Here is a 922746-nt window from a genome sequence, read left to right on the forward strand (position 1 = left end):
GATAAAGTTTGCATCATATTTAAAATAGAACTGTTTTGTGCCATAGTGATCAAAATTGGCTTTTTCTGCTATTAAATTACCATCATGATGTATATCTCTGAAACTAACCACTGACCATCTCTCCCCTACTTATAGCCCTTAAGTATAACGATTAATTCCTTACGGTAAAAAAATACCTCTATCTATTTTATCATTTTTCACAAATAAAGAAGCCCGAACATTTATGTTCGGGCAACAACACCGCATTATTACAAATACATTTCGATACCGGGTCCAATCGGAATACCGAATAATCCAAAAATGAATAGCATGACTACCCAAATTACTAAGAAAACCATTGAATAAGGAATCATTAAGGAAATAAGCGTGCCTAAACCTGCTTTTTTATCGTATTCTCTCATAAAAGCAAGAACTACAAGGATATACGGATTTAGTGGTGTAATAATATTTGTAGTTGAATCGGCAATTCTATACGCTGCTTGGATAAAAGCAGGGTTATAATCAAGTAACATAAACAATGGAATAAAAATTGGGGCTAATAATGCCCATTGAGCAGACCCACTAAAGATTAATAAATTCAGGATAGAGACGAAAATAATAAATCCAATAATAACAGGAATACCAGTTAAATTGATGGAAGATAAGAATTCCGCACCATTGACTGCAATCCAAGTACCTAAATTGGACCAGTTAAAATAAGCAATAAATTGTGACGCAGCAAATATAAGGACGATATAGCCTGCCATATCTTTCATCGAATCTGCCATATACTTTGGAATATCAGCACTTTTTGTGATTTTCTTTACTGTTACTCCGTATGCTGTTCCCATCGTTATAAAGAATAATAAAACAATTGGGATAATTCCACTTAAAAATGGGGAAGGAATCATACCACCTTCTTCGTTTCTAAGAGGGGAGTCTGGCCAGAAGATAATTGTAAGTAAAATAGCAATATATGCTAGACCCGCTATAACGGCATTTCTTAACCCTTTTGACTCGATAGCTGAAACCGGTTCAAAATTCTTTTTCAAATCCCCATCATATTTTCCTAATCTTGGTTCAATTACCTTTTCAGTTAAGAATCCACCAACTAAAGTTAAGAGAACAGTAGAAATCGACATAAAATACCAATTATCAACAGGTGATACAACAAATGAAGGATCGATTGCTTTAGCAGCCTCAGTAGTAATTCCCGCCAATAATGCATCTGTTCCAGCGATTAAGACATTGGCTGAAAAACCTGCACCTACTCCAGCAAAGCCAGCTGCTAAACCAGCTAATGGATGCCTACCAACAGTGTAGAAAACCATTGCAGCTAACGGTGGTACAAGTACGAACGCCGCATCTGAAGCAATATTCCCCATAATACCAATAAAGAAAACAGCATAAGTGACTAATGACTTTGGTGTACTTAAGATCGACTTTTTAATGGCTGTTTCTAGTAAACCAACTTTATCAGCTAAGCCTACACCAAGCATCATAGCTAACACAAGGCCTAGTGGGGCGAAGCCAGTAAAGTTAGACAGCATCTCAGTTAATATAAACTGCAATCCTTCACCAGAAATTAAACTTTTTATTGCCAACTCTTCCCCTGTTCCTGGGTGCTCAACAGTAACATCAAATTGATTAACAATGAACGTTAATATCATTACAAACGCTGCGAGATAAACGAAAATAAAAAATGGATCTGGTAGCTTGTTCCCTATCGTTTCAATGCCTGACAAGAACTTGGACATCAAGCCCTTCTTTTCTTGTTCGTTGTTTACATTTGCTTGCAAATTATTTCACTCTCCTTACTTCGAAATTTATCGGAATTTATCCTTAACATTTCCGTTATTATATCATCACATTTATATTGTGAATAGTCTTTTTTTAATCTTTTTTGTCTTTTTTATTAATTTTCTAATAAATATCATTTTTATTTACAAATAAAAGAATATATAGGAATTATATGGTTGATAATGATTCTCAATGTTCGTCTTTTATTAGGTGTTATTTAACTTAAACGATAATAAAAACCTAAACAACTGGAAATAAGTGATATTTCTAGTGTTTAGGTTCAAATCATACGGATTTATTTTTTATTGTTTGGCAAACTGATTAAAGTTTATTTGATAAATTTTTCGTGGTCTCCCTCGATGACCTGTCTCTTCTCCTATAATTTCAGCTAAACCTATCTTTTCCATCTCCATCAATATTCTTCTTGCGTTGCGATCAGTGCTTTTTAGCCAATGAGATAAATCTTGAGAAGTAATCTTATTTTTTTGGTAGTGTAATGATAAAGACTCAATTTTTGCAACAATCTTACTACTTATACCTGCATCTTTAAATATTTTTTCCCAATCATTTCCGTAAATCCTTGAATGAAAACTTATTTCTTCTTTTTCATTATTAATAATTGTTAATTCTTTCTCTTCATTAACAGAGATAACAATAGGGCCCTTAAATTCACGGGCATGAGAGAAAGCCATACTCACATTTTCCTCAGCCTCTAATACCGTTAAGCCAAAGCCTACACCTATGCGAACACGTAACCGACTATGAACAAAAATCTCTTCACTGATCGTCAACATCGATTGGTCTCTCATAAAGAGCTCAAGCTCTCCTCGCGTAGTAAAAATATAGTGAACGCCATCATCCATCTGGACTATCGAACCATTCATTTGTTCACCAACGTCAAGCAAGACTTTCTTTAGTTCTAGTTCTTGATGCTTTAACCGGAAGGATCGCCTTCTTTCTTCACTTTCAGAAGAAGCAACGATGCGTTCGACACCAATAATGACAAGCTGGGATTTCCGGTACCATGATGCTTGCCCCTTTTCTTTAATCGTTTCTAAAGAACGTCTGACCGTTAGTTCTGATTGCTCGATGCGATAAGTTGGGATATTCATCTTCGTTAATTCTTTATACACCTTATTCAAACAAGTAATAGCCACATCGACTTTGTTACTTTCATATAATTCTTTATGAAAAGCAATAATCTCTTCAGCCGGCATATATCCATCGTAAGAATTCATCTGGAAAAGGACTCGATTCCTCACTAGCGGATCGAGTCCTCTATCCATTTCTTCTTCTTGAATAGTGTCCAAGCTAAAACGCTTTTGCACTTGATCGCTATCTAAAAAAACCTTTACTAAGACAGCAAGCAGGCTCGCACCACTTAAAGGAATATAACTCGCTTCTTTTTTTGTAATCACTTTCTTGGATAATGCATAAAAATATGGCGCCTGTCCTGAAAAAAGCCACTGGTCAACCCATTCTCTATTTCTAATAATAATTTGCTCAGTTTCTTCAGTCGATTCATACACAAAGGGAATAAAGTGAAGTTCGCCGTAGTCCGCCCCTGTATCTATAATCATTTTAACTGAATCTTTTGGTCCAATAACCCCCACTCGAATTTTCATTCAACGCACCTGCCTCCAACAAATTAAACAATATAGCCTTATTTTAACATGACTGGTTAAGGTTCGTTCTTTTTTAACTTATTGCCATCCTAAAATCACACGACAAATTGATTCAACGGCGATAGGCAGTACCTCTTCATCATAATCAAAACATGGATGATGATGTCCAGCAGCGAGCGGTGTTCCAAATAACATATAGTTCGCCGCTCCCCCATTATTCCTCACCTTCTCTAACATAAAGGCAGCGTCTTCAGAAGCCCCTAGAGGTAATTTCGGAATCACATTTTTAATATTTGTACTTGCTTTCACTGCCTCATTAATAAAATCCACCCATTCTTCTTGACACTCTGCACTTGGCGCTTGGCCAACGATTTCAACATTTGTTGTGACATCATATAGTGCTGCACTAGCTTGAATTATTCTCATGGCTTCGAGGACCATGTACTCTTCATTAAGTTCAGTTGAAGCACCTCGGGTTTCTAATTGCATTTTCGCATAATCAGCAATAATATTTCGGCCACTTCCAGCCTCTAGTGTTCCTATATTGATGCGCGTCGCACCCCCTGCGTGTCTCGTAATACCATTTAAATGTAATGAAGAGGCTGCAGCGGCTAATAGAGCATTCCTGCCTTCATTTGGCTCTAATCCAGCATGTGCTGATTTGCCAAAGTATTCAACGTTTATCTTTGTACTCGCTAAGAACTGATCTGTTGTTGCAACGATGTCACCAATGTTTAATGAGTGGATCCCTATATGTCCGCTTAAAAAGACATCGGCATCATCTAACAATCCTTTATCCACCATCGGCTTTGCCCCTCGTCCGCCTTCTTCTCCAGGTTGAAATAACAAGGTGAAACGTCCGTTTAATTGATGGCGATTTTCATGAATAAAATGCGCCACACCTAAACCAATGGCGGTATGCCCATCATGACCGCACGCATGCATATAGCCCGCTCTGTTACTATGAAACCCATGCACAAAAGGAAAATGTGCTTCATCCTCTGCTTCATTAATCGGCAGGGCATCAATATCAAATCGTAGAACAATATGTTTTCCTTTTCGACCAGTGTCGAAATAAGCTTTAAGTCCCGTAAAAGCACCTTTCATTAAATATAAATACGCTTTATTTATGCCCGCTTCCATCGCTCTTTGTTCTTCTTTTTCTATCTGATCTTCTGTTGGCAACCCCATTCTTGTATGTGGATGGAGAATCGCTTGTCCCATCTCTACTTCAAAATCAAGCTTTTCTATCTCTTCAGCAATTTTTGCAGTTGTCACATACTCTGTCCACGCTACCTCTGGATATGCATGAAACATTCTTCTCATTTTAGTTAAATACGGGGTGATGTCTTTTATGAATGCTTCCATTGAAAAAAATTCCTCCTATAAACCCTTACTTTGTAATTGTTCAATTGTATCAATGGCAACTTGAGCCATTAATTCCATACCGATCGGCAAAATGTTTTCATCAAGTTGAAAAGAAGGGTTGTGAAGCGGCTTTTGATTATTTCCTATTGAACAACCTAGCCAATAATATACACCTGGATATTCTTTTAAAAAGCGGCCAAAATCCTCTCCTGCCATTGAGGGTGCGACTTCTGGGACATTTTCCTTACCTACAAATTTTGCCGCTGTTTCCTTTACTCTTTCAGCCCATTCCGGAGTGTTTACTGTGGAAGGATAACCATCAAGGTATGTGATTTCGACACGTCCACCTAGCGCCTTAACAGTGTCTGTTACGATTTGATGAAAACGATTCTTCACTTGTGTTTTTACCTTATCTGTTAAAGTCCTTACTGTACCTTCAATAATTACTTCTTCCGCAATGACGTTATGGGCAGCACCGCCAGACACCTTACCAACTGTGACTACCGCCGATTCTAGCGGATCAATGTTTCGGCTTACGATCGTTTGCAACATTGTAATTACTTGATTCGCTATAATAATTGCATCTATTGTCGTATGGGGCATACTTGCATGCCCACCTGAACCAGTGATTTTCAAAGAAAATCGATCAGAGTTACCCATCATTGGTCCCGGTCTAACTCCTATTTGACCTGGCGGAAGGTCTGGCCATACATGCTGACCAATAATAACAGACGGTTTATATTCATCAAATACACCATCTTCCATCATGATTTTCGCTCCACCTATTGGAGACTTTTCTTCCGCTGGTTGAAATAAGAGCAAGATTGTGCCGGATATGTTACCTTTATGTTTATTTAAAATAATTCCAGCTCCTAATAACATTGCTGCATGGCTATCGTGACCACAAGCATGCATCACACCTTTTACTTTCGAAGAATAAGAGACACCACTTTGTTCTTCAATCGGTAGGGCATCAATATCCGCTCTTAAACATACTGTCGGTCCCTGTTTTGCCCCTTTAATAATTGCTAGAATACCAGTTTTTGCAAAACCAGTTTGATATGGTATTTGATAATCGTTTAATTTCTGTTGTATTTTCGAAGATGTTTGTACTTCTTCGCCACTTAGCTCTGGATACTCATGAAGCTCACGTCTAAACAATGTTAATTCAGTAGCTATTTCTTTTGCTTCGCCTTTAAAAGAAACGGTCATAATGATCTCTCCCTCTATCAAATCATTAAGGAAAAATTCCTTATCAATTCCGATAATACACTAAAATGAATCAAATTTGAGGGAAATCCGAGAATTTTTTAAAAATTTACGCTAAATTTCTTTTGTGAATAGAAAAATATCCGTTAAGATACTCATTTTATTTCACTCTCTGTCTCGAGACGTAAAAGATGCTCCTTCCTTTCTATTCCTCCGCCATATCCACCTAATTTACCGTCTGCTTTAATCACACGATGACACGGTATTATAATGGCTATTTGATTGGCTCCGTTCGCATTTCCGACAGCCCTTACATAATTGCTACTTCCTAATAGCTGACCAATTTCCTGATAAGATACAGTTTGTCCATAAGGAATCTTTTGCAAAAGAGACCATACTTCGAGTTGAAAAGGAGTTCCTTGAAGGAAAAAAGGAATTGTAAATTGTCGAAGTTGTTTAGCATAATAAAGCTTGAGCTGCTCTTCTAGGTTTCTATTAATCTTTGTATCCCCTGGTAGAATTCGCGCATTTTGTTTGTTTCTTAAGTTTTCTATCTCTTTTTCAAGTCCACGTCTATCAACAAATTCCAATAAATATAAATACTTTTCATCACTAATACTGATCATCCGCCCTAGAGGTGTTGATACAATATTTGCATATAATATCGATAAAGAAGCTCTCTTAGGAGACCTACCAAAAATCTTTGAGAATGCATCATTAAACGCACTCGATGAATCATACCCGAGTAATACTTGTTGATCTATGACTTTTTTTCCATTTAATATTTCTTTAAAGGCGATACCCATTCTTCTTGAGCGGGCGTACTGCACAAATGTCATTCCATAAATTTCTTTAAACCTTCTTCTGGCAGTTGCTGAATGGATACCAATTTCTCGAAAATCTGCTTCCTTCCATCTTTTTTCCGGGCTTCCCTCAACGGCTACAACTAATTTCTCAATTTCTTTAGGAATGCTATTTGGATAGAATAATGGTGTACACCGCTTACAAGGGCGATATCCTGCTAATAATGCTTCCTCTGCAGTTAAGAAAAATTCACAATTCTCATACTTAGGCTTTCTTGCCGAACAGGTCGCGTGACAAAAGATACCGGTTGTTTTTATACCAACAAAGAAAATACCATCATATTTTGGATTTCTGTCAACTAAAGCTTGATAAAACTCTCTTGCCTTTTCCTCGCCTATAACCATAGTTGCCCCCTCCTTTATTTCGGTTAATCGCTACTATAATTATAGCGAGACTAAGCAAGATTTCTTTCGAAAAATGAACAACTATTTTTATTTTTGGTTTATCCCACTTTCTAAGTTATTTCAATCATATAGATGATGGGTTATATTATATTCTTTTATGAGCCAGTCTTTTTTCTTTAAAGTAATTGTATTAATACAACCATTTAATAGACGGTCTTTTTTTTGATGAATTTCTCCTTTTGAAAAATGATTTAGTAGTGTGCCAATCACCGCACCATGTGCAACAAGAAGGACTTTTTTATGAGGATATTGATAATGAATGGTTGATAAACCGATTTTTATTCTTTCCATTAATATTTTATCACTTTCATAACCCGGGATATTATGTGATGGAAACTGCTCTTTTCTTTCTTCATAAGTCATTCCCTCTGCTTCTCCAAAACATCTTTCAATAAATTCATCCATGACAACAATAGGTAATTGCAGCTTCTCATTTATAATTTCTGCTGTTTGTCGGGCTCTTTTCAAGGGACTTACAATCATTACATCTGCATCCGTTCCAGAAAAATAGTTTCCACATTGCTTCGCTTGTAGCTTTCCTTTTTCGTTTAGGATAATATCCGTTCTACCTTGAATTCTTCTCGCAGCATTCCAATCGGTTTCTCCATGTCTAATCAAACAAATCGTCGTCATTCTTTTCCCCTCCAAAAAGTTAACGCTTTTTTCATCTTGCGTTCATAGGTTATTCATATTTTATGTGTATATTAATAATACAGCTAGGACATAAACAAATTCCCCCCCTTTTGAAATAGGGATTGAACATTGTTCAATCCCTTTCTTATTGTTTTACATACCGATTTTTCTTATTTTTTTATTCGTATGATGCACATACTTGTCCTGATATCATAAGATATTAACGAATAAAAATTTCTTTCCCGCTAAAACCAGTTTGCTTCGCCTTGTGGCCCACCTAGTGACAAAGTCTGCTCGGTGGGCGAATTTATTAGTTTTCAATTTCAAACTCGTTTTATCTATCAAGCTTTTTCTCGTTTTTTTCAAAAAAAGCCAAAGTAATATGCTCACTTACTATCTTCTCGCCCACCAATTGAAAACGATTTTTTTTATAAAAATTGACTGCTGGTGTATTTTTAGTTGCTGTCGAAACCTTCAGTTTTTTTGACTTGTTTTCATTCTCAATAAAGTTTAATAGTGCTTGTGCAACTCCCTTTTTAAAAAAGTTTGGGTGGACCACTAAACGGCAAACCTCTATCACATGCCTATCAATATTGATTGATATAACCCCATATAACCGTTCTTCGCTGTAATAACCAAAAAAAGATTCCCCACAATTTTGCAGCGTTTCTATTGTCTCTTTTAATGGGGGTAAATCATATGAACCAATAATCGCCGCTTCTATTTTATATGCTGCGATTTGAATGGAGAACACCTCTTGAGCTGACTCAAAGTTAGTAATATCAATTGTTTTTATCATTTTACAAATCCCCCAGTCTTCCAACTCTTATGAAGCTTTCACATTGATTGATCATCTGTGGTGTGTATGGCCATTATATCATCAAGTTTTTAAACAAACGCTATAGTTAATATCAAATAACATCATATAAAATCTAGCCATAATCTGAATTTCTTTTCCTTCGATACTTGATTGTCTATAATAATAAAAAGTAATGAAAGGCGGAGAGGAAATTGGATATGTTAACAAAGTGGCTGAATAATGCACATTCAACAGTTGTTTTTACCGGGGCTGGTATGTCTACAGAAAGTGGGTTACCAGATTTCCGCTCATCTACAGGACTATGGAAGCAATTCGACCCAAAGCAATTAGCTAGTATTGACGCATTGAACAATCAACTCAGTGATTTTATGCAATTTTATCTAGAAAGAGTGAACAGTGTACAGCTTGTAAAGCCTCATTAAGGGCATAGCATTCTTGCACAATGGGAAAAACAAGGGTTAATTGAAGGTATTATTACGCAAAATGTTGATGGTTTACATCAAGAAGCAGGTTCTACACATGTAGCAGAACTGCACGGTACATTAAAAAGATTTCACTGTCAAAGCTGTGGGGAGACAAAGGATAGGGAAGATTTTATAAAGCAACAAATCAAATGTCACTGTGGTGGTAAGATAAGACCGTCTATCGTATTATTCGGTGAGCAGTTACCAAATAAAGCTTTCGAAGATGCGTCGCATCTCTCTTCATTTTGCGACCTTTTTATTGTTTTAGGTTCCTCTCTTTCTGTAGCCCCAGCCAATCAATTTCCTTTAATCGCAAAAGAAGCAGGAGCAAAGTTAATAATCATTAATGAAGAATCAACCGATCTCGATCATTATGCTGACTTAGTCATTAATGAGAGGAAGATTGGAGAAGTATTATCCGCTGTGGATCAACAATTACATAGCATTTAATTTAAGAAAATTCGATATAACTTATTAAACGAGCGTTATACATTCTACTTTGTAATAAAAATCATTCGTTCATTCCTTCTATTCAGAACACGTTGTTTTACCTCGGTTAAGCTCATCTTCGCTTTTGGATTCATGTAGGCATATAATTAATTTTTTCTTCATTCTCATAGAGAACTTCCCCACTATCAAAATTGTCATATTTCCATCATTTCATTTCTAAAATGACTAAATTTTTCAGACGGTAACCACAACGATCAAAAAAAGCCTGATAACAATAGTTATCAGGCTTCCTCCCAAGTGGGGCTTAGGATCATATACTTACTATATTATGATTCTTTTCGTTCTGCATCTATTTTGTTAAATAATCTAACATGTTTTTTTATTTTCTTTGCATACGTTGGCTTAGGCTGAATCAAATGTCATCTAATGTTCATTCTCCGTTCAAATTAGCTAGATAGGATTGATTTTGAAGGAGATGAAACGAATAATGAAATCATTAAAAAAAATCGTGCAATTTTCCAGCAGTAAAAAAGGAGCTAAATGGGTCATATTCTTTTGGATCGTCTTTATGATCCTATTAAGTTTTACTGCACCTAGTTCGAAAGAATATGCTTCAAATAGTAGTGAAAGCAGTATATCTGGCAAAATGCCATCAGAAATCGCTCAAGACTTATACGAAGAAGAATATCCATCAGATGATGGATTAACTGCTTTACTCGTTTTCCACCGTGAAGGTGGTCTTAAAGTTGAAGATCGAGAAAAAATTACTTCTTTTAGTGAATGGTTAACAACTGATGACAAGCCAGAAGCATTTTCTTCTGTCCTCCCTTTTCATCAATTTAATGAATCTATACAAAATCAAATGTTTTCTAAAGATCAATCCACTTTAATTATAAATGCATCTTTAAAAGAAAATATAGATTCTGATGTCGCTAATCAGGCATTTGACTCTTTACGTAATCAATTCACACGGATGGGAGCAACAGATATTCAGTTCGAAATAACAGGACCAGCAGGTATATCCGCTGATACAGTGACCCTTTTTAAAAATGCAGACTTTGTGCTTATGATTACAACCATCTTACTAATATTCTTTTTACTGATGGTCATTTACCGTTCACCAATCATTGCAATCATACCAGTAATAATTGCCTTAATCGCATATGGTGTGATTGACCGCATCCTTGGTATAGCAGGAAAATGGGATTGGTTTACTGTCGATAGTGCCAGTATCTCTATTATGCTCGTCCTTCTATTTGCTGTCATAACTGATTATAGTCTTTTTATTTTTTCTAGGTATCGAAGTGAATTGAAGAAATATCCGTCTCATTATGAAGCGATGCACCATGCGGCTACACCTTTAGCTGAGCCTATTTTCTTTAGTGGCGGTACTATATTAATGGCAATGCTGACATTATTTTTTACTGTTTTTAAGCCTTATAATCATTTTGCACCAGTGTTTGCTGTAGCTGTCATATTAATCTTATTAGCAGGTTTAACCTTGATTCCCAGCATGTTTGCCTTATTTGGAAGAAAAGCCTTTTGGCCTTTTATTCCTCAAATGGATGCAGCAGATACTAATAAGCATCCGTTTTGGGAAAAAGCTAGTCAATTGATTGTGACATACCCAAAAAGAATGGCTGTTTTACTATTAATTATTTTTGGACTTAGTGCTTATCAATTCAGCACGATTAGTCCTTCTTATAATTTATTAAAATCGTTTCCCGAAGATTTATCCTCACGTGTAGGTTTCGAAATCTTAGAAGAGAACTATCCAGCCGGACAATTAGCGCCGTTAACAGTGTTAGTACATCAAGATCAAATTGCGACTAACAATGTTGCAGAAAATGTAGCAAGTTTGCAGGCGTTGGCAAAAAGTATAGAAGAAACAGAAGGAATATCAACTATTTCGCCTTCCATTACAGATGAGATGGTATCTGCACAAGTATCATTACCAAAAGGTTTTCAATCAGATTCTCTAAATAGTTTTTCCTTTCAAATTATACTAGATGATCACCCTTATGAACAATCGAGTATGGATACGGTGGAAAGCTTGTTGCAACAAAAAGATGAGTTAATGAAAAATGCTGGTTTTGATTCTGAAGAAACTCAACTATATTTAATCGGACAAACGGCTAAATTAGTTGATATCCAATCTATGAATCAACGGGATACTATCGTTTTGATAACACTTGTTACCCTACTGCTGATAGGGCTACTATCAATTCAAACCAAATCATTTAAATTGGCGTTCCTTATGGTAGCAACTATTTTACTATCTTATTTTGCCTCATTAGGCTTCAGTTGGTTGATATTTAAATACTTACTAGGGCTAGATGCCATCAGCTATCGAATACCCGTCTATACATTTGTTTTTATGGTAGCCCTTGGAATTGATTATAATATTATGTTGCTAGCAAGAATTAAGGAAAGAGCAAAAGAAGTTGAATGGATTCAAGCTGTGAAAGAAGGCGTGACGCTAACAGGTGGAGTCATCTCGTCTGCAGGGGTTATATTAGCAGCAACTTTTGCAGTGCTTATCACACAACCTCTACAGGAATTATATCTTTTCGGAATGACGATGGCTATTGGTATCTTACTGGATACTTTTGTTGTTCGTGGTTTCTTATTACCCACACTTCTTGTTTGGACTACTAAAAAGAGAAAGATTACTTTTAATTGTGAAGACACATTAAAAAAATAAAGTAGGTATATCTCTCCACACTTTGATGCAAACTAGTAGAAAAAGTAAGGAGGGACTTTCATGGGATTACTCAATGCTTTTAACGAGTGGCGTGAAACAAGATATGCTAATCACGTAGAGAAGATGAAAGATCTCGAAAAATGCCCTGATTGTCGTGGAAAGGGATTTCAATATTTTGCTGGTCAAGAATATATGTTTATGGACGACGATGCCTACTACTGTGCAAGCTGTAATGGCAGTGGTGAGTATGATATATGGGAAAGTAACCAAATTAAATGATATTCCTCCTGAATTTATTTAAATAGACAAACATAGGAAAACCATCTCCAGCATCATCTCTGGAGATGGTTTTTTATCGAAAATCTATTTCAATGATCATTACTTCTGATTGAGATCCTATACGTAGTGTTGGCCCCCATAATCCGAATCCTGAAGTAGTAAAAGAATGTAATTGCTCTTTTTGCATATAACCCCAATCATTCTCGAACAATTTCGCAGTAATTAAATTTGCTGGAAATAACTGCCCCCTATGTGTATGACCAGATAATATCACATCTGCTCCAGCCACTTGTGCTTCTGTAATCTCATGAGGCTGATGATCTAATACAATAACGGGTAAATCTTTTGTTTTATTCGTAGCAATAAGTTCCTCTATGGTTTTTCTATTTGGGTTCGTTAAATCCTCTCTGCCAATTACTACAAATTGGTCATTTACAATTTCTGCTTCATCCATTAAATAATGAATACCGATATCATTTAATTCCTTTTTCAACTGTTCATTATCACCACCATAATAATCATGGTTACCAGGAGAAGCAAAAACACCAAGTGGGGCTTCTAGTTTTGCCATCGTTTTATTCATTTCCTGTTCTACATATGGGGTAATATCATCATTAATAATATCACCAGGTATAAGAATAATATCAGGTTTCTCCTGGTTCGCTATTTTCACCAACTTTTCAAGATGATTATTTCCTATAATCGTACCCAGATGCAAATCTGCCGCTAATAAAACCTTTAACTTCCCTTCTTTTGCTTCTGTCGGTTGATCGATTGTTATTTGATAGTCTCTCACAATCGGAGTCCATGCATTATATGTACCATATACAAAGACAAACGTAAAAAACGCAACCATCGCCCACCCTGAGTAAGTGAAAAATTTAGCATTTTTCTTTGAAATAAAATAAAGCAAATTGATAATCGGTAATAGGAGAATACCATAGCCAACAATGACAAGCCAATATCCACCAATCCATTCAATGACCGGCAGATGAATCGCAAATCCAACAAAAAATGATATTGCAAGAAGAAAAACAACCACGATAAATGTTTTTTTGAATCGAAAAGAAAATGTTTTACTTAACCAACGCCATGTATTAAAGCCAATATAGTAACAAGTTAAGCCATAAATAAGTATCATTGTGATGCCAACGAACAATGTAAGCATATTTTTCCCCTTTACATTATGTATAAAGTATAGAACTGTAAAAAATATTATCAGAGACGTTTGTTGAAAACAACTAATTGCTTCTTAATTACAAAAATAATGTTAAATAACTTTATTACATATATAAAAAGAAAGAAGCCTCCACTTTTACTGTGAAGACTTTAAGGTGTGATTTGTTTTTTGATTTGCTGTAATTCTTTTAAAGATAAACCCTCTAAAGATTGTTTAATTTCTTTTGCAATTTCCTTCTTATGTCGTTCTTCATACTCATTCCACCACTGTCTCAGTCCTTCAGTAGAATCAAGAAGATAATCAAAGTCTATCTCCTCGACTGTTTCATCTGTTAAATAATTCATTACAGCTGCAAGCATAGAGTTGAGATGGTTGATTTCCCTACTATTGTTTTCTTCCTTTTTAGCCATTGTGCTCATACCCTTCATCTATCGTTAACGATAGTATGGTCGATTTAGCTTTTAATTAATAAATAAATAAAATAAGGTGCGCCAATTGCAGAAACGACTAAGCCAATTGGAATTTCTGAAGGTGCTAAAATGGTACGTGAAACAAGATCTGAAAAGAGTAGTAACACCGCACCGACTAACGCTGAAACAGGTAATAAAATTTCATTTCTTGGCCCTACGAGTTTTTTCGCTAGTTGAGGAGCCACTAAACCTAAGAATGAAATGCCTCCACCAACAGCCACACAAGAACCAGCTAGCCCAACAGCAAGTATTAATAACCATTTTCTTTGACGATTGACATTGACACCTAAGCCAGTAGACATCGCATCTCCTAGTGTAAGAACATTTAAATACCTCGCCTTGAATAACACAATGGGTAACAGCACAATTAACCATGGTAAAAGAGCATAAGTATAACTCCAACTCACCCCAGAAATATTACCCGATAACCAAACAGTTGCTTGTGTAAAGGAACGGGGGTCCATTTTTAATTGGAGGATAATAATTAAAGCAGAAAAAGCCGCATTAATACCTATACCTACTAAGATTAACCTTATAGGTGTAACACCAGAAGACTTTTTCCACGAGAAAATATAAATCAAAAATGCTGCAAGCAGCGCCCCACATAATGCAAATATAGGAAGAATAAACAGTTGTAATAACTCAGATTCAAATCTGATACCTTGTGTAAAAAAGATAAACAAAATTACAGCAAATCCAGCACCACTATTAATACCTAATATCCCCGGATCTGCTAGACCGTTTTGAGTCGCACTTTGTAATATCGCACCAGAAACAGCCATACCAATACCAATTAAAATGGCTAGAACAATCCTTGGTAAACGAAATTCGAAAAGAATTAAGTCATATTGACCAGGTGTAGAAGATAAAACACTATTGAAAATAGCAACGGGTGAAATAAAACTGGCTCCAAAGCTCAAACTAGCAATGAAGAGTAAAGCTAATAATATCGTTAGAAAGAATACAACCACTTTCCATTTTTGTTTCCTAGATTTATACATCATTATCTTCCCCCTTCCCTTCTTGCTAAATAAAGAAAGAAAGGTACGCCGATCAATGCCATGATGGCACCAACTGGTGTTTCAAAAGGAGGATTTATCATTCTCGCACCAATATCCGCTAACACAAGTAGTAGACCACCTAATACTGCTGAGCAAGGAATGATTAAGCGGTAATCTGTTCCAACTAAAAACCTAATCATATGTGGGATCACGAGCCCCACAAATCCAATCGTACCCGATATAGAAACTGCTGCTCCAGTTAAAAGCAAAACAACTATAAAACCAATTGTACGTATCAAACCTGTCTTTTGCCCTAGTCCGATAGCTACATCTTCTCCCATACTTAAAACAGTAATGGAACTGCTAATCATAATTGCTAGGATTATACTTATAATAATAACAGGAATAGCAGGAACTACACTTTCCCACTGGATACCAGCCACACCACCTGCATACCAAAAGCTTAAATCTTTTGCGACATTAAAGTGAATAGCAGTTGCAGACGAGATAGAACTTAAAAGAGCCGTAATAGCAGAACCTGCAAGAGCCAGTTTAACAGGAGTCAGCCCATTTCGTGATAGCATTCCGACACCAAAAACAAGCCCTGCTCCAATGCTTGCACCGATAAAAGCAGCAAACATAGTTCCAATTGGACTTAAAGTGGTAAATAAGGCTAAAGCAACTGCAATTGCAAATGTAGCGCCAGAGGTAACCCCCATTATAGATGGTGAAGCTAGTGGATTTCTTGTCATCCCTTGCATAATTGCTCCGGCAATGGCAAGTGCAGATCCAACTAGTGCTGCTGCCACTACTCGAGGCACCCTTAAATTCATAATAATTTGATGTGTCGTTTTAGACGGGTCATATGATACAACACTTTCCCATACAGTTGAAAGATTAATATTCACTGCACCAAAAGCAATGGAAGCAGCCATCGATAAACAAAGGATGATTGTACCAAATGTGACGATCATAATCGCAAAAAAACGATTTCTACTCGTGTTTGTTCCATTAAGTAAAGCCATTATGTATCTCTCTTTCATCAAGTTGTGCAAGAAATATCTTGTAATCGATAGTGATAATTGTTATCATTTGCATAGGCTAATTATATCATAGTTCATTTAGGAGGTTAACATCTTGTTTTCATTTCACAAGAAAAAAAACTTATTATTAATTGCTACAATTACAACATCTCTTGCCCTTTTTGGTTGTGGTAATGAGGATGCTGAAAATAGTAACAATGACTCAAACCAAGCAGCTGAGCAAACCGAGGATCGTGTATTAACTGATGCATTAGGAAACGAAGTAACAATTCCTGCTAATCCTGAACGAGTAGTTGCTACATACTTAGAAGATCATCTTGTCGCTTTAGGCATTACACCTATTGTACAATGGTCAGTTGCTAACGGCAAACAAGAATACCTTCAAGAATATTTAAAAGATGTACCTACGATCGCTCATGATTTACCTTTAGAAGCGGTATCTAGTCAAAATCCAGATTTAATCATTATGGATGGAGCAGGTATGGTTGAAGGTGGTAAATATGATCAATATGCGAAAATTGCGCCAACTTACGTGATTGGTGAAGAAGAAAATAGTGATTGGCGTACAGAACTTGAAACAGTTGGTAAAATCTTCGGTAAAGAAGATAAGGCAACTGAAGTTCTTAAAGAGTACGAAGATAAAGCAGCACAAGTTGAAGAAGAGCTACAAAAAGATCATGCTGGTGAATCTGCTGCAGCTATTTGGTTAGTGAATAACAGTTTATTTGTCGTAAGCAAGGATCTTTCTGCAGGTGATGTAATTTATAATGATCTAGGTATGGCAGTTCCTTCTGTCGTTGAAGAAATTTCAGCAGATGCTACTGGGAACTGGTCTGCGATTTCTTTAGAAAAATTAGCAGATATGGATGTGGACCACCTATTCTTTATTAATAGTGATGGTGAAGGAGCAGAAGTCTTATCTGACCCTTTATGGGCAAATATTCCGGCAGTAAAAAATGAGAATGTGTATGAATTCTCTAGAGACACAGGGTGGTTATACACTGGAACGATAGCGAATACACAAATCATTGAAGATGTGGAAGAAACTATTCTTAATAAATAAGACAAGCAAAAAGGCTAAGTTTTCCTTTTGGAATCTTAGCCTTTTTCTTATGCCACGTGATCATGTCCACCTTGTTTATTATGATAAATATGAACAAAAAATGTGATAACGAAGGCTGCAATGATAATACTAAAAAATAATATATGTCCAATCTCTATATGGAACACACTTAATAACATTTTAATTGCAATGATTCCAATAAGAATAAAAGCTGTTGTCTCTAACTCAGGAATCTTATCAATTAGCACTAAAAATAACTTAGCTACTGTACGCATCATTAAAATACCAAGCATACCTCCAATTAACAAAATCCATACTTTATCTGAAACAGCAAAGGCAGCCAATATACTATCTACAGAAAAAGCTAAATCCATTAACTCTACTGAAATAACCGTTCCCCAAAAAACACCAAAAGTACGAATCATCCAACTGTCTTTCTTTACTCCGTCGATATCTTCTTCAGGGGTTTTAAACCAAAATTGTTTAATCACTAAATAAGCTAAATAAGCAGCTCCAAGTACTTTAATCCACCAAAATTTAATCAGCCACATACCTAAACCGATAAATAAAAATCTGAAAAAATAAGCGCCAATTAAGCCATAAGTAAGTGCTTTTTTTTGCTGCTCCTTCGGCAAATGCTTAACCATAACGGCTAATACCAATGCATTATCAGCTGATAATAGACCTTCTAGGACAATGAGTGTGCCTATATAACCCCAAGAAACAGGATCTGTAAGAACCTCTTTCCACATTGACCAATCAAAAAATGATGCATAGGTGGATAACAACTGATTTAATACTTCCATTGACAAGACTCCTTTAAATGAATTGAACCTATTATACTCTTCTATTATATCAAATAGATTCGCTACCCGAAAGTTTCGTTAATCTAACAAAATATTTTTCATTTCCTCTCATAAAGTATGAGCAAAAATAATTCTTTTTAATATAATAATTAACAGAAATGGTTACAAACTTTTGCACCCTATAAGATGTACGGGTATATTCAAGACCTTTCATAGTTGAAGCATGAAGTTTAACAGTAGTTTGTCTAGCATCACGACAATTTATCGCTTCATTAAAAAGCGATGCAGAGGTGAAGCCGATGAGTCTAGGTAAATCTTTTAATCAATGGAAAAATGCACGAGAACATAAACATTTAGAAAAGATGAAACGAAGTAATAGATGCCCAGAATGCTACGGACAAGGCTTTTTATTATATCCTAGCCTTATGTACTCCCTACATTCTGATACACTCTTTTGTCCAGGATGCGAAGGAAGTGGTCGTTTCAATGATTGGGTGACTATTCAAGAAAGAGAAAAGCACACAGAGGATGAACAAGTCGAATAACGAAACTTCTACTGAGCAACACAAGTCGAATGTTGAGTGCCTTTAATTATTTGGCAAAGAGTTTTGTATAAGTTACTGCCATTGCCTTTAACTGGAAAGCGTGAATGGACAGAGAAAAGGATGTTTTTCAGCTATATATTCCCATTTCATTATCGAAGTATGCACACATACTCTTTTTAGCTCTGCTCTAATTACTAGGTAACACATTCTCCTCACGCACTATCAATTAATTTTCAATATCAGTATAGAACAATAGACCAATCAAAAAGCCCTCTCCTAAAAATGAAGGAGAGGGCTTAAAAAAGCTTATACTGTTTTCCAATCAGCAGCGAACTTTTCCATCCCTTGATCTGTCAATGGATGCTTCGTTAACTGCTCAATTACTTTATACGGAATTGTCGCAATATGAGCGCCTGCTAATGCAGCTCTTGTGACATGATCCGGATGTCTAACAGATGCAGCAATAATTTGAGCATCTATTTGATGAATACGGAATAACTCAGCAATTTTAGCAACAAGGTTAATCCCGTCTTCTGAGATATCATCAAGTCTGCCTAAGAATGGTGAAACATAAGTAGCACCAGCTCTTGCAGCAAGTAATGCTTGGTTCACAGTAAAGATTAATGTGACGTTTGTTTTAACACCTTTTTTGGATAAATATCTTGTTGTTTCGAGGCCAGCCATTGTCATTGGCACTTTAATAGTAATGTTCTTATCACCATTATTTATCTTAATCAGTTCCTCAGCCTCTGCAATCATTTGTTCAGCTGTTTCTGCGGAAGGAGTGACCTCAGCAGATACTGATTCTAATTCTGGAACAGCTTGAAGAATTTCCTCAATTCTTGTTTCAAACTTAATCCCTTCTTTAGCTACAAGTGAAGGGTTAGTTGTCACGCCTGAAAGGACACCTAACTTGTATGCTTGTTTAATTTCATCTAAATTTGCTGTATCTATGAAAAATTTCATTGTAAATACCTCCCTTTCTAGCTTCCTTTAACATTATACCATACTAAAGCTGGTAATCGTTTCTAGTTTCATTTGTTACTTTTCCATCCAATTAGTATGATACGTTCCTTCTTTATCTACTCGCTGATACGTATGTGCTCCAAAATAGTCTCTTTGTGCTTGCAGTAGATTAGCTGGTAATGTTGCCGTTCTATAGCTATCATAATAAGCAATAGCACTCGAGAATGCAGGTACAGGAATACCTTGTTCAATAGCAATAGAAAGAACTTTTCTTAATGAAGACTGGTAGCTTTCAACAATTCCCTTAAAATATGGATCCAATAGTAAATTTGCTAATGCTGGTTCACGATCATAAGCATCTTTAATTTTTTGTAAGAATTGGGCACGAATGATACAACCTCCGCGGAAAATCATGGCAATATCGCCATATTTTAAATCCCAATTCTTTTCATCAGACATTGCGCGCATTTGAGCAAACCCTTGTGCATAGGAGACAATTTTACTCATATATAATGCTTGTCTAACAGCTTCTATTAATTCCGCACGGTCTCCACTATAGGTGTCTTCTTTAGGTCCTGCAAGAATCTTGCTAGCATGAACTCTTTCTTCCTTCATTGCGGAAATGAACCTTGCAAATACAGATTCTGTAATAATCGGGAGGGGTACCCCAAGATCTAAAGCATTTTGACTTGTCCATTTACCTGTCCCTTTTTGACCCGCTTTATCGAGAATCACATCAACAAGTGGTTTGCCAGTTTCGTCATCTACTTTTGTAAAGATATCAGCTGTAATTTCAATTAAATAGCTATCTAACTCACCCTTGTTCCATTCTGCAAATGTCTCATGAAGTTCATTCGCTTCTAAACCAAGTACATGTTTGAGGATAAAATAAGCTTCAGAAATCAACTGCATATCACCATATTCAATCCCATTATGAACCATTTTCACATAATGACCAGCCCCATTTGGACCAATGTATGTACAGCAAGGATCGCCATTTACTTTAGCAGAAATAGCTTCAAAAATTGGTTGTACAAGGTCAAATGCTTCCTTCTTACCACCTGGCATGATTGAAGGTCCTTTTAAAGCTCCTTCTTCACCACCAGAAACGCCTGTACCAATAAAATGGTAGCCTTCTTCTGCTAATTCTTGATTACGGCGGATGGTATCTTCAAAATATGTATTACCACCGTCAATTAAGATATCGCCTTTTTCAAGATATGGCTTTAGCGATTCAATTGTCGCATCTGTCGCTGCACCCGCTTTAACCATTAACAAGATTTTTCTTGGTGTTTCGAGTGATTGAACAAAATCTTCAATAGTTTTAGCACCAGTAAAGTTCTTGCCCTTTGCTTCATTTTGTAAGAATGCTTCTGTTTTTTCATAAGAACGGTTAAAAACAGCTACTGAGAAGCCACGACTTTCTATATTCAAAGCAAGGTTTTTCCCCATTACTGCTAATCCAATAACACCTATTTGTTGTTTACTCATTTAATTGGTCCTTTCGTCTTTCATTTTTTCTTGACTGATACTTTAGTCAAGAATAGAATAACCCTCATCTGTGATTATACAAAACGATAAGGGTGATTACAATCAATCCTATTATTGAACAAACTGTGTGAACTTTCTCACTATATCACTCTAATGATAGTATAGTTCCATACCGTTTGAGTCTCCATTGACAATGAATTTCTTCATTAAATCCGATAGAATCATACTATATACCGTGCCATTGCCGCCATATGTGAGAAGATAATAGGCGTTTGAGTAATTCGGATGTCGTTTGATCATAGGTAAGCCATTATGAGTCTCTCCAAAAAAGCCTGTCCAGTAATAGACAGGTTCTAATTTACCCTCTAACGTGGGGAATAACAAAAATAATTGTTTTAATAATTGATCCCTTTTCTGGACTAACATCCCATCTCTTTTTTTAGAGTCTGAAGTTTTCTCATCAAGACCTCCAATAATGATTCTTTTATCTAATGTACGGCGCAAATATAAATATGGTCTGGCAGTTTCCCAAATTAACATATCTTCTGGCCATTGATAATCAACTGGGTTAGTAGCTAAAGCGTATGAGCTTACAATCATTCCGTTCTTTTCAGCTATATCACTCTGCGCTTCATACCCTGTAGCATAAATTACATATTTCGTTTCAATTACGTTTTTATTATCAGTATATAATTCGACCGTATTTTTCCCCCATTTTTGACCTACAATTTCACTTTCTTCAAAAACGTCCACCCCTTTTTTACTAGCCGCACTTAGTAAATAGTGAACATTTTTAAATATATTAATCTCAGCGTCTCCTTCAGTAACAATGGCACCTTCTTTTTCAAAGGACCAACTATCTCTCATATCTCTCCTTGACAAAAAGCGCACAGGAAACTGATGTGCTTGTAAATTGGCAAACTCTTTTTTCAGCATTGTTATATCTTCACTTTTAGAAGCAAAATATAAGCTTTTTCTTTTTAAAAAATCGGGATTATCTTCTAAAGTAGGCAAAATGGTGTTTTCATAATTAGATATTGATCGAAAGCAGTTCTGTAAATGCATTTTCGCTTTCCTTATGCCAAAAGAGTTAATATAAGATGTAAATGATTTATCATTACTAAATTGTAGTAATCCAGTATTTGCCGAGGAACTACCCATACCGATTTTTCGTTTATCAATGACGATTGTTCGGATGTTTTCTTTCGCTAATTGGTAAGCAAGAAAAGCCCCACTCGAACCACTGCCAATGATACACACGTCACATTTCTTATTCTCTTGCAAGCTGCCATACTTTTTCACGTTGTTCATAGTAATGGGCCAATATAATTTGCCAGTTTTTAAATTCATTGTCATTATCCTTTCATCAACCTATAGAAGGTCATGACATTACTTTCCCCATAAAATATGTATAAGAAACATGATAAGAAAGAAAGTAATGACAAAGAATGGCCATGTCATTACTCATTTACGAAGCTTTTCTATTATGAGATGGCAATAGCGTTAATTTGGTTTTTCTTCTTATATGAGCAACAAAATAGAGCAGAAAGATAACGACGGCGAGTAAAGAAGATAGGATGTACATAAAACCGTATCCCTTTTCGTTTGCAGCAATACCAAGCAGTAATGCGCCCATTGCTAAACCCATATCCATAAAACTTAAGCTCATGGCATTAGCCGTCGCTCTTTTTTCTTTTGGTACGAGTCTAACAGCCCAAGCTTGGAATGTCGGTTGCATGACACCATATGCAATGCCATAAAAAACAGCGGCAATAAATAATGTTGAAACACCTTTTGCAAATGCAATCAGTAACAACCCGATAAATGCTGCAATTGTTGCGCTATATATTAAATAAGCATGTCCAAAGCGATCGAAAATCTTCCCTGAAAATGGGCGAATGATAATGAGCATCGCCACTAAGATGAGAAAGAATAAAGAGGTTTGTTCCCCAACCCCAATAGAACTTCCTAAGCCTTCAATAAAATTCACCACTCCAGCAAACGTAAAATAAAATAATAATACTAAAAAACATGGTAAAAAAGCGCGTGAATCAAAAGCGGATTCAACTATTGACAATTTACTAACTGTCTGCTGATTTATGTTTTGAGAAGTTTTAAGCGCCAGACTACCAATTGTAATCACTATAATAAGAATAAGAGAAAAGTACAAAACGGATTCAAATGAATAGACATTAATCATTGAAATAGCTAAAAAAGGTCCGATTGTTGTACCTACACTAGTAGCTAACCCAAAATAACCGATTCCTTCACCTAAACGGTGGTCAGGAATTAAATTTGTGGTTATAGTTGCTAATAAAGTAGTAATAAAACCGAAAGCAATTCCTTGTAGTATGCGAAGGATAGTGAATAGAACGATAGAGTTTGTGAATGTTGTCACAAAAATAAACACCAACATACCTATTAAAGATAGAATTAATAACGCTTTTTGATTCAAATACCGTAAGCAAAATCCTAAGAAAAGTCTAGATATAACAGCAGCAATCATAAATGCTGTAGTCATTAACCCTCCATACGTCGGGTTATCACTTAATGCAGTAACATAGATTGGAAATCCCCCTAACAAGGATTGTAAACTTAAAAAAAATAAAAAAGTAAGCATAAGGGCCATGATATACTGTCTGGTCCAAAGCTTGCCTCCTAACGTGTGCATGTTCAACCTTCTTCCTCAAAAAAATGAATATATTATATTTCGACTATCTAAGCAATTATAGCTTAAAATCCTCCAATAAAGTATAATCATTTTACTTATTTTTTTGTCGAAATAAAGTGAAAATTTTTTATTGTTTATGTAAGCGTTTTCATATATACTAAGTATTAGGCGGATAGCAAGTGTGGCTATCAACGTACTTGGCGAAGGTGGGGCCGGTATATTCAATGGTGATCATTTTATTTAGTACATATATAAAGGTTGTGATTAAGCTTGAAAAGAACTAACTTTTCGTATTTTGTTAAGAATAATGAATTTAACCTACAAGCCTACATCAATTATTTATTGTTGAAATATCATTCATCCACTATTCAAATTCAGTCGCATTCTCATCAGACGAAACTTTAATAGCTTAATAATCAAAGCCTATACTAAAAGGTTACCATTACACTTTTTGTAGGGAAATGGATACGTAAAGATGAATGGTTAAACAACATATCCCCCAGTAAAAATCACAGCCATCCGCCATTGGCTGTGATTTTTCATTGTTTAATGGTCTATTTTGAATTTGATTGTTTCTCCATCAACATCAAGATTTGTCATTTCTTCAACTTCTGCTAATGTAATGGTCTGGACAAGTAATGATTCTTGTACAAGCGCCGAAAACTTCTCTAACGCACTTAAAACCCTTTCATTGCCAAACATTGTTAGATGAATACGTAGTTCAACCGCTAACCCTTGCTTTTTTCGAGTGTTTTGCACTTCTCTAATTACTTCCCTCACTAACCCTTCCTGCAAAAGCTCTTCTGTTAATCCGATATCCAGTAGGACCGTACAATCTTTTCCTTCCGCAAATCTATATGGGTGTTTTGCTTTTTTCTCTACTAACACATCCTCATTTTCTAAAAAGAGCATTTCTCCATTTTTCTCTATGTTTAATATTCCATCCATCAGTAACCTATCTTTTTCATGGACCGTTAATCCTTTTATTACTTGCTCAATCATTTTTACTCTTTTACCGAATTTTTTGCCGGCAATTGCGTAATTAACTTTTAACTCAATCATCATGAATTTATTTACATATTTTTCATAAACAATGTCTTTTACATTTGTTTCATCTTTTATAATCTGTTCATAGGGTGACAAATTAACCTTCCCATTAACAGCACTTACGATTAATGTTTGAAGTGGCTGCTTTGTTTTGATATTAGCTGACATCCTGATCGATCTAGTGAGTTCAACAATTTGTCGAATAGCTTTCATTTCCGATTCTAATTGGATGATAGTCTTCATTTTCTCTTGTTTAGGGTAGTCAGTTAGATGAACACTACTGCCGACTAATTGTAAGTGAATCTCATCGGTGACGAACGGCATAAAGGGTGCAAATAATCGTGTTGATTGCTGAAGCACTTCGTAAAGAGTTGTATACGCTGCCCTTTTGTCGTGATCTAACCCTTCCTTCCAGAATCTTTGCCGTGATCGTCTTACATACCAATTACTCACATCATCCAAAAATTCTGCCAGTAATTTAGCACTTTTAAAAAAGTCATAACGCTCTAACCCTTCTCTTACCTCCGCAATCGTATGATGCAATCTTGAAAGTATCCATTGGTCAATGAGTGCAAATTCCTTGACTCGATGTTGCCTGAAGTCAAAGCCATCTATCTTTGCATACATATCATAGAAGGAAAAAACATTCCTCAACGTATCTACTATTTTTGATTTTGCTTGTTGAACGGTTTTTTTAGAAAATCGCTTATTATTCCAAGGGGCACTATCACTAAGAAGAGCCCATCTTAATGCATCTGCGCCAAACTCTTCAATCAACGATGTAGGATTTAGAGCATTCCCTTTGCTCTTAGACATTTTTTGTCCTTGTTCATCTAATATATGGCCAAGAGATAAGACATTTTTATACGGTGCAACACCTTTGTATAGGGTGGATACGGCCAGTAAACTGTAGAACCATCCTCTCGTTTGATCCACTCCTTCTATTACAATATCTGCGGGAAATTGTTCTTTAAATGGCGTGGTCTGTTCGAAAGGATAATGATATTGGGCATATGGCATTGAACCACTATCAAACCATACATCAATGACCTCTTTCTCTCGCTTCATTTCACCACCACAAGAACATCTCAAATGAATACGGTCAACATAAGGTTTGTGCAGATCGATGCGATCATCTACTTTTTCAATCGCTCTTTCTTTTAATTGTGCAATGGAACCTGGGGCACTTTCTAATCCGCATGTTTGACAAGTCCATACATTTAACGGCGTTCCCCAAAAACGATTTCTTCCAATATTCCAATCAACAAGTTGGTCAAGAAAGTGACCGAATCGACCATTCTTCATATGCGTTGGGTACCACTCAACCATTTGATTATTGTCTATCATTTTTTCTTTAACATCAGTTGTTCGAATGAACCATCCTTCCATCGCATAATAAATCAGTGGATTGTCACACCTCCAGCAATACGGATAACTGTGCTCATACTTCCTCTTGCTATAAAGTAGATTTTGCTGTGCTAACATTTGAATGATTGTTACATCACTTTCTTTCACTCTCTTATTTGCTAGCGGGGCAACTTGTTGAACATACCTCCCTTTCTCATTCACGACTTGAAGAAAATCTAATCCATTTTCTTTTACAACTTGGTAATCATCTTCACCATGTGCAGGGGCAATATGGACTAACCCAGTTCCTGAATCATCCTTTACGAAATCCGCAGCAATTACAATATGCCCCTTGTTGAGCGGAACAAATGAAAATGGTGCTACATACTTTATACCTATTAATTCTTCACCTCGTATAAACTCGATAACTTTGTAACCTTCTTTAAGTACTGTTGAAACCAAGCTTTCTGCAACAATCAATCGTTCATTATTTTGCTCGACTTTCACATAACGTAGCTTAGGGTTTACCGCTACAGCTACATTTCCCGGTAACGTCCAAGGGGTTGTTGTCCAACAAAGTAAGTATTCATTTTCAGCCACTTTAAATTTAACTGTTGCTGAAAGGTCATGCACATCTTTATATCCTTGTGCGACTTCATGCGAGCTTAGGGACGTTTCACAATGAGGACAATACGGGACAACTCGATGCCCTTTATATAAACGCCCACCTTGATGAATGTGTGACAATATATGCCAAACTGATTCAATATACTCATTATCGAGAGTTATATAGGGGTTATCCATATCCACCCAATAGCCCAATAGCTCAGTAAACTGTCGCCATTCTTTTTCATATGTGAATACACTTTTCTTACACTCTGCGATAAATGCTTCTACACCAAATGCTTCAATATCCTCTTTGCTATGCAATTGTAATTTCTTTTGTACTTCAAGTTCTACAGGGAGCCCATGTGTGTCCCACCCTGCTTTTCTTAAAACTTGATGTCCCGTCATTGTTTTATAACGGGCAACAAAATCTTTTATCGTTCGACCAAGTGCATGACCAGCATGTGGCATACCATTTGCTGTTGGCGGGCCTTCATAAAAAACAAAGGATGGCGCCTCTTGCCTTTGCTGTATGGACTTTTGAAATATCCGTGTTTCTTTCCAATAATCAGAAATCTTCCTCTCCTTTTCCACATCTCGTTCTTTCATTTGTAAAGACCCCTTTCGATATCCATTCATATACGAAAAAAAACTCGATTCCTATACGTAGAATCGAGTTAAAATATCCCCTCTAAAAAACAAAAAAACCAACTGTAGTGGTTTGTATTTGCTCTCACTACGTACCATCATACGCGTCCAGGTTATCGGTTGGATGCCGTCAAAGCTTAGTTTCACTTCAGCTTTGCTTCTCAGAGAGGATTTTCATTGTGGTCTTAACGTCAGCCTCTCAGCAAATGGCTAACTCTCTTTGGATAAGATGTGCACAACTACTCTTTCTCGTCAACGAATTGAATAGAATTTAATTAATATGAAAGTATCATATGTTAATAATTATGAATTGTCAATAGAAATAAATATTTTATCATTGCAGGATGAAGAGAAGTAACCTATTATAATAATTATTAATAAAAACATGTTAAATAGACAATAAAGCTTGCCTAGAATAAAGGAGATAACAAAATGACGATTCACACCGAGAAAGAGGGCATTTTCACGTCCGTTTGTTCACTTGATTGTCCGGACCAATGTGGTTTACTCATACATAAAAAAGAGGGGAAAATCATTAAAGTGGAAGGCGATCCTAACCATCCTGTAACGCAAGGGAATATTTGCAATAAAGTAAGAAATATGGCTGAACGGCTATATGACCCGAAGAGATTAACTCACCCTCTCAAACGAACTGGTCCAAAAGGTAGTCTTCAATTTGAGGAGATCAGTTGGGATGACGCACTACAAATAATTACAGATAAATGGAAAGATTTAATTAAAACACAAGGTCCCGAGAGCATTCTTCCCTATAGCTTTTACGGTAATATGGGTAGAGTGGCTGCAGAAGGAATGGACCGCCGTTTCTTTTCCCGCTTAGGTGCCAGTAGACTAGAACAAACAGTTTGTCAAGCAGCAGGTAAAGAAGGTTACCGTTACACAATGGGTGGAGGCTTTGGCACTGATCCGGAAGAAACAAGTGAAGCCAAGCTCATCATCCTTTGGGGAATTAATGCTGTCAGTACAAATATGCATCAAGTTATCCTTGCCCGAAAAGCAAAAAAACATGGAGCAAAAATCATCGTGATTGATGTCCATAAAAATCAAACAGGCAAAATGGCTGATTGGTTTATTCCCATTAAACCAGGTACGGATAGTGCGCTTGCACTTGGGATGATGCATATCTTGTTCGCTGAGCATATGGTAGATGAGAAATTTCTTGAAACATATACCATTGGACATGAGCAATTACGAACACATGTAAAAAAATATACGCCAGAAGTAGTCTCGTCTATTACAGGGGTATCTGTAGATGATCTTTATCAATTAGCAAGAGAATATGGTCAGAGTACCCCTTCATTTATCCGGATTGGCAATGGCTTGCAACATCATGATAATGGTGGGATGAATGTACGTGCCATATCTTGCCTTCCTGCTCTAACAGGCCAATGGCTGCATAAAGGTGGTGGCGCACTAAAATCAAACTCTGGTTTTTTAGCTTTCAATACCGCGGCTATGCAGCGTCCCGATTTATTAGCAAATAAACAGACCAGATCGATTAATATGAATCTCATAGGCGAAGCTTTAGTACAAAAAGATAAACCTATCCGCTCCATGTACGTTTATGGTAGTAATCCGGCTGTTATTGCACCAAATAGTAATCTAGTGAAAAAAGGGCTTGAAAGAGAAGATTTATTTTTAGTTGTTCATGATTTATTCTTAACGGAAACAGCTCAATTTGCTGATATCATCTTGCCGTCTACATCATCATATGAGAATACAGATTTTTACACTTCTTATTGGCACCATTATATTCATTTGCATGAACCTGTAATAGAACCGTATGGTGAGTCACGGTCCAATCATCATGTTTTTCAACAGCTAGCACATTATATGGGATATACTGAAGATTTATTTAAGGATTCCGAAGAAGATTTAATCACATCCGCTTTAGAGAATACAAAGAATGAATATATGAAGGAAATTAATTTTGAGCGTCTAAAAGAAAATCGCTTTATGAAAGCAGACGTACGTCCATTACTTCCTGGCAAACTTAAGACACCAAGTGGAAAAATCGAACTTTATTCTGAATTAATGGAGAAGGACGGTTTAAATCCACTGCCGACCTACAATCCAATTGTAGAAGAAGGCGATGCGCCATTTTTATTCGTTCCAGCACCAAACCATAATTTTTTAAATAGTACTTTTTCAAATAATGACAAGCATATTAAATTAGAAAAACAACCAAAACTCCACTTGCATAACAAGGACGCACAAGCTTATCAAATTGAAGATGGAGATCCAGTAAAAATCTTTAATGATCGGGGAGAATGTGAGTTAACCGCTGCTGTCGGAGAAAACGTACTTCCTGGGGTTGTTGTTAGTCAAGGTCTTTGGGCTGATGAGCCAGGTAAGAAACAACTCGTTAATACCCTCACACCTGATAGAGTCGCTGATATGGGAGGCGGGGCGACTTTCTTTTCTGGCAGAGTGTATATTGAGAAAGTCATTAGTAATTAATCCTTTTGAGAAATTGGACAAATGTCAAAAATTACAGAATGGCTAGGACAAACTGTTATCATTGAACGTTTGTTCTAGTCTTTTTATGGTTCTTAAGGGAAGAAGACCAATGATTAGGTTTACTTCTTTAGATTAGTTTCCGTTTTGCATCAACTAAATTGGAAGGTGACCTATTGTTATTTATGTTTAGCTATTTACATTGCCCATGTCCGAAATTGCTCACCTGTTGCCTGTTTCTCCCCTTTTGCGCTAATCTCACATCTCATTAGTTTGGTAGCTATGCATTTACTTCTTCCAATCATACATTTTCCCAAAGAAAAGAGCCGAACAAATCCCTATTTAATAATGGAAATTTGTTCGGCACCTAACGTTTATTTTTTTTAGCCGAATCTGCCAGTCACATAATCTTCTGTACGGCTATCTTTTGGCATGGAGAAGATTTGATCGGTTTGTTCAAATTCAATGACTTCTCCGTTAAGGAAGAACGCTGTCTTATCGGATACACGAGCAGCTTGTTGCATATTATGAGTAACGATGACGATCGTATAATCTTTCTTCAAATGAGCAATAAGTTCTTCCACTTTAAGTGTTGAAATGGGGTCAAGTGCTGAAGTTGGCTCATCCATTAATATGACGTCTGGTTTCATGGCAATTGCTCTGGCAATACAAACACGTTGTTGTTGACCACCTGATAAACCAAGTGCCGAAGATTTCAAACGATCCTTTACTTCGTCCCAAATCGCCGCTCCACGTAAACTTTCTTCAACAATTTTATTCAATTCTTTTTTATTTTTAATCCCTTGCATTCTAGGCCCATAGGCTACATTATCATAGATGCTCATTGGGAATAGATTTGGCTTTTGGAAAACCATACCGACTTTTGTTCTAAGTTCAATAACATCTTTTGATTGATATATATTATTGCCATTAATGTGGATATCTCCATTAATTCTCACACTATCAATTAAATCATTCATACGATTCAATGTTCTTAAAAAAGTCGATTTTCCACATCCAGAAGGACCAATTAATGCTGTTACCTCTTTTTCACGAATATCTAATGACACTTGATAAAGCGCTTGGTTATCACCGTAGAATAAATCTAAGTCTCTTACACTAATTTTCACTGAACGCTGATCATTTTGATTTTCAACATTTGCAGACTCTTTTACTTCTTTACGTTCTAGTGTTGTATTCATGAATAGAACACTCCTTTTTAATAGTCAGCTTTATTAAGCTTTTTAGAAATAAATGTTGCAGCAAAGTTTAGAGCAAGAATCATAACAATTAACACAATACCAATTGCTGCTGCTAATTCAATATCACCAGATTCTTGTGTAACAAGATACGAGTGAACCGTTAATGTTCTCGCTGAGGAGAAAATCCCTTCAGGCATTGCAGCTACTGTACCTGCTGTTAAAAAGATCGCTGCTGATTCACCAATGATACGTCCCATAGAGAGGATAATCCCTGATAAAATCCCGGGCATAGCGCTAGGTAAAATGACTTTATATAGTGTTTGTAACTTTGTTGAACCTAATGCAAGGGAACCTTCTCTATAACTAGCTGGTACTGTTTTTAAAGCTTCTTCTGTTGTACGGATGATCACTGGTAAAACAATAATTGTTAAGGTCAAGGATGCTGAAATAATAGACATCCCCATCGCCAATGTGGTAACAAAAAATACAGCACCGAATAATCCGTATATAATAGATGGAATACCCGTTAAACTCTCTGTTGCAAACCGGATCATTCGAACGAGCTTTCCTTGTTTCGCGTACTCCTGTAAATAAACTGCTGCTAAAATCCCAATTGGAGTGGCAATGACTAGCGATATCACAATTGTATAAATGGTAGTAATAATCATTGGCCAAATTCCACCGCCGCCGACAGGTGAATAGTCACCAAAGATAAAATCAAGATTAATTAATCCGATACCTTTATAAAAAATATAACCAACGATAATAAGTAGGATAGCTACAGTTAAGAAAGCGCCAAACCACAATAAGCCTAATAATAAATTATCTTTAAACTTTCTCACTTTACTTCCCACCTTTCGAACTTATTTTTGCTAATACGAAATTCAATATTAGAATGAATGAGAATAATACAATTCCTGTCGCAAATAACATTTCTTGATGTGTACCATAAGCGTAACCCATTTCAAGGGCAATATTCGTTGTAAGTGGTCTTACACTATCAGTTAAGCTTGTTGGTATAATCAAACTATTACCAGCAACAAGAATGACTGCCATCGTCTCTCCGATTGCTCGTCCTAGCCCTAATACAATGGCTGCCATAATACCTGATTTTGCTGCTGGAACAACGACTTTAAATATGGTTCCGATTGGCGAGGCACCTAATGCTAAGGAACCTTCTCTATACGTTTTCGGTACTGCCCTAATGGCTGTTTCAGCAACGGTTACAATTGTAGGTAACATCATGATCGCTAATACGAGAATAACCGCTATTAAACTTTGCCCTTTTACTAAGCCAAGATTATTTTGTAAGAAAGGAACAATAATCGCTAAGCCGAATACACCATATAATACAGATGGGATACCCGCTAACAATTGTACAGCTGGTGAAATAATTTTTGCAATTGGTTTCGGGGCTATTTCCGATAAAAAGATCGCCGTTAATAACCCAATTGGTACTCCAATGACAAGCGCCCCAATCGTTGCATAAATGGAAGCGACAATCATCGGAAAAATGCCGTACTTATCTTCACTCGGTACCCAATCAGACCCGAAGATAAAATCAATAAAACTATACCCGTCTGCAATGAATGGGTTTGATCCTTTAAAGAAGACGAATCCAATAATGAGAAATAAACTAAGCACAGAGATTAACGCACAGATTAAAAACAATTTCTCTGAAATGAACTCCATAATATATTTTAATCGATTTGATTTATTTGTTTGTTTTACTTCTGATGGATTTGGCAAAACACATACCTCCAAAGTCACTTGCTAATTGTTTGATGTAGCGTTATTCTTCTATAATTGGTATAGCCCCTGCTTCTGCAGCGATTTCCTGCCCAGCTTCACTTAAAATGAAGTCAATAAACGCTTGGCTTTCCTCTGATAAGTCTTTATGCACGAAAAGGAAAGGACGAGATAATGGATATTTCTCTTCAATTACATTTTTAGCGGTTGGTTCTACCCCATTAATATTAATCGTTGAAATTGTATCATCTATATATTCAAAAGAGATAAACCCAATAGCATGTTCATTTGTTGCAACTGTCGTTTTTATATTTCCGTTTCCACTAGCGATAATTGAGCTCCGTACTAACTCACCAGAAGAGTAGTCAACAATTTCCTGAAAAGCATCTCTCGAACCTGACCCGTCTTCACGTGAAACGACAACAATCTCCATATCTTTACCGCCTACCTCTTTCCAGTTTGTTATTTCACCAGTAAAGATCTTTTTCACTTCTTCCATTGTTAAATCTTTTACTTTATTGTTTGCGTGTGTAACGACTACAATTCCGTCAAAAGCAATGATTGTAGGTGATACTTCTTCTTCTCCTGACACTAAGTTACGAGAAGACATGCCAATTTCGGAAACTCCATTTATTGCATTTGTAATTCCTGCTGAGGAACCAATTTGATTGATTTCAATGTTCACATCTGCATTTTCCATATATTTAGCAGCTAGCTTTTCTGCTAGCGGACCAACTGACGTAGAACCAGAAATGGATATCGTGCTTCCGTTACCTGTACTAGCTTGTCCCTCTCCTTCTTCTTCACCACCATTGCATGCAGTCAAAATTAAAGTAAGTGACAAAAGTAACAAAATACTCTTCCATTTTCGAAGTTTTAACATAGAAAAACCTCCACTTTAGATTGCTTTTAGCTATTTTGTTTGTGTTAATCCCAATATAACGAATCATATTTAATTCTCTATTAACCTTTTGTAAAGCCTTTGTAAATTTCATCAATATACCCATAAATTTATGGAGAAATTGTAAAAATCAACCTAATAATATTATTAATTTTTCAAACTTTCATTTTTTAGAATACGTTTATTATCTCTCCATTATATGATTTAAAAACATTTAAAGAAAAATACGCGGAAGTATGGGCTTTTTTATGTAGGTTGTGGTACGATGATTGCTAGAATAGGAAGTGATTATTGATGATTAATATTGAAATACCTCATCCAGACTTAGTTATCACTAAAAAGAAGCCTGGCGGGGAACAAGGAACAACGGCCATCAGCCATTTATATGGTTTTACGGACTTTACAAAGATTCCAAGAGATAGAGGTGGAATGATTTTATTCTTTGACAAAAAAGAGAACCTTCTTTTTGTTGGGAAAGCACGTAAACTAAGACAACGTGTAAAAAAACATTTCGACGACCAAGTGTCTCCCATTAAAAATCACCGTGAACAAGTGTCTAAAATTGCATGTATGTATGTTGATGATCCTGTTGAGCGTGAAATATACGAAACCTACATTATTAATAAGTTAAAAGCAAAATATAATACTGAAAAAGTTTTCTTTTCAAGCTAATTTTATTTTAGTTATGGGATGAAGGAGAAACCTCCTTCATCCTTTTTTTATAAAATGATTTTTCTCTCCGAAAGACTCAATTAAATTCCTGACTTTATGGTTTCCTAACAACAAAAAAAAGACTCCCAAACTGTAAAATTCTTACTAGTCGGAAGTCTTATTATTTTGGTTCTTTTTAAAGCGGTACGCTAAATAGGCAATGTATAATGGAGTGGCAATATAAATTAAATAAGGATAGGAACCATATGTCCCTTTATAAAGAACAAAAAGCATACAGCCTAAAAAGATTGTCACAATTGTCCCGTACTTTGGTAATGGGATATCTTTTAAACTCGGAATACGAATACGACTGACCATTAAAAAACATAGCGCGGTAAATACAACTGTCGTAATAATACTGGGCACCCAGTGACCAAACAATGTTAAAATAGCTAAAATACCACCAGCGGCAGTAATCGGAACACCGATAAAATAATGCATGGACTGCTTACTAGTACCAATATTGAATCGTGCTAAGCGATATGCACCGAATAGCGGGAATAACCCAGAAACTAATAATCCAATAGAACCAAATTGGTAAAAGTATGTATAATATACGAGAAATGACGGTGCAACCCCAAAAGTTACAACATCCGCTAATGAATCTAATTCTTTGCCTAGCGTACTATCTGCTTTTAACATTCTCGCTGCACGACCATCCATACTATCAAGCATCATACCGATAATAATCAATATCGCCGCATTATTATATTGGCCATGAGCAGCAAATCCAATAGACAAAAATCCACAATATAAATTGCCTAAAGTAAGCATATTTGGTATCATCTTAATAAATTTCACTTACAATCATCACTCACTTTTTTGTGATCTACGTTGCAAAAATAAACCTTCATTTAAACACAAATCACTTTTTAAGGTTTATCTATTATAACACTATATTCTAAGTTGTTACTATATATGTTTGACGATTATTAAGTTCTTTTGTCCCTATTTCTTTTTTTGAGGATTTCTCAAGTCAGAATATTGTTGAATACAAGACCAGTTATCATCATAAACGAAACTCCCTCTTTGTTGATGATAATTACTTTTGGGTACTTCATCGATTTCTAACACAGGTGTTAAGCAACAATCGACTTGCTCGCTAACACCTATCCAATCAGTAAATGATCGCTCCTTAAAAACTGCACAAACTTGTTTATAAACAGGATCACTTACCTTCATCATATGACATGCTATCCATTCGGGATGTTCAACAGCTAAACAAAAAGATTGCCAGAACTTCTTCTCTAATGCGCCTAATGCCATATAGCGACCATCACTTGTTTCGTATAAACAATAGTTAACAATGGTCCCTGCTAAAACCTCTACACCTTGTTTCATTTCTGTCACTTGATGAACGAGATGGTGGTTACCCATCAAAGCCGTCATTGTATCTGCCATACTTACTTGATGGTAGCTACCCTTTGCATTTATCCCTCTTTGAACAAGACCTGCTAAAACTCTTTCGCTTGCCACAATCCCTCCGACTAAATCAGCTATTTGTTGAGAAGGATGAATGGGACGTCCCTTATCATCCTTCCATTGTGCTAACATCCCGCTAATGGCCATATAATTCAGGTCATGACTTCCAAAGGTAGAATAAAAAGTATTTTCACCATACCCAACCAATGAACAATAGACAATTGTGGGATGGTATGTTTGGATCGTTTCATAGTCTAATGTTAAACGCTTCATCACACCCGGTCGAAAACTTTCAATGATTACGTCTGCTTCTAGTATTAGTTCCTTCACCTTATTTAAATCCGTTGTATCTTTTAAATCGAGGAAATGACTGTTTTTACCGCGATTATTACTCGTAAATATGACACCTTGGCCTTTGCCCATCGGCTCTAAATGTCGTGCAGGATCACCATTCGGTCCTTCTATTTTAATTACTTCTGCTCCAAGTTCTGCCAATCTAAGCGTGGCAAAAGGACCTGGTAAATAGTTTGTAAAATCAATTATTTTCACACCTGTTAACATATATTATCCCTTTCATTTACTGGCGGTTATTTTTGCAATAGTTCCTGATTTCTTAATACAAATTTTTGGATTTTCCCACTAGCATTCCTCGGTAGACTGTCCACAAATTCATATCTTCTTGGTCTTTTATAATTTGCAAGGCTTTCACTTTGCTTACAAAATGCATCTAAAATTTCAGCAGTAATATTCTCCTCTTTTTTGACAATGTAAGCAATAACAACTTCTCCCCAATGCTCATCTGGTACACCTAATACAGCTACATCTAACACGGAAGGATGTGCATGGATAACATCTTCTACTTCCCGTGGATAAATATTCTCTCCCCCTGAAATCACCATATCATCAACACGGTCTTTCACATAAAGAAAGCCTTCATCATCGAGATAGCCCATATCTCCTGAGTGATACCAGCCGTTATGGAGTGCCTTTTTAGTTGCTTCCTCTCTTTTATAATAACCTTGCATCATACTTGGTCCTCTCACAATGATCTCACCTACTGTACCAGTTGGAACGACTTGATCATCATATGAATGACCATCATCATTAGGTGTAACAATTCTTATCTCATGGTTCAAGCAAGCTTGCCCCGCCGAGCCTGCTTTACGAATCTGGTCTTCATCACTAAGGAACGTAATTGCTGGTCCCATTTCAGTCATCCCATATGCTTGAGTTAACTTAACACCCAATTTCTCCCGACAAGCAAATACGAGACTAGGGGCCATTGGAGCTGCACCATATAAACCTTTTTCTAATGTTGAAAGATTATACGCCTGTAAATCTTCTTGAAGCATCATATTCCACATTGTTGGTGCTGCAAAGAAAGCGGTAATTTTTTCTGAATCAATCAGTGATAATGCTTTTTTTGCATCAAACTGGTGGAGAATGGTACTCTTCGCTCCAATATGAACTCTTGGTAAAAAAGCACAATGTAACTCTGCACAATGAAACATAGGCGCAGCAACTAAACCATTATCATTCTGATGATAATTTAGTGCATGGATAACAATCAGACTTTGTTCTGTCATATCTTTATGGCGATGCAGCACGCCTTTTGGTCTCCCAGTTGTCCCACTCGTATACATAATCGCATATAGATCATCAGATGATAGTTTCACTTCTACGTTCTCTCTATTAACAGCTGTGATTTGCTCATGATAACTTTTGGCAAAAGGAGGATGGTTGCCATCAATTGACCAAAATTGAACTGTGGGGAAACTATTGGCCACTTTTTCAACAGCTGTCTGTAGAGTTTCTTCAAAAATAAACACCTTTGGTTCAGCATCAGAAATAATAAATGACAATTCTTCTGACATCAGCCGGAAATTAATAGGATTAAATACTGCACCTATTTTTGCACAGGCAAAAAACGTCGTTGCTAATTCTTCTGTATTATATAAATAGGTAGAAACTCGGTCTCCTTTTTTTACTCCTGCTACATGTAACGCCTGTGCTAATCTATTGACTTCGTCTGCCCACTCACGATAAGTAAACCTCAAATCTTTTCTGACATCATATAGCGCCTCCTTCTCTGGAAACTTACTTACCGTTAAATCAAAGATTTCTGCAATCGTCATTGTCATCTATTATTCCTCCCTTTTTTATTAAAAGATTTTTTCTATAATTGTTGCGTTTGCCATACCCATACCTTCACACATTGTTTGTAACCCATATCTACCTTCTGTACGGTCTAATTCACTCATCATCGTTAATAATAAGCGAGCTCCACTTGCACCCAGTGGATGGCCTAAGGCAATAGCACCTCCATTTGGATTCAGTTTATTCGCATTTGCTCCTGTTTCTTTCAACCACGCTAATGGCACAGAAGCAAAGGCCTCATTCACTTCAAATACATCCATATCTGCCAAGGTTAATCCAGACTTGTGCAATGCTTTTTCAGTTGCAGCTATCGGACCTGTAAGCATCAAGGTAGGGTCTGACCCAATAACGACGCGGGTAATTATCTTAAATCTTGGTTTCAATCCTAATTCACGTGCTTTCTCACCTGACATAATGAGCAAAGCACCTGCTCCATCACTTATTTGACTTGCATTTCCAGCATGTATGATGCCATTCTCTTTAAATGAAGGTTTCAATCCGCCTAACTTCTCTATACTCGTTCCTTTTCTTGGCCCCTCATCTTGATCAAAATTGAATGTTGCCCCACTATCGTCAACTAACTCCAGTGGCATAATTTCATTTTTAAAGCGATTTTCTGCTTGAGCAAGTAGTGCCTTTTCTTGACTGTGATATGCATACTCATCTAGTTGAGCACGAGTGAACTGATATTTTTCTGCTATTCTTTCCGCCGATAACCCTTGATGGATAATCTCATATTGCTTAGTCAATTGCTCACTCGGTTTTACACCCTGATAACTTGAACCAATTGGTATTCTCGACATACTTTCAACGCCACCGGCAATAACGATATCCATATCACCTGATGAAATCGCCTGGGCGGCAAAATGAACCGCCTGTTGACTCGACCCACATTGTCGGTCAATCGTTGTTCCTGGTACTGTAATTGGCAATCCAGAGATAAGAGCCGCCACACGAGCAATATCTCCTGTTTGTTCACCTATTTGTGATACACATCCTAAAATAACATCATCTACTAGTGTTGGATTTAACCCTGTTTTTTCTACTAAACTTTTAATGACTGCACCAGCTAAGTCATCAGGACGTGTATTTCTTAAAGAACCGTTCCTTTTTCCGACTGCACTTCTTATCCCATCAATAATAACTACTTCGCGCAAAAGAAATCCTCCCCTATAATCCTAAGTTTTTAGCAATAATTGATTTCATCATTTCATTGGTTCCTGCGTAAATACTGGCAACAGGTATGTCTCTATACCTTCTTGCTATTTCATATTCTTCCATATATCCGTATCCACCATGAAGTTGCATGCATTCTGTCGCAATTCTTCTCGCATTCTCTGTGCATTTCCATTTAGCCATTGAAACTTGAGTGACAATATCCTTTTGTTTCATATGGTCATAAATTAACTTTTGAAGAAAGGCACGGCTCATCTCTACATCTGTTACCATCTCTGCCATTTTAAACTGCGTATTTTGAAAAGAGCTAATAGCCTTTCCAAACGCTTTTCTTTCTTTGATGAAAGCCATTGTCATTCTAATCATTTCTTCGGCAGCAATTTGGGCAGCAATAGCAACAATTAACCGTTCTTGTTGAAGCTTTTCCATTAAATAGTAGAACCCTTTACCCTCCTCACCGAGTAGATTTTCACTAGATACGACACAATCATCAAATATAAGCTCTGCTGTATCCTGACAATGTAAGCCAACCTTGTTTAGTTGCCTTCCTCTTGTAAACCCTTTCATTCCTTTCTCTACTATAACTAAGCTGATTCCTCTATATGGAGGGGTCACCTTCGTATCTGTTTTTACTGCCACAATAACCAAATCTGCATTCATTCCATTTGTAATGAAGGTTTTTTCACCATTCAGTACATAATGGTCATCAACTTTTATAGCTGTCGTCCTAATCGATGCCAAATCAGAACCTGCGCCCGGCTCAGTCATGGCAATCGCCGAAATGAATTCGCCTGTCGCACACTTTGGTAACCATCGCTTCTTTTGTTCTTCTGTACCATATGTTGTGATATAAGGGATAACAATATCATTATGAAGGCCGATACCAATCGTTCCGGATCCGACCCTTTCTAATTCTTCATTTATAACGACAGAGTAGCCAAAATCAACACCACTTCCACCATATTCCTCGTCGATGTTTGGGCATAAGAAGCCTTGCTCACCCATTTTCCTCCAGAAAGCTCTAGGAATCATACCATCTTTTTCCCATTGTGAATAATAGGGATAAGCTTCTTTATCTAAAAATTTCCGTAAAGACTTTCTAAAGAGTTCGTGCTCTTCTGTTATATATGTATCATTCATATTTACCTTTCCTCCTTTTCTATATTTTATTATATTTTTCTTATTTTTTCGAATATTATTAATATAAATCCCACACATAAGCAATATGTAATTATGAAATGGATTTCGTGAAGTTGATTTCTACAGATAATATCCATTTATTAGAAATAACATCATAAAGCTACTAACGCTTGTTGCATGATTATTTTTTTTTGATATGATTACTGTATGAACGTAGGGAAGGACCTGGCATAAAATGAATGATCAAACTGTTTTTGAACTTATTCATGCGATGGAACAAGTAACCAACCGCATGATTATTAAATGGAATCAATCTTTTAATGAGGGATTAGGTATTTCTCATATTCTTCTGCTTAGTCATTTAAAGCGCGATGGAAAAATGAAACCTATCGATCTGGCAGAAAGCCTTGGTATCGCACCATCTTCTATTTCGCATCTTATTCAGAAGTTATCCAAACGGTATTATATTAAACGAATACCTGATTTAAATGATAAAAGGATTTCATATTTAGAAATCACTGATGAAGGCTTAGAAGTATTAAAAAAGGCAGCTGAAGACGGACATCAACTGCAAAAAAATACATTTGCACAGCTCACAAATGAAGAAATAAAACAACTATTAGCAATCTATCAAAAGTTAAATCTTACCCTCGATCAAATGTGAGCTACGTTTTCATCGCTCGTATCACTCGGTAGCCTAGATGGTTACTTAATTGTAAGTTAAGTTGGTAATGATCAATTAACACTTGTGATAAATCTTCTTTTAATAACTTAATATGTTGATGGGAACTATCGTCTCCCATCTTCACTCCTTCTGCAATCATCTCTGCAATCGTACTTGCCTTTAAAACCTCGACCTTTTTAAAGCCGGCAGTGTCTAAAGCCTTCGTCCAATCTTTTTCACTTAACAGTTTTTCTAATTGATAAAAAGCCTTCATTTCTTCTTCCATTTCACTAGTCATTGATGATTCTTTTGTCATCTCTATTAAATAGAGTCTCCCTTTGTCTTTTAATACACGTGCAAATTCCTTTAAGGTATTTGCCACGTTAGTAAAGACGATAACAGATTCAGATAGGATCAGATCAAATTGTTGATCAGAAAAAGATAACTTCTCCACATTACCTACCGATACGTGAAAGGGTTTTGCTAACAAGCTCGCCTTTCTTCTTGCGGCCTGTACCATTTCTGCATGTTTGTCTATTGCTTCTATTCTCGCACCATATATATCACTTAAAAGATAAGATGTACTTCCTGTTCCACAGCCTGCGTCGAGAATAGTCGTTTCTGTTGTAATAGGCTCATTAATTAGTAACTCGCTCGTAAGTTGCTTCCCTCCAGGGTGAGCAAATGGGACCTGAAAATAGGCTAAAGCATCTTCATAAGAATATTTCATTGTTCCCCTCCTTGTATACTATCTATATTATTCTAACTTTCTAGTTGTTGACACTGGATAAAAACTCCGCTCTTCATATAGGACATGTACCTATTCAAAAAAGAAAGGTGGACATACCATAAGGAGAGAAAGCATTTTTATTTCCCGGAGGTGTTATTTTAATGAGTGGTTATTATCATCGCTGTTATAACGGAATAGGAAAGCCTGTAGAAATCAAAATGAATGATGGTAGAATTCATCGTGGAATTATTGAAAGAGTATCTAACGACAGAGTGTATTTACGTCCAATGAACAAAAATTATGGTGGTTACGGTTATGCAGGCGGATACCGCAGAGGTGGTTGCGGTCGTGGTGGTTGCGGTCGCGGCGGTTGGGGCTGGGGATTCGGCGCAGGGATTGCTTTAGGTGCTATTGCTGCCTTAGTCTTTCTTCCTTTATTTTTCTGGTAATTCCAACAAAAAAGTAACCGCTAAATATAGTGCGGTTACTTTTTTTGTTATTACTTTGAAATTGTTTGATTATATTGATGCAACGTATTAAGCCTTTTATTGTTCGTGGCTATAATATAAAATGCAGCCAAAATGATAAGAACAGCAATCAGTGTGCCGAGGTTAAATAAGCCTTTACTTGAATACCATACAATAGAGTACCCTATAGCACCTGCAAATAAAGCGTAATAAACAAATGGCAAGAGTGTTTTACGAATAACTTCTCCCTCTTTACCGACGAGTCCTACTACTGCAGAAGCAGCAACAACATTATGGACACAAATCATGTTACCCGCTGCTCCACCAACTGCTTGTAAAGCTACAATCCAGCTCGGGTTCACCCCAATTTGGCTACCGACATCATACTGGAAAAGGGAAAACATCATATTACTAACCGTATTACTACCAGCGATAAATGCACCAATCCCACCAATAAAGGTAGCAAAGAATGGCCAGAATTCTCCAGCTAATGCCGCTGCCCCATTTGCTAATTCGATTGGCATTTGTTCATAACCGGCGGCTCCACCACCAGTATTGATGAATACTTGAACCATTGGAACAGTGAATACAAGTGCAACTGATGCTGCAGCTGTTGTTTTTGCCGAACTACTCCATGCTTTTTTATAGGAGCTAAAATTCATTCCATGGATGAAAAATGTAATAATTGATACTAAAATAAGAACTGTTCCAGGTGAATAAAGAATCTCAAAGCTTGCAGTAATACTTGAGCCGAATATATTTTCCAATTTTATAACAATAGATTGTAACCACTCTTTTAAAGGAAGCGTTTTCAATCTAGTTAAAACTAAAAAGACTCCCACTAGGATATACGGTGACCATGCTTTTAGTAACCCCATTTTTTTCCCATTGTTATTTAGTTGTACTTCGATTCTACCTGTCCACTCAGGATCCCATTTTGATTTCTCTTCAAAGTCCCACGTTTCATCTTTTGGAAGGAGAAAACCTTTTCTAGCTGCAAGTACAACTATCAGTAAACCAACTAGTCCCCCTGTCATAGATGGGAATTCTGGTCCAAGTGTATTTGCAACAATAACGTATGGAATCGTCATTGCAAAAGCTGCAAACAGCGCAAATTTCCATACTTTAATTCCTTCTGCAAAAGATTTATTTTTACCAAAAAAGCGAGTCATTAAAGCAACAACAAATAATGGAATAAAGGTACCGGCGATCATATGCAAGATTGCGGCATGACCACCAATCGTTGTTACAACATTTAAGAGATTGTCAGTTATACTTTGGTTAGCAGATAAACCTGTTTGTACACCTACTAATACAGGTGTACCCACAGCTCCAAAAGTAACTGGTGTACTTTGTATGACCATGCCAGCCACAACAGCTGCCATTGCAGGAAATCCTAAACCAACCATTAACGGAACTGCTACCGCAGCAGGTGTACCAAAACCTGATGCCCCTTCAATAAATGAGCCAAAGAGCCAAGCAATAATAATCACTTGAATTCTTCGATCTGGCGAAATATCTATGAAGCCTTGGCGAATGGTTCTCATGGCTCCACTTTCTTGTACAGTATTTAATAATAATATTGCACCAAAAATAATATATAACAGTGTAATGGCCACAACTAAACCATTTACACTTGCTGCAGCTACAGTATTGAATGGAACCTTCCATACAAATAATGCTAATGCGGCAGCAATTAGAAAGGAAATCGGCATTGCTTTACTTGCCGGCCATTTAAGTCCTACAAGAAAAATGGCAACAGCAATAATCGGTAATAATGAAATAACTGCTAAAACGCCTGTACTCACACACACTCCCCCTTATTATCTTTGTTGTTATATAACTAAAATATTTTGTTATACAACAAATATTATATATATTAATTATACTAATTTATTATGCAATTACAACAATATTTTGAAAATTATAAATTGATATTTTTTATTTATAATTAAAGTTTTTAAGAAGTAGAATGATTGATCAACAGATGAGGTAATAACAAGTGTTATTCGTCTAAAAAAGTAAAAACGCTCCCTTTTTTATAAGGGAGCGTTTTTACTAATTGAAAGATGACTATTCATCTAAATACCCTAACCGTATAGAAACACTCTTTCCAATATCAACCATAAAGGGAGCGAGTTCCTGCAAACGCTCTTGTGACATTCTTATTAATGGACCGGATACACTGATCGCAGCACATACATTGTTTTGATAGTCAAATATTGGAACAGCAATACACACAATTCCGTTTTCATTTTCCTCTAAGTCAAGAGCAAAACCTTTTGTCTTAATCATCTTTAAATTTTCTAACAATGCCATTTCATCTGTAATTGTATGCTCTGTATGAGGTTTCAACCCTTTTCTCTGTATAATATCTTTGACTACTTGTACTGGTTGATGTGCTAATATCGCTTTACCAACAGATGTACAATGCATAGGCGCACGTTTGCCAACAGATGAGTGCATTCTCAATGCTTCATTCCCATCGAGTTTTTCGATATAAACTACCTCGTCATTATCTGGTACCACTAGATGAATGACTTCATTCGTCTTTTGCTCCAAATCCTGTAAATAAAGCTTCGCTTCTGAGCGGATATCTATTGAATCAAGCAATCTAGTACTAATATTTAATATTTTGTAACCTACTTTATATTTGCCTGAATCTTTTACTTGCTCGATATAACCATACTTCACAAGAGTTGATAATATGCGGTGTACGGAGCTTTTATTGATATCCATTTCATTTGCAATTTCAGTCACACCCATACCGTACTTTCTTAAACTGATCATATCAATAATATCAAGCGCTCTACTTACCGATTTCACCATATTATCTCTTTCCATACCTTCACCTCAATCAAAACCTACAAAAATCATTTATGACTTTACTTCCGCTTTACTTCTTACGACTGTATTTGTTAACTGACCGATTGATTCAATCTCACATTCAATTATATCACCTTCACCAATCAATTCGGCGCCTACAGGGCTTCCAGTAAGGATAACATCTCCAGCCCTCAAAGTCATTACCTTCGATAGAAAAGCAATCATCTTTTGTATAGAAATAATCATTAACTCAGGTGGGCTATCTTGCTTTAATTGACCATTCAGATTGGCTCTAATGCGAGTTTCTTCTAGCTTAAGCTCTGTTTCTATAACTGGCCCAAGAGGAGTAAAAGTATCAAATGCTTTACCGACCGTCCAATGACCGTCTTGATGGAAAAATTGAGGAGCTGTTACATCATTACCAATCGTATAACCAAAAATATGATCAAACACATCTTCTTCAGCGACATCTTTTGTTTCTTTACCAATCACTACTGCCAATTCTGATTCAAATTTAACTTGATCAATCCCTTTAGGAATGATTATCTCTTCATTCGGACCGATTACGGATGATACCGGTTTAAAGAAAAACACTGGAACTGCTGGTAATTCCTCTGGTAGTTCTTGTTTATCACTAACAAAGTTTGCACCGATTCCGATAATTTGGGTGGGAACAATAGGAGAAACAAGTTTAACATCACTTTGATCATAATAGGTGCCTGTCTCTTCCCACTTATTGAATATATCACCTGAGATTTCTTTGATCTCCCCATTTTCAATGATACCTTGTAATAATTGATTATTAATCGTAAATCTTACAAATTTCATTTAAAATCCTCCTACTACAATCATTTAAGTTTTAAATTACAATTTCAACTCCCACTCTTCTTACTATATTTAGAAAGAGTGGCCACAAACGAACCACTCTTTTATTCATTATTTTTTTACTGTTTTACAGCAAACTTCGCTTTTGCCTCAATTCTACGACGGTGTAAAATTGGTTCGGTATATCCACTTGGCTGTTTAACTCCTTCAAAAACTAGTTCACATGCAGCTTGAAAAGCAACAGATTCCTCAAAGTTCGGTGCCATCGGATAATACAATGGATCATCCGCATTTTGTTCATCCACTACTTTCGCCATTCTTTTTAGAGTAGTCATCACTTGGTCCTTTGATACAATACCATGATGCAACCAATTCGCCATATGTTGGCTCGAAATTCTTAAAGTCGCTCGGTCCTCCATTAAATCAATATTATTGATATCTGGGACTTTTGAGCAACCGATGCCTTGATCAACCCATCTAACGACATATCCTAATATCCCTTGTGCATTATTATCCAACTCTGCTTGGATTTCTTCCCCAGTCCAATTAGTATCCTTTGCCACTGGTATGGCAAGTATCTCGTCTCTTAAGTCAGTCTTTTTCACTGATAATGATTGCTGTACTTTAGCCACATCTACTTGATGATAATGAAGGGCATGAAGTGTAGCTGCAGTCGGTGAAGGAACCCAAGCTGTATTTGCACCAGCTTTAGGGTGGGCCACCTTTTGTTCGAGCATGGCTGCCATTAAATCAGGCATCGCCCACATACCTTTTCCTATTTGCGCCTTCCCTTTAAAACCGGTAGAAAGCCCTGTTAACACATTAGATGTTTCATATGCTTGCAGCCATTTTGTTGACTTCATATCATTTTTACGAATCATTGCGCCCATTTCCATTGAGGTATGCATTTCATCTCCGGTACGATCTAAAAATCCTGTATTAATAAATACAACTCTCTCTTTTACTTCTTTAATACAAGATTTCAAGTTTAAAGAAGTTCTTCTTTCTTCATCCATTACACCTATCTTCAATGTATAACGATCGAGTCCCAATAAATCTTCTGTTCGGTTAAAAAGCTCATTGGCAAAAGCCACTTCTTCTGGACCATGCATTTTAGGTTTTACGATATAGATAGAATTATTTTTACTATTTTGATATTTTCCATTTCCAAGTAATGTATGTTTTGCTGCTAGTGAAGTAATCACACTATCCAAAATTCCTTCTTGAATTTCCTCACCATTTTCTGTTAATATCGCCTCATTTGTCATTAAGTGACCCACATTTCTGACAAACATGAGTGAGCGTCCATTAAGCGAAAAGGTATCTCCATTAGGTGCCAAATATTCACGATCATTATTCATAGCCCTTGTGATCGATCGGTCACCTTTTTTAAATGTAGAAGTTAAATCTCCTTTCATCAATCCTAACCAATTACGATATACAAGTACTTTATCTTCAGCATCAACTGCTGCAACTGAATCTTCACAATCCATAATCGTTGTAACTGCAGCTTCTAATAAAATATCTTTAATTCCGGCATCATCGGTTTTTCCAATTGGATGTTGACGATCAATTTGAATCTCAAAATGTAGTTGATTGTTTTTCAAAAGAATGGCCGTTGGTTCTGTTTCTGTCCCGCGATAACCGATAAATAATGCTTTATTACGAAGAGATTCTTTTGTCCCACTATTCAATGTAATAACTAGTTCACTGGCTTCAACAGTATAAGCAATCGCGTCTTTATGACTGCCTTCTTGTAATGGGATTACTTCATCTAAAAAGTTTCTACTAAAAGCAATTACTTTCTCTCCACGAATAGGGTTGTATGCACCTTCTTTCGTTGCCCCATCTTCAGTACTAACCGCATCTGTGCCGTACAAAGCATCATATAGACTGCCCCATCTCGCATTGGCAGCATTAATTGCATAGCGCCCATTATTAATTGGAACAACTAATTGTGGTCCTGCTTGAATGGCAATCTCATCGTCAATATTTTGAGTAGTAATTTCAAAATCATCAGCTTCTGGGAGCAAGTAGCCTATATCTTCTAAAAACTGCTTATACTGTTTCGCATCAAACGTTTTTTGTGTTGTATGCCATTCATTAATCTTTGTTTGTATGTCTTCTCTTTTTTGTAGTAACTGTTTATTCTTCGGAGTTAAATCGGCAATTAACTTTTCAAATCCTTGCCAAAATTGTTCTGAATCTACCTCTGCTCCTGGTAATGCCTCTTTTTCAATAAAATGAAATAATTCCTCCGCGATTTTAAGACTGCCTTTTTCTACATATTGCGTCATGATAATCCTCCTTGTTTGTTATTACAAAACACTGTTTCTATTATTCTAAAAAAAATATACCATGATTGACTGATCGCTTCAATGATTTTTAGATTATTCTTACGATTATTTATCCAATAATTTTCTCTTTTATTTCTTTTTTCACTTCTGCACATCTACTTGGAGACGGAAATAACTTGCCAGCATTCAAAAGATTATCCGTATTAAACACAGATCGAATATCCGTTTGTGCTGCAATTTCTTCATCAGTGAAAACGAACCGCATTTCTTCCCTCTTTTCAATACCTACTCCATGTTCACCTGTAATTGTTCCACCAACATCTGCACACACTTTTAGACATGCACTACCAGCTGCCAGCGCTTTCTCTGTTTCGCCAGGAACTCTCGCGTCAAATAAAACGAGCGGGTGTAAGTTCCCATCCCCAGCATGAAATATGTTGGCAATTCGCAAGTCATATTCTTCACTGATCTTATTAATTCTTCGAAGAACTTCAGGTAATTTACTACGTGGGATAACGCCATCTTGAACAAGATAATCAGGTGATATTGCCCCCATTGCACCAAATCCTGTTTTTCTATTAGCCCACCATGCTGCCCGTTCTTTTTCATCCTTTGCTGCTCTTACTTCTCTAACATTACGATGGCGACAAACCGATAAAATTTGCTCAATTTGTTCATCGATTCCTGCTGCAATACCATCTACTTCGATTAATAAAACAGCTGCTATATCTTTCGGATGACCAACCGGAAAGGCCGCTGCTTCTACTCCTTCAATAGCTGTCTTATCCATCATTTCAAGTGCTGCCGGAACAATACCTGCTGAAATGATATCCGATACTGCTTGACTACCGTCTTCAATATCATCAAAATAGGCTAACACGGTTTGTTTTCCTTCTGGATTTTTTAATATTCTGACTATGATTTTTGTTACAATACCTAATGTACCCTCTGAACCTGTAATAAGGCCTAATAGGTCATAACCAGGTTCATCTAAAATACCGTTTCTACCGATTTCAACTATTTCTCCATTTGGTAGAACTAATTCTAACCCTAAAATGTGGTTTGTTGTCACACCGTATTTTAAACAATGGGCACCTCCAGCATTCTCTGCCACATTCCCACCAATGGTACAGCAATATTGACTCGATGGATCTGGTGCATAGTAATATCCGCGTTCAATAATTTGATTTGTGAGTTTCAAATTCACATAACCAGGCTCGACAACTGCTCTCCTGTTATCAAGGTCAATGTCAATTAATCTTTTCATTTTAACCATGCTAATAATGACCTCATTATTAAGGGGAATCGCTCCACCACTCAACCCTGTACCCGCACCTCTCGCTAAAAAAGGTAAGGAATGATCATGACAATACTTGACAATACGTGCCACTTCGTCGGTTGAATGAGGAAAAACAACCGCTCTTGGTAATGATTTATGAATCGTAAACCCATCACAATCATAACTGATTAAATCTTCTTTATGATAAAGAATAGCCTGTTTATCATTTAACAATTGAGAGAGTCCATGAATATGTCGATCTTTTGTTTTTAATTTCCATTTCTTCATCCTCTACTCTCCTTTTGATAAGCCCAATCTAATAGTTGAACGGTATGAACAACCTTTTGACTGCGCCCATGATTTTTCACACCAATGGCCATTTGCAACATACAGCCGGGGTTCCCCATGGAAATCATCTCGACATCATCTGGCACGTTTTCCATTTTACTTGCTAATACAGCTCCCGCCATTTCAGGGTTGGTAATATTATAAATACCTGCACTCCCACAACAACGATCTGCATTCGGCATATGGACCATCTCTACTCCAGGAATATTTAATAACAAATCTCGTGGTTCCTCTCTCACACCTTGACCATGAGCAAGATGGCAGGCATCGTGATAAGTAATTCTTTTATTCAAGGAAGCTTTTGGCTTTTCATAACCTGTATCATAAAGGAACTTCGAGATGTCCTCCACTTTATCTGCTAACGCTTCTGCTTTTTCTCGCCACTCTGGCTCCTCTTTAAATAATTCACCATATTCTTTCATCATACAGCCACATCCCGCTGCATTGACAATTACTGTATCGTCGTTCTCAAAGGCAAGAATATTTTGTTTTGCCAGTTTTCTACCCATATCTCGATCACCTGCATGAACATGTAAAGCCCCGCAACAGGTTTGATTTTGAGGAATATGGACATCATTACCATTACGTGTTAACACGTTTATAGTAGATTCATTGACATCACTAAACATAACATCCATTACACAACCAGTTAACATCGCCACTTCACGTTTAGTTTCTTGTTTCGCTTTAATTACTGATCCGTTACGATGTTTTTTCTTTACTGATGAATGAATCTTTGGCATGACCCCTTCCATATCAACTAAATGTTTAGGCATTATTTGAATGAGTTTCGTTTTTCTAACCAATGTTTGCATTCCACTTTTTTGATAGAACTTCAGCAGTCCACCTAAAGTTTGCAGACGATTTTCATGTGGAAATATCCCATGTAAAAATAACTTGTTTACAGACTTTTTCCATCCTTTTAGAGGAATAGCTTGCCTTACTTGCCCACGTGCTTCTTCAATTAATCCACCAACATCAACATCAGCCGGACATGCTGTTGTACAAGCTCGACAATCTAAACATGCAAATACAGGATCCATAAACTCTTCATTTACCATTAATTTCCCTTCTGCCACAGACTTAATTAAATAAACTCTTCCCCTTGGCGAATGCTGTTCCTGACCTGTTTGTTCATAGGTTGGACAAGATTCTAAACACATTCCGCAATGCACACAATCTGCCCATTTCGTTTCATCAGGCGCATCATTCCACAAATAATTGCTCACCCCGTCTTTGCAAGCTGGTTGCTTTGATTTTTGTTGTGAGACTGTCACCTATATCCCCCCTACATAACGTTTACGGTTTAAGATTTTTTTTGGATCGACCTTCGTTTTAATTCCTTCTAGTAAATAATGAGCACCTTTCGTTTCTCCCCATGTATCAAACACTAACCTTTGAGCTAGCGGTAAATGTTTTATGATACAATAACCACCATTTTCATTTGTTACTTCTCTCATTTTTGTAAGCGCTTCAATCATTTCACTTTCTTTCCCCTTGATATATAGTTGCATCAAGCCATGACCGACTCCTCCATGCGTATAAATATCAATGTTGGTATTTCTTCTAATCTCCATTACCTTTAGGAGAATGTCTATAACGTTTAGATTGATTGTACCTATTTTAGCAACAGCAAAGATTTTTTCACCGTTGTTATACTCATCCTCTTTATCAATAGGTAGATGATAAAGTCGGTCCCATAACTGTTTTTCCTCACTATTTCTAAGAATAGTCAGTTTCATTTCTTCTTCTATCAAACTTTGAATATACTTTATTTGATATTCCACCGATTTTTCTACATCTTCGAAGCTTACGAGTAAGGAAAGTTTATTTATGCCGCTAATATTATATGAAACAATAGGATCAAGTAACTCACAACTAATTGGTTCAATACTATTATTTAATAAATTTCTAGTAAAAGAATAAATCGTATTTCTATCTTCACCTTGAAAAGATATGATGCAAGTGGCTGTACTCTTTGCCAGTGGACGTAATTTAACCGTGACTTCTGTTATCACTCCAAGTGTCCCCATTGAAGAAATAAACAACTTATTCATGTCATAGCCGGCAACATTCTTTACTACTTTACCACCTGTACGAATCACCTTACCATCTGGGTATACTACTCTTAAACCGATGACTGCGTCTCTGGCGGATCCATAATTTAGTCTCTTCGGTCCACTATCATTACTTGCTATCACTCCACCAATTGTACTTACGTGAGGCATAAAGGGATCTAGTGCTAACTTTTGATTAAAATCCTCTAAATAACGTTGAACATCCTCAAGTTTCGTTCCTGCTTTAACGGTTAAAGTCATATCTCCACTATGATGTTCAACGATTCCCGTAAATTTTTCCATTGAAATAAGTAAATCAGCTTGATCAATTAATCCACCGTAACCCCTTTTAGATCCAGCACCTTGGATATTGACCGTGAATTGATGTTTATGAACAAAAGCGAATATTGCACTTAACTCTTCTTCTGAGGTTGGATATACGGTGTATTGTCCACTATTACCATACAAATCAGCTTGAGACATTTCATAGTCTAGTTTATAAGTTGTTAAATACTCCGCTATAGAAAGCAACTCATTCATCAATTTCCTTACCTCCTTATTGTTCGCTATTACAAAACACTGTTTTTCAAATAGCGAAAAATTTTTACTCCATAGTAGATGTCTCTTGTAACATATCTTCGACTGTGGTCAAATGCACCAGCATTTCTTCTGAAGCTTTTTTGCTATTTCGTTCCTTAATTGCTTGGAAAATGTTCCTATGTTGGGCTTCAATGATTGAACCTTTTTCTGTACTGTTCTGTATATATTGATGGAACTTTACTAGCGTTTGCTTCAATGGTGCTGATATGAAGTCTATAAATTGCATTAAAACTGTGTTACCTCCAATACAAGCAAGCTTTTGGTGAAATAAAAAATCCGATTCCCACCCCTTTTTTGCTGTAAGTATATAATGTAAATCCTCTACATCCTTTTCTGATCTGTGATTGGCAGCTAATTCCGCTAAACCTACCTCGACGATCTTACGTGCTTGAAAGAGTTCTTGTATATCCTTTTCATACAAATTCCAATACTTACTCCCCAGCAATGTATGAACATCAAACGCCTTCACATAAGTACCTTCTCCTTGTTTTACCTCAACTAATCCCTTCCCTTTCAATGCAGTGATTGCATCTCGAATCGCTGATCTCCCGACACCAAAAGACTCACAAAGCATGCGGACTGATGGAAGTTTTTCACCGATTTGATATTGACCATCGAGAATCATTTCCTCTAACTTCTCTTCAATAATATGTGAGACTTTCTTCGTCTCAATCTTTTCAATTGCCAAAATCATCACATCCTGTTATATATCACATATCAGATAAGTTAATTTTATTAAAACACCTAATAAGAATAATTGCAACTATTTTTAGAATTAACTGATAATTTTATAACTACTTATAGAAGATAAGTCAGATTTACAATTTTACTTGGAACCTATTTACATAGAGAATACGATAGCTGAGGAGAATAAAACAGGAAGTTTGAAAAACACCACAATCATTTAAGTGCTGATCTATTATTTGATGGGATAATACAACTTAGTACTAGCTTGTTCTCCTTTACCGATTATGATTAGGTTTCAAGATCCATGTTTAAGACGAGAACAGAATTGGGTATAAAATAAATAAGCGCCCTATTACATTCGTAACAAGACGCTCTTTCAAAAATTCAAATGATAGATTAGTTGATGCGGTTAACGCGGCCGTTAAATGCTTTTGCCCAATAACCACTTGACATATCAGCAATGGCTACACCTGTGCTGCTTTGTGAACCGATGAATTTACCGCCACCGATATAAATACCAACATGACCATCTGTTTTATACGTATTAAAGAATACCATATCCCCAGGTTGCATTTGGCTTGCTGGAACTGGTGTACCTTGATTTTTCAATGCATCCGTACTAGCACCTACACTATAGCCACCTTGAGCAAATGCCCAATGTACGAACCCAGAACAATCAAAACGACCTGCAGCGATATCAGATGCTGAGCGACCACCGCCAAATACATAAACTGAATTTCCGATGTATTTATTACCTGCTGAAATAACTGCTTGCATACCGCTACCAACAGTTGTAGATGCTGGTGCAGAAGATGCTTTTGCTGAAGACTTAGATTTAGAACTACTATTAGAGTTTGTAGTATTTGTTGAAGTTGAAGTTGATTCATTATTTGTAACACTTGCTTCTACAGGAGCTTGTCTCGCCATGCTACTCTCAATTTCAGCTTGCATTGCTGCTAGATCAACATCTTTAGCTTGTAACTTAGATTTTTTTTCAGCTGCAACTTCTTCTTTTTCTTTTAATTCAGCTTTTAGCTTATCATTTTGTGCTTCCTGTTCTTTTAGTTGCTCGCGCATACCTTCAAGATCAGTCATTTTTTCATTTAGTGTAGTTAACTCTTTATCTACTGTTGCTTTCTTTTCTTCTACTTCTTTTTTGTCTTTATCATGTTGAATTAATAATTCTTCGTCTGCATCGACAATTTTAGAAATCGCACCAACACGATCAACAAAATCACTGAAGCTAGTAGAACCTAGAAGGACTTCAATATAGTTAACGTTAGAACCACCACTATTTTGGATAGCCACTGCACGCTCTTTTAAGATTTCACTTCTTTTGTCAATTCTTTCTTGAATGACTTTAATTTCTTCTTCAAGTTTTTTTATTTTTGCTTTAGCTTCTTCAATTTCTTTTTCTGTTTCTTTAACAATTTTCTCGTTATCGGCTACTGCTTGGTCTACTTTTGCGATTTTCTCTTCTAAACCATTTAATTCTGTTAATACTGCTGCAAGTTCTTTTTCTGCTTTAGAAAGATCAGATTTGACATCAGAGCGTTCTTTTTTAATGTCATCCAGAGATTCTGCGTTCACTGCTGGAAGTGCGAAGGCTCCAAGGCCTAACATAATTGTTGTGTTTAATGCGATAATCTTTTTCTTCACTCATTTTCCCCTGCCTTTTTAACATTTTTCCTTTTTATGTATGTTTTATCTATATTGTCTATTTTTCTATGTTTTTTTTACTATAGTTCACTTTTATATGTCGGTATATTATCTAGTACAAAATGCATTATATCATCCCTTTTTGACATTCAGGTAATAGCAATGTTACAAATATATTACTAATCCGACATATTTCATCATTTTTTTATTACAAACTGAAACTTTTTCCTAAAAACTTGTATTTTTTTGCACCTTTCTCCTAATCTCTTTGGCCTAATAAAGACGGATGCTTCATCTGTAAAAATCTAGTTATTTCAATTATTTAATTCAGTCTCCATGAAAACATATTCACTTCAACATTTCAATGATTAACTCCTTTAGAATAGACACAGGTTAAATAAATACGTAAAGGTATTGAGTTATATTATTGAGTGAGCTAGCTAGCGAAAACTATAGAATTCCAATTTAAAATTGGTAGACTTTCTTCTTTATATACAAAAGTGAAATATTTGTATGATGAACAACATTAAGTGGATGAACTAGGAATATTACTTGCCTTTATAACACCTAAGCAAGAGACCAGAAACAAAAAAAAGAGACCCATTAGTCTCTTATATCTAAAAGATGTAATAGATCCTCTTCCGTAAGAAAGTCTTCTGTTTCCCGGTCAAGAATTGTATGAATTAAATCTTTTTTGCGATACTGCATTTCTTCCATTCTTTCCTCAATCGTACCTTTAGCAATTAATTTCACGACAACGACATCTTTTTTTTGACCGATGCGGTAGGCACGGTCCGCTGCCTGGCTTTCAACTGCTGGATTCCACCATGTGTCATATAAAATAACAGTGTCTGCACCTGTTAAATTCAAACCAGTACCACCAGCTTTTAATGATAACAGAAAAAGATTCTTTTCCCCGCTATTGAACCGTTCACACATTTCTACTCTTTCCTTTGCGGTTGTATGACCATCTAAATAAAAGAATTCTTTCCCTTGAAAGGAGAGTTCACTACTGATAATTTCAAGCATGCTCGTAAATTGAGAGAAAATGAGCACACGGCGATTCGCCTGTTTTGCTTCTTGTAATAAAGTCAATAAATGATCTAGTTTAGCTGAGCGTCCCTGATAGCCTTCTACAAATAATGCCGGGTGACAACATAACTGTCTTAACCTCGTTAGTCCTGCTAAAATTCTAATACGATTTTTCCTTAACGTCCGTTTATCTAAATGCTTTAATGTATCTTCTTTCAATTTGGCTAGATACGCTAAGTAAATTTTTTGTTGTTCTTTATATAAATCTATTCTTTCGATTTTTTCTTCCTTAACTGGAAGCTCTTCCAATACCTCTGTTTTCATTCTTCGTAAAACAAAAGGTTGAATTATTCGGGCAATCGCAGCGTTATTTAGTTCACTAAATTGTTGTAAGCCGAGAAATAAATCTGGGAAGATAATATGAAAGACAGACCATAAGTCCTCGATTGCATTTTCTATCGGTGTACCTGTTAGTGCAAACTTATATTGTGATAATAATTGTTTTACAGATTTATGTGTTTCTGTTAATGGGTTTTTAAAACTTTGTGCTTCATCAAAGATAATCGTGTGGAAACGTTCATTTTTCAACCAATGAATGTCTTTCCTTATTAACGTATATGATGTAATAACTACGTCTGCTACATGAATATCTTTACGTATTAATTGTCTTTCGCTCTGTTTGCCATCTAAAATCACAACTTTCATATCCGGTACAAACTTCATCCATTCTTGTAACCAATTGTAAAGTACGGATGAGGGGCATACAATAAGAGCAGGTGACTGTTTATGTCTTATTTCATCTATATAAGAATAGATGAAAGTAATCGCTTGTACCGTTTTCCCAAGCCCCATATCGTCTGCTAAAATTCCACCAAATTGGTTTTCTGCCAGCTTTCTCATCCACTGATAACCTTCTATTTGATAGGGCCTTAATATGGACGAAAAATTCCCTGGTAGAGGGTAGTCATCTTCGTTAAGATTTTTAAAATCTTGAAGAAAATTTCTTATAGATGCTTCAAAGGCAATCGTTTCTTCCTTCGTTTTTGCAATAAGCTGTAAGCCACGTACAAGTGTCGTTTCACTCCAATTTTCAGCTTGCAGAGGTACTTCGTTCAAAAAAGCCTTAATTTGTTGATAATCTTCTGTTTCTAATGATAATAATGCCCCGTTCTTGAGGCGATAGTATTTTCTTTTATGTTCAATTGCAGTTAGGATTTCTTTAATTTCTTGCTCAGGAATTCCTTCAATATCAAATTTAAATTGCAGCCAATTCATTCGATCTTTTTTCATTTTCACTCTAATAACTGGACGCGTTTTACCTTTATCAATCCTCATCTTTATGGCTGTAGTCGTGTATATACGTACATGCTCTTGTAAATCAGGTAAAATATGCATTAAAAAATGATATTCCAATTCTTCATTTTGAATATAATAACCTTCATCCGTTTTTGTAAAAGAGGCCTGTTCCATTAAAGAGAGGATTTGCTCCTCGTCTTCTTTATTTCTAAATAGAACCTTTTTAGCTTTTTCGTCATCTAATGGATTAAAACTTAATTTGCCGTAATGAAACTCCAGACTAGCTAATAATTTATGATTTAAGCGATCTAAATAAAGCTTTGCCACTAAGGGGGCTTGCATATATTGCTTTTTAATCGTATCAGCTATGGTTATGGTCGCAAGCCTCTTTAACCCAGGCACTACTTTATTTAAGAAAAATGAGATTTGTTCATCAGCAATCATCAATTTTTTATCTTCCTGCATCATCTTTAACAATTCAGTTAAACGTCTAAAGTCATGTTTAGGCCAATGATAAAAGCATCCCTCTTTATATACAGCTTGATAATATGGTAAAAGCTGAAAAGAATCATTATGATTGTAAGATAAAATAGCCATATTTTCTTCTTCGTTATAAGAGAGTTCAAAAATGATGGGTAAAGGTTGATCTGTTAATCTCATCGTTTGTAACTGTTTGTTCTCTTCTTTAAAGTGACTATTTTCTAACTGAATGATGTTCTCCATTACTTTTTCCCAAGTTAATGAAGGAATGAATAACCATTCGTGCTTTCTTTCTGCATTCTCTAATAGTTGCATAATATTGACGATTGGCTCGGCTAAATAATGTTTAGTAGCATCCAATAGAAATCCATTACTTTCTTTGTAAACCCTTCCTTCCATAAAAGAACGGAACCAATCGAGAGGGGACGAAATAGGTAGACCTTGATAGATAAATGATATCGCTAGCCTTGCTTCATTTTTCCATGTCACCGTACAGCATTGTATATGTATATCTAATTTTTTTCTATACTCAAAATGGGCTTGTTCATTTACTTCCGGAATCTCTTTTGCAAATAAGGAGAATAGTTGATTCGCATCTGAGTCCGCTCTCACTCTGTTCTTTTTTTGACAGGCAATATAAACAGCTGCTAGATGCTGACATTCTTTACGATAAGAAGAGAGTTGAGGGCAACTACACTTTGATTGTATCTCACCATCTATCCGTTCTACTTCTACATTGAAGTGTTCTCCGCTTTTAACAACTGCATAGATTTTGTTTTCTTCTTCTATTATAAAGTTGACTTTCCCTGCAGAGAAAAAAGCTTTACCGCGCTTATAAGAAACAGCTCCACATCTTTCAATAATCATCTTGTCAGTGAGGTTCAATTCCACAAATCATGCTCCTTTTTTCAAATGTTCTTCTATTATAACAAACCTATACATAAAGATTGTATAGCAAAAACTTTCTATTAATTGTTGAATTGATGTTTTGAAAGTGTATAAAAGGAAATATGAATAGTAGCAACAGAAAATATAAACGGAGGAGATTAAATGTTTAAGTTTATACTTTCCTTATCCGTCCTAACATTCGTCCTATTTCTGAACTTAACTGCGGTACCAAATGGGGAACCGGTGGCAGCAAAGGATACTACAGTTGAAAATGTGACTACTCAAGAACAAGCAAATATCGTTTCGACATTAAAAGATAAACTACATAGCGACCTGACAGAACAAGACGTAATCGATCAGTTTGGTCAGCCTGATCAAAAAATGAATGATGATATGTACGGCTTACCCTCTTTTCGCTATGATTTTAAACATGATGAACATTATTCATTAGATGCTGATTATCAGCTCGTCGATATGGATGCGTTAAAAAATAAACAATTAGAGGTCATTATATACTTTGATTTTGATGATAACAAAAATATTAGAAGTGCAGCACTCTATTATGTAAACGATGAGCAGAAAATTGAAGAATACCGTATATTTGCTGATGGTACAGAAAAAAAGATGGAGATTGAATAGTAGAGATAAACTTATAAAGACGATAGATAAAAAGAAAAAGTCAGTCCCGTTAACACTCATATACGGGACTGACTTTTTCTATCCTTTGGCACTCATATATATTCATTAAGTGTTTGCCCTTAATTGATTTCTCAGCACCACACTCGTAAGGTAGTTCGAACATAGAGCGAACCCTTCTAATCATTCTTCTTTATTCAATTCGGCTGCTTTCCTTTGAATTGTAATAATTAGCTTTACTAATACAACCGTACCTGCGATATTAGCGATTAAACTTGAAAGCAATAATAGAATCGCTACGATTGGCGAAACATCTAGTTTAAAGGAAAAATAGAGTAAAACAATACCTATAAATATAAGAAGAAAGCCAGGATATTTTTTCACAACAACACCGCCTATCGAAACCATAATTTAATCCAATCCTATTTTTATCTGTTACTGAGTTTTAACTCGTTTGTTTATCTCAAGGTTCTCCCTAAATATGGACACATACTCACAGTTCTTAGTGGAAAACCAATGACATGTTCAATAATCCTATCTTGCCTTTCCCCAATCATAATATAAATCCGTTCTCCGGTCACGCCAAGTTGTAACAGATCCTTTTTTTCTTACTTCATCCAATAAATGAAGATCGATGTCTGCTGTAATAATCATATCATTATTTAATTCCCCCTCTGCTAAAACACCTTGCGGAGGAAAGGGTATATCGTTTGGTGTCATGATAGCTGCTTGTCCAAAATTTGCACGCATAAAATCAACTGTGGGAAGTGATCCCACCGTCCCTGCACCTACTACATAGATTTGATTTTCGATTGCTCTTGCGTGAGAAGTATATCTGACGCGATGAAAACCATGGCGGTCATCTGTACACGATGGGCAAAAAATAACATCTGCCCCTTTCGCTACTGCCATACGGACAATCTCAGGAAATTCTATGTCATAACATGTAAGAATCGCAATCCTACCTTTTTCTGTATCGAAAACTCTTAAGTCCTCACCCTTTGTTATGCCCCATTCATATATTTCAGTGGGTGTCAAATGAAGCTTTGCTTGTTCTTCTATCCTTCCATCCGGGTAAAAAAGATGGGCCATATTATAAAGACGATTATTTCGCCTGATTACGTGAGTCCCTGCAATCATATGCATATTTGTTTCAGCAGCTAATTGAGTAAACAGCGATTGATATTGTTTCGTAAAACCTGGTAATTCTGCAATGGATAAACTTTCACCCGTTTCACTACCAATTGATAGTAATTGAGTAGTAAAAAATTCTGGAAACAATACAAACTCAGAATCAAACTCTTTTGCAGTAAGAATATAGTGTTTGCATTGTCGAGCAAAATCCTCAAACGAACGAATCGTATGCAAATGATACTGCACACTAGAAACTCTCATCTTCATTGTCATCCTCCTTATCTTTTGGGCATAATAAAACCCAGAGAAAGAAAAGCCGCATTCTTTCTACCGGGTAAACAAGTCAAGTCTTTCTTTAATTTTCTCATAACTTTTATTATGATAAATATTTTTCACTTTGACAACCTTTATTTATTGGTACTGCACATGATGTAGGTTCGCAAATATCCCTTCAAGAGCGAGTAACTCTTCTTCAGTTCCTTCTTCGGTTATACCATCTTCAGTTACAACCATGATTTTATCGGCATTTTTAATCGTGGCAAATCTATGGGCTATAACAAGTGTCGTTCTGTCTTTAGATAACTCAGTTAAGGCCGACTGGATGAGTTTTTCAGTTTCGGTATCAAGTGCTGAAGTGGCTTCATCTAAGATTAAAATCGGTGGATTTTTCAAAAACATTCTCGCAATGGCTAAACGTTGCTTTTGTCCCCCAGAAAGTTTCAACCCTCTCTCGCCAACTTGTGTCTCGAAACCATCAGGTAACGTATCAATCCATTGCGTTAGGTGGGCTTTACTTGCTGCTAATATGATTTCCTCTTCCGTTGCATCCAACTTGCCATAAGCAATATTCTCTTTAATAGTGCCTGTAAACAAAAAGACATCTTGTTGAACGATACCAATTTGATTTCTTAAAGAGTTTTTCGTCATATCTTGAATGTTGATACCATCAATCGTGATGGCTCCTTTATCAACATCATAAAATCTAGGTATTAATGAACAAATCGTAGACTTCCCAGCGCCTGAAGGACCAACAAAGGCAACCGTTTGTCCAGATTGAATATAAAAATTCAACTCTTGTAAAACTTTTTGAGTATCATTGTACCCGAATGTGACATCGTTAAAGGTAATATTCCCTTGTAATGAATCAACTTCTATTGCATCAGGCTTATCATTTATATCTGGTTCTTGATCAATCATTTCGGTGAAACGCTTGAACCCTGCCATTCCTTTTGGATAGAGCTCCATTAACGCACTAATTTTATCAATCGGCTTTAATAAAAGATTAGCATACAATACAAAAGCGACCAACTCTCCTGGTGCTAACTGATTATTGAAAGCTAACCAAGCACCAAAAACTAAAACAGACAGAATTAACACTCTCGTGAGGAAATAGACGCCAGATAATGTGATCCCCATGACTTTATAGCCACGAAGTTTAGCCGAACGAAACCTTCTATTATCCTTTGTAAATCTTTCAATTTCAAAAGCTTCATTCGTAAAAGACTGAACAACACGGGCACCAGAAACACTATCTTCAACCCTACCATTCACTTCGGCAATTTCTGTATACATTCTTCTCCAAGCTTTATTCATAGAAATATTACAATATGCAATGAGCCATACAAGGAACGGTACAATAAATATTGCTACTAGCGCAAGCTTCACATTAATTGTTAACATGATCCAAAAAGCGCCGACAAAAGTCATCGCTGCAATAAAAAGGTCTTCTGGTCCATGGTGGGCTAACTCACCAATATCCATTAAGTCGTTGGTTGTCCGGCTCATAATATGACCGGTTTTCGTATTATCAAAGAAACGAAAAGATTGCTTCTGCACATGTGTAAATAGTTGCTGTCTCATATCTGTTTCAATATTAATACCAAGTTTATGTCCCCAGTAGTTAACAACAAACTGTAGCCCAGTACTCGTAAAATAAAGAGCAAACAAACCCGCACTAACCGCAACAATCATCGACCAATTGTTGGTTGGTAGTAATTCATCTACAAACCAACTAACAGCTAATGGAAAAGCTAATTCTAGTAGAGCAACGATAATTGCACAACTAAAATCAATAATAAATAGTCTTTTATGAGGTAAATAATAAGTCAAAAATCTTCTAAACATGCTATTCTCCTAACTTTCAAAATATATCTTGGATTATATGCTTCGAAGATAAAAGTTACAATACCTTTTTCCTTTATTTACATTCCTGTTCGCTCATTACAATCACTTTTCCTGTTGAATCGTATATTGAAACTGGTAAACATCCTGTTGCTAACAATTCCCCTATAAGATAATCACTTACTGCCTGTATACTAGCTCTCGATTGACTAAATGTAGAAATAAATCCTTGTACAAATTCCCATTGTTCATAGTGATAAGGAGTTGTAGTCGAAATCACTATTATTGGCTTCTTTTCTTTTTGTAGGTTGTTATTCAATAACGCGTCTTTTTTATGATGTAAAATATAAATGAGTCGTTCTGCCTCTTCTTCTGTTGTAACGGTGATTCCCGCATTAACTAACATTTCTGTTAACAGTTTGTTCGATTGATGATTACTGCCATCATCTATGAATGCTACCCTCTCATTTTTTTGAATCGGGAGCGTTTCATCGCGTTTTATAATTGTAATCCCTTTTTCAGCCGCTTCTTTTTCTACCTTAAGATGTTCTTTAGATCGTATGACATCAATCGTGTTATGCTCTTTAAATAACTGTGCTTTCAATTTTAGAATCCTTAGCACAGATAAATCAATTCTTTCCTCACTAATAACCTCTGTTTTGACGGCATTTATTAGTGCCCGCTTAACAGTTAATGCTTCCGTTGGCATTAATAATATATCTGCACCAGCATTAACAGCTGAAATAGCGGCATCAGCTGCTGTAAAAGTGCTCGCTACCGCTTGCATATTTAGGGCATCTGTTATAACTACTCCATTAAACCCAAGACTTTGCCGCAGAAGATTCGTTGTTATAGCGTGAGATAGTGATGCTGGATATATTGACTTCTCAATAGCTGGAAAAGCAATATGAGCAGTCATAATGGATTGAATACCATTATCTATTAAAAATCGATAAGGTATGAGCTCATTTTTCTTTAATTGCTCGATAGATTTAGACACAGTGGGTAACCCTTTATGAGAATCAACCGTTACATCACCATGACCCGGGAAATGCTTTGCTACAGCAAATATTCCTGCTTCATGGAGCCCCTCCATAAAAGCTGCACTCATTTTTGCAACTAAGTATGGATTTTCCCCAAAAGAGCGGACACCTACGATCGGATTTAAAGGATTACTATTCATATCAACCACAGGTGCGAAGTTCATATTAAACCCTAGTGAATCCAACTCCTGTCCTAATACTGAGGCGACACGCTTGGTAAGTCCAAGATCACTACTAGCTCCTAATGCCATATTTCCTGGCATTTCTGTTAAGAAAGGGAGTCTATTCACAATTTCCCCACCTTCTTGATCTACACCTATTAAGAAAGGAATTCCACGATTGCGATGCTGTAATTCCATTGTAAATCGCTTTGTTTGTTCCATCGATTGAATATTTTCCTTAAAAAAAATGATCCCACCAGGTTGGATTTGGTCTATTACCCGAATAATTGAATCATTTACACCTATTTGTCCGCTCCCGACTGTTTGATTAAAATCTATCATCAACATTTGCCCTATTTTTTCCTCTAAACTCATTTCATGGAGTTGCTGTGGTACGTTCGCTTTTTCTATAGTTAGAGCTTGAACCCCCAATGCATTTTGCAATAGAAACATAAAACAAATACAAAATATGACACGCCTCATCCTGCATTCACATCTTTTCATTAATTAATAGAAAAGAGGTGCTATGCGCACCTCCTCTCTATTATGTGTTTCTGGACGTTATTTTATGTTTTGCTTTCATAAACAATTGAAAAAACACTTCTGCAATGACAAGTCCCACCGCAATCGCACCTGATATCATAAATGCCTTTGCTGCCAATTGGATGGCCATATTATAATCATTTAACACAAAATGTCTCATTGCATCATAGGAAATACCACCTGGAACCAATGGAATTATACCAGCAACACTAAAGATAATTATTGGCGTGCGATAGATTTTTGCGAAAATATGACTAATTGCTGAAATGAACACTGCAGAAATTAACGAAGCGGGGATCGCATCATAATGATTGTTCACAAGAATTATATAGATGATCCAGCCAATCATACCAACAAACCCACAACGCAATAATGATTTTCTTGGCGCATTAAAAATGACACCGAACGATGCTGCCGCAATAAAACTTGTAAACAAATGTGTAATAACCATTGTCATGTATTTCGCACCTCACTTTCATTTAACTCATTGTTGCAAAGACAACTGCCACCCCAGCACCTATAGCAAATGCCGTTAAAAACGCTTCTGCGCCCTTGGATAACCCTGAAACAAGATGCCCCGCCATCAAATCTCTCACAGCATTAGTAATCAGTAATCCAGGTACGAGTGGCATGACCGAGCCAATAATGATTTTATCCAGTTGTTCGCCTATTCCGATTTTGACAAAAAGCATCGAGATCACACCAATAATTAGAGAAGCAAGAAATTCAGAAAAGAAGCGAATTTGCACTACTCTCTGCAAAAAAATAAAAGAAAGGAAACCAACACCACCAGTAATAAAGGCAGGAAAAAAATCATGCCACTGGCCTAAAAACATAATCATAAAACAAGCACTAGCAATAGCCGCTGCAAGTACCTGTTGATAAATTGGAAATGTATAATTTGCCTTTTCAATTTCCATTAACTTTTCAAATGCTTCTTGTCTTGTCAGTTCGCCATTACTTACTTTTCTCGATACACCATTTACTAATGTCACCTTATATAGATCTGTAGATCGTTCTGAGATTCTGATTAATTTCGCTGGGTTGGTGTCATCAGTCGAAAAAACAATTCCTGTAGGAGTAACATAACTATGTGAATTAGGAATACCTAATGCTTCCGCTATTCTCGTCATTGTGTCTTCCACTCGATATGTCTCTGCTCCGGATTGCAGCATAATTTTACCCGCTAATAAACAAAGCTCAATTACTTCAAACACATGTTCATTATTTTTACTCAAAGAAATATCCCTCCATGTCGTCAAAACCTTATTCTGAAGGTCCACAATTACGCTTATCCATCGTATACGAATTCGTTAAAATAAGGAAGTATTGAGCAGAAATACAGAATTATTTTAATAATCCCTTCTAAAAGCAATATAGAGGGACAGCCTTCATTTCTCATAGAATATGTATTTATGTCATCATATATAACAGAATACCATTAACATCCTATTCTGTAACTTACGATATAAAAAAAGGGCTTTAAAAACGGAGACTACTTTCGTCATCCTGTTTAAAAGAACCCTGTCACCATCTATTCTTTTCAAATATCAATTAAATCTCTTTCCATTATTTTGCCCCATAAATCTCGCATTGAGCTGTCCTTGTATCATTTTCTTTCTTGTTTCGCGATCTTCTTTCACCTTTTCTTTTTTATATTCCATGCGAATTTCATCTGTTCTCACACCTTCTTCTCGTTTATTTGCAATATCTATTAACCTTTCTACATCCGAAAAAGAATATTTGCGATTACCACGATCAGACCTTGAAGGAAATATCAATTTCCGTTCTTCATAGTATCTAATTTGTCTTTCGCTTAATCCAGTAAGTTCACTAACAGCGCCAATTGAAATGACTTTTCTTTCCTTATATGACCATTCATTTTCCATCTGCAGACCACCCTATTTTTAAGGTTTTATTTCTATTATACAGAATTGTTAAAAAATTTCACTAGTTATGTTAAAAAAAATAACATAAAATAAACCATGTTAGATTATCTAACAATTCAGATGATTTTTTATAACAAACGTTTTAGAATGACATCATCATCAATTTAAAGGAGCAGATAAAAATGCAATATTTACGTAAAGCGGTAGAAAAGAAACGAAATTATTTGATTAAGTTATTACAAGAATACGGTTTGCACGATCAGAAACTTCAAAGCTTAACACTCTCTGAACTTGAGGGATTATCAAAAAAACATTTATCAATTAAATAATCAAAATTAATTGGGGGATTTAACAAATGGAAAATGAAGAAGCAGTTCAATTAGCGAAAAAAATTATTGAACTCGACTTATTAAGAGACGAGATATGGGAGTATTATGCGGCTCTTACAGGAGATGATGCTCATAAACTTCTTCGCCTTGTACAAAACAGTTAAAATCGGGCTATTTTGTTAAATTCTCTAACTAATTATGTAGAGATTATGGAACATGTTAATTATTTTATTCCTATTTACGTAACCATTTATATATAAAGAAACGAACTCAATTTCTAGTAATAGTCTTCGATTGAGCTCGTTTCTTTTTTTATTTATCCAGCCATTCTGTTTATATACAACCATGTTGTACGAAAAATATGATAAAATGAATATTAAAGTCATCTCAGATTTTCCTCATACTGATTAATATATTCCCACTATTAGGAGGGTTATAATTGCCAATTTGGTTAACTATTGCCTTAAGTATTTTAGTAGGATTAATTATCATTGAAGAAGTTATACATTATGTAGTTCATCGTTCACTTTTTTATCAAACCCGTGAAAATGATGAAAACACAACTCGAATCAAGAGATGGTCTCATTTCAAAGAGAAATTAATAAAATTCAGAGCGCAAAAAAACAGGAGTTGAGTAACTTGTTTGCAATTACAAAAGAGGCCACACGGGCACTCTTAGAATGGAGCGGTCAAGACAACGTAATGATTCGCTTTCGAATTACGACCCCTTGTTGTAACCAACGAAAATATGATCTTACACTAACCGATACAATCACAACACAAGACGCTATCTATACACATGATTCAGTGCAAGTCATATACCACCCTACAGATTTACCTTATCTACGGGATACAATGATTGATTATAACGATGGTGGATTCTTTATACGCCATCCACATCCTCTAGTACAACCATTCTAAAATTGTTCAAGAAGGAGCTCTTGAACAATTTTTTTAGATTATAAACTATTCAGTAGCTCAGGATAATCATTATGCACAGAATTCACCAATTCTGAGACTTTAACCATTTGCATTTCTTCACTTTGAAAAGGTTTGCATAATGATTTCAGCTGTTGTTTATCTTTGCTATACATCCACTTATCACCTTCATTACCTGTTAACATGACCGGCATACGATGATGAACAGACGACATGATCTCATTTGCGGTTGTGGTTAAAATACAACATGATGTAAAAAGTTCGTCCCCTTGTCTATATTCGCTCCAGATTCCCGCCATCGCAAACGGCTTATTTTCAAGCAATGTAAAATGAAAAGGCTGGCTTTTACCACCTTCTATTTTCTTCCATTCATAAAAGCCATCAGCTAAGACTAAACAGCGCCTTGTATGGAAAGAGTGCTTAAAGCTAGGTTTCTCATCCACTGTTTCTGCACGTGCATTAATGAATGAAGTGCTATTACGTTTTGCTTTTGCCCACGGTGGTATGAAACCCCATGTCATTTTCCTCCCAATTTTCTCTCCTTGCTCCTCTACTATAGTTAAAATTTTTTGCCCCGGTGCAATATTATACCTGGGTAAATCCGCTTCATCATGATAATAAAACTCAAATGTTTTTTGTAGAATGAACACTTCTTCAGATAAGGTAAATCGACCACACATGATGACAACCCCTTTCTTATTAAAAGCATATACCACTCATATTCAAAACCGTAAAAATATAGCTGCCTGAGCAATCCAAAGAAATCTATTTTCTACCCTAACAACCTTTTTTCATGACCTTAATTACGTGAGTAGTAACGCTCATAGTTACTTTTTAATTCCAATAAAATAAAAAGAAGGGCAACAAGCCCTCCTTTCATTAATAACGATCTGCATCATGCCCCATCTGTTCAGCATGTCCGGGTGCGTCATCGCCATCTTTATCACCAAGTGGACGACCTTTATGCACCCCTTCCTCTTTCCGAGCATTCGCTAAACCTTCTCTTAGCCTCTTGCCATATTCATCATCCGCTGATTCAGCTAATGTAATCATTTTATCTTGTAACACCTTAGCACATGTGGAAAGATCATTCACTAAGTTTGATATCAATTCATCTTTTTCCCAGTCCTCAAATTCACGGAAGGTATGTCCAGCCTGTTTTGTATTATCATTACGATCAATCGATTCTCGAACGAGCTCACCACTGATTTTTGGTGTATGCTCTTTACCGGATTGCTCTGATTCTTTTAAACCACCTAAACTAGAAGGTTCATAGTTAACATGCGGATTTTGACCAGGTGCTTTATCGACATAGTAAGACATCTGTCCTCCACGCTGATTTGTCGCTTGATTTGTTTTCGGCTTATTAATAGGTAATTGCAAGTAGTTAGGTCCAACACGATACCTTTGCGTATCTGAATAAGAAAATGTCCGACCTTGCAACATTTTATCATCAGAAAAATCAAGACCATCAACGAGTACCCCCGTTCCGAAGGCAACTTGTTCGACCTCATTAAAATAATCTTCCGGATTCTTATTTAACACCATCTTACCAATATGAAGCCATGGAAATTGATCCTCCGGCCATAATTTTGTATCATCCAAGGGGTCAAAATCTAATTCTGGATGCGCATCATCACTCATGATTTGAACGAAAAAATCCCATTCAGGATAATTCTCTTTTTCAATTTCGTCATATAAGTCTTGTGTAGCATGATTAAAATTCTTTGCTTGAATCTGTTCTGCTTCCTCTTGTGTTAAATTTTTAATCCCTTGCTTCGGTTCCCAATGATACTTTACAAGTACCGCTTCCCCTTCTGCGTTAACCCATTTATATGTATTCACACCCGAGCCTTGCATTTGGCGATAGTTTGCCGGTATTCCCCAAGGTGAATAAAGAAATGTGACCATATGGAAACTTTCAGGTGAATTAGCACAAAAATCAAAAAACCTCTCTGCATCCTGAATATTGGTTAATGGGTCTGGTTTAAATGCATGCACCATGTCAGGAAACTTCATCGCATCCCGAATAAAAAATACTTTTAAATTATTACCTACTAAGTCCCAATTCCCATCTTCTGTATAAAATTTTGTTGCAAACCCTCTCGGATCTCGAAGTGTTTCCGGTGAGTGACCACCATGGATAACAGATGAAAAACGAACAAACACGGGTGTCTTCTTTCCTTTTTCTTGGAAAAGTTTTGCCCTTGTATATTTAGATACTGGTTCGTCACCTGCCATGCCTGTCGCTTCAAAATAACCATGAGCGCCAGCACCTCTTGCATGCACGACCCTTTCTGGAATACGCTCACGGTCGAAGTGACTAATTTTTTCAATAAAATCATAATTTTCTAGTGTCGCTGGTCCTCTGTTACTTACTGTTCGTATGTTTTGATTATTAGTAACCGGATGTCCTTGGCGGTTAGTCAAGGTTTCTTCTTGTTCGAATTTTTCATTTTCACCATTATGATCATTATTCATAGAAAAAAGCCTCCTTTTACATATCTTTCCTTGAGTAATATGTGCAAGTTAGACCTTTTCTATGTATAAATTTATGGACGAACAACAAATAACTCTCCTTTATAAGCAAAAGAAATACGGCCAGACTCTTCTGATACAACTAAGATAACCGCATCTGTAAGTTCCGATAAACCAAGGGCCGCCCGATGTCGTGTACCTAGAACGCGCCCATCTATTTCCATATTGGTTAAAGGAAGAATATTTCCAGCTGAAATGATTATATCACCACGAATTAATGTTCCTCCATCATGTACAGGACCACCTGGATAAAAAATCGTTTCTATTAAAGCTTGACTCACCCTTGCATCGATTTGAATGCCATTATGGATAAAAGGCGTAACATCCACTTCGCGCTCGATAATGATTAAGCCACCGTGACCTTTGTTCGATAGTGTTTGCCCCGCTAATGATATGCTAGAAAAATGGTTTGTAAACGGTGATAAATAATGCTGCAAGTAATAAGTCGCAGTTAGATTATGGGCATCAGACACGATTTGTTGGAGCTGTTCAAACTCGGTTAAAATGCAACAATCAACGCCAATATTAATATTTGATAAGTGAGAAAGCTGAGCCTCGATATCCTTTATATATTGTTCAAGTGTGCTCTGGTAGTCTTCTAAACCATATTGCATTTTTTTCTCCTTTCGCGGGGATATTTTTTCTCTATATCATATTTTGATTTATCAGTCGTTAATTATGTTCTTTTTCTGTTGTTAGTTTTAGGTAAAAAAAAGAGCCAATCGGCTCTTTTTCGTACTCCATTTTTCAAGCAATAGGTAGCTTGGTTGCGTTAATCAAAGCGCGGATCTGTTCATAATTATCAGCTTCCATTAGCTCTATAATTTTTGATCCGACAATGACACCATCACAATACTGAAGAATTTCTTCTACATGTTCTGGTGTGGAGATTCCAAATCCAGCTAAGACGGGTAGTGGACTTATACTTTTTATTTTCTCTAAATGACTTGAGAGCTGAGAAGCAAATTGTGCTCTCGTACCAGTAATGCCATTTACGGTAACAGCGTAGACGAAACCTTTACCTCGCTTGGTTATTTCCTCAATTCTTTCGATTGGACTTTGTAATGTCACTAAACGAATCAATTCGATCTTAACTTCTTCTAAGTAAGAAGTGATAATCTCTTCTTCTTCAATAGGTAAATCAGGAATGATTAATCCATCGATACCGGATGTTTGAATATCTCTCGAGAACCGCTCCAGCCCATAAGATAATAATGGGTTCATATACGTCATAAAGATCAATGGAATATGGATAATTGGCCGTATTTCTCTAATACAATCAACAATTTCTTTTAATGTTACACCCGTATTTAAAGCTCTAATACCAGCCTCTTGAATAACGGGACCATCAGCTACTGGATCAGAAAATGGGATACCTATCTCAATGGCAGTTGCTCCTGCTTCTTGTAAAAACACTAACTTTTCTTTCAAAGATGGTAAGCCACCGTCCCCAGCCATTACATAAGGTACAAATGCTTTTTTTCCTTCTTTTTTCATTGTTTGGAACACTTTTTCGATGCGGTTCATGCTTTTACTCCCCCTATTTTCGATCTAACAGCCTCCATATCCTTATCTCCTCTACCCGAAAGACAAACAACGATATGTTCTGTTGGCTCCATTTCTTTTGCAAGTTTTATCGCATAACTAATTGCATGGGCACTTTCTAATGCCGGAATAATTCCTTCAGTTTTCGAGAGCACCTGTAACGCTTCCAATGCTTCATCATCGGTAATGGCATCATATTGCACTCGTTCAATATCATGTAAATAGCAATGTTCAGGCCCGATCCCTGGATAATCTAGACCTGCTGATATTGAATGGGCTTCTTGAATTTGACCATCTTGATTTTGGAGGAGATACATATAGGCTCCGTGAAGAATACCAGGTTTGCCTTTCGCTAATGATGCTGCATGCTTTTCACTATGAAGTCCTAAGCCAGCAGCCTCTACGCCATAAAGTTTTACTTCACGATCTTCTAAAAACGGATAAAACATCCCAATTGCATTACTCCCTCCGCCGATACATGCCACTATCGCTTCTGGAAGTTTAGCTTCTTTTTCGATAAATTGTTTTTTCGTTTCCTGGCCAATCACACTTTGAAAATCTCTAACAATTTTAGGGAAGGGATGTGGTCCCATAGCAGAGCCCAGTATATAATGCGTATCTTCTACATTTGACACCCAATATCTTAATGCTTCATTAACTGCATCTTTTAAAGTTGCACTTCCAGACTTTACACTGATGACCTTTGCACCGAGTATTTCCATCCGAAATACATTCAATTGCTGACGCAATATATCTTCTTCTCCCATAAAAATCACACATTCTAAATTAAGAAGCGCACAAGCCGTCGCAGTTGCTACACCATGCTGACCAGCCCCTGTTTCTGCAACAACCTTTGATTTTCCCATTCTTTTAGTCAATAATGCTTGCCCAAGAGAGTTATTTATTTTATGGGCACCAGTATGATTTAAATCTTCGCGCTTGAGATAGATTTTTCCACCCCCAGCGTATTTTGTCAAATTTTTCGCGTAATAGAGTGGTGTTTCTCTTCCAACATAATCTCTTAATAAATCATTTAGCTCATTTTGAAATGCAGGATCGACTTTTGCTTTTTCATATTCTTTTTCTAATTCTAGGATGGCCTGCATAAGAGTTTCTGGTACATATCTTCCTCCATACGTGCCAAAATGTCCTTTTTCATCTGGTAGGGTAGTTGTTGTCATTTTTATTCCTCCTCTTAATTTGTTGCTTCTATAAATCTTCTAATTTTACTCGGACTTTTTTTTCCATCTATTTCAACACCTGAACTTACATCAACCATAAAGGGAGCAGATTGTGAAATGGCGACTTTAACATTTTCTGCTGTTAAACCGCCAGCGAGGATCAATTTCGGGTGTTTTCTTTGCATTTCTTGCAGCAATGTCCAATCAAAGCTCGTTCCATTACCGCCATGGTATTTACCTCTTGGACTATCAACAAGAATGTAATCATCATCGTATTCATAGATAAGGTCGATATCTTTTTCGCTTTTCATTTGTATCGCTTTAATTACCTCAAAACCTTGGGATTTGATTTCTGTGCAATAGGTTTTCGATTCATCACCGTGTAATTGCACATGTGTTAAGCCTACTTCTTTTGCTATAAGAAGAAGCGATTCTATTGGCTCATCAACAAAGACTCCGACCTTCCATACATTTATAGGCAAACCTTTAATAATCTTTTTCGCCTTCTCGGTAGAAATTCTACGTTTACTTACAGCAAAAACAAATCCGAGGGCATCAGCCCCATAGACTATTGCTTGCTGTGCAATTTCCTCACTAACAATTCCACAAATTTTCACTTTCATTTCGATCCACCAGCCAAATTTTGCGTCTTTTTCATTTGTCTCATCAATAATTCTAAGTTTTCAGATTTCATCAATGCTTCCCCGACTAAAATACCGTCTGCTCCAGCATTAATTACTCTTGCTACATCTTCCCCTGTTTTTAAACCACTCTCACTAATTAAGAACGCTCCTGATTCTTTTATAAGTGGAGCGAGTGATTCCGTTACCTGCAAATCCACACCAAATGTATGAAGATCACGATTATTCACACCAATGATTTCAGCTCCTAATTCTATTGCCCTTTCTGCTTCAGCTTTATTGTGTACTTCGACCAAAACCTCAAGACCCTCATTGATTGCAAAATGAAAGAGTTGTTTTAACTGATCTTTCGTTAATGCTGCAACAATCAATAAAATAACTGTTGCCCCATGATTTTTGGCATAAACGATTTGCCTTTCATCGATAATAAAGTCTTTACATAATAAAGGTAGCGATACCGCATCAAAAACAGTTGTTAAATCTGTAAAATTTCCTTTAAAAAATGGGGTATCGGTCAGAACAGACATCGCATCAGCACCAAAGCGCTCATATAAACAGGCTTGCTCGTCAGGTTGTAATAGATTATTTATGATTCCTTTAGAAGGAGATGCTCGTTTAAATTCAGCGATAATCACAGGTTTATTTTTTTCTAATTGTTTTAATAAAGAGCGTGTAGTTCCGTTCCTTCGACTATTTCCGGAATAGGCTAAATTTGATAAAGTTCGTCTTTTTTCTGAAATGATACGATCTAAGATTGTCATGAGTCTATATCACCTTTTCTGTAGATTGAACACTTAATGTTTTTAGTTGCTCTAACTTTTCCATTGCTGCGCCTGAATCAATGATTTCTAAAGCAAGTTGCACGCCTTCCTTAATTGATTCAGTTCTTCCACCAACAAAAATACCTATCCCAGCATTAAGCGCAACGGTTTCTCGATACGCCCCTTTTTCTCCTTCTAAGACCCGAAGTAAAATTGCTGCATTTTCTTTTGCATAACCACCACGAATTTTTTCATTCGCATACACATGTAAACCCACTTCTTCAGGATGAAGCATAGTGGTTTGAATGTTTCCGTCTTTTAAAATAGCTAAATAGTTTTCACCTTGTAAAGAAGCTTCGTCCATATACCCTGCTCCATTGATAACGACCGCTCTTTTTCGCCCTAGCTTTTGAAGGACTTCAGCAAACATTTCAACAGCATCTCTTTTATAAATGCCTAATAATTGATTTTCTAAATTCATTGGATTAATTAGCGGACCTAATAGATTGAATGTTGTCGGAATTCTTAAATCTTGTCTTACTTTCATAATCCTCTTGATTTGCGGATGAACATTAGGTGCAAATAAAAATGCGATGCCAATCTTTTCTAATATTCCTTCAATTTGTCGTGGTGATAAATCAAGACGAATCCCTAAATGTTCCAAGACATCCGCACTGCCCGTTTTACTTGATACGCTCCTATTTCCATGCTTCGCTACAGGAATACCGCTTGCAGCTATAACAAAAGCAGAAGTAGTACTAATATTAAAGCTTTTTGAACCATCTCCTCCAGTACCACAATTATCCATTAAATGAGGAATAGATGTATCAAAGGTTAACGCATGAGCTCTTAATGCTTTTACAAATGTTGCGATTTCATTAACCGTCTCTCCTTTTGCTTTTAAGCTAACAAGAAAGGCAGCAATTTCACTATCCGTAATATCTGGCGAAAACAGATATTGTACAGCTTCTATCATTTCTTCTTCTGTTAATGAAATGCTATTGGTTAATTGCAGCAGAATTTCTTTCATCATTCTCTCTCCTTTTAGTGTTTTCAATAAAATGTCTCAACATCTTTTGGCCTTGTAATGTACCAATCGATTCAGGGTGAAATTGAAATCCATATAAATCAAATGCTTCATGCTTAATAGCCATTATTTCGCCGTCCTCTAGTGAACGTGCTGAAATGTTGAAGTACCCTGGAAGGCTACCTGATTTGATGACTAATGAGTGATACCTCATCACTACCAGCGGTTGACTCATATATTGAAATACCCCCCCACCTGTATGCATCATGTTTGAGGTTTTTCCATGCATAATTTTCTTCGCTTCAGTGATTTCACCTCCGAATGCATATCCAATTGCTTGATGACCTAAACAAACACCTAAAATGGGATATTCTTGATGTAATTGTTGAATTAATTCCACACATATACCTGCATTCTCTGGGCGCCCAGGGCCAGGTGACAAAATGATATGAGTCGGATCTAATAAACGAATTTCTTCGACAGTTATTTGGTTATTTCGTTTCACTACGACCGTTTGCCCTAGTTCTCCTAAATATTGATACAAGTTATAAGTAAATGAATCATAATTATCAATTAATAAAATCATTTGTTTGCCTCCAGAAATGCCTTTAATTTATGAATCGTTTCTTCATATTCTTTTTTAGGAATCGAATCATAAACAATTCCTGCACCAGCCTGAATATATGCGTTCCCATCCTTTGCTACCATCGTTCGAATAGCAAGAGCAAAATCCATATTACCGTTTGTGGATAAATAACCAATGGCTCCGGAATAGATACCTCTTTTTGTTTCCTCTAATTCATTGATAATTTCCATCGCTCTTATTTTTGGTGCACCTGATACTGTACCAGCTGGCAGGCAAGAAATAAGTGCATCAATATTTGTACATTCATTCTTTAACTGCCCCTCTACTTCAGAAACAAGATGCATCACATGTTTATATTTTTCAATATTCATATATTTCCGAATGCTAATCGTCCCAAATTCACATACTCTACCTAAATCATTTCTCCCAAGATCAAGAAGCATTCGATGCTCTGCCACCTCTTTTTCATCTTGCTTGAGCTCTTTTGCTAACAAATCATCTTCTAAATTGTTTCTCCCTCTAGGCCTTGTGCCGGCAATTGGATTGGTCATTACTTTGTGCTGATTCACCTTTACTAAACTCTCTGGCGAAGCCCCCGCTACTTTGTAATCACCAAAGTCCAAGTAATACATATATGGAGAAGGGTTATCAATTCTGAGTTTTCTATAAAAATCAAAAGGATCTCCACTTATTTCTGCTTGTAACCGCTGGGATAATACTACTTGAAAAATATCTCCCGCCTTTATATATTCTTTTGCTTTTTCTACTTTTGAGATAAATGCATCTTCGCTCATTAGTGGTCTATATTGACTGATTCGCGCTTTTTCACCCGTTTTTTGCTCCATAGAAAATAGCTCTGCCTTACGCTTACTTAATTTTTCTTCTAGTTGCCTTTTATTTGATACGATTGGTACTCCTACTAAAAATAATTTTTGCTTTAGATGGTCAAAAACAATCACTTCTTCAAAGAACATGAAATGTACTTCGGGAATTTGCAAATCATCCTGTATTTCAATTCCTATTTCTTCATATTGTCTAATAACATCATAACCAGCAAACCCCACGGCACCACCGATAAACGGGAATTGTTGAGAATTGTGAATGCCAATTTTTTTCATTTGCTCTTTGACTACTTCTAACGGTTTATTTTTTACTTCTTCTCTTTCATTTTCTGAGAGTATAATCGTAGATCTTGCACTTCCTTGCACTTCTAAAACGGGATTGCAGCCGATAAAAGAAAATCTACCAGCGTCTTCATGTTTTAAAGAGCTTTCAAACAAAAATTTCTTTTTACCTGAAAGCTTTTGATAAATGGCAATTGGTGTTAATAAATCACCATCATTGACTTCTAAAATAACCAGGGTTTCTAAAGTCTGATTCATGTTCTCACTTCTCCTTATCAATAATAAATCGAATTTAAACGCAAAAAATCCCCTATACCATAAACGCTCAATAGCTTTAGGTATAGAGGACGTATCTATATAGATGCGTGGTGCCACCTCAAGTTCAGAATGTCCATGGGGACATTCTCTTTTTCAAGTACAGATGTCAAAATCGATACTCTATCCTTTTAACGGCGGAATCCCGTGTCCCTTACTTACATTTTTCAGGGTACCTCTCACAAGTCCATTCCATTTATCGATCACACCGGATTCCCACCAACACCAGCTCTCTTATGTGATTAACGATAAATATACTACTCTTGATCAACGATTTGTTTTATGAAATTAAACGAAAAAGGGCCTCTCTCCTTATTAAAAAGGACGAGAGACCCGTGGTGCCACCTTTATTAGCTGTAAATTACAACTCACTTAACAAATACGAATAACAAATTCGTATTTATCTCTTTTAACGATGAGACATTCGCCAGAGCCTACTAGTTATAAAAGGTTCGGTCTGGAAGCTCGGAAGTCCATTCACTTATATCACCCACTGATTCCCACCAACCATCAGCTCTCTAAAATGAGCATATATAAGATACTACTCTTCGTCATTGCTTACGTCTTATTTGTTACATATGATATGCCTGATTCTTTTAATTGTCAATAGGTTTTCGTTTAATTTTTAATCTTTTTTCTAATATTTCTGTCCACTCTTGCGATAACCCAGATACATTCAACAATTTTTCCATTGCTACAATATCTTTTAGTTTATGTAGTATAATATCAGTCGCATCCCATACAGACAGTTCCGATTGCTTTCTTTCGACTAATTGAATTTCTGACTGAAGGTCAATCGTTCCCTCTTTTAACACACGGAAAAAATAACCTGTATGATTCGTCTGAAAAACCTTTTTTAATAATTGATCTTCACCATTAAATTTTGAGATGGTTGAACAAGGAACTCTCCCTTGTGTCACTTCAACAATCGTTTCACCAATTGCAAACACATCACCAATATATATTTCCTTCTCAGTCATATTTGTTGTACTAATATTTTCACCAAAAGAAGGAAGCATAAAAGTACGGTTAAATGCCTTTTGCCATTTTTCATAATGTTCGTACGGATAAAGACATAATGCTCTGTCAATCCCACCATGAAAATCTGTATTAGCTACTCCGTCGCCTTCAATCGCATCTTTTTTTAAAAAGAGTTCTTTTACAGGTGTTTTACCGATAGCAGATGTTTCATGCTTTTCTTTCCATTGATAATCTCTAGGTTTACCTTTACTTAAAGATACAATTCTCAATTTCCTGCCCCCTTTATCTACCTTTCATTTTAGCTTTTATTACTAATTTTTACTAGTTAGGAAAAAACAAAATTGTAGCCATACTTTCTGTTCATTTCGTTTATATTAATAAATAGTGTTTGTGAGGGTAAAAACAATTGAAAGTGAGTTAACCATGGACCATATTGAACAAGCCATACAAAAAAAGACGAGTAAAAATAAAAAACAAAATAAAAAGAATAACCAAAAATGGGCTATTTTATCTATTTCTTCCATTCCGCTTGTCATGACCCTTGGAAATTCTATGCTCATACCTGTCTTACCAGTTATGGAAAAAAAACTATCAATTAATTCTTTCCAAGTAAGTATGATTATCACAATATATTCCATTGTCGCCATCTTTCTCATCCCGATTGCCGGTTATCTTTCTGACCATATTGGAAGAAAAAAAGTCATTATCCCTAGTCTGTTGATTGCAGGAATTGGTGGAATTGTTTCTGGTTGGGCTGCATGGAAGTTGGAAAATCCCTATATGGTCATCTTGATTGGAAGAGCCCTTCAAGGGGTAGGAGCTGCCGGAGCTCAACCAATAGTCATGCCATTAGTTGGTGATATGTTTAAAAATGATGATGATGTAAGTAGTTCGTTAGGTTTAATCGAGACCTCCAATACTTTCGGAAAAGTATTAAGTCCCATTTTAGGAGCTTTGCTTGCCGGAGTAATTTGGTTTTTACCTTTCTTTTCAATTCCTGTTTTTTGTTTATGTTCGATTATCTTAATGCTTTTTCTCGTAAAAACACCCAATAAGCGAGAAGAACCTATTCCTTTTAAGGAGTTTTTTCAGCATATAAAAGACATATTTACACAAAAAGGAAAATGGTTATATGCCATTTTTCTTATTGGTGCAATCCTCATGCTTGTTCTATTCGGGATATTATTTTATTTATCCGATTTATTAGAGAAAAGCTATCATATAAAAAATATAAAAAAAGGTCTGCTCCTCGCATTACCTTTATGTTCACTCTGTGCATCTTCCTATATTACAGGAAAGTTAATTAAGCAAAACAAAATATTGATGAAGTGGATGATATTTGTCAGTTGTTTAGGAGCAATGATCTCTGTAGCATTACTAAGCTTAAATGACCAGCTCTGGTTTATGATTATGCTGTTTCTGTTATGCGGAATTGGTATCGGAGCGGCGTTGCCCTGTTTGGATGCAATGATTACTGAAGGCATTGAAAAAGAGCAAAGAGGGACGATATCTTCTATTTATAGCTCTATGCGTTTTATTGGTGTCGCAGCAGGACCACCTATTACGGCATTATTGTTAAAGCATGCAGAAAATTGGATGTTCTATATCTTTAGTCTTATTTTACTGATAGCTGCATTAGCAACCTTCTTAGCAATTAAGCCGAAATCATAAGGAACACAGAAGATAAACCCGTGACAACTGAACACTCATATGATATGATTTTATTATATATTTCGTATAAAAATGACCACAAGTGTTGCAGCACCTGTGGCCATCTGCAATAGGTTCGTCCTAAAAGGGGACGGCCAAATAAGTTTGACGTAGACCTCACCCTAAAAGTTTAAAGGCTCAAGGGGGGTCTATTTTTTATGATTAAAAGCTAAGACCGCCATAATCAGTGTTGTAAATGAAATCATCAACATTAGAGATTCAAATACTGTCAAAAGGCCTCACCCCCTTTCTACGGGGTTAGCCGACCACCCTTGTGAACACTATCGCTCTTCCATTATAACATATTTTCACAAAAATATAAGAACACATGTTCTGTTTTTAAAAATTGAGCCTATCCACCTATTCTACATTAGGTTTTCTTTTGATGGTTCCTAGCAACAGTGCAGCAAAAAGACTACCTACCGCAATGGCCAACAAAAAGGAAAGAGAAGAACCGAACACAAAAGGTGTAACTAATACTCCTCCATGAGGAATCGCAATCCCTGTATGTGTTGCCATCGACAACGCACCCGCAGTTGCAGAACCAAGGAGAATTGGTGGTATATATGCCTTCTTATTCCGCTCGACAAAAGGGATCGCTCCTTCAGTCATAAACAAAAACCCTTTTACATAATTTGTACGATAATATAAACGTTCATTTTTAGAGAACTTCCAATAAAAAATACTCGTCGCAAAAGCAATGGCAAGTGGAGGAACCATTCCACCAACCATAATAGCAGCTAATGGTTCGTATACACCATTTAACATAAATCCAATACCAACCAAATAAGTCATTTTATTAATAGGACCACCTAGGTCAATGGCCATTAATAGTCCGAACATCGCACCAATCAAGATAGACAAAGGTGTCGTCATCGTTTGGAATAATGTTGTAATGAATTGTGTTAACCAGGTTAATGGTTGTAATAATACAAACATCGCCAATAAAGTCATCAAAATGCCGATGACAGGATAAATGATAATGTTCGACATCGCTGTGATAGAGGATGGTAAATAATTCGTCCATTTCTTTAAACGATTAATAATGAACCCACCGATTAAACCTGCACATATCCCACCAATCAAGCCTGAACCATTCATTGCAGCGAATAAACCACCAATTGCTCCTGGCGCAAATCCTGGGCGATCACTAATGCTTTTACCAATATAGCCAGCAAATATAGGCATTAATAAAACAATAATTGTTTGATCACCGAAAAAAGAGAGAATCTCCCAAAATTGATGACGGAAATCTGAACTAAAAATCGTTAATGACAATAAAAATCCAGCTGCAATGGCAAGGGGGAGCATATTAGATAACCCATTCATCACATGTTGATAAAGCTCTCTTGACCAAGTTTTACTATTTTTATTTACATGATTATGGTCATATATGTCACAATCTTGTGAAACAGCTTTTTCTAATAACTGAAAAGGTTTACTCATACCATCTGCAACAGAGGCTTGCACCATATGTTTGCCACTAAATCGCTCCAACTCTACTTTTGTATCGGCTGCAATAATAATGGCAGTTGCTTTTTCTATTTCAGCTTTTGTAATATGTTGCTTAACCCCAGCAGCGCCATTTGTTTCGACTTTTAGAGGAATATGCAAAGTGGCGGCAGCTGACTCTAAGGAATGAGCCGCCATATAAGTATGAGCAATCCCTGTTGGACAACCTGTAACTGCTAAAATAAATGGAGTCTCTTCATTCGTTTCATAAGTTTCATTTCTAGTATCATCTTTATCCAATTCACTAATAATCGAGAGTAAATCACTCTTTGACTCTGCCGTCATTAGTTTGAAATGAGTTTCTTTGTTCATTAAAATGGTTGATAACTTAGCTAATATATCCAAATGAAGTTCATCGGCGTTTTCCGGAACAGCAATAAGGAAGATAAGATGGGCTTTTTCACCATCTAAAGAGTTAAACTCTATCCCTCCATGACTCCTTGCTAAAGCAATACCAACTTGTGTGACTGCCCTAGATTTTGCATGTGGAATCGCAACGCCGTTGCCTATACCTGTAGTACTTTGCGCTTCTCGTTTAAGCACATCAGCAAGGAAAAGCCCTTTTTCCTTTATACCACCATCATTGTACAGCGTATCGACTAACGCAGTAATCGCTTCTACTTTTGTCACTTCCTCAAGTGAGAGAAGAATTGATTCTTCACTTAATAAATCAGTAATATTCAATACCTCTCTCCTTTCCACTAACAAAAAGTCTTTTTATCTTTCAATCATACAAAAAATAATAAGAAAATCAATCATTTTTTCTAGCAAATGATAATTGCTGAAATTGTTCATGTATGCTAGAATCGAAATAACAATATATAGTTAAATTCAACTTCACTAATCACTATATATTGTATTTTGCAAGATTATCCTCATCCATAGTCTCATTTTCCGTTTCTTGATAAGAAACGGCTTTTTTCTGTTTATCTTTTTCCTATTGACTATATCATCACCCAACGATTGGAAATAAAATGATACTTCCAGTATATCTAAAGTTCCTGTATAACTATAGATGTTTACGTATGCATTTCTTACTATTTTTATGACTATTCTGTGACCATTGTATCATTAATTAAAGAAATCATTATTTTTAAAATAGGTAAATAAAATAACTCCATATAGTCCGGTTACATGTTACAATATGAAAAATGCAATATATTACTATTGTTTTGATTCAATTATAACGAAGTGATTAAAATTTAGAGGAGTATGGATCATGGCAAAGCCATCTAGTGAAACAGTCATCTTTTATATTGCAGGAAGTATTTTCACTGTATTATCAATTGGTGGAATTACTTTTTTATTAACAGAATGTTATCAATCACAAACCCTCAATGGTGCAGAGCTATGGATTATTATGCTCGTTAGTTTTGCAGTAACCGCTTTATGTGATTTTGAGTTAGAACTTGAAAAACAAAGTGACACATAAATAATTCACTAACAGGCAGAGGTAATCGTTTTGATTACTGGAATTGCTTTTCTTGTTTGCAAATGGAACATAACAAAAACTTTTTCACTTGTTGCTATGATTTTTTGATCTCTAGTTGCCATTTGTTGAGAAATGACAAAACTCGTATGACCAACTCTCTTTAATGTTGTCGTAATCTCTAACAGTTCTCCCACTAATGCCTCTTTTATATACTCACTTTCCACTTTCTTTACAACGCAACCGATATGTCTTGATTGTAAATATTGATTCGTTAGACCAAGCGCTAAAAACCAGTCATCAATACCACATTCGAAGTAGTTGAAATATTTCAAATAGTTCATATGACCAAGTTCATCTATATCACTCTCACGAACAACAATACTTGTTTTAATTTTTTTCAATTTAAGCCAGTCCTCCTTTTTGTATGCTATTTCCTCTGAACAATATTGATAAAAATGGTGAAAGAAAAGTACTATCCATTCCTTTCACCAAATGAAAACCTAATGATTGATTGCCCTTCTTTTATGAGCAAACTCAATATACGTTTTAAGTATTTCTGGATTAGCCATTGAACCAACATTAATCACTTTTTCTGGCTGATGACCTAATAATATCCTTTTAATCGGTACTTCCATCTTCTTACCGGTCAACGTTCTCGGCACCTGCTCCACAGCAATAATTTCATTTGGAACAAACCGTGGTGAAACTTGTTGTCGTATGACATCTTTAATATGTGAAATGAGTCCATCTTCGAGTAGTTGATCTTGCTTTAACACTACAAATAAAGCCATATATGAATCTTCTTCTAGTGCTTCTAAATCAACTACTAAGCTATCGCTTACAATCTCTATACTTTCGACTGCTCGATAAATTTCACTAGTACCTATGCGAACGCCTTGTTTATTAATGGTTGAGTCTGACCTGCCAAAGATAATGGATCTCCCTTTATCATCAAACTGAATCCAATCTCCATGACGCCAAATTCCCGGAAAAGTACTAAAATAACTTTCTTTGTAACGCTTGTCACCTTCATCATTCCAAAAATAAATTGGCATCGATGGCATTGGATTAAGAATCACTAATTCCCCTACCTCATTAAGTACGAGCTTTCCATCGTCATTAAAAGCTTGAGCGTTTACTCCTAAAGCCTTTGTTTGAATTTCTCCAGCACGAACGGGCAAAACGGGGGACCCTCCAATAAAAGCTGTGCATACATCTGTACCTCCACTTACGGAGGCTAACCATACATCCTGTTTAACCTCGTTATATACCCATTTAAAACCGTCTATGCTTAGGGGAGATCCTGTGGAACAAATGGCTTTTAAATGGGGGAATGTATACTTTTCTTTCGGTTTAATTCCTAATTTTAAACTTGCCTGTATAAAAGCAGCACTCGTTCCAAAGAAACTTACTTTTGTTTTTTCGGCTAATTCCCATAAAACATCGGGTTTTGGGTACATTGGGCTACCATCATATAAAACAATCTTTCCACCTGTTAAAAGGGCACCAACAAGTAAATTCCACATCATCCAACCCGTTGTCGTAAACCAAAAAAATACATCTTCGTTTGTAACCCCTTCTTCAATGACTAATACTTTTAAATGTTCAAGTACAATGCCTCCTTGACTGTGTACAATTGGTTTAGGCAGTCCTGTCGTTCCAGATGAAAATAAAATCCATAAAGGATGATTAAAAGGCACTGGTTCGAAAACAAGTTCACTCTTTCTTTTCATTACTTCTTGCCAGTCGATCGTTTTCTGTGGATTTAACCGTTTATAATCACTATTTATGCTCTTAAACAACACGGTTCGCTTCAAAGTTGGTAGTGCATTCTGTAAGTGAGCCACTTGATCAACTCGGTCTGATGTTTTGCCATTATATACATAACCGTCCACTGCAATGAGTACATTCGGCTCAATCTGTTTGAACCGTTCCACCACACTTTCCATACCGAAATCAGGTGAACAACAAGACCATACTGCTCCAATACTCGCACATGCTAAAAAAGCAATAATCGTCTCAGGAATATTAGGCATATAACCAACGATACGATCTCCTTTTTTTACACCTATCTCTTTTAAATAACCTGCTAGTGAAGCCGTTTTTCCCCTTAATTCTTTCCAGGAAATTTCCTTTATATCTTCCATTTCTGATCGGAAAATAAGTGCTGTTTCATCACCTCTATCATTTCTGAACACATGCTCAGCATAATTCAATGAGGAGCCTTCAAACCATCTAGTTCCTGGCATTTTTCGAGATTGTAAAACATGTGAGTATGGCGTATATGAAATGATTTGACAATATTCCCATACATATCCCCAGAATAATTCTAATTCATCAACTGACCATTTCCACAAATGATGGACATCATTTAATTCGAGCTTCTTTTCGTTTCTGATCCAATGAAGAAATTTTGTTACCCCTGCTTTCTCTATCTCCCTTTCGCTCGGTTGCCATAAAAGTTGACCTTTTGAAACCGCTTCCATTTCCTTCGCCACCTTCATTCTCTTTTGTAAAATGGACGGGAATCTGAGATGAAATGATTTTCCATTTTATATATATTATCAAAAAAATCGTTATTATCATACTATTTAATATATATTCTCCTAGTATAAGTGGCTACTACGATTATTATTATTAAAAATAATTCTATTTGTTTATCTTCCTGTCTCTTCCCTTGACTTCTAAAATTTTAATAAATTCTAACATTTAGCTTTTTTCTAGAGATAACCTTTGACAAGTTGGATAAAATGATGTAAATTACGTAATGGGCGAACAATTAATATGTTAACCCAATATAATATTCGTATTTTGAGGTGCTAGCTATGGAAAACGTATTTGATTATGAAGACATTCAATTAATTCCTGCTAAATGTATTGTGACTAGTCGTTCTGAGTGTGATACAGCTGTAACGCTCGGAAAACATAAATTCAAACTCCCAGTTGTCCCTGCAAATATGCAAACAATTATCGATGAAAAAATTGCTACTTATCTTGCTGAAAACGGTTATTTTTATGTCATGCACCGCTTCCAACCTGAGACGCGTAAAAACTTTATTAAGGATATGCATGCACGTGAACTCATTGCTTCTATTAGTGTTGGTGTAAAAGAAGAAGAATATGGTTTTATTGAAGAATTAGCTTATGAAAAAATTGTACCTGATTATATTACAATCGATATTGCTCACGGGCATTCCAATGCAGTCATTCAAATGATTCAACATATTAAATTACATTTGCCTGATGCTTTTGTTATTGCTGGTAATGTAGGTACACCTGAAGCTGTCCGCGAATTAGAGAATGCCGGTGCAGACGCAACAAAAGTAGGCATTGGGCCAGGAAAAGTTTGTATCACAAAGATAAAAACTGGTTTTGGTACAGGTGGCTGGCAATTAGCTGCACTTCGTTGGTGCGCAAAAGCAGCAAGCAAACCTATTATTGCTGATGGTGGGATTAGAACACATGGCGATATTGCAAAGTCTATCCGTTTTGGCGCATCAATGGTCATGATCGGTTCATTGTTTGCTGGTCATGAAGAATCACCTGGTGAAACAATTGAAAAAGATGGTAAGCTCTACAAAGAATATTTCGGTTCAGCCTCTGAATTCCAAAAAGGCGAACGTAAAAATGTTGAAGGCAAAAAAATGTACGTCGAGCATAAAGGTTCTCTTGTGGATACATTAAAAGAAATGGAACAAGATTTACAATCTTCTATTTCTTATGCTGGTGGAAATAGGCTTGAGAGTATCCGCAATGTAGATTATGTAGTAGTAAAAAACTCAATCTTTAATGGTGATAAAGTTTATTAAACAACCCGATTAAGCCAAGAAAATCATTTATTTCATCCTGCCAGGGATTTGACCCCCGGCAGGATGAGTGCGTTTATTTTGAAGTGAAAACAGGTTTTCTTTTCTCCATAAAGGCCTTTGTTCCTTCCTTTTTATCCGCTGTTGCAAATAAAACTGCTTGTGCTAATTTCTCAATTATTTGTCCTGTTTTTTGATCGGTTTCTGCACCATATTGTACAGCCATTTTAGCGAGCTTAACCGCTAATGGACCTTTAGCTAAAATTTGCTCTGCTATCTCATCTACTTTATCCTTCAAAAATTGCAATGGGACAACTTCTGTTACTAAGCCATGTGTCATTGCTTCCTCAGCAGAAAGAAATTTTCCTAATAGAATCATTTCTAACGCCTTTCCTTTTCCAACAATTCGCGATAGCCTTTGCGTACCACCTGCACCTGGGATAATTGACAAATTTAATTCTGGCAAACCAATCTTGGCATGATCCGCCATCACTCGTATATCACATGCTAATGCCAGTTCACATCCTCCACCAAGAGCAAGACCATTAATCATGGCAATTGTCGGCATGTCATAAGCTTCAATTTCATCATAAATTTCTTGCATACTACCTGTTGCAAAAACATCTAACATTTCCTTCTCATTTAGTTGGGTAATGTCTGCACCTGCTGCAAATGCCTTGTCTCCTTCTCCTGTAAATACAACAAGCTGGGACACTCCATCATGTTTAATTTCTACAAGAGCATCCCTTATCTCACTAAGCGTTTCTTTACTTAATCTATTTCTTACTTCTGGTAGATTAATATATATATAGGCAAGTTGACCTTCTTTTTTTACAATAATGTTTTCATACATCAGATTTCCTCCTTCTTATTTTTGAAGGTTTTCAATCAACATAGCCATTCCTTGGCCGCCACCGACACAGAGAGAGGCAATGCCAAATCTTCCCTTCTTTTTTGCTAGTGCATGCATTAAAGTAACGACAATTCTAGATCCGGTTGATCCAAGTGGATGTCCGAGAGCAATTGCTCCGCCATTAATATTTATTCGTTCAGGTGGTAGCATCAACTCTCTTTGTACTGCAATGGCTTGAGAAGCGAACGCTTCATTTATTTCAAATAAATCTATGTCTGCGATACTAAGCTTTGTTCTTGCCAATAACTTCCGTATTGCCGGTACAGGTCCAATCCCCATGACTTCAGGTGAAACACCGACAGATGTCCAATCATGAATCATTGCTCTTGCTGATAATCCCCTTTTATCAGCTTCTTGTGCTGTCATAAGCAAGAGTGCTGAGGCGCCATCATTTCTTCCACACGCATTTCCTGCAGTTACGCTACCACCTTCTTTAAATACCGGCTTTAAGCTGGCAAGCTTTTCTCGTTTTGTCTCCGGTCTTGGATGTTCGTCCTGAGCGAAAGTGATTTGTTCTCTTTTGTTTTGTATTGTTACTGGGATGATTTCTTGTTGAAATGCGTTCATTTCTTGCGCCCTTTTATACTTTTGCTGACTTTCATATGCAAACTGGTCTTGATCTTCCCTAGCAATATTGTATCGCTCGGCAACATTTTCTGCTGTCATCCCCATCCCTAAATGAGCGCCATAAATTTCTTGCGGTTGTTGACCATTCTCTTTATTGGCATCCACTAGTATTGTTTGGTCACCTCCAAAGCGTGAGCCTCTAATAAAAATGGGGGAATTACTCATACTTTCCGTACCACCTGCGATAACAACATTTGCCTGTTTGGAATAGATTTGTTGCATACCTGAAGCGATGGCTTGCATCCCTGATGCACATAATCGATTCACAGTAAAAGCGGGGGAAGTTTCAGGAATGCCTGCTCTTAAAGCAGCTACTCTTGCCACGTTGGATGATTGCGAAGATTGTCTCACTTCTCCTAATACGACTTCTTCAATAGTCGATGGGCTCACATTGACACGTTTAAGTAAGCCAGATATAACATCGGATGCTAAGTAGCTAGAAGATATATTACGTAATGTTCCTCCATACCTTCCAATCGCTGTTCTTACGCCATCTACAATGACGATTTTGTTTAGGTCCATTTTCTTCCCCCCTTAGTTATATTCTTTATTTAATTGAGCAGCGATGATATTTTTTTGGATTTCTGATGTTCCTTCATAAATCCTCGTAATTCTCGCATCACGATAAAACCGTTCAATAGGAAAATCTGAAATGTATCCAATCCCGCCATGGACTTGTACGGCTTTATCAGCCACACGGTTATATACCTCTGAGCCGAATAATTTAATCATCGCTGCTTCCTTAATTACTTTCTTCCCTTCATCAACCATCGTAGCTACTCGGTACGTAAAAGATCGTAATGCTTCTATATCGACAGCCATTTCCGCTAACATATGAGCAACGGCCTGATGCTCAATAATTGGCACATTGAACTGCACCCGTTCTTTTGCATACGTCATTGAAAGATCTAATAATTTTTGGGCGGAACCTAAGTTTCTGGCGGCCAAACCTGCACGTCCGTTGGCAAGAATCGTTAATGCATTCACATAGCCTCTCCCTTCTTCACCCAGGACATTTTCTACTGGGACTTCACAGTCTTCCATAATTATTTCTGCTGAATGTGAACCACGAAGGCCCATTTTATGTTCAATCGCTCCTACTTGAAAACCAGGAAAACTTTTTTCTACAATAAAAGAAGTAATCCCTTTTGCACCTTTAGATGGATCTGTGACAGCCATAACCGTAAAAACATCTGCTTGAGGTGCATTTGTAATATAGTGTTTTAACCCATTTAAAATATATTTATCGCCTTTACGTACTGCCGTCGTTTTTAAATTAGTGGCATTCGAACCAGCCTGAGGCTCTGTTAATGCGAAGGCGCCTATTTTCTTTCCTGTAGCCATATCAGGTAAGTACTTCTGTTTTTGATATTCATTTCCCATTTCCACAATGCCCACTGATCCGATACCCGTATGACCACCAATCAAAGTTGTGAATCCATTATGCGTGGCACCAATTTCTTCATACAATGCACATTTGCCTACCATCCCAATGCCTAACCCACCATATTCTTCTGGAATACTTAAACCAAATAAGCCGAGCTCTTTTGCCATTTCTACAATTTTATCTGGGATGTGATCCTCTTTTTCGATCTGCATCGCAACCGCTTCCACTTCATTTTGCACAAACTCTCTAACACCTTTTTTCAACACTTCGATATCTTCACTTACTGTATAACTCATATCATCGGCCTCCCTTTATTTTTGAATATTCTCTATTTTCTTACCATGTTGATCGTATGCGTACCATCCTTTACCTGTTTTTCTACCTAATTCACCTTTTTCCACTTTTTCTACTACCGACTGTTTCGGGCGATCCACCTCTAGCCCTGTTTCTGCATATCTTTGCTTCCTTACAGCATAATTCACATCAAGACCAGTTAAATCCATTAATGCAAATGGGCCAATAGGATGACCTAAAGCCTTTTCGACTACGAAATCGATTTCTTCATAACTGGCATATCCATGTTCATATAAATAAATCGCCTCATCCATGAGTCTCGCTAAGATACGATTGGCGATGAAACCTGAAATTTCTTTTTGTAGAAGTACTGGTTTTTTTCCGATACTTTGAATGAATGTCATCGCTTGCTGTGCAACTTCCTTTGAAGTATGCGGACCTTGAACAACTTCGACAAGCTCCATCACAAGTACGGGGTTAAAGAAATGGATATTACATACACGATTTTGATAGGTTAACTTATCTATCAATTTAGAACTCACTATAGTGGAGCTATTCGTCGCAATGATACAATTTTCCGAGACAATCTTTTCTAAGGATTGAAATAATGTTTGTTTTGCCTCTAAATCTTCAATAATAGCTTCTATGATAATATCTACATCATGTAACTGATTAATTTCAGTAGTAAATGATAAATGTTCGAAAGCTTTATCCACCTCATCACGCGAAAATCTTCCTTTTCTCACCCTCTTTTCTAACTGTGTTTCTAACACTTCTTTCGCTTTTATTAAACGATCGTTAGATATATCTTGTAACACGACATCATATTGATGAAGCGCTGCTACAACAGCAATTTGTGCACCCATTGCTCCCGCTCCAATCACACCAACTTTTTTTATATTTGTCATTCTCGTTTATTTCTCCTTTCTAATTCTTCTTTCACAAGTAATCTTTTCAATAATTTACCAACACCATTTCTTGGTAGATGACTTCTTTCTTCGAAAACTCTCGGTACTTTATAAGGTGTTAGTTTCGTATAACAAAATGCTTTAATTTCTTCAAGATGAAGCGTATAACCTTCTTTAGCGACAAGAAATGCTTTCGGAATCTCTCCATTTTCAGAATCAGGGATACCGACTACGGCAACTTCAGCAATACCTTGATGTTCATAAAGGACATTTTCCACTTCTTGAGGATAAATATTAAACCCCGAGAAAAGAATCATTTCTTTTTTACGACCGACAATATAGAAATACCCATCTTCGTCTACTGTGGCTAAATCACCTGTAAACAACCAGCCATCTTGTAACGTAGAGGCTGTATCTTTCTCATTGTTCCAATAACCCTTCATCACTTGTGGACCTTTAATGACCAATTCACCGACCTGATTGATCCCCAAATCCTCCTGTTTTTGATCAACGATACGACAATCTACATCAGGAACAGGAATACCGATGCTCCCATGTTTATGTGTGCCATTTATTGGCGTACGGTGAGTCGTTGGAGATGTTTCCGACATACCAAACCCTTCTAAGATGGTACAACCAGTTAATTGCTTGAATTGTTTAATAACCTCTACTGGCAATGGCGCTGAACCGGATGAACATATTTTAAGAGAGTTTAGTCCTGCGAATCGTACATTTGGATGATGGATAAAAGAGAGATACATTTTAGGGACACCTGGAAACATGGTTGGTGCATATTTCTTCACTTGATTTAAAACCTCATCAACGTCAAATCTTTCAAAGAGCAAGATTCGCGCTCCTAAAAAGATGCCTACATTCATAGCACTTGTCATCGCATACACATGATAAAGCGGGGTTGCCGCTAATATCGTTTCATTTCCAAAAGCCACTTTTTGTCGATACATCACATAACTTTGGTAAACATTCGCAATTAAATTATGATGTGTAAGCATGGCTCCTTTTATCGTTCCCGTTGTTCCGCCTGTGTATTGTATAATGGCTAAATCGTTTTTAGGATCTATAGACGCTTCAGTAAATTTGATACTTCCATTTTTAAAAATATCTATCATATGATGAACGATTGAAGATACTTCCCTATTAATACTGACATTTGTGGCATACATAATATGTTCTAAATCATACACTTCTCTAATTTTCTGCAGTGCAGTGACTGATTTTTCACCAACCACTAGTGCGCGTAATGCTGTATCATGAAACACTTGCAATACCTCTCTTGGTGTATAGGCTGGGTTAATTGGCACGATGATAAGACCCAGTGCAAGACTAGCATAATAGGCAGTGATATAATCTGGATGGTTTCCGAGCCATAACCCGATTCTATCCCCTTTTTTTAACCCACAACTCTGCCAATACGAAGCAAGTGCGTCCGTTCGTTTCTTCAGTTCCTCATAGGTAAGTGTTTCGTAATTAAAAATGATAGCCACATGATCTCGATAAGACTGCGCAGTTTCCTTTAGCATTTCATATAGGCCAATATGAGGTATGTGGAAATTTGGTAACCGATCTTCATAATATTTTTCCCATACTCTTTTTAATGAGAGATTACTCAAGACACATTCCTCCTTTATGTGTCACATATAGTCTTTTAATATATCTCTTGCGATAATTAGCCGTTGGATTTCATTTGTGCCTTCATAGATTTTCGTTATTCTTGCATCACGATAATACCTTTCAACAGGATAATCAGCGACGTAGCCCATGCCACCATGAATTTGCACTGCTTTGTCAGCCACTCGATTAAACACTTCAGACGCGTAAAGTTTAGCCATTGAGGATTCTTTCACAACTTTCTTGCCTTGATCGACTAAATGGGCGGCTTTTAATGTTAATGTTCTTGCTGCTTCTGTTTCTGTTGCCATATCAGCTAACATCCATTGTATTGCTTGATTCTTTGCAATTGGTTTACCGAACTGAATACGTTCATTCGCATATTTCGCTGATAATTCAATGAGTTTATCACAAGATCCAACTGCCCTTGCCGCTAACCCAATCCGTCCTTCACTTAAAATAGTTAGTGCAGCTACATATCCGAGACCCACTTCTCCTATAACATTTTCTTCTGGCACTTCACATTGATCAAATAATAATTGTGCAGTATATGAACCTTTTAAACCCATTTTTTTATCCTTTTTTCCTACTGTAAATCCAGGAAAATCTTTTTCTATTAAGAAGGCAGTAATCCCCTTTGCGCCTTTGTCTTTATCTGTAACAGCAAAGACCGTAAATACATCTGCTACAGGCGCATTCGTGATGAAATGTTTTGACCCATTAAGAATCCACTTATCTCCCTTTTTTTCTGCTTTTGTCGCAAGATTAGTAGCATCAGAACCTGCCCCAGGCTCTGAAAGGGCAAAACAAGCAATTTTTTCTCCTGATGCTAAAGCAGGTAAGTATTTTTCTTTCAAGTAAGGAGAGCCAAGCCTTACTAAACCTGTACTACCAATACCTGTGTGTGCACTAATTAAACTAACAAAACCATTATGCGTGCGACCTAATTGTTCTAATACAGCGGTTTTCCCAACCATGCCAAGACCAATACCCCCATACTCTTCTGGTATACTCATCCCAAATAATCCAAGTTCCTTCACTTGCTGAACCAAAGAATCTGGTATACGGTCCTCATCTTCAATTTGTTGTGCTAAAGGCTCTACTTCCTTCTCGACAAATTGGTGAACCATCTGCACGATTTGATCGATTTCTTGGTTTTGAACTGTGAACATAAGATCACTCCTTTGTTTGCTTTATTAATATAGATGCAAAAACCATGCCATCATTTTTAACTCATGATAAATCGTTAATGAATAGCTTTAACACAAGTTATATAGTTATTTTTTCCGCATTATTTAAATCAGCAAAAAAGTAAACGCTTACTTTTTTGATTCAAAAAAGAATAGAGTTGATTCACAAATGAATCAACTCTATTCCATACTTTTTAAGCTTTCTTGAAATTGTCGGCTGGCTTGTATGCAAAGCGGATGCGAGCTCATAGGTTGTTGTACATTTTTTTAAAGCTTTCATAATAGCTTTTTTTTCTGCTGCTTCTACTACATCCTTTAATGTCTCTATTTTTTCATTTTCATATGGAAAATCTATTTCTCGCTGATATTCTGGTGGAAGATCATTCATTGTAATGATAGACTCTTGTGAGACAATAACCAATCTCTCAATTAGGTTGGCTAATTCACGAATATTGCCTGGCCATTGATAATGATATAAAAATTTTTTTACATCATTATGTAGATCCTTGTTGAAATGATACTTTTCGTTCGTCTGTTTTAAGAAATATTCGATTAGAGGATAAATATCCTCCCGCCGATCCTTTAAAGAAGGGATTTCAATGGTAATCACATTTAATCGATAATATAGATCTTCGCGAAAAAGACCTTTATTCACCATCTCTTTTAAATCTCTATTGGTCGCAGCAATGAGCCTTACATTTACATTCTTCGTCTTCGTTCCGCCTACCCGTTGGATTTCCTTTTCCTGAATAACTCTTAACAATTTGACTTGTGAAGCCAACGGTAATTCCCCAATCTCATCTAAAAATAAAACCCCTTCATCGGCTAGTTCAAACATCCCTGGTTTCCCTTGTTTATCTGCACCTGTAAAAGCACCTTTTTCATAACCGAATAACTCAGATTCAATTAATTCTTCTGGAATCGCACCACAGTTTAATTTAATATATTTGCCCTTCATTCTTCTATTGCTTGTTTCGTAAATATATTTAGCAAGAACATCTTTTCCTACGCCTGTATCACCAAGAAGAAGAACTGTGGCATCCACATTAACAATCCTTTCAGCGGTTTCGTATACATGCTTCATTTTTTCACTTTCTATGACAATCGATTGCTGATGTATGTTAATGTTTTGTTTTAACCTTTCAATTTCTTGACGGTAAGAGAGGTTTAATTTATTTGCTTCTTTTAGAGCATTTTGTAGTTCTATCAACTGTGATAAATCTCTAATATTTGTGACAACACTTTCTACTTCACCCGTATCGTCAAAAACTGGACTTCCTGTAAGAAGCAACGACTCATTGCCAGCTCGATTAAATTGGACATGTGAAATCGTTTCTTTCTTTTCTATCACCCTTTTCGTTAACGAACTCTCGAGAATTCCTCTTTCAATTAAAGCATCGACCTTTTTGTTCATATAATAGTCTTTTGGGATCCCTGTAATTCTCTCCATTGCGGAATTGGTTAAAATGGTATTACCGTTTCGATCGGTTAAATAAATACCATCGTAAGAGTTTTCTATTATTGCTTCTAGTAGCGTATTTGCCTTCATCAAGTCACTTACTTTATTCATTAATTGAGACAATTCGGAAGATAGAATCCCTATATATAAGTAGTGATGTTGTCCTGATTGACTTCTGATAAACAGAAGAAAATCTTCATCCGTTAAAAAGGCAACCTTTATCTTTTCATTACCATACGCATTCCATCTAGGAAATAGGTCGTCAATATATGTAGAAGGCTTCCCTTTTATCAAGATACGTAATGATTCGCTCATCGAAATAATCTCACCAGTGAGCGTTGTCTCTACTGTCAATAAAAGACTACGATTCTTTACAATCATCTACTATCTTCACCTCTTCACATGGTAAGAAAATAGAGGAAATAATTTCACTATATTTCCTCCTAGCTTGGAACGTGGATTAACTATTCGTATCGGCGGTTTTCTTTGTGTGTTGATCAAAAAAAGAGAGAACTTCTTCAAACACAAGCTGCTCATTTTCTTTTTTAGAAAATCCATGTCCCTCATCTTGTAATAAAATATACTTAACTTCACGTCCTTTTTCCCTCAATGCTTGCACAATTTGATCAGATTCCTCTTTCACTACACGGGGATCATTTGCTCCTTGAATAACGAGCATCGGTTTAGTCATAGCTTCCAAATAAGTAATAGGGGAATATTCAGTGAGTTTTTCCTTATCTTTTATGGGATTTCCAACCCATTGATCCATAATCGGTTTCCAATCTTCTGGAACTGATTCTATAAACGAAAATAAATTAGAAGGTCCGAAGATATCGACCACCACTTTAAAATAATCTGGATGTCTACCATGTAAAAGTAGTGCCATATATCCGCCGTAGCTTCCGCCCATTAATAGAATGTCACCTTTCTTTGTATAACCTTTTTCAATGAGCCACTCTATACCAGCTATATTATCTAACCTAGGACCATCTCCCCAATCACCCTCTACCATTTTCATAAAGGACAGCCCATAACCCGTTGACCCTCTAAAATTAGGGGCAAAGATGCTATATCCATGATTGATAAGGAACTGAAAATAGGAACGAAAAGATTTTCTCTCTGCTGCTTGGGGTCCACCATGTGGCCAAAATATAACTTCGCCATTATTTACCTCTTTATTTGCTTCAAACCATAATGCTTCAATTTCTAAACCATCAAATGAAGGATAGTAAATCGTTGTCGGCTCGACAAGCTCTGATTCTTCCACACCTGGTACGTGATATTCAGTTAACTGCTTCCACTTTTCACCCTTTTTGAATTGATAAATATTATGCGGTTTAATAGCGCTTCTTCCTAAAAGATATAAATTTCCTGAGTCATGAACAACTAATTTTTCAATGATATCACAAGGGATTTCTATCTTTTGTAAGGTATTATGATCTAGTGAATAAGCATAAAGAAAATCCTCCACTCCTTTTTCGGAAGTTAAATAGATGATGTGATTACGCTTATCATAATGAATGGAAGAGAAACTTTCATGGTCAAGCCCGATGACTTTACGAAATTGCTTTGTCATGATATTAAATTCGGCCAAATAAGTGAAATTTTCTTTAAAGTTGGTGATCAAATAAATCGTGTCTTCCGTAGTAAACAATGATCCAGTTACAGTATGCGCCTCTTCCTCTTTTTCAGTTAAACAAAGCTTTTCACTTTCCGTATGTACATAAGAGAGAGAATGCGTATTGGCATATACAGTAGATGAAATATAACTCTCTTCATTTGGACTCCAACTATCTAGAAAGGTCATACCTTCTTTACCCTCTAGGAAAAGTTCTTCTTTCTCCGTTTCTATATGATATCTATAAACATTTAAATAAGTTGGATTATCTTTACCCGAACTATAATATAAATATTGGCTATCTTTTGATAATAAGGGATTAAAATTCCTCGTTTTTTCATTATTGATTAGTTGTTTCAATTTCCCACCACTTGGATGGACTGCATAATATTGCGCACACTCATCCCCATCATGATCAAAACCCGCAAGTATAAACTTGCTATTTTTATCATAGAGGAGACCCATGCACACTTGATTTTTGAATGTTAACTGAACTGGAAATTGTTGCGGCAAATTCATTGCCCATAAATTATAGTAGCCATTTAAATTTGTACTAAACACAACTTGGGACTCATCGGAATTGACGACAAAATCATTAATGCTTAACGTTTTTAAAAACTGATCCATCTCAGGTTTTGGAAATTGAATCATAGAGTTGCCCTCCCTATTAATAGAGTATTCTTATTATTCAGTATACCATACTCTGTTTTACCAATTAAAACCAAACAAAAGCGAACATAGTATGACATTTTTATTTCAAATCTACTTGTTTGCAATAATTTCTCTATAACTGCCCAAAATACCGATAGGAGGAATTACAAATGAGCCTTCTCTTTTTTATATTTTTTTCTTTCTTGTGATTGAAAAAGGTTCAATTGGTCATTCTGTTAATGCAGCGTGTTTACTTAAACTTCCTTCATTATAAATGTAAGGCAAATAGAAAGAGGATACTAACTATGATCAGACTATTTGGAGGACGAATTTTCAAAACAGGCATTTCTGTCTTTATTACTGCATTTCTATGTCAGCTATTTACATGGCCACCAACCTTTGCAGTCATTACCGCTCTCGTTACGATTGAGCCTACGGCGAAAGAATCCATTCGCAAAGCACCAGCTAGATTTCAAGCTTCTTCTATTGCAGCTTCTTTCGCCGTTTTATTTACCTTTATCTTTTCAGATAGTTCGTTGGCTTACGCTCTAACAGCCGTTTTCACTTTGATGATATGTACGAAGTTAAAACTAGAAGATGGCCTACTTGTTGCCGCTTTAACCGGTATGGCCATGATATCAATTGTCCAAGAAGCTTATATGGCAACATTGTTAATGAGACTTGGAGGTACAACACTTGGTTTATTAATTTCAACTTGTGTAAATATATTTATTTTACCCCCGAATTATTTACTAAAAATAAGCAAAACGTCTACTCAGTTAATGAATCGTATGGAAAATATTCTTGTATATGTGACGAACAACATCAAACAAGGAAATAGCAGCAGAAACGAGATCAAACAAGTCATTGCAAAGATTGAGGAAGAAATAGCACATTACCAACAGCTGATACAATATCAAAAAGATGAATGGCGCTTTCATAAATTTTCTAGGAAGGATGTATTTTACCTAAGGCAGAAAGAAAGGCATTTAAATATCCTAAAACAAGCGTTCATCCACTTATTCCAGCTTGTAAACCTTTCTTTGAAAGAGCTTACACCATCACCTTACTTAATGAGATTATTGCAAGATACTATACTGCATCTGAAACAGCCATCAAAGCAACCTAATGAAGAGGACTATTTTCATTTAAGAACACAATATACATTGAATGACAACCACCTTAAAATTGAAGAAAATATGCTCGCCATACAACAACTCATCATGCAGTATCAAATGAATGAAGAAAAGTTAAGAAAACTAAATGAGAGAATAATTAATGTAGAAAATACGAGTATTTAAGTATTTTTTTGAGCGTAGTGTGTAGAAGAGGATTTTATTTTGCAGCGTTATTCAAAATTTGAGCTGTGGTTATTAACTGTTATTTTCTGTTTTGCAAAGGAACTATTACTTATACGGCGCTCTCATTCTTGGGGTTTCGTCTGAGAGCAGCGATTCTCTCATTTAGGATATTTTTATTCTGGGGGCTTTTTCTAAAAGCAAGAATTCGCCCTTATATCACACTTCTTACAGTTTTAGAAACAAATGAAATTACATTTCAACAAAAAACCACAGATTACTTAATCTGTGGCACTACTTTTCTATATTTATATTGTTCAACATTCATTGCATAGTGTGTATCCTGACACCTTATATCCTTTTCTTCTAAGAAATCGAATGCTCATGTTTTTTTCTATTTTTGATGAAGCAATAACGTGTACGCTCTTTCCATCGATTTCATGATAAAAGCGATGGAGATAAGCAATTGGAATATGGAGACGATGATGAGCCTGATCTACTTTTTCATTATAGTCTCTCACATCAACAATCCGAACATCACTATCATGATTGTCTTGTAACACTTGTGCCTTCACACCTAATACCGGCAAATATCTACTATATATAAAAGTCAAAAGTAAAATGATTAAGAGTATACTAATAAACGTAAGCATTTTTCCCCCTAGGATGTTATATTCACCCTCATATTCTATACCCCTATTGGTATGAAGTCAACAAGAAGAACTCACCATCCACATATCAATTTCTAAGCGTCATTTATTTTTTCTAAAACCTATAGCTGAAAGCTATTTTTTAATATCACTTTCATGTTTTGTAAAAGTAAGTAATAAGAAAAGAACAAAGCTAATCAATAGGATACTTCCTCCAACAATATAAAAAACCGTATTAATCATCTCTGGCATAAAACCTGGCTTAAAGATAAACATAGCCATTCCAGTTGTTAAACCAATGGTGCCGATAATGGCACTAGTGACATGTAATTTTGCAAGGAATCTTAGCTTCGGAGTAAATAATTGATAATATACCGCCCATGCGAAAAGTGATAGCCAGCCAACAACTAAACTATGAGCATGGATGGGTTTGAAAGCATAACTACCTGCTCCGGCCATATGTGATCCTAGAAAAGCACCTATCACTGCAAAGATAGCAGAAAACCTGAGTAATATTTTGCTAAATTTATTCAATTGACACTCACCCTTTTCATCTTCATTCATTTGATTTTATTTTGTCATCATATGTCCTATCTCACCTTTTATGACTGACAAAATAAGGTTATAGAATGAATATGAACGGAGTATGAACAATGGTTTACAATAGAAATGTTTTACTAATTCGATTGTTTTGGTAGCATAATTGTAAAAATCGTTCCTTCTCCTTCTTCACTTTCAACTCGCACTTCTCCTTGGTGAAGATCTACGATTGAATAAACAATGGAAAGTCCTAAGCCAGAACCAGCAATGGAACGATTTCTAGAAAGGTCGGAACGATAAAAACGATTGAAAACCTTTTTCATTTCCTCCTGATTCATCCCAATACCATTATCCTGAAATTGTACTTTTATCCAGCCCCCTTCTTCTATAAGAATAATGGAAATATCCCCATTTTCCTTTCCATATTTAATGCTATTTGTGAGTAAATTTTCCCAAACAGAATAAAGCAAGGAGGGGTCCCCTTCGATCATACATTCAGGCAATGAATAACTTAGCATCATGCCTTTGTCTTCTAAATGCCACTGATATTGTTTAATCACTAACTTTAGTTGTTCACTCATATTAAATAAAACGATATTCACCATATCTTTCCTATAGTCGATAGAAGATAATAATAACAATTGATTTGTTAAAACAGACAAACGGGTTACTTCTTCTTCCATCATAGTCATTTGATTCATTTCTTCATCTGTTCTTTTCTTTTCCTTAAAAAGATGTAAGTAACCTTTTATATTTGATAAAGGCGATTGAATATCATGTGAGATATTTGTAATAAATTCTTTGCGCATTTCATTTGCTGCTTCTAATTTTTTCGTCATTTTCATAAAACTTTGAGTAAGAGAACCAATTTCATCTTTTCTATTAGTAGGTAACTCAATACTGTACTCTCCATTAGCAATTACTGTTGTTGCTTCATTTAACTTTCTAATCGGCTTTACAATATACTTTGTACTGATGAACACGAATAAAATACTTAATAAGAGGATACCAATCAATAACCAAGCAAACATAATGTGCATTTCGCTAAATAAAAGGGAAATGTCAGGTCTGAGAAAAAGAGCATACTCCCTTCCTTGATAAGTAAATGGTACACCGACAGTATTTTTAAGTTCGTTAGCAAAAAAACCGGTCACAAATGTAGCATGTGGAAAGAGATTAATACCGTGATAAATCCGACCATTCAAGACTTGTTGAACAGCAGCACTACTTAAATTATGTTCGCGATACTCCGCTCCATAAAAAGATTCCTCTCCAAGACCATCAGTTACAAATATTTGATAACCAAAAGAGCTGATATGCGTAAGATATAGTTCCTTATTGATTTGTGGATTCTCCTCCATGAAGGTAATAGTAGCTTTCGCCATTTCTGTCACTTTGGCATCGTTTTTGGGCTTTAATGTTTGTTGATAATATGCATTGCTCAAAATAAATGAAATGACACTGCTTAGAAGCATAATACAAATGGTTGTGAGAGCAATTTTTGAGTAAAGTGTTTTCATTTGGCTATCTCCAATGAATAACCGATACCACGAATCGTTTTTATTATTACATCCACCTCTAACTTAGATAAGCGGCTACGTAAACGTTTAATATGTACATCAACGGTCCTTTCATCCCCAGAAAAATCAATGCCCCAGATTTGTTCAATTAATTGCTGTCTACTGTACACTCTATTTTGGTTAGCGGCCAGAAAATATAATAACTCAAATTCCTTCAGTGGTAATAGATAGGTTTTATTGCTCACTTCAATTTCATAGCTTTTTTTATTGATATATAATCGGTCGAGCTTGATACTCGTTGTTCCTACCTTACCATATCTTCGTAATAAAGCATTGACACGGAATAATAACTCTTTCGGCTCAAATGGCTTTACCACATAATCATCTGTACCGACTGAAAATCCCTTTGCTTTATCATCTAATTGTCCCTTTGCCGTAAGCAGGATAATCGGGAGGTCAAAATCCCTACGAATCGTTTTTGTTAGTTGATAGCCATCCATGTTCGGCATCATTATATCCGCAATAACAAGATCGACTACTTCCGTTTCTAATATTGCCATCGCATCCTGTCCATCTTTTGCCTCAGTGGTTTGATAGCCTTCTTTTTGTAAACTATCCTTCATTAAATAGCGAACATGTTGATCATCATCAACAATTAAAATTTTTCTCACAAGAAACACCTCTTCTTCTTAAAGCTTATCATTTCTTCAATTATTAAGAAGAAATAATAAACCTTGCATATGATATGCAAGGTTTATTATAAAACTTATAATTCATCAAATCCATTATCGACTTGATTCACTTTTGTATATTGTCTTGATTTTTGTTCGAAGAAATCAGATTTGCCTTGATCTACCTCTTCATAAGCAACAATCCAACGGAGTGGATTTTTACGAAATCCTTCAAACGGTCGTTCAAATCCTAATTGATTACTGCGGACATTGGCATAAAATTTGATGTATGCTTCAAGGTCAGTAATAAGAATACCATCCATTTTATCACCGATTACCTCACGTGCCCATTCAATTTCGAGATCTGCAGCTTTTCTAAAGGTATCTTTTACAAATTGTTGCAATTCTGGTGTGTTTAATTCAGGATGCTCGTTTAAGATTTCTTTAAAGATTTTCACAAACAAATCAACGTGAATTTGTTCATCACGATTAATATAGTTAATCATCGTTGATGTAGATACCATTTTTTGATTTCTCGCTAAATAATAGAAGAAAGCGAAACCGGAATAGAAGAATAAGCCTTCTAATACTACATCATAAACGATTGATTTTAACATATTTTCCGCCGTCGGTTCTTTTACAAAATCTTTATAACCATTTGTAATAAAATCATTTCGTTCTCTTAATGTTGGTTCTGTACGCCAATAATCGAAGACCTCATCTTGCTTACTTTTTGAAACGATCGAAGAAAGAATATAAGAATACGAGTGATTATGAATAACTTCTTGTTGTGCAAGAATAATCATTAACGCTGAAAGACTAGAATCTGTTAAATAATCTGCTGTCTTCCCAGCATAGTCAGTTTGAATGCTATCTAGTAACGCTAGTAAACCGATAATCTTTAAAAAGGCTTCTTGTGCGTCCTCAGATAACTCAGGGAATTGCTTAATATCTTGAGACATATTAATTTCAAATGGTGTCCAGAAATTAGATAACATCTTTTTATATTTAGGGTAAGCCCAGGAAAATCTTACATCATCCCAGTTTAAAACGTTCGAACATTCTCCATTAATAATACCTGTTGAACGGTTTGGTGCTTCATGATTCATAATGGGACGTTTATTTAAAGTGTTCATTTATTTCATTCTCCTCTCGGTGAAATCAGCTAGAGCATGATTCACAATCTTCAATATCTGTGGAAGTAGAACGTAAATAATACGTTGTTTTCAGCCTGTTTTTCCATGCCGATACGTGAAGATCTAATAATTCTTTTGCTTTAATCGTATTTTTAATATAAAGATTAAATGACACTGCTTGGTCAATATGCTTTTGACGTTTCGCATTTTGAGCAATGCTCCATTTTTGATCGATATGGTAAGCAGATTTATAGTACCACGTAGTTTGAGCGTTTAGGTCTGGTGCAGTTACAGGAATACGATAGTCTTTTTTCTCCTCTGAGTATTGCTTGTTGAAGATTGGATCAATACTCGGTGTACTACCTGCAATTAATGCAGTTGACGCATTTGGTGCTACCGCTTGTAAATAGCCGTTTCTAATTCCTTTTGCTCTCACTTTTTCCATTAGTCCTTGCCAATCAAGTTCGCTATCAGCATTCAGGTAATCTCTTTTTTCGAAATAGGCACCTGTTTGCCAATCTGAACCATTGAATGCGGGGTAGGCTCCCTTTTCCTCAGCTAGATTCATAGAACTTTCAATTGTTAAGTAAGCAATTTTCTCGTAAAGTCGGTCTGCAAATTCTAATGATTCAGGGCTTTCCCAAACGACCTTATTAGTAGCTAATAAATGATGCCAGCCGAAAGTACCTAAGCCAATCGCGCGATATTTTTTATTCGTTAACTGCCCTTGGATAACAGGGATTTTATTAATATCAATTACATTGTCCAGCATTCTTACTTGAATAGGAATCAATCGTTCTATGACTGCTTCATTCACTGCTTTGGCAAGGTTAATAGAAGACAGGTTACATACGACGAAATCTCCAGGTGTTTTCTCGATGACAATTTTACCATCTTTTGTATACTCTTCTTCTCTTGTTGTTACACTTTGATTTTGAACGATTTCAGTACAAAGATTTGTACAATAGATCATACCTGCATGTGCGTTTGCATTCATACGGTTCACTTCATCCCGATAGAACATAAATGGTGTTCCAGTTTCTAATTGACTACGCATGATAGACTTCATAATATCGATAGCAGGAATTTCCTTCTTCGATAGCTCTTCATTATTGACGCATTCTAGATATTTCATTCTAAAAGTACCTGCACCAACTTCTTCATCATAATAATCTTCTAGTGAGAAGCCCATTTTTTGTCGAACCTCATGTGGGTCAAATAAATACCAGTTACTACGCTCTTCTACTTTTTCCATGAATAAATCAGGTAGACATACACCGGTAAATAAATCATGTGTACGTAATCTTTCATCACCATTATTTAACTTTGCATCAAGGAAAGAGAAGATATCCTTGTGCCAAACGTCTAAATAAACGCTAATTGCCCCTTGTCTTTGTCCAAGTTGATCGACACTTACAGCTGTATTATTTAGTTGTTTCATCCATGGAAGCACCCCAGATGAAGCGCCTTTGAACCCTTTAATCATACTACCTCTACTACGAATCTTACCTAAATAAACGCCGATTCCACCACCATTTTTAGATAGTGCAGCAATGTCTGTATTACTGTCATAAATTGAATCTAGACTATCATCAACTGTTTCGATAAAGCAGCTAGATAGTTGTCCCCAATTCTTACCTGCATTAGATAAAGTTGGTGTAGCTACGGTCATAAATAAGTTACTCATTGCCCAGTAAGCTTCTTTTACTAATTGCAGCCGATTTTTTTCTTCTTGATGCATAAGAATCATTGCAATAACCATCCAGCGTTCTTGAGGCAATTCAAAAATCCTCTTTTTGCGATCTTTTGCTACATAACGATCCGTAAGCATTTTGATCCCGAGATAAGTAAAGAGCTGATCTCTTTCAGGGACAATTTCTTTGCCTAATTCATCAATTTCTTCTTTTGTATAACTAGATAATAAAATAGGACTATAAATATCAATATCACTTAATTGTTGAATTAAAGAATGAAAATCACCATAAGCCTGACCACTGTACCCTCGGTTCTCAGCTGCTTGTTGATAAATCTTCTTTAAATATAAATGGGCAGCCACATATGTCCAATCAGGTTCATTAACATTTATGTAAGAAAGACATTCTAGTATTAACTGATCGTAGAAACTATCTAACTCTAAGTGATTTAATTGATCTGCACGCTTTTCTAACGCACTAATTGGTAAGTTGTTGAATTGTTGATATAATTGTTCAAAATTGACTGTCGTATCAATCATTGTTTTCAAATTCCTTCCTCCTTCAAACTATTTCTATCAAATTTAGGCATAAAAAAAACCGCCCCAGTTACACCTTGAGCGGATCAAACGACAGTATAAATACAAGTGTACAATACACTCTTTTCATCAACTGTCGTTTCATCTTCTCAAGCCCCGAAGAATTGAAACTTTTGATTAAGAAGGCAGGTATCCTGGCTTGTGTATCAATCTACTAAGAGCCTTCCCATTCTTTCAAAAGAACAGTGGTTTCCTCTTTTCGTCACACTTACAGTTGCGGGTACAGCTCCGGCTTATCCGGATTCCCATTTTAAGTCCATTTGGACTCCTTCAACCAATTACTATATGTAGTTGTTAAGAAGTAAAAAAATAACTATATATTGTATCTGAGATTGTATGAGTAATCATATCACATCATTTCATAGAATACAATTTATTTCTTTTATCTAAATCTAAAATATACATTTCGTTCTTTTAGCGGTAAATTTAAGACCATAATAAATAATAGCATTTCTTATTTGTGTAAAAAAGTCTTGAAATCCATTAAAAATTGTTCAAGCTGACCAACTCTACTTTTTTACCTTCAAACGAGTATGCTTAAACCAGAAAAGTAATAGTTTTTTGGTAAATAAATTAAAAAATCATAGAATTGTTGAAATAAATCAATGGTGTTAAAGTTGTGGGGCAAAAATTAATTAAAGGTATATTCCATATTAAAAGAAAATAATTTATCTTAAAGGACAAAATTTTTTTACCAATCTTCTTCATGTCTTCTATAAAAATAGAAAAACAAACTAACTATTTAAATTAGCTTGTTTTTCTCATTCAGTTTATTGTATAGAATGTTTTATAGAAATTCATACGGAACTTGTTATTTTTATCTTACACGTTGCAAACGAAGTGCATTTAATACAACGGACACAGAGCTAAACGCCATCGCAGCACCTGCTAACCATGGTGCTAAGAAACCTGCAGCTGCAATAGGAATACCGATTGTATTATAGCCAAACGCCCAAAAAAGATTCTGTTTAATATTACGAATGGTTTTTTTACTCATCATGATTGCATCAGCAATACTATTTAGATCACCACGCATAAGTGTAATGTCTCCTGCTTCCATGGCAATATCTGTACCTGTACCGATAGCCATGCCGATATCGGCAGTTGCTAATGCTGGGGCATCGTTAATACCATCTCCTACCATCGCTACCTTTTTCCCTTGACTTTGTAGCTTTCTTACTTCTTCTGCTTTCGTTTCTGGTAAGACTTCTGCAATGACTTTTGATATACCTACTTCTTTAGCAATGGCTTGTGCGGTTAACTGGTTATCTCCAGTCATCATAATAACTTCTAACCCCATATCATGTAGCCTTTGAATCGCTTCGTTTGATGAATCTTTTATCGTATCAGCTACAGCAAGGAGGCCTTTTGCTCTACCGTTAATAGCCACAAGCATAGCTGTTTTTCCTTCACCTTCTAATTCTTTCATTTGTTTCGAGAACCAAGAGGAGTCTATCCCATTCTCTACCATTAATCTAACTGTACCAATCAGTACATCTTTTCCTGTAACTTTCGCAGAGATACCATAACCCGGTAGCGCTTCGAAATATTCACTTTTTACTTTTTCTATATTTCTCTCCTCTAACCCTTTCACAATGGCTTCAGCAAGAGGGTGTTCAGATGACTTCTCACTCGCAGCAACAATGGAAAGGAAATGGGCCTCATTTGTTCCAGGCTCGACTATGATATCGGTTAATACAGGCTGACCATTTGTAACAGTACCTGTTTTATCAACCACAACAGTTGTAATTTCATGTGTCATCTCGAGATGCTCTCCACCTTTAAATAAAACACCCATCTCGGCTGAACGGCCAGACCCTGCCATAATTGAAGTAGGCGTCGCTAATCCTAGTGCACAAGGACAAGCAATGACGAGTACAGCAATCATTTTTTCTAACGCACTAGCTACATCACCCGGTTGCAAGAAAAGAAACCATATACAGAAGGTAACAAGGGCAATAGCTACCACAATGGGAACAAAGATGCCCGAAATCTTATCGGCTAACCGCTGAATAGGTGCTTTTGACCCTTGTGCTTGCTCGACTACTTTAATAATTTGCGCAAGCGCTGAATCTTTTCCAACCTTTGTTGCTTCAACTGTTAAATGGCCATTTTTGTTTACAGTTGCTCCTATTACTTCATCACCAGCTTTCTTATCAACTGGCACGCTTTCTCCTGTTAACATTGATTCGTCAACTGCTGAATGCCCTTCAATGATTACTGCATCTACAGGAATTCTGTCACCAGGCTTAATGATAACCATATCGCCTTGCATTACTTGCTCAACAGGGACAATGGTTTCCTTCCCTTCTTTTAATACAACGGCTTTTTTAGCCTTTAAATTCATTAATTTTTTTATTGCTTCTGATGATCTTCCTTTTGCACGTGCTTCAAATAATTTCCCTAACAAAATAAGGGTAATAATAATCGCACTCGTTTCATAATAGAGCTCAACATGATGACCATGTGTTGCATTCATCGATTGTAATGTTAGAAACAAACTATAAAAGTAAGCTGCAGAAGTACCTAATACAACAAGTACATCCATATTCGCGCTACCAGATTTCAATGATTTATATGCACCAGTATAAAATTGCCAACCGATAATAAATTGTACAGGTGTCGCCAAAATTAACTGTATCCAAGGGTTCATTAAAAAATCTGGTAGAAAAATGAATGAAGTGAATTCAAAATGCCCAACCATCGTCCAAAGTAATGGTAGAGAAAGGATAGCAGCAGCGATAAATTTCTTTTGCTGCTTTTTAATATGCTGTTCCCTCACATCATTTGCACTGGCTGTTGTTTTTAGCGAAGCGCTATACCCAATCTTATCTACCTTTGCAATAATTTCTTCAACTGAAACCTGTTCAGGATTGTATTCTACAGTACCTGTTTCTAAAGCTAAGTTCACGTTTGCCTGCGCAATACCGGACTGTTTATTTAAAACTTTTTCGATTCGCGCAGAACAAGCAGCACAAGTCATTCCTGAAATATCAAACTCAGCTTTCTCTAAAACAACTTCGTAGCCTAGATCTTTAATCTTCTGCTGAAATGCATGTTCTCCTACTATTTGAGGGTTATAGGAAATGGTTGCTATTTCAGAAGTGAGATTCACATTCGCTTCGTTTACACCATCCATTTTACTTAACCCTTTTTCGATTCGCGCAGAACAGGCAGCACAAGTCATTCCCGTAATTGGCAAATGAATTTTTTGGTGAGAATCGTCTTGATTAGACATATGCTCCTACCACACCTTTCTTTAAATACTATACCCTACTACCCTATATAAACATTTAAAATAAATCGTGCAAAGCTGCACGATTAAGATTTAACTTCATAACCTTGATCATCAATTGTTTCTTTAATTTGATCAAGCTTTACAGATGAAGCATCAAAAGCAACTTTGACTTCTTTTCTATTTAAATCTACTTTAACCGTGTCTACTCCTTTAAGTTCACCAACACTACTTTCCACCGCTTTCACACAGTGACCACAAGACATTCCTTCTACATGTAAAATTACGTTTTCCATGTTTAAAATCCTCCTATTTTTTCATTAATTTTTGAATTGTAATAAGAAATTCATCTAACACTTCTTCGTCACCTTCATTTATCCGATCAATGACACACCCTTTTAAATGACCTTCAAGTAAAATCTTAGCGACACTATTTAAGGCAGATTGTGTTGCGGATATTTGTGTAATCACATCATCACAATACGTATCTTTTTCAATTAGACCTTTAATACCTCGAATTTGTCCTTCGATACGATTCAATCGAGTGACTAAATTCTTTTTTACTTTATCTGAATGATGACTTCGTCTATCTGCATGCTCTAGGCACATTGTTTCTTCTCTTACCTGATCTTCTTCATATCCCATTGAATCGCCTCCCTTACACATATTATATTATACCCCGGTACCCTATGTAAAGTGAAAGAAATTTTAAATATGGTTCATTTCTCCACTATAAATAAAAAGGTAGGTAGCAGTATCTACCTACACTCTAACATGTTGAATTGTAATTACACTTCATTAAGGTCTGAAATATCTACTTCTGTTCTTTCTTCTAAAGGAATTCCTCTTAAATGAACAGTAACTGTTTTATCATCTTCATGTAACTTATCTATCCATACAGAAGTTCCATTGTATTGAACTTCTACATCACTCGATGATGAAAGTATTTGTTTTATCCTCTTTGTTTCCATATGATTCACCTCTCATAATTGATAAATATATTCTTTAACATTTTAGCCTTTTTATACATTTCGAAAGGAACTCATTTGTTGATGAAGGACTTCTCGACAATATACAATTAAGGTTACTAAGAGATGAAAGGTCTTAACAATGGATTGATTTTAATTTATTCATTTATATCGTGTAAGTTGAAAGGGAAAAGGCAAAATTGAATAAACAGAAAAGAGATGAGTTTTCATCTCTTTTCTACTGAAATATTTCAAAAGCTCTTCTTTTACATATTGATCTTTTCTTTTAGAGGAACGGCTGGACCAAACAGTTCAAGATGAATATGCGAATTTTCCACACCTAACATCAATAATTGTTCCTTCATATTTTCCATAAAATTGATAGGACCACATAGATAGTACTCTGCTTCCTCACTAATATGTTGCTTTAAATCCTCACTATCTAATCTGCCCTCGTCATCACTATATTTTACTAGGAAACGCCCATTTTCAATTCCTGCTATCAACGGCCTCACTTCATCTCCAAACGCATGTAAGTTTTTGTTCTTACAACTATGAAGGAAACTTACTTCTCGCTTTGTCCCTTCTAATGTATGAAGCATACTCAATAATGGTGTGGTTCCAACACCACCACTGATGAATACCACTGGTGTCTCTGCTTGGGATGATAATACAAATTCACCAGCTGGTGCACTAACATCCAAACTGTCTCCTATTTGCACATGGTCATGTAACCAGTTAGAGACTTTACCATGTTCTTCTCTTTTAACAGATATACGATACGTCTTTTCTGATGGTTTTCCTGATAAGCTATATTGACGGTTATGGTCGTATTTTTCGCCAGCTATATTTACCCGAATCGTTACATACTGGCCAGGTTGGTGGGTTGGTAAAGTAATACCATCATTTGGCTCAATATAAAAAGAAGTGATAAGATCACTTTCAGGTACCTTATTTACTACTTTAAAAGATTTAAATCCAGCCCATGCTGATGCATTGTATAGCTCTTCTTCTGTGGAAATAAAGATAGCGGCAATCACTCCATAAGCCTCTGCCCATGCCGTAATAATGTCTTCTGTTGCTGCATCACCTAGAACTTCTTTTATCGCTGCTAATAGATGTTCCCCGACGATTGGGTAGTGCTCCTTCTTAACCCCTAAGCTTCGATGCTTATGAGCAATTGTAGCAACTGCCGGCGCTAAATTTTCTAAATGTTCAATATGGTTAGCTGCTTGAAATAATACATTAGCGAGTGCTTTAGGCTGTCTTCCCTTCTCTTGATTAGCATGATTGAAAATGTTAAGTAGTTCAGGATGTTCAGCAAATAATCGTTTATAAAAATGCGTGGTGATAGCGGTTCCATGAATTTCTAATACGGGTATAGTTGATTTGATGATTTTAATCGTCTCTTGTTTTAACATTAATATCTCCACCCTTCAATTTTAAAGCAATATTTTAAATACATCTTTAAAATATACCGTTTCCAAATTTAAAGCAATATTTTAAATACATCTTTTAAAAAGTTGTCACAATTGGTTCCATAACAAGCAATATGTATAATAGAACTATTAATAGAAAAAAGGTGTGATTCATAATGCGTCTTACCAACTACACGGATTATTCATTAAGAGTTCTCATATATTTAGCAACAATTGAAAAAGACCAGCTTACAAATATTAAAGAAATTGCAGACACATATCAAATCTCTAAGAATCATCTGATGAAAGTCATCTATCAATTAGGGAAAAATCAATATGTTGAGACGATAAGAGGAAGAAATGGCGGCATTCGTTTAGCGATGTCACCTAAAGAAATTAATATTGGTGAAGTGGTCAGAAAAACCGAAGAAGATTTTCATTTAGTTGAATGCTTTGATACTAATAACAATCATTGTGTCATTTCACCTGTTTGTGGTCTAAGACATGTATTAAATAAAGCATTAAAAGCGTATTTAGAAGTACTAGATCAATATACATTAGCTGATCTAACGAAGAATCAAGCGGCATTAGCAGACTTTTTGTTTAAAAGTTAATTTTAGATAGCAATGCATTCTTTCCTACCAAGTAGGGAGATGAAATAATAAAATAGCGGACTTTAGTCCGCTATTTTTATTACAATCGAGAACCTAACGCTAAATTGAAGCGAAATTAACATTGATAGCAATTTCAATCATATTGCGTCCGAGGCACATTCGCAATTATCGGCTCACCTCCTCCACTAGCTGACTTACGCAAAAAATGAGCGAACCACTAAAAATTAGGATTCGCTCATTTCGATTACATTGCTTTCTTTCTTTTCTCCTTTTCTCTGACAGGCCAAGCTTCTACTCCTGTTAGACCAGGGATATCCTCTTGATAAAATTGTGGTTCCAAGCCCGCTTTCCGTTGCTGCATATAGTTTTTCAACAGCTTAACTACGATAGGCGATAACATCGTAATGGCGGTTAAATTGACAAGCGCCATGATACCCATTGTTAAATCTGCCATTCCCCAAACAATTTCTAAATTAGCAATTGCACCAAACATGACCATTCCTAATGCGGCTACCTTATAAGCATGATGAAATACTTTACTCTTATGAATGAAATTTAAGTTTGCTTCACCATAATAATATGATCCGATAATAGAAGTAAAAGCAAATAAAAAAATAGCAACACCGAGAAACATTCCACCTATTGTACCAAAGTGTTCCGACATCGCAGCTTGAGTCAATTCGATACCTGTTAAGCCTGAAGCATAGCTTTCGGAGGATAAAATGATAAAAGCAGTAGCAGAACAAACCAATAAAGTATCAAATAATACCCCTAAAGCCTGAACAAAGCCTTGTTTTACTGGATGAGATACAGTCGCTGTTGCAGCTGCAATCGGATCTCCCCCCATACCTGCACCATTGGAGAATAATCCGCGCTTAATGCCATTAACAATAGCAGCAGCTATCCCTCCACCAATAGCCTGCTCAAATCCGAATGCACTTTTAAAAATAAGAGCAAACATTGCTGGTAACTCAGTAATATTTGAAGCAACTGCGAATAAAGCTAACAGAATATAACCAAAAGCCATAAACGGCACGATTAAAGAAGAAATATCTGCTATTCGCTTAATTCCTCCAAATACTACTAATCCTGTTAAGAAAACAAGAATGATACCAATATAAACAGGCTGAATCCCAAATGAGTTCTCCATTGCAACAGCTATCGTATTACTTTGTACAGCGTTGAATGTCGTACCATACGATAAGATAATCATAATGGAAAATAACACAGCCATCCAAGGACGTTTTAATTGCTTCTTGATATAATATGCTGGACCGCCTTTGAAGCCTACATTAGACTTAACCTTATAAGTTTGCGCTAACGTATTTTCGACAAATGAGCTAGCACTACCAATTACTGCAATTAACCACATCCAAAAGATTGCTCCAGGACCACCTAATACCATCGCAATAGCTACTCCGGCGATATTACCTGTACCTATTCTCGTTCCTGCACCAACAAAAAACGCTTGTAAAGGCGAAATAGTTTTTTTAGATTCTGTTGTAACGGTTTCTTTAACAAACAGTAACCTAACCATCTCACCAATATGCCTGACTTGAACAAACTTTGTTCTTATACTAAAAAACATCCCTGCAATCACTAACACAAATATAAGAACATAACCCCATAATACCTCATTACTCATATTCACAATGTTTTCAATAAACTCCATCAAATCCCCCTTTAATATAAATGAATACTTACTGTATTTATTAAAAAATTCTGTCTTTTCACCCCCTTAAGATATCTACATACCCGTTCTTACAATAAATAAACCTATATTGATAAAGTTTTTAAATAAAATAAAAAAGAGTGGTTATCAAACAACCACTCGTCTTATCCTGTTCATTCAATTACCCTTGACTTAACGGAAGCCAAAAAAATAACAGAAGAATATTATTTGTTATAAAGACTATTGTTATTAACTACTTGTAATTCTTTTGTTGTTGCTACCATTTCACTCTCACAAATTGGGCATTTTGGTGTACTTTTAAAGTTGTCTCTCACCCAAGCATTACATGTTTCTGAGGAACATTCCCAAATTTTAATCTCTTCAGTCTTCACTTCTTCCATGTTCTTTCTTCCAAATCCCATTGCCATTATCAGGCACCTCCTAAAGGTAGAACATATCATCCGAAAAAAATAAAAATCACTCGCTATGCCAAACCAGTATGGTCCTTTATAACAAGTGTGTGTGATATTTTTTACTTAACAAATATTAGTATAGCACATTTTTTTATCCGTGTCAAAACAAGGAAACTTCCACTTTAACATGTTGTCCTATAAAAAACAACCTTTATGTATGAATTATAGTGGAAAAAGTGTATAATAGAGACGCTGATTGCTTTAAAGAAAGGATGAAGACATTTGCATATTTCTAGTTATACGGTGGAAGAGATCAATGATCCAACTGGTATACTGTCTGGAGAGAGGTACGAATTCTTTTTAGATATTGATGTTGATGAAGATGATGAATTATATTCAGAACAAGGTATTCGCTTGCGCGTGTTATTTTATAAAGGTGAGGACGAAATGAAGATACTTAATTATCACTTCCAAGAGAATAATAATGAAGAGATTTTGGAATTTGGATTAGAGGAAGAAGAAGAAATATTAATCACTAAATTCTGTAGTCAACATCTCAATGCAAATGAAGAATAAATCATAAAATGCCTAGGGTTAGCTCCTAGGCATTTTTATGATTATTCCTCTACTTCTTTACCTTCTTCAATGATATGATACATTAAATGGGCAAGGTGATGTATTGGACCATACACTTCTTCATCCTCTTGCTCTTCTTCGTTAAATTCTAGATCATTTAAATGCAAGGCAACAAACTGGTAAAAATCCGGCAATGAAAAACTGTAACAAGCGGTTGGCTCTTCTTCTTCGCCTTCATAATGAAGAACCATATACGACTCTTGTCCATCCTTATTAAGACCATCAAAGTAAACAAAAAAGCCAATATTCGTATCTAACTCAAACAGGTGTCTTGTTCCACCTTCTGTCATTCGATTAAAATCTTCCTCTGATAGTTTGTTTACATTCATTTCATCTACTTGATCTTCTTTATGGAATTGTACTCTAAATGATTGCATACATCTCCCTCACTTTCTCTATATGATGATAGCATAAACACCTGTATTATCCTATTATTACCTTCGTAATAAAAAAGAAACTTCTCATTTTAATTTTTACAGATATAATAGCTTAAAGGAGTGTGAAGAATATGAATATTCACGAGATCTATCAGTTGCAAAAAATTTGTGAACAACATGATGATATCATTCTTAAATTAAACTTTGATATGATAGAAAATTCCCAAACCGAAACACCTTTGTACAAGCACTCTATTGATGGTCAACTTATCGGTTTTGTTGCACTTTATCCATTCGGGTCAAAACTTGAAATATGTGGTATGGTTCATCCTAATTATCGTAGAAAAGGAATATTCTCTTCATTATTTACAGAAGCTTTGCCGATGATTGACCACTATCAAGAAGTACTAATTAATATACCAGGTCAATCACATACGGGTACTACCGTTATGTCTGCATGGAAACAACCGTATGCTTACACAGAATATCAAATGGTCTATGAAGGAGACCAACCGACAAAAAAAGAGCAGCGAAATATTCATCTCAAAATCGCAGAATTAGCAGACTCTACTTTCTGCAACCGAATCGATCAACTATGTTTTAACCTTTCAGAAGAGGATGCTAAAGCGATCAATGGTGATTTCAATTTACATAAACAAGATAATCAATTACTAGTCATTTGCGATGGCAATCAGAGAGTCGGTAAGATACGTCTTCAAATAAGGAATCATCATTTATGGATATACGGTTTCGCCATTCATCCCGATGAACAAGGTAAAGGGTTAGGAAGTGAAGTATTGCGTCAAATCATTGAACAATACGAAGGGCATTATTCCATTCACCTAGAGGTTGAGGTTCAGAATAACCGGGCACTCATGCTTTATAAAAAGTGCGGATTTAAAGAGTGTGGCAGTCAGGATTATTATCATTTCAATAAAAACCATAGATAGGCAATCACATTCGTTTCCATCTGAATGGGTTTCTATATAAATCTCTTCAAATACAGCGGTGGAGTACTAATAACCATGAATCAAAGAAAAAGATCACTCCCCAATGGAAGTGATCTTTTTTCTTTGATTGAACATTTGTATTATAGCTTTGTCACATTTACAGCTTGAGGTCCACGTTGCCCCTCTTCTATATCAAAAGACACTTCTTGTCCTTCATCTAATGTTTTAAAGCCTTCTGTTTGAATTGCAGAGAAATGTACGAATACGTCATCTCCACTTTCTTGTTCAATGAAGCCAAATCCTTTTTCTGCGTTAAACCATTTTACTTTACCTGTTGCCATTTTTTCTTTTCCTCCTAAACATTTGAAAAACTCACAGGAATAATCTCCTGCATTTCCTAATATACCACAATTTACTTTATTTTAATCAATCGCGGCCCTTATTATTTTTTACACGACGTCTTTCGCGACCTTTATAGTCACGTCCGCCCCCTTTACGATCTCTTCCACCAGATCTCGGACGATCACCAAAGCGACTGCGGTTACGTCCATCTCTATTTTTAGGTTTTTTCGAACGAAGTGGCTCTACCGCTGTAATTTTTACAGGTGTGACATCTGGATCTTTTGTTAATAATTTTAATGCTGCTGCCAATACTGTCACTGAATCTGTATCTTCTAACAATGATTCTGCAATACGCTTATACTCATCGTAGTCATTCTTATCAATCGTATTCATTAAACGATTAATTGTCACACGTTGGTTACCTGCCACAACATCTTTAAACGTTGGCACTGGTTCTTTTTTCATTTTTGTCTTTGTTACATTTTCAATAATTTTCAAGTGATCGATTTCTCGTGGAGAAACAAATGTAACAGCTAAACCTTTATTCCCAGCTCTCCCAGTACGTCCAATACGGTGCACATAGCTTTCAGGATCTTGAGGAATATCAAAGTTATAGACATGTGAAACGCCTGAAATATCTAGTCCACGTGCGGCAACATCTGTTGCTACCATAATATCGATTGTTTGATCTTTAAAACGACGAATAACTTGATCACGTTTCGCTTGTGGAATATCACCATGAATACCTTCTGCAGAATATCCACGTTTAATTAATCCTTCTACCACTTCATCTACGCGTTTTTTCGTTCTACCAAATACAATCGCAAGTTCAGGAGATTGAATATCCAATAAGCTGCATAATACATCAAATTTTTGTTTTTCATGCACTTCGATATAAGATTGTTCAATATTTTTTACTGTTAACTCTTTTGCTTTTACACGAACAATTTGTGGGTCATTCATAAACTTCTCAGCTAGAGTTTGAATACGTCTAGGCATTGTTGCTGAGAAGAGAAGCGTTTGACGTTCATGCTCAATTTCACCAAGAATTCTTTCAATATCTTCAATGAAGCCCATATTTAGCATTTCATCCGCTTCATCTAGAACAACTGATTTAATATTGTTTAGACGAATCGTTCTTCTTTCAATATGATCAATTAGACGGCCTGGTGTGGCAGCGATTATTTGCGGACGATTTTTAAGTGCGCGAATTTGTCTACCAATATCTTGACCACCATATATCGGTAAAGTTCTGATTCCTTTCACTTGTCCAATACGATTTAATTCTTCAGCCACTTGCACAGCTAGTTCCCTTGTTGGAGCAAGAACCAAACCTTGAATGCCATCTTCTTTCGTTACTTTCTCTAACATTGGGACACCAAATGCCGTTGTTTTACCAGTACCTGTTTGGGCTTGACCAATCATATCCGCACCAGCTAATGCGATTGGTAGTGATTGTGCTTGAATAGGTGTTGGCTCTTCAAAACCCATATTAGAAAGAGCTTTTTCTAGCTCTGTACTTAAACCAAAATCCGAAAATTTTACCAAGATAAATCCTCCTTGTATTTCAAACATACTTCAAAATAATCTATAGTATGAGTGTATCCAGTTTCCATTAATTTTTATCAATTTATAAGCAATAAAAGTAAAATCATTGTAACGGTATAAGAACGGTTGGGGAGTAGTTCACATAAAAAGGTGATGCATGAAAGGCCATGCATCACCGCATTATTATGCTTTTACAACGTTTGCAGCTTGAGGGCCACGGTCGCCATCAACGATTTCAAAAGTAACTTCTTGACCTTCTTCAAGAGTTTTGAAACCTTCAGATTGAATCGCACTGAAATGTACGAATACGTCTTGTCCTTCTTGAGACTCGATGAAACCAAAACCTTTTTCTGCGTTAAACCATTTTACTTTACCGTTATTCATGATAATACCTCCAAAAAATAATCACTAAAAAGTCATAATTATATAAGCTTATAGAGAAAAGTGGAATGCCTCGTACTTTAATTTTCTTATGAAGTTAAAAAGGCCGTAACTGAAAGAAATGAAGAGTACAATCGCCTACATTTCTTGCAGTTACGACCACTTATCCAAATAATATATAACGAACTTTACAGCGTATATTTTATAATACATTGTTTTATCGCTAAATGTCAATAGTTATTTCTCACTGAACCGTTTTCTCTGCGGAAGCTACAGTGTGTTTTAATAACATAGAAATCGTTACAGGGCCCACTCCACCAGGGACAGGTGTAATGGCAGATGCTTTTTCATAACAGCTATCATAATGAGCATCGCCAATATTTCCTGGGTTGTATCCCGCGTCTAACACAACAGCCCCTTCTTTTAGCCAGCTTCCTTGAATAAAATTAGGTTTCCCAACAGCTGCAACAACAATATCAGCTTTGCTTAAATGTTCACTTAAATCCTTTGTTTTAGAATGACAAGTCGTTACAGTTGCATTACGATTGAGTAGTAATGCAGAAACAGGCTTACCTAAAATAGGACTTCTTCCAACCACAACTGCATTTTTCCCTTCAACAGGAATATCATAAAAATCAATAATTTCCATAATAGCAGCAGGTGTACAAGATGGGTAAACACCAAAACCAAGTGCTGTTTGACCATAGCCAAGACTGGTGACACCATCCACATCCTTTTCGATGTCAATCGCTTCAAATGCTTTTCTTTCATCTATATGTGCAGGTACTGGATGTTGCAATAGGATCCCATGTACATTTTTATCATTATTCAAATCCTGAATCGTTTCTATGAGTGTTTCAGTAGAAATACTTGCATCTAGATGTATTCTCTTTGATAAAATACCCAGTTTTTCACAGGCGTTACCTTTCATACGTACATACGTAGCAGAAGATGGATCATCTCCCACTAAAATAGTAGCTAGGCAAGGCGTTACTCCTTGTGCCGATAATTTTAATACTCTTTCTTTTAAGTTTTCTTTTACATCTTTCGAAACTTTTTGTCCGTCTAGTATCGTTTTTTCTTCCATGTCTATTCCCTCCGAAATAAAAAAGAGATAAGGAAAACTTACCTCTGCCCAGACGACCGGCTAAACATAGACGCAGCTCCCCAGCGGTTATTTCCGCAATGTCGTCAGTTACTGCGATTTCTTCAGCTTCCTCTTTATTATAACAGAAAACACATATGTTTCAATAAAAAATACGCTTATTGTTCGCCTTTTTGAATTTACGTCATAGGCTATTTTATTACTTTACATTTGATTATTGGTTGATTATTGCATAATTTTTGTTGAGAATCAAAGGTAATGCTGAGAACTACATAAATGAAGGGAATTTATCTTAATTAACGCTACACGACTTTATCTCTATTATAAAGAATAAATCAAAAGCGAACCGCTTCAATGACGGTTCGCTGGTTATATTTGAGATTATTAAATTTCAATAAGTTCTTTACCTAAAACAACGAAAGCCCTACCTCTCTTCCATCCTTGCAACCCCGAAGCTGCGCCAGTGAGAATCAGGTTAAATCTTCATTTGTTCTTGAGAAAAGTAACTCTTTGTTGAATTGTATATTGGGGTTTAATTATTGAAGTAACCATATAAAGTTCATTTATGGGTAAATAGAAGATGATTTAAGAAGAATTTCAACTTACTTATGAAGTTGTCCACAAAATAGTTCTTAATTATAAACCTTGCTTAGCGAACTTTACTCTAAAGAGTAACTTTCACATCAAGAAAAGCCGTATGACTACCGACTATCTTTCTATCTCAAATACCACAATCTATTATAGTACTTTGGTAGATATATGTCAAATTCATTGGTTTTATACGACAGGATATGAGAGAGGCTCACTATATCCCGTCGTCACCCACGATCTTTTCACCCTTTGTTTGTCGCCCATTTAATTACTTCATTTAGTTCGTTCGTATATGATCGTGTTTGTTCAACTGTCCAGTCAAGCTCATCTTCCATGATCTCAATGATAGCCTTTTTATATGTGAACACACACTTAATGTTAAACAACAATGCGCCTGTCCGGCGGAAAAAAAAGTCTACAGGCGAAACAACCATTTCATATTCAATTGCATATTTTAGCTCTAACCATAAGACTCGTGGGATTAGATGCTCTCCTTTATGATATTGCTTAACCAAAGAGAATAAAACCGGCGCATTTGAACCGTAACGCCTTAAGAGATAAAGAGACTCTTCTCCATTTAATCCAGCTTTTATCCCTTCCTGTTTCTTTGATTCAATAAAAGTAGGGAAATATTTTGCTCCGCCTACTCTTCCACCTGACAACGGTAGATGTTTTGTCATACTTTTTGAAAACAATAGTTGATATTCTTCTTTTAACATAAACGAAACTTTGTCTACAATTGTCTCGGCCATTTTCCGGTAACCTGTTAATTTACCACCAGCAATCGTAATTAAACCGTGCTCTGACACCCAGATTTCATCTTTTCTCGAAATTTCTGACGGTGACTTTCCTTCTTCATGAATAAGTGGACGCACACCTGACCAACTAGATTCGATATCTGCTTCTGTCACCTTCACGTTTGGAAAAATCCCTTTAATTGCGTTCAGTAAATATTGCCTATCTTCATCTGTTATCGAAGGATGCACAGGATCACCTTTATAAAAGGTATCGGTCGTTCCAACATAGGTTTTCCCTTCCCTTGGAATAGCAAAAATCATTCGACCATCTTCACTGTCAAAGTAAATAGCTTGCTCTAATGGGAAAATAGAATGATCGATGACAATATGAACACCTTTTGTTAGTTTTAAAGATTTATTTTTCATTTGCCCATCTTTATCTAAAAGCTGTTCCACCCAAGGACCGGTTGCATTCACGCATTTTTTTCCGAAAACTTGAAATGGCTCATTACTTAGTTGGTCTTGCACCTCAACACCAATAATTTTTCCATCCCTATAAATAAAATCAGTTACTTTAGCATAATTAATCACATCAGCTCCTCGATGAGCGGCTTCTTTCATCACTTCAATAGTTAACCGAGCATCATCAGTCCGGTATTCCACATAATGACCACCACCAAGTAAACCTTCTTCTTTCAATAATGGTTCTTTTACTAGCACCTCTTCTTTATTTAACATTTCTCTTCTTTCATCTCTTTTAACTCCGGCAAGGAAATCATAGACCTTCAACCCAATTGATGTTGTGAACTTACCGAAAGTTCCTTTTTGATAAAAAGGTAAGACCATCCATTCTGGTTTAGTGATATGAGGGCCGTTTTCATACACAATCGCCCTTTCTTTTCCAACTTCAGAAACGACATGAAATTCTAATTGTTTTAAATAACGAAGACCACCATGCACAAGTTTAGTTGAGCGACTTGACGTTCCTGCAGCAAAGTCCTGCATTTCAATTAAAGCTACTTTCATCCCTCTTGTCACAGCATCAAGGGCAATTCCAGCTCCTGTAATACCTCCACCGATAACAACGAGATCATACTCATTGTTAGTTAAATGATGAATGGTAGTAGAACGATTTTTCACAGAAAATTTCATTTTCGTACCCTCCTGTTTTTTCAAATGGTGAAGTAACTTATTTAAAAGCCATTGTTGCGTTTATTGCAGTTTGCCAGCCTTGATACAGTTTATCTCTCTCTTTTTCATCCATTTCTGGTTGAAACTCTTTATCTAAACCCCACTTCTGGGTAAGTTGCTTTTTGTTTTCCCAAAAACCAACAGCCAAACCTGCTAAATAAGCTGCTCCTAAAGCCGTTGTTTCATTAATCTTTGCCCGTTCAACAACAGTATCTAGTAAATCTGCTTGGAATTGCATGAGAAAATTATTTTTTGCAGCACCGCCATCCGTCCGTAAAGAAGTGATATCAATCCCCGAATCCTCAATCATCGCTTGTAATACATCCTTCGTTTGATAGGCAAGCTACTCCAAAGTGGCTCTTATAAAATGTTCCTTTTCCGTTCCACGAGTTAATCCAAAAATAGCTCCCCTTACCTCACTATCCCAATAAGGGGTACCTAAACCAACAAATGCAGGTACCATATACACACCTTCTGTTGATTGTACTTTTGTTGCGTAATCTTCACTATCCTCCGCATGCTTTAACATCCTCAAACCATCTCGTAACCACCCAAGAGCTGAACCAGCTACGAAAATACTCCCCTCAAGCGCATAAGTGATTTTACCATCTATCCCCCATGCTATCGTTGTTAAGAGACCATTATCTGAATGTACCGCTTTTTCACCTGTATTCATGAGCATAAAACAGCCCGTACCGTACGTATTTTTTGCCATGCCTTCAGTAAAGCATGCTTGACCAAATAATGCAGCTTGTTGATCACCTGCTACACCGGCTATAGGAACTGACTGACCGAAAAAATGATAAGGAGCCGTTTCTGCATATATCTCTGAAGAACTTTTCACTTCAGGCATCATAGAACTTTCTGCCCCAAATATATCTAACAGTTCTTCATCCCATTTCAGGTCAAAAATATTAAACATTAGAGTTCTTGCCGCATTTGAATAGTCCGTGACATGAGCTTTACCACCGGATAATTTCCATATAAGCCATGTATCAATGGTCCCAAATAATACTTCCCCTTTTTTCACCTTTTCACGTGCACCTTCCACATGATCTAGGATCCACTTCAACTTTGTTCCAGAAAAGTAAGGGTCAATTAATAGACCAGTCTTTTGACGCACCTTCTCTTCCAATCCGTTTTTCTTAAGCTCTTTACAGATGTCGTTCGTTTGTCTAGATTGCCAAACGATGGCATGATAGATAGGGTCTCCCGTTTCTTTGTCCCATAAAACTGTTGTTTCTCGTTGGTTCGTAATACCTATACCAGCAATTTGAGTGGGAGTTACATTTGCCTCTGATAAAACACTAGCAATCACTGATAGTACACTTCCCCAAATTTCATTCGCATTATGTTCCACCCATCCAGGTTTCGGAAAGTACTGTTTAATCTCTTTTTGCGCACTATGTACTGGCTCCCCTTCATGATTGAATAGAATTGCTCGAGAGCTCGTTGTTCCTTGATCTAATGAAAGAATATATTTTTCCAACATTTTCCTCTCCTTTTATTTATTAAAAATATGCTCATACATATGAAAAACCATAATTGAAAGTATTAACCAAATCGCTCCGACCAAAAAACCAGCCGCTACGTCACTAGGATAATGGACACCTAAATATATCCTACTTAAGCCAATCGCAAAAATCAGTAACCCCATGATGAATGCTACAGCCCATTTCATGCTTGCCTTTTTAGTTACATGAATGATGACAAAAGCAAGCGATCCGTAGAATATAAACGAGCCCATTGAATGTCCACTTGGAAAGGCATAGCCAGTTTCTTCAATTAATGGTAGGATATCTGGCCTTTCTCTTTTAAAATAGTGCTTAAGAGTCCAATTTAAAAGTGAGCCTATTCCTGATGTCAAACAAATATAAATAGCTAACGCATACTTCTTTTTTAAGACAAGGAGGAATATTACAACAACTATGGCTATGACAAACCACAGCACAGAACCTAGGAAAGTAAAACGATCGATAAATGTGGTTAATGCAGGAGTTACATTTTGCTGGACAATATGAATGACCTCCATATCAAACCAAGCAAGATCATTGTTTGTGTAATCGAAAACGATAAACAAAAACATACTTAAAAATAGAATAAATAGTATGATGTTTGTCGTTATGTATAAGGTTGATTTTTTCATTGCCCATTCCTTTATGTTTTTTAGGAAGTTGGAGAAGTCTAGACTTCTCCAATTGAATAAACAAAACTATGCTTCCTTCTTTGTTTTTGCAGCACTCGTTGATTTTTTCTTTTTTGACTTCGTCGTCGCTTTTTCTTTTTTCGGTTGTGGTGGTTTTGTTTGATCGATGGATGCTTGCAATGCAGCCATAAGATCAGTAACATTGGATGTCTTTGGTTGCTGTTGATTTGTTATTACTACCTCTTCCCCATTTTTCTTTGTTTCAATCAACTCTAGAAGTGCTTGGCGGTATTCATCTGTATATTTCTCAGGTTCAAATGTTGTCGTTAGTTGGTCTATCAATAACAATGCGGTGTCTAATTCTTTTTTGGCTATTTTTTCTTCTGCAGGAATATTAGGCACATCTGCAAAATTTCTCACCTCATCAGGAAAGTGGATGGTTTCCATTACTAAAGTATTGTGAAAAACTCTAAGAAGAGCTAGCTGTTCTTTTGCGCGAATGATAATTTTCGCTATCCCTACTTTTTCAGACTCCTTCAAAGCTTCCCTTAATAAGGCATACGCTTTCGATCCACTATCTCCTGGAGATATATAATAAGATCGAGAAAAATATATCGGATCTACTTCATTGATTTTGACAAAATCTAAAATCTCCACTGCTTTATCTTCATTTTCTTTTTTTAACGCTTGTAATTCCTCTTCATCAAGTACGATAAATTTCCCTTTCGTGTACTCATATGCTTTCACTATATCACTTTGTTCCACAGGTTCATCACATACAGGACAAACTTTCTCATACTTAATAGGCGAATGACATTTACTATGCAAATTACGCAATTTAATATCTTTATCTTCAGTTGCCGCATGCAATTTGATCGGGATATTGACTAAACCGAAACTAATGCTTCCTTTCCACATTGTGTGCATCAGAAAACCTCCTCCATTCTTATTAATTGTATTTTTTCTCTGAGGATTATTCATATACACGTACAATGTTGGTAAGATTAGCTACATCTCTTTTATATGTCTTCATCTAACACTGTCTTTACAAAAAAAACAAGCAATAAAAGCAATAAACACCACAGCTGAATCTGTGGTGTTTGTGAAATCTGAGCCATTTTTTTAATAAACCGGATAAGGTGGGTATGGTGGGTATACAGGATATGGTGGATAAGGCGGGTACACCAGAGGTGCTAATAATGCGCCACCTAATAAACCTGCCGCTACACCACCTAAAAATGGACCACCAAAACCAAAACCAGGTCTCCCAAAGCCGGGGCCGCCAAAACCGGGACCTCCCCCAAAACCAGGACGACCACCATAAGGCCTTCTATATAAGTGAGTCTGTGTATATGCCGGGTAAAAGTGTTGATTCACCATTTAACCTCCTCTGTCGTTCTCTTTATATACTCCTTATAAACTATGTAAAACACCTAAATTTGCTGTAGGCAAAAACCTATCCGAAAACGATTTAAAAAACAAATGACTGAATGACTGGTTGCCTCATTGTATGATCTTTTGTCCACTCTAAGAAAGTAACCTTCACTTTTAAAATTGGAGAAAGCCATTCATGATTTTTCAATAAGCCGCTATAATTATGAAACGGACTTGCTCCCTGAAGTATTTGGTTAGTCACTTCAGTCACTTCACGCCAATCCTTTAAAGTAAGCTTGCTCGAGCCTGCACTGCCGATATAAATAAGCTCACCCTTTTCATTATATACACCTAAATCAATTGAACGAATAAGTGCTCCATTATAAGTTACCCCTCCAACAATAGCAATAAGGTCCTGTTCTTTTTTCTTTTTTAACCAGCGTTCATCTTTTCCTCCTAATATATAAGCACTATATAAATCCTTACAAACAATACCCTCTAATCCTTGCTCTATGACAGCATCATATAATGATTGACAGTCTCTAAAACTTTGGACGATTTGAATCTCATTTGTTGGCTGGATGATTTCCATCAACATCTCCTGGCGTCTATATAATGGGGTTTCAATCAGCCATTTACCGTTAAAATATAAGAGGTCAAATATCATATAAGTAATAGGAATTTCTGTCTGTAAATGATTGATTGTTACCGTATTCTTCCGCCGATCTCTTCTCATCACATCATAAAAAGAGGGAACACCGTCTTGAAAAGCGATTACCTCTCCATCTAAAATGAAGGAATTCCCCTTAATTAATGAGGGTAATTGATGTAATTCCGGATATTGGATGGTGCGCTCATTTCCTTTTCGATTAAAAATCCTTAAATTCTCTTTTTCATAATAAGTCAATATCCTTGTACCATCCCACTTTACTTGCGCTATCCATTGATCGCCATTTGGAATCTCATTTGTCATTTTTGGTTCAAAAGGAATAATTGGCTTCATTGGATCGATCCTCACTTGTATGTCTTTTTTTAATCTAACCATACTATGACCATGTGTAATAGGTTTTATGAATGTAAACCAAAATCTAGTCAAAGGATGGTTGAAGGTCATATGAGGAAAAAAGGTCGTTTCTTTATTACTGGCTGGAATGTTACAACTAATCAGTTTGAATATAGTATCGTATATCAAAATAATGTAAAGGCAATGGGCGAATTTTCCGAAGGTCTAAATGAACAAGAATTGGCTATTTTAGTCAGCTTGATTCAAAAGAATGGAAAAAAAGTAAATCAAGTAAAATACAGCATCTCCCCAAGCATTTGTATTCAACTTTGCTTTCGCGACATAATTGAGGATACCTTGATTCTCCCTCAATTTATGCAATTCTTACCGAATGAGCAATGGGAAACATGTACTTGGGAGAGATTATTGATAGAAAATGCAAATATCGATTCTTCTATAGAAGTGACCCACCCAGAAAAACCGTTATGGGACAACCCAAAGATCAATAAAGAGCAGCTCATTGCTTATCTTGTTTCCGTCGCTCCACGGTTGTTACCGTTTGTGAAGAATAGATTGTTAACAACCATTCGCTATCCACATGGCTATATAGGGAAAGAATGTTTCTATCAGAAGAATAAACCTGATTATGCACCGTCATTTGTGAATTCTTTTACAAGAGACGAAATCGACTATATCCTTTGTAATGATTTATCTACCCTTGTTTGGCTAGGTAATCAATTAGCACTAGAGTATCATACCCCTTTTGAAACAATTGGCAGCGACCATCCGCTTGATATTGTGTTCGACCTTGACCCACCAGATGAAACACACTTTCTACTAGCTGTTGATGCTGCACAGAAACTAAGTAAGATTTTCGAAGAATTAAATATTATCGGATTTCCAAAATTAACTGGAGGTAAGGGTATACAAGTACATATCCCAATTATGCATCATCATTTTTCTTATGAAGATACCCGACTGTTTACTTCGTTCATAGCAGCCTATTTAGTTGAGAAAAACCCAGATTTATTTACGACAGAAAGAATGAAAAAGAATCGCGGGAAAAAGTTATATATCGATTATATACAGCATGCAGAAGGAAAAACGATGATTGCTCCATACTCTCCTAGAGGCAGAGAAGGCGCGATAGTAGCAGCCCCACTCTATTGGGATGAAGTAAATAAACAACTGCAACGAAAGAATTTTTCACTAGACAACATTCGCAAGTATCGTTTAACTGATCGCTGCCCAATGGCAACCTTTTTCGAAACAAAAAATGACACGATTGCAAAAATTATAGATTCATTAAAAGGATAAAACTATACGCAAGCATATGCGATTTTTTGTGTTTTAGGAAGTGAAAGCTAAGTAAATCTGATATGCACGTTATCCAAAGCCAAAACGCATTTAAACGATTGCCTTTTCAGTTTACGTATCACTCAAAAGCTAAAACTGATTTGAACGTTTTGCTCATTCAGCATGCACGACATCAAGGAGCGAAAACACATATGAAACGACCTGCTAATGCAATTCCTGCGCGTTATTCAGATGAAAAAACAAAAAACCGAACCAACACTATTTACTCATAGTGCCGTTTCGGTCCAAAACCCTTTTTTCTTAAACATTTCTTAAGCATTTAATTGCTTGGTTAAAAAAGCAGAAGCTTCTTGTTGCAACTTCGCATATTGCATCATTTCTTCAATATATTCTTCGCTATTATCGACGGTAAATGTCCCTGGATGATTTATATCTATCTCAATTGTACATTGATAGACAAAGCTAGCATTACCAATAAGGTCGATTGTAAAGCTATCATTTTGCTTATGAACAATGCAACGGACCTTACCACCATTGTTATAAACCTCAATCGGCTGCTCATAGGTATTGATACTTTGCAGACATGTGACTAAACTTGAAGCCGACATCGCTGTCCCACATGCATTCGTAAAGCCCACCCCTCTTTCATACGTACGAACAAAAATCCCACCTTCTGGTAGTGGTTTGACGAAACTCACATTTACACCATCAGGAAAGTAATCATTTTCTCCGTTGACATACAAACTTATTTCTTCTTGAATATCTGATTGCATCTGTTCTTTTTCGACAATAGCAACAAGATGGGGATTAGGTACAGAAAGAGCAGTAAAAGCGATATCTTCCGAAAGGTCTTCCATCTTTTCATTGACTAATTGGTGCTGATTGATGTGAAGTGGTAAAGTAGCAACATCAAATGACACCGGTGAAATTTCTACCTTGTAAGTAGGGATATCTTTATAAATATCGCTTTCTTTACTAACATGAAGGGTTACTTTCATCGTATCAATTGTCGCCTCTTTGATTTTCAGTTTCTCACAAACATACCTCGCGACACAACGAAGACCGTTACCACACATGGAAGCTTCTGAACCATCTGCATTAAATACGCGCATTTTTGCATCAGCAACTTCACTGGCTAATATAAATAAAATCCCATCCGCACCGAGCTCACTGCCACGATTACAAAGACTAATCGTTAATTTCGCTCGTTCTTCATCACTCCACCCGAAGGACTGCTCCATTTCATCAATAATAAAAAAGTCATTTCCCGAACCGTGACATTTAATTAATTCTAATTTCATCATAAACCCTCTTTCTCTTTTAGGCTCTTCATTTATCTTCTATACATGTTTTTACCATTGTTCATGTGAATATAAACGTAATATTATTATAACGAGAAAAAGAAAGAGGGAGCAAAGAAAATTAATTTTTAACGAAAATGTTTATTAAAATTACTCATTTCAATCGCATTAACAGCTGCATCCCAGCCTTTGTTGCCTGCTTTTGTACCCGCTCTCTCAACCGCTTGTTCAATAGAATCAGTTGTTAACACACCAAAAATTACTGGAATGCCAGTTTGTAATGAAGTTGCTGCCACTCCTTTGGCTACCTCTGCATTCACATAATCAAAATGTGGTGTTGCCCCTCTAATAACTGTTCCAAGGGCAACAACCGCATCGTATTCGCCACTTTCCGCAAGTTTTTTCGCAGCTAGAGGAATTTCAAACGCTCCTGGTACCCAAGCTACCGTAATATCCTCTTCAGCCACATCGTGACGCTTGAAGCTATCTAATGCACCATCTAATAATTTTTTTGTAATAAACTCATTGAAACGTGATACAACAACAGCTACCTTTATTCCCGTTCCAATTAAATGTCCTTCTAGTATTGTATTCATTCTACTTCACTCCTAAATTAGATTAGTTTAATAATAATTGTGATTGCTTATAAGATATTAATTGTTCAATCGTAATCATCTTCAAATCATATTTTTCTGCTACTTTCTCTAACTCTGCTACTCTAGCCATTTCACCATTTTCTTTCATAATCTCGCATATAATCCCGACCGGACTTGCCTCAGCCAATTTTGCTAAATCTACTGCCGCTTCCGTATGGCCTGAACGCTCAAGGACGCCACCATCCTTCGCTATAAGGGGGAAAATATGACCTGGACGATTGAAGTCTGATGCTTGTGTTTTGTCGTCTAACATTTTTTCTACGGTTAAAAACCGTTCAAATGCACTTATACCAGTCGTTGTCTCTTTATAATCAATACTTACAGTAAAAGCAGTTTGATGGCTGTCTGTATTATTAGTTACCATCGGATGCAAGTCTAATTTTTTGGCGATTGACTGCTCAATCGGCACGCAAATAAGCCCTCTTCCCACTGTCGCCATAAAATTGATTGTTTCAGCTGAAGCATACTCGGCAACAGCGATAAAATCACCCTCATTCTCACGATTCTCATCATCACAAACGATAATCACTTTTCCCATTTTCAAGTCAGCAATCGCTTCTTCAATTGAGTGACTCATATATTCCCTCCTAACTTAAGAATCCATTATTCTCTAATAACTGTTCGAAATTTCTTTCACGTTTCGATGTGTCTGAAAAGGCAAATACATATTTAGCAAATAAATCATATTCGATATTGACAGTATCATTTGGCTTTTTTTCACTAATCACCGTTTCTTCAGCTGTATGAGGAATTAACGCAATCGTAAAATAACCATCCCCTACCTCCATCACTGTTAATGAAGTGCCATCAATAGCAACAGATCCTTTAGGTAGAATTAGATGCTGATACTTCTCTGATAGTGAAATTGAAAGATAAATCGCATTTTCTTGTCTTTGTTTTTTTAAAATTTTTCTCGTTTCATCCACATGACCACTTACATAATGGCCGCCAAATCTTCCTCCTGCTAACATCGCTCTTTCTAAATTCACATTGCTTCCTACTTTTAAAGAGGAAAGCGATGTCGCATGAAAAGTTTCTGGCATCACATCTGCTGTAAAACTTCTTTGTTGGAATTCGGTCACTGTTAAACAAACACCGTTCACAGCGATGCTATCACCGATATGGATATCATCCATAATCTTTGTAGCATTGAACACTAATTGAATAGTAGATCCACGATGAATCGTTCTTTGTACAGTACCGATTTCTTCGATAATACCTGTAAACAGAATGATCAACCTCTCTGCATAAGATTTATTCGTTTAAGTAAAAGTTGAAATTTTCCGCTCGGGGCAAATACGCGGTATCGGGAGAGTTTGTTGAAAATTACAAAAAGAGTTGGACTCACACTTATCGTTATCCCATATCATCACCACCCTTTTTAAAATACTCATGAATAAATAAACCCGTATACGAATACGTATACGGGAAAAGTAATCATGGCCAAATAAACGTCAAAATCAACTGTTTTTGAACGTTTTTACACACACGCATCCTTCTCCCATCCAGACTATACTGTCGGCTTTGGAATTGCACCAAATCCACCGTTCTCATTCCTGAGCCCGGGTCACGGACTAAGAGGTCACCCTCATCACCGCCGGTTGGGAATTTCACCCTGCCCCGAAGGATATTCTATTAAATTGTTGATACTATAGAGAACAGACAGTATCTAATACTTTTAAAATAAATAAAGATTCCCCTGCTCTTATTACAGTATCTAAATATAGGATAAATGTAAATAAGTAATTAATCAATAGAAAGAGTGTTAAATAGGAGATTATACATAAAGAAAACTAAAATAAACCATCACCCTAACATTTGAGACAGAAAAAGGATAATAGTTATATATCTAATATTATATTTCAAAACCCTACCTCAATTTTTTCTTTACTCCTTAAAGTTGTCAATTCATCTATGTATGATATAAAATACAGTTAAATACAGTTAAATACATTATTTCTATTAAATTACATAGAAAAGAAGGTGTGTTTTTGTAAATAACTATTCATCAGGACATAAAGATAACATAAAAATTACAAAATCCAACTATAAAAGGAAGCCCATCTATGAATAGAAAATTAATTATTATTTTCATCTTTCCTTTAATTTTAGTGTCTTGGATGATTTATTCTTGTAAGCAACCAATTGTACTAAAAGGAAAGAGCTCCGATGGAAATTGGAGAGCGGAATATAGCCCTCATCATTCTCCTAACCCTAAAGGGATTTGGAAAGGAGAGGCAACTTGGTTAGGAGGGACCAATCTCCCTACTCTGAATTTTTTGGTATTTAAATCTGGAGAGGAAATGGTCACTTTATACGATAAGCCAAGTGATTTTCCTCAGGGAGATGTTATTGAATTTGTCAGTATTGGAGACGCCCCGTTATATGCTAATTACTCTTTACAAATTAAATGGACATACGAAAACAAGGAATTTGATGAGGAAATAAATCTAGAAAGAAAGAAACGCTTTTTCATCTTACCGTTTTAATATTATCATTTGCATAAAGCAAATAGCGCTATTAATATTGCTGACAGTATTTTTATCTAAAAATAGCTCCAATTCTTTCTATAATAAATTCATCACACTCCATAAAGTTTGCTTCATTCACAATATTTCAGTGTTCTACTATCTGCAAAAAGGTTTACAAACCGTTCATCATTGATTTGCACACTATTGGCTTCAATAAAAAATGTGTCTTTATTATTTACTTGAAAGTAAAAATTAGTTTTAGCATGTAATTTTTCGATTTCTTTCAAATCTGATTCTAAACTTTCAATTTTTATATGACCAAAACCATTCTTGTGATAACTAATTTCGCTTAATAAATTCGCATCAGTAAAACTACGGTCATTTAAGCGTATCGTTCCTACATTAGGCTCTTGATAAACAAAGAACGACATCACTTCCTTTATGAAGATGTAGGTTCTCTTAATTTGTTGTTTATGACAACTAAGTAATTTTAATGTAATGGATTCATTTAAATAATCAATCTGTAAATCATCTAAATCCCAGTATTCTGCTTTTTCGGCAAACAAAGTATTTATTCTATTTGGACCGCTAGACATCTGATCACCCCGTTTACTTTTTTCTATTACCTGTGGAAAGCACACAATCTACCGGCAATATTTCAGTCAACCATCTTCTTTTTGACCTATTATTCCCCTTTGTTTTCGAGTATTTCAATATACCTTTCAAAATTGTCATTGAATCTTTGTTGTTCATAATGACCATCATTCGCTAAACTATTATCTAGTAGACTCTCAATCGCTCCAGCAATAGTACACGATCCCAATATAAAGCAAATTCCAATAATTCAAGCAGCATTAAGTAAATCTTTCCTGTTTATATTCATCATTTTTCTCCTATCCTTTAATTGTTAGACATCGAATTACATATAACCGTTTTTTCGGTAATTTCTTGATGACGGTAACACTATTTACTAATCCGTCTTACAGAAGATTACTCATCTTCGTAGAAAGTATCATACATTTCAGGGAATAGATCTTTTAATCTCCTTATCGTATGCGCATTTGCAACAATATCCAGTACATCAGAACTAATATAAAATAAAAAAGCACGATGCACAAAACAAATATAGAGTGACGTGTGACCACCAATCATTTTAAGGGTATAGCGAAAAAACGCAGATGATTTGACGTTCTTTACTGTTGAAAAGACAAAATAACCACTCATTTCTTCTTCCCAAACTACTTCATTAGACCAATTATTTATCTTAAAAAACCGTCGTAAATTTAACTTTTCTCTCCTTACCCTTGTGCTATCAATATCTTGATAACCAGAAATAAACGTCATATCTAACTTTTCCTCTATAGGAAATAGATGATGAAATAAGCTTTTCGCTAAACCCGGATGTTGTCTGAATGTCTCTAAACCGAACCGAATTCGATTGTCTTTCACTACTTGAAAATAAGGCGTTGCGGCGTTCGTCATATCAACTCCGAAAGTGTTTGCAGGGATCATTCTACCACTCGCTTCTTCACAAAATATAATGATTACCATAATTATACACTCATTTCATACTAACCGCTTATATATTTCTTTCACACTTCTTTCCTTAACCTGCGTTCACTTAGAAAATAAAAAAGCACGTGCTCATTCCACCTTTAAGCAGAATCTACACGTGCTTCATTCAATCATTTCCTTATTTAATTAACTCTAACTCAACAGGGATAAATTCTTCCACCGTTTCACCATCGAGTACTTTTTTGGCTGTTTCTACAGCTTGCTCGCCCATTCTGTCTGGTTTTTGAGCGACTGTTGCTGCCATATCGCCACCTTCAACTGCAGCAATGGCATCATCTGTTGCGTCGAACCCGACAACAATGACATCTTTCAATCCAGCAGCCGTTAATGCTTGATAAGCACCAAGTGCCATTTCATCATTATGAGCAAATACAGCTTGGACATCTTTATTGCTTTGGATGATGTTTTCCATTACTGTTAAGCCTTCTGCACGATCAAAATTCGCAGATTGTTTTGTTGCTACTTCCACATTGTCAGATGCTTCAATGGCTTCATTGAAACCCGCACCTCTTTCGCGTGCTGCCGATGAACCAGGGATCCCTTCAAGTTCAACTACTTTTCCTTCGCCATCAAGTTGTTCAATGATAAATTCTCCTGCCATTTTACCGCCTTCTGCATTATCAGAAGCTACGTGAGCGACAACTTCGCCACCTTCTGCACTTCTATCAACAGTAATAACCGGGATATCTGCATTATTAGCTGATGTAATGGCAGAAGCAACCGCTGCTGAATCAGCTGGATTAATAATTAATAAGTCAACACCTTGTTGAATTAAATCCTCAATATCACTTACTTGTGTTGCTGGGTCATCTTGTGCATCTACTGTTTTAATCGCATAACCAAGCTCTTTTGCCTTCGCCTCTGCACTATCACGTAGTGTAACAAAGAAAGGATTATTTAATGTAGAAATCGATAGACCAATTGTTTTTTCTCCTGATGCTTTTTCATCATTATCAGTTGCTTCATTATCATCAGCCCCATTATTTAATGAACATGCACCTAATAAAGCGACTACTAAAACCAAAGTAAGAAGCTTCCATATTTTTTTCATTTGAGTATTCCTCCTTCATAGGTTTGCAAATCATATATGTTAAGCAGCTTTCTTTCTATCAATTAGTACAGCTAATAGAATGACGCCGCCCTTCACCACTTGTTGGTAGAAAGATGATACATTTAATAAATTCAAACCATTATTTAGTACACCAATAATCAAAGCACCAATTAATGTACCAAAGATCCATCCGCGTCCGCCTGAAAGACTTGTCCCACCAAGAACAACTGCCGCAATGGCATCTAATTCGTAGCTTGTACCAGCTGTAGGCTGTGCAGAGTCAAGACGAGAAGTTAACGTAATTCCGGCAACTGCAGCAAATAATCCTGAAATCGCATAAACACCCATTTTCAAGCGATCCACTTTTAAACCAGAGAGCTTAGCGGCTTCTTCATTCCCACCAATCGCATAAACACCGCGACCAAAAGTTGTTTTCTTTAGCAAGAAGTATAAAAATAAATAAGCTAACAGCATCGTAACAACAGGAAATGGTACCCCGAGAAAATAACCTTTACCAATCATTTGAAAGCTAAAAGCATCAGATAGACCAGTTATTGGTCGACCTTCTGTATAAACAAGTGTTAACCCTCTGAAAATTGTCATTGTCGCTAATGTTGCAATAAAAGGAGCGACTTTACCTTTTGCAATAATTACGCCGTTGACAAGTCCCATTAAAGCACCTGCTAATAAACCGAGAAGAACCGCAATTACCGGATCCATACCACTAGCTAACATACCTGCAGTAAGTGCGGAAGATAGCGCTAAAATCGAACCGACAGATAAGTCGATTCCCCCTGTCAAGATAACAAATGTCATTCCAAACGCAATTAAAGCATTGATTGAAACTTGTCTTAATACGTTCAGTATATTGTCAGCTGTTGTAAAGCTTGGACTCATAACCGATAAAATAATAATGATGAGCAGTAAGCCTAAAACCGGTCCTAGCTTTTGAATGGAGCCGATGCCTTTACTAATTTTGTTCATGCTTTGTCCCTCCTGTTGCTGCTTCCATAATTTTTTCTTGAGTCGCATCTGTTTTTTCCAGAATGGCGGCTACTTTCCCTTCATGAATCACCATAATACGATCTGACATACCTAGTATCTCTGGTAACTCAGATGAGACCATAATAATGGAATGGCCCTTCATTGTTTCTTCATTCATAATCGTATATATCTCTTTTTTTGCTCCTACATCCACACCACGAGTAGGTTCGTCCAAAATTAACAGTGTTGGATCGATTCCAAGCCATTTTCCAAAGACCACTTTTTGTTGGTTCCCACCACTTAAATTCTTAACTTCTTGTTCAGGACCGGCTGTTTTAATTTTTAACTTGTCTATCATTTCTTTGGAGAAAGCTTTTTCCTTTTTAGTAGACATAATGGCACTTTGCGAAAGCGCTTTTAAATTAGGAACGGCTAAATTCTCCCTTACACTTAATCCAAGTATAAGACCTTCATCTTTACGGTCTTCTGTAATGAAACCGATACCGGCAGCAATTGCTTGTTTTGGTGCACGAATGTGTAGTTCTTGACCATTCAAAAATATCTTCCCAGACGATTTCTTTCGTGACCCAAAAATCGCTTCCATGATCTCCGTTCTTCCAGCTCCCATTAAACCGGCGACGCCAAGTATCTCACCTTTTCTAACATCAAATGAAATATTAGAAAAATGATCTTTCACACTTAAGTTCTCGACTTTGAAAAAAACATCACCAATTGTTGCCGTCCGAGCCGGGTAACGCTCACCAATTTCTCTACCAACCATCATTTTCACGATTTCATCGAATGAGGTGTCTGTGGTATATTTCGTTCCTATTGATTGACCATCTCGTAAAACCGTAATACGGTCACACATTTTAAAAATCTCTTCCATGCGATGAGATATATAAATGATTGCCACATTCTCTTTTCGCAATTGATCAATAACGGAAAATAATGTATCAATCTCTCTATCTGTTAAAGCGGCTGTTGGTTCATCCATGATAAGAACTTCAGAATTGGCAGCGATTGCTCTTGCAATTTCAATCATTTGTTGTTGTCCAACGGAAAGTTCTCCAGCAGGCTGTTTTACATCCATTTCAATGCCTAAGCGCTTTAAATGCTTTTCTGCTTTTACATTCATCTCTCTCGTCTTTAATAAACCGAAAGTACTTAATTCTTTACCTAAGAACATATTTTCAGCCACTGTTAAATAAGGAATAATATTTAACTCTTGATGAATGACAGCAATACCATTTTTTTCTGCATCTTTCGGTGAAGAAAATACGGCCTTATTCCCTTTATAATAAATCTCACCTTGATTGCTTTCATGAATGCCTGTAAGGATTTTAATTAAGGTCGATTTCCCTGCCCCATTCTCACCCATAAGCGCATGGATCTCCCCAGCTCTCAAGTCAAAATCAACGCCTTTGAGTACTTCCACCGAATAGAAGGATTTATGAATATTCTTCATTTCTATTATTGATGATTGCTTCATTAAAATATCACTCCTGACGTTAAAATGATGTTAGCGTAAGGGGAAGCTTCTCCAGTTCGTATAATCGCCTTTGCTTTTTCCGTTTTTTTCTTAAATGTTTCATGCGAGACATAGCTACAATCAGAGAACTTGTCTTTAATTGCTAAAAATAACGGTTCATTATCTGTTTTAATTTCAGTTGCTAATGTGACACTCTCTATCATTAATTCTTTTTCAAGCTCATTTAAGACGTCTAAAAAGGAAGGTGTCCCTAGCTTTAGAGCTAGGTCAATTTTTTTTACACCATCTGGGATAGGTAGTCCACAATCAGCAATAACAATTGTATCTGTATGTCCCATATCACTGATGACTTTTGTTATATCACTATTCAGCATTCCTTGTTTCTTCATGATGATTCACTTCCATTTTTTCAATTTCGGCTTTTGTCGGCATTCCTACTTGTGCACCCATTTTCGTTACAGATAAACCTGCAGCCTTTATTGCGAACGTAATTGCCTGTTCTATTGTTAAGCCATCATCAAGGGCAACCGCTAAAGCGCCATTAAAAGTATCTCCTGCTCCAGTCGTATCAACCGCCTTTACCTTAACAGCAGGAATGGTCATAAATTCCCCGTTTTCAAAGAACGCGGCACCTTCATTTCCTTTTGTAATGACAAGCTTTTTTTTCAGTAGTTCCGTTGCCTCTGTATCATTTGCATATGCTTCGAATAACTGTTTCGCTTCATATTCATTCGGTGTGAGGTAAGTTACTAACTCAAACCAATGAGAAGGAATATGATGGAAGGGAGCTGGATTTAAAATGACACCGACATTGCCCTCTGCCGCAATCTCTAGTACTTTTTCTACGGCAGACAATGGAATTTCTAATTGCAGAAGCACCCATTCACTCGCTAAAATATCATCGCGATATGCTTCTATAACGTCACTTGTCATTAAATGATTAGCACCAGGTACAACAATAATTTTATTATCATGGTTATACACTGTTATGCTTGCTGTTCCAGTACGTACAGATTTTTCTATTTGGATACTTTCCGTATTGATATGCATGTCATTAAAATAATTCATATACTCTTGACCAAAAGGGTCATCGCCGACTTTACCAATCATTTTCACATTCGCTCCAAGCTTAGCTGCAGCCACTGCTTGGTTTGCTCCTTTACCACCTGGCACAGTAAAAAATGATTCTCCCATCACGGTTTCACCCATTGACGGGTCTATACTTGTTACCGTGACTAGATCCATATTGATGCTTCCGATTACTGTAATCATCTAATCACTCTCCTTCTTCTGTTTTAATGCGTTGTTGTTGTTTCTCTTATTTTTAGTTCGGTCGGGAATACAATATGATCCTGACCTTCTTCCTTTCCGTTGATACGGTTCAAAAGCATGGTTGCTGCTTTTTTCCCCATCTCATATATTGGTTGAGCGATGGTTGTAATTTCTGGTGAAACAGTTTCCGTCCACTCAATTCCATCAAAACCAATGATTTGAAGTTCTTTCGGTACATTAATCCCGAGCTTTGTGCATGCCTTTAGGGCACCAACTGCCATCACATCATTACCTGTGAATATGGCATCAATGTCCTTCTGTTCGTGCAGGAGACGAAATGTAGCTTCTTGGGCTGTTTTCATTTGATAATGACCTTCACTTATATACACAGGTCTTTCTAGTGCCATCATGACATCTTGGTATGCTTTTTTCCTCAGTTGGGAATTGATAATATTTTCTGGTCCACTAATATGGGCGATTTTCTCGCAGCCATTTTCAACTAAATGCATAACTGCCCTTCTCGCTTCCTGATAATTATCTATCGTCACTGAGGGAATACTTTCATGGAACACACGGTCAAGTGCAACTACCGGGATCTGTAAATTGGCGAGATGGCTTTCATTCATATGATTGGATACAATGATTACGCCATCAATATAGTTTTCCGCCATTTTATTTAAATACATCAGTTCCTTTTCTAAATTGTCATCACTATTACATAGAAAAGTAGTATACCCTTGTGCTACTGTCACATCTTCCACAGCGCGGACAAGTTGTGGGAAGAATGGGTTTGTAATATCAGGGACAATGTACCCAATCATTTTTGACTGCTTTTTAAATAGGCTACGCGCTACATTATTAGGTCGGTAGTTAAGTGCTTTGATCGCTTCTTCCACTTTTGTTTGCGTTTCCTTTTGGACATATCCTTTTTTATTTATCACTCTCGATACAGTCGCAACAGAAACATTTGCATACTTTGCTACTTCTTTAATTGTGGCTATATGAATCATCACCTTACATTTGTTAATACTGCTATTATTAAACTTATATTAAAAGGTAGTATGTAACCCGTTACATATTAGACACTCACTATCTGAAGCGTTATTCTCTCATGACTAGGAAAGGCATGTAACGGGTTACATATTTCAGAAAAAAACAAAATCTATTAATTACTATTTTATTTGATATGTAACGCGTTACACACTCATCTGTAACCGTTTACACAAATTTAGTTTACCATCTATTAAAATTTTGTCAACTTTATTTTATCCCTCCTTTTTATAGAGAGGATTTCTGTTCTATCACCACTTGTTTATACGGTCCTTGAATGGTAACTTTCATGAGTTGCGCAGCCATATATTTAGCGGTATACGGACAATCATTTTTCAACCACCATATAATCACACCTAAAAACGCAGAAGCGTAGAAGCGTATGGCCATTTCTCTTGGTATAGTCAATAAGTCATCATCTGGTTGCATAACGGTCATGCCATCTGCAATAAATTCGCTCAACACAGCTGTTAGTTTATCACGAAAATGAGGCATTGTACTTTCAGACAGCAACACTCTATATATGTAATCATATGTGCCAATTTGCGCAAATAATTGAATAAAGCTTTCATTTGGTGATTCAGTATCATACGTCCCTTTACTTGCTACAAAAGAAGTCTTCATTGCTTCTTTTAACTCATCAATCATGTCATCTGTACTTTGCTCAAGCAAATCGTATTTATCTGTAAAATGGAGATAAAAAGTAGCGCGGTTCAGCATCGCTTTTTTTGTAATTGCCTGCACCGTTACTTTTTCAAAACCTTGTTCTTCTATTAAAGAAATAAGGGCGTCAGTTAACATTCGCTTTGTTCTTACTACACGGGGATCGACTTTTTCTTTTTTCGACATTTTTCTGCTCCTTGTATTAATTATTCTTATTTTTAAACAAATTTGTATGAACTGTTGAGTATACAACGATCTCAACTTTTTTGTTCATTGCTTCATTTTTTCATCAGTTGATATAATCAGATTATCAACGGATTGTTGATAAAGCAACTAGTTGTATTAAAAATCGTACGATATTGTCTAAGTTTTTACCAAATGGGGGTATATCATGAAAAGGTTAGAAGGAAAAGTAGCCATTATTACCGGAGCAGCTAACGGGATGGGTGCAGCAGAAGCAAAGTTATTCGCGAAAGAAGGCGCTAAAGTAGTAGCGACTGATTTACAAATGGAAACTTTAAATAAAGTGGTTGCAGAGATAAAAGAAGCAGGTGGTGAGGCGATTGCCCTTGCCCATAATGTGACGTCTGAAGAACAATGGCAAGCAGTTATAAATGAAGCCATTGAACAATTTGGTAAACTAGATATCCTGATTAACAATGCTGGTGTCGCTTCTCCCAAAACTCTAGAGGATATGTCAATGGATGAATGGAATAAAATTTTAGATATCGACTTAAATGGTTGTGTAATCGGCATGAAATATGTCATTCCCGAATTAAAGAAAAATGGCAGCGGTTCCATTGTCAATATTTCTTCCATCGGCGGTATAGTTGGCATGGCAGGGACAAGTCCATATACAGCCGCTAAGGGTGCTTTACGAGTATTATCCAAATCTGCAGCAATAGAATATGGAAAAGAAAATATTCGAGTCAATTCTGTACATCCTGGGATTATTTCGACCCCAATGACAGCTCCTTCAATGGAATCTGCCTTACCGTTCTATCAAACTTATACGCAGTTGCCTTATTTCGGCAACCCTGAAGATGTTGCTTACGGTGTCCTTTTCTTAGCATCAGATGAGGCAAGATTTGTTACAGGTACAGAGTTAGTGATTGACGGCGGTTGGACTGCCATATAATAAAGCCTAATCTAAAAACGAGCCGTGACTGATTTCATCGGCTCGTTTCATTTAATATACTTTTGTTTTATTTTGTTTTGAACTAAGACCAGCATCTACAAATAATAACAACGCTGTAATAATATGCATAATCATTCCAACTACCGGAATCCAACCAATAATAGAAGTAATGATACCTGTGATACTACCGTACTTGTTTTCTCCAGCTCTTACGGATAGTACAAGTGTGATTACATGAAGGAAAAACATAACAATAAGTGGCACCCATCCATTTGCGAGGATAAAAATTCCTCCTAGAAAAGGAATGCCAAGAAATGCTTCACATGCACCTGTTATCCATTTTAGTATTGTTGATGTACTCAATTTGCCACATCCTTATTGCTTAATCTAATATTATTATACATTTATACCCACACATTCGTTTTAGAAAACATCCTCTATGGTAAACGTAAAATTTCCTTTTCCAAGAAGTCTTCATTTAGCGCACCTAATACTTTATTTCGAATAATCCCATCCGAATCAATGAAGTAACTAGTTGGGTAGGCAATCACCTCATAGTTATCTAAGACAACGCCTTCAGGGTCCATTGGTATGATGAAGGATAGTTCATTCGCTTTCACGAAATCAGCGGCATTTGTTTCGTTTCTTTCCGTTTTGGTCATATTTACAGCTATGACTTCAAATCCGTCATCTTTATATTCTTTATAAACTTTTTCCATATAAGGCATTTCTTCTTCACAAGGTCCGCACCAGCTTGCCCAAAAATTAAGTAATATTTTCTTTCCTTCATAGTCACTTAGTTGAAATGACTCACCATTCAGTGTTTCCAACTGGATTTCAGGTGCCTTCTGACCAATTTCCAGGCCAACAGCTACATTTTCAGGGTTTTCTATTTCCTCATATTGGTCAATTTGTACTTGTGACAATAAACCTTTGTCCTTTAGAATGGTCCGATCTACGATTAATAAAATAATAAGTAATGAAGCCGCAATGATTAAAAACTTTCTCATAGAACACCTCAACTTAGAACACTTTTCAAAACTGTCTTAATCATACTATAGTTGAGACAACTTTAGCGAATCTTTTACTTCAATGTTGAATGTTTTTTACATACATGATCAATAAACTATAAAAAATTAATTGTTCATCAGCGGGCAAAGGTTGATTCATCATTAAAAAGGGGGTGTTGTTTACCTTGAACGATTCCATCCATTCTCTCGGAATCCATCCTTTTTGTAATTTCCCAAGCTCCCTTCCATTCTCAGATTGAACCAATAGATTCATAAAAGTCCGTTCATACCTTAGCGTATAAGCTCGGCTATCTTTTTGACAAATAAAGCGTTTATTATTGTCATTGTGGAGAAGAATCGTATTACTGTTATAATCAATCTGGATATTGTGTTTTCGCACTGTAATTATTGCAAGCACCCTTTGATCAACAACTAAAGCATAGCGATTTCTATAAATCCAGCGGTCGACAAATGTAGGCAAAAACCAGCGCCACTTATGAAAAGCTAAATCACGAATTTCAGCAGCCGTTCTACCATCTCTATTAAATAATAATAATCTTAAATTCGGTGCTGGTAAAAAACCTATAAGAAATTCCCTTTGTGAAAATATATTTTTTTGCTTGCTATTTGTTGATGCATATGAACTTATCTTTGCTTGATTATTTGCTAACACATAGCTTTGATAAGACATCCCACTATATAAAACAAAGGGTAAACACCACCAAAGAAGCCCGCTAATCTCCTGAAAGAAACTATGATATATGACTAATATCCATAGTGGTATACACGCAACTAAACTACCATTAAGAGAGGCTTGTGCTGATTGCTGATAATATTGCTGAATATTCATGAACTTCCTACCCCGATTCTCTCAATAAATGTATTACTACCAATCTATTATAGAACGAAGGAAATCATGAGTAATATTCATTTTCACCGCTAAAAACCAAAAGAGAAAGACATTTCTCCTCTTCTATGGGAGAAGAGAATGATCTTTTTTCACCAAACTTTCAATTAAAATATAAATCTTGTTAAACTATCTTCTGCATCCTTATAGCCTTGCTCATAAAAGGCAGATAATTTTTTTAAATCTCTTTCCATTCTTCCCACATCAACCTTCTCAGGTCTAATAATCATCACTTGTCCTTTTTTTTCTTGCTCCTCTAAATATTCAACGGTTTCATTATACATTTTGTAACGATTCATCATTGCTCTTTGGAGCCCTGGATATTGTGGATATTTTCTTCGCAATAAAAAACTCATTCTTGATGGTTTTTTTCGGTAACCTTTGGGTCGTGTTAAAACAACAACAGCTTTATCATATCCATCTGCTTGTGCTTTTCTTATTGGTATGGAATCAGCAATACCACCATCAAGTAACATTCGATTATTAAAAGAAATTTCAGGTGCAATAAAAGGTAATGAACTTGACGCTTTTAAAAGAAGCAACAAGTTTTCCCCATAGTCTTTCTTCCCATAATAAACAGCTTCTCCACTCAGACAATCGGTTGTACCAATTATAAACTCACTTTTCCCGTGAGAGAACGCTTCATAATCATAGGGAACCAGCTTATTTGGAATTTCATCAAAAATAAAGTCCATACCAAATAACTGTTTAGATTTTCGATAATTTCGCAAGGAGAAGTATCTAGGATCAGATACATACTCCACACTTACCTTCTTGTTACGGCCCTTTTGTTTCGATAAATATGAGGCAGCATTCGCGGCTCCTGCAGAAACACCAATTACATATGGAAAAGTAATACCTTTATCTAAAAATAATTCCATTACACCAGCAGAGTATGCCGCTCTCATTCCTCCACCTTCTAATACAAGGGCTGTTTGATGTACATTCATTCTCACAACGAATCCTTTCTTATTAAAGTCCTTGTTCTATTATAACAAGCTTGAGTTGTCTATTCTACGAAAGAGAGGTACGCGATGAATGATAAAAATGCTGAAAAAACGAAAATAGCATTGTGTGCTCTGTCCTAGTGAATGCATATAAAAAAGTTTGCTAAGAAGCTATCCCACAACTTTTATTAAACACGGTCAGCTGTTCACGAATAATAATGTTATTTAATAATGTAGCGCAATGATTGTAATCTTGTCAGTTCTTCTTGATCTAACGGGGAAAGTTAATTGAATAAGTATGTATCAGAGAATCGTCATTAAAGTCGACCTTTTTCTTGTCACTGTTTCAGATAAAAGAATAACTAACCGTATGAATCAATTTCTAGTAATAAATTTTACTAATTGGAAAATAATAGTACAAAGAATGAGGGATAAAAGGAAATGCAGGGGAAACTTCGCTCGAGTCGATACCCGCTTATAGAGTCATGAGGTTTGGGAAGTCTTACTTTAGCTTTCGTGCCGGACACGGCACTGCTAAAACCAGTTAACTTTGTCCAAAATATATATTTTCTTATCTTATGAATACAGGCTGATCAAGCTAAGTCTTCTTTTTTAATTCTGTTTAAAGGGTGTGTAAGATTATGGAATTTTTTACTTCGCAGGAATCCTTAACTATTGTCCAATAGATGCTCCGGGCAATTGTTGGATTTGTGTTTTTCGTCATACTTGTCAAATTAATGGGTCAGCGTTCCCTTTCCCAAGTAGGACTTCTCGATTTTGTTATCGTGCTGATTATTGGAAATATTATTGCCCATCCGCTGTCCGATGAAGGGTTAGGTCTGGAAGGGTCGATGATTACAATGAGTGTTATTTTAATCTTGTATATAATCGGAATCTACCTAAGTTTGCATTTTAGACATTTTAGAAAGTGGTTTATCACCGATCCGATTCCATTAATAGAAAATGGAATGATTAATAACCGTAATATGAAACGTGCCCGAATTTCACTTGATGAACTGCAGACCGAATTGCGAATGAAGAATATTGAAGAAATCCAAAAAGTCGCACTTGCCTTATGGGAGCATGGTGGCAAGGTTTCCATCTTTCTGAAGACGGAACATTTGCCTTTAACAGCAGTCACATTTAGCAAACCAGTCAAACCTTTTTATTTTCCAAATACCGTTATAAAAGAGGGAACGATTGATTGTAAACAGTTGCATCAATTAGGCAGGGATGAAGAATGGATTCTTAAAAAACTTCAAGATACCTATCCAAATATAACCATCAAAGATATTCTGCTTGGTACCGTAGATGACAAGGAAGATCTAAGTATATTCCTATATAATTCCTGAGCTTCCTCATAATCTTATTTTCCTATGATCAGGTGCAACCGACAGTATGTTTTCCAATTTAAATAGCTGGAATTTTTTGTTTGCATAGCAAGAAGCAAAAATCGCGGACAATCCTTTTTTTCTTTGAAGAAGTTAACTAAAAGAAAATGTTGAGGCTAAGCTATTTTATAAGATGTTTTTATATTTATATAAGCGATCTTTCGACATGAATAAATATATAGGAGATGGCTTTTCTCTTTTTGATACACTATTATGAAGACAAAAAATAAATTGGTAGCACGAAAGCTTTTTCAATAATTTATAATATCGGTAGTGGATGGAAAATGTTTCAAACCCTAATTTCCCACAACTTTATTAAGCATTGTAATGCCGACTAATCCCTTTTTTTCATTAACATTATCATGCAATTATATACATTTAGCTATTAATGGAAGTGATTCCTTAACTTTTTTATAGATCATTGAAGCTTTTCTTGTTTCACTATCAAATTCTTGTATCTGCCTTAGTAATTCTACATTATGTAGGTGGATTTTTAGAAGTACATCATTCTTATTTATTACTGTTCCGTCCGATAAAGCTATTTTTTCCTTTGTACCTTGTTATACGAACACGCATAATGGAATGATATTTCAAAATTAAACGTGTTTATTATCTCTTTACATCAGCTGCCCTATCTTTGACACCCTAACCTACTTAAATCAAAGAATCACCGAATAAGCATTCCTCTATGAATGAAGCAATGATTTACTTTGTTCCTTATTAGTATATATTATTCTATAAGCCAATAATTCGGCTTACAATGGAAAGGCCAAAAAGAAAACACGAACATTGATTGGTTCGCGTCTTCTTTTTGGCCTTTTATATTTACTCGTTTATTAGAGGATACGGATGATAAACGGGATGCGATACTCTTCCCCTTCAAACGCCTTAACGGCTGCAATAATGGTAAATACGATAAATGCAATGCCAAATATGGCTCCTAATAAATAACCAATAAGCACTAACATCAAGATCGTACTAATGATTCCATAAACAAAGTAAGTAATGAGGAAGTTAAAATACTGTCTTCCATGATAGTCTACAAGCTTTGAGCTATCTTTCTTTATGAGCCAAATAACAAGTGGTCCTATAAATACAGTAAAGAAACTAATAATATAAATGCCCGCAGCAAGTATTCTGTCTGTTTGTGAATCTTTCATTGTTGTTTTCCCCTTTCTCTTATTCCTTCTTGTACTATATACCTATTTTACGAAGATTATTATAAAAAGTTTCAAAGTTTTTATTTTCAAATTTCGGTTCTTCTATTGGACAACTTGAATACATTTATAAAAAACGAGAGAGAAAACAAGTTGATCGTGAGTTCCCCTTATTTTACTACTAGGAAAAAAATAAACAAATAGGTGATTTATATGATGTCAAAAATTGAAGCATTTATTCTTGGAATCATTCAAGGGATAACAGAATTTCTTCCTATTTCAAGCACTGGGCATTTGTATCTTGGAAGACATTTATTTGGTCTTGATGAAGCAGGATTATTTTTAGATACCATGCTCCATATTGGTACACTATTAGCTGTCCTTGTTGTTTATAAAAATGAGTTACTAGAAATCATAAAAAATCCATTCGGAAAGTTATCTATGCTGCTTGTCATTGGTACGATTCCTGCTGTCTTTGTTGGTTTATTATTTAATGATCTATTTGAGACGGTCTCAAAAACCGGCGTCACCATTGGCTGGGAATTTATTATTACCGGAATCATTCTTTGGTTCTCAGATAGTATTAAAAATGGTGCGAAAAAAATGAAAGATATTAGCTATAGTGATGCATTATTTATTGGTAGTTTTCAAGCAATTGCGATATTCCCTGCTATTTCAAGATCAGGTTTAACAATCGCTGCAGGGCTCATCCGTAAACTTGATCGAGAAACAGCTGCATACTTTTCATTTTTACTATCTATACCGACCATAGCAGGAGGCATTGTACTGCAATTTGGAGAAATATATGCTGGCCATATTGAAGCTATTAGCTTTGGCAGTATGTTAATTGCCACACTTGCATCAGCCATTTTCGGTTATATTGCCGTTGTTTGGATGATTAATTTTCTAAAAAGAAAATCACTAAAGATATTTGCCGTTTATGTTTGGATTTTAGGATTAACAATCCTATTTATGCAAATGGCAGGCATTTTTTAAATTTATTCTCATGAGTAGGTTCTTGATTTCTACTCACTTTTTTGTCACTTTAACAGTGTATTTGCTAAGGATGAATTTTATTAGAAAAAGGACTGGATGCTGATGTCGACGATACTTTTTAAAAATGCCATTGTCTATCCCATTACTTCAAAGCCTTTCCATGGAGATGTATTAATAAAAAATCGTATAGTGAAAAAGATCGGAAAAGATATTCAAGATTTGCATGCACAAGTCGTTGATTGTTCTCATGGTTTTCTGTTACCTGGTTTTATTGATGTGCATACACATATTGGATTATATGACGAGGGGACTGGTTGGGCTGGTAATGATGCGAATGAGACAACACAGCCATTAACACCTCATATTCGGGCAATCGATGGCATCCACCCTTTTGATCCTGCTTTTCGTGATGCACTTAAAGCTGGGATAACTACTGTTCACGTAATGCCAGGCAGTGCGAATATTATTGGTGGCACCACATCCATCTTGAAAACGTACGGCAATAGTGTTGAAGAAATGCTTGTTAAAGAAACTGCTGGATTAAAAATTGCTCTTGGAGAAAACCCTAAAAAGGTTCATAGTCATAGCAATGAACATTCAATTACTAGAATGGGCATTATGGGGATGTTAAGAGAAGCTTTTTATAATGTTCATGCTAATCCAAATGAAGTAAACCTGCGCACATCCCCTATTATTAAAGCACTTACACAAGAAATACCTGTACGAATCCATGCCCATAGAGCAGACGATATTTTAACTGCACTACGATTTGCTAAAGAATTTCATTTAGATATTCGAATTGAACATTGTACAGAGGGTCATTTAATTACTCCTTATTTAGGAAAGAATCTACAAGTGAGCGTTGGACCAACATTAACAAGACGATCAAAAGTAGAGTTAAAAAACAAGACGTGGGACACTTATAAAATCCTCGATCAAGCAGGTGTCTCCGTTTCAATTACTACCGATCATCCTTATACACCTATTCAATACTTAAACATTTGCGCAAGTATTGCTGTTCGAGAAGGTTTATCCGAACAAAAAGCATTGGAGGGAATAACTATCGCTGCCGCTAAAAACTTAAAAATCGATCATATCGTTGGAAGCATTGAAGAAGGGAAAGAAGCTGATCTTGTACTCTGGAGCCATCATCCTTTTCATTTTCTAGCAAAACCAAAATGGACAATGGTCTCAGGCAATTGGGCATATACAAATGCGGTGGATAAATAAAATGATAAGGAGGCGATTTATCTTCAAATTGGAATTTCCGTCTCCTATCTTTGTCTAAATGATGATAAGGTTTCTTCACCATTTATCTCCAATCAATAAACTGTTTTCTATGTCCCTACCTCTCTTACCTCAATGTATGGTACCTTTTTCACCTTCTCATTTACTGGTTCCTTTTTGCAATTTTACCATTAGAATCCGGTATGCAAAAAATGGAGAAATTTGGCGAAAAATAATCTTAAAAATAAGGTAAAAAATCTATTCCCTTTTTGCTATTTTTTTAGTATTATACTTTCATAAAATAATATCTTTAGTCGATAATATCTTTTGTTTTTGGATATTGGGAAGGCAAATGGTGCGCCACCAGTTTACTGGTTCTAGTGGGTTCGATTCCCACCCCGAAATTTTTTAGTTACATTACAAAAAATTTCGAGGGTGGGCCTTTTCTGTCTTTTTGGCATGGAGTAGGTTTACTCTCACGTGGAGGGATAACCAATGCTGAAAAAACGTGACCTAAATGATTGTCAAGTTTTATTCGAATTGATGACGCACCCCGATGTCTTCCCTTTTGTGCGTCATAAAGCTCAATCTTATGAAGAACTGTTATTTATTACGAAACAAACGCTCGAAGCTGAGGAACAAGAAAAGCTCATCTCTCGTACCATTACAGATGAATGGAATAATCCAATTGGCACAATTAGCTTATATGACATTGAAAACCAAGCTGGTTTTCTTGGCACATGGATTGGTAAACCTTATCATGGTAAAGGTTATAATCAATTAGCCAAAGATGCTTTCTTTAATGAACTTTTTTATGATTTAAATATTGAAACTATTTTTATGCGCATAAAAAAAGAAAATATTCGTTCATTAAAAGCTGCCCAGAAACTACCTTATGCCATTTATGCCAATGAATCACGTAAAAGTTTGTATGATAAAATAAATGAAACTGGCCAGATTTATGATTTATTTGAAATTCCTAAAGATCTTTATTCTCTTCATATGCTTAGAGAAGGACTTACAGTGGAAGATACAACTCATCTAAAAGAAGCTTAAAAAACAAGGGAGCTTAATAGCTACCCTTGTTTTTTATTCGCTAAAACCTGTTGATAAATTTTTCTGACTTCATAGGTCTTGTAAAGTTCTAATTTCCGCAACTCTATTGGATGTCTATTAACACCAAATTCTTTTAGTTTTGCAATATACCAGCCTTTTGAACCTTGATAAGCCATCCTCATCTCTCCCACAGTCTTTTTAACAATATATGTGATAAGAATCGGAGACATGCTTATTGATGAAGGTTTTTTCCTAACACATCTTTTGCTCCAGTTATGGGAATGACACTACCCGTGATAAAACTAGATGCAGGTTCAATAAGAAAAGCAATCACCCTCGCCACATCCTCCCCTGTGCCAGGGCGCCCGACAGGAGTTCGATCATCTTTTACTGTACAGGCATCGTCTATATCACTCTCTTTCCACTTGCCAATAATATCCCCTGGACAAACCATATTTACTGTTATGCCATTTTCTGCTTCTTCTAAGGCAAGCGTCTTTGTTAATGAGACTACACCTGATTTTGCTGCAGCAAAAGCCGAACGATACATCCATCCTGGGGCAGTTTCAGCGCGATCAAAACCTATTGTTATGATTCTCCCCCACTTCCCCTTTCTCATGAGTGGAATGATGGCTTTTCCTAATATAAATAAAGCTTGTAGATTTCCATTTATTAAATAAGACCATTCATCTAAAGAGTATTCAATCATTTTCTTTTTTTCATGAATATATGGGCCCGCGTTATGTATCAAGATATCAATTGAATCTGTTTTCACTAATGATTGCTGTATGAGATGATTACATTCATCTTCATTCGTAATATCTGCTTTAATGGCAATATTTTTTGTCCCATATTTGTTAGTAAGGGCCTCACAAAGTTCAATTGCTTTTTGTTCACTATGTCTATAATTAATAATCACATTTACATTTTGCTCTGCTACTTTCCAAGCAATACTGCTACCGATACCGGTTGACCCACCAGTAATTAACGCTGTCTTTGTATTCACAAAACAACCCCTTTTAGTTAGAATTTTTAAAATTATTATTTAATTTTAATACTAATCACTATAAAGTAATGTTGCAAGTGTTTTGAATTGATGTTTTTTTAACGAAAATAGAAATGTTGCATAAATTAATGAATAGGCGATTATCATCATCGGAAAGATCATCTCTTTTTTTGGAAGGGTGAAAAGTGTATGTTCCCTTGGAATCAATTCCCATTTAATAAAGAAATGAAGTCCAAATTCGAAAAATTAAACCAAAAAGAAGTCAATGAGTATGTACAAGGGATGCTCGGAAAAGTCTTTCCGAATGACCTTCAATATTCAAACGAGCAAAAACAAGAAGAAACTCAACATACAACAGAAAATAGTCCATCACAAAGTAAATTAAGATTTCGTGTCTTGGAGACACATAAATATGTTTTTGTGCGAATAGAAATCCAAAAACGAGAATGGTTAAAGCAATTAAAAATGTATCATACAACCAATCAACTCATTCTCGAACATATTCCAAAAGACAGTGACCAAACACTTATTACATTACCGACTCTTGTAAATAAAAAAGGCGCTAAAGCAGACTACCAAGATGCCATTTTAGAAATCCAACTTTATAAGTTGATTGACCGGCAATTATCTGAAATACATGTCGATGACCATTAGTTAGGAGGGGAATATTATGTTACTACCTGAATACCCTAACGACATGCTTTCAATCATCAAAAATGGATTACCAAATATAAAAAAAAGAAAGAAGAAAGTCTTAATTGCAGGTGCAGGCATGGCTGGATTAGTTTCAGCCTCACTCCTTAAACAAGCGGGTCATACTGTCACTGTTCTAGAAGGGAATAACCGTATAGGGGGTAGAATCTACACGCTTAGGTCCCCTTTTACAAATGGAAATTATCTTGATATGGGTGCGATGAGAATTCCTCATACACATAAACTCGTATTACAATATATAGAAAAGTTTCAATTGCCATTATCCCGTTTTATTAATAGTCATCCAAACGATATTATTTATATTAATAATAGGAAGATTTCAAGAAAACAATACGAAGAAAATCCAAACTTACTTGATTTTCATTTAAATAAAAATGAGCAAGGAAAGACAGCCTTTACACTATTACAAGATGCCGTAGAGCCATTTATCACTCTCTATAATAATAGTACAGAAGAAGAAAAGAAAAAAATGATCTCAGAATACGACAAATATTCAATTGTCGATTTTTTAAAGTTTAACCCTTTAGCAACGCCTTTATCTTCAAATGCGATCAGATTAATTAGTATTCTCTTAGGTATTGAAGGGTTTCAAGAATTATCATTTATGTCGATTTTATCTAGTGTTCTCTCCCCACTCTTTCAACCTGATATCCAATATTTTGAAATAAGAGGTGGGAATGATCAACTTCCCTATTCCTTTCAAATGGAATTAGCATCGAACCTATTTTACAATCAAAAAATAGAAAGAATCAAACAAAGTAGTAATAAAGTAAATATATACGTACATGATACATATCAACATACATTTAAAACGTATACAGGCGATTATTGTCTTATTACCTTACCGTTTACTACACTTCAATTTATAGATTTACTACCCAAAAATAGCATTAGTCAAAAAAAATGGCAGGCAATTAGAGAATTGCAAAACATTTCTTCTATGAAAATTGGAATTGAGTTTAGTAGCCCTTTTTGGGAAAGGTACAACTTTGGTCATGTCATAACTGATTTACCGATTCGTTTTAGCTATATTCCAAGTAGAGTAAATAATGATGCACCAGCGGTTTTACTTGCAAGCTATAGTTGGGGCAGTGACGCTTTATTATGGAATAGTTTGTCACAATCAGTTATTACGAGGGAAGTCTTGAAATGCTTAAGTGAAGTATATGGCAATATTGTCTATAAAGAATACCTTAGAACCTTTACATTTAATTGGAGCAGAAATTCATTTTCTGCAGGTTGTTTCACGTTATATGCACCAGGTCAACAAAAACATTTCGGTGAGGAGGTAAGTAAACCCTCAGGCAAACTTCATTTTGCTGGGGAGCATACATCCTTATTCCCTGGTTGGATTGAAGGAGCAATCGAGTCAGGTATTCGTGCAGCGGCAGAAATTCACATGAGGGAATAGTCATAATAAAAAAACGGTGAAAAAGCCATAAATAATACAAAGACCTTTTCACCGTATATGTTATTTAAGTAACAGTATATCCACCGTCAACTGTTACAGATTGAACCGTAAGTAAGCTTTACCCATCTTTACGCTCATATCAGCAATGACAACGTTTGCACATTTTTCACTGCATGCCTTGACATCTACATAGCCAATCACTGTAACACCACTCGTGATGATATGCTTTCGCGTAAGTTTATTTACAAATTAAACCGATGTAGCACCTTGTCCACCATCGATACGATAATATGAACCTGAAATAAATGAAGCTTTTTCTGATGATAAAAATACCATTAGATCGGCAATTTCCTCAGCTGTTGCATATCTTTTCATTGGTACAGAGCTTTCAAATTGTGTACGTGCATTCTCTGTTTGTTCAGGCATGGCGTTTGCTTCAATGGATCTCATCATTTGTGTATCTACACCAGATGGTGCAACCGCATTTACTCTGACACCATAATCTGCCGCTTCTAATGCAGCCGTTTTGTTTAACCCGATTACCGCATGTTTAGATGCAACATAAAGTCCCATACCTGGTGCACCTAATAAACCACCGTTTGAAGCCGTATTAACGATTGCCCCACCTTTTTGAGCTTTCATCACAGGTAAAACATATTTTAATCCTAAAAACGCACCGTAAACATTTACACCAAATACTGCATCAAAATTTTTCTTTGTTTGCTCATCTAAGATGGCAAAATCGCCATTGATTCCAGCGTTATTTATAAATGTATCGATACGACCAAATGCTTGTTGCGTATCTTCAACATATTTCTTTACATCTTCTTCTTTTGTTACATCAGCTGATAACAGTAAAATCTCCTCAGCATCAATAGAAGCAGCAGCCTTTTCTAATGCTTCTTTAGATAAATCTACTAGTGCGAGCTTAGCACCTTCTTTAGCAAAAGCTTTAGCTGCTGCTATTCCAATACCACCTGCGGCACCTGTAATTAGTACTACTTTGTTGGCAAAATTCATCTGATATTCCTCCCTTTTGTTTCATACAAAATAATCATACTACTAAAATTGTATATTGTCGACAATTTTGTTTGCTATAATAGGATGCCCAAAAAGTGGCATCCTTATTCTAACGTTTCTAATAAAAGAGCTGGAACTACATCCTTCGCTTCAGTAATCTTATTTTCCATTAGATTTTTGGTAATTAATTTCATTTTCGGATGAAAACGATTCATCGTATTCATTGTCCATTTCACTTGGGCAAACACCGTTAATATATAAACAGATTCATAATAAAATTTAGATAGTGCTTTATTATTCGCCACTTCAAAAAAGAATGTTGTTAAACCCGTGGATTTCATTTGATAACCAATGAGATCACCTGCAAGGAACGCTTCTTCCACAGCATTGAGTTTTAATTTTAACGTATCTTTCGTTTCATCATGCCATCGATTCGAAGTCATATCTAGTGCCATTTGAATGAGTCCAACCATGACATGTGTATATTCTTTAATATCTTCTGTCGTAAAGGATTTTACAACTGTCCCTTTTCGATGAATACGCTCGACAATATTGTCTACTTGAAGTAAATATAATGCTTCTCTCACTGGAGCTCTGCTTGTTTTTAGCTCCTCTGCTATTTTCTCTTCAATAATTTTATCTCCAGGAATATAAGAACCTTCCATGATTTTCGTTAATATGTATTTGGCAATTTGTTCAGGAAGCGATTCACCAAATCGCTGTTCATTATTAAATAAAAAATCCTTCAAACCATTCACTCCGATGTTTAATTACTCTTTATTTATACATTATATCATTTAATTAGAACGATTTGGAAATTTAATCAGAATTGGATGAATAAGCCGTCCGGTATATAGTTGTAATCAGATGGTTGTAAAAATTAATTTGGTATCCATCAAATTCATGCACATAAACTCAAACTATATTGGTAGATATTCATAAATAAACCTCACTTTGCTACAATAAGTCAAATCATAAAGTCTGAATATGCATTTGTTTTATAGAGGAATAAGAAAAAGATGAGCAACGTCTGCATCATATGATACAGGTGTTGCTCATCTTGAAGGATAATTTAAGCATATTTATCCGATGATTATTTACCGATGAACATTTGAGTCCAGTAATTACCGTTCTCAACATAACCTACTCCAAGGTGAGTATAGCTAGAGTTAAGAATGTTTTCACGGTGACCTTGGCTATTCATCCAAGCTTGTACTACTTCTTCTGGTGTTTGTTGACCTTGGGCAATGTTTTCACCTGCTGAAGTATAAGAAATACCAAATTGTTTCATCATATCAAATGGAGAACCATATGTTGGGCTGTTATGATCGAAATACCCTTTTGCTTGCATATCACGAGATTTTTCACGCGCTACCTTACTAAGCTCCACATCAAGTTTTAATGCAGGAAGACCAGCATTTGCACGCTCTTTATTTGTTAAATCAAGTACTTGTTGTTCATATGCACTAACTTCAGATGAAGCTTCTTCTGATGGTGCTTGTTCTTCTTCAGTTACTTCTTGCTCTGGTTGTTTTTCTGGTTGTGCTGCTTCTTCAGCTGGTTGTTTTTCTGGTTGTGCTACTTCTTCAGCTGGTTGTTTTTCCGGTTGTGCTGCTTCTTTAGCAGGTTGTTTTTCCGGTTGTGCTGCTTCTTCAGCTGGCTGTTCCGCTTGCTCTGGTTGTGCTGCATGCGCTTTACCTTGTTCTAATGCTGCTTGTGCTTTTTCTTTCGCTTGACTTAAGATATTTTGAATATCCTCTTGATTCCAATTTACATTATATTTACCGATGCAATCTTGCATCACTTTATTAATATAATCTTGGTTTAACATATTAGAAGTTTGATAGACAAAAGCCTTTGTATCTACTTTTACTTGAGCTGGCTCTGCCGCTTCTGCCTTGTTTAAACCTGGTGCTGATACTAGTAATGCAGCTGCTGCCGCTACTGAAAAAATAACTTTCTTACTCATAATCTATTTCCTCCCTAATGGATGTTTTTTGTTGTTTCTTGCTGTGACATAATCATATCATAGGTTTTTTTGTAATATTTTTGGGAGGAAATAGCAATGAATTATTCTTGTATGGTTCTATCTAAAAATAGAAAGAAAAAACGTTATGATTAGTAGGTTTGTTTGATTTTTAGAGAATAGGTTTTTTTATCATTAATTGGTAATGACACTATCGTGTTTCCATTTATATACTAGAATACTATACTTGACAACTTAAAAAAGCCTTTTTCTCTTTTACGTTTATTACATGAAGGTAACATTCGTGATAATTATTATGCAACTATAATGAAATGATATCAAAGCCTTAAAACCTTGATATAAGGCGGTTTGTAGCATATAAACCTATTTTCATTTGCCTATTGAAGAGGAAGGGAAATACATCCCTATCCTTCTATATAAAAGGCCACTCTTCTTCTTATAGAAAGAGTAGCCTTTAAAAATTAATGATCATTTACCATCGGAAGTATAATTTGTATCGTTGTCCCAATATTGTATTCACTTTGAATAAGCAAGCGCCCTTCATGTAAATGTACGAGTTTCTCCACAATAGCTAACCCAAGCCCTGTACCTCCATCAGCTCTTGTCCTTGCTTTATTCACTCGGTAAAATCTTTGCCGGATTTTATCTAAGTCTTCTTCAGGTATCCCAATCCCAGAGTCTTCCAATTGAATACAACAGCCATCTTCTGTTTGGAAAAGATCAAGTAGTAATGTGCCCTCATCAGTATATCTAATCGCGTTATCAAAAATATTTTGCATAATTTGTTCGATTCTTCCTTCATCTGCAATAATAATGATATCAGGATCAAGATCTACTTCTATAGATAAGCCTTTTCTTTTAATTCGCGGACTATACTTTTGCACGACATCTTCCAAAAGCTGGGCTAGGGGTATTGGCGCCTTCACCAAACGATAGTCATCAGTTTCAAGTTTTGACAAATCTAATAAATCACCGACAAGTCTCTCCATCCGAGTTGCTTCCCGATAAATGAGTGCAAGGTATTTTTCGTGATCTTCTTCATTTGTTACAAGACCTGACTTTAGTGCATCACTATATCCTTTGACATAACTAATCGGTGTTCTTAATTCATGAGACACATTAGCAAGAAATTCTCTCTTTCTATCATCTTCTTTTTGAATAGATGTGGCCATTGAATTAAAAGCACTAGCCAGTTCACCAATTTCATCTTGTTGATTTGTCGATAGTTGCACATTGTAATTCCCTCTAGACACTTGTTCAGCTGCTAACTTCATTTCCATTAACGGGCTAGTCATTCTTTTAATGAGGAAAGTACCTGTCATAATGGCGAATAGAAGAAAGATGAACGCGGCAAGCATCCAAAGATAAGCGAAATCCTGTGTAATATCAGAAATTTTCTCTAACGGTAAATAAACATATATAATACCAGCGAGACGATTATCATCTAATAACGGGATAATGACACCCATAATACGAGTATCAAACCTTTCTTCAAAACCCGTTTTGTAAATTGGATTTCCTTTTAATAATTGCTCTCGTTCTTCTCCGTTAATGAGCGAATCATATTTCATTTCAAATGGAAAGCATGCGCTCAATTCCCTAGCATTATCTACCATGATGATATCGGTTTCTGATTTATCATTGTACCAAGCTACTTTTTCCTTTAAGTCTGTACTTATTTCTCCACCTTTGTAATCAGACGCTAAGGCTAATCCTTCTTCTAATAATGTATCTTCTACATTTTCGACATATAATTTCTCATAAAACAGATAAGATAATATGTAGGAATAAACAATTGTGATAAGTATCGCTATCGTCACCGTTAACCATAACTTTTTGGCTAATGTGTCGGTAAGGTACTTCATTTGTCTGGTACCTCTAGTTTATAACCTACCCCCCATACGGTTTGAATGTAATCTGCTATACCTAATTTCATCCTTAATGTTTTAATATGGGTATCAACCGTTCGTAGGCTACCATCATATTCAATTCCCCACACATGTTCAAGGAGCTGCTCCCTTGAAAGAGCCTGGTTAACATGTTGAATTAAATAAGAAAGCATTTCAAACTCTTTTAATGTTAAAGATATTTTTTCCTCTTCGACAAGGACTCTCCGCGCTTTTTTATCTATTGATAACTTTCCTATTTTTATTTGCTCTGATTCTTGTTTCACTTTTCCAGATCTCCGAAGGACTGCATGTATTCTAGCAACAAGCTCTCCTGGACTAAGTGGTTTAACAATATAATCGTCCCCGCCTAATTGTAGCCCCTTCACTTTATCCCATTCTTCTCCTTTTGCCGAAAGAAAAATGATTGGAATATCTGAATTAGTACGTATTCTTTGACAAACTTCATATCCATCTTCATTTGGCATCATAATATCTAAAATGACTAAATCAATTTCAGCTTCCTTCAATATCATGTAGCCCTCTTCACCACTCTCTGCTGTAAAGCATTTAAATCCCGAATTCTCCAAATACATCTCAATCAATGTTCTCATATCTGGTTCATCATCAATAATTAATATATTTACTTTTCTCATGAATCCTCGTTCTCCCTAAGCAAAATTTGAAACGGACCTTCGCCTACATCTACTGATCCTTTCAGTTTTATTGTTTCTGAATCGATAAATTGTAACTCAGAGCTATCATACCCTGCGACTAATACTATATCGCTAAAGGTTTCAATTGTGAAAGGGTTGGCTGTTACGCTCATTTCACCTATTACTTCACCAGCCTCATTTAACTTATACAGCAAATTGGTTCCATGGCTCACAACAAATATCGACTCATCAGCTTTGGTAAAATCGACTGGCATCGAAGGAACACTAATTTTTCTTAATGCTTTTCCGGTCTCTCTATCATAAACATGTACATATTTTTCAATATCTAATCCTTCACCATGTCCACCAACCCATATTTCGTTATCTAATGGGAACAAACCTGTTGCATGTGTATGTATTTCATAGTTTTCTTTTATTTCCATTCTTTCCAAATCAATACTTGTAAGAAGATTTTCATCAAACCCTATAATGATGAGTTCATCCCGAGCTTCATCATGTTTCATCTCGAGTGGTCGATCAAAGATATCAATATGACTCGTTTCTTCTCCATTACTATTAAAAAAACGGACGCTATTTTTTCTTTCATCTAAAGCAACTATTGTATCAGGTCTTAGTTCCTCAACATCTACAACACCCTCACCAATTGTCCACTGATGAATCAGTTCCCCTTTAGATAATGAATAAAGATCAATGGTGTTTAACTTTTCACCATACAGTAACAGAGTGTCGCCATCTGATAGTACACTTCCTCCTGTGTATGCTTTATTGACCTTCCATGAACCAATGTTTTTTTGCGCCTGTATGTCTATAAATGATAGGCTCATCTCCTTAATATTTACTGTTATCGCAATATCCCGCTCAGCTGGTATATTAGTGAATTCTTCTTGTCTACAACCAGTTAAGAAAGAAGAAATCAGTAAGAAAAATATGAACGCCTTGTAATAACGCATATAAAGTTTCTCCCCAGTTTTAATGTTTTTATAACTCAAGGATACCGGATGGTTGTGTTAAAAGTGTGAAAACCTTCAATCGAGTGTATCGAAAATTTCAAAATGTATATCAATGAGTGCGACTTTCATATCAGAAGAAAGTGAGGAGTCAATAATTCTTTTAATCGCAGCAATTAACTTTTTTTGTTTATCTTTTCTTACTCGTGGGTGAGCATTTTCATCTCTTAATTCTTTTTCTATTGCTATCATTAACACAATATCCGGATTTTCTTCATCTGTTGCCAGTGCTCTATTTTTCCATAATGAACGGTAGCTTTGTAAAAGATCCTTACTATTCATTTTAATTCACTCCTCTCATATTGAATCTACTTGATTCATACATAAATTTCAATTGAACGTTAAAAATAAAAGTAATTCATTAATAGGAAGGGGCTAGTCTATGACTACACCATATTGCTGTCCATCATGTAAAACTAATCGTTCACGCTTTAATATTATTGAACAACATCCGCGTTCAGTTAAGCTTGATCCACAATCAGGCTCTGTACTGGAAGAATACGCAGCAGAAAATTTAACTGCTTTCCATTTAAAATATAATGGTCCAACAGTAAGAATTCAATGCGGTGCATGTGGCCTAATAGAAGATGAAAAAACTTTTATTAAGTTTGGAGAAAACCAATAAAAAATAAGGGTGTAGTAATGAAGAAAGCGTTCAAAATCGATACGATTAAGAACGCTTTTTTTATCTTGTTATTTCCCTATCTCATTTAAAGTCAAATGCGATTTTTCAACAAAAAATTCTTAGCATCGACCTGCCATGGATCAAGTGGAGAGAATCTTACTAAACGAATGGAACCCCGATAGCTCTTCTTGCCTTTATTCTTTATATACCAATCCACTTGAATGGGAAGATTAACTACTAATGCAGTATTTCCTTTCTCTAAGTGACCAATTGAAGTTAACTTTACATTTTCAATCGAACGAATCGCTTTGTCATCTATCTTGTTTAATGCGACAAGAGACAGGAGATAAGCATCTTGTTGTTTCAAGCCTGCTATAAAGGCAGCTGATACTTTTTCCGGATCAGATATTGCCATATACTCATCAAGTTTACCTGCAGCTTTGAGAATCATCAATTTATGAGATAAATCCATTGAATTGGTACGATGTGTCGTACTACCAAAAAAATGAATACAAAAATGACCTGGAAAATTATTCGATAAAGCACCTGCCCCGTGTGGCATCCCGTGCATGGAAGCAGCAATCCATTCTCCATCACTAATGACGATAATTGCTCTTCGCTTCCAACTCCATTTTCCATTATAAATTTCCTTCATTGTCTTTGTATCTTCTTTCGTTAATGGTTGAACATCTGCATGCTCACTACCAGCTCTTCGTTGGACATCAAATCGCTTACCAGTATCGACATCTAGCACGGTAAACTTCTTAAACTTCGGTAAATGTTCTTTCGCTTCTTTCCAAGGCAACATCTGGATAGGTAATCCAATTTCATCATCCACCATACTATACATCTTTATAGGGGACACTAAATAAAGCATTAAAAACAGGGAGACAATGCTCAACTTTTTCATCTTTTATCACTCTTCTTTATTAGGTTTCATCGTAAAGTTTGCCTAAAGATGAGCATTTATATGTATAGTAACTTTTGGATGGATTTGTCCATATGAAAAACAATAACAGAGTAGCTTCTAGAACTTGTTAACAGCTAAAGGCTTGGACTGTATTCCACAAAAAAACTGAGTAAGAACAAAATCCTACTCAGTTTATTTTTAATCAATTTATTCTTTTGGTTTTTCTAGAGATTGTAGTCCGCTTTCGATTTTATCCCAATCAATATTTTCTCCGATGAATACCATGTTTAAAGGAATATTCATATCTTCTTGAAAATATACAGGCATCCCGTATGAAAATTGGAAAAGCTGTGGATAGGCTAAAGATGAGAACTTAATATATCCCTTCATTCGATAGAGCGTGTCAGGTAATTCCCTCAAAAAATCCTCAAAAGCAGAGCGATCTACAGCTCCTTTAAATTGATAAACAAAGGTGCTCAAATGTAAATCTGTGCCAATCCTGCTGCTAGATTGTTTTTCTTTCGGCAGTAAGGACAATTCTCTTATTCGTTTAATTGGTACTTTTGCATTTTTTGTTAACAATGTAAAAGCTGTCGAATTAATACTTTGAACTTCTTGGATGACATTTGCTTGTTCATCTTCAGATAACAAGTCAATTTTATTAACAAGTAGGCAATCTGCATGTCTAATTTGTTCAACTAAAAGCTGTAGCACTTGCGGTGTCAATTGTTTTCTGTGTAGCCATCTTGCACTATCAAGGATTGAAATAATACCTTTAGGGACAATTGAGTTAGCAAAAAGTGGTGAAAGCACAGCATCTAAGACTTCCACTGGATGTGCTGCTCCTGTCGCTTCGATATAGATGACATCTGGTTTTTCAAGCGTTAATAAACCTTGTAACTGTCCTTCTAATTTGTCTTGAATGGTACAACAAATGCAGCCATCCAATAATTCTTTTAATGGAATGTCCTCATCTATTGCATCTGAATCAATTGATACTTTTCCTAATTCATTCATTAAAACAGCCACTTTTCTACCGTTCTCTTTTTCATCCTGTAGCAACTGCTTTAACAGTGTTGTCTTTCCACTCCCTAAAAATCCAGCTAATATATAGATCTCTGTACTCATGTTTATTTTTTCCCCTTAAAGTCTATTCTGCAATTGTCTCTTCAATCATATTACTGAGTTTGTTTTTTATTATTTCATACGTATCGTCGGTGATATAACCTATTTTTTGGAACTCTTCTTGCTTACATTTCCATACGGGAATATAACCATGTGGGAAATATTCATCCTCTTCTTCTAATCCTACTTCAATAAAAGATTGGTAGTCGCTTTCTAAACATTGATCATGTTGTGCTTCTTTTCCTTTTTTACAGCGAATGAATTCAATCACCAAGTGTTCATGTTGTTTGTAATGTCTTAGCATTTCAGCGATTAACATTTCACAAGTTTGTTCGACCTGAACGACCTCCTTCTTCATATTATCATTCATTTGAACAATCTGCCTCATGGAAACCACCTCTTTCATTGAACCATTGTAAAGGATAGAAGAGAATGGCACAAATATTACGGTCGCCCATTGACCTCCGTGACATTCTTCTCTTTGAAAAACTGCCTGAGAGCGGAGATATTTTCTTCATAATCCATATCTAACACAGCGCCAGCATGTGGAGAATTTTTGTCAACAAATGAATCGTCTACCGGAATCCGCATTGTCTCTATATCTGTTATTGGATTCAATAATACAGAGGTCGCCATCGCAAACATCTGATCAATATGTAAATCTGTATCAACATTTGCCATAATCATTTTCATCATTTCAGGTGATTTGGCGATTCCTTCAATAGATGTCATATGGTTTTTTAGTTCTTCCTTTAATAAAGCAAGCACTTCCTGTTGTCGCTTTACTCTTCCATAATCGTATTCATCATCATGACGAAATCGAACGTAATCTAATAGTTGCTCACCATTCAAAAAGTTTTTACCTGGCTCAATGTTCATATTCATATCTTCAATCATTGCTGCAGGAACATCAACTTCCAGTCCATTTGGAGCAACAGTATTTAGGATATTTGCAAATCCTTTAAAGTCAATGACAACTGAATGATCAATATTTATTTGAAAATTTTCTTCGATTGTTTGTGAAAGTAATTCCGTTCCTCCTAAAAAATAGGCATGATTCAATTTATGGTATCCTTTTTCATAATTCGGAATTTCTACATAGCTATCACGCATAATAGAGACTAGTTTAACTCTTTCTTCTTTTGGTTCATACCGAGCTAACATAATTGTATCAGATCTTGAATCTGTTTCTCCTCTAGAATCAACACCAACAAGTAAAAATGTTTTTGGTTCTGAATTGTTCCATGTTGTTCTCTTCTCCTTTTGACGGTTATCTTTCTCAGATATGCCAGATGAACATGCTGCTAATAGTAAAGCTAACAAAATGATGACATATTTTCTCACGGTTCATCCTCCTTATTTTTCCTTATTCATTCATTGTAGGGATAGATGAACAACTTTATACTTTAAAAAAGAGGAAATAGTTTTTTACATTTTTTCCTTCCTAGAGTAAGAGCGGTTTCTCATAAAAAAAGAACAAACTAACAACCCATATAACGCGTGTTGTTAGTTTGTTCGGTGCTTATCAACTTAATTTCTTTTCAACTGTCACAATCACTTCTTTTTTAATTCCTGCTGAAAAGAAAATGATGCTACATAAACAAATGACGGCTATCACAAAGAAGGCAATCGTTCCCCCGCTGATACCAATCAAGTATCCACCAATCATTGGGCCTATAAAACTTCCTGTATTCCTGAACTGAGCAGCACCAAAATACGTGCCACGTAATTCCTCTGAAGCTAATTGATCAATTAATATACTACTTGCTGGAAACGATAATATTTCTCCAAAGGTGAATAAGATTACACCGATAACTGCCATTATCCAATGAGTGGATATAGCAAAAAAGAATAACCCAATAGCTACAAGAGCCGAACCAATAATCATAGATTTTAAAGGGCGAACCTTTTCCATCAGTTTTGCAAAAGGTAATTGTAATATAATTACAAGGATGGCATTAATGGATAAAAGAAATGAATAAATGACGACTCCATTCTCCAATCGATTATCAAAGTGTTGTGGTAAGTTAGAATCCATTTGCGAATAACCTATCGCAAGTAAAATACCACCTAGAATATAATACAATAGCGACCTATCCCTCCTAACAATGTGAAAGGCAACAGGCAAAGTAACATTTTCTTTATTCTCCAAACGAGGAACAGGCTGAATCGTAAACAATAAAATGAGCATATATGCTAAATAAATACCACCAGTAATATAAAAAGTGAGAGTCGCATTTGTTAATGCTAATACAGCCCCGATTAATGGGCCAACAGCTGCCCCAATATTAATGGCGACATATCTTAAGGAAAATACTTTCATTCTTTGTTCCTTTTTTGTTAAATCGGCCATCAATGCTTGTGCAGTTGGTTCAAAAAAGGAATTACACAAACCCAGTAAAGCATTGAGTAGCAAAAAAGCAATAGCTGAGGAGGACAAAGCAAAGCCAAAATAAGCGCCTGCTGTACCTATTAATGCAACAAGCATAATCGGCTTTCTTCCAAATTGGTCAGATAAATGGCCCCCTATAAAACCACCTATTGTCGACATTAATGGACCCATCCCGATAATGAGGCCGATTAAAAACGAAGGATAGTCCTGATTGACTAAATATATAGATAAAAAAGGCAACGTCATAAATGCTGCCCCACGAGATAAGATTGTACCAACTAGTAAAATCCATATCGTGCGATGAAACTGATTATAATAATCTTGTAATCGTTTAATCATGTTGGTTATCCTTTCTATTCTTTTACAATCCGCCCTTTAACTAGAAACAAATAAGATAATAGAGCTAAGATTTCTGCAATAGCAATAATAAATGCCATTGGCCATGAAGAAGATTCACCAGCTATTCCAACTAACGGAGCGGCCATACCACCAAGCAAGAACGTCATTAAGCCAATTAAGGCCGAAGCACTACCAGCATTTTCACCTTGTGAAGCCATTGCCAAGGAAAAAGTTGATGTATTAACTACTCCAACAGCAGAAACAACTAAAAATAACGGAATTAGAACACCCCAAATACCTAGATGGAAAATTTCACTTAGAAGTAATGTAACCCCTCCAACTAAAGCAATCATCAATCCACCTACTAATAAAATTCCCTCATGTATTCGCTCTGAAAGTTTTCCCGTTAATTGACTGCCTAAAATAATGCCAATTCCATTTATTGCAAAACAAACACTAAACATTTGCGGAGAAAGACCATAAATATTTTGCAATACAAAGGGAGATCCAGAAATATAAGCAAACATTGCAGCACCAACAAAACCTTGAGATAAAGCGTATCCCATAAATTTACGGTCTTTTACGATTTTTCCGAAACGGCTAAAGGAAACAAAAACGCCTCCATTTAACCTCTTCTCAACAGACAAACTTTCTTGTAATGAAAAGATAACCAGTAATAAGCTAAGAAACCCGATTAATGTTAAAACAAAAAATACTCCTCTCCAAGAGGTAATCGTTAATAGTTGGCCACCAAAAACGGGTGCTAAAATAGGGGCTGCCCCGTTTATTAAACTAAGTGTGGCAAAAAATTTAGTTAATTGTGTACCACTGTATAAATCTCGAACTACGGCTCTTGATATAACAATTCCTACAGCCCCGGCTAATCCCTGAATAAACCTTAATATGATGAATAATTCAATGTTTGGAGAGGCCATGCAGGCAACTGAAATGAGACAGTATAAAATAAGTCCAAATATTAACGGGCGCTTACGGCCAACCATATCACTAATTGGCCCGGCAAAAATTTGTCCTAAAGCTAAACCAACCATACATGCTGTTAAGCTTAATTGTGCATAGGATGCACTTGTTTGCAGATCATCTGCTAGATTAGGTAATGCCGGAAGATACATATCCAAGGATAATGGCCCAAAAGCAGATAACAATCCGAGAATAACTGCCAGCATGAGACGCTTACTTCTACTTTCCTCCTTATCGTTACTTAATTCACTCGTTTCGTGCATCACACATCCTTCTTTCCATCTTCTATACAATTTTAGAATATTGCTAATTTACCATAAAACCTTTAAAAAAACATCAGTCTTTTTTAAATAAATTCGTCAAGCGAAATAAATATTTTAAATTTATATTAAAGCTCAACAACTAAAGCCTCCGTTTGCTATTTTCTATTTAGTGCTAATCTCGGGCTATCTAAATGACAAGTAAACCCTCTTTTGCGAGGCGTTTCACATAATTTGTCTTTCAATGAAGCGTAAACTCATCATATTCTTTCTCAGTCTTAAAATTAACTGTCAAAACTAACATCTCACAAAAAAAAGAAGCATATCAATTGTTGATTTTGATTAAAAAAAGAAACGACCATAACCCTTATAAATTAAAGGGTTATGGTCGCTTAAACGATTTTCACATGTTGTATAGAAGCTAGAATGAGTTATTTTTTCATTTCTTCTTTTAAAACTTCTATTGCTTTTTTGATTTGAGTATCGTTCTCTAGAAGCTTTTCACGTAAAGCTTCCATTAGTTTCACGGTTGTTTCACCTTCAATGACTCCAGTTTCATCCAATTCATTATCCTTTTGGAATGCTTTCACTGCAGCTTCTGTCTCTTCATCAAAGAATCCATCATTTTTATCAAGCTCATATTCCAGTGCCTCTAACATCTGCTGTGCTGCCTTAATTTGACTTGATGATTCCGATTTTTTTAATGGTTTCTCAGGATTAATATAAGGCAAGGAAGCATATTCAGGCAAGGAAACTTCATAATCAGGCTCAATACCTTTTTCATGAATCCAATTTGCATCTGGCGTTAACCATTTTTCTGTTGTAAATTTCATATTTGAGCCGTCAGTAAAATCTTGAGCACGTTGTACAGTTCCTTTACCAAATGACTTTTTACCGACTAGACTTACATCAGCTGATTCATGAACGGCAGCTGCTAATATCTCAGAAGCACTAGCACTACCTTCATCAATAACTACTACTAGAGGCGTCTCCATTTGCTTGCCATTAGGAGCTTGCACGGCCTCCCTATTCCCATTACGATCTTCAATTTGGAATAAAATTTCGCCTTCAGGTACAAACAAGCTCGAAATTTCAATTGCTTGATCTAATAATCCGCCAGGGTTTTGTCTTAAATCTAAAACTAGACCCTTCATCCCTTTTTCCTCTAAATCATTTAATACATCAACGAGTTCTTGCGCTGTATTTTCAGAAAAAGAAGTGATCTGAACTTTGGCGATATCATCTTCTAACATTTCGCCATATACCGTTTCAAGAGGAATTGTATCTCTCGTAATTGTTACATTCATCGGTTCACTGTTACCACCACGAGCAATTTCCAGTTCTACTTTGGAACCTTTTTCGCCTCTTATTAATAGGACAGCTTCTGAAGAACTCATTCCTTGCAAGCTCTTGCCATCAACAGAGACAATTTGGTCATTTGGTTGTAGACCAGCATCTTCTGCAGGTGAACCTTTTAATGGTGAAACAATGACAATTTGTCCGTCTTGTTCTGTAATTTCAGCGCCAATTCCTTCAAAAGAAGAGGAGATGCTTTGATGGAAATTAGCAGCTTCATCTTCATTCATATAATCAGAATATGGATCATCTAGAGAATCTAGCATCCCATTGATAGCTCCATTAATTAATTCACCCGAATCAATTTCTTGGAAATAATTTTCGTTCAAGGAATCATAGGCTTTATATAACTTTGAAAATTCACTTCTTTCATTCGTTCCTACATTTACGGCCTTCTCATCACCGAAAGACAATGCTAATGTGGTGATTCCAGCTGTAACAAAAACGAGGATGAATACAAGCATAATAAACGGGAATAACTTCATTTTTATTAGCTTAGGCTTATCCTTTACTTCCTGTTTTTCTTCATCATTATTTACTTCATTAGACAACCCTTTCACCACTTTCATCACTGTAAGCTGTGATGCTTACTCAAGTTTAAGATTCTTTATTGGCGTTATCGGTATCAATAACTGTACTACTGTAATGAAAATTATATCTTATTTCTTTGGAAAAGAGGAAGATTTTTCTTATGTATTCCTTTCATCTCAAGAATTCAAGCTTCTTTTATTATGTATCGATTAAATGGGGAAAGTCTTCTTCTACAAAGTGAATCTCATTTGTTCACTTCTAATTTCCCCAAACCCCACATAATCATTACATAAATGATGAAAGGAGAATGAATGCATGATTCCTGGTATATTACTATGGTGCTGTTTTGCTTTATCTATTATCTTTCTTATCTCAGGAATATTTAATCATTCTTATGTTCAAGCATTATTAAGTTTCGTTTTATTCCTGCCATTGAGTTGTTATTTATTTCGTATTGATCATTTTTTTCAATACTTTTTTCTTTTCCCTATTATTCCATTAATCGCTTTTTGGTACATTTTTATGAAGAAGCGTACTTAAATTTCTTTTACAGACTCAAAGTATTCTTCTAATGTTAGATCTTTCTCAAAAATGACTTTCGCTGCTTCTTTTCCAACATAGCGAAAATGCCAAGGTTCAAATTTGTATCCTGTTATTTCTTCTTTACCTTTTGGATAACGTAAAATAAAGCCGTACTTATGTGCATTCTCTTTTAGCCATTTACCTTCTGTTGTATCTTCGTAATCTTGAGTTAACGTGTAATCGACTGAAGGACTTGAAATATCCATCGCTAATCCTGTTTGATGTTCACTACTTCCAGGTAGAGCAACTGCTTCTGAAGCTTTTTCCTCACCTACGCTATTTACCTCTGCTTGGAAAACTGCTTCCTGCCGATCATATGAACGATACCCCGAAACAGCAAATAACGCTATTTTTTCTTTTTTAGCTGCAGAGAATAATTCTTCTAATGCATCTGCGGCTTCTTTTCTAAGGTAACTTTTTTCAATATCTTGATCTCCGAAAGAATATTCAACATCTGCACGAACAAGATCTTCAGGAGCATAATCTGCCGGTAAAGCAAAGTCTTTATTCACCATTACCATCAAGTTTGTTGGGTTTGCTATTGTTGGTTTTCCATCCACATCTTCAATTTGATTAAAAAATTGAGAAGCTAATGTTAGGTCATCTTCATTTTGTTCATCTTGTTCGGGAGGTTGTTCAGTTGGATTGTTTTCTGTTTCTTGCTGATTGTCCTCTTCTTTTTCTACAGGCTCATCTACTGAAGTTGGTTCCGAATTAGATAGAAAAGGTATTTTTTCTAAATAAGGATCTAATTGACTGCAGCCTCCAAGAAAAAGAGCAACTGTAACTGTTCCTGCAAGTACTTTCTTCATTACTTTTCCCCTATTCTCTTTCTTTATGTCAACGTCTATCATAACACTTTATATAATAAATTGCGAAAGAAGAGAAAGGCATAGTCTATGAACCTTACTATTAGTGATTCTACCAATAACAAATGAGAAGAGGACCACTTAAAGTAGCTACAGAACCACTAGAGAAACGAGGGAAATAACAATTCTTAGAAAAGATGTCTTCATAAAATACTTCCCTTCATACGGATGTACATCTGCTTTAACTTTTACCTTAAGGCAAAAGAAAAGCGAGTGACTATGAAAAAATAATCACTCGCTAACATGTACGATTTATGAAATTGCTGCTTCTAATGCTACTTCAATCATTTCGTTAAAAGTCGTTTGTCTTTCTTCGGATGTAGTTTCTTCACCAGTAATAATATGATCACTCACTGTAAGGACAGAAAGAGCTTTTCTTGCATGCTTAGCTGCTAACGTATAAAGTGCTGCTGTTTCCATTTCGATAGCAAGAATTTGGTACTGTGCCCATTTTTCATGTTCAGCATTATCATTGTAGAACATATCAGCTGTAAAAACATTCCCAACCTTCAATTCCAACCCTTTACTTACCCCACTATCATAAGCTTTGCGCAATAGATCGAAATCAGCTGCAGGTGCATAATCAACTCCACCAAAAGTTAAACGATTCATTTGTGAGTCCGTGGAAGCAGTCATCGCAAGGATCACATCTCTTACTTTTACATCTTTTTGGATGGCTCCGCATGTACCAACACGGATCAAGTTTTTTACATTATAACTATTAATCAGTTCGTTCACATAAATAGAAAGGGAAGGAACGCCCATTCCAGTACCTTGAACAGATATTCTTTTACCTTTATAAGTGCCTGTATAACCAAACATATTGCGGACTTCATTATAGCACTTTACATCTTCTAAAAAGTTTTCTGCAATATATTTTGCCCTTAATGGATCACCTGGTAGTAAAACTGTTTCTGCAATTTCATGTTCTTTTGCTCCAATATGTACACTCATCATATTCCTCCATCTATTAATCGTTCATTATCTAAAATATAGCATAGGATGAGTGATGATGGAAATGAAAAGGGGAAGCTAAGTTTTTCACTACATACCATTCATATAGATAAATATGAACAAACATTTTATTACCTAACCATTATTCGGTTCACTAAGGCCCAACCACCCGACTTTAATTGATAATAATATTGCCCCCTTCTCCCTTCATCAATATATAAAATATCTCCCGTTGATAAAAACCTCCCTTGGAAATCAAACGGCATGCGATCAAGGACATTAAATTGCTTAAATACAGTTGATAAACATTCTTCATGATTTGCACCTTCAATAAGTGTTCGATAAACTTCTCGATAGCCCCGAGTTTCTCTATATTTTGGAGTTTGAAAAATGGTAACATCATATTCTTTTGTTCTTGGTTTTACAAAAGTCTTGATCATATATACCCCTCCAATAAATGATTATTTTAAACAATATATTAGCTTTTTCTACGTTTATTTCCTTCAAAGAAATTCGCCTATTTTTGTCGATTAAAGAGAAATTTTATTATGAAAACGCTTACAATTTTATTTTTCTTTCATAAACTAGTATTAAACATAGTGGTGGTACAAAAGGGAGGGATAATTTGAAACGAGAGAAGATTCACTTCCATAAATTCTTTTTGTTGTTTGTTTGTATTTCCATCATATGCAGCTCATTACATTGGGTATTCCCATACAAAAACTATACAAAAATTGCACATCGTGGAGACGTTGCTTCAGCACCTGAAAATACAATGGCCGCCTTTCATTCTGCGCTAAACAATGGTTTTGATGTTATCGAATTAGATATCCATTTAAGTAAAGATAAAAAAATTGTCGTCATACATGATTCATCTGTTAACCGGACCACAAATGGTGAAGGTTTAGTGAGAAATATGTCAGTATCAGAGTTACAAAAACTCAATGCGGGCGGTTGGTACAGTCAACGTTTTTCTGAAGAGAAAATTCCATTATTACAAGAAGTGTTAGATGAGTTTGCTGGAAAGATCGTTCTGTTAATAGAAATAAAACCTGGCACAGAAACTCCAGAAATTGTAGATCAATTGGCAACTCTGCTAAAACAAACTGTAAATGCTGGTGTCCCTGAAAAAATGTTACAAATCCAATCCTTTCATATTGATACATTACAGCAATTTACACAACGCGCTCCTGACTTTCCCATTGGCCTTGTCTTAACCGCGCCTATTAATCTTATTCAAATGTATACGTATAAGACAGAAATTAGTTTTTTATCGATTCATTATACGAATTTAACACATTCATTCATTCAACAAGCACAACATTATGGATATACGATCTATGCCTGGACGATAGTTACCCCATCACAGTTCAAGCAAATGCAATTATTAGGTGTAGATGGAATTATTTCGAATAGCTTGGAGCGGAGAGAAGAGAATAGATATTATGCATTTCTACAATCATTTATAGAAGGTCATAAACTATTAGAAAGATTCTTTGTATAAATATAAAAACCCAATCAACTATAGCTCCATAAAGGAACATGAATAGTTGGTTGGGTTTTTGTTTATCTTGTTTCTTACTCTTCCGAATCAAAACTTACATCTTCATCGATAATACACTTTTTGATTAAGTATTCAAATGTAATATCAGCTAATTCATCTACTTCTTGCTCTACAGGAACGAACCCTCTTTTAGTCAACTCATGAAAGAAAAATTCAGCAATTTCTTCAGTATCAATAAAAACTTCAATTTCCTTCATATGCGACTCCCCCTTTGTACAAATTGTATGTGACACATTAATGAAACATGCAACATTTCAATAGAAAAATATTTTTTTATTCTTTTGTCATTAAATCTAGTAAAAGTACATAAATATTTTCTATCACTAGTTTTGAAAGGTTGATTAGATGGAAAAATTCACAGCAGTCTGCGATCGTTTTGTAGAAGATATAAATAATGAAGAAGGAAAATGTCTACAACTATTTGATCGATTATTACATTTTTTATTCATCGCTGTTTTACTAGTAGGCATTCCTGTCATGTCAGTGGCAATTATTCAACTGTTTCATCTTTTGTAAGATTAACTTTTTTTACTTTTGTTGTGATGGTTTCTAGCTTTTTCAAGATGATTTTCATTGCTTTTTTATATTCTTCATCTTGAAAAAAGTTGTACAAAAAAGAATAGTCATTATATATGTCTAGCAAACCATCTATGATTTGTTTCTCTTCGTTAGTACGATCCATTAGATTTGAATCAACATCTTGATAACAAACATCCTCAGAATTCTTTATTTCGTTCAATGCTTGTTGGTTAATAAGAAACAACATCCCTAATTTTTCTATAAATTCGTCAGCCTGTTCGGCATCAGATAATAAGGAAAGTTCCTCTTCACCAGCCTCAAGCCACTCTCCGTCAGATATTCGAGATAACTCATAAATGACGTCTTCCCATGCATCTTCTTTATAACGCCAAATCTCGGTACGGAAGCCGACTACTTTAAAAATCTCAGTACCATATCCTTTCACTTGGACAAGGTCCCCAAAAAAGTATTGGTACTCAATATCTACATGCTCCTTATCACTTACATCTCCTTCAAACTCTGAAAGAGGCTGTAAACTTGACTCCAAATAGAGACCATCACTTTTATTCACTTCATAAACATACATACCATCAAGCCATTTTACATCTGTTACTTTCCCTACCGTTCCATAAATTGTAATCACGACTGTATCACCAACTTCATATTTCGGTTTTTTACGATTAACCATTGCCCTCATCCTTTCCAATATAGTCGTGACTTTTAATTAAGATAGTATATGCATGAAAAAGCATTTTCGCTCGTATACAGGGCCGTCCAAATTTTTTTAGGGCCATCTTCATCATATGTTTATTTACGCAAAAAAACTGAATAAGATTTTACCTCACTCAGCTTTTTTATTCTTTATCTATTTTGAATTGCACTACTACCTATTTGTTATCTACTTCAAGTTTATAAGCTTATCATCATTTATATTTTTCTTATCTTTTGTTTTCTCATCGTCTAGGGAAACAAAAGAAGATTATACTGTTTTGATTAAAGCCTTCATAACTATTTACTCTCTTCACAAGTGATGAACAGTCTTTCACCTCATATATAGAAAAGAATCACCACTTTCCCGTTGAGCATAAAACTTTATTTGTTTATCTTCAAGTAATTGTAATATAGAGATATAGCTTAGCTCTTTTGCAAACTTCTTTGTCCATCCTGCTTTTGCTGCCGTATCTCTGATGGGTCCTTTCATACCGACAAAGTATATAGAAATCCCCTTTTCATGTTTTAATTGTTCTATCATTTCTTCTAAGGATTTAAAAGAGTGTGCATCTATATCATTTACTCCTGAAAAATCAACAATGACTAATTTAGCATTAGGTTTTATCAATATAAGCTCATTTAATTTATGCTCTAAATATGAAATATTTGAAAAATGTATAGAAGAGTCTATTCGTGCAATAATCAAATCATCTCGCGTTTTTGCATTTGGAAATCGTTTTATATCTCGAAATACTTTCTCCTTTTCTAAATATCCCATTTCTATGAGCCTAGGTCTAGATATCTTAATTAATAAAAGGCTGAAATTAAAAACAACCCCAATAACTATTCCCCATTGAATGCCAATAACTAATGTCGCAGTAAAAGTAACTAACCAGCTCCAACCATCAATTGCCTTTATATTAAACCATTTCCTTATTTGCTTGAAATCTATTAGTTTATAGACCGCTACGATGATTACTGCAGCTAATACTGCATTAGGCAGATAATAAAAATAAGTAGTAAAAAATTGGAGGGCAATTATAACAAGTACGCTTGTAAATATGGATACCATTTGTGTAACTCCACCACTTTGATAGTTTACTGCACTCCTTGAAAAACTACCATTAATTGGTAATATTTGAAAAAAGGACCCTAAAAAATTGGCAAATCCTAAAGCGGTTAGCTCTCGATTAGGATTTATTTTATAACCTTCTTTTTCTGCAATTGTTTTTCCTATAGAAAGTGACTCCATAAACCCTAATAGCGCAATGGTAAGTGCAGGAAGGATTAATTGCCTAACTGCATCTAGCGTAATTGTTGGAAAAACCGGAATAGGCAAGCCACTTGGTACCCCTCTGACAATTTGAACACCTCGTTCATGTAAATCAAAGGCATAGACACTTATAATGGAAAAAACAATTAATAGTAACGCACCCGGAATTCTAGTATTTATTCTTTTTAGTACAAGTAAAAATACAATGCTGCATCCCCCAATCAAAAGTGTTAAAAAATGAATCTTCGGAATCGCATTGATTAAATCCATAAATATTAGGTGTATTTGTAAGTAAGTTCCTAATGTTATTCCCAATAAATGCTTTAATTGACTTAATCCAATAATTATGGCAGCAGCAGAGGTGTAGCCTCCCAAAACCGACGGAGAAATATAGTTTACAATCATCCCCATTTTCAACACAGCTAAGAGAAGTTGAAAAATCCCAACCATCAAAGCTAAAAAGATTACAAGAGTGATATATTCATAGGTGCCCGGTTTTTCAAGTAAAGATACACCTGAAAAAACCAATAATGAGGTTATAGCAGTTGGCCCAACGGATAAATGCCTAGAAGAAGCAAATAATGCATATATGATTAATGGTAAGGTTGATGCATATAGACCCATTATTAGTGGAAGTCCCGCTAACATCGCATAAGCCATTCCTTGGGGGACCAGCATGACAAAAAGAGTGATTCCTGAAATGAAATCTTTTTTTAGTGTTTGTAATTTGTATGATCTAATCAAAGTGAAAGGATTATATTTTTTATCTAACATATCAACCTATCCTTTTTGAGCTTTCTATACATGAGATTAGAGAGATTACCTTGGTACTGCCTAAGATAAGAAATAGGGCATTTCTGCCCTATCCATTAAGGAGTTACAATATTAATAAACTGATCAAAATGATCGAGTAGGTTTAAAAATTCATCCAATTTTGTTTGGTCTCCAAATAATTTTAGTTTGTTTGAAGTAACAGCTTCCCTTGGGTCAAGGATTCCATTTACAATCGCATAAAATGTTGCCTTATTACTAATGAATGAAAGATCTGGATTATCATCTAGTTTATTTCTCTTATTTAATACACAATTTTCGAGATAAATGGTGTATTTCTCCTCTACATCTGATAGAGAAACATTCATGATCATTTTTTTATCTGCTGCTTTCGGACCATTTAATCTTACAGAAAGTAATTTAAAGAATTCATCAAACGGCATTTTAAGCATCATTCCCGAATGACCTTTTGCTATTGCTCCCTTCTTCCTAGTCCCATTTCTTAGTTCTGACGCACCGATAAGATAAGCGTTACGCCAATTAGCTGATTCGGCCTGATATCCTAATTGTTCAAAGGTGTCTGCTAATAACTCTTTTGCTTCCTTATTGTCCGGTTCTGCCATCACTACATGTTTTAATACTTGAGCAACCCAACGATATTGCCCGTTTTCAAAATCTGCTTTCGCTTGTTTGACCACATGAGCAGAGCCACCCATGTAACTTACATATTTTTGACCTGATTCAACTTGGGGAAGTGGATCCAAATCAGAAGGATGGCCACTATAATATCCTAGATAGAAATTATAAATCCCTTTAGAATTATGCTTTAAAGTACCATAGTATCCTCGATTACCCCAATATTGGTCCAACGTCTCAGGTAGCTTGAGCTCTTCTGCTATTTCTTCCATTGTATACCCGTGATTGGCTAGACGAACGGTTTGATCATGGATATATTTGTAAAGGTCACGTTGTAATACTAAATGTTCTAAAGCTTGCTCTTTTCCCCATACTGGCCAGGCATGTGCCATGACTAAAGCATCAATCTCTTTACTCATAGTAAGATCAATGGTTTTATCGATTGCCTTCACCCATTCTAGCGTATCGCGAGTTTTTGCCCCTCTAATCGTATAAATTTGATGCATTGTTTTATTAACATTTTCTGATACAAATAATACTTTGTAATCCTGAATATAAAAGTGCATTTCTGCTGGTGCTTCAGTATTTGGTGTTAACAGGAATTCGAAATTAATACCATCTATTGTTAATTGCTCAATCTCTTCTTTTATTTCTCTATTAGGCATTTCAAAACCATTACCTGAGTGGAAAACAGTTCCGATGCCTGCGGATAAAAACCCTTTTTCTCCCACTGGTAACCCTATACCAAACTGATAGGATGCACGCCTAGACATTATTGGACCTAATAGGACATTTTCACTGAACATCTCTTGTGTAAAATGTTCAGGGACAATAATTGGAATTGTGGATGTCTCAGCATATTGAAGAATTGAATGTGTACCCCCAAAATGATCAGCATGGCTTTGGCTGATGATAATTGCAGTAACTGGCCTTTTAGGTCGATAACTAAAATATAATTCAATGGCCGCATCTGCAGCAGAATTACTAGATGAAGTATCAATGACAATGACTCCGCTTTTCCCTTCAACAAAAATCACGGTAGCTAACGAAAGTCCGCGAACTTGATACACACCTTCTACGACTTTATAAAGACCTGATTTTGCCTGTAATTGTACATTTCTCCACAAGCTTGGATTTACAGTTTCAGGAGATGGCTGATTTTGGATATTTAAATTTTTTATCCTATTTTCATACGGAGCAATTAGACCCCTATCTGCATCTTCATAATCTTGCTTGTTTTCAAAATTTAGAGATTCAAAAAAATCCTTGTTAGCTTTTTTTGTCACAGTAGTAGCATTCTTTGGGAGCTTGGATAAATGACTTGTCGGAACAGTACCTGACATTTAATATACCTCCTAGATTAAGAGATGAGATAGGATTTCTCATACTTTTTAATTTATTTGTCTTTCTTTATCTTTCCAGAAGTCCTTTTTCAATTCTTTTTTATCAATTTTTCCTATTTGAGTTAATGGTAAATTTTCTTTAAAATAGACTTTTTTAGGTACCATATAACTAGATGTCCGCGCTTTACAGAACTCAATAATTTCTTCATCGGAACACTTCAGCCCATCACGTAAAACAACAAAAACTGTTACTAGTTCGCCCCAATCTGGGTCCGGTACGCCAATACATGCACTCATAACAACTGCAGGATGTTGATTAACAACTTTTTCAACTTCAACAGAATAGACGTTCATTCCACCTGAGATGATCATATCTTTCTTTCTATCAACGATATACAAAAAACCTTCTTCATCGAATTGTCCAATATCTCCTGTATGAAACCAGCCATCTTTGATTGCTTCTAATGTTAAATCGGGCCTTTTATAATAGCCTTCCATTAAGTACGGTGATTTTAAAATCACTTCTCCCTTTTCGTATGCTTTAACATCTTGACCTTCCTCGTCTATTATTCGAATCTCGGTCATTAAACAAGGTTTTCCACAACTCTGGAGAAACTTAGCACCTGTCTCTAATGCCCGTACGTGATCGAATTTGTGCATTCTTGTGATAAGAACGTTCGCTTCAGTTGCTCCATATTGCTGCACAAATACCGGTCCAAACAGCTCCATCGCTTCTTTTAATCTTTCGGAAGAAATTGGCGAAGAACCGTAGTGAATGCTTCGTAAAGAACTAACATCAAATTTCACCTTTTTCACTTTGTCGATGATTCTGTAAATGATAGTTGGCACCGTGAATGTAACTGTAATCTTTTTTTCTTGCACCGTCTTTAAAAATGTATCGGGCTTAAAAGTATCAATATAAATATGCGCTCCACCAGCTAACGCCCGTAGCATTAAACTTCCCGCTGAATGCTGAAGCGGGGTTGTTAATAACACTTTATCGCGATCATCCATTGGAAACTCTATGAAGCTCGCAATAAGTGCAGCAGCTTTTCCTCCTTGAGAGTGCATAACACCTTTTGGCCTGCCTGTTGTCCCCCCGGTATAGGAAATCATAGAGATATCCTCAGGTAACATGTCTGGGAATGACGACACATTTTCGACCTTTTGAACCTCTTGTCTGCTTACCGTAGTAAATTCTTCAGGGTATTTTAGATTAAAACCCGCCAATCCCAGTACTTTTACGGATTGATGTTGCTCTTTTTTATCATTTACATATTTCAATACTGTTTTCATATGCATTTCCGTTGCCATAATGACAAAATCCGTATCAGAATCATTTAAAATAAAGTCAACTTCACGAACGCCTAACTTAACACCCATTGGAATTGAAGTTGCACCGCAGCGAGCAACAGCTTGGCTAAATAGAACGAATTCTATACTATTTGGAATGAGATAAGCAACGTGCGACCCTTTTTTTACACCTAAATGAACTAAAAAACTGGCAATTTTGTCTATTTCTTTCCGTAATTCACGGTAGGTTAAGGTTTCATTTGTTGACATGAATGTTACTGCAGGATGCTCTTCAAATCGTTTTAATGCTTTATTCATATAACCTTGAATAGTCTCTATACTCATCAGAATCACCTATCCTTTATTTTATTTTTACTTTGTCTGTAACAATTCTTTCGCAATTGTATTTCTCTGAATTTCAGAAGTACCAGTTAAAATTCTAAACATTCTTACCGTACGATACATTTGTTCAATTGGATGGCCCTTCAAAAGCCCCTGGCCGCCGAAGATTTGCACGGCTTTGTCCAACACACGTCCAGCCACTTCAGATGTAAACAGTTTTACCATTGAGGCAGTTGCTCGATTATCTTCCCCACTCTCGATTCTGTCGATAGCATCGTACACCATACACCTTGCAGCATAAATCTCTGTCGCCATATCCGCTAGCATATGTTGAATAGCTTGAAACTCACCGATTGACTGTCCGAACTGCTTTCGTTCATTTGCTCTTTCAATCGATAAATCTAATGCTCTTTGAGCCACCCCAATATATGTAACCCCCCAAATGGCTCGATTTTGACTGATCCTTTTTATTCCAAGTAAAAATCCTTTCCCTGATGCTCCAAGAATATTTTCAGAAGGTACTCGACAATTATTAAAAATCAGTTCCCCTGTTCCACGTTCTCCTGAAATGGGAATTTGTGTCTCACCTAATTCATAACCCGGTTTTTCATTTGTTTTTTTATCAACTAAAAAGGCCGTTATGCCAACAAATTTTTCTTCAACGACTTCTTTGCAGATTACAATAGCAAAATCTGAATATGGTGCTGCACTAATAAAGTGCTTGATACCATTTAAAATGTATCCATCTCCATCTTTTACGGCAGTCGTTTGGATTGCTCTTGCATCTGAACCTGCTCCTGGCTCGGTTAGAGCGAAACAGCAACTCGTTTCCCCTCTAATTAATGGATTAACATACTTCTCAATCTGTTCTTTTGTGAATGATTCAAGCATCTGCCCGATTCTAAGGACACCGCCTTTTTCACCTAAAACAAATCCCCATAGAGCAGACCCTGACCGAGCTAGTTCTTCTTTTAGCAAACATAACTCTTTTAAACTTACATTTTGACCACCATATTCGTGTGGTAGAGTAATCCCATAAAAACCTAATTCAATGGCTCTATTTCTCACCCATTGAATAGCTTCGTTCGGAATGACCTCTTCCGTCTTAATATTCATTGCTTTTTCATATGGTAGTAGCTCATTATAAATAAAGTCACGCATTTTAGTAAGTAATTCTTGTGATTCACTCGTTATCACCATATATACTCCCTCCTGATTATGTGTAGACATCTATATACATCTTATATAAAACCAAACGATGACGATTCCTTATCCTATTTACATGTTTTTAGTGGAAGAATCTTTTTCTGTTTTATTTTTCCTTATATGTGGAAGTACTAGAACGATAGCTGTTGCTATTAGGAAAAATAGTGAGATCGGGCTTTTAAAGAATACGGTTAAATCACCTGTGGCAGTCAAGATTGCTTTCCTAAGATTATCCTCAAGCATTGGTCCTAATATAAATGCAAAAAAGAACGGTGCTAACGGGAAATTCGTTTTTCTAAAAAAATAACCTAGCAGTCCAAAAATGATCATAAGCCAGATATCAAAAAAACTATAATTAATCATATAAACACCAATAAAACAAAATGCAGCAATAAATGGAACTAGGAACAGTTCAATTTTTTGGATTAAAAAGGCAAAGGCAGGCACAAAAGCAACGTTTAATATTAACAGCAATACATTTGCAATGAAAAAGCCTGCAAATGATGCCCACACGATGGTTGAAGAATTTTCAAATAAAAGCGGCCCAGGCTGTAAGCCAACCATAAGGAGTCCCCCCATCAATATGGCTGCAGAAGCGGAACCAGGGATACCTAAAGCAAATGTAGGAATAAGTGCACCACCTACTGACGCATTATTGGAAGCTTCTGGACCACTCAATCCAGCAGGGGCACCTTTTCCAAATTCCTCAGGTTTCTTCGACAACTTTTTCTCGACAGTATAAGACAAAAACGTGGATAGAAGACCACCGGGTCCTGGCAAAACCCCTACGATAAATCCGATAATTGATCCTCTTATCATCGAACCCGTGTTACTAACAACCTCACTTACTTTTGGAAATAAAGAGGAGAATTTTATATCTGTCTTCATCCCTCTTGTAGTTACTTTCTCTTCAAGCCTAAACAGTACTTCTGAAATACCAAAAAGCCCAATACCGATGACAGCGATATTCATTCCATCCCATAATTCCACAAAGCCAAAAGTTAAACGTTCCTCACCTGTAACCATATCTGTTCCGATAGTTGATAGTAACAGACCTAACAATGTAGCGATAATTGGTTTTAATGGATTTTTCTGCGTTAACCCACAAGCTACAATCAACGTAAATAAGATGAGTGAGAAATATTCCGTGGGTCCAAACATGAGTGCATATCTAGCAAGGATGGTGGTTAAAAATACCATACCTGCAAACCCAAAAACGCCCCCAACAAATGAAGCAATCGCACTTAATGTTAAGGCATACCCGGCTTTTCCTTTTCTCGCCAATGGGTAACCATCGAATGTTGTCACAATGGCGCCACCATCTCCAGGTACGTTGATTAAAATTGAACTAATCCGTCCCCCATACATCGATCCTAAATAAATACTCATTAATAAAATTAAAGAACTTAACTGGTCCATCTTAAACGTTAAAGGTAACAGAAGGGCCATGCCGGTAATAGGACCCAAGCCAGGTAATGCACCGATGATTGTGCCTAAAGTTACACCAATTACACACCAGAGCATTGCTTCTGGACTTGAAAGCATCGTTGTAAATCCAGTTAATAATTCCGATAACAAAATCTCACCCCCAGAAATGAATTATTTTTCATCCAAAAATACCCAATGGTAGCGGACTATCTAACCACAATTCAAAAATCAAATACATCAAAATCAAAACAACAATGGTAAAGGTAAACGCTTTAAACCAAGGTATTTTCTGCACAAATGCTAAAATGGTGAACATAAACACCCCTATACTTGCTAGCATGCCAATGAAGTGTGATAATCCAATCGTCACTGCAAGAAAGAGGATAATGAAAACTTGTTGAAATCGGATTTTTTTATCGACTTCTTCTTCTGACTCTTTTTTCTTTAATCTCATTATCTGCATAAGGTGGAAGCAAAGAAGCAGGAATAATAATATGGAAATGATTCGTGGAAAAAAGCCTGCTCCAACCGCACCCAGATTAGTCGAATATACTTGTAAACCAAACGACATGATGAGAAAAACAATACTAATAAACAGTAAAAACAATCCAAAATAGCGCTCAACGAACATACGAAACCTCCTTTCGAGAAATGAAATTTAATAATTACAAGAAAATTATTTTTCTAAATCTTCCAAATATTTTTTAAACTCTATTCCTTCTTCTTCAATTAATTTTGTATATTCTTCCGTATTTAGATAATAAGGAGACAAACCACGGTTCTTTAAAAATGTTTTCCAGGTATCTGTTTCTGTCATTTCCTCTAGGTTTTCTGCCCAATAATTAACAACCTCAGCTGAAACGTCCCCACCTGTCCAAATTCCTGTATATCGATGGAAAGCAACTTCCACTCCCGATTCCTTTAAAGTCGGGACATCTGGTAAATCTTTAGAACGTTCTTCTGAAAGGACAGCTAACACTCGCACTTCACCTGTTTTGATATAGTCATTAATTAATGGAAGTACACCTAAGGTTGTATCAATTTGGCCACCGAGTACAGCCGTCAAGCCTTCAGAAGCCCCTTCCATTGGAACGAAGTTTAATTTATCAATACCTGCACCTTGTTTGATTAGATCCCATTTAAAGGCTTCACCCCCATCAATTGGACCGAGTGTACCAATAGTTACATCTTTCTCCGATTTTAATGAACTTAACAACTCCTCTATCGTTTCATATGGGGAGTCTTTATGGACATAGATAAATAGTTCACTAGTAGCCAGGGAAGCAATAGGTTGGAAATCAGAAAACTTTAAACTAAGTCTTGGGTCCCAACCTGGACCATATTCAGGAATCACTATTAACTTGTAAGGATCACTATTTTGCCTCGCTAATTCTTCACTTGCAATACGACCTCCAGCACCTGTTTTATTAGTGACGACAAAAGATTGTTTTATTATCTCTGCATCATTTAAAATTTGTGCCGTTGTACGCATAATTAGGTCTTGACCACCACCAGGAGCAAAACCAACAAGTGCATCAATAGATTTATTAGGATAATTCTCTGGTAAGCCTTCATTTTCTTCTTTTGCTTTTTCAGACGAAGATGCAACATCTGATGAATTACACGCGGATAAAACTAGCATTACTAATGTAACTAGCAAAACAACAACGAATGAACGCGCTTTCATTTTTTTCATATTAAAATATTCCCCCCTAATTTTAAATTTATTTTTTATCAGTAAATTGATAACATCTCTAAAGTCGGCTTATCATTATTATCTTTACTGTTACTTCTAATAGTGAATTGATAACAGTCTGTATTTAGATACATGAGCCCTGCTACAAGAGGAGAAGCATCTTTATAGTAAAATACTCGGCTTAATGTCATTAGAGGCTGGTTATTAGGGACGTTTAGCCTATTTGCTATTTCCTTCGAAACAGGACGTACCCCTATTGAACATCTTATTTCCTCAAGACCCAGCAGAGAATTATCTTGGCTTGTTTTTAACAATGTACTTAATGGTTGGTGCTCCACTTCATCGATCATCTTTTCTGTAAAAACTAATTCAGGGGATAAATAGGTAATGTTAAAAGCGATCGGCATATCTTTCAAATAAAATATTCGGTATATTGTACGTATTTTAGTATCCATCGAGCATTCTAGTGCTTCGGCAATATTTTTTGGTATCTCTTCTTCGCCGTATTTGACTAACTTTATTTTCACGTTTAGACCTTGACCTGTTAAAGTTTCATAAAATCCTCTAAAGTTTTGCACGTCTAATACATCGTTCATAATGTCCGTTTGAATGATTGGAAATTTAACATACATACCTTTTCCTTGTTGAATGATAATTAGGTCTTCTTCCAATAAAAGTTTTATTGATTTTCGAACCGTTAATCTGCTTACCCCATATTCTTCTGTTAATTCATGTTCACTAGGTAATCTCTGTCCTGGCTCAAAGATGTTATTCTCAATCTTCCTTTGAAGGTCTTGAGCAATTTGTTTATATAAAGGTATATAACTTTCACGATTAATAGTCATCATAACTCTCCTCACATATATACATGTATATAGATGTTATATATAAACTTAAAAAAATTTTTTTCAGGAAAACTATTGGGATAAGCTCTTTAATAAGTCTCATTTCACCCTTAGTTTAAATTCCCAACTTCTTTTGGTTTAGAAACTTCAAACTCCACCATACATTTATACATGTATGTAGACGTTATATAACAAGTTAAAAAAATACTGATATATTCGCCCTTATGATTAAGGTATGGCAAACGGGCGTATAAACACCAAGCTATTCCTACAGCTTTTTCTAAATATATCTCTTTTCTATTACCCCTCCTAACGAAGATTTGGGCGTATGCCTAGCTTATTAACTAACATTTTATTAAAACTATTTGTAATTGTCAATTTATTCTTAATATTATATTTCCATTATTATAGGCAATTCATTAAATAAACATGTCATTCACTTCATATGAAGATTATGGTCCTTGATCCTATCAAAGATATTATGTTACTAGCTAGGGAGTATAAAACACGGCGGTCATACCCAAGTCAATTATAAATAAAAAGCACCTTTAGGTAGATCTTTTACGTATCTACTCTATAAGGTACTTTTAAATTTACTTCCTACTCTCTTATATAAAACGTAAGTCTACACCATATTAATAGAATCATAGGCGAAGAAATTGAGTAACACTAAGCATTTATCCCTTATGATTATATAGTTCCCACGCTTCATCAAAGACAGTCATCGTTGCTAAATAAGATCCGTTTAACTCAAGGTAAGAACTGATTTCTTGATAGTTCTTAGACATTTTAGGAAAACTATGATCAAGGTAAGCATCGTTTGCAAAAATACTTATTTCATCCTTTGGTTCAGGATGGCGGTAGGTCATTAAAAAATGATAAAAAGATTTTGCCATCGTACCAACTTCCTTTAATCCGTTTTTCTACATCATGAAGGAAAGTTAATAACAAATCAAGCATTAGGTTAATCTAAATGAGAGAAATCAAAATAATTTCTCTTAAGCAATCGTGGTCTAGCCATCAATTCAGCAAAAGAAATCTCCTTATCTATTGTTTTCGTATCAATTAAAAAAAGTTGATCTTCAATTTCTTTAACTTGTTCATCAGGTTGATATTCCATATCACAGTCTTGGCACAAAATAGATGGTGTTTGGGTAATTTCTATTGCTCTCGTGCCATCTGGGAGCTCCCAAAACACACTGGCTTTTGTCTCTTCAATATGCTTACTATCACACCATGTACAATGGCTATGCATTGTTATCACCTCACTCATTAGAAGCTGCCGTTTCCGACTCTGACCTTTTCTTTTGTTCTGCTTGGTATTTCTTTTCTTTTAACTCGTCACGTTTTTCCCTACGATTCTTCAAATTACTATGAGATGGATCATGGTCATAATTATCACGACGATTTAATCTTGATAGTCCTTCTGGGACAAGATTAAATGCTTCATCATTCAATAGGCCCGCAATACCTACTTTTGATTTCATATCTTCCATATCTCCATATACACCTTGGAAATAATCATCAGCTTTACCTGCGACATAGTTTTCAGGCTCTGGATAAGTCGTAATTACTCCCTCAAAGTTTCTTAAGACTACTTTATCAGCACTTTGTGAGATCAAGTAATTCGGCTGAAGAGAAATTTTCCCTCCTCCTCCTGGCGCATCGACCACAAAGGTTGGCACAGCATATCCTGAAGTATGACCTCGCAAGCCTTCAATAATCTCTAACCCTTTTGAAACAGGTGCACGGAAATGGCCAATCCCTTCAGATAAGTCACACTGATAAATATAATACGGCCTTACCCTAATCTTAACTAAGTCATGCATCAGTTTCTTCATAATTGCTACACTATCATTGATTCCTGCCAAAATAACTGATTGATTACCTACTGGCACACCAGCATTTGCTAACATTTCACAAGCCTTTTTCGATTCTTCAGTAATTTCAATCGATGTATTAAAATGGGTATTTAACCAGACTGGATGATACTTTTTCAAAATATTACATAGATTCTCCGTGATTCTTTGCGGGAATACGACAGGTGCTCTTGTACCAATTCTAATAATTTCCACGTGATCAATTTCTCGCAAGCTTTTTAAAATATACTCAAGTATTTTATCGTTGATTAATAGACCATCTCCTCCAGATATGAGGACATCACGAACTTCAGGTGTGTTTCTAATATACTCAATTGCATCATCTAATTGTTTCTTCGGCACACCCATGCCAATTTGACCGGAAAACCTTCTCCTTGTACAATAACGGCAATACATAGAACATTGATTAGTTACTAAGAAGAGGACACGATCTGGATAACGATGAGTCAATCCAGCAACAGGCGAATCCTCGTCCTCATGAAGTGGATCTTCCAAATCATATTTGGTTTTATGAATTTCTTCTGAAATGGGTACAGATTGCATGCGAATCGGACAGCGTGGATCATCTTGACTCATAAGTGAGGCATAATAAGGTGTAATATTCAATGGAATGGTTTTCGTTGATATTTTAACCCCTTCTTCTTCTTCAGGCGTTAAATCAATAACCTTTTTTAAATCATCTAACGTTCTTATCGTATTGGTTAGTTGCCATAACCAATCGTTCCATTTTTCCTCAGGTACGTCTTTCCAAAGTTCGATATCCTTCCAATGCCTTTTTGGCTTATACAAAAACTGTTTCACATGATTTCCCCCTTCAAAGTAGTCGTCAATTTTATTATGCAAAAGCCATGCCAACTATTTCATTCTAAGAATAAGATATGCGAACACCTACACAGTGGATACAAATGGAGGGAACAGCTAATAGAAGGGCTCTTAACAAATGGTGATCATAAAAAAAATGCCGATTATTCGGCACTTTAAGAAGAACATTTATTATGTCAAAGCTTAGTCATCCCCTATCATTCTTTAGCACCTGATATCACTTCAAGCCTTTGTAGTTTATATTGAAGCGTTTGCCTTGGAATTTGTAACAATTTAGCTGCTTTTAATATATTTCCCTCTGTCTGGTTGATGGCTTCCTCTATTAATTGGTTCTCCAATTTGGCTAAAGCGGGACGCAGGGCAAAGTCAGTTTGTTTAGTAGAGTCCTTCTTTTCTTTTACATATTGTTTAAGCATTAGAGGGAGGTCTTGAATAGTCAGGGTTGATCCATTACACACATTCATCATATATTCAATCGTATGCTTAAGTTCCCTGACATTTCCTGGCCATTTGTACTTGAAAAAAAACTGCTGTACTTGTGGGTGTAGACCTGTAATATTTTTTAAAAATTGCTCGTTATATTGCTTAATGAAATGTTCAGTTAAGAAAACAATGTCTTTTTTCCTTTCTCTTAAAGGTAATAATTCAAACGTGAGTACATTTAAACGATAGAATAAGTCTGCTCGTATTTTCCCTTCTGCCAGGGCAATTTGAGGGTGAATATTCATTGCCGCAATGACGCGAAAGTTCACATATGTGTTTGTTGTGCTTCCTAGTCTCCTCACTTGACCATCTTCTAACACACGTAATAGCTTCGCTTGTAGCTCTATAGGCATCGCATGAATCTCATCTAAAAATAATGTGCCCCCATCAGCCAACTCGAATAATCCTGGCCGATCCATGGCACCAGTATAGCTTCCTTTCGTTGTCCCGAATAAGACACTTTCTAATAAAGATTCTGGAATAGCAGCACAGTTTTGTGCAATAAAGGGAGCATTTGCCGAGAGTGATGCATCATGTATTCCTTGAACAAATAATTCCTTTCCGCTTCCACTTTCCCCAATTACAAGCATCGGTGACTGTGAACGGGCTAGTTTTTTTGCTTCGTTTTTTACCGCTATCATTTTCTCATCTTTTGTTAATAAGCTATCAAGGGTATATTTGGTTGCATGTGAATGACTTGTTGCTGTTTTTCTTTTGCTTTTTACTTTTGATCTTAAATCAATCAAACTATCATTCAGTTCTTTAATTCGCGAATAATCTTTCGCAATTTCAACCGCACCAGCAACTTTCCCATCAAGCTCGATCGGTAAAGTAGTATTGACGGTCTCAATCTGTTTTCCATATAAGTTCACATAACTTTGCTGTTCATTGATCATTGGTTGCTGAGTTTGCATGACATTAAACAATGTGCTCGTATTTTTGTTTAACGAGGGAAAAACGTCTAAAAGTGGTCTTCCTAACACTTCTTCTATTTTTAAACCATCATGTTTGGCCGCTATCTCATTGTAGTAGATCGTATAGCCATATTGATCAACAACATGAATCCCTTCGTCTATGCTATTTAAAATTGCAGATAAGACCTCTTTAGAAATACCGTACTCGCTTGTCAATCTCATTCCCCCTCTATTCCATAAATACAGATGAGGTGCCGAAAATTTGTCATACACTGCCAACTTTTGGGCAAATTATTTTAAAATCGTTGTTGATAAATCTTTTACCCAAACATTCATATCCTCGAGTTTATTAAAAATATAACAATTCTTTCCTAACCTTCCACGATAGACGTAGTCTAATTGGTGTAGGGCTGCGTTCATACCAAAAGATAAAGAACGAGCAATCGAATAAGCACAAAAGATTCCATCATTTGCAAGTTCCTTCTCTAATCTCTGTAATAACACTTTCATTAGTCCATGCTTACGATGTTCCACTAAAGTAGCACAATCCGTTAGCTCTGCGTTTTTATACTCATTATTTACTTCTGCTGAAGCAGCGCTTACAATTTCATCTGCATAAACATAACCAAAATAAATCGTACCATCATTCATTGTTTTCTTAATATACTCGGGGTCATGAAGAGGCGTTGGATATACTTCAAATATAGCCCGATAAAGTGTAGCCAACCCTTTGGCATCATTTTCTGTCATTCTTCTTAATTGATAGTCTGCGGGTGGGATATTTATTTGAAACTCCTTTGACAATTTAGAAACATTTTCAACAATCTCATCTTCTTTTATCCAGTCATCACTTCTTCTTCTTTCTGTTTGATAATACTTACAGAAAAAGAATAAATCAGACCCAAGAAAATAGCGATTTATGGTAGCTTCACATAGAAAACCATTCTGTATCAGCGTTTCAAAATCCTCCTTTCTTGCTTTAATTATTACCTTTTCAATCTCATGTTCATCGGAAACTTCAGTTATTTTTTTTATAATTGCGCACATATCACCACGATAATCATCAATCCTTATTCGTTTATTATAGAAATCCTTTACAACGTCCATTACGTAATGATTTGTACACAGTTTTTCCTGTATAATTTCAACCATTTTTCGCCCTCCATTATAGAAAAAGCCCGGCTATCGCCGAGCCTTCATATTCTGTCACTCATTTGGTTCCTTACGCTAAGCGAAAGCTTACTAGTTTCATTTCAGTCATTTCTTCCACCGCATATTTTATTCCTTCTCTACCTGTTCCACTTTCCTTCACGCCTCCATATGGCATATGATCTACTCTAAATGTTGGGAAATCATTAATCATCACACCACCAACATGCAGCTTTTTCGCAGCCTGAAACGCTCTTTGCAAGTCATTTGTAAACACACCTGCTTGTAACCCATATTTAGATTGATTCACCCAATCAAGTGCAGTATCAAATGAAGCAAACTCATTAATATGAACGACCGGGGCAAAGGCTTCCTCACAAGAAACTTTATCATCCAACCTTGTATTTAATAATATAGTTGGTTGCAGTACACCCTCTTCTTCTCTTCCTCCATATGCTAACTCAGCACCATTCCTTATCGCTTCATCAATCCATGCTGAAGCCCTCACTGTATCGTCTTCAGATATCAAAGCTGATACATCTGTTCGGTCATCGAGGGGGTTTCCTAAATTAAGCTTTTTGGTTTCAGCAACAAAGGCTTTCACAAAAGAAGCAAAAACATTTTGATGAACGAAGACTCTTTGTACGGAAATACACACTTGACCTTGAAAATTATAAGCTCCAGCAACAATCCGAGGTACGATTCTTTCAATATTTGTATGTTCATCAACAACAACAGCTGAATTGGATCCTAATTCAAGCGTCACCCTTTTTAAACCAGCATTTTCTTTAATTGATTTTCCAACTGCAGGCGAGCCCGTAAAAGTAATCATCGCAATTCGTTCATCACTGGTGAAAACATCGCCAATTATACTCCCGCTCCCTGTAACAACATTGAGCGCACCTGCTGGAAGACCTGCCTCTTGAAACATTTCGGCGATTTTATAGGCTGATAGCGGAGTTTGACTTGCTGGTTTAAGCACAACAGCATTTCCAGCTGCAATTGCAGGACCAACTTTATGAGCAACAAGATTCATAGGGAAATTGAAAGGGGTAATCGCAGCAATAACTCCAAGTGGTTCGCGAACAGTGTAAGCCACCCTTCCCTCTCCTCCTGGAGCCGCATCCATAGGGATTGTTTCACCTTGGATATTCCTTGCTTCTTGAGCGGCAAATCGATAGGTCATAATGGTCCGCTCTACTTCTGCTAATGCCGCTTTTATCGGTTTTGCTGCTTCTTTTGCAATGATCTCAGCACAATTTTGTCTTTGCGCCTTTAATTGTTCAACAACAGATTCTAAAATCTCTGCTCTTTGATAAGCAGGCATTTCTCTCATTTTTTTCGCCGCTTCATTTGCTGATTCTATCGCCTCTTCTACTTCATTTGATGAAGCTTGAGCGATTTCTGCTATTACCTCTTGGTTATAAGGACTTTTTAGTGCTTTTAACGTTTGCGTATTTTTATGTTTTCCGTTAATCCATAATAATTGCTGCATCTAAATTGCCTCCTACTAATCTTTTAATATTGTTTGTTTATCTATTATTTACCCTACTGCAACCAACAACTAACCTAAGCAACTATCTATTTACTCTTCAACCATGCCACACCATGAAACAATGGAGAGGGCAATTACCTCAGCAGCCTCAAATACATCATCTAAAAAAATATATTCATTAGCATCATGAGCAGAAGCTGTGACACCTGGACCAATGACAACAACCGGTGTATGACCAACGTTTGATAAGATGCCTCCGTCCGTTCCCCACGGAGAGGCTTCAATGATTGCTTCTTTATTTGTCACCCTTTCAAAAGCTTTACCGACAGTAGTGATTAATGGATGATCACTTTCTAGATTCCCCGGTTGCCACCTGCCTCCAAACCATTCAATACTTGGTATATTTTCTGATAGCCATCCATCTTTCACACACACCTCATCAATGGCCGCTTCTAATTCTTTTTCTACGTCTTCCATTCTCTCATGAGGAGCTACACCGATCCTGCCCTCAATTATAGCTATATCCGGTACAGAAGATGGCCAATCTCCACTCTTAATTTTGCCAATATTCACTGGCACAGGGATGGGTATATTTTCATATAAAGGATCGTCAATTCTCGCATTTCGCACTCTCTCTAGCTGCTGAAGTCCTTCTATGACTAACATCGATTTTTCAATGGCATTGATTCCTTCATATCTGGTGCCACCATGTGCTGATTTACCTTTCACAGATACACGAAACCACATTGACCCTTGTTGCTTTGGAAATACTTTCATATTAGTAGGCTCTGGTATGATTGCGCCGTCCGCTTGGTAACCTCTTAAAACAGCTGCTAATGTTCCTGCTCCTCCACTTTCTTCTTCTATCACACTTTGAAAGATAACATCACCTTTCAGTTTAATATTTGAAGCAATAATCGCTTCTAAAGCGAGTAGTAATGCGGCTGTTCCACCTTTCATATCTGTTGTACCTCTACCGTACATTTTACCTTCTTGGATATGCCCACTAAACGGATCATCTGTCCAGTCATTTATATCCCCTTCTGGTACAACATCAATATGACCATTTAAAATGATTGATTTGCCGTCTCCTTTGCCCTTTAGAACAGCCACTACATTTGGATTACCACTATAATCCTTTCTATCAGAACAATAAGCAGGATGTTTAAGCAGCTCTTCATCTCCAATTTCCCATATATCGAGGGCAAGCCCTAATTTACGGCATTTTTCAATAATAATTGCTTGTGCACTACTCTCGTTTCCACGCGTACTTTTTTCTTGAACAAGCCTTTGTAAAAAACGTGTACCCCTCGCTCGATTTTCATTTAACCAGTCTTTGAGTTTTAAATCTTCATTCATCGAAGCCCCACTCCTTTAAAGATATCGTCGATGGTGAAAAAGGTTAAATCATGTGGAAAAAGTGCTTTCTTTTCAGTTATTCGCTAATGCTAAGTATTTTCCTTTGCCCTATGAAAAAATAATCTTGTCATGGAGTGACACAGTTGCATCAGTAAGTTGTAATACTTCATCAATAGTATGAGGTTTAAAGACCTCATGAAGAACTAATCCACGATTTTTCTCAACCGAAAAAACTGCCATATCTGTAATAACCATATTGACACAAGCAGTTGAGGTTAAAGGAAGACTACATTTTTGCACAATTTTCGATTGACCGTGTTTATCCGTTTGATTCATGACGACGATCACTTTTTTCGCTTTTTGGGCTAGCTCCATTGCCCCCCCCATCCCCGGTACCTTTTTACCCGGGACAATCCAATTAGCTAAATCACCGGTTTCACTCACTTGTAATGATCCTAAAATGGTTAAATCCACCTTACCCCTACGAATCATGCCAAAAGCGAGCGCGCTATCAAAATAAGAACCACCTGTAACTAAAGAAACAGGAAATCCACCGGCATTGCATAAGTTTTCATCTTCTTCGCCATGGATGGGGCTCGGTCCCATCCCAATAATGCCATTCTCGGCATGAAACATGACGGCAAAATCTCTAGGGAGATGATTAGGTACTAATGAGGGTATACCTATGCCGAGATTCACAACCATTCCAGATTTGATTTCTGCAGCTGCTCTTTTGGCCATACGATTACGCTTTTCTATTGCCAAGCCCATTTCCAGTCAACCCCCTCAGATTGGATGATATAATCAACAAATACACCAGGCGTAATTATTTCTTCTGCCTGTAAACTTCCAACTGGAACAATTTCTTCTACTTCAGCAATGGTAATGTCTCCTGCCATCGCACAAAGGGGATTCGTATTTCTTGCACTTTTATCAAAAATGAGATTACCAAATGTATCTGCTTTCTTAGCATAAACGATACTAATATCCGCTGTTAACGCCGTTTCAACCATATAGCGCTTTTCAGCGATTTCACAAAAAACCTTGCCCTTTTGTACGATATCATTATCGATTGCAATATCTGATAAAATCCCTGGTAACCCCATACCGCCAGCTCTGATACGCTCTGCCAGTATCCCTTGTGGAGAAAATTCAACCGCCATCCTCCCATCTGTCATTAATTGGCCTGCAATCGGATTAGAGCCGATATGAGAAGTAATTATATGGGACACACGGCCGAGGCTAACGATTTTTCCAATACCAATATGAGGAAACCCAGTATCGTTACCAATAAGCTTTAACTGTGAGACCCCTTTTTGCTTAATCGCTTCAATCAGTGTCGGCGGTGATCCTACCCCACCAAAACCACCATACATTAATGTCATACCGTCAAAAAATAAGTGATCCACTTCTTCAATAGATGAAACTTTATTGAGTGCCTGTTTCACTCTTCATCACCTTCTAACTTTAACTCGACTTCTTTTAAATAAAAGTTCGTAAATTGTTGTAAGGTTTCTTGCAAGCGTTGAATTAAGTCATCCATTTCTTTAAAAGTAATATTCAAAGGGGGGGCAATCATAACTGCATCTCCATTCACACCGTCTGAACCTGCTCCAGCAGGATAAACAAGTAACCCATGATGTTGAGCAATACTAATCATACTTTCGGTTACTTTCATCGCCCTAGGGAATGGCTTCTTTTCTACAAAGTTCTGGACAAACTCTATCCCCAGCATTAAACCTCTTCCCCTTATATCCCCGATAAATGAAAAACTTTTTTGTAGCTGTAATAACTTTGCTTTTAAATATTCACCTTTTTTCTTTACTTCAGGTATAATTTTATTCTTTTCTAAATATTCTATGACAGCGAGTGAAACGGCACAGGCTTGAGGGTTAGCACTCAAAGTATGCCCTCCCATAATGGTCTTAGAACCTGAGACAATCGGTTCCATCACATGATCACCGACTAAAGTAGCAGCAATCGGCGTGTATCCCGCCCCCATCCCTTTACCTAATGTAACGATATCTGGTTCAACACCCCACTGCTCACAAGCGAGCATTGTACCTGTGCGTCCAAATCCCGTCATTACTTCATCCGCAATAAATAAGATTTGATGGCGCTCACAAATCTCTTTAATAATCTTGTAATAATCTTGCGGTGGAGTGATAGCTGCCCCCGATGCCCCAATGATCGGCTCCGCTATAAAAGCAGCAATATGCTCACTCCCTATCCTTCTAATCATATTATCTAACTCATTTGCACAAAGGTAACCACACTCAGGAGCTTCTTTATTGTACGGACACCTGTAACAATAAGGAGGTTGAATTACTGGAAAATCTTCTAATAGGGGAATAAACCGCGCTCTTCTCCCAGTATGCCCTGACATAGAAAGTGCACCTAAAGTGATTCCGTGATAACTCATCCATCTAGATAAAACCTTTGTCTTGGTCATCACACCTTTTTCTTGCCAATATTGAATACTAATTTTCATGGCAGTTTCTGTTGCTTCCGACCCGCTATTGACAAAGAAACACCAATTCAACTCTGGGAAGGATAAACTTGCTATTTTCTTGGCTAACTTTTCTGCTGGCTCACTTGTGAACTGTGAGCGATATACAAAAGATACTCGCTTAGCCTGTTCTGTCATTGCATCAATAATTTCCTGAACTCCATGACCGATATTTGCCGTAATCGCTCCAGATGAAGCATCGAGATATTCCTTCCCCTCACTATCGTACAAATATACACCCTTGCCATAATCAATCATTGGATACTCTGCATCTATTACAGGTTTGATTAAATATGTGCGGTCCATCCCCATCCCCCTTACTAATCGAGCATTTAAACGTACATAAAGAAAACCCGCTAAAACCTACCAATAACATGTGAGGTAAACGAGCAATGAAGTATTATTATTTTTTTGGAGCGGGCGAATCAGATTGATTTATGTTTTTATTTCAATTGTATGTTTGAGAAATGTAAAACTTTCTTAAAGATTTAAAAGAATATTTTAGTTGCCATTGTTATGAATTGAATGAGGGATTTGACGGAGGCTCTAAGTGTGAAGTCAGCTTGATTTGTGTATTAATGACTTAACGAATAAAAAAACAGTATACCCAATTTCATGAGTACACTGTTTCCCTATCTATTCACCTACAAAAATCTCCACATCTTCTTTTTCCGCTTTAATGGTAGCATACGACCCAAACGGAATCGTCGCTGCTTGATTTGTATGTCCAAAGTCAATATTAGCAATAATTGGAACACCGCTAATTTCCTTTTTCGATTCAATCATTTTCTTTAAGAAATAATCTGTAACCTGTGATTCCTTTTGAAATCTCCCGATAAGTATCGCTTTTATCTCATTCGCATCTTTTTGCTGTAGCAAAGATTGCAGCCCCCGTTCAAAAAGAAAGGGATGTGATTCTTCATTATCCTCTATAAAGATAATCGCACCTTTCAATGAAGGCATATATTCTGTCCCTTGTAAAGACGTTAATGTTGATAAATTTCCACCTATTAATTTTCCGCTTGCCTCTCCTTCTTGAAGAACAAGATAGCCTTCGGATGCTATATACTGCTTTTCATCTTGCTCCAGATGCCATGGATCATCACTCCATTTATCCGAAGGTTCAATTTCATACATGCCATCAGTCGTTACTGCTTGAAGGAAGCTATTGAGTGTATATTCAAACCCATATTTTATACCAAAATCAGCAAAGAAAGGGCCGGAGTATGTAATTAAGCCCGTTTTATGATGAATGGCAGCTAGCAATGCTGTTATATCACTATACCCACAAAAAACCTTTGGGTTGTTCTTGATTAATGAATAATCAATTGATTTTAATAATTGATTGGTATTATAACCGCCTATACCAGCTATAATCGCTTTAACATTCGGGTCACGAAACGCATCATGTATATCTGCCACTCTTTGCTCAATACTTGTACTAAAAAAATCATCATGTTCGAGGACATATTGACCATATGTTATTTTAAATCCTAAATTAGCTAACCGTTCTTCTGCTAATCTTCTTTGTTCACCCTTTATGACAGCCATACTTCTTGAAGGAGCAATGATTCTGATTTCATCTCCTGATTGTAATCTCTTTGGAAACATCTATGTACACATCCACTTTTTTCTTTCTATTTTACCGTAATTTTCATCTAATTTCGACAAGATACATGAAATCTTGTTTATAATCACTCAACGATTTTCCACTTGTTATTCACTGACAAATATGTTGATGAAAAAAAGAGAGACTCCTAAAAGCCCCTCCTTATTCTTTATTATTACCAGTTACCACACCAGCTAGCACCGATGATTACTAACAAGATAAATAATACTACAATTAACGCAAAGCCACCGAATGCTCCATTTCCACAACCACCGTATCCACCTACTGGATAGCTATAATAAGGTTGAACTTGTTGAGCACAAGGATCGCATCCATATCCGTAATTCATAATTATTCCACTCCTCTTTTTGTTTTAGGCATTTTCAAAATCATCATATGACATAGGTTCTTGTCCTGCATGTGTTTTTGCCCAATTTTTTTAGAATGTCAGTTTTTTTCTTTTTCCTCTAGACGTAAAGCGTTTTCATCTCATACAATTTAATTACAAGATAAATTGGGTAATCTAAAATTGTCATATTTAAAGGAGTACAAAGAATGAAAAGGAAATCACTCCTCCTATGTTCCATGTTATGTATTGGATTTATATTTTTATTTCAATTCTTTCAAGAACCTAAAGTGGAGGGAGATCAATCAGTAGAGAATTTTTATGAAAAAGTAGGAAGCGAAAAAACAATTAACTATTTAATCATCGGTGATAGTATTGGTAGAGGATCAGGAGCATCAGAGCCAAATAAAAGATGGTTTCAAATATGGGAAAATAAAATGAAAGATACATATGATGTTGATTTTAAGCGTCATATGGTTGTACAAAGCGGAAGCACTGCTTTTGAAGGGTTAAATAAGCTGAACGCCACTCCGCACCTAGGAAGCATCGATTTAACTTTTATTGTGTTCGGGGAAAATGACCGAAAATATATGAATGAAAAGCAGTTTGCCCAATTTTATGAAGGACTTCTTAGACAAGTAAAGAAAGATTATCCTGATACAGAAATATATACATTAACAGAATCACCTTTAGATAATGAATTATTCATTCAAAAGATCACAGATATCTCAGCCCATTATTTAGCTAAGAATATTGATTTACGTCCTGTATTTAGTGAATCAACTTATTCTGCCTTTGAATTAACGACAGACCTTGTACATCCAAACGATAGAGGCTATCAACTTTATGCCGAAGCGATTTTTCAAGAAACACAAAATTTGATGAATCAGGACACGCAAATAGCTGTACTAGCTGCTCCTCTTCATGATGACGTAAATATCGCCTTACAACAATCTTCTGCCTACACACATGCCAGTCATCCATATAAAGGTATTTACTGGTATAGTGAAGCTGCTGGAGAAACAATCAAATTTTCCTTCTCTGGAACTTTTCTCGGGATGAAAGTGAAGAGTCACCCTGCAGGAGGCATGCTCGATATTTATATTGACGGTCAGCCTGTACGAACATTATCAACGTGGTGGCCTTTAGAAAAAGAAAGGCATCTATATATATCAAGCGGTTTAGAGAAAGGTATTCATCAAGTTACATTTACTGTATCCAAGCAAAAATCCATCTTTAATGAATCGGGTAAAGCGGAAATATTTCTTTCAACGATCATAACCGAGGGTACGAACTAGACCGTTTTTCAAAATAAGTGAATGAGCTCTCCTTCCTTTACACACATTAACAAAAAAAGGACAGGGAGAGTTTTTCTCATGTATCGATGTTTAGTATTACTCGTTTTCATAGCCTTCATATATTCCAATCATGTGCTTGCCTCTTTTGCTCCAACAGCGGCAGAATTACAAGAACAAGATTACATTCTTGAACAACTCAACCATATCTTAGATGAACCCCATATTACGCGTAAGGAAGAATCAGTTAAACTTGCACATCAACTTTTCGAAAGTTTAAATGAAGAACAAAAAGAAGAGATGATCCTTCCACTAAATAAGACTATTGCACATAAATGGTCTAATCTACCTATTAATCAAGCAAGTAGAAATGGCGTTCCCTTGTCTGAACTAAATACACAAAGTTTTATACTCGCCATGTTATTACTTCAAGCAAATCTCAGTCCGCTTGGATTTGAACATATGACAGAAATTATTAAAGCTGATTACTTTTTATCAACAACAATCAAGAACCCTCCATTTAAATGGGGGGCACAAGAATATTATTTCTCTATACATGGAAACCCTTCCTATACAAAACCTTGGATGATTCAACTAACAGGGCATCATCTTGCAGAGAATATTTTCATTAACCGTTCAAAAACGACGATTACCCCTGAGTTTACGGGGACGCAACCTCGTATTTTTCAAATAAATAATCGTACGTATCATCCAATGAATGCAAAAATAAATGCTGTCCATGCACTCTTATTATCTTTATGTAATGAGCAAAAACAGCAAAGTAAACTTAATGATGAGTTTAACGACATTTTACTTGGCCCCGGATATGACCAATCGTTTCCCACTCAGGAAGGTTTACTTATAAAAAATCTAAATACGGAGCAACAAATACAAGTAAAACACATGATTGAGGAATGGGTCGCTCATGCACCTTATGAAGCAAGAAAGGCATTGCTACACACGTATTTATCTCAGGAACAACTTCAGAAAACGACGATTGCTTGGGCTGGTTCAACTTCAATCAAGCGACCGGGTAGCTACTTTCGTATTGATGGACCGCAAATTTGGATTGAAATCTATAGTAAAGAGGGCGTTGCCAATAAAAAACAAGCACATGTACATTCTATATGGCGCGATAAATTAAATGATTATGGGGGGATATTGAAGTAAATAACATCAGTCTAATTTTTCTGTATCTTACCTGTTATAATCCTGGCTCCTTCAATGACAGTTTCAACTAGCTCTTCTTCTTCATAATCATCAATACGAACAGACGGGATGGTAATAGATATACTTGCTAAAATTTCATTTTGAGGATTAAATATCGGTGCACTATATGAAATCGCACCTTTCACTCTTTCACCATTGCTTTTGGCATATCCTCTTTGTTGAATAGATTGTAGCTCCTCATATAAGACATCTTTATCAATAATCGTCGTACTTGAAAGAGGTTTGAATTGGATTTTTGCTAAATACTCTCTTTGGATGTCTGCTGGGAAATAAGCCAATAATATTTTTGCTGAAGCGCCTGCATATAGTGGTGATTCTTGTCCCACCGTAATCATTGTTTGTAGTTGATGACTGCTTGCGATAAAATCTATACACTTTCTTTTTTCGTTTTCAATCACATTTAAACTAATGCACTCTTCTATTTTCACCCACATTTCTTTCATTACCGGGGCGGCTATGTTTAAAAAACTTGAGTTTTTTTCTACTAAATGACCTAAAAACAATAACTCTAATCCTAACTGATATCTTTTTGTTTCTTCATTTTTATGTAATAAGCCTTCATAAACAAGGGTAGAAAGCAATCTTTGCAAACTAGGTTTAGATAGACCCGTACGTTTATGTAATTCTGTTAATGACAAAGTTTTATGCTCATAAGAAAAAGATCGTAAAATTTGTAATGCTTTATGTAAGGTTTGCATCGAATAGTTCTTTTTAAACATTTGATCATTCATGGATGCATCCATCACCTCTTAAATAATATTTACTTTACAATAAATTTACCATTTTCAAAACCTTTCCACAAGCGGAAAAAGATTTCTTGGGAAATGAAAAGAAGGATTCAACTAAAGTGAATCCCCCTTGGTCTAAATACACTTATATTAAGCTTCTTCAGCAAATAATTTCAGATAACGCCCATAGCCTTCTTTCTCCATATCTTCATATGGTATGAATCTTAAAGAGGCCGAATTAATACAATATCTTAATCCATTCTCACCTGGCCCATCATTAAACACATGACCTAAGTGAGAATCAGCTTCCTTACTACGAACCTCCGTTCGAACCATATTGTGACTGTAGTCTTCTTTTTCTAATACTTCTTTCTCTTCTATTGGTTTAGTAAAACTTGGCCAACCACAGCCTGCATCATACTTTTCAGTTGAACTAAATAACGCCTTACCTGAGACGATGTCAACATAAATTCCCTTTCTAAATTCATCCCAGTATTCATTTCTAAATGGCGGTTCCGTACCATTATTTTGTGTGACATAAAATTGCATCTCATTTAATTTATTCTTCAAATCTTTTTTCTCACTCATCTTTTTTCTCACCCCAATTTTGTTTAATAAACCCTGCTCTACCTGAGCCTTGATGGTAACCCTGGTAATGAGTTGGATTTTTCTTATAATAATGTTGATGATACTCTTCTGCAGGATAAAAAGCTTTTGCTGGTAATATCTTTGTCACGATTGGATCTTTAAAGGGCCCCTCTTTCTCCAATTTTTCTTTTGAAGCTTCGGCCAATTGTTTCTGCTGTTCATTATAATAAAAAATAGCCGTCTGATAAGATTGGCCCCGATCGTAAAATTGACCACCAGTATCGGTTGGATCAATTTGTTGCCAATACAGTTCAAGTAATCTTTCATACGGGAAAATCGTTGGATCAAACGTGATTTGCACCGCTTCATAATGACCAGTCGTTTCCGAGCAAACCTCTTCATAAGTTGGATTTTCTTTATCACCGCCGGTATAACCAGATATTACCGCTTTAATGCCCGGTAACTCATCAAATGGTTTAACCATACACCAAAAACAACCACCGGCAAATGTCGCTTTTTCCTCATTATTATTCGCCATCTTGTCACACCTCATTTTTATTTTCCTTAGCTCTTAAAGAAATAGCTTGTAACACTAAGATAAAGAAAAGTGGATGTAGATGCAAATAAACAACCTTCAATTTCTACTTATGGTCTCCGAAACCCTCTTCTCTATAATTTTTTAGCGCATTAAACATTTCGATGAATACAATAATGAAAAATCATAAGTAAGGAGGTTGGCTTAACTAATGGTGCAGCAATCATCTTCAGAGCAAAAGGTCTTACAAAAAATGTCGTCACCTGCCAATCAACTACTGAATCAGAACTTAGATGCATTAGGCTATATCCAATTCTTTCATCTCTCTTCAAGTAGCAAAATGATAGATATCTTTATAAATGGTGTCAAGATATACAAACAAATTTCTTATAAACAATTGACTAATAAACTTGCATTACCTGCCTCTAGTTACCATATTGATATTTATCCAACTGACGTCATGGTCTCATCTTTACTTAGTAGAAAAATTGAAGTCCTCCCCGAAACATTGCATAATATCGCACTCTCAGGTGAAGCAAATGACATGAAATATACTGATACACCAACTAGTATCGCTATACCAAATTCACTCAATGCAAAATTTATTCATCTGGTAGCTGATGGTCCATCATTCAAACCGGTAATATTAGCACCCAAAAGTGAGGAATTGCCACTCATACAATACAAGCAATCGAGTAAATGGATGAATCTTTCGCCTAGTATGCTTCAAGGCTGTATTTACGGTTACCCATATAGAGATTATCTCACATCGTTTCGCTTTCCCCTACAGCCTCAAAAGCAACATCTTATCTATATCTTTGGTTCTGTGACAGGAGATCCACCATTAGAACTAATGGTACTTATTCAATAACTGCCAGAACTTTTCTTATTAGTTCATATTAAAACCTGTAGCTGGTATATTACTCAATAAGAGTACTCGCTACAGGTTAATGCTTACTTTACCGGTACTAATAAAGTAAAGTCAATATCATCTTCTTCTAAATTGAATTCATTCACTTTTACTTTTATATCACTTTTTAAATCCATTTCTGTTAACGCTACATAGATTTTCTCTTCATTTGGTTGGATGACTACCCAATCTGGTGTTTTATAATGATTATTAATTAGTTTGAGTAAGAAGGAGATCGGTAAATCCATTTGGCCAATAGATAAATCCTTTTGTTCCAATACAACATCCCCGTTTGGTAATACAGAGGGTTCAAAAGACATTCTTAAACGCAACTGTTGACTGAATACCGGTAAGGTGCCGTACAAATTCACTTCATCATCCAACCTTACTTCATAGTCCAGTCCTCCGTCTAAAATTTCTTCCTCTAAGTAATGATTAATTAATAGGTTTAAATCATTTTTATTTGTTGATATATGAAATGGAGCGTAATCCGCCTCATTTAATTGCACACTTTCATAAGGGTCATCCTTCGCTGGAATACTAACCATAATAAATAAAATAAGCGCAAATAGAATGATTATACCCAGTAGCCCTAAGAAAAGCACTTTCCATTTATTCCCCTTCAATGAAGCTCCCCCTTAATTCTGTTTATTTTCAATGACAGACTTAATTCCTATTTGATCTAAAACTTGATAAATTCTCCCTGCCATTAATTCATATCCTCGATCATTAGGATGGAAATGATCTGTGAATAGTAGATTTTCTTCACTCGTTTCAAAAATATCATCTACATTTACAAAATACATATTCTCATACTCACCTAGTACTTGTTGGCTGGCTATATTCCACTGACGCATGATCAAACTTAGCTCTTTAATGCTTGAAAACCATTCTAAAAAAGGGTTATATAATCCCACTAATAATACTGTACTCTTCGGATTATATTCGCGAATGGTATGTAGAATTGTATTTAAATTATCTTCAAAAACATCTTGTTCTTTTTCAAAAGCAGCTACATTTAATTTGGTAAAATTAGATCTGACTACCTTCATAATATCATTGCCACCAATAGTAATAATAACGAGATCCGATTCTGTTACCGCATTTTTTACTTTGTCCATATTAAGCCGTTCTAATAATTGGTTTGACCGATTCCCTTTTACACCATAATTAATAAAACTTGTATAATTAATCGACCGATGCTCCTCTAAGAGCTTCTCTAAATAGGGTATATACCCACCACTTTCAGTCGTGTCGCCTACACCTTGGGTCAATGAATCACCTATTGATACGACATTTAAATCAATGGGGAAAAATTCTGCAGGAATATCTTGTTTAGTTAAATCCTCCATTTGTTTTGCTTCAGCGGCCTCATTATCGCTTGTCATCGCATTGGTATTACAACCCGCCAATAGAACCATGATTGATAGTAATAAGGTGAATATTCTTTTCAATTCTTTCTCACCTCTTTATTAAAGTATGTTTCATTATATCATGTTGTGGTAATCACATAAAAAAGTGTGATTACTTAATAATATTAAATTATACTCTTTTAACCACTATTAAACTTAAATGAAGAGAATAATTTAAATAAAATACCATCTATGGGTACAGAAGAAACATTTTTTCACTTGATACTCTTATGAAATGAAGTTAAAAGCAATACTTAAAGAGGTAAATATATTAGCACAAAAAAGAAGCAAGACCAAGCTTTGAGTTTACACTTTAGGCTTGGTCTTGCTTCTAAGATCTGTTGAATGAAATTATTGTATTTTTTTTATATCGGCAATGATTTCTTCATAAGGAACATCGGATACACCATCATAATCCTTCATAACCACACCATTTTGATCGACTAAATAAATTGAAGTCTGATGAATGACTTGATCATCATTCTTTGGTTTTTTTACTAATGACTTGAAAGAATCAACAGCAAAGCTTTCAATCTCTTCTTGGGTATAGCCCGTTAAAAAATGCCAGTTTGAAAAGTCTATTTCATAGTTGTTCGCAAAATCTTTTAATGCTTCAGGACTGTCCACAGTTGGATCAACACTAAAAGAAACAAACTCTACATTTTCAATCCCTTCTTCTTTAACCTTATCTTGTAATTGACTCATATTATATGTCATTGGTGGACAGACCGTTTCACAGCTAGTAAAAATAAAATCAGCTATCCATACTTTCCCCTCTAAATCACTTAAACCTACAGCCTGATTGTCTTGATTAGTATAATTAAAATCTCCCACATCATAGTTTAGTGCATTTTCTATACCACTTTGGCCACAAGCGGCTAGAATAATTGTAAAAAGACCAATAACCGCGGCTAATTTTTTCAACACTTTCACCTGCTTTTATGTATTTATCAATTCAACATTAATGTACCAAACGAAATTGTTTGAATGAAGAAAAAAGTATGACATCTATGTGAACAAAGGAAAATAATGCAAATACCTCTTCTAATAATCGAATAGAAGAGGCATTTACTGCTTAAAGGTTATTCGATGTGATAACAAAAACCAATTGCGCCTTCACCAGTATGGGTACTAATAATTGGTGTTGTATCCTCTATTGTTACATGATTAAAGCCTGTTAATTCACTGATTACTTCTTTGAGTTTTCTTGCTAATTCTAAACCACCCGCATGGGTAATTCCTACACTTTTAATCGTCTTTCCTTTTGCATCTTCTACTAATTGTTTGGATAAAAACTTTATCACTTGAGAGTGACTTCGTACCTTTGTTATTGGTGTATACACGCCATCTGCTAACGAAGCAATCGGTTTAATATTTAATAGAGAGCCAATTAAACCTTTGCCTTTTCCTATTCTTCCACCTTTAATCAGGTTTTCCAAAGTGTCTACAACAACATAAAGTTTCGTATTTTCTTGAATTTCTTGAATTCTCTGGATAATACGCTTGTAATCTTCTCCCTTATCTGCGAGTTCAGCAGCAGCTATGACTTGAAATGCCAACGCTTTTGAAATGAAGCGAGAATCAATAACAGTCACATTGGCCTCTGTTATGTCTGCAGCAGTTCGAGCAGAATCAACTGTCCCACTCATTCCTCCAGTCATATGGATAGAAATAATTTCGTCGTAACCATCTTTGTTTAGTTGATCATACAATTCTACAAATGTCCCTGTTGCAGGTTGAGAACTTTTAGGAAGCTCATCAGACTGTCGCATTAAATCCAGAAATTCTTGGGGCGTAATATCGACACGGTCCTCATAAGATTGTCCATTAATATTAATTGATAATGGTACAACAGCTATATCTAACTTTGTAATCATTTCAGCTGATAAGTCAACAGTTGAATCCGTTACAATTTTTATTCTAGTCATTCATTCACGTCCTATCATAGCAATTCAACCTTCATTATACATGTATATCACTGCGATTAAAAGATTTATGTTGAAACGTCTTTATACTGTCAAAATTACAATAAAAAAGATTATTATATTTATTTAATGTTTTTTTAGTTAGGTAAACTGGACAAATAATCAATAAACAAAACAAAAAACCTTTCAAAATAAATGTTAACTAAAATACATGATTTCACAGGCATATTAGCTTTTATAACTATTTGGACCCTTTTTATAACTTTCTCAACTTGTTCACTACACTAAAAAAAAGACCCCTTTACGGGATCTATCATGCATTGCTTTTTAATTCTTTTGTTTGAAATACCATCTCAACATCTGACCACTTCATCACACGTTTTAAATACTCTTTAAATGAGTACACAGTTGTCTTACAATGTTCCGTATGATAAATTTTCGTTACAAACTGCTGTAGTCGAATGTGTACTAAGAAAAAACAAGGACTATCCTTATCCACTAAAGGAATCTCTGTAATCTTCACCTTCTGTCCAAATACATTTCTGAACTCTAGGCTTTTACATATCAAAATATCAATCCTCATTTTCACCCGTTTAATCGTATTATACATCATTTCGTTTAATAATTCTTCTAGATTTTTTGTGCTTATTAAAATTATGATGAGGAGCTTTCCAATGCTTCTAATTGTTCTTTCTTTAACTTTCTGCGATAAACGATTTTTGATAAGGTAATACTGATTTCATATAGGACAAGAAGCGGAATACTGACGATAATATCTGACATTAAATCAGGTGGTGAAATAATAACAGAAATCACTACAAGAACAAAATAAGCGTATTTCCTGATTTTTGTTAACACGTATGGGTTAATCATCCCGAGGGATGTTAAAAACATCGCCACAACTGGCAATTCAAATAGTATTCCAAAAGGCAACGTCATATGAAATATAAACTGAAAATACTTATCTACCGTAAAACTCATTTCCATCATACCTTCACTTAACCCAGTCAAAAAGTTAAACAATGTAGGCATAATGACAAAATAACCAAAGCTTAACCCAACTAAAAACAATACAAAAAGAGCTGGAATGTAAGCTAATGTAATTTTTCTCTCTTTAGGCACAAGTCCAGGTTTAACAAATTGCCATAATTGCAATGCCACAACTGGTATTGTCCCAGCTATGGCAATAACAGAAGCAATCGTAAAATACACCCAAATGATATCACTTGGTCCAAGTACAATTAACTGCTCTTTCAAATCACGGACAAACCATTGGTAAATATGATCGACGAACAGAAAACCGACAATAAAAAACAATACAAATGCCACTATACAAAGAATTAACCGCTTTCTTAATTCCTCTAGATGCTCAATATAATTCAATTCTTCTTGTTTCATAACCTACTCCTGCTTCGTTTTCAATTTAACCTGTTGAATCTTGCTTCACTTTTGTCCACTATTTAAAGACGAACAAAATGGAAAACCTACACAAAAAACGAGAAACATGTGGTTAGGTCAAAAGTAGTTGATTACTTTGACTAATACATGTTTCTAATTTTCACAATTATTCATTTTCATAACTATATGTAGCCCTATCGATTAGGCCTTTTTATTCATTGTCTCTCTCTCAGCATCATCGTCATTGGCTAATTCTTTCGTAGATTTCTTAAACTCTCTTAATGTATCACCTAGCGCGCGACCAATTTCGGGTAATTTCTTTGGACCGAAGATGATGAGTGCCAGCACAAGAATGAGAATAAGTCCTGGAAAACCTATGTTTGAAAACATGAAAAACATCCCCTTAAACTGTTGTTCAAGCCATCCCCATTATAGCGTTATTTTAAAAGAAAAGTCAATTAATTCCTAACAATCATTAGACTAAAAGATGAAACAAATTTTCATCATTGTTAATTTCTTGGTAAGAGAATCCTTTTTTATTCATGCGCTCGATTAAACTATGATTATCACGTCGATTCTTTAGCTCAATACCGACTAGAGCTGGACCACTACCTTTATTGTTCTTCTTTGTATATTCAAATCTTACAATATCATCCGTAGGACCAAGCACCTCATCTAAAAACTCTCGTAATGCCCCTGCTCTTTGAGGGAAATTAACAATAAAATAATACAATAACCCTTCATACAACAAGGATCGTTCTTTAATTTCCTGCATTCTTTCAATATCATTATTTCCACCGCTTAAAACACATACAATTGACTTTCCTTTAATCTCATCTTTATAAAAGTCTAAAGCTGCAATTGATAATGCTCCTGCTGGTTCGGCAACAATTGCATGCTCATTGTATAATTCTAATATTGTTGTACAAACTTTTCCTTCTGGGACGCTAATAATGTCATCTACATATCGTTTACAAATATCAAATGTCATCTCACCCACTCTTTTAACTGCTGCACCGTCGATGAATTTATCAATTTCATCTAGGGCCACGACTTGATTTTGTTGAACGGATTCCTTCATCGAAGAAGCTCCTTCAGGCTCGACACCAATCATTTTCGTTAAAGGTGACACACTTTTAATGTACGTGGACAAACCAGACATCAATCCGCCCCCGCCAATACTTGCGAAAACATAATCAATTGGTTCATCGCAATCATGAAGCATTTCAACAGCAATAGTTCCTTGACCAGCTATCACATGCTCATCTTCAAAGGGATGAATAAATGTGCGCCCTTCCTGATTACAGCAAGCCTGAGCCTCAGCGAATGAATCATCAAATGTATCGCCAACAAGAATAATTTCAATTGAATCTTTGCCGAATAATTCAACTTGGCTTACTTTCTGTTTAGGTGTAGTTGCCGGCATAAAGATTTTCCCGTTAATACCTAATCGATGGCAAGCATAGGCAACCCCTTGTGCATGATTGCCTGCACTTGCACAAACAACGCCGTTCTTTATCCGTTCCTCTGGTAATGACATCACTGAATAATAGGCACCTCTTAGTTTAAAAGAGCGTACATGTTGCAAATCTTCCCGTTTAATATACACATTGCACTCATATCTTTCAGACAAGCGATTATTTTTTTGCAGCGGTGTATGGGCAACGATATCCTTTAAGTGCTGGTACGCAATTAAGATATCCTCCAATTGCACCATTTTCTCTTTCACTGCTCTCTGTTCCATTTGCCAACTCATCCCTTTTCCTTTTGTAATTTGTACATTATAACATGAGAATAATAGATTGATGCACAATTTTTTAAAAATTCATGTTTTTTTAAAAATGAAAACGGTTACTTTATTTCTGATTTTTTAATTTCCTATATATGGAATAATAATCATTTACTTCATAGAAAAAAATTGATGAGGAGATTATAGTGAATCGGGCATAAGACTTGGAGTACATACACTTATAATTGTTCCCGAGCAATAATGGGTTGCACGATTTTTTAGAAGTAAAAACTGGGATGAACGCTTTTTCAAATGTGATTTTACGTTATTCATGGTATGAGGGCAAATTGGCAATGTCATGTTTACATGCAAGAGTCAGAAGAAAAAAGATGACAACTGGTAGAAATGATATTATTTTATAAGGATCACCAGAAAAAAGATAAATGTAGGTGTACCCACCCATAACATATAATTGTTTTTGGACATTCTTAAGTAATCAAAAAAAGAGATTAATAGCTTAACGTTTATAGTTACGCCGCATAATGCATTTTCTTACTCCTTGCCTGTTTTAGGGTAGGCAAATAGACAAAGAACAAATACTTCATAGGAGACCATGAAAAAAACACGAAGCCACTTCGTGTTTTTAATGGCTCATAAAGAAGCCGTCTATTTTATTTTCTAACATATACTTGAAATTCGTAATCGTAAGCATTTTTTTCGTCTTTGCTTCGTTTCTCGACGGACACTTGTTTCCATTCGGTGAGGTCGAATGATGGAAAGCTTGTGTCACCCTCGATTTCAGCATGAATTTTGGTAATATAGAGCTTATCTGCATAAGGTAAAGTAGATTGATAAATTTGCGCTCCACCAATGACAAAAACTTCCTGCTGTTTTTCTTGACTGTATGTAATTAATTGTTCAATCGAATTTAATACTGTTGCTTGCTCTGGAGAAAAATCTGTATTCCTAGTAATGACAATATTTTCTCTTCCTGGAAGTGGCCTTCCAAGTGAGAGCCATGTTCTTCTCCCCATCGCAACTGGGTGACCTAACGTCGTCTCTTTAAAAAACTGCAAGTCCCCTGGTAAATGCCACGGTAACTGATTATCTTTTCCTATCACTCTATTTTCACTCATTGCCCAAATTAATGAAATCATTTTCATATCCTCCAATCGGCACTAGCAATTAATTATAAGTTTAATATAATTCTCTGCACTTGAAAAGAAAATCCAATAATAAAGCTTCTCAGCAAAAGAAAAGCACTCATCCCATGATGAGTGCTTGGTCTACTTAAACGGCAACTGGGGCTTTAATTGTTGGATGAGGATCATAGCCCTCAATTGTTAAATCTTCCATTTCTATATCAAAAATCGAGGTTTTATTGTTATTAATTCGTAGTTGCGGCAATGCCTTTGGTGTTCTTGATAATTGTTCCTGTACTTGCTCAAGATGATTCGAATAAATATGCGCATCACTGATTGTATGAACAAAATCACCAACCTCTAAACCACACTCATGAGCAATTAAATGAGTGAGCAACGAATAGGAAGCCACATTAAATGGAATCCCTAAGAAGGTGTCGCCACTGCGTTGTAATAGATGGCAACTCAACTTACCATTTATGACATAAAATTGGAACATGGCATGACAAGGAGGTAATGCAGCTTTGCTTCCTTTTCCACCTGCATTGATCACATCTTCAGGGTTCCATGCATTCACAATGATTCGTCTTGAGTCAGGGTTATTTTTTATCTGTTCTATCGCATCTTTTAACTGGTCAAGCTCTTCCCCAGTTGAAGCAGTCCAATTTCTCCATTGCTTTCCATATACATTTCCTAAATCTCCGTATTTTTCTGCAAACTCATCGTTAGTAAGGATTCTTTCACAAAACTGTTGTAATTCTTTTTGATAGATTTCATTAAACTCGTTATCAATTAAACAACGTCTACCAAAGTCTGTCATATCAGGACCGTTATATTCATCTGATTCAACCCATTTTTTAAACGCCCATTCATCCCAAATATGGTTATTATGCTGCAATAAATAGCGAATGTTTGTATCACCTTTAATAAACCAGAGTAATTCACTTGCAATTAAACGGAACGGTACACGCTTTGTTGTAAATAATGGGAATCCTTGACTTAAATCGAAACGCATTTGATAGCCAAAAACACTTAAAGTTCCAGTACCAGTACGATCTTGTTTCTTTTGTCCATTTGTTAAAATATGTTGTAGCATGTCTAAATATGCCTGTTCTGGATGTTTCTCCATGATACTCACCTCTTAAACTTTATATCTTAATGATTATGGGCCATTTGTCTAATAAAAGAAAACGTTTTTGGCGCATTTTCATACAAGTAACTTCTCGTTTCTACATTCAAAAAATAAAGGGCAAAGCTCTCAGCAAAATATTCTTCGGAAAACGTAGAGAAATAGGAGTCATTTGGAAATAATCGTGGTTGCTCTTCTTGCCAAATACGAATAAATTGGCTATTCGAACGGATTTCCTCAAAGATATAACGATCAATGGAATGTGCCAGCTCATGTAATTCCAAATTAACGGAGCCATGGTCCATCCCTTGGTCACTATAGCCTATTTTTACAAGCACTGTTTTCCCTCCACCAATGCCTGGAACTTGATCCCATGTCGTTGATGAAGTATATCCACGTGGAATCATTCCAGTTAGATGTTTTACGCTAGGATTCTCTGTCAACCTGCCTGAAAAAAGCTTAATCTTAATATTTTGATTGTCTATTTTTTGTAATAAGGTAGACGGTAATTGGTCCAAGCGGGATATGATGGCAGCTGCTTCTATTTCATCAAAAGATTCTGTTGGTAATAAGACAATCTCTCCTAACAAATCCGCTGATGTAAGATCAACTGCTTGCTTTAGTTCTGAAGAATATGGATAGTTCTTTAACTGAATCGCACCGATATCGGCTTGTGAACTTCCCATTAATGTTAAGGAAACAACTAAAAATAAGCCTGTAAATATCCACTTTTTCATAGCTGTTCCTCCCTTTTCTATCATTAATCGTATCATTACTAGTCTATTAATTATATCATAGATTTTCATTAAATATAAAAAGGACTAATCAAAGATCAGCCCTTTTAATCTAGCACACTTATGAATAAGAACGAACAATATCGCTTAAGCTAGCAGCTTGCGTACCATTCCCTACCGCTGCAAATTTCCAGTCTTGACCATGGCGGTAAATCTCACCAGCAACTAAACTTGTTTTCCCATCGTAATTTTCCGTTAAGTTAAAATGAATTAACTCTTGATGATTATTTGAATTGACAATGCGAATAAAAGCATTCTGAATCATACCAAAATGTTGTTTTCGTTTTACACAATCATAAATATTAACAACAAATACAAGTTTATGGATATGACTAGGAATACGACTCAAATCGATAAGGATTTGTTCATCATCACCATCTCCATCGCCCGTTAAATTATCACCGGTATGTTGAATGCTTCCATCACCACTTTTTAAATTTCCAAAATAAATGACATCTTTATTGTTACGTAATTTATCGTTATCCCCAAGCAGTATAACCGAAGCGTCACAATCGATATCGACACCCCCACCGCCTCCAAAGAGACCAGCTAATAGTCCACCACTACTTTTTTGCTTTACTGGATCCCATCCTAAACCAACAAGTATTTTTGAAAGACTTGGATTCCCTTTTGTTAAATCTACTCTTTGTCCCTTTTGTAAACTAATCGCCATTGTTTATCTCCCCTTTGTTTTTTTATCTCTTGTTTTTCATATTGCGAAAATTATCTTGCAACTGTTCTAATTTTTTCGTTCCTTCTTCTCTTAATTTGCGATTCTCTTCCTCAATCGACTTTGTTTCTTGCATCCCCTTCATGATGATATCCCAAGACTGTTCAATTGTTTCAATCTTAATACTTGGTCCACCAGCAAGTCTTGCAATGTCTGTACTTTGTTGTGATATATTTTGCGCATTTCTAACTAACATTTCATTTGTTCTGCGATCTAATTCACTCATCGAATCAGCAACGAGCTTTTGCCTTTTCGCTGCCATCGCTTGAATAAGTCCATTTTTAAAGATTGGAATCGTCGTCACAAAAGCTGAATTAATTTTCCCAATTAACTTCGTATTCCCTCTTTGAAGCATACGGATTTGTGGTGCCGTTTGTAATGCAACCATTTTCGCCATTTCTAAATCATACACTCGTTGATCTAATAATTCGACTGCATTTCTTAGAGTATCTAATTGCATAGAGGCCATTTGATCACCTGCAATTGCTTTTTGCTCTAATTGTGGCAATTGATTGGCTTTGAGTTCATCAGATTTCATCTGACCAGCAACAGCATACTGTTCAAGGGAAAGGTAATATTGATAGTTTTCCTCATACATCCTATCTAACGTAGTGGTTGCTTCAACCATTTCATTTTGATATTTAGAGATTTCAACATAAATTTTATCGATTTCCTTGCCCATTGTTTGGTATTTTCCAAACAACTTTTCAATAAGTTTTTCGCCCTTTTTGAAGAGTTTATCAAAGAAACCTGGCTTTTCTTTCTCAAAATCTTTCGGGTCAAACTGATCCATAATTTTTCCAAGCTGTTTCAATAATTCTCCGGAATCCTCTACTTTTGTTGTTCTCATATTGCCGAGAATTTGATCAGAAAACTTGGATATCTCCTCCGCTGGTTCTTTACCAAATTCCAAAATTTGGATTTGATCGCGCTCGTCTATTGAGGCAGAGAGTTGTTGAACCTCTTTATTTTCTCTTAAAGCTAGTTTAATTTGACTCGCAGATGCTTCTGTTAACTTGTCTTCTGGGTTTGTTGAAATGACATCCAAATTCGTTTGCATATCAGATGAATTCATTTATTTCACTCCTTTATAACTTCTTGAAAAATTTAGTTAGTGCAGATTTTATGAAAGATGGTTCTTTATACTCTAATTCAAAAATGACATCTTCCAACCAATGAACATCATATAAACGCTCATCAATATAATTCTCAATATCATTATGTCCTGCTGGATTATAAACGGTGATATCCACACCGAACTGATTCATCAAAAGTAGCAATACGGCATCATGGCGACTCATTAAGCCATTTAATTCATTATTAAATAAGATAAGCTTAGGTACATCTTGTGAATAATCAAAACGTTGAATGAGTTGTAGCATCTTACCTTGGAGTTGCATACTTTGAGCAAAAATATAAACCTTTAAATCTTCTTCAGATTCATTTGCTTGTTTTTTTAATAATGATTTTTCACAAATTTTTCTTATCGCATAGGCTATCCCTTGCTGTAAGCCATTAGGTAAATGCTTGTAAGTCCAAAAATGAGCATTCATCACTTTATCTGGATCAACTAATCCGTCTTGATCAAGTGCATTACGATAATGGTAGCGATAATCGCTGCTCACCCCTTTTGAAAAAGGAAAAGAGCGGATTAAATAACTATGATCGTTTTCTTCAAGTGTGTGAAGCCTTTCCCAGTATTCTTTGCGGTCTCTACTGACACCTTGAATTTTTGCAAATACGTGCGGAATTTTCACAACCTTGTCTGCCACATCAAAATTAGGGCGAATCATCGCCTTTTCTTTAACAAGTAGAAAAAGTTCATCATAAGTTGTTTTCAACGTCAGCGACGCGGGCAAATATTCTCGTAATTGCCATGGCTTAAAAATACCTGATCCATCTTGATTAAGTATCGATTCTATTTCTTTTGATGCACGATAGGCAACGGTCGATTTTCTTCGTCGCTTTTCAGTTGGAAAAGGTTCAGCCTCATTCTTATTTTGAAAATGATGTACCGGAGTATTTGCCCAATCTAATTGAAACGAGGCAAACGCATCTTCTCCACTAGGTGATATGTAAATCACATCACAACCGAGCGAAAGTAAATAGTAAATAAAGTAAGCATGCGTTTTTTTATAAGGTCCATACCAAATAAATTTCGGGAGCTTTACTGTTAAATCAGCGTTGGTTAAGCTTTCTCCCAAATGGTTATGAGACCATTTAATAAGATCTGTTAAGATTCTACGCAAATCATTATGCTTAAGCCCACCTTCCTCTTTATCAGAGAAAAGTTGTAATGTTTCCATTAATGCTTCGCGGATTTTACGCTGAATAGCTGGTAGTTCTGAACGAAGTAGTAATCCTTCCCCATCTAAAAAAGCGACAAATCGATTAATTGAAAGCTGCTGATCTCTATGGATATTAATAACCTTTTGGATGGACTTAAAATGTTCATTATTCATCGATTTGTCTAAATAGTCTTCACCAATTACTGAAATATCGATCGTTGGATCATTAGCTAGGTCAAACAGTTCATTATAATAGGCATCCTCGTCTAATGGTACACCTAATAACCGGAGAAAGATTTGATTATAAGTAAGTGTACGATTGGCCACCTCATACATCGGCCTTTCATTTAGTGGCGTTTTTAATGCTTCTTTATACCCTTCATATGTAACTGCCATTCGGATATTTTTCACATGACTATGAGTGACATTCATTGACTGATCCCTTCCCTTTAATACATTCGTCTTACAGGTTCATTTTGTATATATATTGTTGTTTTAGAAACAATGATTATAAACACGTATCCATTTCATCTTAACATAAATAGTTACGATTTGAAGCTATTGAATAAGGGCTTCTGCCATTTTCACCATTTACTGTGGTTATGCATATAGTTGCATTACTAAGGATACCTGTATTTGCTTCAAACGAAAGGATAAATGTAATCAAAGGATGGATTAAAAATGAGAATGTTAGCGAAGCGTTCCAAGTTACCTAATATCGATTCAGAATTAAAAATACTGGAACGAACTTTAAACTCCTCAATATTTATAATGCTTGATTTACTCTTTTTGGCTGCCTTTCTTTCATTATTCACTTATACAGTTCACCAGTCCATTTTCTACACGAGCATGATCTTTATTTTCTTTATCACAGCTGGATTGGTTGTATTTTCTGTTGTAAATCGGATCTTTCTCTCCGGTCGAAAGGATTGGTAACTGTCTGAAGTATTTTAGTAAGGAATTCTTCTGTTGCCAGCATCCCTTTTTCCTTTGTTAACCAATGGGAAGACTTTTTTAAATGTTGAGCCAGTTCTCCATGAGCAGGAACAAATGATTCATCACAAATTTTTAAAAAGTCATAATCTAATAATGAATCGCCTGCTCCGAAAAAATACTGGGCCCCTTCATTTTCTGCGATATACTGTAGTGCCCTACCTTTGCTTATCGCATTTGGTATAAAATATAATTTTCTACCTTGCAAAGAAATACGCCATCCAAGCCCTTCTGCCATTAGGCGTATTTCAGCCAATTGGCAATCTGGCAATGTTTCCATTAGCACATAGTAGAAAAACCACCCATCTGCTTCACGCAATCTCCCCTCTATCTTAAATGGGAATAAATGATTCAAGAGTTTCTCTTTCGTTCCACTCTTATCATAGACTTCTCGCTTGATACTTTCTTCCCAATTTAGCAAAGGCTGACCGTTATATAGAATTTGTGCGCCATTGGCAACAACTGCATAACGATGGCTAAAAGGAAATTCAATCCGCTCAAATTGTTGCCGTGTTCGTGTAGTAATTGGCACGAACAGAAGGGTATTGCGAATTTGTTGTAATAATTTTATGGCACGATCACTCATCACAGATAAAGCTTTATTATTTTTATATTCAACAACGGTTGCAGATTTACTTGGAATTGCTTCCAATTGCGATATCGCTGTCTCTGAATAGATTAATGTCCGATCTAAATCTGAGGCAAAAATTCCTCCTCTCATTGGATCACCTTCTTAATTAGCCCACAACATGTATAGCTCATTTGTGGATAATGAACCAATTCAATCTTTCTCTCCTCAGCAAGTGCAAACAAATGTTTTAGATAAGGACTATTTTTATCTTTAATCAGTATTTTCCAAGGTACCCTTCTTAAAGCGACTCTCGTCGTCTCACCTACACCTGGTTTAACGAAATGAGAAGATTCGATACCGAACTCCTTTTGGATTCTTAGTATTTCATTCATACCTGAAAAGGTCGCTCCGTAATTTTCATCCACTATTTTACTTGCTTCCTGCTTTGCAATAGATACAACTTTTTGAAATTGCTGAGTTATTTTGTCTAAATAGATGTTTGATAAATCTTCATCAATCATATGATGGTAATATTTCGCCCCATGAAAATCCTTTTCACCAATCCATTGATTATTTAAAACCGTCCTGCTGACTAGTCCAGAAACAGTCGAATTTAAGCAAGCACTCGGAATTAAAAAGTCTTCCCTCGTTCCAAATACGGTTGTACAATGGCCAGGGTCAGCTAAAACAGCCAATGTATCATCAATTTTTACTCCATATTTCTGAAAGAATAAGTGGCAAGCATTTGTTAATTCTATCGAAATGGCACCTTTTCCTGTCCAACCGTCTACGAATTGAATCATTCCCTTTGAATGTTTTTCTAAAATATAGTGAAGAGCATTTTCATCGATTCCTCTATCGCGAATAATAGAAATACTATAATGCGGCAAATCTACATGGTATTTAAAAAACAAATATCTTTTAATTAAAATGCCTATTGGTGTACCTGCTCTCGCTAGTGAAACCAAAACTGTCTGTTTGCCTTTAGCTGCATAAATCTGTTCTGCTACAACAGATATACTTAAAGCCACTTTCTCTTTAAATTCGTCTAAAGAACGAAAGAAAAGATCGATATACGCTTTTGGTGGCTGGTATTCTATTGGTAAGGTTTCACTATAATGAGCACCTGATTGAATGGCATGTTCTCTGTTTTCTGTTGTATCTTCTAAATGGATATGACTTAAATCCTTTAAAAGAAAGGTGACCTCTCTTCGGTCATATGACCCAAACATAGGCTGTCTGGCGACAATAGTCAAATCACCTCACTCCTTTCAAAAAGACAACTTGAATACTTGGTATTTTTAACTGTTGTAAAAACTTGCTTAAAACCTGTTCATCTACTAATCTTTCAAAAAAGATAAATACTTCATCATATGTTTCCGGTGGAATATTATAGATATAGTTCACCACTTCTTCCACTTCAGGGCTAGGAAAAGTCATACCAAAGCGTGCGCCATAGGATGGTTTTTTATGGACATGAATAGGGCTACGGGTTGTACTTTGATACTTTACACTACCCTCCATTAAGCTAGCTATTTTCATTGGCAAATACATAAACTCACCTGTGCCGATACATAAAATATGTTTACCCTTTCTTTTTTGATCAAGAAATGTTGCAACCTTCTCTGCTTTTGAGTTTAATAAAACGTTCACTTTACTATCCAACCCGAATCGACCACTTTCAGCAATATAAGGAACAGTGTTGAAGGGAGACTTTTGATTTGTCGTAGGATAATACTTAGAAGCAAACAGCATAGGTAATTCTTTTTCTATGTAAATTTCATTCATTTCTGTAGATGGACGGTAAAAGTCTACACTTTCTTCCTCCTTAATAACTGGGTTCCCATCTACTTCAACTTCGCCAGCAAGAAGGGATATATGACGTATAGTGATATCTAACGCTTCCTCTAATTCAATAAATGCATTCTTGTTGGTCTCATTTCTCCAATCAAGAATAGAAACAACAGTGTAATGCTTCCTTGGAAACTTATCATGTAATGAAGTGATAATATTTCGCGCTGTCTTTCCAGTCGTCATCTCATCATCTACTAATATAATTTCCCGACTATTTTGCAACAAATTGGCGTCGATATAACAACGATGAGAAGTAGCATGTGAATGCTCTTCCTCAAAATGAATGATCGATTCAACGTTTAAAAGATCTTCTCTCGTTGTATGAAAATAATCTGCATTCTTAAACGCTTGAAAAAATGCCTGACCGAGCGCTGTCGCAGTTTCTGCAAAACCAATAATGATGGGGGAATATTGATCGCCAATAAATGCTGTATCACTAAATTTAGACTGCTTATTTTTCAGTACATCCACAAAGGGTGATGATGACGAAAGCTTTTTCCCTTCCACATCCTTAAGGTAGCTTTCTGCTAATAACAGTCCCGTTGCTAACCCTTTTGCCGGCGAGATAGGCAGATGTTTACCTAACACTTTACTAACGAATAAAAAGGATCTTTTTTTATTCTTTCTTGCTGCCATCTGGAATAATTCATCGAATTTAAAATGGTAAGGATTATAGTTGATATTTAGCTTCACCTGCATGGGCTCGATGACGTCTATCATGTGATAACTGTTGGAAGAAATCAATTGTGTTGTATTGTTCATTTAGCACCCCGTAAACTCTTGATTTTAACTCGATTTTTTTTGCCCAATAATAATGGGGCTTCATTTCGTTCATTTTGTTCTGACTCGCACTTTTCATCACACCACGGGCCCCATTTGAATGATTTAATATATCCAATGCATCATTGTATTCTTCATAAGTCACAGTGTTTAAAGCTTGTACCGGCGTAATTTGCGTGGGATGTATAATCGTTTTACCGATGATACCATTACTAATATCGAGTAATATTTCTGCTATGAATCCTCTCATCTCTTTCGGTAGTTTGTTCATAAATGACGATGAATCCATGATTTGCTCCGTTTGATTACTTAGTACGTTAACTTTTTCTTTAGAAACAAAATGCTCCCAAACAGGTCCAGAAAGTAAGTAAGTATTAGGTGCCCTTTGGAAAAAGTTCATAATGTCTGCTAGACAATCTCTCAATACAGCAATATCATATAATGAAGTGGATGTGTTTCTTCTGATTCCTAAAAGTCCACAAAAATCTGTCGCCCCTATCCGGATATTCAAAATAAAATGGGCGTACTTATCGAATATTCCTTTTAGTTTTTTTAATTCTTCCATTCTTGTTTCTTTAAATAGAACTTCTTTCGTTTCAAGAATTGGCATCGCATATAATTCATGGCCACTATTTCGTATCTCACTTACGAGTTGCAGCATGTCTTCACCATCGATTGAAGAGAATTTTGGAATGACAATACCAGTTAGTAACTGCCATTCATCTTTAAATAAAGTTATTAGCCGAACTAACTGCTCTTTATTTCTTATACGAATAAAAAGTAATGGCAATTCTTCTAATGTAATAAAGCCTCTAGAAATATCTTGTTGAAGTTTATGTAATGAATGCTGTAATTCCCTTTCCGCTATTTCCACTTCTAGATCACCAATACTATCTTCTAAACAAATGACAACTGATGTTAGACCAGCGTGCTTTTTATTAATCAAATCTTGATGGATTGCAGGACGTGTTGCAGGCATATAAAGGGTGGCTGCTAATGCATATGCAAGCTCATTCTTCGGTGTATATTTATTAAATGTCGTCGGTTCTTTAAAAAAGTACTCATCTAGTGCAGCTTGAGATAAATCTGTAAATAACCTCATACGCCAACTCCTTTTTTTAATTTCAGAAAAATTTAATAGAGGGGACCCAGAAATAATTGCAATTATTATCAGATATTGGAAGATATTGATGGAGTGAAAAAAGAGGGATGAAGCAATTCATCCCCTTTTCTTATGAGCCTGCTGCTTCAGTACGTTTTCTCTTCGCATGTACAATAAAAGTAATTGCAAAAACAATCACAAGTACGCCAAAGAAATACATATGATCTATGTGAATACCTGCTGCACTTAACAACATCTTTAAAGAGATTAATAGAATAAGAATATAAGAGCTTGTTTCAAGTTCAGGTACACGGTCAATTAATTTTAAGAATACCCCTGCAACGCCCCTCATCATGATGATACCTAGCATACCACCAACAAGAAGTACCCATATTTCTTGACTCACACCTAATGCTGCTAAAATGCTATCAATTGAAAAAGCAATATCCATTAATTCAACGGCAATAACTGTTCCCCAAAATGTCCCAAACAGACGAATCAATAAGCCTCGTTGATTGATTCCTTCCAACGCTTCTTCGTCTTCTGCTTCTTCTGCTTTCTTTTTGTCGATAAAATATTTAATAGCTAACCAGCCTAAGTAAGCGGCTCCTAGTACTTTTATCCACCAAAATTTAATTAAAAATACACCTACACCTATCGCTAAAAAACGGAAGAAATAAGCGCCAAGCAACCCATAAAAAAGTGCTTTCTTTCGTTGTTTTGGTGGTAGGTGCTTAACCATTACTGCTAAGACAAGCGCATTATCGGCTGAAAGCAAGCCTTCTAAAATGACCAATGTGCCAATTAGCACCCATGCATCTGGTCGAGATAATGCCTCAACCCACATATCCCAATCAAAGAAACTAGAATAGGTATGTAGGATCCCATCGATAATTTCCATAGTGAATTTTTCCCCCTGATCAACTTTATATACTATCGTTCCTCACCTAGTATATACGAATATGTACTAGAAAAGTTTCAATTTTTGAAATTAACTCATCCATTTTGGCGGGGTATTTTTATCCCAGTAGATAGATCCTAGTTCATGGTGAGTTTGGAATTGATCATAGGCAGTATGATAATGGAAATTAAACCAATAACCTTGCTGTGGTGGATGATCTCTTCTGACATGAAAACGAATGACATCTTTCTGCTTGGCCTCATCTGCTATATGAAAAATTCGTTCTGAAACGCCCGCAGAGGCCGTTTCAGTGATACTCAAATGATGCAGATTCTCCTCTGTATACTGCTCTGCAACTTCTGAAATCGCCTTTTCTATATTAGGTAGGATGACGATTTGAAATTCTGATTCAATGACCGGTTTAATTTTTTCACCAAACTTTTCGAAAGAATGCTTTTCCGCGGAAGTAACCATTTCCTTTATAAAATCCTCCCTCGAAACTTGTGAAGTTTCTTCTCCACTTACATCTGGTAAGCTTTCAGCTAAAACTGCTTTTCTTGGTGACTTATCTTCTTCATGCTGAATAGGTAATAAACTCGTTGGTGTTACCAATCCAAATGTAAAGATTGTCACCATCACCACTAATGATTTTCTTAACCAACTCGGCAAGTGTATCTCCTCCTCAGATGACTTTCATTATTTATTTAAAAATGCCACTTTTCTCAATACGGGAAACAACTTCTAATAATGTTTCTTCTGATTGGACAATACCCATGCGTACATAACCTTCGCCCCATTCACCAAAGGCATTTCCAGGTGTTACAACGACTCCCGCTTTTTCAATTAATTCAAGTGCGAATGGCTTAGATTTCATTCCAACCGGTAATTTCCCCCATACGAACATCGACCCTTTAGGTAAAGCCACATCCCAACCTACTTCTCGTAATCCAAGAACAAAAGAATCTCTTCTTTTTTTATAGACCGCTCTCAATTCATCTAAAAAGGAGGAATCATCAGCTAACGCCTGTACAGCAGCCATTTGAATAGGATAAAAAACGCCATAGTCAAGGTTAGACTTTAGATTACTTAAAAGAGAAATAACTTTACGATTTCCTGCAGCATAAGCCACACGACACCCTGCCATATTAAAGCTTTTAGATAACGAGTTCATTTCAATCCCTACATCCATCGCACCATCAACTGATAAAAAACTAATTGGCACCTCTTCAAAATATAATTCAGAGTAAGCAAAATCGTGGAGAATGACAATCTCATTTTCTTTCGCATATTCGATTGCTTGTCCAAAAAATTCTTTTGTCGCCAGGGCAGGAACCGGATTTCCAGGATAATTTAGAATCATTATCTTTGCTTTTTTACTAACTTCTTTTGGGATATCAGCGAAAGAAGGTAAGTAATCATTTTCTTCTTTTAAAGGCATACGATACATTTGCCCTCCTGCAAGATTCACACCTGCTTCGTACGCTGTATAACCAGGATCTGGAACGAGTACTATATCACCAGGATTACAAAGCACCATTGGTAAATGGACCAAACCGTCTTGTGAGCCCATCAGTAACGTGGTTTCTTCCTTCGCATCGAGGGTTACGCCGTATTTTCTACTGTAATAATTCGCCACTGCCTCATGAAACTCCGGAATCCCTTTTAATGTGTAACCATAAAGCTTTGGATCACTTGCCATTTCGCCCATTATCTTTGTTATAATTGGAGGAGGTGGTAAATCGGGACTACCGACACTAAGATCGATCATTTTTATGCCTTCTTCTAGTTTCCGTTGCTTGATTTCAGCTAGTTCCGAAAAAATACTCTCTTGGAATTGCTCCATTCTCGCTGCCATTTGAATATTCATGTTCATTGCCTCACAAAATTTTTCTTTTATTCTACCATATTTTATCACTTTTTGGGCATTGGTTCATGATTAATTGCTGCTTTTTTGGGGGATATATACAAATAAGAAAATAAGAAGGGGGAAGGTACATAATGGATTCTAGTTGGATTGCGCTTGTTGGTGGTTTAGTACTACTTGCTTACTTTGTTTATATGTGTATCACTGATTAAAAAACGTTTGCCATTAGTTTCGATTGCTGTAGCCATTAGTAAGGCAACAGCAATCTTTTTATCTTTTTTCCCACACACCGTAGTGGAATTTCGCTGATTTACGTTTGATTTGCTGAAATGCAAAGGCTTGGAATCTTTCACTACGGAAATGATCCTTCAATACCACTCTCTCTTTAGACACGCGCTTCGCCTCAATAATCATATCCTCAGTCAAATCACCTTTGTATGTAATCGAATGTAATGCATTGATATTAGGCGATTCTTTTATCGTTGTTTCAAACATGGGGTCAATATAGACACATTCAAAGGAAGCATCAGGGACAGATTTCAAGTAATTGATGGCTAAATCATGAACTACTTCGATTCTTTCCATACTGCCTTTCATGATTACGTTGTCATTTGGCCATTCTTTCAAACCTTGACCAACGAAATACGCTATCACCTTACTTGCTTCTAACCCAATTACCTTCCCTGTCTCACCTACAGCATAACTTGCCACAATGCTATCTGAAGCTAGCCCAAGTGTGCAATCAAGAAAAGTAGAACCCGCTTTTAGTTGACAAATTTCTATAAAAGGATCATGTTCACCTTTTTGCAGACGCTTAATGCGGAACATTGCTGAACTAGGATGAAAGAAAAAAGGGCTTTCCTCACCTACTTTATATAGTTCCATTCGCTCTTTTCCAACGACAATTCCGTTCGTTTCGTATTGATTGACCATACTCTTTATTGTTCTTTTTCTTCTATGTATAAAGGGAAGGTTCAGCGTCATTGCTACCTGCTTTGCCTTATTGGTTTCGTCAGGATTTGTCCTCGCTGATGTTGTAACAAACATCAAAACACCTACTTATTTTATTGAAATTAAAAAGCAACAGTCAGGATAAGAGTGCTCCTAACTGCTGCATTCAATCACCTTTTATCGTGTGATCCTTTTTATAATTTATTATCAAACGCTGCTAATAAATTGTGCATAATTTCTTCCATAGAGTGATCTTCAATATCATGACGTGGAATAAAATGTACCACTTCTTTCCCTTTAAGAAGGGCCATAGATGGAGAAGACGGCTCAATACCTGTGAAATATTCACGCATTTTTGCTGTTGCATCTTTATCTTGACCAGCAAAAACGGTCACTAAATTGTCTGGTTTCTTCTCTGCATTTAATACAGCCTGAGTCACTGCAGGTCTTGCTAATCCTGCTGCACAGCCACAAACAGAATTCACGACAACTAATGTTGTACCTTCTGCTTGCTCCATATAATCGTTTACTTCTTCTTCAGTTGTTAACTCGCTAAAACCGGCCTGAACAAGCTCAGCTCTCATCGGCTTCACAACTTGTTTCATATACTCTTCATAAGCCATAGACATAAATATTCCCCTCCTTTACTAATGATTGCACAGTAAGCATACTATATTTCAAGCCTATATTGCAAAGTTATCGTTCTCGGATAAAAGGAATAGCCAATGTTAGATGATTGAATAATTGGAAATCCAAAATATTTATGACTGGACGGATGCTTCTAAGTCTATTGCAGGGTTTCGCCTTTTTTGAGGTGTTGATGCATGTGTTTTTTTCGGATAATACCAAAAGTGCGATGTTAGATCACGTCACAAAGGGAGACATCCCCACACACATTAAGCTAACAAACACAAGAGCCCACAATTGAATAGTCCTACTATAAATTTTTGCCTAAGGTTAGTCAATTAGCCATAAAAACTGCTACTAGCCGAAGTTACTATTGATTGCCCTTCCACTCTATTCTAAGCAAACTATAAGTGACAATATTGTTATAACATCCGTTGATGAACTTAGCTTCACGGTTTATACCTTCTTGTTTAAACCCTAGACGTTTAGGTATATTTCTACTTTTAATATTTGCTTCTGCACACTGAATCTCGACTTTATTAAGCCCTAAATCACAGAGAATATAGTCAAGCAGTGCTTTTACACAACATTGAAATTATTCCCTTACCTTCAATAGTATCCAATGCTCATATGTTTTGTCTTCCAATTGATAAAATGAAGTGAACTCATCCCAACTAATCTACCATCGTAAAATATACCTGTGTTAAAACCTTGATTTCTGCAAATTGCTTAACCAGATAGGAACTCAATCTCTTTTGCGAATCTGAGTGACTTGCAAAACCTGTTTGCTCTGCTCTCAATCTCATTTGCGAACCTGAGTGATTTGCAAAACCTGTTTGCATTGCTCTCAATCTTATTTGCGAACCTGAGTGACCTGCAAAAACTGTTTGCATTGCTCTCAATCTTATTTGCGAACCTGAGTGACTCGCAAATCCAATTTGCTCTGCTCTCAACCTCATTTGGGAGCCTGAGTGATCTGCAAAACCTATTTGCACTGCTCTCAATCTTATTTGCGAATCTGAGTGATTTGCAAAATTTGTTTGCACTGCTCTCATTACTTTTTTTCGACCTGAGTGACTTGCAAATCCAATTTGCTCTGCTCTCAACCTCATTTTCGAATCTGAGTGACCTGCAAAAACTGTTTGCATTGCTCTCAATCTCATTTTCGAATCTGAGTGACCTGCAAAAACTGTTTGCATTGCTCTCAATCTTATTTGCGAACCTGAGTGACTCGCAAATTCAATTTGCTCTGCTCTCAACTTCATTTTCGAATCTGAGTGACCTGCAAAAATGTTTGCATTGCTCTCAATCTCATTTTCGAATCTGAGTGACCTGCAAAAACTGTTTGCATTGCTCTCAATCTCATTTCCGAACCTGAGTGACTTGCAAATCCAATTTGCTCTGCTCTCAACCTTATTTTCGAATCTGAGTGACCTGCAAAAACTGTTTGCATTGCTCTCAATCTCATTTTCGAATCTGAGTGACCTGCAAAAACTGTTTGCATTGCTCTCAATCTTATTTGCGAATCTGAATGACTCGCAAATCCAATTTGCTCTGCTCTCATTACTTTTTTTCGACCTGAGCGACTTGCAAATCCAATTTGCTCTGCTCTCAACTTCATTTGGGAATCTGAGTGACTCGCAAATCCAATTTGCTCTGCTCTCAACTTCATTTGGGAATCTGAGTGACTCACAAAACCTATTTGCATTGCTCTCAATCTCATTTTCGAATTTGAGTGACCTGCAAATCCAATTTGCTCTGCTCTCAACTTCATTTCCAAACCCGAGTGACTCGCAAATCCAATTTGCACTGCTCTCAAACTCATTTCCAAACCCGAGTGACTCGCAAATCCAATTTCCATAGCTCTCATTCCCTTTTTCTAACCTGGCCGACGTGCAATTCCGGTTTGCCCACTCTTTTTCACTCAACTCATGGAGGCACGCACACATCTCGACATAACACTATTCCTGCCAATGTAAAAACCTTCTATATCTATGTTTCTATCTCTACTTTTTGATCGAGTTTCTTTTGGACTGAACCCTGCTTATCCTCAGTTCTAACACAAAAAAATTACCTACGGCTTCGTCGTATACTGGTTATGATTGAAAAAGGACACCTGCATGTTGCGCATGCAGGTGTCCTTCTAACTCATCCATTTTTCCGTGATTCTGTCATTTGCTTCCATACAGACCCTTTTGCTTCTTCGCCTTGCTCAATTCTTTCAATTGCTAGTTTAATTTGCAGACTTACTTCAAATTCATTATCATTTTCAGCTGCTTTTAAGGCAGGAAGCGCTTTTTCGTCGCCTACTTCGTATAAGAACATTGCTGCACGCCAGCGAACCAGCTTGCTTTTATCAGATAATGCTTCCATCATTTTTTCAGAAGCTTCAGGGAAGCCGAGATCTGATAAACAATCCCCCGCTGTTCTTCGCACTGTGACTGATTTATCTGTTAGCGCTTTATATAGATAAGGTAGTACTTGAACGTCTTCAATCATCCCTAAGTAAACAGTTGCTAATCTTCGCACAGACGCTTTTTCATCTTGAAGGGCAAAGTCAAGTACATCTAAATCATCTAGAGAAGGATCAGCCATTTGCTCAAGCTTTTGATAGCGTATACGCCAGTCTTCCACTTTTAAATCATCTGGGGTAAGTTTAAGACGGACTCTAGGTGCCAATGCTTCTTCTGATTCTGGACTTTGGGCTGCAGTGATGAGTGTTTTTACTCTTTCCTCTGGGTATGCAGCTAGAATCTCATCCACTACTTCTTTACCTACTTGTTCGAATTCACCATAACGCACTCCTAGTTCTTTCCACTTTCTCACCATGACTACATTATCATCAGGTGCTTGTGCATCACCTACAGCTTTAACATAAAGTTCCGGTAAGCCAAAGCGCTTTTCTTCTGTACCATCTGTTAATTTCACTTGCATCGGTATGCCTTTATACGTTTGCACAAAAGCTTGTACTTCACCAAAATGTTCATTTACTTCCGTTCCCCCAGCACTCTCAGCTTCTTCACCAAAGGCTGCTCTCACTTGAGGAAGTAAATCTTTCCAATCGAATTTCGCATTTCGTTCGACTGCAAGAAAATCGGCTACATGATAGACACCTTTAATTCCATCTATTTTTAAGATATCAACAATGACTTCCGGCGCTCCTTCAGCCTGACCTACTTTGTAATTATTGCTTGTCCCCATAGGCAGTTCTTTATCTAAGATCACCTTCATCGTATTCGGACTTGGTGTAGGTTCAATCGCTTTTATAATCAATGAAATCACCCTTTACTTTAATTGTTCTCTCATGATAATTATTCTAACATAAATCATCGTCTACTTTCATTTATCTACATTGATTAAGCATCTGCCAATTCAGACAGATAACTCCAACGTTCAATGAGATATTCTAAATCATGATTTAGCTTTTTTTGTTCATCCATGAGCTGTTGAGCTTTTTCGAAATCACTACCAATATTGTTCATATCCTCATCGATTTCTTTCAAACGACTTTCAATCGCTTCCATTTTGTCATCGATTTGCTCCCATTCTCTTGCTTCATTATAGGAAAGCTTTTTCTTTTTTGGTTTACTTTCTTCCTTTACTTCTACTATCTTTTTCTCTTCCGCTTTTTTACTTGATGCTTGTTTTGATTTCTCAAGGTATTCACTATAATTCCCATAATAACTTGTTATTTCCCCATTTCCTTGTAATACAAGTAATTGAGTGGCGACTTTATCGAGAAAATAACGATCATGTGAAACCGTTATAACCACACCAGCAAAGCTTTCTAGATAATCCTCTAGCACCGTTAACGTCTGTGTATCAAGATTATTTGTCGGCTCGTCTAAAAGCAAAACATTCGGTGAAGTCATTAAGATTTTCAATAAATATAATCTACGTTTTTCTCCACCTGAAAGTTTTCTAATTAATGTACCATGCATATAAGGTGGAAACAGAAAACGCTCAAGCATTTGAGCAGCAGATATCGTTTTTCCGTCAGTTGTTTCGATTACTTCGGCCGCTTCCTTTAAGTATTCAATCACTCTTTTGCTCTCATCCATTTCTTCACTTTCCTGTGTGTAATAAGCGATTTTAACCGTCTGACCGATGATTCTCTCACCTTGGTCTAACGGTAAATTGCCGGCTAAAATATTTAGAAAAGTGGTTTTTCCTGTCCCATTTTGACCAATAATGCCTAGTCGGTCACCTGGTTTCACTAGCAGGTCATAGTTTTTTAGGATGGCTAAATCACCATAGTATTTTGTCGCTGATTTCAACTCAAATACTTGCTTTCCTAACCGACTACCACTTAAAGACATGTCTAATTTTTCACTTGAAGTAACATTTGTCAATTTTTCATCTAATTGATCAAAACGATCTATGCGCGCTTTTTGTTTGGTTGTTCGCGCCTTGGCACCGCGTCTCATCCACTCTAACTCTCTACGATATAAATTCCGTTGTTTATCGATTACAGCTGCTTCATTCTCCTCTCGGACCGCTTTCGCCTCAAGGAATGCTCCATAGTTACCTTTATAACTGTATAATTGTGCCGCATCAAGTTCAAACATCCGGTTTGTCACACGATCAAGGAAATAGCGATCATGTGTCACAAGCAGAATTGCTCCCCGGTATCGGGTAAGATACTCTTCTAGCCATTGAACCGATTCATGATCAAGATGATTCGTTGGCTCGTCGAGAATTAATAAATCACTATCTTGTATCAACGTTTGTGCTAACGCTACCCGTTTTTTTTGTCCACCGGACAATTCACCAACTTTTTTTTCAAAGTCGACAATACCTAGTTTTGTTAGGATCGTTTTGGCATTTGTACTTGCTTCCCACCCATTATTAGCATCTAATTTTTTTTGTAATTGGAAAAGATGCTCCTGTACTTCGCTATGTTCTGGATGTTCATTCAAAGCGATTAATGCTTGCTCATACTCTCTTAAAAGCACGAGTAAAGGAGAATCGCCTGCAAATACTTGTTCAAGTATAGTCAATTGTTCGTCTAATTTAGGTTCTTGTTCAGCGTAGGAGACTGAATAATCCTTAGGCGCAATAATCTCTCCAGCATCAGGCAAATCAATACCAGCGACGATTTTTAACAGTGATGACTTTCCTGTTCCATTTACACCAATTAAGCCAACGCGGTCATTTTCTCCGATAGTAAAATTAATTTGCTTAAATAGCTCTTTTTCACCGTAAGTTTTTGTTATATTTTCTAATGATATATTTTTCATTTCGACCATCCATTCATTAATCTATCTAAACCAGCTATATTGCGGTTAGTCTATTAACTATTCTAATAGCTAATTGTAACATGAAAAATGGCGATCCGTGATATATTCATGCTTATCAACTTTACTCATACAATTTTTTATAAAAAAAGTCGAGACAATAGGAACTGGATTGTTCTACTGAGCACCGCTTTTTAGCGTTGCCATGTAAGAATACCATCTCACCTATTGTCTCAAACCTCTAATATTGATCTAATACTATTAATGTTTGTTGTGTGTAGTCAATTAAGTCAAGTAAGTCTTCTAATTGATCTTCTGTTATCAGTCTGTCAAAATTGACTACTATCTCTTGCGTCCATTCATTCTCTACTTTTATTAATCGTTGTTGAATGGTACGGCGATTCCCCCATTGTTTAACGACTTGCTCGTAAGCTGATTCTAACTTATTTTTTTCCTGTTTTTGCAGAATAAAAGAGATGGATAGATGAGCACCGATTTCATTTGTGAATGGGTGCGTAGGCTGCAATTCCGTCGTAATTTGTTGCAAATTGGCCTGTAAGGTAATTTTTGCTGATAAAGTGTTAGCAACGGTTGTATCCGTAAATGAGATGTCATAGCGTCGGCTAAATTTCGCTAGATTCATCCAATCATTTCGATCGATTATCTTCATTTCACCCGTTAAATCAAAATCATAAATATGCCCCTCTAAAACAACCTTCATATTATCAAAAGCTATTGGGTCAAACAATGTATCAATTCCCCTTTATATTGATTAAAATAATCCTTTCGCTTGTCCTTGTTGATCCACATCCATTTGCATCGCTGCGGGTACTTTAGGTAACCCAGGCATTGTCATAACAGCTCCTGTTAATGCCACAATAAAACCGGCACCTACAGAGGGCTTTAATTCTCTTATAGTTATTGTGAAGTCAGAAGGAAGACCTAATTTTGCTGCATCATCGGATAATGAGTATTGGGTTTTAGCCATACATATAGGGAGCTGAGACCAGCCAAAGCGTTCAAAATCGGCTAATTGTTTCTTTGCTTTCGATGTAAACTCAACTCTGCTTGCACCATACACATTTTTAGCAATTGTTTCAATTTTCTCTTCTAAGCTGTCATGTAAATTGTAAAGTGGTGTAAACGATTGATCTGTCTTTGCAATTTGCTCTAACACTTTCTCTGCTAACTGTAAGCCACCTGTTCCTCCTTCTGCCCATACTTCTGTTAGTGACCATTGTATATTTTGCTCTTCACACAACTCTTTAAAAGTCTCAATTTCATCTGCGGAATCACCATTAAAGCGATTAAGTGCAATAACGAACGGCAATCCGAAACTCTGAACTGTTTCAACATGCTTTTTCAAATTAGAAAATCCTTTTGCTAGTGCAGCCGTGTTCTCTGAGCTGAGATTTTCCTTAGCGACGCCCCCATGCATCTTAAGTGCACGAATCGTCGCCACAATGACAACTGCATCAGGACTTACACCCATATTTCTCGCTTTTATATGTAAAAATTTCTCTGCTCCTAAATCGGCGCCAAATCCAGCTTCTGTTACAACATAATCAGCTAACTTCAAAGCAGTGTTTGTCGCGATCACACTATTACAACCATGTGCAATATTCGCAAATGGTCCACCGTGTATAAGTGCAGGTGTATGTGCTAAAGTTTGTACTAAATTAGGCTTGATTGCCTCTTTTAATAAAAGGGTTAAAGCACCTTCAGCACCTAAATCAGCCACCGTAACCGGTTGTTTGTTAATATTATAAGCAATAATCATTTTGCCTAATCTTTTCTTCAAATCATGTAGGTCTTTCGCTAAACATAGTACAGCCATTACTTCAGAGGCCACTGTAATATCAAAACCATCTTCTCGCGGAATACCTTGAGCAGGACCTCCCAGACCAACAATGACATTTCTTAGCGCACGATCATTTAAATCCATCACTCTTTTCCAAATAATTCTTCTCTGGTCAATTTTAAGATCATTTCCTTGTTGGATATGATTATCGATTAAGGCAGATAAGGCATTATTTGCTGTAGTAATCGCATGAATATCACCTGTAAAATGAAGGTTAATATCTTCCATCGGTACGACTTGTGAATATCCCCCTCCTGTCGCTCCACCTTTAATGCCCATTGTTGGACCTAGAGATGGTTCTCTCATGGCAATCATCGACTTTTTCCCTAACAGATTTAATGCATCACCTAAACCTACAGTAACAGTTGATTTCCCTTCGCCTGCAGGTGTGGGATTAATGGCTGTAACAAGAATTAATTTCCCATTTTCCTTACTCTCCACTCTTTTAAGTGTTTCGGCTGTAAGTTTCGCTTTATATTTACCAAATTGCTCTAAATCATCGGCCGTAAGTCCGAGCTTTTCCCCAATCTGGTGAATTGGTTTCATCGTTGTTTCTTGAGCAATTTCAATATCTGACTTCACATATTTCCCCATCGCTTTTCCTCTCCTCTATACCAGTTGTCATTGCAAGCGTTACTATTGTATCACTTCCTAAATCTAAATAATGATATGTGACAAGAAATTTTCAAATTAATGATAATTTTAAGGTTTTCAGGTTGCTCAATAAGTTAAACGTCTTTATAATAAGTTTATTGAAATTTCACACAGTAGGGGATGATCACTTGCCAATCACCATTCCACAAGGACTTCCAGCACGGGAAATTCTCGAGGAAGAGCAAATATTCATTATGGATGAAGGTCGCGCTAAGGGGCAAGATATTCGCCCATTAAACATACTTATACTTAACCTCATGCCGCAAAAAGAAAAAACAGAAACACATTTATTAAGATTATTAGGTAATACACCGCTTCAAGTCAATATTACCTTGTTGAAAACCGTTACACATCATTCAAAAAATACAAGCCACATCCATCTTGAGCAGTTTTATTCAACATTTTCTGAAATCAAACAAAAAAAGTTTGATGGCATGATTATTACGGGTGCTCCGATTGAATTACTCTCCTTTGAAGAAGTCGATTATTGGGAAGAGTTAAAAGAAATAATGGACTGGACAAAAACCAATGTCACGAGTACACTCCATATTTGTTGGGGAGCACAAGCAGCACTTTACCATCATTTCAATATTGATAAGTTTGAGCTACCGGAAAAATGTTTCGGCGTGTTTGACCATGATGTAGAAAATTGGTCAGAAAACTTATTACGCGGTTTTGATGACTCTTTTGTCGCACCCCATTCAAGGCATACGGATATATCATTAGAAGAGTTAAAGAATCATAGTAAGGTCAAGGTTCTTGCTGCATCACCTCAAGCGGGTGCTTTTATTATGAGCGCCAATGAAGGTAAACAAATTATGATTACCGGTCACCTTGAATATGAAGCAACGACACTTGCTGAAGAATATGAGCGAGATCGGGCAAAAGGATTGCCCATAGCCATTCCGAATCACTATTATCCCAATGATGACCCAACCAAGACACCAAAAAACAAATGGCGTTCGCATGCCCATCTATTATTCTCCAACTGGTTAAATTACTATGTTTATCAACAAACACCCTATGAATGGGATTAAAAATAGCCGATCCGTAGAATATACGGATTGGCTATTTTTTTATTTTGCATACATTGTGAATAGGAATTGATTTTGAAGAACTAGACAGTTGACAATTAAGAGGATTCTACTCGGACAAAAATGGTCACAATAGCAATCTCGGCAATAATTTTGATTACTCCGTTTCGAGCAATAGTAGAACTATTATTGAGAGATTCCTTAATTCCTCTCCTTGGGAAACAGTATTTTAAAACTGAGTTTCATTATTGCATTATGATCAGGTCAGTTTCCATAATCAAAAGCGGTGTTTTCCCCCTTTTTGCACTACTCCCTATAGTCACTTTCATCGCCCATGAGCAGCGCCTCTCTTTTGAGGCCCTTTTAAATTCTGCTATACAAACAACCAATACATGTACACTAATTCTGCTGCACATAGCCACCTTCTTCATACGGTTGGACAACGACAAAACCTTCGCCTGAAAATTTCATTTGCACTGAGTCACCGCTCCCACGGCCTACAAATGTTTTGAATGAGACATCCGCAACGAATTCCGGTTGCAAATGGCCAGACCAAGCGACCGTTGCATGGGGATCTGTTAATACCGGTTTATCAGGAGTTACCTTTAGTGTTAATGGTTCATAATGAGTCGTTATTGCCGCCATTCCCTCTCCTTCTAAGCGAATATTGAATAGTCCACCTGAAACGATGCCAGCTACTTTTCTCATAAGCTTGACGTCCCACTTCAAACTTGGTTCAAACGCTAATAAATCATTGGCACTCACGCATAATGTATCATTATGAAAGCGGATGATGGAAATCTTCTTTCCTTGATCCGCTAAATAGAGTTTCCCCCTACCTGTTGCCTTCATAAGAGCTGTGCTCTCCCCAGAGAAAGCACGTTTGAACATTTTCCCAATTCCATGTTCTAAAATCCCTTCACGAACAAATTTGATTTGACCTTCATACGCAATCATGGAACCAGCTTTTGCCCAAATCTGCTGTTGTAAGTTCACTTCTAATAACCGATCCGTTTCTAACTCAAATAGGCCCTGACCCCTATCTTCTTGCTCTGTTTTCTCTACAAACTCTGATAATGAGTACCTACTCATAAGCTCACTCCTTTTGAAAAATAAAAATCCACATAAAAGATAGTGCTTGTTGCAATGGAAGAGGTAATCCTCCTTTAGGTAACGACTCTGCAGCCTTTTTATAAACACCTTGCTCTGCCACTTTTTTCATTGGGAGCCCTTGCATTAGCTGTTCAAACTCCCATGGCATCATCGTGTTGCAAATGACCTTTTCTCCTAGTAATCTAGGAAAACTATTGTTTCTAGGTCCGGCAGTTGGTCCCAGTATCCCAAAACACCCATAACCACCCGGCTTCAATATTCTCACAGCCTCTTTCATTGCATTATACGGATTTTCTGTCCATTCCATAGAATTTATTGCCAACACCCCGTCAAAATGATGCTCAGCAAATGGAAGTTCTGATAAATCCCCTTTGATAAATTGGTTATCATTCGTTTGGTTCACCCGGTTTGCTTTTATAAGCATTTCATCAGATACGTCGACCCCAACTACATTGATGGCATGTGTTGAAAGCTTATAAGCTCCCATTCCATCACCACAACCAAGGTCACATACCTGATTATTCGCCTTTAGGTACTGAAGTAAGAAAGGGATAATTTCCTTGCGGCTCCCTTCATTCCACATACTTTCTGATCTTTCATGCCAACTATCCGACCGCTTATCCCATTCTGTAGCAGATGCCTTTTTCCAATCAAATTCAGCCATCAAATATTCACCTAACCCTCTTTATACCTATTTTTACATTATGTGATATAAAATATTTAATTTTCTGTCTATATTAATGTAAAAAAAGCAGAGTTATCCACCCTCCATAACTCTGCTTTTATTCTTCTTCATTTTTTCGTTGCACCACTCTTAATGACTCTACTCTATCTTTATTCTCTTCGAAAAACTGTACTAAATCACCAATGCGGTCAATAGCATCCCAACTTAAATGATGTTCAATTCCTTCAACATCTTCATATATATGTTCTTCTTTCACACCAATAATTCGAAGCATTTGCTCTAATAACTCATGGCGGTAAACGAGGCGTTTGCCTATTTTCTTTCCTTTTGTCGTTAATACTAAACCACGGTATTTTTCATATACGAGATATTCATCTTTATCTAATTTCTGCACCATTTTAGTGACTGAAGAAGGGTGGACAGATAGTGCTTCTGCGATATCAGAAACGCGTGCATAGCCTTTTTCTTCAATTAATAAATAGATTTGTTCTATATAATCTTCCATACTAGGTGTTGGCATGTGGATCCTCCCAAAAAAGGCTAACATCTATGATAAACGATATTTGTTACATACAGTATAGCCGCTTACTTGATCAAAAAAAGCATAATGATAGTGGTTTCATAAGCTGTTATAACGCAAATGAAAAACCACTACTTAAAATATTACTATAAGAATCCTCATGAAACAAGGAAGATATGGGAATAGACGGAAAGACTTAGGTTGGAAACTTAAATTTAATTTTATTTTCCTTTTTATCCCACACCAATGCTGCTGCAAACAATTTGTCTTTCCCTTGGAAACCCTCCAGCACATCAGTCTCACCACTTTTCAACAGTTGTTTCACTATTTTTTGTGTCATTGACTTACCGAGAATTTTCTTAGATAAGGTAAATGTACAATTCTTTTTCTGATAGTTGCTGCAACCAAAAAATTTACCCTTGTCTACCACTTGACCATCACATAATTGACAATTGCCTAATGGGGATTGTCGCTTTTTCTTAAATGTTTTTGGGATAAATTGTTGTTTATCTTCTTCAGAGAATATCCATTCATTCGTTACTTCCTTCGTAGCGGCAATTAAATGATGGACCATTTGACTTGTTTGATCCATAAATTGTTTAGGCGATGCCTCTCCTTTAGAGATTTGCTTTAAGCGTTGCTCCCATTTCGCCGTCATTTCAGGAGATGCTAATATCTCTTTACCAACCGCGATAATGAGAACCTTAGCTTTTGAAGTAGCATAGACTATATTCTTTTTCACATCAATATAACCACGATCTTTTAACATCGTAATAATGCCCGCTCTTGTTGCTTCAGTTCCAAGTCCTTCTGTCTGTGTTAATACTTGTTCAAGTTCTTTATCATCGATATGTTTTCCTGCTGTTTTCATCAACGTTATTAATTGACCTTCAGTGTATCTTTTAGGAGGCTGTGTTTTACTCTCCTTTACTTCTGTTTTTTCTGTTATTCCTTTATCTCCTTTATCTAATAAGGGGAGATTCACATCTTTATCTTTCTCAACTGGAGAAATCACTTGGCGATAGCCTTGATCAACAATTACTTTTCCTTTAGAAATGAACATCGCTCGCTCATCAACCAGAGTTCTAATTGTTGAGTACTCGATTATTGCTTTCTTATGGTGGGCAGCGATGACACTTTTCGCAATTAGGTCATAAAGTTTTTTCTCCTCAGAAGCAAGTTTGGAGAAGTCTGGAATTTGCTCAGTCGGAATAATGGCATAATGGTCAGTCACTTTCTTTTCATCCACATAGCGCTTATTCTGAATGATGGAGGAAAACGGTAAAGGAAAGAAATCCTCATAATCCTTTATTTTTTCATAACGAGCCAAAATTTGTGGCAATGTGTTGGCCTCCTCCGTGGTAATATGCCTTGAATCGGAACGAGGATAAGAAACCCACCCTTTTTGGTATAACTTTTGAACAATATCAAGTGTTTTCTTAGGTGAGAATTTATAACGCCGATTTGCTTCTGCCTGAAGTGCTGACAAATTATACAATTGAGGCGGTAGGAATTCTTTCTTTTCCTTTTTTATATCTGCTATTGTTGCTTCCTTCCCTTGGCAAAACAAAGCAATTTTCTCAGCTAATGCGCTGTCCATAATACGACTATTACCCTTATCTTCCCATTTCCCCTTATATTTTTTCCCGGTGATCTTGAAGGTTGCTTCTACTTCCCAAAAAGGTTCAGAAACAAAAGATTCAATTTCAAGCTCCTTTTTTACAATCAATGCTAATGTAGGTGTTTGTACTCTGCCAACCGAGAATACATCTGAGAATCCTTTTTGTTGTAATAATAACGTATATAGTCTAGAAGCATTCATTCCGACAATCCAATCGGCACATGACCTTGTATAAGCTTCGAAAAAAAGGTTTCTCGTATCTTCTTCATCTAATAGCTGTTGAAACCCTTTTTTAATGGCATTCGGCGTTAATGAAGAAATCCATAATCTCTTCATTGGCAAATTTGATTTTGCTTGACGCAATATATTTCTTATTATCAGTTCCCCTTCTCTCCCTGCATCTCCCGCATGAATAACTTCATTCACCTCTGGATGTGATAAGAGTTTTTTAATGACCTGGAATTGCTTTATTTTATCTTTGGAGACTTCGTGCTGAAACTGGTTAGGTAGAAGAGGGAGTGTATCTAATGTCCATTTTTTCCAAGTTGTATTATACACTTCAGGAGGAGAGAGTTGACATAAATGCCCGATAGCCCATGTGATAAAGCCACCATCTGTCAAAATAGGATTAGGAAGAATTTCGATATAGCCTTGGTGTTTCTTTTTGGGGAAAACAGAAGCGAGTGTAGCTCCTTGGTCTGGTTTTTCTGCAATAATTAGTTTCATTCTTACTCTCTTTTCTATCAAAATATTATGTTTCTATCTTACTAAAAAATGTGAAGAAAGCAAGAAGTAAGAGGTCGATATCTTAAGATGGATTACTATAAATGATTTATACATTCCCGTTCGTAAACTTTTATTTAACAAAAGTAGAATAAAGGCTGCTATTTTAAATAACAGCCTTTATTACATATGAACACGATTTAAGGAGCAGTAGTTCCTGATCGAAAACGTTTATGATTCAGCTTTTTACCTAACAGTCCTTTTGTTGGTGAAAAGATAAACACGAGAGCGAATAGTACCCCACTCATCATCGCCATTGAACCAGAGATTGAACTGTCAATCCAGGTAGCTACATAATAACCACTAATCGCTGCTATTACTCCGAAGAATGCACTTAAACACAGCATATGACTTAGTTTATTGGTTAATAAATAAGCAGAAGCACCTGGTGCTATTAACATCGCTACGACAAGTATGGCACCGACACTATCAAATGAAGCGACAGTTGATACTGAAACCATGCCCATCAATAAGTAATGAATAAACATAACTGGAATACCGATAGAAGCAGCAAGTGCAGGGTCAAAAGATGTAATTTTTAGTTCTTTATAAAATAACATCATCAAAATAATATTTAATATCAGTATACTCATTAACATGATGAATGCTTTTGGAAGCGGTGGTAAAAAACCGATTTCCACCATGTCGAATGGAACAAAGGCAATTTCACCCATTAAAGCATGGTCGACATCTAAATGAACACTATCAGCAAACACTGTGATAAGTATCACGCCAATAGCAAAAAAGAAGGTAAACACGACGCCAATTGATGCGTCTTCCTGAATGCCCTTATGATTAAGAAATTGGATAAGCATAGCCGTAAATAAACCAACTATTGCAGCACCGATGAGCATATAAATTCCATTCATTGATTGACTGATTAGAAAAGCAAGCACAATCCCCAACAAGACTGTATGACTAATTGCATCAGCAAGCATCGCCAACTTCCGTAAAATGAGGAAACAGCCGATTACACCACAAGTAATGCCCACTAATGATGCGACAATAATAATCCAAATTTCATAACTCATCTACTTCACCTGCCCTTGTTCACGAAGAAGCTTTTGATTGGTCATTCTCCGTTTGATTTTAAGTGTGATGATACCACGGGCAGGTGCAAATAGAATGGATATAAAAAAGATAATCGTAGCAGTTACTACGATAAAGGGGCCAGTTGGAATCCCTCTATCTAGTGAACTAATCAAAGTACCAATCACACCTGATATCGCTCCGAATATGCCAGAAATCATGACCATTTTACTAAGTGAATTCGTCCAATAACGGGCAGATATCGCAGGTGTAATAAGTAATGCCGCCATCAGAATGACACCGACTGCCTGAATACCGATTACAACAACAGCTACTAAAAGGGTCATAAACAAAAAGTTTAACGCGCTAACCGGTAAACCTAAGCCTTTAGCGAATTCCACATCAAAAGTAATTAGTTTAAATTCTTTAAAGAAAATAATGGTCACCATAAGTAATAATGCCGCTGCCCCTGCCATTAATTTCACATCACTACTAACCATTCCTGCTGCCTGACCAAAGATAAAAGAATCTAGACCGCTCTTATTGCCAGAAGGCATTTGCTGTACTTTCGTTAATAAGACAATACCTACGCCGAAAAACGTGGATAGAATTAAACAAATGGCCGTATCTTCTTTTAAAATAGACGCGGAGGCAATGTATTGAATACAATAAGCAGCTAGTAAACCTGTAAGGGTCGCTCCTATTAAAAGGATGATGAGCGACCGCTCTCCTGTTAACATAAACCCTATACATATTCCTGGTAATGCAGCATGTGCAACAGCATCTCCGATTAAGCTTTGTTTTCTTAGTAAGGCAAAACTCCCTAAAATACCGCTAGCTAACCCTAGAAGAAGCGTACCAATTAACACCCACTGCGTATTTGCTGCTAGTAGCATTTGCCCTATTTGTTCCATCACTCATGTCACCTCTTTTGTTCCACCATTACTTTTCCTTTATCTAAAAAAGCTAGCTTGCCCCCGTATGTTTGGTGTAATTGTTCTACTTTAAAAACCTCTTCAGTGACACCAGATGCAATGACTTCTTTATTTAATAAAATACAATGGTCAAAGTATTCTTCAACTGTTTGTAGGTCGTGATGAACAACAATTACCGTTTTCCCTTGATCTTTAAGGTCTGTTAATAATTGTATAATCGCTTTCTCTGTTGCTGCATCCACACCGACAAAGGGTTCATCCATAAAGTAAACTTGTGCATCTTGAACGAGCGCTCTTGCTAAGAATACCCTTTGCTGTTGCCCCCCGGATAATTGACTTATTTGCCTATTGGCGTAGGAATCCATTCCCACTTTCTTCAAACTTTCTTTTGCGAGTGCCGTATCCTCTTTACCTGGTCGTTTAAACCAACCGATATGGCCATACCTTCCCATTAAGACAACATCTAATGCACTTGTTGGAAAATCCCAATCCACTGACCCTCGTTGGGGCACATAACCCACCAGACGATCTTTTGCTTTGTAAGGTTTTCCGTATATTTTAATCTCACCTGACACTTTAGGAATTAGGCCCAATATCGCTTTAATCAAAGTAGATTTTCCGGCACCATTTGGTCCAACAATTCCGGTTAAACTGCCTTTTGGTATTGAGAATTGAATATCCTTTAGTACTGCCGTTTTATCATAGGCTACAGTTAAATTTTTTATTTCTATTGGATTTGTCACTATAATCACTCCTATATACACTTACATAAAAACAATCTTTATTTTAATGATTGAACAATCGTATCTACATTATGTTTATACATACCAACATAAGTGCCTAGTTCAGTGCCCTCTTCTCCCATAGCATCAGAGTATAATTCTCCACCTATACTTACCGTATGGCCCTTTTGCTTCGCTCCTTCAATCACTGCATTAATTGATCGCTGTGATATACTTGACTCTACAAAAACGGCATTGATTTCTCTATCAGCAATTGTATTCACTAAATGTTGCACATCACCTAAACCATATTCAGCGTCTGTACTTAACCCTTGTAAACCCATAACTTCCATATCATAAGCATTACCAAAGTAATTAAACGCGTCATGAGCAGTGACTAGAACACGTTTCTCTTCAGGAATTGAATGAATTTGTTCTGTGGCATATGCTTTTAATTCTCTCAGCTCTGTAAAATAGGCTTCTGCATTCGCTTCATAATCATCTTTATTTTCAGGATCAACTTCAATCAATGCATCCTTTGCTGTAGTCAATGCCTCTATCCACAAATCAATATCGAACCAAATATGTGGGTCTACCGCATTTTGATTATCTTTATCAGCTAGTAAGTTGGATTCTTCTAATGAATCGCCTACTGCCACAACAGTAGTTTTCTCGCCCATTTTCTCTAACACTTCAAGCATCTTGCCTTCTAAGTGCAAGCCATTATACATAATTAAATCCGCATCTTGAAGCAGACTAATGTCACTTTGCGTAGCTTTATATAGATGTGGATCTGTGCCTGGTCCCATCAGACTATTTACTTCCACATGTTCACCACCGATATGCTCAATACCATCAGCTATTTGAGCAATAGTCGTTGTTACTTTCAATTGATCATTTTCGGTATTTCCTGCTTCATTACTTGAACAAGCGGCAAGCACCATTAAACTAAACATAGTAACTAATATTCTTTTCATCTCTACCCTTCTCTCCCTTTATATTCCTTATTTGATTATATGCATACTTTTTTAATCGATACACTTTTTTTAACTAAATCTATAAAAGTTTCCTATGTGCAACATTTTAACTCATGGTGAAAAAACCGTCAATAAGTAAACATGACAAAACAGAAAAAACCCGCAAACAGCGGGTTTCTCAATTTCTATTATAAACTGCATCAAACTAAGGTTCGTTTATCAACTTCAGGAACCATTTTTTTCTCATAAGAGACTAAAGAATCACTAATGCTGATCTTTTTTCCTCGAAACGATGCCATTTTTTATTTGGAACCAATCGACTTCATTTATAATGTTAGCAACGGTGAGGATATATGATGGGATCGTCTCAATTGAAAAAATGATCGCACCGATATCTTTGTCAAATAAAATAAAGGAATCCCCATGATTATAGTGTAAAATCTCATGTCCCATTTTAACAATCGATTGAAAAATAATATTCTTTTCTATATCATCAGCATCCACATTAATAGCAAAACGCAAAATCCACTCCCTCTCATTGATGCGAAAACGATACATATGGCCACCTTCTTTGATTGATTTACCTATCATATGAATGCCGCGATTAATTATGACACTTTCTTCCTAATAACCATAATAGAAAAACATGTATCTAAGCTTGTCATTCTTACTTTGAACCAATCATTTAGGATGGTTATATTCTTCTAAATAAAGCTACTTCTATCACCAAAATATCCATTTGATAACCCAACTTAGTAGCGCCACTCCACACCCTGGAGAAAAAACTGAAATTTTTACAATATTTTAAAGAAAAAACTTTCAGATTTCTTGACGGAATTCGATTAGTATTGTATATTTAATACATCATTTAACAGAATATATTTCCTATATTCCATGATAATATTGCAGTATGTTTATGTTGGATGAAAATTTTTTCTGAAGGCTTGGAGCCTTCAAAGTTTTAGGAGGAAAAGTTCACATGCAAAACGGTAAAGTAAAATGGTTTAACAATGAAAAAGGTTTCGGTTTCATCGAAGTTGAAGGTGGAGACGATGTATTCGTACATTTCACAGCTATCACTGGCGAAGGCTTCAAATCTTTAGAAGAAGGTCAAGAAGTTTCTTTCGAAATCGTTGAAGGTAACCGCGGACCTCAAGCTGCTAACGTTGTAAAACTTTAATCTGTATATAATCAAGGCTGGCAAAATTGCCAGCCTTTTATTATGTAAAATTTTTGCCAATACTTTGGATTTTTTCTCCCACAGTACATTTGGTTATACAAAATCGGTGAGCAAAGTTTCGTCCATATTCTTTACGATGATATTTGTATAAGAAACAATCCTCACAATAAAAATCAATGACTTGATCAACCTCTTTTACTAATTTCTTTTTCTCATCCACAATAAACCTTCCTTCCTATAATAACTGCATTTTACTATAGATTCTTTTCCCGCTTAAACTTTGTGTCGCTAACTTATGTGCTTCCTGATTATCTTTTCTTACAATAGGAGTGTACGTTACATTTAATGATAATAGGCTCAGCTTTTCCTCAATCCGATCTAACCAATCATTTAATACTTTCTCATAACAAGGCCATTCGCCAGCTAATTGCATTAATAGTCCTTTTGCATCTCCTCTTATTTCACAACTCTGCCGACTGACATTTAATTCTTCTAATTGTGAAAGAGCAAAGAAAAGGGCAGCATATTCCGCTTCATTATTTGATTCTAACTCGTGAAAACATTCATTGGCTCTTATACGATACTTTTTCTTTCCTTGTCGATAGTAGATAACAGCACCTAAGCCTGAGGTCTTCGTTTCGTCATGAAAGCCACCATCAAAATAAATCACTAAATCATGCGGTTCTTCCTCTACTTCTTCTAATAGCTTATTTAATTCTTTTATGGTCCAAGATGTACCGTTTTCATCCAAACACTTTATTTCTGTCCATTTAGGATGATGAGAAAACTCTTCTCCCATATCAAGAGCAGACTCACCATCTAACCATTCGGAAGAAAATAAATAGCTTTCGTTATTTTTTAGTTTATAAGCTGCAATCAATTGATATTTCATTTATTTTAACACGCCTTTTAATAAAATGATGATTCAAAAATAAGGTGCTTGTATGCTACACTTACTTGTAGTTTGTATTTTTCATCATATGTCTTTCTGTAGCAAAATATCTCTTTAATGTTATACGATTATTATGAACATTTCTCCTTCATCGCATTACAAAGAACTCCCACTATTTTATCACAAAAGGAGGAATTGCATTGATTGAAGTATATATAGACGGTGCAAGTGCTGGTAATCCTGGTCCGAGTGGTGCAGGAATATTTATAAAAGCGAACGGAATTGTAGAGAGGCATAGTATTCCACTTGGAAATATGGAGAACCATGAAGCGGAGTTTCAAGCATTGATTTTAGCATTAAGTATTTGCATAGAAAATAATTATCGAACCGTTTCCTTTCGCACGGATTCACAAGTGGTAAATGCGAGTATTGAAAAGGAATTTGCCCGTAATAAAAAGTTTGCTCCACTTCTTGATGAAGCACTTGAATTAAGTAAGCAGTTCGACCTTTTCTTTATGAAGTGGATACCAAGTATACAAAATAAACCTGCAGACGAATTGGCAAGAGCGGCTATTCGAAGAAATAAAAAATAATGTGGCAGTCAACTAAAACGGCAGACTTCTCTCTTCTACTTGTCGCGTTCATTTGGGGAACTACTTTTGTTCTTGTACAAAATGCTCTCCAATCTCTTAGCGCCTTTTCATTTAATGGTATCCGCTTTCTTATTGCTGCATTTTTCTTAACAATAATGGCGATTATTTTTTATAGGAAGCAGTGGGAAAGACTAACTAAACGTACACTAATGGCAGGTATCTTGTTAGGTTTATGTCTCTTTATCGCCTATACATTTCAGACAATTGGGCTTCATTATACTTCTTCAAGTAAAGCAGGTTTTATTACTGGTTTGAGTGTGATTCTTGTCCCTATATTATCAATTTTTATATTAAACATAAAGATTACTCGTAATGCTTTTATTGGCGTATTTGTCGCTACCTTAGGACTTTACTTACTAACAGCACAAGATATCTCTGCATTTAATAAAGGTGATGGTTTTGTATTCATTTGTGCATTAGGCTTTGCTTTCCATATTATATTAACAAATTTATTTGCACAGGCTCATTCAGCTATTATTTTAACTATTATACAAGTAACAACTGTGGGTTTACTCTCTATTTTATCAGGTTTTGTCTATGAGGGATGGTCTTACGATAGTGAATTATTATTCAGGCAAGAGGTTATATTCGCCTTACTCATTACAAGTATTTTTGCTACAGGGCTGGCCTTTTTAGCACAAACACACTTCCAGCAATTCACCTCTCCAACAAGAGTCGCTGTTATATTTGCAATGGAGCCTGTTTTCGCTGCACTGACAGGCTATATCTTTGCTGGAGACCGTTTATCGATCATCGCCATGTTTGGTTGCCTATTCATTCTACTTGGTATGATATTAGCTGAGTGGCCGCAAAAAAATCGTTTTACTGAGAATTCAATCGAAAAAAAATGAACTGTACCTCCAATTGTTAGCTCATATGTCTAAAATTTGGGGCGCAGTTCAGCCTCTACATCATGCTTGTTCATTTTTTATTTTTTAAATAGATATATGCAAACTCGTTTTCATATAGTTAATTGCTTCCTTGCGGTTCGGTATATTATTTCCCATAAAACGCTCTAACAGTGATAAATAAAAACTGCCATCAAATGATTTTTGCGCCTTTAATGTCATCTCTATTGCTGTATTAACTAATTCATCTGGTGCATTTGTGTAATGTTTACCGAAGTATATAAAGCCTATACTATCTTCTTCAAGCTGAAATCCTTTACCTTCCAAATGGCATAAATATTCTTCTAACGATTTCAATGGTCGCGCCAGTCCCCTCTTTTTCTCCTACTCAATACCTATATTTTAGCTTATTTTCCGACAAGTTTCTACAATATTAAGTGAAGTATTCTAACTTTGCTTCAGGAAAGAATTTTACCATATATTGATAGAGCGTCTCCTTTATATCTTCCTCTTCTTCTTTTTTATAAACATATTTTCCAATTCCATACTTTCCCCATTTATATCGTCTTTTTTCCTCATCTAGTTCAAGTTTTGTCATTGGATAGTTTTTTTCAATTACTCGTTTCGCCGGCTTAGTAAAACGATGTTGAATAAATTCAAAAGTTAAATCTTTTTTTGCTTCAATCGGCAACTCGGCTTCTAACCGTTCAAACATTTCATAATATCCTTGTTGCCAACCGTCATGTAAATAAATAGGTGCCACAATAAACCCGAGTGGATAACCAGCTCTCGCCACTTTGCCAGCAGCTGCTATACGATCTTTCAATCTTGATGTTCCAGGTTCAAAAAACTTAATTACATAATCAGCATTCACACTAAAGCGAAAACGTGTTTTACCATTATGGTTCGCATCTAATAAATGATCGACATGATGAAACTTTGTCACAAACCGCAATTTACCATATTCTGATTGCCCAAAATGTTCAATCGCTCTTTTTAATGTGTGAGTAATATGGTCAATGCCAACAATATCAGATGTACAAGATGCTTCAAATCTTGTTATTTCTGGTGCTCTTTCCGCCATATATTCATCAGCAGCAGTTAGAATCTCGTCTACATTTACATATGTGCGAATATAAGGTTTACTTCCCATTGTTGTTTGTAGATAACAATAATGGCAATGTCCCATACATCCAGTCGCGAATGGAATCGCATATTCTGCTGAGGGCTTTGATGTATCAAACTTTAACGTTTTCCTTATACCGACAACTAACGTAGATTTAGCAACACGATATTTTTGAAAATCATTGTCCCCTGGTAAATTTCTGACTTGATTATGGGATGTTGTATATCTAATTTCTACATCAGTATTTTCAAACCGCTTCTTTAATTGTTGGCCAAGTGGATAATCCAGCGCGTTCGGTTCAAAATAAACAAGTTTTGGCTCGAATGGCTTCAATCGTCTATCCCTCCTTGAAGGGTATCATCAAAATAGTTTCCATATGTTTCATATGCTTCTGCTTCATTTGAGAAAACAGCCACTTCCTCTGTTAATGGATAATAATTTTCATATAAAAACAATGCTAACTCACCTGGTCGCTCTGGGTTATTGACGACAGCAGCAGCCTGAATATTAGCTACATCTTGTGTATGCGGATTACGATAAAATACATAAACAATATCTCCAGCATTATAATTCATCATAACGTCTCCTTTTAATGAATGATCTATCATACATTTTGTGTTAGTTCCCTAAATACTTGCTATAATAATTTTGGTAAATTTATTGAGAGGAAGTGCAATATACGATGAACTGGAAGGTGTAGTTGGGGAAAACGTAATTTAGTATAACAAAAAAAAGCCATCAGGAATGACCATTCCCAATGACTTAAACGTTATATCACTGCAGGATGACGCAGTAATTTAGCAATACCTCTTAGTTCAATTTCTTCTAGCTTCTGATTAACTTTATTTACGTTATATTTCCATTCAGCTTCTACTAAAGTACATTCAACAGGAACATCACATTTAATTTCTGCTAATTGTCTGCTTAAATGTAGCATGTCCAAATCTTGCTCGATTTTAGTTTTTTGCCCTTTTGTTAGTGCTTCAATGTTCTCTAATACGCCTTCTATGTGCTCATATGTTTGTAAGAGTTTTAGTGCAGTCTTCTCACCAATCCCCTTTACCCCAGGATAATTATCGCTTGGGTCACCCATAAATGCTTTTAAATCGATTAACTGCCTTGGTTGTATCCCTTTCTCTTCATAAAAGCTATCTGGTGTGTGGACTTCATAATTACCCATCCCCTTTTTCAAAAGGGCAACCGATACATTCTTATCTAATACCTGTAAAATATCACGATCCCCTGTAAGAATCACAACCTCTGCTTCTTCTTTTAAAACCTGTGAAAGCGTGCCGATACAATCATCTGCTTCATAACCTGTAACACCGATATTTGGAATATCAAAGCTCGCTACCATATCTTTCGCCAGCTCAAATTGTGGGACCAATTCAATCGGTGCTTCCGGTCGATTTGATTTATACCCGTTATACATATCTGTTCTGAATGTTTTACTGCCCATATCCCAACAAACGGCAACATGGCTAGGGTTAAAATGGTTCACACCCATTAAGAAATGCTTCATAAATCCATATATGCCATTCGTTGGCGTTCCTTTAGAGTTATACATAAATTGACCAGTTACAGCTGTTGCAAAATAAGCTCGAAATAATAAAGCCATCCCATCTACAAGAAGGAATCGCGGGTTTTGTAGTTGTTGATTTTCGTTCAAAGTTGTTCCTCCTCCATCTAAAGTATCATTATTATAACATAGATATAAAAAATGTATGGTTTTCGCTCTGTAACTGATTTATTGCTGAAAAAAAAGAGGAAAATCCGTTGTCATCGCAACCAGTTAAGGTGACAAAGAGTTCGGATTTCCCTATAAAAATTATTTCTCTTTCGTTGCAACCGAATGCTCCTCATAAGAAATCCAGTCACTAAAGCTACCAGGATAGAGCTTTACATTTTTGTAACCTGCTTCTTTTAATGCTAAATAATTGGGGGAGGCCGTAATCCCTGAACCACAATAAACTATAATCTGCTTGTCTTTCTCAATTTCTGAAAACCGTTGCTTTTGCTCATCAATTGATTTAAACTTGCCTTCACTTAGAGTGTCCATCCAGACTTTATTCATTGCTCCAGGTATATGACCTGCTTTCTTATCAATCGGTTCAATCAAACCGAGATATCTCTTTTCTTCTCTTGAATCAATTAACACCACTTCATTATTCGGATGCTCAATTGCTTCTTTTACTTGTTTGTAATCGGCAACCATGTCCGTTTGAATGGTTGCTGTGAATTCACCGCGTCCAAATGACTGAACCTTGCTTTCAGTAGGATGACCTGAAGCTAGCCATTCTTTAAAGCCGCCATCTAAAATATATACTTTCTCATGACCAAAATAGTGAAACACCCACCAACAACGAGCAGCAAATGACCCTTCCCCGTTGTCATAAACGACAATTTTTGTATCATTCGTTAAACCGACCGCTTCTGCCTTTTCGACAAATTGCTCTGTTAAAGGCAGTGGATGTCTACCCCCATGCTTTTCTACTTTTGATGATAGATCTTGTTCTAGGTGAAAATAAACAGCGCCGGGAATATGACCGGTGCGATACTGCTCAAATCCTTCTTCAGGATTAGCGAGGTTAAATCTACAATCAATTACTCTCACATCATTTAGATGTTGGAAGAGCCATTCTACGTTAACTAAGCTGTTCATCCCCGTCACCCTTTCTTTTTTCAATGAGTCTTTTCACATGATCCTTAGGCTCCCAGCAATTAAACTTGTAATTAGGCTTCGTTTCATAACCTAAACGTTCACAAAAATATCTCATTCCATTTTCATTTTTAACGGCTAAGAAGTTTATACAAGTTGCACATACATGAAAGGTATTTACATCTTTCAAGCATGTCACCTCCAATGCCTTAATAGGCCCTCAGACGTTCTTCTGTTGCAACTAACTGTTCAATTGGGAAGTCTTGAGATAATGTTGCTAACAACCCTTTATAATACTCTTCTGATTCAGCAATTAAATCAGACAGTAGTTGTTGATAAACGGCTGAAAGTTTCTCATCATAATAATCTTTGAGTTGTTTAGATGATTCTTGTAAATATACATCTGTTGGTTCTTGCAAGCTTTCCTCAAGACTTTCTGCTAGTAATTTTCTTTCATTCTTCTCAAAGAAGTTCTTAGGGTTTTTAAAATAACTCATTGCTTTTTTAAATGTAGTGCGATCCACGTTACTGAAAGCAGACTCAAAATTCACCCCTTCAAAAGAAGGATTTTCTGGACGACTAAAGGTTACATCGCGATTCAATTGGTTTACTTGGTTACTTCGTTTCTCGTATGTTTGTTGTAATAACTTTCCTATAAATACTTCTAGACGAATGGTCGTCGCTCGCAATTCTTGGGCAAAGTCAAATCCGAAACTTTGTAAAAAGTCCTCTAAAGCTACTTGGAGCGCTTTTTTCATATCACGGCCATCCTCTTTTAATTGTCCTGGATTAAAAGATTCTTTTAAGAAATCATTAAATCGTAAGAAAACTCTTTGTTTGATATAAAACACTAGTTCGTCCGCTTCTTGATTTAATGCTTGAGTTAATAAATCAAGATCATCTTTAGCAATCTTCTCTTTAATAATCGCTAGTTCATTCGTTAGAAGTTCTCTTTTTGCTAACTTTGCTTCTTTACTTTCTTTAGAAGATTCAATAAATGTACGCAATTGGTTCATTACTCGATTCCACTCAAGTTCAGCAGCAGATAATGAAAGTGACATCAAATCGTGATTAATGAAACGATAGAAACTTTCTTCAAAATCCTTCATTCCAGAAGAATGTTCTTCACCTGATTGTTTTTCGAATAATGCCTGTAAACTCGATAACCCATGTAAGGTTGGTCTTCTAATGCCGTATTGAATGAGCTGATCATGAACATATTGCAAGACATCGTTTTTCTCTTCTTCATCACTTGCAAGGTCAATAGCGTTGACAACAAAGAACATTTTATCAAGTTCAAACGCATCTTTAACCCGGCCCAACTGTATAAGGAACTCACGATCGGCTTTGGAGAAAGCATGATTATAGTACGTCACGAAAAGAATGGCATCTGAGTTTTTAATATAGTCAAAAGCTACTCCTGTATGACGTGCGTTAATGGAATCCGCACCTGGAGTATCAACGAGTGTAATGCCTCTGTCAGTCAATTCACATTGATAAAATACTTCAATCATCTCAACAAAACATGATTTTTCTTCTTTAGCAACATAATCTGCTAGTTCTGTGAGGTCTGTAATCACTTCTTTACCAAGCTTTTCTTGAAAATTATTATACCCTTTGGCAAAGGCCGCAAGAAAGGCAAAGTGCGTTTTTTCATGCGCATCAAAATCATGATGCTCTTTTAAAATCACATCTATCTTCCCTATAGCTTCAGTAAATGATTGTGCTTGTTGATTAAAGACTTGTAGCGAACGATTAATATCTGCAAACATGACTTTTTCACTTTTTACAAATACCTTAACGGTACCATGAGGGTACTCTGCAGTAACAGGCATAATTTTATTAATGGCAGCAGTTGTTGGATTTGGCGATACCGGCAAGATTTTTTCACCAATTAATGCGTTGGCAAACGAAGATTTTCCAGCACTAAAGGCACCAAACAAAGCAACAGTGAAACTGCGTGATTGTAGTCGGTCAGCTTTCTCTAATAGCTCTGCTGATATTTTGTGGAAACCTGGGATATCTCGTAACTCTTTTGCGGTATGCTCGAGCTTACTAATTAGAGCCTCGATATCAGCTTCATGATTATTTTCTTGGTTCATTTCTTTTTCAACAATTGAATGAGTACTCACTACTTGTTTAGTATCAACAAACTCTTCTTCACCTTCACGAATAATTTGGACATCTTCATCCTTTGGTCTCATTAACTCTTGGACGGAAGCTGAAACTTTTTTAAGGTCTAGCTCTCCTGCCAATAGTTTCTTAATTTCTGCTTTTTGCTCTGATTGTTTTGCTTTAATTTCCTTTAATATACTAAGTGCCTCACCGAAACGAGCATAAGCATCCCATTCATCTTTCATTGCGAGAATTTTTTCATTAGCTAACTCTTCTAACTCTTTCAAATACAACTCTTTCCAGTTGATTATTTGTTTCTTCGTTTCTTTTTTTACAGCATCAGACACATCCCGTGTATATTGCAAAACATAATCACCTGAGAGCCTCGCCCCTTCTTTAATAGCTGTCTTTAACAGGCTTTCTGGTATATTGATATTAATGTTTTGAGCTTGTGACTGTAACTCATTATGATGTATGTGATCATCTTTTAATTTTTTTAAGAATAACTCTTTCACATGCCATTCAATTTGCGATTGGACTTTTTCCTTTAAATCGTTATATAAAAGACTTAGCCTTGTACTTCGTTCTTGTTCAGTTTTAGCCTTCGCAAATAATAGGCCTACTTTAAAGCCAGGTTGCATTGATTCTAAATAATTCTCAGCTAATTCTCTCGTTTGAAACGGCATTAAATAAGCATTATTTAAGATATCTTCCATATCATGATTCAAATCAATTTCTGCCTGATATTTTTTTTGCTGCAATGCTTGTTTATGTGACTGTAATTGTTCAATCTTTTCAAATACGAGCGCTCGTTCATCTTCAGGCAGAGCTGCTAAAATTTCCTCATTAGCTGCTATGTCATGAGTGTCTTTTTCTTCTAAGAAGATAAAATGTTCTTCAGTTAATTTCTGTAATGAGTGAAGAACAGATTGTGGTAAGAGCCTATCTTTTTGGCCAATTTGTTCGTAGATGAACTTCTGAAGAGCAGAAAAATCATTATGTGGTAACTCTGGTTTCTTCAACGATGTATAGAAGATTCTTTCAGGTTGAACGCCCCACGAGGCGAAAGAATCCTTTACACTTTCAGTAAAATGTTGAAAACTTAATTCTTCTTCTCGATGCTTATCTATTTGATTGATAATTAAGTATACTTGTTTACCCGCTGCAGTTAAGTCTTTAGTGAATAAGAAGTTGAGTTCTGATTGCACATGATTATAATCCATCACATAAAAGACCATATCAGCTAAATGTAGAGCCGACTCAGTAGCAATTCTATGCGCATCATCTGTTGAATCAATTCCTGGTGTATCCATAATAACCGTATCTTTTGGCAAATTTGTTTCCGAATGGCTAATTTCTACAGTATGAATGAGGTCTCCATCTTTACTATATTTTTTAATTTTTTCATAATCATAAGGTGCAGGATAGAGCTTTGGCATCCCTTCCTTAAGATACACCTTGGCATAATCCTCTCCAGATTTCACTTTAACTAAATTCGCACTTGTTGGGATAGGGCTGGATGGCAGTAAGTTTTCTCCCACAATTTTATTGATCATGCTCGATTTACCCGCAGAGAAATGTCCACAAAATGCAATCGCGTATTGTGAATCTCGTAATTTATAGACGAGGTCTCTTGCTCTTGAAGCAGAAACATTATCTCCATTTTGTTCAAAAAACAATGATAATGCTGCTATTCTTTCAATTAATTCATTTTGACTAAGTTGTTTACCCACTGTTTGAACCATAATTAATCCCCTTGTCACATCAATTTACTACTATTATAATTGCGCAAGCTTTTTTCCTATATAGGTATTAATATATTATAAATATGGGGTAAAGTGAACCTTTCGTTATGAAAATTGGTATTTTCACCAAAAAAAAGAAGAAGCCTCACTCACTAAGGCTTCTTCCTATATGTAATAAAGGGGTAAACGCTAATTTAAGATTTTGCTTCTGACTTTGTAACACCATTCAACACATATTTCATTACTGCACCATAAACAGCGATAGTGCCAACCACAAAAAGAGCTGTCAAATGTATCACGCCTTTCATTAATTGAGAATAAGTATCATCTTCAATTAATAATTTATCATAATCGAGAATGATTTTCAATACTAAAATAAACCTTTTTCAAATTTTTCCTATTTCTTCATCTCTCTTCATAGGAAACGCTTCTTCATATTTCGTTAATGCTTTTAATGCTTCTTCCTCAACTGGAATACGAATGGCTAAAATAAAGAAATTTAACAGAGTGAAAACAAGGGCAGTATAGTAAGCTTGAAACAATAGAGGCATAATAAGAAACTCCATTGCAACGACTGTATAGTTTGGGTGCTTTAGCCAACGGTATGGTCCTTTAGTTACCACTTTTGCTTTGGGTAAAACAATAATCTTTGTATTCCAGAACCTCCCTAAGGAAGATAACGCCCATATTCTTATCACTTGTGTGAGTATAAATAACGGCAGTAAATAATACCAATAAGGAGATAATCCTTTACCGAACACAATTACCTCAACTGTTAAAACAATAAAAAACAAACTATGTACCATAACGATTAGTGGATAATGACTTTGACCAAATTCAATGCCACCTCTTTTTTTCATCCAATCCTCATTGAATCTTGCGACGATTAACTCGATACACCGTTGAGAAATAACAAATAGAAGAAAATAAAAAAACATTTAATTCACCTCCATTTTAATAAAAGTAATTCCGAGCTAAAACCCGGCCCTAAGGCAGTTGCCAAACCTATATCATCCTTTTTTCCAAGGAGAAAAAACCTTCGCAAAACATATAATATTGTGCTTGATGACATATTGCCGAACTCCCTTAGAACGTCAAGTGAAGTGGCGGTCATCTCAGCAGGAATTTGTAAAGACGCTTGATAAGCATCAATCACTTTTTTTCCACCTGGATGAGCAATAAAATGTTGCAAATCGGTTATTTGTAATGAGAATTGATTTAAGAATGTCTGTACATTTGGCTTCAGCCAGCCTTCAATAATTGTGGGAATATCTCTTGAGAATATGACATATAAACCATCATCCTTTACGTCCCAACCCATTACATCAAGCGAATCCTTTTTTGTCGTTGATTGTGTCCCGTATATATGGGGGATGGCAGGCAATTTCTGATATTTTTGATAACCACTTTCATCACCAGCGATTAATGCACAGGCAACACCATCAGCAAATAAAGAAGTACCAACAAGATTACTCTTAGAGCGATCATTTCTTTGAAAAGTTAAACTGCATAATTCAATTGTTAATACTAAAACCTTTGCTTTTGGATAAGCTAAGCAATATTCATAAGCCCTTGATAAACCCGATGCACCACCTGCACAGCCTAAGCCCCATATTGGGATCCTTTTTGTTTGCTCAGAAAAGGGTAATAGATTCATTATTCTTGCCTCAAGCGATGGTGTAGCTAAACCTGAGCTAGTAATCGTAAAAATCGCATCTATCTCTTGATACTTAATAGGTTGATTTAGAAACTCCCTCGTTGTTAAACACTTTTCAATCGCCTCACACCCAAGTTTTACTCCCGTTTCAATGAAGGCATCATTTTTATCAGCAAAGCTATGGTCCTCTTTAAACCAATCTAGTTCTTTGGCAAAATGACGTTTTTCAATTTGTCCGTTTTGGAATACTTTTAATAAACGATCGATATCTTTGAAAGATTGCCCAAATAAGTGGCGTGCAAATGCTACCACTTCATTTTGAGTAATTTCATTTGATGGGGGTACTTCTGAGATAGATAAAATAGCTGGCATAAGGAACTCCCTTTCTGTCTATGTACGGGTATTTTTTCCTTAATAAGGATATTTATGCATTGATTGGTTTTTAATCTTTCTCGTTCATTTTTTGCATAAAAAAAAGCCGAATGAGTTATCTCATTCGGCTCAGAAAGATGTGTTTTGAAGGAGTTGCTGTGCCCTTTTATCATATCTTAAAGTGGCTCTCTTGGCATTACGCAAACTTTACCAATTATAATTGCTTATTTATTGCCTTGCTTATGCACATCAATGATAATCGTTTTATCAATGATTTGACCACAGACACGACAAACTCCTTGTTCTTTATATAGCGTTTTACAATAATCACAATAATATTGCTGCATTTGCTCACATCCAATATCTCTAATAGATTATTTTATGTAAGCTATGATGAATGTGCTTCTATTATGAAGCTTTTTTCAACTGAGATTTTGTTTCATTTTTTGGTTTATAAGAGACAAAGTAAGCTAGGCCAACAAACACAGCCCCTCCAACTACATTACCTAAAAAGGCAGGTATGATATTGCCAATGAAATCTACCCAAGTAAACGAACCTGCAAAAATCGCAGCTGGAATAACGAACATGTTGGCAACAACGTGCTGGAATCCAATCGCAACAAATGCCATAACCGGGAACCAAATAGCCAAAATTTTACCTGCAAAATCATGAGCACCATAAGCTAACCAAACAGCTAGGCATACGAGCCAGTTACAACCAATCGCTGAAACAAATGTTTGTAAGAATGTATCATCAATTTTTGCACCAGCAATCGCTACTGTTTTATCAAGGTATGGACCTGTCTCTGTTAATCCAACGACATGTCCAAAGAAATAAGCAACAAACAGTGCCCCTACAAAATTGGATAATAACACCCAAAACCAATTATTCAATAATTGCCCAAGACTAATTCTCTTTGAGAACAAAGCACTCGCAACTGACATCATGTTACCTGTAATTAATTCAGCCCCAGCCAATACTACTAATACAAGGCCTAAAGGGAAAACTGCTGCACCTAAAAACGATCCGAAACTTCCCCACTCTGCCGGTAAATTCCCAATAACACGAATGTCTAATAAAAATCCTAGTGCAATAAATGCCCCACCTAAAAAGCCTAAAACCAACAGCGACAAAAGTGGTATTTTCGTTTTTGCAACACCTGTTGCAATCGTCTGTTCCATAATTTCTTGCGGTTTACTAAATCCCATTCTAACTACCCCCTAAATAAAAAAGGCAGCACTCAGACATCCCTTACTTTTGTAAAGGATTTCAAAGAATGCTGCCTAACCCTTCTGCAATCCCCTACAGAAGTATCAGTCATCATATTTATATTGTTTGTAAAAAGAAATAAAACAGTGCTTGCCTTACTTCCATTTACCCATTGCAAACTATATGCTACCAAAAAACAAAAAATTTTACTAGACTATTTTTTATTTTTTTCGTGTAGCGAAGTATTTCTTTTTATAATAGGATTCGTTCAGGATAAGTATATATATTCATGTTGCCATTACGAATAAATCCAACAGTCGTAATTCCTAATTCCTCTGCTGAGCGCAAAGCAAACTCTGTTGGTGCAGATTTTGAGAGAATCATTTCACAACCAATTTTTGCTACCTTTAAAAGTATTTCTGAGGAGATTCTTCCTGTGAAAACAATAATCTTCCCTTTCATGCTGATGCCCTCTCTTAAACTATAACCATATATCTTATCAAGCGCATTATGCCTACCAATATCCATTCTGCTTAATAATATCCCATTTTTGTCACAAAGCGCAGCGCTATGTACACCACCTGTTTGTTTAAATGTAGTCGCAGACGCTTGTAATTGTTCCATTAACTGATTACATTCATTGACAGTTAATCGAATATTAACATCTTCCATTTTCTTAGCTGTTAATGCATCATTAACAAAAACAAAGCCTTGTCTACTCATACCACAACAAGAAGTAATATATCTTTTATTTTGGAAGTTTTGTATATAAGGATTTGTACGATCTGTTGTAACATGAACGAACCCTTCCTTTTCTTGTACCCATATATCTTTAATATGCTTGTAAGATCTTATGATACCTTCTGATGCAAGATAACCTATCACCATGTCCTCAATATATTCTGGTGTACATACCATTGTGACTAGCTCTTCTCCATTCAGCTTAACCGTTACTGCATATTCGGTAACAATGGTATCTTCCATTTTTTCAACTTTATTTCCAGTCACTCGTATGATTTTACGACTCGTTTCCACTTGCTTCATCTTTTCTCCTCTTTCTATGAATCTATGATATTTTTATCGAATACAAATACAGATATCGCCATATTCTCTTCCACTTTAATATCAGAAAACAAATGTAACAGCGTCGCACCGACCAATTCTTCCATTCCTTCTGGCGTACCTTCTGCATATACATCTTGAATCATTTTTGTTCTTGCTGAATGCACCATTTCTTTGCCATCTTCTGTACGAGAAATAAATTGTTCTGTCGGTGTGAGATTACCGTATAAAGTCGAAACGGCCATATTCTCTACAAACACTGTGTGGATTTTCTCCGGTCCCTTACCAAATAAGTCTTTTCTTAATTTACGAATGATATCATTAAACTCATGCACCATTTTTGACATCTTCTTTACCCCTTTATATAAGATTCTGTCTCAATTGTATAATCATAGTACATGCTTAAAAAAAATGAAAGGGGCTGCAAATAGGAAAAAAATTGCACGATGATTGCTTCACTGTTTCACAATACCAAAATTACCCTATTGGACTGTAATCGTTATAAGATTAAATTCATTATTGTTAAATTTAATTTTTAGCGCTATAATAACTAGTGGAATTGTTGGAGGGGTAATATTTTCATGTTGTCTCTCTATCAATGGTACTTTCTACATACTAAAAATGGTATGGATTGGTATAATAGCAAGCGTTGTTATTTAACTATTCCACCATGGATTATGCTCGCTTTTTGAAAGCGGTATAGTACATGGTGGTTTTTTTATTGGTTTAAGCAGAAACACTCACTTTATTCTCTTTAAACCATTGTTTGATCAAGTGTAAGGGGGAAACAAAATTGACTTCCAATGTAAACATTACAATTAATGGTGTGGATTATGAGGGGCATGAGGGGCAAACCATTCTCCAAATCATTAATCAAAATCAAATTGAACATCCACAGATTTGTTATTTACCAGAGGTTGACCCAATACAAACATGTGACACATGTATTGTAGAAGTAAATGGTCAACTTATGCGCTCATGCTCGACTGTAGCAGAAAGTGGTATGAGTGTTAGCTTAAGCTCCAACCGTGCCAAAGAGGCACAAACAGAAGCAATGGACCGTATTTTAGAAAACCATTTACTGTATTGTACAGTTTGTGATAATAATAACGGCAACTGTAAAGTCCATAATACAGCTGAATTATTAGAGATTGAGCATCAAAAGTATCCTTATACGCCTAAAGAAGATAAATCGGCTGTCGATATGTCGCATCCTTTCTATCGTTATGATCCAAATCAATGTATTGCCTGTGGACAATGTGTTGAGATTTGTCAAAGTCTACAAGTAAATGAAACACTTTCAATTGATTGGGAAAGAGAAAGACCAAGAGTTATTTGGGACCAAGGTGTATCCATTGATGAATCGTCATGTGTTTCATGCGGACAATGTGTAACGGTTTGTCCATGTAATGCCTTAATGGAAAAATCAATGCTCGGTAATGCAGGTTTCATGACAAAGATTGATGATGAGATCATGACACCAATGATTGACCTTGTAAAAGAAGTAGAACCGAACTATGGCACGATTTTTGCTGTATCAGAAGTTGAAGCTGCGATGCGTGAAGAAAGAATCGAAAAAACAAAAACCGTTTGTACTTTCTGTGGTGTAGGTTGTTCGTTTGAAGTATGGACAAAAGACCGTGAAATTTTGAAAGTGCAACCAAGCCACGATGCACCAGTAAATGCAATTTCCACTTGTGTTAAAGGTAAATTCGGTTGGGATTTTGTTAATTCTGAAGAGAGAATTACAAAACCATTGATTAGAAAAGAAGGTCGCTTTGTAGAAGCTAGTTGGAACGAGGCATTAGACCTTGTAGCTAGTAAACTAGGAAGTATTAAAGAAGAATTCGGCAAAGATTCAATTGGCTTTATTTCTTCTTCAAAAATTACAAATGAAGATAGCTATTCATTACAAAAATTAGCTAGACAAGTATTTGAAACGAATAATATCGATAACTGCTCTCGTTATTGCCAATCACCAGCCACTGATGGCTTATTCAGAACTGTAGGTATGGGCGGTGACGCTGGAACTATTAAAGATATTGCTGAAGCAGGTCTTGTCATTATTGTTGGTGCAAACCCGGCAGAGGGTCACCCTGTTCTTGCTACACGTGTAAAAAGAGCCCATAAATACCACGGTCAAAAGTTAATTGTCGCAGACTTGCGTAAAAATGAGATGGCTGAACGTTCTGATATATTTATAAGTCCGAAACAAGGAACAGACCAAGTTTGGTTAATGGCTGTAACCAAATACATGATCGATCAAGGTTGGCATGATGCTGAATTTATTAAGGAAAATGTCAATTACTTCGATGATTTTAATGAAGTTTTAGAGAAATATACGTTAGCATATGCTGAAGAAACGACTGGTTTATCACAATCACAAATCATCGAAATTGCCGAAATGATTCGTGATGCTGACGGTACTTGTGTCCTTTGGGGTATGGGCGTTACGCAAAATACTGGTGGTTCTGATACTTCAGCTGCTATTTCTAACCTGTTATTAGCAACAGGTAACTATCGTCGCCCAGGTGCTGGAGCTTATCCATTGCGTGGACATAACAATGTACAAGGTGCATGTGATATGGGTACCTTACCTACTTGGTTACCAGGCTATCAACATATTACCGATGATATCGCTCGTGCGAAGTTTGAGAAAGCTTACGGAGTTGAAATCTCAGGTACACCAGGTTTAGATAATATTCAAATGTTACAAGCGATTGAAAAAGATGAAATGAAAGCAATGTACCTTGTTGGTGAAGACATGGCACTTGTTGATTCGGACGCGAACCATGTAGATAAAGTACTTTCTAGTCTTGACTTCTTTGTTGTTCAGGATATATTCTTCTCTCGCACAGCTCAATACGCTGACGTTATTTTACCTGCCGCACCATCACTAGAAAAAACAGGTACATTTACAAATACTGAACGTCGTGTACAAAGATTGTACCAAGCGTTACCAACATTAGGAGACTCTAAACCTGACTGGTGGATTATTCAAGAAGTAGCTAATCGCCTAGGGGCAAATTGGACATATACACACCCTAGTGAAATCTTTGCTGAAATGGCGAGTCTTGCACCACTATTCTCTCAAGCAAGCTATGATGTACTAGAAGGTTGGGGTAGCTTCTTATGGGGAAGTCTTGATGGAGCAAGCACACCATTGTTATATGAAGATGGTTTTAACTTCCCAGACAAAAAAGCGCGTTTCGCCTTATCTGATTGGGCAGAACCTGCATATTTCCCTGAAGAATATGACCTCCATATTAATAATGGGCGTATGCTTGAACACTTCCATGAAGGAAATATGACCAATAAGTCAAGAGGCCTGACTGCAAAAGTACCAGATGTATTTGTGGAAGTATCAGAAGAACTAGCACAAGAAAGAAAACTTTCAGATGGCTCGACAGTAAGACTCGTCTCTCCATTTGGTGCAGTTAAATTGAATGTTCTAATTACAGACCGAGTGAAGAAAAACGAACTGTACTTACCAATGAATTCAGTTGATAAGGATTCTGCTATCAATTTCTTAACTGGTCCTTTATATGATAAACGAACGCGTACACCGGCTTATAAACAAACGAAAGTTCGTATGGAAATTTTAAATAACAAAGCCGGCGACAAACCATTACCAAAAACGAACCCGCGTAATAAAAAACGCAATCCACAAAACGGTGTGGAAGTTCAACGTAAATGGAATCGCGAAGGCTATGTTCATTTAACAGATCAATAAAGATTGGAGAGGTGATTCATTATGGCAGCGCCTATTACTGAAATTCATCGTGAGAGAAATGAAGCCCTTGAACAAGAGCAAAAGCTTAACGAATTAAAATCATTACTCACTGAAAATGATCAAGCAGTACAAAGTATCATGGCTCTTATTGGCGAATTACAACAAGCAGGTATGCTTGATGCAGCCAATTCCATGTTAAAAGGGAAAGAACAAATTGCTAAAGTAGCACTTGGTCAAGTAACAAAAGAACCTGTAACCAACTTGATTAACACATTAATGGGTGCAACTGGTGCACTTATGCAAGCTGACCCTGAACAAACAACAAAACTCATTAAAAGTGCAGTATCAGGCATGGACGAAGGAAAAAACTTCTTACATGAAGAAAAGAAAATTGGTATTATGCAATTGGCCAAAGTTTTAAATGACCCTGATATTAATCGCGCTATTGGATTCGGTATTCATTTCCTTAAAGGCATGGGTAGGGAATTAAAAGAAGATAAATAATGCAGTAAACCTCCCACTCGATTGTTGTGGGAGGTTTTTCATTATCATTCACCCTGAGCAATATAAAAGTTATACAAAGAAAGATTCTCCCCCCTCTTCCTCTGGCTACATATAAAACCTAACTTATCGAGATAGAGGACTTCATCATCCTCCTTTCTTTTCTAGTTAATCGTTCACTTCCTAAAGCTATTCTTATACCATGACTTAATCTCATAGATGAGTGTCTATTTTGGTGCTCGATCTTCATTTCTGTTTTTTTCCTAAATTCTGCTAAGATTATCTACCTTATACAGCTTTGATGATCTATCATTAATCAAATACGACCGTTAGTTATCCCCCACGCAACCTCAACAAGCCCGTAAAAAAGGCTAACCCTATCAAGCTTTCAAGCCTGATTCTCTCATATGGAATCAATCCCCTTCAAATGTTTGTCAAGGTCCGTCACAGCAATGGTGGCCTTCTAAAAGGAGGTTTTATACGAAACGGGGTTTGCGCTATTTATCTTGTTGGTTTTTCTCTTTTATAGCGGGAATTGGGTTGCCCTACTTATCTTGTTGGTTCTTCTTTTTTTAGTAGCAGGGGTTAATTTCGCGCTACTCATCTTGTTGATTCTCCTCTTTTTAGTAGCGCTTTTTGGGATTACCCTACTTATCTTGTTGATTCTTCTCTTTTTAGTCGCGCTTTTTGGGGTTACCCTACTCATCTTGTTGATTCTTCTCTTTTTAGTCGCGCTTTTTGATTTTGCCCTACTTATCTTGTCGCTTCTTCTCTTTTTAGTCGCGCTTTTTGATTTTGCCCTACTTATCTTGTTGGTTCTCCTCTTTTTAATCGCGCATTTTGATTTTGCCCTACTTATCTTGTTGATTCTCCTCTTTTTAATCGCGCATTTTGATTTACCCTACTCATCTTGTCGCTTCTCCTCCTTTTAGTCGCGCATTTTGATTTTGCCCTACTCATCTTGTTGATTCTTCTCTTTTTAGTCGCGCATTTTGATTTACCCTACTCATCTTGTCGCTTCTCCTCCTTTTAGTCGCGCATTTGATTTTGCCCTACTTATCTTGTTGGTTCTCCTCTTTTTAATCGCGCATTTTGATTTTGCCCTACTTATCTTGTTGATTCTTCTCTTTTTAGTCGCGCATTTTGGGGTTACCCTACTCATCTTGTTGATTCTTCTCTTTTTAGTCGCGCATTTTGGGGTTACCCTACTCATCTTGTTGATTCTTCTCTTTTTAATCGCGCATTTTGAGGTTACCCTACTCATCTTGTTGATTCTTCTCTTTTTAGTCGCGCATTTTGAGGTTACCCTACTCATCTTGTCGCTTCTCCTCTTTTTAGTCGCGCATTTTGATTTTGCCCTACTCATCTTGTCGCTTCTCCTCTTTTTAGTAGCGCATTTTGGAGTTACCCTACTCATCTTGTCTCGTGCCCTTTTTTTTAGTAGCTTAAATTGATTTACGCTACTCACTTTACCCTCACATTTTAAGTAGCTCAGCTTGATTCTAATTATTGGCTTCCAAATCCAATTTACGAGGCGCTCAACTCTATTTTCTAATTTGAGTGACTTTAAAAGATACACCCATTTTTTATCCCTACTTGGATATAAGAGCAGTTTTGTAACCTTCCATTATCTCTACTATTTTTATATCCACAATTAGTTATTTTTTTATAAAAGGCAAAATTGATAGTCTTAAATTTAGCATATCTCTCTCTTTTTCTTCATAAGCATTTTAATAGAAAGGATGGATGATATGCAAAAATCACAAGGCTATCAGTTATTTCTATTTATTAACACTACTGCTCTCTCCATTACTATTGCTTGCATTTTTTTAGCAAGTACCGTCGCACTCGTCACAATAAAGATGTCTTCTGATATTGCTAGTTCTGTCATCAATGGACCTCAATCGCATTCCATTTATCTACACTTATTAAAAAGTGCTAACCAAAGTTTTATTAGTGAGGATGCGATTGAAGAAGTGGCTATCTCTGACCTTGCTTTTAAGTTTGCAACAAGTATTACACCTGAGGATCCACGAACATTCCTTGGTAGAGAACTTCCTTTATTCTCCTTTTTCGATGGCAAAATTCACATCGCTGGAAAAGGAACAGATTATACAACTTTACCAATTGAGTCAACAAACGTACCAATGGATAAATTAATAAAAGACAAAGAGACTATCGGAAACGATGATGATAATAACGATGACGAGCAGGAAGGAACAACTTCACCTAAAGAAAAAAATGTGTATATTTATCATTCACATAGCTATGAATCTTACCTTCCATTTATAAAAGAAGCACAAACAGCAGACGACGCTGTAAGTAATGATGAAAAGTATAATGTGATCTCAGTTGGTTCTAAACTACAAAAGGATTTACATGCTGAGGGTATCGGCGTTGAACATAACAGAACAAATATGACAGAAGCATTGCATAGTCAAGGATTACAGCATAATGATGCTTATACAAGGGCAAGAGATTTCGTTTCTGAGGCATTGGCTAGTAATAAAAACTTAACTTACATTATTGATATTCATCGAGATTCACAGAGAAAAGATGTCACTACTATTGACATTAATGGTAAAAGTTATGCTCGACTCTTCTTTGTTGTCGGTGCAGAGAGTAAGAATTACGAAAAAAATTTAAAACTGGCAGAAGATCTTAATAAAGCTGTAGAGGAAAAATACCCTGGTCTAAGTAGAGGAGTCTTAAAGAAAGATTACTCAGTAGGCAATGGTGTCTACAACCAAGACTTATCCGATCGCGCCATCCTTCTAGAAGTCGGCGGTGTCGACAATAACCGTGAAGAACTTGATAATAGTACAGATGCCTTTGCCGATATTTTTAGTGAATATTACTGGAAGCAAAAAGAAGTAGAATCTCAGTAATTAAACAGCGACTATTCATTTTGAGTAGTCGCTGTTTACTGGGGATATATTTAACTGTCACATTTCACCCTACTTACAATTGATATAGATAAAGAGATCAAAGGAATTTATAGTAGGGTTGATATAAACTTAATTATTGGGAGAGATTATCAGATTCAAGGCCCGATTGGTGCAAGTGGAACGAACTCGAATTTTTAATTAAGTTGGTTAAGTAAATCGCTATTAAGCATTAATTAGTTTCTTTCATTCTTTCTTCTTAATTGACTTCATACTTATTTTAAATTTTACAAATCTGTGATGCAAATCTAATGTAATATCCCTTATAATGATAGTTGGAAACAATCGACTAATTATATTACAGAGGGGCGTATTTGAATGTTTAAAAAAATTGCTTCAGATGCATTAGGCTTATCAGATATCGGAAAAATTATAAAACCAGAGGATTTTGATAAAACACAATCAGATGATTTTGTACGTCATGAAGATAATGAAAAAATCTATTTTCTTATCATGACGAAAAGTGATGAATATTGCTTTACTAACTTAGGTTTAATTCATATTGATGGACAAAACGCAATCTCTTCAAAAAGAGTCATGAAGCGTTATCCTTACTTCCAATTTGACGTCAGTGACGTAAAGTTAGAAACTGCTGGTAAAATTGACTTAGATGTAGAGATTAAATTTAATCTTGGTAGTATCCCATTCAGTATTGATGTTGATAAAAAACAAGTAGATGAATTGAAAGATCTATATAAAGCCTTATTATATATTGCTGAAAAAGTGTATGAAAACAAAATTATGTTAAAAATGGCCAATGATAGCCTTGATAAAGCTGTGCAAGTTCTACATAATTCGAGAATCGGTGAACAAGATCTAGCAAAACAATTCCAAGCACTCACGGAATTTTCATTTAATTGGCTTGACTCAAGTAAAAATCAACTACATGAAAAAGACTTCGGTTCAGTGTTCGAAAAATACATTAATAACTAAACAGAAAAGGTTCTTGCCGATTATAGATGAAACAAAAGGCAAAGGCATGTCGTTTATACTTTCTTATGTATCAGCAGTTCGTAGTACATATCTAATAAAACGAGTTTTGCTCGAATATCTTGCATTTCCTTTAGATGTACGAGCAAATCCCTTTTGACGATTTCTCTCTCGATGAACGAGCAATCCTTTTTTCCTCTGCTATCATCCATTTTTATATCAAAGACGAATAATCAAATCGACTTTTAATGAATCGGATTTGAACCGCCTTTTTTTGAAGAAAAGAAAAGCAGCTGACTTGAATATCAGCTGCTTTCCATTACCTATTAAGAAGCTTTCGCTTGCTCAACTTCCTCTTCATTTACTCCACTCTTTTTGCCAAGCATATTAAAAACGATATTTAAAATAATTGCCGTTAAACTCCCAACCACAATTCCGCTTTCAGTAATTATACGGATATTTTCTGGTAGATTCGCAAAGATCGTTGGAACAAATGTAACCCCTACACCTAGCCCAACAGAACAAGCGATAATGAGTAGGTTTTCTTGTGAGTTAAAGTCTACTTTGCTTAACATTTTAATTCCTGATGCTATAACCATACCAAACATAGCAAGCATGGCTCCACCCAGCACAGAAGATGGGATAACTGTTGTTAAGGCACCGATTTTAGGTACTAACCCTAAAATGACTAAAAATGCACCAGCAACATAAATAACATTTTTGGTCTTTACACCTGATAATTGAATTAAACCTACATTTTGTGAAAAAGTTGTGTATGGAAATGCGTTAAAAATACCACCAAAGACGATCGCTAATCCTTCTGCACGATAACCGCTTGCTAAGTCTTTATCTTTTAATTTTTTATTCGTAATATCACCTAATGCGAAATATACACCCGTAGATTCGACAAGGCTGACCATTGCCACGAGAATCATTGTAAGAATCGGAATCAAATCAAATGTAGGCATTCCGAAATAAAATGGCTGTGGCATATGGAAGAATGACGCCTCGCCAACCGCTGAAAAATTCACTTTCCCCATGATAGAAGCAATAATCGTTCCGACAATAATACCAATTAAAATCGAAATAGCACGTACAAAGCCTTTTGTAAACTTATACAAAACTAAGATAACAAGAAGCGTTGTAAAAGCTAAGATAACATTTTCCGTTGAACCAAAATCTGGGCTACCTTCCCCGCCAGCCATATTATTCATAGCTACAGGAACTAAAGTTAATCCGATAATTGTCACAACTGATCCTGTTACAACAGGAGGGAAAAATCTAACCAATTTACCAAAGAAAGTAGCAACCAATATTACAAACAATCCAGAAACAAGAATGGCACCATAAATGGATGTAATACCATAGTTTCCGCCGATTGTAATCATCGGCCCTACTGCTGTAAATGTACAACCTAGGACAACAGGCAAACCGATACCAAAAAATTTATTTTTCCAAACTTGCAATAATGTCGCAATCCCACACATCATAATATCAATTGATACAAGATAGGTTAATTGCTCTGCTGTTAAACCTAGGGCACCACCAACAATCAATGGGACAATAACTGCTCCAGCGTACATGGCCAGCACATGTTGTATTCCTAGGGAAGCTAATTTCAACGGATTTTGATTCATTTTGAGGATTCCTCCATCTCTTCAACTTGTGTAAAAGTAACCTTGCTATTCGCAAGTGATTGAACAATTGCTAAAGATTCAACTTTATAACCTTTTTCGCGTAATTGTTTTCCTCCATCTTGGAATCCCTTTTCAATGACAATGCCCATACCAGCGATAGATGCTTTCGCTTGGTCCACGATATCCGCTAAGCCTAGAGCTGCCTGCCCATTTGCTAAAAAGTCATCAATAATTAACAGACGGTCATTTTCACTTATAAATTTTTGCGATACTGAAATCTCATTGGTTTCTTGTTTTGTAAATGAATACACCTCTGCAGTTAACAAATCATTAACCAATGTCAAGGATTTTCTCTTCCTAGCAAAGACAACAGGTACATTCAAATATAATCCAGTCATGACAGCTGGAGCAATTCCTGAAGATTCTAATGTAAGTATCTTCGTCACGCCTTCTTCTTTAAACCGAGCTGCAAATTCTTTGCCTATTTCTAACATAAGCTCAGGATCAATTTGGTGATTAAGAAAAGAATCTACCTTCAAAACAGTATCTGAAAGTACTTTTCCTTCTTGTTTGATTTTTTCTTTAAGCAGCTCCATAATTATCCCCCTTGGCTATAATACAAAAAACCTAAAAGTCATCCGCTTCACTTTCAACTTGAGTGCAGCAAGGACCTTTAGGTTTTAAAGGTGTGGAAACAAGAGCAGATAAAGACTACTCCTCCACTTGCTCACCCATAGTCAAATAATTTACGGTTATTCGGTAGAAACTCGCGGACCATATTTCCGCTATTATATGAATGACAACTATTAAGTTATTTAATTTGAATTACTATCATTATATCATGCGACTTCAAAAATTCAATAGGATAATGATAGAAAAAACGAACAATAGAGAATTTCATGTAATTATCATTCGTATATTATTGGTAATTTTCTAAAATCTCATTTTCCGTTACTCCGTCTATGTTCCCTTCTCTTAAAATCATCTTTACTCTTGATATTTCTGCACACAATATCATTTCTAACAAAAAAAACATCTAAGCCTACTTCAATGAATAGGTTCAGATGTTTAAATATCTTAATAATCGTCATTATTGGGTGATTTCATCGCTTGTATAGCGCTTCCTTTTCTTTTGCGGTAAGTTCACCACAACAACTGAACTGACAATAAACAGGGCCCCCACTCCTTGTAACCAAACAAGGCTTTCATTAAATAATAATACACCCATTATTGTAGCAACCACAGGTTCAACTGTGGAAATGACTGCGGCTGTACTTCCTTCTGTTTTCTCTAACCCTTTTGTATAAAGAATATAAGCAAGTACTGTTGGTATAAGCCCTAGGCCAACACTTAAAAGCATGACATCAGTTTGCATGAAGAGTGTACTTTTCTCCCACAAACTTGTTATTGGTATAAGCACAACAGCTGCGATAATAAAAGTAAAAAATGTTACGGCAAACGGAGAATAGCGGTTGAGCGCAAATTTACCAAATATTGTATAAAGCGCATAACCAATACCTGAGCCTAAACCAGTAATTATACCCAAAATGGTTATTTGACTCTCTCCTAAAGCTAAGCCTGCAATTAATATACAACCTGCCATTGTCATAATAACGGCGATAATTTTATTTATTGTCATTTTCTCTTTTAAAAACATAAATGATAGAATCGTTACAAATGCAGGTGCTGTATAAAGAAATATAACTGCCATGGAAATACTCATCTCACTCATTGTCGTGAAATAACAAAAATTGAATAACACGATGCTACAAATGCCTGTACCCAGGAAGTACCGTACATCACCTACAGCGTGTAACTTCATCTCTTGGCGATAATGGATAACACCTATCAGCAATAAAAATAAAACAGCAAAAATAGCACGAATCGCTACGATTTCCATTGAAGTGAAACCAGCAGAAGCTAATCCCTTCACAAATAAGCCAATAATTCCCCATAAACTTGCTCCAGCCGCAATCATTATAAAGGGCAGAATACGTTTCATCTTCCACTCCCCGTTTCTAGCGATATCTAGTTTAGTTGATAAATTGCACGATACTTATCTGTTAAATAATCAATAAGATATTGTACATTTAAGCCTTCTCCAGTTGCCGATTGAATGATTTCTAATGGCTCTTTCATACGCCCGTAGCGATGGACATTCTCAGTTAACCACTCTCTAATAGGGGTAAGATTGCCCTCTTCTAACAATTGATCAAACTCAGGTATACTCTTCAACATACTTTGTTTTAATTGTGCTGCGTACATATAGCCTAACGCGTAAGACGGGAAATATCCAAAGCTTCCGCCTGCCCAATGAACGTCCTGCAACACACCCTCAGCATCAGTTTTAGGGGTAACCCCTAAATATTCTTCATATTTTTCATTCCATAGCTGTGGTAAATCCTTCACTTCTATTTCATCATTAAATATTGCCTTTTCTAATTCATAGCGAATCATAATATGAAGTGGGTAGGTTAATTCATCCGCCTCAATACGAATCAAAGATGGCTTAGATTCATTAATTGCACGATAAAATTCATCTAAGGTAATGCGGTCAAATTGGTCTGGGGCATATTGATTGAGCAGTTCAAAATTATGTTCCCAGAACCCTTGATGACGACTAACAAAATTTTCGTAAAACAGTGATTGCGATTCATGGATTCCCATTGATGCGCCATCACAAAGAAGTGTATCTACCAACTCCTTAGAAATATTTTGCTCATATATGGCGTGTCCACCTTCATGAATCGTACCAAATACAGCCATGCGAAAATCATTCTCGTCATATCTCGTTGTAATACGGACATCTCCAGGATTAATACCAGTGGCGAATGGATGTACCGTATCATCTAGACGACCTGCATCAAAATCATAACCCATTTGATCAAGAATTTGCAGTGTGAATTCCTTTTGTTTTGCCTTCGGGAAAGTATCATAAAGGAAATCTGTACTTGGTTTATTCAGTGAGTCAGCGATGTCTTTCACTAATGGAACAATCGATTGACGTAACTTACCAAACACTTCATCTAAGGTTTTTACTGTCATCCCTGGTTCATATTGATCTAATAATGTATCGTATTTATGTTCTTTATATCCCCAGTAACCGATAAAACGTTTATTATAATACACAAGTTTTTCTAAATAGGGTAAAAACATTGCGAAATCAGACTTTTCTCGCGCTTCTTCCCAAATCGTTTCTGCATGTGCTTGAATTGTAACATATTCTTTATATTCATCTGCAGGTATTTTCTTGTTTAAGTCATACTCTTTTTTACATTCTTCTACCAATCTATTTGTCCGTTCTGAAAGACTCTCCTTTGCCTCTTTATTACTTAGTTTTCCTATGTATGCTGCCATCTCCTCGCTCGTTGACATTGCAAATAATTCAGAAGATAACATACTGATCGTTTCAGATCGTTGCTCGGCACCTTTTCTCGGCGCACCGGTTCTTAAATCCCAGTACATGAGTGAAACAGCCTCTTTATAAGCCATCATTTTTTTAACAAACGCTAAAAACTCTTTTTCAATGCTTAACATCGTCGCATTCATCTTCGTCTTTCCCCCTTCTTATTTCTAGGTTTATTTTAGCATATTCCTTTCTATAAAACTTGTTGTTTAATATCACTATATTGGCCTAACAGCGCTTCATTCTCAATTAACCATTTGTTTTTTCGCTTAATTTTAAGAAAAAAACTATTCATATATAATAAAAATCAACCAGTAGAATCAAAAAAAGAGAGACCAGACAAGTCTCTCCTTTTTCATTTTTACCGTATATTCACTTCCACAGGAAGTATTTTAAACACTTTATCTTTCACATCTCCAGGTTGATCATCTTCTAGTAATATATGCACTGTACCATGATCCTCATTTGTACGAATAAGACGGCCAATTCCTTGTCTCATGCGCAACAACATATAAGGCATGTCCACCTCTTCAAAAGCCTTACTTGTTTGTTCTCTTTTTGATTGGAACACTGGGTCATTAGGTGGAAAAGGTAATGAATAGATAAAGACATTTTCAAGCGATGCACCAGGAATATCCAGCCCTTCCCATAAATGAACCGACGCAAGAATGGACTGCTCTTCATTTTGGAATTTTGAAACGAGCGTACTGATTTCTGCTTCACCTTCAAAATAAATCGGGTAGGTAAGTTTTCCTTCTGCATAGTCTTTAAACAATGCTAACTCTTCTTTCTTTGAAAAAAGAAGTAAACTACCACCTTGCACTTTATTTAATTGCGCAATCATATAATCCATTTTTTGTTGATGGTCGCCTGTCTCAAAGAATGGTGCCAAGGCAGTCATATTATTTTCGTAATCAAATGGTGATTCTACTGTGAAGGAAAGAAAATCATCCACACCTAAGCTTTTCGCAATATAGTTAAACGATTGGTCTTCAGATAAAGTTGCTGATGAAAAGATAAAAGGAATGTTCTGAGAGAATACTTCCTCTCTCATAATTTCTTCTACCAATCTCGGCATAATGATCAATGTTCTTTCTTCTTTTTCTTCTTCAAACCAGGCGATACCACTTTGGTCTTTAATAAATAGTGATAAAGAATAGGATATCTGCTCAAGATACTCTTCCACAACCTTTAGTTCGTATTCATTAATGACATACATTTCACTCTCAAACACGAGTTCTTCTTCTAGCTGACTAATATGGGCAAATAGTTTTTTCGCCTCGTCTATTAAAGCTTTCTCTCGTTTAATCATTTGTTTTTCAGAGCCTGTAATTTTCTCAGTCGTTTGTGATAGTATGCGAAAGAACATTTCACTTTGGTAAATTGTATCTTCAATTGTATGCAATGTTTTTTCACGTACATCGTTCGCCATTAATCTCGTTAATAAAGACTCTAAAATTTGTTCAGTTAGTCGATAAGTTAAAGCTTTTTGAGCAGCATATTCTAACAAATGTCCTTCATCAAAGACAACACTTGAAGCTTCTGGCAATAGTGGTAGCTGTCCTTCTCGCTTTCTTGATTCCTTTGTCCAAATATGTTCCATATAAAAATCATGAGAGCAAATAATGATGTCTGTTGATTGGCGATAATGGTCTCGATGCAATGTTTGTCCACAACGGTGACGTTTTTCACAAGTGAAACAATCTTGCAAAGAGTCCCAACCAATCTGCTCCCATTGATCATCAGTCAGCTCCGGATAGCTTTTGCGATCACCATAAGGAGTAAACTTTTTCATCGAGACATTTTCCTCAACAAAAGATGGGAGGCTTTCGTGTACATCCATAAAGATATCATCACTATCAATCGATGCTAGCTGTTTATCCAGCTTATTCAAACATAAATATTGCTCTCTTGATTTAGCTAAACGAACATCGATATTTAAATTTAAAGCTTTCTCTAACTTGGCAATATCTCCTTCTGGCTTTACTAACTGTTCAATTAACGTTTCATCAGCACAAGCAATAATCGCAGGCTGGTGGCGGTACCGCGCGTAACAAAGGGCATATAATAAATAGACTATGGTTTTTCCTGTTCCCACTCCTGCTTCAGCAAATACGACCTTTCGATCTTTCATCGCATTTTCTAATTGGAAGGCCATATAAATTTGTTCATCGCGTATATCAAATCCACTCTCTGGAAGTAGATCATAGAATACATCACCAATCCAATCCCCAAGTTTCTCGTAGAATGATTCTGTTTTTTCAACCGTAAACGGCATCTGACTCTGTTGCATGACGTTCCCCCGTTTTCTTCTTTTATGAACCCTATTGTAGCAAAAAAAAGTCGAAACCCCTCAATCATACAAGGTTTCGATAAGCGATTACTATCTCTTTAATTTATTTTTGATAATGAATACGATAATGCATGCCTAATTTCTTGTTGGGCAGATTGCAATTTTTTTAGTGCATCACTATCTTTCATTTGATCTGTTGATATCGCTTGTATAGATCCATCAATTGCTTGCATTATTTTGTGAAAATCAATTTGCGTATCTTTCATTATCATGACCTCCATGAACCATTCGATATATGTATTCTATTCACTTTTATGGCATCATATACCTGCTTTAAAAAGAGAAATACAATCATAAATCTCATGGAGAGTCCATTAATTATTGCGTGGAGGTCGCTTGCCCCAATATTGATAGTAGTCTGTTTTAATAAACCCATTAAAAAGTTTTCTTTTCTTTGTTGCAGGTTTTCCAAACACTTGTTCAAATTCTTCATCAGAAGTAAGGATATAAATAGACCATGTATCAAGTAAAGACAAAGCTTCACCCATTTCTTTATACATTCTTTGGACTGCTGGTTTATCACCTAACCGCTCACCATATGGCGGATTTCCTACAATGACACCGTAGTCCTTTGTTGATGTAAAATCACGTACTTGCATCTGTTTAAATTGCACAAGATCGCCAAGTCCCGCTTCAAAAGCATTCTCTTCAGCAATTTTCACCATTCGATGATCGATATCCGTTCCAGTAATGTCTAGTGGTTGATCATAATTAGCAAGATCTTCCGCTTCCATTCTTACCTCATCCCAAACTTTAGTAGGGATAATGCCCCAACCTTCTGAAACAAATTCTCTGTTAAAACCAGGAGCGATATTCTGACCTATTAAAGCAGCTTCAATAGGTATCGTTCCTGACCCGCAAAAAGGATCGACAAATGGTTTGTCTGGATGCCAATTAGTAAGCATGATCAGTGAAGCTGCTAAAGTTTCCTTTATTGGCGCTTCACCTTGTCCAGTTCGATAACCTCTTTTATGCAATCCACTTCCACTCGTATCGATTGTTATTGTTGCTACATCCTTAAGAAGAGCCACTTCAATCTTGTACAATGGGCCATTCTCATCTAACCAACCATTTGTTTTATAATGATGCCTCAATCGTTCGACAATCGCTTTTTTTACAATTCCTTGACAATCAGGAACACTGAATAGTTTGGACTTAACGGATTTACCCGAAACAGGAAACTCTGCATTTTCCGGAAGAAATGCTTCCCATGGTAAAGCCTTTGTTTTCTCAAATAATTCATCAAAAGTTTTTGCTTTAAATTCTCCCACTTTGATTTTGATACGATCAGCAGTTCTTAACCACATATTGCTTCGTGCAATCGCATGCGCATCACCTTCAAAAGTGATTTTTCCATTATCAACTTGACATTCATAGCCAAGCGCACGAACTTCCTTGGCTACAAGTGCCTCTAGCCCCATTGCAGAGGTGGCAATCAATTGAAATTTAGACACAACGTTCATCCTTTTATCTCTTATTCGGTCTCGCTTAACAGCAAGTTTATTAAGTCTAAGCATATAATTTCGTTTATTAAAGTACACCTAATTAACTGATTTCTATTCTTTAATTGAAAGAAAAGCTCTCCTTATAATAGGAGAGCCTATAATTTCTTTTTTTACATTAATTCCGTTCTGTAAGCCATGTTTTGTTCTACGTACTACAAACGGCAATGTATTGCCTCGTACATAGTGGTAATCATCTATCTACAGACGAATACGCCTGTCCTTCCTATCAGTTCATTTCCTTTAGGAAAGTGCCCCTACCATAATTTGGGTTTCTCACTCGCGGGGTTTACCTCGTTCCACTCTTCTCATTTCTGAGAAGACTTCGTCACTGTGGCACTTTTATAGGTATTCATACCCTATCTTTAAAAAGACTTAGGTATTTTCCCTGCCGTCAACTGTTAAAGTTGCCCTAGCTTATGTCTTCGCCAGGCACGAACACTACTGGCATCTCAGCCTGTGTGAGCATGGACTTTCCTCTACAATTTAAAAAATTGCAGCGATTACCCGAACGTTATTAATGATACAACGAATATTATATGTAATATTCTTATGAATAGCAAGGGCTTTTTTGAAAGTCACTAATGTTTAATTAATCGTACAATTTACTCCCAAATACATGCTTCTCTAAATTTGATAACCTTTTAAGGATATCAAAATTTGTTGTACCAGCTGGTTGAGAAGCTGCTTGTGGTCTTTTATTATTAGACTCCTCAAGTTCTTTTCTTAATTTCAAGTTTTCATGTTGTAATTCTTCAATTTCAGTGTGGAAGGTTTCATAATCTTTAATAATTAAATCTAAAAACTTATCTACATCTTCAGGTTTGTAGCCTCTCATGGCGGTTTTAAATTCTTTTTCTAATATATCCTTACTTGTTAATTTTACTTTATCAGATAGCATTATACTCACCTCTAGTATCGCCAATAGTATTCTTTATTTTTTCAAATAACAACACTTTTGTCAATTTAATTTATCGGTTTCACGCGTTAAAATCCATCTTGGGTCATTTGATCTTCTTCTACTATTAATTGTATATCATAAAACGAGATTTGATGTATGGAGTAATTTTTTTTATTTTGATAATTAAGTGCCTCTTCAAATAAATATTTGGGAGACCCTTCTTTTTCCGTATCAAAAAAAAGGATAAGACAATCACTCTTCGATAGATGAAAAATGTTTTTCATTTTAAATTGATTAGGATTTTCATAAGGCTTACGCGAAACTGCATCAACATAATCAGCACTTGCTACAATTGATTCATACCATTCCTTATTATCTTCTTTCCAATTCCCCTCTACATTTAAAAAAGGCGTAATCACACCTAACTGTAAGTGTTCAAATCCTTCCTCCTGCAACTCGTACACGACCTCTGCAGCCCATAGCTCCGTTCCAAGCTGTCCACTAATGAGCACCCACTCTAATCCTTCATCAAGTAATGAAAGCAATTGTTTTTTTATGGCTCTTTTAATATACGTCACTGCTTGTTCGTCTTTTTTAAAAATTCCTAATTCGAAAGGCTTATAACCTGATACAGTGGTTACTTTTACCAATTTTAACTTCTCCTTGCGTCTATTTCAAATACTTATTAACCTAATTTTAACATATTCCCTTATTTAAATCGAAATATTATAAAGAGAGGACAAGATATCTTTAGTTTTAACGTGATGATACTTGGAAATGATAGAGTTTCTCTTCCCTTATATGTCGAACCAATCTTTTCTAATAAGTGAACTTTTTAAACCAGCTTTATTTTTATTCCTACATTAATCGTATATTTACGAGCAAGTTTCTCAGCTTTCTTTCCTCACTTTGCTCATTATTGAGAAAGTTCGGATAGCAAACCGAAATTCAATCATAATATGCCCTTCAAATACATGTTGTATATTCTTTTTCTCACGCTATTAGTGAATAATTAAAAAAGGACCCATACAATATTATGAGCCCTTTAGTGATTCATGTTCAATATCTTCTAAACCTTCTGTTGAAAGGATGAACTGGCAAAGGGCGATACGGTACTTGCCCATGTAAAGCCGGTACTTCTGAAGAAGGATGATTGAAATGTACATGCTGATAATTAATATGTTTCACTGTTGTCGTATGACTGGGATGAAAATGTGGAATAATGATGGTCTCATAAACATGGTTAACATGATGATTAGTTGGATGAACAATCGGTTGCAAGTCATTTGGTTTAGGTGGAAATTGGTGCATAAAAATCTCTCCTCTCAATCGATAAAAAAACCTTTTTTTCATTCTATGAGAAGTTAGGAAATTTGCCCTGAGAAATTCACCTATAATCGCACCCAAATTATTTCATTATATAAATAGTAAACTATAAAAACTATCCTTCATCGTGGTCATAAACACGGCTGTAATAATAACGACAAAAAAGAAAATATATAAAATAGCTCTGTACATTTAAATATCATCCTCGCAATTAGCATTCATTTCATACACGGAATATTGTACAAGGAAATATCTTATAAAACAACTAAGAAAGTTGTCCTTTTTAGTGGTGTTTTTTTACAAATACAAATCCGAATGCCGCAAACGAAGTAAGTCTAAAGTCTTATAAAATTTCAGACAGCAATCTGTCGGCAAAGAACCTTTCCTCTTTCTATAATAGGATTGAAGAAAGAAATGGAGGTTTTCCAATGACAAAGATATGGTCAAACGGCGCAGCTGTTGCTCAAGTAAGAGTCGCACGTCCGACAAATCAACTAACAGAAATAGAACGGTTTTATTGCAGCGGTTTAGGGTTACAAAAGATAGGGTCTTTCCAAGGTCATAGTGGATATCAAGGTATAATGATTGGTTTACCAAATGCTAGTTATCACTTAGAAATAATCCAACACGAATCTGGACAGCCTGTTCCTTCACCTACAAAAGAAGACCTATTAGTTTTTTATATTCCTCAATTATCAGAAATCCTAGAAATAAAAAATAGGTTACATAGCTTGGGATACCACTCTGTTTTACCAGAGAACCCGTACTGGGAGGAGAAGGGTTGCACATTTGCAGACCCTGATGGCTGGGGAGTCATTTTAATGAATACTTCAGGTATATAAACAAAGCTTTCCACCGGGACAATTACTCATCCTGGTGGATCCTTTTCTGTAATTTCCTTAAGAGTCTTTCACGCCGTTTATACAGACTCTCTTTATGCTTTTTATATTTCTCTTTCGTTTCAATTTGCTTTAACGCCTTATCTGTATATTGTATCGCTCTCATGAGATCAGGCAGCCTGTGTTCATATATTTTTGCCAATTCAACACATGCGCTAAATTTTTCTTGGTCATCACCATCAGAGGAAACCATCTGCCATAACTCTGCTGCTTTCCCCCATTGCTTTTTCTTTTTTAACTGCCAAGCGAGCTGATGTTTCGCTTTTATACCTGCCACATCATTCATTTGTGCTAATTCTTCATAACCCTCTTGCGCTTTTTTGATTTCACCAATAGAGCTAAACCACCTTGCTGTCTCATAGGCTTCTCTTGTGGTTTGCTCTTTATCTAACCCTAGTAATTGGTTAGACAAGTGGATATATAATGTGATCAGTGAGAGGATGTCTATTTCATTATGTTTCATTATACCTAGCATGCCTTCAGGATTTTTAGTATCTAAATAATCAAAGTAAATCATCGGCGCAAGATAACCTGGGATATCATCCTCTCTTTTTACTCCTAATACTTCTCTTTCAACAATAGATAACTTCGTCCGCTCAAGTTTATGTTTCCATAACCTTCTTGAAGCATGATATAAATCAAAATGACCGAATGGCGGTAGTTTGGGTAAATGTTCTCGAATTAATGTATGCCGTGTTTGTAACTGGGGCCAATCAAACGCTTTACCGTTATAGGTCACCATGGTTGTATAATCAATTGATTCTAAGAAGCTTTTATATAGAGCGATTTCTCCTCCAGGGTCAGGTAATATATGTTGTTTTAATGTGACGCCTTTTCGACTCACGCTCGCATACCCTAATAAGAAAATCGTATTGCCTACTCCACCTCCAAGCCCTGTCGTTTCAGTATCAAAAAAGAACAAATCCTCTGCTTGATGGCCTCTCGCTGTTAATGGGTGACACTCGGTAGTTTCGTTCCATTTTTCAATGACCTTATATAATTCTTGAAAGCGGTAATTTCCATGTAAGTAATCTAAGGGATAATGAATTTCTCTAATGAGACAAGTACTACCTTCTATATCATGATAAGGAGAAACATGGTGTTGTTGCCATACGTCTTGGAAAGGGAAAACGGATGGGGATTTCTGCTCTACTTCTACTTTTTTTTCGGTAGTATGAGACATATGTGATTGTAAACGATTCAATTTATTTTTTAATGACACACTTCTCACCTACTCCTTATAGCCATGTTTGAAATAACTTTAACACATCACCTTTAGCCGTCTCAGAAGAAAGATTTGTTCCAATACAAGAAGGACAACCTGAGTCACAAGGGCATCTCTCAATCATCGAGATGGCTTCTCTTATTAGTTGATCAATATCATCGTAGACTTTCTCACTTAATCCTACACCGCCAGGGTATTTATCGTAGAAAAATAATGTTGGTTTTTCATTATGAATAGCTTTTACTTGCGGAACGACATGAACATCCGTCTGATCACACATAACGAATAATGGCACGATTGCTTTAAGGGCATGAGCGGCACCTATTAAACCTTGCTCCAGTCGTTCTTTTCCGAACATCAATCCTTCTGCAAAAAAGGTCACCCACGTAGCACTTGTATGCAATTCTTCTTCTGGTAAAGAAATGGGTCCAGAGCCGATGTTATCATGCGTATCAAATTTAATTTTTTTGAATATCGTTGCCATTGCCGTTACACTCACATCACCATAGCCAATCTGTTCGTTTCCAATTCGCTTTATTTTATCTTCCTCTAATACTTTTAATTCGACAGCTAAGTTGGCGTCTGTATAATAATCGACTGCCACTTCTCGTACAAAAGCTTTTTTCTCTTCCCAATCTAAATACTCAACTTGAAATTGGGTACCTTGGTGGAGATAGATGGCTTCATCATGTAACAATGTCATCGCAGAAAAACGGTCCATCTCACCAATCACCTTCACATTCGCCACATCTGATTGATCAATTATGACAACATTCTCTTGCGATGCGGACCGTAAACTGACATTATGAGCTGGAAAAGAATCATTCATCCAATAATACTTGTCTTGATTTTCGTGCAGTACCTGTTCTTCAGATAAATATTCTAATACTTCTTCAGTTTCAAAGCGACCAAATGACTCTCCTTTCTTAAAAGGCAATTCATAGGCAGCACATTTAATATGATCAATGAGAATGATTAAGTTATCTGGATTGATTCTTGCTGTTTCTGGATTTCGTTTAAAGAAATAATCAGGATGATCAATGATATATTGATCTAATGGGTTTGAGCTAGCAACCATAATAACGAGTGATTCACTATGTCTACGCCCAGCTCTACCAGCTTGCTGCCAAGAACTAGAAATTGTCCCTGGATAACCAGTCATAATACAAACTTGCAGCTGACCAATATCGACGCCAAGTTCGAGTGCGTTTGTACTGACAACTCCATATATCTCTCCATGACGCAAACCCTTTTCAATCGATCTTCTCTCAGATGGAAGGTAACCGCCACGATAACCTCTGATTGCTTTCGGTCCAATCTTATGCTTGACTAGCTCTTGTAAATACTTAAGTAATACTTCCACTCTCACACGGCTTTTAGCAAAAATAATCGTTTGTACTTTGTTCATTAGCATTTCACTTGCTAGCCTTCTTACCTCGAGTGTCGCACTTCTCCTTATATTTAATGGCTTATTGACAAGCGGTGGATTATAAAACACAAAATGTTTACGGCCGCTCGGCGCACCATTATTGTCAATTAATTTCATATTTGTTTCTGTTAGCTCCTCTGCAAGTTCAAGGGGATTGGCAATAGTCGCAGAAGTGCATATAAAAACGGGTTTACTTCCATAAAACTCACAGATTCTTAATAACCTCCGTAGAACATTGGCTACATGAGAACCAAATACACCGCGATAAATATGTAATTCATCAATAATAATAAAACGAAGATTTTCAAATAATGATACCCATTTCGTATGATGTGGAAGAATTGCTGAATGAAGCATGTCCGGATTAGTCATAACAATATGGCCAGCTCTTCTCACTTTTTGTCTAATATTTGAAGGCGTGTCACCATCATATGTATAGCTATTAACGGAAAGAGATGACTCTTCAATCAATTCATTGATTTCCATTTTCTGATCCTGAGCAAGTGCTTTTGTAGGAAATAAATATAAGGCCCTTGCTTGTGGATTATTTATGATAGTCTGCAATACTGGCAAATTGTAACATAAGGTCTTTCCCGACGCTGTTGGTGTAACAGCAACAATGGACTGATGAGCCATAACGGCATCGTAACTTGAGCGCTGATGAGTATACAGACGGGATATTCCTCTTTTTTCTAAGGCGCTCATTAAATGAGGATCTAGTCCAATCGGTATATCCGCTACTTGCGCTTCCTTCTCTTCCAATGTATGCCAATACGTTATTTGTTCTCCAAATTTATCGGATTGCTTGAGCTCTTTAATCAGTTCTTGTAAATTCTTTTTCACCTTCACGTTCTTCACCTCATCACTTTATTCTAGCGAATAAACGTTCGCAGAAAAAGGTTTTTTTACGATTTATTTATTAGAATATTATTCCATCTAGCCTATTTGAGTTTTAAAATCACCCAAACTTTATCGAGTGCATAGAATAAAAGGAATGTTTGATTTATTTGGGAGGGAGTTACATGAGTGAAAAAAGAAAGGAGCCGTTCGGAGATTTAATGAAATCCATGAATCAGTTTTTTCATGATAAACCTGTAAAAAACTTCATGCAGACAATGGACGACTTTTTTAAAAATCCGTTTCCTTTCGCTACTTCTTTTCATGTAGAAGTAAATGAAAACGCCGATGATTATATTATAAAAGCGGAACTACCAGGCATAAACCGTGAACAAATTGAATTGAATGCCATTAATAATTATATTAAAATTACGATTCACCGACTCGATATTGAAACAAGTGAAGATGACTTACAACAAATATATCAAAAAAAACAGGCATTCCAACAATCAACTAGGACGATCCCTTTACCTTTTATTATCGATGAAAGCACCATTCAAGCTTCTCACACAAATGGCTTACTCATCGTAAAAGTGCCTAAACCAAAAGGTAAAAGGATCAGCTTACAATAATATAATGACTGTAAAGCAAGTAGTAAATCTATTTTCTACTTGCTTCTGTATTTAACCACTGATTAAAAGCTCCTGAAGGTACACTGAAGTAGTCTCGTGTAAACTGAAGGAAAATTTCAGTGTCTACTTCTGTTCCGGCAAACTGTTCGTAAAAGGAAGATAAATATTTCTCACCTACTTCTTCGGGACTAATCCCTCTATAAGCGTAATGTTCTTCGATTAATTCGATTATTTCCCAAGCAGGTTGTGCATTTAATATGGCTTCATGTTCAACCTCATTGATATTGGTATTGGATACTTGGCTTCCATTCACATGCTTTTCTAATGCCCCTAATTCTTCTTGTAAGTAAGCCAAAGCCTGTTGCTTACTTTCCTCACCTTGATCAACGATGTATTGATAAGCAGCTAAATGCGATAGACCCGATCCAATCCAGCTATCATTTTGAGGATCCTGACTGATAGCCGATGCATAATAGAGAGCAGCCACTTCTTTAGCTAATATATATGGATTCCGGGCTTCTTCTGGATTCAGCATGACCATACCAGGCACACTCTCAGTTTCCAAGGAATCGCTAATAAAAATATCTGCTTGCTTAAATGGTAGAGGTGCTATCGCCTTTTCAAAATAATCAAAAACTGCTATGATCTCTTCTTCAGCTAAGTCCTTCCGTGATGAAGATTGATGCAAAAAGCTAACCTGCGTATCCTTTTGTGTAATCCTTTCACTTTTCTCCCAATTATCAGATACAATAGAAAAGGAGAAATTCTTCACATCATCGATGGAAACCTCTTCCTTGTCATTCTCAATAGCAGAAGATATAAATGTATATCCTGGTTGAAGGTCATAACTCACTTTAAATGAAGACAATAATGCATGATGATGATGAATATATGGATTATCTTTTGTCGCTTCTGCCCATCTTCCGTTTTTATATGGTGCTAAGGTAAAATACCAGTCTTGGAAAATATCAGCATCCTCTATTCCTGTCATTCTATAGTTAAATTGCACATCAAATTGACTCTCGCCTTGCCATTTTTTAGGTAACGTAATGTAATAAACGTCATCCTTTATTTCATATGGTAGATTTTCCTGGTTTACAATGATTTCATTCAGTTCTAATTGAGCTAAATTTCTCGGTGCAAAAAAAATGAGCTCTTTCCATTTATCTTCTGTTTCGTTCTTAACTGACACTTCTTCTTTCACTGTAAACTCATTTGCACTTTCCATGGAAAGCTCTAAAGAATACTCTCCTTTATTTTCATTTGTTACACCAATTTTCGAATCACTATATTGATTAACAAATAGACCCCCTAAAACAAATAATAAAAAAAGGATAGCAAAACCTACTTTATGTAAACTAAAGTTTAGTAATCGCTTTTCTCCTAATCTTTTTCGTGTGGGTCTCCCTTTTGGTTTAATTCCAGTTTTGATCCAAGGCATTCTAGCATAATCTGCTTGGAATTTATTTTTTAACCCCGCGGTTAATAAGCTAAAAGATATCGTGGTTATTAACAAAATGATAAGTGGCACCATTAAAATATATTGATTGCCCATCAAATTCTCTCTCGCTTGCCCAACAAGACCTGATAATTCTTTTGTAACCGATAAATAGATAACAGGATCATTTCTAACAATCGTTCCGCCGATAAAAATATTTAATAAAGCTAACTGTCCCATGATTGTAATCACATAAACAATTTCCATTGTGAACATCACAAGTAATGATTCTTTTAATTGGGGAAACACGTTACGCCATAACAGCCTCCACCTCTTTGCACCAAGAGTCATTGATGCCAAAACAAAATCTCTTTTATAAATTTCAGCTGTTTTTTGCCTAACAGAAGATACGATACTAGGAGTACCAACAAGTGAGGCAATAACGATGAAATACGCTATAAGAATAGGTGTTTCCAATATAGAACCAAAATTAATAGGCAACAAGCAGAAATATAAAATTAAAAATGCAGGTACATAACTCCAAGCTCCTTCAAAAGCGATAATGAAAGACGGTGTTTTTTTCCATGTACCAATAAACATCCCTAGTACTGTACCGATTATCATTTTTATAGTAGCAACCGCAATGGCAATCCACACCGTATATCGCAAACCATAAAGTATCATTGACAATAAATCGTACCCCCACCGATCAGTCCCTAAAGGGTAAGCCATTGATTCAAATGGTTTTAATGGGGGTGAAATGACATCGCCATCAATATACTTCACCTCTAAAGCCATGAAGATGGAGTGTGGTGCTATTTTCGGACCAAATACCGTAAAAAATAAGACAATCGTTACACTAACTATCCCTAAATACAATGCGTAATTTCGATTATATACCTTATTCATAAATAAACCCTCGTTTAAATAAATAAAGTAAAAGTCTAATAGCTAAAAAGACAAGTAGAGAAATGATTAGCATACAAAAAAGCCCGATGGCAATAGGCTGAGGATCTCCAAAACTTTGAAAAACAAACTTGGTTAGACCTGAGACGTTGAGCAAATATTCCACAATAAATAAATTACCGATGGCAAGGGATAAAACTTTCACCAAATCAGCTACGAGAAACGGCTCAATATTTTTATACACATGCTGAAAATTAATACGATCAACTTTCAAGCCTTTTGCTACAGCTGTACGAATATAATCTTCTCCAGCTATTAAAAAGTACCTCTCAGAAATCAATTTAAATAGATAAATAGAAGGAGCAATCGCAACAAGAACCATCGGGAACCAAATATTCAATGCACCTCCATTCGGTAAAAAGGAGACGACTCTAAAGCCCGTCCATTTATAAATATTCACCGCAAAGAGTAGAGCAAAAATAATAAAAATAAAATCTGGAATGGTTGAGATAATATTCATCATGACACGGAAAATTTTTGTTAAGTAAAATCGACTTAAGAAAATACCGAATAATAAACTTAATAGAATTGAAAGTAATACACCCACAAAAACAATATAAAAGGAAGTGAAAAAATTATCTCCAATTTCTGAAGCAATCGACCTTTGCTCCATCCCTACATAATATGTACCTAAGCTGCCGGTGCTCAACTCTTTAAAGAAATTTCCTACCATTGATGGAAATCGAGCAAAATTCAAACTAACCGTACCATTTGCAGGGTCAACTAAAACGATTGATGGTAAAGTTGCTAGAAATAATATAAGAAAGATGACGATAATCATTTGCTGGATATAACGAACCATTTCTTTCCCCCTTCTGCTTCTTTCGTCATGCTAACTATTTTTCATCTTTCCTCCATTATTGTCAATATTTTTTTGACAATTCCCCCATTTCCGAATAAAGGACTTTTCATTCAGATTTATATTTATTAAATAGCTTTTCAAATGGAAGAAAAAGGGCGGCCAAATATTACTGTGCATTACCTCTTTTTTATGATGACATGTCTGATACGAGTCATCATAAAAAGCCATGTGAGTTTTTGCGGTCACATGGCGGTTTGTTGGTAATTAACTCCTCCTACCTTTTTTTTTAGCTAGATTTTTATTGGTAAAACTTTCATTTTCATACTCAGAATCATATATAATTAATTACAAAGATTGGTGGATTGTAGTTCTATCATATTAATAAGATATCTGTTAATCATTATATTATTTGTAAAAAATTATATTTTTCACATACCAAATATTGTAGTTTAAAGAAAATTATGTTATTTTTATACTCGTAATAAACAAATAATAGAAAGTATGGATGAAATACGAAAAAGAAAATGACAAAACTTATTTGCTCGGTATTGGCAGTTGGTTCAATTGGACTAGGTGCAAATACAGCGTTTGGAGCCTCTACTAAAGAAGTTCTTGAAATTAGGTATAATGGGGCTGCCTGGAATTACTCTAGTTCGTCTTATAAGTCTACTTCGTTTAAATACTCACGAAATGGTAAAACTTTGCTAAACAAAACCGCCTATTCTAGCAAAGTGACAGGTTCTGTTTGGGACGATTTAAGATGGGGAGACAAGTATACTACGAAATTTTCTTGGAGTCGTGGAGCAAAAAATAATTTTCTATAATTTTAATATTCATAATTTTTTTGAGAAAAATCCAATATATATAAGAAATCGTTCGGGCCTGATAGGTACTTTTCTACAGGGCCCGATTAGACTTTTAAATCTTATAAAATACCGCATTACTTTAATTATGAATAATAACTACGTAGTTGATGTCAACTAAAAGGTGATACTATTGAAATATTCTTTATTTAGATTTATCGACGTTATTGAGGCGTTTGCTATCTATCTAATGTGTTTTTCTACAAATTTAATATTTATTTATGTACAAACTTTGGATTTAGGAGATTCTTTTATTTTAGAGTCTTTTTTAGAAAGTATTATAGAGTATCAAATTGTAATAAATATTTTTCTTACATTTATTATGATAGTATTTCACTATCAATTTTTAAATCGTAAGAAAACAGAAATATCCTGCCGAATACTCGTAGGAGATACAATGATAAATGTTGTAATTCGATATATCTTGAATATTCTAACTATATTAGTGTTTAGTTTTTTACTGTCACTCTTATTAAACTTCTATTTAGAGTTGAATGTAACCAGTAATCTCTACTTAGTTTTTATTTTTATTATATATATATTAATTAGTGCAGGTAAGGTGGAAAAAGAATGAGAATTTTACGTTTTTTTATACTTAGAATATTTTTAAAAAGACCGATACTTGTTTTGGGTATGATAACATTACTTTTTTTAGCCAATTATCTTTCTTTTACAACTGTTCGTTCGGTTATATCAACTTTTCAAGGCTATGGAGAAATGGAAAACCTAAATCAAGAAGGGACTATTATTGCTAATCTAGACCCAGATAGTGAAGCTGATTTCAATAAAATTAATATAGAAGATACACAAAAAGTATATGAATACTTAAACAACAATTACACTTATGCTCTGCGAGTCGATGGTTTTGTTACTTCATTACCTAATGAACATAAGATGGAAGTTCCTTTCAATTATATCGATGAAGAGGCTTATAAGATAAATCAATTGAAATTATCTCAAGGAGACCACTTAAACTTCAATTATAAATTTAATAAAGATGATATACCTATTTTAGTAGGTGCAGGTTTGGCCACAACATATCCTGTAGGGTCAAATATTGAGATTACAGATCCTGTGACCCAACAACTAGTTAATTTAAAAGTTCAAGGAGTCTTGAAGAAGAATACTCAAAGTTCTAATTTTTATGCTCCCAACTCAAAGAATTATCATAACTTTTCGATTTTTCTACCTATTAATGAAGAATTTATTCAAAATGCGGGTCTTGACCTCCACGTTAATGGTTTAATGGACCTTGTGCTTCTTGATTCGACAAAAGAAGAAGCAATGAATTTAAGAGAAAATATCAAGGAAAATGTAGGTTTAGAGTTTAACTTTTTTAATCAACAAGAAAACTTTGATTTCTTTGAAGATTATTATTTAAATTCATTTATAATCATCTGTACTATCACCCTTATTTTAACTATAATCATTGTAGGTCTAGCTATATGGAATAATTTGGTGAGTGTTCGATTAATGATAAGAGATTTTACAATCAATTTATTAGTTGGATTAAGTTATTCAAAACTAAGAGCAATTTTCTATAGCTATTTTGGAATATTGTTCTCTATTATTCTAGTCATATTATCTGTGATAACCGCTTATAATAGATACGGCTCTTGGTTAAGAAACGATTCAACTTTTGCTACTTACGGAATATTTGGCTTAATAAGCATGGATTGGATGGCTTTACTTATTGTTCTTTTTATAGATGTTATTATTGCATTTGTGATTGTTGAACTTACGATAAAAAAAATTAAAAGTATTCCGATATCCGTAGGGGTGTTACAATGAATAGTATAATTAAGCTAGAAATCCAGAAAAAAACATTTAAGAAGAAAGGTTTTTCTATTCTAAATGACTTTGATTTGGAAGTGAAACCTGGGGAAAGACTTTCTATTGTAGGAGAGTCTGGAGTTGGAAAAACTTCTTTACTTAATATCCTTGGCCTACTTGATACAAAATATCAAGGGAATTATAGGCTTTTTGATTCACCTGTTAAGGATTTATCACGAAATAAACTAGCTGAGTGGCGTAATCAAAAAATTGGTTTTGTTCTCCAGGAGTCCTCGCTTATTAATTCTTTGACCATAGAGGATAATATTAAATTGCCGCTTATGTATGGTAACGTTGAAAAAAATCTAACTGTACAAGAGCGCTTTAAACGGATTACTAATAAAATTGGGATTGAGCCCATTTTGAAAAAAAAACCACTTGATTGTTCTGGGGGCCAACGATCTAGAGCCGTTTTTGCTAGGGCCGTAATTATGAATCCCCAAATAATTTTATCAGATGAACCAACTGCGTCTTTAGACTCGGAAAATAAAGAGAAAATTATCAATCTACTATTTGATATGAATAAAGAATTTAATACTACTGTTATTACAGTGACTCATGATTTAGATGTAGCCAATCGGCATGAACGTATAATTACTCTCGAAAGGAATGAATAAAATGGGGTTCATTGCAATGATCATTTCATTTATCCTTAGCATATTCTTCACCATTCTTGGTACTTCTCGTAGAAAACTTCATTTTTTATACAAGTTTTTTTAGTGCTAGGAATCATTCTCATACTTTTTGCTGTTTATCTAGCATGGCCTAAATAAGAATCATAATTACATATAGCACATTAAATGAGTTATATTTAGTATTGGTTATAAAATCTCGGTTGCCCAATAAGATTCACTAAAACTCTTTTCTGCTTATGAGTTATGGGTGACCCTGATTTTGCTTTATTGTAAACATCTGTTGTTATTTCTTTATACGTATTGTTGGGTATATCTAGTTTCTAGTTCATCAATAATTTTATAATTTTAATTAATGTTTCAGCACTTAAAGATTGTAATTGGTCATAAACCCATTCTATTTGCGAAAGATATGACATTTATTCACTTCCTTGCTTATCGTGTTTATTAGTCCTCGTTTAATTCAAATGTAATGACTCCCCATTCTCCTTTTCCTTGATACCGTTTAATACTACTTTGAAACACTCTTTTATATCCTTGTTTAGCAATTTCGTTCATCCGTTCACCTAATTCAGAAGGTGTAAGACCAAAATATGGTAATATATAGTTAAAAACTTTGAGGTGCGATAACTTGATCAACATAATATTAATTATTTTCTTAGCATTAACTTTTTTTGCCTCTAATACTGCATTAATTAATACTCATAAAATCCTAAGAGATCTAACAACGATAAAGGATAAACTAGAAATTAAAAAAGATATCCGAATTTCTTTCTAAGGGTGTGCCTGCCGATTTCATCTAAGCCCACCTCTTTGGCAGCAGTATTTAATATCTTCCAAGCTTGCACTCGATGTATACGGGCGTATCCTCTTCTGGACTTAAACAAATACTCTGCTTCTCTTTCTTAACGGTAAAATCCGTAATATGGCGCTTTAGATCGTTGTTAATCTTAAACCGTTTCAATTTACCAGTCTTTTGCTCAGTTATAACGATATGGTTTTTGTTTCTCACTTCACCTACCTTCAACTTAAGCAAATCACTTATTCTAAGACCGGTATTAATTCCTAATACGAATAAGAAGTAATTCCTTTCATGCTGGTTCATCAAGACTTCTTTCATTGCAGCAACTTTCTCTAGATCACGTATAGGTTTAACGGTGTTCAATGCAACAACTCCCTTTTAATATTCTTCTATGGCTTCCAGCACATACCGGCATGAGAAAGGGAGAAATTCTCGGGTTAACTCGGGAAGATGTTGATTTTGAATCTAGAAAATTAAAAGTCAATAGAACTATATAAAAAAACAGGAGAATTTCTCTTGCAATCTCCCAAATCACCTTCATCTGTTAGAACAATATATATGGATGAAGATCTTATAAGATTTTTAAAAAAGCAAAAAGTAAAACAAAACATTGAAAAGATGAAGTTTGGGACTGTCTACAAAGAACATAATATGGTTTTTGCACAAGAAACGGGCGAGTTCATAAACCCTACTGCAGTAAACCAATTATTTTCTCGGTTCATTAGACAGTCCAAGCTCCCTCAGATTAGGTTTCACGACCTTAGACATACCCATGCCACTATTTTATTACAAATGGGCGTAAACCCAAAACTAGTGGCCGATAGGTTAGGACATTCTAGCGTTAAGATTACACTAGATACTTATTCTCATGTTCTACCAGAAATGCAACAAAATCTAATAGACCAATTCTCGAAAGCTATGAAAAGTGGTCAAATTGTGAGCAACTAAGTATTGAGGAGCGCTTAAACCCTACACCTTAAAGAAACCACCGACCCCTTTTACCATTGATGACACTTGGTTTACAGCATTCATCATTTGTCCCGCTGTATCCATCATCTTATTAAAATCAAGTGAACCATCTTGTGACTTAAAGCTATTCATAATCGATTGAACATTACTAGGTTGTTTCGCAACAAAAGATTGTTTTGGATAAGGGTTCATGGTGTTATATTGGCTTTGCATATTATAAGATTTATTTACCGGCTGTTCATTGGGCTCGAGTGGATTGTGAAAATAATTCGGACTATCCTGTAAAGGGTAGTTTGGTTGGTGATTATTTACATCATGTTGAGGTGGATACATATTCCCATATGGAATTGTCTGATAGGGATAATTATTCGTGTAAGCATAATTCATTTGAGATTGATTCCATAATGGCTGTTGTTGTCCATTCATTATTGGGTGTGGAACGGACTGCATTACCGGCAGTTGTCTTATTTCAGCAGGGTAGGACATATTAGATTGGTAAGGTGCATAATATGGATTAAAGCTCCATGCAACAGGCATATTTCGTTTACTTTTCTCATTTCTTTTACGGCCAAACATGGGCAAACATCCTCCTTATTCATCATCATTATACTGTATGATGAATAGGCGAATTAGGTGATTATCCTCAATAATATTTCCATTTTAGAAAAGATATCCTTACTTTTCAATCTGTCATTAATTGTTGAACTTTGTCGGAAGTTTAAATTTTTGAAAAATAAACAATCTATTTATTTCGTGTTACTATAAATTTAAAGATTTGTTTTTTCCTACATTTCTTTAAAACTTCATATTTCATCGCATGATTGGATGAGTATCCTTTTAAGATTATTTCATTATTTGGGGGAGGAAGATTCAAATGAATATTCACGAGCTAAAGCAGAAGTTTCAACAAGTGAAGGAAGTTAAGCCAGATCACGCGAACCAACTACTAGATTTCTCTAAACGAGCTTATATCCACAATGAAATTTCCATTTTGGATTATCGAAATCTTGTTCGTGAATTAGAATCATTAGGTGCTGTCATTCCTGAAAGTTTTTTTAAAGACGGATCCCTAATTACTATGAAATAGGAAAAAACATTCATAACTCAGAAGGAAAAGGAGCCACTTTTTTAGTGACTCCTTTTTCCTTCTATAATTTATACTGAAGCTTGCTCTCCCTTTCCACTCATTCTGTGTAAGAAAAAGTCGCTCAATTATTTCATTCGCCCGAAGTTAGGAGCTTTAAATCCTCTGTCTTAGGCTTGTTCACACTTCACTTTCTTCTACGATTCTTAACAACGTCTCAACAACATATTTTGCAGACTGCAATTGATTTGTAAATCTCGATTTACTTGTTTCAGGGTAAAAGGCTTGAATGGAGCATGTTTCAATTTGGTCATAGGCGGAATTAATTTGCATCGGCCATAGCTTCTTCGTTGCTTTGGACTGTAAAAAATGAAGTGCTTCTTCCTTCCATACATCCAACTCTTGTTTCACCTTGTCTGCATACGGCTTAACTTCGCCGAAAAAATCCGCTTTTTTATTTTCTTTTCTACCATCTATATAGCGCTTCTCTATCCATTCCAAATGCATTAACATCTCTTTTGAGTGTTTGGCTAGCTTGTTCATCATGTTCATCTCCAGTCATTCTGTAAAAATCATAGATGAGCTAACCTTATTGTAGCTTACGACTATACTACTCGTAAATGATTAGCGATAACCAAGTTTGTATTTCACAAAGTGTGAATCCGTCGTATCTTGTTGATGAAGCTCGTCCATCGGAAATTTTTCTAATTCCCCTAACTTTTCATGACACGCTTCTACTTTTTCTATTTGATCTTCTTGTTGATTGAACTTTAATTGTTGTAGATTCTTTTGCACAGCTGTCTCTAAAGCATCCAATTGATTATAGATATCCTCTAGCATGAGTAACAATTCTTGTTTTTCTGTCATATTGGGTTTCATTGACAAGTCATGCCTCCTTTAAGGTCGCGTCTTTGATATAATGTACATTCGCTTTCCTATTTCTTTCTCCTTTGCGATTGACAAAACTAGAACTGATTCGGCAAAGAAAGAAGGATTTTTTATATAATGACCTTCTTTCGACAGCATATGAATAAACGTTTGAAAATATGACTAAACGGCAACACTGAAAAGAAAATGAAACATTTTTGCCTTCTATTACGTCAAATATTACAAAACAAGTACACCTTGTTGGATTAGTGCTTTTTGACCACCCGATTACATCTTGCTTCTGGTATGATAAGGTATAGTTTGTGAGGTGAAGTCTATGGCATTTCATTACCCGAACGGGAGGAAATACGTACCTACAGAAAAAAGCACATTAGAAAAAAGTAAACGCAAGAATCCGTCATATGGTAAAAGAGGTATGACATTGGAGGACGATATTAACGACAGCAACCAATATTACTTAGATAGAGGGATCGCGGTCATACACAAGAAACCAACACCAGTACAGATTGTTCAAGTGGATTATCCTGCAAGAAGTGCAGCCGTTATTAAAGAAGCATACTTTAAACAGGCATCCACAACTGACTATAACGGCATTTATAAGGGTAAGTATATTGATTTCGAAGCAAAGGAAACTAAAAACACTACTTCATTTCCTTTTAATAACTTCCATTTACATCAAATTGAACATATGAGGAACATCATTAAACAAAGGGGCATTTGCTTTGTCATTTTACGCTTTTCGACAACTGACGAGTTATTTTTACTAGAGGCTAAGGAATTACTCGTTTTTTGGGAACGTATGGAAAATGGTGGAAGGAAATCGATGACAAAGGATGAAGTGAGAGAAAAAGGGCATCGCATAATACTTGGCTTTCAACCAAGAATTGATTATATTAAGATATTAGATAACATTTATCAGCTTGATAGCTCAACATAAGGTTTGAGATAGAAAGGAAGGACTTATATGTCAGAACAGTATAAATCTAGGGAGGAGCGCCGAAAACAACAACAGCAATCACCTAAACCGAAGAAGAAAAAATCAGGGAAAACGCTATTCAAGAAGATTTTTCTCACATTAATTGCACTCGGTATTGTTGGGATGATTGCAGGCGCAGCTACATTTGCCTTTATGGTTAAGGATGCTCCCGAGCTAGATCCAGCACTATTAAAGGACCCTATTCCGTCGGTACTTCTCGATATAAATGGAGAAAAAATTACGGAAGTCGGTGCTGGAAATTTAGATTATGTTGAATATGAAGATATACCCGACCTTGTTGAAAATGCTTTTCTAGCAACAGAAGATGTTCGCTTTTATGAACATAATGGCATGGATTTAATTCGATTAGGTGGAGCAGTTATCGCCAACGTAACAAAAGGTTTTGGTTCTGAGGGCGCTAGTACGATTACACAACAGGTCGTAAAGAACTCATTCTTAAATAATGAAAAAACAATTAGCCGTAAAGCACAAGAGGCTTGGCTTTCATTCCAATTGGAACGAAAATATACAAAGCAAGAAATCTTTGAAATGTATGTGAATAAAATTTACATGTCAGAAAATAGTCACGGTGTTTTAACAGCATCACGTTTATATTTTGGTAAAGATTTGGATGAACTGGAGTTACATGAAGCCGCATTACTTGCAGGGATGCCGCAAAGTCCAAACAACTATAACCCGTTTACTCATCCAGAAAATGCTGAAAAACGACGTAACATTGTTTTATCTTTAATGAACCAACATGGATTCATTTCCGAAGAGCAAAAGACTGAAGCACAATCTATTCCTATCACTGAAGGGTTAGTTCCTGAAGGTGAAAGAGAAATAGAAGATGATACACCATATGATTCATTTGTCGATGTTGTCATTGATGAAGTAACTGAAAAATATCCTGACCTCGATATCTTTTCCGATGGTTTAACAATTCATACAACAGCAGACAAAGATATCCAAAAATATGTTTCAAATATCTTAAATAGCGAAGATGTCATACAATATCCAGATGAAGAATTCCAAGCAGGGATTACTTTATTAGATTCAAGTAATGGTGAAGTTCGGGCGATTGGCGGCGGACGGAATCAAGAAGTAAAACGTGGCTTCAACTTTGCCACAGACCAAAAACGTCAAGCAGGTTCAACATTTAAACCGATCGCCGGATATGCACCTGCCATTGAATTTAATCAATGGGGCACTTATCATACACTTGTTGATGAGCCATATAAATACAGTGAAGGAACCGAAGTAAATAACTGGGATAACTCGTTTAAAGGGACGATGACTATGCGCCAAGCATTGGCAGAGTCACGGAATATACCTGCTGTTAAAGCTATTCAAGAAGTGGGCACTGAGCAATCAATGGAATTTGCTAATCGACTAGGCTTTAACTTTAAAGATGAGTATTATGAGTCATCTGTACTTGGTACAAAGGCCGTTTCTCCAATGGAAATGGCAGGTGCTTATAGCGCATTTGCCAATGAAGGTTTCTATACAGATCCTCATACTGTCAAAGCCATTGAAATGCGTGATGGTACGAAGATTGACACCACACCTGAAAGTGAAGCGGTGATGAATGATTACACTGCCTTTATGATTACAGATATGCTGAAGACAGCTATCTCAAGCGGTACCGGTACAACAGCAAATATCCAGGGATTACCTGTAGCTGGAAAAACAGGAACAACAAATTATACAGCAGAAGAAAAACAAAAGTATGATATCCCTAACGGTGCAACACCAGATGCCTGGTTTGCTGGTTATACAACGAATTATACGGCAGCAATTTGGACCGGATATGAAAGTAGGAAGACTTACCTACCATCAAACGGTTACGATCAGAAGATTGCCCAAATGCTCTTTAAAAACATTATGCAATATGCTTCAGAAGGGAAAGAAACAGCTGATTTCAAAATGCCTAACTCTGTTGAAAAAGTGGCGATTGAAAAAGGTAGCAACCCTGCAAAACTAGCAAGTGAATATACACCAAGTGATCAAATTATTACAGAGTACGCTGTCAAAGGAAATGCACCAAAAACAGTCTCTGAAAAGTTCGATAAGCTTGAAGCACCGAATGGTTTCAATGCCAAATATAATAAAGAAGCCAATACGATCGAACTCGTATGGAAACATAAAGACAAAGATAATACTCAGTTTGTGGTAACCGGCGCTATTAATGATGGCGGAGCCCAAGAGCTCACGACAACATCTGAAACATCACTTACGATTGAAAATCCTGAACCTGATAGCACATATACCTTCACTGTAAAAGCGGTTCAAGATGGTAAGGAAAGTGATGCTGCCCAAACATCTGTTAACATACCGGCCAATGAAGAAGAGCCAGAAGAAGTCGAACCACCTGAAGAAGAAACGCCAGGTGATGGACAACAACCACCTGGAGACGAAGAAGGTGGCAATGATAACGAGAATGGCAATGGTGACGGAAATAACAGCGAAAATGGCGATGGTAATGGAAATAACAATGGTGAGGGCAACGATAACAACAATGGTAATGAGAATGGTAATGAAGATAATAGTGAAGAAGAAAATCAATCACCTGAAGAAGAACCATCACCACCAGATGAAAATCCTGAGGAATAATCGTTATTTTAAAAGCAGAGAAGATATCTTCTCTGCTTTTATCTTACCTGTGTGATTTTCTTCAAAATATTCAAGCAGGCATTTACTTAAGTTTCTGCATAAGAAAAAAACACTCTTCGCATTTTTATTGCTTCGAGTGTTTTTTTCTTATCCTATTCTTAGCATCTAATTTAATCACTTCATTTATGAGTTCAATTAATTGAATAAAAGCTAAATGAAGTGCAGGTTGCCCCATAATAAATTGTAATCGATCGGCAAAGTTGAATGGGAGATGTACCAAGCCATCACCTATTTGTTGTTCATCCAATGATACTGGTTTTTCATTTAACCAATAAACATATTGAACTAAAAGGGCAACTCCCAAAACCATGAGTTGCTCTGCTTCCTGCTTATTTCTTTGTTGATGGGCTGATTTTAGCCTGATCTTTAATTGATCCCATTCTTTAAGAATCATTGCGATGAATCGCTCTGACTCTTCCCAAGGTTTTTCAGAAGCTATTCCTTGATACAACTTTCTTTCGTAATAAAATGGGACAAACTCTCCTACTTGATCCTGTATATTATTAAAAAAAGGATGCTGTAACCTTTTTAACCGCTCATTCATATTATTTTACGCACCTAAACTTTTCATTCTCTTTTTACCTTCTCTACAAATATCAAGAACGGGACATTCCTGACACTTTGGATTTTGTGCTTTGCAATGGTAGCGCCCAAAGAAAATTAAGCGGTGGTGGGTCACAGACCACTCTTCTTCTGGTATTTTCTTCATAAGTGCTTTTTCGACCTCTAGAACTGAATCCTTCCATCTACAAAAGCCAAGACGTTTACTTACCCTCTCCACATGTGTATCAACAGCTATTGCAGGGACATTAAAAGCCACTGATACAACCACATTCGCTGTCTTCCTTCCGACTCCTGGTAACTTTGTTAATTCATCCCGATCAGCAGGAACCACACCATCATAGTCATCTATTAACATCCGACATAGTTTTTGAATATTTTTTGCCTTATTTCTATATAAACCAATCGAGCGGATATCCTGTTGTAATTCTTCAATGGATACATTTAAATAATCCTCTGGTGTTTTGTACTTTAAAAAAAGCTTGCTCGTCACTTTGTTCACTAATACATCGGTACACTGCGCTGATAATGCCACCGCAATCACAAGTTCAAAAGGATTCTTATGAACGAGCTCGCAGTGAGCATCGGGAAACATTTCTCCCATCTTATCTAAACAATATCTAATGTCTTTCTTATTTAACATATATCATCACCATTCATACTATTGTTCTAACCAATTATAAAAAGGTAGCGACTCATTTCTCTTATCACTATTCTCTACACTTTTCATTCTCTTCACTTGGTTTTGTCTAAATTTCTTCCCTTGATTCGTTGCTTGTTCTACTGTTTTTATACCATTCTTTTTCCATTCAAACAAGATACGATCAATATAGCGGAAATTCAATTTACCAGATATGACCGCTTCTTTTAATGCTGCCTTAATGATTTTCACCTCATGATGGTCATCATCTAACCAAAGCGCTAGAGTTTCACATTCAAAAGGAGAGAGCGGCCTGCCAAATTCACTTTCAAACACTGAATACAAATCAATTTCGTCTTGCTGATTTTCTTTTGCTTCATTTCTTTTATCTGCAATTAAAAAAGCATCTGCTAATTTTTCCCAAAAATTATCTAAACAGTATTTTTCAAAGCGAATACCCTCTTCACTATAACCCTCATTTATAGTGATTAACCCTTTTTGTATTAAACGGCGAAGCATCCCCGCACAGTCCTCTGCTGAATAGGTCATTACTTCTGCAAGTTCAAAAGGTGTCGGGAAGTCATTTCCCTTATCACTAATTGAAATCAAATGGAGGATAAGGACTACTTCCTCTTCTTTTAGGTTCATTGCTTTGTACTGCGTTAATAAAGCTCCAGGAATTGTAATGTCTTTTTCCTGTAACCATTTTAATAATATCTTCTTTGGCATCATACACACCTCCATACAAGTATATCATGAACCCTTTTAAGAAAAGTATAGAAATGTATTCAAATAAAAGGTGTAAAAAAGTGAAAAAGAGCCACAAAATGACTCTTTTTCGTTTGTTATTGTGTGAAAAGCTTAAGGATATAAACGGTTTAGAAGTCTTGGGAATGGAATCGACTCTCTCACATGCTCCACACCACTAATCCAAGCAACTGTTCGCTCTAGACCTAATCCAAAACCAGAATGAGGAACTGAACCGTATTGTCTTAATTCTAAATACCATTTGTATGCATCCATGTCTAATTCATGTTCTGCCAATCTTTGTTTCAATAGCTCGTAATCGTGGATACGCTCTGATCCGCCAATAATTTCTCCATATCCTTCTGGCGCTATTAAATCCGCACAAAGGACAACATCTTCTCTTTCAGCATCTGGCTGCATGTAGAAAGGCTTGATTTTTGTTGGGTAATGTGTAATAAAAACGGGTTTATCATAGCTCTCGGCAATCGCTGTTTCGTGTGGCGCGCCAAAGTCTTCTCCCCATGTAATATCATCAAACCCTTTTTCTTGTAAAAATGTAATGGCTTCATCATATGAAATTCTTGGGAATGGTGCTTGAATTTTCTCCAATTTAGACACATCTCGGTCTAATGTCTTCAATTCAACTTGGCAGTTTTTCACAACAGCTTGGACAATATAGGAGACATATTCTTCTTGCACTTTCAGATTGTCTTCAAACTCATAAAAAGCCATTTCCGGTTCAATCATCCAAAATTCGATTAGATGGCGTCTCGTTTTTGACTTCTCAGCTCGGAATGTTGGCCCAAATGAGAAAACTTTCCCTAAAGCCATCGCCGCAGCTTCCATATATAATTGACCGCTCTGAGATAAGTATGCATCTTCATCGAAATACTTGGTAGCAAATAATTCAGATGTTCCTTCAGGTGCACTACCGGTTAGAATCGGTGGATCAACCTTTGAGAAACCATTTTCATTAAAGAATTCATATGTAGCACGAATGATTTCATTACGAATTTTCATCACAGCATGTTGTTTTCGTGAACGTAACCATAGGTGACGGTGATCCATCAAAAACTCTGTTCCATGATTTTTCGGCGTAATTGGATAATCAGTAGATTCATGAATCACTTCTACATCTGTAACGAGTAATTCATAACCTAAAGGTGAACGATCTTCTTTTTGTACTTTCCCTATTACGTACACACTAGATTCTTGTGTAACCGATTTTGCTGCTTTAAATACTTCTTCAGAAACATCTGCTTTTACAACCACACCTTGGATAAAGCCAGACCCATCACGTAGCTGTAGAAAGGCAATTTTCCCACTGGAGCGTTTATTTGCAATCCATGCACCTATTTTTACTTCTTGATCAACATATTTATACGTTTCAGCAATTGTCGTTTTAATCAATTTAATACCCCTTCCAAAAACATTTACCAATTAGATTCAAGTCGCCTTTATTATACCCTTCTCTGATTCTCGAGGCAACTTTTCATCATACATAACTCTAGCATGAGAAAAGGAAGTGAAGGGCTCCACTTCCTTTAACGATTACTGCAGTTTTTGATTCACAAATTCATGTATTCGACGAACAGCTGCTTCTAATAGGTCAAGTGATGTCGCATACGATAAACGAATATTTTTCGGAGATCCAAAACCAGAACCAGGAATAACAGCTACCTTCGCTTCTTCTAATAATCCTTTTACAAACGCATCAACATCTTCATAACCTGTAAGCTTTGCTGCTTCTTCTACGTTAGGGAATAGATAAAAAGCACCTTGTGGTTTAATACATGTGAAACCTGGAATAGCTACTAATTGTTGATAGATAATATTTAAACGTTCTTCAAACGCATTTTTCATTTCTTCTACAGGTTGCTGTGAACCATTATAAGCTGCAATCGCTCCGTATTGAGAAGGAGTAGTTGGATTAGATGTACTATGACTTGCAAGGTTTGTCATTGCTTTTATAATGGCTGTATTTCCGGCAGCATAACCAATTCTCCACCCTGTCATTGAATGAGACTTTGAAACTCCATTGATGATAATCGTCTGCTCTTTCAATTCTGGACTGATTTGTGCGATCGAAATATGCTGATGTCCATCATAAGTCAACTTTTCATAGATTTCATCAGAAATAATTAAGATATTATGTTTCAAACAAAATTCACCAATCGCTTCTAGTTCCGGTTTGCTATAAAGCATGCCTGTTGGGTTACTAGGTGAATTAATGATGACGGCTTTTGTGCGATCTGTTATAACTGTCTCTAACTGCTGAGGCGTGACCTTATATTCATTTTCTTCAAGACCATCAATAAATACCGGCTTTCCGCCTGCTAGTTTAACTTGCTCTGGATAACTTACCCAATACGGAGTTGGAATAATGACCTCATCACCTTTATTCAAGATGACTTGGAATAAAGTGTATAACGCATGCTTAGCACCACTTGTAACAATAATATCCGACGCTGGAATATCAATCCCTTGATCTTGTTTAAACTTGTTAGAAATGGCTTCTTTGAGTTTAGGAAGTCCTGCAGCTGCAGTATACTTCGTATATCCTTCATTCATAGATTGAACAGCTTCATCAATAATATGCTGGGGTGTATTAAAGTCTGGTTCACCCGCACCTAAACCAATAACATCAATTCCTTGTGCCTTCATTTCTTTTGCCTTAGCTGTAATTGCTAAAGTTGTAGATGGTGTCAGTGATTGCACTCTTTGTGCTAGTTCAAAGTTCATTATCCTAATCCTCCAGAATGTGTAATCTATCTTTATATATATAAGCTGACCATGGAATAGTCAGCCAAACCACTTATTTAAAGATTTTCTAATATTTTTAATTCTTCGTTACCTGTCTCATAATCTATTACATAATAATTCAGAAGGCCTTCGCCAGTTTTATAGGAAATCTCCCACAGAGGGATAGATTTTTCCATTCCAAGGTTGACAGAAATAATATCATTGGGATTTTTTTTATTCTTTACCTTCTCGATTGCTTCTTCTTTTGAAATCCCATCTTCTTTATTTTTTATAATCACTTCATCCTCAGAATCGGCTGAAACCCATACATACACCTCTTCATCTTCTTGTGTAATGCCATCAATAATGTAATACGTTTCATTACCATTATATAGAGTTACTCTTTTTACGGTCTGTAGATTCGCCTCATTTTCCGCTTTTTCTTTTGCCACTTTTTCCGCTTGATTTATCGGCTCCATCGCTTTTATATAAACTTTTGCCGAAAAACCGATAATGACAACCATAATGGCTAGTACGATGATTAGTATTTTTTTCATTCTTTTCACTACCTATGTACGATATATTGTAAAAACAGCTTTGCTATCATCATCCTTATCCAATGCTAAGCCGAACATTAAATCTTTTTCTTTTAATGTTCTGTTTAAACTATCAACAACTTTGTATAAATCTGGACTATTTTGAATCGTTACTGTTGATAAGATCTCAATCTTGCTTTCCATCTGTATTTCCTCCTTGACAAGTAAGGCCGATTTTCTCTGTTACGTCTAATAGTATACCAGTAAAAATGGTTTGCATAAATATTAGACGATTAGTTTTTAAAAATTATAACCATTCTTCAATGATATGAATCGTTTCATTCAAATCACACTCTTTAGCTTCAACAGACGGTATCGATTGTAGAAAAGCTTTTCCATAACTTGCAGTTTTAATTCTTCTATCAAATACAATCACAACACCCCTGTCGGTATTCGAACGAATTAAGCGGCCAAACCCTTGTTTAAAACGAATCACAGCTTCCGGTATAGCGAGCTCTTTAAAAGGATTTCCCCCATCTCTTTTCATCTTTGCAGCTTTCGCACTAGCTACAGGGTCATCAGGCGGTGCAAATGGTAGGCGAACGATAATCAAGCATGATAAGTCTTCTCCAGGAATATCTACACCCTCCCAAAAACTACTTGCGCCTAATAATATCGCTTTATCAAACTTTTGGAAATTTCTCGTCAATCGCGAGCGACTACCTCCTGAGATTCCTTGAGCAAAGATCGCGTACTCACTAAGAAAGTCCGATTCCTTTATGAGTTGATACGTTTCTTTAAGCATTTCAAATGAAGTGAATAAAATGAGCATGCGCCCCTTGGTTACTTCAGCAACGGAAATAATTTGCTCTGCGATACTGGCAATATACTCTTCCATTTTCACCGCTTTAATATCTGGTAAGTCTTTCGGTATAATCATTTTCACTTGTCTTTCATATTGAAATGGTGAAGGGATTTGCTGACTAGTACAAGGTAAACCTTCTAGGCCTAATTCTTTCTCCATATATTGAAACGACTGGTTTACGGTCATTGTAGCAGAGGCTAAAACAACACTTTTTTTCTTGGTAAAAAAGGACTGACTTAGCCGTTCAGAGACATCTAATGGTTCCGCATAAATAGAAGTGACATTCTGAATTGCACGTAAATCAACTTCTACCCATGATGCTAAGGGAGAATCTTGGCTGTTTTTAAAAAAGAAGTCCAACGAATTGACATAACCTTCTAATTCCCTTACAGCAGATGCGACATCTTCTAATAGAGGCTGTGACTTTTCCGCAATAGGAGATGGTCCATTTTGAATAGCATGTAGCCTTGCTGTCAACATTTGAATAACCTCTTTTAGAATAGAAGAAAACCTCTCCACTTGGATATCCATTTGACGCCCATATTTAGCGATTAGGTTTTGGACATTCATTTTCACTCGCACTAATTTACTCTTCTTAGGACTAGATTTTTGCACAAGCTTCGAAATTAAGTAAAAGAACTCATCCATTTCTGTATGTAAGCTCTCCATCATCTCATTTACCTCAAATGAATGAATAACCTCATTTGAAACACCGACTTCTTCTAGCAATTGCTCAAGCTGAAAGATCCACTCTTTTTGTTCGAATAATCCTAATTTATTAATCGTGAGCCGAACAGTCATAAAATCTAGCATGCGTCCAAAATAAGGAGATGCAGCTTTTACAAAATGATGAGCCTCATCAATAATTGCATATTGATATGATGGCAAGATATCATAATCACTGATTGTATCAGAAAGTAACATACTGTGATTCGTAATAATCAATTGTGCTGACTCAGCTTGCTTCTTTGCACGATTATAAAAGTCTTTTTCTCTAAAGTCCTTGTCGTTAATAAATAACATGCGGTTATTTTTAATTTGATTCCAATACAATTGACCGCCACTAGATAAATTAAGTTCGTCGACATCGCCTGTTGTTGTTTCCGTTAACCATACTAAAATTTGCATCTTCGTTAAGCATGTATCATAGTTATCATCATGACTTCTAAGTGTATGAATAAACTTTGCTAAACTAATATAATGATTTCTTCCCTTTAGAATACTTGCCTTTATTGGCATTGGTATCATTTGCGTTAGTAAAGGTAAGTCTTTCTGAAGCAATTGATCTTGAAGTTGAGTTGTGAAGGTACTAATCACAATTCTTTCGTTTTCCTGCAAAGAAAAAATAATAGAAGGAAGTAAATAAGCCAATGATTTACCTACACCAGTTCCCGCTTCAATAAGTGAATGTTGTTCGGAAATAAATGCCTTATAAACTGCATCCATCATCTGATATTGTCCCTCTCGTGATTCAAAAGGTTTGAACACTTTTTGCAAATAAGCTTCTTTTTCTTCTTTTGTATAAGGATACAAGATACCAGATTTGTTTAATTTACCTTCTTGCTTGTTTTGACTTTTACGAAGAGCGATTCCATGATCAATTTCTAAATTGCTAGGAAGGGATTGATGGCTCTCCTCTTTCCATTGAATCCAATCATCTAAATATAAATCTAAGTCACTTTTTAAGCCAAAGGAAATATCTTTTAATTGTTTCAAAGTAAGCAATGGTAAGCTTTTCATTTTCTGTTCTAATATTAAAAGTAATTCTGCCGTTACATAAGCATCGCTATCCGCTTGATGTGGTCTCACATGAGAGAGACCTAAGTTTAGCGATAAATCAGATAGCTTATAGCTATCCTCACTTGGTAAAAAAATCCTTGCCAGTTCAACTGTATCTATAATTGGCCCATAAAAACCGGCTAAACCAGCCATTTTAAACTCTTCCTGTAAAAACGATAAATCAAAAAGGACATTATGTGCAACGAAGTAGGCACCTTCAAGCATTTGCTCCACTTTCTTGGCAATCTCTGAAAATTTAGGTGCTGTGGCCACCATTTCGTCTGTTAGTCCGGTTAGTTCTTCTATAAATGGAGGAATACTGTGACTTGGTTGTACAAGTGAAGCGTACTGTTCAGTTATCTGTCCATTTTCAATCACTACTGCTGCTAATTGTATAATTTGATCACCCTTTTTAGGTGAATTTCCTGTTGTTTCTAAATCTACGACAACATATTTATTACTCATGGTTACACCTCGAACATTCTGTCACACAAAACGTTATCATAAAAAGGATAAAAGAGAAAGTTATCTTTCTTTATTTCGCAAATGAGGAGTTTAATCATCAAACAGATACCCTTCGTTTATAGTAAATAATTCTAATAAATTTGCATAACCCTATCAATTTACACCTAACCAAATGAGCTTTTCTTCTCTTCTGAACACTTTTGCAAATTGTACATTCTATCTTCTTATTCACTCACGTTTTTTAAGAATATCTCACTAATCTCTTCCCAGTTATCAAGAAATGATTCCCTGTTCAGTTGATCCAGTTCAAGATAAAGATTACGTGCTTCTTTATCGACTTGTAAATAGTATGCCCGATAGTTTTCATCTAAGCGTAAGAAAACATCGGTATCTATCTTGTTTTCCTCATTTAAATAATTGATAGCCAATTGTAGATTTTTACGCTCTCTATTCATCTTTTCCTGCTCTTTTTGATGCCAGTCATTTAATTGTTTTTGCACCGTTTTATTAAGATTATTAATGGCATCATTGCTATTTCTATGCCATTCTGACCATACTTCAGCCATTTCCGTGGTTCGTTTAAATTCTGCCTTTAAATCCTCTTGATTTTGGACATTAATAAACTGCCCATTTGCAGCCCTTGCCATTTCTTTCAACTGCGTTAAGCCATCGTTATTAACTTGATAGCCAATGATTTGAACGACTGGACTTAAGTTAGAATCACTCAGTTTTTCCATTGCCTGTACAGGATTTCCTCCACAAGTTTCGATTCCATCACTCACAAGATAAATAATATTCGTATTCTCTGAACCATCATGTGATTCTAAATTAACCATTGCTTGTTCAACTGCTTTTGTCATTGGTGTCCATCCAGCTGGATTAAATTTACCTAGAGCATTTGTAAACTCTTTACTATCATAGGCTGAAAGAGAATACACTTCTTCTACAGTACTGCATGAAACTTCTTTATCTGCTTCATCTCCTGTTCCTTTATGTCCATATACAGTTAATGAAACTTTCGCTTTTTCTGGCAAACTATCAACAAATTGATTAATCGCTTCTTTTGCAAGTTCCATTCTTGTTTTACCATTTTCTAGGGCACCCATACTACCACTAGCATCAAGTAATATAGCTACATTATAATTTTTCTTTAATTGGCTTTCCTCATCTGTAACGGTTGGATCTGCAAATTTCATTGCTTGCCATTGATCAATCGGTACATTTGGCATACTTAAATTCTCTTTAAATAGGGAAAAGATGTCACGTTCATAAGCATCAATCTCTTCTTCTGTAGCCTCCATCGTAATAGAGGGTAGCTGATCAAGTGCCGACTTTACTTCATTGGAAAATTCCTTCATCGCCCATTCCCCTGTGTAACCATAGTCAACTGATTCCTTAAACGATTGGGGAATAGGTAACGAAGTTTGAGAAACTGGATTTTCTTCATCTTTTATATCATTTGCTTTATCTGCTACAGCCTCAATTGATTCATCCTCATCTAAAACTTCTTCTTTTTTTGTCTCTCCGTTACTACACGCAACAATGATGAATATCGACAAGACTGCTAATGCTAATAATAAAGCTGTTTTTTTCACCTTGACCGTCTCCTTCAATGGTTTATTTCTCTTTATCCCTTCATACTCATACGAATTATTTTACCATTATTAACTAAAACTGTTGTCATTTTGTGCAAAAAGAAACTATGAATATAACAAGTCTGCAATGAACCCTATCTGCTTAGTAACTATTTGTATCGATAAACACAATAAAAAGCACAAACAAATCCTTTTTTAAAACAGAATTTGTTCGTGCTTATTCACTCAAGCATTTTTCTCAAACAGTTCTATAATTTTACAAAATCGTACTAGCTGGTTCCTGGTGAAGCATATCAATGATTTGATTATCTGCTCCCATAATCGCTACTTTTGGTTGATGACCTTTGAGTTTTTCCTCCGCTACTTGAGCATATGAAATGATAATCACAATATCCCCTTGTTGAACGAGACGTGCTGCAGCGCCATTAACACAAATAACACCACTCCCTCTTTCACCAGGAATAATATACGTTTCGAATCTTGCTCCATTATTGTTATTAACGATTTGTACCTTCTCATTTGGTAACATATCAACAGCATCTAAAATATCACTATCAATCGTAATACTGCCGACGTAGTTTAGGTTCGCTTCTGTTACTGTTGCTCTATGAATTTTGCCATTCATCATTGTTCTGTACATATTAAACCCTCCTCTATGACCTCATGCTGTGATGATGATATTATCGATTAAGCGGGCCTTGGTAAATTTCACGGCCAACGCTATAATGATTACACCATTAACTTCATCGCTTGGTTGTAATTCTGGATAAGAAAGAACCTCAATATAATCGACTTCACCACTTGTCTTCTCATGGAGCATTGTTTTCATCACGTCAATGATACGTGCTGTATTTTTTTCTCCTTCTGTGATGATTGCTTCCGCTGCCTGTAAACTCTCAAAAAGCACAGCCGCCTCTTTGCGCTCTATTTCTGTTAAAAATACATTTCTTGAGCTCTTTGCCAATCCATCACTTTCTCTCACCGTATCCACTGCAATAAGTTCAATCGGAAAATTTAAATTTTTCACAAGCAAATCTATTACAGCAAGTTGTTGTGCGTCTTTTTTACCGAAGTAAGCTCTTTCCGGCTGAATTATATTAAATAATTTAGAAACAACCACGACAACACCGTCAAAATGTCCAGGTCTAGAAGCACCACAAAGTCTTTCTGTTCTTTCTTCAACATGCATTGTTATTGCTTGCTTCTGCGGATACATTTCTTCTGCTGTTGGATGAAACAGGTAATCTACCTTCACTTCTGCTGCTAATTGCATATCTCTTTCTAAATTTCTCGGATAAGTGGCTAAATCTTCATTTTCTCCGAACTGTAGCGGATTTACAAAAACACTCATGACGACTATATCATTTTGTGAACGTGCTTTTTTAGCTAATGTTAAGTGGCCTTCATGCAAATAACCCATAGTCGGGATAAGCCCAATTGATTTTCCTTCTCGTTGGAAGCCTTTGATGATTTTCTGCATTTCTTTGATGCTTGTCACTTTTTTCATTTCTTTCCTCCGTAGAGACTTAAAAGTTCTTCTTCTTTCATATTAAAAGAATGGCTATCCTCTGGAAATTGTCCACTCTTAACCTCTTTTACATACGAAGAAATGGCTTCTTCCATCATTTCTCCACTATTTAAATAGCGCTTAACAAACTTTGGTACGCGCTCCACGCCATATGTGAGAATGTCGTGGTACACAAGTACTTGGCCATCTGTATGCACACCCGCACCAATCCCAATTGTCGGGATATTTAAGATTAATGATACTTCTTTAGATAGCTGTTGCGGCACACATTCAAGAACAAGAGCAAAAGCCCCCGCTTGTTCACATTTTCTTGCATCATTGATTAGTTTTTGGGCTGCTTTTGCATCTTTTCCCTGTACTTTGTAACCACCTAACACACCAACTGATTGTGGTGTTAAACCTAAATGTGCCACAACTGGTATACCTGCATTTGTCATTGCAGTAATTTTATCTATTACTTCATCTCCACCCTCAACCTTAACTGCATGAGCACCAGTTTCTTGAATCAGGGTTCTCGCATTTATGAGCGCGTCTTCCATGGAAATATGGTAGCTCATAAACGGCATATCTACCACGATAAAAGTGTCTTTTGCCCCGCGCTTCACAGCTTTAGCATGGTGAATCATATCATCCATTGTGACCGGAATCGTTGAATCATAACCTAATACAACCATTCCTAGTGAGTCGCCGACAAGAATCATATCGACATTAGCTTGCTCTGATAATTTAGCCTGTGGAAAATCATATGCCGTGAGCATGGCTATTTTCTCACCTTTACTTTTCATTTTCAAAAAATCAGTCGTTTGTTTCATCCTACTTCCTCCTTTTTTAATAGGAAGAGGTGATGATCTACTGATAATGAGAAAGACATAAAAATAACCTTCTACAAAAAAGTGCAGAAGGATAGTGTGTGTTCTCATTATTAAACTCATCCCTCTGTCCTGGTCCTAAATGGATCTAGGCAGATTTCGCGTATAAATGATGGTCAAACAGGTGCAGTTCTTACCGATACTGCCCACACAAAGTATATCAATAATTGTGTTAACTTTCTATAAAAAATATCTATTATTCTAAATCAATGTCTGCAGAATAAATTTGATGTCGCACACCAGCCTCATCTTCTAAAAGCAATATGCCTCCATCTGTAATTCCTATCGCTTTGCCCACTATGGTACCAGATAGTGTACGCGCTTTTATATTCTTCCCTATACTAATGGCATAACTTTCCCATAAAATTCTTATCGGTTGAAAACCATTCTGTAAATACAGTTGATACAGTTTTTCGAGCTTGAATAAAAGGGTTTGAATAATCTGTGCGCGCGAGATTTCTTCTTTCTTTTCAATTGCAAGGGAGGTGGCGATAGGTTGAATCTCCTCGGGATAGTCTTCTAATTTCTGATTCACATTAATACCAATCCCCATAATAATAGAAACGATTCGATCTGCATCTGCTTGCATCTCTGTTAATATCCCTGTTACTTTTTTGCCATTAATCAACACATCATTAGGCCATTTAATTTCAGCTGTTAAACCGGTCACTTCCTCGATTGCCTGAACAACAGCAACAGCTGCAATAAGTGTTAATTGCGGTGCACGATGAGGAGGAAGCTGCGGCCTAAGAATGACACTCATCCAAACACCTGTATATTTAGGGGATATCCATTTTCGATCCATTCTCCCTCTACCGCTAATTTGCTCTTCTGCTACTACAATCGTACCTTCACATGCACCATCTGTTGCTAATTGATGGGCGACTTTTTGTGTGGAGTCCACTGATTCTTCATAATGGATATGACTACCAAGTATATTTGTTTTCAACCCATAACGTATTTCATCAGCAATCACTTTTTTGGGTGTAGCAACGATGCGATATCCTTTTCGTCTCACCGCTTCAAATTCAAACCCTTCTTTACGAAGATTCTCTATATGTTTCCACACTGCTGTGCGTGAACAACCGAGTAAATCTGCAATAGCTTGCCCTGACAAATAATCATCTTGGTGAGTCGTGAAGGCATTTAATAACTTCTTCCTTATTTCTGATTCCATTGAAACAGCCACTCCCTGATATCTTCTTTATTATTTTGTAATTCTCCAAGTATAATTGCTTCCTCCACTTTTGCTAACAATTCCTTTAGCCAAGGACCAGCTGATTGCTGACTCCAAGTGATAATATCATTGCCATTGACTGCTAATTGTTTTCTTGAAGTAATCGCCAATTTGCTATACATTTCTACTAAATGATCAGGATATTCTACTCTTTCATGATTGTAAACTTGATGAAGTTTTTCAGCACTCACTGCTACTGATAAACCACTTTGGTAAATTGTAGTAGCTTGAAAAGGTGTTGATAGTCTTTTTTGGAACCATTGATATAGATTGAGTATTTCTTTCATGTCTTTACTTGACATCTTCCATTCTTTTAATCCTATCTTTGCTTCATGCTCATTTAATTGAAAAACCTTTAAGAGCAGAACCCATATTTCAAGCAAAGATAATGATTGAAGAGGATAAGTGACGAGCTGATTAAGTCCCTTCTCCTTTTGCGAAAGCATTGGTAAATAGTGATGCAAGTTTGAGTCTTGCAGAAGCGTCAAGGCATCTACTCGATAGTCTCCTTGTAATAATTTATTAAATTCAACGAGCTTCCTTTCAACTGCCACATGTTGCAGTAGATGCACTTTCTTTTTTAATGCATCATATGTTCCTTCTTCGAGCAGGAAACCTAATTGACTTTTAAAGCGCAGCGCTCGCATCATTCTTAAGGCATCCTCATTAAAGCGTTCTTCACTTGAACCAACGGTCTTTATTTCTCTATTTTTGATTGCTTCCCTTCCAGCGAAGGGGTCAATTAATTCACCATTTTTATCCATAGCAATGCTATTCATAGTAAAGTCTCTTCTCTGTAAATCCTCCTTTAAATGACGGATAAAACGGACTTCATCCGGTCTTCTAAAGTCACTATACGTTGACTCTGCCCTATATGTTGTTACTTCATATGCTTCACCTTTTAGAAGAATAAGTATGGTACCATGCTCAATACCTACATCAACCGTTTTAGAAAAAATCGCTTTCATTTCAATCGGTGTTGCAGATGTAGCGATATCTACATCTGCTATTTCACGACCAATTAGAAGATCCCTCACTGCACCACCGACAAAATAGGCTTCATAACCTGCTTCCTCAAGCTTTTCAATAATCGGAATAGCTCTTTGAAATATTGGTTTCATCATTTCGCCTCACTTAATAGATCAAAATAAAGCTGCTCGTATTGTGAAACAATCTTATCGGCATGGAAACTTGTCAGTACAGATTCTTTTGCTTGTAATGATAATTTTGTATGTAATTTTTCATCTTGTAAAATATCTAATGCGACTGCTGCAATACTTTCAATATCACCCAGTTCACAAATATATCCATTTACACCATCTTGGATAACTTCCGGAATACCTCCAACATTAGTCCCTATACACGGTACATTGCATGCCATTGCTTCAAGTGCGACTAAGCCAAAGCTTTCCTTTTCGGACAATAAAAGCATCAAGTCACTAATGGAATAAAGTTCCGCTAAGTTGTCTTGTTTGCCAAGAAATATAACTTGGTGTTTTAAGGATAATTGGTCTACTAATTTTGAAATATCACTCATCTGTGGACCATCACCTACAAGTAGGAGCTTAGCTTTTATATGTTCGGCAATTTTAGCAAACGAACGCACGACGTCATCTACTCTTTTTACACCACGAAAGTTAGACACATGAATAATAACCTTCTCGTCTTCAGCTATTTGAAATTCTTCTTTCAAGTAATCTACATCTTTTTTTACATATTCACGCTCATCAATAAAATTGTATACGGGAATAATTTTTTTCTGTGGATTGATTAAGTCGTAAGTTTGTGCGATTAATGCATTGGAAACAGCAGTAACACGATCCGATTGTTCAATTCCAAACTTTATTGCATCAGTTAACGATGAGTCATAACCAAGAACCGTAATATCTGTTCCATGCAAAGTTGTAACGATTTTAACATCTCGCCCGCTCATTTGCTTCCCTAATATGGCACAGATCGCATGTGGCACTGCATAATGTACATGAAGTAAGTCAAGATTTTCTCTTTTAATGACTTCTGCCATCTTGCTTGCTAACGCGATGTCATAGGGCGCATATTGAAAAACGGAGTATTGATTAACCTCTACTTGATGGTAAAAAATATTATGATATATCTTATTTAAACGAAAAGGAATGCTAGAAGAAATAAAGTGAATTTCATGTCCTCTTTCTGCCAGCATTTTTCCGAGTTCTGTGGCAATTACCCCTGACCCACCAACAGTCGGATAGCAAGTAATCCCTATTTTAAGTTTTCTATTCATTCTTACACTCCAAATAAATCGTTTTCGATCATCAAAGGTTTTTTCACCTTAAAACCTTCTGCATATTTGACACCAACTTGCTGTCCAAATAGGCGTTCTCTAGCTTCAACCATTTCCACATAGCCATTTGTTAACGGAGTATCGACAGCTCCCTCCGTTTTCGTGAATTGACTTTGGTAAGCATTTAAACTGGCGATCTTTTTGTCTATTGTTGATGTAATATCTATCATAAAATCAGGTTGGTGAAAACCATTAATCATATAATAGTAAAAGCTTTTCACTTTATGATCCGTTTGATACTCATTTGTTTGATATTTACGAATACCTGCAGAGAAGACTGCTTCTTCAACAATTTTCGTTGCATTCGCATGATCCGGGTGCCTATCTATTTCATATGGTGCAAAGACAATTGTCGGCTGATACTTCCTAATCATTTCTACTACCTGTTTGATACGCTCACTTGTTAAAAATAACTGTCTATCACCTAAATGAAGTCCTTCTCTTACAGACACATTTAATATTCGCCCTGCTGCAATTGCTTCTGTTTTCCTCAGAGTAGGATTACCGTTAGAAGACAGCTCGGCTTCTGTTAAATCGCAAATCCCTACTTTATAACCTTTTTCCACATACTTCGCTATTGTTCCTGACATGCCGATTTCTACATCATCGGCATGCGCTCCGAAAGCAAGGATATCAAGCTTTATTTCGTTCATTTCTATTCACTCTCTTTTATAATTTCTCTCCAGGAAAAATCTCCTCGTTCAAGTCCTTTAATTAGGACTTCCGCTGTGCCCATATTTGTCGCTAATGGTACAGCGTAAACATCACATAATCGGATTAACGCCGTAATATCTGGTTCATGTGGTTGTGCGGTGAGCGGGTCTCTAAAAAACAAGACGAGATCCATTTTATTTTGCGCAATCATACTTCCAATTTGCTGATCCCCACCAAGTGGTCCAGATTGAAAACGATGCACAGTTAGATTAGCTTCCTGCTGTAACCTTAAACCCGTCGTACCAGTTGCAAATAATTGGTGCTGTGAAAGAATAACTTGATACGCTTTAGAAAAATTCACAATATCATTCTTCTTTTTGTCATGAGCAATTAATGCAATGTTCATCGGCACCACCTCCATACTTACTCGATAATATTTTCTAATCCGTAAACTAACGTATCAATTTTAACTACAGTATCGACAGCTAATGCAACACCACTCATGAATGATTCGCGATTGTATGAATCATGGCGAATTTGCAGTGTTTGTCCACTAGAACCAAACATTACTTGTTGATGTGCAATTAAGCCAGGAAGTCTAACGGAGTGGATATGCATTCCATCAAAATCAGCCCCACGAGCTCCAGCTAGCGTTTCCTTTTCATTAGGATGTCCTTGTTGCTTACTCTCTCTTACATCACGAATCATCTCAGCTGTTTTAACAGCAGTGCCAGATGGTGCATCTAGTTTTTGATCATGGTGCATTTCAATAATCTCTACATCATTAAAGTACTTAGCTGCCATTTGTGAAAATTTCATCATAAGCACAGCACCAACTGCAAAGTTTGGCGCAATAATCGCACCTAAATTAGTTTCATGACATAAATCCTCTAGTTCTTGTAAGTTCTCTTTGGTAAATCCAGTTGTACCAACAACTGGTCTCACTCCATAAGTAAGCGCTGTTTTCGTATGATACATACCAACTTCAGGCGTGGTTAAATCAATAAGAACATCACAATCTTCATTTTTAAAACATTTTTCTATATCAGAATAAACAGGAACATCGATTCCCTCAAAGCCTTTAAAATCACTTAAATTACCACCATCATTTTTATGATCTACAACAGCTACTAATTCATATTTATCTTTTTTCTGAACTAACTTAACTGCCTCACTCCCCATTCTACCTCTTGGACCTGCAATCACGATCTTAATTGTCTTCATTATTTTTTCCCCCTTCTTCAATACGTGTCCATCTATCTTTATCGCGCGTTTGAAACTTATGCATCACTTGGTCATGCGCTTTTGCTAAATCTATATTTAGAGAATTAGCAAGACAAATTAAAACAAAAAGCATGTCTCCCATTTCTTCTTCTATTGCTTTTTCTTTTTCTGTACTCTTTTTTGGTTTTTCACCATATGTATGATTGACTTCTCTTGCCAGCTCCCCTAATTCCTCTGTTAATCTTGCCACCATAGCAAGTGGACTAAAATACCCCTCTTTAAATTGCCCAATATAGGTATCTACTTCCCTCTGTAATTCTTCCATCGACTTACTCATTGTTTCTCACCTCATATACATACCTTTTCAAATCATTTTATTCACACTCTCCATGTTAGCTAAACATAACCATTTTTACAATTCCTATCGTTTAATTCTTTATTTCTGTCCCATAAAAATAGTATATGTATGCGAGAATCGGCTGCCATGCTCCCCTATTAATGTGTGATTGCTTATCCTCTATTGAATCTATATAATGAGATGGCAAGTAATATATGTCATTATTTCGGAGGGCACAGTGAATGTTTGGATTGAAAATTAAGAATATTATCCTTATTCTGTTTGGCGCTAGTATATTCTCTTTCGGTATTGTTCACTTTAATATGCAAAACAACTTAGCAGAAGGTGGCTTTACAGGTATCACGCTCTTATTGTATTTCTTATTTGATTGGAATCCATCTTATACGAATTTGATTTTGAATATTCCTTTATTTTTCATAGGATGGAAACTACTTGGTAAAAAAGCCTTTATCTATACGATTATTGGTACGCTAGGCGTTTCTCTTTTCCTTGAAATATTCCAAAGATATCAAATACATATGCCATTAAAGAATGATCTTACTTTAGCTGCACTGTTCGCAGGTGTTTTTATCGGTGTTGGTCTCGGTATAATTTTCAGATATGGTGGAACAACGGGTGGCGTTGATATAATTGCACGACTCGTTAATAAGTATACCGGTACTTCTATGGGTAAAACGATGTTTGTATTTGACTTTTGCGTGATTGCATTATCACTGATTTTTTACCTCAAATATTATGAGGCAATGTATACTCTAGTTGCCGTTTTTGTTGGCGCGAAAGTAATCGACTTTATCCAAGAAGGAGCTTATTCTGCAAGAGGTGCAATGATTATCTCTGAGAAAAATGAAGAGATATCAGCGAAAATTCTCTATGAAATGGAGAGAGGTGTCACAGTTTTAAAAGGTCGAGGGTCATTTACTAAGCTGGATCGTGAAGTATTATATTGCGTAGTGGCTCGAAATGAACTAACTAAATTGAAGAACCTTATCCATTCAGTTGATCCTAATGCATTTGTCACCGTATCACAAGTGCACGATGTCTTAGGAGAAGGATTTACATTGGATGAAAACAAAAAACCTTTAGAACGCTGAGATTACTAAAAAACTAACAAAAAGCAACTACCTCAAGTGAGCAGTTGCTTTTACATTTAAAATATATTAATCATCATTGTTCATGCCAATAAAAGCAAGAACAAAACGCAGTAATTCCATAACAGCGATAACTGTTGCCGCTACATAAGTTAGAGCTGCTGCATTTAATACTTTTTTAGCGCCAGACTCTTCATCATTTCTAATCACACCAGAGCTTACCATAACATTGAGTGCTCTTGATGAGGCGTTAAACTCAACCGGTAATGTAATTACCTGGAATAATACCGCTGCTGCAAAGAAAATGATACCTAGTAACATCATACCAGTAAATTGAAACAATAATCCTCCTAAGATGAAAAAGAAGGATAAGTTAGAGCCAATGTTCGCAACTGGAACAAGCGCATGTCTAAAGCGTAAGAAAGCATAGTCTTCAGCATCTTGAATGGCATGACCCACTTCGTGTGTCGCCACTGATACAGAAGCAATGGAAGATCCATAATAATTATCCTCAGATAACCTCACGGTCTTATCTCTCGGATCATAATGGTCTGAAAGTTGCCCCTTTACTGGTTCGATAGAGACATTATAAAGCCCATTTTCATCTAAAACTTTTCTAGCCGCTTCTGCTCCAGTCATATTTGAAGAAGTAGATATTTGTAAATGTTTCTTATACGTCTTCTTCAAGTACATTTGAATAGCAATCGGGACAATCATAATAATGATAAAGTAAATCAAAAACGACATAGGTGAACCTCCTAATAAAGTATAAGCTTATCATCTACATGTGCATCATGTAGACAAACACTGGAAGAAATATTCACATACTAAGTTAAAGCTTTTAGTTAGTCTCTTAGTATGACAGAATGGCCTTGTAAATAGTGAAAACACGACTTTACATGGATACTTGTTTCTAAAAAAACTTGATTATTGGTCCATTCTTGCTTACAAACAATTCAAAAAAAAATGGGTAGCTTCGTCTCTAGATGCCTCAAGATGAAAGTCCATTTTTCCTGCCATCTCATTCTCCCATTACCTTTTCCTTCTTTAATTTATCTAAAGGAAAAGCTTATCATGTTTATGCTTTGATTTTATTTTACCTTTTTCTTATAAGACAATTCAAGCGTTTAGCCTTAGCTCTCTGGATTTTTTTCTTTTTTCTTTCCGCCCTTATATTTTTTAAAACCGACATACGAAAGCGTTAAGATAATTATACTTCCAGTTGAAATAATTACCCACCATAGTGATGGATCAGCTTCATCATCCGTAATTGTATCAAAAATGTCTTCTAGCTCACTATTCAATAATTCTAGTTCCCTTTTACCTTCTTCTTTCACCATTACATCTCGACGATATTGATCAATATATTGAATGCGTGTATGCAATTGTTGAATAGTTGCTGGCTCTACTTCTAATTTTAATGAAGGATAAATCGTATCATAAAGAGAGAGAAAGGTATTATACTGTGTATGAAAGCTCTCGCTATCACCCGCTTCTATTGACTCCCTTACTTCCCCAAGTGTACTTAACATCGGACCTTTCATTTCATGCCACATCGGTTCTTTCGCAGGAGATAGGGCGTCCATTAATATCCGAAGTTTTGTTGCTTTTTGTACTTTCGTCTCATAAGAGCTTTGTTCTTTATTTATTTCTTCAACTACTTCTTGGTGAACAGATGTGACAGTTCTCAAACTTTCCCTCGTCATCGCAGTTGATGTGCTTGTAGCCAATACAAATTGGTCTGTGAAATAATTCAACATTCTACTAGCATCTTCATATTTTTGCGCTTTAACCAAGTGTAGAACTTCATCTGATAATAGATCCAATTGATTCATCATACCATCGTCATTTTCTGTCTCTGCTACTATCATGTAAGGGAAAATGAGTGCAATAACTAAAATAATAGCCACAACTCTCCATTTCATACGTACCTGTCCTCCTTATCGGATTGCTAATAGCATTGTATGACAATGTGGACAAGGTTAGACCATTAATCAATAGATTTATCTACGAAACACTAGAAGCAATATGGCAATAATGAGGAAATAAAGCTAGAAGGCTTCTATAAGGAAGTTCTAACTTTATTTTTTTATTGATAGGCTATGTTAATCTTTGTTGTTGATATTTGTTTTTATCGAACAAACGAGCTATGAATAGCGAGGTTGGTGATGAATGTGAAGGTAACTGATATTTTAAAAGCAATCCATAAACTAAATCCAGCTGAGAAACACCGATTAAGAAAATATCTAATTGAAAAACCAACTGCATCATCTAAGGAGATAAAAGGAAGAAAGCCTCGTAAGTGTGATGCTGCAAGGAAACGTGGCATAAGCAAAGAACAAGTATGTGTTCTAGTCGCAAGAGGCCGTGATAAATTAATAAATTTCACGTACATTGGGTATGGGTAGAATAACCAAAGGGAAATTAGATAAAGCAATTGGACATAAGCTTTCAAAAGGTAATATATAATGTACTGATGCCTGAAGAGCTTTTAAAGTTTACGCGAATGAAAAGGGAATGGAAATATATCAACTCAAATCAGATGGAAAAGTACGCACAAAAGGTCTTTATCATATTCAGAACGTAAACAATTATCAAGGAATGCAAAAAGGTTGGATACAACGATATCACGATAGACAATTACTTCTTGGTTTCAAGTCTTAGAAAGCATACAGTATCAGAACAATGTAGTTACTATAAAAGACTTGATTATCCAAGGGAACCTTACACAAAATACAGAAGCATATATATGATACATTAAAGTTAAGAAAATTCACGATATAGAAATTATTTTCATACGGCAAACGGCCTTTAAGGGAGAAAGGATTGTTTGTACTAATAATCGAGACTGGAGAGTGAAGGTGGTTTAATTGTTTAGGTCAGCAGTATATTTGGTACACGTATTAATATTCATATTAGTAGCTCTTATTGGTATAGGTCCAATGTTTAGCATTGCTGCACCAGACCCACACCGAGCCCCAATTTATAATTGGGGTTGGGGTTCATTGATTGGTATTTTTATTTTTCTTGTGTTGGTATCTGCTTATGTACAGTTAAGGATAAAAAAAGTTTGGGTGTTTTTAATATCCGTAATAGGCTTGATTGCTTTTTTTATTCTCACTTTACTATACTTATACCCTTTCGTTATGAATTTTTTTTAGAATTAACAAGGTAACAAGTGTTTGATTAAAGATTGCGATAATAGAAGAAGCAAATATTAAGCAAAAGAACTTCCATAAATCGGAAGTTCCTTTTTTCTATAAATATAAACATTAATTTTTAACATAGCTTATTGATAAAAGGTTATTGATGAATCGAAGGCATTTTCAGCTGAAATCGCCCTTTTCGAATACATAATAGATAGGTCAAGCCTAAAGAAAATATGCTAAGCCAGAAAGTAAAATAACCGATTTGAGGAATATATTCATTAAGTACAGAATATCTCGGTAACATAAAGAAAACGTAGTCAATCACATCATTATGCAAAGTCCAGATAGCAGCAATTATAAGATGCCAAGCCTTTATGCGATAAAAAGGGGCATAGAGCACACCTTGTACAGCCATAGCACCATGGGAAATAATAAGCATGAGCGCCGTTATCTCCACTTCACCAGTCACTTGAAACACAAGTAAATTCATCACAACTGCCCAGATACCGTATTTCACGAGTGTAACAATTGCGAGTGCTTCAAAAATAGGCCAATTTCTACCTAATAAAAAGGCAATAAGAACAATAACAAAAAACAAACTAGCAGTTGGACTATCAGGAACAAATGGAAGGAATATTGCTGGTGTATCAACTAATTGCCACATATACCAATCGTAACCATATACAGTCCCGGCAATATTGATGATTAATAGAAGAATTAAAAAGCTTCGATTACCCAATATCGTATATATTTGTTTCATAGACTACCTCACTTACTACTTTTTATGTACGATACGAAAAGAAGCTGACAACTGCTGGTCAGCTTCTTTTTCACTTTATTCAGATTCTATACTGTCGATAAATTCGACCACTTTATCAAGTTCTTCATCACTACCTGTGAATATACCTGCTGGCATAGCTCCACGGCCGTTTTGAATCACATCTTTAATTTCTTCAGGTGATAATTCAACATCGATTAAAGCAGGTGCACCTGCACCACCTTGCAATTCATTACCGTGGCAAGTTAAACAAGTATTCGCTTCCATGAGCTTATACCCCTCTGCCTCGGTATCGACTTCAGCATCAGCAACGATTTTCCCTTGTTCTGCTGCAGCCTCCCAGTCATGGTGAGCAACTGATTCCCATGTAAGGAAGGTAACCCCCGCCAATGCAAGTAACATAAAACCTGTGGCAAAAGGACGTTTTGAAGGTCTACGTTCAGGACCGCGATCGATAAATGGCGCCAATGCAAGTGCACCAAATACTAATCCTGGAATAATAAATGCACCAATAACATTATATGGTCCTGATGCATATGTGTATTTTAGCAATTGATATAAGAATAAGAAATACCAGTCTGGTAGCGGAATATAAGCTGTATCACTCGGATCCGCGATTTTTTCAAGCGGTGGTTCGTGCGCAATTGTTAAACATAAGAAACCTACTAGGAAAACGGCTCCTACCATCCATTCTTTCAGTAAGAAGTTTGGCCAGAAAGCTTCTGTTTTGCCTGGATATTCCGAATAATCTTTCGGAATGAAAGTCTTACGTTCAGCAGATATACGGGAATCACCTACGAATTTCATTCCTTTTCCGCGATGCATGTAATAATTCCCCTCCTTTTAATAGAAGATTTCATTTTACAATGGACCAGAAATACCTTGTTTACGAATCATAATAAAGTGAGCAGCCATTAAGCCAAATAATACTGCTGGTAGGAAGAAAACGTGAATGGCGAAGAATCGTGTTATCGTTTGAGCTCCGACAATAGATGCATCCCCAGCAATAAGTGTTTTTAACATTTCACCAATAAATGGAGTTGATTCGACAATTTGAATGGTAACTTTTGTTGCAAATAAAGCTTTCATATCCCATGGTAATAGATAGCCTGTTAATCCAAGTGCTAACATTACAAAGAATATTCCTACTCCAACGAGCCAGTTTAATTCACGTGGTTTTTTGTAAGCACCTTGGAAGAATACGCGTAAAGTATGTAAAAACATCATAACAATAACTAAGCTAGCTCCCCAGTGATGCATGCCACGAACAATTTGTCCGAATGCTACATGGTTTTGTAAATAATACACAGACTCCCAAGCATTTTTGATATCTGGAACATAGTACATCGTTAAGAACATTCCAGATAAGATTTGAATGACAGTTACAAAGAACGTTAGACCTCCGAAGCAGTAAACAAACGCCGAAAAGTGATGCGCTGGGTTTACATGCTCAGGTACTTCGTGGTCAGCAATATCTCGCCAAATTGGCGTAATATCCAAACGTTCATCAATCCAATCATAAATTTTATTGAACAATGATTACGCCTCCTTATCGCGGTTCTGCCTTACCTAAGTGTAAGAACCCATCTACTTCTTTTGTTGGAAAAACATCAAGTGCTGCAATTGGTGGTGTACCTGGAACATTTGTACCATCTTTTGTATAAAGACCTCCGTGACAAGGACAATAGAAATGATTTTCATTTGCCTTATCTCCATTCCAGTTAACTGTACAACCTAAATGTTTACATACAGGTGATAATGCGACAACTTTATCATTCTCATCTTTGTAAACCCATGCAGTTCCAGTTTCTTCCGAAGAATACCAGCCATCTTGTTGTTCAAACGAATAGTCAACCCTAGTAGGCTCAGTTGTTAGGTCAGCTACCTTCTGATTTGTTGCAATAAAATCGCTTTCACCTTTCTTTTGTAGGACCGGATCTACTGCAAACCGCACCATAGGTAACAACATTCCTGCTGCCATGAATCCGCCTACACCTGTGAGTGTGTAATTAAGGAATTGACGTCTTGTCACACGATTTTTGCTCATACTTTTCCCCCCTCTATTATGAAGTTAAGTCCAACGGACAAAGTTCAACACAATATAAAACTAGGACATACCAATGATATATCAATCTTTATGGAAGGTCAATATAATCCTTCACTGAATCATCACAACTATGAGATTTATGTGACTCTTCAATCATTATTCTGCCATTTTTTCACAAATACATTCAGTAATTGTTTTACCTGATCTTCTAAAATTGAAAGCTTGTACTGATCATCCATGTTATCAAGCGGAATTGAAGGCATCCAAATTAACCCTCCATCTAACTGTTCTTCTACAGTTTTCCAATCACTATCAGAAGTTATGTAAAAAATATGTTTAAAATCTTGAGAAATTAATTCTTTTTCCCATTCTATTAAATCCGCAAGCCGTTTTTCCTCAGAAATTGTCTTTAGATAGCTCATTCCTGGTAACATAAGAATTCTGCCTTTAAATTGCTTTTCAAGTTGCCCAGATAAGAGGTTAATAAATTCGGTCATTGCTACTGTTTGCTTTATATCATCTGCAAAAGATACCGGATAAAGAGGAAGTATGACTGTATCAATATAATCTCTTTCTTTCAAAAACAATTGTATATCCTGTGTATGCCACTTCATCCTAATCACTCCAATTACGCCTTAATATTCCTTATTTATCATACCACGGAAATGACCTTCTATCAAAAGGCAACAGTGTCTATTTTTTGAACATTTCAGAATTAATTAAATATACTTTTTATACTTAGACGACGATGGAAAAGGGATTATAAATATTCCTAAGATTCATTAGCCTCTTACATGCCCATTGTTTTAATTAAAACCTTAAAACTCTAGAATTAAACTCAAAAAGCTTGGTGCTTTATTAGGACTTTCCGCATTCGCTTTTCACAAGAATAATATGCCCCCTGTTTTCATTTCATCATCTATTCGTCTTTACATATAATGAAATCAAAAAAAAAAGATATGACTCCCTTGAAAAACAGGAAGCATATCTTTTTTATCTGTACTTTTCTATAAATATAAAGAAAAAACCTATGTTTGAAGTTTATTCAATTTTGTTGTTAATTGAATAAATCTTTCTTTATCTTGTTTATCTAATGCCTCATCAATTTCTTTGAGTAATTTTTCCTTTTGAAAACGCGCTAAGCTCTCTGTTAAGAATCTTTCAGCTATCATACGGTCTTTTTCACTTATTCTTAATGTCTTTGGCATAAAAGGATTTTCTTCTAACACCGCTGCATATTGATGAGCTTTATTGGCAGCATGGAAGTTCAACTGAATAAATATATCTTCTTCTCTATTTAAGCGGATATCATGAAATGACTTTTCTGCGTCAGTTGTCATTACATTCTCTTTGTAAAAACGAAAAGGCGCTTCATCGACACAATGTGTAGACATAATTAATCCTCTCGGACAATACTGAGCCTGTTCCACAAAATGAACCTTCTCCATTAATTGATCATGACTCATTAAGTAGTTAAGAATCCAAACACACTCTCTTCTTTTTAACTGATAATGATTAAGAAACCAACGAATAAAGTCTTTCTTTTCATTGACAGATACAGGGGCCGTCATTTTGATTCCCTCCTCTGCTGCAGCTTTAATTTTTTTTACTTAAGCTTCAGGTAGACTTTCTGATGATGCAAACCTCTACGACTCATCTGAAAGCCGCTGCAGGATATCCTGATATTCTTCGTTGTGAGGTTCCAAACGAGTAAGCTTACTAAAAAGTTCGGCAGCCTCCTTTCGTTTTCCTTCTTCAATTAGAAAATATCCATAGTCTGCCAAGAAATCCGGCTGCTGTTTAAAATAAGTATATGCTTCATTGTATTTGTTTAATGCCTGTGAATATTCTTCTATTTCTTGATAACTTTTTGCTGCATCCCATAATAGTTGTGGATCAATCACTTCTGCGCTTTGCATTAATTCTGCAATTTCAATTACATCATTGAAACGCTCGTTATTCATAAAAACTTTATTTATCACAATAGCAGCATCAATATATTCTGGATCAATCGCTAACGCTTCTCTTAGGAGGTCAACTGCTAGTTGTTCATCTGGAATTTTCAAGGCTAGCTTACCACCATAAAAATAAAGTTCTTTATTATATTCATCTTGTTTAATTCCCAGTTTTACTGTTGCTAAAGCTTCTTGAACTTGTTCTTCACGTTCATATGCCTTTGCCAGATGCAAATACAGCGAGTGAAATTCTGGATCTATTTCTTTGAGTTCATTAAATTTCTCAATGGCTACTTGATTATAACCAGCTTGTAAAGCTGTGAATGCATAGCTAAATAGCGTATGTATTTCCAACTTTTCTTCAAGCGCTTTTTCATAATAAGGCAATGCTTCCTCAAAAGCTCCACCTGCACTTAAACTTTCAGCCATTCTTTGGTTAACGTTAACACCGCCAATAAGCTCCTTTTTTGTCAGTACTTTTTCATATAATTTAACTGCTTCTAAAAATTTTCCTTGCTCTGCACTCAACTCACCTAAGGCAAAATCGATAATTGGCTCATCGGGAAGTATCGCTTTCGCATCTAATAACTTCCTTTCACTGACCTCATATAAACCTTCCATCTGATATAAGTCTGCCAACAATAATAAGGCTTGGGGATAACTAGCATCTTGTTGATTTACTTGCTCTAATACGAGCACTGCTTCTTCTTCATTTCCTAGATCAATGAAGATTTCTGCTTTCATTACAAGCAGTTCGCCTTCCTCAGGGTAGGCATCTAACAGCCTCTCTATTAGTTGGTGTGCCTCCTTTAGAAACCCATATTGCATCAGTTCTTCCGCTAAAACAAACCTTTCTTCATGTGTACCGTGAGAAAGTATTTCTTTATATTTTTCTAATGCCTCATCATGTAACCCATTTTCTAACAAGGCAATAATCTTTTTTACTTTATCCATATCTATATCCTTTCAATACTATTATGATAGCTGGTAGTATGATGGTGTCTTAATCATGACTCTCTTACCAAATCCTTCAAGCGGATGATGCCAATCACCTGCCCGTAAGACTCTCCCACGTAAGCATGAGATGACCAGCCTCTCTCTATGATAATGATATACATCTAATTCTTCAATATTTGTGATTTCCCTGCCTCGTTTGTAAAAATTATAATTCGCTTCTAATCCAGGTTGTAATTGTGTTTTAAAAGGGTATATACCGATTGTTGCTTGCGTTTGCTCATTGATTAATTCACCATTTCTCAATGGATGAGCCACATATGGCAGGCGATGCTTTTTCATATAATACACCCACTTTTGTTGCAGTAAACGGTAGTCTTTTTCATTATCAACATGCTTAAAAATAGGGATTAAGGTACTAAAGTAAGGAAAGAACGCTTCTTTCACCCATCCCCATGGCATATCGTCTAAATCATTGATTCCCGTTATTTCCACAAAAACAGCAGGAATTTTTTCTTTTCTTAATAATCTTATCATGTCTGGTTGCAGTGAAGCCAATGGCAATTGCACCCCTAACAAATAATCAATTGGAGAAATTTTCAGCTTATCATCCAACAGTTGGATAGCTGACTTTAATTGATGTTTATAGCTTATTTCCACCTTCGTCATAAACACTAGACATCCCTTTAAAATCAGCTCAGAAAGAAAGAAGTTAGGCATATCGTCAGGTATTGTCTCAACATACTTAACAAGGGGAGGAGAAATCACGTACGGATCTCCGTCTATTTTCATATACGTATATTGCCTAAAGGGTGCTTCTCTAACGGCAAGGATTTTCTCATTACCGATAACGTAAGAGGTAGGAACATAGGCGCCCTTGCTTTTATTCTGCCGATAAACGTTCTCAATCATATATACCATTTATCATCATCCTTATCTCATCTTTTTAGACAAGCTATGATGAAAACAAGAATATATGATTAGTTTTTACATTTCGCTCACAAAAAGAAAAACTTGTGGTGCATACCGTATGTCATCATTGGCATGTACCACAAGCGAATAGATATGAATTATTTTACTAATAAATGATCAATATGATCAAAGAAGCTTGGATATGAAACAGCGATAGCATCTGGCTGATAGAGTTCTATATCCCCGTCTGAAATTAATGAAGCAATGGACAGCATCATACCAATACGATGATCACCATAGCTCTCGACAGTTCCTCCCGATAGAGAAGTTTGACCTTCAATAATCATCCCATCATCAGTTGCTTCAATATTTGCACCTAGTTTTTTCAACTCATTCACAACTGTATCAATACGATTCGTTTCTTTTACTTTTAATTCTTGCGCATCTTTAATAATCGTTTTCCCGGTAGCTTGTGTCGAAAGTAGGGCAATAATTGGTATTTCATCAATTAATCTCGGAATCTTATCTCCGTCAATTGTCACACCTTTAAGTTCAGATGTTTCAATAAAGATATCACCCGCCGGCTCCTCGTGACCGTTACTCTCATAAGGCTCAATCGTCATTTTTGCACCCATTTCTTTTAGTACATCAATGATACCTGTTCTTGTTGGATTTAAACCCACATTTTTAAGGACGATTTTACTATTAGGTACGATAGCTCCTGCTGCTAGGAAAAAGGCAGCTGAGGAAATATCTCCTGGTACAATAAGATTCGTTGCTGTAAATGACTGACCACCTTCAACTGAAATCGTTCCATTATCATTTGAAACATTTCCACTGAAGGCATGAATCATTCTTTCTGTATGATCTCTCGTTTTTTCAGGTTCAATAATCTTTGTTGTCCCTTTTGCTTGTAATCCAGCAAGGATGATGGCAGATTTCACTTGAGCACTAGCTACTGGTAAAGTGTAGGTGATTGATTCAAGCTCACCACCAGTAACAGATAAGGGAGTGAACTCACCTGATTGACGTCCCTCTATTTTAGCACCCATCTCCTTTAAGGGTCCAACCACTCTTGTCATAGGACGTTTACCAATGGACGAATCACCGATTAAAACACTATGAAAAGGGCGCCCAGAAAGGATACCCATAATGAGACGAATGGTTGTTCCTGAATTACCGACATCAAGCACTTCTTCTGGTTCTTTTAGGGCGTCAATACCTTCACCATGAATAATAACTGTTTGATCTTCATGCTCTATTTTAACACCAAGTTTTCTAAAACAAGCAATTGTACTAAGGCAATCTTCACCAGCTAAAAAATTCTTAACGACTGTTTTCCCTTTTGCAATTGAACCGAACATAATCGACCGATGAGAAATCGATTTATCACCAGGGATATGAATCTCACCAGATAATCCATTATGTGTAAAATTCAAATTCTTTACACTCACACTTAATCACCCTTTTTTTTTAACATAGTTACATGCCAATTGTATGTTCAAAAGATGTTTGTCTATTTATGCAATCTATTGCACGATCACGATCCTCTTCTGTTTGAAAGCTAATCACAAGCACGCCAGTTATTTCTTCTCTCGTTTCTCTAATACTAATATTTGTGATACTAATCTCTTCTTTTGCTAAATAACCAGTAATTTCCGAAATGACCCCTGGATAATCAGGGACATCGACAAATAGGTCATAAAAGGCCGGAATGGCTCCTTTTTGTTTTTGTGGCATTTCATCACGAAAGGTTTTGGCAGATTGAAAATATTGAAAGATCTCTTCATTATCCGCAGTAGTAAGCATATCATAGACATAGTTCATTTCTTTTTTCCAGTCTTCTAATAAACCTAATAACACCTCATTATTTTGCAAGAGTATATCACGCCACATCGCTGGGCTACTAGAAGCAATTCTTGTGATATCCCTAAAACCACCTGCAGCAAGACGAGGAATGAGCTTTTGTGTTTGACTACTCTCTTCTGCTCGACGAACGAGAGAAGCAGCAATAATATGCGGGAAATGACTAATCACACCTGTTAAGTAATCGTGCTCATGTGGTGTCACTGTAATAAACTTAGCCTTTGTACTTGTCAGCCACTCTTTTAAACGATCGATTTTCTCTTCCGTAATATGTGGTTCAGGTGTTAAAAGATAGAAGGCATTCTCAAATAAAAGTCGTCTGGCTGCAGATACACCACTCTTATGTGAACCGGCCATCGGATGACCGCCAATGAATGTAAAACCTTTTTGTTTTAAATAATTGGCAGATGATATAATTTCTTTCTTCGTACTTCCCGCATCGGTTATAATTACATCTCTTTTAAGATTCATGTGTGCGAGTTCTTCTACTATTCTTTTTGTCTCATTTACTGGTGTAGCAATAATAATCAGGTCAGCCTTCTCAGCACCTTCACGAATAGTTGAAACTGACTCATCAATTACACCCAGCATCTTACCGAGTTTTAACTGTTCTTTATTTACATCATAACCGCTACATTTGGCTTCAAGATGAGTATGCTTAATTGAAAGTGCAATAGAACCACCGATTAATCCTAGACCAATAACAAATACTTGTCCATTCATGTTTTAACACACCTCTTGTTAGAAAACTCATTGATTGACGAAGGTATGAGGGTAAACTATTAAATAGAAAAACACCACTACCCTACAAATACTTTTTCGTGTAAAACAATTTCAGAGACGAATTTCGCCTCTGAAATAAAAAATTCCTAATTAAGATACTGTCTTGATTTCAGATAGAAATTGAGACATCGCTTGTATAACACCGTCATTTTGTTCCTTTGATCCAACTGTTACACGAACAGCTGTAGGAAACCCTAAGGCTTGACCCGATCTAACAATATAGCCCTTTTCTAATAGTGATTGAAACACGCGATTTCCCTCCACAGCAAAGTCGATCAAAATAAAATTTCCTTGGGATGGGTAGTAATCTAATCCGTTTTCCTCACAAAATTGATAAAATTGCGCTAATCCACTTCGATTTTCTTGTCTACATTTTTCAATGAACACATCGTCAGATAATGCTTGTATAGCTACCTCTTGACCGAAGCGGTTGGCATTGAATGGTTCCCTGACTGGCTCTAACGCGCGAATGAGTGGTGCTTGAGCAATCCCGTAACCAATACGTAGGCTAGCAAGTCCATAAATCTTAGAGAAAGTACGAAGAGCGATGACATGTGGAAAAGCCTCAACAATTTTAATGGAATCATGATAATCTTCTGCTGTCGTATATTCACAATACGCTTCATCTAGTACAACTAATACATCTTCAGGAACTTTACTTATAAACGCCACTAGTTCATCGTTGGGAATATAGGTGCCAGTTGGGTTGTTCGGACTACAAACCCAAACGATTGCTGTTTGCTCATCAATTTGCGCTAACATATTCTCTAGATCATGTTGCCCTTCTTTAAGCGGTACCTCACGTACCTCCGCTCCTTCAATGATTGCATTATGTTTATATTGAGGAAAGGTTGGTGTAGCCATAACAGTATTTGTTTCAGGACTTAATAATGCACGAGAAAGCATCATAATTGTCTCATCCGAGCCATTTCCAAAGATTAATTGATCCTGACTCACACCAAGATGACTAGCTAGGGCTTCACGCAAATTTGTAGCATAGCCGTCCGGATATAAAGCAAAAAATGCAGAAGGTTGCTGAATTGCCTCTGACGCTTTTGGTGAACAACCGAAGGGATTTTCATTAGAAGCAAGTTTTGTTATTTCACTTAGGCCATATTGTTTTTTTACTTCATCTATAGATTTTCCAGGTTGGTAAGGGGTCAAATTTAATATTTGCTGCTTCCACTTCATTTTCCTCATACTCCTCTTCTTTATCTATTTAATTCTTGTTGTAAATCCGGTCGTAATGATACTGCATTTCCTAAATAAATATGAGAAATTTTTTCTTGAGCAATCTCCGTGTTCACATGCATCATTACCCGAATACATTTTGTTAAACCTTTTGGAACAGGAATTTCTCTCATACACATGACTGGCACATATGTCCATCCCTCAATTGCCCGGAGCGCCTTTGCTGGAAAGGCTTCTGTGATGTCATCTGTTACAGAAATAAATACACTTACGACAGAATGTGCGTCTATATGATTCTCCTTAATCATTTCCCGTAGCAACTGCTCGGTAGCTGCCACTATTTCTTTTTCTTCATTCTTTTCAACAGTAACCGCACCTCTCACCCCACGTATCACCTTTATCCCCCCTTATGAAAGCTTGCCAATTCTTCTAGTATGATTTCATCGGAAATATCCTCTAAAACTGGTTTCCCGATTCTGGTTAACAACACAAACTTTACTTGGCCTGCCACACTCTTTTTATCTTGTTTCATTCTTTTTAATAGTTTTTCATGACTTATATGATCGGGAATCGTGGTTGTATATCCTAAAATCTGTAACCATTGTGTGAAATCTTCTACATTAAATGAAAGATTTAATTTTTTCTGACTTAATTTAAGAGCAAAAATCATTCCAACTGCGACCGATTCACCATGCGTCCAACCGCCGTAGCCCATTTCAGCCTCAATCGCATGACCTAATGTATGACCAAAGTTTAAATATGCTCGCACACCTTTTTCTTTTTCATCCGCTGCGACAAACTCTCCTTTTATTTCTATGCCTCTTGTTAAAAAGGATGAAAGTAACGTAGGAGAAAGTTCTTCTAGCGTATGGAGTTCACTACGCATCTGTGCATAAAACACTTCATCATGAATGAGTCCATGCTTAATTACTTCAGCGAACCCTGAGCGTTTTTCTTGCAAGGATAGTGATTGCAAAAATTCTAAATCATAAAAAACTGCTTCCGGCTGATGAAAAGAACCAATCATATTCTTTCCTAAAGGATGATTGATGGCTACTTTACCACCTACTGCACTATCGTGAGCAAGAATGGTAGTTGGTATCTGTATAAAAGGGATACCTCTCATGAATGTAGAAGCAACAAACCCTGCCAAGTCACCAATTGCCCCTCCACCTATTGCAATAATAAGCGATTTTCTATCGAGCTTTTTCTCAAGTAAAAAGCCGGTAATGTCATAATAGACATCAAAAGTCTTGGCATTTTCTCCGCTAGGTGCAATGTAAACGGAGAAGGGCAGCTCACTAAAAGCTGCCTTTAAGTCGTTCCAATAAATATCCGCTACCTTTTCATCAATAATGATGCCAATATTGGTGACTTCCTTCATATTTTCTTGAATGAATGCTTGTACACCATGAATAGCACCGCTACCAATAACGACTGGATAAGAGTGATGTTGAGTTGAAATTTGCAGCTGCACCATCTTTAAAACTCCTTTGCATACCGTTTTTGATCGGCAATTATATCCTTTAACGTCTCAAAGCGATCTGCATAGAATTGTTCAACAATCGCGCTTGCTAACTCCCAAGCAATTACATGCTCTGCCACTACTGCCGCCGCTGGTACTGCACAACTATCTGAACGTTCAATACTAGCATTAAAAGGCTCTTTCGTATCAATATCTACACTTTCTAATGGTTTATATAGTGTTGGTATAGGTTTCATTACACCTTTAACAACAATCGGCATACCAGTTGTCATGCCTCCTTCAAAACCACCAAGATTATTCGTTTTACGATAATAACCTTTCTCCTCACTCCAAGCAATCTCATCATGTACTTGACTACCTGGCTTTCTAGCGGCTTCAAAGCCAATACCAAATTCAACACCTTTAAAGGCATTTATACTCAACATCGCATAAGCAAGTTTTGCATCTAGTTTACGATCATAATGAACATAACTACCAACTCCCGAAGGCATACCTTCTACAACTACTTCAACGACACCACCAATAGAATCACCATTCTTCTTGGCATTGTCAATCGCTACCATCATCTCTTCTGCTGCTACACTGTCTAAACAACGAACTGGAGACTCTTCAGTTATTGTTTTTAATTCTTCCATTGAAGAATAACTTTTCACATTTGAGACGATTCCACCGATCTCCACAACATGCCCCACAACTTCAATGCCTAAAGATGATAATAACTTTTTCGCTACAGCACCCGCTGCAACTCTCACTGTTGTTTCTCGAGCTGATGAGCGCTCTAATACATTTCTCATATCTCTATGACCGTATTTTACAGCACCATTTAAGTCCGCATGACCAGGTCTCGGTCTTGTTATTTTTCTTTTTACTTCTTCTAATTCCTCCGGTTCAATTGGTGCTTGCCCCATAATCTTAGTCCAATGCTTCCAATCATCGTTCTCAACGACAAGGCCAACCGGTGATCCTAATGTATATCCATGTCTAACGCCGGATGTAATCTGAACAGTATCTTTTTCAATTTGCATTCTACGGCCACGACCATATCCTTTTTGCCTTCTTGCAAGTGACTCATTAATATCTGTTTCTAGTAATGGCAACCCTGCAGGCAAGCCTTCAATAATTGTTGTTAATTGGGGTCCATGTGATTCCCCAGAAGTTAAATATCTCATTACTCTTTCCCCCTTCAACGCTTTAAAGGATTATGTATCAATATAACATATGAACATCTATAAACATAGTATAAATTTAAAAATAATCTTTTATTTCTATAAAAATTATGTAACTAGTTAGGTTGAAAAGCCTATTTATTTTATTAACGGCAGTCCGCTTGTCTTTTTATAAAAAAAAGATTGCTGATTTTTCAAGTCATATAGAGAGGGATTAAATATTTGTTCCGTACTTCCGACAAATAAGTAACCACCATTTTTAAGTGCTTTACTAAATTTGCTATAAATCATTGCTTTTGCTTCTTCGGTAAAATAAATAAGGACATTTCGACAAATAATTAAGTCATAGTCTTTTAAAAAAGAATCGGCAAGTAAATTTTGCTTTTGGAAGACTACTGTTTGTTTAATCTCATCTGATAGAATATATTGTTTTCCTTCTTGAAAAAAATACTTCTTTTTCATTTCATCAGGTATCTCCTGAAGAGAACGTTCATGGTAAATGCCTGTTTTCGCTCTCAGTAGTGCAGATTCATCAATATCAGTAGCAAAAATTCGGATTTTTGAAAGAGGTAAATATTTAGATAAGATCATCGCTAGTGTGTATGGCTCCTCTCCTGTTGAACAGGCAGCACTCCATAGCTTCAATGGCTCTTTCTTCTGTAACAATGGAGGTAGTATTTCTTTTTCTAACACTTCCCACCTCTTTCGATTTCGGTAAAACTCAGAGACATTAATCGTCATACGATCTAAAAACTCAGCCAACAGCTTTTTGTCTTTAACCATCGCAAGATATAACTGGTTAAAAGATGTATACCCCTTTTTATCATAGAAAGCTTGGAGTCGCCTTTTCATTTGTGTTTCTTTATATTGAGCCAAATCAATACCCGTATATTGTTTAACCTTTTCAATAAATTGCTCATATTCATGTTCGTACATGAGGTGTACACCTCCCTTATAAAGCTACATTTTCTATCTAGTATAAAACAAAAGTGCAAATAATGTTGAAATTTTTTTGAATTGCCGTAAATAATTCGATCTACTTTATAAAAAGTATACAAAAGGTCAACGGAGAGTTTATAATTTTCTCTCTACTCTTGATAAAGCAGCTTAATGAATTGTCCTTAACGACTTTGCTCAGCTTTCTTTTTTCTCTTCATGGATGCGTTATTCCCTTTGGCACGCTATCTTTTTCGTTTTTTAATCCAGACGGATGCGTAATACCATTTTGCTAAGCCATCTTTCTCTTTTTCACTCCAGATGGACGCGCTAATCCCTTCTCCTCAACTGTATATAAACACCAAAATTATTAGAGCCATTATTTAAGCAAAAAAAACGCCTGGCAATTGCCAGACGTTTTTAGAGTGAATAGATTAGTTAGACCAATCGTTGATTAACTTTTTGTATTCGACAATCTGCTCTTCTTTAAAGAACAGACCGATTTCACGTTCTGCACTTTCTTTTGAGTCTGAACCATGAATAACATTCTTACCAACAGTTACTGCGAAATCGCCACGGATAGAGCCTGGTACAGCATCTTTAGGGTTAGTTGCACCCATCATTTGACGAGCTGTGGCAATCACATTTTCACCTTCCCAAACCATTGCAAAAACGGGTCCAGAAGTAATGAAGTCTACTAATTCACCAAAGAAAGGACGCTCTTTATGCTCTCCATAATGCTCTTCTGCAAGCTCAGTAGGAATACTCATTAACTTTGCGCCTTTTAGTTGGAAGCCTTTCTTTTCAAAACGAGAAACGATTTCTCCAATTAAATTACGTTGTACACCATCTGGTTTAACCATTAAAAAAGTTTGTTCCATTTTCAAACACTCCTCTTGCTCTATGTATTATTTATCATCCATAATCCATCAAAAATATTATCATTGTTTTGACAATTTAGCAACTTCCAATTGATAAAATGACAGTTTCGATTAAAACTTTCTTTTACCAATTGTTTTCGCAATATCTCGCAGTAAATTTTTTGCGCGGTTTTGTGGAAGCTCAGCAATCAATTTTAGCGCTTTTTCAAGGTATAATTCACTTAATGTTAGGCTACGATCAATCGCATCGGAATTTTTTATCAATTCTAATGCTCGCTCAATTTCTGCTTCTGTTGAATGGTCAGTTATTTTTACTAAATTGTCTTTAATAGCAGGTGTTTCCATAGCAAGTAATACAGGTAAAGTAATATTCCCTTGCTTCAAATCACCACCAGCAGGTTTCCCTAGCTCTTTTTCTGTCCCCACAAAATCAAGCACATCATCAATAATTTGATAACTCATTCCAATATAATAACCTATAAAATATAACTTTTTATGTAACTCATCCTCTACATCAGCTGCGATCGCTCCTAATTGACAGCTCGCTGCAATGAGGATAGCGGTTTTTCTTCTAATTCGACGTAAGTATTTTCGCAAATTTTGATTAAATTGAAATTTATCCTCAATCTGTTCAATTTCACCTAAACATAATTCCACAAGCGTATGAGCTAAAATTTGGTGCGCAATCGGCTTATTAATGTTAGAGAGAACATCCAGGGCTCTCGCAAAAATATAATCACCGGTATACATAGCAATCCGGTTATCCCACCTAGATTTAATTGTCGGCTGTCCGCGACGCAAATCTGCATCATCAATTACATCATCATGAACAAGTGACGCCATATGGATGAGTTCTAATGAAACTGCTACATTTTTTATGTTATTAATATCATAGTTGCCAAATTTACCACCAAGTAAAACAAATACTGGTCGTAATCTTTTTCCACCAGCCTGTAATAATGAAAGGGATGCCTCATGAAGCAAAGGCGATTCAGCCTGTATAGTGTCCTCTAATTCTTTTTCAATAATATTGATGTCAGCATTCAAAAAAGAATAGATCATCTTTAATTTCATATCGATACTCACCCAGCTTTAAATCCTTCATGCACATTCATACTTGTCAATGATGAATTACATTTCAGAACAAATTATTATTTATGTCCAATATGGACCGCCGCGACGCCACCAGTATATGGCTTATACTCAACATCACGAAAACCTGCTTTTTTAAACATTCCCGCTAATTCTTTTATACCAGGAAAATCTTTAGCAGACTCTTGTAACCATGAATATTCCTCATAGCTTTTTGCAAAGATTTTACCAAATGCCGGCATAATAAAACGGAAATAAAAACGGTAGCCTTGTTTAAAGCCAATCATTGTTGGTTGAGAAGTTTCTAAGCAAACAGCTATCCCACCAGGCTTCACTACACGATACATTTCCTTTAAGACTTGCATATAATCAGGAACATTCCGTAAGCCGAATCCGATTGTTACATAGTCAAAGCTATTATCAGGGTATGGTAATTCCATCGCGTTTCCATGGACTAATTCTATGTTCTTGATTGGGTGGTTGCTCACCTTCTCTTCACCAATCTTAAGCATATTTTTGCTAAAATCTAAACCAATGACTTCCCCATTTTCACCTACAGCTTCTGATAATGCTATCGTCCAATCGCCCGTTCCACAACAAATATCGAGCGCTTTTGCCCCAGGCTTTACATCCATTCGTTTCATCGTATCTTTCCGCCAGCGCAGGTGCTGTTGAAAACTAATGACTGAGTTCATCTTATCGTAATTACCATATATTTTTTCAAACACTTTATGCACACGTTCTTCTTTCGATTGTACCATGTATTTAACCTTCCTCTACAAATGATTGAACAGCTTCTTGTTGCTGGCTTTTCATCCATTTTAGTTTTTCTCTAAATAGCTCTGTATGTTCGCATTTATCAATGGATTGCTCAATTTCTTTAAAGGATAAGGAGACGTATTTATCACAAATATGAATAAGACTTTGTTTATTATTATGCAAAGTAAATGGTACACTTTGCTCTGTCTCAAATAATTTAGATAAAGCGTCAAATAAAATGGACGGTTTACCAGCTAAAAATTGCTTTTTCTCGAGTAACACTCTATTAATAAAAACAAGATTTGCTGCTAATTCACCAAGCTCACCTCTATTGTAAAAGTGAGTAATACGATCAAATAAAGAGGACTCCGTCTTTTTTAAAGACTCCATTAACGATTCTACAGTAACTCTGGCATGGCTATAAACAGAAACTTTATGTTCATTTACTTCCATAATTCCTTCAGCTAAAGTACGTATCATAAAAATATCATCTATTTCAGCTAAAATTTGGTAGTATAATCCACTATAATAAGTTCCTGCTAAAATGGTGAGCTGCCTTCCCTTTAGACGCTCTAATGGAAGAGGTTCATTTTGAACGCTTTCGTGTGTATCAAGGGCGATTTGCACAAGCATGGTCGTTATGATATATTTATCTGCTTTAGATTTCGGTATTTGCAGGTTATCGACAATAAACATGATTAAAAGAAGCTTGTCTTCGTCAATATATGGTTGTTGAATGATCTTTGACATATAAGGTTGACGCGTTTTTTTCTGAAGAACTTCCTTTAAGTTCATTAATCGTGTATTCATATCTTGTAGTTTGGCGTTCTTGTTTGCATTCATTATATATTCCCCCGATACGGGCAATCCTTATGATCGACATATGAACCAATCATTTACTAAAGATTATTTATAGTAGCACTTCCCTTTTACATTGCCCAAAAAGTGACTTAATTGTTCTCCCTTAGACATAAAAAAAGCCTCTCACTTTTATAAAATCATTGCGTCCATTCCTTTTTTAAAGCTTATTTAACTTGAATGGTAGAGCGCTTGACTTCAATGATAAGCCAGTGACAATTATATCATAAAACAAAGTGACTTGTTAGGGGAATATAAAGGAAAGGCATATAAATTCATGTCAATCGATCATACCTTTAAGCTTTCTTTTCACTTTCTACTTCTCCATATGCTGTTACGATGGACGCATGCCCCCGTATTTTAATAGCAGAAGTATGCTCTGTAAATTGAGCAATCATGACTTCTCCCTCATCTAATTTCTCCGAATGATGAAACCTCGTGTCTGAGCCTCTTGTTAAACCAATCACATTTACGCCATCTTCTTTTGCTTTAATGACGACATATTCATTGCCAGGATTTGTTCTCTCCATTTGAGTCACCTCTATCCTATTACCCTTTTATAAATGACAACACTTCTGCTCTTGTATTTCCATCTTCCGCAAAAACACCTCTAACCGCAGAGGTGACTGTTTTACTACCAGGTTTTTTCACACCACGCATGGTCATACACATATGTTCTGCCTCTACGACTACCATCACACCATGAGGATCTAATTTATGTAATATTGCATCTGCTACTGTAGCTGTAATGCGCTCTTGAAGTTGCGGTCTTCTTGCAACAGTTTCTACAGCCCTTGCTAACTTGCTTAATCCCGTCACCTTACCATTTCTAGGAATATAAGCAACATGCGCCTTCCCAAAGAATGGGACAAGATGATGTTCACACATTGAAAAGAATGGAATATCTTTTACAAGGACAAGTTCTTCATGGTCTTCACCAAAAACGGTTTCAAAATATTCTTCAGGGTCCTGGTGTATGCCCGAAAACACCTCTTCATACATTTTTGCTACTCTTTTTGGTGTATCTAATAACCCCTCTCGGTTCGGATCTTCTCCAATAGCGTCTAATATAAGCCTTACAGCTTCTTCAATTTGAGCGCGATTTACTTCTGACATTCAGCTACCTCCTATTACGGAACTATAAACTATTATCTTACATGCTAGCATAATTATTTCCTAACAGACAAAAAGTTATAGAAAAATAAAGGATAAACTTTCTTCCTTTTAGGATACTATTATATAAATGAACACAAGTACCGTCAAACTCCTATGATGGTTTTGAGAAAGAAATCTATATGTTAAGTACAAATAGTAGTAAAAAACATAGTTTTTTATAACTCATTCATAAAATGGTCATTCACTTGATATGGTGGAATGTGCATTGATTTTGTAAAGAGAATGAAGATCAAGAATCATTCACTTTGTTGTAAGTCAGTTATTGGGGTCTTCTTAATCATTTAACGAAGAGAAAAAAATCCGTAGTCTTTAGCCCCTTTACCTTTGTGGATTGCACTACTGTTGTATGGGACTAGGCAATGTTTGAAATTAATCGTAAATTTATAAGAAAAACCGCGAAAAAAATTCGCGGTTTTTCCTTAAGCAATTAATTATGTAATTAATTACTTTACTGCATCTTTAAGCGCTTTTCCTGGTTTGAAAGCAGGAACTTTGCTTGCAGCGATTTCGATTTCTTCGCCAGTTTGTGGGTTGCGGCCTTTACGTGCTGCACGTTCACGAACTTCAAAGTTACCAAAACCAATTAGTTGTACTTTATCACCATTTTTAAGTGCATCAAGCACTGTATCGAAAACAGCATCAACTGCTTTAGTAGCATCTTTCTTAGAAAGCTCGCTAGCTTCTGCAACTGCATTAATTAGTTCAGTTTTGTTCATTACTTTCACCTCCTCCCAAAAAATATCGTAAACCCAGTAAAATAAAGATTCCTTACATTCATTTGTAAACAAAATTACTGAATTCTATACGTTGTAACGCATTTTTGTTGAAGCAGAAACTTATCATATCTCAAAAAAAGAAGAATTTCAACTTTTTTGATGCAAAAAGCCTTATTTCATAAGGGTTCTTACCGTTACAACGTTAATTCTGCTTAAAAGATTATCATAATCAATTGAGCATATCAAGGATATTTCATGATTTGATGGCAATCTTTTCTTATTTGAAACAAATTTGTAATAAGGGGAGAGAAAACCCGTCAATCTAGGCTTAAAGCTTGACAAATTTGTAGAGATAAAAAATGTAAGCTCTTTCATTTTCATAGTGTAATTCTTTATAAAGAACAAACCAAAGTAACCATACTGTATTTTTATTCGTTTTTATGTTACGAAAGGTTGATTGGTCTTTTTATAGGGTAATTCAAATAAGACTTCTACCGAAATTCCACGCTTCTGTCATTTTAGATAATACTTTATTTATCAACAAAAGTATACTAATCCGTTTTATACTTTTATTACCCATAAAAAAAAGACAACTTTTCATCCGAATAGAATGAAAGTCGCCTTTTATTTCTACAAAATAATGGCAATGAGTCCCCCAGAGCCTTCGTTTATAATTCTTTCTAAAGTCTCTTTGAGTTTATATCTAGCATTCTCAGGCATCAATGATAACTTTGCTTGGATTCCTTCTCTAACAATCGAGCTAAGCGATCGACCAAAGATATCTGAATTCCAAATTGAAAGCGGATCATCTTCAAAGTCTTGCATTAAGTAACGAACTAATTCTTCACTTTGTTTCTCTGTTCCGATAATCGGAGAAAATTCAGATTCAACATCAACTTTGATCATATGAATCGACGGTGCAACAGCTTTCAAGCGTACACCGAACCTTGAGCCATGCCTTGTTATTTCAGGCTCATCTAAACTCATATCAGACAGTGATGGAGCTGCGATGCCATATCCTGTCTGTTTCACCATTCTAAGCGCATCTGAGATTTGATCATATTCTGATTTTGCATGGGCAAATTCTTGCATCAGTTCAAGAAGATGATCTTTACCACGTATTTCAACACCGACAATTTCTTTTAATACCTCATCATATAAATCATCAGGCGCATATAAATCAATTTCAGCGATCCCTTGACCCATTTCTATACCGGCTAAGCCCGCACGATCAATAAATTCGAAATCACTAAACTGATGTACAACACGATCAACATCTCTTAACCTCTTAATATCTTTGACAGTCTCTTTTACGGCTTCTTGATAACTCTCACGTAACCAATGATCTTCGTGAAGGACCATTACCCAACTTGGTAAGTTTACATTTACTTCTAAAACAGGGAATTCGTACAACGCTTCTCGCATCACGCTATATACATCAGATTCCCTCATTCCTTCTACACTCATAGCAAGTACAGGGATATCATATTTCTCTGATAGCTTCAAACGAAGGTCCTCAGTTGCCGGATGGTGTGGTTGCACACTATTGATGACCATAATAAATGGTTTTCCTACTTCTTTAAGCTCTTCAATTACTCTTTCTTCAGCCTCGATGTAGTTTGCACGAGGAATTTCTCCAATTGTACCATCGGTCGTAATGACGACACCAATTGTAGAGTGTTCTTGAATGACTTTTCTTGTACCGATTTCAGCAGCTTCGTGAAATGGAATCGGCTCCTCATACCAAGGAGTATTAATCATTCTTGGACCATTTTCATCCTCATATCCTTTTGCTCCTGGGACTGTATATCCAACACAATCGACAAGACGGATATTAACCTCCAATCCTTCATCCACATGGACATTAGCAGCTTGATTCGGCACAAACTTCGGTTCTGTAGTCATAATTGTTTTTCCTGCTGCACTTTGAGGGAGCTCATCCTGGGTACGTGCTCGATCAGCCTCATTGTCCATATTTGGGAGGACTGCTAGCTCCATGAATTTCTTAATAAATGTCGATTTTCCAGTACGGACTGCACCTACTACTCCAAAATAGATATCACCGCCTGTTCGTTCGGCAATATCTTTAAAAATATCTACCTTTTCCAAGTGATCCCCTCCTGAATCATGAGTTAGTGGGATAATATTATCCAATAATTTATATTTGTACACTATATATCTATGATGTTGTCCGATATGAATATGCCAACTTTTTAAAAAAATCCCCTTTCTCACTTTTTCTTTATGCAATCAATAGTTGCTTTTCATTATTGTATTAAAAGAGAAAAAAAACCCTCCCTCTACAATATATTTTGTAGAGAGAGGGTTATGACTAATTCACTAAAAATATTGGTTCATTCTTTTTTTCATCTATTGTATACGGTAATGAATAAGATGGTACAAAAGGTGAATCTTCGACTAAATGGAAGCGTATATCATTGTTTTCAGCTTTAATATCCCCAGCCTCCATTAATTGCATTAAGTCGGTACGATAATCAACGAATACTTCTCCGTCGGTTGTCACCACATACGATAGTTCGTTACCACTAAACGGGCTAACAGCTTTCGGTTCATCATTATAACCGATTTTAGAGAAATCTAATGAGTATACATTTTCACCGATATTATCCTTATATGGTGGATATCCTTCCATGCGAATTCGGAGAGTAATATCTCTTATTTCATCAGCAATACGTAAATCAGACAATTTCACTTTCGGATCATCTTCAACATCAATCAGTACATATTGAAAAACGCCTCCAGATTCAAATGCATTGCTAGGATACTCAGCCATGTATTTTGGTACAAGTTTCTTAAAATCAATTGGATATTTTTGAAAAAGCGGTGTATCTTCTTCGGTCGTTTTTATAGGTAATAGACCACCTGTCTCATCTTGATATTGCTTGATGGCTGTTTGTACGCGATTAATTTCATCCTCGTAAGGAATTTGATTTTTTGCTCTTTCTTCTTCTGGGTACATACATCCAGATAAAAGAAGGGTAATGAGTATAAATAAGCTAGTTACATAGCTCTTTTTTTTCATATACATCAACCTTTAATTATGTATTTTCAGGGAGAAACCCCTTGCGATGTTCTATTCTGAAACGGGACCGCTAAATACGACTAGAAAAATAATGAGACCACTTACTACCATAAAACTATAGGCAAATAGAGCAGTTACCCCTTTCAATACCCCATTTTTCAACTTAAAACGACTTAAATAAATAAGTAAGATAGCAATAAACATAAAGCCCATTGAAGCAAGGGCAATCCACATTTTCATTAAACCAGGTGACATCTCATTCACTCCTTTTTCCGAATTGTATTATACCATACAGTTCGTTCGCTTTGACAGCATTATCAGATAATTTTATGTATTGCAGTAAAAGGCAAGCAATTATTGGACTACTCTAATATTCTCAATATCCATTTTAGGAATCCCCTAATTGACTTCTTATTCTCCATATTAAATGAATTGTAACATAGCAAGTAAAGTACAAAAAAATAACCGAGGAATAAGAAGGGGCTTCCTTATCCTCGGCAAATGACTAAAATACCCTATTCACCCTGTTCATTTTACCAGTTTGCTTCAAAGGCATTGTATGCAGAGGATAAGCCGCCCGTCTCCTCATATGCCTATATTTTTATAAACAGCACCAAATTATTAGTTAATCTTGATTTTGAGCCATAAAAATATCCGCAATATCTTCCATTTCATTTGTTTTTGTACGTGCCATTAGACGGTCAACTCCATCTTTAGCATCGATATCATTAAATAAAATGTCATATAGAACAGATGTTATGGGCATTTGCACATCGTATTTCTCTGCTAATTGATAGGCTGCTCTTGTTGTTCGAACGCCTTCAACAACCATACCCATATTTTCTAATACTTCGTCTAAGTTTTTGCCTTTGCCTAGAAGATTCCCTGCACGCCAGTTTCTCGAATGAGTACTTGTACAAGTCACAATTAAATCACCTATGCCAGCTAGACCTGAGAAAGTTAGCGGACTTGCGCCCATTTTTACACCTAGTCTTGTGATTTCTGCTAATCCTCTAGTTACTAGCGCAGCTTTAGCATTATCTCCATAACCAAGTCCATCTGAAATGCCAGCTGCTAATGCAATAATATTTTTTAAAGCGCCACCAATTTCAACGCCAACAATATCTGGATTAGTGTATACTCTAAAGTTTTGATTAATAAATAAATCTTGGACTTTTTCAGCTGCCTTCATATTTTTAGAGGAGACAGCTACAGTTGTCGGGTGGCGCAAACTAACTTCTTCTGCATGACTAGGCCCTGATAGTACAACCACATCTTTTAAAAGGGATGTAGGTGTCACTTCTTCAATCATTTCGGAAATTCTTTTTGAAGTATCTGGTTCAATCCCTTTACTCACATGGACGATGGTCAACGGTTCTTTTCTCACTTCAGCTATGCTCTGTAAAACTTCTCTAATCGCTTTCGTAGGTACAGCTAAAATGATTGTTTCGATACCTTCTAATACTTGATCAAGCTTTGTATAACCTACAATATTTTTTGGTAAAGTAATCGCAGGTAAATATGCTTCATTTGTATGGTTCTCATTAATTTCTTTGATTTGTTTTTCCTTGTGACCCCATAAACGCACTTCATGGTCATTATCTGCCAGCACCATCGCAAGGGCTGTACCCCAACTTCCGGCACCAATAACAGCTATTTTATCTTTTTGACTCATCTTGCATTCACCTCATTTCAATTCATTTCGCCTATTTAAAAGAAGGAAAGGAACCGCCAATCTGAGAAAAACATTAGTCGAGCGGATGAATAGTCATTTTTTTACCTTTACTAATTGGCATATACTAAAGAACCGGTGGTCCCATAAAGCTAGAAACATAATTATGTAAGAGACAGCTTATTATGAAATGATGAGTCATCAAATCATACAGCTGTCCGCTTTTACTATGCTAATAGTGAATAGTTTATTTTCGTTCTCTTGCAATAATTTTAATTGGCGTCCCTTCAAATCCAAAAGCATCTCTAATTCTGTTTTCAAGAAATCTTTCATAAGAGAAATGTAGAAGCTCAGGATCATTAACAAACACAACGAAGGTCGGCGGTTTGATTGCTACTTGGGTAGCATAGTATATTCGCAGCCTTCTTCCCTTATCTGTTGGTGTTGGGTTCATAGCTACTGCATCCATTATAACATCATTTAAAACATTTGTTTCCACGCGCATCATATGATTTTCACTAGCAATGTTCACCATTGGAATCAATGTATGAATTCTTTTCTTTGTCAATGCTGATAGAAAAACAATCGGTGCGTAATCAAGGAATTGGAAATGATCCCTAATATTTTGTTCGAACTTCTTCATCGTTTTCTCATCTTTTTCAACAGCATCCCATTTATTCACAACAATAATGACAGCCCTACCAGCTTCATGTGCATAGCCTGCAATTCGCTTATCTTGTTCAATGATTCCTTCTTCTCCATCTAGTACAATGAGAACCACGTCAGAACGTTCAATGGCCCTTAAAGCACGTAACACACTATATTTCTCAGTTGTTTCGTACACTTTACCTTTTTTCCGCATACCCGCTGTATCTATAATGACATACTCATCACCATTATACTTAAGCTGTGAGTCAATCGCATCTCTTGTCGTTCCAGCTACATTAGAAACAATAACGCGATCTTCTCCTAGAATAGCATTTACTAAAGATGATTTCCCCACATTTGGTCGGCCTATAAGCGAGAACTTTATGACATCATCATCGTATTGATTTTCCTCATGATTAGGGAAGCTTTTAGCTGCCTCATCTAATAAATCACCCAAACCTAAACCATGTGATCCTGAGATTGGAAACGGTTCACCAAAGCCCAGGGAATAAAAGTCATAAATCATTTGTCTCATTTCTGGATTATCAATTTTATTGACCCCAAGAACAACAGGCTTTTTTGCTTTATACAAAATTTTCGCTACTTCTTCATCCGCAGATGTCACACCTTCACGACCGTTTACTAAGAAAACGATCACATCAGCCTCGTCGATAGCGATTTCAGCTTGTTGACGAATTTGTTCTAAAAAGGGCTCGTCCCCAATATCTATGCCACCTGTATCAATAATATTAAAGTCATGAGTTAACCATTCTGCAGAACTATAAATGCGATCTCTTGTAACGCCAGGAATATCTTCAACGATTGAAATTCGTTCACCAACAATTCTGTTAAAAATAGTAGATTTTCCTACGTTTGGACGTCCGACAATTGCCAGTACTGGTTTTGTCACGAACATCACCCCTCAATTTCATTAAAATACTTGCTTATATTAATTTAATGTAAGCAAATTTGATTTAAAAGAAACCCTTCAACTAATGAAGGGTTCAACTATAATATATTACCAAACAGCCACCTTCCTTACAAGAAGAAGCTGCATATTCATGATTAATGGCGGACAATCACGTACATTTCTTCAGTCAGCATATGAGCGATTCCGTCTAAAATAGCTTCTAAATTTGTAGCAATCACTTCCATTTCTTTTTTATCCTCACAATGAAACACTGCTGCACCACTAGGGACTTTCTTTGGGTTTGTTGTTATAACTGCAAGTACAAATTTATTGATTTCCATCATTTATCCCTCCCTATTATTTTGGCACATGCATTTCTTTTGGCATTTTTATTGCATTTTCCAGGGTTGGTACACCACCAATTACTTTAATTGCTTTTTCAACTGTTCTTTCCTGTGGAAGGATGAATACCCCTACTCGCCCATCATCTAAATCCCGTTTAGCTAATGGCACAAGTGCTGGGGCACCAGAATCCGTCACGACCCCTAGAGCCGTTGAAACATCATGTAATATCGCTTGTCTTTGCCCTAAATTTGCAATTGTCGTATTTACATTAAAATTTTTCGGAACCAGAATAAAACCCATCCCATACTTTAAAATTTCTTCTTGTCTTTCCGGAAGTCCAATGTTCATAATATAAATGTTGTCAACATATAATCCGGCTCCGTCGAAATGCGGCTTCACATATTTGATTTCCACAATATCTGATAACTTACCACCACTCATCATTACTTTTGATAACACGACGGCAATAGCAGCAGCGATAATTGCTACCCAAAGATTAAATAAGAGGTAAAATAATGTAGTAATAAGAGATGTAAACATGACTAAATAATTCCTGCTTTCAAAGGCAATAGCAATTCCTTCTATATAAGTCCTACCCCGTGGAACCATTTCATAACTATCTAACTCAGTTAACGTATTTCTTTCCATATTCCTAACCTCACGGAACTGTGAAGCAGCCACGGTTAAGAAGGTGATCGCAGTAAAATCCTCCTCCATGATCGACGGGATGGCCACACTTCCTAATCCAGCAGCAATAAAACCTAAAGCAATATGAATAATCTTCCCATGTAGATAGGTTGGGTACTGTCGATAATCTGTTCTTAACATATAAATCCTTGTTAATGTGCCAACAATTACACCTAAAACAACTGGATAGATATATTCATTCATGATAATTTTGCTTCTCCTTTACTAATGGATTTAAGTTTCTTTCTAGGTAACCAGCCAAATATTCAATCATATTCCATCCAGAAACAACTACAAATGCCATACTTAGGACATCAAGAAAACGAAAAGATCCAATTTGGAAAGGAAAGCCATACTTTTGAATAATAAGGGCAAATATTACCTCCCCGTTTAATGCAGCAAATATTAATATACAAATACGGCTTAACGCTTGCTTATGAAGAAGTATGACTAAACACGCTAACATACCGGCTAACATCCAGTCACGGTTAAAAACAACCCAGATTGGATCAAACATCTCAAAGCAGAGAAAAGCACAGTAAGCAAATGAGACAATGAGCATACATGTAACCAAATAGAGAGGATGACCACATTGCGATTTTACAAAGAGAAAACTAGCGGCAATGTAGAGCAGGAAGAAACTCACACCAATTTCTGTCGTTCCAATTGGAAAATGATAAGGCGTAATGATAATAAGCAATAATAGTGCGAATGACGCTAAATAACGGTATGTATTTGCTTTACTTACGAAAAATGTGACAATAATCCAAAGTGACCAACCAATCCAATAAAAGAAAAGACCTTCCAAATAAATACACCTCCTACTATCCCCATTATGGGTAGAAAATATGTAGTTTAATCTATTTGAATAAAAAATGTCTGATTTCTTATCTTAATAATTAGGAGGTGTAGATATGGGAAAAGATCGTCAGGAAAAAAAACTAAAAAGCAGTAAGAGAGTAGAATCAGATCGTGACCAAAGTATTCAATACGACGGGGCAACAACAATGCAAAGTCCAGACAATGCACGCAAATTAAATAATAATGAATAACTTAAAAGGATTGTGTAAACCTCTTAGTAACGGGATTACTCTTTATTTAACTGTTTTACTTTAAATATTTTTGTCCTATTCGCGTGTTAGCGCGACTTTTGTTTCGTATTCAGTCAACAAAGTCGCGCTCTTCTTTTTATGACTTTTATTAATTATATAGTTTAAAAATCAATAGTTTTTAACGTAATAAAAGAGACTACCTTTGTAAGCAGTCTCTTATTTTAAACATTATTTTGCATGAATCATTCTTGTACTGTATGTATGTGTATTAATTTGTCGCTGTTGCAGCCACTCAAGTACTTCTCCCTTAAAAATCAGGGGGGCAAGTTGTAATTCGTTAAGATTGCTTGCACCTATAGCTGTCATAATTATTTTTAATTCTTCATGAAGGGAAGTAACTTCTTTTACTACTGCTTCATAACCAGAATCCACTAATATCTTCAAGAAGTACCCTGCCATTCCTACACCGTTAGCACCAAGCGCAATAGCCTTTGCAATATCCATACTTGTCTGAATTCCACCAGATGCAAGTATCGTTATATCACTATTATGTGATTGTGCTTCGACAATTGAAGTAGCAGTCGGAATCCCCCATCCATCAAAGAATGACAGTACCCTCTCTCTTCGTTCGTTTTCGATTTTAGAGAAATTAGTGCCACCATAACCACCGACATCTACGATATTAACGCCGACACCTTTTAGCTTTTCTACAGCTTCGCGACTCATACCGAATCCTACTTCTTTAACGATAATTGGCACATCTAAGTGATTTACAATCTTTTCGATACGCATGAGGGCATGCGAAAAATCACGATCTCCCTCTGGCATCGTTAACTCTTGGACGACATTTACATGAATTTGTAATGCGTCTGCTTGTATCATCTCTACAGCATCTTTTGCTTGGTTTACCGTGGCTTCGCTACCTAAATTGGCAAATATCAATCCATCTGGATTTTCTTTCCTTACAATTTCATACGAAAAGCGTTCTTCTGAATTTTTTATTGCTGCCATCTGCGAGCCTACTGCCATCCCTACCCCTGTCTCTTTAGCCACCCGCGCGAGCAGGCGATTAATTTCAAGTGTCTTTGCACCACCGCCACCGGTCATTGCATTGATAAAAATAGGCGAACTGAGTTGTAGTTCGCCTATTTTCGTTCCCAAATGAATCTTTGAGAGAGATGTGTTAGGTAAGCTTTGATGTACAAAAGAAACACAATCAAATCCAGCGTTATTCGTTTGACCAGTTGTTAGCGCATATTGAATATGATCCCATTTTCTCTTTGCTCTCGTCACTATACTACCACCATTATTTATTTAATTTCTTTAACTGTTCACCAATCATTTCACCTAATTGGAACCCCTTAGACTCTTCAGGCAGTTCATAATCAGTTGGTTCTTCTTCTTTTTCAACAAGATCTTTAATACTTAGAGAAAGTCTTTCATCGCCTTCATTCACATCAAGGACTTTCACTTGTACTGCTTGACCTTCTTTTAATACTTCGTGCGGAGTGGCAATATGTTTATGTGCAATTTGAGAAATATGAACAAGCCCTTCCACTCCAGGGAATACTTCTACGAAAGCACCATAAGATACAAGTCTTTTCACTGTGCCTTCTAACACACTACCTTTAGGGGCTTTTTCAGCAATACCATCCCAAGGACCAGGCAAAGTATCTTTAATAGATAGTGAAATTCGTTCATTATCCTTATCTACACTTAGTACTTTTACTTTGACAGATTGACCTTCTGTAACAACATCTGAAGGCTTAGCAACATGCTCATAAGAAAGTTGTGAAATATGGACTAAACCATCAACACCACCGATATCAACAAAAGCACCGAAATCTGTAATACGTTGTACAGTTCCATCAATCACGCTTCCAGCTTCAAGCGATCCAAGTAACTCTTTCTTTTGTTTTCCTTGCTCCTCTTCAACAACTACACGATGAGAAAGAATTAAACGATTTTTATCTTTATCTAACTCTACAATTTTAAAAGCTAATGTTTGACCTTTATAATCTGAGAAATCTTCAACAAAATGTGCTTCAACTAAAGAAGCTGGTACAAATCCGCGAACTCCAAGGTCAACGACTAATCCGCCTTTAACAACATCTTTGATTTCAGCATCAAAAACTTCACCGTCATTAAATTTTTGCTCTAGTTGTTCCCAAGACTTTTCAGCATCTACTTTGCGCTTTGATAGTACAAGCGCTTCTTCTTCTACTTTTAACACTTCTAATTGTAGTTCATCACCTTCTGCAACAGCATCGCTAGCTGTTTCTACATGAAGACTTGATAGTTCACTAATTGGAATAATACCATCTAATTTGCTATTTTCGATATCGACAATCACTTGCTTCTCTTCTACTTTTGTCACTTTACCATTTACTTTATCGCCAACTTCAAAATTTGCTACTTCAATTTCATTCATTTCTTCTGACATATGTATTCCTCCTTAATCCAATGGCTAATTTCATTTTCCACTTATAAAATGCAATCTTACAAAGTGTAAATTGCACTAAATAAACTAGAGTTGTAAAACCACTTTGATCCTGAAATATAAAATGCCTTTTTATAAACTTCTTACAAATAGCACCTTTTGTCAAGTAAGAAGGTTTAGCGATTCTGTTCGATTAATTTTTTGATTTCATTCATAATGATATCCGTTGTTTCTTCTGCATTGACTTTGTTTGCACGGATTTCATCCATTGGGATAGGCTTTCCGTAGACGACTTTTAATTTCTTAAAAGGCTTATACGGGCCAATGATGGCACAAGGTACGACTGCAGCATTAGAACGAAGAGCAAAGAACCCTGCACCGGCAAGACCTTTACCAACTTCTCCGGTTTTACTCCTCGTCCCTTCTGGAAATAAACCTAAAACATGCCCTTCTTTAAGAACCTTCAACCCTTTTCTCAATGCTTCACGATCACTCATTCCTCTTTTTACAGAAAAAGCATTCAGATGTGGTAATAACTTCCCTAAAATTGGCACGTTAAACAACTCTTCTTTTGCCATAAAGTGAATGTCTCTTGGCGCTGTTATCCCTACAATTGGTGGATCCAGGTTATCAATATGATTGCAACATAAAAGGACGCCACCTTCTGCTGGGACATTCTCCCTACCTTTAACATCCATGCGATAAACGGGCTTTAATAAGCCGTATACTAAAGAGCGTGCAAATGTATATACACTCATATTATTGAATCCTTTCCTCAACCAACTTCATAATTCTATCAACAACTTCGTGAATGCTTAGTGATGTTGTATCCAATTCTACTGCATCCTCAGCTTTTTTGAGTGGTGCAACTTCCCTTTCCGAATCTAACTTATCTCTTTTAGCAATTTCCTCTTTTAAAAGAGCTAAATCTGAAGGAAAACCCTTTTCTAAGTTTTCAGCATGGCGCCGTGCTGCTCGTTCATCCACTGATGCTAAAAGAAACACTTTTACCTCTGCATCAGGTAAAACATGTGTACCAATATCACGGCCATCCATCACTACACCACCTTCTTGACCGAAGCGTTGTTGACGGGCAACCATTTCTTCTCTTACCTGCTTATGTTTAGAAACCGTAGACACTGAATTAGTTACTTCAGCTGTTCTAATTTCCGTAGAAACATCTATCCCATCTAAAAGAATACGTTGGCCTGATTCTCCAGGATTTAAGACAATCTCTGTCTCTTTTAACAAAGGAATTAATGATTCTTCATCATTTATATCTATTTCTGACTGCAACGCTTTAAATGTTAACGCGCGATACATCGCCCCTGTATCTATATAAATATAATGAAGCTTCTCAGCTATAATCTTAGCAACTGTACTTTTCCCCGCTGCTGCAGGTCCATCGATGGCAATTGATATTTTATTCATAAACCCTCCTGAAATACCTATACAAATATATTCTTTACGTTTTATATTCTATCATAAATTCACTTAATTAGTTGTAATGATTATGTGTTATTAATAATCCCCTCCCCTAATAGGGAGTCTTTTTATTAGTTAAAATAATACGATAATTTTTAAAAAATAAGAAGAAACACTAAAAAAGGATGTTCTCAGGAAGAACAATCCAAAAGGTCTGTAAAGCTATTATTTCTATTGGCCTGATTTTCATCATAAAATCAAGTTAAGGCCTCTTTATGTAGAATACCTCCTCATCATTGTTTTCTAAATGATGATTCACTCCTTCATATCTTGTCACTTCATTAAAATGCGGAAATAGGTGTAAATAATGAAAAACGGTTTGAAATAATAGTAACAACCCAAGATGAAAAATGATTAATAGTATGAGCGTGCGTTCGAATACTTTCATCCTCCCACCTCCATTAATCATTATGGAGACACAAAAGAGATTTTATGCTGTTCTGCTTAAGATTGTTTACTTTTCTTCATATGAAGTAACTGTTGTTCGAAGCAAAACCTCATCATTGCTTGTCTATCTTCTGCATTTATTTGTGGAAATCTAAATGATATAACGAGACGCCCATCTGCTAATGCCTCTTTCCTTACATATTCTGACGCTAAAACAAAGGAACGCTTTTTACCTTCTATCACAAGTGTAAAACGCAATAAATAGGGCGATGGTTTATACAAATAGGTAAAATTATTAACAACTACAGCTATTCCCCCTGCACTTATATTTCTACTTATCCCTATAATAGAGTGAGACATCCCTTCACCTACGGGTTGAATTTCAACAGATTCATTGAAATCAACTCTAACATACTCCCTCATTTGTTCCTTCTCATGAGTAAATTCTTTTGCATAAGCAATTTTCAATAATGGTGTGGACTGCATCATTCGACCGACCACTCTTCCAGAGAAGAAAAACATTTTCCCATTTGCATTGTAAGCAACACACTTAATTCTTCTTCCATCTACTAAGTACATTTTCCGATTCGTTTGTAAACAAACGGGATAATGAATATGTAATATATCCTCTTTAATTTCAGCAATTCTAGATATGTACTTGCCCTCACTTGATAGATAATGTTCTATATACAATTGATCACCTGGTGACAATGTATTCCCTCCTAATCTTTTCTACTTTTCCTTATTTTATCACTTAACCGTTACAAAAGAACTATATTTTTATTTGAATGAGATGAGAATTATTAACATCATGGTATAATCACATTACTCTATTTAGTCCTAATTTTTTTCTACATTTATATTTCATCTTCATGTCTTTATTTAGCCAATGATTTCCATAAAAAAAACAAAAAGAACCCTTTTCGGGTCCTTATTTGCCTTATACCACATCTTCATAAATTGGTTCTGCATTTTGCAATTTTTCTACTTTTTCTTCTCTTCCATTTTCACTATTAATATAGATGCGATACGTGTCTTCACCTAATGTCCCAGTAAATTCATAACAAAGTACTTCTTCATTACTATCATTCAATATAATCGCTAACCGATCATCCATAATTTTTAGTTGACTATTGATTTTTTCTCTTGCTTCCTCTTTTGCTAACACAGCTTGAGGAATATCTCGCTTATGATGGGATTTCAAATAATCCTCTGCTGAAAATCCTAAAATTTGCCCATTATCTAATGCTACTTTCATCTTAATTGAATCTGGGTAAATTCTTACATCGTCCTGTTTAGACACAAATGTAAACACGCCCATTTGATCATATTGCACACTTTCAAATAGATCAAGATCTTCAAATTCATTATCTTTTAAAAATTTCACTGCTGATTGATGAGCATCTTCCAGACTAATTTTTTGTTGTTTTACATCTCTTGCCGTGATAAGCCAAATAGGATAACCGCCCTTTTTAGTAATATCTAAATTGGTTTCTATACTTTCTTTAGGAGACCTTAGTGATACACTAAAAAATCCATAATCCGATCCTTCGCCATTTTCTGCCACGGTTGCTTTAACATCATCAGGGGATTGCGCATATTTCTTCGCTTCTGATACAGCTTCCTTTTTAGATATTTCTTTTCCTTCTAAGTATTGATAGTTCTCATCTTTCTTTTGCATATTTACAAATGCGGGACCTAAATCCGTTTCATCGTATCCCTCAACTGTTTTTTCGACGGTTTGAAAGCCGTCTATAATTGTATTATCTGCTGCTTCATTATTTGTAGCAAGCGCTGTTTCTACATCCATCCATCTTAAGTCATTTTTGACGACCATATGCTGCACATTCCGTAATTCTGATTGAATATCTGCTGCCTGCTTGTATAATCCTTGTAAAGACTGATATTCTTCATCAGTCAATGGGTCTTTATCCAAGTCTCTAATCGCTGTCTTATAACTAAACTCACCAATTTGTGCTAAAAATTCTTCCGTCTTATTAAATGGTAAAAGTGATAGTGGCAGCTGACCTACATCTGAATGTGCTTGAGAGGTAATTCTCCAAACATCCGCAAGCGCAGGAGACAGTGAACTTCTAGAATTCATTGCCAAAGTAGATCCAATTTTATCATGTAATACATCGATTTCATAAGTGAGTTCATGAAATGCACGTTGATAATTGTTTTCTGCGTTAATTAATATCGCATTTTTCTCACGATGTTCTTGATAACCCCAGACAGCAGTTCCGATAACACCAACTGAAAGAACAGTTATGAGTATTCCTTTTAACACGTGACTTCACTCCTTATTTACAGAAAATATGTTGTCCAATTTTTTTAATTTGTGGTCTTGTCCAAATCCAAGGACTTGTTGCAGTATCTGGATTAAAGTAATAAAGGGCATCTCCACTCGGATCCCAGCCATTAATTGCATCTATCACTGCTTCCCTCGCTGTTTCATTAGGTGTTAGCCAAATTTGCCCATCTGCAACAGCCGTAAATGCTCTTGGTTCAAAGATCACACCATAAACCGTATCTGGAAAAGACGCACTTTCTACTCGGTTCAATATTACTGCCGCTACCGCTACTTGCCCTATATAAGGTTCGCCACGCGCCTCACCGTACACCGCATTTGCCATCATTTGTATGTCGTTTTCCGAGAATCCACTAGGAACATTTGCCGAAGTTGTACCACCGGAATTACCACTTGATGCATTACCATCATTTTGATTTGATCCACTATTATTAGCAGGTGCTTGTTGACTTAAATCCGTTCCGCCATAATGTGTAAATGAATTCCCTTGATTAATTTGATTCTTCACATATTGCTCATCATAATTTGACGCACTCACCAACTTTTCCTTCGTACCAGAACCAGCAAGCCCATCTATATCCAAGCCAAATTCATATTGAAAATTGCGTAATGCCCAATATGTGCCCCAACCGAAGACCCCATCGATTTTACCATTATAGAATCCTAAATATTGCAATCTTGCTTGTAGCTCAATGACATCATCGCCTATCGCTCCTTGTCTAATCACTTGATTCGAAAAAGCATTTGCCGACTTATCCAATTCAGCCATTGGAATAGTCGTCGCTATAAGCAGTAGTATTAGCATCACTTTAGTAAACATCAATAGTTGTTTCATCGTACTAACCTCCAAAAATACATCTTTTCATCTGTTAAACAATCAGGTAACCTAATATGGCGTTTTGCAGGTAAAAAATGATGGCTGTAACAGTTATTCCTCGATCTCTCTTTTTCACGTTTACTAATCAGCGAGGAAGCTAACAATACATCTATTTTTTGGTTCCAATTGGCTTTTTATACAAATTCAATGAGAAAATCATTTGGATAAATATAGCATTTACAGGGTGGCCATCAAATAGAGGCTCGTACGCTTGAAATTTAACGATTTTTATAAAAAATTCAACTTCTATGTTAGATGTTCTGATTACTTATTTTTCCTTTAGAAGGCATCCGTTAGCCGGAGGAAGCTTGGTGATTTGACAAAAAGAAAAGAAGGTGGATTTGAGTGTACTCAAATCCACCTTCTTACTTTATCTGAACTGAAACTCATTACTTATAGCCTCTCTTAACCTATGTTAACCATAATTTGTTCTTGTATCTTCTAATGATTGATTATATTTAGCACTTAGTATTCTCGCTTGTTTGGCTTTCTTTAGCCCCATCCACCAAAGAAAGATCATAAATGGAACAATAAACAGCAGCCAATTTTCTAATGTTAACAAAATATAATCATATGTTCCATGCAAAAGGAAAGGAGTTGCTAGAGATAAGCATAGCCATTTCCCTCTAGATTTTTTCGAAAACTTTCCTTTTCCTAAATAATAGCCCATAATTACACCAAAAAGTGCATGACTAGAAACCGGGAATAACGCACGACCTAGCGCATGCTCTATTCCGAGTGTCAATAAATAAAAGATATTCTCCAATGTAGCAAAACCTAGTGATACTGCTGCGCCATAAACAATGCCGTCATACGGTTCATCAAAGTGCACATGGGGGTAAATAATAATAAGGAGGATAAACCACTTAAAAAATTCCTCAAGCATACTAGAAGAAAGAAAAGCAGAAACAAAATGAGAAGTAAACACTTGTTCTACTTCAAATACATATTGGATAAACATTATGGGAAACACAAGAAGTGCCCCAAATAAAAAGGTTCTAAAAACCATCGAAAAGGGCTCAGTCTCATATTGATCTTTTAAATAAAAGTAACTTAATAATGCCAAGCCAGGAGCAATGGCAGCAGATATTAATCCCAGCATGGGCTGTTCCTCTTTTCAAAGCTTTTCTTTAATCGTATCATGTATAGGTAAGATTGAAAATAAATTTACCAAAATAATTACATATTAAATGGAGGTACCAAGTTGGATAAAAAGAAAATACTCCTAATTCATACAGGTGGGACCATTTCAATGAGTGAGGATGTTGAAACAGGTGCAGTATTAACAAATGAAGAAAACCCATTAACAAGACAAACAAAAGAGTTAAATGAGCTTGCGCACTTGATTGTCGAAGAACCATTTCAATTACCCTCTCCCCATATTACGCAAAAGGAAATGCTTATATTACGAAACTTAATTCATTCTTACAAGGATAAGGTATCTGGTGTTGTCATTACACATGGTACTGATACATTGGAAGAAACTGCCTATTTTCTTGACTTAACAGTAAAGGGTTCTTTGCCGATCGTTGTGACTGGGGCTATGCGCTCTAGTAATGAAATTGGCTCAGATGGGTTATATAATCTGATTTCTTCTATTCGTGTTGCCATTTGCGATGAAGCGGATGGAAAGGGCGTTTTAGTAGTGCTGAATGATGAAATTCACACAGCTGAAAATGTGACAAAGACACATACTAGCAACGTCTCGACCTTTCAAAGTCCTCAATATGGACCCATAGGTATAGTCACAAAAAGGGGTGTACTTTTTCATCACCTCCCTGTTCAACATGCACATTTCGAAATCGAACAAGCAGATAAACAAGTGATGCTTATTAAAGCTCATGCCGGCATGGACTCTACCCTATTAGGAGCAATTGCACAAACTACATGCGATGGATTGGTGATTGAAGCGCTTGGACAAGGAAACCTTCCTCCAGCCATGCTTCCTGGTATAAAAGATTTACTTGCTAGAAAGATTCCCATTATTATCGTATCAAGATGCTTTAATGGCATTGCCCAAGATGTTTATGGTTATCCTGGAGGGGGCAAAGAATTAAAAGAGCTTGGCCTCATTTTTTCTAATGGATTAAATGGGCAAAAAGCTCGTATTAAACTATTAATCGCTTTGGAAAGCAGGATGCCCTTCGAAAAACTTGAAGAAATGTTTCAACTATAAATGTTTGATTTACTGACTTTCTTTATTCCATCTATTAGATGGGAAGTCTACTGAGTTGATCGCTCACTCCTTTGGCAGTTTATGAAGATCATAATGATAGTACGCCACAAAATTTCAACATATGGAAAAATCATCCTAGACAAAAGGCAAAAGATATTAACAAAGTGATGCAACATCATTCGAAAACCCGAACAAAGCAAAGCACCATTAAAGAGTGTTTTGCATAAAGTTCGGGTTTACTTAAGCTCATATTCTCGTCTGAACTTGTTTGATTATTGTTCTTTCTCTTTAATCGCTTTGGCAATCATTTCTCCATGATGCCTACCATTCTCGATAAATATTTCATTGGCATTATTACCCGCAGCAATAACGCCAGCAATATATATACCTTCTACATTGGTCTCCATTGTTTCAGGATGATGTTCAGGTTTTCCGGTCTCTTCGTCTTTTTTAATGCCTATTGATTGTAAAAATGGATGATCTGGATGATAACCAGTCATGGCAAAGACAAAATCATTCGCGATTTCCTTAATTTTCCCTTCTTTCTCATAGACAACAGAAGATGCTCTTATTTCCTGGACATTCGCATTAAATTCCATTTGAATATTCTCATGGCGAACAAGTGAATCAAACTGCGGTAAAATCCACGGCTTAACGCTTTTTGAATATTCATCGCCCCGATAGAGAACCGTCACATTTGCCCCAGCCTTTTCTAATTCAATGGCCGCATCAACACTGGAGTTTTTCCCACCAATAACAACAACATCTTTATTAAAAAACGGATGGGCTTCTTTAAAGTAATGAAAGACTTTATCTAAATCTTCACCAGGGACCCCCATATAATTTGGTTGATCATAATACCCAGTTGCAACAATAACATAAGAGGATTGATATTCCGCTTTATCTGTTTGCACAGAGAAGTCATTATCTTTTTTCTTTATGATGCTTTCAACCTTTTCATATGCATTGACATTGATTGCTTTCCGTTTTACCACTTCTCTATAATAGGTAAGTGCTTGATTTCTATTGGGTTTATGTTCAACCGTTACAAACGGTATATTACCAATTTCTAATTTTTGACTGGAACTAAAGAAAGTTTGATGAGTCGGGTAACGATAAATGGCATTAACAATGTTTCCCTTCTCAATGACTAAAACATCTTTCCCTAACTCTTTTAAACAAATGGCTGCGGCTAATCCACATGGTCCACCACCAACCACAATCGCATCTTTTTTATTCATGATGATCCACCTCTTGGACTGACCCGTATGATATTTTATATATGTAGAATTGAAAAAAATCTCCTAATGTATATAATAGGAGATTTTTTACCTTCTTTCAAATGTAAGAAATTGCGAAAATTAAATCCAACCTCTAAATCTTGATGCTTCAGCCATTTTACGTACACCAACCATATACGCAGCTAAGCGCATATCTACTCTACGTGTTTGAGCGGTTTCATAAATATTATTGAATGATTTCACTAGAATTTTTTCTAATTTTTCTTCTACTTCTTCTTCAGACCAGTAGTAGCCTTGGTTATTCTGCACCCATTCAAAATAAGAAACTGTTACACCACCGGATGATGCAAGCACATCAGGCACAAGAAGAATATCTCTTTCTGTTAATATTTGTGTCGCTTCTAATGTTGTTGGGCCATTCGCTGCCTCTACTACAATACTTGCTTTAATATTATGTGCGTTTTCCTCAGTAATTTGGTTTTCAATTGCTGCAGGAACCAATACGTCACATTCGAGCTCGAGTAGCTCTTTATTCGAAATCGTCTCATTAAATAACTTTGTTACAGTTCCAAAACTATCACGGCGATCAAGTAAATAATCAATATCTAAACCATTAGGGTCATGAAGGGCACCGTATGCATCAGAAATACCCACAACTTTTGCGCCTTCATCATGCATAAACTTTGCTAAGAAGCTACCTGCATTACCAAAACCTTGTACAACCACGCGAGCACCCTTTAAATTAATACCCTTTTTCTTGACTGCTTCATGAATACAGATCGTAACCCCTTTAGCTGTTGCTGATTCCCTACCATGAGAACCACCAAGTACAAGTGGTTTACCAGTAATAAATCCCGGGGAATTAAATTCATCCATTCTGCTATATTCATCCATCATCCAGGCCATAATTTGTGAATTTGTAAATACATCTGGAGCTGGAATATCTTTTGTAGGACCAACAATTTGGCTAATCGCTCTAACATACCCTCTACTTAATCTTTCAAGCTCACGGAAAGACATATCTCTTGGATCACAAACGATACCGCCTTTACCTCCGCCATATGGTAGATCGACTATACCGCATTTTAAGCTCATCCATATAGATAGTGCCTTCACTTCTTTTTCTGTTACATTAGGGTGAAAACGAATTCCCCCTTTTGTAGGACCGACTGAATCATTATGTTGAGCACGGTAACCAGTAAAAATTTTCACCGTCCCATCATCCATCCTAACAGGAATTTTCACTGTTAATAAACGCATTGGTTCTTTCAACAGTTCAAAAACCTCTTCTGGATATCCAAGTTTCTCCAACGCTTTGTGGATTACGATTTGAGTTGACTTCAAAACATCCATTTTATCTTCTTGATTCGTATGATCAGTACCTTTATCGGCCACTATTTGAAACCTCCTAGAAAAATTCACATTCTTTAGTTGTCCGCTTTCAAGACATAGTATACACCTTTACTCTATTTATGCAAGGAGAAAAAGCAATTTTTTCTTATTTTTATGTAAACGCTACCAAAGCTATAATATTACGTATTTTCCTTATTTTCAAAAATATTTACATCTATTTTATTTTGCCTTTATTAGCTGATTTCATTCATAAAATACTCATATGTATTTATCGAGTTAAATTGAATTAATCTCATCGATAAGCTCCATATTACATCCTATTCCCAAAGAACTAATACGATAAACATCAAGGCACCTGAATATTCAAACAAATAGGATCACTTAAATCCTATTTGCTTGAATGTACCATTATTTAAAATAGTGTTCGATCTTTTCTAATGCATGGTCTCTAATTAATTCTTTTCCGTATTCTTTAATAATATATAAACTAACAAAAGAAACGGTACCATATTCAGCTAAAATTGAAATCAGTTTTTCTTCCGCTTGTTTTCTATTGCCTTCAATCAATACATAATAAAGTCCGTTATACACATATAATGAATTTACCACTTCTTCTTTCCATATTTTCCGGTGACTTAATGAAATAATATTCTCAAAATCATGAAATTCATATAAAATATAATCTTGTTTGTCTACATCTACTTGAAAATCAATGATTCCATCCTTAAGCCATTCTTCTTCTACTTCTTCTTGTATCGTTACAATCATAACCATTCCTTGTATTTGCATTGAAAAAATCTCGATACTGATTGTGCCATATATATCAAGGTCAAATTCTTCACTTGCTTCCTCAAGCATATCTTGAAAAAGCTGATGCCATTTTAAAGAGTCCTTCCAAATATCTTCCTTTGACAAGCCTCTCTCAAACAAATCATCTAAAGTAAGCAAAATTTTAATTTTATTATCATTCAAACGCTCCAATTGCATTTCTTCTGCCCCCTGCCCAGAACCGACTCTTGTGATTAGTGTATGGTATATACTTTAGTTGGTGAGTCGTCCTTAACATTTCCTTCTAAACTTGGATATAAAGAAAGAATATGTGTTTGTGCAGGTGAGCCTAGCCTTAAAGGCAAGGCTGTTGTCCCATAACCATTACTTACAAAATAAGGTATACCGTTCTTATATTTCATCCCACCTTTTTCATAAGGTCCCCAGTTTAAGATACGGATTTGCCCACCATGGGTATGTCCTGACATCATAAACGAAATTTGATATTCTGGTAATAAATAGTCAACAATACCAGGGTCATGGCTCATGAGAATACGACAGCCATTCCCAGCATCCTCAATTGCAAGATCAATCTGGTCTCTTTCCCTACTAAAATCATCTGTTCCAAGTAACACGATACGTTTACCATCTGAGCCTTCAAAACTGACTGCTGAATTATCAAGAATTTTCACTCCGAGATCTAATAGCAATGCATCTAGCTCATGAAAATCCACTTCATAATCATTATTCCCCCATACAAAATAAGTCGGAGCAATAGAAACAAGGTTTTCTATATTCCGTTTCGTCCTTGCCAAAGGTACTCCCTTTTCTGTTAAATCACCGCCTATGCAAACGATATCCACCTTTCTATCTTTAACAGCTTGAATCAACTTTCCTGATAGCTCTCTACGATGGATATCAGAAATAAAAAAAATGTTCAATCCTGCAAGACTCTCTGGGAAACCTTGTATGGCAACCTTTCTCACTTCAATTGTATCTTTATGTGCTTCCTTATACATATAAACGACGACCCCAACGGAAATAAACAGTAATGCACCTGCTAAAATAATATACATGACTCCACCTCATCTATATGTACTAAAATTTAAGTTAGTCAATAAAAAAAGGATGCTCTATAAACGAACAACCTAAATATCATTTATTTCGCTTCTACAAACCTTATATTTCATGTGAACTTGCCCGATTGTCGCTATGATGACTTGAATCACCGTTAGTTGTTCTGTAAGTTCTTAGATTTTCAAATGATTCATGTCATGCAATCGCAAACTGGGGTAGGTTTTAGTCAGCAGTTCCTCTTCATTTCTCTGCTTCTTCATTCGTATGAGATAGGTTTAAATGTCTTTACTCCCTATGGCTTTGAACTATGATTATTTGTTCTCATGAAACAGATTAATATCATAATTTTTTTTCATCATATTAAAGACATGATGTCTATTTTTCCACTCATCCTCTTTTTTCCACAAGTCCTTACTCTTATCGATGATCTCGCATCTAAGTGCATGATATTCTTTTTCCGCTTTATCACGCTTCTGTTGTAACAGGACCATATATCCATAAAAGCCAATCAACGTTACCATACTGTATAAATTGAATGGATGATTAATATAAACAGAAAAAACAGAAGCAAATGAATAGGAATAAGGTAAATAAAATTGATAATACACAAAAATCACATAAGCAAATGATAGAAATACAACTAGCCACATAATAACCAAATGCCACTCTTTCAAGTGATCATATTTCGCTTTTCTTTCAACTACTTTTTGAAGCATTTGTCTCGTTGCTTGGTCTGTTCTTTCATCTAGTTGATTAATTGCTGTTTCCATAAAATCCCCCCAGTCATAGCTATGCTTGCCCACATTATATGATTGGAGGAGTGGATTCATGACTAGTCGAGGGGAATCCTTAATACTTGGCCAACGTAAATTTCCTCAGATGGCAAATTATTAGCAGCCTTAATTTTTGCAATCCCATCAGGTGACTTATAATAATTCATAGCGATTCTATACATTGTTTCTTGTGATTGAACCGTATGCTGAACAACTTTTGTTGCTTGTTTTTTTGCTTCCTCTTCTTTCGCCTTTTGTTCTGCTAATTCCTTCTCTTTTTGTACAGCTTCTTCTCGTGCTTTCTTTTCAGCCTCTTCCTTTTCTTTTTTGGCTGCTTCTTCTTTTGCTTTCTTCTCTGCTTCCTCTTGTTTTTTTCGTTCAGCTTCTTCTTGTTCTTTTAATTTTGCCTCTTCAGCTGCTTTCTCCTTTTCTTGTTCTTCCTTATCTTCTTCCTTATCATCAGGGGCGGCTGCAACATTTTGTGATGACCCATTATTACTGCTATTTGATATACCAACAGTTTCAAAATCTTCTTTTTCTGCTGAAGTTGAAGACTGATCAGCTAGCATAGGAACAAGATAATAAACAGACAAAGCCACTATTGGTACCATAATAAAAAATGCTGCAAGTAAACGAATGAGTGGGTAGTCCAACTTTTTATCCACTGTTTGTTTTTCTTTAGTACTGCTGATCTCCGCCATTGACAACTCTTCACTAACATTTACTTTTTGTAATCTTTGGCGATCTCTCTTTGCCTTCTCCCGATATGATGCCTCTCTATTCATCTATCTTCCCTTCCTGCTCTTTGACTTTTATATATATATAACCCCAATAAACAATCAATAATAAAGTGCATAATAATTGTCGCTAACAAATTACCAGTTAATTCATATATCCAACCAATGAAGAAACTCAATAAAACGACATTTAAAAATAAGAACCATTGAAATAAATAACGATAATGGACAAGAGCAAAGATTAAACTAGTCACTATCAACCCAAAGTGAGTTTGCAGCACACCTCTAAATAACACTTCCTCACTAAAGGCAATAATTAACGTAATTACTACGATATGGGCTGGTGATAGTGAGCTGAATATCCTTATATTTACCCCACCATCATTATAATAGGAGGGAGGTAGGACCCGCATCCCTATTATATCAAGCATGACAATGACTAATCCTGATAATATACCAATCGCAATAGATGGTCCATCCCATTGAAATAGCGCAAAAAAAGAATCCCATGAATGAAAGAGAAATAGGCCAATAACCAATGCAATGAAAAGTAATAACACTTGTGTTAAATATAAATGAAATCTTAATTCTTTATCAGATAACAAACGAATGGTTTCTTCATATTTACTCTTCATTTTTGGATGTCTCACTTAATAAAATGTCTTGTAGGATCTCTTCCCAATTTTCATATAAAGGCATTATCCCTAGCTCTTCAGTTTGCAGATCAGGGTAGTTGCTACCATTACAATGATCGCAGCATTCTCCTATATTTAATGTCGGCTCTTCACCAAAATAGTGTAAGATTTTTTCTCGCCTACATGTGGAACTATGAATATATTGATAAACAGTTTGAATGGCTCCTAATTTAAGCTGGAATTGTTTATTCATAATCACCTTTAGTTCATCTAAGGAACTTGCCTCCTTATGATCAAGGATAGCATTACGATGAAAATCCTTTAATATTCGCATAGATGTTTCACTAAGATTAGCAATTACTGTTATATCCTCTTCGTATTTTTCTAACTCCCACCACCTTAGGGAATCTGTTAAAAAAAAACGTTTTAAATTCTCCATTTGACTATCATTAATTAGTTCTGATTCTACCAACTGCATCGGCAGCTGTTCATCAAAAGGTGCATATAACAGTAAAGCAAGACTAGGCTTGCCATCTCTCCCAGCTCTACCAATTTCCTGTAAATATGATTCCATATTCATTGGCATATGAAAATGAATAACATAACGAATATTTTCTTTATTAATCCCCATGCCAAATGCACTTGTTGCACATATCACATCGAGTTGGTTATGAATGTATTGTTGCTGAATAAGTATTCTTTCTTCATGATTCAATCCGCCATGATAGATGCTCACTCTTTTTATCCCATTCTCTTTTAATGATTGTGCACAAACTTCTGCCGTTTTTTTACTAGAAAAATAAATAATACCTGGACCATGTAAAGCTCTTACCCTCTTAATTAACACATCGATTTTCTCTTGATAGCTTTCAACTTTCTCAACATGTAAAGAGATATTTGGTCGGTCAACTGAATAAAGAATATCAATACTGTTTTGCATGTTTAAAGATTGTTTAATATCCTGTTTCACCTTATCAGTTGCCGTAGCCGTTAACGCCAATATAGGCGGATGTCCTAACTCCTTCATTACAGAGCCAATAGCTAAATAGTCCGGTCTGAAATCATGTCCCCATTGAGAAATACAATGAGCTTCATCGACAACAAGTAATGTAATATGAAGCTCACTCAATCTCTCCATGAATAATTTTGATTGCAGCATTTCAGGTGAAGTAAAAATAAACTTATACTGGTGCAAATTTTTAAGTGCATACATTTTTTTTTGGTAATTTAAAAAAGAATTAAATGCGATAGCCCGTTTTTCCCCAATCAATAGTAATTGGTCTACCTGATCCTGCATTAAGGAAAGAAGTGGAGAAATAATTAAAGTTGTGCCTGGGAGCATAAATGTTGGAAGTTGATAACATAAAGACTTCCCAGAACCAGTTGGGAGCATGGCTAACGTATGCTTACCGGCCACTACCGCTTTTATTGTTTCTTCTTGTCCATCTCTAAAAGACGTATAACCAAATTTTTCTCTCAGTAATTGTTTCATTATACGCTCACCGCACTTTTATGTTTAGCTAGTACAAGCCGTATCTGAAAATAGCTTGCTTCAGGAACTGATTGACGGATATATTTTAGCTGCTTTATTCCGTTCGTTGAAGTTTTTATAATGTTACTTTGTACTTCTGGTGGAACATATACATCTATATTAAAAGACGAATCAACAATGGCCAATTCCACAATATGATCTTCAATTGTTCCTTGTTTTAATTTTCTTATTTTAATAATATCCTCAATATCGTATCCTTGATTTAAATAGATAGCTGTTTTTCTTGTTGATTGTGTTAGCTGTAACCACTCATTTGTCTCTTTTGTCTCTAATATTTGCTCGAGTAACGGATAAGAGGTGTTATTTTCTTTTACTTCAGTTAATATCATGTGAATCACATTTGTAAAATGTAACTGATAGGTTAACATTGACATTTGCAACTGTTCGGCTGCCTGCTGCTGTGTTAAGCCAATTCGATTACTTCCTGTTAACCTTAGAATGAGAATAAGAGGGTCAATTTTTTTATTCGTTAAAATTTGTTGTAACTCCTTAAACAGTTGTGTTGCCAACTCATGGCGATTGATTCTATTCCTTTGAATAAAGTTCTTTAACCAATCAAGATCAGGTTTATTATTTTGAATAGGGAGATACCTTCCGTTATATGCGACTAGGTTAGAAATTACTTGAACCATAAGAGAAAGGCGCTCCCAAAAAAGTTTGTCCATCCTGTTATATGACCAGCCATTGAGATAGCTAGGTATGATTGGTTCAGCAAACTCTTGGAGATACATATCCCCTTTTTCCGTCATTCGATAAGACCCCTCACCAAGACAAGTGACATATTTCTCCTCTAAAAGATGATCTAATATTTGATTAAATTCCTCTCTTGCCAAATGGGGTAACACATGAAAGTATTGCTTCAAGTGAAATAAATGAGCATCTTGTATTGTTTGAGATGACTTTTTGCCATTAAGCAAATGTAAAATGGCATAAGCAGTTCTCTGATTCTCAATTGATTTTAGACAAAATAAGACCAATTTCTGAATAACGCTCACATTTCTCTCCCCTTTATTCATTGACTAATTAGTTTTTAGAATAGCATTTCCGTGGTGAATTTGCAGACTTTTTCGACATTATTTTAATTTTTTTTGTTGAATTTTATTGTATCATGAAACCGTTATATACGTGATAATATCAGTCAATTTTTCATCATGAACAAGATGAAAAGTCCCACCATAGACTATTCTAGATGGTAGATTTTTATTGAAATGTTTACAAGACAGATTTACAATAGAACATGTGGTAAGTGTTTCGGCAGATATTTTCGTGCTTTAACATGAAAAAGATTTTAAATAGGAGGTTATTCCATGGCGAAGTATACAATTGTTGACAAAGAAACATGTATTGCTTGTGGCGCATGTGGTGCGGCAGCTCCAGACATTTATGATTACGATGATGAGGGCATCGCATTTGTAACACTAGATGATAATGAAGGAATTGTTGAAATTCCCGATGTTCTTATAGAAGATATGATGGATGCATTTGAAGGCTGTCCAACTGACTCAATAAAAGTCGCAGACGATGCCTTTGATGGTGATCCGTTAAAATACGAATAGAACAAAAAGAAATCTAATGGTAAAAAAAGAAAACGAGTAAATCCTATTTTAGGGATTTGCTCGTTTTTTCTATGAGCTACAGGGAATCACATACTCGTATACTCATTCGAATAAAAATCGTTCCCTCCATCAATTATCCAGTTGGAATTAAAATAGTAGTTATCGAAGATTGCATATGAGTTCATTGGTGCTTTTACGAATGATGTAATATGATGAATAAGAGTGACAATTCTACTTAAGCGGCATAAAATTATATATTAAAAGGCATCTAACTTTTCAAAGTTAGATGCCTCCTTTATAAATTAAGCAATCGTATTTAGCGATCTTTGTTTATTAATCCAATTACTCATCTTAGCAAATACAAGCATAAATACCGATGCCATTAAAATTCCTTTAATAAAGTTAAAAGGTAGAATAAACATGACTGCAGTTGAACGCATTTCTGGTCCTGACATAGCGGGCATATTTAAAAACATTGTATAGGCAGGTAAAAAGACGAAATAATTAAGCAAACTCATGGATACAGCCATTACACTTGTGCCAATGATTAATCCTATTGTCATACCTTTTTTGGATTTCATCTTTGTATAAACATAATAGGTTGGCAAAATAAATAATAAACCTGCTACAAAGTTCGCAATATGACCAACAGGTACACCAGTAGCACTTCCCGTCATAAAATAATCCAACACATTTTTAAACAATTCGACCAGTATTCCCGCAATCGGACCAAATATTAACGCAGCCACTAAAGCAGGGATATCACTAAAGTCAATCATCAAAAAGTTCGGAAACGGTGGTAATGGAAAGTTTAACAACATAAGAATATACGCGATACTACTCAACATACCGATTGCAACAAAAGCTTTGACATTTAACTTCTTCAATTTTCCTCTCTCCTTTTAGGCTATCTCTCCTATAGAAGAAAGGTTCAGCAAATAAGCGTCTTTGCATAACAAAACCCTCAAGTAAACTTGAGGGAGAATTGAACAAAGACATTCTTAATAAACGTTCTTGTAGTGTATACTTTGAACGTTAGCAGAACCTCCATCTTCTCCCATCCAGACTTTACTGTCGGCTTTGGATTCTCACCAAATCCTGCCCAATACAAACGCTTCGTGCTAATTGCACTCCACTTTTAGGCTCGCGGGCTTAAAGTATAAATACTTATCACCGCCGGTCGGGAATTTCACCCTGCCCCGAAGATAGACCATATTTATTTGACAACTTCATTATACTGAAAAATAATTCATTTGTGAAGCCTAAAATAGTAAATATCTCGAATTAAAAACATTCCTTTCATTATGCACATTTGTCTTCAGGAGATAAAATTTTCTTTCCACGAAGATCGTTTTATTTTACTACATTAAAGCGTTTCCATTTTAAACACAAACAATAAATCCAATTGACAGAATAATATTCGTCTTGTAAAATAATCAGATAATTAAGTAACCAACTTAGGAGGGTTCATACATGTATCAAATATTAGTGGCTGATGCCATTAGTGAAGAAGGCTTATACCCTTTACTTAACGACACAAATGCTGAAATTATTCAAAAGAAAACCGACGATCCCGAGGTTGATTTATCAACTATTGAGGCTTTGTTAGTACGGAGTGCCACGAAAGTAACGGATGAATTAATGGCGGAAATGCCAAAGTTAAAAATTATTGCAAGAGCAGGTGTGGGTGTCGATAATATTGATGTTCCAGCAGCAACTAAAAGAGGCATTATCGTCATAAATGCACCAGACGGAAACACAATTTCTACGGCAGAGCATACTTTTGCTATGATGGCCTCCCTTATGAGAAATATTCCTCAAGCACATAGCTCAGTTAAGAATTTGGAATGGAAAAGAAATCAGTATGTAGGTACTGAACTATTCGGTAAAAGTCTTGGTATTGTTGGTATGGGAAGAATCGGGAGTGAAATCGCCAAGCGAGCAAAAGTATTTGGTATGAGTGTGTTAGTATTCGATCCCTTTTTAACGAAAGAACGTGCAGCAAAACTCGGTGTAGAATCTAGTACATTAGATGAAATACTGCAAAGATCTGATATTATTACGGTTCATACTCCACTTACACCTGAAACAAGAGGGATTATCAATGAAGAGGCATTGAAAAAAACAAAAAAAGGCGTTCGCTTACTTAACTGTGCCCGTGGTGGTATCATTGATGAGCAAGATTTAGCTAAATATGTGGCTAATGGACATGTTGGAGGAGTTGCATTAGACGTATTTGAAACTGAACCACTTGGTGAACACCCACTTTTGAAATATGAAAATGTCATTGTAACGCCACATTTAGGTGCGTCAACAAAAGAAGCACAATTAAATGTAGCAACACAAGTCGCTCAAGAAGTTCGGACTTACTTTGAAGGAAATCCAGTATCTAATTCAATTAACTTACCAGCTATCTCCAAAGACATTTATGAAAAAATACAACCTTTTTACCAAATCTCTAAACAAATCGGAAATATTTTAACTCAATGTGTTAAAGAAGGGGTACATGAACTCTCTATTACTTACTCTGGTTCAGTGACAGATTTAGAAACTGCATACTTAACAAAAGCAATGCTGTCCGGTTTCTTCAAAGGTAGAATTGACGTTAACGTGAATGAAGTTAATGCGTTACTCACTGCAAAAGAGCGTGGTATCACTGTTGGAGAAAAGATTTCCACCGATGCATTTGGCTATGACAACTGCATTTCTGTCACAGCAAAAGGAGAAGAAAATGCATTTACAGTTAGAGGAACCTTTATTGATCATTATGGGCCAAGAATTGTCTATTTAAACGGGTTTAATATTGACTTCTTACCAGAAGGTAACCTTCTTTATATTCAACATATGGACAGACCTGGTGTTATTGGCCACGTAGGTCAAGTCCTTGGCGATCACCATATTAATATTGCCACAATGCAAGTAGGTCGTAAACAAGCAGGTGGAGAAGCGATTATGGTGCTAGCTTTTGACAAACCACTAAGTGACAAAGAGCTTTCCTTATTGAACAACTTAGATGAGATTGTTTCTATTAATCCTATTATTTTATAATTCCTTTTTGTAGAGAGTGGCCCTCAGTCGACCACTCTTTTTTATATTTAGGATAAAAGTAAAAGTCATTCACAACACAAACAGATTCCAATTAGAACCTGTTCATTTTATGAATGACTTTTTTAAATTGAGCACTATTCATCATTATTTCTAGCCTAAAGGATATTCTTTACGTTCACCTTTTGAAAAAGTCATGATGGATGAATATCCAATTTCTTTTGCTAATGCAAGCGATTGATCAAAGTCTGCACCAACATGCTCGGGAAAATGAGCATCAGACGATAGAACGATTGGTATATTCTTCTCAAAACATTTTCGTAATAATCTTGGATCTGGATATAGCTCACCCACAGGTTTTCTTAAACCAGCACTACTAATTTCCACGCATGTTTTTGATTGTGCTAAAGCATCAGTTGCTCTTTCATATTGTTCTAATAGAAACTCTTCATCCTGAGGAACATACTTAAAAATCTTCACTAAGTCAATATGGCCGACAATATCAAATAGATTAGATTGAGCCAAAGTAACTATCTGATCATAATATTTACGATATACATCATAAAGATCGCGCCGTTCCCATTCCTTTTTGTACTCAGCTAAATCTATGCCAAAGTCACCTACCCAATGGACAGAGCCAATCACATAATCAAAATCATATGATTGAATGAATTTCTCCATTTCCTTATGCTTTCCAGGTGTATAATCCATTTCAATGGACATTTTTACATCTATTTCTTTATTCCATGCTTGGTGAAATAATGATACATAATCCTTCATATCATAATATCGTCTTTCATTTACCCATTTATTTTGCAGAATATCTGCCGTTTGGTAAAAGTGATAAGCATGTTCAGAAATACCAAATGAACCAATATTTTTATTATTAGCCGCGTTTGTAAATTGTTCTAAATAGTCTAATGTAAGTGTACCGTTCTCTAAATGATTATGATAATCCGTTAACATTTTGCCTGCCTCCTCAATTGTATGTAACAATTATACGCCTTAAAAGAGGCATGGACAATGAGATTTAACTATTTTTTTAGAATAATCAATACTTAAATGGCGTCAAATTATTTTGATTGAAAAAAGATGCGATTTTTAAAAAAAATACAACCTTTTCATTTATTTTCATATTACATGTACGTACCTTGTATGTATTCCTTTCAATTTAGGGAACCTGTAATATTTGATTAGGATATATGTTTTCTGTCCGCAATCCATTCTTATTTACCAATTCTGCTACCGTCACATTATACCTTTCACTAATCGACCATAACGTATCTCCTGTTTTCACTTCATACGTATCCATATAAGGTCCGTTCATTTTTCCTGAAACAAGTATCGTATCCTCATCGTGATTAAATACTAAAAAAGGATCAAGCGCATTCTCCTTAGAAAAGGTCCATTCGTTTGCGTGAACTTCAAAATGCAAATGAACCCCTGAGGAATCACCGGTATTCCCCATCTCTCCTATTGTATCGCCTGCTGAAATCACTTCACCTTCAAATACTAAACGCTTTTTCAAATGAGCATAAATGGTTTCTGTATCGTTATGATGCTGTATAAACACAACATTACCATATGTATCAGAGTAATATGATCTTGTAACTACTCCACTATCCACTGAGTGAATAGGTGTACCTATCTCTGCAGCAATATCAATCCCTTTATGATGTCCTCCTCTAGTTCCATATGTATCTGTGATGACCCCTTCTACTGGCCATACCCAATTTTTTGTTTTTTCTGGCCAAGAGTCTGCTAAAGCATTTTTTTCACTACTGAATATTAAAAAAAGAAAACATATACTTCCGAACATGAATAAACGGCTTACTTTATACTTCAAAACTTTGCCTCCTATAGCGGTTATATTATATAGACAAATTAATTACTCTATGATTACGACAAATCCTGCCAAAAAACACATCCATTACTATGTACGAGTTTTTAAAAAATATGTATATAAAAATAAATTTTTCTTTTTTTAATGTAGCACCTTATTTTAAAATTATAGTTATGAGTGTTTTACTTTTTTCAATATTACCTTTGTCAAAAACGCAAAAAAGTTGGTAATATTAGACTTTTACAGTCATAATTACCAACTTTTTATTCTTTCTTATGGTAAATCCCTTTTATTAGGTGCTACCGGCACTTGAATTTCTTTTTCTAAATCAAACCGACCAATTTGATCAATTTCGGTATTTTCCAACTTAACCTCATTATATTCAAATTCCTTGGCTGTTAATAGAATCGCTTCAATCGTATATAAAGTTTCCTCATCATTCTTTATATCGGCATCATCTTCAAAAGTAATTAATAATTGTTCATCGGAAACGACTTCCGTTTCAAAGTCTATGTCATTAGGTATAGAAGCTTTCAGGTTATAAGTTTCAATCCCTTTTTTCATTGCTGCAAAAGCATCTGTCACTGAGTTTATTTTTTCTCTAAACGGAACAAGGAAAGGCGTTGTCCATTCTTCGTTAGGATAGTAAAAATAGTAAGCAGATTTATTAGACGTATCAACTTGATCTATTTCTTCTGTAAAGCCTTCATTTCCCATCTCTAGCCCTTGTTCACCATCTGTTAATAAATCGATTTTCTCTATATTAAAATCAGCCATCATATCCGTTAATATTTCTTTTATTGCTTCTGATTGACTGCTTGATGAAATATTTGTTGCAGCAGGAAAATCAACTGCAAGCACTTGATTTGAAGTATCATAATGAAAGTCCGCATTAAATGGGTTTAGCTCCCCTAACCCCCATTCAGCTTCTTTTAAATCTGACATATGATTAATGAATAATTCCATTTTAGAAAGATCTGCTTCTTTATTTACCATCACACTAATGGGAATAAAATTTTGAACATTATGATCCGGTATAGAATAAGTTAAAACTTCCTCTTGATCTTTAATATCTTCCGCATAGACTGCAGTTGGTTCAATTTGCTGTGTCACTGGTTGCTCATTATTATCATTGGCATTGGCCTCTTCTGACTGGTCATTTTGAGCATAAATTTCATCCGTCTGATCTATATCTTCTTGCGGAGTTACTTCTTCATCCTTTACTATGTCTTCCGTATTTTCTTGCGTATGATTACTCTCGTCATTAGTTATCTCATCGTTTACTTCCTTTTGTTGAGTCGCATTCGATGCCAATTGATTCTCTTGCTCGCTATCATCTATATTACTTCCGGCTGAATCTTGAAAATTGATCATGGTCGGAACGAGAATACATAACAATAAAACAGCAACTGCAGAAGCTACAGATGGGGTTAACCACCTTTTTCTTTTCTTCTGCTCTTTAAATATCATCATTTGTTGATACATATCTTGCTTACTTATGTGGTTAGTAATTTTAGGAAGTTGTTTCAATAGTTCTTCGATGTGATCATCTTTCCAATCTTGTTTTTTCACTATTTAACCCCTCCTTTTCCCACATGTCAGACATGTTTTTCTTCAGAGCCTTTAATGCTCTGTGTTGCGTAGTTTTCACTTTACTTTCCGTCCAGCCTAGAGTTGCTGCCGTCTCAGCAATGGATAGTTCTTGAATATATCTCATTATAATAACCGTTCGTTGGTCCACTGAACACTTCTCCATGCACCGATATATCATTTGGATTTCCTGACTCTGCATAACTACTTCCTCTGGCATAGGGTGTTCATCTTTAATCTGTTGCTTTGACCAATCAAATTTTTCAATTATTTTTTGTTTCCAGCCTTTTTGTTTTCTAAATGAATCAATGGCCACATTCCTTGCAATTGAGAATAGCCATGTTTTTTCACTACTCTTGCCTTCGAATTTATCATATGACTTCAAAACTCTTATATATACTTCTTGCATAAGATCTTCTGCCAGCTCTCGATCTCTCACCATATAGAATAAGAATTGAAATACATCCTGATGGTATTTTGTATATAATTCATCGAAAACGGAGTCCAATAACTTCCCCTCCCCGTTCATAAATAATAGTCGTTATTAGAATTAAAAAAGTTACACTCTAACTATAGTATTAATGAAATTAAAATGGAAGGGTTTCTTTAGGAAATCTCTTTTTGCTTATTTCGCTTCTGTTTTCTGACATGAATGGTTTGCCAAATGCACATCGATTGTCTGAATCATCACATATCCAGCTCTTTTATACTTGTTAGAGATAAAATTCAAAAGAAGGCCTTATATTAATCCCATGTGGTATTGACATTCATACGTAAACAGGAATAAAAAAACCGAACACGCACTCTTAATTAGGAGTTCATGTCCGGTTTTTTGAATCGCAGTTACTATATTTCATTTTTATGATTGGAATGTTCCTTATGAATCAAGAGAATTCGTCAAGAATAGCGCTGACTATTCATGACTTTTCGGAAGAAAGATGGAAAATGTCGTACCATGTCCAATTTTACTCTGAACAGTGATTTGACCTTTATGGGTATCGACAATATTTTTGGCAATTGCGAGGCCAAGCCCTGTTCCAGATCTTCCTCTTGTTCGTGCTTTATCTGCTTTATAAAACCTTTCAAATACAAATGGCAAATCTTCTTCTGGAATTCCAGATCCAGAATCAACAACCTCTATCATTAGCCCTTTTTCGTTACTACGTTGAACGACAGTGACTTGTCCACCTTCAGGAGTATGTCTAATAGCATTATCTATCAGATTGGTCAAGACTTGCTCCATCCGATCAGGATCAAAGCTTGCCCAAACCCCTTTATCTTCCAATGACTCAGCTAATATAATTTTCTTTTCAGCCGCCAGTCTTTGAAACTTTCTAGTAACTTTTAGAATAAATGATTTTACTTCTACAGCTTCACGAATAAGCTGAATATGGCCAGCTTCCATCCTTGCGATATCTAGTAGTTCATTCACAAGTCTACTCATTCTTAACGATTCATCATAAATAACTTTAGCCATTTCTTTCTTTTCATCCTCAGTACCAGCGATGTCATCGACAATTGCTTCACTATACCCTTGCATTAAAGCAATTGGTGTCCGTAATTCATGAGAGACGTTGGCGATAAAATCTTTGCGTAATTTATCAAGTTGTCGTTCCTCTGTCATATCACGGATAACTGCAACAGCACCCCGAATATAGGTTTCATTATATAAAGGACTAATAATCATTACCCACGTTCGCCCTTGAATATTTACTTCACCTATACTTTCACTTTCTGTATTTACAGCTGTTTGGAACAACTCCATTACATAAGCAGGTACACTATTAGTGAGACCATCTTCACGTTCATAGGACCAATTACGCAGAAAACGGTCTGCGGGTGGATTTGTTATCACAATTTCACCATCTTTACTAAAGGTGAATACACCATCTGCCATACTGCTTAAAATACTAGATAATTGTTCTTTCTCTTGACTTAAAGCATCAATATTATATTTCAACTGTCGGCCCATCCGATTAAAGGTAATCGCTAAATCACCTATTTCATCTTTAGAAAGATAAGGTACTTTTGTATCAAAATTCCCTCGTGATGCTGCTGTGACGGCTTCTTTCATTTTTCTAAGTGGTGCAGTAATCCTCGTTGACAAGAAGAAGGCAAAAATAGTTGTTAAAATAATCGCTACCCCAGCGGCTAATAAAGTAAACTTAGTTGTTGACTCTGTTGTTTCTTGCATAACCTCCAAAGATTGATATATAAATACTGCACCATCACTTTCATTTGAAGGCGGAAGTGGGACCCCGCTAATCAGTATATCAGGATTATCTATATTTCCTTCTCCACCATTTGTTAAATAAGAAGACACCTTAGTAACTGATTCATTTTTTGTAAAAACAGCTTTTAAATCTGGGTCACCATGTAAATAGGATAGTGGCAACTCGAATGTTTGACTTTCATTGGGAGAATAGTACACTTGATCATCAGCAATAATAATTACTTTTGTCACTTCATCCACTAGCTCCCAAGCAATTTCCAGTCCTATTTCACGATCATGTTTTTCCAAGATCATTGCTATTTTATTGGCAGTTGCCTTCAACCCCTTTTCTGTTTGATCAATATGATAATTCTCAAAGAATTGCAGCAACATAACCGTTAAAATAAATAAGACAAAGGAGACCAGTATAAGAAAAGTTGCCCATAGTTTCCCTACAACACTATGCCATAACCTCATTCATTTACAACCTCAAACTTATAACCCACTCCCCAAACAGTAACAATCATTCTAGCAGCTTGCTCTGATACTTTGTTTAATTTTTCTCGCAACCTTTTTACATGTGTGTCTACTGTACGCAAGTCACCAAAGAATTCATAATGCCATACTTCTTTTAGTAACTGTTCACGATCAAATACTTTATCTGGTGCTTTAGCCAAAAAGTAAAGCAGCTCATATTCTTTAGGAGTCAAGCTTACTTCTTTACCATCTGCTAATACACGGTGAGCATCATTGTCTATTGTTAAATAAGGAAAGACAATGATATCTTTAGCAGTTGTTTCTGGTGGGACGTAAGAAGATTTAGACGACCTTCTTAGCAATGCCTTCACTCTTAAAACCACTTCTCTAGGACTAAAGGGCTTGACGATATAATCATCTGTACCTACTTCAAATCCTTGGACGCGATTTACTTCCTCACCTTTTGCCGTAAGCATAATGATTGGTGTTGTTTTCTTTTCTCTTATTTCTTTACAAACTTCTATCCCATCTTTACCTGGCATCATTAGATCTAAAAGAATGACATCATATTCATTTGTTAGTGCTTTATCTAGTGCCTCGTCACCATCTTCTGCTTCTTCAATAACATAGTCTTCTCTCTCTAAATACATTTTTAATAATCGGCGAATTCTCTCTTCATCATCAACAACTAAAACTTTTACTTCATTATCCATTTATAGCACTCCTTTAGAATGAAGATTATTTTCATAGAAAAAAGCCTTCACTCCACTACATGTGAAGTGAAGGCATAAAATCTAGCACTACCTTAATGCTCAATTCTATTTTAGCAAAATTTTCACGATCCTGCATAGGAATGCAACCCGGCAATAACTAAGTTGACAACAATTAAGTTAAACATGATAATAATAAACCCAATTACACCGAGCCAAGCAGATTTTTTACCATGCCAACCTTTTGATAATCTGAGGTGGAGGTATGCTGCATAGAATAACCAAGTAATTAATGCCCACACTTCTTTAGGATCCCAGCCCCAAAATCGCGACCAAGCGATCTGTGCCCATATCATGGCAAAAATTAACGCTCCTAATGTAAACACCGGAAAACCAATTAGGACAGATCGGTAACCTACTTCATCGACTAAATCTAAATTTACTCTCTTCGTTAGTGGTTGCAAGGCTAGCGTCATTCGTTTTCTAACAAATAACCTAAATAGCAAATAGAGAATTGCTCCTGTAAACAATGACCATAAAACAGTATTTAACTTTTTGGCATTAATGATACCAGGAGTCTCCACCAATGGGCTAAATTTATCCGGCGTTAAATGTTCACCTTCATGAGGCCCAACGAGAGCAGGTAAGTGATATTCTAACGTTTCTTCTACATTATTATTATCAACCCAATGAAACTCTGACTTATAGCCTGTTGCCCCAAATACGGAAGAAATGATAATAAAACCTAGTGTACAGACAACTCCAAAGAGAACAACTTCTAACCAGATTGCCTCTTTTGTTTTTTTCGTATGATCCACTGCTTTGATTAAATAGATTAAGCCAGCAACAAAGCTAATCGCTAAAATCGCTTGTCCTAACGCTGCTGTTGTTACATGGATATGAAGCCAATTACTTTGAAGAGATGGGACCAATGGTGTAATGTCCCTTGGGAACATGGCAGCATAACCAATAAGGAGAAGTGCCACTGGTAATGTAAATAACCCAAGGGCAGGAAGCTTATAAACAAAATAAATGACAATAAACGCCCCAACTAAACACATGCCAAAGAATGTTGTAAACTCAAATAAATTACTTACTGGTGCATGTCCAGCTGCTATCCATCTTGTAATAAAATAACCTACTTGACATATAAATCCGGCAATCGCTATCGTAACACCTATTTTTGCCCACTTATTTGGTCCATGATCTTTTTCTCTTGCTTTCTTGTCCTTAATCGAACCGGCAAAAAAAGCCGTGCCTACTAAATAGAGCAAAAAGGCGATAAATAATAAATTTCCACTTAATGCAACCATTATTACTCCTCCTTACCCTTCTTATTTGTTGTTTCATCTGATTGGTCAATCGGTTCTTGAATACCACTACCATCAAATACATGGGTGATCTCTCTCTTAAGTCCGTGCCAATTTTTATTTGTATGACCCGCAACTAAAACTTGATCTCCTAACCTTCTAACCCATATTCTGCGATGGTTCCAGTATGCACCTTGCACGACACCAATCATGAAGATGAGACCACCTATAGCTAGAATAGGAAGTGTTAAGTCTTTTCTTACGGTCAAAGCACTAACATTTTGCGTGTCTACTCCTTTAAAGGCCATCTTTAAGTCATTATCACCATATGGTTCAATCGTTTGTTGTATAGCAACGAAGCTAACTTCTCCATCAGGATGTTCGGGTGAGAACATTTTAAAGATAAACGCTGGGTTGTTCGGCACGCGTGATTTCGTGACTGGCTCTGAATTTTCATCAAATTCAAAATCAGGGAAATAGCTCATTAGCTCAACACTGTATCCATTTTCAAATGTATATTCATCTTGTGGGTTATGTAAATCAATCGTCATTTGACCAAATTCTTCATTTGTTTCTTTATTCGTTAAAGCAAACGACATTTCGCTTAGCTCACCTAGTTTATAGCTTTGTTGATAAAGAGCAAACTGTTCAAACTTTAAAGGTTCATTTACCCTTAATTCATAGTCTTCTACCTTTTCTAGTTCTGGGTCTTGCCCTGCAATTGTTTCTCCAGATTCTTTGTAAAGGCTCACATTTGTTTGAAAGTTCTTCGCGACTGTACCATTGTTTTCTATCGCTGTTGAAAACGCTTCATTTTCTTTTTCTTTTTCATAAGTTTCTAGAATAAATTCGTGATTTTCCAGATAATACTCGCCTTTTGTTTCTGGGATAACGACTGTTTCACCTTCACGGATCCATAGCAATTCGTCAACATACATTCCTGGCACAAAACGCAACATGCCTCCAATTAAAAAAATAATCAACCCAATATGGTTTATATAAGGGCCCCATCTTGAAAATCGATTTTTCTCAGCAAGTATACTCCCATTCTCTTCTCTTATGTTGTAGCGTTTTTCCTTTAGTTTCGCCTTGATTTTCTCAAATGAATCCTCTTCTACAGAAGCCAAGGTTGTAGCTCTATATAATCTTTGGCGTTTTAAAAACCCTTCATGCCGATCGACTCTTTGTTTTTTCAAGGCACGGTATAGAGGTACGACACGATCAAGACTACATATAACCAGAGATACGCCAATTGAAGCAATGAGCAATAAATACCACCATGAGCTATACAGGTTGTGAAATCCTAACGTATAATACACTTCCCCAGCAAACCCGTATTGATCCTCATAATAAACGGATGCATTTTCTGTAGGCGGTATATACATTTCTTGCGGGAAAATGGTACCAATTGCTGAAGCGGCTAATGTAATAATGATTAAAGTTACCCCTACTTTAACAGAAGAAAAGAAGTTCCATATTTTATCAATAATTGTTTTGTTGTACGTTTGTGACCTTCTCGCACTGCCCTCATAACGCATATCAACGAGCTTTTTACTTTTCTCTTCTTCTACTAACACACGACCGCATGATTCACATAGGACTGTACCATGAGGGTTTACATGGCCACATTCACACTTTACTTGTTTCATCATAAAAACTCCCCAATAATTACGGTTTGATTTGCGTCATAAAATCTTTTACCATTGGTTCTGTCAAAGTCCCCGTATGATATTTCACGACTTCACCTTCAGGATTAATGAGAAAAGTCGCAGGCAAAGGACCGATTCCATATGCTGCCTTTACATCTTCATTTTTATCAATGACTACCGGAAAAGTCATGCCATGTCTTTCAATAAACTTATTCACTGCTAGATTCGATTCACTTATGTTTACTGCGATTGTTTGAACCCCTTGATCTTTAAATTGTTCATATTGATTGTTGATAAATGGCATTTCTTTTTCGCAAGGCTTACACCAAGTACCCCAAAAGTTCAAAAAAACGCCTTGGCCTTTATAGTCAGATAATTGATGCTCTTTTCCATCCATATCGACTAATACAAAATCAGGAGCTTCTTTACCTATTTGTACTTTATGCACATTATCCTTATTAAAGTTTGCATATAGCGTGTAAGCAACGGCTGCAAATAGAATCACTAATATCGCTGTCCTCATAACGAGCCGTCGTTTTTTCATGAAAAATTCCTCCCAAAGTTAAGACACAAATTTTTAGCATTATTTTAACAATTTGGTATTTATTATATCACTAGTATGAAAACAGTCCTTGTAAACGGTGTGAAGGAAATGTGACAACTCTATGACTTTTTCATTTATTTACCTGTACTCTTTTTAGCTAATGCCCTAAATTGCTTTACTTCATGTGCTGTAAGTTCTCTTGCCCCGCCAGCTGAAAGTCCGTTCAATTGAAGGAATCCGTATCTTTCTCTTTTAAGCTTTTGCACTTGATGACCAACAGCCTCAAACATTCTTCTCACTTGACGGTTTCTGCCTTCGTGAATCGTTAATTCGATTATCGCTGTTTGTTTTTGTTTATCACTACTAAGCACTTTTACTCGTGCAGGAGCCGTTTTTCCATCTTCCAAGCGGACACCTCTTTGTAAATGATTTAAACTTTCTTTAGAAGGAATGCCCTTTACCTTCGCTACATATACTTTTTCAATTTCATTTCTTGGATGCATAAGCAAGTTCGCGAATTCACCATCATTCGTCAATAATAATAATCCTGATGTATCATAATCTAATCGACCCACTGGATAAATTCTTTGTTTCACATGTTCAAAGTAATCGGTTACCACTTTTCTACCTTTGTCATCCGCAACACTTGATAATACACCTCTTGGCTTATATAGAAGAAAATAAACCGGCTCTTCACCCTCAACCGGGATACCATCAACTTCGACTTTATCAGAAGGTGTCACTTTCACCCCTAATTCTTTTACAATTTTACCATTAACCTTTACACGGCCATCTACAATAAGTTGCTCCGCTTTTCTCCTAGATGCAACCCCTGCATGGGCTATGACTTTCTGTAATCTTTCCATTATCAGTCACCTCAAAATCTCTATTACTGTCCATATGAATTATGCCATAAGTTCAAGTTTTTTCAAAGAGCGCATTTTTTAACCAAATTGTAGATTTTTAAACTAAGTATACAATAGTCATTCCCTTCTCTTTGAATTTGAACAGTTAGTAGGCAATTCTAACATAAAAGAAGCATTGTAGTAAGCTGTTATCACACTGCACAAAAAAAAGCCAAACAAATGATCCAAATTTGTTCAGCTTCCTCTTTTATAAATAAAAGACTACATTATGAAAAGACAAGTAATACAATAAGGATGGCAGCGATAAAACCTGCTAAGTCTGCTAATAGGCCAACTTTCAACGCATCACCCATCTTCTTAATACCGACTGCTCCAAAATAAACAGTCAATACATAAAAGGTTGTATCTGTACTCCCTTGAATGACAGATGCCATTCTTCCAATTAATGAATCTGGTCCGTGTTCAGCTATTAAATCAGTTGTCATTCCTAAGGCAGCATTACCTGATATTGGACGAATAATAGCGAGTGGGACAACATCTGCTGGAATCCCGATAGCCACAAATAATGGTCTGATGAAATCAAGAAAATATTCTAATGCACCTGATGCTCGAAAGATAGCAATAGCTACCATCATACCTACTAAGAAAGGAATGATTGAGATAGCAATTTTAATGCCATCTTTCCCACCTTCTACAAAACTCTCATAAGTCGGTACTTTTTTAAACGTCGCGTAGACTAATATAAAACCTATAAGTACGGGAATAAACCAAAGAGAAATTAAAGATACTATTTCCATCTATCTCATCCTTTTCGTGATCTCCTGTAATAAAAGTATCTATCAATCAAAATAGCGGAAATGGTCGAACAAATTGTCGCTATAAGGGTAGTACCAACGATGTCAGTTGGACTAGCTGACCCGTAATTCATGCGGATGGCGATAATTGTTGTTGGAATTAATGTAATACTTGATGTATTGATGGCAAGAAATGTGATCATAGAACGACTTGCTTCTGTACTTTCACCATTTAATGCTTTTAATTGTTCCATTGCTTTAATCCCTAGAGGTGTAGCAGCATTCCCTAAGCCGAACAAATTGGCCATCATATTCGATAATATATAGCCCATTGCCGGATGATCTTTCGGTACATCCGGAAAAAGTCTTGATATAAATGGTTTAAATAGTTTAGCCAGCTTGTCTAATAGACCTGCATGTTCGGCTATTTTCATCATTCCTAGCCAAAAGACTAATATGCTGATTAAACCAATACATAATGTGACTGCTTCTTTTGCCCCTTTAAATATCGCTTCATTTACATCACTTATAGTTCCATTAATCATGGCAAAAACGATACCAATGATCGCTAACCCTGCCCATATAACATTAATCATGTTGTTGTACTCCTAATATCCTTATAAACAGATGTTTGAAGTAATCAAAAAATTTTCCTTTTTCTTTTTTAACTCCAGCCTGATTATAGTGAATAGGCAAAGTTTTAATTGCTTCATCATTTAAGTAAACAACGGCTTTTCCTACTATTTCAGGTGATTTTTCACCTTTTCTCCAACTCTCTTTCGGTTCAATAAAATTATATTTAATCCGAAAAGATTCTTTCTCTTTTTCTGTTACCGGGTATGAAAAGGAGGAGTGCAGTGATACCTTATCTTTGTAGAAAGCATATTCTACCCCCTTAATTCTCCCTTCACTCAATACTTCAACTTGTTCATATTGATCAAATGCACCCTCATACATAGCAATATGATCATTCCAATCATCCGGTCCATTTAACGTAACAGCAATTAGATCAAGATTGTTTTTTGTCGCTGTTGTTACTAAAGTCCTTTTTGCTCTTTTTGTATAACCAGTCTTTCCACCAGTTGTATATTTATAAAGCTGGGTCAATAAACGATTTTTATTATTCCAGCTGTAATCTCTGTTTTCAGATCGATAAGATTTTGTCCCTGCTATTTTTTGATACGTCTCATTTTTCATTGCATAGCGAGTAAGTAACGCCATATCATAGGCAGTTGAATAGTGATTTTCATGATCGTCAAGCCCATGTGGATTTTCAAAATGCGTATTTGTCATGCCTATTTCTTCAGCCTTCTGATTCATTAAATACACAAAGCCATCTAAGCTTCCGCCTACATACTCTGCAATCGCAACTGCCGCATCATTACCCGAGCGAAGCATTAAGCCATAAACCAAATCTTCTAGTTTGATTTCTTCCCCCGGTTTCAAATAAATGGATGAGCCTTCTGCTTTTAAAATCGTATCAGTTACTTTCACATCTTCTTCTAGCTTATTTGATTCAATCGCCAATATTGCTGTCATAATTTTTGTTATACTAGCAATCCGGTTTCGATCATTGGCTGCCTTATCATAAATAATTCTACCTGATTCCTGTTCGATTAATACTGCATTTCTAGCACTAACAGAGGGCTTCGCCTCTACTAGTTGTGGACTTAAACTAAGCAATAAGGTGGACATTATGAGAATAGTGATTAGGTTTTTCCATTTCTTCATCGCACAAACCCCGTCTCATTTTATGGTTTGTACAATTCTATGCAGGACAAGTTTTGTTATGACAGATTCATGGCGATCGGTTCATAAATTAGTAGGCTGTATTTTATCAACCTTCATCGAAAGGAGTTGAACTTCATTCAAATTGGGGTAAGGATACAGGTATTGTAAACTGTTGGATCACTTGGACTTTGTTGACTGACTATGATTGAGGTTCCGCAAGAGATGAGAGCTCAATACTCTTGCGGGGTGTAAAAAACATAAGCAACTGCCTGTTTTCTTGTGCTATTTTCTTAAAAAGGCTGCCATTTCATTTCATGTGCTTTTTGAAACCTTCTTGAAACATTGTCCCAGTTTACAATATTCCACCAACTGTCAATATAAGCACCTTTGTCATTTTTATATTGTAAATAATAGGCATGCTCCCAAACATCTAACACAAGTAACGGGATCGTGTCCCATTGTGTTAAGTTTTGATGTTTTTCAGATTGTAATACTTCTAAATGTCTAGCTCTCGGAGACCAAACAAGAATAGTCCAACCTGAACCTTCTACTTGCTTTGCCGCTTCTGTAAAATGTTTTTTAAAAGCTTCAAAGCTACCAAAGTATTTGACTATTTCTTTTTTCAATTCCCCCGTAGGTTCTCCACCACCTTGCGGACTCATATTTCCCCAAAATATCGTATGCAAATAATGGCCTGATCCATTAAAAGCCAATTCTCTTGACCAATGTTTAACTAGAGAAAAATCGCCCGAATTTCTCGCCTTTTCTAATTCTTTTTCTGCTTTATTCAGTCCATCCACATAACTTTTGTGATGCTTATCATGATGTAATCTCATGATTTCTTCTGAGATATACGGTTCTAAAGCATTATATCCATAAGGTAAAGGTGGAAGTTCATGCTTTCCAGCTTGAACACTTACTTCATTAACATAAATTTGTCCAAGTGATAATCGGTGATTGAAATACTGTTCCATCTCACCGTGAAGTTCTTCTACTTTTTCGTGAATTTCTTCTATTTCCTTGTCTCCCATACTATGATCAATTGTCTCCATAATGGCTGTCATATGATCAAGTTTATCCCATAGCTCATTGCTCTCTTCAATATTTTCACTCTCCAAAAAAGCCCTCATATCTTCATTCCATTGAAACACATTCTTTAAGTATTCATTCATACGATGATTCAAGCTAAATCCCTCCTCTTCACTACATCATATGTATAGTAATGATAAATAATATCGTTTTTTAGCCATTCTACATGATGCTTATCATTTTGAACGCTATAGACACAAAAAAGCACGAACAAATTTGTCCGTGCCTTAGCTCATTCTAAAGTATTTCAATATTTATTTTGATTGCATCATTTTTGTACGATAATCTGTTTCGTAGTATTCTAGTTCTTCTCTTATCTTTTGGAAATCGCTTTCTAATCCTCTAAATAAGTTCTCAAGGCGAACGGGTACTTCGTGATGAAAACGAATTGAATTCTTTCCTGTATACGCTGAACGACTATTCTCATACCACGCATCATTTTTAGGTGAGAAAAACTCTTCAATACAATGATGGTAAAGTTTATACAATGTTTGCTCAGCTGCTCCCCGCTGAAATTGATCACTCATGAGTATGATGCGACATGCTTCATGACCTTCCTCGCAAAACACTAGAAGCTTTCTCAAATTCGATAAAATGCTTTTATAATATCGCTCATCACCCTGTCCTTCCTCTTTAAGTACCGACAAGGTTGTTTCATTTAAGAAGTTCTCAAAAGTGCTTACCGTATTACTAAGGAATTGTTGCACATCTTCCATTTGTGATTCAACTATAGAATTTCCCATCATTTTCCTCCCGTATATTTAGCTACTCTTTTATCCATTTCGTTCTTCAGCCAATTTGTTTATATCAGCTCTTCATTTATTCTGCATCATTGTTTCTATTATGTTAGATATTTGCTTAAAATCAAATCCCTCAAATAACCGTATAAAAGCGGTCTCATCACTTATAAATAACCGTTTTCTCAGCTTCAATTCCGGATGATTGAGAAGAGAAGCTAGCGCTGCAATATCCTTAAAAGTTCTATCACTTACTGACTGTTCATATGATGTCAATTGATCAAGCTTTTCTTCAAAGTACTGCAAATAAGTTAATGTGAATTTTCTTTCCTCTCCATCTTCCTCATAAATGACTTCACTTTTATTAAAAAAATCTTCGAAGGAATTAGGAAGAGTTTTTTCAAGCGACCATCCTTTCGATTGCAGAATGAACAATCAGAACCCTCCTTCAGATTCAATCTACTTTTTGATAAGCATCGTGATTGATAATAATGAAGTTTGCTGATGACATAAATTTATTAAGGGAAATAATTTTCTTTTGTACCATCTGACATTATGTATATATGCCTTTGGTGTTTAATTATGCTAAACAAGTAAATCACCCTTAATGTTTTTATATTAACATAAATGAGCTGTTGATTGTTCAGAATTATTTCACTTATACATTATTTAATGTATCAAAGAACAAATCTGCTTCTGTTTGCTCAAACTCTTCGTCTCCTTGATCAGGTAGCTTTGGCAGCTCTTTTAAACTTTTTAATCCAAATGTATCTAAGAAACCCTTTGTCGTGCCATACAAATATGCACGACCATTACCTTCAGCTCTTCCTACTTCTTTGATTAATGCTTTTGCCACAAGTGTTTGTAATGGTCTTTCTGTCTTCACTCCACGAATTTCCTCGATTTCAATTCTTGTAATGGGCTGCTTGTAAGCAATAATTGCTAATGTCTCTAAAGAAGCTTGCGATAAAGAATGGGAGGAAGGAGCTTCCACGAGTTTCTTTAAATAGTCAGCTAATTCCTTTTTAGTCGTTAATTGATACGACCCACCAATTTCAATGATTTGTAATCCCCGTCCTTGGTTATTTGCTAACTCAGTCATTAATTGATTCATTCTTTCACTTGCCTCTTGATCACTCACTTCAAATACCGAAGCAATCGATTTCAAATTAAGTCCTTCATCTCCTGCTGCAAATAAAAGCCCTTCTAAAATGGCTTTCCAATTTTCTTTCTTACTCACTTACTTTCCCTCCGCTACTTCTACATACAATTCTGCAAAGTTATTATCTTGTGTAACGAGCACAGCCTGTCTTTTCATTAACTCTAGAACAGCTAGAAAGGTTACAACAACTTCTTCTCTAGAATGTGCAGTAAATAAATCATTAAAGTTTTTACGGCCATTACTTTTTCTAAGTGTACGTATAACTTCGTCTATTCTTTTTTCAATCGGAATTTCCTGCCTGGCTACTTTCGTTGCAAGTGGTTCTTTCCATTTTTTTCTTCTTAATAACTTTTGCAGCGCACCTAACATATCGTAAAGCGATACGTCGACTTGGGTCTGTTCCATTTTCACTTCTTTTGCCATGTCAGAAAGGTCACTCGGTGCTTTTGTGTATAATAAGCTTCTTTCTTGTTCAAGTTCCTTTAAGTCCTCGGCTGCTTCTTTAAAACGACGATACTCTATTAATCTTTCAACGAGTTCATCTCGTGGATCTTCTTCCATTTCCATATCAATATCTTCGTCATAGTTATCTTCTTCGTGCTTTGGGAGTAGCATTTGACTCTTGATAGCGAGTAACGTGGCAGCCATAACCAAATACTCACTTGCTATATCCAGCTCTAATTCTTGCATAGTATGTATATAGATTAAATACTGTTCAGTAATTTCTGCTACTGGAATATCATATATATCAATCTCGAGCCGATTAATTAAATGCAGTAATAAATCGAGCGGCCCTTCGAAGGCGTTAATCTTTACATTATAATGCTCCATATGTTCCACCAAAATTTCTATAAAATTATTTCTTTACTCTATACAGTATAGATGATTCAACGTAGCGAATCCAACATAATTCTTTCCTTCAACAACGGACTCTTTTTTCAACTTTTAGAAACTTACTTTTTATTTTATCCTAAGCCCAAACATGAGACAAACTACGCACATACAATGAGAAGGTAATGACAATTAGGTACTAATGGAGGTATAAATATGTCCAGAGAAAATTATGGTGACAATCATCATAGAGAAGAAGAGTGCTATGGTGGCGGTTTCGGTGCAGGCTTTGCTTTAATCGTTGTTCTCTTCATCCTACTTATTATCGTAGGCGCTTCTTGGTTATTTTAATGTAAATAGACATTGCCTGGCATTGTAATTTGCCAGGCATTTCTTTTTTCCATCATTATTATATGATACCATGAAATTAATCAACTGTATGTTTGAAGGAGGAGTGTAACTTTGCATCCCCAAGCTTTTATTGACTATTTAGCTCATTATCACGGCGATCGTGATTATTTTGAATGCCACGAAATTTTAGAGGAATATTGGAAAGAAGTAGACAATCGAAACAAGCAATCCATCTGGGTTGGCTTGATTCAAGTCGCCGTGTCTAATTATCATCATCGTAGAGGGAATTTTCATGGTGCTAAAAAAACATTGCAAAAAGCAGCATTTATTCTTTCGTCATATCCAAAAGAAGTAAAACAACTTGGTATTGACCATCAACAACTGTTAAATGATATACACACAATGCAAGAAGAAATTGATAAGGCCTTTCCTTATAAAAGCTATTACTTCCCTATAAACGATGTTTCCTTATTAGATGAGGTCAAAAAGACATGTAATTCTAAAGGATTCCGATGGGGACAGGAAAGCAATCTTGAAAACGAAGAAATTGTTCATCGACATATGAAAAGAGATCGGTCAAATGTCATCGCAGAAAGAGAGAAAGCCCTCCAAAGACATCGCTAAAAGGCAGCGAAAATTATTCGCTGCCTTTATTTATCTCTTCACATTTCTGTAAAAAGGCTTCTGTAACATTGTCCGCTGTTAGTTCTTTATGTGGATAAGTGTCATTTAATGCTTTTATCATCGACTTACCGACTCCTTGCTGACGATGAGAAGGGTTGACTGATATATGACGAACTTCAATATGATGATCAGATAAGCATACACCAACTAGCCCAATAATATCTTCGTCTTCTTTCCACAAAAACAATTGCAGATTTTCTTCACTTTCATACTCTTTAATCGTCTGTAACAACTGCTTTAATACTTTTTCTTTTGGCATAAAAGATAAAAGTCCCATAGCAATCTTCTCAAAAGACTTTTTATAGCGTATTAACATGATAACCCCTCATTATTAGTAAAACCGTTTATTTGCTATTATTTCCATTTCACAACTAACATAAACTATTTTATCATATGTATCTATAGATTGAAATGGAACTAGTTATGATTGCGGGGCAATAAATAACCAATAAATAAGCCCCCATATAAAAGCTATACCTAAAATAAAGACAAATAACATAATATTACTTTTTTTATCCATACTTTCTTCAGTAGCTCCCCTTTTGATATACATTCATCTTTATTGTACATGAAAGGTTTCTACATTCCAATATGTTAAAAGAAGGAGTTCGCCAAATAAGTAGAATAATAGGTGAGTCCCTTATGAAGATTCTGAAACCCACCTAAGTTTCTTGGTTCATGTTAATTACTGATTAACCTTGTTTTTTAAAGGTAAATCTAGCCGTGCCATATCTTCAAATGATTCTCTTTTAATGACCAATCGATCTTCTCCATCTTCCACAAACACAACAGGTGGACGAGGGATACGATTATAATTATTTGCCATTGAATAACCATATGCACCTGTACAAAAAACAGCTAACAAATCGTTGTTTCCAGCCTTCGGAAGTGGCAAATCCCAAATAAGCATATCTCCGGATTCACAACATTTACCTGCGATAGAGACTTTTTCCTCTATATCATCTAGGACACGATTAGCAAGAACAGCTTCATATTGTGCCTGATAGAGAGCAGGACGGATATTATCACTCATTCCTCCATCAATAGCCAAGTATTTTCTTACATTCGGAACATCTTTTGATGAGCCAATTTGGTAGATGGTTGTGCCAGCATCACCGACAAGTGATCTTCCAGGTTCAATCCATATTTCAGGTAAAGTCATCCCGTGATGGCTTGTTTGTTTTTTTACTTCCTTGATAATTTCCTCTACATACGTTTCTGGGGCGAGTGGTTCATCTTCCTCTGTATATCTAATCCCAAATCCTCCACCTAAATTAAGAACTTCAGATTCATAATCATATTTTTGGCTCCACGTTTTCAATTTGGCAAAGATTTTTTGTGTGGCAAGGATAAATCCAGTTGGTTCAAAGATTTGTGAACCAATATGACAATGGAACCCAAGTAAATGGATGTGTTGGGAATTAAGGGCGATTTTTAATGCTTCCTCTGCCTGTCCATTTTGTAAATCGAAACCAAATTTAGAGTCTTCTTGCCCAGTTAAAATATAATCATGTGTATGCGCTTCTATTCCTGGAGTAATCCTTAGTAACACATCGACGCGCTTATTCATTGATATAGCTACTTCTTCTAATAAGTTCATTTCATGGAAATTATCTATGACGATACAACCAATATTATAGGAAAGCGCCATTTCTAATTCTTCACGGCTTTTATTATTCCCATGAAAATGAATACGTTCAACTGGAAAATCCGCCCTAATGGCAGTGTATAGTTCTCCTCCAGAAACAACATCTAAAGACAATCCTTCTTCTTCCACTAACTGAATCATCGCTACAGAAGAGAAAGCCTTACTTGCATAGGCTACTTGTGCCTTTATATTATTTTCCTGAAACATTTTCTTAAATCCACGTGCTCTTCTTCTTATTAACTCTACATCATAAATATAAACAGGCGTGCCATATTTACTAGCTAATTTTACTGTATCAACACCGCCAATTTCTAAGTGTCCTTTGTCATTTACCTTTGATGTACCGTGAAAAAACATGCTTTCCCCTCTTTCGTCCATTACTTCTCTAATCAAAGAATTGATGCTTATTTTTATCGGACTAAAATGAAGAAATAGACAGAATCCTTAAGAAACTGTCTATTCTGTTATCCTTTAACCCTTTATTCAGTTGAACATACTTTACCATAATTCCCATATGCCTGCAATCGCCATTTACCCAATTATTTTGGTGGCTGCTTAAAACGATTGCGAGAATGGGTAATACTTGGTCGGATTTTTGACCCTGGGACGGCTCTTCTAAAAATAATATGAACGATAGCGCCAGGGCAAAATGGAATGAATGGCCATAAATATGGTGTTCTAAATGAACGCATGGATACAAGAAAAAGAATAAATAGCGTAATTCCGACAACTAAACCTGGTGTATGAAAAATTGCAACTAATATTAACAAGAGCATACGAATAAGTTTATTTGCCACACTTAATTCATAGCTCGGAGTGGCAAAAGTTCCAATTGCCGCAACAGAAACATAGAGAATAACTTCAGGTACAAACAATCCAACAGTGATTGCAATTTCTCCTATTAGTATTGCAGCTATTAGTCCCATTGCCGTTGATAATGGTGTCGGTGTATGGATAGCAGCTAATCTTAAAAACTCTATCCCTAAATCCGCTAATAATAATTGAATAAGAATAGGTATATTTGATTGTTCATTCGGCCCGATATAATCAATGGCATCCGGAAGCAAAGACGGTTCTAAGACAAATAAAAACCACAATGGTAGAAAAAATAAAGAAGCAGCAAGTCCGATAAACCTCATAAATCTAACAAAAGTACCGACAGCTGGGGCTTGCCTATATTCCTCTACATGCTGCAAATGATGAAATAAAGTCGTTGGGGCGATGATTACACTGGGCGATGTATCCACAAAAACCACGACATGACCTTCCATCAAGTGAGTGGCCGCTACATCCGCTCTTTCAGTGTACCTTACAAGTGGAAATGGATTATAACTTTGATGAAGGATGAATTCTTCTACCGTTTTATCTGCCATGGGTAGCCCATCGATATCGATTTCATTAATTTCTTTACGTAACACTTCTACTAGGTTGGGATCAGCTAACCCTTCAATATAGCCTAAGGAAATATCAGTTTTTGACCTTACACCAACATGGAGCATTTCAAACCTTAAACGTTCATCACGAATTCTTCTTCTTGTTAGAGCTGTATTGACAATTATATTTTCTACGTAACCATCACGAGAACCTCTAATTACCTTCTCCGTATCAGGCTCTTGTGGTGTTCGTCCTGGATAACTTCTTACGTCTATTACTAAAGCGGTACCTTCACCTTCCATCACAATAACAATAAGCCCTGATAATACTTGGTCAACGAGCTCATCAATTGTCTTAATGCGATCAACTGCTTGATGAACGATACGGTTCTCTACAATATCAAAGAGATGGGTCGATAATTTTTCTTTATCATTAATCCCTACAAGCTCTTCAACAATTTCAATGATAAATTGTGTCTCTGTTAAACCATTAATAAAGTATAAATGAACATCCTTTTTTAATACTTTAAGCTTTCTCACTCCAAGGTCAAAACTTGTTCCAAGACCTACATGGTCCTGCATGTACGCTTCAACTTCCTTGACGGATGTGGGTAATGGTCTCTTTCTTATTTTTTCTTTTTCGCTCATAACATACCGCTCCTTTCCAGTATAAGTTCAACAGCTTGTTTCGTAATGGGTGAACCGGCTTTTATTGAATCAATTCTTGCCATTTTACCAATATCACCAATACCGACGATAAAAGGGATATTTAACATTTCAAGACAATAAACGGTATCACCTACTATTCTGCCTTCATCCATATCTGCTATCCCAGATTTATCAACACCATATTCTGTCAATTCACCAAAGCGATCAATGCTTACATCTACCTTTGTCCATTCCTCGTGGTGAGTCCTTGATGCTACAGCTATTGCACCAATGACTTCAATATCAGGGTGATTGGCAACGAAAGTCATCGCTTTCTCTCCTGGACCTTCTCCGATATAACCACTATCATCAAACATGATATAAACAGGATCTGAATGAGCTTTTTTAATTAAATGCACCATCTCTTCACCAGACAGTATAGTTGGATTTCCTTGAGAAGCAGAAATACAACTACCACCAATATCATGAGCAATGAGCTCTATTGTTCGCTTTGCAAACTCATCTCCATCTGTAATCAATATGACTTTTCTCCGTTCTTTCATCGCCATTTCCCTTTCTAAGTGAGCAAACCTACAGATTGACATAATATATCCATTGAAATAAAGATCCGATAATTTTCCCAAAAACAAAAGCCATTAATAAATAGACAATTTTCCCTTCTACACCAATGCGTTTAGCTAATATCGGGAAGACATTTAGAACTTCCGTAAGTGCAGCTGCAAGCATTCCTACAAAGATTCCACATAACAGGCCAATCGGAATAAGTATAAAGGGCGGTGCTTGTAGTACTGGCTCCCACATGGAAGCTACAGCTCCAGCAATCACCCCGCACACCGCTGCCCATTCATAAGCATGGATCATCTTCATTGTTTTTGTTAGTTGTGTAAGCCTTGGAATAATTCCTAAGACAGATAAGAATGCAACTACTCCACCACCTACAGCTATACCACTCGCTAAGCCTATAAAGATGGCAAAGATAATTTTACCGCTCATCAATATTCTTCATACTCTCTTTGTTTTCGTGTAGGGAAACATAATTATCCAAATCCATTTGATAATTAAACATCTCTACCTCTAAAGGACTAGGCTCTTCATTTAAACGCTTTTTAAATACATGATTGAAGAAGAGAATCATTCCTAAGCCTAATCCAATTGAGTATGGGATTTGAAAAATCAATGGCCGACTATCTACTTCACCTGTAATCAATGTATAAATCTTTTGTTGAACTTCTTGCATACTAACGTCTTCATGAAAATTCATGATGGTGAGAGCAGCACCAAAAAATAATAAAAACCATATTAGCATAAACAATGGAAGTGAGACTTTTCTTCTTTTCACGGCAACTTCAACAATAATCTGTGTCGGCCCAACCGTTTGGATTTCCAAACTCGGAAAACATTTTGTAATATGCTTAATTACCTGCATAACATCAATAATGATAATATTTTTATCTTCCTTAGACACACGGTATAACAGGAGATTAGCTAATTTATCATAAACTTCGTCATCTGCAATCAACTGCGCAACATCCGATAAAACAATAGTTTCGTGCGGTTTAACCTGCAATCGATGTCGCAAGCGTAAATAAACGATACGTTCCATCCTTTCACTTCCCACACAAAGATTTCCTTGCATATAGTATGAGTAAAGGTATTTCACTTCATGAAATCCAATAATTTCCTCACACTGATATTACTTTCTTGGTTATTAGTAAATACATAAACGTCGACTTTCTTCGCTTAAAAGATGCAAATGAAAGAGCATATAGACTATAAGTCCATATGCTCTTTCATTTGCTTCAATATTTTCTTCTCAAGCCTCGAGACTTGTACTTGTGAAATGCCAAGCCTGACTGCTACTTCTGATTGTGTTTGGTCTTTGTAATAGCGCAAATAAACAATCAGTCTCTCTCTTTCATCTAATTCATTTATCGCTTCTTTTAATGCGATTTTATCAAACCATCTCCCCTCATCCCCATCATCTATTTGGTCAAGTAATGTAATAGGGTCACCATCATTTTCATACACGGTTTCATGAATTGACGAGGGGAGTCGACTAGCATCTTGGGCCATGATAATATCCTCTGTTGGGATATCAAGGAATTCTGAAATCTCTGATACGGTTGGTACCCTACCTAATGATTTCGATAACTCATCTTTTGCTTTTCGAATTTTATTTCCGAGTTCTTTAAGTGAACGACTGACTTTAACTGTTCCATCGTCTCTTATAAAACGTTGGATCTCACCAATAATCATAGGAACAGCGTAAGTAGAAAATTTCACATCATAACTCAAATCAAATTTATCAACCGATTTCAACAATCCAATACAGCCAATTTGAAATAAGTCATCTGGTTCGTATCCTCGATTGAGGAAGCGCTGGACAACTGACCATACTAAGCGCATATTCTTTTGGACAATCAAATCTCTAGACGCTTGATCACCATTTTGACTTTTACCAATGAGCTCTTTAACTTCATGATCTTTTAAATATTGCGTCTTTCCTGTTTTAACCTCCACATCCATAGCAAGACTCCTTAATTACATAGCATTTTACTATTTGATAAATGCTTCTTTAAACGAACCTCTGTGCCTTCACCTGGGTGTGATACAATACTAATTTCGTCCATAAAATTTTCCATAATCGTAAAGCCCATGCCTGATCTCTCTAGCTCTGGCTTTGTTGTATAAAGAGGCTGTCTTGCCTCTTCTATATCCATAATACCGAGACCTTCGTCTTTAATGGACAGTTCGACTATTCCTTCCTCAATGGTTACTGAAATGTGTACAATGCCATCTGGGCTCATATCATAGCCGTGAATAATAGCGTTCGTTACAGCTTCTGAGACAACGGTCTTAATTTCTGTTAATTCATCCATTGTTGGATCAAGCTGAGCAATAAAAGCTGCCACTGTCACTCGAGCAAATGATTCATTTTGACTGAGAGCAGTAAACTGCATTTGCATAACATTTTTCACTTACGCCACCCCCAATCGTTGCAGGGCAAACGCTTCAGTAGGTTCTAAGCGAATAATTTTAAATAAACCAGACATATCAAAAAGTCTTTTTACAGATGGAGAAATTGCACATACAACCATTTCGCCATTTTTTTGTTTCACTTGTTTATATCTGCCAAGAATTACTCCAAGTCCAGAACTATCCATGAATGTTAATTGTTCCAGATTAAGAATAATATGGTGGATATCGTGTTCCTCAATCGTTTTTGTTGCTTTTGCTCTTAATTCATCCGCAGAGTGATGATCAAGCTCCCCGCTTAAACGAATACATAATACGTTGTTTTTTATTTCTAAATTAATTGCTAGACTCACTAACCATAGCCTCCTTTGTAATCAGTTGTCTCTATGGATTAGACAGGATTGACACCAATAGAATATCAACCTGCCTTTAGTGAGTCCAATTCTATACTATGAACTGTTTTTCCTTCATGAAGACAAAACTAGTGTTTATTCGCTAAAACAGGACTTGTCTTCACTCGATTCGACATATTACTCTGAGACTTTCGTAAACATTCCCATTGAACGCTTAAACAATGTCCATACGTTGGCTTTTTTACTATCTTGACTTGCGACTAAAGGACTTTCAACCATTGTTTTTCCGTCTTTTTCAAAAATAATCTTGCCGACTTCATCACCTTTTTTAACAGGAGCCTTCATATTTTCATCGAGTACAACCGTTTGTTTCACGTTTTTAATATCTTCACCTTTTTTAGCTAATATTGAAATGGGTTCGCTTGTTAATGCTTCTACTTGTTTCTTTTCACCTTTTGACACTTTCACTTTTGCCACCGCTTGATTCCTTTTATACATGGCATGAGTTTCATATTTATTAAAAGCATAGTCTAGCATTTTCGTCACTTCTGCATTTCTCTCTTTTGAGCTAGGTGCACCGAAAACAACCGCAATGACACGCATGCCGTTTTTCTCAGCTGTCGCCGTTAAACAATACTTTGCTTCTTGAGTAAATCCAGTCTTAAGACCATCTACCCCTGGATAAAAACGCACTAATTTATTCGTATTTACTAACCAGAACTTTTTATCGGTGTCTTCACGCAAATAAGCCTCGTAAGTACCGGTAAAGTTTGTAATATCTTCATACTTCAGTAATTCCTTTGCCATCATCGCCATATCATGAGCCGTACTAAAATGATCCGTTACCGGGAGGCCTGTAGGATTTTTGAATACAGTGTCCTTTAAACCTAGCTCTTTTGCTTTTGCATTCATCATATTGACAAAGTCATCTACCGTACCCGCTAATCTTTCTGCTACAGCAACAGAAGCGTCATTTCCAGAACCGATTGCAATTCCTTGTAACATTTCTTTTGTTGTCATTTCTTCTCCAGGCTCAAGAAAAATTTGTGAACCACCCATAGAAGCAGCATATTCACTTGTCTTAATCTTTTCATCCCATTTAAGTTTGCCTTCATCGATTGCTTCCATAATTAAAAGCATCGTCATAATCTTCGTCATACTTGCGGGTGGTAATTGAACATCACTATTTTTTTCATACAGAACTTTGCCTGTATCTCGCTCAATTAAAATAGCTGACTTTACATTTTTCACAACTTCTTCTTCAGTCATTTTTTCACTTTCACGTGCAAATACTTGTGGTGCTATGGTAGAAACCATGAGAATACATATAAAAAATACACTAACTATTCGCTTCATCGCACAAACCCTCCATTCTTTATAGTTTCCATGATTACCATTTTTTGATAATTTATACCAATGAAAATACCATAAACTACATTTTATAAATGAGAAATTCCGTGTTTTACTTTGAAAAAAGATCGGGAAGGTGAGAGGTATGAAATGAGACCTTCTATGCTTTGATGTGGGAATTATTCGAAGGAAATATTTTAAGAATGAGCATCTTTCAGTTAAATTGTACTAAAAAAGCTTAAAGGTTTTATTTCCTTTAAGCTTTTTCTAGTATTTTTATTCTGTGATGACTTGATGTATCAATGTTGGTGCTGTTACTTCTTCTGACACTATTTTAATATGATTAATAAGGATATCTTTTACTTCTTCCACATCTTCCATATTGCTATGAATCGTTAACAACGCTTCTCCTTTTTGGACAGAATCGCCAACTTTTTTATGAAGAAGGAGGCCTGCTGCGAGATCTATAATAGAATCTTTTGTTGCTCTACCCGCACCAAGCATCATTGCAGCAGTACCAAGTTTTTCTGCAGCAATTTCAGAAATATATCCACTTTGTGCAGCTTCTACCTTTATTTGATATTTTGCCTGTGGAAGTAGAGATGGGTCATCAACGACTGCAACATCTCCTCCTTGAGATTGGATAAATGTTTTAAAAGTCTCTAACGCTTTACCACTACTGATTGCTTCTTGTAATAGCGTGCGCGCACTTTCTAACGTATCGGCCTTTTTCGCTAATACGACCATTTGACTTCCAAGAGTTAAACATAAATCAGTCAAATCTTCCGGGCCTTCTCCTTTTAAAGTATTTATCGCTTCTTCTACTTCTAAAGCATTACCGATTGCTAGGCCAAGGGGTTGGCTCATATCTGAGATGACAGCCATTGTCTGTCTACCAACATGATTCCCGATTTTCACCATTGTTTTTGCTAAAGCAATTGCTTCTTCAATCGTTTTCATAAATGCACCTGAACCCGTTTTCACGTCTAAAACAATTGCATCTGCACCCGCAGCAATTTTTTTACTCATGATACTTGATGCAATTAATGGGATGCTATTAACAGAAGCGGTCACATCTCTTAACGCATAAAGCTTCTTATCAGCTGGTGTCAAGTTTCCACTTTGACCTATGACTGCTAATTTATTACGATTGACTAAATTCATAAATTCATCATTATCAATCTCTACATGAAATCCATCTATAGCCTCTAATTTATCAATGGTCCCACCCGTATGGCCCAGACCTCTTCCGCTCATCTTTGCAACTGGTACACCTACAGCAGCTACTAGCGGCCCTAATACGAGCGTGGTTGTATCTCCTACACCCCCAGTAGAATGCTTATCGACTTTGATTCCATCAATGTTTGAAAGATTAATTTCATCGCCTGATTTAACCATTGCCGTTGTTAAATCAGCTGTTTCTCTTTCATCCATTCCTTGAAAATAAATCGCCATAGCAAGTGCACTTGCTTGATAATCAGGGATTGTTTCATTTGTGTAGCCTTGAATAAAATAGTTAATTTCCTCTGTCGTTAAGCAATGACCATCCCTTTTTTTCTCAATGATGTCCACCATTCTCATCGTATCGTTCCCCCCACTAAATTTAAATTTTTGTCACGATTCCTTTGACAAAGCTTAAAAATTGTTGTTTTACTTTCTCCGTTGTTTCTATCACTTCTTCATGATTTAATGGTTGGTCTAAAATACCTGCAGCCATATTAGAAATACAAGAGATTCCAAGTACATTCATACCAGCATGATTCGCAACAATAACTTCCGGAACAGTTGACATACCAACTGCATCTCCACCACAAATTCTAAGCATTTTTACTTCTGCAGGTGTTTCATAAACTGGCCCTGTATTAGCTACGTATACACCAGTTTGTATGTTTAATTGTTGGTGTTCTGCGACCTCTTTTGCGACTTGTATCATTTCTTTATTGTACGCTGATGACAAATCTTGAAAACGCACACCAAAATGGTCGTCATTAGGACCTATAAGTGGGTTTACCCCCATATTGTTAATATGGTCTGTGATGATCATTAAATCACCTGGTGAGAAAGTTTCATTAACGCCTCCAGCAGCGTTGGTTACGATTAATTTCTGTACTCCCAACTCCTTCATTACACGGATCGGAAACGTAACTTGCTGCATAGTATAGCCTTCGTAATAATGAAATCTTCCTTGCATCGCAACAACCGCTACACCGTTTAATCGGCCAATAACGAGTTGACCTGCATGACCGGCTACTGTTGATTGCGGGAAACCCGGTATATCTCTATAAGGTATTTTTATCGCATTTGTTATCTCTTCAGCAAGAACCCCAAGTCCAGAACCTAATATAAGTCCTACTGTTGGTGTTTGGTCTATTCTAGATTGAATTAATTCTTTCGCTGCTTTTACCTCATGTAAACTAGTCATTATTTCCCTACTCCCTTGACATTTTTAAGAAAGCTCTCTCCAATCAATGGCTTCTTTACTTGGAAATTCTCTGCAATAGTCGCGCCAATGTTAGCAAATGTCTTGCCTTGAGGCAGTTCTTCTCCATGAGATAAGCGCTTAGAATAAACAAGTAATGGCACATATTCTCTCGTATGGTCTGTACCATGATGGATTGGGTCATTACCATGATCCGCTGTAATAATCAGAAGATCATTTTCATTTAACTGCTCGAACAGTTCAGGTAAACGAGCATCATATTCTTCTAATGCTTGACCGTATCCAAGTGGATCTCTTCTATGTCCATAAAGGGCATCGAAGTCTACTAAATTCAAAAAGCTCATGCCTGTAAAGTCTTTTTTTGCTATAGCTACCATCTTGTCCATGCCATCCATATTTGAAGTGGTTCTAATTGCTTCTGTTACGCCTTCTCCATCATATATATCATTAATTTTTCCGATGGCTATGACATCTAGATTGGCATCTTTTAACTCATTCATTACTGTTCTGCCAAATGGCTTTAATGCATAATCATGTCTATTCGCTGTTCTTATAAATGCCCCCGCTTTACCAACAAATGGTCTAGCAATGACTCTACCTACCATGTATTTTTCATTTAAAGTCAATTCTCTAGCAATTTCACAAATACGATACTGTTCTTCAATTGGTATGATTTCCTCATGGGCGGCGATTTGTAGCACCGAATCAGCCGACGTATAAACAATAAGAGAACCTGTCTCCATATGCTCTTCCCCTAATTCGTCTAAAATCACTGTTCCACTCGCAGGTTTATTACCAATCACTTTTCGACCTGTCTTTTCTTCTAGTTCTTGAATTAACTCCTCTGGAAATCCATTAGGAAATACTTGAAAGGGTTTTTGAATATGAAGGCCCATTATTTCCCAATGCCCTGTCATGGTATCTTTCCCAACAGAAGCTTCTTGAAGCTTTGTATAATAAGCCTCAGGTTGTGCGACTTTTGCTATCCCTTTTATTTCATTGATATTACTTAATCCGAGACGTTCCATATGTGGCATATGCAAACCGCCCATTTTCTCGGCAATATGGCCTAACGTATAAGAACCTTCATCACCGAAATTTTTCGCATCAGGTGCTTCTCCTATTCCAACAGAGTCCATTACAATAAGGAAAATACGTTTATATGTAAATGTGTTCACAATTAACACTCCTTTCTAACTATTTCTTTACTACAGAAATCCTTACTTATCATACCCCAAAAAGGCTTTCATCAACAGCGAAGGATAGTGTAAAACGTCTAGAACCTAACAAAGAGGAATGTCATGAATATACTTCACCTTTAAGAAAGATTTCTTTCGTCAGAAGTCTGACATCTATATTGTACTGAAAATAAAAAAAGAAAAACAGTCTTTTATATCACTTTTCACTGTTTTTCTACATATTTCCTGTTAAGCCCTCGGATGGAATTGTTTATATACATCTTTTAATCTCGTTTTTGACACATGTGTATATATTTGTGTCGTAGAAATATCTGCATGGCCAAGCATTTCTTGTACAGCTCTTAAATCTGCTCCATTTTCAAGTAAATGGGTGGCAAATGAATGCCTTAAAGTATGAGGCGTTAACTCTTTTTGAATACCAGCTACTTGTGCTGTTTTTTTTAAGTTTTTCCAAAACCCTTGCCGTGATAACCCTTTACCGTGATGATTTAAAAATAAGTATTCTGTCGGGTGTTTTGGTGATAACAACTGTTGTCTACCCTTATCTAAATAATCTTGAATAGCTGCTTGTGCTGTTTTTCCTAATGGAATGATTCTTTCCTTATTTCCCTTACCAATACATCTTAAAAAACCCATGGTTAGATGAACATCATTTATTGTTAAATGGATTAATTCACTGACGCGGATTCCTGTTGCATAGAGTACTTCTAGCATGGCTTTGTCCCTTAAATAAAAGCGGCTGCCATTGTTCGGGAGGTCTAGCAATCTCTCAACTTCCTTCATATTTAAAACCTTTGGCAAAGATTTTTCAGCTTGCGGTGTTTCAATATGAATAGAAGGATCGTGATCTGCTATTTTTTCACGAAGTGCAAATTGGTGAAAGGAACGAATAGACGCTATATGCCTTGCAATTGTTTTAGCAGACTTACCATCATCCTTAAGCTGAGCTAGAAACTGAACAATATGAACACGTTCAATCTCATTCATCGATTGCTTCATCATCTTCTTCTCAATAAACAATATATAACTTCTTAAGTCTCTTTCATATGACATTATCGTATTTCTGGCTAGCCCTTTTTCAATCATTAAATAGTGGATAAAATCCTGCAGATGATCATTCATAAAATCATTACTCCCCATTTAAATAAAACAGAATCAACCGATCCAACCAAGAAGAGTCCGTTGCATTCGCACTTGCTGCTACCTTCACGGCTGCCCCACTCGGTTCATCATAACGATGATAATCCTGATACTCTTCATTTAACCACATAATACCATAATAAAAAAGAATTGTGCTTCCTGTAAAAAGAACAAAAACCTTAATGGTTTGATAGACTAGTTTGATCCATGCACTCATCATTTCTCCCCCAAATAAAACGTCTTATTAGAGGGTATGCCATTTTGGACAAGATTTATACCTGTTTCCAACGAGGAATCATTTAAGTTCTGTGAGCTTCTATCGAACAAAAACCTTAATTTCGTTCGCAGCTTGAGGCAGAATTAGAGAAAAATAAGAAAACCCTTTCCAATGAAATTAGAAAAGGGTTTTACCTTATGCTTCTGGCTCTTCATCATTTTTTTTATCTTGACATCGATAGCAGATGCCATGAAAAGTAAGACGATGGTCTTTTATTTTGAAATGCCAACGCTTCTCAACAACTTCTTCCACATCTTCTAGTAGATCTTCTTGAATTTCATCTACTGCACCGCATTCTATGCATACAAGATGATGATGGAAGTGAGCAGCACCTTCTTGACGTAAGTCATATCGGGAAACGCCATCACCAAAATTAATTTTATCAACAATTTTTAATTCAGTTAGTAATTCAAGTGTTCGATAAACAGTTGCTAAACCGATTTCTGGCGACTTTTCTTTAACAAGGAGGTATACATCTTCCGCACTCAAATGGTCCTCTTCATGTTCTAACAAAACGCGAACCGTGGCTTCACGTTGTGGTGTTAGCTTATAACTGGATGAATGCAACTGTTTTTTGATTCTGTCAATTCTGCTTTCCATACCGAAAGTCCCTCCCTCACCACTAACATTCTCATTATAACAGATAGATGTATAGAATCAAACTAAAATCATTATAAAGAGACCTTTATAATAACTCTTATATTAGAATTGTTATAATAGCTAAAACAACATAAAAGTACAGAACCTAACGTAGGCTCTGTACATGATAATTTATCCAAGTAGTCATTATTACTAAACTCATATGATAAAAGAATTATAGCATTCAAATCTTATATAAGCAATCGATGAGTTTAGAGGACTGAATCAATGACTGACTTCATTAACACCGGTGAAATATACGCCTCAATAGCTGATGCACCAGCTAATATAATAATGGCAATAAGGAAAGAAATTAAGTATTTACCTAGCAACGGCATAAATGGATTATTTACTTTCTTCATAAACAACCGACGAATCATCTTCATTGAAAATGAAATCGCAAAAGTAGATGTAATAATAAAAATTGGAATGATAATCATATTTTGTGGCAAAATGGACACAAAAGATAGTAAAAACCCATGCCACTTTAATTGACTTACTAAAAAACCGACAGTAAATCCAACGACCATCCCTTTCACAAATAATAAAACTAAAATAAGCGGTAATCCAATAATAGATATCCCCAATAGCCATATCACGCCTATATATTTACCATTATGAAGTAAGCTTTGTTCAAATATGTTAGCCGGTGTCGCCATTTCTTCATTTGAAACATGACCAAAAAACTGAGTCAAGTATTGAAATAAATCCTCTTTTTGCGTCAAACTTAAACTGTTTACGACCACCGCTCCAAATATGACACCCATCAAAAACAATATAATAACAAACAAGTAGATTGAGGAATGCTCACGGAAATGATTTGCTACGACGTTCTGGTACATTTTTTTTATCATTGCTCTTCCTCCTGAAAATGATTTCACTTACTAGAATGTATGCTAGACTTGCTGAGATCATGACAGAAAGATACGAAATAATATAACTAATCTATTAAAATTTTTATTGTCAATAAGATGTTATTTATTTACACTTTAAGAAAGTTACATTTACTATATGTAAAAGGGTATGATAGACCGGCGATAGGCGCTATTAAATTAAAAAGGAGAATAAAGAATGAATCCCATCTTAGTAGATTTTCCAGAGAAAATAGAAACAACACGTTTGTATTTTAGACCATGTTTGCCTGGTGACGGCAAGATAGTGCATGAAGCCATTGCAGTGTCGCGAGATTCTCTAAAAAAGTGGTTGCCTTTTGCTGTAAAAGAAGAGACTGTTGAAGAAGTAGAAGCTGGAATACGCGCATCTTTTGCCGAATTTATTAACCGAAGCGATTTCCGTCTACATATCTATCTGAAGGAGAATCATCTTTTTGTTGGCTCAATCGGCCTTCACCGGATAAATTGGGATATTAAAAAATTTGAAATTGGTTATTGGTGTGATAGCCGCCAAATTAAGAATGGCTATATAACAGAAGCTGCAGAAGCTTTGACAGCTTTCTGTTTTGAGCATTTCAAAGCGAATAGAGTTGAAATCCGCTGTGATGAAAAAAATATAGATAGTCGGCGAATAGCGGAACGTCTCGGTTTCCCATTAGAGGGCATATTGCGTAACGATAGCTTAGCAACCGATAACATATCCCTAAGAAGTACATGTGTGTATGCAAAAGTAAAAGTTGATGACTAATTGATATCCTCATACAAAAAGGTGAGGGCCTTGTCAAAATCTTAAACAAAGCCCCCACCATCTCAAGAAAAAAATAAACATATCCCCGATTAATTAACTCGCCTTTGACGACTGAATGAGGTCGTGGTCCTTTTTTGTTTTATGAGCCACATTACCATAAATAATCCCTAAAATGATAATACAAACCCCTAACCACTGAAGCGGGACAAGTTCTTCCTGTAAAACCAGTACAGACATTAGTAAAGCAACTGGTAATTCTGACGATGTCAATATTGTACCTAACCCAGCACCCACATGAGGCATTCCGATTGCAAATAACAATGGTGGTAAAGTGACACCAAAAAGACCTAAAAACAATCCGTACGGCATAAGTGCCGTTACAGTTGCTGCATCAGCTAAGAAAACTGGCGGGAAGATGACAAAAGTAATGAGTAATCCACCAATGGCAAAGACAGCGCTTCTTTGGATCGGCGGTACTTCTTTCCCTACCGTGCTACTAATATAGGCGAAGATGGAGAAGGATAATGCCGCAAGCATACCCCATCCTGCACCAACTAGAGAAAAGTCATTAAATCCTTGTGACAAAATACCTGTTGCCAAGAAAGAGCCAATAAGTAACAGCAAAATCGCACGTAATTTTTTCATTCCTGGTTTTTTTCTATCAACAATAAACTCAATAGCCGTACCAATCCAAACAAACTGAAATAAGAAAATGATGGCTAACGACGCATTTAAAGACTGTAAGGATTGATAATAAAATATTCCCGTTAAACCAGTTGGCACACCACATAATACGAGAAAGCTAAAACGCTTGAAGCTTATCTTCTGTTTTTTTGTAAACAAGAATATAAGCCAAATCAGTAACGTCCCAGCTAAAAATTGGCTTCCAGAAACTTCAGCAAGTTCGAACCCCTCACCGTAGGCAAGCTTGACAAAGGTTGATAATACACCAAAGCAAGCACCTCCGATAAGGACTGCTAAAGGATACATTGATTGTTTCATCCGTATTTCCTCCTCAATCTACCGGTTGACAAATATCGTTTTAATAAAGATAAGAGCATTTTTTTAAAATACAAAAAGCCACACATCGATGCTACTTGCATCAATGTGTGGCGAAAAAAGAGTGTCTACTCTTAAAAAGTCCACAAATCCGTACCGGTTTTGGCATTCAATTATTTATACCACTGTATCTTATCCCCGACATGGGTAGTCTGTCAAGTCTAGTATTTAATCAATGCGAATTCTACCATATCTTCCTCCGCCACCTACGTCAAATTGTAAGCTCCCTGATCTCGCCTGCTCAATCAGAAGCGCTGCTTGTTCAGGTATGACTTGTTGCAATGAGGCAAGAGGAACATCATGGATGATGGCCATTTCTGTGCCATAATGAAGAAGTAGCTTTTCTAATGTCTTTACCCCGATTCCGGGAATAAACTCTAAAGGGATTTGATGGATATATGGTGGTCGTTTCCTCCCTTGAGCCATTGAAGTTACATTTGCTAACTCTTGAATACGATTTTTTACCCCTTTAATGATTTTCTTACTAGCACAGTTACTGCATAGTACTGTCCCTTGTGGCTGGGCCACACCACATTGAACACAGACCGTCTCATGATATTTACCCAGAAGCGGATCTAATCCATAATTAGCTTCAACTGCTCTTCCATCCATTTGTTGCAGTGCCATAGTTAACTCCTTAAAACTTAATTCTTGGAGGGAGATTTTTTGGTATTCTCTTGCAATTTTCGCTAATGAATGCGCATCAGAGTTTGTTATAAATGGATAGTCATGTAACTCAGCTATCCTGTCGGCCATTTCTGTATTAGCGCTCAATCCTAATTCAATTGCATCAATCGAATGAGGGTCAAATACTTCCTTAAGTGAATGCTTTACGCCCTTTCCATATAAGCTTTTAAAAGGTGTAAACACATGGGCAGGAATAAACAAACCTTCTAATTCCTTTACCTTTTGTTGAAGCATACGTCCTTCTATATAAACACGCTGTGAACTCAGTTGAATATTCTTCATTAAAACTGACAACCAGTTTGAAAAATCTTTCATGTGGCTAAGTGTTGGGAAAAACGATAGAACATGGATGGGCCCATGACAATATTGATCATAAATCTCGAGCTCTGAACCAAGAATAATCATCATATCATCAAATAATAATCCGCCATCCTCATGTTCTTGTAACTCACCCTCCTGAAGTAAAGCCTCTATTTCATTTATCACTTCTGGAGAATGACAATCGATAATCCCAATGATGTCTAACCCTTTTTGATTTTTTGCATGATGAATAATGTTTGTAAAAGTCAAGTTTTTTGAACCTGTGATTTTAACCGGCTTTCCAGTAGCGGTTCTCCCAATATGAATATGCAAATCTGCATAATAAGATTTCATTTTTCCTGCAATGCTTCTTTTAGTTGCATATATTGAACTGCATAAGCGGTTTTCGCATCATAGATTTTTTGCTCTCCTATTAATTGGACAGCTTCTTGAACAGTGACTTCTTTCAGATTAACAAATTCATCTTCATCAAGATTGGCCGAATTTTCTATCACATGTAAACCTTTTGCCATATACAAATGAACAATTTCATCAGCAAAACCAGGAGAGGTATAAAAAGAAATAAGCCACTCTATCTCATCACACCCATACCCTGTTTCTTCTTCTAATTCTCTTTTTGCACATTGTAGGGGATCTTCGTTTCCTTCTAATTTACCTGCTGGTATTTCAATTATCGTCTTCTCAAGTGCTTTACGGTATTGTTCAACCATAACCATTTTTCCTTCATCTGTTAGTGCTAATATTGCTACTGCACCTGGGTGCTTGACTACTTCTCTTTTCGACAATTGTCCGTTCGGTAGTTCAACTTCCTCTACTTGGAGTCGAATAATCCTACCGTCAAAGATTTTTTCCGTTTTTAACGTTTTTTCTTCTAGGCGACTCATTTTCTCTCGTCACTCCTGTTCTATCCGATTATTCTGCTCATACATTTTAACATACTTATGTTTAGGAGAGCTCTTGATGAAAATTTACGTTCATGAAAAGGGTATTACCTTTGTTGGTAAGGCATGGGAAATTAAAGAAAAACTAAAGGTTTATCAGAAGTCATTTACTTATGTTAGAGAATGGATAGATGGAACAACAAATGATGATTATTACAAGGAGCCCAAGAATAGCGAACGTGACTCATAAATTCTCCATGCAATGAATCAAAAGATTTGTTTAACCTCTCTCAGTATCGGTAAAATAGATAAAAAATACTCAGAGGAGAGCGGAGGTTCACAAATGAAAAAAGTACAGTTAGGTAAATCACCATTAATGGTTACTCCACTTGGTCTTGGTTGTATGTCACTTGGAACAGATAAACGAAAGGCACAAGCGATTATTGAAACAGCACTAGAAGAAGGTATTAATTATTTTGATACAGCCGACTTATACGACTTTGGTTTGAATGAACAGCTAGTTGGAGAAGCGTTAAAACGCGTACGAGAGGATGTCGTTATTGCCACAAAAGTAGGTAATCGGTGGACTGAAGGAAAAGAAGGCTGGCGCTGGGATCCGTCAAAAGCTTATATAAAAGAAGCCGTAAAACAAAGCTTGAAACGATTAAGTGTAGAATATATTGACTTATATCAATTGCATGGCGGGACGCTAGAAGATAATATACTAGAAACAATTGACGCGTTTGAAGAGCTTAAACAAGAAGGTTTTATTAAGGCATATGGTATCTCCTCCATTCGTCCTAATGTGATTCGCGAATATGTTAAGCATGCCTCTATTGATTCAGTAATGATGCAATATAGTTTACTTGATCGTCGTCCAGAGGAAGAAGTTTTACCACTATTAGCTGAAAATAACATTAGTGTCGTTACGAGAGGTCCACTCGCTAAAGGTTTATTAAGTGAAAACTGGATTGATAAACTATCGGAACAAGGATATTTAGATTATAGTGAAACTGAATTGCGCGCTCTTCTGACTGAGCTTAAAGCAAAGTTTACTGAAACACGCCATCTACAAGAAGCGGCTATACAATATAACTTGGCACATAAAGGGGTTACTTCTATTATTGCCGGTGCCTCTTCTATGGAGCAGGTTAAAGAGAATGTTGCCGCCGTTCGTGCAGAGCCATTATCTAAGTCAGAATTAACTTTCATGGAACAATTAGCTAAAATGAATAAGTACGAGGCACATCGTTAACACTTACTTAAATCAAAAAGGATGACGTACCTTTGGATACGTCATCTTTTCTCGTAATCTATTATTTAAATTCTTTCCAATTTAAGTTACTTTCGCCTAAAAGCTCTTCAAAGCTTTTATTTTTCTCACGTAATTTACGCTCTTCTGCTTTTCTACGTGATTCTACCTCAAACTTTATTTCTTCCGCTTTTTTTAGCTCATTTTTCTTCACTTGCAACCCTCTGACAAGCTCAGGATTTAACATATCTCCTAAAGTAAGCGGCTTATCTTCACTTATTTTCTTTGATTGTGCTCGCTGTTTTCTCTGCTTCATGACTGGTGTCCTACCCCCTCATTCTTTTGTATAGAATGTATGGTTATTATAGCATAGAACCCTCTCACCATAAATTATTCTGCAAGCTCTATTACAGTTGCCACACCTTGGCCGCCACCAATACACAATGTTGCTAAACCTTTCTTCGCTTGGCGTTTTTGCATTTCATGGATGAGAGTAACTAAAATTCGTGCGCCACTTGCACCAATTGGGTGCCCTAGAGCAATTGCGCCACCGTTTACATTTAAGATGTCTTTCTTAAAGTTCAATTCACGATCAACCGCTAGGGACTGGGCCGCAAAAGCTTCGTTTGCTTCAATTAACTCTAATTCTTCCAATGTAGTATTTGCTTTCGTTAATGCTTTCTTCACCGCTTCTACTGGACCAATTCCCATAATACTTGGGTCAACACCAGCATTCCCATTTCCTTTAATTGTAACAAGTGGCTTAATTCCTAACTCTTCCGCTTTTTGTTTACTCATTACTACCACTGCCGCTGCACCATCATTGATACCAGATGCATTGCCTGCTGTCACACTTCCTTCTTTTCTAAATGCTGGGCGGAGTTTACCTAATTTTTCTGCCGTTGTACCTGCTTTTGGATGTTCATCTTGATCAAAAATGATTGGCTCTCCTTTTCGCTGCGGAATCTCTACCGGAACGATTTCATCTTTAAAGCGACCAGATTCGATTGCTTGCGTTGCTTTCTCTTGGCTCTCAGCCGCAAATTGATCTTGTTCCGCTCTAGAAATCTCATATTTATCACATAAGTTTTCAGCAGTTACACCCATATGATACTGATTAAATGCACATGTTAGCCCATCATCAATAAGGGAGTCATATAAAGTAGTATTACCCATTTTAAACCCATCACGTGCACCTTTTAGAATATAAGGTGCTTGGCTCATATTTTCCATGCCACCAGCGACAATAATGTCTGCATCTCCAGCGACAATTGCTTGCGTTGCTAAATGAACGGCTTTCAAGCCAGAGCCACACACTTTATTAATAGTCATTGAAGAAACACTTTCAGGTACACCTGCTTTTATAGCTGCTTGTCTTGCTGGGTTTTGGCCTAATCCTGCTTGCAGCACATTCCCCATAATAATTTCGTCAACTGCCGATGCTTCTACCCCTGCTTTTTTTAATGCTTCCTTAATAACTACTGCTCCTAGATCTATCGCTGATACCCCTTTTAAACTCCCATTAAATGTTCCTAACGCTGTTCTTGTAGCGCTTACAATAACGACTTCTGCTCGTTCCATACTGTTTTTCCCCTCCATGGTTACCTTGTTATGAATCTACCTCTCTATTATGCCACACTTTACTTAATTCTTGCATTTCTGAATATTAAACCACTACAATAAAGTAAACGCTTTCTATAAAAGGAGGAATATAATGTTTACACTGCCAAAAGAAGTGACGATTATTGAAGTGGGCCCGAGAGATGGACTACAGAATGAAAAAAACTTCGTTCCAACAGATATCAAAAAACAATTTATTCAAAAATTAAAAAGTGCTGGTGTAAAAGAAATGGAACTTACCTCATTTGTTTCGCCAAAATGGGTACCGCAAATGAGTGATGCAGCTGAAATTGTTGCTGATACCCTCACATCACATACGCGAGATATGGTGCTTGCTCCCAACCGAAAAGGGATTGATCGTGTTTATGCTACTGATTGCCAGGCCGTTGCTACTTTTGTTGGTGTTAGTCAAACGTTCAACAAAAAGAATATTAATAAAACAACCGAAGAAAGTGTCGCTGAAATTGTGCCAATAATCAAAGAATTAAAAGGAAATGGATATTTTGTACGTGCTTGTATTTCCACAGCTTTTTATTGTCCGTACGAAGGAAAAGTAGATGTAAATGATACATTAAAATTATGCCAAGCCTTTGTCAATGCAGGAGCAGATGAGTTAAGTGTTGCTGATACCATCGGAATGGCGGCTCCGCATGAATCATTTGATGTATTTAAAAAGTTAAAAGATGCTTTTCCTAAAACACTCATTACCGCTCATTTTCATGATACACGAAAATTAGCTCTTCCTAACATCCTTGCTGCTCTTCAAGCTGGTGTCGACCGTTTTGATACTTCTGCTGGTGGGCTTGGCGGCTGCCCTTTCGCTCCAGGTGCAGCTGGGAACGCTGCTACGGAAGATGTGGTATATATGTTAGAGAGAATGGGTATCTCAACCAATATAGACTTGCAAAAGTTAGTTGAAGCCATTCATCTCGTTAAGCCACATATGACAAGGACAATTGAAAGTAGTTATTTTCAACTAAATGCTTAAACAATCCGTCCATCTTATGACACGAACCGGTGTTTTAAGATGGATATTTCTTTTGTCCAAATGGTAAAATAAAGGAAAACACCATGGAGGGAAAAAATGAAAAGAATCCTGCGCTATAGTTTATTACTGCTAACTGTTATTCTCTCTATTGGCACCTATTTCACAAATAAATTAATGTATATTCGTAAAAAAGATAACGCGGTTATCGTTGAAAGAGAAAGCATCGCTGGCAGATTAAATGTCTCAGCCTATGATCAATTAGAAAAGGAAGAACATTTTATCCATTCTCCTTTAGGATACTCTCTTAAAGTTGTCGTTGCCGCACCTTATCCTAGTAATAGATACGTCATCATTTCTCATGGGGTGACAGAGAATAAAACGAACTCTATAAAATATATGAACTTGTTTTTATCTCGCGGGTTCAATGTTGTTATTTATGATCACCGAAGACATGGTGAATCTGGCGGGAAGACAACGAGCTATGGCTATTATGAGAAATATGATCTTAAAGCTGTGGTAGATTGGCTCAAAAGGCAGAAAGGTCCTGATGTACTCTTAGGTATTCATGGTGAATCAATGGGGGCAGCGACAATGCTCTTATACGCTGGGAGCCTTGCTGATGATGCTGATTTTTATATTGCTGATTGTCCTTTTTCTGATTTATCTGGTCAACTTACTCATCATTTGCGTACGACCTTTAAATTACCACCTAAAGTAATCTTGCCAATAAGTAACGTTTTTCTTAGATTGCGTGACAAATATTCCATCCATGACGTGTCACCACTCGCTGTCGTATCTTATATCAGTAAGCCTGTTCTTTTTATCCATAGTAAAGATGATACATTTATCCCACCTGTTATGACGGAAATGCTGTATGAACAAAAAAATGAACCCAAAAAACTGTTCATTGCTAAAAATGGCGCACATGCTCAATCATACAATGAAAATAAAGAAGCCTATGAAGCAGCCATCGACTCTTTCTTTACGGATAATGGAATCCCCTTTCAAGTGGAAGATTCACCTGCCCATAAATTTGAGCGATAGCCTACCATAAGCTGATTTTTAACCAAATTCCCACCCTCTATCATTGACTAGACTGAAGCTTTTGTTTTTACTTGTTGCTCATTTCTCTTTTTAGCGCACACAGCTCTTTATAGATGCCCTCAACCAAGGCATAGAAAATCAAATTTGCTTAGCATAACTTTTCTAACCTATTATTCCTCGGGTTTATGGTGATAGCCTTTGTCATCATAAGCCTCTTCTTTAAGAATCCATTCTTTTCTCTTTTTTTGCAGTTCGAACTTCATATCGTTGATCTCACTTTTATCCTTCTGCCAGAGTACTTCATAACTAAACACTTCTTCACCGTATTTATGCCAATCTTCTTGTAATTCTTTGTTCATATGACGACCATCATTTAAGATCATTTTAGAAGTAAGCCAACGATTTTTCACATTTGGTACAGCATCAATAAATTTTTTTCCATTGCTTTCGTTTTTTATTCTAATCACACCATAATAGGTTTTCATCTCTTTATACTGTTGTTTTAATTCTTTCTTACGATCGGGTTTCAATAGTATTCCTCCTTAATCATTTACCCAATAGGCTTTGCCATCTGGCGTCCTGTTCATATATCCATAATCGATTAAATACCTTCTTATAGTGACATAATCATCGTATATGCCTACTAGTATTTCTTTTATTTCATCTTCTCCGTATGTGCGCCCAGTAACAAATTCTTTGATGATGCGACTTAAAATCGCGATTTTCTTTTTCTCTTTTTTCGGTAATCGTTTTAACTTGAGCGGATGGAGGCTCTCGAAATTTTCATTTATGATTTGCTCTCGTTCTTCTATTGTCATAAAGTAGCGTTCATCCACCATAGTCGCACCGTTATGAATAGGGATGATTTCTTCCTGAAGATGACCTAGAAACGCATTTTCATATATGGCTAAGTATAGCTTTGCTTGCTTTGCCTTTTCACGAAATGAAAACTTTTGATGGCGAATCGTTGAGTGAGATACATTCATCTCTTCTGCAATTTGGGCATCTTTTTTACCCGATTGAAAGGCGCTTAACAACTGCTTTTGTTTATCTGTTAGCGTATTATATTTACTCTCGTTTGAAAGTAGCTGCAGAAAATTCCCTCCGTGCTCTTCGGATATATGCCACTCTACTGCTTGTTTTCCTAAAAACATTTCTTCGGCAAATTGATAAACCCGCCCTGTTTCAAAAGTCTGTTGGCAATAATTACATACGTAAACAGCTTCTTGTGATCGATATTGATATCCTTGCTTTAGTTCAGTGACAGTTAATGATTGAAAGTCCATATTACCCTCCTTATATAAACAAATTTTAAATATGTTTACTAAATTAGTCAACAAAAAAAGAGAAGATTTCTGTTTCTTCTCTTTCTCATTTCGTATAATCCATAAAAGCCATACGTGGATTCAAGTATTCATAATTATTTTTTAATTGAAAGCATCTTGCCTTATAACTATAATCAATCGTTACCTCTTCTGATAAAAAGACTTCCTTAGAAGGCTCGATATAAATAGACATGAAATCTGTTTGTACTTCGCTGTCATCTGGCTCTAGTTCTTTCACAAGCCACAAAGCAGTTACACCGCTTACAACACAGCCACAACCTTCAGTATCATATTTTAATTTTAAATAACCATCTTTATTTTTTAATTTTTCTGTTAGTTTCATTATGGCTCTTGGTGTAATTGTTATCTTCAACTTTACCGCCCTTTCTTCCTATGTTAATCATGATTATAACAACGAAAATGATTGAATAACAGCTTCAGTCCATTAGGTACCATTTGACAACCATCCAACTGCCATTATCTAATTATTATTTAATCTTTCTATTTCCAATCTGAGCTTTTCTTGGCTTTTAATAAACCAAAGTTCCTCTGGATATTGCGCCATAATGGCATTTGCAAATTCAACAGGATCATTACCCATAATATCCTGTAATGGAAGTTGCTCAATTGAACTTTCTTTAAATAATTGAAGCATATTTTCTAACACTTCCATAAAATTTTCTCCTTTGGCGAAATTCCACATATACTGTTCTAACGCATGAAGGGCGTCCTTGTAACTTTGTGGCAACTGCTCTTTTTCAGCTTTATAATCGTTATACCGCTTTTTACTGCCAATTAATTTTTCAAATAGGTTTTTCATTTACTATCATTCTCCTTTATGTCATTTAATTTTCTAGAGAGAAAAAACCATTTCTCCCAAAACTTATCGAGCTCATACTTTCCGGAATCATTTAACGTATAAAACTTCCTTGGTGGACCAAGCTCCGATTTTCTTTTTTCAACATGTAACAGCTCTTTCTTTTCAAGTCTAAGCAACACAGTGTACACAGTTCCTTCTGCAATATCTTCAAAGCCTATGTTTTGTAAATACTGTGTGATTTCATAGCCATAAGTCTCCCCCTGCCCTATTTTCTGAAGCACAATTCCTTCTAACACACCTTTCAATAACTCTGTTAACCCTTTCACTCGTTAAACCCCTCTTTCATTCTTAACTAAGTAGTAATACTAGGTAGTATACATAAACAACTTGTTCTTTAACATAAACGATATTAACTATATAGTAAAACTAAGTACTACTACATAATATGACTAAGTAGATAAATTGTCAATGGTTTAAAAAAATAAAAAACCACCTGAACTTCTTTTCTTAAAAGGTTCAGGTGGGAAGCACTTATGCTTACGCAATGATTGCTTGCTGTTTCTTTTCTTTCTTTTTATTTAAAAATAACACTAAACCTACAAGCCCAATACCGATAGCTGTTAAGATTGCTGCTGCGATATAAGCAGTCGTAAAGCTTCCTGTTGTTTCCTTGAAGTAGGAAGCGATACGTGGACCTACAAAAGCGCCCCCAGAATAGCCAAGAAAAACGATTGCATAGTTCATACCGAAATTCTTTTGACCAAATGACTGACTAGTTAAAGGCGGAAACACAACAAGTAAACCACCAAAAGCAAAACCGAGAATAATAATACAAATGGTGAAGTACACAAGTGATGTCGCCATCGTTAATAGTAATAATGCTGCAATCGTCATAACTAAATTAATTAATAGAGCGATATAGGAACCGAATTTATCATAAATAACACCAAACGCTAAGCGTCCAACAAAGTTCGATAATGTGCTAATACTGACAATGACTGCACCAACTGTCGCTGTTAACCCAACTTGGTCTTGAGCGATTACAGAAGCAGAAGATACCATCATTGTTCCTGCCGTACTCGCTGCCACTAAAGTTAAAAATAATAGATAAAACAGTGGCGTAGCAAGCATTTCCTTCCAATTTAGATTGATGATTGCCGCCTTTTTCTTTTGACTTTGTTCTTTTTCCGATGGTAATTTCCAGCCTTTAGGACGGAAGTTAGCTGGTGCAGTGTACATTAACCAACCCACAGCCCAAACACCGATAAAAAAGACGATCCCCAGTATACGAAATGATACTAGCACACCGAAACGTTCAATAATCATCGCCGCAATCGGAGACAATATAAATGGACCAATTGCTGCACTTGATAATAATAACCCTGAAATCTTTCCACCCTTATCAGGGAACCAGCGCATGGCTGTGACTAAGGCCGAATTATACATCATCCCCGCTCCACTCCCAGCGATTAGGCTGAAGGTTACATAAAGCATTGGAATGGTTGTCACTGAAGCAGTTAAAAACCATCCTAACCCAAAGAGTAACCCACCAATATACATCAGCCACTTGACCCCATAGCGGTCAGTAATCATGCCGGCAAATATGGCAACAATAGCAAAAATTAAAGTGTACAATGAGTAAGCTAAGTTATAGTCCGCACTTGACCATCCATGTAATTTTGTCATCGGTTCCGAAAAAACACTAAAAATCGCAATAGAGGCGACGAGAAAAATAATGATCCAGGCACTAGTGAAAATAAACCAGCGATTTGGTACTTTCTTTGATTTTGACATGTTTATCCCCCTTTTTCGAACAATCGCTTCATTTCTTATCTTTAAAGAAAGATAGCCATTAAGCCTTTACTGCTTAATGACTATCTTCAAAAAGTAATTATACGATTGTGTAGCCGCCATCAATTGGTACGACTGCACCGTTCATAAATTTCGATTCATCTGATGCTAAAAATACGGCTAGATCAGCCACTTCATAGTCATTACCGAAACGGTCTAACGGTATTTTATTTGTTGGACGTGTTTTTAACATATCTGCTGTTAATGGCGTACGGATTGTTCCCGGTGCAATCGCATTAATTTTGATACCTTTTGAACCATAGACTGCAGCAATATGCTTCGTATAACCGACTACCGCATGTTTTGACGCCGTGTAAGCGGCTCCACCCATTTGTGCAACAAGACCTGCAATGGAAGCAATATTGACGATTGTTCCTTCACCGCGCTTTATCATATTTGGTAATACAAGGTTTGTAATTTTATAAATGGCTTTCACGTTAATATCAAATATTAAATCCCATTGTTGCTCTGTTGTTTCTAAACTGTTCGTGTATTTATCAAAAATTCCAGCATTATTGATAACAACATCAATCTGACCGTAGTTATCCATAGCTGTTTTTACCATATTTTCTAAATCCGCTTGTTCTGTTACATTGACTTTTACCGCTAAAGCTTCCCCGTTGTTTTCCTTTATTTCTGTTACTACTGCTTCAGCACCTTCCATATTTAAGTCAGCAACAATTACTTTCGCTCCTTCACTAGCAAAACGAAGGGCTTCAGCCTTGCCCATACCAGATGCTGCCCCTGTAATAATAGCTACTTTATTTTGTAATCTCATAACTGTCTCCCCTTTGAAAGTAAATTAAATTAGGATAAGTGATTGCCTATTCCTTTGTCCTACGTTTACTATTGTAAAATAGTCTTTTAATAACGTATAATACATATTTATCTATAATTTATAACTTTGAAGTTATGAAAGAGGTGGATAGTTTTGGAGCTTTTACAGTTACGCTATTTTCAAAAAGTAGCTCATTTAGAAAGCATCACAAAAGCAGCGAATGAATTACATGTATCTCAACCAGCATTGAGTAAAATGATTGCAAGACTTGAACATGATTTGGGGGCATCTCTTTTCGATCGTCAAGGACGAACCATTCGCTTAAATGATTTTGGTCGCTCTTATTTAAATAGAATCAATCGTGTGTTTTTTGAATTGGAGGAAGGCGAGCGTGAAATAGAAGAAATGGTAACGACACAACATCGTATCACTTCGGTTTCCATTGCCCTGCCACATATCTTACCCTTCTTTATTGGAGAGTTTATGAAGGAGCATCCTAATGTTCATATTAAACAATACACCGGCACAGCAGCAGCGATGAAAAAGCAATTAGAGGATGGAGATATTGATTTTTGTATTTCTATGAGGCCTATCGAAGGGACAGAAATTGAGTGGATGACCCTCCTTGATGAGGAAATCTTTTTATCTGTTCCACCTGATCACCACCTTGCCCACCGATCTTCGGTTCATTTAAATGAAGTATGTAACGAGGTATTTATTAATCGTCCGATGGGCTATGATTTTAGAGATTTAACGGATCAGTTTTGCTCTGAAGCAGGCTTCACTCCCCATACTCCGCTTGAACTTGAAGAAGCAGGGGCTATTTTACGATTGATTGAGCTCGGTTTAGGGATTTCTTTTACACCACAGTTATCATTATTGCAAGAGAATTTACCGAAAACAGTGCAACTCCCGATCACTGCTCCTCGTTGTCGACGTAATATTGGACTCGCCTGGCATAAAGGACGTTATTTCTCTCAGGCTGCGACTGATCTCCATCAATTTACGGTGCGTTTTTTCAAACACATCGCTCTTACTTATTTTGACGATCAGAGTGTTGGCGATTGATACGGGGTATAGTTAACTTAACTTTCTTCTATATGAATGATTTCTGGTAGGAAAATGATATCAATACTGTCATCCTCCTTTACTACTCGAAGCGATTGTTTGAATGTATCTACATAATGAATGCGACCGGAAATAGTCACTTGTTCTCCTCGACGGAACAAGGTAAATGTTAACAAAGTATGAAACGCCATGGCCTCGCTAATCACCTCATCGAACTGTTCATATTGTTGTTCATCTAACTGAGGTTTAGTTTGTTTATGGTGACTTTCATCATACTCTCTTAAAAGCTTGACATGTTCCGGTAGCATCATTGAAACCCATTTCTTATTCCCACGATCACGAAGCATCACTTATTCCTTCTTTCTCATTACTATTTTTTATGGCCACCGACAAGTGTTGCTCTATGTCTCGCTGTACCTGCATCGGTATAAGAAACCGCTCGCAATAAGGAAGCAGATCCGAAGCGGGCACGAATGCGATCGACGGTATAGCCGAGCTTGCGCTTGTTAAAGCCGTTTTGATCAAATAAACTAAGCTGATACTCGTGATCATCGGTTATTTGTCCAAGAGAAATAGTAATCTTCCGAACCGTTTTGCCGTTATAATGTTCATCTAATAAAGCTAAACAAACATGATAAATGGTCATTGTTACATTTGTCGGCTCCTCCATTGTCCGAGAACGATAAAATCCACCACCAAACTCATCCTTGCTATATCCAAGCCCAAAATGAACGGTTCTTCCAGCCTTACGATGTGTGCGCGCCCTTCTTGCAACCTCCTCACACATCTCTAAAACAACATGCTTGATTTCTTCTCTATCAGTATAATCTCGAAGCAAGATTTGACTTTTCCCAAAGCTAATTTGACCTTGTAAAATCGGAGCACCGATTTCTGACAAATCTATTCCCCATGCGTGATAATATAGCTGATTGCCCATAATACCAAACTTTTTTTCTAGTGTAGTTAGATTAAAATGGGCAAGCTGACCAACCGTGAAAATGCCCATACTGTTCAAATTTTTCTCCATTCTACTGCCTATACCCCACATTTGACTTAATGGAGAAATCGGCCAAAGCTTTTCTTCTATCTGCTCATAAGTCCACTCAGCAATACCAGCCTTCTTTGCTTCTAAATCAAGACAAAGCTTTGCCATTAACATATTAGGACCAATTCCAACAGATGAAGGTAGTTGAAATTCCCTTTCGATATCATCTTTTATCTTTTGGGCAATCGTATAGGCGTCACCCCATATATGTTCTGTTCCGTCAATACGAATAAAACTTTCATCGACACTATAAGTGTGCACAGCCTCTTTTGGTACATAGCGATGAAATACACGTGTAATTTCCATAGAGACACGTAAATACGTAGCCATCTTTGGCTCTTCAATAATAATGCGCGGGTCATTGGGTACTTCAAATAGCCGCGACCCTGTTTTTATGCCAAATTCTTTCTTCATTCTCGGTGAAGCAGCAAGAATGACACTACCTTTACGATCATGATTTCCCGCCACTACAAGATAGCATTCCATTGGATCTAATCCCCGTATAACAGCTGAACAACTGGCATAGAAGCTCTTCATATCTATACATAAAATTTGTTGTTTTGGCATTACACTATAATCAACCATTAGATTGCCTCTTCTCACTATAAAATAAGAACTTATGTTCCGTTTATTTATACCCATAATATTAACCGAATATACGTTCTCTTTCAATGGAAATTTTACGACGAATTTCTTATATTCGACTGCCTAGACAAAAGCTGGGATTAAATAAGAATAGCTCTATCATTAGATGAGATGGACTATGGGTAAAACAAACTCTTGTACAGCAGAAGGCTGCTCCTTCCATTATTCTATGTATAAATATTCGACATATTATGATATTTTACCTAAATCTATAATCAAAAAAAGTCCCAGCTTTTCCTCCTTTATTTGACATGCCTGTTATTTAACGGGAATGTTTAATGGATAGTCGAAAAAATCAGTGTTGCTCCGCTTCTTTGGCGGTTTGTACGAGCAAATCTCTTTTGTAACCAAAATAAGACACAAAAAAAACATGAACAAATTGTTCATGTTCCTGTTTTCTAAAGATTCCTAGCGAGTAAATGGGACCCAACCTTCTGCAGCTAGGATCACTTCCCATAATCCGTTCGGAATGTCATATTTATCTCTTTCTTTTAAATTCAGGGCATATTCTATTTTCTCAAGACGATCTTCCTGAATATATGCAGCCCATCTTGGTGAAATGAGCAATTCTCTACCTATAGCAATAAGCGGGATATTTCGTTCTCTAACAGCTAATGCATCATCAGGTGAATTCACTTTTCCAACGGCCATCAACGGAACGCGTCCGTTAATTACTTCATTCACCAGCTCAATTCTTGTGCGCTCTGTATCCGCCCCGCGGTGAGGAGTAGATAGTGCATGCATAAGGGAAATGTGCAAATAATCGAATGGAAGATTTGATAAGGCATCCACTAGTTGAAAGGTTTCAGTCATTGTTAAACCAGGTGTCGACGGCTCTTCAGGTGAGAAGCGATAACCGAAAATAAATGGTCTCTTTGCATGCTTATCAATCGCTTTTTGGCAAGCTTCCGCAACAGCCAATGGAAACTTCATCCGATTTTCTACGGATCCACCCCATTCATCCGTACGGTTATTCGTATAAGGGGAATAAAACTGCTGTACTAAATACCCGTTTGCACCATGAATTTCTACTCCATCAAAACCTGCTTCAATTGCTCTTCTCGTTGCTTCTCCAAAAGCTTCGATGATTTCTTCAATTTCCCCTGTCGATAGGGCACGAGCCTTTTGGTTATCACGATCGATATTTGATGCAGATACAACATCACCATCGGGAACAAGTTCAGAGGGACATGAAATGCCGCCGTGATGAATTTGTATCACCGCTTTTGCCCCTTCTTGTTGAACCGTCTCGGCTAGTTTTTTTAAACCAGGAATAAATTGGTCATCGTAAATAGCCGGTTGACCAGGAAAAGCTTTACCATTTGGTGTTACATTGGCGCAAGCAGTAATAACTGTACCTAAATCCTTTGCACGGGCCTTAATAAAGACTAATTCTTCTTCCGAAATAGAGCCATCTTCATTAGAAGAATAATGTGTCATCGGTGCGAGTGCAAGTCGATTTTTAACTGTCACACCGTTAGGAAATGTATAGGATTCAAATAATGGTTCAAATTTTGCTTTCATATCTATCACCTTTTCTCTATAAATATCTTCACGATTTCACCATATAGATAAAAACAGCCCGATGCAAACCATTCAACTTGAAACATTATTTTTTATTAAACACACCGCGTCCAGCCCATTCAAATAATCTGGGAGCAATGGCAAATACTTTACTTCCTAAATTCATCCACCTTGGGAGATTGACCTCTCTTGTTGGCGTCAACATCACATCAACAACTTTTCGCGCAACATACTCCGGCTTTAACATATATCGCTGAACATTTTTCACATATGTGCCTTCTTTATCGGCAATATCAAAAAAATTCGTCTCAATTGGGCCTGGGTTCACTGTTGTAATATACACACCTTGAGAAGCAACTTCCATCCTTAGGCTATTAGAATAACCTAATACTGCATGTTTGGTTGCAGAATAGGTACTTGATTTCGGCGTGGCAATTTTTCCAGCTTGTGAAGCGATATTGATAATATGCCCGCTTTTGGTCGCTAACATTTTTGGCAATACTTGCTGAGTGCAAGCAATTAAACCCAGTACATTCACATCGAACATGCTTTTTACTTCTTTCATATCTGCATCATGAGCATAAGTGAAAATGCCGTATCCCGCATTATTCACAAGGACGTCGATTACCTTAAACCGTTCGAGAATCAATGGGAAAACTTCCTCTACCTTTTCCATATTAGAGACATCTAAAGAAAATGTATAAATATCAATAGAATAGCGTTGCTCAAGCTCTTCTTTCATTGCAGCTAACTTATCTGTCCTTCTAGCCACTAAAGCAAGATTGGCTCCTCTTTCCGCACAAAGCCTTGCCATCTTTTCACCTATCCCACCTGATGCACCTGTAATAATAATGTTCTTTCCATGTAAATCTTTTACCATTTTATCACCTCATTTGGCTACTATAGAAAGACACACCGTCCTTCTTATACTCATTTACTTCCCCCATCGCAAGCAAATAGTCGAGCTGACCGATTGTTTCAGATACCGTAAGAGGTAATTGCATTTTGTAAGCTTTCGGAAAAAGGCGTTTACATATATCAAAGACCGTCATTGATTCTTCCATGAGCCATTTCTTGACCTTCATCGCACGTTCATGCTGTGCTTTTTTTCGTTGAGGAATGATTTCATTTACATTTGTGAAGACTTCCCCATGACCTGGCAATACAAGTGCAAGCGGATAACGGCTTAATTTATCAAGTGATTCGTTATATTGCAATAATGATTTAGGACGCTCAGATTGCCCCGGTAAAGGTGGCTCCATTAACGGATTCGGAGAAATATGAGCCAGCAGATGGTCACCACCAATATAAATTCCGTCACTTTCTCGCAATAAACCAATATGACTTTGCGCATGACCCGGCGTTTCAATAACACGCCATCCCTTTAACCCTGGAGGTTCGTCTCCCTCACAAATCTCTTGAGCTAATGAGCGATCACAGAAGTAGGCAAGCTCACTATGTAGTCTTGTCATTACTTTATCGTAATACTGAATCAAGCCAAACTCAGTGAGAACATGCTGATAAAAATCATTATTTTGCTGTAGGAAATCCTCTGTCCGATTGAGCCATCGCTCATTTAAGGGATGACCAATAATTTGCATATCAGCCGGAAAATAATCAAGCAGACCAACGTGATCTGGATGATGATGAGTAAGAATCACTTGCTCAATATCTGACAGTGTTAAGCCTAATTCATTTAGTTCTGACTGCAACGCTACCCAAGCTTCCTCTGTTTTAGGTCCAGCATCTATAAGGGTTAGCTTCTCTCCTTTGATGACATAAAGGTTAACATCACCTACAGGAAAAGGAGTAGGAATCACGAGTCGACCGATATCATTAATCCATTGTGCCATTTTCATTCCCTCCAACAATCATTATATTTAAATAAAATATGTGTAGAACAATCTAATCTTTAAACATATATATATTTAATCTTAGCTTTATTTCTCAACAATGTCATTATTTTCACATAACTTTTAACAAATTATCTCTAAAAACGAATGAAAATGTTATTGACAATTTCCCTTGTTATCCCTCATAATCACAATAAATTAATGATTTAACGCGATGAATAAGAATAGTAGATGAACATAAGACGAAAAGAGAGTGAAACTCAATTAGGCTGAAAGGTTTCACCGTCCACTAGTCCATCGAACCTACCTTATGAGTGTTAGCAAAACTAACCGTAGCCGGCGTTAACGGATTCGAGATTGTCTGTTCTAATTTAAAGAACATGACAAATGAAGGTGGTACCACGGAAGCACGTCCTTTCGTCCTTTACAGGATGAAGGGGCTTTTTTTATTGACCTTGACGGAGTTTGCAAGTACGAACCTTATCAACATTATCAAGGAGGAAAAAAAAATGAAAATCGCATTTATTGGCGCAGGTTCGATGGCTGAAGCTCTAATATCTGGCATCATTACGCAAAAATTAGTAAGTGGAAACAATGTATGGGTAACAAACAAATGCAATCAAGAAAAACTCTATGAATTACAACAATCTTATGGTGTCAACATATCTTATGACATAAAAGACATCCTCTCTCATGTCAATATCGTCTGCTTAGCTATGAAACCAAAGGATGTTGGAGAAGCGATTCAAAGTATTCGAGCTTATTTACGTAAAGACATGTTAATCGTCTCCGTCTTAGCAGGGGTATCCATTACTTCTATTGAAGAAATGGTAGACACAGACCTAGCTATTGTTCGAGCCATGCCTAATACTTCAGCAACAATTGGTAAATCTGCCAGTGCATTAGCCATCAATCATAATGTAAACCATTTACAATTAGAAACAGTTAAAGGAATGTTTGAAACAGTTGGTTTAACGACCATCGTAAAAGAGGAAGACTTAGATGCGGTTACAGGATTATCTGGAAGTGGTCCAGCCTATATTTATTATCTAGTTGAAGCGATGGAAAAAAGTGCAGTAGAAATAGGGCTCGAAAAAGAGGTAGCGAAAAAGTTTATTATTCAAACCTTAATAGGTGCTGCAGAAATGCTTGAGAGATCGTCAAAGGAATCTGCACAATTACGAAAAGAGGTCACTAGCCCTGGAGGAACAACAGAGGCAGGATTAAAGGTACTCGAAGCACATGCGGTACAAGAAGCATTTGTAGAATGCATTAAAGCAGCGACAGCACAGTCTAAAAAGCTTGGTGAGATTTTTGCTAATAACATGAAAGTTTAACCTAATAAATTGGTATCAATATTTACACTGCTGCACATTCATCATTTTTTTGCATTCTTTCTTGATTATAGATAGGGACTGGGACAAAAAAATACGAACAAACAGGATTACCACCATTTGCTCGTATTTCTATCACTCGATTAGCAGCTTGATATTGTCTCAGTCTTTCAATTGTTACTTGAATAGATCAAATAAACCAGAAGAATCTAAGAACACAATTACAATAATGATTGGTACGATATATCTCATCAAAAAGAACCAAACATTAAATACCCCTGTCAGCGCCGTAGAGTTCATGATAATTTCGCTTTTTAATAAGTCTTTTTTCATTCGATATGATACGAATAGAGCAATCAACAAAGCACCAAAAGGTAAAAGAATATTACTCACTAAGAAATCAGCACTATCAAAAATAGATTTACCAAAAATAGTTATGTCAGATAGTAAGCTATAAGAAAGATTAGAAGGAATTCCGACAATGAATATCGCCAAACCAAATAACCAAGCGATTTTACCCCTATTTTTTGTCGCTCCTTTCGTAACCGAAGCTACTGCAATTTCAAGCATTGAAAAGGCAGAAGTCAGTGTCGCGAATAAGAACAAAGCTAAGAATAACAACAAGAAAACTTTTCCAAAAATAATTTGATCAAATACAGCTGGTAAGACGATGAATAGTAGGCCAGGGCCAGCAGTTGGCTCAAACCCTAATGAAAAGACGGCTGGAAAGATGGCCAAACCAGCCAGTATAGAAATGAATAAGTTCATTGCGACAACAGAAAGTGCCGGTTGTAACAAACTTTCTTTCTTTGATAAGTAAGAACTATACGTAACCATTACAGAAATCCCTACACTAAGAGAAAAGAATGATTGCCCCATCGCATATAATAAACTTTCAGAGTTTAATAAAGAGAAATTGGGTTGCAAGAAGAACTTTATTCCCTCTGAGGCGCCTTCTAATGTAACAGAACGAATAATAATAATAATAAACAAGATAAATAATGCTGGCATCATAAATTTACTTACCTTTTCAATCCCTTGCTGTACACCCTTGGCAACAACGAAAATTGTAATGATGAGGAATAACGCCTGTGCACCTAAAGAAATATACGGATTAGATACAGTTTCATTAAACAGACTCTCATACCCCGACATCCCTACACCTTTATCACTTGTTACTCCATAAAATAAATATTGAATAACCCAGCCACCGATTACACTATAAAAAGAGAGTAATAAGAAAGAAGTAAATACGCCTAAGTAACCAACCCAATGCCACTTTGTTTTAGGTGCAATCGTTTTATAGGCAGTAATCGCTTCTTTTCCTGTACTGCGTCCGATAACAAACTCAGCCAGCAGTAATGGAAAACCAATAAATAAAGAGAACAAAATGAATAATAAAATAAAAGCTCCACCACCACTTTCCCCAGTCACATAGGGTAGCTTCCATATCGCGCCTAAGCCAATTGCTGAACCTGCAGAAGCAAGAATAAATCCAAGCTTAGAAGACCATTGTTCGTTTTGCATGATTTTTTCCTCCTTTTTTAACCTTTATCTATATCTTCCCCATTATTTCATCCCTGGAAATTAGGACATTTGTCTACGTGAATTTTGCTATAAAAATCCTCTATTCCTTATTGAAAATAAAACAAAAAGGCCGCAAAGCTCATAAAGGGACGTGTGACTCACGCGGTACCACCCTTTTTGAAAGCTTGCGACTTTCCACTCGAATTCATAACGGTATTGATAACCGTCCTTACTGTCTTCGGCCGAACATGACAGCAAAGAAAAAGCTCCAAGAATGAAATTCATCTTATTTATAGTTCAGCTCACACCAACCGCTGACTCTCTTTACTAGGGAAATAAGGTTTACTAGTTTCTCTTCATTGCTTTATAAAATATAATTTTAAAAGTATAAATGTGATTATAGTACGATTACTATCTATAAGTCAATAACTGTTTTTTTAATTTTTTAAGATAAAATGAAACAGATATTTCTCCCTATGTCCTGAGTTGGTCCTACTGTCGCATTTGGTTAAACCGATAAAACTAAGAATTATTTCCTAGGGATATCTATTTCTTTAAAATCTTCAGCAAGGACTACTGCAGGGAAATCTACTTTCGCCTGCTCTTCTAGCTGTGACCACTCACTACGTTCATAGCGTGAACTAATATGTGTGAGACATAATTGTTCTACACCCGCTTGCTGGGCTACAGCAGCTGCTTGGGCAATTGTTGAATGGTAATAATCATGTGCGAGCTGTTCCTCACCATTCGCAAAGGTTGCCTCATGAACAAGTAAATTTGCATTGCGTGCTAATTCAATTGCCGCCGAACAAAAACGCGTGTCACCTAAAATAGTCACGATTCTCCCCATTTGTGGTGGCCCAACATAATCTTTAGGATTAATTATGCGACCATCCTCAAGAGTAATTGTCTCACCCTCTTTAATTCTTTTAAAAATAGGACCTGGCCTTACACCATCTTCTATCAATTGATCAGCCATTAAAGTTCCCGGCAAATCTTTCTCTACAACCCGATAACCGAAAGATGGTATACCATGGTCAAGTTTCTTCGCTGTCACTATGAATTGATCATCACAACAAACGATCCCCTCGTCTATTTCAATAATCTCCAGAGGGTACTGCAAGTAAGTTTGACTAACCGAAAGAGACACTTCGATATATTCTTTTATTCCCTTTGGACCATACACTGTTAGCTTTTCTTTGCCGCCTTGATGTGAACGACTAGCTAAAAATCCCGGCAAACCATATATATGATCGCCATGAAGATGAGTAATAAAAACTTTCTCTATTCTTCTTGGCTTGATTGTTGTATGTAAAATTTGATGTTGTGTGGCTTCTCCACAATCGAACAACCATATGGCTCTTCTTTCATCTAAAAGCTTTAAAGCGATACTCGTAACATTCCTTGCTTTCGCAGGGACACCCGCACCTGTTCCTAAGAAAAAAACTTTCACTGCCTTTTCTTCCTTTCTCCTCATTCATTATTATCATCATACAGAAAAACACCATAAAGCTAAAGCGCTACAGTTATTTCCTTTTAAAAAAGGTTGCTGTTTTTCACTTTAAGCGATAAAATTTTATACTTGAGTGGGTATATATTTCATCGTTGAGATGAACCTAAAAAAAGAACTTTTTTACATAGAAAGGAATATCATTGTGAATAATTCAGAAAATCCAACTGCTTTGATTATGATATTCGGTGCAACAGGTGACTTAGCGAAACGTAAACTATTTCCATCACTTTACCGATTGTTTAAAAGAGGAAAACTATCTGAACGCTATTGTATCATTGGCGTTGCAAGACGAGAACTAACGAACAGTGCTTTTCAAGAAAGTGTGCGACAATCTATTGAAGAAGCTGAGGGGCATCATGATGACCTTAATGAGTTTATCACACACTTTTATTATCATTCCCATGATGTTACAGATTCCAGTTCTTATTTAGCGTTAAAAACACTAGCAAATGACTTAGATACACATTATCAATTAGAAGGTAATCGCATTTTCTATTTAGCGATGGCACCAGAATTCTTTGGCACAATTGCCGATCATTTAAAATCAGATGGACTAACAGATGTTGACGGTTTTAAACGTTTAGTGATTGAAAAACCATTTGGTCATGATCTACCTTCAGCAATAGAATTGAACAATCGCCTTCGCCAAGCGTTTGCTGAGGAAGAAGTTTATCGGATAGATCATTATTTAGGAAAAGAAATGGTCCAAAATATAGAGGTCATTCGCTTCGCCAACGCCATATTTGAACCACTATGGAATAATCGCTACATATCTAATATCCAAGTGACATCAAGTGAAGTATTAGGTGTTGAAGAACGTGGGAGATATTATGAGAATAGCGGTGCCCTTAGGGATATGGTGCAAAACCATATGCTGCAAATGGTTGCCTTACTTGCTATGGAACCACCAATTAAACTGACAGACGAGGAAATCCGTTCTGAAAAAGTAAAAGTGTTCCGTGCTTTGAAATCACTTGAAGGAGAGGCTGTAAAGGAGAATTTTGTTCGTGGCCAATATGGACCAAGCAACAAAAATAATGAGCCAATTAACGGTTATCGTCAAGAACCGATGGTCAAAGCTGACTCCAATACCGAAACTTTCATTGCCGGAAAACTGATAATTGACAATTTCCGTTGGGCCGGTGTTCCTATTTACATCCGTACAGGAAAAAAGATGGCAACGAAATCAACAAAAATAGTCGTTCAATTCAAGGATATTCCAATGAATTTATACTATCAGCATGAAAAGACGTTAAACCCTAATTTACTCGTCATTCATATCCAACCAGATGAAGGAATTAGTCTTTACTTAAACGCACAAAAATCTGGTGACACAATGAATGCCACACCAGTAAAGCTCAACTTCTCCAACAATAGTGTCGATCACATGAACACACCTGAAGCTTATGAGCGACTCCTTTATGACTGTATGCGCGGAGACGCAACCAACTTTGCTCATTGGGATGAAGTAGCTTTATCTTGGAGCTTCGTCGATAAGATCTCACAAGTTTGGGAAAACCAACAAGCAGAGCAATTTCCAAACTACGAAGCGGGAACAATGGGTCCAAAAGCGGCTGACGAGTTATTAGAAAAAGACGGCTTCCACTGGTGGCCGGTAGAAAGTGGCGACTATCGTTAATATGAATGTACAATATAAAAGCAAGGCATAAGGGAAAAAAACCTTATGCCTTGCTTTTATTTTTAGGTTCAATTTTTAAGATTTAAAAAACACCACAACAAGATAGTTTGTGGTGTACATGTTTTCACTTATTCTTTCTCTTTTTTTAATCGCTGTAAAAAATCTTTATTAAAGCTGGTTGATGTACCGATATTGGCTTTTTTCTTTTGTATAGACTCAAGAGACGCTGCCTGATCAACAATCGATGGGCCATACTTTTTCCTCAAACTTTCAATGGTTTGGTAAAGAGGCTCTTTTTTGGCGTCTTCTTCATAATGAAATAAATCTAATTGTTTCACAGCTTGTCCTTTTTCGACAAGATCCGTACCAGTTATGCCAAGCAACCTCACAGCATCACCACTCCAGTGTTTCATAAAGAGATGCTGAGCCTGATTATAGATTTCTTCCACTGACTGAATAGCAAAACCAATTTTTTTGCTTCTCGTAATCGTATGGCGGTTTTTATAACGGATCATCACGCTTATACCAGTAGCATAGACTTTTTTTCGTTTTAGCCTCGTAGACACTTTAAAAGCGAGTTGATTCAACACTTCAAAAAGTTCTTTCTGCTTACTCATATCCCGAGGGAGTGTCGTTGAGTTACCGATACTTTTAAATTCCTCGGCAGCTTCTGGATCAACCGGACGTGAATCTATGCCATTTGCTCTATCTTTTAAACGCTCACCATTAATGCCTAATGAAGATTTTATCATGAACGTGTCTGCCTTCGCTAAATCACCAATCGTATAAATACGCATACTTTCAAGCTTCTCACTTGTCTTCTGACCAACACCATGCATTTCTTTTACAGGAAGAGGCCACAATTTACTAGGCACATCCCTTTTTCTTAATATTGTAATGCCAAGAGGCTTCTTCATATCAGAGGCCATTTTGGCTAAAAATTTATTTGGTGCAATGCCAATACTACAAGGTAAATCTAACTGCTCTTTTATACGGTTCTGGATAATTGAAGCCACTTCAATAGGAGTGCCAAACTGGTCGCTAGCAGTAATATCCATATACCCTTCATCAATAGAGACAGGCTCTACAAGATCTGAATAATGATTAAGCACCTCAAACATACCAATTGACGCTGCACGATACCTTTCAAAATTAGGGCGTAAAATTATTAATTGCGGACATAACTTTTTCGCTTCCCACAATGGCATCGTTGTTTTTACGCCAAATCTCCTTGCTTCATAGCTGCAAGTAACAATAATCCCTCTACGCTCCTCAGGATTTCCAGCAATAGCAATAGGCTTCCCCTTTAATGTCGGATCATAGGCCATTTCTACAGATGCATAAAAACTATTCATATCAACATGTAAAATCACTCGGCCTGCTTTAGGATACATTGAATTCACTTAAAGCACATCCTTTAGGTTTGTATCCTCCAATTATAACAAATAGATTATAAAGCTGCCTCTGCTTCTTTAGATTCTGTAATATATTCAGCAATGGAAACATTACCATCCAATGAGCTTAAGAAGCGATGGCTGTCAATGATAGAAATTAATCTATTTTTAAAATTAGCAATCCCTTTTAAGTAGTCTAGACGAATATGTAAAAGAAGTCCTGGCTTTTCAATAAGACCTTCCGCTATATCAATAATCTCCTTCGTTTCCGCAACAAGTAAACCGTATTCAAATTCTTCTCCTTGAATGATGATGATTCTTCTATCGTTACTTTCTTCAATCGCTCGATCATAAAATATCATTTCAATATCAAGAACCGGGACAAGGTGACCCCGAGAACGTATCATACCTTTTACATAATGCGGGAGTTGTGGGACTGATGTAAAACCTTCTGCCCGTTCTATAGCAATGACCTGATCAATAGTAATCGCATACTCTTCCTGCCTACATCGAAACACAATATATTTATCCAAAAGATTCACTCCTTCTTTTGTTCATAGTAAAAATATATCATATAATTAGTAAAAAAGAAGAGAGAAGAGTAGGGACTATTTTCCTAATGGAGAATTATATCTTTGATAGGGTTCTATCATGTTCTTCACAACATTTCCACTGAATTCTATTGGGATCATTTATGTAAATGTCAATTCTAACGATGTACAATTTTGGTTATTTAAGAACGTACAAATATGTACTACGGGAATAAATAATCGCAAATTCATCTATTTTCTAGTGCTTTTTGTACGAAAACGTGACTTGTGCAACCCTCTGACTTATCCTTTTGTCTTTTGCACGTTAACATGATGTACTTCCAAACTTTCTTCTTTTTGAATTGAACGAGCACACCCCATTTGCTCATATACCTTTCTAATAATTAGCAAAGATTCGCTGTGTATGAAGGTTATCCGTCCAACTCATTCTCCTACTTTTCTTCTCTTTTATGTTCACCAAAACTACTCTAAGAATAATTTTTCATCAACAAAAAAGAAAGCCGCTAGCACAAATTAAAATGTGCTCTGCGACTTTCAAGGTTGGCCTTACTTGAGCTGTAGCTATGCTCTATCGTGAGGATTTAAGCTGCTACTTCCTCGATAATTGCTATTACCATTTCAGCTAACTTATTGAGCTCTTCGATAGACATTCTTTCGTTCGTTGTGTGAATTTCTTCATAACCTACTGCCAAGTTTACTGTAGGAATATCAAATCCAGCAATAATGTTGGCATCACTGCCACCACCGCTATGCAATAATTCCGGTTTACGCCCTACTTTTTCCGCCGCCTTTTTGGCAACTTCGACAACATGGTCACCGTCTGCAAATTTGAATCCTGGGTACATCACTTCAATATTAACTTCTGCTCTGCCACCCATTTCTTCTGCTGCACTTTCAAATGCCACTTTCATTTTCTCAACTTGCGCTTCCATTTTTTCAGCAATGAGAGAGCGTGCTTCCGCAAGAACGTCGACATGATCACATACGATATTTGTTTGTTTTCCGCCTTCAAAGCGACCGATATTGGCTGTTGTTTCTTCATCAATTCTACCTAAAGGCATTCTAGAAATCGCTTTTGATGCCATCGTAATTGCAGAAATACCTTTTTCTGGTGCTACTCCAGCATGTGCCGTTTTGCCAATCATCGTTGCTCTCACTTTCGCTTGTGTCGGCGCAGCAACAATAATATTACCTACTTTTCCATCGCTATCAAGAGCATAGCCGAATTTTGCTTGAATGAGAGAAGAGTCTAATGCTTTTGCACCAACTAGTCCAGATTCTTCACCGACAGTAATTATAAATTGGATTGTACCGTGAGCAATATTTTGCTCTTTAAGTACTTTGACGATTTCAAGCATTACCGCTAACCCAGTCTTATCATCAGCACCTAAAATCGTTGTGCCATCTGTAACTACATAACCATCCTGAATTGAAGGTTTGACCCCGATACCAGGCACAACCGTATCCATATGAGATGTGAAATAAATAGGGTCAACGCCTTCTTTATTTCCTTGAAGTGTACAAATTAAGTTGCCCGCTCCATGCCCTGTCACCGCAGTCGTATCATCTTCAAATACTTCTACTCCAATGTCACGGAATTTCTTTTTTAATACTTTTGCAATCTGTGCTTCATCCTTTGTTTCAGAATCAATTTGCACAAGTTCTAAAAACTCATTTAACAGTCTTTCTTCATTAATCATCCGTCAATAACCTCCAAATATCACGAGCCTTATTATGCTTTTAAACAGTTCTCTTCAACACTAATTAGTATACTCCTAACGAAACTTATCAGCAAATAAAGAATGTTTTATTCTATAAAGGCATATTCCCATGCTTTTTAAACGGGCGTGTTTCCTTTTTATTTTTTAACATATCTAACGCTTGGATGATTTTTATTCTTGTTTCTCTTGGATCAATGACATCATCTACCATACCCCGACTGGCTGCGACATATGGGTTGGCAAATTTTTCACGATACTCTTCTATTTTTTGCGCTCTCGTTTGTTCAGGATTTTCACTCGTGGCAATCTCCTTAGCAAAAATAATATTAGCTGCCCCTTGAGGGCCCATGACAGCCACCTCAGCGTTTGGCCAAGCAAAAACCAAGTCTGCCCCAATAGATTTACTATTCAGCGCTACATAAGCCCCTCCGAACGCTTTTCGCAGTATGACGGTTAACTTAGGTACCGTTGCTTCTGAATAGGCATAAAGAATTTTTGCGCCATGACGAATAATTCCCCCATGTTCTTGCTTAATCCCAGGAAAGAACCCAGTTACGTCCTCAAAAGTCACTAATGGGATATTAAATGAGTCACAGAAACGAATAAAGCGGGCTGCTTTATCAGATGAATCAATATCTAACCCGCCAGCCATCACTTTAGGTTGATTACAAACAAGTCCAATTGATTCTCCCTTTATCCTCGCTAAGCCAACAACAATATTCTTGGCAAAATCAGGTTGCACCTCTAAGAAAGAATCAGCATCCACCACTTGATCAATTACTTTACGAACATCATAAGGTCTAATTGCATCAAATGGAATGATATCCGTTAAATCTGGTCGATAATCATCTGTTGATTCATCTGCTTTTCTTGGTGTGCGTTCTTCATTGTTTTGCGGGAGATAACTTAATAAATCCCGAACTTGCGCAATGACCTCTTCCTCTGTCTTTCCTTTAAAGTGAGCATTGCCACTTATCGTATTATGTACGTTTGCTCCACCTAAATCTTCTGCCGTAATTTTTTCTCCAGTAACGGTCTCAATCACTTTTGGTCCTGTAATGAACATTTGGCTCGTATTCTCGACCATAAAAACAAAGTCAGTAATAGCTGGCGAATAAACAGCCCCACCTGCACACGGACCTAAAATAACAGATATTTGTGGGATAACACCTGAATAAATTGAATTTCTATAAAAAATCTGTCCATATCCATCTAAAGAAACGACACCTTCTTGTATACGGGCACCACCAGAATCATTTAAGCCAATAAACGGAGCTCCGTTCTCTGCGGCTAAGTCCATAACATTCACAATTTTTTTTGCATGCATTTCCCCTAGTGCACCACCAAAAACGGTAAAATCCTGTGAGAAAAGAAAGATCGGACGCCCGTTCACTTTTCCATATCCAGTAATAACCCCATCACCAGGCCCTTTTTGTTTATCTAAACCAAAATCATTGCTACGGTGTTCAATAAACGGGTTTAATTCCACAAATGTACCATCATCGACTAATAAAGCAATTCTTTCTCTTGCTGTTAGTTTTCCTTTTTCATGTTGTTTTTCAATTCTTTCGTCTCCGCCACCAAGCTCTACTTCTCTTCTACGATCATAAAGTTCGTTAATTTTTTCATAGATGTCTGCCATTAGCTTGTCATTCCCTTCTTTTCACATAATTCATATAAAACACTGCCAGTTGATTTAGGATGCATGAAGGCTACACTCGCTCCACCTGCACCCAATTTTGGCTGATCTTGAATCATTTGAATGCCTTTTGTTTTCATTTCTTCGATTCTCTCTTGAATAGAATGGACGCCCAATGCCACATGATGAAGACCTTCTCCCCTTTTAGCGATAAACTTCGCTACAGCGCTTTCATCTGTTTGCGGCTCTAATAACTCAAGTTTCGTCTCCCCAATTTGAATAAAGGCTACTTTAATGCCTTCACTCTTCACTTCTTCAATTCCTAACAAAGGTAATTGCAATGTTTCCGTATAAAAAGGTAATGATTGCGCTAATGATCGAACAGCGATACCAATATGATCAATTTTTTTGATCAACGAAATCCCCCCTATTCTATCTATTTAAAAATATCATTATTTTCTAACTATATATAATTATAATAATTTTCCACGAATATGTCGAATATACGAGAAAAAAACTCTATGTTGTTCAAATGAGAAAATCCTAGTAAAATAAAGAGGAATACCACTCAAGGGAGAGGGTGAAAGAAATTGCCGAAAAAAACAATGAAGATCATAGTCTATTTGATGATTTTCGTTATGCTTGCATCAACACTTCTAATGGGTCTAACGATGTTCTTCTAATATAAAATTAAAAAAGCATGGAACTACTTGAAGCTTAACAAGAAAAAGGACGGCTCAGCACTCGGAAATTCCGAATGTTGAGCCGTCCTTTTATAACGCGCCATATTTTTTCGCTAATTGTTCTGTGGTTTCATCAGTTGAAACAATTAATATTTTCGTTCCAATAGGAATTCTCTCAAATAAAGCTTCAACATGGTCATTCTTCAGGCGAATACAACCATTAGAGACATAGTGACCTATCGAATCTGGGTCATTGGTGCCGTGAATGCCATAAATTCTGCCATCTGTCTCCTTCGCATCAAACCCCATCCAGCGTGTGCCTAACGGATTATTTTTCTTTCCTCCTGGAATGTCTTTTTTTCGATAATAAGGATTTTCCGCTTTTACTATAATTGTAAACATACCCTCTGGTGTTAAGCTATCAGTCTTTCCTGTAGCAACATGAACAACCTGTTGAACCTCCCTATTATCAATAAAAGTTAGCTCATTTGTGCGCTTATTTACAATCACGAAAGGATCTCCCGGTAACGGGTTTGGGCCAATGGGCCAAAGTGGAGAAATCATTAACACTAGAAAAAGATGACTCATCACATTTAGCAATAGAATCACATCCTTTTTCCCTTTATTGTTCTCCAGTGGCTGTATTTTGATACAAACTCTTGCTTCCTTTTAACCCCGCAAATTGACTTTTGATAAAGAGATATTCTTCCATTTCTTTAATAAAATAAAGTAAATCCGCGCGTGCTTCAAATTCTTCTCTTGTTTGTGGTAATGGCATTTCAGCGAATTGGGCCCGCATTTGTTGTAACTTATCGATGAAGAGACTGGCCGTGTTTCCTGGATGAATATGTTCGGATAAATCCTCTATAAAATCAGCTATCATCTCTGCTTGCTCAACATTTTCATCTATCGCTGTCACCACTGGCAAAACATGCTCAATGATTTCAAATTGTTTCTCTCTCATTTTGAAATAACTATAATAGAGACTCTCGTTCCTTAATACATGATTTTCCACTTCTCTGAATGCTAATGCTTTTGCTTCTTCAATTAATTGATACGTCTCCGTGATTTCCTTACCATCCCAAGTACTTTCATTTGTTCTTAAATATATGACAATCTCATCAAAAATCAGTTTGAAATTTTGTTCAATTTCTACTTGATATTCCTTTAATTTCACGTCAAGGCTAGGCATGTATAAATTGGCTAATAATGCAATTCCAACCCCAATGATAATAATTCCTACCTCATTTAAAATCAGTCCCACTGTCACTTGTTCAGCTGAATAAATATGTAGAATAATAACGGAACTTGTAACAATTCCATCGCTAGCTTTGAACATCACCGCTAATGGAATAAACACAAGTAAGACGATACCAATAACTAATGGATGATAGGCAAGTATTTCAAAGAGTAGAGACGCAACAAATATAGCAATGAAACACGCGAATATCCGATCCCATGAAGCACGCAAGGAATCTTTTTTTGTCACCTTCACACATAAAATTGTTAAAATACCGGCGGAGACATAATTCTCCAAACCAAGCATTTGCGCAATCATAATAGCAAGAGTTGCTCCGACTGCCGTTTTCACTGTTCTATAGCCTATTCTAAATTTCATCTTATTACTCCTCGTATGTTCATCATGCTAGTGCATTAAGAACGAATCAGTCTCGTATTCTAAAGCGAAATGTATCATTCAACATCCTTCATAACCATTCCCTACAAAATATATGATTATAACATATCAACCATTCATTTAACAGAGATTGTCCTCTCATCCCTCATACAATGCTATGTTTTATTATTATACAGTATTCACTTTTCAATAATGAAAAAAAGATGATCAGTTTGACCATCTTTTTCCGCTTTTATAATACTTTTTGTAAGAAATCTTGCGCACGCGAAGACTTAGGGTTGGAAAAGAATTCGTTAGGCGGGGCATCTTCTACTAGCACGCCACCATCTAGAAATAATACTCGATCCGCCACCTCACGCGCAAACCCCATTTCATGGGTAACAATAGCCATTGTCATACCTGAATGTGCGAGTGTTTTCATTACATCTAACACTTCTTTTACCATTTCAGGATCAAGTGCTGAGGTTGGTTCATCAAATAGCATAATTTCTGGATTCATCGCAAGTGCGCGAGCAATCGCTACCCGCTGCTTTTGACCCCCTGATAATTTGTTAGGATATTCCTGTGCTTTTATAGCTAATCCGACTTTTTCTAGTAATTTCATAGCGTTATTTTCCGCTTCTGATTTTGTTATTTTTTTTACCTTTAATGGTGCATAAGTTAAATTCTCCAACACGGTCATATGAGGGAATAAGTGGAAATGCTGAAACACCATCCCTACATTTTGTCGGACTTTTAATATATCTGTTTGTCGATCGGTAATATCCGCATCTTTAATCCATATCTTCCCGTTTGTTGGCTCTTCCAATTTATTAATACAACGCAAAAAAGTGGATTTACCTGAACCGGATGGACCAATAATAGCAACAACTTCACCATTATTTATCTGTGTTGAAATACCTTTTAGCACTTCATTCTTCCCGAAGGATTTATGCAATTTTTCCACTTTAATCACTGGATCTCAACCGCCCTTCAACTAGTTTGCCTAAGAATGTGAGTATCGTTACTAAGATATAGTAAATAATTCCGGCAAGAAGGAGTGGTTCCATAAATTGATACTGATTCGCTCCTACTTGATACGCTCGTCTCATCACATCCATTACCCCAATTGTCGTCACAAGAGCAGATTCTTTCGTTAATGTAATGAATTCATTCATAAGCGCAGGTAAAATATTCTTCATTGCTTGTGGGAGAATAATATTTACCATTGTCGGACGATACGGAACGCCTAAAGCCATTGCCGCTTCTTGCTGTCCTTTATCAATTGCTTGTATGCCTGCACGAATAATCTCAGAAATATAAGCGGCCGAGTTCAATGCAAATCCGATAATGGCTGCTGTTACACCCTCTATTTGAAAGCCTAGTACTTGTGGTGAGCCAAAATAAATAATCATCAATTGTAAAATTAATGGCGTACCTCTAAAAACGGAAGTATAAGCATTCGCTAACCAATTTAATAGCTTAATTTTACTAATCTTACATAAAGAAAGGATAATTCCTAATAAAAACCCTAAAATACCCGCTAAACAAACAATCTGTAGTGTGACACCGAGCCCTTGTAAAATGAAAGGTAGAGAAGGGAGGACAGAGGTAAAATCTAAATTCATATATTGCCATTCCTCTCAGTAATTAATATTTGAAATTCATTTGATCCACCCATTGAAGGGAAAAAACGCCCAGAAGGTTTTTTCCCTTCTGAACGTTGATTTGGGTTTACTGCTCAGAGAACCACTTTGTGATAATGTCCTCGATTTCCCCGTTATCAATCATTTCTTGTAAGGCTTTATTAAATTCTTCTGTTAGCTCACTACCTTTTGGTAAAGCAATCGCATAGCCGCCGTCAGCATCCTCAATCGTTACACCAGCTAAATCTTTCTCTTTTTCAAGAAAGCCTTGTGCAACTGTATCTTCAATAATGGCTGCTTCAAAGCGACCTGCTTTAATCTCTTGAATGATCTCAGGAATACGATTACGGCTTTCAACCTTCATATCTATCCCTTCAGCTAAATCATTTGCTTTTGTCTCTTGAATAGAACCTAATTGTACACCAACTGTTTTTCCTTCTAAATCTTCAGCTGTTTCAATACCGCTACCTTCTTTAGAGATAATCATATGTTTAGAAGTATAGTAGATTTCAGTAAAGTCAACATTCTCTTTTCTTTCATCCGTTGCAGACATGGCTGATGCAACAAAATCAACTTGTTCGGAGTTAAGTGCTTGAATCAGTCCACCAAAATCCATATCTTTAATTTCTAAATTGTATCCTAGCTTTTCAGTCACTGCTTTTGCGATATCAGCATCAATCCCAATAATTTCCTCTCCTTGTGCTGTATCGATATATTCAAATGGTGGATAATCAGCTGACGTACCCATTACTAATGTTTTTTTATCGTTATCGCCACCCGCTTCTTCACTTGATCCACATGCAGCTAAAAATCCTGCAATTAATACCAATAACGCACTTAAAAGTATCCATTGTTTCTTCACAATCTTTCCTCCTAAAAATTATATAGTATGAAAATAAATTTCGTTTTTAATCAATTAATATTTATTCATCTAGATGTATTTTAACACATTCACATGAATATGCAATGATATATTTGCATAATTATATTTTTATAATATTTTTTTGATTTTTCTAACTAATTTTCAGTATAAAGGAAGGAATTGTATATGAAAAGAAAAAGTTTACTAGTTTTCAATTCTCTATTAAAAAATGGTAGAAGTGTTAAATGCAAAAAAAGAATAACCGTACGGAACGGCTATTCTTTCCATGATAAAATTATGATATTATACTTCTTCACAATGTTCTTCGAATGATGCTTGAAGCTTTTGAACAACTGCCATTGGATCGTGTCCCTCAATATCATGGCGTTCAACCATCGTAATAATTTCTCCATCTTTTAACAAAGCAAAGGAAGGTGAAGATGGTGGAAAACCTGTGAAATATGAACGTGCTTCAGCAGTTGCTTCTTTATCCTGACCAGCAAATACTGTTACTAAATGATCAGGGCGCTTATCATAATGAATAGAGTGTGCTGCAGCAGGACGAGCAATTCCCCCTGCACACCCACAAACAGAGTTAACCATTACGAGCGTTGTTCCTTTTTTATCTAATGCTTGTTTCACATCGTCTGCTGTTCTTAACTCTGTATATCCTGCATGAACGATTTCTTTACGAGCTTGTTGCACAACATCATTCATAAACAAATTAAAATCCATACTCATGATTTCATTCCCCCTAAAGAATAATTAGGATCAAAGTGTCCTTATACGTTTTATTCGTTTACGTATAATTATATCATACCAAGGTCGTGAGTTTTTTTACAGTATAGAAACTTTTATCTTTTAGTTTTAAAAGAAAAACTTTGGGGTAACATACAATATATAACCCTCCCCCTGGGTGTTCCTGCTAGTAAAGCAGGCTTTTATATACTAGAACTGCCCCTATCACGGTGAAGGGGCAGCTTTTTTTATTCTCTTGTATACCGCCTAAAAAGTTCCTCGACAACCGCTGTTACGGTTCGGTTACCTGCAATCACATCATTTTCAATTTTAGGCAGCATTTCTTTCACGACAGGTGAACCAAAAAAACGATAATGAAGTTGATCTGTGATCATGGAATAAATCCATTCTTTCGCTTGTTCTCTTCTTCTCTGCTCGAAGACACCAGAAGTTTGTGTATTGGCAATAAATTGTTGAATTACTTCCCACACTTCTTTTATACCTTCTTCATAAAGGGAAGAACAAACATAAGCCCTAGATGGCCATCCTTTCGTTGCAGGTTGAAGGAAATGAAGAATCTTTTCATATTCAGCTTTCGTTTTTTTGGCTGCATGTTTATTTTCCCCATCTGCTTTATTAACGATAATCGTGTCTGCTAACTCCATAATTCCTTTTTTCATTCCTTGCAGTTCGTCACCAGCTCCAGTTAAAACAAGGAGCATGAAGAAATCAACCATATCACGTACAATCACTTCGCTTTGACCAACACCGACCGTTTCCACTAAGATGACATCAAAACCAGCCGCTTCACATAAGATCATCGTTTCTCTTGTTTTGCGATGGACACCACCTAGTTTTCCTGATGTTGGTGATGGACGGATAAATGCGAGAGGATTTCTGGCGAGTTGCTCCATTCTCGTTTTATCACCAAGAATACTACCACCACTTAATTTTGAACTAGGATCAACAGCCAAAACAGCTACTTTTGCCCCTAACTCATTACATAAATACGAACCAAAAGATTCTATAAAAGTACTTTTCCCTGCACCAGGCACCCCAGTAATGCCAATACGAATAGATTGATTCGCATGTGGTAAAACTCTATGCAATAACTCTTGAGCTCCTTGAAAATGATGCTCAGCATTACTCTCTATTAAAGTAATGGCACGAGCAAGTGCACTTCGGTTACCTTCTAATAAGCCTTTTTCCAGTTCATCAATGGGTGGAGAGGTTTCTTTTTTCTTTTTAAAGTTACTTCCTCTTGTCAGAGACGAAAAACTGGATGAGAAGTCACCAGCCTGAACAGAATCTGTAAAAGCTTCATTAGACGGCCTTCCACGCTTCTTATATGTGTCCATATTAATTCGTCACTTCCTCATAGCCTAAACGATGATAAATCTCTCTTATTACCTTTTGCGCAGCCACTGGAATCACTGTTCCTGGTCCAAAGATAGCTGATGCACCATTAGCAAGCAAATACTCATAATCTTGCGGTGGAATTACGCCTCCTACGACAACTAAAATATCTTCACGCCCTAGCTTTTTTAACTCAGCCACTAATTGTGGTAACAATGTTTTATGACCAGCAGCAAGAGAACTAAACCCAACCACATGCACGTCATTTTCGACTGCTTGAATCGCTGTTTCCTCTGGCGTTTGAAAAAGTGGTCCAATGTCCACATCAAACCCTAAATCTGCAAAGGCTGTAGAAATGACTTTCGCTCCTCTATCATGTCCATCCTGTCCCATTTTAGCAATTAAAATACGAGGTCTTCTCCCCTCATTTTCTAAAAATTCATCAGCCATTGCCTTTACTTCATTAATTTCCTCTTCATTAGAAAAATGGGAGCTATATACACCACTAATAGAGCGAATCATCGCTTTATGTCGTTTAGCTACCAATTCAATACTATCAGAAATTTCTCCTAAAGATGCCCGCACTCGTGCCGCCTGAACGGATAAAGCTAAAAGATTCCCTTCACCTGTCTCAGCTGCTCTCGTAATAGCTGCAAGCGCTTCTTTCACCTTATCTTCATCTCTTGTCGCTCTTAAATGCTCTAAGCGTTCTATTTGCTTTAACCGCACTGCAGTATTATCAATATTTAGAATATCTAGAGGCTCCTCCTGCTCAAGCCGGTATTTATTTACACCAATGATTGTTTCTTTATTCGAATCTATCTGTGCTTGCCTTCTTGCAGCCGCCTCCTCAATCCTCATTTTTGGTAATCCTGTTTCAATCGCTTTAGCCATTCCGCCAAGTTCTTCAATTTCCTCAATATGCGCCCAAGCTTTCTCTACCAACTCATTTGTTAGACTTTCTACATAATAAGAACCGCCCCAAGGATCGATTACATTGGTTATGCCTGTTTCCTCTTGTAAAAATAACTGTGTATTGCGCGCAATCCTTGCTGAGAAATCGGTTGGTAAGGCAATCGCTTCATCTAGTGCATTTGTGTGTAGTGACTGTGTATGTCCCATCGCTGCTGCATGCGCTTCTATCAAAGTTCTTGTCACATTATTGTATGGATCTTGTTCTGTTAAACTCCAACCGGAAGTTTGCGAGTGTGTTCTTAACGCCATCGATTTCGGATTTTTTGGTGCAAAGTTTTTCATCATCTTTGCCCATATAAGTCTAGCCGCTCTCATCTTTGCCACTTCCATAAAATAGTTCATCCCAATTGCCCAAAAAAAGGACAATCTAGGAGCAAAAGAATCGATATCAATCCCTGCTTTCATCCCTGTACGCACATATTCAAGTCCATCTGCGAGCGTGTATGCTAATTCTATATCTGCCGGCGCACCTGCTTCTTGCATGTGATAACCAGATATACTGATACTATTAAATTTAGGCATATAATGTGACGTATACTCAAATATGTCTGCAATGATTTTCATTGACATATCGGGTGGGTAAATATAGGTGTTTCTCACCATATACTCTTTAAGGATATCGTTTTGAATCGTCCCCGCAAGCTTTTCCTGGCTCACTCCCTGCTCTTCAGCCGTGACAATATAGAACGCCATAATCGGTAAAACTGCTCCATTCATTGTCATGGAGACTGACATTTGGTCTAAAGGAATGCCATCAAACAATATTTTCATATCTAAAATACTATCAATGGCTACGCCTGCTTTTCCGACATCGCCAACCACTCGCGGATGATCGGAATCATAGCCACGATGTGTAGCAAGATCGAAAGCGACTGAAAGTCCTTTTTGCCCCATCGCTAAATTACGACGATAGAACGCATTACTTTCTTCCGCTGTTGAAAACCCAGCATATTGCCTAACAGTCCAAGGTCGATTAACATACATCGTTGGATATGGACCTCGTGTGTAAGGTGCGATTCCTGGCATATCATCAAGATGTTCCATCGACGTTAGATCATTATGGGAATAAATTGATTTAATATTTATACTTTCATTTGTTTCAAACACATCATGATGGATTTTATCAGGATGTTGCGCTTTGTCACCCTCATCAAATAATTTCACTTTCGTAAAATCAGGTTTGGTCATTTCACTTCACCCTCCCAATCTTCCACAATAGTGCTTAGTATATGGTAGCAATCACTTTTCATATGGAGGAACTCGGTGATGCCCGCCTCTTTCCAACATTTTTGTTCCTCTACTGTAGGATGACCAGCCAAATATAGTTTAAATATGCTTTGTTTCTCTGTCATTACTAACTTCACAGCAGTTAAAAGATCATCATCATATTGATCGTTTGCACCACAAATCACGTAATGAGATAAAGGATTATTTTCTATTTGTTCCTTTAGGTTCTCTGTATGCATAATTGGTATAAAATGAGAACGAATACCACCTGGAGCTAAAAAGCCGGTTACAAAATCCATACGCGGCTTATGCTTTTTTAAATCTCCAAGACATAATAAGCCCACCTGAATATCAACGCTACTCGCCTTCATCATTTCTACTTGATAGCGCAGCTTTTCATATGGAATGGATAAACGGTTGCCTAGGGTCACTGCATTCTGCAGCGGTGATTCATCTAAATTCGCATATTTGTTCGTGCCAACAATACTTTGCTTTCGCGTATAAATATCAGCTAACCGCTTTTTTTGCACTTGCGTAATCTGTTCTTGAATCCAACCTGTCTCTATGGCAACTTCCATACCACCTTGATCTTCTATTGCTAAAAATAAATCCCAAGCTCTTTCAGCAATTTGATTCGTGATTGATTCAATATAATAAGACCCTCCTGCCGGATCAATGACTTTATTTAGATGCGCTTCTTCCCTTAAAATCAATTGGGTATTTCGAGCAATTCGATTCGCAGTAAAAGAGGAGGCTTCACTAGGTTCATCAAATGGTGACACGTGTAAATAATTGATCCCACCTAGTATGGCTGCAAAGGCCTCATTCCCTGCCCGTAAAAGATTGACATAGGGGTCGTACAATGTTTTTGTAAATGGTGAAGTTTGAGCAGAAATGGTCATGTTCATTAGCTTCTCATTTAGTCCGTATGCTTCTAAAACTTTAGACCATAGGATTTTTGCCGCTCTTAATTTACTGATTTCCGTAAAAAACTGAGCGCCAATGGAAAAATGAAATACGACCTTATCTACTATTTCTTCTATAGAGAAGTCTTCGCTGAGCAAGCGCTCAATATGAGAAACAGCAGAAGCAATGGCAATTGCCAGTTCTTGAATAGCATTTGCACCTAGTTCATGATATATGGTCGTATGAATTAAAATGGTTTTTAGCTTAGGTGAGGACTTTTTCGCATGTACAATTGCTTCTAACCAATCATTATCGTAACCTTTACTATTATTCATTAAACTGGCTAACGGATCTTTCCCAATAAACCCCTTCGAATTTTGCTGACCAATCGTTTTGTATAAATCTAGTGAAGAATTTTCCGTCATTAAACAAAATGGATATTCTTCTAAGCCTTCAACAATCGCTGCTACTTCTGAAAGCTTGTAAAGATCAGGGTTAAATGAAATGGCTGATTGCCCTTTATTTAATTCTTCTAATAATTGTTTTTTCATTTCTTTTGCCGATGTAGAAGAAAGCCGTTGCGAGACGTTCCATGGTTCTTCAAAATATCCTGAAGAGGTATATCCTCGACGAAAGTCTGAACTTCCTGGAAGTGGATTTTGGATAGGTGATGGTAAATCTTCTCGTGAATAAAGCGGTTTCAATTTAATCCCTTCATAAGTGACTGTTGATAAACGATCGATGGACCCACCCTTTAATGATTCCTCTGCTTTCTCCTGCCAATCGCGTAAAGTCGGCTTTGTAAATGTCTCATTTTTCATTTTATTTAAATTCATAAAATATCTGTCTAAAAAGACAGGACCTCCCCTCATCATAGCGATCAAAACATTAATAAAATTCTAATAAATCTTAATTTTATTGTAGTATAGATAGGAAAAAGCTGCAATCTTTTGTAGAATTCCATCAATTTATCATCTAGAAATACTTTATTTATGGGGTAATTTATTGTGTTTCTTGAAACTTGATATTTATTTTCATAAAAAAAAGAGAGGCGAATGGCCTCTCTTTTTTTACGATCACTTCTTAGTATACAGATGTATTTTCTTTAGAAGTATTTTCAAGAATTTCTCTTACACGTTGCATGAATTGACCACATACTAATCCGTCTAGTACACGGTGGTCAAGTGACATACAAAGGTTAACCATGTCACGAACAGCAATCATACCGTTGTCCATAACAACTGGACGCTTCACAATAGATTCTACTTGAAGAATCGCTGCTTGAGGGTGGTTGATGATGCCCATTGATTGAACAGAACCGAATGAACCAGTGTTATTTACAGTGAATGTACCACCAGACATATCAGCACCTGTTAATTTACCAGCACGTACTTTACCAGCTAACTCACCGATTTCACGCGCAATACCTTTGATTGTTTTTTCATCAGCATTTTTGATAACTGGTGTATAAAGAGCGTCTTGAGTTGCTACTGCAATATTCAAGTTGATGTCTTTTTTACGTACAATTTTGTCGCCAGCCCACATAGAGTTGATTTGTGGATATTCTTTAAGTGCTTGCGCAACTGCTTTTACGAAGAAAGCAAAGAATGTAAGGTTGAAGCCTTCTTTCTTCTTGAACTCACCTTTAATTGAGTTACGATACTCAACAAGATTTGTTACGTCTACTTCCATCATTGTCCAACCATGAGGAGCCTCATGTTTGCTCTTAAGCATGTTAGCTGCAATTGCTTTACGTACACCAGTCACAGGAATTTCTTCATCTCCTGGTACAACTGGTACATTTGTGCCTGCTGCTTTTGCTGGTTTAGAAGCTGCCGCTTTTGGTGCTTCTTGCTTAGGTGCTTCTGCTTTTGCTGGTGCTTCTGCTTTTGGTGCATTATCAGCAGTTGGAATATTACCAGACTCAATAATTTTGTTTAAATCTTTACGTGTGATTCTTCCGCCTGCTCCAGTACCAGCTACTTGGCTAAGGTCAATGCCATGCTCTTGAGAAAGCTTAAGTACAGCTGGAGAATAACGTCCACCTTTAGGTGCATCTGCTGCAGGTGTAGAAGCGACTGATTTGCTTTCTGATTTTGGCGCTTCTTCTTTTGCTGGTGCAGAAGTTTCTTCAGAAGCTTGGGGCTCGCTGCTTCCGCCACCTTCAGTTTCAATTGTTAAAATGACTTCTCCTACTTCATATGTGCCGTCTTCTTCGGCAATTAGCTCTTTAATTACTCCATCAAAAGATGAAGGAACCTCAGCATTTACTTTATCAGTCATTACTTCTGCAAGTGGATCGTACTTATTTACTTTATCTCCAACAGATACTAACCATTTACTAATTGTACCTTCTGTTACACTTTCACCTAATTGAGGCATTTTTATTTGTTCGATAGCCATTATTAAAGTGACCTCCTTATTACTTATCAACATCTATTTGGAATGTGGCAAAAAGAGTCGGATTTCCGCTCTCATTGCCACTTTTGATTAATATTCAGCTAATTCTCTCATTGCTTTTTCTACTTTATCCGGGTTAACCATGAAGAATTTCTCCATTGTTGGTGCATATGGCATTGCTGGTACATCTGGACCTGCAAGGCGCATAATTGGTGCATCTAAGTCAAATAGGCAGTTCTCAGCAATAATCGATCCTACTTCACCCATAATGCTTCCTTCTTTTGTATCTTCTGTAAGAAGAAGGACTTTACCCGTTTTAGAAGCTGCTTCGATAATCGCTTCTTTATCTAATGGATAAACCGTACGTAAGTCTAAAATATGAGCAGAGATACCATCTTTCGCTAGTTTTTCTGCTGCTTGAAGAGCAAAGTGTACGCATAATCCGTAAGTGATGATTGTAATATCTTCACCTTCACGTTTAACGTCAGCTTTACCAATTGGAAGTACATAATCATCTTCAGGTACTTCACCTTTAATTAAACGGTAAGCACGTTTATGCTCGAAGAACATAACAGGATCGTCATCACGAATCGCTGCTTTTAAAAGTCCTTTTGCGTCGTATGGTGTAGAAGGCATAACAATTTTTAAACCTGGTTGGTTTGCAAATACAGCTTCTACTGATTGAGAGTGATAAAGGGCACCATGGACACCGCCACCATATGGTGCACGAATAACCATTGGAGCACTCCAGTCGTTATTTGAACGGTAACGAACTTTTGCTGCTTCTGAAATAATTTGGTTGACAGCAGGCATGATGAAATCAGCAAATTGCATTTCTGCGATAGGACGCATACCGTACATTGCCGCACCAACACCAACACCAGCGATTGCAGATTCTGCAAGTGGTGTATCTAGCACACGGTCTTCACCAAATTTTTCATATAAGCCGTTTGTCGCTCTGAAAACTCCACCTTTACGACCAACGTCTTCTCCTAGTACAAATACTTTTGGGTCTCTTTCCATTTCTTCGCGCATCGCTAAAGTGATCGCGTCAATATAAGACATTACTGCCATGTGTTATTCCCCCCTACTTATTCTGCGTACACATATTTCAATGCATCTTCTGCATCTGCATATGGTGCATTTTCAGCATAATCAGTTGCTTCATTCACGATTTTCATAATACGATCGTTCATTTCTTTTTCTTTTTCATCATCGAAAAGACCAATTTCTTTTAAGTAGGCTGCAAAAGTAATAATCGAATCTTTTTCTTTCGCTGCATCTACTTCTTCACGATCACGGTAGCTGCGATCATCATCATCAGAAGAGTGTGGAGTTAAACGATAAGAAACTGTTTCAACTAATGTAGGACCTTCACCTTTACGTCCACGATCAGCTGCTTCTTTAACTGCTTGGTACACTGCTAATGGATCGTTACCATCTACAGTTACACCAGGCATACCGTAACCGATTGCACGATCTGATACTTTCTCACATGCCAATTGTTTTTCAATTGGTACAGAGATCGCATACTTATTATTTTCACACATGAAAATAACTGGTAATTTATGAACACCTGCAAAGTTTGCTCCTTCGTGGAAATCTCCTTGGTTAGAAGAACCTTCACCGAAAGTAACAAATGTACAAAGATCTTTATTTTCCATTTTCCCAGCAAGTGCAATACCTACTGCGTGAGGAACTTGTGTTGTAACTGGAGAAGAACCTGTTACGATACGGTTTTTCTTTTGCCCAAAGTGACCTGGCATTTGACGGCCACCTGAGTTTGGATCTTCCGCTTTAGCGAATGCTGATAACATTAATTCTTTCGCAGTCATACCGAATGCAAGAACAACACCCATGTCACGATAATATGGAAGGGCATAATCTTTCTCTCTGTCTAATGCAAAAGATGCACCTACTTGCGCAGCCTCTTGTCCTTGACATGAAATAACGAAAGGAATTTTACCTGCACGGTTTAAAAGCCACATACGCTCGTCAATACGGCGTGCTAAAAGCATGGTTTCATACATTTCTAATACTTGCTCATCACTTAAACCTAAAGCTTTATGACGATTTTTAGTTTTACCCATTTCAAAACCTCCTAAATATATATAGAAGAACGTGGAACGCTCTTATATTCTCCACTTAATGAAGTGAGGCTTCTAGATTTCCAACAAAATCTAGAAGTCCACTTTAATAAATCCTAACGCTTATCCGTGAATTGCTTTTCCGTCTACTGCTAATGCAGCTTCTCCGATTGCTTCAGATAAAGTTGGGTGAGGGTGAATTGTATGTGCTACTTCCCAAGGTGTAGCATCTAATACTTTTGCAAGACCTGCTTCAGAAATCATATCTGTCACATGTGGTCCAATCATGTGTACACCTAAGATGTCATTTGTCTCTTCGTCAGCAATAATTTTAACAAAGCCGTCAGACTCACCGAATACAAGCGCTTTACCAATCGCACGGAACATGAATTTACCGACTTTCACTTTATAGCCTTGTTCCTTCGCTTGATCTTCTGTGATACCTACACTTGCAGCTTCTGGTGAAGAATAGATACATTTAGAAATAAGATCATAATCCATTGGCTCTGGATTTTGGTCTGCGATATGTTCTACTGCATGAATACCTTCATGTGAAGCAACATGTGCAAGTTGAAGTCCACCAATTACATCACCAATTGCATAAATATGAGACTCTTTTGTTTGGTAATGCTCGTTCACAACGATGCTTCCTTTTTCTACTTGAATATCAGTATTTTCAAGACCAATACCTTCAGTATTTGCTTGACGACCTACAGATACAAGAAGCTTTTCAGCTGTGAATTCTTTTGTTTCGCCTTTTACTTCAGCAGAAACCGTTACACCGCCATCTTGTTTCAATGTTTCAGGAAGTACTTTCGCTTTAGTAACGATATTTACGCCACGTTTTTTCAGTAGACGTTGCATTTCCTTACTTACATCCTTATCTTCAGTAGGGATAATACGGTCAGCAAATTCTAGTACAGTTACTTCTGCACCGAAATCAGCAAGCATAGAAGCCCACTCGATACCGATTACACCGCCACCAACGATAATAATTGACTTAGGAATTTCCTCCATCGATAATGCTTCATCAGAAGTCATTACATTTCCGCCAACTTCTAAACCAGGTAATGTTCTTGGACGAGAACCTGTTGCCACAATAACATTTTTAGGTACAAGCATTTCATTCTCATCACCATTATTCATTTCAACAGAAATTGTTCCTGCTGTTGGAGAGAAGATGGATGGTCCTAAAATACGTCCAAAACCGTCGTATACATCAATTTTTCCTTGCTTCATAAGGTGTTGAACACCTTTATGCAATTGATCAACAATTTTGCCTTTTCTCTCTTGCACTTTTGCAAAGTTTACTGATACTTCGCCAGTAGAAATACCGAACTCATCACTATTCTTAGCAGTCGCAAAAACTTCCGCACTTCTTAGCAATGCTTTACTTGGGATACAACCTTTATGAAGGCAAGTACCGCCAAGATTTCCTTTTTCTACTAACGCTGTTTTAAGACCAAGTTGAGAAGCACGAATAGCAGCTACATAACCACCAGTACCTCCGCCAAGAATGACTAAATCATATTCTTGTGCCATTAATAAACCCTCCTATTACTACTTACTTAACTGTTGTTGTATTTAATTCATCAATAGAGTAATTCTTAGCTTCTTCTTCGCCACGAAGAACACGAAGTGCACCTTCTGCAAGCGCTTGAAGTTCATCTTCACCAGGTTCAATGATGACATCTGCAATCCAGTTAACATAGCTTGAAATATCATTTACAAATGCTTTCCCATAAGCTAGTCCACCTGTTAAAATGATCGCGTCTACTTTACCTTTTAATACCGCACTTGCAGTACCAATTTCTTTTGCAATTTGGTAACCCATCGCATCGTAAACGAGCTTCGCTTTTTCATCGCCAGCTTCAATCATTTTTTCCACTTTAACAGCATCGTTCGTACCAAGGTAACCTACAAGTCCACCTTCACCAACTAACATGCTCATGATTTCTTCACGGTAATATTCACCAGAGAAGCACATATCAATAAGGTCGCCAGCTGGAACAGTTCCTGCACGTTCAGGACTGAATGGCCCTTCACCATGAAGTGCATTATTCACATCAATTACACGGCCTTTTTCATGAGCACCAACAGAAACTCCGCCACCCATATGTGTAACAATTAAGTTTAAGTCTTCGTATTTCTTACCTAATTTTTTTGATACTCTTCTTGCTACTGCCTTTTGATTTAATGCATGGAATATGCTTGTTTTATCAATTTGTGGGAAACCAGTAACGCGGGCGATCGGTGCTAATTCATCAACAACAACCGGATCGACAATAAAGGAAGGAATATTTAGACCTGAAGCAATTTCGTAAGCCAAAATCCCACCTAAATTGGATGCGTGCTGACCAGCATAACCAACTTTTAAGTCCTCAATCATCTCTTTATTAACCGCATAAGTACCACCAGGAATTGGGCGTAAAAGTCCTCCGCGACCGACTACTGCGCTTAGTTTTGAAATGTTAATTCCTTCAGCGTCTAAAGTTTCTAAAATAGCGTTTTTACGGAATTCATATTGATCGAAAATTGTTTTAAACTTTTTAATCTCGTCTGTATCATGTCTTAATGTTTTTTCAAACACAGAACTATCATTATCGAAAACACCGATCTTCGTTGAAGTAGATCCTGGGTTGATGACGAGCATTCTCTTGATTTGATCTTGCACAACAGACCCTCCATTATTTATCCATTTTTGAAATTACATAAGGAAATAGCTAGCGCCTTATGAAGGCGCTCGCCACTTCAATATGAACCATAATTACTTACGGCGGCTTAAGATGTGATGACCATTTTGAAGGAATGTGCTGCGAGATTGTTTCATTGTCGCAATTCTTTCTTCTGCCATACGGTCAGCAGCTTTATAAGTTGGGATATTTTCTTCTTTAGAAATTTGCATAATACGGTCAATTGTATCGTATAGACCTTCAACTTTTTTCATTGCACGTTCAGCATTGTAACCATAAAGTTCGTCAGCAACGTTAATAACACCACCAGCATTGATTACATAGTCAGGAGCGTATACGATACCCATTTCGTGGATTTGATCGCCATGACGTTCTTCTTTTAATTGGTTGTTAGCAGAACCTGCGATTACTTTTGCTTTAAGTTGTGGAATTGTATCATCATTTACAGTTGCACCTAATGCACATGGGGCATAGATATCACATTCAACACCATAAATGTCATTAATTCCTACTGCTTCTGCACCGAAATCATCAACTGCACGTTGAACAGCTTCTTTGTTAATATCAGTTACGATTAATTTTGCTCCTTCTTCATGAAGGTGTTTACATAAGTGATATGCAACATTACCTACACCTTGAACAGCAATTGTTTTACCTTCAAGAGAGTCAGTTCCGAATGCTGCTTTTGCTGCTGCTTTCATACCTACGTACACACCGTAAGCAGTTACAGGAGAAGGATTACCAGAAGAACCAAATGCTGGAGAAATACCAGTTACATAATCAGTTTCTTCATGAATTAAGTCCATATCAGCTACAGTTGTACCAACATCCTCTGCAGTGATATAACGTCCGTTAAGACCTTGAATATATCGTCCGAAAGCACGGAATAATGCTTCATTTTTATCTTTCTTAGGATCACCGATGATAACTGTTTTACCGCCACCAAGGTTAAGTCCAGCTGCAGCATTTTTATAAGTCATACCTTTCGCAAGACGAAGAGCATCTTCAATCGCTGCTTCTTCTGACTCATAAGTCCACATACGTGTTCCGCCTAATGCAGGTCCTAAAGTTGTATCATGAATAGCGATGATTGCTTTTAATCCTGATTCTTTATCTTGGCAAATAACGACTTGTTCGTAATCATATTTCTCTAGATATTTAAAAATTTCCATGTTTGTAAATCCTCCTTGTTTTTAAAAGAAAATATATTATTTAGCAGAGCAAATAGCTAAAGCAAGTGAATATAATTTACTCTCTGCTGAGTCTGCTCTGGAAGTTAAAACGATTGGTGCTTTTGCACCTGCAATCACTGCACCAACTTTTGCTTGAGCAAAGTAGATCAATGATTTGTATAAAGCATTTCCAACTTCAATAGTAGGCACAAGTAAGATATCTGCTTGTCCAGCAACATCACTTGTAATACCTTTATGCTCAGCAGCTTCAATAGAAACTGCATTATCAAGTGCTAAAGGTCCATCAACGATGCAGCCTTTAATTTGACCACGTTGATTCATTTGCGTTAATGCCGCTGCATCTAATGTTGCTTGCATATTTGGGTTTACTACCTCAACCGCAGCAATTGGTGCAACTTTAGGCATTTCCACCCCGATACTCTTAGCAATACCTACTGCATTTGCTGTTATTTGCGCTTTTTGACTTAAATCAGGCGCAATGTTCATCGCAGCATCAGTGACAATCGTAAATTTGTCAAAGTTAGGAACTTCAAAAACAGCAACATGTGAAAGAACGCTACCAGTTCTCAAGCCATATTCTTTGTTAAGTACGGCTTTTAGAATAACTGCTGTAGGAACATTTCCTTTCATAAGTACGCTTGCTTTTTTTTCTTTGACAGATTTAACCGCCATTTCAGCAGCTAAAGCAGCTGTTTCAGCATGCATAATTGTTAGGTGGTCGCTACTAGCGACATCTGCATGGTTTGCATTCAGTATTTGCGTAATCTTTTCAGAGTTACCGAATAATAGAAAGCTTGCCATGTTCTTCTTTAGTGCACCAGCTACAGCTTCTAAGACTTCTTCGTCTTCTGCTGCGGCAACTGCAACTACATTGCCTTCATATTGGGTTGCTTTCTCTATAAGCGAATCCAATTTCATCTGTCTCAACCCCTTTACTTCAAAGTGCGTGCAAGTAAAAAGTTTTTTTGCTGCACTCATATTTTTATTATGCAATTACCGTGCCAAAATTAAAATGCGATGAAAACGCTTTATTGCTCAAAATCTACCGTGAAATTTATTGCAAACCATGCAAATTATTGCATGCTTTTATTTTCAATTTCATATTTTTCCAATTTATAGTATAAATTCCTTACAGATAGCCCTAAATGTTTGGCTGCTTGTGTCTTATTACCATCCGCTTGTTTCATTGCTTTCGTAATAATTTCTTTTTCAAAACCTTCCAGTTGCTTTGCTAATGGCTCTCCTTGTTGAATAGATGCATGCATTTCAGAATCTACGAGAACTGGACTGTCACTATTCGCTAATGTAGATAAATGTTCACTGTCAATATGTGTTTGATAGCCCATAAATATAATCGCTCTTCCAATAATATTATCTAGTTCACGGACATTACCTGGCCAATCATATGCCATTAAAACCTTCATCGCTTCTTCTGTTACACCTTCTACATTACGGCCATATTCAATATTGATTTTTTCAATTAAGCGGTCCACTAGTAAAGGGATATCTTCTTTTCTTTTTCTCAAAGACGGAATATGAATTGGCATTCGATTCAAACGGTAGTATAAATCCTCTCTAAATCCGCCGTTCGCAATGGCTTTTTCCAGATTAACATTGGTTGCAGCAATAATTCGGACGTTAATCTGAAGAGGCTTTGTACCACCTACTCGGGTAATCTCTCCTTCTTGTAGCACCCTTAATAGTTTAGCCTGTGTGCTGGCAGTTAACTCGCCAATTTCATCCAAAAAGATACTTCCTTTATCCGCTTCTTCAAATAAACCCCTTTTTCCGCCTCTTTTCGCGCCAGAAAAAGCACCTTCCTCATAACCAAATAATTCACTTTCCAGTAGTGATTCCGATAAGGCAGCACAGTTTACACGAACAAATTTATTATATTTACGGTCACTTGCATTATGAATGGCATGTGCAAATAATTCTTTACCTGTTCCAGATTCACCTCTCAATAGAACGGTTGCTGGCGTTTTTGCTCCAAGTTTAGCTTGTTCAATTGCAATGGCCATTTCATCAGACTGACCAATAATATCTTCAAAAGTATACTTAGCTTCTAAATTTCGAATAATTTGTCTCGCGCGGTTTAATTCGCGACTCATACTTTGTAGATCTGAAACGTCATGCAAAACCCCGACGCTTCCTTTTAAAATACCATCTACAATTACCGGAGCTACATTGACGACAACTTCTTTTCTCTTCGGACCTACACGCATTGGTACACCCCTGATGGCTCTGCGTGTTTTAAGCACCTTCATATGAACACTTTCACCTTCTGAGATATCAGCAGTTGCCGGTTTACCAATGACTTCCTCTTCTGCTAATCCAGTGATTTTTGAATAGGCCGGGTTAATAATTAACCCCTTCCCATCTTCATCTACTACAGAGATCGCTTCATCACTTGATTGTATAATAGCTTGAAGCATTGTTTTTAAATTTTTCAAATCAGTAATTTCTTCAGCTAAATCAACTAATTCCGTAATGTCTTTAAAAATAGAAACCGCACCGATTAATTGACCGTTATCACCGATTACAGGAATTCTCGTAGTAATAATTTTCAACCCACTACCTAAAACAAACTCTTGGTTTGTTTCCACTCTCCTTGAATGCAACACTCTCGGCAGTAAGCTTCCGCTAATTACATCTCCGATCTTTTTACCTATCGCCTGTTTCTTTTCTATTCCTGTCATCGTTTCTGCGCTTTTATTAAAAAGTATAATTTCCTCGTCAGGATTGATGACGATCATACCGTTATCGGTCGTATTAAATATGAGGTTGAATTTATATGTTTGATTAGAAAGTGCGGATATGAGCTCTTCCTTTTGAGACAAAAGTTTGGCCATTAAATAAGCGACACTACCAGGGATAAAAATTACCTCTTCTTTGATTGAAGATCTAATTTGTTTACTAACTTCTTCATCTCCTGTTACTTCAATAATAATATCAACAGGTTCTTTAATAAATTGGCGCCAATCATAACCAATTTGCACACCATCTTCACTCGCAAGTTGAAGTCCTTTTGCTTCGCGATTAATATCAACAACCGCTGTTACTATTAACATTTCTGTTTCTTTCAATAATCGATATATCGAGGAGCCACCTTGACCAGCCCCGATGATAATTACTTTTTGCATACTTTCACCTTACCCTGAATATTCTTTCAAATCTACTATGCAATTTCTTTCATTTATAATGTAACCTTAATTGTTCTTGTTGACAAATATCTTATACTGTTAGTGTTAATATTTTTTCTCATATGATGCACCTATGAAATCTCCCTTTAATAAACGTTTCCTATCATATATAATGAGTTTATTGAATATTTTAGCAGCGGAAGAAAGGAATAATATGATTAGACTAATTGCATTAATGATACTTGTACTTCCCGGTGTTTTAGCGGTATACGGAATTAAATTAATGAGGGATATGGTATTTGGCATTTTACAAAGCCCTTTCCCATCTTTACCTTTGCAGTTTGTGTGTGGATTATTATTTGTTATATTAGGAATTGGCTTTATTGCCGGATTTATTTTGCATCGTGATCGTAAAAGAAATAAAGTGCAAGACCGTTTTAAGAAAGAATCATAAAAAGCGTCAGCATAATAAAAATGCTGACGCTTTTTTGTTTATTCGTGTGGACGATATGTTCACACGCCTAGCTTTTTCAAGAAGCCTTATGCTCTAACCTTAACTTATCGGCAACCATTGCAATGAATTCTGAGTTTGTTGGCTTGGCCTTTGTCATGCTGACTGTATAGCCAAATAAAGAAGAGATAGAGTCAATATTTCCTCTGCTCCATGCCACTTCAATTGCATGACGAATTGCCCTTTCCACTCTACTAGCTGTTGTATTATACTTTTTGGCAATGTCAGGATACAGAACTTTTGTAATCGAGCCAAGTAACTCAATATCATTATATACCATTGAAATCGCCTCTCTTAAATATAAGTAACCCTTTATATGAGCAGGCACACCAATTTCATGTATGATACTTGTAATACTTGCATCGAGATTTTTGGGTTTTGGCTCTGCTTGTGAACGGTAATTGGTTGTAGAAGGTGATTTACGAATCATCGGACTTGATTTTCCGCTCACTTGGCGGATATGACTAGCCAAATTATCCATGTCAAAAGGTTTCAATATAAAATAAGATGCACCAAGATCAACAGCTTTCTTTGTCACGTCTTCTTGACCAAAAGCAGTTAACATAATAACGCTAGGAAGAGTTTTTAAGTTAAGTTCTCTCATTTTTTCGAGAACTGCAAGTCCATCAAGATGCGGCATAATGATGTCTAATACAAGCACATCTGTTTCGATTTCATCAAGAATATTTAAACAGTCTTGTCCATTATGCGCCACTCCGACTATTTCCATATCTTCTTGAGAAGAAATATACTCTTCAAGTAAAGCTACTAGCTCTCGATTGTCATCAACTACACATACTTTGATTTTTTTCACTAATTTTTTCCTCCTCAACCCATAGTTGAATCTATTTTCTATTTTTTTGTCTCTATTTGCTAAGTGACAATTTCGACAAAGGGGATAAAAATCCTTTACCAAATTTTATTTTTCTTTAAAAAACTAATAAAATCTTAAGTTTTCTTTGTTTTCCTCTATTTTTCGACTATAATCGATATCTTTCTTCTTCATTGTCGAAAAATCTTTGTTTCTTTGCTTATTTTAACATATATATGTTAGTCATGCTTTTTCAAATTGAATGATTTAAATCCACATTCACCTTATATATCTAAACAAACAAAAAAGCGGGCAAAACCGCTTTTTTGTTTAAGATGCTCGCTCTTCATGGTTTTCGTAAATATTAATGCCCGCTTCATTTAACATCCATTCAATATGCACACCATAACCACTGGTCGGGTCATTCACAAAAACATGTGTTACCGCTCCTATAACCTTGCCCTTTTGAATTATCGGGCTGCCACTCATACCCTGGACAATACCCCCAGTTTTTTCAAGCAATTCATCGTCAGTGACCTTGATGACCATTCCTTTTGTAGCAGGAAATTTTTGCGGGATCGTACTAACAATTTCGATATCAAACAGTTGAACTTTATCATTTTCAACGACTGTTAGAATTTTTGCTGGTCCTTCCTTTACTTGATGTGAAAGAGCAATTGGCATTGGTTTATCCATTAGCCCGTTAGCCAATCCACGATTAAGCCTTCCAAAAATGCCAAATGGGCTATTTCGATCAATGTTGCCTATAACTTCTTTTTCATCTTTAAAGCGTGCTAATTTTTCTCCTGGATTCCCATTACTCCCCTTTTCAATGGAAGTAACAGTCGACCGTAGTATTTGACCATCATCAACGACAATTGGCCTTTTTGTATCCATATCAGAAATAACATGACCAAGAGCACCATATTTTTTTGATTGTGGATGATAAAAAGTCATTGTGCCTATTCCAGCCGCTGAATCACGTATATATAATCCAAGCTTAAAGTTTGGTTCATTTTTATCTTTCAATGGTAATAATTCTGTCTCAAATTTCCCTTCATCACGAGTAACTGATATTTTTAGGGGTTTACCACTATCTCCTGCTGCTTGTACAAATGGAGCAACATCAGACATTTTTTCAATTTTTGTTCCGTTTATTTCTGTAATAATATCACCTATTTTAATACCTGCTAAATCTCCCGGTGACATCTTTCCATTTATTGTATTAATTTGGTGATGTCCGACCACCAATACGCCAACTGTATTCAATTTTACACCTATTGATTGCCCACCCGGTATAACTTTAAAGTCCTTTAAAACTTCCACATCTACTTTTTTTATCGGAAAACCAGCCAAATCAAGAAACATTTCATTCTTGCCTGGTTCATTAGCAGAGAGTGTAATGACTTCTTTATCCTGAACAACCGCCAATTGTCCATCGGGTGCTTGTGTTGTTGCATTTACTGTTTCCGCCATATTATATCGTACTTGTTCACCCTCAAATACGGTAAGGTTTATAGGAATGTGAATATACTCTTGAAACGGTTTAGAAAATCCTATACATATGATTGAAACAAGGAGAATTCCACCAATTATTTTTCTCAATATATCTCTTGTCATTTCAACACTCTCCTCGCTTCTTGTTTCATGGCTACATATATAATTTTGCCTGCTTCAAGAGCAATTATAACTGGCAACTTAATAAAAAAAGCTACCCTCCATTGGATAGCTTTTCATGGTATTTTTACATTTTTGGCAAGGCTCAGTAATTCCTTCGCATGCTCCCTTGTCAGTTCAGTCATTTCCACACCAGAGATCATACGACCAATTTCTTTAATCTTTTCCTCGTCATCCAACGGCTTTACCGTTGTTTTTGTACGGCCAGCTTTGAGTGTTTTAGAAATAAATAAATGCGTATCTGCCATTGCAGCTACTTGTGGCAAATGGGAAATGCAAAGAACTTGCGAATCAATCGCTACTTGATGAATTTTTTCGGCTATAGCTTGTGCGACTCTTCCGCTTACCCCTGTATCAACTTCATCAAAAATAATAGATGTTACCCCTTGATGTTTAGAAAAGATACTCTTTAAAGCAAGCATAATTCGGGATAGTTCACCACCTGATGCAATTTTTGATAATGGTTTTAACGGTTCTCCTGGGTTAGTGGATAAGTAAAATTCGACTGTATCAATACCTTTTTTATGAAAGCTTTCTTTATCCGTAATAAAATGGACCTCAAATACAGTCTTTTCCATATAAAGTGCTTTTAATTCACGATGAATCATTTTTGTTAATCGTTCCGCAGCATTTCTTCTTAATTCACTCAATTCCTTTCCTTCGACAAGTAAATCAGCTTGTAATTCTTTAGCCTGCTTGAGCAAGTGTTCGATATGAGTTTCTTTGTTGGTTAATGTTTCAATTTCTTCCTCAATCTTTGCAACATATTCCAATATTTCCTCTATTGATGGTCCATATTTTCGTTTGAGCATATTGATTTCATTTAATCGCTCTTCAATTTCATTCAATCGAACAGGATCAAATTCCATAAAATCTAATTTACTCCTTAAAATAGCTACCGTGTCCTCTAATTGATAAAAACTGTTGGCAACAACTTCTTGCAACTCAACTAACTCTTCATCAACTTCTGCCGATTGTTGAAGGTGATTCATAGCTAAACTAATCCAATCAAGCCCTTTTTGTTCTCCTTGCAAGGCATTATAGCTAATTTTTACGCCTTCATACATCTTCTCAAAATTAAGTAAGCGGTTTCGCTCTTCTAAAAGTGCATCATCTTCATTCAATTTTAAATTGGCGTTTGTTATTTCTTCATATTGAAATTGAATAAGATCCAGGCGATGAGCCATTTGCTGTTCATTTTCTGTTAATGTCTTGATTCTTTTCATTGTTTGCTCGTATTCTCTATAGACCTCTTCGTATTCTTGTCTGCTTTTAGCGATTTTGGTACCACCAAATTGATCTAATAAAGGCAAATGCAAACTTTCATTCATTAATTCTTGGTGTTCATGTTGACCATGTATGTCAATTAGAGTACTACCAATTTCTCGAAGAATAGAAATGGTTACAAGTTTTCCATTTATTCGACAGACACTTTTACCTGATTTAGATATATCTCGTCTCAGAATCAACATTCCTTCATCGATATCTATACCAAATTCTTGCGCCCGTTTGTAACACGGATGTTGTTCATCATCTAATATGAATAAACCCTCTATCTCAGCTTTCTCTTCACCATGTCTTACATACTCTGAAGAACCCCTGCCACCAACAAGCAGGTGAACGGCGTCAATAATAATTGATTTTCCTGCTCCTGTTTCTCCTGAAAGCACAGTTAGACCTTTATTAAAGGCAATTGTGATTGATTCGATAATAGCAAAGTTTCTAATTGATATTTCATTTAACACTGACATTTCACCCCAGCTTATAGCATTTCTAAAAATCTTTTGGAAATCACTTCAGCTTCTTCAGGTGTTCGACAGATAATTAAGCAAGTATCGTCGCCACAAATTGTTCCTAATATTTCATCCCAATCTAGGTTATCCATCAATACACCAATCGCCATTGCATTCCCTGGCAAAACTTTCATCACAAGTAAATGACCGGCAGAATCTAGACGAACAAATGCATCCATTAAGTTACGCTTTAATTTTTGTAAAGGGTTAAAGCGTTGATCAGCTGGTAAACTGTACTTATATCTTCCATCCAAAAGGGGAACTTTCACTAAATGTAGTTCTTTAATATCTCTTGAAACCGTTGCTTGTGTGACGTTAAACCCAGCATTTCTTAACTCTTCTACTAGTTCATCTTGGGTTTCAATATCATTGTTCGTAATTAAATCCCTAATCTTAATATGTCGTTGTCCTTTATTCATTCTTTTCACCTCTATGAATACAAAGCGCTGCCTGAAATCAGCAACACGATTCTTATTATCTTTTAATTCATATGTTAGCTGATTTTCTCTATATTGTACAATTTATTCTGCATAATTTGTGTTTTTTTGGTAAAAAAGATTGTTTCATAAGAGAATTTCAAATCTCATTTATATCCGTTATGATGCCTGACACAAAAGAACAGGCTGGAAAATGCTCCCCTAGCCTGCTCACTTTAGTCTGTGTTCATTCTTTCAGTTTTGCTTTTAATTGCTTGTGGGCTTCTTCTACTACTGATTGGATATCAAAATCATTGGTAGCATGCACTTCCTCTGAACCATGTGGCCACTGCAAATGAGCGAGGAATTCAATATTACCATCTCCACCTGTAATCGGAGAATAGGATAAGCCTTTAATATGATATCCTTCCGTTTGAGCGAAGGTTAGAATTTTATCAATTACTTGTTCATGTACTGACGAATCACGAACAATTCCCTTCTTCCCAACTTGTTCTCTTCCTGCTTCAAATTGAGGCTTGATTAATGCGATCACGTCGCTACCAGGTACGAGTAATGTTCGCAAAACAGGAAGAATTAGTTGTAAAGATATAAATGAGACATCAATGGAAGCTAAATTTGGCATTTGACCGACTAAATCAGCAGGTGTAACATAGCGAAAATTAGTCCGCTCCATTACAACCACACGTTCATCCTGTCTTAGCTTCCAGGCTAACTGATTATATCCAACATCTAGGGCATAAGACATTTGTGCCCCATTTTGCAATGCACAATCTGTAAAGCCCCCTGTTGATGCCCCAATATCTAATAGAATTTTATCTTCAACGGTTAAATCAAATACCTCTAATGCTTTTTCGAGCTTTAAGCCACCTCTACTTACGTAAGGCATTGCTTTCCCTTTGATTTGTAATGGAATATCACTCTTTACCTTTTCTCCAGGTTTATCTAGCCTCATTTCATTACTATAGACGATGCCTGCCATTACCGCTCTTTTTGCTTTCTCTCTTGTTTCTGCCAAGCCTCGTTCTACAAGAAGAACATCCACTCGTTCCTTTTTACTCATTATCGCTTCATGCCCTCTTTTGTTTTTTTTCAGCTAATCTACTCATGCGCTTTACAATTTCTTCAGATGTTAAATTTATCTCTTCTAAGAGTTTGTCCACACTACCATGTTCAATAAAATGATCCGGGATACCAAGTCTATCCACTTTCGCATGATGGTAATGATGATCATGAGCAAATTCTAACACGGCGCTACCAAATCCACCTTGTAAGACGGCTTCTTCAACTGTCAAAATAGGCATGTTCATACTTAAAATATCATGTAACATTGTCTCATCTAATGGTTTAATAAAACGGGCATTAACAACTTTTACTGAATAGCCTTTCGCTTCAAGAAGAGCTGCCGCTTCCATAGCCATTGGAATGGTTGTTCCAAATGTTAAAATAGCTGCGTCTTTACCTTCTTTTAACACTTCCCATGAACCAATTGGAAGTGCCGTCATCTTCTCATCAATCTCAACTCCAAGTCCATTTCCTCTTGGAAACCTCATTGCAATTGGACCATCATTGTATTGAATAGCGGTATATGTCATATGACGACCTTCATTTTCATCTTTTGGCATCATCAGTACCATATTTGGTAAATGTCTTAAAAAGGCAATATCGAAAACACCTTGGTGCGTTTCTCCATCAGCACCTACTAACCCAGCACGATCGATCCCAATAAAAACATTTAGGTTTTGCCTAGCAATATCGTGGACCACTTGATCATACGCTCTTTGTAAAAATGTCGAATAAATTGCTAAAAATGGCTTCATTCCTTGTGTAGCAAGACCTGCCGCTACTGTAGCCGCATGTTGTTCCGCTATTCCTACATCAAACATGCGATCGGGAAATTCACTTGCAAAACCTTCTAACTTAGATCCCACAGGCATCGCAGGCGTAATGGCAACAATTCGTTCATCTTCTCTTGCCAATTCTCTGACTGTTTCACTAACTAACTTACTCCATGCCGGTGCAGTATTAACAGGTTTCAGGAAGTCACCTGTTTCCGTTTTATAAGGGCCTGTTCCATGCCAAGTACCAACTGTATCACGTTCTGCAGGTTCAAAACCCTTTCCTTTTTTCGTAATTACATGTAAGAGAACTGGACCTTCAGTTTTCTTGGCATAATTAATGTTCTCAAATAATTCTTCATAATTATGACCATCAATTGGTCCAAGATAAGTAAAGCCGAGTTCCTCAAAAAACACGCCTGAAACAAGTAAATACTTTAAGCTATCTTTTAATCTTTCAGCTGTTGAAGCAATTTTACCACCGACAGCTGGGATCTTTTTCAGAAAAGCTTCTAACTCATCTTTTGCCCATTGGTATTTCCCCGCAGTTCTAAGACGACCTAAAACATTATGAAGGGCGCCAACATTAGGAGCAATTGACATTTCATTATCATTCAAAACAACAATCATGTTTTTCTGCTCGTGACCAATATGGTTGAGCGCTTCTAATGCCATTCCACCAGTCAAGGCACCGTCCCCTATTACTGGTATCACATGGCTATTTTCTTTTTTAATATCTCTTGCAATGACCATTCCCATAGCACCTGATAAAGAGGTGGAGCTATGGCCGGTTTCCCATACATCATGAGGACTTTCGATCATTTTAGGAAACCCGCATAATCCTTTATACTTTCTTAACGTATCGAATTGGCTAGCTCTACCAGTAAGGATTTTGTGAACATATGACTGATGCCCAACATCCCATAAAATTTTATCTGTTGGGCTATCAAACGCTTTATGCAGAGCAATGGTCAATTCAACAACACCTAGATTAGGCCCAATATGGCCACCAGTAACTGACAATTTTTCAATCAAAAAATGTCTAATTTCCGAGGCTAGATTCTCTAATTCCTCATTAGAGAGCTTCTTTAAAAAGCTTGGGTCTTTAATTGATAACAGATCCATAAGACGGATCACTCACTTTCATTACTTATTCATAAATTGAGTATACTTCTTCTCATTTCCTTTTCATGATTAGTACTAGATTACAGCAAAAATAAAAATTAGCCAAATGTTATCCCTTTTAATGGTTTCTTTCAGCTAGCATATCTGTAATTTTTTCCAAGTAATAAGTATTCAAACCTGTTTTTGCTAATTTTTCTTTCGCTAACTGTGTATGCTCATCAAGAGCTGCTTTTGCACCATTCATTGTTAATATGCTTGGATAAGTACTTTTCGCATTGACTTCATCACTACCTACCGGCTTACCAATTAGTTCCTCAGAACCTTCTAAATCTAAAATGTCATCTCTTATTTGGAAGGCTAGACCTAAATGTGTGGAAAATTCAAGTAAAAGCTGCTTTTCCTTATCTGAGGCACCAGCTAAAATGGCACCAGCCATGACACCAAAACTTAGTAACTTTCCTGTTTTATGTACATGAATGTATTCTAATTCAGGAAGTGTAAGTGTTTTCTTTTCACCCAACATATCAGCAACTTGGCCACCAACCATGCCTTCTGCTCCTGCTGATTGAGCAAATTCTTTAATTAAAGCTAATTTAGCTTCAGGAGAAGCAAATGCTTCATCCGTTTCTGCAATTAATTGAAAGCTAAAAGTTAAAAGCGCGTCCCCTGCTAAGATTGCATTGGCTTCCCCATACACTTTATGGTTTGTCGGCTTTCCTCTTCTTAAATCATCATCATCCATACTAGGAAGGTCATCGTGAATAAGAGAGTATGTGTGCACCATTTCAAGTGCGCATGCACTGTTAAGCCCTTTAATTGTTTCTTGTCCATAAGCAGCTAAAGTAGCGAAGAGCAATAAAGGTCTGATGCGTTTACCTCCAGCCGATAAAGAATATTGCATTGCTTCTTTTAGCACAGCTGGAGATTCTAATCTCTCTACAAAGGATGCCATTTTCTCTTCCAGTAGTGTTTTATGATGTTGTGAAAAAGCTTGTAGTGACTCACCCATTCTCCCTACTCCTCCTCATGTATAACAAACGGCTGTTTTTTTCCATCATCAGTAATCATTTCTGTTAATTGTTCTTCTACATTTTTTAGTTTATCGTGACAAAGCTTGGAAAGTTCCATCCCATTTTTATAAATGGAAATAGCCTCTTCTAGAGGGACATCCCCTTCCTCTAACTTTTCTACGATTTGCTCAAGCTGCTCCATTGCTTCTTCGAAAGTAGGTGTTTTCTCTTTAGCCATTACTTTTCACCTCGATTATCGATTATATTCTTTACTTCAGCTAAGATCGTTCCATCTTTTACCTTTACTTTTATTTCGTCATTTTGTTTAACTTGATGAATAGATTTGATGAGTTCTTCTTTTTCCGAATACAGTAAACTATAACCACGGTCCATAATCTTTAAAGGACTTAACGTCTCTAATTTTGATATAAGATGTGAGAATTCCCTTTGCTTTCGCTCATTCATGACATTCATGGAACGCCTTAACCGTTTATTCATATCTATATATAGCTTTCTGCTTTCTATGGCTAATGAGTGTGGTGGTGTTCTTAGCAAGCGTTTTCGTTGCTGATCGACTTGTTCCTGCTTATATTTTAATAAACGTATTGTACTTTTAATTAATTGTTCTTTCGTACGATCAACTTGTTCTAATTTTTGCTCATAAAGTTTTTGGGGGTATCGAAAAGCATAAGATTTCTCCACTCTATGAAGACGTTCAAACTGCCTTGTTAACCTCTCCCTCGTTGCTCGGATCATCCGTGCTTGTTGGTTATGGATCCGTTCACTTAGGTCATCTATATGAGGCACTGAAAGCTCAGCAGCACCGGTCGGGGTCGGTGCCCTTAAATCTGCGACAAAGTCTGCAATCGTAAAATCCGTCTCGTGACCAACCGCTGATATAATTGGGATAGATGAAGCAAATATACCTCTAATCACTTCTTCTTCATTAAATGCCCATAACTCTTCAATTGAACCTCCACCTCTACCAACAATTAACACATCAACCTCTTTCCTTTCATTCGCTCGATTGATTTGTTGAGTGATGGAAGGTGCGGCCCCTTTTCCTTGTACAAGTGCTGGGTAAATATAAATAGGAACAGCAGGATATCGGCGTTTCAATGTTGTAATCATATCTCTGATTGCTGCACCAGTTGGTGAAGTAATCAGCCCGATCGCTTTCGGATACTTAGGAATCGGTTGCTTATATTTCTCTGAGAACAACCCTTCCTTTTCAAGTTTCTGTTTTAACTGTTCATAGGCTAGATAAAGGTCACCAATACCATCAGGGGTCATTTCTTTCACATATATTTGATATTGTCCACTTGCTTCATATAAGGACAAATCACCGGTAATAAGAACATTCATCCCATTCTCAGGGACAAATTTCATCGTTTGATTGTATCTTGAAAACATCACTGCAAGAACTCTTGATTTCTCATCTTTTAATGTAAAATACATATGACCACTCGAATGGCGCTTGAAATTTGAGATTTCACCTTTGACCATTACTTGTTGTAAATGTGGATCTCTATCAAATTTCCGCTTTATATATTTTGTTAATGCGTAAACTGTTAAATATCTCTTTTCTTCCATTCTTATCTCCTTCTTTATTACAACGAATTAATTGTAATAGGAAAGTTTAAGCAGCGGATTCAAATGATGTAATCGCATAAAATAGATGCTCTTAATTCTCACTATAATTATCTTTTATTTTTGATAATACACTATTTATAAACTTTGGCGATTGGTCGTCTCCATACATCTTTGCAATCTCAATGGCTTCATTAATAACAACATTAACCGGTATATCATCCTCGCTAAAAGCAAATTCAAAAGTGCTAAGACGTAGTAAATTGCGATCCACGGTTGCCAAACGATCCAATTTCCAGTTCTCCAGATTGTTAGATATTAATTCATCAATCTGGGCTTTATGCTGAAGAACACCACTGACAAGATGGTTTAAATAAGCATCCTCTCGCTGTTCATCTAACACATGATGAATGGCCTCATTCATTTCCGTTCCACTTAAATCGATTTGAAATAGCGCTTGCAATGCTTTTTCTCTTGCTGTTCTTCTTTTCATTCTTATTTCTCCTTTGTCATTCAATCTATTATATAAATGTCCTCGTGGATTTCTTTAACGACACATAAAAAAACACATAAGAAGATAATAGCATAACTGACTATGATTCGCACAGTGTAGTCAATAATTTTTCCTCTATTTTTCCTTACAGTCTGATGAACTTTAAATAATGAGAACATAGTTATTAATATGAATAGACTTTTCTAAAATTTGTTGAAACAAACCTTTAAGTCATGAAGCGGATATATCAATACAAAAAAAAGACGACTAAAGACACCGATGTCTCTAGTCGCTTTTTTTGTCTTTTTATATTTCTTGTTCGTATTCATCTTCTTGTTTTTGGCTTTCAAAAAGAATACCAACTACATGAATATTAATTTCTTTCGTTTCAAGCGCTGTCATATTTAATAGAGCTTGACGAATATTATCTTGAATACTTTGTGCAACAGTTGGAATAGATACGCCAAATTTCATTAAACAGTAGACATCCACTTTAATGCCTTCTTCAGCTAATTCGACTTTTACACCTTTTCCATGGTTTTTCTTGCCTAATTTTTCAACTACACCTGATGCGAAGTTGCCGCGCATTTGTGCAACACCTTCCACTTCAGATGCCGCAATTCCTGCAATTACTTCAATTACTTCAGGTGCAATTTCCACCTTACCTAACCCTGTTTCCTCTTGGTTCATTTCTAGAATATTTTGATCGCTCATTTTGAAACCTCCAATTCTTATTCAGATTTCATAACGTCATTCAATTCCAGGAATTTCGTATTAAACTCCCCTGCAACAAAATTCTCATTCTCAAGAAGTCTTAAGTGGAACGGGATTGTAGTATGAACACCTTCAATAACGAATTCACTTAGTGCTCGTTTCATTCTAGCAATTGTTTCCTCCCTCGTATCACCATAAGTAATCACTTTTGCAATCATTGAATCATAATACGGAGGAATCGTATATCCAGGATATGCAGCAGAATCAACACGAACACCTAAACCACCTGGTGGAAGGTACATCGAAATTTTCCCTGCTGATGGCATAAAGTTTTTCGCCGGGTTCTCTGCATTTATTCGACATTCCATCGCCCATCCACTATAAGTAACATCCTGTTGGGTCATACCTAAACGTTCACCAGAAGCAACTTTAATTTGCTCTTTAATCAAGTCAACGCCTGTTACCATTTCTGTTACTGGATGTTCCACTTGAATACGTGTATTCATTTCCATGAAATAAAACTTACGGTTATGATAATCATAAATAAACTCGATTGTACCTGCACCGGTATAATTTACTGCTTCTGCAGCTTTTACTGCAGCTTTCCCCATTTCTTCACGTGTTTCACCATCTAAGGCTGGAGAAGGCGTTTCTTCAAGTAGTTTTTGCAATCTTCTCTGAATGGAACAATCTCTCTCTCCAAGGTGAATCGTATTTCCATAAGTATCTGCTAGTACTTGAATTTCTACATGTCTAAAATCTTCAATGTATTTTTCAATGTATACACCTGCATTACCAAAAGCTGTTAATGCTTCCTGCTGTGTAATGTTGATTCCTTTCGTTAACTCTTCTTCATTACGTGCGACGCGAATTCCTTTACCGCCACCGCCAGCAGTTGCCTTTATAATAACAGGATAGTCTATTTTTTGCACCAATTCAAGCGCTTCACTAATGTCTTCAATAATTCCATTTGAACCAGGTACGATTGGTACGCCTGCTTCCTTCATCGTTTCACGAGCAATATCTTTCGTACCCATCTTGGCAATCGCTTCTGGAGTTGGCCCAATGAATGTAATATGACACTCGCGACATAATTCTGCAAAGTCACTGTTCTCTGCTAGAAAACCGTAACCTGGATGGATCGCATCGCAATCTGTTAACTTCGCCACACTAATGATACTAGTGAAGTTTAAGTAACTATCCTTTGAAGAAACTGGACCAATACAATAAGCTTCATCAGCAAGCTGAACATGTAGAGCTTCTTTATCACCTTCTGAATAGACAGCTACACTTTCAATACCCATTTCACGACATGCACGAATAATACGTACAGCGATTTCTCCTCTATTTGCGATTAATACTTTTTTTATCATCGACAAAAGCCCTCCTTACTCAGGCTTCACTAAAAATAATGGTTGCCCGTATTCAACTAATTGACCATCCTTAACTAAAATTTCCACAATTTCTCCATCTACTTCTGCTTCGATTTCATTGAATAATTTCATTGCTTCAACAATACACAGAATAGAATCTTTGGTGATTTTAGAACCAACTTTTACATATGCATCTGCATCTGGTGAGGATGACTGATAAAAAGTTCCAACCATAGGAGAAACTACTTGATGCAGATTTGAAGTATCTTTATCTTCATTCTTTTCATTTACTTGTTCTACTTTTTGTACTTCCATTTGGACTGCTGCTGTTTTCTGAGGTTGTTCAGGAGGCGCTACTACAGCCTGTGCCTGTGGTTGAACAACTGGTACTGCTGCAGGTTGAATAGCAGTGACATTTTTCTTCATTTCTACTTTTGTACCTTCATGTTCATAAACAAATTCATCAATATTTGATTGATCAACTAATTTAATCAATTCACGAATTTCTTGGACTTTTAGCATTCTTACACCCCTGTTCTTCATTTACGCTTCAACTTTAATAGATGAAATACTAGTTATGTAAAATAATTATGACTAGCTACTATAATCATACGCTAAGACCTAATGAAAGTTCAACACTAACTTTAATAGTAAATATTATCCAAATAATAAGTCTCCCTCTAAATACACCACTTATATCCCTTTCTTTCCTTCTGATTTATTAAGAGAACAAGTGAAAGTTGAAGTTCTTCATTTTTGCTAGGCTCGGATTATTTAACTATGTAAAATATTTCATCAGTCAAACACGTACAAAAATTATGCACTTATCAAAAACTATTATCTAACTATTGTAATTATTTTATCATTCCCCTATAAATAAATGCAAAAAACTGAGCGACTGTATTCATCGCTCAGTTTTCATACTACTTACTTACTTGAAATTCTACTGCTACCAAAGCTTGTGTGCCTAACTCATTCATTACTTCTCTAATAATCTTGTTTGCTTCAGCTTTTGATTGTTCTTCCGCCTTAACAACCACTTTTACATTGGCACCATCAGCTTTCACAAGAACATCTTCGTAGTTCATTGATTTTATCAAGTTCTCTAACATTTCTTCCTTAGCAGCTAACTCATTAAGTGAATCAAGTTGATCCTTCGCTTCACTTCTTTCCTCTGCAGGTAATTCTGTCGAAGCTGCGACTTCTGTTAATCTTTCTTTTTCCATACTTCTTTCGTTCATTTGATCAAGTCTCTCTTGGGCAAATTCTTCATCAGATGCTACATCTGAAATTACCGCACCACCGGTTTCTGCATTTTCATTTTCTTCTTGGTCATTTCCCGCAAGATTCATTTGTCCATCTGGAGAAGTTAAGTAATAAATTGACAGAACAACGACTAAACTCAACATAGTTAATAACCATACCGTTTGCTTTTTTAATAACATTATTAAATCCCCCTTAAACATTATTTTTTCTTAGGTAAAACAGAAACTTTATGTGCAGGTACATCTAGTACACGTGAGACAGCTTCCACAATCCATGTTTTCACTTGGATATTATCAGCACCTTTTGCTACTATGAGAACGCCTCTTATATCAGGCTTTTTTGTTTCTATTACAATTGGAACTTCTTTTTCTCCTTCACGGATGATGACAACCTGTTCTTCTTTCGATTGATCTTCCACCACCCTTTTGCCACCTTCTCTATCCGTCTCATCAGTAATTTGTCCTTGATTCGTTGTATTTTTTTCTAATACTTTTTTCTCTGTGGAATCAACATTTACAACAATAGAGACATCATCCACTCCAACTATTGTGTCAAGCGCTTCTTTAATCTGTGCTTCATATGCCTTTTCATAATCAGCAATTGAATTGGCTGATTGTGGTTTAGATTGTCCAAAGACTTCTTGCTCTTTCTCTGTTTGCTCACTCTCGGAGTTAAAGACAGAGACTTCATCAGACGTGTCATTATTAAAAAATATATTACTAATTAGCATAATCGCGGCACCAAATAAGAGAACGATCATCAAGTATTGAACTTTACCGGGTTTTTTTTCGCCATCTTTTTCTTTTGATAACCATTCTTTCAGTAATGTAATTGGTCCTTTTTTACCCATCGTTTTTCGCCATCCCCCCTTCTTCTAAAAATACTTCCATCACTTTTTCATCGATTTCCCAATTAGTAGACAGAAGAGAAGTAATATCACCTGGGACAGTAGTTGTTGCTTCTGATTCAATCGGCTTTCCTGTGTCTACTTCTACATTTTGGACAACTTCAACTGCTTCTTGTTCCCCTTCTTCTACTGGTTGTACTTGCACATAGACCTTTTGAAGGTTTTGAGGGAACTCAAGCTCGGACCTATCGTCTTCAATCATTTCTATCTTTGTAATTTCTAAACCGTACTTTTCTACCAACTCCTCATTCGCCGATGCTTTCATGGCTTTTTCTACGTTTTCTAAAGCATATGCACGAGAGGAGGCTTGTATTTCTTTTTTTTGCATTTCTATTGAATTTTCTATTTCTTCTTTTGAAGAAGTAGACTCAATTGATGGTAACGACATAATCGTTTGTTCGAAATCACTAGAAACAAATTTAAATATAGGAGTTAAAATAATCGCTATTAATAGTAAGCCCGTAACCATTTTTGTGTATTTCTGTAGCTTTGAACTTGGAAGAATCATATCAATAACCGTTGCTAGCAAAATAAATATGATAATTGTTGTAATCCATTCTTTTAAAAATTCCATTAGCGACCCTCCCTATCTCACCATCATCGTGAGATTTCCAGCTACGATCACGACAGTAATACTAAGAAAAAACATAAGAGACACAATGGCTAATGCTGCAAATACATACATGACACTTTTACTGATAATATCTAAACATTTAATAATCGGCCCTCCGCCTAAAGGTTGAAGAACAGCTGCTGCAAATTTATATATAAACGCAATCATTAATATTTTGATTGCAGGAAAAGCTACTATAATCATCAAAATGGCGACACCAGCAATTCCGACAGTGTTTTTCAATAATACAGATGCTGTCACTACCGTATCCGTTGCGTCTGTGAACATTCGCCCGATTACAGGGATAAAATTACTTGTTACATACTTCGCTGTTTTTAGTGTGACACCATCTGTAATGGCTGTAGAAACTCCTTGGATTGATATCACAGCCAAAAACACAGTAAGGAAAATACCGAGTAAGCCCACACTCCAATTCCTCAAGAGGTTCCCCAATTGTGTAACCTTATATTGATCTGACAAAGTACTGACGATATGCAGTAGCGTGGATAAAAAAAGCAAAGGAAACACAACATATTGAATTAACACACCACTCGTATTCATTAAGAAGAGAATAACTGGATGAAAAAAGGCTGCTGAGATGAGTCCACCTGAGGAGGCAATTAATGCTAGCAGCAAAGGAATGAGTGCTAGAATGAATGAAGTCATCTTATGGACAGTATCACTTGCATACTCCATCGCGATATGGAAGCTATTCAATGCTAAAATAACCAATACCATCAAAACAATCGCATAAGCGACTTTACTCACTGTTCCGGATTCGAAAGCATTTTGCAATGATTGCAGAAACATGCTAAATACAGCTAGTAAGATTAAGGTTCCTAAAAGTTTTCCATTTACAACAAATTCATGAAAAACGAATTTAAGTATGCCTAATGCCCATTGATCAAACGAAAACTCTTTTTCACCTTTTATAAAATCGTAAATGCTGCCCTTTTGACTTTCCGGCAAAAAACCTCCATATTCATTGGTGATATCTTCCCAGAATCCCTTTAATTCATCCAAATGGAGTGTATCTATTTGTGACTCTACAATATCTTCCGGATTAAAAACTTCTTGAGCTTCTTCAGTTCGGTATTCATCTGGTTTATCTGCCTCTTCATCTGAGGCATGTACAATGTGGCTTGTCATGAAAATAAACAACATACTAAACAGCAATGTTTTCAATAAATAGTGCTTCATCTTTTACACCTCTTTATATAGGGAAGGTGCTACTCTCTTATGATGTTGTCATTTTCTATTCACACCGCATGGGTGGCTCCTACATTTTCTCTTTACACTGATTAACTTGGGATCATTTGAATAATTGTTTCAATCAAAACCGTTAATATCGGGATAGCCATTGCTAAGATAAAAATCTTCCCTGCCATCTCAATCTTTGCAGCAATTGCACCTTGACCAGCATCTTTCGTAATTTGCGAGGCAAATTCTGCAATATAGGCAATACCCACTATTTTCAGTATGGTCTCCAAATACACCATATTAATATTGGCATTAACAGCAATGCGCTCTATCATATGAATAATCATATATATCTGATCGACAAGATATAAAAAAATCGTACAACCAACAAAAACAACTAAAAGAAAAGCAAAGTTAGGTTTTTGTTCTTTGATAATTAGTGCCAAGAATGTAGCTATTAAAGCAATGCCTACTATTTTAAGAATATCAATGGCATACCTCTCCCTTCTTATTGAAATAAGAATACTGATTTGATTTTTTGAAAGAGGTTATCTACCACTGATGCAACCAGAAATAAAATATAGATAAATCCAAACAAAGTGACCCATTGGGCATATTCTTTCTTTCCCACTTGGTCAAGAATCGTGTGTAAAAAAGCGACGACTATCCCAACACCGGCAATTTTAAAAATAATCTCGACATCTAATCCCATTATTTTCTCCTCCTACACTCAAACATGAGAAATTTTCTCTACATTAATAAAATAATTAGCAGAAGTCCTGATAAAAACCCGAGGCTTTTCGCCATTCTTTCGTATTTTGCCTGTTTCTCATGCGCATCTACTTCTTCACGTTCCAGATGGGCTAATGTCAGCAAAATTTGCTTTTGTTGGGAGATGCGATCATGTCGCCCTAATGTCTCTCCAAATTGTTTCATGATTTCAAATTCACTGTTTTTCAGAGCCGTTTTTTTCCAAATGTGATTCAAGCTATTCTCCCAGGCCCTCATCACTGTCGTTTCAGTTTCTGTTAGCCGAGAAGCAAAATCAGCAAAGAATAACGAAACTGGTTGACTTAATTGAGAAGCGAGCCGTCGTGATGCCTCATGTAATGGAGTGTGGCCATACATGATTTCCGCTTCTAATGATTGCAAGGCACTCTTTAGCTGCCTTAGTTGACGTGGCCTTTCACTTAATCGTTTTGATATCTCAAATCCTACGAGAGTAGTTGCTACGATGATAAGTATTGCTCCCAATATTTTAATCATGGTCCTAATACCTCTTGCTTCCTATATAACCGCATACCATTACCGTCTTTGACAGCTTGTATATTTCCCGGTCCTGCACGTCTATTAAGTTCAACAAAACGTTCAAATATATCTAATTCAAGTAAAGGTGCCATTAACGGACGTTTTTTTATATCTTCATACGAGAAGCCGTGGGTAGTAGTAATTAACTTTATACCGGCATTAACTGCTTCTAATACGGCTTCTACATCTGCTTTGCTACCCAATTCATCGACCACAAGGACATCTGGGCTCATCGAGCGAATCATCATCATCATACCTTCAGCTTTTGGGCACGCATCTAAAACATCAACACGCGGACCAAACCTCATTTGTGGTATACCATGAATACTTCCAGCTATTTCTGATCTTTCATCGACGATGCCTACTTTTTTAGCAGTTGTGTATTTATTTTCACTAGAGACCATTCTCGCTAAATCTCTAAGCAAAGTTGTCTTTCCAGTTTGTGGAGGGCCGATAATAACTGTATGCATCCAACCATTCTGATAAATATGATGAGCAACAGTTTCGGCAATCCCGATTTTTTCTTTAGCAATACGAATGTTAAAAGAAGCGACATCTCTAATCACTTTTACTTGTCCGCCTTCTAAAATAACTTTACCTGCTAGTCCGACCCGGTGACCGCCCTCTATCGTGATATAACCTCTACGTAACTCTTCTTCCAAAGTATAAATAGAGAAGTGACTCATCTTATCTAATAAATGAATCGCATCCTCTTCCGTTGCTTGATAAGGTAACAAAACATAGTTACCATGTGTAACAACTTCAATCGGGCGATGAGTCCTAATCCTAATTTCCTCTATTTCTGCTAACTGACGAGTTGGTAATTGCCGTAACTGTTGTGAGATTGAACGTGGTAAAAATGCTAGAATTGTTTCCACCTCGAAAGTCCTCCCTTTCCTTTGTCTCCATAGGACTTGCTCTTTTCTACTCTCAATGTATGCAAGATGAATCTAACGTATGACCAGATAACAAATAATTATTATTAAAAGAGAGACAATAATTCACATGACAATCTATTAAAGAGGATGTGAAATGAGTGAGGAAATTAAAGTACTTATCTATTCTATGTTTTTCTTTATTACTACTAATAAATACTTCGTCTGTTACGGCAGAAGGAAACAAACCTACAAACATTATCTATATGATTGGAGATGGTATGGGGGTGGGCCAACTAGAGATAGCGCGCGAATTGGAAAGAGGTAAAGAGGGGCAATTGTTTCTGACTTCCCTCCCCTTTAGTGCCCTTGTTCAAACCTATTCTGCTAATCGAGTCGTAACTGATTCTGCTGCTGCCGGTACTGCCCTCGCAACAGGAAGCAAAACCAATAATGAAATGATCGGAGTCACGCCAGATGGCAAGGAGGTAAAAAGCATCCTCGATTTATTTAAAGAGCAAAAGAAAAAGACTGGTATCATCTCCACCAATGCCATCACGGATGCCACACCTGCCGCTTTCACAGCAAGCGTTCTTAATCGTTGGGCAGATCAGGCGGATATTGCGAAGCAACAACTCACACTCGCCCCTGATGTCATGTTAGGTGGGGGAGAAGTTTTTTATGGTCCTGCCCTGTTAGAAAAAGCAAAGAAGTTAGGTTATACCATTGTCAGAAATAGACATGATTTATTAAGCAATCAGACAGAGGGTAAACTGCTGGGCCTTTTTGCTCCGTATCATCTGTCATTTAAAATAGACCGCAAATATACAGATGGCACAGAACCCAGCTTAAGTGAAATGACAAAAACAGCACTACAAAAGCTTAATAATGGAAATGGTTTCTTTTTAATGGTGGAAGGGGCAAGAATTGACCATGCAGCCCATTCAGCAGATATAGCAAGTGTTTGGAGAGAAACAGTAGAATTTGATGAGGCTGTGAAAACGGCCGTCGAATGGGCTCATAACCGTTCAGATACTTTGATAGTTGTTGTTGCTGATCATGAAACAATGGGTATTTCTGCGACCGAACCACTAAAGCGAAAGATGATAAAAAAAATTCAAGCTTCACCAGAATATGTGCTTGCACAAACGAAAAAGGGAGAGGATGGTAAATTCATTACCTCTCACATAGTAGACAATTTAGTTAAATATACTGGGATTGTTTTAACTGAGGAAGAAGGTATACAGCTCAATGCAAGATTAATGAACGCTCGGGGAAAAGTATACAAAAAAAATAAAGCTGCATGGGAACTTGGTAGCTTTATCTCAGAAAGATATAATACTGGTATCGTTAATCACCAAATCCGTAGTATAAGCAGTGCGGGTGGCCATACAGCCAATCCAGTTCCGTTATTTGCATACGGTGCAGGTGCAGAACATTTCCATGGTATGTTGGATAATACGGATATTCCTAAAAAAATGGCGGAATTATTGGGTTATCAATGGGATTAATGATGGAAGTATAATAGGTGGGGGAATTCCCACCTTTATCTTTAAGATGGTTGTAAAAAATTTTACTCATGCTTTTATAAAGTAAACCAATCGGGTTTATAAGACTTACTTGTTATCTTCATTTTATTGTAAACTTCGACTTACTTTAACCTCTCTTTGGAAGTCATTCTAAAGGTTGAAACGTAAAAAAGACATCTGAGAACCATCTCAAATGTCTTCATTAGTAAATCAAGTAGCCGCTGTTGCCGCCGATTTATATGGAGTTTCATACCTGCTCCACCAGGTGGGTGCTTGCAATAATCTTCCTAACGTCCTAAACAATGTAGGCATGTTATTTCAATTATGATCTTAAGCTCCCTAAATTAACGTAAAGGTTGAAACTTCATATACAAACGAACAACGCAGCAAGTTGATTATTATATTACTATAAGATCACGAAAATAACAAGTCATCAAACGCAAAAATTAAGCACGAGATACGTAAGAAGCATCTGTTGTGTTAATAATAAGCTGATCGCCTTGGTTCACAAAGAAAGGTACTTGCACACTTAAGCCTGTTTCTAAAATGGCTGGTTTTGTACCACCAGAGGCCGTATCACCTTTGATGCCAGGTTCTGTTTCAGTTACTTCAAGTACTACCGTATTTGGCAATTCAACACCTAATGTTTCACTTTGATATAACATAATGGAAACTTCCATATTTTCTTTTAAGAACTTCAATTCATATTCAATTGCTGAAGCACTTAATTCAATTTGATCATAAGATTCTGTATCCATAAAGACGTGTTGATCACCATTAGCATATAAATATTGCATTTTACGATTATCAATTTGTGCTTTAGCTACTTTTTCACCCGCACGGAAAGTTTTTTCTTGAATAGCTCCTGTACGTAGATTACGTAATTTTGAACGAACAAACGCCGCACCTTTACCTGGTTTCACGTGTTGGAAATCCATTACACGCCAAATCCCATTATCTACTTCAATGGTTAAACCTGTTTTAAAATCATTTACTGAAATCATGCAAAAAGTTCCTCCTACTATTCACTCATTAAAGAATAACTAATTCTTTTGTTGATGTATTAAGGTTTTCGTTACCCTCTTTAGTTACAATCGTATCATCTTCAATTCTAACGCCACCGATGCCTGGTAAATATATACCCGGTTCACAAGTAACAACCATTCCTGGTTCTAATACGATGTCAGATTTAAAAGAGAGTCCTGGTCCTTCATGGACTTCTAAGCCAATACCGTGACCGGTAGAATGACCAAAATATTCACCATAGCCTTTTTCTGAAATATAGTCTCTCGTTAAAGCGTCAGCTTGCTTCCCAGTAATTCCAGCTTTAATCCCTTTCATACCGCGTAACTGTGCTTCTAAAACAATATCATATACTTCTTTCATCTTATCACTTGGTTGACCGATGGCAACGGTTCTTGTTATATCGGAAACGTATCCATTATATAACGCACCAAAGTCAATTGTAACAAGCTCACCTTTTTCGATGACTTTATCACTCGCTACACCGTGAGGTAATGCACCACGAACACCTGAAGCAACAATCATATCAAACGAAGATGAAGTTGCTCCTTCTTTTCTCATAAAAAATTCTAATTCATTTGCGACTTCTATTTCTGTTTTACCAGGTTGAATAAAGTTAAGAATATGAGAAAAAGCGCTATCCGCTATTTTCGCGGCTCCCTTTAATATCTTAATCTCTGATTCATCCTTTATCAAGCGTAACTTTTCAATTTCGCCTGATACAGGAATTAATTCAGCATCAATTGTTTCATTAAAAGTTTGGTAAGAAGCATATGTAACATAATCTTTTTCAAATCCCAATTTCTTAATACCTAATTGCTTTACGATTGATGCCACTTCTTCAGGTATAGTTCCTTTATGTTGCACAACCGTATATCCAGTACATTGCTTGCTAGCTTGCTCAGTATAACGAAAATCAGTAATGAACAATGCATCTTTTTTGCTAATTAAAACAGCACCGGCAGACCCTGTAAAATGAGAAACATAACGTCTGTTATAAGCACTCGTAATCAAAATAGCATCAATACCTACTCGATCAAAACTATTTCTTATTTTATCTATCTTTGTCATAACTTCTACTCTCCCTCTTATTCATCTGTTAATGCAAATAAAGCAAGCTCATAGCCTTTCATTCCTAAACCAACAATTTGCCCCTTTGTTACTGCTGCCATGACGGAATGATGTCTGAATGATTCTCTTTTATGCACATTGGAAATATGTACTTCAATAACAGGGACATCAATGGCTGCAATGGCATCACGAATAGCAATACTATAGTGAGTAAATGCTCCTGGATTAAATATAATACCTTCATATTTCCTATTCGCCAGATGGATTTGATCAATGATTACGCCTTCGTGATTAGATTGCATACAAGTAAGCGCAACATTTCTTTGTTCTGCTATTTGTTTTAAATTATGTTCAAGCGACTCTAATGTGTCCGAACCGTAAATCCCTGGTTCACGTTGGCCTAGAAGATTCAAATTCGGTCCATTGATGAGCAATATTTTTTTCATGGCGCCACTCCTACGAATACTGAAATATTCAATATGGCTATTTTATCACAAAATAGAGAACACTCACTATAATAAAGCAAATAAAAGCAATCAATCTTCTAACAATTTAAGCTTCTTCCGTTTCTTGTGCTTCTTTCATCTTTTGTTGTTCTTCATTTTCATATGAAATGGAATAACCAACAAATACACCATACAATAAATATAAGCAAACAGATGTTATAATTGTATTTATTTTCAAATCTCCTACAGGGGCAATATTAGGAAACATCGGATTTAGGACAAAAAAAACAAGGGCAAATAAAACAAGTCCATAAAGGGCACCAAACCACATTTTCTTGAACCTTCTCATTGTCCAATAATAAATATAAGCGGCTACAACTGAAACAGCTCCAATTAAAATAATCGAAATCACTGTTCCAAGCCAACCATCCTTCCAATCACCTATTGTCCATGGTTCTAAAATGACTCTTGGTCCTACTTCTGTTAAATTAAGGACATAAGCGATGTAACCAATCGTACTCCAAAAAACACCTCCGACAAATCCAGTGATAAAAGTTAAAGATGTCATTGATAATGGTTGTTCCCGTTCGTTTTGTTCTAATTCATGTTTATCACTCATATGATTCACCTCCGTGCTTATTATGTCCAATGCAGGTAGAAACCATTGCATCTTTCATAAAATTGTTAAAATCCGTATTTTTTTCTTGTTTTTTATCTATTTGTAGAGGGTTTCACAGTGAAAATAGAGAAATTTATATATAAAATCTTATTGATTGTACAAGATAGTCTAAGATAATATTTTTCTTATATAAGTACTGCTTGAAATCTCAAATATTGGGTAAGATAACTTTAAAAGGGTACGATAAATTGGTTTTTTACTCTTTCGAAGTTTAAAAGCTTACAAATATGCTCATCATGCTCATAGGGAGGTGGCTTTCTTGAAGAATCGGAAATCCTTATATATTTTTGGCGCACTTATTTTACTTGCAATGATTGGGCTTGGTTCTCAATTAATTAAAGACCCAGCCGGATTATTTCGAGGTATAGCCATTATGGCGCTTGTTGGGGTCGTCATCTATTTTGTCGTCCAGAAACTTAGCGGGTCATCAAGTCCCAATAAGAGTGAGCGAAAAGCATTTGCGCAAGCCGCTAAAAAATCAAAAAAACGTTTTAAAAATAAAGAGAATCAAACTTCTTCAAACCGAAGAAGTAAGCCAGTCACTTTAACTTCTATAAAAAAATCAAAAAGAAATACCTCTGTACATCTAACAGTCATTGAAGGAAAAAAAGGCAAAAAGAAAAATCGGGCTTCTTTATAAGAGGTCCGATTTTTTCATGTCAGATTGCGTGATTAGTGACATTTTAGGCTTATTCTCAATAAGTCCATGTGGCAAGAAATTCCTTCGCTCTTTCCCTCCCAAGTTTCAGTAGATCTCTCTTCCCTTCTTCAGTTAACTCAAACTCTGTCGCTAATACTCCTTCTGTAGGAACAAAAATAACATTCTGTTCATGACTTCTCGAAATATAACGGGAATCATGAGCATCCTTCATTGTTTCAAATAATGCTTCAAACATTTGAATTGCATTTTTGATTCTTCTCGGTGGCTGTTCATTATTATTAATACTCAATTTCACTCCGAGAACCGGTCTCGTTTTCTTTACATTATCTTTATCAAACAACCACATTGGGAAGTTACTTAATACACCACCGTCCACAATGAGATTATTACGCTTGCCACGGCCACCGATTTTCACAGGTTCAAAAAAATAAGGCATACTACAACTCATCCTCACTGCCTTAGCTACGGAAAAACGATTTGGGTCAATTTGGTATTTCGGTAAGTCATCTGGCAGCACGAGTAATCTCCCATTCGTCAAATCTGATGCAATAATGCGTAGAGAAAGCGGGGGAACGTCTGCAAATGTCCGAATCCCCCTTGCTGCTAATCGAGCTTCTATCCACTTTTCTAATTCATTTCCCTTATATAATCCCAAACTCCAAAATAAAAATATCCATTTTGCTACAGCAATAGGAATAAGTGATTTTCTACTATCTAAAAACACTTTTAAATCTAAATCGTCCATCATTCTTTCTATCTCATCACTTGAATAGCCTGCAATAATTAAAGCAGATATAATTGACCCGGCACTCGTTCCAGCAACACGTTTGAATTGGAAACCTTGCTTTTCAATTTCCGCAAGAGCACCAATTAGAGCGAACCCTTTAATGCCCCCTCCTGAAAATACACCATCGATTTCCATGTATACAATCACCCCATTCTAATTTGCATACATCCTTTTGCAAAAAGAAAAAAGCATTATAATACATTTGTAATCACTTGAGCTTGGCAATAGTCCGATTTTTGCGAAAATCACAAAACTGGCATTTGTTATAAAAGAACTCGGTAAATCCCCTATTAAACTCTACTCTTCCAGAACAATTATGAAGCTAATAATGGTGACCGTGAAATTGATTGTTAAGTCCCTAAGAAGAGTTAAGGGGAGTTTTCATGTGGATGATTAGAATTTCTGGTGGTGCTGGCATTCTTTTTTATCCCACGTTTTATGATGAGGGCCGATGAAACTCTTTTGTTCTGCTATCTTTGGCGATTTCACTTTTGATGTACGAGCAATACCCCTTTGCTCAGCAATTTTAACGAATTCCTACAAAGTCATACGCACACACCTTGCCAAAAATTATCTTTCCATTTTTAACTAAATATGTACAAGCAAACTATCTTATATCGAATGCACTTAACAACCTCCAACTAGAACCTTCTAGCTACTTTTCTTGATTATACAGACAGAAAAAAAAGCATGAACAAATTCGCTAGATAATTTGCTCATGCTTGTATTTTTATTTAGTGAGCTAAGCTCACTTTCCTTCCAGTCTTGCTACTTATAACCCACATTTTAATTGTGCATTACAATTGGTACATGTATTACAGCCACCGATTTCTTCCACTTTCCCTTGACGGCAGACAGGGCAAGTATTACCAACTTCAGATCCAATAGTGACATCAGTTGAACGTAAGTCATTAATTGTATCTACAAGGACAACATGCTGTTTATTGGATGATTTCTTCTCTAAGGTTTCTTCTTCAAAAGAATTTTCTTCGGCTTTTAAAGTTAATACTTGAGAGTCTCTTGAGCCATCCACGTATACAGTGCCGCCTTTTGCTCCACCTTTATATAAACGCTCATACACCTTTTGCACTTGTTCTACACTATAACCTTTAGGCGCATTCACTGTTTTACTAATAGAACTATCAATCCAACGTTGAATCACACATTGCACGTCAGCATGCGCTTCAGGAGCTAAGTCCATTGCAGCAATAAACCAGTTTGGTAAGTTTTCAGGATCCGCCTCTGGGTGACGATCTAAATATTCTTGAACAATGTCTGCTTTTACTTCAATGAATTTACCAAGTCGACCACTTCTAAAATAAGAGAATGAGAAATATGGTTCTAATCCAGTAGAAACACCAACCATTGTCCCTGTTGAACCTGTAGGAGCAACTGTTAATAAATGAGAATTACGAATCCCCGTTTCTAGAATTGCCTGTTTGATATCAGCCGGCATCTTTTCCATATAACCTGTTTCGACAAAGGCTTTTCTTAAACGGTTCGTTTCCTCCGTTGTTTCTCCGTTTAAGAATGGGAAGCTACCTTTTTCTTTAGCGATTTCTACTGACGCACGATAAGCCGTTGTAGCAATCGTTTCAAACACTTGGTCAATTAATACATTACCTTCTTCTGAGCCATACTCTGTTTCACAATAAATTAATAAATCATGCAGACCCATGACACCTAAGCCAACTCGACGTTCACCCAAAGCTTGTTTTTTATTATCTTCAAGGAAATAAGGTGTAGCATCGATGACATTATCTTGCATACGTACGCCAATCTCAACAGTTTTTGCCAGCTTTGCGAAATCAACTGTCTTATTTTCCTTGTCAGCCATTTCAGCTAGGTTCACTGCTGCTAGATTACAAACACTGTAAGGAGCTAATGGCTGTTCGCCACAAGGGTTTGTTGCTACTACCTTTTGGCCATAGCTTTTTGCATTGGTCATATCATTGGCGTTATCAATGAAGAAGATACCTGGTTCAGCTGAATAAGTTGCACAAATATTTATCAAGTTCCAAAGCTCTTTTGCCTTAATTTTACGATATACACGAACACCGTGACCTAACTTTTCCCATTCACGCACATCGCCAACTTCATGCCATTGCTTATTGTAGTTGTCCATCTGCTCACGATCGTAACTCTCTACATCTGGGAAACGAAGTTCATATTCACCATCATTTTCAACTGCTTCCATAAACTCCTTCGTTAAACAAACTGAAATATTTGCTCCAGTAAGGAATTCAGAATTATGAACAGCATATGTTCCGCCTATTAATAGTTTTTCTTCTGCATCTTTAATGATTTTCTCATTAAATCCACCTAAACCTGGAATGGTTTTATAATTGATTATTCCTTGATACATGGCAATCTCTTGCTCTGTAAATGGAGTGAACTTGAGTTTTTCCTTAGCGTAACGTTTAATTGTCTCATCTTCCGTATTTTCAAGTAAGAAACGAAGAATTCTTGGATTTTGCATTTTAGAAATAATAAATTCAATAATATCAGGATGCCACGTTAACTACCGTCCCTTTCAGGATATTTACACTGCTCTTAGCAGTCGGACTAGACTATATCATCACCCTTATGTATAGGGGCCGGGCGCTATTTGAGAGTTTATTGTTGGGGCTCACTCTCTAGTCGTTGAACCTTCACCACTACCTATGCCCAGTGGCGCTTGGCTGCGGATTGTCCCATGCAAAACATTTTTTATAGCGTTCACGCTCACCGTTGCCAGTCACGTTGTAGCAGTTTTGCCTTTAACAGGATATCCCCGCAATTCACCCGATTTTCTAGTCATTCATTGGTTTGAATGACGCGGACTACAGCATCAATTAATCCGCTAACATTATCATCTGCGCACCTCTTCTTGAACCACCTTGTTCAACGAGATGTGTTAACTTCGCAATATCATCTAACCAAGAAACAGAACCGGAAGATTTCCCATTCACTCCTTTCGCTAGTGTATTACGCGGTCTTAATGTCGAACCATTCGTTCCAACACCGCCACCTCTAGACATGATTTCCATGACTTGTTTACGATGCTCAGAGATACCTTCACGAGAATCTTGTACAAACGGCATTACATAGCAATTAAAGTATGTAACCTCAGTATCAGCACCGGCACCATACAAAACACGACCAGCTGGAATAAAGTTCAAATCAGCTAATTCCTGATAAAACTTTTCAAACCATTCTTTCTGTTTTTCTTCAGTCTTTTCAACCGAAGCTAACCCTGTGGCATTGCGCTTAGCAATTTGCTCATAAAATACTTCTAACGGCTTCTCTATAACGTCTAAAGAACGTACAATGATTCCCGTTTCTATCTCTTCTTGTGTATCGAGTACACCGCGATAATCTTGTTCAACTTGTACAACTGCTTTTTTATTTTCCCAATCAATCTCTACAATGTAGCCTAAACCTCGCGCAGGAAACTTCGGATCCTCCTTAATCGTTAGAACAACAAAGTCACCTTCAGATAACGTTACTTTTTCTGTATCTTTAAATGTATATCTATCAAGCATAACTAGGCGGGAAACACCTTTATGGGTTAATTTCATCTCTGGAGTAATAGGATGCACTTGTGGAAATAAGCGGATGTCCTCATTTAACCTCTCAACATTTAACTTTAATTCTTGTCCTACAGCAACAGACATTACGACAACTCCTTCAATCATTAAAAATTTACTTCTCTTTATGTTTACATCGTTTTATGCTTTTATATTGTTTTTAGAGAATACCCTTACGTTATCATAAATAAACCTAGATAATCAATATATAGTACCTACTTTATAAAATATAACACTATATATTGTGTTATTTTTATTTTGTCAAATGCAAGAAAGAGGATAAACACTCGAAAACAAGAGCAATTATTTATTTAAGTTAATAAAATAAATGATTTTCACCAATTTTACGACTTGCACTTTAAATCGTTTCTCACAAATCTAGTAGACAAAACAATTCGACTCTACTCTTTTAAAAATAAAAGAGCGAGTCGAAAAAAAATTTATTATCGTTTAAATGTCCATTCATCATTTTCATATCTTTCTTTTGCTAGCTTTTCAACATAAGTTATTTCTTCTGCATTAAGCTCATATGGTTCTAAAATGATGTCAAGTCCTTCTTCAAATCCCTTTTTAAAAGCCACTACTGCATCTTCATATGTAATTTTTCGATCCGTCAGTTCATTTATCGCTACCGCTTTACTACTAAATGCTCTTTGCATTCTTTCTTTCACGCGATCGTTAGAATATTTAAACAGACTAAATAATTTATCCTCATCTAAATCAAGTAGAATGGATCCATGTTGTAGAATCACACCTTTTTGCCGTGTTTGGGCACTACCTGCTACTTTACGACCTTCTACAACTAATTCATACCAGCTTGGTGCATCAAAACAAACGGATGAACGAGGATTCTTTAGCATTTCTTTTTCTTCCTTTGAACGAGGTACAGCAAAGTATGCTTCTAAGCCTAGTTGTTGGAAACCTCGTAATACCCCTTCTGAAATCACACGATAAGCCTCAGTCACTGTTTTCGGCATTTGTGGATGTTCTTCAGGAACAATTACACTATAAGTCAGCTCATGTTCATGCAGAACCCCACGACCACCTGTAGGCCTACGAACAAAACCTAATCCATTTTCCTTTACAGCTTCAAGCTTAATTTCCTTATCAACTTTTTGAAAATACCCGATAGATAGTGTGGCTGGGTTCCAACCATAGAAACGAATCACTGGTGGCATTTTCCCTTCGCTATTCCAATCTAATAAAGCTTCATCTAAAGCCATATTAAATGATGGAGAACCCATACCTGAATGGATAAATCGCCATACTTCCTTCCCCATAATAACCCTCTTTTACATCTATTTTTAGTAAACGTTTAAGCGTATTTTAGTCTATCAAAATTCGACCAGAAAAAAAAGCCATACATTCTTCTTTCCATATAGTCTAAAAAAATGATTTGTCCTTACAACTGATGAAGCATTAAAAAGATGAGCGCTTAATGGAAAGATTTTTCACCTTTACTAAATGTGCAAAAAAAGCGGGCTTCATTAAGTTTTCATTACAATTTTCTCGTTCTTGTCCTTTACTAAACCTATGAAAAACTTATATAATATATCTTGGCGTAAGCAATGTTTGAAAGGAGCAAATATTAATTGTCTACTCTATATTTTTTATTAATTATAATCGGTGCTATTATTGTTTACACAGTAATCACAAGGTTGTATCAAAAGAGAATTGTAAAAACATTATCAGAACAAGAATTCAGAGAAGGATATCGTAAAGCGCAATTGATTGATGTCCGAGAACCAAATGAATATGAAGGTGGCCATATTTTAGGTGCCAGAAATATTCCCTTATCTCAGTTAAAAACAAGACTTGTTGAACTTCGTCAAGATAAGCCTGTTTATTTATACTGCCAGAGCGGAATGAGAAGCGGTAGAGCGGCTCAACTATTGTATCGGAAGGGATACAAAAATCTTTCTCATTTACAAGGCGGCTTCAAAAAATGGGGCGGGAAAATTAAATCTAAAAAATAGATCTCTCCTACCACCCGCCTTAAAACGGGTGGTTTATTCTCATTCTTCACGATCCCTCTATTCCCTCTAAACTACCAGATTACAAACCTCATTAGACCATTTATATCCTACGTAAAGAGTCCCAATATACTTATCTTTTTTATTTTATTTAGAAGAATAAGTTCCGTTCTTAATCTACAATTATAAACTCCTATTAGGAGTGATTTTTGCGATAAAAAAACGCGAACAAATACACATAAATGAATTTGTTCACGTTTTATTTAGACCTCGTACATATTTGTAAGAGGGCGTTTTATATTAGTCCTTTTGATAACGTAATACTGGCTTTCTTGCTGCTAGCGTCTCGTCTAAACGGCCAATTACTGTCGTGTGAGGCGCTTCTTGGACGACCTCAGGGTTTTCCTCAGCTTCCTTGGCAATCTGGAGCATGGCATCAATAAAGCTGTCGAGTGTTTCTTTAGATTCAGTCTCTGTTGGTTCGATCATCATACACTCTTCAACATTTAACGGGAAGTAAATAGTCGGTGGATGATAACCGAAATCAAGCAAACGCTTCGCGATATCAAGCGTGCGTACACCTAATTTTTTCTGGCGTTTTCCACTTAGTACAAACTCATGTTTACAATGTTTATCATATGGTAGATCGAATGCTGGCGCTAGCTTACGCATCATATAATTGGCATTAAGTACTGCATTTTCAGTAACAGCTTTCAAACCATCTGGACCCATAGAACGAATATACGTATAGGCACGGACATTGATACCGAAGTTACCGTAATAAGGCTTGACTCTTCCAATTGACTGTGGACGGTCATAATTAAATGTATAACCTTCTTCTGTTTTCACTAAGATTGGTTTAGGCAAATAAGGAATTAAGTCTTCTTTTACCCCAACAGGACCTGAACCGGGTCCTCCTCCGCCATGGGGACCAGTAAATGTTTTATGCAAATTCAAATGAACAACGTCAAATCCCATATCTCCCGGTCTTGCTTTAGATAAAACGGCATTTAAGTTGGCTCCATCATAATACAGTTTCCCGCCTGCTCCATGAACTATTTCTGCCATTTCTAGAATATTTTCTTCAAACAAACCTAACGTATTAGGGTTTGTTAGCATAAGAGCAGCTGTATCATCTCCCACCACTCTCCTCAAATCTTCTAAATCTACTAAGCCTTGATCATTAGACTTAACTGTTAAGGTTTCGAAGCCCGCCACAGTTGCCGAGGCAGGGTTTGTACCATGAGCTGAATCTGGAACAATAACTTTTGTACGGTTAAAATCACCGTTTGCTTCATGATAGGCACGAATCATCATCAACCCAGTCCATTCCCCATGGGCACCTGCTGCCGGTTGTAGAGTGACTTCGTCCATTCCTGTGATCTCAATTAAATGCTCTTGTAAATCATATAACAACTCCATTGCACCTTGAACAGAGCTTTCGTCCTGTAATGGGTGTAAATGAGCAAAGCCGTTATAGCGTGCTACATTCTCATTTACTTTAGGATTATATTTCATCGTACAAGACCCAAGCGGGTAAAAACCAGAATCTACTCCGTGGTTACGCTTAGATAAAGCTGTATAATGACGCATAATATCAAGTTCAGATACTTCAGGTAAATCCGCGTCCTCTTGACGGATATATTCAGCTGGGAGCAAATCAGATAATTCTACTTCTGGGATATCCATCTCGGGAAGGCTATAGCCGATTCTCCCTGGTTTACTTAGCTCAAAAATGAGCGCCTGGTTTTCGTTATGCACGGTAATCCCCCATTTCTGCCACAAATGTATCAATTTCGTCTTTTGTTCTTAGTTCTGTTACAGCAATAAGCATATGATGAGCCAATTCACTATAATCTCTGCCTAAATCATAACCACCAATAATATTCTTTTTCAGTAATGCTTGATTTACCTCACGAACTGGACGATTACACTTAATAATAAACTCGTTGAATGAACCGCCATCAAAAGTAATATCAAAGCCTGCACTTCTAAATTGTTCTTTCGCATAATGCGCCTTTTGAATATTATCTATCGCCATTTGTTTAACACCGTTTCTACCTAAGGCTGTCATAGCAACAGATGCGGCTAGTGCATTTAAAGCTTGGTTAGAACATATGTTAGATGTAGCTTTATCCCTACGGATATGTTGCTCTCTTGCTTGAAGTGTGAGTACAAATCCACGTTGTCCGTTCTCATCAACCGTTTGCCCCACTAAACGTCCAGGTACTTTCCTCATGAGTTTCTTTGTCACGGCAAAGTAACCACAGTGAGGACCGCCAAAAGCTGTTGGAATACCAAAAACTTGCGCATCGCCAGCAACGATATCTGCACCAAATTTTCCTGGAGGTGTTAACGCTCCTAAAGATAGTGGGTTACTTGATACAACAAATAAAGATTTATGAGCATGGATAATTTCTTCTAATTCAGCGAGTGGCTCGACTCTTCCAAAAAAGTTAGGGTATTGCACGACTACTGCGGCAATGTCATCACCAATCATTTCTTTTAGTGCGCTCATATCTGTTAATCCATCTTTGTGTGGGATTTCAACTACATCGATGTATTGGCCTTTTGCATAAGTCTGAATTACAGCTTTTGATTCAGGGTGTACTGTACTTGAAATCAATACTTTTTTACGCTTTGTATGCCCAGTTGCTAACATAGCAGCTTCCGCAAGTGCCGTCCCACCATCATACATAGATGAGTTTGCTACATCCATTCCTGTTAGTTCAGATATCATTGTCTGAAATTCAAAAATCGCTTGCAACTCACCTTGGGAAATTTCCGGTTGATATGGTGTATAAGCGGTATAGAACTCTGAACGCGATAACACGTGATCAACAATAACTGGCATATAGTGATCGTAAACACCTGCACCTAAAAATGAAGTATTTGTTTTTAAATCTGCATTTTTTTGTGATAGAAGCATCAATTCTTTCATTAAAGCAGATTCCGTTTTAGCTGGTTTAATATTATATTCCCTTTTAAAACGAACGCTTTCAGGAATATCACTAAATAAATCATCAATTGCTTTGACTCCGATTGCTTCAAGCATTTCTTTTTGATCAGAATCAGTCATCGGTAAATAACGGTGTTTCATCGCTTCTCTCCCCCTGATAAGTTAGTTCTTTTTCTCTTTTTTATAAAACGGTGTTGCAATTACTTTGGCACGGACACGCTTATTACGAATTTCAACTTCCACTTCAGAATCTAGCGCTGTGTATTGATTGTCCAGAAGTGCTAAGCCGATATTTTTCTTTAAAGTAGGAGATTGTGTACCTGTAGTAACTTCACCAATCAGTTGGTCGTCAGCATAAACTGCATAACCATGACGAGGAATCCCACGTTCAATCATTTCAATCCCAACAATTTTTCTACTTAACCCATTTTCTTTTTGTGATTTTAATGCCACTTTTCCAATAAAATCTTCTTCTTTGTTCACTTTTACGGCAAAGCCAATACCTGCTTCAAGCGGAGAAATTTCAGCAGACAACTCTTGACCATATAAAGCTAAATTTGCTTCGAAGCGAAGGGTATCTCGGGCACCTAGACCACAAGGAAGAACTCCATCTTCTTTTCCTGCTTCTAAAATCGACTGCCATAAAAAGACTGCATCCTCATTTTGACAATAAATTTCAAATCCATCTTCACCGGTATAGCCAGTTCTCGATACTAATGCATTTTTGCCATTAATATTTACTGTTTGGTTAAATTTAAAAAATCCAATTTCACTTAAATCAACATCTGTAATCTTCTGTAAAACAAGCTCAGCCATAGGACCTTGCAAGGCCAATTGTGACATATCCTCTGAAAGGTTTTTAAGTTCAACATTTCCTTCTAAATGACTTTGTAACCATTGATAATCTTTTTCGATATTAGCTGCGTTTACGACTAAGAGATATTCATCTTCAGTCATTTTATAAATAAGCAAATCATCCACAGTTCCACCATTTTCATAACACATTGCTGTATATTGTGCACCAAACGTTTTTAGTTTTGCGACGTCATTTGTCATCATTTTCTGAAGATAACGTAAACTATCTTGACCTTTAACCTCAATTTCTCCCATATGTGATACATCAAACAGACCCGCTTTTGTACGTACTGCTTCATGTTCTTCTTTAATACTAGAAAATTGAACAGGTAGAGCCCATCCACCAAAATCAATCGTTTTTCCACCATACTGTTGATAAATGTCATGTAGTGGTGTTTTCTTCAACTGTGACATTCACTCATCCTCCTTTATATTTCTGTTTTTTTCTAAGATGAATATTTGCATACTAGCCATAGAAGTACTTGGCTTCTCGCCAAATGCTACGACGAAAGCTACACGCTCTCCACTTTAACCCATTAAAGAAGCTAAGTGTTCTAAAGCACACAAAAAGGACAGAGAATCTCCTCAAAACCGATCATTTGAGCAGATTCTCTGTCCTTTCACCTGAGAGTTTACGGCGATATTGCAGCCTTTCCCCTTTGGTGGCTCGCTTATTACCTTGAGCTCTCTCCAGAGTTGCGTCAAGCAAGTGTTCTTTTGCCTGAGAGATTCACAATACGATGATTGTTTGCTCCTTCGGCGCTGCAGCACTGCAGTCTCTCCCCTTGCTATCATTCGCGTTTATAATTTTTTCCATTTGCACATACTATAATTAACTGCTTTAGAGAGTCGAAGCTTACAAAGACGTATTGTACGTATTTGCAGATTTAGCGTTGAAAATTCACAACTTTCAAAGCTACTTACATCCTACCATCCTATCATTATTTGAGCAATATTTTTATTTAAAAATCTAATGTTTTTTCAACAAGACTTAAGCTTAATACGAACATTATATTTAAAAATTATAATAATGTTCGTATAAAAAGGAGAGAGCAAATGACTTTACAAATAAATTTTGATGCAACTTGGCAAGATGAATTTCAAAACCGTATTGATAATGATGGACCATGGGGAAACTGGGATTTATTCAAGCTTACCATTGAGGTTGAGAATCAAACGGTCATCCCTGCGTTTGATGGACTGCAAGTAGACAAACATTTATCAAACCTCACCCCACTACCACATCAACTAGAGGTTGCCGAACAAGTAGTGGAAAACATGAATGGTAAAGCAATTCTAGCTGATGAGGTCGGATTAGGGAAGACGATAGAAGCAGGGTTAATATTAAAAGAATACATGATCAGAGGGCTTGTAAAGAAAGCACTCATCCTTGTACCCGCTTCACTAGTGTCTCAGTGGGCAATTGAATTAAACAGTAAGTTCTTCATCCCAGCTGTCGCTCAAAAAAAGAGCTATGTGTGGGAGCAATGTGATGTTGTTGTATCATCAATCGACACAGCGAAAAGAGAGCCGCATAGGAGTTTAGTCTTTGAACAAAACTATGATTTGATTATTATTGATGAAGCACATAAATTAAAGAATAATAAAACAAAAAACTATGAATTTGTACAGTCTTTAAAAAAGAAATTTTGCTTACTACTTACAGCAACACCTATACAAAATCGAATTAGTGAGATCTTCAATCTTGTTTCTTTGTTAAAACCAGGTCACTTAGGAACAGAAACATCTTTCTATGAAAAATACAAAAAAAATGCACGCTCTCTCGATGATGATGAAGGTTTAAAGGAGCTAGTCAATAAAGTAATGATTCGTAATCGTAGACAAGATACGGGTATTGAATGGACAAAAAGACATGTCGAAACCGTTCCCATCCATTTCTCAAAAGAAGAAAGAGCCTTATATGATGCAATTTCTTCCATGCACAGAGAAGGTAATTGGATGACTGATAACCAATTTTCACTTATGACTTTACAACGTGAAGCATGTAGCAGTCGCGAAGCGGTATTTTACACTTTAAGAAATATGTTAAAGAAACAAGAACAACCCTCTGTTGCCTTTCAGCAAAAAATTGAGGAGTTAATTGGGTTAGTAGAAAATATTCAACAAAATGCAAAAGCCCAAAAAGCATTAGAAATCATTCAACAAATCAATGATAAAGTCATTATTTTTACAGAGTATCGAGCCACACAGCTATTTCTACAATGGTTCTTAAAACAGCATAACATTACGTCTGTTCCTTTTCGCGGTGGTTTCAAACGCGGGAAGAAAGATTGGATGCGCGAGTTATTCCAAAACCATGCCCAGGTGTTAATTGCCACAGAAGCAGGCGGTGAAGGGATCAACCTACAATTCTGTAGTTATATCATTAACTTCGATCTTCCTTGGAATCCAATGAGACTAGAACAACGAATTGGTAGGATTCACCGTCTTGGTCAAAAAAACGATGTCCATATTTATAACTTCGCTACAAAAGATACAGTAGAAGAACATGTACTCAAACTATTGTATGAAAAAATCCATCTCTTCGAAAAAGTGATTGGCGAATTGGATGATATTTTAACTAAACTACAATTTGGCAGTATTAATGATCACCTAATTGATATCTTCGGACAATCGGCTTCAGAAGGAGAAATGCGCATAAAAATGGATAATTTAACATCTATGATTGAATTTGCTGAGTCTGTAAAGGAGGAAAATCAACATGCAGCAACATGAAATCCACCATTTTCTATTAAGATACTTTCATGCCAACCATTGTGAAATCCTTGAAAATAAACCAGGCTATTTAGTCATTCAGTTGACAGTAGAATTAGACAAAGAATTAATGAACCGTCCCTTTTATTGGCATTATTTAGAGAAAACAGGCGGTGTTGCAAACCCAATGGAACTTACACTTATAACCAATCCGTCCTTAGCACCAGATGATATAAAGGGAGAGATCATTCACTTTGGATCACCTCGCTTGCATCAAATTTTTCAATCGACGAAAAACTTGGCTGGTTATATCCGTTTGTATGAAAATTACGAGGCCCCACCAGGAACGCAAACCGCCTTACGTCCTTGGCTAGGGCTAAATCTACGGATATCCTATCAATGTGATCGTAAAAAAGATTTGTTCAAGTCAATCGGCTTGCACTTAATTAACGGGCAGATGGTTGAACAATTCCATGATAAGCTCCTTCATTTATCACTTACTCCTAAAATACCAGACTTTAGCTTTACATTGTCACCATTTATCAAGCCTCAAAGTGGTGTGATGCGTGTAGCGAATTTTTTACAGTCGGAAATTGAAAAAGAAGATCACACATGGGCAGATGAAGCACGACTAAGATGGCAAAAGGACCTGCAACTATTAGAAAGATTCTATGAAGATGCGGATGAAAAAGGAGAAAGCTTCGAAAACGAAATGACTGCATTACAAGAGCAGTATGAACCCCAAGTTCATATTTCTATCGTTAATGGTGGATTATTTTATTTAACAGATGAAGCGATTAGTTAAGCATTAACAAACGTGGACAACTCATGAGATTCTTAAGGAAACACTAAGTACCTATGGCTTAACCATACTGCTAGAGTATTCCTCATTCTTCCTTTTAACAACGATGGCACCAGTATTCTTATCGACACTAAAAAAAAATATGAACAAACCCAACAATGGGTTTTGTTCATATTTTTTGATTGTTGTTGATTAATGATTTCTTTTTTTCGTTCCTTTCATTCCGTAAAACAAAAGATAAGGTACAATTCCAAACCACCTAAATAAAACAGGCGCTTTTTCTTGCTTTCTTTCTATTCTTTGTTTCTTTCTCTCAGACTTTGGTTGTTCCATATATTGAACGAATGTCTGAGTAATAAACTTGACATAATCATTAGAATTCATCTGGCATCCCTGCTTTTTTAGCTACTAGTCTTTCCCATTCATAAACCATTTATTCCTATTATTTTCTCTCGATTTCCATCCATTTGACCACTTCTTTTTCAATCAATGAATAATACGCAATCGCTTCTACGTTCGCAACACCTTTTATTTGTACTTCCAGATTGATTTTGATGAGGCCTCCTTCTTGATCTTCTAAATCATAATAAACCGTTCCATGATTGAATAAATACTCTCCTTCTATTGGTAGCTCATCATTCAAATGAAATTGTTCATCTAAATAAGTAATAGATTGTTTAAAATAGTACTCCTGTTGTAAAAGTATACTACTTAATTTCAAAATTCTTTTTTCTCTTATTAAAAAATCTGCTTGAATGGTAATCACAAAAGAAAGCAAAACAATGAGGAATAATACAAAAGGATAAAACAGCCCCTTCTCATTCATCTTCTTCGTCACCGTTTGTACTCCTTATTTTCATTTGATAAAAAGAAGACCGATACTCTTTTTGGAAAATATTTTTATAAATAAGCAACATGTTATCTTCCTTCACCTCAAATTGAACGGATTGAAGCTTTTGTAACACAACTTCATGGCCTGCCCCATTCACACGCCTTCTTAACTTATCACCATATTTTTCATAGCTAATAGATTGATTGTCTATTAATAAAATGAGCTCTCCTCGATTATCTAATGATATCTTCTCAGCAACACGTACTTCTTTTTTTAATTGCTGAATAAATACGAGCCATTCAATCTTTTGCTTTCTTTCATCAATATTCTCGTTAACGGAAATAACCTTAAACACAAGTGGCATAAAGCTCACAATGATTAAAAAGCAAGCTAAAGTTATAAGTGCTTCTATTAATGTAAATCCGTTACTTTTAATACTTTTCACAGATCATCACTTCTCGTTGATAGAGATAAGAGATACAAATATTATTAGCCTCACTGTTAAAAAGGTGAAATGACATTTCGTCTTTTCTCACCATTCTAGGTAGCACCCTATCATTGTCCATCATTTCCTCATATAGAATTTGAGTGGCTTCATATCTCAAATCTTCAATATGTGCGTACGTATAGAGATGAATCATAACAGGAATAAAAAGAGTGGCGATTAAAAGCATCGCCGATAACGTGAAGAGTAAATCAATGAGCATAAAACCACTAGTATGCTTCCACATAAAATCTCCCTCTGCCTATTTGAAAAACAAATTTGTACTGCTTAAGCGAGCTTTTGATTTGCAAGTAACCAAAACGGTTAATTTTCCCAGTATTTAAAAATTTGAAATGTAATGGCATTGTACCGCTAGTAATGAAATAATCCTCACTATATTTCTGACGAAAGAAAATATTTCGACCATTAGAAAAGATGTATTCATGCTCATCAGGTAAAAGATAAACACTAACCGTGGTTTGATTTACAATTGCATACTGCTGAGCATATAGAAGGTCACCTTCTAATTTGGCAAAGAAAGCTTGATTATCATACTCTTCAAATTGGTGCTGCATGCTTATAGCAGTAATAAAAAGAATAACACTAAAAACAGACCAAACAATTAATGATTCAATCAAAGTAAACCCTGACTGTAAATTTATTCGTCTCTCACCGCCGTCACAATGCCGTCTATTAAAACAAGTGTTTCTCCGGTCGGACATGTTGTTTCACCTTCATTTAAATATTCCTCCGCCACAAGCACATCCAATGATTCAGGAAGCTTATTATTAGCTAATTCATACGATTGCACTTGACTCTGAACCATTTTTGTATAAGCACTACAGCCTTTTTCGTTTATCGCTGATTGGTTTTTTGTGATGTTTGGGATTGTAATAATTAGGAGTACAGATATGACTAACAAGACAATCATCATTTCAATCATGGTAAACCCTTTTTCATTTTTTATGTTTTTCATCATACGCCCTCCATTAGTTGAAACATTGGTAACATTACTGCTAAATATAATGAAATAATTAGACAACCGACAATAAGATAAATAGCGGGTTGTATTACTTTCATTATCTGATCTATTTTTTCTTCTAACAACTGCAGACAATAGCGGCTAAAGAATTGTAGTTCTTCTTCTAGCTTTCCATTTTGCTGCCCATGACGAATAACTGCCCTTAAATCTAATTCTAAAAAGGGAAAAACCTGAATCAATTCATCTAATTGTTCACCATTTTCTAGCTTACGACGCAAATATTGACCAACTTCCTTCATTAATGGTTGTTTTTCATCTTTAGCAAATAAGTTCAAGGAAGTTGTGATAGACATCCCACCTGCAAGTAAATAATGCAATTGGATAGCAAAGTAATGTGTATAAAAAAGGGCGACTAGTTTGCCAATAATCGGTATGCGAACAACAAGAGATACTTGTCTGATCATTGAAAACCGTCGAAAAATAAAGTAGTAATACAAAGAACTAAATAGTAACAGGGTGAACATTACAATTAAAAATAGAGGAGCAACAGAACCAATCCATTGAAGGAGCACCATAAAGGTATTTTCATTGACATTCATCGACTGAAAAAGTGAGGTAAAGCGAGGAAGAATGATTTTATCAACGAGAAAAAACAGAAGAATGGTGATAATGAATAAGAAACATGGATACATTAATGCCTTTTTTAACTTTCTCATATCCTCTCCCCTCTTTTGCATCATTTCACTGCCATCAATAAAAGCTTGTTGTAATCCTCCATGCTGCTCAGCAAAAAAGACATAACCAACTAGATGTGAATTAAAGTTCATTGACCCTAGGGCAGAGTGCAGATGGAAACCTTCTTTTAACTGATATATAACCTCTTGTAATTGTAGCTTTTTCTCTAAGGTCAATTGTAAACTCGAGGACGCCATCGCTTCTGAGAGCGAATAACCCCTTGATAATAATTCTCCTACTTTCTTCAGGAAGTCGCATTGCTCCTTTAATGTCCATTTAACTTTTTTCATCTAAAATCCACCGATTAAACTCACTTTCTTTTACATACCCTAAGGCTACCCCTTTTTTCAAAGCTGACTTGAGCGAAAAATATGGTTCATAATTGTTCTCACTACTTTTCGCCGCCTTCAAAGCTTGATTCAATTCCCTTCCACTCAATAATTCAAATACACCAGCTCTTTTTAACCTGCCACAGCTATAACAGAAATCGGTGCATTCTCCTTCACAAAATGGGCAGGTTAATTCTACAAGCCTCTGTGCTGTTATGGCTACTAACGTTTGTTCTATTTGCTTCCATGCTACCCCAAACTCCACTAACCGATGTATGGCTCCAACAGAATTTCTCGTATGCATCGTCGTCAATACTAAATGCCCAGTTAAAGCTGCTCTCACAGCTATTTTAGCTGTTTGTGCGTCGCGTATTTCCCCAACCATAATTATGTCCGGGTCGTGCCTAAGGATAGCTTTTAAACCAGTAGCATATGTTACACCTGCCTTTTCATTTACTTCGACTTGCAGTAAGGAGTCAGTCTTTTTCTCAATCGGATCTTCTAAAGTGATAATACTTCGATTGAATAGGTTGGAATTGTCATTTAGCAGACTATATAAGGTTGAGGTTTTTCCACTACCGGTCGGACCAGTTAGTATGATCATCCCGTGCGCATGTTTAAGCATAGCAAGGATTTTTCGGGACATCGTTGGAAATAGTGAAACATTGTGAGAAGAAATATGCGACGATTGTGGCAGGATGCGGATGACAAGACTTTCATTGTATTGAGAGGGCAATGTGGAGAAACGTAAGCCTATCTCATATCCTTCAATATCTGTAGAATAGGCGCCATTTTGTGGCTTTCGTTTTTCACCAATATCCATGGATGCAATAAACTTGAAATGAGAAATTAAGCGGTCAGATTCATAATGAGGGATGTAATGTTTAGGGACAAGGCGCTTGCCATAGCGGAAATAAATGATTGTGTGATTCTTTCTGGGGACAAAATGAATATCTGTTACTTCTGTTTTCACAGCTTCCCTTAAAATTAAGGTAGCCATACGTTGCATTGAGACCAAGTAATTAGTCACCACCTTTTTTAAGATATTTTATTATTCGCCAAAAAAAGATCGTTTCCTGCATGATTTTAGTCCTTTTCTTTAACTTTTTTTTGAACATTTAAGAGATTCCCTCTACCCTCTCCTCTTTCAACACGCTTTACTATATAATGGTATTAACAAATATAAAACATCCACAAATGACTGACAGTGCAATCGCTTCTTTAAAATCCTATTCATATCACGAAAAAAAGAATAATGACAACCATATGAGAGGTGAGAATAATGAATGAAACATTAAAAATTACGAATACATTATCCGATCCAACGAGATACTATATTTATCAGTATGTTCTTAAAAAACATTTCCCTGTCACTGTTAAAGAAATTGCTAAAGAGTTTTCTATTCACCCGAATGTTGCTAGATTGCATTTATCAAAACTCGCAGAAATCCACATTCTTGAAGCTAAAATAGAAAAAACCGGTCAAGGTGGCCGACCGAGCAAGCGCTATCACCTAACTGATAGCGAGATTGGACTACATTTTCCTTATCGTAATTATCAAATGTTATCAGATATTCTTCTCGAAACAATGATTACACTTGGGCCAGAAGGAAAAAAAGCATTATATATAACTGGTAAAAAATATGGCGAGAAATTGATGGAGACGGCATTACACAGGCAAATGGTTACATTAGAGGACTCATTTGAAAGAAAATTAGCTCTCGTCATTGAAGCAGCAGAAGTGGCTGGTCTTCAGCCAGAATTTAATTTTGATGGAAAAAAGATCATGTTTGAAATGTTTAATTGTCCCTTTAAAGAAACCGCAAAGAAAAATCAAGGTGAAATATGTCATATGCACTTTGAATTTTTACGAGGCATGTTTGAGACGGTTTTTTTAGATATAGAATTAAGGGAATTGGGTAATATGTTAAACGGGTGTATTTCATGTTCTTATGAAGCTGTCGCAAAATAAAAAACATACTGTTTACTTTTAACCAAGTATTACCTTATAATTATTGAGTAATGGACATATGTGTGTGTTAAAGGAGGGATACATATGGATCGCATGTATAGAGTGATGGGATTCTGGACTGCTATTTTTGCAATTATGTTTTATGTAGGTGATATGTATACACCAGCACTACTATTCCTTGGCCAAACTGGTTTCTTTGTGCTACTAGGCTACTTAAAGCTTACAGAGCGTATGTACATTTATATTTTTGGCGCATACTTGACTGTTGCCTTTATCGGATTCACATATTGGACTGTCTTTATGATGGTACCAGGTATGGGGTCACACTAAAAGCACACATAACAAACATAATAAAAAGAGGATGCAACGTCATCCTCTTTTTATTATGTTTTTTTAAAGGTTCTTTTTCTGAAGAACAAGCTGAAACGATTGGCTGATTCCACTATCCATTAATAATGTTCGAATATCACGATTTTTCTTAGCCTCATTTGAAAATAGGTCTCCACTATGATTGGATAATTCATCTAGAATACCTGATGCAATTAAAAACTCATCTTGCCGCCATTTCTGCATAAAAGTCAATCCATACTTCTCACCAAAACGGATCCACGAATCCCAGTGCACATCATGAGTAATATCCATCTCACCAGCGTGTGTAAGGATATTGGGGATAAGCTGATGTTTCCTGTATCCCCTCAGGCTGCCATCTTTTCTCGTCGGTATTAACCAATCATCGTCCGTGTAACCATAATCAGCTGTCAATACAAGTCCTTTTTCTAACACTTCGCTAATCGATGCACTTATGCCATCCATAAATAATGGAATCTCCATTCTTTGGCCATTGTATAAAGAAATCGACATTTGCTCGATGTATGAAATGATTTCCTGATTTTCTATAGGAATATAGACTTCGGTTAGCCCATTTTGGTTGGAAGTAATCATTATTTCATATAAACAATCATCTTTTTTTTCTACTAAATGAACAGGTAGCGCATCAAGTAGTTCATTAGAAAAAACAAGCCCTGAAAACGTATGACATTCATCTAATGATTGGAGAAAATGAAGTTCTACACTGTGATGTTTACTTAATTTATCCTTTTGTAATCTTCTATGATGAGGGCTTTCATCAACTAATATATAAACTAGCGACTCATCGGTCATCTCTTCCCATTGATTTATAAAGACTTGAGCAAATGAACCATCACCTGCACCAATTTCTAACACGGCTGCAGGCAGTTGATTCACTCTCACCTGCTCTATAAACCATTTAGCGATTATTGTTGCATACATAGGTGTCATTGTTGGTGATGTATAAAAGTCCCCATCTACACCAATCTTTTTATCACCCTTCATATAATATCCAAAATCAGGATGATAGAGGGCTAACTGAATAAAATCGGCGTAAGTAAGCCGTTCCATCCTATTTTCTTCGATATAGCGGATGATTGGATTCATTATGAAAAGCCGTTCAAAAAAGGGTTTGTGTCCATTTCATTGGCAATGGTAGTCACTGGCCCATGTCCTGGTAAGACGAGTGTGTCTTCAGGTAAAGTGAGTAATTTATCATGTATGCTTTGCAGAAGCGTCTCATGATGGCCACCAGGTAGATCTGTTCGCCCAATACTGCCTTGAAAAAGGGCATCCCCACCAAACAGCAAGGCAATGTCTGCGAAATAAATGGAGACACTACCAGGAGAATGACCCGGTGTCTCTAATACTTTGAAGGAAAACCCTGAGATATCTATCTCTTGCTCTTTTACAAATAACTCATCGGCAGGTTGCAAACAAATCGCTGTGCCCATTTGAAATCTTGCTGAACCATTTAAGGCTGGGTCTATTAGCCAATCCTTTTCTTTTTCATGTATGTAAACAGGGATTTGGTACTTTTCTTTTACGTCATCTACTGCACCAATATGATCAAAATGTGCATGCGTTAAAAGTATCGCCTTCGGATTCAATTTTTCATCATCCATTATTTTAATTAGTTTTGTTGCTTCTCCCCCTGGATCAATAATTAAGCAGTCCTTGTTTTCTTTTATAAGAAGATAGCAATTCGTTTGTAATGGTCCTAATGGTAACTGTGCGTATTTCAAATGAATTCCTCCTTGGTTATTTTCTTTTATTGTACACAACTCTATAGTCTACGAGAAGCAAACATCGTTAATGGACTTGATGTATCTTCCTTAACATGTTATTATCTGAAAAGTTCGTAGAATACACCTCGACAAATTTTGAAAAAAAGTATAAAATATGATGTGAATGTAAAAATAAGTATTACATACGGTTCCAAACCTTTGCAAGGAATGAGCATAGACTCATTTGTTGATTGAATGAAAAGGGGGCTATAAACATGGGACTAGTAATTATTACTGGTTTAACAGCTATTTTAGCAATTTTCGGTCTAATCAGTGCACTACGAAACAAAAATCTCCTAGGGATTGTATTCGCTTTCGGGACAGCTGCCGTTTTCGGATGGTTTGCTGTGATGACATTAATTCATAGCGGATTCCCAGCTGTCCATTAAAAGGGGATGTAAATAAAAAGTCTGCCTCTTTAAGGGCAGACTTTTTATTTATCATTCATCCTCTTGTAGCAATGATTCTACTCGTTTAACTTTATCCGCCATCTGACGTTTTACATCTCTACGGTCATCAATGCGAATATTTGTTGCCACTCGCGCTAGTCCTTTTTCAAATGGAACTTCATGCATTGCTTGGATAACCTCGAATAACACTGGTAATTCTCCTTCAATGAGTGTATTCATCGGTGTCAATTGGTAATCAATTTTCCCAGCATCTTTATATTCTTTTAAAACCTTTTGAATATCTGCTACATAAGCTGATACACTTGGACTCTCCGTTCCTATTGGAATAATTGTTACGTCTACTATTGCCATCATGTCATCTCCTTTAAATATCAATATTAGTATGCACAAAATAAAGAGCGAAGAAAATTTATCTGCTCAAGATTCTATAAGTGAAATGACTTCTTTCTCATCTAATAAAATGATTTTATCTAAATAATGACCGTATAAACAAGCATTGGCATTATTAGAACAGGAAAGAGGTTCGTTGTCCATATCTTCTAATAATACGGTCTGTTCTCCCGTTTCCATATCTGTAGCCATGAAATCAAAGCTACCCCGATACGTATCTGCATCTGTACTGTACTCCGGCTTAAAGTATAAAAACTCTTTATCCATCATGGCATATTGTGGAACCATCCAACCGGAAAAGCTTGTTAAATGAGGAACTGAAAAAGATAACACCGATTCAAAGTCGTTATTCATGAATGTGTATTGTGCCTCTTCATCATGATTTTCGTTTACACCAATGGTCACCATTAAATCATTAAATGTATCAACAAAATACACGTTTTCTTTCTTCACTTCCGCCGTTCCAGTCTTTTTTTGTTCTTTTAACTGCGTCACGATTGAAGGTCCAACCGTACTCCAGTCCAAATAAACAAATGAATCAGTACTTAACCAATGGACAAACGGCTCCGCTATAGATATATGTTCCATATTTTTTGTTTCAGCTGATATCAAATAAGAAGTGTAAGACCAGTCCTCGGCAAAACTCGAAACCAATAACTTTGTCGGATCATATTGATTCCAAGAAACAGCTAGTTCGGTGCCATCTATTAACTCCTGCAATATGTAATCACCTTTATGATCCACTATAGCAATACGCCATTTTTGATTACTTGGTTCAGACTGGACAAATATATATTGTTGATCTGGGCTAATATAGACATTATTAATTGGTGCCTCACCTTCAAAAAATAACTCTTGTTCTCCGGTATAAATATTATATTTAAAAATTTTGTTCAATGTTTCATCTTTGTGATTGAGGAATAATAAGTGCTTGGCATCTAACCAGCCAAAGAAGAAAATTTGATCAGAATCTGAAACAGCAAGAGGTATAACTGATTGTTTTGAAGTTTGCTTCTCTGTCATATTCGTTTCTTTTACAGGTGGCTTATCACCTGTTTCATTCACTTGACAGCCAGCTATAATCATTGTGGAAAAAAATAAAAGCAATATGAGCATATAATCTTGGTGTTCCGCTTTGTGCTTCATAAACTTGGCTTGCCCCCCATCGAATTCCAATCTGGCTTCATTCTAGCGCACTTTTATCTGAATAGACGCGAGAAAAAGCCGTTTCCGGCTTTTCTTCGCTCTCTACGAAATTCTTCCTAATTAATTCCCAAAAACATTGTAATCAATAGTAAATTTTATACTGATTATGGAGGAAATACAAGCAACAACTATTTTTTATTAAAGATAAAGTGAAGCCAAAAAGACACCAAGCATTTCTTCATACATGTCTTCATACTGTGATAACGGCAGGGGGTTTACTCCTTTTCCCAGTTCCATCGTAAAGCCTGGCCGTCGATACTCTTTAATAAACCAATCTCTAAACCCAGCGAAACTATCTACATACTGTACTGAACGGTAACCGCTTACTCGTTCAAATTCATCAGCAATGACTTTTGAATCAGGCGGTTCAAGTCCTTCATATCCCCAGTAAAATTCTTCACCTTGTGTGTGAAAAGCTAATAATAAGCTGAAGTTGTTATTCTCAACAAGATTGGCCATCGCTATCGCTTCAGGCTCGGATAACGGTTCATATCCAGGAAAGTCTCGAGATGACGGAACATCTGGCTTTCTTTCTTTTTCATATTCCCACTTTGCGGGATATTGTTTATTCAAATCTACTCCTCTAATATTCGCCTTCCATAGGGAAAAATCATCTTTTTGTTCATTAATTGCTAATATTTCTTCTTTGTAGCCTTCTGGTGGTCCCCCTAAAACCAAGTCAACTCCATCAGGATTAACCATTGGAACAACGGATAACTCAACACGACTATAATAAGGTAAAGTCTCAATTCCCCTTAAAGGTTTTGCATTAGTCATAGATAACAAATAGGCATTTATTAAAGACATGAGGACAGGCGTTGTAATCCATTCATTTGCATGAAATGACGCATTATAATGAACTTGCTTTTCACCTGTACCTATTCTTATCTCATATAAAGGCTTGCCTGTCACCGAATAACCAATCTCATTTATTTTTATAAATGGATAAACTTCTTTTAATTGGTTGAGATCGTCTTGCAAAGTTTTAAAACTATAACTTTTTTTCCTATCCATTAAAGGCATAATCACTCTTGTTGGCACTAGGACTGTTTGATTTACTTGTAGATTTTGAGGCTGTAACTGCTGATTCAATAAAAGCAATGCATCGACAGGAAGATTATTCTTTGATGCTATTTGCCATAGTGAATCACCTTTTTGAAGTTTAATAGTAGATGTATGAAAGCCAGGAATTTGAATGCTTTGGCCAATCTGCAATGAGGAAGGGTCCACTTGTGGATTGCTATCAATGACTAAATTAATTGGAACCATAAACAGCTGACTGTAGTACCATAAAGAATCACCTGACCTAACTTTAATCTTCACCTTTTATCCTCCTCTCCATCAGTTCATACATATGATGAATGAGAAGAAAAGATGACTTACTCACTATTACTGAGCCCTTACCCTATAATTAATTGCTTTGCACTCCAGGCGGCACCTACTACTCCTGCATCATTCCCTAAAGTAGCTAGTTTCAATAAAGTAGACCCTCGCATCTCAGGAAATAAGTTTTCGTCATAATAGAATTGTAATGGCTCTAATAATAATTTCCCGGCTTGAGAAACCCCACCACCGATTATAATCACCTCAGGGTTTAGTATTGCTGCTACATTCGCTAAGGCAATGCCTAATGGCTTCATTGTTCTTTGAACCACTTCCTTAGCAACTACGTCATTCTTACCTGCTAAGTGAAATATATTCTGAACTGATAAATGGTCAACTAATAATGTGTTCTTGTTAGAATGAATGATTTCCTTAGCCACACGTACTATTCCAGAAGCTGAGGCAATCGTTTCAAGACAACCCCATTTTCCACAATTACATCGCACGCCATAAGAAGAAACGGCATTGATATGGCCTATTTCACCAGCAGAACCCCCATTCCCACGCATTAACTGACCATTACTAATAATGCCACCACCGATACCAGTACCAATTGTTAAGAGTACAATGTCTTTGTAGCCAGTTGCGCTACCAACCCAGCGTTCGCCTAACACTGCACAATTAGCATCATTCTCCAATATCACTGGAAGCGCCATGTAATCTGATAGTTCTTTTTGTAAGCGGTAGTGAGGTGACAAATTTATATTTGTTGCTGAAAGTAAAATTCCATTTTTGCTATCAACCGGTCCTGGGGCACCGACTCCAACAGATAAAATCTGCTCTTTTTTTAATTGCGCCCTCTTTCTATGATGTTCAATTGAAGTTGTAATTTGCTCTGCTAAACTGTTGTCTGTATAATCCTGCTTCGTCATTTCTTGCCATTTTAAGTGAATGTCGCCATTCTCGTTAACAAAAGCAAATTTAATTGTTGTACCACCTATATCCACACCAACAAACAAAACAACACCCCCTAGAGAAGTAATGAGCAACTATTTTCTTGTTTTCTTTTTCTCTTTTTCTCTCTCAGCCCTTAAGACTAATAAAGCATCTCGATAGGTATCTACTTCAATTATTTTTGCTTTATATAATTCACTCACTTCAAGCTCCATCATTTCAATATCCAATAAACGTTCACCCATATAAATAATAGCACCATATGCTTTTAACAACTGTTGTACATCATAAAAACTTTTCACATTCATTCCCTCGATTCTTTCTTTCATAAAGCAAAGTATAAACGAAAAAAAACTCTTCCTCAATCATTAAAACATGAGAGAAAGAGTAATTCTAACGATCAAAAGAAAAGTGTTCTTTTATCTATCTGGATCTTTTGGATGCAACATTCTTGGACGTCTATTTTTCAAAGGCATTGGTGAACGTAAAAGGACATCTCTAAAGGCTCTTAGGTTAAAGGGAATAAACGGCCATAAGTAAGGGACTCCGAAAGACTTCATTTTAGACAACCAAATGACAAATAGTGTGATACCGATGATAAAACCATACATATGAAATACACTTGTCAGTAATAATAAAACAATACGAACAATTCGATTAGCTAATCCTAATTCGTAACTTGGTGTAGCAAATGTACCAATTGCTACAATCGCAAAATAAAGAACGACTTCACTTGTAAATAAGCCCACTGAAACAGCCAAATCACCTATCATGAGTGCCGCTACTAAGCCGAGAGCAGTAGCAAGACTCGAGGGGGTATGAATGGAGGCCATCCTCAACATATCAATACCTACTTCAATAATTAAGATTTGCAAAATCAAAGGGATTTTCCCTGCCTCTTCTGGTCCTATAAATGATAGAGAATCTGGTAATAAACTTGGATTCGCAGCAAATAAAAACCAAATAGGTAAAAGGAACAGCGAAGCCCATACGGAAATAAAGCGAACGAATTTTAAATAAGCACCAATAATCGGTTTGTTTCGATATTCCTCTGCATGCTGCAAATGATGCCAGAAAGTAGTCGGTGTTATAATCACACTCGGTGAACCATCCACTATGATACATACATGACCTTCAAATAAATGCGAAGCTGCTGTGTCCGGTCTCTCTGTATACCTAACCATCGGATAAGGATTCCAATGCTGACCAGAAATGTATTCTTCAATTGTCTTCTCGGCCATCGGTAAGCCATCTGTATCAATTTTAGATACACTATCTTTTATTTTATTGACCAACTCAGGGTCTGCAATATCTTCAATATAAGTTATGACAATATCAGTTTTTGAGCGTCTACCGATTTGTAAATACTCCATTCTTAACGTTCGATCTCTTATCCGCCGCCTCGTTAGTGCTGTATTAAAAACTAATGTTTCAACATAGCCATCCCTTGCGCCTCTTACAACCCTTTCAATATCAGGCTCTTCCGGGCCGCGGGCCGGATAAGACCTTGTATCAATTAATATCGCTTCATCTGCTCCATCAATGACCAATGCCGTTTGACCAGCTAATACAGCATCAACAATTGCATCCAGATCACTTTCTGTAGCAATTTCGATATAAGGGATATATCTCTTCATTAGCTTCGGAACAGTATCCTCTTCTAATTGTTCTCTTCCAAGCTGAGCAAGAAATTCCATTAACCGATTCATAATATCATCTTTAGCAAAGCCATCAACCAAATAGATTGCCATGTCAATCCCAGTATATTCCACATCTATTTGTAACACATCAAAGTTTTTTCCGACTGCTAATGCTTCTTTTAAATATGATGTATTGTTAATCAATTCCTTAGATACTTTATGATGTTTGTTTGTTTCCATGAGTTCACCTCATTCAAATATATTCCTAACAAACATCATAGACATACTAAAAAGGAATCATACCCTCCTAAGAGGTTGATTCCTTTTACATTATGTTAAACAACAAGTTTTTTAAGTTTCTAAGAAAAGATGTAGAATTTCCTAGGAAATATTCCCTTCCTGTCGAAATATCTTATTTGTTTTCATTTAGATTGTCTAGTAGCTGCCGATAGTCTTCTGAGTCATGTAATTCTACAGCTTGATCAAGATACTTTTTCGCTTCATCCGTATTGCCTTCCCTTAAATATAATAAGGAAAGATTATAGTAAGCTTCATGGAATTGTTCGTTTACTTCAATAGCAAGATGCAAATGACGCTTCGCTTTCTCTGTTTCTCCTAATTGAATTTCCGCATAGGACAATAAAAAATAAGTTTGTGCGGTTGCACCTTCTTTATCAAACGGAGTAAGCTCTTTAATCATCATTGAGTAATTTTCTTTTTCTAAATAAGTTTGTGCTTCAATCAAAGCCATCTCTTCTTGTGTTTGATCATTAGGGAAATGAAAGCCATAATAGAGACCTCCACTTATGAGAAGAGCCGTGAAACAAGCTATCAATAGTTGAGCAATCCTGTTTCTCTTCTTAGGCAAAAGAACGATTCCCGTTGCTAAGAACCCGCCAATTAAACCACCAATATGACCAGCGTTATCAATTCCTGGGATCATAAAGCCTAATGCAAGGTTAAACACAAGAACAACGATAATGTTCATACCCATTGTGCGGAAAAATAATTTTGGTTTCAATATCCCAAAGAAAAGCAACGCTCCAAAACAGCCAAATATCGCTCCGCTCGCTCCAGCCGATACGTTAGGACTAGTAATAAAACTAAGCAATGAACCCATAAAACCAGATAACAAGTAAATAACTATAAACCTTGTATTGCCCATTATTCGTTCAACAGCAGAGCCTAAATAAAAAAGAGCAAGAGTATTCATCAATAAATGCAGGAAACCAATATGTAAAATGATCGGTGTGAAAAAACGCCACCACTCACCTGCCAAAATAAGTGGATTATATTTTGCTCCACTTTCAATCAGCACCGAGGTATTTGTACTTCCACCTTTCCACTCCAGCCAAAGAAAAGCTAGGACTTGTAGCACAATAAATAGATATGTAAAAATGGGCTTACCTTGATTAAAAACCTCTGTTTCTTCTTTCGCTTTATTTGCTGCTAGCCATAATGTCTGTTTTTTTAAGTTTTCAATTACTTGTTCATCAATATCATCAGATGGTTCTTCTAAAAAGAGAAGAGGTTTCATAAAGTGTCGCTGCAGCTGTTTGGCCACCTCTTCCAGCCTATCCACAGTCATAATGACAGATTCAACCGTTGTCTTCTCCATTTTGGAATGCTGAAAGGGCTTATTAAGCTTATCCTCATAATCGTCAACAGGTACAAATGGTGAAATATATATATTGAGCACAGTCATTTCTCTATGCCTTACTTGTTTTCGAATACGCTCACCATTAAAGGCAACTGATTCTATATCTCTTTGTAACCAGTTACTCCAATCTAAATCCTTCCTTAGCAAACGAATGATTTTTGTCTGTTTATTCTCTAACTTCTCAATCCAGAGTTCATCTTGTTTTTCAGAAAGCTGAATGAAGCGATATTCTTCTTTATGTAGCAGATGATTGGCCAATGACCAAAATAAATAAGCCTCTTTACTATGCACTGTTTTCTCACTTCCTTACAGTTATATATCTTATTATAGTCAATGTTTCTTTTTAACAAAATAAAAAGCCCTTATATAAACAGGGCCAAAAAGTACATTGTTATAAACGTTCATCATTATATTGTGGTTGAGGAAAAACTAGCTTCATTGCTTTCTCTCTTAAAAAAGGGCAATTTAATACGGTAGCAATGATAAAATTTTGTCTCGCTAAAAGACCAACTAGGCGATAACGATACTGATAAATGAAAACACCTGACAATACAAACAGTATCAAAGTCATTATTTTTCCCATTTCATTCCCTCCTGTCTATCACTATTATGCGAATCATTCTCTGCAATTATCCACCTGCTACAGTCACAAAGAACAAAACACCTAATAAACTCGCAAGAGCACAAGATGAAAGGTTAACAAGGTCATTATTAACTATTGTGTTACCGCTTATATGTACCGTTTTACGATTACAATGCCATTTCGATTCGACCACCATATCACAAGACGGACAACGATAAGTTACCTGTATGAAGGCACCTAATAAGGTATCCAAGATATTTCCGAGGAAACCAAAGACAAATATAATAAACATGGTGGAAAAAGATAATGAATAGGACAACATAGCAATAATAGCAATAGAGAAGGAACCCATTATTGCAGCAAAGGTTCCGAGGAAACTCATCGCTCCTGAAGTACCAGGTTCTACCTGCTTAAAATGCTGAATTGACAAAGGTCTTCTTTTACTTAATGAACCTATCTCTGAGGCCCAAGTATCTGAATTCGCACTCGCAATGGTTATTGTAAAAGCTATAAAAAAAATGGGAGATGGAAAAATAATAAAAAGCACACTAAATAATGCAGGTAACCCACCATTAGCAACCACTTGCTGCCAATCTCTAGTAGACCCTTTTTCATGGCGTGCTTCGATTTGTTGCTTCTGCTTTTTCTTGTATTTAGACAATAAGCTTGAACTAGTGAAAAAGAAGCCAAGCAGCAGCAGTCCCCTCCACCCAAAACCTAAGTTAATCAATACACCCACAACAATTGCTGCTATGGCGCCTGACTTTGTAAGAAGTTGAAGAAGGTAGCCTAAAAAGGCGGCAATGAGTACAAGAAAAATAAATATCAATTCTTTCACTCCGTTATTGTAATAATCTTTTGAACAGGTAGATCATGTTGGTCTAATGGTATTTTATTAACCACTTGCTGGGGGAAAGCTAATGAAAGTGTAAAGCCGTTATAATCCACTAAATAACGATCATAATAACCGCCTCCAAAACCAATACGATCACCCTTTAATGTATAAGCAACGCCTGGAACTATTAATAAATCAATTTCAGAAGGCTGAACACTCTTAGTTTTGTCTACTACTGGTTCTTGTAATCCAGAATAGACGACTTCAAGATTGTCATAACTTGAAAAAATCCTGAAATTCATTTCCCTCGTTTTAGGTAAGCATTTTGGAATAGCCACTTGTTTTCCCTCTGACCAAGCCTTATTAATAATTGGAAAAGTATCGACTTCTGGAAAGCGTGATATTGTAAGGGCAACTACTTTGGATTGTTGCCAATGAGATGTGAGGAATAATTGCGATGCTAATTTTTCTGATAGTGATGTATATTGTTCACTAGGCATTTCTGTTAATTGTTGCATAATCATCTTTCTCAGTTGTTTTTTATCCACCATTTAACTCTCCTATACCTCTATTTATAAAAAACACACTTATCTTATAAAAATATTAGTTTCAATCTAGACATATGAAGTAACAACCATCACTCGTAATTTCACCTCTTGAACCTTACCCGGTATCACCCCCGTGATGAAACCATAAAAAAAGAGACAAAAAAAGCAGCAGGAATCTACCTACTGCTTATTTTGTCTCACGGTGTGTTGTAGAACGCTTTTCTCTTGGGCAGTATTTTTTTAGCTCAAGACGATCTGGATTGTTTCTTTTATTTTTTTTAGAAATATAGTTACGATCTCCGCATTCTGTGCAAGCTAACGTAATATTTACACGCATGTCATTTCCCTCCAAACTACTAAGCACTAGTTCGTTTCATACGACTTTTATATAATATCACTTTTTAGTTTGAAATGCTAGTATGTTTTTTTAAAAGTGTTTGATTTACTTGTAAAAGCTGTTTTTGACAATCATCTGTAATTGACCAAGCTTGTCCGTCAATAGCAGATTTCCCTGTTATTTTAACAGTATCCCCACATAAACTAACTACCTTTCCTTTTCCTATTGGATTGTATGATAATGTTTGTTTTCCACCTTTGCCATATGACCATATTTTGTTATTATCCACTTGTGATTGTTGCATAACTGTGTTTTCCTTCATTTTCACCCCGTTCAAATGACCATTCACTAAGAATAATTGGCGATCAATCATGTGATATATCAAGTGTTCAATCGGAGATATAAAAGAAATCTGGTAGTCACACTCTCTTGGATTACTATGCGCCATAAGTACTTTTATCTCTTTACTCGTAGATAGTTCATTGTAAATGTTGAAATTTAACATAGAAATATGATGATCAATTCTCACCTTTTCTGTACGTATCGATAAACCTTCTACTTGATGTTCTCTTCCTTCCGCCATATCATTCATTTCAATCCAATAAACACTTTTACCAACGGCGATACCTAACGTTTGATGCAATAAGTTTTCCTGATTCGACTGATTCCAATATTCAGTTGTGTAAGGCGTTTGCTCAATTATTTTCACTTTAATCACCTTTTCTTTGGAATTTATTGACTCGTCCGTGAATTCTATACACCTTTAACGTTTGTTTCGCTACCGATTGCCAGCTAAATTCTGTCTTGATTCTTTTTTGAGCTGCACTGACGATTTGGCTTCTAAAGTTAGGTTTTAATAGTAGAGAATCTATTTTACTTTCAAGATTTACTACATCTCGAGGATCGAAAAAAAGCCCCGACTCATTTTCAATGATTATTTCACTGAACCCGCCAGTTTTAGCTAAAACTACTGGGAGTCCAGCTGCCATCGCTTCTAAAGCAACTATTCCAAATGGTTCGTACAAACTAGGGAAAATAGCTAAGCTAGCATATTCCATCCAGTTATCACGCTCATATTCGTCAACATAACCAATAAATTGAATCCATTCATCGATTTGTTTAGCACGAACTTTTTGTCTGTAATACGATAATAACGGACCTTCCCCAGCGACAATGATTTTTAAGTTTGTATTTTTTCTCTTTAATTTTTCAGCAAGAGCGATAAGAATATCGAACCCCTTCTCTTCTACCATCCTCCCCAGCGAAAAGAGGTATGGTCTATGTTGGGCAAAATGAAACTGTAGGTTCCTATCTTTTTTCATCGGCTTACTTACGCCATTTGGAATGATGGAAATGGTCGAAGATGGCTGTTGGTATTTATGTAGTAACTCATTTCTCATAAAATGACTACAAACTACAAGATGATCGGCATATGCCATTAATAATTTTTCTTGTCTATCGATAAAGCTTTGACTCTCTGTATGAATTCCATTATGTCTACCTGCCTCAGTCGAATGAATGGTAGCGATAAGCGGTATATCCATTCGCTTCTTTAAAATGATGCTACTCGCTGCAACTATCCAATCATGGGCATGAATCATCTCTATACCATTTTGCTCAATCAAAGCTCTTGCTTTCTCTTCCATTGCTAAATTCACCGAAGCAACCCAATGAAGAAATGATCCAGTTTGCATAAGCGGTGCCACACGATGAATGACTACATTATTTTGCACTTCAAATTCTTCGTCAACTTCATGCCTTTTCACTGTTAGCACATGAACGGACACCTTTTCTTGTGCGAGTGATCTCGCTAATTCACTTACATGGCGACCAAGGCCACCAACAATATACGGTGGGTATTCCCAACTTAACAGTAGAATACTCTCCGTCATTGCTTCACTTCATAATAACTATACCCACACACTTGATGGATCCAGTCAGCACTTATTTCTGATGATAATTTGACAGTTCCCACTCCACTACCTATCTCAGTAGTAAGTAAAGGGAGATAATTATCATCCATTAGTTTCAAACACAGGGTGATGCGGTAAGAATGATATTCTGTTTTAATGGCGTTTCTAATGACCCTCATCGATTGGTATGGTGGAATAAAAAACTCATATAGATCGGAATGATTTTTACTGTATGAATGAAGCTGAATTACTTGCAGGCAACTTCTTATATCTTTGTTGTAGTAGAGCGAGAGGATGTCATATTTTTCTTGCCTAACCTTCCAACTAATATAGATATCTTTGTTGATAATTTCTGTTTTTAAAGGTAATAATCCTGACGAATGTATTATGTGATTCTGTTTACTTTCCATTTTTCGAACCATTCCCCTTGTCAGATTATTCTATACATTAATGTTAGCACTGAATGGCCAAGCCCACAATAAACAGATTTTGTCGGTTTATGCTATCTATCGCTACACTTGTTATTATGATAAGCATTTTTTCTTCACCGACTTATTTCTTCATTCATTCGACAGAAACTATGATATCTTACTCGACAAATTCTATAGGAGATTCTTCAAAGTTAGCACGACTTGTCGATATTTATGGTAGAATAACTTTGATAATAAAGCTTTGAGGTGAGAATGATTATATATATATTTGCTGTTTTATTAGTTATCGCTTTTCTGCTATTTATTTTATCCTTTTTTCTTAAAGATCCTTACCGTTCCTTAAAGGATGAGATTGACCAACTATCTATTCAACATGTAAAAGAAACGTATCAAATAAAGAAAAAATTAAAGCTGTTAGAAGAAGAATTACTGATAGACGAAATCAAACTTCCGAATGACACTGGGTTATCTAGACCTAAGAAGAAGGAAGTTCATGATATTATAAAAAATCAAGTACTTTTACTTCATAAGCAGGGACTTTCCACAGAGCAAATCGCTAAGCAATCTTCTTTATTAGAAGATGAAGTATTGGCCATTATCACAGCTAGTCAACTTAAAGGTGAAAAAGTATGAAAAAATATGTTTTAAGAGGCTTTTCAGCTGGTGTTTTTTGTACAACCCTAATTCTTCTCATTGGTTATATGCTTATGAATGACGAGAACAAGCAAATGATTGATGAGACAGCGGCTCAAGCTTATGTAAAAGAACAAGGTTTTCATGTTTTGACGGATGATGAGATCGATAAACTCATTGAAGAAAAATTAGAACTTGATAAACAACAGGAAGAAGTACCTAAAGAAGAAACTACCATTACAACAGAAATTAAAATCGAAAGCGGTATGCTTCCACAAGAGATTGCGCAGCAACTTGAAGAGGCAGGCATCATCGAATATAGTGAGGACTTTACTAGCTTTTTAAAAGAATTCAATTATAGTCAGAAGCTACGTGTTGGTACATATCAAGTGAATAATCAACAGTCTTATAAAGAGCTTGCTGATTTATTTAGCAAATCATAAAAAACGAATCTCTATCTCAATGGATCTTACTTGGCTGCAATTACACTCTTAAAATAGAGTTAATTACAGCCTTTTTATTATTAAATTACCGAAGAATATAGTTACGATTACCGAACTTTGTTTACATCAGTCCACTTAGAAATTGACACTTAATTCCCCCGCTTGATCTAATAAATAAAAGAGTATGCTTATCACAAAAAGTTCCTACTTCTTTATTTCACTTTGCTAGTAAATGATACAGAATTTACCTTTACATGCAATAAAGATGTTAGTTGTTCAGATAAATAAATGGGCGATTCTTCAAACTCTGTATCAATCCAATGCTTAATAAGCCCTAAAACTGTATATGCCTGGTAATTTGTATATAATTGGTGATCTATCACAAACTTATCATTTCCTCCAAAGTCTATTTGAATATTATGAACATATTGCTTAAGTGCTTTTATAAACTTATTTTCAAATGTATAAGAAACATCACTTTGTAATAGTGACTTATAATAATGTCTATATTTAAATATATGGTTAAATAATTCTTTTGTAGAAGGTAAAACACTTTGGTCAATTTCATAATCTCGTTGATTTGCAGTACTATTTTCCATCTTGTAGATTAGGTCCCTAATTGCTTCGTCCATCACTTCTTTTAGAACTTCTTCTTTCCTATAGTAATGGTAATAATATGTGCTGCGATTAATATTTGCAGTAGTTGTTAAGTCAGTTATTGTAATTTTATGAAATGGTTTTAGTAGTAATAATGTAACCAGAGCATCTTTAATTCTTTGTTCAGTCATTAGATTTTTACTCATTAACTTAGCCACCTCTCCGTGTAACCCCAACAAATAAATACTTTTTTGTTGGTTGTTAAAGAAAACAAAAATAATTATAGTGGTATTGTAATCGATTACAACAATGTTTAAAAGCTATATTCTATAATTATTTAAAGGGGTCTTTTATATGGGTAGATTAACTGGAAAAGTGGCTATTATCACTGGTGCTGCTAGCGGAATGGGCTTGGCAGGTGCACAAATTTTCGCAAAAGAAGGTGCTCAGGTTGTAGCAACTGATATAGTTGAAGATGCTTTAAAAGTGAAAGTTGCAGAGATTATTGATAATGGTGGAGAAGCCATTGCCTTAAAATTAGATGTTTCAAGCCAAGAATCATGGTTAAATGTCGTTCAAACGACAATAGAAAAATACGGTAAAATTGACATTTTAGTCAATAATGCAGGAATTCATATGGCAAAAGGAATTTTAGAAGCAGAATTAGATGATTGGAATAAAGTGATGGCCATTAATACAACGGGTGTATGGCTTGGAATGAAATCCGTTATACCTTATATGCAACAGAATGGCAAAGGGTCAATTATTAATACATCTTCCATTGCAGCAATTGTGGGTGGTGTCGCTGATGCACAAGGTGCAGCGTACAGTGCATCAAAAGGCGCAGTTAGAGCACTTACTAAACATGGTGCTCAGTGGTTTGGAAAAGATAACATCCGAGTGAATTCCGTGCATCCTGGTGCAATCTTTACAGGTATGGTTGAGAAAGCTGGAATTAAAACACAAGAAGAAATGGGAGAGAATTATAAAGGTTTAGCTCCATTACCTCCTTATGCTGGAGAGTCATTGGATATTGCAAATGCATACTTATACCTTGCTTCAGACGAATCTAAATTTGTTAATGGAATAGAATTGGTCGTTGACGGTGGTTGGATCAGTAACTAATTTTTTTAATCAAATAAATAAGACTCACATTCATTTCATATAAATAAAAGAACGAACCTCTATGATGAAAGAGGTTCGTTACTTTTATCAATCATTCAAATCAAATTGCTTACCTTTCACTAAATAGAAGATATGCTCAGAAATGTTTGTGACATGATCTGCTGCACGTTCTAAATATCTACAAACAAAAGATAATTGAGTAATTTGCGGAATTCGCTCAGATTGTTCCCCACTTATTCTCAGTAAATCAACAATCGTTTGCCCATATAAATCATCCACTTCATCATCCATGTCAGCAACGGCTTTTGCTTTTTTAAGATCTTCTTCATTGAAAGCAGTTAATGAATCGTTTAACATTGTTAAGCAAATCGCATGCATTTGTTTAATATGAACAATTGGTTTCACATGGTCTTCTTTCCCAATTCTAATCGTTGATTTAGCAATATTCACAGCAAAATCAGCTATTCTCTCAATATCCGTTGCTATCTTTATTGCGACAATAATTCTTCGCAAGTCAATAGCTACTGGCTGTTGTTTCGCTATTAATAAAATGGCATAATCATTAATTTCTTCGTACAATATGTTTGCTTTTGTGTCATTTTCCATGATCTCTAAAGCTAGTTCTATATCATGATTCTCAAGTGCCTGAATCGATAAAGAAAGGGCATTTTCAGCAAAATGACCTAAGTCTAATAATTTTCCTCTTAATACTGCTAATTCTTCATCAAACTTCTCTCTTACTGGCAATATAATCAGTCTCCTTTACTTAATTAGCCGAACCTGCCGGTAATATAATCTTCCGTTCTCTTATCAGTTGGATTAGAAAAAATTTTATCTGTTTCTGCAAATTCTACTACTTCACCGTTTAAGAAAAAGGCCGTTCGGTCAGATATCCTAGCTGCTTGTTGCATATTATGAGTCACTATAATGATACTATATTCTTTTTTTAATACCTGTACAAGCTCTTCTACCTTTAGTGTTGAAATCGGATCTAATGCTGAGGTAGGTTCATCCATGAGAATAACATCTGGTTCTATCGCCAAACATCTTGCAATACATAGTCTTTGCTGTTGACCACCTGATAAACCATAAGCGTTATCCTGCAATCTATCTTTTACCTCATCCCAAAGCGCTGCCCCTTTTAAACTTTTTTCAACAATTTGATTCAGGACTTTCTTATCTCTTATACCATGAATTCTCGGACCATAAACAACATTTTCATAGATAGATTTAGGAAAAGGATTCGGCTTTTGGAACACCATACCCACTTTTGTTCTTAATTCTTCAACACCATAACGTTTATCAAAAATATTACGTCCACGATATTGAATTTCTCCTGATGTTTTTACTGATGGTACCATTTCAATCATTCGGTTCAACGCTTTAATATAAGTCGATTTACCACATCCTGATGGACCGATAATCGCAGTTACTTCATTTTCATAAATATCTAAATTGATTTGTTTTAATGCATGATTACTTCCATACCATAAATTTAATTCTTTTGTTTGATAAACTTTATTGTTGTCATTAAGATTTTTATAGTTGTCAAGTGAATCGGCGGCTTCTTTTTTGGGTGCAACCAATGTACTCATATTCTCCACTCCTCGTTTAATACCTTTTTTGGAATTTATTTCTGATCAACACAGCAATAGAATTCATCACAATTAACATTACTAGTAATACAATAATGCCCCCCGCTGCAACGGCATGAAACTCTTCTTGCGGTCTACTCGTCCAGTTATAGATTTGCATTGGTAAGACAGTAAACATATCGAAAACAGATTGAGGTAAAAACGCTAAGAAAAGTGGTAAACCAAGCACTACTAATGGTGCCGTTTCCCCGATTGCTCTAGAGAGAGCTAAAATTGCTCCTGTTAATATGCCAGGTAATGCAGCCGGCATAACCACCCTTACAATTGTTTGCCATTTATTAGCTCCCATTCCAAATGATGCTTCTCTTAATTCCATCGGTACACTTCGAATCGCCTCTTGAGACGCGACGATTATGATTGGTAATACGAGTAAACTCATCGTTAAGCCTGCGGCCAATACACTTGTTCCTAAAGTTAATGCTCTCACAAAAACCGTTAATCCTAATAATCCAAAAACAATCGACGGGACACCTGCTAAGTTAGATATATTAATCTGAATCAGTGAGGTAAACTTATTTTTACTCGCATACTCCTCTAAGTAAATGGCTGTTCCTACACCAAGTATAAGCGTCACAGGGGCAACAACACCCATTAACCAAATGGTCCCTATTAAAGCTGTTTTAATACCCGCTTGTTCTGGATCACGTGAAGGTAAAGATTGCAAGAACTGCCAGTCTAAATAACCAATTCCTTGAGTGATAATGCGATACAATAATATCGCAAGAACCACTAATGCAAACGCAGTCGCCAACATGAACAAACCTTTAAAAACGGAATTTTTCCATTTTCGTGGTGACATTTTCTTTAGTACTTGATCATGATTAATTAATTTCATACTAGTATTCCTCCCTAAAGCGCTTGGAGATGAATTGGGCGAGCATATTCATGAACAATGTGAAAATAAACAATGTAAATCCAACTGCGTAGATACTATAATAGATGGTCGTACCATATCCAGCATCTCCCTGACTGACTTGGACAATATAAGCCGTCATTGTTTGAATACTACTTGTCACGTCAAAGCTTAAGTTAGGCGTGGAGCCTCCTGCAACAGCGACAATCATTGTTTCACCTATTGCTCTTGAAATTGCTAATACAATAGAAGCAACAATACCTGAAACAGCGGCAGGTATAACAATTTTAATGGCCACTTCAAGTTTTGTTGCCCCTAATGCATAAGCCCCTTCTTTCATCACTTTAGGTACAGACGACATGGCATCTTCTGATAATGAGGCAATCATCGGTGTAATCATAATCCCGATAACAATCCCTGGGCTAAGCGCATTGAATATTTGCAGAGATGGAATCATTTCTCTAAGCACTGGTGTCACAAAAGTGAGAGCAAAAAACCCATAAACGATAGTAGGTACGCCTGCTAATACTTCTAAAATAGGTTTAATAACTCTCCTTGTTCGGTCACTCGCATACTCACTCAAGAAAATAGCTACAGCGAGACCAATCGGGACTGCCACAACTGCAGCTATAAGAGCAACTTTTAACGTTCCTGAAATAAGCGGTAGGATTCCATATGAGCCTTGTGTTTCAGAAAATGGATACCACTTTTGTGCGGTAAAAAATTCTTTGATACTTACGTGACTGAAAAAAGTCGTCGTTTCCACAAATAATGTTACAACGATCCCAATCGTCGTTAATACTGACACAATCGCGGTTAATAATAAGATAACTGGAACAATCTTTTCTGACTTCAGTTTATTTTTACTTTTAGATTTTTTTTGTTGTATAAGTTCTTGCACAGAAAACGCTTTTTCTTCTTGTTGTATATTCATAGTTGATCCCCCCTTCATTACGATGATGATCTCTCTTCATCATTCAAACACTTATTTTAAATCTTCAATTGTTGATAACCCTGTTTCATATTCTTCATCTTTTAATTTCACATAACCGACATCTTCTGAAAGTGCCCCCGCATTTTCTAATGTGAACTTAACGAATTCATATGTTTCTTCATTCTTTAGGGAATCATTTTTCACGTAGATATATAAAGGACGTGATAATGGTGCATACTCCCCTGATTCAACCGTGTCATGAGTCGGCTCTACCGGACCATTCCCACCATCGATTGGAACAACTTTTAGCTTATCTTGATTCTCAACATAATAAGCAAATCCAAAGAATCCAATGGCATTTTCGTCCCCTGCTACACCTTGAACAAGGATGTTGTCATCTTCTGACAGTGTCGCTTGTTCTACAATTGGCTCATCCTCCAGAATGATTTCATTAAAGTAATCATACGTTCCAGAGTCTGTTCCTGGAGAATAAAATTTGACTTCCTCATCTGGCCATTCTGGTCTAATATCTGACCATTTTTTTGTTTCTCCCGTATTGATCCATAACTCTTTCAATTCTTCGATAGTAAGTGAATCGACCCAATCATTCTCTTTATTTACAACGATTGATAATCCATCGTTGGCTAGCTTTAATTCTGAATACTCAATTCCTGCTTCTTCAATTTGGGTTTTCTCTTCATCTTTAATTTCTCTCGAAGCGTTACTGATATCCGTTGTTCCTGCAATAAACTGTTTAAATCCTCCACCTGTTCCAGAAGAAGCGACTGACACTTGTACGCCTGGCTGATCCATACTGAATTCTTCAACAACAGCTTCCATAATAGGATAAACTGTAGAGGAGCCATCAATTTTGATTTCTCCTTGTAACTGTTGATTTTCTTCACTAGTTGTTTGCTCTCCATTACTTGAACTGTTCGCACCGCCATTTGCTCCACATGCCGTTGTAAAAGCAAGAACAGAACCAATCATTAATGTTGATGCCACATACTTGAATCGTTTCTTCATTAGAAATATTCCCCCTAGAAAATCAGTTGTTTTGTCCTACAAACCCATCATAAGACCTAAACGTTAATAGGAAATAAATGTCGTGTAAATATTCTGTAAACCAATGTGAAGAAATGTAAAGTGAAATTTAGGGAAAATCATATCTCATTTTTGGAGTGAGCATTACCTTGCAAACAAACAATGCTGTAAAAGCAAAGTAATGAACATGGGGATTGTCGAGGCACTCCTTAGTAAAAGAACGATAATATAGAGGTAGTTGTGTAGGATTGTCAGCGTTCTTTGCCTCTTTCACTTCTGATGTTATAAACTAAAACTAAAAGAAAAGCATAAAAATAACTCGGATTCCCCCTTTAAAATAGGGTGAATCCGAGTTTGATTGTTGATTAGTATCTGTTATGCTTGTGTTTTTCAAAACAAACAAGCTTATTCATCCTCTTCTTTGTTAACATCAATTACTTCTTGCTTCGTTAAATCTTCTGGTTTCTTACTTTCTTCTTTCGCACGTTCTTCTTTTAATTCAAAGTATTCATCCATGACGCGTTCGGCAATAATCATGTTTGCTTTATGGCCACTTCCACCTTCATAGGCCCAAGGGACCATGACAGCAATTGCCACTTCTGGATTATCAGAAGGTGCATAACCAACATAGCTGATATTCATTACTTCAGGTGGCTCATCATAATTACTACGTAGTGGTCCATCATAGAAAGCCTCTGCTGTTCCTGTTTTACCTGCAGGGTCATACTCTTTATCACCAAAGAAGGATAGTGCCGTACCTTGTTGTTCTTGTGCAACTTGACGGAATCCCTCTTTTACACGTTCAATCCAAGAAGCATCCATATCAAGTTTATTAAGAACTTTCGGCGATATTTCTTCTACAATAGGGCCTAATTCTTCATTTTCTAATAAAGGCTCCCTAATTTCTTTTACTACATGAGGCTCCATTCTATTCCCGCCGTTAGCAATCGTGGACACATATTGCACGAGCTGCATATTAGAGTACGTATCATACTGTCCAATCACTAAGTCCAACATAAATCCAGGGAGTTGACTCATTCCTTTAAATCCTGTTTGTTCATTTGGTAGATCAATCCCTGTTCTAACGCCTAAACCAAACTGAGCAAACGATTCTCTGATTGTATCAAACCCTTTAGGATCTAACGGCAATGATTTATTATAGCGATATGTGCCGCCTCCAATTCGAATGGCTGTTTCAAACATATACACATTGGATGAAACCCTTAATGCGTACAAATCACTAATTGGTCCGAACGTTTTCCATGATTTTTTTACAGGTGTACCAGCAATTTTTAATGGCTGGTCATTAATTACTGTACCAGGTTGAATCACACCTTCCTTATAGCCCGTAAGAATAGTAGCCCCTTTGACTACGGAACCGGCGTTATAAGTGGTCGTAATATTCCCTAACGCATCATCCGTCATTCTTGTTCGGCCTGTTTCCTCATCTTTCACAAGCCTTCTACCAGCCATTGTTAAAATTTCGCCGCTATACGGATCCATTAACACGACATAGGCTCTATCTAAAAGACTGGTTCCTCCAGTTTGTTTAGCCGCACGCAACTCTTCTTCAATGATTTTTTCTGTTGCTAATTGTAAATCCATATCGACACTTAATACTAAATCTTTCCCCCGCTGCCCTTCTGAAATTGTAACCGTTTCTAGAATCGTACCACCTTTATCAGTGACATTTTTCACTTTGGCTTTTTGACCATGGAGGACTTCTTCGTATTGATATTCAAGATAACTTTTACCTACACGGTCATTTCTTGAATAATCTCTTGCTAAATAGTAATCAAGCATTTCTTTCGGAATACCTTCTTCAGAAGAAGAAACAGAACCAAGGACAGATTTCAATGTATTATCAAAAGCATAGTAACGGTCCCAATCAGTTGTTGTATCAACCCCTGGAAGATAATCTAAATTTTCGCTTACTAGGGCGAATTCCTTTGCAGTTACTTCATCATTTTTAACAACTTGTGGTGTAAAGGCATACCCACTAGAGAACTCTCGATAAATCGCAAGCACTTCCAAGTCGTCTTCTGTCAGTTCATCCAATTCTTCTTCCGTAATACGATCTAATGTTAATTGATAGACATCTTTATCGTAATCGGCTTCTTCGTCCTCGCGAATATTTTCCTTTTCTTTCTCTGTTACCTTTTCATCCGCGCGATCAGGATTAATCATAATCCAATAATCTTTTTCATCTCGTTCCGTGACTTTTTCTGTATCTTTTTCAATTAGTTCCGCTAATTTCTCAGCAGTATCAAGCATTTCCTCTTGACTAGCTCCATTATTTGTATATGTAATGGCATTCTGCGGGATATTATCGACAATAATCTTTCCTGTACTATCAAACATCTTTCCCCTAGGTACAGGGTTATTTACAGTGATTTCTTCTGTTCGTTCTATTTCTCGCTTATAGTCATCACCGTAGACAATCTGAACAAACCCTAATCTAAAAATAAGTACAGAGAACAACACAAAGACAATTAAGAATAGCATGTTTAACCGAAAGGACACACGATTCTTCTTTTTCTTTTTATTCAATTGCTAAAACCACACTTCCCTCTTAATTACATATACTTATTTTAAAAGAAAACCAAAAATAATTCTATTCATAACTATAAGGAAATGATAGTTATTTTGAATATTTTTTTCACATCATTCGATATTCTTTATAAAGAAATAGATCATACTATGCCCAATCCCTAATATTACTAGCAATATCGGCAAGATCACATGATCATCAAAATAGATTACACCCACTATAAAGAACAACAAAGATAATATTCTACCGATGTTCAAGAATAATTCCCTTACAACAATATATTCAATTCTCATTTCTGCCGCTTTCCAGGCTGTGCCTATTACATCATAAGTCATTGAAGAATAAGGAACGAGTAATAAAGGATAAGCGATTGCAATTAATGCCGCATAGAGCAAAAGATTAACGTAGGTTATATGAAATACTAACAGGAAAATTGACAGAAATAATAACACACCTCCAGCTAACACTGCTCTTTTCCTATGCTCTTTCTTAATCCATCTTGAAGCAATATAATAACAAACTAATGCGATACCTGAATTTAATAATCCGAATGTACCAAGTGCTAATTCGCTCCCCGTAGCTATAAACACAAAGACAGAAACGACAAACGCATATGTACCTTCACGAAACCCTTGGAAAAAATGAGCATTTGTAATCCTCTTCCAATTCTTATTATACTTTCGTTCTTCTATAATCCGCTTAAAAAAATATTTTCCATTTGCTGGACGCCTTTTAATAGAAAAGCTTAAAAATACGGCAATCGCGAATAATGCTAATGAAATTCCAAATATGACTGAATAACCAGTATAAGCCTTCATTTTTGAAATAATTAAACCGGCAGAAATAGGACCAATCATACCACCAAATGATGAAAGTAACCCGAGAAAACCATTAAAAAAGTCTCGATTTTCTGGATCGGTTATTTCAAATGTTAATACATTAAACGCAAGCCAATAAAAACCAGAACCTATACCTAATAAAGAACCTAATAAAAGGAGATATGACGACGCTTTATCCCCTACAAGAAGCACAGAAATATAAAAGAAGGCAAGAAATATAACCCCTAACCTTAGAACAATGACACGATCTACTTTTTTCGCCCATTTGCCCGCAATAATAAATGCAATAGGTTGCAGAACAACAGCAGCGAGGTTATATAAGCCTAAATCCACGTATTCACCAGATTGCTTCCACAAAAAAATATTCACAAAAGTATTGGATAACGCAATACTTAAGGAATATAATCCTCCAATTAGCAGCAATAAAACAAGGTCTCTGGTCGGCTCAATATTTCCAATCACTCTCTGCAATTTACTCATAAAAAAACTCCCCTTCGATTCTACAAATAGTCTCCTTCAAAAACGATGGAGTTATGCAAGAAAAGGAAGATCCTCATTGAAAAAATATTTCATGTCACTTGGTCTTCTTACAAAAAACAATTATGGTTAGACAATCGAAGCCCATACATTAGGAAAGAGTGACATTTATTAGACAGCAATGTAAAAAAGCACTATTCCAATGAATAGCGCTTTTTTTAAGATTATAGATTTATTTTGGCTTTTACTTCGCTTCTTGATATCTTCTGCCTACTTCGTCCCAATTGACAACATTCCAAAACGCTTTTATATATTCAGGACGTTTGTTTTGATAGTTTAAATAATAAGCATGTTCCCAAACATCTAGCCCAAGAAGGGGTGTTTTGCCTTCCATTAATGGCGAGTCTTGATTAGGTGTGCTCGTTATGGCTAATTCTCCATTATCAACAACTAACCATGCCCAACCCGATCCGAAGCGACCAGTAGCTGCTTTAGCAAATTCATCCTTGAAGTCGTCAAAGCTACCAAATTTACTAGCTATCGCATCTCCTAAATCGCCTGTTGGTGTACCCCCTCCATTTGGTGAAAGAACTTCCCAGAATAAAGAATGGTTGGCATGTCCACCGCCATTATTCCTGACAGCTGTACGGATATCTTCAGGAATATCATTTATATGGGTAATTAATTCTTCTACACTTTTCGATGCGTATGCACTTTTTCCTTCAATTGCATTGTTCAAGTTAGTTACATAAGTATTATGGTGTTTCGTATGATGGATATTCATTGTTTCCTTGTCGATATGTGGTTCTAAAGCATCATAAGCATACGGTAATTTCGGTAGTTCATAAGCCATGTAAACATTCCTCCTACTAAAAAATATAATCATATGCAGACATCATTAAAATGTCTTCTTATATTTTCTATACCACTTTGCCATAGAATCAAACATAAAAATTAATTTTTTTATAGAACAACAAATAAGAAATAGATAATCATCACTACTTGAACAATTCCTTTAGTAATGATGCTACTTATGAATCCTACAAGTGACCCAAATCCAACTAAGACCGCTTCCTTAAATGGGCGACGATGTACAATTAATTCTGCGATAATTGCCCCGACTATTGGTCCAAGTAATATACCTGCCACCGGGATAACAAAAGGACCTACTAGTATTCCAATAGTGCTTCCCCATATTCCAGCTTTTGTCCCACCATATTTTTTCACACCAACCATATTAGAGATATAGTCGGCACCAAATAGTAATATTACAAATAAAATTTGAATGGACCAAAACAGTACACCAAAAGGTTCAAAGGAATAGAATAATCCATAAACAATAAAGCCAGCGGCAATAAAAAGTACACTCGGGATAATTGGATAAATCAATCCGATAAAAGCTATAACAAATAAGATGATAATGAGTGCCCAAGCTAAAATATCCATAACCGTTCCCTCCTATTCATAACAAAAACTTCTCATAGTCTCGCCATAATTAAAACATTAAAATGTTATCTTTTCCATCGAAAGATTTTAAAAAAAGAGGTAAGGAACCAACCCTTACCTCTTTATAATACTCAATCTTCGCCTAATACAGCCTCTGCAATATTAACTGCATGATCACCGATTCGTTCTAGATTACTTAAGATATCCACATATACAATCCCTGCTTGTCCAGAACATACTCCTTCACTTAAGCGAATGATATGTTGTTTACGTAATTTACGCTCCATTTTATCTATTTGATCTTCTTTTTGTACAACATGTTGTGCTGCTTCTTTATCATTATGATCTAGCGCTTCTAATGCTTCAGAAACCGTAGAGATCGTTAATTGGAACATATCATCTAAATCTTTCATAGCGGATTCCGTAATACTTACCTTATTGGCTTTCTTATAATCCATTAATTCAACGATATTTTCGAAATGGTCACCCATTCTTTCAATATCTCTAATCGTATCCATTAGAACCGTATGTTCAGCCGATTCGCTATTAGATAAAGAACTTCTAGAAAGCTGAATAAGATAATCTGTAATTTGTCTATCCAGATTGTTTATCGCACTTTCGATTTGATAAGCTTTTTCACCATGTTTAGGAGAACCATCTATTAAAAATGATCGTGTCTCATTTAATCCTTCAACAGCAAATTGACCCATTCGAAGTACCTCTTCTTTTGCTTGTCCAAGAGCAATTGATGGCGATTGCTGAATAAAAACAGCATCTAAATGTTTGGCTTTTTGCTCAATCACTGTATCTTCACCCGGAATAAGCTTCGTCACAATATAGGCCAGAACAGCCACAAATGGCAGTTGAATCAACGTGTTAGTAATATTAAATGTTCCATGAGCGAACGCAATTGTCAGCTCTGGATTCAGTCCAAGATTCGCTTGGAACATTTCAACCAATAAAGTAAAAGGATGAAGTAATATTAAAAAGATGGTAGCTCCAATTAAATTAAACGTTACGTGAACTAGCGCTGCTCGTTTAGCTGCAACTGTAGCCCCAAGTGAAGCTAATACGGCAGTTATCGTTGTACCAATATTATCTCCAAATAAAACTGGAAGAGCTGCATCTAAGTTAATTAACCCCTCAGAAAATAGGCCTTGCAATATTCCAATTGTCGCACTTGAGCTTTGCACAATTACTGTAAGCACAGTTCCCACAAGAACACCTAATACTGGAATCTCACTCATACTAACTGTCAAGTCATGAAAGCTTTGTAAGTTACTTAACGGTTTCATACCACCGCCCATTAACTCTAATCCATAAAACAATGCCCCAAAACCAAATATAATAGACCCAATGTTTTGCATACGGTTATTTTTAAAGAAGACTAAGCATAATACCCCAATCGCTAGGATTGGCAACGCATATTCACCAATATCTAGACCAATTATAAACGCTGTAAAGGTTGTCCCAATATTCGCACCCATAATTACGCCTATCGCTTGACGTAGATTCATAAATCCAGCGCTAACTAATCCTACTGTTAACACCGTCGTTGCAGAACTACTTTGAATAAGCATCGTTACTAACATTCCTGCTAGTACACCCATTAATGGATTTGTGGTGAATCTATCCAAAATATCTCTAAGACGATCTCCAGCTGACTTTTGTAGACCATCTCCCATCGTTTTAATTCCGAGAAGGAAGATACCTAATCCACCGACAAACTCAAATATCATCTTTTGAATATCTAATTCCAAGCTTTTCAACCCCTAGAAAGTATTTCAACACTAATGTAAACCCCACACTATTATTAAAGCTTTCTCTATTAATGTAAATAGTGTAACGGTTAAATTTACAAACCTTTAATATTTTTCCCTTATGTTACAATTAGATGACAAAGGATTAATTATTCAAAAAACTTATTATTCTTGTATGACGAAAGTATTGTCGTTAAAATAAGTAGAATAATGACAAGTAAGGACGTGGAAAATTTTTGAATATCTTCAAACAATTTATAAGTAGCATTTATTCTCCAAAAGACATTGCAACATTTCGTCAGCAGGGTATAGGAAAGACTATAGGTTATGTTTTTTTTCTCACTTTCCTATCCATTATCCCCACTATTTTTTTTCTCAGTACATCCGTCTTCAATGGTGTACAATCAATGGAATCAACAATAATGGATGATTTGCCTGAATTTGAGATTGCTAATGGGACATTACAAGCAAATGAAACAGCACCTATTACTGTTGAGAATGATGGTGTGACCATTATTTTTGACTCTAATAATATTGTAAAGAAAGATGAAATATTACAAACAAATGATACCATTGCCATTCTACAAGACGAATTGGTGTTCATTAGCGGAAACAATCAACAATCCTATAGCTATAGTATGCTCGGTGATATCAATATTGATAAATCAACCGTTATTGAATTAATACAAACGGCAGATTCTTGGTTAATCATTTTAATTAGTATCTTCGCTATTGTACTGTATTTATTTTCTGTAGCCATGCGCTTAATAGAAATTTCCATTATTGCCTTAATCGGTATAATGATTGTGAGAATTGTTCAGAAGACACTTCCTTATCGCTACATGTGGCGAATAGCCGCTTATAGTATCACGTTATCAACAGTATTTTTTATTATCATGGACACACTACAAACCGTAGTTCCAAATGGAGCACTTATTAACTGGTTAATATCCATCATCATTCTCATGTTAGCCATCAAAGAAATACCTCATCAGAAAAAGGAAATACCTGAACAATAATGGAATCATACTGTAGACGCCTATACCGTCTGCAGTTTTTTTATACATAATCTGTTCTAATTAGATATGTACATGCATAAGTATGATAATGATTATTCTATAATGACGGGAGCTTGTAAATATGAGAAGAATTTCAGCCTTCATCTTAATTATTATCATTGCATTTGCTGTATACGTCGATCTTTCCAAAGGAACTCTCCCTAAACATATTGCACCCGTTGTCGCAGAGGTCACAAATTTAGAAAAAGGCGAACAAGAGGTAGGCCTTACTTATTTCGAAAAAGAAGTGAATCGGGGAGATACCGTTCTATCCATTATTGAGCAGCAAAATATGAACATCGAAAATCTTCCAATTAATGTTATTGCTGAAGATTTCAGCACATTAAATAACGGAATAAAGCCTGAAGAAATTCAATACGGCAATACCTATAAATTTCCTTCATATAATAATGAAAACTAAATGCTTAGCATCTATTTCTTGTCAATTCAATCACTTCATTGATACAATAGTTGATGATAAGAGCTTACATTGAGAAGTTCAAATATATTTTTTATATATAAAGGAGCGAATCTCCATTGAGTGAAATGATACATCGTACGAAAACTCGTCCGGTAAAAGTGGGACCGCTAACCATTGGCGGAAGTAATGAATTATTTATTCAAAGTATGACTACAACGAAAACTCATGATGTAGAAGCAACCGTTGCGCAAATTAAACGATTAGAAGAAGCAGGATGCCAAGTTGTTCGCGTAGCATGTCCAGATGAAAGGGCAGCTAATGCGATTGCTGATATAAAAAAACAAATCGATATTCCACTTGTCGTTGATATCCATTTTGATTATAAGTTAGCTTTAAAAGCCATTGAAGGTGGAGCTGACAAGATTAGAATTAATCCAGGTAATATTGGAAAACGCGAAAAAGTGGAAGCTGTTGTAAAAGCTGCTAAAGCGAAAGGTATTCCTATTCGTATTGGTGTAAATGCAGGTTCATTAGAAAAACGCATTTTAGAAAAATACGGCTATCCTACAGCAGACGGAATGGTTGAAAGTGCACTTCACCATATTAAAATCCTGGAAGACCTAGACTTCCATGATATTATCGTCTCCATGAAAGCGTCAGATGTCAATTTAGCGATTGAAGCTTATGAAAAAGCAGCTCAAGCTTTTGATTATCCTCTACACTTAGGGATTACTGAATCCGGAACATTATTTGCCGGTACAGTAAAAAGTGCAGCTGGCTTAGGCGCAATTCTTCATAAAGGTATCGGAAATACGTTAAGAATTTCATTAAGTGCTGATCCAGTTGAAGAAGTAAAAGTGGCTAGAGAGCTGTTAAAAGTATACGGTTTATCATCGAATGCTGCGACACTCATTTCTTGTCCGACTTGTGGTCGTATCGAAATCGACTTAATTAGTATCGCGAATGAAGTTGAAGAATATATTTCAACAATTAAAGCACCAATTAAAGTCGCTGTTTTGGGCTGTGCCGTTAACGGCCCTGGTGAAGCAAGAGAAGCTGACATTGGCATTGCTGGAGCACGAGGTGAAGGTTTATTATTCCGCAAAGGGAAAATTGTCCGCAAAGTACCAGAAGATACAATGGTCGATGAATTAAAGATTGAAATTGATAAAATAGCTGAAGAGTACTTTGCAAAACAAAAAGAAGAAGAAGAAAACGCCAAAGAAACAGTTTAAATAAACAAAGCGCCTAGGGATACTCCTAGGCGCTTGTTGTTCATTATTTAAAAGAATGGCATTATAAAAATCCCTACTAAGAGCGATACTATACCGATACCAATCGCCCAAGTGCCAAATCCTCTAGCTCCTTTGCTATTTGCAACAATACCAAGTACGATCCCTGCAGCTCCAAGAAATATCGGCATAATGAATAGTGAAAGGATTGATAATACTAAAGCAGTAATACCTACTCCTCGGCCACCACTACGCGTTCCTTTTCTATCGTCAATATCCCTTCCCCTGTCCTCATCATAAGTTACAGGAGCAGCAATTTCAGCTGCAGTTTCTTCTGAATAATCGCTTGAGACTTCATACTGGTTCTCATCAACTCTGTCACGACGAAGCTGATCTTCATCATATTTACGCATCTGATCTGCCATCATGATCCCTCGCTTTAATGGTATCCACTTTTTCTGTGGTGGAGCATTTATTATTATTAACAAGCGTTACACTTTTACTTGTGTTAAGATTTTCTAGCAACAAAAAGGCTTTTATGGTTTATATAATGAAAAGTTTCAGCTAAAATTAGGAAGTAGAGATAAAATGAAGTGAACGGTTAAATGTTCAAGTTTTAAAGGAGAGCAATGAAATGAAAAAACGATTCGGAATTGATATCGATGGAACTGTCACGAGTCCAGCGGCAATGATTCCTTTTATGAACAAAGCATTTGGTTTACAACTTACTTTAGAAGACATAAAGCAATATGACTTGTATCCGCTTGTAGATATAGAACCTCAAGCATTCGATCAATGGTTTAAAGAAAATGAACCGGAAATTTATCGCCAGTCAACCATTGTACCTAACGCAAAAACAATATTAACACAATGGAAAGAAGAACATGAACTATTTTTTATTAGTGCACGCTCAACTCATTTGATGAGCGTAACTGAAAATTGGTTCATACAGAATGGCATTACTTTTGATCATATTGATCTTATTGGCTCTCATGATAAAGTCTCAGCAGCTAAACAATATGATATTGACATATTCTTCGAAGATAAACATGATAATGCTGTTATGATCCATGAGGCGTGTCAAATTCCCGTCATATTGTTCGATACACCCTATAACCGCTTACCGACTCCAGACGGCGTAAAACGGGTGACAAGCTGGAAGGAAGCAGCCACATGGGTTGAGAATTGGTTAAAAGTATCTGTGTAATCTTACTATCTTCACATAAAAAACCCCTCATGAGGGGTTTTTCCAATTAACAACATTCTGGGCATTTTCCGTAAATTTCAAATTTATGCCCAGAAACATCATATCCTTTTAAGTTTTCTGCCAGAGTATTCATCGGACAAGTTTCTATTTCTTTTGTTTTTCCACAATCCAGACAGATAAAATGATGATGATGATGTTCATGAGAACAAGTAAACCGAAAATGTTTTTCACCAGATAACTCGGTCATCTCAAGAATATCTAAGTCCACAAACAACGATAAATTACGATAAATGGTATCAAAGCTCAAGCCCGGATAATCTGGTTTCATTTCCTCTAAGACTTCTCTTGCCGTTAAGTACTTATTACTATCCGCAAATAGTGCAAGCATTTCTTCTCTCTTGCCTGTATGCTTATAGCCTCGATTTTTCAACAGTTCTAATGCTCCACTCACATTCATGACTGATTCACCCTTTTTTTGCAATTATACTTTAGCTGGTCTAGATGTCTTTACTTTCTTTAAAAGTATCGTTACTAATAATATTAACACAGCAATGATCACAATGGTTCCTCCAGGAGCAAGATCTAAGTAATATGCTAAAAATAAACCGCCAAGTACTGACACTTCCCCAAAAATAACTGACAATAAAATCGTTTGCTTAAAGCCCTTTGCAATCCGCATACTCGCAGCAACCGGTAAAGTCATAAGTGCGGATACGAGGAGAATTCCAACGATACGCATAGATGAAGCGATAACAAGTGCCACCATCACAATAAAAATAAAATGAACAATTTTTACTGGAATACCAGATGCTTGCGCATGCTCCTCATCAAAAGATAATAAGAATAGTTCTTTATATAAAGAAACAATAATGGCTATAATAATCACCGAAATGATGATAATAAGCCATAGATCTTCTCTACTGACTGCACTAACGCTACCAAAAAGGTAACCAAACAGATCTGAATTGAAGCCATCAGCGAGTGAAATAAATATTACACTTAGACCGGTTCCCCCAGAAAGTATAATAGGAATGGCAAGCTCCTGATAATGCTTGTATACAGACCTTAACTTTTCTATAAACACAGATCCTGTAACGGAAAAAGCCATCCCCATATAAACAGGATTGACTCCGCTAAAACCGGTTAGTTTCTTTTCAAGTAATAAGCTTGCTGCAATCCCAGCTAACGTTACATGACTAAGCGCATCTGCTATCAATGATAACCGCCTGACTACAATATACACACCAAGTAAAGGGGCAATAATACCAATAATCATACCAGTTAAAAAAGCATTTTGTAAAAACTCATATTCAAATATAGCAGCAATCATCATCTCACCCCTTCATGATGGTGGTGATGATCATGGGATAAGATATGAACGTCATGTCCATAAAACGTCGACATTTCAGCTTTATCAAGACGCTCAAATTCCTCTGTTTTCCCGTGGAAATGAAGAGTTTTATTCATACATGCAACATGTGATACCCGCTCAGAAACTGTCCCTATATCATGTGTAACCAGTAAAAGCGTAATGCCACGGTTTTTATTCAGATCTTCAAGCATATGATAAAATGATTGCACATGTTGTGCATCAACACCAACAGTCGGTTCATCTAATATAAGTAATTTAGGCTCACTAACTAACGCTCTTGCAATAAACACCCGTTGTTGCTGACCTCCAGATAACTCTCCCACATTACTCATTTCATATTCGCGTAATCCAACAGAATCTATAGCATCGATAACAAGACGCCTATCTTCCTTTTTCATCCATTTAAATAGTCCCAGCTTTTTTGTTAACCCACTAGCAACAACCTCAAATACCGTTGCCGGAAAACCTGTATTAAATGAATTTGCCTTTTGCGAAACAAAGCCAATTTTTTGCCTGTCCTTAAATTGATTCATTTCTTCCCCGAAAAGAGTGATTTTCCCATTTTGTAATTTTAATAAGTTCAATATTAACTTGAGAAGTGTTGATTTTCCAGAACCATTTGGACCAACAATGGCTAAGAAGTCTCCTTCATTTACAATTAAATTTACCCGCTCTAATACATTATTCTTTTCATATCTAAAGGAAACATCCTCTATTTTAATCACTGGCTCTTGCAGTGTTTCCATCTTATTCACCTTCGTTTTAAGAATCATTACGATTTAGTACAAAGAGTAGTATACATGAAGTTCCTAACCTTGTAAAGGAGTGAAATGGGGCTTGTTTCATCAATTTTTGTAGAAAAATAGGCAAATTTTTCTGCACAGGTGCATACAGTTTAATGAGGAGTGATGCACATGAAAATCTTTGAGAACATCATTAATCACAAAGTCAATCACATTACCGCAGATGAATTATTAAAGTATGGAAAACAATTTAATATCTCAGTTAGCCGCTCAGAAGCGGAGCAAATCGCCCAATATCTTCGCGGTAAAAAGGTGAATATCTTTAATGAAAATGAACGAAAGAAACTTGTCAAAGAAATTGCCAATATTGCAGGTGTAGACACGGCAAAGTCAGTCAATCAAATATTTCTTATGTTTACCAATTCTTAAGTCGATTACAAGTGCCATTGACATCTACGATTTTAACAGACCATTAGAAGGGCAAAGAAGAAGCATAGAGGATCCCTCTCCTCCATGCTTTTTTATTGTGCTAAAATATCTTCTAAAAGATTTTCATTAAACGCTTCTTTACGCAACATATTAATTTCGAATTGATATGGCGGTTTCTTATTTTTCTTGTCCTCGCCAACATAAGGTGTTTCTAAGATTTTCGGTATTGTCGTAAGTTGTGGATGATGAACAATGTTGTTTAGTGCCTTAAAACCGATATGACCAAATCCAATATTTTCATGGCGGTCTTTCCTAGCTCCCTGAATGTTTTTACTATCATTAATATGAAGAACCTTTAATCGATCGATACCAATGATTTTATCAAATTCATTTAATACACCATCAAAGTCATTAACAATATCATATCCAGCATCATGAGTATGACAAGTATCAAAACAAACAGATAAATGTTCATTATGAGTTACACCATCAATAATTTTCGCTAGTTCTTCAAAATCTCTTCCACATTCTGACCCTTTTCCAGCCATTGTTTCAAGCGCGATTTGCACATTTTCATCCCCATTTAGTACTTCATTTAAACCTTCAATAATCCTTGCAATACCGTTTTCTGCACCTGCTCCGACATGTGCACCAGGATGCAAGACAATTTGCTTTGCCCCAAGCGCTTCTGTACGATCGATTTCAGAACGTAGAAAATTCACTCCTAATTCGAATGTAGCTGGGTTCGTTGTATTCCCTATATTAATAATATAAGGGGCATGAACAACAATATCACTTATGTCCTTTTCCTTCATATGAGCTAGGCCTGCTTCTATATTTAAATCTTCTATTTTCTTTCTTCTCGTGTTTTGGGGAGCACCTGTGTAAATCATAAATGTATTCGCCCCGTAAGAAGCTGCTTCTTCACTGGCTGCTAACAACATTTTTTTTCCGCTCATCGAAACATGGGATCCGATTTTCAACATACAATATCCCTCTCTCTTATTTTCTTTTAATCCTTCTTTCTCTCTTCTTTATCTTTTCCATTTCCCATTTGCGCTTTCTTTTGTATCCTGGTTTTACTTTTTTCGGTTTTTGTACAAGTGAACTAGCTTTTTTATCAATCTCATCTGTTTGACGTTGTCTGTTTTTTCTTTTATTACGATCGTCAAGTTTTACCCAATTTCCTTTAACAAAATCAATATGAGTAAAAGTAACGCCCATCTTCTCTAATTTATTTAATGCGTCTTCATCTGTTGGATCATAAATCGTTAAGGCAATACCTGAAGTGCCTGCTCTCGCTGTTCTACCTACACGATGAATATAAAAATCTAAGTCTGTAGGTAATTCGTAGTTAATTACGTGACTAATTCCTTTAATATCAATACCCCTAGCAGCTAAATCAGTTGCTACGATATATTGGAATTCGAGATCAACGATTTGCTTCATCATTTTCTTTCGTTCTCGTGGGTTCAAATCTCCGTGAATTCTTCCGACTTTCAAGCCTTTAGCCATTAAACCATCCGCGACTTCATCTGCCTTTTTCTTCGTATTCGTAAACACGATGGCTAAATACGGGTTAAAAGACTGTAAAGCATCAAACACAAGATTTACTTTGTTGCGGTGTCTTGAAGGTAATAATTGATGTTCAATTTTAGCTGCGGTTGGTTGCTTCGGCTCTACATGAACATATTTTGGGTTTTCCATATATTTTTTCAAAAATGGTTTAAGCTTCTCTGGGATCGTAGCTGAAAACACAAGCATTTGCAATTTCTCTTGCATATGTGAAGCGATTTGGTCAACATCTTCCAAGAAGCCCATATCCAACATTAAGTCCGCCTCATCCACAACTAATAATGAAGCAGTATGGATAAGCAATGCCTGCTCTTTCACTAAATCATTAATTCTTCCCGGTGTACCAACAACTATTTGCGGTTGCGTTTTAAGCTTTTCAATTGTTCTTTGTTTATCTGTACCACCGATAAAGAGCTTAACTGCGATAGCATCTTCACTATGGCTCGTGATTTTTAAAACCTCTTGATAAATTTGGTTGGCTAGCTCTCTAGTTGGTGCAGTGATAATTGCTTGTACACCTTTTTTATTTGTTTGAAGTTTTTCAACCATTGGCAGAATATAAGCGTGTGTTTTACCTGTACCTGTCTGGGATTGACCAATGGCACTTTCCCCTTTTAAGACAGTCGGTATTAATCTTTCCTGTATATCTGTTGGTTCATAAAACCCTAACTTCTTTACTGCTTCTATAATAAAAGGTTTAAACTCATACCTTTCAAATCTTGTTTCATTCATTTTTTTAACTCCTCATTATCGTTATGAAATGATCATAAGTACTTGCACACATGATCACTTAAAATCGCAAACATTTACTCCATCATATTATTATAATAAAATTCCAGGTAAATAACCAGTTATACTTGTTATTCCTTCTTATCCTTTTATTAAAGATAAACCCATTTCTCCTTTTTGCATACAATGAAAGTAAAATCCCCTTTTGAGAGGAGGAGATGTGATGTATCCAGGAATGGGACCAAATCGAGGGCAGAGACCAGGCTTCCCACCACCACACCAAACACCACAAATGATGCAAAACTTATCAGGTAGGCCACCATTTCCACCCGGTATGACTCCATACGGACCAACACAACCAAGAAATAATGGTGGCATGAGAAATAACGGATCTTCAAGAAGTGGAGGTCTATTATCCAAAATTCTTGGTGGTAGAGGTGGTTCCGGTGCGCAGGCAGCCGTTAACACTGCTACTAATGCTGCCACAGAATCTAGAGCCGCTGGTGGAGCAGGCATTCTCCAAACGCTAACAAACCCAACAAATATCAGCGGTTTTTTAACAAATACACAAAAATTCTTAAATACTGCAGGGCAAATCGGTCCAATGGTTCAACAGTACGGTCCAATGGTTAAAAATATCCCTTCAATGTGGAAGCTTTATCGCGGTCTTAAGAATATGAGTTCAACAACGGAAGAAAAAGAAGAAGAAAATGAATCTAGCTCACCATCTCCGATAAAGGATAGTCATCCTACTATGTCAGTAACGAAAACTAAAAAAGAGACATCAGTCACTATGAAGTCTTTAGAAGACCAGCCAACTCAACAACCCCCTAAAAAAGCTGGTGGTCAGTCTGTACCGAAACTGTATGTTTAATCATGTGCTTAGCGCTCGCCATTTTGGCGAGTTTTTATTTTATTTAAATCGCTCATTTCCTTCATTAAGTGAATTAAAAAAATTGTTATAGTCATCTCTTAAGTACCAATATGCAAAGTGTATCTATCCTATCACCTTCATTGTCTTATTTTCATTCGTCCTTACGGAACAATAGAATTGAGCTTAAATCACCGTGGATTTCTTTTATAAATTCTCCTTTTTGTGTTATTGCTTTATGTCTTATATAATAGATTAGAAGAGATGAGTAATTTCATTCATCCAATGTTTTATTTAAAATTATATAACACAAAATATATGTTTCAGATATAGGGAGGATATTCAATGAACGTCATCAAAATATCACCAAGGGGCTACTGCTATGGTGTAGTAGACGCAATGGTGATTGCTAAAAACGCATCACTCGATAAAACCTTACCGAGGCCAATTTATATCCTTGGCATGATTGTCCATAACAAACACGTGACTGATGCATTTGAAGAAGAAGGCATTATTACTTTAGATGGGAAAAACCGTGACGATATTTTAGACCAAGTCCAAAGCGGTACGGTTATCTTCACAGCACATGGTGTATCACCTAAAATTCGAGAAAGAGCTAAAGAAAAAGGGTTAGTAACTTTAGATGCTACCTGCCCGGATGTGAGTAGCACGCATGATTTAATTCGTCAGAAGAAAGACGAAAATTATCAAATTATATATATTGGTAAAAAGGGACATCCTGAACCTGAAGGAGCGGTTGGGGTTGCACCTGAGATCGTTCACTTAGTTGAAACGATTGACGATGTTCAAGCGTTAACACTAACAAATGAAAAAATTCTTGTTACAAATCAAACAACCATGAGCCAGTGGGATGTCGGCGATATCATGGAAGAAATCAAAGAGAAATATCCTCAAGCTGAATTTCATAAAGAAATTTGTCTTGCTACTCAAGTACGTCAAGAAGCGGTTGCAGAGCAAGCAGGGGCTGCAGATGTCCTTATCGTTGTTGGGGATCCGAAAAGTAATAACTCGAACAGGCTTGCTCAAGTTTCCGAAGAAATTGCTGGCACAAAAGCCTACCGTATTGGCGATATTTCCGAGCTTAATTTAGATTGGATTAAGGATGCTCAAACGGTTGCAGTAACGGCCGGTGCCTCTACACCAACACCAATTACAAAAGAAGTGATTTCTTTTATTGAACAGTATGATCCAAAAGAAGAATCAACTTGGCTTACAGAAAAGAAAGTACCATTATCTAAAATTCTTCCAAAAATAAAAAAGCCAAAAGTTGTACAAAAGTAAGCAAAAAGCCATCTCCAAATGGAGATGGCTTTTTCTATCTTCAATTATACAAATGTAAAGGGATCCGTATGTACTTTAGAAGCAATAAACTCCACCTCTAACCCTTTTTCAGCACATTTTTTCTTCATATATTCTGCAACACCTGATTTCATCACTTTTTCGACATTATGACCAGGGTCAATAATATTTAAACCAGCTTGCATCGCATCATGCGCAACATGATAATACATATCTCCCGTAACGTAAACGTCTGCACCTTTCATCTTCGCTTTTGCATAATATTTATTGCCATCTCCACCAAGAACGGCTACTTTTTTCACAACTGATTGTAAATCTCCTACCACACGCACGCTAGGCACATCCAACACCGCCTTCACATGCTCTGCAAACTGTGCTAAGGTCATTTCCTTAATTTCACCTATTCTACCGAGTCCGAGAACTTCTCCTTGATTAGCTAATGGATAAAGATCATAGGCCACCTCTTCATATGGATGAGCCGCAAGCATTGCTTTGATAACTTTCTTCTCTAAATTAGATGGGAATATTACTTCAATTTTATTTTCTTTCACCTTTTCAAGTGTACCCGGTTGGCCAATATGAGGATTTGCTCCCTTACTTGGTAAAAATTGTCCATTCCCTTCACTTGAAAAACTACAATGACTATAATCACCTAATGCACCTGCACCAGCATTACCTAAAGCTTGCTTGACTGCTTCCTCGTTCTCTACAGGTACATAAACAGCAAGTTTCATTAAGGGTATTTCATATGTTGGTACAAGGACTTCTGTATTTTTCATCTGAAGTGCAGTTGCTAATAAATCATTTACACCACCATTAGCAACATCCAAATTCGTATGAGCTGCATAAACGGCTATATCATGCTTAATTAATTTTGTATAGATTCTTCCTGCAGGTGTATCACTGTCTAATTTCTTTAAAGGACGGAAAATCGGTGGATGGTGTGCAATAATTAAGTTAACACCTTGGTCAATTGCTTCATCAACCACTTCCTCTAACACATCAAGTGCAACCATTACTTTGCTTACTTTTTGGTTCAAGCTACCGATTTGTAACCCAATAGGATCTCCTTCCATTGCGTAGGCTTTTGGTGAAAACTGTTCAAATAATTGAATGATTTCATGTCCATTTGCTTTCTTCAAGATAATACCCCTCCAACAATAGCTATTTTCTTCTGTAAAGCAACTATTTTTTCATTATTTTCATTTGATGATTTTGCTGCTTGGATTTGACTAATTATTCTCTCCCAATTCTTTCGTTCATGTTTCCATTTTTTAATAAAAACTGCCGATTTTTCAAGTAATAAATACGGTCCTAACAAAAGACCTTCTTCTAAATCGTCGTATCCTCGATTGATATCGCCTTTCTCAGCGATTAAGATCTCATAAATTTTTTCATCTTCTTCGATTATTTCTTCATTTATTAACGCCCATCCGTTTTCACGCAGCCAAAGTCTGATAGAGATGCTACTAATATTAGGTTGGAGAATTAATCGTTTTACTCCACCTAAGCGATCTGAACCTTCTTCCAAAATGGACGCAATCAATGTTCCGCCCATACCGGCAATTGTTATTACATCTACTTCATCGTCCGTTAAAACAGAAAGTCCATTTCCTTTTCTCACGGAGATTTTGTCTTCTAATTTATCTGCTTTTACTTGTGCTAACGCTGATTGAAACGGTCCTTCCACAACCTCACCAGCAATCGCTTCTTTTGCAATCCCTTGTTTAACAGCATAACAAGGTAGGTAAGCATGATCTGAGCCAATATCGGCTATTTTCGAACCTTTTGGTATATATTGAGCAACTGTTCTTAATCGATTAGATAATTGATTTGTGTTCATTCGTTTTTCCACCACTTCTATGTATTAAGTTCTGATTATAGTATAAAAAAAGTCCCTTGCATATGCAAAGGACTTACTCGTTTATTCCAATGTCATTAACCATTCAGCCATTTCTTGCTCTTTACCAGAGACAAGTCCCCCTGGCATTGCACCTTTACCATTTGTTAATACATCAACGATTTCTTCTTCTGAAAGTCTCTCGCCAACACCCGTTAGTGCGGGTCCTACACCACCTTGATATTGGTCACCATGACAGCCAATACAAGATTGTTGATAAATTTCCTCCGGTGACGCTGCTACCTCTTCTGTTGCTTCCTCGTCCCCTTCACTTGTCAGTTCTTTGTGATCACCTAATCCTTTAAATGAAACAAGGAACATTGCGCCAATCCCAAGGATAGCAATAAGAGCGAACGGTATTAACGGATTACGATTCAATGTTTAAACCTCCCTTATGTAAGAACTTCACAATATAAGTAAGTATATACAAACAATCTCTATTTTACTGTAAAAAACGCTATTGGAAAAGCCCTAAAACGAATTTGTTATCAGCAATTCAAAATTATTTTAATAAACTGGCAAAAAAGTTTACTTCCTATCATTTATTTTTTTACCATTTTACCCCTTTTCATTCCTTAAAAATATTTTATGTATAACATGTATTGTTTAAAAGAAAAACTATCTAAAAAATAGTTTTGGGTAATTTTATACACGTAAAGTCTCTAAAGATTCACCCTCTCTAACCATTCTTAGATAGCATTTTCCTTTAATGCAAAAAATATACTCCTATTAACAACCAATCTGTCTGGCAATCACCATACGTTGTATTTCTGAAGTTCCTTCTCCAATTTCTGTTAACTTACCATCACGCATATATCTTTCTACATGATATTCTTTCATATAGCCATAACCACCATGAATTTGAACGGCCTGATCAGCGATTTCCATACAAATCTCAGATGCATATAACTTACACATTGCCGCTTCTTTGGAAAACGGTTTTCCTTGATCTTTTAACCAAGCTGCTTTATAAACCATATTTCTCGCCAATTCAATTTTCATCGCCATATCAGCTAGTTTGAATTGTATAGCTTGAAAATGAGATAACTTTCTACTAAATTGTTCACGTTCTTTAGCATACTTTAGCGCCTTCTCATATGCTGCTTGGGCAATGCCCACTGCCATGGCACCAATGCCAATTCTTCCTCCGTCAAGAGTGATTAAAAATTGCTTAAATCCATCACCCTTTTTACCGAGCAAGTGCTCAGTCGGTACGCGCACGTCTTCTAATATCAATTCAGTCGTATTAGATGCATTAAGTCCCATCTTCTCATAATTATCCAATACAGTGAAACCGTTGGCATCGGTAGGAACAATAATCGCACTAATTTCTTTATCCGTACCATTCATACTAGTGATAGCTGTTAAGGCTAAATGTTTTGCATAACTCGCATTCGTGATATAGCACTTATTCCCATTGATGATATATTCCCCGTTCTCTTCTACTGCTGTTGTTCTTGTCCCACCAGCATCGGAGCCAGCATTCGGTTCAGTTAAACCAAATGCACCAAGACTCTCACCGGTACAAATAGGTGTTAAATACTTATGTTTTTGTTCTTCGGTACCAAATAATGACAGAGGTGCGCCACCCAAAGATATGTGGGCCGAATACGTTATACCTGTTGAGGCGCATGCTTTACTTAATTCTTCAGTTACGACTGCAAAACTAATTGTATCGGCTCCACCACCGCCATATTCTTCCGAAAAGGGTAAGCCCATCATACCCAGGTCTGATAATTTCTTGAACACTTCCAATGGAAATTCTTTCGTTCGGTCTCTTTCCAATGCACCAGGTTCCACTTCTTCCATTGCAAACTCTTTAATCGTTTTAAAAATCATCTTTTGTTCAGATGTAAGGTCAAAATTCATATAAATCCTCCTTCTTATGACTTTTGAATACGCTTTCAATTCCTATTATATAATCACCTCTCTAATATTCTCAAGATTTAAAAAATTTAAAATTGTACATAGTTATGTTTCAATAATGATTTAAACATTAGAACTAAATAAAACCGCTTTATGACTCTCATGTTTTGTTTCTCAATATAGTAATAATTATCTAAATAATAAATAATTTAAGAATTTTTTACAAAAAGTAATTTGCAATATAATTAACTATTCAGTAAAATAAATTGTAAATATAAGTATGGATATTACCGTACATTTGTTTATTTATTAATATATGGTATCATATACAAATAAAGGAATTATCCACACCACTAGAAGTGAATATTGCACTAAAAAAAGATAGCTTACCCATTTAGAGTAAACTATCCTGAATTGAATTCTATTCTAAAAAGTCTTTCAGTCTTTTACTTCTGCTAGGATGTCTTAATTTTCGAAGGGCTTTCGCTTCAATTTGACGAATCCTTTCTCTCGTGACGCCAAAGACCTTTCCAACCTCTTCTAGCGTCCTTGTTCTTCCATCATCTAGTCCAAAGCGAAGACGAAGTACATTTTCTTCACGGTCTGTTAAAGTGTCGAGTACATCTTCTAACTGCTCTTTTAACAGCTCGTAGGCAGCATGCTCAGATGGAGAAGTAGCGTCTTGGTCTTCTATGAAATCTCCAAGATGAGAATCATCCTCTTCACCAATCGGTGTTTCTAATGAGACTGGCTCTTGAGCAATTTTTAAAATTTCTCGTACTTTATCTGGTGTTAGATCCATGTCTTCAGCAATTTCTTCTGGAGAAGGTTCACGGCCCAAGTCTTGTAGCAATTGGCGCTGAACACGAATTAACTTATTAATTGTTTCAACCATGTGAACCGGAATTCGAATGGTTCTTGCTTGGTCAGCTATTGCTCTTGTAATTGCTTGACGTATCCACCATGTTGCATAAGTACTAAATTTAAAACCTTTACGATAGTCAAATTTCTCTACTGCTTTTATAAGACCCATATTCCCTTCCTGGATCAAATCTAAAAACAGCATGCCACGACCAACATATCGCTTGGCAATACTTACAACGAGACGTAGGTTAGCCTCCGCTAAACGACGCTTCGCTTCTTCGTCGCCTTGCTCAATTTTATTTGCAAGTGAAATCTCTTCTTCTGCTGTTAGTAGGTCGACACGACCAATTTCCTTTAAATACATTCTTACAGGGTCGTTAATTTTTACTCCAGGAGGTACGCTTAAATCATTTAAATCAAATTCCTCTTCATTTTTTGCTAATTCTTGCGCATTGGGATCTGCATCGTCATCATTATCACCAACTAGTTCCACACCTTGATCACCAAGGAATTCATAGAACTCATCCATTTGATGAGAATCCAACTCATAATGAGACAATCTTTCTGCTATATCATCATAGGCGAGAACACCTGTCTTCTTTCCTGTTTCTAAAATCTGCTCTTTTGCTTGTTCTAGGGTCAATTCTGTTTCAACCTCTTTCGAACGGGCCGATTTTTCAGCCATTTGTCCCCCTCCTTCCAAAAAATCACAAACCTCTGGGACAGCATAACACTTAAATGGTTATTATGGTAATCATTTGCTTTTGCTTATGCAGTCTATAATATAATTAACACGATGAGAGATTATCACTTTTCTAATGATTTTCTTAATTGTAGAATCTCCATCGCAATTAATGCCGCTTTGGCATAGTCCTTTTGACGTTCTGCTTCTTTTTCATCATGAATTTTTTCTTTTATTTTAATCATCTTTTGATGATTTAACACATGCTTAATATAATCAGATAATTCCTTTTCAGTAAAATCTTCATTGACAGGCATCATCACAATATCTGCTACAATATGCCGCAACTCTTTGTCTTTTATAAATTGCATAAAGTTACTTGTATCAGGCACATGACCACTTTCATAATATGCAAGAAGATAAGTATAAATCGCTTGGTGCTCATCCACATTAAATTCATTGCCACTTAACATTTCCTGAACCTTCAATGTAATATCGTGATTATTCATCATATGAGCCAACAACATACGCTCAGCATTTTGAAAAGCTGGCCGTAATACATTATTTGACTTTTGTTGTAATAAAAACGGTTCTTGTGGTAATGACTGTGGCTGATTTTTTGTATTTTTTTGCATTGAATAAAATATTTGTTTTTGTTGCTGTTGTAGGGCATCTAATGAAAGCGAAAATTCGCTAGCAATTTGTCTTAAATAATGATCTCTTTCTACTGCTTTCGTTAGACGACTGATTTCTGTTAGTACTTCTTCTATATAACGAAGCCGTTCTCCTTCATCATTCAACCTTTTTCCTAGTCTTAAATATCTCATTTTAAAGGACATATAAGTAAGACTAGCCTCAATAACCTCATTTTTAAACTTTTCTGCGCCATATTCCTTTATATAATCATCAGGGTCAAGTTCTTCCGGAAGCCAAGCAATTCGCACATTACAACCGACTGATTGAAGCATATCTAAGGCACGATTGGCTGCTTGAATTCCTGCTGTATCCCCATCATAGCAGATCGTCACATGGTCAGTACTTTTTCGAATTAATTGTACATGTTCATCTGTAAGCGAAGTACCCATCGTAGCAATTCCATTAATGACGCCAGCCGCATCAGCAGCAATGACATCAGCAAATCCCTCAAAGAGAACAGCTCTTTGCTCTTTTTTAATGTGCTTCTTTGCTCGATTAAAATTAAAGACCGTTTTGCTCTTATTGAAAATGGCCGTTTCAGGACTATTTAAATATTTTGGGTCTTCTTCCCCCAATGATCTTCCTGAAAAAGCAATAATATTCCCTTTTTCATTATGGATAGGAAACATGATACGATGGCGAAATCGATCAAAAAAGTTACCATCTCTCTCTCTTTTGATTAATAAACCTGCTCTTTCCATGAGATCCAAGGGAAATTTTCTTTTCTGCAAAAATTTACAGACAAAGTCCCATGAATTTAGTGAATAGCCAATTTTATACTTCTCAATTGACTCCATTGTAAATCCACGTTTTAAAAGGTATTCTAACGCTTCTTGACCATCCTTTGTGTTTACTAGTAAATGATGGTAGAATTTACATAATAATTCATGCGCATCATACATTTGTTGCAATTCAGGTGACTGTTTCACGTTTTTGTCATGTGAAGAAACGTCAATATCAAGAGGGATATTTGCTTTCTCTGCTAAGTTGACAACAGCTTCTTGAAAAGAAAAACCTTCTAAATCCATTAAGAATGAAAAAGCGTTTCCTCCTGCATGACAACCAAAGCAATGATAAATTTGCTTATCAGGAGATACGGAAAATGATGGTGTATTCTCTCCATGAAAAGGGCAAAGTCCAAAATAATTTCGGCCTTGCTTCGTTAAATTCACATAATCTCCAATAACATCAACAATATCAACTGAATTTCGAATTTGATCAATCTTTTCTTCAGGAATACGTTCTGCCATAACGACAACTCCCCACTACATAAAGAAGTATTCTAGAAAAAAAGCTAAAATCCTTCAATTTTCGACAATATTTTTGTCAGTTCTTTCTTAAATCGCTGTCGGTCTTCTTCCTTGAACGGTTTAGGTCCTTTTCCATAAACACCTTGACGCCGTGCTTTCGCCGATAGGTATCGCATATCTAATGCTGTATGAATATGACCTTCCTCATATACATTACCCCTTGGCGATAAAACATGAACACCATTTAACAGGAGTGTAGAAGCAAGACCTATATCCTGGGTAATTACCACATCTCCTCGTTTGGAGTAATTTTGGATATATAAGTCGACAGCTTCTTTACTGGAATCCACGAATGTCCACTCATCTGAGCGATACTCTGTTTTCATATGTGCATAGGATGCAATGAACTTGTAAGCAACCGAATGAATATTGGCCAATTCGACAATTTCCTGCTTAACCGGACAGGCATCCGCATCCACTAAGATGGTTGGTTCGTCTGATGTTCTTATAATTCTACATCACTCCAGTATTTCCTCCTTATAAAGAAATTTCTTTATAATGGAAGGATTGTCGAATTTTTTTTATATAATTCCCTTGACTTCTCCCAATAAATAGTTTATTCGTTAAAAGTCAAGTCTAAACCTATTTTATCATTTTTTATCACGATTTTTTATTATAATATATAAAATAGATAATTTCCAGACATATGTTTTATATAGAATGTTTCTACTAGCGCTAGCCTATTTATGCAGCAAAATGGCAATGGCATACATTTTAATCTGGAATGTACAAAGAAAAGGCACATAATCAATTACATTATGTGCTAATCCTTTAAAAGATTTTTACGATAATGATCTAGTACAAGATTTGCTGTTTCTTCAACCGCTTTGTTTGTTACATCAATCACTGAACAACCTATCTGATTTACAATGCGATCAAAATATGAAATCTCATCTTTAATTCTTTCTATATTTGCATAACTTGCGCTATCACTAAGTCCTAAAGAAATAAGCCTTTCTCTTCTAATATGATTTAATTTTTCCGGGCTAATCTTCAAACCAAAACACTTCTCTTTTGGTACGAGGAATAACTCTTCAGGAGGGTCGACTTCTGGTACAAGCGGCACATTCGCCACTTTTAACCTTTTATGAGCTAAATATTGTGATAATGGTGTTTTCGATGTCCGAGAGACCCCTATTAAAACGATATCAGCCTTTAAAATCCCCCTAGGATCTCTACCATCATCATATTTAACGGCAAATTCAATTGCTTCTATCTTCTTGAAGTAATCATCATCTAATTTCCTCACTACACCCGGTTCATACAATGGTTCATTTCCATAATTATTTTGAATTTGATCCATTATCGGCCCGATAATATCGTAGGCGAAGATATTTTCTTTTTTAGCTGTTTCAAGCATATAATTACGTATATGTGGCTTCACTAACGTATATGCTATGAATCCTTTGTCGAGTTTAGCTAAAGCGACCACTTCATCGATATGAGCTTGTTCCTCGACGTATGGAAAACGTTTAATTCTTACATCCCCATTATTGAACTGACTTGCAGCCGCCTTTATGACAAGCTCAGCCGTTTCACCAACAGAATCAGAAACTACATAAATAATTGGCATATTACCCATACTAGCATAATCAACTCCTTATTTGAGCTTTACTTATTCACCCGCTAGTGCAACAAATGCTTTTGTTAAATTAGTTTTTGTTATTCTTCCAATAACCTCAAAGCCTTTATCAGCTTCCTTCACAACGGGCATACCATCAATTTGCTTATCAATGAGTTGTTGCGCTACATCAATAAGTAAGTCTTCTTTCTTACACATTGTGATATTTGGCATCCTCGTCATAATGATATTTACTGGTAGTGCGCCGAGCTCTTGCTTTCCGATACTGGCTCTTAACAAATCTTTTCTAGATAATACACCTACAAGTAAAGAGTCCTTGTCAACTACAAATAATGTGCCAACATCCTCTAAAAACATTGTGACAATGGCATCATAAACTGAAGTATTTTCACTAATAACAACTGGAATTGATTGATAATCCTTCACAAATAACTTTTTCATATTCTCAGTTAAAAGTTGAGCACCCGTTTTTCCTGTATAGAAATATCCTACTCTTGGTCTTGCGTCTAAATAGCCAGCCATTGTTAAAATAGCTAAATCCGGACGAAGCGTAGCTCTTGTTAAATGTAATTGATCAGCGATATGTTCCCCTGTAATTGGACCATTATCTTTCACTATTTCTAATATTTTTTCCTGCCGTTTATTGAGTTCCATTGATCTCACCACCTTGAGTTGGAGCGTCTTCTAAGTAAACCTATGCATATGTAGACGTTTCCCCAAATAAGCAAATTATGAACGAGCAATAAGGTTATACTTTTATATAATTATTATATACTATTTCTCAGAAATGAAAAGAATTTGCTTGTTGAAGTAAATGAGAAAGGGTGGAAAGAACCATATGGCAGCATTTAACGGTTCTTTCCATTTAAATCATTTCACAAGTATATGATTCATTTGTGCAAACGATTGTATCATCGTTGCTAAATGGGCCATAAAGCTTAAACGATTCGCTTTCACTTTTGGATCTTCAGCCATTACCATTGTATGTTCAAAATACATATCAATTTCTGGTTTTAATGATATAAGATAGTTAAAATAAACCTCTGCATTCGTTGTTTCATCAAGGTTATTTCTTACTTCAATGTATTTATTATATAGCTTATGCTCATCTTCATTCTCAAATAGCTCTATTTGAACATCTTCCATACTTTCTGCTTTTTGAGCGATATTCAAGACCCTACTTAATGCTTCTATTTCACCCTTGAAACTGTCATTATCCTTGTTTGAATGAAGAACTTTCGCCCTTTCAATAATCGCTGGGACCGATGTTAATGCACTGCCTAACACAGCATCAATTAAATCATAGCGAATGGCTTTTTCTTGTAATATATACTTTATTCTTAAGCGGAAAAAGGCTATTAACTCTTCTTTTATTTTCTCATTCTCTTGCTTATTAATGCCAGCATTTTCTGTAAGGTGGATAGCTTGATTAATTAACTCCTCAAACGAAATCTCCCAATTCATATTCAACAATGTTTGAACGATTCCAGTCGCTTGTCTTCTTAGCGCATACGGGTCTTGTGAACCACTTGGAATAATCCCGATTGCAAAACAAGAAACAATCGTATCTAATTTTTCTGCAATAGATAAAATCGCTCCAGGGACAGATTTTGCAGTAGAATCATGTGCGTTTCTTGGCATATAATGTTCATTAATAGCCTGAGCTACTACAGCATCTTCTCCTTTTTGCAAGGCATATTTCTCACCCATGAACCCTTGAAGTTCTGGAAATTCATAAACCATTTGTGTCACAAGGTCAAACTTACAAATTTCTGCAGCCCTGTCTGCTACTTTTTTATCCTCTGATGAAAGTGATAATAATTGAGCGATATGATTCGTTAATGCTCGTACACGTCCTACTTTCTCAGACATCGTTCCAATTTCTTCATGATAAACGATTTTTTCTAATTTTTTCAAAGAAGTTTCAATGGATGTTTTTTGGTCTTCATTATAGAAAAATGCTGCATCTGATAATCTTGCTCGTAGCACTTTTTCATTTCCTCGAGCGACATTATCCAAATGTTCGTGGCCACCATTTCTCACTGTTATAAATTGAGGCAATAAGTCTCCACTTTTCGATTTAACAGGAAAATAACGCTGATGTTCTTTCATCGAAGTCACAAGCACTTCCTCTGGTAATGATAAATACTCCTCTTCAAAACTGCCGAATAAAGCAGTAGGATACTCTACTAAGTTATTTACTTCTTCAAGTAAGTCTTCATCAATTGGGACGAGCCAATTTTGTTCTTCTTCTAATTTATCGATTTGCTTACGAATGGCTTCTTTTCTTTCCACAGCATCTACAATCACATATTCTGCAAGCAGAGCTTTTTCGTATGATTTAGGATTCGTAATAATAACATCTTTTCCTAAAAAACGATGCCCTCTAGATGTATTACCTGTTTGTACATCTGTTATTTCAAAAGGAACCACCTTTTCACCGAACATTGCCACTAACCATTTAATTGGTCTAATGAAGCGCATTTCTTTGTCTGCCCATTTCATATTCTTTGGGAAATGCATAGAAAGAATGAGCTCTTTTAATTCAGGAAGTAATTTCAGCGTTTCTTGTCCTTTAGTAAAGGTTTTAACATGTGCATATTCCACACCTTTAATTTCTTTAAAGAAAATATCATCAGGCGTCGCTCCTTGACCTCTACTAAAGCCAATCGCTGCTTTTGTCCACTCACCTTGGTCATTCAGTGCAATTTTTTTTGCCGGGCCTTTTGCTTCTTCATGGACATCTTCCTGTGCTTCCTCAACATCTTCTACAAGTACAGCTAATCTTCTAGGCGTAGAGTATGCTTTCATCCCTGAAAATTGAATACCTTTTTCTACTAACCAAGCCTTTACTTTATCCGATAATTGGTTCATGCTATCTGTTACAAAACGGGCTGGCATTTCTTCTAAGCCAATTTCTAATAGGAGATCTTGTTTACTCATGGTCTTCCCCCTCCTTTTCTTGTATCATCGGAAATCCTAATTTCTCACGTTCTTCATAAAAGGTTTTAGCAATTTTTCGAGCAAGTGTACGACATCGACCAATATAGCCCGTTCTCTCAGTGACAGAAATCGCTCCTCTTGCATCTAATAAGTTGAATGTGTGCGAACACTTAAGAACATAATCATATGCAGGATGAACGAGTCCAACCTCCATTTGGCGATGAGCTTCTTTTTCATAAATATTAAAGAGATTAAATAACATATCTACATCTGAAGTTTCGAATGTATACTTTGAATGCTCATATTCGGGTTGCCCAAAAATATCTCTGACAGTAAAACCTTCTGTCCATTCTAATTCAAATACATTTTCCTTATCTTGAATATAAGAGGCAAGCCTTTCAATACCATATGTAATCTCAACAGAAACAGGCTTACACTCTAATCCTCCGACTTGTTGGAAGTAAGTAAATTGCGTAATTTCCATACCATCAAGCCATACTTCCCAACCGAGTCCAGCACAGCCTAAAGACGGGTTTTCCCAATTATCTTCAACAAAGCGGATATCATGCTTTAACGGATCAATACCTAATGCTTCTAAAGAAGCTAAATAAAGCTCTTGGATATTATCTGGTGAAGGCTTCATTATTACTTGGAATTGATGATGCTGATAGAGACGGTTTGGATTTTCACCATATCTGCCGTCTGCTGGTCTTCTAGAAGGCTCTACATAAGCAACGTTCCACGGTTCAGGTCCAATCGCTCTTAAAAATGTATACGGGCTCATTGTACCCGCACCTTTTTCAGTATCATAAGCTTGCATCAAGATACATCCTTGATCTGACCAATGCTTTTGCAACGTTAAAATCATATTTTGAATATTCATAAGCCACCTCTTTCTTTCCTTTTCAGTCACCAAAGACCGGTATCTACATTAGATAAACACTTGCTTTTCGACAAGTATTTTTTCTTTTAAAAGCATAAAAAACTCTCGTCTCTATGCCTTTAATTAAGACATAGGGACGAGAGTTAACCCGCGGTTCCACCCTATTTGCTACTTACTTTTACGTAGCCTCTTTTACTTCACCTGTTGCTCCAGAGCGCCCTTCGTTCACTTTCTATTCCCTAGCTCACACTCTCCTAGAGTCGCTTGTATAGAGGGAGTGAAGTACTTTTCTCCTTCATTGCTAAACATAGCTATAATTTAATGAAATAATAGCTGAATTTCTTTCGAAAGTCAATAGCTTACTTTTACTTATTATTGCATGAAACCCTTCATATTGTTCATTTGATTTAAAAACCTTTTTGTTTTTAATTGCAAGCCTGCATACTCATCATAGTATGTTTCTATTACCTTTTTCAATTCAAGTTTGGTTTGTTCTTTTACAGATATATTCCCAAGCCTTGACAAGTCCATGTAATAAAAAATGCGAAGTAACCTAACGGTAGCAGGAGAAAGCTTTAAATGATAAGGATCTTTATCCAAACAATGATGACAAATGAAGCCATTTTGGCTAATAGAAAAAGCAAATGTTCCTTCCGTTCGTTGACAGACGGCACAATGATTAAGCTCAGGATATAAGCCAAATAAGCCGAGCATTTTCATTTCGAAAATATGTGTTAGAATCTCAGCATCATATCCTTCATCAATTGCTTGTATGCATCTAAATACAAGTTCGAAAAGATAAGGATTAGGCTTCTTCTCTTCCGTTCCTTTATCCAGTAAGTCTACTATGTAACTTACATAAGCTGTAAGGAAAATATCTTCTTTTATGCTCCGCATCGAAAGTGAAATTTCACCTTGTTGAAGGGTCCCAAGCCCTCTGCTTCTTTGTATTAAGTAAGTGCCATAAGTAAAAGGCTGGGTGACAGCAGCAAGCCGACTATTTGGCTTTTTTGCGCCGCGTGCCATCACACCAACCTTTCCCCACTCTCTTGTAAAGAGTGTGACAATTTTATTTGTTTCGCCATAATTGACTGTTCTAATGACAATGCCTTCACATTTTTCAAGCATCGATGTCACCATCCTTATACGATGACAACCTATGAAATCGGAAAATCAAATTCTGCTAGTTCTTCATCTTGTTCTACGGGTATATCATGGTAATCTTTTTCAATTTCTTTAAAAAGAAGATATGTGTCAATATTACCTGTTTGGGAAAACACTTTCCAGGTAAAATCTTTCATAGATAACCCCACCTTTATTGTGTTTTTACTAGCAATTAAATCTATACTCTTATCATAGCCTGTCTTCTGAAAATCATAAGACGAAAAAATTGTTAATTAAATGGATGCATAATTCTTTGATTTCACCAATAACCTATGTTGACAGGTTCAATATTCATCTTCCCTAAATCCAAAGTCTCTTAACTGGGTCATTTTGTTACGCCAATCTTTTTGAACTTTCACCCATAATTCGAGGAAAACCTTACTTCCCATGAGATTTTCTATATCTACTCTTGCTCGTTGTCCGACCTCTTTGAGCATTTTCCCTTGTTTACCAATAACAATACCCTTTTGAGAATCTCTTTCTACAATAATCGTAGCCATGACATGAATGATATCCTTCTTTTCTTGCCGCTCAATCTTATCAATTACAACCGCTAATGAGTGAGGAATCTCTTCTCGGGTTAAATGTAAAGCCTTTTCTCGTATCAATTCGGAAATAATAAACCTCTCCGGATGATCTGTTACTTGATCAGCAGGATAGTATTGCGGCCCCTCTGGTAAATATTCCTTAAGCTGCTCTAGAAGGCGATCAACATTATTTCCTTCTAAAGCGGATATCGGCACAATTTCACAGAAGTTATATTTCTCTTTATAAGATTCAATGACAGACAATAGTGCATCTGGGTGAATTTTGTCAATTTTATTGATGACAAGAAAAACAGGTGTTTTGACTGATTGGAACTTTTCTATAATGAATTCTTCCCCTCTGCCAAACCCTTCTTCAGCATTCACCATAAATATAATGGCATCGACTTCTTTTAGCGTATTTTGTGCAACTTTCATCATAAAATCGCCTAATTTATGCTTAGGCTTATGAATTCCTGGTGTATCGATAAAAATATACTGTGCATCATTTGTTGTGAGCACACCTTGTACTTTGTTTCTTGTTGTTTGTGGTTTATCGCTCATAATCGCAATTTTTTGTCCAATGACACGGTTAAGTAGTGTAGACTTTCCTACATTTGGTCTGCCGATAATGGAAATAAACCCTGATTGATGTCCTTGTTGATTATTCATGTAAATCCTCCGATGAAAAAGCTCCTGGTAATAGTTGCTCTACTGTTAATTGTTGTGTATCTCCGTTTAAGTTTGTTAGAACCACCGGCATCTCTTTTGAACATAATTCAGAGATTACCTGCCTGCACGCGCCACATGGTGATACAGGTCTGTCTGTATCTGCAACAACTGCTAACATTTTAAATTCTGTTACGCCATCAGAATATGCTTTAAAAAGCGCCGTTCTTTCGGCACAATTACACATACTATATGCGGCATTCTCTATATTACATCCGTGGAAAACTGTACCATCTACTGCCAAAAGTGCAGCACCAACTTTAAATTTTGAATACGGTACATATGCCCGGTCCCTTGCTATTTTCGCTTCTTCGATTAGTTTATCAATGTTCAATTGTTTCTTCCTTTCTGAAATGGCCGATTGCCTTCTTTTATTTTACACTATTTTTTTTGTAAAATCATGGGTTGTTGTCATTTTGTAATAAAATAATTGAATTTTCAGTAAATAAGCCCATTTAATAAATTTCTTATGCTCTGTCATTTTAGCTTAATCATGCTTACTATACAAACGGTTTTATCTTCATTTCACTGAAATCAAGAAAATGAAAATCTATTTTTCATGAATCAAACTAATTTTTATACTATCTTGTACTTATTTAAAACAAATAAAGCAAATGGTTTTAAAAAACAAAAAAGCATATAACCGCAATTGCGGCTATACACTTAAAGGATCTTTGGTAAAAAAATAGAAAGGCCAATGATCACGGTTAAAACGGCATAAATAAGAACTGCTCCAGCTGCAATATCTTTTGCTTGCTTCGCCAAAGGATGCTGCTCTGTTGTCACAAGATCAACGACACGCTCTATAGCTGTATTCATTAACTCAAGTGCAATCATCCCAGCTATTGCAAAACTTATCAACAGCCATTCTGTTTTAGTCAATTCAAAAATAATACCGAAAAAAATGACTAGTACTGTCATCACAAAGTGGATTTTCAAGTTTCGTTCCGCTTTTAAAGCGGTAATGACCCCGATAAATGCAAAATAAAATGACGAGACTAATGATTGTTTTTTACGTGAATTTTTATCTCTGTAATCCGAATTCATCTAAAATTTCCTTTTGCCGAGTAAACATTATTTTCTCCTCCTCGGTTGTTTCATGGTCATATCCAAGTAAATGTAGGAAACCATGTACAGATAAAAATCCTAATTCTCTCATAAAACTATGTCCATACTCTTCTGCTTGTTCCACTGCTTTAGGAATAGAGATGATAATATCGCCTAACATGCGAGGCAACCCTTCTCCGATAAGAGGGATTTCCCCTTCCCCCATTTCTTCCATTGCAAATGAAATCACATCTGTAGCCTTGTCTTTATTTCTATATTCACGATTGATTTCTTGTATGCGCTCATTTTCAACAAACGTAATAGAAATCTCCGTATCTTCTTCAACCACTTCTTTTACAGCTGCAAATTGTAGAAGGTTTTCAATCTCTCTTGTTTGCATTTCTGTAAGTCCTTCTGTTTCATCAATAAAGTCAATGTGTAATGTCATGCTTGTGTCACCTTCTGATTCGTCATTTCTGGATATTCAATTCGTGAATGGAAAATACCATTCAATGTTTCATTAAATGATTTTGCTACAACCTCTAACTCTTTTAATGTTAAATCACATTCGTTTAACTGCCCATCTTGCAGTCGGTCAGCAATGATTTTACGAATAAGACCATCAATTTGTTCTGGAGTAGGATGAGACATAGAGCGCACAGCTGCCTCAACGCTATCAGCTATACCGATCACAGCCGATTCCTTTGTTTGTGCCTTTGGACCAGGATAGCGAAAATCCTCCTCTTTCACTTCAACTCCACTTTCTTTTGCTTTGTAGTAAAAGAATTTAAGTAAAGTCGTGCCATGATGTTGTTCAGCAATGTCAATAATTTCTTTTGGCATTTTATGCTTTCTTAACAAATCAGCACCATCTTGCGCATGTGCAATAATAATATTTTTACTCGTCAATGGTGGCAGCTTATCATGTGGGTTGTCTATGTTTATTTGGTTTTCGATAAAGAATTGTGGCCTTTTTGTCTTCCCTATGTCGTGATAATAGCAACCAACTCTCGCTAGAAGTCCATTGGCACCAATAGCTTCACAGGCAGAGTCTGACAGATTAGCAACCATTACACTATGGTGATATGTTCCAGGCGCCTCTGTTAAAATCTTTCTTAAGAGCGGATGATTAGGGCTCGATAGCTCTATTAGCTTCATTGCAGAAAGAATACCGAAGCCTGCCTCAAAAAATGGCAAGAACCCGATTGTTAAAACAGCTGCGGAAATGGCTGATATAAATCCAGAAACCATATAAAAACTGTACTCTACAAGATCCACTTGACCATTTCTTAGCAATAGCAGTGCTAAAATCACTAGAATATTTACAACGGAAACAAGTAAGCCAGCTTGTAAAATTTTTGATCGTTGGTTTTGTTTACTTAAAAATAATACGCCCGCTATTCCACTGCAAGTTATATAAATGGCAGCAGTCACATGAAAACTTCCAGTAATAGACCCATTAAAGATAAGGGAGCCACAAATAGCAATAATTACTGAATAATAAAGGGCAAGTTTTTCACTAATAAGTATTTTAATCAACATCGAACCCATTGCAGCAGGAAATATATAGAGTATATCAGAATACTCAAATGCCTGTATATAGCTAATCCCCTTCATTAGTAGTAAGGAAATGATGAAAACAATACTATAGACTAATAAGAAATTTTGCTTTACTTCTTGTGGCTTATCAAGCTCATAAAAATAATAATATGTGGCTGCTAGAATGATGAGAACAACTAGCGCTAGTCCAATAAATGGTTGGATAGAATTCTCATTATCTAACATGCCTACTAGTTCAAGTTGACGATAGACTTCCCTACTTATGAGTTGATTTTGCTCAACAAGTATTTGCCCTTGTAATATTTTGACTGGTTCAACAGATTCAACAGCTGTTTGTCGTTTCTCTTGCGTTTCCTCCGGAGCGTAAAATTCATTCTGGTAAATAGCATACCTACCAAGCTCCACCATCGCAGTTTTTAAAGTATTGTTGAGTGATGTTAAGCTAATTTGATCTTGCACACGTTTTTTAGCATTCTCTACCCCATCAGCAGGGATCCTTTGTTGCATAACGTGATTAATCTCTGTAATTGTAACATCTTTTGCAATTGATAATTGATTAGGGCTGGCTTCTAATAACGTTCTCAATACGCTATCTGAGATTTCCTTCGTTACTTCTTCTGTTAATTGTGATTTTGTGCGCTCAAGTTTCTCATCAAGACTAACAAGCTTTGGTTTTTCATCCTTTTCACTTTCTTTCGCCTTTTCTGAAGCTTGCTCGTTTTCCTCCGCTGCTTCTTCATTTACTGCAGAAACGGTATCAAAAATTGATGTTATGAGATCCACTCGGTTTTGTGCAATTTCTTTTTTTACAACATAAACGTCCTCAACCTGGTTTTCAGCTTCTTTCTTTTTCTTTTCGGTACTTTCTTTGTCTTCAATCGTAACCGGCGAACGAATCGTTTGCTCTGCTACAGAAAAAAGACTTAATTCCAATTTCTCTGGCCGTACATTTGAAAACATTGTTGCGTACATAATGATTCCAAGTAGAACAAAGAGCAAAACCCTCACAAATGTCATTTTTAATAAATTTCTAATTTTATGTATGTAGTGATGGAGTTTATCCATTAACGAGACCTCCAATCCTAAGTATCTCTGAGAAATTCTTTTCTTCCTTAATTATGTAAAATCATAACAGTTTTTTTTCAAAATTACACTAATATTTTTAATTGATGACAATATGTAATCATCCTTATCTTACCCTATTCTTCCATATACTCCAAATAACAATCACTCCTAGCTCGAGAGATTGTCAGCAGAAATCAAGAAAGAGCGAGTATTATTCCTTTACATATCGTCACATACCCCACTTTTGGCTTAAGCATTTCACCTTACAAGTTCTTCCCATTTATGATTATTTTAATAAGATATGTATCATTAAAATAATCATAATGTCGGATCATTTATAGTTCACGATAAAAAAGAACAAACTCTGATTCAAAAAGCAGAATTTGTTCCTGATTGTGTTGCTAAAACAGCCATTTATTCAGCATTTTCTTCGTATGCTTGAATGATTTTTGCAACAAGCGGGTGTCTGACAACGTCACTTTGTTCTAAATGAATAAAACCAATTCCAGAAACACCATTTAATATTTGTTCACTTACCACGAGACCCGATCTAGCCCCACGAGGAAGGTCGATTTGGCTTTTGTCACCAGTAATAACCATTTTTGATCCAAAACCTAAACGTGTTAAGAACATTTTCATTTGCGCTTGTGTTGCGTTTTGCGCTTCATCTAAAATAACATAAGCATCATCTAACGTACGTCCCCTCATATAAGCAAGTGGGGCAATTTCAATTGTTCCTCTTTCAATTAACCTTTCTGTATGCTCTGCTCCAAGTATATCATGAAGCGCATCATACAAAGGACGTAAATACGGATCGACCTTTTCCTTTAAGTCACCTGGTAAAAACCCTAAACTCTCTCCTGCTTCTACAGCTGGACGAGTAAGAATAATTTTTTTCACTTGTCCATTCTTAAGGGCATTCACTGCCATTACAACAGCTAAGTAGGTTTTTCCCGTTCCTGCAGGACCAATACCAAAAACTAAATCTTTCTGTCTCATAGACATAATATATTGGCGCTGACCTAAGGTTTTAACTCGAATCGATTTACCTTTTGCATTTTTCATTATTTCTTCTTCATAAAGTTCTTTGAAATATTCTAGTGTACCTTTCCTTGCCATCTCTAATGCGTAAATAATATCCCTACCACTAATTTGAATACCTTTTCTAATAACGTAAAGAAGTTGCTCAATTACGTCACCTGCAATGGCCACAGTTTCTTTCTCACCTGATACATAAACAGATTCGCCTCTTGTTACAATTGATACCGATAACTGTTGTTCAATTAGTTTAATATTTGTGTCACCATTACCTAAGAGGGCAATGGCTTCATTTGGGTTTTCAAATTGTACATTTAATGTCTTTAAATCTTCTGTCATTCTTTATCTCCTTGGATTATTGGTTGTTCCTCAGCAATATTCTCAATAATTTGGAAATGTATTGATAATTTAACTTTACCATTCTCTATCGTTTGGTGCAAAACATTTTCCCCTTTAATGGTAGCATCTTCATCTAGCTGCTTTTTAATTTTACTTCTAGCTAATTTCTTCGCTTCTACAATCGCCTCTTTTTCTGTATAAACTTGTGTCATCTCTTCTGCTTCTCTGTAGATGTTTTTTGTAACTGCAATCGGTAACTCCCATTTTAGAAATTTAACTTGCCGCTTGTCCTCTTCCTTTACATAGTGGTCAAAACCTATATTTCCAAAGCCCCAAAAAGGAATCTTTAATGATCCAAGCTCCAATATATTTTTCACTTTTTGATCACCAGTGTATACTTTGGACTTTTTCTCTAATGGATAAGCTACATTCGCTTTATACCACGTTTCCGCTAATACTTCCCCTTTGGCAGGCACTATCTTCTTTCTTTCATCATTTCCAATTAGGCCTGAAACTAATAATTGACCTGGTTTTACAAAGTCATTAATTTTCGCCTTTGCTTCTCCCTCTTCAATAAACATACCGATAATGGTTCCTTTTTTCTTTGCCACTAAATGCTGCGGACTTAATAACTCTGTTTTCTTTGGTTCATTTTTTTCTACCACTTGAAGATGATAGGTTGTCCCTTTCAACTCCACACCGACCCAAGTAATTTCATTCACATTTTCTGTTAAATACCGTTGTATACCTTCAGGTGTATCTATAAAGAATTGTAGCTTTCCTTTTTTTACACCAATTTTCTCTAACTCTTTTTCCATCTTATATTCTGTTGCTGGATTTGCTCCTTTAATTTCGATCCCCCATACCATGTTTGACAACAAAATAACTACAACTAAGAAAGCTATTGCCCCTAATAAGAATCCACTATTCCTTAGCATACGCTTTTTCATGAAGGGCAATCCTTTGCGGCCGACAAACTCAAATTTGCAGTCGGCACTTCTTGCATATTGTCTTAAAGTCGGTAAATCATCTAATTTCATTTGAAATGTAAGCACTTGGCTTCCATGGGCTTTAACATTCCAAATGGATACACCAGCTCTCGTTAAAGTATTTAAAAATCTTTCACTTCCTCTACCGCTTGTCCTAACTGTGACGATTCCTTTTAAAAAAAAGAGCCATTGATTTTTCATCTTATCCTCCTCATATTTGAGCAGGTGGAAATCGCTAACCTTGTAATAGAATAGCGACCCTTCCCACATCAAATTTACTCAGCTACAAAAAGAACTTGATCAATTGTTCCTTGCAATAAGATTTCTTCAGGCATAATTGTTTTAATAACAAAGTTATTCCCTTTAATGAGCAGTTGACCATGCTCTAGTAACAACCTTACTTCTTTATCTGAAAAACCAAGTAAACCGCGGTGGTTCTCAATATAAATATGAATTTGTCCAATCATAGTAATGCGGGGCAAATCCATCATGACATCTTGAGGAAGTTCCATATTTTTTGTCATCCAGCTTCTTAGTCGTTCTCCCCATTTTTTTGCCATAAAAAAAGAACCCCCTTTCATCTCATATGTATGAGAGAAAGGATGGTTCTAGCACTGAATTCAACAGCAAATTTTATTTTCTTTTCATCGTTCGATGTGGGTTCCTTGATCTCGGTTGTCCGAGAATTTCTGACCAAACAACCGCGTCAACTAATTGTTTATTAGAGACTCTCATACTAGGTTGATCTACATTGTTATTGGCCACATTTTTATTTTTTGTTGCTGAAAGGAAGGCACTTGCTCGTTTTTGCGCTTCTTCTTTTTGTTTTCTTAAATCAGCCAGTCGCTCTTCTGCTTCTTTTTTACGATCCGAGACTTCTACACCAGCTTCTTGCATAGTAGCCTTCGCGTAGCGTTTTAACTTCTCTTCGTTGCGATCATAAACAGGTGGCCCTTCTTCTTGTTTCTCTGCATCCATCATCTGACGCCTAGCTTCTTCTTGCTCTTCGACAGACTTTCCACGTGGCTGCTTCTGTTTGTCTGACTGCTGGTCATTTACTTTCTTACCAAATAAGGAAGTAATGATCCCGATAAGAAAAACCAATAATAAAGGATTTTCCAACAAAAAATCAATCATGAGATACAACACTCCCCTCTAGAGGTGAGTCCGATTAGGACATTCAATCTTTCTTCGGCCCTTGTTTTGAGTCATCTGATACTTTACTAATCGAGTCTCTCATTTCTGTATCAGCTTCAATATTTTGGATATTCATATAATCCATCACGCCAATATTGCCACTTTTTAATGCATCTGCCATCGCTAAAGGAACTTGAGATTCTGCTTCCACAACTTTCGCTCTCATCTCTTCAACTTTCGCTTTCATCTCTTGCTCTTTGGCAACAGCCATTGCACGACGTTCTTCCGCTTTGGCTTGGGCAATATTTTTATCAGCTTCCGCTTGCTCTGTTTGCAATTCTGCACCAATGTTTTTACCGATGTCCACATCAGCTATATCAATGGATAGAATTTCAAATGCTGTACCAGCATCTAACCCTTTAGCAAGGACAGTTTGAGAGATCATGTCTGGGTTTTCCAATACTTCTGTATGTCTTGTAGATGAACCAATTGTAGAGACAATCCCCTCACCAACACGGGCAATGATTGTTTCTTCTCCAGCACCCCCGACTAGTCGGTCAATATTGGCTCTTACAGTAATTTTTGCTTTTGCTTTCACTTCGATACCATTAATCGCTACACCAGAAATAAATGGTGTTTCAATTACTTTTGGATTAACACTCATTTGAACTGCTTCAAGTACATCACGACCAGCTAGGTCAATCGCCGCACTTCTTTCAAAACTTAATTCCATATTGGCACGATGCGCTGCAATTAAAGCATTCACTACTCTATCTACATTACCACCTGCCAAATAATGACTTTCAAGTTGATTGGTATGAACTTCTAATCCTGCTTTATGTGCTTTAATTAATGGATTAATTACGCGGCTTGGAATTACTCGTCTTAATCTCATTCCAATAAGGGTGAAAATACTTACCTTAACACCTGCTGCTAATGCTGAGATCCACAGCATAACTGGTACGAATGTGAAGAGTATGGCAAGAGCAATAATTGCTAATACCACAATTACGATCGTCATAATAGAAATAGGTTCCATTCAATTACCTCCTAAAATACTTGGTTATTTATCTAAATTTGTTAATTCACGGACGACTACTCTCGAGCCCTCTGCTTTTATGACTTCCACTTTTGCATCTTTTTTAATAAATCCACCTTCACTAACGACATCAATTCTTTCATTTTCAATGACAATCGTTCCTGATGGACGTAACCCTGTTAAAGCATAACCTTGTTTTCCAATTAGCTCTGAACGGGATTTATTTGAGATGTATCCTCTTTCAGTATTTGTAGAATCGCTTAAAATTAGTTTTTTGAAAAATTTCATTTTTTTACCAAACACCTTTACCATTAGAATAGAAACCGCAATAGATAATATAGCCGCAATCATAATGGAGGTTGCCATTTGTTGCACATCAGCCCCAGCCATGAATAAACTCCCAATTACTGCAGCAATCCCCAACACACCGGCGATACCACCTGGGAGGAAAAACTCTGCGATAATTAACCCAATTCCAATAATAAATACAATGAGTGATTCATACCCGGCAAATCCAGCAACCATATGACCATAGAAAAATAAACCAAGAGCTGTGAGTCCCATTATACCTGGAATACCAAAACCAGGAGAATAGAGCTCTAGCAATAATCCAATGCTTCCTATAGAAAGAAGAATAGGCACGATGATTGGATGTGTAATGAATCTAGCCAATTTCTCAGAAAAACTTTCCTCGATAGACCTTACTTCTGCATCTTCATAACCTAAATGTTCTAAAAGCTCTGCTTGCGTAGCAAATGTTCCTTCTGAATATTCTACCTCGTCTGCTTGACTAGCAGTTAATGTCAATAGCTTTCCTTTTGGTGCACCTAATTCAGGTAGATCGATTGAATCATCTGCCATTGCTTGAGCAATCTCTGGATCTCTCCCACTTTGTTCAGCAGCTGCAGTCATAGCAGATAACCATGCTGAAACTGCTTTTTTGTCAGCTGTGTTGCCTTCTTGGTCGATAATCGCCGCCGATCCCATTGTAGCCCCGGGCGTCATATAAATCTCATCCATGTTTAATGAAATATACGCACCAGCTGACAATGCTTGTTTATTTACAAATGAAATCGTTTTAATATTTGTAGATGTTAATACTCTGCCAATTTCCTTAGCTGCTTCTACTTCACCGCCAGGCGTGTTTACTTCGAAAATAATCGCACTTGCTTGATTTTCTTCAGCTGTAGTCACCGCTCTATTGATAAAAGCATGCAATCCTTTTTCAACAGTATCTTCTATTGGTACGACATACACAACCTCGTTATCAGCCTTGCTGATCGGTGTCATCATTACGAAAAATGCCCATAAAAATGAAAGGATGATTGTCGCTTTTCTCATTCTCTTCTCCCCTCCCCCCTTTTACAGAAATACCTATGATAGTTATACGGCTGACGCGTGAAAAGGTTTCATTTTTCTTTTCTTATTTTGATTATTTATAATTACATAAAGTAAAAAAGTGTGACTATGTAATATATATAAAAGAAACCTTACTACTAGTATGGCATCTTTTAGACAAAATAAAAAGACCGTAAGCTCGAAAGCTCCGGTCTTTCCGTACATCTTTTTATGAAAGGTGTTGTTGTACAAGTTTATTAATAAGTGCACCGTCTGCCTTACCTTTTAGCTTTGGCATAATGGCTGACATCACTTTACCCATTTCAGCTTTCGATGTAGCGCCTGTATCGGCAATGGTTTGTTTGACGATAGCAGATACCTCTTCATCAGAGAGCTGCTCAGGCATATATAACTCTACGTACTGTAATTCAGTACGAATTTTTTCAACTAGATCTTCACGACCTGCCTTGTCAAATTCATGGAGGGAATCCTTGCGTTGCTTTACTTCGCGAGAAAGGACAGTAAGTTCCTGATCCTCGGTAAGATCTTTTCCTTCCTTGATCGCCTCATTTTGCAATGAAGCTTTGATCATCCGAATCACAGTTAACTTATCTTTTTCTTTGTTCCTCATCGCTTGTTTCATATCTTCATTTAAACGCTCGAGAAGACTCACTTACATACACCCTCTCTTAAAACTTGCGCTTTCTTGCAGCTTCAGACTTTTTCTTACGTTTGATACTTGGTTTTTCGTAGAATTCGCGCTTTCTTGCTTCTTGCAAAGTACCAGTTTTTGATACTGAACGTTTGAAGCGACGAAGAGCATCTTCAAGCGATTCGTTTTTACGAACGACGGTTTTAGACATTCTCTTTCCCTCCCTCCGAGCACAACACACTTACATGTCAACATGGAATACCATGTACTTTGCAATTATAATATAACAGCGGTGTGAGGTCAACTGTATTTCACCTAGTCTTTCGCTGTTTAAAGATAAATGTACGTTTGTCTTATTTATTTTTATTATTTAATTTTTTGATTCTTCCTATGCATGTCCCTCAATTTTTCACCATATGCTTTCCTAGGAGGGACAAAGCATGACTTCATTACTCATTTTTATAATAATGATTGCTGTTTTTATTTTTGGCATGACTTTATTGCGGAAAGGGCTATTCTATTTATCAGCAGATTCAACTAAACGCTGGTTAACTAAGTTTACAAATACACCTCTTAAAGGGATGATGGTTGGCATTATCTTAACTGCTATTATGCAGAGTAGCTCCGCAGTTATGATTATTACCATTGGTTTAGTTGCCGTACACTTACTTACTTTCCGCCAAACGATTGGTATTATTTTAGGGACAAACATTGGCACCACTATCACAACGGAGTTAATTACTTTCGATATAGAATCTTTTATTTTACCGATTGCTATAATCGGCATGTTATGTGCATTCATCAGGAGGCGATCCTTTCAGAGTATCGGCATTGGATTAATGGGTATTGCTTGCGTATTTGCTGCTATGAGGGGGTTTGAACATTTAGCTTTTACCATTAAAGAAACCCCATGGGTAAAAGATTTTCTTATTACATTAGATCAAAGTCTATTATTAGCCGTAATAACCGGTATTGTTCTTACTGCGATTATCCAGTCAAGCACTGCCACTACAGGTATTCTAATGGGATTTTTAACAGCAGGTGGGATGGACCTTAGTACAGCGATTGCTATTATGCTTGGTTCCAACATCGGCACATGCGCTGACGCATATCTCGCCAGTATCGGTGGACGTAGAGAAGCAAAGTTAACTGCCTATGCTCACATTTGGTTGAATATTATAGGTGTTCTTCTCTTCTATCCTTTTATTGAGCTGCTAACAAATTTCGGTATTGGTTCAGCAGACCAAATTGATAGGCAACTTGCTCATGTTGGTGTCCTTTTTAATGTCATTACTTCACTTCTCGTTCTACCTTTTGCCAAACCTTTTAGTGACTTGATTATTCGCCTACATGACCGTAAAAAGTAGTGAATATCGTTGTGCTAATATACACCACAGTTAAAAAGAGAGACGAACATTCAGAATGTCCGCCTCTCTTTCAACAACTAGATTAATAATCTGTTGTACTTGTTAATCCATTTACGATAGCAATGCCTGAGCTTGCACCGATTCTAGTCGCACCAGCATCAATAACTGCTTGTGCATCTTCTGCACTTCTCACTCCACCAGAAGCTTTGACGCCAATATCGGGACCTACCGTTTCTCTCATTAATTTCACGTCAGCAACAGTCGCGCCACCCGTTGAGAAACCAGTTGATGTTTTAACGTAATCCGCTCCTGCTTTAACAGCCAATTGACATGCAATTACTTTTTCAGCATCTGTTAACAAACTAGTTTCGATAATCACTTTTGTTAAAGCCTTACCATCTGCCGCTTCCACAACTGCACGGATATCCTCCTCCACAATTTCTAATTTCCCACTTTTAAGTGCGCCAATATTAATAACCATATCAACTTCTGTGGCCCCTTGTTTGATGGCTTGTGTTGTTTCAAAAGATTTAACTTCTTTATCCGATGCACCTAAAGGGAAGCCAATGACTGTACAAACAGCCACATCTGATCCCTGTAAAAGTTTAGCCGCTTGTGAAACCCATGTTGGATTTACACATACAGAAGCAAAACCGTTCTCTTTTGCCTCGTTACATAAAGTATTAATTTGCTCAACCGTTGCATCAGCCTTCAATAATGTATGATCAATCATTTTTGCTATATTATTTGTCATCAATGAACTCTCCTTTTTTTATAAAATGCTTTTATACTTAATTCTTCTGCTAGTTGTCCGTACCTCTGTTATCATATCATTTTATGAATGAAATATCGAGATTCTCTTTAGTAAAATGAGAAAAACTGTTTTAATTTAGGTTCCAAAAGATAAAAAGACTGTTTTACAAGATGTTAAGGTCATTATTTATTCCCAGGACTTTTATTATCCTTATATTGAAAAGCTATTATTCATGTAATATATATATTGAAAAATGTAAAATATATGTTACGTTTATAAAAGGAGTGATACAATATTTGGATAATAAGGTTAAGATTTCTCGTATACAAGTAGATTTAACACAACAACAACTTGCAGAAAAGATAGGTGTTACTCGCCAAACCATCAGTTTAATTGAGAAGGGTAAGTATAACCCTTCTCTCAAGTTATGTCTGGATATATGTTACGCAGTTAATAAAACTTTAGATGAAGTATTTTGGATAGAAAAAGGAGGCTGATAATATATGAAAAAAATCACAGATGAACGTTTAGTTCTACAAAATTTAAAAAATATACGTATTGCATTTATCATCCAGACCATTGGAATTCTTGGAATTTTAGGTTATGACTTAGTTACAGGTGGGTTAGATGAAATGAGAAAAAACCCACTATGGACAGTATTTATAATAACCGCAGTTGTTTCAGCCTATTTATCAATGAGTATTAGTGCAGACCATGAAGATAATAAGATAAACCCCCGGAAAAGTCTAATTATTTCATTAGTAATTCTTATTTTGATTACAACAGTTGTTGGTTTTTTTGTATCTCTCACACAAGGATTTTCTATCATGAATGGAGTAATTGTGGGTGCTATTCTATTTATTTGTGGCCTAATTCCAATCATTTATATCTATTTCTTAAGAAAAAATCGACAAGATAAAGAATCCGAATAAAATTGAAAAATAACCTATTAAGGGATCACTAAAATAAAGAATTACTTAGGGTTTCATTCGTTTTCCTAGATTCACCATTTACCTTACTCCGACTATTTTTCTTACGGAATAAAAATGCAGTAAAAAAAGCTGACCGGTCAATGAACGGTCAGCTCTAATCGTTTATACTGCTTTTTCTTTCATCTCATCCATGACACGAATAAATTGCCCTTCGTTATATGGATAACCTGCTTTTGTTATCTTCACTTTGACTAATTTACCTACCATCTCTTCTGTTGCAGGCACAATCACTTTTAAGTAATTATCCGTATAGCCTACATACAAATTCCCGTCTGGCGCATCTTTGTATTTTTCTTCAGGGATGATCTCGAGTACTTCATCTTCAAAGCGACTTGCGTACTCTTTCGCTAGTTGATCAGATAAATGAATTAAGCGATGAACTCTTTCATTCTTAACTTCTTCATCAATTTGATCAGTCATTCGTGCTGCTGGTGTGCCTGTTCTACTTGAATAAGGAAAAACATGAAGCTCTGAAAATTTATGTTTTTTAATAAAATCATACGTCTCCATAAATTCTTCTTCTGTTTCACCAGGAAAACCGACAATGACATCTGAAGTAACTGCTAAACCAGGTAAGGCTTCTTTTAAGCGCTCAATACGTTCAGCGAAAAACGCCATCGTATACTTTCGACGCATTCTTTTTAATACTGTGTCCGATCCTGATTGAATCGGAATATGCAGATGACGGACAACAACCTTAGAGTTTCTAATTACTTCAATCACTTCATCCGTAATTTGACTCGCCTCAATAGAGGATATACGAATCCGTTTAATGCCTTTAACCTGTTCTTCTAAATCCTTTAGTAGCATAGCTAGATTATAATCCTTAAGATCCTCGCCATAACCGCCAGTATGTATCCCGGTTAAGACAATTTCTTTGTAACCAGCCTCCACTAATTGTTGCGCTTGATGAATCACTTCTTTGGGGTCTCTAGATCTCATTAAGCCACGAGCCCAAGGAATGATACAAAAAGTGCAGAAGTTATTACAACCTTCTTGTATTTTTAATGAAGCACGCGTCCTATCTGTAAAGGCCGGAACATCTAGTTCCTCGTAAACCCGATTTTTCATAATATTTCCGACACCATTAATCGGTTGACGTTCACTTTTATATTGCTCAATATACCCTAACATTTTCTTCCTGTCTTGTGTTCCAACGACAACATCCACACCTGGGATGGCCATGATTTCTGCCGGTGATGTTTGGGCATAGCATCCTGTTACACAAATGACAGCGTCCGGATTTTTTCGAATGGCTCTACGAATGACTTGTCTGCTTTTTTTATCACCAGTATTCGTAACCGTACATGTGTTAATCACATACACATCAGAGGTAGATTCAAAACCGACACGATCGTATCCTTCTTCTTTAAACAATTGCCAGATGGCTTCTGTTTCATAATGGTTTACTTTACAACCAAGTGTATGAAAAGCTACTGATGGCATATATCTTCACTCCATTAATTCAAAATGATAAGAAACAGCTGAAAGTACATAGGAAGGTGCTGTTTCAGTTCTTAATATTCTTGGTCCTAATCCACAAGAAATAAACCCTTCATCCTCTAAAAGCGTTATTTCTTTTTCTGTCAGGCCACCTTCTGGCCCAAAAATAAATAATAAAGAGTCTCCCCGGGACATACCCTTGAGTACTTGGTGAAAAGCCGATGATTCACCTTGTTTACTACTTTCTTCATAAGCGACACATTTATAATCATAATTTTTACTTATTTCTAGTAACTGCTGTAAGGACTGTGGTCCATACACATGTGGTACTATGATGCGATGAGACTGCTCGGCCGCTTCTTTAGCGATCTTTTGCCAACGATCTTTCTTTTTATTCGCCTTTTTTTCGTCTAACTTTACAATGGAACGAGCTGACATAAAAGGGATAAACCGATGGGCGCCAAGTTCGGTGCCTTTTTGTATTATCCATTCGAGCTTATCCCCTTTAGGCAATCCGCTCACAATGGTAACATCAACAGGTAATTCGACATTTTTCTCTATCCATTGTACAACTTCTAACTCTACCACTTCAGAGGTAATGTTAACCAGTTTACATTGAGCTGCTTTTCCGTCAGGGTCTACACAAATAATTTCGTCACCTACATTCATCCTCATTACGCGGGTAATGTGGTGATAATCATCACCTGTAATAAAAAAATGATCATTTTCTCTATGATTCACAAAATATCGTTGCATATATATAACCCCTTACTAAACGAATAAATAGGGGGAATTCATGACTCCCCCTAGTACATTACTGCTTTTTACCTATAATGGCAACCCAATCTTCCATTTGAATTGTCTCAACAATGTCAAAACCACTTGAAATCATCGCCTCTTTGACAGCCTGTTTTTTCTGCTGAATAATGCCAGAAGCAATAAAATGACCTCCTGGTTTCACCACTTGCGCGACATCATCTGTAAAACTTACAATTACTTCTGCTAAAATATTGGCGACTACTACTTCAGCTTGTACAGTAATATTATCTAACAGATTACCTTGAGAGACTTCAACAATATCCTGCACTTTATTTAACTTGATATTGATTTTCGCTGAACGTACAGCTACTTCGTCCAAATCGAGTGCAGTAATATTCTCTGCACCGAGCATCGCTCCAGCAATACTGAGTACTCCTGACCCCGTTCCCACATCGATAATATGATCACCAGATGTAACAATATGCTCTAGTGCTTGAATACACATCACTGTTGTTGGATGAGTTCCTGTTCCAAATGCCATTCCTGGATCCAATTCAATAATGAGTTCATCACTACTTACTGGTGTATATTCTTCCCAAGTTGGAACAATCGTGAATCGTTTAGAGATTTTCACAGGGTGATAGTACTTCTTCCAAGCAGTCGCCCACTCTTCTTCGTTCACTTCACTAATACTGACCTCATTTTTACCAATATCAATATTAAACGATAAAAGGTTACTAATGGCATTCTTTATTTCTTCTACTGTTTCGCCTAAAAAGCTATTAATCGGTAAATATGCTTTAACGATTACGCCTTCCTCTGGATAATCATGTGGATCGAGCTGGTAGATTTCGCCGTATTGATCTCTTCGTTCTTTCTTCAATTCAAATGGATCTTCAATCACTACACCACTTGCACCTGCTTCATGAAGAATATTTGAAATCGGCTCAACTGCTTCGTTCGCCGTGTGAACACTAATCTCTGACCATTTCATCTTACTACCAACTCCATTTCACTTATTCACCCTTAAAGGCACGCTTTACTTTTGAGAAAAACCCATCTTCTTGTTCACCTTGAGGTACTTTGCCACTCACTTCTGCAAATTCATTTAATAGCTGTCTTTGTTTATCTGATAACTTCGTCGGTGTTACCACTCTAACAATAATATGTTGATCACCAGTACCATAACCTCTCACATTAGCTACACCTTTTCCTTTTAGACGGAACTTTGTACCTGTCTGTGTTCCTGCTGGTACTTTGAGCTTAACCTTGCCGTGAAGTGTTGGAACTTCTACTTCATCCCCAAGTGCAGCCTGCACAAATGTAACTGGCATTTCACAATAAATATCGTCGCCATCCCTCTCAAAGAACTCATGTGCACGAACGTGGAAAACAACATATAAATCACCTGCTGGTCCACCGTTTACACCAGGTTCCCCTTGAGAAGATACACGAAGTTGCTGACCATCATCAATACCTGCTGGAATTTTCACACTGATTTTGCGACGTTTTTTCACTTTACCGTCGCCACCACATGTTGAACATTTATGTTTAATCTCTTTGCCTGTACCGTTACAATAATTACATACACGACGGTTGACAATCTTACCAAACGGTGTATTTTGCTCTACATTTAATTGACCGGAACCATGACAATGTTTACACGTTTCAGGTTTCGTCCCAGGTTTCGCGCCTGAACCATTACATGTTTCACACGTTTCTTCACGTGGAATTTCAATTTCAGTATCTTTACCAAAAGCGGCATCTTCGAAAGATACCGTCATATTATATTGCAAATCAGCACCTTGGCGCGGTGCATTCGGATCTCTTCTTCTTGATCCTCCACCAAAGAAAGAACTGAAGATATCTTCAAAGCCACCAAAGCCTTCGAAGCCACCTCCACCACCAAAACCTTGGTTTGGATCTGTATGACCAAATTGATCATAATGAGCTTTTTTCTGATCATCACTCAATACTTCATAAGCTTCTTTCACTTCTTTAAACTTTTCATCCGCACCCGGTTCTTTATTAATATCCGGATGATACTTCTTCGATAATTTTCTGTATGCTTTCTTTATTTCATCCTTAGACGCACCTTTACTTACGCCTAGGACTTCATAGTAATCTCTTTTATCCATGATTACCACTCCCCGATCCATTTCACATAAAAATAATTGTATCATCCCACCAACCCAAAAGGCAATAAGAAAAGCGGAAGCGGCTTGCTCTGGAGCGACAAGCATAAGGCGAGGTTGGCTATGAGGTTGTTCTTACCTCATAGACAGCTTTGACTTATGACCTCGAGCTCCATGCCGCTGCAGCTAGACAATAAGAAAAGCGGAAGCGGCTTGCTCTGGAGCGACAAGCATAAGGCGAGGTTGGCTATGAGGTTGTTCTTACCTCATAGACAGCTTTGACTTATGACCTCGAGCTCCATGCCGCTGCAGCTAGACAATAAGAAAGCGGAAGCGGCTTGCTCTGGAGCGACAAGCATAAGGTGAGGTTGGCTATGAGGTTGTTCTTACCTCATAGACACAGCTTTGACTTATGACCTCAAGCCGATGGCACCTGCAGCTAGATCATAAAAAAGCGAAAGCAGTTCGTCCACTTTATTTCACCTCTACGGGTGAGGATACATGATTTTTATGACTATTTTATGTTCTTTTCATTAACAAAGTGTGGTTTATAGTTTAGAAATAAGAAGTAAGCTGACGATTGCTTCCTTACTTCTTATTTCTAAAACAAATGCCACTTAAATAATGAACTTTTTAATGCAAAAATAAAGCCAAAGCCAAGTAATACCTGACTTTGACTTTTGTTAGGACTTTAAAATTATTTTTTATCGTCTTCTACTTCTTCGTACTCTGCATCTACCACATTATCGTCTGCTTTTTTAGATGCATCGCCTTCTGCACCTTGAGCTGCTTGTGCTTGTTGTTGTGCTTCTTCATATAACTTCATAGTCAAAGCTTGAACGATTTCTTGAAGTGCATCTTTTTTCGTGCGAATGTCTTCTAAGTCACCTTTTTCAATGGCAGCTTTCAATTCATCCTTCGCTTCATTTGCTTTTGTCACTTCTGCTTCTTCTACTTTACCTTCAAGATCTTTTAATGTTTTTTCAGTAGTGAAAACTAATTGATCTGCTTCATTGCGAAGTTCAACTTCTTCTTTACGTTGTTTATCCGCTTCTGCATTATCTTCAGCTTCTTTCACCATACGATCGATTTCTTCATCTGAAAGACCTGTTGAAGATTTGATTGTAATAGCTTGTTCTTTATTTGTGCCAAGATCCTTCGCACGAACATTAACAATACCGTTTTTATCGATATCAAATGATACTTCAATTTGTGGTACACCACGTGGTGCCGGTGGAATATCTCCTAATTGGAAACGACCTAGTGTTTTATTATCTTGTGCCATTGGACGTTCACCTTGAAGTACATGGATATCAACAGCAGATTGGTTATCAGCAGCTGTAGAGAATACTTGTGATTTAGATGTTGGGATTGTTGTATTACGTTCAATTAGCTTCGTGAATACCGCACCCATTGTTTCAATACCTAGTGAAAGTGGAGTCACGTCAAGTAAAACAACGTCTTTCACATCACCAGTGATGACACCACCTTGAATGGCAGCTCCCATCGCTACGACTTCATCAGGGTTTACCCCTCTATGTGGGTCTTTACCTGTTTCTTTTTTAATCGCTTCTTGTACAGCTGGAATACGTGTAGAACCACCAACAAGAATGACTTTATCAATTTCTGATGGAGAAAGGTCAGCATCTTTTAACGCTTGGCGAGTTGGTCCCATTGTGCGTTCAACTAAATCTGCAGAAAGCTCATCAAATTTTGCTCTTGATAAAGTAACTTCTAAGTGAAGTGGTCCAGCTTCACCTGCTGTGATAAATGGTAAAGAAACTTGCGTAGAAGTAACACCTGAAAGATCTTTTTTCGCTTTTTCAGCTGCATCTTTCAAACGTTGAAGAGCCATTTTATCTTTAGCTAAATCAATACCATTTTCTTTTTTAAATTGTTCCACTAAGTAGTCAATGATCACTTGGTCAAAGTCATCTCCACCTAGTCGATTATCACCTGCAGTTGCTTTTACTTCAAATACGCCATCTCCTAATTCAAGGATAGAGACGTCAAAAGTACCACCACCAAGGTCATATACTAAAATCGTTTGATCTTCGTCCGTTTTATCCATACCGTAAGCAAGTGCGGCAGCAGTTGGTTCGTTAATGATACGTTCAACTTCTAACCCCGCAATTTTACCCGCATCTTTTGTCGCTTGACGCTCAGCATCATTAAAATAAGCAGGAACAGTGATAACAGCTTTATCAACTGTTTCTCCAAGATAATCTTCAGCATAGCCTTTTAAGTATTGAAGGATAGCTGCAGATACTTCTTGTGGAGAAAGCTCTTTACCTTCTGCTTCTACTTTATAATCTGTTCCCATATGGCGTTTAATTGAAATAATTGTATTCGGGTTCGTAATTGCTTGTCGTTTAGCTACTTCCCCTACTTGACGTTCACCATTTTTGAAAGAAACAACTGATGGCGTTGTTCTATTTCCTTCAGGATTTGGAACTACCTTTGCTTCGCCGCCCTCAAGCACAGCAACACATGAATTTGTTGTTCCTAAGTCAATACCAATAATTTTGCCCATGATCTATACCTCCATTACATAATATGTAGTTATTGATTTACTTTAACCATTGCCGGTCGAATGACACGGTCTTTCAGTAAATAACCTTTTTGAAATTCTTCAACGACTACATTAGAATCGTAGCCTTCTTCTTCCACCTGCATAACAGCTTGATGGAATTGAGGGTCAAATACTTGGCCTACAGCTTCAATCTGTTCAACGCCTTCTTTTTTCAACGCCTCGATTAAACTGCGATAAACCATTTCCATACCTTGTAGCAATGATTGCACGCTACTATCGTCTGAATTAGATTGCAGTGCTCTTTCAAAGTTATCAAGGGCTGGTAATAAATCTGATACTAAGCTTTGCGCTCTATATTTTTCAGACGCTTCACGATCTAACTTCGCACGACGTCTGCTATTATCAAAATCCGCTTGTAATCTTAAATAACGATTATCGGCCTCTTCCACCTTTTTCTCAAGCTCTGCCACCTTAGCTTCCAGCGCAGAAACCTCACTATTTACTTCAGATGAATCACCTTCAGATTGAGTGTCAGCAGCTTCACCAAAAACTTCTTCTGGTTGAATGTTTTCTTGCTCGGATTTGTTTACCTCTTCTTGTAGAGTCTCTTTTTCTTCTGCCAACTTTTTCACCTCCCTTAAATGCTATTGGGTTCATAGTTAAAGGGGTGGAAGCGAATTCCACCCTTATTCAATATTTCCAGGGTTATTCGTTTTGATACAGCCTTGTCAACTCATAAGATAAGCCTTTACTTAAAAATTGTAGCAAACTGATGACTCTGGAATATTCCATTCTGGTTGGTCCTAATATAGCAATCGTTCCCAATTGTTCTGCACCAATAGAATAGCTTGCGGTAATTAAACTACAATTATCCATCGCAGAATTTTTATTTTCGGTACCAATTTTCACTCGAATACCTGAGGAATGATTACGTATTAAATCATATATTCCTTCTTCCTGCTCAATCATATAAAGTAAGTCCTTTACCTTGTCTATATCATGAAACTCGGGTTGACTTAATATATTCGTTTTCCCACCAAAGAACAATTTCTCATTTGCAGGCATTTGAATCGTATCGATAATTGAGTGGTAAAGAAAGTCATAATGTTGGATATGCTGGCGTAAAACTATGGCAACTTCTTTATAAATCGTTTGATTTAGATGTTCAATTGGTACACCCACTAAACGATCATTTAAAATATTTACCATCATTTCAATATCTGCTGGGTTCATGGATTCAGGAAAATGAAACATTCTATTTTCCACATGCCCAGTATCTGTCACAATAATTGCAATGGCTGTGTGATCATTCAATGGAACGATTTGAATTCTTTTTAACCTATTCTCCTTCACTGCCGGACCTAAAACGATTGAAGTGTAATTCGTCATTTCTGAAAGGATTTTAGCTGATTTTTGTACAATTTTTTCTAATTCGTACATCTTATCACTGAAAATACTTTTCATTTGTACTACCTCACGTTTATTTAGTCGCTGCGGGGATAAAAGATGGTCGACATAGTATCTATACCCCTTCTCAGAAGGTATTCGTCCTGATGAGGTATGTGTTTTTTCTAAAAAACCAAGCTCCTCTAAATCAGCCATTTCATTCCTAATTGTCGCCGAGCTAAAAGAAATTTCATCTTTCTTAGATAATGTTCTTGAGCCAACCGGCTGTGCCGTCTGAATAAAATCATCAACAATCACTTGGAATATCAACAATTGACGATCTGTTAACACAGTAATCACCTCTGTTAGCACTCTCATTTAATGAGTGCTAAATCTAATAATAAATTATCAAATCTAGGAGCGAGTGTCAATCTTTTGCGCCTTATCTCCATCATAATTATTAAAAGAAAGACAACAAACCATCATTCAAGGAAGAATGTTGAATGTACCACTCGTTTGATCATTGTTTAGAATACAATGATTTCAACATATTTTGCTTCTTTCTACGTACCACCTGATCAACGAAATAGAGCGGTAGCTTTTACCGTTCTAATCATTTAATAAATGATTGAAAAACTTCATTGCCTAACAGTCGGCCTTGCTTTGTTAATTGAATAGAATCACCTTTTATTTCTAGTAAAGACTTCTGTTCATGTCCTAGTAATTCTTCGCGAAATACCTCCATAATATCTATATAGTATTTATCCTTAAACTCTTTCATAGAAACACCTTGTGTTTTCCGAAGTCCAAGAAACATTTCTTCCTCCATTTTCTCCTTCTTCGTTACTTCATGTTTATCCATAATAGGCAACTCATTTTGATCTAATGGTTCCATATATTTTTTTAAAGGACCGTAATTCGAGCGACGATAACCTTCCACATAGCTATGGGCACCAGCACCAAACCCAAAATAAGCTTCATTATTCCAATAGGTCAAATTATGTTTACTTTCAAAGCCAGGTTTAGAAAAATTACTAATTTCATACTGCTCAAAGCCATTCTCTTTCATTTTTTCCATTAATAACTCATACATGGCTGCCTCAACATCCTCCCCAGGGGTATGAAGTTTACCTTTACGCATAAGGTTATAAAATACTGTTTTTGGCTCTATGATGAGAGAATAAGCAGAATAATGCTGAACATCTAATTGAAAGGAAGTGGTTAAAGTTTCTTGGAAGTCTGCCATCGTTTGAGTAGGCAAACTATAAATAAGGTCTATACTCATATTTTTAAAGCCAGCTTTTTTTGCTGATTCCACTGACTGATATACATCTTTTGCCCGATGTACTCTACCAATTTTCTCTAACAATTGATCATTAAATGTTTGTACACCTAAGCTTAATCGATTGACCCCATAATCATACAAAAGCTTAAGTTTTTCGTATGACAAGTCCCCTGGATTAGCTTCAAACGTAAACTCATACTGACCAGCAAGAGGTAATCTTTTGCGAATTGACTCTAGAAAAGTTGCAAGTTGCTTTTCATTCAAAGCAGTCGGTGTACCTCCTCCGACAAATATAGTCTTAAAAGGAGCGTAGTCGCTGCTGTTCATCGTAATTTCCATTTCTTTATCTAAATATTGTAGATACTCATCTACTGGTTGTCCCTTTAAGAACACTTTATTAAAATCACAATAGTGACAGATATGCTCACAAAACGGTATATGAAGGTATGCCGCTTGAATCATTACTTTCACAACCTTACTTTTTTAGGTTTCTCATCATCTAGTGATGAGTCTAGCAAAAACAATCTTTAGACTTTCCAATTTTAGTCTCTTTGTTTCTGCTTCTATTTTAAAATTTAAAACGGAAAAAAATAGGCTAGGATACGCCTATGGGAAAGCATACCTAACCTATCCTAATAAAGCAATTTATTTTATTTCTTTGTATTATTATCATCCATTTTTAATACAGCCATAAATGCTTCTTGCGGTACTTCAACCGACCCCACTTGTTTCATGCGTTTTTTCCCTTCTTTTTGCTTTTCAAGCAATTTTCTTTTACGGGAAATATCCCCACCATAACATTTTGCAAGGACATTTTTGCGCATCGCTTTTATTGTTGAACGAGCAATTATCTTTTGTCCAACAGCTGCTTGAATAGGGACTTCAAACTGTTGACGCGGAATAAGTTCTTTTAATTTTTCAACTATCACTTTTCCTCGTTCGTAAGCAAAGTCACTATGAACAATAAAGCTCAAGGCATCAACTTTCTCTGCATTTAATAAAATATCCATTTTCACTAGCTTGGATGGGCGATAACCGATTAATTCATAATCAAAAGACGCATACCCTTTTGTATTTGATTTTAATTGATCAAAAAAGTCATAAACAATTTCTGATAAAGGAATTTCATATACAATATTCACGCGTGATTCATCCATATATTGCATATCAATGAAATTGCCTCGTTTTAATTGACACAGTTCCATAATCGCCCCAACATATTCATTTGGTGCCATCATCGTTGCTTTTACATAAGGTTCTTCTACTCTGTCAATTTTTTGTGCATCCGGCATATCTGATGGGTTATCAACTTTCAACTCTGTCCCATCTGTTAGCATGACATCATAGATTACACTTGGTGCAGTTGTAATCAAATCAATCTTAAATTCGCGCTCAATTCTTTCTTGAATAATCTCCATATGCAATAAACCTAAAAATCCACAACGGAATCCAAATCCAAGTGCCTGGGAAGTCTCAGGCTCGTACTGAAGAGCAGAATCATTCAGTTCTAGTTTTTCAAGTGCTTCACGTAAATCATTGAACTTCGCACTATCAATCGGATAAAGTCCACAATAGACCATCGGGTTCAGTTTACGATAACCAGGCAACGGGTCTGTTGCACCATTCTTTGCACTTGTAATCGTATCACCAACACGTGTATCGCCTACATTTTTAATTGCTGCCGTTAAGAAACCAACATCTCCAACGGAAAGCTCATCCATTGGTGTCGATTTAGGTGTAAACACGCCAACCTCGGTCACTTCGAACTCTTTACCAGTAGCCATCATTTTAACTTTGTCGCCCACTTTAACCGTTCCATCAACGACGCGGATATAAGCAACAACCCCACGATAAGCATCATATAACGAATCGAATATTAACGCTTTAAGGGGTGCATCGGGATCTCCAGTAGGTGCCGGAACCTTTTCTACCACTTGCTCTAGAATATCTTCAATCCCAATTCCCGCTTTGGCAGATGCTAAAACAGCTTCAGAAGCATCGAGTCCAATGACTTCTTCCACTTCATTTCTCACACGTTCTGGATCGGCACTAGGTAAATCTATTTTATTAATAACAGGTAATATTTCTAAATCATTATCTAATGCCAAGTATACATTAGCTAACGTTTGCGCCTCTATTCCTTGAGCAGCATCAACGACTAATACTGCACCCTCACATGCAGCTAAACTTCTGGACACTTCATATGTAAAATCGACGTGCCCTGGCGTATCAATTAGATGGAAGGTATAAATTTCTCCATCCTTAGCTTTATATTTGAGTTGTACAGAATTTAATTTAATCGTAATGCCACGTTCTCTCTCTAAATCCATAGAATCTAGGAGCTGGTCTTTCATTTCCCGCGCAGTAAGGGCATTTGTTTTTTCCAAAATACGGTCAGCCAACGTAGATTTCCCATGGTCAATATGAGCAATAATGGAAAAATTACGGATCCTAGATTGCCTATTCAGTCTCTCTTCTCTGTTCATGTAACTTTCTTCACTCCTATATAAAAGCGCAAATCACACATATGTGTATGGTTCACAACAGTTTTCACTAGTAAGTACACTAATTGTCTGGGCTCCACAAAGTCTCTATACGATACGATCCTTCTCTCAACGATTACAATCATTATTGTTAGCCAAGTTTCTTAGCACTTAAAAAGTGGATGATATGTACTTCATTTATTTACTTGCTTCTCTTTCTAATCGAAAAGACATACATATTGTTGATTATAGCAGTACAAAATGGAAGATTCAACGAAATTCATGAATGGGTGTACAGATTCAATCGGAGTTTCATTTCTTGTGTAAGAATTGAAAAGCTAGTTGGGGAATTGTTTCATCTGAGATTATTGAACTTTTTTATTAGGCCTAGGCGGATCCTCGAATCCACCTAGGGAATGCTCTATTACTCCTCATCTTTTTCTTGTACCTTATCAACTACCATATCAATACCTGTTCTTGTAATGGCTTGAGTTCCTTCTGATATGGACTTACCTATAGATGAAAAGAGATTAAAGGACTTCATCTCCTCTAATTGTTTTTGCTTACCTTGTAAGTCGTGTGTGGATGCGCCCCTATCGTCCCCGACTGTTAGCGCACTCATCTCTACCATTGCATGATTCGCTTGCTTCATACCAAACAAAACAGAAATGAACATAAGAGATATAATTAATATAGTTGCGACCATGAATCTTTTCATTCGAATCACCTTTCCCTCATTCTAGTAATAGATTGTATGAAAAGAATAGAAAAGATAGAACCTTTTTATCGCGTATAAAAGCCTGTATTCTCTTGATTTACTTTAGAATGGAGAGCTGCATTTAATCCATTAGCTAGTAAATTAGCCATATCTTCTATAAACACATCTACTTCTTTTGGGGTCACCATCAAGTTATGTCCCAATGGAGATAATACTTCTCCGATTAATTTACGTTTTTCTTCCTCAGGTAAAGTACCCACAATACCCATAAATGTTTGTCGCTCTTTCTCCTCGGGTAAATCTTCTTCAGATAGCTTTCGCTTTTCTCCAAATGTCATTCCGGCCGGTATTAGTGAGCGAGAAGGCTTGTCCCCTTCTTTCAGTTCCTTTCCGAAATGCTTGAGGATAAAATCAATTGTGTCACTTGTAATTGAAACGGCATCAACAACAGTTGGTACTCCAATTGCAATAACAGGTACACCTAAAGTTTCTTTACTAATTTCCTTTCGTTTATTGCCTACACCTGAACCGGGATGAATCCCTGTATCAGAAATTTGGATAGTAGAATTGACCCTTTCAATTGACCTTGCTGCTAGAGCGTCCAAGGCAATGACAAAATCCGGCTTCGTTTTCTCAACAATGCCAAACAAAATGTCACTCGTTTCAATACCCGTTAAACCCATTACACCAGGCGAAAGCGCACTGACAGGACGATAGCCATCTTCTACACTCTCTGGCTGTAACTCAAATAAGTGCCGAGTAATTAGTAGGTTTTCACATACTTCGGGTCCAATCGCATCTGGGGTAACATTCCAGTTCCCTAAACCAACAATTAAACATGAATCATTAGGGCCAATACCTAGGTCTTTAATAAAGTAGGCCATTTCTTTAGCAAATAGCTTTTCCACTTGCAGTTGCGTTTCCGTATCTTGTTGTCTAATCCCCTGTACCTCTATTGTTAAATATTTACCTGGTTTTTTCCCTAGCATTTCACTTCCTTGTTCAGTCACTTCAACATAAGAGATTTTCATGCCCTCTTTTTCTTTTTCTTTAATAATAACGCCTTCGATTTGGGACTGATTATCTTCACCTTGTATTCCTTGGTTTTCTAATACGACCTCACGAGCTTCTATTGCTAAGTCCGTTCTTATCCCATATTTGCTTAGATCCAACTTCTCATTCAAAGCCAAACGACCACCTTTTTTGCGTATTATTGTAGTTTTAGGATGACCACCACTTGTTCAAATCATGCATGTTTTATATGTGAACAATATGTTTCTACAGTGAAGGAGAAGATGGATTTCCTCGTTTTGTATTGATTTATTGTCTCAGTTTTGATAGAATATCACTTGTTCTGAATTTATATTAATGATGAATACAAATATCGAGTTCATAAAAATTCGATGCCTTTTTTGTAGGAGGTGAATGGAATGCCAAATATTAAATCTGCTATCAAACGTGTTAAAACAAACGAAGCACGCTATGCACGTAACATTCAAGCTAAGTCTAACATGCGTTCTGCAGTGAAAAAATCTGAAGCTGCGATTGCTAATAACGATGCAAATGCTGCTGAAAGCTTTGCACTAGCTGCAAGCAAACTAGATAAAGCTGCTGCAAAAGGACTTATCCATAAAAATGCTGCTGCTCGTAAGAAATCTCGTTTAATGAAAAGAATGAATACTGCAAATGCTTAATTTGTAGAAATCATAAAAAGCTATCCGCATGATGGATAGCTTTTTTTCATTACATATAAAAGATTATTTATAGAACTTCCATATCCCGTTTATTTAATTTAAATAAGAATAACTCAATTAATAATTGCTTGTTCATTCCTCCGGTTTTCATTTGATAATCCGCATCTGCGAGAATATCCATGATTTGCGATAACTCTTCTTCACTAAAAAGTCTCGCTTGACCGGCGGCAAGTTTCACTCTAAAAGGGTGCGTTTTAATATATCCAGCTATCTGATTTTGTCCGTAACCTCTTCTAGACAATTCTTTCACTTGGTAAATGAGACGAAACTGATTTGTAATGACTGCCAAAATTTTGATAGGTTCCTCATTTAACTTCAATAAATCATAAAAAATTCTTAATGCTGCTTCTATATCTCTATGGACGACTTTTTCTACAAGTGTAAAGATATTTTGTTCTAAAGACCGCGACACTAATTGATCCACCATTTCAACCGTAATACGTCTTTCATCACTTCCATATAAAGCAAGCTTATCCATTTCGCTCGTTAACATAAATAAATTCATACCTGATAGTGTAAGTAGAAGATTGATTGCTTCTTCATCAATCTGTACGCCATTTTTGGATGCACGATCACGCATCCAAAAATGTAGCTCTTTCTCATTCAATTGTTTCGCTTCTAACACTGCAGCGCTTTTTTTGATTTGTTTCGTTAACTTTTTACGTTCGTCTAGCTTTTCATATGCGCCTGAAAATACGAGAATCGTGTAAGGAGCAGGATCTTTCAAATAATTCTCAAGTGCATTTAATTGATGCTCTACCTTCGCTTTCCCTTTATCCGCTGTTAGAAAATAGGGATTATGTAAAATAATAAGACGGCGCTCCCCCATAAAAGGAAACGTTTCAGCGTCTTCAAGCGCAACTTCAATAGGCGTTTCTTCTAAATCATAGGTAGACAAATTGAAGTCAAGTTCTTCTGGCAGTAACGCATGATTTATTAATAATTGTTTCGTTTCATTTATAAGGTAAGGCTCGGTACCGTATAATAAATATACAGATGAGAAGCTTTTTGCTTTAATTTGCTTCCATATATCAAAAACCACTTTTTCTCGCTCCGATCATTTTTTATAAGTACTATCTATCCTATAGAAGCAAATCGATTTTGACAAGTGGAATGAAAAGAATGTACGCTGCTTATAATACCAATAAATATAAAGAAAAGCGCTTTTTAAGGCGCTTCTCAAACAATCTATATAGAAACGCTTGCAAGCAAGAGGCCTAGGATACTCTTGCTGAAGCGGTGCACCCTTATACTTATAATATGTCATGACAGTCGCTGAATTATCGCTGTCAACTCATGTAAGTAAAGGAAAAGCATTTCTAGAAGTGTAGATTTTTTCATGGAAATCACTTATACTAATTAAGGAAATAGGAGGGTTGACTGTGAACGAATTTGAAAAAAATGTCCAATCGAAACGTCACGATATTGGTGACTCCGCAATGGGATTCGTTGCTTCTTTCGGATTCTTTACCATTCTATTTGTCATTGCGGTCGCAATTAAAGCAATCGGCGCATAACCCTTGAAGGCTCATTAGCAGATACATACTTCTGCAATTTTGCATTGACATCGAGCTTTCGGAAGAGACTGCATTACGCTTGCAGTCTTTTTTATTTTTTGAAAAGAAAGTTAAGTTGTTTTCTATTGTCTGGGCATAACATATCCTATGGTAGGACAGTTGAAAAGGTTCCGTTACCTTTGAAAAAAACATAAGTAATTCCGCCATGACGATCAGTTCTTACTATTGGAATTTGATGATTTCTTAACCTCTGCAACACTTCCTCTGTTGGATGACCGAAACGATTGTTTCTACCAACTGAAATAACTGCCAGTTTAGGTTTTACTCCATCAAGAAACTTCTCAGTCGTCGAAGTTTTACTTCCGTGATGTCCCACTTTTAATACATCAACAGATAACCTTTCATATTTATTGACTAGCTTCGCTTCCCCAGCTTCTTCTAAATCACCAGTAAATAACCATGTTAATCCTCCTATGACAGCATAAAGCACGATAGACCCATCATTTTTATTATTTGCTGTTTTATCAAACGGCATAAGAATTTGAAATTCCTCAGTCTTCATACGCCAACGTACTCCAGCACTTACCTGCCGTACATTAACCTGTTTTGTGTGAGCTATCTTTATTATCTCTGTTTCTAACGCACTTCTTTCCTTCGTAATCGGGAGTAATATCTCACTTACTTCAATCATAGACAAAACAGCTGGTGCACCACCCATATGATCACTATCACCATGTGTAAGAATCAGTTTATCAATTTTCCTAATGCCTTTACTTTTCAAAAAAGGCACAACGATATCTTCCCCAGGATCAAATGCGCCGGTTCTTTCCTGCCATTCCTCTTTATCAAACGAAAGTACTCCCCCAGTATCAATTAAATAATTCCCCCTGTTATGAGGTAAACGAATGAAAATACTGTCCCCTTGCCCTACATCAATAAAGGATACTTCACCTGTAAAATAAAAATAAGGAGTGAGATAGTGAATGAAAAAGACGAAAAAAGGTGCAATGCTTGCTAATAGAAAATTCTTTCTCCCCTCCCCTTTCTCCCATTGTAAGAAGAAAAGATTGATTGCAATTAAATAGAGCAGAATAAGCCACAAAGAGGGTCTCCCTAATGTTAATACAGCCTGGGGAAAATCCGCTATTGTTAAACTCAAATCATTCATTCGCTCTAGTAATGTATTTATCCATTGAATCGGAAACCAAGCCCAAGTTCCAACAATCATATGATAAGCCAATAAGAACAGAAATAGCGGGAGAATAACAAAAGAAAAAATGGGTACAAAGAGTATATTAGCGACGAGGGAGAAGATTGAGATTTCATAGAAGGAATAAAGTAATATTGGCGTTGCTGCTAATTGACAAATAAAGGATATTATAAAAAGAGATCTTATAGGAGAGGTACGTCTTTTGAGGAGAGAATAAGAAGACAAAAGTAAAACATAAGTAACTGTGAAAGAAAGCTGAAAACCAACGTCATAAAGAATAAATGGGTTAATTAATAAATAACAAACAAATACAATACATAACACATCTTGCGTTCTCATAGCTGACAAAAAAATCTTAAAAAGCGCTGCGAACATAAGCATTGCTACAGCTCGAATCACTGAAGGTGTTCCTCCGGCAAGGATGCCATAGATCGGTAACAAACCCACTAAAATCATCAACATATGCTGCCTTGTCACACCTAGCCTTAAGCCCACAAATAAGAGCATTCCAGCTAATAAACTTACATGCATACCTGAAATAGCTAATAAATGAATAATGCCTAATCTTTGATAAGCTGTTTCAACGGTTTCATCTAATTGCGATCGGTCTCCATAAACTAGAGCATTCACTAGTGGTGCGGTCTCATTTGGAAAATACTTACTCACGTATTGGATCCCTTTTTCCCGCAATTGCCAAATTTGTGTAACGATATTCGTATTGCCCATTTGGCAGCTTCGTAAATCAAATTGGTCAGTTTGAATTTGCCAGTGAATACCTTTGCGCTCTAAATATTGTTGGTAATCAAAGCTATGAAAATTTGTTGCTTTTTGCGGAGTTTCTAGTTTGCCCATCACATTACATATCAGACCTGTACTCGTTACCTTCTCCAGTGAGTCTTTCTCTTCCTTAGATGGAATATAGTATGTAAATACGAGCTTTTCATTTGAAGGTTGATCGATCGCTTGAGCAGAGAGATGATCTCCATCAATGACCCATCCATGAGTAAAGGTCAGCGTGAAATCAGTCCTTTCACTTCTTATATCAGTCCCATTATCATAAGAAGCAACATAACCTCTAATGAAAAATAACACACTACATAAAATAAATAATAATGTCAGTCTTCGAGAAAGATACCTTGTAAAAATACTAAAGAGAAAAAATAGGAAAAGGGGAATGAAATAAAAATAAGAGGAGAAAGAAGATAAGAGTGAAAAAATCGCGACAAGGGAGCAAAAAAACCATTTCCCTGGCAAAGAAATCTCACCACCCATTTAGAATAGTATTGTACACCAAGAGGATGAAACGGCTCGCTACCTAATAAACCGTTTCATCCATCAATTATTTTAAAATTGTTTCTACTTCTTCTTTTAATTGAGCATCTAGAGCGTTCTCACCTTTTAAGTCTCTAATTTCAACCAATAACTTCTTAATTAAGTCGTTCTTTTCTGTTGCTTTTGCATCTAACTGTTGTTGATCGAAAGGTACTTTCTTTAACGAGACTCCAGCTTGTTGAAATAGCTCGATCCCATATGGATGATTTTTATAGTCCTCTGCATAGTATACCTTTTTAATGCCTGCTTGAATAATCGCTTTACAGCATTGTAAGCATGGAAAATGAGTTACATAAATTTCTGCATTCTCTGTTGGTACACCAAATTTCGCGCACTGTAAAATCGCATTCATCTCCGCATGTATTGTTCTAACACAATGATTGTCAATGACGTAGCACCCTTCATCAATACAATGATCGCCACCTGTGATTGACCCATTATATCCACCTGCGATCATTCGTTTATCGCGAACAATTGTTGCCCCTACAGTTAATCGTGTACATGTACTTCTTAATGCTAGTAAATGGCTTTGTGCCATAAAATATTGATCCCAAGAAATTCTGTCCATTGTACGTCTCTCCCTTTTTTAAAAACATCCTCATATTTTAGTTTAATCACACCATACATGTATGGTCAAATCCATTTTCATCTAATCAATTAACACTTATTAGATCTTTTAGTTTTTCAAACGTTTTTTCTCCAATTCCTGATACTTCTTTTAAATCTTCAATAGCTTTAAAAGAGCCGACTTCCTCTCTATACGAAAGAATATCTTCTGCTTTTGAAGGGCCAATCCCTGGCAGTGTTTCAAGCTGTTCAATCGTTGCTTGATTCAAATTGATTTTCCCATCATTACCCTCGTTTAACGGCGGTAATGACGACACGCCCTCTTCCCCCACTTTTGGAATATAGATAACCATTTCGTCTGTCAGTTTCTGAGCAAGATTGACTTGTTTTTGATCCGCTTCACTTAGAAACCCTCCTGCAACTTGAATAGCATCTACAATACGCTGGGTGCTTTTTAATTCATAGACGCCAGGGTCTTTGACTTCTCCTTTAATGTCAACCATAACATCATCATCTGAATAATTCTCTTCTTCTTCTTGAGATATTTCCCCCCCTTCTTCAAAACCTTTATCATCAAGCAACCATTCATTTTCCACTTCAACCGTATTGTTTTGATTTAGAAGTGGGGAGAGCAACCACATACATAAAGCACCAACAATGAATCCAGCAGCTATTACAATATACAGGGCGTATTGCTTCACCCATTCCATTTTCATCAATTCCTTTCAATAGACATAATTTCAACTGGTGCTTCATATTTTTAATAGGAGTCATTTTTTGTTGGCGAAGGAGGGATGTATTTTGAATATCGGTATAATTGGCACAGGCAATATGGGGAGAATTTTGACAGAAGCCTTGCTTGATAGCAAAGCTGTTTCCCCTTCTTCCATTACCATTACAAACCGTACCATTGCAAAATCATTGGAGATAAAAAAAGCATATCCAGATATCAATGTGGCACGAGATGCACTGACAACTGCAAAGATGTCTTCGCTTATTTTCGTGTGTGTCAAACCGCATGATGTTTACGAAGTCATTCAAACCATTCAACCGAGTCTAAATAGAGACAAATGCGTCATCTCTATTACAAGTCCTATTGCAGTAAATCAATTAGAGTCTGTCTTGTACTGTTCAAGTGCAAGAGTCATTCCGAGTATTACGAACCGAGCATTAGCTGGTGTCTCTCTAGTCACATATGGAGATCATTGCTCAAAAGAATGGCGAGAAAGTATTCAATGGCTGTTTGAACAAATTTCTGTCCCTACCATTATTGAGGAGAATATTACAAGAGTGGCTTCAGATATCGTTAGCTGTGGTCCTGCATTTTTTAGTTACTTAACCCAACGATTTATCGATGCCGCCGTTAAGGAAACAAAGATAGATAATGATACAGCCACAAAATTAGCTAGTGAAATGCTGATAGGTTTAGGGGAATTGTTGCGCCAAGGACATTATACATTACCTACTTTACAAGAAAAGGTGTGTGTAAAGGGCGGAGTTACTGGCGAAGGCATAAAGATACTTGAAAAAGAGTTAGGAGATATGTTTGAACACTTGTTCCAAGCGACTCACTCAAAGTTTACTGAGGATATAAACCTGGTTAAAACGCAATATACAACTATTTAATAGTTCTATAAAAAATGCCATAACCCTTCTAACAAAAAAAGAGTCTCGGAATTTTTTCCGGGACTTTTCTTTGTTTATATTCTGTTTTTCAGCTTTTTACAAATAAAAAACAATCTTTCAGCATCGTTCATTTCTCTATTTTTCTCATTAAAATCAACGAAAAAAGTAGTTATTTCAAAACCTGCCTCTTTCAACCACTGTCTGTATACGTCAAATTCATACGTTCTCTGAAAATGGCATTCATCATATCGTTTGTATGTGCCTATTTTTTCATCAAGGACGAAGAATGACAAATCATGTTCCACACTATGAGGAAATTCCCCTTCAAAACTTTGCCAAATATAACTTACGTCTTCTTCATTCAGGGCAAACGTTTGATTAACAAACAAATCATCAATTTTATGAACGGTATGCACGTCAAACATAAACAAACCGTCATCAGCTAAATGTTCATATACACCTGAGAAGGTAGATTTTACTTCATCTTCTGATTGGAGATAGTTCAATGAATCACAAAAAATAGTAATGATATCATAGCAACCAATTTCATCTAATTGGGACATATCCTGCTCTAAAAATTGAATTGACAGGGCTTCGCTCGCTGCTTTTCTTTGTGCAACCGCAAGCATATTGTCTGATAAATCAGCCCCAGTTACTTCATATCCTTTTTTAGCCAATCGCAAAGACAGCTCACCTGTTCCACAAGCAAGATCTAGGAGGCGCTTACCTTTTAATTGATGAAGATTACACTGTGATGCAACAATGGATACCCACTTTTCATAAGGTGCATCTACCATTAATCCATCATAGAGATAAGCAAATTGCTGATAACTCATTACGGTTGCAGCTCACTTTTAATATCTTCCGTTTTTGCATCGCCCCAAAGACGTTCTAAGTTATAATAACTTCTTTCATCACGATGGAACACATGTGCAACGATATCCCCTAAGTCAACTAAAACCCAGCGTGCTTCATCAAACCCTTCCATTCTTTTGACTTCATAGCCGCTTTCTTCAGCTTTGTCTTTTACCTCTTTAGCAATAGCTTGCACTTGCTTATCTGAATTCCCGTGACAAATAACGAAATAATCCGCTATTAACGAGATTCCTTTCATATTTAGTGCCACAATATCTTCTGCTCTCTTACTGTCTACTGCTTTAACAACTGTTGTAAGTAATTGTTTTTCTGACATATCATCAACCCTTTCTATTCATCACTAAATCATTGTACATCGTTAATGTGAGCGGATAGACTGATTGATTTTTTTTCATTAGAAAAAGAATAGAGTTTTTCACAGCTTGAATTAATGCTTCATCCAAATCACGCTGTGCAAGTTCTCTCACTTCTTCAACACCAGGAAAATGCCTACCCGGCTCAATATAGTCCGCTAAATACACAACTTTCTCTAATAATGACATATTAGCTCGCCCTGAAGTATGATAGCGTATTGCCTCTAATATTTCACAATCAGTAATACCAACTTTCGTTTCGACTAAATATGCGCCCACTGGTGCATGCCATAACTCACTATTATATTCTAGTAAGTCTGAAGGCATGTCTTTTGCTATGATACACGCTTTCATTTCTTCCTTAGGATGAAATTTAGCATAATCATGAAAAATGGCGGCCATTTCAGCTTTCTTCACATCTGCTCCGAATCTTTCTGCCAATTCAATGGCACTGTTCATCACACCAATAGTATGTTGATATCGATGGTCTGTTAATTGTTCATTGACAATCTCTAATGCCTGTTCACGGTTCATATAGGTGATTCTCCTCCATGTATGTGCGGACATTATCTGGCACTAAATACTTAATTGTCTTTCCATTTTGCATGCGTTCTCTAATCAAAGTAGATGAAATGCCAATCTCAGGAATCTCAACATAATCAACGGGATATTTGGTCGTTAATTGATAATCTGGTCTCTTTACACCTACAAAAGTAACAAGATCAAGTAAATAATCTATATCACGCCATTTATGCAGATACTCAACCATGTCCGCGCCAATAATAAAGAAAAATTTTGTATCTTTCTCTCTTTCATGTAAGATCTTGATCGTATCAACAGTGTAAGAAGGACCTTTTCTTTCTAATTCTACTAATTCTATTTGAAATTGTGGATGATCACTAACCGCTCTTCTTAATAATGCTACTCTATCTTCATTACTTAAAAAGTAACTCTTCTTTTTATGAGGTGGCTCTTGGTTAGGCATAAACCAAATCTCGTCTAAGTCTTTTGCATGCAATACTTCATTAGCGATAATTAAGTGACCTAAGTGAGGAGGATCAAATGTACCTCCTAGGATTCCTATTCTTTTCATCCTTTTCCCCCCACAGGATCGTTTAAGGTAATTTAATTTGTTTATTCTCTTTAGATTGTTTATAAAGCACAATCATATTGCCAATCACTTGTACAAGTTCCGCTTTAGTTCCTTTAACTAACAATTCGGCTACAGTATCCTTATCTTCATCACAGTTTTGTAAGATGCTTACTTTTAATAGTTCTCTTGCTTCTAATGCTTCCGCAATTTGCTTCACCATATTATCATTTACGCCGCCTTTTCCCACTTGGAAAATCGGGTTTAAATGATGTGCTTCTGATCTTAAATATCTCTTTTGCTTACCTGTTAACATAATTTCCTCCTAATTGTTGCTCCACATTTCTTCTCATTCGTTCCGTGTCTGGCATTTGAGAAGTCCATAACTCAAACGCTAACGCTCCTTGATAAACAAACATCTCTAGTCCATTTTGTACACGGGCTCCCTTTGCTTTTGCTTCTGCTAAAAAGGCTGTTTCAAATGGATTATATATAATATCGCTAACAAAAACGTCTTCACGCATAAGATTAAGATTAAGTGGTTTTTCATCCATTCTCGGTGACATTCCAATCGAAGTCGTTTGAATGATACAATCATATTCGTCCAGTTTATGTGCTGCATCATCCAATGTCAATGCTCGCATATCTACATCATACGGACAATCAGCAATCAATTGCGCCGCACGATTAACGGTGCGATTGGCAATTGTGATATGGGAAACACTCGCTTGTGCTAAAGCATAGACAATAGCTTTAGCAGCCCCTCCTGCACCTACTACCAATATTTTATTTTCACTAAACTGTGGTTGATGGTTTTTCAGCCCCTGGAGGAAACCCGTTCCATCCGTATTATAGCCAATTAACTTTCCATCCCTGTGAATGACAGTATTTACTGCCCCTATTGCTTCTGCTAAAGGATCTAGTTCATCTAAATACGCCATAATAGTCTCTTTATGTGGCACAGTCACATTAAATCCTGCAATACCACATGCCCTTAAGCCCTTTATGGCATCCGATAGATTTTCCGATTGAATATGCAACGGTAAATAATGCGCATCCATTTCGTAGTACTGAAATAAATCATTATGCATCACAGGTGACATCGAATGTGCAATAGGATCCCCAATTACTGCATAAAACTTCTCCACTCTTCTTCTCCCCTTTGACAATAAGGATTATATCAGTGATTTTCTTAGTGAAACATTAACACCCTTAGGTACATATGCTGCGATTTTGCACCCTGCTGTAGGTACTGTTATCCAACCTAAACCTGAATAAACGACATCTGTCTTATCTTCTTTTATTGTAAATTCATGGCGAATGAGTTCAGGAAACTCGTCTAATTCATCCTTACGAGGTGGTGTCAACATTTCTCCAGCATGCTTTTCGTATAATTCATCTGCTTTTTCTAATTTTGTCCGATGAATTTGGATTTCATTAGAAAAATGACAAATAAATGATGTCCGGTCACCATGAATAAAATCAAATCGACTTAATCCACCAAAATAAAGGGTTTGACCATCATTTAATTGGTATACTTTCGGTTTTATTTCTTTTTTCGGTGTAATGATTTTCAAGTCACGTTTGTCAATATAATGTGCCATTTGATGATGATTAATAATACCTGGTGTATCGATGAGGGCTTTTCCATCCTCTAAAGGAATTTCAATCATATCTAATGTTGTTCCTGGAAAATGAGAAGTAGTAATGATATCTCCTTCTCCAGTTACCTCTTTTATTATCCTGTTAACAAACGTTGACTTTCCAACATTCGTGCAACCGACAATATATACGTCCTTACCTCTTCTATACCGATCAATTTCTGCTGCTATTTCTTTCATTTGTTGACCTTTCGCAGCACTAACTAAAAAGACATCTTCAGGTTTCAAACCAAGTTCCTTCGCCTGCTGTTTCATCCAGTGAATTAATTTATTATGATTCACTGATTTTGGTAGTAAATCTACTTTATTACCAACTAATAATACTTTATTATTACCTACAAACCTGTGCAATCCAGGCAACCAACTGCCATTGAAATCAAAGATATCAACAATCTTTACAATTAAAGCATCTTTATTTCCTAAGCCATTTAGAATTTTCAAAAAGTCGTCATCTGTTAAACTGACATCCTGTACTTCGTTATAGTGTTTTAGGCGAAAGCAACGCTGACAAATAATTTCTTCTTTTTTTAATGCTGAATTTGGCGCATAACCTATTTCATTCGGATGCTCAGTTTGAATATGCACACCGCATCCTATACAAACGTATTCTTCTTTCAAAGTTAATCCTCCCAATTAATCATACCTTTTTTCTTAAACCAGTTGAGTATTCTTCTTTCTATCGTACGATTGATTTTCGTAAAAAACCCATCTGTTTTTGCAACAGGTACTACTAAAATCGTGTTAAATCCACTTCTATTTCCACCTAATACATCTGTTAATAACTGATCACCAACGACAACAACTTCATGCTTTTCCAGTTGCATTTCTAGTAACGCGCGTTTAAAAGCTCTTCCCATCGGTTTTCTTGCTTGATAAATAAATGGTGTTTTTAAAGGATCAGAGAAATTTTTCACTCTGCTCTCATTATTATTAGATACAATCGTTACTTTAATATCACTTAAGCGCATTTGTTCGAACCAATTAATTAATTTTGGAGTAGCATTAGGTCGATCCCATTCAACTAACGTATTATCTAAATCAGTAATAATCCCTTTAATTCCTTGTTCTTTCAAGATATCTGGAGTAATTTCAAAAACATTCTTTACATGTTGATCCGGTAGAAAATTCTTTAGCACGACCGTTTAAACACCTCATTCTTCATTATTTCAAGCTATCATCTTATTCTGACCTAATATGACATATCACAATCAAATGGTCAATTAGCATTATTCTATATTCGAAAATGAATAATCGAATAAATAGAACTAAAACTTTTCGACAAATTCCAACATTACCCTTTTTGTGGATAACTTTATACACATTATACACTGTGAGATTATTTACTCGTACAGAGATATGAACAGTTTAATCACACTTTATCCACTTTCCACTGTGGATAAACGAACGATTGTTCTATCTTACTCATTCTGCTATGGTAGAAGTAACAACAAGAACTTCTTTTAAAATAGCCCTGTTCTTTAGATAAACGAGAACGAATGAGACGTAATGGAGGTGTGATCCTACATGCGAAAGTTATCTGATGAGCTATTAATAGAATCTTATCACAAAGCTATTCAACTTCAATTATCATTGGATTTCATCCGCCTTATCGAAACTGAAATTCACAGAAGATCCTTATCAAATAGAATAAAAGCTTCTTCCTAGCAGAATCATCGCCCTCCACAATTGTAGGGCTATTCTTTTTGTCTACACAATATGACCAATTACTTCTCCAACTTTTATTGGGGCTGGAAACTGTATTGTCGGTACCAATTGAAAGGCATCTTTTTGAAATAACAAAATCACTGTCGAGCCAAATGAAAAATAAGCAACCTCTTCACCTTTTTTCAATGAGTCATTTTGATACGTCCGCTCAATTGAATTGACAAACATGGCCCCTACTTTGACCATTGCTAATTCGCCACCGTCATATTGAATTTCTGATATTTTGCGATAATTTTTAGATAAAGTATCTTTACCAAGAGTTAAACCCCATTTATTCACTGGGTAAGATTTCTTTCCTAAAGTCCATTGCCTCTTTACTTGACCATCTACGGGACTATGAATGCGGTGATAATGACTAGGACTTAAGTAGAAAATCATATACGTCCCACCTTTATATTTCTCCGCTTCTTCAACCCCACCAAGCATTTCTGCAATAGAGTAATCTTTCTCCTTCACAGTAATCACATGTTTACTATCCACCATACCTATATCCTCAATCATAGCATCAACAGGGCTAACAATTGTATCCTCCCCTTGATGAATAGGCCGGGCATCTTCCTTCAATAGACGTATAAAGAATTCATGTAATGTATGGAATTGATCCAAATCTCCTTTAATTTCATCTTCGTTAATACGATACGTCTTAGAAAACGGTTTAATTAAAAATCTACTCATTTTAGATCTTGCAAATTTATATAATATCGATGAGGTCATTCGACCATTCGTTAATTCAATCAAAGTTCGATATATCGCTTGCTTCATCTTTAACACCTTTCTATACTTTTTTTCCAAGGAATAAGCACCTATTTCGTAAAGGTGTCTCTCTTCATTTTAAATTTCTCTAATTCTACTACTTGTTCTTCATTTCTTAAAGTTCATCTATCGTCACTGAATATTTATCATAAATAAAGTCAATTATGTTTATGTTTTTTCTTTATGCATTAAGAAAGGGGTGTCTTTCATATATAATAAACCCACCCTCACCGACTGCTATTATATCACTAGTTAACAGTCCAGCCTATTAAAATTATCGTAAGGAATGATGATTGTAAAGAGGAAAGAATGAATATGTTGTAAACTTGAGATGATTTACATAGATAGAAGGCATCATTCTAGAGATTTTCGAAGATAGTGAAGATTCATCTTTTGATAGAGGCTAAGCAAAAATCGTATATTAATTGGTCATACTATCCCTAGCCTCTATTCTTTCTTTTATAATGAAGTAGTCAACTGCATAAACTCCTCAATATCCTTTATACAAAGGCTCGCAGCGTTTTCCCAAAAGTCAGGTTTTGTTAAATCCTCATTTAGATGCTTCATCGCAAGAGATTCAACGGTCATAGAACCAGTATCTTTTAATAAATTTACGTATTTCTTTTCATAACTTGGGCCTACTTCTTGTGCTTGTTTATAGATACCCAATGAGAAAAGATAGCCAAATGTGTAAGGGAATTGATAAAAAGGTGTATGGGTATTATAAAAATGCAATTTGGAAGCCCAAAAATACGGATGATAATGTTCTAACGAATGACCATATGCTTGTTTTTGCGCACTTGTCATCAATTCATTTAATCGCTCTCGTGTGACTGTACCTTTTTTTCTTTCTTCATAAAAAGCGGTTTCAAACAAATAACGTGCATGTATATTCATAAACATCGTAACAGTCCGACTAATCTTATCATCCAGAAGAATCACTTTTTCCATTTTTGTTTCCGCCTGCCTTACTGAAGCATCAGCGACAATTAGCTCCGCAAAAGTCGATGCTGTTTCTGCTACATTCATGGCATATTTTCGATTAAAGAAAGGGATATCTTTCATTACAAAACTGTGAAATCCATGTCCAAGCTCATGCGCGAGTGTAGAAACATTACTAGGTGTCCCAGAATATGTCATAAAAATCCGTGACTGCCCACTGTCGGCAAAATATGTGTGAAATCCTCCTGGACGCTTATTCGGACGATTCTCAGCCTCAATCCAACGGCCTTCAAAAGCTTGTACTGCAAATGTTTTCATTAAAGGACTAAATGTACCAAATTGTTCAATGATAAACTTCGCGCCCGCTGTGAAATCTTTCTTTGTATCTACTTTACCGATCGGTGCATCTAAATCAAACCAGCTTAATTTATTTACCCCAAGTAATTTTGCCTTTCTTTCTAAATAACGCGTTACTGGTTCTTTATATTTCTCTACCGCTGCCCACATACTATGTAAGGTTTCTTCTTTCATTCGGTTATTAAGAAGCGGCTCTTTTAAAGGGCTATTCCAACCTCTTTTCTTATTTGCCATTAATCGATACCCTGCTATGTGATTTAATGCTTTTGCAAAGATTGGAGATTTCTCCTCCCATGCCTGTTCCATTTGATTAAAGACCTTTTCTCTTAATGCTGCATTTGACTGTCCCATTATATTATTCGCTTGTCCTACAGATAATGTTGTTTGACCATTCTCATCTTCATATGGAATAGCAATCATACTAACAGTTGTATGATATAACTCTCCCCAACTGTGAAATCCATCCATACTTAATGATTGAATTAAATCTTCTTCTTGGATTGATAATTTTTCCTGAGCCATCTGTCGCCATTCGTCTAAGACAAAAGCTACCGGAGTAAGAGTTTTACTACTTACATATTGCTTCCATTCATCATTACCTATAAGTGCCAATTTATTTTGAAAGGTTAATAGCACTGTCGAAAAAGTGGATGATTGTTGCATGACTTGCATTTGTAACCGTTCAACCAAAGGATCTAACGTATTCTCAGCTTTTAAACAACTGACGAAAGCGCTTGCCTGCATGAGCTTTTTAAATACTTCTTCAGATGACCTTAAAACTTGTCCTATACTATTTATAGTATGTTCTTCATTTTCTGTTATTTGCATATCGTTAGCCAGTGAAGTGAATTCTTCCATCAAGATATCTATTTGCTCTAGATAATTTTGAAACGATTGTGATTGACTACCTCCTTCAAAAAAGCTTTCTAAATCCCAAACCTCAGTATAAGTTGTATGAGTCATTCTAATCTCTCCCTTCTAATATTTAAATACTATCAGAGGTTTCAGATTATTAATACTTTTTGGAACGGTCTATATGGCATAAAAATACTCCCTTATAAGTACCAAGCTTATTACTTGTCTACCTATAAGGGAGCGTATCCTAGTGTTTTTCCGTTTATTTTTACTTGACTATGCAAAATGTAGAAGGTTATTTTGCTTCGATTGCAGGTGTTTTAATTGTTTCAACATGATATAGACTGCCTTCAGTTTCTAGAATAAATTCAGGCTTTGGTTTTCCTCTACTTGCTTTATGTCCAGCAATGTGTGCTTCGCTTTTCTCCCAGTTCTTCCAATCCTGTTCCGATTCCCAACGAATTTGCAATATAACTTCTTCATTTCCTCTACGTACTTTTTTTACCATAACTGTGATGTCAATAATCCCTGGTTGTTCATCAATAATGCCTTTTTGGCTGAATTTTTCCACAAGGTGATGGGCATTACCTTCAGTTACAGTAAATTTTTTCATTTGAACGAACATATTTAAATCCACCTCTATATTTAATGATATAACTTCATTTTAATCGATAATGATTATCATCGTCAACCATATGATCTATTTCACTACTATCTTATCACTGTAGGTATAAGATACTGATTCATTGGTAAATTGTCTCTCTCTTTATAAGGAAAAGTTTTATGCATGTTGAGAAAATCCAGTCTGTGCAGCTCTCATTTGAGGTCTTGGACGCGCCGCTATTGCCGTTTACAGCATTCTGAGGAAAAAACGGAAATAAGTGCGCAGTCAACATTAAACAAAGCTTTATGTTGAGTTGAACATTCATAAAAAATCCAATCGATGCGGGGTTCCCTTGATAATCACACAGGTTACAGTGGTTCTTCATTTTGCGATACTCTCGACTTCCTTTACTCACTTGCATTAGGCAAGTTATATGCGGAAATCAATCATTAGAAATCCGCTTTTATGTGGGCAATCGATAATATTCACACATCTCAAATTCATATTATACTAGTAATTAAAAGTACTTGGTTTAAATTTATTGTGTCAATGATTAAACGACCCTTTTCTTCATAAAGCTCGTTCATTTCAATACTATCTTTTACATAGCTCTTACCTTACATTGCAGTCATTTTTCTATACTACAAAGAAACCACAGCATGGAAACTGTGGTAAATACATACGGTATTCTTAATTCTTCTTCTTCTCTTTTTCCGCTCGATAAAACTCATGAAACATTTTCATTAATGCTCGTTTTTCAATACGCGAAACATAGCTCCGTGAAATACCTAATTCTTTTGCTATCTCTCTTTGCGTCTTTTCCTTCTTTAAATCCAACCCAAACCGTCCCACAATCACTTCTTTCTCTCTTTCGTCCAATACATCAATGTATTCTCGCACCTTCTCAAGTTCCATATTTAGTTGAATCGTATTAATCACATCTTCTGATTCTGACTTTAGCACATCAATCAACGAAATTTCATTGCCTTCTTTATCCTGCCCGATTGGATCATGAAGAGAGACATCCTTCTTTGTCTTCTTTAATGCTCTCAAATGCATGAGAATTTCGTTTTCTATACATCTTGCGGCATAAGTAGCAAGCTTTGTTCCTTTGCCTTCAGAATAGCTTTCAATCGCTTTAATTAACCCTATTGTACCGATAGAGATAAGATCCTCAGCATCTTCTCCTGTGTTCTCGAATTTTTTTACAATATGTGCGACAAGTCGAAGATTATGCTCAATTAGCATATTGCGTGCGTGTGAATCCCCTTCTGCCATTTGCCTTAAGTATTTTTTTTCGTCACTTGAAGATAAAGGCTGAGGAAAAGCATTATTCTTCACATATGAGACAAGAAAAACAATTTCTTTAACTAAAAATCCAAGTGCTGTCATAATTCCAGACATAGAGCCACCCCCGCTAGTTTGAACTTTTCGCCTATTAACCATTTCTATGTAGTGGAAAAGCTGTTATTGTCTGTCCTAGCGTATTAATTTTCAATTACAGTGTTTATTGTTTAGTGGAATTGGACGAGGTGTATGCCAATCAGTTAATATGGAGATATAAGAAATGGATAGAAAGTGGGAACGCTAGTTTGGGAGTGAATCGTTTAGTATTAGGGATTGTTTTTCTTATCATCGCCATGGTTAGTATTGCTGAAATTATATTTGAAGGCTTTTCTTGGAAACCAGTTGTCATTTTTGTCATTGGTTTATTTTTAATTATGTTTTTATGGAAACGACCTGATAAATAAAATCATGATGGGACATCTAAAAGCTAGAGGTCCCATCAATTCTGTCATTATATTTTTCACTTTTGATTTCTATATTTTTTTGTAAAATAAACTGTGAATAGAGTTATTTTTATCGCCACATACTCTCCCCCTACAAAACTACGTTAGGTTGAGTCCTTCTCAACCCAGAAATAAACCTTTCTTCCTTGTAATAAAAACATCATGATCTCCTCCACCTTTCTTTATTTCCTTTATCCTTAGTAAAAATTGCGATAGATTTCTTCTTGTCGTGCTTTATGGTCTTCAAGAAGACGGTTTACATATTCATCATGCATACGTTCTTCAACCGAGCGTTTTCTAGCTTTAATTGTCACCGTTAGAAAAATTAGATTTAATGTCATCCTGCAGCACCTCCTCTCTTTATCTATCCAAAAAATGCACACAAAAATGCCGCAAAGGGGCACTCACCCCCTTACGGCATTAAGAAATAAACATAAAAATGCCGCAGGAGATGACAATTCCTCCCTGCGGCATGGATAGACAAAAAATTAAATGAAGCGATCCATTCCAAATAGGTCGAAATTGATTTGTATTTGAGTTTCATTTACTGCTGTAGTTAAATTGCATAAGTTTTTCATTGTTTCCGACCTCCCTTTTCTTTAGAATATTTTCGCTTACATTGGTAAGTATATCCAAGAAATAGCCATTTGTAAACGGCTTTTTGCAAAAAATTTTAAAAAGGGCGAAAATAATTATTTTTCTCCCTAGAACGCCCTACCTTTCTTTGAGAACAGAAAAAAGCCCACCCCTTAGGTGAGCCTCAACTTTACTTTTCTAAAGCTAACTTTAAATCTTCAATTAAATCCTCAACATCCTCTAAACCAACAGAAATTCTTACAAGTCCGTCTGTGATACCTAGTTCATCTCGACGTTCTTTCGGTATAGATGCATGAGTCATTCTTGCTGGAACGGAGATTAAGCTTTCAACAGCACCGAGGCTTTCTGCAAGAGTAAAGTATCTCACATTTTCAAGTAGCTTATCAGCATTCTCTTCACTGCCAACATCAAAAGAAACCATTCCTCCAAAACCATCAGCCTGTTTCTTGGCGATGTCGTGATTTGGATGAGACTCAACCCCAGGATAATACACTTTTGATACTGCAGGATGCTGTATAAGAAACTCGACAATCGCCTTTGTGTTACTTTCCGTTTCCTCCATTCTGATTCCTAATGTTTTAATCCCTCTCATTAGCAACCATGAATCTTGAGGCCCTAACACTCCACCGGTTGAATTTTGAACAAAGTGTAATTCTTCTGCGAGCTTATCACTATTTACAACCACTAACCCTGCAACAACATCGCTATGTCCACCTAAGTACTTCGTCGCGCTGTGAAGCACGATATCTGCACCTAACTCAATTGGAGTTTGCCAATATGGTGTTGAAAATGTATTATCAACAATTGTTAAGAGATTATTTTCTTTAGCTAATTTTGCTGCTGCTTCAATATCCGTGATTTTTAGAAGTGGATTTGTTGGTGTTTCAATATATACAGCCTTTGTATTTGGCTTTATGGCAGCTGTGATATTGTTTAAGTTACTTGTATCAACAAATGTCGCTTCAATACCGAATCGATTAAGCACTTTCGTAATCACACGATAAGTTCCACCGTATACATCATCAGTGAGGATGATATGATCCCCACTATCAAAAAGCATCACAGTAGCAGTGATTGCTGCCATCCCTGAGCCAAAAGCAAAGCCTGCATGCCCAGCTTCTAAATCTTTAATAAGCTCTTCTAATGCATGTCTTGTTGGGTTACCTGTACGTGAATACTCAAAGCCTTTATGATTACCTACTCCGTCTTGTTTATAAGTACTTACTTGATAGATAGGTACAGATACTGCACCTGTTGTTGGATCACCAGCAATTCCGCCATGAATTAATTTTGTTTTTCTTTTCATATCAAATACCTCCTTCATAAATCTTTTTACTTAAATAACGCTCACTGCCATCTGGAAAAATCACCACAATATTCGTACCTGCTGGAGCTTGTTCTGCTTCTAATAATGCTGCATGCAAAGCTGAACCAGATGAACTACCGACAAGCATTCCTTCTTTTTCAGCTAATTGCTTTACTCTATTAAAAGCGTTCTCATCACTTATTGTATGAATGCTATTAAAATAAGTGGTATCCATATAATCTGGTAAAAATTCCATACCGATTCCCTCTGTTTTATGCGGACCAGATTCGCCACCATTTAAGATGGAGCCTTCTGGCTCAACAATGACGGTTTTTATTTGTTCTCTTTTTTCTTTCAAATAACGAGCAGTGCCCATAAATGTGCCACCTGTACCTGCACCGGCTACAAATATATCAACATTCCCATCAAGATCATCCCATATTTCAGGGCCTAAAGTTCGGTAATAAGTATCCGGGTTAGCCGGGTTTGCAAATTGCTGTGGACAAAATGCATTAGGGATTTCCTTTAAAAGCACTTCTGCTTTGGCAATGGCACCTTTCATGCCTTCTTCTGTAGGTGTTTGAACGACTGTAGCTCCTAAAGCTCTCATCAGATCTTGCTTTTCAATACTAAACTTCTCAGGTACACAAACAATCACATTCACATCTTCTTTTAATGCTGCTAGCGCTAGACCTATACCTGTATTGCCTGCTGTAGGCTCAATAACTGTTCCACCTTTTTTTAACTTACCACTTTCAAAGGCGTTTCTTAATAATTCTTGTCCTAGGCGGTCTTTTACACTGCCACCGGGGTTCATGTATTCTAACTTAGCAAATAAACGCACACCTTCTGGTAAGTCAAACTGCGAAATTTCTACCATTGGCGTTTGTCCAATTAATTCATGAATGCTTCGGTAAACCTTCATAACTTCCCGTCCTTTGTTGATTATTTACTTTTGATTCCTTCTACTATTTTCATAACAAGATTTGCAGAGTGTAGTGCTGCTTTCTCTAGGAATTGATCAAAAGAAATATTAGATTCTTTACCAGCAATATCAGATAAAGAGCGAATAATCACAAAAGGTGTATCAAAGGCATGAGCAACCTGCGCAATCGCTGCTGCTTCCATTTCTACTGCTTGCAATGCCGTGAATTTATCTTGTATTAGTGCCGTTTGCGCTGGGTTGCTAATAAATGAATCTCCAGTCGCAATCAGTCCTCTTATAACTGTTATACCTTCTAACTCTTTACCACTCTCTTCAGCAATTTCCAATAACGCCTCATGTGCAATAAAGGCAGGAGGTTGTTGTGGTACTTGACCATATTCATAACCAAATACAGTTGCGTCGACATCATGATGTCTAACTTCAGATGAAATAACGACATCACCTACATTTAATTCAGGGTTGAATCCTCCAGCAGACCCTGTATTGATAACATAATCCGGCTTGAACTTCTCCAAAAGAATGGTAGTGGACATTGCTGCGCTCACTTTACCAATGCCAGAACGAAGAAGAACAACGTCTGCTCCGTTCATTTTACCTTCTGTATATTCACAGCCAGCAATCACTTGCTGTTGCTTCTCATCCATATGGTCCCTTAAAATTGTTACTTCTTCTTCCATTGCTCCGATAATAGCTATTTTCATTACTTTCCCTCTTTCTAAGCTTTGACACCTTCCATAATCCAAACAAAATCATTGCAGCGATTAAATGAAACTGTAAAACCATTCACCCGCATAATCTCTCTTAATACGGGGATTGTCGTATAGTATTCTCGCTTTAAATCTTCAGCTAGATTATGATAACCCTTTTCAGTGGCATCAGTAATAGCCTTTTGATAAGCATCTACAGATTCATACATTGTATCCGCAAACACTATTTTACCACCTGAAGGTAACATCTTTCCATACTGTTCAATCGCCAAAGACTTTTCTTCATCTGTTAAATGGTGAAAGGCATAAGAACTTACTATAGTATCTACGTTTTCATCTATTTGAAAGTTTAAGAAATCACCATCGAGCACTTTTGCTTTATCTTGTAACTTGTTGATAGCAATCTCTCTCATTGATTTCGACGGTTCAATCCCGATAACAGTTAAATTACGTTTTAATAATTTTGCAGTTAAATTGCCTGTACCTGGGCCAAATTCTAATACATTACCTGTTGCTCTATCTGCCACCTCTTGTAGCAATTGATCATAGTATAAGAAAACATCCTTATATTCTTCATCATGGCCTGTTACTGTATCATCATATGTTTTAGCCCACTCTTCGAATAATTCAATAAACTCTTTCCCCATTTTGCACCCTCCTGCACGTAATTACAATAGCAATAATTCCTATGAGTATACTATGAATTAATTTGTAACATGTTCCCAATCTACCACACCCCTTCTTAAGTTTCAAGAAAAATCAATATCCACTTTTCTCATTGCACAGAAAATGAAATTTACTTAAAATTAGGAGTGATAGCGTATGAAGGGATGATTAACTTGAACTTTCAATTAGATTTTATTGAGGATAAAGTAGAATTTTTCGAAGCAACAAAGCTGGACGATTTAGAAAAGAAAATAAATGACCAAATTGAAACAAATAAAGCCATTATGCTAGAAGTTCATCATGTCGCTCACCAAATGCATATAGATGAAAACGGCAAAAGGTTCTATTCAGCTGTTGTTCATTTTAAACTGAAGAAAAAGTAGAATAAAAATTGCATGCGAAGCAAATGATCCTTTGTGGCAAGTGGACACTTAGAATTCACCACTTTCTAATATGCAGCCATATGTTGACTCTCGATGCAAAAAAACGCGAACAAATGAATGTTCGCGTTTCATTCTGGCTAGGAAAACCAGTTTTTCTTATATACTATTTAATTCTTCTACCTTCGTTGGTTTCCATCCTTTTCCGTCTACCCATTCAATATATACACGATACATTTCATCTTTATTAGGTGAAGCGACTGTACCAACAGAACGATTTACACCGTCATTACCAAGGAAATAAACAGTCATAGCTGAACGATCTAATCCAGTAGCATAAGTGATTGCACGAAGCATTTCATCCCAATCCACATGACTCTGATCATACACAGCTGTCGGATGGTCGTCTTGTACTGTACCTACAGGTTGCCAAGCCGGATTTTCTACCGTTCTATTGACATCAGCACTACTGCCGCCTTCAGTGACAATCTCTTCCTCTTTTACTTTTTCTTCATTGTTTTCTTCTTCATTACTTTCTTCATCTTTATTCTCTTCATTATCTTTATTTTCTTCTTCCTCACTGTTACCTTCTTGACTTCCCTCATTTGTTGCATCATCTTTCTCATCACTGCTATTTTCTTTAGAAGTTTCTTCATTATTTACTTCTTCATTCGCAGCAGAATCCGCTGGTTGATCCTCGTCTTTTCCACCGGAGAAAATAATCGTACCAACAACGATGATGAGCAGAATAACGACGCCAATTAAGCCATTTAAGATTATGTTTGTTTTTTTCCTTTTCGATCTTTTATCATAACGGGATGAACCATTATCAGTATTATTCAAAGGAATACCTCCTAATTTAAAAAAGAAATATCATAGCTGAAAACATTTTAACATGTCTTTTAAAAAACTTGAAGGGATAACCATTACGTGGAATGATCTAATCTATGTATTTCTTTCACAATATCAGCGAATAAAGAAAGTGGTGATGGGTCGGTACTTTTGGCATCTAACCGGACGGTTACTAGTGCATATCTTGGGTTATCATATGGAAAATAGCCAGCAAACCATTTATTTTCTAGTTGCTGCCCATTCACTTTTTTCCCTGTTTCCCCTGTTCCAGATTTGCCTGCTACTTGATACGGTAAATTTTGTAGTTGCCTACCTGTCCCCAAATCATGATTGACAACTTCAAGAAGAAGCTTTTGTAATGATATGGCTGTATATGGCTTAATATTTTTACCAACAATTTTTTTAGACTGAAAGCTCTTTACTTTCGTCCCATTTTTATATTCTAGTTGTGAGGCGACACGTACCATCTGCTTTTCTCCACCTCTTGCGATTGTTGCCATCATATTCGCCACAGCTAACGGTGTACTGCGGACATCTAATTGACCAATGGATGTTAGAGCAATTAGATTTGTATCTTTTCTATTTCGCGGATCACTAAAGACCTGGCCTTGTTCTTCATCTGCCAATTGCTGAAAGCCTTTTAAATGATAGAAATCTCCTTGCCATCCTACTTTTATCGATAGGCCTAATTTATTGGCATAGCTATCCACCACCAATGGTTCTATAGACATCAGCTCTTTGCCGACCGTTGCAAATGTATAATTACAACTTTTCGCAAAACTATCTTTAAAATTAAGCATGCCGTATTGATAATTTTCATCGATTTCTCCATTGATTGACCGATTACAATCAAACATACGACTTTTTGCATCTAGCCCATAATCTATCGCTGCTGCAGCGATAACAGTTTTAAAAATAGACCCTAGTACTTGATTTTGTACCATAAAATTATTTGTACCTTCTTCGCCATGAGCGAAAGGGTTGACTGGGTTCACTTTCGGACGAGAAACCATCGCGACAACTGAATTATCCTCAATATCTATTAACACCATCCCCCCTTTGGTAACCTCGTTTTTATCGACTAGCATTTCCATTCGTTGCTGCCATTCAAAATCAAGCGTCGTTCTAATATTCAATGGATAAAAAGGGTTCGCAGGGTGAACATACTTTACATTCGAGCCAAATAAAGGCCTTCCTTTTCCATCAACATGATAAATGAGCTTTGTTTCACCTTCTCCAGACAAAAGTTCATCAAAGCTTTTTTCCATACCAGTTGCACCTAGTCTTGTTATATTAGATAAGTGTTTATTAGGATATCTTTTGGTTAGTAAAAAATCCCTATTGGCAATCCCTAATAATTGTCCTGCTGGTCTCTCATAAATCGGGTATGATTTTCTCACTGCAAATACACCTGGTATTTCCAACTGATTAATCTCCTCCATTTGTTCATTAGACAAAATGAAAGGTTCTCGCTCACCATATACAATAGGATCCTTTATTGCTTGAACTTTTTGACGGAATTGACTATTATCAACTTTAAGAATTTCAGCTACACTCGAGACATCCCATTCTATATCTTTCAGGAACGGAAAAAGGATTAAGACCGTTTTATAGGCTACAGTTAATTGTTTGCCATCTCTATCAAGCAAATTCCCTCTCTCGGCATCTATAGCTATTTCCTTAGAGCGTTGTGCGACACTTTGACTGATCAAGTTAATGTCTCTATTTGTAAAATGCTTTGTTTCAAACAACTGTATTTGAGCCAGTCTAACAATAAGTATTGATAAAATAATCATCATAACAGAAACAAACAGAATGACTCGTTTTCTTTGCATAAAAACACCTCGTCAAAAGTGTTGACGAGGTGTTTCTATTTCAAACGCTAAAACACAATAATTTTATTAGTTAATACTTGTTATCTTAACACTCATTTCTCCACCTGGTGTTTGCACAGACACTTCTTCGCCTACTTTTTTACCAATAAGGCTTTTAGCAATCGGAGAATCATTGGAAATTTTGCCCTCAAAAGGATCTGCCTCTGCACTACCTACGATAGAATAAGTCTCTTCTTCACCATCAGGTAATTCTACGAAAGTAACAGTTGAGCCTAAGCTAACTGCGTCGCCTTTCATCTCATCCTCAGTAATGATTTTAGCATTACGAATCATGTTTTCAAGAGTCGTAATACGACCTTCTACAAAAGCTTGTTCTTCTTTAGCAGAATCATATTCTGAGTTCTCAGATAAGTCACCAAAACTACGAGCTATTTTTATACGTTCAACCACTTCTTTTCGTTTAACGGTTTTTAGGTTTTCTAGTTCTTGTTCTAATTTCGTTTTACCTTCTTGTGTCATTGGAAATACTTTTTCTGTACTCAAAACACCCACTCCTTTACCATATATAACCAATTATTGGTCAAAAGTATGTATGAATTTTATAAACAATGCATTTACAGCGCGTCCTTTATCGAACGCGCCTATCTATGCAAACGTTTGTAGCCTTATTATTTTTCTATGCTATTGTGTCATAAAAAAGACTTTTCTTCAAGAATTGTTTGAATTTTTGTGACCATTAAATCAATCGCCACTTTATTTTGTCCACCTTCAGGAATGATAATATCGGCATATCTCTTAGTCGGTTCGATAAATTGATTATGCATTGGACGAACAACACTGACATATTGCTCAATTACTGAGTCAATGGAACGCCCTCGCTCCTTAATATCACGCATAAGCCTTCTAATAATTCTTAGATCTGCATCCGTATCGACAAACAGCTTCATATCCATTAAATCACGTAAACGCTCATCTTCAAGTACAAGAATACCCTCTAAGATAATCACATCTTTTGGTTCAACAACGATGACATCATCTGACCTCGTATGAATAGAATAGTCATATACAGGCTTTTCGATGACCTCGTGATTCGTTAAAGAGATGATATGCTCAATTAATAAATCTGTGTCAAACGCAAGTGGATGATCATAATTGGTTTTCAAACGTTCTTCAAACGGTAGATGTGCTTGATCTTTATAGTAATAGTCTTGTTCTAACATAAGAATAGAATGACCTTGAAATTGATTATAAATCGCCTTCGTTACACTTGTCTTTCCAGAGCCTGATCCACCAGCTACACCGATCACAATCGGTTTTCTCTTCATCTTTATCAATCTCCCTAACATCGTAGCTTTTTTGCTACTGTTTAACAATATACACCTTTTTGCTATGATTGCCAAACATATGGTACTTATACTAGTAATAATTCTTTATCACAACAAAACTTATTTCTTTCTACTAATCGCAACACCATCACCAATAGGCAAAATCACCGTATGGTAACGATCATTTGTCATAAGCCATTCATTAAATTGGTCAATTTTTTGCACTAGGTTGCGGATGCGTTTTTTTTCTATCTCTGCTTTTTCATAAACAAGGCCTTTAAATAACACGTTATCGGTAATAATTACACCTGTATCATTTAAATATTGACTATACATCTCGAAAAACTTCTTATACTGTCCTTTTGCTGCATCAATAAATATCATATCATAGTCACCTAATATTCGAACCTCATCTTCTTGCTCTAATGCATCGCCTTTAATTAAAGTGATTTGATTCGCCATGCCGCTTCTTGCAAAGTAGTTCTCTGCCTTTTCATAACGCTCCTGATCTCTTTCCAATGTAACAATATGAGCAGATGGACAAGCTTCAGCCATTCGTAAAGCGGAATATCCGATTGCTGTTCCAATCTCTAATATTTTTGTTGGTTGTTGAATTCGTACAATCTGTAACATGGCTTCAATACCTTCTAGTTCCATGATTGGCACACGATTTTCCCTAGCGTATTCTTCCATTTCCATGAAGAGGTTTGTACGATCCGGTATTAATTTTTGCATATATGTAATTAGCTCATCATTTAGCAATTACTCTCACCTCTATTAATTTAACTTCCATCCTTTGCATATGCAAGAAAAAAAGCGCTCACATTAGTAGATTGTCAACAAGAGCTTGGACCATCTACGCTATCTGCATGATACGCCACATAAAAAAATATATAAAATGCTTGTGCTATTTTACCACATAAAAAAGAGGAAAGCTATGAGATTTTATCATAAATGATGATCTAACATCATTCACACCTCTTTAGCTTCCTCTATTTTTTAATTATTACTAGTTATGTGCTCATTTTTCTTCACATTATGTTCATCCAATGTTTTAGAGAATAAAACTTCTCCTTCTGGTGTAGCTAGGAAATACAAATAATCCGTTTCTTCAGGATTCAAAGCAGCTTCAATAGAAGTTGAACCTGCATTAGCAATCGGTCCAGGTGTTAGGCCATTGTATTTATATGTGTTATATGGGTCATCTATTTCTAAATGCTTATACAATGTCCTTTCCTTATGCTCACCATGTGCATATAAAACGGTGGGATCTGTTTGTAAAGGCATATCTTCATCCATACGATTATAAAAAACGCTGGCTATCTTATCGCGGTCCACTTGTGCAGTGGCCTCTTCTTCGATTAATGAAGCCATTGTGAGTAATTCATGGACAGACATCTCTTTGTTCTCCATTGCATCTGTGTACTGAGCAAGCACTTCACTTGTCTTCTTAATCATTGGTGTTACAATTTCTTCTAACGTTGCATCTTCTTTGTAGTAATCATATGTGGCAGGGAATAGATAACCCTCTAAAGGGTATTTTATATTCTCCGCAAAAACATCATCAGTAATGACACTTGGAAATTTCTCCTGCATTTCCTGTACAAATGCTTTATCATTTAATTCTGCAAAGACTTCGTCTGCGTCCATGCCTGCTTTTTCTGCTATAATTGCTGCAATTTGCTCCAACTGCTTGCCTTCAGGAAGTGTGACTTTAAACACGACTTCTTGATCAACATTTCCAGTTTTCAGCTCTGATATGACTTGACCTAAAGTCATCGCCGGTGCCAGTTCATAAGTTCCTGCCATAAAGCCTGATTCATTCTTTAGCTTCACATAGTATTTGAATACTCTAGCATCCTTTATTATCCCATTCTCTTCTAATACTTGTCCGATCCCTGAAACGGATGAGCCTATAGGGATTTCGACATTTTTGACTTTGTCGTTATCTGGATTAACAGGTTTTAAAGCAGAATTCACATAAAGGAACCCACCTAGCCCTCCAACACCTATGATTACAAATAATATTATGGCTGTAATTAACACGATTTTACGCACAACTTTCGCCTCTGTTTGCCTCTCTATCAACTGTTTTTTCATCTTACCTTTTTTATCATCTGTCATGGTAAACCTCCTTGCAACTATTTCCCCTTACTATTCATACTTCCTTTTTGCCTCATGTTGCTACTGTATTAATAGCTGGAAAATAGCTCTCATACATCTCGGATTATTATACTATACTTTCTGTCATAGGATAGCATATTTAGACAAAATTCTTCTACTATAGAACGAATCAGTTATACTGAAAGCGTTAATCAATAATACCTCTCCCTTAATAATGAATGAGTTAAGTTTATAGAGAATGAGATAGAAATGAGGACAATGCTGAAAGTGGAGGTTTTTTTTGAGATAGGTTATATTTTGCTAAGTCTTTTTTTACTTAATGTTTTTTTGTTGTGTGATATTAATTCTGGGTTAGCCTTAGTCGCAAGTTCACCTGCGAAGGATGATAGAACATAAAAAAAAGACCCACTAAATACGCGGGTCTTTTCAAATTTATTCTTCTTCGTTTTCTAAAAATGTATTTAACATCTCTTCGATAAGGTCCCATTCTTCGTCCGTTTCAATTGGCATTAATTCACCATCAGTATTATCTTCACTTGGAACGAATGCAGATGCATGAATTTCAACCTCTTCTTCATCCTCATCTGCACCAATTGGATAATAAAGAACATAAGATTTGCCAAATTCTTCAGAGTCAAAAGTAAAAAGCACTTCGCAAAGCTGCTCGTTACCTTCCTCATCTACTACTGTGATATTGTTTTCTCCGTGATCCATTTCTTTCACCTCTTAATTCTGGCTATCTAAATAACCTTGTAAAATCATGACTGCCGCCATTTTATCAATCACTTTTTTCCTTTTTTTGCGACTGACATCTGCATCAAGTAGGACTCTCTCTGCAGCGATTGTAGTGAGACGCTCGTCCCAATAAATAACCTCAACACCGAAACGTTTGTTAAGTTCATTACCATAGAACTGACTCGCTTCACCTCTAGGCCCTATTGTACCATTCATGTTCTTAGGAATGCCAACAACAACCTTTGTTACTTCATATTCTTTGAGCAGCTCACCAATACGTTTAAATCCGTACTGATTCTGTTCCTCATTTATTTTCACTGTTTCGATGCCTTGGGCTGTCCAACCAAGACCATCACTAACAGCCACGCCGACCGTTTTTGAGCCGACATCTAATCCCATTGTACGCATATTATCCCTCTCGTTGCTGTTTTAAATACGACTTCACAAGTTCTTCAATAATTTCATCCCGTTCTAACTTGCGAATCACATTCCTTGCATCTTTGTGACGGGGTATGTAGGCAGGATCTCCAGAAAGCAGGTAACCTACAATTTGATTAATAGGATTATACCCTTTTTCCTGCAGGGCATCGTGAACATGGAACAAAACTTTATTGACATCTTGTTCAAATGGTTCCTCAGGAAAATTAAATCTCATCGTTTTGTCAAATGAGCTCAATTGCTACACCTCACTATTCTGTTCTTAAGCGATTAAGCTACCTATTCAAAAAGAGAAGGATGGATAGCTACACCAAGTTCATGAAGAAGAGGTTATATAACCTCTTCTTTTTATGATTCGCTTTTGTTTACCTACATTTTACACTAAACTATTCGGGAATCAAACGGATTTTACCCATTCCTCTACAAATTGTAACGCTCCCTCTAATTTTGCTGGGTCTTTTCCACCAGCTTGCGCCATATCTGGACGTCCACCGCCACCGCCTCCACAGCGAGTAGCCACTTCCTTAATTAATTTACCCGCATGATAGCCACTTTTAATCAAATCATCTGTCACACCGGCAATTAAATTCACTTTTCCTTCATTCGCACTACCTAGTACAACCACTGCTGAAGCAAGCTTTTGTTTTAATTCATCTGCCATATTACGCAAGTGGTTCATGTCTGTCGCCTGAACTTTTGCAGCTAATACTTTTACACCGTTCACTTCTTTCACTTGGTCAATCAAGCTTCCAGCTTCAATATTACCCAATTTAGTTGCTAATGATTCATTTTCTCTTTGTAATTGCTTGATCTCTGCATGTAAGCTGTCAATTTTTACTGGTACATCTTTTATATTTGATTTTAATTTAGCTCCAGCCTCTTTTAATACAGAGATTTGCTCTGTCATCATCTTATAAGCACCTTCACCTGTGACTGCTTCTATTCTTCTTGTGCCTGCACCAATCCCGCTTTCAGATTGGATTTTGAACAAACCAATGACTGCAGTATTTGCCACATGACAGCCACCACAAAGTTCTAATGAATAATCACCGATTTGAACAACTCGTACAATTTTCCCATACTTTTCTCCAAATAAAGCCATTGCTCCCATTGCTTTTGCTTCTTCAATATCTTTCAGGTCAATTTGCACATTTAAGCTATTCCAAATTTTCTCGTTAACAATGGCTTCGATTTTCTCTAACTCATCTCCTGTTACTTGTCCAAAGTGAGAAAAGTCAAATCTTAGTCGATCTGGTTCAACGAGAGAACCTGCTTGATTTACATGCGTACCTAATACATCTTTCAATGCTTGATGAAGAAGATGTGTCGCAGTATGATTTTTTACGATTTTATTACGATTAAAATAATCTACAGATGCTTTAACCGATGAATGAGCTTTTAATTCTCCTTCTGTGACAACTGCACGATGGAGGTTTTGTCCATTTGGAGCTTTTTGCACATCTTTTATTTCAACCCTCACGCCACTTGCTGTTAGAGTTCCCTTATCAGCGATTTGCCCACCACTTTCAGCATAGAAAGGAGTAGCTGTCAATATTAATTGAACCTCTTCGCCTTGACCAGCTTGGTCTACTAGCTCGCCACCACTTACAATTGCAGCTACTTCAGTATCAATCGTCAATTGTTCATACCCAACAAACCTACTGTCTACCGTAATTTCACCTAGGACACTATCCTGGACTTGCATACTATCTATATCTTGACGAGCAGCTCGAGCGCGATCACGCTGATTTTCCATCTCTTTTTCAAAGCCATCATGGTCGATGCTCATCCCTTCTTCTTCTGCGTACTCCTCTGTTAATTCAACGGGGAAACCATACGTATCATAAAGACGGAAAACATCTTTTCCATCGATTACAGTATGTCCATTAGCTTTTTCTTTTTTCATTACTTCTGAAAGAATAGCTAAACCCTCGTGTAACGTTTCATGGAAGCGTTCTTCTTCGTTTTTAATGACTTTTTGAATAAAAGCCGTTTTTTCTTTTACTTGTGGATAATAATCAACCATTATTTCTGCAACCACTGGTACTAACTCAAACATGAACGGACGATGAATATTGATTTGTTTCGCATAACGAACCGCGCGACGTAATAATCGTCTAAGAACATATCCTCTACCTTCATTTGATGGAAGAGCACCATCACCAATTGCAAATGCTACTGTACGAATGTGGTCAGCAATCACTTTAAATGCGACATCTTGTTCCGCAGTTTTTCCATATTTCTCAGCAGAAATATCTTCTGTTCCTTTAATGATTGGCATAAATAGATCTGTGTCAAAATTCGTCTTTACATTTTGCACAACTGAAGCCATACGCTCTAAGCCCATGCCCGTATCAATATTTTTCTTTGGTAGTGGAGTATATGTTCCATCTGGATTATGGTTAAACTCAGAAAATACAAGGTTCCATACTTCCAAGTAACGTTCGTTCTCTCCCCCAGGATAGAGCTCAGGATCATTTAAATCGTTACCATACTCTTCTCCCCTATCATAGAAAATTTCTGTGTTCGGTCCACTTGGTCCTTCACCAATATCCCAGAAATTCCCTTCCAAACGAATAATTCGTTCTTCTGGTACACCTACTTTTTCTCTCCATAATTTGTACGCTTCATCGTCCTCAGGGTGGATTGTCACAGATAATTTGTCTTCTTCAAAACCAATCCATTTTGGACTCGTCAAGAATTCCCAAGCATATAGAATCGCTTCTTCTTTAAAGTAGTCACCGATAGAAAAATTCCCAAGCATTTCAAAGAATGTATGGTGACGTGCTGTCTTCCCAACATTTTCAATATCATTGGTACGTATTGATTTTTGTGCATTAACGATCCTTGGATTTTCGGGAATCACTCGACCATCAAAATATTTCTTCAATGTAGCTACACCACTATTAATCCATAGTAGTGACGGATCTTCATGTGGTACTAAAGAAGCACTCGGTTCCACTGCGTGACCTTTTTCTTTAAAAAAATCTAAAAACATTTGTCTAATTTCTGCACCAGTTAAATGTTTCATAAAAAAACCTCCTAAAAAATTTATGTAACCATAAAAAAAAGCCCTCATCCCCAATACAGGGACGAGAACTTAAGCTCGCGGTACCACCCTGATTGTGAAAGAAAACTCTCACCTCTCAAAGCACCTTAACGCGGTGAACGGCAGTAGTTAACTGCACTCCGGATTAGCTTTCTGTTATCCTTCATCGAGAAATTCTCTCAGCCATGGAATTTCCTCTCTTTCGAATGGACTATAACATACTTCTTCCATCAACATCTTACATTATTTAAATAGATATAGTCGAATTATAGCTAGATTTTTGCTCTTTTGTCAATATCAATGTCTAACAGTATCAACAAATTCAGCTGAAACTATACCTTATCTGCCCTATGTCGGTTCATTAATAGTTTACGTGCATGTATAAGACTAATTTTTAGGATTGCCAAAATCGGAACAGCCATAATTAAACCAATGATACCGCCAGCTTCTCCACCAGCTAGTAATGAAAGCATAATAATGAGGGGGTGCATATGTAAGCTTTTCCCTACAATTAAAGGAGATAATATATTCCCTTCCACAAATTGCAATACAACTATAATAATTAATGTGATAATCACCATTTTGACTGACAGGGTCGCTGCAATAATCACCGCTGGGACTGCACCAATAATTGGACCAAAATACGGAATAATATTGGTTATTGCAATGATAAAACCAAGCAACAATGGATACTTCATACCGAACACCCAAAATAAAGTAGCTGAAATCACCCCGATTACTAAACATACAAGGAGCTGCCCACGAATATAACCTCCGAGTGACTTATCAACATCTCTTATAAACAAAACAGCTTCTTTTCTCCATCTTCTTGGCGTTAAGTACCAGACTGCTTTTTTTACATCCGTATAATCTTTTAAAAGGTAAAAGGAGATAAATGGGATAATAGCGATGATTAAAGCATAATTAAGAATCTCAAGCAATATATTAATTGCCTTTGTTAATAATTTATCTAATGCTGCTTCAATATTGTTAATCCCATCCTCTACACGTAATTGTAATGTTTCTGGCCATTCAGATGTGCGTTCTTGAATCAAAGCAATAAAAGAGCGATATTGCTCGGCAAACTCTGGCGCATGATCAACTAAATCATTTAGTTGATGAATAAAAGCCGGAATCCCTTTATACAATCCGTAGCCAACACCACCAAAAAATAATAAATAAATTCCTAAAGCTGCTAATCCTCTGTGCATACCCGTTTGATGTAACTTTTCAACCATAGGGTGTAAGAGATAAGTAAAAAATGCCCCAAGTAAAAACGGAATCAGCACAACAAGCAGTAATTTTAAAAGAGGGAGCCATAATTCTTTTAATTGAAAAAAGATATAAAGTAAAATGAGAACAAGCAAAACAAAGCCTAAACGGTACAACCATTTCATACGAACGTCCATGCACTACGCCTCCCTTTACTATCTTGAGAAGAGAGCATATGAATTATACATACAAGTTAAACAAGGGACGGAATGGATTCATTTATTAACATAGCACAGGTACGAAAAAACGTCCCCAATCTATTTGATTGAGGACGCGAAAACATTTAAAACATTTTCATTACTTTTCTTTGTATTTTTTTCATATCTCTTTTTGAGACGATGTTATTTTTCTGCATATAGCTATATGCGGCTACACCTGCGCCTATGACAGCTGCTGAGGTTAACATTTTATTCATCATATGACACCTCTCATAAGAATTTTTATGAAGAAAAACGACGCCCTTCTTCATCAAATAAGTCATCTAAAGAACTTAAAGACCCATCTTCTTCCACTTGGTGAGTATGAATAATTCCTTTAGACAATGAGAGTTCGATAAAGCAATTCCAACAGTAATATTGATTTATGCCAATCTTACCGACATCTTTGCTTTGACAATTAGGACATTGAAGCATCATGGAAAGGACACCTACCTTATTCTACATTTACAATAATGGCATCCTTTCCAATCGCTGGTGCGCAACTAGCTTTAACTACTTTCTTTCCTTCAAGTACATCAGAAAAGAAGCCATCTGATAGTTCATACCCTACGATTGTGCCCAATTCTTCATTGAAATATACATCTTGAAGAAGTCCTAAGCGATCGCCCTCTCTTGTCATCATCATTCGGCCAGCCAGACGATTTTCACTAGCAATTGTAAAATCACTATGCTTTGGTATAGCTGTTAATACATCACAACTCTCAATCATCACACCATCCCAACCAAATGAGTACACATCTTTAATATCTAGAAAAAAGGATTTACGAATAAATGAGTGGTTCTTCACCCATAGTCCCTTCACTAATCCTTCGGGTGAGATGAAGAGATCATTCACTTCACCTATTGTCCTACCGTTATTCAACACGATTACCGACAAGCCTCTTAATAAGGAAAATGTTCGCAAAAGTTACTCCCACCTTCTTTGAACATTGTTATTTTGTTCAAAGATGGTGCGAGTCATTCTTTTTCCAGGTTGGCAATTTGTTTTATGTATATAGGTAAAAAAATAAGATGAGAAAAATCTCTCATCTTAGTCTAATCAGCCTCTAAAAAATCATAAGGTGTGATATTTTCCATTCCTATCAACGGGTCGACTTTCATCAAATAATCTTCATATGTTAATGATTCATCTACAGCTTCAATGGTCTCTCCTTCGAAGATTTCATCTTTTAACTTCAATCGTAAGTTAGATCGCCTCGATTGATCATCCAATCGTTGTATACCCATTTTTAACGCTTCTTCATCACCGCATAATATAAGGAACTGCTTGCTTCGTGTAATGGCAGTATATAATAAATTCCTCCGTAACATCCGGTAATAACTTTTAACGACCGGAAGAATAACAATCGGAAACTCACTGCCCTGTGACTTATGAACGGAACAACAATAGGCATGAGTGATTTGATTTAAATCCTGTTTTGTATACGTTGCTTCCACTCCGTCAAAAGAAACAATAACCATATCTTGTTTCTCTGTGTTCTCTTTTGCATAAAATATGGAAATAATTTCACCCATATCACCGTTATAAACGTGGTTTTCAGGTTGATTGACTAATTGCAACACCTTGTCTCCAATGCGATAGACAACATCACCAAAAGCAATTTCCTTTCTACTACCATCTTCATTAGGGTTGAAAATTTCTTGGATCATTTTATTAAGGCGATCAATACCTGCAGGACCACGATACATCGGTGCAAGTACTTGAATATCCTTTGCTAAATACCCCTTTTTCTTTGCATTTCGCACTACTTGCCCGATAACCGTGCCAATTTGACCTGGTTGGCATTGAAAAAAGGAACGGTCTTTTTGTTGCTGAGTAATATTTTGCGGCAATCTTCCCTTTTTCATTTCATGTGCTAACTCAATAATTGACGAGCCTTCCGATTGCCTATAAATATCTGTCAACATAACCGAAGGGATACGTTCAGAAAGTAATAAATCTCTTAATACTTGACCTGGGCCCACAGATGGTAATTGATCTTCATCACCAACAAGTATGACTTGCATTTCTTCAGGGATCGCTTTAAAAAGTTGATTGGCTAGCCATATATCAACCATGGAAGTTTCATCAACAATAAGAATTTTCCCTTCAAGCGGGTTTTCTTCATGATGGTCAAAACCCTCACTTCCATTCCAACCAAGCAATCTGTGAATCGTCACAGCTGGTAATCCTGTAGATTCTGCCATTCTTTTCGCCGCTCTTCCAGTAGGTGCAGCTAATAAGAAAGGAAAAGGCTCTTCTTTTTTATAGTCTTTCGGATTTAAACTACAGCCATGTAATTCACCATACAATTCAACAATTCCTTGAATAACCGTTGTTTTGCCCGTACCTGGACCACCAGTTAAGATCATCATTGGCGACATTAACGCTTTTTGAATGGCATCTTTTTGAGATGGCGCATACTGTACCGAAAGTCGCTCTTCTAATTGTCCCAAAGCAAGGAGGAATTCCGATTCAGGAAACTGTTCATTAAATTCCGTTTGATTGAGTATACGTTTGATATTTGTAACGATTCCCTTTTCAGAAAAGAAAAGAGAAGGTAAATATAACTGCTGTCCTTCTGCAATCACTTTTCTCTCTTCTCCGAGCTTTAAGATTGCTTCACTAATCGCCTCGTAAGGGATTACCTCAGTCGCTTTTTCCTCTAATAGTTTTTTGACAGCAGGGAGTAATTCTTCTGCTTCAGCATATACGTGACCTGCCTGTGCACTTTCACTATCAAGCACATACAAACATGCTGCTTTAATACGGTCAGGATGACTACCTGACATTCCCACTTGTTGTCCAATCTCATCTGCCCGATGGAAGCCAATCCCTTCAATATCCTCTACGAGTTGATAAGGTTTTTTTTGCAAAATATCTATTGCTTGATCTTTATATGTTTGAAAAATCTTCATAGATAGTTGTGGACCAAAACCAAGTTGATTGAGGTGAATCATGACTTGTTCAATTCCTTGATTCTCCACAAGTGTGTCGTATAAAACTTTCGCTTTTTCACTTGCTAATTTTGGTATCCCATCTAATAATGAAGGATTATTTAAAATGCTATTGATCGCATTTTCTCCAAGCTCGTCCACGATACTTTGTGCCGTTTTCTTACCAATTCCTTTAAAGAGGTCACCTGATAAATAATTAACGACACCTTCTTTTGTTTGAGGCATTTCTTTCTTGTACTGCTCTACATGGAATTGCAACCCAAACTTTGGATGTTCCTTCCATTCCCCTATAAATGTATAGGTCTCCTCTTCATGGATTTTCGGTATGTAGCCAGTAATGACCGCTTCTTTCTCTTCATATTGTGCATTTGTCTCTAGCACCCGAATACGTAAAACCGTATAAAGATTACTCTCATTATGGAAAATAGTCACAAGATGCTTGCCCTTTACATACGTTTTTTGTTCAGCAAATAAATCTAAAGAATTCTGCTCATCCATCCCATATGCTCCTTCCTTTTTAAGCGCATCTTGTTTTTTATCTTATGCTTGTTTTTCAATCATTTTCTTACCGTAGCCGGCAAGCATATGATCCGGTTGTATATCCAATGCACGATTAAAATGAGCGAGTGCCTTTTGCACGTCTTCTTTAAAACCATAAGCGACACCGAGATTATAATGAGCATCTGCATGTTCCTCATCTAATTCAATACATTGTTGTAGTTGCTTAATGGCTTCATCTATTAATTCTAATTGCGCTAAGCAAAGACCATATTGAAACGCCGCTTCTGCATCCTGTGGATTTAATTCAGTTGCACGTTGCAAGTATGGTAATGCTAATTTCCCTTGCTCTAATTGCATAAGGGAAATACCTAACATAAAATAATTGTCTCCATGGTCGATTCCTTTTTGCATCGCTTGTTCAAACATATTTTTAGCCTCGTCAAATTGTTCTTTTTCAAAAAGTAAATTTCCGACACTATAATAAGCAACACCCGCGTTTTCATCAAGTTCAATTGCTTTTAGAAAAAACTTCAATGCTCGTTCTCCGTCGCCAACGGCTGATAAAACATTACCAAAATTGATATAAGAAACCGCATCCTCAGGGTTTTCATCAATGGCTTCCATAAAAATCTTAGCTGCTTCTTCCCATTTACCTTCTTGCATATATTGAATACCTTGTTGGTTTTTATCCATTATTTATCGACTCCATTTCTATCTCTTTACTCTTCGAAATAGTATAGCATATATTTCGTTATGACTTCATTCACAGGCTAAACGTTCAGGCATAATTTGTTTAGGTTTTTAGAATTGAACATAATATAGTTGGTACACGGCTTGATTTTCCAGCTTCTCCAAAGAATGAGAGGAGAAAAGTTAACTTCGATGATTTGCGGCATTTGTGCGTATCCATTCTAGACTCAGTAACTTGTTGAAGATTTATCATAAAAACGTGGGAAAAATAAAAAACCAGGCAATCAATTTGCCTGATTTTTTATCCTACATATGTGAGTTGATTACTATTAATATATACTTCATCAATTGTTGCTCCGCCTAAGCATTCGTCACCGTTATAAAAAACAACTGATTGGCCAGGGGTAATCGCTCTACTTAGCTCATGAAACTTCACTCGAACTTTATTGTCCGCTAAGCGTTCCACCGTTACATTATTGTCTGTCTGACGATATCTAAATTTAGCTGTACATTCAAATGTTTGTGGCATTTCTTTTTCAGATACCCAACTTACATTCACAGCTACAAGGGAATCGGAATATAATTTTTCATGGTGAAAGCCTTGTCCTACATAAAGAACATTCCTTTTCAAGTCCTTACCAATCGCAAACCAAGGCTCACCTGCGCCACCGATCCCTAAACCATGTCTTTGACCAATTGTATAATACATTAAACCATCATGCTTACCGACTACTTTACCATCAAATGTCTCCATATTACCTGGTTGAGCTGGTAAGTAGTTACCTAGGAATTCTTTAAAGTTTCTTTCACCAATAAAACAAATACCTGTACTATCCTTCTTAGTAGCTGTTGCTAAATTTGCTTTTGCCGCAATTTCCCTTACCTCTGACTTTTTAATATTGCCGATTGGGAACATTACTTTTTTTAATTGATCTTGCGAAAGCTGATTAAGGAAATACGTTTGATCTTTGTTTTCATCAAGGCCACGAAGCATTTTTACTTCGCCGTCTCTTTCTTCTACACGCGCATAATGACCAGTTGCTAAATAATCAGCACCTAAATGCATCGCATGTTCTAGAAACGCTTTAAATTTTATTTCCTTATTGCACATGACATCGGGGTTCGGTGTTCTACCTGCTTTATATTCTTCAAGAAAGTAGGTGAACACTTTATCCCAATATTGCTTCTCAAAGTTGACAGCATAGTATGGAATACCGATTTGATTACATACGCGGATTACATCTTCATAGTCTTCCGTCGCTGTACATACACCGTTTTCATCGGTGTCATCCCAGTTTTTCATAAAAATGCCGATGACATCATAGCCTTGTTCTTTGAGAAGGAGTGCAGCTACCGATGAATCAACGCCACCGGACATCCCAACAACAACTCGCGTATCTTTTGGCGCTTTTGTCATTGTCTTCACCTCTCTTTGCTATACTTTATTTATGCCTGAAATCGTTGCACGATTTTACTTACTTCTTTTCCAGCTACACCTGCTTGTTCTAATGTATTACCATAGCCAAAGCTGAACCTTATAGAGTTAGCTAACCGCTCATCTCCTTTACCAAACATCGCGACCAGTACATGCGATGGGTCTATAGATCCTGCTGTACATGCAGAACCACTAGATGCGGCAATCCCTACCAAATCCAAATTAACAAGCATAGCTTCCACATTTGTTCCTGGAAAGCTTAAGTTTAATACATGAGGAAGTGTTTCAGCAAGCGAACTGTTTTGCTTAAACTTTATTCCATTTTCTATCAATGTTTGCAAGAACATTTCTCTTAATTGTTGAAAGTGCGTACTTTTAGCCCCTCTATTTTGTTGACTTACTTTCACTGCTTCTAAAAAACCAGCAATGGCAGGTACGTTTTCCGTTCCAGCTCTACGCTTTCTTTCTTGCTCGCCCCCAAACAATCTTGAAGGAAGGGAAATGTCTTTCCGGCAATATAGAAATCCAATACCTTTTGGACCATTTATTTTGTGAGCTGAAACAGAAAGTAAGTCAATATTTGCTTCATTCACATCTATAGGCAATAGGCCATAAGCTTGTACCGCATCTGTATGAAAGACTGCTTGATGATTAACGAGCAGTTTACCTATCTCAGCGATGGGCTGAATGGTACCAACTTCATTATTCGCATACATGATGGTAACTAAAATTGTATCATCTCGTAACGCTTTCTTAACAGTGTCTACCTCAATGACCCCTTCATTGTTGACTGGTAAATATGTTACTTCAAATCCTTCTCTTTCAAGCTCTTCGCACGCATGTAGTACTGCATGATGTTCAATTTCTGAAGTGATGATATGCTTACCTTTATTTTGATTCGCTCGAGCTACTCCAAAAATAGCATGATTATCGGATTCGGTTCCACCACTTGTGAAAATAATCTCGTTTGCAATAGCTCCAATACTTGATGCCATTACTTCTCTTGCCCGATCAAGTACTTGTCTTGCTTCTCTACCAAAAGAATGAATGCTTGATGGATTTCCGTAATCCTCTTGCATCATTCGCATCATTACTTCAATTACTTGAGGATGCATCGGACTTGTTGCCGCATGATCCAAATAAATTCTTTCCACTTTTTTCACCTTCTTGCCAATCTGTTAAATATAAAACATATAAGCATCGGATTCACCATTATCTTTATGGTTTGCTAAATCCTCAATCGTTGTATTATCCAATACCTCTTTCACTGCGTCACGTATACGCATCCATAATTCTCTTTTAGCTGGTTCTTCATTTTCTATCCCTTCAACTGGACTAATCGGACCCTCTAATACGCGAATAATATCGCCTGAAGTGATCTTTGATGGCTCATCTCCAAGTATATATCCGCCATAAGCTCCTCTTATACTTTTCACAAAACCAGCATTTCTTAAAGGAGCAATTAATTGTTCTAAATAGTGTTCTGATAAATCATTTGCTTGTGCAATTGTTTTTAATGAAACGGGACCTTCCCCATATTTCTTAGCGAGTTCTATCATAATCGTTAATCCGTAACGACCTTTTGTCGATATTTTCATTCCCGACACCTCTATTCATCTTTATTCTCTCTATAAATTCCATCGTTACCTGTTATGAGGCAATCGATACTTTTCTTTCCTTCATTCGTGCAAGTAACTTATTCGTAAATCGTTGACATTGTGGTAATGCTGCACCGACTATTGGACCAGTAGCCAAGCTTAAAACGATTGTCCCCCAAAAAACAGGACCGCCAAGCTGCCAACCGATAACTAACACAATAATTTCCATACTTGACCTTATATAGGCAACTTTCCAACCTGTTCGATTCATTAATGCCATCATTAAACTATCCCGTGGCCCAGTACCTAAACGAGCTGATATATACAAGCCCATACCATAACAATTAATTAAAAGACCACAAGCAAACATAATGAACTTTCCCCAAATCGTTTCAGGAGTGGTCATAAACGGTAATAATAAATACAAATCAATAAAGATTCCAATAAGAATCATATTAAGATAAGCACCTGCTTTTGGCATCTCTTTACCAATGATTGCCGCAATGGCAAGTACAAGAATACCAACAATAATAGACCAGGTGCCAATTGATAACCCTAATTGATAATACAAACCTACATGCAATACGTCCCAAGGTGTTGCGCCTAAATCTGCAACAATAAGGAGTACAATTCCTAAACTCATTACTAATAAACCGAGTAAATAGATAATAAACCTCGGTCCTGTTTGCCCTATTTTATTATTATTGATCATTTGACAAGCCCTCACAGGATAGATTATTTTTAATCTTTTTTCTTACGCCCTCCATTAAATGGTAGAATACTCTTTAATAAGTAGTTGGATAGGTTAAAAACATTTTTCTTCACAACATATAAATAGACCTTGCTATTATAGCACATTTGCAAGCGTTAATCATTTTAGCTATTTTAATTTTATGATATGTTATCAAAAGGAACAGGATAAGCCTCTTATCTAATTAGGAGTGATATAGTTGAGTATCAAACCGTTAGCTTTTCGAATGAGACCAAGAACAATCAATGAAATTATTGGTCAACAACACCTCGTGGGAGAAGGTAAAATTATTCATAGAATGGTAAAAGCGAAACAACTATCATCGATGATATTATACGGACCACCAGGAATTGGAAAAACCTCTATTGCTAGTGCAATAGCTGGTAGTACTAAATTCGCTTTTCGCACTTTAAACGCAGTGACAAATAATAAAAAAGATATGGAAGTCGTAGCAGCCGAAGCAAAGATGTCAGGTAAGGTTATTTTATTATTAGATGAGGTTCATCGCTTAGATAAAGCAAAACAGGATTTTCTTTTACCTTATTTAGAAAATGGCATGATTACCTTAATAGGTGCTACTACTAGCAATCCTTATCATGCAATTAACCCCGCCATCAGAAGTCGATGTCAAATTTTCGAACTAAAGCCATTAGAAGTGGAAGAGATTAAAACGGCATTAAAAGTAGCTATTGCTGATGAAGATAGAGGGCTGGGTAATAAGACAATAGACATAGAAGATGAGGCATTAACTCACTTTGCAACTGCATCTGGAGGCGATGTTCGTAGTTCGCTAAATGCGCTTGAATTGGCAGTGCTTTCAACTGAACCAGATGACTCAGGTACTATCCTCATTACACTTTCAGCTGCCGAAGAATGCATGCAAAAAAAGAGTATGGCACATGACAAAGATGGTGATGCACATTACGATGTTTTATCTGGATTCCAAAAATCCATTCGTGGAAGTGACGTGAATGCCTCCCTTCATTATTTAGGCAGATTAATTGAGGCAGGAGATATGGTTAGTATTACAAGAAGACTATTGGTTATCGCTTATGAAGATATCGGACTTGCCTCCCCCCAAGCTGGACAAAGAACATTATCAGCCATTGAATCAGCAGAGCGGTTAGGTTTCCCTGAAGCAAGAATTCCGTTAGCTAATGCAGTGATTGAGCTATGCCTCTCACCGAAATCTAATTCAGCTATTATGGCGATTGACCGGGCTTTATCAGATATACGTGCAGGCATTAGCGGTGAAGTTCCAGATCACCTAAAAGACGCCCATTATAAAGGGGCGAAAGAATTAGGTAGAGGCATTGACTATCAATACCCGCATGATTATGAAAATGGATGGGTAAAGCAACAATACTTGCCTAATAACATTAAGCAGAAAACTTATTATGAGCCAAAAACGAACGGTAAATTTGAACAAGCTCTTTCCAATGTTTACAAACGGCTACAACAGTAAGATTCTGGCTAAAAAAGATAGTAAATCCACTCAGTTCTAAATGTTTGAGTGGATTTTCCTCATTTGTTAACAATAAAATACTTGGCAATGCCTTATCTATCTCTTGTCACTCTGATAAGTAACGCAGAACATATCTTTTCATCACCACTTATTTCCACTCAAAAAAAAGAGAAAACGTGTTATTTTGCATCGAAGATAGTTGTTGGAATCTCTTGTGAAAGTAAAATAAGCTCGGACACAGTTACCCCTTTAAATTCAATATTTTTCATTGTTTTCAAGATTTCCTCTAGTGCAAACACTGTCTGTGAACGATCACCACCAGCATCATGTAAAACAATTATATCTCCAGGTTTCATCGCAGTAGATACGTGATGAAAAATAGGATAAACACCAGGGTTCATCCAATCTTTAGGATCTTGATGCCAAGACCACATCGTTACTAAATAACCTTGTTTTGTAGCTGTATTCATAATAGTATCATTGTATATCCCTGCAACTGGTCGATATAACGTCATTGATTTAGAAGTAATGGCTTTCACAACCTCCTCTGTCTTTATAAGTTCTTCTGTCAATTTACCTTCTTTAATTAAAACATCATATCCGTGGTTATACGTATGATTAGCAATTTCATGACCTTCTTTATTTATACGCTGTATCACCTCAGGGAAATCCTTTGCTTTTTTCCCCACGACAAAGAAAGTCGCCTTTACTTGATATTTTTTTAATAAATCTAAGATTTGCGGCGTGTATACAGGATCTGGTCCATCATCAAATGTAAGTGCTACATAATTTCCTTTCATTTGGCAAAAATCCCAAATGGCTAGGCCCAATTGTTCATATTCATCTCTTTCCTTAATCGAAGCCTCGCTAATACGAAATGGTATAAATAAAATCATTATAAAGACGAGAAAAAACCACTTTATTCTCATGACCCCACACTCCTTCAATGATTATTGTGACCATTTCACCCATAAAAATAAGCTGCCGGAAATTTCCAGCAGCTTCTAGATTTTATCCAGCTATATCTCTTTTCTTAAATATGATAAATGCAATGATTTGGAATATCAGAAAATAAACAATCAACATGATAACGGAAAAAGTTAACGTCATTCCTGGTAACATCGGTGTTCCTTCAAAGTACTGAAACAGATCGGTATTAGCAAATAAACTATATTTCGCCCAATCATACTTCATCGCAATGAGGTGAGTAATTTGCCCACCAGCAAACATAAGGAAAATAGATAAACCAATTGCTAATGAACTACTTCTGAATGCTGATGAAATCATAAAGGCCATCGTTGCTAGCATAATGTTTTGGATGGATGATAAACTATACACATTGATTAAATGCAAAATCATTGACTGTTCTTTTACTACTCCATCTTGATATAAGAGATACGGTTCACTACCACCTAAACCAAATAGAACGAGGCCTAATATGCCAGAGAACATGAAAAGTAAAAAGAGCAAACTGAAACCAAATAACAGCACAGTTATGTACTTGGAGAGAAGAATTTTACTTCTAGTAATTGGGCGAATGAGTAGCAGTTTAATCGTTCCCCAATTAAATTCACTTGCTACAATCCCTCCAGCAATAATAATCATAAACAAACCGGCAAAATCTATTAGCGAAGACATATCAGATATAAAACTCAGTGCCTCGTAATCTCCATTTGGTGATATATTGTTTTCGATGCGATACTCATTAATGGCAATGATCTTTTCATAGCTTTCTTTTACATCCTCTGGAAGCATATCTCCGGAATTCTCCAGCTCCTTCTCATAGGAGTCTATCTCCATTTGTAACCCTTTTTGCCATTGCTCATTTGGAGGGACTGATCCTTGTACATCTTGGTATTTCATAAAAGCACCTGCTACAGCAACGATAAAAAGAAGAATGCCAATCATTACATAAGTGCCACTTCGTTTAAAGATTTTCACCCATTCGTTTCTAATTAATGAGAACATCGCTTATTCCGCCTCCTTCTGTAGTGTTGTCACTTCAAGAAAGCGGTCTTCCAACGTTTTCGTCGTTTCTTGAATACGATATATATTAATTCCATCATGAACCCACTCTTTCACCAATAAAGGGATATCCTCTTTTTGTGCTCGCAGCATAAGCGTATTTCCCTTCACTTCTGCTTGCTGTTGTGGAATTAATCTATTGACAGCAAACATTGCTTCTGTTGGATGATCGACGTCAATTTCATATTCCTTTGCTCCTCCTTCTACTTGCTCATGGACAGACTGAATCGTAATTAATTTACCTTTTTGAATAATACCGACTCGATCACACATCATTTCCATTTCTGATAGTAGATGACTAGATACAATGACTGCCATTCCTCTTTCTCTTGCTAACTTCCTTACATGGTCACGGATTTCACGAATACCAGCGGGGTCTAATCCATTTGTTGGTTCATCCAGAATTAACACTTTAGGGTCATGTAACAAACATTGAGCTAACCCTAGTCGTTGCCGCATACCTAAAGAATAAGTCTTCACCTTATCATGTATTCTCTCAGTCAAACCAACAAACTCTACTGTCTCCATAATTTTTTCTTTTGTAATTCCCTCTGCCATTTTTGCGTAATGGAGGAGATTTTGATATCCACTCATAAATTTATACATTTCTGGATTTTCAACAATCGCTCCTACATGTTGGATTGCCTTCTCAAAGTTTGTTTGCACACTATTGTCAAGAATTTTAATATCACCTTCACTAATGCCAATTAAGCCAACAATCATCCGAATAGTGGTTGTTTTACCCGCACCATTAGGGCCTAGAAACCCAAAAACCTCTCCTTCCATTACTTCAAAATTTAAGGAATCAATAATTTTTCTCTTTTTAATGATCTTTGTTACATTTTCAATTTTAACTACTGCTTTCATTTCTTTCCCTCACCCCTTATATGTTTCTTTCATCCATTCTTTGATAGACAGCCCTTTTTCTTCTCTTATTGTTTCTACATGATACTGACCAAGAAATTTCCCATCTTCTATCATAATCAATTCGTCAAGGACTGTTTCAACTTCTTCTATTTCATGTGTGGCCATTAGCACTGTTTGTTTCTCAAAATCAATAAAGCTTAATAATCCTTGAACCAACGAATCCCGAACCATTGGATCTAATCCAGAAAATGGTTCATCTAAAAGTAGAATAGGTGCTCTTCTAGCAAGAGCCAATACTAACTTTAACCGTCCACGGTTTCCTTTCGATAATGACCTAATTTTTACTGAATCATTTAAGTTCATAAATTGAAGTAGTTCCATTGCTTTATCTTGTTCAAAATCAGCAAATTGGCTCTCATAAAAATTCAGCATATCTCTAACCGTAAAAGAAGGATAAAAACTGTCTGCCTCTGTTAAATAGATGACTTTGGACGCAATTCTTCTATTAGCAGGCTCTCCTAATACATTGACTTCACCACTTGAAGGATAAGTTAGACCAGAGATGAGTTTCAATATGGTGGATTTTCCACTTCCATTCGGTCCCACTAGGCCGATGATTTTCCCAGGGCGTATTGTAAAGCTGATATCTTTCAAAACCTGATTAAAGCCATATTTCTTATTCACCTTATGAAACTCAATCATCATGATCCTCCTTCAGGAATTGAGATAGCCCTTGTTTCATTTCCTCATTAGAAAAGCCTAACTCTCGCAAATTATTTACATAGGATTGGATGATCTGCTTTTGCATATCTCTTTTTAAGTTCATTAACTTGGCTGTATCTTCTGTTACAAATGTTCCTTGCCCACGCTTCGCCAAGGCGACTTCCATCCTTTCTAGCTCTTGATACGTTCTTTGAATTGTATTTGGATTCACCCCAAATGTAAGTGCCATCTCACGAACAGAGGGTAATTTTTCCCCTGGAGCTAACTCTTTTCTCACAATCTGTTGACAAACCCGTTCCATGATTTGGAGATATATCGGCTGTGATGAATGAAACTCTTTCGCCATTATTACACCTCAACCTTCTTTTCGAGCAACCAAGTCGAGGTAATGAATAACAGACTAGCTGTAACGAGGTATAAAAGGATTTCTACAATGGAGATTGTACTATCAGCCATATTGAATGTGAACCCGTCTGATTGAACAAAAAAGTTGAAATGCAGCCAATCTACATTTAAATCAAGCTCACTCATATGGACTAATTGTTTGTACCAATCGCTTTCACCTATTAAACCAGAAATGAACATTTGCACAACTACTATGATAAATAAAGATACTGAGCGCACCCTTCCTAAGATTGGTACATTTTTTAAGCTATAGTAAACGAACCAATAAAAACAGAACCATAAACCAAAATAGAAAGACAAACAAGTGATAAATAATAATAAGTAAAGCGGAAGAACAACTGGTATGTTGTCATAGAATGAGACATTAGGATTATAATAATAGCTCCCTATAGCTAAGAAAATGGTAATGACTATCGACATTACAAAATAAATACTAATGGCCACTAGCTTACTACTCAATAAATAAGAACCCCGATTTGGGTTATGCAACCACCCTTGCGTCTTTGTCTCTAAATTTAAGGAATACAAAATAAAAATAGGGTAAAACAGAATATGCGCAAAAAATAAGAAGAACAGAAAAGCAGGTAAAATATTACCTTCCTTAAAATAATGAGTCAATGTTAAGCCTATTAAAACGGCAAAGAACACGGTTAAAATTACGCCATAAAAGTGAGATTTCATTATCTTTAATTCTTTTACGAGCAAGCCACGAAAAGGATTCATTTTTTCCTCCTTTTTACATCTAGTGTATTAGTTAAATAGTACACCGGTACTTTGTTTCCGTCAAGCCTAATGTATGATTCTTTTTTTAAGGTAGAGGATAATAATAAATGTTTTGATAAGGAGGCTTTCGATGACACATGCATCTTGGCAAGAATCCGACGATCAACTATTAGAAGAATTGGTTAATGAGTATAGCCAAAATGGTGATTCTAAAGCAGATGCCTTTCGCATGGCAGCAAAAAAATTAGGTAGAACAGAATCAGCCTGTCAAACTAGGTATCACAATATGAAGAAGACTAAAGAAGACGCTACGAGCTTATCTATACAGAAAGTGATTGAATACTTAAAAACAACCCCTGACCTTTTATTATTATCTGAGAACAAGGCACTTTTACTGGAAAATGAGCAATTAGAGGAAAGAAATAAAGAACTTAATCAAAAATGGGAAGAAACTAGCCATCAATTAGAAAACGAGCTTTCACTTTACGAAGGACTAATGTCTGTTATGAAAGAATATCGCAAATAAATGAAGAAAAGCTTGTAGTAACAATAACTACAAGCTTTTTTTCATTTATTTACTTTCGTCATTTACACGACTAATAGGAATGTCGGCTAATAATTCCTTAACAACATAACTTGCCATAATAAGTCCTGATACAGATGGCACAAATGCATTAGAAGACGGCGGCATTTTCGCCTTACGGATTTTTGCATCATCTTTCCCAACGGTTTTTCTCACATCTTCACGAATAACGATTGGACTTTCATCAGAGAAAACGACGGGTATACCTTTACGAATGCCTTCCTTTCGTAAACGAGTACGAATTACCTTAGCAATTGGGTCAGTATGCGTTTTAGAAATATCAGCGATTTGGAATCTTGTCGGATCCATCTTATTAGCTGCACCCATACTAGAAATAATCGGTATATCTCTTTTCAAGCACTCTTTCATTAAGTGGATCTTATAAGAAATCGTGTCTGAAGCATCAATGACAAAGTCAAGGTTATAACTAAAGAAATCTTCATATGTTTCTTCTGTATAAAACATTTTCAAAGCAATGACTTCACATTCTGGATTAATATCCATAATTCTCTCTTTCATTACTTCTACTTTTTGTCTACCGACAGTAGAAAGCAACGCAATAATTTGTCTATTGACATTGGTAATATCCACATCATCTTTATCAACAAGCACAAGTCTGCCCACACCTGAACGAGCAAGGGCCTCAGCTGCAAATGTCCCCACTCCCCCGATACCTAATACAGCCACTGTACTATTTTTCATTGTCTCTAAACCATCTTTACCAATGGCAAGCTCATTTCGCGAAAACTGATGTAACATGCTATTTCAACTCCATTCCATATCTATCCTACAAATAATCATACCCGTAAAAAAATATATCATACTTTCCGTTAAATACAAGTAAATCACTGGGATTTCTCATTCCTTCTTTTGAAAAAGGTGAACAGATTTTTATGGGCATATGATCTCTTTTGACCTTCCTGTTTTGGTACATATTTGTTGAGTTTTTTAAACCCTAAAAATAATGAAGTCATACGCATGCCAGGTTCTTTCTGAGGGACTTGCTCATTCATTTTGCGAAGCGCTCATACGCCAGCTTCCTGCTGAGGGACTTGCTAATACATTTTGCGAAGCGCTCTCGCCCGGGGTTCTTTCTGAAGGAGTTGCTCATCCATTTTGCGAAGCGCTCATAGGCCGGATTCATTCTGAGGGACTTACTAATCCATTTTGTGCAGCGCTCACGCCTGGGATTCATTCTGAAGGACTTGCTATTCCATTTTGCGAAGCGCTCACGCCCGGAGTTCTTTCTGAGGGACCTGCTCATCCACTTTGCGAAGCGCTCACACACCAGAGTTCCTTCTGAGGGACCTGCTCATCCACTTTGCGAAGCGCTCACACACCAGAGTTCCTTCTGAGGGACCTGCTCATCCACTTTGCGAAGCGCTCACACACCAGAGCTCCTTCTGAGGGACCTGCTCATCCATTTTGCGAAGCGCTCATACGCCAGATTCCTTCTGAGGGACCTGCTCATCCATTTTGTGAAGCGCTCCCACACCGGGTTGTTTCTAACTTGCAAAACCCTTAAGTAAGTACACTATTATTCGACCACAGATAAAAAAACCTGATAACTATGATCAGGTTTTACATACAATTATAAATTGAAAGAGTCCCAATTATGCCGTCGTTATTGGTCCTTCATTTTGAACCCGCACTTAGCAGGTGGGTGTCCTGCTTCTCGCATCTGTAAGTCCTCTAGAAATGAGGCATTTACGCTTACGTAGAAAACTCCGGACTCCCGAAGGTAATATGTTCGGTCAAAATTAGGGTAGACGACGTACACATCAGGACTCTTTATGATTGAAGTAATCTTATCATAGCTAAGATATGAATTCAAGAAGTGACATATAGTTCAAAAATCACTTTTTTTACCAATTAATCATGATTCTTTACATTCAAAGCGAGATGAAGATCATTTAATTGTGCTTCACTTACTTCCCCAGGTGCATCTGTTAAAACGCAACTTGCACTAGCTGTTTTAGGGAAAGCAATTGTATCTCTTAGGTTCGTTCTACCAGCAAGTAACATTACTAGACGATCAAGTCCTAGCGCAATCCCTCCATGTGGCGGAGTACCATAGTCAAATGCTTCAAGTAGGAAACCAAATTGCTCGACAGCTTCCTCTTTAGAAAAACCAAGAATTTCAAACATTCGCTCCTGAATATCTCTTTCGAATATACGTAGGGAACCACCGCCAAGTTCATAGCCATTAAGAACTAGGTCATACGCTTGAGCTTTTACTTCTCCAGGCTGATTAGCTAATTTTTCCAAATCTTGTCTTTGTGGCATTGTAAAAGGATGATGTGCTGCATAATAGCGACCATCTTCTTCGTCATACTCAAGTAGCGGCCAATCCGTTACCCATAAGAAGTTAAATTTGCTTTCATCAATTAATTCTAATTGCTTACCTAATTTTAGACGAAGCGCACCTAATGCATCGGCAACTACTGATTTTTTATCCGCAACGAATAGTAATAGGTCGCCAGCTTCTACACCAAGTGCTGACTGAATCGCTGCTTGTTCTTCTTCAGATACAAATTTAGCAATTGGTCCTTTTAAACCTTCTTCTTCTGCTTTTAACCAAGCAAGTCCTTTGGCCCCGTATACCGAAACAAATTCCGTCAAGGCATCAATATCTTTGCGGGAATAGGTGGAAGCAGCGCCTTTGACGTTGATTGCTTTCACTTGTCCACCTGATGATACAGCACCAGCAAATACTTTAAAGCTCGAATCCTTTACGATATCAGATAAATCCGTTAGCTCCATTTCAAAACGTGTATCTGGCTTATCGGAACCGTATCTTGACATAGCTTCATGATAGGTTAAACGAGGGAATGGGATATGAACTTCTTGTCCTTTTACATCCTTCATGATTTTAGCCATCATACTTTCCATCAACTCAATAATATCTTCTTGGCTCATAAAGCTCATTTCAATATCAATTTGCGTAAACTCCGGTTGACGGTCTGCGCGTAAATCTTCATCTCGGAAGCAACGAGCAATTTGATAATAACGGTCTACTCCACTGACCATTAATAATTGTTTAAATATTTGTGGCGATTGTGGTAGCGCGTAAAACTCTCCTGGATGCACACGACTTGGCACTAAATAATCGCGCGCTCCTTCTGGTGTACTCTTCGTTAAGATTGGTGTCTCTACATCGATAAAATCAGCATCATCAAGGAATCCTCTAATAGCTTTTGTTACTTGATGGCGTAGCTTTAATGTATTGGCCATTACTGGTCTTCTTAAATCTAGATAACGATATTTTAAGCGAACATCCTCAGATACTTCAGATTTTTCGTCAATTGTAAATGGAGGTGTTTTCGCCTCATTAAGAATCGTTACTTTTTCCACTCGAATTTCTATTTTACCAGTTGTTAAGCTCTCATTAACCGTCCCTTGTTCCCTTTCAATAACGACGCCTTCAATATCTAACACATATTCGTTACGAATTTTTTCTGCTAATGCTAAAGCTTCTTGTGAAACTTCCGGATTAAAGACAACTTGGACTATGCCTGTTCTGTCACGTAGGTCAATAAAGATAAGACCTCCTAAATCACGACGTTTTTGCACCCAACCCTTTAATGTTACTTTCTCACCTATCGCTTTTTCGGTAATCTCTCCGCAGTAGTACGTTCTTCCAAACATCTATGATTCCTCCTAGTTTCTATATAGCGCAGTAAAGTCTTGGATAAATGAAGCAAGCTCCATTTCCTTTTGTTCCCCACTATCCATTATTTTTAAGTTAATCTTATTGTTTTTTAATTCATCTTCACCAATAACAGCTACATATTTTGCGTTCATTCGATCGGCTGCTTTGAATTGTGCCTTAATTTTACGATCAGAATAATCTCTTTCAGCAGAATATCCTGCATGGCGTAATTTGTGGAGCAAACCGACAGAATAATCTCTCGCCTCTTCACCTAATGCGACGATATAACAATCAATGGATTGATCAATTGGGAGTTCAACATTTTCGGCTTCTAAAGCAGCTAGAAATCTCTCAATACTTAGAGCAAAGCCAATGCCAGGTGCTTCCGGTCCACCGACTTCTTCTGTTAAACCGTTATACCTGCCTCCACCACAAAGAGTTGTTATTGCGCCAAACCCTTCCGCATCACTCATAATCTCAAAGGCAGTATGCGTATAATAGTCTAAACCACGGACTAGATTTGCATCGACTTCAAATTCAATTTCTAAGTCTGTTAAGTACTGTTGTACTTTTTTGAAGTATTGTTTGGATTCGTCATTTAAGTGATCAATAATTGATGGGGCAGTTTTCATCAATGGATGCTCACGATCTTTTTTACAATCGAGAATACGCATAGGGTTTTTCTCTAATCTGCTTTGACAATCTGAACAAAATTCATTAATACTCGGGCTGAAATGAGCAATGAGGGCCTCACGATGTTTTGCCCGGCTCTCCTTATCACCTAAACTGTTGATGACTAGCTTTAACTTTTTCAAACCCATTTCTTTATAAAGCGCCATGGCTAAAGCAATAACTTCTGCGTCAATGGCCGGATCATCGCTGCCTATCGCTTCTACACCAAATTGGACAAACTGGCGGAAACGACCAGCTTGTGGTCTTTCATAACGAAACATTGGTCCCATATAATATAATTTAACAGGCTGATTTGCTTGGCCAAACATTTTATGTTCAACAAATGAGCGTACTGTGGAAGCTGTTCCTTCTGGTCTCAATGTTAAGCTTCTTCCTCCACGATCATCAAATGTGTACATTTCCTTCTGGACGATATCAGTTGTATCTCCCACACTTCGTAAAAACAAATCTGTATGTTCAAATATCGGTGTGCGAATCTCCTGATATTGAAATTTATGACAAAGTTCTCTCGCTTTTTGTTCTATTAATTGCCATTTCTCTACTTGACCAGGAAGTATATCCTGGGTACCCCTTGGTAAACGGATTGACATATATACCAAATCCTCCTCTTTCCTAAAGCTTAAATAAAAAAACTCTCGTCCCTTGTATTTTTCAATACAAGGGACGAGAGTTGAATATCCCGTGGTGCCACCCTAGTTACAGCATAATAATTATACTGTCTCTTTATACAGATAACGCCTGCATACGTTCTTCCCCTAATAAATTTATATTTTTCAGGGAGAAACCTAAGAAGTGTTCTTTCATCAAATCATCATATAGAAATGCTTTCAGCCTATGGCATTTCCTCTCTTTTTATGTGGAGAATGATTACTCTTCTTCATCATTGGTTCAATTTATTTTATCATTTACTGTATTAAAATATCATTTTATCCTTCTTATCATAATAACCATTGTACAAGATGTCAAGTCTCCATATAGAATAGATGGCGATTTACGTTCTAGAAATTTTCTTTTTCAGTTTTCTCACATCTTGTAAGGAAATTCCGAATTCACTCGCAAGTTCAACCATCGTGGCATTCCCCTCAGCTTGAATAAAATCATGAAAGTCAACACCAAATAATTGGTTCTCGCCACTTTGCACATTCATCCCTTTTTCACCATATCTCACAGACAATCATCCTTTTACCATATAGTCTTTTACTCATGTTAGTATGGGCAAATCGAATGATATTTATAAAAATAATAAAGAAATAGACAAAAACCATGCAATTCTCCCGAATGGTTTGAAGTGGTAATTACGTTACAACTTGTTTACAAAACAGGTTGATAAACCGATATTAGAAGGGAAACGGCCACATAAAAAAGAAAGTATATATAACCTCATTTATCTTGACGAGAGAGGAAATATTTGCTTATCTTGATAAATGGCAAACAGGAAGGAGGAACGTGGTTGCAAGGCAAAAAACATCTTTGGATAACCATTTGTATGATTCTAGTGATAGCTCTTCTAATACCCATAAAAGAGGCAGAAGCTGAATCAGCAGGACAAAAGCTTCGAATTGCAACAGATAGTCTTAATGTTCGCACAGGTCCAGGATTAAGTTATGCAAGTCTAGGAATGGCGGCAAGAGACGAGACTTACACAATCCTTGATCAAGAAGGTGATTGGTATCAGATTGATTTTGAATCCGGCCAAAAAGGGTGGGTCGCCAATTGGCTTGTTGTAATGGAAACAGAAAATAAGCAAGAAAAAGAAAAACAAGTAAATAGCGGTAGTGAAAAAACCGTTACCATCAATGCTGATGGTTTAAGAGTTAGAGGTGGTCCTTCAACTGATTATCGCGTTGTTGGCGTTGTCTCAAAAGGAAAAGAATACAAAATCGTCTCCACCGACCAAGATTGGTTCAATATTACGACTGAGTACGGAAATGTATGGGTACACAAAGACTTTGTTCAAGTGAATGGCCAAACCCAAGAAGCAAGCTCTTCATCTAATGAAGAAAAGAAAACGGTGATTAAACAAGGGGTCATTACTGGTAATTCCCTCAACGTTCGTACTAGTCCAGATACAAACAGTAAAGTAATTGGTAAGTTAAATTCAGGTACGTCCGTAGATATTTTATCACAAGAAAATGATTGGACTGAAATCTCATTTCAAGGGACAAATGCATGGATAAGTAGTCAATATATCCAAGCAGGCAAAAACCAAGAAAAAAAGAAAGAAACTAATAATAATGGCACCATCACCGCTAGTTCTTTAAATGTAAGGGAAAAACCATCATTAAACGGGAACATTATCGGTTCAGTTGCTCAAGGTGACAATTTTCGTATTTTAAAGGAAGAAAATAACTGGACAAATATTGAGCTTCCAAATGGGACAAACGGATGGGTTGCTAGCTGGTATGTGAACAAAGATCAAAGTTCCTCAACGGAATCAAAATCGTCTTCATCTGTCAAAAATGTAACGATTCTGCACAATGGCTCCAATATTCGTCAAAGCGCAACGACTAATGCCACCATTGTAGCAAGAGCCAATCAAGGAGATACATTTGAAGTTGTGGGGACAGAAAAAGATTGGTATGAAATTAAATTAGGTGATGGACAAACAGGTTTTATTGCTGGCTGGATTGTTTCTAATGGCAAACAATCTCAACCAACCGACCAATCTTCTTCTACTCCAGGATTAAAAAACAAAGTGATTGTCTTAGATCCTGGCCATGGAGGAAGAGATAATGGTACAACTGGCGCATCCGGTACACTTGAAAAAACAGTAACGATTCGCACTGCTGAAAAATTGGCTGCAAAATTAAAAGCAGCAGGAGCTACTGTAATATTCACAAGACAACAAGATACATATGTTCCTCTCCAGTCACGGGTAAGTATGTCTCATATGAATAAAGCTGATGCATTCATCAGTATTCATTATGATAGCATAAACGATCGAAGTGTAAGAGGCATGACTACTTATTACTATCACGATTATCAACAGCAATTTGCTGCTGATGTCCATCAAGGGATTATGTCGAAGATCGACTTAAATGATAGAGGTTATAGACATGGTGATTATTATGTTATACGTGAAAATAACAGCAAAGCAATATTACTTGAACTAGGTTATTTAAGTAACGCAACAGAGGAAATAAAAGTAACATCTGAACAATACCAAGAAGCTGTTTCGACAGGTATCTTCCAAGGATTACGTACACATTTTCAATAAGAATCTCACACCTGCCTTTTTGCTTTTAGGCAGGTGTTTTTTTATATTTATTGAACTAGCATAAATTAAGAGTTCCTTAGCCCAATAACAAAAAGAGAGTGTGTAATGTAGTTTTGCTCGTCTATGTTTGATGCTGTCACTCTAGATACACGAGCTCATTCACTTTCCTACGCTATCTTTAACGATTCCACTCTATTTGTACGATTAATCCTCTTCCTACGCTATCTTTGGCGAAATGTACGAGCAAACACATTCAACTCTCATAAACAACGCCCAATTATTAGAACAAAAAATCAACCTGATCAAATCCCCTTCAATCAAGATTTGTTCAGGTTGGGTCTTATTTTTTATTTACTTTCTAAAATGAGTGTAACGGGACCATCATTGGTGAGAGATACATCCATCATCGCACCAAATTCACCTTTTTCTACGTGGACACCTTTTTCCTCAAGCATTTCATTAAAGCGAAGATAGATGTCTAACGCTTTCTCAGGGCGTGCAGCATTCATGAAGTTAGGGCGTCTCCCTTTACGGCAGTCCCCATACAGGGTGAATTGAGATACAGAAAGAATTTCACCTTGTATATCAAGTAATGACCTATTCATTTTACCTTCTTCATCATCGAACACACGAAGATGAACGATTTTATCAGCTAAATAAGCAGCATCTTCAAACGTATCCTCATGGGTAATCCCAACAAGCAAAACAAAGCCATGCGTAATGCTACCAGTTATTTTTTCACCAACAGTCACTTTGGCTGCTTTACTTCTCTGAACAACAATTTTCAAAACTCTAGCCACTCCTTTTAATTCATAATTCGACGAACCGCATATACATCGGGTATCTGCTTAATACGCTCTACCACTTTATGCAGATGGTTTACATTATGAATAGAGATCGACATATTGATTGAAGCGGCTTTATTCTTGTCCGAACGACCTGTTACTGCAGATATATTTGTTTTCGCTTCATTTACTGCCTGAAGCACTTCATTCAATAATCCACGTCGATCATAGCCAGTAATTTCTATTTCTACATTATACTCTTTCTGATCATTTAAAGCGGTCTCCCACTCAACAGGTATAAGTCTTGCTTTCGCATCATCTGTATTAATATTCGTACAGTCCGCACGATGGACAGAGACACCTCTACCCTTCGTAATAAATCCGACAATTTCATCACCTGGTACCGGATTACAACAACGCGATAAACGAATAAGCAAGTTATCAATTCCTGATACGCGTACACCTGATTCACGTTTTTTCGCTTGAGGAAGCTGTTTCAATTCGCTTACAGCATTGGATATATCTTTTTTACCTTCAAGGTCTCTTTGCTTTCTTAACTTTTCAGTTAGGCGATTGGCTACCTGTAATGCCGTAATGCCATTATATCCAACTGAAGCATACAAATCTTCTTCAGATGGGAAATTATATTTTTCCGATACACGATTTAGATTTTCTGCGGTCATAATCTCTTTTACTTCAAAATCCATATTACGAATCTCTTTTTCGATTAATTCGCGCCCTTTTTCAACATTTTCTTCTTTTCTTTGCTTTTTGAAGAATTGTCTAATCTTATTTTTTGCTTGTGAAGATTGAGCTAATTTAAGCCAGTCTTGACTTGGCCCATAAGAATGCTTAGAAGTTAATATTTCAACAATATCCCCTGTTTGCAACTTATAATCAAGTGTTACCATTTTACCGTTTACTTTCGCACCAATCGTTTTATTACCTATTTCTGAATGAATTCTATAGGCAAAATCTATTGGTACTGAGCCTGATGGTAGTTCAATGACATCTCCTTTAGGCGTAAAAACATAGACCATATCAGAAAACAGGTCCATCTTAAGCGATTCCATAAACTCCTCGGCACCAACCGAATCATCTTGGAAATCCAATATCTCTCTAAACCATTTTAATTTATCTTCAAATGAAGAATTTTCATCGACCTTTGTTCCTTCTTTATAAGCCCAATGAGCAGCGATACCAAATTCAGCTATTCTATGCATATCAAAGGTACGTATTTGCACCTCTAATGGATCTCCTTTAGGACCAATAACTGTTGTATGCAATGATTGATACATATTTTGCTTAGGCATCGCAATATAATCTTTAAACCTGCCTGGCATTGGTTTCCAATGCGTGTGGATAATACCGAGAACAGCATAACAATCCTTTATGCTATTTACCACAATCCTTACGGCTAGTAGATCATAAATTTCATTGAATTGTTTGTTTTGTAGAGCCATTTTTCGATAGATGCTATAAATATGTTTAGCTCTACCAGAAATCTCAGGTTCAATGGTTACGTCGTCCAGACGATCTCTCATCATCGCAATAACATCTACTAAATATTGTTCCCTCTCTGCTCTCTTCTTCTTCATCAAGTTAACAATTCGATAATATTGCTGCGGATTCAAGTATCTTAAAGCTGTATCTTCTAATTCCCACTTAATTTTAGAAATTCCTAGTCTATGAGCAAGCGGAGCAAAAATCTCTAAAGTTTCGTTCGAGATTCTTCTTTGCTTCTCAGCAGGTAAGTGTTTTAACGTCCGCATATTATGAAGTCTATCTGCAAGTTTTATTAAAATCACTCTAATATCTTGTGCCATGGCAACAAACATTTTACGATGATTTTCTGCTTGCTGTTCTTCTTTTGATTTATATTTAATCTTCCCCAGCTTTGTTACACCATCTACAAGCATAGCAACTTCTTCACTAAAATGTTCCGCGATATCCTCTAAAGTGGATTCAGTATCCTCAACAACATCATGAAGAAAGCCAGCTGCTACTGTAGCTGGGTCCATTTCCAGGTCCGCTAATATTCCCGCTACTTGAATAGGGTGAATAATGTACGGTTCACCTGATTTACGGTATTGTTCACTATGAGCAGACTTAGCGAATTCGTAAGCTCTTTTGACGAACTGGGCATGCTCTTCATTCAAATATTCTCTTGTCCTATCGATGACTTGTTCGGCGGTCAACACCTGATCGTTCGCCATGGAATCACCTTTATCCCAAATTATTTTTAATAACCATAACCATGTGTAATATCTTCTTTTCCTTATACAAAATAAATATATATCATTAAGAAAAAAGAAACGATTGTTACTATTATCGAAAAAAATAACATAGATGTAAAGAGCTAGCGTTTTATTTTTACAAAAAAACGTAGAATTTGTCGAAATTACTAATAATTAATTCCAATTTCTCCTTAATTATCCTAAAAATAACTATTAATAAAAAAAGAGAACACATATAGTGCTCTCTAGAATCTATTAATAAGTCATTAAAGTTAAAACATCATAATCCTTTAATTTCTCTTTACCATCTAAATAGCTTAACTCGATTAAGAAGGCAATACCTGCAACAACTCCACCTAGTTCTTCTACTAATTTTATTGTTGCCTCAATGGTTCCACCTGTAGCTAGAAGATCGTCCGTGATTAATACGCGTTGACCAGGCTTAATCGCATCTTTATGGATAGTTAAGACATCTTTACCATATTCCAGACCATAATCTACTTTTACCGTTTCTCTAGGTAGTTTACCTTCTTTACGAACAGGTGCAAATCCTACTCCTAAAGAATAAGCTACTGGACATCCAATTATAAATCCACGCGCTTCTGGCCCGACAACAAGGTCAATCTGTTTTTCTTTCGCATAAGTAACAATTTGGTCTGTTGCATATCTATAAGCATCACCATTATCCATTAATGTAGTAATATCTTTAAATGTGATACCTGGTTTTGGCCAATCCTCTACTATAGTAATATATTGTTTTAAATCCATCTTCTTTCCTTTGCCTCCTCAATTCACATAGGCATTCTGAAGCAGCCCATCAAACCAATCTTTTAATTGACCTGCTTTTGAATAAAGCAATTCATTTTCTAACTTCACTTGTTGTTGCTTTATGCAAAAAGCCTGTGATTCCGATAAATCTCTCTTTTGTTTTGCATCACTAAGAGAAATCATCCCATTATCTATTTTAACAAATTCTAGTTCAAAAAACACTTCAGTCATAAAATCAATATAAGAAACTTGCCAGCCTTTAAATTTAGCTACCTCTGCTTTTCTTTCTTCAAGGTTAAAAGGCCCTCTCTTAGCAATGAGCGCATAGTACCATTTAAAATGGTCACGGTTTGGAGTCGCCATAGAGAATATATCATTTGTTTGATAGAAATGACAATAAATTCTTTCTGGACTTTTCCCACGCAAAATAGCCTCTAGTCTTTCCTTTTGTGGTGGTAAATCACAAAAAACCACATGCTTACCATCTAATATAATATTTTCTGCCTCTTCGTCAGACAGAATCAACGATACATTGGGATTATAAGGTAAAAATTTTTCATGATTTTCCTTATTAAATACGATCCATTCAGAGGTTTCATGATGGACATGTGTGACAATTGTGTCTAAACGTTTAGCGCCTCTAATATCAAATAATTGCCATTCTTGTATACGTATATCTTGGATAAAGACTTGTGGCTTCTTTATATTATTCCATTCGTTAATAGAAAGTTCCCCTACAATAGCAAGACTAGCATCCATAGAAATTTGTTCTGCGTATTCTCCAAATCCAAATCCAATTCCATCCAATGTCACATCATTATCTTCTAATGTAATCTTCAGATGTGTTTTATTGGTCCCAATTCTCTTTAACAGACTGACATTCGCCTCTTTTAACATTACTTTCGGCTTAGGATTATCAATACCAAACGGTGCCAATTGTTGTATTTCAGCGATCATTTCTAAATTAACATCAGCTACCCTTAATTCAGCATCTAGATTAGTAATCGGTATAAAGTCATCTTCGTTTAACTGTTCCTTCGCAAGCTGGATAAGCCTTTGACGAAGTATGTCAACATCATCAAGTTTCAAGGTCATTCCTGCAGCCATTGGGTGACCACCAAAATGAGGAAGGATATCTCGAGATTGCGACAGATTATGAAACAGATCAAAGCCAGTTATACTCCTCGCAGATCCTTTAGCTATTCCTTGTTGTGAATCGAAACTTAGACATATAACAGGACGATAATATTTCTCTACTAGCCTTGAAGCCACAATTCCAACAACCCCAGGGTTCCAACCTTCTTTACCTACTACAATGACCGGATTTTCCTCAATTGGATATTCCGCCTCAACTTGTTGAATCGCTTCTTCAGCCATGGTATGAACAATTGATTGTCGCTCTTTATTCATTTGGTCGATTTCTTCAGCTAACGCTTCAGCCTCAAGCGCATCTTCAGTTAATAACAATTCCACTGCAGGGTCCGCAGAATCTAATCTACCTACAGCATTTAATCTTGGTGCAATCGTAAAGCCGATTGTCTCTTCTGTCATCTCTGCTAATTTGACATTAGCTAACGATATTAATGATCTGATACCAAGATTCTGTGTTGATTGCAGCTTTTTAAGACCTTTCTTCACAATTAACCGATTTTCATCCGTCAATGAAACAAGGTCTGCAACTGTACCAATTGCAACAAACTCTAATAAATCATTTGGCACATTACCTAATAGAGCATGAGCAAGCTTAAATGCTACACCAACTCCAGCAAGTTCTTTGAAAGGATAACGACTGTCAGGAAGTTTCGGATGAATGATTGCCAGACACTCTGGCAAGACAGGGCCTGGTTCATGATGATCCGTAATAATTAAATCGATTCCCATTTCTTTAACCGCTTGCGCAGGTTCGATAGCAGCAATTCCTGTATCAACAGTAATAATTAACGAAACACCGATATCACTAGCATATTGAAATGCCGGAACATTTGGCCCATAACCTTCCGTAAACCGGTTAGGTATGTAAAATTGCACATCTGCTCCTAGTGATGTTAATGTTCTCATCATGACAGTAGTACTCGTAACACCATCGGCATCATAGTCTCCAAAAATCATAATCGATTCGTTATTTTTAATCGCTCGTTGTATACGCGAAACAGCCAAATCCATATCATTTAATAAGAAAGGATCGTGAAATTCTTTTTTTTCATCAAATAAAAAATACCGTGCTGATTCGACGGTATTAAAGCCGCGATTAACAAGTAATGTAGCCAACGCAGATGAAATATTTAATCCGTTTATGAGTTCCTCTACAGAGGCTTCATCTGATTGACGAACATTCCAACGCGTTTTAGAATGTAACATACGTTCACCCCTCAACTTTTACATTATACTAGAGCGTCGCATTCGTTTCAATTATTCTTTGTTGTTGCTTACCTTTAATTGTTTAGCATCATGAAATTCACTTTTCACTTGATGAGTTTTATCTGCTTCTTTTTGTCCCTCATTTCCTTTAAGCGCTACTAACTGTTTTTTCAACGATTTAACTTCTCTTTGTAAATTAAAAATTTTTATTAAACCGACTGAACTAACAATGAGACCTCCCATTAATACAGAACTTAAAATAACGAGAATCAGCGGCCAACTACTTTCGCCGAATAGATAATTAACCGTAACAGGATCGACGTTAATAACAGCAAAAATAGCGACAATTAATGTAAAAACAATACTGAGTAATATAATCCATTGATTTTTCATTTATTCCCCTCCTATGTATGATCATATGGAATCATTTGAATAAAAACGTTTTGCACTTGATGAAAAGCCATTAGTTTTTCTTTTGCATTTTTTACAATGAGATGACCGTCTTCAACAGTGAGAGATGGGTCTACGGCTATCTTTAAATCAATAATTAAGTAATGCCCATGCTCTCTTGCATGCAGCTCTTCTATTCGTTTAATTCCTTCTACTTTATCGACAGCAGAAAATAGATAACTTGATGCCTCAGGGCTTAACACATGATCCATTGTATTATGAATGGCTTCCTTCCCTAGTTGAAAAGCCATATGGAGAATCATAAAAGCTACTACTAAACCAATGACAGGGTCCGCATATTCTAGCCAATTGAGCCCTAATTTTCCTCCTATAATCGCACTACCTATACCAATTAATGCAGCTAATGAGGAATAGACATCTGAGCGGTGTTCATAGGCATTTACAATAAGTGCATCACTATTTAACTCTTTTCCCAGTTTAAACTTATATCTAAACATTCCCTCTTTTACTAGGATGGAAACAATCACAGCAATAATCGCGTATACCTTCGGAGCTTCAACAGGTTGAAATAATGATTGAAATGATGATATGAAAATCTCAATACCAACAAAGAATAGAAATACAGCAACAATAATTGCAGCAATTAATTCAGCTTTACCGTGTCCATATGGATGGTCCTCATCTGGAGGCCTTTTAGCTGCAATTAAGCCAATATAAACAGCGAGTGAACCTGCTACATCAGATGCTGAATGGATCGCATCCGCTATTAAAGCTTTACTACCAGAGTGAACTCCAATTACCCATTTGAAAATAGCTAGGGCAATATTTGCCCCCATTCCTAAAATTGCTGCATTCTCGGCCCGTTTAAACCTCACTTCTTTCTCAACAAGCATTTAAAAATCCCCCTCTTGATCATTCATCTACCTATTATTTCCATAACAACTAAAATCATAACCATAACTAGAGCGTGCCTCCTACTTTAACTAATACTGACTCTAAATGGAGGGGATAAAAAACGAGAGCAAACAATAAAGACCTAGCAATACCACCTATATACCTTACTAAACCCATACTTGCGATTTAGCAATGAATATAGTGACATCTATGTTATAAAAGCGATAAAAAAAGCATCTGCCATTTTATGCAGATGCTTGATATCTTCTTTTAAACTTGTGGTTCGTCCGTTTTCTGTTTCTTTTCTTTATAAGTAATTAATACACCATGCTTTTTCAGTTGCATACCTTTCCATGATAGCCACATTTGTGTCGCAAGGAAGATAGATGAATAAGTACCGGCAATTAACCCTATTAATAAAGCAATATTAAAGTTACGTATCGCTTCACTACCAAATATCAACAGTCCGAGTACAGCTAGTACGACTGTAATAATGGTATTAATTGATCGACCCAGCGTTTGCCGCAAACTTTGATTAGCTATTTGCGCAAGCTCCTCAAAGGTTTTAATTTTCTTCTTCCTAACCATATTCTCACGTATGCGGTCAAATGTAACGATTGTATCATTGATTGAATAACCAACAATGGTTAAGACAGCAGCTATAAATGTAAGATCCGCTTCTAGCCTTGTCACACTAAATATAACAACAATAAAGAAGGCGTCATGCAATAAAGCTAGTACTGCGGCTAAAGCCATCCTCCATTCGAAACGGATGGTGACATACAGAATAATTCCTATGGCCGCTATGGCTAATGCTTTTATTGCATTCATCGCTATTTCTTTACCTACTGTTGGGGTAACAGTACTAATGTTAGGAATACTTCCATATTCATCTTCTAGTTGTGATTGATACTCAGCAATTTGTTCTTTATTGAATACCTCGTCTTTTATACGGGCGACACCAATTTCATTATTATTACCGGAAATAACGATATCGTCCGTTTCTATACCTATTTCTGCTAAAGATGCTTGATAACCGTCTTCCGTTAACGGCTCATTAGACATTTGCTCAATTCTTGTTCCTTGTGAAAAGTCAATGCTCAAGTTTAAGCCGAATATAAAGAGCATAATAATTCCTAGGACGATCATCAAGCCAGAAAAACTATAGTATTTTTTCCGATGTTTAACGAAGTCAAAGCGGTCAAATTTAGTTGTTAAGTCTACTGTATCTAGGTTTTCATTTAATTGGTGTATATCTTTCTTATGAACACCGAACATGCCTGGCATGTTTTTAAACAGGTTACTATTTACACATAACCAGAGTAGTAATCTAGCTCCGTATACAGCCGTAATGAAACTCATCAAAATACTTAAAATTAAAGTCGTAGCAAACCCTTTTACAGAACTTGTCCCATAAATAAACAATACGCCAGCTGCTAACAATGTCGTTAAATTGGCATCAAAAATAGTTGATAAAGAGTTTTTACTACCTGCTTTAAATGCAGCTTTAATCGAACGGCCCACTCTTATTTCATCTTTTATTCTTTCATAAGTAATAATATTTGCATCTACTGCCATACCCACTCCAAGAATTAATGCCGCCACACCAGGTAATGTGAGTACCGCATTCATCAGATTAAATACGACTAATGTCAAATATAAGTAAACAGATAAAGTGATGACTGCAATGACTCCAGGAAGTCGGTAATAAGCAATCATAAAGATGAAAATCGCAGCAATACCTATTATTCCGCCAATAATGGTTTTATCTAATGCTGACTCACCAAATTGTGCACCAACAGAAGTCGAATAGACTTCATCTAACTTAACTGGTAATGAGCCTGCCGATAATAAATCAGATAAAGTTTTTGCTTCTTCTAAAGTAAAGTTACCTACAATTGAAACCGAATCTTGATTAAATACTTGACTCACTTGTGGGGCTGATAAGTATTTAGGATCTTCTTTTGTCGCTTCTTCGGCGAATGAATCTCCTTCTTCAAAATCTAACCAAATGACCAGTAGATTCTCCCCTGCTGGTTTGTTTACAATTTCTTGAGTAACTTCTCTAAACTTATCCGCACTCTTTAACTTAATAGAGACGCTCGGACGACCATTTTCATCGAATGTTTGTGATGCTCCCCCTTCAACAAGGTCACTCCCATCCATCAACACATTATCATCCACGTCTCTAAACGTTAGATTGGCCTCAGTTGAAAGCATTTCCCTAGCTTGCTCTTGATCTGTTACTCCAGCCAGTTGCACCCTAATGCGGTTGTCCCCTTCAATTTGAATATTGGGTTCACTTACACCAAGGACATTAATTCGGCGATCTAGGGATTGTGCTGTTGCTGACATTGCAGCTTGGTCAATTTCTTGGCCTTCTTTTGCAGGCGACACCTCATAAAGCACTTCAAACCCACCTTGCAAATCAAGACCAAGCTTTACATCTCCTAAAATATCTTTCGAAGTGAATCCCATCAAACTTGCAAATAAAATAATGATTAGAAAAAATGATAGAATTCTGCTACGCTTTACCATTATGTATATTTCCTCCTCACTTTCCAAACAAGCCCAAATATTGAGCTTTTTACCGTGACTTTTCTAACAGGATAAACGAAGTAAATATGATTATAACCGTTTAATGAAAACCTTTCTCAAGCGCAATATTATTATTATGAAACAAGAGGAAGGGACTGTCAATTTTATCAACATAGTTGTTGAGATAAACGTTTATGACTAGAGTACTAAGTGATGGATAACTAACTCGTTCTATTTTAGTAATTCCTTCATTTCCTCAGCATTTTCCAGAGAAAATTCTGTGTCCATATAAGCTTCAACAGTTGTATAGTTAATAAATTCTCCAACTTTTATCCCTAAAACATCTTCCACAATTTCAAATAATCGTATCGTTGATTTAGGTGTTTTCCACTTTTTCTTCTTTAAGTATTCCCATAATTGCGCTCTTGTCACATGTTCATATCCAAGAAAGCGAAACTCATCGATTTTTACATCAATTGCAGGTTCTACCTCTTCGAAAAAAATATCATAGGCATGCATTTTCAAATTCAACTCTCCTTTTTTTAAATATAACTCACTTTAATTACGAAAGCTTGTCATGCTTTGTCCATCTTCTTGCATATAGATTAATTGTATATGAATACCTTTCATTTGAGAAGGCAGGGTGTACAATGTCGAAATTTATTCAAGGAACGATTATTCTCTTATTTGCTGGACTTGTAACTAGAGTACTCGGGTTTATTAATCGGATTGTCATCGCAAGGTTCATTGGAGCTGAAGGTGTCGGTCTTTATATGATGGCTTTTCCTACATTTATTCTAGTCGTAACAATTACACAGCTTGGTTTACCCGTAGCAATTTCAAAAAATGTGGCGGAAGCGGAAGCAAGAGGAGATACGGAAAAAACAAAAAAAATCCTCATTGTTTCATTAGCTAGTACATTATCATTATCGATCTTATTTACACCAGCTTTAATTTTATTAACTCCCTATCTTTCAGAGCATTTATTAACAGATAACAGGACGCTATATCCATTATTAGCTATCGCACCTGTTGTGCCGATTATTGCCGTCTCTTCTGTCATACGCGGATATTTCCAAGGTAAGCAAAATATGAAGCCGGCCGCTTATTCACAACTTATTGAACAAGTTGTAAGAATCACATTAATTGCTGCACTAACTAAAGCATTTTTGCCATACGGGATTGAATATGCTGCAGCGGGAGCTATGCTTGCATCCGTAATTGGCGAATTAGCGTCACTCATTTATTTACTAGCATCATTTAAATTAAAAAAGAAGTTTAAGGTACGAAGACAATTTTTCCAACATATCCGTAAGGGCAAGGATACGTTTAAACAACTTATGGAAGTGGCATTACCTACGACTGGAAGTAGAATGATCGGTTCTGTCGCTTGGTTTTTAGAGCCAATTGTTGTAACTTATAGTCTTGCTATAGCTGGTGTTTCTACTATTGCTGCTACAGAAGGATATGGTGCCTTAACCGGATTTGCTCTTCCTTTGTTAATGCTACCATCATTCATTAATATGGCGCTCTCCACCTCACTCGTACCTGCCATTAGCGAAGCGAAAGCAGTAAATAACTTTCATTTAATTGAATATCGTCTGCAGCAAGCATTAAGGATTTCTTTAACCACAGGTGGTCTTTCAGTTGTAGTTATTTATATTCTGGCTGAACCATTAATGACTGTCATGTATGGTTCGACAACAGGTACCGACTTCCTAAAATTAATGGCGCCTCTTTTCCTATTCTACTATTTCCAACAGCCACTGCAGTCTGCGCTACAAGCCCTAGATTTAGCACGTGCTGCCATGATCAATAGCCTGATTGGTGCGGTTGCTAAAATTGCGGTTATCTTTATTCTTGGAAGCCAGCCTGCCTTTGGTATTACAGGAGTAGCGCTCGGGTTAATTGTCGGCTTTGTATTAGTTACTCTACTGCATTTCGCCACTTTGTTAAAAGCCATTTCTTATACCATTCATATGCGTGAATACTTAATCACATCGGGCGCTATGCTCCTAACCGGTTATATCGGATATATTACAATTAAGTACCTAAATTTCACCATCGTACCTACTATCCTATGTGGGGCAATGATTATGAGTTTACTCTATCTAATCATCATGATTTTCACAAAGCTCATTAGAAAAGGTGATGTACAAGGACTTCCGGGAGTCGGTCAGTTTTTAGCGAAATTTATGTTTAGATAGCCTTCATATAAAAAACTGAGTGACTAGATTTACACACTCAGTTTTTTCTACCCATGAACATCTTTTCTATTTCTCATCAATTAAATCAATATAAAATGTATTATTTTCAAAACTACATAAGGACACCCTTGAAATATCATGAACCCCTTTTTCCTTTAATTCTTTCTTCAACCATTCTTCATCCTTATTGATTAATGCTAAGTTTTCACTATTTATTCTCCCGTCCATGACAAGAGGAAGGGTAAATGTTGGGGTAAGGTCCGCTTGTGATGACTGATTGCTCTTTTCAATCACAGACAAGCTCCCGGATACCTCTAGTATTGCATATTCGACATCAGATATAAGTGAAATATCTTTTTCACGTAGTTGCATAAGGAGATCATCTAAATTGTAGCGCAGTTTTTTCATCGCTTTCTCATCAATCTTCCCTTTATTAATTAAAATGACTGGTTTTCCATCAACAAGATCCCTCATTTTCTTACTTTTTAAGGACCAATAGGCGGAAATAATCTGTACAACCATCAGAATAAGCATAGGAAGAATATTCCTAAATAATTTCTCGTCACTCTTCTCAATCGCAACAACTGCCAACTCAGCAATCATTATCGAAATGACTAAATCAAGTATACTAAGCTCACCAATTTCCCTTTTCCCCATGATACGATAGATGATAGTCATTAAAACATATAGTAAAATCGTTCGAAATATAACAATAAAATATTCTTCCAACATAGCCACCTCTTTATAAGATTAGCTTGTACAGGACTTCTCAATTTAATCAAATAGAGTAAGAAATATTTTATGATTTTGCTTCTATTTTGCCATCCGCAGAATATGCTTGTACAAAGGAATTTTATCAAAAGAGAAAGGGGAGGTTTCCAATCGAAGAATCGAAGGCATTAGGGACTTCCGTTTTACATGGCCTTATAGCCATTTTCACATTGGCAATTGTTAGTAGTTTTATTTTCGCTCTTATATTGAGGTTTACTTCCTTACAAGAGTCTTCTGTTCAATATGTAATGACAGCCATTTCTTTTATTGCTCTCTTTACTGGAGGTTTCATTTCAGGTGGGAAAGGAAAACAAAGGGGATGGATGCTCGGCGGGATAACTGGTGCGATTTATACAATCATTATTTTTTTATTCCAATATCTCGGGTTTGATAAACTATTTAATCCTCAACAAATCGTATACTTTATTTGCTATATTCTCATTGCAATGATGGGTGGTATTTTAGGTGTAAACATGAGTTCAAAATCAAAATAGGAGTTAAGTGAAAATGAAAAAAGCTGTTTGAAGTAGGGAAACTACTTCAAACAGCTTTTTCATTCTTAAACGGTACCGGGAGCTGATTCAGTTACTTCACGAATCGCTTGACGGTCGTATGTAAGACGGCTTCCATCGCCACACTTGATAACGACTTTGTCCTCATCGATTGCATCTACAAAACCATGTAAACCACCGATTGTAACTACTTTATCGCCTTTTTTCAGACTATTCTGCATTTGATTAACCGCTTTTTGACGTTTTTGTTGTGGTCTGATTAAAAGGAAATAAAACAGCACAAACATAATGACTAACGGCCCAATAGTAGCTAAAATATCCATATTCTCTTTTCCCCTCCTTTCAAGTATTAGAAGTTTTTCGCGTTCGGCTTATTAAAACCATATTTCTCGAAAAATTCTTCTCTAAAGTCACCTAGACGATCCTCTCTGATTGCCTCTCTGACCTTTTCCATTAATTTTAACAGAAAATAAAGGTTATGATAAGTTGTAAGCCTTATTCCGAAAGTTTCGTCACATTTTATTAAGTGTCTTATATAGGCACGACTATAATTTCGACAAGTATAGCAATCGCAATTCTCATCTAGTGGACCAAAGTCACGTGCATACTTCGCATTTTTAACAACTAATCTTCCTTCGCTAGTCATTAACGTGCCATTTCTTGCAATCCTTGTTGGTAATACACAATCAAACATATCTACCCCACGAATCGCACCATCAATTAAGGAATCCGGTGAACCGACACCCATTAAATAACGAGGCTTATGATTGGGCAGAAGTGGTGTTGTTTCTTCCAACACTCTATTCATTATATCCTTTGGTTCCCCAACTGATAACCCCCCTATTGCATAGCCAGGAAAATCAAGTGAAACAAGGTCTTTCGCACTTTGAGCACGTAAATCATTATATTCGCCACCTTGAACAATACCAAATAAACCTTGGTCGTTTGGTCGTTCATGTGCTTCTAAACATCTCTCGGCCCACCTAGATGTTCGCTCAACAGATTTTTTCATATATTCATGTGTTGCTGGGAAAGGTGGACATTCATCAAATGCCATCATAATATCTGAGCCCAGTGCGTTTTGTATTTGCATGGCCTTTTCAGGTGAAAGAAATAGTTTATCTCCATTCAAATGATTACGGAAATGGACACCCTCTTCTTCAATCTTTCTAAAATCACTGAGACTAAATACTTGGAATCCACCGGAATCAGTTAAAATAGCACGATCCCAATTCATGAATTCATGTAAGCCTCCCGCTTCCTTTATCAACTCATGTCCAGGCCGTAACCATAGATGATACGTATTACTTAAAATTATTCCTGCCCCCATATTCACTAGATCTTCCGGTGACATTGTTTTCACCGTCGCTAGCGTACCTACTGGCATGAAAACAGGTGTTTCAAATGAGCCGTGAGGTGTGTGAACACGTCCAAGTCTCGCACCTGTTTGTTTACATGTTTTTATCAATTCATAACGTATAGCTGTCATGACGTAACTCCTTTTCCATATCAAACTCTTTTATTTAATAAACATTGCATCTCCAAAACTAAAGAAACGATACCTTTCTTCTACTGCTTGCTTATATGCTTCAAGCACATGCTCACGACCAGCCAATGCACTAATAAGCATAATCAACGTTGATTTTGGTAAGTGAAAATTCGTGATCATGCCATCAATCGCCTTAAATTCATACCCAGGGAAGATAAAGATATCAGTCCAACCACTTGACTCTTCAAAACGTCCGTTAAAAGCAGTAGCAATTGTTTCAAGTGTTCTTGTTGAAGTTGTACCAACACTGATGATTTTATGACCACTTTCCCGAATTCGGTTCAACGTTTGAGCTGTTTCTTTTGTCATTTGATAGAACTCGGCGTGCATTTCATGATGATCAATGTCATCTACATTTACTGGTCTGAACGTACCTAAACCCACATGAAGGGTAATGAAAAGAATCTCAATTCCACGCGCTTTTATTTCTTCTAATAGTTCTTCAGTAAAATGTAAACCAGCTGTAGGTGCTGCAGCAGAGCCATTCTCCTTTGCATAAACCGTTTGATAACGATCTCGATCCTCTAGTTGTTCTTTAATATAGGGTGGCAATGGCATTTCACCTAATTGCTCTAATACCTCGTAAAAAATCCCTTCATATTTGAACTTGAGAACACGTCCACCATGTTCACTCTCTTCAAGGCATACCGCTTTCAGCTGACCATCGCCAAAGATAATTTCTGTCCCTACTTTCACCCGTTTTGCTGGCTTTACAAGTGTTTCCCATTGATCATTTTCAAGCTGTTTCAACAGTAACACTTCTAATTTTGCTCCCGTTTCTTCTTTCATTCCAAAAAGTCGTGCTGGCAATACTCTTGTATCATTCAATACTAGTGCATCACCTGGCTGTAAATATTCTAAAATATGTTTAAACACGTCATGACGGACCGCTCCCGTCTCCTTATCTAATACCATTAATCGGCTACTTGTTCTGTCTTTAAGCGGTGTTTGCGCAATTAACTCTTCTGGTAAATTAAAATCAAATAAATCTACTTTCATTTTGTCTCGTCTCCAACTTTTGAATAATTTAACGTGACTTCCCAATAAAATAGACAATTAAGGAAAGTATCACACTAATAATAATTGACGTTACAATTGGGAAATAAACAGTTGTATTCCCTTTTCTAAATACAATATCTCCAGGGAGCTTTCCTAAATTGAAAAAATGCATAAGAAAACCAATAACAAATAGAAGACCACCAATAATCATGAACCATTTTGGCAATTGGATGGCACCTCCATTTGAAAATGTTGATAAACAAGCTGTGTCGCAATTCTGCCCCTTGGTGTCCTTTGTAAAAAACCAATTTGTAATAAATAGGGTTCGTACACATCTTCTATCGTATGTGCTTCTTCTCCAATGGTTGCAGCAATCGTCTCTAATCCTACTGGACCACCGCGAAAGCGCTCAATCATGCCCCTAAGTAACTTATGATCAATATGATCTAAGCCTAATCTATCGACCTGTAACATCTCTAATGCCTCGTTTGCAAACTGTTGGTTTACTGCACCATCCCCTCGCACTTGAGCATAATCCCTAACTCTACGAAGCAATCGGTTTGCAATACGAGGGGTTCCTCTTGAGCGTCGAGCAATCTCATCTGCCGCTTCTTCGTCTATTTCTGTATCGAGAATCGCCGCTGTTCTTACAACGATTTCCTTTAGTTGTCCCTCATTATAATATTCCAGTCTACTCATAACCCCGAACCTATCCCTTAAAGGTGCAGATAAAGAGCCTGCTCTCGTTGTAGCACCAACTAAAGTAAAAGGGGGAAGATCCAGTCTGACAGAACGAGCACTTGGGCCTTTTCCAATCACGATATCAAGACAAAAATCCTCCATTGCCGGGTATAATACTTCTTCTATTGCCCTTGGCAAACGATGAATCTCATCTATAAATAATACATCACCAGGCTCAAGTGAAGTCAAGACAGCCGCTAAATCACCAGGCCGTTCAATGGCTGGCCCTGCTGTTGTCCGAATATTAACGCCCATCTCATTACTAATAATCGTTGCTAAAGTAGTTTTTCCTAGGCCTGGTGGTCCGTAAAGAAGAACATGATCCAAGGTTTCATTACGCATTTTCGCTGCTTCTATGAAGATGCGCAAATTCTCCTTTACCTGATCTTGGCCGATATACTGTGCTAAGGTTTGTGGACGTAAGCTATATTCAAATGAGGTATCCTGATGATCCGCTTCTCCTGATATAATACGCTCATCCATTTGTTAACCATCCTTCCATGCCTTGCCTTCTTTCTTACTTAAGCAGCTTTTGCAAAGCCAATTTAATATACTGATCGGTAGTTAATGTTTCAGCACTTAAATCTTTCGTTATTTTCTTTAATTCTTTATCAGAATAGCCTAGTGCTTTTAACGCCAAAAGAGCTTCATCTAATTCATGGTTTCGATTACTTTTTATTTGTTTCTCTTCTGTAAATAAGTTCGGTAACAAGTCTGGTACAATATCAACTAGTTTCCCTTTTAAATCAAGAATCATCTGCCTAGCCGTTTTTTTACCTACACCTGGGAACTTCACAAGAAATGCCTCATCTTCATGCTCAATTGCATGAACAACCGCTTCTGGCTGACCTGTAGCAAGAACTGCCAGTGCTCCTTTTGGACCAATACCAGTTACATTGAGCAATTTCATGAATAAAGCTTTTTCCTGTCGTGATGTAAAACCATATAGTGATTCAATATCTTCTCTGACATGATGATATGTATAAATTTTCACTTCTTGATCGGTCGTATATCTAAATGGGTTTGGTGTAATTACTTGGTACCCAATCCCATTATTCTCAACTACAATGTATTCTGGCCCGATGAAGTCAACACGACCAATAATATATTCAAACAAAATTTATTCTCTCCCTCTTTTGCATACCTCCCACCATTATACTACAAAATCGTCTTGAAGAAAAAAGGATATCTATTTACGCTACGACTATCATTCCTTTCACCTGCAGACCACTGAGAATAGTGGACTAACCATTGCAAATTAATTGCACACGTTTGCAAGATTATCGCCGCTTAGGGAATAAAAGAAAAAACCAGCCATTAAGACTGGTCTCCTTCCCGATCTTTCCCTACCAATACTTTCTTTAACTCATCTTGAACAGTGACATCAGCCATTGGAACTTTTGAGCGATAAGCGGAGCGTGAGATGAGATGCGCTGATACAGGTGCAGTTAAAAAAACAAAGAAAATGACTAATATTAATCGAATACTAAAGACACCTTCATGAACAAGAAAAAAGATTAAAGTACCTACAAGCGTAAATAACACACCAATCGTCGAACTCTTTGAAGCTGCATGAGACCTTGTATATACATCTGGTAAACGCAAAATACCGATTGCACTAAGAAAACTAAACAATGTCCCTATAATAATGAGAATCCCTGCTCCTAACTCACTTGTTACGGTCAGATTCAATGACTTTCCCCCTCTCTAGGAAACGCGCAAAGGCTATCGTACCAATAAACGATAAAATCCCCAGTAATAACATGACTGAAAAGAACGCACTCGTCCGCATGAATATAGAAATGATCGCTATCGCCGCAATAATATTTACTCCTATATTATCAAGTGCCTGCACGCGATCCGGAATAGACGGACCCTTAATAAGCCGATATACTGCTGCTAAAATAGATAGGACAAGAAAACATAATGCAACTACTAATAAACTCTCAATCATCTTCCTGTCACCCTCTTAATAGACTTTTCGAATCGAACCTTGGACTTTAATAGCGATTCACTCGAAGTTGGGATATCAAGTCCATGAACATAAAACGTTTTGTTATCATTTCCTACCTCAACCACTACCGAACCTGGTGTTAAACAAAGGAGAAAAGAAAGCAATGCTAATTCGATATCACCTTCTAATTCTGTCTCCAATGTAAAAATGCCTGGCCTAATATCTAGTTTTGGTTTAATTACTTGTTTCACAACTTCCATACTAGATGTAAATAGCTCATGAATAAACACTAACAAAAGACTAAGGATGTTCATAAAAGTAACGATATAAAAATTATCATCAAAAAATCTTCTTATTAAAAATAAAATAAATATCCCTACAATATAACCACTAAAAAAAGATAAAAAACTCCATTCATCCTGCAAAAACATCCATAACGCAGCAATGAATAAATTGACTAGTACTTGCATAGCCATGCTCGCTCACCGCCCTTTCTATTAGAATGATATTAATCGCTATACCCTAGTAAAACGGCTTCAATATAAGAAGAAGGATTCATTAAAGATTCAACAGCTATATTCACGTAATCATATAATCCCTCTGCGCCTAATCCAAGTCCAACTGTTAACAAAACGAGTGTTACTATTGGAAACATGACACCTTTCGTGCTGCTCTTTTCCATATCTTCTGATAGAATCGTTTCTCCCCAAAAGCTGTTCATAAATATCTTCATGACAGAAAAGAGCACCATTAAACTCGTTATTAACCCAATTGCCCCTAGCCAGTAATAGCCAACCGCAAAGGTTCCTTCTGTTATATATACTTTGCCGATAAAACCGCTTAATGGAGGAATACCCGCTATTGAAAGAGCAACAATAAAGAACATCCATCCTAGGTAAGGGTGTGTCTTAATTAGACCACTAATATCATTCAGTTTGCTTGTACCTACAAGAGCAATAATCACACCGCCGATAAGGAAAATAACTGCTTTAATCACCATATCGTGTATTAAATAATAGATTGAACCAGTTAATCCTTCATGTGTATACGTAGCTAAGCCTGCTAATATAAATCCAACACCAACTATGACATTATATGTTAAAATCTTTTTAATATCATTAAAGGCAATGGCACCAATTGCACCGAGCAGCATAGTAATAGCAGCCATAATACCAATAATTAAATGTGTAACCTCAGGTTGATGATAAAAAATCAAAGTAAAGAATCTAAAGATCGCGTATATTCCTACTTTCGTAAGTAGCGCTGCAAAGATTGCCGCTACAGCTGTTGGAGGTGCACTATAAGAACCCGGTAACCAAAAGAATAAGAATAAACCCGCCTTTAAACTAAAGACAAATAAAAACATCATTGCCACTGCAGTAATAATCCCACTCTGCCCTACTTCTCCTACACGTTCTGCTAAATGTGCCATATTAATCGTCCCTGTTACTGAATATAAATACGCAACAGCTGCTAAAAATAGGAAAGATGCTAGTAGGTTGATTAACACATATTTGATTGACTCTCTTAATTGCTTCTTCTCTCCACCTAACGTGATTAATGCATAGGAGGAGATTAACATTACTTCAAAACACACGAATAAGTTAAAAACATCACCTGTGAGAAAAGAACCATTTACTCCTGTAATTAAGAATAGGAACAGGGGATAAAAGTAATGCCTTTCTCGATCCTCACCAATGGAACCAAAAGCAAAGATAAGACAAAGTAGACCAACAATACTTGTTGTCAATAAAAGTAGTCCCGAAAACATATCCGCTACCATACTGACACCAAAAGGCGCTTCCCAACCACCTAATTGTAATGTTTGAATACCATTATATTTCACCTGGTAAATCAAAAATCCTGAAATAACTCCCGTAGCTATTAGCGTAAACACACTTAAAATCTTATGGAAAAGTATTTTCTGTCTAAATATGACCATCACTAAACCAATAATAAGAGGTACAATGATCGGCATAATGACTAAGTTATTCATTCTCGTCACCTCTCATTTCTGCAGTGTTATCCGTCCCCAGCTCTTGATAGGCTCGGTAACTTAACACGAGAAACAAGGCTGTCGTTGCGAAATTGATAACTATAGCAGTTAAAATAAGAGCTTGAGGAAGCGCATCCGTAAAGGTTGTTGTATCTATCCCCAATAAAGGCGGACCTCCACTTTTTAAGCCCCCCATCGTAAGAATAAGCAAATGAACACCATGACTAATAATTGAAGTTCCTAAAATAATTCTTATCAAGCTCTTCGTTAATATTAAATACGTACCGATTGTAAATAAAACACCAATTAAGATCGACATTAAAGTTTCCATATTATCGATCCTCACTAATTGTCATAATAATAACCATTGCTGTTCCAATAACAGCTAAAGCTACACCTACATCAAAGAGCACAGCAGTCGCTAATTCGGTTTTCCCGAATATTGGTAAGTCGAAATAATCAAAAGCTTGGAATAGGAACGGCTGATCAAATAAGATTCCTCCCACTCCAGTAAATACCGCTATAAGCACACCAACAGCTGTTAAAACTTTAAAGTCAAACGGAAAGTTAACTCTAATTGAATCAATATCATATGTTAAAAACAAGAGCGTGAGAGCTGCTGCGAAAGCTAACCCTCCAATAAATCCGCCTCCTGGATTGTGATGTCCAGCAAAAAACAAGTAAACAGCAAAGGTAAGAATAATGACTACTGCTACATTCGTTACAGCCCTTAAAATAATATCATTAGGCTTTTTCATTATTTCTCCCTCCTTGAAAATCGTAATTTAATCAGTGTATATACACTTAATGCTGTAATACATAGCACAAAGATTTCTAACATCGTATCAATACCCCTGAAATCAACTAATATCGCATTTACGATATTCTTCGCTCCTGCTAATTCATATGAATCCTCATAATAACTTGCTATCGGTTCAAATATTTGTGTACCATTTGCCGAAAACGCGAACACTGTTACCACTGCACCAACCGCAATCGATATAATTAAATTCAATGGCTTAAATGGAACACCTTTTTTATGCTTTTGCGTTTGCTCTTTGAATTTTGGTAAATGAAAAAAGCAAAGCAAGAATAAGGCTGTAGTGACCGTTTCTACTACTAGTTGAGTTAAAGCTAAATCTGGTGCTCTAAAAATGACGAAGAACAAGGATACTAAATAACCTAAAACACCTAGTGAGATAATAGCAGTCAACCTTGATTTCGCTAATAGTATTGTAAATGCAGCTACTAGCATGGAGAACATAATGGCTAACTCAAAAATGTTCACAGGGGCATCATTGGTCAAATCAATCGTAATAGAATTAGTAATGATTAATGTACCACCAATTAATAACACGAAGAATGTAAATATATAAGCAAGATAATCACGCGTGTACCCCGTCATATATTTATTTGTCACACTTGCTGCTATTCTTTGCGATGTTTCCAAACTATTATTGTATAGTGCATTAATGGTTAAATTTTGTGGATATAGACGATAAACTTTGGTCCACTTTTTCAACATTAGATACATGATTGTTCCTACAACAACGACGCCAATTGTCATATATAATTCGGCTGAAAATCCATGCCAAGCTGAAATATGGATATTCAGTACACCTTCTTCTATTAAAGAAGGAAGAATCGCTGATACGGCAGGAACTAATAATAAATCAGCAATCACATTAGGAAAGAAGAAAATAACAATAACCAATGACGCAAGGATAATAGGTGAAATAAGCATGCCTATTGGTGCTTCATGCGCCTTCTTCTCTAATCGATCTGGTTTATATTTCCCTCTAAATGTCTTAAAGACAAGAATCATACTGTATATAAAGGTAAAAACACTCGCAACCCAAGCGATAATTGGAAACAGTATACCTAATGTTTCCATATTAAATACATCCATTTCCGTTACTTTAACAACAGATGCAAAAAACATTTCCTTACTTAAAAACCCATTAAATGGTGGTAGACCTGCCATTGCAAATGAACCAATTAAGGCAACTGTAAATGTGATAGGCATAACAGTCATTAAACCACCTAGACGTCTAATATCACGCGTACCAGTTTCATGGTCAACGATGCCCACTACCATAAATAAGGCACCTTTAAATGTAGAGTGATTAATCATATGAAAAATAGCTGCTGTAATCGCCGCTGCATACACAGCAGCTTCATTTCCGTAACCGAAATAAAGGGCAGCTGATCCAATTCCAAGCAAGCTCATAATCATTCCCAATTGACTGATGGTGGAATATGCCAGTAATCCTTTTAAATCAATTTGTTTCACAGCGTTGAATGAACCATACAATAGCGTAATTAATCCAACAATTGATATAATCCAAAACCATTCTGCTGTACCACCAAATATGGGGGTTAATCTTGCAACTAAATAAATTCCTGCTTTAACCATTGTTGCTGAATGCAAATAAGCACTAATTGGTGTAGGCGCCTCCATTGCATCAGGTAACCAAATACTAAAAGGAAACTGTGCTGATTTTGTAAAAGCACCTAGTAAAATTAATATCATTGCTGGTAAGAATAAATCATGAGCAATGATTGTCTCACTCATAGCAAACATTTCTCTAATGCTATACGTGTCCGTTATCATCGATAGCATAATAAAACCAGACAACATCGCTAAGCCGCCAAAAATCGTAATTAACATTGATTTTTGCGCACCATATCTGGATTTTTCTCTCTCATACCAATAGGCAATTAATAAAAAGGATGAGATACTCGTTAATTCCCAGAAAACATATAGAACAAGTATATTATCTGAGAATACAAGTCCTAGCATCGCTCCCATAAAAAGAAGGAGATACACATAAAAATTGTGAAGTGCTTCCTTTTCTTTTGATAAATAATAAATCGAATATAAAATAACGAGTGCACCAATACCCGTGATTAGTAATCCAAAGATCAAACTTAATCCATCTACATACATATCTAAATTAATACCAAACGAGGGGATCCATGGTATCGTTTCGTATATTGTTGCTCCTGAGGATATTTTAGGAATTAATTGAAGCAAATAAACGAATATAATAATAGGAATTAGAATAACAAACCAACCTGTATGCAATCTTTTATTGAAGTATTTATATAACAGCGGGACAAAAATCGCAAAAACAAATGGAATTAAAATCATGATGTGCAATATCGTCAACCGTAGTCCCTCCTCCTGAAATGACTGTGAATAGGTGAATATTAATAAAAAAAGCTTTTTAAAAATGGGGTGACATACTTATTCTGTCTTATGTTAATTTATCCATTACATTAATGTTTTAATTAGGGGAAAATAATGTTTCTAACTATCTTGCCACATTTCAAAAATGGCAGAATTCATTAAATTTCATTTTTTAATTGACTGTTTCATTCGCATAGGATATAGTCATACATAGTTTATTGATATTAAATGTAAATTTTTATGAATTTCACATCTATTTCGAGGTGACAAAACATGAAAAAAATTAAAGGACGTATGGACGAAAGCATTTTAGTATGCGTCTATTATGGACCAAATGGTGAAAGACTTATTCAGCGTGGATGCAAGATTGCAAACATGATGGATTGCCCTCTATATATTTTAACGATTGACCCTAAGCCTTTTGATGATATGGATGCAGAGAAGTCTCATTATATTACGAAATGGCAGCAATTAGCTGAAATGCACAGTGCTGATGCTTTCATTTTAAAAGATAATGAAAGAAGACCTGTTTCTAAAGTTATTGCTGATGTCGCTCGCGAAAAAAATATAACACAAATCATTCTTGGGCAAACGGCTCAAAGCCGCTGGGAGCAAATTGCAAAAGGGTCTATTATTAACTCTCTATTAAGAGAAGTACCTTTTGTCGACCTGCATATTATCTCAGTATCACGATCATTAAAAGATGAAGAAGGTCATTTTGAAAAAGGTGTTCGCGCTTATCTAATTAAGGACGGGGACCATTATCGACTCACTTTCAAATATTCTAATGATGTAGAATATGAAGGTATATTCTTCAAAGATCTCGGTACCGATTTTAATAATGGTGTGTTTAAGTTCATGAAAGATAAAAAAACACTGCAGGTTGAATGTACAGATGATGTCATAAAAGATTTCAAAAACGTTGATATGGCTCCTGAATTTGACGAGGAAGATGAAAAATAATACTTTCTTTCCTCTTAACGCCTCCAATTATATGGAGGTGTTTTTTTTATAAATTGACATCTACTTTTATTAGCTTTTTATCGAATTTATCAATCCCAATATACCTTAACGTTTCAGCTGGCGTATTGTGATTGTATATGTTCATTAGAATGGAAATGGCAATTCCTTTTCGATAGGCATGGTAACCAAAAGTTTTTCTTAATGTATGCGTACCAATTTTCCCTTGTACACCAACCTTTTTTGCCGCTTGGTTAATGATACGGTAAGCTTGTTGCCTTGTAATAGGTTGTTTGTTCTTTTTAGATTTAAATAAATAATCGTTGTCATTTAATTTAAATAACTTCATATAAGAAGCTAGTTCTTTCAAAATGCTGTTATTTAAATAAAATGCACGAGAATCACCATTCTTTTCATCCTTAATATATAAAAATTCTTTTAAGCCCTCTTCCTCCCATAAATCTTTAACCTTTAAAAATAATAAATCACTCACTCTTATCCCTGTATTAATCCCTAAGACAAACAGGAGTACATCCCTTTGTGAATGCAATCTTAATTCTGATTTAATTTTGTTAATGTCTTCTATATCCTTAATCGGATCCACAAACTCCACAGGATTTCCTCCTAGAAATTTTAATGTAACTTAATTGTATGTTATCAAAAATTAAGTTACATTACAACTTGTAAGTATACGGTTTAGCCCATTTATTTATATTTTTAAAATTGCTACCATTCTTGATTTTCCTCACTCCAAGACAAAATAAACTTTTACTCATTTAAAATAGCGACCTTTAAAAGGTCGCTACAGTTCATTTATAAAGAATAGCCGCTAAAAGATTTTAAAACTTCCATGTAATCATTCTTTGACTTAATTGGAATCCCTTGTTTCAACTGCTCGCATTTTTTACTTTCAAGCTTTCCTAAATCAATAGAAAAGAATGATTGAATAATTTGTGCCTTTCTAGGTTCTCCATTAAAAATGGTGAGTACACCATCTTCAGTAATGCCAAAATAACCATTTGCCTTTAATAATGGCGAAATATCATTTACTTGTTGACGAAAAACCATTTCTCCTTTTTTCATATCCATTAATTGCCACTCATCGTATTTTGCCCATAAATCTTCAAATGACCATATCGTTTCGCGCACTCGTTCCTGACTAATTTCCCCATCAATATATTCTCTTTCTAAAATAATATCTATTTGTTCTGGTTTAATTTCTTTTATTGTTTGGTTTTCATTCCCACGACTTACAGCTTGGACGCTATTATGAATACTAAAGGGAAAAGTGATGAGTAAGATAATTAAGGTTATCGCACTTAATTTCTTCATTATTGCCCCTCCTTCACCAAGTATATCCACCTCTTAATACTATATATTTTCTCCACTTTTTTTTTCCTTATACGCATACTCCCGATTGAGCCTATTCATAGGACTAAAATCAAATAACAAACATTAGGTAAATCATCTAACTCCAAAAAAAATGCACGAACAAATTTAATTTCCAAACTTGTTCGTGCTTCATTTATATTGATTACTTTGAATAAAAGATTTCATCAATATTCTCATTTATTTTTTCCATTGGGAGACCTGCTTTTACATCATTATCAATTGTATTTAGGCGAAAGAATTGACTTTCGTTCGTAACAATTCTCACTTTTCTCTCTCCAACAAAGGATTTTACCTTTGAAAAAACCTCTTGTTCAACTTGCTTTTCATCCGCATCTTTATTTAGTCTTAAAGCAATTACTATCTTCCCGTCATGCTCAGCCGCTCTCGCTTCTTTTACTTGCTCTACTTCTTCTGCTTCATGGATAACTTTTTCAATTAATTCTCCTTCATAAGATTGATAATAGTTAGACCGCGGTACATGATTATACTCAATATGGCCATTATAATTGACATCTGTTTTGCTGAATTTCCCATCTCTTGTTGTATCCGTTTCATCTCCTAGAGAATGATCCATCCACTCTGTTACTGCACCATCATCATCATTTAATAGCTTAAATTTCGATTTTTGATTATGCTGTTCATTCGTATAATAACCCATAGGTACCGTCCGATTCCGGTTCTCATCTGTCGTCTCACTCGCATCGTTATTCGTACCACAGGCAGCTAAACTCATCGACATCACAACAGCAAAAGGGACAAATAGAATCTTCTTTTGCATTTAACATACCCCCACTGGTAATATTGGAGATTTTTCATCTCTTTACTATTTTGCAAAAAACAAGGGGCAGTCATACAAATTAGATTTATCCATCTATTCTTTTTTTCAGCTCTTCCACAAATAATTTCCTTTTCTGAAATTGATCAATGGTTAAGGATAATAATGGTCGCATTTTCTTTGGATAAATATAGGTTCGTTCTCGAATACACCTGTTCCACTCCCGAAAGACATCAGTTGGATAAGAGAGAGCGTACAAAGATTGGTTACTAGTAGTGAGTTCCTTTAATTGAGGGAACTTCTCCATTTCATTTAACTCCCAATCAAGCGTTGGCAAAATTCTGTTTGCGTACTGTAAATAATCATATTCCTTTTGGCCAATGGATATTAAGTCAAAATCAATTAAAAATAATTGGTTACTATCATCGCGAATAAAATTATGATGAGCCACATCACCGTGAAGTATCACTTCATTCGCTTCAATTGTCTGTTCTTTTCCCCCCATACCAGATAAAGACCAATCTGCCCATGCTAAATATTCAGCCATTATCTCTTTTGGTATAAAATACTTTAAAATACTTTCATTTTTTTTGAATTGCACAGTCCGAATTCTCCATTTATCTCGCTGGTGGTGGGGGGACAATAATGTAACATAACGATCCTTTAATTTTTTTGAGACATGATGAAATTTGTCAATGAGATCTAACCCTTCTTTACGGTTGGTTTCGTTTTGGTAAGTAAAAGGCTGTTCAGAAGGGAGGATATAAAATAAGCATCCAAAATAAATTCCATCGAAAAATAACGGTGGATCCTTTGCTAAAGGAAGAAAGGAATAAGTATGAACAAACCCCTCCTTTATTAATGAAGAGGTAAATGTTTCTTGAAGTTTAAACTTATGATAAGAACGAAACCCTTTTAATATAAATGGTGTGTGGTTTGTTTCTACTTTAAAAACATTTTGCCTGATTTGATTAATTTCTAATATGGTCCATGGTATTTGCTTTTGTAAATAGGAGAGGAGACGATTATGATGATCGTCTCCTTTAACATTATCCTTCGAAGTCACTGCTTTCATCATAGCCTCTTGGCATTCCAAACGGTTGTGCGCCACCCATTGGTGCATAGCCATATGGGGAACCATGGTGCGGCATCGGACTATAAGGATAGCCAAAACCCTGATTCATCGGTGCTTGATATTGAGGGCCACCACACCCACAATCTTGTGTTCCTGCTACAGTTGGAGGCATTGGCATTTGACTGTGGCTAGGACTTAACGGCATCTGGCTTTGACTTGGACTTAACGGTAATTGTTCTCCTGACTCACTCACACCTTGCACCTGTGGATAGAACGGCATTACACCATGATGATGCATCATATGATGTGGCGGGCATGGCGTTGGACATGGTGGCGGGCATGGATAGCAAGGCTGCTGCATCGCCGGCATCATATAAGTCGGTTGTAGCGGTAATTGCTGATCAAACGCTCCTCCTACTTGTGGTGGAAGCTGTGCTTGTTGATCATAGGCACCACTCACTTGCGGCGGGAGCTGTGCTTGTTGATCATAAGCACCGCCCACTTGTGGAGGGAGCTGCGCTTGTTGATCGTACATACCTCCTACTTGCGGCGGGAGCTGTGCTTGCTGATCGTACATACCTCCTACTTGTGGCGGGAGCTGTGCTTGCTGATCGTACATACCTCCTACTTGCGGCGGGAGCTGCGCTTGCTGATCGTACATACCTCCTACTTGTGGCGGAAGTTGTGCTTGCTGATCGTACATACCTCCTACTTGTGGCGACAGTTGTGCCTGTTGTTGATTTTGATATGGTGACATATATGAAGAACTTTCTTCATGATAATTCGGACTCTCTACACCCGCTACCATACCTTGTTGCTGATAGGGGTTGTAAGCACCTTGATTTTGAGGATAGTAAGGCTGTTGCATGCCAGGTTGGAACATATTAGGGTTATAAGGATACATAAGTTGATCATAACCTCCTTGGATTTGCTCCTTCCCTTTAATAGAAGGAGATTGTGATGACTCAGTCGACTTAGGTAAGATATTGGTTGGTTTTGGTGGTAATTGCGGCATAGGTTTTAATGGCTTTTGTTCTTGAACAGGCTTTAATGGCTTTTGTTCTTGAACAGGTTTTAATGGCTTTTGCTCTTGAACAGGCTTTAACGGCTTTTGCTCTTGAACAGGTTTTAACGGCTTTTGCTCTTGAACAGGCTTTAACGGCTTTTGTTCTTGAACAGGTTTTAAAGGTTTTTGCTCTTGAACAGGTTTTAACGGCTTTTGTTCTTGAACAGGCTTTAACGGCTTTTGTTCTTGAACAGGTTTTAAAGGTTTTTGCTCTTGAACAGGTTTTAACGGCTTTTGTGTTTCGAAATTCATCATATAGTAGTTGTTTATATCGATATCCGGCAGGATTTGTTTAGGCATTTTAGGTTTATACGGTTTTTTCACTTCTTTTTTTACTGCTTCTTTCTTTACTTCTTCCTTCTTTACCTGTTCTTTCGGCATCTCTTTTGGCATTTCTTTTTTAGAGCCTACGTTAATCTTTGTTCCTGATAGGGGTGCTTCCTTCTTAATCATCCCACCTGCTCCTGGTACTTTAATTTTCATACCCGGCATAATCATATCAGGATTACTTAACTGAGTATTCATCTTTTTAAGCTCTTCGAAATTCACGCCGTACTTCTTCGCAATCTTCCATAGGGTATCACCCTTTTGAACGATATGGATTTTCACGCTGGTTCCCTCCTATACAAAACAAACTTTCATTGATGAGAGCTTTATACCATCAATGATTATAACGAATCGGGATAAAAAGTAGCTGCCTAACACCTATAAATACGTGCGGGCTCATACCTACTTCTCGACGAGTCCATATATTCTATGAAGGAATGGGCAAATTGCTAATAATCTTCAAAAAAACTTATGCAGAAATCATGAAAATTATGATAAACATTAAAGGAAAGCACAAAAAAAGGATTTTTTTAATGAAAATTCTGAACAGACTTATGAAAATGATTTTTTGTCCACAGCAACATTTTTTGATTTACCCATAAAAAAACTACCTAATGAAAGGTAGCCTTATTTCAATTTATTTTATTACCAACATGCGTGCTAATGCTTGTTTTGCTCCTGCAGCGATTTGATCATCAACCTTGATTTGATTTATGGGCTCACCTTTCTCCAACATTTCTAAATTCCATGCCAAATGCATTAAATCAATGCGATTCATTGTCATACATGGACACATATGTGGATTTAATGAAACAATCTGTTTATCTGGATGTGATTGAATGAGACGATTTACTAAGTTCATTTCAGTGCCAATTGCCCACTGAGAACCTGGCTTACTCTTTTCGATTGCCTGAATAATATCATTCGTAGAACCATCCATATCAGACCGCTCAACAACTTCTCTTCTACACTCAGGATGAACAATGATTTTCATTTCTGGTCTGTTTTTTCGTATATCTTCGATGTTCCTCACTGTAAAATTCTCATGCACTGAGCAATGACCTTTCCATAAAATCACTTTGATCTGCTCATTTCCTCCATCAAATTCTAATCTATGTTGAATCGGATCCCAGACTGCCATTTCATCTAAAGCAATACCTAACTTATAGGCTGTATTTCTGCCAAGATGCTGATCCGGCAAGAACAAAATCCTTTCCTTTTGTTGGAGCGCCCATTTTACCACTTCTTCTGCATTGGAAGAAGTAACGGTCGCTCCACCATGTTCACCCACAAATGATTTAATGGCAGCTGTTGAATTTACATAAGTAAGCGGTAAAATGGTCTCCCCAAATCGCTCGGTTAATAGCTCCCATCCTCTTTCTGTTTGATGGATATTAGCCATATCAGCCATTGAACAGCCCGCTCTCATATCTGGTAAATAGACTTTTTGATTTTTAGTTGTTAAGATATCGGCTGTTTCTGCCATAAAATGTACACCGCAAAACACGATAAACTCAGCTCGGGTATTCTGCGCACAAAATTGTGCTAATTTTAATGAATCACCTGTACTATCAGCAAATTGTATCACTTCATCTTTTTGATAATGGTGGCCTGGAATATACAACTTGTCTCCAAAGGTACCCTTCACGCGACGCACAATATTTTCTAACTGCCCATTAGATAAAGAACGATATTTTTCTGGTAGTATCGTTTGTTTTTCAATCGTGTCAAATAGATTCATTTCGCTTCTCCTTCTCTATCATAGACATTCTCACACTAATATCAAGTGCGGAAACTGAATGTGTTAAAGCACCAATCGAAATATAGTCAACACCTGTTTGTCCATACTTATGAAGTTCCTCTAAACGGATACCTCCTGATGCCTCGGTTATAACACCTTTCGGCACATAAGTTAACCAATCTTTTATTTCATTAGGTGTACGATTATCAAACATAATGACATCTGCGCCAGCAGTAATCGCTTCATTCAATTGCGCTATACTCTCAATTTCGACCTCTATCTTAACCATATGTCCAATCTTTGACTTCACACTTTCTACTGCTTTACTTATCGAGCCTGCAAAGCTTATATGATTATCTTTAATCATGACCGCATCATATAATCCGTAGCGGTGATTATAACCACCACCTGTTCGAACTGCATATTTCTCAAGCATTCTTAATCCAGGTGTTGTTTTTCTTGTATCGACAATACGTGTATGTGTGCTATTTAATAAAGCAACCGCTTTCTTTGTTTTCGTTGCGATTGCACACATTCGTTGCACTAAATTCAAAATTACACGCTCTCCTTTTAAAAGTGCTGAGATTGGCCCATATACTTTAAGTAAGACTTCCCCTTGATTAAACCACTCACCTTCCTGTTTGAAGAATTCAAAATGGCATTCATTAGATAACAAAGGAAAGCCTGTCGTTATGATCTCTCTACCGCAAAACACACCTGTATCCTTCGCTAGAAAAGTAATTGCACCTCTTTCGTGTTCTCCAAAGATCAATTCTGTCGTTACATCTCTTTCACCAATATCTTCAATGAAGTAATGCTCTAATTGTTTGCGAAGTTTCAATGTATTCATCATGATCACCTTTCTTTTCATGCTTAATTTCTTTTTTCATCCATTCTTCCATTTCAATTGGAAAGTCCTCACGAAAATGTCCCCCTCTACTTTCATTCCGTTTAAGGGCTGATTTCGTAATGCATTTTGATATTTCCATCATAAAAACGATTTCAATTTCCTCTTGTGATAGATAATCTAATGATTGTGGGAGATGAAAATGATTGAGATAACGTAACTGATCTTGTAAGTTGGCCTTATTCCTTACTATGCCAACATATTCCATCATTCGGTTTTGAATATCTTCTTTTGCAGGTAATCTTCCTTGGATATTCTCTTTCTTAATTTCAAAACGATAATCGCTTCTTTTACCTACGTCATGATCCTTACTCTTATTTATTTGCTGAGCTACTTTTTTACCAAAATACAAACCTTCTAAAAGAGAGTTACTAGCTAAACGATTTGCTCCATGCACGCCCGTCCTTGCCACTTCCCCCATTGCATAAAGATGAGCAATACTTGTTTCGCCACTATCATTCGTCTTGACCCCACCCATAAGAAAGTGGGCACCAGGCGAAACTGGTATTAATTGATCTTCAAGATTAACACCATTAGCTTCACATAATTTACTAATAGTCGGAAATCGAGTAGTGAATCGTGCCACCTGCTGGATATTTAAATAAACTTTTCTACCTTGCTTCATAGTTTGATAAATTTCTTGAGCGACAATATGCCTCGGAGCCAAATCCTCAAGTGGGTGAACTCCCTTCATTATCGAAATTCCTTGTTCATCAACTAAAACGCCACCTTCCCCACGAACAGCTTCAGAAATAAGACCTTTCGTTTCACCACCCACGTATAATAAAGTCGGATGGAATTGAATAAATTCAAGATCCGTTAATATAGCCCCTGCCCGATGTGCAAGAGCTAAACCATCACCGGTAACAACAGGGCTATTAGATGTATATTGAAACAACTGACCACACCCACCAGTTGCTAAAACCACATGTTTGGCGAAAATGATATGGGTTTCGTCTTTTTTTTTCACTTTTACGCCATAGCAAATTTTCCGTTTAACGAGAAGCTCATAAACAAATGCATTTGTTATTACTTCAATATGTTTAGGTAATTGACTGATCATAAAATCAACAAGATGCTTCCCCGTCGCATCGCCGCCACTATGCACAATTCTTTTTTTACAATGCGCTCCTTCTAACCCAAGTGATAATTCCCCGTTTGTATTCTCATCAAATGGAAAGCCTAGTGCACTTAACTCATGAATTAAATCAGGTGCCTCCTTTGTTAAAGCTTCCACAACCCGTTCCTCATTGTGATAGCATCCAGCATTCAAAGTATCTTGTAAATGGAGGGCCCAATCATCCTCTTTACTGAGCGAAGCAGCAACCCCTCCTTGTGCTAAATAAGAATTACTACTTCTCATATCTGACTTTGTGATAATTATCACATGCAAATCATTACGAATTTTTTGTGCTAATTGAAGAGCAGCTACACCACTCCCAATAATAACCACATCTAAACTTTTCATTGTGATCCTCCTGACAGTAAACTATACAGGTAAAATTAACATATGTCTTGACACTTATATTTACACAGATTTAAACTGATGACAAGAGTTTTTAACAATATTTATTTCCCTACTTGTAATAATTAGGTTAAAGCCTAGAAATGAATACAGATGATGATGGATAAGACCTTCATACATCCCCTTCTATTCAAAAACAAAGGAATGAAGCCATTTATGATTTACTTAGACTATGCCGCCACTTGCCCCTTATCAAAAGAAGCGGCTGATGCATATGTAAGAACTGCTACTGAATTTTATGGAAACACAGAAAGCTTTCATGATATAGGCAGTCGGGCACATGATTTACTGGAACAATGCCGTTTGACGCTAGCTTCTTTTCTACATGTACCGAGTAGTGGAATTTATTTTACGAGTGGAGGGACGGAAAGTAACCTTATTTGTATCCGATCTCTTTTAACCTTAACGAATACAAAAGGACATATTATTACCACATTAGCTGAGCATTCTTCTATTTCTAACTTTTTATCTATACTTGAAGATAATGGTTATGAGGTGACTTATCTACCATTTGATCATAATGGTCAAATTGATTCTAAACAATTCGCGGCCGCTATTAGGCCAGATACCATTCTTGCTATTATTCAACATGCCAATAGTGAACTTGGTTCAATCCAACCAATCGAGGAAATAAGCGCATTATGTAAAATTCATCAAATCTACCTTCATTGTGACTGTGTCCATTCCTTTACGAAAGTAGATATCACTCCTGTGAGCCAAGTCGTTGATAGTCTTGCAATATCTGCCCATAAATTTTACGGACCAAAAGGAGCCGGTTTAGCCTATATACATCCTGCACATCCCATTCGTGGCTTACTACCAAATACTTCACATGAAAAGGGATTGAGGCCAGGTACAGTCAATCTACCAGCTATAGTCGCTATGACAATAGCTGCAGATGAAAGTATGAGAACATGGAAACAAACAAGAACGCACGCACAAATCCTTCGTCAAGCTTTCATCACTCATTGTGTCCATTTTGACTCTATTATTTATGAGGCACCAAAAGAAAGACAAATCCCATCTACTATAGGGATGCGAATACCTGGAATTGAGGGACAGTATGTGATGTTAGAAGCGAACCGAAAAGGCTTTTGCATTGCTACTGGTAGTGCTTGTGCGACCAATGCGCAATTGCCATCCTCAGCTATGTCTGCCATCGGTGTTAATGGAAAAGCGGCGAAAGAATTTTTCAGAATATCTACTGGAACAGAAACCTCGAAAGAACAATTAATCGCACTTGCCAAATTGCTAGCAACAATAAAGGAAAGCATGGGATAACTTTATTTATACTGGTTTCCTATGGTAAAATTATTGATTATGGTTATAGTAGAGGGGATTAAGAATGAGCGAACAAAAAAAGGTGCTTGGAGAAGACAGACGGATGAAACTACTACAATTATTGAAGGAAAGTGAAGAGCCTATTACAGGTAGTGAACTAGCAGCAAAGTACCATGTAAGCAGACAAGTAATCGTTGGTGATATTACACTGTTAAAAGCAAGAAGCGAACCAATTATTGCCACAAGTCAAGGATACTTAAGGTTAAATCATACTTCACCACATCCGGTAGCTACAAGAACAATAGCTAGTAACCATTCACCTGAACAAACTGAAGAAGAGTTAAACTTACTTGTTGATCATGGGGTCACCGTAAAAGATGTCACAATCGAGCATCCAGTATATGGTGATTTGACAGCATCTATTATGGTTTCTGACCGCAAAGAAGTAAAACAGTTTATGAAGAAAATTCATTCTACTCAATCTAGTTATTTATCAGAATTAACAGGTGGGATTCATTTACACACGATTACGAGCAGCAGTGAAGCAAAGCTTGACGAAGCAGAAGAGGCATTGAAAAAATCAGGATTTCTTATCGAAATAGATACATAATACTTGCTAGGAAATGGTACTTTATAAAAAGAAAGTAGAGCATGTACTCTACTTTCTTTTTTGTTATTTATGAGTCAATTCTTCTATTTTCCCGAGTTGATATGAAGGATAACTACCTAAAATTTGCACTTTGCAACCTAATGCCTCTAATTCCGCCTTTACGCCTGGAATAAGGACATCATCTATTTTCTGGTCGATATCAATAATAAAGAAATAATTCCCTAATCCTGTTTTCATTGGTCTTGACTCGATTTTTGATAAATTTAAATTTCTCCATGAAAAGGCGGATAGCACTTGGTGAAGCGCTCCAGCACGATCATCAGGTAACGAGACCATAACAGTTGTCTTATATCCTTTTGACTTCTGCGCTGTCTTGAGGTGACAATCTTGCTTTGCCACTACAATAAACCGTGTATGATTATGTGAATAATCATGAATATCTTGGTGAGCAATGGTTAATTGATATTCTTCTGCTGCTAAAGCATTTGCTATTGCAGCAACCTTTTCGTCAGGATGGTCACTTACATATTTTGCAGCTGCAGCCGTTGATGTCATATTAACAAGTTCAACAGCTTTTAAAGTCGAATGTAGGAAGCGATGGCATTGAGCAATTGCATGAGAATGGCTATATACCGTTTGAATATCTTCTAGTTTTTGGCTAGGATGAATAAGTAAATGTTGTCTAATAGGGATGGTCATTTCACCCACAATTGGGTAAAGTGCCTCATGAACTAAATAATCTAAAGTAATATTAACTGATCCTTCTAATGCATTTTCAATTGGTACAACAGCTAAATCAATTTCATCATTTGCTAAAGAATCTAAACAAGCAGGAATGGTTGCTTGTGGAATTGCTCTATCTTCTGGAAATAAGCCGCGAACGGCTATATCTGTAAAAGTAGCAACTGGTCCTAAGAAGCCTATTTTTTTCATTGTGAACACCTTTCATCAGTAGCTTCATTCTATGTAGCCACAACAAATTTGAATTATGAAAAAACTCATTATACTATACTTTAACACTTTAGTTTATGGATGTAAAAGAGGTTTTTATCTTTTTTTATAAGATATCTTTCTTATTAAAATCGAGATAGTTTATATGAGGTGTCGATGAGTAAACAAATACGGTTTGACTTGTCTATTATTTCATTGCCTCTGACTCGTTTCTACATGTATGTTTGAAACTTCACCATTTTATTTTACTAAGCTGTTTGAGTGATTCATTTTAGGTATAATAACCCTCTTTTTTAAAATGAATAAGACGCAAGAGTTTTAACTCATGCGCCTGAACTTAATACTTCTACTTTATCTACAAATTCTAGTTTCCTTAAATCGGATAATAAATGATCGATTCCTACCGCCATATCAGCAACATTTAGTGACAAGGTGACATTGGCACGACCTAAAATCGGAATGGTTTGATGGATGGTTAATACGTTACAACCTGATCCAGCCACAATACTTAATAATTGTGACAATGTGCCCGAACGATCCTCCAAATGAAAAAACAATGTAATAATTCTTTCCTTCACGATTGTATGAAAAGGAAAAACAGTATCGCGATATTTATAAAATGCGCTGCGACTCAAATCTACTTTATGGACAGCGTCCCAGACAGATTCTGCTTTTCCCCTTTCAATCATTTCTTTTGCATCCAAAGTCTTTTTCATAGCCTCAGGTAATACATCTTCTCGGACAAGGAAGAATTTTTTATCTAATTTATCCTGTTTCATCTTTCACCTCATTGATATTTTAAGGTTAGTCAATAAATTCAAATTCATAATCTAATAACTTGACGATATCCCCGTCTTTTGCACCTTTTTCGCGTAATGCTTCATCTACACCCATCCCTCTTAATTGACGGGCGAAACGTCTAACCGATTCATCTCTGCTAAAATCAGTCATCTTAAATAATTTCTCAACTGCATCACCAGACACAATAAAGTCACCAGCTGAATCTCTTGTAATCGTAAATTCTACTTGATCTGCTTCATGTTTATAAAGTACACGGTGAACTCCTGTATCCTCTTCTTCATGTTCAAGTGGGAATTCTGGTGTTTCTTCTACCTTATCTGCAATCGCAAATAGTAGCTCACGTAATCCAGACCTTGTAACTGCAGAGATCGGGAAAATTGGATACTCTTCTTCAAGCTGCTCCTTAAATGCCGCTAAGTGTTCTTCTGCATCAGGCATGTCCATCTTGTTAGCTACAATAATTTGTGGACGTTCTGTTAAACGTAAATTATATTCCTGTAATTCATTATTGATCGTCACATAATCTTCGTAAGGATCTCTGCCTTCCATTCCTGACATATCAATCACATGAACAATTACTCGTGTACGTTCAATATGTCTTAAAAATTGATGTCCCAGGCCCACTCCAGAATGAGCACCTTCAATTAACCCAGGTAAATCAGCCATGACAAAACTACGATTATCTTCTGTTTCTACCATACCCAAATTAGGAACGATTGTCGTAAAATGATACGCGCCAATTTTCGGCCTAGCAGCAGAAACGACAGAAAGTAAAGTCGACTTACCAACACTTGGGAATCCAACTAGCCCTACATCTGCAAGCAATTTCAACTCAAGCATAACTTCTCTCTCTTGACCTGGCTCTCCATGTTCTGATAATTCCGGTGCAGGATTGGCAGGTGTAGCGAACCGTGAATTTCCACGACCTCCACGGCCACCTTTTGCTATAATTGCCTGTTGGCCATGCTCAGTTAAATCCGCAATTACTTCACCAGTCTCAGCATCTGTAACCACAGTTCCCGGCGGTACTTTTATAATCATGTCCTTCGAATTTCTGCCATGCTGATTTTTAGACATTCCATGCTCACCACGTTCCGCTTTGAAATGTCGTTTATATCTAAAATCCATTAACGTTCTTAAACCTTCTTCAACAATAAAGACAACATTCGCGCCCTTACCACCGTCCCCACCAGCTGGACCGCCTTTAGGAACATATTTTTCACGACGAAAGGCTACCATTCCGTTCCCACCGTCGCCACCTTTTACATACACCTTGACCTGATCGACAAACATAAGATCTACTTCCTCCTATTCAAAAGATGCACATGAATATGAACACCCTTGACTCTCGCTGTTTATAATATCTTTTACTGACTAGCTTTTTACTATTAAATAAATCCATTTTACTTCTCTTCAAAAAGAACAAAGAAATCAAATGATATTTCATCTTCTGTTAAGCGTCTCACTGTAAGCCCCATACTTGTTGATTGCTCTAGTAAAAATAAGCGAATCTGCTGCATATAAGTAATTGTTCCACTAAAATCAAAAAAGAAACGGACACCCTGCTTTTCTGGATTAATTGATATAGATAAATGATTATCAGCAAATGGCTGTACAGCATCATTTAAGCAAGAGAAAAAAGATCTTGTCCAATCAGTTAAACTTTTATCATCCAGTTGATCACATTTGAATACTTCATAAACGTCATACTCTAATTGAAATTTTGGATTTCGCCAATTGTACGTAAATAAAAGTGAAGCAAATTGAGGCATTTGTAGGTTTGATAACTTTGCCTCTTGTTGCGCCTCCACAACAATTTCATCAATAATTTCTTTTGCCCGTTCCACCTTATTTAAGCTTAAATTGCCTTTAATTAGTTGTATTTTATTTAACCAATCATGCCTTGCATGACGTAGCACTTCAACAATATCCCAATCTTTTTCCATAATTGACTCCTACATCTTCTTTTATGGTCCTCAGCCATTACATTGATATGGTGTTAGTATAACAAAAAAAAACCATAGCCGTATGTATCTTAGCAAAAAGAAAGGTAAGAATTTTTAAATCTGCCCCTATATTTAAGGTTCCATCAATAGAAATGCATAAAAAGTAGCGGACTTTTATCAAAAGAGGACAGTTTGAGGAGATATATGTGGGATGAATGACATGAAGAGAACTCTAACCATTAATGGTTAGAGTTCTCCACTCAATCTTATGCTTCTTGAGCTGCAGGGTATACGCTAACTTGCTTACGGTCACGTCCAAGACGCTCAAATTTTACAACTCCGTCCACTTTCGCGAAAAGAGTATCGTCTCCACCTTTACCCACGTTTACACCTGGGTAAATTTTCGTACCGCGTTGACGGTAAAGAATAGAACCACCAGTAACGAATTGACCATCTGCACGCTTAGCGCCTAAGCGTTTAGAGATTGAGTCACGTCCGTTCTTTGTAGAACCTACTCCTTTTTTAGATGCGAATAACTGAAGATCTAATTTTAATAGCATGAAATCCACCTCCTACTGTTTGAAGGTTATTTTTATATTTTCCGGATAGTTCTCAACGATCGTTTGCAATGAGACAACCATACCCTCAAGCAATAATTGGACTTTTTCTTCTATATCTTGAGCAAGATTGCTCGGAAGAATACAGGATAATAGTCCAGATTCCATTTGAATATGCGGAGTAACTCCCGCTAACTGATGGATGCTATTAACGCACCCAACTGAAACAGCTGATGCACCTGCACAGACAATGTCCTCACCATTATTAGCAAACAGGGCATGACCACTTATTTCAAATGATTGTATGAGTCCAGAACGATTACGATGAATGCTTACATCAATCATCAATCATCAACCTTATGCGTTGATTTTATCAATCACGACTTTAGTGTACGGTTGACGGTGACCTTGTTTCTTATGATAGTTTTTCTTTGCTTTGTATTTGAATACAGTGATTTTCTTCGCACGACCTTGTTTTTCAACTTTAGCCGTAACTGAAGCACCATCAACAACTGGGCTTCCAACTTTCACACTGTCTCCACCTACGAAAAGAACCTTTTCAAAAGTAACTGTTTCGCCTGCTTCTGCGTTAAGCTTTTCGATGTAGATTGTTTGACCTTCTTCTACACGGATTTGCTTACCACCAGTTTCAATAATTGCGTACATAACTGCACCTCCTCTTAAGACTAAGACTCGCCATCCCAGGTGTTCTGCCAAAGCAGAAGCTTAATGACCTTTTCTGCGCGGTTGTAGCATGGGCGCTACAAACATAACATCAAAATGTTATCATACACATACTGTACTGTCAATACGATTACACTTGCATTTCTTTCAATGGACCAAATCTTTTTATTTGATAGCTTGGTTTTGGGCGATCGATGAAATCGAAAACAAGGTGTTTCGCACAGCTCTCTTCTAATTGCTGTAACTCCTCTTTAGTGTATACAGCAACGACATCCCTTGTCACTTCTATAAGAACCGCTTCCTCATCACGGGTGCGATACGACCACAATTCTCTCTCTAAGCGAAAGGCAACCGTTTCTGCGCGCAATACCTTACCCGTCCCATGACAAACTGTACAATTCTCCTGTAAAGCTTCAGAAAGAGACACCTTCGTTTTCTTTCTCGTCAATTGTAAAATACCAAGAGGTGTAAATCCAATTACTTTTATTTGTCTTTCATCGGTAGCTAGCGCCTCTTTTATCACAGATAAAATATGTATTCTATCCTGCTCTTTTTCCATACTAATAAAATCAATTAGTATCATTCCTGCTAGGTCCCTGATACGTATTTGTCTCGCTACCTCCCTTGCCGCTAATTCATTTGTTTTTAAGACCGTATCTTGCAATTGGTGTTTTCCAGAAAATTTACCTGTGTTCACATCAATAATAGCTAACGCTTCTGTTTCATCAAAAATCAGATAAGAACCATTATCTAACCATACAATTCTTTTTAATGCTTTTTCAATTTCACGTTCAAGACCATAGGAAGTAAAGATAGCTTCTTGATCCGTATGAAGGTGAAATGTGACATTGTCTTTAGGCTGTAACTGCTTTTTGACAGTAGTATCATCCACAATTACTTCCCCACTCTTCATTTTTTGTATGACTTGACGTACTTTATGTAAAAATTGATCTTCCGTTTGAATAACACCGGGTCTTTTTATTAAGAGAGAGGCGGCATAGAGTTGCTGATATTTTACACGCAATTGCGTTAATTCTTTTTTAAGTACATCCATATCAACATCTTTCGCAGCAGTCCTAATTACTAGCCCTTCCTTGGCTTCGAGCAACCTCGCACAGTTTTGCTTTAACTGTTCTCTGACACTCTGATTAGTAATTTTCTTCGATACAGCAAGATAGTTCCCATACGGCAAATAGACCATATAATTGCCTTGCAATTCTACGATCCCCGTTAACCTTGGTCCTTTCGTTCCCGTTTGATCCTTTTCTACTTGTACAAGTAACCTTTCCCCTTGATGGACAAAAGAAGAAAGGTTACGTTTTTCCTTCTTATCATCATCTTCAAGTGCATAACTTTGCAATTTATCCTTATGCAAAAAGCCACTCTTTTCTTCACCAATATTGACAAAGAGTGCATTTAACCCTGGCATAACCTTTTCAACTATGCCTAGATAGATATTCCCTACTTTTGTTTCGAGTTGTAATGGTTCAATATACAATTCTTCAACTTCATTTTGATCGAGCAAGGCATACCTTTTTTCTCTATTTATTGTATTGATCACTAATCTTTTCAATTCTACTTTCCTCGCTTCTAATAAACATACACTAAGTCACTTATTTGAGCTGACACATTCTTTTCCGCAAAGTACGCATGTAATAACTCATTTTCATCTAGCACACTCTTTTCTTTATTCCCCGTCTCAACAATAATCGAGTGTTTACAACCTCGTTGAAATTTCTCGAGCACTTTCATGATTGGTTCAGATTCTTGAACGACTAACGGTTTTAATTTACGTAGTTCACTATGCTTTCCATAGTATCGTTCCAATAAGAACCGCATAAATATATATCTGCGCTGTTTCCATTCATAGTATAAGGAAAAAAGTAAGAATGCAAGGATGATGCAAATATTAATATTAAAAGGGAGAATCCAAAGAGAAGCAATTAAAAACAATATGAGCATAAAAATAGACAGCTGCAACGCCTTCCTATGTGCATCACCAAATGCATAAAAATAAGACAGATACAAAAAGACTAATTTCCCACCATCCAATGGCCAAATCGGAAGCAAATTAAAAAGTAATATCATCAAGTTATACTGGACAAACAAAGAAAAGTACTCAGGTGTGATTAGCTGCCATTCAAAACATAGGAAGGCAGCAGCAATCATCCAAACATGCTGTATAGGTCCTGCTAAAATTACCATTAACTCTTCTTTTAATGGGCGATTACCATGTTCGTCCATCTCTGCCACACCGCCAAATGGCAGTAACACAATGCTTTTTATTCTCCAAGAAAAAAACTGTGCGGCCACAGCATGTCCTATTTCATGAACAAAAATAATCAATAGTAAAAGAAAAAGCTCGTTGAAATGAGAAGTGATAACAGCTAATCCGACTACCAACCAGAGTAAAGGATGGATACGTATCTGCTTAAAAAGTAATATCCATTTATTCAAAAGGAATCACCTGTGAAGGATCAACAAAGTCATCCCCTTTTTTAATGGCAAAATAAAACAAGCCTTTCCCATCCTCTTTAGTAGCCGCTTCTCCTACTTCTGCACTTTTTTCAACATAGTCATATGCCTTTACATCAATTTCAGCTAAATTGCCATACCAAGATTGACTTTGATCGGCATGCTGAATGATAACGGTTTGTCCAAACCCAGGTTTTTCGCCAATAAATTCAACGACTCCTCCATTTGCAGCCTCTACTTTTTCACCCATGTTTGTTTCAATCGAAATTTTTTGTCCATCTTGCTCAAACGCTTGTAATACCTTGCCTGTTGCTGGTAAGCTTGGTTGCGCTTCCTCAACAGATTCTTCTGTCTGTTTCTGCTTTGGCAAAAGGGCAAAGGTTTGTCCGAATTGCTCTTCATACCAATTAATAACAGTAGCAAACTGAAAATTCTTATCCATTGCCTCTACAACAAAGGCTTTCGGCTTTTCAAAAATTGCTCCATCATTTTTAAACATAATGGCTACTATGAGGAATAAGCAGGCTGATACGAGCACTTTAAATAGAAAAACCTCCTTTTTAAATAAAGGGTGATTCGTATTTGAATCTTTAGGAGGTGGACTATCATATGAGGGAAGTTGGTCAAATCCATGCCTCTCCTCATCTTGCAACCAATTCATTTTTTTCGATTTTTTTTGAACAGGCTTATTCTTCTCCATCTCTTTTTTTCTTTTAGCCATCCGTTTTCTTATATCATCAGCTCTTGAGCTCATCATAACTTCCCACCTATTCATCAGCATTTGTACAAGTCTATGATGTGAGGTTTTTAAGTATGACAGATAGATAAGGGAGAAGTATTTTTTATGTTGTCAAACACCTAGATGCAGTTGGAAAGCTACCTACTTATAAATGATCATTATATCTGTGTTTACTCTTAGACTATTGATAGTGAATCCTTTTATTATGAATGATCGTGCTCTTAGAGTGCTTTCTATAGAAGAAGATAGGGGTACTAACAGGGGTAATTGACTATACGTCGCTTTTTGATGAAAAGCTTACATTTCTGCAATTGAATGGCTTATTCATGGATGGTGCATTTGGACCGTTTGCTGTACTACTTATTACTATCAGCAGAATATTCCATAGTCCTATTTCTTTTCCCATGTCAAATATTAAGAAATCCTTAGTGACAACAGTTCACTAAGGATTTCTTTTGTTATTTTACTTTGAAGAAGTTCTTTATCTTTGTAAAAACACCGGTATTCTCTTCTTGAAGTTGTTGAAGTGGTACAGATTCGCCAAGAATTCTGCGGGCAATATTTCGATAAGCAATAGATGCGATATTATTTGGATACATTGCGATGGGTTCTCCTTGATTTGTCGCCCGAATCACTTGATCATCATCCGCTACAATGCCTAATAATTCTAAATCGAGATGTCTCGTAATATCATCAATATCCATCGTATCACGGTTTTTCATGAGTTGTGGTCGGATACGATTAATGACTAACCTTGGACGTTCGATATGATCTTCTTGCTCTAACAACCCGATAATGCGATCGGCATCGCGTACCGCTGTTGCCTCTGGTGTAGTTACAACAATCGCTTTTGTTGCTCCTGAAACGGCATTACGATAGCCTTGTTCAATTCCCGCAGGACAATCAATAATAATATAATCAAAATCCTGCTTTAAATCGTCTATTAATATTTTCATTTCGTCCGGGTCAACCGCGTTCTTATCACTTGTTTGTGCCGCAGGCAGGAGATAAAGAAGATCATCAAAGCGTTTATCCTTCACAAGGGCTTGCTGCATCTTACAACGCCCCTTAACTACATCCACTAAATCATAAATAATACGGTTTTCAAGGCCCATAACAACATCAAGATTTCTTAGTCCAATATCTGTATCCACAAGGCACACTCTTTTTCCTTGCAGGGCTAATGCTGTACCAATATTTGCAGATGTTGTTGTTTTACCAACGCCGCCTTTTCCGGATGTAATGACTATCGCTTCTCCCACTCTAGAATCCCCCTTGCAAATTCGATATATTTGGTCTTACATGTACCAATACTTGTAGTCTGTCGATAATGATCTGCTGCTCTTCATTCATATAAGCACATTCCATTTCGCGACTGTTCTCATCTTGTTTTTCATCAGGCGCACGAGTGATACTATCACAAATTCGAAGCTGTGTCGGTCTCATAATAGAAGCTGATATCACAGCCTCCTGGTTACCATAGTAACCCGCATGTGCAATTCCTTTTAGCTCGCCCATAATAAAAATATTGCCACCAGCTCTTACTGTTCCTCCAGGGTTTACATCTCCAATGAGCAATAAATCCCCCGGGACTTCAATCACTTGACCTGACCGAACAATTTTTGTTATAGAGACGATTTCATTTGCTTGCTTTTGCTTTTCAGCCTCATCCTTTGTCAGTACATTAGAAAGCACAGACTCCACAACAAGATTTTTCTTTTGCCTGATTAACTCTTTTATCTCTTCCTCTTGAGAGGAGGTTAAATAGCGATTACCTGTATGTACAAGGACAGATATCAATTTATCTTCTTGACTTTTACTACTCTCTATTAATTTATGATTTAACTCTTTTTTAAGTTCCTCATAAGAACAGGCATCATCAAGATGGAGTGTAATCCCATCCTTTGTGCCCTTCATCGTTACATTTTGTCTTTTATTCATTTCAAGATGTTCACCTCAAGAAAGACAAGAACAGATCCATTCTGTTATCTCGCCTCATTCTGATTCTCAATACATATTGTAGGAATAAATTCGACATCAGTTTGCAAAATCCTTTTTTCTTGCAAACTCAATCTTCACTCTGGTTGAAAAGAATAATTATATGGCAAAAGAAACCGGATAACCGGTTTCTAAAGTTGCCTGCAAACAGTCATTCAACTTTATTTCTTCGTTTTCCTTCATTATTGACTAGAACAGACTTAACATTATAACGATAGTCGTTCAACATATCTTTCAAAATATTTCTTCAATGGAAAAATGACTATGACGATAAAAATGAGGTTCAATATAAGTGTTGGAATGAATCTCATAAAGATGAAATCCGAGAATCCCATTGTTGTAATACTAATAATATAGTTGACCCCGAAAGATCCTAGCTCCATTAATGCTACACCAAAAAGAGTAATGATTGTCGTCACAATAAGGTTATTCTGTAAGATCTTCATTAGTTGATACACAATATAAGTGACAACTGGAAATAAAAATAGGTTAATACCGATAATTTCAGTATAAACAATGTCAAACAGCAATCCAAAAATAAAAGCATAAAGTAAACCTAGCTTCCTCGAGCCAAAAATAACTAAAAGCATAATCGCTCCAAGTAAAAAATGCGGGATAAGCCATCTCTCATTTGCAAACATCTCTGTTGGAGCGACCATAAGGGCAAATGTACTTTCAATGACGAATAAGAAAATAAATAAGAGAGGGAGAAGATATTTTCTCAACTTTCTTCCTCCTCATTTAATTCTTCAAGCTCTTCTTGAATCTCTGGATTAATGCTGTTAAGTTTTGTTACCATCACATGTTGAATGTCATATAGGTCCGCATTCGGCTCAATATAAGCAGTTTGTGTAAGGCCATATTCCGCAGGTGTAACCTCAACAACTTTTCCAATTGGCAAGCCTTTAGGGAATACTCCACCATAACCAGATGTCACTACCATTTGCCCTTTTTCTACTTTTGCATCATAAGGTATCTTCGTCATAAGCAAACGTTTTGTTTTTTCATCGTAGCCTTCAATTAAACCAAAAGTTTCTTCTTTTTTCTCACCATCTTGAACAACAGCTGAAATACGGTTCGTTGGATCTTTAGAACTCACCAGCTGAATCGTGGACGTGAAGGTTTGTGCACTTTTCACCTTACCAATCAGTCCATTGGCTGTAATAACCGCCATATTTGCCTCGATACCGTCTCTGGTTCCTTTATTTATGGTAAGCTTTTCTTCCCACCTTAAAGGATTTCTACCGATTACTGTAGCCTGTATAGGTTCATAGTCGGTTAAACTATCTTCTTTTTCTAGTATTTCACGAAGCTCAGCATTATCCTTTTCTAACAATTGTACCTCTGCCTCTAAAAATGCTAGTTTATCTAATCTAGATTTCAGTTCTTTATTTTCTTCATATGTATTTTGCAAGTCTTGAACATTTTCAAAGAAACCAGCAATGTACTGTGTTGGACCAGCAACAATGTTCTGCGCCCATCCTGTCATATCTTTCAAAAACTGTTCTGGCCATGTAACACTATCTCTCTCTCTTAAAGAAAAGCCTATCAACGATACGAGAATAATGATACTTACAAGCAAAATAATCAGGCGTTTATTCAGAAAGAACTGTGGCATGCTAAACACCTCGATTGTTATATTTTATGCAAAAAAACTTGAAAAACTGGGCATTAATGACAGCCACTAATGCCTAATTTTTCTGTAGGTCACTATTCTTAACGAGAGTCTTTAGATTTATTTTTAAATAAATGAATATGATCTAATGCTTTACCGGTACCAATCGCCACACAATCCAGTGGATTTTCAGCAATAAGAACAGGCATTTTTGTTTCTTCACTAATCACTTTGTCCAAATTGCGTAACAACGCTCCTCCACCTGTTAAAACAATGCCACGATCCATAATATCAGCTGCTAACTCCGGCGGTGTTTTTTCTAATGTTACTTTTACAGCATCAACAATAGAGTATACCGTATCTTTTAATGCTTTTGAAATTTCATCACCTGTAATCTCAATTGTTTTTGGTAATCCAGTTAAAAGATCACGCCCACGGATTTCAAGGTTTTCTACACCTTCCGCTTCACTAGCAGAACCAATTTCTAATTTAATCATTTCAGCAGTTCGGTCACCAATCATTAAATTATAAGTTTTACGGATATAATTAATGACTGCATCATCCATTTCATCCCCAGCAATGCGGATTGATTGGCTTGTAACTATTCCCCCTAAAGAAATAATAGCCACTTCAGTTGTACCACCACCAATATCCACAACCATACTTCCTGTCGGCTCCCATACAGGTAAATTCGCACCAATTGCTGCTGCAAATGGTTCTTCAATGGTAAATGCATCCTTTGCACCAGCTTGTCTAGTTGCATCTACTACAGCTCTTTCTTCTACTGCAGTAATGCCAGATGGTACACAGACCATAACATTCGGTTTACCTGAAAAAATGCCCTTATTTTTATTCGCTTGTTTCATATAATATTTCATCATTGTTGCTGTCGTATCATAATCAGCAATTACGCCATCTTTCATTGGTCTTAATGCCACGATATTTCCCGGTGTACGACCAATCATATTTTTAGCGTCATTCCCAACGGCAACAATATGTTTCGTATCAGTTTGAAGTGCCACGACCGATGGCTCTCTAACAACGATTCCTTTACCTTTTACATACACAAGTGTATTTGCTGTTCCTAAATCTATCCCAAGGTCTTTTGTACCAAATCCAAACATTCCTGTATCTCCCTTTCTGATACTATACGATTTTTAAAATAAGGTTTATTTAATAGGGCATCTGACAGTCCCTCATTCTTAAAAAAATGATAGGTAAAATACTATACTTCCCCTAAAAAATCATAAACAATATTATATCGTATCGTCAAATAAAAACATAGTGCTAGATATAACCTTTTTCCTTTAAACTGACAAATTTCTTTTCACCAATGATAATATGATCGAGAATATCTATCCCAATTATTTTACCACATTCAGTTAGCCTTTTCGTCACATCAATATCTTCTCTACTTGGAGTCGGATCGCCAGAGGGGTGATTATGCAGACAAATAATCGAGGCGGCAGACTGTCTGAAAGCTTCTTTATACACTTCTCGTGGGTGAACAATAGAGGCATTTAAGCTACCAATAAAAATGGTTTGCTTGCTTAAAACTTGGTTCTTAGTGTTTAAATAAAGACAAACAAAATGTTCCTGAGATAGAAAACGCATTTCGTTCATCACATAATTAGCAGCATCTTCTGGTGAACGAATGCTGTATCTTTCATCGAAGGTTAAATTAGCCATTCTTCTGCCGATTTCTACAGCTGCCATGATTTGAATGGCTTTTGCCTGGCCAATACCTTTCACTTCGGTAATTTCGCTAAGGGAAGCATCCTTTAATAAACGCAATCCATCAAACTTTGTTAGCAAGCGATTGGACAGCTGCAAAACAGATTCATTTTTTGTCCCTGTCCGCAATAAAATAGCTATTAGTTCATGATTGGATAAGCTCTCTGGTCCACTCTGCATTAACCTTTCCCTCGGCTTTTCATCTTGAGGGAAGTCTTTAATCATTAAGCTTTCCGTATGCATCCCTTTCCTCCTTTTTCATTATCCAAACAAATGGTGAGGAAGTGAATAGCCCATTTTGCGCAACTCTCTAATCGTTTGTGAAATAGGCAATCCCATCACAGCAAAATAGTCTCCGTGTATTTGTTTAACAAGTGTTGCACCAATTCCTTGGATCCCATAGCCCCCCGCTTTGTCAAAAGGCTCACCCGTTTGGATATAGGCATAGATTTCTTCTTCTGAAAGCGGCCAAAATTCAACTTTTGTAACAACAGAAAAACGAGTTATTTTATTAGCTGTTAGTATCGCTACACCTGTGTACACTTCATGTGTACCGTTCGATAGGTTCTTAAGCATAAGATACGCTTCATCTTCATCAATCGGTTTGCCTAAAACCTCGCCTTTTTGGACAACAACCGTATCTGAGCCAATAACAAAAGTATCACTTTCGTTATTGTAGACTGCTCTCGCTTTTCGTTCCGCCAATTCTTGCACAATTTCATCCGGCTTTAAATTGGCTTCAAACTGCTCATCAACATGACTGCCTTTTACTTTGAAAGATAAATTTATTTGTTCAAGTAGCTGTTTTCTACGAGGAGAAGTGGAAGCGAGTATGAGGGTTTGTGTTTGCATGTGGTTCACCTTACTTTCATCGTATTTCAAATTGGGAGATACTTCTCTATCGTATCAAACAATCCACCTATTAACAATTTTAAATCATCTAATAATATGAATTTCCCACAAAAAATAGCCCGAAGAAAATCGAGCTAAAGAGAGGTAATCTGCTAAAAATAAATATAGACAGTGAAATCAGTGTTTCATAGATTCAATTAGAAATAAAATTAAATTATTCCCCAGAAAATAATATACTAAGAAACTTTTAAGTTTGAACGATGACCGTATATGATTGTAGGAAATTTAAGGCTGCCTGTTGAGCGTCCTTTCCGTTATTAGCTTTTAGAGCAGTAAGCATTTTATCCTTTAATGCTATTAGGTCTTCATGGTTCAGTCCTTGATTAATCTCATTTAACGTACTTGAATATGCATTAATTTGTTCAGGGGACGCTTCACCTGTCAATAATTGATACACTTGGGGTGAGAGCTCTAAGATTTTCTTTTCTTCTGCAGTTAAACCTTCTACCTTAGCACCATCAATCGTATACTCTTTAGCAAACACTTCTGCACCTTGACCTTCTAATTGGGTACTCATAGTCTTAGCCGCTTCACTTGTAGCTGCTACTCCGATGATAAGTGTATATTGTTCTTGATTCTGGTGGATAAATGTAGGAATGCCTTTTTCCTTATACGAAGCAGCGATACCCTCTGCACTATCCTTGGTAGTAAAAACACCTCCTTGGACGATAAACGTATCTAAAGCAGGTAATTCTGCCGTCTCACTACCCGCAGTTACTGCTCCTGATGCACCTACTTGGGAACTTGCTGCGCCTCCTTCTGCCGTTTCCCCTTTATCGAGAACATTTAACATTACCAACCCAAATCCCGTTCCGATAACAACAGCAAACAGAATGGTAAAAAACATCGACGGGTTTAATTGATATTTCATTTGTTTAAAACTACTTTTCTTAGCTGTGCTTTTACTGTATTTGTTTTTCTTTTTCGTCACTTTTTCTCTATCTGCAAGTTCTTTCTCCCAATCTACTTCTTCTTCTCCACTTGGTAAAATCCAATCAAATTGATCCTCCGCTTCATTTTCCTTTGTGGCCGCTTGCTCCTTTACACCTTCTTCTTTATGCTTCGGTTGCCCGTCCTGATTTAATTTTATTGTGATTGTTCTCGCCTTTCCATTATGCTTGTCCATCTTTGTCCACTTCCCTCCCTCTTACCTTTTACTATTATTTTCATCACTTTATCATAGGAGAAAAAAAAAATAACAAGACTTTTGTCGTCTTGTTACAGAATGATTTCGTCAAATTCCATCATGGATAAAAACTTTGTCAAAGAAAGGCATCAGTCTCTATCTTCAAAAGGATAGGACTTGCCAGCAGCTTGATCATTGACGATTTTAGGATCATTTTCTTTTAAATCAATAGCGGTAGGAAAATGATAAACTGATACAACCATAGTGTAATCTCTTATACCATCTTTCACCTGGGTGATTTCGATTGATTCAATGGTTGTATACCGCTCTAGATGCTGTAATTCCTCTGTGAATGAAAGCCAATCCTCATAGCTTTGAGATTGCAAGTGCATGCTAATGACGGTCTTTTCTAATCCATTGGGCAACTTTACTTCAACAATACCTTCTTCTGATGTTGTCGAAATATCATTGATTGTTTCACTATTTGCCGTCTCATCCGAATGAACTCTTTCAACATTAATGGCCATTTGTGTAAGCTGAATCTTATTGACCGTTGCCGCTTCATCTAATAATAATAAAAACTGTTCTTCTAATGGCTCGATAGGTAGATGTAGTTGAGCATCTTCCCATTGTTCTGTCTGTGATACCGTTGCGGAAGAGCCTTGTTCCTTTAAGCTATTTAACCGTGCTTCTTCTGTAATGACCCTTTTTTTTATGGCCGATTCCTCTAACTTGAGTGGGTATAAGTAAAGAACGTAGGTTAATACAACTGTTATAAGCATGGATAAAACAATTACCAACAACCAATATTTACTTCCTTTGAACACAGTCAACGTTTTTCCTCCTCTACAATTGAGAAATAAGAGGGATCAAACGTGAAGGAGTAACTTGCTTCAAAACGAGACCGTTCCATTTCAGCTGCCTGTTGTTCATTAATCGTTGCTAAAGACGCATCTATAGACCAATCAGCTTGTTTAATACTGTGCAATAAATAAGCTGCTTCTCTTTGTGTATCAAATTGAACAAGCATCTCAACCTCATTTTTGTTCGATAGCTGCAGCGAAAGAATATAGCCTCTTGTTGGCAAAAGAGCTGTTAATTCAGATAAAAACCCGGTGATATTCACGCGTTCTTGTTCTAGCCAAGTTGTTGCATTCATTAACTCTTCTAGCGATTGTGATTGCTCTCTCTCATTCGACATTTCTGTTTGCTCTATTATTTCAACTTGTATATACGCTAATTCTTCCTCACTTGATTGGATACTTCTTTTTATTTTGTAGGCTCCTACGAAAATCGAAGCTAAGAGTAGCAGCAGGATGACCAACAAGATAACTATAAAAGTTGGGTTAACTAAAGGCTTTTGCTTTTGCAACAAATTTATATTGACCGTCATTTAAAGCACATCCTTTAACGCTAACCCCAGCACCTTATTCATCGAAGGTACAATCGTTTCATCATCCATTATTTTCCTAGCGTCAACAATAGCTATACGGCTTGTCATTCTACTACTTAAAAACAACTGAAAACTATGTATAATATTTTCACCACTTAATAAAACACTTGTAGTTGCATGATTGGTTTGTTGAAGGGTGAAAAAATGAAAATCTTGTAATCGATCCACTTCACGATACACTTCGGTAAATAAATAATCATCATTGGTTAATTCTATATTGTCATCATAGGGTAAATAATGAACAAGCATAGGAATGCCATGATGAATGATAGAGATATGAACACCTTGTTTTTCAAAATGAATGATAACAACACTCTCATTATCCTCTGCTAATCCTAAATAGGCGCTCAACCTCCATAAAGATAATGCTGTGATCTCTGCTTCTTCTGGGTAAACATTAGCTTGAGCGATTACTTGTTCAAACTGATGAACGAGCGTCTCCTCCGCAGCAACTAACAACACACGTTTCTCTTCATTCACCTCTTTATTAGGCATGAGGTGATAATCAAATACTGGTTGTTGAAATGGTAAATGAATGCTAGCCCCTATTTCCATATCCAAATATCCATGAATATGCTTTGCAGGCACTTCATCAGGAATAACTACTGACCTTACAACACTTTGTCCATCCGGAACTATAAATCTAACTTTTTTCCGATGAAGCTGCCAGTCTTCCACACAGCTTTGGAGGATTAAGGATAACCCCGTTTCATCTATTATTTTTCCTTCTTCAATGATTCCTTTTGCAATAGGTTTCACTGCTAGCTTTGTACCATAGGGAAACTGCCGCTTGTTCACTTGGCAATAGCGAATGCAATCATCCTCTATGACTATATTACAAAAGCTTTTTCTTAAGAAAGATAAAGCCATCATTTAAACTCCTTTGTCTAAACTAGAAGATTTGTAAATAATACAGCCATATTTCTTTGCCGAAAAAGTAAGCAGAAAGCGCTCCAGCTGCAATAAAGGGACCAAAGGGGATGGGGTTGCCTCGTTTAACTTTGCCTACTAGCATAGCTAGTAAACCGAATACAGCGCCGTAAATCGTCGCAAGGAAAAAGGTTAACAAGACAAGCTTTGCACCAAGAGCAAACCCTAATAACGCAAACAGTTTAATATCACCACCGCCCATCCCACCATTACTCACAACTGCAATGGCAAGAAGCAAAAAGAAGCCAATAGCGCAACCTACTAAACTATCCCACCAAGGTGAAAGTGGCCAAATCAATCGTTCTATTATAAAAATGACTGCAAAACTTAACAAAATACGATCCGGTATTAACATATATTGAATATCCGAAACGAAAATAATCATAAATAAAGATATCAACGTTAGAGCAAACAAAAGCTCTGGCGTCCAACCTAACGTGACAAGCGCAAGCACGAATAACAGCCCTGTTAACAGTTCAACAATAGGATATAAGGGCGAGATCCTCACACCACAGTGACGACATTTCCCGCGCTGAAATAAATAAGATAACACTGGCACCAATTCATACGCTTGTAAGTTATGGCCGCAGTCAGTACAAGCTGACCGCGGTTTTACAATCGATTTTTTCACAGGTACCCTCAAACCGACAACATTGTAAAAGGAGCCGAGGATGAGGCCTATGATAAATAAGTAGATTAGTAGTATGTGATTGACCTCCTAACTTTATTCCTTAACACTTTCTCTAGATAAGTCAGATTCTAGAACGGCTTCATTATTTCCATCAGAAACTGATCTTTCTCCGTTTGTTAAGAAAACTTTGTATGTGATATTGCTTTTATCTTTTTCAACTTCAACATAGGAACCATTTTTATTTTTATTTCTTTTATATCCATTTTTAACTTTATCTGGATCATCCATCTTTTCCAAATAACCAGATTCCTCTATATCAGCTAAGTATATTATTTTATTTCCATTGTTCTCTTGAATAACATCCTCTGAAGCTACCATTAATTTAGCTGAACTAATCATCTGCCTTGCATTGGCGACGTGAGCATCCTTTTTACTATTATCAATCAATCCTCCGATACTAGGCACAGCAATGGCAGCTAGTATACCAAGGATGACAACAACTGCTAATAATTCAACAAGCGTTAGCCCTCGCTCATTTTTACACTGTTTTTTCCATTTTTTCAACATGTTCATCTACCTTTCTATCTTTTTATTTAAAATAGGTATAATTACCTAAGTATATTATACTATTTTTCTGTGAAATAAATAGATATTTTTTCCTCTAAATGGTAGATATTATTCAACATGATTAAAAATATCAAACATAGGCACAACGATACTGATAACGATTGTACCGACGATAAGTGCTAAGATGATAATCATAAGCGGTTCAAGCAGCGCTTTCATCCGTTCGGTTGTCTGATCGATTTCACTATCATATAAATCAGCTACTTTTTCAAGCATCTCATCTAAGGAACCACTTCTTTCACCAACGGCAATCATATGTGAAAGCAATGGAGGTAGCAGACGATTCTTCATCGGCTTCGCTAATGATCTTCCTGTCTCAATACTGAGACTTGCATCTTGTAGAATAGTTTTTATTACCGTTAAGGAAGCCATTCTTTCCACTATTTTAAGTGCTTCTACAATCGATACAGAACTGATTAACAAGCTTGATAATGTTCTCGTAAATAAAGCGACCTCTTTAATAATAAGCATTCTTCCGATAAATGGGGTACGTAACAATAACCAGTCTCTACAACCTCTAAGGAGTTTATGATCACGAAATAGTAAAATCGTGAGTACAAGCACGAATAAGAAAAAGAGAATCATATACCAGTTCATCGTAAGGTAGTCACTAATACGAAGGACAAATATCGTAATGGCTGGAAGTTCTGCATTGAAGCCTGCGAACATTTGAACGAATGTCGGCACCACTTGTAGCATTAAAAATAGAACAACAAAAATAGCAATGATGCTGACAACAATAGGATAGGCTAGGGCAGATAAAACCTTGTTTTTTAGCTGATTTTGTTTTTCGTAATAATCGGCCAGACGGCGTACGACATCATCTAGCATCCCCCCGGCTTCTCCAGCATGTATCATATGAATCATATAAGGCTGAAACAAATCAGGGTGTTCTTTTACTGCTGCCGATAGAGGCTTTCCTTCATCCAAAGTGTCTCTCATACTTAATAATGCTTGCTTTAAACGTTTATTTTCCGTCTGCTCTGCTAACATATCTGTTGCCTCAATTACTGTAATTCCAGCTTGTAAAAGGGCAGCGAATTGCCTCAAATACACTACAAGCACACTTGTCTTTAATCCCTTTTTTATGGCAATATCTTTTGTCCAGAATGTTTCTCTCACTTCATTTAATTCGATAACCCGAAATCCTTTTTGCTCTAATTTAGTGACCGCCTCTTTTTTTGTCCAGCCATGAATGATTCCTGTCCGCTTTCCTTTTAAGCTTTTAGCGACATAGGAGAATCTAGCCATGACGTCTCCTTTCTTTTATAAAGGGAGAAGCCACCTCCGGAGAGATGAGCTGTTTTTGTAATAATTTCGTTACGCTTGTCTCTAGTGTATGCATGCCAATCTCTCTTGATGTTTGCATCACATTGATGAGCTGATGGATTTTCTCGTTACGAATAAGGTTAGCTACTGCTGCTGTATTCACTAATAATTCAGTAGCTACCGTTCGACCGGTACCCGTTTTTAAAGGCAAGAGTCGCTGTGAAAAAACCCCTACTAAGACGGATGAAAGTTGAAAGCGAATTTGCGTTTGTTGGTCAGCCGGAAAAACATCAATCATACGATTAATTGTTGAAGGAGCACTAGATGTATGCAATGTGCCTAGAACGAGATGACCCGTTTCAGCAGCTGTAATCGCTGTTTGAATCGTTTCAAGGTCACGCATTTCACCCACCAATATGACATCAGGGTCTTGTCTTAATGCAGCCCGCAACCCGTTGGCAAAGTTTTGTGTATCAAAACCGACTTCTCTCTGATTAATAATTGACCGATGATGTTTATGTAAATACTCAATCGGATCTTCTAAAGTGATAATATGCTTAGAAAAAGTTTCATTCATTTGTTGAATAATAGCTGCTAATGTTGTTGATTTGCCGCTACCTGTTGGTCCCGTCACTAAGAAAAGCCCTTGTGGTTGCTCAACTAATTTAGCTAACACCGGCGGTAAAGAAAGCTGATTCAATGTTGGAATGCTGACTGGAACAACACGAATTGCGAGGCTTATACATGACCTTTGATGATAAGCATTGACTCTAAAACGGGATAAACCAGGAATGCCATATGAGAAATCTAATTCCCCTTTTTCTTTAAACTTTTGCCAAAGGTGAATAGGAATGATCTCTTTAGCCATCTCCTCTGTCGCCTGTGGTGTTAATATTTCCTCTGTGATTCTTTCTAGCACACCATTGATACGAATAATCGGTTGAGTCCCTACACTAATATGTAAGTCAGATGCCTGTTTGTTATACGCGCTCGTTAACAAATCTATCATTTTCATTTCCCAAACTCCCCCCTTCCTCTAACATCGTTACTTTTAACACTTCCTCTAAAGTCGTCAGTCCTTGAGAGATTTTATGCAATCCGTCTTCTAATAAGCTTCTCATCCCAGCTTTCTTGGCTGCGATTTTTAATGTAGTAGTATCATGATCAGTAGTAATAATTTTTCGCAAAACGTCGTTTAATGTAAAAACTTCATGTAAAGCGATTCTCCCTTTATACCCTGTCATCTGGCAATGACTGCACCCTCTCCCTCTTTGTAAGTTTTCAGGTTCAATTCCTTTGCTAGCAAATACCGTTTGCTCATACGAAGTAGGTGTAACGGTTTCCCTACATTCAAGGCAGACTTTGCGTACCAATCTTTGAGCAACCACACCATTTAATGCTGAGCTCACTAGGAAAGGTTCAATTCCCATATCGATTAACCTCATCACCGTTGACACACTATCATTTGTATGGAGAGTACTTAAAACGAGATGCCCTGTTAAAGCTGCCCTTATAGCGACTTGAGCTGTTTCTTGATCTCTTATTTCACCGATCATGATGATATTTGGGTCTTGCCTTAATATAGATCTCAATCCACTAGCAAAGGTCATCCCCACTTGCTTATGAACTTGTAGCTGATTGATTCCTTTTAGAATTTGTTCAACAGGGTCTTCAATCGTAATAATATTGACTTCTTCTTTATTCATTTCATGCAAGGCGGCATATAAGGTAGATGTTTTTCCGGCACCAGTTGGTCCTGTAATTAGTACAATACCTGCCGGTTGCTGAATCATCTGCCTTATTTGCATTAAATATTCTTTTTGAAAGCCAAGATGTTCAAACTTCATAAGCCGCTCTTGCCGATCTAATATTCTTAATACCGCTTTTTCCCCATGAACCGTCGGAATAATAGACACCCTTATATCGACCGTGCGATAATCAATTGGTATTTTGATACGTCCGTCTTGTGCTATTCTTTGCTCGGTTGTATCCATCTCTGCCATGATTTTAATTCTTGAAAATAGTTCATTTTGGATTGATTTCGCTAATTCCCTCTCTCGACGTAATAACCCATCAACGCGAAAGCGAATAACAACACTGCTTTCTTGTGCATCTATATGAATATCACTAGCCTTCATGGCAATGGCACTACTTAATAATTGATCTATTAACTGGATAATCGGTGCATTCCTTCTACTTCTTTGCTTTCCTTGCCTTTCATTCCCAGCTGCCACTTCTTCTTTAGGTTCATCTCGATAATAGCGATGGATCGTACGAACAATATCATCTTTAGCAGCAATGGCTGGATGAATTTTATACCCTGTTGTTAATCGAAGATCATCAATTGTATAGTAATCTAGTGGGTCCGCCATCGCCACGAGGAGATGGTCACCCTCAAGCTTTAAAGGAATGACAAGATTTCTCTTCGCCACTTCCATTGAGATAAATTGCAAAATTGAGGGATTGATTGGATAAGCCGTTAAGTCCACATGAGGAATGCCCAATTGCCATTCGAGCGCTTGAATGAGTTGTTTCTCCGTTATTAATTCGCTTTGTAGTAAGGCATCCCCGAGCTTTTGACTCTTGTTCTTTTCCCGTAATACCTTCTCTAATGCTTCATGGGTGATAACACCGGCATCTATTAATAATTCACCTAATTTTTTGCGCAAGAGATTTCCTCCTTTATTTCTCCATTTTTTCGCCCTCTATCCCCCATAAATCATCACGCGGTTCACTTTCTTCATTAGAATCCTTTGTTACTTTTTTGTTCTCTTCATCTTCCCTACCGTCACCTCTCCATTCAATTGTAGATATGGGGGGATAATAATCTTTCAATCTAGCAAATGTCTCTATAAACATACCTTTTCGCTTCTGGCGCTCAATGACAACCCGTATACCTACGGCACCCTCTTCAATCATTTTCACACCGTCTGCTAACCCTTCTTGGTTATATACCTTTGTCAGTGGCTCAATTTGCTCCATCTCTTTTATTACGGCTTCATAATCATAAATAAATGGTGGCCCCATTAAAGTAAAATACATCCTCCCCCTGTTCTCTTCTATTTTGATTGTATAATTGACAGTATTAGGGTTGTAGAATTTGAAATCATTGTCCACGTAAGCTTCATATCCTGCCTCAGTAAAGCTTGGCTGCTTATTTTGAATGTATCTTTCTTCAATGGAAAAATTCGTATGTAAGGTAAGTTGATAAATGCCTGTTGCTATTATATGTAGATCATTTTCCTCACCGAATTGATCTAACACAGAGAAAAGGGAACGATTATCGATAGCAATGGATTGGGTATAGCCACTCCAATCAGCATCTACTTGTAGTACAACTTGAGCGAGTGGTTCTTGTACAAGTGTTACAGGTAAGTATTCCTCTATTTGCACATTATAGGATGTTTCTAATCTACTAACTTTATCTACAATGTCCTCATAGATTTTATTCATCTCTTCTTCATTCAACGTCAATTGTGAAAATAATTCTTCTACACGCTCATAAAATAATTGCTTATCATATTCAACAAAAAGTGGATTATTTGTTCCTTCTGTTAGTTCTTCAACAGTATCCTCCACGTTAAAGCGAAATAATTGCGGGTCAAGTATCCATTCTTCATCAAGGTAGGCAACCTTTATTTGTGCTTTATTTCGCCATTGTTCTATTTTTTGCAGTAACTTACTTTTTATTTCTCCTTCACTTAAACCTTTAATGACCACATCTGCCACTTTCGTTTTGCTTGAATAAATAGAAGGAGGAGTGGCATGAGCAACATACTGCCAAACGATGATGAGCAGAAGAATTAGTACAATACTTGTTAGAATTATTCTTGCTTTCATTTTTCTTCACCTTCATGTACGAATGCCATTGCAGATCCGCACTTATTTTTATAAATAGGGATTATACCTAACCCTTCTATATCCAATGCATTGTCACATTTACAAGCACTCGTCTCATCCTCTATCTCAACCCAAGATGTATCTGTAGCGAAAACCACACAGTGATGGTCAGATAGCGCAATTGCCTTGTTCCCTTCTTGGGTAGCAAATAGGGTTACTCCTACTTCAATCAAACGACGATGTTGAATATCAAATTGACTTTGTGTGATTTGTTTGGTTGATTGAAGGACACCTAACAAAAGCGGTGGGATGATAATAAATAGCAACAATATAAGCAAGAGAACAGTAACAAGTGCATACCCCTTTTCGCCATTTTCCTTTACTTGCACCTTGAACCCTCACCTTCAAGTTGTGATATACCATAGAGTTCCTCTAAAGGCTCATCTCCTTCCTTTCCAGTAGAGACAGTAACCTTCAGTATTGCTTTTTCTTCTACCATCTTCTGAATCACCTTAATAACATATTCTTGGTCGTTTATATCAACAGTTTCTTGACCGCACTTTCCCTCTATTAATGCTTTCTCTGCTAGTTGTAATGCAGTAAAATCATTCTCCGCTCTTGTTATTTGTCCGTTTGCATTGATAAAGACAGAAATAAACGCAGTAAGTACAATCGTGATTAACAAAAGAGAAACAATGACTTCAATGAGTGTTAACCCCTTTTGTTTTTTTAATAGTTTAAAAATTCCTCATTCACCTCCAGGTAATTATTATGTAAAATAAAGGTATGAAGGGGGTATAAAGAAATGGGTCAATATAACTATAAAAATAACATAGGTATGACATTAATTGAAGTACTAGCGACCATTGCTATCCTTTCAATTATTAGTTCTGTCATTTATGGTACTTTTATTTCAATAGAGAAAACAAAAAGTAAGACTTTTACTTCTGTCAATTTAAGGCAAGAATCTAACCTCATTATGGCTTATTTAAGAGACTTACATCAAGTAAAATATGCAACAACGCCACAATATTCTTTATCGCTACCTTCTTTACTATTAAGAAATGATATTCACTTCAAAGACATCTCGATTAAACCTGCTAATCAAAGCACAGCAGATCCTTATTGTAGTTATCATGAAGATGATGTGAAACCTCTTGAGGATTGCCTCATTTCTAGTGATGTTATTGATGTTCAATTCACTCTTGCAGGCGGAGAAGATACTTTCGGTGTTCATACAAAAATAAACAAACTGCTGATAGATAAAGAGGACGATTCCGGAAACGTGGAGAATCCCGGCGACGGAGAAGATAATGGCGAGGACCCTGATGAAGGAGAGAATTCTACTTGCTCTGACAGCTTTTATCAATGTATGATAGAAAGTCAACTATTTCTCCATGGTTCCTCATTTGCCTTTCATGGTAACCGAATCAATGGTAGCGATGCCACCATATATATTGGAGATTCATTAAAAACTGCCCAGATCAATGGCGGCGCCTTAAGTAGTGTTTCTAATCTATTTATAGATGGAGATGTAAATTTACAAGGAGGTAGTGCAGGGTTAGGATCAGCTTCTAAGCCAGGGCAAGTTTGTATTAACGGCGACTTTTCAGCCTCAGGTGGACGTTCTATTTATGGTCATACCGTTGTGAATGGAAGGGCCAATATTAAGGATACGACTTTTTATCAACCTTTAACAATAATGAAGGATGCAGTGTTACCTGGAGGAACATATAAAGATAACGTACATATTGGTGGTGACACATACATCAAAGATGCTTACTTTGAGAAGGCGCTTTTTTCTCATCAAGACTTGACGGTTGATTGGACTCCATCCTTTTCTCCTTCCGCTTTAGCAACATATGTTGGAGAATTGTATCATCCGAATAATATAGATTTATCCGCTTATCAAAAAGGATCATCTTTAGAAAAGTTAACGAGTTGTAGCATCCCTTCTTACCCTCTTCTTAAAACCAAACCAGCAGGATGGTATGAAGCAAATGGCTATGGTTCCTCAGTAAAAAGTGAAAATATGAAATTATTTGGCGAAGATATTACCATTTCTCCATATCTTGACGAAAAATACCGTTATATAAACTCCTTTTCAAAAGCAGTAATTATTGCTACCGGTGATGTATATATCGGTTCACAAAGTCAATGGATTGAACGATTTAGCGGAGTTGTATTTGCTCCATATGGAAGTGTAACCTTTTATGGAGGAGAATTTAATGGCAGTATCATTGCTAAAAATGGCGTTTACCTTATGAGTGGGGGAACAACAGTGAACTATATCCCGATTAGTGATTTTTTTGCTCAAGAAAAGGATTTCCCTCTTGAATAAGACACATAATGAGAAAACGCCAATTGCTCTATTCATGTTGGTCAACTAAAAAGTAAAGGGCGATTCTAAAAGTATTTGACGCCCTTTACTTATACGGCTACAAGCAATATCCATCGTAACCAATCATTATTGATGAGCAAAAAAACGCTTTACTTCGGAAATAAAGTATAGGGAACCTGTAATCACTAAAACATCATTTTCACGCATCATTTCCTTCGTTTCTTTTATTGCTTCTTGCCAATCAGCTGTAACTAAATGATGATTCTTTTGACTGATTGCAGACAGTTCCTCAGCTGTTGCCGCACGAGGGAAATCAAACCCTACAAAAGTAATCGCTTTCGCACAATCCTCCATTCTTTGAATCATGCCTTGCAGTGGTTTGTCCTTTAATGCTGCAAAAATAAAATAAATATCACGATCTTGATAGCGCTTTTCTAATTCGTCACAAACAGCAGCCATTCCTTCTTCATTATGTGCTCCGTCTAAAATCGTTAGTGGTGCTGTTGCCACGCGCTCAAAACGACCAGGCCAATACATTTTTTTCAAGCCTCTCTCTATGCTTACTTCTGAAATCACAAAGGAAAAATATTGATTCAGAAAATCAACCGCCATCAACGCCAAGCTAGCATTTTCTACTTGATGAACACCTGGCATCGATATTTCTAAATAGTCTCTTTGCCTAAATGTATTCTGAAAAGAAAAGGCCTCACCTACTTCTGTCGATACGATATGCTCCGCTTGGAATTGCTTATTTGCTTGATAAACTTTTGCATGTTTTTCTTTTGCTGTCTTTTCGATAACAGCCACTGCCTCATCTTGCTTAACACCAGTAATAATTGGTGTTCCAGGCTTTATAATCCCAGCTTTTTCAGAGGCAATCTTCTCAATCGTATCACCTAATATCGCTGTGTGATCAAGACCGATATTTGTAATGATAGATAATAGGGGATGAAGGACATTTGTTGAATCTAGTCTGCCACCTAATCCTACTTCAAACAAAGCAATATCAACCGGTTCAATATGGGCAAAATAATGAATCGCCATTGTTGTTATAATTTCAAATTCAGATGGCTCTCCTAGTTCTGATCCTTCGAGCTCTACTGCAAGCGGATAAATATCATTCACTAGCTGGACAATATCTTTATCAGAAATCGGCTTGCCGCCTAATGTAATCCGTTCATTGAATTGCTCTATATATGGAGAAGTAAATGTACCTACCATAATCCCCTCTGCTTCAAGGATTGAGTGGATATAAGCTAGTGTCGAACCTTTACCGTTCGTTCCCCCTATATGTATAACCTTCAGTCTTCTTTCTGGATGATTCAATTTTTCCATCATCCATTCCATCCTTTGTAATCCTGGTTTGATCCCAAGACGAAGACGAGAATGAATCCAACCAATTGCTTCTTCATATGTTGTAAACATTTCTATCTGCCACCTTTATTAATATAACCATTATAAGAGGAGACGATATTTCGCCTCCTCTCCTATTATACCTTATTCACCTTTTAATTCGTTCATTCTTGCTTCAACTGCTGAACGTTTTTCGCTATAATCTTGTTCTTTCGCTTTTTCTTCAGCGATTACTTTTTCGGGTGCTTTCTTAATAAAACCTTCATTGCTTAATTTTTTCTGAACACGTTCCACTTCTTTATTTAACTTATCCCATTCTTTTTGTAGACGAGCAATTTCTTCATCAATATTAATTAAACCTGCTAATGGCAGAATAATTTCTGCTCCAGTAACAATTGCTGTCATCGCTTTATCAGGTGCTTTTGCATCAATCGCAATGGTTAATTGCTCAGGGTTACAGAAGCGTTCAATATAACCAACATTTTTACTTAAAACCTTCTGTACATTTTCATCTTTTGTTTTGATGAGCATATCAATCTTCTTACTCAATGGTGTGTTTACCTCTGCACGAATATTACGTACAGAACGAATAATTTCCACAAGCAGTTTCATTTCTTCTGCTGCTGCTTTATCGGAAAGCTCTTCATTCACAGTCGGCCAAGAGGCAACTGTAATCGATTCTCCTTTATGAGGGAGGTTTTGCCAGATTTCCTCTGTAATAAACGGCATGAATGGATGCAATAATCTCATTGTTTGGTCTAATACATAAGCGAGAACAGATCTTGTTGTCTGTTTAGCCGCTTCATTTTCACCGTATAATGGCAGTTTTGCCATTTCAATATACCAGTCACAGAAATCATCCCAAATGAAGTTATAGAGGATTCTGCCCACTTCACCAAACTCATAACGATCGGACAACCTTGTTACCGTTTCAATTGTTTCATTTAAGCGCGTTAAAATCCATTTATCTGCAACCGATTTTTCATCGGTTAAATCAATTTCATCATAAGTTAATCCATTCATGTTCATTAAGGCAAATCGAGAAGCGTTCCATATTTTATTGGCAAAATTCCACGTAGATTCTACTTTTTCAAAGCTGAAACGCAAATCCTGACCTGGTGAGCTTCCTGTTGATAAGAAATAGCGCAAAGAGTCTGCACCATATTTCTCAATAACATCCATTGGATCAACACCATTACCTAGTGACTTACTCATCTTACGACCTTCCGCATCACGAACCAATCCGTGAATAAGTACATCTTTAAATGGACGGCCATCAGTAAATTCAATACCTTGGAAAATCATTCTAGATACCCAGAAGAAAATGATATCATAGCCGGTTACTAACGCATCAGTCGGATAATAGCGTTTAAAATCAGCACTTTCTTCATTCGGCCAACCTAATGTAGAGAATGGCCATAACGCTGATGAAAACCATGTATCAAGCACATCTTCATCTTGTTTCCAGTTCTCACTATCACTCGGTGCTTCTGTTCCTACATATACTTCACCTGTTTCCTTATGATACCAAGCTGGGATGCGATGGCCCCACCAAAGTTGACGAGAAATACACCAGTCACGAATATTTTCCATCCAGCGTAAATACGTATTTTCAAAACGATCTGGAACGAAGTTGACTTTATCTTCACCCTTTTGTAACTCAACAGACGCATCCGCAAGTGGTTGCATTTTTACAAACCATTGGGTAGACAAATAAGGTTCTACAACTGCTCCACTACGTTCTGAATGACCAACAGAATGAAGATGCTCTTCGATTTCAAAAAGAATACCTTCTTCTTGCAAATCTTTAACGATTTGTTTACGACATTCGAAACGATCTAGCCCATGATATTTGCCAGCATTCTCATTCATTGACCCGTCTTCATTCATTACTAGAATTCTTGTTAGGTTATGACGATTACCAATTTCAAAGTCATTTGGGTCATGAGCTGGTGTAATTTTTACTGCTCCTGAACCAAATTCCATGTCAACATAATCATCTGCAACAATCGGAATTTCTCTTCCAGTAATAGGTAGTTTCACCGTTTTACCAATCAAGTGTTGATAACGCTCATCTTTAGGGTGAACGGCAACCGCTGTATCACCTAGCATCGTTTCAGGTCTTGTTGTCGCAATTTCAATATGACCACTACCATCTGTTAATGGATAGCGCATATGATAGAACGCCCCTTGAACATCTTTATGGATCACTTCTATATCTGATAAAGCTGTTTGAGTAGAAGGGTCCCAGTTAATAATATACTCGCCTCTATAAATCAAACCTTTATTGTATAAAGCAACGAAAACTTCTTGTACAGCATCTGATAACCCTTCGTCTAGTGTAAAGCGTTCACGGTTATAATCTAGACCGAGACCAAGCTTAGACCATTGTTGTCTAATATGTCCTTTATATTCATTCGTCCATTTCCACGTTTCCTCTACAAACGCTTCACGACCAAGATCATAACGACTTTTTCCTTCTTCGCGCAGTTTTTGTTCAACTTTTGCTTGAGTAGCAATACCTGCATGGTCCATACCAGGTAACCACAAAACATCATACCCTTGCATGCGCTTCATTCTCGTCAAAATATCTTGAAGCGTTGTATCCCATGCATGACCAAGATGCAACCTTCCCGTTACATTTGGTGGCGGTATCACAATTGTATAAGGTTTTTTCTCCGGATCATCTTTTGCCTCAAAATATTTTCCTTTTAACCACCAATCATAACGACCTTGTTCAATAGACTGAGGGTCATATTTTGTTGGCATCGTGATATTATTCTCTTCCATCGCCTATTCATCCTTTCTCACATTCGCTTATCGTTAACAATCAAACAAAAGCAAAATAAAAAACTCCACTCGTCACAAAAAGGACGAATGGAGTTGCTTCCGCGGTACCACCTTTTTTTCAATTACCATAAACTTTAGTAATTGACTCTCGAATGGATAACGGCGTTCCCGTCTTTCGCTAATAATAGAACTACGTTCACGAAAGAAGCTCCAGGGCGACCTTCCAATGGGTTCGCTTAGAAAATCTCACAGCAATTGATTTTCCTCTCTTAAAGCAAAGCGCCAATGTACTCTTCCCTATCAAAGCTTTTCATTTGTTTGAATATAAAGTAATACTACCTAAAAATAGTCACTATAGTCAATAAGGATGACCAATTTTTTTTATTATATACATGATAATAAAAAAAGGGAACAAACCTGTAAAAAAAATTGCTCATATTTTGAGCCTGCCTATGTATGAGGGAATATGCGCGGGATGAGGATGCAAAAGAGAAATCCACTACCTAAATGTAAACTTTCGAGGAGGGGTAGAAAGGTATACCCTAAGATATAAAACTTGCTTTTACTGAGTGAGTTTGTTTACCATTTGGATTCTCTTAAAATGAATATAGGAGCCCAGGTTTTATCCATTTTGGGCTCCTTCTTGTTCTGCATTCGCCTTCTCAGCTGCTTCTTGTGCTTGTTTTTTCTGACGCTCAATTTCATCAATCCTCATAGCCACATATTCCGTATTTTTTAATAACCAAAATTGCCTTTGTATATGCTCTACATGCTTTCTTTCATTCTTTTTCGACTTACCATTATGATATTTTTCTGCTGCGCGAATGACAGGCCCTGGATGAGCAAAATAACTTTGAAATAACAGCATTTCATCTTCTCTAAACGGATAATGCTTAAAATAAGTGTAAATCCAATCGACAGCATCGTCCGCACGCTTCGGAAAGGTTTTTAATGACCTTGATAAGAACGGAAGAAGATCATGCATAGGTGAACTTCTCTTCGCTTCTTCAAAATTCAAAAAATAGCCATATCCGCGCTCATCATACAAGAAATGTTCGGTAGAAATTTTTCCATGTATAACAGCTGTACGAACTTTTTCCTCTTCCTTCGTTTTTTCGTACCAATCCTTTAATTTCTTCGTTGAGAAAGTTAAAGCTTGAGCGATATCATTATAATATTGTGTAAACATCAATTCATAAGGAGATAAATATTCCCTAGATTCACATGTTTCAATAAAACCATCCAAAAATTCACTCTGCTTTTCCCATTCTAGTAACGTATTTTCATAATGCTCTTCACGTTCTTCTTTGGAGACTTCCACTTCTTTCGTACTTAAGACATGCAAGCGAGCAAGTTCTCTAAACATTTGTTGATGCCGTTCAAATTGATCTTCTTTAATCTCATTAGCTAGCCAAGGCATTAAATAATACAGCTTTTGGTTGTGTAAAACGGCATACCTACCATCAACCGTCGGATAAATCGGGACGATCCGGTTATAACCCATTTGGTATAATTGCTGAATATAACGAATGAAGTCCGCACCATGATTTGCTTTTATTTTTTTTAAAGAAAAAACACCTTTGCTAGAGTAAACCTTTTGAACGCTACCAAAACTTTCGATGAAATTTGGCTCAAGTGCGTAGTGTTTTAAGATCGGACCATATTTTTTTAATCTATTTTCCTTTGCCACTTAGACCACTCACTTTCCTCGCTTACCTAAACTGTGTAAGTAAACAAGTGACACTGATAAAAATGCGAGCAGACCGATGAGATCTGCTCTTAATGTACTCCCCTTATCCGCTAGTTCGTAACAGCTACAGGGATATATAAAACTTGGCCTTCATGCACTTCTTTATTCAATTCTAGTTGATTGGCTCTCATTAATGTTTGTGGTGTCACATCATATCTTTCTGAAATAAGATCAATCGTATCATTAGGCTGGACAATACATACCTTAACCTTCGTCAATTGTTCTTCATCTTCTTTACGAGCAAAAAATTCCGTCAAACTCATGCTTTTCTTGCCCTTTACTTTTTTCTTTTGTGGTTTCACTTCTTCTGAAGAGGATTCAAGCTCATCTTTCAATTCTTCAAGCTCTTGAACTGGTTTTGTTTCTTCTACTTGCTTAACCTCAAAAATCTCTTCTGCTTCCTGCTTTTTCTCTTCATATCGATTAGCTATAAAAGAAACCTCTGGCATATCAATGGGTTCTTCTTCTTGGGGCTCAAGAATAGGTAAGGAGCGATTTAATACCGGTTCTTCTTCAACCACTTCTGGCTCCTGCTTCGCTTCAGCAACAAACACATCTTCATCTTTTTCATTCTCCTCTGGTAGGGAGAAGTTAATTTCTGTTGTTTGTTCTTCTTCACGACTGGTGTCTGTGTCTTCTTCTTCTTGATCCTGAACCGTTGAACGTTCTACCGTATCAAGTTCAAGCACATTATTCTCATCTTCAGTATATGCCACATGCTGTTGGTCACCATACAAACCAGATATCGTCAAATTAGCATGGAGTTTCATGCAACTTCTTTCAGGAAACATATAATCAAATGACTCTACTTGGACATCAATATCATCCAATCTCTCAATACGGTTATTCGGGATCGTAATATCTACAGGAAAGTAGTGTGTAAACTCACATACCCCCTCTTCCCTTTCTTCCACAGATTGGATAAACCTTAATGTAGATGGCGGTTCATTCATACTGTCCTCGGTTGATTCATCACGATGATATTCGCCTGTTAGTTCTAGTGCACCTTGAATCGTTACATACTGCTCACTATCCTGAATCGTTATATTCGGATCAAGTGAAATCGAAAGTAATTGTGATACTTCCTGTCCTTTTTGAAACCAAACGGATTCCTCTAATGAAAACCGCAAGTTCGACGGATTTCCTTGAGACATATTCGACTCCTCCTCCCATATCATCAAAAACAATAACATCTTTTCTCTTACACTTTATGAGGAGGAAAAGTGAATTATGATTACTTTACTTAGAAAGGAGCACGTCTTCGATAGAATAACTATATTGTTAAAGAGGAATAGATTAATTTAGGGGTTGCGAATTTAAAATCTCACATCTTTTCCAACAGAGAATTATTTTCTACATAAGTGACTATATCCACTTTGACTATTTTTCGATGTGAGCCTTTTTCTTTTTCATTCTAACTACCGTTGTTCTTCTCTTTGCCCCTCTCTCAAAAAGATTGGCATCTTTCGATCGAGAATAAAAAAGCGAACAAATTCCGGAATGGAATTGTTCGCTAAAAACTTATTTCAATTTCGCAAAAGCCTTTTCTGCTGCGGCAATTGTTTGATCAATATCTTTATCCGTTAATGCTGTAGACAGGAATAAACCTTCAAATTGTGATGGTGGAAGGAATACGCCTTGAAGCGCCATTTCACGATAATAAGAGGCAAAGAAGTCAAGATTAGACGTTCTCGCTTGATCATAATTAATGACATCTTCATTTGTAAAAAATAGTCCAATCATCGATCCTGCCCGGTTAATTGTATGTGGAATCTCATATTTTTCTGCTGCTGTTCTCAAGCCTAATTCGAGTTTATCAGCTTTCTTAATAAAGTTAGCATACGTATCCGGTGTTAATTGACTTAATGTTGCATAACCGGCAGCCATCGCAAGCGGGTTCCCTGATAATGTACCTGCCTGATAAATGGGGCCACTTGGTGCAACCTGCTCCATAATTTCTCGTTTACCACCGTAAGCACCAACAGGCAGTCCACCACCTATTACTTTTCCTAAGCAAGTTAAATCAGGTGTAACGCCGAAGAAACCTTGGGCACAGTTATAATCAACACGGAAACCTGTCATTACCTCATCAAAAATAAGAAGGGCACCGTATTCAGTTGTCACATCACGTAACCCTTGTAAAAATCCTTCTACTGGTGGGACAACTCCCATATTACCAGCAACAGGTTCAACAATGATGGCAGCGATATCTTCACCAAATTGTTCAAAAGCGTATTTAACACCTTCAAGATCATTGTATGGAACTGTAATCGTATTCTTTGCAATACCTTCAGGCACACCAGGACTATCAGGCAATCCAAGTGTAGCTACACCAGAACCGGCTTTAATTAAGAGAGAATCTCCATGACCGTGATAACAGCCTTCAAATTTAACTATTTTATTGCGTCCTGTGAAACCTCTAGCTAATCTTAATGCACTCATCGTTGCTTCTGTACCTGATGAAACCATACGAATCACATCAATTGAAGGAACACGATCGATGACGAGCTGTGCTAATTCATTTTCAATCAACGTTGGCGCCCCGAAGCTTGTGCCATTTTCGGCAACTTCCTTCACCGCAGAAACAACTTTTTCATTAGCATGTCCTAAAATCAGTGGTCCCCATGAAAGGACATAATCAATATATTCATTACCATCAATATCATAGATTTTTGATCCTTGGCCCTTCTCCATAAAAATCGGATCCATATCAACCGATTTAAAAGCACGCACTGGGGAGTTTACTCCACCAGGCATCAATTTAACTGCTTCTTTAAATGCGGCTTGTGACTTTTCATATGAACGCATAAACATCCCTCTTTTCTTATTTGTGTGAGTTCATCCATTTGGCAGCATCTTTTGCATGATAAGTAATAATTAAATCACTACCAGCTCTTTTCATCCCTGTTAACATCTCAAGCACGATTCTTTCTTCGTCAATCCAGCCATTTTGTGCAGCGGCCTTTACCATCGAGTATTCGCCACTTACATTATAAGTAACAAGTGGTAAATTAATATTGTTTTTCACATCGCGAACAATATCAAGATAAGGCATCCCAGGCTTTACAATGAGGAAGTCTGCACCTTCCATTAAATCTGATTCTGCCTCTCTCATTGCTTCTAAGCGGTTTGCAGGGTCCATTTGGTATGATTTCCGATCACCAAATTGTGGTGTACTGCCAGCAGCATCCCTAAATGGTCCGTAAAAAGCAGACGCATATTTAACTGCATAAGACATAACAGGTATATGTTCAAAGCCTGCCTCATCAAGGCCCTCACGAATAGCGATTGTAAATCCATCCATCATATTAGAAGGAGCAATAATATCTGCGCCTGCTTTTGCTTGACTAATTGCTGTTTGCACAAGTAATTCTAATGAAGCGTCATTTAATATTTCGCCATTTTCAATCAAACCACAATGACCATGGTCAGTATACTCACAAAGACAAGTATCTGCAACGACCAAAATTTCTGGATACTTTTCCTTGATTAATCTTGTTGCTTCTTGGACAATTCCATGTTCATGATACGCCTGCGTACCACAAGCATCCTTTTCAAGAGGAACACCAAATAATAAAACAGATTGGATACCTAGAGATACAACCTCATCCATCTCTTCAGTTAAATGGTCTAATGATAAATTATAAATGCCTGGCATAGAAGGAATTTCTTTTTTTATGTCTTGTCCTTCTGCAACAAAAATTGGATAAATAAAATCCTCCACATGTAGATGTGTTTCTCTTACCAAATTGCGCATATTAGCTGTCCGACGTAAACGGCGATGACGATTAAATTGACTATCCATTGTACTACCTCCAACTTGATTAAGAAATGACTTTTACTACTTCCTTAATTAAATGTTTAAATGTATATATAGTTGGTACAGCATGTACCTTCAAACCGTAAAATTCTGCTCTTTTTGCAGCTATTGGTCCTATACAACCGATGATACTCTTCCTTATTTGATTCTTCAAATCATGACCCTCTACGATTTCCATAAAGTGATCAATCGTTGATGGGCTGGTAAATAATAGTATATCAATGCCATCATTCAATAAGCGACCCGTTAATAATTGTTTACTCTCATCAGGAAAAAAATTTTCATAAACGATTCGTTCAGTCACTCTATGCTTTGCTTCCATAAGCTTTTGCTTAATATAATCTCGGGCCAAGTTGCCCTTAGGCAAGAATATATTTTGTTCATCCCCTAAAATTGCTAAAAATTCAAGGGTAAAAGTTTCAGCCACAAATTCCGTTGGTATGAAATCAGCTTTCAAGTCATATTGTGATAACTTTTCAGCTGTTTTCTTTCCTATAACGGCCAACTTCGGTAAGTTTGTCTTCTGTGACACATATGTAAAAAACACCTCAACTGACACACTGCTTGTGAAAATAATCCATTGGTATTGTGTGAAATCATGGGTTTTTAAAGAATGGGCTTCTGTTGTTTCTCTAAACGAAATTAATGGGATAATTACTGGATGTCCACCAAGGGATCTGACCAAATCACCACTAGCCTCCGATTGATCTTTACTTCGGGGAATAAGGACAGACATTCCATGTAAGGCACTGTCCTCATGAATCATCCTTCGTCTAACTCCTCTTTGACAGCATCAATTAATGCTTTTGCACCTAATTCCGATAAGTTTTCTGCTACTTGATACCCTATTGTCTCAGGATCATCACCAACAACCATATCTTTATAAATCGTACGACCATCTGGAGAACCAACTAAACCAGTCAAACTTACTTCACCATTCTCAGTTAAACGTGCAAAGCCTGCAATCGGCACTTGGCAACCGCCCTCCATTTTATGAAGAAATGCACGCTCGGCAAGCACTGTTCTTTTCGTTTCCTCACAAGTGAATGCATCTAAAAGCCTTCTTAGTTCATGATCATCTTCTCTACATTCAATAGAGAGTGCACCTTGACCAACAGCTGGTAAACAAATATCTGGATCAATAAATTCTGTAACGATCTCCTTCGTCCATCCCATTCTTGATAGGCCGGCAGCAGCAAGAATAATGGCATCATATTCTTCTGTTTCTAGTTTAGCAAGACGTGTATCAATATTCCCTCGTATCCATTTAATTTCCAAATCTGGTCTTTTAGCCAAAATTTGTGAACCTCTTCTTAAACTACTTGTCCCGACAATTGCACCTGGTTTTAAGTCAGCTAATTTCACATGGCCTTTGGAAATAAGTGCATCTCGATAGTCTTCTCTTTCCGGAATACAACCAATGGTCAATCCTTCAGGTAAGACAGCTGGCATGTCCTTCATACTATGTACAGCCATGTCAATTTCCTTATCTAACATCGCTTGTTCTATTTCTTTAACGAATAGGCCTTTTCCTCCTACCTTTGAAAGGGTAACATCCAGGATTTTATCTCCTTTTGTCACAATTTCTTTTACTTCAAAATCAACTGCAGGATTCAAACGGCGTAACTGATCAATCACCCAATTCGTTTGTGTTAACGCAAGCTTACTTCTTCTTGAACCGACAATTATTTTTCTCATGACAGCCTCCCTATTCTTTAAAAACATATTCCTTTTCTTATTCATACCAGAAATGGAAAGACGATAACCTTCCAAATAAGAAAAAATTAATTAATACAACAAGGAAAGCAGCCACATTCCAAGTAGCAAGTGATTTACCACGCATTCCTCTGCCAACCTTTAAATATAAGTAAATACTATACAAAATGAGTACCAATAAGGAACCAAGCACTTTTGAATCCAACCATACCATATTTGGTAATTTCATATAAGCCCATTGTATCCCTAATATTAAACTAATCACTAACATAGGCACCCCTATACTAGCAAATAGATAAGACATTTTTTCTAGTTGTGATAAATTCGCAATTCGAATAAGCCTTGAACCCCACTTTTTCCTCTTCAACAAATCATATTGAATCAAATATAAAAGAGCAAATACAAATGACAATGAAAAAGCACCATATGAGAGAATCGCACCAATAATATGAAAAAAGAGGAGCTCAGACATCAATTGATTCGCCAGCACATCTGATTCAATCTCAATAGGAGCAAATGTATGTAAAGCCATAATAAAAAAACCAAGTACATTTGTGAAGAAAACGATAAAATCGACTTTCATAATGCGATTAATAATTAAAGAAAATGTAATAAGTACCCATGCGTAGAAGTATAAACCTTCAAATATCGTTAATACAGGGAATCTACCCGTATTCCACATATAGAGTAATAAGAATACCGTCTGTAATCCCCATACAAATGCAAGTAACCAGAAGGCGACACGATTGGCCTTCCGGTTACTTGCTAAAAAGTCAATAAAGTAGAGAAGTACACTCGCTGCATAAAGAACGACAGTAAATTCATGCAGGCGTGCCATATAGATATCAAACATGGACAGTACCCCTTTTTATGATTGAAAGGATGTCTGTTGCACCTTTACACGATCTGATTTTGGTTGTTCTTGTTTTTCGATTTGCTGGACAACAAGATCTTCTATATTAAATATTTTCACGAACAATTCTAATGCTTTATCAGCATTTTTATGTCCTGCCAATTCTTTTGCTTGTAATACAGGGTCTTTCAACATTTGGTTCACAATACTCTTCGTGTGCTTGCTAACCACTTTTCTTTCACGTTCTGTTAGGTTAGGAAGCTTTCTTTCCAAACTTTTCATTGTGTCAGCCTGAATAGCAAGAGCTTTCTCTCTTAAAGCAGAGATGACAGGTACAACACCTAGAAGTTTAAGCCATTGTTTAAATTCAACGATTTCTCCTTCGATTAATAATTGAATTTTCGCCGCTGCTTTTTTACGTTCTTGCAAATTCGCTTCAACAATACCTTCTAGATCATCAATATCATATAAGAAAACGCTATCTAAATCAGCGAGTGCTGGATCTAAATCACGTGGGACAGCAATATCGACCATAAATAATGGCTTACCTTTCCGCAATCTTTCTACATCTGCCATCATCTCTTTTGTAATCATATAACTGTTTGCACCTGTAGAAGAAATCACGATATCGGCTTCCACTAATGCACATTGTAATTCTTGCATTAATTTCGCTTGCCCTTCATAGCGGTGTGCTAAATTTTTCGCTTTCTCAAAAGTACGATTAATAACCGTAACATTCGCACCATTTGCATGAAGATGTTGTATCGCTAATTCGCCCATTTTACCTGCTCCAAGAATAAGTACTTGCTTATTCGTAATTAGACCGAATATTTTCTTAGCAAGCTCAACTGCAGCATAACTGACAGATACAGCATTTGCACCAATATCTGTTTCGGAATGTGCTTTTTTAGCAAATGTAATGGACTGCTTAAATAATTGATTGAAAATTGTTCCAGTTGTATGTTCAACTTGCGCTTGCAAAAAGCTAGAGCGAACTTGGCCCAAAATTTGAGTTTCTCCTAGAACCATTGAGTTTAATCCACTACCGACTTTAAATAAATGCTCTATCGCACCATCATGTTCATAAATAAAAAGAAAGGGCGAAAATTCATTTTGATCTATTTGAAACCAATCGGCTAAAAATTCTTTAATATAATATCTTCCTGTATGCAGTTGATCAACAACCGCATAAATTTCGGTCCGATTACATGTGGATAGAATTACATTTTCCAAGATGCTTTTCTTTTGTTGCAATGCTTGCATTGCTTCACCCAATTGAGAAGGATCGAATGTTAATCTCTCTCTAATTTCCACAGGGGCTGTTTTATAATTTAGACCAACGACCACGATATGCATTTTTAGTAGACCCCCCAAAAAAATTGCATAATTACATACATATATTATAACATTATCTTTACAAGCTTTTTCGAAAAAATGTGAACAGAGTATGAACACATATGATATGATATTTGAGTAGTATATGATTACTTTAGAACTATTATAATTTGATATTTATTATCATAAACACTCCACTATGTACAATACCAAAAATCTGCCTAATATTCAAGTGTACCTAACTGAAAGTGGTGAATAAATGAAAAGTCAACGACTATTTGCCGGTATTATCTTAGTAGGCTACGGCTGTTTCTTTCTCATCCAGCAATTACAGGTTGAGAGTTTACAATCGTTATTGACCTGGCCAGTATTACTAGCTATTACAGGTTTGGCCTTTTTAATCCAAGCATATAGCGGTAAAGAATATAATGCTATATTTCCCGGTGTGATTCTCTTTGGGTTTGGTTTACATTTCATCATTGTTGATCGTTTAAGCATATGGCCTAATCATATTGGTGCCTTTGTCCTTATTATTGCCCTTGCCTTTTTATTATATTACTTAAAAACAGGCAACGGCCTCTTGCAAGGGTTTCTTATGTTAGTATTAGCCATTACTTTATTATTTTATGAAAAAATTTCGCAATATGCAGGTAGCTACGGTGAGATCATTTCATACATAACGAAATTCTGGCCTGCTATTTTTATTATCATTGGCCTCTTTTTCCTCATTAAAAGAAAATAATCTATTAGAAACTTCCATTGAAAAAACGAACATATCTGCAAAGAAAATGTTCGTTTTTTCGTTTTAATTATTAACTCTTTTTAAAGAACAGAATCTAGGAAGCTTTTCGTTCTTTCTTCCTTTGGATGATTAAATAACTCTTCAGGATGACCGACTTCAACGATTTTACCATCATGCATATACACTGCCCAATCTGCTACTTCCCGCGCAAATCCCATTTCATGCGTGACGACAATCATCGTCATTCCTTCTTCAGCAAGTTCTTTCATTGTTGCTAACACTTCACCAACTAATTCTGGGTCTAGTGCAGAAGTTGGTTCATCAAACAGCATTACATCCGGCTTCATCGCTAATGCCCTCGCAATGGCAACACGCTGCTTTTGACCACCCGATAGTTTAGATGGATAAACATCTTTCTTATCCGATAAGCCAACTTTATCTAAGAGTACTAACGCTTGTTCCTCTGCTTCCTTTTTCGATAATTTTTTCACTTGCATCGGTGCTTCCATTATATTTTGTATGACTGTTTTATGAGGGAAAAGATGAAAGTGCTGAAACACCATTCCAACTCTCTGTCTAATTTCATTTAAGTCATGAGAGTCCTTTTCTATTACTTCACCCTCTAATGTAATTGTTCCACTATCTTTTAATTCTAGAAAGTTAAGACATCTTAGTAATGTGCTTTTACCAGAACCACTGGCACCTATTAGACAAACAACATCGCTTTCTTTTACTGTAAAATCAATATCTTTTAATACATGAAGATCACCAAAAGACTTATTTAATTTCTCTATACTAATCATAACTGATTCACTCATCTACATTCATCCCTTTCTATCGCTCACTATTAGACATTTTCTTCTCAACAAGGTTCACAATAACTGTAAATAGAAGAACAAGCACTAAATAATAGACGGCAACAATCAATAAGTAAGTCATATAATCATAATTGATTGATCCTTGTGTTGTGGCAATATTAAAGAGCTCATAGACACCTACAAACGAAGCTAGTGAAGAATCCTTTAACGCGATAATAAATTGGTTCCCGAGTGGTGGCAAAGCACGTCTGCTTGCTTGTGGTAAAATAATTCTTCGCATTGTTAAGCCTGCACTCATCCCTAGGGATCGACCTGCCTCCATTTGACCACTTTCAATAGATTGAATGGCTCCTCTAAAAATCTCTGCAATATAGGCACCATTATGGAAGGCTAAACCTAAAACAACGGACCAAAAACCGGAAATATTTAATGAAGTTAAACCGAAATAAAAGATAAAAATTTGCACAACGAGAGGTGTTCCTCTGACTAAGAAGATATAGAGGTCCGCAACCCACTCTAATACTTTCACTTTAGATATCTTTAACATTGCAAAAAAGAGACCGATAAAAATAGCAATAAAAATTGAGACTATTGTTAATTGAAAAGTTAGGAGCATTCCCTCAAAAAACATTGGGAAGGTGTCAACAAACGTTGTTAGTATGTCCATATTTCCTCCTTAAGGTAAAATGTATTTTCTCTTTAGATAGAAGAGGCGAATGCACACGCAATAAACGGAGATGCATTCGCCAACAGAAAATTATTCTTCTGATTCTACAGTAATATCTTCGCCGATATATTCCTTGCTAATTTCAGTCAAGGTTCCATCTTCATGAAGCTTCTCTAATGCATCGTTAATTTTTTCAAGTAGCTCGTCATTGTCTTTGGCTACAGCAATCGCTTGCTCACTTTTTTCTAAAAGCTGTTTTCCCTCAATATTCATACCCGCACCGATCGCTTCTTTACCTGTAACAAAATCGGTAATTACAGCATCATGCTTTCCACTAGATAAAGCCTCGAGTGCTACGACATCGCTATCATAAAACTTAATATTATCTGTAACTTCTGATACTGTTTTTTGATACGTTGTTCCTTTAGCTACAGCTACTTCAAGACCCTCTAAATCTTCTAATGTTTCTACATCACTATCCGGTCTCACATAAATTTGTGGGCCTGAATAGTAGTAAGGAATCGAGAAATCAACAGCTTGTAATCTTTCCTCTGTTATTGTATGACTAGCAACAGCGGCATCAAAACGTCCTGATTTTACACCTTCAACAATTCCACCGAATTTAAATTTTTGCTGCACTGGTTCTAGTCCTAGCTCTTTTGCAACTGCTTCTGCTACTTCAATGTCGAAACCTGTCATTGAACCATCATCTTGCGTTACACTAAATGGATTAAATTCTCCCGATGAAGCATAAGTGAATTTCCCTTCCTCTGCTAAATCCATTCCTCCACTACTCGCTTCTTCATTTGAGCCACATGCAGCTAATACAGCTACAGATGCAGCAACAATCATTCCTTTAAGTATCTTTTTCACTAGTAAAATATCCCCCTTGTATGTTCTTTTTTCATATACGCTATCAACCTTACCACTCTTACAAATTATTCTCAAAATTCATATTTTATGATATTTTGAGATATAAAACTGTAAGAAAGTCTCACACATCCCTCTTATACTCTATCCTCCTTATTAAACATGTATCCTCCTATATCATCTCTATTACTAAGTATAGCGGGAAAAGGGCTCACTTGATTCACAAGTGAAATTATGTAAACCAAAATTCACGTACATAGTCTAATTTCCCTAAATTCAGAAAAATAAACGTAAACTTCTCAAAAAATGATTAACTTTTAACTTATTTTGATAACCATTAATACTACCAAGATGAAAGATATAGCGAATTAAATCTTTAACAAAAAAAAGCGAACAAATCCGGCTTTGTCCGGTTTGTTCGCCTTTTTAAATGTTTGTTTGATTTTAACCTTGAACCCGATTACATCAATCCTTTAATAACAGCCCATGCTTCCTCTTTCCCTTTTCCTGTTTCTGAAGAGAATAAGATAAGGGAGTCACTAGGGTCAACATCAAGGGTTTCTCTCGTCACTTTAATATGTTTCTGCCATTTTGATTTTGGCACTTTATCGGCTTTTGTGGCAATAATGATACAAGGAATCTCATAATGTTTAAGGAATTCATACATCATAACATCATCTTTAGTAGGCTGATGTCTTAAATCCACAATCAGAACAACCGCTCGTAATTGATCTCGAGAAGTGAGGTAGGTCTCAATCATTTTCCCCCATGCTTCCCTTTCTTTTTTTGACACTTTTGCATAGCCATATCCTGGTACATCAACAAAATGTAAGATTTCATTAATAAGATAAAAGTTTAATGTTTGCGTTTTACCAGGCTTAGAAGATATTCTTGCTAATCCTTTACGATTCAACATTTTATTAATAAAAGAAGATTTCCCTACATTCGATCGACCTGCTAATGCGAATTCTGGTAATTCTACATCTGGATATTGCTCAGGCTTTACGGCACTGATGACAATATCTGAACTTACAACCTTCATTGTTCCACCCCGTCTACTAACGCTGCTTTAAGCACTTCATCTACATGGGATACAAGCACAAATGAAAGTTCCTCACGAATCGATTCTGGAATATCATCTATATCCTTTTCATTATCTTTCGGTAAGATAATTTTCGTTAATCCCGCTCGATGAGCACTTAGTGATTTCTCCTTTAATCCCCCGATAGGTAAGACACGACCACGCAACGTTACTTCACCTGTCATTCCTACTTCTCTTCTAATTGGTACACCGGTTAATGCTGAAACAAGTGCAGTAGTCATTGTGATTCCTGCAGATGGACCATCTTTAGGGACAGCCCCTTCTGGAACATGAATATGAATATCGAATTTCTCATGAAAATTCTCATCAATCCCTAATTCCTTCGCATTTGAACGCACATAACTAAAAGCTGCTTGAGCGGATTCTTTCATCACATCACCAAGTTTACCAGTTAAGACTAACTTGCCTTTACCTTTTGATAAAGAGACTTCGATTTGAAGTGTATCTCCGCCTACAGTTGTATAAGCAAGTCCTGTAGCGATACCGACTTGATCCTCTAATTCCGCTTGGCCGTATCTAAAACGTTTCTTACCTAAGAAATCTTCAAGGGATTTCGCCGTAACTACAACTCTTTTTTTCGTCTCTGATACAATAATCTTTGCCGTTTTTCTACAAATACCAGCCAGTTGACGTTCTAAACTCCTAACACCAGCTTCTCTTGTATAATAGCGGACAACACCTTGAACAGCATCATCTCTCACTTGCAATTGAGATTTCGAAAGACCATGCTCTTTAATTTGTTTTGGCAGAAGATGGTCCTTGGCAATATGAAGCTTCTCATGTTCTGTATAACCAGCAATTGAAATAACTTCCATGCGATCTAATAATGGTCCTGGAATTGTACTTAAATTGTTAGCCGTAGCAATGAACATAACCTTCGATAAATCATACGTCTCTTCAATATAGTGATCACTGAAGTTATGATTTTGCTCAGGATCTAATACTTCAAGCATTGCTGATGAAGGGTCTCCACGAAAATCATTAGACATTTTATCAATCTCATCTAATAAAAATACTGGATTGACTGTTCCTGCTTTTTTCATTCCCTGGATCACTCTACCAGGCATTGCACCAACATATGTTCTTCGATGGCCGCGAATTTCTGATTCATCACGGACACCGCCTAAAGATACCCGGACAAAATTACGGTTGAGTGAGGAGGCGATTGATTTCGCGAGACTTGTTTTCCCTACACCCGGAGGTCCAACGAGACAGAGGATAGGGCCTTTTAAAGAGTTCGTTAACTGTTGAACCGCCAAATACTCAAGCACTCTCTCTTTTACTTTCTCTAAACCATAATGATCTCGATCAAGGATTTTCTCTGCTTTGTTGATGTTTAAATCATCGACCGTTTCTTTAGACCAAGGTATAGCTAATAACCAATCGATATAATTACGAATAACAGAGCTCTCTGCCGAACTAGAAGGAACCTTTTCGTAACGATTTAACTCTTTTAATGCAGTATTTTCTACATTACTAGGCATATTTGCTTCTGTGATTTTCGCTTTTAAATCTGCAATTTCTCCTGTTTTACCTTCTTTATCGCCTAATTCGGTTTGAATGGCTTTCATCTGTTCACGCAAATAATATTCTTTCTGCGTTCTTTCCATCGATTTCTTTACCCGATTACCGATTTTCTTTTCTAAATTAAGCACTTCTTTTTCGTTATGAATAATGCTGATCACACGATTCAAACGATCTTTTATATTAATCGTCTCCAAGATTTCCTGTTTCTCTTTAAGTTTTAAAGGAAGATGAGAAGCAATAATATCAGCTAAACGACCGGGTTCTTCAATATCTGTAACAGATGTAAATGTTTCTGTTGATATTTTTTTAGATACTTTTATGTATTGTTCAAAATGACTTAAAAGAGTACGCATTAATGCTTGGTCTTCTACATCGCGAGATTCAGGCTCTTCGAATGCTTCCACTTTTACTGAAAAATAGTCTTCATCATCTAAAACCTCTGCTATTTTTGCACGTTTAAGTCCTTCTACTAGTACACGAATCGTACCATTTGGCAATTTGAGCATTTGTTTTACCCGAGTAAGAGTACCTAAATGATATAATTCATTGCTGTCAGGCTCATCTATAGAAATGTCCTTTTGTGTTGTTAAAAAGATTAAATGGTCATCTACCATTGCTTTTTCAAGTGCTTGTACTGATTTATCACGACCTACATCTAAGTGCAGGACCATTGTAGGATAAACGAGCAAACCTCGAAGCGGCAGGAGGGGGACGATGATCTCTTTCTTATTCGTCATATACTTGCACCTCCAAAATGCATATGTATCAAGATTTCAATTCATTTTCTTTGTACAATTTTATCTTATTTACTTCACAGTGTCGACTTTTTTAATCTAGTTCCTTTGCTAAAAGAGTTAAAAAGTACAACCGTTTTGTTTGTTTTCTTCATTTCTCGCTTGACAATTACTTATTTCATTCCCTATTTATAGGACTTTAAAACGAAAGGAATAAAAACTCCGGCAGCTGTTGCCGAAGTTATTACCTTACATACTTTCCTTTTTAGCAAGATCAATCGTTGACGCATCTAGTGGTGAAATTAACGGCTTTTCATGTTGATATTCTTTGTGGAGGGCGCACTCGAACACCTCATTCAACGTTTTAACGGTAACAATATGAATTCCTTCCACTTCATTTAATATCGATTGCATATTCTCTTCAGGGATAATAACGGTTTTTGCTCCAGCTTTTTTAGCAGCTTTTACTTTTGGATATACGCCGCCAATAGGCTTAACGGCACCATGAATACTAATTTCTCCTGTCATTGCCACTGTATTGTCTATCGGATGTTTATAAATAGCTGAATATATACCTGTAGCCATTGCAATCCCAGCAGATGGGCCATCAATCGGTACACCACCAGGGAAGTTCACATGAATATCATAATCATCTGCAGGTACGCCCATTGAGCGAAGAACTGTAATCACATTCTCAATTGAGCCACGTGCCATACTCTTTCTTCGAATCGATTTTCCTTGTCCGCCAATACTTTCTTCTTCTACAATTCCTGTAATATTAATTGATCCTTTTTCTTTAGCAGGAATCACAGTAACTTCAATCTCTAATAAAGCACCAGAATTAGGTCCATGAACAGCCAAGCCATTAACTAAACCAACCTTTGCTGTTTCTCCGATTTTTCTTTCCATTCTCGGCACTAACTGACTTGATTGAATCACCCACTCGACATCTTCGTCCTTAATATAATCGCGCTCTTCTTGTATTGCTAGACTCGCTGTCGTTTGTACTAAGTTGACTGATTCACGACCGTTTCTTGCATAAGATGCTAATGTTTGTAAAGCTTGTTCACTTATTTTTAAGTTCACTTTATCAGCTGCTTTTTTAGCAACTTCTGCGATTTCTTCTTCTGTTAATTCCCGGAAAAACACTTCCATACAACGGGAACGAATAGCTGGAGGCAATTCGTTAGGTGTTCTTGTAGTGGCACCCACTAACCGAAAATCTGCCGGTAAACCATTTTTAAAGATATCATGTATATGAGAAGGAATTTGCATATTTTCCTCATTATAATAAGCGCTTTCGAGGTATACTTTGCGATCTTCCAACACTTTTAACAACTTATTCATCTGAATAGAATGTAACTCTCCAATTTCATCTATAAACAAGACCCCACCATGGGCATTTGTGACTGCTCCTTGTTTTGGTTGTGGGATTCCTGCCTGCCCCATCGCTCCTGCCCCTTGATAAATGGGATCATGTACAGATCCAATAAGAGGATCTGCAATTCCTCTCTCATCAAAACGAGCGGTTGTCGCATCTAGTTCAATAAAGACGGAGGATGGTTTAAATGGTGATTTTTGATTTTTCTTTGCTTCTTCTAATACTAATCTGGCTGCAGCTGTTTTACCTACTCCAGGAGGCCCATAAATGATGACATGCTGGGGATTTGGTCCACAAAGTGCCGCTTTAAGTGATTTTATGCCATCTTCTTGACCTACAATATCATCAAAGGTCGCTGGCCTAACTTTCTCTGACAGAGGTTCTGACAGTTTAATTGACCTCATCTTCTTTAATTGATCCATTTCTTTACGAGACTCTCTATCAATAGAGACTTTTTGAGTACGTTGGTTTTTAAGTAAGTTCCAAAAATAAAGCCCAATAACAATCCCAAAAAATAGCTGTACAAACAATGCAATTCCCGTCCAACTCATCCTATTCCCTCCTGAACATTTTCTTGCTGTTAATGGATAGTATCTCCTGCGCAAAGTTGGAATAAACAAGAATTTTAAATTCAATAAGAGGAAGCTTATGGTTGTTTTAGCATTTATTATAGGCGAATTATTTAGTAAAAAAGGAAATCAATGAAAATAAGTTTCACTTTTTGTTAAGCTGTGATTGAGCTACACAAAAAAGTGGTTGTTTTCATCTTCTACTTTACCTAGAGTTATAAACCTCAATCGTACGATAATTAACAAGTTTTACTATTTTTGATGATTTCCTATTTTACGTTAAAAGAACACACAGCTTACCTTGACTGAAAGGTATTTTTGGGGTCCTCTTTTTCGAGTGAGTTGTTTTTGCTCTGCTAGCTTTGTGGTTTTCACGTTGGATGTACGAGGAAATCGGCTTTGTTCTGCTATCTTTGGTATTTTCTTTTTGGATGTACGAGCTAATTGACTTTGTTCTGCTATCTTTGACATTTCTACACGAGCTAATCGACTTACCCCTGCTATCTTTGCGATTTCCACTCTACAACTACGAGCAACTACCGTTTACTCCATAATGGGGCGAAATCACTTATCTTTTTTCTCTATCCCTTCAACCTTTTTGCTGGAGGTAATAGAAAAGGAACTAAACCGTAGTTTAGTTCCTTTCAAACTTATGCAGACGTTTTTCTTTCTTCTTTCACAATTGTACCGTCTTCAAGTAATAACTTTGGTGAACCATTCTCAAGGACTGTATCTTTTGTAATGATACATTTTTTAATGTCTTCACGAGAAGGTAAATCAAACATGACATCAAGCATAATTCCTTCAATAATTGAACGTAATCCACGGGCACCTGTTTTTCTTTCAATTGCTTTCTTAGCAATTTCAATTAGTGCTTCATCCTCGAATTCTAACTCAACATCATCTAATTCAAGCATTTTTTGGAATTGTTTTACTAAAGCATTTTTCGGCTTTGTTAAAATTTCAATTAATGCTTCTTCATCTAATGGTGTTAAGCTTGCAATAACCGGTAGACGACCAATAAATTCAGGAATTAAACCGAAACGCAATAAGTCCTCTGGTAAAACCTTAGATAGTAACTCATGTTGTTCAAGTTCTTTCTGCTTATTATCCGAACCGAAACCGATCACTTTTTGACCTAAACGGCGTTTAATGATTTGTTCGATACCGTCGAAGGCACCACCACAAATAAATAAAATGTTCGTCGTATCAATTTGAATAAATTCTTGATGCGGATGTTTTCTTCCACCTTGTGGAGGTACGCTGGCAACAGTGCCTTCAAGAATTTTCAATAATGCTTGTTGCACACCTTCACCAGATACATCTCTTGTAATCGACGGATTTTCTGACTTACGGGCCACTTTATCAATCTCATCGATATAAATAATTCCTTTTTCAGCTTTTTCCACGTCATAGTCAGCAGATTGGATAAGCTTTAGGAGAATGTTCTCAACATCTTCACCAACATAACCTGCTTCTGTTAACGAAGTCGCATCTGCAATTGCGAATGGTACATTTAGAATTCTTGCTAATGTTTGGGCTAGTAATGTTTTACCACTTCCTGTTGGCCCAATCATTGCAATATTACTTTTTGCCAGTTCTACATCATCTACTTTACTGTTCGAATTAATTCGTTTGTAATGATTGTAAACTGCCACAGCTAGGTTTTTCTTTGCTTGGTCTTGACCAATTACATATTCATCGAGAATGTCGCGAATCTCGGACGGCTTTGGCACATCCTTAAATTCAACTTCTTCCTCTGTTCCAAGTTCTTCTTCCACAATCTCGGTGCATAATTCAATACATTCGTCACAAATGTAAACACCAGGACCAGCTACTAGCTTACGAACTTGATCTTGTGTTTTCCCACAGAAGGAACACTTTAATTGACCTTTTTCATCATTAAATTTAAACAAATCCTTCACCCCTTGATCAAACTTCTAAGCGATATATCTTCTGCGAACTTTTGTTTATCATTAGCTAAATATTTGAGCCAATTCACTCGCCAGTTCTTATTAAAAACGCTTGATAAAAACTAACCTTTAAGTTATGTATTGCATTGTAACACACTTCAGCAAAAGACAGGAAATAATAACACTTACCTCTAAGTTATGTACGTAATACGTTATTCATGATTCGCAGAAGGAAATCACTCAATAAAACTTGTACTTCCATAAGCATGTCCATTTTTATGCCCATCCATAAGTGGAATTTTTTTCAGGCAGTTATGTATGTGATAAGGTATCCTGCTTTTGCCGTACTGCTATTATGTAATATCTTAAATTGTAGAAAACAAGGCACGATGTGATCGCGCCTTGTTATGTGTAAGTTCCGGGTTGCTACCGTTACTTTGTTATATTCATTTTAAACAGTTTTACTATTTTCTACAAGTAAATCGATTGCTTTTTTCGCTTTAATATCAGATTGTAAACCATCAAGGCTACCACCCAGCGCCATTTGAATATTTTCAGCTGTCATATTATACATTTCAGCCATTTTATTTACTTCTTCGTTTATTTCATCTTCAGAAACTTCGATGTTTTCTGCAGCAGCAATTGCTTCAAGAGTTAAGTTAATGCGCACGCGCTTCTCTGCGTCAACTTTCATTTGCTCACGTAATGCAGACTCATCTTGTCCAGAGAATTGATAATAAAGCTCAAGGTTCATACCTTGCATTTGTAAACGTTGTTCGAATTCTTGCATCATGCGATCTAATTCAGTATCAACCATTGCAGCTGGAATATCAATTGTTGTGTTTTCTGCTGCTTTTTCTACTACAGAATCACGCACATGGTGCTCTGCTTCATGGTTTTTACTATCAACTAGTTGTTTCTTCGTTTTTTCTTTTAGTGCATCTAATGTTTCAACTTCTTCATCTACATCTTTAGCGAATTCATCATCTAATGCAGGAAGTTCTTTTGTTTTGATTTCATGTACAGTCGTTTTGAATACTGCTTTTTTACCCGCAAGCTCAGCAGCATGGTATTCTTCTGGGAACGTAACATTTACTTCTTTAGATTCACCAGCAGAAACACCAATTAATTCTTCTTCAAAACCTGGAATGAATTGTCCAGAACCAAGTTCTAATGAGAAGTTGTCACCTTTTCCACCTTCGAATGCTTCTCCATCAACGAAACCTTCAAAGTCGATAACAACTGTATCACCTTGTTCTGCTGTACCTTCTTCTTTAACAACAAGCTCAGCTTGTTTTTCTTGTAGGCCTTTTAATTCGTTTTCTACATCTTCATCCGTTACTTCTGTATCGAATTTTTCTACTTCAAGGCCTTTATATTCGCCAAGTTCTACTTCAGGTTTTACAGTTACTTTCGCAGTGAAAATAAGCGCTTTACCTTTTTCGATTTGTTCTACATCGATTTCAGGACGATCAACTGGCTCAATGCCTGTTTCATCAATTGCATTTGCATACGCTTCTGGTAAAAGAAAATCTACTGCATCTTGGTATAAAGACTCAACACCAAAGCGTTTTTCAAATAGGCTGCGAGGCATTTTACCTTTTCTGAAGCCAGGAACATTTACTTGTTTAACTACTTTTTTAAATGCAGCGTCTAAACCTTCGTTTAACTTCTCTGCATCTACTTCAATTGTAAGAACCCCTTGGTTCCCTTCTAACTTTTCAAATTTAGCAGACATACTATTATTTCCCTCCAAAATCTATGATCATTTCATTCACAGCAAATAGAATGAATATGTCTAATCGATTATTCATTTATATAAGGTGAATCAGCTTTCTATCCACATAATACAACCATTATATTATAACATAACGTCTCTAGCTTTCAACAATGAGACTATATTTTAGGATAAGAAAATTCTTCTATTGCTTCAATATAAGTAATAGCTGCATGATAATCCTCTTCTTCGACACAATATTTCTCAAGCATCTCATCCACAGCAAGGTCCATCCCTAGGTAATCAATCGCAAGAGTATGATAAGCTGCAGACCATGTTTCAATAGAAAAAGGTTCTAATTCTATCGGATACATGAGAAATAAATGACGGTTCACAAGAGATGCAGCATGTTCAAGTAAAATGGGGTCATCTTGCTCCATTTTTTCTTCTAACACTTTGAGCATTTCAATCCTTTGTTGGAAATGCTCAAAGTCAGGCAAGTGTGCAGGAACAAAACTTTTTATATTACCCATTTTTTCAACAATAACTTCCTTATTATATAGATGCTGTTTTAACACATCGAGAAGTAATGTCTTAAAAAAGGGATGTCCCTCCTCAGATCGTAAATAGGAAAGGATTTCTTTTACATTGTGCACAATATTCTTTTCTGCCAATTCTTTAGCGAGCATCATCTGCTCTTGTTGATCTTTTATTTCAAAAAGCTGTAGGTGATTTTCCGAGCCGTCCTCTACCTCACTGGATTTTATGTCTGCTTCAGCCATTCTACGGCTGAATTCTAATAACCGACTAAAATGTTCAAATTTTTCATGAGGTACTTTGTTCTCTTCAAATAAGTATTCAATAGTGGTCACAATTTCATCGTAGCGATGTAATTGTACTAAAATCATCAAATACATATCTACCACTTGAAGGTAGTCACCTATCCCATTATGGAGCATGTATTCCGCTTGTTTTTGCGCATGTTGTAATTGACCTGATTCAAAAAAGGCAAGCACAAGACCCGTTTGAATATCTTCATCCTTATCATTTAGCTCTGAAGCTTCTGTTAAGAAATCTACTGCCTCTTGAAACTCCCTACGGTGTAAAGCCTCTAACCCTTTCTCTAATAAACGTCTATCTAAAAAGGGAAAGGGAATCACTTTATTTTTTTTGTCATCACGATTATGTTTTGTCATTTTGCCTACGTCCCTTTAATTCCTTATTTAGAGGTAAGTGTAGCATGAAAAGAGAAAAATGCAAAAGGATTGTGCGATTGAGAGGTTCAGCGGAAAAACTTCATAAAAAATGAGCCCTATATACAATGCATACGGGCTCACAAGTAATGATTTATTTACTATCTTAATGCTTGTTCATATGCAGTGATGTGATCATCTAATTGCAAGGTAATTTCAATTTCATCCCACCCATTCATTAGCATCGTTTTCCAATAAGCATCAATTTCAAATGATACTTGGAACCCTGCTTCATCACCAATCGTTTGCTTCTCTAGATTCACTTCTAATTGATAAGGCTGTTGTTTGCCTTTTTCAAGTAATTGCACAATTTGCTCCTTTGGTAACGCAATCGGTAACACACCATTTTTCAGGCAATTTTGATGAAAAATATCTGCGAAGGATGGTGCTAATATCACTTTGAACCCATAATCTAGGAGGGCCCATGGTGCATGCTCCCTAGATGACCCGCAACCGAAATTCTCATTTGCAATTAAAATCGATGCATGTTGATTTTCATCTTGATTCAATTCAAATGTTGGGTTTAAACTACCATCTGCCATATAACGCCAGTCATAGAACAAAAATTGACCAAAGCCCGTTTTTTCAATTCGTTTTAGAAATTGCTTAGGAATAATCTGATCTGTATCTACATTGGCACGGTCAAAAGCAATCGCTTTATCCTTTAAAGTTTTAAATCCAGTCATCTACTCCGCTCCCTATCTTACTGGTTGTCTTTCAACCATTTTTCTAACATCGACAAAATGACCATGAATAGCTGCTGCTGCAGCCATAATTGGACTGACTAAATGAGTTCTCGCTCCAGATCCTTGCCGACCCTCAAAATTCCGATTAGATGTGGAAGCACAATGTTCACCGCTAGGGACAATATCATTATTCATACTCAAACACATACTGCAACCCGAATCTCTCCATTCAAACCCAGCTTCTCTAAAAATTTCATCCAGACCTTCTTCTTCTGCAAGCGACTTGACCGTTTGTGAACCTGGCACAACTAGTGCACGCACATCAGGATGAACTTTATTGCCTTTGATTACAGAAGCAGCCTCACGTAGATCTTCTAGTCGTGAATTGGTACAAGAACCGATAAATACATGTTGAATCTGAATATCTTCTATTTTCTGTCCTTCCTTTAGTCCCATGTATTTAAGCGCACTCTCAAGTGATTTCTTTTCCACGGCTGTTTCATAATCACTTGATGTAGGAATTGAATCAGTAACTTTAGATGTCATCGCTGGGTTTGTCCCCCAGCTAACCATTGGGGCAATATTAGCTGCATCAATAGTAATCACACGATCATAAGTTGCATCTTCATCCGACACTAATGATCTCCATTTTGTCACTAGCTCTTCAAAGGCATCCCCTGTTGGGACATACTTACGTCCTCTTAAGTAAGAAAATGTTGTTTCATCAGGGTTCACTAATCCCGCCCTCGCGCCACCTTCTATCGACATATTACAAATCGTCATCCGCTCTTCCATTGACATATGAGCAATAACTTCTCCCGTATATTCAATGACATGTCCTGTTCCAAAATCAAACCCATACTGAGAAAGGACATAAAGGATAACATCTTTTGCTGATACACCTTGTTGCCTTTTTCCATTGATTTCGATTTTTAACGTTTTCGGTTTTTGGCGCCAGATGGTTTGTGTGGCTAACACATGCTCCACCTCACTTGTACCGATACCGAATGCAATCGAGCCGAATGCACCGTGTGTGGATGTATGACTATCGCCACATACAATTGTCATCCCTGGTTGCGTTAGGCCTAATTCCGGACCAATGACATGAACAATTCCTTGGTCTGGATGATCAATTCCTGCTAGTGGTACTTGGAACTCTTCACAGTTTTTTTCTAGTGTTGTCATCTGGTTTAATGCAATCTTATCATTGATGACTTTACGATTATCTGTTGGGATATTATGATCCATCGTAGCGAAGGTTTTATCTGGTCTTCTAACCGTTCTTCCTTTCATTCTTAGGCCAGAAAACGCTTGAGGCGATGTCACTTCATGCACTAAATGCAGATCTATATACAATAAGTCCGGTTTTCCCTCTTCTTGATGAACAATATGTTGTTTCCATATTTTCTCTATAATTGATTGCCCCATTAATATTCACACCTTTCTAAAAGAAACACGGACCCACAATAGGGCCGTGTCCCTTCTTCATTATTTAAGCGTACGCACCCATAATATGCATAATGGCTTCATTATCAAGTAGCATCGCTTTTACTTCCGCAATCATTTCTGTTGTCGATGTCACTTGTTGGCCGAACTCCGCAATATCACTCGTTCTAAAGCCTGCATCTAACACTTGCTTTACAGCACGTTCTACTTCATTCGCTTCTGTTTCTAACCCGAACGATTCACGAAGCATCATTGCAGCAGATAAAATCATTGCTAACGGATTGGCCACGTTTTTCCCAGCGATATCAGGTGCCGAACCATGAATCGGTTCAAATAAATATGGACCATTCTCAGATAAACTAGCAGATGGTAGCATACCTAATGAACCGGTTAAAACGGAAGCCTCATCACTTAAAATATCACCAAACATATTCTCGGTTACGACAACATCAAACTGTTTAGGATTTGTCACCATCTGCATCGCCGCATTGTCAACTAACATATGCTCAAGATACACATGGGGATAATCTTTTGCCACTTCCTCTGCTGTTTCCCTCCACATCCTACTTGATTCAAGCACGTTTGCTTTATCAATAGATGTAACTTTTTTTCTTCTCTTATCTGCTAAAATAAACGCTTTTTCGATTACTCGCTTCATTTCTGCTTTTTTATAAAATAATGTATCGACTACCGCAGACTCCCCGTTAGCATCCATACGTTCACTCGGTTGACCAAAATATAATCCGCCAGTTAATTCGCGTACCATCAATAAGTCTACACCTTGGATCACTTCATCTTTTAGAGGAGAAGATTTCGCCAAACTTTCAAAATAAGTTGTTGGACGAAGATTGGCATATAGATTAAGCTCTTTACGGATTTGTAATAACCCTCTCTCCGGACGGATATCAGGATTTACTTGATCCCATTTAGGACCACCCACTGCTCCTAAAAGAATCGCATCGCTTTCTTTGCAAAGTTGAATGGTTTCTTCCGGAAGTGGTTTGCCTTTTTCATCAATCGCATGGCCGCCAATCATACCATAAGCAAATTCAAATTGGTGATTATAGCGCTCTCCGACTGCTTGGAGAATTTCAACTGCTCCCTTTGCAACTTCTTTCCCGATCCCGTCTCCTGGTAGTACAGCGATACGTTTTTTCATCTTTTATCCCTCCGATTAAAGTGTAAGTTAACTATTCTGCATAGCTGGTTCCGTTTTTTCCTTCATATATATGACTCGGTTAACTGCATTTAAATAGGCTTTTGCTGATGCTTCTAGCACATCTTGAGCGAGCCCTCTACCACTCGTTTCTACCCCTTGGTAAGCTAACTTAACGAACACTTGCGCAAGTGCATCTCTACCGGCACCAACTGATTGAATGCGATAATCGAGTAAACTAATCTCACCATTCACACTTGCTTCTAATGTGTTATATAGTGCCTCAATACTACCTGCACCCGTACCTGCTTCTTGTATCACTTGATTATCGCTACCGGATAATGTAACCGTTGCTGTCGGCACTTGATTCGTACCGTACTGAATTTGGATTTGAATTAATTCATAGAATCGTTGTTCCTTCGACAATTTTTCTTCTAGCACAAGGGCGACTAAGTCTTCATCTGTCATCTCTTTTTTGCGATCGGCTAAATCTTTGAATACGGTAAATAGTGGTTTGATATCTTCATCTGCCACATCTAAACCTAATTCGTCTAAACGATTTTTAAATGCATGTCGTCCTGAATGTTTACCAAGAACAAGAGAGTTAGATTGCACACCGACTAATTGCGGTGAAATAATTTCATAAGTGGTTACTTCTTTTAATACGCCATCTTGATGTATACCAGATTCATGAGCATAAGCGTTTGCTCCAATAACGGCTTTATTTGCTGGGACCGGCATTCCGGAAAGTTTGCTTACAAGGCTACTTGTTCGGCTAATCTCCCCTAGGTTTAACGTTGTTTGGGCATTATAGAAATCTTTTCTGATGTGAAGGGCGACAGCTATTTCCTCAAGCGCTGCATTGCCCGCTCGCTCACCAATTCCGTTAATCGTTCCCTCTATTTGTGTCGCACCATTTTCAATCGCAGCTAAAGAATTCGCTGTCGCCATCCCTAGATCATCATGGCAATGAGCAGATAATGCTACTTTATCGATAGATGGGACATTATTTTTTAAATATTTAAAAATCTCTCCGTATTCCTTCGGTGTTGCATATCCGACTGTGTCCGGGATGTTGATCACCCTCGCTCCTGCTTGGATGACTTTCTCCACGATTTCTGCCAAGAAGGGCAATTCCGTCCTTGAAGCATCCTCTGCTGACCATTGCACAATGGAGAAGCGTTCCGCCGCATACTTAACGGTGTTAACTGCCGTTTCCACTACTTGCTCTTTTGTCATTTTAAGTTTGTAATCACGATGGATAGGACTAGTTGCTAAGAAGGTATGGAGCCTTGGTTCGGCTCCTCCCTTCAATGAGTCCCATGCTGCATCTATATCCGATAAAACCGCTCTCGCTAAACCTGTTACAGAAGCGTTCTTTACTGTTTCTGCAATAGATTTTACCGATCCAAAGTCTCCTTTAGACGCGGCTGGAAAACCTGCTTCGATGATGTTTACATTCAGTCTTTCTAGCTGTCTAGCAATCTCTAATTTCTCAGAGAAGTTCAAGTTGACTCCTGCTGATTGTTCTCCATCTCTAAGCGTTGTATCGAATATATTAATTTGTTGCACTGCTCACCACTTCTTTCTTTTTATTGTTTTGGACGAATGGCATCATTTTGCGAAGCTCTCTACCAACTCTTTCAATTTCATGTTCACTTTCTTTTGCATTAATAGCTGTAAACACCGGACGATTCACCTGGTTTTCCATAATCCAGCCTTTAGCAAATTTGCCTTCTTGAATATCTTTTAATACTTCTTTCATTTCTGCTTTTACCCGTTCATCTACAACCCGTGGGCCACTGACGAAATCTCCCCATTGTGCTGTATCAGAAATAGAATATCTCATTCCTTCTAATCCACCTTCATACATAAGGTCAACAATTAATTTGAGTTCATGGAGACATTCAAAGTAAGCGAGTTCCGGCTGATAACCTGCTTCCGTTAACGTTTCAAATCCTGCTTTAACAAGAGAAGTCAGTCCGCCACATAATACTGCCTGTTCTCCAAATAAATCTGTTTCTGTCTCTTCTTTAAATGTCGTTTCTAAGCCCCCGGCTCTTAGTGCCCCAATTGCTCTTGCATAAGCTAGTGCTAATTCTCTTGCTTCACCTGATACATCTTGGTGAACGGCGAATAACGCTGGTACACCTGCTCCCTCTTCATATGTTCTTCTTACTAAATGACCTGGTCCTTTTGGTGCGACTAATAAAACATCACTTTCTTTCGGTGGAACGATTTGATTAAAATGGATATTAAATCCGTGAGCAAACATTAATGCTTGATTGGTTAAATTTGGTTCGATTTCTTCTTTATATACTTTCGTTTGCAATTCATCTGGTAATAAAATCATTACGATATCTGCTTTAGCAGTCGCTTCTCCTACTGAGTAAACTTGAAAGCCATCTTCAACTGCTGTCTGCCATGATTTTCCCTGCCTTAAGCCGATTACTACCTCTACACCGCTATCTCTCATATTTTGCGCATGCGCATGACCTTGTGATCCGTATCCAATTACTGCTACTGTTTTCCCGTTTAAGTAGTTCTCATTTGCATCTCCGTTATAGTACATTTTAGCCATTATTCATTCTCCTCTATTCATCATTTATTTTTTTATACAATTGAAAAATTATGCTTTTGTTGCGACTGTCTTTGTGTCCCTCTTGGGAAAGCTGTTGTACCCGTTCTAGCAATCTCTTTAATACCGTAAGGCTTAATTAACTCTAGGAAAGCTTCGATTTTTTCAGATTCTCCTGTAATTTGAATGACTAGACTATCTTTGCTAACGTCAATGACAGAAGCTCTGAAAGGTTCAATTAAGGAATAAATCTCATTTCTTGAGTGCGGATTAGACTGTACCTTTATCAAAGCTAGTTCTCTAGCAACAACTGCTTGATTTGTAATATCCGTCACTTTCAGTATGTCGATCTGTTTATTGAGCTGTTTCGTAATTTGCTCACTTTGTTGGTCAGACTCAACATAAATTACACATGTGATTCTTGACATCCCCTCCTGTTCAGATAAACCCACTGAAATACTTTCGATATTATAATTTCGTTTAGAAAATAAATTAGTAATTCGATTAAGTACACCAGGTTTATTTAAAACAAGCAGCGATATGATTCTCTTCATTCTTTCACACCTACCATCTCATGAATCCCTTTACCCGGAGCGATCATTGGAAAGACATTTTCGTCAGCATCGACACGGAAATCTAGCAATACAGGCTCTCTTGTGTGTAATACTTCAGCTAACACTCTCTCCGCTTCTTCTTCTGTTGTTATGGTATAGCCTTTAATATCGTAAGCTTCAGCTAGCTTCACAAAATCAGGTTGAACTGGAATCTTGCTATGAGAAAAACGTGATTCATAGAAAAACTCCTGCCATTGTCTAACCATCCCTAATGATTGATTATTGAATATTGCGATTTTTATCGGTAAGTTCATTTCTTGTATAACTGCTAATTCCTGTGTTGACATTTGAAAGCCTGCATCACCGACAATGGAAAGCACACAACTATCTGGATCAGCAATTTGAGCGCCAATACTAGAAGGTAAACCAAATCCCATCGTTCCAAGCCCACCAGATGTAACCCACCTATCAGCATGTTTAAAGCGATAGTATTGCGCAGCCCACATTTGGTGTTGACCGACATCTGTCGTTACAATCGCTTCGCCCTTCGTGTTCTCATACAAGAGCTCCATTACTCTTTGCGGCTTTAACTTTGGTGAAGCTTTATCATAATGGAAAGGATGTGCAACACTCCACTGTTTTAATGTCTCCATCCATTCGCTATGAGCTGGTTCATTACATTCTTCTTGAAGAAGTGCGAGAAGCGCAGCCTTTGCGTCTGCTACAACAGGAATAACTGTCGGTACATTCTTACCAATTTCCGCTGGGTCAATATCGATATGAGCAACCTTAGCATTCGGAGCAAAGTGTTCCAAATTACCTGTTAAGCGGTCATCGAACCTTGCACCGATATTAATCAATAAGTCACATTGTGAGAGTGCCATATTTGCTGTATAACAGCCGTGCATGCCAGCCATGCCAATGAATAATGGATGATCACTTGGAAAACCACCAAGACCAAGTAATGTATGGACAACTGGTATTTTTGTTTTTTCTACATACTGTAAGAGTTCGTTTGCCCCCTTCGAATGAAGAATGCCTGCACCCGCTAAAATGACTGGTTTCTGTGCTGCTCCTATCGCATCTGATAGCTTACGAATCTGAAGGCGATTAGGCTTTAGTGTCGGTTGATAACCCGGTAACTCCATTTCTGCTTCTTCGGGCCTTTCGGTAATCGTCGAAGCTATATCTTTAGGAATATCAATGAGCACTGGACCGGGTCTGCCTGTCTTTGCAATATAGAACGCTTCTTTAATGACTCTTGGAATATCCTCCAATTGGCGAATTTGAAAATTATATTTTGTAATCGGTGTTGTAATTCCTAATATATCTGCTTCTTGGAAAGCATCTGAACCAATCACACTTGTTGCTACTTGGCCTGTGAAAGCTACAATTGGTAATGAGTCCATCATGGCATCAGCCAAACCTGTTACGATATTCGTTGCTCCAGGCCCGGATGTTGCAATGACGACACCAGGCTTACCTGAAATTCTTGCGTAACCTTCTGCAGCATGTATGCCGCCTTGTTCATGTCTAGGTAAAACATGAAGGAATTTCGCATCATAAATCTTATCGTAAATCGGCAAAACCGCTCCGCCAGGGTAGCCAAAGACGACTTCTACATTTTCCCTTTCTAACGCATCCATTAATAAGTCTGCGCCTGTAATCGTCTCAAGCTTTGTTTTCACTTCTTCTGTTAAGGCAGCTTCCCGCACCATCGCTCTTTAACCTCCTTAATAAAATAAAATTAAATATAAAAAAGCCTCTCCATCCCTCATTGACCAATCATTGGTCAAGGGATGAAAAGGCTTTGATCACCATTCCACGGTACCACCCTTGTTCGCGTTTTAAATCTCCACGCGCACTCAGTAACAGCATAATAACTGCTAAGCTTAGATAACGGGTTCCTTCGACCCGGAAGACTCTACTTATCATTGTTCAAGTCTTCACTCCGAGGTGAGTTCATTTTAAGACTGGTTTACCGGTTTCCAGCTTGCCCGGCTCTCTGCAAAACCTACATCAAAAAACTACTTATCCTCATCAACGCTTTTAGTTTCTCACTTTAAACCACTAAAATTTCGTTTGTAAAAATAAAAGGAAAATAACGCTGCTTCCAATTTCATTTTCGATTTATTTTATTGTGCTTTGCTTTGTTGAGGACTATCTTACGCCCATTTTCAAAAGTCGTCAACACCTTTTTGGAAAATTATTTGATAATTTAGATTAGTCTGTTTTCATGTATCCGCTTACATCATTGATCTATTAACCTTTTAATTGGACAAAATTTTTTATTGATTTATTCATTCTGTGGCATGCGAGAATAGCAAGTGAAGTACTTTTAGGATGGGGGTATTTGAACAGCTCATGAGCAAAAGAACGCGACTAATTGAAGGCTATTACAAGATAAATCATGTGCGTTCATTTACGATAAATACTATACAAAGAAACTACAACCTTCAGAGACCATTTCATGTTAATCCATTTTTTTAATATTTAATCACATACAAACGTGATAACTTCTACCATATGCTGACTCATCGTTACATCATTCGATAAAAATCACCAGTATTTGAGGATGTTTTTATTCAGTGCATCTTATCACTATTATTTCAATATAGTATTTTTATAGTTGTTTCTTTGGGTTTTTAATTGAGGATGAAAAACAACAAAGGAAGATTACTTATGGAGAAGTCTAATATGAAATCGATCTCTAGCTGAAATAAAAAAAGCGCTAATCCAAGTTTTCACAGGAATCAACGCTAGTGTTGGTAGATAAATATGTAGCTAATGGCGTCCCAGGAGAGATTCGAACTCCCGACCGACAGCTTAGAAGGCTGTTGCTCTATCCTGCTGAGCTACTGGGACTTAATATCAAGACAATATTTATTATACGCAGGATAAACTGAAGTGTCAATTAATTTTTAAATAAATTTATAATTGGCAGAGAACTGCTGTAATAATAGCAGTTCTCTGGCTACGCAAACGAAAAGGATTGCTGCCATTCCTCGAGCTCGACACCGTCTCTTGTCCAAATGGAAACGACCACTTTTTCCACTGTCCAATTTACCATCATATATGTTTTTTCTTTCGGCTGCCTTGGAAGCGAGATACTATTTGGATTAAGATAAAGGATTTGATCTACCATTTCAGCCCCCAGTTGATGCGAATGACCAAAGCACACAATACGTGCAGCTACTTCTTTTGCTCTTAAGCTTAAACCTAATAAAGACGATTTTACGCCATATAGATGACCATGTGTAATCCATACTTTGCCGTTATCCGTATCTATTAATTCTTCGTTTTTAAAGCGAGCATCGGCATCGCAATTCCCTCTCACAGCGACATATCCAGTGATTTCAGCTTGGTCACTACTTAATTCAGAGTCCCCACAATGAATCATATAGTCGACATTTTGACTGTGACGTACTTTTAGTTCTTGCAGGATGTCACCATCACCGTGGCTGTCACTAACGATGAGTAACTTCATGTTATCCTCCTCCTTAAAGAATAGTTGGAAGATCTTTTTCTAATTGCTTTAATGCTTGTCCTCTATGGCTAATGGCTGCTTTTTCTTCTGATGTTAACTCTGCCATCGCCTTATTCTTTGCATTCGCCCAAAAGATGGGATCATAACCAAAGCCATTTGTTCCTTTTCGTGCATAAAGAATTTTACCTTCACATGTCCCCGAAACGGTGTATGTTTTCTTTCCAGGGATAGCTACCGCAAGTGCACAATAAAACCGAGCATCCCGCTTCTCTTCCGGTACATGTTTCATTTCTTCAAGTACTTTATCTATATTCGCTTCATCATTTTTATCTTCCCCTGCATAACGAGCGGAAAATATTCCTGGGCGTCCTTCAAGTGCATCAATTGATAATCCGGAATCATCAGCAATCACCGGTCGATTCATTAAGCGCGAAATCTCTTCTGCTTTTAAAACGGCATTTGCTTCAAAAGTCGTACCCGTTTCTTCCACATCTGGCATATCAGGATAATCATGTAATGTTTTCACTTCATAACCGAGTGATGCAAACATTTTTTTAAATTCTTCTGCTTTGCCTTTATTCTTTGTCGCAATAATAATCTCAGACATATAGCGTTTCCTTCCTTTTATGTTCGTCATAAAAAATAAAGAGAAGAGGAGGCCCCTTTCCTCACTCTTCTCATTTTACTATAAAAGGATGGTGATACCAATTAATAGCTACCTGTATTCACACTTTCAGGTCTTGAAACAGGCTCTAGCTTTTCGCCATCTTCATCAAGTAAATCAGCCTCGCCATTCACTGTAACAGCAACAGATTCCACTTCTGCTTGTTCTGTAAGTGATAACGCTAAAACTTTTAATACATTCTCGTTAATGACATTTTCTCCCCCACTAGAGAAAATCGATTCATCGAAATCGAGGGTAATCGTTCCATCCTCTACTTTAGGTTCACCTAATAAAGCGACTTCACTTGGTAAGACGGCAGAAAGTTTAGATCCTAAAGAAGGGTTCCCTAACTCATCAATGATTGCCGTCACGTTATTGTCGACATTATTAGACACTCTTTTTGTTACTGGAACAAAGTATTTAGCATCTTCTTCGCCACCCATGTAATAAACGGTAACTGGTTTTGTATTTGTAATATCTGTGACAACAGAGTTATCATAATTGATACCGATAGAACGACTTACTTCTTCGCCAATCGGTGTACCATTGACTGGCATTTCTTTAATCGCATTCCCATTTATACTCAATTTCACTTGTTCTATTTCATCGAATTGGGTCAATGTCCATGTGACTGATTGCAGGATTCTTGCTTCATCTTCTGGATTATACTCAGCAAATTCCTTAGAAAAATCAACATGAGCCACTTTATCTTTCACATCAACCGTCATTTTTGTATCTGCTGGTAAGACTGCACGGAAATTATTTGGTAAGAGTTCAGTTACTTTTCCATCTACCACTAAATATTCTAACGCTTGTTTAGCAACAGAATTCGTACTTGGTAAATCTAATGTTTGTGATACAACATAACCATTATTGTCAATTAAGTATAATTCTGTTGGAATCGTTGTTGTTTCTGCCGCTTCATCAGCAGCTCCACTTTCCTCACCAGTCGTCTCTTCTGTCTCTACATTGGCATCTTCGTTATTAATGGACATTTCACTCGGTGGGTCAATTTTCTCTTTCTCCTCTCCACCAAATAATCCACAACCTGATAACAAAGCAGATGAAACTAATACAGCGGACACTGCGATGGTCGCTTTTTTATTTAAAGACATAACCTTTCCCTCCTAAGACAGTTTGTACTACATGTATACGAGCCTATTTACAAAATAGACCGCCTTTAGGAAAGAAAGTCTTCTATTCTTTTAGACAAATTTGGACAAAGCGTATTCAAACAAAACGATGTTTCGTTAGAACAGCCTTAATTTGAAAGTAATCAATTGTATCATCATTGATTTCATCTTTAATCGGTCTTAACTTTTCTACACCGACTTTATCTGCAGCTACAAGTACTTCCTCTTCTACCTGCTCATTGAAAACTTGATCCCAGTCAATCGGATGGCCCTCTGCTACCGCTCTAAAAATATGATTTTGAATCGTTATCGGTGAAAAAGAACGCTCTCTAGCAATCTCCGAAATCGTTTTACCTAATAGAAAGGCTTCATATGAATGGATATGACTTCCTGTCCCTTCAGCCGCTTTTTTATTTACTGGTGGTGTCTTCACATAGTGTTGCTCTTTGACCTCGATGTTATTTTTTTCAGTAAAAACTTTTATCTCTTCTAGAAATGCTTCCCCATATTTACTATACTTCATTTCACCAACACCTTTAATCGATAACATCGCTTCTTTAGTAGTAGGGAAATAAGTGCACATTTCTTTTAACGCTGTATCAGCAAAAACGACATAGGGCGGTACACCTTGTTCTTGCGCTAAGTTTTTTCTTAACTCTCTTAAGATAGCAAATAACTCGCTATTTTCTTCACCAGCTGGACGTTCTTCTAGCTCTTTATCATCAGAGATTTTCATAGATACTTGGGCTTCTCTTTTTAAAACCGGGATAGCTTCATCAGCTAAAGTAACGGTCGGATATTGTCCATCTGTCATAGAAAGATAGCCTTCAGCAAGTAAATAATTAATCATATCAACAATTTGCTTTTCCGTTTTTGCTTTCATAAGCCCATAAGTCGTAAGTGTATGAAAAGACAATTGCTTAATCCGCTTATTCGCGGACCCTTTTAACACTTGAGCTGTTAGCTTAACGCCAAAACGCTCTCCCATTCGTTTAATACACGAGAAAATCATCATCGCTTCATTCGTAATGTCAACAGATTGTCTTTCATCTAAACAGTTCGAACATTTATTACATGACGATACATCTTGATTGGCAAAATAAGCGACAATATAGGATTGCAAGCAACTTTCCGTATGACAATAATTCGTCATCTGCCTTAGTTTTTCATATTCTTGCTCGCGAAGGCTTGTTGACAGCTCGCTCTTTTCTATTAAAAATTTTTGTAGGAGAATATCTTGAGGTGAGTAAAGTAAAATACATTCACTTTCTTCCCCATCTCGCCCTGCTCTTCCGGCTTCTTGATAATAAGCTTCGATGTTTCGTGGCATATTATAGTGCACCACATAACGCACATCCGGTTTATCTATCCCCATCCCAAACGCATTGGTAGCAATCATCAACGTCACTTGATCATGGACAAATTTTTCTTGAGAGTGTTTACGATTATCCTCAGAAAGACCAGCATGGTATCTTTCAACTTTATAACCTTTCTTTAGAAAATGTTCATATAATTGATCGGTTTGTTTTCTGCTAGAAGTATAGATAATACCTGATTCTTCTTTTCTACTGGAAACATAGGTTTCTAAATACTTGCGCTTATCTCTTCCTTTTAACACTTGAAAAGAAAGGTTTGTTCGGGCAAAGCCTGTAACAAAAATATGTTCTTTTTCTATATGCAATAAGCGACTTATATCTTCTTCTACATTTTTCGTCGCTGTCGCTGTTAATGCAGCAATTACAGGCGTTTCAGTAAGAGAGAAAATCCTGTCCACTACCGATCGATAACTCGGTCTAAAATCATGCCCCCATTGAGAAATACAATGCGCCTCATCAAAGACAATCATTGATAAATGAATCTTCTCCATAATCGTTAGAAACTCCATTGACTCCAGACGTTCCGGAGCTATGTAGACAAGCTTATATTCCCCTGCCAACAGTCGCTCTTCTGTTTCCGAATATTCCTTGTAAGAAAGACTACTATTCATATAGGCTGCAGGAATTCCTGCTTCAAGAAGGGCATCTACTTGGTCTTTCATTAGTGAAATTAAAGGGGAGATAACGATCGTCACACCGTCATTCATAAGTGCGGGAATTTGGAAGGAGAGTGATTTACCACCGCCAGTTGGTAGAATGCCAAGTACGTTGTGGCCATGATTTAAATTGTAAATAATATCTTTTTGACCTGGTCGAAAACTTGTATAACCGAAATACTTCTGCAAATGCTCCTCTGCTGTTTGCATATCCATCCTCACCTCATTCTTATTGATATATATTTAAAAGCATAACGCATATCGTTTCTTTCTCGCAATCTATTCATTTAAAAAACACCAAATACAACCAATGATTGTTCATTGATTATATTTGGTGCCTCCATATTATCCGAGTTGTATGCGCTCCACATCGTTTATCTCTCTATGCAACCATTTTGTTGCAATGTCTTTGAACATCGCTTCAGAACCTGTTGTGAAAAAACGGTGCTGAGGATCTTCTTCACTCGTGTTTAAAAAGCCGCGATCATAAAGAATCGTGCTTGCTTCTCGAGCGGTTTCATCTCCGGAACTAATCACGTTAACACCTTCACCCATCACTTGCTTAACAAGATTCTCCAACAGCGGATAATGTGTACAGCCTAATATCAATGTGTCTAAACCTTTATTTGTTAATGGCCCTAACGTTTCTAGAACGATTTTTTTCGCAAATACACTCTCGTACTCCCCACTTTCTACTAGTGGGACAAATTTAGGACAAGCTAGGCTATGAACTACCGTACGATTATTGATCCCTTTTAATGCGAGTTCATAAGCACGACTCTTCACCGTTCCCGCTGTACCAATGATGCCAATGATATGATTTTCTGTTACTTTTAGCGCCGTTCTTGCTCCAGGAAAAATAACGCCAATGACCGGAATTGGTAACTCATTCTTAATATCATCTAATGCAACAGCAGTCGCAGTATTACAGGCAATAATGAGCATCTTCACTTCTTTTTCTAATAAAAACTTCGTCATTTGCCATGTGAATTCTTTTACTTCTTCTCCAGACCTCGGACCATATGGACATCGAGCTGTATCTCCTAAGTAAATAATATTTTCATTAGGTAACTGACGCATCACTTCCTTTGCAACAGTTAACCCGCCAACCCCTGAATCAATAATACCTATCGGTTGTTTCACTTTCTTCTCGCCTCAATCTCTTTTCATATCTTGATGCAATTTTCTTAGATTCTCCCTTAAATGAACGACCTCTTCACCGGAAAAATCCTTTAATACTTCTTGCAAATAATCTTGCCTTTTGTCGATCACTTCTTCTATAATTCTTTCGCCTTCCTCCAATAAGTGGATTCTTACAACGCGACGATCATTAGGATCTTTCACTCTTTTTACCAATTCACTCTTTTCCATACGATCGACTAAATCTGTCGTTGTACTAAAGGCTAAGTACATTTTATTCGATAATTCTCCAATTGTCATGTCCCCGTCCTCTAATAACCACTGTAAGGCAATAAATTGCGGGGGAGTAATGGTATAATTGCTTAAAATTTCACGGCCATGTTGCTTAATAATTCCAGAAATATATCGTAAATCCTTTTCTATATCTGCTACAACTTCATTAACATGTTCATTTCTATGTTCTCTTACGTTCATTCACTACACTCCTATATATATCATCGAAATATTCGGTTATTCCGTTACTTTTAATCCTAATTTTATTGTCACCTTTTTCGAAGGAAAATTCAAGCGAGAACTGTAAGCAAACTAAAAAAATATGTCAAGAAAAGAAAAACGAGCATTGCGCCCGCCTAAAATAATAAAATTCTATTACATTGATAACCGGCAATCCAGACGGACTGCCGGTCTAAAATTATAACTCTAGCTCTCCCATACGAAGGAGCTCTACAACAGCTTGTGAACGCCCCTTTACACCAAGCTTTTGCATGGCATTAGATATGTGGTTCCGAACTGTCTTTTCGCTTATAAATAATTCACCAGCGATTTCCCTAGTTGTTTTATCTTGTACTAGCAGCTCGAATACTTCCCTTTCTCGTTTTGTGAGTAACGGCTTGTGAGTATAATCATTCTCCTTCAAGTATTGTAACCCTCCTTGCCTTTCGCCAGCCATGAATCGCGGGGTGGGTGTGTATTAGTCATCATATCATATGTATGTTAAACAATGAGAGTGACTGAAATTCTTGAAGTAGAGAATGTTTATTTTCTAAATGTACGCCTGTCCTATCTAAGATTGAGGTACATTTATTTTCTCATGAAAAGCAAGCTTCATATCATCAGTCCACTGCGCACCTTTACCAGTTAATTTAGATACCTGAACAATCGTTCCTCTTCCTGTAAAGCAAATGTCACCATTCTCTCTTTTACCCATGTAATGAATATCTACCGATGATTGTCCGATTCTGCCTGCTTTTACATAAATTAAGAGGTTCTCATCGAAGTAAACTTGCTTCATATAGTCACATTGAAGATCTGCAACGACAATAAATGTTTCGTTTTCTTCCTTCACCCAATCGTCCATAAGATTTAAACTTTTAAAATACTCAATGCGAGCCTCTTCAAAGTAAACAAATGGAACCGTATTATTTAAATGACCAAACATATCTGTTTCAGAAAAACGCACCTTAACAGGGTGAGCAAATATAAATTCTTCTTCCCATGTCACAAAATTTTCTATATAATCAGTTTTTTTCACTTTTAGATCCTCCTCGAAAATGAATGAGCATTCAGTCGTTCTTTTTCTTATTATAGCTTTTTTCACACAAATACTAAAGGAGAAATTCATACATAATCTTATGTTACTTTTTCTGATTTTGTAACTATAATTGCTTAATTGAGTCATTCATGTGAAAAAATGTTTAAGGCAGACCGTGTAAAACGTTTTTTTGGGTCATTTGAAAGGATTTCCTTTTCAAATGTAAAAAGCAGATAAAATGACTCAACAAATAATTTACCAACACTTTCTTATAAAAAACGAGAAATCTCAAAGATATGGAGTTAACACTACAATAAAAACCCCAGCACAAACTTTTTTACGAAGTGTGTGCTAGGGCTTACTTTAAATAGGTTTTATCCTAAAATCCAAACCATTTTTTAATCATTTCCCAAATCCATCTTGTGAATTCTCTTACCTTATCCTTCAAGTGATCAATGATTTCTTGTTTACACTCAGACCAGCTAGTATCAGGGCCAGGAATACAAGCGCTCGGCTCTTCAGGGTTTTCAGGTTCACCTGGCTCTTCCGGATCTGTTGATTTCACTTCTGCAATAATTCTTCCTTCAACTTCCGGAGCTACCGGATTATTGTTTTCCAAATAGGTGGAAAACACATCATAATCCACTTCAAATAGTTCAGTAATTCTGCCCTCATCCTTGGCTTTTTTGAACATATCATATCCATCTCCACCATCGGCCGTGAAAGCGTTGGTCGCAACCGTATAGGTTTCGTCTTCATTGATTGCTATATATTCACCGTCTACTTTCACGTCAACGCCATGGACACGTTCACCCACTGGCTGTGCTTGGTCAAATTTAAAGCGAAGACCTGCCACTTGCATAAACTGGCCAGCACCTTCTTCAATATTTGCTACACTATGTTCTAAAGCTTGTTTTATTTCTTCTCCTGTTAAATCAAGGGTGACTAACATATTACCGAAAGGCAACACAGTAAGAACATCGCCAAGCGTAATTTCACCTTGAGCAATGGATGCACGAATACCGCCACCATTCTGCATCGCAATTTGTGTTGGCACAGATTCATTAGCTTTAGAAAGCATACCATCTGCAATCAAGTTTCCTAAATTGGTCTCTTTCGTACGAACATCAGTACGTTCACCATTCAAGGCAACTTCACTGTACCCTACTACTTCTTGTTTTAATTCCTCCAGCGGTTCACTTAACTCATCAAGTTTATTACGCGCCCATTCATCTTCTTCATAAACATATTCACCGTTCTCATCTTGACTAACGAGATCAAGTAATTCACCATTCCACTCTGACAGTACGCCTTCATCATCGAAAACAATGTCTAAAGAGCCTAAATATTTATGATATTCATTGGCTTGAACGATTAAAGTTGGTTCTCCATCTTCATTTTTTACAACTGGCTCTTCTAATGTCGTATGAGAATGTCCTCCAACAATCACATCGATACCTTGAACAGCTTCAGCTAATTCCTGATCTGGCGTATAACCTAAATGTGAAAGTGCAATAATTTTATTAATTCCTTCTTCTTCAAGCGCTGCTACTGTATTGCTAGCCATTTCAACTGCATCTTCAAAAACAATGGCTTCATCTGGGTTCGCCAAAAATGAAGTGTCCTCTGTTGTTAAGCCAAATAATGCTACTTTTTCGCCATCTACTTCTTTAATAATGGCAGGATAGATCTTACCGTTTTCTCCAGGATATCCAAACTCATTTACTTTTAATTGGCTTAAAATCTCATCATTCTCAACATTCACATTTGCACTAACAAATGGAAAATCCGCATTGGATACAAAGTCAGCCAACACTTGCGAATCTTTGTCAAACTCATGATTTCCAAATGTCATAGCATCATAACCTAAACGATTCATAAATTGTAAGTCCGCTTGTCCTAGGTACATATTGAAAAATAATGTACCTGAGAATACATCCCCAGCATCAACTAATAGTGTATTTTCTTTTTCATCTCTTAGTTGATTCACTGCAGTAAACAATCTTGGAACATTTTCTAAATGAGCATGGGTATCATTTGTATGAAGGATACTCATTGAGAATGGCCCCTCATTTTCCTCTTCTACCGCGATGTCTAACTCAACTAATAACGGATCATGATCACTAGCTCTACCATGCTCCTCCATGTATAGAGAATTGATATTTAAAATATCTACTTTGGCAGCTTCTGCTAAATGATTCGATACTAAAATATGATCAAGTACTTGCATATTTCCTTGGTAATTATACGTATACTGTTCGTTTTCCGGTAAAGTATCAACCATATTCGTTAACTCTTCACCTTTTAATGTTTCTAATGTGGGAGTGAATTGAAAATCATTCATATCCCCTAATACAACAACATTCGCATCTGGGTTTTTAGACTCTATATCTTTCACAAACCCATTTACAGCTTCTGCTAACTGTATTCTTTGTGCTTCACTCACTAATTCCGGAGGTTGATTCTTCCCAAATAGTGGTTCATCACCTGACTTAGAATTAAAGTGATTAGCAACGACAATCACATCTTCTCCATTAAATTCAAACTGTGCTGCTAGCGATTTTCTTGTATCTTGGAAAATTTCATTCGTCGGATCGATGCGACCTGGGTTCAATGTTAATTGACCGTCTTCATACGTAACTGCGTCGTTAGCCCCGCCTTTGGGTGCCTCTTTTAAAGTAACTCTTTCTGGATTATAGAGATATCCTACTCGGATATTCCCACCCGGCTGACCACCATCTTGCTTGTCTTCTGGTGCAATATCTGCCCAGTCATACGTCGGACCACCATTTGCGGCAATGGCTGCAATTAATTTCTCATAACTAGCTTTTGCCGTTGTTATACCATCATCAGTCGGGCCATTATCATCTTGTACCTCTACAAGACCAATAATATCCGGTGAATTTAACTCATTAACCATTGACTGCGCTATTCTATTTGTCTTTTCTTGGCTTGTACCTTCATAATAATTTTCAATATTATAAGAGGCAACTGTTAATTTTCCTTCATCCTTGCCAAGTTCTGTCGTTACTTCTTCTTTTTCCGATTCAATAAGATCTGGTAAAGAATCCATATCCACTAACACTTTAAAGTTGCTATAACCATAACTAATTACACCGGTGACTGTACCATCAAAACGATCACCCGTTTTAGCTACATAATTATCCTCTTCTAATAAAAGATGCAGTCTTTCTGGATTTGCATTATCTTCCGTTAATAAAACCCCACCTTGATCCGTATAGAGTTTATCCTCTTCTTGATTCGCAATGACAGGTATTTCACCATATTTTTGAGGTGCAACAACTTGAGGATTCTCCACTGCGACGCGCATACCCTCTAGACTCTCATAAAAATCGATACCATCTTCCTCAGGGTCAAAAGATTGCATTTCATCATTATCAATAATATCATGAGGTAAAGGAAGATCTTTGCCTAAAACAATTGCTTCTGGCAGGTCATTTCCTGATGATTCAATGCTTACCCTCCCATTTTGGGCATTGATTTCAGTCATGGCTAAATCTGTTTCTAACTTTTCACTATATCCGTCAAGAACCCATTCTTTCACAAGCCCATCCACTGTAACCTTATCTCCAACTTTTACTTGATGCGTAGGCTTGTAGACGAGAATCCCTTCTGATGTATGGGGATTATCATCGGGTGTATCATCTTGCATATAAAAATTACTGTTATCTACTACTTTTGTTACAATACCTTGTACAGCTGTTACGTTCTGATTTACATAAGGAGACTCATGCCCCGCTCCTTGTATATCACCAATGCGCAGACCTTCAACACCATCAGATGGCTCTTCCTCTTCCCCATCATCAGGGTTTCCATCAGCAAATGTAAATGCAGTTGGATTTTTCAAGCCAGGTACGGTAAAATATGCTTCAAGATTGCCTGTTATTTGTACTTTTTCACCTATAATATCAGGGTTAGTCTGTAAGCCAAATGTCGCACGAAAGCTGCTAGACACTTGCACAGGTAAAATTTTTGACGAATCTTGTTCATTCGCATCATCAGCTATCGCAATATTATAGTCATTACTAAAAGGTGGATTAAAATTGTAATTATTCGTCGAAACTGTATGACCTACTATGTAACCTTCTACTGTTGCATTTCCTTCGTTATTTTCAATCGCTTCATTCACCGTCAATACATCTTCTTGTGCTGCTTGTCCCGCTAGAGGGCTGAAGCTAGAAAATATTAACATAAAAATCATCAATAAGGCCAACCATCGATTACTAGCTAATTTCATTCTGTTCCTCCTTCAAATTATTATTAATCTTTCAACAACTGAAATATACCAGTTTTTCTATGATTCGTGTTTATTTATAACAAAAATTCTACATTTTTTGCCAAAAATAAGCTGAAAGTACTTTCTTCATTCATCAATTAATAGGTATTTTGTTTTATTATTATGAATTTTCAGTACGAATTGCTTAATAACTATTAAAATATTGCTCCTTCAAACGAAGATCACACTCTTACCCTTTTACTGGATAAAAAAAACACTGAGGCTATAAGCCTCAGTGTTCTATAAAATCTATTACACACGGTCACTTCCAAAGAAGTTTTTGAAAGATTGTAATGTTGTATCACGGTTAAGCGCGGCAATTGATGTTGTTAAAGGAATACCTTTAGGGCAAGATTGCACACAGTTTTGTGAGTTACCACAGTTAGCAAGACCACCGTCACCCATAATTTCCTCTAAACGATCTGCCTTATTCATTTCACCCGTTGGATGAGAGTTGAATAAACGCACTTGAGAAAGTGGTGCCGGTCCGATAAAATCAGATTTGCTGTTTACATTTGGACACGCTTCTAAACATACACCACAAGTCATACATTTTGATAATTCATAAGCCCATTGGCGTTTTTTCTCTGGCATACGAGGCCCTGGACCTAAATCATATGTTCCATCAATCGGAATCCATGCTTTTACTTTTTTCAATGAATCAAACATGCGACTACGATCAACTTGTAAATCACGTACTACCGGGAATGTTTTCATTGGTGCTAAACGAATTGGTTGTTCTAATTGGTCGATCAGAGCTGTACAAGATTGACGCGGTTTGCCATTAATGACCATAGAACAAGCTCCACAAACTTCTTCCAAACAGTTCATGTCCCAAGTAATTGGTGTTGTATGCTCCCCTTTTGTATTTACCGGGTTTCTTCGAATTTCCATTAGAGCAGAGATCACATTCATATTTGGACGATAATCAAGTTCAAATTCTTCTACATAAGAATCTGAATCAGGACCATCTTGTCTTGTAATTTGAAATAATACGGTTTTAGACTTTACTGCTGCTTCTGACACGATTAATTACTCCCCTTTCATCGAGTTTTCTCTTAATGTTTCGTTGTATAGTCACGTTTACGTGGCTTAATCAAGCTGATATCCACTTCATCGTAATGGAATTGTGGCGCTGATTTGCCATCAACGAATTTAGCCATAGTTGTTTTTAAGAATTCATCATCATTTCGATCAGGGAATTCTGGTTTATAATGGGCACCGCGGCTTTCGTTACGGTTATATGCACCAATTGTAATAACACGAGCTAATTGAAGCATATTTTGTAATTGACGAGTAAACGCCGCCCCTTGGTTACTCCATTTTGCTGTATCGTTAATGTTGATATTTTCATATCTCTCTAACAATTCAACAATTTTAGCATCTGTTTTTAATAAACGATCGTTATGACGAACAACTGTTACATTATCAGTCATCCATTCACCAAGTTCTTTGTGAAGGATATATGCATTTTCTGTTCCATCAAGAGACATGATTTTATTCCATTTCTCTTGTTCTTGTTGAACTGCACCTTCGAATAATGAAGAAGATAAATCTTCACTTGATTTCTCTAATCCTTCAATATATTCAAGCGCTTTTGGTCCAGCAACCATACCACCATAAATGGCAGAAAGCAATGAGTTAGCTCCAAGACGGTTACCACCATGTTGTGAATAATCACACTCACCTGCAGCAAACAATCCAGGGATATTTGTCATTTGATCATAATCTACCCATAAACCACCCATTGAATAGTGAACAGCTGGGAAGATTTTCATTGGTACTTTACGAGGGTCATCACCTTGGAATTTCTCGTAAATTTCAATAATACCACCCAATTTAATATCTAATTCTTTCGGGTCTTTATGTGAAAGATCAAGGTAAACCATGTTTTCACCATTGATACCTAGTTTTTGGTTTACACAAACATCAAAGATTTCTCGTGTAGCAATATCACGAGGAACTAAGTTACCGTATGCCGGATATTTTTCCTCTAAGAAATACCAAGGTTTCCCGTCTTTATATGTCCAAACACGACCACCTTCACCACGTGCAGATTCACTCATTAGACGTAGTTTGTCATCTCCTGGTATAGCAGTTGGATGGATTTGAATGAACTCACCATTTGCATAATACGCGCCTTGTTGATAAACGATTGATGCAGCAGAGCCTGTATTAATAATAGAGTTAGTTGATTTACCAAAAATAATTCCCGGTCCACCAGAAGCCATAATGACAGCATCTGCTGCGAATGATTGGATTTCCATTGTTTGTAGGTTTTGCGCTACTACCCCGCGACAAACTCCGTCATCATCAATGACAGTTCCCAAGAACTCCCAACCCTCATATTTTGTTACTAACCCTGCTACTTCGTGACGACGCACTTGCTCATCCAATGCATAAAGCAATTGTTGACCTGTTGTCGCACCAGCAAAAGCAGTACGGTGATGCTGTGTTCCGCCAAAGCGTCTAAAATCTAATAACCCTTCAGGTGTACGGTTGAACATAACACCCATACGGTCGAATAAGTGAATAATTCCAGGTGCTGCTTCTGCCATTGCCTTAACTGGAGGTTGGTTAGCTAAGAAGTCACCACCATAAATTGTATCATCAAAGTGAATCCAAGGAGAATCCCCTTCACCTTTTGTATTTACTGCTCCGTTAATACCACCTTGGGCACAAACAGAGTGAGAACGTTTAACCGGCACTAAAGAAAATAATTCTACTTGTCCGCCAGCTTCAGCAATTTTAACAGTTGCCATCAATCCGGCTAATCCGCCACCGACAACAATAACCTTTCCTTTACCCATATCTGACTCACTCCCTTAATACTAATACCTCTAAAAAAAACCGAACAAATTATAGAAAAATGTATGTATTCATTACACGAAAGCAAAAATAGCACGAATACCTACAATTGATAATGCGATAAAAATGACTAAAGTTACATAAGTTGAAATCAATTGTGATCTAGGAGATACTGTAATTCCCCAGCTTACCATGAAGGACCATAAACCATTTGCAAAGTGGAAAATTGCAGATAATACACCAACGATGTAAAATGCTAACATGAATGGGCTAGACAAAATATCAGCCATCATATCATAATTTACTTCGGCACCGAACATTGCTGCAATACGAGTCTCCCAAACATGCCAAACGATGAAAATCAATGTAATTACACCGGTTACACGTTGAACTAAGAACATCCAGTTTCGGAAAAATCCGAATCTTGAAGTGTTATTTTTTGCTGTAAACGCAATGTAAAGACCGTAAATTGCATGATATAACAAAGGTAAGAAAATAATAAATATTTCTAGGAAATATCTAAAAGGAAGACTTTCCATGAAATGTGATGCGCTATTAAATGCCTCTTCTCCCCTAGTTGCAAAATGGTTCACTACTAAGTGTTGGATCAGAAAGACCCCAACAGGTATAACTCCAAGTAATGAATGCAATCTGCGATTTAAAAACTCTCGATTACCCGCCATAAGTTTACCCCCTTGAATTTGTAGCATGACACGCTGAATATGTACATAACAAATCCTTCGCATCACTAAGAAAATGCAAATCATTTTCAAAACATTTATATGACATGTCCATTTTACTCCCATCGCCCATTAGCGTCAAGAAAACGGATACAGATTTTGTCGATATTACGAAAATTTTTTCTATTCTAGTTTCACTCAAAAAACCAATGATATAGTTTTTTCAACCCTATTTGGCGGTATATTAAAATAGCTTAAATCACGCAATAATATTCATATTTTACGCATAAAAATGCATTTACATTAGATTATTATTAGTGTTAAGATTATTCCCATAATTTACACCAGTTTTACAAACTAAAAATTTTTCCCTTTTCACTGTACGTATTCGTTTTTTCCAAGTAAATTGTATATATTAGACTTTATGAAAGAGGGGAGATTTAGCATAATATGCCATCTCAAGAAGCCCAAATAGAACAAACCGAAAACATGGCAGAATCAATTGAACCAAACAAAGAAATGATTTCATCCTTTGGCTATGAATTAATTAGAGAAGAACTTTTACATGATTTACTAGGTAAAGACGCACCAGATATCTTATACTGGGCAGGCAAGAGACTAGCACGTAAATATCCTCTTCAAACAGAAGAAGACTTATTCAGCTTCTTTGTCGAGGCTGGTTGGGGAAAATTAACGAAAAACCTCGAAAACAAAAAAGAAATCGAATACGAGTTAACAAGTGAAGTCATTCAAAAGCGCTGTAAAGAAAATGCTCACGCAACATTCCAATTAGAAGCTGGTTTTATTGCTCAACAAATCGAACAGAAAAAAGAAGTGATTTGCGAAACATTCGAGCACCCACGTAAAAAAGGTGGAAAGGTCCTCTTCACAGTCAAATGGGATAAAAAGGACTTTATCCACACCTAATAAATATACCCAACAGTAAAAAAAATCCAAACATCATTCTTTTTAAGGCGTTTAAATGGTGTTTGGATTTTCCTATCTTATACTACTGCTAGCTCATTTAATTTTTTATTAAATCCCCAGCTAAATTAAACGTTTGATGTAAAGCTTGAGCAGCATTTAACATATGCGCTTGGTCGATCACAGCCGAGACCTTTATTTCAGATGTACTGACCATCTTTACAACGATGTTATTAGCAGCTAATACATTAAACATCTCAGCTGCTACTCCAGGATTTGAAATCATTCCTGAACCGACAATCGAGATTTTCGCCAATTGTGATTCCCATTCAATCTGATCATAACTTAATGCTTCTCGATTTTTTTCTAGTATTTTTACAGTCTCTGTAAGATCTTGGTTTTTAATTGAAAAAGATAAGCCTGATGATTTATCATCTGTAATACTTTGTATAATAATATCAACATTTATATGTTCTTTCGCCAAGAGTGAAAAGATGGATGAAAGGCTTATTAAAGGGTCTTTAATCCCTAGTACAGATACCCTTGTAATATCATCTTCAAAAGCAACCCCTCTAACAACTAAGTTCTCTTCCATTTCCGCAACCTCCTCTATAATTGTACCTTCTTCTCGTTCCATACTAGAACGTACTTCAAGCTTTACATTGTAATTTTTTGCAAACTCAACTGCTCTTGGATGTAGAACGCCTGCACCAAGATTAGCTAATTCAAGCATTTCATCGTATGAGATAGATGGAAGCTTTCTTGCATTTTTTATATAGCGTGGATCAGTTGTGAATACACCTGTTACATCGGTGTATATATCACATTTGTCCGCTTTTAATACTGCTGCAAGAGCTACGGCTGTTGTATCAGAGCCACCCCGACCTAATGTCGTTATTTGGCCAGTCTCACTTAAACCTTGAAAACCCGCTACGATAACAATTCTCCCTTTCTTTAACTCTTGTGAAACAGGTTTTGTGTCAATATCAGTGATTCTTGCGTCACCATGTACTGATTCCGTTTTAATCCCTGCTTGCCAGCCCGTATAGGAAGTTGCCTCATAACCTTTTGAATTTAGTGCAATTGTTAATAAAGAGATCGTAACTTGCTCACCTGTAGATAACAACATATCCATTTCTCTCTTACTCGGAGCGGGTGATAATTCTTTTGCCATACCAACTAATTGATCAGTCGTTTTGCCCATAGCCGACACAACAACAACGATATCATTACCATTATTTTTTTCTTCAATGACACGGTTGGCTACATTTTGAATATGATCAACCGAGCCTACGGAGGTTCCACCAAATTTTTGTACAATTAAGCCCACTTTTCTCCCCTACTTTCAAGTCATTCGTTTTTATTCCCTGCCGCCTGTATGTACAACCAACACATTTCTACCCATATTCGGCATAAAAAAAAGCAATGAGATGAAACCCATCCCATTGCTGTGTAGTCAAACGTATGAACAATCTACGTACACACAGTGAGATAGCCCTCCAAGACAGATAGTCTTGACAATCCTGCATTTATTCAATGCAGAACCAGCGAAGAAAATATTGAGTCTTTCTTCACTTCGGCGAATATTCCCTTTCAAAGTCCTTCAAACGAAGCTCAATCTTCTAAGGAACTTTTACTAATGAAACTCGCACCTCTACCTTCACTTTCAAGTTAAAAAGTGATTTGATATAAAGTTAAAAACACTATACCATATTTGTTTTTTTCAGACAATGTCTATTCATGTAACTTTTCATAAAGTTCTTGTGCAACTTTTAATGGTAAGCCAGATTCCCTAAGGTCTTCTACACTAGCTGATTTCATTTTTTTTACAGAACCAAAATCTTTTAATAACTGCTTTTTTCTTTTTTCCCCAATACCATCAATTTCATCAAGAAGTGACTGAAATGCACTCTTTCCACGAACTTGTCTATGAAATGTAATCGCAAATCGATGCACTTCATCTTGAATACGTTGTAATAAATAAAATTCCTGGCTATTTCGAGCGAGGGGAATGATCATTAATGGATTTCCATAAAGAAGTTGAGATGTTTTATGCTTATCATCTTTGACTAATCCTGCTAGTGGAATATCTAAACCGAGTTCATTCTCAAGCACATCTCGAACGACTTCAACATGTCCTTTTCCACCATCAATGATAATTAAATCAGGTAGGGGTAGCCCTTCTTTTAAAACCCGGCTATATCTCCGTCTCGTCACTTCCCTCATAGATTCATAATCATCTGGTCCTTTAACTGACTTAATCTTATATTTCCGATACTCCCTTTTTGCAGGCTTACCATCGATAAAGACAATCATTGCTGAGACAGCATCGGTACCCTGGATATTGGAGTTATCAAAAGCTTCAATGCGATAGGGTGTGTAAATTCCTAGCTCCTCACCTAAGCTTTCTATTGCATTCACCGTTCTTTTCTCATCACGTTCAATAAGCGAGAATTTTTCTTTTAAAGCAATCTTTGCATTTTTATAGGCAAGTTTCACTAGTTCTTTTTTTCTCCCTCTTTGAGGAATAAATATTTTTACATCCAAAAGCTGCTCAGCCATCGTCACATCAACAGAGTCTGGCAAGTAAATTTCCTTTGGTTTAAAATGATTAGCTTGTTCATAAAAACGGCCGAGATAGGTGAGCATCTCTTCTTCAGGCTCATTATAGATTGGAAACATAGATACATCTCTTTCAATAAGTTTCCCTTGCCTAATAAAAAATACTTGTACACACATCCAACCCTTATCAACCGCATAAGCAAACACATCTCGGTCAGTAAAATCCGTCATTGTAATCTTTTGTTTTTCCATCGTCGTTTCTATATGGATAATTTTATCTCTGAAATCCTTTGCTTTCTCAAACTCTAGCGCTGCGGACGCTTCTTCCATTTTCGTTGAAAGTTCTTTTTTGATTTCTTTATAACCACCATTTAAGAAACGAGTAATCTCATCTGTCATTTGTTTGTATGTGTCAGATTTTACTTCATTTACACAAGGAGCTAGACATTGTCCGATATGGTAGTATAGACAAACTCTATCTGGTAAGGTGTTACATTTTCTTAAAGGATAAAGGCGATCTAATAATCTTTTTGTTTCATTGGCCGCCTGCACATTTGGATATGGCCCAAAATATTTCCCTTTGTCTTTTTTTACTTTTCTCGTGGTAATTAATCTCGGATGTCTTTCATTTGTTAATTTAATAAAAGGATAACTTTTATCATCCTTTAGCATGACATTATATTTGGGATCATGCTTTTTAATTAAATTTAACTCTAATAATAACGCTTCCATATCGGAAGAGGTCACGATATATTCAAAATCGTCAATTTCATTTACAAGCCTTAATGTCTTTCCATCATGTGAACCGGTAAAATAGGACTTAACCCGATTACGAAGCACTTTCGCCTTACCGACATAAATAATTGTCCCTTGGCGATCTTTCATTAAATAACAACCTGGTTGAGCTGGTAATAAAGGTAATTTATTTTTTATATTATCATTCATAGTTAGCTGTCACATCCATACCTAAAAAGAATATCATTGCAGGAGGAAACCATACCCTTCTTACTGATTTTGCCATACTTGTACTGTAAAAAAAACCCCGATCTTCTAAAAGTAGAAGCCGGGGTTTGTTTTATGGTACTTCTTATGCACCATGTTTTTGAAGCAATTCAACTAATGCTTCTTTCGGTTGGAAACCAACCACTTTATCTACTTCTGCACCATCTTTAAACACGATGAGAGTCGGGATGCTCATAACTCCAAATTTACCAGCAGTTTCTTGGTTATCGTCAACATCAAGTTTAACGATTTTTACTTTATCTCCCATTTCTCCATCAATTTCCTCAAGAACTGGTCCAATCATTTTACAAGGTCCGCACCATGGTGCCCAGAAGTCTGCAAGTACAAGACCTGAACCAGTTTCAGCAGTAAAGTTTTGATCTGTTGCATGTGTGATAGCCATAATATTTATATCCTCCTAATAAATAACTAAAAAATCTTATCGAAAGTATATCATCGATTAATAATGGATGCTATTATTTTGCTCGTATAGATTACCCATTTTTTTATTGTATCATACTGAACCTTTAAAAAGGATTCAATGTCTATATTATTCAACATTAATCTTTTTGCCAACATAGTAAAGAAGCGAGTAGTAAAATTCTACCCGCTCATATCAGATGTAAACGAAAATTATGCATTTACAAGTAATTCTTTAAACTCTTTTGTTAGTAATGGAAGGACTTCGAATAAGTCGCCCACAATACCATAATCCGCTACTTTAAAAATATTCGCTTCTGGATCTTTGTTGATGGCAACAATAATCTTTGAATTGGACATCCCAGCTAAATGTTGAATCGCACCAGATATACCGCAAGCGATATAAAGGTCAGGTGTAACTACTTTACCTGTTTGGCCGATTTGAAGTGAGTAATCACAGTAGTCTGCATCGCATGCGCCACGTGAAGCTCCAACAGCACCACCAAGGACATCTGCCAATTCTTTTAACGGCTCGAAACCTTCTTCACTTTTCACACCGCGTCCACCAGCAACAATGACTTTCGCTTCAGAAAGGTCTACACCTTCTGTTGCTTTTCGTACAACTTCCTTGATGACTTGACGCAAGTTTTTAACTTCTACAGATAAAGATGAAACATCTCCATTTCTACTTTCATCTTTTTCAAGTGGTGCAATGTTATTAGGACGAATAGTAGCGAAAAGAAGTCCATCTGTTACAATTTTCTTTTCAAATGCTTTTCCAGAGTAAATCGGACGAGTAAAGACTAAGTTACCACCCTCAACTTCTAGCTCTGTTACATCAGAGATAAGACCGGATTCTAACTTTGCCGCAATCTTCGGTGCAAGATCTTTACCTTGAGCAGTATGTCCGAAAATAATTCCTTCAGGATCTTCTTGATCAATAACGGCAAGTAAGGCTTGAGAATAACCGTCAGATGTATATTGTTTTAACAGTTCATCCTCAACTGTTACCACTCGGTCAGCTCCATACTGAATGAATTCAGCTCCTAAAGCGCTTACAGAATCACCAAATAATACACCTACAACTTCTCCACCTTCAGCAGATGTTTTTGCTGCAGCAACTGCTTCAAAAGAAACATTTCGCAATGAACCTTCTCTTACTTCACCTAATACTAAAACTTTTCTAGCCATTATTATACCCCCAACGTTTTTATTCTTTTATGCTCACTATTAGACAACTTTTGCTTCGTTATGAAGTAGACTGACTAATTCTTTTACTTGATCCTCTAATTCACCTTCAAGCACTTTTCCAGCTTCTTTTTTCGGTGGTAGGGAAATTTCAATTGTCTTTGTTTTCGCTTCTACATCATCTTCGTCTAAATCAAGATCGTCTAATTCAATTTCGTCTAAAGGTTTTTTCTTTGCTTTCATAATCCCTGGTAAAGAAGGGTAGCGCGGTTCATTTAAACCTTGTTGTGCAGTGACAAGTAATGGTAGAGAAGTCTCAATTACTTCAGAATCACCTTCTACATCACGAACAACTGTAGCTGTTGTACCTTCAATATCTAACTTAGTGATGGTTGTGATATAAGGAATAGCTAATAACTCCGCTACGCGTGGGCCAACTTGACCTGATCCACCATCGATTGCTACATTCCCACCAATAATCAAATCAACCTCTTTATCTTTAAGGAATTCAGCTAAAATTTTTGAAGTCGTAAACTGATCTCCTTCTTCAACGTCATCTTCTGTATTAATCAGTACTGCTTTATCAGCACCCATCGCTAATGCTGTACGAAGTTGTTTCTCGGCTTCTTCTGTCCCTACAGAAACAACCGTTACTTCACCACCATGTTCATCACGAACTTGGATTGCTTCCTCAATTGCGTATTCATCGTAAGGGTTGATGATGAATTCTGCTCCATCTTCATTAATTTTACCGCCTGAAATCGTGATCTTTTCTTCTGTATCAAATGTTCTTTTCATTAGTACATAGATGTTCATGGTTTCGCCTCCTAATTTTACAAACATTCCATTGCTTCATAAGATTTTGACAAATAAAACTAAATTGTTGACTGAGCGTATGCTCAGTCTTACAATAACCTATTCCCAAAAATGCTTTTCAAATCGATTATTATTTAACAATTTAAATTATTAAATCTATTATAATAGATTATAAACAAAATTGGTAATGAAAACGTTTATATTTAAAAAATTATTTTCCTGAGAAAACTGGATTTCGCTTTTCAACAAAAGCAGAAATACCTTCCTTTGCATCCTCACTTACGAAAACTTGACCAAAAAGTTCTGCTTCCTTTTTCACCCCATCATAATAACGGTTGGATTTACTATAATTCAGTAATTCTAATGTTGCACCGACAGATACTGGGCTCTTTTTGGCGATTTTTTGTGCCATTGAATAGGCATTTTCTAACAGCTTTTCTTCAGGGTAAGCATGATTGGCTAAACCGAGTTGTACAGCTTCTAACCCCGTAATTGGATCACTCGTTAAAATCATTTCAGCTGCTTTTGCCGTTCCAACAAAACGAGGTAATCGTTGTGTACCAGCAAACCCAGGAATTAATCCAAGCTGCAATTCTGGTAGTCCCATTTTTGTATTCTCAGCAACTAAGCGAATATGACAACTCATTGCAAGTTCCAAACCTCCACCTAAAGCTGCACCATGAAGGGCTGCAATAATAGGTTTCTTGAAGGTTTCTATTCTCTCAAAGAGCCCTTGTCCATTTTCTGCTAGATGTGAGAAACCTTCACCACTTTCGATAGAAGTAAATTCCTTAATATCTGCTCCAGCAGAGAAGAAGCGGCCTTCTCCATGAATGAGGATCACCCTAATTTCTTGGTTTGGCTCAATCTGATCCAGTACTTCACCTAACTCCTCAATCAACCCAGATGATAGTGCATTGGCAGGAGGGCGATTAATGGTAATTGTTGCAACTTCATTATCAATCTTCCAATTTAAGTATTCCACTTTTTCTTACCTCCATTATTATTTTTAATTATTGGCTTTTGCACCCACTGATTAAAAGACGATGAACTTCGGGCGCTAACGCAGTTAAATCGTATTTTTGATCATTCATCACCCATGTTGTTGCAGTTTCATCCATTGTCCCAAAGATCATCTGTCTAGCTAATCGGACATCGAGATTACTAGCAAACTCACCCATTTTTTTTCCTTCGAGTAAGATTGAATCGATTAAGCCTAAATAACCTTTTAAGATTGCATTAATTTTTTGCCGTAAATCGATATTCGATTGCCTTAGTTCTAATTGTGTCACGATAGCTAAATGTTTGTCTTGAGATAAAATATGAAAGTGGGTTTCGACCATCATTAATAACTTCTCTGCTGCTCTTACTTTTCCTGCTATTTTCTCCTCAATCATTTCAACAAAGTGACCCATTTTGTTTTCAAAGAGGGAAATTAAGATATCTTCTTTGTTCTTAAAATATAAATAAATCGTCCCATCAGCCACGCCTGCCTGTTTGGCAATCTTTGAAACTTGTGATTGATGGTAGCCATTCTCAGCAATGACTATCACTGCCGCATCAATAATCTGTCTGTATTTTGGTTTGTTCTTCTTCAAAATCATTCTCCCCCTATATTACTCTTGCTCCTAACAAAGAGTATACCGGAATGGAGATACTCGTTTCCACCTAATCAACAGAACAACCATTCCGAATGATAAAAATGAATGAATAGTCATTCATAAAATTATATTATTATCTAATGATTGTTCTGTCAAGAAACTTTGCATAATTATTATGTTTTTAAGGTGGACAAGCTCTAGGTTTCAAAAAGAATGAGCCACTTGGCCCGATTATTTGATCGCCTCATTTTGCTCTTCAGCAAATTTCTTTTTATCTTCCTCAATTAAAGCTCTTCTCAGTATTTTTCCTACTGCTGTTTTAGGTAGTTCCTCACGAAATTCATAAATTCTCGGTACCTTATAAGCAGCTAAGTGTTTTCTAGCAAACTCATTTAATTCATCTTCTGTAATATGGACACCCTCTTTTTTAACAATATAAGCTTTAACTGTTTCTCCTCGGTAAGGGTGGGGCACGCCAGCTGCTACTACTTCCTGGACTGCTTCATGCTCATATAACACTTCTTCTATCTCTCTTGGATAAATATTAAATCCACCGGCGATAATCATATCTTTCTTGCGGTCAACCACATAAAAATAACCATTTTCATCCATATACCCTAAATCCCCTGTTAATAACCAGCCGTCTTTTAATGTTTGTTCCGTATCATCTGGACGGTTCCAATAGCCTTTCATGACTTGTGGACCTTTTACACAAATCTCTCCAATTTCACCAACAGGTAAAAATTCGCCATTTTCAGTAGACATAATTTTTGCATCAGTGTCTGGCCAAGGAATCCCAATACTTCCCTTTACTCTCGGTTCATCCCAAAGGAAATTAGCATGTGTCACAGGTGAAGACTCTGTTAGCCCATATCCTTCTACTAATTTACCGCCAGTGATTTCTTCAAATTTTTGTTGGACCTCAACAGGTAGTGCCGCTGATCCACTGATACAGGAATCGATGGAAGAAAGGTCAAATTCTTTAATTTTAGGGTGATTCAATAATCCAATATAAATGGTCGGAGCACCTGGGAAAAGTGTTGGCTTTTGCTTCTGAATGGTCTTCAAGGTTGTTTCAACATCAAACTTTGGTAGTAAAACCATTTTGTTAGCTTCCATAATTGTTAAGATCATAACAGTTGTCATACCATATACATGGAAAAATGGCAATATCCCTAGAATAACCTCTTCGCCCTTTTTCGTTTGATATAACCATGCTTTACACATTGCAGCATTGGATACTAAATTTTTGTGGGTAAGCATAACTCCTTTCGGAAATCCAGTCGTCCCACCTGTATATTGTAATAGTGCTAAATCTTCATTGAATTCTATATCATATGTTTGAACTGGTCTTGCTTCACCTTTTAATATTTCTGTTAATAAGTGATAATTGCCTTCATGTCTGACATTGACTGATAAGCCATATTGCTTTTTCTGAATAAATGGATACACAATATTTTTTGGAAATGGTAAAAAGTCCTTGATAGCGGTTACAATTACATGTTTCAATTCTGTTTGAGGTAGTATTTTAGTCACTCTTGGAAAAAGTATATCCATTGTGATAATCGCAATCGCTCCTGAATCCTTCATTTGGAATTCAAGTTCTCTTTCCATATAAAGTGGATTTGTTTGGACCACCACTCCTCCTGCGAATAGAACACCATAATAACTTATGACTGACTGCGGGGTATTAGGTAACATGATAGCGACTCGATCGCCTTTCGTTATTCCGATACTTTGCAGGTAGCCTGCAACTTTTAGAGCGGATTCATAGACATAACGATACGTAAATTCTTTCCCCATAAAGTGAATGGCTTTTTTTTCAGGGAACTCATTTGCGGCAGCAACTAAAAACTCCTGAACAGGCTGTTCTGGATAGGCAAGTGTTGATGGGATTTCATTAGGGTACAGCTTCAGCCACGGTTTTTCTTCAGACATTTACGACCCTCCCCAAATATTATATTTTTAGAACATTTAAAATTGTTCACTTTTTATTATAATATACACTTGTAAGCAAGACAAATGAAATTATATAAATCTGTGCCTTATTTCCTAAAGATGCCTCTTTATCTTATGCTAAATAGCACAAACCATAGCCACCATGAGGGAAGGAGAAAAGTTGTATGAGTAAATAAAGTATGGCGCTCTTTGACTTAAAAAAAACTAGACAACCATTCGTTGTATTCCACATACGAATAATTGTCTAAATCTAATTAATGAATCAATTCCTTTATATCATAAAGATGACGCCCGCTAAGATAAATAATACGCATAATACAAGTAATATTTTTGCTAATCTCTCCATTCAATTACGCTCCCTAAGATATGCTCGCACCAATAATATAAGAAATTCCGATAGATAATATCATAGATATCAGTCCAACAGCAATATTATTATTTTGTATTTCATCATCTACTTTTATTTTCGGACTCATGAATTCAAAAACAAAATAAGCGACTAACAATAAAATAAAACCGAACACACCCCAACCAATCATGACAAGTAAATGATCATTATGCATAATCGAATGACGAAACACATTTGCTATCCCAAAAATCTTACCACCTGTAGCCATTGCCACAGCAACATTTCCTTTTTTAATCTCTTCCCAATTCTTATATTTCGTTACAAGCTCAAATACTGCTAAAAAGACAATCATACATAGAATAACCACACTAAAGTAGGCAGCGGTATGAACAAATTCATTTTCCCAAAACTGATTCATTTTATGTTCTCCCCAAAAATTTTTAATGAATTCTTTTTGTGCTTACATGTTTTTTCATCCATGTGTAAGATAATCGCTATTTAAATTCTACCACAGTCACACCAGTTCCACCTTCACCAGCTTCCCCAAAACGAATAGATTTGACCGAACGGTGATTTCGTAAATACTCTTGCACACCTTGCCTTAGAGCACCCGTGCCTTTTCCGTGAATGATAGACACGCGCGGATAACCTGCTAGAAGAGCATCATCAATATATTTCTCGACTCTCAAAAGAGCGTTTTCATATCTTTCGCCTCTGAGGTCAAGCTCCAAACTAACATGATAATCTTTTCCTTTTACAGTTGCCATTGGTTTTGTTTCCACCGGCTTAGTTGTTTTAATAAACTCTAAATCTTTTTCTTCCACCTTCATTTTTAAAATGCCGATTTGGACACTCCATTCCTTTTCAGCTAGTTTTTCTAATAGCTGGCCTTTTTGACCGAAACTTAATACCTTTACTTCATCTCCAGGCTGGAATTGATGAGTTTGATTTGCACTTTTTTTCTTTTGCTTCTTCACTATTTCAGGTGCGGCGTCAGATAGACGTTTTCTTGCTTCAATCAGTTCATGCTCTTTAACTTCTGCATGCTTTTCTATGCGCATTTGTCTAAGTTCGCTAATAATGCTTTCTGCTTCTTCTTTCGCTTTCTCTACAATAGATGCGGCTTCTTCCTTTGCTTTTTGTTCTAGCCCATCTTTTTCTTCATAGTAGGAAACCATTTGTTTTTGCAAATCTTTATGAAGCTTCTCAGCGTTTTTTAATAATGCATATGCTTCTTCACGCTCTGCCTCCGCTTGCTTTTTACTACTTTCCAATGAGGCAATCATATTTTCTACTTTGTTACTATCAGCACTTATATATTCCTTGGCATTGGTAATTACACTTTCATTTAAACCAAGTCGTCCTGAAATTTCAAAAGCATTACTGCGACCAGGAACGCCAATCAATAATTTATAAGTAGGACTCAACGTTTCTACATTAAATTCAACACTGGCATTTACAACCCCCTCACGATTGTAACCATAGGCTTTTAACTCGGGATAATGGGTTGTTGCAATGACTTTAGCTCCTCTGTTATACACTTCATCTAAAATAGAAATGGCTAAAGCTGCCCCTTCTTGCGGGTCTGTTCCTGCACCTAATTCATCAAAAAGGACTAAACTATTACCGTCCACTTTTTCTAAAATATCAACTATATTGACCATATGTGACGAGAAAGTACTTAAACTCTGTTCAATTGACTGTTCATCACCGATATCAGCATAAACAGCGCCAAATACCGCTACTTCTGACCCGTCTAAAGCAGGAATTTGTAGTCCTGCCTGTGCCATCAATGTAGAAAGACCAACTGTTTTTAATGTGACTGTCTTACCACCTGTATTCGGTCCCGTAATAACGATGGAAGAATAGGCTTCTCCCATCGTTATATCGTTCGCTACGACTTCATTGGCTGGAATCAATGGATGACGAGCTTTGAAAAGCCTAATATGACCTTTGTCGTTTACAGATGGTTTACTTGCCTTTATGCTCTTTCCATATCTTGCTTTTGTGAACATAAAATCCATTTCACCTAAAACATAAACAATAGTTTGTAGTTCATTATTATACTCATTCGTTAATAATGATAGCTGAATCAGGATCTTCTCAATTTCTTGCTGCTCTTTTACCCTGATATTTTGTAATTCATTATTTAGTTGGACAATAGACTGTGGTTCTATAAATAATGTCTGCCCAGAAGAACTTTGATCATGAATAATACCACCATAATGACCACGATATTCTTGTTTAACAGGAATAACGAAACGATCATTACGAATAGTAATAATCGCATCAGAAAGCATTTTCTGTGCGCTGGACGAACGAATCATTGATTCTAATTTATCTCGTACCCGACTCTCTCTCGTTCTTAATTGTGTCCTTAATTGGCGTAAGTTTTCACTCGCACTATCAAGTACATCTCCATTTTCGTCAATGCTATTTCTAATCGCCGTTTCTAGCTCAGCTAGAACAATGATTTTTTCGCTATAGCTGAACAAGATTGGTATTTCATTTTCTTCTTCATCAGCAAAATCTTCAATGAAACGCTTCATTTGTCGACTTACATGAATCGTACTGGCTATTTGCATCAGTTCATGGGGACTCAACATTGCACCAATCTTTGTTCGTTTTAAGTGAGGAGTAATGTCAAAAATCCCCCCTAAAGGTACACTACCTCTCATACGTAACACTTGAGCTGCTTCATCCGTTTCGTTTTGCAACTTAATCACTTCGGAAAAATCTGTTGACGGTACTAAATCTTCCGCTTTTTTCTTCCCAAGGCTTGAGGACACATAGGTTAAAAGCTGTTCTTTCACTTTATGAAATTCGAGCATTTTCAAAATTCTATCTTGCATGAAGTAATCCCCCTTCATTTTCCGTATCTATCCGCTCTCTTTACTTACGATTCTTTAAAAACTGTAATAAATCATCGGCTTCAAATGTATTAAGCACCGTATCTTTTAATAACCATGCTTTTTTTGCTGCTGATACACCCACTTCCATATGATCGAGTGTTTCTGTTTTATGAGCATCCGTATTAATGACAATCTTCACATTAGATTCTTGTGCTAATTTTAATGCTTCTGTTGCAAGGTCTAACCGATTCGGGTTAGCATTTAATTCAAGTACCGTATTGGTTTCTTTTGCTAATGCAATTAATTTCTCAATGTTGACTGCATAACCATCCCGTCTCCCAATCAACCGCCCTGTCGGATGAGCAATAATATCAACATGTGGGTTTCTCATCGCATTTTCTAATCGGTGCATGATTTGCTCTTCTGATTGTGAAAAAGCTGAATGAATAGAAGCAATAACAATATCCATCTCTTTCAACACATCATCTTCATAATCTAGGGAACCATCCGGTAAAATATCCATTTCTATCCCCGACAAAACTTGAAAATCATCATATTTTTCATTGATTTCGTGAATGATTTCTTTTTGTTTTAATAACCGTTCTTTTGTTAATCCATTCGCTACTTTTAAATATTGCGAATGATCCGTAATAGCCATATAACGATAACCCTTTGTGCGACAGGTAGCAATCATCTCTTCAATGGAATTAGCACCATCACTCCATGTTGTATGCATATGAAGATCGCCCTTGATATCTTCGTTTTCTATAAGTGGCGTGTTTGCAGTATATGTCTCAACTTCCTTACCATCTTCACGAATTTCAGGAGGAAACAAAGGTAATTTAAAATGAGCATAAAAATCTTCTTCTGTTTGGAACGTTTTAATCGTTCCTTTTTCTATATCTTCTACACCATACTCACTGATTTTTTCTCCCCGTTCCTTCGCCAATTGACGCATACGAACATTATGGTCTTTAGAACCGGTAAAATGGTGAAGTGTAGAAGCAAACTCTTCAGGAGTTACAATTCTAAAATCAACAGAGACATCATATTTTTCTGCAAGCACTACAGAAACTTTTGTTTCTCCTGCCGCAATCACTTCTTTAATCTCACCTATCTGTAAAAGCTGTTCTTTCACTGAAGCAGGAACCGTTGTTGAAATAATAAAGTCCAAATCTTTAATCGTTTCTCTCATTCTTCTAATACTACCTGCTCGAGAAAAACGGTCGATATCTATAAATGAAGATAGAAATCCTTCAATTTTCTCAGCAATCGGTAGCATAAAAGCAAGAGGCAAGCGTTCCGGTCTAGTACCCACATTAGCTAATGCTTCGAGAATTTTTTCTTCTGTTTTCTTTCCAAATCCGGCTAAAGCTTGTACTTGATGATCATTACAAGCTGTCCTTAAATCTTCAGCATTCTTAACCCCAAGCTCTTTATACAATTTAGCAATTTTTTTACCACCTAAACCCGGCAATTGCAAAAGTGGAATCAAACCTGCTGGTACTTCCTTCTTTAATTCATCAAGTGCAGTAGTTGTGCCTTCTTCTACAAACTCTGTGATAACTGCAGAAGTACCCTTACCAATACCAGGTAACTTGGTATAATCCTCTATTTCATCCAACGTTAAATCACTTGTCTCTAACGCCGTTGCTGCTTTACGAAAGGCAGCCGTTTTAAAAGGGTTCTCGCCCTTTAACTCCATATAAATAGCAATCGTTTCTAATAAATGAACAACATCCTTTTTATTAATTGTCATAAGTGTATCGCCTCATTTACATTCATATTTTCTTAGTCTTTCCCGTTTTCTTACTACCTATAAAATCATACAATATTTCCACCGTTCCAGACAGTCCGCCTCTTATTGGTGACCTATCAAAAAAAAAGATTGGCTTTAAATAAAGAAAACTTCTCTTCCTAAGGTAGAGAAGTTAAGAAGCTACATAATCAATCCATAACTCTTTTATCTGCTGGGAAAACACTGGTGTGTGCTCAATAATAAAGTTTGCCATAAACGAGCCGTCTAGAGTTGACTGCACACTATCTATTGGTAATAATGCTGCTATGTATAATAAGATAAACATGATAAGATAAACTTCTATAAATCCTAAAATACTTCCAGCCCAACTGTTTAATTGTTTTAATATCGGAAAACTTGCGAGAAAATCTAGCATACTGCCGATAATTTGTAATACAATCTTAACTGCAAAGAAAATGATTGCAAATGCAATTGCGCGATAATAAGCTGTCTCTAAGTCTGTGTTACCTAAAATCGTTTCAAGCTGTGAATTCCCGAAGTTCGGATATGGAATCCATAAGGTTAATTTAGGAGCTAAAGGCTCATAGTATAGTCTTGCCACAACGAAGGCGACAATAAAGCCTAATAGATGGATAGCTTGAAGAATTAATCCTCTTCGTAGACCTATGAAAAACCCGAAGATTAACATGATAATAATGGCAAGATCAAGCATAATTCGTGTCAGTCCTTTACTCTATTTAATTCTTCTTTAAGACGTTCTACTTCGTCTTTAAGTTTCAAATAATCGTTCATTGTGTTCACAGCTGTTAAAACAGCAAGTTTACTAATATCGAGCGAAGGATTCTTTGCACTAATATCTCTCATTGTTTCATCCACCATGGATGCAACTAAACGGATGTGGCTGGAGCTCTCCGTGCCGACAATTGTATACGGGATACCATATATATCAACCCTTGTCCGGTTTTTATCAGTATTTGACAACATACAAGCCCCCATTCTGAAGAATCCTAAACATTATCATAACACGAACCATTTTTTGAGGGAAGTCAAAGCTTGTCAAAAAGACAGAGGAATTGTCAAAATAGGAGGAATCAATTATGAGTCAAATAGTATTAAAAAAATCTACAGCAGAACTTCAACTAATGAAAACACATTACCAAGCTCTACTATCACCGAAACAGCCTCCCGGTAGTATTTTCACTGCCAAAACAAACAATTGTACAATTACTGCCTACAAATCAGGTAAAGTATTATTTCAAGGAGCAGGCTGTCAATCAGAAGCTGATAAATGGGGGGGCTCTAATAGCGAAGTCGCACCGAAAAAGAAAGCCAGCTCGCCAAAAGGATCCAAATTACCGGATCATTTTGCATCCCTATCAGTTGTGGGCTCAGATGAAGTTGGGACAGGAGATTACTTTGGACCAATGACTGTAGTAGCAGCTTATGTAAGTGCAACAAACATCCCACTATTAAAAGAGCTTGGCGTGCAAGACTCTAAGAATTTAAATGATCAGAGAATTATCCAAATCGCTAAACAAATTAAAGATGTCATTCCCTTTAGTTTACTTACACTACATAATGAAAAATATAACAACATGCAACAAAAAGGAATGTCTCAAGGAAAACTAAAAGCTCTCCTTCATAACCAAGCTATTAATAGTGTGCTTGAAAAAATGTCTCCAGAGAAGCCAGACGCCGTCTTAATCGATCAATTTGCTCAAGAAGGAGTATATTATAATTATTTAAAATCTCAAGCCAATATACAAAGAGAAAATGTATATTTCAGTACGAAAGGTGAATCTGTACATATCGCTGTCGCAGCTGCATCAATCCTTGCACGCTATGCGTTTCTCCTTCGTTTCGAGGAATTAAGTAAAAAGGCTGGCTTTCCACTAACAAAAGGTGCCGGCCCTAAGGTTGACGAATGCGGTGCGAAATTAATACATATCCATGGTGAAGATTCTCTAACGCGCTTTGTGAAACTGCATTTTGCTAACACCGATAAAGCAAAAGCTCTTTATAGAAAGAAGTATAAAGCATAAAGCAATAGGGCTCCGCTCTTTTATGAAGAGCGGATTTCTACTTTTACTAGCGCCTCTCAAGCTCTCAGCTTGTGTTCTACTTCTAATACAGGGCGCTTCTTCTGGGACCAGTGATTCCTCATCTTACCACTATCTTACTCTTATTTCTTCCTATATTTATAGTCTCTTAAATAGTAATTTTTCTTTTCAACTACACTGTACAAAAAAAGTGATACTACCGAAAAATAACAGTAAGTATCACTTTGATGATTATTTATCCACGAAGGACAGCACCAGTTTTTTCTTCTAATGCTTTTAACACTTTGTCATGGGCTTTTACAACATCTTCATCTGTAAGAGTCCGTTCTGGATCAAAATATTTCAGTGAATAGGCAATTGATTTTTTACCTTCTTCCATTCGATCTCCTTCATATAAATCAAATACATGAACGTCTTTTAGTAATTTGCCGCCTGCTTCACGAATGACAGTACTTAATGCTTGAGCTGTCGTTGTTTGATCGACCACTAAAGCAATATCTCTCGTAATAGATGGGTAACGAGGAATAGCTTCATAGCGTAAAGGTTTAATTTCAGCATGTAATAATTTCTCTAATGATAATTCAAAAACATACGTTTCTTTTAAGTCTAATTCTTTTTCAACATTCGGATGAACTTGACCAATAAACCCTATACTCGTTTCATTTAGAAATACTTCTGCTGAGCGACCTGGATGTAGTCCGTCTTTCTCAAATTTGGCAAACGTGATTTGTTCTAACAAACCAAGTTTACTAAATAATCCTTCTAGAATTCCTTTCAGAACAAAGAAATCAACTGGCTTTTTCTCCCCTTGCCATTGATGTAACTCCCATAAACCTGTAATGGCCGCAGCTAAATGTTCTTTTTCCTCAGGCAACTCATTCTCAGCTGTACGTAAGAAAACAGAGCCTGTTTCGTAAATAGCAGTAGCGTCAATTTGTCTCGCACTATTATATTTAAGGACTTCTAGTAAATGCGGAGTTAAGCTAAGCCGTAACACACTACGCTCTTCACTCATCGGCATCGCAAGCTTAATTGGGTCTCTAGCTTCTAAGGAGTAGTTTTGCGCTTTATCTTCACTCGTTAATGAGTAAGTGATGGCTTGATATAATCCCGCCCCTTCCAAGTATTGACGAACGATACGTCGTTTCTTTTGATAAGGCGTTAAACTACCTGCTGAAGCCGTCCCACCGGGCAATGTTGAAGCAAGATTATCGTATCCGTATAGGCGACCCACTTCTTCTACAAGATCCTCTTCTATTGTAATATCACCACGTCTTGTTGGCACTGTTACTGTAATTTCATTCTCTTCAACCACTGTCGTGAATTGCAATCTTTCTAAAATATCTTTTGCTTCACTCACTAGTAACGATGTTCCAAGGACACGATTGATTTTATCAATGGTAATGGTGATAACAGCAGGTTCTACTTTTAACGTGTCAACCTCTACTGATCCCTCTAATACTTCTCCGCCTGCGTATTGCGTGAGTAATTGCGCTGCTCTTTCTGCTGCTGGACGAACACGCTGTGGATCAACACCTTTTTCATAACGCGCACTCGCTTCACTCCTTAATCCGTGATCTTTCGAGGACTTTCTAATCGCACCTCCAGTGAAATAAGCTGATTCAAGTAGTACGGTCGTTGTTTCATTACCAACTTCTGAATTCGCTCCACCCATTACACCAGCTAAAGCAACTGGTACTTCCCCATTTGTGATAACTAGGTGATCTGTTGTTAATTCTCTCTCAGCATCATCAAGCGTAGTGATTTTTTCACCTTGGTTGGCACGGCGAACAAGAATCTCTTTCGAACCTAGGCGATCATAATCAAACGCGTGTAAAGGCTGACCGTATTCAAGCAAAATATAGTTCGTAATATCAACAACATTATTATGTGGACGAATACCAGCTGCTGTTAAACGAGCTTGTAACCATAGTGGTGACGGAGCGATTTTTACATTTTTAATTACTTTAGCGACATATAATGGGTTATCATCTGCTGCTTCTACATTTACAGTGATGTAATCAGCGGCCCTCTCAGAAACAGTCTCTACCTTTGTCTGCGGTAACTTCACATCTTTTTCTAAAATAGCAGCGACTTCATAGGCAACACCAAGCATACTTTGGCAATCTGCACGGTTCGGTGTTAACCCTAGTTCTAATACTTGATCATCTCTGTGCAATTGCTCTAATGCATTGGTTCCAAGCTCTGTATCTGCTGGAAACACATAGATACCTTCACTATAATCTTTAGCGACTAGCTTACTTTCAAAGCCTAGTTCTTGAAGAGAACAAATCATACCATTCGAAGCTTCACCACGTAATTTTGCTTTTTTAATTTTAAAATTCCCCGGTAATACTGCACCTACAGTTGCAACTGCTACCTTTTGTCCTTTATCAACATTAGGAGCCCCACAAATGATTTGCACAAGTTCGCCATCGCCAAGGTCTACTTGACAAATATTTAATTTATCAGCACTTGGATGTTTCTGTTTTTCAGATACATAGCCGACGACGACACCCTTAATTCCTTCATCAAGTGTCTCTACACCTTCAACTTCGATTCCGCTCTTTGTGATCTTCTCTGCTAATTCTTCTGGTGTAATCCCAGATAAGTCAACATATTCTTGTAACCATTTATATGAAACGTACATATCGTTGTCCTCCCCCTTTATTCATGAATTGAGAATTGCTTTAAGAATCTACTATCATTTGTATAGAAATGACGAATATCATCGACACCGTATTTTAACATGGCAATACGCTCAGCTCCCATGCCAAAGGCAAAACCTGTATATTTTTTAGAATCAAATCCTGCCATTTCAAGGACATTTGGGTGTACCATTCCTGCACCTAAGATCTCAATCCAACCGGTTTTTTTACATACATTACAGCCTTTTCCAGAACAAATCATACAAGAAATATCCATTTCTACAGATGGCTCAGTAAATGGGAAGAAACTTGGACGAAGGCGAATTTCTCTCTCTTCACCAAACATTTTTTTCGCAAATACTTCTAGCGTACCCTTTAAGTCTGTCATACGAATATTTTCATCTATCACAAGTCCTTCAATTTGCATAAATTGATGAGAGTGAGTCGCATCATCATTATCACGACGGAATACTTTTCCTGGACAAATGATTTTCACTGGACCTTTCCCCTCATGCTTTTCCATCGTTCTAGCTTGCACAGGCGAAGTATGTGTGCGTAATAAAATATCCTCTGTAATATAGAATGAATCTTGCATATCACGTGCAGGGTGACCTTTTGGTAAGTTCAATGCTTCAAAATTATAATAATCCTTCTCCACTTCTGGTCCTTCCGCTACGGTATAGCCCATTCCAATGAATAAGTCCTCAATTTCTTCAACAACCCTTGTTAATGAATGATGATTACCGGTATGTACAGGACGACCTGGTAATGTCACATCAATCGTTTCTGCAGCAAGCTTAGCTTGAATTTGCGCTTCTTCTAACTGCACTTGTTTTGCCGTTATTCCTTGCGTAATTTGATCACGCACTTCATTTGCTAATGCACCCATTTTCGGACGTTCTTCTGCAGAAAGTTTCCCCATTCCTTTTAGTACTTCTGTGATCGGGCCTTTCTTACCTAAATAAGCAACGCGGATATCATTTAATTCTTTTAAATCCATTGCCGCAGAAACCTTCTCTAACGCTTCTGCTTGCAATTCTTTTAAACGCTCTTGCATCTTGAAACTCCTCCTTTTAATACTTTTTTGACAAAATAAAAAACCTTATCCCATGAAAGGGACGAGGTTTGGAATCGCGGTACCACCCTTTTTAATACAACAATAAAAAACATGCTATATTCGCTTCATTTCGATAACGGCAAAAAGCCGGTGCATCTTTACATCGAAAATATTCGATGGTCCCGATGTCTGCTCAAGAGCTGAAATTTCGAGTAAGTCGCTCATAAAAATGCTTTCAGTCTCAGGCATTTTCTCCCTATTATGAACAAAACATACTTTACTTTGTCTCTATCATAGCTTTTAATTATTTCATTTTGCTATTTATTATATTACATTATGAGTCGACATTCAAATTGTTCTCACGATTTTTTTACTCATTATTCGTTTCGCAAATAATATAGCAATATACCTGCTGCTACAGCTACATTTAAGGACTCACTCTTACCGTATAAAGGAATATACAGATTGGCTGTAGTTTGTGTAAGTAACTCTTTATTTACACCGTTCCCTTCATTACCAACGAGCAATGCAAATTCATCCAGTGGAGCAAAGCTTTGATATTCTTTGCCTCCTTCTAATGCTGTACCGTATACAGGAATATTATTTTCCTTTAACTCCTTCATCCATACATCCAACTTGCCATGGATAATTGATAGATGGAAGTGACTACCTTGAGCAGAACGTAAAACCTTTGGATTATAAGGGTCCACTGTGCCGTGACCGATGATAACCGCATCCATGCCAGCCGCATCAGCTGTACGAATCATTGTTCCTAAGTTTCCGGGATCTTGCACTTCATCTAATAGTAATAATTTCTTCAAACCAAGCGAATCGAAAGACCTCTCTTCTTCTTGATAACATACGGCCACAATTCCTTGCGGTGTTTGTGTATCAGTTAAGTCTCCAATCACATGTGACGGTAGGATATAAACGGAACAGTTTCCTACATTCCAGCTTTTTGGTATATCCTTTTCCTCACTAATCATTAACTCTTTTACACGATTTTCTTTTAATGCTTCTTCAACAAGATGAAATCCTTCAACAAGAAAAGTACCTGTTATATCTCTTTCTTTCCTTTTGAGAAGCTTTTTCCACTGCTTCACCTGTGGATTTTTTGCTGATTGTAAGTACTTCATTTTTTCGCTCCTTCAATAAAACACGTGCCATTAATATTTCATTATACCGAAAAACACATACATAATAAATCTTAAATGAGAAACCCTATAATCGTAACGAATTCTAACGAAGGATGTGTTTACTTTTATGAACTTAAATTTACGTAATGCCATCTTACACAATGTTTCAGGTAATTCACAAGATGAATTAAAAGATACTATTGTTGATGCTATACAAACAGGCGAAGAGAAAATGCTCCCTGGCCTTGGCGTATTATTTGAAGTCATTTGGCAAAATTCATCTGAAACTGAAAAAAAAGAAATGCTAGAGACGTTAGAAAACGGCTTACAATAAGAAAAAAAACAGCCTTTCATCAGGCTGTTTTTTTCTATTCAAAAGTTATTTTTGCAACTGTATCGTTATCTAGTCTTTTAATAACAGCTGTAATCAGTTTTACTGCGTTTTCAAAATCATCACGATGAAGAATACCCGCATGTGAATGAATATATCTTGTTGCAATTGTAATTGAAAGCGCTGGCACACCTTTATATGTTAAATGTATGGAACCTGCATCCGTTCCACCACCTGGTACAGAATCAAACTGATATGGAATATTGAGCTCATCTGCTGTATTTGTTACAAAATCTCTTAAACCTTTATGTGACACCATAGAAGCGTCATAGAGAATAATTTGAGGACCATCACCTAATTTACTTAACGCATCCTTTTCTGTTACACCTGGTGTATCTCCTGGTATCCCAACATCAACAGCGATACCGATATCAGGCTTAATCATTTGTGCAGCTGTTTTTGCCCCACGCAAGCCAACTTCTTCTTGTACCGTTCCAACCGCATATACTGTATTTGGATGGTTCTCATTTTTCAAACCTTCTAGCACTTTAATTGCAATCGCCAAACCGATTCTGTTGTCCCAAGCTTTCGCAAGTAACATTTTCTCATTGTTCATCACAGTGAATTCAAAATATGGAACAACCATATCCCCTGGTTTTACGCCCCAACCTAATGCCTCTTCACGGCTAGAAGCACCGATATCAATGAACATATCCTTAATTTCAATTGTTTTCTTACGCGCTTCTGCTGGCAAAATATGTGGTGGCTTCGAACCAATTACCCCAGTCACATCTCCTTTAGATGTTACAATCGTCACACGTTGGGCTAACATCACTTGAGACCACCAGCCTCCAACTGTTTGAAACCGCAAAAACCCTTTATTATCAATACTTGTCACCATAAAACCTACTTCATCTAAATGACCAGCAACCATAATCTTTGGCCCATCTGCTTGACCAATTTTTTTAGCGATTAAACTACCAAGTCCGTCAGTTGATAATTCATCAGCTAAGGGTTCTATGTATTTTTTCATCACTTCACGCACTTCTCGTTCGTTACCTGGAACCCCTCTTGCATCAGTTAGTTCTTTTAGCATCGTTAATGTTTCATCAAGCTTAGACATATTTCGACTCCCTTAATATTATTTAAGCCCATTATACATGGTTAGTCCTTCTTTTGTAAAAACTTAAACTACTCCTTACTGTACTTCATTTCTATAGAACTTATACATATGTGTTAACAAGCGGGAAGACTTAAAGGTACTTTGAGGTTTAGACGCTCACTTATTTTCCGGATGAACCAAACCCTCCACTGCTTCTTTCTGATTGTGTTAAATCACTTACTTGGGCAAGCTCAACTTGAAAAACTGGTGCGATTACCATTTGGGCAATTCTCATATGTTTTTCTACACGGAATTCTTCTTTTCCATGATTAATCAAGATAATCTTCACTTCGCCTCTATAGCCCTCATCAATCGTCCCTGGACTATTTAAAACCGTTACACTATGTTTAAGAGCTAAACCACTTCTTGGCCTTACTTGTGCTTCCGTTCCTTTTGGTAACTCCATCTGAATACCTGTGCTAATTAAAGCTGACTGTCCTGATGGTATGATTACATCTTCAACTGAAAATAAATCTAGCCCAGCGTCCCCCTCATTTGCACGGTAAGGCATTTTAGCATCATTGCGAATCAATTTAATGTTTAATATATTCGTCATTGTTTATCCCTCATCTTATTATAGAATGATGTTATTATCATGTTGCATAAAATTACTTACTAATGGGTATATAAACCGTAAATGTCCCTCAGTTTTTTCGATTAAAGAGCCAATTATTTTTTACATAACAAAAAAATTATAACAAATTTAAACAAAGTTGAAACCTTTTTCGTTTTTATTCGTAAACACTTAAAAAATGTACAAAGGGGTATTCTTAATGTTATTGATCATTCGCCTATTACTAATCATTTTGATTATTTTGCTCATATATAGTGCTGTTAAGTATGTTACAAATCCGATGCGTAAATTAGAAAAAGCTCATAAACAAAAAAAATATTTTTTTTATGACGACGCAAATAACGCTCAGAAAAATTTCTTCATTACTTATAAAGGGGTTATGTTTGAAGGTGAAAAATATCTAGGTACAACAGATAACTCCTTTGATGTGGTTTCAATTTTCATTTGGCCTCATCAGCCATCAGAGTTACAAGGACTTGTTGGCGAGGACTTTATGTTTATCGAAAGCAAATTAAAAAACCATTATATGAATGCAAAAATCGACTGGAAGAGCCCTGTGAAAGAGCTAATGGATAAAAAGCGTAACCAGTGAAAGATGAGCCCAAACTTTAAGCCCCAACAAACTTTTACAAAGTTTGTTAGGGCTATATTTATATCTCTAAGTAGCATTTGCTAGATTTTTATTACATCAGTATTTTCCTCTTTTTCTGCAATCAAATAATTCCCCTCTCAAAGTCAATAAACAAAAAAAGCCAGGATACACGACCCTAACCTTTCATTTATGAAACTTTTTTCACCTTTGTTGTTTTAAAAAATTCTTGCCATTTTATCACAGTCACTTTCTCTCTAATGAGATAGAGAAGAATGGACAAAGACAGTAGAATCATAACAATCATTGTTGGTGTAAATCTACTGATAAATTCACCAAAAACAGTATAAAAGATTGCTAATGGTATATTTGTTAACAAAGCACCTTTGCAGAAATCACGAAATTTCGGGTTTTTTTCTAGCAAGCAAAAGTTAAGTAAATGAAAATGAATAAATGGAATCAAACGAAGAATGGAAATTTGACCAATGGTTAAATTACGATATTCTCCAAACCATTTCTTTTTTAAATGAGACAGTTTTTCATGAAAGGTAGGAAGTTGATAAATTAATACATAAAAAAATAAACAAGATAACATTAACCCTACTAGAGATAAAATACTACCAAATAAACTGCCAAACAATACACCACCAGCAATACAAACAAGTGGCACAGGGATAAAAAGGAACTGCCGCAAAATATGAAATAAAATAAATGCGAATGGAGCGAGAATACCTGCTGTCTCAATAATCCCCTTTGCAAGAACAAGATGTTCATTCACCTGATAAACGCCCACCTTCCATGAACTATAAGATTCTTGGATGTTAGTACATCATATGGCAAGGGCACTAAAATTATGCCCACTCCATGATGAGGTAAACGAGGAATATCAACTGTAACACAGATAAGATAGGAAGACCAAATTTAAAAGAAAAATGCTTTGTCTTATGTCTATAACGCCTCATTCCCCAAGTCATTCCTATAGCTCCAAACAAAAGAGCAACCAGCCACAGATTTTGCTCACTAATGCGGTATTCTCCCTTTTGCGCTTTTCTTTTATCTATTTTCATCATAATTGCTGCAATGCCATTCATTATAAAAAAGACGATTATGATAGCAAAAATCATTCATTACACCCCTATTCTCATTTCGTTATCGAAATTATAGCTGATAAAGTAAATTAATCGTATTTATAAGTTCGTACTCGTGCCAAAGGTCATTAGTTTAATACGCTTGAGATGCTCACTAACATATACTTGAACTTTGCAGGAGTATATTTCGTTTTCTTCCACTTCAATAGACTAAAATCATAACAAAAAAAGCCACCCCCGAAAGAGCGACTCTTAAACTTTCTTATTTAGAAAGGTTTTGTTTTGCAACATTTGCTAATTCTGCGAATGCATTTGCATCAGAAACAGCTAATTCTGCAAGCATTTTGCGGTTTACTTCGATACCAGCTAGTTTTAATCCGTGCATTAAACGGCTATAAGAAAGACCGTTCATACGAGCAGCTGCGTTAATACGAGTAACCCATAACTTACGGAAGTCGCGTTTTTTCTGACGACGATCACGATAAGCATAGTTGTAAGATTTCATTACTTGTTGGTTAGCAACTTTATATAATGTATGTTTAGAACCGTAATAACCTTTAGCTAATTTTAATACCTTTTTACGACGTTTGCGAGTAACTGTACCGCCTTTTACACGTGGCATAATATTTCCCTCCTATTTTGCGAGTTTACTTAAGACCTACTAACATATTGCGGATACGCTTGAAATCACCAGTAGATACAAGAGTACCTTTACGAAGCTTACGTTTTTGTTTTTGAGATTTATTCGCGAACATATGGCTTCTGTAAGCGTGAGAACGTTTTAATTTTCCAGATCCTGTTCTTTTAAAACGCTTAGCAGAACCACGGTGTGTTTTCATTTTTGGCATGTGGAATTCCTCCTCTTACTTTTCGTTTTTAGGTGCAAGTATCATAAACATGCTTCGGCCATCCATTTTCGGATGAGATTCAACTGTTGCGACTTCAGAGCAAGCCTCTGCAAATCGAACAAGAACACGCTGTCCAATTTCCTTATGCGTAATCGCACGACCTTTAAAACGAATGGAAGCTTTTACTTTATCGCCTTTTTCAAGGAATTTGATTGCGTTACGAAGCTTTGTATTAAAGTCATGTTCCTCTATCGTTGGACTAAGGCGAACTTCTTTAACACTGATAATTTTTTGATTTTTACGTGCTTCTTTGTCTTTCTTCTGTTGCTCGAACTTAAACTTACCGTAGTCCATGATACGGCCTACAGGAGGCTTTGCATTCGGTGCTACAAGAACAAGATCAAGATTTACACGTGCGGCTATTTCTAGCGCTTCATTTTTAGATTTGATTCCTAGTTGCTCGCCATTCTGGTCAATAAGACGAACTTCACGGGCACGGATACCCTCGTTTAACAACATATCTTTGCTAATAGTTAGACACCTCCATGGTTTTATATGAACACAATGTTTGGGTCACTTTTCTAAAAGAAGCTTCCAGCTGCACCGAGTGATACAATTGAGGCAAATAAAAAAGTGCGGGTGAAGACACCCACACATTACGTACAATGTTAAAATTCACGTAAACCTGCTAACTGCCTAAAAGCGTCAATCAGGTGAGAAGCGGGCGCTTCTTCTTTACTCAAACTGTATTCAAATTACCTTAGAAAATATATCACAAAGCATAATATTTGTCAAATGGTATTGTTTTTTCACAACATAGAAAATGATATCAAAAGTTGCGGTGTTTGGCAACAACTTTTGAAATTTTTTTGTACCCACCTTTATCCAGCTTAACAACATGCATAAAGTGACGTTTGAGTTAAGCATGGATAAAGACTCTGGGATTCGATCATACACGTTGTTTGTAATATTTTTATCCTCTTTGAACTTCCTTCTCAATCAATTGTTTAAATTCATTAAAGGAGATGGTTTCTGACTTTTGTTCCCCATATTTACGTACATTAACCGCCTGTTCACTTACTTCATTATCGCCGACAACGAGCATATATGGGATTTTCTGCATTTGTGCTTCACGAATTTTATAACCCATTTTTTCATTACGATCATCGATTTCAACGCGAATTCCTGCAAGCTGTAAATCTTCTTTTACTTTTTTCGCATAATCAAAATGGATATCATTTGAAACTGGAATAACCTGGACTTGAACAGGAGCTAGCCATGTTGGGAATGCACCTTTGTATTCTTCGATAAGGAAAGCAACAAAACGTTCCATCGTTGAAACAACACCACGGTGAATAACAACAGGGCGATGCGGCTTGCCATCTTCCCCAACATAAGATAAGTCAAAACGTTCAGGAAGCAAGAAGTCTAACTGAACAGTTGATAACGTTTCTTCTTTACCTAGAGCTGTTTTTACTTGTACATCAAGCTTAGGACCGTAGAATGCGGCCTCCCCTTCGGCTTCATAGTATGGCAAGCCAATCTCATCCATTGCTTCTTTTAACATCGATTGTGCCTTTTCCCACATTTGATTATCATCAAAATACTTTTCAGTATCCTCAGGATCGCGATAAGATAGGCGGAACGAATAATCATTAATGTCAAAGTCTTTGTATACTTCGAGAATTAAATTAACAACGCGTATAAATTCTTCTTTAATTTGGTCTGGACGAACGAATAGATGGGCATCATTTAATGTCATACCACGTACACGTTGCAATCCTGATAATGCTCCAGACATCTCATAGCGATGCATTGTACCTAATTCAGCGATACGGATTGGTAATTCTCTATAGCTATGGATTCCTTGTTTATAAATCATCATATGATGAGGACAGTTCATTGGACGAAGAACAAGCTCCTCATTATCCATTTTCATTACAGGGAACATATCTTCTTGGTAGTGATCCCAGTGTCCTGAAGTTTTGTAAAGTTCCACATTTGCCATAATTGGTGTATATACATGGTCATAGCCTAAACGCACTTCTTTATCCACGATATAACGTTCAATATTACGGCGAATTGTTGCGCCTTTTGGTAACCATAGCGGTAACCCTTGTCCAACCTTTTGGGAGTTCGTAAAGAGGCTTAATTCCTTACCAATTTTACGGTGATCACGCTCTTTTGCTTCTTCAAGCAAACGCAAGTGTTCGTTTAAGTCATCTTTTGTAAAGAATGCAGTACCATATATCCGTTGTAGCATCTTATTGTCGCTATCTCCACGCCAATATGCGCCAGCAATACTTAAAAGCTTAAATTCTTTAATTTTCCCTGTAGAAGGAACATGAACCCCTCGACAAAGATCAAAGAATTCGCCTTGTTCATAAAGGGTAACTGTTTCACCTTCTGGAATGGCGCCAATCAGTTCAACCTTATATTCGTCGCCAATCTCCTCATAGATTTTTAAAGCTTCGTCTCTACTCACTTCTTTACGAACAATCTCAATATTTTCATTGATGATTTTCTTCATTTCTTTCTCGATTTTCGGTAGATCTTCAGGTGTTAATGACTCCTCCATATCGATATCGTAGTAGAAGCCACTCTCAATAACAGGACCTACACCTAATTTAACGTTTTTATATAAACGTTTAATCGCTTGCGCCATTAAATGAGCGGAACTGTGACGCATAATTTCAAGCGCCTCATCACTGCCTTGGGTAATGATCTCCACAGCCGCATCCTCTTCAATTGGACGACGAAGGTCGAATAATTCATTATTCACTTTACCTGCTATGGCTTTCTTTTTTAAGCCAGGGCTGATTGATGATGCGATTTCTTCCGTTGTTGTTCCTTTGGAGAACTCCTTTACTGCTCCATCTGGAAACGAAACTTTAACCATTTCTGACATCATAACTTCCTCCTTGTTTTTGAAAAATAAAAAACTCGCCCCTAATAAAAGGGACGAGTATCATATACACGTGGTTCCACCCTACTTCTCACTTTAAAAAAGTGACTCGTAGCAAGTTAACGGTCTTGTTGCCGCCAATACTTAATCGACGCCTTAGACATCTTTATGTATTGGAGTTCAAAGGTGGTAAGCATTCCATTCGTGTTAGGAAGATTGCAGCCTTGTCTTCCCTCTCTATAAACCGTAAAAGAATACCCATATCCTTATCATTACTGTTCATTGATAATTTCAATATGTAAGTATTATAGTTTTTAATTTACGGAAAATCAAGAGGGTTCACTTATATTTTTACATGCATGCTGTTTACGCATATTAAATTCACTTATATGAAGGATTTCCAATCTCTCTTCAAAAATATTTTTAATTGTACGAACTAAAGGTTGTTCCTCACTTTCACTATATAAACATATTTCCTGAGGAGCGATTGAGAGTAATGGTGCGATTGTAACTGAATCTACATAGACAGGGTGATTAATTAATAATCTTCTATCTATCATCGCCGTTAGGTCCATTCGAGAAAGCTCTTCGAAATGCTGATTAAAAAAGCGAACTTCTTCACCTAAATATAAATGAATCGTGGGTAACTTACTTTCTCTATCCTTAATAAAGTCTCTTAAGGTTTGAATAAACATTTGATATTCCTGTTCCATTTTATATTCATCAATAGACAACTCAACATACTTTGTCATATCGTCTAAAAGCGGTTTAAGACGAAACTTTATAAAAGCATCATAGGAAAAAGAGATATCATCATGCACTAGGCGATCTATAGCCGATCGTAATTGCTCGTGTATATCCACTCTATGTAAAAAAGTAGATAAATCTTCTCTTTGCCCTTCCAATATGGAATGAATGATTTCAAGAATTTGTTGTTGTTCTTCTGAATCTTGATAATAAAACTTTTCGGCCATTATCTTTCTAAACCAACTATCGCATTTACTCTCCATTAAAAAAGCAGAAAATGTTCGTTTTACTTCTTCAATAGATCGTCCACTGCATTGTTCAGGATACATTCTTACTATATATTGACCTTCATTATGAAGAATTGTCGTTTCGCCTTCCGTATAGTTCTGAATCCGGATTGCGTGCTGAAACAGCTCCTCGGCTTCATGCTTATTCCGGAAAATGATCTCTATCAACCAAATCCCCCCTTAACATCTATCTGATTCATATATATGGGAGACTTGGCCAAAATAGAAGTCATGAAGAAAAACTATTGAAAATTATCTTGCCTAAACCCTTCGATTCGGTCCTTCGACAAGCACAGGATCGGTTAAATACTTAATTCTCTCCATTACTCTTCTTGCCTTCATCCGCTCCTCTTCCCCTCGTTGACTATAGGTAAGATGATGTTCAAGTCCTTTATAATCAAAGTTTGAGGTGAAAAAGGTCGGTAACTTTTCAAGCATACGATATTGTAGAATCGGCGACAAAATTTCATCTCTTGTCCAACTAGACATCGTTTCTGCACCCATATCATCAAACATAAGTACAGAAGCTGATCGAATAGCTTCAAGTTTATCATTTAAAGTCGAATCACTAATTGAGCTTTTCAATTCCCTAAATAATTCAGGCACATAGACAATCATTGATGAAACTTGCTTCAGTGCAAGTTCATTGGCAATCGCACCTAATAAATATGATTTACCGACACCAAATTGGCCGTATAAATATAACGCCTTCTGACCATCACCCTTTTTAAAATTCATACAATAGCTAAGAGCTTTATTGACTGCTTCCATTCTTTTTCCATCATCGTTGTACACCGTATCAAAGGTTGCATTTAGTATGTCTTTAGGGACATATAAACTTTGAATCAACTTCTCATTTTTTCTTTTTTCATCATGGATTTGCTTTCGTGGGCATTTATCATATTTAATATCAATCAGTCCACGTTCAATGACGAGCTCTGGGTGGTAGCCTTGCATAAAATTGATACAACTATCTAGGCTCGGACAGCGATTACATTCCTTACTTAGCTTGCTATATTCATACAATTTAATTAAGCTTCTTTCAACCATATCTGCTGACAGTTCATCCTTATGTGCCGTCAAAAAGGCACGGACATCTGGATCATTTAAAGTCTCTGCTCGTTGCTTTTCATATCTCGTTTTAAAATCTTGATTTCCAGCAAGTTTTTTAAGCGTATCATTGATTCTTTCCATCTATTGTCCACCCCCGTTTCTTCTCTTCATTAGTTCTTGAAATTCCTTCATATTAAGATCTACATTATCATCTTTCTTATCATGCTTCTGTTGGACGACAGTCTCATTTTTACTTGTTTCCTCGTCAAACCAATCAGGTAAAAGCTCTGTCCTCGTGACAGCTTTTTTCGTATTAGATTTGGATGAACGTTTCCCTACTTTTTTATTCTCTGCCCATTTCAAATATTGTTGGTGTTCTTTCTTCGCCAAAGCCATGGCATTAGCCGTAGTTTGAATGCTCTTTCTCGCCCAATGACTTGCGATTGTTTCCACATATGCCTTTGTCAGCTTTTTATCTGTTTTACGCATCACATAATCAATCAAAACATTCATCACACCGGGAGGCAACTTTTGGTGAAACATCACATCTTCAAGTATTTTCAATTCCGCTTTTGAAGGTTCCGCCCCCCCAGATAAATCTTTCAAAAATTGAATAGGCGAAGTTGTATCAAAGTATTGAATAAGCTCTTCTTCTTTACTTTTTGGCTTTTCAGTTATTGAGAGACTATGAACAGGCTGAGTTTGCGTAATTAATGATGGCAATTCGTCACGATGATTCATTTGATACCAATCCCTTGCCGATTTCCGCAATTCATCCATCTCAACTTCATCATCTTCGTTCATCGCGCTTATAAGAATATTCTTCATTTCCATAACATCAATATCATATAAAAACGCCAAATTACTAATGGCATCCTTTACTGTTTGCGTAAGTGCTTTTCGGGGAACAAGTGATTCACTAAGGCCCGCTTCCAATAACGAGAAATTAAATGTTTGCCATGGAATTTGAATTTTACCCGCTTCCATTCTATCTACCCATTCACCTTTAGGAGAAACAGATAAGTCATCATTATATTCTTTAGCAAGCTGGTGACCAGATGTATAAACCTCATGAAAGGCTGTTGTTACATCCTTATAATCAAGATGGAGGTTTGAATACTCCTCATCACTAAAAAAACGCTTTAGTCTCGTATATTGAGTTTTACCGATTTTTTTATAAAGAAAGATATTGAGCATACCATCTAAGAAAAATGTACTTGGAGAGAGGGGTGGCTGTAATTGATAAATAAATTCACGATTTTCCCCTTCTTTCACATAAACTTTTAGCAAGCCAATTCCTTCAAGTTTTTTTCTTGCTTCATAAATTTCTTTTAAACTTAAGTCCATCATACTCATCAGACCATGATGGTTACGCGAAGATGAAGACCAAATACGGTTTTCCTCCACTTCCATCCATAAGGTCATATATAAACTGTACGCAATGGTCCCAATAAGTGGCTGATAAAGAAATACTAAGATTTTTCGATCATAGTCATGTAACAGCCCATTTAAAGCCACTGTATAATGATCACTAGGGATGACTTCAGTCCAATGCTGGGCCATGAAAAATACCTTCTTTCTTTCATATCTTGAAAAAAATGAGCAAAGAAGCTAAATTCACTTTAGCCTATTTGCTCACCTTTACGCTTGTTCCTTCTTCATTAACTCTTTTAGCTCTTCTATAAATACATTAATATCTTTGAATTGACGATAAACAGAAGCAAAGCGAACATAGGCGACATCGTCAACTTTCACTAGCCTGTCCATAACCATTTCGCCAACATCATCACTTTTCACTTCTGATACTCCGTTGCTTCTTAATTCCTTTTCAACTTGAAAAGTGATATCCTCTAGTTCTTTTAATGCAACCGGTCGTTTTTCACAAGCTTTTATTAGTCCACGCAATATTTTCTCTCTGCTAAACTCTTCTCTTGTTCCTTCTTTTTTCACAACAATCAAAGGAATTTCCTCTACCTTTTCAAAAGTTGTAAACCGATAACCACATTTTTCACACTCTCTTCGTCTTCGTATCGATTTACCTTCATCAACAGGACGAGAGTCTAGCACACGAGTATTATTATGTTGGCATGAAGGGCATTTCATACAATCAACTCCGTCTCATCTTTACGTTCCTAAAATGTATCTTTACTTACTATCATATAAAAAAGGAGTTGTTAGTACAAGTAGATATGTTTTTTTCATAATAAAAAGAGTGCAATTATTCGCTTGCACTCTTGAAGACTTCTTCTTTATTATAACACATTGGCTTTTGTTGCGTTCTTAACTTGAACAGGACCCATTCCACGAGGAATTTCTATATTCTCACGTGTATCAGCACCTAAAGCTTCTGCTATATAGTCAGCCGCGATGTGAGGATTAAGATCACCGCAAGTATAAACATCGATGCTTGCATAGCCATGCTCCGGAAAACTGTGTATAGTTAAATGCGACTCTGAAATAATGACAACCCCACTTACACCTTGTGGTGCAAATTTATGGAATGCCACCTCTCGCACTTCTGCCCCTGATTTTAGTGCAGCTGCTACAAATGTTTGCTCAATAAATGACATATCATTCAATTTTTCAAAATCGCATCCCCAAAGCTCTGAGATGACGTGACGACCCATTGTTTCCATATTCAAATTTCCCCCTTTACTAATTGACATGAATTTCTACTGGGCAAAGCATATAACTACCACGGGGGAAAGTTAGTCCAAAGAGGTCCTAACCCTTTAAGTAGCCATTTAGCGCCTTACTCGTTGAGAAGTTCACGATTTTTAGTATACTTTGTTTAATGTTCTTTTGCAATAAATCCTAGAAAATTTATTTAAGTGAATTTCAATAATAATTACATTTTCACATAAAGAAAGGGGACTAAACATTGTTATCATCAGTGTTCATCCCCTCCATTAACCAAGGGAAATGTCACAATTTATTCAAATTTTCCAGAGACATCATTCAGAAATACGCAACGAAAAGACAAACAAAAAGCTTTTTTTATTTAAAAGATTGCCCCAACCTGTGATCATCTATGTAGTAATCAGTTTAACATTTCATTTTACCTACATAGTAAAAATGCAAAAAAGGCAATCCCATTAAAGGATTGCCTACATAAAATTATGCGTTCACTGCAGATTTATTTAGTTCTTCAGCTACATATTTCACCAAGTCAACTACACGACAAGAATAACCCCACTCGTTATCATACCAAGCTAAAACTTTTACTTTATTCTCACCAATCATCATTGTGGAAAGCCCATCAATAATAGCAGAGTGTGGATTTGTTGTGAAATCGATTGAAACAAGTGGTTCTTCTGTTATATCTAATATACCTTTTAATTCATTTTGTGCCGCATCTTCAAACGCAGCATTTACCTCATCAATTGTTACATCCCTCTTTAAATCAACAACTAAATCAACAAGTGATACATCTGGCGTCGGCACACGAAGAGCCATCCCATGTAACTTGCCTTTTAATTGTGGTAACACAAGAGACAATGCTTTCGCTGCTCCTGTTGAAGTAGGAATAATTGACTGCGCGCAAGCTCTAGCACGGCGAAGATCCTTATGTGGATTATCAAGGTTCTTTTGGTCATTTGTATACGCATGTACAGTCGTCATTAAACCGTTTTCAATGCCGAACTTATCTTCTAATACTTTTGCAACTGGCGCTAAGCAGTTTGTTGTACAAGAAGCATTAGAAATCACATCATGTTCAGCAATGTTAAGCGCTTCATCATTCACACCCATCACAATGGTTACATCTTCATTTTTCCCTGGAGCCGTTAAAACAACTTTCTTGGCACCTGCATTTAAATGAAGCATCGCTTTATCTTTTGAGTTGAACTTACCTGTAGCTTCAACAACGATATCAATCTCCATTTGTTTCCAAGGAAGTTCCTCAGGGTTACGATTGCTTAGTAATTGAACTCTTTTTCCGTTCACTACAAGCGCATCATCTTCGGGAATCACTTCACCTTGGAATGCACCATGAGTAGAATCATATTTAATTAAATGTGCTAACGTTTCTGGTGGATAACTAGCATTTATTGCTACTACTTCCAATGTATCATCAAGAATGGCCTTTCTAAACACCATTCGTCCTATTCTCCCAAACCCATTAATCGCTATTTTCGCCTTCATCTTACGGCCCCTTCCGTATAAATGTTATACTTTTTTAACCATTTTCATGCTAATAGTATAACATATTAACCACAAAATGTGATGAGCAAATTGCGGATATTTTAAAGTTCCACTATTCAGAAATATTGTGGATGTAAAGAGAGCATAAAACGCGTGACATTACGTGAAAAATGCATCTTTACGCCCTATTTCTTAAGTGAAAAAAAATAATCCACTTATTATTGTGGACGAAAAGGGTTGAAATATTACTAATGAAACGTAGAAGTCTAAGTAGTAATTGTGTTTTACTGTTTATCTTTTAATTGTAACAGTAAATCATCTAGTTGCTTCTCTGTACTAGCGAGATCGCCATTATTATCAATTAAAAAATCCGCTAGCTGTACTTTTTCTTCCAATAGCATTTGTGATCGAATACGTGCATTCGCTTCTTCTGCATCAAAACCATTTCTCTCCATCAACCGCTGAAGCTGATTTTCTTTATTAACATACACTAAAACGGTGTAATCCACCATATATGTGAGTTTACTTTCAAATAAGAGCGGGATATCTAGAACGACCATTTTTTCACCATTAGCAACTGCCTCGTCCTTTTGCTCGTTCATTCTCTTCCTAACAGCCGGGTGGACAATACTGTTGAGCTTCATTCTTTCTTCTTCACTATAAAAAACAATGGAACCCAATCTTTGACGGTTAATCTCCCCATTTTCTAGAAGAATCTCTTGGCCAAAATGAGAGACAATTTCATCATAAGCAGCCGCACCTTTTTCAACTGCTCGTTTCGCTTCAACATCTGCATCTATTACTGTAATTGCTCTTTCTTTAAACATGGTGGAAACTGTGCTTTTACCGCTTGCAATTCCACCAGTGAGTCCGATAATAACTGTCATTCTTACTCTCACACCTTTTTATCAAATTAAATTTTCCAGATTCCAAGTATAATTAAAATTAATCCTGGTATAAACGAACATCGTTGCATCCATTGAGATTTAGAAAATATCGAGCCAATACTCATCCCACCAAAAACAAATAATGAACTCATAACCGCAACACATATAGCTAAATAATATGGTGAAAACCCAAGCATAGCCGCTCCAATACCTGCACCAAACGCATCCAGTGACAAAGCAAACCCTAATAAAAAGGCTTCAATACCAGTAATTGTACCTGACTTATCAATATCGGCTACCATCGGTTTTCTTAAAATGTTAATAACTACACCCAAAGACTTGATTTCAAAATTCAAAAGAATTTTCTCATGTGGAAGAGCATCTTTATCCTTTTCCTTTTCAGGGCGGAAAAACTGATACAGTACCCAAGCACCTAATACAATAAGGATGATACCCCCAATACTGTTTGCAAAAGCAGGTGAAATAAACTTTGCTATTGTATGACCAATCCCCATTGAAATGAGAAGAGTAAAAGCTGAACAACAAGCAATAATTAAAATCGATTTAATTGGAATCTTCATTTTTCTTAATCCATACGTTAAACCTACACTAAAACTATCTAAGCTAACAGCTATAGCTAGTATTATAAGTGTCATCATCTGCGTCATTTAAAAGAGCTCCTTCCATGAAATGGCTAACATATTATATGGAAGAAGCCCATCCAATGTTATCTATAATCTAGGCTAAGATGACAAAAGAAAAATGTGGTTATTTTATTTCGGCTGACATTGTGGACAATAAACAGTCCCACGTCCTCCAGCAATGATTCTCTCAAGCGGTGTAGCACAAACTTTACATTCCTCTCCACGCCGCCCATACACAAATAGCTCTAACTGAAATAATCCTATTTGGCCTTGGGAGTTCACATAAGAACGTATCGTACTGCCTCCTCGTTCCACAGCTTCGGACAATGTTGCTTTAATTTCCGAATAAAGCTTTTCTACTTCCTCTTTTGTTAATGTTTTAGCAGAGCGCTCTGGGTGAATACCTGCTTTAAACAAAGATTCATCGACATATATATTGCCTAAGCCTACAATTAGTTTTTGATCCAAGAGAGCCGCCTTAATGGGCCGTGCTGTCTTATTCAATAAATTTTGTAATATCTTTGGCGAAAAGGCATCTGATAAAGGTTCTACACCTAATTGTGAAAGTGGTAGTTGACCAAGCTCATCTCCACGCTTAAATAAATGCATGGTGCCAAATTTGCGCACATCTTTATACCTTAACTCTGTTCCATCCGTAAAGGAGAAAATCACATGTGTATGTTTTTCAATCGTTTCTGATTTCGGATAAACCCCGTATCTCCCTTCCATTCGTAAATGAGAAACAAGGGCAAGATCATCCGTATAAAGAATCAAAAATTTTCCGCGACGGGCAACCGCTTTAAATGTTTCCCCTTCTAGCGCCTTTGTAAATCGAACGACATCGTCCGGTTCTTTCACCATTTTCGGCCAGTGTACCAACACTTGGTCAATCGTCTTTCCGATAATCAACTCTTCTAAAGTTCTTCTTACTGTTTCTACCTCAGGTAATTCAGGCATCCATAATGACTCCTTTTTTCAATCCGATTGTGAACTCACTTACTTCGCATCAAACCATGTTGGGCCGTATGAATAATCTACTTTTAACGGTACTTTTAACTCTACGGCATGCTCCATTACATCTGGAACAATTTCTTTCAGTTTTTCTATTTCTTCTACCGGTGCTTCAAATATCAGTTCATCATGCACTTGTAATAAAAGCTTGGATTGTAATTGTTCATTCTCTAAGCGATCAGCCATGTCTATCATCGCTTTTTTAATAATATCTGCGGCACTTCCTTGAATGGGTGTATTCATAGCCGTTCTTTCCGCAAAGCTGCGAAGATTAAAATTCCGACTTGTGATTTCCGGTAAATATCTACGACGGTGAAGTAAAGTTTCTACGAACCCTTTTTGTTTTGCTTCTTGCACAATATCTTCCATATATTGTTTAACTGCAGGGTAGCTTGTTAAATAGCGATCAATAAATTCTCCAGCTTCTTTTCTTGTGATAGATAGACTTTGTGAAAGGCCGTAATCACTTATCCCGTAAACAATCCCAAAGTTAACTGCCTTTGCATGACGCCGCATATTTGCCGTCACTTCTTCTTTTGAAACATGAAAAACTTCCATAGCTGTCTTCGTATGGATATCTAAATCTTCCTTGAATGCGGAGATTAGCTTTTCGTCACCTGCAATATGAGCGAGAACCCTTAATTCAATCTGTGAATAATCTGCTGCAAAAATAACCCAATCTTTCTTTGAAGGAATAAATGCTTGTCTAATCTTTCTACCTTCTTCTAAGCGAATCGGGATATTTTGTAAGTTAGGGTCTGTAGAACTTAATCTCCCCGTTTGCGTTAACGCTTGATTAAAACGGGTATGCACTTTATCCGTTTCTTTATTGACCACCTTTAGTAAACCTTCAATATAGGTGGATTGTAGTTTCGCTAATTGACGATATTCAAGGATTTCTTTGATAATCTCATGTTTGGATTCTAATTTTTCTAATACATCTGCTGAAGTAGAATAGCCCGTTTTTGTTTTCTTCATAACTGGTAAACGCAGCTTATCAAATAAGATTACCCCTAATTGTTTCGGAGAATTAATATTAAATGCTTCTCCAGCATACGCGTGAATTCGATTCTCAATGGCCGCAAGCTTCTCTAATAGCTCTGTTCCCATTGAACGCAGGCGTTTCAAATCCACTTTAATACCTGCCGATTCCATATCAGCAAGAATCAATGATAAGGGTAATTCTAATTCGTAAAAAAGAGCAGACTGCTGGTTCGTTTGTAGCGACGTATCCAATTTTTCATAAAGCGAATCCATTGCCACTGCTTTCCTTACAATATGAGGAGCAAGCTCTTCTTCCTTTGGAATACTCCTTTTTGCTCCTTTCCCATAAAAAGCTTGATCGGATTGAACTGCAGAGTATCCGTGATTACGCGCAATAGAAGCTAAATCTTCAATTGTTTCAGAAGGGTTGATAATATAAGCTGCTAAAAGGATATCAAAGTGGATACCTTTTAAATGAATACCATGATGTCTTAGCGAGACTTCAGACCTTTTCGCATCATATACGACCTTTGGAGAGGCATCATCTTCTGCCCATTTTTTAAACACATTCGATTGACAAGCGTTTTTTGTTGAAATAAAGAAGTTTCCATTTTTGTTTGTGACTGCAATTCCAAGAATATCTGCGTAATGATAATTATCCTCTAACACCTCGATATATAATGCACTATCTCCATCCAATTGTTCCTCGGTAAAATCAGTAACAATCTCAAAATTAATTTCTTCAAGCTCGGCTGTTCCGTCTTCTGCTAAATCAAAGCTTATCTTTTCTAATAAAGAATTAAAACCGAGGTCTTTAAATAAATGATATAGTTTATCTTCATTCCATCCTTCATAAGCTATTTTATCTAGCTCTACTTCAATCGGCGCTTCTCTTAAAATTGTTGCTAATTCTTTACTCATTAAAGCTTGGTCTTGAAATTCCTCTAACTTCTCTTTTAATTTGTTACCACTCACTTGATCTATCGATTGAACTAATTGTTCTAATGTCCCAAACTCCTTTAATAATTTTAGTGCAGTTTTCTCCCCGACACCTGGCACACCCGGGATATTATCGGAGCTATCTCCCATTAGCCCTTTCATATCAATGATACGTTCAGGTGAGATACCATACTTTTCCTCGATATGCTGAGGGGTGTACTCTTCTATATCAGTAATCCCCTTTTTCGTAATTCCTACTGTTGTCTTTTCCGAACTTAGCTGTGTTAAGTCTTTGTCCCCTGAAATGACCTTTACTTCAAAATCATCTTGTTCAGCTATTAAAGATAACGTGCCAATAATATCATCTGCTTCATAATTCTCTAGCTCATACCGAGCAATTTGATAAGCATCTAGTAACTCTCTAATCACCGGGAACTGTTCTGAAAGTTCTGGCGGCGTTTTTTGCCTTCCACCTTTATATTCAGTAAACGTTTTATGTCTAAACGTAGTTTTACCGGCATCAAATGCAACAAGAATATGAGTAGGTTTTTCATCTTCCAAAATGCGCATAAGCATCATCGTAAATCCATAGACTGCATTCGTATGTATGCCTTTATCGTTATTTAATAATGGAAGAGCAAAAAAAGCTCGATAAGCAATACTATTTCCATCTATTAATACGAGTTTTTTCTTTGTCATCTCGCCACCAACCTCCTTCGCTTCTTACAAAGTCATTTCATTGAATACACTTCGAAAAAGCCATTATCTATTCTATATTTTATCATGTCTAAAAGAATAAAGAAAAATTAGGAATAGAAATTCATAGGGCTATCGTTCTTTAACGAAGAGATTTACAGAATTTGATGAAGTATATGGTATTTGTGGAGGTGGGAACTGTAGAAATTTTTAGGTGATGGCCACTTCTTTAGCGCATAGCAGCACCACTTACAATATTATAAATTGGAGTTGTTTAATATCATTCATTTGATTTAATGTTTATCACAGACTAGAACTTCTTTCTAAAAAAAGAGAGAGCGGGGTAGCTCTCTCTTCTTCACATCATGTGATGAAGGGGTTTTACAATACTAATTGTAACCCCCTATTGTTAATAGCATAAAAAAACAATGTAAACTTTTTGTAAAACTCTTTATTCGCTATCAGGTAACTTCTTATAAAACGTAAGTAAAAAGGCCGTGCCCTTTCCACTCTTGCTTTCAACAGAAATCAATCCTTTATGTGCTTCTAGTAAATGCTTCACAATTGCCAGACCAAGACCTGTACCACCTGAATTTCTACTCCTTGCTTTATCTACTCGATAAAACCTTTCAAAAATTCGCGGAATCTCACTTTCTTTAATGCCTATCCCCGTATCAATTATTTTTATATACACTTTTTGTTGATCTTCTGTTACACGAATAGACACTTTACCTTCATTTGGTGTGTAAGAAATAGCATTGGAAACAATATTAAGGAATATTTGTTTGATTCTGTTAACATCAGCTTCCATTTCGATTATTTCATCTTCACATTTATAATCTATGGTAATTTCTTTTTCCTCCGCACGTCTTTTAACCATCATTACTACTTCATTTAAGACACCAATAATATTCACCTCTTGTATAGAAAGGTGAAATCCTTGTTGCTCAATTTTTGATAAATCAAGCAAATCTTGAATGAGTGTTTGCAATCGTTCACTTTCTTGGAGGATAATCGTTAAAAATTGTTTAAGGGCATCTTGATCATCCATTGCCCCGTCTAAAAGCGTTTCTGAGAACCCTTTTATAGAAGTTATAGGTGTTTTTAATTCATGTGAAACATTCGCAACGAAATCTCTCCGCACCTGCTCCAATTTCTTTATCTCAGTAATATCATGGAAAACCAAAAGTACACCTTTCCATACATCATTCGTGCCGATAATCGGAACACCGTAGACTTCGAAATGTTTTCGATGAATACCAATAAGGATTTGTATTTGCTTTCTTACCTTTTGTTCTGTCATAAATAATTCTTCAATAAGCTCAGTGATTTCTTTATATTCAATGACATTATAATACAGCTCGTCCATGTATTCTGTCACATCAGCATGAAAAACTTCTCTATATGTACGATTCACAAGGTTAATATAACCCTTACTATCTATTAAAATTAATCCACTACCCATGTTTTCAATGAGTGTACTGAGTCTATCTTGATGCATCTCTCTCGATTTCTCCATATCTTGCAAATTACGTGCAAGAATATTAATTGAGCTATTTAACTTACCTGCTTCACCGACATCATTATCATACGTTCTTGCCCGATAATTCCCTTTCGCTAACTCAATAGCGACTCTCGTTGCAGAATCAATCGGTCTTGTATATCTATTCGTAATAGCGGCCCCTAAGAATATAATCAAAATTAATGCTAGGCTAAGACAGATAATTAGGATCCACCAGATTTGCGAGTAACCACTTTTTACTTCATCTATTTCGGCACTTAAAAATAAATAATACGAATTCGTACCTTCATTTAATTCCTTCCAAAAGTAATGATAATCGTCGCCTACGACTTTACCAGCCTGCCCATCAGAGTCAGGTGCACCTAATATTTCACTTATTGTCTTACGGTTTTTCAATTGAATATCTTTATTCACGCTATCAAATATCACTTGATCATTTGCATCGGCAATAGTAACATTAACACCTAACCAGCTAGCAAACTGGTCGACCTTCTCTTGAGTAAGTTGTTCAATTCCACCTATTTCCTCAATCTGGCCTGCTACTAGCTGAATCTCTTTAGATAAGCGTTCATCTATAACATTTATATAATAGGATTTAAATAGCTGACCTAATAACAAGCCTAAACAAAGTAAAACAGCGATAATCAACGTAATGATAGCAAAAAATAGTTTTGAACGAAAAGTTTTCATTCAGGCTTAGGCTCCTCTAGCTTATAACCAAGCCCACGAATCGTTTTAATATATGTTGGTTTTTTTGAATTTTGCTCAATTTTATCTCTTAAGTGACTAATATGAACATCTACAATCCTTGTATCACCCGCAAAATCATAATTCCAAACAGCACTCAGCAATTGATCGCGTGTTAATACTCTACCTTTATTTTTAGCAAGATATAATAGTAGTTCAAACTCTTTTGGTGTCAGCTCAAGTAATTCGTCTAGATAATAGACCTCATATCTATCTGGATAGATTTTCACTCCAGCTATACGTATACTATCATCCTCATCTTCTGAAACAGGTTCGTCAAATTGGGCTTGTGACCTTCTTAAAATGGCCTTTACCCGCGCAACGACTTCTCTCGGACTAAATGGCTTTGTCATATAATCATCTGCACCTAACTCTAGGCCAAGAACTTTATCGAACTCATCGTCTTTTGCAGTTAACATGAGTATTGGTGTATTCACTTTCTTTTGTCTAATTTGTTTACACACTTCAATTCCATCCAGCTTAGGTAACATCAGATCTAACACAATCAAATCTAGCTGTTCACTTAAAGCAAGATTTTTGCCTTCTTCTCCATCAGATGCTGTTAGTACTTCATAACCTGCTTGTTGCAAATTATATTGTAGTAACGTTACAATTGACTGCTCATCATCAACCACTAGAACTTTTTTATCCATAAAAGCCTCCGATAAATAGATTCCCCATTAGTATAAACCAATTACTTTAGTAAAACCCCTTATATAAATGTATTATAATATAAAAAAGAAAAAAAAGCGTGCCCACGACAAAAAACTAAGCAGTATAAATTACTTTTGCTTAGTTTTTTGGTCAACTATCCTTACAATTCATGATTAGAAGTTTTCTAGCACTTTACTGTTGAGACTCTCAAGTGGATAGGGTGGACATACTTTCATTCGGCCATATAATACTGTTTCATTTTCTTCATTCGTTGCTTGTACCTTCATTTCAATACTATGCTTCTCTTCATCCACATGAATTACTTCCATCAAGAATTCAATTGTAGAATAGTGATAAACAGGTTTAACATATTCTAACTCTTGCTTAAGTATGTGGCTACCCGGTCCAGGGAGATATTTTGAAACACTAGATGAGACCATACCATTCAGCATAATATTGGGTACAATTGGTTTTTTATAAGGCGTTTGTGAAGCATAGTCATGCTGTAAGTATATGGGATTGGCATCATCTGTTAACCCTAGATATAATAATAAATCCCTATCTTCTATTTTTTCCGTAAAGGTCAGCTTCTCTCCAACCGAAATTTCCTCAAGTCTTCTACCTATTTTTCTCTTCTTCCCTAACATGGATGCACCTCCGATTTTTGTAACCGCTTGCAAAAGATTAAAATATAAACTAATTTTTCTGTTTATTTATAATTATATTAACATTTTATTTTAATAAGTAAAAGAAAAATAGTAATAATAATTTTCTTTCTATTGTAAAGTTAACAAAAAATAAGCGAAGCTCAGGTAAAAGACGGAACTTCGCCAACAAGTACTTTCTTTATAGATTAGTTTTGTGACAATATCGATATCACCTGACGCACCGACTCAGCTGACTGATCTAATGTAACCTTTTCTTCTTTTGTTAAATCTAATTCGATGACTTTTTCAATCCCATTTGCACCAAGGATTGTTGGCACACCTAAATAAATGCCCTGATAACCAAACTCTCCTTCTAAATAAGCGATTGCAGGAAGTATTCTTTTTTGGTCCTTGATCATAGCCTCTACCATTTCTACTAAGGCTGCTGCAGGTGCATAGTATGCACTACCATTCCCTAATAAACTAACAATTTCTCCTCCACCCTTTCGCGTTCGATCGACAATTTGTTCTAAACGATCTTTGGAGATTAATTTTTCTAAAGGGACACCGCCTGCATATGAATACCTAACAAGTGGAACCATATCATCACCATGACCTCCGAGCACAAACCCTGTTATATCTTTTATGGAGATCTGTAACTCTTGAGCTACAAACGTACGGAACCTGGCACTATCGAGCACACCCGACTGGCCAATAACTCGGTTTTTAGGAAAGCCTGTTTCTTTAAATATTGTATAAGTCATCGCATCCACAGGATTTGATAACACAATAATAAGCGAATCGGGAGAATACTGTGCAATTTCCTTCGCTACATTCTTCATAATCGTTTCATTTGTTTGAACTAGATCTTCCCGGCTCATCCCTGGCTTTCGTGCAATTCCAGCAGTAACCACGACGATATCTGAATCTTTCGTATCTTCATAGTTTGCTGTACCTAAGATATTTGCATCAAATCCTTGAACTGGACTTGCTTCTAACATGTCTAAAGCTTTTCCCTTTGTCGGATTTTCCATTTGGGGAATATCAACTAATACAACATCTGCTAATTCCTTTTGTGCCAATAAAAATGCAGTCGTCGCTCCAGTAAAACCGGCTCCGATAACAGAAACTTTCTTACGCTTGAGTGTAGACACTTGCAACATCTCCTTATGTATTCATTTACAACTATTCAATTTATAACCGCTTCTTGTGAGATTAAAACATGAGGAAACAACTTAATTTCATATATGATGGAATTTATCTTCCACTGAATTTTACATCACAATCAATAAGGATGAGGTTTTTAAATAAAAAGAAAGCAGGCTCAATTTTTAAATTGAACCTGCTAGATCAAGTTAATTAGTCCATGTTTTTGATTAGGACGTCACCGAATTCAGAACATTTCACTTCAGTAGCTCCGTCCATTAGACGAGCAAAGTCATAAGTTACAACTTTAGAAGCAATAGATTTTTCCATAGATTTTTCAATTAAATCAGCCGCTTCATTCCAGCCTAAATGTTTAAGTAAAAGCACACCTGAAAGAATAACAGATGAAGGGTTTACTTTGTCTAAACCTGCATATTTAGGAGCTGTTCCGTGTGTAGCTTCGAAAATCGCATGTCCAGTTTCGTAGTTGATGTTTGCTCCTGGAGCAATACCGATTCCACCAACTTGTGCTGCTAACGCATCAGAAATGTAGTCACCGTTAAGGTTCATTGTTGCTACTACATCAAATTCCGCTGGACGAGTTAAGATTTGTTGTAAGAAGATATCAGCAATTGCATCTTTAACGATGATTTTACCAGCAGCTTCAGCATCAGCTTGCGCTTTGTTTGCTGCATCTACGCCACTTTCATCTTTAATGCGGTCATATTCAGCCCATGTGAATACTTTATCGCCGTATTCTTTTTCAGCTAGTTCGTAACCCCAATTTTTAAATGCACCTTCAGTAAATTTCATGATATTACCTTTGTGTACAAGTGTTACTGATTTACGACCTTCGTTGATTGCATAGTCAATTGCAGAGCGAACTAGACGAGTTGTTCCCTCTTGAGAAACAGGTTTAATACCGATTCCAGATGTTTCTGGGAAACGAATTTTATTGACACCCATTTCATCTTTTAAGAAAGAGATTAATTTGTTTACTTCATCTGTACCTTTAGCATATTCAATACCTGCATAGATATCTTCAGTATTTTCACGGAAAATGACCATGTCAGTATCTTGTGGGCGCTTAACTGGTGAAGGAACACCTTCAAACCAGCGTACTGGACGCAAGCATACGAAAAGATCTAATTCTTGACGCAATGCAACATTTAAAGAACGAATTCCTCCACCAATTGGTGTTGTAAGTGGTCCTTTAATGGCGATTAAGTATTCATTAATTACATCTAAAGTTTCTTTTGGTAACCATTCGCCTGTTTGGTTAAATGCTTTTTCACCAGCTAAAACTTCTTTCCAAGCAATTTTACGCTCACCTTTATATGCTTTTTCAACCGCTGCATCTAAAACACGAGAAGCAGATGCCCAAATATCCGGCCCAGTTCCGTCACCTTCGATAAAAGGAACGATTGGTTCATTTGGTACATTTAAAACACCATTATTTACTGTAATTTTTTCTGCTGCCATAATAATTTCTCCCTCCAATTTCCTTGTGTTAAAAGTAACACATCACAAACTTACCAGAATCAAAGGCTAGAAGGCAAACCCTCTAACCTTTCAGTAGCTTGCTTATCTTTATTTATTATTATCATCTGTTTTGAAAAAACTCAATAAAAAGTTTACCCTCTTTGTTCAACAGGAACGTAAGCTTGCATTCCTGGACCTGTATAATCAGCACGTGGACGGATTAAACGATTATTAGAGTATTGTTCTAAAATATGAGCTAACCAACCAGAAACACGGCTAACTGCAAAGATTGGTGTAAAGAGATCGTGATCGATACCTAAGCTGTGGTATACAGATGCCGAATAAAAATCAACATTAGGAGGAAGATCTTTTTCTCCAGTCACAATTCCTTCAATTTTTGTAGACATTTCATACCAATGTGGTTCGCCTGTCAATTCTGTTAATCTCTTAGACATTTCTCTTAAATGTTTCGCTCTTGGGTCGCCTTTTCTATATACACGATGACCGAAGCCCATTATTTTATCTTTATTCGCTAATTTTTCACGAATAGCAGGTTCAACATTATCTAATGTACCGATTTCTTTAAGCATTTTCATTACAGCTTCGTTAGCACCACCGTGTAGAGGTCCTTTTAATGCACCAATAGCTGCTGTAATACCTGAGTACATATCAGATAATGTCGCAACACAAACGCGAGCTGTAAAAGTAGACGCATTTAATTCATGATCAGCATGTAGGACAAGTGCTTTATTCATTGCTTCAACTGCTACATCTTCTGGTTCTTCCCCATTTAACATAAACAAGAAGTTAGCAGCAAAACTTAATTCCTTTTTAGGAGCAATTGGCTCTAAGCCTTTTCTCACACGCGCAAACGCAGCAACAATAGCTGGCACTTTTGCTTGTAAACGGATGGCTTTTCTATAGTTCGCATCCTCTTCCATTACATCTGCTTCTTCATCATAGAGACCAAGAAGAGATACAGCGGAGCGAAGAGCTGCCATCGGATGAACTTGATCAATTGGATAAGTCTTAAAATGAGCAAGAACCTCTTGTGGCAAATTCATATTTTCTGCCAATTGTGCTTTTAATTCATCTAGTTGTGATTGTGTAGGTAATTTACCATGCCATAATAAATAGATGACTTCCTCAAAACTAGCATTTTCTGCCAAATCATCAATGTTATAGCCTACATATGTTAAAGTATCATCAATGATTGAACTGATAGCAGATGTAGTAGCCACTACACCCTCTAGACCGCGTGTCGCTGTCATAACAAACCATCTCCTTCTTTGAAATATTTTCCCCAAACCCTCTGTCTGCATGAATCTTATTCATTAAGTTGTTATCAGATAAACCTGATAGCTCTATTGGCTATTGTAGCCGATTTAATCCAGCTAATATGTATTAAGCTGGGAGACAGACTAAATGACATTCTTAGTCAGATTTCCATCTGACTGAACAATCTCTGAACGTATGCTCAGTACAAACATGTACAAACATTAATGAAAGAAAATGCTTACATTTTCTTTTTGGTATAAAGTATCTACTATTTTCATAGACTCAACTATCAAACCTATTTGTACATGTATATTATAAACAATTATCTGACTTTTGTGAAACGAAAAATTCATAAAAATACAAGTGATTGATAGCTTTCTACCAATTATTGAATATACTCAAATATCTTCATGAATAAATAGGCGATACCCGCTCCGATTAGCGGACCGACTGCTACTCCTTTAAATAATGTAATAGCTAGAATTGTTCCTAGAACAAGAGCAGTCGTAATATGTGGATCTTCTGATAGGAGGGTAAGCCCACCCTTTGCTAATAATGCAACGATAATGCCTGATATACAAGCAACCCAAGCATAAGGTGATTTAAATGCATCTGCTAGATCTTTGAACCCGATTGCTCCACTTGCAATAGGGGCTAAGACAGCAATCGTAATAATCGTTACACCCCAATTAATACCCTTACTTTGGATAAATGAAAACACTTTTAACTCTGTTCCGACTAATTTTAACAATAGGAGGACAGCAATCGCAAATATAAGAGATTGATTTTTAGCCACAATACTGATAGCTAAAAGCAGTAGTAAAAACAGGAATGACTCCATATTCTATCTCACCTTCCTGTTAATGATGTTATTTTAACATAATTTCGAAAAAAGATAAAATTAATTTCTAATTCGCTCATTTCGCCAGTAAAGATAATGAGGACAAAAGAGCATATTTTAGGTTAAAAGATTAAAATTAGCGTCTAGAAAACAATGTCAGATTATTCAACCTTTTTCACTTAAAATACATTAAGGAGGAGCGCCAAACAATGACAAGTGCCCTACATTACCAAATCATGAGATTCTTTTTTGTCTTAGTCATCATATTTACTTTATTATTTGCTAGTTTTTACTTGTCATCCATTGCTTATCCTTTTCTAATTGGGTTAGGTATTGCATACATCATTAATAGGACAGTCAATTTTTTTCAATATACATGTAAAATACCACGATCTTTTTCTGTTTTCATTTCTTTAACATTACTAATAGGCGTCATTCTGGGCGGCGCAGTTATTTTAATCACTGAATTGGTCTCTGGGGCAGCTCACCTATCAAAAGTTGTGCCAGCACATGTACAAGTGTTTATTACACATATAGAACACTGGATCGCCAATCAATTTATGCCTGTGTTAAATAAACTAACCAGTTTATTTAACCATCTAGGAACAGAACAACAAGCAAGCGTTATGGCCAATATAGAAGAAATAGGTAAGAATATAGGACAATCATTAGGACTTTTTCTACAATCTTTTTTTGAAAAGCTGCCTGCGTTATTCTCATGGATACCTAATGCAGCAACTGTCATTATTTTTTCTCTTTTGGCTTCATTCTTCATTAGTAAAGATTGGGAAAGAATAAAACTATTTTTTCTTAATCTGGCACCTGAATATGTAAGACGCAGTAGCATTACCGTCTTCACTGACCTGAAATCTGCCCTTTTTGGCTTTATAAAGGCACAAGCAACTTTAATTTCAATAACTACTCTTATCATCTTGTTGGGCTTATTAATATTAAACATAGATTATGCGATGACAATCGCCATTATCGCCGGTATGGTTGATATTCTTCCTTATTTAGGAACAGGTATCATCTTTATTCCATGGATTATTTATTCCTTTTTTATTGGTGAAACGACCATTGCAGTTGGACTTTCTATCCTGTACGTGATTATTATCGTTCAAAGACAAGTGATGGAACCAAAGATTTTATCTTCCAATATTGGTTTAGATCCATTGGCGACTTTAATCGCTTTATTTATTGGCTTTAAACTATTTGGATTCCTCGGGCTGATTATTGGTCCAATTATTCTTGTCATCCTTTCTACTTTGTACAGAGCAAAAGTATTCACAGATATTTGGTTTTATATAAAAAATGGAAGAGAGGAGAAATAGAAGTCAGCCATTATAATAGATGCTAAATTTGAGGTACTCCTTTTTGAATCTCGACTACAAACCTACTTCTCGCCAATGTAAAAATCCGAACATAAACGAATTGGAATATGTTCGGATCTCTTTTTGTCTATTCTTTTTTTAATATATGGGATCACCTTTGTCTAAATGCTCACCATTTTATCACTTTGATGTTACCATGGTTAATACGTCTTCTAAGGAAGTGATACAAAATAATTTTTAATTTATTTCTTATAAAAGGAATTAATAAAAGAACACCTATGAAATCTGAAATAAATCCTGGTAACACAAGGAAAATACCTGCTATGAATATACAAAGACCGTCTAGCATGGAATCACCCGGCATTTCCCCACGGCGCGTTTCCATCTGTACCTTTTTCATTACTTCCATCCCTTGCCTTTTTGCTATATAAACGCCAAAAACGCCAGTCAATATAATTAGAAGAAATGTCACGGCCACACCTAAAGCCTTACCGGCAAGAAGCAGTACAACAATTTCAATCGCCGGGATTAAAATTAGCGGTAATAATATATAGCGCATTTAGCCACCTCATTATATTTTATATATATAATGATATCAAAATTATGGGCTCGCGAGAAACATAACACATTTCCATCATTGGAAATTCCCACTTTATAAATTTAAGAACAAATGCTACTTAAACGAATTCGGGAAAGTACCTATATCGATACCCCATGCAATTGGCATATAGAAATAAATCATTACACCAACAAAGATAATTGTAAAAATACTTAACCAAAAACCGGATTTAGCCATATCACCTATCTTTAAATAGCCAGATCCAAAGACAATTGCATTAGGCGGTGTGGCAACAGGGAGCATAAACGCACATGAAGCAGCAATTGCAGCAGCTACCATAAGCGCATACGGATGAAGGTCTAACGCTAATGCTAAAGATGCCATGATAGGGAACATCATTGTAGCTGTTGCCGTATTTGATGTAATCTCAGTTAAGAATGTCACAAGTGCTGTTACGCATAGAATGACAATAACAAGATGCACACCCTCAAGAACGGTTAATTGCTCTCCAATCCATGTGGCTAAACCTGAATCCTTAAAGCCTTTGGCGATTGCTAATCCCCCACCAAATAGTAATAATATCCCCCAAGGAATATTCAATGCATCTTTCCAATTTAAGAGCTGAGCATCCTTACTACTTTTCGATGGTAAAAGAAATAGAATAATCGCTGCAGCAATCGCTATAATCGTGTCGTCGATTCGGCTCATAAAATCAAAAGGAATGAACGATCTTGTAATCCACGCAACCGCAGTAGCAAGAAACACTACTAATACTAATTTTTCCTCAAAAGATATATTTCCTAATCGTTTTCTTTCAGAAGAAATGATTTCTTTACCGCCTGGAAGCTCCTTGATTCTCATAGGAAAAGCCATTTTAACTAAGTAAAACCAGGCTACAAGTAATAAAATAGCCGCAAAAGGAACCCCAAATAGCATCCATGTAGCAAAAGAAATATCAATCCCATAAATTTCTTTTACAACACCTGCAAAAATCATATTTGGAGGTGTCCCAATTAAAGTACCTAAACCACCAATTGAAGCTGCATAGGCAATCCCTAGCATTAGTGACTTACCAAACCGGTTAGCAGATTCTCTTTCCGACTTCATGGAATCGTTTACATGCGTAATAACAGCAATGGCAATCGGCATCATCATCATGGCAGTTGCAGTATTCGATATCCACATTGAAAGGAAACCTGTAGCCACCATAAACCCAAGAACAAGCCTAGATGTACTAGTACCAACCACAGTAATGATACCAAGTGCAATTCTTAAATGGAGATTCCACTTTTCCATCGCAATGGCGATAATAAAGCCACCTAAAAATAAGAAAATGGTATTATCCGCATATGAACTCGTAATTCCTTCTGTCACTGCACCAGTAACGGGAAAGAGAATGATTGGCAATAGTGAAGTTACTGGTATAGGTATGGCCTCTGTAATCCACCAGACAGCAACCCATAGAGTACTTGCTAGCACAGCTTGGGCTTCTCTTGACATTCCTTCAGGTGAAACAAATAGGAGCGTTAAAGCAAAAAGAATGGGCCCTAATAATAATCCTATATTCTGTTTATTCGTTCTTTTTCTCTGTTTCGGATTCTCTCCATTATTTTCACCTGATTGCTTCAATTCATTTGAATGGTTCTTATCAGACTGGTTCTTCACTGAGAATAACCGTAATAAGTCCTTTATTTGATCATGCAACCTCCACATTTCCATCCAAAACCCTTGCATATAATTCAGCATATCCTCACCACTCCCTTTAATTATGTATTTATTTTTTTATTTCAATATTTCTATTCAAAATAATTTAAGAGATATGTTATCATTATAAATGTGATATATTATATTTAATATTATGTTATACTAATATAACGATATTGGCAACAATTATATTCTATTTTGAGTTAAAAATTTAATTAGGTTATCTAAATATCTTTTCAACCTTATTTTTCAATCTTATATAAAAAAAAGAACTGCCGATTAATAATATCCGACAGTTCTTCTATATTTATAAGACACTCGCATGGCCGTTATAAATGACACCTCTTTGTGAGTCTACTGTAATGTCTTGACCGTCCTTAATTAATTTTGTAGCCATATCTAAACCGACAATAACCGGAATACCAAGGTTTAAACCAATTACAGCACCATGGCTCGTTAGACCACCTTCTTCAGTAATTAGAGCACTACATTTTTCAATAGCTGGGACCATTTCACGATCAGACCCAATTGTTACGAGTATTGAGCCTTCTGTAACCTTTTCCATTGCTTCTTTCGCATTGCGGGCAATAACTGCTTTACCAAATGCTGACTTTCTGCCAATACCTTGAGCTTTTGCAATGATATCGCCAACTACATGAATTTTCATTAAGTTTGTTGTTCCTGCTTCTCCAACAGGAACTCCAGCTGTTATAACAACAAGATCCCCCGAATGAACGATTCCTGTTTGTAGACTTTCTTCTACAGCTATATCTAGCATATCATCGGTTGTCTTAGCTTTTTGGCCAACTTGCGAATATACTCCCCATACAAGTGATAAGCGACGAGAAACGTATTCATGTGAAGTGACAGCTACGATTGGATTCACCGGTCTGAACTTAGCAATCATTCTAGCTGTATGTCCACTCTCTGTAGGTGTGATAATGGCGCTGACTCCCAAGTTTAGTGCTGTATGTGCAACAGATTGGCCAATGGCATCGGTCACATTATGTTTATTATTTTTACTTCTTTGAGATAAAATTTCTCTATGATTTAAGGCTGTTTCTGCACGAGAAGCGATATTATGCATCGTTTTAACTGCTTCTACTGGGTAAGAACCCGCTGCTGTTTCCCCTGATAACATGATTGCATCCGTGCCATCAAAAATGGCATTAGCAACATCACTTGCTTCCGCACGAGTTGGGCGAGGGTTTCTTTGCATGGAATCTAACATTTGTGTTGCTGTAATAACCGGCTTTCCAAGCTCGTTGCATTTTTTAATTAATTGCTTTTGTACAAGCGGTACTTCCTCCGCTGGAATTTCAACACCTAAATCTCCACGCGCTACCATTAAACCATCTGACACTTCTAGAATACCTTCAATATTATCAACGCCTTCTTGGTTTTCAATTTTGGGGATAATATGAATATATTCTGCATTATTTTCTTCAAGTAATTGACGAATTTCTAAAACGTCTGATGGTCGTCTAACAAAGGAAGCGGCAATAAAGTCAACTTCTTGCTCAATTCCAAAAAGAATATCCTTGGCATCCTTTTCTGTGATGCCAGGGAGGTTAACTGAAACACCTGGTACATTCACACCTTTTTTATTCTTTAACGTACCGCTATTTAAGATTTTCGCATGAATTTCTTTTTTCTCTTTATTGATAGCTTTGACTTCCAAAGCAATCAACCCATCATCTAAAAGAATACTAGAGCCGATGTGAACATCATCAATGAGGCCACTATATGTAACAGAGAATATGTCTGTTGTCCCTTCCACTTCATTCATACTCACAATGATATTGTTACCCGCTTCTAATTCAATCGCACCGTCTTTCATATCATTCGTACGTATTTCTGGACCTTTTGTATCTAATAGGATTGCAACTGTCTTTCCAGTTTGCTTAGATGCTTCACGGATATTAGCAATTCGCTCACCATGTTCTGCAAAATTTCCGTGTGAAAAATTTAATCTTGCTACATTCATGCCAGCATTTATTAATTCAATAATTTTTTCAATACTTTCACTAGCTGGTCCAATTGTACAAACAATTTTCGTTTTACGCATATTAATATATACCTCCTAATTATGTACGCTTAAATTGAAAGCTCTCTTGATAACTCGTATAGGTCTAAATCTAACCTATTATGTTGACTTAAAACATCACGCAAGCTATTAGCTACGACTTGGTTATTATTCAAACCAACTGCTTGTCCACCTTTTTCTTTGGCAAGTAATTCCACTGCATGAGCACCTAAACGACTAGCTAAAACACGATCAAATGCCGTTGGAGATCCGCCTCGTTGGATATGACCAAGAACAGACACTCTCGTTTCAAGTGAGGTTGCACTCTCAACTTGTTTTGCGAATTCTATACCACTACAAACACCTTCAGCCACAATGATAATACTATGCCTTTTTCCTCTATCAAGTCCACTTTTGAGTTTTGTTGCAATTTCATCTATATCGTAATTTACTTCAGGAATAAGGATTGTTTCTGCTCCAGCAGCTAAGCCTGCCCATAAGGCAATATCGCCTGCATCTCTACCCATTACTTCTATAATAAAGGTCCTTTCGTGTGAACTCGCTGTATCCCTGATTTTATCTATGGCATCAATGACTGTATTTAATGCTGTATCAAATCCAATAGTATATTGTGTACCTGCAATGTCATTATCAATCGTTCCTGGTACACCTACACATGGAAAACCTGCTTCAGTGAGGGCAAGCGCTCCTCGATAAGATCCGTCTCCACCAATCACAACTAGACCTTCTATTTGATGTGCCTTTAAGTTCTCTATTCCCTTTTGTCTTCCTTCTTCTGTTTTAAACTCTTCACATCTTGCAGAATAAAGAATCGTACCGCCACGATGAATAATATCACCAACAGATCCTAATTCTAGCTTTTCTATATTACCATGAATTAGACCAGTATAACCGCCATAAATACCATATACCTCGATACCATCATGAATGGCTTTTCTAACAACTGCGCGAACGGCCGCATTCATTCCAGGTGAATCTCCTCCACTTGTTAATACACCAATTCTTTTCATTTTCTCTATCACCTCTATTATGGGAAAACAATTTGTATTCTATTAATATGAACGAACCTAGGGGAAAGGAAAAAAGAGGACCTACAAAAGGTTAATAAGCTTCTTCTACTGTTAAAATAGCACGAAAAAATAAACATCACAATTATAATTTATTAAGTTTCGTTAAAGAATTATTACTAAAAGCACATTCAAGCCAAATATGAACAAAGGTATACATTGTATTTTGAAGCATATCAGAGTTTATATAAATTACTTTATAGCTGCTCTCGTTTGGTACAGATTATTATAATCTTTTTTAAAATAACGTGGATAATAGGAAAAACGTGCAATTCGCACGTTTTTATTTTACCCCAATATAATCTCTTAAAAACGAATATTTCCCAATTGATTTATATTTCTCATAACGATGGTCTACTAATTGTTTTTCATCTAGTTGAGATAAATCCTTTAATGACTGATAAAGAATATCTTCAATTGCTAGTGCTTGCTGCTCAACATCCTTATGAGCTCCACCTTTTACTTCAGGTATGATTTCATCGATAACTCCAAGCTCCTTTAAATCTGGAGCAGTAATGCGCATCGACTCAGCTGCTGTTTGAGCTTTCGCCGCATCTTTCCAAAGGATAGAGGCAGCTCCCTCTGGTGAAATAACAGAGTAAGTAGCATTTTCTAGCATATGAATATAGTTACCAATGCCCAACGCCAAAGCGCCGCCACTTCCGCCTTCTCCAATTACTATGCATACAACCGGTACTTTCAAACTAGCCATTTCAAAAAGGTTTTTAGCTATCGCTTCACTTTGACCTCTTTCTTCAGCTGCCTTGCCTGGATAAGCACCTTTTGTATCTATAAAACAAACAATTGGACGGCGAAACTTCTCCGCTTGCTTCATTAAACGCAACGCTTTTCGATAACCTTCTGGATGTGGCATACCGAAGTTTCTACGGATATTTTCTTTTGTATCTTTTCCACGTTGATGACCGATCACTGTAACAGGATGTCCTCTAAACTTAGCTATCCCACTAACAATCGCTTCATCATCTCCGAATACACGATCGCCATGACATTCAAAAAAGTCATCAAACAAATACTCTATATAATCTAATGTAGTAGGACGATTAGGATGACGAGCAATTTGCACTCGATCCCATGGTCCTAGATTTTCATATATATCTTTTTCTAACTTGGCTAATCTTGTCTCGAGCTTATTAATTTCAGCTCCTAAATCAACATCTGCTGTCTTCGTAAATTCTTTTAACTCAGCTATTCTTTTTCTTAGTTCAATAATCGGTCTTTCAAACGTTAATTCAGTTACCATTTAAGCTCACCTCCCGGCTGATGAATAGAAAGAATGTTAGCAATCTCCTCTCGCAGCTTAGAACGATGAATAACGGCATCAAGCTGCCCATGTTTCAATAAGAATTCTGCTGTTTGGAAGTCCTCTGGCAACTCTTCACGAATTGTCTGTTCAATAATACGACGACCCGCAAAACCAATTAACGCTTTAGGCTCAGCAAAATTAAAATCTCCTAATGAAGCGAAACTAGCAGAAACACCACCAGTAGTAGGGTGTGTCATTATCGAGATAATTAAGCCACCATTATCACTGAATCGCTTCAGCGCCACACTCGTCTTCGCCATTTGCATCAAACTCAATACACCTTCTTGCATTCTTGCACCACCAGAAGCAGTAAAGATAATGAATGGCACTTTCAATTCATCCGCCTTTTCAATTGCCCTTGTGATTTTCTCTCCGACCACAGAGCCCATGCTTCCCATTCTAAAAGTCGAATCCATTACGGCCAGAACAATTTGAAAACCATCCAATTCTCCAATTCCTGTCATTACCGCTTCATTCATGCCTGTTTTCTTACGGTCTTTTTCAACTTTTTCAAGGTAATCTGGAAAAGCAAGCGGGTTTTCTGATATCATTTCACGATCTAGCTCTTGAAATGTTCCCTTATCTAGAAAGCTCTCAAAACGTTCTGCTGCATTCATTGGGTGATGATGACCACAATTAATACATACCTTCATGTTTTTCATTAGTTCTTTCGTATACATTATCTTCTTACATTCAGGGCATTTAGTCATGATTCCTTCTGGGACATCTTGCTTCGCTGCCTCAGAAGGAATAGTTGCATATTTTTTCTTCTTTGATTTTGTAAAGATGTCTTTTAGCAAGGTGAAACCTCCTTGTAATTACAAAGTAAATAACAAAAGTGAAATTTACCTTTCCTACTTTAGTAATCATTACCATTTCCCTAGGTGGCCAGACCACTGAGAAAAAAACAATTGCCTATCGACGCAAGTGCGAGAATACAGCTTGTCTCATCACTATACAATAATAGGCTTAAAAAAGATGGAAAACATTGTCGTTAAATGCTCGACAAATTTCTTATTAAACAATATTGAATTTTTGCTGCTTGTTCATCTTTCTCTATCATCGCATCTATTAATGACAGATAGGTTTTTTGATCAACAATAGCTGAACCAAAGTCTAACGAATTATAATAATCGGTTAAAATCGTCCATAGACGCTTAAATAAATGGTTATCTGCTATGAGAACGATGCGATAAAAATATTCATTCTCTTGAAACACCTCAGAAGTGACCCAATTTCTAAAAGCTTCAAGTTCTTTTGGAGTTGCTTTTCTCATCGCTAACCATATACAATCCCATTCTACCAAATATTTCGTTTCTTTAATATCAGTTTTTGCTTGTTTGTCTTGCAGAATAAATGTACTCAGTAATTGTACCAGATTATGACCACGAAAATCTTTAATAAAGGTTCCTTCGCCTCTTCTCGTCTCTATTAAACCTAGTAGCTCTAACGCACGAAAAGCTTCACGAACGGAAGAACGCCCAACATTTAGGCGTTCTGACATTTCACGTTCTGAAGGTAGTTTGTCACCTGTTTGATAACCTTCTTCTTGAATAATATTTCGCAGCTGTTTCACGATTTCTATATATAATTTCGTTGAATTGTCCAGCGAACTCACCGCCTATCGTTATTTATCTTTTCCGATAGCTGCAAGTTGTGCTGTTCTTTGCTTCACTTCTTCTGGGTCAACTTTAATTCTAGCTACGCCAGTTTCCATAGCTGATTTAGCTACTGCAGATGCTACTGCTGGTGCCACTCGTGGATCAAATGGAGCTGGAATGACATAATCAGAATGTAAGTCGTCTTCAGCAATCAATTCAGCAATTGCTTCAACCGCAGCAATTTTCATATGCTCATTAATATGAGTTGCACGAACATCTAAAGCACCCCTAAAGATTCCTGGGAATGCAAGAACATTATTTACTTGGTTAGGGAAATCTGAACGACCTGTACCAACAACAAGCGCTCCAGCAGCTTTTGCCTCTTCTGGCATGATTTCTGGTGTTGGATTAGCCATAGCAAAAATGATTGCCTTGTCGTTCATTGATTGTACCATATCAGCTGTCAAAGCACCCGCCACTGATACACCAATAAATACATCTGCATCTTTAATTGCATCTGTTAAACTACCTTTAACTTGGTTACGGTTTGTGAATCGGGCAACTTCACTCTTAATATCATTCATCCCGTTTGGACGCCCTTCATAGATAGCACCCTTTGTATCACACATAATAATATCTCTTACACCATAACGGTATAGTAATTTAATAATAGCAATACCTGCTGCACCAGCACCGTTTGCAACCACCTTTATTTCGCTCATCTTTTTACCAGCAAGTTTAAGGGCATTGACAAGTCCAGCAACAGTTACAATGGCTGTCCCGTGTTGATCATCATGGAACACTGGAATATTTGTCTCTTTTTTCAAACGTTCTTCAATATAGAAGCAATTCGGTGCTGCAATATCCTCTAAGTTCACACCGCCAAAAGTCGGCTCCATTAACTTCACCGTATCAACGATTTTATCAATATCATTGGTATTCAAGCAAATTGGAAAAGCATCAACACCTGCAAAGCTTTTAAATAACACAGCTTTCCCTTCCATTACTGGTAAGGCTGCTTCTGGTCCGATATTACCAAGTCCAAGAACAGCCGTTCCATCAGAAACAACCGCTACCATATTGCCTTTCATTGTATAATCATAAACCGTTTCTGGTTTATCATAAATTTCTTTACATGGCTCTGCAACGCCGGGAGAATAAGCTAAGCTTAACTCTTTCGCATTTGTAACAGCTACTTTTGATTTAGATTCTAATTTACCTTTATGAACCTTATGCATATTTAATGCTTCATCTCTTAATGACATGACCTACACCCCTTAGTGCTTTTCTTATAATTCTTCACAAACCCAACATACTAGCTGTCTCTTCTTTCTTAATATGTAAATTTTCTCTCTCTTATTCTTCAATACATATATCAAGAATGTGGCAAAAACAACCAAATACCTAGGACGTTACAAAATAGCAGTCGACCTCACAATAAACATATACTAGAAAAATGATTCAGTATTCATTAATAAGAATTGCTTCAGTACTAGAGAACAATTTACCTATAAATAAGGAAATGAAAGCAGCACTTAATGCAAATTCTTTAAAAATCAACTTCATGGTGGTCTGACCAGTTTATGATAACAATATAACATATCTGAAAAACTTGTAAAGGCTAACGCTTAAAAACAATATTCTCTCCTCCAAATAATTCTTTTAAGCGTTCAGTCAATTTTTCGCTGTATGATACATATTCATCTTGACTAAGTTTGATGGATCTACGATCATTTTCATAGAATAAAACGACAGGTGATTGCCCTACTTCATATTGTAAAATTTCTTTTAACAATGTTAATTTCTCATCTGATTCATTCTCTTTCGTAATCTTAATGTAAAGGGTAGGTGGCTTAGATTCCTCCTTTTCAATCACTTCTTCTACTTTTTCAACACTTCTAATAATCCATTGTTTCTTTCCATTCCTTACCTCTACTTCACCTTTCATAAAGACAATATCGCCAGCTTGCATGATAGAAGAATACTTATTATAGATTTTCGGAAAAGCGACTGCTTCCATATCTCCAGTTTGATCACTAAGAAGTAAAAATGCCATCGCTTCTCCTTTTTTGGTCCTAATCTTCTTCATTTCTGAGATATACACGACTGATTGAACAATTACTTTTCTCTCTTGACTCTCAATGTATTGTAGCGTTTGAGATTTTAACAGTGAAAAAAATGATTCATAGGTTGTTACCGGATGCGCAGAAAGATATAACCCCAAAGCCGCCTTTTCGTTAGCAAGTTTATCTAACAAGGGAATCTCTTCAACAGTTGCGTATTTTGGTTTAGGGAAAAATTCCTCTTCACTAAACATATCAAATTGATCATCATCTGGCTGAACTAACTCGGCATGCTCTAAGGCAATATCTAAGCTAGCAAGTAGTGTCGCTCGGTCCTCACCAAACTCATCAAAACTCCCGGAATGAACAAGCATTTCAAGCATTCGCCTATTGAATACTTTCCCTGACATACGGATACAAAAATCAAATAAATCTTGGAATGATCTACCTGCTCTCACTCGAACAATTTCCTTCCAAGCATTTACCCCGATCGTCTTCACTGCTGCTAAACTATAGCGGATTCCTTGATTTTCCACCTGAAAAGAAAAGATACTTTTATTAATGGAAGGAGGTAAGATCTCAATCCCCAATTGCTTCGCCTCATTTACATATTGGGCTACTTTCGCATCATTACCAATAGCTGAAGTTAACAATGCCGCCATGAAATGTAGCGGATAATGGGATTTTAAATAGGCAAGTTGATAAGAAATCATACTATACGCTACTGCATGACTTCTATTAAATCCGTAATTAGCAAACTTAACGATGTAATTATATATTTGATTGGCAGTTTCTTCTGTATATCCTTGGTTAATCGCACCATGCACAAAATGTGCTCTTTCTTTATTCAGAACTTCTTCTTGCTTTTTACTTACAGCCCTTCTTAATAAGTCAGCTTCCCCTAGTGAAAATCCTGCCATCTTTGCTGCAATCTGCATAATTTGTTCTTGGTAAACAATGACACCATAAGTCGGCTTCAATATATCTTCTAAATCTTGATGAGGATAGGTAATTTCCTCCTCACCATGCTTTCTCGCAATAAATAACGGAATATTTTCCATCGGGCCTGGGCGATATAATGCATTGACTGCAACAATATCCTCAAATGTAGTCGGTTGCAGTTTCTTTAATACATTTCTCATCCCACTTGATTCTAACTGAAAAATTCCTGTTGTTTCTCCCCTAGATAGTAATTCATAAGCTTTTTGGTCTTGAAGTGGCACTTCTTTTATTGGAATAAGTTTTCCTGTTTTCTTTTTAATAGACTGTAAAATATTTTCAATAAGTGACAAATTACGTAAGCCAAGAAAATCCATTTTTAATAGGCCACGATCTTCCAAGTGCTCCATTGAAAATTGTGTTAGAAAAACATCTCCATGTCCCCCGGTAATTGGTACCACTTGAACAAGTGGGCGCTCACTTATGATAACGCCAGCAGCATGTGTAGAAGTATGTCTTGGCAATCCTTCTAACTTTAGTGCTGTATTAAATAATCTTTTATATAACGATGATTGATTAATCAATGTTTGCAAAGAATGTGACTCTTGCCAAGCTGATTTTAAGGTAATACCTAGTCGACTAGGTACCGCACGAGATAGCTGATCTAGTTCCTTTGAGTTTAAGCCAAAGGCCCTACCAACATCTCTAAGTGCCGCCTTAGCTGCTAATGTTCCAAACGTAATAATTTGCGCGACATGTTGCTGACCATACTTGCTTGCCACATATTGGATTACCTCATCTCTGCGATGGTCAGGAAAATCAATATCAATATCAGGCATAGAAATCCGCTCAGGGTTTAAAAACCGTTCAAAAAGCAAATTGTAACGAATCGGATCAACATCTGTTATATAAAGCACATATGCTACAATTGAGCCGGCTGCCGAACCACGTCCAGGTCCAGTGAAAATTTTTTCCCTTCTACAAAACTGCATAAAATCCGCAACAATTAAAAAATAATCACTAAAATTCATTTTCTTCAAAATAGAAAGCTCATACATAAGGCGATTCCTAGCTTTCTCATTTCCATCAGGATATCTCTCACCCCACCCTTTCATACAGAGCTGCTCTAATTGCTGATCGGCTGTCAGATGGCCATCAGTGGGGAATTTCGGCAAGCTTTTTATTCCAAGGTCCATCTCCACATCACATTCACTGGCAATCATATTCGTCTTTATAATCGCCTCTTCCTCTTCTACAAAAAGGTCAACCATTTCTTTCACACGTTTTAAAGAATATTGATCAGATTGTAATCTTTCCCAACTCTCGTCTTCTAATTTTTCTCCATTGCGTATAGCAAGTGCACATTGTTGAGCAAAGGCATCTTCTTTATTTAAATAATGAACAGCATTTGTCACAACTAGTGATATATCACTTTGCTCTGATAAATCCTTAAGCAACGGCAATACTTTCTCTTCCTCTGTTAGCCCATGTCTTTGCATAGAAAGATAAAAATCACCAGAAAAAATCTCTTTATACATACGAGCATATTTTTCAGCATCCATAAACCGGTCTTCTAGCAAGTAATTCTCAATTACGCCTTCTAAACCAGGTGTTAAAGCAATTAATCCATTTGAGTAAGCCCTCAACCACTTGAGCGGGAGTCCGCCTTCTGCTGCCGTTTGCAGGCTACTCGTTATTTTGAGTAAGTTTTGATAACCTTGGTTATTTTTCGCTAGTAATACTATTGGGTTCGTCCCTTCTTCTTGTTCCTTTTCAATATCGACAGTCAACCCAATAATAGGTTTAATATTATTTTTTTTACATTCATTATAAAACTGTGCTGTCCCGTACATTACATTTCTATCTGTAAGGGCAATTGCTGGATACCCTTTTACTTTGGCATCTGCTACGAGTTGTTCAACACTAGCTGTGCTCATTAATAAACTATAGGCACTATATACTTGCAAGTGAATAAAAGACAACTTTCTCACACCCTCATTTTTCTTCTTCTTTTATTATAGAACGTTTGTTTCTTAATGAAAACTCTCATTGTACAATCGCATATGAATTCATTGAAGAATAAACATAATTTATGATGTTCGTCCATATGATGGAATAGAGAGAATTCATCACTAAAAGGCGGTTATGTAAATGAATGAGCAACCCTTCTTTTCTTCTCTTTTAGAAAGTTACTTTATTGCTCTTGGTGTTTTGATTGGCGGTTCAATCATCGGTGGCATTGCCGCGTTTTTCACAGGAAAACCTCCCTTAACAGAAATTTTCAATCTATCGAATTCTATTAGAATTTGGGCAATTATCGCTGCTATTGGAGGTACTTTTGATACGGTTTATAGTTTTGAGCGTGGAGTCCTTGATGGGCAAACGAAAGATATTATCAAACAATGTCTCTTAATTCTCTCAGCTTTTGGTGGGGCTCAAACAGGCGCTCAAATCATCATCTGGCTAACTCAGGAGCATTTACCTAAATGAGAATCCCCCCTTATTATCGCAGACCTTCTTGGCAGCGTTTTTTTGCTGGAATGGCTATCGGAGGCGTATTAAGTTGGTGTGTTTTCGTTTACATTTTTGGTGAATGGCAAGAGCGTTATAGTTTAGAAATCCACACACAGGAAGCCGAAATTAAGGAATTAGAAAATGAAAAGGAGATATGGCAGAAGGAATTTAAAAAATTGAATAAAGAAAACGAAGAATTATTAACTGTCCAAGAGATCGTTGTTAAAATCGACCAATCTGCACTCAAGAAATATAATTTAGACGAATACAGCCTCTATCAAACGGAGGATGCGATCAAAGAAGATATCAGTATTTTAATGGCGCGAGATATAAAAAGCGTCGGACAAAGTATCGAACTCGTAAAACGCATAATTGTGAATAAAACCCACCCCATTAATGGGAAGCGCTACCGAGCTGATATTCAATCCATTATTATAGATACAACACTTGTATTAGAGGTTGAGCTGTTATTAAATTAATTGCTCAACCTCTATTAATTATTAAATGGTCCACGATTCACATAAATCATTTAAGTCGGAAATCACTTTTTCAGCTTCATCCCAGCTATATATAGATGCACCTGCTGCAAATGGATGTCCCCCACCTTTATAGCACCGAGCTAGTTGATTAATGATCGGACCTTTCGACCTGAAGCGCACTCTTATTTGATCTTCTTCTTCTATAAAAAACACCCATGCCTTCAATTCTTTAACATGGCCGAGCTCTCCGACTAAAACCGACGCCTCAGCAGGTGTAGCCTCGTATTTTTGCAATAAACTACTGTCCATTTTCACCACTGCCGCTCCGCTATCAAGCATATGAAAATGTTGTAAAATATATCCCTGGAGCTTAATTAGATTGGGTGCTAATTCATACATTCTATCGAAAAGCTCTGTCCTTGAGAACTGATATTTAATTAGTTCTCCTGCATAAGCAAAGGTTTTATTCGTTGTACTTGGATAGATAAACCGCCCTGTATCACCGACAATGCCAGCGAAAATCAGCCTTGCTGCCTCATCTGTCATTATTAAACCATCATTTTGACCACTTAGAAAAAACTCATAAATCATTTCACTTACAGAGCTCGCCTCAGTATCTACCCAAAGCAAATCTCCATACGGATCCATATTAGGATGATGGTCAATCTTTATTAATAGATCACCCTTTGTGTACCGTTGATCACTAATGCGCTCCGTATTGGCAGTATCACAAACAATCACTAAAGCTCCTTCGTAGACTTCATTACTTATCTTGTCCATTTTACGCAAATAGAGCAGGGTTTCGTCCTCTTGCCCCACTGTATATACTTGTTTCTGCGGAAAAGAAGCTTTTATTATTTCTGCCAACCCTCCTTGCGACCCGTAGGCATCTGGATCTGGACGAATATGACGATGGATAATGATTTTGTCATACTTTTTGATCGCGGACAGAATTTTACTCTTCATTGTATACTCCTCTCAAATAACACACAAGAAAGAAAAGCATCTTGCAATTATAATAATTATTCTCTCTCTTCTAGCAATTTCCTCTTATAGAAGTTAAAATAAAGACATATGTTCATTTATGGAGGTTTGTACATGCTTGTACTTGCAGTTTTTATTGCACTATCTTTTGCTTTGTACGTATTCTATAAAGTGAAATACGTACGTTCTAGACGTCCTGCAGAAAAAGAATGGATTTCAGCTAAATCACGTATGGCGCTAGGTGCCTTTATATTCTTTTTCGGTGTCAACCAACTATTTCTTTATAGCGGTACGATTACGTATGTTATCTCTGCTCTTTTTATCATTATTGGCGGAATCAGTATTTGGGCTGGTATGAAAGCCTATAAATATTTTCTCCCTCGTGCGATTGAAGAATCCGAATGGATTAAATCGAACCAAAACTAAAACCTTACAATTTCACCTGTGGTGGCTCCAATTGTAAGGTAGTAAGTAAATTCGGTCTAGTTGATGTTTTACTAGCTATTAGAAGATGTATCCATCAACTAGCCGATTTATGCTTATCTTTCTGTTAATTGACACATCATCATCGCTTTTCCAACCAATACCCCGCCATTGAAGACTTCTACATCTACTTTCCCAAACTTTCTTCCAACATCAAGCACTCTTGGAAAAATATCAAGCATACTCTCAATTTGAACTGGTTTTAAAAAGTATATGGTCATATTTTCAACTACAAGGTCACCTTTTTTGTACATTCGTAAAACGCGATTAGCAGCTTCTGTCACTATCGTCGTGAAAACACCGTACGAGATGGAACCAATATGGTTCGTCATTTGCGGTGTAACTTCACAGCGATACATCGCTTCATTCTTCGTTTTTCCATTCGCTAATACCAACTGATTTGTCACCGTATCATCAATTGTTTCACCAACTTGTGGTTGCCGCTGAATGACTTGAAGCGCTTTTAACACATCCTGTCGACTAATGATTCCCTCTAACTTATGCGATTGATCAACAACTGGGAGGAGTTCAATCCCTTCCCAAACCATCATATGTGAAGAAGAAGCCACACTTGTTTTACCACCAACTGTCATCGGGTTTTTCGTCATGACCTTTTCAATAGGTGTATCTGTTTTATGGCCCATAATATCTTTGGAAGTAACCATCCCTTGAACCTTCATATGTTGATCAACAACCGGGAAGCGACTATGACTCGTCTCTCGATTATGTTTTAAATATTCCTCAATCGTATCTGTTGTTTGCAAGCTAATCGTTTGAGTAACAGGTGTAAGTACGTCTTCTACTAAAACAATTTCTTTCTTAATTAACTGATCATATATTGCTCGGTTAATCATCGTTGCTACTGTAAAAGTATCGTAGCTTGTTGAAATCACCGGTAACTCTAATTCGTCAGCAATCCGCTTCACATCTTCTTCAGTATCAAAACCACCCGTAATAAGAACGGCTGCTCCAGCTTTTAACGCTAGTTCATGGGCATTCGTACGGTTTCCGACGATTAATAAGTTTCCAGCCCCAGTATATCTCATCATTGCTTCTAACTTCATCGCACCGATCACAAACTTATTCAATGTTTTATGGAGTCCTGCTCGTCCTCCTAGCACTTGTCCATCAACAATATTGACAACTTCTGCGTAAGTAAGCTTTTCAAAGTTTTCTTTCTTCTTTCTTTCTATTCTAATTGTACCGACTCTTTCAATCGTACTCACATACCCTTTATTTTCAGCATCTTTAATGGCACGGTAAGCTGTTCCTTCACTCACCGATAGTGCCTTTGCAATTTGTCTAACGGAAATTTTTTCTCCGACTGGTAACTCATCAATATAATGTAAAATCTGCTCATGCTTTGTAGCCAAGACATCACCCTCTATTTTCATCCTTCATAGCCTTATTATAGAATGAAAAGTTGTGATGTTCAACGAACGAGCAATATTATTAATGAGACCTCATTCGTTTGCGGTTAGATGTAACCACTTTTCGCCTTGTCCTTACATTTACCTTTGATTTCGGCTCATATAATAAGGCTGTCAAATTTCCGGCAATAACAATCAATGCAAATGCTAACCAAGTAATGGTAAAAACACCCTCAAGACCACTGCTATAAACATCTAATCGAGGGACTGCGTAAAAGAGCATAGCACCTGCAAGCAATAAACAAATAATATAACGATATCTCCTCATCTCATCCTCTCCTCTCATAATCTATATTTATGCAGAGAAGAAAGCGGACATGACCAGTAATCGTCTTCAATACTAGTGTATTTATTATGTGAAAAAGTATTGATATGTACCCAGTTGCCTTTTCAAATCTAATCTCACTATATTAAAGAGGTTTGAGGTTTAATCAATTGTATTAGCTTACGCACTTTTCCATGAAAAAGTGTAACTAGTTGGTTCACAAATTGAAATCAAAAATGCCACAGACAGTCATCTGTGGCATTATCTCAGTTTCTCTCAACAATATTTATTATAATTCAACAACTTCTCCAGCTTCCATTACTTTTACATCAGATCCTTTTACTAATTTAGCGAAAGCGTGTGGATCTTGTTTAATTGGTGGAAATGTATTGTAATGAACGGGAACGACTTGTTTCGGTTGCAGCAACTCTACAGCATAAGCAGCGTCCTCTGGTCCCATTGTAAAGTTATCACCAATCGGGATAAATGCTAAATCAATCGGATGTCTCTCTCCAATTAATTTCATATCCGAAAACAAACCTGTGTCTCCTGCATGATAGATTGTCTTACCATCAATTGTTAGTAAGACACCAGCCGGCATACCTAAATAAACAATTTGGTTATCCTCAGTTACGAGCCCTGTTCCGTGTAAAGCTGGAGTTAATTTCACTTTCCCAAAATCAAAATCATACGCACCACCAATACTCATGCCGTGTGCTTCAATACCATGGAAACCTAGATAATATGAAAGTTCTGCATTACATATCACTAGAGATTGATTCTTCTTAGCCAGTTCAATTGTGTCTCCTAAATGATCACCATGTCCGTGCGTCACGATAATAACATCCGGTTTTTCTTCTTCAACCTTAAGGTCTGTTAATTCATTCCCAGTAATAAATGGATCAAATAAAATTGTTTTATCCTCTGTTTTTACTTTTACGATAGAATGGCCATGAAATGATACTTTCACAAATGATTCTCCTTTCTGTTTTTCCTATGTAATTTTTTCAACATAAATATGAAGTTATCCTGTCTCTTCCCTTATTTCTTTCAATTTAAACAGTTCAAAAAGTTTACTTTTTCATATATAGTTGATACGCTTGCTTATAGCTTACTACATAAAGACCAGGAGGGACTACCATGAAGCAAAGAATGGATATTTTATCATCATGGATGAAAGAAAACAAAATTGATGTATCTTTTATTACATCAACAGAAAATGTATTTTACTTGAGCTCTTTTCATAGTGATCCTAATGAGCGTTTACTAGGATTAGCCGTTTTCCAAGATGCTGACCCTTTCCTTGTCTGTCCAAAAATGGAAATAGAGGATGCCAAAAACGCTGGTTGGAATGGTGATATTATTGGATATACAGATATTGAAAATCCATGGACAATGATTAATGATGCCATTGTTACACGTCTTTCAACAGTTAATAAAATAGCCATCGAAAAAGAACATATGAATGTTGAACGTTATGAAGCGGTGAAAGAACTTTACCCTCATGCAAGTATGGTATCTGCTGAAGAAAAGCTTCGTACATTACGAATGGTAAAAAGTGAAGAAGAGCTTGCGATTATTAAAGAAGCTACTGCTCTTGCAGATTTCGCTATTGAAACAGGCTGTGCTGCCATAGCAGAAGGAAAGACAGAACTGGAAGTTTTAGCTACAATCGAATATGAATTAAAGAAAAAAGGCGTTAATGAAATGTCCTTTTCAACAATGGTTCTAACTGGTAAAAACGGAGCATCTCCGCATGGTACACCAGGTATGACAAAAATTCAAAAAGGCGACCTTGTTCTATTTGACCTTGGCGTTGTTTGGAAAGGCTATTGTTCAGACATTACGAGAACGGTTGCTTATGGTGAAATAAATGAGAAACAAAAAGAAATTTATGACACCGTGCTCAAAGCGCAATTAGCAGCAATAGCAGCATGTAAACCTGGTGCAAAAGCATCAGAAGTTGACTTAGCAGCAAGAAAAATTATTGCAGATGCCGGATATGGAGATTACTTCCCACATCGCCTCGGTCACGGACTTGGTATTTCCGTCCATGAATATCCTTCATTAACAGAAACAAATGATTTGCTTCTACAAGAAGGCATGGTGTATACAATTGAACCAGGTATTTACGTACCAGGAGTAGCCGGTGTTCGTATCGAAGATGATCTTGTTCTAACAAAAGACGGTGCTATACCATTAACACAATTCCCAAAAGAGTTACAAACCATTAAATAACATAGAGAAGACCCCGTCATTATACTGAACTGCACCCCAATTGTTAGACACTATCTACAACTATTGGAGGTGCAGTTTTTTTGTCCAAATTTACTGCGGAAATGAAGCTACAAGCCGTGACTCGCTATTTAAGCGGAAAAGAAAGTTACAGAGAAATTGGAGAATCTATTGGAATAGATCACAAATCGATTGTTAAATGGGTAAGACAATACAACTACAATGGTGCAGAGGCATTGGTGAAACGTTGTACAAGTTATACACAAATGTTTAAACTAGAAGTACTACAATATATGACTGAAAATGGTACTTCTCTATGTGAAACGGCAGCTATTTTTAATATCCCAGCGCATTCCACTCTAGCTGTATGGAAAAGAAAGTTTGAAACACAAGGGATAGATGCCCTTCAGTCACAGGAACAGGGGCGTCTATCCATGAAAAAAGATTCAAATAAACAAAGTTCTACTGACCGTTCTTTTGAAGCACTAGAAAATCGAATAAAACAACTGGAAATGGAAAATGAGTATTTAAAAAAGTTGAATGCCTTAGTTCAAAACAAGGAAAAATCACCAAACAAGACAAAGCACAAGTAGTCTATGAGTTAAGGCATAAGTATTCGGTGAAGTCACTCGTAAAACTCGCTGGCATTCCACGCAGCACCTATTATAATTTAGTAAAACGAATGAATCGACTTGATCCAGACACCGATATAAAAGGAGAAATCCAAGCCATTTATGAAGAACATGAAGGTCGTTACGGTTACCGTCGTATTCGGGATGAGCTAGTGAATCGTGGGAAAAAAGTAAATCATAAGAAGGTTCAACGAATCATGAAAGAGCTGGGTTTAAGATGCCTAGTGCGGATGAAAAGGTATAAATCTTATAAAGGCACAGTCGGTAAAATAGCGCCAAATCATTTAGACCGTCAATTTAGTGCGGACGCACCGAATGAAAAATGGGTAACAGATATTACAGAATTCAAGCTATTTGGTGAAAAGCTGTATCTATCGCCTGTATTAGATTTATTTAATGGTGAAATTATTACGTATACCATCGGTTCTCGACCAACGTATTCATTAGTTTCGGACATGTTAGAAAAAGCATTAGAATCCTTACCAGAAAGGCATCAATTACTCATGCATTCCGACCAAGGATGGCATTATCAAATGAACCAATATCGCAACTTGCTTCAAGCAAAAGGGGTTAAACAGAGTATGTCACGTAAAGGTAACTGTTACGATAACTCTGTAATGGAAAACTTCTTTGGGATACTGAAGTCAGAATTGCTTTATTTTAAGGAATTTGAAAGTGTGAACCACTTTAAACTAGAATTAGAAAAATATATAGAATACTATAATAGGAAACGGTTAAAGGGAAAATTGAAAATGAGTCCGGTACAATACCGAACTCATTTTGAACAAGTTGCCTCATGAAATAACTGTGTCTAACTTTTAGGGGTCACTACATACTCGGGGTCTTCTTTTTATATCGTAATACCAAAGACGATTGGCATCCAGTAATAAACCGCTAATGTAATCACGATTACACTAACTGCGTTTAGCCAAACACCCGCTTTAGCCATATCGGCTACTTCCAGTTCACCCGCACTAAAAACAGCGGTATTCGGTGGAGTTGCAACAGGAAGCATATAACATGATCCCGCTGCTAAGGCAACAGCTGCCATCATAATTAAAGGATCGATCCCAATAGCAACACCTAAACCTGCTGAAATTGGTAAGACGAGGTTGGCAACAGCAGTATTTGACAGTATTTCTGTCATACCTAATACAATGACAACAAGTAGAAGAATAATGATAAACGGTGTATATGCTTCTAATCCTTGTAATGCTACGGCAATAAAGTCATTCACACCCGAATGCTCAAGACTTGACGCTAACGCTAAGCCACCACCGAACAAAATTAATACACCCCATGGTAGTTTCGCTAAATCTCCCCACTCTAAAATTCTCTCACCTTTTGTACTTGGTAAGAAGAATAAGAGGATAGCACCCATCATAGAAATGCTTGCGTCAGGCAATGAACCCAACCTTTCTAAGAATGATAGAAAACTTACTTGATCTGCAATCCAAGAAATAGCCGGCTTGCCGACCCATAAAGAAACCGTTAATAAGAAGACAGCAATAACAACCCACTCTTCGGTTTTTATCTTCCCAAGATTTCTTTTCTCTTCCTTAATAAAAGACACTTCTGTTTGGTTCTCAGCATTTACCTTAAATTTCATTTTTGTTAAATAGAAATATAAGAAAACAAACATGATAATCGCAACCGGACCTGCAAAGATTAACCATTGCAAAAAGGTGACCTCTACATCAAATTGAATCTTAGCAATACCTGCGAGTGCAGCATTTGGAACAGCCGCAACAAGCGTAGCTAAACCGCCAATTGTTGCTGTATAGGCAACAGCAAGTAAGATAGACTTAGCAAAAAAGTCAATATTTTGACCTTCTAAAATTTTCTTATCTCGCATTTCTGAAATTAAAGCTAATGCAACTGGTAACATCATTAATGCCGTCGCAGCATTCGAAATAAACATTGTTAACAATCCTGTGGCAAGCATAATACCGAGAATAATTTTATGGCTTGACGTTCCAATCATGTCAATAATATTGAGTGCAATCCTTCTGTGTAAATTCCATTTTTCAATGGCAATTGCCAAAATAAATCCACCCATATACATAAAAATAACGGATTCTCCGTAAGATCTTGAAACCACATCAATCGGGGCACCGCCAAATAACGGAATAAGAACCAACGGTAATAACGATGCAACCGCCATCGGTACCGCCTCTGTCACCCAATACGTACCAATCATCATAATACTAGCAATAACTACCCTTCCTTCATAACCAATCATATCACTTGGTAATAAAAAGAATACAATTAATGCAAGTATTGGACCGAGAAATAACCCAATCAATTTTCCTTTTGTATACCCTTGTTTTTTCACCTCATTCGCCAACTCATCTCACCTTCATTCCCAAAAAATAAATATTTTAAAATACTTTAACATATATATATTTAGAAAATATAGATATGTAAACGCATTCATATAAATACTATCACACTTTATTGCACCAACGTAATAATAAGATAATTCTAATAATAATTATTTTAGAAAACATTTTTCCTCTTGTGTTTTCATTTAGAATAAAAACACCGCAATGTATACCTTCACTTTTTTATTAAACTTGCTAAGAAAGAAAAAACCTGAACATACACAATTGGTTGTGTTTGTTCAGGTTTTATTTTACTTTGTTTCATTTAGAAAATAACTACTTTGAAACATACCAAAATTTATCGATAATCTCCTGTTGTTGAGTTGGTTTTTTATATTGTGTGAACAAACTAACAAGGACATAAAGTATAAAAGATAAAAACACTGGGACAACGACCGGGTGCACGCCTAATAAGTCCGGAAATAAACGGTCAATAATAATATAACTACTTACCCCTGTAATCATAGAAGCAAGAGCCCCATAGGCATTTCCTTTTTTCCAATAAAGCCCCATAATAATTGGCCAGATAAACGCTGCTTCTAATCCACCAAAAGCAAATAAATTAAGCCAGATAAGAAGATCAGGTGGCTCTATACTTACAATATACACTAGAATACCAATGATTGCTGTTACAGATAACGTCAACTTTTTAATAAACTGATCTGTTGCTTTACTGTTAATATAATTTATGTAAATATCTTTCACCAACGATGAACTGACAAGAAGTAACAATGCATTGACTGTTGAGATGACCGCTGCAATCGGAGCTGCCAACACAATCCCTGCTAACCATGAAGGTAAAATGGTTAGTGTCAATTGCGGCATCACCGTATCCCCGACTTCAATTCCAGGAATCACCACTCGTGCAAATACACCTGTAAGATGCATACCTAGCATAATAGCGCCTGTAACAAGTGTACCGATAATCATCGCCGTATGCATTGCCTTTGCGTTTTTGTAAGACATTGCTCTGACAGCAATTTGGGGCAAACCAACCACACCAACACCAACCAGAAGCCAAAAACTGGATACGTATAAAGGCGTTAATGAACCGTCCGCACCGAAGGGTGTAATCAAGTTAGGATTTTCTGCTGTTAATTTCTCGATAATATTCGGTACCCCACCACCAGCAATGATTGTTCCTACTAAAATAATAATTGTACCAATTAACATGATCATACCGAGAACTGTATCAGTGATGGCAACTGCACGAAAACCACCAATCACAACAAAAATAAGAACAGATAATGTAAAAATTAAAAGTGCTGATTGATACGACAATCCCATAAACGATTCTAATAATCGGCCACCACCAATCCACTGCGCAGACATAGAAGCGAATAAGAAAACAACTATACAAATTGACGATAAGATGACTACCCATTTACTTTGATAGCGTTCTCTTAAGAAATCATTTAAAGTAACCGCTTTTGTCTTCCTAGAGATAATGGCAAACTTTTTACCTAAGATAGCGAGTGTAAAGTAGCCTGTTACCACTTGTGACATCGACAATAACACCCAGCCAAGACCCATATTATAAGCAATTCCAGGTCCACCGATGAAGCTTGACGCACTCCCATATGTAGCCACCATCGTCATCGCCAATAATAAGCCACCAAGATTTCTTCCACCTAGAAAATATTCTTGTAAAAAATCAGGTCCATGCTTTAAATATTTTGTTGCATAAATCCCAAAAAAGAATAGTGAACATAAAAAAATAATTAATGGTATAGCTACTCCCCAATTCATTGTTCTTCCTCCTCAAAAGGTACATCAGAGAACAAGAACTTAACAACCAACCAAACGATGACTGTAATAATTAGAAACCCTAACACACAGCTATAGAAAAACCACGAAGGTAATCCAAAGATATATTGATACTCTTCAACAGGCTTACTACCTAAGCCGTAGGCAAAAGAATACCATATGAAAAAGTTGATCATCGCAATACCGACACCGATAAGCGCTTCTCGATTAGCAACTTTATATCTTGGATCAAGCTTTTTTTGCTCCATCTTCTTCTCCCCCTTAATAAACCTTTCCCCTATCGTTCTATTCTAATATAAATGGCTATCAATGGACATGACCTAAATTGCTTCCTGTAATCAACCGTTTTTTTTACATCTTTTAACATAGTGGGGTAACTACAATATATCCATCACAAAATTATTTTAACAGTAAAGGTGTTTTTGTCTACTCTTATGAAGTTTTTTGAATACAAGCTCAAAAGGCGTTTTGTCATATGACAAAACGCCTTTTATATTACTTTAGCTTAATTCATCTTCATTGGTTTCGTTCGTCAATTGTTGGCGACTGACTGCACCACCGTTATATGCTTCCATTATTGAATCGCTAATAGATTGTTCTGCTTCATTTTCATCATACAATTGATTCCATTCATTTCTTTCTTCTTTTTTCAAGATTGTTCACTCCTTTGTCATTATTTTTTCCTCATTATTGTTTGAAAAATGGCTACATTTATTCATAAAAAGGGTATGTATAATAATAGGTAAAGGAGGAGATTTAAATGAGTAAACATTATGAAAACATTTTAGTCGCAGTAGATGGTTCAGTAGAAGCAGATGAGGCATTTAATCAAGCAATTGAAATGGTGAAGGATAGTGGTGCCAATCTCATTTTAGCTCATGTTGTCGATACTCGTACCAATGCTATTGAAGCTTATGATCACTCTACTTCTGTTAGAGCTACAGAATTTGCTGAAAACTTAATGGCACGTTATAAGGAAGTTTGTACTCAAGCAAACGTTACTAAAGTAGAGTATATAATCGAATATGGATCTCCCAAAATAATCATAACCAAAGATATCGCGAAAACAAAGCCAATCGACCTTATTATATGTGGAGCAACGGGGCTGAATGCTGTCGAACGCTTCTTAATTGGTAGTGTATCAGAATATATTACACGCCACGCACCTTGTGATGTACTTGTGGTCAGACCGAATAAATCCGCAAAGCAAAAAAGTGGGGAGGCAAACGTGGCAGAGAAGCACTCCTAAAAAAAAGCGAAGAAGAGCATGCGCATCTAGGCATGCTCTTCTTTATTTAACTTAGCTTTCGCTTTATCTATAGCGATTCTCACCTGGTCGAAGCCTGTTCCACCCGCGCTATTTCTTCTTTCAACAGCGGTATATGGATCAAGCACCTTATAAATATCGGCTTCAAATAAATCATTAACAGCTCTGTATTCCTCAAGTGTTAAATCCATTAAGAAACAACCTTTTTGTACGCAAGTAAGCACGAGCTTACCAACGATTTCATGCGCTTCACGGAATGGTACACCTTTACTTGAAAGATAATCAGCTAGTTCAGTCGCATTAGAGAAATCATTCTTTGTCGCCTTCTCCATTTGTGTTGTCTTCACCTTCATTGTTTCAATCATTCCAACAAAGATTTTTAGAGAACCAACGACCGTTTTGACAGTATCAAACATGCCTTCCTTATCTTCTTGCATATCTTTGTTATAAGCAAGTGGTAAGCCTTTTAAAACAGTCAACATCCCCATAAGATTTCCGTATACTCGTCCCGTTTTACCGCGTATTAACTCAGCCATATCCGGGTTCTTCTTTTGCGGCATAATACTGCTTCCTGTTGCGAAACTATCATCTAATTCAATGAATTGAAATTCTTGACTTGACCAGAGAATCAATTCTTCACTTAATCGAGATAGATGCATCATCAGTGTTGAACTTGAAGATAAGAATTCCAAAATAAAATCGCGATCACTCACAGCATCTAAGCTGTTTTCATAAATCCCTTCAAAACCAAGCAATTCGGCTGTTTGATAGCGATCAATCGGAAAAGTTGTTCCAGCCAATGCACCAGCTCCAAGTGGAGAAATGTTAATGCGTTTGAGGCTTTCTTGATAACGTTGTTTATCACGATCAAGCATCCAGAAGTATGCCATTAGGTGATGCGCAAATGAAATCGGTTGTGCTCTCTGTAAATGGGTATATCCTGGCATCACCGTTTCAACGTTCGCTTCCGCTTGTGTAAGTAATGCATTTTGCAGTTCTTCAACAAGCATAATAATGGTTTGAACCTGCTTCTTTAAATATAAATGCATATCAGTAGCAACTTGATCATTTCGGCTACGAGCTGTATGTAGCTTTCCGCCTACAGGACCGACAAGTTCAGTTAATGCACTTTCTAAGTTAAGGTGAATATCTTCACGTTTAACTGAATACTCAATTTCTTCATTAGCAGCTTTTTCTTGTAATGTTTGCAAGCCAGATTTAATTTTTTCAGCATCCTCTTCGCTTATAATACCATTTGCAGAAAGCATTGTTACATGAGCAATGCTTCCTTGCAAATCTTCTTGTACTAGCTCCTGATCAAAGGAGATGGATGCGCCAAATTCATCGACCCATTCTTCAGCAGATTTGGTGAATCTGCCTCCCCAAAGCTTTTTCACACTGTCACCTTCTTGTTACCTTGCACCGCACTTTGTACTTTTGTTGGTAGACCCCATAATTTAATGAAACCGATCGCTGCGTTATGATCAAATTCATCATCAGAAGTGTATGTGGCAAGTTTTTCATCATATAGAGTATAAGGAGACTTTCTTCCTTCAACAATCGCATGGCCTTTAAATAATTTCACTCTTACTGTCCCAGTTACGTATTTTTGCGACTCTTTTAAGAATGCTTGGAGTGCTGTTCTTAATTGAGAGAACCACAGTCCGTTATAGATTAATTCAGCAACCTGCTTCTCAATAATTGGTTTAAAATGCGCTAATTCTTTCACAAGTGTTAAATCTTCCAGCTCTTTATGTGCTTTCATTAAAGTAGTAGCACCTGGCACTTCATAAATTTCACGAGATTTAATCCCTACTAAACGGTTCTCAACGTGGTCAATACGTCCCACACCATGTTTTCCAGCAATGTAATTTAACTCTGTAATTAGCTGAGAAAGCATATATGATTTCCCATTTAATGTCACAGGTACGCCTTCCTCAAAACCGATTTCAATGATTTCTGGTGTATCTGGCGTATTTTCGAGACTATTTGTTAAATCATATGCATCTTCTGGTGGTGCAGCCCAAGGATCTTCTAGAATTCCGCACTCATTACTTCTTCCCCATAAGTTCTGGTCAATAGAGTATGGAGAATCTAATTGAATCGGTACAGGAATACCATTTTCTTTTGCATAAGCAATTTCTTCTTCACGAGACCATTTCCAATCACGCACTGGTGCTAATACTTCTAAGTCAGGATTTAATCCCGCAATAGCCACTTCAAAACGGACCTGATCATTCCCTTTACCCGTACATCCGTGTGCAACTGCAACCGCACCTTCTTTTTCAGCTACTTCCACTAATTTTTTTGCAATCAACGGACGAGAAAGCGCTGATACTAATGGATATTTATTTTCATATAATGCATGTGCTTGTAAGGCTACAAGAGCAAATTCTTGCGCGAATTCCTCTCTTGCATCAATCACGTAAGAAGCAACCGCACCAACCTGAAGTGCTTTTTCTTTTACGAAATCAAGGTCTTTTCCTTCACCAACATCTAAACAACAAGCAACAACAGCGTAACCTTGATCTCCTAACCATTTAATTGCAACTGAAGTATCTAAACCGCCTGAATAGGCAAGAACAACTTTTGGATTTGACATTTTTATTTCCTCCTTGAAGTGGATACGTATAAATATTCAATAACTTATATTTTTATTCAACTGATTATGTTAATACTTTAACAACCTTTCCCTAAAATTGCAATAGGTTATCTACAATTTCTATAAAATATCCACAAATGCATAAATCCACATAAATATCCGTCCAACCGAAACAAGTGAAAGTGTAGAGAAGAGCAAAATTTCCAGCATATATTGCAAACCATTATAAAAAAAGATAAAAGCCTTATTGGCTTTTATCTTAGTTTCCTTACTCTTGTTTTTATTTATTTATAGCAATGATTGCTAAGAGATTATCGCCTTATAAATAAGGTCTATCACTTTCCCATAATTACTAATAACTGACTGATCGCCGGCAAAAACATTTGGATTCTTATAAGGATCGATTACATGTGAGTGTCTTTTATTTGTTAGTAAACATATGCCAAGTTGATTTTCCTTATCAATAACAGTCATCGTTCCTGTCCAGCCTGTATGACCAAGGACAGTGCTCGGTGCACTTTCACTAAAAAATTGATGCATATGATCGTCACTATTTATCCTCCAACCTAATGCAAAAGAAGAGTCAGGCGACGAAGGGGTTGTAAACTGATTGATGGTTGACTGATTAAAAAGTTCAAGATTCCCGTAGCCACCTCCATTTAACATCACTTGTAATAATACAGCCATTTCCCTCCCAGTAGAAAATAGGCCCGCGTGTCCTGATACACCTGCCATGCTATAAAACGCCTTTTCATCATGGACTTCTCCTTGTAATGTATGCTTCCTTATATGGGGAAAGGAAATAGCACCATCTCTTGTATTACCAAATAACTCAGTTGCGGCAAATTCATTTTGGCTTTCTCCTTTTTGTAGAGGGTTATACTTAGTATGAATAAGGCCAAGGGGTTTATATATTTCCTTTTCAACATAATCGTCTAATGATACACCTGTCACTTCTTCAATAATTATCCCTAATAACATATAATCAATATCACTATATATTTGTGCTGTATGGGGCGGATGCTTCAGTGGTGTAGCTATGACCATCTTTTTAGTTAACTCTCTATCTTGAGAATATAACACGCCCGCTTTTTTTGGATCGTGATAGTGAATACTGCTCGGTAGTCCAGCAGTATGCTGCAACAGATCGGTTACTGTTATCTTTGCTTTTCCTTTTATCTCGTCGTTATCACGATCTTTAAATGCTGGTAAATAATATTGGACAGATTGCTTCAAGTCAACCTTCCCTTGGGAAACTAACTGTTGCATAGCAAAATTTGTACTGAACATTTTTGTATTTGATGCGAGGTCAAAAATCGTTGTTGTTTTCATTTTTATTGGTTGCGGCAATACGGAATGCCCATCATATCGTTTGGCGAATCCATACGCTGAATCCTTAATGATTTTTCCATCCTTAATGATTACTAAAACAGCACCAGGAAAACCACGGGATATTTCCGTTGTTATACATTCATCAACGACTTTTAAACGCTCACTACTGATACCCACATCTTCTGGCAGCCCAATTTGTAATTTTGTATAATAGTTTTTTTTTGCTTGCATGGTGTTTGTATTCGATTTAGCATTAGAGGGGGATGGAGAAAGGCAAAGCAGAATAAATAGAAGAATCCAAACGATATTTTTCAACACTTGCCATTCCTTTCTCATTATAATTACTTTACTATATTCACTTGGCCAAGCAAACGGAAGGGTATATAGCTATGATTTGAAAAAGAAGATACACTTATAAATAATATAAATATTAGCAGAGGGGGCAAACAATGCATCAGCATTTTACGTTTAACCAAAGATTATCTATCGATTTACCGACTATAAAAAAGGATTGGGAGGCATTTTCATCTATTGAGCAACAACAAATTTTAGTTCATTGGGAAACCATTCGAGGGAAAATTCCAGACCGTATAAAAAGTATAGAAGTCTTGATTAATAGGAAACAAGAAGAGCTCTCTAATGAAAGCGACTTTGAAACTTCTTGTAAACTCAATCACGAAATCGCCGAATTAGCCTCACAAATTAATGAATTATGGCTTTGGTTCCGAACAGGTCAAGATGTAACACTTAAAGGTCACTATTAATGAATAGGCCCGAACGTAAATGGTTCGGACTCATTCTCATTAAAATAAATCTTTACGCAATTCTTTCACGACATGACTGATCTCAGGTAATATCAATTTATTCATCGCTAATTTGACAGCACCAGAGGATCCAGGTGTACAAAACACCGCTTTATGCTTAATCACACCTGCTATTGCTCTGGACATAATGGCACTAGAACCGATATCCTCTGTATAACTCAGCATACGAAATAACTCACCGAAGCCGTCAATCTCTTTATCAAACAAACGTTGCACCGTTTCAATGGTGACATCACGTAGAGCAATGCCAGTACCACCATTCGTTAATATAATATCAACATCCTCTTGGTTATATCCAGCTCGTACACTTTGTTCAATTGCGACACTTTCGTCTTTGACAATTTCATAGGCATTGACTTTATGACCCGCTCGTTCAAGTAATGCGATCATTAATTGCCCACTTTTATCTGTTTCCTCATCTCTTGTATCACTTACTGTGATAACTTTACAGCCAACAGTTAACGAATCTTTCTTATGTTCCGTTACGCTCATCGTTTACAATCACCCTGACTTATTTAATAGATAGCGATACTGATAATACTTATGAGCAAAGTCCGTTACATTTCTCGTTAATTGGTAATTAGTACCCGCTCCTATTGCCATACTAATGACTGGTATTCCTTGTAACGTTTTTTTTCTAAGTAAAACAATCGCTACTGCTTTAAACATTTGTTTCATCGGTTGTTCTAACCATGTAATATCTGTTAATTCTTCTTTTCCCTCATAAAAATATAAATCGTCATGCTGCTCTAGGTCATTCATTAAGTCCTCCCAAGCTTCTCCTTGGATTCTCCTTGGTAAGGTAGCTGCATGAAAGACTTTTAATGAACTCATCATTTCAAATGGTGTATTGACTTCGACACCATAAGTCATGGCAATTAACTGCACGACTCTTAAATTAATGACAGCCATTGCCGGAATATCACTCCCTAGCATCATAAGCCCGCCAGTTCCTGTTGCACCACCTTGTGCTAAAGAATACATTCGATGCCTAGCAATTTGCTGTTTAGCTATGTATGATAATTGATCAATCGTCAAAGCATTCATATCATGTAATGTATCAATATCTTTTTGAAAAATCCTCCCTGAAGACAGAATTCTTTCTTTTGCATCAAGCTGTAATTGTGATCCTTGAATGAGTGCATGTAAATGAAACATCCAACTATCCATCATAGAAAACACTTGCTTTTGAACATTCTCTGGTAATAATGCAAAAGAGTATTCTAAATAATGTTCATATGAACGCTCGATATCATTCGCTTCGTAGCTATATAATTGATTTTCCCATTCACGGATTTCGTTAAGTACCATTTGTTCACGTGCAGATAATGGCATCTCCTTATCCTCCATTCGCTACTATATTTTGTTAATAGTATAGCAAATTAACTGATAATAAGCACGTTGCTCTTATGATCAAAACTTACTATTCTTTTTACTAATACCATTATTTGTTTATGACTATAAGATTCTTTAGTGAATGATCGCTGTTAGTCAGACGAATAAGATTTTCTAGGCTAAGAAGGCGATTTTCTAATGGTAAATAGAGAACCATCCTGTGCAATCTTTCATCGTTTACTCTCTGTTTATATAAAATGATATTTCCTTACCCATTTGCTTATAAAAAAATAAAAACCGACTCCACCAAAAAGGCGAGTCGGAGCAAATGTTAATTCCATTATGATATTAATTCAATCGTATCTCTTGCAATCATTACTTCTTCGTTTGTAGGAATGATGATGACTTTTACCGGACTATGCGGATAATTTATAAACGCCTCACGACCCCGGACTTTATTAAGAGCAGGGTCCCAATAAACACCCATAAACTCTAGTCCCCTTAATACTCTTTCTCTTACAACGTCACTGTTTTCACCGATACCTGCAGTAAAGATTATAGCATCGACACCATACATTTTCGCTGCATATGAACCGATATATTTGTGAATATGGTTTGCGAATATTTCTAATGCTAATTCAGCTCGATCATTGCCCTCTTCCGCTGCCATCTCAATATCTCTTAAATCACTTGAAAAACCAGTAACACCAAGCATGCCACTTTGTTTATTTAATACATCTAACACTTCATCTGCTGACTTTTCGGTTTTTTGCATGATAAAGGGAATGAGGGCAGGGTCAATATCTCCTGATCTTGTTCCCATAGTTACGCCAGCTAATGGCGTAAAGCCCATGGATGTATCGATAGATTTTCCACCTTCAATCGCTGCAATACTCGCACCATTACCTAAGTGGCAAGAAATTAATCGTAATTGCTCAAGTGGTCTCCCTAACAATTCAGCTGCCCGTTCCGATACATATTTATGTGACGTTCCGTGGAATCCATACTTTCTTATACCATACTCAGTATAATAACTATACGGCAGACTGTATAAATAAGAGCTTTCCGGCATTGATTGATGGAAGGCTGTATCAAAAACCGCTACTGCTGGAACATCTGGTAAGACACGTTTGAATGCTAAAATCCCCGTTAAATTTGCAGGATTATGTAGCGGAGCTAAATCCGATAGTTTACTGATTTTATCTATCACTTCATCTGTAATCAACACAGATTGCGAAAAATCTTCTCCACCGTGGACCACACGATGACCTACACCAACGATTTCATCAAGTTCAGCAATAATTTCATGTGCTGTTAACTCATTTAAAAGCAATTGCACAGCTACTTCATGATTGGGAATCTCTAGTTCTTTTGTTCTTTTTTCACCTTTCACTACTATTGTAAAAACCGCATGTGCTAATCCAATTCTTTCTACTATTCCTTTTGTAATTACTTTTTCTTCTGGCATATCGAATAATTGAAATTTCAAAGAAGAACTACCTGCATTAATGGCAATAATTTTTGTCAAATGATTCACTTCCTTATATCTAATATCTCCTACCCTATTTATAAAATCATCGTTTATTGATTGAATTATATCTCATCAAAAATTCATTTAAACATGAGATTCATCATATTTCAAGAAATAATAACAGGAAATAGAAAATAGTTAAATTCGGAATATTGTATTACATAAAAATAAGACTTCATTATTACATGTCTGAATAATTATAATCGTATACTAATGAAGTTTATAATCTGCAAAAATGAAAAAGGACCTCGGTATTTTTTACCGAAATCCTTTCATCATCATTAGGAACCTTTGTTTTCTCTAATCCAATTACTCACTTTTGTTAAGACACGATCAACGTCATCTGCTTTTGACAAGGATGGCAAATTAACAAGTAATGATTCTTTTGGAGGTTTGACAGCTTCACCTTTTTTCTGAAGGATAAATATACTTTTAGCTGCTTGTTCATTTTTGAATAAATTCAATGGTAAATGTAATAAACCTTGAATAATTGCGTACTTCTTCAAAAAGTCATGTAACTTTGGTGCTTGTGGACTTTCAAACAGACCGTTAGGAATTAATAAGAACAGAAATCCGCCCTCTTTTACATGTTTAAAGCTTTGTTCTATAAATAAGTGATGGGCATAAGCATGACCTTCATCAGCTTTAAGCTCATAATCTTGCGCGCGTAAATCGTTTGGATAATAGCCAACTGGTAAATCACTTACAACCACATCTACTTCATTAATGAATAATGGCTCTAAGCTATCTTGATTGTAGAAGCGGATAGGATGCTCCTGCCAGTTCGCATTCACATAAGCAAGTTTAATTAAGAGATCATCAATTTCCACACCTGTTGCTTCTACCATTTTACCAGATTGTGCATTCATCACTGTTGTGATGAGGTTACCGGTTCCAACCGCTGGATCTAATAAGGAGAAAGAAGATTGATCAATAAACTTATTAACTAAATAACCCATTAACAATCCAATAGAATCTGGTGTCATTTGATGGTTAGGTTGAACATTTTCTTTCATGCCTTTAAGAATAGCCAGTTGAAATCCCTTTCTTAAATCTTCTTTTTCAAATTTACTTATATGAAAGGATTCATAACTTTTCTCAAGACGCTTAGTTGTCAGTTCGCTTAGTTCCTCTTGAAGTATTGCTCCTTGAAATACATTTTCTCCCGTTTCTGCTAATGCCTCAAGATATGTAACATTTAATTCTTCCTTCAATAACTCAGCCGTTTCATTTAATAATGTAAACACTTCTTCCACCGGCAAAACTTTCATTGTTCATCATCGCTCCCGTTCCTATACTCTATCTCCTTATTGTACCTAGCTTTATAACCATTCACAAGTAATGAAGTTTATTTCATATTTTCTAACAAATTGATTTCAATAAAAAACGAAGTAAAACATATCATGTATAGCTTTTTACTGGGGGAGAGGTGTAAAGAGACAACTGATAGGACAACGAATTGGTGAGAGAAGGATTGTACTAAAAAGCACAAGCAACTTCTGAAAATGATTCAGAAACTGCTCGTGCTTATTATTTATCCTACTTACTTTGCTGATTTTGCTGCTTCAATTGCCGCTTCATAGTTTGGATGATCTGTTCCTTCTCCAACATATTCTACATAAACCACCTGGTCATTAGAATCTACAACAAATACCGAACGAGCTAACAAACGAAGCTCTTGCATTACAACACCATACGCTTCACCAAAAGATAAATCTCTATGATCTGAAAGAGTTTGCACATTTTCTAATCCGGAAGCAGCACACCAGCGTTTTTGAGCAAATGGAAGGTCCACACTAACGGTTAATACCTCTACATTATCTAGTCCAGATGCTTCTTCATTAAACTTTCTTGTTTGTGCATCACAAACGCCTGTATCAACTGAAGGAACCACACTAATTAAACGGATCTTCCCTTTTGTATTAGCTAGAGTAACTTCAGATAAATCATTGGCTAAGACAGAGAACTGAGGCGCCTGATCCCCAACTTTCACTTCACTTCCTAGCAGTGTAACAGGATTCCCTTTAAATGTAACTGATGCCATCATTACTTCCTCCTTTATTTATAAGTATGTACGTTTAAATGATAGCTTTTCAGAATCTTTTTTGCAATTGAAATGAATCCAATGAAAAAAAAGACAGGCACAAAGAAAAATCCGAACGATTCAAACCTCCTACAGTCGAATTTGAATATTGTTCAGATTTTTAATTGAGAAACATATTTGTTTAAAAGTCTAGATTATTTTTCTCATGATGCTCTTTCTCATTAGATGATTCTTCTTTATGGTCCTTTTTATTAAATAAATGTTGGATTTTATCTACTGCTTGAGGTGCTAAATCTAAGATCTTTTCATATAGATGAGTGCTCTCATCTAAGTGAACCATTTTTACTTCATGAGAGTTAACGATAAGAAATGCGATTGGTGTGATAGAAACACCTCCACCGCTACCTCCACCAAAAGGATGACCCTTGGATTCACCATTATTGCTATCTTTTTTGCTTGCATCCATCATAAACTCCGAGCCTCCAGCAGCAAAACCAAAGCCCACTTTTGAAACTGTAATAATCACACTGCCATCGGGTGTTTCTACTGGGTCACCAATTATCGTATTTACATCTACCATTTCTTTCAGGTTTTCCATTGCAGTTGTCATCAAGCCTTGTATTGGATGATCAGACATTCTCAATCGCCCCTTCTCATCTAGTATGTTTTAGGTTTATCACCTGATAAAACAGAAAGCTGACTCGTCTTAAAATGAGCTTTGCCACCTTTCCAAAATTTAATCAGTTTAAATCCTGCAAGCATAGCATGCCCGATACGAAATTGAATCATACATATAAAAGAGGTTTGGGCAACCGCAAATTGAAACTGTGGAGAAATAGCAATATCCGGTCTTGTCTTTAATTTCATATAATGGCTTAACACACCAATTATACTTCCTTTCACAGACCAAAACCCACCAGTTAAGACACCCGTTACCGCTGCATTACCTACACCAATAACTGTATGCCAACGCAGCTGACGAACAATGACCTTACTCATGAAATGACGAATAATATGATACAGAGAAACAACATGCTTTAAGAGCTCATCCATATCCTTAAAACTATTTAACAAATCTTCTGCAGTTATATTCTTCGAGTCCTCTTTCGTCTCTCCTCCTGATGCTGTTTTTTCTTCCTTTATTTTAATTTCAGCATTTTGCGGGTCAACTTCCATCAAAGGTATATCAATTGTATACTTAAGCCATTTCCAAAATTTTAACTTTATACTGAGGTGACTTTGTTTATCATAATGATAAAAGTGAACAGTAATGGAGAGTTTTGAAAATAATATAACTAAAATAAGAAGTAAAAATAAAAGAATAAGACCAGCAATTATGATGAACCAAACCATATGAGCACCCCTGCCTTTCAAGCAATTAGTATGGTCATTTTTACCTTTTGTTAAACTTTCCTAAATTAACATCTGCAAATTTTATTGCTCATTTGGTACCAATTAGCTTCGCAAAAGGTTAACTCTACTTTCTTCTATGATTATTCTTATAGACCACTTTGGGTTGGTACAGCACCTGATACAGGTATTAAAATAATTAACATAGTAAAAAATTCAACAAGAGTTAATTATCAACTAAAACATGATGTAGGAATACCTTTCGGAGATGCCCTTTCACCAGATATTACTTACATATTAAGCCACAGTATTTAAAAATAGTAGTTACAATATAACCGGTCAACATGATCAAGCTCCGTCCCATGAAATGTATATTTTTATACCAAACTCTGATGTTTCTAATAGAATTCATGCTTTTGCAAATAAAGGGTTCAAGTATTTATGGCCATATGAACCAAATCACAGGTTTAATTCAACATATTAACAATAATAACGATAAAAAAAGAAAAAGCCTTATTACATTAATTAGTAAAAAGGCTTTTTCTTTTTGAAAAACAATTACTACCCTTGGTGTAGAAATATACCATGATCTTATTTTTTAAAGCTTTTACTATTTATAGTCCTCAAGATTTCGTCAACAATAAAGAATAAAACTGATATCATTATTGAAAATAAGGTGAAAAACCATAATAAAAAAAAAGGGATAATTCCTAATAGAAGATGGAACGCAAAAGTAAAGAAAAAACGTGCTTCTTTAGATTTCTTTAATATTTTTTCTATGACAATCGATAAAGGTAAACCATAAAGAAAAATTCCAGCTCCAATATAAATAGAGTAAATTATAAAGTCATCAAAAAAATTGAAAAAATCGCGTGGTTCATTATTTTCACCTAATAAAATATCAATCGGAACAAATAGAGTAATTATTAAGGTAGATATAAAAAATGTTAATAGTGAGGTGACTAATTTTCTTTTTATCATTCTTTCACACTCCTTCAAAAAGATAATTATAGCACTAATGGATATTATTGGTTATTTTTTATGGTGTAAAAAGGGAAAATACAAAAAAAGAAGCATTACAAAAAGCATTTGAAGGAATGAAAGCCCACCTTTATTGAGTAAGATAATTTCACGAGTAAGCAGGTTAATTCAACAAGGATTTCTCTGAAATTATATGGAATATATTATTGATTTGATTTTAGGGGGGAGAAACAAATGGAGATTAGAAAAGCAACTTCAAATGATATAAAAGAATTAGCATCATTAATGGAACAACTTGGTTATCAGACCTCAATAGAGCAAATGAGGGTTAGGTTTAATAATATTGAAGCTACTACAAACCATTATACTTTAGTTGCAATCTATAAAGAAAAAATTGTTGGAATGGTTGGATTTCATACTGGTGTCCTTTATAACAAAGATGGTATATACGCTCGTGTAATTGCTTTTGTAGTGGATTCCAAATTTAGAAATAAAGGAATAGGAAGGCGTTTATTAACTGAAGCCGAAAGCATTGCAATAAATTCAGGTGCTGATGGGATTGGTTTAAATAGTGGAAATCGTACAGAACGAGATAATGCACATCAATTTTATAAAAATATGGGATATGAAGCAAAAAGCATAGGATTTGTAAAGGCTCTTATTTAACTAACTAACGGAGCTTTAGTTAAATAGCCCCATATTGGTCTTGCCCCTGTCAAGTAGACAATATAAAAAGCTAAGCAGTGAGCTTGGGTTAATTACATACACTGATTATTTCACATAACAAAAAAGCCATCCCTTAAAGGAATGACTTTTATATGCCTAGCTATTCAATTATCTCTCATGGACAACTGTTGTATCAGCAAACAGGTCATGTATGCCCTTCTTTTTTGGATGAAAGGCAACGACAAGGTAAGGAAGCATCATCACTGTACCTGAAATGAAGCGACCAATCCACTCTCTAAAAAGAATCGTTCCCCAGGAAAGCTTGCCTCCGTCTATTTGAATGACTCTTAAACCGAATACCATTTTTCCTAAAGTTTGCCCGAGGTATTTCGTCATAAGAACAAAATACAAATAGAAGGTCAACGCGGTTGCAATGGCGACAGCAGAAAAGTAAGATGAGTTATTTAAAGAAACATCTAACGCTCTAAAAACAGGGTAAGTAAGGATACCATTAATGCTACCAATAATGATCCAATCTAATAAATACGCCCAAAACCTCATCCAAAACCCCGCTAACCGATATTCTTCAGTCATTGTTATCAATTGCCCAGGTTGTTCGGAAAGCACCGCTTCTTCAGAACCTTCTTGTTGGAACAATTCCTTATTTTTTGGTTCGTCTTGATTATGCATCCTAAAGCGCCTCCTTTCTATTCAGCATATAAATACATTAGGCGTGGGGAATTCGGCTGTGTAAGAAGCTTCATTACACCTTCCATTTGCAGATCATTCCCAGCAACTTTATTTGCTGCTACACTAAGAAATGAGCCAAAACCAACATTATCGCTATATTGAATAACAGCAGCGTCTTCTAAGCCCACATCGTTTTTCATCTCATTAATAACATCTTCTGCATAGCCTAACCCGTCAATCAATTGATTATCTAATGCTTGGCGACCATCATAGATACGACCATCTGCTAGTTCACGGACTTGATTTTCTGACATCTCTCGCCCAGAAGCAATCACTTCTACGAATCCTTGATAAGCATTATCTATCATATCTTGTAAAATATTTTGTTCTTCTTTAGTCATTTCTCTCGTTTGACTCATAATATCTTTAAATTCGCCACTTTTAATTGTATTAAATTCAATGCCTATCTTATCTGCAAGCTCAGTAATATTCACCCCTTGCATGATGACACCTAATGATCCTGTCATTGTATCTGCACTAGCGAAGATTTTTTCCGCCGGAGCTGAAATATAATACCCACCAGACGCAGCCATAGAACCCATAGAAATATACACAGGTTTATTCGCCTCTTCTTGAATTTCAACAATTTTATCGTGAATTTGCGCACTCTCAACAACGCCCCCACCTGGTGTATTCACTTTTATTACAACACCTTTAACAGTGGAATCATCTTTCACATGGTTTAATAATTTCATAAAACGATTGTGGTTATATGTAGAAGTTGCTAATAATGAGCCACTCTCACCCGTATCCTGAATCGTCCCATTTAAATTTAATACAGCAATTTTATTTAAAGAGTCTCCTGTTTCGATCATTTCTTCAGTAAAAGAATCTTCGCCTGTGGCCATCAAGTTTGAAAAGGTATCTTCAAAATTCGTTGACGCCAAGTTAGACATGAAATTAATTCCTACCGAAAAAACAAATAAAACAGCAGCAATTCCCAAAGCAGCCCATCTCTTTGCTGTCATTCCATCATTCCTCCTTTGAATTATACATCATCTTCCCATAGAATAAGAATGGAGAAGAGTAGGTTATCTCTTCTTATGATAGCAAAAAATGTCACTTCTTCAAATCATAAGCACCTTTATTCATTCTATCTTTCCAACACATTTTTTATGAAACATTAAAGGAGGTTTTTTCATGCATCAACGACTTTTATATTTCTACCATAAACAAGACGCCGAAACACTTGTAATTGTTGAAAATTTAAAACAACAAGCAACCCATCATGGATTCACTATAGTAACAGATCCGAGAGAAGCGACCATTATTGTTAGTATTGGAGAAGATGGGGCTTTCTTACAAGCAGTAAGAAAAACGGGATTCCGTGATGATTGTCTATACGCTGGAATTTCGACACATGGGCCATTAGGTATTTACTGTGACTTCCAATTAAATGAGCCTTCGAAAATGCTAGAAGCAGCACAAAACGAAAATATAGAAGTCCGTAAATATCCCACAATCCAAGTTACAGTTGATGGTGAAACCTCATTTCAGTGTTTAAATGAATTCTCCATCCGTTCTAGTATTATCAAAACATTAGTGATGGAAATCTATATTGATGGTCAATTATTTGAAACATTCCGTGGAGATGGAATGATTGTTTCCACTCCTACTGGTAGTACCGCTTATAATAAATCTGTCAACGGTGCAATTGTAGACCCCATGCTACCTTGTCTACAAGTAAGCGAGCTTGCCTCTTTAAATAATAATAAATATCGCACACTAGGTTCTTCATTTATTTTAGGAGAGCAAAGAACCTTAACATTAAAGATTACACACGAGGGAAATGATCACCCTATCATGGGGATGGATAATGAAGCGTTAAGTATCCAGCATGTAGATGAAATAAAAATCACCTTAAGTCCACACAGTATAAAAACCGTTAAGCTAAAAGACAACTCCTTTTGGGAAAAAGTGAAGAGAACCTTTTTATAAGAATTGTCAGGACAACAAATAAACGCTATGTAATAAGTGTTTGAATCGAATGGTAATATCGAAATGAAAAGCCGTTGAAATTTTATAATCTTAAAATTTCAACGGCTTTATTCAAAATGGTATACACAATAGTTAAGTTTGCATCCACCAACTTAAGTGACCTTTATTTAAGAAAATTGCCGATATCTAAGGAAAAGATATTAGACAAAGGTGATATCAGCCGAATCTTCACATTCCTATTTGTTTTCCTCTGGCTATTTTACTTTCCCATAATAAAACCCACTTTGTACGGGATAAAGAATAGATAGTCAGCGAAATCCATATAAACAAAAAGGATAAGAAATGTGCTTTGGAGAAATATTCACCATATACAAACACACCTAAAATAAGCATGATTGTTGGCGCAATGTATTGTAAAAACCCTACCATTGAAAGGGGTATTCTTTGGACCCCGTTAGCAAAAAGGAGTAATGGTACGGCTGTTGCTACTCCAGCACCTATTAACAATAAATCTAAACCTACATTTTCATTAAACAGCATCTGTCGTTGCTGCACAAACAAATTACCCATATATAGTAAAGCAATGGGTGTAATGACCATCGTTTCAAGTGTAAGACCAATGGCTGCATCTACTTTTACCATTTTTTTCGCTAACCCATACAGTGCGAAGGTTAAAGCAAGTAAAAAGGAAATCCAAGGAAATGAACCATACGAAACTGTTAAGATAATCACACCAATGGCTGCTAGGGCAAAAGAAACATATTGAGAAACAGATAACCGCTCTTTGAATACGACCATCCCTAGTAGTACACTAATCAACGGATTAATATAGTATCCCATACTTGTTTCAATAATTTGTCCATTATTTACAGCCCATATAAAGATAAACCAATTCGCACTTACTAATAGAGAAGCTATAATTAATCCGTACAACTGCTTCTTTGTTTGCCATAGTCCTTTTACAACAATCATAAAAGCACGCAACTTACCTAATAATAGCAATAGAATCAGCATGAAAACAAAGCTCCAAATGACCCGGTTAGCAAGTGTTTCTAAAGCACTAACCCCACCTATCAACTTCCAATAAATCGGCAGTATTCCCCATAACACATACGACAAACCTGCATAAATTACACCTTGCTTAACATCTTGCGCCATTTCCCATCCTCAATTCTTTCCATTATCGAAATAAAATGTATTATACGCCTAAAAGAATGGAATAGACAATAGTTTTTCAACTTTTTGTATAAACAATTTCCTCTGCCACCACAGTCATTTCTATAGAGATGTTGGGAATTTCTTGCACAGGAATGTTAAAGATATCTTCTTTTAAAATCGTAAAATCCGCTACAAACCCCTCTACAATCATCCCACGTTCATGCTCATGACTACATGCATAAGCACTTCCTCTCGTGTATAACCATACCGCCTCATAAGATGAAAGTGTTTGGTTGATATCATAAACGGTTTCACTCGGATCATTCACATTTGTTCTGGTAACTGCTGCATGTATACCTAGCAAAGGGCTTAGTGGTTCAATAGGTGCATCCGATCCACCTGCACATATTACACCCTCTTCTATAAGAGTACGCCAAGCATAGCACCATTTCATATACTCTTCTCCTATTCGATCAATTACCCAAGGAAAGTCAGATGAAACAAAACTCGGTTGAATATCAAGAACTAATGGTTGTTTTTTCGCTCGCTCAATCAGCTCTTCCGTTAATATTTGCGCATGGATGATTCGATCTCTATCTTTAGTATGTTGTGGATGTGCCTCTATTGCAGTTAAGGCCATTTCGAATGCTTGATCGCCAATCGCATGTATGGCAACAGGCATAGAATACGAACGAGCTTTCTCTACTAAGTTATTTAACTCCTCTTGTGTAAATATTGCTACTCCACTTGTTTCCTTATCATCTGCATATGGGTGACTTAATAAAGCAGTTCTTCCGCCAAGTGCTCCATCTGCAAATATTTTCATCGCACCAAATTCAATAAATGGATGTGGAGAAACCGCCTTCGCTTGCTGTTCATCGACCACCTCGTGATGAACGAGTAAGTGCGCTCTAAACGGAAGATTGCCCTCTTTTATCACCTTATTAAAAGTTTGATAGGTCTGTTCAAATCCACCGTAATAATTCAGGTCTTCTGTATGTCCCCCTGTAAGACCTAATCGGTGTGCATCACGAATAGCGGCTTTCATAGCCTTCAGCATATAAGCATCAGTTACTGACGGTATGACAGTTGTAATCAGCTCTTGTGCTTGATCCTTTAATAACCCATTCGGTTGTCCACCCTCATCTTTTTCAATTACACCACCTGAGGGACAGACTGTCGTTTTTGAAATGCCTGCAAGCGCCATTGCCATTGTGTTCACACTAATTGCATGCCTACATACTCGTTTAAGCATAACAGGGTGATCATTTACCCATTTGTCTATATCACTAGCAACGATAGGTTCTGCTTCATCCCAGAGATTCTCATTCCAACCCTCTCCAATAATCCACTCCCCAGGGTTGGCATCTTTACTATATTCTTTTAGAGCTTGTAAGCTCGCTTCTTTTGACGTGAATTGCGATAAATCAAGGCGAATAAGTTTTTCCCCATGACCAATTAAGTGCATATGACTATCAACAAAGCCTGGGAGCATTACACTACCTTTTAAATCCACTAATTTTGTCAACTCATGCTGATAGAGATGTCTCAACTCAGCTTCATTCCCTGTTGCAATAATTCGCCCTTCTCTTGTAAAAACAGCTTCAACATAATCATTTACTGCTTGCATTGTATACACTTTTCCGCCAAACCAAAGTGTTCCCATTCCATTTGACTCCTTTTATTATTTTTCTTCAGTATAACAAAAAAAGCACATTCTTCTATATCACTCAATATAAAAAAGACAGAAGATTTTTATTTTCTTCTGCCTCTTTATATTTAGTTTGCGGTCGTTTTTGAAGCCTCTTGTTTTCGTAACTCTCTTCTCATAATTTTTCCTGAAGTTGTTTTTGGTAAGTCGCTGACAAATTCAATTTTTCGTGGATATTTATAAGGAGCCGTGAGCTCTTTTACATGATGTTGTAAACTTGGAATTAGATTAGCATCATTTTCATCGACGTCGTCTTTTAAAACGATAAAGGCTTTAACTATCAAACCTCTTACTTCATCTGGACTACCTACAACTGCACACTCTTTGACGGATGGATGCTTCACGAGGGCATCTTCAACTTCAAATGGTCCAATAGTATAACCAGAGCTAATGATAATATCATCACCTCGTCCTTCAAACCAGAAATACCCATCTTTATCCATTTTAGCTTTATCCCCTGTAATATAGTAATCCCCACGGAATTGCATGGAAGTTCTTTCTGGATCTTTATAATAATTCTTAAATAATGCTGGCGTATCAACATGAACAGCAATATCCCCTACTTCACCCACTGAACATGGCCTGCCGTCTTCATTAATGATCTCTACTCTGTTCCCTGGTGTTGGTTTACCCATTGAACCTGGTCTTAACCCCATACCTTTCGTGACACCTACAAGCAATGTATTTTCCGTCTGTCCATATCCGTCTCTTACTTCAAGCCCGAAATGTTTTTCAAAAATATCAATGACTTCTCGGTTCAAAGGTTCTCCTGCTGAAACAGCACTATGAAGCTTTGATAAATTATATTGACCAATACGATCTACTTTTGCCATTAAACGATATTCTGTTGGTGTACAGCAAAGCACATTCACTTCATAATCCTGCAAGAGCTGTAAATATTTTTTCGGTTCAAATTTTCCGTTATAAACAAACCCTGTTGCGCCTGATCCTAATACGGAAAGAAATGGGCTCCATATCCATTTTTGCCAACCTGGGCCTGCAGTTGCCCATACGGTATCCCCTTCCTCAATACCAAGCCAATGTGTAGCTGCAGTTCTTAAATGAGCAAATGCCCACCCATGGGTATGAACGACACCCTTTGGGTTGCCAGTTGTTCCCGAAGTATAGGAAAGAAAAGCCATATCGTCTTTCTTCGTTTCTACTATTTTAAACGACTCATTAGCTCTTTCCATTTCTTCATCTAAAGAAATCCACCCTTGCGCATTTCCTCCAATAATGAATTTTGGCAGATTTTCCGCTTCTTTTATCTCGTTGAATTCAGATACATAAGGTGCATAACTAATAATTGCTTTGACATCACCATGGTTAATACGATATTTTAAGTCTTTAGTTTTTAACATTTCTGAGCTAGGGATGACAACCATTCCTGCTTTAAGCGCAGCTAAGTATGTTTGGTAAGCTTCTACAAGACGAGGAATGATTACTAGAACAACATCGCCTTTTTCTAAGCCTTTATCCACGAAAACGTTTCCAATTCTGTTCGCTTTGTTCATTAATTGCTTATATGTAATTTCCTTTTTCTCACCCTGCTCATCTTCCCATTGAATCGCCAGTTTATCACTATTTTGCGCATAGTGCTCAACCTCTGAGACTAAGTTATAAACCTCGGGTGCTAATAAATCCTCTCGTTTCATCCAAAAATCTCTCCTTTTTCTCAAGATCTATGCGGAATTCAAGATGTCACTAATAATTATACTAAATTATTTAAATAATTAAAATAATTTATCTTTCTCTATCTCAATAGTTAGTTGATAAACACCAACTTCCCCTCTCTGAAATATGGGTAAATATCCCCCTTAACACTATCTTTTCTTTTTCACTTTAAATTCTCTTAATTACCAATATCTGAGTCCAAATTAAATTTATCAAAAAAAAACCGAGCTATATTCTCATCCCCTGAATGGAATAATTGCTCGGATTCTTCGTACAGTATGTTTGTTTAAGATAATAAATTGATGCTCGTAATGATAATCGGCATAGCAAAGACATCTATGAGAAAAGCCCCTACAATTGGTACAATTAAAAACGCTTTTGGGGATGGTCCATATTTCTCAGTAATGGCAGACATATTCGCCATCGCGTTGGGTGTTGCCCCAAGACCGTGACCCGTAAAACCACCGACCATTACAGCAGCATCGTAATCTTTTCCAAATAGCTTAAATAGAACAAAGATAGAGAACAATACGATAAAGACCACTTGAATAAATACAATGAATAGCATCGGAAGAGCAAGATCAGCAATTTCCCATAGTTTAATGCTCATCAGCGCCATTGAGAGGAATATACCTAATGTAATATCACCAATGAAATTGATTGATTTCATATCAATGATGCGTCCATTTACTTTATCGACAATATTTCTTACGATTACAGCAACAAACATTGCTCCAACATAGCTTGGTAATACAAAACCTGTTGCATTGGAGAATAACTCTCCTAATAATGATCCAACCGTCATACAAAAAGTAATAATGAGAACTTGTACCATAAAATGATTAGTAGAAGTTGGTGAATGATCTTTTTCCTCTTCTAATGTTGGAGCAATTTCACTGGCTGAATCACTTGATTGTTTAGGTGTTAATTTGTATTTATTGATTAAATACTTAACTGTCGGCCCCCCAACTAAACCACCAGCTATTAAACCAAACGTAGCAGCAGCTAATCCAGTGGATAGTGCAGACTCTATTCCTAATTCCTCAATGGTTCCGCCAAATGCCGTTGCAGCACCATGTCCACCTTCCATAGAAACAGCCCCCATCATGACACCTAGTAACGGTTCCAGACCAAGAGCGGTTGCTAGAGAAATACCAATTGCACTCTGACACAAGGCAAGTACGCCACAGGCAATCCAGTAGAAGATAAGTAGCTTGCCACCTAGCTTCACTAATTTAAAACTAGCCCCTAAACCAACCGTCGTAAAAAAGGTAAGCATAAAAATGCTTTGTAGTGATGTATCTAATTCAATGTTCATTAGCCCTGTTTGTTTTAAAATTAAAATAAGTAGAGCAAATAATAATCCGCCCACTACTGGTGCAGGTATACAATAACGATTTAACCATGTCACCTTTTTTATTAATACGCTACCGATTAACAAAAGGGCGACAGCAAGAAACAATGTTGAAATTGAATCTAAAGTGATGTTCATCTCTTTGTCCTCCTGTGAAATGCGCTGATTGCTTCACTCACCAATTGAGCTGCAACTGCTGCTGTTTGTCCATCTCTGTCTAATGAAGGATTAACTTCGGATATATCAAACGAAACCGTCTTATCATTATTTGTAACCAATCGAACAATTTCCCTTACCTCAAATGGAGTTAAGCCAAATGGAGATGGTGCACTTACACCTGGTGCGTAGGCAGAATTAACTGCATCCATGCACAGAGTTAACAGGCACACATCACATTCTTTAATAAAATTATTTATTACTTGTTTTGTTTCTTTTAAACCTTCCGCATGAATGGTTTCTTCTAGAATATAGGTTACACCTAGTTTGGAGGCAGTCTCGAAAAGAGAAGCAGTATTTCCTTGTTTTTGTATACCAAGGCATAAATAATTTGCATTTTCGTCTTGATCTAATATTTGTTTAAACATCGTACCCGATGACGGCGCTTCATCATATGATCGTAAATCAAAATGTGCGTCAATATTAATGATACCTAATTTCTTTTGTTTACCTATCGACTTCCTAACACCTAAATAATGACCGTAAAGTGTCTCATGACCACCACCTAATATGATAGGTGTAGATTTTTTATCGAGAATTAAGCTAACAAAATCCCCTAATTCTACTTGTGCTTCTTCCAACTGCTGACTATCACAAACCACATTACCAAAATCATAAATATTGGTATCAACATCATATGGAAAAGGTAATTTAGCAACTGCTTGTTTTATAGCATTTGGTCCCTCTTTCGCTCCTAGTCTACCGTTGTTTCTTCTTACTCCTTCTTCACATTCGAATCCGATAAGTCCATAGCTAGATATTTGCGTTTTATCACTCGGTGTGAGAAGATTTTCCGTTTTAATAACCTGATGGTATCTAAAACTCTTTCGATCTTCTAAAGAGTCAATTCTGCCTATCCATTGATCTTTCCTTCCTTGACTGTACATTGCGAACTCCCTCATTTTTATTAAATTTCTGAACTTTCTGTGTAGATACATTTAGAAACGTTTCGTATAAAAAAAGTATATAAAGAGTTATGCTATAATGACCAATACCAAATATATATATATCTATAGCTTTTAACTATAAGCAGGTGAAAAAATGGAAATAAGGAAATTAAAGTATTTTATTACAGTAGCTGATGAGCAGAGTTTTTCTAAGGCAGCACAAATTTTACATATATCACAGCCATCATTAAGTAATGCCATTATAAAATTGGAAAATGATTTAAAGATGGCGCTATTTAAACGAGATACAAGAAGCATTTATTTGACAGATATCGGAAAGGTTTTTTATCAAAGAGCTCTACATATAGTAAGACAATTCGAACATTTTCAACTAGAAGTTGCAGAAATGGCCGAAACAGGTGACGGTCATATTAATATTGGCATTATTGAATCTGCCAAGTTTTGGCTATTCAAAGTCATAAAGGAATTTAAAAATACCTATCCTGATATACACTTTCAATTTAATGAAGTACTTGGCCAAAAAGAAGTTATTTCTTCCATATTAGAAGGGGATGTTCATTTTACGATTACCAATCAGCCTATGCATAATCAATTAATAACTTCACACCCGCTTTATCATGAGCCTTTTATGTTAGCAGTTTACGAAACACACCCACTTGCTCGTAAAAATTCTGTAGAGCTCACCGATATTGCTAATCAGGCATTTATTATTAGTCGTGAGGGTTTCCAAACGAGAGGAGATGTGCTGCAAGCTTTTATGAAGGAACAGCTTTATCCAAAAATTGAATATGAAATCGAGCGCTTAGAAACTGCTTGTAAAATGGTTGAAGAAGGTTTAGGCGTGACTATTTTGCCTAAAAGCTATTTAGATTATAATCCTACACCTCATATTATTGGCTTGCCAATCACTTCTATTTTTCTTAATAGAACTGTTTACCTTGCTTATTTGAAAGACAGATCAATGACGCCTGCCATTCAAAAACTTTTAAACAAAATACGTCAATTTGAAGTTTTTTAAATATAAAAAAGGGCGAAGTGAGTACTCCGCCCTTTTGTAGCCATCATATTAAATTATTTTTGGTAACCACCTAATTGTTGTTCAGCCATTTGAACTAAACGTTTAGTGATTTCTCCACCAACTGAACCGTTAGCACGAGAAGTAGTTTCTCCACCAAGGTTTACACCAAATTCAGTTGCGATTTCGTATTTCATTTGATCAAGAGCTTGTTGTACACCAGGTACTACAAGGTTATTTGAGCTGTTGTTTGCCATGTGATTTCACCTCCTTGTGAGTATAGAATGTGTAGAATCACATGGCACTATGCAATAAATATTTGGTAATTGTTTCATTTAAATTTCTTTTTGTAATCTTTTTGTAATAAAGGTCGTTTAAAAAAGATCTTCCATCTCTTTTTCTATGTTTGAATTCGGCATAATAACAAGTTTTTCGGTATTTTCAACTGCTTTTTGAATATACGGCTCGAAGTCTGTATAGCTTTCAAAGTGTTGAACTTTTTCAAGCTTCGGCTTCGTTTTAGGTGATGAAGGTACAAATACGGTACAACAATCCTCAAATGGACGAATAGAAATATCATGCGTATCAATAGTTTGAGCTATGTCGATTATATCCGCTTTATCCATCATAATCAGAGGTCTTAAAATGGGTGTGCTAACCACCTCATTAATAGCATACATACTTTCCATCGTCTGACTGGCAACTTGCCCAAGACTCTCACCAGTAATAATGGATAATCCTTGATATTTTTCTCGTAGCGCGTCTGTTATTCTAAGCATTAACCTTCTTGTCGTTGTCATTGTATAGTTATCAGGAATTTGTTTTTGTATCAGCTGTTGTATTTCAGTAAAAGGAACAATATGAAGCGCCACGCCACCATTAATTCGAGAGAGCTTTTCCGCTAGATCAATGACTTTTTGTTTTGATCTTTCACTTGTAAATGGAGGGCTATAAAAATGAACAGCCTCGACTTCAATTCCTCTTTTCATGGATAAATACCCTGCAACAGGGCTATCAATCCCACCAGATAACATGAGCATACCTTTCCCACTTGAACCAGCTGGTAAGCCAACAGCTCCTTTAATATTCTCACATGAAATATAACTTGCTTCTTTTCTCACTTCAATAACTAAGTTTATACTTGGTTTTTTCACATCAACTGAGATAGAAGGCATATTTGTTAGTATATGTGCACCAAATGCTTGGTTAATACCAAACGTATCTAATGCAAAACTTTTATCTGCTCTTTTCGCAGTGATTTTAAACGTATCGCCTTCTTGATAAACCTTTTGAATTAATTGTAATGCCTTTTCCTTCATTGTATCTAAATCTTTTTCAACCTTCAAAACCGGACTAAAAGACTGGATACCAAAGACACCCTTTAATCTCTCAATAATCTCTTCATGTGGTTGGTCATTAAGCAGAACAAACATGCGATCTCTTTGCCCCTCGACCTTGATTTCAGGAAAATCATGTAGTACTCTCTTTACGCTTTTTCTTAATTTATCTATAAAATTTTTACGATTTCTTCCTTTAGTTGAAATTTCTCCATAACGAATTAATATTCTATCGTATTTCATTAAGCTTTCATTACCTTTCTCAGTTGAAATATAGTGTGTTTCACTTCATGAATAAACTTTTCTACCTCATCAGCCGTTGTATGATAACTTAAACTCACTCTAACAGCACTCAAGGCAATTTCTTCTTTTACACCCATAGCAAGTAATGTACTACTCGCTTGAGCATGTTTAGATGAACACGCACTCGTGGTAGAAATATAAATATCATTCTCTTCCAAGGCATGAACAAAAACCTCTGACTTAAAGCCTTTAACAGAGAAATTAAGAATATGTGGGGCTGTCGCCTTTATTGGCGTATGGATAATGACATCTTCTATTTCACTCAATGCTATTCTCATTTCATTCATTAAATGAGAAAGTTTAGAGCTAGAGTTGAAATAATCATTTGTCATCCTCAACGCTTTAGCCATCGCGACAATTCCACCAGTATTTTCTGTGCCGCTCCTTAATTCACTTTCTTGGTTACCACCTGCAAGGAGGGGCATTAGGGTTACTCCTTGTCGTAAATATAAAATACCCGAACCCTTTAGGCCATGAAATTTATGGCTTGACATTGTACATGCATCAATACCAAATTCATATAACTCCAGTGGGACTTTGCCTACTGATTGAACAGCATCGACATGAAAGAAAACCTTAGGATATTCTTTTAATAAAGTTCCAATAGCTTTAATTGGTTGAATGGTCCCTATTTCATTATTGACATGCATAACAGAGACAAGAATCGTTTCTTCCTTTATAGCTACTTGTAAATCATCTAGAGAAATTCTCCCATCCCCATCTACAGGTAGATAAGTCACTTCAAATCCTTCTTTTTCTAACTGCTTCATTGTCTCAATTACAGAAGGGTGTTCAATGGTTGTTGTAATTAAATGATTGCCACGATGCTGATATTGTTTAGCAATTCCTTTAATTGCCATATTATTACCTTCCGTACCACCTGAAGTAAACAGCAATTCTTTTTCTTTTACTTTAAGCAATTCTGCTATCTGTCTCCTCGCTTGTTGCAATAGTTTTTCAGCTTTCTCACCAACTCCATGGAGGGATGATGGATTACCAAAAAAGGTAGAAGAAACTTTTACAAACGCATCAATTACTTCTTTATATGGTTGAGTTGTTGCACTATTATCTAGATAAATCATTACGGCTCCTCCTTGAAGAACACTTATGCAATTTTTAATCATAGCATAATTTTCGCTTAGATAGAAATGTTATTTGTATAAAGACGAAATGTAATTTCACTATTTTGTAAAAACAAATTATTACGATACACAACCGAAAAAAAATTTGTGTATTAATACAGGTTTTGCTTTATAATTTTGGGTTTTTAATTTATAATGAAAATAATTGGTTTAAAAAAACTCCGAAAATCTATTCCTTTCAAAGTTTGCCACCGTTATTTCAATATACCCAAAATTACAACATTTTTATAATTCGACACATTTCGTCAAAACCATGGTACTATAGTTTCTGTTGAAAATTTTATAGTGACTATTGACGAGCGACTTAGGGGGTAAATTGTATGAATAATAACACACTTTCGTTCAAACAAATCTTTTCAATAGGTTTAATGCTCTTTGCTCTATTCTTCGGAGCAGGGAATATGATATTTCCACCATTTTTGGGACAAGAAGCTGGTACTTCTGTATGGGTAGCAATTATTGGTTTCCTAATTACTGGTGTTGGACTACCACTCATTGCTGTTATTGCCATTGCAAAATCTGGTGATGTACAGACAATGGCAAATCGAGTTCATCCATTGTATGGATTAATTTTTACTGTGGCAATGTATTTAGTCATTGGTCCACTATTTGCCATTCCTCGTACAGGAACAGTTTCTTATGAGATTGGAGTATTGCCGTTTTTATCTGAAAACGCTGCCAATTCAATTTGGCCACTTTTAATATTCTCAATTGTTTTCTTCGTGCTTACGACTTTATTAGCTATGAATCCAGGTAAGCTTGTAGATGTAATCGGTAACATTCTAACGCCACTACTATTAATTATTCTAGCTGTAATTGTAATAAAAGCGATTATTTCACCAATAGGAGACCCTCAAGCTCCAACAGGCGCTTATGTAGACAGTGCCTTCTTTAAAGGGTTTATTGAAGGGTACTTGACAATGGATACGATTGCCGCTCTTGTATTTGGTATTATCGTGATCAGTTCAATCAAAGGCTTTGGTGTTACGAAAAAAGCTTCAATTACAAAGATTTGTATTGCCGCTGGACTTATTGCCGCAGCTGGTCTAGCCATTATTTATGTATCACTTGCTTATATTGGTTCTACATCTCCAAATACATTAGGTGTACAACCAAATGGCGGTGCGTTATTATCAGTAGCCGCACAATTTTTATTTGGTTCTGCAGGTGGTTATATTCTCGGATTTGCGATCATTTTCGCTTGTTTAACAACATCTGTGGGATTAATCTCCTCTTGCGCAGCTTACTTTAATAAACTTGTACCAAGTATTTCATATAAAAAGTTCGTTATTATTTTCTCAATTTTTAGTATGGCCATTGCAAACGTCGGCTTGACACAATTAATTAATTTCTCAGTACCAGTGCTAACATTCCTTTATCCATTAGCTATTGTGCTTATCCTTCTCTCACTAATAAACAATGTATTTAAAGGAGCATCTATTGTATATATTTGCGCACTCATTCCAACAGGAATCATTAGCATAATTGATGGATTAAATGCAGCTGGTCTTGGGAGCGAAGGACTAAATAACACACTTTCTATCTTGCCGTTATTTAGTGTAGGTATTGGATGGCTTGTACCTGCTATCATTGGTGCAATTGTTGGTTTTATTATCGCTTTCAATACAAACCCGAAAGAACAGTTACAAACTCAAGAAGATTAAAAAAAAAGAAATAGTCACTAAGAAAAGCGAAGGAAAAGGGGCCTTCGCTTTTTTCTTATTGTTATTCATTTCTTTTGAGTTTTGTTCAGACAGTCAGTGCACTAAATTAAGTTCGTAATCACTTATAAACGAATGAAACAACTATAGCAAGCGAATTCAAACTAAAAAAACTGATGTAGCCACATCAGTTTTTTTCCTCTTCATTTATCCAATCTTTAATTTTCTCTAACGCTCCTGGTTCTACTTCTTCAATCGCGGTTGCTGCCAGTTCAAGTGCTGCTTTGTATTCATAATTCCTAAAGGCAAGCTCGGCATTCGTAAATTTTTCCTTTAACTCTAGGTGACGACTGCGATATCTATTACCATATTGAATGACCTTTTCAGTTAACGAAAATGTCTCTATCATATCCTCCGTGTATTCAACTGCTTTCTCTACTGATATTAAGGCTATTTCCATATAATCGTTAACAGAAGCAATATTTAGTGGCTTTTCTTCGAGTCGTAAGATGACCTCTTTAATCTGATCGTTTGCTTCTTTCATTACAAATTTATATTCTTCTGGTAAACCCGGAATATTACTTTTTGATACTAAGCGAGCTACGTCACTAACCTGCTTTTTTAAATCATTAATTTTTTCCCTAGCTACCATTTCGTCTTTACGTAATGCTTCTAATTTTTCACTAAAACGAGTTTGTTCCTCTTTTATCATATCTAATTCTTCTTTTACAGTTGTCAATTCTTCTTTTAAAACTGTATGGGGGACTTTTTGTTCCTTGATTTTATCTTCCAATACTTCATATCTTTTGATGGCATTAGTGAGTAGCTTCTGAAGTCTGTCCTGTGTATCACTTTCCGTGTCTGGTACATGATATGTATCGGAAATAACTCGCATTTCTTCTATTAAATCCATATGTCTTTCACTACTATCAATCAAGAGATCTTTCGCGTTGCTTTCTTCTTTAGAAACGAAGTGTTTCGCCATAACTTCCTTTTCTAGCTGTTCATATAAACTATCAATTCGTTCCTTAATTTCATCTTGGAGTTCAGAAGCAGCTTTTACGTTTATCTCTTCAACTAACTCAATTATTTTTTTAACTTCTTCTTCGATTTCAGTTATATTCTTTTCTACTTGGAGGTGTTCGAGTAGGTACCCTTGCTCTTTCATCTCCTCAAACCCATCCTTTAATTCTGCTAACTGATTAGGCAATTTATTATTGACTTCAACTAGTAATACAGGAATTTGATCTATATGATCATTCATTTCTTCCATCTTTTGATTTAAAGCAAGAACTAATTCTCGTGCCTCAAGATAGTTTCCTTCATTTGTTTTTTGAGTATATAACTCGAATTCATTATGCATTTCACCTAGCCTATTTTCGAGTTGTTCCCCCGGCTTGCCATAGGCATGACGTTGTGTTAGTAATCGCTTTTTATAATTGCGGTATGTATCTTTTAACGCTTCCATTTCGAGGCGGTTCTTTTCTTCACTTCCTACTAACTCTTTTAGCTCTATTAAAATCTGGTCGATTTGTTCCTCTACTAGGTTCAATTCCGCTTCAATTTTATTTAAGCTTTCCTTTGCTTTATTGAACCGATATTTATCTATGTATTCTTCCGCATCAAATAATGTCGTTTCAACCTCAGGAAGCTGTGATGTGACGATTTCGTCCCAAGCACTACGCCATTTTTCAAATAATTTTTCTGTTTGACCTGTCATATTTAGTGCCTTCACCTTCGATAATTCATCCAAAACAGGGTGATCTATAATTTCAAGCTTCCATGTCTCTAGTCGATCCACTTCCTTGAAGTATTTCTTCTTAAAAAAATACCCTGTAAAATAAATGCATATGAAAACTATGAGTACACCAATTACATATCCCATCTGTAAAGCCCCCTGTTCTGTTACCGCACCAAATATATATACTTAAATTAATCATTTTCTTGTTCATTTCAATGCTTTTATGATACCATGTAAACGACATTTTTTGACTATTATTTTAAGATTTTATTGAAATAATTGGACAAAATTCGTATAATCAATCTTTTTACATCTTAAATTGACCAGAAAAACTTCTATTTCCCCGTAAAAATAACTGAATAAAGTTAAATCTGCACGTATAAATGATTATTTTTATTTATCTCATATATCGCACGAAATAACAATTATTTCGCTATAAAAAGGAGCTTTCACGTGAAAAAAGATGGTCATATTCATACGCCTTATTGCCCTCATGGAACAAAGGATCATATGAAACATTATATTAATAGAGCGATAGAGCAAGGCTTTACTGATATCACTTTTACTGAGCATGCCCCTTTACCTATTGATTTTATTGACCCGGCGCCAGCCAAAGATAGTGCTATGAAAAATAGTGATATTGCCAATTATTTAGACGAAGTTGAGCAGTTAAAACAACAATATAAAAAGGAACTCAATATCCATATCGGACTAGAAGTGGATTATATTGAAGGGTATGAAGACGAAATAACGGCATTTTTGAATAAAATCGGCCCAAGTATCGATGACGCCATCTTGTCTGTTCATTTCCTAAAAGGGGAAAATGGTTATCATTGTTTAGATTATAGTCCTGATGTCTTCCAAGATATGATTAATGAATACGGGTCTATCGATGCCGTATATCAACATTATTTTCGTACAGTTCAAAAGTCCATCTTAAGCGACCTTGGTCAGTATAAACCAACGAGAATTGGACATATTACTTTAGTTAAAAAATTCCAAAAAAAATTTCCCGTTGAACAGGAATTTGAAAAGGAACTTAGTGATATTTTGAATGCTGTTAAAGACAAGCACTACGAACTGGACTATAATGCCGCTGGGCTCATTAAGCCGCTATGTCTTGAAAGTTATCCTCCTGCATCAGTCGCACAAAAAGCAATGAGTATGGGCATTCCACTTGTATACGGCTCCGACGCTCATCAAGCAAAACTTGTGGGATACGGTTGGAGTAAGTTAAATTCCCAGTTACAAAACATTTAGCAATGTCACCTGCTGCTCTTTTGGCTCTTTTCTACAAACAAAATGATCAATCCAAGCATGAGTCTCACGTACATACTTCTCCACAAAATAACTTTCATGGGGAACAAGGTAAAGCACTTCTGTTAAGTAATGACTATTAAGAAACGGCATAGTAAGCAGACTCTTCCATTGTAGGATTAAATACGCCGTCGTGTTTAAGTAGAATTCTTTCGTCTTGAATCCTTGTTCAAAGATTCTATTTAGATAATACTTTTCCTTTGTTAAATAAGTGGACATAATTTCTCGGACCATTTGCGAATCGATCGACATTTCTCTAATAATCAGTCTCGTTAATTGCACATTTTCAAATTGGAAATAAAGGATATTTTCAGCAACGGCCTTTAGGGAATGTGTCGGTCCTCGGTCTAAGAGATTAAACCCTTTCTCAATTTCTTGAATATATGCTTCATAATATTCCGTTAAACATTGCTCTAACAAACCATTTTTATTACCAAAATAATAGGATATATTAGCAACATTTGTTTTTGCTTTACTGGCGATATCCCTGACAGATGTTCCATTAAACCCTTTATGGTTGAAGAGATAGATAGCTGCATCAATTATTGCCACTTTAGCATTTTCTTTCATGCGCTCTTTCGCCTCCCTATAACAAGATTTTTGTTCAAATATCCTCTGTTCTTGTTATAATAAATCTATTCTTGCATAAAAGAGATTTTCCTTTTATTAATTGTCGACAAAGTCTCCCCTTTTAACCTATTTTATGGCATAATACCTTAAATACTTAAAGAAAGCATGGTGATGTATGATGTTTAACGTCGAAAATTATCAAGGAAATAAAGAAGAAAATTATCAACTAGTAATTAAGCAACTTGCTGCATTATTAGAAGGTGAAAAAAATACAATCGCCAACTTAAGTAATGCTTCTGCCTTATTAAATCAATTTTTAGACCGTACAAATTGGGTTGGCTTTTATTTAATGGAAGACGGAGAACTTGTTCTCGGACCATTTCAAGGATTGCCCGCATGTGTAAGAATCCCAGTTGGTAGAGGTGTTTGCGGCACTGCTGCTTCTAGACAAGAGACGCAAAGAATTGCAGATGTCCATGCTTTTCCTGGCCATATCGCATGTGATGCGGCTTCTCAATCGGAAATTGTCATTCCTATCGTAAAAGATGGAACATTATTAGGTGTCTTAGATATTGATTCTCCTGAAAAAGACCGCTTTGATGAAATAGATGAAAAGATGCTAGAAGCATTTGTAAAAGAATTAGTGAAGTTCTTATAATTTCAAGAAATGCGAACAAATAAGGATATATACATTTGTTCGCATTTTGATTAGATGATGTTATTTGAATTGATTTAACGCTTCAGAGAGATCTGCTTTAATATCTTCGATTGCTTCTAATCCCACTGAAAGCCGTAATAAATTATCTCCAATCCCCATTTTTTCTCTCTCTTCTTTAGGAACGACAGCATGTGTCATCGTTGCCGGATGTTGAATTAAAGTTTCTGCATCACCTAAACTCACAGCCACTTTAATTAGACTTAGATGATTCATCAATGCCTGCGCTTCTTTTTGTCCTCCTTTAATTTTAAAAGAAATAAGCCCCCCGGGTTGCTTCATTTGTTTTGCGATAATCTTAGCTTGTGGGTTATCAGCAAAACCTGGGTAATTAACCTGCTCAATTTTTTCATGATTTCGTAAAAATTCGGCAAGAATAGTAGCTTGTTGACTGTGTCGGTCTAATCGAATAGCTAATGTCTTGATACCTCTTAATAATAACCAAGCATCAAAGGGAGATATAATACCACCTATATCCTTTCTTGTATGTCTCGCAATGTCGTCCATCCACACTTTTTTACCTGCCACAATGCCAGCAATGACGTCTCCATGGCCACATAAATACTTTGTTGCACTATGGATAACAATATCACATCCAAATGAAATTGGATTTTGCAAATAAGGGGAACAAAAGGTGTTATCTACTACAACAGGGATTTGTTTTTCTTTACCTATTGCTGCGACCATTTCAAGATCAACAATATCAAGCGTTGGATTAATCGGTGTTTCAATGTAAATACAAGTGGTTTCTGGTGTAATACAACTCATTAACTCTTCTCTAGAGCTCATAGTAGAAAACTGATGTGAAATCTGGTACTTTTCTTCTAATAAATGCAATAGACCATATGTGCATCCATATACTCCTTGTGAGCATAAAATATGGTCTCCCGCTTTCGTTAATGTCATTAACACAGATGAAACAGCTGCCATTCCAGATCCAAATGATAATGCCGCTTCTGCCCCTTCTAATTCTGCCATTCGTTTTTCTAAGATCTCAACAGTCGGGTTCCCTAAACGTGAATAGACATACCCTGCTTCTTCAGAGGCAAACCTGCGAGCACCTTCCTCTGCACTTGAAAATGTAAATGTAGCTGTTTGAAATAAAGGTGGTATTAAACTGCCGTTATATAATTGACTATCATAACCAGAATGAATACATTTGGTCTCTATTCTTTTCTCGTTACCTTCCAAGGATATCTCCTCCAGGATTATGATTGAAAACGCTTACAATAATAAAAGTACAAAACATTACCGTTTAAATATAAAAAAAGATTCTTATAATTCAGAATATGCTATCACACAAGAATTTTCAACGATTATTATTATTTATCGGTGTCTAATTAAACAAAGAGGCTGGTATAAGTGGCGTTAACTAAATAGGATTGGGCGTTTGTGAACTAAGTGTCCAGTTTGGACATTAAAAGTTCTCATTCTAAACCCCATCTATTTAATTTCTATCCAACTAAACTAATCAACCTCTTAGTCTCTATCTTTTTCTAAAAAAACAACTTTATTTTTCCCTGCATTTTTCGCTTCATATAATGCTACATCAGCACGGTGAAATAAGGTTGCATAGCTCTCCTCTTCATTAGCTTTCCAATGTGACACTCCACAGGAAATACTCACATTTGGACTCGTTAATCGACTCACTTTTTCCTTTAACCTTCTAGCGATAGAAACACCGATCTTCGCATCTACATTTGGAAGATAAATCGCCAGTTCTTCTCCTCCCCATCTCGCGCCCACATCACTCGCTCTAATATGATGAATGATGATATCTGCTACTTGAATAAGAATATCGTCGCCGACTTGATGACCATATTCATCATTAATCATTTTAAAATCATCAATATCGATTAATATTAAAACACCTTTTTCATCACTTTTTAGTGAGTGTTCCACTTGATTATCCAAATAACTTCGTGAAAAAAGTTGCGTTAAGTGATCGGTTACGACTAACTTTTCTAATTCCTCTCTTAATAACGAATTCTTAAATGCAAGTGTTGTATGATGAATTAATGCTTGGAGTAATTTAAATGAATCAAACGGAAAGTAATAAGGCATAGGGTGCAAAATCACGACAAACCCCCACATATCCCCTAAGTTTCCCATTGGTACGGCCATAAGAGAACGGTAACTAGCTTTCATATAGGGAATCGTTAAATCGCCAATAAAGAGCGCATCTTTCTTCTCTAACATCAGTTTTTGCACATATGTTACAAAAGCTTTCGATTTCTTTGCAAAGAAGAAACTTGTGCTACCACTTAATGGAGTCCATTTTTCACCATCTTGAGACAAGAAAAAACCCACTTCTTCTGCATGAAATGATTTCTTTATTTGTTCTGTCATAAAATGAATCGTCTCTGTAAAACGCAAATCAGCATTTAATTGCTGTGATGTTTCATTTATAAATTGCAAATCACCAATTAATTGTTGTGACTGTTGATGTAATTGAATATTTTCAATGATTGCTCCTGTCATTTTCGCAATTAAACCAAAATACTTTTGATCTGCTTTAGGAATGGCATATATCCCTTTAGTAATCACTTGGAGAACACCATACACCCCCTGGCTTCCTAAAAAAGGAGCATATAGGACAATGTCAGTTGATGTTTGTTCTATTGTTACTTCGCCTGATACATACGCTTCAAGTGCGAGACTGTTTTCCTCCTGATAATCTAGATCCCTCACTGGTAATTGATTGATTTCTTCATAATCATGTGTCAACAATAAATAATATTGAAAAGAAGGATATAGCCTATCCAGAATTTTTAACATTTCACTTAATAATACGTCCAATTTTAATATTCTATGAAAACTAAAACGTTCGACAAATGCGAACAATTCCGTGTAATGCAGTTTTTCATCGTATAGCTCATTTATTTTACCTTTAAATAACACATAGGAACTCAAGACTTCTGTAAGCTCATTCATAAATGGTTGGCTCAACATAAATTGCTGATCCTCCCTTAGCAAAACCAAATACTCTGGTAAACCATCTAACCGCTGAAGGAAGAAGATGAGTAAGCATCCATCTTTACTCGAATAAGTTCCCTGTTTTTTATTAATATAGAATGGATGATCTTCACGATAAACCTCATCGATAGGAATAATAGCAGGTAAAGACAATAACTCAGCATGGTATTCTCCTTCAATGAGATATGCCCTTTTCCACTCATTTACGAAATAAAATCCCGCTGCTATACATCCTAAACTAGTAGCAACCTCTTTAACAAAATCATCAAATTGATTCTTAGAAATGTTCCCTTTATATATAAGGTCCAATATTTTACTTTTTATTTCTAGTAACGCTTTTACTTCATTTTCCTTATCCATAGTTATATCACCTATATTCAAAAGTGGTTTGTTTATCACCCACATTTTAGATAGAATATGTACTAAATCCAGATGTATAAAACAGACATAATTAATCGTCTCTTAAATGGTATGAAGATTGTCATTTTTATGACTTAACAAATGACAAAAAAAGATAATCACACTTAAATATATTTATTATTACACTTAGCTATTTTTTTCTATACTATAGTTCTTTTAACCTACTCCAAAACAGATACTTTAGAACTATATTATATCATATATTTTACAATATCAATCATTCTTTATTATAGTTTTTACTATGTTCATAAGGAATTGACTCATTTTCATTAATTGTTTTCAACTTACAACCTCGACATTGAAGATTACTGATTGACTACATATTACACTCAGCAAAACATTGACTTCTAATGAATAAAGATTGTATAATAGTCTTTGTGTAAAATATCGCAGCTTTTGTGTGTACTTTAATGTTTCATTTTGTTCCTCTAACAATCTTTGTTGATGGGGTATTGTGTAACCCTCTGCTGCGAGGGCGAAGATACTTGAAAACAAAATGTGCGTAAAGATGACCACAACTGTTTTTATTTTACCCAAATAAAAACAAAAAGGAGGAGTCATATTATGGCTCGTTATACTGGCCCAAGCTGGAAATTATCTCGTCGTCTTGGTATTTCTCTAAGCGGCACTGGTAAAGAATTAGAAAAGCGTCCTTACGCTCCTGGACAACATGGTCCTAACCAACGTAAAAAATTATCTGAGTACGGATTACAATTACAAGAGAAGCAAAAGCTTCGTCACATGTATGGTGTAAATGAACGCCAATTCCGTAACTTATTCGATAAAGCTGGTAAAATGACTGGTAAACACGGTGAAAACTTCATGATTCTTTTAGAATCTCGTTTAGACAACGTTGTTTATCGTCTAGGTTTATCTCGTACTCGTCGTCAAGCACGTCAACTTGTGAACCACGGTCACATCTTAGTTGATGGCAAGCGTGTAGATATCCCTTCTTACCGCATGCAACCAGGTCAAACAATTACTCTTCGCGAAAAATCTCGTAACCTAGATATCGTGAAAGAAGCAGTTGAAGTTAGCAACTTTGTTCCTGATTTCGTATCTTTCGATGCAGATAAACTTGAAGGTTCTTTCACTCGTTTACCAGAGCGTTCTGAACTTCCAGCAGAAATTAACGAATCTCTTATCGTTGAGTTCTACTCTCGTTAATATTAGCATTAAGCATTTTAATGCTAATAAACCCCTTGAAATGTTGTTAGATCAACATTTCAGGGGTTTTTTCGTTTTTATTTACTTTGCAAAACAGGGTAAGATAATGCTTTTTGGGACCAAGTTGGGGCCAAAAAATAATAGGAAGAGTGCCCGTTTGCTTCATATTATTACTCATTCTTCAAATCCCGGACATCGTACTTGACGGTTCACAAGGAATAAAAGAACTTACAGAATGACTTTGTCTTAGAACTATATTTAGTTAAAAGGAATTTCTATTTTATTATTTTTATGAATATCTTCAGTTCCGGAATCCAAAGCTGTTCTGTAATACCAACATTTATGCTTGATGAGTTCCATTGTCTTGTTTAATTCCTCTAGTTGTGATTCCACTATAGCTTTTCGTTCCATGAACATATCAAATCTTTGTTGCAAGGTGGAATCTCCTTCAGAACACCAATCAATAAAATTTTTTATTTCTTTAATAGGCATTCCGGTGGCTTTTAAACATTCAATTATTTTTAAAGCTTCGATATCGGATTCTTTAAACTGTCTTGTTCCCCTAGCAGTACGTTCTATAAATGGCATAAGTCCTTCTTTGTCGTAGTAGCGCAAGGTATATACGGTAAGATTCAATTCTTTAGCAACCTCGCTGATAGAATATGTCTTCATTATTACTCTCCGTTTCTTTATTTACGATATAGATTTCGAGTTAACTCTAGAAATGAAAGAAATTATATCATGGTATTTGTTGATTGGCAAAGGCATCTGTTCATTAGAAATTGGGTAAAAAGAATAAATGGGTCATTTTAGCTAGAGTTAACTGTAATATATAAGAGAAAAAAAGCAAGATTTGATATGAACAGAGGCTATTTTAAGATGAGTTCTTAGTTTAATCTGGTATAAGTGTTATAAAAAATGGATTAGGAATGATAGAGCGTCAGATTCAGAAAAGGTATATTTTGAAGAATACAGTAAATTGATGAAAAGCAAAAATTGGGATTTGTAAAGAAAAATTCAGAACATAGGTCTTAACGAACAAATAAAGACGTCTTTTTAGTTACTAATATTTAATTTTTATAGGGGTACCGCCATTGGCTGTACCCCATAAATATCGCTTACGTCATTCACATTGTACTGATGTCAATTACAAATCTATACTTCACATCGGAAGCTACTACTCGTTCATAAGCTTCGTCAATTTGATCAGCTGAAATCACTTCAATTTCAGGAGTAATATTATGTTTAGCACAAAAATCCAACATTTCCTGTGTCTCCCGGATGCCTCCAATCATAGACCCAGCAAATGAACGACGATGACCGATTAGATTGAACACGTTTAGTGACAGTGGTTCTGCAGGAGCGCCTACGTTTACTAGCGCGCCATCAAGATTGAGTAGTCCTAAATAGGCATCCAGATTAATCTTTGCACTTACCGTATTAATAATTAAGTCATAGCATCCAGCAAGTTTCTCGAATGTTTCTGGGTCACTTGTTGCATAGTAATGATCTGCACCTAACTTCAGACCATCGTCCATTTTCTTCAATGTTCGAGACAGAACAGTGACTTCAGCACCCATTGCATGTGCAATTTGAACAGCCATATGTCCAAGCCCCCCCATACCAACAATTGCTACTTTCTTGTTAGGACCTGCTCCCCAATGATTTAACGGAGAATATGTTGTAATACCCGCACAAAGTAATGGTGCTGCTACGTCAAATTCAATATTATCAGGTATTCTGAGTACGAAATCTTCCGATACGACAATGTGGGTTGAATAGCCACCTTGAGTGGGCTCCCCGTATTTATCAACACCTGCATAAGTATCGACTTTTCCTTTTAAACAATATTGCTCTTCTCCTTTACGGCAGTTCTCACACTCACCACAAGAATCAACCATACATCCGACTCCTACTCGGTCCCCAACCTTATACTTTGTCACCTCGGCTCCAACATCTGTGACGATTCCCGCAATCTCGTGTCCGGGTACAAGTGGATAGTTCACTGGACCCCATTCACCATGAGCAGTATGAATATCAGAATGACATATGCCCGCATATTTAATTTCTATCAGAACATCTTGTGAATCAAGATCACGTCTTTTAATTTCTGCAACTCTAAATGGTTTGTCTGGACCGTCTACTGCTCTTGCTTTAGCTGTTATCATTTGTTTAAACCTCCAATAATTTGATTTTAAAGAGAATTGACCTGTTTGTTTCTTACAAAACTAGAATAACCCCTCTAGTTAACTCTAAGTCAAGGTATAAGTTTATATGCAGAATCAAGCCAGCAAAATTATATAATAGTGATACTCCTTATGTGGAGTGTTTTGTAGGAATATACCTTTCCATTGTGTGAACAAACTAAAAATGTAAATACTTGTAAAAAGAAAGATGAGATGTATTTGATAAACAGAGTTGATGAATTTAGAAAAGGAGCGAGGTTTGAACCAAAGAGATTTCGCTAAAGCAATTCGTTAAGACAAACTGGCTAGAAGCGAATTTACTTAATTAGTAATTAATTTGTGAAAAGATGTTCTTTAAAACAAACAGCTGTTCAGGTAAAAAGCCCCTCTCGATTGAGAAGGGGCTTTTTACTAAAACTCGTCATAACTTACTAAGGAAAAGTCATCCTTATTTAATTTCCTTTTACAAATATCCATATAATCACAAACATTGTTCTTGAAGTTTTTTATAATGTCTACTAAGGCATCCTCAATTTTTAAGCCATATCCTATTGCTCCTTCAAAACCACCTAAAGGATCTTTTAGTTTTAGATTTGTATAACCAATAAAGGTATTAGATTCTTTTTGTTCATAGATTCTCACTTTAAAGGAACCAAAAGGAATTTGGTCACCTTCATATACTTCTTCAAAAAAAGATAAAGCAGATACTTCAAACTCAGCCACTAACTTTTCAATTGTATTAATTTTCTCTATATCTAAATCCTTCCAACTCATTCAATCCCCCCATTTTTTTTGGAGCTTAACATTTTACTTTCATTCTTTTTATATCTAACCATGCCGTAAACTTCACCTAATACATGAGTTCCAGAGTATTTCCCCCAAAGGAAACTGCTTAGGCAATTCACATATGGAGAACTTTTTTGGATTACTATATCAGGTAATGTATTTCAGAAAAGCACGCTACTCATTTGAGAAAATTAAAGGAGAGTAGATCATTCATTATATAAATAAACGCATAAAGAAAAAATGGCAGGTATGAGTGGTTCAATACCATATTCATACCTGCCAAATAGTTACTTAATATAAAGCTCTCACTTTTAGGAGTCACTACTATATGTTGGTTTTTCTTTATTTAATAATGGTATACCTCCTTGCTTAATACTTAAACAACATGGCAACCATCTCATGCCCCGCACCAATAGTCCAAAATAACACCGTATCGCCTCTTTTAATCCTTCCTGTTTCAATACCTTCATATAAACAAATAAAAGGACTACTTGTAGTGGTATAACCGTACTTATCACCTATGTAGATGATCTTTTCCTGTGTGATTTCAAAATGTGATTGTATTTTCTTAATGTTTGATAAAGCAAATTGAGAGAAACAGTAAGCATCTACATCTCCTATTGTTAGGTTATTTCTTTCAAGCAACTCTTCAATCATTTCACAAGCTACTGGAATGGCCATTGCTCCATCAAAAGGTAGGAAAACAATATTTTCTGCTTGTCCTCTCGTTTGAGAAAAACCTGCCTGCGGATAGACAATATTATCTTTATTCGCAGAATCCACTTCGAATATGGCATCAATAAAACCTGTTTCTTCTGTTGTTTTTTCTAAAATAAGAGCTGCTGCTCCATCAGCAAAGTTGGCAAAGGTAATCTCTTGCTGAGGGTGAGATATGAGGCTATTCGCATCCGATCCAATCACCAATGCTTTTTGCACACGTGGATTGGCCATCATGTAACGTGACACATTTTCCACTGTTAAAGTCATACCTGCGCAATTTGCATTACTATCATATATCATTGTATGATTCTTGGCACCAATGGCCTCATGTACATACATCGCATGACTTGGAAACGTCCTTTCAGGTACCTGTGTGGAAAAAACGATCAGATCTATATCCCCTCCAGCCATTTCAGCCTTAGTTAATACCTTTTTCGCTGCTTCTATTCCCATTGATAAGCTATTTTCCTTACTGTTATCAATGATGTATCGCTCTTTTCTACCCATGATTTCAAGGAAATGTGTAATATCCCTCCCTTGTTTCTTAAAATGTTCAATATAAAAATCATTTGTCACAACATTCTCAGGATGATAAATAGCTATTGCACGCATTTTAATATTCTGTTCTGTCACTTTCAATTCTCCTCTTGATATGATTTATTTTCCATATAAATAAGTATGAAGAGCTACCCAAATAGAATAGCTCTTCATACTTATTTAAGCCTCTTCAACACTCGCTTGTAAAAGACCCGCGTTTCTCGCCACTCTTGCCAATTGCATTTTGAGGACTACATTTTCCTTAATCGTATAGATGACTTTCTTGAAGCCTGTCTCTTTATACATTTTCATCACTTCTGTCAAATTATCAGACAGCTCTTGAGATAAAAGCTTCATTTCCGTACAATCAACAAAAAGGTCATAATCCGGTCCATTGATCGGACCGATTTTTGCCACATATTCCTCAACAAAAAGCTTTGCATCCTCCATCGTCATCTGCCCTGCTACAGACATATTTACTATTTTACTTGCTTCATTCACATGAATCGTTGCTTTTTTCATTTTCCTATAACTCCTTATTATTTTTTACTCGCATATAGGTCTTTACACCCACAAACGAGTTATAAGACTATATAAAACTATTAGTCTACTATAATAATATCGGATGATTAATAAAAATTTTACTAGAATATAGGAAAATAGGCACAAAAAAAAAAGCACCCTGTTAGGGTGCAAAATACTTTTATCACTCATATGCTAGCAAAATCTTCTTTGAAAAAATTTCTTGCTACATTCGTAAACAAATGAATGGTTACATTGTTTTTGAACTAGATATATCTTTGCTACTCTTCATATAAGTTTCCCGTTTAAGATAGATTAATAGACCACCTATAACCCACCAGCCTGCAAAGATGACCCATTCATATGGCCAGATTAATGCAGCAGGCATTCCTGGGAAAAAGAGGATAATAAAGCCAATACTTAATAGAACCGCTAACCACCCGACAATATTAGAATTCCCTGCTTTGAATGGTCGAAGCATATCTGGCTCATTTTTACGTAATTGCAAAAAGGCAATAGAGACGATTAAATAGGCAAAGAGAACGGCCAACCCACCAGCGTCTACTAACCATACAAGCATTGGACGACCTAAGAGTGGCGCTAACATTGATAGTCCACCAATAAACAGAATCGCATTCGTTGGCGTTTTATTTTTCGGATGTAAGCGACCAAACCAAGCGGGAATCATTTCCTTCTCTGCCATTGAGCAAAGAATACGACTACCTCCAATAATAAAGGCATTCCAACTCGTCAATATCCCAGCAATTCCTCCAAGAATCAAAATGGTGGCAAAATGATCAGAACCATATATGATTGCCATCGCATCCGCGGTTGGTAAAACCGATGTCGAAAGAGTTGTTTTATCTACTGCTATTCCTACTGCTATGACTACTCCAATATAGAATATAACAGCAAAGGCAACTGACATTATTAAAAGGCGTCCAATCGATTTTGGAGGTATATTCATTTCCTCAGCCGTTTGTGGGATAACGTCAAAACCGACAAACATAAATGGAGTCATCACTAGAACAACAATAATACCTGAAACGCCCCCTACAAAAAGTGGTTCAGCATCTGCTAAGCTTCCAGTCACACCGGCACCTGCAATGAGCATGACACCAATTAAAGCAATCACAATCGTTAATACCATCTGTAAAAAGGCAGCTGATTTCACACCAAAGAAGTTAAAAATGGTAACAAATAGGGCACCTGCGACTCCTACTAAAACCCAGGATAGATAGACATCATAATCATTGATGGTGTACATATAACCAACTTTATAATTAGGAAACAAATATTCTACAACGGTCGGCAGGGCAACTGCTTCAAAAGCGACGACTGATATATAGCAAAGTGCTAACCCCCAGGCAGCAATAAAAGCAGACTTACGTCCAATACCTCTTTCTGCAAAAATCATCGTTCCCCCATTTGTCGGCATTGCTGATGATAATTCTGCATAAGCAAGTCCGACAAAAGAAACTAAAATACCGCCAACAATAAAGGCAATCGTTGCTCCAACAGAACCAGCAGTATGAACCCAGTTGCCTGAAAGCACAACCCACCCCCAGCCAATCATTGCACCAAAAGACAAAAACAACACATCGAATCGAGACAGGACTTTATTCTTGTTAATAAAATTCAACCCTTTCAGATTTAATTGCCATCTAATGTTTCAAAAGTTTGTATAGATACTGTTTTTATCTCTGTAAAAAACTCAATTGCTGCTTGTCCCTGTTCTCTGCTACCTGAGCTTGATGCCTTCATTCCCCCAAATGGTGCTTGGGGTTCTGCACCTCCAGTCTCTCCATTAACTTGAACCATACCTGCTTCAGCATGTTGAATAAAATGAAATGCTTGGTGAAGATTATTCGTGAAAATAGAAGCGCTTAGGCCATATTTAGAGGAATTCGTTGCTTCTAATGCCTCCTTGTAATTCGCTACTTTCCTTAAACAAAGAACTGGGCCAAAGATTTCTTCCTTAACAATCGTCATGTTTTCTTTCACATTTTCAAAAATTGTCGGTTGAATATAGTAACCATTTTGCCAATATGTATCAGCAAGCGACTTCCTACCGCAAACAAGCTCTGCACCTTCTCCCAATCCTTTTTGGATATAGGATTGTACTTTTTCATATTGTCTCTTTGATACCACCGGACCAATATCTGTCATCTCTGATAATGGATCTCCTATTTTCAATTCATTGATTGTATCCTCCAATATCGTTTTAAAAGAATCATAGACTGCCTCCTCAACATAAACGATGCCCGTTGCTGTACAGCGTTGTCCTGATTGTTTCATTGCACCGTCTATACATGATTGCGCAGCAAAAGATAAATCACAATCAGCCATTACAATCGCAGGGTTTTTCCCGCCTAACTCAAGTTGGTACTTCTTTTGCTGAGATGCAGCAGTAACAGCAATTTGATTGCCTACTTGGTTTGACCCTGTAAATGTAACTGCAGTTATTTCTTTATGACGAACTAATGCCTCTCCAATCGTTGCTCCTGAACCATTAACCATTTGTAGCACATCTTTAGGTAACCCTGCTTGCCACAGAATTTCTGCTAGTTTTATTGCTGTTAATGTAGATTCCTCTGATGGTTTCCAAACAACTGTATTTCCGAAAACTAATGCTGGGGCCATTTTCCAGGTTGGGATGGCGATTGGAAAATTCCATGGAGAAATAACAGCTATCGGTCCAATCGGCACTCTAGAAGAGTAGAGAGTTTTTCCAATAAACGCAGAAGGAAGATGCTCTCCAATTTGTCTCCATCCTTCTTGCCCATAATATCGGAGAATCGCTGCTGCTCTTCCTATTTCACCTCTCGTCTCTCTTATAACCTTTCCTGTTTCTTTTGTCGCAAGTATAGCCAGTTCTTCCATATTTGCTTCTAATAGATCTGCAGCTACTCGTAAAATTTCCCCACGTTCAATTGAAGGCTTGTTTTTCCATTTTAAAAAGGCTTGCCTAGCAGAAGTAGCCGCTAAGTCTACTTCCGCTAGGGATGATTCTTCTACTTCTCCTATTAATTCATCAGTATTAGCAGGGTTATAGCGCATATACTTTTTTTTATTTGTATCAATCTTCAACCTTTTAACACCTCTCTCTTTACATTCGAAATCGCCTGGTCAAGGATATTAACCATCTGCTCTACTTCTGCTTTGTTTATGATGAGCGGCGGTGAGAAAACAATCGAGTCATGATCATACGTAACTGTTCGCAAAATCAACCCTAGCTTCGCAGCTTCCTTCACAATGAGTGGACTTAAATATTCAGCAAAACGCTCACCAGATTGACTATCTTTGACAATGTCAATGCCACCAAGTAAACCAAACCCTCTTGCATTTGTCACGATTTCATGTTTTTCTTCTAAGTACTTTAGCCCTTTATACAATTCCTCTCCCATTTTTTTTGCGTTCTCAATAAGACCATTTCTCTCAATGATTTCAATATTTTTCAAAGCAACATTACAAGCCACTGGATGACCGCTATACGTATAACCATGCAACAGAGTGCCCTTTGAGAGAGTCTTAAAATCATTGTGTAGGCGATCATTAAGTGCAACTCCACCTAATTGGGCATATCCACTTGTTACACCTTTGGCAAAACAAAGCATATCTGGTTGAATCTCTTCATGTTCAATGGCAAAATATTTTCCTGTTCTTCCAAAGCCAGTAATGACTTCATCGATAATCATTAAGATGCCATATTCATCACATATTTTTCTTATCTCTTTAAAGTAGCCTTCTGGTGGGAGGTTGACTCCGCCTGCACCTTGAACAATCTCAGCAATAAAAGCGGCTATTGTCTCAGGTCCTTCCTTCTCTACTAATGTACGGAATTCTTCTACGCTCGAATTTACATAGTGAAAATGGGGCGCATTAGCATTTGTAAAATCACGAAACGGTTTTAACCCTGTAGCACTTGTAGCCCCCATTGCAACACCATGATACGACATTTTCCGGGAAATAATTTTTTGGCGCTCTGGTTGATCCTTTAATATCCAATAATGTCTTGCTAATTTAAATGCCGTATCGTTTGATTCGGAACCCCCTGATGTAAAAAAGACAGCATTCAGATCTCCTGGTAGTATTTTTGACAACTTTTCTGCTAAGCGGATCGCTGGCTCATTACTAAAAGTGCTAAAATTAGATGTAAAGGCGAGTTTAGACATTTGTTCATAAGCTGCTTCAGCCATTTCCTTCACACCATGGCCTATATTGACATTCCAAAGCGAGGACATACCATCAATAACTTTATGTCCGTTTGTATCTGTCAAATATACGCCCTTACCCTCTGTAAATATATGGCTCGGACCTTCCGCCTGTTGCTGGGCAATTGAGCTAGTTGGATGGATAAAATGCTTCTTGTCTAATTCAGATAACTCTGTGGTTAATAATGTCGTCATGTCAATTCCTCCATTATGTGATTATTTAGAATATTATTATTTATAATGCAATTCTTATGCCAAATTTATAAAACTTATTAAATGAAGAAACTTCTTTATCATTAATGAATTTAATAATTCATTTTTGACTTTTTTAATCAATAAATTAATTATTAATTATATTTTGAATTATTGTATAATTGAAGAGAGGTTTATATGCAAAGGAGTTTTTATATGGAAAATTCATCACTTCATCATTTAATAGAAACAATCGTTCTCACATCCAATAATAATATTACAATTACAAATGGCGTAGGCGAAATCTTATATTTCAATCCAAAACATTGGTCTGTTTATGGTGTAAGGCAAGAAGATTGCTTAGGTAAAACAGTTTATGAATTAGAGGCAAAAGGCGTATTTAACCCTTCAATTACAGCACTAGTAATAAAAAAGAAACAACAAGTAGAACTGATGCAGCAAACGCTAACAGGAAAAATCATTATGACTACCGCCTACCCAATATTTGATAATAACAATCAAATACAATTCGTAGTGAGCTATGCTCAAGATCAAACAGAAATAAATAAACTTCATTTACAATATAAAGAGCTAGAGCGACAAATCCAAAATTATCAGCAGGTCGTAAAAGCACTTAGAGAACAAGAAAATGCCCAATATCGTAACAAAAAAATGGAAGAAATCAAACGAACGATTCATCGGGTAGCCAATACAAACGCAACCGTCTTATTATTAGGTGAATCTGGTGTTGGAAAAAGTATGTGGGCAAGAAAAATCCATCAACTAAGTAAAGAAAAAAAAGAACCATTCATTGAGGTTAACTGCAGTACCATTCCAGAAAGTTTATTCGAAACGGAGTTTTTTGGCTATGAACCAGGGAGCTTCACTGGGGCCCATAAGCATGGAAAAAAAGGGTTAATTGAACAAGCACATCATGGCACATTATTTTTAGATGAGATTGGAGAATTGTCGTTATCCTTACAGGTCAAATTATTAAAAGTACTTGTAGAAAAGAAGTTTAAAAGAGTTGGCAGTAATACAGAGCGAACGAGTCACTTCAGACTGATTACAGCCACGAATCGCCCATTAGAGGAAATGGTCAATAAAGGTGATTTCCGCCTTGACCTTTATTATCGTATCAATGTAATTCCCATTGAAATTCCCCCTTTAAAAAAACGGAAAGAAGACATCATCTTTTTAGTAAGTCATTATCTGTCCATCATGAACAATAAATATCATATGGAGAAAGAGATTCATAATGAGACTTACGAATACTTAACAGAGTATCATTGGCCAGGAAATGTGCGCGAGCTTGAGAATTTAATAGAAAGACTTGTCTTAACAGTTGATTCTGTCATTATTTACCCAAGTCACCTACCCCAAGCACTCTTTAAGAACAAGCAAATCGAACCAGACCTTATTGACTTACCACTACAAAAGAATAATGAAAGCTTAAAAGAGAGAATAGAAAGAATTGAAAAACATATTCTCTTACATACGTATAAACAATATCCCTCAAGCTATAAAGTAGCTGAATTACTAGGAATTAGCCAAGCATCTGCTGCTAGGAAGCTAAAGAAATATCGCGCAAATAGAGAGCTATAGCTTCTATTTGCTTTTTTACTATACAAAACAGGTCCACTCAATTTCTTCTACTATTTTTTTATTCAGCAACATATATAGATAAAGAGATAAATATTAAAAATGATATGAGATAAAAGGGAAAAAATCTTAGAATAAATAAATTTTTAAAAAAAGGTTTGAAATAAGACTATTAAGGATATTTATCTATTGTAAAAGGAAAGGTTTTTTTTTAACTTAAGTGACATATGTGTCACTTAAATTCTAGACTTTCTCCTTTTCATTAGGTACAGAAAAAAAAGGAGCGAAGCAATGGAAAAGACAAAAAGTGTTGTAGTCATCGGAGCAGGTGTTGCAGGATTAGCTAGTGCGATACGATTACAAAAAGCAGGCTATGATGTAGAAATTTATGAAAGAGATAGTAATCCTGGAGGTAAAATGAATCGTATCGAAAAAGATGGCTTCACATTTGACCTCGGGCCGACTATCGTGATGATGCCCGAACTATACAGAGAGATATTTGAACTTGCCGGAAGAGATCCTAATGATTATATTCCTATGCAAAAACTCGATCCGATGTACGCTGTTTTCTTCAGTGAACAGTCTCAAGATCATTATGAAATATCCTCAAACTTAGTTGAATTAATGAAAACACTTGAAGATATTGATGAGAAAGATGCCCAAGGATTCCTCACCTATTTAGAAAAAATATACAAACGGTTTTTAGTTGCCAAAGAACACTTTCTACAAAAACCTTTTAGGAATGGAAAAGATTTTTACAACCCCAAAGTATTGAGGCAAGCTCTCAAATTAAGAACATTAGATAGTGCAGATTCATTTATTGGAAAGTACATCAAAAATGACAAAATAAAAAGTATGCTGAGCTTCCAAACATTATATATTGGGGTTTCTCCTTATACTGGACCATCTTTATATACGATTATCCCAATGATTGAAATACTTTATGGGGTCTGGTTTATAAAAGGTGGAATGCATACGATGGCAAAATCAATGGAAAAACTTTTCTTAGAACTAGGAGGTAAAATTAATTACAACTGCGACGTGCAACAGATCTTAATAAAAAATGGCAAAGCATATGGTATACAGGCAAACAACCAAGTTGTCCATTCTGATTATGTTATGTGCAACGCAGACTTTCCTCATGCCATGAAACACCTCATTCAAGATCAGCGCACTAAAGGAAAGAAATATACAGATAAAAAGATTGATCAAATGAAATATTCATGTTCCTGCTTTCTCATGTATATAGGGTTGGATAAAAAAGTGGAGCAACTAGACACTGTCCATAATTTTTATATTAGTCAATCTTTAAAGAGAAACATTGACGATATATTCGAAGGTAATCAATTAAATGACCCCTCTTTTTATGTTTATATCGGCTCAAAACTTGATGAAACAATGGCACCTAAAGATAAAGATGGTCTCTATATACTTGTTCCTGTTTCTGAGCTCTCTACAGCTAAGGATGAATGGACGCATGAAACCTCGCAACACTACCGCGAGCAAGTCATGAAAAAATTATCAACCATGCCTGGATTCGAAGATATTGAAGAACACATTATTTCTGAAACACATATCACTCCAATGGATTTCAAACATCGATTTAACGCTTATAATGGAGCGTGTTTTGGATTAAGACCAAATTTGACCCAAAGCAATCACTTACGCCCGCAAAGTAAAGCTACTTATTGTGAAAATCTTTACTTTACCGGTAGTAGTACACATCCTGGCGCAGGCGTACCGATTGTATTATTATCAGCAAAAATTGCCTCAGAGGAGCTTATATTAGATGACGAGAAAGCATACGAGAAAATTTAAGGGGGGCATGTAATGAATCAGCAGCTATTAGCCGATTATTATTATTGTGAAAAAATCATTCAAAACTATTCAAATAGTTTTTACTATACCTTTTCTCATCTACCGAAGGAAAAAGCGAATGCAGTGTATGCCATTTATGCTTTTTGTAGAATGGCAGATAATGCAGTCGACCTTCATGACAGTACGGCGGAAAAAGTTAACCGTCTGGAGCAACTACACGATGAACTTGTCCTGTTTCAACATAATAAGGAGCTAGATTTACCTTTATGGAGAGCATTACGAGATGTATTTAACCGCTATGAAATGAATATTCAACCTTTTTTTGAACAATTAGAAGGACAAGCAATGGATATTTCCTTCAAAGCCCCTCGTACAATAGATGAGTTGTTGAAGTATAGTTATCATGTAGCCGGAACTGTCGGCCTTATGCTGCTACCTATTATCGCTAAGACGCATTACCAACAACTAAGACCAATAGCTATTAAATTAGGAAATGCTATGCAATTAACAAATATTTTACGAGACATTGGTGAAGATTATCGCAATCATCAACGTATATATATCCCAGAAAATTTGCTAGTAAAATATCAATATTCAACTGGAGAACTTTCAAGAGGTGTGATTAACCCTTCATTTATTTCAATATGGGAGGAACTTGCCCAAAAGGCTGAAAGCGAATATGACAGCTTTGAAACGAGCTATCATCTATTTGATCGTGACTCTCAATTCCAAGTATTATCCGCTGCAAGAGTTTATAGAAGCTACTTAGCACAAATTAGAAACAAACAATATAACTGTTTTAAAGAAAAGCATGCGATGATCTATGATGATGTGGCGGATATATTAAATAATACAAGAATGGATTTAGCTAATTAAGGGGGATAATTAATGAAGCGAACAGCCATTGTCATCGGCGGTGGACTCGGCGGACTGTCCACTAGTATTTCCTTAGCACAGAGCGGTTTTCAAGTTTCATTATATGAAAAAAATGCTCACCTCGGTGGAAAATTAAATAGGCTTGAGCAAGATGGGTTTGGTTTTGATCTTGGACCAAGTATTTTAACCATGCCGCATATTTTTGAAAGATTGTTTAACGGCAGTGGCAAACAGATGTCTGAATATATTCCAATAAAGGAAGTAGCACACCAATGGCGTGCTTTCTTTCCAGATGGAAAAATGCTTGATCTCTTCTCAAATTTAGAACAAATGCTCACTGAAAATGATGATTTAACATCCAAGGATATAGAAGAATATGAGCAGTTCCTTCATTATTGTAAAGGGTTATATGAAATGACTAATGAAGGTTACTATAAGCATGGGCTTGATTCAACATTAGAAGTAATCAAACATCACGGAATCATCCGCTCACTTAGAGGGTTTGATTTATTTTCCACAATGTATGATGCCATCGAGCATCATATTAGTCATCATCATCTCAAGAGAATGCTCTCTTATTTTATCAAATATGTTGGCTCTTCACCTTATGATGCACCAGCTATACTTAATATGATGATTTATATGCAGCATAAGCAAGGGGTATGGTATGTGCCTGGTGGTATGCACAAAATTGCAGAAGGTTTAACAAAACTTGCTCAAGAAATTGGTGTTCATATTTACCACGGTCAAGAGGTAACAAAATTATCTACTAGCAAAAATAAAGTCACAGAAGCCATTCTAGCAGATGGTACCACCCTAAAGGCTGATTATTATATTTCCAATATGGAAGTCATTCCAACCTATCAATTTTTATTGAATGAAAACATAGGCTACATTAATAAACTTGAAAAAAAGTTTGAGCCCTCTAGCTCAGGTTTAGTGATTCATCTTGGTGTTAAAAATCAATACCCACAATTACGTCATCATAATTTCTTTTTCTCAAGAGATTTAAAGACGCAGATGAATAAAATATTTCATAAAAAACAACTACCAGATGATCCAACGATCTATTTAGTCAATGTCAATAAAACAGACCCAAGTCAGGCTCCAGTTGGCCATGAAAATCTTAAAGTGCTGCCACATATCCCGTATATCCAAGATCAGCCCTTCACAAAAGAGGATTATTTGCACTTAAGGACGACTGTACTCATTAAATTAGAAGAAATGGGATTGACTAATTTACGCCAATCCATTGTTACAGAGGATTTTTGGACGCCTGAAGATATCAAAGAAAAATACAACTCTCATCGTGGTTCTATCTATGGAACCGTTTCTGATAAGAGCAAAAACAAAGGCTTTAAACACCCTAAACAAAGTGAAAAGTATAAGAATTTATTTTTCACAGGCGGAACCGTAAACCCAGGTGGCGGTATGCCGATGGTCACACTTAGCGGTATGCAAGTGCGTGATAAAATAATGACTGCTGAAAAAGAAAGGGCGTAACATTCATGGTTCTGACCGGTATTCTCACCGTACTTGTCTTGTTCATTATATTTGGCCTCCTTTCTGGGAAGCTAATGTTATGGGAAATTCCCACTGCTGAAAAAAAAAGTACAAAACTGGTTTCACCACTTATAGAACAGGTATCTATCATTATACCCGCACGAAATGAAGCGAAACGATTGCCGAACTTACTCACTTCATTACAGCAACAAATTATGCAGCCAAGAGAAATTATTGTCATCGATGATGGTTCGGTAGATAGCACAGCTTCTATTGCTATGCATTACGGTGCAAAGGTTTTAAATACCAACACATTAAGAGAAAATTGGAAAGGAAAGTCAGCGGCCTGCTGGCTTGGCGCGAACGAAGCGAATGGTGATTTCTTATTATTCCTTGATGCTGATACATTCTTTGAACATCCTGATAGCTTGCAGAATTTAATGCAAACATATGAACGATACGGAAAAACCGGTATTCTCTCTGTACAGCCTTTTCATCGTATTAAAAAATCCTATGAAAACTTATCCTTACTATTTAATATGATTGTTTTTGCAGGCATGAATGTCTTTACCATTTTTCGTCAAAAAATACCACCTGCAGGTGCATTCGGTCCGTGTATCTTATGTAATACACATGAATATCTACAGACAGGCGGGCATCAAAAAGTCGGGGAAGCGATTATGGATGATCTTGTGTTAGGAGGAATTTTTAGTAAAGAGGGATTCCCAGTCCATTGTATTAGCGGTAAAGACCTTATCAGCTTTCGTATGTACCCAGAGGGGATCAAAGGTTTGATTGAAGGTTGGACTAAAAGCTTTGCTACAGCTTCAAAGGCTACTCATTCTTTTATTACCATACTAATAAGTTTATGGATTGCCGGTGCCTTTTCTTCCGTTGCATTCATCTTATTGTCACTATGGCAAAGCAGTCTTAGCTTATTACTTATTTCATTAGGATTTTATCTTCTTTACATCTATCATCTTATTTTGCAGTCTCAAAAAATCGGTCGTTTTCATATAGCGAGTATTGTCCTTTATCCATTTTTATTTTGTTTCTTTACACTAACATTTGTATATTCTCTTTATTTAACGCGAATTAAAAAAAGGGTGAACTGGCGTGGTAGGAAGGTAAAAGTATGAATATTTTTCCGATTTTCACCCTTACACCACTCGCTCTTTTGACAGTTAATATTCTTGCATGGGGTTTCATTCACATCAGTTTATCTCTTTTACTAGCTTCTCTACCACTCCGTTGGTTTAAAAATGATTCTCATCTTTATCAATCAAAAAAATGGGAGAAAAACGGAGAGCTTTGGCAATGGCTGGTTAAGGTAAGACAGTGGAAACATAAAATTCCAGATGGTAAGCATATTATTTCTAAAGGATACGAAAAACAAAACTTACAGGGTGTTTCTCTGTCAGACCTTGAAGTTTTCTTATATGAATCTAGAAGAGCAGAGCTCACCCACTGGCTATCCATACCACCTGCATGTTTATTTTTCATTTGGAACCCCATTTGGGCAGGTTGGGTAATGATTGCCTATGCATTAATATTTAATTTACCTATTATTATCGTACAACGCTATAATCGGCCACGCTTAATACGCTTAATAGCATTAAAAAAATGCAGAAAAACTGTTTACTAAAGATAAGTAGCCTATCTCTAATTTTTAGAAATAGGCTACTTCATTTTAATATTGAATTAATGTATATTTCTTCTTCCCGCGACGAATAACTGTAAATTGACCCTCTATTTTATCTTGCTCACTCAACTGATAATCAACCTGTTGCATACGATCACCGTTAATGTAGATTGCACCGTTCGTTACGTCTTCTCTCGCTTGTCTTTTAGAAGGCGAAATTTTAGCCTCTACAAGTAAGTCAACAATATTGCCCTCTCCAGTATGTTGATAAGAAGGAACATCCTTAAACCCTTCCTTTACTTCCGCAGCGGTTAACTCTTTAATTTGTCCACTGAATAAGGCTTCAGTAATTTTCAGCGCTTGGTTCAATGCTGCTTCACCATGTATTTGTCTCGTCATTTCTTCTGCTAATGCCTTTTGTGCTTTACGTAAATGAGGCTCTTCTTGGACAGCTACTTCCAAAGCTTCGATGTCTTCACGTGATAGGAATGTGAAGTATTTCAAGTATTTAATGACATCTGCATCTGCTGTATTAATCCAGAACTGATAAAACTCATAAGGTGATGTTTTTTCGGCATCTAACCAAATGGCTCCACCTTCTGTTTTTCCAAACTTCGTACCGTCAGCTTTTGTCACAAGCGGAATGGTCATACCGTATGCTTTTGCACCTTCTCCAACCATTTTACGGATAAGCTCAAGCCCAGTTGTAATATTACCCCACTGATCACTGCCGCCAATTTGAATTTTACATTGATGATTTTCATAAAGATGCTTAAAGTCCATCCCTTGTAAAATCGTATAAGTGAATTCCGTAAAAGAAATACCTGATTCTAATCTTTTAGCAATCGTATCTTTAGCTAACATATAGTTAACCCCAATATGTTTACCGTAATCCCTGAGGAAAGTGACAATATTCATACTCGATGTCCAGTCGTAATTATTGACTAATGTCGCTCCATTATCTCCTTCAAAATCAAAAATACGTTCTAATTGCTGTGATAAAGAAGCAACATTTTCTTGTACTTTCTCAATCGTTTGTAGTGTTCTTTCTTCTGTCGCCTTTGGATCACCAATTAACCCAGTTGCCCCCCCTACTAACACAATCGGACGATGCCCAGCATTTTGAAACCTTCTCAATGTTAAGAAGGGTAATAAATGACCAATATGCATACTATCACCAGTCGGATCCATCCCACAATATAAGGAAATCTTTTCTTTTTCTAAAAGATCCTTCATCCCCTCTTCATCTGTTTGTTGATAAATAATGCCTCTCCACTGTAAATCTTCTAATAAATTCATCCACTTTTCCTCCTTTATTTCATAAAAGATAAATTTTTATCCAAAAAAAATACGCCCCTGCTCATTGCAGGGACGCATTTCTTTGCGCGGTACCACCCAGTTTGAGAACACTATTATTCTCCACTCTTCACTGATAACGGAAATACCGTTTACTACTACTAGATATATTCATTCGCAGTAAAAGCTCCGGGAGGTATTTCGCACTTCTATTTGTATCGACTCACAGCAAACCGTCGACTTTCTGAAAACAGGGATAGAATGACTACTTATGACCCATCAACGCTAATATTAAATTGAATCGTAATAATGCATTTTTATCATAAAAGAATAACCAATGTCAATATGACGTTTTTTTAACTTTTTTTCATCCCAATAGGAAAAATATGAATTTTGTACTTTATGACGAACCTTGTCATATTACCTGTTAGGTTATGCTATAATGTATTTGATTTTAGGAGGGATGAACGAATGAATGAGACCTTCAGCAAGATAAAAGAAAAAGCAAAAGCCGCGTTCGGTTTTTTAACTCATAATAAAACCAAAAAAGGCGCACGTATTACATATCAAGTTATATGGAACTTATTATTAATACTTGCAATTACCGTTATCTTAGGTGGGGCATTTGCAGGTGCCACAGGTATTGGCTATTTTGCTTCTCTTGTTAAAGATGAACCCCTTCGTTCTTATGAAAATATGCAAAAAGATATCTATAATTATGAGGAAACCTCAAAATTATATTTCGCTGGTGATGTATATTTAGGAAATGTAAGAACGGACCTTGAAAGAGAAGAAGTGAAGCTAGAAAATGTTTCACCATATTTGAGAGATGCTGTTATTGCCACAGAGGATGAGTACTTTTATGAGCACGAAGGTGTAGTGCCAAAAGCTATCCTACGTGCACTGTTTCAAGAAGTAACTAACGCCTCTACTCAATCTGGAGGAAGTACATTAACTCAGCAACTGATAAAAAACCAGATCTTAACAAACGAAGTTTCTTTTGATCGAAAAGCAAAAGAAATCTTACTCGCATTAAGGTTAGAGAATTATTTTGATAAAGAGGAGATTCTTGAAGCTTATTTAAATGTCTCTACTTTTGGCCGAAATGCGGAAGGTAGAAATATCGCTGGCGTTCAGGCTGCTGCTCAAGGTTTATTTGGTGTTGATGCTAAAGATGTATCTATTCCGCAAGCAGCTTTTATTGCTGGTATGCCTCAGTCACCTTTTGGTTATACACCATTCCAACAAGGTGGTGGCTTAAAGGATGAAGAGTCTCTACAACCAGGCATTGATCGTATGAAAGTCGTACTTAAGAGAATGTACGATGATGAAAGGATTACTGAAAAAGAATATAAAGAAGCTAGTGAGTATGATATTGTTGCTGACTTTAGAAAACCGAAAAATGATGATGCAATTGAAAAATACCCTTATTTAACTTATGAAATTCAAGACCGCGCCAAGGAGCTTTTAGCATCCATCTTAGCAGAACAAGATGGCTATGAAGAAGCTGATTTAACTGGTGACCTTAAAAACGAATATCTTATTTTAGCTGATCGAGCATTAAGACAGAATGGTTATCATGTTCACTCAACTATTGATAAAGATATTTATGAAGCTTGGCAAAAAGTTGTTAAAGATTATCCTAACTACGGCCCAGCCAAAAGTGCAACCTATGTAATCGATGGTGAAGAAAAAGAAGTAATGGAACCAGTGGAGGTTGGTGGACAACTTATTGAAAACAGTACAGGGAAAATTCTGAGCTTTGTTGGTGGTCGTGGCAAGGGTGTATCCTTAAATGAAGACCTTAACCATGCAACCGATACGTTAAGACCAAACGGCTCAACCATGAAACCATTACTTGTTTATGGTCCTGCATTCGAACTTGGTGCAGCACAACCAGGAAGTATTCTTCCCGATGTGCCACTGCGCTTAAATCCAGGTTCAAGTGACTATTGGCCAAAAAACTATTCTTTTACCTACCATGGTTTAGTTTCAGCAAGGTATGCCGTTGAACAATCTTATAACGTCCCAGCGGTTAAACTTTATACCGATATTTTGAGCCAAAATCCGGCACAATATCTTGAAAAGATGGGTATAACCACATTAACCGCAGAAGATAAAACGAATAGATCAGCTGCATTAGGTTCATTAACAAATGGTGTTTCCGTTGAGGAAAATACGAATGCATTTACTACATTTGCTAATAACGGTAAATTCGTAGATGCTTATATGATTGATAAGATTACTGATAAAGAAGGCAATGTCATCTACGAGCATGAAACGAAGGAAGTAGAAGTCTTTACTCCGCAAACAGCTTACTTAACAATAGATGTGATGCGTGGGGTTATTAATAGTGGGACAGCCACTGCTGTTAAAAACCGTTTAAAATTTAGTGCCGATTGGGCAGGAAAAACAGGGACAGGTAATAACTTTGAAGATGCATGGTTCGTCGCGTCTAACCCAAATGTAACCGCTGGTCTATGGAGTGGCTACGATACGCCTAAGTCTCTAAAAGCAAGTGGTAGTTTATCTTATAGCGCACGTAATAATTACTTATGGGCTGATTTGATGAACGCTGCTTATGATGTAAATCCTGAACTCATGAAGCCAGATAAAACCTTTAAACGACCTGATGGTATAGTCAGTCGCTCATTCTGTGCAATTAGTGGTTTAATCCCTTCTCAAGCTTGCTCTGAAGCAGGACTTGTTGATACTGACATCTTTAATGCAAAATATGTTCCGTCTAAATCAGATGATAGTCTTGGAACAGGTAGAATTGTCTATATAGGGGATAAAAAGTATTTGGCACTTGAATCCACACCAGCGGAATTTTCTGAGCCTGGTATGGTCATAGATGCCGATTATATTGAAAAACTATTTGGCATTAGAGCGAACCCAAGTGATTTATTGCCGAAAAGGGATAAATGGGCTAAAGTACTCGTTGCAGCCGATAAAATGAGTGAAAATGGCAAAAAGCCAGCTGCACCAAATGCTAAAGCATCAGGTAACTCCATCACTTGGGGGCAACATCCTGAAAATGACGTCATTGGTTATCGTGTATATAAAGACGGTAAAAAAGTAGCCAGTATAAAAGCCGGTGACTCCTTAGGCTATAAAGGTGGCAATGGTGAGTACCATGTTACAGCAGTTGATATTGCCGGTAATGAATCTTCACCTTCAAGCAAAGTCCAAGTTGGCAAAGTGAAGGAAGAAGAGAAGCCAAAACAAGAGGACAAAGTAAAAGAAAACGAGCCTAAAGAGGAACAAACAGATAAGGAAACAGAAACGGATAGCAAACCAGAAGAAAAACCGGAAGAGGAAAAGCCTCAAGGTGAAACAGAAAATCCTCCTGCGGAAGAAGATCAACCGGATACGAGTGATGAAGAATAGAATGAATCTGGCCATTTCATTTTCAACTCAAATCAAAAGAGATGTCATTCGCACAAAATTAAACACCTGGTGTAAATTCCGTTTGATTAGAATTAATTGGCGATAGTCTAAAATCAAAGCTGAAGAATACGAAAAGAGACAGATAATCGGGCATGTAAGAAAGAGTTTTTTTATAGAAAAAAACACAATGACATTTGTTACTACCCTAAAATAACTAAACAAAGTAAATCATTCTTGAAGTGGTACTATTAAAGTTTACCAGTTGATTAATGTCCCCTTAAAGTAGATATTCAAAAAAGCCTTCATCTTACCATGAAGGAAGAATGCTACTTGGAGGGGATTTTTTTATTGCAAAGAAAGGATAAAGTTTTAATAGATATTCATAGGAGAGTTTTCACATAACACCGGGTAAAGGATATATGAATAGATGAATTAGGGATTCGTCACTGCAGCCATCAAAAATGTGTGTTATGAAATGGAAAGAGTGAGTATCTTTTGATGTACGGAAGGATTCTCAATATCTTTTAAGAGGAGTGTAATAGCAATTAAGTAGAGTTTTTCTTCTTCATATCAATTAAAAATCAAACTACATTACATCTAATCTTTTCTAAAAAAATTTCCACTTATTCAATTTTTTGTATAAAATATTTAACGAAAATAGTCTAGAAAACGGGCACCATAAATCAATTTATGATCCATTATATAGCGAAAAAAACTTAGTAAGAATATTTCCGAAGTGTTAGGAGAAAATACTGAAAGAATTAATCTTAGGAGGGATAATATGACGAATGCCAAACCAGACAACCGTTCAGATAATGTGAGAAAAATTCAAAATAACATTGACAATACACTTCAGAATATTAATGAAGCTGAGGACTACACTAAAGCTCACTCAGAAGAGTTGAGTGCCCAAGAAAAAAATGAAATATTGGATAAAAATGAAAGACGGAGAAAAAGTATCGACGGTTTACGCTCAGAAATTAAAGATGAAGCTTCGCATAATGAATATAATAATGATTTAAATTAATTTCTAAATATGTACTAAATAAAATTGTGAAGCAATTGACTGCCGACCTTGAAAATAACATAAATTTTAAGCGGCCATTGCTCTATATTCTATAGGGCTGTGGCCATTTTGTTTTGCATTCTATTGTGGTTATAAAAAAGAGGTTAGATTAATTTATCAAATATTTACGTATATGTAAATAATAATTCCCACTTTAAACATCTATTAAAACAAGGAGAACATTCATTATAGCTATTAACCACCCTTTTATGTGTAGATAGCATAAAATGTTGCTTTCCTAAAAAACTTTCCTCAAATACTAAAAAACGAGTCAATAAGAGAGGAATCCCCTATCATTGACCCGCAATTTCAAAAAACCCAAAAATCTTTCTCACTACTCTATCTATATGACTTGTGTGTGGTTGTTAGATCAGTCTTCCATTGTAGATAAGTCGCCCGTAGGTAAATCTAATTCCCAAGCCTTTAATACACGGCGCATGATTTTACCACTACGTGTTTTTGGCAGTTTGTCGCGGAATTCGATTTCACGAGGTGCAGCGTGTGCAGCTAACCCCTTTTTAACGAATTGACGAATATCTTCTTTCAGTTCATCTGTTGCTTCATAACCATCGATTAGCGCAATAAAGGCTTTTATAATCTCGCCACGAACCGGGTCCGGTTTTCCTATGACACCAGCTTCAGCAACAGCTGGATGTTCGATGAGCTTACTTTCTACCTCAAATGGTCCTACCCGTTCGCCGGACGTCATAATTACATCATCGACTCTCCCTTGGAACCAAAAATATCCATCTTCATCCATATAAGCGGAATCACCTGAAACATACCAGTCACCTGGCATAAAGTAAGAATCATATTTCTCTTTATTATTCCAAATGGTGTGCATCATAGATGGCCACCCTTTTTTTATGGCCAGATTACCCATGCGATTTGGTGGTAGTTCATTCCCTTGGTCATCGACAATGGCTGCTTTTACCCCTGGAATTGGTTTACCCATGGAGCCAGGTTTAATTTCTAGGCTTGGGTAGTTACAAATGAGTTGAGCACCCGTTTCAGTCATCCACCACGTATCATGAATACGCTTATTGAATACTTTCACTCCCCATCTCACCACTTCAGGATTCAATGGTTCACCTACACTTAACACATGTCGTAGAGTGCTTAAGTTGAATTTCTTCACTACTTCATCCCCAGCGCCCATTAACATACGAAAAGCTGTTGGTGCACTATACCAAACCGTAACACCATAATCTTCAATCGCCTGATACCATGTTTCTGGGCTAAATCTGCCTCCGACAATAAGGTTTGATGTTCCTGTCAACCAAGGTCCGAAAATACCATAAGAAGTTCCTGTTACCCAACCTGGGTCAGCCGTGCACCAATAAACATCATCTTCTTTTAAGTCCAATACCCATTTCGCCGTTTGATAATGTTGAATCATCGCATTGTGAACGTGCAGCACACCTTTTGGTTTACCAGTGGAACCAGAAGTATAATGTAAAATTAGACCGTCTGTCGGTTCTACCCATTCAATTTCTAATTCTTTACTAGCCTTTTGCATATATTTACGGAAATCTAATAATTTTCCATTTTCCTCTACATTCTCACCAACAACAAAAATATGTTTTAAATTTGGTAATTTATCAGCGGGTACACGATCTAATAGTTCAGGAGTCGTAATAAGGACTTTTGCTTCGCTATCCTCTAAACGGTCTGTTACTGCTCCCTCCATAAAGGCTTCAAATAGTGGTCCGACTATGGCACCTAGCTTGATTGCGCCAAGAACTGAGAAGTAAAGTTCTGGTGAACGTCCCATAAAAACAAATACGCGATCACCTTTTTCAACGTCTCCATGTGCTTTTAGTACATTAGCCGCTTGGTTTGAAAAGTCCTTCATCTCTTTAAAGGTATACTTCTCTTTATTCTCACCTTCACGATAATAGAGCGCTACCTTGTTTTTCTTATCACTTTCAGCATGGCGGTCAATTGCTTCGTACGCCAAATTCATTTTCCCTGTTTCGTACCAAGAAAATTGCTTTTTCGCTTCTGTCCAATCAAAACTATTATACGCTTCCTCATAATTTTTCAAATTATGGTTACCTTGTATTGCTGGCAGCGCTTCCAATTTCATGTTCATTTATCCCCCTTTAAACTTGTTTAAACTATTATAATATAAATACTTTTTTTTCACAATTTTTTAAATTATAAGGCAGTAAATTATCTATAAAGACTTATTAAACTGTAAGTTAAGATTGGATAACCATTAAAAGTTGTTACCTTCTGTGTTATTGATATGATTTTTTCCAATCACGGTTAGATGAATAAAGGAGATTCAGGCGTACATCTGAAGGGAAATTGGTAAGGATGTTAAGCTACCAGGGCTCGTACATCTGAACTAAAAAATGGTCTATCCTTCTTCCATTCTTCTTGTCTTGCTATCGTTACATCTTCATTTTTACTAGTAAATACTAAATCTAAAATATACTTAGATTTACTCTCACCTACCAATTGCTATCTGCTCTAGAGATATGCTTATTTGCTTGTGCAGCCACTTTTTTCAAAAATGTCAACAGTTCGATCAGCTAGCTGTTTTTTTATACTTACCTACTGTGAAGTAAGATTTTACATTCTCCATTACTTCATCTAGTGTTGAAGCTACTCTGGGTTTTTAATTTTATACTGATAGCTTTAACAAACGTTCTTACTTCTTTTATTGCTATGATTTTCTTCACGGCTACATTGCCTGTTAAGAGTAATCTAAAAAGGCTGACGTAAATATTATGTTAAATCCTCCCTTTCCATTGATCAAATATAGGGCAATTAAAATAAAAAGGTTTCAATTCCCACTAAAATTTTTATATAATCTACATATTATTTTAAATTGTCATTAAATTGATGTTTTTTATATGAAAGCGCTTCAGTAGTTTATGTATAATAGATAGAAAGATTAATTGTTTTAGGCGGTGAATGAATTGCAACATCTGAAAACGTATAATGCGATGAAACTGAATACGGCAAACGGAGAATTAATCATTGAAGGACCGATATCTGCCGACGTTCTAAAAACCTATGACTTTCATCATGATCTTGTTGCTTTCAGACCTCCAGAGCAACAGAGGAAGGCCTTAATTGAGATTGCTGGTTTACCTGAAGGAAGAATCATTATTGCTAGATTTAGAGATACGATCGTAGGCTATGCGACTTATTTATATCCAGATCCGTTAGAAAGATGGTCAGAAGGGAAAATGAATAATCTCATAGAACTAGGGGCAATAGAAGTGATTCCTGCCTTTCGAGGAACGGGAACTGGAAAAAGTATCTTACGCGTATCGATGATGGATGATGCGATGGAAGATTATATTGTTATTACTACCGAATATTATTGGCATTGGGACTTAAAAGGAACTGGTTTAAACGTATGGGAGTATCGCAAAATCATGGAAAAGATGATGAATGCAGGGGGACTTGTTTGGTTTGCTACCGATGATCCAGAAATCAGCTCCCATCCCGCTAATTGTCTAATGGCCCGGATTGGTAATCGGGTAAGCACAGATTCCATTCAACAGTTCGATAAACTTCGATTTATGAATCGCTTTATGTATTAGTTTTTCTTAAAAAGGGGGATTTTAAATGATTGTTGAAGAAATGATGAAGAAGGAAATCTTTACACTTACAGAAAATCACCTCATTGCTGATGCACTCCAACTCATGCGTGATCAAAAAATCCGCCATTTGCCCATTATCGATGAAGCCAATCACCTGATCGGCTTAGTAACAGATCGAGATATACGGGATGCGACGCCTTCTATACTAGATACAGTTCAATTAAAAGAAGGCCTCTCACAACCAATTAAACGAATTATGAAAACGGACATTATTTCTGGACACCCATTAGACTTTGTAGAGGATATCGCTGCGACCCTTTACGAGCACCGCATCGGTTGTATGCCCATTCTCAACGATAACCAATTAGTCGGCATTGTGACTCAGACAGACCTCCTTCATACTTATGTAGAATTAACAGGTGCCCATCAGCCAGGGTCACAAATCGAAGTAAGAGTGCCTAATCGTACAGGTAAGCTCTTTGAGGTTACCTCCGTATTTCGTAATTTAAAAGCCAATATTCTTAGTGTCCTCGTCTATCCAGATAAAGAGGATAGTAATTATAAAATTATAGTCCTTAGAGTCCAAACAATGAATCCGCTTTCTCTTGTAGACAAATTACGTGAGGAAGGACATTCTGTACTCTGGCCTATAGATCCAAGGAAGTGAACATCATGGACCGTTCTGTTTTTTTATATTCTGATGCATTACTTAACTATCGCTTTAATGCTGAGCACCCTTTTAATCAGCAACGCTTAAAATTAACTTTAGATTTACTACAATCTATCCATGCGATAAAAGACACGCAAATGATTGCACCTAGAATAGCAACAGAAGAAGAATTATTACTCATTCATGATCCAGGTTATGTTCGTGCTGTAAAGTTAGCAGGTAATGATGAGCTTCCCCAAGAGCAGGCAGAGAGTTACGGGCTTGGAACCGAGGATACACCTATTTTCCCTCAAATGCACGAGGCCAGTAGCTTACTTGTTGGAGGCGCATTGACTGCCGCTGATTATGTCATGCAAGGGAAGGCAGAACACGCCCTTCATTTAGGCGGGGGACTTCATCATGGCTTTAGAGGTAAGGCATCTGGATTTTGTATCTATAATGACAGCTCAGTGGCAATCAAATATTTACGAGAAAAGTACAATGCCCGTGTCCTTTATATTGATACGGATGCTCATCATGGTGATGGTGTACAATGGGCGTTTTATGATGACCCAAATGTATGTACATTATCTATCCATGAAACCGGTAGATACTTATTTCCCGGAACAGGGAATATTAACGAAAGAGGTCATAGTCATGGATATGGCTATTCTTTTAATATACCTTTAGACGCTTTTACAGAGGATGATTCGTGGCTACATGCATACGAAACGTCCTTTAAAGAAGTAGCAGCGTTTTTTAAACCAGATATTATTTTCACCCAAAATGGTGCTGATGCGCATTACTTTGATCCGTTAACACATCTTTCGGCAACAATGAGAATATATAAAGAAATACCAAGGCTCGCTCACCAACTCGCTCATCAATATTGTGAAGGAAGATGGATAGCCGTTGGTGGGGGTGGATATGATATCTGGCGGGTAGTTCCGAGAGCTTGGTCACTTATTTGGTTAGAAATGATTGAAAATTCAAGCGGAACAGGACCATTACCTTCTGATTGGATTGAAAAGTGGGAAAAGGAATCTCCATTTAAGTTGCCACAAACTTGGGAAGATTCATCGGATATATATAATCCCATTCCAAGAAAAAATGAAATCACTGAAAAAAACGCTAAAACGGTGGAAAAAGCGCTTTATCCCTTAAGAGGAAAAAATGAATGAAAAATGAAGTAAGGCGCAAAGTTTTGGGACAGAAGTTATTAAGTAATGATAAAGGTTAGGAAACATAACTAACATCACCTATTGATCTATGAGCTAAATTATCAATATAGAAAGCTGAACTATTGTAGCATGTTCCCGATGTGTGAGCTTGTCTAATCATAGTTCGGCCTTTTTAGTTGAGTTGCTGCAAACCTTTTGTCCTAACCTCTTCTCTTTTATGAAGAAGTAGCTAAACATTGTAACAGAGTGTAAGCAGCTTGCTGGGCGCTGACAGTAAGAAACACATATTATGATTCGTATTCTTTTATATTTACTGTTATATTCTTATTTTTCCGGCAGAAAAAAATCCTGCGAAGCATTCAGATCTTGTTTTCCTTTTGAGTAACTTGCTAATCCTTTTTGCGAAGCGCTCAGCTCTGGTTTTGTTCCTGAGTGACTTGCTAATCCCTTTTGCGAAGCGCTCAGCTCTGGTTTTTCTTCTGAGTGACTTGCTAATCCTTTTTGCGAAGCGCTCAACTCTGGTTTCCCTTCTGAGTGACTTGCTAACATCTTTTGCGAAGCGCTCAGCTCTGGTTTTTCTTATGAGTGACTTGCTATTCCCTTTTGCGAAGCGCTCAGCTCTGGTTTTCCTTGTGAGTGACTTGCTAATCCTTTTTGCGAAGCGCTCAACTCTGGTTTTCTTTCTGAGTGACTTGCTAACATCTTTTGCGAAGCGCTCAGTTCTGGTTTCCCTTCTGAGTGACTTGCTAACATCTTTTGCGAAGCGCTCAGCTCTGGTTTCCCTTCTGAGTGACTTGCTAACATCTTTTGCGAAGCGCTCAGCTCTGGTTTTTCTTCTGAGTGACTTGCTATTCCCTTTTGCGAAGCGCTCAACTCTGGTTTTGTTCCTGAGTAATTTGCTATTCCCTTTTGCCAAGCGCTCAACTCTGGTTTTCTTTCTGAGTGACTTGCTATTCCCTTTTGCGAAGCGCTCAGCTCTGGTTTCCCTTCTGAGTGACTTGCTAATCCTTTTTGCGAAGCGCTCAGCTCTGGTTTTTCTTCTGAGTGACTTGCTATTCCCTTTTGCGAAGCGCTCAGCTCTGGTTTTGTTCCTGAGTGACTTGCTATTCCCTTTTGCCAAGCGCCAACTCTGGTTCTCTTTCTGAGTGACTTGCTAACATCTTTTGCGAAGCGCTCAGCTCTGGTTTTCTTTCTGAGTGACTTGCTAACATCTTTTGCCAAGCGCTCAGCTCCGGTTTCCCTTCTGAGTGACTTGCTATTCCCTTTTGCGAAGCGCTCAACTCTGTTTTGTCCCAGTCTCTGCTTGTTTTAACTTAATAGGAACACGGGAGTCTATTCTCCAAGATTCTCAATTTCATTGTAAATAGATGTGATGTCATTAATTGTTTGCATAAATTCTTGGTCCTCGATGAATGCCTCAGATAATGTCCCTTTCTCCAAACCTTCCTCAAGCTTAACTAAATGCGTAGATAATGCTTCATTTTGTTGCACCAACTCAGCATGCAGACTATCAATTAATTCTGGTGCTTCAGTGTTTTCAATTGTATCGATGGCATTTTGTAAATCCTCTACATTTTTTTCCAGTGATGCTGCAACATTCTCATCCGTTATCGCTTGCTCTGCTTGTTCCGGAAATTCGTTGGCAAACTGTGTAATCTCATTCATATAATCTTCCACATCATTTACGTAAGCCAACGTATTTTTTGTATCTTCAATTGGCGAACACGCAGACAAGCTTAACAACATACCAAAAGCTGCAAGGTAAACTTTTGTTTTCATCCCTTATCTACCCTTTCTTTTCTTTAACTGTTCTTTTATGATTGGCACTGCTTTTTTCTTCAAAAACTTCACGCCTTCTTTTTGAATGAGTCTCTTTAGTAATTTTTTCACAGCCATTAGTCTTCACTCCTTCATAAATGAGTTAGTGTTTCTTTTTTAAAAGCACGACAAAAACCCTTACCAAAGAAACTTGGTAAAGGTCTCGCAAACAACGAATGTTGCCAATAAAGCCGAGGGAGAGCCCCTGTATTGACGACTTTACTGTAACTGCTACTCCCCTTTAGACAAAAGGTAGTTGTATATTTAAGTTTCACCAATTATACCATGCCCATATTTAACCTGCAACTGATTGCAACCTTCATCTGAAAGAACAAGTCGATGACAGTAGCCCAATCAAGCTTAGCCTTCCACTCCTTGGGATGCATCCCACTTTCCTTGTAATTTGCGCAACAAGATGATTTGACCCGTATGATACGCCGTATGCAAATAAAGATGACTCAATGCCTCACTGGCATTATTCATCACTAAATCATCCGCTGCTTCTAGGTTTTTTTTCCAATCATTATATAATTGATGAATCCTCTCTCTCGTGTGAGAAAAAGTTACCCCTTCAGCCAACTGAAAAGTATTTTCTTTAGCTTCATCAACTGGCTCTTCTTTGAAGCGATGCAAGTATCTTTCATTATAATAAAGAAGATGTGTCGTGATTTCATGGATACTATGAACGTCTTCGTTCGGTTTCCAATTTGCTTCTTCATCACTCAAGTTTGTTATGCTATTCAGCAAACTAACAAACCACCCATTTTCATGATGTGATGCATTTAATTGCTCGTTTAATACCTCCCTTAATTCCATCACTTTGCCCCCTTTTGCATCTTATATCCAAACATCATTTTCAGCCGTCAATGATGATTTCACCTCTCCTGTATTAATCACTCCTTTCGGTTCAATTAATATGACATGGCACTCTTCTTTTGCATATGGACAATGTTCTACTCCCTGAGGGACAACGAATAAATCACCATTCTTTAATACCACATCTTCTTCTCTCATGCGAATCGTTAATTCACCTTTAACTACCAAAAATACTTCGTCTGTATCATCATGCTTGTGCCACACGAACTCCCCTGAGAATTTAGCGACCTTCAATTGATAATTATTCATTTCTGCAACAACTTTTGGAGACCAAAACGTATGAAATTTTGTTAGTTTTTCTTGAATGTTAATGGGTTGATTGTTCATTTTTATGCCTCATTTCCTTGTGAAATAACTTTATTCATTTCTTTTGCTGCACTGATTGCCTTCGTATCTTTTTCGATATCTCTCGGTTTATTTCCTTCACCCAATATATATCCTAAAAACTTCATTCCCATAAAATCAAAGATGTACTGAAATTGTTGAATCATTGGTAATCCCTTGATTGTTGGCTGATCTCCACCAACAGCTATGACATAAGCTTGTTTATTTTCCATGCACTTCTTAAAGTGTTTCATTTCGGGATCCCTGAGTGTTTGGGACCAACGATCGATAAAATTCTTCATCATACCGGACATACTATACCAGTAAATAGGTGTAGCAAATATTAACGTTTCATATGTCATTATTTCTTGAATTAATTGTTGATAATCATCATCCACTAGAGGAAAACCGCCTTCACTATGTCGATGATCCTTTATAGCATCTATTTGATAGTTAGATAAATGAAATTCCTTAACTTTCACCCCATTTATCACTTGTTTCGTCAACCATTCAGTATTCCCGCTTTTACGTGTTCCACCATATATAACTGCTATTTTCATTACGATTCACTCCTCTAGTTTCCTATCATATTAAGTTTAATCTGTTTCTATTAATAGATACAGATGATAATATAGATATCATCAATCGAAAAATACGATCAATGCAGAAGGTGAAAAAATGGATATGAAGCAATTAAAGACCTTTCAAACAGCGGCCACTACTTTGAATTTTACAAAAACTGCAAAAATGCTTAATTTTGCACAATCAAGTGTAACCGCTCAAATTAAAGCATTAGAAGCAGAACTGCAACACCCACTTTTTGAAAGGTTGGGAAAAAAGCTTGTCTTGACCGCTACCGGTAAAGAATACAAGAAGTATGTTGACCAAATGTTAAGGTTAAATGATGAGGCACTACAAAAAATAAGTGACAAACAGTTTAGAACAGCCTCCTTAACAATTGGCGCACAAGAAAGTCAATGTACTTACCGACTTCCACGAGTTTTACAATTATTTAAATCACAGTTTCCTCATGTAAAATTGACGTTTAAACCTGCCCATTCTGATGATTCAGCAAGAGCACTTATAGATGATGGTACACTCGACCTTGCCTTTATCATGGATGTGAGAAAAACCCCTGAGACCTTACTGACAGAGACATTAATAATTGAAGAGTTAAAAATGGTGGCAGCGCCAGAGTATGCAATTAAATCAAGCGTTACCCTAAAAGATTTACAAAATGAATCATTTCTCTTAACCGAAATCGGATGTGCCTATCGCACTTTATTGGAGCAGACTTTAGCGGGGGAAAATGTCTTTTTGCATAACAGTATTGAGTTTGTGAGTATAGAGGCCCTTAAACAATGTGTAATAGCTGGACTAGGTGTGGCTTTTCTTCCCGCCATGGTCGTCAATAAAGAGCTTCACAACGGTCAATTAAAAGAAGTTATTTGGCCAAACGAACACATTCAACTCTATACACAAATAGCTTGGCATAAAAACAAACAAATGACACCACCACTACAAGCATTTATTGATTTAACTAGAAACGTATTTAAAGAGGAGAGAAAAAAAGCTGTTAGTTCTTATTAATAAGAGTTAATCCTATTATCGATAGCTTGGCAGTTACTATTTAATGATCGTCTCCACTATGTGAAATAATGTCGTAACAAGTTGTAACGCAAACAATCTAAATTTGCGCAAGGAAACAAAATTTACTAATGAAAAGGCTAACACCACCATCGCTCGGCTTTCACTTCTGCTTTTCCACTCTTGTCCATCATTTCCTTATATGAAAAAACCCAATCCGATTTGATCAGATTGGGTTTTTACTATCGCCTATTACTCTCATAAAAATATTTGATTGAGCGCTCAATCATCAATCATTTTTATTTATAAGAATGCCACTGTTGTTTCAACACTACATGGTTTTTTTGCATATATTGTAGACTTGCAACAAGCGCAAATCCTATCATAAGAAAAATGACAACCATGCCGATGACTCCATGCCATTCGTAGCGCGACCAAAAGAATCCAGCAACTGTACCACCGACACTAGAGCCGAAATAATAAAGAAATAAATAGAGCGAAGAGGCTTGTGCTTTGTCATGTGTTGCTCGTTGGCCAACCCAACTTGAAGCAATGGCGTGTGCCCCGAAAAAGCCAAATATAAAGATGGATAAACCTAAAAGAATGCCGATGATATGAGGTATAGCCGTACAAACTGTACCTACTATGGCCAAGGTGAAATAACTAACTAACATCTTCTCTTTACCGTAAGAACGAACAAGTTTTGCGTTAATTGTAGAACTAACTACACCGATTAAATAAATAAGAAATAACCAGCCAATCGTTGCATGACTATATGAAAATGGCTCGCTCATTAATAAATAACCAACATAGTTAAACAATGCCACATTGCTGCCTAATAGTAAAAAACCGATAAAAAACAAAGCTAACAACATTGGATCTTTAAGATGGTCAATTAAAGAATTGGATAATGAACGAAGGTTTAATAATCTCGGTTTAAAGAATTTTGAATCAGGTAAACTTCGTTGAAAATACATTGTGGCAATAAAGCCAATCAGTCCCACGCCAAGGATAGCAATTTGCCAGCTGAAGTAATCTGTAATAACACCCGTAAACACACGCCCAAAGACAGCGCCTGTGGCATTCCCACTAATATAAAGGCCCATTGCCTTTCCTAAACTTTTCGGATCCATTTCCTCAGATAAATAAGCCATTGCAATAGAAGGCAAGCCTGCAAGTGTCACACCAATGAGCACACGATAAATAAGTAATATCTCAAAAGAAGGACTAAATGCTGTCAAAATACACAGAAATGAGGAAATGAACATGGAATAAACCATAATCGGTTTTCTTCCCCACACCTCTGATATAGACCCAAAAAATAACATACTAATCGCTAAAACTACTGTTGTCAGGGAGAGGGAGAGACTTGCTTCTGCTGGGGTAATAGAAAAAATCTTCGAAAACTCCGGTAGTAATGGTTGCATGCAATAGAGTATGGCAAAAGTATTAAAACCCGCTGCAAAAAATGCGATATTCACTTTTTTAAAAAGGTTGGTACCTTGCTGTATGCCGTTCATCAATTCATGTTCTCTTCTTTCTTTTAGAATAGTCCTTCTAACATATTCTTTAATATTAAACATCGTACCACCTTTGAATCGATATGTATAATGCATTATAATAATAAAAATAATGCATTAATGTAATGGAAAAGAGTGAGTCTATGGATATTCAACAACTGCTTTATTTTCGAACTCTTGCGGAAACAGAACATATGACACAATCAGCAGAGAAACTATTGATTTCTCAGTCTGCATTAAGTCGTTCCATTGCAAGGTTAGAAGATGAATTAGGCGTGCCATTATTTGAAAGACAAGGGCGTGCTATTCACCTTAATGCTTATGGGGTTATTTTTTTGCGAAGAGTAGAGAAAATCATTCAAGAATATGTAGAAGCTAAGCAAGAAATTCAAGACCTTATTCAACCGCATACTGGAACGATTTCTCTTGGCTTTCTCCACACATTAAGTACCAACATTATCCCCGATATGATTTCACAATTCCGTGATTCTTACCCTGAGACACATTTCCGACTTAGTCAGGGAGCTTCACATGTCATGTTAGAGCAACTCTATAATGGGCAAATTGATTTATGTTTTATTGCACCTAATGAAAAAGATGATCAGGTAGGCTGGATGAAGTTATGGGAGGAAGAACTTTTTGCTGTCGTACCTAAAAACCATCGGCTAGCAAAGAAAAAATCTATTACACTCGAAGAACTAAAATATGAACCAATCATCCATTTAAAGAAAGGTTATTCTTTAAGAGAAACCGTTGAGGGGCTCTTTTTAGATGCAGGCCTCACGCCAAAAATTACGTTTGAAGGAGATGAGGCAGATACAGTCGCAGGGTTAGTTGCTGCAGAGCTTGGGGTTTCAGTTTTACCTGATTTGAAAGGTATCAACAAAAGTAAGATTATACAAATTCCAATCAGTCGACCACATTGTTTCCGTATGATTGGTATTGCCTGGTTAGAAAGCCGTTATATGTCACCCATTACTAAAACGTTTAAAAAATTTGTGACAGACCAATATATCTCTTCTGGATGGTAAAATACAAAGCCATCCAGAAAGATATATTCAAAACCGATGTTGATGAAGATTCCCGAACCTTTCAAACCATGCTAATGCCTTCTGTTCAACTTTTTTCACATAAGCATTTTTTCCTTCTATATAGGCATGGATATCTGTCGAGTGCTTGATGGCCAACGATTCTTTTAAGGCACCATATTTTCCAGCTTCTAATGGATGAGTCCGTAAATAATCACGAAAGGCAAGATGTCTAATAATCTCCTTACTGTCTTTTGCAAAAAAATGAAGATGATGCGTACGATTATCATGTCCTTTTTGAAAATATCTTCTTCCTCTTATACCATTCTCTCCTCTTGCCTCATACCCTAATGCATTCATTTCAATTAAGTAATCATCAACCTCTGTAATATCTTTGACAACCGGTAATATATCAATAATCGGCTTGGCTTTAAGACCTGGTACTGAGGTGCTACCGATATGAAAAATGACTATCATTTTATCTTTGAAGACTCGTTTTAACTTCTGTGCCTCTACTTCAAAGGCCGTAGACCATTGTCTATCATAATTAAGTACTTCTACTTTCCTCATGATTACCTCCATTTCCTAGGATTGAATAGTCCCTCTATCTGTTCGAATAACGATTGGCGCTTCTTTAGCGTATTTATTTGAGAAAATCCACCTTCTACCAACAGGAGCAACAATAATATAAACTCCATCATCATATTCTCCGAAAAAGTTTAAATATTTCTCGTGTTTAATTGATTCGTTGTTTCTCACTGGTATTCCTTTATCTTGTAATTGCTGAGCAAGCTCTATTATATGGTTTGTAGCGATACCTACCTCACTTATATTTAAAAAATGAGCCTTATGAAAATGCGATTCACTAGCTACTGCTGACGTTTTTCTTGCAATCAATTCAACGATATTACCGGATGGATCCTCGAAATAGATCGCTTTTGCTTTCGCTTCCTTAAAGTCTGCCTCATCTTCCCCCTCCTCCATTGCCAATTTAACTCTATTACTTAACCAAACTTTCGCTGATTGAAGTAAGTTAGGTGGAATATTAATAGCAAAATGATAAAAAGATGCCTGTTCAATCTCCTCTTGAATGGTTAACAGACTTGTACCGACCTGAAATGTAATCTGTTGTTTAGATTCTTTATATACATTTAAACCCATCACTTCTTCATAAAATTTTCTCGTTTCATTGTAATTACCTACATATATTGTCAGCTCTTTTATTTGCATACGTTTCTCCTCCTTACCGTTTCTTTCATTATACAAAATGACCGCTGTTTAAAAGTCAGTCTATAGGTTGAGAAAAAACAGTTAAATATTATATGGTAAGGAGTAGGCATAGCTTTTTTTGGGACCAAAAAAATGAAAAAAGCTATAGAATCAATTAGATGATTCCATAGCTTCATTGTGTTTATACTCAGGATCAAGAATAATAACTTCTACTCTGCGATTTTTCTCCCAATTTTCTGAGCTATTATTTGCGGCAATCGGCCTTGTTTCACCGTATCCTACTGCAGTAAAACGAGACGGTTCTATTTCATTATTCTCCACTAAATAACGAATAACACTACTTGCTCGAGCTGAAGATAATTCCCAATTCGATGGGTAGCGATACGTTTCAATTGGGCGATTATCTGTATGGCCCTCGACTCGGATAAGATTAGGCATTTCTTTGAGCATGACCCCTAAGCTTTCGAGAAAACCAAATGAATCTTCAATAAGATCGGCTTGGCCCGTTTCAAACAATACTTGCTCTTGCAGAATGAGCACAACACCTCTTTCATTTCGATTGGCTGTAATCACATTTTCCAACCCATTAGATTTTAGATAACTCTCAACTTCCTGAACAAGTGAATCAAGTGAATGTGGTGTACCTGTCTCTGTTTCATCTGGCACAGATTCACGTCCATCATCAGGTAATATTGATGAACTAGATTGGAATATCCCTACTTTATTAAATGAATCTGAGACAGCCTTAAACTTCGTCATATCCACTTGTGACATCGAAAACAGAAGGATGAAAAAAACGAGAACGAGCGTAACAAGATCTGAATAGGTCACCATCCAAAGGGGAGCACCCTTTTTATTGTTCCTATCTCTTTTAGAACGGCGGTTATTGCGCCTCATGTTCAAAGTCCTCCGTTAGCTCTAGTCGCCCCTCGATAGATTTCTTCTCAGTTTCGGACAAGTAAACACTTAATTTCTCTCGTAAAATCGTTGGGTTCTGTCCCGTTTGTACACCAATTACTCCTTCAATCACAACCTGTTTATAAAAAATTTCATCATCCGTTTGTGATTCAAGTTTCGCAGCTAAAGGATTGAAAAAAAGATTTGCTAGTAAAGAGCCATATAAAGTCGTTAAAAGAGCAATTGCCATTCCGGAACCAAGTTCTGAGGGGTCATCCATATTTTTCAACATAAGGACTAGTCCAATTAATGTACCAATCATTCCCCAAGCTGGTGCATAATCCCCTGCTTTTTCAATAATATTCCTTCCTTTTCGATGGCGCTCTTCCATTGCATCAATATCGGCATCAAGTATATCCCTAATCATTTCTGGTTCAATTCCATCAACCGCCAACAACACACCTTTACGGATAAAAGGATTTGGTTCATTTACAACTTCTAACTCTAAAGATAATATACCTTCTCTTCTAGCACGGTCTGCTAACTTAACAAAGGTCTCAATCAGGCTCTCGATTGACCTTTCTTCTTTAGAAAAGCCTTTTTTCATTACTATAAAAGTCTTTCGTAAATCCTTCATTTGGAAGGATATAAAAAGACCTGCAACTATCCCACCAATGACAATAAAGATGGAAGAGAAATCAAAAAAATACTTGACCCCAGTCCACCCACCGGAAGCAACAATTCCAAAGATAATCATGATTACACCGACCATTAAACCAACTGGTGTTAACTTGTCTAACTTTCTCATTCTCTCTCTCCCTAATGACGAAATTAGAAAACTCGCCTATTGGCGAGTCTTGCAAGAGGTGAAGACAAGTTGTTCCTTATTAGCTGCAAAGACACTTATCTTCTCACTTGACCATTTTTTCTTACCTTAACATGTAAAAAGTGAGAATTACCTTGTAAACTCGGTAAACTCACTTTACATGTCTTTCCCTCTTTTTCTCATATCGGTCGGATGATTATTTTGTTGAGTTACGCTGTTCAATTCGGTGCGGAAGTACTACTGTGTGATCTGTGACTTCTTCCTTATTCATATACTTCGTCAATAATCTCATTGCAACTGCACCTATGTCATATAACGGTTGTACAACAGATGTAAGTTGTGGTCTCACCATTAAAGCTAATCTTGTGCTATCAGAGCTAATCACTTCTACATCCTGAGGTACGTGATACCCTTTATCTTGCGCCCCATGAACGATGCCCAATGCCATTTCATCTGAACCAGCAAATATAGCAGTTGGCTTGCTATCTAACTCTAACAACCGTTCAAATGCTTCCAAACCTGAGTCATATGTGTAGTCCCCTTCAATTACCCATTCTTCATGATACGGAATACTCGCGTCTTGAAGAGCTCTCTTATAGCCTTCTAATTTTTTCTCTGCATTGATTGGTTCTCTTAAAGGGCCAATCAGCAAGGCAATTTTTTCGTGACCTTTTTGAATAAAGGCTTCCGTGGCATCATAAGCTGCTTGTTCATAATCGATGTTAACAGAAGGAATGGTTTGCGACTTTTCAATAGAACCAGCAAGTACAATAGGTACAGGAGATTTCTCAAATTCCGTCACATGTGCTTCCTCTATATTACCGCCCATAAAAACAATCCCGTCCACTTGTTTTCCTAACATCGTGTTTAATAGATGTAACTCCTTGTCCATATTTTGATCTGAGTTACTTAAAATAATATTATACTTATACATCGTTGCGATATCTTCGATTCCTCTAGCTAACTCCGCGACAAAAGTACTCGATACATCGGGTAATATCACCCCTACTGTCGTAGTTTTTTTACTAGCAAGTCCCCTTGCAACAGCATTAGGGCGATAGCCTAAACGTTCAATTACCTCTAATACTTTTTTTCTTGTTGTCGGTTTGACATTAGGATTCCCATTGACAACCCTTGAAACAGTAGCCATTGAAACATTTGCTTCGCGTGCTACATCATAAATCGTAATATTCATGTCACACACTCCTTCTACTTTTTCTATATTAATAAAATGTATTTATGTATGTCATTCTTCTACAAACCTTATTTGTTCAGCAAGAATTGTAATTATGTATAATCATACGATACTTTTCTCTTCCCTCGCAACTTCATGCTGAAATATTTATGAAAAAGTCAAAAAATAGTTAGAATCTAACCTACATAACTGATATCCCAAAGTTCTATCCTATTGTTCAATTCCTCACATAATCTTGTAAAAAAATTAGAAACCACAACCAGCTTACTACAAATTTTTTTAAAAAGATATAAAAAAGCCGACTCAAGAGGGACGGCTACCATTCCCCTTAAATCAGCTTTATTATACCATTACACTTGAATTTGTGAAGGAAGTTTAAGTGCGTTCATGAATTGATCAAATTGATTTAAATCCATTTGCTGAGCGGAATCAGATAACGCCACTGCAGGATCTGGATGTACTTCTGCCATAACCCCATCAGCACCAATTGCAAGTGCTGCTTTTGCAGCTGGAAGTAATAAATCTTTTCTTCCAGTTGAATGAGTGACATCAACCATAACTGGTAAATGTGTTTCTTGTTTTAAAATTGGAACAGCCGTAATATCTAACGTATTTCTTGTTGCTTTTTCATATGTTCTTATACCTCGTTCACAAAGAATAATTTGGCCATTTCCTTGTGCCATGATGTATTCAGCTGCATTAATGAATTCTTCAATCGTTGCAGACATACCACGCTTTAAGAGTACAGGCTTATTGATTTGTCCTGCTGCTTTTAGCAATTCAAAATTCTGCATATTTCTAGCTCCAATTTGAATAACGTCTAAGTACTGCACTGCAGTTTCCATATCATTTGGGCTTACGATTTCTGAAATAACAGCTAAACCATATTCATCTGCTACACGTTTTAAGATCTTCAAGCCTTCAACACCCAAACCTTGGAAATCATAAGGAGAAGTTCTAGGCTTAAATGCGCCGCCACGTAACAACTTCAAGCCTTTAGCTTTCACAGCTTCAGCAACTGATGCCACTTGCTCATATGATTCTACTGCACATGGCCCAAAGACAAGATGCGGCTGTCCGTTACCGATCTGCTCTCCATTTATATCAACAATTGTATTTTCAGATTTTTTCTTACGGGATACTAATAATGCTTTGCGATGGTCATCCTTTTGTAATTCTAAACCAGCTTTAAAGATCTCCTTGAACATATGCTCAATTGTTGAGTTCTCAAAAGGTCCATTATTATTCTCTTTGATTAGATCCAACATCGCTCTTTCACGGACAGGATCATAACGATAGACTCCTTGTGTTTCCTTTACCCTTCCGATTTCTTGTACAAGTTCTGCTCTCTCATTAATTAAAGAAAGCAACTGAAGGTTAATTTCATCCACTCGGTTACGCAATTGCTCTAGTTCTTTACCCATAATAGTCCCATCCTCTCAATTGTTATTACATTAAAGCTCAATTCCGAAAAAGCGAAGATGAGTACAATACTTTCTTGCTTCATTCAGATATCACTTATTTGTTTTGGTGATAATTATAATACATTTTTTATAATTGTTGTTATTATATATGAAATATACGCTTCTGTCACTAATTTTATCTTTATTAATTAGACGCTTTTAAGCAATAAAGCAAATTGATTCAAAAGGATGTGATTCTTTTGGGTGAGAAGAAACAATTTTTTGTCTTAGATATAGGAACAAGGTCAGTCATTGGTCTCTTTATTCTTTTTGAAGAAGGTGAGTATAATTGTGTTGATTACTTTGTAAAGGAACATGATGATAGGGCAATGATGGATGGACAAATTCACAATATCCAATCGGTTGCAGAAACAGTTATTGTTATTAAACAATACTTTGAAAAAAAACATGGTCCCCTTCAAAAAGTATTTATTGCTGCAGCTGGTAGATCATTACGAACCGAACGCATAATGGCTAGTATGGATATAAGAAATTACCCTCCTTTAACTGCTGACTATATTCAATATTTAGAATGGCAAGCTCTTCAAAAAGCACAATCTACTATTACAAATAAAACTCATCATACAGAAATCCAAACAGATTATACCTTTGTAGGCTATACACCACTGTATTATTTTATTGACCGACAGCCTATTGGGAGTTTATTACATCAACAAGGTGCTCAAGCGAGTATAGAAATTATTGCCACCTTCTTACCTAAGCTTGTTATCACCTCTCTAGAAGCAACTGTACAAAGAGCAGGGTTAACGATCGATGGACTAACACTCGAGCCTATTGCTTGTGTACAAACTTTAATTCCTCCATCCTTACGACATTTGAATATAGCTGTATTAGATATCGGAGCAGGTACATCTGATATTGCCATTACTAATGAAGGAACAATTACTGCTTATGGGATGGTGCCACAGGCAGGTGATGAAGTGACAGAGTTCATTCAGCAATTAACACTAACCGATTTCCATGAAGCAGAGCGGATCAAGCGGCATTTGGTCGACCATGAATCCTTCACATTTGAAACATTAAATAACACAAAACAACATATCTACTCAAAAGACTTAATGAGTAGGCTTTTTCCCTTTATCGAACAACTTGCTCATTCACTTTCAAAAAAAATACAACAGCTAAATAATAAAAAGTCACCTCTTGCCCTCCTAATAATTGGCGGTGGAAGCTTAACACCAGGCATTCAAGAATTACTTAGAGACCAATTAGATTTGCCTCCTCATCAAGTCATGCTTAAAACTTTAAATAGCTTAAAACATCTATCATTTCCAGAAGAGCTAGCTTCTCACCCGATGTATGTCACACCTTTTGCAATCGCAATTGCAGCCAACGAAACTCCGCTCAGATTTGTTCCTATTACAATCAATGGAGAGACAGAACGATTGCTAAAAATCAAGACTCTCACAGTAAAGGATGTCTTATTAACTGCAAAATATCTCACAAGGAATTGGTATGGAAAAATTGGCTCTCCAAAAGTAATTACCGTTAACAAACAACAAATGACCATTCCAGGAAGTCACGGAAAACCGCCATATATTTATTTGAACGGTAAAAAGGCAAAATTAAATGATGCCGTTCACGCTCATGATGAAATAAGTGTCGTAAGAGGAATGAGTGGGGAGCCAGCGACTATTAGAGTATCTGATTGTGTCGGAGAATCCGAGAATAAAAGTATTTATATTCACGATGCAAAATACACCATTATGCCCTTAATAAAGGTGAATCAAGTAACAGCATCCACTCAACAGCTACTCGAGGACGGTGATCATATTGAATATATGATCCCATCGACAATTACAGAAATCTTTCATTCATTAGATTTGACACATCTATTAGAGAGCGTAAAGCCATATCAACTGATCATCAATGGGAAGCAGACAATCATTCCACCGCATAACGGAAAAGTTATTTGCAATGGAAATTCGATATCTTTAACTAGTCATGTCAACCATTTAGATCGTTTAGAGATCATTGAGCCGCGCCCATTAACACTGGTAGAATTCATAAAATATAAATCTTTAAAATACAAGGCCAGTATAACGATTAGTGTCAATAATAAAGAAGTTACGCTTTATAAACAACTTTTGCACATAATCAGAGAAAAAGAGAAATTAGTTGAGGAATCACTTATACATTCAGGAGATGTACTAGAAATAATAAAGGAAGATGACCAAGCAAGGTTTTATTTTCATGATGTGATTAAATTTGCAAAAGTTCAAATTCCTTATCATGGTAAACTTCAATGTACATTATTTAAAAACGGCAAGAAGTCCTCTTTATTAGAGGAAATACAAGAGGGGGACAATTTAAAAATTCACTGGTCAACTAAAAATTACACACTCGTGCGGAAAAAACACATAACTCCTTCAACCAATTTAAAAAATGTTCCGAACGACTCACGTCCATATTAGACAAATAAATCGTTCGGGATAGATAACTTCCTTAAGCTTGTACAGCCTCATTTAGGGTATCATATGTAATTTTACGGTGGGATGTATGCCAAGCCACTTCTTTATTAACAAAAAGAAAAGCTTGTGGAGATTCGTGTTTTACTTCAAATATTTCTGCAATCTCGTTTGACAATGGGCGATCTTCTTGAACAACTAAGTAATAAGCTTTCACATCACTATTTTCATTTGTGTATTTTTCATATTGCTCGTAAGCATCTGCGCTGATTGGGCAAGTGTTACTGTGCTTAAGTAATAACATCTTCTCATTCTCTTGCAGTGCTTGTTTAAATGCTTCTTTTGTATTTAATCTTTCCATTTGAATTACCTCTCTTATTATAATTATGGTATACCTCACATTATTTTACTAAAAAAGAAGCACCTATGACAAATCGAGATCATAATAAAGCGGTAAAGAATAGATGGCTCTTTACCGCTTTATTGAATACTATTGATTTACTTTTTCTTCTGTTTGGTCAAAAGCTACTTTCGTTTCTTCTAATCTCTTTTGTGCTTCTGCTTCCGATGTTGGAGCATTTTCTTCAGCTACTGCGTCATCTTTTGCAGTCATTTGTTTAATTTTATCTTTCATATCTGCAGACTGCTTTGAGACTGTTTGTTGTAAGTCACTAGATTTTTCTTTTGCTGATTGGACAATTTCATTGCTTTTTTCTTTAGCAACCTGAACCCATTCAGTACCTTTTACTTTAGCAGTATCAGCGATATGGCTAGATTTTTCCTTTAATTGAGAAGCTTGTGTATTAATATCACTTATTAGTTCCTTACCTGATTTAGGTGCAAGTAATAATGCTGTACCAGCACCTACAATACCACCAATTAGTGCTCCGATGACGAAATCCTTTGTATTGATGCTATCTTCATTTTTGGCCACTTGTTTTGATTCATTTTCTTGACGATCTTGGTTACTCATCATTATCATCCTCCAAATTGAATTTATGACCTTGCTCTTTCTCTTTTCTTGCTAGGAACTGGGATAGGATCCTCAGCTGTATAGGTTTGCGCTGGTGCTTGCTTACGTTGTTTATATTTCTCTCTTAATTCTAAGATAACATTACCCCAGCTAATAGCTTGTGCAACTTTTTCTTTATTCGACTCTAGCTGCTGACTGACTGAAGATGATATATTTTGAATAGAACCATTAAAGGTTCTTACTGAGTCCCCTACTTCTTTTACGGCACCAACAACATTATTCAAGCTTTCAGATTTCTTTTGAATATCTTCTGCTAATGCATTCGTTTTATGTAAGAGTACTGTTGTTTCCTTGGTCACTCCATCAAGCTGTTTTTCTAACCCGTCTAATGTCTTAGATACACTTGTTAACGTTACTTGTAGCGATGAGAGTGTTTTAGAAAGGTAGATGACTAAAACTAAAAAAGCAATGGCAATAACCGCTACACTCAAATACAAGATAATTTCCATTAGGCACACCTCCGTATTTTCAAAATAAGAATGATTCAAAGAAAAGAGCAAAGTATTTAATCTATTATTGCTTTTCCCCAATTATGAGAGAATAAACGCTCTTTCCAAATAATCCTTTTTATTTTATCTGTAAATATTATCATAATATAAACAATTACTTAAATGAAGCGATTAGACCTAACGGGAACCTTACTTATCTATTTTATCCTAAGAAAATCATTTATTCTGTCTTTTTCTCTAGTTATTTTCGAACAAACATCCCACTTTAGGTTACAATAAGAAGGTAGTAATCAATTTTTTATTCGGAGGGATATGTAATGAAAGATCCTCGTATTGAACAATTAGCTAAGAACTTAATTAATTATTCAATTGGTTTACAAAAAGGAGAAAAGGTTCTCATTGAGAACTTCGGTTTACAAAAAGAACTTGTAACTGCTCTTGTAAAAGAAGCCTACGCCGCTGGTGGTCACCCTTTTGTCACGATAAAAGATAATACAGTTGACCGCGCACTTTTATTCGGCGCAAATGAAGAACAATATAATATGATGGCTTCATTTGAAGCAAATGTCATGAGCCAAATGGATGCTTATATTGGTTTACGTTCTGGAAATAACATTAACGAACAAGCAGATGTACCAGATGAAAAAATGCGTATTCACGGATCAACAATCGGCCAAAAGGTACATAGAGAAATTCGCGTGCCAAAAACAAAATGGGTCGTACTCCGCTATCCAAACGCTTCAATGGCTCAATTAGCTAAAATGAGCGTGGAAGCATTCGAAGACTTTTACTTTGATGTATGTAACTTAGACTACAGTAAAATGGATGCAGCCATGGACAATCTCGTTTCATTGATGAATAAAACAGATAAAGTTCGCTTAACAGGACCTGGGACTGATTTAAGTTTTTCAATTAAAGATATCCCAGCTATTAAATGTTCTGGACAAATGAATATACCAGATGGTGAAGTTTATACCGCTCCAGTGCGTGATTCAGTGAATGGAGTTATTTCTTATAACACACCATCTCCATATAACGGTTTTACGTTCGAAAATGTAAAACTAACTTTCGAGAATGGTAAAATCATTGAGGCCACTGCTAATGATACTGAGCGTATTAACAAAATATTCGATACAGATGAGGGAGCTCGCTTTGTTGGAGAATTTGCTATTGGTGTTAACCCTTATATTCTACACCCAATGCAAGATATCCTTTTTGATGAAAAAATTGACGGTAGCTTTCACTTCACACCAGGACAATGTTATGACGAAGCATATAATGGGAACAAATCAAATATCCATTGGGACTTAGTCAATATCCAACGTCCTGATTATGGTGGTGGAGAAATCTACTTCGATGATCAATTAATCCGCAAAGACGGCAAATTTGTAATTGCAGAATTAGAAGCTCTCAATCCAGAAAACTTAAAATAAGCTAACAAATTCGACTTTTTCCATGTACCACGAACAAATTTTTGTTCGTGGTTATTTATGTATTGCCATATTCTTCGGATTTAATTGTTATAATTTTCCCTATTTACTAATTCTGTAATTTCCTTAACAACAGGTACACCCTGTCTTGTAATTGTATTAAACATGACAAATGTCTTCTTACATGTTGTTAATAGCTCTTGATTCTCATTATATATTTCTTGATAAATATAAAAGCTTTTATTACCTACGTTACGCAATTCTGTGAAAATTGTGAGTTCTTCATTCACCCGTGCCTCTTTTTTATAGGTAACATCAAAGTTAACCATTACTGTTCCTAAATGCTGTTGATCTAATTGCTCTCTTCCAATGCCAATTTCTCTATACCAGTTAGATACTCCCTTCTCTAAATAGACAAGATACTTCATATAATTCATGTGTCCTAAATGATCAATATCATCTTGTTGAACACATACCTTTAATATATTTTTTCGCATACTCATTCCCCCGTAATTTATCCGTCATTTTTTTATATTATATTTTATCAAAATAGTAAGAAAATGAATACCATCAACTTTCATCATTCAAATTTACTTAGTTCAAAGTAATTGATTAAGGAGAGTATTTGAAGAAAAAATGATTGTTGTGTCGTTTTCGACGGCCTGATGTGAGTGCAACTCAAAAATTACGCAGCTATCTTTGCCGATTTCACTTCAATTGCACGCACAAATTCCTTTTTTGCTCTAATGGAATTGAACCACAAATTGAATTTATAAAACAAAAAATAGTCCCCCACTCACATGAGGAACTACTCGCTTATAGTTGCATTTCGTATGCTTTCTGGAATTTTTGAATGTCGCCTGCACCCATAAAGATTAAGACACCATCGTGGTGATCTTTTAAGATATTCGTATCGTCTTCGTTTAAAATAACAGCACCATCGACTTTTGCTTGTAAATCTTCAATAGAAAGCTTTCCGTGGATTTCCCTAGCGGATCCAAAGATTTCACATAGATACACTTGGTCTGCCAAGTTTAAACTTGAAGCAAAATCATCTAAGAATGTTTGTGTCCTTGTGAAGGTATGCGGTTGGAAAACACCGATGATTTCTTTATCAGGGTATTTTTGACGCGCTGCTTCAATTGTTGCTTTTATTTCAGTCGGATGGTGAGCGTAATCATCGATAATGACTTGATCACCAATTTGTTTTTCTGTAAATCGTCTCTTTACTCCTCCAAAAGTGAGGAGCTGCTCTTGAACAATCGAAGCATCAATATCTTCGTAATGACACACGGCAATCACGCTTAAAGCATTTAAGATGTTATGATCTCCGTATGATTTGATCGTGAACGTATTATAGAAGGTATTCCTTACAAATACATCAAAGGTTGTACCGCTTGTTGACTTGATGACATTTCTTGCTTGAAAGTCATTTTCTTCACCAAAACCGTAAAAAACAACAGGTACTTTTGCTTGCACTTTTTGTAATTGTTCATCATCACCACAAGCGAAAATCCCTTTTTTCACTTGTAATGACATTTCTTGAAACGCAGAAAAAACATCATCAAGACTTGCAAAATAATCTGGATGATCAAAATCAATATTTGTCATGATGCAATAATCCGGATGGTATGACAAGAAGTGGCGGCGATATTCACATGCTTCAAAAGCAAAATATTCGGCCAGTTTATTTCCTCTCCCAGTACCATCACCAATCAGATAAGCAGTAGGATTCGCACCTGTAAGTACATGTGCAAGCAACCCAGTCGTAGAAGTTTTACCATGTGCTCCTGTAACAGCGATACTTGTAAAATTCTTCATGAAATCACCGAGGAACTTGTGATAGCGAATGATTGGTAAACCAAGTCTTGTCGCTTCTTCTATTTCCTCATGTGTATCAGGGAATGCATTACCGGCAATGATTGTTAAGCCAGGTTGTATATTATTTTTATTAAATGGCAAAATTTTTATTCCAGCTTCCTCAAGTGCCACTTGTGTGAAGAAGTGCTTTTCAACGTCTGATCCTTGAACATTATAATTCATATCATGTAGAATTTGTGCAAGTGCACTCATCCCTGACCCTTTAATACCGACGAAATGGTAAATAGTCATATAAAGAAACCTCCAACCATCGTATATCTGTAAAACAGTATATGACATATATCTATTTTTGCTCATAATCGTTTATTTCAAGTTTCCATAGTTCTTTTTAATTCACATTTAAACATTATATCATTATTCCCTTTGAAAAACTATGTATCACTTGTCCCGATCATTATAATTTTTTTCAACTTATAAAGCATTAGCATTTTCTTACCTACAGTACAGTATAACAGCCTTTTCTACCTAAAAAGGTTGTTTGTTTTTAGACAATAAGAACGAGGACTATTGACTCACTACTTCCCAATATTGGCTTTCTGGTAATATGTCCAATGCTCTGTGCTTTAAAAAAGATCTCAATGTATCTTTTTTGCCCATTCTTTGATAGTTTGTACGTAATTCACTAAAAGGATGAACATCTTGACATAGTAGGAGAGGGGTGAAAGCGAAATTATTCTTTATACCAGGAATTCTCCTTAAAAAAACAACCGTTCCTCTTACGATAGTTAAAGAAGAATGCTCCACTTTATTTAAAGATACAACTTGTTCTTCCTCATTTAAATCATATCCAACTATAGTCTTTCCATCATAGTTTGTAATTAACAATGGTTCCATAACAGCAGCCATACATAGGGCAGCTTGAATCATTTCATATTCATGCATCTGAGTTCTTTGTCTCTGTAAAAATAGCTGAAACACGCTAACCCCATGAATGGTTTGGTAGTCAAAAATTAACCAATCCGTAAATAGCTGGTACATACTTGATGGAATTTCATCCTCCTCCTTTAATTGGAGGTGTAGTTTAAAAATATGCTTTGCACGGACCATCTCACGAATATTTAAGTGGCGTTCACTGTACCTTTTAACCTTTTCAATTAACTGAAAACTAGCTTCCTCACCTTGCAGTTGCTTTTTATCACGAAACTTGTGCAAATGAACGATGGGTGTATCATTTTCAACCATCATGACCCTTCCTTACCTTTCTTCTAACATCATTCACTATTTTGTTCAATTTCATTTAGTTCCATTTCAGTAATGAGGACATCTCTTGGCTTACTGCCCCGATTTTCAGATACGAAGCCTTGTTCCTCCATCATATCTATTAAGCGTGCTGCTCTGTTATAACCAATTTTAAACCTTCTTTGTAACATAGAAGCCGATGCCGCCTGATGATCAATCACAAAATAACATGCTTCAAAGAATAATTCATCTGTTTCTTCGCTTACTTTCGCTTTCTTTAATAACTCATCTTGTTCAAATAAATATTGTGGTTTCTGCTCTTTCCTAACATGTGCTACGACATCATCAATTTCTTGATCAGAAACAAAAGTTCCTTGCAAGCGAACTGGCTTTGATGAACCGTTTTCTAAAAAGAGCATATCTCCTCTACCCAATAGCTTTTCAGCACCACTAATATCTATTATTGTCCGCGAATCCACTTGTGAAGAGACAGAAAAAGCAATTCTTGTTGGTACATTTGCCTTAATGAGACCCGTGATAACATCAACTGATGGTCTTTGAGTCGCAATAATTAAGTGAATCCCACAGGCCCTTGCCTTTTGAGCGATACGACAGATGGCTTCCTCAACATCCGCTGGAGACATCATCATTAAATCGGCTAATTCATCTATGACAATGACAATATACGGCAGTTTTTGATGGTATTGCTTATTTGCCTCTGCATAATCATTGTAACGATTAATATCTCGTACGCCCGAATGAGCAAATAATTCATACCTTCTTTCCATTTCTTCTACCGCCCACTTCAGTGAGGCTGTTGCTGCTTTTACATCGGTTATGACCGGACTAACAAGATGTGGTATTTGATTGTATGGTGCTAATTCTACCATTTTAGGATCAATGAGCAAGAGCTTTAACTCCTCAGGATCAGCTTTGTATAAAAGACTAATAAGAATAGAATTAATACAAACACTTTTACCAGATCCTGTTGCACCTGCAATTAAACCATGGGGCATTTTGCGTAAATCTGTGACAATTGGATCACCAGCAATATCTAGACCTAATACAGCAGTTAGTGGTGACTCTGATTGCATAAACTCTTCACTATGAATGATTTCGCTAATTTGTACAGGTCTACTCTTTTGGTTAGGCACTTCTATGCCTATCGCGTGTTTTCCAGGGATAGGTGCTTCTATTCTAATATCCCTTGCAGCAAGACTGAGTTTGATATCATCAGCTAGGTTTGTAATTTTATTTACTTTCACTCCAGGCTCTGGTTGCACTTCAAAACGAGTAACCGCAGGACCTTTCGTTACTTGTATCACATGCGCTCGGACATTGAAGTGATGTAGGGTGGCATTTAATAATTCCTCTTGTTCTAATAACCATTCTTCATCTGTGTCCATATTAACTGGAGGATCTAACAACCTCATAGACGGGAAGACATAATTAGGCAAATTTTCTTCTATTTCCTCATCTCTATAAAAGTCATTTTTTTTTACCTGTGACGATGGATGGAATTTTGGTGTCTCATTGACATTTAACTTTTTCCTATCCGATTGCAACATCATTACATTAAAGGGCAGATGACTCCGCTTCTGTGGTTGATGAGACGACGTTTCAGTTTCTAACTCTTCTTCCACATTAGCGTGAGCATCTTCCATGCTATGTATGTTTGTTTGACCTTCATCCTGTGCCACATCTTCATACATCCGTTTTTCTTCAACTTCTTCATACTGGTTCGAATAAGGAATGGATTTTTCAAGTGCGACAGCAGTTTGATTTTGTGAAACTGTTAGCTCATCTTCGACCTGAAAGGATGCTATCACTTGTTCCGGCTCATTGTTAGTCGCGACAATCGGGGCTTCTTCCACCCTCTCATCCACTTGTTCCGGCTCATTGTTAGTCGTCACTATCGGGTCTTCTTCCACCCTCACATTCACTTGTTCCGGCTCATTGTTAGTCGCCACTATCAGGTCTTCTTCCACCCTCACATTCACTTGTTCCGGCTCATCGTAAAGAGACAATTGATTGTATTGTTCTTCAAGTGAAGCAGATTCTTTTCTGCCACGAGCAATACCAAGGTCATATTCAGTAGGTTCTATTCTTTCATACTGTTCAAGTTTCGTTTCCTCTTTTATTTGACTTTTTCTTTGACCAAAACCATATATAGGAGAAGGAATTTCTGATGGTTTAAATGGCCCTGCATTCAGCTTAATTTCCGTTTTTTTTATTTGTTTCTTTTCTAATGGACGATGATTTTCTTGCTGATTTTCAATATTTTCTTTTGTTGAATGACTTCTTCTTTGTCTTGTTTGAAGATTTTTGCTATCTTTTGGCTTTTCGTCTGCTAATTTATTTTCACGTTCTCTTGGCTTTCTTCTTTCCCGTGTCTCATCTGGGATGAGAGGAAAACGAAATTCACCTTTTGGATATTGATAAATTACTTTTGCTTCTATCTCTCTATGTGTTTCATATGGTTCTTTAGTTTGAATTTTATTAGTGTTATTTGTAGGTTTATCTTCTTGAGTTGTATTCGTTGGATCATATTCCTTGAACTCATCGGCATCATAGCCATTAAAGTAGGCTTTTATTCTTTTAAACCAATTCATTCTATCAACTTCCTTTTCTGTTCTAACTTACATTCTATCAGTAAACCTACTAAGAATGATAGCAATTATGTAATCTGAGTTATCTTTGATAAGTTTTTGATATCATTGAAAAAGATGACACACAAATGAAAAATGGACCGCCTATAGCGACCCATTTCCATGGTTATTGTTTCTTTTTATTCTTGCCTAAAATAAATATTGGTTCTAACTCCCCATCTTCATATAAGAAAGACAGAGCTGTAATTGGTACATGACCACTTGCAAAAAAGCTCATTGTCATTTGTGCCAGGATATCGTATCCTGTTTCATTCATAATATCAGCAATAATTAATACATCTTGATGAGGAACAGCTACAGCCATATTTCCTTTGACCTTTGTCGCCATATTTTTGAGAAAAGACTCGTTTAAGATACGACTAGCATCATACCCATCTTTTTTATTGAGGAAATAAAAATCGTTACCAGCTACTTGATCTATTTTCATTTCTGTAGAAAGCGACCGAACATTAAACTGAGCAACTTCTTTTATTCGCTCTTTTTCCCAGCCTTCTTTTTGAAGCAATTTTTCATCAATTAATCGGTAAGTGCTCCCTAAGTCAAGCGCATAAAAAATTCGCGTTTCTGCGGTATGCTCATCATATACAAAGGGTACTTCATCACCTGTTTCTAGTGGAAAGGAAGTTGAGCGAATAACGGGAAAAATGTTTTTCTCTTTACCGGAAAAACGTTGTTCTCCTGTCATGGCTTCTAAGCCTTCTTCTACATAATAAACAACCTCATCAATTGCTTTTTCCTTTTGCTCTTGATATCTCGCGACAATGCCAGGCAATTCTATCGTAATCCCTTTGCCAGTATGTTTATTTTCTATACGTAATTGATCTTTTTCTCTATCGAAAGTCATTAGGCGATCCTCTTTATGAAGACGCTTTTCTAATTCTTCTTTCATACGCTTACTTGTCATTTTATTCTTCATTCTTATCCCTCCTTACAGGGAAGATTTTCGGTACTTAGTTTACACTAAAATGAGCAGAAACAAAAGTGTCCCGCTTCCATAACCGATGATATGGCTATTATCCATGTAGAACAAATATCTCCATCTATCCTATCAAAACAACCAACCTATTTCGTGGGAAAAACGATATAAAGGAATGAACAAAATACCTTTTATTGATATACAGGGTGGATTCATTTGCCATTCAAACAAGATTGTCATTGATTCGTGGTGTGAACAAGAAATAACACCGATGATCTCCAAATTCGTATTGTAAAAATAAAAAAACGGCCCTTATAAGGAGCCGTGCAAATCTATTTTTAAAGCGCTGCAATAAATTCCTCAATTTCATCTTGTGTTTTACGATCCTTACTGACAAAACGACCAAGCTCTTTACCATTTTCGATAGCTACAAAGCTCGGAATGCCGAAAATATCAAGTTCCACACAAAGATCGATGAACTCATCGCGATCTACATAAATAAATGTAAACTCTTTATACTTATCAGCTACTTCAGGCATAAACGGTTCAATAAACCGGCAATCCCCGCACCACTGTGCTGAAAACATTAAAATATATTTTCCGTTTTCCTTTAATTGCTCATATTCTTCCATTGACGCTAATTTTCTCATTGTTTTTCATCTCCCATATCAAGCTTCATATCGCCGAATTTAATCCAGCCTTTTTTTCTCATATATTCTGATATTATCAAGCTAATGATTGCAGGTCCAATAAAATGTATTACAATCACTTTTAATAGTACAGTAAGATTAAATCCCATTGTTGTAAAAGTCATTATTTGGCCGACTAAGCCACTCGTACCCATTCCCGCACCAGCAGCAATACTTTCCATATTAAAAATAATAATGCCAATTGGCGCAAGTAAAAGCCCTGCAATTGTGGGTGGGATGAGTATGAATGGATTTCTCATAATATTTGGCACCTGCAACATAGAAGTTCCTAGCCCTTGTGCAACAAGGCCACCAAATTTATTCTCCCTATAACTCGAGACAGCAAATCCAACCATTTGAGCAGCACAACCAATTGTTGCTGCTCCTGCAGCTATACCATTTAAATCAAGCATCATCGCAATAGCTGCTGCTGATATAGGGGCTGTTAAAGCTAGACCCATTAGTACAGCTACAATCATTCCCATCACTAGTGGTTGCTGCTCTGTCCCCCACATAATCAATGCTCCAAGATTTTTTATTCCAAGATCTATAAAAGGACCAATTAAAGACGCTACACTATATCCGGAAAACACAACAACAAAAGGTGTCACAATAATATCAAGCTTTGTTTCCTTACTAATTAGTTTGCCTAGTTCAGTAGAGATGATTGCTGCAACAAAACTACCTGCTGGTCCACCTAATACCGCACCAGCTGCCCCACTTAATAAAGAAGCAAACAAGACGAGAGGAGGCGCTTTTAAACTATACGCAATAGCAACCCCGATCGCAGGACCCATTAACCCCATTGCCATTGTACCCATTTCAATCATTACATTAGAAATCATGCCTAGTTGTAATTGTTCACCAATAGTTTTAATAATCAACCCTATAATTAAAGTGGAGAACAATCCTAAAGCCATACTCCCCATAGCGTCTATAAAATATACCTTTAGAGACAGTTTTACTCCCTTCTTATTAAGAAAAGCGTTCATGTATAATTCCTCCATCATTATGTTCATTTAACACCATATTATCTTATCACATGTAAAGACATATGTAATATCTTAATTTTTATTTCATTAAGATATTAATAGAGGGAGTTACAACCTTAAAGTTTTATACCATTCAAAAATAAAATGAATGGGATGACCATTTGTATTTCTTCAAAAACGTTCAGTAGATACTTGTCCACATTCTTTCTTCATCTTCTCATATTCATACTTCATTTGATGAAATAGTTAATACCATTAGAATTAGCCGCCATACAAGCCTTCTAATAATGAAATAGACTATCTTAATGCGCGATTGTTCGAAAGATCTGTTCTTCAATAGATGAACGACATTAAGTAAAGGGTAACTTTTATTTTTAGAAAGGAGTTAAGCATCGGAACAGAAAATAGCCATTTAGCACATACAGTATCAAACAAAATAAGCAGTGCACATATTTTCACTATCAATCCATTTGATGTTAGAATAAGTAAAAGTGTAGAGGAGGAAGACAATGGAACTGAATGTATATTTAGCTGGGGAAATTCATTCTAACTGGCGTGAAGAACTGAAGGATAAAGCCAAATCACTACAGTTACCGGTTCATTTTTTCGGACCTATGGAGAATCACGATCGCAGTGACTTCATTGGGGAGGAAATCCTTGGTAAGCAGCCTAATGCTATTTTCAAAGACGAAGCAGCTTCAAATATCAATAATTTACGCACTGAGCTTTTATTGAAAAAATCTGATTTAGTGATTGCCTTATTTGGCGAAAAGTATAAGCAATGGAATACTGCTATGGATGCAAGTGCAGCAATCAACCAAAACAAACCGCTTATCCTCATTCGGCCAGAAGAACTCCACCACCCTCTGAAAGAATTATCAAGTAAAGCAAATGTTACAGTGGAAACGGTTAATCAGGCCATTAAAGTACTTTCTTATATTTTTGAGGAAAAATAGTAGACTATTCCCTACCTGCCACCATTCATGTGGTGGGTATATTTTTGAGACTTTTGCAGAAAACACATCATATGCATCTTAAATAAAAACCAGCCCTAAAATGAAATGGGCTGGTTAATTTATTGCAAAAGGCTTTATTCACCTCTATTGCGATATTGCCATTGACCATACAATAGCTTAACAAGATGGGTAAACATTTCTTCGCGGTTGATTTGATTTTCAGTAAATACCCCTATTGCTCCTTCTTGGCTACGGATATTATTTTTATTCGTAAAATCATCCATGACTGGTCCCAGTTCCTCTCCTTCAATCAGACGCTGCGCTATAGAATCTGGTAAAAGAATTCTTGCTCCACCTGCAACAATTGGCGTATGCCCTTCTACTGCAAGTGCACCCCAATTACATAAGAATAGACCATAATCTGTTTGCTGTACACCACCTTCTAGGCCAATGCCAATGACTCCATCGCCTTCATATAAGGCACCCTTCGCCCTGTTAATTGCTCCTTGAATCGTTTCTTGATCAGTCATTGGTTGTTTAGCTACATTAGATGCAACATCAACAGCAATAACATCACTATTTTCAATGAAAATATTTTTAACGGCCTGTACTTTTGTAGGGTTTTTCGATCCAATATAGATCTTCATGATAGCCCCTCCTAAAATAAATATATTAAAAATCATCCTGATATACTCATTGCCAATGCAAAACTTAAAAAGGACCTCTTGTAAAGAAGTCCCATGTTACTTATTTGAAATTCTAACTGTTTTGACGAATGGTTTCAACTGTTGTGCGATCAAGTGATTTTATCAATGTGACAAGTAGTTCTTTCGCAGCAGCATAATCATCTATATGGATAATTGAACCGTGCGTATGAATGTATCTTGAACAAATACCAACAACTGCACTTGGGACACCATTATTTGTTAAGTGAACACTGCCTGCATCCGTTCCACCAGGAGAAACAAAGTATTGATATGGAATCTGATGACTTTCAGCCGTATCTAGAATAAATTCTCTCAAACCGCGATGTGTAACCATTGAGCGATCAAGTATTCTTAATAATGTACCTTTCCCTAACTGTCCGAACTCGTCCTTTTTACCAGTCATATCATTGGCAGGACTTGCATCAAGCGCAAAGAAAAGATCCGGTTTAATCATATTAGCAGCTGTTTTTGCACCTCTTAAGCCTACTTCTTCTTGTACAGTCGCACCAGACCATAAATTAATAGGTAGTTTCTCATCTTTTATCTCCTCAAGTAATTCGATAGCAAGACCACACCCATAGCGATTATCCCAAGCCTTCGCCAAAATTTTCTTCGGATTCGCCATTGGTGTAAATGGACAAATAGGAACAATTTGTTGTCCCGGTTTGATACCGATTTCTCTTGCATCTTCTTTATTGTCAGCCCCGATATCAATCAACATATTCTTTATATCCATCGGCTTATTTTTTGCCGTATCATCTAATAAATGAGGAGGGATAGAACCAATCACCCCAATTACCGGTCCGTTAGCAGTCATAATCTGCACCCTTTGTGCCAATAATACCTGGCTCCACCAGCCACCTAATGTTTGAAATCTGATCATGCCATTATCTGTAATAGCAGTTACCATAAAACCTACTTCATCCATATGACCTGCAACCATAATCGTAGGATCTGTTTCAGCACCTTTTTTCACACCAAAAATACTTCCTAAATGATCTTGAACAATTTCATCTGAATATTTACTAAGCTCTTCTCTCATAAAATTTCTAACTAAGTGTTCGTTACCAGCTGCTCCGGGAAGTTCTGTTAATGTTTTAAATAGTTCTAAAGTCTTCTCATTCATTATTTCCCACTCCTATTATTTGACTATATTGAATCCTATGTATATTACCATTCTACATAACTTTTATGACGGGTGCCACCATTAGGAAAGTTAATTAGTTTTTAAATATTCAATTCTTTGCTAAGATAAAAGTGAAGCAATTAGCATAGCAAAACATCTAAAAGATTATGTAGATACTTTTTAATAATGGAGGTTTAATTATGAGTTGGAAATCATTTGTTTTAGGTGTAGGGGTCGGTCTTGTTGGAGGATATATTACGCGCGAGGTAATGACAGAGAAAATAGCAGCGTCACCTGAGAAGGCATTACAAAATGCAAAAGATGCCTTCAAAGAGAATGGGGAAATAAGTGGTTCATGGATTCATATGGAAAAAGAACCTTATCAAAAGGAAGAATTACATTATGAAGTGTATAAAGGCGGCATATCCAGATATACTGGTGAAGACGTAAAACAATATGAATTTGTTGCCGATGCAAAAACAGGTGTCATTATTGACGCTTATCCTATTTAATTTATTCCTAAATGAGCGCTGAGCCTCATCGACGCAGATGCGTTGATGGGCACAGGCATTCATTATTTATTTGGCTCTTTTAATTTCTGCGATGATTTCTTTCCCCTCTTGATTCCATTTAACTGCTCGATAAAAGGCATCATGATAAAAACTAAACCAAGCTTCTTTTTCTAATCCTATCTTCATCCACTTTTGTTTTGCAGAGATAGAATCCATCGGATAATCATCAAACGCCAATACCCATAGCACATTTTGATGCGCATGTGTTGGCATAATATCGGCCATATGTATAAGCAACTCTTCTTTTCCCTCAATGATAATGATGCTATGTCCATCACTATGGCCGCCTGTATGAATCATTTGAACAGGTCCCATACTCCATTCTTTATCAAATGTTATTACTTGTTCTTGTATACTCTGCCAATTTTCCTTCCAATATGTATTACGTGAGCGAATATTCGGATTTCTCATTTCATCCCATTCGATTTGTGAACAAATAATCTTCGCGTTCGGAAATACAGAATGATAGGATTCTCCTTCTAATTTAGTCAAACCACAAGCATGATCAAAATGCATATGAGTCATAAGAACATAATCAATATCCGACGTCGTAAAACCTAGTTGCCTTAAGTCTTCCTCTATAAACGATTCTTCCCATGCACCGTAATTCCGCTTTTGTTTATCTGTAAACTTCCCAATCCCTAAACCGCTTTCAACTAACAGCAATTGATTATTCCATTGTATGAGGATAGGATCTGTTCGTAGCTCAATTTGGTTATTTTCATTACTAGGATACTTTTTGGACCATAATGGTTTCGGAACGACACCGAACATCGCTCCCCCATCTAGATGATTGACACCACCACGAAGCCAAGTTAATTTTATATCGTCTATTTGTAAAGTCTCCATTCTTTTCCCTCCCTTTCACACCATTAGTCTATCATATTTACGCAATATTAAGAAATCTATTATTAAGCAGTATTCCATTAATTAAAGAAAAAACAAGTTCAGTTAAGCCACTGGGTATAGTCACTAAAAAGTTCTGAAATCAGGAGGAGAAATAGAGATTCATCGTTCACATAGAAACTCTCTTTCCGTTGACTTCCGTTACAGGATCGATGTGCTTACAATTCTTCAATTTTTCATATATTCGATTTTGTACGGAACTCGTATTCTCTTCGCTTTTTTGAACACATACTCTTGATATGCAGTCTACTCAAAGAAACATGATTAGAGAAGTGAAAAAGGCCTTTATCACCAACACAACATGACGATAAAGACCTGTTACTATTTTCTGAGCCTTTCTTAAGTGAAGCGGCATTTTCACCTTATCGATATTGCACTTCACATCGGAAAATACGACTACCTTTATTCGAGAACTTTTCTTCGTACTCTGTCATTATATTTCCTTCATAATCACTCTGGTGAAGGTCTAAGCTGACATATTTCAATATCATTCCGTATTGAGAGAAACTCATTAAAGAATATTCGAAAAGACCTTGGTTATCTGTTTTAAAATGAATCTCTCCTTGAGGAGTTAGAATATCTTCATAAAGAGATAAGAATGTTTGATAAGTTAGTCTTCTTTTTGCATGTCGTTTTTTAGGCCACGGATCTGAGAAGTTTAAATAAATCCGATCTACTTCACCTTTCTCAAATACCTCCCGTAACTCTGCTGCATCGATATTCATCAGTTTTACATTTGGTAATTCTTCTTCAATAATATGATCTAGCGCACTTACAATGACGCTCTCCGCTAATTCAATACCAATATAATTAATCTCAGGATTCTGTTTTGCCATTCCAGTAATAAAACGACCTTTTCCCGTACCAATTTCGATATGAAGTGGACGATTATTACCAAAGCACACTTGCCACTTTCCTTTTTGTTCTTTTGGCTCTTGGATAATGTATTGTGGATAATTGGCAAGTTTTTCTCTCGCCCACGGTTTATTTCTTTGTCGCATAATTACACCTCTATATTCAATTCATCTTTCAAAAGATAACATGCAATGTAAAAGTGTGCAAGCTCCTTTAAAAGGGTAGCTTACTATGCAGTTTTGCAGACACTCACTACTTCCCATGGTGAAACCTCTTTTGTCATTACGGTTTTTTGCATGTATAAAAAACGAAAGGAATCACAATCTAGTTGTGATTCCATAAAAAGAAAAAAGGTGAGTAAAATGCCAATTAGTCAAAAAGACCAATTAACATTGCTGCAGGATCTATTAAGGAACCATCACACAGATACCTGTGGCTCCAAATCAGAATGTGAACAAATTGCTAGGCTTGTACAATCCCTACAAAACCAAGAAACTATTCATCAAGATTTACTTCCTTTATTAAATGATGTTGACCAATATAGTAAAAACGGTATAGAATCATCTGACCTAAACGAGCATATTTCTTCTAGCAAAGATGAACTCGCTCAATGGGTCGACACAATGAATCAACTAATATAATCTAAATGAAGCCTTCTTTCCAACCCTTGGATTAGATTATTCATTTCCTGAAAACGGAATTTACTTTTATGCCATTGAATACTATCCAAGGCTTGGAACAATGCATACCACTTCATGCGCAATCGCAAATCTTCCGTCAACACCATGCCATATAACTGAAGCCACTCACTCCATTGTTCATATGGAATATAGGCATATAATAATGTACCAATATCTATAG

891 protein-coding genes, 1 tRNA gene, 3 other RNA genes, 6 pseudogenes, 7 riboswitches and 10 other annotated features (2 of these 918 running past the window's edge) are annotated in these 922746 nt (G+C 36.5%); of the genes and pseudogenes, 144 read left to right on the forward strand and 757 right to left on the reverse strand.

The annotated features are described in order from the left end of the window. From MKX67_RS13155 to MKX67_RS13190, 8 genes are all read right to left on the reverse strand, one after another. On the reverse strand, positions 1 to 111 hold the beginning of the coding sequence (locus MKX67_RS13155; RefSeq protein ID WP_095373044.1) for a GNAT family N-acetyltransferase. The gene continues 636 nt to the left of window position 1, outside the view; 111 of the gene's 747 nt are visible here — the first part of the coding sequence; the start codon lies at positions 109 to 111; the stop codon falls past the left edge of the window. 137 nt (positions 112 to 248) lie between these two features. Further along, positions 249 to 1736 (reverse strand): AbgT family transporter, encoded by a 1488-nt coding sequence (locus MKX67_RS13160; protein ID WP_095373667.1) that lies wholly within the window; start codon positions 1734 to 1736, stop codon positions 249 to 251. Between the two features lie 345 nt (positions 1737 to 2081). After that, positions 2082 to 3404: a hypothetical protein gene (locus MKX67_RS13165; RefSeq protein WP_095373043.1), complete on the reverse strand. Its 1323-nt coding sequence runs from the start codon at positions 3402 to 3404 to the stop codon at positions 2082 to 2084. Positions 3405 to 3482: 78 nt separating this feature from the next. After that, a complete protein-coding gene (locus MKX67_RS13170; RefSeq protein ID WP_095373042.1) occupies positions 3483 to 4772 on the reverse strand; it encodes an amidohydrolase in 1290 nt (429 codons plus the stop codon). Between the two features lie 15 nt (positions 4773 to 4787). Beyond that, a complete protein-coding gene (locus MKX67_RS13175) occupies positions 4788 to 5984 on the reverse strand; it encodes a M20 family metallopeptidase (protein ID WP_322909472.1) in 1197 nt (398 codons plus the stop codon). Positions 5985 to 6136: 152 nt separating this feature from the next. After that, the gene (locus MKX67_RS13180) at positions 6137 to 7189 is read right to left on the reverse strand and encodes a bifunctional transcriptional activator/DNA repair protein Ada (RefSeq protein WP_095373040.1); all 1053 of its coding nucleotides are present in this window, start codon (positions 7187 to 7189) and stop codon (positions 6137 to 6139) included. A gap of 120 nt (positions 7190 to 7309) precedes the next feature. Further along, the gene (locus tag MKX67_RS13185; protein ID WP_095373039.1) at positions 7310 to 7882 is read right to left on the reverse strand and encodes a histidine phosphatase family protein; all 573 of its coding nucleotides are present in this window, start codon (positions 7880 to 7882) and stop codon (positions 7310 to 7312) included. Positions 7883 to 8216: 334 nt separating this feature from the next. Then, complete coding sequence (locus MKX67_RS13190; protein WP_095373038.1) at positions 8217 to 8681, reverse strand: GNAT family N-acetyltransferase; 465 nt, start codon at positions 8679 to 8681, stop codon at positions 8217 to 8219. A 218-nt stretch (positions 8682 to 8899) separates the two neighbouring features. Between MKX67_RS13190 and MKX67_RS13195 the strand changes: the two are divergent. From MKX67_RS13195 to MKX67_RS13205, 3 genes and pseudogenes are all read left to right on the forward strand, one after another. Further along, positions 8900 to 9616, forward strand: a pseudogene (locus MKX67_RS13195) (NAD-dependent deacylase). Between the two features lie 487 nt (positions 9617 to 10103). Continuing rightward, positions 10104 to 12320 carry an MMPL family transporter gene (locus MKX67_RS13200; protein ID WP_233435232.1) on the forward strand — a complete coding sequence of 739 codons (2217 nt, stop codon included), beginning with the start codon at positions 10104 to 10106 and terminating at the stop codon, positions 12318 to 12320. Positions 12321 to 12380: 60 nt separating this feature from the next. Further along, complete coding sequence (locus tag MKX67_RS13205; protein WP_095373037.1) at positions 12381 to 12599, forward strand: methionine aminopeptidase; 219 nt, start codon at positions 12381 to 12383, stop codon at positions 12597 to 12599. A 73-nt stretch (positions 12600 to 12672) separates the two neighbouring features. Here MKX67_RS13205 and MKX67_RS13210 read toward each other — a convergent pair whose 3' ends face one another. The 4 genes from MKX67_RS13210 to MKX67_RS13225 all read right to left on the reverse strand — a co-directional run bounded on the left by MKX67_RS13210 (position 12673) and on the right by MKX67_RS13225 (position 16224). Then, positions 12673 to 13767 carry a metallophosphoesterase gene (locus MKX67_RS13210; protein WP_307313480.1) on the reverse strand — a complete coding sequence of 365 codons (1095 nt, stop codon included), beginning with the start codon at positions 13765 to 13767 and terminating at the stop codon, positions 12673 to 12675. A gap of 161 nt (positions 13768 to 13928) precedes the next feature. Further along, positions 13929 to 14189: a hypothetical protein gene (locus MKX67_RS13215; protein WP_095373035.1), complete on the reverse strand. Its 261-nt coding sequence runs from the start codon at positions 14187 to 14189 to the stop codon at positions 13929 to 13931. Between the two features lie 44 nt (positions 14190 to 14233). Then, the gene (locus MKX67_RS13220; RefSeq protein WP_307313477.1) at positions 14234 to 15253 is read right to left on the reverse strand and encodes an iron ABC transporter permease; all 1020 of its coding nucleotides are present in this window, start codon (positions 15251 to 15253) and stop codon (positions 14234 to 14236) included. Next, positions 15253 to 16224: an iron ABC transporter permease gene (locus tag MKX67_RS13225; RefSeq protein ID WP_342489275.1), complete on the reverse strand. Its 972-nt coding sequence runs from the start codon at positions 16222 to 16224 to the stop codon at positions 15253 to 15255. The genes MKX67_RS13220 and MKX67_RS13225 overlap by 1 nt, the downstream gene beginning before the upstream one ends. A 163-nt stretch (positions 16225 to 16387) precedes the next feature. Here MKX67_RS13225 and MKX67_RS13230 point away from each other — a divergent pair, with 163 nt between their 5' ends. Continuing rightward, complete coding sequence (locus MKX67_RS13230) at positions 16388 to 17356, forward strand: ABC transporter substrate-binding protein (protein WP_307313474.1); 969 nt, start codon at positions 16388 to 16390, stop codon at positions 17354 to 17356. 47 nt (positions 17357 to 17403) lie between these two features. Here the strand turns inward: MKX67_RS13230 and MKX67_RS13235 are convergent, their stop codons facing one another. Then, positions 17404 to 18162, reverse strand: a complete 759-nt coding sequence (locus MKX67_RS13235) for a TerC family protein (protein WP_095373031.1) — start codon at positions 18160 to 18162, stop codon at positions 17404 to 17406. A gap of 299 nt (positions 18163 to 18461) precedes the next feature. Here MKX67_RS13235 and MKX67_RS13240 point away from each other — a divergent pair, with 299 nt between their 5' ends. Next, entirely contained in the window at positions 18462 to 18707 is a 246-nt protein-coding gene (locus MKX67_RS13240) for a methionine aminopeptidase (protein ID WP_095373030.1), read from the forward strand. A gap of 306 nt (positions 18708 to 19013) precedes the next feature. Here MKX67_RS13240 and fsa read toward each other — a convergent pair whose 3' ends face one another. The 5 genes from fsa to ileS form a co-directional block, all read right to left on the reverse strand. Then, positions 19014 to 19673: a fructose-6-phosphate aldolase gene (gene fsa, locus MKX67_RS13245; protein WP_095373029.1), complete on the reverse strand. Its 660-nt coding sequence runs from the start codon at positions 19671 to 19673 to the stop codon at positions 19014 to 19016. A 75-nt stretch (positions 19674 to 19748) separates the two neighbouring features. Next, positions 19749 to 21164: an NADP-dependent phosphogluconate dehydrogenase gene (gene gndA / locus MKX67_RS13250; protein WP_095373028.1), complete on the reverse strand. Its 1416-nt coding sequence runs from the start codon at positions 21162 to 21164 to the stop codon at positions 19749 to 19751. Between the two features lie 150 nt (positions 21165 to 21314). Next, entirely contained in the window at positions 21315 to 22514 is a 1200-nt protein-coding gene (locus tag MKX67_RS13255) for an FAD-dependent oxidoreductase (protein ID WP_157733962.1), read from the reverse strand. Between the two features lie 118 nt (positions 22515 to 22632). Beyond that, positions 22633 to 23835 (reverse strand): MFS transporter, encoded by a 1203-nt coding sequence (locus tag MKX67_RS13260; RefSeq protein WP_342488299.1) that lies wholly within the window; start codon positions 23833 to 23835, stop codon positions 22633 to 22635. Between the two features lie 546 nt (positions 23836 to 24381). Beyond that, on the reverse strand, positions 24382 to 27444 hold the full coding sequence (gene ileS, locus MKX67_RS13265) for an isoleucine--tRNA ligase (RefSeq protein ID WP_342488300.1): 3063 nt from the start codon (positions 27442 to 27444) through the stop codon (positions 24382 to 24384). A 471-nt stretch (positions 27445 to 27915) separates the two neighbouring features. Here ileS and MKX67_RS13270 point away from each other — a divergent pair, with 471 nt between their 5' ends. Then, positions 27916 to 29961 carry a molybdopterin oxidoreductase family protein gene (locus MKX67_RS13270; RefSeq protein ID WP_095373025.1) on the forward strand — a complete coding sequence of 682 codons (2046 nt, stop codon included), beginning with the start codon at positions 27916 to 27918 and terminating at the stop codon, positions 29959 to 29961. 380 nt (positions 29962 to 30341) lie between these two features. Here MKX67_RS13270 and pstB (MKX67_RS13275) read toward each other — a convergent pair whose 3' ends face one another. The 4 genes from pstB (MKX67_RS13275) to MKX67_RS13290 are packed head-to-tail and all read right to left on the reverse strand — an operon-like array spanning position 30342 to position 33792. Further along, a complete protein-coding gene (pstB, locus tag MKX67_RS13275; protein WP_095373024.1) occupies positions 30342 to 31160 on the reverse strand; it encodes a phosphate ABC transporter ATP-binding protein PstB in 819 nt (272 codons plus the stop codon). Between the two features lie 17 nt (positions 31161 to 31177). Next, complete coding sequence (pstA, locus tag MKX67_RS13280; protein WP_095373023.1) at positions 31178 to 32002, reverse strand: phosphate ABC transporter permease PstA; 825 nt, start codon at positions 32000 to 32002, stop codon at positions 31178 to 31180. 1 nt (position 32003) lies between these two features. Beyond that, positions 32004 to 32909, reverse strand: a complete 906-nt coding sequence (pstC, locus tag MKX67_RS13285; protein ID WP_233435231.1) for a phosphate ABC transporter permease subunit PstC — start codon at positions 32907 to 32909, stop codon at positions 32004 to 32006. 43 nt (positions 32910 to 32952) lie between these two features. Next, complete coding sequence (locus MKX67_RS13290) at positions 32953 to 33792, reverse strand: phosphate ABC transporter substrate-binding protein (protein WP_342488301.1); 840 nt, start codon at positions 33790 to 33792, stop codon at positions 32953 to 32955. Positions 33793 to 34104: 312 nt separating this feature from the next. Here MKX67_RS13290 and MKX67_RS13295 point away from each other — a divergent pair, with 312 nt between their 5' ends. Next, complete coding sequence (locus tag MKX67_RS13295) at positions 34105 to 34482, forward strand: nucleotide excision repair endonuclease (protein WP_095373021.1); 378 nt, start codon at positions 34105 to 34107, stop codon at positions 34480 to 34482. Between the two features lie 144 nt (positions 34483 to 34626). Here MKX67_RS13295 and pssA read toward each other — a convergent pair whose 3' ends face one another. From pssA to MKX67_RS13320, 5 genes are all read right to left on the reverse strand, one after another. Next, on the reverse strand, positions 34627 to 35322 hold the full coding sequence (gene pssA, locus MKX67_RS13300; protein ID WP_095373020.1) for a CDP-diacylglycerol--serine O-phosphatidyltransferase: 696 nt from the start codon (positions 35320 to 35322) through the stop codon (positions 34627 to 34629). 147 nt (positions 35323 to 35469) lie between these two features. Continuing rightward, positions 35470 to 36504, reverse strand: a complete 1035-nt coding sequence (locus MKX67_RS13305; RefSeq protein WP_340975252.1) for a CaiB/BaiF CoA-transferase family protein — start codon at positions 36502 to 36504, stop codon at positions 35470 to 35472. A gap of 26 nt (positions 36505 to 36530) precedes the next feature. After that, on the reverse strand, positions 36531 to 38084 hold the full coding sequence (locus tag MKX67_RS13310; RefSeq protein ID WP_340975253.1) for a fatty acid--CoA ligase: 1554 nt from the start codon (positions 38082 to 38084) through the stop codon (positions 36531 to 36533). A gap of 21 nt (positions 38085 to 38105) precedes the next feature. Beyond that, a complete protein-coding gene (locus MKX67_RS13315) occupies positions 38106 to 39257 on the reverse strand; it encodes a thiolase family protein (RefSeq protein ID WP_095373017.1) in 1152 nt (383 codons plus the stop codon). A 13-nt stretch (positions 39258 to 39270) separates the two neighbouring features. Then, positions 39271 to 40416 carry an acyl-CoA dehydrogenase family protein gene (locus tag MKX67_RS13320; RefSeq protein ID WP_307313453.1) on the reverse strand — a complete coding sequence of 382 codons (1146 nt, stop codon included), beginning with the start codon at positions 40414 to 40416 and terminating at the stop codon, positions 39271 to 39273. A 235-nt stretch (positions 40417 to 40651) separates the two neighbouring features. On the opposite strand from MKX67_RS13320, the gene MKX67_RS13325 reads away from it, so the two are divergent. Continuing rightward, entirely contained in the window at positions 40652 to 41080 is a 429-nt protein-coding gene (locus MKX67_RS13325) for a MarR family transcriptional regulator (protein WP_095373015.1), read from the forward strand. A gap of 1 nt (position 41081) precedes the next feature. Here MKX67_RS13325 and MKX67_RS13330 read toward each other — a convergent pair whose 3' ends face one another. Beyond that, positions 41082 to 41810, reverse strand: a complete 729-nt coding sequence (locus MKX67_RS13330; protein WP_095373014.1) for a class I SAM-dependent methyltransferase — start codon at positions 41808 to 41810, stop codon at positions 41082 to 41084. Positions 41811 to 41971: 161 nt separating this feature from the next. Between MKX67_RS13330 and MKX67_RS13335 the strand changes: the two genes are divergently transcribed. Next, the gene (locus MKX67_RS13335; RefSeq protein ID WP_095373013.1) at positions 41972 to 42259 is read left to right on the forward strand and encodes a hypothetical protein; all 288 of its coding nucleotides are present in this window, start codon (positions 41972 to 41974) and stop codon (positions 42257 to 42259) included. 50 nt (positions 42260 to 42309) lie between these two features. Here the strand turns inward: MKX67_RS13335 and MKX67_RS13340 are convergent, their stop codons facing one another. The 10 genes from MKX67_RS13340 to MKX67_RS13385 all read right to left on the reverse strand — a co-directional run bounded on the left by MKX67_RS13340 (position 42310) and on the right by MKX67_RS13385 (position 58554). Next, a complete protein-coding gene (locus MKX67_RS13340; protein ID WP_095373012.1) occupies positions 42310 to 44085 on the reverse strand; it encodes an L-lactate permease in 1776 nt (591 codons plus the stop codon). A 265-nt stretch (positions 44086 to 44350) separates the two neighbouring features. Then, positions 44351 to 45121 (reverse strand): IclR family transcriptional regulator, encoded by a 771-nt coding sequence (locus MKX67_RS13345; RefSeq protein WP_095373011.1) that lies wholly within the window; start codon positions 45119 to 45121, stop codon positions 44351 to 44353. A 33-nt stretch (positions 45122 to 45154) separates the two neighbouring features. Further along, positions 45155 to 45931, reverse strand: coding sequence for a fumarylacetoacetate hydrolase family protein (locus tag MKX67_RS13350; RefSeq protein ID WP_095373010.1), 777 nt, complete (start codon positions 45929 to 45931; stop codon positions 45155 to 45157). Positions 45932 to 46047: 116 nt separating this feature from the next. Continuing rightward, on the reverse strand, positions 46048 to 48225 hold the full coding sequence (locus MKX67_RS13355) for a malate synthase G (protein ID WP_342488304.1): 2178 nt from the start codon (positions 48223 to 48225) through the stop codon (positions 46048 to 46050). A 109-nt stretch (positions 48226 to 48334) separates the two neighbouring features. Then, positions 48335 to 49792 carry an FAD-linked oxidase C-terminal domain-containing protein gene (locus MKX67_RS13360; RefSeq protein WP_307313442.1) on the reverse strand — a complete coding sequence of 486 codons (1458 nt, stop codon included), beginning with the start codon at positions 49790 to 49792 and terminating at the stop codon, positions 48335 to 48337. Next, positions 49789 to 51129: a (Fe-S)-binding protein gene (locus MKX67_RS13365; protein ID WP_307313441.1), complete on the reverse strand. Its 1341-nt coding sequence runs from the start codon at positions 51127 to 51129 to the stop codon at positions 49789 to 49791. Before MKX67_RS13365 ends, MKX67_RS13360 begins: the two co-directional genes overlap by 4 nt. Then, entirely contained in the window at positions 51130 to 52449 is a 1320-nt protein-coding gene (locus tag MKX67_RS13370; RefSeq protein ID WP_342489276.1) for an FAD-binding oxidoreductase, read from the reverse strand. 64 nt (positions 52450 to 52513) lie between these two features. Then, positions 52514 to 53197, reverse strand: a complete 684-nt coding sequence (locus MKX67_RS13375) for a FadR/GntR family transcriptional regulator (RefSeq protein ID WP_307313439.1) — start codon at positions 53195 to 53197, stop codon at positions 52514 to 52516. A gap of 395 nt (positions 53198 to 53592) precedes the next feature. Further along, complete coding sequence (locus MKX67_RS13380; RefSeq protein WP_095373004.1) at positions 53593 to 54855, reverse strand: C40 family peptidase; 1263 nt, start codon at positions 54853 to 54855, stop codon at positions 53593 to 53595. Positions 54856 to 55458: 603 nt separating this feature from the next. Further along, a complete protein-coding gene (locus MKX67_RS13385) occupies positions 55459 to 58554 on the reverse strand; it encodes a DEAD/DEAH box helicase (protein ID WP_322909481.1) in 3096 nt (1031 codons plus the stop codon). 159 nt (positions 58555 to 58713) lie between these two features. Between MKX67_RS13385 and MKX67_RS13390 the strand changes: the two genes are divergently transcribed. After that, positions 58714 to 59190, forward strand: a complete 477-nt coding sequence (locus MKX67_RS13390; RefSeq protein WP_342488307.1) for a hypothetical protein — start codon at positions 58714 to 58716, stop codon at positions 59188 to 59190. Positions 59191 to 59370: 180 nt separating this feature from the next. Here MKX67_RS13390 and MKX67_RS13395 read toward each other — a convergent pair whose 3' ends face one another. The 7 genes from MKX67_RS13395 to MKX67_RS13425 all read right to left on the reverse strand — a co-directional run bounded on the left by MKX67_RS13395 (position 59371) and on the right by MKX67_RS13425 (position 66078). Further along, positions 59371 to 59571 (reverse strand): hypothetical protein, encoded by a 201-nt coding sequence (locus MKX67_RS13395; protein ID WP_191817260.1) that lies wholly within the window; start codon positions 59569 to 59571, stop codon positions 59371 to 59373. A 150-nt stretch (positions 59572 to 59721) separates the two neighbouring features. Next, complete coding sequence (locus MKX67_RS13400) at positions 59722 to 60588, reverse strand: carbon-nitrogen hydrolase family protein (protein ID WP_322909482.1); 867 nt, start codon at positions 60586 to 60588, stop codon at positions 59722 to 59724. 144 nt (positions 60589 to 60732) lie between these two features. Next, positions 60733 to 62445, reverse strand: a complete 1713-nt coding sequence (locus tag MKX67_RS13405) for an ABC transporter ATP-binding protein (protein ID WP_322909483.1) — start codon at positions 62443 to 62445, stop codon at positions 60733 to 60735. A 73-nt stretch (positions 62446 to 62518) separates the two neighbouring features. After that, positions 62519 to 64129, reverse strand: a complete 1611-nt coding sequence (locus tag MKX67_RS13410; RefSeq protein ID WP_322909484.1) for a glycoside hydrolase family 3 protein — start codon at positions 64127 to 64129, stop codon at positions 62519 to 62521. Between the two features lie 61 nt (positions 64130 to 64190). After that, a complete protein-coding gene (locus MKX67_RS13415; RefSeq protein ID WP_095373663.1) occupies positions 64191 to 64640 on the reverse strand; it encodes a threonine/serine exporter family protein in 450 nt (149 codons plus the stop codon). 28 nt (positions 64641 to 64668) lie between these two features. Next, positions 64669 to 65364 (reverse strand): threonine/serine exporter family protein, encoded by a 696-nt coding sequence (locus MKX67_RS13420; protein WP_342489278.1) that lies wholly within the window; start codon positions 65362 to 65364, stop codon positions 64669 to 64671. A 375-nt stretch (positions 65365 to 65739) separates the two neighbouring features. After that, positions 65740 to 66078 carry a MerR family transcriptional regulator gene (locus MKX67_RS13425; protein WP_095372996.1) on the reverse strand — a complete coding sequence of 113 codons (339 nt, stop codon included), beginning with the start codon at positions 66076 to 66078 and terminating at the stop codon, positions 65740 to 65742. Positions 66079 to 66260: 182 nt separating this feature from the next. Between MKX67_RS13425 and MKX67_RS13430 the strand changes: the two genes are divergently transcribed. From MKX67_RS13430 to MKX67_RS13445, 4 genes are all read left to right on the forward strand, one after another. After that, entirely contained in the window at positions 66261 to 66407 is a 147-nt protein-coding gene (locus MKX67_RS13430) for a Fur-regulated basic protein FbpA (protein WP_224938446.1), read from the forward strand. A gap of 26 nt (positions 66408 to 66433) precedes the next feature. Continuing rightward, a complete protein-coding gene (locus MKX67_RS13435; RefSeq protein ID WP_180316959.1) occupies positions 66434 to 66571 on the forward strand; it encodes a hypothetical protein in 138 nt (45 codons plus the stop codon). A 275-nt stretch (positions 66572 to 66846) separates the two neighbouring features. Further along, positions 66847 to 67041, forward strand: a complete 195-nt coding sequence (locus MKX67_RS13440) for a hypothetical protein (RefSeq protein ID WP_157733958.1) — start codon at positions 66847 to 66849, stop codon at positions 67039 to 67041. Positions 67042 to 67046: 5 nt separating this feature from the next. Next, positions 67047 to 67328 carry an iron-sulfur cluster biosynthesis family protein gene (locus MKX67_RS13445; RefSeq protein WP_322909486.1) on the forward strand — a complete coding sequence of 94 codons (282 nt, stop codon included), beginning with the start codon at positions 67047 to 67049 and terminating at the stop codon, positions 67326 to 67328. Positions 67329 to 67366: 38 nt separating this feature from the next. On the opposite strand, the gene MKX67_RS13450 is transcribed toward MKX67_RS13445, so the two are convergent. The 11 genes from MKX67_RS13450 to MKX67_RS13500 all read right to left on the reverse strand — a co-directional run bounded on the left by MKX67_RS13450 (position 67367) and on the right by MKX67_RS13500 (position 78314). After that, on the reverse strand, positions 67367 to 68026 hold the full coding sequence (locus MKX67_RS13450; protein WP_095372993.1) for an SOS response-associated peptidase: 660 nt from the start codon (positions 68024 to 68026) through the stop codon (positions 67367 to 67369). Between the two features lie 199 nt (positions 68027 to 68225). Next, complete coding sequence (locus MKX67_RS13455; RefSeq protein WP_095372992.1) at positions 68226 to 69827, reverse strand: catalase; 1602 nt, start codon at positions 69825 to 69827, stop codon at positions 68226 to 68228. 71 nt (positions 69828 to 69898) lie between these two features. Further along, positions 69899 to 70498 (reverse strand): sporulation-specific diadenylate cyclase CdaS, encoded by a 600-nt coding sequence (gene cdaS, locus MKX67_RS13460; protein WP_322909487.1) that lies wholly within the window; start codon positions 70496 to 70498, stop codon positions 69899 to 69901. Positions 70499 to 70631: 133 nt separating this feature from the next. Continuing rightward, positions 70632 to 71411: a tryptophan synthase subunit alpha gene (gene trpA, locus MKX67_RS13465; RefSeq protein ID WP_322909488.1), complete on the reverse strand. Its 780-nt coding sequence runs from the start codon at positions 71409 to 71411 to the stop codon at positions 70632 to 70634. Beyond that, the gene (gene trpB / locus MKX67_RS13470) at positions 71408 to 72610 is read right to left on the reverse strand and encodes a tryptophan synthase subunit beta (protein WP_307313411.1); all 1203 of its coding nucleotides are present in this window, start codon (positions 72608 to 72610) and stop codon (positions 71408 to 71410) included. The genes trpA and trpB overlap by 4 nt, the downstream gene beginning before the upstream one ends. Positions 72611 to 72624: 14 nt before the next feature. Beyond that, positions 72625 to 73233 carry a phosphoribosylanthranilate isomerase gene (locus MKX67_RS13475; RefSeq protein WP_095372988.1) on the reverse strand — a complete coding sequence of 203 codons (609 nt, stop codon included), beginning with the start codon at positions 73231 to 73233 and terminating at the stop codon, positions 72625 to 72627. Continuing rightward, on the reverse strand, positions 73230 to 74012 hold the full coding sequence (gene trpC / locus MKX67_RS13480; protein ID WP_095372987.1) for an indole-3-glycerol phosphate synthase TrpC: 783 nt from the start codon (positions 74010 to 74012) through the stop codon (positions 73230 to 73232). Before trpC ends, MKX67_RS13475 begins: the two co-directional genes overlap by 4 nt. Before the next feature lie 4 nt (positions 74013 to 74016). Then, a complete protein-coding gene (trpD, locus tag MKX67_RS13485) occupies positions 74017 to 75042 on the reverse strand; it encodes an anthranilate phosphoribosyltransferase (protein ID WP_095372986.1) in 1026 nt (341 codons plus the stop codon). Beyond that, positions 75011 to 75625, reverse strand: a complete 615-nt coding sequence (locus MKX67_RS13490; RefSeq protein ID WP_095372985.1) for an aminodeoxychorismate/anthranilate synthase component II — start codon at positions 75623 to 75625, stop codon at positions 75011 to 75013. The genes trpD and MKX67_RS13490 overlap by 32 nt, the downstream gene beginning before the upstream one ends. Then, positions 75622 to 77007: an anthranilate synthase component I gene (gene trpE, locus MKX67_RS13495; RefSeq protein WP_307313405.1), complete on the reverse strand. Its 1386-nt coding sequence runs from the start codon at positions 77005 to 77007 to the stop codon at positions 75622 to 75624. The genes MKX67_RS13490 and trpE overlap by 4 nt, the downstream gene beginning before the upstream one ends. A gap of 82 nt (positions 77008 to 77089) precedes the next feature. Further along, positions 77090 to 77344, reverse strand: a binding site (T-box leader). Between the two features lie 37 nt (positions 77345 to 77381). Next, positions 77382 to 77628 (reverse strand) — a binding site (T-box leader). Positions 77629 to 77660: 32 nt separating this feature from the next. Next, the gene (locus MKX67_RS13500) at positions 77661 to 78314 is read right to left on the reverse strand and encodes an MOSC domain-containing protein (RefSeq protein ID WP_341094925.1); all 654 of its coding nucleotides are present in this window, start codon (positions 78312 to 78314) and stop codon (positions 77661 to 77663) included. A gap of 154 nt (positions 78315 to 78468) precedes the next feature. Between MKX67_RS13500 and MKX67_RS13505 the strand changes: the two genes are divergently transcribed. Then, positions 78469 to 79716: an MFS transporter gene (locus tag MKX67_RS13505; RefSeq protein WP_322909490.1), complete on the forward strand. Its 1248-nt coding sequence runs from the start codon at positions 78469 to 78471 to the stop codon at positions 79714 to 79716. 399 nt (positions 79717 to 80115) lie between these two features. Here MKX67_RS13505 and MKX67_RS13510 read toward each other — a convergent pair whose 3' ends face one another. Continuing rightward, positions 80116 to 81951, reverse strand: a complete 1836-nt coding sequence (locus MKX67_RS13510) for a fructose-specific PTS transporter subunit EIIC (protein WP_322909491.1) — start codon at positions 81949 to 81951, stop codon at positions 80116 to 80118. A gap of 535 nt (positions 81952 to 82486) precedes the next feature. Here MKX67_RS13510 and MKX67_RS13515 point away from each other — a divergent pair. Then, the gene (locus tag MKX67_RS13515) at positions 82487 to 82699 is read left to right on the forward strand and encodes a hypothetical protein (RefSeq protein WP_095372981.1); all 213 of its coding nucleotides are present in this window, start codon (positions 82487 to 82489) and stop codon (positions 82697 to 82699) included. Positions 82700 to 82707: 8 nt separating this feature from the next. On the opposite strand, the gene MKX67_RS13520 is transcribed toward MKX67_RS13515, so the two are convergent. Then, the gene (locus MKX67_RS13520; RefSeq protein WP_224938462.1) at positions 82708 to 83100 is read right to left on the reverse strand and encodes an acyl-CoA thioesterase; all 393 of its coding nucleotides are present in this window, start codon (positions 83098 to 83100) and stop codon (positions 82708 to 82710) included. 99 nt (positions 83101 to 83199) lie between these two features. Beyond that, positions 83200 to 85185: an acetoacetate--CoA ligase gene (locus MKX67_RS13525; protein WP_322909492.1), complete on the reverse strand. Its 1986-nt coding sequence runs from the start codon at positions 85183 to 85185 to the stop codon at positions 83200 to 83202. A 339-nt stretch (positions 85186 to 85524) separates the two neighbouring features. Here MKX67_RS13525 and guaC point away from each other — a divergent pair, with 339 nt between their 5' ends. Next, positions 85525 to 86508, forward strand: coding sequence for a GMP reductase (gene guaC, locus MKX67_RS13530; RefSeq protein ID WP_307313397.1), 984 nt, complete (start codon positions 85525 to 85527; stop codon positions 86506 to 86508). A gap of 73 nt (positions 86509 to 86581) precedes the next feature. On the opposite strand, the gene MKX67_RS13535 is transcribed toward guaC, so the two are convergent. The 8 genes from MKX67_RS13535 to MKX67_RS13570 form a co-directional block, all read right to left on the reverse strand. Continuing rightward, positions 86582 to 87358 (reverse strand): enoyl-CoA hydratase-related protein, encoded by a 777-nt coding sequence (locus MKX67_RS13535; protein ID WP_095372977.1) that lies wholly within the window; start codon positions 87356 to 87358, stop codon positions 86582 to 86584. Between the two features lie 15 nt (positions 87359 to 87373). After that, positions 87374 to 88567, reverse strand: a complete 1194-nt coding sequence (locus MKX67_RS13540; protein WP_095372976.1) for a thiolase family protein — start codon at positions 88565 to 88567, stop codon at positions 87374 to 87376. A gap of 12 nt (positions 88568 to 88579) precedes the next feature. Continuing rightward, the gene (locus tag MKX67_RS13545; protein ID WP_307313393.1) at positions 88580 to 89728 is read right to left on the reverse strand and encodes an acyl-CoA dehydrogenase family protein; all 1149 of its coding nucleotides are present in this window, start codon (positions 89726 to 89728) and stop codon (positions 88580 to 88582) included. A 15-nt stretch (positions 89729 to 89743) separates the two neighbouring features. Beyond that, entirely contained in the window at positions 89744 to 90634 is an 891-nt protein-coding gene (locus tag MKX67_RS13550; RefSeq protein WP_342488321.1) for a 3-hydroxyacyl-CoA dehydrogenase family protein, read from the reverse strand. Further along, positions 90631 to 92262: a long-chain fatty acid--CoA ligase gene (locus MKX67_RS13555; RefSeq protein WP_095372973.1), complete on the reverse strand. Its 1632-nt coding sequence runs from the start codon at positions 92260 to 92262 to the stop codon at positions 90631 to 90633. Before MKX67_RS13555 ends, MKX67_RS13550 begins: the two co-directional genes overlap by 4 nt. A 21-nt stretch (positions 92263 to 92283) precedes the next feature. Beyond that, positions 92284 to 93432, reverse strand: a complete 1149-nt coding sequence (locus MKX67_RS13560) for an acyl-CoA dehydrogenase family protein (protein ID WP_095372972.1) — start codon at positions 93430 to 93432, stop codon at positions 92284 to 92286. A gap of 181 nt (positions 93433 to 93613) precedes the next feature. Next, a complete protein-coding gene (locus MKX67_RS13565) occupies positions 93614 to 95290 on the reverse strand; it encodes a sigma 54-interacting transcriptional regulator (protein WP_095372971.1) in 1677 nt (558 codons plus the stop codon). Between the two features lie 79 nt (positions 95291 to 95369). Next, positions 95370 to 97178, reverse strand: a complete 1809-nt coding sequence (locus tag MKX67_RS13570) for a S9 family peptidase (RefSeq protein ID WP_095372970.1) — start codon at positions 97176 to 97178, stop codon at positions 95370 to 95372. 305 nt (positions 97179 to 97483) lie between these two features. Here MKX67_RS13570 and MKX67_RS13575 point away from each other — a divergent pair, with 305 nt between their 5' ends. Beyond that, positions 97484 to 98479, forward strand: a complete 996-nt coding sequence (locus tag MKX67_RS13575; RefSeq protein WP_157733956.1) for an aromatic acid exporter family protein — start codon at positions 97484 to 97486, stop codon at positions 98477 to 98479. 314 nt (positions 98480 to 98793) lie between these two features. Here MKX67_RS13575 and MKX67_RS13580 read toward each other — a convergent pair whose 3' ends face one another. From MKX67_RS13580 to hmpA, 11 genes are all read right to left on the reverse strand, one after another. Next, positions 98794 to 99129: a hypothetical protein gene (locus MKX67_RS13580; protein WP_095372968.1), complete on the reverse strand. Its 336-nt coding sequence runs from the start codon at positions 99127 to 99129 to the stop codon at positions 98794 to 98796. Between the two features lie 132 nt (positions 99130 to 99261). Then, positions 99262 to 99660, reverse strand: coding sequence for a hypothetical protein (locus MKX67_RS13585; RefSeq protein ID WP_095373662.1), 399 nt, complete (start codon positions 99658 to 99660; stop codon positions 99262 to 99264). Positions 99661 to 99803: 143 nt separating this feature from the next. After that, positions 99804 to 101186, reverse strand: coding sequence for a HAMP domain-containing sensor histidine kinase (locus tag MKX67_RS13590; protein ID WP_095372967.1), 1383 nt, complete (start codon positions 101184 to 101186; stop codon positions 99804 to 99806). Beyond that, positions 101183 to 101857, reverse strand: a complete 675-nt coding sequence (locus tag MKX67_RS13595) for a response regulator transcription factor (RefSeq protein ID WP_095372966.1) — start codon at positions 101855 to 101857, stop codon at positions 101183 to 101185. The genes MKX67_RS13590 and MKX67_RS13595 overlap by 4 nt, the downstream gene beginning before the upstream one ends. A gap of 95 nt (positions 101858 to 101952) precedes the next feature. Further along, the gene (locus tag MKX67_RS13600; protein ID WP_095372965.1) at positions 101953 to 102993 is read right to left on the reverse strand and encodes a ribonucleotide-diphosphate reductase subunit beta; all 1041 of its coding nucleotides are present in this window, start codon (positions 102991 to 102993) and stop codon (positions 101953 to 101955) included. Between the two features lie 25 nt (positions 102994 to 103018). Continuing rightward, positions 103019 to 105226, reverse strand: coding sequence for a ribonucleoside-diphosphate reductase subunit alpha (locus MKX67_RS13605; RefSeq protein ID WP_095373661.1), 2208 nt, complete (start codon positions 105224 to 105226; stop codon positions 103019 to 103021). 163 nt (positions 105227 to 105389) lie between these two features. Next, positions 105390 to 105570: riboswitch (cobalamin riboswitch) on the reverse strand. A gap of 530 nt (positions 105571 to 106100) precedes the next feature. Next, the gene (locus tag MKX67_RS13610; protein ID WP_095372964.1) at positions 106101 to 108521 is read right to left on the reverse strand and encodes a heavy metal translocating P-type ATPase; all 2421 of its coding nucleotides are present in this window, start codon (positions 108519 to 108521) and stop codon (positions 106101 to 106103) included. Between the two features lie 83 nt (positions 108522 to 108604). Beyond that, entirely contained in the window at positions 108605 to 108814 is a 210-nt protein-coding gene (gene copZ, locus MKX67_RS13615; RefSeq protein ID WP_095372963.1) for a copper chaperone CopZ, read from the reverse strand. 13 nt (positions 108815 to 108827) lie between these two features. Continuing rightward, positions 108828 to 109163 (reverse strand): metal-sensitive transcriptional regulator, encoded by a 336-nt coding sequence (locus MKX67_RS13620; RefSeq protein ID WP_095372962.1) that lies wholly within the window; start codon positions 109161 to 109163, stop codon positions 108828 to 108830. A gap of 143 nt (positions 109164 to 109306) precedes the next feature. After that, positions 109307 to 109489 (reverse strand): H-type small acid-soluble spore protein, encoded by a 183-nt coding sequence (locus MKX67_RS13625; protein ID WP_095372961.1) that lies wholly within the window; start codon positions 109487 to 109489, stop codon positions 109307 to 109309. 263 nt (positions 109490 to 109752) lie between these two features. Next, positions 109753 to 110907 (reverse strand): NO-inducible flavohemoprotein, encoded by a 1155-nt coding sequence (gene hmpA / locus MKX67_RS13630; RefSeq protein ID WP_095372960.1) that lies wholly within the window; start codon positions 110905 to 110907, stop codon positions 109753 to 109755. A 173-nt stretch (positions 110908 to 111080) separates the two neighbouring features. On the opposite strand from hmpA, the gene MKX67_RS13635 reads away from it, so the two are divergent. Then, positions 111081 to 111518 (forward strand): Rrf2 family transcriptional regulator, encoded by a 438-nt coding sequence (locus MKX67_RS13635; RefSeq protein ID WP_095372959.1) that lies wholly within the window; start codon positions 111081 to 111083, stop codon positions 111516 to 111518. 244 nt (positions 111519 to 111762) lie between these two features. Here the strand turns inward: MKX67_RS13635 and MKX67_RS13640 are convergent, their stop codons facing one another. Together MKX67_RS13640 and MKX67_RS13645 are read right to left on the reverse strand one after the other, a co-directional pair. Next, positions 111763 to 113190 carry an alanine/glycine:cation symporter family protein gene (locus MKX67_RS13640; protein ID WP_095372958.1) on the reverse strand — a complete coding sequence of 476 codons (1428 nt, stop codon included), beginning with the start codon at positions 113188 to 113190 and terminating at the stop codon, positions 111763 to 111765. Positions 113191 to 113414: 224 nt separating this feature from the next. Beyond that, positions 113415 to 113618: a cold-inducible protein YdjO-related protein gene (locus tag MKX67_RS13645; RefSeq protein ID WP_095372957.1), complete on the reverse strand. Its 204-nt coding sequence runs from the start codon at positions 113616 to 113618 to the stop codon at positions 113415 to 113417. 267 nt (positions 113619 to 113885) lie between these two features. On the opposite strand from MKX67_RS13645, the gene MKX67_RS13650 reads away from it, so the two are divergent. Continuing rightward, positions 113886 to 114179, forward strand: a complete 294-nt coding sequence (locus MKX67_RS13650) for a DUF6509 family protein (RefSeq protein ID WP_095372956.1) — start codon at positions 113886 to 113888, stop codon at positions 114177 to 114179. A gap of 41 nt (positions 114180 to 114220) precedes the next feature. Here MKX67_RS13650 and MKX67_RS13655 read toward each other — a convergent pair whose 3' ends face one another. Then, positions 114221 to 114616 (reverse strand): cytosolic protein, encoded by a 396-nt coding sequence (locus MKX67_RS13655; protein WP_095372955.1) that lies wholly within the window; start codon positions 114614 to 114616, stop codon positions 114221 to 114223. 131 nt (positions 114617 to 114747) lie between these two features. Between MKX67_RS13655 and MKX67_RS13660 the strand changes: the two genes are divergently transcribed. Then, positions 114748 to 115566 carry a GNAT family N-acetyltransferase gene (locus MKX67_RS13660; RefSeq protein WP_095372954.1) on the forward strand — a complete coding sequence of 273 codons (819 nt, stop codon included), beginning with the start codon at positions 114748 to 114750 and terminating at the stop codon, positions 115564 to 115566. Between the two features lie 140 nt (positions 115567 to 115706). Here MKX67_RS13660 and MKX67_RS13665 read toward each other — a convergent pair whose 3' ends face one another. From MKX67_RS13665 to MKX67_RS13710, 10 genes and pseudogenes are all read right to left on the reverse strand, one after another. Continuing rightward, positions 115707 to 115907, reverse strand: a complete 201-nt coding sequence (locus tag MKX67_RS13665) for a cold-shock protein (protein ID WP_095372953.1) — start codon at positions 115905 to 115907, stop codon at positions 115707 to 115709. Positions 115908 to 115992: 85 nt separating this feature from the next. Beyond that, positions 115993 to 117456, reverse strand: a complete 1464-nt coding sequence (locus MKX67_RS13670; RefSeq protein ID WP_095372952.1) for a DEAD/DEAH box helicase — start codon at positions 117454 to 117456, stop codon at positions 115993 to 115995. 183 nt (positions 117457 to 117639) lie between these two features. After that, entirely contained in the window at positions 117640 to 117840 is a 201-nt protein-coding gene (locus MKX67_RS13675) for a cold-shock protein (protein WP_095372951.1), read from the reverse strand. Positions 117841 to 118081: 241 nt separating this feature from the next. Next, positions 118082 to 118924: a tetrahydrofolate dehydrogenase/cyclohydrolase catalytic domain-containing protein gene (locus tag MKX67_RS13680; protein ID WP_095372950.1), complete on the reverse strand. Its 843-nt coding sequence runs from the start codon at positions 118922 to 118924 to the stop codon at positions 118082 to 118084. A gap of 39 nt (positions 118925 to 118963) precedes the next feature. Further along, positions 118964 to 119046, reverse strand: a riboswitch (ZMP/ZTP riboswitch). A gap of 729 nt (positions 119047 to 119775) precedes the next feature. Continuing rightward, positions 119776 to 121422, reverse strand: a complete 1647-nt coding sequence (locus tag MKX67_RS13685; protein ID WP_342488334.1) for a glycerol-3-phosphate dehydrogenase/oxidase — start codon at positions 121420 to 121422, stop codon at positions 119776 to 119778. 37 nt (positions 121423 to 121459) lie between these two features. Then, positions 121460 to 122950, reverse strand: a pseudogene (gene glpK, locus MKX67_RS13690) (glycerol kinase GlpK). Positions 122951 to 122965: 15 nt separating this feature from the next. After that, entirely contained in the window at positions 122966 to 123607 is a 642-nt protein-coding gene (locus MKX67_RS13695; RefSeq protein WP_342488336.1) for a phosphatase PAP2 family protein, read from the reverse strand. Positions 123608 to 123673: 66 nt separating this feature from the next. After that, entirely contained in the window at positions 123674 to 124534 is an 861-nt protein-coding gene (locus tag MKX67_RS13700; protein WP_095372946.1) for a Ku protein, read from the reverse strand. A 195-nt stretch (positions 124535 to 124729) separates the two neighbouring features. After that, positions 124730 to 124984: a spore coat protein gene (locus MKX67_RS13705; RefSeq protein ID WP_233435229.1), complete on the reverse strand. Its 255-nt coding sequence runs from the start codon at positions 124982 to 124984 to the stop codon at positions 124730 to 124732. A 94-nt stretch (positions 124985 to 125078) separates the two neighbouring features. Beyond that, positions 125079 to 125984 (reverse strand): RNA ligase family protein, encoded by a 906-nt coding sequence (locus MKX67_RS13710; protein WP_095372944.1) that lies wholly within the window; start codon positions 125982 to 125984, stop codon positions 125079 to 125081. Between the two features lie 111 nt (positions 125985 to 126095). Here MKX67_RS13710 and ligD point away from each other — a divergent pair, with 111 nt between their 5' ends. Then, positions 126096 to 127301: a DNA ligase D gene (gene ligD, locus MKX67_RS13715; protein ID WP_342488339.1), complete on the forward strand. Its 1206-nt coding sequence runs from the start codon at positions 126096 to 126098 to the stop codon at positions 127299 to 127301. A gap of 311 nt (positions 127302 to 127612) precedes the next feature. On the opposite strand, the gene dapF is transcribed toward ligD, so the two are convergent. The 4 genes and pseudogenes from dapF to ribE (MKX67_RS13735) all read right to left on the reverse strand — a co-directional run bounded on the left by dapF (position 127613) and on the right by ribE (MKX67_RS13735) (position 130496). Then, positions 127613 to 128602 (reverse strand): diaminopimelate epimerase, encoded by a 990-nt coding sequence (gene dapF / locus MKX67_RS13720; protein ID WP_095372941.1) that lies wholly within the window; start codon positions 128600 to 128602, stop codon positions 127613 to 127615. 128 nt (positions 128603 to 128730) lie between these two features. Further along, positions 128731 to 129198, reverse strand: coding sequence for a 6,7-dimethyl-8-ribityllumazine synthase (gene ribE, locus MKX67_RS13725; RefSeq protein WP_095372940.1), 468 nt, complete (start codon positions 129196 to 129198; stop codon positions 128731 to 128733). A 31-nt stretch (positions 129199 to 129229) separates the two neighbouring features. Next, positions 129230 to 129835 (reverse strand): annotated as a pseudogene (ribB, locus tag MKX67_RS13730) (3,4-dihydroxy-2-butanone-4-phosphate synthase); the annotation flags it as partial. Positions 129836 to 129845: 10 nt separating this feature from the next. Further along, positions 129846 to 130496: a riboflavin synthase gene (gene ribE / locus MKX67_RS13735; RefSeq protein WP_322909501.1), complete on the reverse strand. Its 651-nt coding sequence runs from the start codon at positions 130494 to 130496 to the stop codon at positions 129846 to 129848. 251 nt (positions 130497 to 130747) lie between these two features. After that, positions 130748 to 130890, reverse strand: a riboswitch (FMN riboswitch). 434 nt (positions 130891 to 131324) lie between these two features. On the opposite strand from ribE (MKX67_RS13735), the gene MKX67_RS13740 reads away from it, so the two are divergent. Beyond that, positions 131325 to 131747, forward strand: a complete 423-nt coding sequence (locus MKX67_RS13740) for a hypothetical protein (RefSeq protein ID WP_095372938.1) — start codon at positions 131325 to 131327, stop codon at positions 131745 to 131747. A 113-nt stretch (positions 131748 to 131860) separates the two neighbouring features. Here MKX67_RS13740 and MKX67_RS13745 read toward each other — a convergent pair whose 3' ends face one another. From MKX67_RS13745 to MKX67_RS13785, 9 genes are all read right to left on the reverse strand, one after another. After that, positions 131861 to 132325 (reverse strand): hypothetical protein, encoded by a 465-nt coding sequence (locus tag MKX67_RS13745; protein ID WP_342488341.1) that lies wholly within the window; start codon positions 132323 to 132325, stop codon positions 131861 to 131863. Between the two features lie 394 nt (positions 132326 to 132719). Then, complete coding sequence (locus MKX67_RS13750; RefSeq protein ID WP_342488342.1) at positions 132720 to 133280, reverse strand: hypothetical protein; 561 nt, start codon at positions 133278 to 133280, stop codon at positions 132720 to 132722. Positions 133281 to 133422: 142 nt separating this feature from the next. Further along, positions 133423 to 134355: a ribose ABC transporter substrate-binding protein RbsB gene (gene rbsB / locus MKX67_RS13755; RefSeq protein WP_341051433.1), complete on the reverse strand. Its 933-nt coding sequence runs from the start codon at positions 134353 to 134355 to the stop codon at positions 133423 to 133425. A 39-nt stretch (positions 134356 to 134394) separates the two neighbouring features. After that, positions 134395 to 135339 (reverse strand): ribose ABC transporter permease, encoded by a 945-nt coding sequence (gene rbsC / locus MKX67_RS13760; RefSeq protein ID WP_095372933.1) that lies wholly within the window; start codon positions 135337 to 135339, stop codon positions 134395 to 134397. After that, complete coding sequence (locus MKX67_RS13765; protein ID WP_307313344.1) at positions 135326 to 136831, reverse strand: sugar ABC transporter ATP-binding protein; 1506 nt, start codon at positions 136829 to 136831, stop codon at positions 135326 to 135328. Before MKX67_RS13765 ends, rbsC begins: the two co-directional genes overlap by 14 nt. Beyond that, a complete protein-coding gene (gene rbsD, locus MKX67_RS13770) occupies positions 136831 to 137220 on the reverse strand; it encodes a D-ribose pyranase (protein ID WP_307313342.1) in 390 nt (129 codons plus the stop codon). Before rbsD ends, MKX67_RS13765 begins: the two co-directional genes overlap by 1 nt. Further along, on the reverse strand, positions 137195 to 138103 hold the full coding sequence (gene rbsK / locus MKX67_RS13775; RefSeq protein WP_342488345.1) for a ribokinase: 909 nt from the start codon (positions 138101 to 138103) through the stop codon (positions 137195 to 137197). The genes rbsD and rbsK overlap by 26 nt, the downstream gene beginning before the upstream one ends. Positions 138104 to 138126: 23 nt before the next feature. After that, positions 138127 to 139113 (reverse strand): LacI family DNA-binding transcriptional regulator, encoded by a 987-nt coding sequence (locus MKX67_RS13780; protein ID WP_342488347.1) that lies wholly within the window; start codon positions 139111 to 139113, stop codon positions 138127 to 138129. A gap of 268 nt (positions 139114 to 139381) precedes the next feature. Further along, on the reverse strand, positions 139382 to 140002 hold the full coding sequence (locus tag MKX67_RS13785) for a TetR/AcrR family transcriptional regulator (protein ID WP_095372931.1): 621 nt from the start codon (positions 140000 to 140002) through the stop codon (positions 139382 to 139384). A gap of 205 nt (positions 140003 to 140207) precedes the next feature. On the opposite strand from MKX67_RS13785, the gene MKX67_RS13790 reads away from it, so the two are divergent. Beyond that, positions 140208 to 140954, forward strand: a complete 747-nt coding sequence (locus MKX67_RS13790) for a glucose 1-dehydrogenase (RefSeq protein WP_341051435.1) — start codon at positions 140208 to 140210, stop codon at positions 140952 to 140954. 51 nt (positions 140955 to 141005) lie between these two features. On the opposite strand, the gene MKX67_RS13795 is transcribed toward MKX67_RS13790, so the two are convergent. The 4 genes from MKX67_RS13795 to MKX67_RS13810 all read right to left on the reverse strand — a co-directional run bounded on the left by MKX67_RS13795 (position 141006) and on the right by MKX67_RS13810 (position 143821). Further along, the gene (locus tag MKX67_RS13795; protein ID WP_095372929.1) at positions 141006 to 141317 is read right to left on the reverse strand and encodes a hypothetical protein; all 312 of its coding nucleotides are present in this window, start codon (positions 141315 to 141317) and stop codon (positions 141006 to 141008) included. 74 nt (positions 141318 to 141391) lie between these two features. Further along, positions 141392 to 141964: a TlpA disulfide reductase family protein gene (locus MKX67_RS13800; RefSeq protein ID WP_322909505.1), complete on the reverse strand. Its 573-nt coding sequence runs from the start codon at positions 141962 to 141964 to the stop codon at positions 141392 to 141394. 79 nt (positions 141965 to 142043) lie between these two features. Next, entirely contained in the window at positions 142044 to 142814 is a 771-nt protein-coding gene (locus MKX67_RS13805; protein ID WP_322909506.1) for a hypothetical protein, read from the reverse strand. A gap of 164 nt (positions 142815 to 142978) precedes the next feature. Beyond that, positions 142979 to 143821 (reverse strand): patatin family protein, encoded by an 843-nt coding sequence (locus tag MKX67_RS13810; protein ID WP_224937588.1) that lies wholly within the window; start codon positions 143819 to 143821, stop codon positions 142979 to 142981. A 707-nt stretch (positions 143822 to 144528) separates the two neighbouring features. On the opposite strand from MKX67_RS13810, the gene MKX67_RS13815 reads away from it, so the two are divergent. Continuing rightward, positions 144529 to 145170, forward strand: coding sequence for a YetF domain-containing protein (locus MKX67_RS13815; protein WP_342488350.1), 642 nt, complete (start codon positions 144529 to 144531; stop codon positions 145168 to 145170). Positions 145171 to 146045: 875 nt separating this feature from the next. Here MKX67_RS13815 and MKX67_RS13820 read toward each other — a convergent pair. Beyond that, positions 146046 to 146369 carry a DUF4870 domain-containing protein gene (locus tag MKX67_RS13820; protein WP_095372924.1) on the reverse strand — a complete coding sequence of 108 codons (324 nt, stop codon included), beginning with the start codon at positions 146367 to 146369 and terminating at the stop codon, positions 146046 to 146048. Between the two features lie 213 nt (positions 146370 to 146582). On the opposite strand from MKX67_RS13820, the gene MKX67_RS13825 reads away from it, so the two are divergent. The 3 genes from MKX67_RS13825 (at position 146583) to MKX67_RS13835 (ending at position 149645) form a co-directional block, all read left to right on the forward strand. Beyond that, positions 146583 to 147362 carry an undecaprenyl-diphosphate phosphatase gene (locus tag MKX67_RS13825; RefSeq protein WP_322909508.1) on the forward strand — a complete coding sequence of 260 codons (780 nt, stop codon included), beginning with the start codon at positions 146583 to 146585 and terminating at the stop codon, positions 147360 to 147362. A 102-nt stretch (positions 147363 to 147464) separates the two neighbouring features. Next, positions 147465 to 148592, forward strand: a complete 1128-nt coding sequence (locus MKX67_RS13830; RefSeq protein WP_095372922.1) for an amidohydrolase — start codon at positions 147465 to 147467, stop codon at positions 148590 to 148592. 492 nt (positions 148593 to 149084) lie between these two features. Continuing rightward, positions 149085 to 149645 (forward strand): GNAT family N-acetyltransferase, encoded by a 561-nt coding sequence (locus MKX67_RS13835; protein ID WP_095372921.1) that lies wholly within the window; start codon positions 149085 to 149087, stop codon positions 149643 to 149645. A gap of 20 nt (positions 149646 to 149665) precedes the next feature. Here MKX67_RS13835 and MKX67_RS13840 read toward each other — a convergent pair whose 3' ends face one another. Both MKX67_RS13840 and MKX67_RS13845 read right to left on the reverse strand, forming a co-directional pair. After that, a complete protein-coding gene (locus MKX67_RS13840; protein ID WP_095372920.1) occupies positions 149666 to 149821 on the reverse strand; it encodes a DUF2639 domain-containing protein in 156 nt (51 codons plus the stop codon). A 56-nt stretch (positions 149822 to 149877) separates the two neighbouring features. Next, entirely contained in the window at positions 149878 to 150651 is a 774-nt protein-coding gene (locus MKX67_RS13845) for an SDR family oxidoreductase (protein WP_322909509.1), read from the reverse strand. Positions 150652 to 150840: 189 nt separating this feature from the next. Between MKX67_RS13845 and MKX67_RS13850 the strand changes: the two genes are divergently transcribed. Beyond that, the gene (locus MKX67_RS13850; protein ID WP_307313313.1) at positions 150841 to 151305 is read left to right on the forward strand and encodes an Hsp20/alpha crystallin family protein; all 465 of its coding nucleotides are present in this window, start codon (positions 150841 to 150843) and stop codon (positions 151303 to 151305) included. A 16-nt stretch (positions 151306 to 151321) separates the two neighbouring features. Continuing rightward, positions 151322 to 152776 carry a flavin monoamine oxidase family protein gene (locus tag MKX67_RS13855; protein ID WP_342488355.1) on the forward strand — a complete coding sequence of 485 codons (1455 nt, stop codon included), beginning with the start codon at positions 151322 to 151324 and terminating at the stop codon, positions 152774 to 152776. 249 nt (positions 152777 to 153025) lie between these two features. On the opposite strand, the gene MKX67_RS13860 is transcribed toward MKX67_RS13855, so the two are convergent. The 7 genes from MKX67_RS13860 to MKX67_RS13890 all read right to left on the reverse strand — a co-directional run bounded on the left by MKX67_RS13860 (position 153026) and on the right by MKX67_RS13890 (position 159635). Next, positions 153026 to 153796, reverse strand: coding sequence for an SDR family NAD(P)-dependent oxidoreductase (locus MKX67_RS13860; RefSeq protein ID WP_224937579.1), 771 nt, complete (start codon positions 153794 to 153796; stop codon positions 153026 to 153028). A gap of 104 nt (positions 153797 to 153900) precedes the next feature. After that, complete coding sequence (locus MKX67_RS13865) at positions 153901 to 154545, reverse strand: GntR family transcriptional regulator (protein WP_251161828.1); 645 nt, start codon at positions 154543 to 154545, stop codon at positions 153901 to 153903. Positions 154546 to 154889: 344 nt separating this feature from the next. Further along, the gene (locus tag MKX67_RS13870; RefSeq protein WP_322909511.1) at positions 154890 to 155765 is read right to left on the reverse strand and encodes a CAP domain-containing protein; all 876 of its coding nucleotides are present in this window, start codon (positions 155763 to 155765) and stop codon (positions 154890 to 154892) included. A gap of 479 nt (positions 155766 to 156244) precedes the next feature. Further along, a complete protein-coding gene (locus tag MKX67_RS13875; RefSeq protein WP_322909512.1) occupies positions 156245 to 157648 on the reverse strand; it encodes a HAMP domain-containing sensor histidine kinase in 1404 nt (467 codons plus the stop codon). Next, positions 157645 to 158325 (reverse strand): response regulator transcription factor, encoded by a 681-nt coding sequence (locus MKX67_RS13880; protein WP_322909513.1) that lies wholly within the window; start codon positions 158323 to 158325, stop codon positions 157645 to 157647. Before MKX67_RS13880 ends, MKX67_RS13875 begins: the two co-directional genes overlap by 4 nt. Then, the gene (locus tag MKX67_RS13885) at positions 158322 to 159296 is read right to left on the reverse strand and encodes a WD40 repeat domain-containing protein (protein WP_322909514.1); all 975 of its coding nucleotides are present in this window, start codon (positions 159294 to 159296) and stop codon (positions 158322 to 158324) included. The genes MKX67_RS13880 and MKX67_RS13885 overlap by 4 nt, the downstream gene beginning before the upstream one ends. A gap of 75 nt (positions 159297 to 159371) precedes the next feature. Then, a complete protein-coding gene (locus MKX67_RS13890; protein ID WP_322909515.1) occupies positions 159372 to 159635 on the reverse strand; it encodes a hypothetical protein in 264 nt (87 codons plus the stop codon). Between the two features lie 100 nt (positions 159636 to 159735). Between MKX67_RS13890 and MKX67_RS13895 the strand changes: the two genes are divergently transcribed. After that, complete coding sequence (locus MKX67_RS13895; RefSeq protein ID WP_095372909.1) at positions 159736 to 159978, forward strand: DNA alkylation repair protein; 243 nt, start codon at positions 159736 to 159738, stop codon at positions 159976 to 159978. Between the two features lie 91 nt (positions 159979 to 160069). On the opposite strand, the gene MKX67_RS13900 is transcribed toward MKX67_RS13895, so the two are convergent. From MKX67_RS13900 to MKX67_RS13945, 10 genes are all read right to left on the reverse strand, one after another. Continuing rightward, positions 160070 to 160888: a hypothetical protein gene (locus MKX67_RS13900; RefSeq protein ID WP_322909516.1), complete on the reverse strand. Its 819-nt coding sequence runs from the start codon at positions 160886 to 160888 to the stop codon at positions 160070 to 160072. A 207-nt stretch (positions 160889 to 161095) separates the two neighbouring features. Beyond that, positions 161096 to 162016: a GTP-binding protein gene (locus tag MKX67_RS13905; protein WP_307313294.1), complete on the reverse strand. Its 921-nt coding sequence runs from the start codon at positions 162014 to 162016 to the stop codon at positions 161096 to 161098. A gap of 22 nt (positions 162017 to 162038) precedes the next feature. Then, positions 162039 to 162401, reverse strand: a complete 363-nt coding sequence (locus tag MKX67_RS13910; RefSeq protein ID WP_307313291.1) for a hypothetical protein — start codon at positions 162399 to 162401, stop codon at positions 162039 to 162041. A gap of 56 nt (positions 162402 to 162457) precedes the next feature. Next, the gene (locus MKX67_RS13915; RefSeq protein ID WP_342488361.1) at positions 162458 to 163357 is read right to left on the reverse strand and encodes an LCP family protein; all 900 of its coding nucleotides are present in this window, start codon (positions 163355 to 163357) and stop codon (positions 162458 to 162460) included. A gap of 181 nt (positions 163358 to 163538) precedes the next feature. Then, on the reverse strand, positions 163539 to 164744 hold the full coding sequence (locus tag MKX67_RS13920) for an MFS transporter (protein ID WP_095372904.1): 1206 nt from the start codon (positions 164742 to 164744) through the stop codon (positions 163539 to 163541). A gap of 14 nt (positions 164745 to 164758) precedes the next feature. Continuing rightward, on the reverse strand, positions 164759 to 165985 hold the full coding sequence (locus tag MKX67_RS13925; protein WP_095372903.1) for a multidrug effflux MFS transporter: 1227 nt from the start codon (positions 165983 to 165985) through the stop codon (positions 164759 to 164761). Between the two features lie 428 nt (positions 165986 to 166413). Beyond that, positions 166414 to 167907: a S41 family peptidase gene (locus MKX67_RS13930; RefSeq protein WP_095372902.1), complete on the reverse strand. Its 1494-nt coding sequence runs from the start codon at positions 167905 to 167907 to the stop codon at positions 166414 to 166416. Between the two features lie 498 nt (positions 167908 to 168405). After that, positions 168406 to 169263 carry a M15 family metallopeptidase gene (locus MKX67_RS13935; protein WP_095372900.1) on the reverse strand — a complete coding sequence of 286 codons (858 nt, stop codon included), beginning with the start codon at positions 169261 to 169263 and terminating at the stop codon, positions 168406 to 168408. 309 nt (positions 169264 to 169572) lie between these two features. Further along, positions 169573 to 170274 carry a purine-nucleoside phosphorylase gene (gene deoD, locus MKX67_RS13940; RefSeq protein ID WP_095372899.1) on the reverse strand — a complete coding sequence of 234 codons (702 nt, stop codon included), beginning with the start codon at positions 170272 to 170274 and terminating at the stop codon, positions 169573 to 169575. Between the two features lie 131 nt (positions 170275 to 170405). Then, on the reverse strand, positions 170406 to 170714 hold the full coding sequence (locus MKX67_RS13945; RefSeq protein WP_095372898.1) for a YodL domain-containing protein: 309 nt from the start codon (positions 170712 to 170714) through the stop codon (positions 170406 to 170408). A 185-nt stretch (positions 170715 to 170899) separates the two neighbouring features. Between MKX67_RS13945 and MKX67_RS13950 the strand changes: the two genes are divergently transcribed. Next, entirely contained in the window at positions 170900 to 171778 is an 879-nt protein-coding gene (locus MKX67_RS13950) for a glycerophosphodiester phosphodiesterase family protein (protein WP_095372897.1), read from the forward strand. A gap of 74 nt (positions 171779 to 171852) precedes the next feature. Here MKX67_RS13950 and MKX67_RS13955 read toward each other — a convergent pair whose 3' ends face one another. Beyond that, positions 171853 to 172035 carry a YozD family protein gene (locus MKX67_RS13955; protein WP_095372896.1) on the reverse strand — a complete coding sequence of 61 codons (183 nt, stop codon included), beginning with the start codon at positions 172033 to 172035 and terminating at the stop codon, positions 171853 to 171855. A 148-nt stretch (positions 172036 to 172183) separates the two neighbouring features. On the opposite strand from MKX67_RS13955, the gene MKX67_RS13960 reads away from it, so the two are divergent. Then, complete coding sequence (locus MKX67_RS13960; RefSeq protein WP_157733954.1) at positions 172184 to 172354, forward strand: hypothetical protein; 171 nt, start codon at positions 172184 to 172186, stop codon at positions 172352 to 172354. Here the strand turns inward: MKX67_RS13960 and MKX67_RS13965 are convergent. The 21 genes from MKX67_RS13965 to MKX67_RS14065 all read right to left on the reverse strand — a co-directional run bounded on the left by MKX67_RS13965 (position 172329) and on the right by MKX67_RS14065 (position 196470). Further along, the gene (locus MKX67_RS13965) at positions 172329 to 173045 is read right to left on the reverse strand and encodes a hypothetical protein (RefSeq protein WP_095372895.1); all 717 of its coding nucleotides are present in this window, start codon (positions 173043 to 173045) and stop codon (positions 172329 to 172331) included. The genes MKX67_RS13960 and MKX67_RS13965 overlap by 26 nt on opposite strands. Before the next feature lie 354 nt (positions 173046 to 173399). Next, the gene (sulP, locus tag MKX67_RS13970; RefSeq protein WP_322909518.1) at positions 173400 to 175115 is read right to left on the reverse strand and encodes a sulfate permease; all 1716 of its coding nucleotides are present in this window, start codon (positions 175113 to 175115) and stop codon (positions 173400 to 173402) included. A 95-nt stretch (positions 175116 to 175210) separates the two neighbouring features. Next, on the reverse strand, positions 175211 to 177091 hold the full coding sequence (locus MKX67_RS13975; RefSeq protein ID WP_322909519.1) for an alkyl sulfatase dimerization domain-containing protein: 1881 nt from the start codon (positions 177089 to 177091) through the stop codon (positions 175211 to 175213). A gap of 48 nt (positions 177092 to 177139) precedes the next feature. Then, entirely contained in the window at positions 177140 to 178729 is a 1590-nt protein-coding gene (locus MKX67_RS13980; protein WP_322909520.1) for an AMP-binding protein, read from the reverse strand. 27 nt (positions 178730 to 178756) lie between these two features. Further along, positions 178757 to 179926, reverse strand: a complete 1170-nt coding sequence (locus tag MKX67_RS13985; protein ID WP_322909521.1) for an acyl-CoA dehydrogenase family protein — start codon at positions 179924 to 179926, stop codon at positions 178757 to 178759. A gap of 78 nt (positions 179927 to 180004) precedes the next feature. Continuing rightward, positions 180005 to 181510: a tripartite tricarboxylate transporter permease gene (locus MKX67_RS13990; protein ID WP_095372890.1), complete on the reverse strand. Its 1506-nt coding sequence runs from the start codon at positions 181508 to 181510 to the stop codon at positions 180005 to 180007. A 28-nt stretch (positions 181511 to 181538) separates the two neighbouring features. After that, entirely contained in the window at positions 181539 to 181991 is a 453-nt protein-coding gene (locus MKX67_RS13995) for a tripartite tricarboxylate transporter TctB family protein (protein ID WP_307313261.1), read from the reverse strand. 45 nt (positions 181992 to 182036) lie between these two features. Then, on the reverse strand, positions 182037 to 183056 hold the full coding sequence (locus MKX67_RS14000; protein WP_322909522.1) for a tripartite tricarboxylate transporter substrate binding protein: 1020 nt from the start codon (positions 183054 to 183056) through the stop codon (positions 182037 to 182039). Positions 183057 to 183094: 38 nt separating this feature from the next. Continuing rightward, on the reverse strand, positions 183095 to 183901 hold the full coding sequence (locus MKX67_RS14005; RefSeq protein ID WP_180316956.1) for a GntR family transcriptional regulator: 807 nt from the start codon (positions 183899 to 183901) through the stop codon (positions 183095 to 183097). A 677-nt stretch (positions 183902 to 184578) separates the two neighbouring features. Then, positions 184579 to 184797, reverse strand: coding sequence for a YozE family protein (locus MKX67_RS14010; RefSeq protein ID WP_095372886.1), 219 nt, complete (start codon positions 184795 to 184797; stop codon positions 184579 to 184581). 68 nt (positions 184798 to 184865) lie between these two features. Then, positions 184866 to 185156, reverse strand: a complete 291-nt coding sequence (locus MKX67_RS14015) for a YokU family protein (RefSeq protein WP_095372885.1) — start codon at positions 185154 to 185156, stop codon at positions 184866 to 184868. Between the two features lie 10 nt (positions 185157 to 185166). Then, entirely contained in the window at positions 185167 to 186582 is a 1416-nt protein-coding gene (gene ablA / locus MKX67_RS14020) for a lysine 2,3-aminomutase (protein WP_095372884.1), read from the reverse strand. A gap of 218 nt (positions 186583 to 186800) precedes the next feature. Continuing rightward, positions 186801 to 188216 carry a sigma 54-interacting transcriptional regulator gene (locus tag MKX67_RS14025; protein WP_322909523.1) on the reverse strand — a complete coding sequence of 472 codons (1416 nt, stop codon included), beginning with the start codon at positions 188214 to 188216 and terminating at the stop codon, positions 186801 to 186803. 75 nt (positions 188217 to 188291) lie between these two features. Then, on the reverse strand, positions 188292 to 189152 hold the full coding sequence (gene ablB, locus MKX67_RS14030) for a putative beta-lysine N-acetyltransferase (RefSeq protein ID WP_322909524.1): 861 nt from the start codon (positions 189150 to 189152) through the stop codon (positions 188292 to 188294). Between the two features lie 70 nt (positions 189153 to 189222). After that, positions 189223 to 190644 carry an aldehyde dehydrogenase family protein gene (locus tag MKX67_RS14035; RefSeq protein WP_322909525.1) on the reverse strand — a complete coding sequence of 474 codons (1422 nt, stop codon included), beginning with the start codon at positions 190642 to 190644 and terminating at the stop codon, positions 189223 to 189225. Positions 190645 to 190734: 90 nt separating this feature from the next. Continuing rightward, positions 190735 to 192003: a peptidase gene (locus MKX67_RS14040; RefSeq protein ID WP_095372880.1), complete on the reverse strand. Its 1269-nt coding sequence runs from the start codon at positions 192001 to 192003 to the stop codon at positions 190735 to 190737. 108 nt (positions 192004 to 192111) lie between these two features. Next, complete coding sequence (locus tag MKX67_RS14045; protein ID WP_095372879.1) at positions 192112 to 192774, reverse strand: 3-oxoacid CoA-transferase subunit B; 663 nt, start codon at positions 192772 to 192774, stop codon at positions 192112 to 192114. After that, entirely contained in the window at positions 192759 to 193451 is a 693-nt protein-coding gene (locus MKX67_RS14050; RefSeq protein WP_095372878.1) for a CoA transferase subunit A, read from the reverse strand. The genes MKX67_RS14045 and MKX67_RS14050 overlap by 16 nt, the downstream gene beginning before the upstream one ends. After that, positions 193448 to 194818, reverse strand: coding sequence for an aspartate aminotransferase family protein (locus tag MKX67_RS14055; protein WP_340975322.1), 1371 nt, complete (start codon positions 194816 to 194818; stop codon positions 193448 to 193450). Before MKX67_RS14055 ends, MKX67_RS14050 begins: the two co-directional genes overlap by 4 nt. Positions 194819 to 195148: 330 nt before the next feature. Further along, complete coding sequence (locus MKX67_RS14060; RefSeq protein WP_340975324.1) at positions 195149 to 196123, reverse strand: S66 peptidase family protein; 975 nt, start codon at positions 196121 to 196123, stop codon at positions 195149 to 195151. Between the two features lie 173 nt (positions 196124 to 196296). After that, positions 196297 to 196470 carry a YjcZ family sporulation protein gene (locus MKX67_RS14065; protein WP_095372875.1) on the reverse strand — a complete coding sequence of 58 codons (174 nt, stop codon included), beginning with the start codon at positions 196468 to 196470 and terminating at the stop codon, positions 196297 to 196299. 206 nt (positions 196471 to 196676) lie between these two features. On the opposite strand from MKX67_RS14065, the gene MKX67_RS14070 reads away from it, so the two are divergent. Continuing rightward, entirely contained in the window at positions 196677 to 197765 is a 1089-nt protein-coding gene (locus MKX67_RS14070) for a GDSL-type esterase/lipase family protein (protein WP_342488368.1), read from the forward strand. Between the two features lie 78 nt (positions 197766 to 197843). Beyond that, positions 197844 to 198932, forward strand: a complete 1089-nt coding sequence (locus MKX67_RS14075; protein ID WP_342488369.1) for a DUF3500 domain-containing protein — start codon at positions 197844 to 197846, stop codon at positions 198930 to 198932. Between the two features lie 11 nt (positions 198933 to 198943). Here MKX67_RS14075 and MKX67_RS14080 read toward each other — a convergent pair whose 3' ends face one another. The 3 genes from MKX67_RS14080 to msrA form a co-directional block, all read right to left on the reverse strand. Continuing rightward, positions 198944 to 199723, reverse strand: a complete 780-nt coding sequence (locus MKX67_RS14080) for an IclR family transcriptional regulator (RefSeq protein WP_342488371.1) — start codon at positions 199721 to 199723, stop codon at positions 198944 to 198946. 147 nt (positions 199724 to 199870) lie between these two features. Beyond that, positions 199871 to 200308: a peptide-methionine (R)-S-oxide reductase MsrB gene (gene msrB, locus MKX67_RS14085; protein ID WP_342488372.1), complete on the reverse strand. Its 438-nt coding sequence runs from the start codon at positions 200306 to 200308 to the stop codon at positions 199871 to 199873. Beyond that, positions 200301 to 200846: a peptide-methionine (S)-S-oxide reductase MsrA gene (msrA, locus tag MKX67_RS14090; RefSeq protein WP_342488373.1), complete on the reverse strand. Its 546-nt coding sequence runs from the start codon at positions 200844 to 200846 to the stop codon at positions 200301 to 200303. The genes msrB and msrA overlap by 8 nt, the downstream gene beginning before the upstream one ends. Positions 200847 to 201054: 208 nt before the next feature. Here msrA and MKX67_RS14095 point away from each other — a divergent pair, with 208 nt between their 5' ends. Next, on the forward strand, positions 201055 to 201714 hold the full coding sequence (locus MKX67_RS14095; RefSeq protein ID WP_307313227.1) for a DUF4397 domain-containing protein: 660 nt from the start codon (positions 201055 to 201057) through the stop codon (positions 201712 to 201714). An 83-nt stretch (positions 201715 to 201797) separates the two neighbouring features. Here the strand turns inward: MKX67_RS14095 and MKX67_RS14100 are convergent, their stop codons facing one another. The 29 genes from MKX67_RS14100 to MKX67_RS14240 all read right to left on the reverse strand — a co-directional run bounded on the left by MKX67_RS14100 (position 201798) and on the right by MKX67_RS14240 (position 231635). Beyond that, a complete protein-coding gene (locus tag MKX67_RS14100) occupies positions 201798 to 202379 on the reverse strand; it encodes a YpmS family protein (RefSeq protein WP_095372869.1) in 582 nt (193 codons plus the stop codon). A 12-nt stretch (positions 202380 to 202391) separates the two neighbouring features. Next, positions 202392 to 203207: an SGNH/GDSL hydrolase family protein gene (locus tag MKX67_RS14105; protein WP_342488376.1), complete on the reverse strand. Its 816-nt coding sequence runs from the start codon at positions 203205 to 203207 to the stop codon at positions 202392 to 202394. A 309-nt stretch (positions 203208 to 203516) separates the two neighbouring features. Further along, positions 203517 to 204089 carry an SCO family protein gene (locus MKX67_RS14110; RefSeq protein WP_307313221.1) on the reverse strand — a complete coding sequence of 191 codons (573 nt, stop codon included), beginning with the start codon at positions 204087 to 204089 and terminating at the stop codon, positions 203517 to 203519. Positions 204090 to 204247: 158 nt separating this feature from the next. Beyond that, on the reverse strand, positions 204248 to 205093 hold the full coding sequence (locus tag MKX67_RS14115; protein ID WP_095372868.1) for a DegV family protein: 846 nt from the start codon (positions 205091 to 205093) through the stop codon (positions 204248 to 204250). 310 nt (positions 205094 to 205403) lie between these two features. Beyond that, positions 205404 to 205658 carry a DUF2535 family protein gene (locus tag MKX67_RS14120; protein ID WP_095372867.1) on the reverse strand — a complete coding sequence of 85 codons (255 nt, stop codon included), beginning with the start codon at positions 205656 to 205658 and terminating at the stop codon, positions 205404 to 205406. A gap of 86 nt (positions 205659 to 205744) precedes the next feature. Then, on the reverse strand, positions 205745 to 206488 hold the full coding sequence (gene tatC, locus MKX67_RS14125) for a twin-arginine translocase subunit TatC (protein ID WP_307313215.1): 744 nt from the start codon (positions 206486 to 206488) through the stop codon (positions 205745 to 205747). Between the two features lie 201 nt (positions 206489 to 206689). Continuing rightward, positions 206690 to 206878, reverse strand: a complete 189-nt coding sequence (locus MKX67_RS14130; RefSeq protein ID WP_095372866.1) for a twin-arginine translocase TatA/TatE family subunit — start codon at positions 206876 to 206878, stop codon at positions 206690 to 206692. 85 nt (positions 206879 to 206963) lie between these two features. Further along, on the reverse strand, positions 206964 to 208232 hold the full coding sequence (gene ilvA / locus MKX67_RS14135) for a threonine ammonia-lyase IlvA (protein WP_095372865.1): 1269 nt from the start codon (positions 208230 to 208232) through the stop codon (positions 206964 to 206966). A 656-nt stretch (positions 208233 to 208888) separates the two neighbouring features. Beyond that, complete coding sequence (locus MKX67_RS14140; RefSeq protein WP_095372864.1) at positions 208889 to 209374, reverse strand: dihydrofolate reductase; 486 nt, start codon at positions 209372 to 209374, stop codon at positions 208889 to 208891. 133 nt (positions 209375 to 209507) lie between these two features. Next, the gene (locus MKX67_RS14145) at positions 209508 to 210488 is read right to left on the reverse strand and encodes a thymidylate synthase (protein ID WP_095372863.1); all 981 of its coding nucleotides are present in this window, start codon (positions 210486 to 210488) and stop codon (positions 209508 to 209510) included. Between the two features lie 26 nt (positions 210489 to 210514). Continuing rightward, positions 210515 to 211225 carry a toxin gene (locus MKX67_RS14150; protein WP_307313209.1) on the reverse strand — a complete coding sequence of 237 codons (711 nt, stop codon included), beginning with the start codon at positions 211223 to 211225 and terminating at the stop codon, positions 210515 to 210517. A 118-nt stretch (positions 211226 to 211343) separates the two neighbouring features. Further along, a complete protein-coding gene (locus tag MKX67_RS14155; RefSeq protein WP_095372861.1) occupies positions 211344 to 211955 on the reverse strand; it encodes a TerD family protein in 612 nt (203 codons plus the stop codon). A gap of 22 nt (positions 211956 to 211977) precedes the next feature. Then, positions 211978 to 213087, reverse strand: a complete 1110-nt coding sequence (locus tag MKX67_RS14160) for a toxic anion resistance protein (RefSeq protein ID WP_095372860.1) — start codon at positions 213085 to 213087, stop codon at positions 211978 to 211980. Positions 213088 to 213100: 13 nt separating this feature from the next. Beyond that, positions 213101 to 214732, reverse strand: coding sequence for a YceG family protein (locus tag MKX67_RS14165; RefSeq protein ID WP_095372859.1), 1632 nt, complete (start codon positions 214730 to 214732; stop codon positions 213101 to 213103). A 436-nt stretch (positions 214733 to 215168) separates the two neighbouring features. After that, positions 215169 to 216014, reverse strand: coding sequence for a hypothetical protein (locus tag MKX67_RS14170; protein WP_342488379.1), 846 nt, complete (start codon positions 216012 to 216014; stop codon positions 215169 to 215171). Beyond that, complete coding sequence (locus MKX67_RS14175) at positions 216011 to 217096, reverse strand: cysteine protease StiP family protein (protein WP_342489279.1); 1086 nt, start codon at positions 217094 to 217096, stop codon at positions 216011 to 216013. Before MKX67_RS14175 ends, MKX67_RS14170 begins: the two co-directional genes overlap by 4 nt. A 25-nt stretch (positions 217097 to 217121) precedes the next feature. Next, positions 217122 to 218480 carry a phosphoribosyltransferase family protein gene (locus tag MKX67_RS14180; RefSeq protein ID WP_342488380.1) on the reverse strand — a complete coding sequence of 453 codons (1359 nt, stop codon included), beginning with the start codon at positions 218478 to 218480 and terminating at the stop codon, positions 217122 to 217124. Then, the gene (locus MKX67_RS14185; protein ID WP_328197680.1) at positions 218389 to 219600 is read right to left on the reverse strand and encodes an HpcH/HpaI aldolase/citrate lyase family protein; all 1212 of its coding nucleotides are present in this window, start codon (positions 219598 to 219600) and stop codon (positions 218389 to 218391) included. Before MKX67_RS14185 ends, MKX67_RS14180 begins: the two co-directional genes overlap by 92 nt. Positions 219601 to 219730: 130 nt before the next feature. Then, positions 219731 to 220501, reverse strand: coding sequence for a TerC family protein (locus tag MKX67_RS14190; protein WP_095372854.1), 771 nt, complete (start codon positions 220499 to 220501; stop codon positions 219731 to 219733). A gap of 90 nt (positions 220502 to 220591) precedes the next feature. After that, positions 220592 to 221170: a YpjP family protein gene (locus MKX67_RS14195; RefSeq protein WP_307313193.1), complete on the reverse strand. Its 579-nt coding sequence runs from the start codon at positions 221168 to 221170 to the stop codon at positions 220592 to 220594. A 31-nt stretch (positions 221171 to 221201) separates the two neighbouring features. Next, positions 221202 to 222368, reverse strand: a complete 1167-nt coding sequence (locus MKX67_RS14200) for an LL-diaminopimelate aminotransferase (RefSeq protein WP_095372852.1) — start codon at positions 222366 to 222368, stop codon at positions 221202 to 221204. A gap of 267 nt (positions 222369 to 222635) precedes the next feature. Beyond that, positions 222636 to 223412 (reverse strand): class I SAM-dependent methyltransferase, encoded by a 777-nt coding sequence (locus tag MKX67_RS14205; protein WP_322909533.1) that lies wholly within the window; start codon positions 223410 to 223412, stop codon positions 222636 to 222638. Between the two features lie 98 nt (positions 223413 to 223510). Then, on the reverse strand, positions 223511 to 223945 hold the full coding sequence (locus MKX67_RS14210; RefSeq protein WP_095372850.1) for a BrxA/BrxB family bacilliredoxin: 435 nt from the start codon (positions 223943 to 223945) through the stop codon (positions 223511 to 223513). Between the two features lie 672 nt (positions 223946 to 224617). After that, positions 224618 to 225208, reverse strand: a complete 591-nt coding sequence (locus MKX67_RS14215; RefSeq protein ID WP_342488382.1) for a hypothetical protein — start codon at positions 225206 to 225208, stop codon at positions 224618 to 224620. Further along, complete coding sequence (locus MKX67_RS14220) at positions 225205 to 225804, reverse strand: hypothetical protein (RefSeq protein ID WP_342488383.1); 600 nt, start codon at positions 225802 to 225804, stop codon at positions 225205 to 225207. The genes MKX67_RS14215 and MKX67_RS14220 overlap by 4 nt, the downstream gene beginning before the upstream one ends. 287 nt (positions 225805 to 226091) lie before the next feature. Then, a complete protein-coding gene (locus MKX67_RS14225) occupies positions 226092 to 227216 on the reverse strand; it encodes a conserved virulence factor C family protein (RefSeq protein WP_095372847.1) in 1125 nt (374 codons plus the stop codon). Positions 227217 to 227299: 83 nt separating this feature from the next. Then, positions 227300 to 229183: an ABC-F family ATP-binding cassette domain-containing protein gene (locus MKX67_RS14230; protein ID WP_342488384.1), complete on the reverse strand. Its 1884-nt coding sequence runs from the start codon at positions 229181 to 229183 to the stop codon at positions 227300 to 227302. Positions 229184 to 229421: 238 nt separating this feature from the next. Continuing rightward, the gene (locus MKX67_RS14235; RefSeq protein WP_342488385.1) at positions 229422 to 229928 is read right to left on the reverse strand and encodes a hypothetical protein; all 507 of its coding nucleotides are present in this window, start codon (positions 229926 to 229928) and stop codon (positions 229422 to 229424) included. Between the two features lie 24 nt (positions 229929 to 229952). Further along, positions 229953 to 231635: a formate--tetrahydrofolate ligase gene (locus tag MKX67_RS14240; protein ID WP_322909536.1), complete on the reverse strand. Its 1683-nt coding sequence runs from the start codon at positions 231633 to 231635 to the stop codon at positions 229953 to 229955. Positions 231636 to 231823: 188 nt separating this feature from the next. On the opposite strand from MKX67_RS14240, the gene metA reads away from it, so the two are divergent. Further along, positions 231824 to 232732: a homoserine O-succinyltransferase gene (gene metA / locus MKX67_RS14245; RefSeq protein ID WP_095372843.1), complete on the forward strand. Its 909-nt coding sequence runs from the start codon at positions 231824 to 231826 to the stop codon at positions 232730 to 232732. 396 nt (positions 232733 to 233128) lie between these two features. Here the strand turns inward: metA and MKX67_RS14250 are convergent, their stop codons facing one another. The 9 genes from MKX67_RS14250 to MKX67_RS14290 all read right to left on the reverse strand — a co-directional run bounded on the left by MKX67_RS14250 (position 233129) and on the right by MKX67_RS14290 (position 241705). After that, positions 233129 to 233821, reverse strand: coding sequence for an AIM24 family protein (locus MKX67_RS14250; RefSeq protein ID WP_095372842.1), 693 nt, complete (start codon positions 233819 to 233821; stop codon positions 233129 to 233131). Between the two features lie 4 nt (positions 233822 to 233825). Next, positions 233826 to 234506: a class I SAM-dependent methyltransferase gene (locus tag MKX67_RS14255; RefSeq protein WP_342488386.1), complete on the reverse strand. Its 681-nt coding sequence runs from the start codon at positions 234504 to 234506 to the stop codon at positions 233826 to 233828. 118 nt (positions 234507 to 234624) lie between these two features. Further along, positions 234625 to 235047, reverse strand: coding sequence for a transcriptional regulator MntR (mntR, locus tag MKX67_RS14260; protein WP_095372840.1), 423 nt, complete (start codon positions 235045 to 235047; stop codon positions 234625 to 234627). A gap of 196 nt (positions 235048 to 235243) precedes the next feature. Further along, positions 235244 to 237394: a DNA topoisomerase III gene (locus MKX67_RS14265; RefSeq protein ID WP_095372839.1), complete on the reverse strand. Its 2151-nt coding sequence runs from the start codon at positions 237392 to 237394 to the stop codon at positions 235244 to 235246. Between the two features lie 197 nt (positions 237395 to 237591). Next, positions 237592 to 238482 carry a metal ABC transporter permease gene (locus tag MKX67_RS14270; protein WP_095372838.1) on the reverse strand — a complete coding sequence of 297 codons (891 nt, stop codon included), beginning with the start codon at positions 238480 to 238482 and terminating at the stop codon, positions 237592 to 237594. Then, positions 238483 to 239394 (reverse strand): metal ABC transporter permease, encoded by a 912-nt coding sequence (locus MKX67_RS14275; protein ID WP_307313741.1) that lies wholly within the window; start codon positions 239392 to 239394, stop codon positions 238483 to 238485. Between the two features lie 8 nt (positions 239395 to 239402). Beyond that, positions 239403 to 240161: a metal ABC transporter ATP-binding protein gene (locus MKX67_RS14280; RefSeq protein WP_341058635.1), complete on the reverse strand. Its 759-nt coding sequence runs from the start codon at positions 240159 to 240161 to the stop codon at positions 239403 to 239405. A 35-nt stretch (positions 240162 to 240196) separates the two neighbouring features. Continuing rightward, positions 240197 to 241114: a zinc ABC transporter substrate-binding protein gene (locus MKX67_RS14285; protein ID WP_342488387.1), complete on the reverse strand. Its 918-nt coding sequence runs from the start codon at positions 241112 to 241114 to the stop codon at positions 240197 to 240199. A gap of 264 nt (positions 241115 to 241378) precedes the next feature. After that, positions 241379 to 241705, reverse strand: coding sequence for a hypothetical protein (locus MKX67_RS14290; RefSeq protein ID WP_095372835.1), 327 nt, complete (start codon positions 241703 to 241705; stop codon positions 241379 to 241381). A gap of 388 nt (positions 241706 to 242093) precedes the next feature. On the opposite strand from MKX67_RS14290, the gene cspD reads away from it, so the two are divergent. Beyond that, positions 242094 to 242294, forward strand: coding sequence for a cold-shock protein CspD (gene cspD / locus MKX67_RS14295; RefSeq protein WP_053476725.1), 201 nt, complete (start codon positions 242094 to 242096; stop codon positions 242292 to 242294). Positions 242295 to 242334: 40 nt separating this feature from the next. Here the strand turns inward: cspD and MKX67_RS14300 are convergent, their stop codons facing one another. Both MKX67_RS14300 and MKX67_RS14305 read right to left on the reverse strand, forming a co-directional pair. After that, complete coding sequence (locus MKX67_RS14300) at positions 242335 to 242514, reverse strand: zinc-finger domain-containing protein (protein ID WP_095372834.1); 180 nt, start codon at positions 242512 to 242514, stop codon at positions 242335 to 242337. A 15-nt stretch (positions 242515 to 242529) separates the two neighbouring features. Next, positions 242530 to 243186, reverse strand: coding sequence for a reverse transcriptase-like protein (locus MKX67_RS14305; RefSeq protein ID WP_342488389.1), 657 nt, complete (start codon positions 243184 to 243186; stop codon positions 242530 to 242532). A gap of 200 nt (positions 243187 to 243386) precedes the next feature. Here MKX67_RS14305 and MKX67_RS14310 point away from each other — a divergent pair, with 200 nt between their 5' ends. Together MKX67_RS14310 and MKX67_RS14315 are read left to right on the forward strand one after the other, a co-directional pair. After that, on the forward strand, positions 243387 to 243779 hold the full coding sequence (locus tag MKX67_RS14310) for a reverse transcriptase-like protein (RefSeq protein WP_342488390.1): 393 nt from the start codon (positions 243387 to 243389) through the stop codon (positions 243777 to 243779). Beyond that, positions 243779 to 244690 (forward strand): DMT family transporter, encoded by a 912-nt coding sequence (locus MKX67_RS14315; protein ID WP_342488392.1) that lies wholly within the window; start codon positions 243779 to 243781, stop codon positions 244688 to 244690. The genes MKX67_RS14310 and MKX67_RS14315 overlap by 1 nt, the downstream gene beginning before the upstream one ends. An 84-nt stretch (positions 244691 to 244774) precedes the next feature. On the opposite strand, the gene MKX67_RS14320 is transcribed toward MKX67_RS14315, so the two are convergent. The 14 genes from MKX67_RS14320 to MKX67_RS14385 form a co-directional block, all read right to left on the reverse strand. Then, a complete protein-coding gene (locus MKX67_RS14320; protein ID WP_191811007.1) occupies positions 244775 to 245044 on the reverse strand; it encodes a DUF6123 family protein in 270 nt (89 codons plus the stop codon). Positions 245045 to 245120: 76 nt separating this feature from the next. After that, positions 245121 to 246146 (reverse strand): spore photoproduct lyase, encoded by a 1026-nt coding sequence (splB, locus tag MKX67_RS14325; RefSeq protein ID WP_095372829.1) that lies wholly within the window; start codon positions 246144 to 246146, stop codon positions 245121 to 245123. After that, positions 246143 to 246388, reverse strand: a complete 246-nt coding sequence (locus tag MKX67_RS14330; RefSeq protein ID WP_307313138.1) for a transcriptional regulator SplA domain-containing protein — start codon at positions 246386 to 246388, stop codon at positions 246143 to 246145. The genes splB and MKX67_RS14330 overlap by 4 nt, the downstream gene beginning before the upstream one ends. Positions 246389 to 246582: 194 nt before the next feature. Beyond that, the gene (locus MKX67_RS14335; RefSeq protein WP_342489280.1) at positions 246583 to 247431 is read right to left on the reverse strand and encodes a 5'-3' exonuclease; all 849 of its coding nucleotides are present in this window, start codon (positions 247429 to 247431) and stop codon (positions 246583 to 246585) included. Positions 247432 to 247641: 210 nt separating this feature from the next. Continuing rightward, a complete protein-coding gene (locus MKX67_RS14340) occupies positions 247642 to 248475 on the reverse strand; it encodes a sulfurtransferase (RefSeq protein ID WP_328197654.1) in 834 nt (277 codons plus the stop codon). Continuing rightward, positions 248459 to 248662 (reverse strand): hypothetical protein, encoded by a 204-nt coding sequence (locus MKX67_RS14345; RefSeq protein WP_095372826.1) that lies wholly within the window; start codon positions 248660 to 248662, stop codon positions 248459 to 248461. The genes MKX67_RS14340 and MKX67_RS14345 overlap by 17 nt, the downstream gene beginning before the upstream one ends. Before the next feature lie 19 nt (positions 248663 to 248681). Then, positions 248682 to 252332 carry a dynamin family protein gene (locus MKX67_RS14350; protein WP_342488396.1) on the reverse strand — a complete coding sequence of 1217 codons (3651 nt, stop codon included), beginning with the start codon at positions 252330 to 252332 and terminating at the stop codon, positions 248682 to 248684. 194 nt (positions 252333 to 252526) lie between these two features. After that, entirely contained in the window at positions 252527 to 252700 is a 174-nt protein-coding gene (locus MKX67_RS14355) for a hypothetical protein (RefSeq protein ID WP_157733949.1), read from the reverse strand. Positions 252701 to 252718: 18 nt separating this feature from the next. Beyond that, a complete protein-coding gene (locus MKX67_RS14360) occupies positions 252719 to 253270 on the reverse strand; it encodes an isoprenylcysteine carboxylmethyltransferase family protein (protein WP_095372824.1) in 552 nt (183 codons plus the stop codon). Between the two features lie 5 nt (positions 253271 to 253275). Then, a complete protein-coding gene (locus MKX67_RS14365) occupies positions 253276 to 254361 on the reverse strand; it encodes a 3-oxoacyl-[acyl-carrier-protein] synthase III C-terminal domain-containing protein (protein ID WP_095372823.1) in 1086 nt (361 codons plus the stop codon). Positions 254362 to 254585: 224 nt separating this feature from the next. Continuing rightward, positions 254586 to 254708 carry a hypothetical protein gene (locus MKX67_RS14370; RefSeq protein WP_263624244.1) on the reverse strand — a complete coding sequence of 41 codons (123 nt, stop codon included), beginning with the start codon at positions 254706 to 254708 and terminating at the stop codon, positions 254586 to 254588. Between the two features lie 61 nt (positions 254709 to 254769). Next, a complete protein-coding gene (locus MKX67_RS14375) occupies positions 254770 to 255570 on the reverse strand; it encodes a formate/nitrite transporter family protein (protein ID WP_095372822.1) in 801 nt (266 codons plus the stop codon). Positions 255571 to 255823: 253 nt separating this feature from the next. Next, positions 255824 to 256615 (reverse strand): formate dehydrogenase accessory sulfurtransferase FdhD, encoded by a 792-nt coding sequence (gene fdhD / locus MKX67_RS14380; RefSeq protein WP_095372821.1) that lies wholly within the window; start codon positions 256613 to 256615, stop codon positions 255824 to 255826. Positions 256616 to 256629: 14 nt separating this feature from the next. Beyond that, positions 256630 to 256980: a DUF2294 domain-containing protein gene (locus tag MKX67_RS14385; protein WP_095372820.1), complete on the reverse strand. Its 351-nt coding sequence runs from the start codon at positions 256978 to 256980 to the stop codon at positions 256630 to 256632. Positions 256981 to 257426: 446 nt separating this feature from the next. Here MKX67_RS14385 and fdhF point away from each other — a divergent pair, with 446 nt between their 5' ends. After that, the gene (fdhF, locus tag MKX67_RS14390; protein ID WP_095372819.1) at positions 257427 to 260366 is read left to right on the forward strand and encodes a formate dehydrogenase subunit alpha; all 2940 of its coding nucleotides are present in this window, start codon (positions 257427 to 257429) and stop codon (positions 260364 to 260366) included. 21 nt (positions 260367 to 260387) lie between these two features. After that, positions 260388 to 260870, forward strand: coding sequence for a DUF1641 domain-containing protein (locus tag MKX67_RS14395; protein WP_095372818.1), 483 nt, complete (start codon positions 260388 to 260390; stop codon positions 260868 to 260870). 1003 nt (positions 260871 to 261873) lie between these two features. Here MKX67_RS14395 and MKX67_RS14400 read toward each other — a convergent pair. Then, positions 261874 to 262233, reverse strand: coding sequence for a hypothetical protein (locus MKX67_RS14400; RefSeq protein WP_342488398.1), 360 nt, complete (start codon positions 262231 to 262233; stop codon positions 261874 to 261876). Positions 262234 to 262618: 385 nt separating this feature from the next. Here MKX67_RS14400 and MKX67_RS14405 point away from each other — a divergent pair, with 385 nt between their 5' ends. Together MKX67_RS14405 and MKX67_RS14410 are read left to right on the forward strand one after the other, a co-directional pair. Then, on the forward strand, positions 262619 to 263755 hold the full coding sequence (locus MKX67_RS14405) for a stage II sporulation protein P (RefSeq protein WP_157733948.1): 1137 nt from the start codon (positions 262619 to 262621) through the stop codon (positions 263753 to 263755). Positions 263756 to 264130: 375 nt separating this feature from the next. After that, on the forward strand, positions 264131 to 264745 hold the full coding sequence (locus MKX67_RS14410) for a PH domain-containing protein (RefSeq protein ID WP_095372815.1): 615 nt from the start codon (positions 264131 to 264133) through the stop codon (positions 264743 to 264745). A 323-nt stretch (positions 264746 to 265068) separates the two neighbouring features. Here MKX67_RS14410 and MKX67_RS14415 read toward each other — a convergent pair whose 3' ends face one another. From MKX67_RS14415 to MKX67_RS14465, 11 genes are all read right to left on the reverse strand, one after another. Next, positions 265069 to 266379 carry a nucleobase:cation symporter-2 family protein gene (locus MKX67_RS14415; RefSeq protein ID WP_342488400.1) on the reverse strand — a complete coding sequence of 437 codons (1311 nt, stop codon included), beginning with the start codon at positions 266377 to 266379 and terminating at the stop codon, positions 265069 to 265071. Then, positions 266376 to 266975, reverse strand: coding sequence for a xanthine phosphoribosyltransferase (locus MKX67_RS14420; RefSeq protein ID WP_095372813.1), 600 nt, complete (start codon positions 266973 to 266975; stop codon positions 266376 to 266378). The genes MKX67_RS14415 and MKX67_RS14420 overlap by 4 nt, the downstream gene beginning before the upstream one ends. A gap of 118 nt (positions 266976 to 267093) precedes the next feature. After that, a riboswitch (purine riboswitch) is annotated at positions 267094 to 267195 on the reverse strand. Between the two features lie 274 nt (positions 267196 to 267469). Then, entirely contained in the window at positions 267470 to 268381 is a 912-nt protein-coding gene (locus tag MKX67_RS14425) for an EamA family transporter (protein ID WP_342488402.1), read from the reverse strand. A gap of 26 nt (positions 268382 to 268407) precedes the next feature. After that, positions 268408 to 269928 carry a carboxypeptidase M32 gene (locus tag MKX67_RS14430; RefSeq protein WP_095372811.1) on the reverse strand — a complete coding sequence of 507 codons (1521 nt, stop codon included), beginning with the start codon at positions 269926 to 269928 and terminating at the stop codon, positions 268408 to 268410. 218 nt (positions 269929 to 270146) lie between these two features. Then, complete coding sequence (locus tag MKX67_RS14435; RefSeq protein WP_328197633.1) at positions 270147 to 272078, reverse strand: ATP-dependent DNA helicase; 1932 nt, start codon at positions 272076 to 272078, stop codon at positions 270147 to 270149. A gap of 98 nt (positions 272079 to 272176) precedes the next feature. Beyond that, a complete protein-coding gene (locus tag MKX67_RS14440; RefSeq protein WP_157733946.1) occupies positions 272177 to 272344 on the reverse strand; it encodes a hypothetical protein in 168 nt (55 codons plus the stop codon). A 108-nt stretch (positions 272345 to 272452) separates the two neighbouring features. Further along, positions 272453 to 273592 (reverse strand): class I SAM-dependent RNA methyltransferase, encoded by a 1140-nt coding sequence (locus MKX67_RS14445; RefSeq protein ID WP_342488403.1) that lies wholly within the window; start codon positions 273590 to 273592, stop codon positions 272453 to 272455. 175 nt (positions 273593 to 273767) lie between these two features. Further along, positions 273768 to 274155: RNase P RNA component class B (rnpB, locus tag MKX67_RS14450), an RNA gene on the reverse strand. A 77-nt stretch (positions 274156 to 274232) separates the two neighbouring features. Then, entirely contained in the window at positions 274233 to 274541 is a 309-nt protein-coding gene (gpsB, locus tag MKX67_RS14455; RefSeq protein ID WP_095372809.1) for a cell division regulator GpsB, read from the reverse strand. Positions 274542 to 274627: 86 nt separating this feature from the next. Then, positions 274628 to 275191, reverse strand: coding sequence for a DUF1273 domain-containing protein (locus MKX67_RS14460; protein ID WP_342488404.1), 564 nt, complete (start codon positions 275189 to 275191; stop codon positions 274628 to 274630). Between the two features lie 409 nt (positions 275192 to 275600). Next, positions 275601 to 275852 carry a CotD family spore coat protein gene (locus MKX67_RS14465; RefSeq protein ID WP_095372807.1) on the reverse strand — a complete coding sequence of 84 codons (252 nt, stop codon included), beginning with the start codon at positions 275850 to 275852 and terminating at the stop codon, positions 275601 to 275603. A gap of 443 nt (positions 275853 to 276295) precedes the next feature. Here MKX67_RS14465 and MKX67_RS14470 point away from each other — a divergent pair, with 443 nt between their 5' ends. Beyond that, positions 276296 to 276709, forward strand: coding sequence for a VOC family protein (locus MKX67_RS14470; protein WP_342488405.1), 414 nt, complete (start codon positions 276296 to 276298; stop codon positions 276707 to 276709). Between the two features lie 22 nt (positions 276710 to 276731). Here the strand turns inward: MKX67_RS14470 and MKX67_RS14475 are convergent, their stop codons facing one another. Both MKX67_RS14475 and MKX67_RS14480 read right to left on the reverse strand, forming a co-directional pair. Further along, positions 276732 to 277988, reverse strand: a complete 1257-nt coding sequence (locus tag MKX67_RS14475) for a ribonuclease H-like domain-containing protein (protein WP_095372805.1) — start codon at positions 277986 to 277988, stop codon at positions 276732 to 276734. Between the two features lie 16 nt (positions 277989 to 278004). Continuing rightward, on the reverse strand, positions 278005 to 280269 hold the full coding sequence (locus MKX67_RS14480; protein ID WP_342488406.1) for a DEAD/DEAH box helicase: 2265 nt from the start codon (positions 280267 to 280269) through the stop codon (positions 278005 to 278007). A gap of 173 nt (positions 280270 to 280442) precedes the next feature. Here MKX67_RS14480 and MKX67_RS14485 point away from each other — a divergent pair, with 173 nt between their 5' ends. Beyond that, on the forward strand, positions 280443 to 280889 hold the full coding sequence (locus tag MKX67_RS14485; protein WP_095372803.1) for an Hsp20/alpha crystallin family protein: 447 nt from the start codon (positions 280443 to 280445) through the stop codon (positions 280887 to 280889). 28 nt (positions 280890 to 280917) lie between these two features. Here the strand turns inward: MKX67_RS14485 and MKX67_RS14490 are convergent, their stop codons facing one another. Both MKX67_RS14490 and MKX67_RS14495 read right to left on the reverse strand, forming a co-directional pair. Beyond that, positions 280918 to 283236, reverse strand: a complete 2319-nt coding sequence (locus MKX67_RS14490) for an ABC transporter permease (protein ID WP_342488407.1) — start codon at positions 283234 to 283236, stop codon at positions 280918 to 280920. Continuing rightward, positions 283229 to 284095: an ABC transporter permease subunit gene (locus MKX67_RS14495; protein ID WP_342488409.1), complete on the reverse strand. Its 867-nt coding sequence runs from the start codon at positions 284093 to 284095 to the stop codon at positions 283229 to 283231. Before MKX67_RS14495 ends, MKX67_RS14490 begins: the two co-directional genes overlap by 8 nt. A gap of 1433 nt (positions 284096 to 285528) precedes the next feature. Here MKX67_RS14495 and MKX67_RS14500 point away from each other — a divergent pair. Next, positions 285529 to 286749: a peptide ABC transporter permease gene (locus MKX67_RS14500; RefSeq protein ID WP_289434048.1), complete on the forward strand. Its 1221-nt coding sequence runs from the start codon at positions 285529 to 285531 to the stop codon at positions 286747 to 286749. Continuing rightward, on the forward strand, positions 286746 to 287408 hold the full coding sequence (locus MKX67_RS14505) for an ATP-binding cassette domain-containing protein (protein ID WP_251161904.1): 663 nt from the start codon (positions 286746 to 286748) through the stop codon (positions 287406 to 287408). The genes MKX67_RS14500 and MKX67_RS14505 overlap by 4 nt, the downstream gene beginning before the upstream one ends. Before the next feature lie 841 nt (positions 287409 to 288249). Here the strand turns inward: MKX67_RS14505 and MKX67_RS14510 are convergent. Beyond that, entirely contained in the window at positions 288250 to 288588 is a 339-nt protein-coding gene (locus tag MKX67_RS14510) for a tyrosine-type recombinase/integrase (RefSeq protein ID WP_342488412.1), read from the reverse strand. A 153-nt stretch (positions 288589 to 288741) separates the two neighbouring features. On the opposite strand from MKX67_RS14510, the gene MKX67_RS14515 reads away from it, so the two are divergent. Continuing rightward, positions 288742 to 289173, forward strand: coding sequence for a site-specific integrase (locus MKX67_RS14515; RefSeq protein ID WP_342488413.1), 432 nt, complete (start codon positions 288742 to 288744; stop codon positions 289171 to 289173). A gap of 21 nt (positions 289174 to 289194) precedes the next feature. On the opposite strand, the gene MKX67_RS14520 is transcribed toward MKX67_RS14515, so the two are convergent. Beyond that, positions 289195 to 289770 (reverse strand): YppG family protein, encoded by a 576-nt coding sequence (locus MKX67_RS14520; protein ID WP_233435226.1) that lies wholly within the window; start codon positions 289768 to 289770, stop codon positions 289195 to 289197. Positions 289771 to 290068: 298 nt separating this feature from the next. On the opposite strand from MKX67_RS14520, the gene MKX67_RS14525 reads away from it, so the two are divergent. Beyond that, entirely contained in the window at positions 290069 to 290281 is a 213-nt protein-coding gene (locus tag MKX67_RS14525; protein ID WP_095372800.1) for a YppF family protein, read from the forward strand. A 177-nt stretch (positions 290282 to 290458) separates the two neighbouring features. Here the strand turns inward: MKX67_RS14525 and MKX67_RS14530 are convergent, their stop codons facing one another. Both MKX67_RS14530 and MKX67_RS14535 read right to left on the reverse strand, forming a co-directional pair. Next, positions 290459 to 290821 (reverse strand): DUF1798 family protein, encoded by a 363-nt coding sequence (locus tag MKX67_RS14530; RefSeq protein WP_157733944.1) that lies wholly within the window; start codon positions 290819 to 290821, stop codon positions 290459 to 290461. 81 nt (positions 290822 to 290902) lie between these two features. Further along, the gene (locus MKX67_RS14535) at positions 290903 to 291163 is read right to left on the reverse strand and encodes a hypothetical protein (protein ID WP_342488414.1); all 261 of its coding nucleotides are present in this window, start codon (positions 291161 to 291163) and stop codon (positions 290903 to 290905) included. Between the two features lie 319 nt (positions 291164 to 291482). On the opposite strand from MKX67_RS14535, the gene recU reads away from it, so the two are divergent. Together recU and MKX67_RS14545 are read left to right on the forward strand one after the other, a co-directional pair. Beyond that, complete coding sequence (gene recU / locus MKX67_RS14540; protein WP_342488415.1) at positions 291483 to 292103, forward strand: Holliday junction resolvase RecU; 621 nt, start codon at positions 291483 to 291485, stop codon at positions 292101 to 292103. A gap of 27 nt (positions 292104 to 292130) precedes the next feature. After that, entirely contained in the window at positions 292131 to 294755 is a 2625-nt protein-coding gene (locus MKX67_RS14545; RefSeq protein ID WP_342488416.1) for a PBP1A family penicillin-binding protein, read from the forward strand. 124 nt (positions 294756 to 294879) lie between these two features. Here MKX67_RS14545 and MKX67_RS14550 read toward each other — a convergent pair whose 3' ends face one another. From MKX67_RS14550 to MKX67_RS14640, 19 genes are all read right to left on the reverse strand, one after another. Beyond that, positions 294880 to 295359 carry a YpoC family protein gene (locus tag MKX67_RS14550; RefSeq protein ID WP_095372795.1) on the reverse strand — a complete coding sequence of 160 codons (480 nt, stop codon included), beginning with the start codon at positions 295357 to 295359 and terminating at the stop codon, positions 294880 to 294882. A gap of 6 nt (positions 295360 to 295365) precedes the next feature. Continuing rightward, positions 295366 to 296019, reverse strand: a complete 654-nt coding sequence (gene nth, locus MKX67_RS14555; RefSeq protein ID WP_095372794.1) for an endonuclease III — start codon at positions 296017 to 296019, stop codon at positions 295366 to 295368. A gap of 18 nt (positions 296020 to 296037) precedes the next feature. Continuing rightward, entirely contained in the window at positions 296038 to 296745 is a 708-nt protein-coding gene (locus tag MKX67_RS14560; protein ID WP_307313069.1) for a DnaD domain-containing protein, read from the reverse strand. Positions 296746 to 296877: 132 nt separating this feature from the next. Further along, entirely contained in the window at positions 296878 to 298170 is a 1293-nt protein-coding gene (gene asnS / locus MKX67_RS14565; protein WP_157734009.1) for an asparagine--tRNA ligase, read from the reverse strand. A 144-nt stretch (positions 298171 to 298314) separates the two neighbouring features. Further along, positions 298315 to 299505 (reverse strand): pyridoxal phosphate-dependent aminotransferase, encoded by a 1191-nt coding sequence (locus tag MKX67_RS14570; RefSeq protein ID WP_095372791.1) that lies wholly within the window; start codon positions 299503 to 299505, stop codon positions 298315 to 298317. 77 nt (positions 299506 to 299582) lie between these two features. Then, complete coding sequence (locus MKX67_RS14575) at positions 299583 to 300062, reverse strand: DUF5590 domain-containing protein (RefSeq protein ID WP_095372790.1); 480 nt, start codon at positions 300060 to 300062, stop codon at positions 299583 to 299585. Between the two features lie 12 nt (positions 300063 to 300074). After that, positions 300075 to 300245, reverse strand: coding sequence for a YpmA family protein (locus MKX67_RS14580; protein WP_095372789.1), 171 nt, complete (start codon positions 300243 to 300245; stop codon positions 300075 to 300077). 103 nt (positions 300246 to 300348) lie between these two features. Beyond that, on the reverse strand, positions 300349 to 303150 hold the full coding sequence (dinG, locus tag MKX67_RS14585; protein WP_095372788.1) for an ATP-dependent DNA helicase DinG: 2802 nt from the start codon (positions 303148 to 303150) through the stop codon (positions 300349 to 300351). Between the two features lie 224 nt (positions 303151 to 303374). Continuing rightward, positions 303375 to 304745, reverse strand: coding sequence for a VWA domain-containing protein (locus MKX67_RS14590; protein WP_095372787.1), 1371 nt, complete (start codon positions 304743 to 304745; stop codon positions 303375 to 303377). 256 nt (positions 304746 to 305001) lie between these two features. Beyond that, complete coding sequence (panD, locus tag MKX67_RS14595) at positions 305002 to 305385, reverse strand: aspartate 1-decarboxylase (protein ID WP_095372786.1); 384 nt, start codon at positions 305383 to 305385, stop codon at positions 305002 to 305004. A gap of 21 nt (positions 305386 to 305406) precedes the next feature. Next, a complete protein-coding gene (gene panC / locus MKX67_RS14600; RefSeq protein ID WP_322909553.1) occupies positions 305407 to 306252 on the reverse strand; it encodes a pantoate--beta-alanine ligase in 846 nt (281 codons plus the stop codon). Then, the gene (panB, locus tag MKX67_RS14605) at positions 306249 to 307085 is read right to left on the reverse strand and encodes a 3-methyl-2-oxobutanoate hydroxymethyltransferase (RefSeq protein ID WP_307313060.1); all 837 of its coding nucleotides are present in this window, start codon (positions 307083 to 307085) and stop codon (positions 306249 to 306251) included. The genes panC and panB overlap by 4 nt, the downstream gene beginning before the upstream one ends. Before the next feature lie 253 nt (positions 307086 to 307338). Then, complete coding sequence (locus MKX67_RS14610) at positions 307339 to 308319, reverse strand: biotin--[acetyl-CoA-carboxylase] ligase (protein WP_342488417.1); 981 nt, start codon at positions 308317 to 308319, stop codon at positions 307339 to 307341. Then, the gene (locus MKX67_RS14615) at positions 308304 to 309500 is read right to left on the reverse strand and encodes a CCA tRNA nucleotidyltransferase (RefSeq protein ID WP_095372782.1); all 1197 of its coding nucleotides are present in this window, start codon (positions 309498 to 309500) and stop codon (positions 308304 to 308306) included. The genes MKX67_RS14610 and MKX67_RS14615 overlap by 16 nt, the downstream gene beginning before the upstream one ends. Next, the gene (bshA, locus tag MKX67_RS14620; RefSeq protein ID WP_095372781.1) at positions 309500 to 310639 is read right to left on the reverse strand and encodes an N-acetyl-alpha-D-glucosaminyl L-malate synthase BshA; all 1140 of its coding nucleotides are present in this window, start codon (positions 310637 to 310639) and stop codon (positions 309500 to 309502) included. Before bshA ends, MKX67_RS14615 begins: the two co-directional genes overlap by 1 nt. A gap of 2 nt (positions 310640 to 310641) precedes the next feature. Further along, entirely contained in the window at positions 310642 to 311352 is a 711-nt protein-coding gene (bshB1, locus tag MKX67_RS14625) for a bacillithiol biosynthesis deacetylase BshB1 (protein ID WP_095372780.1), read from the reverse strand. Between the two features lie 2 nt (positions 311353 to 311354). Next, positions 311355 to 311759: a methylglyoxal synthase gene (mgsA, locus tag MKX67_RS14630; RefSeq protein ID WP_224937444.1), complete on the reverse strand. Its 405-nt coding sequence runs from the start codon at positions 311757 to 311759 to the stop codon at positions 311355 to 311357. A 17-nt stretch (positions 311760 to 311776) separates the two neighbouring features. Then, the gene (gene dapB / locus MKX67_RS14635) at positions 311777 to 312577 is read right to left on the reverse strand and encodes a 4-hydroxy-tetrahydrodipicolinate reductase (RefSeq protein ID WP_095372778.1); all 801 of its coding nucleotides are present in this window, start codon (positions 312575 to 312577) and stop codon (positions 311777 to 311779) included. Then, positions 312564 to 312914, reverse strand: coding sequence for a nucleotide pyrophosphohydrolase (locus tag MKX67_RS14640; RefSeq protein WP_095372777.1), 351 nt, complete (start codon positions 312912 to 312914; stop codon positions 312564 to 312566). The genes dapB and MKX67_RS14640 overlap by 14 nt, the downstream gene beginning before the upstream one ends. Positions 312915 to 313156: 242 nt before the next feature. Between MKX67_RS14640 and MKX67_RS14645 the strand changes: the two genes are divergently transcribed. Beyond that, entirely contained in the window at positions 313157 to 314026 is an 870-nt protein-coding gene (locus MKX67_RS14645; RefSeq protein ID WP_095372776.1) for a YitT family protein, read from the forward strand. Positions 314027 to 314092: 66 nt separating this feature from the next. Here MKX67_RS14645 and MKX67_RS14650 read toward each other — a convergent pair whose 3' ends face one another. Next, positions 314093 to 314770 carry a zinc metallopeptidase gene (locus tag MKX67_RS14650; RefSeq protein WP_095372775.1) on the reverse strand — a complete coding sequence of 226 codons (678 nt, stop codon included), beginning with the start codon at positions 314768 to 314770 and terminating at the stop codon, positions 314093 to 314095. A gap of 386 nt (positions 314771 to 315156) precedes the next feature. Next, positions 315157 to 315948 (reverse strand): sporulation protein YpjB, encoded by a 792-nt coding sequence (locus MKX67_RS14655; RefSeq protein ID WP_095372774.1) that lies wholly within the window; start codon positions 315946 to 315948, stop codon positions 315157 to 315159. A 348-nt stretch (positions 315949 to 316296) separates the two neighbouring features. On the opposite strand from MKX67_RS14655, the pseudogene MKX67_RS14660 reads away from it, so the two are divergent. Further along, positions 316297 to 316807: pseudogene (locus MKX67_RS14660) on the forward strand (IS1595 family transposase); the annotation flags it as partial. A 519-nt stretch (positions 316808 to 317326) separates the two neighbouring features. Here the strand turns inward: MKX67_RS14660 and MKX67_RS14665 are convergent. The 30 genes from MKX67_RS14665 to MKX67_RS14810 all read right to left on the reverse strand — a co-directional run bounded on the left by MKX67_RS14665 (position 317327) and on the right by MKX67_RS14810 (position 344841). Next, positions 317327 to 317932, reverse strand: coding sequence for a DUF1405 domain-containing protein (locus MKX67_RS14665; RefSeq protein ID WP_095372772.1), 606 nt, complete (start codon positions 317930 to 317932; stop codon positions 317327 to 317329). A gap of 75 nt (positions 317933 to 318007) precedes the next feature. Beyond that, on the reverse strand, positions 318008 to 318775 hold the full coding sequence (locus MKX67_RS14670) for a menaquinol-cytochrome c reductase cytochrome b/c subunit (protein ID WP_095372771.1): 768 nt from the start codon (positions 318773 to 318775) through the stop codon (positions 318008 to 318010). 36 nt (positions 318776 to 318811) lie between these two features. Beyond that, positions 318812 to 319486, reverse strand: a complete 675-nt coding sequence (locus MKX67_RS14675; protein WP_095372770.1) for a cytochrome b6 — start codon at positions 319484 to 319486, stop codon at positions 318812 to 318814. A gap of 13 nt (positions 319487 to 319499) precedes the next feature. Beyond that, positions 319500 to 319997 (reverse strand): ubiquinol-cytochrome c reductase iron-sulfur subunit, encoded by a 498-nt coding sequence (locus MKX67_RS14680; protein WP_095372769.1) that lies wholly within the window; start codon positions 319995 to 319997, stop codon positions 319500 to 319502. A 149-nt stretch (positions 319998 to 320146) separates the two neighbouring features. Then, entirely contained in the window at positions 320147 to 320611 is a 465-nt protein-coding gene (locus MKX67_RS14685; protein ID WP_095372768.1) for a YpiF family protein, read from the reverse strand. Positions 320612 to 321025: 414 nt separating this feature from the next. Beyond that, complete coding sequence (locus MKX67_RS14690) at positions 321026 to 321568, reverse strand: ReoY family proteolytic degradation factor (RefSeq protein ID WP_095372767.1); 543 nt, start codon at positions 321566 to 321568, stop codon at positions 321026 to 321028. 75 nt (positions 321569 to 321643) lie between these two features. Then, on the reverse strand, positions 321644 to 322906 hold the full coding sequence (locus MKX67_RS14695; protein ID WP_095372766.1) for a tetratricopeptide repeat protein: 1263 nt from the start codon (positions 322904 to 322906) through the stop codon (positions 321644 to 321646). 21 nt (positions 322907 to 322927) lie between these two features. Further along, entirely contained in the window at positions 322928 to 323827 is a 900-nt protein-coding gene (locus tag MKX67_RS14700) for a hypothetical protein (protein ID WP_328197590.1), read from the reverse strand. A gap of 149 nt (positions 323828 to 323976) precedes the next feature. Then, positions 323977 to 325272 carry a 3-phosphoshikimate 1-carboxyvinyltransferase gene (aroA, locus tag MKX67_RS14705; RefSeq protein ID WP_307313051.1) on the reverse strand — a complete coding sequence of 432 codons (1296 nt, stop codon included), beginning with the start codon at positions 325270 to 325272 and terminating at the stop codon, positions 323977 to 323979. Positions 325273 to 325300: 28 nt separating this feature from the next. Continuing rightward, positions 325301 to 326407: a prephenate dehydrogenase gene (locus MKX67_RS14710; RefSeq protein WP_095372764.1), complete on the reverse strand. Its 1107-nt coding sequence runs from the start codon at positions 326405 to 326407 to the stop codon at positions 325301 to 325303. 150 nt (positions 326408 to 326557) lie between these two features. Continuing rightward, a complete protein-coding gene (gene hisC, locus MKX67_RS14715) occupies positions 326558 to 327658 on the reverse strand; it encodes a histidinol-phosphate transaminase (protein WP_322909557.1) in 1101 nt (366 codons plus the stop codon). Positions 327659 to 327678: 20 nt separating this feature from the next. Further along, positions 327679 to 328053, reverse strand: a complete 375-nt coding sequence (gene aroH, locus MKX67_RS14720; RefSeq protein WP_095372762.1) for a chorismate mutase — start codon at positions 328051 to 328053, stop codon at positions 327679 to 327681. A 2-nt stretch (positions 328054 to 328055) separates the two neighbouring features. Next, positions 328056 to 329138 carry a 3-dehydroquinate synthase gene (gene aroB, locus MKX67_RS14725; RefSeq protein ID WP_095372761.1) on the reverse strand — a complete coding sequence of 361 codons (1083 nt, stop codon included), beginning with the start codon at positions 329136 to 329138 and terminating at the stop codon, positions 328056 to 328058. Positions 329139 to 329140: 2 nt separating this feature from the next. Continuing rightward, entirely contained in the window at positions 329141 to 330313 is a 1173-nt protein-coding gene (gene aroC, locus MKX67_RS14730; protein WP_095372760.1) for a chorismate synthase, read from the reverse strand. A 135-nt stretch (positions 330314 to 330448) separates the two neighbouring features. Then, a complete protein-coding gene (locus tag MKX67_RS14735; protein ID WP_095372759.1) occupies positions 330449 to 331246 on the reverse strand; it encodes a protein-glutamate O-methyltransferase CheR in 798 nt (265 codons plus the stop codon). Positions 331247 to 331680: 434 nt separating this feature from the next. Next, entirely contained in the window at positions 331681 to 332127 is a 447-nt protein-coding gene (gene ndk / locus MKX67_RS14740; RefSeq protein WP_095372758.1) for a nucleoside-diphosphate kinase, read from the reverse strand. A 111-nt stretch (positions 332128 to 332238) separates the two neighbouring features. Next, positions 332239 to 333201 carry a heptaprenyl diphosphate synthase component II gene (gene hepT, locus MKX67_RS14745; RefSeq protein ID WP_095372757.1) on the reverse strand — a complete coding sequence of 321 codons (963 nt, stop codon included), beginning with the start codon at positions 333199 to 333201 and terminating at the stop codon, positions 332239 to 332241. 77 nt (positions 333202 to 333278) lie between these two features. After that, positions 333279 to 333980 carry a demethylmenaquinone methyltransferase gene (locus tag MKX67_RS14750; RefSeq protein ID WP_095372756.1) on the reverse strand — a complete coding sequence of 234 codons (702 nt, stop codon included), beginning with the start codon at positions 333978 to 333980 and terminating at the stop codon, positions 333279 to 333281. A 4-nt stretch (positions 333981 to 333984) separates the two neighbouring features. Then, positions 333985 to 334821, reverse strand: coding sequence for a heptaprenyl diphosphate synthase component 1 (locus tag MKX67_RS14755; protein WP_095372755.1), 837 nt, complete (start codon positions 334819 to 334821; stop codon positions 333985 to 333987). A 311-nt stretch (positions 334822 to 335132) separates the two neighbouring features. After that, positions 335133 to 335366: a trp RNA-binding attenuation protein MtrB gene (mtrB, locus tag MKX67_RS14760; protein ID WP_095372754.1), complete on the reverse strand. Its 234-nt coding sequence runs from the start codon at positions 335364 to 335366 to the stop codon at positions 335133 to 335135. Positions 335367 to 335385: 19 nt separating this feature from the next. After that, positions 335386 to 335952, reverse strand: a complete 567-nt coding sequence (gene folE, locus MKX67_RS14765; RefSeq protein ID WP_095372753.1) for a GTP cyclohydrolase I FolE — start codon at positions 335950 to 335952, stop codon at positions 335386 to 335388. Between the two features lie 503 nt (positions 335953 to 336455). Then, positions 336456 to 336728: a non-specific DNA-binding protein Hbs gene (hbs, locus tag MKX67_RS14770; RefSeq protein WP_066200607.1), complete on the reverse strand. Its 273-nt coding sequence runs from the start codon at positions 336726 to 336728 to the stop codon at positions 336456 to 336458. 630 nt (positions 336729 to 337358) lie between these two features. Beyond that, complete coding sequence (gene spoIVA / locus MKX67_RS14775; protein WP_095372751.1) at positions 337359 to 338837, reverse strand: stage IV sporulation protein A; 1479 nt, start codon at positions 338835 to 338837, stop codon at positions 337359 to 337361. 223 nt (positions 338838 to 339060) lie between these two features. After that, entirely contained in the window at positions 339061 to 339771 is a 711-nt protein-coding gene (locus tag MKX67_RS14780; protein ID WP_095372750.1) for a hypothetical protein, read from the reverse strand. A 51-nt stretch (positions 339772 to 339822) separates the two neighbouring features. Beyond that, the gene (locus tag MKX67_RS14785) at positions 339823 to 340026 is read right to left on the reverse strand and encodes a DUF2768 domain-containing protein (protein WP_095372749.1); all 204 of its coding nucleotides are present in this window, start codon (positions 340024 to 340026) and stop codon (positions 339823 to 339825) included. Positions 340027 to 340396: 370 nt separating this feature from the next. Then, positions 340397 to 341446, reverse strand: a complete 1050-nt coding sequence (locus MKX67_RS14790; protein ID WP_340975410.1) for an NAD(P)H-dependent glycerol-3-phosphate dehydrogenase — start codon at positions 341444 to 341446, stop codon at positions 340397 to 340399. A gap of 244 nt (positions 341447 to 341690) precedes the next feature. Further along, a complete protein-coding gene (der, locus tag MKX67_RS14795; protein ID WP_095372747.1) occupies positions 341691 to 343001 on the reverse strand; it encodes a ribosome biogenesis GTPase Der in 1311 nt (436 codons plus the stop codon). Between the two features lie 155 nt (positions 343002 to 343156). Continuing rightward, positions 343157 to 343342: a hypothetical protein gene (locus MKX67_RS14800; protein WP_095372746.1), complete on the reverse strand. Its 186-nt coding sequence runs from the start codon at positions 343340 to 343342 to the stop codon at positions 343157 to 343159. Positions 343343 to 343358: 16 nt separating this feature from the next. Next, positions 343359 to 344237 carry a YIEGIA family protein gene (locus MKX67_RS14805; RefSeq protein ID WP_095372745.1) on the reverse strand — a complete coding sequence of 293 codons (879 nt, stop codon included), beginning with the start codon at positions 344235 to 344237 and terminating at the stop codon, positions 343359 to 343361. Then, positions 344230 to 344841, reverse strand: coding sequence for a hypothetical protein (locus tag MKX67_RS14810; RefSeq protein ID WP_342488418.1), 612 nt, complete (start codon positions 344839 to 344841; stop codon positions 344230 to 344232). Before MKX67_RS14810 ends, MKX67_RS14805 begins: the two co-directional genes overlap by 8 nt. Before the next feature lie 106 nt (positions 344842 to 344947). Between MKX67_RS14810 and MKX67_RS14815 the strand changes: the two genes are divergently transcribed. Further along, on the forward strand, positions 344948 to 345085 hold the full coding sequence (locus MKX67_RS14815) for a YpzI family protein (RefSeq protein WP_342488419.1): 138 nt from the start codon (positions 344948 to 344950) through the stop codon (positions 345083 to 345085). A 228-nt stretch (positions 345086 to 345313) separates the two neighbouring features. On the opposite strand, the gene fni is transcribed toward MKX67_RS14815, so the two are convergent. From fni to prsW, 9 genes are all read right to left on the reverse strand, one after another. After that, positions 345314 to 346378 carry a type 2 isopentenyl-diphosphate Delta-isomerase gene (fni, locus tag MKX67_RS14820; protein WP_307313035.1) on the reverse strand — a complete coding sequence of 355 codons (1065 nt, stop codon included), beginning with the start codon at positions 346376 to 346378 and terminating at the stop codon, positions 345314 to 345316. 13 nt (positions 346379 to 346391) lie between these two features. Continuing rightward, positions 346392 to 347528, reverse strand: a complete 1137-nt coding sequence (rpsA, locus tag MKX67_RS14825) for a 30S ribosomal protein S1 (RefSeq protein WP_095372741.1) — start codon at positions 347526 to 347528, stop codon at positions 346392 to 346394. A gap of 173 nt (positions 347529 to 347701) precedes the next feature. Beyond that, the gene (locus MKX67_RS14830; RefSeq protein WP_095372740.1) at positions 347702 to 348283 is read right to left on the reverse strand and encodes a lysophospholipid acyltransferase family protein; all 582 of its coding nucleotides are present in this window, start codon (positions 348281 to 348283) and stop codon (positions 347702 to 347704) included. Between the two features lies 1 nt (position 348284). Continuing rightward, the gene (cmk, locus tag MKX67_RS14835; RefSeq protein WP_095372739.1) at positions 348285 to 348956 is read right to left on the reverse strand and encodes a (d)CMP kinase; all 672 of its coding nucleotides are present in this window, start codon (positions 348954 to 348956) and stop codon (positions 348285 to 348287) included. A gap of 256 nt (positions 348957 to 349212) precedes the next feature. Beyond that, positions 349213 to 349398 (reverse strand): DUF5359 family protein, encoded by a 186-nt coding sequence (locus tag MKX67_RS14840; protein WP_095372738.1) that lies wholly within the window; start codon positions 349396 to 349398, stop codon positions 349213 to 349215. A gap of 56 nt (positions 349399 to 349454) precedes the next feature. Beyond that, positions 349455 to 350108 carry a flagellar brake domain-containing protein gene (locus MKX67_RS14845; protein ID WP_095372737.1) on the reverse strand — a complete coding sequence of 218 codons (654 nt, stop codon included), beginning with the start codon at positions 350106 to 350108 and terminating at the stop codon, positions 349455 to 349457. Between the two features lie 229 nt (positions 350109 to 350337). Continuing rightward, a complete protein-coding gene (ypeB, locus tag MKX67_RS14850) occupies positions 350338 to 351687 on the reverse strand; it encodes a germination protein YpeB (protein WP_322909560.1) in 1350 nt (449 codons plus the stop codon). 13 nt (positions 351688 to 351700) lie between these two features. Then, positions 351701 to 352543 carry a spore cortex-lytic enzyme gene (gene sleB, locus MKX67_RS14855; RefSeq protein ID WP_095372735.1) on the reverse strand — a complete coding sequence of 281 codons (843 nt, stop codon included), beginning with the start codon at positions 352541 to 352543 and terminating at the stop codon, positions 351701 to 351703. 457 nt (positions 352544 to 353000) lie between these two features. After that, positions 353001 to 353687, reverse strand: a complete 687-nt coding sequence (prsW, locus tag MKX67_RS14860; protein WP_095372734.1) for a glutamic-type intramembrane protease PrsW — start codon at positions 353685 to 353687, stop codon at positions 353001 to 353003. A 150-nt stretch (positions 353688 to 353837) separates the two neighbouring features. Here prsW and MKX67_RS14865 point away from each other — a divergent pair, with 150 nt between their 5' ends. After that, positions 353838 to 354761, forward strand: coding sequence for an asparaginase (locus tag MKX67_RS14865; RefSeq protein WP_233435385.1), 924 nt, complete (start codon positions 353838 to 353840; stop codon positions 354759 to 354761). Positions 354762 to 355033: 272 nt separating this feature from the next. On the opposite strand, the gene MKX67_RS14870 is transcribed toward MKX67_RS14865, so the two are convergent. The 9 genes from MKX67_RS14870 to MKX67_RS14910 form a co-directional block, all read right to left on the reverse strand. Next, positions 355034 to 356002, reverse strand: a complete 969-nt coding sequence (locus MKX67_RS14870; protein WP_095372732.1) for a YpdA family putative bacillithiol disulfide reductase — start codon at positions 356000 to 356002, stop codon at positions 355034 to 355036. 120 nt (positions 356003 to 356122) lie between these two features. Beyond that, on the reverse strand, positions 356123 to 357400 hold the full coding sequence (locus MKX67_RS14875) for a Glu/Leu/Phe/Val dehydrogenase (protein WP_095373653.1): 1278 nt from the start codon (positions 357398 to 357400) through the stop codon (positions 356123 to 356125). Positions 357401 to 357763: 363 nt separating this feature from the next. Next, the gene (locus tag MKX67_RS14880; RefSeq protein WP_095372731.1) at positions 357764 to 358342 is read right to left on the reverse strand and encodes an adaptor protein MecA; all 579 of its coding nucleotides are present in this window, start codon (positions 358340 to 358342) and stop codon (positions 357764 to 357766) included. A gap of 35 nt (positions 358343 to 358377) precedes the next feature. Next, a complete protein-coding gene (locus MKX67_RS14885; protein WP_342488420.1) occupies positions 358378 to 359199 on the reverse strand; it encodes a metallophosphoesterase in 822 nt (273 codons plus the stop codon). Between the two features lie 312 nt (positions 359200 to 359511). Continuing rightward, positions 359512 to 359970 (reverse strand): YpbF family protein, encoded by a 459-nt coding sequence (locus MKX67_RS14890; protein WP_095372729.1) that lies wholly within the window; start codon positions 359968 to 359970, stop codon positions 359512 to 359514. A 62-nt stretch (positions 359971 to 360032) separates the two neighbouring features. Next, positions 360033 to 360758, reverse strand: coding sequence for a LysM peptidoglycan-binding domain-containing protein (locus MKX67_RS14895; RefSeq protein WP_095372728.1), 726 nt, complete (start codon positions 360756 to 360758; stop codon positions 360033 to 360035). Continuing rightward, on the reverse strand, positions 360755 to 361345 hold the full coding sequence (locus tag MKX67_RS14900; RefSeq protein ID WP_095372727.1) for a CPBP family intramembrane glutamic endopeptidase: 591 nt from the start codon (positions 361343 to 361345) through the stop codon (positions 360755 to 360757). The genes MKX67_RS14895 and MKX67_RS14900 overlap by 4 nt, the downstream gene beginning before the upstream one ends. After that, positions 361335 to 362837 carry an ATP-dependent DNA helicase RecQ gene (locus tag MKX67_RS14905; RefSeq protein ID WP_328197565.1) on the reverse strand — a complete coding sequence of 501 codons (1503 nt, stop codon included), beginning with the start codon at positions 362835 to 362837 and terminating at the stop codon, positions 361335 to 361337. Before MKX67_RS14905 ends, MKX67_RS14900 begins: the two co-directional genes overlap by 11 nt. Beyond that, positions 362837 to 363892 (reverse strand): helix-turn-helix domain-containing protein, encoded by a 1056-nt coding sequence (locus tag MKX67_RS14910; protein WP_157733942.1) that lies wholly within the window; start codon positions 363890 to 363892, stop codon positions 362837 to 362839. Before MKX67_RS14910 ends, MKX67_RS14905 begins: the two co-directional genes overlap by 1 nt. 312 nt (positions 363893 to 364204) lie before the next feature. Between MKX67_RS14910 and MKX67_RS14915 the strand changes: the two genes are divergently transcribed. After that, the gene (locus tag MKX67_RS14915; RefSeq protein WP_095372725.1) at positions 364205 to 364453 is read left to right on the forward strand and encodes a ferredoxin; all 249 of its coding nucleotides are present in this window, start codon (positions 364205 to 364207) and stop codon (positions 364451 to 364453) included. A 302-nt stretch (positions 364454 to 364755) separates the two neighbouring features. Here the strand turns inward: MKX67_RS14915 and MKX67_RS14920 are convergent, their stop codons facing one another. Next, a complete protein-coding gene (locus MKX67_RS14920; protein ID WP_095372724.1) occupies positions 364756 to 365340 on the reverse strand; it encodes an ECF transporter S component in 585 nt (194 codons plus the stop codon). A gap of 158 nt (positions 365341 to 365498) precedes the next feature. Further along, positions 365499 to 365664, reverse strand: a riboswitch (FMN riboswitch). Between the two features lie 262 nt (positions 365665 to 365926). On the opposite strand from MKX67_RS14920, the gene serA reads away from it, so the two are divergent. Then, on the forward strand, positions 365927 to 367501 hold the full coding sequence (serA, locus tag MKX67_RS14925) for a phosphoglycerate dehydrogenase (RefSeq protein ID WP_342488421.1): 1575 nt from the start codon (positions 365927 to 365929) through the stop codon (positions 367499 to 367501). A gap of 150 nt (positions 367502 to 367651) precedes the next feature. Here the strand turns inward: serA and MKX67_RS14930 are convergent, their stop codons facing one another. The 18 genes from MKX67_RS14930 to MKX67_RS15015 form a co-directional block, all read right to left on the reverse strand. Next, the gene (locus tag MKX67_RS14930; protein WP_095372722.1) at positions 367652 to 368464 is read right to left on the reverse strand and encodes a histidinol-phosphatase; all 813 of its coding nucleotides are present in this window, start codon (positions 368462 to 368464) and stop codon (positions 367652 to 367654) included. Between the two features lie 205 nt (positions 368465 to 368669). Next, positions 368670 to 369344, reverse strand: a complete 675-nt coding sequence (locus MKX67_RS14935; RefSeq protein WP_095372721.1) for a peptidoglycan DD-metalloendopeptidase family protein — start codon at positions 369342 to 369344, stop codon at positions 368670 to 368672. Positions 369345 to 369614: 270 nt separating this feature from the next. Continuing rightward, the gene (locus MKX67_RS14940; RefSeq protein WP_342488422.1) at positions 369615 to 370913 is read right to left on the reverse strand and encodes a hypothetical protein; all 1299 of its coding nucleotides are present in this window, start codon (positions 370911 to 370913) and stop codon (positions 369615 to 369617) included. Next, positions 370888 to 371439 carry an RNA polymerase sigma factor SigX gene (gene sigX, locus MKX67_RS14945; RefSeq protein WP_095372719.1) on the reverse strand — a complete coding sequence of 184 codons (552 nt, stop codon included), beginning with the start codon at positions 371437 to 371439 and terminating at the stop codon, positions 370888 to 370890. Before sigX ends, MKX67_RS14940 begins: the two co-directional genes overlap by 26 nt. Before the next feature lie 405 nt (positions 371440 to 371844). Next, positions 371845 to 373620 (reverse strand): ATP-binding protein, encoded by a 1776-nt coding sequence (locus MKX67_RS14950; RefSeq protein WP_307313015.1) that lies wholly within the window; start codon positions 373618 to 373620, stop codon positions 371845 to 371847. Then, positions 373617 to 374333, reverse strand: coding sequence for a response regulator transcription factor (locus MKX67_RS14955; protein ID WP_095372717.1), 717 nt, complete (start codon positions 374331 to 374333; stop codon positions 373617 to 373619). Before MKX67_RS14955 ends, MKX67_RS14950 begins: the two co-directional genes overlap by 4 nt. Positions 374334 to 374455: 122 nt before the next feature. Beyond that, on the reverse strand, positions 374456 to 375643 hold the full coding sequence (gene ccsB / locus MKX67_RS14960) for a c-type cytochrome biogenesis protein CcsB (protein WP_095372716.1): 1188 nt from the start codon (positions 375641 to 375643) through the stop codon (positions 374456 to 374458). A 2-nt stretch (positions 375644 to 375645) separates the two neighbouring features. Further along, positions 375646 to 377289 (reverse strand): cytochrome c biogenesis protein ResB, encoded by a 1644-nt coding sequence (locus tag MKX67_RS14965; protein ID WP_095372715.1) that lies wholly within the window; start codon positions 377287 to 377289, stop codon positions 375646 to 375648. A 19-nt stretch (positions 377290 to 377308) separates the two neighbouring features. Beyond that, positions 377309 to 377833 (reverse strand): thiol-disulfide oxidoreductase ResA, encoded by a 525-nt coding sequence (locus MKX67_RS14970; RefSeq protein ID WP_307313012.1) that lies wholly within the window; start codon positions 377831 to 377833, stop codon positions 377309 to 377311. 134 nt (positions 377834 to 377967) lie between these two features. Then, positions 377968 to 378699, reverse strand: coding sequence for a 23S rRNA pseudouridine(2605) synthase RluB (rluB, locus tag MKX67_RS14975; protein ID WP_095372714.1), 732 nt, complete (start codon positions 378697 to 378699; stop codon positions 377968 to 377970). Between the two features lie 266 nt (positions 378700 to 378965). Then, on the reverse strand, positions 378966 to 379496 hold the full coding sequence (locus MKX67_RS14980) for a spore maturation protein (protein ID WP_095372713.1): 531 nt from the start codon (positions 379494 to 379496) through the stop codon (positions 378966 to 378968). Positions 379497 to 379501: 5 nt separating this feature from the next. Further along, the gene (locus tag MKX67_RS14985) at positions 379502 to 380089 is read right to left on the reverse strand and encodes a nucleoside recognition domain-containing protein (protein WP_342488423.1); all 588 of its coding nucleotides are present in this window, start codon (positions 380087 to 380089) and stop codon (positions 379502 to 379504) included. Next, positions 380082 to 381224: a D-alanyl-D-alanine carboxypeptidase family protein gene (locus MKX67_RS14990; RefSeq protein ID WP_095372711.1), complete on the reverse strand. Its 1143-nt coding sequence runs from the start codon at positions 381222 to 381224 to the stop codon at positions 380082 to 380084. Before MKX67_RS14990 ends, MKX67_RS14985 begins: the two co-directional genes overlap by 8 nt. Positions 381225 to 381514: 290 nt before the next feature. Then, positions 381515 to 382396, reverse strand: coding sequence for a superoxide dismutase (locus tag MKX67_RS14995; RefSeq protein WP_095373652.1), 882 nt, complete (start codon positions 382394 to 382396; stop codon positions 381515 to 381517). A 171-nt stretch (positions 382397 to 382567) separates the two neighbouring features. Next, positions 382568 to 383056, reverse strand: coding sequence for a YpuI family protein (locus MKX67_RS15000; protein WP_095372710.1), 489 nt, complete (start codon positions 383054 to 383056; stop codon positions 382568 to 382570). Between the two features lie 72 nt (positions 383057 to 383128). Further along, positions 383129 to 383485: a hypothetical protein gene (locus tag MKX67_RS15005; protein WP_095372709.1), complete on the reverse strand. Its 357-nt coding sequence runs from the start codon at positions 383483 to 383485 to the stop codon at positions 383129 to 383131. Positions 383486 to 383708: 223 nt separating this feature from the next. After that, positions 383709 to 384290: an SMC-Scp complex subunit ScpB gene (gene scpB, locus MKX67_RS15010; RefSeq protein ID WP_095372708.1), complete on the reverse strand. Its 582-nt coding sequence runs from the start codon at positions 384288 to 384290 to the stop codon at positions 383709 to 383711. Continuing rightward, complete coding sequence (locus MKX67_RS15015) at positions 384291 to 385043, reverse strand: segregation/condensation protein A (protein ID WP_095372707.1); 753 nt, start codon at positions 385041 to 385043, stop codon at positions 384291 to 384293. Positions 385044 to 385259: 216 nt separating this feature from the next. Between MKX67_RS15015 and MKX67_RS15020 the strand changes: the two genes are divergently transcribed. Then, complete coding sequence (locus MKX67_RS15020; protein WP_095372706.1) at positions 385260 to 385394, forward strand: YjcZ family sporulation protein; 135 nt, start codon at positions 385260 to 385262, stop codon at positions 385392 to 385394. A 111-nt stretch (positions 385395 to 385505) separates the two neighbouring features. Continuing rightward, positions 385506 to 386018: a DUF309 domain-containing protein gene (locus MKX67_RS15025; RefSeq protein WP_095372705.1), complete on the forward strand. Its 513-nt coding sequence runs from the start codon at positions 385506 to 385508 to the stop codon at positions 386016 to 386018. Between the two features lie 13 nt (positions 386019 to 386031). On the opposite strand, the gene MKX67_RS15030 is transcribed toward MKX67_RS15025, so the two are convergent. The 17 genes from MKX67_RS15030 to spoIIM all read right to left on the reverse strand — a co-directional run bounded on the left by MKX67_RS15030 (position 386032) and on the right by spoIIM (position 400996). After that, positions 386032 to 386394, reverse strand: a complete 363-nt coding sequence (locus tag MKX67_RS15030) for a GNAT family N-acetyltransferase (protein WP_095372704.1) — start codon at positions 386392 to 386394, stop codon at positions 386032 to 386034. Positions 386395 to 386763: 369 nt separating this feature from the next. Beyond that, entirely contained in the window at positions 386764 to 388083 is a 1320-nt protein-coding gene (lysA, locus tag MKX67_RS15035; protein WP_307313001.1) for a diaminopimelate decarboxylase, read from the reverse strand. A gap of 182 nt (positions 388084 to 388265) precedes the next feature. Beyond that, positions 388266 to 389747 (reverse strand): spore germination protein, encoded by a 1482-nt coding sequence (locus tag MKX67_RS15040; protein WP_095372702.1) that lies wholly within the window; start codon positions 389745 to 389747, stop codon positions 388266 to 388268. Further along, positions 389744 to 390310 carry a stage V sporulation protein AE gene (locus MKX67_RS15045; RefSeq protein WP_095372701.1) on the reverse strand — a complete coding sequence of 189 codons (567 nt, stop codon included), beginning with the start codon at positions 390308 to 390310 and terminating at the stop codon, positions 389744 to 389746. The genes MKX67_RS15040 and MKX67_RS15045 overlap by 4 nt, the downstream gene beginning before the upstream one ends. Positions 390311 to 390338: 28 nt before the next feature. Beyond that, positions 390339 to 390761 (reverse strand): stage V sporulation protein AB, encoded by a 423-nt coding sequence (locus tag MKX67_RS15050; RefSeq protein ID WP_095372700.1) that lies wholly within the window; start codon positions 390759 to 390761, stop codon positions 390339 to 390341. Then, on the reverse strand, positions 390751 to 391371 hold the full coding sequence (locus tag MKX67_RS15055; RefSeq protein ID WP_095372699.1) for a stage V sporulation protein AA: 621 nt from the start codon (positions 391369 to 391371) through the stop codon (positions 390751 to 390753). Before MKX67_RS15055 ends, MKX67_RS15050 begins: the two co-directional genes overlap by 11 nt. 167 nt (positions 391372 to 391538) lie before the next feature. Further along, the gene (sigF, locus tag MKX67_RS15060; protein WP_095372698.1) at positions 391539 to 392294 is read right to left on the reverse strand and encodes an RNA polymerase sporulation sigma factor SigF; all 756 of its coding nucleotides are present in this window, start codon (positions 392292 to 392294) and stop codon (positions 391539 to 391541) included. 11 nt (positions 392295 to 392305) lie between these two features. Then, the gene (gene spoIIAB, locus MKX67_RS15065; RefSeq protein ID WP_095372697.1) at positions 392306 to 392746 is read right to left on the reverse strand and encodes an anti-sigma F factor; all 441 of its coding nucleotides are present in this window, start codon (positions 392744 to 392746) and stop codon (positions 392306 to 392308) included. Further along, complete coding sequence (gene spoIIAA / locus MKX67_RS15070) at positions 392747 to 393097, reverse strand: anti-sigma F factor antagonist (RefSeq protein ID WP_095372696.1); 351 nt, start codon at positions 393095 to 393097, stop codon at positions 392747 to 392749. 177 nt (positions 393098 to 393274) lie between these two features. Continuing rightward, a complete protein-coding gene (locus MKX67_RS15075; RefSeq protein WP_095372695.1) occupies positions 393275 to 394453 on the reverse strand; it encodes a D-alanyl-D-alanine carboxypeptidase family protein in 1179 nt (392 codons plus the stop codon). A gap of 270 nt (positions 394454 to 394723) precedes the next feature. Next, a complete protein-coding gene (locus MKX67_RS15080; protein ID WP_095372694.1) occupies positions 394724 to 396028 on the reverse strand; it encodes a pyrimidine-nucleoside phosphorylase in 1305 nt (434 codons plus the stop codon). 22 nt (positions 396029 to 396050) lie between these two features. Next, entirely contained in the window at positions 396051 to 396869 is an 819-nt protein-coding gene (locus tag MKX67_RS15085) for a purine-nucleoside phosphorylase (protein WP_095372693.1), read from the reverse strand. Continuing rightward, positions 396869 to 398065, reverse strand: a complete 1197-nt coding sequence (deoB, locus tag MKX67_RS15090) for a phosphopentomutase (protein ID WP_342488424.1) — start codon at positions 398063 to 398065, stop codon at positions 396869 to 396871. The genes MKX67_RS15085 and deoB overlap by 1 nt, the downstream gene beginning before the upstream one ends. 249 nt (positions 398066 to 398314) lie before the next feature. Further along, positions 398315 to 399208 (reverse strand): site-specific tyrosine recombinase XerD, encoded by an 894-nt coding sequence (xerD, locus tag MKX67_RS15095; protein ID WP_095372691.1) that lies wholly within the window; start codon positions 399206 to 399208, stop codon positions 398315 to 398317. A 7-nt stretch (positions 399209 to 399215) separates the two neighbouring features. After that, positions 399216 to 399443: a YqzK family protein gene (locus MKX67_RS15100; protein ID WP_095372690.1), complete on the reverse strand. Its 228-nt coding sequence runs from the start codon at positions 399441 to 399443 to the stop codon at positions 399216 to 399218. 195 nt (positions 399444 to 399638) lie between these two features. After that, entirely contained in the window at positions 399639 to 400103 is a 465-nt protein-coding gene (locus MKX67_RS15105) for a Fur family transcriptional regulator (RefSeq protein ID WP_224936064.1), read from the reverse strand. A 251-nt stretch (positions 400104 to 400354) separates the two neighbouring features. Beyond that, complete coding sequence (gene spoIIM / locus MKX67_RS15110; RefSeq protein ID WP_307312990.1) at positions 400355 to 400996, reverse strand: stage II sporulation protein M; 642 nt, start codon at positions 400994 to 400996, stop codon at positions 400355 to 400357. Positions 400997 to 401213: 217 nt separating this feature from the next. Between spoIIM and MKX67_RS15115 the strand changes: the two genes are divergently transcribed. After that, the gene (locus tag MKX67_RS15115) at positions 401214 to 401783 is read left to right on the forward strand and encodes a GNAT family N-acetyltransferase (protein WP_095372687.1); all 570 of its coding nucleotides are present in this window, start codon (positions 401214 to 401216) and stop codon (positions 401781 to 401783) included. Positions 401784 to 401876: 93 nt separating this feature from the next. Here the strand turns inward: MKX67_RS15115 and MKX67_RS15120 are convergent, their stop codons facing one another. From MKX67_RS15120 to MKX67_RS15130, 3 genes are all read right to left on the reverse strand, one after another. After that, a complete protein-coding gene (locus tag MKX67_RS15120; protein WP_307312989.1) occupies positions 401877 to 402785 on the reverse strand; it encodes a DMT family transporter in 909 nt (302 codons plus the stop codon). Positions 402786 to 403010: 225 nt separating this feature from the next. Beyond that, complete coding sequence (locus MKX67_RS15125; protein WP_341051559.1) at positions 403011 to 404183, reverse strand: endonuclease Q family protein; 1173 nt, start codon at positions 404181 to 404183, stop codon at positions 403011 to 403013. Next, positions 404180 to 404734: an NUDIX hydrolase gene (locus MKX67_RS15130; RefSeq protein WP_095372684.1), complete on the reverse strand. Its 555-nt coding sequence runs from the start codon at positions 404732 to 404734 to the stop codon at positions 404180 to 404182. Before MKX67_RS15130 ends, MKX67_RS15125 begins: the two co-directional genes overlap by 4 nt. A 76-nt stretch (positions 404735 to 404810) precedes the next feature. Between MKX67_RS15130 and mciZ the strand changes: the two genes are divergently transcribed. Further along, positions 404811 to 404981, forward strand: a complete 171-nt coding sequence (gene mciZ / locus MKX67_RS15135) for a Z-ring formation inhibitor MciZ (protein WP_307312985.1) — start codon at positions 404811 to 404813, stop codon at positions 404979 to 404981. Between the two features lie 93 nt (positions 404982 to 405074). Continuing rightward, positions 405075 to 405986, forward strand: coding sequence for an aldo/keto reductase (locus MKX67_RS15140; protein WP_095372682.1), 912 nt, complete (start codon positions 405075 to 405077; stop codon positions 405984 to 405986). A gap of 61 nt (positions 405987 to 406047) precedes the next feature. Here MKX67_RS15140 and MKX67_RS15145 read toward each other — a convergent pair whose 3' ends face one another. Both MKX67_RS15145 and MKX67_RS15150 read right to left on the reverse strand, forming a co-directional pair. Continuing rightward, positions 406048 to 406299, reverse strand: a complete 252-nt coding sequence (locus MKX67_RS15145) for a YqkE family protein (RefSeq protein WP_341056209.1) — start codon at positions 406297 to 406299, stop codon at positions 406048 to 406050. Positions 406300 to 406373: 74 nt separating this feature from the next. Further along, on the reverse strand, positions 406374 to 407564 hold the full coding sequence (locus MKX67_RS15150) for an acetyl-CoA C-acetyltransferase (protein ID WP_095372680.1): 1191 nt from the start codon (positions 407562 to 407564) through the stop codon (positions 406374 to 406376). Between the two features lie 130 nt (positions 407565 to 407694). Between MKX67_RS15150 and MKX67_RS15155 the strand changes: the two genes are divergently transcribed. After that, on the forward strand, positions 407695 to 408591 hold the full coding sequence (locus MKX67_RS15155) for a hydroxymethylglutaryl-CoA lyase (protein ID WP_340978558.1): 897 nt from the start codon (positions 407695 to 407697) through the stop codon (positions 408589 to 408591). A gap of 96 nt (positions 408592 to 408687) precedes the next feature. After that, the gene (locus MKX67_RS15160; protein WP_095372678.1) at positions 408688 to 409635 is read left to right on the forward strand and encodes an alpha/beta hydrolase; all 948 of its coding nucleotides are present in this window, start codon (positions 408688 to 408690) and stop codon (positions 409633 to 409635) included. Positions 409636 to 409805: 170 nt separating this feature from the next. Here MKX67_RS15160 and MKX67_RS15165 read toward each other — a convergent pair whose 3' ends face one another. The 7 genes from MKX67_RS15165 to MKX67_RS15195 all read right to left on the reverse strand — a co-directional run bounded on the left by MKX67_RS15165 (position 409806) and on the right by MKX67_RS15195 (position 414409). Beyond that, positions 409806 to 410165 (reverse strand): GIY-YIG nuclease family protein, encoded by a 360-nt coding sequence (locus MKX67_RS15165; protein ID WP_322909571.1) that lies wholly within the window; start codon positions 410163 to 410165, stop codon positions 409806 to 409808. A gap of 12 nt (positions 410166 to 410177) precedes the next feature. After that, complete coding sequence (locus MKX67_RS15170; RefSeq protein WP_095372677.1) at positions 410178 to 410921, reverse strand: DUF2087 domain-containing protein; 744 nt, start codon at positions 410919 to 410921, stop codon at positions 410178 to 410180. Positions 410922 to 411006: 85 nt separating this feature from the next. After that, positions 411007 to 411333, reverse strand: a complete 327-nt coding sequence (locus tag MKX67_RS15175; protein WP_307312975.1) for an iron-sulfur cluster biosynthesis family protein — start codon at positions 411331 to 411333, stop codon at positions 411007 to 411009. 108 nt (positions 411334 to 411441) lie between these two features. Further along, positions 411442 to 411780 carry a DUF1048 domain-containing protein gene (locus MKX67_RS15180; RefSeq protein WP_307312973.1) on the reverse strand — a complete coding sequence of 113 codons (339 nt, stop codon included), beginning with the start codon at positions 411778 to 411780 and terminating at the stop codon, positions 411442 to 411444. Next, the gene (locus tag MKX67_RS15185) at positions 411777 to 412106 is read right to left on the reverse strand and encodes a PadR family transcriptional regulator (RefSeq protein WP_095372674.1); all 330 of its coding nucleotides are present in this window, start codon (positions 412104 to 412106) and stop codon (positions 411777 to 411779) included. Before MKX67_RS15185 ends, MKX67_RS15180 begins: the two co-directional genes overlap by 4 nt. A 211-nt stretch (positions 412107 to 412317) precedes the next feature. Next, positions 412318 to 413574 (reverse strand): OFA family MFS transporter, encoded by a 1257-nt coding sequence (locus MKX67_RS15190; RefSeq protein ID WP_341056214.1) that lies wholly within the window; start codon positions 413572 to 413574, stop codon positions 412318 to 412320. A 97-nt stretch (positions 413575 to 413671) separates the two neighbouring features. Then, complete coding sequence (locus tag MKX67_RS15195) at positions 413672 to 414409, reverse strand: glucose 1-dehydrogenase (protein ID WP_095372672.1); 738 nt, start codon at positions 414407 to 414409, stop codon at positions 413672 to 413674. 153 nt (positions 414410 to 414562) lie between these two features. Between MKX67_RS15195 and MKX67_RS15200 the strand changes: the two genes are divergently transcribed. Further along, complete coding sequence (locus tag MKX67_RS15200) at positions 414563 to 415477, forward strand: LysR family transcriptional regulator (protein WP_095372671.1); 915 nt, start codon at positions 414563 to 414565, stop codon at positions 415475 to 415477. Between the two features lie 17 nt (positions 415478 to 415494). On the opposite strand, the gene MKX67_RS15205 is transcribed toward MKX67_RS15200, so the two are convergent. From MKX67_RS15205 to MKX67_RS15225, 5 genes are all read right to left on the reverse strand, one after another. Beyond that, the gene (locus tag MKX67_RS15205) at positions 415495 to 415824 is read right to left on the reverse strand and encodes a YolD-like family protein (RefSeq protein ID WP_095372670.1); all 330 of its coding nucleotides are present in this window, start codon (positions 415822 to 415824) and stop codon (positions 415495 to 415497) included. Between the two features lie 23 nt (positions 415825 to 415847). Beyond that, entirely contained in the window at positions 415848 to 417107 is a 1260-nt protein-coding gene (locus MKX67_RS15210; protein WP_322909575.1) for a UV damage repair protein UvrX, read from the reverse strand. 468 nt (positions 417108 to 417575) lie between these two features. Beyond that, positions 417576 to 418691, reverse strand: coding sequence for an NADH-dependent flavin oxidoreductase (locus tag MKX67_RS15215; RefSeq protein ID WP_095372668.1), 1116 nt, complete (start codon positions 418689 to 418691; stop codon positions 417576 to 417578). Between the two features lie 85 nt (positions 418692 to 418776). Beyond that, positions 418777 to 419571, reverse strand: a complete 795-nt coding sequence (locus MKX67_RS15220; protein ID WP_095372667.1) for an SDR family oxidoreductase — start codon at positions 419569 to 419571, stop codon at positions 418777 to 418779. Positions 419572 to 419575: 4 nt separating this feature from the next. Continuing rightward, a complete protein-coding gene (locus tag MKX67_RS15225) occupies positions 419576 to 420544 on the reverse strand; it encodes an MBL fold metallo-hydrolase (RefSeq protein WP_095372666.1) in 969 nt (322 codons plus the stop codon). A gap of 509 nt (positions 420545 to 421053) precedes the next feature. Here MKX67_RS15225 and proC point away from each other — a divergent pair. Beyond that, entirely contained in the window at positions 421054 to 421881 is an 828-nt protein-coding gene (proC, locus tag MKX67_RS15230) for a pyrroline-5-carboxylate reductase (RefSeq protein WP_095372665.1), read from the forward strand. Positions 421882 to 422055: 174 nt separating this feature from the next. Here proC and MKX67_RS15235 read toward each other — a convergent pair whose 3' ends face one another. Next, complete coding sequence (locus MKX67_RS15235) at positions 422056 to 423408, reverse strand: sodium-dependent transporter (RefSeq protein WP_341058638.1); 1353 nt, start codon at positions 423406 to 423408, stop codon at positions 422056 to 422058. 139 nt (positions 423409 to 423547) lie between these two features. Then, positions 423548 to 423774: a binding site (T-box leader), on the reverse strand. Between the two features lie 160 nt (positions 423775 to 423934). Next, a complete protein-coding gene (rnz, locus tag MKX67_RS15240) occupies positions 423935 to 424858 on the reverse strand; it encodes a ribonuclease Z (RefSeq protein WP_342488425.1) in 924 nt (307 codons plus the stop codon). A 235-nt stretch (positions 424859 to 425093) separates the two neighbouring features. Here rnz and zwf point away from each other — a divergent pair, with 235 nt between their 5' ends. After that, the gene (zwf, locus tag MKX67_RS15245; protein ID WP_342489281.1) at positions 425094 to 426557 is read left to right on the forward strand and encodes a glucose-6-phosphate dehydrogenase; all 1464 of its coding nucleotides are present in this window, start codon (positions 425094 to 425096) and stop codon (positions 426555 to 426557) included. Between the two features lie 128 nt (positions 426558 to 426685). Here zwf and MKX67_RS15250 read toward each other — a convergent pair whose 3' ends face one another. The 5 genes from MKX67_RS15250 to mce form a co-directional block, all read right to left on the reverse strand. Beyond that, a complete protein-coding gene (locus MKX67_RS15250) occupies positions 426686 to 427960 on the reverse strand; it encodes a DNA polymerase IV (protein WP_341096344.1) in 1275 nt (424 codons plus the stop codon). A 47-nt stretch (positions 427961 to 428007) separates the two neighbouring features. After that, positions 428008 to 428484: a chemotaxis protein CheW gene (locus MKX67_RS15255; protein WP_157733941.1), complete on the reverse strand. Its 477-nt coding sequence runs from the start codon at positions 428482 to 428484 to the stop codon at positions 428008 to 428010. A gap of 599 nt (positions 428485 to 429083) precedes the next feature. Continuing rightward, positions 429084 to 430202 (reverse strand): M20/M25/M40 family metallo-hydrolase, encoded by a 1119-nt coding sequence (locus tag MKX67_RS15260; protein WP_095372660.1) that lies wholly within the window; start codon positions 430200 to 430202, stop codon positions 429084 to 429086. 112 nt (positions 430203 to 430314) lie between these two features. Continuing rightward, the gene (locus MKX67_RS15265; protein ID WP_307312961.1) at positions 430315 to 431865 is read right to left on the reverse strand and encodes an acyl-CoA carboxylase subunit beta; all 1551 of its coding nucleotides are present in this window, start codon (positions 431863 to 431865) and stop codon (positions 430315 to 430317) included. Next, entirely contained in the window at positions 431865 to 432278 is a 414-nt protein-coding gene (gene mce / locus MKX67_RS15270) for a methylmalonyl-CoA epimerase (protein WP_307312959.1), read from the reverse strand. The genes MKX67_RS15265 and mce overlap by 1 nt, the downstream gene beginning before the upstream one ends. A gap of 210 nt (positions 432279 to 432488) precedes the next feature. Between mce and MKX67_RS15275 the strand changes: the two genes are divergently transcribed. Beyond that, a complete protein-coding gene (locus MKX67_RS15275) occupies positions 432489 to 432545 on the forward strand; it encodes a hypothetical protein (protein WP_233435382.1) in 57 nt (18 codons plus the stop codon). Positions 432546 to 432635: 90 nt separating this feature from the next. Here MKX67_RS15275 and MKX67_RS15280 read toward each other — a convergent pair whose 3' ends face one another. The 17 genes from MKX67_RS15280 to MKX67_RS15360 all read right to left on the reverse strand — a co-directional run bounded on the left by MKX67_RS15280 (position 432636) and on the right by MKX67_RS15360 (position 453386). Further along, positions 432636 to 433133, reverse strand: a complete 498-nt coding sequence (locus MKX67_RS15280; protein WP_307313732.1) for a L,D-transpeptidase — start codon at positions 433131 to 433133, stop codon at positions 432636 to 432638. A gap of 34 nt (positions 433134 to 433167) precedes the next feature. Further along, positions 433168 to 434163, reverse strand: a complete 996-nt coding sequence (locus MKX67_RS15285) for an aromatic acid exporter family protein (protein ID WP_224936034.1) — start codon at positions 434161 to 434163, stop codon at positions 433168 to 433170. Positions 434164 to 434413: 250 nt separating this feature from the next. Further along, positions 434414 to 435136, reverse strand: a complete 723-nt coding sequence (locus MKX67_RS15290; protein ID WP_095372656.1) for an amino acid ABC transporter ATP-binding protein — start codon at positions 435134 to 435136, stop codon at positions 434414 to 434416. Next, positions 435129 to 435788 (reverse strand): amino acid ABC transporter permease, encoded by a 660-nt coding sequence (locus tag MKX67_RS15295; protein WP_095372655.1) that lies wholly within the window; start codon positions 435786 to 435788, stop codon positions 435129 to 435131. The genes MKX67_RS15290 and MKX67_RS15295 overlap by 8 nt, the downstream gene beginning before the upstream one ends. 106 nt (positions 435789 to 435894) lie before the next feature. Continuing rightward, on the reverse strand, positions 435895 to 436668 hold the full coding sequence (locus tag MKX67_RS15300) for a transporter substrate-binding domain-containing protein (RefSeq protein WP_095372654.1): 774 nt from the start codon (positions 436666 to 436668) through the stop codon (positions 435895 to 435897). A 303-nt stretch (positions 436669 to 436971) separates the two neighbouring features. After that, positions 436972 to 437409, reverse strand: a complete 438-nt coding sequence (locus MKX67_RS15305) for a BrxA/BrxB family bacilliredoxin (protein WP_307312956.1) — start codon at positions 437407 to 437409, stop codon at positions 436972 to 436974. A gap of 245 nt (positions 437410 to 437654) precedes the next feature. Beyond that, a complete protein-coding gene (meaB, locus tag MKX67_RS15310; protein WP_095372652.1) occupies positions 437655 to 438764 on the reverse strand; it encodes a methylmalonyl Co-A mutase-associated GTPase MeaB in 1110 nt (369 codons plus the stop codon). A 1-nt stretch (position 438765) separates the two neighbouring features. Beyond that, positions 438766 to 440925 (reverse strand): methylmalonyl-CoA mutase, encoded by a 2160-nt coding sequence (gene scpA, locus MKX67_RS15315; protein ID WP_307312954.1) that lies wholly within the window; start codon positions 440923 to 440925, stop codon positions 438766 to 438768. Then, positions 440922 to 442691, reverse strand: a complete 1770-nt coding sequence (locus MKX67_RS15320; protein ID WP_342488427.1) for a methylmalonyl-CoA mutase subunit beta — start codon at positions 442689 to 442691, stop codon at positions 440922 to 440924. The genes scpA and MKX67_RS15320 overlap by 4 nt, the downstream gene beginning before the upstream one ends. A 262-nt stretch (positions 442692 to 442953) precedes the next feature. Then, entirely contained in the window at positions 442954 to 444273 is a 1320-nt protein-coding gene (locus MKX67_RS15325; protein ID WP_095372649.1) for a dihydrolipoamide acetyltransferase family protein, read from the reverse strand. A gap of 87 nt (positions 444274 to 444360) precedes the next feature. Next, positions 444361 to 445344, reverse strand: a complete 984-nt coding sequence (locus tag MKX67_RS15330; RefSeq protein ID WP_095372648.1) for an alpha-ketoacid dehydrogenase subunit beta — start codon at positions 445342 to 445344, stop codon at positions 444361 to 444363. Between the two features lie 17 nt (positions 445345 to 445361). After that, on the reverse strand, positions 445362 to 446360 hold the full coding sequence (locus tag MKX67_RS15335; RefSeq protein WP_095372647.1) for a thiamine pyrophosphate-dependent dehydrogenase E1 component subunit alpha: 999 nt from the start codon (positions 446358 to 446360) through the stop codon (positions 445362 to 445364). Positions 446361 to 446480: 120 nt separating this feature from the next. Next, on the reverse strand, positions 446481 to 447899 hold the full coding sequence (gene lpdA, locus MKX67_RS15340) for a dihydrolipoyl dehydrogenase (protein WP_095372646.1): 1419 nt from the start codon (positions 447897 to 447899) through the stop codon (positions 446481 to 446483). Positions 447900 to 447921: 22 nt separating this feature from the next. Continuing rightward, a complete protein-coding gene (gene buk / locus MKX67_RS15345; protein ID WP_095372645.1) occupies positions 447922 to 449031 on the reverse strand; it encodes a butyrate kinase in 1110 nt (369 codons plus the stop codon). A 93-nt stretch (positions 449032 to 449124) separates the two neighbouring features. After that, positions 449125 to 450222, reverse strand: coding sequence for a branched-chain amino acid dehydrogenase (gene bcd / locus MKX67_RS15350; protein ID WP_095372644.1), 1098 nt, complete (start codon positions 450220 to 450222; stop codon positions 449125 to 449127). Between the two features lie 36 nt (positions 450223 to 450258). Beyond that, positions 450259 to 451161 (reverse strand): phosphate butyryltransferase, encoded by a 903-nt coding sequence (gene yqiS / locus MKX67_RS15355; protein ID WP_233435223.1) that lies wholly within the window; start codon positions 451159 to 451161, stop codon positions 450259 to 450261. A gap of 155 nt (positions 451162 to 451316) precedes the next feature. Continuing rightward, positions 451317 to 453386 carry a sigma-54-dependent Fis family transcriptional regulator gene (locus tag MKX67_RS15360; RefSeq protein WP_342488428.1) on the reverse strand — a complete coding sequence of 690 codons (2070 nt, stop codon included), beginning with the start codon at positions 453384 to 453386 and terminating at the stop codon, positions 451317 to 451319. A gap of 214 nt (positions 453387 to 453600) precedes the next feature. Between MKX67_RS15360 and MKX67_RS15365 the strand changes: the two genes are divergently transcribed. Next, a complete protein-coding gene (locus tag MKX67_RS15365; RefSeq protein WP_095373649.1) occupies positions 453601 to 453840 on the forward strand; it encodes a DUF2627 domain-containing protein in 240 nt (79 codons plus the stop codon). A 76-nt stretch (positions 453841 to 453916) separates the two neighbouring features. Here the strand turns inward: MKX67_RS15365 and spo0A are convergent, their stop codons facing one another. The 21 genes from spo0A to spoIIIAA all read right to left on the reverse strand — a co-directional run bounded on the left by spo0A (position 453917) and on the right by spoIIIAA (position 472927). After that, on the reverse strand, positions 453917 to 454711 hold the full coding sequence (spo0A, locus tag MKX67_RS15370) for a sporulation transcription factor Spo0A (protein WP_095372622.1): 795 nt from the start codon (positions 454709 to 454711) through the stop codon (positions 453917 to 453919). Between the two features lie 327 nt (positions 454712 to 455038). Continuing rightward, entirely contained in the window at positions 455039 to 456328 is a 1290-nt protein-coding gene (gene spoIVB / locus MKX67_RS15375) for a SpoIVB peptidase (RefSeq protein WP_095372621.1), read from the reverse strand. Positions 456329 to 456441: 113 nt separating this feature from the next. Beyond that, a complete protein-coding gene (gene recN / locus MKX67_RS15380; RefSeq protein ID WP_095372620.1) occupies positions 456442 to 458130 on the reverse strand; it encodes a DNA repair protein RecN in 1689 nt (562 codons plus the stop codon). Between the two features lie 17 nt (positions 458131 to 458147). Then, entirely contained in the window at positions 458148 to 458597 is a 450-nt protein-coding gene (gene argR / locus MKX67_RS15385) for a transcriptional regulator ArgR (RefSeq protein WP_095372619.1), read from the reverse strand. A 244-nt stretch (positions 458598 to 458841) separates the two neighbouring features. After that, a complete protein-coding gene (locus MKX67_RS15390; RefSeq protein ID WP_307313730.1) occupies positions 458842 to 459678 on the reverse strand; it encodes a TlyA family RNA methyltransferase in 837 nt (278 codons plus the stop codon). Between the two features lie 4 nt (positions 459679 to 459682). Continuing rightward, on the reverse strand, positions 459683 to 461575 hold the full coding sequence (gene dxs, locus MKX67_RS15395) for a 1-deoxy-D-xylulose-5-phosphate synthase (protein WP_307312939.1): 1893 nt from the start codon (positions 461573 to 461575) through the stop codon (positions 459683 to 459685). A gap of 118 nt (positions 461576 to 461693) precedes the next feature. Next, positions 461694 to 462584, reverse strand: a complete 891-nt coding sequence (locus MKX67_RS15400; RefSeq protein WP_095372616.1) for a polyprenyl synthetase family protein — start codon at positions 462582 to 462584, stop codon at positions 461694 to 461696. A 5-nt stretch (positions 462585 to 462589) separates the two neighbouring features. Next, entirely contained in the window at positions 462590 to 462823 is a 234-nt protein-coding gene (locus tag MKX67_RS15405; RefSeq protein WP_095372615.1) for an exodeoxyribonuclease VII small subunit, read from the reverse strand. Next, complete coding sequence (gene xseA / locus MKX67_RS15410) at positions 462823 to 464178, reverse strand: exodeoxyribonuclease VII large subunit (RefSeq protein WP_307312936.1); 1356 nt, start codon at positions 464176 to 464178, stop codon at positions 462823 to 462825. The genes MKX67_RS15405 and xseA overlap by 1 nt, the downstream gene beginning before the upstream one ends. Positions 464179 to 464269: 91 nt before the next feature. Then, positions 464270 to 464668, reverse strand: a complete 399-nt coding sequence (gene nusB, locus MKX67_RS15415) for a transcription antitermination factor NusB (RefSeq protein ID WP_095372613.1) — start codon at positions 464666 to 464668, stop codon at positions 464270 to 464272. Positions 464669 to 464974: 306 nt separating this feature from the next. Further along, positions 464975 to 465382 carry an Asp23/Gls24 family envelope stress response protein gene (locus MKX67_RS15420; protein ID WP_095372612.1) on the reverse strand — a complete coding sequence of 136 codons (408 nt, stop codon included), beginning with the start codon at positions 465380 to 465382 and terminating at the stop codon, positions 464975 to 464977. 17 nt (positions 465383 to 465399) lie between these two features. Beyond that, entirely contained in the window at positions 465400 to 466755 is a 1356-nt protein-coding gene (gene accC / locus MKX67_RS15425) for an acetyl-CoA carboxylase biotin carboxylase subunit (protein ID WP_095372611.1), read from the reverse strand. A 15-nt stretch (positions 466756 to 466770) separates the two neighbouring features. Continuing rightward, the gene (accB, locus tag MKX67_RS15430; RefSeq protein ID WP_095372610.1) at positions 466771 to 467277 is read right to left on the reverse strand and encodes an acetyl-CoA carboxylase biotin carboxyl carrier protein; all 507 of its coding nucleotides are present in this window, start codon (positions 467275 to 467277) and stop codon (positions 466771 to 466773) included. A 401-nt stretch (positions 467278 to 467678) separates the two neighbouring features. Continuing rightward, positions 467679 to 468200 carry a SpoIIIAH-like family protein gene (locus MKX67_RS15435; protein ID WP_095372609.1) on the reverse strand — a complete coding sequence of 174 codons (522 nt, stop codon included), beginning with the start codon at positions 468198 to 468200 and terminating at the stop codon, positions 467679 to 467681. Positions 468201 to 468220: 20 nt separating this feature from the next. Further along, positions 468221 to 468871, reverse strand: coding sequence for a stage III sporulation protein AG (gene spoIIIAG, locus MKX67_RS15440; protein WP_095372608.1), 651 nt, complete (start codon positions 468869 to 468871; stop codon positions 468221 to 468223). Next, positions 468864 to 469502 carry a stage III sporulation protein AF gene (spoIIIAF, locus tag MKX67_RS15445; RefSeq protein WP_095372607.1) on the reverse strand — a complete coding sequence of 213 codons (639 nt, stop codon included), beginning with the start codon at positions 469500 to 469502 and terminating at the stop codon, positions 468864 to 468866. The genes spoIIIAG and spoIIIAF overlap by 8 nt, the downstream gene beginning before the upstream one ends. A 12-nt stretch (positions 469503 to 469514) precedes the next feature. Further along, positions 469515 to 470741, reverse strand: a complete 1227-nt coding sequence (gene spoIIIAE / locus MKX67_RS15450; protein WP_095372606.1) for a stage III sporulation protein AE — start codon at positions 470739 to 470741, stop codon at positions 469515 to 469517. Between the two features lie 101 nt (positions 470742 to 470842). Further along, on the reverse strand, positions 470843 to 471232 hold the full coding sequence (gene spoIIIAD / locus MKX67_RS15455) for a stage III sporulation protein AD (protein ID WP_095372605.1): 390 nt from the start codon (positions 471230 to 471232) through the stop codon (positions 470843 to 470845). 17 nt (positions 471233 to 471249) lie between these two features. Continuing rightward, on the reverse strand, positions 471250 to 471453 hold the full coding sequence (spoIIIAC, locus tag MKX67_RS15460; RefSeq protein WP_095372604.1) for a stage III sporulation protein AC: 204 nt from the start codon (positions 471451 to 471453) through the stop codon (positions 471250 to 471252). 38 nt (positions 471454 to 471491) lie between these two features. Further along, a complete protein-coding gene (gene spoIIIAB / locus MKX67_RS15465) occupies positions 471492 to 472007 on the reverse strand; it encodes a stage III sporulation protein SpoIIIAB (RefSeq protein WP_095372603.1) in 516 nt (171 codons plus the stop codon). Further along, positions 472004 to 472927: a stage III sporulation protein AA gene (gene spoIIIAA, locus MKX67_RS15470; RefSeq protein ID WP_307312928.1), complete on the reverse strand. Its 924-nt coding sequence runs from the start codon at positions 472925 to 472927 to the stop codon at positions 472004 to 472006. The genes spoIIIAB and spoIIIAA overlap by 4 nt, the downstream gene beginning before the upstream one ends. A gap of 158 nt (positions 472928 to 473085) precedes the next feature. On the opposite strand from spoIIIAA, the gene MKX67_RS15475 reads away from it, so the two are divergent. Continuing rightward, entirely contained in the window at positions 473086 to 474435 is a 1350-nt protein-coding gene (locus MKX67_RS15475) for an alkaline phosphatase (RefSeq protein ID WP_342488429.1), read from the forward strand. A 229-nt stretch (positions 474436 to 474664) separates the two neighbouring features. Here the strand turns inward: MKX67_RS15475 and ssrS (MKX67_RS15480) are convergent. The 5 genes from ssrS (MKX67_RS15480) to MKX67_RS15500 form a co-directional block, all read right to left on the reverse strand. Then, positions 474665 to 474846, reverse strand: a non-coding RNA gene (gene ssrS / locus MKX67_RS15480) — 6S RNA. 53 nt (positions 474847 to 474899) lie between these two features. Beyond that, positions 474900 to 475457, reverse strand: coding sequence for an elongation factor P (gene efp / locus MKX67_RS15485; RefSeq protein ID WP_095372602.1), 558 nt, complete (start codon positions 475455 to 475457; stop codon positions 474900 to 474902). A gap of 28 nt (positions 475458 to 475485) precedes the next feature. Further along, positions 475486 to 476547, reverse strand: coding sequence for a Xaa-Pro peptidase family protein (locus MKX67_RS15490; protein ID WP_095372601.1), 1062 nt, complete (start codon positions 476545 to 476547; stop codon positions 475486 to 475488). A gap of 17 nt (positions 476548 to 476564) precedes the next feature. Then, the gene (gene aroQ / locus MKX67_RS15495) at positions 476565 to 476993 is read right to left on the reverse strand and encodes a type II 3-dehydroquinate dehydratase (RefSeq protein WP_095372600.1); all 429 of its coding nucleotides are present in this window, start codon (positions 476991 to 476993) and stop codon (positions 476565 to 476567) included. A gap of 106 nt (positions 476994 to 477099) precedes the next feature. After that, on the reverse strand, positions 477100 to 477612 hold the full coding sequence (locus MKX67_RS15500) for a YqhR family membrane protein (protein WP_224936001.1): 513 nt from the start codon (positions 477610 to 477612) through the stop codon (positions 477100 to 477102). Between the two features lie 310 nt (positions 477613 to 477922). Here MKX67_RS15500 and MKX67_RS15505 point away from each other — a divergent pair, with 310 nt between their 5' ends. Beyond that, positions 477923 to 478312, forward strand: coding sequence for an SA1362 family protein (locus MKX67_RS15505; protein ID WP_224936000.1), 390 nt, complete (start codon positions 477923 to 477925; stop codon positions 478310 to 478312). A 55-nt stretch (positions 478313 to 478367) separates the two neighbouring features. On the opposite strand, the gene MKX67_RS15510 is transcribed toward MKX67_RS15505, so the two are convergent. The 4 genes and pseudogenes from MKX67_RS15510 to MKX67_RS15525 all read right to left on the reverse strand — a co-directional run bounded on the left by MKX67_RS15510 (position 478368) and on the right by MKX67_RS15525 (position 483969). Further along, positions 478368 to 479255 (reverse strand): patatin-like phospholipase family protein, encoded by an 888-nt coding sequence (locus tag MKX67_RS15510; protein ID WP_095372599.1) that lies wholly within the window; start codon positions 479253 to 479255, stop codon positions 478368 to 478370. Between the two features lie 637 nt (positions 479256 to 479892). After that, a pseudogene (locus MKX67_RS15515) lies at positions 479893 to 481635 on the reverse strand (vitamin B12-dependent ribonucleotide reductase); the annotation flags it as partial. Positions 481636 to 481957: 322 nt separating this feature from the next. After that, positions 481958 to 482776, reverse strand: a pseudogene (locus MKX67_RS15520) (ribonucleotide reductase N-terminal alpha domain-containing protein); the annotation flags it as partial. A gap of 356 nt (positions 482777 to 483132) precedes the next feature. Continuing rightward, positions 483133 to 483969 (reverse strand): biotin/lipoate A/B protein ligase family protein, encoded by an 837-nt coding sequence (locus MKX67_RS15525; RefSeq protein WP_095372597.1) that lies wholly within the window; start codon positions 483967 to 483969, stop codon positions 483133 to 483135. A 312-nt stretch (positions 483970 to 484281) separates the two neighbouring features. Between MKX67_RS15525 and MKX67_RS15530 the strand changes: the two genes are divergently transcribed. Continuing rightward, on the forward strand, positions 484282 to 484665 hold the full coding sequence (locus tag MKX67_RS15530; RefSeq protein ID WP_095372596.1) for a rhodanese-like domain-containing protein: 384 nt from the start codon (positions 484282 to 484284) through the stop codon (positions 484663 to 484665). 297 nt (positions 484666 to 484962) lie between these two features. Here MKX67_RS15530 and gcvPB read toward each other — a convergent pair whose 3' ends face one another. From gcvPB to gcvT, 3 genes are read right to left on the reverse strand one after another with little or no spacing between them, the layout of a single operon-like run. Beyond that, positions 484963 to 486423 carry an aminomethyl-transferring glycine dehydrogenase subunit GcvPB gene (gene gcvPB / locus MKX67_RS15535; RefSeq protein ID WP_095372595.1) on the reverse strand — a complete coding sequence of 487 codons (1461 nt, stop codon included), beginning with the start codon at positions 486421 to 486423 and terminating at the stop codon, positions 484963 to 484965. Then, the gene (gcvPA, locus tag MKX67_RS15540) at positions 486416 to 487762 is read right to left on the reverse strand and encodes an aminomethyl-transferring glycine dehydrogenase subunit GcvPA (protein ID WP_342488433.1); all 1347 of its coding nucleotides are present in this window, start codon (positions 487760 to 487762) and stop codon (positions 486416 to 486418) included. Before gcvPA ends, gcvPB begins: the two co-directional genes overlap by 8 nt. A 21-nt stretch (positions 487763 to 487783) precedes the next feature. Further along, positions 487784 to 488890 carry a glycine cleavage system aminomethyltransferase GcvT gene (gene gcvT, locus MKX67_RS15545; protein WP_095372593.1) on the reverse strand — a complete coding sequence of 369 codons (1107 nt, stop codon included), beginning with the start codon at positions 488888 to 488890 and terminating at the stop codon, positions 487784 to 487786. Between the two features lie 285 nt (positions 488891 to 489175). After that, positions 489176 to 489271: riboswitch (glycine riboswitch) on the reverse strand. A 261-nt stretch (positions 489272 to 489532) separates the two neighbouring features. Between gcvT and MKX67_RS15550 the strand changes: the two genes are divergently transcribed. Both MKX67_RS15550 and MKX67_RS15555 read left to right on the forward strand, forming a co-directional pair. Then, on the forward strand, positions 489533 to 491212 hold the full coding sequence (locus tag MKX67_RS15550; RefSeq protein WP_095372592.1) for an SNF2-related protein: 1680 nt from the start codon (positions 489533 to 489535) through the stop codon (positions 491210 to 491212). Beyond that, positions 491199 to 491996: a YqhG family protein gene (locus tag MKX67_RS15555; protein ID WP_224935993.1), complete on the forward strand. Its 798-nt coding sequence runs from the start codon at positions 491199 to 491201 to the stop codon at positions 491994 to 491996. The genes MKX67_RS15550 and MKX67_RS15555 overlap by 14 nt, the downstream gene beginning before the upstream one ends. Positions 491997 to 492185: 189 nt before the next feature. Here the strand turns inward: MKX67_RS15555 and MKX67_RS15560 are convergent, their stop codons facing one another. The 8 genes from MKX67_RS15560 to comGA are packed head-to-tail and all read right to left on the reverse strand — an operon-like array spanning position 492186 to position 496373. Continuing rightward, positions 492186 to 492377: a YqzE family protein gene (locus tag MKX67_RS15560; RefSeq protein ID WP_095372590.1), complete on the reverse strand. Its 192-nt coding sequence runs from the start codon at positions 492375 to 492377 to the stop codon at positions 492186 to 492188. Between the two features lie 58 nt (positions 492378 to 492435). After that, on the reverse strand, positions 492436 to 492831 hold the full coding sequence (comGG, locus tag MKX67_RS15565) for a competence type IV pilus minor pilin ComGG (protein ID WP_342488435.1): 396 nt from the start codon (positions 492829 to 492831) through the stop codon (positions 492436 to 492438). After that, positions 492812 to 493270, reverse strand: coding sequence for a competence type IV pilus minor pilin ComGF (gene comGF, locus MKX67_RS15570; RefSeq protein WP_095372588.1), 459 nt, complete (start codon positions 493268 to 493270; stop codon positions 492812 to 492814). Before comGF ends, comGG begins: the two co-directional genes overlap by 20 nt. Continuing rightward, positions 493257 to 493556: a hypothetical protein gene (locus MKX67_RS15575; protein ID WP_095372587.1), complete on the reverse strand. Its 300-nt coding sequence runs from the start codon at positions 493554 to 493556 to the stop codon at positions 493257 to 493259. The genes comGF and MKX67_RS15575 overlap by 14 nt, the downstream gene beginning before the upstream one ends. After that, positions 493540 to 494031, reverse strand: a complete 492-nt coding sequence (comGD, locus tag MKX67_RS15580; protein WP_095372586.1) for a competence type IV pilus minor pilin ComGD — start codon at positions 494029 to 494031, stop codon at positions 493540 to 493542. The genes MKX67_RS15575 and comGD overlap by 17 nt, the downstream gene beginning before the upstream one ends. Beyond that, on the reverse strand, positions 493968 to 494285 hold the full coding sequence (comGC, locus tag MKX67_RS15585; protein ID WP_341056427.1) for a competence type IV pilus major pilin ComGC: 318 nt from the start codon (positions 494283 to 494285) through the stop codon (positions 493968 to 493970). Before comGC ends, comGD begins: the two co-directional genes overlap by 64 nt. Beyond that, complete coding sequence (gene comGB / locus MKX67_RS15590; protein ID WP_342488437.1) at positions 494285 to 495316, reverse strand: competence type IV pilus assembly protein ComGB; 1032 nt, start codon at positions 495314 to 495316, stop codon at positions 494285 to 494287. The genes comGC and comGB overlap by 1 nt, the downstream gene beginning before the upstream one ends. Then, entirely contained in the window at positions 495303 to 496373 is a 1071-nt protein-coding gene (gene comGA, locus MKX67_RS15595) for a competence type IV pilus ATPase ComGA (RefSeq protein WP_342488438.1), read from the reverse strand. Before comGA ends, comGB begins: the two co-directional genes overlap by 14 nt. A gap of 264 nt (positions 496374 to 496637) precedes the next feature. Here comGA and MKX67_RS15600 point away from each other — a divergent pair, with 264 nt between their 5' ends. Beyond that, on the forward strand, positions 496638 to 497327 hold the full coding sequence (locus tag MKX67_RS15600; protein ID WP_342488439.1) for a helix-turn-helix domain-containing protein: 690 nt from the start codon (positions 496638 to 496640) through the stop codon (positions 497325 to 497327). An 84-nt stretch (positions 497328 to 497411) separates the two neighbouring features. After that, a complete protein-coding gene (locus tag MKX67_RS15605) occupies positions 497412 to 497657 on the forward strand; it encodes a DUF2626 domain-containing protein (RefSeq protein WP_095372581.1) in 246 nt (81 codons plus the stop codon). A gap of 63 nt (positions 497658 to 497720) precedes the next feature. Here the strand turns inward: MKX67_RS15605 and MKX67_RS15610 are convergent, their stop codons facing one another. Together MKX67_RS15610 and MKX67_RS15615 are read right to left on the reverse strand one after the other, a co-directional pair. Further along, positions 497721 to 498782 carry an SAM-dependent methyltransferase gene (locus tag MKX67_RS15610; RefSeq protein WP_342488441.1) on the reverse strand — a complete coding sequence of 354 codons (1062 nt, stop codon included), beginning with the start codon at positions 498780 to 498782 and terminating at the stop codon, positions 497721 to 497723. Beyond that, entirely contained in the window at positions 498782 to 499420 is a 639-nt protein-coding gene (locus MKX67_RS15615; protein WP_095372579.1) for an MBL fold metallo-hydrolase, read from the reverse strand. The genes MKX67_RS15610 and MKX67_RS15615 overlap by 1 nt, the downstream gene beginning before the upstream one ends. Positions 499421 to 499677: 257 nt before the next feature. On the opposite strand from MKX67_RS15615, the gene MKX67_RS15620 reads away from it, so the two are divergent. Beyond that, complete coding sequence (locus MKX67_RS15620) at positions 499678 to 499851, forward strand: DUF2759 domain-containing protein (protein ID WP_095372578.1); 174 nt, start codon at positions 499678 to 499680, stop codon at positions 499849 to 499851. A gap of 51 nt (positions 499852 to 499902) precedes the next feature. Here the strand turns inward: MKX67_RS15620 and MKX67_RS15625 are convergent, their stop codons facing one another. The 14 genes from MKX67_RS15625 to MKX67_RS15690 all read right to left on the reverse strand — a co-directional run bounded on the left by MKX67_RS15625 (position 499903) and on the right by MKX67_RS15690 (position 511671). After that, positions 499903 to 500223, reverse strand: a complete 321-nt coding sequence (locus MKX67_RS15625; RefSeq protein ID WP_095372577.1) for an MTH1187 family thiamine-binding protein — start codon at positions 500221 to 500223, stop codon at positions 499903 to 499905. 66 nt (positions 500224 to 500289) lie between these two features. Next, positions 500290 to 501408, reverse strand: coding sequence for a hypothetical protein (locus MKX67_RS15630; RefSeq protein WP_095372576.1), 1119 nt, complete (start codon positions 501406 to 501408; stop codon positions 500290 to 500292). 198 nt (positions 501409 to 501606) lie between these two features. Beyond that, positions 501607 to 502791, reverse strand: a complete 1185-nt coding sequence (locus MKX67_RS15635) for a M14 family metallopeptidase (RefSeq protein ID WP_095372575.1) — start codon at positions 502789 to 502791, stop codon at positions 501607 to 501609. Between the two features lie 77 nt (positions 502792 to 502868). After that, the gene (locus MKX67_RS15640) at positions 502869 to 503810 is read right to left on the reverse strand and encodes an ROK family glucokinase (protein WP_157733935.1); all 942 of its coding nucleotides are present in this window, start codon (positions 503808 to 503810) and stop codon (positions 502869 to 502871) included. 30 nt (positions 503811 to 503840) lie between these two features. Continuing rightward, positions 503841 to 504047: a YqgQ family protein gene (locus MKX67_RS15645; protein ID WP_095373646.1), complete on the reverse strand. Its 207-nt coding sequence runs from the start codon at positions 504045 to 504047 to the stop codon at positions 503841 to 503843. Positions 504048 to 504164: 117 nt separating this feature from the next. Next, on the reverse strand, positions 504165 to 505625 hold the full coding sequence (locus MKX67_RS15650) for a spore germination protein (protein ID WP_095372573.1): 1461 nt from the start codon (positions 505623 to 505625) through the stop codon (positions 504165 to 504167). A gap of 172 nt (positions 505626 to 505797) precedes the next feature. Then, complete coding sequence (locus MKX67_RS15655; protein WP_095372572.1) at positions 505798 to 507336, reverse strand: rhomboid family intramembrane serine protease; 1539 nt, start codon at positions 507334 to 507336, stop codon at positions 505798 to 505800. A 100-nt stretch (positions 507337 to 507436) separates the two neighbouring features. Next, a complete protein-coding gene (locus tag MKX67_RS15660) occupies positions 507437 to 507628 on the reverse strand; it encodes a hypothetical protein (RefSeq protein ID WP_095372571.1) in 192 nt (63 codons plus the stop codon). Positions 507629 to 507674: 46 nt separating this feature from the next. Beyond that, complete coding sequence (locus tag MKX67_RS15665; RefSeq protein WP_233435221.1) at positions 507675 to 508457, reverse strand: DUF92 domain-containing protein; 783 nt, start codon at positions 508455 to 508457, stop codon at positions 507675 to 507677. Positions 508458 to 508462: 5 nt separating this feature from the next. Beyond that, entirely contained in the window at positions 508463 to 509014 is a 552-nt protein-coding gene (locus MKX67_RS15670; protein WP_095372569.1) for a 5-formyltetrahydrofolate cyclo-ligase, read from the reverse strand. A gap of 184 nt (positions 509015 to 509198) precedes the next feature. Further along, positions 509199 to 509348, reverse strand: coding sequence for a 50S ribosomal protein L33 (gene rpmG / locus MKX67_RS15675; protein WP_057771568.1), 150 nt, complete (start codon positions 509346 to 509348; stop codon positions 509199 to 509201). Positions 509349 to 509412: 64 nt separating this feature from the next. Beyond that, positions 509413 to 510057, reverse strand: coding sequence for a hypothetical protein (locus MKX67_RS15680; RefSeq protein WP_095372568.1), 645 nt, complete (start codon positions 510055 to 510057; stop codon positions 509413 to 509415). A 1-nt stretch (position 510058) separates the two neighbouring features. Beyond that, positions 510059 to 511240 carry a glycosyltransferase family 4 protein gene (locus MKX67_RS15685; RefSeq protein WP_095372567.1) on the reverse strand — a complete coding sequence of 394 codons (1182 nt, stop codon included), beginning with the start codon at positions 511238 to 511240 and terminating at the stop codon, positions 510059 to 510061. Next, on the reverse strand, positions 511237 to 511671 hold the full coding sequence (locus MKX67_RS15690; RefSeq protein ID WP_095372566.1) for a hypothetical protein: 435 nt from the start codon (positions 511669 to 511671) through the stop codon (positions 511237 to 511239). The genes MKX67_RS15685 and MKX67_RS15690 overlap by 4 nt, the downstream gene beginning before the upstream one ends. Before the next feature lie 273 nt (positions 511672 to 511944). Between MKX67_RS15690 and MKX67_RS15695 the strand changes: the two genes are divergently transcribed. Together MKX67_RS15695 and MKX67_RS15700 are read left to right on the forward strand one after the other, a co-directional pair. After that, on the forward strand, positions 511945 to 512325 hold the full coding sequence (locus MKX67_RS15695; protein WP_095372565.1) for a hypothetical protein: 381 nt from the start codon (positions 511945 to 511947) through the stop codon (positions 512323 to 512325). Beyond that, on the forward strand, positions 512322 to 512768 hold the full coding sequence (locus MKX67_RS15700; RefSeq protein WP_095372564.1) for an endolytic transglycosylase MltG: 447 nt from the start codon (positions 512322 to 512324) through the stop codon (positions 512766 to 512768). The genes MKX67_RS15695 and MKX67_RS15700 overlap by 4 nt, the downstream gene beginning before the upstream one ends. A 212-nt stretch (positions 512769 to 512980) precedes the next feature. On the opposite strand, the gene MKX67_RS15705 is transcribed toward MKX67_RS15700, so the two are convergent. Next, a complete protein-coding gene (locus MKX67_RS15705; RefSeq protein WP_095372563.1) occupies positions 512981 to 513571 on the reverse strand; it encodes a TetR/AcrR family transcriptional regulator in 591 nt (196 codons plus the stop codon). A 148-nt stretch (positions 513572 to 513719) separates the two neighbouring features. On the opposite strand from MKX67_RS15705, the gene MKX67_RS15710 reads away from it, so the two are divergent. Next, positions 513720 to 514490, forward strand: coding sequence for a glucose 1-dehydrogenase (locus MKX67_RS15710; protein ID WP_307312890.1), 771 nt, complete (start codon positions 513720 to 513722; stop codon positions 514488 to 514490). A gap of 87 nt (positions 514491 to 514577) precedes the next feature. On the opposite strand, the gene phoU is transcribed toward MKX67_RS15710, so the two are convergent. The 10 genes from phoU to MKX67_RS15760 form a co-directional block, all read right to left on the reverse strand. Next, entirely contained in the window at positions 514578 to 515237 is a 660-nt protein-coding gene (gene phoU / locus MKX67_RS15715) for a phosphate signaling complex protein PhoU (protein WP_180316949.1), read from the reverse strand. A gap of 23 nt (positions 515238 to 515260) precedes the next feature. Next, positions 515261 to 516085, reverse strand: coding sequence for a phosphate ABC transporter ATP-binding protein PstB (gene pstB / locus MKX67_RS15720; RefSeq protein ID WP_095372560.1), 825 nt, complete (start codon positions 516083 to 516085; stop codon positions 515261 to 515263). 16 nt (positions 516086 to 516101) lie between these two features. After that, positions 516102 to 516980 (reverse strand): phosphate ABC transporter permease PstA, encoded by an 879-nt coding sequence (gene pstA / locus MKX67_RS15725; protein ID WP_224935967.1) that lies wholly within the window; start codon positions 516978 to 516980, stop codon positions 516102 to 516104. 1 nt (position 516981) lies between these two features. Next, positions 516982 to 517932 carry a phosphate ABC transporter permease subunit PstC gene (gene pstC, locus MKX67_RS15730; protein WP_095372558.1) on the reverse strand — a complete coding sequence of 317 codons (951 nt, stop codon included), beginning with the start codon at positions 517930 to 517932 and terminating at the stop codon, positions 516982 to 516984. A 51-nt stretch (positions 517933 to 517983) separates the two neighbouring features. After that, the gene (locus tag MKX67_RS15735) at positions 517984 to 518958 is read right to left on the reverse strand and encodes a PstS family phosphate ABC transporter substrate-binding protein (RefSeq protein WP_095372557.1); all 975 of its coding nucleotides are present in this window, start codon (positions 518956 to 518958) and stop codon (positions 517984 to 517986) included. A gap of 423 nt (positions 518959 to 519381) precedes the next feature. Continuing rightward, on the reverse strand, positions 519382 to 521481 hold the full coding sequence (locus tag MKX67_RS15740; RefSeq protein WP_322909686.1) for a penicillin-binding protein 2: 2100 nt from the start codon (positions 521479 to 521481) through the stop codon (positions 519382 to 519384). A gap of 159 nt (positions 521482 to 521640) precedes the next feature. Continuing rightward, entirely contained in the window at positions 521641 to 522846 is a 1206-nt protein-coding gene (locus MKX67_RS15745; RefSeq protein ID WP_095372556.1) for an MFS transporter, read from the reverse strand. Positions 522847 to 523087: 241 nt separating this feature from the next. Further along, positions 523088 to 523696: a superoxide dismutase gene (locus MKX67_RS15750; RefSeq protein WP_095372555.1), complete on the reverse strand. Its 609-nt coding sequence runs from the start codon at positions 523694 to 523696 to the stop codon at positions 523088 to 523090. Positions 523697 to 523806: 110 nt separating this feature from the next. Next, the gene (locus MKX67_RS15755) at positions 523807 to 524289 is read right to left on the reverse strand and encodes a DUF456 family protein (RefSeq protein WP_095372554.1); all 483 of its coding nucleotides are present in this window, start codon (positions 524287 to 524289) and stop codon (positions 523807 to 523809) included. Between the two features lie 131 nt (positions 524290 to 524420). Further along, entirely contained in the window at positions 524421 to 526049 is a 1629-nt protein-coding gene (locus tag MKX67_RS15760) for a Na/Pi cotransporter family protein (RefSeq protein ID WP_180316948.1), read from the reverse strand. A 236-nt stretch (positions 526050 to 526285) separates the two neighbouring features. Between MKX67_RS15760 and MKX67_RS15765 the strand changes: the two genes are divergently transcribed. The 3 genes from MKX67_RS15765 to ispG all read left to right on the forward strand — a co-directional run bounded on the left by MKX67_RS15765 (position 526286) and on the right by ispG (position 528763). Further along, entirely contained in the window at positions 526286 to 527068 is a 783-nt protein-coding gene (locus tag MKX67_RS15765; protein WP_322909600.1) for a DUF1189 domain-containing protein, read from the forward strand. Between the two features lie 121 nt (positions 527069 to 527189). Further along, the gene (locus MKX67_RS15770) at positions 527190 to 527528 is read left to right on the forward strand and encodes a hypothetical protein (protein WP_095372552.1); all 339 of its coding nucleotides are present in this window, start codon (positions 527190 to 527192) and stop codon (positions 527526 to 527528) included. 125 nt (positions 527529 to 527653) lie between these two features. Then, positions 527654 to 528763 carry a flavodoxin-dependent (E)-4-hydroxy-3-methylbut-2-enyl-diphosphate synthase gene (ispG, locus tag MKX67_RS15775; RefSeq protein ID WP_180317072.1) on the forward strand — a complete coding sequence of 370 codons (1110 nt, stop codon included), beginning with the start codon at positions 527654 to 527656 and terminating at the stop codon, positions 528761 to 528763. A gap of 47 nt (positions 528764 to 528810) precedes the next feature. On the opposite strand, the gene MKX67_RS15780 is transcribed toward ispG, so the two are convergent. Continuing rightward, the gene (locus tag MKX67_RS15780) at positions 528811 to 529185 is read right to left on the reverse strand and encodes a DUF4190 domain-containing protein (RefSeq protein ID WP_095372550.1); all 375 of its coding nucleotides are present in this window, start codon (positions 529183 to 529185) and stop codon (positions 528811 to 528813) included. Between the two features lie 209 nt (positions 529186 to 529394). Here MKX67_RS15780 and MKX67_RS15785 point away from each other — a divergent pair, with 209 nt between their 5' ends. Continuing rightward, complete coding sequence (locus MKX67_RS15785; protein ID WP_095372549.1) at positions 529395 to 529967, forward strand: hypothetical protein; 573 nt, start codon at positions 529395 to 529397, stop codon at positions 529965 to 529967. Between the two features lie 46 nt (positions 529968 to 530013). On the opposite strand, the gene MKX67_RS15790 is transcribed toward MKX67_RS15785, so the two are convergent. Genes MKX67_RS15790 through MKX67_RS15800 form a run of 3 tightly spaced genes read right to left on the reverse strand, consistent with a single transcriptional unit; the run spans position 530014 to position 532085 of the window. Then, positions 530014 to 530424, reverse strand: a complete 411-nt coding sequence (locus MKX67_RS15790; protein ID WP_095372548.1) for a Fur family transcriptional regulator — start codon at positions 530422 to 530424, stop codon at positions 530014 to 530016. Between the two features lie 24 nt (positions 530425 to 530448). Next, positions 530449 to 531297, reverse strand: coding sequence for a metal ABC transporter permease (locus tag MKX67_RS15795; RefSeq protein ID WP_095372547.1), 849 nt, complete (start codon positions 531295 to 531297; stop codon positions 530449 to 530451). Next, the gene (locus tag MKX67_RS15800) at positions 531297 to 532085 is read right to left on the reverse strand and encodes an ABC transporter ATP-binding protein (protein ID WP_322909601.1); all 789 of its coding nucleotides are present in this window, start codon (positions 532083 to 532085) and stop codon (positions 531297 to 531299) included. The genes MKX67_RS15795 and MKX67_RS15800 overlap by 1 nt, the downstream gene beginning before the upstream one ends. Before the next feature lie 168 nt (positions 532086 to 532253). Here MKX67_RS15800 and MKX67_RS15805 point away from each other — a divergent pair, with 168 nt between their 5' ends. Continuing rightward, positions 532254 to 532511 carry a DUF2624 domain-containing protein gene (locus tag MKX67_RS15805; RefSeq protein WP_095372545.1) on the forward strand — a complete coding sequence of 86 codons (258 nt, stop codon included), beginning with the start codon at positions 532254 to 532256 and terminating at the stop codon, positions 532509 to 532511. A 92-nt stretch (positions 532512 to 532603) separates the two neighbouring features. Here MKX67_RS15805 and MKX67_RS15810 read toward each other — a convergent pair whose 3' ends face one another. After that, positions 532604 to 533497, reverse strand: coding sequence for a deoxyribonuclease IV (locus MKX67_RS15810; RefSeq protein WP_322909602.1), 894 nt, complete (start codon positions 533495 to 533497; stop codon positions 532604 to 532606). A gap of 16 nt (positions 533498 to 533513) precedes the next feature. Next, complete coding sequence (locus MKX67_RS15815) at positions 533514 to 534818, reverse strand: DEAD/DEAH box helicase (protein ID WP_095372543.1); 1305 nt, start codon at positions 534816 to 534818, stop codon at positions 533514 to 533516. A gap of 220 nt (positions 534819 to 535038) precedes the next feature. Between MKX67_RS15815 and vrrA the strand changes: the two genes are divergently transcribed. Then, positions 535039 to 535689, forward strand: coding sequence for a VrrA/YqfQ family protein (gene vrrA / locus MKX67_RS15820; protein WP_307312878.1), 651 nt, complete (start codon positions 535039 to 535041; stop codon positions 535687 to 535689). A gap of 342 nt (positions 535690 to 536031) precedes the next feature. After that, a complete protein-coding gene (locus MKX67_RS15825) occupies positions 536032 to 536988 on the forward strand; it encodes a 4-hydroxy-3-methylbut-2-enyl diphosphate reductase (RefSeq protein ID WP_095372542.1) in 957 nt (318 codons plus the stop codon). Positions 536989 to 537032: 44 nt separating this feature from the next. Here the strand turns inward: MKX67_RS15825 and MKX67_RS15830 are convergent, their stop codons facing one another. From MKX67_RS15830 to rpsU, 26 genes are all read right to left on the reverse strand, one after another. Then, on the reverse strand, positions 537033 to 538148 hold the full coding sequence (locus MKX67_RS15830; protein WP_095372541.1) for a Nif3-like dinuclear metal center hexameric protein: 1116 nt from the start codon (positions 538146 to 538148) through the stop codon (positions 537033 to 537035). Next, positions 538145 to 538849, reverse strand: a complete 705-nt coding sequence (locus MKX67_RS15835; RefSeq protein WP_307312877.1) for a tRNA (adenine(22)-N(1))-methyltransferase TrmK — start codon at positions 538847 to 538849, stop codon at positions 538145 to 538147. The genes MKX67_RS15830 and MKX67_RS15835 overlap by 4 nt, the downstream gene beginning before the upstream one ends. 81 nt (positions 538850 to 538930) lie before the next feature. Next, positions 538931 to 539284, reverse strand: coding sequence for a cytochrome c550 (gene cccA / locus MKX67_RS15840; RefSeq protein WP_095372539.1), 354 nt, complete (start codon positions 539282 to 539284; stop codon positions 538931 to 538933). 351 nt (positions 539285 to 539635) lie between these two features. After that, positions 539636 to 540775, reverse strand: a complete 1140-nt coding sequence (locus MKX67_RS15845; RefSeq protein ID WP_342488447.1) for an acyl-CoA dehydrogenase family protein — start codon at positions 540773 to 540775, stop codon at positions 539636 to 539638. A 418-nt stretch (positions 540776 to 541193) separates the two neighbouring features. After that, the gene (rpoD, locus tag MKX67_RS15850) at positions 541194 to 542321 is read right to left on the reverse strand and encodes an RNA polymerase sigma factor RpoD (RefSeq protein WP_095372537.1); all 1128 of its coding nucleotides are present in this window, start codon (positions 542319 to 542321) and stop codon (positions 541194 to 541196) included. Positions 542322 to 542443: 122 nt separating this feature from the next. After that, positions 542444 to 544264 (reverse strand): DNA primase, encoded by a 1821-nt coding sequence (gene dnaG / locus MKX67_RS15855; RefSeq protein ID WP_342488448.1) that lies wholly within the window; start codon positions 544262 to 544264, stop codon positions 542444 to 542446. 44 nt (positions 544265 to 544308) lie between these two features. Beyond that, on the reverse strand, positions 544309 to 544701 hold the full coding sequence (locus MKX67_RS15860; RefSeq protein WP_233435219.1) for a DUF188 domain-containing protein: 393 nt from the start codon (positions 544699 to 544701) through the stop codon (positions 544309 to 544311). A gap of 386 nt (positions 544702 to 545087) precedes the next feature. Next, complete coding sequence (locus MKX67_RS15865) at positions 545088 to 545906, reverse strand: pyruvate, water dikinase regulatory protein (RefSeq protein ID WP_095372534.1); 819 nt, start codon at positions 545904 to 545906, stop codon at positions 545088 to 545090. 33 nt (positions 545907 to 545939) lie between these two features. Continuing rightward, positions 545940 to 546560 (reverse strand): helix-turn-helix transcriptional regulator, encoded by a 621-nt coding sequence (locus tag MKX67_RS15870; protein WP_225230375.1) that lies wholly within the window; start codon positions 546558 to 546560, stop codon positions 545940 to 545942. A 216-nt stretch (positions 546561 to 546776) separates the two neighbouring features. Then, a complete protein-coding gene (gene glyS / locus MKX67_RS15875) occupies positions 546777 to 548849 on the reverse strand; it encodes a glycine--tRNA ligase subunit beta (protein WP_341096615.1) in 2073 nt (690 codons plus the stop codon). Further along, a complete protein-coding gene (gene glyQ / locus MKX67_RS15880) occupies positions 548842 to 549732 on the reverse strand; it encodes a glycine--tRNA ligase subunit alpha (protein WP_095372531.1) in 891 nt (296 codons plus the stop codon). Before glyQ ends, glyS begins: the two co-directional genes overlap by 8 nt. A gap of 372 nt (positions 549733 to 550104) precedes the next feature. Next, positions 550105 to 550860 (reverse strand): DNA repair protein RecO, encoded by a 756-nt coding sequence (recO, locus tag MKX67_RS15885; RefSeq protein ID WP_095372530.1) that lies wholly within the window; start codon positions 550858 to 550860, stop codon positions 550105 to 550107. A gap of 29 nt (positions 550861 to 550889) precedes the next feature. Beyond that, positions 550890 to 551033 (reverse strand): YqzL family protein, encoded by a 144-nt coding sequence (locus tag MKX67_RS15890; RefSeq protein ID WP_095372529.1) that lies wholly within the window; start codon positions 551031 to 551033, stop codon positions 550890 to 550892. Positions 551034 to 551180: 147 nt separating this feature from the next. Then, positions 551181 to 552092 (reverse strand): GTPase Era, encoded by a 912-nt coding sequence (era, locus tag MKX67_RS15895; RefSeq protein ID WP_307312867.1) that lies wholly within the window; start codon positions 552090 to 552092, stop codon positions 551181 to 551183. After that, entirely contained in the window at positions 552085 to 552483 is a 399-nt protein-coding gene (locus MKX67_RS15900) for a cytidine deaminase (RefSeq protein WP_224935947.1), read from the reverse strand. Before MKX67_RS15900 ends, era begins: the two co-directional genes overlap by 8 nt. A 329-nt stretch (positions 552484 to 552812) precedes the next feature. After that, a complete protein-coding gene (locus tag MKX67_RS15905) occupies positions 552813 to 553196 on the reverse strand; it encodes a diacylglycerol kinase family protein (protein ID WP_095372526.1) in 384 nt (127 codons plus the stop codon). Next, positions 553174 to 553644, reverse strand: a complete 471-nt coding sequence (gene ybeY, locus MKX67_RS15910) for an rRNA maturation RNase YbeY (protein ID WP_340975640.1) — start codon at positions 553642 to 553644, stop codon at positions 553174 to 553176. The genes MKX67_RS15905 and ybeY overlap by 23 nt, the downstream gene beginning before the upstream one ends. Then, positions 553641 to 555821 (reverse strand): HD family phosphohydrolase, encoded by a 2181-nt coding sequence (locus MKX67_RS15915; protein ID WP_095372524.1) that lies wholly within the window; start codon positions 555819 to 555821, stop codon positions 553641 to 553643. The genes ybeY and MKX67_RS15915 overlap by 4 nt, the downstream gene beginning before the upstream one ends. A 414-nt stretch (positions 555822 to 556235) precedes the next feature. Beyond that, positions 556236 to 557198: a PhoH family protein gene (locus MKX67_RS15920; RefSeq protein WP_342488450.1), complete on the reverse strand. Its 963-nt coding sequence runs from the start codon at positions 557196 to 557198 to the stop codon at positions 556236 to 556238. After that, complete coding sequence (yqfD, locus tag MKX67_RS15925) at positions 557195 to 558388, reverse strand: sporulation protein YqfD (protein WP_095372522.1); 1194 nt, start codon at positions 558386 to 558388, stop codon at positions 557195 to 557197. Before yqfD ends, MKX67_RS15920 begins: the two co-directional genes overlap by 4 nt. Before the next feature lie 74 nt (positions 558389 to 558462). Next, a complete protein-coding gene (yqfC, locus tag MKX67_RS15930) occupies positions 558463 to 558747 on the reverse strand; it encodes a sporulation protein YqfC (RefSeq protein WP_095372521.1) in 285 nt (94 codons plus the stop codon). A 73-nt stretch (positions 558748 to 558820) separates the two neighbouring features. Next, positions 558821 to 559324 (reverse strand): hypothetical protein, encoded by a 504-nt coding sequence (locus tag MKX67_RS15935; protein WP_095372520.1) that lies wholly within the window; start codon positions 559322 to 559324, stop codon positions 558821 to 558823. 43 nt (positions 559325 to 559367) lie between these two features. Beyond that, positions 559368 to 560363: a flotillin-like protein FloA gene (floA, locus tag MKX67_RS15940; RefSeq protein ID WP_095372519.1), complete on the reverse strand. Its 996-nt coding sequence runs from the start codon at positions 560361 to 560363 to the stop codon at positions 559368 to 559370. Positions 560364 to 560387: 24 nt separating this feature from the next. Continuing rightward, a complete protein-coding gene (locus MKX67_RS15945; protein ID WP_095372518.1) occupies positions 560388 to 561704 on the reverse strand; it encodes a nodulation protein NfeD in 1317 nt (438 codons plus the stop codon). Positions 561705 to 561930: 226 nt separating this feature from the next. Next, complete coding sequence (locus MKX67_RS15950) at positions 561931 to 562374, reverse strand: GatB/YqeY domain-containing protein (RefSeq protein ID WP_095372517.1); 444 nt, start codon at positions 562372 to 562374, stop codon at positions 561931 to 561933. Between the two features lie 16 nt (positions 562375 to 562390). Next, positions 562391 to 562564, reverse strand: a complete 174-nt coding sequence (rpsU, locus tag MKX67_RS15955; RefSeq protein ID WP_066201342.1) for a 30S ribosomal protein S21 — start codon at positions 562562 to 562564, stop codon at positions 562391 to 562393. Between the two features lie 229 nt (positions 562565 to 562793). Between rpsU and MKX67_RS15960 the strand changes: the two genes are divergently transcribed. Then, positions 562794 to 563720, forward strand: a complete 927-nt coding sequence (locus MKX67_RS15960) for a Na/Pi symporter (RefSeq protein ID WP_095372516.1) — start codon at positions 562794 to 562796, stop codon at positions 563718 to 563720. An 82-nt stretch (positions 563721 to 563802) separates the two neighbouring features. On the opposite strand, the gene deoC is transcribed toward MKX67_RS15960, so the two are convergent. Further along, positions 563803 to 564474: a deoxyribose-phosphate aldolase gene (deoC, locus tag MKX67_RS15965; RefSeq protein WP_342488451.1), complete on the reverse strand. Its 672-nt coding sequence runs from the start codon at positions 564472 to 564474 to the stop codon at positions 563803 to 563805. 296 nt (positions 564475 to 564770) lie between these two features. Here deoC and MKX67_RS15970 point away from each other — a divergent pair, with 296 nt between their 5' ends. Further along, the gene (locus MKX67_RS15970) at positions 564771 to 564971 is read left to right on the forward strand and encodes a helix-turn-helix transcriptional regulator (RefSeq protein WP_157733932.1); all 201 of its coding nucleotides are present in this window, start codon (positions 564771 to 564773) and stop codon (positions 564969 to 564971) included. 6 nt (positions 564972 to 564977) lie between these two features. Further along, positions 564978 to 565406 carry a hypothetical protein gene (locus tag MKX67_RS15975; RefSeq protein WP_342488452.1) on the forward strand — a complete coding sequence of 143 codons (429 nt, stop codon included), beginning with the start codon at positions 564978 to 564980 and terminating at the stop codon, positions 565404 to 565406. Positions 565407 to 565568: 162 nt separating this feature from the next. Here the strand turns inward: MKX67_RS15975 and mtaB are convergent, their stop codons facing one another. The 11 genes from mtaB to gpr all read right to left on the reverse strand — a co-directional run bounded on the left by mtaB (position 565569) and on the right by gpr (position 579392). Beyond that, positions 565569 to 566912, reverse strand: a complete 1344-nt coding sequence (mtaB, locus tag MKX67_RS15980; protein WP_095372512.1) for a tRNA (N(6)-L-threonylcarbamoyladenosine(37)-C(2))-methylthiotransferase MtaB — start codon at positions 566910 to 566912, stop codon at positions 565569 to 565571. 6 nt (positions 566913 to 566918) lie between these two features. Next, positions 566919 to 567665: a 16S rRNA (uracil(1498)-N(3))-methyltransferase gene (locus tag MKX67_RS15985; RefSeq protein WP_281202237.1), complete on the reverse strand. Its 747-nt coding sequence runs from the start codon at positions 567663 to 567665 to the stop codon at positions 566919 to 566921. A gap of 58 nt (positions 567666 to 567723) precedes the next feature. Beyond that, on the reverse strand, positions 567724 to 568662 hold the full coding sequence (gene prmA / locus MKX67_RS15990) for a 50S ribosomal protein L11 methyltransferase (RefSeq protein WP_341096687.1): 939 nt from the start codon (positions 568660 to 568662) through the stop codon (positions 567724 to 567726). 22 nt (positions 568663 to 568684) lie between these two features. Then, positions 568685 to 569806 carry a molecular chaperone DnaJ gene (gene dnaJ / locus MKX67_RS15995; RefSeq protein WP_307312851.1) on the reverse strand — a complete coding sequence of 374 codons (1122 nt, stop codon included), beginning with the start codon at positions 569804 to 569806 and terminating at the stop codon, positions 568685 to 568687. A 694-nt stretch (positions 569807 to 570500) separates the two neighbouring features. Beyond that, positions 570501 to 572336 (reverse strand): molecular chaperone DnaK, encoded by a 1836-nt coding sequence (gene dnaK, locus MKX67_RS16000; RefSeq protein WP_095372509.1) that lies wholly within the window; start codon positions 572334 to 572336, stop codon positions 570501 to 570503. A 29-nt stretch (positions 572337 to 572365) separates the two neighbouring features. Further along, entirely contained in the window at positions 572366 to 572959 is a 594-nt protein-coding gene (gene grpE, locus MKX67_RS16005) for a nucleotide exchange factor GrpE (RefSeq protein WP_095372508.1), read from the reverse strand. A gap of 82 nt (positions 572960 to 573041) precedes the next feature. Then, positions 573042 to 574073: a heat-inducible transcriptional repressor HrcA gene (gene hrcA, locus MKX67_RS16010; protein WP_095372507.1), complete on the reverse strand. Its 1032-nt coding sequence runs from the start codon at positions 574071 to 574073 to the stop codon at positions 573042 to 573044. Between the two features lie 262 nt (positions 574074 to 574335). Further along, positions 574336 to 575469: a radical SAM family heme chaperone HemW gene (gene hemW / locus MKX67_RS16015; RefSeq protein WP_341096707.1), complete on the reverse strand. Its 1134-nt coding sequence runs from the start codon at positions 575467 to 575469 to the stop codon at positions 574336 to 574338. 188 nt (positions 575470 to 575657) lie between these two features. Beyond that, positions 575658 to 577493, reverse strand: coding sequence for a translation elongation factor 4 (lepA, locus tag MKX67_RS16020; protein WP_095372505.1), 1836 nt, complete (start codon positions 577491 to 577493; stop codon positions 575658 to 575660). A gap of 421 nt (positions 577494 to 577914) precedes the next feature. Next, positions 577915 to 578208, reverse strand: coding sequence for a DUF3679 domain-containing protein (locus MKX67_RS16025; RefSeq protein ID WP_095372504.1), 294 nt, complete (start codon positions 578206 to 578208; stop codon positions 577915 to 577917). A gap of 65 nt (positions 578209 to 578273) precedes the next feature. Beyond that, entirely contained in the window at positions 578274 to 579392 is a 1119-nt protein-coding gene (gpr, locus tag MKX67_RS16030; RefSeq protein ID WP_095372503.1) for a GPR endopeptidase, read from the reverse strand. Positions 579393 to 579638: 246 nt separating this feature from the next. On the opposite strand from gpr, the gene rpsT reads away from it, so the two are divergent. Beyond that, positions 579639 to 579902: a 30S ribosomal protein S20 gene (gene rpsT / locus MKX67_RS16035; protein ID WP_095372502.1), complete on the forward strand. Its 264-nt coding sequence runs from the start codon at positions 579639 to 579641 to the stop codon at positions 579900 to 579902. Positions 579903 to 579969: 67 nt separating this feature from the next. Here rpsT and holA read toward each other — a convergent pair whose 3' ends face one another. Further along, positions 579970 to 581004, reverse strand: a complete 1035-nt coding sequence (gene holA, locus MKX67_RS16040) for a DNA polymerase III subunit delta (RefSeq protein WP_342488456.1) — start codon at positions 581002 to 581004, stop codon at positions 579970 to 579972. Between the two features lie 340 nt (positions 581005 to 581344). Between holA and MKX67_RS16045 the strand changes: the two genes are divergently transcribed. Beyond that, complete coding sequence (locus MKX67_RS16045) at positions 581345 to 581479, forward strand: YqzM family protein (protein ID WP_095372500.1); 135 nt, start codon at positions 581345 to 581347, stop codon at positions 581477 to 581479. 145 nt (positions 581480 to 581624) lie between these two features. On the opposite strand, the gene MKX67_RS16050 is transcribed toward MKX67_RS16045, so the two are convergent. The 3 genes from MKX67_RS16050 to MKX67_RS16060 all read right to left on the reverse strand — a co-directional run bounded on the left by MKX67_RS16050 (position 581625) and on the right by MKX67_RS16060 (position 585298). Next, complete coding sequence (locus tag MKX67_RS16050) at positions 581625 to 583943, reverse strand: DNA internalization-related competence protein ComEC/Rec2 (protein ID WP_341096729.1); 2319 nt, start codon at positions 583941 to 583943, stop codon at positions 581625 to 581627. 85 nt (positions 583944 to 584028) lie between these two features. After that, positions 584029 to 584589 (reverse strand): ComE operon protein 2, encoded by a 561-nt coding sequence (locus MKX67_RS16055; RefSeq protein ID WP_095372498.1) that lies wholly within the window; start codon positions 584587 to 584589, stop codon positions 584029 to 584031. 85 nt (positions 584590 to 584674) lie between these two features. Further along, the gene (locus MKX67_RS16060) at positions 584675 to 585298 is read right to left on the reverse strand and encodes a helix-hairpin-helix domain-containing protein (protein ID WP_095372497.1); all 624 of its coding nucleotides are present in this window, start codon (positions 585296 to 585298) and stop codon (positions 584675 to 584677) included. A gap of 91 nt (positions 585299 to 585389) precedes the next feature. Here MKX67_RS16060 and comER point away from each other — a divergent pair, with 91 nt between their 5' ends. Then, positions 585390 to 586214, forward strand: coding sequence for a late competence protein ComER (comER, locus tag MKX67_RS16065; RefSeq protein WP_095372496.1), 825 nt, complete (start codon positions 585390 to 585392; stop codon positions 586212 to 586214). 74 nt (positions 586215 to 586288) lie between these two features. Here the strand turns inward: comER and MKX67_RS16070 are convergent, their stop codons facing one another. The 8 genes from MKX67_RS16070 to MKX67_RS16105 are packed head-to-tail and all read right to left on the reverse strand — an operon-like array spanning position 586289 to position 591330. Further along, positions 586289 to 587050 carry a class I SAM-dependent methyltransferase gene (locus tag MKX67_RS16070; RefSeq protein ID WP_095372495.1) on the reverse strand — a complete coding sequence of 254 codons (762 nt, stop codon included), beginning with the start codon at positions 587048 to 587050 and terminating at the stop codon, positions 586289 to 586291. Next, positions 587050 to 587406 carry a ribosome silencing factor gene (rsfS, locus tag MKX67_RS16075; RefSeq protein WP_095372494.1) on the reverse strand — a complete coding sequence of 119 codons (357 nt, stop codon included), beginning with the start codon at positions 587404 to 587406 and terminating at the stop codon, positions 587050 to 587052. Before rsfS ends, MKX67_RS16070 begins: the two co-directional genes overlap by 1 nt. 4 nt (positions 587407 to 587410) lie before the next feature. Next, the gene (yqeK, locus tag MKX67_RS16080) at positions 587411 to 587977 is read right to left on the reverse strand and encodes a bis(5'-nucleosyl)-tetraphosphatase (symmetrical) YqeK (RefSeq protein WP_095372493.1); all 567 of its coding nucleotides are present in this window, start codon (positions 587975 to 587977) and stop codon (positions 587411 to 587413) included. Further along, positions 587967 to 588536: a nicotinate-nucleotide adenylyltransferase gene (locus MKX67_RS16085; protein WP_095372492.1), complete on the reverse strand. Its 570-nt coding sequence runs from the start codon at positions 588534 to 588536 to the stop codon at positions 587967 to 587969. The genes yqeK and MKX67_RS16085 overlap by 11 nt, the downstream gene beginning before the upstream one ends. Positions 588537 to 588558: 22 nt before the next feature. Beyond that, a complete protein-coding gene (yhbY, locus tag MKX67_RS16090) occupies positions 588559 to 588849 on the reverse strand; it encodes a ribosome assembly RNA-binding protein YhbY (protein ID WP_095372491.1) in 291 nt (96 codons plus the stop codon). Beyond that, positions 588836 to 589681, reverse strand: a complete 846-nt coding sequence (aroE, locus tag MKX67_RS16095; protein WP_095372490.1) for a shikimate dehydrogenase — start codon at positions 589679 to 589681, stop codon at positions 588836 to 588838. Before aroE ends, yhbY begins: the two co-directional genes overlap by 14 nt. Before the next feature lie 27 nt (positions 589682 to 589708). Beyond that, entirely contained in the window at positions 589709 to 590812 is a 1104-nt protein-coding gene (gene yqeH / locus MKX67_RS16100) for a ribosome biogenesis GTPase YqeH (RefSeq protein WP_095372489.1), read from the reverse strand. A gap of 2 nt (positions 590813 to 590814) precedes the next feature. Further along, positions 590815 to 591330: a YqeG family HAD IIIA-type phosphatase gene (locus tag MKX67_RS16105; RefSeq protein WP_095372488.1), complete on the reverse strand. Its 516-nt coding sequence runs from the start codon at positions 591328 to 591330 to the stop codon at positions 590815 to 590817. 388 nt (positions 591331 to 591718) lie between these two features. Here MKX67_RS16105 and MKX67_RS16110 point away from each other — a divergent pair, with 388 nt between their 5' ends. Then, on the forward strand, positions 591719 to 591859 hold the full coding sequence (locus tag MKX67_RS16110) for a sporulation histidine kinase inhibitor Sda (protein WP_095372487.1): 141 nt from the start codon (positions 591719 to 591721) through the stop codon (positions 591857 to 591859). Positions 591860 to 591901: 42 nt separating this feature from the next. Here the strand turns inward: MKX67_RS16110 and MKX67_RS16115 are convergent, their stop codons facing one another. The 4 genes from MKX67_RS16115 to sigK all read right to left on the reverse strand — a co-directional run bounded on the left by MKX67_RS16115 (position 591902) and on the right by sigK (position 596834). Next, a complete protein-coding gene (locus MKX67_RS16115; protein WP_307312828.1) occupies positions 591902 to 592681 on the reverse strand; it encodes a phosphatidylserine decarboxylase in 780 nt (259 codons plus the stop codon). A 450-nt stretch (positions 592682 to 593131) separates the two neighbouring features. Beyond that, the gene (locus tag MKX67_RS16120) at positions 593132 to 594934 is read right to left on the reverse strand and encodes a M3 family oligoendopeptidase (protein ID WP_322909608.1); all 1803 of its coding nucleotides are present in this window, start codon (positions 594932 to 594934) and stop codon (positions 593132 to 593134) included. 187 nt (positions 594935 to 595121) lie between these two features. Then, entirely contained in the window at positions 595122 to 595451 is a 330-nt protein-coding gene (locus MKX67_RS16125; protein WP_307312826.1) for an antibiotic biosynthesis monooxygenase, read from the reverse strand. A gap of 669 nt (positions 595452 to 596120) precedes the next feature. Beyond that, the gene (gene sigK / locus MKX67_RS16130) at positions 596121 to 596834 is read right to left on the reverse strand and encodes an RNA polymerase sporulation sigma factor SigK (protein ID WP_095372484.1); all 714 of its coding nucleotides are present in this window, start codon (positions 596832 to 596834) and stop codon (positions 596121 to 596123) included. Positions 596835 to 596947: 113 nt separating this feature from the next. Here sigK and MKX67_RS16135 point away from each other — a divergent pair, with 113 nt between their 5' ends. Further along, positions 596948 to 597181, forward strand: a complete 234-nt coding sequence (locus tag MKX67_RS16135; RefSeq protein ID WP_341056587.1) for a hypothetical protein — start codon at positions 596948 to 596950, stop codon at positions 597179 to 597181. Between the two features lie 236 nt (positions 597182 to 597417). On the opposite strand, the gene MKX67_RS16140 is transcribed toward MKX67_RS16135, so the two are convergent. The 5 genes from MKX67_RS16140 to MKX67_RS16160 all read right to left on the reverse strand — a co-directional run bounded on the left by MKX67_RS16140 (position 597418) and on the right by MKX67_RS16160 (position 601423). Continuing rightward, complete coding sequence (locus MKX67_RS16140) at positions 597418 to 597561, reverse strand: YrzI family small protein (protein WP_095372483.1); 144 nt, start codon at positions 597559 to 597561, stop codon at positions 597418 to 597420. 425 nt (positions 597562 to 597986) lie between these two features. Next, positions 597987 to 599123: a bifunctional cystathionine gamma-lyase/homocysteine desulfhydrase gene (locus MKX67_RS16145; protein ID WP_322909611.1), complete on the reverse strand. Its 1137-nt coding sequence runs from the start codon at positions 599121 to 599123 to the stop codon at positions 597987 to 597989. A 1-nt stretch (position 599124) separates the two neighbouring features. Beyond that, the gene (locus MKX67_RS16150; RefSeq protein ID WP_095372481.1) at positions 599125 to 600048 is read right to left on the reverse strand and encodes a cysteine synthase family protein; all 924 of its coding nucleotides are present in this window, start codon (positions 600046 to 600048) and stop codon (positions 599125 to 599127) included. A 20-nt stretch (positions 600049 to 600068) separates the two neighbouring features. Continuing rightward, positions 600069 to 600770, reverse strand: a complete 702-nt coding sequence (mtnN, locus tag MKX67_RS16155) for a 5'-methylthioadenosine/S-adenosylhomocysteine nucleosidase (RefSeq protein WP_095372480.1) — start codon at positions 600768 to 600770, stop codon at positions 600069 to 600071. A 14-nt stretch (positions 600771 to 600784) separates the two neighbouring features. Further along, a complete protein-coding gene (locus MKX67_RS16160) occupies positions 600785 to 601423 on the reverse strand; it encodes a class I SAM-dependent methyltransferase (protein ID WP_095372479.1) in 639 nt (212 codons plus the stop codon). Positions 601424 to 601606: 183 nt separating this feature from the next. Between MKX67_RS16160 and MKX67_RS16165 the strand changes: the two genes are divergently transcribed. Then, entirely contained in the window at positions 601607 to 601825 is a 219-nt protein-coding gene (locus MKX67_RS16165) for a DUF2536 family protein (protein ID WP_322909612.1), read from the forward strand. 156 nt (positions 601826 to 601981) lie between these two features. Here the strand turns inward: MKX67_RS16165 and MKX67_RS16170 are convergent, their stop codons facing one another. From MKX67_RS16170 to MKX67_RS16265, 20 genes are all read right to left on the reverse strand, one after another. After that, complete coding sequence (locus MKX67_RS16170) at positions 601982 to 602665, reverse strand: DUF1510 family protein (protein WP_233435217.1); 684 nt, start codon at positions 602663 to 602665, stop codon at positions 601982 to 601984. A gap of 83 nt (positions 602666 to 602748) precedes the next feature. After that, positions 602749 to 604509 (reverse strand): penicillin-binding transpeptidase domain-containing protein, encoded by a 1761-nt coding sequence (locus MKX67_RS16175; RefSeq protein WP_322909613.1) that lies wholly within the window; start codon positions 604507 to 604509, stop codon positions 602749 to 602751. Between the two features lie 66 nt (positions 604510 to 604575). Beyond that, positions 604576 to 605052 (reverse strand): transcription elongation factor GreA, encoded by a 477-nt coding sequence (gene greA / locus MKX67_RS16180; protein ID WP_095372476.1) that lies wholly within the window; start codon positions 605050 to 605052, stop codon positions 604576 to 604578. 146 nt (positions 605053 to 605198) lie between these two features. Then, entirely contained in the window at positions 605199 to 605834 is a 636-nt protein-coding gene (gene udk, locus MKX67_RS16185; RefSeq protein WP_095372475.1) for a uridine kinase, read from the reverse strand. Between the two features lie 120 nt (positions 605835 to 605954). Continuing rightward, the gene (locus tag MKX67_RS16190) at positions 605955 to 606596 is read right to left on the reverse strand and encodes an O-methyltransferase (RefSeq protein WP_322909614.1); all 642 of its coding nucleotides are present in this window, start codon (positions 606594 to 606596) and stop codon (positions 605955 to 605957) included. Between the two features lie 237 nt (positions 606597 to 606833). Beyond that, positions 606834 to 607958, reverse strand: coding sequence for an endolytic transglycosylase MltG (gene mltG / locus MKX67_RS16195; protein ID WP_322909615.1), 1125 nt, complete (start codon positions 607956 to 607958; stop codon positions 606834 to 606836). Positions 607959 to 608390: 432 nt separating this feature from the next. After that, the gene (locus tag MKX67_RS16200; protein ID WP_095372472.1) at positions 608391 to 608672 is read right to left on the reverse strand and encodes a DUF1292 domain-containing protein; all 282 of its coding nucleotides are present in this window, start codon (positions 608670 to 608672) and stop codon (positions 608391 to 608393) included. Positions 608673 to 608684: 12 nt separating this feature from the next. Further along, positions 608685 to 609101, reverse strand: a complete 417-nt coding sequence (gene ruvX / locus MKX67_RS16205) for a Holliday junction resolvase RuvX (RefSeq protein WP_095372471.1) — start codon at positions 609099 to 609101, stop codon at positions 608685 to 608687. A 1-nt stretch (position 609102) separates the two neighbouring features. Further along, entirely contained in the window at positions 609103 to 609369 is a 267-nt protein-coding gene (locus MKX67_RS16210) for an IreB family regulatory phosphoprotein (RefSeq protein ID WP_095372470.1), read from the reverse strand. A gap of 159 nt (positions 609370 to 609528) precedes the next feature. Beyond that, positions 609529 to 612162 (reverse strand): alanine--tRNA ligase, encoded by a 2634-nt coding sequence (gene alaS, locus MKX67_RS16215; protein WP_322909616.1) that lies wholly within the window; start codon positions 612160 to 612162, stop codon positions 609529 to 609531. 54 nt (positions 612163 to 612216) lie between these two features. Beyond that, positions 612217 to 612423 (reverse strand) — a binding site (T-box leader). Between the two features lie 89 nt (positions 612424 to 612512). Continuing rightward, a complete protein-coding gene (locus MKX67_RS16220) occupies positions 612513 to 613589 on the reverse strand; it encodes an AI-2E family transporter (protein ID WP_342488457.1) in 1077 nt (358 codons plus the stop codon). Between the two features lie 146 nt (positions 613590 to 613735). Next, the gene (locus MKX67_RS16225; RefSeq protein WP_095372467.1) at positions 613736 to 613867 is read right to left on the reverse strand and encodes a DUF3918 family protein; all 132 of its coding nucleotides are present in this window, start codon (positions 613865 to 613867) and stop codon (positions 613736 to 613738) included. A 25-nt stretch (positions 613868 to 613892) separates the two neighbouring features. After that, the gene (locus MKX67_RS16230; protein WP_342489282.1) at positions 613893 to 614084 is read right to left on the reverse strand and encodes a hypothetical protein; all 192 of its coding nucleotides are present in this window, start codon (positions 614082 to 614084) and stop codon (positions 613893 to 613895) included. 19 nt (positions 614085 to 614103) lie between these two features. Further along, entirely contained in the window at positions 614104 to 614574 is a 471-nt protein-coding gene (locus MKX67_RS16235) for a PRC-barrel domain-containing protein (RefSeq protein ID WP_341096849.1), read from the reverse strand. A 131-nt stretch (positions 614575 to 614705) separates the two neighbouring features. Next, positions 614706 to 617105: an ATP-dependent RecD-like DNA helicase gene (locus tag MKX67_RS16240; RefSeq protein ID WP_341096855.1), complete on the reverse strand. Its 2400-nt coding sequence runs from the start codon at positions 617103 to 617105 to the stop codon at positions 614706 to 614708. Between the two features lie 42 nt (positions 617106 to 617147). After that, positions 617148 to 617801, reverse strand: a complete 654-nt coding sequence (locus tag MKX67_RS16245) for a tetratricopeptide repeat protein (RefSeq protein WP_095372464.1) — start codon at positions 617799 to 617801, stop codon at positions 617148 to 617150. A gap of 298 nt (positions 617802 to 618099) precedes the next feature. Next, the gene (gene mnmA / locus MKX67_RS16250) at positions 618100 to 619215 is read right to left on the reverse strand and encodes a tRNA 2-thiouridine(34) synthase MnmA (RefSeq protein ID WP_095372463.1); all 1116 of its coding nucleotides are present in this window, start codon (positions 619213 to 619215) and stop codon (positions 618100 to 618102) included. A gap of 29 nt (positions 619216 to 619244) precedes the next feature. After that, on the reverse strand, positions 619245 to 620387 hold the full coding sequence (locus tag MKX67_RS16255; protein ID WP_095372462.1) for a cysteine desulfurase family protein: 1143 nt from the start codon (positions 620385 to 620387) through the stop codon (positions 619245 to 619247). 24 nt (positions 620388 to 620411) lie between these two features. Continuing rightward, on the reverse strand, positions 620412 to 620831 hold the full coding sequence (locus tag MKX67_RS16260; protein ID WP_095372461.1) for an Rrf2 family transcriptional regulator: 420 nt from the start codon (positions 620829 to 620831) through the stop codon (positions 620412 to 620414). 52 nt (positions 620832 to 620883) lie between these two features. Then, entirely contained in the window at positions 620884 to 621543 is a 660-nt protein-coding gene (locus MKX67_RS16265) for a YitT family protein (protein WP_307312797.1), read from the reverse strand. A 238-nt stretch (positions 621544 to 621781) separates the two neighbouring features. Here MKX67_RS16265 and MKX67_RS16270 point away from each other — a divergent pair, with 238 nt between their 5' ends. Beyond that, on the forward strand, positions 621782 to 623047 hold the full coding sequence (locus MKX67_RS16270; RefSeq protein ID WP_095372459.1) for a replication-associated recombination protein A: 1266 nt from the start codon (positions 621782 to 621784) through the stop codon (positions 623045 to 623047). Positions 623048 to 623226: 179 nt separating this feature from the next. Here the strand turns inward: MKX67_RS16270 and MKX67_RS16275 are convergent, their stop codons facing one another. The 6 genes from MKX67_RS16275 to MKX67_RS16300 form a co-directional block, all read right to left on the reverse strand. Further along, complete coding sequence (locus tag MKX67_RS16275) at positions 623227 to 623976, reverse strand: polysaccharide deacetylase family protein (RefSeq protein ID WP_342488459.1); 750 nt, start codon at positions 623974 to 623976, stop codon at positions 623227 to 623229. A gap of 82 nt (positions 623977 to 624058) precedes the next feature. Beyond that, a complete protein-coding gene (locus MKX67_RS16280) occupies positions 624059 to 625015 on the reverse strand; it encodes an ABC transporter permease (protein ID WP_095372457.1) in 957 nt (318 codons plus the stop codon). A 3-nt stretch (positions 625016 to 625018) separates the two neighbouring features. After that, positions 625019 to 625939, reverse strand: a complete 921-nt coding sequence (locus MKX67_RS16285; RefSeq protein WP_307312792.1) for an ABC transporter ATP-binding protein — start codon at positions 625937 to 625939, stop codon at positions 625019 to 625021. Positions 625940 to 625948: 9 nt separating this feature from the next. Then, entirely contained in the window at positions 625949 to 626644 is a 696-nt protein-coding gene (locus MKX67_RS16290) for an ABC transporter ATP-binding protein (protein ID WP_095372455.1), read from the reverse strand. Next, entirely contained in the window at positions 626634 to 627008 is a 375-nt protein-coding gene (locus MKX67_RS16295) for a GntR family transcriptional regulator (protein WP_095372454.1), read from the reverse strand. The genes MKX67_RS16290 and MKX67_RS16295 overlap by 11 nt, the downstream gene beginning before the upstream one ends. Positions 627009 to 627010: 2 nt before the next feature. After that, positions 627011 to 627790: a hypothetical protein gene (locus tag MKX67_RS16300; protein WP_307312789.1), complete on the reverse strand. Its 780-nt coding sequence runs from the start codon at positions 627788 to 627790 to the stop codon at positions 627011 to 627013. Positions 627791 to 627920: 130 nt separating this feature from the next. On the opposite strand from MKX67_RS16300, the gene MKX67_RS16305 reads away from it, so the two are divergent. Next, positions 627921 to 628316, forward strand: coding sequence for an SANT/Myb-like DNA-binding domain-containing protein (locus MKX67_RS16305; RefSeq protein WP_095372452.1), 396 nt, complete (start codon positions 627921 to 627923; stop codon positions 628314 to 628316). A 45-nt stretch (positions 628317 to 628361) separates the two neighbouring features. Here MKX67_RS16305 and MKX67_RS16310 read toward each other — a convergent pair whose 3' ends face one another. The 5 genes from MKX67_RS16310 to MKX67_RS16330 form a co-directional block, all read right to left on the reverse strand. Further along, positions 628362 to 629132, reverse strand: a complete 771-nt coding sequence (locus MKX67_RS16310) for a tRNA threonylcarbamoyladenosine dehydratase (RefSeq protein ID WP_307312786.1) — start codon at positions 629130 to 629132, stop codon at positions 628362 to 628364. A gap of 843 nt (positions 629133 to 629975) precedes the next feature. Then, positions 629976 to 630164: non-coding RNA, 6S RNA (ssrS, locus tag MKX67_RS16315), on the reverse strand. Positions 630165 to 630245: 81 nt separating this feature from the next. Then, on the reverse strand, positions 630246 to 632021 hold the full coding sequence (gene aspS, locus MKX67_RS16320; RefSeq protein WP_342488460.1) for an aspartate--tRNA ligase: 1776 nt from the start codon (positions 632019 to 632021) through the stop codon (positions 630246 to 630248). A gap of 12 nt (positions 632022 to 632033) precedes the next feature. Then, complete coding sequence (gene hisS / locus MKX67_RS16325; RefSeq protein WP_095372447.1) at positions 632034 to 633308, reverse strand: histidine--tRNA ligase; 1275 nt, start codon at positions 633306 to 633308, stop codon at positions 632034 to 632036. A gap of 66 nt (positions 633309 to 633374) precedes the next feature. After that, positions 633375 to 633611: a binding site (T-box leader), on the reverse strand. Between the two features lie 98 nt (positions 633612 to 633709). Continuing rightward, positions 633710 to 633886: a hypothetical protein gene (locus MKX67_RS16330; RefSeq protein WP_180316944.1), complete on the reverse strand. Its 177-nt coding sequence runs from the start codon at positions 633884 to 633886 to the stop codon at positions 633710 to 633712. Between the two features lie 282 nt (positions 633887 to 634168). On the opposite strand from MKX67_RS16330, the gene MKX67_RS16335 reads away from it, so the two are divergent. Further along, the gene (locus MKX67_RS16335; RefSeq protein WP_341056599.1) at positions 634169 to 635935 is read left to right on the forward strand and encodes an SH3 domain-containing protein; all 1767 of its coding nucleotides are present in this window, start codon (positions 634169 to 634171) and stop codon (positions 635933 to 635935) included. A 347-nt stretch (positions 635936 to 636282) separates the two neighbouring features. Here MKX67_RS16335 and dtd read toward each other — a convergent pair whose 3' ends face one another. The 8 genes from dtd to MKX67_RS16375 form a co-directional block, all read right to left on the reverse strand. Continuing rightward, a complete protein-coding gene (gene dtd, locus MKX67_RS16340) occupies positions 636283 to 636723 on the reverse strand; it encodes a D-aminoacyl-tRNA deacylase (RefSeq protein WP_095372445.1) in 441 nt (146 codons plus the stop codon). A gap of 17 nt (positions 636724 to 636740) precedes the next feature. Then, positions 636741 to 638936, reverse strand: coding sequence for a bifunctional (p)ppGpp synthetase/guanosine-3',5'-bis(diphosphate) 3'-pyrophosphohydrolase (locus MKX67_RS16345; protein WP_095372444.1), 2196 nt, complete (start codon positions 638934 to 638936; stop codon positions 636741 to 636743). Positions 638937 to 639212: 276 nt separating this feature from the next. Beyond that, positions 639213 to 639725: an adenine phosphoribosyltransferase gene (locus MKX67_RS16350; RefSeq protein ID WP_095372443.1), complete on the reverse strand. Its 513-nt coding sequence runs from the start codon at positions 639723 to 639725 to the stop codon at positions 639213 to 639215. Between the two features lie 18 nt (positions 639726 to 639743). Next, on the reverse strand, positions 639744 to 642083 hold the full coding sequence (recJ, locus tag MKX67_RS16355) for a single-stranded-DNA-specific exonuclease RecJ (RefSeq protein ID WP_341056600.1): 2340 nt from the start codon (positions 642081 to 642083) through the stop codon (positions 639744 to 639746). 51 nt (positions 642084 to 642134) lie between these two features. Beyond that, positions 642135 to 642476: a lipopolysaccharide assembly protein LapA domain-containing protein gene (locus tag MKX67_RS16360; protein WP_095372441.1), complete on the reverse strand. Its 342-nt coding sequence runs from the start codon at positions 642474 to 642476 to the stop codon at positions 642135 to 642137. An 11-nt stretch (positions 642477 to 642487) separates the two neighbouring features. Continuing rightward, on the reverse strand, positions 642488 to 643387 hold the full coding sequence (locus MKX67_RS16365; protein ID WP_095372440.1) for a cation diffusion facilitator family transporter: 900 nt from the start codon (positions 643385 to 643387) through the stop codon (positions 642488 to 642490). Between the two features lie 271 nt (positions 643388 to 643658). After that, the gene (gene secDF, locus MKX67_RS16370) at positions 643659 to 645926 is read right to left on the reverse strand and encodes a protein translocase subunit SecDF (protein WP_095372439.1); all 2268 of its coding nucleotides are present in this window, start codon (positions 645924 to 645926) and stop codon (positions 643659 to 643661) included. Between the two features lie 231 nt (positions 645927 to 646157). Continuing rightward, positions 646158 to 646445, reverse strand: coding sequence for a post-transcriptional regulator (locus MKX67_RS16375; protein ID WP_233435379.1), 288 nt, complete (start codon positions 646443 to 646445; stop codon positions 646158 to 646160). 131 nt (positions 646446 to 646576) lie between these two features. On the opposite strand from MKX67_RS16375, the gene spoVB reads away from it, so the two are divergent. Beyond that, positions 646577 to 648133 (forward strand): stage V sporulation protein B, encoded by a 1557-nt coding sequence (gene spoVB / locus MKX67_RS16380; RefSeq protein WP_095372437.1) that lies wholly within the window; start codon positions 646577 to 646579, stop codon positions 648131 to 648133. 66 nt (positions 648134 to 648199) lie between these two features. On the opposite strand, the gene MKX67_RS16385 is transcribed toward spoVB, so the two are convergent. After that, positions 648200 to 648865, reverse strand: a complete 666-nt coding sequence (locus tag MKX67_RS16385) for a DUF421 domain-containing protein (protein WP_307312774.1) — start codon at positions 648863 to 648865, stop codon at positions 648200 to 648202. An 86-nt stretch (positions 648866 to 648951) separates the two neighbouring features. Between MKX67_RS16385 and MKX67_RS16390 the strand changes: the two genes are divergently transcribed. Continuing rightward, positions 648952 to 649398 (forward strand): TIGR04086 family membrane protein, encoded by a 447-nt coding sequence (locus MKX67_RS16390; RefSeq protein ID WP_324837515.1) that lies wholly within the window; start codon positions 648952 to 648954, stop codon positions 649396 to 649398. A 65-nt stretch (positions 649399 to 649463) separates the two neighbouring features. On the opposite strand, the gene yajC is transcribed toward MKX67_RS16390, so the two are convergent. From yajC to MKX67_RS16455, 13 genes are all read right to left on the reverse strand, one after another. After that, positions 649464 to 649739 (reverse strand): preprotein translocase subunit YajC, encoded by a 276-nt coding sequence (gene yajC / locus MKX67_RS16395; protein WP_095372435.1) that lies wholly within the window; start codon positions 649737 to 649739, stop codon positions 649464 to 649466. Positions 649740 to 649765: 26 nt separating this feature from the next. Continuing rightward, positions 649766 to 650905 carry a tRNA guanosine(34) transglycosylase Tgt gene (gene tgt / locus MKX67_RS16400; RefSeq protein WP_095372434.1) on the reverse strand — a complete coding sequence of 380 codons (1140 nt, stop codon included), beginning with the start codon at positions 650903 to 650905 and terminating at the stop codon, positions 649766 to 649768. A gap of 30 nt (positions 650906 to 650935) precedes the next feature. Further along, complete coding sequence (queA, locus tag MKX67_RS16405; RefSeq protein ID WP_342488463.1) at positions 650936 to 651964, reverse strand: tRNA preQ1(34) S-adenosylmethionine ribosyltransferase-isomerase QueA; 1029 nt, start codon at positions 651962 to 651964, stop codon at positions 650936 to 650938. A 28-nt stretch (positions 651965 to 651992) separates the two neighbouring features. Next, positions 651993 to 652175, reverse strand: a complete 183-nt coding sequence (locus tag MKX67_RS16410) for a DUF2905 domain-containing protein (protein ID WP_095373638.1) — start codon at positions 652173 to 652175, stop codon at positions 651993 to 651995. Next, positions 652172 to 653188, reverse strand: a complete 1017-nt coding sequence (ruvB, locus tag MKX67_RS16415) for a Holliday junction branch migration DNA helicase RuvB (protein WP_341051667.1) — start codon at positions 653186 to 653188, stop codon at positions 652172 to 652174. The genes MKX67_RS16410 and ruvB overlap by 4 nt, the downstream gene beginning before the upstream one ends. Before the next feature lie 34 nt (positions 653189 to 653222). Next, positions 653223 to 653822, reverse strand: coding sequence for a Holliday junction branch migration protein RuvA (gene ruvA / locus MKX67_RS16420; RefSeq protein ID WP_095372432.1), 600 nt, complete (start codon positions 653820 to 653822; stop codon positions 653223 to 653225). Between the two features lie 200 nt (positions 653823 to 654022). Then, on the reverse strand, positions 654023 to 654391 hold the full coding sequence (mnhG, locus tag MKX67_RS16425) for a monovalent cation/H(+) antiporter subunit G (RefSeq protein ID WP_218971986.1): 369 nt from the start codon (positions 654389 to 654391) through the stop codon (positions 654023 to 654025). After that, positions 654375 to 654659, reverse strand: a complete 285-nt coding sequence (locus MKX67_RS16430) for a Na(+)/H(+) antiporter subunit F1 (protein ID WP_095372430.1) — start codon at positions 654657 to 654659, stop codon at positions 654375 to 654377. The genes mnhG and MKX67_RS16430 overlap by 17 nt, the downstream gene beginning before the upstream one ends. Further along, positions 654656 to 655135 (reverse strand): Na+/H+ antiporter subunit E, encoded by a 480-nt coding sequence (locus tag MKX67_RS16435; protein ID WP_095372429.1) that lies wholly within the window; start codon positions 655133 to 655135, stop codon positions 654656 to 654658. Before MKX67_RS16435 ends, MKX67_RS16430 begins: the two co-directional genes overlap by 4 nt. A 32-nt stretch (positions 655136 to 655167) precedes the next feature. Next, positions 655168 to 656655, reverse strand: coding sequence for a Na+/H+ antiporter subunit D (locus tag MKX67_RS16440; RefSeq protein ID WP_095372428.1), 1488 nt, complete (start codon positions 656653 to 656655; stop codon positions 655168 to 655170). Beyond that, the gene (locus MKX67_RS16445) at positions 656648 to 656986 is read right to left on the reverse strand and encodes a Na(+)/H(+) antiporter subunit C (protein WP_095372427.1); all 339 of its coding nucleotides are present in this window, start codon (positions 656984 to 656986) and stop codon (positions 656648 to 656650) included. The genes MKX67_RS16440 and MKX67_RS16445 overlap by 8 nt, the downstream gene beginning before the upstream one ends. Position 656987: 1 nt before the next feature. Beyond that, complete coding sequence (locus MKX67_RS16450) at positions 656988 to 657413, reverse strand: Na(+)/H(+) antiporter subunit B (RefSeq protein ID WP_095372426.1); 426 nt, start codon at positions 657411 to 657413, stop codon at positions 656988 to 656990. Next, the gene (locus MKX67_RS16455) at positions 657413 to 659827 is read right to left on the reverse strand and encodes a Na+/H+ antiporter subunit A (RefSeq protein ID WP_157733924.1); all 2415 of its coding nucleotides are present in this window, start codon (positions 659825 to 659827) and stop codon (positions 657413 to 657415) included. Before MKX67_RS16455 ends, MKX67_RS16450 begins: the two co-directional genes overlap by 1 nt. A gap of 294 nt (positions 659828 to 660121) precedes the next feature. On the opposite strand from MKX67_RS16455, the gene MKX67_RS16460 reads away from it, so the two are divergent. Beyond that, on the forward strand, positions 660122 to 660811 hold the full coding sequence (locus MKX67_RS16460) for a universal stress protein (protein ID WP_095372425.1): 690 nt from the start codon (positions 660122 to 660124) through the stop codon (positions 660809 to 660811). Positions 660812 to 660857: 46 nt separating this feature from the next. Here MKX67_RS16460 and MKX67_RS16465 read toward each other — a convergent pair whose 3' ends face one another. From MKX67_RS16465 to nadB, 8 genes are all read right to left on the reverse strand, one after another. Further along, positions 660858 to 661421 carry a tyrosine-type recombinase/integrase gene (locus MKX67_RS16465; protein ID WP_095372424.1) on the reverse strand — a complete coding sequence of 188 codons (564 nt, stop codon included), beginning with the start codon at positions 661419 to 661421 and terminating at the stop codon, positions 660858 to 660860. Between the two features lie 200 nt (positions 661422 to 661621). Further along, positions 661622 to 662140: an intercompartmental signaling factor BofC gene (locus MKX67_RS16470; RefSeq protein ID WP_095372423.1), complete on the reverse strand. Its 519-nt coding sequence runs from the start codon at positions 662138 to 662140 to the stop codon at positions 661622 to 661624. Between the two features lie 202 nt (positions 662141 to 662342). After that, on the reverse strand, positions 662343 to 662978 hold the full coding sequence (locus MKX67_RS16475; protein ID WP_342488464.1) for a YhcN/YlaJ family sporulation lipoprotein: 636 nt from the start codon (positions 662976 to 662978) through the stop codon (positions 662343 to 662345). Between the two features lie 85 nt (positions 662979 to 663063). Further along, positions 663064 to 664050 carry a phosphotransferase gene (locus tag MKX67_RS16480; RefSeq protein ID WP_095372421.1) on the reverse strand — a complete coding sequence of 329 codons (987 nt, stop codon included), beginning with the start codon at positions 664048 to 664050 and terminating at the stop codon, positions 663064 to 663066. Further along, positions 664025 to 665725 carry a SafA/ExsA family spore coat assembly protein gene (gene safA / locus MKX67_RS16485; protein ID WP_342488465.1) on the reverse strand — a complete coding sequence of 567 codons (1701 nt, stop codon included), beginning with the start codon at positions 665723 to 665725 and terminating at the stop codon, positions 664025 to 664027. The genes MKX67_RS16480 and safA overlap by 26 nt, the downstream gene beginning before the upstream one ends. A 355-nt stretch (positions 665726 to 666080) precedes the next feature. Then, complete coding sequence (gene nadA / locus MKX67_RS16490; protein ID WP_095372419.1) at positions 666081 to 667184, reverse strand: quinolinate synthase NadA; 1104 nt, start codon at positions 667182 to 667184, stop codon at positions 666081 to 666083. Continuing rightward, positions 667171 to 668034: a carboxylating nicotinate-nucleotide diphosphorylase gene (nadC, locus tag MKX67_RS16495; protein WP_095372418.1), complete on the reverse strand. Its 864-nt coding sequence runs from the start codon at positions 668032 to 668034 to the stop codon at positions 667171 to 667173. Before nadC ends, nadA begins: the two co-directional genes overlap by 14 nt. Beyond that, positions 667988 to 669559, reverse strand: a complete 1572-nt coding sequence (nadB, locus tag MKX67_RS16500) for an L-aspartate oxidase (RefSeq protein WP_307312755.1) — start codon at positions 669557 to 669559, stop codon at positions 667988 to 667990. The genes nadC and nadB overlap by 47 nt, the downstream gene beginning before the upstream one ends. Positions 669560 to 669772: 213 nt before the next feature. Here nadB and MKX67_RS16505 point away from each other — a divergent pair, with 213 nt between their 5' ends. Further along, positions 669773 to 670897, forward strand: a complete 1125-nt coding sequence (locus MKX67_RS16505) for an IscS subfamily cysteine desulfurase (RefSeq protein WP_342488466.1) — start codon at positions 669773 to 669775, stop codon at positions 670895 to 670897. Between the two features lie 64 nt (positions 670898 to 670961). Continuing rightward, positions 670962 to 671507: a transcription repressor NadR gene (locus MKX67_RS16510; RefSeq protein ID WP_095372415.1), complete on the forward strand. Its 546-nt coding sequence runs from the start codon at positions 670962 to 670964 to the stop codon at positions 671505 to 671507. Between the two features lie 63 nt (positions 671508 to 671570). On the opposite strand, the gene pheA is transcribed toward MKX67_RS16510, so the two are convergent. The 29 genes from pheA to MKX67_RS16655 all read right to left on the reverse strand — a co-directional run bounded on the left by pheA (position 671571) and on the right by MKX67_RS16655 (position 696480). After that, positions 671571 to 672440 (reverse strand): prephenate dehydratase, encoded by an 870-nt coding sequence (gene pheA / locus MKX67_RS16515; protein ID WP_307312752.1) that lies wholly within the window; start codon positions 672438 to 672440, stop codon positions 671571 to 671573. Positions 672441 to 672781: 341 nt separating this feature from the next. Next, positions 672782 to 673237 (reverse strand): ACT domain-containing protein, encoded by a 456-nt coding sequence (locus MKX67_RS16520; protein WP_095372413.1) that lies wholly within the window; start codon positions 673235 to 673237, stop codon positions 672782 to 672784. A 25-nt stretch (positions 673238 to 673262) separates the two neighbouring features. Beyond that, positions 673263 to 674552, reverse strand: a complete 1290-nt coding sequence (obgE, locus tag MKX67_RS16525; RefSeq protein ID WP_095372412.1) for a GTPase ObgE — start codon at positions 674550 to 674552, stop codon at positions 673263 to 673265. 110 nt (positions 674553 to 674662) lie between these two features. After that, positions 674663 to 675205: a sporulation initiation phosphotransferase B gene (locus tag MKX67_RS16530; RefSeq protein WP_095372411.1), complete on the reverse strand. Its 543-nt coding sequence runs from the start codon at positions 675203 to 675205 to the stop codon at positions 674663 to 674665. A 266-nt stretch (positions 675206 to 675471) separates the two neighbouring features. Beyond that, positions 675472 to 675765: a 50S ribosomal protein L27 gene (gene rpmA / locus MKX67_RS16535; RefSeq protein ID WP_009333115.1), complete on the reverse strand. Its 294-nt coding sequence runs from the start codon at positions 675763 to 675765 to the stop codon at positions 675472 to 675474. Between the two features lie 12 nt (positions 675766 to 675777). Continuing rightward, positions 675778 to 676107, reverse strand: coding sequence for a ribosomal-processing cysteine protease Prp (locus MKX67_RS16540; RefSeq protein WP_095372410.1), 330 nt, complete (start codon positions 676105 to 676107; stop codon positions 675778 to 675780). A 12-nt stretch (positions 676108 to 676119) separates the two neighbouring features. Next, on the reverse strand, positions 676120 to 676428 hold the full coding sequence (gene rplU / locus MKX67_RS16545) for a 50S ribosomal protein L21 (RefSeq protein WP_095372409.1): 309 nt from the start codon (positions 676426 to 676428) through the stop codon (positions 676120 to 676122). Positions 676429 to 676441: 13 nt separating this feature from the next. Beyond that, positions 676442 to 676521: a sequence feature (ribosomal protein L21 leader region), on the reverse strand. Between the two features lie 55 nt (positions 676522 to 676576). Further along, positions 676577 to 678019 carry an Rne/Rng family ribonuclease gene (locus tag MKX67_RS16550; RefSeq protein ID WP_342488468.1) on the reverse strand — a complete coding sequence of 481 codons (1443 nt, stop codon included), beginning with the start codon at positions 678017 to 678019 and terminating at the stop codon, positions 676577 to 676579. A 17-nt stretch (positions 678020 to 678036) separates the two neighbouring features. Next, on the reverse strand, positions 678037 to 678903 hold the full coding sequence (locus tag MKX67_RS16555; RefSeq protein WP_095372407.1) for a M50 family metallopeptidase: 867 nt from the start codon (positions 678901 to 678903) through the stop codon (positions 678037 to 678039). Beyond that, the gene (locus MKX67_RS16560) at positions 678896 to 679678 is read right to left on the reverse strand and encodes a M23 family metallopeptidase (protein WP_307312739.1); all 783 of its coding nucleotides are present in this window, start codon (positions 679676 to 679678) and stop codon (positions 678896 to 678898) included. The genes MKX67_RS16555 and MKX67_RS16560 overlap by 8 nt, the downstream gene beginning before the upstream one ends. 440 nt (positions 679679 to 680118) lie before the next feature. Beyond that, a complete protein-coding gene (minD, locus tag MKX67_RS16565; protein ID WP_342488469.1) occupies positions 680119 to 680922 on the reverse strand; it encodes a septum site-determining protein MinD in 804 nt (267 codons plus the stop codon). Between the two features lies 1 nt (position 680923). Next, the gene (gene minC / locus MKX67_RS16570; RefSeq protein ID WP_095372404.1) at positions 680924 to 681601 is read right to left on the reverse strand and encodes a septum site-determining protein MinC; all 678 of its coding nucleotides are present in this window, start codon (positions 681599 to 681601) and stop codon (positions 680924 to 680926) included. A 263-nt stretch (positions 681602 to 681864) separates the two neighbouring features. After that, a complete protein-coding gene (gene mreD / locus MKX67_RS16575) occupies positions 681865 to 682383 on the reverse strand; it encodes a rod shape-determining protein MreD (RefSeq protein WP_095372403.1) in 519 nt (172 codons plus the stop codon). Next, positions 682380 to 683276 carry a rod shape-determining protein MreC gene (gene mreC / locus MKX67_RS16580; RefSeq protein ID WP_095372402.1) on the reverse strand — a complete coding sequence of 299 codons (897 nt, stop codon included), beginning with the start codon at positions 683274 to 683276 and terminating at the stop codon, positions 682380 to 682382. Before mreC ends, mreD begins: the two co-directional genes overlap by 4 nt. Positions 683277 to 683374: 98 nt before the next feature. After that, a complete protein-coding gene (locus MKX67_RS16585) occupies positions 683375 to 684397 on the reverse strand; it encodes a rod shape-determining protein (RefSeq protein ID WP_095372401.1) in 1023 nt (340 codons plus the stop codon). 163 nt (positions 684398 to 684560) lie between these two features. Further along, positions 684561 to 685250 (reverse strand): DNA repair protein RadC, encoded by a 690-nt coding sequence (radC, locus tag MKX67_RS16590; RefSeq protein ID WP_095372400.1) that lies wholly within the window; start codon positions 685248 to 685250, stop codon positions 684561 to 684563. 18 nt (positions 685251 to 685268) lie between these two features. Then, positions 685269 to 685859 carry a Maf family protein gene (locus tag MKX67_RS16595; RefSeq protein WP_095372399.1) on the reverse strand — a complete coding sequence of 197 codons (591 nt, stop codon included), beginning with the start codon at positions 685857 to 685859 and terminating at the stop codon, positions 685269 to 685271. 247 nt (positions 685860 to 686106) lie between these two features. Continuing rightward, a complete protein-coding gene (locus MKX67_RS16600) occupies positions 686107 to 687045 on the reverse strand; it encodes an SPOR domain-containing protein (protein ID WP_095372398.1) in 939 nt (312 codons plus the stop codon). 149 nt (positions 687046 to 687194) lie between these two features. Further along, entirely contained in the window at positions 687195 to 687878 is a 684-nt protein-coding gene (locus tag MKX67_RS16605; protein WP_095372397.1) for a hypothetical protein, read from the reverse strand. After that, on the reverse strand, positions 687875 to 688438 hold the full coding sequence (locus MKX67_RS16610; RefSeq protein WP_095372396.1) for a hypothetical protein: 564 nt from the start codon (positions 688436 to 688438) through the stop codon (positions 687875 to 687877). The genes MKX67_RS16605 and MKX67_RS16610 overlap by 4 nt, the downstream gene beginning before the upstream one ends. Beyond that, the gene (pilM, locus tag MKX67_RS16615) at positions 688439 to 689368 is read right to left on the reverse strand and encodes a pilus assembly protein PilM (protein ID WP_157733923.1); all 930 of its coding nucleotides are present in this window, start codon (positions 689366 to 689368) and stop codon (positions 688439 to 688441) included. A 22-nt stretch (positions 689369 to 689390) separates the two neighbouring features. Further along, positions 689391 to 690134, reverse strand: a complete 744-nt coding sequence (locus tag MKX67_RS16620) for an A24 family peptidase (RefSeq protein WP_095372394.1) — start codon at positions 690132 to 690134, stop codon at positions 689391 to 689393. An 18-nt stretch (positions 690135 to 690152) separates the two neighbouring features. Then, entirely contained in the window at positions 690153 to 690626 is a 474-nt protein-coding gene (locus MKX67_RS16625) for a type II secretion system protein (protein ID WP_095372393.1), read from the reverse strand. Positions 690627 to 690734: 108 nt separating this feature from the next. Continuing rightward, entirely contained in the window at positions 690735 to 691937 is a 1203-nt protein-coding gene (locus tag MKX67_RS16630; RefSeq protein ID WP_322909636.1) for a type II secretion system F family protein, read from the reverse strand. Further along, complete coding sequence (locus tag MKX67_RS16635; RefSeq protein ID WP_095372391.1) at positions 691930 to 692970, reverse strand: type IV pilus twitching motility protein PilT; 1041 nt, start codon at positions 692968 to 692970, stop codon at positions 691930 to 691932. Before MKX67_RS16635 ends, MKX67_RS16630 begins: the two co-directional genes overlap by 8 nt. Continuing rightward, positions 692936 to 694624, reverse strand: a complete 1689-nt coding sequence (locus tag MKX67_RS16640) for an ATPase, T2SS/T4P/T4SS family (RefSeq protein WP_322909637.1) — start codon at positions 694622 to 694624, stop codon at positions 692936 to 692938. Before MKX67_RS16640 ends, MKX67_RS16635 begins: the two co-directional genes overlap by 35 nt. A gap of 13 nt (positions 694625 to 694637) precedes the next feature. Then, positions 694638 to 695795 carry a hypothetical protein gene (locus MKX67_RS16645; protein WP_322909638.1) on the reverse strand — a complete coding sequence of 386 codons (1158 nt, stop codon included), beginning with the start codon at positions 695793 to 695795 and terminating at the stop codon, positions 694638 to 694640. Beyond that, complete coding sequence (locus MKX67_RS16650; protein ID WP_095372388.1) at positions 695792 to 696184, reverse strand: hypothetical protein; 393 nt, start codon at positions 696182 to 696184, stop codon at positions 695792 to 695794. Before MKX67_RS16650 ends, MKX67_RS16645 begins: the two co-directional genes overlap by 4 nt. Beyond that, a complete protein-coding gene (locus MKX67_RS16655) occupies positions 696175 to 696480 on the reverse strand; it encodes a hypothetical protein (protein WP_233435216.1) in 306 nt (101 codons plus the stop codon). The genes MKX67_RS16650 and MKX67_RS16655 overlap by 10 nt, the downstream gene beginning before the upstream one ends. 120 nt (positions 696481 to 696600) lie before the next feature. Here MKX67_RS16655 and MKX67_RS16660 point away from each other — a divergent pair, with 120 nt between their 5' ends. Beyond that, entirely contained in the window at positions 696601 to 698136 is a 1536-nt protein-coding gene (locus MKX67_RS16660; protein ID WP_322909639.1) for a type II secretion system protein, read from the forward strand. Positions 698137 to 698262: 126 nt separating this feature from the next. Here the strand turns inward: MKX67_RS16660 and MKX67_RS16665 are convergent, their stop codons facing one another. From MKX67_RS16665 to hemA, 10 genes are all read right to left on the reverse strand, one after another. Beyond that, on the reverse strand, positions 698263 to 699561 hold the full coding sequence (locus MKX67_RS16665; protein ID WP_322909640.1) for a folylpolyglutamate synthase/dihydrofolate synthase family protein: 1299 nt from the start codon (positions 699559 to 699561) through the stop codon (positions 698263 to 698265). Between the two features lie 72 nt (positions 699562 to 699633). Continuing rightward, complete coding sequence (locus MKX67_RS16670) at positions 699634 to 702279, reverse strand: valine--tRNA ligase (RefSeq protein WP_322909641.1); 2646 nt, start codon at positions 702277 to 702279, stop codon at positions 699634 to 699636. Between the two features lie 76 nt (positions 702280 to 702355). After that, positions 702356 to 702592, reverse strand: a binding site (T-box leader). Positions 702593 to 702901: 309 nt separating this feature from the next. After that, entirely contained in the window at positions 702902 to 703969 is a 1068-nt protein-coding gene (gene ysxE, locus MKX67_RS16675; protein WP_095372383.1) for a spore coat protein YsxE, read from the reverse strand. 110 nt (positions 703970 to 704079) lie between these two features. Then, positions 704080 to 705183 (reverse strand): stage VI sporulation protein D, encoded by a 1104-nt coding sequence (gene spoVID / locus MKX67_RS16680; protein WP_322909642.1) that lies wholly within the window; start codon positions 705181 to 705183, stop codon positions 704080 to 704082. Between the two features lie 367 nt (positions 705184 to 705550). After that, positions 705551 to 706837: a glutamate-1-semialdehyde 2,1-aminomutase gene (gene hemL, locus MKX67_RS16685; RefSeq protein ID WP_095372381.1), complete on the reverse strand. Its 1287-nt coding sequence runs from the start codon at positions 706835 to 706837 to the stop codon at positions 705551 to 705553. Positions 706838 to 706853: 16 nt separating this feature from the next. Next, positions 706854 to 707834, reverse strand: a complete 981-nt coding sequence (hemB, locus tag MKX67_RS16690; RefSeq protein WP_095372380.1) for a porphobilinogen synthase — start codon at positions 707832 to 707834, stop codon at positions 706854 to 706856. Between the two features lie 19 nt (positions 707835 to 707853). Continuing rightward, positions 707854 to 708615 carry a uroporphyrinogen-III synthase gene (locus MKX67_RS16695; protein ID WP_322909643.1) on the reverse strand — a complete coding sequence of 254 codons (762 nt, stop codon included), beginning with the start codon at positions 708613 to 708615 and terminating at the stop codon, positions 707854 to 707856. Further along, positions 708612 to 709547: a hydroxymethylbilane synthase gene (hemC, locus tag MKX67_RS16700; protein ID WP_095372378.1), complete on the reverse strand. Its 936-nt coding sequence runs from the start codon at positions 709545 to 709547 to the stop codon at positions 708612 to 708614. The genes MKX67_RS16695 and hemC overlap by 4 nt, the downstream gene beginning before the upstream one ends. Before the next feature lie 37 nt (positions 709548 to 709584). Further along, complete coding sequence (gene ccsA, locus MKX67_RS16705) at positions 709585 to 710418, reverse strand: cytochrome c biogenesis protein CcsA (RefSeq protein ID WP_322909644.1); 834 nt, start codon at positions 710416 to 710418, stop codon at positions 709585 to 709587. Positions 710419 to 710433: 15 nt separating this feature from the next. Continuing rightward, complete coding sequence (gene hemA, locus MKX67_RS16710) at positions 710434 to 711774, reverse strand: glutamyl-tRNA reductase (protein WP_322909645.1); 1341 nt, start codon at positions 711772 to 711774, stop codon at positions 710434 to 710436. Positions 711775 to 712012: 238 nt separating this feature from the next. Between hemA and MKX67_RS16715 the strand changes: the two genes are divergently transcribed. Next, entirely contained in the window at positions 712013 to 712495 is a 483-nt protein-coding gene (locus MKX67_RS16715) for a DUF5668 domain-containing protein (protein ID WP_095372375.1), read from the forward strand. Positions 712496 to 712575: 80 nt separating this feature from the next. Here the strand turns inward: MKX67_RS16715 and MKX67_RS16720 are convergent, their stop codons facing one another. The 30 genes from MKX67_RS16720 to MKX67_RS16865 all read right to left on the reverse strand — a co-directional run bounded on the left by MKX67_RS16720 (position 712576) and on the right by MKX67_RS16865 (position 749241). After that, positions 712576 to 713313, reverse strand: coding sequence for an amino acid ABC transporter ATP-binding protein (locus MKX67_RS16720; RefSeq protein ID WP_307312704.1), 738 nt, complete (start codon positions 713311 to 713313; stop codon positions 712576 to 712578). A 16-nt stretch (positions 713314 to 713329) separates the two neighbouring features. Then, complete coding sequence (locus tag MKX67_RS16725) at positions 713330 to 713980, reverse strand: amino acid ABC transporter permease (protein ID WP_095372373.1); 651 nt, start codon at positions 713978 to 713980, stop codon at positions 713330 to 713332. A gap of 90 nt (positions 713981 to 714070) precedes the next feature. After that, entirely contained in the window at positions 714071 to 714853 is a 783-nt protein-coding gene (locus MKX67_RS16730; RefSeq protein ID WP_095372372.1) for a transporter substrate-binding domain-containing protein, read from the reverse strand. A gap of 457 nt (positions 714854 to 715310) precedes the next feature. Next, positions 715311 to 715892, reverse strand: coding sequence for a ribosome biogenesis GTP-binding protein YihA/YsxC (gene yihA / locus MKX67_RS16735; protein ID WP_322909646.1), 582 nt, complete (start codon positions 715890 to 715892; stop codon positions 715311 to 715313). After that, positions 715889 to 718216, reverse strand: a complete 2328-nt coding sequence (lon, locus tag MKX67_RS16740) for an endopeptidase La (RefSeq protein WP_095372370.1) — start codon at positions 718214 to 718216, stop codon at positions 715889 to 715891. Before lon ends, yihA begins: the two co-directional genes overlap by 4 nt. Positions 718217 to 718462: 246 nt before the next feature. Beyond that, positions 718463 to 720145 (reverse strand): ATP-dependent protease LonB, encoded by a 1683-nt coding sequence (gene lonB / locus MKX67_RS16745; protein ID WP_095372369.1) that lies wholly within the window; start codon positions 720143 to 720145, stop codon positions 718463 to 718465. A 297-nt stretch (positions 720146 to 720442) separates the two neighbouring features. Beyond that, positions 720443 to 720682 carry a hypothetical protein gene (locus tag MKX67_RS16750; RefSeq protein ID WP_322909647.1) on the reverse strand — a complete coding sequence of 80 codons (240 nt, stop codon included), beginning with the start codon at positions 720680 to 720682 and terminating at the stop codon, positions 720443 to 720445. Positions 720683 to 720813: 131 nt separating this feature from the next. Next, positions 720814 to 722079, reverse strand: coding sequence for an ATP-dependent protease ATP-binding subunit ClpX (gene clpX, locus MKX67_RS16755; RefSeq protein ID WP_095372368.1), 1266 nt, complete (start codon positions 722077 to 722079; stop codon positions 720814 to 720816). A gap of 448 nt (positions 722080 to 722527) precedes the next feature. Next, entirely contained in the window at positions 722528 to 723814 is a 1287-nt protein-coding gene (gene tig / locus MKX67_RS16760; protein WP_095372367.1) for a trigger factor, read from the reverse strand. 158 nt (positions 723815 to 723972) lie between these two features. After that, positions 723973 to 724989, reverse strand: a complete 1017-nt coding sequence (locus MKX67_RS16765) for a tetratricopeptide repeat protein (RefSeq protein ID WP_307312702.1) — start codon at positions 724987 to 724989, stop codon at positions 723973 to 723975. 158 nt (positions 724990 to 725147) lie between these two features. Next, a complete protein-coding gene (leuD, locus tag MKX67_RS16770) occupies positions 725148 to 725732 on the reverse strand; it encodes a 3-isopropylmalate dehydratase small subunit (protein ID WP_307312701.1) in 585 nt (194 codons plus the stop codon). Between the two features lie 12 nt (positions 725733 to 725744). After that, positions 725745 to 727160 (reverse strand): 3-isopropylmalate dehydratase large subunit, encoded by a 1416-nt coding sequence (gene leuC / locus MKX67_RS16775; protein WP_095372364.1) that lies wholly within the window; start codon positions 727158 to 727160, stop codon positions 725745 to 725747. A 64-nt stretch (positions 727161 to 727224) separates the two neighbouring features. Continuing rightward, entirely contained in the window at positions 727225 to 728337 is a 1113-nt protein-coding gene (gene leuB / locus MKX67_RS16780) for a 3-isopropylmalate dehydrogenase (RefSeq protein ID WP_307312699.1), read from the reverse strand. 27 nt (positions 728338 to 728364) lie between these two features. Next, entirely contained in the window at positions 728365 to 729906 is a 1542-nt protein-coding gene (locus MKX67_RS16785) for a 2-isopropylmalate synthase (RefSeq protein ID WP_095372362.1), read from the reverse strand. Continuing rightward, complete coding sequence (ilvC, locus tag MKX67_RS16790; RefSeq protein ID WP_095372361.1) at positions 729893 to 730915, reverse strand: ketol-acid reductoisomerase; 1023 nt, start codon at positions 730913 to 730915, stop codon at positions 729893 to 729895. Before ilvC ends, MKX67_RS16785 begins: the two co-directional genes overlap by 14 nt. A 32-nt stretch (positions 730916 to 730947) precedes the next feature. Then, positions 730948 to 731466, reverse strand: a complete 519-nt coding sequence (gene ilvN, locus MKX67_RS16795) for an acetolactate synthase small subunit (RefSeq protein ID WP_095372360.1) — start codon at positions 731464 to 731466, stop codon at positions 730948 to 730950. After that, positions 731463 to 733184 carry an acetolactate synthase large subunit gene (ilvB, locus tag MKX67_RS16800; RefSeq protein WP_342488472.1) on the reverse strand — a complete coding sequence of 574 codons (1722 nt, stop codon included), beginning with the start codon at positions 733182 to 733184 and terminating at the stop codon, positions 731463 to 731465. The genes ilvN and ilvB overlap by 4 nt, the downstream gene beginning before the upstream one ends. A gap of 74 nt (positions 733185 to 733258) precedes the next feature. Continuing rightward, positions 733259 to 733519 (reverse strand) — a binding site (T-box leader). Between the two features lie 735 nt (positions 733520 to 734254). Further along, positions 734255 to 734331, reverse strand: a tRNA-Arg gene (locus MKX67_RS16805). Between the two features lie 109 nt (positions 734332 to 734440). Beyond that, positions 734441 to 734953, reverse strand: a complete 513-nt coding sequence (locus tag MKX67_RS16810) for a metallophosphoesterase (protein ID WP_095372358.1) — start codon at positions 734951 to 734953, stop codon at positions 734441 to 734443. A 13-nt stretch (positions 734954 to 734966) separates the two neighbouring features. Further along, the gene (locus MKX67_RS16815) at positions 734967 to 735560 is read right to left on the reverse strand and encodes an XTP/dITP diphosphatase (RefSeq protein WP_095372357.1); all 594 of its coding nucleotides are present in this window, start codon (positions 735558 to 735560) and stop codon (positions 734967 to 734969) included. Between the two features lie 101 nt (positions 735561 to 735661). Next, the gene (locus tag MKX67_RS16820) at positions 735662 to 736732 is read right to left on the reverse strand and encodes a GerMN domain-containing protein (protein WP_340975813.1); all 1071 of its coding nucleotides are present in this window, start codon (positions 736730 to 736732) and stop codon (positions 735662 to 735664) included. Between the two features lie 115 nt (positions 736733 to 736847). Further along, on the reverse strand, positions 736848 to 738992 hold the full coding sequence (gene recQ / locus MKX67_RS16825; protein ID WP_340975815.1) for a DNA helicase RecQ: 2145 nt from the start codon (positions 738990 to 738992) through the stop codon (positions 736848 to 736850). A 135-nt stretch (positions 738993 to 739127) separates the two neighbouring features. Beyond that, the gene (gene racE, locus MKX67_RS16830; RefSeq protein WP_095372355.1) at positions 739128 to 739925 is read right to left on the reverse strand and encodes a glutamate racemase; all 798 of its coding nucleotides are present in this window, start codon (positions 739923 to 739925) and stop codon (positions 739128 to 739130) included. 12 nt (positions 739926 to 739937) lie between these two features. Beyond that, entirely contained in the window at positions 739938 to 740396 is a 459-nt protein-coding gene (locus tag MKX67_RS16835; protein ID WP_095372354.1) for a MarR family transcriptional regulator, read from the reverse strand. 217 nt (positions 740397 to 740613) lie between these two features. After that, complete coding sequence (locus MKX67_RS16840; RefSeq protein WP_066191568.1) at positions 740614 to 740838, reverse strand: response regulator transcription factor; 225 nt, start codon at positions 740836 to 740838, stop codon at positions 740614 to 740616. A gap of 147 nt (positions 740839 to 740985) precedes the next feature. Further along, on the reverse strand, positions 740986 to 741453 hold the full coding sequence (locus MKX67_RS16845; protein ID WP_095372353.1) for a thioesterase family protein: 468 nt from the start codon (positions 741451 to 741453) through the stop codon (positions 740986 to 740988). Positions 741454 to 741832: 379 nt separating this feature from the next. Beyond that, on the reverse strand, positions 741833 to 745711 hold the full coding sequence (locus tag MKX67_RS16850; protein ID WP_095372352.1) for a 5'-nucleotidase C-terminal domain-containing protein: 3879 nt from the start codon (positions 745709 to 745711) through the stop codon (positions 741833 to 741835). A gap of 291 nt (positions 745712 to 746002) precedes the next feature. After that, the gene (gene sdhB, locus MKX67_RS16855) at positions 746003 to 746776 is read right to left on the reverse strand and encodes a succinate dehydrogenase iron-sulfur subunit (protein WP_095372351.1); all 774 of its coding nucleotides are present in this window, start codon (positions 746774 to 746776) and stop codon (positions 746003 to 746005) included. 32 nt (positions 746777 to 746808) lie between these two features. Beyond that, positions 746809 to 748560 carry a succinate dehydrogenase flavoprotein subunit gene (gene sdhA, locus MKX67_RS16860; protein WP_095372350.1) on the reverse strand — a complete coding sequence of 584 codons (1752 nt, stop codon included), beginning with the start codon at positions 748558 to 748560 and terminating at the stop codon, positions 746809 to 746811. Between the two features lie 72 nt (positions 748561 to 748632). Next, on the reverse strand, positions 748633 to 749241 hold the full coding sequence (locus MKX67_RS16865) for a succinate dehydrogenase cytochrome b558 subunit (protein ID WP_095372349.1): 609 nt from the start codon (positions 749239 to 749241) through the stop codon (positions 748633 to 748635). A 447-nt stretch (positions 749242 to 749688) separates the two neighbouring features. Between MKX67_RS16865 and MKX67_RS16870 the strand changes: the two genes are divergently transcribed. Then, complete coding sequence (locus MKX67_RS16870; protein ID WP_340975833.1) at positions 749689 to 750165, forward strand: YslB family protein; 477 nt, start codon at positions 749689 to 749691, stop codon at positions 750163 to 750165. Positions 750166 to 750262: 97 nt separating this feature from the next. On the opposite strand, the gene MKX67_RS16875 is transcribed toward MKX67_RS16870, so the two are convergent. From MKX67_RS16875 to zapA, 13 genes are all read right to left on the reverse strand, one after another. Further along, on the reverse strand, positions 750263 to 751492 hold the full coding sequence (locus MKX67_RS16875) for an aspartate kinase (protein ID WP_095372348.1): 1230 nt from the start codon (positions 751490 to 751492) through the stop codon (positions 750263 to 750265). A gap of 154 nt (positions 751493 to 751646) precedes the next feature. Beyond that, positions 751647 to 751827, reverse strand: a riboswitch (Lysine riboswitch). Positions 751828 to 751896: 69 nt separating this feature from the next. Then, positions 751897 to 753669, reverse strand: coding sequence for an excinuclease ABC subunit UvrC (uvrC, locus tag MKX67_RS16880; RefSeq protein ID WP_095372347.1), 1773 nt, complete (start codon positions 753667 to 753669; stop codon positions 751897 to 751899). 142 nt (positions 753670 to 753811) lie between these two features. Then, a complete protein-coding gene (trxA, locus tag MKX67_RS16885; RefSeq protein ID WP_095372346.1) occupies positions 753812 to 754129 on the reverse strand; it encodes a thioredoxin in 318 nt (105 codons plus the stop codon). A 230-nt stretch (positions 754130 to 754359) separates the two neighbouring features. Further along, positions 754360 to 755337: an electron transfer flavoprotein subunit alpha/FixB family protein gene (locus tag MKX67_RS16890; RefSeq protein WP_340975837.1), complete on the reverse strand. Its 978-nt coding sequence runs from the start codon at positions 755335 to 755337 to the stop codon at positions 754360 to 754362. Between the two features lie 39 nt (positions 755338 to 755376). Continuing rightward, on the reverse strand, positions 755377 to 756150 hold the full coding sequence (locus tag MKX67_RS16895; RefSeq protein WP_095372344.1) for an electron transfer flavoprotein subunit beta/FixA family protein: 774 nt from the start codon (positions 756148 to 756150) through the stop codon (positions 755377 to 755379). 211 nt (positions 756151 to 756361) lie between these two features. Then, positions 756362 to 757135, reverse strand: coding sequence for an enoyl-CoA hydratase (locus tag MKX67_RS16900; protein WP_342488475.1), 774 nt, complete (start codon positions 757133 to 757135; stop codon positions 756362 to 756364). A gap of 28 nt (positions 757136 to 757163) precedes the next feature. Then, positions 757164 to 757748: a TetR/AcrR family transcriptional regulator gene (locus MKX67_RS16905; protein ID WP_340975840.1), complete on the reverse strand. Its 585-nt coding sequence runs from the start codon at positions 757746 to 757748 to the stop codon at positions 757164 to 757166. A 234-nt stretch (positions 757749 to 757982) separates the two neighbouring features. After that, positions 757983 to 759689, reverse strand: a complete 1707-nt coding sequence (locus tag MKX67_RS16910; RefSeq protein WP_322909656.1) for an AMP-binding protein — start codon at positions 759687 to 759689, stop codon at positions 757983 to 757985. Positions 759690 to 760069: 380 nt separating this feature from the next. Beyond that, positions 760070 to 760477 (reverse strand): DUF350 domain-containing protein, encoded by a 408-nt coding sequence (locus tag MKX67_RS16915; RefSeq protein ID WP_095372340.1) that lies wholly within the window; start codon positions 760475 to 760477, stop codon positions 760070 to 760072. A 76-nt stretch (positions 760478 to 760553) separates the two neighbouring features. Continuing rightward, positions 760554 to 762911 carry an endonuclease MutS2 gene (locus MKX67_RS16920; RefSeq protein ID WP_307312691.1) on the reverse strand — a complete coding sequence of 786 codons (2358 nt, stop codon included), beginning with the start codon at positions 762909 to 762911 and terminating at the stop codon, positions 760554 to 760556. A gap of 40 nt (positions 762912 to 762951) precedes the next feature. Further along, positions 762952 to 764670: a DNA polymerase/3'-5' exonuclease PolX gene (gene polX, locus MKX67_RS16925; RefSeq protein WP_342488478.1), complete on the reverse strand. Its 1719-nt coding sequence runs from the start codon at positions 764668 to 764670 to the stop codon at positions 762952 to 762954. Positions 764671 to 764842: 172 nt separating this feature from the next. After that, a complete protein-coding gene (locus tag MKX67_RS16930; protein ID WP_095372338.1) occupies positions 764843 to 765382 on the reverse strand; it encodes a CvpA family protein in 540 nt (179 codons plus the stop codon). Between the two features lie 8 nt (positions 765383 to 765390). After that, the gene (gene zapA / locus MKX67_RS16935; protein WP_095373635.1) at positions 765391 to 765651 is read right to left on the reverse strand and encodes a cell division protein ZapA; all 261 of its coding nucleotides are present in this window, start codon (positions 765649 to 765651) and stop codon (positions 765391 to 765393) included. A 113-nt stretch (positions 765652 to 765764) separates the two neighbouring features. Between zapA and rnhC the strand changes: the two genes are divergently transcribed. Next, entirely contained in the window at positions 765765 to 766712 is a 948-nt protein-coding gene (gene rnhC, locus MKX67_RS16940; protein ID WP_342489283.1) for a ribonuclease HIII, read from the forward strand. Between the two features lie 253 nt (positions 766713 to 766965). Here rnhC and pheT read toward each other — a convergent pair whose 3' ends face one another. The 3 genes from pheT to MKX67_RS16955 all read right to left on the reverse strand — a co-directional run bounded on the left by pheT (position 766966) and on the right by MKX67_RS16955 (position 771571). Next, entirely contained in the window at positions 766966 to 769380 is a 2415-nt protein-coding gene (gene pheT / locus MKX67_RS16945) for a phenylalanine--tRNA ligase subunit beta (RefSeq protein ID WP_341051722.1), read from the reverse strand. Between the two features lie 17 nt (positions 769381 to 769397). Further along, a complete protein-coding gene (gene pheS / locus MKX67_RS16950; protein ID WP_307312687.1) occupies positions 769398 to 770435 on the reverse strand; it encodes a phenylalanine--tRNA ligase subunit alpha in 1038 nt (345 codons plus the stop codon). Between the two features lie 377 nt (positions 770436 to 770812). Beyond that, positions 770813 to 771571, reverse strand: coding sequence for an RNA methyltransferase (locus MKX67_RS16955; protein ID WP_342488480.1), 759 nt, complete (start codon positions 771569 to 771571; stop codon positions 770813 to 770815). Positions 771572 to 771698: 127 nt separating this feature from the next. On the opposite strand from MKX67_RS16955, the gene sspI reads away from it, so the two are divergent. After that, on the forward strand, positions 771699 to 771905 hold the full coding sequence (gene sspI, locus MKX67_RS16960) for a small acid-soluble spore protein SspI (protein ID WP_095372333.1): 207 nt from the start codon (positions 771699 to 771701) through the stop codon (positions 771903 to 771905). A 34-nt stretch (positions 771906 to 771939) separates the two neighbouring features. Here sspI and MKX67_RS16965 read toward each other — a convergent pair whose 3' ends face one another. Both MKX67_RS16965 and dut read right to left on the reverse strand, forming a co-directional pair. Beyond that, complete coding sequence (locus MKX67_RS16965; RefSeq protein WP_095372332.1) at positions 771940 to 773025, reverse strand: M42 family metallopeptidase; 1086 nt, start codon at positions 773023 to 773025, stop codon at positions 771940 to 771942. A 160-nt stretch (positions 773026 to 773185) separates the two neighbouring features. After that, on the reverse strand, positions 773186 to 773620 hold the full coding sequence (gene dut / locus MKX67_RS16970; RefSeq protein ID WP_328197296.1) for a dUTP diphosphatase: 435 nt from the start codon (positions 773618 to 773620) through the stop codon (positions 773186 to 773188). A 217-nt stretch (positions 773621 to 773837) separates the two neighbouring features. On the opposite strand from dut, the gene MKX67_RS16975 reads away from it, so the two are divergent. Beyond that, positions 773838 to 774230 (forward strand): sigma-w pathway protein ysdB, encoded by a 393-nt coding sequence (locus MKX67_RS16975; RefSeq protein ID WP_095372330.1) that lies wholly within the window; start codon positions 773838 to 773840, stop codon positions 774228 to 774230. Between the two features lie 187 nt (positions 774231 to 774417). Here the strand turns inward: MKX67_RS16975 and MKX67_RS16980 are convergent, their stop codons facing one another. The 23 genes from MKX67_RS16980 to MKX67_RS17090 all read right to left on the reverse strand — a co-directional run bounded on the left by MKX67_RS16980 (position 774418) and on the right by MKX67_RS17090 (position 798776). Then, the gene (locus MKX67_RS16980) at positions 774418 to 775005 is read right to left on the reverse strand and encodes a VTT domain-containing protein (RefSeq protein ID WP_342488482.1); all 588 of its coding nucleotides are present in this window, start codon (positions 775003 to 775005) and stop codon (positions 774418 to 774420) included. 73 nt (positions 775006 to 775078) lie between these two features. Beyond that, the gene (locus MKX67_RS16985; RefSeq protein WP_307312684.1) at positions 775079 to 775351 is read right to left on the reverse strand and encodes a DUF1294 domain-containing protein; all 273 of its coding nucleotides are present in this window, start codon (positions 775349 to 775351) and stop codon (positions 775079 to 775081) included. Positions 775352 to 775577: 226 nt separating this feature from the next. Next, complete coding sequence (rplT, locus tag MKX67_RS16990; RefSeq protein ID WP_095372327.1) at positions 775578 to 775937, reverse strand: 50S ribosomal protein L20; 360 nt, start codon at positions 775935 to 775937, stop codon at positions 775578 to 775580. 25 nt (positions 775938 to 775962) lie between these two features. Beyond that, entirely contained in the window at positions 775963 to 776163 is a 201-nt protein-coding gene (gene rpmI / locus MKX67_RS16995) for a 50S ribosomal protein L35 (protein ID WP_095372326.1), read from the reverse strand. 15 nt (positions 776164 to 776178) lie between these two features. Next, the gene (gene infC / locus MKX67_RS17000) at positions 776179 to 776682 is read right to left on the reverse strand and encodes a translation initiation factor IF-3 (RefSeq protein ID WP_095372325.1); all 504 of its coding nucleotides are present in this window, start codon (positions 776680 to 776682) and stop codon (positions 776179 to 776181) included. A 102-nt stretch (positions 776683 to 776784) separates the two neighbouring features. After that, positions 776785 to 776905 (reverse strand) — a sequence feature (ribosomal protein L20 leader region). A gap of 231 nt (positions 776906 to 777136) precedes the next feature. Next, positions 777137 to 779071, reverse strand: coding sequence for a threonine--tRNA ligase (thrS, locus tag MKX67_RS17005; RefSeq protein ID WP_328197300.1), 1935 nt, complete (start codon positions 779069 to 779071; stop codon positions 777137 to 777139). Positions 779072 to 779397: 326 nt separating this feature from the next. Next, on the reverse strand, positions 779398 to 780270 hold the full coding sequence (gene ytxC / locus MKX67_RS17010; RefSeq protein WP_157733922.1) for a putative sporulation protein YtxC: 873 nt from the start codon (positions 780268 to 780270) through the stop codon (positions 779398 to 779400). Between the two features lie 93 nt (positions 780271 to 780363). Further along, positions 780364 to 781296: a primosomal protein DnaI gene (gene dnaI, locus MKX67_RS17015; protein WP_095372322.1), complete on the reverse strand. Its 933-nt coding sequence runs from the start codon at positions 781294 to 781296 to the stop codon at positions 780364 to 780366. Then, on the reverse strand, positions 781297 to 782718 hold the full coding sequence (locus MKX67_RS17020) for a replication initiation and membrane attachment family protein (RefSeq protein ID WP_342488485.1): 1422 nt from the start codon (positions 782716 to 782718) through the stop codon (positions 781297 to 781299). It abuts the gene before it with no gap. Positions 782719 to 782796: 78 nt separating this feature from the next. Further along, the gene (nrdR, locus tag MKX67_RS17025; RefSeq protein ID WP_095372321.1) at positions 782797 to 783258 is read right to left on the reverse strand and encodes a transcriptional regulator NrdR; all 462 of its coding nucleotides are present in this window, start codon (positions 783256 to 783258) and stop codon (positions 782797 to 782799) included. Between the two features lie 149 nt (positions 783259 to 783407). After that, positions 783408 to 783791 carry an adenosylmethionine decarboxylase gene (speD, locus tag MKX67_RS17030; protein WP_095372320.1) on the reverse strand — a complete coding sequence of 128 codons (384 nt, stop codon included), beginning with the start codon at positions 783789 to 783791 and terminating at the stop codon, positions 783408 to 783410. A gap of 481 nt (positions 783792 to 784272) precedes the next feature. After that, entirely contained in the window at positions 784273 to 785298 is a 1026-nt protein-coding gene (locus tag MKX67_RS17035) for a glyceraldehyde-3-phosphate dehydrogenase (RefSeq protein WP_095372319.1), read from the reverse strand. A gap of 284 nt (positions 785299 to 785582) precedes the next feature. Further along, positions 785583 to 786185 (reverse strand): dephospho-CoA kinase, encoded by a 603-nt coding sequence (coaE, locus tag MKX67_RS17040; RefSeq protein ID WP_095372318.1) that lies wholly within the window; start codon positions 786183 to 786185, stop codon positions 785583 to 785585. Positions 786186 to 786211: 26 nt separating this feature from the next. Beyond that, a complete protein-coding gene (gene ytaF / locus MKX67_RS17045; protein ID WP_095372317.1) occupies positions 786212 to 786853 on the reverse strand; it encodes a sporulation membrane protein YtaF in 642 nt (213 codons plus the stop codon). A gap of 105 nt (positions 786854 to 786958) precedes the next feature. Continuing rightward, complete coding sequence (gene mutM / locus MKX67_RS17050) at positions 786959 to 787786, reverse strand: DNA-formamidopyrimidine glycosylase (RefSeq protein WP_095372316.1); 828 nt, start codon at positions 787784 to 787786, stop codon at positions 786959 to 786961. 39 nt (positions 787787 to 787825) lie between these two features. Beyond that, positions 787826 to 790462: a DNA polymerase I gene (polA, locus tag MKX67_RS17055; protein WP_095372315.1), complete on the reverse strand. Its 2637-nt coding sequence runs from the start codon at positions 790460 to 790462 to the stop codon at positions 787826 to 787828. A gap of 448 nt (positions 790463 to 790910) precedes the next feature. Next, on the reverse strand, positions 790911 to 792671 hold the full coding sequence (locus MKX67_RS17060; RefSeq protein ID WP_095372314.1) for an ATP-binding protein: 1761 nt from the start codon (positions 792669 to 792671) through the stop codon (positions 790911 to 790913). Beyond that, on the reverse strand, positions 792668 to 793381 hold the full coding sequence (locus MKX67_RS17065; protein ID WP_307312682.1) for a response regulator transcription factor: 714 nt from the start codon (positions 793379 to 793381) through the stop codon (positions 792668 to 792670). The genes MKX67_RS17060 and MKX67_RS17065 overlap by 4 nt, the downstream gene beginning before the upstream one ends. A 174-nt stretch (positions 793382 to 793555) precedes the next feature. Beyond that, positions 793556 to 794029, reverse strand: a complete 474-nt coding sequence (locus MKX67_RS17070) for a MaoC/PaaZ C-terminal domain-containing protein (RefSeq protein ID WP_095372313.1) — start codon at positions 794027 to 794029, stop codon at positions 793556 to 793558. Between the two features lie 206 nt (positions 794030 to 794235). Then, positions 794236 to 795183, reverse strand: a complete 948-nt coding sequence (gene mdh / locus MKX67_RS17075) for a malate dehydrogenase (protein ID WP_342488486.1) — start codon at positions 795181 to 795183, stop codon at positions 794236 to 794238. A gap of 205 nt (positions 795184 to 795388) precedes the next feature. After that, positions 795389 to 796660: an NADP-dependent isocitrate dehydrogenase gene (gene icd, locus MKX67_RS17080; RefSeq protein ID WP_180317068.1), complete on the reverse strand. Its 1272-nt coding sequence runs from the start codon at positions 796658 to 796660 to the stop codon at positions 795389 to 795391. 149 nt (positions 796661 to 796809) lie between these two features. Continuing rightward, entirely contained in the window at positions 796810 to 797928 is a 1119-nt protein-coding gene (gene citZ / locus MKX67_RS17085) for a citrate synthase (protein ID WP_307312681.1), read from the reverse strand. 392 nt (positions 797929 to 798320) lie between these two features. Then, positions 798321 to 798776 (reverse strand): DUF441 domain-containing protein, encoded by a 456-nt coding sequence (locus MKX67_RS17090; RefSeq protein ID WP_095372309.1) that lies wholly within the window; start codon positions 798774 to 798776, stop codon positions 798321 to 798323. 209 nt (positions 798777 to 798985) lie between these two features. Between MKX67_RS17090 and ytvI the strand changes: the two genes are divergently transcribed. After that, positions 798986 to 800107, forward strand: a complete 1122-nt coding sequence (gene ytvI, locus MKX67_RS17095) for a sporulation integral membrane protein YtvI (RefSeq protein ID WP_095372308.1) — start codon at positions 798986 to 798988, stop codon at positions 800105 to 800107. 169 nt (positions 800108 to 800276) lie between these two features. Here ytvI and MKX67_RS17100 read toward each other — a convergent pair whose 3' ends face one another. From MKX67_RS17100 to dnaE, 9 genes are all read right to left on the reverse strand, one after another. Next, on the reverse strand, positions 800277 to 800666 hold the full coding sequence (locus MKX67_RS17100; RefSeq protein WP_095372307.1) for an FxsA family protein: 390 nt from the start codon (positions 800664 to 800666) through the stop codon (positions 800277 to 800279). Between the two features lie 114 nt (positions 800667 to 800780). Further along, positions 800781 to 802412 carry a DASS family sodium-coupled anion symporter gene (locus tag MKX67_RS17105; protein WP_095372306.1) on the reverse strand — a complete coding sequence of 544 codons (1632 nt, stop codon included), beginning with the start codon at positions 802410 to 802412 and terminating at the stop codon, positions 800781 to 800783. Positions 802413 to 802677: 265 nt separating this feature from the next. Beyond that, positions 802678 to 804438 carry a pyruvate kinase gene (pyk, locus tag MKX67_RS17110; RefSeq protein WP_342488487.1) on the reverse strand — a complete coding sequence of 587 codons (1761 nt, stop codon included), beginning with the start codon at positions 804436 to 804438 and terminating at the stop codon, positions 802678 to 802680. 29 nt (positions 804439 to 804467) lie between these two features. Further along, a complete protein-coding gene (pfkA, locus tag MKX67_RS17115) occupies positions 804468 to 805427 on the reverse strand; it encodes a 6-phosphofructokinase (protein ID WP_342488488.1) in 960 nt (319 codons plus the stop codon). A gap of 340 nt (positions 805428 to 805767) precedes the next feature. Then, positions 805768 to 806745, reverse strand: a complete 978-nt coding sequence (gene accA, locus MKX67_RS17120) for an acetyl-CoA carboxylase carboxyl transferase subunit alpha (RefSeq protein WP_095372303.1) — start codon at positions 806743 to 806745, stop codon at positions 805768 to 805770. Further along, positions 806739 to 807608 (reverse strand): acetyl-CoA carboxylase, carboxyltransferase subunit beta, encoded by an 870-nt coding sequence (gene accD / locus MKX67_RS17125; protein ID WP_095372302.1) that lies wholly within the window; start codon positions 807606 to 807608, stop codon positions 806739 to 806741. Before accD ends, accA begins: the two co-directional genes overlap by 7 nt. Positions 807609 to 807802: 194 nt before the next feature. Further along, on the reverse strand, positions 807803 to 808426 hold the full coding sequence (locus tag MKX67_RS17130) for a GntR family transcriptional regulator (protein WP_095372301.1): 624 nt from the start codon (positions 808424 to 808426) through the stop codon (positions 807803 to 807805). Between the two features lie 9 nt (positions 808427 to 808435). Then, a complete protein-coding gene (locus MKX67_RS17135; protein ID WP_095372300.1) occupies positions 808436 to 809674 on the reverse strand; it encodes a malic enzyme-like NAD(P)-binding protein in 1239 nt (412 codons plus the stop codon). Between the two features lie 356 nt (positions 809675 to 810030). Next, complete coding sequence (dnaE, locus tag MKX67_RS17140) at positions 810031 to 813402, reverse strand: DNA polymerase III subunit alpha (RefSeq protein ID WP_322909666.1); 3372 nt, start codon at positions 813400 to 813402, stop codon at positions 810031 to 810033. A 160-nt stretch (positions 813403 to 813562) separates the two neighbouring features. Between dnaE and MKX67_RS17145 the strand changes: the two genes are divergently transcribed. Then, positions 813563 to 813901 carry a YtrH family sporulation protein gene (locus MKX67_RS17145; protein ID WP_095372298.1) on the forward strand — a complete coding sequence of 113 codons (339 nt, stop codon included), beginning with the start codon at positions 813563 to 813565 and terminating at the stop codon, positions 813899 to 813901. After that, complete coding sequence (ytrI, locus tag MKX67_RS17150) at positions 813898 to 814404, forward strand: sporulation membrane protein YtrI (RefSeq protein ID WP_095372297.1); 507 nt, start codon at positions 813898 to 813900, stop codon at positions 814402 to 814404. Before MKX67_RS17145 ends, ytrI begins: the two co-directional genes overlap by 4 nt. A 21-nt stretch (positions 814405 to 814425) precedes the next feature. Here ytrI and MKX67_RS17155 read toward each other — a convergent pair whose 3' ends face one another. Next, positions 814426 to 815370 carry a bifunctional oligoribonuclease/PAP phosphatase NrnA gene (locus MKX67_RS17155; RefSeq protein WP_322909667.1) on the reverse strand — a complete coding sequence of 315 codons (945 nt, stop codon included), beginning with the start codon at positions 815368 to 815370 and terminating at the stop codon, positions 814426 to 814428. Positions 815371 to 815502: 132 nt separating this feature from the next. Here MKX67_RS17155 and MKX67_RS17160 point away from each other — a divergent pair, with 132 nt between their 5' ends. Continuing rightward, positions 815503 to 815814, forward strand: a complete 312-nt coding sequence (locus MKX67_RS17160) for a YtpI family protein (protein WP_095372295.1) — start codon at positions 815503 to 815505, stop codon at positions 815812 to 815814. A 113-nt stretch (positions 815815 to 815927) separates the two neighbouring features. Here the strand turns inward: MKX67_RS17160 and MKX67_RS17165 are convergent, their stop codons facing one another. The 3 genes from MKX67_RS17165 to MKX67_RS17175 form a co-directional block, all read right to left on the reverse strand. Beyond that, complete coding sequence (locus MKX67_RS17165) at positions 815928 to 817244, reverse strand: CBS domain-containing protein (protein WP_095373634.1); 1317 nt, start codon at positions 817242 to 817244, stop codon at positions 815928 to 815930. 79 nt (positions 817245 to 817323) lie between these two features. Continuing rightward, entirely contained in the window at positions 817324 to 817569 is a 246-nt protein-coding gene (locus tag MKX67_RS17170; RefSeq protein ID WP_095372294.1) for a hypothetical protein, read from the reverse strand. Between the two features lie 286 nt (positions 817570 to 817855). After that, positions 817856 to 818536, reverse strand: a complete 681-nt coding sequence (locus MKX67_RS17175) for a metal-dependent hydrolase (protein ID WP_224935770.1) — start codon at positions 818534 to 818536, stop codon at positions 817856 to 817858. Between the two features lie 170 nt (positions 818537 to 818706). Here MKX67_RS17175 and MKX67_RS17180 point away from each other — a divergent pair, with 170 nt between their 5' ends. Together MKX67_RS17180 and MKX67_RS17185 are read left to right on the forward strand one after the other, a co-directional pair. Further along, positions 818707 to 819804 (forward strand): Xaa-Pro peptidase family protein, encoded by a 1098-nt coding sequence (locus tag MKX67_RS17180; RefSeq protein ID WP_322909668.1) that lies wholly within the window; start codon positions 818707 to 818709, stop codon positions 819802 to 819804. 80 nt (positions 819805 to 819884) lie between these two features. Beyond that, a protein-coding gene (locus MKX67_RS17185) for an IS3 family transposase (RefSeq protein WP_224935613.1) occupies positions 819885 to 821233 on the forward strand; the annotation gives its coding sequence in 2 pieces (ribosomal slippage) (positions 819885 to 820329 and positions 820329 to 821233; 1350 coding nt in all). Between the two features lie 50 nt (positions 821234 to 821283). On the opposite strand, the gene MKX67_RS17190 is transcribed toward MKX67_RS17185, so the two are convergent. The 4 genes from MKX67_RS17190 to MKX67_RS17205 all read right to left on the reverse strand — a co-directional run bounded on the left by MKX67_RS17190 (position 821284) and on the right by MKX67_RS17205 (position 825237). After that, on the reverse strand, positions 821284 to 822780 hold the full coding sequence (locus MKX67_RS17190) for an SLC13 family permease (RefSeq protein WP_233435211.1): 1497 nt from the start codon (positions 822778 to 822780) through the stop codon (positions 821284 to 821286). Positions 822781 to 823093: 313 nt separating this feature from the next. Then, positions 823094 to 824566: a sodium/pantothenate symporter gene (panF, locus tag MKX67_RS17195; protein ID WP_095372291.1), complete on the reverse strand. Its 1473-nt coding sequence runs from the start codon at positions 824564 to 824566 to the stop codon at positions 823094 to 823096. Next, complete coding sequence (locus MKX67_RS17200; protein WP_095372290.1) at positions 824563 to 824832, reverse strand: YhdT family protein; 270 nt, start codon at positions 824830 to 824832, stop codon at positions 824563 to 824565. The genes panF and MKX67_RS17200 overlap by 4 nt, the downstream gene beginning before the upstream one ends. A gap of 252 nt (positions 824833 to 825084) precedes the next feature. After that, entirely contained in the window at positions 825085 to 825237 is a 153-nt protein-coding gene (locus MKX67_RS17205) for a hypothetical protein (protein ID WP_157733921.1), read from the reverse strand. Between the two features lie 107 nt (positions 825238 to 825344). Between MKX67_RS17205 and MKX67_RS17210 the strand changes: the two genes are divergently transcribed. Next, complete coding sequence (locus MKX67_RS17210) at positions 825345 to 825833, forward strand: universal stress protein (protein ID WP_095372289.1); 489 nt, start codon at positions 825345 to 825347, stop codon at positions 825831 to 825833. 26 nt (positions 825834 to 825859) lie between these two features. Here the strand turns inward: MKX67_RS17210 and argH are convergent, their stop codons facing one another. The 3 genes from argH to pbp4b form a co-directional block, all read right to left on the reverse strand. Continuing rightward, complete coding sequence (gene argH, locus MKX67_RS17215; protein ID WP_342488491.1) at positions 825860 to 827248, reverse strand: argininosuccinate lyase; 1389 nt, start codon at positions 827246 to 827248, stop codon at positions 825860 to 825862. Further along, positions 827245 to 828453, reverse strand: a complete 1209-nt coding sequence (locus MKX67_RS17220) for an argininosuccinate synthase (protein WP_095372287.1) — start codon at positions 828451 to 828453, stop codon at positions 827245 to 827247. Before MKX67_RS17220 ends, argH begins: the two co-directional genes overlap by 4 nt. A 303-nt stretch (positions 828454 to 828756) precedes the next feature. After that, the gene (gene pbp4b, locus MKX67_RS17225) at positions 828757 to 830103 is read right to left on the reverse strand and encodes a penicillin binding protein PBP4B (protein WP_342489285.1); all 1347 of its coding nucleotides are present in this window, start codon (positions 830101 to 830103) and stop codon (positions 828757 to 828759) included. 131 nt (positions 830104 to 830234) lie between these two features. Between pbp4b and MKX67_RS17230 the strand changes: the two genes are divergently transcribed. Further along, positions 830235 to 830549, forward strand: a complete 315-nt coding sequence (locus tag MKX67_RS17230; protein ID WP_095372285.1) for a hypothetical protein — start codon at positions 830235 to 830237, stop codon at positions 830547 to 830549. 39 nt (positions 830550 to 830588) lie between these two features. Here the strand turns inward: MKX67_RS17230 and MKX67_RS17235 are convergent, their stop codons facing one another. The 8 genes from MKX67_RS17235 to MKX67_RS17270 all read right to left on the reverse strand — a co-directional run bounded on the left by MKX67_RS17235 (position 830589) and on the right by MKX67_RS17270 (position 837850). Beyond that, positions 830589 to 831101: a molybdenum cofactor biosynthesis protein B gene (locus tag MKX67_RS17235; protein ID WP_095372284.1), complete on the reverse strand. Its 513-nt coding sequence runs from the start codon at positions 831099 to 831101 to the stop codon at positions 830589 to 830591. A gap of 9 nt (positions 831102 to 831110) precedes the next feature. Further along, positions 831111 to 831944: an EcsC family protein gene (locus MKX67_RS17240; RefSeq protein ID WP_095372283.1), complete on the reverse strand. Its 834-nt coding sequence runs from the start codon at positions 831942 to 831944 to the stop codon at positions 831111 to 831113. Between the two features lie 340 nt (positions 831945 to 832284). Next, a complete protein-coding gene (locus tag MKX67_RS17245) occupies positions 832285 to 833472 on the reverse strand; it encodes an acetate kinase (protein WP_342488492.1) in 1188 nt (395 codons plus the stop codon). A gap of 284 nt (positions 833473 to 833756) precedes the next feature. Then, positions 833757 to 834746: a class I SAM-dependent methyltransferase gene (locus tag MKX67_RS17250; RefSeq protein WP_095372281.1), complete on the reverse strand. Its 990-nt coding sequence runs from the start codon at positions 834744 to 834746 to the stop codon at positions 833757 to 833759. Between the two features lie 272 nt (positions 834747 to 835018). Further along, positions 835019 to 835519 carry a thiol peroxidase gene (gene tpx, locus MKX67_RS17255; protein ID WP_095372280.1) on the reverse strand — a complete coding sequence of 167 codons (501 nt, stop codon included), beginning with the start codon at positions 835517 to 835519 and terminating at the stop codon, positions 835019 to 835021. A gap of 181 nt (positions 835520 to 835700) precedes the next feature. Further along, complete coding sequence (ytfJ, locus tag MKX67_RS17260) at positions 835701 to 836156, reverse strand: GerW family sporulation protein (RefSeq protein ID WP_095372279.1); 456 nt, start codon at positions 836154 to 836156, stop codon at positions 835701 to 835703. A gap of 20 nt (positions 836157 to 836176) precedes the next feature. Continuing rightward, on the reverse strand, positions 836177 to 836872 hold the full coding sequence (locus tag MKX67_RS17265) for a DUF2953 domain-containing protein (RefSeq protein ID WP_095372278.1): 696 nt from the start codon (positions 836870 to 836872) through the stop codon (positions 836177 to 836179). A 588-nt stretch (positions 836873 to 837460) separates the two neighbouring features. Beyond that, complete coding sequence (locus tag MKX67_RS17270; protein ID WP_307319567.1) at positions 837461 to 837850, reverse strand: hypothetical protein; 390 nt, start codon at positions 837848 to 837850, stop codon at positions 837461 to 837463. Positions 837851 to 838084: 234 nt separating this feature from the next. On the opposite strand from MKX67_RS17270, the gene MKX67_RS17275 reads away from it, so the two are divergent. Beyond that, the gene (locus MKX67_RS17275) at positions 838085 to 838516 is read left to right on the forward strand and encodes a GNAT family N-acetyltransferase (RefSeq protein ID WP_307319564.1); all 432 of its coding nucleotides are present in this window, start codon (positions 838085 to 838087) and stop codon (positions 838514 to 838516) included. Positions 838517 to 838684: 168 nt separating this feature from the next. Here the strand turns inward: MKX67_RS17275 and MKX67_RS17280 are convergent, their stop codons facing one another. Further along, the gene (locus MKX67_RS17280; RefSeq protein ID WP_342489286.1) at positions 838685 to 839110 is read right to left on the reverse strand and encodes an RDD family protein; all 426 of its coding nucleotides are present in this window, start codon (positions 839108 to 839110) and stop codon (positions 838685 to 838687) included. A gap of 113 nt (positions 839111 to 839223) precedes the next feature. Then, on the reverse strand, positions 839224 to 840234 hold the full coding sequence (sppA, locus tag MKX67_RS17285; protein ID WP_307316836.1) for a signal peptide peptidase SppA: 1011 nt from the start codon (positions 840232 to 840234) through the stop codon (positions 839224 to 839226). Positions 840235 to 840406: 172 nt separating this feature from the next. On the opposite strand from sppA, the gene MKX67_RS17290 reads away from it, so the two are divergent. Next, complete coding sequence (locus MKX67_RS17290) at positions 840407 to 841204, forward strand: NAD kinase (RefSeq protein WP_322910341.1); 798 nt, start codon at positions 840407 to 840409, stop codon at positions 841202 to 841204. A gap of 228 nt (positions 841205 to 841432) precedes the next feature. Here MKX67_RS17290 and rarD read toward each other — a convergent pair whose 3' ends face one another. The 5 genes from rarD to hutG all read right to left on the reverse strand — a co-directional run bounded on the left by rarD (position 841433) and on the right by hutG (position 848204). Continuing rightward, a complete protein-coding gene (gene rarD, locus MKX67_RS17295) occupies positions 841433 to 842362 on the reverse strand; it encodes an EamA family transporter RarD (protein ID WP_342488494.1) in 930 nt (309 codons plus the stop codon). Between the two features lie 76 nt (positions 842363 to 842438). Beyond that, positions 842439 to 844028, reverse strand: coding sequence for an amidohydrolase (locus MKX67_RS17300; protein WP_342488495.1), 1590 nt, complete (start codon positions 844026 to 844028; stop codon positions 842439 to 842441). Positions 844029 to 844141: 113 nt separating this feature from the next. After that, positions 844142 to 845728 (reverse strand): acyl--CoA ligase, encoded by a 1587-nt coding sequence (locus tag MKX67_RS17305; protein WP_328198111.1) that lies wholly within the window; start codon positions 845726 to 845728, stop codon positions 844142 to 844144. Positions 845729 to 846033: 305 nt separating this feature from the next. Further along, entirely contained in the window at positions 846034 to 847239 is a 1206-nt protein-coding gene (gltS, locus tag MKX67_RS17310) for a sodium/glutamate symporter (protein WP_095372272.1), read from the reverse strand. Continuing rightward, positions 847236 to 848204, reverse strand: a complete 969-nt coding sequence (gene hutG, locus MKX67_RS17315; protein ID WP_307316829.1) for a formimidoylglutamase — start codon at positions 848202 to 848204, stop codon at positions 847236 to 847238. The genes gltS and hutG overlap by 4 nt, the downstream gene beginning before the upstream one ends. 154 nt (positions 848205 to 848358) lie before the next feature. On the opposite strand from hutG, the gene MKX67_RS17320 reads away from it, so the two are divergent. Then, positions 848359 to 849243 (forward strand): LysR family transcriptional regulator, encoded by an 885-nt coding sequence (locus MKX67_RS17320; RefSeq protein WP_307316827.1) that lies wholly within the window; start codon positions 848359 to 848361, stop codon positions 849241 to 849243. A 53-nt stretch (positions 849244 to 849296) separates the two neighbouring features. On the opposite strand, the gene MKX67_RS17325 is transcribed toward MKX67_RS17320, so the two are convergent. The 3 genes from MKX67_RS17325 to MKX67_RS17335 all read right to left on the reverse strand — a co-directional run bounded on the left by MKX67_RS17325 (position 849297) and on the right by MKX67_RS17335 (position 851962). Further along, complete coding sequence (locus tag MKX67_RS17325) at positions 849297 to 849497, reverse strand: alpha/beta-type small acid-soluble spore protein (protein ID WP_066191274.1); 201 nt, start codon at positions 849495 to 849497, stop codon at positions 849297 to 849299. A 117-nt stretch (positions 849498 to 849614) separates the two neighbouring features. Then, positions 849615 to 850820: a tRNA uracil 4-sulfurtransferase ThiI gene (gene thiI / locus MKX67_RS17330; protein WP_224935750.1), complete on the reverse strand. Its 1206-nt coding sequence runs from the start codon at positions 850818 to 850820 to the stop codon at positions 849615 to 849617. Then, a complete protein-coding gene (locus tag MKX67_RS17335; protein ID WP_322910343.1) occupies positions 850820 to 851962 on the reverse strand; it encodes a cysteine desulfurase family protein in 1143 nt (380 codons plus the stop codon). The genes thiI and MKX67_RS17335 overlap by 1 nt, the downstream gene beginning before the upstream one ends. Before the next feature lie 380 nt (positions 851963 to 852342). On the opposite strand from MKX67_RS17335, the gene brnQ reads away from it, so the two are divergent. Further along, positions 852343 to 853686 carry a branched-chain amino acid transport system II carrier protein gene (brnQ, locus tag MKX67_RS17340; RefSeq protein ID WP_342488496.1) on the forward strand — a complete coding sequence of 448 codons (1344 nt, stop codon included), beginning with the start codon at positions 852343 to 852345 and terminating at the stop codon, positions 853684 to 853686. Between the two features lie 184 nt (positions 853687 to 853870). Here the strand turns inward: brnQ and ezrA are convergent, their stop codons facing one another. Then, positions 853871 to 855568, reverse strand: a complete 1698-nt coding sequence (ezrA, locus tag MKX67_RS17345) for a septation ring formation regulator EzrA (RefSeq protein WP_342488497.1) — start codon at positions 855566 to 855568, stop codon at positions 853871 to 853873. A gap of 309 nt (positions 855569 to 855877) precedes the next feature. Here ezrA and hisJ point away from each other — a divergent pair, with 309 nt between their 5' ends. Further along, a complete protein-coding gene (hisJ, locus tag MKX67_RS17350) occupies positions 855878 to 856684 on the forward strand; it encodes a histidinol-phosphatase HisJ (RefSeq protein ID WP_322910344.1) in 807 nt (268 codons plus the stop codon). Here the strand turns inward: hisJ and refZ are convergent. Continuing rightward, positions 856670 to 857311, reverse strand: coding sequence for a forespore capture DNA-binding protein RefZ (gene refZ, locus MKX67_RS17355; RefSeq protein ID WP_095372264.1), 642 nt, complete (start codon positions 857309 to 857311; stop codon positions 856670 to 856672). The genes hisJ and refZ overlap by 15 nt on opposite strands. 178 nt (positions 857312 to 857489) lie before the next feature. On the opposite strand from refZ, the gene MKX67_RS17360 reads away from it, so the two are divergent. Then, a complete protein-coding gene (locus MKX67_RS17360) occupies positions 857490 to 857969 on the forward strand; it encodes a GAF domain-containing protein (protein WP_095372263.1) in 480 nt (159 codons plus the stop codon). Between the two features lie 60 nt (positions 857970 to 858029). On the opposite strand, the gene megL is transcribed toward MKX67_RS17360, so the two are convergent. Together megL and MKX67_RS17370 are read right to left on the reverse strand one after the other, a co-directional pair. Then, on the reverse strand, positions 858030 to 859217 hold the full coding sequence (megL, locus tag MKX67_RS17365) for a methionine gamma-lyase (protein WP_342488498.1): 1188 nt from the start codon (positions 859215 to 859217) through the stop codon (positions 858030 to 858032). 288 nt (positions 859218 to 859505) lie between these two features. Continuing rightward, complete coding sequence (locus tag MKX67_RS17370) at positions 859506 to 861362, reverse strand: GGDEF domain-containing protein (RefSeq protein ID WP_233435210.1); 1857 nt, start codon at positions 861360 to 861362, stop codon at positions 859506 to 859508. Between the two features lie 624 nt (positions 861363 to 861986). Between MKX67_RS17370 and rpsD the strand changes: the two genes are divergently transcribed. Then, the gene (rpsD, locus tag MKX67_RS17375; RefSeq protein WP_095372261.1) at positions 861987 to 862589 is read left to right on the forward strand and encodes a 30S ribosomal protein S4; all 603 of its coding nucleotides are present in this window, start codon (positions 861987 to 861989) and stop codon (positions 862587 to 862589) included. Between the two features lie 258 nt (positions 862590 to 862847). Here rpsD and MKX67_RS17380 read toward each other — a convergent pair whose 3' ends face one another. The 8 genes from MKX67_RS17380 to MKX67_RS17415 all read right to left on the reverse strand — a co-directional run bounded on the left by MKX67_RS17380 (position 862848) and on the right by MKX67_RS17415 (position 871749). Then, on the reverse strand, positions 862848 to 863261 hold the full coding sequence (locus MKX67_RS17380) for a MerR family transcriptional regulator (RefSeq protein WP_095372259.1): 414 nt from the start codon (positions 863259 to 863261) through the stop codon (positions 862848 to 862850). Between the two features lie 455 nt (positions 863262 to 863716). Continuing rightward, complete coding sequence (locus MKX67_RS17385; RefSeq protein ID WP_095372258.1) at positions 863717 to 864757, reverse strand: NAD(P)-dependent alcohol dehydrogenase; 1041 nt, start codon at positions 864755 to 864757, stop codon at positions 863717 to 863719. A gap of 429 nt (positions 864758 to 865186) precedes the next feature. After that, the gene (locus tag MKX67_RS17390) at positions 865187 to 865549 is read right to left on the reverse strand and encodes a hypothetical protein (protein ID WP_342488500.1); all 363 of its coding nucleotides are present in this window, start codon (positions 865547 to 865549) and stop codon (positions 865187 to 865189) included. 381 nt (positions 865550 to 865930) lie between these two features. Further along, complete coding sequence (locus MKX67_RS17395) at positions 865931 to 866893, reverse strand: ketoacyl-ACP synthase III (protein ID WP_328198131.1); 963 nt, start codon at positions 866891 to 866893, stop codon at positions 865931 to 865933. Between the two features lie 105 nt (positions 866894 to 866998). Beyond that, on the reverse strand, positions 866999 to 867340 hold the full coding sequence (locus MKX67_RS17400) for a hypothetical protein (protein WP_095372256.1): 342 nt from the start codon (positions 867338 to 867340) through the stop codon (positions 866999 to 867001). Positions 867341 to 867590: 250 nt separating this feature from the next. Further along, entirely contained in the window at positions 867591 to 868940 is a 1350-nt protein-coding gene (locus tag MKX67_RS17405; RefSeq protein WP_233435376.1) for an APC family permease, read from the reverse strand. A gap of 53 nt (positions 868941 to 868993) precedes the next feature. Continuing rightward, positions 868994 to 870430: an aldehyde dehydrogenase family protein gene (locus MKX67_RS17410; protein WP_342488501.1), complete on the reverse strand. Its 1437-nt coding sequence runs from the start codon at positions 870428 to 870430 to the stop codon at positions 868994 to 868996. Then, entirely contained in the window at positions 870427 to 871749 is a 1323-nt protein-coding gene (locus tag MKX67_RS17415) for an aspartate aminotransferase family protein (protein ID WP_095372255.1), read from the reverse strand. Before MKX67_RS17415 ends, MKX67_RS17410 begins: the two co-directional genes overlap by 4 nt. Positions 871750 to 871962: 213 nt before the next feature. On the opposite strand from MKX67_RS17415, the gene MKX67_RS17420 reads away from it, so the two are divergent. The 6 genes from MKX67_RS17420 (at position 871963) to MKX67_RS17445 (ending at position 879190) form a co-directional block, all read left to right on the forward strand. Then, positions 871963 to 873351 (forward strand): sigma 54-interacting transcriptional regulator, encoded by a 1389-nt coding sequence (locus MKX67_RS17420; RefSeq protein ID WP_095372254.1) that lies wholly within the window; start codon positions 871963 to 871965, stop codon positions 873349 to 873351. A 288-nt stretch (positions 873352 to 873639) separates the two neighbouring features. After that, on the forward strand, positions 873640 to 875166 hold the full coding sequence (gene crtI, locus MKX67_RS17425) for a phytoene desaturase family protein (protein ID WP_307316794.1): 1527 nt from the start codon (positions 873640 to 873642) through the stop codon (positions 875164 to 875166). A gap of 12 nt (positions 875167 to 875178) precedes the next feature. Next, positions 875179 to 876042 carry a phytoene/squalene synthase family protein gene (locus tag MKX67_RS17430; protein ID WP_307316792.1) on the forward strand — a complete coding sequence of 288 codons (864 nt, stop codon included), beginning with the start codon at positions 875179 to 875181 and terminating at the stop codon, positions 876040 to 876042. 12 nt (positions 876043 to 876054) lie between these two features. Beyond that, positions 876055 to 877545: a phytoene desaturase family protein gene (crtI, locus tag MKX67_RS17435; RefSeq protein WP_307316789.1), complete on the forward strand. Its 1491-nt coding sequence runs from the start codon at positions 876055 to 876057 to the stop codon at positions 877543 to 877545. A 5-nt stretch (positions 877546 to 877550) separates the two neighbouring features. Beyond that, entirely contained in the window at positions 877551 to 878684 is a 1134-nt protein-coding gene (locus MKX67_RS17440) for a glycosyltransferase family 2 protein (protein ID WP_095372250.1), read from the forward strand. After that, the gene (locus MKX67_RS17445; RefSeq protein ID WP_095372249.1) at positions 878681 to 879190 is read left to right on the forward strand and encodes a glycosyl-4,4'-diaponeurosporenoate acyltransferase; all 510 of its coding nucleotides are present in this window, start codon (positions 878681 to 878683) and stop codon (positions 879188 to 879190) included. Before MKX67_RS17440 ends, MKX67_RS17445 begins: the two co-directional genes overlap by 4 nt. A gap of 45 nt (positions 879191 to 879235) precedes the next feature. On the opposite strand, the gene tyrS is transcribed toward MKX67_RS17445, so the two are convergent. Continuing rightward, positions 879236 to 880486: a tyrosine--tRNA ligase gene (gene tyrS / locus MKX67_RS17450; protein ID WP_095372248.1), complete on the reverse strand. Its 1251-nt coding sequence runs from the start codon at positions 880484 to 880486 to the stop codon at positions 879236 to 879238. 65 nt (positions 880487 to 880551) lie between these two features. Then, positions 880552 to 880775, reverse strand: a binding site (T-box leader). Positions 880776 to 880954: 179 nt separating this feature from the next. Here tyrS and MKX67_RS17455 point away from each other — a divergent pair. Together MKX67_RS17455 and tlp are read left to right on the forward strand one after the other, a co-directional pair. Further along, positions 880955 to 883873 (forward strand): transglycosylase domain-containing protein, encoded by a 2919-nt coding sequence (locus MKX67_RS17455; protein WP_307316783.1) that lies wholly within the window; start codon positions 880955 to 880957, stop codon positions 883871 to 883873. Between the two features lie 781 nt (positions 883874 to 884654). After that, positions 884655 to 884900 carry a small acid-soluble spore protein Tlp gene (gene tlp / locus MKX67_RS17460; RefSeq protein ID WP_307316780.1) on the forward strand — a complete coding sequence of 82 codons (246 nt, stop codon included), beginning with the start codon at positions 884655 to 884657 and terminating at the stop codon, positions 884898 to 884900. A gap of 409 nt (positions 884901 to 885309) precedes the next feature. Here tlp and acsA read toward each other — a convergent pair whose 3' ends face one another. Beyond that, positions 885310 to 887028 carry an acetate--CoA ligase gene (gene acsA / locus MKX67_RS17465; RefSeq protein WP_095372244.1) on the reverse strand — a complete coding sequence of 573 codons (1719 nt, stop codon included), beginning with the start codon at positions 887026 to 887028 and terminating at the stop codon, positions 885310 to 885312. Positions 887029 to 887869: 841 nt separating this feature from the next. Here acsA and MKX67_RS17470 point away from each other — a divergent pair. Genes MKX67_RS17470 through MKX67_RS17480 form a run of 3 tightly spaced genes read left to right on the forward strand, consistent with a single transcriptional unit; the run spans position 887870 to position 890332 of the window. Beyond that, entirely contained in the window at positions 887870 to 888502 is a 633-nt protein-coding gene (locus MKX67_RS17470; RefSeq protein WP_095372243.1) for a GNAT family N-acetyltransferase, read from the forward strand. 25 nt (positions 888503 to 888527) lie between these two features. Beyond that, the gene (locus MKX67_RS17475) at positions 888528 to 889169 is read left to right on the forward strand and encodes an acetoin utilization AcuB family protein (RefSeq protein ID WP_307316775.1); all 642 of its coding nucleotides are present in this window, start codon (positions 888528 to 888530) and stop codon (positions 889167 to 889169) included. 5 nt (positions 889170 to 889174) lie between these two features. Further along, positions 889175 to 890332 (forward strand): acetoin utilization protein AcuC, encoded by a 1158-nt coding sequence (locus tag MKX67_RS17480; protein WP_322910351.1) that lies wholly within the window; start codon positions 889175 to 889177, stop codon positions 890330 to 890332. Between the two features lie 324 nt (positions 890333 to 890656). Here the strand turns inward: MKX67_RS17480 and MKX67_RS17485 are convergent, their stop codons facing one another. From MKX67_RS17485 to MKX67_RS17510, 6 genes are all read right to left on the reverse strand, one after another. Next, positions 890657 to 890848, reverse strand: coding sequence for a hypothetical protein (locus MKX67_RS17485; protein ID WP_342488502.1), 192 nt, complete (start codon positions 890846 to 890848; stop codon positions 890657 to 890659). Positions 890849 to 890911: 63 nt separating this feature from the next. Then, complete coding sequence (locus MKX67_RS17490) at positions 890912 to 891553, reverse strand: hypothetical protein (protein WP_322910353.1); 642 nt, start codon at positions 891551 to 891553, stop codon at positions 890912 to 890914. Between the two features lie 111 nt (positions 891554 to 891664). Then, positions 891665 to 892111: a DUF6376 family protein gene (locus MKX67_RS17495; protein ID WP_307316769.1), complete on the reverse strand. Its 447-nt coding sequence runs from the start codon at positions 892109 to 892111 to the stop codon at positions 891665 to 891667. Between the two features lie 399 nt (positions 892112 to 892510). After that, on the reverse strand, positions 892511 to 892966 hold the full coding sequence (locus MKX67_RS17500; protein WP_095372239.1) for a DinB family protein: 456 nt from the start codon (positions 892964 to 892966) through the stop codon (positions 892511 to 892513). Between the two features lie 21 nt (positions 892967 to 892987). Beyond that, the gene (locus MKX67_RS17505) at positions 892988 to 893353 is read right to left on the reverse strand and encodes a cupin domain-containing protein (RefSeq protein WP_095372238.1); all 366 of its coding nucleotides are present in this window, start codon (positions 893351 to 893353) and stop codon (positions 892988 to 892990) included. Between the two features lie 2 nt (positions 893354 to 893355). Continuing rightward, complete coding sequence (locus tag MKX67_RS17510) at positions 893356 to 893910, reverse strand: flavodoxin family protein (RefSeq protein WP_095372237.1); 555 nt, start codon at positions 893908 to 893910, stop codon at positions 893356 to 893358. A 118-nt stretch (positions 893911 to 894028) separates the two neighbouring features. Between MKX67_RS17510 and MKX67_RS17515 the strand changes: the two genes are divergently transcribed. Next, positions 894029 to 894940, forward strand: coding sequence for a LysR family transcriptional regulator (locus MKX67_RS17515; protein WP_307316763.1), 912 nt, complete (start codon positions 894029 to 894031; stop codon positions 894938 to 894940). 296 nt (positions 894941 to 895236) lie between these two features. Here MKX67_RS17515 and MKX67_RS17520 read toward each other — a convergent pair whose 3' ends face one another. Further along, positions 895237 to 896457, reverse strand: a complete 1221-nt coding sequence (locus MKX67_RS17520) for an MFS transporter (RefSeq protein ID WP_095373627.1) — start codon at positions 896455 to 896457, stop codon at positions 895237 to 895239. Positions 896458 to 896600: 143 nt separating this feature from the next. Here MKX67_RS17520 and MKX67_RS17525 point away from each other — a divergent pair, with 143 nt between their 5' ends. After that, a complete protein-coding gene (locus MKX67_RS17525; RefSeq protein WP_095372235.1) occupies positions 896601 to 897488 on the forward strand; it encodes a LysR family transcriptional regulator in 888 nt (295 codons plus the stop codon). 27 nt (positions 897489 to 897515) lie between these two features. Here MKX67_RS17525 and MKX67_RS17530 read toward each other — a convergent pair whose 3' ends face one another. The 6 genes from MKX67_RS17530 to MKX67_RS17555 form a co-directional block, all read right to left on the reverse strand. Next, on the reverse strand, positions 897516 to 898055 hold the full coding sequence (locus MKX67_RS17530) for a GrpB family protein (protein ID WP_307316759.1): 540 nt from the start codon (positions 898053 to 898055) through the stop codon (positions 897516 to 897518). A 15-nt stretch (positions 898056 to 898070) separates the two neighbouring features. Next, positions 898071 to 898715 carry a hypothetical protein gene (locus MKX67_RS17535; RefSeq protein ID WP_307316757.1) on the reverse strand — a complete coding sequence of 215 codons (645 nt, stop codon included), beginning with the start codon at positions 898713 to 898715 and terminating at the stop codon, positions 898071 to 898073. A 150-nt stretch (positions 898716 to 898865) separates the two neighbouring features. After that, positions 898866 to 899612: a flagellar motor protein MotS gene (gene motS, locus MKX67_RS17540; RefSeq protein WP_328198800.1), complete on the reverse strand. Its 747-nt coding sequence runs from the start codon at positions 899610 to 899612 to the stop codon at positions 898866 to 898868. Further along, on the reverse strand, positions 899599 to 900420 hold the full coding sequence (gene motP, locus MKX67_RS17545) for a flagellar motor protein MotP (protein WP_322910356.1): 822 nt from the start codon (positions 900418 to 900420) through the stop codon (positions 899599 to 899601). Before motP ends, motS begins: the two co-directional genes overlap by 14 nt. Before the next feature lie 214 nt (positions 900421 to 900634). Then, positions 900635 to 901633: a catabolite control protein A gene (gene ccpA, locus MKX67_RS17550; RefSeq protein ID WP_224938773.1), complete on the reverse strand. Its 999-nt coding sequence runs from the start codon at positions 901631 to 901633 to the stop codon at positions 900635 to 900637. Between the two features lie 350 nt (positions 901634 to 901983). Next, complete coding sequence (locus MKX67_RS17555) at positions 901984 to 903060, reverse strand: bifunctional 3-deoxy-7-phosphoheptulonate synthase/chorismate mutase (protein WP_095372229.1); 1077 nt, start codon at positions 903058 to 903060, stop codon at positions 901984 to 901986. Positions 903061 to 903296: 236 nt separating this feature from the next. Here MKX67_RS17555 and MKX67_RS17560 point away from each other — a divergent pair, with 236 nt between their 5' ends. Beyond that, complete coding sequence (locus tag MKX67_RS17560) at positions 903297 to 905531, forward strand: cell division FtsA domain-containing protein (protein ID WP_342488503.1); 2235 nt, start codon at positions 903297 to 903299, stop codon at positions 905529 to 905531. Positions 905532 to 905562: 31 nt separating this feature from the next. Here the strand turns inward: MKX67_RS17560 and ytxJ are convergent, their stop codons facing one another. From ytxJ to MKX67_RS17575, 3 genes are all read right to left on the reverse strand, one after another. Then, entirely contained in the window at positions 905563 to 905886 is a 324-nt protein-coding gene (gene ytxJ, locus MKX67_RS17565) for a bacillithiol system redox-active protein YtxJ (protein WP_095372227.1), read from the reverse strand. A gap of 129 nt (positions 905887 to 906015) precedes the next feature. After that, positions 906016 to 906498, reverse strand: coding sequence for a YtxH domain-containing protein (locus tag MKX67_RS17570; RefSeq protein ID WP_095373626.1), 483 nt, complete (start codon positions 906496 to 906498; stop codon positions 906016 to 906018). A 23-nt stretch (positions 906499 to 906521) separates the two neighbouring features. Further along, positions 906522 to 907007 (reverse strand): DUF948 domain-containing protein, encoded by a 486-nt coding sequence (locus MKX67_RS17575; RefSeq protein WP_095372226.1) that lies wholly within the window; start codon positions 907005 to 907007, stop codon positions 906522 to 906524. A gap of 317 nt (positions 907008 to 907324) precedes the next feature. Between MKX67_RS17575 and MKX67_RS17580 the strand changes: the two genes are divergently transcribed. Next, positions 907325 to 908440: an aminopeptidase gene (locus tag MKX67_RS17580; protein WP_095372225.1), complete on the forward strand. Its 1116-nt coding sequence runs from the start codon at positions 907325 to 907327 to the stop codon at positions 908438 to 908440. Positions 908441 to 908520: 80 nt separating this feature from the next. Here the strand turns inward: MKX67_RS17580 and MKX67_RS17585 are convergent, their stop codons facing one another. The 7 genes from MKX67_RS17585 to MKX67_RS17615 all read right to left on the reverse strand — a co-directional run bounded on the left by MKX67_RS17585 (position 908521) and on the right by MKX67_RS17615 (position 916763). Further along, positions 908521 to 908934 carry an acyl-CoA thioesterase gene (locus MKX67_RS17585; protein ID WP_342488504.1) on the reverse strand — a complete coding sequence of 138 codons (414 nt, stop codon included), beginning with the start codon at positions 908932 to 908934 and terminating at the stop codon, positions 908521 to 908523. Between the two features lie 319 nt (positions 908935 to 909253). After that, positions 909254 to 910549, reverse strand: coding sequence for a UDP-N-acetylmuramate--L-alanine ligase (murC, locus tag MKX67_RS17590; RefSeq protein ID WP_095372223.1), 1296 nt, complete (start codon positions 910547 to 910549; stop codon positions 909254 to 909256). Between the two features lie 273 nt (positions 910550 to 910822). Continuing rightward, the gene (locus tag MKX67_RS17595) at positions 910823 to 911500 is read right to left on the reverse strand and encodes a hypothetical protein (protein ID WP_095372222.1); all 678 of its coding nucleotides are present in this window, start codon (positions 911498 to 911500) and stop codon (positions 910823 to 910825) included. 29 nt (positions 911501 to 911529) lie between these two features. Next, positions 911530 to 914109, reverse strand: coding sequence for a DNA translocase FtsK (locus MKX67_RS17600; protein ID WP_342488505.1), 2580 nt, complete (start codon positions 914107 to 914109; stop codon positions 911530 to 911532). Positions 914110 to 914272: 163 nt separating this feature from the next. Further along, positions 914273 to 915082 (reverse strand): DUF1444 domain-containing protein, encoded by an 810-nt coding sequence (locus tag MKX67_RS17605; protein WP_224938783.1) that lies wholly within the window; start codon positions 915080 to 915082, stop codon positions 914273 to 914275. Positions 915083 to 915420: 338 nt separating this feature from the next. After that, positions 915421 to 915732 (reverse strand): thioredoxin family protein, encoded by a 312-nt coding sequence (locus MKX67_RS17610; RefSeq protein ID WP_095372220.1) that lies wholly within the window; start codon positions 915730 to 915732, stop codon positions 915421 to 915423. Further along, the gene (locus MKX67_RS17615) at positions 915729 to 916763 is read right to left on the reverse strand and encodes a PTS sugar transporter subunit IIC (RefSeq protein ID WP_095372219.1); all 1035 of its coding nucleotides are present in this window, start codon (positions 916761 to 916763) and stop codon (positions 915729 to 915731) included. Before MKX67_RS17615 ends, MKX67_RS17610 begins: the two co-directional genes overlap by 4 nt. Before the next feature lie 509 nt (positions 916764 to 917272). Between MKX67_RS17615 and MKX67_RS17620 the strand changes: the two genes are divergently transcribed. Beyond that, the gene (locus MKX67_RS17620) at positions 917273 to 917719 is read left to right on the forward strand and encodes a YtoQ family protein (RefSeq protein ID WP_095372218.1); all 447 of its coding nucleotides are present in this window, start codon (positions 917273 to 917275) and stop codon (positions 917717 to 917719) included. Positions 917720 to 917853: 134 nt separating this feature from the next. Here MKX67_RS17620 and MKX67_RS17625 read toward each other — a convergent pair whose 3' ends face one another. Beyond that, on the reverse strand, positions 917854 to 918366 hold the full coding sequence (locus MKX67_RS17625) for a DUF84 family protein (RefSeq protein ID WP_095372217.1): 513 nt from the start codon (positions 918364 to 918366) through the stop codon (positions 917854 to 917856). A gap of 112 nt (positions 918367 to 918478) precedes the next feature. After that, complete coding sequence (locus MKX67_RS17630) at positions 918479 to 919552, reverse strand: M42 family metallopeptidase (RefSeq protein WP_095372216.1); 1074 nt, start codon at positions 919550 to 919552, stop codon at positions 918479 to 918481. Between the two features lie 200 nt (positions 919553 to 919752). Between MKX67_RS17630 and MKX67_RS17635 the strand changes: the two genes are divergently transcribed. Next, positions 919753 to 920064, forward strand: coding sequence for a PepSY domain-containing protein (locus MKX67_RS17635; RefSeq protein WP_095372215.1), 312 nt, complete (start codon positions 919753 to 919755; stop codon positions 920062 to 920064). 66 nt (positions 920065 to 920130) lie between these two features. Here MKX67_RS17635 and MKX67_RS17640 read toward each other — a convergent pair whose 3' ends face one another. After that, entirely contained in the window at positions 920131 to 920973 is an 843-nt protein-coding gene (locus MKX67_RS17640) for an MBL fold metallo-hydrolase (protein WP_095372214.1), read from the reverse strand. 419 nt (positions 920974 to 921392) lie between these two features. Further along, the gene (gene trmB / locus MKX67_RS17645) at positions 921393 to 922031 is read right to left on the reverse strand and encodes a tRNA (guanosine(46)-N7)-methyltransferase TrmB (RefSeq protein ID WP_342488508.1); all 639 of its coding nucleotides are present in this window, start codon (positions 922029 to 922031) and stop codon (positions 921393 to 921395) included. 216 nt (positions 922032 to 922247) lie between these two features. On the opposite strand from trmB, the gene MKX67_RS17650 reads away from it, so the two are divergent. Then, positions 922248 to 922526 carry a YtzH-like family protein gene (locus MKX67_RS17650; RefSeq protein ID WP_307316725.1) on the forward strand — a complete coding sequence of 93 codons (279 nt, stop codon included), beginning with the start codon at positions 922248 to 922250 and terminating at the stop codon, positions 922524 to 922526. On the opposite strand, the gene MKX67_RS17655 is transcribed toward MKX67_RS17650, so the two are convergent. Further along, a protein-coding gene (locus MKX67_RS17655) for a phosphotransferase family protein (RefSeq protein WP_095372211.1) crosses the window boundary here: on the reverse strand, positions 922514 to 922746 show its final stretch. Its footprint extends 559 nt past the window's final position; 233 of the gene's 792 nt are visible here — the last part of the coding sequence; its start codon lies off the right edge, out of view; its stop codon occupies positions 922514 to 922516. The genes MKX67_RS17650 and MKX67_RS17655 overlap by 13 nt on opposite strands.

The sequence above is a fragment of the Cytobacillus sp. FSL W7-1323 genome (assembly GCF_038595015.1).
GTDB lineage: Bacteria > Bacillota > Bacilli > Bacillales > Cytobacillaceae > Cytobacillus > Cytobacillus kochii.

Coding starts and splice junctions, on each gene's coding strand:
- lepA (WP_095372505.1), bottom strand. CDS start 577,493: ATGAACAGAGAAGAGAGACTGAATAGGCAATCTAGGATCCGTAATTTT.
- MKX67_RS13515 (WP_095372981.1), top strand. CDS start 82,487: ATGGCAAAGCCATCTAGTGAAACAGTCATCTTTTATATTGCAGGAAGT.
- MKX67_RS15210 (WP_322909575.1), bottom strand. CDS start 417,107: ATGGTTGATTATAGTGTAATGCCAAAACAACAAATTTTATGTATAGAT.
- MKX67_RS14645 (WP_095372776.1), top strand. CDS start 313,157: ATGTTTGGATTGAAAATTAAGAATATTATCCTTATTCTGTTTGGCGCT.
- MKX67_RS17395 (WP_328198131.1), bottom strand. CDS start 866,893: ATGCGTGCAATAGCTATTTATCATCCTGAGAATGTTGTGACAAATGAT.
- MKX67_RS15835 (WP_307312877.1), bottom strand. CDS start 538,849: ATGAACACAAATCAATTATCTAATCGATTAAGAACAGTTGCTCAATAT.
- MKX67_RS17305 (WP_328198111.1), bottom strand. CDS start 845,728: ATGAAACGAGAGGATTTATTAGCACCCGAGGTTTATAACTTAGTCTCA.
- MKX67_RS14205 (WP_322909533.1), bottom strand. CDS start 223,412: ATGTTTGTTACAACATCAGCGAGGACAAATCCTGACGAAACCAATAAG.
- msrB (WP_342488372.1), bottom strand. CDS start 200,308: ATGAGTGAGAAAAAAGATTTGAAGAATAAATTAAATGAGATGCAATTT.
- recJ (WP_341056600.1), bottom strand. CDS start 642,083: ATGTTACATTCTAAAACGCGTTGGAATGTTCGTCAATCAGATGAAGCC.
- spoIIIAC (WP_095372604.1), bottom strand. CDS start 471,453: ATGGGATTAGATGTCGAGATTATTTTTAAAATTGCCGGTGTTGGGATA.
- MKX67_RS14990 (WP_095372711.1), bottom strand. CDS start 381,224: ATGAAGAAATGGAAAAACCTAATCACTATTCTCATAATGTCCACCTTA.
- MKX67_RS15330 (WP_095372648.1), bottom strand. CDS start 445,344: ATGGCAGTAATGTCTTATATTGACGCGATCACTTTAGCGATGCGCGAA.
- MKX67_RS14175 (WP_342489279.1), bottom strand. CDS start 217,096: ATGTTTGGGTCATATGACCGAAGAGAGGTCACCTTTCTTTTAAAGGAT.
- MKX67_RS13575 (WP_157733956.1), top strand. CDS start 97,484: ATGATCAGACTATTTGGAGGACGAATTTTCAAAACAGGCATTTCTGTC.
- MKX67_RS14885 (WP_342488420.1), bottom strand. CDS start 359,199: ATGTATATTATTTTAGCAGGTGCATTACTGTTTATTTCCGTTGGGGTC.
- MKX67_RS14530 (WP_157733944.1), bottom strand. CDS start 290,821: ATGAACAAGCTAGCCAAACACTCAAAAGAGATGTTAATGCATTTGGAA.
- MKX67_RS15780 (WP_095372550.1), bottom strand. CDS start 529,185: ATGGCAGATCAGATGCGTAAATATGATGAAGATCAGCTTCGTCGTGAC.
- MKX67_RS13235 (WP_095373031.1), bottom strand. CDS start 18,162: ATGGAAGTATTAAATCAGTTGTTATCCACCTATGCATCATTTTTTGAT.
- MKX67_RS16410 (WP_095373638.1), bottom strand. CDS start 652,175: ATGATTATTGGTGGTCTTCTATTTGTTATTGGTTTTCTTATGCATTTT.
- MKX67_RS13200 (WP_233435232.1), top strand. CDS start 10,104: ATGAAATCATTAAAAAAAATCGTGCAATTTTCCAGCAGTAAAAAAGGA.
- MKX67_RS17060 (WP_095372314.1), bottom strand. CDS start 792,671: ATGAAAACTTTTCGTTCAAAACTATTTTTTGCTATCATTACGTTGATT.
- MKX67_RS16360 (WP_095372441.1), bottom strand. CDS start 642,476: ATGAAAAATCAATGGATTATATTACTCAGTATTGTTTTTACATTAATT.
- MKX67_RS13320 (WP_307313453.1), bottom strand. CDS start 40,416: ATGAATGATACATATATAACAGAAGAGCACGAACTCTTTAGAAAGTCT.
- rpsU (WP_066201342.1), bottom strand. CDS start 562,564: ATGTCTAAAACCGTCGTTCGTAAAAACGAATCGCTTGAAGATGCTCTT.
- MKX67_RS13620 (WP_095372962.1), bottom strand. CDS start 109,163: ATGGGATATGAAGAAGATCAGGTAAGAGAAGAAACAATGTGCCTAGAG.
- trpE (WP_307313405.1), bottom strand. CDS start 77,007: ATGAATCAGACTTTAGAAACCCTGGTTATTTTAGAAGTCAATGATGGT.
- MKX67_RS13900 (WP_322909516.1), bottom strand. CDS start 160,888: ATGAAAAAGTTGAGCATTGTCTCCCTGTTTTTAATGCTTTATTTAGTG.
- ruvB (WP_341051667.1), bottom strand. CDS start 653,188: ATGGATGAGCGTATTATATCAGGAGAAGCGGATCATCAGGATACCTCA.
- MKX67_RS13635 (WP_095372959.1), top strand. CDS start 111,081: ATGCGTCTTACCAACTACACGGATTATTCATTAAGAGTTCTCATATAT.
- pyk (WP_342488487.1), bottom strand. CDS start 804,438: ATGCGTAAAACGAAAATTGTTTGTACAATTGGACCAGCTAGTGAAAGT.
- MKX67_RS14580 (WP_095372789.1), bottom strand. CDS start 300,245: ATGGAAAGCAAGATTGAGATCTTATCAACAGTAACGATTCAAAATAGT.
- MKX67_RS13205 (WP_095373037.1), top strand. CDS start 12,381: ATGGGATTACTCAATGCTTTTAACGAGTGGCGTGAAACAAGATATGCT.
- polA (WP_095372315.1), bottom strand. CDS start 790,462: ATGACAAAGAAAAAACTCGTATTAATAGATGGAAATAGTATTGCTTAT.
- deoC (WP_342488451.1), bottom strand. CDS start 564,474: ATGACAAATAATATAGCAAAAATGATTGATCATACATTATTGAAGGCT.
- MKX67_RS13390 (WP_342488307.1), top strand. CDS start 58,714: ATGTTTAAGTTTATACTTTCCTTATCCGTCCTAACATTCGTCCTATTT.
- proC (WP_095372665.1), top strand. CDS start 421,054: ATGAAAATCGCATTTATTGGCGCAGGTTCGATGGCTGAAGCTCTAATA.
- trpD (WP_095372986.1), bottom strand. CDS start 75,042: ATGAAAGAAATTCTGCTGCAATTAACCAATAGCATTTCATTAACAGAA.
- MKX67_RS14000 (WP_322909522.1), bottom strand. CDS start 183,056: ATGAAAAAAATGAAAGCGCGTTCATTCGTTGTTGTTTTGCTAGTTACA.
- MKX67_RS16150 (WP_095372481.1), bottom strand. CDS start 600,048: ATGAAGGTTTACCGAAGCATTCATGAATTAATTGGACAAACGCCAATG.
- era (WP_307312867.1), bottom strand. CDS start 552,092: ATGAATAATCAACAAGGACATCAATCAGGGTTTATTTCCATTATCGGC.
- ytvI (WP_095372308.1), top strand. CDS start 798,986: ATGACAAGTGCCCTACATTACCAAATCATGAGATTCTTTTTTGTCTTA.
- MKX67_RS17065 (WP_307312682.1), bottom strand. CDS start 793,381: ATGGATAAAAAAGTTCTAGTGGTTGATGATGAGCAGTCAATTGTAACG.
- gndA (WP_095373028.1), bottom strand. CDS start 21,164: ATGAGTAAACAACAAATAGGTGTTATTGGATTAGCAGTAATGGGGAAA.
- bshB1 (WP_095372780.1), bottom strand. CDS start 311,352: ATGAACGAAATAAAGCTTGATATCCTTGCTTTCGGAGCGCATGCCGAT.
- dnaG (WP_342488448.1), bottom strand. CDS start 544,264: ATGGCAGAACGTATTCCTGAAGAAAAGATTGATCAAATTCGAAATTCA.
- MKX67_RS16350 (WP_095372443.1), bottom strand. CDS start 639,725: ATGGATTTAAAACAATATATTACTATAGTAGAGGATTGGCCAAAACCA.
- yqfC (WP_095372521.1), bottom strand. CDS start 558,747: ATGGCAAAAAAATGGGGAGAACGACTAAGAAGCTGGATGACAAAAAAT.
- leuD (WP_307312701.1), bottom strand. CDS start 725,732: ATGACTGGATTTAAAACTTTAAAGGATAAAGCGATTGCTTTTGACCGT.
- MKX67_RS16290 (WP_095372455.1), bottom strand. CDS start 626,644: ATGATGATTGAGTTTCATAAGGTGAATAAGAAATATGGCTTTAATCAG.
- MKX67_RS16295 (WP_095372454.1), bottom strand. CDS start 627,008: ATGGCGAAAGAGTTTCATTCATCACAGCCGATATATCTCCAAATCATG.
- MKX67_RS16915 (WP_095372340.1), bottom strand. CDS start 760,477: ATGAATCAGTTTTGGGAAAATGAATTTGTTCATACCGCTGCCTACTTT.
- MKX67_RS17275 (WP_307319564.1), top strand. CDS start 838,085: ATGGAGATTAGAAAAGCAACTTCAAATGATATAAAAGAATTAGCATCA.
- ilvC (WP_095372361.1), bottom strand. CDS start 730,915: ATGGCTAAAATGTACTATAACGGAGATGCAAATGAGAACTACTTAAAC.
- MKX67_RS15805 (WP_095372545.1), top strand. CDS start 532,254: ATGAAAATCTTTGAGAACATCATTAATCACAAAGTCAATCACATTACC.
- MKX67_RS14440 (WP_157733946.1), bottom strand. CDS start 272,344: ATGAAAGATACGCAAATTGATTTTCACAAAATAATGCAAGCAATTGAT.
- MKX67_RS13925 (WP_095372903.1), bottom strand. CDS start 165,985: ATGCACGAAACGAGTGAATTAAGTAACGATAAGGAGGAAAGTAGAAGT.
- MKX67_RS16140 (WP_095372483.1), bottom strand. CDS start 597,561: ATGACATTAAATCTAATTTTTCTAACGGTGACAATTAAAGCTAGAAAA.
- MKX67_RS14980 (WP_095372713.1), bottom strand. CDS start 379,496: ATGGAAATAGTATCTTTAATTTCTCTTTGGTTTATTCCCGTACTTATA.
- MKX67_RS13685 (WP_342488334.1), bottom strand. CDS start 121,422: ATGAAATTTTCTGTGAAAAATCGTTCTACTACCATTCATCATTTAACT.
- MKX67_RS15650 (WP_095372573.1), bottom strand. CDS start 505,625: ATGGAAACAAACAAACATCATAAAGTATCTAAGGAATTGATTAACAAT.
- MKX67_RS14685 (WP_095372768.1), bottom strand. CDS start 320,611: ATGAAGTGGCATACACAGGATATACAATTGTTTTTGAAAGAAAGAGAT.
- rluB (WP_095372714.1), bottom strand. CDS start 378,699: ATGGAAAGATTACAGAAAGTCATAGCCCATGCAGGGGTTGCATCTAGG.
- MKX67_RS14415 (WP_342488400.1), bottom strand. CDS start 266,379: ATGAATCAAAATCCGTTGAAATTAGCTTCCCTAGGAATACAACATGTG.
- queA (WP_342488463.1), bottom strand. CDS start 651,964: ATGAAAGTAGATTTATTTGATTTTAATTTACCAGAAGAGTTAATTGCG.
- MKX67_RS14005 (WP_180316956.1), bottom strand. CDS start 183,901: ATGACTATTAATCGTGAAAGTTATATACCTTTATATAAACAAATTGCT.
- rbsK (WP_342488345.1), bottom strand. CDS start 138,103: ATGATTACAGTAATCGGAAGCATCAATATGGATCTAGTCACGGTAACA.
- ezrA (WP_342488497.1), bottom strand. CDS start 855,568: ATGGGATATGTAATTGGTGTACTCATAGTTTTCATATGCATTTATTTT.
- spoIIIAG (WP_095372608.1), bottom strand. CDS start 468,871: ATGGGTAAAAAAGGACCAATTACATTACTGAAAGAATGGTTATCAAAA.
- MKX67_RS16175 (WP_322909613.1), bottom strand. CDS start 604,509: ATGCAAAGAAAACGAGTCATTCTGTTTGTTTCTGTTATGATGATTATT.
- MKX67_RS15735 (WP_095372557.1), bottom strand. CDS start 518,958: ATGAAGAAACGATTCAAGTATGTGGCATCAACATTAATGATTGGTTCT.
- rbsC (WP_095372933.1), bottom strand. CDS start 135,339: ATGAACAAAATTAGTAAAGGCATCGGCTCCATTCAAAAGCTAGGACCG.
- MKX67_RS14880 (WP_095372731.1), bottom strand. CDS start 358,342: ATGCAATTGGAGCGTTTGAATGATAATAAAATTAAAATTTTGCTTACT.
- MKX67_RS13345 (WP_095373011.1), bottom strand. CDS start 45,121: ATGGAAAGAGATAATATGGTGAAATCGGTAAGTAGAGCGCTTGATATT.
- MKX67_RS14190 (WP_095372854.1), bottom strand. CDS start 220,501: ATGGAAATTATCGATGGGATCCTACATACCTATTCTAGTTTCTTTGAT.
- MKX67_RS16645 (WP_322909638.1), bottom strand. CDS start 695,795: ATGAAAGCAAGAATAATTCTAACAAGTATTGTACTAATTCTTCTGCTC.
- ytrI (WP_095372297.1), top strand. CDS start 813,898: ATGAGAATCCCCCCTTATTATCGCAGACCTTCTTGGCAGCGTTTTTTT.
- MKX67_RS13400 (WP_322909482.1), bottom strand. CDS start 60,588: ATGAAGATGAGAGTTTCTAGTGTGCAGTATCATTTGCATACGATTCGT.
- nadB (WP_307312755.1), bottom strand. CDS start 669,559: ATGAAAAGTTTAGATGTGGTTATTATTGGGAGTGGTGTAGCTGCTCTT.
- MKX67_RS13490 (WP_095372985.1), bottom strand. CDS start 75,625: ATGATTTTATTAATTGATAATTATGATTCATTTACTTATAACTTGTAT.
- dapB (WP_095372778.1), bottom strand. CDS start 312,577: ATGAAGACAATTAAGATCGTGATTGCAGGTCCAAGAGGTAGAATGGGG.
- floA (WP_095372519.1), bottom strand. CDS start 560,363: ATGGAACCTATTTCTATTATGACGATCGTAATTGTGGTATTAGCAATT.
- rpmG (WP_057771568.1), bottom strand. CDS start 509,348: ATGCGTGTAAATATTACGTTAGCTTGCACAGAATGCGGAGATCGTAAC.
- MKX67_RS14805 (WP_095372745.1), bottom strand. CDS start 344,237: ATGAATGAATATATCTATCCAGTTGTTTTAGGTGTAATTGTTGGCACA.
- MKX67_RS15935 (WP_095372520.1), bottom strand. CDS start 559,324: ATGATTGATTTTTTGTTGGAAAATCCTTTATTATTGGTTTTTCTTATC.
- MKX67_RS13885 (WP_322909514.1), bottom strand. CDS start 159,296: ATGCGTTATTACAAGGCGTTCATATTTTTCTTACTGATTTCTTCTTTC.
- folE (WP_095372753.1), bottom strand. CDS start 335,952: ATGTCAGAAGTAAATCGCGCTCAAATTGAAGAAGCTGTAAGGCTTATA.
- MKX67_RS13875 (WP_322909512.1), bottom strand. CDS start 157,648: ATGAAGTACCTTACCGACACATTAGCCAAAAAGTTATGGTTAACGGTG.
- MKX67_RS14200 (WP_095372852.1), bottom strand. CDS start 222,368: ATGAATATTCAAATGGCAGCGAGAATGGAGCAATTCCAAGAGAGTATT.
- ccpA (WP_224938773.1), bottom strand. CDS start 901,633: ATGAATATTACGATTTATGATGTAGCACGCGAAGCAAATGTTTCAATG.
- fdhD (WP_095372821.1), bottom strand. CDS start 256,615: ATGAAGCAAGTGGAAACGAGTCGTAAAATCATACGAGTGACTGGAAAT.
- MKX67_RS13820 (WP_095372924.1), bottom strand. CDS start 146,369: ATGAAAGATTCACAAACAGACAGAATACTTGCTGCGGGCATTTATATT.
- MKX67_RS13160 (WP_095373667.1), bottom strand. CDS start 1,736: ATGTCCAAGTTCTTGTCAGGCATTGAAACGATAGGGAACAAGCTACCA.
- MKX67_RS17610 (WP_095372220.1), bottom strand. CDS start 915,732: ATGAGAAAATTAGCGTCAATGGAAGAATATGAGCAATTAAAGGAAAAC.
- MKX67_RS14095 (WP_307313227.1), top strand. CDS start 201,055: ATGGTGCAGCAATCATCTTCAGAGCAAAAGGTCTTACAAAAAATGTCG.
- MKX67_RS13505 (WP_322909490.1), top strand. CDS start 78,469: ATGGACCATATTGAACAAGCCATACAAAAAAAGACGAGTAAAAATAAA.
- ilvA (WP_095372865.1), bottom strand. CDS start 208,232: ATGGAACAGAGAGCAGTGAAAGAGAAAATGGTGCAATTGGAGGATATC.
- mutM (WP_095372316.1), bottom strand. CDS start 787,786: ATGCCTGAATTACCTGAGGTAGAAACAGTAAGAAGAACTTTAGAAGAG.
- MKX67_RS14275 (WP_307313741.1), bottom strand. CDS start 239,394: ATGGAACAAATAGGGCAAATGCTACTAGCAGCAAATACGCAGTGGGTG.
- xerD (WP_095372691.1), bottom strand. CDS start 399,208: ATGAATGATCATCTGCAGGATTTTATCCACTATTTAATGATTGAAAAA.
- MKX67_RS16245 (WP_095372464.1), bottom strand. CDS start 617,801: ATGGATAAAAACCAACAAGGTATTCAATATATGCAAGAAGGTAAATGG.
- ribE (WP_095372940.1), bottom strand. CDS start 129,198: ATGAATACAATACTAGAAGGACATTTAATTGGAACGGGAATAAAGGTA.
- MKX67_RS16285 (WP_307312792.1), bottom strand. CDS start 625,939: ATGAAAGCAGTAGTTAAAATTGAAAATGTAACAAAGATCATTAAAAAG.
- MKX67_RS15115 (WP_095372687.1), top strand. CDS start 401,214: ATGAATCCCATCTTAGTAGATTTTCCAGAGAAAATAGAAACAACACGT.
- MKX67_RS15985 (WP_281202237.1), bottom strand. CDS start 567,665: ATGCAACGATATTTTGTGAATCATAGAGAAAATGATCATTTTTTTATT.
- MKX67_RS15800 (WP_322909601.1), bottom strand. CDS start 532,085: ATGGAAACACTGCAAGAGCCAGTGATTAAAATAGAGGATGTTTCCTTT.
- MKX67_RS13410 (WP_322909484.1), bottom strand. CDS start 64,129: ATGAGGCGTGTCATATTTTGTATTTGTTTTATGTTTCTATTGCAAAAT.
- meaB (WP_095372652.1), bottom strand. CDS start 438,764: ATGGACACATATAAGAAGCGTGGAAGGCCGTCTAATGAAGCTTTTACA.
- spoIIIAE (WP_095372606.1), bottom strand. CDS start 470,741: ATGAAGCACTATTTATTGAAAACATTGCTGTTTAGTATGTTGTTTATT.
- MKX67_RS15020 (WP_095372706.1), top strand. CDS start 385,260: ATGTCCAGAGAAAATTATGGTGACAATCATCATAGAGAAGAAGAGTGC.
- MKX67_RS17200 (WP_095372290.1), bottom strand. CDS start 824,832: ATGGAGCAAAAAAAGCTTGATCCAAGATATAAAGTTGCTAATCGAGAA.
- MKX67_RS13945 (WP_095372898.1), bottom strand. CDS start 170,714: ATGATCAAGACTTTTGTAAAACCAAGAACAAAAGAATATGATGTTACC.
- MKX67_RS14755 (WP_095372755.1), bottom strand. CDS start 334,821: ATGAATGCAAACAAGAACGCCAAACTACAAGATATGAATACACGATTA.
- MKX67_RS17370 (WP_233435210.1), bottom strand. CDS start 861,362: ATGGATAAGGAAAATGAAGTAAAAGCGTTACTAGAAATAAAAAGTAAA.
- MKX67_RS14575 (WP_095372790.1), bottom strand. CDS start 300,062: ATGAAAAAAATACTAATCATCGTACTAGCCATTATGGTTGTCATTATC.
- MKX67_RS14065 (WP_095372875.1), bottom strand. CDS start 196,470: ATGAATTACGGATATGGATGCGATCCTTGTGCTCAACAAGTTCAACCT.
- MKX67_RS13655 (WP_095372955.1), bottom strand. CDS start 114,616: ATGCAATCATTTAGAGTACAATTCCATAAAGAAGATCAAGTAGATGAA.
- MKX67_RS13750 (WP_342488342.1), bottom strand. CDS start 133,280: ATGGTAATCATTATATTTTGTGAAGAAGCGAGTGGTAGAATGATCCCT.
- MKX67_RS14895 (WP_095372728.1), bottom strand. CDS start 360,758: ATGAATAGAGAGGCATCATATCGGGAGAAGGCAAAGAGAGATCGCCAA.
- MKX67_RS17400 (WP_095372256.1), bottom strand. CDS start 867,340: ATGAAAAAAGCAACGATTCATGTGAATGAAGCAAGTAAAATAGTAAAT.
- ablB (WP_322909524.1), bottom strand. CDS start 189,152: ATGGTTGAAATTATACAGGAAAAACTGTGTACAAATCATTACGTAATG.
- MKX67_RS17145 (WP_095372298.1), top strand. CDS start 813,563: ATGAATGAGCAACCCTTCTTTTCTTCTCTTTTAGAAAGTTACTTTATT.
- MKX67_RS17170 (WP_095372294.1), bottom strand. CDS start 817,569: ATGAGGAGATATCGTTATATTATTTGTTTATTGCTTGCAGGTGCTATG.
- MKX67_RS13825 (WP_322909508.1), top strand. CDS start 146,583: ATGTCAAAAATTGAAGCATTTATTCTTGGAATCATTCAAGGGATAACA.
- lysA (WP_307313001.1), bottom strand. CDS start 388,083: ATGTTTTTTCACGGTACATCAAAGGTAAATGACAAAGGACACTTAGAA.
- MKX67_RS16475 (WP_342488464.1), bottom strand. CDS start 662,978: ATGCAAAAGAAGATTCTATTTGTCCCTTTTGCTGTTGTGATGTCGATG.
- hemB (WP_095372380.1), bottom strand. CDS start 707,834: ATGGATAGTCAATTTAATCGTCATCGCCGTTTACGTCGGACAGCTAAT.
- MKX67_RS15265 (WP_307312961.1), bottom strand. CDS start 431,865: ATGGCAGACATCTATGAAAAAATTAACGAACTTTATGATCGTAGAAGA.
- MKX67_RS15785 (WP_095372549.1), top strand. CDS start 529,395: ATGAAAAAACGATTCGGAATTGATATCGATGGAACTGTCACGAGTCCA.
- MKX67_RS13535 (WP_095372977.1), bottom strand. CDS start 87,358: ATGTATGAAAACATTATTGTAAAAAAAGAAGGTCAACTTGCCTATATA.
- MKX67_RS14335 (WP_342489280.1), bottom strand. CDS start 247,431: ATGGCTTTATTATTTCGAGCTTATTTTGCAACAGCTGTAACTGGTCAA.
- dnaI (WP_095372322.1), bottom strand. CDS start 781,296: ATGGAAAGAATCAATGATACGCTTAAAAAACTTGCTGGAAATCAAGAT.
- MKX67_RS14780 (WP_095372750.1), bottom strand. CDS start 339,771: ATGAAAAAAAAGAGCTATGTAACTAGCTTATTTATACTCATTACCCTT.
- MKX67_RS14070 (WP_342488368.1), top strand. CDS start 196,677: ATGAAAAGGAAATCACTCCTCCTATGTTCCATGTTATGTATTGGATTT.
- MKX67_RS15630 (WP_095372576.1), bottom strand. CDS start 501,408: ATGAAGCACAAAGCGGAACACCAAGATTATATGCTCATATTGCTTTTA.
- MKX67_RS17480 (WP_322910351.1), top strand. CDS start 889,175: ATGGACCGTTCTGTTTTTTTATATTCTGATGCATTACTTAACTATCGC.
- speD (WP_095372320.1), bottom strand. CDS start 783,791: ATGGAAACAATGGGTCGTCACGTCATCTCAGAGCTTTGGGGATGCGAT.
- MKX67_RS16440 (WP_095372428.1), bottom strand. CDS start 656,655: ATGAATAACTTAGTCATTATGCCGATCATTGTACCTCTTATTATTGGT.
- MKX67_RS14035 (WP_322909525.1), bottom strand. CDS start 190,644: ATGCAGCAATTATTATGGATTAACGGAAAACATAAAAATACGCAAACG.
- MKX67_RS16125 (WP_307312826.1), bottom strand. CDS start 595,451: ATGTTCGTTCAAATGAAAAAATTTACTGTAACTGAAGGTAATGCCCAT.
- motP (WP_322910356.1), bottom strand. CDS start 900,420: ATGAGAAAGTTAGACAAGTTAACACCAGTTGGTTTAATGGTCGGTGTA.
- MKX67_RS15700 (WP_095372564.1), top strand. CDS start 512,322: ATGAAAAAATATGTTTTAAGAGGCTTTTCAGCTGGTGTTTTTTGTACA.
- MKX67_RS14315 (WP_342488392.1), top strand. CDS start 243,779: ATGTGGCAGTCAACTAAAACGGCAGACTTCTCTCTTCTACTTGTCGCG.
- MKX67_RS15815 (WP_095372543.1), bottom strand. CDS start 534,818: ATGAATGAAACAAGATTTGAAAGGTATGAGTTTAAACCTTTTATTATA.
- MKX67_RS13625 (WP_095372961.1), bottom strand. CDS start 109,489: ATGGAAACAAAGAGGATAAAACAAATACTTTCATCATCGAGTGATGTA.
- MKX67_RS16835 (WP_095372354.1), bottom strand. CDS start 740,396: ATGAACGTAAGAGAACATAGAAATGAACATGTTAATGAAGTTGTAGCA.
- MKX67_RS15960 (WP_095372516.1), top strand. CDS start 562,794: ATGACTTCATTACTCATTTTTATAATAATGATTGCTGTTTTTATTTTT.
- MKX67_RS14285 (WP_342488387.1), bottom strand. CDS start 241,114: ATGAAAAGAATATTAGTTACTATGTTTAGTTTAATGGTGCTTGCCGCT.
- MKX67_RS14220 (WP_342488383.1), bottom strand. CDS start 225,804: ATGGAAATTGGATTTGCGAGTCACTCGGGTTTGGAAATGAGTTTGAGA.
- ccsB (WP_095372716.1), bottom strand. CDS start 375,643: ATGGTTGCATTAAGTGGAAATTTATTATTTATCGCCTTTTTGCTCTAT.
- MKX67_RS14970 (WP_307313012.1), bottom strand. CDS start 377,833: ATGAAAAAACGACGGCTCGTTATGAGGACAGCGATATTAGTGATTCTA.
- MKX67_RS15770 (WP_095372552.1), top strand. CDS start 527,190: ATGAGAAGAATTTCAGCCTTCATCTTAATTATTATCATTGCATTTGCT.
- MKX67_RS17525 (WP_095372235.1), top strand. CDS start 896,601: ATGGATATTCAACAACTGCTTTATTTTCGAACTCTTGCGGAAACAGAA.
- MKX67_RS14270 (WP_095372838.1), bottom strand. CDS start 238,482: ATGAGTTATGAAATTTGGATTATTATTGTCGCATCATTAGTGGGCATT.
- MKX67_RS15105 (WP_224936064.1), bottom strand. CDS start 400,103: ATGGAAAGCAGAATTGACAGAATCAAAAAACAGTTGCATTCATCCAGT.
- MKX67_RS13580 (WP_095372968.1), bottom strand. CDS start 99,129: ATGCTTACGTTTATTAGTATACTCTTAATCATTTTACTTTTGACTTTT.
- MKX67_RS13310 (WP_340975253.1), bottom strand. CDS start 38,084: ATGACAATGACGATTGCAGAAATCTTTGATTTAACGGTAAGTAAGTTT.
- MKX67_RS14840 (WP_095372738.1), bottom strand. CDS start 349,398: ATGAAAGTATTCGAACGCACGCTCATACTATTAATCATTTTTCATCTT.
- MKX67_RS16505 (WP_342488466.1), top strand. CDS start 669,773: ATGATTTACTTAGACTATGCCGCCACTTGCCCCTTATCAAAAGAAGCG.
- MKX67_RS14375 (WP_095372822.1), bottom strand. CDS start 255,570: ATGGGATTTAGTAAACCGCAAGAAATTATGGAACAGACGATTGCAACA.
- MKX67_RS17100 (WP_095372307.1), bottom strand. CDS start 800,666: ATGCGCTATATATTATTACCGCTAATTTTAATCCCGGCGATTGAAATT.
- MKX67_RS16375 (WP_233435379.1), bottom strand. CDS start 646,445: ATGCATGCCTATGATATTTTTTTCGAAGAGGTAGAACCTGCAATTGAT.
- MKX67_RS14915 (WP_095372725.1), top strand. CDS start 364,205: ATGGCGAAGTATACAATTGTTGACAAAGAAACATGTATTGCTTGTGGC.
- mtrB (WP_095372754.1), bottom strand. CDS start 335,366: ATGGAGAGAACAAATCCTGGCAATGAATATGTCGTCATTAAAGCAAAA.
- MKX67_RS17210 (WP_095372289.1), top strand. CDS start 825,345: ATGAGTAAACATTATGAAAACATTTTAGTCGCAGTAGATGGTTCAGTA.
- MKX67_RS14010 (WP_095372886.1), bottom strand. CDS start 184,797: ATGGCAAAATCTTTTTATCATTTTTTAATGACCTACCGCCATCCTGAA.
- MKX67_RS17155 (WP_322909667.1), bottom strand. CDS start 815,370: ATGAAGAGTAAAATTCTGTCCGCGATCAAAAAGTATGACAAAATCATT.
- rbsD (WP_307313342.1), bottom strand. CDS start 137,220: ATGAAGAAACAAGGAATGCTGAATAGTGATATAACAAAAGTCATCAGT.
- MKX67_RS15605 (WP_095372581.1), top strand. CDS start 497,412: ATGGATCGCATGTATAGAGTGATGGGATTCTGGACTGCTATTTTTGCA.
- MKX67_RS16480 (WP_095372421.1), bottom strand. CDS start 664,050: ATGAAAGCAGTGACTTCGAAGGATAATGTTAAAGGAGACGATCATCAT.
- MKX67_RS14055 (WP_340975322.1), bottom strand. CDS start 194,818: ATGGACCGCACATATTTAATCAAACCTGTAATAGATGCAGAGTATCCA.
- dinG (WP_095372788.1), bottom strand. CDS start 303,150: ATGAGTAATAAATATGTTGTCGTAGATTTAGAAACAACAGGAAATTCA.
- MKX67_RS16765 (WP_307312702.1), bottom strand. CDS start 724,989: ATGACAAAACATAATCGTGATGACAAAAAAAATAAAGTGATTCCCTTT.
- ccsA (WP_322909644.1), bottom strand. CDS start 710,418: ATGTTTGATATCTATATGGCACGCCTGCATGAATTTACTGTCGTTCTT.
- rplT (WP_095372327.1), bottom strand. CDS start 775,937: ATGCCACGTGTAAAAGGCGGTACAGTTACTCGCAAACGTCGTAAAAAG.
- MKX67_RS17475 (WP_307316775.1), top strand. CDS start 888,528: ATGATTGTTGAAGAAATGATGAAGAAGGAAATCTTTACACTTACAGAA.
- yqiS (WP_233435223.1), bottom strand. CDS start 451,161: ATGAAATTGGATTCGCTTATAGAGAAAGCAACCCAATATGAAGGCAAT.
- MKX67_RS17105 (WP_095372306.1), bottom strand. CDS start 802,412: ATGCTGAATTATATGCAAGGGTTTTGGATGGAAATGTGGAGGTTGCAT.
- MKX67_RS13610 (WP_095372964.1), bottom strand. CDS start 108,521: ATGTCTAATCAAGACGATTCTCACCAAAAAATTCATTTGCCAATTACG.
- MKX67_RS17335 (WP_322910343.1), bottom strand. CDS start 851,962: ATGATTTATCTAGATAATAGTGCAACAACTCAACCATATAAAGAAGTA.
- MKX67_RS17430 (WP_307316792.1), top strand. CDS start 875,179: ATGAATCAGCAGCTATTAGCCGATTATTATTATTGTGAAAAAATCATT.
- MKX67_RS14650 (WP_095372775.1), bottom strand. CDS start 314,770: ATGTCGTTTTTGATTTACTTTATCATTATTATGATTGTCCCGATTGCT.
- MKX67_RS15335 (WP_095372647.1), bottom strand. CDS start 446,360: ATGGGTAAAACTAAAAATCGTCATAAAGCTTTAGGTTTAAGTGATGAG.
- MKX67_RS13920 (WP_095372904.1), bottom strand. CDS start 164,744: ATGATTAAACGATTACAAGATTATTATAATCAGTTTCATCGCACGATA.
- panB (WP_307313060.1), bottom strand. CDS start 307,085: ATGAAACAAACGACTGATTTTTTGAAAATGAAAAGTAAAGGTGAGAAA.
- MKX67_RS16695 (WP_322909643.1), bottom strand. CDS start 708,615: ATGATTCATGAGGACAGTGCCTTACATGGAATGTCTGTCCTTATTCCC.
- MKX67_RS15435 (WP_095372609.1), bottom strand. CDS start 468,200: ATGTTATTAAAAAAGCAAACGGTATGGTTATTAACTATGTTGAGTTTA.
- MKX67_RS13995 (WP_307313261.1), bottom strand. CDS start 181,991: ATGTTCGTTGAGCGCTATTTTGGATTGTTTTTACTGTTTATTAGTATT.
- MKX67_RS13295 (WP_095373021.1), top strand. CDS start 34,105: ATGATTAATATTGAAATACCTCATCCAGACTTAGTTATCACTAAAAAG.
- MKX67_RS16520 (WP_095372413.1), bottom strand. CDS start 673,237: ATGAAACAGGATAAATTAGATAAAAAATTCTTCCTTGTCCGAGAAGAT.
- MKX67_RS17570 (WP_095373626.1), bottom strand. CDS start 906,498: ATGAGTAACCAAGATCGTCAAGAAAATGAATCAAAACAAGTGGCCAAA.
- MKX67_RS16060 (WP_095372497.1), bottom strand. CDS start 585,298: ATGGAATGGGTGAAGCAATACGCCCTGTATATTGTAATAGCTGCTGGA.
- MKX67_RS14470 (WP_342488405.1), top strand. CDS start 276,296: ATGACAAAGATATGGTCAAACGGCGCAGCTGTTGCTCAAGTAAGAGTC.
- MKX67_RS13420 (WP_342489278.1), bottom strand. CDS start 65,364: ATGCTGCAATCCGGAGCAGAGACATATCGAGTGGAAGACACAATGACG.
- MKX67_RS17530 (WP_307316759.1), bottom strand. CDS start 898,055: ATGAGGAAAGTAGAAGTACTTAATTATGATAGACAATGGTCTACGGCC.
- trpA (WP_322909488.1), bottom strand. CDS start 71,411: ATGAACCGCATCGAAAAAGTGTTCCAAACAATGAAAAAAGAAGGAAAA.
- MKX67_RS14410 (WP_095372815.1), top strand. CDS start 264,131: ATGTTTAAAAAAATTGCTTCAGATGCATTAGGCTTATCAGATATCGGA.
- MKX67_RS15710 (WP_307312890.1), top strand. CDS start 513,720: ATGGGTAGATTAACTGGAAAAGTGGCTATTATCACTGGTGCTGCTAGC.
- panC (WP_322909553.1), bottom strand. CDS start 306,252: ATGAAAAAAGTGACAAGCATCAAAGAAATGCAGAAAATCATCAAAGGC.
- glyQ (WP_095372531.1), bottom strand. CDS start 549,732: ATGAATATTCAAAATATGATTTTAACGTTGCAAAAGCATTGGTCAGAT.
- MKX67_RS15500 (WP_224936001.1), bottom strand. CDS start 477,612: ATGAGTGATAAACATGAATTAGAACAAAACGAACGGGAACAACCATTA.
- MKX67_RS14750 (WP_095372756.1), bottom strand. CDS start 333,980: ATGGTACAATCGAAAGAAGAACGTGTGCATAAAGTGTTTGAAAAAATA.
- MKX67_RS15260 (WP_095372660.1), bottom strand. CDS start 430,202: ATGATTAATGAAGAAAGACTGTTAAATGAGTTTTTAGAACTTGTGCAA.
- MKX67_RS13590 (WP_095372967.1), bottom strand. CDS start 101,186: ATGAAAACACTTTACTCAAAAATTGCTCTCACAACCATTTGTATTATG.
- MKX67_RS13540 (WP_095372976.1), bottom strand. CDS start 88,567: ATGGACCTAAACAAAATCGTCATTGTAGATGGCGTAAGAACAGCGATT.
- MKX67_RS14955 (WP_095372717.1), bottom strand. CDS start 374,333: ATGGATAATGAAGTAAAAGTTTTAGTTGTTGATGATGAAGAGAGAATT.
- MKX67_RS16955 (WP_342488480.1), bottom strand. CDS start 771,571: ATGAAGTACTTACAATCAGCAAAAAATCCACAGGTGAAGCAGTGGAAA.
- crtI (WP_307316789.1), top strand. CDS start 876,055: ATGAAGCGAACAGCCATTGTCATCGGCGGTGGACTCGGCGGACTGTCC.
- MKX67_RS17650 (WP_307316725.1), top strand. CDS start 922,248: ATGCCAATTAGTCAAAAAGACCAATTAACATTGCTGCAGGATCTATTA.
- aroC (WP_095372760.1), bottom strand. CDS start 330,313: ATGAGATATTTAACTTCTGGGGAATCACATGGACCCCAATTAACAACA.
- MKX67_RS14330 (WP_307313138.1), bottom strand. CDS start 246,388: ATGAATTATAATGCTGGAGATATTGTTTATGTATTTTATCGTAATCCG.
- pstB (WP_095373024.1), bottom strand. CDS start 31,160: ATGAATACAACACTAGAACGTAAAGAAGTAAAAGAGTCTGCAAATGTT.
- MKX67_RS15420 (WP_095372612.1), bottom strand. CDS start 465,382: ATGAGCGATCAAAATATTCTAGAAATGAACCAAGAGGAAACAGGGTTA.
- pstA (WP_224935967.1), bottom strand. CDS start 516,980: ATGAAATTAATTAATCATGATCAAGTACTAAAGAAAATGTCACCACGA.
- MKX67_RS15745 (WP_095372556.1), bottom strand. CDS start 522,846: ATGAGTAAATTGCAGAGAGTGATTGGAAATATTGAGCCGACCAGAGAC.
- MKX67_RS15080 (WP_095372694.1), bottom strand. CDS start 396,028: ATGAGAATGGTGGACATCATTGAGAAAAAAAGGGATGGTCATTGCTTA.
- mciZ (WP_307312985.1), top strand. CDS start 404,811: ATGAAAATTTACGTTCATGAAAAGGGTATTACCTTTGTTGGTAAGGCA.
- ybeY (WP_340975640.1), bottom strand. CDS start 553,644: ATGACATTACACATTGACTTTATTGATGAAACAGAAGGACTTACAGAA.
- MKX67_RS17265 (WP_095372278.1), bottom strand. CDS start 836,872: ATGGTTTGGTTCATCATAATTGCTGGTCTTATTCTTTTATTTTTACTT.
- ruvX (WP_095372471.1), bottom strand. CDS start 609,101: ATGCGTACAATGGGATTAGATGTCGGCTCAAAAACGGTCGGCGTGGCT.
- mltG (WP_322909615.1), bottom strand. CDS start 607,958: ATGACAGATGATAAAAAAGGTAAGATGAAAAAACAGTTGATAGAGAGG.
- MKX67_RS13975 (WP_322909519.1), bottom strand. CDS start 177,091: ATGTCAGGTACTGTTCCGACAAGTCATTTATCCAAGCTCCCAAAGAAT.
- spoIVB (WP_095372621.1), bottom strand. CDS start 456,328: ATGACAAGAGATATATTGAGAAAAATAATTGGTGGAATTCTCCTTGTT.
- MKX67_RS13270 (WP_095373025.1), top strand. CDS start 27,916: ATGACGATTCACACCGAGAAAGAGGGCATTTTCACGTCCGTTTGTTCA.
- MKX67_RS13600 (WP_095372965.1), bottom strand. CDS start 102,993: ATGAACACTTTAAATAAACGTCCCATTATGAATCATGAAGCACCAAAC.
- MKX67_RS13930 (WP_095372902.1), bottom strand. CDS start 167,907: ATGAAAGTGGTGAAAGGGTTGTCTAATGAAGTAAATAATGATGAAGAA.
- argR (WP_095372619.1), bottom strand. CDS start 458,597: ATGAATAAAGGACAACGACATATTAAGATTAGGGATTTAATTACGAAC.
- MKX67_RS13175 (WP_322909472.1), bottom strand. CDS start 5,984: ATGACCGTTTCTTTTAAAGGCGAAGCAAAAGAAATAGCTACTGAATTA.
- MKX67_RS14550 (WP_095372795.1), bottom strand. CDS start 295,359: ATGAATGAGCGGTTAAAAAGGTTACAGCATCCTTTTTTTAATAATATA.
- MKX67_RS16070 (WP_095372495.1), bottom strand. CDS start 587,050: ATGAGTTATCAGCAATTTGCTTATCTCTATGATGGATTAATGGTAGAT.
- tig (WP_095372367.1), bottom strand. CDS start 723,814: ATGTCTGCTAAATTTGAAAAGTTAGAAGGGAACCAAGGGGTTCTTACA.
- MKX67_RS16310 (WP_307312786.1), bottom strand. CDS start 629,132: ATGTTACATCAGTTTTCGCGAAATGAGCTTGCCATTGGTAAAGATGGT.
- MKX67_RS15125 (WP_341051559.1), bottom strand. CDS start 404,183: ATGAAATCTTATTATGCAGATTTGCATATTCATATTGGGAGAACCGCT.
- tatC (WP_307313215.1), bottom strand. CDS start 206,488: ATGAAACAAGAAGAATTGAATTATATTGAGCATCTAGAGGAATTAAGA.
- MKX67_RS16450 (WP_095372426.1), bottom strand. CDS start 657,413: ATGAAAAAGCCTAATGATATTATTTTAAGGGCTGTAACGAATGTAGCA.
- MKX67_RS14170 (WP_342488379.1), bottom strand. CDS start 216,014: ATGAGAGGAGGAATTTTTGCCTCAGATTTAGATCGGACATTAATCTAT.
- rpsA (WP_095372741.1), bottom strand. CDS start 347,528: ATGTCAGAAGAAATGAATGAAATTGAAGTAGCAAATTTTGAAGTTGGC.
- MKX67_RS13430 (WP_224938446.1), top strand. CDS start 66,261: ATGCAATATTTACGTAAAGCGGTAGAAAAGAAACGAAATTATTTGATT.
- MKX67_RS17495 (WP_307316769.1), bottom strand. CDS start 892,111: ATGAAAACAAAAGTTTACCTTGCAGCTTTTGGTATGTTGTTAAGCTTG.
- mnmA (WP_095372463.1), bottom strand. CDS start 619,215: ATGACAAAAGCGCCAAAAGATACGCGAGTTGTTGTTGGGATGTCCGGT.
- MKX67_RS17620 (WP_095372218.1), top strand. CDS start 917,273: ATGGAACTGAATGTATATTTAGCTGGGGAAATTCATTCTAACTGGCGT.
- MKX67_RS16540 (WP_095372410.1), bottom strand. CDS start 676,107: ATGATTGATGTAAGCATTCATCGTAATCGTTCTGGACTCATACAATCA.
- MKX67_RS14670 (WP_095372771.1), bottom strand. CDS start 318,775: ATGCATCGCGGAAAAGGAATGAAATTCGTAGGTGATTCCCGTATATCT.
- MKX67_RS13680 (WP_095372950.1), bottom strand. CDS start 118,924: ATGGAAGAAAAAACGATACTAGACGGACAAAAAGTTTCGAAAGATGTA.
- MKX67_RS15555 (WP_224935993.1), top strand. CDS start 491,199: ATGCAGCAACATGAAATCCACCATTTTCTATTAAGATACTTTCATGCC.
- pstB (WP_095372560.1), bottom strand. CDS start 516,085: ATGAGTACATTGGTTGCACCCAAAAAAGAAGCCGCCGATTCACTTGAC.
- MKX67_RS17290 (WP_322910341.1), top strand. CDS start 840,407: ATGCATCAACGACTTTTATATTTCTACCATAAACAAGACGCCGAAACA.
- MKX67_RS15400 (WP_095372616.1), bottom strand. CDS start 462,584: ATGGGTGAGTCACTACAAGCTTTTTCACAACATCATAAAACACTACTG.
- MKX67_RS16865 (WP_095372349.1), bottom strand. CDS start 749,241: ATGGCGGGTAATCGAGAGTTTTTAAATCGCAGATTGCATTCATTACTT.
- MKX67_RS15560 (WP_095372590.1), bottom strand. CDS start 492,377: ATGAATTCTAATGATTATGTCAAGTTTATTACTCAGACATTCGTTCAA.
- MKX67_RS17455 (WP_307316783.1), top strand. CDS start 880,955: ATGAATGAGACCTTCAGCAAGATAAAAGAAAAAGCAAAAGCCGCGTTC.
- MKX67_RS16890 (WP_340975837.1), bottom strand. CDS start 755,337: ATGGCTAGAAAAGTTTTAGTATTAGGTGAAGTAAGAGAAGGTTCATTG.
- MKX67_RS13955 (WP_095372896.1), bottom strand. CDS start 172,035: ATGAAGGAAATTGAAGTTTTTATTGATACTGAAGAAATTGCTGAATTT.
- leuC (WP_095372364.1), bottom strand. CDS start 727,160: ATGGGGCAATCAATTATAGAGAAAATATGGAAACAACATATTGTTCAT.
- MKX67_RS17325 (WP_066191274.1), bottom strand. CDS start 849,497: ATGGCAAACAACAGCTCAAATAACCTTGTAGTACCTGGTGTACAACAA.
- MKX67_RS15140 (WP_095372682.1), top strand. CDS start 405,075: ATGAAAAAAGTACAGTTAGGTAAATCACCATTAATGGTTACTCCACTT.
- sppA (WP_307316836.1), bottom strand. CDS start 840,234: ATGACAGCAAAGAGATGGGCTGCTTTGGGAATTGCTGCTGTTTTATTT.
- yajC (WP_095372435.1), bottom strand. CDS start 649,739: ATGGATATTTTAGCTACTATTGGGCCGTTAGTCATTATGTTTGTGCTG.
- MKX67_RS13405 (WP_322909483.1), bottom strand. CDS start 62,445: ATGTTTAGAAGATTTTTGACTTATTATTTACCTCATAAAAGACTATTT.
- motS (WP_328198800.1), bottom strand. CDS start 899,612: ATGAGGCGCAATAACCGCCGTTCTAAAAGAGATAGGAACAATAAAAAG.
- MKX67_RS16670 (WP_322909641.1), bottom strand. CDS start 702,279: ATGGAAGAGAATAATATCACGATGCCAACAAAATATGACCCTCAGTCT.
- ileS (WP_342488300.1), bottom strand. CDS start 27,444: ATGAAAGAACGAGATGTGGAAAAGGAGAGGAAGATTTCTGATTATTGG.
- MKX67_RS16470 (WP_095372423.1), bottom strand. CDS start 662,140: ATGAAGAAATTAAGTGCGATAACCTTAATTATCTTACTCATCACTTTT.
- MKX67_RS17445 (WP_095372249.1), top strand. CDS start 878,681: ATGAATATTTTTCCGATTTTCACCCTTACACCACTCGCTCTTTTGACA.
- yhbY (WP_095372491.1), bottom strand. CDS start 588,849: ATGTTAACAGGTAAGCAAAAGAGATATTTAAGATCAGAAGCACATCAT.
- MKX67_RS15625 (WP_095372577.1), bottom strand. CDS start 500,223: ATGGCAATAGTAGACGTAACAATTATTCCAATAGGAACGGAGAGTCCA.
- MKX67_RS16560 (WP_307312739.1), bottom strand. CDS start 679,678: ATGATGAGCTCAAGAGCTGATGATATAAGAAAACGGATGGCTAAAAGA.
- MKX67_RS14695 (WP_095372766.1), bottom strand. CDS start 322,906: ATGGATAAAGTAAAAAAGATTATTGCCTTGTTAGAAAATGGGTTACAT.
- MKX67_RS14500 (WP_289434048.1), top strand. CDS start 285,529: ATGAGAATTTTACGTTTTTTTATACTTAGAATATTTTTAAAAAGACCG.
- MKX67_RS13805 (WP_322909506.1), bottom strand. CDS start 142,814: ATGAATATTCAGCAATATTATCAGCAATCAGCACAAGCCTCTCTTAAT.
- MKX67_RS14520 (WP_233435226.1), bottom strand. CDS start 289,770: ATGTTTGGCCGTAAAAGAAATGAGAAAAGTAAACGAAATATGCCTGTT.
- MKX67_RS14690 (WP_095372767.1), bottom strand. CDS start 321,568: ATGACGGCCCCTGTATCTGTCAATGAAAAGAAAGACTTTATTCGTTGG.
- citZ (WP_307312681.1), bottom strand. CDS start 797,928: ATGACAGCGACACGCGGTCTAGAGGGTGTAGTGGCTACTACATCTGCT.
- rbsB (WP_341051433.1), bottom strand. CDS start 134,355: ATGAAAAAAATATGGAAGCTTCTTACTTTGGTTTTAGTAGTCGCTTTA.
- MKX67_RS13225 (WP_342489275.1), bottom strand. CDS start 16,224: ATGATCGTCACATTTGGTACAATCATCCTTTGTTTATCGATGGCTGCT.
- serA (WP_342488421.1), top strand. CDS start 365,927: ATGTATCAAATATTAGTGGCTGATGCCATTAGTGAAGAAGGCTTATAC.
- MKX67_RS13525 (WP_322909492.1), bottom strand. CDS start 85,185: ATGGAAGCGGTTTCAAAAGGTCAACTTTTATGGCAACCGAGCGAAAGG.
- MKX67_RS15360 (WP_342488428.1), bottom strand. CDS start 453,386: ATGCAAAAAGTAATTATCATCGGGGCTGGTCAAGGTGGCTCCTCGATA.
- tyrS (WP_095372248.1), bottom strand. CDS start 880,486: ATGAATTTATTAGAAGATTTACAGTGGAGAGGCATTATTTATCAACAA.
- aroB (WP_095372761.1), bottom strand. CDS start 329,138: ATGGTGCAGCTGCAAATTTCAACTCAACATCACTCTTATCCAGTCGTT.
- sigF (WP_095372698.1), bottom strand. CDS start 392,294: ATGGATGTGGAGGTTAAAACAGGAAAGACGCAATATTTAAAAGATCAT.
- mreC (WP_095372402.1), bottom strand. CDS start 683,276: ATGCCACAGTTCTTTCTGAATAAACGCCTGATTATTTTGCTTGTAAGT.
- MKX67_RS15865 (WP_095372534.1), bottom strand. CDS start 545,906: ATGGGTAATATGCCAATTATTTATGTAGTTTCTGATTCTGTTGGTGAA.
- MKX67_RS16510 (WP_095372415.1), top strand. CDS start 670,962: ATGAGCGAACAAAAAAAGGTGCTTGGAGAAGACAGACGGATGAAACTA.
- MKX67_RS14930 (WP_095372722.1), bottom strand. CDS start 368,464: ATGTTAACGGATTATCATAATCATTTAGAGAACGGTACACTTACATTA.
- MKX67_RS15690 (WP_095372566.1), bottom strand. CDS start 511,671: ATGGAAAGTAAACAGAATCACATAATACATTCGTCAGGATTATTACCT.
- lonB (WP_095372369.1), bottom strand. CDS start 720,145: ATGAGTTGGACGGGAATTGCATTGTTTGTACAGCTATTTTTTGGGATT.
- brnQ (WP_342488496.1), top strand. CDS start 852,343: ATGAATAATAACACACTTTCGTTCAAACAAATCTTTTCAATAGGTTTA.
- MKX67_RS15685 (WP_095372567.1), bottom strand. CDS start 511,240: ATGACGGAGAGTATTCTACTGTTAAGTTGGGAATACCCACCGTATATT.
- MKX67_RS13910 (WP_307313291.1), bottom strand. CDS start 162,401: ATGAGGCAGATTGTTCAAATGAATGATAATATGAAGAAGGAGGTCGTT.
- accC (WP_095372611.1), bottom strand. CDS start 466,755: ATGATAAAAAAAGTATTAATCGCAAATAGAGGAGAAATCGCTGTACGT.
- MKX67_RS13165 (WP_095373043.1), bottom strand. CDS start 3,404: ATGAAAATTCGAGTGGGGGTTATTGGACCAAAAGATTCAGTTAAAATG.
- secDF (WP_095372439.1), bottom strand. CDS start 645,926: ATGGTAAAGCGTAGCAGAATTCTATCATTTTTTCTAATCATTATTTTA.
- MKX67_RS17390 (WP_342488500.1), bottom strand. CDS start 865,549: ATGAGTTGGAAGGATTTAGATATAGAGAAAATTAATACAATTGAAAAG.
- MKX67_RS13545 (WP_307313393.1), bottom strand. CDS start 89,728: ATGAGTTATACAGTAAGTGAAGATATCGAAGTGTTGAAAAAAGGTGTT.
- MKX67_RS16085 (WP_095372492.1), bottom strand. CDS start 588,536: ATGAAAAGAATAGGAATCCTAGGAGGTACATTTGATCCTCCTCACTTA.
- MKX67_RS14995 (WP_095373652.1), bottom strand. CDS start 382,396: ATGAATGAATACTTAAAGAATGTGTTTCAATGGAATGAAGATATGAGG.
- MKX67_RS16160 (WP_095372479.1), bottom strand. CDS start 601,423: ATGGGGAAAGAGTTTATTGAATTATTCGAAGAGTGGGCTAAAACATAT.
- MKX67_RS17070 (WP_095372313.1), bottom strand. CDS start 794,029: ATGTTAGGGAAGAAGAGAAAAATAGGTAGAAGACTTGAGGAAATTTCG.
- ispG (WP_180317072.1), top strand. CDS start 527,654: ATGATACATCGTACGAAAACTCGTCCGGTAAAAGTGGGACCGCTAACC.
- MKX67_RS13675 (WP_095372951.1), bottom strand. CDS start 117,840: ATGAATAACGGTAAAGTAAAATGGTTTAACGCAGAAAAAGGTTTTGGT.
- MKX67_RS14385 (WP_095372820.1), bottom strand. CDS start 256,980: ATGTCAAAAATGGTGCATGAGTTTAATGATATCATTCGTAAATTAAGA.
- MKX67_RS13890 (WP_322909515.1), bottom strand. CDS start 159,635: ATGAATAGTAAGGATCTTTTACAAAGCTACCGTTCATTATGGAAAAAT.
- MKX67_RS13560 (WP_095372972.1), bottom strand. CDS start 93,432: ATGTTCACAGTTCAAAACCAAGAAATCGATCAAATCGTGCAGATGGTT.
- MKX67_RS17240 (WP_095372283.1), bottom strand. CDS start 831,944: ATGCCATTATCTGCACGTGAACAAATGGTACTTAACGAAATCCGTGAA.
- MKX67_RS17585 (WP_342488504.1), bottom strand. CDS start 908,934: ATGCGAAAAAATATATTAAAGGTATGTGTTCAACAAGATGATATTGAT.
- MKX67_RS13335 (WP_095373013.1), top strand. CDS start 41,972: ATGAGTGGTTATTATCATCGCTGTTATAACGGAATAGGAAAGCCTGTA.
- MKX67_RS17360 (WP_095372263.1), top strand. CDS start 857,490: ATGTTTAACGTCGAAAATTATCAAGGAAATAAAGAAGAAAATTATCAA.
- MKX67_RS14365 (WP_095372823.1), bottom strand. CDS start 254,361: ATGCCAGCTATTTTATCTATCTCAGAAGTACCCCCATCAAATGAAATT.
- MKX67_RS13830 (WP_095372922.1), top strand. CDS start 147,465: ATGTCGACGATACTTTTTAAAAATGCCATTGTCTATCCCATTACTTCA.
- MKX67_RS13870 (WP_322909511.1), bottom strand. CDS start 155,765: ATGAGTAAGAAAGTTATTTTTTCAGTAGCGGCAGCAGCTGCATTACTA.
- MKX67_RS13960 (WP_157733954.1), top strand. CDS start 172,184: ATGGAAAAATTCACAGCAGTCTGCGATCGTTTTGTAGAAGATATAAAT.
- recQ (WP_340975815.1), bottom strand. CDS start 738,992: ATGCAAACAGCAGAGGAGCATTTGCAGAAGTATTTCGGTTATACAAGT.
- infC (WP_095372325.1), bottom strand. CDS start 776,682: ATGTTGTTAAACGAGGGTATCCGTGCCCGTGAAGTTCGTCTTATTGAC.
- MKX67_RS17630 (WP_095372216.1), bottom strand. CDS start 919,552: ATGAATGAGAAGACTTTAGAACTATTTAAAACATTAACAGAACTTCCC.
- MKX67_RS17520 (WP_095373627.1), bottom strand. CDS start 896,457: ATGAACGGCATACAGCAAGGTACCAACCTTTTTAAAAAAGTGAATATC.
- MKX67_RS15100 (WP_095372690.1), bottom strand. CDS start 399,443: ATGAGTGCATGGATCAAACTAGTCTATCAAACCATTAAGGTTTTTGTT.
- MKX67_RS14395 (WP_095372818.1), top strand. CDS start 260,388: ATGGCAGCGCCTATTACTGAAATTCATCGTGAGAGAAATGAAGCCCTT.
- sulP (WP_322909518.1), bottom strand. CDS start 175,115: ATGTTAGATAAAAAATATAATCCTTTCACTTTGATTAGATCATACAAA.
- MKX67_RS16965 (WP_095372332.1), bottom strand. CDS start 773,025: ATGTCTAAGCTTGATGAAACATTAACGATGCTAAAAGAACTAACTGAT.
- MKX67_RS14185 (WP_328197680.1), bottom strand. CDS start 219,600: ATGAGGTTATTTACAGATTTATCTCAAGCTGCACTAGATGAGTACTTT.
- yihA (WP_322909646.1), bottom strand. CDS start 715,892: ATGAAGGTTGTAAGTTCAGATATTGTCATCAGTGCCGTAAAGCCTGAG.
- MKX67_RS15945 (WP_095372518.1), bottom strand. CDS start 561,704: ATGAGAAAAGCGACAATCATCCTTTCATTTTTATGGGCATTTTTCGTA.
- MKX67_RS13905 (WP_307313294.1), bottom strand. CDS start 162,016: ATGAGTACAGAGATCTATATATTAGCTGGATTTTTAGGGAGTGGAAAG.
- MKX67_RS15750 (WP_095372555.1), bottom strand. CDS start 523,696: ATGGCTTATGAACTACCGAAATTACCGTATGCTTATGATGCTTTAGAA.
- MKX67_RS17420 (WP_095372254.1), top strand. CDS start 871,963: ATGGAAAATTCATCACTTCATCATTTAATAGAAACAATCGTTCTCACA.
- MKX67_RS17320 (WP_307316827.1), top strand. CDS start 848,359: ATGGAAATAAGGAAATTAAAGTATTTTATTACAGTAGCTGATGAGCAG.
- MKX67_RS16625 (WP_095372393.1), bottom strand. CDS start 690,626: ATGTTGAAAAAATGGAAAAAACAGTGTAAAAATGAGCGAGGGCTAACG.
- MKX67_RS13290 (WP_342488301.1), bottom strand. CDS start 33,792: ATGTTAAAACTTCGAAAATGGAAGAGTATTTTGTTACTTTTGTCACTT.
- MKX67_RS15120 (WP_307312989.1), bottom strand. CDS start 402,785: ATGAAACAATCAATGTATCCTTTAGCAGTCCTTATCGGAGGTGCTTGC.
- MKX67_RS15740 (WP_322909686.1), bottom strand. CDS start 521,481: ATGCTATTCTTAATTGTCTTTGTGTTGTTCTCTGTACTTATTTTTAGA.
- hemA (WP_322909645.1), bottom strand. CDS start 711,774: ATGCATATCGTGGTCGTTGGTCTAAATTATAAAACAGCCCCTGTGGAA.
- ilvB (WP_342488472.1), bottom strand. CDS start 733,184: ATGGTGCGGGAAGCTGCCTTAACAGAAGAAGTGAAAACAAAGCTTGAG.
- dnaK (WP_095372509.1), bottom strand. CDS start 572,336: ATGGGCAAAATTATTGGTATTGACTTAGGAACAACAAATTCATGTGTT.
- MKX67_RS14140 (WP_095372864.1), bottom strand. CDS start 209,374: ATGATTTCATTAATTTGGGCAATGAGTGAAAATAGAGTGATAGGAAAA.
- MKX67_RS14015 (WP_095372885.1), bottom strand. CDS start 185,156: ATGCATAGCCATTGTACATGGTGTGATAGTAAGCATATTGAAGAGACA.
- MKX67_RS15145 (WP_341056209.1), bottom strand. CDS start 406,299: ATGAAGCAGAGAAAACAGCGAGCACAATCAAAGAAAATAAGTGAAGAT.
- rpoD (WP_095372537.1), bottom strand. CDS start 542,321: ATGGCTGAAAAATCGGCCCGTTCGAAAGAGGTTGAAACAGAATTGACC.
- cdaS (WP_322909487.1), bottom strand. CDS start 70,498: ATGCAATATGGTTTAGAAGACTACCAGAGCACACTTGAACAATATATA.
- MKX67_RS14560 (WP_307313069.1), bottom strand. CDS start 296,745: ATGCCAAAGAAGATATTATTAAAATGGTTACAGGAAAAAGACATTACA.
- recU (WP_342488415.1), top strand. CDS start 291,483: ATGGCATTTCATTACCCGAACGGGAGGAAATACGTACCTACAGAAAAA.
- MKX67_RS14790 (WP_340975410.1), bottom strand. CDS start 341,446: ATGAGTCAAAAAGATAAAATAGCTGTTATTGGTGCCGGAAGTTGGGGT.
- MKX67_RS16240 (WP_341096855.1), bottom strand. CDS start 617,105: ATGGATGAGCAGAATTCTTTAGATTTATTTGCTGAACAAAAAACGTAT.
- MKX67_RS15195 (WP_095372672.1), bottom strand. CDS start 414,409: ATGAGATTACAAAATAAAGTAGCTATTATTACAGGGGCAGCATCTGGT.
- MKX67_RS15825 (WP_095372542.1), top strand. CDS start 536,032: ATGAACGTCATCAAAATATCACCAAGGGGCTACTGCTATGGTGTAGTA.
- MKX67_RS13325 (WP_095373015.1), top strand. CDS start 40,652: ATGAATGATCAAACTGTTTTTGAACTTATTCATGCGATGGAACAAGTA.
- MKX67_RS17160 (WP_095372295.1), top strand. CDS start 815,503: ATGCTTGTACTTGCAGTTTTTATTGCACTATCTTTTGCTTTGTACGTA.
- nadA (WP_095372419.1), bottom strand. CDS start 667,184: ATGAATCTATTTGACACGATTGAAAAACAAACGATACTACCAGAAAAA.
- MKX67_RS13550 (WP_342488321.1), bottom strand. CDS start 90,634: ATGACAAATATAAAAAAAGTTGGTGTGATTGGAGCGGGAGCAATGGGT.
- MKX67_RS13360 (WP_307313442.1), bottom strand. CDS start 49,792: ATGAAGAAATGGAAATTAAAAACAAAAGATCGACATATTCATGGACTC.
- prmA (WP_341096687.1), bottom strand. CDS start 568,662: ATGAAATGGTCAGAGATTAGTGTTCACACGGCGAACGAAGCAGTTGAG.
- MKX67_RS15810 (WP_322909602.1), bottom strand. CDS start 533,497: ATGTTGAAAATCGGATCCCATGTTTCGATGAGCGGAAAAAAAATGTTG.
- MKX67_RS16460 (WP_095372425.1), top strand. CDS start 660,122: ATGAAAAAAATTAAAGGACGTATGGACGAAAGCATTTTAGTATGCGTC.
- MKX67_RS17180 (WP_322909668.1), top strand. CDS start 818,707: ATGAAGCAAAGAATGGATATTTTATCATCATGGATGAAAGAAAACAAA.
- MKX67_RS14370 (WP_263624244.1), bottom strand. CDS start 254,708: ATGCAGCAATATTATTGTGATTATTGTAAAACGCTATATAAAGAACAA.
- MKX67_RS13190 (WP_095373038.1), bottom strand. CDS start 8,681: ATGATAAAAACAATTGATATTACTAACTTTGAGTCAGCTCAAGAGGTG.
- MKX67_RS14150 (WP_307313209.1), bottom strand. CDS start 211,225: ATGAAAAAGTGGATATTTACAGGCTTATTTTTAGTTGTTTCCTTAACA.
- rsfS (WP_095372494.1), bottom strand. CDS start 587,406: ATGTCAGAAAAACAATTACTTACAACAGTTGTTAAAGCAGTAGACAGT.
- hemC (WP_095372378.1), bottom strand. CDS start 709,547: ATGAGAAAAATAATTGTCGGTTCAAGAAGAAGTAAGCTTGCGTTAACA.
- MKX67_RS13210 (WP_307313480.1), bottom strand. CDS start 13,767: ATGCTTACATTGTTCGTTGGCATCACAATGATACTTATTTATGGCTTA.
- MKX67_RS14865 (WP_233435385.1), top strand. CDS start 353,838: ATGAGTGAGGATGTTGAAACAGGTGCAGTATTAACAAATGAAGAAAAC.
- MKX67_RS15870 (WP_225230375.1), bottom strand. CDS start 546,560: ATGGAACTCAATAAACGGCAGGAAAAAATATTAGAAATAGTGAAAGAT.
- sspI (WP_095372333.1), top strand. CDS start 771,699: ATGAACTTAAATTTACGTAATGCCATCTTACACAATGTTTCAGGTAAT.
- nusB (WP_095372613.1), bottom strand. CDS start 464,668: ATGAAAAGAAGAACAGCAAGAGAAAAAGCATTGCAAGCGCTATTTCAA.
- acsA (WP_095372244.1), bottom strand. CDS start 887,028: ATGAAATTGGAAGCGCTGCCAGCAATACAAGGTAACCATAATTTGAAA.
- MKX67_RS15180 (WP_307312973.1), bottom strand. CDS start 411,780: ATGAAAAACCTATTTGAAAAATTAATTGGCAGTAAAAAGCGGTATAAC.
- MKX67_RS13810 (WP_224937588.1), bottom strand. CDS start 143,821: ATGAATGTACATCAAACAGCCCTTGTATTAGAAGGTGGAGGAATGAGA.
- MKX67_RS13790 (WP_341051435.1), top strand. CDS start 140,208: ATGAAAAGGTTAGAAGGAAAAGTAGCCATTATTACCGGAGCAGCTAAC.
- prsW (WP_095372734.1), bottom strand. CDS start 353,687: ATGCTGGGATTAATATCTGCTGCCATTGCTCCTGGCTTGGCATTATTA.
- MKX67_RS15050 (WP_095372700.1), bottom strand. CDS start 390,761: ATGAGCGGTAAAATTATCTTTGCCATCTTTATAGGCTTAGCGAGTGGT.
- MKX67_RS14735 (WP_095372759.1), bottom strand. CDS start 331,246: ATGTACGAACATGAATATGAGCAATTTATTGAAAAGGTTAAACAATAT.
- spoIIM (WP_307312990.1), bottom strand. CDS start 400,996: ATGATAAAAAAAATGTACCAGAACGTCGTAGCAAATCATTTCCGTGAG.
- MKX67_RS17220 (WP_095372287.1), bottom strand. CDS start 828,453: ATGTCAAATCCAAAAGTTGTTCTTGCCTATTCAGGCGGTTTAGATACT.
- MKX67_RS15890 (WP_095372529.1), bottom strand. CDS start 551,033: ATGAAAGATTTTACCTGGAAAGTGTTTTCCCAAACAGGTAATATTGAC.
- pstC (WP_095372558.1), bottom strand. CDS start 517,932: ATGAATATACAACAAGAAGAAAAAGCGTTTTCTGTGCAAGAACTTATA.
- ytaF (WP_095372317.1), bottom strand. CDS start 786,853: ATGACGCAGATGATGACACTTATAATACTAGCTATAGCTGTTAGCTTA.
- MKX67_RS15405 (WP_095372615.1), bottom strand. CDS start 462,823: ATGGCTAAAGAGAAAACACCTACTTTCGAAGAAGCAATGGAGCAGCTT.
- lon (WP_095372370.1), bottom strand. CDS start 718,216: ATGACGAATAAGAAAGAGATCATCGTCCCCCTCCTGCCGCTTCGAGGT.
- MKX67_RS13765 (WP_307313344.1), bottom strand. CDS start 136,831: ATGAAGCAATCATCAATAATAGAAATGAAGAATATTCATAAATCCTTC.
- bcd (WP_095372644.1), bottom strand. CDS start 450,222: ATGGAAATTTTTAAATATCTAGAGAAATATGATTACGAACAAGTCGTT.
- MKX67_RS15670 (WP_095372569.1), bottom strand. CDS start 509,014: ATGGTGGATAAAAAACAACTGAGAAAGATGATTATGCAACAATTAACA.
- MKX67_RS14250 (WP_095372842.1), bottom strand. CDS start 233,821: ATGAGTAGGTACTCATTATCAGAGTTTGTAGAGAAAACAGAGCAAGAA.
- vrrA (WP_307312878.1), top strand. CDS start 535,039: ATGTATCCAGGAATGGGACCAAATCGAGGGCAGAGACCAGGCTTCCCA.
- MKX67_RS14525 (WP_095372800.1), top strand. CDS start 290,069: ATGAATATTCACGAGCTAAAGCAGAAGTTTCAACAAGTGAAGGAAGTT.
- mtnN (WP_095372480.1), bottom strand. CDS start 600,770: ATGAAAATAGCTATTATCGGAGCAATGGAAGAAGAAGTAACAATTTTA.
- panF (WP_095372291.1), bottom strand. CDS start 824,566: ATGAATTGGGGAGTAGCTATACCATTAATTATTTTTTTATGTTCACTA.
- MKX67_RS14615 (WP_095372782.1), bottom strand. CDS start 309,500: ATGAAACCAATATTTCAAAGAGCTATTCCGATTATTGAAAAGCTTGAG.
- MKX67_RS16530 (WP_095372411.1), bottom strand. CDS start 675,205: ATGGAAAAAGATTGGGATATTGTTGAAGTGCTACGTCATGCAAGGCAT.
- MKX67_RS13260 (WP_342488299.1), bottom strand. CDS start 23,835: ATGCACACGTTAGGAGGCAAGCTTTGGACCAGACAGTATATCATGGCC.
- uvrC (WP_095372347.1), bottom strand. CDS start 753,669: ATGAATGATAATATAAAAAATAAATTACCTTTATTACCAGCTCAACCA.
- MKX67_RS15325 (WP_095372649.1), bottom strand. CDS start 444,273: ATGGCTATCGAACAAATAAAAATGCCTCAATTAGGTGAAAGTGTAACA.
- MKX67_RS14570 (WP_095372791.1), bottom strand. CDS start 299,505: ATGAACTTTGAACTAGCACAAAGAGTGCAATCACTGACACCATCTACA.
- MKX67_RS13305 (WP_340975252.1), bottom strand. CDS start 36,504: ATGTTAACAGGTGTGAAAATAATTGATTTTACAAACTATTTACCAGGT.
- MKX67_RS14400 (WP_342488398.1), bottom strand. CDS start 262,233: ATGAGTAGGGCAAAATCAAAATGCGCGACTAAAAAGAGGAGAAGCGAC.
- MKX67_RS14240 (WP_322909536.1), bottom strand. CDS start 231,635: ATGGGGAAATATGTGAAGTCAGATATTGAAATTGCTCAAGAAACAACG.
- MKX67_RS16230 (WP_342489282.1), bottom strand. CDS start 614,084: ATGCTTCAATGTCCTAATTGTCAAAGCAAAGATGTCGGTAAGATTGGC.
- MKX67_RS16220 (WP_342488457.1), bottom strand. CDS start 613,589: ATGGACGTTCGTATGAAATGGTTGTACCGTTTAGGCTTTGTTTTGCTT.
- rpmA (WP_009333115.1), bottom strand. CDS start 675,765: ATGCTATTAAAATTAGATCTTCAGTTATTCGCATCTAAAAAAGGAGTA.
- MKX67_RS16165 (WP_322909612.1), top strand. CDS start 601,607: ATGATTAACTTGAACTTTCAATTAGATTTTATTGAGGATAAAGTAGAA.
- MKX67_RS14060 (WP_340975324.1), bottom strand. CDS start 196,123: ATGTTTCCAAAGAGATTACAATCAGGAGATGAAATCAGAATCATTGCT.
- MKX67_RS14305 (WP_342488389.1), bottom strand. CDS start 243,186: ATGAAATATCAATTGATTGCAGCTTATAAACTAAAAAATAACGAAAGC.
- dut (WP_328197296.1), bottom strand. CDS start 773,620: ATGACGAATATATTAAACATTAAATTGATTCGCAATGATGCTAAAATG.
- MKX67_RS13455 (WP_095372992.1), bottom strand. CDS start 69,827: ATGAATAATGATCATAATGGTGAAAATGAAAAATTCGAACAAGAAGAA.
- MKX67_RS16345 (WP_095372444.1), bottom strand. CDS start 638,936: ATGGCGAACGATCAGGTGTTGACCGCCGAACAAGTCATCGATAGGACA.
- MKX67_RS15695 (WP_095372565.1), top strand. CDS start 511,945: ATGATTATATATATATTTGCTGTTTTATTAGTTATCGCTTTTCTGCTA.
- MKX67_RS15215 (WP_095372668.1), bottom strand. CDS start 418,691: ATGAAAGCAAAATTTGAACCATTATTTGAATCCTATACATTTCCTAAC.
- obgE (WP_095372412.1), bottom strand. CDS start 674,552: ATGTTTGTCGATCAGGTCAAGGTGTATGTAAAAGGTGGCGACGGTGGG.
- MKX67_RS15620 (WP_095372578.1), top strand. CDS start 499,678: ATGGGACTAGTAATTATTACTGGTTTAACAGCTATTTTAGCAATTTTC.
- ytfJ (WP_095372279.1), bottom strand. CDS start 836,156: ATGTCTGATCATCCAATACAAGGCTTGATGACAACTGCAATGGAAAAC.
- MKX67_RS17635 (WP_095372215.1), top strand. CDS start 919,753: ATGAGTTGGAAATCATTTGTTTTAGGTGTAGGGGTCGGTCTTGTTGGA.
- MKX67_RS17575 (WP_095372226.1), bottom strand. CDS start 907,007: ATGGAAATTATCTTGTATTTGAGTGTAGCGGTTATTGCCATTGCTTTT.
- MKX67_RS13350 (WP_095373010.1), bottom strand. CDS start 45,931: ATGAAATTTGTAAGATTTACGATTAATAATCAATTATTACAAGGTATC.
- tgt (WP_095372434.1), bottom strand. CDS start 650,905: ATGACAGCTATACGTTATGAATTGATAAAAACATGTAAACAAACAGGT.
- MKX67_RS13370 (WP_342489276.1), bottom strand. CDS start 52,449: ATGAATGAGTTGCTTTCTATAGCGGAGTATTTAACAACTTATAAACTA.
- MKX67_RS13980 (WP_322909520.1), bottom strand. CDS start 178,729: ATGAGTATAGAGACTATTCAAGGTTATATGAATAAAGCATTAAAACGA.
- MKX67_RS13740 (WP_095372938.1), top strand. CDS start 131,325: ATGAATAGAAAATTAATTATTATTTTCATCTTTCCTTTAATTTTAGTG.
- MKX67_RS13835 (WP_095372921.1), top strand. CDS start 149,085: ATGCTGAAAAAACGTGACCTAAATGATTGTCAAGTTTTATTCGAATTG.
- glyS (WP_341096615.1), bottom strand. CDS start 548,849: ATGAGTAAACAAGATCTCCTATTAGAAATTGGCTTAGAAGAAATGCCA.
- MKX67_RS16630 (WP_322909636.1), bottom strand. CDS start 691,937: ATGGCTAGATTCTCCTATGTCGCTAAAAGCTTAAAAGGAAAGCGGACA.
- MKX67_RS13660 (WP_095372954.1), top strand. CDS start 114,748: ATGAATATTCACGAGATCTATCAGTTGCAAAAAATTTGTGAACAACAT.
- aroQ (WP_095372600.1), bottom strand. CDS start 476,993: ATGAAAAAAATATTGCTCATCAATGGACCGAATTTGAATCTTCTAGGC.
- hemW (WP_341096707.1), bottom strand. CDS start 575,469: ATGATTCAAGCGGCATACCTTCATATACCGTTTTGTGAGCATATCTGT.
- MKX67_RS13220 (WP_307313477.1), bottom strand. CDS start 15,253: ATGATGTATAAATCTAGGAAACAAAAATGGAAAGTGGTTGTATTCTTT.
- MKX67_RS14465 (WP_095372807.1), bottom strand. CDS start 275,852: ATGCACCAATTTCCACCTAAACCAAATGACTTGCAACCGATTGTTCAT.
- MKX67_RS16930 (WP_095372338.1), bottom strand. CDS start 765,382: ATGCTTGATCTTGCCATTATTATCATGTTAATCTTCGGGTTTTTCATA.
- MKX67_RS15055 (WP_095372699.1), bottom strand. CDS start 391,371: ATGGAACGTATCGTTTATTTACGCTTGCGACATCGATTGCAGGTTAAA.
- MKX67_RS13850 (WP_307313313.1), top strand. CDS start 150,841: ATGTTCCCTTGGAATCAATTCCCATTTAATAAAGAAATGAAGTCCAAA.
- MKX67_RS17230 (WP_095372285.1), top strand. CDS start 830,235: ATGCATCAGCATTTTACGTTTAACCAAAGATTATCTATCGATTTACCG.
- MKX67_RS14160 (WP_095372860.1), bottom strand. CDS start 213,087: ATGAATTCATCTGATATGCAAACGAATTTGGATGTCATTTCAACAAAC.
- yqeK (WP_095372493.1), bottom strand. CDS start 587,977: ATGAACCGTGAACAGGCATTAGAGATTGTCAATGAACAATTAACAGAC.
- MKX67_RS14490 (WP_342488407.1), bottom strand. CDS start 283,236: ATGAATAAGGTATATAATCGAAATTACGCATTGTATTTAGGGATAGTT.
- MKX67_RS14785 (WP_095372749.1), bottom strand. CDS start 340,026: ATGTCACCTGGTTTAATGAAAATGTGGATTGCCCTTGCTTCAATGGGC.
- MKX67_RS16720 (WP_307312704.1), bottom strand. CDS start 713,313: ATGAGTGAATCAGTTATGATTAGTATAGAGAAATTAAATAAGTCTTTT.
- MKX67_RS13570 (WP_095372970.1), bottom strand. CDS start 97,178: ATGATTCAATTTCCAAAACCTGAGATGGATCAGTTTTTAAAAACGTTA.
- pfkA (WP_342488488.1), bottom strand. CDS start 805,427: ATGAAAAGAATTGGTGTATTAACAAGTGGAGGAGATTCACCTGGAATG.
- MKX67_RS13785 (WP_095372931.1), bottom strand. CDS start 140,002: ATGTCGAAAAAAGAAAAAGTCGATCCCCGTGTAGTAAGAACAAAGCGA.
- MKX67_RS15225 (WP_095372666.1), bottom strand. CDS start 420,544: ATGGCACAATGGATTAATGATATCGGTCGACTCGTGATTCCTACTCCT.
- mgsA (WP_224937444.1), bottom strand. CDS start 311,759: ATGAACATTGCATTAATTGCTCATGACAAAAAGAAGAATGATATTGTG.
- MKX67_RS16275 (WP_342488459.1), bottom strand. CDS start 623,976: ATGAGAATAAAGTGGTTTTTTCTCGTCTTTATAATGATTTTATTTATA.
- MKX67_RS17090 (WP_095372309.1), bottom strand. CDS start 798,776: ATGGAGTCATTCCTGTTTTTACTACTGCTTTTAGCTATCAGTATTGTG.
- MKX67_RS14045 (WP_095372879.1), bottom strand. CDS start 192,774: ATGGGCTTGGCAATAGAAAAGCGTAATCGTATGGCCAAAAGAGCAGCT.
- coaE (WP_095372318.1), bottom strand. CDS start 786,185: ATGACAGTTATTATCGGACTCACTGGTGGAATTGCAAGCGGTAAAAGC.
- zwf (WP_342489281.1), top strand. CDS start 425,094: ATGATATTCGGTGCAACAGGTGACTTAGCGAAACGTAAACTATTTCCA.
- spoIIIAF (WP_095372607.1), bottom strand. CDS start 469,502: ATGGAATTTTTAAAAGAATGGATTACAACAATTATCATATTTATTTTG.
- MKX67_RS15795 (WP_095372547.1), bottom strand. CDS start 531,297: ATGATTGCTGCTATATTTGAATATGAGTTTTTACAAAATGCTTTTTTA.
- guaC (WP_307313397.1), top strand. CDS start 85,525: ATGGAAAACGTATTTGATTATGAAGACATTCAATTAATTCCTGCTAAA.
- panD (WP_095372786.1), bottom strand. CDS start 305,385: ATGTACAGAACAATGATGAATGGCAAAATTCATAGAGCAACAGTAACA.
- MKX67_RS16665 (WP_322909640.1), bottom strand. CDS start 699,561: ATGTTTACAACATATGAAGAAGCAATTGGTTGGATTCATTCTCGTCTT.
- MKX67_RS17500 (WP_095372239.1), bottom strand. CDS start 892,966: ATGGAATTAAGGGAGGTATTAAACGAGCAATTAAATGCATCACATCAT.
- gltS (WP_095372272.1), bottom strand. CDS start 847,239: ATGAACATCACTTTAGATTCAATTTCAACATTGTTTCTTGCTGTCGCC.
- MKX67_RS14255 (WP_342488386.1), bottom strand. CDS start 234,506: ATGGCTGAATTTGATTGGAAAAAGGCATCTGCTACAGAATGGGATAAG.
- MKX67_RS16585 (WP_095372401.1), bottom strand. CDS start 684,397: ATGTTTGGATTTGGTACAAAAGACCTTGGGATAGATTTAGGAACAGCA.
- MKX67_RS13180 (WP_095373040.1), bottom strand. CDS start 7,189: ATGGTTATAGGCGAGGAAAAGGCAAGAGAGTTTTATCAAGCTTTAGTT.
- efp (WP_095372602.1), bottom strand. CDS start 475,457: ATGATTTCAGTAAATGATTTTAAAACAGGTTTAACCATTGAAGTAGAT.
- MKX67_RS16850 (WP_095372352.1), bottom strand. CDS start 745,711: ATGAAATTAGCTAGTAATCGATGGTTGGCCTTATTGATGATTTTTATG.
- MKX67_RS14435 (WP_328197633.1), bottom strand. CDS start 272,078: ATGCAACAGAGTCAGATGCCGTTTACGGTTGAAAAAACAGAATCATTC.
- MKX67_RS16200 (WP_095372472.1), bottom strand. CDS start 608,672: ATGGATCACGGAGAAAACAATATCACAGTAGTAGATGAGGAAGGTAAC.
- MKX67_RS17035 (WP_095372319.1), bottom strand. CDS start 785,298: ATGAAGGCGAAAATAGCGATTAATGGGTTTGGGAGAATAGGACGAATG.
- MKX67_RS14710 (WP_095372764.1), bottom strand. CDS start 326,407: ATGAATGGACAAGTATTTGTTATTGGTCTAGGATTAATCGGTGGTTCT.
- MKX67_RS16435 (WP_095372429.1), bottom strand. CDS start 655,135: ATGGCTATGCAAGTACTAGTCAATTTATTCATTGCTGCGTTATGGATG.
- MKX67_RS16660 (WP_322909639.1), top strand. CDS start 696,601: ATGGGTCAATATAACTATAAAAATAACATAGGTATGACATTAATTGAA.
- hepT (WP_095372757.1), bottom strand. CDS start 333,201: ATGAAATTAAAGATGATCTATTCTTTTTTGAATGCTGACATCAATATT.
- MKX67_RS13860 (WP_224937579.1), bottom strand. CDS start 153,796: ATGAATTTTGCCAACAAAGTAGTACTAATTACAGGTGCCGCAGGTGGT.
- fsa (WP_095373029.1), bottom strand. CDS start 19,673: ATGAAATTTTTCATAGATACAGCAAATTTAGATGAAATTAAACAAGCA.
- MKX67_RS13695 (WP_342488336.1), bottom strand. CDS start 123,607: ATGAAAAAATCAACCTTATACATAACGACAAACATCATACTATTTATT.
- MKX67_RS16985 (WP_307312684.1), bottom strand. CDS start 775,351: ATGATTTTTGCTATCATAATCGTCTTTTTTATAATGAATGGCATTGCA.
- MKX67_RS14815 (WP_342488419.1), top strand. CDS start 344,948: ATGGGAAAAGATCGTCAGGAAAAAAAACTAAAAAGCAGTAAGAGAGTA.
- MKX67_RS15160 (WP_095372678.1), top strand. CDS start 408,688: ATGAAAAGAATCCTGCGCTATAGTTTATTACTGCTAACTGTTATTCTC.
- MKX67_RS13895 (WP_095372909.1), top strand. CDS start 159,736: ATGACTACACCATATTGCTGTCCATCATGTAAAACTAATCGTTCACGC.
- MKX67_RS13700 (WP_095372946.1), bottom strand. CDS start 124,534: ATGCACACAATGTGGAAAGGAAGCATTAGTTTCGGTTTAGTCAATATC.
- MKX67_RS17615 (WP_095372219.1), bottom strand. CDS start 916,763: ATGAACGCTTTTCTTAATAAGAAGGGAGTAAAACTGTCTCTAAAGGTA.
- MKX67_RS15150 (WP_095372680.1), bottom strand. CDS start 407,564: ATGGAACGAGCAGAAGTCGTTATTGTAAGCGCTACAAGAACAGCGTTA.
- MKX67_RS17020 (WP_342488485.1), bottom strand. CDS start 782,718: ATGGCCCAGCATTGGACTGAAGTCATCCCTAGTGATCATTATACAGTG.
- MKX67_RS14350 (WP_342488396.1), bottom strand. CDS start 252,332: ATGGTTCAAACAGTGGGTAAACAACTTAGTCAAAATGAATTAATTGAA.
- MKX67_RS14680 (WP_095372769.1), bottom strand. CDS start 319,997: ATGAGCAAAAATCGTGTGACAAGACGTCAATTCCTTAATTACACACTC.
- radC (WP_095372400.1), bottom strand. CDS start 685,250: ATGCATACGGAAAGCTTAATGATTAAAGACTTCCCTCAAGATGAAAAG.
- comGC (WP_341056427.1), bottom strand. CDS start 494,285: ATGAAAAACATAAAAAATGAAAAAGGGTTTACCATGATTGAAATGATG.
- rplU (WP_095372409.1), bottom strand. CDS start 676,428: ATGTACGCAATTATTGAAACTGGTGGTAAGCAAATCCGTGTAGAAGAA.
- lpdA (WP_095372646.1), bottom strand. CDS start 447,899: ATGGCACAAGAATATGATTTAGTCATTCTTGGCGGAGGTACTGGTGGT.
- MKX67_RS17510 (WP_095372237.1), bottom strand. CDS start 893,910: ATGAAAATAGCAGTTATATATGGTGGAACACGTAAAAGCGGGAATACT.
- MKX67_RS14155 (WP_095372861.1), bottom strand. CDS start 211,955: ATGGCGATTAGTTTACAAAAGGGACAAAGAGTAGATTTAACAAAAGGG.
- leuB (WP_307312699.1), bottom strand. CDS start 728,337: ATGAAAAAACGTATCGCTGTACTACCAGGAGACGGGATCGGGAAAGAA.
- MKX67_RS13605 (WP_095373661.1), bottom strand. CDS start 105,226: ATGATTGATACGACAGTCAATTTTGAACAATTATATCAACAATTCAAC.
- MKX67_RS16715 (WP_095372375.1), top strand. CDS start 712,013: ATGAAAAGTCAACGACTATTTGCCGGTATTATCTTAGTAGGCTACGGC.
- MKX67_RS13425 (WP_095372996.1), bottom strand. CDS start 66,078: ATGGAAAATGAATGGTCATATAAGGAAAGAAAAGTCATTTCAATTGGC.
- MKX67_RS14700 (WP_328197590.1), bottom strand. CDS start 323,827: ATGGTATATATGATTGAGAACGTTTATCGGCAGAATAAAAGCAAGGGC.
- bshA (WP_095372781.1), bottom strand. CDS start 310,639: ATGAATAGAAAACTTAAAATAGGGATTACTTGCTATCCGACTGTTGGT.
- MKX67_RS14900 (WP_095372727.1), bottom strand. CDS start 361,345: ATGAAGAGTAAATATGAAGAAACCATTCGTTTGTTATCTGATAAAGAA.
- MKX67_RS14430 (WP_095372811.1), bottom strand. CDS start 269,928: ATGAATGCGACGATGTTAAGCATTGAAAAAGAGTTTTTAGCGTTTGTT.
- nrdR (WP_095372321.1), bottom strand. CDS start 783,258: ATGAAATGCCCTTCATGCCAACATAATAATACTCGTGTGCTAGACTCT.
- MKX67_RS16810 (WP_095372358.1), bottom strand. CDS start 734,953: ATGAAGTTACTCATCGTTAGTGACAGCCACGGTGATGGTGACATCCTG.
- MKX67_RS15660 (WP_095372571.1), bottom strand. CDS start 507,628: ATGGGAAAAATAATGACTTTGATACTGTTTGTATTGTCAGGTGTTTTC.
- MKX67_RS16920 (WP_307312691.1), bottom strand. CDS start 762,911: ATGCAAGATAGAATTTTGAAAATGCTCGAATTTCATAAAGTGAAAGAA.
- MKX67_RS15975 (WP_342488452.1), top strand. CDS start 564,978: ATGAAAAAAATCACAGATGAACGTTTAGTTCTACAAAATTTAAAAAAT.
- MKX67_RS15285 (WP_224936034.1), bottom strand. CDS start 434,163: ATGAAATTTAGAATAGGCTATAGAACAGTGAAAACGGCAGTCGGAGCA.
- MKX67_RS14545 (WP_342488416.1), top strand. CDS start 292,131: ATGTCAGAACAGTATAAATCTAGGGAGGAGCGCCGAAAACAACAACAG.
- MKX67_RS14080 (WP_342488371.1), bottom strand. CDS start 199,723: ATGAATGATCAAATGTTTAAAAAGAACTATTCGATGCAAACCTTACAT.
- MKX67_RS16725 (WP_095372373.1), bottom strand. CDS start 713,980: ATGGACATACTAACAACGTTTGTTGACACCTTCCCAATGTTTTTTGAG.
- MKX67_RS13800 (WP_322909505.1), bottom strand. CDS start 141,964: ATGAGAAAGTTTTTAATCATTGCGGCTTCATTACTTATTATTTTATTA.
- thiI (WP_224935750.1), bottom strand. CDS start 850,820: ATGAAATACGATAGAATATTAATTCGTTATGGAGAAATTTCAACTAAA.
- MKX67_RS16260 (WP_095372461.1), bottom strand. CDS start 620,831: ATGAAAATATCGACAAAAGGTCGTTACGGATTAACGATTATGATAGAA.
- MKX67_RS16635 (WP_095372391.1), bottom strand. CDS start 692,970: ATGAAAATGATAGATTTGTTAACGAGCGCGTATAACAAACAGGCATCT.
- MKX67_RS15905 (WP_095372526.1), bottom strand. CDS start 553,196: ATGAATTCGGATTACAGAGATAAAAATTCACGTAAAAAACAATCATTA.
- MKX67_RS15320 (WP_342488427.1), bottom strand. CDS start 442,691: ATGAAAAATGAGACATTTACAAAGCCGACTTTACGCGATTGGCAGGAG.
- thrS (WP_328197300.1), bottom strand. CDS start 779,071: ATGTCAGAAATGGTTAAAGTTTCGTTTCCAGATGGAGCAGTAAAGGAG.
- spoIIIAB (WP_095372603.1), bottom strand. CDS start 472,007: ATGATTAAAATATTGGGAGCAATACTTATCATCGTAGCAACTACTCTC.
- copZ (WP_095372963.1), bottom strand. CDS start 108,814: ATGGAAAACGTAATTTTACATGTAGAAGGAATGTCTTGTGGTCACTGT.
- MKX67_RS16595 (WP_095372399.1), bottom strand. CDS start 685,859: ATGCAAACACAAACCCTCATACTCGCTTCCACTTCTCCTCGTAGAAAA.
- rpsT (WP_095372502.1), top strand. CDS start 579,639: ATGCCAAATATTAAATCTGCTATCAAACGTGTTAAAACAAACGAAGCA.
- MKX67_RS17605 (WP_224938783.1), bottom strand. CDS start 915,082: ATGAAGAATAAAATGACAAGTAAGCGTATGAAAGAAGAATTAGAAAAG.
- ilvN (WP_095372360.1), bottom strand. CDS start 731,466: ATGAAGAGAATCATATCGCTGCTTGTTTTAAATAAACCTGGTGTACTT.
- MKX67_RS16910 (WP_322909656.1), bottom strand. CDS start 759,689: ATGTCTGAAGAAAAACCGTGGCTGAAGCTGTACCCTAATGAAATCCCA.
- MKX67_RS16600 (WP_095372398.1), bottom strand. CDS start 687,045: ATGGACAAGCATAATGGAAAGGCGAGAACAATCACAATAAAATTAAAT.
- hemL (WP_095372381.1), bottom strand. CDS start 706,837: ATGCGTTCATATGAAAAGTCACAAGCCGCATTTAAAGAAGCAGTTAAA.
- sleB (WP_095372735.1), bottom strand. CDS start 352,543: ATGAAACAACTATTGATGTTTACTAAAGTGATGCTAATACTACTGCTT.
- MKX67_RS17415 (WP_095372255.1), bottom strand. CDS start 871,749: ATGACGACATTATTAACCACAGAGTTATCTGAATTAGACAAGAAGCAT.
- MKX67_RS17235 (WP_095372284.1), bottom strand. CDS start 831,101: ATGAGCGTAACGGAACATAAGAAAGATTCGTTAACTGTTGGCTGTAAA.
- MKX67_RS15295 (WP_095372655.1), bottom strand. CDS start 435,788: ATGAATTTAGATTTTACCTCTGTCCTCCCTTCTCTACCTTTCATTTTA.
- MKX67_RS15845 (WP_342488447.1), bottom strand. CDS start 540,775: ATGAATTTTGACCTTACATCTGAACAAAAGATGATTTTTAAAACGATT.
- minC (WP_095372404.1), bottom strand. CDS start 681,601: ATGAATAAAAGACAAAATGTAACGATGAAGGGCACAAAGGATGGGATT.
- MKX67_RS15575 (WP_095372587.1), bottom strand. CDS start 493,556: ATGTGGAAGCATACTAGTGGTTTTATGCTCATTGATTTACTCTTCACG.
- comGD (WP_095372586.1), bottom strand. CDS start 494,031: ATGTCCGACCGGAGAAACACTTGTTTTAATAGACGGCATTGTGACGGC.
- xseA (WP_307312936.1), bottom strand. CDS start 464,178: ATGGAAGAAAAGAGATATTTAACAGTTTACGCATTAACAAAATATATA.
- MKX67_RS15085 (WP_095372693.1), bottom strand. CDS start 396,869: ATGACTAGTTTACATGAGGTAAAAGCAGCGAAAGAATTAATTCAATCT.
- MKX67_RS13450 (WP_095372993.1), bottom strand. CDS start 68,026: ATGTGTGGTCGATTTACCTTATCTGAAGAAGTGTTCATTCTACAAAAA.
- MKX67_RS13880 (WP_322909513.1), bottom strand. CDS start 158,325: ATGAGAAAAGTAAATATATTAATTATTGATGATGAACCAGATATGAGA.
- MKX67_RS13435 (WP_180316959.1), top strand. CDS start 66,434: ATGGAAAATGAAGAAGCAGTTCAATTAGCGAAAAAAATTATTGAACTC.
- MKX67_RS15550 (WP_095372592.1), top strand. CDS start 489,533: ATGACTTTACAAATAAATTTTGATGCAACTTGGCAAGATGAATTTCAA.
- MKX67_RS14495 (WP_342488409.1), bottom strand. CDS start 284,095: ATGGTTCGTTATATCCAGCAAATGATTATCGTCATCTTTCTTATATTA.
- spoVID (WP_322909642.1), bottom strand. CDS start 705,183: ATGTCTCAAGGAAATCCGTCGAACTTGCGGTTTTCATTAGAGGAATCC.
- MKX67_RS16145 (WP_322909611.1), bottom strand. CDS start 599,123: ATGAAAAGAAAAACAAAATTAATTCATGGCGGAATTGCTGGTGATCCA.
- MKX67_RS16265 (WP_307312797.1), bottom strand. CDS start 621,543: ATGATCAATAATAATAAAATAGGGCAAACAGGACCGAGGTTTATTATC.
- gcvPA (WP_342488433.1), bottom strand. CDS start 487,762: ATGAAACACCGTTATTTACCGATGACTGATTCTGATCAAAAAGAAATG.
- MKX67_RS16870 (WP_340975833.1), top strand. CDS start 749,689: ATGCCATCTCAAGAAGCCCAAATAGAACAAACCGAAAACATGGCAGAA.
- MKX67_RS17300 (WP_342488495.1), bottom strand. CDS start 844,028: ATGGGAACACTTTGGTTTGGCGGAAAAGTGTATACAATGCAAGCAGTA.
- mntR (WP_095372840.1), bottom strand. CDS start 235,047: ATGCCAACACCTAGTATGGAAGATTATATAGAACAAATCTATTTATTA.
- MKX67_RS15705 (WP_095372563.1), bottom strand. CDS start 513,571: ATGAGTAAAAATCTAATGACTGAACAAAGAATTAAAGATGCTCTGGTT.
- MKX67_RS16610 (WP_095372396.1), bottom strand. CDS start 688,438: ATGACGGTCAATATAAATTTGTTGCAAAAGCAAAAGCCTTTAGTTAAC.
- MKX67_RS14165 (WP_095372859.1), bottom strand. CDS start 214,732: ATGAATGTCACTCATAGTCATGTGAAAAATATCCGAATGGCAGTTACA.
- MKX67_RS13985 (WP_322909521.1), bottom strand. CDS start 179,926: ATGGTGATAACGAGTGAATCACAAGAATTACTTACTAAAATGCGTGAC.
- MKX67_RS15000 (WP_095372710.1), bottom strand. CDS start 383,056: ATGGGAAATTCTATAGTTGAATCACAAATGGAAGATGTGCAACAATTC.
- MKX67_RS17440 (WP_095372250.1), top strand. CDS start 877,551: ATGGTTCTGACCGGTATTCTCACCGTACTTGTCTTGTTCATTATATTT.
- MKX67_RS13855 (WP_342488355.1), top strand. CDS start 151,322: ATGTTACTACCTGAATACCCTAACGACATGCTTTCAATCATCAAAAAT.
- MKX67_RS16110 (WP_095372487.1), top strand. CDS start 591,719: ATGCGAAAGTTATCTGATGAGCTATTAATAGAATCTTATCACAAAGCT.
- pilM (WP_157733923.1), bottom strand. CDS start 689,368: ATGGCTTTATCTTTCTTAAGAAAAAGCTTTTGTAATATAGTCATAGAG.
- MKX67_RS16025 (WP_095372504.1), bottom strand. CDS start 578,208: ATGAAAAGATTCATGGTCGCAACTATATTAATTATATCTCTTATGTTC.
- MKX67_RS13475 (WP_095372988.1), bottom strand. CDS start 73,233: ATGAAAGTGAAAATTTGTGGAATTGTTAGTGAGGAAATTGCACAGCAA.
- hbs (WP_066200607.1), bottom strand. CDS start 336,728: ATGAACAAAACTGAACTAATTAATGCAGTTGCAGAAGCTAGCGAGCTT.
- rarD (WP_342488494.1), bottom strand. CDS start 842,362: ATGGCGCAAGATGTTAAGCAAGGTGTAATTTATGCAGGTTTGTCGTAT.
- MKX67_RS15915 (WP_095372524.1), bottom strand. CDS start 555,821: ATGGATAAACTCCATCACTACATACATAAAATTAGAAATTTATTAAAA.
- MKX67_RS14870 (WP_095372732.1), bottom strand. CDS start 356,002: ATGAATAAAAAAGATGCGATTGTGGTTGGTGGTGGACCATGTGGATTA.
- deoD (WP_095372899.1), bottom strand. CDS start 170,274: ATGAGTGTACATATTGGAGCAAAAGAACATGAAATTGCAGAAACAGTT.
- ytxJ (WP_095372227.1), bottom strand. CDS start 905,886: ATGGAAAGATTAAATACAAAAGAAGCATTTAAACAAGCACTGCAAGAG.
- trpC (WP_095372987.1), bottom strand. CDS start 74,012: ATGACAATCTTAGATCGTATCATTTCAGAAAAAAGACGAACTTTATCA.
- MKX67_RS16445 (WP_095372427.1), bottom strand. CDS start 656,986: ATGGAAACTTTAATGTCGATCTTAATTGGTGTTTTATTTACAATCGGT.
- MKX67_RS15755 (WP_095372554.1), bottom strand. CDS start 524,289: ATGGATATTTTAGCTTGGGCACTCATTATCATCTTATTTGTTATAGCT.
- MKX67_RS17380 (WP_095372259.1), bottom strand. CDS start 863,261: ATGAAGACATATTCTATCAGCGAGGTTGCTAAAGAATTGAATCTTACC.
- comGB (WP_342488437.1), bottom strand. CDS start 495,316: ATGAAAAAAGTTAAATGGACATTAAAGGAGCAATGCGACTTCCTGAAG.
- MKX67_RS17625 (WP_095372217.1), bottom strand. CDS start 918,366: ATGAAGATCTATATTGGATCGAAAAACCCTACAAAAGTACAGGCCGTT.
- MKX67_RS14425 (WP_342488402.1), bottom strand. CDS start 268,381: ATGAAACGTATTCTGCCCTTTATAATGATTGCGGCTGGAGCAAGTTTA.
- accB (WP_095372610.1), bottom strand. CDS start 467,277: ATGCTAAAAGTCCAAGAAATTCGTGAATTGATTAAATTAGTTGATCAA.
- hmpA (WP_095372960.1), bottom strand. CDS start 110,907: ATGTTAAAACAAGAGACGATTAAAATCATCAAATCAACTATACCCGTA.
- MKX67_RS13640 (WP_095372958.1), bottom strand. CDS start 113,190: ATGGAGTTTATTGAAAACATTGTGAATATGAGTAATGAGGTATTATGG.
- MKX67_RS13965 (WP_095372895.1), bottom strand. CDS start 173,045: ATGGTTAATCGTAAAAAACCGAAATATGAAGTTGGTGATACAGTCGTG.
- MKX67_RS16055 (WP_095372498.1), bottom strand. CDS start 584,589: ATGGACAGAATTTCTTGGGATCAATATTTTATGGCACAAAGCCATTTA.
- gpsB (WP_095372809.1), bottom strand. CDS start 274,541: ATGCTATCTGATAAAGTAAAATTAACAAGTAAGGATATATTAGAAAAA.
- MKX67_RS15600 (WP_342488439.1), top strand. CDS start 496,638: ATGAATGAAACATTAAAAATTACGAATACATTATCCGATCCAACGAGA.
- sigK (WP_095372484.1), bottom strand. CDS start 596,834: ATGTCTGGAATTATGACAGCACTTGGATTTTTAGTTAAAGAAATTGTT.
- nth (WP_095372794.1), bottom strand. CDS start 296,019: ATGTTAAATAAGAAAGACATTAGATATTGTTTAGATAAGATGGGAGAA.
- MKX67_RS17535 (WP_307316757.1), bottom strand. CDS start 898,715: ATGCAAATAAAAGAGCTGACAATATATGTAGGTAATTACAATGAAACG.
- accA (WP_095372303.1), bottom strand. CDS start 806,745: ATGGTAACTGAATTAACGTTTGAAAGACCGATTATTGAACTAAGAAAA.
- MKX67_RS13710 (WP_095372944.1), bottom strand. CDS start 125,984: ATGAAGCCAATTATTCCTTTTGAACCAAAAATGACAAATGAGATTCCA.
- MKX67_RS14340 (WP_328197654.1), bottom strand. CDS start 248,475: ATGAACAGCTTAGTTAACGTAGAATGGCTCTTCCAACATCTAAATGAT.
- MKX67_RS14640 (WP_095372777.1), bottom strand. CDS start 312,914: ATGAGTAAGTCGATGGAAGAATTACAGAGGGAAGTAGATACCTATATT.
- MKX67_RS13330 (WP_095373014.1), bottom strand. CDS start 41,810: ATGAAATATTCTTATGAAGATGCTTTAGCCTATTTTCAGGTCCCATTT.
- mtaB (WP_095372512.1), bottom strand. CDS start 566,912: ATGCCATCAGTAGCTTTTCATACACTTGGTTGTAAAGTAAACCATTAT.
- MKX67_RS16365 (WP_095372440.1), bottom strand. CDS start 643,387: ATGCTTGTTGAGAAAGAAGTGAGGTTTAAACGGGCCGAGAATGCAGCA.
- MKX67_RS14420 (WP_095372813.1), bottom strand. CDS start 266,975: ATGGAGCTGCTTAAAGAAAAAATCAAACAAGAAGGAAAAGTACTTTCA.
- MKX67_RS17385 (WP_095372258.1), bottom strand. CDS start 864,757: ATGATAACAGCTAAAGCAAGAGCAGTAGACGGTCCAGACAAACCATTT.
- MKX67_RS16120 (WP_322909608.1), bottom strand. CDS start 594,934: ATGACTCATACAACTTATACTGAGGTTTGGGATTTAGAAAGCTTTTTT.
- MKX67_RS16305 (WP_095372452.1), top strand. CDS start 627,921: ATGACACATGCATCTTGGCAAGAATCCGACGATCAACTATTAGAAGAA.
- dxs (WP_307312939.1), bottom strand. CDS start 461,575: ATGGATCTGTTATCAATTAAAGACCCAAGCTTTTTAAAGAAGCTCTCT.
- tpx (WP_095372280.1), bottom strand. CDS start 835,519: ATGGCATCAGTTACATTTAAAGGGAATCCTGTTACACTGCTAGGAAGT.
- aspS (WP_342488460.1), bottom strand. CDS start 632,021: ATGTTTGGAAGAACGTACTACTGCGGAGAGATTACCGAAAAAGCGATA.
- MKX67_RS14505 (WP_251161904.1), top strand. CDS start 286,746: ATGAATAGTATAATTAAGCTAGAAATCCAGAAAAAAACATTTAAGAAG.
- hisC (WP_322909557.1), bottom strand. CDS start 327,658: ATGAAGTGGAAGCAGCAAATATTAAATTTGACCCCTTACCAACCTGGA.
- MKX67_RS15220 (WP_095372667.1), bottom strand. CDS start 419,571: ATGGTAAAAGATTTACATGGAAAGAACATTATTATTACAGGTGCATCA.
- MKX67_RS13665 (WP_095372953.1), bottom strand. CDS start 115,907: ATGGCAACAGGTAAAGTAAAATGGTTTAACGCAGAAAAAGGATTTGGC.
- MKX67_RS16280 (WP_095372457.1), bottom strand. CDS start 625,015: ATGTTCTCATTAATTAGAAACGAATGGGTGAAAATCTTTAAACGAAGT.
- pheS (WP_307312687.1), bottom strand. CDS start 770,435: ATGCAAGAGCGTTTAAAAGAATTGCAAGCAGAAGCGTTAGAGAAGGTT.
- MKX67_RS15490 (WP_095372601.1), bottom strand. CDS start 476,547: ATGACAAAGATAGATAAAATAAGAAATAGTTTTGATCGAGTAGGTATT.
- polX (WP_342488478.1), bottom strand. CDS start 764,670: ATGACAATTAATAAAAAGGATGTTGTTCATTTATTAGAAACGATTGCT.
- MKX67_RS14130 (WP_095372866.1), bottom strand. CDS start 206,878: ATGTTTTCAAACATAGGTTTTCCAGGACTTATTCTCATTCTTGTGCTG.
- MKX67_RS14115 (WP_095372868.1), bottom strand. CDS start 205,093: ATGACTAGAATAAAAATTGTAACGGATTCAACTGTTGACTTATCAGCT.
- MKX67_RS15280 (WP_307313732.1), bottom strand. CDS start 433,133: ATGAGTCATCTTTTTCTAGTGTTAATGATTTCTCCACTTTGGCCCATT.
- pheT (WP_341051722.1), bottom strand. CDS start 769,380: ATGTACGTTTCATATAAATGGTTACAAGAATATGTTGACTTATCTGGG.
- MKX67_RS14610 (WP_342488417.1), bottom strand. CDS start 308,319: ATGGAATCAGAAATAAGGAAGAAGTTATTAAATGCCTTCACGACTCAC.
- MKX67_RS15075 (WP_095372695.1), bottom strand. CDS start 394,453: ATGAAGCGAATAGTTAGTGTATTTTTTATATGTATTCTCATGGTTTCT.
- MKX67_RS15030 (WP_095372704.1), bottom strand. CDS start 386,394: ATGTTAATACGCTATAAAAAGTCTTTTGAGAAGATTGCTATGGGACTT.
- MKX67_RS15920 (WP_342488450.1), bottom strand. CDS start 557,198: ATGACAGAAGATTTAAAGACATTAAATGTACAATTTGAAAACCCAAAT.
- MKX67_RS14145 (WP_095372863.1), bottom strand. CDS start 210,488: ATGGAGAAACATCCAGAACAGGCATATTTAGACATGCTACAACATATT.
- MKX67_RS15525 (WP_095372597.1), bottom strand. CDS start 483,969: ATGGGGAAGGAAGTATGGCGATTTATCCATTCAGGTATGGGTTCTCCA.
- MKX67_RS13355 (WP_342488304.1), bottom strand. CDS start 48,225: ATGACGCAATATGTAGAAAAAGGCAGTCTTAAAATCGCGGAGGAATTA.
- MKX67_RS14905 (WP_328197565.1), bottom strand. CDS start 362,837: ATGAAACAATTACTGAGAGAAAAATTTGGTTATACGTCTTTTAGAGAT.
- MKX67_RS13415 (WP_095373663.1), bottom strand. CDS start 64,640: ATGGTTATTACACATTTGTTTACAAGTTTTATTGCGGCAGCATCGTTC.
- scpA (WP_307312954.1), bottom strand. CDS start 440,925: ATGACCAAACCTGATTTTACGAAAGTGAAATTATTTGATGAGGGTGAC.
- alaS (WP_322909616.1), bottom strand. CDS start 612,162: ATGAAACATTTAACTGGTGCAGAAATTAGACAAATGTTTTTAGATTTT.
- MKX67_RS16815 (WP_095372357.1), bottom strand. CDS start 735,560: ATGTCTGAGATTATTATTGCGACAAAGAATAAAGGCAAAGCAGAAGAA.
- MKX67_RS16115 (WP_307312828.1), bottom strand. CDS start 592,681: ATGAAGCAAGCGATATATCGAACTTTGATTGAATTAACGAATGGTCGA.
- dapF (WP_095372941.1), bottom strand. CDS start 128,602: ATGAAATTAGAATTAATTAAATGTCACGGTTCGGGAAATGACTTTTTT.
- MKX67_RS15790 (WP_095372548.1), bottom strand. CDS start 530,424: ATGAATGTGAGTGGAGCATTAGAACTGTTGAAAAATCGAGGCTATAAG.
- MKX67_RS17135 (WP_095372300.1), bottom strand. CDS start 809,674: ATGTCATTAAGAGATGAAGCATTAAATATGCATAAGGTTCATAAAGGT.
- hisS (WP_095372447.1), bottom strand. CDS start 633,308: ATGTCAATCCGTTTACCAAGGGGTACCCAGGATATACTTCCTGGTCAA.
- MKX67_RS15040 (WP_095372702.1), bottom strand. CDS start 389,747: ATGAGCGAAAAAGAAAAAATAAGAAAGAGACCATTACCCACATCCGTC.
- MKX67_RS14230 (WP_342488384.1), bottom strand. CDS start 229,183: ATGAAAAATATATCATTAGAAAATATAACAAAAACTTACGGTGAAAAA.
- rpsD (WP_095372261.1), top strand. CDS start 861,987: ATGGCTCGTTATACTGGCCCAAGCTGGAAATTATCTCGTCGTCTTGGT.
- MKX67_RS17270 (WP_307319567.1), bottom strand. CDS start 837,850: ATGATAAAAAGAAAATTAGTCACCTCACTATTAACATTTTTTATATCT.
- MKX67_RS16385 (WP_307312774.1), bottom strand. CDS start 648,865: ATGTTGGAAGAATATTTTATTGTTATATTTCGAACGATTTTACTATAT.
- MKX67_RS16895 (WP_095372344.1), bottom strand. CDS start 756,150: ATGAACATCTATGTACTAATGAAAAGAACATTTGATACAGAAGAAAAG.
- ligD (WP_342488339.1), top strand. CDS start 126,096: ATGAGGAAAAAAGGTCGTTTCTTTATTACTGGCTGGAATGTTACAACT.
- MKX67_RS14485 (WP_095372803.1), top strand. CDS start 280,443: ATGAGTGAAAAAAGAAAGGAGCCGTTCGGAGATTTAATGAAATCCATG.
- MKX67_RS16820 (WP_340975813.1), bottom strand. CDS start 736,732: ATGTCTTTAAATAAAAAAGCGACCATCGCAGTGTCCGCTGTATTAGTT.
- hutG (WP_307316829.1), bottom strand. CDS start 848,204: ATGTACAGTCAAGGAAGGAAAGATCAATGGATAGGCAGAATTGACTCT.
- MKX67_RS13745 (WP_342488341.1), bottom strand. CDS start 132,325: ATGTCTAGCGGTCCAAATAGAATAAATACTTTGTTTGCCGAAAAAGCA.
- MKX67_RS17600 (WP_342488505.1), bottom strand. CDS start 914,109: ATGAATTGGTTTAAAAGAATAAAAGCCTACTTTAATGGCTATGATGCC.
- cmk (WP_095372739.1), bottom strand. CDS start 348,956: ATGAATAAAATATCAATTGCCATCGATGGACCTGCAGCAGCGGGGAAA.
- trmB (WP_342488508.1), bottom strand. CDS start 922,031: ATGCGACAAAGAAATAAACCGTGGGCGAGAGAAAAACTTGCCAATTAT.
- MKX67_RS15045 (WP_095372701.1), bottom strand. CDS start 390,310: ATGAAAGAACGGAGAAAAGTCATATTGATTACAGATGGAGATGAGTTT.
- spoVB (WP_095372437.1), top strand. CDS start 646,577: ATGTCGAAATTTATTCAAGGAACGATTATTCTCTTATTTGCTGGACTT.
- msrA (WP_342488373.1), bottom strand. CDS start 200,846: ATGGCGAATAATAATGAGGAAAAAGCGACATTTGCCGGTGGTTGTTTT.
- MKX67_RS14665 (WP_095372772.1), bottom strand. CDS start 317,932: ATGAAACAAATATATACGATATTGGGTAATCGAAGCTTTTTAATTCTT.
- MKX67_RS15365 (WP_095373649.1), top strand. CDS start 453,601: ATGATTAGACTAATTGCATTAATGATACTTGTACTTCCCGGTGTTTTA.
- trpB (WP_307313411.1), bottom strand. CDS start 72,610: ATGACAACAACTACCCTACCAGATGAAAAAGGACATTTTGGCACGTAT.
- MKX67_RS14965 (WP_095372715.1), bottom strand. CDS start 377,289: ATGAAACAAGTAAAGTGTGAATGTGGCCATGTAAACCCTCATGGTACA.
- MKX67_RS14075 (WP_342488369.1), top strand. CDS start 197,844: ATGTATCGATGTTTAGTATTACTCGTTTTCATAGCCTTCATATATTCC.
- crtI (WP_307316794.1), top strand. CDS start 873,640: ATGGAAAAGACAAAAAGTGTTGTAGTCATCGGAGCAGGTGTTGCAGGA.
- MKX67_RS13645 (WP_095372957.1), bottom strand. CDS start 113,618: ATGGCAATGGGATTTGGAAGAAAGAACATGGAAGAAGTGAAGACTGAA.
- MKX67_RS14985 (WP_342488423.1), bottom strand. CDS start 380,089: ATGATTAATGTTATATGGGCAGGGTTAGCGATCATTGGTATCGTTTTT.
- recO (WP_095372530.1), bottom strand. CDS start 550,860: ATGCTTGAAAAATGTGAAGGCATTGTCATTAGAACAGTCAATTATGGC.
- MKX67_RS13185 (WP_095373039.1), bottom strand. CDS start 7,882: ATGACGACGATTTGTTTGATTAGACATGGAGAAACCGATTGGAATGCT.
- MKX67_RS14800 (WP_095372746.1), bottom strand. CDS start 343,342: ATGGAAATCAATAAATTTGTACTTGCAGTTATAACAACAAACCCAAAG.
- MKX67_RS14655 (WP_095372774.1), bottom strand. CDS start 315,948: ATGAAATGGAGAGTTGTGGCTATTATTTTAGTTATTGCACTCATTTTC.
- MKX67_RS14180 (WP_342488380.1), bottom strand. CDS start 218,480: ATGAACAATACAACACAATTGATTTCTTCCAACAGTTATCACATGATA.
- gcvT (WP_095372593.1), bottom strand. CDS start 488,890: ATGTCACAGTTGAAGAAAACACCACTACATGACATTTATCAACAGTAT.
- MKX67_RS15130 (WP_095372684.1), bottom strand. CDS start 404,734: ATGAGTCGCCTAGAAGAAAAAACGTTAAAAACGGAAAAAATCTTTGAC.
- MKX67_RS17505 (WP_095372238.1), bottom strand. CDS start 893,353: ATGAACAATCAACCCATTAACATTCAAGAAAAACTAACAAAATTTCAT.
- MKX67_RS13840 (WP_095372920.1), bottom strand. CDS start 149,821: ATGGCTTATCAAGGTTCAAAAGGCTGGTATATTGCAAAACTAAAAGAA.
- MKX67_RS17250 (WP_095372281.1), bottom strand. CDS start 834,746: ATGAAAGTTTTGCCGGTGGAAGAAGTGTTTACATTATTAAATGAAACG.
- MKX67_RS13565 (WP_095372971.1), bottom strand. CDS start 95,290: ATGATTGTAAAGAATCGTAGTCTTTTATTGACAGTAGAGACAACGCTC.
- MKX67_RS17515 (WP_307316763.1), top strand. CDS start 894,029: ATGGATATGAAGCAATTAAAGACCTTTCAAACAGCGGCCACTACTTTG.
- MKX67_RS14360 (WP_095372824.1), bottom strand. CDS start 253,270: ATGTTTTTTTATTTTCTTCTATTTGTTATTTCTCAACGGTGTATCGAG.
- MKX67_RS17595 (WP_095372222.1), bottom strand. CDS start 911,500: ATGGTTGAAAATGATACACCCATCGTTCATTTGCACAAGTTTCGTGAT.
- MKX67_RS14890 (WP_095372729.1), bottom strand. CDS start 359,970: ATGGAAACAGCAATTAATCAACTAGATGAAAGAACAGACCAAGCAACG.
- MKX67_RS14405 (WP_157733948.1), top strand. CDS start 262,619: ATGCAAAAATCACAAGGCTATCAGTTATTTCTATTTATTAACACTACT.
- MKX67_RS14215 (WP_342488382.1), bottom strand. CDS start 225,208: ATGAAGTTGAGAGCAGAGCAAATTGAATTTGCGAGTCACTCAGGTTCG.
- trxA (WP_095372346.1), bottom strand. CDS start 754,129: ATGGCTATCACACATGCAACAGATCAAAACTTTACTGCTGAAACTGGT.
- MKX67_RS13935 (WP_095372900.1), bottom strand. CDS start 169,263: ATGAAGAAAGTACTTGCAGGAACAGTTACAGTTGCTCTTTTTCTTGGA.
- tlp (WP_307316780.1), top strand. CDS start 884,655: ATGACGAATGCCAAACCAGACAACCGTTCAGATAATGTGAGAAAAATT.
- sdhA (WP_095372350.1), bottom strand. CDS start 748,560: ATGGGTAAAGGAAAGGTTATTGTTGTCGGTGGCGGATTAGCCGGATTG.
- MKX67_RS13240 (WP_095373030.1), top strand. CDS start 18,462: ATGAGTCTAGGTAAATCTTTTAATCAATGGAAAAATGCACGAGAACAT.
- udk (WP_095372475.1), bottom strand. CDS start 605,834: ATGAAGAGAAAACCGATTGTGATCGGTGTAGCTGGTGGATCAGGCTCT.
- nadC (WP_095372418.1), bottom strand. CDS start 668,034: ATGAATACATTGAAACTTCGCAAACAATTAGAGCATTACTTCATTGAA.
- MKX67_RS17580 (WP_095372225.1), top strand. CDS start 907,325: ATGAAAGATCCTCGTATTGAACAATTAGCTAAGAACTTAATTAATTAT.
- MKX67_RS17280 (WP_342489286.1), bottom strand. CDS start 839,110: ATGACTGAAGAATATCGGTTAGCGGGGTTTTGGATGAGGTTTTGGGCG.
- ndk (WP_095372758.1), bottom strand. CDS start 332,127: ATGGAACAAACTTTTTTAATGGTTAAACCAGATGGTGTACAACGTAAT.
- MKX67_RS16225 (WP_095372467.1), bottom strand. CDS start 613,867: ATGAATAAAATGTTAACCTCAGCAGCTGTCATAGGCGCAGGTGTAGCC.
- MKX67_RS13215 (WP_095373035.1), bottom strand. CDS start 14,189: ATGGCTAAAAAGGAAGAAAACAATAGTAGGGAAATCAACCATCTCAAC.
- MKX67_RS16300 (WP_307312789.1), bottom strand. CDS start 627,790: ATGAATCCTTTTCGTGGCTTGCTCGTAAAAGAATTAAAGATAATGAAA.
- MKX67_RS13780 (WP_342488347.1), bottom strand. CDS start 139,113: ATGATTCATATAGCCACAATTAAAGAAGTAGCAAAGTATGCAAATGTT.
- cspD (WP_053476725.1), top strand. CDS start 242,094: ATGCAAAACGGTAAAGTAAAATGGTTTAACAATGAAAAAGGTTTCGGT.
- MKX67_RS15510 (WP_095372599.1), bottom strand. CDS start 479,255: ATGGAAATCGATGGTGTATTTTCAGGAGGGGGCATTAAAGGGTTCGCT.
- MKX67_RS14950 (WP_307313015.1), bottom strand. CDS start 373,620: ATGAGGTTATGGCATAGTGTTGTAGGGAAACTATGGGCAACTTTTCTT.
- MKX67_RS13170 (WP_095373042.1), bottom strand. CDS start 4,772: ATGGAAGCATTCATAAAAGACATCACCCCGTATTTAACTAAAATGAGA.
- dnaJ (WP_307312851.1), bottom strand. CDS start 569,806: ATGGATAAAAGAGATTACTATGAAGTCCTAGGCGTAAGTAAAGGTGCG.
- rpmI (WP_095372326.1), bottom strand. CDS start 776,163: ATGCCAAAAATGAAAACACACCGTGGTTCTGCTAAGCGTTTTAAAAGA.
- MKX67_RS14265 (WP_095372839.1), bottom strand. CDS start 237,394: ATGAAACTAATTATTGCAGAAAAACCAGACCAAGGAGCTACACTCGCT.
- MKX67_RS16430 (WP_095372430.1), bottom strand. CDS start 654,659: ATGATTGAGAGTTTATTAGTAGTTGCATTATGTTTTCTTGTCCTATCT.
- yqfD (WP_095372522.1), bottom strand. CDS start 558,388: ATGAAAAATCAATGGCTCTTTTTTTTAAAAGGAATCGTCACAGTTAGG.
- refZ (WP_095372264.1), bottom strand. CDS start 857,311: ATGAAAGAAAATGCTAAAGTGGCAATAATTGATGCAGCTATCTATCTC.
- MKX67_RS15170 (WP_095372677.1), bottom strand. CDS start 410,921: ATGGACTTTCAATCATTAACTGTCACTGAACTAAAGCAAGGATATCAA.
- MKX67_RS14830 (WP_095372740.1), bottom strand. CDS start 348,283: ATGAGTGTATATACATTTGCACGCTCTTTAGTATACGGCTTATTAAAG.
- murC (WP_095372223.1), bottom strand. CDS start 910,549: ATGACTATTTACCATTTCGTCGGTATTAAAGGGTCAGGGATGAGTGCA.
- MKX67_RS15205 (WP_095372670.1), bottom strand. CDS start 415,824: ATGCTTCGTGATCGTGGGAATAAGAAATGGGTTTCAATGATGCTACCG.
- MKX67_RS14040 (WP_095372880.1), bottom strand. CDS start 192,003: ATGAATGAAGATTTAAAACTCAAAGACTGGTTAAATGAAAATCGAGCG.
- MKX67_RS14290 (WP_095372835.1), bottom strand. CDS start 241,705: ATGATAGGTAAATCAATCAAAGAAGGTGGCCATATGTATCGTTTTCGC.
- pheA (WP_307312752.1), bottom strand. CDS start 672,440: ATGAAAAAAATAGGCTTCTTAGGACCAGTTGCTACTTTTACAGATATA.
- MKX67_RS16975 (WP_095372330.1), top strand. CDS start 773,838: ATGTTATTGATCATTCGCCTATTACTAATCATTTTGATTATTTTGCTC.
- MKX67_RS13255 (WP_157733962.1), bottom strand. CDS start 22,514: ATGAATTTAAAAACTGGCAAATTATATTGGCCCATTACTATGAACAAC.
- MKX67_RS15305 (WP_307312956.1), bottom strand. CDS start 437,409: ATGAGTATGGATTTTAATTTGTTTATGAATGATGTTGTGCAACAAGCT.
- MKX67_RS15015 (WP_095372707.1), bottom strand. CDS start 385,043: ATGGAGCATTATAATGTAAAGATTAACGCCTTCGAAGGGCCGCTCGAT.
- MKX67_RS17640 (WP_095372214.1), bottom strand. CDS start 920,973: ATGGAGACTTTACAAATAGACGATATAAAATTAACTTGGCTTCGTGGT.
- MKX67_RS14210 (WP_095372850.1), bottom strand. CDS start 223,945: ATGTCTATGGCTTATGAAGAGTATATGAAACAAGTTGTGAAGCCGATG.
- MKX67_RS15190 (WP_341056214.1), bottom strand. CDS start 413,574: ATGTCAAAATCAAAGAAAGTACCAAATCGCTGGTTTATTTTCACTAGT.
- MKX67_RS15610 (WP_342488441.1), bottom strand. CDS start 498,782: ATGAATCCAATCATCCGCTATATCGAAGAAAATAGGATGGAACGGCTT.